The organism is Corynebacterium sp. LaCa_282 (assembly GCF_057198125.1).
In genome coordinates, this window is record NZ_CP191095.1 from 1,777,814 (window position 1) to 2,497,445 (window position 719,632).

Here is a 719,632-nt window from a genome sequence, read left to right on the forward strand (position 1 = left end):
TTGATACCGAGCTGGGCTGATGCTGCGTTCAGCGAGAGGTCCTCATTGTTCTCATAGAGAGCCACAGCATCGCGTCTGAACTGTTCGGAGTACCTGGACATGATAGTAGATTACCTTTCTTCCCAACCCAACCGGGCTGGATATCAGGTGTCCACCAAAAAAGGGGTCAGGTCCACCGTCCCGAATTCCAGCACCTGACCGTCCCTGACCCCGGCGACGGCTCCGCCACCCTTACCCACCTCACCACCGAAGAGCAGCGCGCCTACCGCTTTCTCTTCACTTTGGGCCGGCTGCGCATTGAGTAGGAGCTTATTCCGTTTGCGCATGTGAGAGCCGCAATTCAGCAGGAACTCGCACCGACATAGCGGCTCCACCACTTCATCACAAGAAAAATGACCCTCACCTGCGAAGTAACATGGCTGCTCTATCAGGACATTATTACAGCATACGCGCATCCGAAGAAATCGGAAGGCAAAAGCTCATGGAACGGATCATCCATATCCTGCGTAAGGAATTACCGAAAGGCTTGCAGGAGCTCGCTCAATTGGCTCGAACCCTATGGCGTCGACGCGACGACGTGCTCGTCTACTTCGATATCGGTGCCTCCAACGGCCCCGTCGAAGCGATCAACGGCAGACTCGAGCACCTACGCGGTATCGCCCTCGGATTTAAAAACCCCAACCACTACGTCTTGCGGTGCCTAATTCACTCCGGACAACTACAAGAGAAAATCAACGCTCTCTAAAACCGGAAGGGCCGTTTTACTAAAACGTACGTTCTAAATCTATTTTAGACACTTTCTATCCGCCGAATTAGAGGACCCCGAGCGATTCCAAACTTTCGGAGAGGATCTACCCTAGATGGTCTTTCTTGTTGAATCTACGACAACGTTCTCAATTTGGAGTTTTTTCACTTTCCGGTGGTGAACCTCCAGCGGCTTAGCGTCCGTATGATTAAAAAGTACGAAATTCGCTCCGTCCCCTTGGCTGCTACGGTAGCGGACCCCCTCAAAACCCAAGAATTTCATCATTTCACACATATATTGTGTTGGTAAATATTCCCTCGATGGACTGTCCACAATGGGTTCACTCATCTCCTCCGACACGGCTTCAAACAGAGCTAGCTTTGAAGCACTGCTCCCAACTTTAGAAACATCGTCCAAGAGAAAGGGCGAATAACTATGACGCAGATCTGTTAAATCAACCACTCGAAGATTCTCAAATTCAAAACTACCGACACACACGATATGTCCTGCCTGCGGACGAACTTCTGCTAATGCGGTAGCCTCATTAGAAGCCAGATACAAATAGCTTATTCCCTCAGGGTTAGACCTCCCTCCTCGAGCAAACTCGGAAGGCGGCGCCCCCATTTCGGAAACTACGTACGGGTTCTCGGGATCTTTAGCGATGCGTGCACGGTATAGTGTTGAGCGCCCTACATCGTAGAGAAGATTAGACAAAAACTCCTTACTTCCATCTATAAAACTAGAGCTTTCAACAAACCATCTGTTTTCCCTGATAATCTCATCGCGAAACCTTTGGTAAGCTTCCGAGCCTTCTTCCACGGACTGAACCTGAAATGGTCGATATTTTTCAGATATGCGGTCCTCACCGAGGATTCCCGCCAAGATTTCCCGCTGGGTGTCTTCTCGCAGGGCGTTGTTGGCGAAAAGCTTCCAATCACGCTTAAGACAACTAACTAACGTTTCGCCGTGCTCATCCGGTTCGTATGCATCAGCGACTAACCGAAACGGCTCTTTAATCGCATCAAGTCCAGCTAGAACAACGTCTCCCCTGCCACAGTTAGGGCAGCCTTTTTCTCGTTGACCGTGGGCTTTTATGATTTCTTCTAAACCCGGATCCCCAAAACACGCTGGGCAGAACCGCTCTGGAAATTGAACATTATTCATTCACGAGCCCCATCATGAGCTCAAGATGGTGCATCATGGACAACTTTTTCACATAACCTAGACCAGGATAGTGCCCATTTTCATGGAGCCTTAAAAATTCTCCGACAGCTCCGGTCCTCACAATCGTCGTATTAGGGTTAGTCACTTCCACTTTTAATTTTTCCAACGCTTGAGCATATTTCTCAGCCGGAAATGAGGGAGAATCATTGTCATCCGAAACGAAGTGGTGAACATACATTTCGGGAACCATCGCATTGCTATTTGAGGTTAGGTGAATGGCTACTGCCCAGGCAGGACCACCAGATTCAGAATAATCAGAACCGACAATGGAATAGTCTCCGAAACCTTCATAGCCGAACTCCGAATAATCCCAGAGGGCTGTCGCGTAAAGCTCCGTAGGGTACGCAAGATAATCAGCATTTTTACGCTTTTTGAAACCATCGGCGATCCATACAAACTGAGCGGCCTCAAAAATCGTTTTATAGTGGCGCCTAGAAGATAGATCTTCCAATAGAATATTTAAGCCAGGCCCGACTTTAAAACCATTTTTATCTAGAATCTCTTTAACCGCCACTGGCTCTGCGAACCCCCTCGCCAAAATATGCAAACTAGGCTTGGAATCTTCTTCGTATATCTCCCCTAGTTTAACAACCACAGAATCGATATCCTCGCATCTCAGATTTGCACTCAAATTCAGGACTAAAGAGTCGGCTGCCGCAAGTACGCACCGCACCGATTCCGCCTCGTCTCCACCTTTCTCGAGTTCTTGAAGCAACCCCAGCGGTGTATCTGAAAACTCGCCGACCTCCGGATTGATCACCACTGACGCAGGAACGGCAGCATCCTTTAAAGATTGTAGGCATCGTTGAAGCCCACCAAGTCGCTTTTTCACTGGCTCGATAACAGGGTTAACGGAGGCGCCGGAGAGAGATTCAGACAAATCCCGTAAAGCAAGCAGCTCAAACTGCTTACCTCTAAAAATCGGCCAGTATCTATCCACTACTCCTCCATCCTAAGAGACATCGTTGCCGCCAGTTTACTCCACTCTTCGTGGCCATACTTTCCCAAGAGCAGGGCAGTCTGGACCGCTCGCGGAAAGTTTGACAGATAAGCGCGAAAACCCGATTTTGAGCGCTTTGCCTTTAGAACTTTCGCGTACGCAGAACACAATTCTTCACGATCAAACTCACTAAGCTTACGGCGTATTTCTGCCCAAATCAGCGTATTAGGTTTTGGGGGACTTCTTCCCCCAAAATAGCCAGCAGGTCCTTAGCTTCGTCCTGGTTCATACTTCCAGCCATGGAGTCTGAATCGATATAATTGTAGTTTTCTACAGCAGGCACAATTTGTCGCAAAGTGTTCCGGCGAGTCAGCTCTGTTACACCTGTCGACTTAGGAACCATCCGAATTACGTCTGCCAAATGTACCGAACCGGTCACTACCATGGTCTTTGGAAAAACTCTTGAATAGTCTCGAAGCTGCGACGAAAGCCGGTTCAATGTGTCACGGTCAGATTTAATCTCAATCCCAGTGGCTAACCCATTAATCAAAACCAAATCCGCACGGGATCGTGCCACGCGATGTTCACTCAACACTGTAGCTGTATTAATTGAATGCCTATGAAGCCATCGCTTCTGGACAATCTCGTTCCGAAAAACGAAATCGGATCTCAACTTCTCTCGCCCCATCAACGAATACGCTGCCTTATAGTAGTCAAACACTGTTTGGCCGTGCTCAGCCTTGAAACCAATTTGATTAGCGAATTGATCAATGTAATCGCGACCACCTTCTTGAGACAATCTATTAATGACCGAAGGTGAAAATAAGAGCTCGAGAGGCGTTTTCCCTCTAAGAGGTTGCATCCTGTCCACCTCCCGAATTTAGACGCTGTGGAATGTCATGTGCGTGTAAAGCTCTCTTGCGCGGTTCCAACAGCATGTATCCGAAGTCATGTTAATAATAAACTATCCTCTTGCGCCGCTAAGCGATAGGCAACGCACCGCCACTTAACGGCATTTCAACTCAAATTCCAAGTCTATTACGTGAAGCGCAATCAACACCAACTAGACACATCCATCCCACGGGCCTGGCCCCAGAAAGTGGACACGTCGGGGGTTAGTTATGCTGCTTGGGTCAGTGTAGCTGAATTAAGCGCTTCGAAGTCATCGGGGGCTAGAAGGTTGCACCAGGAGTGCCGCCTACGCGTGTTGTAGCGCATGCACCACCGGAAGATTTCCTGGCGGCAGCTGATTGGACTTTCAAAGAGTTTCCTATCACGCAGTACTTCACGCTTTAAGGTGGCGTTAAAGGATTCTGCTAGGGCGTTATCAGCACTCGTTCCCACTGCTCCCATGGATTGACGCACACCAAGCTGGGCGCAGTGGTCCCCAAACGCCTGTGAGGTGTACACACTGCCATGATCAGAATGGAAAATTGCCCCTTTAAGGCTTCCGCGGACCTTTCTGGCATGAGACAAAGCCTCGATAACCAGCGATACCCGCATGTGATCCGCGAGTGCATGACCGACAAGTTTGCGACAGTAGACGTCGATGACCGTGGCAAGGTACATGTTCTTGCCACCCTTACACGGCAGGTACGTAATGTCGCCAACATAGACGTGGTTTGGCCTATCAGCTGTGAATTTACGGCCTACTAAGTCCGGCATGACACGGTGGCCAGGCTTGCGCCTGGTAGTGACACATCGGCGGCGTTTGGTAAAGCCTTTAAGTCCCATGGATTTCATGATGCGGGCGACCTTCTTGTGACTTATCGGGCCAAAGCTCGTATCGGCTTTAAGGCTTGCAGCGATGCGTTTAGCACCATAAAGCCCGTGCTCATCATCAAAAGTGGTCTTGATTTTTGCACCAATAGCGGCATCGGAACACATCTTTAACCTGCGCTGTTCACGGGTTTGGACCCATTTATAAAACGAGGAGCGATTGAGCTTTAACACGTGGCACATCCGTGTGAGCCGAGTACTCGGTTCGGTGGTCATAGACAAACTGGAAGCGGATCACCAGTGAGTTGCTTTAAGCAAAATATTTCGCGGCCTTGCGCAGGATATCGCGTTCTTCGCGCAACTTTGCGTTTTCTTTTGTCTCACTGGCGGATCCGTCTCACGAATCATTTGCTGCTTGGGCTTTATCATGCACAGCTTTAATGCGCGCACGCTTTCCGGTGCCGTACTTGGTGACCCAAGAATGCAGCGAGGCACGGTTGATACCGAGCTGGGCTGATGCTGCGTTCAGCGAGAGGTCCTCATTGTTCTCATAGAGAGCCACAGCATCGCGTCTGAACTGTTCGGAGTACCTGGACATGATAGTAGATTACCTTTCTTCCCAACCCAACCGGGCTGGATATCAGGTGTCCACCAAAAAAAGGGGGCCAGATCCGAATTAGTGTCATGGGGTCTATAGTCCGTCTATAGTCCGCGTGACTGGTTCCGGTCGTGGCTGTAACACTTGGCCAAATTGTCATGCGGGCTCCCTTGTCCCCGTTGAAGGCGTTGCGCGGGCAATCCATCAAGCAATTGAGTTTGGCAACAGGCTGCGGAAGGACGCTTAGCTTTTGACACATTGATGTTGGCTTATGTCCATTCTGGAGCTACGTATGTCTACCTCTTGATTACAGTGGTGGTAGCAATATTTTTACATAAGTCTGGAACTCCAGAGGGCATTCAACGAATCGCTAAAGTTCTTATTCTGTTCATCATAATTCAGTGGGGGATCGGGTTTCTGCAAGTTTATTTGGGGGGCCAGAGCGGGCTGTCCCATTGCATGTTTTGATGTCTACGTTTGTCGTGACATATACCGCTTTTCTATGGGGGCGGGGGAGGAGCCGCACTTTCCTCACTGAATCTTAAGGCTGGCTCCGGTTGGGCTGGTGATTGGCGATGCATTTGCTGGAGATTTGGACTATGGATCAGGAGATAAAATCGAGTGGTTTGGGAAAGCCAGCAACAACGTTCCTCAGCATTTTATGGAATTGAGAAGGATGAAAGCAGACAGAAGAGTAGACGCAGAGCTTTACATTCCGATAACGAATCACGTCCGACCTTTTTATTATGTCTTACCGCATTTATTTTTAGGCTAGGCCTTTTTCCATGTTAAACCATTGAGGAACTACGTCGCTGCCATCGTTAGAGCCATATAGTGGTGTTTTTGAAATAGTAAGAGGCACCAGCGTATCCGCCATATCGCTAACCGCTTTTAACTCTTCCTGGGCAAATGGAGCCTGTTGCATTTTCACCGTCGCGTCATCTATATAGAGAATTCTTCCAGTCAAATACATGGCGAGATCAGGATGCAGGTAAGAGAAAAGAAGTAACTTCGTACAACTCAGCTTACGGTCTAGCGTTTTGTAGATCGAGGATACTTGGCTGTGGCCCATGATTATCGCGACGATCAACGCGAGAAGTGGTGTGAGAATACAACGATGGTGGGGATGATATGGCGTGGGAGTCTCTAAATCGCGCGATACGTGCGTCTGCTCGCCTGTCAAAAACTTTGGCTATTGGTGCTTCGCGAAGCGATTTAGTACCAGAAATGAAGCCACCGGATATGTGCACCAGTGATTAGCCTAGTCGCCCAGACTACACACTGACGCCTTAATCAAGAGGTGACGGCATTTATCATATGGATATTCCGTTGAATTTCTGGATGACAATCAAGCACAAATAGATCCCAGAGGGAACCCTCTGCCATCGCTCGACACATTAACGGCTTTTACATGACTGGTAAATTCCCTAGGTACTGTCTCTTCGCCTAATGCCAAATCACGCCATAGCCGAGAGACACCAGCTCCTTCCATGGCGGGTTCGTCAACGTCTTTAGCCACACATGAAAGGTTATACAAACCCCATTCAGATTCATCAAATGGGTAAGTGCCAAAGTCTCGCATATCCCTACGGAAATCTTGCATCATGACTTCGCGAATTACTCCGTCTCCCCCATGTGTAATTTCGTCAGTTACATAGAGTATCTGCGTGATCTCTCGAGCCTTATCCACTCTTTTTAAATACTGTTTATGGAATTGTTCAAGGTCAGACTCTCGAGCGAGGAAGTAAGTTGTAAAAAGAAGAGTTTCGCCCAACATATTAAATCGGATCACCGTCTACAGTGAAAGCTCCAGAATTTGTATACCTAGGCTGAGGGTAGCAGTTCCTTTTATGTCCCACAACCGCGCGAAGGGTAACGCTTAGGGGCGTGTCGGGCAGCATCGCTTCCAAACCGGCTTAAGTGACAAAATGCCATCGCTAAAGTCCCAATTTGAGTCCCAGGGCGTGCGCCTTAAGAGTAATAACTAAAGCCCCTACCAACGTTTCCGCTGGTAGGGGCCTGGAAGTTGGTAGCGGGGGCAGGATTCGAACCTACGACCTCTGGGTTATGAGCCCAGCGAGCTACCGAGCTGCTCCACCCCGCGTCGAGATGACTTCCATCATCTGCGCTTGAACAGTGCAGTAATACTTAACGTATTCGCTCTGTCCCGGCGACTTCTGTAACTATACAGACAGGAAGGCACCTACCCAAATCCCCTGGGTAGGTGCCTTATTTCCTGAGTTTCGAGTGTAAGAAGTTGGAGGCTTTAGCCCTCGGACTTCTGGTAGGACTCAACTGCCTTGTCCAACTCATCCAAGGCGCGGCCGTACTCTTCAAAGGAGCCATTGCGGGCATCCTCCAGGCCCTTCAGGGCCTTGTTGATGTCCTCGATAGCGCCTGCTTCATCGGAGGAACGAGGGGCCGAAGCCGGAGCGGATTCCTCAGTAGATTCCTTCTTCTCGTCCTTCTTGTCCGCAGAAGAGCTGTCCTTATCGGCATCGTCGTCGCCGGAGTCGCCCTCGATCTCTTCGATGTCCTGGGCGGACTTGGCGTCGATTCCCACCTGCTCAAGGGCATCACCGATAGTCGGTGCGTAGCCCACGCGGCCCTTGTAGGACACGAGCACACGCAGCAGCTTCGGGAAGGCGGAAGCCTGATCCTTGCGCTGCGAGTAAATCGGCTCGAGGTAGAGGATCTCGCCGCCGCCGACAGGCAAGGCCAGCAGGTTACCGTTGTGCAGGTCGTTGGTGCCCTCCCACAGGGTGCGGTCGCGGGCCACCTGGTCAGAAGACATCATGGCGTCCTGCGCCTGCTTTGGACCCTGGGTCTGCGTATTGGTTGGCAGCACGCGCACGGTGATATCGCCGTAGGTATCCGGATCGGAAGATACCGCCATGTGCGCGGACAGGAACTCACGGTTCAGGCCACGGTACGAGGTGGTCAGCTGGAAGCTCGGGTCGCCGGTTTCCGGATCGGCAGCCATCACGTAGTACGGCGGCTGGTTCAGATCGCGGGATTCCTCGGCGGTTGGGTCATTCGGCACGGACCAGAAGGCGTCGTTATTGAAGAAGACGTTCGGGTCATCAACGTGGTAGCGGGCCAAGAGATCGCGCTGAACCTTGAACATGTCCTCTGGGTAGCGGAAGTGCTCGCGCAGCTCATCGGAGATCTCGGATTCCGGCTTCACCACATCCGGGAAAACGCCTTCCCATGCCTTGAGAACGGGGTCTTCCTTGTCGAACTCGTAGAGGTCCACGCTGCCGTCATAGGCATCCACGGTCGCCTTCACGGAGTTGCGGATATAGCCCACCCGGTCATTGACCAAGCGCTGGGTGGTGCCATCGGGGTTGAGGGCATCCTGGGTGGCATCGGAAAGCGAAGCGCGCTGCGAGTATGGCAGGGAGTCCAGGGTGGTGTAACCATCAACGATCCACTTCAGGTGGCCATCAATAACGGCCGGGTAGGTAGCGGAATCCGTGGTCAACCAGGGGGCAACCTTCTCCACGCGCTCGCGGGGGTCGCGGTCATAGAGCAGCTTGGATTCGCTGCCCACGCGGTCCGAAAGCAGGAAGTTCAGCTCGCGGTACTTAGCGGCATACATGGTGCGGTCAAAAAGATTGCCAATCTCAACGCCGCCTTCACCGTCATAGGTGTAGTTGGTGCTATCGGTGTCGTACTCCACCGGGTTCTCGCCGGTGGTACCGGTAATGGCGTAGTCCAAGTTATCTGCGGCACTAGCGATGACCGGGCCGTAGTAAATGCGGGGCTGGTCTACCTTGATGCCCAAGGACTTCTCAGCGTCTTGGGTCTCGCCCTCACCCTCGGACTCGCCGGCCTGGGTCTGCAGGTCAGAGACGGTGAAGATGGGGTAACCACCGCGGGCGGAACCGGCATCGCGGGCAACCTCATCGACGGTATTAGCCTGCGCGGCTACGAAGCCATTGCCGTGGGTATATACGGTGTGGCGGTTAATCCAGTCGGACTGGTTTTCGCGCAGCTCGTTCGGGTCCAGCTCGCGGGCCGCAACGACGAAGTCGCGCATCTTGCCGTCGATTTCGTAGCGGTCCATGGACAGCGTTTCTGGGAACCCATAGAAGTTCTTCAGCTGCTGCATCTGGGTAAACGTCGGCGACAAAATCTCTGGATCCAGCAGGCGCAGGTTATTGATGGTGGCGTTATCGGAGGCAACCTTGTCATCCGATACGTTGTCGCCGCCCCAGTTTTCCTTGTAGGTCACGTGGTCATCGGTAAGCCCGTAGGCATACCGCGTGGCCTCGATATTGCGGGCAATGGACTCGTTTTCCTTGGCCTGGCGGTTTGGCTGCACCGAGAAGCGCTCCATGAGCAGCGGCCATGCCTGGCCGATGATGAGCGAGGACGCGAGCATCAGCACGACGGCGAGGCCAGGAATGCGCAGGTCTTTAATAACGATGGCCATAAAGAGCGCAATAGCGACGAAGACGCCGATGATCATCAAAATGATCTTGGCCGGCAGGTAGGCGTGGATATCCGTGTAGGAACCACCGGTAAACAGGTCGTGCTCGGAATACAGCAGCCCGTAGCGCTCCAGCCAGTAGCCGGCGACCTGGGCCACCATCCACAGCCCGGCCGTAATGGCAAGCTGCAGGCGCGCCGAGCGGGAAATGGAGCCGCGCACTCCTGCAGCCTTATTGCCAATGCGGATTCCACCCAAGATGTAGTGGCCAAACAAGGCAATAAGGAAGGCGAGCACGAGCAGGATGGACAGGGTGTTAACCACCATCTGCAGCACAGGCAGGCTGAAGGCATAAAAGCCCAAGTCGTGGTGGAATTGGGGGTCTTGTACGCCGAAGTCCTGGCCGTTGAGGAATAGCATCACATCGCGCCAGTGGGACTGGCCGATGAAACCGGCGATGATGCCCACGATGGCCGGGATGACCTTGAACAGCACGCCCATGGACTTCTCAATGGACTGGCGGTACTGATAGACCGGTGAATTCAGATCCCCCATATCCAGGGAATCGGGGCGACCGCGCCAAGCAAAGAACCCGGCTGCCCACACCACTGCGGCAGCAACGAGCCCGAAGATGATAAAGAGGACTATGCGCGCAATAATCGCGGTGGTGAAAACACTGCGGTAATCAATGGAGCCAAACCACCTCCAATCCGTGTACATGCCCACGAGCATGGGGCCGAAGAATAAGAGGACGGCAATGATGGCCGCAATAATTGCCGCGACCTTAGGAGGCCGCTTCAATGGGGCGGCTGGTGTGGATGACCCTAGGGACAACGCCAGCTCCAATCAAATAGTGCGAATATAAAACATGTAGACTTTTCCCAGTTTAAGGAATCAATACTCAGATAACGAATAAGGATGCCTATGAGTTCCCCCGAATTATCACAGCCAGCTTTAAACCGCGCCATGACGGAGGCCGTGGAGTTCGTCCATGCTGAAGGGTGGGACGCCCGCCCCACCATCTTCGCCCTTGTTCCCACCCATCTGGTGGCGGATCAGCTAGCGGCCATGGATGAGGAAACCGCGTCCCCGCTGACCCTTATCGTGCAAGACAATGTCCCGGAAAACATCGAGCCGGGTTCTGAGGAATTGGCTGATTACGTCTCCCGCCTGGCCTGGCCGCGCGAGGTTGCGGGCGCCATCTTGGCCCAGGAGATCAAATTCCGGGATACCTCCAGCGAGGACCCCTCCCCTCGCCCGGCGCGCCTGTATTCGGGTGCCTTGCGCGAGGAAGGAATCGAGACCACCTTGCTGCAGCTGCGTCCCACGGAAGAAGAGCTAGAGGCGGCCGGCCCCTTTGCTGAGGACGATATTCAGCTCCGCGGCGGCCCGCAGGTGGCCCCCGGTGTGATCGCCGCGCTGCGCTATGGCCTCAACCAGGATCCGGATGAACTAGACTAGGTGGCAATTAAGCCCGCAACCAAGGAGTTCTATACAGTGCGACGCCTTTCCTTCTCCCGCCGTTTTCCTGCCCGTACCGCTACAGCGGCAGCGCTACTAGGACTCAGCGTGGCTGCGGCAAGTTGTTCCTCCGGTGCTGATGCGCCTGACGATGCCCCCGTAGAGACCACTCCTGCCGCCTCCACCACGACGGCGGAAAACGACGAGGAATCCACGGCATCCAGCACCAAATCCTCCGCCGCGTCCTCCTCGGAATCAGAATCGGCGGACAAGGATGAAGACGAGGCTTCCGAGGAAAGCACCACCAGCGAGCCGAGTGCTGGCGGCGAATTGGATAAGTCAGTCGCCAAAGTCTACGACGTGTATAAGTCGCTGGCACCCAAGGACCTATTCGCCCAGTTTGAGCGCTGCGATTCCACCGGCGGGGACTCTTCCTACAATTGCTCCGGTCCTAAGGTGGGCCAATTCCAGTTCTTTAAGTCCCACTCCAAGGCCTCCCAAACCACCCAGGTACTTACGGAGTTGCGCAGCTCCCATGCCATCGAGGACGATGGCGATCGCGTCGTCGGCTGGTCCACGTTGGGCACCACGGCCGTAATCACCGTGGTGGATAATAAGGAAGGCCTGGTCATGCAGCAGATGATCTCTTCTGACCAGGTGGACCCGGAAGAAAAGATTAAGGAATTGGGCCTAGTAAAGGACTAGGCCTCGGCCGCACAAGCTCTTTTTAGCTGCATTCCTTGACGTCTTTGCCCGCCGCAAAGTCCTTCATGGCCGCCACGGCATCGTCGAGGTTTTCTACCTGCGCAATGGTCATATCGCCGTGGTCACTGCCGGCTGCTGCTGAACAGTTGTCCTTGGGCGCCAAGAAAAGCTCGGCGCCTGCCTCGTGCGCGGCGGCGATTTTATGCTCAATGCCACCAATCGGCCCGACCTTGCTATCGGCCTGAATGGTGCCGGTGCCAGCCACGAAGGTGCCGCCGGTTAGGTCTTCATCGCTGAGCTTGTCGATGACCGCCAGGGTAAACATCATGCCCGCTGATGGCCCGCCGATATCCTGCAGGTTGTAGTTCACCGAGATATCATCCTTGGGCTGGGATAGCATGGCGATTCCCAGCAACGCCTTGCCCTTATCGTGCGGGTTTTCGCCCAATTCGATTTCTTCGCTGAGCTCTTTATCCCCGCGCGTGACGCTGACTTTCACCTTATCGCCGGGGCTTTTGTCCTTGATGATGTCTTGAACCTCGCTCGGCTCGGTGACCTCGGTGCCATCGACGGCGGTGATGACATCGTCTTTTTTGAGGTGATCCGCGGCGGCGCCGTCCTCGATGACCTCGGCCACGGTGATTTTGACCGGCAGGTGCAAATAGTCCATCGCCGCAATGGTGGCTGCGGATTCAGATTGGGTAAAGGCCTGCTTATTGGATTCTTGGACCTCTTCATCGGTCATATTCTGCGGAATGACGGTATCGATGGGCACCAAAGTGTCATCGGTAAGCGCCCAGCGCCCCAGCGCCTGCGCCAAGGTCATATTGGTGCGCACGGACACAGTGGTCATATTGAGGTGACCACTGGGCTCATAGGTCTTCGGCGCCTGCACATCAACAACGTGGGTGCCATCAACCTCACCCAGCGTATCAACGGTAGGGCCAGGGCCTTCGGCGGCATAAGGAACGGTCAGCGAGACATCGGTGCCCGGGATATGGTCAAGCGATACCAACGCACCGGTAAGCACAACGGGGATGGCACCCCAGGCGATGGTGCGGACGCGACGGCTAGCAGGAGAATTCACGAAGCAATAGCCTACAACCTTTGGCGTACTGTTCGCTGTCAGCGTTGCTGTGATCATGGAAACTTTCCGCACGGTGCCGGTAGATTGGAGCGCATGAGCAACGGATTCGGTTTTTCTTTCCCAAATAACGATGACGACGATAATGACGGCCGTCGTGACCAGAACCCGTTCGGCGCATTCGGCGGCGGTAATGGTGGCGGCCTCGGAGACATGCTGAACCAGTTCGGTCAGATGCTATCCGGCATGGGCTCGTCCATGAACTCGCCCCAGAACTCCGGGCCGGTCAATTACGACATGGCCAAACGCATAGCCCTGCAGCAGATCCCCAAGTCAAAGAGCATCAGCGCGGAAGACTCCAAGGCAGTAGAAGAATCGGTGCGCCTGGCGGAGCTCTGGCTTGACGATGCCTCCATTCTCCCCACCGCTTCCGGTACCACGCAGGCATGGGATTCCAAGCAGTGGCTGGAAGAAACCATGCCCGCCTGGGAGCGCATGGTCACCCCCGTGGCCCAGCACATGAACGATGCCCAGCTGGAATCCATGCCGGAAGAGGCCCGCGAAATGATGGGCCCGATGACCAAGATGATGGGCCAGATGTCCAGCATGAATTTCGGCATGCAGCTAGGCCACGCCCTAGGCGATCTCGCCAGCCAGGCGCTGACCGGCTCCGACTTTGGCCTGCCCATCGCCCCGGCCAATACGGTGGCGCTTTTGCCGCATACCATTCAGAAGGTCGCGCGCGAGCTCAACGTTCCTGGCCAGGAGGTTTTGGTCTACATCGCCGCGCGCGAGGCCGCCCGCCAGCGCCTGTTTAAGCACGTGCCGTGGCTGGTAGAGCGCATCGTCTCCTCCGTGGAGGAATACGCCATCGGCTTGGTCATTGATACCTCCCACATTGAAGAGCTCGCCCGCGAGCTGAACCTGGAATCCGGCGACCCGCAGGCCATCCAGGAAGCCATGAGCAAACTGCAGGGAATGGATCTCTCTCCGCGGGTTACCTCCAAGAACACCGCCGCCGCCTCCAGGCTGGAAACCCTGCTGGCCTTGGTCGAGGGCTGGGCCGAGCACGTCGTAAGCGAGGCCTTGGGCGAGCGCATCCCCTCCACCTCCAAGCTCACTGAGGCCTGGGCACACCGCCGCAGCACCGGCGGGTCTGCCGAGCGGGCCTTTAGCAAGGTCGTGGGCATCGAGCTCAACGCCCCCAAGGTCACCGAGGCCGCCGAGCTGTGGCGCCGCGCCACCGTGGCCGTAGGTGCCGAAAAGCGCGATAAGGCCTGGGACCACCCAGACTTCCTGCCCACCGCAGAGCACCTCGATAACCCGGCCGCCTTCATCGATTCCCTCTTGGATGATGAGCCGGATGAGGGCTTCGAGGAAGAATTTGCCAAGCTCGAAGAGATGCTCAAAAACGGCGAGGGCTCCGGCGAGGACTCCGAAAGCAAGTCCGAAGAGGACAAGGATTCTGCAGAAGACAAGGATGCGCAGAGCAGCGACGACGCGGACGACGGCGACAACAGCTCCGAAAAGGACAACGGCGGCGAGGATAAGTAGCTCGCGCTAACCGCCCCAGCGCTGGTAGGCCTCAAGGTAGCCCTTGGCCCGCTCGGCGTAGGGCACCCTATCGGCCCACTGCCAGAATTCGCGCCCATGGCGCGGGATGAAGGTATGGGTCAGCTCATGGATAATGACCGAATCCAACACGTAATCCGGCACCTGCTGTAGGCGGTTGCTCAGCCGGATATCCGCGGTGGAGGTAGTACAACTACCCCACCGCGTATTTTGATTGCTCACCCACCGGATGGACCCAATCCACGCGCGGCCGTCCAGGTACTGCGCGTTGAGCTGTTCGGCGCGCTGAAGAAGCGCCGCATCGGTCTTCGCACCACCACCGGTTTTCTTCTCTAGGCGCGCGAGCATGTCCTGTACCGCCTCGTTTTCCTCGCGGGCGGACATCCAGGCCGGAATGCGCACTTCCAATACCCCGGCCACCATGCGCGCCTGCACCGACTTTCGCCGCCGCGCAGAGCGGATAACCTTGACCGCAGGGTGGTTACGTCCTGGTGGTTGCGTGCTCGACATGACAGGCCATTGTACCTGTGGTGCAATGGACGCACATGCGGCACATATGCCGTATTCGGGGTGATAAAAGGGGAATCGAGGGGGAGAACCAGTGACTGGCTCACAAGGCACGGCCCAACGTGTGACATTGGCGCCAGGGTGCGGCGTATTTTGCCGCGAGGATTCCGTGGTGCAATTCGGGATGGACGCCACCCGGGTGGCGGTGGCGGATACGGGCAATGCACAAGGCGTGGCTCGCGCCTTTGCCACGGCCCATCAGCCGGTCGATTCCGGGGAATTGGCGGCGCGGTTGGAAGCGGCTGGCTTGGATAGCGCCGCCGCCAGCAGCCTTATCGATGATGCCCTGGACTATGGCATCCTCTGGCCTCAGCCACCACACCCCGAGCAGCCTGAAACCATCATCATGTTGGGCGAATCCCCGCTTGCTCTAGAGTTGCGCGCCCGCTTGGCAGCAGATGGATATACGGTGCGCATCCCCCTTGATGAGGACAATATCTTTTCCTATATCCACGACCTCGATGGGCTTTTTACGGTGCTTGCCATCGACCAGCTCCACTGCCCCATCGATTGCGCCAATGCGCTTGCCGGCACCCCGACGACGTGGCTACCCATCTCCGTACTGGACAATCGCGGCATTATCGGACCCCTGCGCGTGGAGGGGCAAGGCCCCTGCCCGCTGTGCATTCACTTATTCCGCGTGGATGCGGATCCGCAGTGGACCACCATCGCCTCCCAGCTCACTAGCGTGCGCAGGCAGCCAGAAAAGCTGGTCATCGATGCGGTAGCGGCACAAGCACAGGTGGTGATCCGCCGCTTAAGCAAGCGCCCCCTCCCGCCAGGCGCGCCCACCTCTTCTCCGCGCCCGGGCCAACAATGGGAGGTAGACGTCTACGGCCGCCACCAGCAGCGCACGGCCATCGCCCATCCGCGCTGCCCGGTGTGCTACGGCGGCAAGGTCAACCTGGCTACATCCGCACCGAGCGAATGACCTCCAGGATTTGCTCGCCGTAGCGCTCCAACTTATTGGGCCCTATTCCGGAAATGGACAATAGCTCCGCCTCATCTGCTGGCAGCTCTTCTGAGATGGCCTGCAGCGTGGCATCCGTAAAGATGACATAGGCCGGAACCTTTTCTTCCCGGGCAACCTGCGCGCGCCACGAACGCAGGGCGGAAAACACCTCGTCATCGCCATTGCCCTCGCAGTCTTCATGCCGGCCAATGACCTTTTCCGCCGGGGTCTCTAGTACCCCGCTGCATACGCGGCAGCGCTTCGGGCGGCGGGAGCGGCCACTTCCCGCAGCCGATTCCACGCCTGGCGCGATGCCGTCGAGGAACCGAGTGCGCTCCCGGGAGGCCCTGGAACCGGCGGTCTTCGCCAATGCCCACGACAGGGCTAGGTGCTCGCGGGCGCGGGTAATGCCTACATAAAACAGGCGGCGCTCTTCCTCGATCTGCTCGTTACCCGCCTTAATGGCGTGGTTGATGGGCATGAGCTTTTCGCTCAGTCCGACGAGGAAGACGGCGTCCCACTCCAAGCCCTTTGCCGCGTGCACCGTAGCGAGAGTAACGCCCTCCATGGCGGGGGCTTGCTTATCGGTAGAGCGGCGGCGCAGCTCACCCAGCACCCCGTTGAGATCGATGCCCGGGGTGGATTCCACGATCTTCTCAATCAATCCCACCAGCGCGTTCAGCGATTGCCAGCGCTCGCGGGCCTGCGCGCCCTGCGGTTCGGTGGCGCTGAGCCCAAGCTCGACGAAGGCGGCCCGCGCAATCGCCACGGGGTCCTCCGGCAAATCATCGCGGCGCGTGGCGGCAATGAGCACGCGAATGGCCTCCAGAATCTCCGGGCGGCGGAAGAAACCTTCACCGCCGCGGACTTGGTAGACCACTCCGGCATCGGCAAGCGCCTGCTCAAATTGTTCCGACTGGGCGTTGATGCGGTACAGGATGGCAATTTCTGAGGCCGGCACGCCCTGATTGAGCAGGGTGAGCACCTGCCCGGCCACCTCTTGCGCCTCATTTTCCTCGGACTCGTAGGCCTTAAACGTCGGCTCCGGCCCAGGCTCGCGCATACCCTGCAGCTCCAGGCGGGTGCCCGCCGCGCGCCCCGTAGCCTTGCCGATGACCCGATTAGCCAGGTCCGTGACCTGCGGCGTAGAGCGATAGTCGCGCTGCAGCTTGACGATGGTCCCGTCCGGATAGCTGCGCGAAAAATTCAACAGGTACTCCGGCGATGCGCCATTGAAGGAATAGATGGTCTGGTTGGCATCGCCCACCACGGTGAGATCATCGCGATCGCCCAGCCAAGCATTCAGCACGCGCTGCTGCAGGGGCGTGACGTCCTGGTACTCATCAACGACGAAGGTGCGGTACTGCTCGCGGAAGGTCTCTGCAATGGCCGGAACATTTTCGATGGCGCCAGCGATGTGCATGAGCAGATCATCGAAGTCCAGATGCATCATATCCGGGGTAGCCTTGGCCTTCTCGTAGCGCCGGAAGGCCTCGGCCACCTTGGCGGCATCGGCCGGGGCGGTGCGATCCGTTTCCGCGATGACGCTCTCATAGTCCTCCGCACTGACCAGCGCGGATTTCGCCCATTCGATTTCCGCCAGCACGTCGCGGATCATGTCTTTGGAATTATCCAGCCCCACCGAGCGCACCGCGCGGGCTACCAGCGGGAATTTATTATCCAATAGAGTCCACGGCAGATCGCCTGCGACCTGCGGCCAGAAATACTTCAGCTGGCGCCGCGCGGCCGCGTGAAAGGTTTGGGCCTGCACGCCAGCCACGCCCATCATGCGCAGGCGATCCCGCATTTCTCCTGCCGCACGCGCGGTAAAGGTCACGGCCAAAACGCGCTGGGGGTTTACGAACCCTTGATCCACCATATTGGCGATGCGATAGGTAATGGTGCGCGTCTTACCGGTGCCCGCGCCCGCCAAAATGCACACCGGCCCGCGCGGGGCGGTGGCCGCGCGGCGTTGATCCTCATCCAGCAGGGACAAATCCGGCTTATTCACCGTGATACCACTCCATAATCATCGTGTGTGCGATAGAACCCGCGGTGGCCAACGGGAGCTCAAGCAGCTCGGCGCGGGTCACCCAACGAATTTCTTCCAGTTCCCCATCAGTATGGCAGGTGGGCTGGACATCCGATGTCTCTGCGTGAAAGCCCAGCATAAGCGAGCCACTCGGCGGCCACGGCTGGGATCCCCAGTAGCGAAGATTCTCAATGCGCCGCCCAGTTTCCTCCATGGTTTCGCGGGCAAAGGCGGCCTCAATGGTCTCTCCCGGTTCCACGTATCCGGCGATCAAGGAAAAGAAGCTATTGCGCCCGCGATTGCGCGCCAGCAAAATCTGCTCCTCGCCCTTGAGTTCAATGAGCCCGATAACCGCCGGGTCTAGGCGCGGAAACACCATGCGGCGCGAATCCTGCGGATCGCGGCCAATAATACCCGGCGTGGGATAGTCCAACGGGTGGCCCGTGCGCGGATCGAAGCGCTGCTCCAGCCGGTTGCGAATCAAGGCAATGGCCTGCATGACGAGGGTATTATCGGCGAAAAAAGTCGCAGGTTGCAGCTGCCCCATCCCCCGCGCGATTGCTTCCGGGCAGGCAAAAACGTGCAGCGTGCCGATGTCCACCATCTCCGGTGTCCCCACGCCCTCCGGCAATTGCTCCACCAACGCGGCGTCCCCGCTCGCGGTGGCAGGCACTAGACCCGTGTGCGTTACGGGCAAATACAATTAATCCTCCTCGTCCTCATCCTGCACTTCCACGGGTTGCTCCAAGTCATGCTTGATATACAGCAGGCGGTCGCCCGGTTTCAGTGCGGAGGCATCAGCGGTATCAACGCGGTGAAGTTCGTTATTGCGCAGCACCGCGAGCACGATATCCGCCAGGTGGCGCGGGTTGGAACCAACCTCGAACTCGCGCACGGCGCGCTCAGATACGGAAAAGCCCTCGTTAGGAGAAAGCAGGTCCTCCATCATTTCCACCACGGTGGGGGTCACGGTGGCAAGCCCCAGCAGGCGGCCGGCGGTCTCTGCAGACGTCACCACGGAATCTGCACCGGATTGGAGCAAGAGATGGCGGTTTTCGGACTCGCGCACCGAGGCCACAATCTTGGCCTTGGGGGCAAGCTCGCGCACGGATAGGCAGCACAGCACCGCGGTATCGTCCGAGGACGGGGTGACCACAATGGAGTTTGCGTGCTCCACCCCGGCGATCTTAAGCACGTCCTGCTTGGTGCCCGAGCCAAAGATGGTGACCAGCCCATGGTGTTCCGCATGAGCCAGCGAGGCGCGGTTATTATCGATGACCACAATCTGGGAGGTGGGCACGTCATCTGCCAAGAGCGCGGCGACTGCCCCGGCGCCCTTCGTTCCATAGCCAATAACGACGGTGTGGTTACGCAATTGTTTTCTCCAGTTCTGGATTTCAAAGGTGCGGCGGGCCTTGTCCGTCAGCACGGATAGCGTCGCACCAACCAACAGCACAAGGAAGACGAGGCGGGCTGGGGTAATAAGTACGAGGTTGATAAACCGCGATTGCTCCGTAACGGGAACGATATCGCCATACCCCACGGTAGTCAGGGTGACGGCGGCATAGTAGGAGGAATCCAAAAGCGACATGTCCTCGCTATAGCCCTCACCGTCTAAGTACACCACGATGGTGACAAAGATGAGGATGCCAAATGCCCACAGCGCGCGTTTGGCCAACTGGCGCCACGGGCTGGCGTTTTGATCCTTGGGCACAGTGATGACATCAAGGAGCGCGTGATCAGGTTGCGAGGACAACTCGACCTGCGGCAAAAAGCGCTGTTTAATACGCCCTTTGAGCACCTTCGCATGTTTTTTGGCCACTGGCCCAGCCTTCTTTTCTGGATCGATTTTTGATTCCGCCGGTTATACGGGGACGCAACTATCCATTCATCGTCCGCGTTCCGTCCCCATACCTTAGCCCTAGTGGCCTGCTACTGACGATTCAAGCAGGCTACGCAGCTCCTCACCTTGGGCTAAAGTATCTGGCTCAAAAGTATAACCATCGTGAACATAATGGAAAGCGGCGCGGATTTTATCGCCGCCGTGGATGCGCCGCCAGGCTTCGGCATAGACCGCCAACTGAATCTTCGCCGCTTCCATGGCAGTACCCTTCGGCGGCCGCCCGGTCTTCCAATCCACCACCATCCAGGTGTCATCTGCCAAGCGGAAGACGGCATCCATTCGCCCGCGCACCACCGCGCTGCCGATGGTAATTTCAAACGGCGCCTCCACAAAGTCCGGCTGGCGCTGCGCCCACTCGGAATTCAGGAAAGATTCCTTAAGCTCTTCCAGATCGAAATCCTCCGGCTCATCGATGCCCGGCAATTCCTCTTCCCCTAGCAGCGCGGGGCTGCCAAAGCGCTCTTCCAGCCACGCGTGGAAGGCGGTGCCTCGCTTGGCATAGGAATTGGGCTTAAACGGCACGGGGCGGCGTTGCCGGCGCGCAAACTGTAGCGGATCGCTGCCCAGGGCCACCATGTCAGAAGCGGTAAGTTCACTGGGAAGTTCCACATTCACAACCGGTTGCTGCAAGGACTTGTATTCCTCAATGAGCGCGCCCGCATCCTGTTCCCACAACTCGAAGGTCTCGCCGTGGCTTAACTCAGGAAGGTCCTCCATCGCGGCCAGGACCGCATCCGCGCCGGCTAGGGAATCCGGATCTGCTTCAAGGGCCGGGAAGAGCCCACTTTCTGCCGCATGAGCCGAGGTTTCCACCGGCTCTTCGGGCACCGTCCATTCCCCTACGTACTGGGGGAAGGTTTCTTTTAGCCTTTCGAGGTACTCGTACGGGCCCTTCTTAGCCTTGCCCGTCCGGTTATTCGTGCCGGAGCCGGTAACGGTCAACGTGGACTCGGTTCTGGTGAGGGCCACATAAAACAGGCGAGCCGCTTCCTCCGCGTTATGCGCGCGGTCATCATCCAAGAATGCCTTGCAGGCTTTTTCGAATTCTGAGCGGGTAACCGCATCCGGTGAGACCTCGATGTAGTCATTGTCACCGGGCACCTTTTCTATCTTGGACAAAAAGGTCTCTGCTTGGGCCTTATAGCTCGAAGAGTCAGCGTGCACGACATAGACGTGTTCCCACTCCAGGCCCTTGGCCTTATGCACGGTCATGATTTGTACGCGATCCGTTGAGGCGGGCACCTCCCCAAGCCCGAGGCCATCTTCATGTTCGCGGGCGAGCTCCAAATAATCTAGGAGCGCATACAGGGAATCCCCGTGGAATCCGGCGACGATATCGGCGAATTTATCCAGGTGGGTGGCTCCCCCGGCGCTGCCGCGGGCAAGGACCTCGGTACGGATATTGAAGATGGCCTCGATGTCCGCAAAGAGATCGCTTAAAGGCTTGGATAGCGAGTAGGTGCGCAGGTAGCGCAGCTTGGCAGATACCTCTTCCATGCGCGCCAAGCCCTGCGGGGTATAGCGGTCGCGCTCGCCGAGGTCCGCCAGGGCATCGGCAAGCCCCACCGTTTGATCTGGGCCCTCAGCCGTAAGCTGCGCTAATTGGGCGCGCAGATACTCCTCAGGATCCATACCCTCTTCCCACTGCAGGCGCTCTTGTTTTGCCCCCGCCAGGTTCTTTTGGCGCGCGGCAAGGGCTTGAATATCGCCCATTCCCAGCCCGCAAATGGGCCCGGCGAAAATGCGGAGGGCCGCTTGCGCGTCTTCCGGCCGCACCAGCATGGTCGCCAGCGCTACGAGGTCCTGGATTTCCGGTTGCCACAGCAGTCCACCCAGGCCATTGATTTCATTGGGGACATCGACGGCATCCAAGGCTGCTGCAATGGCCGCGGTTTGCCGGTTGGTACGCACCAGCACCGCTGCGCGAAAGCCATCGCCCTCGCGCGCATCCCACTGCTGCCTTAATTTCTGCGCAATAAACTCGTGTTCCTCGTCTTCGCTGGCGAAATAGGCCAGCTCAATCTCGCCTTCGCCCTTGTGCGGGGCCGCGTGCAGCTCATCGACGGGCCGCGGGCCGCCCCCAAAGACCCCGGCCGCCACCGAGTTGGCCAGCTCCAAGGCACCCGACGGGTTGCGCCACGAGGTAGTGAGCTGATCCTTGGGAGCAGGCGTGCCATCGGCTTGCGGGAAATCCTCCACAAACGCGGTGAGGTTTTCTGAGGTAGCCCCGCGCCAGCCATAAATGGCCTGCATGGGATCGCCCACCGCGGTCACGGAAATGTCCTTGTGTTCCCCACCAAAGAGGCTGCGCAGGAGTACGCGCTGGGCATAAGACGTATCTTGATATTCATCCAGCATGACCACGCGGTAGCGCTGCGCCTGTTGCTTGCCCACCGCCGGGTGCGATTGCGCGAGGCGCGCCGCTACAGACATCTGCTCGCCAAAGGTGATGACCTGCTGCTCTGCCTGCGCGCGCTTGAGTTCCTCGATCAAAGGCACGTACTGCACGCGTAGATCCTGGACATTGATGTACTTCTGCAGGTCCCTGGAATACTCGCCCTTCGTCCTCGGGGCCTTTTCCAGGTTGTCTATATCGGCGCGAAAATCCCGTGCGAATTCGGCGATATCATCCGGATCCTTCAAGGAATTGTCCATATCGGAGGTGATCTTGAGCAGGACTTCCGTAATGGAACCCAAGGTCTTTTCATCCGATAATTTGCCGCCGTAGTTTTTCACCACGTCATAAGCAATGGCGAAGCGCTCTGCTTCCGTGATGATGCGCGCCGAGGGCTCTACTGGGACCAGGAGGCCGTATTCGCGCACGAGCTCGCCGGCATAAGAATCATAGGTGGCCACGGTAGGTGCGATATTGTTAAGCGCCTCCGCAGCGGGGCTGCCGGGGACGATGAGCCCGGAATCGCGCAGCTGAATGAGCTGGCGGCGAATGCGCTGTTCTAGTTGCTGCGCCGCCTTGCGCGTAAAGGTCAGCCCCAGCACTTCCTCTGGGCGCACGTAGCCATTGGCTACCAAATAGACCACGCGGGAGGCCATGGTTTCCGTCTTACCGGCACCCGCGCCGGCCACCACAAGCTTGGGGCCAAAAGGACCCTCGATGACGTGGGCTTGTTCCTCAGTGGGTGGGTAGTCCTTGCCCAGTGCTTTCGCTATTTGTTCCGGGGAAAAATTCTGCTTAGGCATGGATGGTCATCTTTCCTTCCTCCTGCACTGGGCAGATGGTACGAATGGGGCACTTATCGCAATCCTTATTGGTGCGGGCGGTAAGCTGCGGACCGCGCAATTCCGCCGCCAGTGGTGGCAAAAGTGCGGAGAATTCTTCCAGGGCCTCTGCGGTGAGCTGGCTTTGTGTGCGGGTGGTAATTTTGCTGGAATCTTTTCCGGGATAGACAAGAACTCCGCCTGCGCGCGGCATCCCTTCGCCATCGCGCACGCGCTGCCCGTCGAAGCTTCCCCGGGACAAGGCCAATTGGTAGGTCATTAGTTGGCGGTTTTCTTCCGCCTCCGCCTGCGTCGCTGCAGATTTACCGGTCTTGAGGTCCACGACCAGGTAATTTCCATCCCCGTCCTGCATCAAGCGGTCCATGAATCCGCCGACCCGAATATCCGGGGCGACCTCGACGTAGACGGGTACTTCCACCCCGGCGAGTTCATTTTTAACCTCGGATTGCTGTGCCCATTGCTGCGTGCGCTCCAGCAGGCGGGAGAATTCTTCCAACTTGCTCTGTAGCTGCCACTGCGGAACATCCAGGATGAGCTCATAGGCTTCCATGACGAGCAGGCGGGCCTTTTCCGCATCCATGCCGCGGCCGATGGCCTCCAAGAAGGCGTGTGCCATGGTGCCGCGCAAGAGGTGCTCGGCGCCGCTGGGATCTTCGGCCAAGTTTCCCACAATCGCCTTGAGCGGGCAGTTGAGCAGGGCTTCGACCCGGGATGGCGATAGGCTCTTGCTACCGCGCAGCTGCGTATGCGATGCCACAGAGCGCGCGGAGAACCACTGGTCTGGGTGGGCGCCTGGGATTCCCGCCTGCGCTAAACGCGCCAGCTGCCGGGCCGCCTGACGCCGCTCCGCCTCGCCGGATTCTGGGTTCGCGACCACGCGGCGCAATTGCGCCACGAAGGAAGGTACAGACAGCACCGATATATCGAGGGGATCGACCTCGAGTCCATCGCGCAGGGACACCGGTGCTGGCTCTGGAACGTCTAAGCCCAGCTCGCGGGGAAATTGGGTGGCGCGCAAGGCGCGGCTGGCTTCCCGGCGCGCCATTGTGCCGGGAACATCAACCCCGCGCCCAGTAAATTCCGCGATGAAGCGGGAAGGCTCTGCAAAGGCATCCTCGTTGGGATTTTCCACCGCAGCGATGAGTAACCGGTTCCGGTGGCGCGTGGTGGCGACGTGGAAGAGCCGGCGCTCTTCGGCCAGACGGGAGGCGATGTGGCTAACAGGGGTATCAGGCTCAATATCGCGGTCCAGGAGATCGATGAGATCTTCTTGGCCAAAAATGGACCCGGTCTCCCCCAGCGAGGGCCACGCGCCTTCTTGGGCTCCGGCGACGATGACGGTATCCCATTCGCGGCCGACGGCGCCGTGGGCGGTGATGATCTCCACGGCCTGTGGGATGGCGGTGCGGCGGTCGCGGACGCCGGTGGGCAGTTCTTGTTCGGTGATGTGGGTTAAAAAGGACTGCAGTGAGGAGCCGGGGCGGCGCTCGGAGTAATCACCGGCGGCGTCAAAGAGCGCCATCATGGCATCGAGGTCGCGGTCTGCTTGGGAGCCGGTGGCGCCGCCGCGCAAGGCGGATGCCTGCAGGCGCATATCCAGCTCGGTAGCGCTCCATACTTCCCACAGGATCTCTTCCACAGAGGCTTGGGCTTGCATGGCCTGCCGGCCCGCGGCGAGTACCGCGCGCACGCGCTCCAGGATGGAAAACTCGCGTTCGGTGAGCTGTCCGTTGAAGTCCGGTAGATCGCCGTGCAAGAGCTCGCGCAGGCTATCCATGCCGCGCGTATCGGGCGCCCACCGGCGCAGGCCGCGAATCAGGCGGCGCAGTGTGACGGGATCCGCCCCGCCCACGGGCCCAGTAAGCAATTCCTCGAGCTCCGCATTGCTGAGGTCTTCTTCCAAGGCGCGCAGGGCAAGGAGCATGGCGGATACTAGGCGCTGCTCAGCCAAAATGACGTCGGTTGGGCTGATATGCACGGGCACCCCGGCGGCCAGCAAGGTGCGGCGCATCTGGCCAATATCCGCCGTTGAGCGCACAATGACGGCGATATCGCGCCACTGCACGCCATCGTCCAAATGGCGGCGGCGCACGGTATCGGCCACCACATCGCGCAGGCGGCCCTCAGAATCCACGATGGAAACGCAGGCCGGAGATCCGCTGCGGTGCGGCTGCGAAAGCTCGACGGAGTTCTCCGCGGGAAATTCCTCGAGGAACTGCGAATTCGCACCGCGGAAGGCAAAGACGGATTGGTCCGCATCGCCGCCGATGACCAGCAATTGTGCATCGGAGGCCAAGCGAGAGATGAGCTTGCCCGCGGTGGGATCTAATAGCTGGGCATCATCGACCACGATGGTGTGCCACGGATGCGAACTCGTAAGTTCTGGGCGCAGCAAGACCTGGTTGACTAACTCGGCCGCGGAATAGGAATGCGCCCCGGATAGGGCTTGGACGCGTTCGTATTCGCGCAGGAACGTACCGGCAGCACTCCACATACCGCGGCCGTACTTAGCTCCGAGGCTCTCTAAATCCGCGGGGCTAAGTCCTCGTTCAATGGAGCGCAAAAGAAAATCGCGCAGTTGGCGGGCAAAGCCTACGTACTCAAGGGCGGGGCGGACTTCCTCTGGCCAGTCGCCGTGGCCGGATTCAGCGTGGCCTTCGAGCAATTCCCGGATAACGGCATCTTGTTCCGCGCCGGTAATAAGGCGCAATTCCTCGTCGCTTGCACTGCGCAGAAGGGCAAAGGCCAAGGAGTGGATGGAGCGGACCATGGAGGATTGTGCCGCATAATCTTCGAGGCGTTCCGAAAGCTCGCGGCGCAGGCGGGCGCCGGATTCCTTGGAGGCGGCGACAACGAGGATGCCGGAGGGATCTGCCCCCGTCTCCTGGGCGCGGTCGAGGGCATGAATGACGGTATCGATAAGAAAACTGGATACGCCGGTTCCAGCGGTGCCGGTTACCTTCCAGGTACCGGTTTCCGGCAGCTCAACAGGCCAGGAACGAGCGTATGCGGACGGGGTGCGGGCGATGAGTCGTACCTCGGGCGACGGCGGTAAGACCACTCCCGCGCGGGCGGTGGAATGGGGATTGTAAGTCACCGCCCCAGTATCGCAGATGCCCTAGACACAAGAAACTGTTCTACCCGCTCAATATTAGAACGCACATTCGAGCGCGACCGCGGATTCAGATCATTGATATGCCGGCGGTAAGACACCGCCCGCAGCAAAAGCTCCTGCATGCCCGGCACGTGGCCAAACCGCTGGCAGATATCATCATCTACCACCTGTGCGATCAAACCGTCCACGATCACGAGCGCTGCGCTCCACCCCGCCGGGCGGGCAGATTGGCTCGGCACGAGATCCACGATTCCCGGTGGGTGCGCGCCATAAAAGACCGTGGTGGTCAGCAGAGCGGTATGAGCGGTGACCAAGGGGACATCGGCAAGCGCGGCCTTATCGTAGGCCTCCCCCGTCTCCGCCCAGGCGGTGCGCTCCGCGCGGGCAAAGGCATCATCGCGGTGCGCACCCGGCGGCGCAGGTGCATTGGCCATGGCATCGTCCAAGCGCAAGGCCGTCTGCGCCGCTTCATCGATGCGCCCGGTGACCTCGCCGGGAAGGAACTGCGTCGCCTTCCACCCGGCCGCGGTATGGCGCCCGTCGCTCGCGAGAACCGGCCTCGATACCCGCGCGCCCGGCACGCTGAGCCTTTCGCGCACCTTGGCAGACCACGCCGCGAAAGGGCCGGCCTGGGAGTAGACAACGTCTCCCACCTTGATGCCGTTATCCCAAACCGGGCCCAGCTGATCGCCTTGGGCCCGGCGCGACCCTGTCGCTCCGGTCTCCGCGTGGAAGGCGCTTAAAACATGCTCTGGGGGAAGCGGCATCCAGTACTCCTTATTGGGGTTGGTGGGGATCCTTGTGCTCCGGATTGGGATATGGCCACGGGTTAGGCTCGCAGGTCACATCCTCATCAGGATAGACCTCCTTGGGATTGCGGTCATGCAATTGTTTATTGTTCAAGCTCAGCGTCTGCTGCATCATCACCGGGGCCAATTTGCCCTCGCCGCCGCATTGCTGGTGGGAGGCATAGCCAATGGCGTGGCCCAATTCGTGATTGATGACGTACTGGCGGTAATTGCCCAAATCGCCCTCAAAAGGCGTGGCTCCGCGTACCCACCGCGCCTCATTGATGATGGTGGTGGATTCGCCGGTAAACATGGTGTGGCAGGAGGTTTCCGTTTCGATCTTCTCACCACACCGCTCCGCGGCCGTACCTAATGAGGTCAGCTGGATGCGAGTATCGGGATCGTCTGCGGAGGCAACGTGCTCGAATTCGAAGTCACCTTGGGCGGTCCACCCGCGTGGATCCGCAAGGGTTGCCTCCACCATTGCGGCAAAGGCATCATCGCCGCCGTAGGGAGCGGTATTAAGTCCATCTTCTACCTCGATGGAATAGCGGACCTTCTTCTCGCCGCCTTCACCGGCTACAGCACCGGGGCGGCCGATTGCGTGGAAAGTGCCCTTGCCCTTTTTGGTGAAGTCACTTCCAGGGGGCATCTCACTAATCTCGCGCTCTACCGCCTCCGCATTTGCGGGATCCGGGCCCGTGAGATCTTCGTGGGTAGGAGTGGCGGCGGCGGTAGTTTCCGCACTGGATGCATCGCCATTGTCATCGCCCGAAGAGCCAGACGCGATATCCACAATCACCCAGACGGTAAGCAGCACCATCACGGGGATAGCCACCACACGCCACCAGCCGTAGCGGCGGGCGAACCGGACCACCGGGTTCGGGTGATCCGGAATTCGCCCATGGCCCTGCTGAGCCTTGCGATTCTGCCTACTTTCCATAGGCATTGAGGATACCCGGTTGCTTATTCACACACTGAATTAGCAAACCTTTAGAAAGCCCCAAGCTTAGGCGCCGGCGAAACCGACGGACTGCTTCTTCGCGGCACCAACTTCGACGTACACCACGCGGTCCGTGCGCACGAGGTACTTGCGGCCCTTGTCATCTTCTAGCTCCAACGTGGCGTTTTCCGCCAAAGCACTATTAATCTTTTGCGTCAGCTCCGCCTGCTCGCCCTTAGCGCTAATAATCAGCTCGCGCGGGGTATCTGCAAAACCAAACTTGATATCCATAAAATTATCCTCCTCTAATTAGAGTTTTACATGCCAATGGCCCCACTATAACCATCCCGGCTACTATCAAGGTGTGTCTGTCATAAAAACCCAGCCACCGACCTTCGCGGAGCTCGGCGTCGCCGCCGAAATCTGCGATGGGCTCGCTGACCGTGGCATCGCGCGAACCTTTGCAATCCAGGAATTAACCCTGCCCATTGCGCTCAATGGCCAAGACCTCATTGGCCAGGCGCGCACCGGCATGGGCAAGACCTTTGGCTTTGGCGTACCGCTGCTCGACCGCGTTTTTGATGACGCGGATATTGCCCCGCTGGATGGGACGCCGCGGGCGCTTATCGTCGTGCCCACCCGCGAGCTCGCGCAGCAGGTCACCGCGGATCTGCAGGACGCGGCCGCGCACCTGCCGGTCCGCCTCGCTGCCATCTACGGCGGGCGCCCCTATGAGGAGCAAATTAAGCTCCTCCAGCGCGGCGTCGACGTGGTCATCGGCACGCCAGGCCGCCTGCTCGATCTGCATGAGCGCGGCGATCTGGTCCTGCGCCACGTCGCCATCGTGGTGCTCGATGAAGCCGATGAGATGCTGGACCTTGGCTTTTTGCCCTCCATAGAGGCCATTTTGGAAGCACTCGATGGCAATGCGCACCAAACAATGCTGTTTTCTGCCACCATGCCGGGCGCAATCTTGAACCTATCGCGCCAGTTCATGCATAAGCCCGTACACATTCGGGCCGAATCGGAGGCGGATGAGGTCACGCACGAAACCACCCGCAAGGTCACCTTTCAGGCCCACCGCATGGATAAGGTGGCGGTCATCGCGCATATCCTGCAGGCCCAAGGCCGGGGGCGCAGCATCATCTTTACCCGCACTAAACGCTCGGCGGCGCAATTAGCCGATGACCTTGCTGAGCGCGGCTTCCGCGTCGGCGCCGTGCACGGTGACTTGGGCCAAAAGTCCCGGGAGAAGTCCCTGCAGGCTTTCCGCTCGGGTGAGGTGGAGATCCTCGTCGCCACCGATATCGCGGCGCGCGGCATCGACGTCGACGATGTCACCCACGTCATCAACTACCAGGTTCCCGATGATCCCATGACCTTTATCCACCGCATCGGGCGCACCGGCCGCGCTGGGCACACCGGCACCGCCGTCACCCTCGTTGGCTACGATGAGCTGGCCAAATGGCAGGTCATCAACGATGAGCTAGGCCTAGATATGGCCACGCCGCCGCAGTGGTTCTCCACCTCCCCGGAGCTTGCCCAGGCGCTTTCCATCCCCGCTGGTGTGCAGGAAAAGGTGGGGCCTGCCACCAGCGTGATTGGCCAGATTCCGGCGCATAAGCGTTCCGCGGGACAGACCCAGACGCGACCCCAGTCTCGGTCGCGGTCTCGTTCCGGGGCTCGGCGCGGTAATGGCACGCCCCGAGGAGGGCGCCGATGACTAAGGCCCCCATCTTGCGGGCTACCGCGGCGGATTGGAAGGCCACCGGCATCATCGGCGCTATCTGCGCCATCGCGGTGGGCGGGGCAGTCGCCACGGCCAATATCCACCAGGCTGACCTGCACCAAGAGGCCGTTCCTGGGGAAAGCGATGCCGCTGTGCTTGCCGATGTCCCCTCCTCCCTCACCACTGCCTACAGCCTGCCCAACCAGCCCGTACCCGGCCAATACCGCGCCATTTCCACCCACGGGTTGAGCATTAGCCACGATGGCGATGTACTCACGGCCACCAATGCCGATGGCTCCACGGCCTGGACCTATACCCGCAGCGATGCCGAACTCTGCTCGCTTTCTACCGCCTGGGGCAAGGTGGTTGCCACCTATCGCACGGGCGTGGGCTGCGGGGATACGGTTGCCATCGACGCCGCGACGGGTGAATATGACTCCACCCGCAGCGCTATTAATTCCCCGGATGTTGTACCCGTGCAATCCAATGACCGTGTAGGGACCGTTTCTGCCGGGCGAATCGATCTGTGGCGCTCAGATCTCGTGCGCACCGTGGAATACGGCGACGTAGAGGCCAAGCAGGAGGCGCAGAAGCAACCGCACGAGGAGTGCACCATTTCTTCGGCGTTGACGCGTACCGAGAATCTCGCGCTGACGGAATCATGCCCGGAAGAACCTCACACCACCTGGTTAAGGTTTCAAACCACCACCCCGGAGGACTCCCGGGAACCAGAAATGGACGCCGATATCTCCGTCGATCGCGATGGGGCGCGGCTTATCGCGGTGGGCCAAGACGCCGCCGCGGTCTATGTCCCCGGCCCAGAACCCCGCATTGAGTCCTACAACAACCAGGGCGACAAGCTTTCTTCTACCCCAGTAAAGCCTTCCGACGCCATCGATTACGGCACAAGCCCTTTCGCCCCGGCCGTTGCGGATCTCCCGCACCATATGACGTGGTTTGGTGGGCAGCGCCTCTACCTTTTAGCCCCCAGTGATTTGCGGATCGATCACGTCATTGACGGCGCCATCGGCACCCCAATTTCAGTGGCTGGGCGCATGCTGATGCCCACCGAAAAGGGCATATCAGTGGTGGACTGGTCTACCGGGGAGGTACTGCGCGAGATAGCCGTCGACCGCGGAGATTACCGTGGTCCCGTCCACCTCACGTTGGCGGGCGAGACCATTGTAGAAACCCGCGGCGATACCGTCGTTGGCCTCAGCAGCGACTAAGCGAGTGCCACTCGCTGCTCCCGCGCGAATGGCCCAAACGCGAGTGACCCTTAGAAATTCGAGGCGGCCCACTCCGAGGACTCGCGCCTAAACATCAAGAGATAAAGCACCGCAACCGCGCTTAACAGGGTGATAGTCCCCAGTACCGGGGATCCACCGCTATACATTTGAAACGCGCTCGCGCCCAAGATGAGCTCTACGAGGACCACGGCACCTCTTCCCCATCGCTTTCCCTTCACCATGGCCCAGGCGCCTGCGATGACGAAGCCAAAGACGATGAAGATAAAGATGGCGGTGCCAAGCCCCACAAAGCTTCCCGATCCGGAATCAGAGACCATCGAGTCATTTTCCGCACCCACCGCTTCGCGCACAATGAGGAAAATGCCAAAACAAATAACCGCGATGGATTGCACCGTGGCAATGCCAGCGCCTATCAGCACCGACCGTGGGGCACTATCCGGTGCTGCCGCTGGCGCTGCCGACTTATCTCGCTGCTGCTTATTTACGTGGCGTTTGTTCTGCTTAGACACAAATCCCCAGTCTACTAATGCGGCGCGGATTTTTTCTGTGCCACCCACGGCGGGCCTCGATGTTGCCTGCAGTGGCGCGGGGGCAGGGGGGCTGAACTGGGAGATTTGACGGTCTCTCCCTCACCACACTCACCATATAGCACCTATAGCTGCAGCTCACGGCGATTCTCACAGGCTTCTTTAAAATTTGATTTTGGCATTTATGGCCCCCACACTGCGCCTATTTGCGTGATGTTAACCACAATTTAGCCTTTAACCCTAGCGGCGATCGGGTAAACATGTCATGATTCTCTAGTAGCAAAAAGAAAGAGGGCGTAAACCTCTTCTTAACCTGGAGGAAACTTCAGGCAACAACACCGTGAACCATAGGCGGCGGCGACGCTGGCCCGACCTCGAGACCGGGCCCCACTGCTAGCAGACCAGTTCACACACCACCTAAAAATCAAGGTGCTTTCCTGCCCCGCACGGATTGCGCTCGTATTTACTGCTGTCAAAAATTTGTTAGGAGATATCAATCATGGATTGGCGCCACGAAGCCGTTTGCCGCGACGAAGACCCAGAGCTGTTCTTCCCAGTAGGTAACTCTGGTCCTGCTCTTACCCAGATCGCTAAGGCCAAGCTGGTCTGCAACCGCTGCCCCGTCGCTTCTTCCTGCCTCAACTGGGCACTCGAGTCTGGCCTCGACGCCGGCGTCTGGGGCGGCCTGTCCGAAGAGGAGCGCCGCGCCCTCAAGCGTCGCCGCAACCGCGGCCGCGGCCGTTCCCGCGTGTCCGCCTAAAAGCGCGGACCCGGAGAGCCTAACGCCTACCCCAATTTTCGTTTCGGCGCCCTTAGCCGCTACAGTTGAATAAAGTTCAGAAACCCTCAACGAAGGAGTGCGCAATGAGCAAGCGTGGTCGCAAGCGCAAGGATCGCCGCAAGAAGGCCGCTAATCACGGCAAGCGTCCTGGCGCATAACGTACAGCACATATTAAAAGCCCGGTTTCGTACCAGTTCACCTTAAGAACTCGTACAGCCGGGTTTTTAATCTTTCTATTAGGAATCCGACTCTCGGAGTAGTAGCGACCAGAGCGCTCATTTTGGTTTGATACTACTGGTCCGCAACGGGGCATCGGTCATAACTTCCCGCGATGTGCACTAATTGAACTCATCTCGTGGTTTACGTTGGATGTCTTCCCTTAGCAGGTATAGCGATCGGCGATGGTGGCTCCTGTTACATATGGGTGCCCATCGTCCGTAAGCTGTTCGCCTCAACTACCTCCTCAAGGCGAAAGACGCTGGACGACGACGAGTATGCAGGACTTGCCCGAGACTCAGCATGCAAACTGGTAGTAGCCGGAACCCGCACAAACGGACCTGACCCCTGTTTGGTGGGCACCAGCACTTTGATCACTAGGCATGGCCGCGACGCCGGCACAGCACGCCTTGAAACCGCGACAGAGCCATCCGCCACGCGAAAATGAACTTCTGTGAAAACTCACCACTTGAGCGCGGAATAGATACTCGGCAACGAAGTTTTAATTCTTAGGCGACATCCTCCTGACTGGGATTATGCGGGCCCCGCGAGCTCGGAAAAGTGCATCACTCTGGTGCACCATTGCCTCAGCAAGCTTTCCTCATGGCTAACAATAACCACTGCACACCCGGCGGCAGCCGAATCGTACAACTTACGCATAACTCCTGCAGCTGTCGCGTGATCAAGTGCTGAGGTAGGCTCATCACACAAAATTACTGCGGGATCTGTTGCTAATGCTCGCGCAATTGCGATACGTTGCCGCTGGCCACCAGATAAGTCAACAGGTAGCCTACGGTGAAGTGAGTCGTCAATATCAACGCCGATAAGTAATTCTTGCGCTCTTATCTGCGCAAGCCGCTTAGTCTTAACTGATTTTGCATGCAGGGAAGCTCGTGTAACCGAATCAAGCGCTGTCTTTTTTGGATTTAACGCCGATGCAGGATCCTGCGGCACTATCTGGACTAAAGGACGAAGTTTACGTGGGATAGGTTTATCAGCTGGTCGGCGCGACCCCGCAAGCTCTAGATCACCCGTAGCATACGCATAACGCCCTAGTAGGGTTCGCAAGAAACTCGATTTGCCGCAACCAGATGGACCATAAATTCCAACCATTTCTCCTTGAAATAGCTCGAAGTTCACCCCTTTAATCAAGTCACAGCCATCAGGGCGTTGCACTGCGATATTGAAGCATTGCAAAGCCTTGGTCCCAGACCTCTGTCGTCCCGCGGAATGAGTATTTTCGGGGAAATCAACACCTCGGTCTTCAGATGACGCTTCTTCTCCGACTCGTAGGATCATATCTGCAAGACCGTGCACTTCGCCTTCTTGGTGCCCCGTGAAAATAATTGCAGTTCCACCCTTTGCTAATTCACGTAACAGCGCGCATATTTTGGCAGAAGTTTCCGCATCTAGGCCAGCCAATGGTTCATCCAAAACTATGACTTTCGGTGCACGGACCAATGCACGAGCTAACGCGACACGTCGTTGTTGACCTCCGGATAATTGCCCTATCCGACGTCTGGCGACACCAGCCTCCAGACCAACCTCCCGCAATTGTTCGGTGACGTTTAATCGGCTTTTCTCAGCGGAGACTTCGCGCAAGATAGAGCGGACGTTCATCAAAGGGTGCAATTCGAGTCCTGGATCTTGTCCGACAAATGCGACGTCTTCACGCCGAAATTTCAACAATTGCTTACGATCCAAGGAAAACGGGTCGGTACCGAATAAGTGCAGGCTACCTGTGACACGGCTGTTCTCAGGTTTAAAACCAACGAGTGCACGAAGCAGAGTTGATTTTCCAGCACCACTAGCCCCTACAACTCCCATAATTTGACCAGCACGAACGGTGAATTTGACTTGTGGAAGCAAGGTCTTCCCGCGCAACGAGATACTAAGGTTTCCTTTGATATTGCTCTTCTCATCCAGCATAATCGGTAACCTTTTTCTGACTGGAAATTTCTGTAGCTTCTGCAGCACCAAGCAAAGACAATATGACAACAGAACTCAGCCCCAACAGCGTAGCTGGGGCGACTACAGCCCAAGGATTTAACAAAATTCCTTGTGCGTTTTCATTAACCATTGTTGACCACGCAAAAGGTCCAAGGCTGCTGCCTACGCCCAGGAAAGATGCGATAGCTAAAAGGTACAGCGCTTCGATAATCCGAAGCCCCCATACTGACCGTAAAATGTGGGACATATTCGGGACGATGTCCTTAACTACGATTCGCCACGATGGCTCCCCCATCGATTGCGCGGCCTGAACATATCCCGTTCCTGCAATATTATGTGCGCCCGCTGCGCATACCCTCGCCGCATATGGGGTCCCTAGAAAAGCAACAGTAAGTATCAGCAACCAGATACCGGCCTCGGGGAATATAACAGTAAGCAAAAGCATCAGGATTACCGATGGCACTAATATAATGGCATCGGCCAAGGTATCGATAACTACTCCTAGCCGTGGATACAAAGCGCCAAATGAACCAAGAATAGCAGCAAAAATAGTCGTAAGCGTGCCACCAATAATCGCAGTCAACAGTAGCGATTGTCCACCGTGCAAAATCGCACCAAATACCGGTCTACCAAGGTGATCTGTTCCAAGTGGTTTTACCTGTTCCGAAGGAGCAAATGGAACGCCTTGTGGGGAAACGGACGCGACGTCACCGATCAATTCTGCTATCCATGGCCCGCAAAAGACACTGATGAAGAAGATGAACGCGAAACCAAGTCTCACTAGTTTGAATCGTGTCATAGTTGCCCTTTCGGACTCAGCGCTGCTTTTATGCCATCAGCGATTGTAAGCAAGAGCAGTATTATGGAACCGGTGACCGCCAGCATGGCTACCAAAACTGGAATATCGCGTTGGTTAACTGCTGAAGCAATTACCAGCCCTACTCCAGGGTGGTTAAAGAGAGTTTCTACTGCCACAGTTCCCGCTACCAATACACCAGAACTAGTCGCTAGAGATGCCGCAATTGCAGGCGCTGTTAAAGGAAATATGTGTATCCATAGCAAGCGGCGCTCGCTGATCCCGGCAAGACGTGCTGCATCAACATGAGGTAATTTACAGACATCACTGGTGGCGCTACGGACTATTCGACTGTTCCAAGCTACTTGGGGCACCAACAATGTCACCACTGGTAGCACATACATATTCCAATCGAGTCCCGAAGCTGAGCCGGTTAACGACGATGCGGGGAGAATGCGCAACCACAACGCAAATACTGCGATCAAAAATACACCGACGACAAACTCCGGGATTGCAATTAAGCTTGTTGTCGAAATATCAATTATTCGAGCTGCAAAACTCTTACTACTTGTAAATGCCCACCACAGCCCAATTACAATCGAGCAAACGGCAGTAATTCCAAAAGCAATTCCGGTGGTTATCAGCGTGGTTGGTAATGAATGCGTTAAAAGATCGCTAATTTCCCTCCCACTAGCTGAAGTACCGAAATCTCCTTGAACCGCACCAACCAGCCAGGATACAAATCGAAGATAAACGGGTTTGTCTAATCCTAATTCGGATTCAGCAGCCGCGAGTGCTTCCTCCGTGCGGTTCGTGCCAAGCCTTTGGGTCGCTGCATTACCTGGTAGAAGATCCACCAAGATAAATACCGTAGCCAAAACACCGACTAGCAACAGCAACCGAAGGCCTAGCCGAGGAAGCAACCATCGCAGCACCGTCATATTAAGACTTCGTCACCGTTTCGAGTTTCACACGGCCGTAACCTGGAGCATCTGGAATTCCATTAACGTTCTTCGCAGCAATATCGACAGCATCCGATGCTCCCCACACCACATAGCCACCGCGATTGAACTGGATTTCTTGCAACTTTTTATTCAGCTTTATGATTTCATCTTCGTCATTGCTTGCCAAAAGTTTGCTGTATGTCTCGTTGAATTCTTTGTCATCGAATGCAGTCTCATTCGATGGTGCATCACCGTCTAGGACTTTGCCTGCAAAAAATAGTGTGGTGTCGTTAGTACCCCAGTACGTGGAGTAAAGGTCCGCTTTTGTCCAGATATCATCATAGAAAGTTCCGGACTCTTTTTCGATGACGTCTACTTTGACCCCGATGTCTTTCATCTGCTCAGCAAACAACTTCATTGCATCCAATTGCCCGGGGGCTTCCGGAGTGACGTATAGCTCGTAGGTCTTATTGGAATCGAAATCTGCTTCTTTTAGTAGTTTTTTAGCCTTTTCGATGTCACGTTCACGCTGCAAACTGGTATCTAAATTGGGATCTCCAGTACCCAATACATCATTAGCAGTCTTTCCAAAGCCCGACAATGCACCATCCACGATTGCTTGCCGGTCTACACCGAGACGAATTGCTTCACGGACTTTCTTGTCGGCGAATGGTCCATCGCTAGTACGCATAGCAACCGGTAGAACCGAGTCATTCGAGCGCGTATGGACCTGCAGGTCATCGTTGCCCTCTGCAGTGCGTGCAGCCGTTGCACCAACAGACTGTGCAAGATCGATTTGTCCGGAGACAATCGCGTTTGTCATCGCAGTGGTGTCCTCAAATGGGATGACCTCAATTTTGTCAATCTCCGGTTTATGCCCATGATAATTTTCATTAGCCACGAGGGTTGCAGCGCCATCTTTCCAAGATTCAAGCTTAAATGGGCCTGTCCCAATGGCATCTTCTGGGGTCGTGTCTTTCTTCATGACAAACGTCATGAGCCGGGCTAGCATTGGAAGTTGTGAATTTGGCTCCTCAGTCTCCATAGCCACGGTATCCTCATTAATTGCTTTGATGGATTCAGGAATGACCGGCAACTTATAATAGTTCCCCTCATCTTCCAACAACCGGTGGAATGACCATTCTGCGTCATCTGCCGTGACGTCAGTGCCATCATGGAACTTTGCACGATCATTGATCGTAAATTCCCAGGTTGTATCACCAGTTTGCTTCCAAGAATCCATCAAACGAGATTCAACGACTTCATCAGCGCCAGGAATTGTCATCGCATCCCAGATCAACGAATTGATGAGCATATCTGAATCATTTGGCAGTAGCTTGTGCGGGTCCCGCTGTGCATCAGCGGCTTTTCCGAGAGCTCCAACTCGTAAAACTGTCTCCTTGCCATCCTTTTCACCTGCCGGCGCTTCGGATGCCGAGTTGTCAGCGTGGTCGCTACATGAGACTAATAAAAGAGAAGCAGCGGTAACTGCTGCGATACTGGCATGCATTCGGGATATACGAGGTCCGAACATATTATTTCCTCTCTGAGGATGGCTCAACACTGACATATAATATGTAATTTATTGAATTTTCAGTGACTGAACCATCAATCGGCCAAAACTTAAGAGGTAAGCCTACCCTTTTGCAATATGCCTTGGCAATCGTGTGAGCATGTCTATTTCTCTGCGCTCGGACTCTGATTTACCGGTAGTCCGGAAATCTACGGGGCATGCCACAACCAATTGGCTGATACCACACCCCCTATGGCTCTTATTCCTTCAATTTAGACGTTGCACTCGATCAAATGTTTTCCTTTCCCCGGCCGCTGGGCAGCGTTTTCATCTTTGATCGCAATTCATCACCTACAGCTTTTCACCGTCGCCATATCGTTTGCGAATTGTCCCTAATCACGTGCAATATTGCGCGGCTCGAACTACAAAACGACACGAAAGGCTCCGACACGTCGCTCTAAGCCCTCACCGGCCGGGGTACCCCTGCCCTAGCTTCAAGAATCCGCAATGGCCCAAGGTCACATGTGCGATGACCTGGATCGGCCCCAAAAAAGTTCTTTACGCCCTCTGTCATCCCCAATCTGGGTATGGAAAACTAGGCGAAATGAGTCAACCCCATAAAAAGGTTCCAGTCGACATTAATCGACGTTTGCTATCGTTATCATTACCTCTTGCTGGAACTCAACTCGCTAATATTGCGTTGTCGACGACTGACACCATAGTCATGGGACAATTGGGGACCCAAGCATTAGCCGGTGGTGGCCTAGCCGTGATTTGGTTTAATCAGTTACGCACCATGGGCGTCGGGATACTCACTCCTTTAGGTAACCGAATTGCACATCACCACGCACGATGGGAAGAATCTGAAGCTGGATCCACAGAGAGGGACCAAGCTGCAGCAGAGATTAAGGATCTGTCTCGGGTGGGATTGTTGCTATCGACACTGCTCGGGGTGGTAGGAGGCTTCTTACTCGTAGGCATCGGCCTCGCCTTACCGTTGATTGGTCAACCTAGCGGAATTGTCGATTATGCCCTTCCAACAATGATTGCCCTCGCGCCAGGACTCATCCCATGTCTCTGGTTTCAAGTGGCTCGCCAGTTCACTGTCGGTCTAAGCAAACCGCAAGCATTATTGCTCATTACCTTAGTGAGCATCCTAATAAACTTAGTGCTCGATCTCGCGTTAGCTCATGGATACGGTCCAATCCCAGCAATGGGAGTCTGGGGAATAGGGTTAGCAACCAGCCTCGTGCATCTGTGTACAGCATCAATCTTTTTGACGCTCATCAAACGCAACTCTACTTTTAACGAGTTTTATGACCACCGCCTATGGAAAGCCTCGCCCGAATCAATACGTAGGCAGCTCAAGCTCGGAGTACCGGTTTCATTAACTTACGGCGCAGAGGCAGGGATGTTTTCAGTACTAGCCATGATTATGGGTACGCTCAGTGCCGAAGCTCTGGCAGCACACAATGTCGCTTACCAAGTTACATTTATTGTCTTCCAGTTCGGCGTGGGATTTTCACACGGTGCATCAATCGTCGTCAGCTCAATGTTCAGTACGAGGTCACCACAAGCCGCGCGTTCTGCAGCAATACGCGCAATGGTGATGGTGCTCATCATCGTTGCGTTAGCCGCTTTAGCTTTTTGGACCATCCCTCGCACGGTCTTAGGCCCATTTCTGCACGCAGCAGACGAACAGACCATCACTCTAGCAGTATCGTTATTAACGATTGGCGCGTTTATGGAGGTCGTCGATACCGGACAAAACGTGGCAATCGGTGTCTTGCGTGGGATCGGGGATACCACCACTGGATTAAAAGCGTCGTTGGTCGGGTATTGGATTATTGGTCTGCCTATCGCTCTACTATTTGCCTATCCACTCGCATTAGGTCCCCAAGGCGTGTGGTGGGGTTTGACTCTTGGGCTAGCCGCTGCAAGTGCGATCCTGTGGAAAAAGTTTTTCCACAGCACCGCTTCGGCAGAGCGCGCCTAACGGTTTGTACGTCGGCTTCTGAACTGGATGAGAAAACACGGCAGTACGAACTGCCCCGACTTTTGTTGCGAGACGTTCGCAGCTCTGAAGGACGCTTCTTACCAGCGGGATTCGATCTCCGTAATTTCTACCGAGATACGGCGGCGCAGCGATTGCGGTGCCTTAGCTTGGCCGGCACAGCAATTGCGCACGAGGGAGCGGACGAGTTCTTCGCGCTCTAGGCGTTGCTGGCAAAAATCGCATTGGGCGATGTGCTCGCGGATGGCTAAAGCGCGGGCGTAGGTCGTGGATTCATCGAGAAGCTCGCAAAATAGGTTGTGTACCTCAGTGGAGCTACACGCACCACAGTTCTTTCCGGTTGCGCCTTCCATTACTTCTCCTCCATGTCCGGGTGTTCTAATCCAATTCCTTGTTCACGTGCTACGTCCTTCAACGCCTTCCGGAGCATTTTTCTTCCACGGTGCAGGCGGGACATCACCGTTCCCAGTGGAGTATCCATGATTTCGGCGATTTCTTTGTACGCTAAGCCCTCCACATCGGAGTAATAGACCACCATCCGGTAATCCTCCGGTAAGTCATTAATGGCCTGCGAAATGGACCTATCTGGCATCTCTTTAAGCGCTGCCACCTCGGCCGATTCCAAGCCAGTGGAATCGTGGCCTGCGGTGGTATAGAGCTGAAAATCACTCAAGTCATCGGCAGAAGACTCGGTAGGGCGCCGCTTCGCCTTGCGATAAGAGTTGATGTAGTTATTGGTCATGATGCGATACAGCCACGCCTTCAAATTCGTTCCCTGTTTGAAGGAATGAAAGGACTTATAGGCCTTGAGATAGGTCTCTTGCACCAAGTCTTCCGCGTCTTGCGGGTTTCGCGTCATGCGCAGCGCGCCGCCATAGAGCTGATCAAGCAGCGGGAGCGCTTCTTTTTCAAAGCGGCGCTGCAGCTCCTTCTCGCTCACTGTTTCTTTAACCACACAATCTATCCTAACGTCTCACGCTAAAATTCCTATATGGCCAAAAAGTCCCCGCATGCCGCTACCCCGGCCCTGAAAGTCATCGAAGATGCCGGAGTCAAACACTCCATATCCACCTTCGAGGCGGGCAAGGATCACTTTGGTGATCACGCCGCGGCGGCCTTAGACGTAGAACCCGAACGCGTGCTGAAAACGCTCATCATTGATCTCACCGCGGGCAAAGGTCCGCGCCGCGAGTTGGCGGTGTGCGTGATTCCCACCACGCACCATTTAAGCCTCAAGAAGGCCGCCGCTGCCCTTGGCGTATCTAAGGCCGCCATGGCGCAGGTGCACGATGCCGAGAAATCCTCAGGCTACGTGCACGGCGGCATTTCCCCGCTCGGGCAAAAGAACGCGCTGCCCACGGTGATCGAGGAATCCGCGGTGCTATTCGATACTGTCTTTATCTCCGGCGGCCGCCGCGGCCTAGATATCGAGCTCGATGCAGAAGACCTCGCGCGCTTGTGCGGGGCAGACTTTGCCGATCTACTGGCTGAGTAGCTCCGGGCAGTCATTAGAGACGGTCCCCACGGCCTTATCCACCGCGTGGTACTCAAATCCCCGCAGGCCCGTGGGCGCTAGCAGCTCCTTGGCTTCCTCGGCGCTACCCTCGAGCCAGGTGCGCATCTCCTCCGGCGCCAAAAATCGCGGCAACCTGTGGTGCAGCCACTCCATCTCTTCGGTAGCCGCGGTGGTCACGATGGTGGCAGAGAGCCGGTCCAACCCGGTATCCCAGAGCCCCGCGGCCCACAGCAGTCCCTGGTCTGGGTGGACGTAGTACGGCGTCTTGGTGGAGCCATCCTTGTGCCACTCGTAATAGCCGTTCATGGGGATAAGGCAGCGCTGGGATTTAAAGGCGGTGCGAAAAGACGGCTTGCTCGCCACCGTTTCTGCCCGGGCATTAAAAAGCGGCGGGCCATCTAGGTCTTTCTTCCACTGCGGCAAGAGCGCCCACCGCGCGGGATCGACTTCCGCTAGCTCCTCGCGCACGCGCACGATGGGAATGGGCTGGGTGGGGGCAATATTATACCGCGGCCCCGGCGTGCCCTGTGGGGCGTGGACTTCCTGGACACCCGGGAGGTTTCCCACCTCATCGAGGAGGGACTCGGTAAAAAGAACGAATCTTCCGCACATGCCCTCTATTATGGACACTATGTCTCAACCTTGGACCGCCCCGCTGGCTACCAGCCCCGTTACGGGGGAACACCAGGTGCCAGGATCGAAATCTATTACCAATCGCGCCTTCATCCTGGCCGCGCTGGCTGATTCCCCGTCCATCCTGCACGCCCCGCTGGTATCGCGCGATACGCAACTGATGGAGGACGCGCTCAGTGCCATGGGGGTTCGCTTCACCCATGACGGCGCCGATATCCACGTCCAGCCTGGGAAGCTGCACGGTGCCACGGTGGATTGTGGGCTGGCCGGCACCGTGATGCGCTTTGTGCCGCCGGTTGCGGCGCTGGCGGATGGCCCGGTGCGCGTCGATGGCGATAAGCAGGCCTATAACCGCCCCATGTCCACGACGCTGGATGCGCTGCGCAGCCTCGGCGTTGATGTAAAAGGCGATAGCCTGCCCTTTACGGTGTCCGCCAACGACTTGCCAGAAGGCGGGAAGGTCACCATCGATGCTTCCGGTTCTTCCCAGTTCGTCTCCGGCCTGCTGCTCAGCGGGGCACGTTTTTCCCAGGGCATCCAGCTCACCCACGAGGGCGGCCAACTGCCGTCCATGCCGCACGTGGAAATGACGGTGGGCATGCTACGCCAGGCGGGCGTGCGCGTGGATTCGGATGGCACGACGTGGACGGTGCATCCCGGCCCCATTGCCGGGCGCGAATGGTTCATTGAGCCGGATCTCTCCAATGCCACGCCGTTCCTCGCCGCCGCGGCGGTCACCGGCGGGCGCCTGACCATCAAGAATTGGCCGGCGAATACCACCCAGCCGGGCGATGCCAGCCGCCAGATCCTGCTGGATATGGGCGTGATGGTAACCCAGGAGCACAACAGCGTCACGGCAGAGGGCAACCCGGCAGGCAAGCTGCAGGGCATCGAGCGCAATATGGGCGATATCGGGGAGCTTACCCCCACCGTTGCGGCCCTGTGCGCGCTCGCGGAAACGCCGTCCCGGCTTACGGGCATCGCCCACCTGCGCGGCCACGAGACCGACCGTTTGCAGGCGCTCGCGGCGAATATCAATGCGCTGGGCGGCAGGGTCACCGAGCTTGACGATGGCCTGGTGATCGAACCCGCCGAACTCCACGGCGGCAATTGGCCGTGCTATGCCGATCACCGCATGGCCACCGCCGGTGCCATTCTGGGTTTGAAAGTCCCTGATATCCAGATTGAGGATATTTCCACCACCTCCAAGACCTTGCCCGGTTTCGCCCGCATGTGGGAGACGATGCTGCACCCCGACCAACAGGATTTACATGGCTAGACGTTTCGGTTCCTTTGATGAATCTGATGTGCGCGTGCGCCCCGGCAAGGGCTCGCGCCCGCGCACCAAGGATCGTCCCAAGCACAAAAATGCCAAATACGGAATGGTAATCACCAAGGACCGCGGGCGGTGGGGAGTTGCGCTTGACGATGGCCCCCACGTCACCGCCATGCGCGCCCGCGAGCTGGGCCGCACCGCCATCGAGGTCGGTGACCGCGTCGGCGTGGTTGGTGATACCTCTGGTGCGAAGGACACGCTGGCGCGCATCGTCAAGCTGGCGGATCGCACCTCCGTGCTGCGTCGCACCGCCGATGACACGGATCCGTATGAGCGCATCGTGGTGGCCAATGCCGATCAATTGCTGATCGTTTCTGCCGTGGCCGACCCGCCCCCGCGGTCCGGTTTTGTCGAGCGCGCCTTGATTGCCGCGTTCGTGGGCAACCTCCACCCCATCTTGTGCCTTACCAAGACGGATCTCGCGGACCCGACGCCGTTTGCAGAAGAATTCGCTGACCTAGATGTCACGGTGGTCGAGGCCGGGGTCGAGGATGGCTTGGAAGCCGTGCGCGCGCAGGTAGATGGGCATATCACCGCGCTCATCGGGCATTCCGGGGTGGGCAAATCCACGCTGGTTAACCGGCTGGTCCCAGATGCGGAAAGGGAAACGGGGGAAGTATCGGGCATCGGCAAGGGCCGGCATACCTCGACGCAATCGGTGGCCCTCCCCTTGCCCACCGACGCTCCTAGCACCGACTCCCAGGGCGGCTGGATCATCGATACGCCGGGCATTCGCTCCTTTGGGCTGGCGCACGTGGACGCGGATACCATCCTTGGCGTTTTCGAGGATCTCGCCGCGGCCATTGAGGAATGCCCGCGCGGCTGTACGCACGCGGGGCCACCGGCGGATCCCGAATGCGGGCTCGATGATCCAGAAATCATCCCCGAGGGCACCGCTACCGCCCGCCGCCGCGATGCGGTACGCGGGCTGCTGCAAGCCCTGCGCACCAACGTGGAGTGGGAAAATTAGCACACCTTAAAGCAATTCCACAAGGAAGGGCAGCTCCGTGGGGTGGTAGAAGGCCATGAAGTTATCCAGGGCATCGCCCACCGCGAGCTCCGCATCCTCATCGCCGAGGTCCGCGGTATCGATGGCCTCGATGGCCTTGGCCGTTGCCTCTTCGGATTCTTCAATATCCACGTGAATGGCGGCGAGGTTATCGGTGCCAAACTGCGCTGGCTGAAGCTCTACCACCGGCTCGCCCATATCTGGGCGCGGGGTGACTGCAGCGTCATCAACGTCGATGGAAATGACCACACGACGGTGCGGGAACTTCTCCTCATCCCCAATGGTCAACAGGCGCAGCGAAGCCATGGAGGCCTCGAGGAAGGCGGAGTAGGCGATCTCTTCTTCATCGCCTGCGGTATAAAAATCGCGCAGGGCCGGGGTAACCATGAAACCCCAACCGGAACGCGCCGCGAGCGTACCGGTTTCTGCGAGCTCCGCCAGCATGGCATAGGTCGCCGGAATATAGACGCGAGCTTCAGCCACTAAAATTCCCCTTCAATATCGAATACGGCTTGAATTTCTACGGACACGCGGTCGAAGCTGGTGTACAAGAAACCGATCATCCCGGCATCGACGGCGGCGCGCACGTTAAGAATCGAATCATCGACCATGACGCAATCGCTCAAGGGCAGCTCGAGGGCATCGGCAGCCGCTTGGAAGGCCGCAACCTCCGGCTTTTCCGCCCCGATTTCGCCAGACAACACCACGGCATCGACGTTGCCGCGGTATTCCCACTCGCGAATGTGCTCAGCGCCGGAACCGCCCGGGTCATTAGACAAGATAGCGGTTGCGGCACCATTTGCCTTCGCCGCGGATAGAAGAGCCTTCCAGCGGCGATTGTCCTCTTCAGCGCCATCGAGGACGCCGACATAGTCAACGATGAGACCACGCATAATTTTTAATCCTTCAGTACACGAATTCTTTGTAACTCCCGAAAGTATAGCGAACTGCGCTTATATTCTCGCCCGCCTCATACAGGAAACTGCCAGAAATAGCGCGCGCAGCGCCCCCATGAGATAATTATCACGCGTTCGCCTCCCTGCCCTTTTCGCAGGAGCACTCATTTCACCATGTATGAGCCCATTCCCGGCTACTCTCATCTCAAGCTATATATCGCCCCGCACCGCATCCATTACGGCCGCCTGCCCACTACTGCAGAGGTCGCCGCCCAGCACCATATCCAAGCCTGGGTGGTCTTTATCCTTGAGGTCGCCGCCGGCTACCGCCCGCTGGCAAACCTTAATTCCCCGCGCTTTTCGGATTCCATCCGCCTGCACATTGGTTCTTGGGTGCACCGCCGGGAAAGCCCCTATGACACCGATGCCCTGCGCCTTACCAGCCTGCACGCGCGGCCTAATGGCGAATACTTCGGTTCCGCAGTCATCGGCACCCACCGCCACGCCTTTACCGGCTCCGCCACAGACCAGGGCCTGCGCTCGTTTCGGCTGCTCTAAAACTGACCGCACCCCTCCCTCTTTCCCCCACCGCGCGAGGGCCGGAGGAAAAGGAAGGGGCGCAAAAGAGCGCGGAGGTTTTATGCCTCTACGGTTTCTTGGCCTGCAGGACCAGAGCCCGAGTCACCGCCGGACTCTTGGTTTTCTTCCTGCTGCTTGAACTGCTTGCGCAGCATGAACAACTGGCGCACGGTTTCTTCCTTCACGCCTTCATTCATGGCATTGAACATATCGCCACCCTCCTTCTGGTATTCCACCAGCGGGTCGCGCTGCGCCATCGCGCGCAGGCCGATGCCCTCCTTGAGATAGTCCATCTCATAAAGGTGCTCGCGCCATTTCTGGTCAATAATCGGCAGGATGACCATGCGCTCAGTATTGCGCATCTGCTTGTCTCCGCCGATGGCAGACACGGCTTCCTCCAGCTTGTCGTACTCCCGGTTCGCGTCGGTGACGAGGGCATCGCGCAGCTGCTCCGCGGTGAGCTCGCCTGGGGAACCGTACTCGGAGCCTTCCACCAATTCTTCTGGGGACATCGTGGGACCGTACAGTGCCTCGAGGGCATTCCAGAGTTCCTCGAGGTTCCAGTCCTCGACATAACCGGTGGCGGTAGCACCCGCGACGTAGGCAGAGACCGTGTCATCGATCATGGTGCGGATATCGTCCTTGATGTCATCGGCATCGAGGATGGAATAGCGCGTGGAGTAAACCACCTTGCGCTGCTCATTGAGCACCTCATCGTACTTCAGCACGTTCTTGCGCATCTCGAAGTTCTGGTTCTCCACCTGCGCCTGGGCGCCCTTAATGGAGTTCGAGACCATCTTGGCCTCAATGGGGACATCATCAGGCACGTTGAGGCGGTTCATCATGTGCTCCATGGACTGGCCCACAAAGCGCACCATCAATTCATCGCGCATGGACAGGTAGAAGCGGGTCTCTCCCGGGTCACCCTGACGGCCGGTACGACCGCGCAGCTGGTTATCGATGCGGCGGGACTCGTGGCGCTCGGTGCCCAAGACATAGAGTCCGCCCGATTCGCGCACCTCATCGCCCAAGCGCTTCGAGCGCTCTTTCTCGCCGTCGATCTCGGCTTCCCAGGCTTCCTGGTACTTTTCCTCATCCTCAAAGGGGTCGAGGCCGCGCTCGCGCAGCTTCTCATCGAGGATAACTTCCGGGTTACCGCCGAGCACGATATCGGTACCACGGCCGGCCATGTTGGTTGCCACGGTCACGGTGCCGGGGCGACCCGCACGGGCGATGATCTGGCCCTCTTCTTCGTGGTGCTTGGCGTTGAGCACGTTGTGCTGCACGCCGCGCTTGCTAAGCAACTGCGACAAGTATTCGGAGCGCTCCACAGAAGTGGTACCAACCAAGACCGGCTGGCCGTGTTCGACGTGTTCTGCAATATCATCAACCACCGCGGCGAACTTTGCCTCTTGGGTCTTGTAAATGCGGTCCGAGTGGTCGGTGCGCTGGTTCGGCTTATTGGTAGGAATAGGAACCACATCCAGCCCGTAGATGGAATGCAGCTCCGCGGCTTCCGTTTCCGCGGTACCGGTCATGCCGGAGATTTTTTCATAGAGGCGGAAGAAGTTCTGCAGGGTAACCGTCGCCAGCGTCTGGTTCTCGTTTTTGATCTCCACCTGCTCCTTGGCCTCAATGGCCTGGTGCATGCCCTCGTTGTAGCGGCGTCCTGCCAGAACGCGGCCGGTAAAGCCATCCACGATCATCACTTCGCCGTTGCGGACGATGTAGTCCTTATCGCGGGTAAATAGCTCCTTGGCCTTCAACGCGTTATTGAGGTAGGAAACCAACTGGGAGTGCTCCGGCGCGTAGAGGTTATCAATGCCGAGTTGATCTTCGACGTACTCCACGCCTTCTTCCAAGACGCCGATGGTGCGCTTTTTGTGGTCCACTTCGTAGTGGATTCCCTCTCGCATGCGCGGCGCCAGCTGCGCAAAGACGCCATAGAATTGGGAGGAACCGTCAACCGGGCCGGAAATGATGAGTGGGGTACGGGCTTCATCGATAAGAATCGAGTCCACCTCATCCACGATGCAGAAATTGTGTCCGCGCTGAACTACATCATTGAGGGTGCGCACCATGTTATCGCGCAGGTAATCAAAACCCAGCTCATTATTGGTGCCGTAGGTGATGTCGCAGTCGTAGGCTTCCTTGCGCTCTTGCGGGCGCATTTCAGACAGGATAACGCCCACGGACAGGCCCAACCAGCGGTGCACACGGCCCATCATCTCGGCGTCACGCTTGGCCAAGTAGTCATTGACCGTGACGATGTGTACGCCCTGCCCCTCCAAAGCGTTGAGGTAAGCGGGCAGCAAGGAGGTCAGGGTCTTGCCCTCACCGGTGCGCATCTCTGCCACGTTGCCAAAGTGCAGGGCGGCACCGCCCATGATCTGCACGGGGTAGTGCTTTTGTCCCAGGACGCGCCAAGCGGCTTCGCGGACGGTAGCAAAAGCATCGAGCAAGATGTCGTTCTTTTCTTCGCCATCCTTTAGGCGAGTTTTGAACTCGTCAGTCTTGGCCTTTAGCTCATCGTCCGAAAGCTCCGCGTACTGATCCTCGAGTGCAATTACATCGTCTGCAATTTTGCCCAGGCGCTTGACCGTACGGCCCTCGCCCGCGCGCAGCAGCTTGGAAAGTCCAAACACTATTCGTTAGTCCTTCTTGTCGCGACACATTAGTTAACTTCCCGCAATTGTACTCACGCCACTGCCCTTCTCGCGTTCTACCCGCCCTTAAACGATAGTGATTTCATACTAAGGGCACTAAGAAAACAGATAACTCACAGCATGACAAATCCCCCTTCCAAACCTCATCGAGTTCTAATGTGATGGGTAGGAAGGGGGAATAAAGAGGCTTAACTCTTTAGCCAGGCGCGGGAGATTTTAGCCCTCTGCATCCTCGGACAAGGAGATGATGCCGTAGTCGAAGGCGTGGCGGCGGTAAACCACGGATGGCTTGTTGTTTTCCTCGTTGACAAAGAGGAAGAAATCGTGGCCAACCAGCTCCATCTCGCTCAAAGCATCGTCCACGCTCATCGGGGTGGCCGGGTGCTCCTTGGTGCGCACGATCTGGCCGGGGCGAACGTCCTCGACGGTCTCAGCATAAGGATCGACCAAACGCTCTTCCTTAGCGCGCTGTGCTTCTGCCTCCGCAACCATCTCAGCGGCGATTTCGCCGGTGCCCTTCTGTGCGCGGTGGCCGCCCTTGACGTATTCACGGCGCACCTTCACCTTGCGCAGGGAGCGTTCCATCTTGCCCATTGCGGTTTCCAACGCTGCGTAGAAGGAGTCTTCCTTAGCCTCTGCACGGGCGATGTGGCCCTTGCCGGTCGCGGTGATCTGGATGCGGTCGGACTCTGCTTCGCGGCGTGGGTTCGGCTCGTGCTGCAATTCCACGTGGAAGAAGGTCAGTGTGGGATCAAGGCGTTCAATCTTTGCCAGCTTGTCGTTGACGCGCTCCTGGAAGTGTTCCGGTACATCAACGTTACGGCCCGTAATCGTTACCTGAGCTTTGTTTGGCTGGGACATTGAGATGCCTCCCTTTGGTAGTGGGGACTAGAAACAATCACAGTAACTGTTCCTCTGTGACACCTCTAATAATACCAGTGGTTATGACCTGATGGCATTAGGGGGTAACACCGTGCACCCTACTGTGTGATGCGCCTTAAGCATCGGCAAAAGCCAACGCCCCATAGACCGTAGCGCCAGCGGCGCGCAGGGCCGCCATGCTGGCCGCGAGGGTGGCACCGGTGGTTATAACGTCATCGACAAGCAGCGCCGGCTCACCGCGCACCGGGGTATAAACCCCCACTCGCCCCTGCAGATTCGCCCATCTATCCTGCGCATTGAGCTCGGATTGGTCCGCCGTATCCGCGCCCATGACAAGCGCCTCGCGCACCCGCAGGCCCTGCTGCCGGCGCGCCGCACCCTGGCACATGGCCGTCACGGGATCACCGCCGCGCATGCGCGCCGAGCGGCGCCGCGTAGGGGCCGGCACCAGGCACAGCTCGCGGGGAATCTCGCCACGGGCGGCCAAGTGCGCCACGCCCGCGGCCACCACCGCACCTATATAATCGCGCACTTCCCTATTGCCCTGTTCTTTCATGCTGATGACGATGTTGCGGCGAATATCGGAATAAGGCCCTAGGGCGAATACCGGCGCCCCGAGCAACCGCGGCCGGCTTACCAGGTAGGGAGGCTGGCGCAGGTGTTCCCGGCACTGCGGGCACAAGACGTGGCCGGGCGCGCGGCACCCGGCACACGCACGCGGAAAAATCAGCTCTCGCATGCTCACGGCGCGACACCACCCCATCCCCGAAAGGTCCTCTGCGGCAGCGTCGCCTAGCGCCGCCGCCTTCTAACTGGACACGATAGGCGAAGAGCGCCGGCCCTGCAGGCCAGGCACCTCGCGCCAGTTCACCTCATCGACCACCGTGGCGGGAAGCTCCAGCATGGCATGGGAATCCGTAATATAAAGCTTCGATGGCGAGGTAGCCACCGCAACTACCGGGGCGGTGATATTACCCGTCGGCATGGTAGAGGCCGAGGAACCATCCTGCTCGATGCGCCATACCGGCGACTGCCCAGAGGACGTACCCACGATGAGCGAGCCATCGTTATTCCAATCCAAAGATAATGCCGAGCCGGAGACCTCAGGGCCCACCTCGCGGGCGTTGACGATGCGCTTATCGCCGCTGCTGGATTGAGCCACCGCGGCGATGTAGACGTGGCCGTCAATGATCATCGCCGCGCGTGCGCCGCTATGGGAGAGGCGGATAACGGAGATTTCGCCCTCGATATCGTCGATGCTGCGGGCATCGACCTCGGATTCTGAAATCCGCCCAGTGGTCTTGGAACGCACGACGCGCACGATACGGTCACCATCGACCACCGTCCAGACGGCCTGCCCGTTATATTCAAAGGTGGGCCGCGCCAGCGTCTTACCTTCGACCGAATCCTGCAACGCGGCACCAATCTCGCCCATCTGCAGCTTGAAGTCGCCGCTAGGCTTCCGGCTAACCGCCGCAATCATGCCGGACTCGGTGACATCGACCGATTGCACATTGCCGCTCGAGCCCAAAGAGCCCTTAACCGGCTCGGCCACCCCGCTATCGACCTCCAGCACGTTGCCCTCGTTCAAGGCGTACAGCGTGGACAGGGAATTACTGTTTACCTTGGGGTTATAGTCAGCAAAATCGTCCACGCTGACGGTGTCCATGCCTTCTAACAGATTGCTGCCATCGGCCTTGACCTTGAAGGGGCCGATATGCCCGGCATCAGAAAGCGTCCAGACCAACTGCGCCGCAAAGCGGGTGCGGTCATTTTCATCCAGGTCCGACAGGCCCTCGAACTGGTAGCCGTTTTCGTTGTCATAGCCGGCGAAGGTGACCTTTTCATCCGCCGCCCGGCGGGTGGCCGGAGCAATGCTGCTAGATGGGCCTTCCATCAAGAGGGTAATCAGCGTGGACTCGGATTCCTCGCTGCCCTTATACAGCCACCGGCGGTCCGGGGCGAGGACGTCATCGGTTTGTTTATAAAAATAGAGCGATTGCGGGGTGTAATGATTGCGCAGCTCATTGCGCTCGATAACCAACCCGGCCGGCAAACTATCAACGAGCCACTGGTCATCTACCATTTTCATGTCGATGGTAGCTTCGTAGCTCTCATTTTCCGGCACATAGGCCCCGCCGGATTTGAGGCGTCCAATGATGGTGCCGCGCACATTGAACGAGCGCGCATCCGCCGCCGTATTCTGCTTCTTATCAGGCGCGGTCACGATATCCAGGCTATCGACCACCATGACATCGCCCGAGGCATCCCAGGCCCCGCGGGCGTTATCCGTGAGGAACCCGCGAGCGGCATCGTGGTCATTGGTGGGAACGGCCGCGGCGCGATAAAAATCGCGCAGGGTAAGGTCCGGGTCCGCCCCCACCTCTGGGGCAATGACCTCTTCCGCGCCATCGGCCTGTTTGTGGTAGGTACCCACGACCTGGGGGCTCGTATCGTGCGGCAAGGTTGAGCAGCCGGTGACAAAGCACAGCGCCGCCACCGCGCCCACGGCGGTGCTCCGCCGCCACAATCCATTGCGTATGACCGAATTCATTTATTTATCCCCCTTAAAATCCGGCGCCTTATAGGAGCGCCTCTCGGGCGAGGCGGCCCCACGATTGCGCTCAGAAGGCCACAAGATTCCGTCACCATCCGCCTCGGCCACCTCCGCCGAGTCATCGTCGATGCCAATTCCGCGGCCTACCACCGAGCTGCTGCTTGGCGATGCCCCACCGGCGCCACCCTCGCCCTCATCTTCTGCTGCACCAGCAGCCGCTTCCCCAGCATCCGCTGCATCAGATTCCGCTGAACCAGCATCACGAGCTGCATCATCGGCAGCGCCAGTTGCGCCGCTGGGTTCTGCGGTAGCAGGGGCATCGTCAAGCGAATCGTGCCCGTCGTGCGCGGCGTCTGAACCGGTGCCCGGGGCGCCTGGAATCTCGCGGGAGATGGGTTCTTCACCGATCTCGGTATTCGGCTCGCGCGGGATGATGAGGCGGAAGCGGGAACCGTAGCCGAAGACGCCAAAGGCATCGAGCGTGCCGCCGTGCAAGACCGCGTCCTCGCGGGCGATGGCAAGGCCCAGCCCGGTGCCGCCAGAGTGGCGCTTACGGGAGGAATCCGCGCGCCAGAAACGGTTGAATACCAGCTCTTCTTGCCCGGGTTTCAGGCCCACGCCGTGGTCCGTGACCGCCACGCCCACGGCCTTATCCGTGGTAGCGATATCGATGACCACGGGTTTACCCTCAGAGTGGTCGATGGCATTGGCCAAGAGGTTGCGCAAAATGCGCTCGATGCGCCGGGAATCGGCCTGGATGGTGATCCGCTCGTCTGGCATATTGCGGACCACCTCCACGTCGAGCTTTTGGGCTAGGTGCTCAACCTGGCGGTAGGCGGCATCCACGCAGGATCGCAGGTCAATGGCCGTGGTGGACAGGTCCGCCACGCCGGCATCGTGTCGGGAAATCTCGAGCAGATCCGCGAGCAGCTCCTCGAAGCGGTCCAGCTCCCTGGACATGAGCTTGGAGGCGCGCTGCGCGCCCGCGGGCAGGCTATCGGCCTCGGATTCGATGAGGTCTGCGGCCATGCGCACGGTGGTAATGGGGGTGCGCAGCTCGTGCGAGACATCGGAAGTGAATTGCCGCTGCAAATCGCCGTATTCCTCCAGCTGCGCAATCTGGGAGGACAATTTATCCGCCATATTATTAAAGGAGGCGGCAAGCCGGCCCATCTCATCGTCCCGGTCCACGGCCATGCGCTCCTTGAGATGGCCGGCGGCCAGGCGCTGGGCAATGCGGGACGCGGACTTAATCGGGGTGATGACCTGCTGGGTAGCCAACCAGGCAATGCCCACCAATAAGACCACGACCACCACGCCGGCGGCAGAGAGCAGGCCGCGCATCAGCGCCATCGTGGACTCTTCCGATTCCATGGACAGGGCCAGGTAGACCTGCAGATTCGGAATCTCGGCATCGGTGGGCGTGCCCACCATGAGCGCGTTATAGTAATCGCCATTGCCGCGCGGGACCGGATAATACTGCTGCGCAATCTGGTCCTGGCCCACCATCTGCCGCATTTGTTCCGGCACCGGGAAATCCTCCGGCGAGGTGGTGATGGATCCATCTTGGTTTTCCACCACGATGACGGGTTCATATACGGCCTGCGCATCGCCTTGTTGCGCAGAGAGTTGATCCAAAGAAGCGCGGGCGGAGTTGATGCGCACCTGCACCGAGTTGGCCGAGCTGGTGGCATCGATTTGCTGTTCCACCGCCGTGCGGGCGCGTTCGAGTTCCTGCAGCGCCACGTCTTCTTTTTGGGATACCAACCGCTGGGTCAGCACGGAGACCAAGGCGTAGGCCAAGATGATCATGACCACCGAGGAGGCGACCACAATCATGCCGATAACGCGCGCCTGCAATGAGGTGCGCAGCGTATCTACTATGGCGTCACGAATGCGCCGCACGCGGTCCAGAATTCTGATGTTTCCTTACTCCCCGGCACCGGCTTTGCCGGTCTTATACCCCACGCCGCGCACCGTCAGCACGATCTGCGGATCTTCCGGATCGTGCTCGATCTTGGCGCGCAGGCGCTGCACGTGCACGTTCACCAAACGAGTATCGGAGGCATTGCGGTAGCCCCAGACGGATTCCAGGAGTGACTCGCGGGTATGCACCTGCCCTGGGTGGCGCGCCATTTCCAGCAGGAGCTCGAACTCCAGCGGGGTCAGGTTCAATTCGGTGCCATCGGTACGGCGCACCGTATGTTCCGGCACGTCAATGATCAGGTCGGCGACCTCAAGGGTTTCCGGCTCCGCGGAATCGGTGCGGCGCAGGCGCGCCCGAATGCGGGCGATGAGCTCCTTCGGCTTAAAGGGCTTGGTGATGTAATCATCCGCGCCGGATTCAAGGCCCAAGACCACGTCCACGGTATCGGTCTTGGCGGTCAGCATGACGATGGGCACCGCGGATTCGCGCCGGATGGTGCGGCAAATATCCACACCGTTCATGCCCGGCAGCATAAGATCCAAAAGGATGAGATCCGGTTCGTGCTCGCGGAAGGCAGGAACGGCATCGTTGCCATCCATGACGGGGACGGGGTTTAGTCCCTCAGATTCAAGGACAATGGTCAGCATTTCCGAGATCGCTGGATCATCATCCACGACCAAAATCGTTGGCGCCACGTTTTAATCTCCTACAAGGTCATTAATTGCTGCCGTAATAGTATCCGCATCGGCGGTGGCGATCCAGCGCCCACCCCAACCGGATTCGACCAAGCGCCGGTAGGCGGCGGCGGTGCGCTCCTGTAATCCCCCATCGCGTTCATAGTGGTCGCGCTCGCGGGTGGAATCGGTGGCGGCCCGGGACTGCGCTCTTGCCGATGCCACCTCCACCGCCGTATCCACATACACCTGCAGGTCCGCTTTCGGCAGGCCCAAGGTGCCAAATTCTAAATCGTGGACCCACTGGAAGAGGCTATCGTCGCGCAACCGGGCCGCGGAATAGGCAGCATTGGAGGCCACATAGCGATCCAAGATGACTATCTCGCGGGTTTCCTTCGCCGCCCGCAATTCCTCTTTTATCCCAAAGCGGTCGAGGGCGAAGAGCGTGGCCATACCGTAGGCCGAATCCGTGAGATCGCCCATCTTTCCGTACAGCGCCTCGCGCGCGAGCTGCGCGTGGATGGAGGTCTCATAGCGTGGAAAGGCTATGGTCCTTACCGGGACTTCGAGGGCGCTTCGCACTGCGGTCGCAAGCGTATTTTTTCCGGCGCCGTCAATGCCTTCAATGCTTATGAGCATGGTGAGATACGCAGAATCCTTTCTGCTCTGTGGCGGCGCCTTTGGCACCGAAGGACATGGTTTTTAAGAAAGTGCCTCGATAAAAGGTTCCACGTCGTAGTCTTCTTCGACGGTGTCCAAGATCTCGAGGGCATTTTCGGTCAAGGTATCGTCAACGGTTCCCACCAAGTCCCTAATATAGGGGTAGTCCTCAACGGTTTCGCTGGCACTGAACGGCGCACCCGCCCAAATGGCGGCGATCGTGGCCGCGGCGTGGGCGTTGAGTTGTTCCTCTTCGGTTATATCGTCCTTGCTGCGGGCCACCTCGCAGGCATCCTGTACTGCGCGGATTACCCCTTCTTCATCGAGGTTTGCTAATTCATCTAGAAAATCCACGTTGAGATCGGTACTAAAAATCTCTTCGTCCCAGCTGCTCATCTCTCACTCCTTCGACGGGTTTAGCGCCATTTATACACGCTTTTCCGGCGGAGAAAAATCGGGCATGAAAAGGATTGCATAAGCACTGCCATTTCTCATCTCCACGTTGTTTACATATCACGGAATCCGCAGCCTGTCGCGGAAATTCCAATACATGATACTCTCGTTATCAACTTGTTACCCACCCTATGCAACCAAGAAAGGAGGGCACGATGAAACCAGATTCACGTCGCGTGTACGTCTTCATCGTGCTCGGCCTTATCGCCGCCGTCGTCGTGGGAGTGGGCGTGTGGCGCATGAGCACGCCGAGCGCCCGTTACTCCAACGCCGCGAATGAGTCCCCTACCTCTACCGTGGCACCAAAAAATACTTCCGCTGAAGAATCGACGACATCGTCGACGCATAAGAAGCCTTCGACGGAAAACTCTGCCCCCGCAGAGGCCAATTCTGGCGCCGGTGAATCAGACCACCAGCACCCTGAATCAACGGACCCATACTTGGCGCCGAATGCCGTCACGCATCCCCACGCGGCCACCCGCCCTACCAAGGTGTACCGCCCCGAAAATGTGTACTCGCCAGGAACTTCCGTTAATAATGCCCCGTCTAACCAGGGCGGGCAGGTGCCGCAAAATGGTAACGGCACAGGCACCGGCACCATGCAGGCGGTCCCAGATAACCCCAGCAAGCCGGATAACCTAGCACCGTCGTCCCAGGCACCGAGCTCACCGGCTCCATCCCCTGCCCCGGGCGAAGAGAAGCCTGATCAAGGTGGCGAGCCCGGCAAGCCTGGTAAGCCGGAGGAGCCCGCCGAATCCGGTATCCCGGCGCCGCCAGCGACGCAGGCTCCGCACAAGCCTCGTCCCGAGTCGAGCACGCAGCGCACCCCGTCGGCTCCCGATGCCACTACAGAGGGACACGGTGCAGGAGCGGGCGCGCCTTCTGGTACACAGCAGACGAAAAATAAGTCCCACGCCGAGCCGCAGGCAACCGAGAAGCTTGTTCCTACGCAGCAGCCAGGAAACCAAGAACCCACGGATCTCCCGGCTACGGGAAGCTCAGCCGCCAGTTCTTCTGCTGCGCGCTAACTTTTCACCGCGGCTAGCGCCTAAAAATGCCCCCTTGCTGGGATTTTCCAGCAAGGGGGCATAGTTGTGAGGCCGCTTAGACTCGGGCGACGAATAATTGCGCCGTGCTGCCCTCAGGATTTTCCTTTTCTACAGCGTGAGCCTGGGCGGTAACCATGCCGTCGGAGGCCGGCAGCCATGCGGCCTGGCCCGGGGAAAGGATCAATTCCTCGCCCGCAGCATTGCGCAGGTTGAGGGACCCACCGGTGCACAAGGCGATGGTGGGGCCGTCATAGTCGAGGTCGACGGAAGAATCCGGCCCGAGCTCGGCGCGGTCGAGCAGGAATTCATCGATGGGCACTGGATAGGACCACGCCTCGGCGCCGTGGACATTGTCCTGGTTTTGCTTATCCTTTTGCTGCACCCGCGGCTCATTGGCGGCCGCATAGGTCAGGACCTTGACCAGCTCCGGCACATCCACGAATTTCGGGGTCAACCCGCCGCGCAAAACGTTATCGGAATTGGCCATGATTTCTACGCCCAGCCCGGAGACATACGCGTGGAGTTGCCCGGCATCGAGGTAGACGGCCTCACCCGGAGCAAGCTCGATGTGGTTGAGCAAGAGCGCACCAAGCACACCGATATCGCCAGGATAGCGGTCATTAAGGTCCACCACCGTAGCCATGACCCGCGCCTTCCAATCCTTGGGATCGACGGCAATCAGGCGCTCGCCGGCGGCAACGATGGCCTTAATGAGCTCCTTGCGCTTGGCCGAAGGGATCGTAATCCACGTGGTGAAAAGCACCCGGAGGTTGGCGGACTCGGAGGATTCCGCGGGGTCATCGTCAAGCATGGCCAGGTAGCGCTCAAGCTCCGGGCATTCCAAGGCGGCAAAGAGCTCGCGGGTTTGTGCCAGGGGACGGAAACCCGCCATGGCGTAGAAATCCGACAGCGCCACGATAAGTTCCGGCTTGTGGTTATCGTCCTTGTAATTGCGGTTTGCAGCCTGCAGGGCAATGCCCGCCTCGTTTTCGCGGGCGAAACCCTCCTCGGCCTGCTCCTTAGACGGGTGGGCCTGCAAAGACAGCGGATCTTCGGCGGCGAGGATCTTCAACAGGAACGGCAGGTTCTCGCCGTATTCTTTATAGACTCGAGCGCCCAACTGGCCTTCTGGATCCGCCGCAATAACCTCATTGAGAAGCTGGCCATCCACCGTGGAGGGATCGCCTGGGTGGGCGCCAAACCAGAGTTCAGCCACCGACTTTTCTGCGGCTTCTTCGCCCCGCAGCTCAGGGATGAGGGTGCGCGAACCCCACGAGTAGTTGCGGGTAGCGCCTTCCAGTAATTGCATTTATTTCTATCCTTTAGAAATCTCGTAGGCGGTCGCGGCAAAACTCCGCGTAATAAGCTGCAGTGAGCGGGCAAGATGCCCAAGGCCCGGTTCCGGGTCGGTGCTGCGGACTGCAAGCGAGTTGGGCAGGTTCGCCTCTTCCTGCCCCCAGAAAATCACTTTCAAGGGTATCAAAGGTGCATCCGCCCCAGCACCGTCGATGAAGGGGTCGTAGAAAAGGTCATCGGCAGGCGCGGGCGCCGTACTAGATTCAGCACTCCGATCGAGTGCGCCGCGCAGGTCAGCGGGCTCGACGAAAGTGCCGGGCAACCCGTGCACAGCCCAGATGGTTGCTGCCATGCGGGCGACCAAGGTATCGATGTGTACGCGCTCGCGGCGCTCGGCATATGCATAGGGATCGATGACGCAGGAGTGAATAATCCGCGCGCCCTCGGCGTATTCGCGCAGCTGCCGGCCGGGATTGATGGCATCATCGCGCTCTGGCGAAAGCTGCTCGATCTCGCGGTCCACGGCGGCGGCAAGGTCCTCTAATTCTTCGCACACCGCGCGCGGGGAGGTATGAACGATGCTGCACAGCGCGTACAGGGCCGTGATAAATCGCGCCGGCGAGCAGCCCTCTGCGGTGGGAAGCGACGGGGCAATCAGGGTGTCTTCCGGGCAATCCTCTACCAAGGGGCCGCTTGCCGGGCCCACCAGGATGGTGGTGGCGCCGCGCTGGCTCGCCGCAATGAGCGCGCGGGAGGCCCAATCGCATTCTGCGGGCTCGCCCACCGCCACGACGATATCGAGCGCGCCCACGTATTGCGGCAGCGATTCCGTCACCACCAGCGGGATGCGCAGCGGTTCGGCCAAGCCGACGCCGAGGTGCGCTGCCTCGCGGGCGATGGCATCGGTGGGCAAGATGACCAGGGAGCGCGGATTGAGCCCGTTGAGGATCTCACCCCAGCGCTCCATTTGCCCGGCGAGCAGACGAATCTGCGCGCCCTCGTGGGCGACATCAAAAAATCGCACCGTTTCGGTGTCATAGGCGGAACCCTCAGTGAAACCGTTATCCATATCGCTCAAGCATAGTCTGGCTCCCACTATGATGGTGCGGCATGACGTCCGCACAGATTCACCCCGTATCCCTTATCGGTGGCGGCCCCGGCGCGTGGGACCTGATTACGGTTCGCGGCATGCGCGCCTTGCAGGAGGCCGAGGTCATCCTGACCGATCACCTGGGTCCGGCCCCGCAATTGGATAAACTCTGCGATATTTCAGCCAAGGAGCTTATCGATGTCTCCAAGCTGCCCTACAAGAAGTCGATTACCCAGGACAAGATCAACGAGCTGCTCATCGAGCACGCCCAAGCCGGGCGGAAGGTAGCGCGGCTGAAGGGCGGCGATCCTTTCGTGTTCGGCCGCGGCTTTGAAGAGGTACAGGCCCTAGCCAAGGCATCTATCCCCACCACCGTCATTCCAGGGGTGACCTCCGCGGTTTCCGTGCCCGCAGGCATTGGCATCCCCGTCACCCAGCGAGGAATGGTTCACGGCTTTACCGTCGTATCAGGGCATCTGCCGCCTGGCCACAAGAAGTCCCTGGTGGATTGGCACGCCCTGGCCCAGTCCGGCGCAACCTTGTCCATCATCATGGGCGTGAAAAATGCCCCGGCGATTGCCAGGGCATTGCAGGAAGGCGGGCTTGCTGGGTCGACACCGTGCGCGATTATCCAGGAGGGCACCCTGGATACGCAGCGGGAATTTCGCTGCAATCTAGAACACCTGGCGCAGACGATGGAGGACAATAACGTCTCCTCCCCCGCCGTGTATGTCATTGGCGAGGTTGCCGGCCTCGACCCGGCCAGCGATTAGCTCTTATCCGCCCGCGGTGAGGAGTCCTCCACGGCGCTTTCGCCCTTGGAGGCACCGGCCGCGCTGTGCGCAAAGCCTGCGGCATGAAATTCCGCGTGCGCCTTGGCCTCGGCGTTTTCGGCTTCCAATTCCCTTGCGCGGGCTGCCCGGGTAGCGCGCGCACCGTGGATGGTGGCGGAAATGCCCACGACGAGGACTAGGACCATGAGCAGCGGGGAGACAAAGCCCGGTACCGTCAGCCCAAAGTAGGTTTCTAGCCCACCTAAGACCTTGCCGATATTGAGAGCCACGATGGCCGTACCCACGAGTCCACCGAGGACGACCGGCTCAATCCGGGAAATCACCCAGGCCGCAATCGGGGCGGCAATGGAACCACCGATGAGCAGGGCCAGCACGGCGGAGAGGTTGGCGACGATATCCTGCCACAATCCAACGACGAAGCCGAGGGTGGCACCCAGTGTGACCAGGAACTCGGCGGTATTTACCGTGCCGACGATGCGGCGGGGCTGCTCGCGGCCAATCGCCATGAGCGTCGAGGTCGATACCGGACCCCAGCCGCCACCACCGGTGGAGTCAACGAAGCCGCCGACGGAACCGAGCCCAATCAAAAATGGGGTGGAATGGCTGCGCTTTTGCACGAACTTCGCCCGGCGCGGGCGGGAAAAGCGCCAGATGAGGTTGCTGCCGATGGCCACCAAGATGAGCGCGGTAATGGGGGCTGCCGCATCGGTGGAGATATTGGAGAGCACGGTGGCGCCGATAAACGCCGCGATGGCACCCGGCACACCCAGCCGGAAGACGGTTTTCCAGTCCACATTGCCAAAACGGGCGTGGCTCAAGCCCGACATTGCGGTGGTTCCTAGCTCCGCAGTGTGGACGACGGCGGAGGCTTGGGCGGGCCCAAGGCCCGCCAGGAGAAGAATGGTGGTTGAGGTGACGCCGAAGCCCATGCCGATGCCGCCATCGACAAGCTGGGCGGCCGCACCGGCCACGGCGATTAAAATAAGGGTTAGCATGGGACACCGACCTCCTGGGCGATGTGGTAGTGAGCAGCAACGATGCCAGCGAGATCGGTACCAAGAACGGGATCGACGGTGACATTGCTGGGGGTAGATGACAGTGGTTTAAGGAGCAGTCCTGCGGTGACAAAGAGCGGGATAACCCGCATTCGCGCAGTGCTTCTTGCCAATGCATGAATGTCATTGCTGCCGCCCCGGGTGGCAAACGCGGCCGTGGCGGGGACGCCGGTGAGCTGGGATACCCGAACGGCCAGCCGGTGGATGGAGTCATTGGCCGCAGCATCAGAGGAACCGACGGAGTAGATGACGTGGTGGGTATCTTCCGGCCTTGCGCGTGCCGCGAGCACCGCCGCCAGGTCCGCTTCTGCGGCTTCCCGCCTGCCCACATCTCGTACGCCATGTTCTGCGGCGCGCCCTCCGCCCAAGCACTCGCCTTGTACCAAGCGCACGCCTGAGGCCTGTTCGGCCGCGGCAATAACGCGGGGAACGTCAACGCGCTGGTGGTAGCCCTGCGTAAAGAGCAATGGAATGACTACGGCCGTATCCTCCCCACAACGGGCGAGGTCGACCGCAGCTGCGGTGAGATCGGGAGTATTGAACTCTAGGTGCGCCGCCCGATAAGCAGGGCGGGCTGGTATCGCGGCAGCAGCGGCCTGGGTGAGCCGTTCAATGCCAGCGGCGGCGCCCGGGTGGCGCGAGCCGTGGGACAAGGTGATGAGTGTGGTCATGGTGCATCCTTAATCCACCGGAGCCGTGGAGTGTCCGCGGCGGGCTAGGGAGCGCTGCAGGGCTTCGGTGGAAGAAACGGCCGGGGCCGGTGCCACGGGGGCATCGTCTTGGCCGTGGAAGCGGACCGAAAATACGCGCAGGCATTCCTGGCAATTCCAGGCAAAGTCGTCTTCTTCATCCGGGAACAGATCGGTGCCGGCGCAGTAAGGGCAAAAGGTGGGGTGATTGCGATTGGGATTAGGTTTACGGCGGAAATTCACTGCAGATCTTCCTCCTCGGCGCGCAGTACCCAGTGGCGAAACTGCTCGCCTTCTTCGCGTTGTTCCTTATATTTATTGACCAGCCGTATGACGTAGTCCGGTACCTCATCGGCTACGACCTTGTGTCCGCGGAGCTTGCGGCCCCAGTCGGGAGAAAGGCCGAGGGCACCGCCTAGGTGGACTTGGAATCCTTCGACGCGGTTGCCATCGGCATCGGTGACGATCTGACCTTTAAGTCCGATATCGGATACCTGGGAGCGCGCGCACGCATTGGGGCAGCCATTGAGTGCGATAGAAATGGGTACGTCCAAATCCCCCAGGGTGTCTTCGAGGATGTCCACCAATTCGATGGCGCGGGCCTTCGTGGTCACGTGCGCCAACTTGCAAAATTCCAGCCCAGTGCAGGAAATGACGCCGCGGCGAAACTCCGTGGGCTGGGAATACAGGCCCGTTTCATCCAGCGCGCGCGAAAGTGCCGGAATATCGTCTTCTTCCACATCGAGGAAGAGCAATTCCTTCATCGGGGTGGTACGGATGCGCGAAATGCCGAATTTTTCCGCGACATCGGCAATGGCAATGAGCTGCTCACCCGTTGCATGGCCCACGGTGGGTTTTACGCCGACGTAGAACTTGCCGTCCTTTTGCCTGTGCACGCCCAGGTGATCGCGGCTGCCGGGATTAACCTCGAGCGGGATGCCATCGGCAAGCGGCTTCTCCAGGTACTCTTCCTCGAGGACCTGGCGGAACTTGTCGATGCCCCATTTAGCCACCAAAAACTTCAGCCGCGCGCGGTTGCGGTTGCGGCGGAAGCCGTAGTCGCGGAAGATGCTGACCACACCGGCCCATACTTCCGGCACGCGCTCGAGTGGCACCCACGCGCCCAAGGATTGCGAGAGCATCGGGTTGGTGGATAGTCCCCCGCCCACAAAGCAATCAAAGCCGGGGCCATATTCGGGGTGGTTGACGCCGACGAAGGCAACGTCTTGAATTTCGTGCGTCACGTCCTGGCGCGCATTGCCGGAAATAGCGGTTTTGAACTTGCGGGGAAGGTTATGGAACTCCTCGCGCGGTAAGTAATTATTCTTAATCTCCTCGATGGCTGGGGTGGCATCGATGATTTCATCCTCGGCAACTCCCGCGACCGGCGAGCCCAAGATGACGCGCGGCACATCGCCACACCCCATCAAGGTGCCCAGGCCCACAGATTCGAGTTTGTCCCAGATGGTGGGTACGTCTTCGATCTGAATCCAGTGCAGCTGAATATTCTGGCGGTCCGTAAAGTCCGCGGTGGAGCGGGCATAATCGCGCGAGATTTCTCCCACCGCGCGCAGCTTGGCTGGATCGGCGCGGCCGCCATCGAAGCGCACGCGCATCATGAAGTATTCATCTTGCAATTCCGCGTTAGATAATTTGGCGGTCATCTCCCCGCCCAGGTTCTGGTTGCGCTGCGTATACAGGCCTAACCATTTAAAGCGCGGTGCTAAATCCTCCGGCGGGATGGAGGAAAATCCCTGCTTGGAGTAGATGTCTATCACGCGCTGCTTAGCGGAGAGACCACCATCATCCTGTTTGATGGCCTCATCGTTATTCAACGGTTCTTTACCGTCGATTTTCCACTGGCCCTCGGGCTTATTGGCGCGTGGCTTGCGTTTGGTCGTTGTTGCGGTAGCCATAATGTGGTGTAGACCTCCCTTTCAAAGCGTTGAGGGAAAACCTACCCGTCTATAGAGTGCAGACAAAGCGGTCTGTTTTATTTTCACTTTTCCCAAAGCTATGACCTGCACTTTGAGAAGGCTTAATAAAGAATCTAATTCTTCCGCTTGTGTGCAAACAGACCATACGGTTCACTCTCTTAAGAGAAATCCCGCGCTCGCCCACGAGAATTAGACTAATTGGTCTATTTACGCATATTTATCGAGGGCCCGTTCCCTTCATCCCACCGCGGGAGACTACGCAGACAAGAAAGGCAAAATTACCGTGTCAGATAAACCCTTAAACGTAGCCGTCATCGGTGCCGGCCCCGCTGGCATTTACGCCTCCGATATCTTGGTGAAAAAGACCGGTGGCAATGTACACATCGATCTCATTGAGCAGATGCCCGCTCCCTTCGGCCTCATCCGCTACGGCGTGGCCCCTGACCATCCACGCATTAAAGGCATCATTAAATCCCTGCACCGCGTATTGGACACGGAGCAGATTCGCCTGCTTACCAACGTGCACATCGGCCGCGATATCACCGTGGACGAGCTGCAGCAGCACTACGATGCCGTCGTCTTTGCCACCGGTGCGGTAGGCGATCGCCACCGCGATATCCCTGGCGCACAGCTGCAGGGCGTGCACGGCGCCGGTGAATTCGTAGGCTTCTATGACGGCAATCCGCGCTTTGAGCGCGAATGGGATCTCTCCGCCAGCGAGGTCGCTGTCATCGGCGTGGGCAATGTGGGCCTGGACGTCTCGCGTATCTTGGCCAAGACTGGCGATGAACTTAAGGTGACCGAGATCGCCGATAATGTTTACGATTCGCTGGCGCAAAATAAGGCAGAGACCGTACGCGTCTTCGGGCGCCGCGGGCCCGCCCAAGCCAAGTTCACCCCGCAAGAGCTCAAAGAGCTCGACCACTCGAATAACATCAATGTGGTCGTCTCCCCCGAAGATATTGATTACGATGAGGCCTCGCTAGAGGCACGCGCTTCCAGCAAGTCCACGGATTTGGTCTGCCAGGTTCTTGAGCAATATGCCATTCGCGATCCCAAAAAGGCCCCGCATACGCTGCAGATTCATCTCTTTGAGCAGCCGGTGGAGATCCTCGGTGAGAACGGCCGGGTGAGCGGGATTAAAACGGAGCGCACCGAGCTGACCGGCGATGGCAGCGTGCGCGGGACGGGTAAATTCACCACGTGGCCAGTGCAAGCGGTCTACTTTGCCACGGGCTACCGCTCGGACGCAGTGGATGGCGTGCCATTTAATAGCGAGAAAAACGTCATCAACAATGACGGCGGCCACGTCATCGACGAAGAGGGCGCCATCGTGCCCGGCCTCTACACCACCGGCTGGGTAAAACGCGGGCCCGTGGGCCTGATTGGCAATACCAAGTCCGATGCCAGCGAAACCATTGGCATGCTGCTTGATGATGCCGCCGCGGGCACCCTACCGTCCCCCACCGCCGGCGATATCACCGAGGCCTTCGCGGATAAGGGCATCGACTACCTCACCTGGCAGGATTGGCAACGCCTCGATGCCGCTGAGCGCGCTTTGGGCGAGCGCGAAGGCCGCGAGCGAAAGAAGTACGTGGAGTGGGAAGACATGGTCGCCCACTCCCGCGCGCAGTAATTCAGTAACTCCAGTAATTAGCGCCTGATGATGGCGAGGACCTCGTCTACGATCTGCTGAACCTCTTCGGAGGTCTTCGCCTCAACGTTGAGCCGTAGCAGCGGCTCGGTATTGGACGCGCGCACATTAAACCACGCGTCCGTGCCCTTGAGCTCGACCGTGACACCGTCGAGCTCATCGACGGATTCGATCTTATCCGCCAGCCCATCGAGCACGGCCTGGGTGGCGGCCTTTTGGTCCGCCACGGTGGAGTTGATCTCCCCGGAAGCCTCGTAGCGGGAGTATTCCGCCATGAGCTCGCTGAGCGGCTTATCCGTCTGTCCCAACGCGGCCAGGACGTGCATAGCGGCCAGCATGCCGGAATCGGCATTCCAGAATTCCTGGAAGTAGTAGTGCGCGGAGTGCTCGCCGCCAAAGGCCGCCGTGTGCTCGGCCATTTGGGCCTTAATGAAGGAGTGGCCCACGCGCGTGCGCACGGCGGTACCGCCCTTTTCCGCGATGAGCTCCGGCACCGTCTTGGAGGTAATCAGGTTGTGGATGATGGTCGCGCCCGGGAACTTATCCAAGTAGCGGCTGGCCACCAGCGCGCAGATGGCAGACGGCGATACTGGCTGGCCTTTTTCATCCACCACGAAGCAACGGTCGGCGTCGCCGTCGAAGGCAAGGCCGATATCGGCGTTTTGCTCTACGGTGAATTTCTGCAGATCCTCCAAGTTCTTGGGATCCAGCGGGTTCGCCTCGTGGTTGGGGAAGGTGCCGTCGAGCTCGAAGTAGAGATCGCGGACATCAAAGGGCAGGCCATCGAAAACGGCCGGGACCGTGTGCCCGCCCATGCCATTGGCGGCATCGACGGCGACGACCAGCGGCTTGGATTCTTCCAGCGGCACGAGGTGACGCAGGAAGTCCGCGTAGCCGGTCAGGATTTCTTGCTCGGCGATGGCACCATTAGGGCCGTCGTAGCTTGGGGTGCCATCGATAAGCATCTGCTTGATTTCTTCCAACCCAGTCTGTTGCCCCACGGGGACGGCACCGGCGCGGCAGAGCTTGATGCCGTTGTACTTCGCCGGGTTGTGGGAGGCGGTAAACATCGCGCCCGCGCACTCCATAGAACCCGCCGCATAGTAGAGCTCATCCGTAGAGGTAAGCCCCAAAAGCGTCACATGGAGGCCTTGACTCACCACGCCCTCAGCAAAGGCTTGCGCCAACGCGGGAGAAGACGGGCGCATATCGTGGCCTACAGCCACGGTGTTTTCGCCTTCTTCGCGCAGGATTGCGGCGAAGGCGGCGCCAGTATCGCGCACGAAGTCTTCATCGATATCTTCGCCCACCACGCCACGGATGTCATAGGCCTTAATCACTGCATCAAGATGCTCACGAGTTCGCATACCTCGCAATATTACTCCCTGCCTACGGGCAACTAGCGCAGTGCTCCTTCCGTGTCTGCGGCTAGGTAGCGCGAGTTTTCTCAGGCGCTGTGCTCAGCGCCCTTGCTTTAATCAGATTCGGTGTCCGTGTCCTGCCTCTCGGCAGAATTATCTTCGCTCTGCGCATCAGGAACGACGGACAGGTGAGCGCGGCGGGCCTTTTTGGCATAGGCCACGCGGCGGGTGCGAAATACCGGATGATTGGAATTGGCGGGATCAGCGCCATCGAAGGTGGCGGCGTAATCGATGGGATCTGCCCCGGAGCCGGCGCTGCGGTCATCGACAAGCCCAGTGGTCACCCTGCCATCTTCCTTGACCGCCTGGGCCAGGGCCATAAGGTCGTCATCCTCGTCGAGCTCGATGCGGTCTACGCGCACCAGCTCCCAGCCCACCGGCGCGGAGATGCGGTCGCGGTGGGTGCTGCAGAGATCCCAGCTGTGCGGGTTATCCTCTTCTGCCAGCGGGCCAACCACGGCGGTTTGATCCGCGTATGCGTAGGTCAACGTCGCCACGGCGGGTCGGCCGCAGCCTGGGCGGGAGCAATGGCGAGATTCAGTCACGCGCATTAGTCTAAACCCTTGGTTGAGATTTAGATAGTACTTCCCCGGCGTGGCTGCACTTATTGCGCAACCTTAGAGCTTTAGAATCAACGCCATGACCGCTGCTCGCCCCCGCCCGCATATCCGCCCCGCCCACGATCGCCACGGGCGCGGCCTGCACGGGCCCCTTCTGCCGCAGCAAACCCCACGCTACCGCAGCGCCCGCGAGCTTTTCGATGCCGCCGTCCTCGAGGCCTACGCACCCATTCAGCACGCCTTCGCCCCGCAATTGCGCGGGCTCGACCTTGCGGTAGACACCATCCCGCGCATGCGCCTTTCGGCGGATATGACGGTGCTGCCGGATGAAATCATTGCCGATGGCCCCGTGCCGCTCGGCCGCATCGTGCCCGCCGGTGTCGATTCCGCTGGTAGCCCTACCCGCGCCCGGCTCGTTATCTTCCGCATGCCCATTGAGCAGCGTGCCGTGACCTCCGCCGAGCGCGCAGAGCTCCTCGGCACGGTCATTACCGCCCTGGTGGCCAATTACTTAAACCTCGCCCCAGAGGAGGTAGACCCGCGCTATAGCTGGTAGGGACACTTTTTCGCACCACAGAGAAAACTCTAGCCCTTGGCCACACCACTCAGGGTCGCAGCCAAGGGCTAGAGCACACACAACTTAATTAACCAATCTCGCGCTTGAGGCGGCGGCGTTCGCGGTCCGAAAGCCCGCCCCAAATTCCGAAGCGTTCATCGTGCTCCAGCGCGTATTCCAGGCACTCATCGCGCACCGCGCAGGCTTGGCAGATGCGCTTTGCCTCACGGGTGGAACCTCCCTTTTCGGGGAAGAATGCCTCTGGATCCGTCTGCGCGCACAACGCTTGATCCTGCCACTCCTGCTCGACGGCACCGAAGAGTTCATCGAGCGATACCTCTGCAGCAGCACCGCCACGGAGAATGGCGTTGTTATTAGCCATTTTGTCCACGCCTTTTCCTTTCTCCGAGGTTGGGTAATCCTAATCAGTGCAACCGACTGTACACGAGGCTGAAGTGCGGCTGAATCGCCATCAATCCGCGAAAACACGTGTGTCGGTCGCCGTTTCTTGCACTGATGTAATTTCACACCGGATCACTAAATATCGTCAACCTGAATTAGCGCCTTTTTCGCGCTTTACCGCAAAAACGCTGCACACGATCCCCATCCGTCACATTAGTAACACCCGGTGCCATCCGGGGGTATAGGTAGGGGGTACTAGATATAGTGGTGCCCGGTTTTTCTGTCAACAATTTTCAGGAAGTGTCGGCGTGTCTCCCAAAATCTCGGCCGGGCGGGGATCACAAAGCCCTCCACACCGCGCTCGTGGCCGAGCTGAAAGCGGTGCGGAGGGTAGGTGGTGGGTGCTTTAGGCGTCAGAGCTAAAGCGAATGCCGGCATCAGGGATGGTCACACCAGGAAATACCCGCATGCCGTCCACGAGCTCGCAGCGGGCGCCAACGTGGGCGCCTTCGCCAATGACGCAGTTTTCGATGACCGCATTGGCGCCAATATGCGCGCCGGAGGCGATGATGGAGTTGTGGATGATGGCGCCCGGTTCGATGCGCACGCCATCAAAGACCACCGTTCCCTCCAGGCGGGAACCAGCACCCACCTCGGATCCGCGGCCCACCGCGGTGCCAGATAGCAGCAGCACGCCGCCGGCAATGCCCGCAGAGGATTCCACGAGGGACTCGCCGGTGCGGCCTTCCAACAGCGGCGATGGGGCGATGCCGCGCACCAAGTCGGAGGAGCCGCGGGTGAAGTCATCCGGGCGGCCCATATCGCGCCAGTAGGAGTTATCGACGTGGCCGACGACCAAGCGGCCATCGGCAAGCAAGCCCGGGAAGGTCTCGCGCTCGACCGAGACCACGCGGTCTGCCGGGATGGATTCGATAACGGAGCGGTCAAAGACATAGCAGCCGGCGTTGATCTGGTTGGTTGGTGGATCCTCGGTCTTTTCCAAAAAGGCCGTGACCCGGCCCTCAGAATCCGTGGGCACGCAGCCAAAGGCGCGCGGATCCGCCACGTTGAGCAGGTGCATGGTGACATCGGCACCCTTGTTGTGGTGCGTGGTCAAGATGCCTTCTAGGTCCATGCCGGAAAGAACATCGCCGTTGAATACCATGACGGTGTCATTACGCAGCTTGTCATAGACGTTGCGGATGCCGCCGCCGGTGCCCAGCGCGGTTTCTTCCACCACGTATTCAATGTCCAGGCCGAGCTCGGAGCCATCGCCAAAGTATTCCTCGAAAACCTCTGCCTTGTACGAGGTGGACATCACCACGTGCTCAATGCCCGCGGCCTTGATGCGGGCGAGCAGGTGCTGCAGGAACGGGTAGTTCGCCGTCGGCAGCATGGGCTTGGGCGTACCAATGGTCAGTGGGCGCAAGCGGGTACCGCGCCCGCCCACCAAAATCACTGCATCGGTGGTGGCACCATAAGTGGTGGCTGCTTCAGTCATAGTCATCCTTTGTATGCAGACAATCTTATTCTGAGGTTTTTCGAGGGTCAGTGTATGCGGCCGCGACCAGAAACCAGGTCAACGGCACGCGCTTCAGGCTTCCGAATCTTTGGCGGTACTGGCACGAGCGGCCGTTACCGCGCCCCGCACCCGCAAGCCCAGCCACAGCGCGGCGCGCAGCGGGGCCTGCCACCACGCCGGGTGGCGGTCCGCCTGGAAGCGGTACGCGGAGCTGTGGTGCGCGCGCAGCATCGCCCCGGCGTGCGCCTGGGTGGAATGCCCCTTGGCGTGGCTAATGACGGCTTCCGGGCAGAAAATGTTTTGATACCCGGCGCGCGCGAAGCGATCGCCCAAGTCCACGTCTTCTAAGTACATGAAGTAGCGCTCATCAAAACCGCCGATGGCATCGAAGGCGTCCCAGCGCACCAAGAGGCAGGATCCGGATAACCACCCGGCGGGGCGTTGGACGGACATATCGGCATCGTTGCGGTACGTGCGCGTCCACGGATTAGAGGGCCATAGGTTAGAAAACAGCGCGTGGCCGATGCCGGTGGATATATTCGGCACCGACCGGGCTGACGGATAGTTGCTGCCGTCTGGTTCCACGATGCGCGGGCCTACCGCTGCAGCATCCGGCCAGCGGCGCGCGCACGCGATCATCTGGTCAATCGCACCTTCGCTGAAGGTGACATCCGGGTTAGAAATAAGGAAGAACTCATCGTCTACGCGCCGGTTCTCCCGCACCCACCGCGCGCCGGCGTTCATGCCGGCACCGTAGCCAATATTGCCGCCGGTATCGAGGAAGTCCACCCCTTCCCTTTCCGCCGCGGCGGCTTCGGGGATGCCATCGGTCGAGCCATTATCCGCCAGCACCACCTGGGCGCCTTGGTCGCTGGCGTCCGGCAGGGAGCCTATAAAGCGCGCCAAGTACTCACCGGGGTTATAGGTCACGGTGATAATGGCGAGCGGAGCTGTAGTTTCAGTAGTCACAATGGGCCCCAAGCTTAGTCACGCCAGGGGCTGTGTCCGGAGACAGACACTGTTCAATTGCGCGAAACTGGTCACGGATCCCTAATTTTGGCGAGATCTCCCCTAAACTGTCTCCAGATCCCCGGAAAGTAGAAAGCCTTCACTTGTGACTTCTGAGAACACTCGCCGGGCGCGCAATATCCAACCCGCGCCCTCTGCCGCTAGCGCGGTTAAGCAAAAGGGTTCCACGGCCACCAAAACCATCGTGGCTGTTATTTCTGCCCTCATCCTAGCTGTCTCCGGCGTGGGCTACGCCACGGTGGGGCGCCTGGATACGGGCATGTCCTCCGCCTCAGACTTATCTTTGGGCGAGGATGGTCTATCCGATCCTTCCTTGGACGGCGCCGCCGATATCTTGCTCGTAGGCAAGGACTCGCGCACCGATGCCCAGGGCAATCCGCTCTCTGAAAAGGAGCTGGCGGATCTCCACGCCGGCGTTGCCGAGGGCGAGGAAAACACCGACACCATCATGCTCGTGCGCATTCCGGAAGACGGCTCGCGCGCTACCGCGGTATCCATTCCGCGCGATACCTATGTCAACGATCCGGACTACGGCAATATGAAGATCAATGCCGTCTACGCCTCGCACAAAAACGACAAGGTCCAAGAGCTCCAGCAGGAAAACGCCCAGGCGGAGGCGCAGGGCGAAAAGGCACCGTATACGGATAAGGACATCGAAAAGCGCGGCGTAGAAGCCGGCCGCGAAGGCCTGCTGAAGATGGTGCACTCCCTGACCGGCGTATCCATTGACCACTACGCCGAGGTGGGCCTGCTGGGCTTTACGCTGCTTACTGATGCCGTCGGTGGCGTCGAGGTCTGCCTCAACGAGGACGTTGAGGACGAGATGTCCGGCGCCAATTTCCACAAGGGCACCCAGACCCTCGATGGTGCGCAGGCGCTGACCTTCGTGCGCCAGCGCTATAACCTGCCGCGCGGTGACCTTGACCGCATCGTACGCCAACAGGCGTATATGGCCTCGCTGGTGAATAAGGTGCTCGATAATGACACGCTGACCAGCCCGTCCAAGCTCTCCAAGATTGCCAAGGCCGTGGAGCGCTCCGTGGTCATCGATGACGGCTGGGACATCATGGGCTTCGTCACCCAGCTAGCAGGCCTGGCCGGCGGCAATGTCACCTTTACCACCATTCCGGTGACCTCCATCGATGGCCGCGGCGATTACGGCGAATCCATCGTCACCATCGATACCAATGAGGTCCACCGCTTCATGGAGGATCTGGCCATGTCGCACGAGGAAGCTGAAGAAGACGCGGCCCACAAGGAGGAAAACGCCGAAAACGCAGCGGAGCATGATGCCGATATCAACTCCGATAACGAGGTCCACGTCCTCAATGCCGGCAATATCGATGGCTTGGCCGCAGGCATCGGCACCTGGCTGGAAAACACCGGCTATACCGTCGAGCGCTCCGCCAATGCCCAGCCCGGCATCTACTCAGAGTCCCAAGTTGTTGCCGCAGACCCCGAGAGCGAAGATGCCAAGAAGCTGGCGGAAAAGCTCGGTGGCCTACCGGTGGTAGAAAACCCGCAGCTCGATGCCAATACCTTGCTCGTCGTGGCCACCGATGACTACCAGGGCCCTTCCGATGAGGAAGCCAGCGCCGAGGAATCCGCGGCCGAAGAAGATACCGACCTGGTAGGAACCCCGGGCAATGACTTCGGTGCCAACAAGGTTGCCCCTGAAATCGACGCCGGCGGCGACGGTCCGCGCTGCGTGAACTAAGCAGGCTGGCCTACGATGGGCGGGTATGGAACTACTCGCCCATCTTTTAAACGCCGATGCCGCCACCCCGCGGCTGACTGTTTATAACGAATCCACCGGCGCGCGCATGGATTTTTCCGCCCAGACGCTCGATAACTGGGTGGCCAAGATCGCCAATATGTTGGAAGAAGAGCTCGACTTGGAGCCGGATTCCACCATCGCCATCGACGTGCCCACCTCGTGGCAGGCCGCCGTCATTGCTTTAGGCGCCCTCGCCGCCGGGCCCAGCTTTGATTTCGGTGAATCGGCCGCGCTTGCCGATGTCGTCTTTACCTCCCCCTCCCGCTACCTCGCCGCCCAAGAGCACCAGCCGCAGGCCGATATCGTGCTCATCAGCGACGACCCCTTTGGCCGCGGCATCGTTGAATCCGGCGGGGATCTGCCCACCGGTGCCATCGACTTCGGCCCCACCGTCCGTTTTTATGGAGATCAGTACTTTGGTGAAACCCAGCCCCTGCCGGAGTTGGTGACCCCGCCCGGCTGCGCCGAGCGGCTGCTATCTACCGGGTGGAGCGATAAATCTTCCTTCACCCGCGCCGTCCTCGAGCCCTTAGCGGCCGGCGGCTCCGCCGTCATCGTCGCTGGACTCTGCCCCGCGTCCCGCCTGGATGAAATTGCAGCGAATGAGAAAGTAACCGCCCGGCTCTAGGCCAAGTGCCCTATACTTGCCTTCCATCATGTTCTTGGGAATCTCTTCAGACGCGTGGGTCTACATCTTTATTGGTGTGCTCATCTTAGGCGGTACTATCACTCAGGGCTCGATCGGCTTTGGGCTCGGCACCATCGCCACCCCCATTGTCACGCTCTTGCGCCCAGATTTAGTCCCCACGCTTATCTTGCTCCTCGCGCTGTGCATTTCCATCTATACGCTGGCGCGAACCTTTCGCGAAACCTCTTGGCGCTTGGTCGGCATTTCCGTCATAGCCCGCATTCCGGGTTCATTTGCCGGCGCGTGGGCGATCGCTTCCCTCTCGCACGATGGCCTTTCCATCTTCATTGGCTGCGCCGTGCTCTTGGCGATGTCCCTCTCCAGCCTCGGCTGGAGCCCCGAACCTACTATGCGCAATACCGTCCTAGCCGGCCTTACCTCTGGGTTCCTGGGAACCTCTACCTCCATCGGCGGCCCGCCGATGGCGCTTATCATGAAGCGCTTCGACCCACAGCGCACGCGCGGCAGCCTCGCCGGCACCTTTGTGATCGGTACCGTCATGTCCCTTATCATCCTGGGATTTAACGGCCAGGTGACCCAGCCGCAGGTCTACGCCGCCGCAGCCTATAGCCCGTTAGTAGTCGTCGGCTTATTCATTGCCAACTACCTCAACCACTTCATCGATACCAAGCGCCTGAACCGCATCGTCACGGTGGTAGCTATTACCGCTGCCCTGGCACTTATCGGCCAAGTGCTGTTTTTCTAGGCCGCCACTAAGACCGGTATTACCTCGTGCTCACTGCCCCCGGTTTTGTGCCCAGCCTGTCACGCTATTGTTTCGCGCGTAAAAAGGCTTGTACGCTAGAAGCACATCATCAGCGCAGAGGAAGGACCAGAGAGTCTGTGCCCCTAATAATTTTCCCTGCGCCCTATTCTCTTTCTTTTAGGTGATGAAATGAACGAATTTATCGCTGCGCGCTGGCAGGATATCCTTTTCCGCAGTTACCAGCACGCAAGCCTTGTCATCCAATCAGTCGCCGTGGCCCTGGTCATCGCGTTGATTATTGCCATTTTCGTAGCCCAGCGCCCGCGCGGTGCGGCTATCGCTAATGCCCTGACCTCCATCGGCCTGACCTTGCCATCGCTGGCGCTGCTTGGTCTTGCCATCCCGCTGTTTGGCATCGGCACCATACCGTCGGTTGCCCTCGTGGTCTTTTATGCCGTCCTTCCCATCCTGCGCAATGCCATCGTCGGCTTGCACAATGTCAGCGACGATGTCATCGAATCCGCCCGCGGGCAGGGCATGAGCTCGACGGCTATCCTCTTCCGCATCCGGCTGCCGCTGGCCTGGCCGGTGATTATGACCGGCATTCGCGTCTCCACCCAGATGTCTATGGGTGTTGCCGCCATCGCCGCCTATGCGCTCGGCCCAGGACTGGGTGGATATATCTACTCAGGACTCAGCCAAATCGGCGGCACCAACGCACTTAATTTCACGCTGGTGGGCACCATCGGCGTCGTCATTATTGCGCTCATCGTGGATGCGATTCTCGCCGGAATCCAAAAATTGACCACCCCGAAAGGTATCTAAGAATGTCTGATTCAACGCACGCTTCATCCACGCACGCCGCGGACGCGAGCAATAGCGGTGCCAGCATCGTCTTCGATCACGTCACCAAGGCCTATTCGGGCCAAGACTCCCCCGCCGTGGAGGACCTTTCCTTCGAAATTCCGGCAGGCGAGCTGGTCGCTTTCGTCGGGCCGTCTGGTTGCGGTAAGACCACCTCGCTGAAGATGATTAACCGCTTGGTGGAGCCGACCAGCGGCACCATTTATATCGATGGAGAGGATGCCACCAAGAAAAATCCCACGCAGCTGCGCCGCGATATTGGCTACGTCATCCAAGGCGGCGGCCTCATCCCGCACATGTCCGTCGCGGATAATATTGCGCTTGTGCCCAAGCTGAAGAAGTGGAAGGCCGATAAGATTGCTCAGCGCACCGATGAACTTTTGGATATGGTCGGGCTCGATCCTGCAACCTACCGCGATCGCTTCCCCAGCGAGCTATCCGGTGGCCAGCAACAGCGCGTCGGCGTCGCCCGTGGCCTAGCGGCGGATCCGCCGGTGGTCTTGATGGACGAGCCCTTCGGCGCAGTAGACCCCATCACCCGCACCCGCCTGCAGGATGAATTGGTCAATATCCAATCCGAGTTGAAAAAGACCATCATCTGCGTCACGCACGATATCGATGAGGCCATCAAGCTGGGCCACCGCATCCTCATCTTTGAACCGGGCGGAAAGATCAGCCAATACGATACGCCCGAAAACATCCTGGCCGCGCCCGCGAATGACTTCGTGGCTGACTTTATTGGTTCCGGCTCTGCCCTAAAGCAGCTCAACCTGCGCCGCGCGGACGAGCTGGAGCTTGCGGATCAGGCAACCGCGCGCATCGGCGAATCCACTACCGAGGCGCTAGCGCGCCTGCGCGAAGCCGGCGAAGAAATGGTGGTCATCGTCGATGACAAGGGCCATCCCCGCGACTGGATCTTCGCCCGCCAGCTCGAGCGCTACGAGACCATTCCGGAGCCGCAGTTCGAGCTCAACTCCGTTGTGGATGCGCACTCTACGCTAAGCGATGCCATGTCCGCCATGCTTGCTTCCTCCCACAGCGGCGCGCTTGTTACCCGCCGCGGTGAATTCGTGGGCGTTTTGTACTACGAAACGGTCACGGATTATATCCAGCAGATGAATGCCGCCGCCCAAGAGGCTTTAGATGACCAGGAGGTGGATTCCGGTGGAGAAATTTAAGCGCCTGACCGGTGAAGACCGCCTCCTAATCATCGGCATCCCCATCCTGGTCGTACTCACGGTGGGCGGCTGGCTCATCTGGCACGCCACGGCCGAGCTGGATGATATTGAAGAGCGCACCCTGCAGATTAGTTCTGTGCTCACCATGACCCGCGAGCACTTAGTCCTCGTGGTCATCTCCGCGCTGCTGGTCATCGCCACGGCCGTGCCGCTGGGCATCGTGCTAACGCGCAAGTCCACCAAGTTCATGGCGCCGATCATCACCAGCATCGCGAATATTGGACAGGCCGCGCCCGTCGTCGGTGTCATCGTCCTATTGGCCATCTGGCTCGGCTTTGGCGAGCCGGTGGCCATCCTCGGCCTCTGGTTCTATGCCTTCTTGCCGGTGCTCGCCAACGTGATTGCGGGTTTGCGGGGTGTGGATAAGCAGCTTGTCGAGGCCGCCTACGGCCTCAGCATGTCACCCATCCAAGTGCTCACCAAGGTCGAGCTGCCCATGGCCCTGCCGGTCATCATGACCGGCATCCGCACCTCCCTGGTGCTCTTGGTCGGCGCCGGTGCGTTTGCCACCTTTATCGATGCCGGCGGCCTCGGCGGGCTGATTACCACCGGTATTACCCTCTACCGCAACCCTATTCTCATCTCTGGCGCGGTCCTCATCGCCGCCTTAGCCTTAGCGGTCGAATGGGTGGGCCGCGTTCTTGAGGTTGTCTTCGCCCCGAAGGGAATGATCAAATGAAACGCCTCCTCGCAACACTTGCCGCCGCAAGCACCTTCTTCCTCGCTGGATGTGGCCTCGGCACCGCCGGTGGCCTCATCCCGAGCGGACAGTTAAAGGGCGACCTAGCCGATATCGACTTGGACGGCGCCAATATTTCCATCGGTTCCAAAAACTTCACCGAGCAGGTCATCCTGGGCAAGATTGGCGCCATCCTCTTGGAATCCGCCGGTGCCAACGTAAAGGACCTGACCAATATCCCCGGCTCTACCTCGGCGCGCCAAGCGCTGGAGGTCGGCGATATGGACTCCATGTTTGAATACACCGGCACCGCCTGGATTACCTACCTGGGCAACGCCGATCCGGTCCCCGGCTCGCAGGAGCAATACGAGGCAGTGAAGGAGGCCGATAAGGACCATGGACTTACCTGGCTACCCCCAGCGCCGATGAATAATACGTACGCGCTGGCCATTAGCGAGCAGTCCCACGCACAGTACGGCCTTGAGTCGCTGGCCGATATCAAGGGTATTCCCACCAGTGAACAGACCTATTGCACCGATAGCGAGTTCTTAGCCCGCAATGACGGCCTGCTTACCATGTTGGATAGCTATGGCATTGAACAACCACCGCGCGACCGCATCAGGATTATGGATTCCGGCGCCGTCTATGCCGCCTTGAATAAGGGCGAGTGCACCCTCGGTTCCATCTTTGCCACCGATGGCCGCATTAAGTCCTTAAACCTCACCGTGCTGGAGGACCCTGAGCTCTTCTTCCCCAAGTACAACCTCGCCCCGGTCGTGCGCACCGAGGTTTTGGAGGAATACCCAGAGATCAAGGACCTCTTCGCTCCCCTCGCGGAACTCCTGACGGATGAGAAGATGCAGGAGCTTAATGCCCGCGTGGACGTCGACGGTGAGGACTACACCGCCGTGGCGCAGGATTTCCTCATCGATGAAGGCCTGCTAGAAGGATAATCTTTGAGGGCCGCTCACCAGCACAAATGGATTTACAGGAAACTTTCAGTATTTTTCAGCGACCTATCAGATAGATTCCATTGCTGTTCCAGCCGCGTGCCCCATACTTAAATCATGCGTTTGAGAGAGCGCATACGAGAGAGATAGAGAGAACCCCTCAGTTTCCAGAGGGCGGTGCACACCGATACATGGAAACACCCTTGTAGAGAGAGACGCCAGCGGCACTCGGAACCGAAAGGAACCGAGTGCCGCTGGCGTTTTACTAGTTCTACAGGCATAACCCGCGCGGGTTATGCCACCAGCTTGTTCTTGCGCGGCGCGAAGAGCACGGCAGTACCCGTCACGATCGCCGCAGCCACCAGGTAAAAGGCCGGGGCTAGTTTATTTCCGGTGGTATCAATCAGCCACGTCGCGATCATCGGGGCGGTACCGCCGAAGATGGCATTGGCAGTATTAAACGTCAGCGCGAAACCAGACAGGCGCACATGCGTGGGGAACTGCTCGGAAAGGAAGGAGGGCAAGACGCCATCGTTAAGCGCCAGCACCCCACCCAGGCACACCTGAATGATGATGACGAGCAGGATGCCTGCGCCGTCGAGAAGCATGAATGCCGGAATAATGGCAAGTCCCATAAAGAGCGCGGCGCACAGCATGGTGGTGCGCCGGCCAAGGCGATCGGACAGCAGGCCTGTCAATAGCGCAAAGCCCACGTAGAACGCGGAGGCCACCGAAGACGCGATAAACGCCGGAGTTTCTGCCATGCCCAGCTCCTCCGAAAGATAGGTGGGCAGGTAGGTCAAGATGACGTAGAAGCCAATCGCGTTGAGCACCGCGCCGGCAAAGGCAATGGCCAGGGCCTTGGGGTATTTCAGCACCTGGCGCAGGGGCGAAAGCTCCGTGTCCGCGTGCTTTTCAAAGCGGTTGGATTCCTCCGTGTGGCGGCGGATCCACAGTCCGTACAAGCCCAGCGGTAGCGCTACCAGGAAGGGCACGCGCCAGCCCCAGGAATGCAGGGCATCATCATCAAGCACGCCAGTAAGAAATGCCGCGATGAGCGAGCCCAAGAGCAGCCCGGATGCGGTGGCCGAGGGCACCACCGCAGCATAAATCCCGCGTTTCCCAGGTGGGGCAATCTCAGCCAGGTGGGTGGCGGCGCCGGCATATTCACCGGCGGCGGAAAAGCCTTGCACCATGCGGCACATAAGAAGCAAGAGCGTCGCGGCAAAGCCGATGGTGGCATACCCAGGCAATAGGCCGATGCAGGCGGTCGCTAACGACATCAACACGATGGAATAGGTCAGCGTGTGGATGCGGCCGTGCTTATCACCAATATGTCCCCAGACGATTCCACCGATGGGGCGCACCAAGAATGACAGCGCGAAGAGCGCGAAGGTCAAAATCAGCGCGCGGCGGCCTTCCATTTCTGGGAAAAAGACGCGCGAGATAATCGCGGACATATAGATATAGGCCGCATAATCGAACCACTCAATAAACGTGCCGATGAATGCGGCCTTGATGGCGGAAACGCGCTGTTCATGTGAAGTGCCAGGAACGTCCACGTCCGTTCGCGCAGATTCATCGCTCGCTGGCGGTGGGGCTATCAGAGGAGCCATGCTCCTCACCTCGTTTCTGTTGAGCTTCTTTCGCAAAAATGGCGCAGCATAGTCTGCACCCGTAGCGACGAGCCTACAGAATTTACTATGTTTTAGGTCACTTTTATATGCCTTTATAGCTTCGCTGACACGCTTTGCTTGCCGATGCCTCCCTTCCCCACCCAACTCACAGCACTTTGCAGCAACCTTTCAGGCAGATTCCATTGCCGTTCCAGCCGCGTGCCCCATACTTAAATCATGCGTTTGAGAGAGCGCATACGAGAGAGAGATAGAGAGAACCCCTCAGTTTCCAGAGGGCGGTGCACACCGATACATGGAAACACCCTTGTAGAGAGAGACGCCAGCGGCACTCGGAACCGAAAGGAACCGAGTGCCGCTGGCGTTTTACTATTCGTGTTATTGGCTGCCGCTTTGCCTGTTGCCTCTGGCCGCCGCCGCTGGCTATCGCCTCGGCCCCGCTGCAAGGCCGAACCACCCGCGCTAGGCGGGCTTCTTTCGTGGGATTTCCTTATCGAAATCAATGAGCCGCCCCAACGCCCAATCGCGGTCCGTGAGCAACCGGGCAAATACCATTCCTGCGCCGATGGCTCCTACCACCATCAAGCCGGTGGCCACATTTGCCACCGCCTGATCCATTTGGCCGTCATTAAGGTAATAGACCGCGCGAAACATCGTCACTCCAGGAATCATGATGACGGCGGCCGGCACGGTGGTGGTGATGCGCGGCAACCGCGCCTTTTGGGAGGCCACCGCACCCAAGAGCCCGATAATCAGCCCACCAATGAACGCCGCAAAGTAGATGGTCGTGCCCAGCTCAAGGAGGCCAAGGCGCACCGCGTTGGCCACGGTTCCCACGCTTGCAGCCACCAACACCATGCGGCGCGAGGAGTTAAAGAGGAAGGCAAAGCCCGCGATGCCGAAGAAACTGGCGACAGAAGCCAGCAGGTACCACCGCGTATCCGGTGCAGGAACCGGCGGATCCGGGCTGAGATCCGTTAGCCAACTGACCATGGAGACGGTAAACGTAGCGGTAAAGATGACCGTAAACGCATAACCCAGCCGGGCGATACCCGCATCAAAGTCAAAGCGCGCGATATCAATCAGGGCCGAGAACAGCGGGAACCCCGGAATCAAAAAGAGCACCGCCGCAACATAGCCCGAGGACAGCGAGCTCGGCTCTACTACCCCAGCAAATCCGAGGAGCTCGATGAGGATAAAGAAGGTGATGCTGGCTGCCGCGCCACCGGCAATGATCCCGCCAATTTGGTGCACGTGCTGGTGAAGCACTTCATAGCGCACAAACTGCCCCACGAATGCCGCCAGCGCCACGAGCCCTACCGCTTGCACTGGGAAGAAATTTAAGAAAGCAAACGCCGCGCACGCGACCGCGGCCGCTGTGGATAGGACCCACACGCTCCAGCGCTTTTTCACATCGCTTTCTATGGAATCGAGCATTCCCGAAAGCTCTTCCGCGGTAATGCCGGAATATAGGTGGTTATGGGTAAGGTCCTCCAATGCCTCAATGCGGGAGGCATCGACGGCCGGCGAGTGCGTGCGCGCAATCACGGTGCGAAAGGAATCTCCCCGGTGGAAGGTGCAGGTAATCTGCGTCAGGCCCACGTTTGCGTCCAAATGATCAAACCCCAACGCCCGGGCGCTGCGCTTCATGCCGCGCAGCACGCGATAGCCCGATGTGCCCGCCCCCATCAGCATCATTCCGACGCGCAAGACGACGTCAGCTTCCACGCCCATCTGCCGGTGAAAATTCGGATCATACTGCGACGACAAGTCTTCCACCTCTACCTCGCGGGAAAGCTGCGATCCAGGCCACTTCTCGGCGGCCATTGCCCCAGCTTCCACCCACATTTTGGCTATTTCTTCTACCTCCCAGACTAGCGCACCGCGTGCCTACCCCGTGATCTTCTTAGCCTGCACTAACTTTCAGGAAAATTTCAGCTTTTTTCAATGCCTATAACAGGATTTAGGCCCATACTTTCCTTAGCGTTTGAGAGAACGCAAGAGAGATAGAGAGAACCAGCTCCAGCGCCCTGCGGCCCTTCACTGAGGCCCGGGCGCTGGAGTTGTTTTTACTGCGCCATCTGGCTTGCGCACTGTTGCGTCCACCCAGTCGTCCCATCCGTGAAATAGGTGGTCCCTGGTTGCTGATTGGATGGGTCGCCACAGGAAGCAACCGTTTTATCGAGCGGGTGCGGATTCTCCACGCCAGGGGCTTGGGTAATTCCTACGACAGGCGCATCGCCAGCATTCTGGGGCGCATCGCCGCCTTGGTTGTTCGGGTTTACCTGCTGTTGTCCCCCACTATCTGTTCCCGATTTCGGCTGCGGGGCAGGCTGCGCAGCTTCGCCTGCGCGCTCTTGGGCAGGGTCATTCTTGGAGCTTGCTTCATTGGTGGGCTCCTGCGAAGAAGGCTCCGCTTCACCGCCGCTTTCCACCTTAATCTTGTAGCTCACCTCATTCGTGGCCTTAAAGTGCAGCATATTGGTGTCTTTAGAAACATCGAGGAAAGCCGTACCGTCGGCGCTGTAGCCTGGGAATTCATCCATGAGGTTGAGGTAGCTGCCATCATCGCAGCTAACTTCTGCCCGTGCATTATTAATTTTGTTGTCAGCGGTGCTTGCTCGCCACGGCATAGACCTAAAAGGCGAGGTGAATCCGTCATCCGCGCCCTCAGGCATGGACGCGGAAATCTCTACCGCGACAAACTTCCCTTTCTTCGACTCGGTACTTGCGCAGTGCGCATCATCGACAATGTCATTGATTTTCACGGTCATGCACGTGGTGTCATCATCGCCACTGCACGGTACATCGAAGCTATCGCCCTTGCCTAAGGCTGGCGCAGCCTCTGAGGTAGAGTACGTCGCTTCCGATTGTGCGCTGGTAGCTGGTTCTGCAGCATCATCGCCGCCAGAAGAACACGCCCCGAGTGCCACCGCACCTGCCAATATCAATGCCGAAAAGCCAAGCTTGCGCTTCATAAAGAGTCCTTTCCAAAGGTGAGAGAGATAATTCCAATGTAGCCTTGTCTACTCATCCCAGGAAACCCGCGGCGGTTCACCTCCATCGGGTGTCGCGTCAGCCTCATTTTCCACGAGTACACGCAGAACGCGTTCCAGGGCGAATTCAATGCTGCTACCGTGACGGATTGATATGGCTAATACGCCCTATTAAATTTCAAACGGATGCAAAGGATCCTTTAGCTCATGGATACTTGGGAGCCAACACTTTCTACTGGCCCACTCCTCGGCATCGCCATCGCCGCGATTGCATTAATCCTCGTGCTTGTCATCTATTTCAAGCTGCATGCATTTTTAACGTTGCTGGTGGTCTCCGCCCTAACAGCACTTGCGGCCGGCATACCCCTCGAGGGCATTGTCCCTACGATGACGGAAAGCTTCAGCTCCACACTTGGCTCGGTGGCGCTTCTGGTGGGACTCGGCGCCATGATCGGCCGGCTCGTGGAGGCTTCCGGCGGTGCTCAGTCGCTTGCCGATGCCATGGTTCGCCGCTTCGGCGAAAACAAAGCGCCCCTTGCACTCGGCATCGCCTCGCTGATTATGGGCTTCCCTATATTCTTCGACGCTGGTCTTATCGTGATGCTGCCGGTTATCTTTGCCGTCGCCCGCCGCTTGGATGGCCCAGTCCTTGCCTTTGGCCTGCCGGCCGCTGGCGCCTTTTCTGTCATGCACGTCTACCTGCCACCGCACCCCGGTCCTGTCGCCGCCAGCGAATTCTACGGCGCCGACCTCGGATTGGTGCTGCTCGTCGGCCTGCTGCTGGCCCTTCCAACCTGGTATATCTCCGGCTACCGCTTCGGACTTTTTGCCGGAAAGAAGTTCCCGTTCAAGGTCACCGATGCCATCACCGGGCCTGTCCTTGAAAAGGAAGAACAACCCTTAAAACCAGCCTTCGCCGCCACGGTGATTTCCATCTTGCTCATCCCGATGGTGCTCATCTTCTTCAATACCGGGCTCAACGCTCTAGCTTCCTACGGCACCATCGATGCTGATGCCACGTGGGTCAGGTTCTTCGTCATGCTCGGCCAAACTCCAATCGCACTGCTGATTACGGTGCTTATCGCGCTGGTAGTCCTCGGCCTGCGCCGCGGCGAGGAAAAGACGGCTCTGGAAAAACTCGTTGACTCCTCGCTCGGCCCTATCTGTTCCGTCGTGCTCATCACCGGTGCGGGCGGCATGTTCGGCGGCGTGCTTCGCACCTCCGGCATTGGCGATGCGCTTGCCGATTCCCTCTCCGGCCTCGGCATCCCTGTCATCCTGGCCTGCTATCTCATCGCCGTAGCCCTCCGCCTGGCACAGGGTTCAGCCACCGTCGCACTCACTACCGCCGCTGCCCTGATGGTCCCCGCTGTGGAAGCTGGCGGGTTCAACGAACTCCAACTCGCGCTCATCGTCGTGGCCACCGCCGCTGGTTCGGTCTTCGGCTCCCACGTCAACGATTCGGGCTTCTGGCTCGTCGGCCGCCTGATGGGCATGGATACAATGACCACTCTGAAGACGTGGACCGTCAACCAGATGCTCATCTCCGTCATCGGCTTCGCACTCGTGCTCGTCCTCTACGGCGCGGCTGCAGTCTTTTAGGCGCCGAACTCTATCCAAGCAGCAGCGTCTTCTGCAATATCTTCCGCTGGCCGCGTCACATCGAAAACGCGGCCAGTTTCGTCCTCTTCCAACGGTTCCAAGGTGTCGAACTGCGACTGCAACAGCGACGCTGGCATGAAGTGTCCCGGCCGGTGTTGCATCCGCTTATACAACACATCAAAGTCCCCGTGTACGTGCACAAACGCCACGCCTGGGCAGTACTGCCTAATCAGATCCCTGTACTTGCGTTTTAGCGCGCTGCACCCCACCATCGCACCTTCCGGCCTATCCGCCAGCCACTGACCGATCTGTTTTAGCCACGGCTCCCGGTCCTCATCATTCAGCGGCGTTCCCGCGGCCATCTTGTCGATATTTGCCTGCGTGTGCATATCATCGCCGTCGCGGTACTCTAGCCCGACCAGCGGCGACAGGGCCTCCCCCACCGTTGTCTTACCCGAGCCAGAGACTCCCATGACGACGACGTGACGGAATTTGTTCTGGTCCATGGTGGCTCCTCGAGTTGGGTTTTCCTGTTCAGTTTATCCGCATCGAGTTACCAGCCCCGAACTGTGAATTTGCGGATGTGGATATTGACGAGGAGCAGCCTCATTCCCAAAAATTGCGAGGACTTCTCAATTCTGAAGAAGTCTACAAAGATCCTTGACCCCACAACCGGCTCTTAAAGTGAGAAGTAGTACTCCTTCATTTTCTTCGCCATCAAACGCCGCTGCTCTATATCAGTATTTATAAAGCAATGCCGCCCTTCTCAATCGGGACTCGGTTCGCTTAACTGCAATGAAGCAGTTTACGTTGGTCAAAGCACACAAAGAGCTAGGCGAGATTTTTAAGGGCCTCGGTTACCAAATTCCAGAAGCCCGCATGGTCCAGCTTGGTAGCGACCTGAGTATGGCAAGTGTCATCGGCGGGCTCCCGCAAATCAGTCACGGTCATGCCGGTGGTTAGTGCGCCGGCGAGCTCAACGTGAACGGGTGCCTTGCGGGTTTGCACGATGCTCGGATCGATGAGGTAAGCCACCGTGCACGGATCGTGAACCGGAGGATCCGTAAAGCCCTGGTTTTGCTGATACGCCTCGCGGAAGAAACCGAAGAGACCGACAACAAAGTCCGCGACGGGCGTATTTAACGCCTTAATTTCGGCTTCGACCCCGGCTGTGGCCAGTGCCTGGTGGGTCAGATCTAGCCCCACCATCGTGACCGGCCACGGCTCTTCGAAGACGATATGTGCCGCCTCAGGATCAATCTTGATATTGAATTCGGCAACGGGGGACCAATTGCCTTCGTGGTAGCCGCCGCCCATAAGCACAACCTCTTTGACACGCTCTACGATGCGCGGTTCTTTGCGCGCGGCCATAGCGATATTGGTCAACGGACCCGTTGGAACCAAGGTAATGGTGCCAGGTTCGTGGGACATGATGGTGTCGATGATGAAGTCGATGGCGTGGGCACCGGCAAGCGCGGTGCTGGGCTCCGGAAGCTGGACTCCATTGACATCCATGCCAGTTGAGCCGTGAATGGCCTCGGCAACTTCAACGGGGCGCACGAGCGGGCGATCGCAACCAGCATAGACCGGAATCTCCGGATGACCGGCGATCTCCTTGACCACTAGGGCATTGCGGGAGACCTTGTCCAAGGTCTGGTTGCCGCCAACGGTGGTAATGCCCAGCAGATCGATGTTGGGGTTACCCATAGCCAGGAGCAGGGCTACCGCGTCATCGTGGCCGGGGTCGCAGTCCAGAATAATTTTTCGCGTCATGTCTCGAGCCTACTTTTGGTCGGTGAAGACCGCCACGGTTTCAGCGTGTGGCATAGCTTCAATTCCTCCGTGCTCACCAGCTGTACCCTGGAAAGCAGCAAGTCACCCTGTAAACGGTATAAACCGTCGTGGAAAGGAATTCGCCCCGCCATGCCTTCAATTTCTGACCGCCTGACCCAGGCACAGCAAGATTTTAACGCGGTGATTTCCACCATTCCTATTGATGAGGATGCCGTAGATACTGCGCTTACGCTGCGCGGATTGCCTGTTGCTTTTAAAGACATCGTGGATATCGCCGGGGTGCCAACGACCTGTGGCACCAACGTGGATATGGGACCGGCTCCGACTATGAATGCCACGGTGACGCAGCGCCTAATGGATGCCGGCGCGATTCCCGTGGCCAAGGCCAACCTCCAGGAATTTTCCTATGGCATCTTGGGCGATGCCTCCGCGTATGGCCGCGTCATCAATCCGCGCGATCCGCAGGTCTGCAGCGGCGGTTCTAGTTCTGGGTCGGCGGCGCTGGTTGCGTCTGGGGCGCTCGATCTCACGGTGGGTTCCGATAGCGCCGGTTCCGTGCGCGTCCCGGCCGCCAGCCAGGGCGTGCTGGGATTTAAGCCCACCACCGGCACGATCCCGCTCGATGGTGTCTTCCCCTTCGCGCCGAGCTTCGATTGCATCGGATTCTTCGCCACCTCCATAGAGCTCATCGAGCAGGCCCTGCTAGCCACGGTGAATGAAGAACCGACTCCGGCCGAGAACGTGGCCACCATGGATATTTCCGCATTGACGACCAAAGGTGAGCGCTTTGCTGGTCTGCTGTCTGCGCTGCAGGATTCCACATTCGCAGCCGTGGAGCGCCTCGATTACTCCCAGCTCGAATCCACCATCGCTACCACCGCGAAGCTCTACGCGCCGATGCGCCTCAAGGAGGCTTACGACGTCCATCAGCCCTACCTTGATCAGCGGGATAAGTATCAGGACGTCATCTTGGAGCGTGTCCTCGGCGGGCAGGATATTACTCAGGCAGACTACGACGCTGCAGCACAGCAGGTAGAACAACTGCGCACGGAAGCACTGGCGCTTTTCGATGCCTCCCCCATCATCCTCACCCCCACCCTCGACGCCGGCCCCATCAAATGGGACGACATCACCGCAGAAAACACTGCGGATTCCGCTGCCAGCCTGCGCCGCTGGACCGAGCCATTCAATGTATTGGGCTGGCCGGCGATCACTATCCCGCTGCGCACGACGGAGACCAAGGGAGTGGGTGATGCGGTGCAGGTCATCGGCAAGCCGGGCCAGGATCTCACCGTCTTGCGCGTCGCCCGCGAGATTCAGGCGCTGCTTTAAGCACACCGCAATTCTGCGCGTCTCTGCCTGCTGACGTCGTTGGTAAGGTGATCGTTATGAGCACTCCAGCACAGCTTGCCGCGCGGTTGCGCGCTGAGGCCGATGACGGGTCCTTGGAGTCATTCTGCTTGGATACCGGCATTGACCTGCTGGTTCTTTTTGGCAGCGCGCACGTAGATACCACCAACGCGAATGATGTTGACCTTGCCTATTCGGTTGATTTCTCGCGCGCGAAAGCTGACCGGCCGAATCTGCTCGACGTTGCCACGGCGTTTTACGCCCGCTATGGCGACGGCATCGATCTCATGTGCCTGGATACCGCAGACACGGTGGCGCAACATGAAGCTCTGCAAAAGTGCGAGCTCTTGGTCGATCCATCCAACTCCAAGTATGGAACGCTGCAAATGATGGCGGCACGGGAATATATCAATACGGCGTACCGCCGCGAGTTCGAGCTCAGAAGCTTAATGTCATGAGCTGGCTAGCCTCCCGCTAGCACGGTCTTTTCTTGCGTGCGCGGGCGCCAATACGCAGCTTCTACTGCGTTAAGTTCCTTAAAGTGCGAGGACGTCAGCTCATCCATCGCGGTTAAATAGTCGCCCACGTCCTCGCGCGGTAAGCGCAGACCCATCGTCAGATGCGGCGTCCAGCGCGGTCCGCGGCCCTCGGGATTGGCGGCGCTAATCTTCCGCGCTGCTATTTCGAGTTCATCGCTGGTCTCTAATAACCAAGCCACGGTTCGTTTCCGCTTGGTGCCGAAGATGACGTTTCCCACGCGCCGAAACGTCGCCGGAATAACCGCCGGTAAAAGCTCCGCGGCAAGCTCCACAACGTGAGGATCCATCTCCGGCGCGAAGGTCACCGTAATATGCGGGCGCTGATTTTGCACGGGGAATCCGCGCTCGGCCAGACCTGCAAAGATCTCCCGAATCTGCTCTTCCTGCTTTTCTGGCAGGTAGAGCAGGATATTATCCGGCGATGCTGTACTCACGATGCGGCTTTCTTCGTTTCAAGTGGGCACGATTCATTCGTGTTCCCCAAGTGCGGGCGGTTTCGGTTCTGTTTCTAGCTCTGGTTCTAGGGTACCGCCGGTCTTCGCTTGTGCGATCTCCGCGATGCTATAGGTCCTTTGCACAGTTTGAGCAAACTCGCCCTTCAAAAATCGCATCGCGCCTTCAATTGACGCAGAGGAGGATGCGCATAGGACCCTGCACAGAGGAGGTTGTACATCGGGCACTGCGCATTGGCTCCCGCACACAGGCCCCCGCACAGCGGACTCTGCGCAAAGAACCTCCCCTTTTCCTTGTGCTCGTTTAAGCAGGTGCCTTTAATAAGAGTATGAGCACATCAGATTCTTCGCCTTTCATTCTCGCCATCACGGCGTGCCCAACGGGTATCGCCCATACTTATATGGCCGCCGAGAACTTAGAGGCCGCCGCCGAAAAGCTGGGCTACCGCATCAAGATTGAAACGCACGGTTCGATCGGCGTGGAGGGCAACTTCAGCGCACAAGACATTGAGCAAGCCGATGCCATTGTCATCGGTGCCGATACCGTCATTGCAAAGGACCGATTCCACGGCAAGCGCTTGGTGGCCACCGGCGTGGACGAGGCCATCAAACACCCAGAGCGGCTACTGACCAAGTCCTTGGAGGCAGCAGCGTGGAAGGGTGAGGATAAGGGGGCATCGGAAAGCGAGGCAGAGGACGCTGCGGAAGATGCGGGGCTGCGCGGTATTGGGCAGACCATGTACAAGGCGCTGATGAATGGCGTTTCCCACATGATTCCCTTCGTGGTTACCGGCGGATTGCTCATCGCTGTGGCGCTGTCCTTGGGCGGTACGCCCACGCCGGAGGGGCTGTCCATTCCTGAAGATAGCTTCTGGAATACGCTCAATGAGCTCGGTGGCCTGGCGTTTTCGCTGATGGTGCCGGTCTTGTCTGGCTACATTGCCGTTGGCATCGCGGATAGGCCGGGGTTAGCGCCAGGCCTTATCACCGGGCTCATCGCCACGACCGGCTCGCTGTACGGGTCCGAGGCTGGCGCCGGATTCTTGGGCGGTATCGTCACCGGTATTCTCTCCGGCTACGTGGCCCTTGCGATTAAGAAGATCCCGGTGCACAAATTCATCGCGCCGATTTGGCCGATTATCGTCATCCCGATTTTCACCACGCTGATAGTAGGCCTAGCCTTCATCTATTTCATCGGCGCGCCGATTGCCACGGCCTTTGAGGCCATGACCGAATACCTCGGCGGGCTGGAAGGCTCATCGGCGATTGTGCTGGGTCTTATCATCGGTGCGATGATCGCTTTCGATATGGGTGGGCCGTTCAATAAGACTGCCTTCCTGTTTGGCGGCGGCATGATCGCCGCGGGAAATGCTGCCCCGATGGGTATGGCCGCCGCCGCGATTGCGGTCCCGCCGCTCGCAGTGGGCGTGGCCACCCTCCTGCGCCGCAGTTGGTTCAATAAGGCGGAAAAGGATTCCGGTATCGCCGCGCTATTTATGGGATTTTTCGGCATCACCGAAGGCGCCATTCCCTTGGCGGCGGCGCGTCCCCTGCAGGTCATCCCGGCCAACGTCGTCGGTGGTGCCGTTGCCGGTGCGATGGCGGGCGCGTTTGGGGTCCAAGATCATGTCATGCACGGCGGCCCGATCGTCGCCGTCCTCGGCGCGGTGGATCACGTGGCGTGGTTCTTCCTGTCCCTGCTCTGCGGCGTTGCCGTGTGTGCTGCGCTCATGCTCCTGCTCATTCGCCTGACGCAACGCTCCCCGGAATCGGACGAGGCCACGGCGGAGTCCACCGCGCTCCCGCTTCTCGATGCCTCCACCATCAGCCTCGATGAGCCACTCGGTAATGACTCCGAGGCCGTCATCAAGTCGCTCGTTTCCCTCGCGGCAGCCGATGGCCGCATTAACGACGCCGCCGTGGTTACCGATGCCGCCCTTGTCCGCGAATCCCAACACTCCACCGGCGTAGGCCATGGCGTGGCCATCCCGCATGCTCGTTCCGCTGGGGTTACCACACCGACGCTGGCCTTCGCCCGGCTTCCCGAGGCCGGTATCACCTGGGGAAGCGGCGAAGAACCAACGACCTTAGCGTTCCTTATCGCCGTTCCCGATGACGCTGGAAAACAGCATTTAAAGCTGCTGTCCACCCTCGCCCGCGCCATCATGAAGGAGGATTTCCGCGCCCAGCTGCACGAGGCCAGCTCCCGCGAAGAGGCAGAAGGGATTATCTCCTCTGTCCTCCAGGTCAAACCCCAAGCCGCCGTGGAGTCTTAGTTTTCTGCCTTGCCCTCGGTCTGTCCGGAAAGGAGCTGTTCCACCGACACCACTCCGCCCAAAAAGTAACCGCCTTCACAAATGACAGTGGCACGGGTTACACTTGGAACCACACTTATTGTTCAACAATTAAGGATGGTGTTGAATGGCTTCGCTCCACATTGATCTCAACGCAGACTTGGGTGAAACCACCGCTGGCAACCCGGTAGCCGATGATGCCGCGATGCTGGAGATGGTCTCCTCCGCCAATGTCGCCACCGGCTTCCACGCCGGTGACCCGCACTCCATTGCGCAGACCCTTAAATCCGCGGCGCGTGCGGGAGTCACGGTCGGAGCACACGTGGGCTATAACGATCCGGCCGGTTTTGGCCGCCGCTTTATCGACTACAACGCGGCGGAGCTCGCGGACGAGGTCACCTACCAAATTGGTGCGCTCGATGCGCTGGCGCGCGCCAATGGCACGCGGGTGTCTTATGTGAAGCCGCACGGCGCGATGTACAACACCATCGTCAAGGACGAGGCACAAGCCAAGGGCGTTATCGCAGGCATTAAGGCCTTCGGTGACCTCCCCGTGATGCTGCTGCCAGGCGGCCTCGCGGTCGATATTGCAGAATCCCAAGGCCTCACCGTCATCCGCGAGGCCTTCGCGGATCGCAACTACAACCCGGATGGCACGCTGGTCTCCCGCAAACAGGACAATGCGGTATTGGGGGATGAGGGGGATGTCGTCAAGCGCGTGCTGGAAGTCGCCCAAACCGGATCTATTACCGCCATCGATGGCACCACGCTCGATGTCGATGCCCAATCCGTGTGCACCCACGGTGACTCGCCGGGCTCCGTGAAACTGCTGCGCGGTGTGGTCGAACGCCTCAGCGCGGAAGGAATCGATATTCGGAGCTTTATCTAATGCCGCATATTCACTTCGTTGGCACCCGCGCCCTCCTCATTGATTTGGACGGGCTCGAGCAGGTCATGGCGTGGCACGCGGCGCTGTCCGCTAAACCGCTCAAGAATCAGGTGGATTGCATTGCCGCCGCCACCACGTTGCTCATTACCTTTGAGGCGCCGAATTCCGCGCGCGCGGCCGCGGAGTTCCTGACGGACTTCTCCCCTGCCGCCGCTACCGCGAAGGAGGCGCGCACGGTAGACATCGATGTGCTTTACGATGGCGACGATGTCGACGCCGCCGCCGATCTCCTCGGCATGTCGCGCGAGGCCTTGATTGACTGGCATACCTCTACCGAATGGACCGCCGCCTTTGGTGGTTTTGCCCCCGGCTTTACCTACTGCGCGCCTTCTGATCCGGCCCAGGCCAAGGCCGTGCCACGCCGCTCCGATCCGCGCACCGCCGTTCCGGCTGGCGCCGTGGGCATCGCGGGCGAGTTCTCCGCGGTCTACCCGCGCGTTTCCCCAGGTGGCTGGCAGTTGCTCGGCACCACCAATACCCCAATGTGGGATTCGCATGCGAACCCACCCGCGCTGGTGCAGCCCGGTGACCGCGTGCGCTACCGCGCCGTGGACGAGCTACCGGACTTGGTGGATCGCAGCGCGGAATCCAAGCGCTCGCCGGCCCGCCTGCCCCGCATGGAGGTCCTCGATACCGGCCTGCTCACGCTTTTTCAAGACCTTGGCCGCCCCGGCGTAGGTGACTTGGGCGTAACACCCTCCGGTGCCGCCGATCACGCCGCCGCGGCAACCGCGAATGTCGCCGTGGGCAATCCGCGGGGTGCGACGGTGCTAGAAAACATCGGCGGCATTAAGCTGCGCGCGCTGACCGATACCGTCATCTGCGTTACCGGCGCCACTGCCCGCGTCCGCCTAGGTGAGATGCCCGTGCACCTCGCCCGCCCGGTGCTCGTAACCGCTGGCCAGACCGTGACGGTCGGTGCCGCAACAGTGGGAATGCGCAACTACGTGGCCATTCGCGGCGGCATCATCGCCGAATCCGAGCTCGGCTCCTCTGCCACCGATGTCCTCTCCGGCCTCGGCCCCGACCCCGTCACCACCGGCGATGTCATCGGCGTGCTGCCCCGCTCCACCGGCATGACGGATGCGCAATTGGTCAACCCCCTGCGCGTATCCGCTGATTCCGCTGGCAAGACGCGCGCGACGCTGCGCTGCGTGCTGGGCCCGCGCGATGACTGGTTTGGCGATAATATCTCCACCTTCCTGGATACCGAATGGATCGTTTCCTCTGATTCCAATCGCGTTGGCCTGCGGCTTTCCGGGGCTAAAGACAGCGCAGGGGCTTCCGATATCACCGTGCAGCGCGTGAAGGATGGCGAGCTGCCCTCCGAGGGAATGGTGGCCGGTTCCATCCAGATCCCGCCGAATGGCAAGCCGGTGGTCTTCCTGCGCGACCACGCCGTCACCGGCGGCTACCCCGTCATCGCCACCGTGCTGGAGGAAGATATCGACATCGCCGCGCAGCTCCCGCCCGGCGCGCGCGTGACCTTCCGCCTCGTGACACCCCAAGCTTTAAATACTGGAGAAGAAAATGCAGATTAAAACCGTCCTCATTGCTAACCGCGGCGAAATCGCCGTGCGCATCGCCCGCGTGGCCCGCGATTTGGGCATTAAGTCCATCGCCATTTATTCCGAGGCCGACGCCGGCGCCCTGCACACCCAGGTTGCCGATGAAGCCTATGCGCTGCCCGGCAATACCGCCGCCGATACCTATATGAATACCCCGGCGCTACTGGATATTGCAGTGCGCGCCGGCGCCGATGCCATCCACCCGGGCTACGGTTTCCTCTCCGAAAACGCCGACTTTGCCCGCACCGTCACCGATGCCGGCATGATCTGGATCGGCCCCTCGCCGGAATCCATCGAGCTTTTGGGCGATAAGATTGCCGCGCGCCGCGTGGCCGAAGAGGTCGGCGCGCCCCTGGCTCCGGGCACCTCCGATCCGATTGATGATTGGCAGGAGGCCCGCGCCTTTGCTGAGGAGCATGGGCTGCCGATTGCCATCAAGGCCGCTTATGGCGGCGGCGGGCGCGGCCTTAAAGTCGTGGACTCCATGGATGAGATCGAAGGCGCGTTCAACTCCGCCGGGCGCGAGGCTATGGAGGCATTCGGCCGCGCCGAGTGCTACGTGGAGAAGTTCCTGACCCACCCACGCCACGTAGAGGCGCAGGTCCTGGCGGATACCCACGGCAACGTCCGCGTGCTGGGCACCCGCGATTGCTCCACCCAGCGCCGCTTCCAAAAGCTCATCGAGGAGGCCCCTGCGCCCGCGCTTTCCGATGCCCAGCGCACCGGCATCATCGAAGGTGCCCGCTCCATCTGCTCCCACGTGGGCTATACCGGCGCCGGCACCGTGGAGTACATCGTCTCCGAGGATGGCACCATCTCCTTTTTGGAGGTCAATACCCGCGTCCAGGTCGAGCACCCTGTGACCGAGGTAGTGACCGGCACCGATATCATCGCCGAGCAATTCCGCATCGCCGCGGGCGAGCCTCTGTCTATCTCTGAGGATCCAGCCTCCACCGGCCACGCCTTCGAGTTCCGCATCAATGCCGAAGACATCCTCAACGGCTTTGCCCCCTGCCCCGGCACCATCGTCTCCTTCGAGCCGCCCACCGGCCCCGGCATCCGCGTCGATTCTGCTGTCCGCTCGGGATCCATTATCCCGCCGTACTATGACTCGCTCATTGCCAAGCTCATCGTCTGGGGCCCCACGCGCGAGGTGGCCCTCGCCCGTTCGCACCAGGCGCTGCGCGAATTCGACGTCTCCGGCGTGCGCACCGTGCTGCCCTTCCACCGCGACATGATGGACGAGCCAGCACTTATTGGCACCCCGTCTTCCGCCGAGGCCGATGCGGGTGCCAGCGACATCGGCGTGTTCACCGACTGGCTCGACCACAACTACCGGCCCTCTGCCGCCAACCAGGTAGACAAGGTCGAGGCCATCTACACCAAGCGCCGGACGGTAGCGGTGGAAATCGATGGCAAACTCGTCAATATCGGCGTGCCCATGGACTTCCTCGCTGGTGCTGGTGCCGGCGCTGGCGCGGGCGCCGCGGGTGATTCTGGTGCCACTGCCACCGCTCCCTCGACGGCCGGGGCACAGTCCAGCGACGATAACGCGGTCACCTCCCCCTTCGAGGCCAACCTCGTGGCCTGGAATGTATCCGATGGCGATAGCGTCTCCGAAGGAGATTCCATCGCCACGGTCGAGGCCATGAAGATGGAATCTGCCATCAAGGCCCCGCGCGGCGGCACCATCAAGATCCTCGCTGAAGAGGGCGACCGCCTGGATTCCGCGACGGTGATTGCGACCATCGACTAGCGCGTGCTGCGCAAATACTCGCCAAGGTAGGGCAAAAGGAAATGCACGGTTCCGTAGCTGCGGCTAGCGATGAGATCGCGTTCTAAAAGCAGCTTGCGGGCCATGGAAATGGCATTGGGAGTCTTGCCCAGGTGCGCCGCGATGGCACCGGTGGGAATATCAGCCCCGTGTTCGGATTCCAGCTCCGCCATGGCGTTGAGAAAAGCGCGCTGGGCGTCAGGAACATTCTTCAACGCAATCCTGTGCACCTGGTTGCCCATATGCGCTGGAATCTCGCGCGCAATAGAGGACACGTGACGCTCTTCGATGGCATCCGCCCCATCGAGTACCGCACGGGTCCACGCCAAAGCGCCGACCAGCTGCAATAGGTACGGATACCCCTGCACCAATGCGGTCGCCTCCTTTAAAGCGCGCTCGCTGAAACCGCGCCCAGCCGCGGTGGCGGTGCTGTGGAGGGTTTCGGCTACGGTGGCATCATCAAGCAGCCCCAAATCCAGCCGTTGAGCGCGGCGCAAAAAGGTGGTGCCCTCGTGCTCCAATAGCTCTTCTACCCCAAACGTCAATCCCGCGGCGGCGAAGGCAATATCGTACTCGTCGCGAATGAGATCCTGGATGGCGGTGGCAAGTTGCGCAAGCTCATCCACGCTGGCCGCTTGCACCTCATCGACGGTCAATAGGACGCCCGCATCATGCGCACGCGCGGCCTTCAGGAGGCTGCGCAGCCGCGAAACCAAGCTGGGTTGGGCCTGGTTGTGGGGCAATTGCGTCGTTACAGATCCCACGCCCGCCACAGAAAATCCCGTGGTCTTTCGGCCCGGAGTCTCCGTATAGTCCAGCTCCTCTATGGCTTCCGGAATCGTGGAATCGCGCAGCTGCGCCACCATCTGGGCATCCGCATAGGCGCGGATGACAACCCACCCAAGGCGGCGCGCGGATTCTTCGAACTCATTGAGAAGTACCGTTTTGCCCACCCCGCGCGTACCGCTGACCAGCAAGGCGCGCTGCATGGCGCCCACGCCACCCAGGAGCTCATAGTTAAACGAGCTGATTTCAAAATCGCGCCCGGCCAGCTGCACCGGCGACGCGCCAAAACTGGGACGAAAAGGATTCTTATCCGGAATCACTATGCCAGACCTTCCTTTTAGAACCTTTAGAACTATGGTTTCAGTTTAGATCCTTTAGAACTTCGCCGCCTCTTTAGAACTTTTAGATCTTTAAGTTATACGGAATGGCCGTTGACGCCTCACCCATTCAGTAAGGTGAGGGTCATGCTTTCCCAGTCCGTCGCCACCGCTTTGCGCCAAGAGATGTCGGCCGGCAATTTTCAGCCCGGCGAGCAGCTCAGTGAGGTAAAGGTGGCCGAGCAATTCGGTTGCTCCCGCAATACCCTTCGCGAGGCCTTCACCACCCTCACTGCCGAGCGCCTAGTTGAGCGCATCCCCCACCGCGGCGTTTTCATCGCCACCCCGGATGCCGCCTATATCCGCGATTTATTCGCCGCCCGCGCCGCCATCGAACCCGCCGCGGCGCGCTGGGGCGCATTTGCCGATGCCCCCTCGCTCATCTCCCTCGCCTCCTCCGCCTTCGAGTGCGCAAGGTGCAATAAGCACCAGGAAGTCTCCTCCATTAACCAGCGCTTCCACCAAGCACTGGTAGCAGGGCTAGGTTCCGCTACCTTGGATGAGCAGATGAGCAACCTGCTAGCACGCATGCGGCTTACCTTCTTATTGGTCATCCCGCGCTACCCGCAGCTGCACGCCGAGCACATTCAAGACAACGTGGATGTGGCCACGCTCATCGCGGACGGAAAACGCGAAGAGGCCACCACGCACTTGCGCGATAGCCTCTTAGAAACCTGCGATACCATCTTATCCTTCACGGACTAAGAAAGTAGCGGGGACAATGCCTAAGGGATGAGGTACTCCGCATCGCGGGCATTGGTCACCAGCATCTTGCCCGGAGCATGGGAAATGGCCAGCTCCGGCTTTGATTCCATCACGATGGCCTGCGGAGTAACCCCACACGCCCAAAAGACGGGCAGGCAACCTTCTGGGATGTCCACCGCATCGCCAAAGTCCGGGTGCGCTAGATCCACAATGCCGATGGCCGCCGGATCCCCCACGTGCACCGGCGCACCATGCACGGACGGATAGCGGGAGGTAATGCGCACCGCATCGGAGACCTGCGATGCCGGAATCGGGCGCATCGATACCACCATTGGCCCGGAGAATACGCCCGCAGGAGTAGTGGGGATATTCGTCCGGTACATCGGCACATTGCGCTGCTGTTCGATATGCGCGATCTCTATACCCGCATCCACCAACGCCGTTTCAAAGGTAAACGAACAGCCGATGAGGAAGCTGACCATGTCGGGGGTGTAATAGGAGGTGGCATCGGCAAGCGTGGCCGTGTGCTCACCGTTTTCAAAGATGCGATAGGCCGGAATATCGGTGCGAATATCGCCGCCAGGTAGCAGATCCGAGGTGTACTGCCCCGCCTCAAGCACGCCAACGATGGGGCACGGCTTGGGGTTGCGCTGGGCAAAAAGCAGGAAGTCGAAGGCGTATGCGCTGGGCAGCGAGAGCAGGTTGGCCTGCATGTAGCCCCGCGCGTGCCCAGCGGTGGTGGTCATCTCGTGGGTGCGCGCGAACTCGCGCACCTCTTCTGGTGTGTGCATTATGCCCATATTGCTGTGATTCCTGAGACTGCGCGGAGGCCGATGAAAATGGTAAGCAACCAGGCCAGGCCGCCAAGGATAAGCAGCCACTTTGGATACTTATAACCCTGCAGCAGATCCTTGCGGCGCCAAGCTACCCACATCACCAGCGCGAAGCCGATGGGAAGGATGAGCCCGTTAATCGCACCGGCGAAGATCAAGAGCTTTTGCGGCGCGGAATTGATTATTACAAAAATGACCGTGCAGACCGCAATGAAGATAACGGTGAAGATATTACGGGTCCGGGCCGGGGTTTCCTGGGTGGTCACAAAGGAAACCGAGGTATAAGCGGCACCGATGACCGAGGACAGCCCTGCGGCAAAGAGCACCATACCGAATGCACGAAGGCCGAATTCACCGGCCGCGTGGTAGAAGGCATCGGCGGCGGTATTATTTTCTTTTAGCGTGACGCCGGTAGCCACCACGCCCAATACCGCTAAGAAGAGCAGCATGCGCATAATACCGGTGACGATGATGCCGCTGACGGAGGTCCGCGTAATATTCTTGACGTTTTCAACGCCGGATAAGCCTGCATCGATCAACCGGTGCGCGCCGGCGAAAGTGATATAGCCACCGACCGTGCCGCCGATGATGGTGGTAATGACGAAGAAATCGATTTCACCCGGCGCGACGGTATTCTTCAGCGCCTCCCCTACCGGCGGCTGGCTGACGATGGCCACATACAGCATGAGCAGGATCATCACCGCGCCCAGGGCTGCCACGAGGCGGTCCAGCGCCATTCCAGCGCGGCGGGAGAGGAAGATGAAAACCGCAATCGCCGCCGCAATGACGCCGCCAATGCGCGCATCGATGCCCAGCATCGCGTTCAGGCCCAAGCCTGCGCCGGCGATATTGCCGATATTAAAAATCGCTCCGCCGAAAAAGACGAAGCCGGCGAGCACCCAGCCCAAGCCGGGCAGGACAGTATTTCCCAAGGTATTGGCGCGCATTCCCGTCACGCAGAGCACGCGCCACACATTGAGCTGGATGGCAATGTCCACGAGGATGGACAGCGCAATCGCGAAGGCAAAAGAAGCGCCCATCTGGACGGTAAAGACCGAAGTCTGGGTCAAAAAGCCCGGGCCGATAGCCGAGGTAGCCATGAGGAACATGGCGCCTGCCATGGCGCCGATGCCCTTGGGCGGGGCGGAAGCCTGTTTTTCAGCACTCACTAATTTCACCTTTCGTGACGCCGGTCTCTCCTAAATGTGATTCGCATCATCATAATTGCTCCCCCGGAGGTTGTTCAACAACATTTATGGCAAGGGGTGCTGCGGGGGTGATCTACGCTACTTTTCCCGCCTTTCGCTCCAGGTATTCAACTATTGTCTCTACGACCCTATTCGGGTCATTGACCAGCTCTTTTGGCCCAAATCTCAATACCGTAAATTGCTGGTTTTCGATTTCTCGTTGCCGGCGCATCTGTTCCTTGACCACTGTTTCCGGCGCTGTCCCATACGTACCGTCGTACTTAGTGTCCCCGTCGACCTCGATAATGAGCCACCCATCGATACATAAGTCAGCCCGATACTTTCCCAATACGCGAAATTGAGGATACACAGTGGCAGCGGGAATCCTTTCAATAATTAACGCCCGCAAAAGCGACTCGTACGGTGATTCGGAACCGGCATACGCATGCTTGACTACCATTTTCATGGGGATAGGCCCCTTCATCCGAGCCATCGCTGCCCGTGTTTCCTTCAGATCTTCTACCGAAACCAGGCCCGCACGTAACGCGGAATCGACCGCAACAAGCCCCTCCGCAAACCCATGTAGCCTGGCGATATCCAAGCATGTCCGCGCCGGATTCGTCACGCGGACTCCAGACCTTTCCACCGTTGTTTCCTCTATCCGTGCCATGCGGTAATACTTTCGCGGCCACTGCGTGTGCGGTGGAATACTTCCTGACGGTGAAGCGAGCTCAATGAGCTCATTTCTCCGGGGAATCACCCAAATTCCCCAAATACGCGCAGCTAACTTAGCCACCAACGATGCCCTGTGCGCACTTAGGCCGGCCCCTAAAGTAAGGGCCAACTGTTGCTTATGCCATGGCCAGCTTTCCCACGTCGTTGTTTTTACTGCAATCCAGGGTGCAACCCGCTTTAGTTCTCCTGAGTAGAGCGCTGGATAGTAAGGACTAGTTGAACCTGCATAACGAAGATTAATGAACTCATGATTTAACATGCTCTTTATCTTCGCCGCTTCTTGGAGAAACTGCTGAGCGTGATGCTCCAAATGGTCACATTCTGAGCTCCTTGCGGGACACCTGCACCGAACGGGTGCCAATCCCACGGGACGGGCGACTAACACCTTTTGCGAAGGCCCGGAAGTCGGTCGCTTTGGTCAGAGTTCGAAGGTCAGCCTCCTATGGTCAACCTCCACTGCAATAACTGAGCAAACTGGCGCCTCAAATATCGCAAATCTTCTTCAAATATTGCATAGGACCCTGCACATTTTGCGAAGCTCCCTGAGGAGGCCTTCGAGCTGCCGGTTGCGGAGTATGCTGAAGCGGCTTTGCGCAGCTTTTGGCGGAGCTTCTGAGGGGCCCTTTGAACAGCCCACCGTACAGCTCTTTGCGGCACTGTTGCGGTCCGGACCGCAACGAGTACTAGAACTATCGCGAACCTTCACGAATCGAGCCCACATCAGGCGCGTGCAGCTCACCGCTGGAATGGGGCGTGATTTACTAGAACCAATGGAACCCCTCGAACTCTCAGCACTTACCGGCACGCAATCGCGCACCTACGGTACCCGCAAAATCACCAAGGACATGGTGTCTGCGCCGGTCCATGTGGCGATCGCGTTGTGGGATGAACGCTGGGATTCAGCGGAGGACGGAACCATCGAAGGGTGGGTCATCGCGGTCAATACCCCGCAGGCGCGCTTCGTGCGCAAAGGTCAGATCAAAAAAGGCGATATCGTCAAAGTTGCAGTAAGCGAGCTACAGCGCGCCCTGCACGGAATCGATGGACGCACCTGGATTGTTACGGGTCGCAGGCAAAATGCGCTCCGAGCGGCGCTCGAGAAGCGCGGCTATACGGTGACGGGGAGCTTTGCGGGGGAGAATCGGGCATCGGCAAGCGCGAGCTCCGTGCGCCGCAAACAAGCTGGCCTGACCGCGCGGAAGGCGCGCAAGCTGGGCGAGGCCCCGAAAAAGAAAGAAGCCAACCACGTCGAAACGCCAGAGGCGAAATGGTGGCCCAACTTCTCGCACACGACGTCGTGGCCGGCGGGCACGGTGGTGCGCATCGCCACCGACGCCTCCTCCGATACCGTGTTCAAGGGCTCGATGTGTTTCGTGGCGGGAAACGGTGACTACCGCCTGTGCACCCGCGAAACGAAAGCCAGCACGGACGAACTGGAACTAGAAGCGCTCACGCTCGCGTTAAAGTACCTGCTCAAGGTAGGTGCGACGAAGGCCGTGATCGAATCCGACTCCGTTGCGGCATTGGATGCGGTCAACCACATTGTGCACAAGAAAGGCTCGAAGGCGGCGCGGTCCGGACGCAGGTGGCGCGGGGTATCCTCTGGCGCGCGCTCCCGATTCCAACAGGCCTGGGGCGACCTAGAAGGCAATTGCGAGGTGGATATCCGCAGGGTGCTCGGCCATGCCGGGGATCCGCTCAATCGCGCCGCCGATCAGATTGCGTATATGGGGCTGCGCGCCATTGCCCACCCCATGAAGCAATCGCGGCCTACCTTGCAAAGCGGGATCAGCAAGGCGCTCAAGGCGGTAAAGCCCCGGTAACGGTTTCCGTCGCAGCACGCTTAGTGTAATCGGCGCGCGCCCTCTCCGGGGCGGGCCACCACGAAGGTCGGAGCGGGAAAGCCCTGCTGTGCCGCTGCTTCTTCAATAGCCTGCGCGGTCGCGTCCACGTCGTTCTTCGCTATTAGGGCGATAACTGCGCCGCCAAAGCCACCGCCAGTCATGCGCGCACCGAGCTCACCTGCCGCGTTAAAAGCAGAGTCGAGTTCGGGCGTTGTGACCTCGTAAAGATCCCGCAGCGAGACATGGCTATCGCGCATCAGCTGGCGAAATGTATCCATATCGGATGCGCACAAGGCGGAAGCAGCGCTCAAGGTGCGCTCGGTTTCCTCCACCACGTGGCGCACGCGCCTTTGGTACAACTCGGCCGAGTCCGAGGACTTTTCGGCAACGATTGCGGCAAAGTCCACGGCATCCGGAATATCGCGGATGGTGCCCCCAGCTGCGGAGTGCACGTCATCGATAACTCCGCGGCGGGAGGCGTATTGGCCATCGGAAAGCGTGTGAGGTGCGTTGGTATCCGCAATGAGCAGCACCAAGTCCTGGGAGGCGATATCGAATGGGATGCGTTCGACGGCTCCGGTGGAAAAATCGAGAAATAGCGCCTTTCCACGCTGCCCAAAGAGGCTGGCATTTTGATCCAGTCCCCCGGTGGAGGCGCCCACCACCTCATTCTCCGCGCGAATACAGGCTTCAACGAGCCCGGCGCGGGCAGCGTCATCGGGTAAATGCCCATGGTCAAGCTCATAAGCCGCTACGGCAATAGAGCACTCCAACGCTGCAGAACTGGATAAACCAGAGCCAACGGGAACGTCCGATACAATCGCGATATCGAGTCCATCGCATTGCAATAGATCGGCTTCCACCGCCGCCCAAATTGTGCCAGCGACGTAGCCTGACCAGTCAGCGGGATGCCTCGGCCGCACGCTAGAAAGCGGGACACAGGCCTGAGCTACGGAACCTTCGAATTCCGATGCAATGCGAATTGCGCCATCTGTACGCGGGCGCACGGCCACGGCCGTATTTTGTTCCAAGGCAAAAGGAATGGATGCGCCACCGGCATAGTCAATATGCTCGCCGATGAGGTTTACCCGCCCTGGAGCCGCCCACACCCCCACCGGCTCAGGGGCAGCAGCACCTGCCTCATCTTCAGCGAAAGTCTCCACGAAAAGCCGATGGGCAGCGGTTGCGAGTTCCTCGTCCGTGCGCGTAGTAAACCAATTAGGCATCCCAGACCTCCTTAAAGCGTGCAGCGATGCGTTCTGGGGTGGTGTCATTAATCCACACTCCCTGCGCGGATTCAGACCCGGCAAGATACTTCATGCGATTTGGCGAGCGCATGAGCGAAAATATCTGCAAGTGCATCCGGATGCCAGGGCGAAGCTCCGGATCCACCGGGGCTTGTGTCCAGCCGGCAATATATGGCGTCTTTTCCACGCCCTCAAAAAAGCGATCGACCGCGGAATAAAGCTTTTTCAGCACTCCAGCAAGGTCGGCGCGTTGTGCTTCATCGAGCGCCGAAAAGTCTGGGACATCGTCATTAGGCAGAACCATAGCCTCAAGCGGCCATTTAGCTGCCGCAGGAACGAAGACCGTGAAATATTGAGTCTCCGCAATGATGCGATCGCCTGCTTCCCGTTCCCTATCGAGAAGATCCTGAAAAAGATCGCCGTCATAGGCGCGAACCGAATCCACAATCGAGCGCAACCGCGGGGAAAGGAACGGGTAAGAATAAATCTGGCCATGCGGGTGCTGGAGGGTAACCCCAATTTCTTCCCCGCGATTTTCAAAGGGGAATACTTGCTGTATTCCATCGATGGCGGATAATGCGGCAGTGCGGTGTGCCCAGGCCTCGATCACGGTGCGAATACGGGATTCAGGCAGATCGCGGAATGAAAGGGTTGGGTCTTCGGTAAAGCACACCACCTCGCAACGGGCCTGGGCTGGCAGACGCGGGACCATGCCGAGGAGCTCATCTTTATCCGGTTCCTCAATCGTGGCGGCCATGGAGAAAGAGGGAAAGCGGTTTTCAAAACCACCACGTCATAGCTGGGGCTGGGAATCTCAGTAGGCAGTTGGTCTGGCCGCGTCGGGGCTAGAGGGTTCTCATTTGCCGGCGGCATGAAGGTCCTGTTCATGCGGTGTGCGGCAAAAGCAACCCAATCTCCCGTCAATGGATCGCGCCGCATTTCGGAAGCGGGAGCAACGGTGGGAATATCGCGGGCATCATCAAGCACGCGGTCGGAATGCGGTTGATCGTCGAAGTAGATGATCTCGCGGCCATCGGCAAGCTGAGCGTGAGTGATATCAACCATTAGTCTTCTCCTGGGATCCTGATTGGTTTCAGGCGCGCCCACAGAACAAAAAGCGCTGCTACCGCGAGCATTGCCAGGCCTGCCCACAGGTTATTCGCCGCCTCTTTTGGCATTGCGGTATCCGGGTTGACGCCAGGGTCAAGGAAGAAATAACAAGCAATGAGAATAATTCCGTACAGGCCTAATAAGGCGCCAATCACATTGCGCAGGTCAAACGCGCCTGCGTGCTTTTTATCAGACATGAGCTACTCCTTAGGCAAAGATGATGTTGAGGCCGACGGCCATGGCGAGGCAAATAATGCCCAATGGGACAGTTTGCTGGTACCACGGCAGGGACTTTTCGGTGTAGTCCTCGAAGTGGCCCTTTGGGGTAACGGAAGACACAAAGCCCACGAGCTCGCTGTCAGGTTTGGGCTGGGTGCACATGCTGACGATGATGGACACAAGGATATCCACAACGAAGGCGACACCAGCAGCAACGAACGCAGTTCCCTGCCCCGGAAGATTAATGGCGTCAGTGAAGGTAGCTACGTACCAGAACGCAATCGCCGAAGCCGTACCGGCAACCAAGCCCGACCAACCGGCGTGCGGAGTCATCCGCTTCCAGAACATGCCCAAGATGAACGTGGCGAAGAGCGGCGCATTAAAGAATCCAAAGAGCGTTTGCAGGTAATCCATGATATTGCCAAAGTTTTTCGCCAACAACGCGGTGAAAATCGCAATCGCCGTCGCCGCTACCGTAGCCCATCGCCCGAACTTGAGGTAATAATCGTCCTCACGATCCTTAACCACATACGTTTGCCAGATGTCATAGGACATAACTGTGTTAAAGGCAGAGATATTGGCGGCCATACCAGCCATAAAGGATGCCAACAAGCCCGCAATGGCCACGCCCAAAAGGCCATTAGGCAGCAAATCACGCATCAGCAACAAGATGGCATCATTCGGTTCAGCCCGTTGTTCCATCAGGTCCGCAACCGATACCGAAGCCACCATGCCCGGAATTACCACCAAGAATGGGATAAACATCTTTGGGAAGGCACCGATAATCGGAGTCTTGCGAGCAGCGGAAATGGAATCTGAGGCCATTGCTCGCTGCACCTCGACGAAGTTCGTGGTCCAGTAGCCGAAAGACAGCACAAAGCCCAAACCCAAGACGATTCCGATGACCGACCACACGGGGTTTTCGAAACCGGAAATTTCCGTGCCCGGCCACGTGTGAAAGTGCGATTCATCAGCAACGGCATCTTTCAAGCCGCTCCATCCGCCGACTCGGTTAAGGCCGATAATCGTCAAAGGTGCGAGTGCCGCCACGATGACAAAGAACTGCAATACCTCGTTATAAATGGCTGCGGAAAGGCCACCCAATGTGATGTAGGACAGCACGATAATCCCGGCTACCAGCAGAGATACCCACATCTGCCATCCCAGCAAGGCTTCTACGATGGTGGCTAGAAGGTAGAGGTTCACGCCGGCAATGAGCAGCTGAGCGATGGCAAAGGAAATCGCATTCACCAAGTGTGCTGCGTTGCCAAACCGCTTGCGCATGAACTCTGGGACCGAACGCACCTTGGAGCCGTAATAAAACGGCATCATCACGATGCCAAGAAATACCATGGCGGGAACGGCACCGATCCAGAAGTAGTGCATGGTCTGGAAGCCATACTCCACACCATTGGCGGACATACCAATAATTTCTACCGCACCCAGATTGGCGGAAACGAAGGCCAACCCGGTTACCCAAGCCGGCAGACCCCTTCCGGATAGAAAGAAGTCAATGGAGTTTGAGACCCGGGCCTTTGCCGCCCAGCCGATGCCCAAAACGAATAGGAAGTAAATGGCTACCAACAGGTAGTCCACCCATGAGGCATCCAGCCTCAATACGGATTCAGCTGTTTCCATCGCTGACCTTTCTCGATTTTATTTTTCTACGGCAGACAAATGTAGGTTAAAAACTTGCGGTTTCCCCTGCTTTAGTCGCACAAGATCTATCCCACTGCGCAAGGCATTAGGTGGCGCACTCATAGGTTCAACTGCCAAGGCCTTGCCCGATGGTGCTACATCGCGGGGAAAATTCTCCGGTGTATACAGTTGCACCCACTCCACACCGCTATCCATGGCCAAGCGGACCCCGCGGCCATCGGCGGTATAGTCCGCTACAAGCGGGCCGTGTCCGTGAAAACAGTCATCCCAGTTCACACGGTCCAGCGGTGTGTCCACCAACTTCGCCGGGCGCACCTCACCGGTGGGCAGGTTTCTTTCATCCAGAAGGTGGTGCTCATCCACATTCAGGTTGAGCACGCACTCGTGCGTGGGTGCACCCTGCGCAGACAAGTAAAGGTGAAGCCCATAAGCAAATGGAATCTCCTCGGCGTGCTCGGTCACGGCCTTCACATGAGAATGCAAGCCGCTGTCATCCACGGCGTAGGTGGCCACTAGCTCTACAGTCCAAGGCCAGCCATTGTGGGGCCCAATGCTAAAAGTTAGCGTGACCTCGTCTTTATGCTGTTCAACTAGCTTCCACCAGTTCACTGCAAGCCCATGAATAGCGTTATTGCGCTCTGGTTCTGTAATGCCCAGCTGGTAGTGCTCACCCTGCCAGGTGAATTGACCGTCTTCGGTGCGGTTAGGCCACGGCGCCATTACCACCCCGGCCATCATCGGGGGCTTGTCCTTATAGGTTTCTAACAGCGGCCGTCCCTGAAAGGTCAGGGACTTCACGCCGCCGCCCCATAGGGCAATTTCGGCTAAGTAATCGCCATGAGAGATGCTGACGCACTCAATGTCGGCGCGCTCTTCATTCGATGTATAACCGGTCATATTAACGACCTTTCTGGCTATAACGTGTGATTGAAATCAGCTTAAGATCTCGCGCAAAATCAAGTCAATCGTTTGCACAACCATCTCCTTAAAAGGAGCATTTGGCCAGCTCGGCCACTGCAAGATTGACCCATTTCAGGGCTACTGCGGTGTACATACCCACACCATTGCGTACCCACATGCCTGAGATTGATTTTTACCTCTCCCCCAGAATGCGAGGAATACTAGCCTCCCAGCAGTCCAAGCCAGACGAGATCACCCACTGCACAATCGCTTCCCACTACTTGCGCAGTCGCCGCCACAGGATGCGCGCCGCGGAATGCGGGGTCGCCACAACCTCGCGCAGGTAATTGCTCGGCATCGAAAGCCACGGCGTGCGCGCGGGATGAACGTTAATCGCGATCCCCAAGTGCCAAGCCCACAATGTGGTGCGCAGTGCATGGAAATCGTTGGTAACCACCTGCAACACAGCATCTGGTGCGAGGCTGTGCGCGTTTTCTAGGTTCTCATTTGTACTGGTAGCGGCCGGTTCCACAAGTACATCCGCAGGATCCACACCCCGCTGGAACAAGTACTCAGCCATCGCGCCCGCTTCCCCTCGGCCAGAGACGATGACCGTCTGCCCAGAATAGAGCTCGAGTGCCTTATCCAAGCGAGACCGCAGCATGGCGCCCGGATGGCCGTGGGTGACACGGGAGCCCAAAACAAGGAGCGGATCGCGCTGGGAATGTTCCATGATTATTAGCTTAGACCGGCGGGAACCCTTGACACTGATAAGAGCCAAACCGTAGAGTTAAAACAATCATGCAAACGATTGCACACTTAGTCGTTTATTCCCCACCAATGAGGAGCTCGGCATGGCTACAACCACGCTGAAAGACGTCGCCGCGGCTGCTGGGGTGTCCATTTCCACCGCCTCACGGTCTTTGGCGGGAAATACCTCGATCTCAGAAGCCACGCGGACTCGGGTTCAAGACATCGCCGATAAGCTTAATTACAGGCCCAATGCTCAAGCGAGGGCCCTGCGCAGCGCGCGCTCACACGCCATCGGGCTCATCATTCCCAACCTGGATAACCCCTACTTCGCCGCCATGGCAGCAGCGGTGGAAAAAGAAGCAAACGCCCAAGGCATCGCCACCATCATTACCAGTTGCGGGGAAGATCCGGAACGCCTAGTGGCAGCATTGGAAGCATTGGGACAACGACGAGTCGACGGCATCATCGCCGTACCGCTCGCTGGAACAAAGGATGCCCTGGCGCAATCGCAGGAACAACGCCCCCTCGTTCTCATTGACCGCGAACTCGACTCGCTGCCAGCCGTGGTTTCGGACCCCTCCCTTGGAATCAACGACGCCGTGGCCCAACTCAAGGACAAGGGCCATACCAAGATTGGTTATCTCTCAGGGCCGCAGGAAACATCTACTGGTCGCCAGCGCCTCGAGGTGTTTAAGCAGGCCGCTCAGGGAATGGATATACACATCCATCAAGGCAACTTTCGGCACAGGGAAGGCTATAAGGGCGCCATCGAACTGCTGCAAGCAGAAGTCACCGCAATTGTTGCCGGGGATTTCATGATGACTGCCGGCGCATTAGAGGCCTGCCATAATGCCGGTAAAGCCATCGGCCAAGAAGTAGCGCTCGTTGGTTTCGATGATTTTATTTATCTGCGGTTTCAAGCGGCCCCAATTTCCGTGGTGGACCAAGATGTCGCCTGCATGGGCCGAACCGCCGCTGCTGAACTCATCGCATCCATCGAAGATAAACGGCAACCCCAAGGAAAAATCCTTCCCACCCGCTATATTCCGCGGATGTCCACAGCCCACGAGGTGCAGGGAGAAAACACATGAGCGATACCGTCCTCAAACTCGACAACGTTACTAAGTCTTTCGGACCAGTCGAGGTCATCAAAGGCGTAGATTTAGACGTACGCTATGGGCAGATACAAGCCCTTCTCGGTGAAAATGGTGCCGGGAAATCCACGCTCATCAAGATGATCGCAGGCGTACACGAGCCGGATTCAGGACGAATCCTCATTGATGGATCCGAGGTAAAAATCCCCGATACCAAAGCCTCCGAAGCACTTGGCATCGCCACAATCCATCAAGAACTCAACCTCGTTCCCACGATGTCTGTGGCAGAAAACATCATGCTCGGGCGGACGCCGAATAAGTTTGGCCTAGTCAACAGAAAACACCTTAAAGCACAGGCTAAAGCAGCATTGGACCTCATCGGCTTGGACGTTGATTTAAGTCAACCGGTAAGCGAGCTGGGCATCGCCAAGCAGCAATTGGTAGAAATTGCCAAAGCCCTATCGATGAATGCGCGCATCCTCATTCTTGATGAGCCAACCGCGGCATTGACGGGCAAGGAGGTCGATGCCCTTTTCGCGGTATTAGAGGACCTGAAAGCCAAGGGCGTCGCGATGGTTTTTATCAGCCATCACCTCGATGAACTGGCGCGAATTGCAGAGACCATCAGTGTGCTGCGAGACGGCGCCTTCATCGCTGAAGTCCCCGCTGATACCGATAAGGACGAGCTGGTGCGGCTTATGGTTGGCCGTGAGATTGAAAATCAGTATCCGCGAGAAGCTTCAGCTCAGCCTGGTAAGGCACTGCTTGAAGTTAAAGACCTGTCCTCCGAAGGCGCATTTCACGATGTCTCGTTTGAAGTGCGCGCCGGCGAGGTGGTCGGGCTGGCCGGCCTTGTGGGAGCGGGCCGTACAGAGATTATCCGCGCTATCGCCGGGGCGGATTCGTACGATTCGGGCACGATACATGTCGAAGGAAACGCTCTACCCAACGGCGATATCAGTTCCTCCATCGCCGCAGGGGTAGGCCATATTCCGGAAAACCGTAAATCACAGGCCTTGATCCTCGATGCCTCAGTATCCGACAACCTTGGTCTTGCCACCTTGTATCCCACGGCGAAGGCAGGGCTCGCAGACCGCAAGGGGCAACACCGACGAGCCGGTGAGGTTGCCGAAACCCTTCGGATCCGTATGGCCGGGCTGGACCAACCCATCCGTGATCTCTCGGGTGGTAACCAGCAGAAGGCTGTGTTCGGCCGGTGGGTACTGGCCGGCTCCAAAGTCTTATTGCTTGATGCACCAACTCGCGGCGTCGATGTTGGTGCAAAGGTAGAAATCTACAACATCATCAACGAAGTAACTGCAGAAGGCGGAGCAGTACTCATGGCTTCCTCTGATCTGCCCGAAATCCTCGGTATGTCTGACCGCATCCTCGTAATGTCCGGTGGCCAACTGGTGGGACAGCTACCCAAGGATTCCACTCAAGACGAGGTCATGGCCTTGGCGGTTTCTAATGTAGCTGCGGCTACGGACGTCTCCGAGGTCAACACCGAATCCGACACATCACCCTCCGCCTCTACAAAATAAGGACTACTCATGACCAAGAATCGCATTGCCAACTGGGCCATGAATAATGGCGCGCTCGTGGGGCTCATCGCCTTGTGTATTGCGCTTTTTATCGCCACTCCCTATTTTCTTACCGTCGCCAACCTCCTCAACGTAGGTATCCAAGCCGCCACAGTTGCAATCTTGGCCTTTGGCATGACCTTCGTCATCGTCACCGCAGGCATTGACCTTTCTGTTGGCTCGGTAGCCGCCTTGGGAGCGATGGTATCGGCCTACATGTTCTCCACTGCCGGGCTTCCCGGCTGGCTTACTCTGCTTATCGGTTTGTTCGTCGGTGCGCTCGCCGGTGCTATCTGCGGTATGGCCACGGCTTGGGGAAAAATTCCCTCTTTCATTGCAACTCTGGCCATGATGTCCATCGCCCGCGGCATCACGCTCGTAATTTCACAGGGTTCGCCCATCGAAACTGCCCCCACGGTTAACGCTTTCGGCGGTGACGTATTCGGCTTCCCTGTTCCCATCATCATGATGGTCATCGCTGGCGTTATTTGTTGGTTTATCTTAGAGCGCACCGTCCTTGGCCGTTCGATGTATGCCATCGGCGGAAACCTTGAAGCCGCGCGCCTGTCTGGTCTGCCAGTAAGGCGTATCCAAATCGCAGTATTCGCGCTTTCCGGATTTTTCGCCGCCTGGGCAGGAATGGTTATGGCGGGCCGCCTTGAGTCCGCACAGCCACAAGCCGGAACTGGCTATGAGCTAGATGCTATTGCAGCCGTTGTCATCGGTGGTGCCTCCCTTTCCGGCGGACAAGGCAAAGCGACGGGCACACTCGTTGGCGCCATCCTATTGGCCGTGATTCGCAATGGCTTGAATCTGCTCAATGTTTCTTCTTTCTGGCAGCAGATTGTCATCGGCTTGGTCATCGCCCTAGCCGTGGGCTTCGACGTATTCCGTAATAAGACCGCGAATTAGGCAGGACACCATGAAGAAACTTTTAGCCTCACTCATCGTCCCAGCTCTAGCGTTGGGCCTTGCCTCGTGCAACCGCTCCGAGGAGGACCGAAACCGCATCACCCTTTCCGTATCGACGCAAACTAATCCATTCTTCGTAGAATTACTCCACGGCGCGCAAGATAAGGCCAAAGAACTAGACGTTCCCCTAGATATCCAAGATGCCTCCGATGACCCGGCTCAACAGGTCAATCAGTTGGGAAATGCAACATCCATGGGCGCAAAAGTCGTTGTCATTAATCCCACCGATTCTGATGCCGTCGCCCCCGCTGTACGCAGCATCAAAAATGATGGTGTGCCAGTCATTGGGGTCGACCGAGACGTCAACGGCGTGGAACTAGATTCTATGGTGGCTTCTGATAACGAGGCCGGTGGTGCCCAAGCGGCGGATAAGCTCGCAGAATCGATCGGAGAAGAGGGCGAAATTCTGATCCTGCAGGGAACCGCTGGTACCTCTGCCTCGCGCGAACGCGGCAAGGGGTTTGAGGAAAGGATCGCGCAGTACCCCGGCATCAAGGTCGCCGGCAAACAGTCCGCGAATTTCGACCGCACTGAAGGCCTCAACGTAACGACCAATCTGCTGCAGGCGAACCCGAATATCAGCGCCATTTTTGCAGAAAACGATGAGATGGCTTTAGGCGCTGTTGAGGCTCTCGGTTCCAGAGCCGGCAAGGAAGTCAAAATTGTTGCCTTCGATGGCACTTTTGACGGGCTCAAAGCTGTAAAAGATGGCAAGCTGGAGGCAACGATCGCTCAGCAGCCTGCCGAGCTTGGTGCCCGAGCAATTGAACAAGCAGCAGCGCTTCTGCACGGCGAGAGCGCAGAAAAGAATGTCCCTGTTGAGGTTATTACCGTCACCAAAGACACCGTGGAGGATTTCCAATGAGCAAACTCACCGTCGTCGGCTCGATTAATGCTGACCTTATTGTCCACGCCGAACGCCACCCGCACCCCGGCGAAACCCTGCTGGGCTCCGGCGGCGAGATCCTCGCTGGTGGCAAGGGCGCAAACCAAGCGGTAGCCGCTGCGCAATTGGGCGCCAATGTAGCTTTCGTCGGCGCGGTCGGTTCCGATCCCTACGCCGAGCCCGCCATGCACTACATGCACAGCTCCGGCATCGATCTCAGCGCGGTGGAACAGTCCGATACCACTACTGGTTTGGCGGTCATCACGGTCTCCGCCGATGGCGAAAACACCATCGTCATCTCCCCCGGCGCGAACGCTCTTGTCGATGCCCCCTTCGTCACCGCCCGCCAATCCACCATCGCTGATGCGGACGTGGTCCTGCTCCAGGGCGAAATCCCCGCCTCCGGTTTCAAAGCTGCTGTCGATGCCGCCCAAGGACGCGTAGTCGTCAACCTCGCCCCGGTCATCGAGGTGGACCGCGACGCCCTCCTGCAGGCCGATCCCCTCATGGCCAACGAGCACGAGGCCGGCCTCATCCTTGAGCAACTGGGCCTTTCTTCCACCGGCACCCCGCGTGAGCTCGCCCACCGCCTCGTCTCCGCCGGCTTTAAGTCGGTGGTGCTGACCCTCGGGGCCGAAGGCGCCTACGTGGCAACGCCCGAATCCAACACGGACATCCTCACCCCACAGATCACCGCGGTCGATACCACCGGCGCCGGCGATGCCTTTGCCGGAGCATTTTGCACCAAACTCCTTGAAGGCGCCACGCTTGTCGATGCCGCCACCTTTGCCGCCCGCGTCGGTGCCTTCGCCGCCACCAGCGCCGGCGCCCAGCCGTCCTATCCCACGACCTCTTCGAGGTTGCCAGAGGTCACGCAGAAATAGAACTGTGTTCGGTGGTATCTAGCCGTAGATTGGTTCGGACTCAAATCCGGCAAGAATCCAATGCCACTGCCACACGGGCTTGTGAACGTGCGACGTGAAGTTGGTGCGGTCCTCGTCTGCTTCGATTATTTGCTGCACTGCATCAACTAAGTGGTGCTTCACGCAGCTCCCCGAGTACCGCAACACCGTATAGCCTTTCAACGCAGCGTTATTTCCCTTCCATCGGTCCTTAATGAAGGTCCCTAGATCTTCAGCCTTGTGGTAGTCGTAACCATCAATCTCTACCGCCACCTTACCCACCACAATGTCCCACAGGTACGGACCGATTTGGTGGTTAACCTGCACCTTTTTACCGCGCTTCTGCAATGCGCGGGTCACCTTTCTCTCCACTTCACTATCGGCACCGATGGCGGCCTTTTTCACCAATTCTTTAACCCTTGCTGGTACCCGAGAGATAGCGCCCCGTTCCTTCTCTAGGGCTTGTTTCCCGCGTCGCGTCTGATAGCGCGCTTCTAGCATCGCCACCGCGTCCGCTTCGCTTACTTCTCCCGCAGCCAAAAGCGGATTCTGCACGGGAACGCCTTCATGGCTAAAGGTCGTTGTCTGACGCGTACGCTGCACTTTTAACCAAGTGGAGTTGGCTAGCGGGTGCTCGTAGGCACAATGCAGCGGAAAGGTCAGTTCCTTCTTGGAATAGAGCTCAACCGCAGATTTCCCCGCGAGCATTATTCCAGGCCATTTTTCATGCACGATGCGAGCAAGCTCGAATGGCGTAGGTTTCCGCCACGTATACAGCCCACGGCGAATTTTAATTATCTTGCCGCTGGCCAGACCGGACCTCAGTTGCCTTTGATTCAACCCCGATACTAAAAGTTCCTTCATCTACTCCCCCTCGAAGCACTTACGCCCCGAGTGGAAGTGTAAGTGAGGCAGCGCGGACTCGCAGGGCCACGTGCCACCGACCTCAGCCCTGAGGCGTCCATAATAACCGCGTTCTTATAAAAATCAGGCCGAAAAATGAAGAAACGCGGTTGTTTTGAACGCAGCGCCGCCCGATGAACGCCCTAGGAGCCAGGAAACCTACGCAATCATACAAAAATGTCCAAAACAACCGCGTTCTTATAAAAATCGGGCCCAAAATTGGAGAAACGCGGTTGTTTTGGACACGGCGTGCTAGTGACTACTCCCCTAGCAGCTTCGAGCGCAGGTTCTTATCCTTTTGCTCAACCTCGTCCGCCATCTGTTCTTGGTAGGCAACCATCTTGTCTTGCAATGCGGGGTCGCCGGCACTCAAGATGCGGGCGGCTAGCAAGCCAGCATTCTTCGACCCTCCGATGGACACCGTGGCAACGGGTACGCCGCTGGGCATCTGCACGATGGAAAGAAGGGAATCTAGGCCATCGAGATCTTTAAGTGCGCGCGGAATGCCGATGACGGGCAGCGGGGTGGCCGCCGCGACCATACCGGGCAGATGTGCAGCACCGCCGGCGCAAGCAATGATGGTCTTCAGGCCGCGGGAGTGCGCGCCCTTGGCATAGGCCAGCATCTTTTCTGGGGTACGGTGAGCGCTGACCACGCCAACCTCGAAGGGGATGCCGAAGTCCGCGAGGACTTCCGCTGCGGGTTCGACGGTGGGCCAATCCGAGTCCGAGCCCATGATGATTCCTACCTGCGGTTCCATAATGTCCTTTCTAGGTTTAAGAGTTATGCCCACGTTGCGTGCATCAAAAAGTGAGCGGCCTGGCGGGCCGCATCGCGGGTCTCATCGAGTGATGTACCAGCGACATTGACGTGGCCGATCTTACGGCCAGCGCGGTGCTCCTTGCCGTACAGGTGAATCTTGGCGTGCGGGTAGCGTTCCATGACCTCGCGCACGCGCTGCGGCATGGGCATCTCAGGATCTTCGTCCGCGCCGAGCACGTTAGCCATCACGGTCACCGGAGCAAGGGCATCCACCGCGCCCAAGGGCAGGTCCAGTACGGCGCGCAGATGCTGTTCGAACTGCGAGGTCACGCAGCCATCCTGGGTCCAGTGGCCGGTATTGTGCGGGCGCATGGCCAATTCATTGACGGAGATGTCCTCGCCACCCTCACCGTTGAAGGCGAAAAGCTCCACGGCCAGCACGCCGGTCACACCGAGGGATTCGGCAATGCTCAGCCCCAGCGCAGAGGCACGTTCTGCCAGCTCAGGCGAGAGACCGGGCGCGGGCGCGATGGCCTCAGCACAGATGCCGTTGGCCTGGCGGGACTGGGTAATGGGCCAGACCTTGGCTTCACCGGATGGGCGGCGCGCTACCAAGATGGATAGCTCGCGGGTCAGGTCCACCTTCTCTTCGGCCATGAGCGGCGTGCCGGCATCTAATAGCTCGGCGACGAGCTCATCGAGATCGGCATCCGAAGGAAACCACACGCCCTTGCCGTCATAGCCACCGCGGCGGGCCTTGAGGCAAACGCGCCCGTCTACGGCATCGAAAAAAGCGCGGGCATCGGCGACGGATTCGATGGCGCTAAACCGCGGAACGGGCGCCCCCAGAGCGGAAAGCTTTTCGCGCATGTCCAGCTTGTCCTGGGCATAGCGCAGGGCGCTGGGCTGGGGCTGGACGTTGAAGGAGGCATCGATAAGCGCGGCGGAATGCTCATTGGGCACGTGCTCATGCTCAAAGGTAACCGCATCCGCGCCGCGGGCTGCTGCGAGCAGGTCTTCGTACTTGTGGTAATCGCCCACCACGATGTCCGGGGTGACCTGCGCGGTAGAAGAATCCGGGCTACCAGCAAGAATCCGCAGATGAATATCGAGTTCCGCGGCGGCAGGCTGCATCATGCGCGCCAACTGACCATCGCCACAGACAGTTACAATAGGTTTTGAGACACTCACGCACACAATATTAGCTTGGATACCATGTTTACCCGTCATTCGATCTTCCAGAACTCCCTCATGAGCGCCCTCCTTGATGGCATTTATGACGGCGAGATGACCATCTCTGAGCTGCTAGGAAAGGGCAATTTCGGCATCGGTACCTTTAACGGCCTCGATGGTGAAATGATCATCCTGGACGGGACCTGCTACCAGCTGCGCGGCGATGGCTCCGCGCGGGTTGCGGACCTAGACCAGCAGACTCCTTATGCAGTGGCCACCAACTTTGTGCCGCGCATTCTTGTCGATGCCCCACGGGGCCTGCGCCGCAACGAGCTTTCCGCCTTCATCGACGAGGTAGAGCCTTCCGCCAACTACATGTACGCCGTCCGCATCACGGGCAGGTTTTCTGAAGTCTCAACGCGCACCGTGGTCAAACAAACCAAGCCCTATCCCCCAATGACCAAGGCGGTCGGCGGCGATAAAGAGATGCTCTTTAGCGATGTCGAAGGCGTCATCGGTGGCTTCCGCACTCCCGTATATGAGCGCGGGATTTCGGTGCCCGGCTGCCACGTGCACTTTATCGACGCCGCGCGTAAGTCCGGCGGACACGTGCTGGATTACACCGTGGATGAGGCGAAAATCGAGCTCTGCCCCGGTTCCGATCTAGAACTGCGCCTGCCGCTGACCCAAGAATTCGGCCGCGCTAACCTCGCACCGGAGGACTTAGATAAGCAATTGCACTCCACCGAGGTTAAAACCAGGGGCGATCATTAATAATCTCTGCAACCTGCTTTGACTTGGCCACGGTGGGAAAATACATGGCCCTGTCCCAGCCGTTGAGAGCAATGGAGATACCGCCGCGGCGCTTGCGAGCGCCGCGGATATCTTCCAGCGGAATCGAATCGATGTGGCGGCCCTCCCGCACGATGACGCGGCGGTTGGTCACGATGAACCGCTTGCGGCGGGCCTTATATAAAGGAATAAGGAAGCGCCACGTGCTCAGCCCAGCCCATAAGACGACGAGCCCATTGCGCAGTATTGGTTCTACCCCCTCGGCATCGCACCAGCCGATGGCAATCCACAGCACGCCGGTGATGAGGATGAGCTCCAAGAATGGGAAAACGAGCGCGCGAAACGGCGCGGATACATCCGCGCGCTTTACCTCGCCTTGGCCCATCTTCATCAATCCCATAGCCATGGATAGTACCAGTGCGAGGCCGTGCTGCTCAGTCCACGCGGACTCCGCAGCACCTGCCGCGCGATGCCTATCGTGCGGCGCTTATCGCGCCGGACGCAGATGCGTCACGTCGCCGGCGGAGTAGTACTCGCCCGCGACGTTAATGCGGCCGTCATCGCCGATGCCCTCGACGCGGCCGATGACATCGCCAGTCGGGGTCTCCAGCCGCACCTCTTGGTCAATGGATGAGCACACCGCGCGGTAATCCTGCATCAGCTGCGGATCCTGGTTCTCCCACTGCGTAATGCGCCGGCGCAGGTTTTTCAGCACGGTAATGGCCAGCTCGGTGCGGTCGGTATCGCGGCCTTCAAGCGCCAGCGAGGTCGCCTTTTCAATGGGCAATTCCTCGCGGGTGAGCGTGACATTAATGCCCATGCCTACGACCACGCGCGCGGAGGGCGCCTGCCCGCCGACGGCCTTATTTACCTCGGCTTTATTGACTTCAGCTTTATTCATCTCGGCCTTGTTCAACTCAGTCTTATTGAGTTCTGCCTTGTTGACCTCGGTCTTCGGTGCGGACTTGAAGGCTTGGCCCACGGGACCGGCCTCGGCAAGGATGCCGCAGAGTTTATTGCCATCGATATGCACATCATTCGGCCACTTGAGCACAGAGCCCTCGATGGAATCGGTCACGGCCAGGCCGGCAGCCAGCGGAAGCGTGCCCAAGTAATCGAGGGAATCGGGCAAGAGCAGCATGGAAAAAATCACTTGGGAGCCGGCCGGCGCAGTCCACGCCCGGCCGAGGCGGCCCTTGCCGGATAGCTGCTCATCGGCAAGCAGCACGGTGCCATCGGCAACGTTTGTGGCCTGCATCAGATCGGTATTGGTGGAACCGGTCTGATCCACAAAATCGATGGTGGTGAAATCCTCTGCCAGGGCGGTGCGAATGCGGTGCTTATCAAGTGCAGTCATAGATTCCAAGATACCGTCCGCTGGTGGTGCTAGTGTGTTGCGCATGGCAAAGGTCACTTTTGAAAAGGTAAATATCACCTACCCCGGCGCGGCGGCGCCCACCGTGAAGGAATTGGACCTAGAAATCGCGGACGGCGAGTTCCTCGTTTTGGTGGGTCCGTCTGGCTGCGGCAAGTCCACGACGCTGCGCGCGCTTGCGGGCCTTGAACCAATTTCTAGTGGCCGGATCTCCATCGATGATGCGGATGTCACGGGCCTCGAGCCGGGCGATCGCGATATCGCGATGGTTTTTCAAAATTACGCGCTCTACCCGCACCTTTCGGTGGAAGAAAACATGGGCTTTTCGCTCAAACTGGCCAAGCTCCCGAAGGCTGAAATCAAGCAAAAGGTCCAGGATGCCGCGGAAATGCTGGGCCTAAGCGAGTTCCTTAAGCGCAAGCCCAAGGACCTATCGGGCGGTCAGCGCCAGCGCGTGGCCATGGGCCGTGCCATCGTGCGCAATCCTAAGGCCTTCCTCATGGATGAGCCGCTATCTAACCTGGATGCAAAGCTGCGCGTGCAGACTCGTACCGAGCTTGCGAGCCTGCAGCAACGGCTTGGGACCACCACGGTCTACGTAACCCACGACCAGGTAGAGGCCATGACGCTGGGGCACCGGGTAGCCGTGCTCAAAGATGGCGTATTGCAGCAGGTTGCCCCGCCGCGCGAGCTTTATGCGGAACCGGCCAACGAGTTCGTGGCCGGCTTTATCGGTTCGCCTGCGATGAACATCTTTGACCACAACGGCGAGCGCCTGGGCGTGCGCCCGGAAAACATGCACCTCAATGAGGGTGCTGAGGGCCTGCGCGGCGTGGTCGACCTGGTTGAAGAATTGGGTTCCGAATCCTTCGTTTACGCCACGGTGGGTGGCGAGCGTTTCGTTGCGCGCTGCGAAGGCACCCCGCCACAGCGCGGCGAGGAGGTTGTATTGACCTTTGATGAAAGCGCGGCACACCGCTTCGATCCAGAAACCGGGCAGCGCATCGCCACCTCATAAAGCACCCCCGTATAGAGGTGAATAATCAAAATCTATTCAGCACGCGGTGTTTGTAAATTATTTTTAAGGAACACCCAAGCTTTCTGAAAGGTGAATCCCCCATGAAGAAGTACTTCATTCGCACCACAGTCGCCACCACGGCGGTACTGGCACTAGCCGGCTGCTCCACGTCTGATGATGGTGCAGATAACGCGGATGGCTCCGCATCCGGTTCCGGTTCCGGCGCTGACTCCCACGGCCCCATCACCTTTGCCATGGGCAAGAACGACACGGATAAGATCACTCCCATCATCGATAAGTGGAATGAAGAAAATCCGGATGAAAAGGTCACGCTCAAGGAGCTCGCGGGCGAGGCAGATGCCCAGCGCGAGACCCTCGTGCAGTCCCTCCAGGCCGGTAACGATGACTACGATGTCATGGCCCTCGACGTGGTCTGGACCGCGGAATTCGCCGCCAACCAGTGGCTCCAGCCGCTCAACGGTGACTTCGAGACCGATACTTCGGAGCTCTTGCCGGCCACCGTGGAATCGGCAACCTACAATGACGTGCTGTATGCGCTGCCGCAAAACACCAATGGCCAGCTCCTCTTCCGCAATACTGAGCTCGCGGACGCTACCCCGGAGAAATTCGCTGACCTCGAATCCGCCTGCAAGGCCCTGGAAGATGGCAAGAAGTGCCTGACCACCCAGCTCAAGCAGTACGAGGGCTTGGCTCTGAACACCGCCGGCTTCATGGAGGGCTGGGGCGGCTCGGTGCTTGACGATGACGGCAATGCCACCGTCGACTCCAAGGAAGCCCAGGAAGGCCTGCAGGCCATGGTGGATGCGTATGAAGACGAAATCATCTCCAAGGATTCCACCGCCGCCACCGAGGAAGAGACCAACATGGCCTTCACCGAGGGCAAGACCGCCTTCGCGGTGAACTGGCCCTACATGTACACCAACGCGGTCGATGCCGGCATCGACGTTGAGGTCCAGGCACCGCTGGGCAAGGACGGCGTCGGCGTATCCACCTTGGGTGGCTACAACAACGGCATCAACATCAATTCCAAGAACAAGGGCACCGCCCTGGACTTCATGAACTTCATCATCAATGAGGAAAACCAGAAGTCCTTTGCTGAGCAGTCCTTCCCGCCGGTTCTTTCCTCCATCTACGATGACCCGCAGCTGCAGGAGGAATTCCCCTACCTGCCAGCGCTGAAGGAATCCCTGGAAAACGCCGCACCACGCCCGGTATCGCCGTTCTACTCCGCCATCTCTAAGGCCATTCAGGACAACGCTTATGCAGCACTGACCGATGGCAAGTCCGTCGAGGATGCCACCTCCGATATGAAGGCGGCTATCGACTCTGCTTCGCAGGGTTAAAGATACGCTCCTTGCCCCTCGTATCCCACGAGCAGGGAGCACGCTGAAAACCGAGAAATACATAGCGAACCGCTAGTGCACAAATGGGTGAGGAAGGCGCATACGCCATAGCCTCACCCTTTGTGGTTTTCCCACCCTAGTTGGGGATAGAATCTAGCGCACCAGAAATTATCTGAACCAGAAAGGCGAATAACCGTGGTCACCACTTCGCCGACGCAACAGACGCACTCATCATCGAAGAAACCCAAGCGCACCCCTAGCTCCAGCAGGTTTGCCAATTTCGGGCGTCCCGCCGCGCTGATCGCACCGGCGCTCATCGTGCTGGGCATCATCATCGGCTATCCCATCGTGCGCGCGGTCATCCTGTCTTTCCAGGGAAACCGGCAGCTGAACCCCAAAACGGGCATCTTTGAAGAAGGCGGTTTTGCCGGCCTAGACAATTACCTGTACTGGATCAATAACCGCTGTGTTTCCGGTGCGGGTGAAATCACGACGTGCCCGCCCGGTGTTATCGCCACCGACTTTTGGCCCGCCGTTAAAATCACGCTGTTTTTCACCGTGGTCACCGTCGCCTTGGAGACCATCCTCGGCATGTTCATGGCCATCATCATGAACGGCGAGTACCGCGGCCGCGGCTTGGTGCGCGCCGCCGTGCTTATCCCTTGGGCCATTCCTACCGCCGTGACTGCCAAGCTGTGGCAGTTCATGTTCGCCCCAGAGGGCATAGTCAATTCCTTGCTTGGTACGAATATCGCCTGGACCACGGACCCGTTTTATGCGCGCTTTGCCGTCATCATCGCAGACGTGTGGAAGACCGCACCGTTTATGGCGCTGCTCATCCTGGCTGGCCTGCAGATGATCCCCAAGGACGTCTACGATGCCGCCCGCGTCGATGGCGCCAACCGCATCCAAACCTTCTTCCGCATCACCCTGCCGCTGGTGCGCCCAGCCCTGATGGTGGCCGTACTCTTCCGCACCCTGGATGCGCTGCGCATGTATGACCTTCCCGTCATCATGATTTCGAGCTCGTCTAACTCCCCTACCGCCACCATTTCCCAGCTGGTGGTGGAAGATATGCGCCAAGGTAATTTCAATTCCGCCTCGGCGCTATCCACCCTTATCTTCCTGCTCATCTTCTTCGTCGCCTTCATCCTCATCCGCTTCCTCGGCGCGGATGTCTCCGGCAGAAAGGGTGCAAAGTAATGCGTAAATTCGGACACTACGCGGGAATTATCTTCATCATGTTCTGGGGCCTTGCCCCCTTTTATTGGATGGTAGTCACCGCCCTGCGCAGCCAGGAATTCACCTTCGATACCACGCCCTGGCCAACGCATATCACGCTCGATAATTTCCGCGATGCCCTCGCGACGGATAAGGGCAATGACTTCCTCGGCGCATTGGGCAATTCGCTGTTCATCTCGCTCGCGACCACCGCAGTAGCCGTTTTGGTCGGCGTATTTACCGCGTATGCGCTCTCCCGCTATGACTTTCCCGGCAAGGGCATTGTCACCGGCATCATCCTGGCAGCCTCCATGTTCCCTGCCATCGCGCTGGTTACCCCACTCTTCCAGCTCTTTGGCCGCCTAGAGTGGATCGGCACCTACCGCGCGATGATCATCCCGAATATCTCCTTCGCCCTGCCCCTGACTGTCTATACCCTGCTCAGCTTCTTCCGGCAGCTGCCGTGGGAGCTCGAGGAGGCCGCCCGCGTGGATGGCGCTTCCCGCGCCCAGGCATTCCGCCTCATCCTCCTGCCGTTGGCCGCACCGGCGCTCTTTACCACCGCGATCATTGCCTTTATCACCACGTGGAATGAATTCATGTTGGCCAAGCAGCTATCCACGACGGGCACCGAGCCGGTCACGGTGGCCATCGCCCGTTTCTCTGGCCCCTCGGCCTTCGAGTACCCTTATGCCGCAACCATGGCGGCTGGTGCATTGGTGACCATTCCGCTTATCATCATGGTGCTCATTTTCCAGCACCGCATCGTCGCCGGGCTTACCGCAGGAGGTGTCAAGGCCTAATGCGCCGGTCCCTGCTGTGGGATTCGCTCCTCGGATTCCTCGGCTTCTTCGCGTGCCTTGCGGTCATCCAAGCCGTAGTGAACTTATTTGAAGACTCTCCCGCCGTATGGCCCAGCCTGGTGGCCGGCGCGCTGTGCGCACTGACCTACCTTGCCTGGCGGGCAAAAAGAAAGGATCTGCAATGAGCTGGTACCACAACGCCGTCTTCTATCAAGCCCTCGTGGGCTCCTTTAAGGACTCCGGCAATAGCGAGGCCGAGAATAAGGGCATCGGTACGCTGCGCGGGGTCATCGACAAGCTGGATTACCTCCAGTGGTTGGGCGTGGACTGCCTCTGGCTCTCGCCGTTTTATGCCTCGCCGCTGCGCGATGACGGCTACGATATCGCCGATTATTATTCCATCCACCCTGATTACGGCACGATGGCGGATTTCGAGGAACTGGTCGAGGAATTGCACCGCCGCGATATGCGCATCATGACGGACTTGGCGCTCAACCACACCAGCTCCGATCACCCGTGGTTCCAGGCTTCGCGCTCCGACCCGGATGGCCCGTTTGGGGATTTCTACGTCTGGGGCGATGACCCCGAGCGCTACCCCGAAATCCGCGTCATCTTCACGGACGTCGAGACCTCCAACTGGACCTGGGATGAGGAGCGCCAGCAGTATTATTTCCACCGCTTTTACTCCCACCAGCCGGATCTCAATTACGATAACCCGGACGTGCAGGATGAGGTCTTTAATATCTTGTCCTTCTGGATGGACAAGGGCCTTGATGGCCTGCGCCTCGATGCCATCGCGTACCTCTTCGAGCGCGATGAGCTCGGCGGCGAATCCCTGCCGGAGACGGTGGAGTTCGTGGAAAAGATTCGCTCCTTTATGGATACCCACTATCCCGAGGCCGTCCTCATTGCGGAGGCCAACCAGCCACCCAAGGAGACGATGGAGTACTACGGCTCCGGCAATCGCTTCCACATGGTCTTCAACTTCCCGGTCATGCCGCGGCTGTACCAGGCGCTCGCGCTTGGCGATGCCACCCCCGTCTACGACATCCTCAACCAGCTACCGCCGCTGCCCGAGGGCTGCCAGTGGGGTACCTTCCTGCGCAACCACGACGAGTTAACCTTGGAGATGGTCGACGATGACGTCCGCGAGCTGATGTATCAGACCTACCTGCCAGAGGAAGGCATGCGGGCGCATGTGGGCATCGCCAGGCGGCTCATGCCGCTCATGGGCGGGGACCGCCGCAAGGTAGAGCTGATGTTTTCGCTGCTGATGACCCTGCCGGGCGCGCCCTTTATTTATTATGGCGATGAAATTGGCATGCTCGATGACACCTCTTTGCCGGACCGCTATGCCGTTCGCACCCCTATGCAGTGGGACGATAGCGAAACCGCGGGCTTTAGCGCCCGCACCCCGGCGCGGCTGCCCATCGTCGGCGGCACGTCCGTGGAATCGCAGCTCAATGATGCCACTTCCCTGCTGCACAGCGTGCGCACCATGATCACGGAGCGCCACGCGCACCCCGAGCTGGGCACGGCACCCTGCGAGCCGGTGGAAACCGGAAAAGAAAGCGTGCTGGGTTACCAGCGCGGCGACCTTTTGTGCCTGCACAATTTCAGCGACCGCTCCGTTGACCTAGGCCCCGTCGAGGTCGGGCCTTACGGGTACGCGTGGTTGCCGGCTTAACTTTGTGCATCCTCCACTGCGATAACTGAGCAAACCCAGCCTTCAGATATCGCAAATCTTCCTCAAAAGTTGCAGGGGACCCTGCACTTTGGAGTGTGTACTTTGGAGAATGTACTTCTACAAAGCGGGCAGTGCGCGACACGGGCAGTGCCCGCGGTCCTGCCACAAAAAAGAGCCCAGCTCCACACCCCCATTCACAGGGTGCAGCTGGGCTCATTTCCTTATGACTTAACTCCAGTCCGGGGCGTCTTCTAAGCGCAGCTCGGAATAGCGGGACTCTGGAACGGTGGCCGAGTATGGTTTGCCCACCGTTTCCCACACTTGATCTTGATTGCAGCGCACATCCTGGCCGTCGGTATCCAGCATGGTAAAGCCCCACACCAACTTGCCTTGGGAATTTGCCGGCAAGGTATATGGCCCAACTACCTGGTTAATCTTCCAGTGTTGTTCGCTGACGTAGTTGAAGCCGTAGGTCTTGGTCAGGATCTTGGCCAGATCGCCTTCACCGCGCACGGAGCCAGACACTTGAACGGTTTCCGTTCGCGCTTTGGATACGGTGTGTTTAACCGGCAGCGGCTCAGCGTTGTGGTTTGCCACGCTGGCGGCATCGGTTTGCTTGAACCAGCGGCGCTTCGCGGTGACATAGGTGGAGTTCTCCCCCGGCGTTGCGCAATGCGTGCCGGGCTTAAAGTCATCGTTCCAGCGCTGGGGCAGCTCAAAGTCTCCGCCGAAGTCAGAGGCGTGGGCGACGGGGACGGCCACCAGGCTCAGCGCTGCGATCGCACTAGCGATGGACTTCGCCTTCACGGTTTAACCCCAATCGTTGTTATCGCGGGTGGAGACCGCGACGTGGCGTTCCTTGGGCAGGGTTGCGGTAAAGGTATCGCCGTTGGCCTGCCAGGTGTGGTCGGAACCGCACACGGTCTTTTGGCCCTCAAAATCAGAAACTACCCATCCGGCCTTCAGCACAGCGGTCTTGCCCGGCGCGATATCGTATGGGCCGATCTGCTCGCCAACCTCATAGGACTGGCTCGAGGTGTAGCTGGAGGAGAAAGTGAAGTTGATCAGATCCAGCAGCTTGAAGTCCACACCAGCAGAAACGTTCCACTCCTTGGTCTTGGTTTCCTTGATGGAACGGGTCACTGGAAGCGGCTCGTCGTTGTAGTTAGAGATGGTCCAGGTACCGGCGGAGCCGTCGAAATAGGTGCGCTTGATGTCAACGGTTTGGCCGGTATCGCCGGGGTTGGCGCAGCGCTCGCCAATGGTAGTGGGGTTTGCTGGGCCCAGGTCGCGCTGTGGCAATGCGTTAGCGGCTGGGGCAGCGAATACGCCGGTGGCAACGGCCAAAGCCGCGGTGGTGGACGCAATCTTGGACATGCGCATGAGGTGTGCTCCTAAAAGGTAGTTAGTAGATGGTTTGGGTGGGTACGGGCAGATCGCGGTATTCGTCAGGGGTGACGTCTACGGTGCGGGTGCTGCCGTCTTTGGAGGTGATGGTGGCCTCGGCCCAGAAACCGCTCGGGGCGGTGGTCTGCTTATAGTTCGAGGTGAGGTCGTACTTGCCGGATTTTCCGCAGTGCACCTCACGGTAGTTGATGCGGGTCATGGTGGTGCCGTACTCCACGCGCACGCGTTCCCCGGGCTCAAGGTGTATGTGCTTGAGCTCAGTACCAACCGGCATATAGGCGCGCTTGACGGCGCCAACGGATTCGAGCCAGCCCTGTGGAATATCGCCCCTATTGCCCCGCCAATTGGTATACGGATCGTGCTGGGCGCCGACGACGAAGTCGGTCACTGGCGCAAATTCATAGTCCCCGTGCGACCAGTTGAGGAAGTCGGTGGAGTAACCGGGCTTGCGGAAGGTTGGCTGCACCGCGGTGATATCCAGCGGGTACCAGGACTTATCTTTGGCCTCGCACGTATCGCCTTCCTTGGGCCACGCGGGATCGCGTTGGGGTTCGGCGGCCGGCTGCACGATCTCGTCTTTGTCTGGATCAGCAATCTTTTCCAAGCTGGGACCGGAGACCGCGGTGTAGTTTCCTTCGATGGGCTTGGAATTCGTGCTGCCGGAGCGGGAAGGAATTTCCATGGCCAGATCCGATACGGAGCCATCGGCCTTGATGATATAGGCAAAGGCATAGCGCTCTGCTGGGCCTTTACCGCGGATGACATTGGCGCCCGGGATGTTTTCGAGGCGATCATCATTGCAGCCGACGAACATGGAAATAAAGTCCTTTTCCACCACGCCGTATTCCACGCGGAAGGATTCGCCCGGCTTGAGCTTGACGGGGCCAAAGGTTTCCTTGTCTCGCCAGCCGTTGGCCAGCTTTAGGCCGATATCGGATTTAGCGGTGGTATCCCAGCCAGAGGGCAGCTTGGCCTTGGAATTGGCATCAATCTCGTGGTTGGTGCCGGTTTCTACCTCTGCGGTATACGGCACTTCCTGGTCGGTGCTGTTTTTAAATTGCAGGGTCCCATCGCTTAAATAGCGACGCCCGGTTTCAGCAAAACGCCATTCGCGCTCGGCGTTATCTCCGGCGGCACTACAGCTTTTGTAGAGATTGGTTATGGGATATGCCTGCGGCATTGGTGGAATATCGCGCGCCTGTGCTGCGGGGGCAATAAGCGCCGCGATGGCAAGTGGGGCGATGAATCTCAGTCTCTTTGAAATCACCTGAAGACCATCCTTGTGGTTGTGAAATATACAAGAAATTATTCGTGAAGACGCAGCTAATATTAAGCCCGCTGTTATAAGTCCTCAACAGTTACAGAATTTTTCACCCATGCCTTCTCACCCGCCGTGCGGTGGGAAAATACCGTCTTACTGGTAAGAAATGCCAGAGATTGCCACGCGCCCCATCCCCCAATAAAGGGGATCTAATGCTTCCTAAAGGCCCAGCCCCACCGATGCCGCGCCTATACCGCGCCGGCGCCCTCCCGTCGCCACCGCTAACCGGCCTGCGCGAATCCAGACAATTTCCGCATCTTTGGCCTTCCACTAGTAAACTCAACGCCTATGACTGACCTGAAGACCACCGCTGGCAAGATTGAGGACCTGGACAACAAGCTCGCCGAGTCCCGCGCGCCGTTGGGGGAAGGCGAGCCAGCCGCCCGCACCCGCGTGAATCAGCTGCTCGATGAGGGGTCCTTTGTAGAAACCGATGCACTGGCCCGCCACCGCTCCACCGACTTTGGCCGCGAACACGATCGCCCGTACACCGATGGCATCGTCACCGGTTACGGCACCATCGACGGGCGCCGCGTGTGCATCTTCAGCCAGGATGCCACCGTCTTTGATGGCACGATGGGTGAGGTTTATGCGGAAAAGCTCACCAAGGTCTATGACCTTGCACTGAAAACCGGCGTGCCCATCGTCGGCATCTATGATTCCACCGGCCCGCGCGTGCAAGAGGGCATCGTCACGCTGGCCGGCTACGCCCGCATCCTCGCCCGCGCAACCGAGGCTTCCGGCCTTATTCCACAGATCTCCGTGGTGGCGGGGGATACCAGCGGCATTGCGGCTTTTGCGCCCACGCTTGCCGATGTCCTCATTGTCACCCACGGCACCAGCCTGCACCAGGCAGCCGGCGAGGTGGCCAAAGCGGAACCGGAGACCTTTGGTGGTGCCGCAGTCCACGCGAAGTCCGGCACCGCGCAGCTCAGCGCCCCGAGCGAGCAGGCAGCCCTCGCCTTGGTCCGCGACGTACTGGCTTACCTGCCGGCCAATAACCGCGCCGAGGCAACGCGCATCGATACGCGCGAGGTCGCCGAGTTCGATCTGGATACCGTCATCCCGGATTCAGCAGAGGATGCCTATGACATGCGCGAGGTGGTCAACGCGGTCGTCGATAAGGGCTCCTTCTTTGAGCTTTCGGCCGAGGCTGCGCCCAATATCATTACCGGCTTTGCCTTCGTGGATGGCCGCGCCGTGGGCATCGTTGCCAACCAACCGCTTTCACTTGGCGGCGCGTTGGATTCGGCCGCGACGGAAAAGGCGGCGCGCTTTGTGCGCCTGTGCGATGCCTTTAATACCCCGATCATCGAGTTCGTGGACTCGCCCGGTTTCGTTGCCACGCCGGAGGAAGAAAAGGCCGGTCTCCTGCGCCGGGCGGCGGGGTTTGCGTATGCGCAGGCGGAGGCGAGCGTCGGCAAGCTTACGGTGGTCACCCGCAAGGCCATTGGCCCGGCCTACGCGTTTATGGGGTCCAAGGATCTGGGCGCGGATTTGGTCTATGCCTGGCCGACCGCGGAAATCTCCGTCGCCGAGGCAGCCCAGACCTCGCTGGCCATCTACGGCGATGAGGACAAGCAGGAAGAAATGGACGAGCTTTTCTTGCACCCCTACGCCGCCGCCGAGCGCGGGCTGGCCGATAATGTCATCGAGCCTTCCGCTACCCGCCACTACCTGGTTGAAGGCCTGCGCCTGCTAGAGCGCAAGGTCGTAGCCCAGGTACCCAAGAAGCACGGAACTGTTTAGGAAAAAATGTCTGAAACCGAAATCAAAGTCCTGAAGGGAAACCCCACGGAAGAAGAGCGCGCCGCGCTATCGACGGTGCTCAAGCAGATGAAAAAGGACCACTCCGGTGCCTTTGGGGATCGCAACCACTGGGGCAGGCCCGGTGAGCGCTTCGACCACTACGGCGCGCAGCGCGTTTTTAATCCATCTGCCTTCCACACCGTGCGGTATTACTAATGCGCCTCATTTTGGCCTCGCAGTCGCCCTCGCGCGCCGCCATCCTGCGCGGGGCCGGGGTGGAACCGGTGCTCGAGCCCGCCGATATTGACGAGCGCGCCCTGGAAACCCAGTTGGCGGGGCACTCGCCTGCCGATACCGTGGCAGCGCTGGCCACCGCCAAAGCCGAGAAGGTTGCTTCCCGGTACCCCGACGAGCCGGTCATCGGCGGCGATTCCATGCTGCTATTGGATGGCCAACTGCAGGGCAAACCGCACACCGTCGACGCCACCATCGAGCGTTGGCACCACCAGGCAGGCCGCACCGCGCAGCTGCTTACCGGCCATTGCCTGATTTTTGGCGCGCAGCGCCACGTGGAAACCTCCACCACGACCATCCGCTTCGCAGAGGCTTCTGCCACCGATATTGAGGCCTACGCCCGCACCGGCGAGCCCTTGGAGTGCGCGGGCGCGTTTACGCTGGAAGCCATGGGCGGCTGGTTTATCGATAGCATCGACGGCGATCCATCTTCTGTTATTGGGCTGTCCCTGCCGGTGGTGCGCCGCGCGCTCTACTCTTTTGGGCTCAGCGTTTCTGATTTCTGGTAGGCCCGCACGAGCATCGCTAGAGTGTGTCTTATGGAAATGAAAGACATGCTTGCCCCAGAACCTATTAAGTTGCCCGCCGATCCCGGCGCTAAGGACGCGGCCGCGCCTGCGGCCGGCATCGTAGACCACCCAGATTCCCCGTTGCTATGGGCCATGCTCGCGGAGCAGGAGCTCGCCAAGCTCGAGGGCGCGGACCCCAACGAGTACATCACCGCTTATGCCTATGCCCGCACCGGCTACCACCGCAGCTTGGACCGCCTGCGCGGCAACGGCTGGAAGGGCTGGGGCCCAGTCCCCTTCTCCCACGAGCCCAACCAGGGTGTCCTGCGCGCCATTGCCGCCCTCGGACGCGCCGCCAAGGCCATCGGCGAGGACGATGAGTACGACCGCATCCGCCAGATGCTTTCCGATGCCGACCCCGATAGCGTTGCCCAGCTGCTCGACTAAGCCCACACTGCGGCTTATTAGGCCAATATAAAAGCACATTCTCCCTGTTCAATCCCAGAGGAGAATGTGCTTTTCTTGTAGCTCATGCCTAGTTCAGCCGGTGCAGGATTTCGCGGGTATATTGCGTCGTCCGGATATTTGCGACTGCGAACTCTAAAAAGAGCCTCAAGCCAATGAGCTCGCCAAAGCAGATAAGCGTAACCAAGATGGCGGTGATAATCCCGAACGGACCAAAGAAAACGAATCCTAAAAGTAGGCCCAACAACCACGTGCAGCCAAGGATGATCATGCCGATGACATAAATCGCCGAAGCATAGCCTACGGTGATGAATTTATCGAAGCTGAAGTCCAAGAGGCCGGAGAAGAAGCCATCGGTTGGCGTCTTCGTGCGCGGAGCCTGTGGCGGGAACTGCCCGCTGTTATTCGGATACGCAGTAAATCCTGGCTGCTGCCCATTCGGCGCGTTCCACGCCTGCTGTCCCTGCCAAGAATTGCCCTGTTCTGGATAGGAATTTGGCGGCTGCGCGGGCCCCGGTTGCGCTGGACCCGGTTGCTGCGAGTACTCGGGGTGCTGATAAGCCGCCTGTTCCTGGCCCGATTGCGGGTGCTGCTCTTGGCTGCTTTGCGAGCCTTGTTCCTGGCCAGCCTGCGGGGTGCCATGGGAACCGAAAGCTCGCGCGTCATTGTCCGCAAAAGCACCGAAATCCTCGGTAGTGTCATTGCGCGGACCCTCAGAGAAATCACGGGCAACGAAGCCCTTCGAGAATTCCTCGTTGTCGTTGGTGGAGTTGTCGCTATGATCAGCCATAATCGCAGCCCATATTCCTAGGTCTAGGGAGAAACAGAACGATCTGACTATAGACCTTTTCAGCGCGTGGCGCGGTGTAAACATGATTAAAATTCGCTGCCCCGATTAATCTTCGAGAGCTGCTGGGTGCGCTCCTTAAGTAATGCAGCGGGAAAACTTGTAGAATCGCGGCTCCAAGTAAAAGCACTATTATGTTTAATGCTTTCCCGCCCCCACTTGGCTGTTTTATTGTATGGAATACCACACTACGGCCTCCCAAGTGATCAATTTGGCATTCATCGGGTTAGAGTGGTGGGAGCGAATCATCCCGTTTTATTAGAAAGGCAGGCGGGCAGTGGCAGAAGTAGACCCCTATCCCCCATTCCAGCAATATGCGCACCCAGAGCGGCTTGTCTCCGCTCCGTGGCTGTCTGCGCGCCTGGGCGTTAAAGGGCTGCGCGTCATCGAGGTCGATGAAGACTCCCTTTTGTACGATATCGGGCACATTCCCACGGCCACGCGGATTAATTTCCGCACCGAGCTGTTGAGCTCGCTGACGCGCGACTTTATCAACGGCGAGGAATTTACCCGCTTGATGCGGGAAAAGGGCATCCACGAAGACGATACCGTTGTTTTGTATGGCGATAAGTCCAATTGGTGGGCGGCCTATGCGCTGTGGGTATTTACCCTCTTTGGACACAAGGATGTTCGCCTTCTCGATGGCGGGCGCGATGCGTGGATGTCAGAAGAACGCGATACCTCCTTCATGGTCCCGGAATTCCCGGAGTCGGATTATCCCGAGGTAACCCGGGACGATTCCGTCCTGCGCGCCTTTGTTTCCGATGTTCGCGAGGCAACTGGTTCCCTGGTTGATACCCGCCCGCCGGAGGAATTCGCGGGTGAGGCGACGGAGTTCGACCCGAATGGAAACTCGCCGTATGGCACGACCATGTGCCACGGCCACATTCCGGGTGCGATCAACTTGGAGTGGGACCGCGCAACCTACCCCAATTCTTGCTTCCGCAACATTGATGACCTCAAGGTCAACTACGGCATGCTGGAGCCGGATACCCCCACCATTTTGTATTCCCACGTGGGCGCGCAGGCCGCGTTTACGTGGTTCGTGCTGACCTACCTTTTGGGCTTTAAAAAGGCGCAGGTCTACGATGGATCATGGTCTGAGTGGGGCAACATGGTCAATATGCCGATTGAAAAGTAGATTTTCGTCCGGTCATTAATTACCCACATCGTGACGATGTGGGTTTATTTTTGTTTAAACGTAACAATTATTGCCAAACGGACGAATTAATATTTTGGTGTGCAACAATAGATCCCGTAGTAAACGAAGTGTATTCAGGAGGTTACTGCCGTGGCAGTAGAAACCAAGAAGATCTCCAAGGTTCTCGTAGCGAACCGAGGTGAGATCGCCGTGCGCGTCATTCGTGCTGCTCGCGATGCCGGGATCTCCTCAGTCGCCGTTTATGCCGAACCGGATGCGCAGGCGCCCTTCGTCACGCTTGCCGATGAAGCCTTTGCCCTCGGCGGTTCCACCTCTGCTGATTCTTATCTTGTCTTTGACAAGATTCTGGACGCTGCCGCTAAGTCCGGCGCGGATGCCATCCACCCCGGCTATGGTTTCTTGTCCGAAAATGCCGATTTTGCTCAGGCCGTTATCGATGCCGGCCTGACCTGGATCGGCCCGCCTCCCCAATCCATCCGCGCTTTGGGCGATAAGGTCACGGCCCGCCACATCGCCGAGCGCGCCGAAGCCCCCATGGCCCCTGGTACCAAGGATCCGGTGGCCAACGCGGACGAGGTCAAGGCCTTCGCGGATGAGCACGGCCTGCCCGTGGCCATCAAGGCGGCGTTTGGTGGCGGCGGCCGCGGCATGAAGGTCGCGCACACCGCCGAAGAGATTCCGGAGCTTTTTGAATCCGCGACCCGCGAGGCCACCACCGCCTTTGGCCGCGGCGAGTGCTTTGTCGAGCGCTACCTCGATAAGGCCCGCCACGTGGAGGCCCAGGTTTTGGCGGATAAGCACGGCAATGTGGTGGTCGTCGGCACGCGCGATTGCTCCCTGCAGCGCCGCTTCCAAAAACTCGTAGAGGAGGCGCCGGCGCCTTTCCTGAGCGACGAGCAGCGCGCCTCCATTCACGAGTCCGCCAAGCGCATTTGCCGCGAAGCTGACTACTGCGGCGCCGGCACCGTGGAGTATTTGATTGGCGCCGATGGCCTGATTTCCTTCCTCGAGGTCAATACCCGCCTGCAGGTGGAGCACCCCGTTTCGGAGGAAACCACCGGGCTGGACCTCGTGCGCGAGCAGTTCCGGATTGCCCAGGGCGAAAAGCTTTCGCTCAGCGATGACCCGACACCGCGCGGGCACGCCTTTGAATTCCGCATCAACGGCGAAGACGCCGCGGCCGGTTTCATGCCGGCTCCCGGGACCATCGTCAAGTACTCCGAGCCAGCCGGCCCGGGTGTGCGCGTGGATTCGGGCGTCGTCGAGGGCTCGGTCATCGGCGGGCAATTCGATTCCATGCTGGCCAAGCTCATTGTCTGGGGTCCGGACCGTGAAACCGCCCTGCGGCGCTCCGCCCGCGCCCTGGCTGAATATCAGGTTGAAGGCCTGCCCACCGTGTTGCCCTTTGACAGGGCCATCGTCGCGAATCCCGCCTTTACCGCGGAAAATGGTTCCTTCGATGTCTACACCAAGTGGATCGAGGAGGCTTGGGATAACCAGCTGACGCCGCACGATGATTCCACCGATGCGGAAGCCGGCGCGCCCGAGGCCTCCCAGGTCCACACCGTAGAAATCGACGGCCGCCGCATCGAGGTAGCATTGCCCGCCACCTTTGGCATTACCGGCGCGCGCAAGCGGAAAAAGCGCAAGGGTGCCGGTGCCAAGGCCGCGGTATCCGGCGATGCCGTGACCGCACCGATGCAGGGCACGGTTATCAAGGTCAACGTGGAAGAGGGCCAAGAGGTAGAAGAAGGCGATATCGTCATGGTCCTTGAGGCCATGAAGATGGAAAACCCCGTCAAGGCCCACAAGTCCGGCACCGTAACCGGGCTGGCGGTCGAGGTCGGCTCGTCCACCACCAAGGGCGCGCAGCTGCTGGAAATTAAGTAGCCGCGCCAGCTAGCCTGGAAGAATGACTGATTCTTCTCTTGGTGTTCGCTTGGCCAAGGAAGAGGACCGCGACTACCTTGCGGGCCTCTTCCCCTCCTATATCGCGGACTGGTCCCCCATCGTTGATGGCGGCGTCATCGCCTTGCCCCTTGCCGCCAATGAGGACCCAACTGTAAAGCCCGTGGGGGCCGCGCTCCTGCGCTACTACCCCGCCGCCACCAAGGGCCCAGCCTTCCTTGGGGATCCGGGCGCTGACCCGCTTGACGATGCCACCTGGCTCACCCCCTTCGATCCCGAGGACATCCCCGAGCTCATCGTCGCCACGAATGGCACCGACGACGAGGCTTCCCGCGCCCACGACCTGCTCGTTGCCAATGCCATCGATCTCGCGGCCGAGCAAACCGCCCCTGGCATCGCGTCCGCCACGCCACTACCGGGGTTCGAGGAGCTCACCCAGGGTAAGTTCTTCCGCCGCTTCTAATCTGGCGTCTGTCTCTTGCAGGCCTCCGGTTCCTGCAAGAGATGAATTTTAGCTAGGGCCCTTGTGTTCTGCACCACAGCTGCTACTGTTAAAAGCTATGAAGATTTCCGCCTAGTACGACGTCCCTTGCACACTCGTTCTTTAAAGGTGGATTCTTCATGCCGATTTCTTTTTCCCAACTCAGCCTGTCGTGGCCAGACGGCACGCCCTGCTTTTCACAGCTTTCCGGAACAATCCCTGACTCGGTTACGGGGATGATTGGCGATAATGGCTCCGGAAAATCAACCCTTGCTAAGGTCCTGTCCCACCAGATCGCGCCGTCCTCGGGTACATTCACGGCACCAGAGGTCTCGTACCTAGACCAAGATCTTGGCTTGCGTGATTCCTTAACCATCGCCGAAGTATTCGGCGCGGCGGAAAAGATTGCCGCGCTCCACGCACTTGAAGCGGGAAATTACTCCGAGGATCTGCTGAAAACCATTGGTAACGACTGGGATATCGAAGACAGGATTCATGCTTGCCTTCATAACGTAGGCGTTGCCTACCCGCTAGATCGCACCATCGGTACGCTGTCTGGAGGCGAAGCGGTCACCATCGCATTAAACGCCGCCTTTTTTGATCACCCGGACTTTGTCATCCTCGATGAGCCGACCAATAACTTGGACGCAGCAGGAAAATCCAAGGTCACCGAGCTCATTTCCAGCTCTTCTACGCCCATTCTTGTCATCTCCCATGACCTAGACCTGCTCTCCCATGTCGAGCACATTGCAGAACTTTACGCGGGAAGTTTGCGGTTATTTTCCGGAAATTATCACGCCTACCGGGAGGCCATAGAAACCGAACAGCGCGCTGCTGAAGCAGAAACGCGCGAGGCCAAGGCCGAACACCGCAAGCAGGTGCGCGAGCGCGAGGCGATGCAGGTGCGAATTTCCAGGGACAATCGCCGCGGCAAAGCCTTCTCCCACAACAACCGGAAACCCGGGATGGCAATGGGCAACGACAAGAATCGCTCCCAAAATACCGCGGCTAAGCGCTCAGCTCAGGCATCGGGTTCGGTAAAGGAAGCATTTGCTGCCTATCAAGCTGCGCAACATAAGATCCGCCCGGACGAACACGTACACCTTGACCTCCCAGGCACGCAGCTGCCTAACGGCACCCGCGTGCTCACCAGTAGCATCGTGGATATAACCGGCCCTGAGCATGTACGCCTTATGGGACCAAACGGCAGCGGGAAAACCACGTTCCTTAATGAGGTTGCGCGGGGCGGCGTTGAGTACAGCTTGGACTGTGGATACTTGCGGCAGAAAATCACCCTGCCAGAAGATCGCACAATCTTAGAAATGGTAACAGAGGCCAATCCCACGGCTCACCCACAAGTCATCCGCGATCAATTGGCACAGCTACTATTTCGCGATGACCAGGTGCACCGCCGCACCGGCCAGCTTTCCGGCGGCGAACGCTTCCGCGCGGAATTTGCCCGAGTCCTATTGGCCGAGCCCAGCCCTCAATTCCTCTTGCTTGATGAGCCCACCAATAATTTGGATATCACCACCATAAAGTGGCTCGTGCAGATCCTCGAGTCCTACGAGGGTGCGTACCTGCTGGTCAGCCACGATGACGGTTTCTGCAAAGAGCTCAGCCTCACTTCGCAGGTGCATATCTAGGCCCCAGTCTCCGCTTTGTATTACCTCCACTAATACAGACTGTGCTACTATTAGTTGCACAAAACTTATTGGAAGGAGGTAGCTCATGCTCATCACGCTCAACCCTGACGCGGATGCGCCGGTCTTCCAGCAGATTCACGATGAAATCGTGCTGGCCATCGCCCGCGGGCAGCTTTTTGCCGGCGACAAGCTCGATCCCGTGCGCCAGGTCGCCGCGGATATTGGTATCAACCCGGCCACCGTAAAACACGCCTACGACTTGCTCGTTGCTGATGGCCTCGTCGAAACTGCGGGTCGCTCCGGATCGATCGTCCGGTCCGGCGCGCACACCGCGGCGCAAGAACAGCAGGTTCGGCAACGCCTGCGCCGCGTGGCAACCCTCGCCCGCGCCCAGGGCTTTTCCGCTGAGGAGCTCCACGGCTATCTCGATTCCACACTGAAGGAGCTCGCATGATTCTTACCGTCCTCATGGCCGCGACCACGCTGGCCATAACGTGGATAATGACCACAATCCCGGCGCTTGCGGCGCCAGGCGCCCCGCTCGGCGTTCGCGTTCCCCAAAGCCACCTTTCGGATCCCGTTGTGGTCGGTGCTATTTCTGGATTTAAGACTCGGACGTGGGTTGTGGGCATCGCCGCGACGGTTATCTCGCTGTTCTACGTTAACCATTCGTGGGTGGCGGCCCTGTCTTCCCTGCTGGTCATTATCGGCAGCATGTGGGCTTACCTCTCCCAGCGCCGCTATATCATCGCGGCTAAGAAGAACGGCGGCTGGTTCGACGGGGTAGAAACCGCGGTCAGCGCCCAGGTAGCGGAGCGGGACGCCGACGCTGTGCAGGATATTGATGTACCAACGCCGTCTTTTCCCTGGCTGACCATGTTGGGTTCCTTGCTTGCCATCGTCGCCGACGCGCTCATCGTCGCCGCCCATTGGACCGATATCCCCGATCCCGTACCGGTGCACTGGGATGATTCTATGGAGCCCGATAGCTGGAGCGACAAGTCCATCGGCAGCGTCTTTTTCATCACGTTTATCGCGCTGGGAATGTGGTTGCTTTTCGCCGGCATCTGCTGGCTTATCCAACGCACCGCGGTTCGTCCACGCTCGGAGCGCTCCATCAAGGCGCGGCTGCGGAATCAGGCAAACCTTGCAGCCTCCAACGAAGCGATGGGCGTCCTGCTGCTTCTCATGTCCCTCGGGCTGGCGTTTATACAGATAACCGGCCCGGTACCGAGCTATCAGGACCTAGCTGGCCTCTCCTTTATCACCATGGTGGTGATGACCATTAGCGGCACCATAGCCATCGTGGCAATGATACTGCGCGCCCAATCGCAGCTCGAGGATCAGCTGCGCGGGGTGAAACTTCCGGATGGAGACAAAGAATCCCCCGATAATGACGAGCATTATAAGTGGGGGATCCTGTATTACAACCCCGATGACCCAGCGGTGCTGGTGGACAAGCGCCTGGGCGTCGGAGTGTCCTTCAACTACGCCACGTGGCAGGCTAAGGTCTTCCTCGCCGTCATAGCGGTCATCATCATCGGGTCGATTGCTCTTCCATTACTCCTGATTTAGCCAATGCGGTCCAGGATGATCTGGCGCTCCTTATCCAGCGGGGCGTCGGTAATCTTAAAGCCCTGCTGCAAGGTCTCAAGGGAGCGCTCGAATCGCTCTGGAGTCTCCGTGTGCAGGGTGAAAAGCTTCTGGCCCTTGGATACCTTTTCGCCCTTCACCGCGTGCAATTCGATGCCCGCGGTTGCCTGTACCGGGTCTTCCTTCCGGGCGCGGCCTGCGCCCAGGCGCCAGGAGCTCACGCCGACGGACAAGGCATCAAGCTCGGTGAGGTAACCGTCGGATTCAGCAATGACATCGTGGGTATGCGTAGCCACTGGAAGCTTGGCGTCTGGGTCGCCGCCCTGCGCCTTAATCATTTGCTTCCACTTATCCATGGCGCGGCCATCCTTGAGCGCCTTTTCCACGTCGGCATCGTGCACGCCGGCTGCTTCCAGCATCTCGCGCGCAAGTGCCAGGGTCAGCTCGACGACATCGCTTGGCCCACCGCCGGCTAGAACCTCGACGGATTCTTCAACCTCGAGCGCGTTGCCCACCTTGCGGCCCAACGGGGTGGACATATCCGTTAGCAGTGCCGTGGTGGCGGTGCCGGCATCATTGCCCAAGTCCACCATGGTCTGCGCCAGCTCGCGGGCCAAGGTCTCATCCTTCATAAAGGCGCCAGAGCCCACCTTGACGTCGAGGACCAAAGACGAGGTACCTTCCGCGATTTTCTTCGACATGATGGAGGAAGCAATAAGCGGAATCGCTTCAACGGTGGAGGTGATATCGCGCAGGGCATAGATCTTCTTATCCGCGGGCGCGAGGCCAGAGCCTGCCGCGCAAATGATGCAGCCCGGATCCTCCAGGATTTCCATCAATCGCTCATTGGAAATATCCGCCTGCCAGCCCGGGATGGCCTCCAGCTTGTCCAGGGTGCCACCGGTGTGGCCCAAGCCGCGGCCAGAAAGCTGCGGGACCGCGACGCCAAAAGCGGCAACGAGGGGTGCGAGCGGCAGCGTAATCTTATCGCCAACGCCACCGGTGGAGTGCTTGTCCGCGGTCTTCTTGGACAAGGACTCAAAGCTCATCGTCTCACCGGAGGCAATCATCGCCTTGGTCCACTGCGAGATTTCCTCGCGATTCATGCCGTTGAGGAAGATCGCCATGTTGAGTGCGGCCATCTGCTCATCGCCCACGACCCCGCGAGTATAGGCATCGATGACCCAGTCGATTTCCTCCGGGCTAAACACTCCCTTATCGCGCTTGGTGCGAATAACATCTACCGCATCGAATTTCTCGGCCATGACGACTCCTCCTGTAATGATTTGGAAACCGAAACATACAAGCACATAATGTGATTTACTGCACTATATATAGTGGTTGTACACTCCACCACGTCCAATTATTATTCCCTATAGAACAGATGTCAATGAGTATTTTTCTTTTTGTTCTAATGGAGAATTAACGCAGTCTCTCTTCATCCCGTAGAAAGAAAGCCCATACCGCAATGAACGCCACCCCGGATTCACCTCCTACCGATGCCGAATTGCTCAGCCTCGCTGAAGAAGCAGCCCACCACGCCTGGGCTCCCTATTCCTCTTTCCCAGTCGGTGCGGCTTTGCTGCTTGCCGATGGCCGCATTGTCACCGGCTCCAACGTCGAAAACGCCTCCAGTCCGCTAGGCATTTGCGCCGAACGCAATGCCGCCGCGCACATGGTCACCACCGCAGACGTAACGGCCACCGATGGCCACTTGCCCAGCATCCCGCAGATTAAAGCGGTTGCTATCGTCGGCTTAAAGTCCGCGCCTTGCTACCCTTGCGGTGCCTGCCGCCAGGTCCTGCGGGAGTTCAACTGCGAGCGCGTCATCGTCTCCGTCGATGGAAAGCCCCGGAGCCACGACTTTGCCGAGATCCTCCCCCACTCCTTTGGCCCAGAGTCACTCTAATTAAAAAGTCCCTTCAAAGAACGGTCAGAAAATATGGAACGCTTACAAGGATTGCTCGGCATCATTGCCATTCTTGCAGTGATCTACGTCCTGTCGAGCTCGCGTAAAAATATCAAGTGGCGCACCATTGGCGTGGGCCTTGTCCTGCAGGTGGTCTTCTGCTTCTTGGTCCTCGCGTGGGAACCTGGATTCAAAGCCCTCAAGGGCATCGCCAATGGGCTAACTAAGCTCACGGAATTTACCAACGAGGGTACCCAATTCGTCTTCGGCGGGCTCTTCGGTGATGACTTCGTCTTCGCCCTCAATGTGCTGCCTGTCATCATCTTCTTGGGCGCCATCATCGCCGCCCTGTACTACCTCCGGGTTATCCAGTACTTCGTGGAATACGTCGGATCCGCCATCAAGTGGCTCATGGGTACCTCCAAGGTGGAATCGGTTTGGGCCACCACCGTCATCTTCCTCGGCCAATCCGAGGCCCCGCTGGTCATTAAGCCCTACCTGCCCAAGCTCACCCGATCCGAGCTTTATACCTGTATGGTCGGCGGCTTTGCCTCCGTGGCCGGATCCACGTTGATCGGCTATTCGCTCCTGGGTGCGCCCCTGGAGTACTTGCTCGCCGCATCGCTCATGAATGCACCGGGATCCCTGCTCGTCGCCAAGGGCCTCATGCCTGAGACGGAAGAGACGAACCTCGACGCTACCGTTAAAGACGTCCGCGATACCGAATCCAAAAACATCATCGACGCCATCAGTAGCGGTGCCATGGCCGGCGGTAAGATCGCCATCTCGGTTGCCTGCTTGCTCATCGCCTTCATCGCCTCGATCGTGATGCTCTCTGCCATCCTCGGCGGCATCGGTTCCCTCTTCGGTCAAGATAACTGGTCGCTGGAAGGCCTCTTCGGCATCATCTTCGCCCCAGTGGCCTGGCTTATCGGTACGCCTTGGAACGAGGCCCTCGAGGTGGGTAACTTCATCGGCCAAAAGACCATCCTCAACGAGTTCGTTGGCTACACCGCCTTTGGTGAAAGCGTCGATGAGCTCAGCGATAAGGCCGTCTTGATCTCCTCCTTCGCCCTCGCCGGCTTTGCCAACCTGTCGTCCATCGGTATCCAGATTGGTTCCATCGGCGGCCTCATCCCTGAGCGCCGCGGCGAAGTGGCCAAGCTTGGCCCACGCGCGCTCTTCGGTGGCTTCCTGACCAATATGCTCAACGCCGCCATCGTCGGCGTCATCGTGGCACCAATGGTTCTCTAGCCTGGCGCGCTACCTTTCAAACATAGAAATCCCCTCCTAGCTGGAAATTCATCCAAGCCGGGAGGGGATTTGCGCGTCCGCGCTAGGTGGCGCCGCTACTTGATGACGGCGATAAGATCCCCGCCTTCTACCTTGGTGGCCTGGCCAATGGCCACGCGGTCCACCACGCCATCCTTGGTGGCGGAAATGGAGGCTTCCATCTTCATGGCCTCGATGACCGCGACCTGGTCGCCGGCCTTTACCTCGTCGCCTGGCTCTGCCGTGGGGTTGACCACGCCGGCGAACGGGGCCGCTACGTGGCCGTCATTGGACGGATCCGCCTTCTCCACCGTGGCCACGGTGGATTCGGCGTTTTCATCGCGCACCTTCATCGGGCGGATTTGGCCGTTAACGTTGAGCACGACATTGCGCATGCCCTTCTCATCCGGCTCACCCACGGCATCGAGGCGCACCACGATCTGCTTAAGGTTGGAGCGATCGGTGGAATCTTCTGGGAAGAAGTGCACTACCTTTTCTTCGCCTTCGGTCAGGCCGTAGAAGAAGGTCGTATCCGTCAGCGCCTCGGTATTGCCATACTTGCGGCGGAACTCGTTGAATTCCTCGAACTGCTTGGGGAAGAGCAGGCGGTTCAGGCTGGCGCGGCGCTCATCCGAGTTATCCGATTCCAGGTGCGGCTGCTCCTCTGCCGGGACATCGTTAATCTGCGCACCGGTTTCGGCGCGACCATCGAGGACCTTATCGCGCAGCTCCGGCCAGCCACCCGGAGGGGTGCCCAGCTGGCCGCGGAGGAATTGATCCACGGAATCCGGGATATCGTACTTCGTCGGGTTGGCCGCGAAATCTTCCGGAGCAACGCCAGTGCCCACGAGGTGGAGTGCCAAGTCACCCACCACCTTGGAAGATGGGGTGACCTTGGTGGGGCGGCCCAGCATCTCGTTGACGGCGGCATAGTTATCCTCGATGACCTCGAAGCGATCCGCCAGGCCCAATGCGACGGCCTGCGCGCGCAGGTTCGACAGCTGACCACCCGGAATCTCGTGCTTGTACACACGGCCGGTCGGGCCAGGAATGCCGTTCTCGAACGGGGCGTATAGCTGACGCACGGCCTCCCAATACGGCTCCAAATCCGAGACCGCTTGCAGGTCGATTCCTGTATCGCGCTTGGAGTTGGAGAATGCAGCGATGAGCGCGGAAAGCGAAGGCTGAGACGTGGTGCCGGCCAGCGGCGCCGAGGCGCCATCGACAATATCGGCACCGGCGCGCGCCGCAGCAAAGTAGGTAGCGATCTGCCCACCGGCAGTATCGTGCGTGTGCACGTGGACCGGCAGATCGAATTCCTTGCGCAGCGCGGTCACCAGCGTGTGCGCGGCCTCTGGGCGCAGCAGGCCCGCCATGTCCTTAACGGCCAGGATGTGCGCGCCGGATTCTACAATCTGCTCGGCGAGCTTCAAGTAGTAATCCAAGGTGTAGAGGTCTTCCTTCGGCGAAGAAAGGTCACCGGAATACGCCATGGCTACCTCGGCCACGGTGGTATTCGTCTCGAGCACGGCATCGATGGCAGGGCGCATCTGGGAGACATCGTTAAGCGCATCGAAAATGCGGAAGACATCCACGCCGGACTTAGCCGCTTCCTGCACGAAGGCGCGGCACACCGAATCCGGGTACGGGGTATAGCCCACGGTATTGCGCCCGCGCAGGAGCATCTGGATGTTCTGGTTCGGCATCGCCTCGCGCAGCAGATCCAGGCGCACCCAGGGATCCTCGTGGAGGAAGCGCATGGCCACGTCATAGGTAGCACCGCCCCATGCCTCCACGGAGAAGAGATCTGGGGTCAGGCGCGCCACGGCCTCTGCCGCGGAAACCAAGGCGGTGCTGCGCACGCGGGTGGCAAGCAGGGACTGGTGGGCATCGCGGAACGTCGTATCCGTGACCATCAAAGGGTCTTGGGCGCGAATCTTTTCCGCGTACTTCTGCGGCCCGAGCTCCAAGAGGTCATCGCGGGAACCGCGCGGGAGCGGCTCTTCCGTGTTGAATTTCGGCAGCTTATCAAACGGGCGCAGCGCGGTGGGCCTATCACCATTGGGCTTATTCACGGTGATATCCGCGATGTAGTCCAGGATACGGCCGGACTCATCCACCGCTGGTGGCGCCTTGAGCAGATCTGGGTGCTCGGTAATGAATCCGGTATCGACGCGGGTGTTGACGAAGTCGGATTCATTGAGCAACGCGCGCAGGAAGCCGATATTGGTGGCCACGCCAGAGACATGGAACTCATTCAGCGCGCGGCGGGCACGGTGGACGGCCTGCTCGAAGGTGGTGCCGCGGCAGGTCATCTTCACCAAGAGGGAGTCAAAGTTGGGCGATACTTCAGCACCCACGGAGGTCGCGCCGTCTAGGCGCACACCAGCACCGCCCGGCGAGCGGTACGCGGTCAACGTACCCGTATCTGGGCGGAAGCCATTATTCGGGTCTTCGGTAGTAATGCGGCACTGCAGGGCAGAGCCGGTAATGGTGATATTTTCCTGCGACAGGTTGATGTCTTCCAAGGAAGCACCTGCGGCGATATTCATCTGCGCCTTGACGATGTCCACACCGGTAACCTCCTCAGTCACGGTGTGCTCCACCTGCACGCGGGGGTTCATCTCAATGAAGACGTGGTTACCGCGCTCGTCCACGAGGAACTCCACCGTACCGGCGCCCTCGTAGTTGATGTGCTCGCAGAAGTTCACGGCATCCTGGCAGATGCGATCGCGCAGCTCCGGATCCAGCGACGGCGCGGGAGCGATTTCTACGACCTTCTGGTGGCGGCGCTGCACGGAGCAGTCGCGCTCAAAAAGGTGGATGACATTGCCCTGGGAATCCGCGAGTACCTGCACCTCAATGTGCTGCGGATTAATCACCGCGGTCTCGAGGTACACGCTGCCATCGCCAAAAGCCGCCTCCGCCTCGCGCGAAGCTTCTGCCGCCCGTTCACGCAGCTCAGATTCCGATTCCACGTAGCGCATACCGCGCCCACCACCACCGGAGACGGCCTTGACAAAGACCGGGAAGCTGAAGTCACCGGCGTCTGCCACCAGCTTATCGATGTCCGTGGTCGGCTCCGAGTCCTGCAGCGTCGGCAGCCCCGCTTCCTTCGCGGCGTTGACCGCGGCGGATTTATCACCGGTGAGATCTAGCGTGCTCGGGGTGGGTCCAATGAACTTAATGCCATTATCCTCGCAGGCACGGGCCAAATCGGCGCGCTCGGACAAAAAGCCATAGCCCGGATAGATCGCATCCGCCTCAGACTTCTTGGCAGCACGGATAATTTCCTCGATATCGAGGTACGCCTTGACGGGCTGTCCCTCGTCACCAATGCGCACTGCTTCATCCGCAAAGGCGCGGTGGAAGGAGTTGCGATCTTCACGAGGATAGACGGCGACGGTCTTCGCCCCCGTTTCAAAGGCAGCGCGGAAGGCACGCACGGCGATTTCACCTCGGTTGGCTACCAAAATCTTGTCGAACGATGGAAGGGCGGAATTGGCCACTTGGGTGTTCCTTTCAACTTGGAAGACGCCGCGTTGCAACGTCCCCACTGGGGTGATCCGTCTCTCAGTTTAGAGATAAGAATAGTTTTTATCATCCCTTTTTAAAAACGGGATTTTCTACACTCACCTGCAACTTAAACCCCACGTAAGCAATTTCTGCCAGCCAACCAGTATTAACAGGCCTAGCAATTCTGCAAAGTCTGCAAATTTTCAGGCGGCAAATTTTTCGCAGCCACAGCCGCTACAACAGCCGCCGCAGTCGCAGTCGTGGCCACAGCCACCGCCGAATCCACAACCGCCGCAGCAGTCGGTACCGCAGCCGCTACATGTGCATCCTCCTCTGCAATACCTGAGGCGAAAATGCAACATCTGAGGGCGCGGTTTGCTCAGTTATATCGTAGGAGGATGCACATTTAACGCCGATGGATACACATTTAACGCAGCAAGATGCACAAATGCTCCCCACGCGAACGTGGGGAGCAAATTCGGTCCATTTAACGGCCTACTCAACGGCCCACCGCGGGCCGCAAGCGCGCGGGGCCGAGCGATTAGAAGGACTTCAGCGGAACGGAGCGCTGGTCTTCGCCGACGTAGGCGGACAGAGGGCGAATCAGCGAGTTGTTCTCGTTTTGTTCCACGATGTGCGCGGTCCAACCGGTAATGCGGGCCATGACGAAGATCGGGGTGAAGAACTGAATGTCGAACCCGAGGATGTGGTAAGCAGGGCCGGCCGGGAAGTCCAAGTTCGGCTTGATCTTGATCGAGGTGTTTTCTTCCATGGTCTTGGCCATGATGTCGTACATCTCGATCCACTTGGTCTGGTCGTGCTGCTCGGCCAACTCCTTGAAGGCAGCTTCCATGGTGGGAACGCGGGAGTCGCCGTTCTTGTACACGCGGTGACCAAAGCCCATGACCAGGTCCTTGTTGGCCAACTTGTTCTTGGTCCACTCCTCGGCCTTGGCAGGATCGTCTACCTCGAGGAAGTTCTTCATGACGGCCTCGTTGGCACCACCGTGCAGCGGCCCCTTGAGCGCGCCAATGGCGGCGACGATGGCGGAGTAGGTATCAGACATCGTGGAGGTAACCACGCGCGCCGAGAAGGTGGAGGCATTGAAGGAGTGCTCGGCGTAAAGGATGAGGGACTTATCAAAGGCCTCGATATCGGCGCGGTTGACCGCTGGGGAGCCTTCTTCATCGCCGAAGACCATCCACAGGAAGTTTTCGGCAAAGCCCTTCTTGCGGGACGGCTCGATGTAGCCCTCACCGCGGCGGCGACGGATGTCGAGCGCGATGATGGTGGGGATCTTCGCCATGAGTTCGAGCGCGGTACGGCGCACGTGCTCGGAGTCCTTGGTGTATTCCTCCGCGTCCTGGGCACCGATGAAGGAGATCGCTGTGCGCAGAACGTCCATGGGGTGGCAGCTTTGCGGCATGGACATGATCAGGTCAATGAGGTGGCGGTCTAGGTGTCGCAATGCCTTCTCACGCGCGGAGAAGCGGATGAGGGATTCTTGCCCCGGCAGCTTGCCATTCCACAAGAGGTAAGCGACCTCTTCGAAGGAGCAGTAGCGGGCCAGTTCTTGGACCGGGTAGCCGCGGTAGGTCAAAGAGTTGGTCTCTGGAACGACCTTGGAAATGGCGGTTTCATCGACAACGACACCGTAAAGGCCCTTGCGGATTTCTGGGGTTTCGTTTTTCTTATCGGACATGGTCACTGGCTCCTTAGCTTTCAAAAATGGGTTGGTAGCTGTCTTTGGAATAGGTGAATACGGACTGGTCAAACTCGTTGTATTCCTGGTAGCGGACCAGTTCGTACAGGCGGGAGCGGTGCTGCATGCGCTCTAACCACTCGGTCTGGATGCCGGTATCTTGCAAGTCGCGCAGGAATTCTTCGGTAGCGCCCATGGCCACGCGGAAGCTGGAGACCGGCCAGATCACGGCGTTGTATCCCAACCCGTCGAGGGTCTTTGCTGATTGCAGCTCGGTCTTGCCAAACTCCGTCATATTCGCCAACAGTGGCGTATCCACGGCGGCGCGGAACTTTTCAAAGTCCTCGGGGGAATACAGCGCCTCGGTGAAAATCAGATCCGCACCGGCTTCGGCATAGGCCTTAGCGCGGTCGATGGCGTCATCGATGCCATTGACACCGGCGGCATCGGTGCGCGCGCAAATGATGAAATTAGGATCACGGCGCTCGTTGACGGCCGCGCTGATGCGGCGGACCATGACTTCCTTGTCCACCACTTCCTTGCCGTCGAGGTGCCCGCAGCGCTTCGGGTTGACTTGGTCTTCCAGGTGGCAGCCGGCCAGCCCGGCATCTTCGAGGGCGGCGACGGTGCGGGCGGCGGACATAGGTTCACCGAAGCCGGTATCGGCATCGACAAGCACGGGCAAGTCCGTAGCGCGCGCAATCTGCCCGGCGCGCTGGGCTACCTCGGTCAAGGTGGTCAGGCCGATATCGGGCAGGCCCAAATCATTGGCCAGCACCGCGCCGGATACGTAGACGCCGTCGAAGCCGCCGATGTCCTGGATAAGGCGGGCGGTCAGCGGGTTAAACGCGCCCGGCAGCGTGGTGATCGATCCGGATTCGATGGATTTGCGGAAATTCGCGCGCTTTTCTGCGTTGCTGATTGTAGAACCAAATAGTCCAGCCATTAGAAGATTCCCTCCGGTTTCTCGGGCGCGGTGGCAAGGTGCTCATCGCTGACCCGCACGTTGAGTTCGGTTAGATCGGTGAGGTTTTCTAGGTCTTGCACGGCGGTGAGGAAGCGCTCTTGCTCGGCCTCGTCGACGACGCCATCGGCAAGCTTTTTGAACTTGGCAATGTACTGCTCGCGGGCGAAGGGGCGGGCGCCCAGCGGGTGGGCGTCAGCTACGGCGCGCTCGTCTTCGATGACGGTGCCGTCCTTGAAGGTGATAACGGCCTTGCCGCCGAAGGCTTTTTCCTCAAGGTCGTTGGAGTGATAGCGGCGCGTCCACTCGGGATCCTCAACGGTGGAGATCTTCTGCCACAGCTCGATGGTCTCCGGGCGGTTGGAGCGCTCAGGGGAATAGGAGGTTTCGTGGTCCCAGATGCCATCTTCTAGCGCGACCGCGAAGATGTACATCACGGAGTGGTCAAGCGTTTCGCGGGAGGCGGAAGGATCCATCTTCTGCGGATCGTTCGCGCCGGTGCCGATGACGTAGTGGGTGTGGTGGGAGGTGTGCAGCACGATGGACTCGATATCCGCCGTCTTCAGGCCCTTGTCCTCCAACGTCTTTTTCAGCGCGAAGGCCATATCGATGGGCGCCTGCGCCTGGTATTCCGCCGAGTGCTCCTTAGTATAGGTATCCAAGATGGCGGTCTTGGCCTCACCGTTTTCTGGCAGGGGCACGGTGTAGGTGCGCTCTGGTGAATGCAGCATCCAGGCGATGAACCCGTCCTCTCCCTCCCAGATCGGTGCCGGAGCGCCCTCGCCGCGCATGGTGCGGTCGACGGCCTCGATGGCCATCTTGCCGGCGAAGGCTGGCGCGTAGGCCTTCCACGAAGAAATCAGGCCCTTGCGGGACTGGCGGGTTGCCGTAGTGGTGTGCAGCGCCTGGCCGACGGCCTGGTAAATCGTGTCCCTATCCAGGCCCAACATGGTGCCAAGCCCTGCGGCTACCGATGGCCCCAAGTGCGCCACGTGGTCGATCTTGTGCTCGTGCAGGCACATGCCTTTGACCAGGTTGACCTGGATTTCATAGCCGGTTGCGATGCCGCGGATAAGGTCGCGGCCGCTCAGGCCCTTATGCTGCGCTGCGGCAAGAAGCGGTGGAATATTGTCGCCGGGGTGGGAATACTCGGCGGCGAGGAAAGTGTCGTGGTAGTCCAACTCGCGGACCGCAGTGCCATTGGCCAGTGCTGCCCACTCCGCGGAATAGGTGCCATCGATGCCGAAGATGGTGGAACCGCCCTTGTCCACGGGGTGGGCTTCTGCCATCACCCGCGCGGATGTGACGGGGCCGCGGGCAACGGAGGCCGTAGCTACGGCGGCGTTATCGATGATGCGGTTGATGATCATCTCGGTGGTTTCTTCCGGGACCTCTACGGGGTCCGCGGCCACCTCGGCCACCTTGTACGCCAGGTGCTCCTCGTACGGGAAGTCCTCGGCGGATTTATGAGTGCGTACCTCATGGTTTTTCACTAGTTGCGTCCTCCTTCATCAAGAATGCGTTGCACATCACAGTAAATGCTTGCATGTGGTGCACGCTATAGGTAATGTTTGTGGAAATTAGCGGACTTCTTTTGTGAAATCTGCAAAACTTGTGATTTTCACAGCGCAGGGGACTTAAAGGAAGGACGGGGACGCATGACCAAGCACTATGCGGGGGCACGGATTCACGCTTTGCGCAAGCAGCGCGGGCTCACCCAGGTGGCGATGGCGAAGAAGTTGGGGTTATCCACGAGCTACCTCAACCAGTTGGAAAACGACCAGCGCCCGCTGACCGTCACCGTGTTAATGCAGCTAGCCCAGCGCTTTACCGTGGATCCCAGCTACTTCGCCGAAGACCGCGATATCCATACGATTACCGAGCTCCGCCACATCTTCCCCGATGCCTCTGAAGAAACGCTCTCGGATCTCGCCTCTCGCTTTCCCGAGTTGATGCCGCGGTTTGTTGATGTTGCTTCCCGCGCGCCCGCTGCGGACCCCTCCCCCTTTGAAGTGGTGCGGGATTTCTTTTATGACGCGCATAATTACATCCACGAGCTCGATGTGCTCGCAGAAGAACTCGCTGGCAAGTTGGGCGATCGCGTCCTGCGCCGCGGCCGGCTCGCCTCCCGCATGCATGAGGATCTGGGGGTTACGGTGCGCTTTTCCCGTCCCGGCCCTCGGCGCAGCTTCGACCCAGATACGCGCGAACTCTCGCTGCGCGATGGGCTATCTGAGGCGCAATTGGTCTTTGAAATGGCCCTGCAATACTGCTTACTTGCCTACGGCGATATCTGTGACAACCTCGTATCTGAACTGCCCGAAGGCGAATCCCAAGACTTAGCAACCCTAGGCCTTGCGCAGTATTTCGCGGCGGCTGTCACCATGCCCTACCAGCGCTTTCTCACGATGGCAGAAGATACCCGCTACGATATCGACCTGCTATGCAACTACTTTGGAACCGGGTTTGAAACAACCGCGCAGCGCCTTGCCACGCTCCAGCGCCCAGGGCTTAAGGGCGTGCCGTTTTCCTTCATCCGCACTGACCGTGCGGGCAATATTTCCAAGCGGCAGTCCTCTACCGCCTTTCACTTCGCGCGCTCTGGTGGATCCTGCCCCCTGTGGGTAGTCCACCGCGCCTTTGAAACCCCGAACCGCATTACCCGGCAGGTCGCCGCCATGCCGGATGGCCACGCCTACCTGTGGATCGGGCGTTTCGTGCAGGGAACCGCCAAGTCGTGGGGCACCCCGCGCAAGGAATTCGCGGTGGGCCTAGGCTGCGATATCACTCAGGCCGATCGCATCGTCTATGCCGATGCCCTGAACCTGGACAGTTCCGCCGCCACCCCGATTGGCCCAGGCTGTACGGCCTGCCCCCGCGAATTCTGTCCGCAGCGCGCCCTGCCGGAGGCAGATAGGCCGATCAAAATCGAGCTTAACCGCACTGCGGAGCATGCTTACTCCACGTTCTAGGAACGAGGTTTACTCCAGGTCATCATGGGCCACCAAGCGGCGGGCGGCCTCGGTGATGGTGCCAGATAGCGATGGGTAGACCGCAAAGGAATCGGCCAGCTGGTTCACCGTGAGCTGGTTGGTCACTGCCATAGCGATGGGCAGGATGAGCTCGGAGGCGGTCGGCGCGACGATGACGCCACCGATCACGCGGCCGGACGTTGCGCGGCAGAATAGCTTGACAAAACCGTGCTGCAGCGAGCGCATCTTCGCACGCGGGTTGGTATTCAGCGGCATGGTAATGGCGCGGGCGGCGACCTCACCGGCCTCGATCTCAGCCTGGGTAAAGCCGACCGCGGCGATCTCCGGGCGGGTAAAGACCGCGTTAGCCACGGTCTTCAGGCGCAGCGGCGAGACGCCTTCACCAAGCGCGTGGTACATCGCCACACGGCCCTGCATCGCGGCCACGGAGGCAAGCGGGAAAAGATCGGAGCAGTCACCGGCTGCGTAAATGCCGGCAATATTGGTGCGCGAGACGCGGTCTACCTGGATGTGACCAGACTTCGCGGTTTCCACGCCCACGTTTTCCAGCTTCAGATCCTTGGTATTCGGGACAGAACCAATGGACATGATGACGTGCGAGCCGTGAATCTCGCGCCCGTCCTGCGTGGTGACCAGCACGTTACCGTCCTCGGTGCGGTTAACGGTTTCCACGCGGCAGTTCTTTTCCAGCTCCACGCCGCGCTCGCTCAGCACGGTTTCGAGGACGTCGGCGGCATCGGCATCATCATGCGGCAAGATGCGATCGCGCGAGGCCACCATCGTAACTTTGACGCCCAGCTCAGCGAAGGCGGAGACAAACTCGGCACCGGTGACACCGGAACCCACCACAATGAGGTGCTCCGGCAGCTCGGTAAGGTTATATACCTGCTGCCAGGTCAGGATGCGCTCGCCATCCGGCTGGGCGCCGGGCAAAATGCGTGGGGTGGCGCCGGTAGCCACCAAGACGAGGTCCGCATCCAGCGTCTCCTCGTGTCCATCCTCATTGAAGACCGCGGTGACCTTGTGCCCACCAAAGGCATCGGCCTGCTGATCCTCCGGGAAGTGCGCGCGGCCATCGATAACGCGGGCGCCCAGGGAATCCATGGTATTGCGGATATCACCGGATTGCTTAGCCGCCAAGTCCTGCACGCGCTGGTTCAGCGCACTGATGGAAAGCTGCGCCTTGCCGATGCCCTCGTTCAGCTCCATGTCATCCGCGCGGCGCAAGTCCGTTTTAATATTGGCGCCGGCGATGAAGGACTTGGAGGGAACACAGTCCAAGACCACGCTATTGCCGCCCATGCCTTGGTCTTCGATGATGGTGATTTCCGCGCCGTACTTGGCGCCAGCCAGCGCTGCCTCGTAGCCCGCCGGGCCACCGCCGATGATGACAATTCGCTTGGTCTGGTTCAACACGCAATTGCTCCTTTATAGGCTCCACTTTTAAAGTCGCCTACGAGTCTAACCCGTAGGTAACCCCAGCGCGTTAGTCCGCCTGCGCATTCTCCCCCATAAATTGCTCGACCACAGCCCCGAAAAGCTTAATGCCCACACCAATTGCCCGCTCATCCACGATGAGGTCGCCCATGTGCAGATCGTGCTGCTCCCCCTCCCCGGACCAGCAACCAAGGCGCGCCATGGAACCGGGCACCTTTTCCAAATACCAGGAAAAGTCCTCGCCGCCGGAAGACTGCGGGGCCTGGACCACGGCTTGCGGGTCGATGGATTGTGCGGCAGAAGCGAGCATGGCGGTAGCGACGTCATCGTTAAGCACCGGCGGCACGCCGCGGTTATAGGACAATTCGTGTTCTACCCCCACCGGCGCGAGGATCTGATCCACTAGCTCCGCGAAGAGCTCCTGCATCTGGCGCCAGATGGTGATATCGGCGGTGCGCATCGTGCCGGTCAGCATGCCGGTTTCCGGGATTGCGTTAGGAGCGTAGCCGGAATTGACCTGGCCAAAGACCAAAACCGTGCCGGTGCGCGGATCAACGCGGCGAGACAGCAGCGTCGGCAGCTCCGTAATAACCTTGCCCAGCGCATAGACCACGTCCGCGGATAGGTGTGGGCGCGAGGTATGCCCGCCCGGGCCCTTGATCTTGAGCTCCACCACGTCCGTTGCCGAAGTAATGGCCCCGGCGCGGATTCCGATGCGCCCCACGCGCAGCTTCGGCTCGGCGTGGATGGCGAAGATGGAATGCACGCCTTCTAACGCGCCCCAAGAAATAACGTCGGTGGCCCCGCCGACCCACACTTCCTCCGCCGGCTGGAAGATGATGCGAATGCCCAGCTCCAGCTCATTAACCCGCTGAAAATCCGCCAGCGCGCAAGCCAGGCCGAGCGCCACGGTGGTGTGCACATCGTGGCCGCACGCGTGCATGGTACCGGGCTTCTCGGAGGTAAACTCCAGCCCTGTTACCTCGGTAATGGGCAAGGCATCGATATCGGCGCGGAAGGCCAAGCGGCCAAGCTCTGTATCCGGGCCGATATCCACCATGAGGCCGGTGTGCGGGAAGCGCTGCGGCTCGAGCCCGTAATCCGCAAGGATATTCGCGATGTAATTGGTGGTTTCCACCTCTTGGTTCGCCGTTTCCGGATTGCGGTGGATATGGCGCCGCCACGCGATGACCTCCGCACGGTGAGCATCGAACCACTCGTTAATAAACTCCGAGATCACGCGCACGCCTCCCTGTTGCTGGACTATCTCTTGGAGGCAGTCTACAACTAGACCATGCGGTTCAGTAAGTCAGGGTGGTTAGCCCCGCGCATCACTAAAGCGCCGCTGGTTGATGTAGTCCTGTGGAAAGGGCGCCACATCTTCTACCCCGAGCACGGCGGAGTCTGCCAAGTGGCCCTCCACCACGTCCCCACCGGCCGGCAAGAGGACCGCCGGCGGGATTTCTAAAGCCAGCGCCAGTTTGTACACCGTGGATAATTGCGGGTCCGCCATGGTGTGTAGGCCATTTTCATTGCGTTCCAGGTTGGAAATCTGGCTGCGCGATACCCCCGAAATATCCGCGAGCACTTGCTGGGATACCCCGCGCCGCTCGCGCACGCGGCGCAGCTGTTGCGAAAATCCGTAGCCGTAGCTCGACCACATTAGTTGAATAAAACTCACGATCATTTCCCCCTTTGAAAGCCGCCTTCGGGCTTTCAGGGAGAAATACTAGCTTAAAGATCGATATTGCGCGGGCCGTAGAGGCGATCGCCGGCATCGCCAAGCCCCGGCACGATATAGGCATCCGCATTGAGTTCAGGGTCAATGGCGGCGGTGACGAGGCGGACGGGAAGGCCCGATTTCTCCAGCGCATCCACGCCATTTTGGGCCGAGACCATGCAGATGGCGGTGATATCGGTAGCGCCGCGGGCGGCCAAGAGGCGCAGGGCGTGCAGCAGGGATCCGCCGGTGGCCAGCATGGGATCAACGACGAAGACGGTGCGCCCGGTGAGGTCTTGCGGCAGCGCCTCCAAGTACGGCACGGGCTCGTGGGTTTCTTCATCGCGCGCCATGCCAATGAAGCCGACCTGGGCATCTGGAATCATCGACAGGGCGGGATCCACCATGCCGAGCCCGGCGCGAATGATGGGCACGATGATGGGTGGATCCTGCAGGCGGGTGCCTTGTGCTGTGGCAACCGGGGTTTCGCAAGCGAAGTTTTCTACCGCCAAATCGCGGGAGGCTTCATATACGAGCATGGTTCCCAGGTCCTTGAGCGCAGCGCGAAAAGCGGAGTTATCACTGCGCGCATCGCGCATCAGGGTCAGGCGGGAAGCAGCAAGCGGGTGGTCTACGACGTGGATATCCATGCCCACTACTTTAAACTTTTTGGGAACCACTTGGGCCATTGGCCAGTCCAATAGGGCATGAGACCATTTCAGATAGATACCGCCCACGCCCGCCATTTAGCCCGTGACCTGCACGCGAACGCGCAGGGAGACAATCCACCCCACCCGGCATTGCCCGAAGATTCGGCCTTTACCGGGTTCAATGAAGCGGTCCATGCCGCCTTAGACAATATTGGGGCGCGGATGACCATGCTGCGCCACGATATGGGGCACATCGCGCAGTCTTCCTTCCAGATGTCGCGGGAGGCGGAAGACTCCGATGCGGCGTTGCGTGACTCCCTCGGGGCGGCGATCTAAGTGCTTGCTACCGCCATTAAAAATATCGCCGCGCTGCAGCCTTCGCCGCTTCCCGATGTCCAACTTCCCAGCGTCCCAGATCTCTCCGCCGCCCAGCCGCTGGCGGATATCGCGCACGGCGATGCCTCGCAGCTTATCGCCGCCGCTAACCTCCTCACCGGCGATAACGAGACCGTCTCCGCAGTACTGAACCAGGCCCGCGGCCTCATTACGGCGGCTGCCGGCGATATCTTCGGCATCGGCACGCGGCTCATCCAGGCCGCTGCGCCCATCGCGATGGGATTAATCTCCCTCGATCCCGCCTCCCGGGCTGCAGCGCTTGCGTCCCTTCGCACCGTGATAGACGAGCACATTGGCTTGGCGATGGCCCGGGTCAACCGCCTGAAAGACGAGCTCACCACCACCGCCGCGGCCCTGTTGCCCATCTCCCAGCGGCCGGTGGAATCAGCCGTTGGCCAGCCCCAGCAGGCCACGGCCGCCGCGGCGACGCATACCGCGGTGGCTCCTCCGGCGGAGCTCGGCGCTGCACCCGCGCCGCCCCCATCAGCGGGCGCAGAAGCCGGCTCAGAGGCAGGCCGCGCGGCCGTGGCCGCGGCCAAGAGCCAGGTGGGCCAGCCCTATACCTGGGGCGGAACCGGCAACGGTGGCTTTGACTGCTCAGGGCTTACCCAGTGGGCCTATTCCCAAGCGGGGGTGGATATACCGCGCACGGCGGACCAGCAGGCCATCGGCAAGCAGGTCAGCGCCGATCAACTCCAGCCCGGCGATCTGGTGGTCTGGGATGGCCATGTGGCGATGTATTCCGGCAATGGCGAGATCGTGGAGGCCGGTGACCCCGTGCAGACCAACCCGCTGCGGACGAATAATATGGGCATGCAATTTAAGGGCTTTTGGCGCCCGACTGCTTGACAAGCGCCCGCCAATTCCGCGCGGCAGCTGGGGCGTTGGGTAGACTAAAAGCTCATGAGTACCCGTGCGATTGTGCCTATTAAGCTCTCCTTGACTGAGGGCGATTTTTATACCCTCTGGGCGCCCAAGTGGCGCGAAAATGGCTCCGAGTGGCAAGCCTTTTTGGGCGACGATGACTCCGTTTTGGTCTTTGACTCCCCCGCTGAGCTGCTGTGCTACCTGGAGTCCGATGCCAAGCATGACCTGCTGGATCACCCGCAGTGGGAGCAATTTTCCGCCCGCCCGGCGCACCGGGTCACCCCGGCCAAGCGCGATGAATACGATCTCATTGGCATGCCGGAAGCCCTCGCCGGCCGCCCCAGCCACGCCAATGTCTCCACCGTGGCGCGCGACCTCGAGGTGGCATCCGCGCTTGCCGATGTCGCCGCTGCCGAACAGACCACCATCTTCTTCGCCACCCACTCCATCCTGCGCAACGTCTCCCGCGGCGCCGATCACTACTCGGGCGAGCAGGGACTGAATGAGTGGACCGGCGTCGGGCGGGTCATCTTGACCAATTGGAAGAAGGTCATCGCGGATCTGGATAAGCACGTCCGCGTGGTTCCTAATAGTGAATTCGACGACTCTGCGGTCTCGGACGCCGAATCCCGCATCTCCGAGGCTGCGAGCGCGGACAAGGCTGCCGCCAAGGAGGCCGAAGAAAAGCGCAAGGCCGCAGCAGATGCTGCCGATCCTTATGACGAGTCCCCCTGGGCCGCCGCCGGAATCGACCCGATTAAAATCACCGCACAGTCCAAATCCGTCTACACGCTGCGCACCTACCTGGACGGCAAGCCCATCTTCTTGGGCAAGTGGGGCGAAATCTTTACCTTCGATTCCTCCAAGACGCTGGTGCGATGGCTCATCGATAATGATGACCACGACTTGGCGCGCGTATCTACCTGGGAGGACGTCGTCACCGCCGCCAACGCCGGCGAATTGGAGGTCCAAGTCCACCCGGATAACCAATATTCCTTTAACGGCCTCGTGCGCGATATTGAAAAGGGACCCGAATCGGTCGACTCTGACCAGCTAGCCCGCTGCTACGAGGTCTGCGCCGATGCCGCGGACTGGGCCGGGGACGATTCCATCAACTCCTATATGCTGGCCAATCCGCGCCTGCAGGACTACCTGGGCTACATGCTCGGTTCCACCGAGCACGCCGGCTACGTCCCGTCGAAGCCGTATAACGAACACGCCGAGTCCTGGAAGGGCCTCGAGAACATGCTGATTAAGCGCTTCTCCCGCTTTTAAGCTTTTACTCTGCCCTGCGGTCTACCGGCTCTAGCTACCTCAGCTGCCGGGAGCCGCCGCTAGCCGAAGACCGCCCCAGTCCAACCACTCCTCATAGTGGAGCGTGGACTCGGGCGGTTGCTGCATTTTCACCCACATCTCATTCCGAATACAGTGCGGCTAAAGGTGAGAGCCGAGGTGATCGATAAGATCTGCCAGCATTCTGCGCGATTGGGGCGCGCGCGGGCGTACCTGATCGAAGCCGTGATAGGCACCTGCATACACATCAAGTGTGGTCTCGACTCCGGCATTCTGCAGTGCGGTAGCAAAGGCTACGGATTCATCATGAAAAAGGTCGATGTCTCCCACGCCGATCCACGTGGGCGGCATCCCCGAGTGATCCGAACGCGTCGCCGGCGATGCATACGGTGGCAGCGGGGTTCGTAAATGGTCCTTGCCTAAGTACATATCCCAAGCGCCGCGATTTAAGTTCGGTGGACAAATAAACTGCCCCACCGCCCCCTCTTTAGCAATGGTGCGGTGATCAAGCATTGGATAGACCAATCCAAGCGCTCGAATGGAATGACCTTCATCCACCGTGCGTTGGGCGAGACCAGCGGCCAAGCCGCCGCCGGCGCTATCGCCAGCGACCGCAATGCGCGAAGTATCCGCGCCTAGCAGCTCGCCGTTTTCCTGCATCCAGCGCAAAGCGGCATAGCACTCTTCCAGATCCGCAGGAAAAGGTTCCTGCGTGGATTTGTGATAGCGCGGTGCGATGACGATGGCCCCCAGCTCCGATGCGAAGAGCGAAGTTTGGGGATCATGCATCGCCGGACCACCGAGCAGGTGACCTCCGCCATGAATCCACATCACGACGGGACGTGGCTCGGCTGACGTTCCATCTCCGCGTGGAGTAATAACGCGGGCGCGGAATGCTTGGTCTTCAAAAGAACAAGATAGCTCTTCGATATCCACCGGGCGCCACTTCGGGCGTGCCACATCCATATTGGCAAATAGCCTGCTCGTTCGAGCAAATCGATCGCCCGAGAGCAGGTGCAGCGGCAGGTACAGTAATGGGCTGCGAAGCTCAGGTGCAACGCTGCGCAGATAAGGACGACGACTCTTAAAATATGCCGCCGCCCCTACAACCGCGCTGCCTGCAACGAGAGCTTTCAGCACCCGCATTAAAAGTCGCGCAGGATGCGCTGTGCCAAAGGCTCAGACGATGCTGGGTTCTGACCGGTGTACAGGTTGCGGTCAACCTCAACATAAGGCTGCATCGGATCGGTCTGCTTGAAATCAGCGCCGAGCTCGCGCAGGCGGGTCTCAACAACCCACTTGGCAGCGGCGATGGTCTCCTCGCCCTCTTCGGCGTTGGTAAAGCCAGTCATGGTGTAACCCTTGAGTGGCCAGTTGTCATTGTCCAGCGCGAGCAATGCGGCCGGTGCGTGGCAAACCAGGGACAGGGCGCGACCGGACTCAATGCGTTCCTGCAGCAGCTTGGCGGAGTCTTGATCATAAGCCAAGTCCTCCATCGGGCCGTGGCCGCCGGGGTAAAAGACGAGGTCGTAGTCGGCTTCCTTAACATCGGCCAGGTTCAGTGGGTCTTCCAGGTCCGGGCCGATTTCTGCGAGGTAGTTCTCCTGCTCGGCGCGGTCGCCCTCAGACAATACCTCGAGGCTGTACTCGTCTACTACTGGTGCCTTTGCGTTCGGCGTAGCAAAGTCGATATCCCAACCAGCGTTCTTAAACACGCGGTGCGGAGCGATGAGCTCCTCGGCCCAGTAACCGGTAGGACGGGCGCTGCCATCTGCGAGCGTCCACTTATCAGCGGCGGTAACAACGAATAGTGCGGAAGGCATCTCTTCCTCCTTTATGTAGATTAACTCTCTATTACCCTTCGGAAGCGTTGTCATTCAGGTTCATTGAGAACCCGGAATCTTGGAGCGACTCCTCAGCATCGGGGCCGGCAAGTTCCGGATCGGAGAGGTCCTCGTAGGCCGGAAGGACAACGGTCTCAAGGATACGCTGCCTTGTCTCTTCGGTGTCGAAAATATTTTCAATCGCCTTCACGGTGAGATCGAAAAACTCCTCCAAGCCGTACCCAAAGGTCTCGCTCAAGGCGAGAAATTGCCTGCTCAGCGTGGAATCGCCGGAGGAGACCGAGCAGGTAAAACCAAGCTGCTGTAACAGCGGCAGCGGGTGATCCGTGAGTTCCTCAACATCGTCCACGGGCGAAAATACCAGCGGAATGTGTCGGTCGCGGATCCATCCGGAGGCCTTGCCTGGGCGAATTCCATCAACATCGGCGGTGAAATCATCGATCATATTCACTGGGCGAAGTAGGCGGTTCACTCCGGCCTGCGCCGCGCTTTCGGTGGCGGCGAAATCCTCACCCACCGCGATTTGGGTAGGCAGGTACTTCGCGCGTAATTCCGCTGCGGCGGCAGCGCTACCTTCCGGCAGGGTATAGCCCGCAATACCCGCAGAGTCCCCCGCATTATCCGCTGGCTCTGCTGCCTCGAGGACAAACCGTACCTCAAGATCGCCGAAGCGTTCCGCGGCCACCTCCCGCACGATTGCGGACGTATCAAAAGAATAAGCCGCGGGGTTGAGCTGCAATTCTGCGTAGACCACGTGGTCATCGGCAAGCTGGGCACACTGCTCGCGGATATCCGCATTCAATTCCTCCGCGGTGCCGGCCTGCGAGCGGACTGGTTCCCACAGGGATACCTTGGGCAGTTGTTCCACCACGTTCTCGGCGGAATCCTTGTTTTCGGGGCTAATCAAAGGTGCATCATGCATGCGCACCATCGTAGGCACCAGCCCTGGGATACGCCATGTCAGCGATCTACTTGCGCGGCTTCCTCTTAACCACTTCGGCGTTTGCGAGATCGTCGTGGGAACCGCGCAGATTGTTTTCCTCGTTGATGGTGGTCGCGTGCACCACTGCGCCCAGCATGCCCACTAATTGCCCAATGCCAGGTATCACGTTGATAAGGCGCCACCACTGGCGCTTGGCGGACTGGCTAAGGCTGAGCTTTTCCTTCGTATCCACGTCCCGCACGGTATAGCCGGCAAGAATCTTTGCCGGGCTAGCGCCCATCCATACCTCGCTGCCCAGGACGTAAACCACCATCACGATGCAGGCAGCGACGAAGGACAACGCTTCCACATCCGCGAGCTCGTCGACGCCCGCGCCAACCGCGCCGCTGATGCCGCCGGCCAAGAAAAAGTCCAAGATGCCCATGCCGATGCGCGTTTCTTGGGACGGCCGTTTCTGCGCTTGGTGCTGGACTGGCGCCGGCGCGGCAGCGGGCGATGGCACCATCTGCTGCTGCGGCGAAGCATGCTGGGCGAATGGATCGCGCGCGTACGGGGAGCTATACGGGCTGGGCTGGGCAAAACCGGGTGCCTGCGCCGGGCCCTGCGGTTGATCGTGGAAGCTCGGTTGCGGGCGCGGCGCCGGCGACCACTGCCCCACCGAGCTCAGCGTGCCGAGCTCGCCCCACGTCGGGCGAAGGCCGGTGCGCAATGCTTCATCGTATTCGGCCCTCTTCTTCGCCGAACCCAGGATGCTGGCCGCTATGCGCAGCTGGACGCGCCGCGGCTCATCCTGGTTATATCCCTGCTGCCCGAGCTTGATGTCTTTTGCTTCCAATAAAACGGAAAGCTCATCCTCGCCACCATTGCGGTCGAGGTCCCACTGTTCGTAGAGGTCTGGGGCAATATCATCGGCGTTCATAGTGTCCTATCTTAAAGGTAAGGCGCGCGGCGGTCCTCACCCGTAGGGAGGATAATTATTTCCGGCGGAAAAGCTTCGCCACTCCCACGGCCGCAGCGCCCAGAGCAGCGCCCACGCCGAAGACCGCGCCTGCCGGTGCACCCTCGCGCACCTCATTGCGCACGCGGATAACGGCGGGTTCTGGAACCGGCGGGTGCGCGTACTTCAGGGATTCTGCGGTCGTCGCGGTCCATGCGGAAATATACAGCACCACGCGCCACACCAAGTACATGACGATCATCAGGACGATGACCGGGCCAAAGACCGCACCGGCCGGGCTGCCGGTGGCAGAGGACATAATCACCGTGGACAGCTGCTTAATGGCCTCGAATGCCACCGCACCAATGGCGGCGCCGATAAAGCCGGACTTCTTAGGCACCTTCGTGCGCGGCAGGATCATAATCAGCCACCACATAACGATGAAGTTGGCGATAAGACCCAGCAGCAGGCCACTAAAGAAGAACACGTAGCCCATGCCAGGGAAGGAATCGATGCCTAAGAGGTCAAATACCTTCTGCGTAAGCCCAGAGGAACCCGCCGCGGTCACGCTGAAGGCCACGACGAAGGCGACGATCAGGCCGATAAGGCCCAGAAGATCCGAGAACTTCTTCTTCAGGAAGGAGCCACCGTCGTTGGCATCGATGCCCCACATGGCAGAAATGCCGATGCGCAGATGGTTCATCCAGCCCAGTCCGGACCACAGGGTGGTCAAACCACCGATACCGAACATGGCACCGCGCTGGTCAATGGCCTTATCCAAGATCTCATTGACCGACTCGCTGAGGTTCCCGTCAATGGAGTCCGTGATATAGGACTGCAAGTCATTGAGCAGGTCCTCGCGGTTAGCAAGGACAGCGGCGATGGTGGCCACCAGCAGCATCGCCAACGGGAAAATGGACAGGACCGAGTAATAGGTAATGCCAGCGGAAAATTGGTTTCCGCCCTCTGCGGCATAGCGCTCTTGCATGCGCATGAGGTGGTCAACCATGGGCGATTTACGCCGGACCTTATCTATCGCCCCCGGATCATCGGCGTTCGCGCGCTCGATGCCGTAGTGGTCCGTCTTTTTAGAGGAGGATTGCGTGGTGGTGGACACGTGCTTCCCTTCTTGTTCGCACAGCGTTTATCCTCGTATAGCGTAGCTGGCAAACACCCACTTGTCCCTCGGTGGGGTGGGTTAAGGGGTACCTACTACCTGCGCGGGCGAGGAAGGAAGCCGACTTTTTCATAGACGGCATCGACAAGCGGCTGCGCTACTTCCTGTGCGGTCTGGGCACCGCGCTCCAAGATGCGCTCCAGCTCGCCGCGATCCGCCATGAGCTCGTCGTAGCGCTGCTTGAGCGGGGTGGTAAAGGCCTCGAGCGCCTCCGCGGTATCCACCTTCAGGTGCCCGTAGCCCTGGCCGGCGTACTTTTCGACCAAGGAGTCGATGGACTCGCCGGTCAGCGCGGACTGGATGACCAGCAAGTTCGATACGCCCGGCTGGTTTTCCCGGTCGAAGGCAACCGAGCCCAGGTCATCGGTGACGGCGGACTTAATGCGCTTGGCAGAGGTCTTCGGGGCATCAAGCAGGTTGACCAGGCCCTTGGGGTTGGGGCCGGACTTAGACATCTTGGACGTCGGATCCTGCAGGTCATAGATCTTTGCCGCGCCCCCTGGAATGAACGGCTCCGGCACGTGGAAGGTCTCGCCGTACTTATTGTTGAAGCGCTCGGCCAGATTGCGGGTGAGCTCCAGGTGCTGGCGCTGGTCCTCGCCCACCGGCACGTAATCCGGCGAGTACAGCAGGATATCGGCCGCCATCAGGATGGGGTAGGTAAAAAGACCCACCGAGGTGCGATCGGCGCCGCGCTTGGCGGATTTATCCTTGAACTGCGTCATGCGGGAGGCCTCGCCGAAGCCGGTCAGGCACTGGAATACCCAGGTCAGCTCCGCATGGGCGGGCACGTGGGACTGGACGAAGAGGGTGGATTTTTCCGGGTCGATGCCCAGCGCGATGAGCTGTGCAGCCCCCGCCATGGTGCGGTTGCGCAGCTCCTCCGGATTCTGCTCCACGGTAATCGCGTGCAGATCCGGGATGAAGTAAAAGGCATCGTAGCCTTCCTGCAGGTCGATCCACTGCTTCAGCGCTCCCAAGTAATTTCCCAAGTGATAGGAATCAGCGGTGGGCTGAATGCCGGAAAGTACGCGGGACGCAGAATTAGATGCAGTGGAATCAGTCATGTCAGGTAATGTTACTCCGTCATTTTTGCTTGTTGATTGGCCGCCCCAAGATGTTGCGCGGCGTCATCAAAAATCGAGACCAGCCGGACACCGCGGGTAACGTGCGGGGTCCACGAGGTATCGATCACGTCATCGAGGTTGTCATCCTCCAGCGAGGTCACATACGCCTTGACCTGCTCCAATGCTTCCTGGGTATAGCTGCAGAGCTTGCCGATGTCCTGCGTGGTCACCGCACGCGCTTCCTCCGCCGATTGGCCATAGCCCATGGCATCCGGCAGGTCGAGGTCGTAGCGCTGCCACAGCTCTTCTTCCCCAGTCAGTTGCGCTAGCTGCAGGTCTGCCATGCGGCCGGTGTGCCATAGCAGCCACGTGATCGAATTCGGGTGATCACCAAAGTGCGCATTGGCGGTCTCGTTAGTCAGATCCGGCAATGCGGCGAGCGCATCGAGCGGGCGTTGCGCCATGTCCGTAAGCAGATCGATAGCCCTCATCGCCAGACCGCGCCCTTAGACCTTGCGGGAGGTGGGACTGACGATGTCCATGAAGACGGCGAAACCGGTCACCATGAAGGCACCGCCGACGCCCATGAGGACGATGGGGCCAAGGAAGGCGAAGGACGGTCCGACAGCGGTCCACCACCAGATGCTCAGGGCGAGGATTACGGCGCCAAGGACAAAAGGAATAATTGCGCGAGCCATGAACTTTCTCCGTTGCAGATTTCGAAATTTTTAACGTGTTTATACTAGCACTACTGCTTGTGCTTGGGGGTCCTTTGCCTGCCCACATCCTCCTTGTTGAAGGTCCATTGCTGCTGCACATCCACTCCCCTCGCCCCAGGCGAGTGCTTCCCACTGGGGCGGGTAATCGATGCGTGAGCGGTCGGCCGCGCGATCCGGTTGCTATTTAGCTCCTCGAGGCTGAGCGGGGAGGAAAAATCGCTTGCGGTGCGCTTGTTACGAATCAGCGGCCGGGTAATCGGGCTGGCGTAGCGGGTGGCCGCGCCCGCCTTCCGCTTGGCCCGGCGGGCACCATCGCGCACGATGCGCGCCGATAGCCGCAGGCGCGGATCCATCTGTTGCTCGCCGTCGCGGTACTCGAAGACGGGCAGGCCCTTCTTAAAGTAGATAGCCGCAAGGCGCGCGCTAAAGCAGACTAGGGCGGTGATGATCGCTGTGGGTTCCTCCGATAGCCCGGCGCGCAAGAGGATCATGTACAGCCCGGCCGCGAGGATCGAGATGGCCGCATAAAACTCGCCGGAAAATACCAGCGGAATGCGGTCTGAGAGCAGATCGCGCAGCACGCCGCCGAAGACGCCGGAGATAACCGCGGATACCGAGGCGATGATGAAGCCGTAGCCCAAGTGGGCGGCAATCTGGGTGCCCAGCACGGAAAAGACCGCCAGCCCCAAGGCATCGAGGATGAGGAAGAGGTGGCGGAAATAGTGCATGAGGAAGGACATGCCCACCGTGACGATGGCAGCGGCGATGACGATGACCAGATAGATGGGGTGTTCCACCCAGGTCAGCGGCGGATCCGCCAGCACGATATCGCGGACAGTGCCGCCGCCTAGCGCCGTGATGGAGGCGATCATCGTCACACCGAACAGGTCGAGTTTTTGCCGGCCGGCCGATAGCGCAGCGGTCATGGACTCGGCGGTAATGCCGATGACGTACAGGACGCTAAAAAGCGGCGACATCAGGCGTATTCCACCAGCAGCGGCGAGTGATCGGACCAACGCTGCTCCACGGTCGGGGCCTTATCCACCCAGGTGCGCTGCGCGCGATCGAGCAACGGCTGGGTAGCGGCCTGGTAGTCAATGCGCCAGCCCGCATCGTTATTGAAGGCCTGGCCGCGGTAGGTCCACCAGGTATAGGGACCGTCGGCCTCTGGGTGGAGGCGGCGCGCCACGTCGAACCACTGCGGCGCGGTGGCCGGCTCCCACGGCGTGATGCCCGCGTAGTCCACGACTCCGAGCCACTCCCCCAGGTTCTTTTTCTCCTGCGGCGCCTCATCCGGGAAGCTGCCGAAGACGTGGTCCAGAAAGGCGCGCTCTTCTGGCAGGTGGCCGGCCTTCTTCTCGTTGACCTTATTATTCTTCAAATCCTGGGCGCGGTGGCAGATATTCCAGTCGCCGCCGATGACCATGTCCTTATCGGCGTTTTCTGCCAGCACGGCATCGAATTCATCCAGGAAGCGGTACTTTTCATCCAGCTTCGGCGAATCGGTATCGCCGGAAGGCAGGTACAGCGAGGCCACGCGGATATCGCGGGTGGTGGCGGCAATCCAGCGGCCGGCATCGGTGAAGGAGCCGAAACCGATTTCGACATCGGCAAGCGGCGTGCGGGAAAGGATGCCGACCCCGGCGCGGCCCTTGGCGGCGGCATCGGCAAGCTCTAGGTGCCAGCCCGCCTCCAGGGCGGGAGCCAGGGCCTTTGTGGCTTGGTCCGGGGTGGCGCGGACCTCTTGCATCAGCACGATATCGGCCGGGGTCTGCTCCAGCCAGGCATTCATGCCGGGGTTATTCTCATTGCGCTGCTTGCAGGCGGCGCGGATTCCGTTGACGTTGACGCTAGCGATGGTAAGGCTCATGGTGCTCCAGAATATAGGCGTGTGCGGTGGTAGTTCTAGCCACGATTGGCAAGGCGTTTTTTATCCCACATTGTTATCGCCCACACAACGCAACCCGCGGCCGCCAAGCCGGCGCCCGCCAGCGCCGGAGCAGAGTAGCCCAAGCCCGCGCCGACGACGATGCCGCCGATGGTCGCACCGGCCGCGTTCGCGATATTGAGCGCGGACTGGTTGAGCGCGGCGGATAAGGTCTGGGCATCGCCCGCCACGTGGACCAAGCGCAGCTGCAGCGACGGCACCAACGTGGAACCCATAAACGCCACCATGCCAAAGCAAATGGTGGCGGCGATGGCGTGGCTGGAAAGGAAATAGAAGGCCGTGAGGATGATGATCAGGCTGGCTAAGGCGAAAATGATGCCAAATTCGAGGTTGCGGTCTGCCAACCAGCCACCAAAGGCATTGCCTATCGTCATGCCAATGCCGTAAGCCATGAGCACGACCCAAATCAGGCTATCGCTCAGGCCAGCGACCTCCGTCATGGTCCAGGAGATATAGGTATAGACGGAGAACATGCCCCCGAAACCCACCACGCCCATGATAACGGTGAGCCACACCTGGCTGTTTTTAAAGGCGCCGAACTCGGTGCGGATATCGGTCTGTTTCATCTCCGTCATGTGCGGCATGAGGAAAAACAGGGCTACGGCGGTAATAAGGCCGATGACCACGACCACCAGGTAGGCCGCGTGCCACCCCAGTGCGGAACCCAGGGCCTGTGCCGCGGGCACGCCGATGACCGTGGCGATGGCAAGCCCCATGCCCACAAAAGCCATGGCCTTGCCGCGCCCGCCGGGAGGGGCCATCGACGCCGCGGACAGGTTAGCCACGGAGAAATACGCGCCGTGGGGCATGCCGGCGATGAAGCGGGCCACCATCAGCACCCAGTAATTCGGCGCGAGGACCGAGAGCAGGTTGCCTACCACCAAAAAGCCGATGAGCAAGAGGATAAGGCGGCGGCGCGGGAGTTTGCCGGTAAAGGCCGCAATCAGCGGCGCGCCGACCACCACGCCGAGGGCGTAGGTGGTAATCAGCGTGGAGGCGGTATCTTCAGAAACCCCGAAGTCCTCCGCGATCAGCGGCAGCAGGCCCATCGAGACGAACTCGGTAGTACCGATAGCAAACGCACCAAGGGCCATCGCCACCATGACGATGGTGCGGCGCGCGGTAGAAATCTCCGTCTGGCGGGGCAAAGGCCGACGGTGAATGCGATGTTCATGGGCGCTGCGCGGGCTTAACTGATCGATAATTTTCACGAGGGGCGACGATACACCCCACCTGCGCATAAAGCATGTTCAGGGCGTGGACAGGTGAAGAGATTTACCCAGCGCATGGCCCCGTGACCGATGCCACCCAGCCCCAGAATGTACCGAGCGCTCCACATGGAGCGGACAAAATCGGTAATCTGGTCACCTGAAGAAATTTTCCCACATTTAATAGGAGAATCATGGCTAAGATTACGTGGACCCGTACCGATGAGGCGCCGCTTCTGGCGACCTACTCCCTCAAGCCCATCGTGGAGGCCTTCGCTTCCACCGCGGGCATTGACGTAGAAACCCGCGATATTTCCCTAGCTGCCCGCATCGCCGCGCAGTTCCCGGAGCGCCTCACCGAGGACCAAAAGGTGGAAGACGCCCTGGCTGAGCTGGGCAAGATGGCCAAGACCCCAGAGGCTAATATCATCAAGCTGCCGAATATCTCGGCTTCCCTGGTGCAGCTGAAGAAGGCCATCGCCGAGCTGCAGGCCGCCGGCTACGACTTGCCTGATTACCCGGATAACCCCTCCACCGACGAGGAAAAGGACATCGCGGCCCGCTACGATTCCGTCAAGGGCTCCGCCGTTAACCCCGTCCTGCGTGAAGGTAACTCCGACCGCCGCGCGCCGGAGGCCGTAAAGAACTTTGTTAAGAAGCACCCCCACCGCATGGGCGAGTGGTCCAAGGATTCCAAGACCAACGTCGCCACCATGGACGATAACGACTTCCGCCACAATGAGAAGTCCGTCATCATCCCCGAGGAAGATACCCTGTCCATCGTACTGAAGACCGCTGACGGCGAGCAGACCCTGCTGCCGGAGCTGCCGGTTCTTAAGGACGAGGTCATCGACGGCACCTTCATGTCCGCCAAGGCCCTGGATGAGTTCCTGCTGCAGCAGGTCAAGCGCGCCAAGGAAGAGGGCGTGCTCTTCTCCACCCACCTGAAGGCCACCATGATGAAGGTCTCTGACCCCATCCTCTTCGGCCACGTGGTGCGCACCTACTTCGCCGATGTCTTTGATAAGTACGGCGACGAGCTCATCTCAGCCGGCCTCAACGGCGAAAACGGCTTGGGCTCCATCCTGGAGGGCTTGGACAAGCTCGACAATGGCGAGGAAATCAAGGCAGCCTTCGAATCCGCGCTTGCCGATGGCCCCGATCTCGCCATGGTCAACTCCCACAAGGGCATCACCAACCTGCACGTGCCTTCCGATGTCATCATTGACGCCTCCATGCCGGCCATGATCCGCACCTCCGGCCACATGTGGAATAAGAACGACGAGGAGCAGGACACCCTCGCCGTCATCCCGGATTCCTCCTACGCCGGCGTGTACCAGGCCGTCATCGAGGACTGCAAGGAAAACGGCGCCTTCGACCCCACCACCATGGGTACCGTGCCGAACGTCGGCCTGATGGCCAAGAAGGCCGAGGAGTACGGCTCCCACAACAAGACCTTCAAGGTACCGGCAGCCGGCACCGTTGAGGTCCGCAACTCCAAGGGCGAGGTGCTCATCGAGCACGACGTCGAGGCCGGCGATATCTGGCGCGCCTGCCAGACCAAGGACGAGCCGATCCAGGACTGGGTCAAGCTCGCCGTCAACCGCGCCCGCCTGTCCGGCATGAAGACCATCTTCTGGCTCGACCCAGAGCGCGGCCACGACCGCAATATCCAGTCCTTGGTGGAAAAGTACCTCAAGGACCACGACACCGAGGACCTGGACATCGAGATCCAGGATCCGGTCACCGCTACCAAGACCTCCATCGAGCGCATCCGCCGCGGCGAGGACACCATCTCCGTGACCGGTAACGTGCTGCGTGACTACAACACGGACCTCTTCCCCATCCTCGAGCTGGGTACCTCCGCAAAGATGCTGTCCGTGGTTCCATTGATGGCAGGCGGCGGCCTCTTCGAGACCGGTGCCGGCGGCTCCGCCCCGAAGCACGTCCAGCAGGTGCAGGAAGAAAACCACCTGCGCTGGGACTCCCTCGGTGAGTTCCTGGCGCTGGCCGAGTCCTTCCGCCACGAGAACCAGACCAACGGCAACGAGAAGGCCGGCGTGCTGGCCACCACCCTGGACAAGGCCACCGAGCGCCTGCTCAATGAGGGCAAGTCCCCATCCCGCAAGGTGGGCGAGAACGACAACCGCGGTTCCCACTTCTTCCTGGCCACCTTCTGGGCCGAGGAGCTGGCTAACCAGACCGAGGATGCCGATCTCGCGGCCGCCTTCAAGGACGTCGCCTCCGACCTTTCCGGCAAGGCCGATGAAATCTCCCAGGCTCTTATCGATGCCCAGGGTGAGCCCGCCGACCTCGGCGGCTACTACTGGCCCAACGACGAGAAGACCTCCGCTGTCATGCGCCCTGTCGCACAGTTCAACGAGATCATCGATGGCCTGAAGAAGTAAACCCGCGTTAGGTTTCTAGCCACAGACCGCCTCGATTACTCCTCGGAGTTCGAGGCGGTCTTTTCTTGCTTCGTTCGCCGAAATCCGGCCAAAACAACCGCTTTTATCACCAAATCTACCCATCTACCTGCGCAAACTTTTTCTTGCTCGTTTCTTGCTTCTCAAGCCAAAACGGTTGCGCCCGCTAGCGTGGTGTGGAGCTCGTGGTAAGCCTCACGGCCGTGCACAATAGGGCGACCATCATATCGATCCAACGGACCTGACCTCCGCCTCGTCGGCGCCGTACTAGCTGAGCAGCATAAGGATTGGGTTCCGCAAAAACTCTTTACGCGGCAGGCGAGCACAAGCGGCTAGCCGAGGAAACCAGGAACAACTTCATCGATGGCCTGAGAAAGTAAAAGCTTCTTCACCAGCTAATTTTCACCGCGCGTTCCCTTCACTGGGGCGCGCAGTGTCGTCGTTTTCGCTCCTTCAATTTCACACAACTGAAAAAATTTTTTCACCTTCCGGGAACCACGGTTGCCTAAGTTCCGACTATTAGTGCAGTTGATATCAGCACCCATGCAACTGACCACTAAGCACGAAAGAGAACTATTTTATGAGTCGGACGACTCTGCGTTCCTTCATCCAACGCATACACTTCTACGGCGGCATGTTCGTCGGTCCCTTCATCCTGATCGCGGCATTGACCGGCTGCCTCTACGCCCTAGCGCCGACCCTGGAAAAATTTGCTTACCGCGACGTCATGACCGTCGAGGAAGTAAATAACCCGGTAAGCCTGGAGGACCAAATCAGCGCTGCCCAAAAGGAGCACCCGGATATGCCGGTCTCCCAGGTATGGCCGGCGGAATCGGCGACGGACTCCACGCGCGTGCTGGTGGCGGATCCGGGCATCGACGAGAGCCTGCAGCGCACCGTTTTTATTAATCCGGCCGATGGCGAGGTCATCGGTGACTACCCCACCTACTCCGGCTTGGGCGAAATGCCGCTGCGCCGCTGGATCTCCTCGCTGCATGAAAGCTTCCACCTGGGCCAGCCGGGCGAGCTCTATTCCGAGCTAGCCGCCTCCTGGCTGTGGGTCTTGGCCTGCGGCGGTCTCTACATGTGGTGGATTCGCCGCCGGCCCAAGAAGGCTGCCGCACCGCTAAAGAAGCAGCCACAGCGATCCAAGCGTTGGAAGGCCACCCGCCTGCATTCCACGATGGGCGCTTGGATTTTCATCGGGCTCATTGGCCTGTCCGCCACCGGCATCACCTGGTCCCAGCTGGCCGGCGGGAATGTCGATTCCGTGGTGGAGAAGATGAACTGGAAGGCCACGCCGGTAGAAACCGCGCTCACCACCGATTCCTCCGCCGATGCCGCACACGATGCCCACGCCGGGCACGAAGGTCACGGCGCCCACGGCGCCCACGGCGGGGATGCGGAAGCTGCGGGCGAGGCGCCGGAGCCGGAGGTCATCGCCGAGCAGGCAGAGCGCGTCTATGCCACCGGCCGTGCGGAAGGCCTGACGGGCCCGCTGCGCCTGTACGCGCCGGAAGACACCGACTCGGGGTGGAAGGTCAGTGAGCGCTGGGTCGAGTGGCGCTATACCTCCGATGAGGTCTCCGTCAACGGTTCCACCGGCGAGGTCATCGACCGCCTTCCATTCTCTGAGCTGCCGCTATTTAGCAAGCTCAGCAGCTGGGGCATCTACCTGCACATGGGCATCATGTTTGGCCTACCGCTGCAGATTGCCCTCTTCGCCCTCGGCCTCGCCATTGCCACCATGGTTGTTCTGGGCTACTACATGTGGTGGAAGCGTCGGCCGCAATTTGCACCTGGCTCCAAGCGGCACTTCTCCTGGACCACCACCGGCCTGGGCGCTCTCTTTGCCGCCACCGTCGGTGTATTTATGCCGCTTTTGGGCATTACTCTTGCCGCATTCCTCGTACTAGACATCATCTTGATGAATACCGGAAAACGAAAGGCCACGCCGCGGCAGAAGGAGCAGGATGAAGACGCGGAGCTAGTAACGGTGGGCTAGCCTTCTCAGTGAAAGCCATCACACAGGGTGGAGTAAATGGGTACATTGGTCATTTATGACTAATCCATTACTCCACCCTTCATCATTGCCCTACCAACTCCCGCCATTTGCGGAGATTGAGGTCGAGCACTACCGCCCCGCCTTCGACGAAGCGCTCGCGCTCCACGATGCCGAGCTGCGTGCCATTACTGAAAACTCCGCCGAGCCTACGTGGGAAAATACCGTGGAGGCCCTCGAGCGTTCCGGCCAGGACCTCGACCGCGTGATGTCGGTCTTTGGCAATCTTTCTGGCACGGACGTCACCGATGAGATGGAAGAGATCGCCGCCGATATCTATCCGCGCCTGTCCGCCCACTACGACGCGATGTACCAGGACGAAAAGCTCTACCAGCGCATCAAGGACGCCACCCCGCCCGCTGGCGATGAGGAGGGAGCGCGCCTGCACCAACACCTGCTACGCACCTTTGCGCGCCAGGGAGCGGATCTCGATGCCGCCGGCAAGGCCCGCCTCTCCGATATCAACCAGCGCCTGTCCGCCCTATCGGAGGAATTCGGCCGCAATCTCATGGCCTCCACGCGCGAGCGCGCCGTCGAGTTTACGGAGGAAGAGCTCGAGGGCCTGCCGCCGGAACGCATCGCCTCAGCCAAGGCGGATGCCAAGGCCCTAGGCCGCGAAGGCTACGTCATCCCGCTCGAGCTGCCCACCGTGCAATCGGAGCAGTCCCGCCTGGCTAGGGAGGGGGCGCGGAAGAAGCTCTATGCGGCATCGGCAAGCAGGGGCTCCGAGAACAACATTCCAGGGCTTATCGAGGCCGTCCAGCTGCGCGCCGAGCGCGCCGAGCTGCTGGGCTATGCCTCCCACGCCGATTACGTGATCGCGGAAGAAACCGCTGGCAGCGCCGACGCCGCGCGCGACATGCTCGCAGACCTCGCTCCCGCCGCCGCGGCCAATGCCGCCGGCGAGCACAAGCTGCTAGCCGAGGAAGCCACGCTCAACGAGCAAGACTTCCACGCCGCCGACTGGCCCTACTGGGAATCCAAGGTCCGCGCCCGCGACTTCTCGCTCGACGAGGAGGAACTGCGCCAGTACTTCCCTCTGGACAAGGTCCTTACCCAGGGCGTATTCGCTGCTGCCGAGCGCCTGTACGGCATTACCGTTGCCCCGCGCGAGGACCTGGAGGGCTATGCCGAGGGCGTGCGCGTCTGGGAGGTGCTCGACAAGGGTGTCGAACACAGAGATAACGTCGAGCACGAAGATAAGGGCGAGCACGGCGATAAGGGAATTGGCCTGCTGCTCACGGATTACTTCGGCCGCCCCACCAAGCGCGGTGGTGCGTGGATGAGCCAGTTCGTGGGCCAGTCAGGCCTGCTGGAGCGCAAGCCGGTCATCGTCAACGTGCTGGGCATTACCAAGCCCGCCGATGGTTCCCAGCCCCTGCTGAGCCTGGACGAGGTGCACACCCTCTTCCACGAATTCGGCCACGCCTTGCACGGGCTGCTTTCCGATGTCCACTACCCCACCTTCGCCGGCACCAACGTCCCGCGCGACTGGGTGGAGTTCCCCTCGCAAATCAATGAGAACTGGGCGCTGGATAAGCAACTGGTCAAGCAGTATGCGCGCCACGTCGACACCGGCGAACCGATCCCCGATGAGCTGCTCGATGCCGTGACCGCCGCCTCCGAATTTGGCCAGGGTTTTGCCACCTCGGAGTACTTGGCGGCCTCCATTATCGATTTGGCGTGGCATTCGCTCAGCGCCAAGGACGCCGCAACGCTGGAGGCCACCCCGGAGGCCGTGGACGCATTCGAGGAGGAGGCCCTGCGCGCGGTGGGCCTGGATAACCCGCACATCGCCCCGCGCTACCGCTCGACGTACTTCAACCACATCTTCGCCGGCGGCTACTCCGCGGGCTACTACTCCTACCTGTGGGCGGAGGCGCTCGATGCCGATGGCTTCGAGTGGTTCAAGGAACAAAGCGATCTGCGCGCCGCAGGACAAAAGTTCCGGGACCTCATCCTCTCCCGCGGCGCCTCCCGCGATTTCGGCGCGGCCTACCGCGACTTCCGCGGCCGCGATAAGGACGTCGCGCCGCTGCTCAAGCGCCGCGGCCTCTCCGGCGCCTAGCGGATACTGTCCAGCCAGGCGGCGTGCACGCGCGCCTCATCGTTTTCTTCCGGGTGAAAGCTCAAAGCGGTGACGGCGCCGTGGCGCACGCCGACGACCGCCTCCTCCGCGCCGTCGCGCGGCACGGTCGCGATGACCTCCACGCCTTCACCGACGCGGGTGACCAGCGGGGCGCGGATGAAACTGGCCTCGATGGGCAGCGTTTCTTCCCCGACCACGACCGGCACGGTCCGCTCGGCGGAAAAGCGCTGGTTGCCAAAGGCATTGCGCCGCACGGTGATATCGAGCAGCCCCAGGGTCTGTTGGCCCGGCGAGGGGTTATCCAGCTCGCGGGCGCAATAAATCAGCCCGGCGCAGGTGGCGAGCACGGGAAGGCCTGCGGCTACAGCCGCCCGCAGTGGATCGGCCACGCCGAAGGTGCGGGCGAGCTTGTCGATGACACTCGACTCCCCGCCCGGAATCACCAGCCCATCCAGGCCTTCAAGGTCGCGCGGCACGCGCACCCGGCGCGTGTCCGCCCCCAGGCCTTCGAGGATGTGCAGGTGTTCTTCCACGCCTCCCTGCAGCGCGAGCACCCCGATCGTAGCGCTTGCTTCTTGTGGCATGACCACGCGATTACCAGCCGCGCTCGGCCAGGCGGTGCGGTGCCGGCACATCGCCGACATTGATGCCGACCATGGCCTCGCCCAGGCCGCGGGAGAGCTTGGCGAGCTCGGCGGGGTCATCGTAAAGCGTGGCGGCCTTCACGATGGCCTCCGCGCGTGCCGCTGGGTTACCGGATTTGAAGATGCCGGAGCCCACGAAGACGCCTTCGGCGCCCATCTGGCGGACGAGGGCGGCATCGGCAGGCGTGGCCACGCCGCCGGCAACGAAGAGGACGACCGGCAGCTTACCGGTCTCCGCAACCTCCGCAACCAGGTCATACGGCGCCTGGAGTTCCTTGGCGGCGACGTACAGCTCGTCGCGGTCGAGGTGCTGCAGGCGGGCGATTTCCGCGCGAATCGTGCGCAGGTGCTTGACGGCCTCGGAGACATCGCCGGTGCCGGCCTCGCCCTTGGAGCGAATCATGGCCGCGCCCTCGGTGATGCGGCGCAGGGCCTCGCCCAGGTTGGTCGCACCGCACACAAACGGCACGTCGAAGTCCCACTTATTGATGTGGTTGACGTAATCGGCGGGGCTGAGCACCTCGGACTCATCGATGAAGTCCACGCCGAGCTCGCCCAAAATCTGTGCCTCGACGAAGTGGCCAATGCGCGCCTTGGCCATCACGGGGATGGAGACGGCGTCGACGATTCCCTCGATAAGCTCCGGATCGGACATGCGGGCCACACCGCCCTGAGCGCGGATATCGGCCGGTACGCGCTCGAGAGCCATCACGGCGCTGGCACCAGCGTCCTCAGCGATGCGCGCCTGTTCCGGGGTGACGACGTCCATGATGACGCCGCCTTTGAGCATGTCAGCTAGTCCACGTTTCACGCGCGTGGTCGCAATGTTTTCGGTCATGCGCTCTATACTGCCCTGCTCAAGTGGTACAAGTAAAGAACCATTTCCCGCGTGTTGGGTTGTACCACTTATACTGTGTTCATGCCCCTGCGCCTCGACCCCGCCGATACGCGCGCCCTGCCGGTACAAATCGCCGCCGTCGTGCGTGCCGATGTCACCTCCGGCGCCCTGCTGCCCGGCGAGCCCGTCCCCTCCACCCGCGCGCTGGCCACCCAGCTCGGTGTCTCCCGCGGCAGCGTCGTTACCGCATATGAGCAGCTCACAGCCGAGGGCTACCTCAGCGCCCAGGTTGGATCCGGCACCGTCATCAATCCCCGCCTGCCCCACAGCCCGCCGCCACGCCCCGAGCCCGCGCCGCAGCCCACTCCCGCGCCCAACCTGCTGGAACTGACGCCCGGTCTGCCCGATACCGCCGGCATCATCACCCCCGAATGGCGCGCCGCCTGGCGCGATGCCGCCGCCCAGCCGCTTTCCGATGCCTCCCAGCTCCCCCACCACATCGCCAACCACCTGCGGCACATGCGCGGGCTGCGCGTGGATCCGCGGCGCATCGTCATCACCGCCGGTGCCCGCGATGGTCTCGCGCTCGTGCTGCGTACGCTGGGCACCGCGCTGCGCGTCGGCGTCGAATCGCCCGGTTACCCCAGCCTGCGGCGCGTTCCGCAAGCGCTTGGCCATGAGTTGGTAAACGTGCCCACCGATGCCGATGGCGTTACCGTTCCAGCCACCGACCTCGAGGCGCTGATCGTGACCCCAAGCCACCAGTATCCGTATGGCGCGTCGCTGCCGGCCGAACGCCGCGCCGAACTCGTCGCCTGGGCCCGTCAGCACGGCGCTTTACTCATCGAGGATGACTTCGATTCCGAGCTGCGCTACGTGGGTCAGCCGCTGCCCGCGCTCGCTGCGCTCGCCCCAGAGCGCACCGTGTTGCTCGGTACCTTTTCCACCGTGATTTCACCGTCCATCGCCTGTGGCTATGTGGTGGTCCCGGATGGGCTGCGCGGGGGCATCGACAAGCAGCGCGATATCTTTGGTCAGCCGGTTGGCACCATCCCGCAGGCCGCGCTCGCGCATTACCTCGCCAGCGGTGCGTTAAGGCGCCACACCGGCCGCATGCGCCGCACATATAAGCGCCGCCGCGATCTCGTGGCCGGCACCTTGGGTGATCTGCCCGGCGCGCGGCTGCTGCCCATTAACGGCGGCCTGCACGCGGTCTTGTTATGCGATCCCGCCGTCGTCCCGCGCGCTGCCGCCCGCGGCATCAAACTAACCCCGCTGCGCGAATACTGGGGCGGCGTGGACGCCGAAGACGGCGTGGTTTTAGGCTTTGGCCACTTAAGCGATGACGACCTGCGCCGCAGTCTGGACGCAGTCGCCGCAGCCCAACGAGAATGTTAGCCTGAATTTAAATGCCCTCGCACAGAAAGACGTAAGAATGACGCTTGGCCCGCTCGAACTTCTGCTCATGCTCATCCCGCTAGCTATCTACATCGGACTTATAGCCGGTGTCATTTATTTAATCGTGCAGGTCGCGCGCAATTCCAATGATATTAAGCAGAATTCGCAGGCCATCGCGCAACTTCGAGAGGCACAGAAAAACGGCCCCTCCGCTGAGCAGGGGCCGCATTCTTAAATACCTAGTCCGCAGGCTTTTCCGTATTTACCGCCTGCGAGAAGCTCTCGCTGAATTCCTTAAATCCCTTATTAAAGGTGCCCAGGTTTTCCATGAACCCACCCATGATGTCTATGGGCAGCGGGAAGACGATGGTGGAGTTTTGGTCCGCGCCGAGCTCCAGCACCGTTTGTAGGTAGCGCAGCTGCAGCGCCGCCGGGGCCTTGCCCAGCTCCTCGGCTGCCTCGCGCAGCTCGCGGGAAGACTGCAGCTCACCGTGGGCCGAAATGACCTTGGCGCGGCGCTCGCGCTCCGCCTCAGCCTCGCGCGCTAGGGCGCGCTGCATCATCTCTGGGATCTCTACGTCCTTGATTTCCACGATGCGGGTGAGCACTCCCCACCGTTCGGTTTGGCCGTTGATGATCGCCGCTAGGTCCTCGTTGAGCTCCTCGCGGTGGGCCAGCAAATCATCGAGGCTTGCCCGCCCCAAAAGCGAACGCAGGGTGGTCTGCGCAATCTGCGAGGTGGCCACGGCGTAGTTTTCTACCTCGAGGACCGCCTTGCTCGAATCGGTGACCTCGAACATGACCACCGCATTCACGCGCACGGACACGTTGTCCTTAGTGATGATTTCCTGCGGCGGAATCGTCAGCGTCACCACGCGCAAATCCACGCGCTCCAGCTTATCGATGCCCGGCAGCAAGAAATGCAGCCCCGGCTCCAGCATCGGCCGCAGGTGGCCAAAGCGGAAGGTCACGCCCCGCTCATACTGCTTAATCACCTTGAGCGAGTAGGACAAAAACACCCCGATGAGAGCGATAATGATGCCGATGACGATCGGCCAGAATACGGGAGCGGACACTTAGACTTCCCCTTCCAGTTCTTGACGCACCGAGCGATAGCGCGTGGATTTTCCGTACTTCGAACCATAGCGATCGACCTGCGCGGCCAATTCCGCCTCGCGGTTATCCATCTCCGGCACCACAAGCTGCGGCGCGTTCGAGGGCGTATTCCACAGGTGGCGGGCCAGCGGGTACACGCCGAATCCGGTAATGATGAGCACCGTGGCCAGCGTCAACGCCACCTCCGATGGCGAATGGTGGCTAATTAGCGAGGCCAGCGGCAGCAGGTAGCCCATCGCCGCCACTGCCAGCGCGATGCCGCGGTGGAAGCGCCCCGAATCCGAGTGCGGCCACGGGTCCAACTGACGCGTGACCTCTCGGCCGTGGTGCGAGACCGTGCACTGTTGCTTGACCGGGCAGGTATTGCACACGGTCGGGTTCGCACGGTAGCGCATGACGCGGTTTTCCGGGTCGAAGCTGGAGGGCCAGAGCCAGTGATCTTCGGGGCAGCGCCAAGCATCGTGGTCTTCCAAGTACCGGAACGTGCCGGATTGGTTGGACATGGTGCGGTTGGCGGTTTGTTGCGCGAGCAGGTCGAATACCCAGGCCACTGCGAGCAGGAAGAGCCCGTAGCACGCGGATAATACGGTAAATGCACCCGGCATTAGTCGTCCTTCTTATCCGAGCGGTAGGTACCGCCCCACTTGGTGCGCGATTCAAATTCCTGGCGCGGCGCGGTGGCGGAATCGCCGCGCTCGGCGTCGGGATCTTCCTCCTCAACGAAGGCACCGCGCTCATCGATGTACCCGTAGCGCCGGCCCGTGGAGCTGCGCTTGTCGACGCGCCCCTTGCCGCCCGAAACCAGCCCCACCGAGGAACCCACGGGGACCTCGCCCGCGTGGTCGTCCTCGTCCGGGGTGATGATGCTAAACAGCGGGTTGGTTGGGTGCTCCTCCACCGTTGGGATCTCCTTCTTGTAGAGCACGCCGCGCAGCGCCATCCAGAGGAAGGGCAGGACGCCGAGGAGGAACATGACATCGCCAGGCAGGCGCAGCCATTCCATGATGAAGTTGCCGGGCTGGGTAATATAGCCCAGCGACCGCGCTTCCACGTAGCCCGATCCGACGGATTCGTAGAGCTGCATGATGCCCAGCGGCAGGAGCGAAATGACCACCATCCACAGCAGGCCCAGGTTTTGCAGCCAGAAGGCCCAGCCCATGGCCTTATCGGACCACTTATCCTTGGGGATGAGGTAGCGCAGCGCAAAGACCGACAGACCCACGGCCAGGAAGCCGTAGACGCCCATCATCGCGCCGTGGGCGTGGTTTGCGGTAAGCGCCGTGCCGATTTCGTAGTAGGACACGATGGGCAGGTTGACCAGGAAGCCGAAGATACCCGCGCCCAAGAAGTTCCAGAAACCGACGGAGACCAGGAACATGACTGCCCAGCGGTGCGGGAAGGGGCGCTCGCCCGAGGCGCGTTGGCGGGAGCCCAGCTGCATGAAGGTCCATGCCTCAACGGTCAACAGGGTCAGCGGCACGACCTCGGCGGCCGAGAAGAATGCGCCCAGGGCCATGTGCTCGACCGGGGTGCCCGAGAAGTACAGGTGGTGCATCGTGCCCAGCACGCCACCGGTGGAATAGAGGATGACGTCCAAGAAGATGATGCCCAGGGCGATCTTTTCGCGAACCACGCCGAGCAGGACGAAGACGTAGGCCACCATGACGGTGGTAAATAGCTCGAGGAAGTCTTCCACCCACAGGTGAACCACCCAGAAGCGCCAGAACTCTGCGACGGAGATGTGGGTTTCCGATCCCGCCAGGTTGCCCACTGCGTAGAACGCTGGGATGGCCAGGCCGGCAAAGAAGAAGAGCCACGGCATATTGGACTTGTGCTCGTTTTTCAGGCGGCCGCGCAGCTGTCGGTAGATAATGCCAATCCACACGAACATGCCGATGGTAAGCAGTACCTGGAAGAAGCGCGGCAGGTCCAGGTATTCCCATTGCTGGGAAAATAGCGTGCCCTCTTCGATGTAGCCCATGGTAGAAAGCCATTCAAAGGCCATGGAGCCAAAGACCACGACCGCGATGGCGCCGAGCAGGAACCATACGAGCCAATCCTGCTTCTTCGGTTCCTTCTTGCCCACGAACGAGGCCAGGAAGATGCCGGCCGCCAAAAGCCCGCCGGCGGTCCATAGGAGGGAGAGCTGCACGTGCCAGGTGCGCGAGACGTTATACGGCAGGATTTCTTGCAGCGGGATGCCGAAGAAACCGGTGAGCTCGGTGCGATAGTGCTGGCTGGCCGCACCCAGCAGCGCCTGAATCAAGAACAGCAACGCGATGACCAGAACAAACCAGGCCACCACCTTCTGCGACTTGGTCAGCCCGACCTCGCCCGGCTGCTTAAAGTCCAGGTTCGGCGCTTCTTCCGAATGCCAACCGATGGACTTGGACCACCGTCCGTAAATCGCAAAGATCAGGCCGGTACCGCCGATGAGCGCGATGAGCGAGAGCACCGACCACACCACTAGATCCGCGGTCGGACCGTTGTCCACTCGCGATTCCGCTGGCCAGTTATTGGTATAGGAATAGTCATGGCCCGGACGCTCTGCCGCCGAAGCCCACGCGGTCCAGCCGAAGAAACCAACGAGGTTATTGATGTCTTGCTCATCGGTAATAAAGTCCGACGGCAAGCCACTATTGTGGGAATCGGGGCCAAAGTACTGGGCGTAGTAGTCCTTATTGGCCTCGAATGCCGAAATCTGGTTATCGGTCCACTCCAGCACGCCCGTTTCTTCGTCATAGCGGTTGGTGCGGAATTCTTCAACCACGGCCTCTTCGGGAGTGGCGGAGGAATCAACGAAATCGGGGATACCGTTCGCGTCATTTTCCTCGCGGGCATGGTCGAGGGCGCGGCGCAGGTACTCCGCCGTATAGTCAGGGCCCAGGTAGGCACCGTGCCCCAGCACGGAACCGTATTGCTGCAGGCCGCGGGCCTGGTACAGCGCCTGGCCGTTAGTGATTTCGTCCTTGGTGAGGACCGTTTCGCCCGTGGATTCGGAGACAATCTTTTCCGGCAACGGCATGGATGCGTCATAGGTGCGGTACGCCAAAAATCCCATGACCAAAAAGCCAAAGATCATGACAAGGGCGATGCCCTGCACCCACACGTTGCTCACCTTGAGGACCGGTTTCTTCCGGTCTTCAACCCCAGTCGTGGTGTTGGCCATAAAGTGTCCTTTTCACAGTTCTAGAGAGTTCGACATACATCATTATGAACGGACAAAGCGGTGTTAAATAGTCGAACAACAAGCACCTACCCCCATTCACCCTCATCGGCCGGCCCTCACCCGGGCACTGTTGGGAAAATCGGTGCACCATATAGCCGGGTTCCGCCCCCAAAATTCCCACCCAGCTTGTTTACCCCCGGTTTTTCCGTAACAATTAATGCATGACATTCGCAGAGCACACTAAACGCAATTGGCTCATCACTTTTTTCGCTGCGATTTTCCTCGCCGCCATCGTCTGCATGATTTTCTTAAACGATCCGCACCGCACAATGGTGATCGCGATGGTTTTCATCGCATCATCACTCCTGCTCTTCGGCGCGATCCTAGGAATCTGGTACCTGTTTCAGCGCAAGCCAAAAAAGGAATCCGCAAGCGAGGATCGTTAGCTCAGACGCACCTCGACGAGCGTGCGGCCCGTAGGTTCCGCACTGCCTGCGGCGGGTTCCTCCGTCACCATGACCTTGACGGCATTACTCTCAAAAGGCATCCACACACCGTCGTGCGGGTCTTGGCCGATGACGCCGGCCGAGGTCATCGTTTTATCCTCGGAAATCGCCCACACCTGCGCGCCCATGCCTTCCTTCAGCTCAGGCTGGCCATCGACCATCGCGCCGGACTTGCCCATCGAGGCCGAGGACACGATATCCAGCCGCGCACCTGAGGCATCGGCCTTTCCTTGAATCAGGTCGTCGGCCTCCATGATATGGTGCATGGACTCCTTACCAGGCGATTCTGCCACCACGGTATTGTCCTCACCAGCGCCTTCTCCACCCTGGTGGGGAATCCACAACACCACACCGGCAATCAAAACGGCCGCGGCCGCGGGGACCGCAACAAAAGCCCGCCAGCGCCGGCGCGGCAGCTCCACCACCTCGGCCTCCGCATCGAGGGAGGAAAATACCTTGTCCTTCATCTCGGGCGGCGGATCGATCTCAGGAAGGGAATCGAGGAAATCATCAAACTCCGCTTCAGAAAACTCGTGCGTGTTGCTCATTTCCCCTCCTTCCCGAGGATAAGTTTCAGTTTCTGCACGCCATCGCGCACGCGTGTCTTCGCCGTACCAATCGGTACATTTGTTGATTCTGCCAATTCGGCGCGGGTTAATCCAGCAAAGAATGCAAGCATCACGGCCGTGCGGTGCGGCTCGCCAATCTCGTCGACGGCCGCGCGCAAACGCTGCGATTCCACATTGCTGAGGGCTTCATCTTCGATGTCTAGGTGAAAGGCGGCATCGGCAAGCGCGGCTTCCCGGTCATCCCGCTCCACGCTGGCAACGTGGCTGCGCAGCTTATCGACGGCCCGCCCATGCGCAATCCGCCCCGCCCACGAACGCGCCGTCCCCTTCTCCGGATCGAAGTGCACGGCCTTGGTCCACACCTCTACGAAGACGTCCTGGGCCACTTCCTCCGCCAACGCCTGATTGCGCAGAACGTGCAGGCACACGCTGTAAATGGTCGGCGCGAGGGCGTCGTAGAACTGGCTGAAGGCACGCTTATCCCCCGCGGCGGACGCCGTCAAGAGGCGGTTTAATCGCGCGTGATCGTCGGGAGTGAGCGTAGACACAGGGTGTGAGTTTACCTCCAGCACTCGGGCGGGCATAACGGTGAATTAGTGCGCCATCTCAGACGACGGCGCCATCATCTCGTCGCTTTTCATGGAGTCCTTGTCCATGCTGTCCGATTCAGGCGCCATCATCTCGGACGACGGGGTCATCATCTCAGACGAGGTCTCCCCAGACTTCGAGTCATCGTTATTGCAGGCAGCCAGGCTACCGGCGGCGATAGCAAGGGCAGCTGCGGCGGAAATGATCTTCTTCATGAGGGTTCTCCTTGTAGTCGCGGGCCGGCTTTTCCGGCCCTCTATCCACCCATTCGGAGCGGTAAGCGGAAACGGATTGGAAAACTTTCCAGCAATCCATTCTCGCCCCGACTCCGAATTGGTTGATATATCACTGCACCGACATTTCGGAGGACACAACGAATGCTAGAGACACTGTTTATCGGGTTTACCGGTGGCCTTATCACGGGAATTTCCCCGTGTATCCTGCCGGTTCTACCCCTCGTCGTCGCGGTCAGCGGCGGCTCGCGCCGGCAGCCTTGGCAGGTAGTAGGTGGGCTGGTCACCAGCTTCACCCTCGTGACGCTTTTCGCCACTACGGTACTCAACGCCCTGCATCTGCCCGCCGACATCGTGTGGAAGGTGGGCGTCGTCTTACTCATCCTCGTGGGCCTCGGCATGATTTTCCCCAAGGTGCAAGAAATACTCGAATGGCCCTTCCAGAAACTGCCACACGCCGGCGGGCTGCAAGCCAAGGCGCGCGATAAGGGAGGATTCGCCGTGGGCCTGGCCATGGGCGTCATCTTCGTCCCCTGCGCCGGGCCGGTCCTCGCGACGATTTCCGTCGCCGGGGCTACCGGCCAGATCGACGCCCATATCCTTGTGCTCTGCCTGTCCTTCGCGGCTGGCGTCGCCATCCCTCTTCTTGCCTTCGCCCTTGGCGGCAACGAGGCCGGCAAACGCGTTGACGCTTTCCGACGCCACCAACGCCCCCTCCGCATCACCGCCGGCATCTTGGTCATCGCCATGGCGATTGCCATTGCCGCAGGCATGCCGACGTGGCTGCAAAAGAAGCTGCCGAGTGTGGAGTGGAAGGGGGAGACATCGGCAAGCGCGGAGGGCACACCCGTACCCGAGTTCCAGGGCCTGACCGGGTGGTTTAATACCGACGAGCCCGTAGATCCCCGCGCAAATGGGAAGGTAACGCTCATCGACTTCTGGGCCTATGCCTGCATCAACTGCCAGCGCAACAACGAGCACATCACCAAAATCTACGACCACTACAAGGACTTTGGACTCGAGGTCGTGGGAATCCACGCGCCCGAGTACGCCTTCGAGCGCGAGGCCGCCAACGTCCGCAAGGCCGCCAAGGAGCAAGGCATCAATTATCCGGTCGCCCAAGATAACGACTTCGCCACGTGGAAGGCATTCGACAACCACTACTGGCCGGCGCACTACTTGGTAGACAGCAACGGTACTGTGCGCGAAACCCACCACGGCGAGGGCGATTACGCCGCCACCGAGCGCCACATTCGTGAGCTTTTGCTCGAGCGCGACCCCGGCGTTGCGCTACCCGAGCCGTTGGAAGGAAGCGATTACACAGGGGCCTCGGAGCGCAATCCGGAAACCTACCTGGGCACGGATCGGGCTCGTTATTTCGACAACAACGGTTACCGCCCCGGAACCCACGATTTTGAGCTCGGCGAGCCGAAACCGGGCCAGTATTCGCTGGGTGGGACGTGGACGCTGGAGGACCAGCCCATTACTGCGGGCGACAACGCCCGGCTTCGCCTGAACTATCACGCCGCATGGGTACAGTTGGTGGTCTCCGGGAAAGGCACCGTTACCCTGCACCGCGGAAACGGCGATACCGAGGAATTCCCCATCCACGAGGATGGCACGATTGACCTGGTCAAGGGAGAGGAAATGTCGGAGACCATCGAGCTCGAGGTCAGCGAAGGATTTAAGCTTTACTCGTTTACCTTCGGTTAAGCTGGGGCGTATGGAATTTAGTCTGCTTGGCCACGCCTGCGTCGCCGTCGAGGCACCAGGCGGGCGCATCCTTATCGATCCCGGAACAATGACGCCGACTATCCCCGATGCCGATGCGGTGCTCATTACCCACGCGCATGCGGATCACCTGGATCCGGACCGGCTTCCCGATGCCCCGCTCTGGGGCCCTGCCGAGGTCTGCGAGAAGCTGGGGCGCGGCACCGCGGTCTCACCCGGCGAGACCATCACCGTCGCGGGGCAGGACATCGAGGTGCTCGGGGGCCGGCACGCGCCGATCCACCCGAATATCCCGCGCCCGGTCAACGTGGGCTACCTCTTGGGCGGCCTGCTCCACCCCGGCGATCAGTACATCGATCATTCGGCCGAGGTTTTGCTCCTGCCCATTGCTGGTCCGTGGGTAAAGGCTGCTGAGGCGGCCGATTATGCCCAGCGTGTAGGCGCCGCCGCCACGGTTCCCATCCACGACGCCGTGCTTTCCGATGTCGGCCGCACCGCCTTCGACACCATGCTCACCAATGCTGGAGTGCCGGGCTATCGGCGGCTCGCGCAGGGTGAGAAGTTTACCGCTTAGTCTATTTTTATTCTCGGACTATACTGCGGTTTCGGCGCTGGGTGCTGTACGTTACATACCGCTTGGTCTAGTCTTGCGTGGCATGACGACGAAATACGATAACTCCAACGCAGACTGGTCCTTTGCCACTCGCTCCGTTCATGCAGGCCAAAACCTCGACGGCGCGCACAATTCCCGCAACGTGCCGATTTACCAAACCACCTCGTATGTCTTTGATGACGCCGAGCACGCGGCCAACCGCTTTAACCTCTCCGATGCAGGCCCCATCTACACCCGCCTGACCAACCCAACGCAGGATGCGCTGGAAGAGCGCCTGGCCTCCCTTGAAGGCGGCGTGGCCGCCGTGGCCTTTGCTTCTGGCCAGGCAGCAGAGACCGCGGCTATTTTCAACCTTGCCTCGGCAGGCGATCACATCGTTACCTCCCCGCGCCTCTACGGCGGCACCTCCACCCTCTTTACCGTCACCCTCAAGCGGCTTGGCATCGACGTCACCCTCGTAGAAAACCCGGATGATCCCCAATCCTGGCAGGACGCCGTGCAGCCCAATACCAAGGCCTTTTACGGCGAGACCTTTGGCAACCCGGTAGCCGATGTCCTCGACATCCCGGCCATCGCCGAGGTCGCCCACACTAACCAGGTCCCGCTCATCGTGGATAACACCATCGCCACCGCGGCGCTGGCCCGCCCGCTCGACTTGGGCGCGGACATCGTCGTGGTCTCGACCACGAAGTTCTACACCGGCAACGGTTCTGCCGTGGGCGGCGCGATTATCGACGGCGGCTCCTTCGACTGGACCGTCGAGCGCGACGGCAAGCCAGTATTCCCCTACTTCGTCACCCCGGACGAGGCCTACCACGGCCTGAAGTACGCCGACCTCGGCGCCCCCGCCTTCGCGCTCAAGGCCCGCGCCGGCCTGCTGCGCGATACCGGCGCCGCCATTTCCCCGTTCAATGCATGGCTGACGCTCAATGGCATTGAGACGGTAGGGCTGCGCATCGACAAGCACAATGCCAACGCCCAGGCCGTGGCCGAGTACCTGGAAGGCCACGCCAAGGTGACGAAGGTCAACTACGCCGGCCTGGATTCCTCGCCGTATAAGAAGGTCAAGGAGAAGCTGGGCTATTCCTACACCGGCTCTGTGCTGTCCTTCGATATTGACGGCGGGCGCGAGGAAGCATGGGCGTTTATCGATGCCCTAAAACTCCACTCCAACCTCGCCAATATCGGCGATACCCGCTCGCTGGCGGTTCACCCGGCGACCACCACGCACTCGCAGTCCGATGATGCCGCCCTGGCCGCGGCGGGTATTGCGCAGTCCACCATCCGATTGTCCGTGGGCATTGAAGATATCGACGACATCATTGCTGACCTCGAACTGGGATTTAACGCACTGGCATGAGCTGTATAAGTATCGGCGATTTTCGCACCGAAGCAGGCGCCACGCTTTCCGATGCCCACATCGCCTACCACCGCTTCGGCCATTTCCTCGGCGATCCGCACGGCGGGAATAACGTCATCCTGGTGGAACACGCGCTGACCGGCAATGCCGATGTGGCCGAGTGGTGGTGCGATCTCATTGGCCCAGGCAAGGCGCTCGATACGACGAAGTGGTGCGTTATCGCCATGAACGCACTCGGTGGCTGCAATGGCTCCACCGGCCCCTCTTCCCCGCATGCGGATGGCCGCAGTTGGGGATCGCGCTTTCCGGCGCTGTCCATTCGCGATTTGGTGGCCGCAGAGAAAAAGGCGCTGGAAGAGCTGGGGATAACGCGCGTGCATGCGATCATCGGCGGTTCCATGGGTGGCGCGCGCACCTTGGAATGGACGCTGATGTATCCCGAGGCTGTCGATGCCGCGTGCGTTATTGCCGTCTCCGCGCGCGCCTCCGCGTGGCAGATTGGTATCCAGTCGGCGCAGATTTCCGCGATTGAACGCGATCCCTTCTGGCACGGCGGCGACTATTATTCCTCCTCTCAGCGCCCCCGCGAGGGCCTGGCGGCAGCGCGGCGCATCGCGCACTTGACGTATCGCGGCGAGCAGGAAATCGATGAGCGCTTTGGTGTTCAGGCCCAAACCGGCGAAGAGCCGCTGGGGCCTTACCGCCGGCACGACCAGCGCTTCGCCGTGAACTCGTACCTGGATTACCAGGGCTCGAAGCTGGCGGATCACTTCGATGCCGGTTCCTACGTCACGCTTACCGAGGCCCTCAACCGCCACGACATCGGCCGCGGCCGCGGCGGCCTGAACCGCGCGCTCGGTTCTTCACAGGTGCCGACCATGGTCGTGGGCGTCGACACGGACATCCTTTATCCGTATCACCAGCAGGAACACCTCTCGCGCAACCTAGGCAACCTGCTGGCCATGGCGAAGGTAGTCTCACCTGTTGGCCACGATGCATTCCTCACGGAATCGCGCCAAATGGACCGCATCCTGCGCAACTTCCTCACCCTGTCCCAACCGCACCCGCTGGACGTGGACAGCACCATCGACTACGCCATCTAGCCATCCCCGCCTCCACACCGGCGCGGCGCGCAAATCCGCACCGCCTACGCCAGCGGTTTACAGTCGCTAGTGACTCGACGCACGACCCCGACGCACCAGTGCGCCTGGCAGAACTCTCGTCGCATGGCGTGCGGGTGGCCATCGCGCTGGCGCGCAATCCCGCATGACTTACGGTCGCGGGTGGTCCGACCCACGAACGGGACGCGGCGCGAGGCAGGCAGTGGCGGGGTCTGGAACGGGGCGCGGTGAGTGGCTAGCCCGGACTCCTTACAGAAGGCATACAAAAGGATCGCCGAAGCGGCGCAGGGTTTAACTGCGCTGGCTTCGGCGATGTTTTTTATCGGGCCCAGGGCGGGCGCCACACGATACCTTCATGTGGGCGGCGCTCTAGGCGCCCGCGCCGCGGCGGGGCATTGGGGTCATCGTCGTTGACGGCATTGTGATACTTGCAGGCGATGGTCAGGTTCTCAGCATTGGTCTCGCCGCCGAGCAGCCACGGTTGCAGGTGGTGAACCTGGCATTCATCGGCAGGGATATGGCAATCAGGCCACGGGCACACAGGATTTTCCGCCATCGCCATCTGCCGCTGCTTCCAGGTGGCCAGACGGCGCGTATGGTACAGGTTCACGGGGCCGGTGACGGGGTGGATGAGGGTGATGAGGCCGGCATCGGCAAGCGCGCGCTCCGCTAGCTGCGCACCGGTGATGGTGGCGCCGTTGGTCAGCTGCAGGGTGACATCATTCTCGCCGTGGGTGACCTTCACCATGTCATCCAGGGTCAGGACCACGTTCGTAGTGATGGTGGAGGTGGCCGCGCCCTCTGCAAAGACCCGGCGCGCATCGTCCACGGTGGAGACGTGGTTATTAATCTCAGCCACCAGGTCCGATTCCGCGGTGATGGTCAGCGTCCACAGGTCATCGGTGCGGCGGGTGAGCCGGACGCCCTCCGCGCGCTTCTGGGTGCGTTCTTCTTTGACGCGGCGGCGGGCACGCTTTTCTATCTCGCTGGTAGAAACGTTGAGTCGGCACAGCTCCTCGCGCAGGGCCCACGCCGCGCGCTGGGTCTTCAGCTTCTGCGCGTGCACCTCAATGATTTTCAGCGCATCGAGCGGGAGCGCGGTGGTGCGGGCGGCGCGCTGCTTGGCGCTAAACGATGTCCTGCCAAAATACGTATCCGCCAAGCGCGCGAATTCCGCGGCCTCTTTATCGCTGAAACCGCGGTCTATCAATTCGGCTTCGGATAGCCCGGCGCACTCCCCGATGAGCGCCATCGGGGAGTTTATCGCTGCGAGGTATTCCGAAATCATGACCCCGAGCCTAAACCGCGGGCAGCAGAGGGCGCGAGGCCAAGATCGCTGCGGCTGTGGATAGCCGCGCGACACGCCGCAGATTGGTGATACTGAAACAATCACCTGTGGATAACTAGCTGCCCAGCGCGTCCACGGAGTAGGCGAGGAAAGCCATCAGCGCGCCGATAACCCCGGTAAACGTGGCATCGAAGCGGCGCGAGCGCACCGCCAGCACGCCGACACGGCTCGAATCGCACGTCAGGCGCACCACCGTCAGCCACAGCAGCGCAAGCCCGAGCAAGAAGGTGGCCCTGCGCCAATACTCGAAAATGGCATAGCCGCCGGACAAGGCCACCCCGGCGATGAAGAGCCCGATGGCCACCCACTGCACGTAGGCGGGCAGCGGGGACGGTGCCAAGTGCGCGTCGTGGGGATTGTCTAAATTCACGCCAGCTTTTCCGCGCACTCAACGATGTTGCGTACCAAAAAAGCGCGCGTGAGCGGTCCGACGCCGCCTGGGTTGGGCGAGACGTATCCGGCCTTATCCCAGCAATCGGGGGCGATATCGCCGGTGAGCTTGCCGTCGACGCGGGACACGCCGACATCGAGAAGCGCGGCGCCTTCTTTAATCATGTCCGCAGTGAGCATGTGAGGCTGACCGGCGGCGGCGATGACGATATCGGCTTCACGGGTTTCGGCGGCAAGATCCTTCGTGCCGGTGTGGCACAGGGTGACGGTAGAGTTCTCGCTGCGGCGGGTCAGCATCAGGCCAATGGGGCGACCGACGGTCACGCCGCGGCCGATGACGACGGCCTTAGCGCCGTTCAGCTCCACGCCGAAGCGGCGCAGCAGGTGCAGGCAGCCATTCGGGGTGCACGGCAGCGGGGCTTCCTCGTTAAGCACGAGCTTGCCCAGATTGACCGGGTGGAGGCCATCGGCGTCTTTTTCGGGATCGATGCGCTCGAGAATGGCGTTCTCATCCAAGTGCTTGGGCAGCGGGAGCTGGACGATGTAGCCGGTGCAGGCGTCATCGGCATTGAGCTCATCGATGACCGCCTCGAGCTCTTCCTGCGAAATATCCGCCGGCAGGTCCTTGCGGATGGAATTAATACCTAACTTTTCGCAATCGCGGTGCTTCATCTTTACATAGGACTGGGAGCCTGGGTCCTCGCCCACCAGAACGGTGGCCAGGCCAGGGGTTATCCCCTTGTCTTTCAGGGCGGCCACGCGCTCGGCGAGGTCCGCAAAAATCTCGTCACGGTACAAGGTGCCATCTAGTTTGGTAGCGCTCATAGCCCCCATCCTAGACTGAAGGCATGAGCCAGCTGCACATCGTCTTTGACAATCCCGTCATTCCCACCAATACCGGCAATGCCATTCGCACCGCGGCGGTGACGGGCGCGAGCCTACACCTGATTGAGCCGCTGGGGTTTAACTTTGACGATAAGCACCTAAAGCGCGCCGGGCTGGACTATCACGACCTGGCGGATGTGCAGATTCATAAGGATTTCGACGCGTGCATGGAGGCGCTGCCCGGCGCGCGCGTTTTCGCGTTTACCACGCATACGGATAAGTGGTTTACAGACGTGGAGTACCAGGACGGCGACGTGCTGCTCTTCGGCACGGAGCCGACCGGCCTGCCGGATGAACACGTCAACCATCCGCGCATCACCGAGCAGGTGCGCATTCCAATGGTCCCGGCCAGGCGCTCGATGAACCTCTCCAACTCCGCATCAACCGCGGTCTTTGAGGCCTGGCGCCAGCTGGGTTTTAAGGGAGCGGTGTAAGTTCTGGCAGGTCGCGGGAGCGCAGGCGGTTAAGCAGCGCGTGGGCATCGGCAAGCGCGAGGTTGCGCGCCGCCATCTTCACGGGCCCCTGCACGAGGTCAAGCTCCACCGTGGCTAGGCCAAATAGCTGTGAAATCGGGCCGCGGCGCAGGGTGAGCTCCTGGATGTGGCGCAGCTCGATGGCTTGGACGCGGCGGTTGAAGCGGCCGGCGCGCACGATGACGTAGTCGCCGGCCAGCGCGACGGTTTGCTGCCGGTAATCGATGGGCGAGACCCATTTGGCGCGCGCGGGCGAGGCGTAGGTCGGGGCGGCATCGGCGGGCAGGAATTGCCGGGCTTGCTCGCGCTTGCCGACGGGCACGATCCGCGTCGATCCCGATCCCTCGCCGCTCGCCGTGCCACCGTAGCCGGCGACCGACACGCGCGTTTCGTACCAGTCGAAGGGGCGCCACAGGAACGGCTGGGTGACTTGGACGGCGTGGATGCGCTCGAGGCGGATGTTTTGGCGGCGGCGATCGGCAAGGCCGTAGGTGATATTGAGTACGCCATCCTCAAGGCTGGCGGTATAGCGCCATGAGGAGTCAATCACGTTCCAGGCGCGCGGGACAGTAGCCAAAAGGATGGGCAGCGTGATGGTCAGGGACATCGGCGTGACCACGAGGAAGACAAGGGCCGCAAGCAGGACGATCGTGGACGCGTGCAAGGCGGCCGCGGCCAGGGAACGCGCGATGGGGATTTCGGGAATGAGGGTGTCGTTTTCTTCCTCTGCCTGCTGTTCCCGCGACTCGCCGCGGACGCGGGAAAGGATTTCGGCGCGCAGGGATTCGGCCTCGGCCTTTTTCAGGTATGCGATCTCGATGGCCGAGGATTGCCCGCCGGCGGTTTCCACGCGCACGGCCGCGAGCCGGAAGAGGCGGGCGATGACGGGCTCGACGACGTCTACAGCCTGCGTGCGGTCATAGCGCGCGGTGCGCAGCTGCGTAGAAAAAAGACCCTGGCGCAGGGAGAGTTCCTCCTCGCCCAGCTGGTAGCCCATCTGGCGCCACCATACGCCGGAGACTAGCCACACCACAAAGCACACGGCAGCGAAACCAGCCAACGCCATGCTGATATCGCGCAGGGCCTGCGTGCGGTTGTCACCAGTGACAAAGGCAAAGATGCTGCGCAGCGCTTCCATATTAACGTTCAAGGCAAAGGCCGCGATGACGGCCAGGATGACCGACCACAGGCGCAGCAGCGGGGTCAAACGGTGGACGCGTTGGTAGTTCGGTGGAGCACTCATAGGCCGCTCATCCGTTCGCGGGCGTGGTCGGCAAGGCGGGTACGCAGGGCATCGGCAAGCGGGGCTTCCAAGCCCTTAATGGTGGCGTCCGTCGTTGCGGAGGCAGTGTGCAGTTGCAGCTCCTTGAGCCCGAAAACGCGCTCGAGGGGGCCGGCGGTCACGTCGACGAACTGGATGCGGCCGTAGGGCACGACGGTAAAGGTGTGCCAGAGCTTGCCGCGGGTAATGAGCAGCTCATCGTCGGTTTCGCACCAGCCCATGCGGCGCACTTGGGCCGGAATGAGCCAGATCAGCCAGAAAAAGAGGACGGCGAAGAGCCCCGCCGCCCAGTAGAACCACGTAGTCCACCAGTACCCTGCCGCTGCGGCCGCCGCGGCGAAGATGCTCGTCCAGCCCAGGTGGCGGATATAGCGCACGTTGATCAAACGCGGCGAGACGGGGTTCATTTCTTCGCTCATAGCTACTGACAGTAGCAATCGGACTCGTACCCTTGTGCAACTTATCGTTATTCGATATTATCGAATTACGACAACATCGAAAGTCGATAAGAAATCGGCGGAAAGGCTTGTCATGACCACCCCACAGCCCACCTCCCAAGCTGAGCGCCGCGAAATTAACGCTGCGGCCGCCCTCTGCCTGTTCACCATTGCCATCCTCGGCCCCACCTACCTGCGCGACCTTGCCACCGGACACTTTTCCACCGCGCTGAGTGCGGCCATCCCGGAAGGCCTAAGCAAGCACAACCTCGACGGCGGGCCATTCTGGATGCTCACTGCGGGGCTCGTCGTCAAGATTGCAGGAATCTTGATTATCGCGTTCTTTGCCTATCGTTTGGTGAAACCAATGCTTCGTGGGCAGGTTTTCAACACGAAAAACATCCGCTTCCTTAATGGAATGACCTTTGGGATTCTCGTCTGGTTTATCGGACGCTTCCCACTCGAAGGTATGGGCAATAACTGGGCTTCCTCGCAGCTCGACATTGACTGGTGGGCCAACCAGAGCGGTTCCTCATTAGGCGAGCTTGCGCTGCCCTACCTTTTTGTCTGCACCCTCCAGCTCTTCTCAGTTGCCATCAAGCGCGGCAGCAAGCTCGAAGAGGAGGTCGAAGGCCTTGTCTGAGGAGCAAGAGCCCCAGGTGATCTGCCACCTCGACCGGATAATGGAAGAGCGCGGTATTACCGGAGCGGCACTCGCCAAAGAGGTAGGTATCACGCCAGTTAACCTGTCCGTCCTGAAGAATAATCGCGCCAAGGCCGTGCGCTTTAACACCCTTGCGGCACTGTGTACGGCGTTGGACTGCCAGCCGGGCGATATCTTCGAAGTGGAATAGAAAACCTTGTCATTATGTTGGCCTTATGCAGTACTTTGACCTATGTCCACGGAAATCTATAGGAAGAATTCCTAATGGCTGACTAACTCACCGCAGGCGCTTAGTACTAGCCGTGTTATGTCCATGAGGTTTTTGGACTTGGAGTCCAGCTACTTTGTGGACTCGGAGTCTAGGGACTTTGTGGACGCGGAGTCTCCCCGCTTTTTGGACGGGGAGTCCACGGAGTTTTTGTACTGGTGCTAGCTTGGCTTCTTCCGGCGGCTTGGCCGTGGCCCAGAGAGGTTGGGTTTTAGCTCTGGGGGTTGTCGGTGCCACATGCCGACAACGTGGTTTATGTTGATTTGACCGCCGGGTGGACGCTGATTCAGTTGGATCGGTAGCGGAAATGAAAACAGTTTCTCACCGTCGTGATCAGTAAAAAATTCCACATAGTCATCGGCTACGCTGCTGTAGATGGCTCGATTTTTGAAGCGCAGCCCGACGTAGAGGCCGTGCCCCATAACGCGTACCACCCCGCTTTTGTTGATCCACAGCTTGTCCGGGATAGGCCAGAATGCATTTACACCGGTAGAGCTTGGCATTACGGTTGAGGAATCGGCATGGGGTGTATCTTGCTGGATCGCCTGAGTGTCGTTACTTGGTGCCCTGTCTGAAGCTGCAACTTCAGGCAGGGCATTATCTGTCGCGACCACTGTGTCGGCTGCTAAAGCATCTGCCTGGTTGTCGGGGTGAATCCGGTGATATTGTTTCGCGATTTTTGTCCATAAAACATCTGGGTCAATCGGCTGCGTCGGTGGCTGGGCATGCGAGATAATCTCCCAGGCTTGGGCTGGGGTGATGTGCATCTTGCCCCTGAGAAGTCCTTGGTGGCGACGGCGTGTGTTGTAGAAGTTGCGGTAGTCGACAATCAGCTGTTGGACCTGCGCCAGCGTCGTCGGGGTACGAGCATCCAAAAACCTGGTCATGGTTTGGTGCGATCGCTCGTCTTTGCCTTGCGTCGTGGGAGCAAAGCCCGCACTTGATTGAACTCCCAGGCTGGCGAGCCAGCGTTCGGTTTGCGACAGCCGGCCGCGATGGTAGGTGGCAAAGGCATCACCGTTGTCAGAGAGGACTTCTTGGAAAAGTCCGTAAGCATCAATGGCTCCACTTAGCGTGATGCGGGCATCGGTGCCGTTTTCTGGAGTTCCAAAAGCTTGGGAGCCGACGTCGAAGCGGCTGGCATCGTCGACGACTTGGTAGATAGTCACTTGCGTGTGAGGCACATCGAAGAGTCTGTAGGCAAACGCATCGATCTGCCACAGTTCATTGACTTCGCCCCTGGCAAAGTGCCTGTAGGACTTACGCGGTCGTTTACGTGCATTGATGTCAGCGACGCCAGCCTCGTGCAACCATTGTGCGATTAAAGCTCGTGACGGTGGTTGGTCGTAGCCGAGTTCGTCGAGGAAGAAGTAGAAGATTGACCATGGGCCGCAGTCTTGGCCGCGGGCTCTTAACGTACCGCGAGCTTGCAGGACCTGTTGTCGAATCTTGTCATCGTAGACCCGTCGCGGGTTCAGCGGTGCCGTGCTGTCGGGCACGATGCCAGCCCGCCCGCGTTCGGCGATACGTGCTTTGATGTTGTAGTACGTCTGCTTCGATACGCCGATGTTCTTGCAGAACTGCTGGACCGTGATGCCCTCACGGATGGGGTCGAAATCCGCTATCTTCTTGCGGAGAGTAATGGGAATTGCCATCCCCACATTGTCAAGAAGCCAGAGTCCAAAAAGTAGTTAGACATCCTGTCCATAAACCTCCTGGACTCCGCGTCAAAAAACTTCCTGGACTCCGCGTCAAAAAACTAACTGGACTCCGCGTCCAAAAAGTCAATGGACTCCGAGTCCAAAAAGTCACTAGACATCACAGCTTAGTACTAGCCGGCGATGTTTTCTCGGCCTAGCCACCGCTTTTGGGCTTCGATGCGGAGAAAACTAGCGGAAATCGCGGGAGCCGCGCGAGAGGAAATCGCCAAAATCCAGCGGCTCGAGCTTGTCTGCAACCACGCTTACCACGCCGGTGGCATTTTGCACGATGCCGCGGATGATAAGGGCGCGGGCGGTGCGGGCGAGCACCTTCTGCCGGGACCACAGCCCGGGCGAGACCATCACATTCATCAGGCCGGTTTCGTCCTCCACGCCCAAAAAGGTCAGGCCGGAGGCGGTGCGCGGGCGCTGGCGGTGCGTAATGATGCCGGCGATGCGCACGCGGGTGCCATCGGGGACGTGGGGAAGGTGGGAGGAAGGCAGGACATCGCCAAGCGCGGCCCTGACTAACTCCATAGGCTGCTTATCGTGGGTGACGCCGGTGGCGGCGACATCGGTAGCCATCAGCTCGAAGGCCGACATGCCGGGCAGGTGCGGCGAGGCGAGCGCAGACGTGCCAGGCAACATGCCCTCGCGCTCGGTGGCGGCGACGCCAGCCTGCCAAAGCGCTTGGCGGCGTTCCAACCCCAAGCACTCCAGCGCCCCCGCCGTGGCCAGCGCCTCCACCTGCTCCACGCTGAGATCCGCGCGGCGCGACAGATCGGAGACGCTACTAAAGGGCGCGGCGGCCTCCACGCACTCGGCGGCCTTATCCCCCAGACCCTTGATGAGGTTGAGGCCCAAGCGAATCTCGCCGGTAGGCAGCGCCGTGGCCTGCGCGCCGGACTCGTTGATGCTCAGCGGCAGCACGCGCACCCCGTGGCGCCGGGCGTCCTGAATGAGAGATTGCGGCGAATAAAAGCCCATGGGCTGCGCGCGCAGCAAGCCCACACAAAACTCCGCGGGATAGTGGTGTTTAAACCAGGCGGAAAAATACACCAACGAAGCAAAAGACTGCGAGTGCGATTCCGGGAAACCATAGGCGGCAAAGGCGGTAATCTTGGCCCACAGCTTCTCCGCGACCTCGCCCTCGATGCCGTTGGTCACGCGCAGGCCCTCATAAAAGCGGCTGCGCAGCGCGGCCATCTTGGCGGGCGAGCGCTTCGAGCCCATGGCCCGGCGCAGGTCATCGGCCTCCGCGCCAGTAAAACCTGCGGCATCGACCGCAATCTGCATCAACTGCTCTTGAAAAAGCGGAATGCCCAGCGTCTTGCCTAACGATTTCTCCAGCACTGGGTGGTCATAGGTTACGGGCTCGAGCCCATCGCGCCGGCGCAGGTAGGGGTGCACGGACCCGCCCTGGATGGGGCCGGGGCGGATAAGCGCTACTTCCACCACGAGGTCGAAAAAGCAGCGCGGTTTTAAACGCGGCAGCGTGGCCAACTGCGCGCGGGATTCCACCTGGAAGACGCCGACGGCATCGGCGCGGCAGAGCATGTCGTAGACCGCGGGCTCGGCCAGGTCAAGCTCCCACAGGCGCACCTCACGGCCGGTGGTGGCGCGCACGGCGTCGATCATATGGTGCAGCGCCTCCAGCATGCCGAGCCCGAGCAGGTCGAATTTCACCAGCCCGGCGGCGGCGCAATCGTCTTTATCCCACTGCAGCACGGAGCGGCCCTCCATGCGGGCCCATTCCATCGGCACCACGTCCGCGATGGGCCGGTCACATAAGACCATGCCGCCGGAGTGAATGCCGAGGTGGCGCGGCTGGTCGAGGAATTGCTCGGCAAGAGAGGTAACCTCGGCGGGCGGCTCGGCAATACCCTTCGACCACGCATCGGCCGAGCCCTGCGGGAAGCCCAGCGCGCGGGCGGCGTCACGGGTGGCCCCCTTGCGGCGGTAGGTAATAACGTTGGCCACCTGTGCCGCGCGTTCGCGGCCGTGGGTGCGATAGACGTACTGGATTACTTCCTCGCGCCGGCCGGATTCGATATCGATGTCGATATCGGGTGGGCCATCGCGATCCGGCGACAGGAAGCGCTCGAAGAGCAGCTGCGCGGAAATAGGTTCGGCGTTGGTAATGCCCAGCGCGAAGCAGACGGCGGAATTGGCCGCGGAACCGCGCCCTTGGCACAAAATATTTTCGTGGCGGCAAAAATCCACTAGGTCGCACACGATGAGGAAATAGCCGGGAAACCCCAGCTGCTTGATGATGCCCAGCTCGTGCCGCATCTGTTTTTTCGCCTTGGCCTGTATTTCGGGCGGGCGCGAGGCGTAGCGCTTTTCCCCGCGCCGCCAGACCTCGTGTTCGAGCCAGCTCATCTCGGTATGCCCCTCCGGCACGGCAAAATCCGGCAGGTTGGGTGCAAGGGCATCCCAGGTAAAGGAACACTCGCGGGCAAGGCGCACGGTTTCGGCGATAAGCTCGGGGCGACTTGGAAGTAACTGGGCCATCTGCTCGCCAGAGCGCAGCCAACCCGCCCCCATCGGATGGGCCTCCGGTGCGGCTTCTTCCAGGGATTGGCGGTGGGCCAAGGCCCGCTTGGCGGCGGCCAGCCTTACTTGTTCGCGAGTGGCGGCGGCTGGGCGGGCGGTTGCGATGGCTCGCAGGTTATTGTATTTATCCAGGAAACTATGGTGATCCGCGTCTTCGGGAGACATTGTGCACGCATATTCGAGAACTATGCTGTCTATTTTTATTCTTTCGAGAACGTGGTCGATTTTTTGTATCGCCTCCCACCCCAGCAGGAAAAAGCACTCCTCCTCTAGCTCGCGCGCCACGGCATCTAGGGGCGGGTAGGAAACGCCACCCTTTTCGCCGGCATCCATCCGTGCGCGGGCAATAAGGCGCGAGAGGCGGCTATAGCCCTCCGGCGTGCGCGCCAGCACGGTCACCGGGGCCTCAACCAGGGAAAGCTCCGCGCCATAAATGGCCGGAAGGCCCGCCTTAGCTGCGGCTTCCGCGAATTTCATCAGACCGTAAAAGCCATCCCGATCCACGACGGCCAACCCCTCGAGGCCCAGTTCTAGCGCCCGGGCGACCAATTCTTCCGGCTCAGCGGCGCCGTCGAGAAAGCTATAGGAGCTTACCGCATGCAGCTCCGCGAAGGGTACAGCGGAGCACCCGCGCTGGATGGAACTATCGCCGCCGCCGAGATGGCCTACGGCGACGGGCGCGGCGGTGTCCTTACCGGAGAGGATCCTTTCTAAACGCGACCACGGCAGCGCCTTTCCACCATTAAATTTCACCCTTCACAGGGTAATGTCGAATCAGTGTTCTATACAAACCAACGTGATGAGACGCACCCAATAGACAAAGCGGTTCGCTTCTTGCTAGATTGCTAAACGGTCAATTTATTTCAACTCCTACATGTAAGGGGACCTCATGCAGATTCGTCGCGCAGCGGCCGCTACCGCCGCCGTTACCGTCGCCGCCACCAGCCTCGTGGCCTGCTCCTCCGACGCAGATGATGACAAGACCATCACCGTTGGCACCACCGATGATGCAAAGCAGGCCTGGGTTGCCTTTGAGCAAGAAGCCAAGGACGCCGGCTACGACATCGACATCAAGTCCTTCTCGGATTACAACACCCCGAACCAGGCCCTAAACCAGGGCGAGCTGGATACCAATAACTTCCAGCACCTGAAGTTCCTGGCTGAGTACAACCACGGCAACGGCACCAACCTGGTGCCCATCGTCGCCACCGAAATCGTGCCGCTGGCGCTGTTCTGGAAGGGCCACGACTCCCTCGACGGCATCGAGGGCGAAGAAGTTGCCATCCCGAATGACTCCACCAACCAGGGCCGCGCCATCAACGTGCTGGTCCAGGCTGGCCTTATCACCTTGAAAAAGGACGGGCTTATCACCCCGACCCCGCTGGACATCGATGAGAAGAAGTCCAAGGTCAAGGTCGTGCCGGTCGATGCCGCCCAGACCCCATCCGCGCACGGTGAGGGCACCCCGGCGATTATCAATAACTCCTTCCTGGAGCGCGCCGGCATCGACCCGGCCACCGCCGTCTTCCAGGATGACCCGAACTCCGAAGAGGCAGAGCCTTATATCAACGTCTTCGCCGTTCGCGAGGAAGACGCCGATAACGAGGACATCAAGAAGCTCGCCGAGCTCTGGCACTCCGATGCGGTACAAAAGGGCGTCGACGAGGACTCCGCAGGTACCTCCGTCGAGGTCGAGCGCACCCCGGAAGAACTCCAGGAAATCCTGGACAAGCTCGAAGCAGATTTGGACTAATCACCCTTGCCTTCTACCCCGCCGGTTTTCACCCCGGCGGGGTTTGGCACTTCCTCACTAAGGACGCAACCCGTGGCAGATTCCACCCAGAACGGCACTCGCATTGAGTTCCGCAATATCACCAAGGTCTTCCAGCAGAAAAAGGCCAAGGTCAAAGCTCTTGACGATGTCTCCTTGACCGTCGATTCCGGCGAAATCATCGGCATCATCGGCTACTCCGGCGCCGGCAAATCCACCCTGGTCCGCATGATCAACGGCCTGGACACGCCCACCTCCGGCGAGCTGCTGCTCGATGGCCAGAATATCGTCGGCATGTCCGAAAAGAAGCTGCGCGGCATCCGCCGCAATATCGGCATGATCTTCCAGCAGTTTAACCTCATGAACTCCCGCACTGCGGCGGGCAATATTGAGTACCCGCTGCAGCTGCAGGGCATCGGCAAGCGCGAGCGCCAACAGCGCGTGCAGGAGCTGCTGGATTTCGTTGGCCTGGGAGATAAGGGAAAAAGCTACCCTGAGCAGCTTTCCGGCGGCCAGAAGCAGCGCGTGGGCATCGCGCGCGCCCTGGCCACGAATCCTTCGCTGCTGCTTGCCGATGAAGCCACGTCCGCCCTCGACCCCACCACCACGCAGGAGGTCCTCGACCTGCTGCGCCGGGTAAATAAGGAGCTCGGCATCACCATCGTGGTCATCACCCACGAAATGGAGGTCGTGCGCTCCATCGCGGATAAGGTTGCGGTGATGGAAAATGGCCACGTCGTGGAACAAGGCAGCGTCTACCAGGTCTTTTCCAATCCCCAGACCGCCGTGGCCGCCAAGTTCGTCGCCACCTCGCTGCGCAATGAGCCCGACGTGGTGGAAACCGATGACCTGCTCGCCCACGAGGGCCGCCTGTTTACCATCAACCTGACCGAGGAATCCGGCTTTTTCGGCGCCGCGGCCAAGCTGAAGGATGCGGGCGTATCCATCGCCGTCGTCCACGGCGGCATTACCACCTTGCAGCAGCACTCCTTTGGCAAGCTCACCGTGCGCTTGAGCGGCAACGACGCCGCCATCGAAGAGTTCTACCGCGCCCTATCTGCCACCACTCAAATTGAGGAGATTGAACGATGAACGTCAACTATCTCGCCGCCGCCGACTGGGACCGCTTGGGCGGATCGCTTGTCGATGCCATCGTCGACACCCTCATCATGGTCTCGACCACCCTCGTCGTCGCCGGCATTCTGGGCCTGGGGCTCGGTATTTTGCTCTACACCGCCCGCCCGGGCGGCATCCTGCAAAATAAGGCCGTCTACCTGGTGGTCAACCTGCTGGTGAACTTCGTTCGCCCCATCCCGTTTATTATTTTGCTGGCGTTTGCGCAGCCGCTCACCGTCGCCGTGATGGGCGGGTCCATCGGCCGCGAGCCGGCCACCTTCGTGATGGTCATCGCCGCCACGTTCTCCGTGGCGCGCGTGGTGGAACAAAACCTCGTGGCCATCGACCCCGGCGTTATCGAGGCCGCCCGCGCCATGGGCGCTTCACCGTGGAAGATCATTACCTCCGTGATTATCCCGGAGGCCCTCGGCCCGCTGATTCTGGGCTATACCTTCTTGTTTATCGCCATCGTGGATATGTCCGCCATGGCCGGCTACGTCGGCGGCGGCGGACTGGGTGACTTTGCCATCGTCTACGGCTACCGCGCCTTCGAGTGGGAAGTCACCGTCGTGGCCACGCTTATCATCATCGTGCTGGTGCAGGCCGCGCAGTTCTTTGGCAACTGGCTCTCCTCCAAGGTTATGCGCCGCTAATAAGCTCCACGCCCGTGGCCACAAGCGCCTTGCCGGTCTTGGGCGCGTCGCCGCAGGACGAGACCACTCCTTCCACGGCGCGCTGCTCGAGCGTCACGCTCCACCGCCGGCCATCGGCATGCGTGACCACGGGGCCCTGCTTTTCGTCTTCTGCGTGGAGCTGACCGTAGTAGAGGTCCTCGGAGGCATCGATAAGCTCGCGCGCTACCGCCAACTCCGCCACCTGGCCGCGCGGGCCGAAGATGCCGCGCCCGCGATTGACCGGGTAGAAATACTTTCCTTGCGCCGCCGCCGCAATCATCTGCGCGGCGGCTTCCTTATTCATCCGGCCAAAGGAATAGGCCCAGGGCATGAGCATGACCGAGGGCGCGAAGCGGTGCCCCTTCGTGTGCGAGGTCTCCCACACCATATCCGGGTAATCCTCCACCAGCTCCGCGGCGAGCGGCCGGCCCTTCACGGCGCAGCACTTATCGCGCTTAGCGTGGGTGCACACCAAAACCAGCGGTGTTTCGAGAGATCCTCCCCCGTTGCGGCCCGGCGCGGTGAGATCCAAATCCAGGATCTTTTCCGGTCCGGTCAAAAGGACCAATTCCATCACGCCCTGCTCGGCCCACACCAGGTAGCACCGGTGCATGGTGCCGATTTGGCGGCCATCGCGGCCGGGGCGGCGAATCAATTGCAGCCCGGCCTGGCCCTTGAGTTTTTTCTTCAGCTGGGCCGTCAGCTCCGGGCCAAAAGTATCGCCATCAAGCACGTCGCGCGACCAGCCGCCGGGCCACTCAAAGAGGACAAACACGGACTCTTTTTTGGCCGTGCCTGGCAGCGGCTCCACCTGGTAATCTGAACAGAAATCAGTCATATAACCTAGCCTAACCTGTCTGCAGCTCAGCTCACATTTTTGGCAACAATTCGGTCAAGATCCACCCCCAACGCTAGGCAGTAATTACTGGAACTTATACTCTAGTGGTCATGCATAAAGCCCGCCTTTCACTCCTGCTTGCCGCCGCAGCCTTCCTCACCGGCTGCAGCACCGAATCAGCGGATGACACCACCATGGCGGCCTCTGTGGGAAACTCGCACATCAACCCGCTGGGTGAGGCGGATATGAGCATGAAAACGCTGCGCCCAGAGGCCCCTTCGCAGCTCGTGGTGACCAAGGTGCGCGTGGGCCAGCACGATGGTTTTGAGCGCGCCGTCTTCGAGCTCGAGGGCAAGGGTTCCCCGGGCTGGTTCGTGGATTACGCCGATAATCCCAAGCAGCAAGGCTCTGGCCAACCCATTAACTATGCCGGCGATACCGCGCTCAATGTCAATATCGATGGCGTGGTCTATCCGTTTGAGGCAGGCATCGACGAGCCGCGCATTGGCATCGTCGAGGCACCTGCCGGCGGCGTTATTACCCAAGTGGTCAACGGCCGCACCTACGAGGGCCGCAGCCAGTTTGTCATCGGCATGAACCAGCGCAAGCCTTATTCCGTACAGGTGCTAGAAAATCCCACGCGCCTCGTGGTAGATATTCGCTCCTAATACGTCGCTTCCACGCGCCAGCGCCCCTCTGCCCACACCAAGAGCCAGGCGCGCTGGCGCTGTTCCCGCTCAGCCTGGCCCACAATTTGTAGCCGCGCCGCATGCTGTGGTTTTTCGGTCCACCACTGCGTATCCACCGGCCACGGGCCAGCCCAGCCGATAACGCGGTAGCGGTGCGCGCCCCACCCGAGCGCCACGGGCACAGAGGATAGGAGGGCCTCGGCGGTGACGATGACGTCCCGGGCGACGGCATCGATAAGCCGAATGCGCGCGGCCGGGTGGTTCGGCCCGCCGCCTAGGCGTGCGGGAAGCGGCGCGGGAATCCTGCCTGGCCAGCTGCCTTGCGGCGTGGCATCGCGCTGCTCCCCATAGGGAACGTACTCGATGCGCTCGGTCACCCCACGGCCACCGGCGGCCCGCGGCTGCAAGACGCGATCTATGCCCAGCTGCGATTGCACGCGCGAAATCACCCGCTTGACCTGTTCCTGCGAGGTATCCCCGCCCCAGAGGCCATCGGCCTGCGGCCTAGCCACCTCCACCGGCTCGAGCACCAGCCGCACGATCGCGGCGCCGTCCTTGCCGCTCGAGCGCGCCGCCGTAAGCCACCCATCCAGCTGCCAGCGCACCCGGTCCGCGGTCGCTTGCTCCGTCAACGCCTCGTGCGTGCGCCATACCCGGGCCACGGTTTCACCAGTGGCCAGCTCCGCCACCACGCGCAGGCGCACGCACACCACTTCCGCCTCCGCCAACCGCACGTGCAGCTGCGCGGCCAATTGCCGGGCCACGAATGCCGCCGCATCCACGCGCTCGATGGATTGCTCGCTGCTCACGGACAGATCGGGCCGCGCCATTTCCGGGGACACGCGCCGGTCCGCCCGCGCGTGCGCCACCTCGTGCGCACGTTTGCCCTGCTGCCCAAACCGGGTGACCACCTGCTTAAACGGCAGCTCCGCCACATCACCTAACCGGCGCACGCCCAATTTCTGCAGCTGGGCCACAAATTCCGCAGAAAACCCCAGCGCAGCCTCCTCGGCTAAGACGCCCACGGGCTGGGCGGTCAAGAAATCCCGGGACCCGCCCTCCGGCACCACCGCGCCTACCCCGCGGTGCCGAGCCGCGATGATGGCCGTGGCGATCTCGTCTGCCACGCCGAGGGTGGAATCAAAACCGGCGTGCGCGGTGGCATCGGCAAGCATCTCCAGCGCTTCCGGCCCGTGGTAGCGCAGCGCCGCACCCGCATCCACGATGGCCAAGCCGGGGCGCAGCACCTCCACAGACGAAGCCACGGCGTCCAAGCCCACCGCAATCTCCGCGAAAGCCGCGCCATCCCTATCCGGGTTCGCCTCCACCACCTTTATCTCAGGACAAATCGCCTGGGCCTGGCGCAGGCGCATCCCGCGCCGAATACCCACCCGACGCGCCGCGCTATCGCAGACCAGCACCGCATGATTGCGCGCAATCAACACCGGCCCCGGTTGCGCGACCGCCTGGATAGGCCAATCCGGAAACCACACCGCGGCCGCCCTCATACTGCCTCCAACCTACGGGGTTCGCCCATGGTGAGACTGCCGCGCGCGGTCCCCTTTTTCGAGTCCACCGCAAGATCGATGTCCACGCCGCGGATGCGCCCGCTGCCCTTGCCGATGCCCCGATACGTACTCACCTCCGCCCCAATGCGCACCGCGGTGCCCGGCAGCCGCGCGCCCACGGTCAGCACCGCAGCCTGCCCGCCGCGGATCTTCGCCCACACCGGCCGCGCCTTGGCCGAGCTCAGCTCGCCGGGCGGGCCATGGTGGACGATAAGGTCCATGCCCTCTGCCAGCACACTGGTTACCGCCCATGACTCCAGGCCCGGATCGGGGACGGTGACCACGTTATTGAGACTCCCCATTTCGGCAACCTGTGCGAGAGAAAGATCCGGCCACCCCACTATCCCCACATGACCCCCGTGGGCCGTAAGATGGCAGATAAGCTCCACCACGAGCGCGGGACACTCCGCACACGAGACCACCTTCCGCCGGGCGAGCCCACCTGCGGGAAGTAGCCGCGCCAGCTGGGGAACGGTATCTACCAGCTCGTCTTCATCCTCCTGCTCCATCGCCTGCATGCGGGCGCGCAGCACCGCAACGCGGTCGGACCTCTCCAGCCCCGCTACCGCTTTTTCCAGGCGAACGCTCGTTTGACTCACCCACACAGTATGAACCCTCAACCGGACACATGCAACTGTATGTTCGAATGGTAGTCTTAAGCGCATGAACCTGAACGAGGCCTACGGTGCTATGCGCGAGAATCTAACCCCCATCCCCACCCCGCCGTGGGTGCGCCTCGGATCCTCCATCCTGCTCGGCGCCACCGTCGCGCTGCTGACCACCCGCACCCATTTCTTCGCCACCCTATCTGGGGCCGCGGTCTGCCTCGTGGCGGCCTTCGTCTTGGTCTTTGCCCACCCCTACCGCCGCGAGATGCGCTCCTATGCCGACCGGCACGATGCCGATCTCATCCCCACCATCGCGCAGCTAGTACCGCTGATGATTTTGTGGCTCCTTATTATGCTCGCACCCATCCTCGGCCTGCCCGCGTGGGGCTCGGCGCTGGTGTGGGGTGCGGTCTCAGGTATAAGTTTTATCGCCTTCCCCCACGTGGATGGCACGCGCCGGCTGGCCTTTGTCTAATCCATGCGACACTGCGGGGACTTATCCACAGGATTTCCCCGGGTTTTCGCGCTGCGGATTCGGGTTATCCACAGTTTGCACCTTTGCAGTTGCCCTAGCGATTGAGCGCGGGCTACTACCGCCCTAGCGTAGGCGGCATGAACGCACTCGAGACCTACCTCACCGCCCTCGCGCCCGGCATGGATATCATCGCCGCGTGCCGCGGGCTCTCTGGGTCTAAGCTCATGGAGCGCGGCGCGCCCGATGCCATCGCCGCCGACCTGCTCCTTTTATGCGAAAGCTACTACGGCCGCACCGCCTTTAGCCGGATGCAGCGCCGCGCCATTGCCGATGCCCGCACCAACGCCCACCCCATTGCCCTCCTCGCCGGCATCGAGCGCGTGGTCAACCGCGCGCCCAGCAAGAAGCAGGCGTGGGAGCTGCGCGCGGAATGTTGTGCGATGTCCGCGGAGATGAGCGCCATTATCAAACACGCCCGGCGCCGGGTGCGCGAGATGAAAAAGTCCACGGTCAGCCCCGGCGTGCGCACCTACCGGCGCCCCAATGACTACTGGACGCTCGCTATTACTGGCACCTCCCGCTTCATTGCGGATCTGCAGGGCGCGATTACTGCCGCCGATAAAAAGCCTCTGCAGGCCGTGGAAGATATCTTCTTCGGCGCCGGCAGCGCCGCGCGCTCCACGGTGGTCACCAACGCGATCGTGCCGCTGGAGAAATTCATTCGCATCCGCGACGGCCACGGCGACGACGTGCAACTCGATCTCACCAACGGTGCGACCATGTCCGGTACCGAGTACCTGCGCCGCGTGCTTAACGATACCGGCTATTCCGCCCCCGGCCCCAGCGGCAACGGCAGCGGTGATGGCGAAACGGGCTATGTCACCCTCGTGCATCCTGTAGAAGGGCCGGTCAACCTCTACCGCACGGCGCGCGTGGCCACCGATAAACAGAGGATGATGGCGGCCGCGGAAAATCCGCGCTGCGCCTGGCCCGGATGCAATCAGCCGGCCGATTTATCCCAGGTCCACCACCTCACGGCCTGGAGCCGCGGCGGGGAGACCAATATGAACAACCTCGTCGTGTGCTGTGCTTACCACAACGGCATCAACGACGACGATCCCAATGCCCCGCCTCGGCGCGGACGGCTAGAAAGGGTGGGCGGTCGCATCGTCTGGCGGCCACCTGTAACACCCCGCAACTAGCCGCAGGTATGCGTATAAGGCGCTCAAGTACTGAGCGCCTTATACGCATGCCGTTTTGTGGGTTTTACTCCCACTCGATGGTTCCCGGTGGCTTGGAGGTGCAATCCAAGACCACGCGGTTGACGTCCTTTACCTCGTTAGTGATGCGGGTGGAGATCTTCTCTAGCACGTCATAAGGCAAGCGGGTCCAGTCCGCGGTCATGGCGTCCTCGGAAGATACCGGGCGCAGCACGATGGGGTGGCCGTAGGTGCGGCCATCGCCTTGGACGCCGACGGAGCGGACATCGGCAAGCAGCACGACCGGGCACTGCCAAATCTGCTCGTCCAATCCGGCATTGGTCAGCTCGGTGCGGGCAATCAGATCCGCCTGGCGCAGGGTCTCGAGGCGGTCCTCGGTGACCTCGCCGATGATGCGGATGCCCAGGCCCGGGCCCGGGAAGGGCTGGCGGCCGACGATCTCTTCCGGCAGGCCCAACTCGCGGCCTACCGCGCGCACCTCGTCCTTAAAGAGCAGGCGCAGCGGCTCGACGAGCTCGAACTCGACGTCATCCGGGAGGCCACCGACGTTGTGGTGCGACTTAATATTGGCGGTGCCGTCGCCGCCGCCGGATTCGACGACGTCCGGGTACAAGGTGCCTTGGACGAGGTAATCGACGGTGGAGCCGGCGGGGGCATCGTCAAGCACACCGGCCACGGCGCGCTCGAAGGAGCGGATGAACTCCGCACCGATGGCCTTGCGCTTTTCCTCGGGGTCGCTAACACCCGCCAGCTTTTTGAGGAAGGCCGAACGCTCGTCGGCGGTGACCAGCTTGGCGCCGGTCGAGGCCACGAAATCCGTTTCAACCTGCTCGCGCTCGCCCGCGCGCAGCAGGCCGTGGTCGACGAAGACGCAGGTCAGGCGATCGCCAATGGCGCGCTGCACCAAGGCTGCAGCGACCGCAGAGTCCACGCCACCAGACAGGCCGCAAATAGCGCGGCCTTCCTCGCCTACTTGGGTGCGGATATCCGCGATGAGCTGCTCGGCGATATTATCGGCGGTCCAGTTCTGCTCCAGACCGGCGATCTCCGTGAGGAAGCGGGTGAGCACTTCTTGGCCGTGCGGCGAGTGCAGCACCTCTGGGTGGTACTGCACGCCGGCCATCTGCTTGGCCGGGCACTCCATCGCGGCGACTGGGGCGCCGGCGGAGGTTGCGGTTACGTCGAAGCCCTCGGGGGCGGCGGAGACGGCGTCGCCGTGGGACATCCATACCTTGTGCGTGGGCTCGAGGCCCTCGTGCAGGATGCCGCCCTTGACGTCGATGTCGGTGCGGCCGTATTCACGCTCACCGGTAGACGATACGGTACCGCCGAGGATGTGGTTCATGGCCTGGAATCCGTAGCAAATGCCGAAGACCGGGACGCCAAGCTCCAGCAGCTCAGGCTTGAGCGCTGGGGCGCCATCGGCATAGACGGACGACGGGCCGCCGGACAAAATAAGCGCGGCGGGGTCTTTAGCTTTGATTTCCTCGATGGAGGCGGAGTTGGAAACAACCTCGGAGTAGATTTTGGCCTCGCGCACGCGGCGGGCAATGAGCTGCGCGTACTGAGCGCCAAAGTCCACGACGAGGACTGGGCGCGGGGTAGTATTTGGCTTAGTCACGCCCCATAGTCTAACCCATAGGCCCCGCGGCCCAGGAAGCGCTTGCCCATGTAGGGCATTGCGGCGGCTTTCGCGCCGTGGTGGCGCGGGGCGCGCAAGCGAATCGGGGTGCGCAAGGGCCCCTGTTGCGCGGCTGCGCGAGATGAAACGATTCGGGGCGAGCGGCGCGGGCTTGCACGGTGCGAGGCGCGCCGCGCGCTACTTAGTAGCGAACCGCGAGCTCGACCTTCTGGAACGACTTCAAGTCGGTGTACCCACACTTTGCGAGGGCACGCCGCAGCGCACCCACGAGGTTGGTGCGGCCGAATGGTTCACTGGATGGGCCGTGCAGCACGGTTTCCAGGCTCGGCGCAGCCACGGGCGCAGCATCGCCTGCGGTGAGGAAATCCACATCGAGGTCGGTATCGACGCCGGCGAACTGCGCGTATCCGCGCGGGAACCGAGGATGGCCTGCGGTAGCCGGCCAGTACCATCCCCTACCGCCTGCCTCTCGGGCCTGGGCAAGAAGGGGGCCGAGCGCGACGCTATCGGCGCCGCAGGCGAAGGCCTTGGCGATGGTCCCGGAGTTATCGAACTCCGCATCCGCAATGATGTGCACGTAGCGGCCTTCGGTCTCGTCGAGGTAGTCGCGGCGGGCGGCGGCGGCATCGGCAATGGCGGTGGCCATGGCGGTATCGATGCCGACGGTTTCCGCGTTGGTCGTCACGCCCGCGCCCACGATGACGCCGGCCGCCCCGGTGCGCATCAGGTGCAGCGCCGTGGTGTAGTCGGCCACGCCACCGGCGATGACGGGTACTTCGAGCGAGCCGATAAATTCCTTCAGGTTCAGCGGCTCGCCGCCGGTGGCGACGTGTTCCGCGGACAGCAGCGTGCCCTGGATGAACAGTAACTCGGCCCCAGCCGCGATGGCCTTGGGCGCCATCTCGCGGGCGTTTTGGGGCGAAACGCGCACGGCGACGGTCACACCGGACTCGCGCACTTGGGCAATGCGGGAGGCAAGGAGGGCATCGTCAAGCGGGGCGGCGTGCAGCTCCTGAATGGTGGAATTATCGCCCGGCTGGGAATAGATGCGCGCCAAGGCACCCTCGAGGTCCTCGTGGCGGCCCCACAGGCCTTCGGCGTTGATGACACCGAGCCCGCCCTGCTTGCCCATCTCGATGACAAACTCGGGCGTGGCGAGCGCATCGGTGGGGTGCGAAACGAAGGGGGTATCGAAGGTATAGGCATCGATATTCCAGGTGGTATCCACGTCCTTGGACGAGCGCGTGCGGCGCTGGGGGACGATGGAGACCTGGTCTAAATCAAAGGTGCGGCGGGCCTCGCGGCCGATGCCGATTTCGGCGTATTCACGCATGTTTGTCCTAGCGGTAGTTCGGGGCTTCGGCGATTTGCTGCAGGTGGTGCGGGTGGGATTCCTTCAGTCCCGCGGCGGTGATCTGGACAAATCGCTTGGTCTTGAGCTCATCTAGGGTGGCCGAGCCGGTGTAGCCCATGGCCGCGCGCAGGCCGCCGATGATTTGGTGCACGATGGCATCGATCTCACCGCGGAAGGGCACGCGACCCTCCACGCCTTCTGGCACCAGCTTGTCCTCGCTGCGTACGTCGGCCTGGAAGTAGCGGTCCTTGGAGTAGGAGCGCTTTTCGCCGGAGAGCCCGCGGCCCTGCATAGCGCCCATGGAGCCCATGCCGCGGTAGCGCTTGTACTGCTTGCCCTGGTAGACCACGATGTCACCGGGCGCCTCAGTGGTGCCGGCAAACATGGAGCCCAGCATGACGGTATCGGCACCGGCGGCCAACGCCTTGGCGATGTCACCGGAGTACTGCATGCCGCCATCGCCGATGACCGGCACGCCCGCGGGGGCGGCGACGGCTGCGGCCTCCATCAGCGCGGTGATTTGCGGCGCACCGACGCCGGCGACGACGCGGGTGGTGCAGATGGAGCCCGGGCCGATGCCGACCTTGATGGCGTCCGCGCCGGCGTCGATCATCGCCTGGGCGGCCTCGCGGGTGGCGAGGTTGCCGCCAATGACATCGACCTTGTCGCCGAAGTCCTTCTTCACGCGGGAAACCATCTCGAGCACGCGGTTATTGTGGGCGTGGGCGGAATCGACGACAAGGGCATCAACGCCGGCATCGACAAGCGCGGCGGCGCGCTGATAGGACTCCTCGCCGGTACCAATGCCCGCGGCAACCAACAGACGGCCGGAAGCATCCTTGGAGGCGTTGGGGTACTGCTCGGATTTGACGAAGTCCTTGACGGTGATAAGGCCAATGAGCTTGTTATTTGCATCAACAATCGGCAGCTTTTCTACCTTATTGGCCGACAGCAGCTCTAGGGCCTCGTCCTTGGACACGCCCTCGCGCGCGACGACGAGCGGCATCGCGGTCATGACATCGCTGACCTTGCGATCAAAGTCCGGCTCGAAACGCATATCGCGGTTGGTGCAAATGCCCAGCAGGGTGCCGTCCTTATCCACGACCGGCAGGCCGGAAATGCGGAAGCGGGCGCACAGGGCGTCGACCTCGCCAATGGTCATCTCGGGGCGGGCGGTGACCGGGTCCGTGACCATGCCGGACTCGGAGCGTTTGACGATTTCTACCTGCTCAGCTTGCGCTTCCGCAGAAAGGTTGCGGTGCAGCACGCCGATGCCGCCCTGGCGCGCCATGGCAATAGCCATGCGGGCCTCGGTCACGGTATCCATCGCCGCGGAGGCCAGCGGCACGCCCAGGCGAATATTGCGGGTAAATTGCGCGCCGGTATCGACCTCAGAGGGCACGATATTGGACTCGGCGGGCAAAAGAAGCACGTCATCGAAGGTCAAGCCGCGCAGGGCTACCTTGTTCGGGTCATCTCCACCAGTGTGAATAGGGTAATCGCTCATCGAGGTATCTCCTTAAACAGGTTCAGCGGCTACCCCAACTGTAGTGCGTGCCCGGCCAATGACACCATTCAGGCTAGGGGTTAATTGCCTTAAGCGGGCAAGTTCAATAGGCTCGCAGGCGTGAACTTCTTCGCCAATATGCCCCGCGATCCTTTTGCAGACGATCCGAATGACCCCGCCTCCTTCCTGGAGGAGGACGAGCAGATCATGCCGCTTTCCGATGAAGACCGCCTCGCCCTCATCCACGATCTCGCCCTGGTAGAGAAATTCGCAAGTGTGCTCGGCCCGCGCGGGATCGATGGCATCTTCTTCTTATGTGAAGACTGCCAGGAAAACCACTTCTACGAGTGGGACATTATGGCCGCCAATATGCGCGCCACGCTGGCAGGCGAGCTTGCCCCAGTGCACGAGCCTGGAGCAGAGCCGGACCCGCGCCGCTACGTGCCGTGGGACTACGCGTTGGGTTACTTGGACGGCTTGGAAAACCGCTAGGGCTTTAGTGGCGAGGGCTTTAGCCTTGCCCTCGTTACTCGAAGCCTGTTACTCGGAGCCTGGCCCCAACTGAATGGTTGTGGTGGGGCTTTCTTCGGGCTCGCGCGTCTCAGGCTGCGAGTTCTCCGGCGCTTGCTCCGTTACCACCACGGTTGAGGTCTGGTACTGCGTTTCCGTCACGGTCTTCGGCGCCGGTTCGGGCTTGTCCTGCGGCTGCTGGCCCGGCACGGTCTCGGTGGCGGTTTCCGTCACGGTCGTGTGCTTCGGACGGGCAGAGCGCTTCTTTTCGGCCTCTTCCTTGGCGGCGATGGCGTTTTCTTCCTTGCCTTCGGCCTCTTCGAGCTTGGCGCGGGCTTCCTTCATGAGTTCCCGCGCGCCTTCGATATCTCCCTCTGCCGCGCGGGATTCCATCTCATCTAAGGTCCCGGCCAGCTCCACGTTGCGGGTTTCATCTGGGTGATCAAAGGCGCCGGAATTAACCATGACCCCGCCCGCACCGGCGAGGATCACAGTGGCGGCGGCCGCGCCGATAAGCCCATGCATCACGGGGCGATTGCGCCGGCGAGACCGCACCTTATTGAGGCTTACGACTTCCGGTTCTTCCTCTACCCCATCCACGCGCGGGGCTGGCGGCATCTGCTTATCGATGTCCCCCTTCAGCCCCAGCAGTAGCCCAGCGAGCTCATCGCTGCCGTTGGAGGGATCTTTGCCCTGCGACAGCTCGGTGAGGAATGCATCATCATCTACCAAGGGCTGGAGCTGCTCCGTCAGGTCATCGTTATTCTTTTTAGAATGCTTGGAGGCCATGATGGTTTCTGTCCCTCCTTCCTTTCTTAAGGTGTACGCGTGCGACTAGAGCGGGGGTTGTGGCTTTAGCCCTCGGTAGCTAGTTGTTGCCCAAGAGCCTTTCGCAATTGTGCGAGAGCTCGGTGCTGTGCGACGCGAACCGCACCCGGGGTAGACCCCACGATATCGGCGGTTTCTTCTGCCGAAAGACCAACGAACACGCGCAAAATAACGATGTTTTTTGCCTTGTCACTTAAGGTATCGAGCAAGGCGCGCATTCTGTTACTACCGTCATTTTCCAGCGCCCATTCCTCGGGAGTCGCCTCGTTCGCGGTGCTTTCTGGAAGCTCTTCGGTGGGTGTAGAGCGGTCGCGGCCCATGGCGCGGTGGGCATCGGTGACCTTATTAAAAGCGATGCCGTAGACATAGGCCATAAACGGCCGGCCCTTGTCTTCATAGGAATCGATAGAGGTGGCGACGGCGAGGCAGATTTCTTGGGTCACGTCTTCCGCGGTGGGCTGGCGCCCGCCACCGATGCGCGCGCGGCAATAACGCAGCACCTGCGGATGAATAATTTGCAGGATAGATTGCAGTGCGCGGCGGCTACCACCAGCGGCCAGCGGGACGAGTTCCGCTAGCTCTTTATCCTTATCGCTCACGAGTGCACCCTCTGCAGACTATTAAATCGATATTCAACCATATTTCCTCTGGGGCAGGGAGTACAAAGGGACTATTGCGTTGCACACCTCCGCCTCGGCACTGCCCTTGCTTGGCGATGCCCCAGCAAGGAAAACACCACCAAGAAACCCACGCCTAGCGCGTTGTACCCGCTTTGAAGGCGGGTTTATGGCCCCTGCACAATAGAAAGAGGAAAATTCATAATTCGTTAACCTTAGCCATTATTGCAGGTAAATGGGCGCTAACGAGTCCCATAAATAGATACAATACCTAGAAGTTAAATACTAGTAACCCTTTGTTTACCAAGACGCGACACACTACAAATCGTTGCGGTTCGCGGATGACTCTCCACCGGCCGCCAGCGTAAGAATTCTCGTCCTGTTATAAGGAGCTTAAGAAACGTGTCTCAGTCCAAGTCTCTTCTCGGACCTACTGCAGATGTATGGGATTGGCAGTTGCAAGGTGCGTGCCGCGGTGAAAACTCGGACGTGTTTTACCATCCAGACGGAGAGCGTGGCCGCGCCCGTGCCCAGCGCGAAAACCGCGCCAAGGCCATCTGCAATTCCTGCCCGGTTATCGAGCTCTGCCGCGAGCACGCCCTGCGTTCGGCCGAACCGTATGGCGTCTGGGGCGGAATGAGCGAGTCTGAGCGCGTGGTGGCGCTGCGCAAGCGTCGCCGCGCAACGGTCAACGCTTAAGCCACAATTTAAGTTAGCGCGTAAAGCCCACACACCTCGCTCGCGGCGGGCGGGAGTCCGGGGTTCCGGACTAGCCCTGCTTGGCCAGCGCCTGCTGCAAATAACGCCCCGTGAGGGACTCCTTCGAGCCCGCTAAGTCCTGGGGCGTGCCACTAAAGACGAGGCGGCCGCCGGCTGAGGAGGAACCCAAAGCTTGGCGGCTTTTGTGAACTATCCTCTCTCCTTCTGCCACTGGCGGCTAAAAAGGCCTACCGGGGCATCGCACGGGTTATGGTTTCCGCGTGCTTTACGTATAAGCCAGAAGCCCGCCGCAAGCCGACCCAATAAGACGGGGAGGCTGCGGCGGGCTCTGGGCTATAGCGCAGGAATTAGTGGTGGTGATGGCCGTGGCCGTGACCGGCCTCAGCGTTGTCTTCTTCCTGCGGCTTTTCCACGACGGATGCCTCGGTGGTAAGAACCATGCGGGCAACGGAGGTGGCATTGACCACTGCGGAGTGGGTGACCTTCACGGGATCGATGATGCCGTTATCGATGAGGTTGCCGTACTCCAGGGAGTTGGCGTTAAAGCCTTCCCCGTTGGCCATCTCAGATACGCGGGAGACGATGACGGAGCCATCGAGCCCTGCGTTTTCTGCGATCCAGAATGCCGGGCGGGTCAGGGCGCGGGCGACGGCGAGCACGCCGACCTTAGCCTCGCCCTCAAAGTCCTGGGCAAAGGACTCGAGTTCCTTGGAGATCTGTACCAGCACGGAACCGCCGCCGGCGATGACGCCTTCTTCTACGGCCGCGCGAGCGGCGTTGATGGCGTCCTCGACGCGCAGCTTGCGCTCGTTGACCTCGGTCTCGGTTGCGGCACCGACGCGGATAACGGCGACGCCGCCGGAGAGCTTAGCCAAGCGCTCCTCGAGCTTTTCCTTATCCCAGGTGGAGTCGGTACGGGCGATTTCGCCGCGGATCTGTTCACGACGATCATCGAGGGCTGCGGCGCTGCCGCCGCCATCGACAAGCACGGTGTCTTCCTTGGTGATGGTCACGCGGCGCGCGGAACCCAGCACCTCAAGGCCGACCTCGTTCAGGTTGACGCCCACCTCAGGGTCCACCACGGTGGCGCCGGTAACCACGGCCAGGTCATCCATGAAGCCCTTGCGGCGCTCGCCAAAGTACGGCGCCTTCACAGCGGCGACCTTCAGCACCTTGCGGATGGAGTTGACCACGAGCGCCTGCAGCGGCTCGCCTTCAACGTCTTCCGCGATGATGAGGGTCGGGCGGTTGGTTTCCGCAATCTTTTCCAGCAGCGGCAAGAAGTCCGGCAGGGAAGAAATCTTGTTGCGGACGAGCAAAATGGCGGCATCGTCAAGCACGGCGTGGTTGGTCTCTTCCTCCGTAGCGAAGTACGGGGAAAGGTAGCCCTTGTCAAAGGAAATACCTTCGGTGACATCCACGGTGGAGTCCATGGTCTGGGATTCTTCGACGGTGACCACACCATCCTTGCCCACCTTTTCCATGGCGCCGGCAACCATCTCGCCGACCTCCGGATCGCGGGAGGACACGGTGGCTACCTGCGCAATTTCAGAGGCGGAGTTGACCGGGGTGGCGCGTGCCTTGAGCTCTTCGACGGCCTTTTCCGCCGCCGCGGAGATGCCGCGGTTAAGCTCTACCGGGTTAGCGCCGGCTGCAACGTTGCGCAGGCCCTCAAAGATGAGCGCCTGGGCCAGCAAGGTCGCGGTGGTGGTGCCGTCGCCAGCGATGTCGTTGGTCTTGACCGCAACGGACTTAACCAGCTGAGCGCCGAGGTTCTCGAAGGGCTCCTCGACGTCGATATCGCGGGCGATGGTCACGCCGTCATTGGTAACGGTCGGGCCACCGAAGGCCTTGGACAGTACGACGTTGCGGCCACGCGGGCCGAGGGTGACCTTGACGGCATCAGCCAGCGTATCGACGCCGCGCTGAATTCCCTCGCGGGCTTCTTGGTCGAATGCAATAAGCTTTGCCATAAGTAGTTCCTACTTCTCGATGATGGCGAGGATGTCGCGCTGGCTCAGCAGCAAGTACTCTTCACCGTCGTACTTCAGCTCGGTGCCGCCGTAGCGGGAGAAGACAACGGTGTCGCCTTCCTTAACGTCCATTGGGATGCGGTCATCGTCGTCTTCCCAGCGGCCCGGGCCGACGGCGATAACGGTTGCTTCCTGCGGCTTTTCCTTTGCGGAGTCCGGGATAACCAGGCCGGATGCGGTGGTGGATTCTGCTTCTACGATCTGTACGAGGACGCGGTCCTCAAGCGGCTTAATAGTTGCCATGATGTTTCCTCCGTATTGTTCGTTTGCGCGCCTTAATGGCGCGCGCGTGCCGGTTGTGGATGTCCAGCACAGCCGTCGTCGCGGGTGAACAACTGTGGGTCAAACAACCTGATTAGCACTCTACCCTCGTGACTGCTAACCCTCAACAACGACGCGACCCCCGCAGCGGGGCCACACTAATGCGCCGTGTAGGTCAAAGACGGTGAATAAGCAGCCTTGAGCAGTCATTTTAAATCCATCCACCAGTTTGAAGCCGTTTCACCCATCAGTTTGAGCGCGTTCTACCCATCAGAATATCGGCGATTCATCCATCAGTTTGTGCGGATCTGGGCGGTTGAGCGCAGGAATCCCGCAAGAATGAGCTTGACCGCACACAGCGCAAGGAACATTGCACCAAAAATCGCGCCAAACGGCTCCCACCACACTCCGGCAAGGCCCTCCCGCAGCGCGCTCATCCCAGAATAAGAATCGGGATACAACAGCTCGTTGAGCACCGCGACCACCGCCACGCTCAAGGCGATGACTAGGACCGCAGCAGTAACAGTCAAGCAAAATGCCTCGCCCACCTGCACCCGCACCCACGCTGCTGGCGAGGCACCGGCCAACCGCAGGCCGCGAACATCGCTGGCGATGCGCGAGCGCATGATGAGTGAAGTCAACACCGCACCAACGATGCTTGGGGCCACGACTGGGCCGAGAAACGCCGCGAAGACCTGCCCCGACGACAAGGTGTCTAAGTCGCCCATACTACTTTTGAACATCCTTATCCCCGAGCCGACCGCGACAATCAAGCCACCAAACAGCACCCACGGGACGATATGGGGCACGGAAAAGCGGCGGCGCACCCGCACATTGGCCCCGGCGATGCCGCATAGTCGCGTCCATTGGTCCACGGCGGGCATGAGCCATGGCGTCATGAATGCCACCAGGATGACCAGCCCCATGGAAGCGGCGATGCTATCGGCCGGCTCCTCTATCTGCAGGCAGCCGTACACGGCACCGCCCACCAAACCGGCAGCCACAAGGCAGCGCAGCATCACCCACACGCGGCGCGGTTCCACCCGCGGGCGAAAGACCCGGCGCAGTGGCACTAGGGCACCGCAGACCGCCGATGCCACGCAAATGGATACAGCGATGCGGATGACTAGCGGGGTAATGGCCAGCTCCGGCATGGGAATCCCGTCACTGCGAAAGGCCGCGGCCATGGGCTCGACAAACAGGCGCGCCGGGAAGGTCCCTATCAGCGCAGCGATAGCGCTCACGGCAATCACCTGCCCCACGATGAAGCTATTGATCATCCACCCAGGCATACCAATCATGCGCCACGAGCGGTACACGGGTTCGCGTTCTTCAATAATCAGCCGCATCTGCGACAGCGTGATCAACACAACTGTGCAGACCGCCATGCCCAGCACGGTGCCGCCGAGCGGCCCCGTGGGATCTTCGTCCGCATCCGAGGTGGCCACCAGCATCGATACCGCCAGCGCGCACGCGGCCGATGAGACCACCATGGTCAAGGCCACGGCAAGCCATGAGAGCCAATTGCTTTGTAAGTCCTTAAGCCACACCAGCATGGTTGGCCTCCTGGAGCTCGATAATGCGGTCGGCGGCCTCCGCGGCAAGGTGCGAGTGGGTCACCATGACCACCGCGGCCCCACCCCGTGCGGCGGTGCGGAGGTGGGTGAGGACGAGCTGGGCGGTGGCATCGTCAAGCGCGCCCGTGGGCTCATCAGCAAAGATATACGGCGCATCGGCCAGCAAAGCGCGGGCGACGGCGACGCGCTGCTGCTGGCCGCCGGACAGCTGCGCGGGCAGGCGGCGCTCAAGCCCATCAAGCCCCAGAGACGCAAAGGTCTTCTGCACCTCGTCGCGGCTGCAACGCCGGCCAGAAAAGTGCGCGGTCAACGTGGCATTTTTGCGAGCGTTGAGCGATTCCAGCAGGTTATAGTCCTGGAATACGAAGGCGCGCTCCGTGCGGCCCGGCGCGTTGACCGTGCCGGAGCTGGGCTTATCCAGCCCGGAGAGCAGGTTCAACAGCGTGGTCTTGCCGCTACCGGATGGCCCCATAATAGCGACAAATTCCCCCGGCTCGATGCTTAAGTTCACCTCGGCGAGTGCGGTATGGCTGCCGTAGCGCTTGCTCAGATTCTGTGCTTTTAACATGCCTTCCATTCCACCGGCCGGCCCCCGCACGCGCGATGGGGAAGGCTGTCCGAAAAATGGTGGGGCTAGCTCTACTGCCCCCACCCCGGCGCGGCGGCTAGGCTGAACGGATATGCGAACTGTCAAGGCCAATGGGTGGAGCCTCGTCCTCGGAATACTCGCCCTTCCGGGACTCGTGATTTCGGTGCTCATGCTGCCGTGGATTCCGCTGGTAGCCCGCGCCGCAGAGTTTATCGGCCGCATTGGCGCGAAGTGGATGGGCGTTGATATTCCCCCGCGGCGGGCCAACAGATGGTTTGATTGGCAGCAGTTTTATCACCTTTTACTACAGCTTCTTATTTGCGTGGCCTGCTTTGTCAACTGGGTCTCTGTCGGTTTTGTCGCGGGCGTACTGGTCATCGCGCCGTTTATTCCGCAGGCCGAGTTCAATGCCGGCGAGTGGACCACCGATAATCGCCCATTGATTTTTGTCGTGTGCTGGCTCGCGGCCGCCGTGCTCTTCGTCCTACTGGTGGTGCTCAACCGCCTGCTGGTCAAGGCCTCTATTTCCCTCACCCGGCTCGCGCTGAGCCCCTCCGCGGAGGAGTTGGCGGCCTCGCGCGCCACGCTTATTGATGCCTTTTCGGGCGAGCGCCGCCGCATCGAGCGCGAGCTCCACGATGGCCCCCAGCAGTACCTGACCGCGCTCAAGCTCAACCTGGCAGCGGCCAAACTCCAGTCCCCGCCCGAGGCCCAGCAGGCGCTTGCCGATGCCGAACATAACGCCACCCAAGCCCTATCCGCCCTGCGCGCTACCGTGCGCGGCATTGCGCCACAGGTGCTTTTCGATGACGGCCTCATCCCCGCCCTCGATGAGCTCTTGGCCCACAGCGGGCTCGACGCGGAACTGCACGTCGAAGGCGCGGAACGATCGATTGGGGAAACGACGGCGCTACTGGCCTACCACGCGGTAGCAGAGGCGCTGACCAACGCCTCAACCCACGGCGCGGCCACCGCCGCCACCGTGTCCATCTCTTTTGGCGACGATCTTCACCTCAGCATCCGCGATAACGGCTCCGGTGGCTTCTCTACAGGAGTAGGCCCTAGCGCGTCCGACCCCGCGCACTCCCGGGTCGACGCTGGTACCCGCACCGATACGGGTGGCGAATCGACTACCGCAAAGACCACCGGTGCAACCGCGGGCACTGGCCTGGCCGGGCTGCGCGAGCGGGCCGCGGCGCTCGGCGGCAGCGTCGACTTCTCCCCCGCGCACGCAGAAGGACAAGGAGCAACATTGACCATGTCACTACCGCTAAAGGAGGCCCGATGAAACTCTTATTGGCAGAAGATTCTGCCCTTTTGCGCGCCGGGCTGGAACAGCTTTTGGCGGCACTGGGCCATAGCGTGACCGCCGTCAACGATGCGGAAGAATTGCGCGCCTGCGCAGGCAGCGATGACTTCGATCTGATCATTAGCGATGTCCGCATGCCGCCCACCATGAGCGATGATGGGCTGCGCGCCGTGCACGATGTGCGAGCAGCAGACCCGTCTCAACCGGTGGTCGTGCTCAGCCAATACGTGGCGGCGAGCTATTTGGACCGGCTCTTAGAGCACGGCGGATTCGGCTACCTGCTCAAGGAGCGCGTATCCGATGTGGACGAATTTGTGCGCACCCTGGAAGAAGTGGCAGGCGGTGGCACCGTCGTCGACCCAGAAGTGGTTACCGCCTTGCTCTCCGCGCGGCGCACGGGGCTGAGCCAATTAACCGCCCGCGAACGCGAGGTTTTGGGGCTGATGGCGCAGGGATTGAGCAACCAAGAAATCGAAGACAAGCTGGTATTAACCGCTGGGGCGGTAAGCAAGCACGTCTCCAATGTTTTTCTCAAGCTCGGGTTTCGGCCCGAAGACGCCAATCGCCGCGTCAAGGCCGTGCTGATGTGGCTGCGCCACACCGAACGCTAAAGGATGGGTGCTTACGCGCTCTTCGTGGAGTTGATGACCGCCGCGCGCCAGAGTGTGTACTCGTCAGGGAAATCCTCGCGGTAGTTTTTCACCGCGCGGATGCCGTGCTCGACGGAAGCGATGACCTCATCGATGGAGTCCTCCTCGCCCTCTGCATCCACGAAGATGACCGGGCCGCTGATAGCGCGGATGGGGTCTTGCAAAAAGGCGGAGTTTCCCGTGTCCGCGGCATTGCGTGCCAGGGATGCAACCGGGTTGGGCTCGGCGCCTTCCTGCTTGGCTTCTGGGTTATACAGCGCGGCGTAGGTCGTACCGTCATCTTGAAAGACGACGGAGACGCGATCCTCGGTGGTGCCGCCCAAGAACTGGTTGGCGTGTTCTAATTCGAACTCGATTTTTCGGCGCGTGAGATCGGGGTTGACGAGGAAACCAACGGTCATGAGAGAAAGCTCCTTTAAAGCGGAGAGGGCGTGAACGCGTTAAACGTTACCGCCGACTCCCCCACCCCGCAGTGCGAGGAAAAAGAACTTTAGGTTAACTGTGGCTCTTCCACGTCCAGTTGCGTATCGGTGCCGATACCCAGGCCCGACGGCTCAGCACCCTCATGAATGAGCTGGGCGCCGAGGGCAGCAATCATCACGCCGTTATCGGTACACAGATTAAACCGCGGCACGCGCAGCTCCACACCAGCGGCCTTGCAGCGCTCGGCGGCCAGCTCCCGCAGCCGGGAATTGGCCACGACGCCGCCACCGAGCAGGAGCACCTTCGCCCCGGTATCCTCGCAGGCGCGAATGGCCTTGGCGGTGAGCACATCGGCCACAGCTTCTTGGAACGAGGCGCATACATCCTCCACGGAGATGGTCTCGCCGGCCTTTTCGGCGCGCTCCACATAGCGCGCAACGGAGGTCTTTAGCCCCGAGAACGAGAAATCATGCCGGTGCTCGCCGCGCAGATCTTCGGCGCGCGACATGCCGCGCGGGAAATCAATGGTGGGTTTTCCGCGGCTAGCCAGCTTATCGATGACCGGTCCACCCGGGTACCCCAGCCCTAGGAGACGGGAGACTTTGTCGTAGGCTTCACCGGCGGCATCGTCAAGCGTGGAGCCCAATTCGCGCATGGGCTTTCCCACGGCCTCGACCTCGAGCAACTGCGTGTGCCCGCCGGAGACCAGCAGCGCGACCGAGTGCGGCAGGCTCTCGCCCTCGAGGTTGGCCACGGCCACGTGGCCGCCGAGGTGGTTGACGCCATAAAAAGGCACGCCCCACGCGGCGGCATAGGCCTTGGCAGCGGAAGCGCCGACGAGCAGGGCGCCGGCCAGGCCCGGGCCCACGGTGGCGGCAATGGCATCGGGCTTATCGATGCCCGCCTCATCCAACGCCGCCCGCATCACCTGCGGCATGGCCTCCAGGTGCGCGCGGGAGGCAATTTCGGGCACGACGCCGCCAAAGCGCGCGTGCTGCTGCATCGACGAAGCAACGGCATTGGCGAGGATCTCCATATGGCCGTTCTGGTCCAGCTCGACGATGCCCACCCCGGTCTCATCACAGGAGGACTCGATGCCCATGACCTTCATTACTGCTCCTTTGCTTCGCGCTGGCTTGCTTGTGGCGACTGGCTGGGGCGCACCATGACGTGCGCATCCGCGCCGGAGGGCTGATAGTAATTGCGGCGAATCCCCTCGATGCTAAAACCGTAGCGCCGGTACAGCTCGATGGCGGGATCGTTTCCCACCCGCACCTCTAAGAAGATGGGCGCGCTTTTTAAGTCCGCGATATAGCAAATATTGTCCATCATCATGCGCGCGATGCCGCGGCGCTGGGCCTTTGGATCGACGCCGATGGTGTGGATTTCAAACTCTGGATCTGCGGCTGGGCCCATCATGCCGATGCCGGCATAGCCCAATAAGACCGGATCCTCGCCCTCCTCTGGCGCTGTGGGATCGAGGGCGCCTTCCACCCCGAGGTAGAAGTTGAAGGGCTGGGCCATTTCTTGCTCAAATACTGCTTCCGTCCACGGGGTTTCCCCGGGAAATAGCACCTTTTCCAGCTCGGCGCAGCGCGGCGCATCGGCGGGGGTGAGCTCGCGCAGGTTCACAGGCGCACCTCTGGAATGGCCGCGGAAAGCTGCTGCTTTTTGGGCGGAACCGCATCGGGGCGGCGCAGGTACATGGGCACGAATGGCGCCGGTTCTGCGTCGATCCGCGCGACGGCCACCAAGCCCTCGGCGGTGGGTGCGCCCTCGCTACGCGGCAGCGTGGCGAGTTCTTCCGGCAGCTGGTCGGCCAGCTTCTCCGGGATGATCACCTGCGCGATATCCTGCACGGCAAGCTCCCCCGGCTTCGATACATCTGGGCCCGCAATGCGTTGTCCCGCGCGGTAGGTGGCCCAATAAATTTCCTTGCGGCGGGCATCGGTGGCAACTAGCGCCGCGTCCGCCGCCTCCCTTTCATCGGCTGCATCGGCCCCAACTAGCGCAGCGTGCGCGATGGCATCGTGGGTGCAGACGCCGTGGAGGGGGATGGAGAGGGCATCGGCAAGCGCCTGCGCCGTGGCCATGCCAACGCGCAAGCCGGTAAAGGGGCCAGGGCCCATGCCCGCAACGATGGCGTCGAGGTCGTCGAGCTCCAGACCGGCCTCGCTCATTACCTCGAGGATGGTGGGCATGAGCCGCTCATTATGCGCGCGCGCATCGGCCAGAATGCGCTGCGTAATCTGCCCTGACTCGGTGTCGACTGCCCCGGTGACCAGGGCGGTCGTCGCCGTATCAATGGCCAGGACGCGCATTAGCCGACCAGCTTCCACACGCCGTCTTCACTCTGGAAGGTCAGCGGCTGGGAGCCCTGGACCAGCGGAACCCCGCCGTCTAGGCCGTGGCCCTGCTGCTCCATGGCTTTAACCTGGGCGTTGATCATCTCGCAGACCTCCACCTCGGAGGAATCCAATTCCTCTACATAGGGATCAACGTTGTGGCCCAGCGCCATGACGTAGCTCTTGCCCTCAGGAACAACGCCGTCCTCGAAGGTGATGTCATCAGGGTTCGGGGCGGCTTCCTTGACCTTGTCTTCTGCCATGCCCTCGCAAATGAAGCCGATGGCGCTGTAGTCCGCACCGTAGACATCAGAAGGAATGAGCGACATTACCTCGAGGTTCCGCGGGGCATGCTGCAAGGTGTTGGTGAGGTTGCCCTCCAAGGAATCCTCATCACGCAGGGTGGCCCCGGCAACGAGCACCATCATCACAATGATAAACAGCGCGATAATGGTCGTGGTCAGGTTGCGAGCAAATTTAGTCATGGGGTGAGTAACGCTCCTCGGGTCAAGGGGGTCCTATATGTACATATGGTGAAGTGATTGTCAGTTCTATTACCGAGGCTACTCGGCGGCCAACAAACACTCACCCACGGGGTAGTGCCTGTCAGTGTAGGCGGCTTACCCAGTGGGTGAATAATTAGCGCGGGGCATATGGGGCTAAAGCAATAACAATAACAGCACCTGAGCGGCGATAATCTTGCCGATGATGGTGGTTGGATACACCGTTGCCCAGCCGCGCCCGGCTAGCTCCGTGCCGGTTTGGCCCCGGATATAGGCAAATACTGCCGGGTTCGTGGTCATGCCGGCCGCACAGCCCATGGCCTCGTCCCACTTCAAGCGCAGCACAAGCATGCCGATAACGCCGATGAGGATGGCCGATACCAAGGTAATGATAAAGCCGACGCCGATGATGGTCAGCGAGGACGGATCCGTAAGCGCATCGCGGAACGATGCGCCTGCCGATGTCCCCACGCCCGCCAGGAAGAGCGTCAGCCCCAGGTTTGAAAGTGTTTCCCTGGTGTGGAAGGGCATCTGCCAATTGATGGGGCCGGTGCGGTTCAGGTAGCCGAGGAATAGGCCGACCACGACGGGGCCGCCACCAAACCCGAGCTGCAGGGTCGATCCGCCCGGCATGGGGATGGGGATAAGGCCCAGCAGCATGCCCAAGGTCAAACCGATGGACATGGATAAGAGGTCAGCATTGCCGAGCGCCGATTCGGAATCGCCCAAGTACTTGCGCACCTCGCGCACGTGGTGCGGGCTACACACCACGCGCACGCGGTCGGAGTAATTCAGCACCATATCCGGGTGCGGGACCGCATCGCTATCGCCCTTGCGCACGCGCGCGATGATGAATCCATGCTCGAGCGCATCGATATCGCGGATGCGCTTGCCCGCAATTTGCGGATTAGACACGGTTATCCGCTTAAATTCCAGGCCCGCCTCTGGGGTGAGCTCGACGGGGTATTCCTCACCGAGCACCTCGATAGCACCGGCGACGTCTTTTTCGGAGCCATTAATAAGGAATGCTTCGCCCTTGCGCAGGGGCATATCCGGCTGCGCCAGCCGGTGGTGTTCCATATCGGAAATCTCGCGGGTGGCCACTACGCTGTGCCCGGTTACTTGATAAAGGTGTCCGGCCGTATCCGGGAAGTCTTTGGTCAGCCGCACGCCTTTGGCCACCAGCGGGGCGGGAATCATTCCCTCTTCCTTGGCGTCCGCCTCGTGGTCCACCTTCAGTATTTTCGCGCCGATGGCGGCGACCAGGATCGCGCCGATGACCGCGCCCGGATAAGCCAGCGAATAACCGACGACCGGGGTGGAATTGCCCAGCATATCCACCACCGCTGCCATACCTGGGGTGGACGATAGCGAACCGGCAAACATACCCGCGGCGACATCCGTATCGAGGTCGAAGACGCGAATGAGCCCGAAGCCTACACCCACGAGCAGGACCAACATGCCGATCATAAAGACGGTCAGCTTCCAGCCGCGGGTAGCAAATTCGCGGACGAACGACGGCCCGAAATTAAGGCCGATGGCATAAACAAAAATGGCCAAGCCGAATTGATACACCAGCGGTGGAATCTGGATATCCGGATTGGCGGTAGACAGCCCAAGCGCCACGAACATCGCGGCCGCGGCACCCAAAGAAATACCAAAGAATTTGATTTTGCCGATGGCCAAACCGATGGCCATGATGGCAAAAAGGGCGAGCAGAGGACTGGAGGCTAGGAGTTCTAACACCCTTCAAGGATCCCGCACCTTAAATACCTAAAGCAACTTGACGCCCTAAGATATCCATCACTTATACCTTCAAATTAATGAGACCTAGCTAATCGTTGTGACGCCACGACCAGCTGACGCGGCGCACGTCCTCATCGGCACCGGCGAACTCCGCCGGTTCGCGGTCGATGCTGACAAAGAGGTAGGAATCCGCAATCTGCTCGATAAGGCCGCCGCCCCATTCGGCGACGACGACGGCATCGGCAAGCTCGGTATCCAAGTCCAAGGCATCCAGCTCCCCCAAGGGATCGCCGGAATTGGCCCCGCCCTCATCCAAGAGGCGGTACGCATCCACGTGCACCAGGTCCGGTCCCCCGACCCGGGAGCGGTGCACGCGGGCGATGACGAACGTGGGCGAGGTAATCCGGCCCTTGACCTGCATGCCCTGGGCTATGCCTTGGGTGAAGGTGGTCTTGCCCGCGCCCAATGGGCCATCCAAGATGACGACATCGCCAGCTTCCAGCGCTGCGCCCAGTTCCTTGCCGCAGGCGTGGGTCTGTTCCACCGTTGCCAGATCGCGGGTTCCAGACTCCGGAAAATTACTGCGCATCGGCCCCTCCTATATATTCGCGTTCGGTGCGGCCGGTGGGTCGGCACACCACTTCATAGTTGATGGTGCCCACGGCATCAGCAAGCTCGGTGGCAGACATGCCACCCTGTCCAAAGATGGTCACCTCATCACCGGGGGCAATACCGTGCGGGTTATCTCCTAGATCCACTACTATTTGGTCCATGCACACCCGGCCTACCTGGGGATACAGCCGCCCGCCGATGCCCACCTGAAGGTGGCCCTGGTACGCGCGCGGCAGGCCATCGGCATAACCACAATCCACCGTGGCCAGGAACCCTGGCTTATCCGCGCTCCACGTGCGCCCGTAGCTGGTGGCCTCATTCTTATCAATTGGCTTGACCCCGAAGACATTTCCGGACCAGGTCATTGCCGGGCGCAAGCCATGGTCCCGCCCCGCTATGGGCTCGAGCCCATAGCACGCGATACCCACCCGCACCTGGTCAAAGTGCGCCGATGGGCGCGAGAGCGTGGCCGGCGAATTAGCCAAATGATTAACCGGGCACTCCAGCCCGGCCGCACGCGCCGCATCCAGGGCGCGCCGAAACTCTTCTTCCTGGGTGTCATTATGCGCATTATCCGGATCATCCGCGCAGGCAAAGTGGGACATGAGGCCCAGCACGGTGATATGCGGGGCTTCCCGCAGCAGCGCGAAAACCTCATCCCAGTCCGCCTTATCCACCCCGGAGCGGTGCATTCCGGTTTCAACCTTGATATAGATTTCGGCGGGAATCTCTGCTTCTACCAGCTTCTGCGCCTGCGCCGGGGAATTGACCGCAATCTGGATGCCAGAGGCCAGGGCCTCTTCAAGCACCTGATCCGACTGCCAGATCCATGCCGCAATGGGCGAATCGACCCCCATGCGCCGCAGCTGCACTGCTTCTGTCAGCGTGGCGACGCCAATAGAATCCGCCCCTGCTTCCAGCATCACGGGCACGACCCTTTCTGCCCCGTGCCCGTAAGCATCCGCCTTCACCACGCACATCAGCTTGACGTCTGGGCCGATCTTCTCCTTAATCAGCCGCACATTATGCGCGATGGCAGCAAGGTCAATTGTGGTTTTCAGCATGCCACTATTGTGCCACTTTCCACCCGCGCGCTGAATTTACTGCAGATACGCATAAACCCCTCCCCCGCCCGTGCAAGCAAGGGTGAGAAAGGGGCTTGAGGCGCCGGAAAGGTTATTCCACGGTCACGGACTTAGCCAGGTTGCGCGGCTGGTCAACGTCATAGCCCTTGGACTTTGCCACGTGTGCGGCAAAGATCTGCAGGGGCACCGTAGCAAGCAGCGGCTGCATCAACGTCGGCGCCTTTGGCACGCGGATGACGTGGTTAGCGTAATCCTCTACCGCGGTATCGCCTTCTTCTGCGATCACGATGGTAATGGCACCGCGGGCGCGGATTTCCTGGATATTGGATACCACCTTGGAGTGCAGCGAATCGCGCCCGCGCGGGGAGGGCACGATGACAAAGACCGGCTGCCCCTCCTCAATCAGCGCGATCGGGCCGTGCTTGAGCTCGCCGGCGGCAAAGCCCTCCGCGTGCAGGTAGGCGATCTCCTTGAGCTTCAGCGCGCCTTCAAGGGCAACTGGGAAGCCCACGTGGCGGCCCAAGAAGAGCACGGATTCTGCATCCTTCATGGAGTTGGCCAGGCCGGCTACCTGCTGTTCTTCATCGATGACGCTTTGCACCTTGTCCGGCATATTGCGCAGCTCAGCAAGAACTCCCTGAATTTCATCAGAGAACATATTGCCGCGCAGCTGTGCCAGGTACAGGCCCAGCAGGTAGGTCGCGGTAATCTGCGCCAAGAAAGCCTTGGTGGAGGCCACCGCGATTTCGGGACCCGCGTGGGTGTAGAGCGCCGCATCGGATTCGCGCGGAATGGACGAGCCCTGCGTATTGCAGATGGCGATGACCTTCGCGCCCTGCTGGCGGGCGTGGCGCACGGCCATCAAGGTGTCCATGGTCTCGCCGGACTGGGACAAGGCCACGACCAAGGTCTTCTCGTTGACGATCGGATCGCGGTAGCGGAACTCGTGGGCGAGCTCGACCTCGGTGGGAATGCGGCACCAGTGCTCGATGGCGTACCGCGCCACATGGCCAGCATAGGCCGCCGTGCCGCAGGCGATCACGATGATCTTATCGATGGACTTCAAGACCGACTCATCGATGCGCAAGTCATCCAAGGTCAGCTGGCCCTGCTCATCAAAGCGGCCGAGCAAGGTATCGCGCACGGCGGCAGGCTGATCGTGGATTTCCTTTTCCATGAAGGAATCAAAGCCGCCCTTTTCAGCGGCAGCCGCGTCCCACTTGATCTCAAAGGACTTGCCTTCGGTGGGGTTGCCGTCGTAGTCAGTAATGACGACATCGTCAGCAGTGATGGTGACCACCTGGTCATTGTCCATTTCCACTGCGGACTTGGTGTAGTCAATAAAGCCCGATACGTCAGAGCCCAAGAAGTTTTCACCCTCGCCCAAGCCGATGACCAAGGGCGAATCGCGGCGGGCAGCAACGATGCGATCCGGCTGGTCAGCGTGAATAGCCAGCAGGGTAAACGCGCCGTCGAGGCGCTTGGCGGTCAGCTGCATTGCCTTGGTGAGATCCCCTGCGGCATCGTTGTGGAAAACATCGCCGAGCAACGCAGCGGCAACTTCAGTATCGGTTTCAGAAACGAAGTTGTAGCCCTTGTTCAAGAGCTCAGTCCGCAGCTCCGCGAAGTTTTCGATGATGCCGTTGTGCACCACGGCCAGCTTGCCACCGTCAACGACGTGCGGGTGCGCATTGAGATCGGTCGGACCACCGTGCGTGGCCCAACGGGTGTGCCCGATTCCCAAAACGGAATCCTTCAGCGGACGCGCTGCAATCTCATCGTCCAAGGCAGCAACCTTGCCCGCCTTCTTCCGCCAACCGATTTCCCCATCGGCGTACATCGCCACACCAGCGGAGTCATAGCCGCGGTATTCCAATCGACGTAGACCTTCCAGAACTACATCCAGAGCGAAGTAGTCGCGGTCACCGTTAGCTAGACCTATATATCCAACAATTCCACACATAAGAAGTGATCCTACATCATTAATTAACGGGCAAATGCTTCAGATAGCTCGGGGAATAGTGGGTGTTCCGGAGCTATTCCGGTCAGCTCAGTTGCCAGGGAATCCGTCGCCGCGCGGTCGCCCGCAGCGTCTTGCAAACGTTTTTGAAGCTCGACTGACTCCGCATCCTCAGGAACATCAAAGTCCAAGGCAGCTCTCACAGCTTCGACCAAAGAAGTAGCTTCAAACCCTCGTTCTGCCAATTCGGCAGCGGGTCCGATGAACCGTTCGTTACGAGAAATCTTCCGCAATGGCGCACGACCTACTCGGTCGGTAGTGTCGGGAAGCTCTGGATTTTGGAATCGCTTTAGAATCTTATCAACGTACGCCTGCTGGACCTCAGGATCGAAGTCGAATTTCTCGATAATGAGCTGCTTCGTTTCTGCCAAAACAGCGGCCACTTTTCCACGGATTTCCTCGCGCGACAAAGCATCGGAGATAGCGGAGATTCCTTGCTGCTTTCCAAAGTACGCAGTCGCTGCGTGGCCCGTATTTACAGTAAAGAGCTTCCTGGTGATATACGGCGCGAGGTTATCTACCCAAGTAATTCCAGAGATATCGGGAACGTCAACGCCAGCCTGTGCAAACGGCTCAACTTCCACGGCCCATTCATGGTAGGTCTCAACAGTTACATCCAGCGCTTCAGCGCCTGTCCGACGCTCTTGGTTCGGAACGATGCGATCGACAGCAGTATTAGGGAAAAATGCCACCTCATCAACCTCTGGATAGACCTTGCGGATGGCATCAGCCAGCCCATCAGTGGCGTTGATCGCATTTTCGCATGCCATCACAGGCACCCTTGCGCTACCAGCCGCTGCACGACGCCTTAACCCCTCTGCAATTGAAGGCGCGATAAGTCCCAGCACAGTGGGACCTACTGCAGTAGTAATCATGTCCGCATCAACTATCTCCGCATACAGACCTTCCTCGTCTTCTGCGGAGTTCACACCGGAAAAACCGGTCACCGTTACGTCCCGAGCGTCAGCGCCCACTTCGTGCACGGTATAAGAATCAAGATCGTTCAATAAGTTGATCAATGGTTCAGCAACGTCCGCGAACTTTAGCTCGTAGCCGGCTTCATGCAGGATTGCTCCCACAAATCCACGACCAATATTTCCCGCACCGAAATGCAATGCCTTCTTAGTAGCCATTACTTATTCACCTTTTCGAAAATTTCGAGGATCTCGTCCTTCGTTTTGGCCTGTTCAAGCTGCTCCACGGTGTCTGCTTTGCCAAAGATTTTGGCAATTTTCGACAATGTCTTGAGGTGAGAGCCATCTGCACCAGCGATACCGACAATGAACGTGGCGGGCTTGCCGCCCCAGTCTACGGGTTCATCCAGACGGATAAAGGAGATGGCAGATCCTTTGATAGATTCCTTTGCCTCATTTGTTCCGTGCGGGATTGCCAGACCATTGCCCATAAAGGTGGATACGGACTTTTCGCGTTCATGCATTGAATCTACGTAAGCTTGCTCAACCGCCCCTGCAGACACTAGCAATGCTCCTGCTTGGTCAATTGCTTCTTCACGGGAAGTTGCATGCCCATCGAGGACAATCGTTTCCGGACGAAGTACGTCAGTACCGGCAGAGTCATTCTCGGACACAGCATCCGAAGCTGCGGGGTCTTCTGCAGCATTTTGTTCGTCTGCAATTGGAGCTGTGGTGGAAGATTCACCAGATTGCTGCTCGCGAATTAGCTCTACCACTTCGTCATAACGCGGCGAGGCCATGAAGTTATCCACTGTTACGTGAATAGCAGACGGCGTTGCTGGTTTTGCACGCTCTGCCAAGTCCTCGTGAACGACGACGAGCTCGTAATTATCTTTTAGATTATTGACTGCCGAATTGGTGACGGTGACTACGTCTCCGAATCCTGCTTCCTTAATTTTATTCCGGAGCACGGAAGCGCCCATCGCGGAAGAGCCCATTCCGGCATCGCAGGCAAAGACAACATTGCGAATCTCAGGGGACTCTTCTGCAGATTGAGAAGAAAGTGCCCCTGCTACAGAGGATTTCTTCCCCTTCATAGCCTCCATATCTGCGGTGGCCTTATCCAAGTCGTCTGTGCCCTTCGTGAGTTTCAGAATCGGCGCAGCGATAGCAAAGGACACTGCAGTGGACGCGAGAACTGCAATAGTTACCCCGAGATAAGAATCGGACGCGACGGTTCCGTAAATTGCGATGATTGAGCCAGGAGCTGCAGGCGAACGAAGTCCAACGTCCATAATCGTGTTGATGGCAACACCGGTCATTCCGCCACCAATTGCGGCAAGCAGAAGCTGCGGACGCATCAGCACGTAAGGGAAATAAATCTCATGGATACCACCGAAGAAGTGGATCAGAGCGGCTCCAGGAGCCGTTGCTCGGGCCGACCCCACGCCAAAAACCATGAAGGCAAGCAGGATTCCCAAACCAGGTCCTGGGTTAGCTTCCAAGAGGTAGAGGACCGACTTACCAGTCTCTGCTGATTGGTCAGTCGCCAGCGGGGTAAGAACTCCATGGTTAATGGCGTTGTTGAGGAAGAATACCTTCGCGGGTTCGATCAAAGCGGAAGTTAGCCACAAGAGGTTGTTGGAGATAAGGAACTCCACGGCCCGTCCAGCAATGTCCATGATGAAGTTCATCACTGGTGTCAGTAGGTACATCGACGCGATAGCACCAGCGAAGCCGAAAATACCCAGTGAGAAATTATCCACTAGCATTTCGAATCCAGGGCGGACTTTTCCGGCCCACAAGGATTCAAGCTTCTTGAATAGCCAGGCAGCCAGTGGGCCGCAAATCATGGCGCCTAGGAACATAGGCGACGAGTGTCCATCTTCACCAATCCACTCTGGGGCGGACGTACCCATAATGACACCCATCGTGACGATGGCACCTACCACACCACCACGAACTTCATGCACCAACTTACCGCCGGTAAATGCGATAAGAATCGGCAACAGATAAGTCACCATGGGGCCGACCATCGTATTTATCTTCTCGTTGGGGAAGAACCCGTCAGGGATAAATAGAGCGGTGAGAATACCCCAAGCGATGAAAGCGCCGATATTCGGCATAATCATCGAGGATAAGAATGTTCCGAACTTTTGAACGGCGACGCGAGCACCGCCCTTTTGTTGTTTCGTCTCAGCCATGCGCACAATCCTTCACTAACAGCTGAGTGCGTGCGAACTAAGCACACGCACAGTGGGAACGATTTTAAATTATTGATTTCATCAATTACTCCGTCATTTTAGCCCCTTTGCAAGCGGAACTTTAATTTTAAATGCATAATAATTTCTTTCGGCCCACTTTGATGAGGGCATCGGGCCCAGTCGAGGTAATTCCTTTAGCTAGATCAGCAGGAACACGCTGGTAACGAAGCTCCTTGGCTGCAGCTCGTAGGCGATGCGGAAGGAGAGGGAGGCATCGGCAAGCAGCCGCGCCCCTTCCCTACCGGACCGCTAGCGGGTGGCGCGCTCCAGCATCTCCAGGACGTGGTGGTAATCCTCGCCGGTGGCGCGGGACATGCCCAGCTCACACGTGCGGTTGGTCGAAGCGTGATACTGCGCGCCCAGCTCCGTGACCTGGGCGGCCTCGGCGCGGGTGGCGGACTCCGTGAGCTCTGGGTGGAGCATGCCGCGGTCGCCGGCATAACCACAGCAATTCCAGGCGGTGGGGATATGCACCTCCGTAGCTGCGGCCCGGGCGACCTTTTCAACATCGCCCATCATGCCGAGCTGGAACACCGAACAGGTCGGGTGAATCGTCATAGATTCCACCGGCTGGGTGGTCTCGAGGCGCGGTAGCAGCGTATCGGCAGCAAAGCTCAGCGCATCGATGACGGTAATGCCGATGGATTCCAGCATTTCCTGAAAGCCCGCGGTACAACTGGACGCATCCACGATCACGGGCAGGCGGGCGTTATCGGTGGCCTCCATAATGCTCTCGCGCACGCGCTGTTCCATGATGTCGTGGCCCTTGCGCATGCCCTTTGAGGACCATGGCGTTCCGCAGCAGAGCTTTTCGATGCCCATAGGAACCTCCAGCGCGATCCCCGCCCTCTCCAAGACGGTAATGAAGGCTTCTGTGGCGCCCATGCCCTCACCTTGTGGGGCGAACATGGAGTTTACGCAGGCTGGAAGGTAGATTCCCGAGGTCTCAGCGTAGCGATCTCCCACGCGCCCGGCCAAGCGCTCGCGGGACTTGCCGCCCTTGCCGAGCTCCGGCTGGTATCCCGGCACAGTATCGGGGCCGATGAGCGAGCGGGCGACATCGGTAACCTTCGTGACCAACTGTGCCGGCAACATGTGCGCGCCGGTTAGCGCCGTTGCGGCACCGCGGCTGGTGACCTGCCAATTTTTGGCGGCGGTGGACCAGACCTTTTCTTCTGCGGCCCCGGCATTCTCGTGGCGCAGTTTCTTAATGAATTTACCGGTATCAATGCCCACTGGGCAGGCGGTTAAACACATGGAATCCACGGCGCACGTATCGATGCCCATGTACTCATAGGCCTCATCGAGTTCTGCAACCAAGTGCGTATCGCCACTTTCTTGCGCCCGCTGGCGGGCACGGCGCACCACGATGCGCTGGCGCGGGGTCAAGGTGAGATCCCTGGACGGGCACACCGGCTCGCAATAGCCGCACTCAACGCACGGGTCGATTTCTTCTTCCACCGTGGGGTTGAGCTTGATATTTGTAATGTGCGCATCGGGGTCATCGTCCAAGATGACACCTGGGTTCATCGTGCCGGCGGGATCGCAGGCACGCTTGAGCAGCTGCATGACCGCGTAAAGCTCATCGCCGTACTGGCGGCGCACATACGGGGCCATGGCACGGCCGGTGCCGTGCTCGGCCTTGAGGTTTCCCTCTGCCGAAAGCACCAAGTCCACCATTTCCTCATTGAAGTTGTTATAACGGCCAATGGCGCTATCGCCTTCGAAGCGGTCCGTTAGAAGGAAGTGGATATTGCCGTCTTTCGCGTGGCCGAAAATGACCGCATCATCGTAGGAATAGCGGGTAAAAAGCTCCTGCAAGGAGGAACAAGTATCGGCCAAATCGCCCACCGGCACCACAACGTCTTCCAAGAGCGCCGTGGTTCCGGAGGGCCTTGCTTCTGCTACCTGGGCATACAGGCCCTTGCGGAAGTTCCACGCGGCGGTGCGGGTGGGGATATCGGCAGAAAACTCCGCCGGTGCTTGCAGGTCCAATTCGCGCAATAGGGACGAGCCCTTGTTCTCTTTTTCCCGCAGCTCTTCTTTGTCATCGGATTGGTACTCGATGAGCAGTGCGGCCTGCGAATCCACGTCGAAACCGGTAATGGCCTGCGGGACCGTATCGAATCCTTGGCCCACGCGAATGGAGGCAGAATCCATCAGCTCCAGGGTGGCGGCACCGGTCTCCACCAATGAAGGCAATGCCTTCGTAGCGGCGGAAAGATTATTAAAAACCGCCACGGTGGTCGTCGTGAGGGCTGAGATGTGCACGGTGCGAAAGACCGCTTCCGCGATAAAAGCGAGTGTTCCTTCAGAGCCCACCAAGAGGTGCTCAAAGAGCTTGACGGGGCTATCAAAATCCAGGAAGGAATTAAGCCCGTAGCCCATCGTATTTTTCAGCTTGAAATGGCGGCGGATGATATCTACTGATTCCTGATTATCGCGCACGCGGCGTTGCAAGCGGGTCAGCGTATCCACCAGCTCGGGTTCTTGCGCTTGGAATTGCCGGTCCGCATCCGCGTCCGCGGTATTGATCACCGTGCCAGAAGGCAAGACAAAGGTCAGCGATTCCAAGGTGTTGTAGGTATTGAACTCGGTGCCGCAGGCCATGCCGGAGGAGTTATTCGCCACGACGCCGCCGATGGTGCAGGCCGCCTCGCTCGCCGGGTCCGGGCCGAGCTTGCGATTGCGCAGCCCCAACCGCGCATTGACCTGGCGCACGGTCGCCCCTGGCTGCACGCGCACCCGCTTGCCGTCATCGAGGATTTCTATGCCCCGGAAATGCTTGCGCACATCCACCAGGTAGCCCTCGCCGGAGGCCTGGCCGGCCAAGGAGGTACCGCCCGAGCGCAAGGTCACCGGGATGCCCTGCTGCCGCCCCGCTTTGAATATGGCGGCCACGTGTTCTGCCGAGCGCGCTTCAATCACGGCCTTCGGGGTGTAGAGGTAGTGCGAGGCATCGGAGGCATAGGCCACCCGGTCGATGATGCCGGTCTTTACCTTCGGCCCATCCTGCGGAAATAATTGGTCGATCTTAAGGGTGCCGGTAGTCATATGCGGCGACCTGCCTTCCCAGAGAAGCATAGAGAATGTTACCTAGTGCACATTTTCGCCTCGTTTCTCGACAGCGCGCAAGTAAGGCAACCCATATAACTTCGGCGCCGCGCACCCCTTTTGGCCTCCGCGATTCCCCCGCATGTGCCACTCGCCACCCCTTGCCACCAGCACGGGGTGATCTTCATCTATCCTAGAATGCGTGTCTGCGAATTTGAATAAACACTTAGGAACGTTATCGAAGCGTGGCCGCAACCGCGTGCTGGTTGGCGACCTCGATTATGCGGGTATTACCGGCAAGGTTTATACCCCTGCGGAAGGCCAAGGCCTGCCCGCCGTCGCCTTTGGCCACGACTGGATGCACAAAATCAAGGATTACCACGCCACGCTGCGCCACCTCGCCAGCTGGGGCATCGTCGTGGTCGCCCCCAATTCTGAGACCGGCATGTTCCCCGATCACCGCAACCTGTCTGCAGACATGGAATCTGCGTTGCAGATCGCCGCTGGGGTAAAGCTCGGAACCGGCAATATCACCGTATCGCCGGGCAAGCTCGGCATGATAGGCCACGGCATGGGCGGCGGCACTGCGGTTTTGAGCGCGGTCGATAACCCGAAGGTCAAGGCCGTCGCAGCGATTTACCCCGCCGTAACCGCTCCGTCCGCCGTCGAGGCCGCCCGCAGCCTCGATACGCCGGGTATAGTCATTGGCTCTGGTCGCGATGACTTTTTCAATGCCGGAAATCCCGCCAAACTGGCCTATAACTGGCGCGGCCAGGTGGCCTACCGGGCCATCGATAAGGGCACGCAGGCCGGCTTTAGCGAAGATCGCTTCCGCAAATTGGCCATCGGTTCCGGCGCCTTCCAATCCGGCCCCACCGAAATCGCCCGCGGCCTCGTCACCGGCTTCTTGCTCTCTACCCTTGCCGGCGAGTCCGCCTACGACGGCTTTGCGGATCCTGAGGCGAGCGCGAAGAAGGTAGAAAGCTTTACCGGCGATGACCTGGCCGAGCGCGCCGGCGTGACCCGCGATGACTAAAAGCTAACTCGCTGAACTAGACCTATCCACGTCGCAGCACAGATTTCACCTGCCCCGATGCGTTATTGACACGCGTTGGGGCAGCACTATTTCGGCGCCACGTTCCAGCAGCTGCTTGCCGATGCCCCACCGCATCACCGTCCCTTCCCCCGCGCTGCTCATTTTTGGCCTGCTGCACGGCCTTGGCTGTGGACTTTTCTAGCTCGTCTTGGGCCTTAGCCAGGCTTTTTTCAAATTCCAGCATGCGCCGCGCGGTGCGCTCGCGAAATCCCTGCGCGAATTCTGCGAAATCGTTATTCATTACCACTGCCCTGCCTTTCGTGCAGTCACGGATGGTTCATCTGAGCTTGGCGCTGGCGCAGGCTCGGGGGCCGGGGCTGGTTGCGGGGCTGGGGCCTGTGGCTGCGCAGGTTCCGGTGCAGGCGCTGGTGCAGGCTCAGGTTGAGGTTGCGGCTCTGGCGCAGGTGCTCCAGCTCCAGCGGCTTCCGCTGCCTGCAGGTGCTGTACCTTTTCTGGAGGCGGGGCCGGCTCTTCCACCTGGGAAAGCTCCGGAGGTGGCTCAATTGTTCCGTCTTCCGGGCAGGGTTCAGGCGCGGGCTCGGGCTGCGGCTCAGGTTCTGGGCACGGCTCCGGTTCTGGTTCTGGTTCTGGTTCAGGGCAAGGTTCTGGTTCAGGCTCCTGTGCGGGCTCGGGTTCCGGCTCAGGCGCAGGTTCCGGTTCAGGCTCTGGGCAATCTGCATCGGCGATATTTTCCAGGCACTCCGCAGCACCCTCAATGATGAGGCCTACGCCCACCAAAGCGATTCCTGCACCGACGATTCCCAAGCTGCCGCTGCAGGAGGACTCGATGTCACAGGCCGCATCATCTTCCACGGCAGCCGGTGTTGTTGGTTCTTTTTCGCATTCAGAATCTTCCGGCACAGGCTCAGGTACTGGGTCCTGTTCTGGCTGCGGTGCGGGTTGTTCCTGTTGTTCTGGTGGGCAGTCTTGTGGTTTGGGTTCCGGCTCAGGATTCGGATCTGCGTGCGCCGGAGTGGTCGTGGATTCGTTCTGTCGAGGCGGCTCGTTTACGAAACCGCGGCACTGTTGGCACTGGCACCCGGAAGGGTGCTGCTCAGGTGCGGGTTCAGGAGCCGGCTTCGGAGCCGGTCCTGGTTTCGGCTCCGGTTGCGGCTCGGGAGCTGGTTTCGGCTCGGGCGCGGGTTGCGGTTGCGGTGCCGGCTTCGGGTCTGGCTTCGGGTCTGGCCTTGGCTCCGGGGTCGGCTCTGGCATCGGTTCCGGCTTGGGTGGGCACTCAGCGGTAGATGCGGGTTGCGTCGGCTGCGCTGGCTGTGGCGGGTTGGAAGTGGTGTCGCCCCCGCCATCGGGCATCGGACGCGTGGGAGCTGGCGTATCTGGGCACTTTTCCACCGGTGGTGGGCAGGAATCCTCCTCGGCCTCTGCCGGCTCGGGGCATTCCTCAGGAAGAGGCCGCTCACAGACGCATTCGCAGCGCGACTCAAACTCGTCATAGCAGGATTCAATGGCATCATCGCGGTCCCGGCACGTGCTAGCGATGGAGTCATTGGTGTCATCGATGATCTTCGCACCAATGGTAGAGACGATGGGAATAATGAACTTGGCCAGCGGGTGCCTGGTAGCCACCATGGACAAGATATTGAGCAGTGGGATTACCGCAGAAATCAGCTCGGTGAGTGCGGTATCGGAGGTATCGACGACATCGGAAATAGCGCCCGAGCATTGCTTGGCAGAGTCAGTAAGCTGCTTGCCTTCATCGCGGTGGATATCAAAGTCTTTTTGAATGCCGGTCAGGTGCTCGCGCAAGGTGCCGTTAGCAACATCGGAGTCGTCAGTGCGCAAGAAATCCGCAAGCCCCTTTCCACCACCGTGCGGGAGATTGCCGCCCACCGCGGAAATGGTATGGCGCAGAATGTTTTGTGGGGCGATTCCATCTACCGCGCTGATGAGCTCACTCAGAAGCCCCAAGGGCATGCTGGGGCCGGAATAATGTCCCAGGCAGGCCAGTTGGAACTGCGAAATGGCGGCGGAATAATCCCCTAAAAGCGACTTAGTCAACGTACTCATTAGTCCACTGCCTTTCCGCTTTCTCCTGCAAAGGAGCGGCTAAAGCCGGCATCGTACGTGGCGAATGCGCGCATCTGATCGTGCGCTGCCTGGCCCGTGGCAGAGATATTGTCTAAGCGCCACGTTCCATTGTCATGAATGCGCGCGAGGATGCTGCGTATGCGCTCCCCGTGGCCGGAAAAATTCCGCCCAGCCGCGGCAACGGGAAAGTCTGGAACATCGGCGCGGTGGGCTTGGCGCTGTTCATCGTTGGCGCTTATAGCTTGTTGTAGTGCGGACATCGCCTCTGCGGGGCGAAGAAAAACCTCAGACATCGGTATAATCCCCAAATCCATATGCGGTAAGTGTGCTCACCTTCATTGGACTGGGGTTTATACCAAATGGTTCCCGGTACTTCTTATTTTCCTGCCTATACCGAGGCGACGACGGCAGAAAGCCTACCCGCCACCTTGCGGGCATGTTCCTCTTCTGCAGCTTCCACCATGACGCGGAACAGCTCTTCGGTGCCAGAGGGTCGGAGCAGGACGCGGCCGGTTTCCCCGAGCTCTTCTTCTGCCTCGACGATGGCCTGCTTGACCTCGGCAGAATCCATGATCGCTGCCTTATTGGATACCGGAACGTTGATGAGCACCTGCGGCAATACGGTCATCACGGAGGCCAATTCCTTCAAGCTCTTTCCAGACTTGGCCATACGCGCCATGATGGAAAGGCCGGTGAGGGTGCCATCGCCAGTAGTGGAGTCATCGGGAAGCACGACGTGCCCAGATTGCTCGCCGCCCAAGGAGAAATCGCCGCGGTGGAGCTCTTCGAGCACATAGCGATCGCCCACTGCCGCGTGGCGGACCTCAATGCCCTGTTCTTCCATGGCGAGGGTCAGGCCCAGGTTGGACATGACCGTGGCCACCAGCGTATTAAAGCGCAGGTCATTGTCTTCCTTCATCCCTACCGCGAGCAAGGCCATGATCTGATCGCCATCGACGACGTTGCCTTCGGCATCGACGGCGAGGCAGCGGTCCGCATCGCCATCGTGGGCAAGGCCCAAATCGGCACCATGCTCAAGCACCGCTGCCTGGGCTTTTTCAATATGGGTGGAACCACAATTTTCGTTGATATTAAAGGCATTGGGCCGGTGATAGATCGGGATGACCTCAGCGCCTGCTGCTTCATAGGCGCTCGGAGCAACCTTTGAGGCCGCGCCATTGGCCGTATCCACGACCACCTTAATGCCGCTCAAGTCAGTGGAGACGACCTCCTTCAGGTGCGCTAGATAGCGCTCACGGCCATCGGGCGCCTCCGAGATAATGCGGCCCAGCTTGGTGCCCGTCGGGCCCTCCTCAACGAGGTTATCCATCGCGGCCTGAATCTTATCTTCCACGCTATCCGGCAGCTTTTTGCCGCCTGCGGAGAAGAACTTAATGCCATTATCTGGCATCGGGTTATGGGAGGCAGAGATCATCACGCCGAGATCCGCTCCGTAATCATCCGTCAAAAAGGCGATGGCTGGGGTAGGAAGCACCCCCACGCGCACAACGTCCACACCGCGGGATGCCAAGCCAGCGGCGATGGCGGCATCGAGCATCTCGCCCGATACGCGGGGGTCACGGCCGATGATTGCCAAGGGGCGGCGCTCATAAGATTCGCGCTGCGCAGTAAAGACCTCCGCAGCCGCTTGTCCCAGCGTCAAGGCCAAAATGGGAGTCAGCTTTTTATTCGCGAGGCCGCGAACTCCATCGGTTCCAAATAGTCGAGTCATGCAGACAATTATGCCTTGTTAGTCCCGCGGGTCGCATGTTTGGGGCATCGGCAAGCGGGCTAATTAGGTAACCAACATCACGAAAAATGTCCTTGTGATGAAAAGCAAAATTTGCTTAAAGTCGTACTTTTTGGCATTTATATGAAATTATTAGCTAGGTTATACTTCACTCTTTTGCCCTAGAGAGGATCAACGATGAACGAACCTAGGTCTTCAGGTGACAAGTCACCTGAAACTACCTCGCAGAAGGCTCGCTCAGCCATTGCGAAAGCCGCTTCTGGGGAACGCGCTATTCATCCAGCCCTCATTCCCGGAGTAAGTGTCGAAAACACCCGCGCAGATTTCAAGACCAATAAAACCGTCTTTGCGGTAGCCTTGGCATCAACCTTCGCCATCATCCTGTGGGCCATCATTGCCCCAGATAATCTGGCAAACACAGGAAGCACCATGCGGGCATGGGTCGTCCAAAACTTTGGATGGCTATTTACGATCATCATGATTGCCACCACGGCATTCCTGCTGACGATCGCCATCGCCCCAACCGGAAAAATTAAGCTCGGCGCCGATGATTCCAAGCCTGATTTCTCCCGGAACGCCTGGATCGCCATGCTCTTTGCCGCCGGTATGGGAATCGGCCTGGTCTTCTACGGCCCGATGGAGCCGCTTGCCCTATTCTTGACTCCCCCGCCTTATCTCTCCGGCGTCGAATCCGGCAGTCAAGAAGCCATCCTTCCTGCCTTTGCCCAGGCAGTGCTGCACCACGCGACGTTGCCATGGATGATCTTTGCGCTGGTGGGCGGCGCGCTTGCCTATGCCGCTTATCGACGCGGCCGTATCCCGCTCATTTCCTCGCTATTTGAACCCCTCATTACGGATTCGAATAACCGGGTATTTGGAAAGATCGTCGATATCTTCGCAGTGTTGGTCACCCTCTTCGGCACGGCGACCTCCCTGGGTATCGGCGCGCTGCAGATCCGTACGGGTACCTCTATCCTTACCGGCAAGCCCCTCGAAGGCAACGGAATCATGGTGGTGATCATTACGATCCTCACCATCCTTTTCATTCTTTCCGCAATGTCCGGCATCAAGCGCGGCATCCGCATCCTGTCCAATATCAACATGGGCTTGGTCATCGGACTCGCGGTCTTCGTGCTCATCACCGGGCCGACGCTCTACATTCTGGACCTGCTTCCCGCCTCCCTGCTGCAGTTCTTCAAGCACTTCGAAGACATGATGTCCCTGTCGGCCTCCCAGGGTGAACCGGAAAAGGAATTCGTCACCGCATGGACCATGCTGTACTGGGCGTGGTGGATTTCTTGGTCGCCCTTCGTCGGCATGTTCATCGCGAAGATTTCCCGCGGGCGCACCATTCGCGAATTCGTCTTCGTCATCATGCTCGTGCCTACCACCCTGTCGCTTTTCTGGTACGTCATCTTTGGTGCCACCGCAATTAAGACCCACCTGGACGGAGACGGAATCGAGATCGAAGGTTCCGGCGAGAATGTGATGTTCGATCTCATGAGATCGCTGCCGCTATCTAGCATCACCACGGTCATCGTCCTCCTCGCTGTGGTCGTCTTCTTCAATACAGCCGCTGACTCCGCTACCAACGTCATGGGCTCCATGTCCCAATCAGGTCGACCAATCCCCTCGACATCGATTTCCGTTATTTGGGGCGTTGCCCTGGGTGGCATTTCCTTGTCCCTGCTGCTCATCGCCGGCAAGGATGCGCTCAGCGGCCTGCAGTCCATCATGGTCTCCAGCTCGCTGCCGTTTACCTTCATCCTCATCGGCATCATGGTGGCGTGGGGCAAAGACTTGGCACGCGACCCCGCAATACTGCGCAGGAAATACGCACATGCTGCCATCGAGCGCGGCACCCACTTGGGCCTCCAAGAACACAATGGCGACTTCGTATTCAGCTCTTCTGCCGTTCCAGAAAACCACGGTGCTGGGGCTGAAATTGAAAACGATGACCCGTACCTCCACGAGTGGTACACCATCAACGCATCGGATGAGTACCTCGCAGAGCAGGCAGCCCTCCGCGAAGAGCGCCGCGCCGAGCTCAAGGACTTTGCACAGAAGAAAATCAAGGGCAAGGACGCAGAAGACGATGAATAATCTCCCTGCCTAACCGGCCTTCTCCTCTAGGCTCTAGGTCCCTAGCCCGCCTCCATCGCGCTGCGCATTAGCGCTCACCGCGATGAGAGGCGGGCTTTTCTCTGTCCCTACAGTCCGTGGCGCGCTGCGGCGTGCGAGCGCTTCATCGCGACCCGAGCTGAGCGCCTTTGTCTCGCGCAAGGCTAAGCCTCAAGAGGCCGGCCAGGCGGGGTTTGGCCGGCCCAACCGAAAGGGACACCGCCAAGAGCGATAAAACGACAATGCCGCCGCCTCCCAGAATGGGAAGCAGCGGCAATGTATGGCGCTTGCGCGCGCAGTAGAAGCGAGATTAACGCTTGGAGTACTGCGGTGCGCGACGTGCCTTGTGCAGACCAGCCTTCTTACGCTCAACTGCACGAGCGTCACGGGTGAGCAAACCAGCCTTCTTCAGGGTGGAGCGATCAGCCGGGTTGTAGATGTTCAGTGCACGAGCGATAGCCAGGCGCAGGGCACCGGACTGACCGGTTGGGCCACCACCGTTAACGGTGACCTTCAGGTCAAACTGGTTCTCGCGGTCCAGCAGGGTCAGCGGGGTGAGGATGTCCTGCTGGTGCAGCTTGTTCGGGAAGTACTCAGCGAACTCGCGGCCGTTAACTACGATCTGGCCGGAGCCAGCGACGAGGCGAACGCGAGCGACGGCGCGCTTACGGCGACCGACGGTCTGAATTGGGCCCTCGTGAACCGGAGCAGCGGCCTCAACCTCTGCCTCGGTCTCAGCGTTGGCGCTAGCCAACGAATCACCGATGGTGTTGGTGAACTCTTCGGTAGCGGCGCTTGCTGCAGCGATGTCAGCAGCCTCGGCTACATTGTTGTCGATGTTCTGCTCAGCCATTACTGTGCCACCTGCTTAAACTCGAAGGTTTCCGGCTTCTGACCGGCGTACGGGTGCTCATCGCCTGCGAAGACGTGCAGCTTCTTGATGGAAGCGCGGGAGAGCTTGTTGTGCGGCATCATGCCGGCAACAGATTCTTCGATAACGCGAACCGGGTTGGCGTCCAAAGACTGACCCAGGGTCATGGACTTCAGACCGCCCGGGTAACCGGAGTGGCGGTAGCGCATTTCGCGGTCGCGCTTGGTGGAAGAAACGTGAATCTTGTCAGCGTTGATGATGATCACGTGGTCACCGGTGTCAACGTTGGGTGCGAACTGTGGCTTGTGCTTGCCGCGCAGCAGGTCTGCCACGGTGGAAGCAAGCTTGCCCAGCACCACGTCAGTAGCATCGATGACGTACCACTTGCGGGTGATGTCACCGCTCTTTGGGTGGAAAGTAGACAAAATGACTCCTTGAAAGTCTGTCTCGGAACTGCCGGCCAGCGCTAAGCATCCATTCGCTTCCCAACAGCGGCCGGTGGAGACCTGCAGGAAGCGCTTCGCCAGCTGCTTGCCGACGAGCGAACACATAGGGCTACAACTTTAGCCGCTGCCGGTAGAAAAGACCAAAACGCCGAAACCGGCACCTTCTCAGGAAGAAAAGGCACCGGTAAAAGCGGTTCTATGTGGCAGTTTGCGGTTAGCTTTTGTCATTAGCGCTAAGGGGCGGCGGCTGCGTTCGCCTCCTGCCGGATGGATACGGGCACAGGCACCGCCCGTCCCCCTTTCTACTTCGCCTAAGGAAGCACGCTAAATAGATACTGCCAACAGTGCTTTAGCCCCAGCTAGCGGCGGCGCGGCGGTTGACATCGCTCATGGCGTCATTGCCCTGGGACACGGTCTTGGAGATGGTTGCCAGCACGGTATTGAGTTCTTGTGCTGCCTTATCCCACTTGGCCTGGGCCTGGTTATAAGCCACTGCGGATTCACCTTCCCAGGTGCTCACCATGGGCTGGAGGCGGGACTTGAGGTCGGCCAAGGTGCTGTTGATGCGGCCGGAGGTGGCGTTGATATCAGCTGCGGCAGAAGAGATGGCGCCGAATTGGTACTTAATTTCGGACATGGGAAAAATGCTTCCTTTCGAAGTTGCTGGTGGAGGTGGCTGGGTTACAGGGCGAGGCCGCCGCCAACATTGGAGAAGGCCTGGGTGTTTTCGGCTTCGACGTTGTCAAAGTTGTGGGCATTGCTGCGGATGTTTTCAGAAATCGAGGTCAATGCCTCGCGCAGTTGCTGCGCGGAGGTGTTATAGCGCTGCATCAAGTTATCGAATGAAACCTGCGCCTGGCCGGCCCAGCTGCCGCGGACAGAATCAACTACACCCTGCAGGCGGGTGAGCTCGCCTTGGACCTCGTCATTGGTGTTATCGACGCGGCCGGCGGTAGAGACCATGACATCGGCTTGTGTCTTAAAAGTCTGAGACATAACAGTGCGCCCCTCCTTAGGGCGGGAAGAGATGTTGAGTGTGATTTCCCCCGAAAAAGCTTCTGTGCTTTCTCACCGTTATTGGACTGTGCTCAGACCCATTTGGTTCCCGGGACGTTAAAAACTTTTCTGTTTATTTCTTACTCAGGGATTCGGTGGCCATCCGGCACGCGGCTTTTTGCACGGCATTGGCATTATGACGGGTATGGCACCCCACCGACATGTGGTGGCCGGTATCTTCCCAGATGGTCCATTCCACAACGGAGCCATCGCCGGGGTCTTCTACATAGTGCAAACGCCCTGCGTCCTCGGATACATCGCGCAGTTCCGGATCCTTGTCTACCTGCGCTTTGATTTCACCAAAGAGCGCCTTGGCCGGCACGTTAAAAAGCGAGTCCGCCGCTAAGAGAATCCTTAAATCAGGGTCTTCTCCTGTGGCGGTCACTAGGCCTTCCTCCACAGTGGCCTGAAATCCGGTGGGAAGGACGACGGAGAGCCCTTCGATATCAAGGCGCTTTTCGCCTGGGTTGAGCTCGCCGTCACCGCCCGCGTCGCCAGCCGCGTCCGCGTTGCCATCGCTGCCACCACCGGATTCTTCCTTTGGCACGGAGTCGGCGGCGCTCGCAGCGGTGGCACTTCCAGCGGCGGTGCCGGCCTCGCCGCCGTCCTCATTATCGGACGCATTCGCCCCCATGGCCCACCACGAGGCGCCGACGACGGCGAGGATCACCACGACGATGGCGACATGAAACATATCGATGGCACCTATCCAGCCGCGCAGCTTATCGGCCCACCGCGTGCTCGTTCCCCTCTCCTTCCCTGCTCGCTTTCCAGTTCCGGTTCCAGTGCCGGTGCCGGTCTCGGTTTCCATTCCTGATTCCGTGTGTTCCATGGATATATCCATCTGGGCGGTGGGCGCGGATTCTAGGGCATCCGCAAGTGCCGATGCCGCCGCTACTGCCGACGGTGCCCCTGCCTCGCCCGCAGCCGATTCAGCCTCTCGTGCTGGAGTTGATTCCGGTGCGGGTGTTGCTTCCTGCTGTCGCACGCGGGCGCCGGCTACATCGAGTTGGCGGGTAAGAATGGTGACGGCCTCGCGGGAGAAGGCGGTGCCAGAGGGATCCGCGATGACGGATACGTCCACGTCCGGCCAAGCGGATCCAGCGATCTTCGCGATCTGGTCCATGACGTGGCCGAGTGCCTTGCCTTCTACGATGCCGGTCCCAGCAAGATCGTAGCGGTACACGGTTTCTGGGCCTTCAAAGATGGTGGCCGCATCCATAACGGTCACCGTAATCGTTGCCGTTGCTGCGGAGATAGGCGTTTCTGTAGACATTTATTCTTCTCCTTCCCCGTAAACCACCTGGGCGATTCCCAGGTTTTCGCCGCGGATGCTCCACTGCCCGCGCCCGGGCGGCTGGTGGCTGGGCTTGAGGCCGAAGATGGTGCCTTCGTCGCGGTCGGCATCGAAAAGCAGGAATGCGGGTTGCAGATCGCGCACCGCGGAAAAGAATTGGCCAAACAGCGCCCGGCCAATGCCGCCGGATTTTCGGGCGATGACCATGTGCAAGCCGATGTCCCGCGCATGAGGCAGAAGATCGATTAAGGGTGCCAAGGCTATATCGCTGACCAAGTCCGCATCATCGATCACCACGTAAATATCCGGGCCCTCCCACCAATCGCGGGCGGCAAGTTGCTCTGGGGTGATATCCGGCCCCGGCAAGCGTTGTTCCAGCGTGCGCACGGTATTAACGATTGCCTCCTGCGCACTTGATTGCGTTGCGGCATAGGCCGCCACCATGTCCTGATCCAGCGTGCCCAGGTGGGCGCGGCGCTGATCGATGACCACCAGCCGCGCCGCCTCCCGCGGAAGGCTACTAATCCCGCGCATTATCTGTGCCAAGAAATTGGACTTGCCGCAGCCTTGGGCGCCGATGGCAACTAGGTGCGGCTCGCGCTCCGGATTCCACGCCAAGGTGGAAAGGTCGCGCCCGCCGATGCCCCACGGGATGCCGCCAGTAGGTGCTTCGCCATGGGCGGCGAGCGCCTCTGGGGTCAGGACCGCCGGCAGCATCTTCAAGCGCGGGGCGGGAACGGCGTTCGCATGCACGCGGCAGATATGGGCAATATCTTGATTCGAGGTATGCGCGAGCAGCATATTTTCGCCCGCCTGTGTCAGCCCCCTGCCCGGCGCGCTGGGCAGTTTTTGCTGCAGCTTGCGGTCAATAAGCGAATCGAGTGCCTCACCCAAGCGCAGCTCGAGGCGGTTCGCAATGAGATCCCTAATCGCCGGCCGCATCGTGGTCCACCGGGAGGTCGCGATGACAACGTGGACGTTGGCGGAGGCACCGTCCGCAACGATATCCGTGATGGATTCGGCTAAATCCTCAAACTCCGCATTGGATGGACCGATGTGGTGCCAGCCATCGATAATCAAGAAGGTCTCGCGCGATTCCGGCCGGCGAATAAACCCGGCGACCTCATCGACGATGCGGCGGATCTTTTCGCCTTCTTCGCGCCCGGCTACCCCGGCAACGTGCGGTAACCGGTCTAGGGCCGCTAACTGCCCGCCGCCCAAGTCGATGACATAAAAGCGGATATCTTCCGGCCGCCGGTTAAGCGCCAAGGAGGAGACTATCGTGCGCAGCGCACCGGACTTGCCGGATTGCGGTCCCCCGCACAGGGCAAGGTGGCCGCCGTGTTGGTGAAAGTCGATGACTAGTTGGTCTTGGCGCTGGTAGTACGGCCTATCGATAATCCCGATCGGCGCGGATAGTTCCGCTGCGGTGGACTCCGCGCCCTCCATATCGAGGGACGATAGTTCAATGACCGGCGGCAGCGGAGGCAGCCAAATGCGGTGGGCCTCCTGGCCGCGCGCGGCGGCCTCTTCGCCGGCGGCGCGAACCACCTCAGTAAGAACCGATGTGGATTCATCCATCACCACAGCAGGAGAACTCTGTGCAGCGGCATCGTCCTGCGCCCATCCTGTAAAAAGCTCCACCCGGCGTGGCGGGCCTGCGGAGTTACCATCCCGATCCGTGGCCGCGTGCATCCCCGAGCTAGGTGCAGCCCGGCGCGCGAGCGGCCCTGATACGTAGGAGGCCTGAAACCGGGTGAGGTCCTCAGCATCGGATTTCAGGTAACCGGCGCCGGGTTGGCCGGGAAGGTGGTAGGCATCGGTCACGCCAAGGACCTGGCGGGATTCGGCGGAGGAAAAGGTTTTCAGGCCGATTCTGTAGGACAAGTGGGAATCTAGCCCCCGCAAGCGCCCTTCCTCGAGCCTTTGCGAGGCCAAAAGAAGGTGCACGTGGAGGCTGCGCCCCAAGCGCCCCACGGCAACGAAGAGCTCGGCGAAGTCCGGGTGCTGGCCCAAGAGCTCGGAAAATTCGTCGACGACGATGACCAGCGCCGGCAAGGGGCCATAGTCCCGCACGGCATCCGCAGAAGCGTTGTACTCGCCCACATTGGCAAAGTTGCCGGCGGTGCGCAGGAGTTCTTGGCGGCGGTTCATCTCCCCGGAAATGGCATCGTACATGCGCTCTACCAGGGTGGATTCTTCTTCAAGGTTGGTAATGACCGCAGAAGTATGCGGCAGGCGATCACAGCCTAGGAAGGTCGCACCACCCTTGAAATCTACCAACACGAGATTGAGTTCATCCGGGCTATGCGTGGCGGCAAGTGCGGTCACCAGGGTGCGCAGGAGCTCAGATTTACCGCTGCCCGTCGCCCCGATGCATAGGCCGTGCGGCCCCATTCCGCCATGCGCGGATTCTTTGAGATCCACGGTCACCGGCTGCCCGATGGAATCGATGCCGATGGGCACCATGAGCCGCGAGGCACCATCGCGCCCGTGCCACATGCCGCTGGCGGCCAATTCATCCACGCCGCTGTAACCAAGCAGCCCCAGCAAATCATTGCCCCGGCGCCCGGAGGTGCTATCGGGGCGCCGGAAGACCGCCATTCGGCGGGCCATAATCGTGGCCGCGGCGGCGCCCAAATAATCGGGTGTTCCCAGTTCTTCCACGCCTGCGGCCGTCACCGCCTGCAGGGTATCCGCCGCGACGAGGCACAAACCTTCTTGTTCCGCACGCAGGCTCAACGCGGATGACGGCGCACCGCCTACCTCAATGACGGTGGTATAAGAATCGCCGTGGAAGAAGTCTTCGGTGCCGGTGGTAAGGAGGGCATCGACAAGCACAATGCGAAACCGCGCCTTATCCGGCTCCCGCGTATGCGGCAGCCATTTTAGCCACTCCCACTCGCCGCCGATGGCCTCAACCCCGATGGTCTCGGGACCGTGCGCCAGGGCTAGCTGCATGACGAGGGCGCGCACCGTATCGCGGGCATTATCGCCGGTAAAGGATAAAAACCTAAAGGCCTGCAATTGGATCACCACCGGGAGATCCGGCACGGTACCCACCGCCTTGATGGCCTGGCGCATGCTCACCGCACAGACCGGGTCCAGGTCCTCGGTCGCACCAGAATCAGGCACGTTGATGGGCGTGCACAACGTGGTGGGCCCAGTGCCCACGCGCACCTCCAAGGCATCCGGATCATCAGGCCCGCGCTCCCACATGCGCCGCGATCCCACCAGCGGTTCCAGCCCCGCCGGATCCGGGTGCCGATACAACTCGTGCGCACGCTGCGCACCGGCATTATCCAGCGCCTTTTCCCGCAGCGCCTTAATGTGGCGCAAGTAGGTCCGCCGGGTTTCATCCGGGTCCTGCCCGCTATTGTGCGGCCCAAACATCATGGCCATACTGGCCAGCATCATCAGCGGAAACATCAGGGATACCGGGCTGATATGCCGCGAATCGCCCGCGCCCAACACCATCAGCGCCACCATGCCCAACATCGCGGCGATCATCACGATGGGCAGCAGCAGGCGCACCAGCGGCACCGGCTGCGGGCGCACCGCTTCCGGAACTTCCTCTGCCTCGATGGTGCCGGTGGGAAGCGGCGGTGGCGCGTCCCGAAGCGGCATGGACAATGGCTCCACGATGTGAGTTTCCCCGATCCCAAGCATGGGTAAAATCCTCCCCCGATCCACACGCTTAGCGCTCTTGGCCCCCTGCCAAGATTCCCCGCGCTGCGGTGGACACGACGCCACCAGTAAGCCACAATATGTGGCATTGGGCAAGGGGGATGCCCACAATCATGAGACAATTCGGGGGAATTATGACCGCTCCAACGGCGCATCACATGCGCCTTACCATCCGCATCCACGCAGATTCCTTCCACAAGGAAGCAGACGTGGCATTGCCATTAAGCTCCAGCCTCGGCGAGCTCATGGCAGAACTTACTGACCTTGTCGATGCACCCGCGATCACCTCGCCGTGGCGCGCCAGCACGGCCTCTGGGCGCACCATCGACCTCACCGCACCGCTTGCCGCCACGCCGCTAGCGGAAGGCTCCATCCTGGTGCTCGCCCCGCGCGAGGAGCGGCCCGCGCCCGTAATCCGCGACGCCGCCGAATCCCTCGCCGCCCAGAGCCGCGACGACACCACCTCCGCCATTCCCATCGTCTGGGCGTGGGCCGGGCTCGCCGCGGCCTTCGCCGTCACTTGGGTACTCTCGCTCCCAGCGGTGGCCTGCGCCGGGCTCGCCATCGCGGCCTTCGTGCTCGCACTGTGGACGCGGGCGCTATCGCTTGTCATGCTCACCCTGGCGGCAGGGGCGGCGAGCGGCTGGGCACTTATTTCGCCCGCGCTTGCCGATGCCCCCTATGCCGCCCTCACCACCAGCGCCACCCTGCTCGCGGCGTTATTGGCCTGCCACCTCACCCGGTTAAGCACGGTACGCATTACCTCCGGCGCGCTCACCATCGCCGGGCTAGTGCTCATTGCGTCCGTGAGCTACCTGCTTCCTGGGCTCAGTGGAAATTCGGGCATCGGCACGAGCCACGGTACCGCGGCGGCCGCAGGCACCGTTATCGCAGGCGTCATTGTGCTTGCCACCGCCCCCGCGCTGACCATCGCCACCGCGGGGCTCAAGGTGCCGCAATTGCCCACCGCAGGCCAAGACCTCGCCGTCTCGGATGAGCTTCAGCCCGATGTGGACGATCGCGCCACCCGCGCCGGGTACGCCTACGAGGGCATCTGCTGCGCAATCGCGCTCTGCCTCATCCCGGCCCTTATCGCGCTCAGTTTCACTGGCACCGGCGCCCTCGTGGCCACGGACGGGACCGTGGACGAGGCGGGATCCGCCGCTACCATCGGGTCTCGCATCGCCGTGCTTTTCGGCACCGGATTAACCGGGCTCGGCTTCGTCCAAGCGCTCTGCGTCTCCGTTGCCGGAACGGTGGTCATGCACGCCGCGCGTCACGGGCGCGTGCTTGCTAGCTGGGCTCTCATGCTCGTCGCCATGGTTGCCTGTCTTACCGCCTGCCTGTGCGCCGTGCATGCGATTGCCGTAGATGGGCTTGCTGGCGCTTGGGCGCCAACGGTGGTTGCGGCCCTCCTGCTTACCGCGATGCTAAGCGCACCACTGTGGACGGCCAAAATGAGCGAGGTGGAACCAACGACCATCGCCTGGTTCGAACGCATTGAGTCCCTCACCATCGCCGCCTGCCTGCCGCTTGCCGCGCACCTCGCCGGGATCTTCGAACTCATCAGGGGGCTGGGATAATGGGCCACACCCGCTCGCGTCGTTTTTCCGCACTACCTGGGTTCAACGGCAGTTCAAGGCTTGCTGCTTGCGCCCTTACCGCATGTGTCCTCGCCGGAACCGGCGATTTCATCACAGGAGCTCCCACCGCGCCCATCGCGGGCGCACGGGAACCGGACCGGGAATGCGCCACCGCGCATCCATCTCCCCTAGCGCCAGAACCTTCCGCAGACCAGCGCGCCTACCGTTCCCAGCTGCATTCCTTTGCCACGGGCGAGGGCATAAAGGTAGCCGTCATCGATACCGGCGTTGCCCACCACGATCAGCTGCCGAATCTCACCGCAGGCGCGGACCTGGTCACTCCGGAAGAACCGGATCCGCACCGAGATTGCGACCTGCACGGCACCGTCGTCGCCGGCATCATCTCCGGGCACGATATTGGCATCGCCCCACGCGCTGAGATCCGCGCCATCCGCCAAACCAGCGCGCATTATCGCCAATACGATGGCACGGCCGGCGAGTCCGACGAGGACAGCACCACCGGCTCGCTCGACACATTGGCCCGCGCCATCGATCATGCCGTGGAGGACAACGCCCGGGTGATCAATATTTCCGTGGTGTCCTGCGTTCCAGAGAAGACCGCGCGGCGCATCGATAGCTCCCGCTTGGATGAGGCGCTCGGCCACGCAGAAGATGCCGGCGCGGTAGTCATCGCAGCCTCCGGCAATATTTCCTCCGGCACCTGCGAAGAAGGCGATCACGTCTTTCCCGCTGATTCACCAACCGTTTTATCCGTTAGCGCCCAAGAGGATGCCCACGCACTCGCCGAGTACTCCCTCACGCCTGCCGATGGCCCACAATTATCCGCCCACGGCTTCGTCCCTTTAGCGCTTAATCCCGCCGGTGGCTGGGCGGACGGGAAGAACCAACAGGATTCCCTGGCACAGTTCCATGGCACCTCATTCGCGGCCCCAGTAGTCAGCGGCACCGCCGCCCTATTAGCCGAGCGCTACCCAGACGCCAGCGCTGCCGATATACGCCAACGGCTGCTTTCCGCCGGCGAGCCCGGCAACGGTTTCATCGATCCGCTCGCCGCCCTGACGCATATCGATGGCGAATATGCCGCACCCGCGCGCGATCTGACTATCCAGCCCGCCAAAGACGAACGCTCCCCGGCTGCGAGCCGAACCGGCTGGGTGCTCGGCGGGTTAGTCCTGCTGCTGACCGGCCTGGCGATTGCTCGCGGGCTACGCCGACCGAAGTCTGAGTAAGTCGGCGTAAGTTTTATTGCTCGTGCTGGTCAGTACGAGCATCAAGCGCGGTGCGGGATAGCACCGCCTAGCGGCTGACCTGCAGGGCTTCGTCCCGGTCCAAGCGCGAAGCCTCTGGCAGTAGCCGGATGATTTCCCACGGAACCTCCGCCCCAATACCGGTGCCGAGGGCCTCCAAGAGTTCCTTATTGTCCACCGCATGGCGCTGCCCCGTAGGCGAGACAACGTGATAGCCATGCCCGGTATCCACGCCAACTCCTCCTGCCGATAGCCCACCAAAGCGATCCGCTACGCCTTCACCGGCGAGCGCTACCGTCCCGGGGTTCTCGGTGACCGTCGCTGCGCCACCGTCGCTATCGGCGCACATCCAGCCCTCATCTGGACCAACGAAGTCGAAGGTGGTGGCGGGCAGGCGGAAGTTTAAGGGGGCATCGGCAAGCGCGCCTACCTCTTGCGGCGAAGCTTCTTTGCGCGTCGCACCGTAGCTAACCAACATGTCTGCCTGGGTGGAGGAAAGCTCGGCCACGCCCTCGTCCGTCCGGGCCCACTGACCCTGCCCGGTATCCATGATGTCCGGCAGCGGATCGGGAAACGTCAGCGGCGGCTGCTCCGCAAAGGCATTGAGCAACTCCGCGGGAACGGGCCAGGCATGGGTGCTCCCGTCGATGCCAATCCCGCGCCGGATAACCCGGCCCTCCGTACTCTGCGCATCGGGCAAGCGCACGCGCCCGTCCGCGGTGAGCAGCCACTGCGTGCCATCCGTTTCTGCGAGCGCGGCGCGCTCCTCCCCAAAGCCCTCCTGCGGCGGATCCGCCACCACGATGACCTCTTCTTGGGCCACCTGTTGGCCATCGATGCTGGTGGGGTTATCGGCAGGCTGCTCATCGTGGCCGGCAAGGCACGCCGCCCACGAGCGCTGCGGGGTCTCGCCCGGTGCGGCCAAATAGCCGGGAGCATCCGAAATCCCCACCGGCGTGCCCAACGAGGCCTCGCGCAAATGCTCGTCCCCAATGGTCTGCGCCTCGGCCGCCTCGCCGGCGATGATCCGCGCGGAAGAGAGGTTGTGAACGGGGTGATACGTATCGTTGACGTCCACGAAGAGCTGGCCTTGCTCCGAGCGCACGATGGGCGCATCCCCTGGCTGCGGGCTCGGCTGCAGCCAAGCCAAAAGGCCCGAGCCGACCGCTAAAAAGGCCACGCCTACCCCGCCGAATATCATCGCCTTGCGGCGGCGGGCCAGCGGATCATGGATCATACGGGTATCGCCCAACACGAGCCCGTGTTCCACGCGGCGGCGTAAAAATTTATGACCCGAGACTTGGGCCTTGGTCGTTGGCAATGGACGTGCCATGAATTTCCCCCCGAAAATTCCCCGAAAAGTCTAAATAAACCCAGACCTCAGGCTAGCGCAGGCTCCTCACCCCTGCCACTTGGCAGCGTGTTTTCACAAGGTCGTGCGCTTTTCCCTCGTTATATCCGCGCGCGCGGACATTTCGCCCGCCTCCGGGTAATCCACCTGCACTAAAGACAGGCCCTTCGCCGGTGCCACCGGGATGCGAGAGGAGCGCTTGGTTTCCTGCAGCAACGCCTCGGCAAAGTCGACGTCCCTGCGGCCTTCCCCAACGCTTAAGCAACAGCCAACCAAAGAGCGCACCATCGACCAGCAGAAGGCGTCCGCGGTCACCCGGGCCTCAAAGAGCTGCGGTTCTTCCGGCGTCGAGACATCCTGCCAGCTAAATTCCTGTAATTCGCGAATGGTGGTGGCATTCGGCTTGGCCTTACAAAAGGCCGCAAAATCGTGCAGACCCACCAGCGCCGTCGCCGCATCCTGCATGGCCCCGATGTCTACCGGTTTAAACCATTCGGCCGTATCGCGCGCCCGCGTCGGCAGCGCACCCCTCTGGCTGGTGGTTATCCGGTACACATAATGCCTGCGCAGCGCAGAAAATCGGGCATCAAAACCTTCTGGCGCGAAATCGCAGCCGTGCACCCGGACGTCTTCCGGCAACAACTTGGCAAGCCTGCGCACCAACTTCCCGGGATCATTTGCTACGGACCGTTGCTCCAGCATCTCCTGCGGCACATCCACGTGCGCCACCTGCCCGCGAGCATGGACGCCCGCATCCGTACGCCCAGCTACCGTCAGCGGTACCTCCGTCCGAGCGATCATTGCTAGCTGCTCCTCGAGCACGCCTTGGACGGTGCGCAGTCCGCCCTTTTGCCTGGCCCATCCGTGAAAATCGGTGCCGTCATAGGCCAGATCTAACCGGATCCGAACGAATCCTTCTGCTGGTCCCTCATCTGCGATCGCTGCTGCTTCAGTCATGGTGGACCTAATGCTACCGGAGGCATCGGCGAGTTCCCGAAATGTGCAACCTCTCCTGCTACACCTCCCCTGTTCGTTTTGAGCAGAAAATGCAATATCTGAAGGCCGTATTTGCTCAGTTATTGCAGTGGAGGATGCGCATAGGAGGTTGAGCGTAGGAGGTTGTACATAGTTGTCGTTGTGGATTGGAAGTTGCGTGGTCCGCTGCATGGCGAAGTCGCACGACGGAGTGGGACGAGGGGCGGGACGACGGAGTGGGACCAAGTACCTGAGGCTCCAAGTCCAAAACGACAAAAGCCGCCTCCCCTGTCTCTTCGTAAAGAGAATGGGAAGGCGGCGATTATGCGCCACTTCTGCGAGTAGGAACTGCAATCCACGCAGGGCGTTAGGGCCTGCGCGAATTCAGTGACCGAGGGAGATTACTTCTCCTCGGACTCCTCAGCAGAGGTGTTCTCAGCTGCGGTGTCCTCGGCCGGAGCCTCGGTCTCCGCAGCCTCGTCTGCCTGAGCCTCTTCAGCCTCAGCAGCCTTGGAAGCGGCAGCGCGGGTAGCGCGGTTAGCCTCGGAGGTCACGGTCTCCTCAAGAACGAGGGAGATCTGGGACATCGGGGCGTTGTCACCGGTGCGGTTGTCCAGCTTGATGGTGCGGGTGTAGCCACCCTCACGGTTCTCAAACTTCGGTGCAACCTCGTCGAACAGGTGAGAAACAACATCCTTGCGCGGGATGAGCTTCAGCACTGCGCGGCGGTCAGCAATGGTGCCGGACTTAGCCTTGGTGATGATCTTTTCGACGTACGGGCGAAGAACCTTCGCCTTGGCATCGGTGGTCTTGATGGCGCCGTGCTCGATCAGGCTAGCTGCCAAGTTGCTCAGCATGTGAGCTTGCTGCTTGGCGGAGCCACCGAGACGGGCACCCTTCTTCGGGGTAGGCATTGTTTACTCCTCGTGTGCGGTAAAAGTTGAGCGCGCGGCAACGAGTGCCGCAGTTCAGGGTGATTCTTTACTCGGAATCGTCCGCAGCCGGGTCCTTGAAGTCACCGGTTTCTGCGTCGTAGCCCTCGAGCTGGGTTGGGTCGAAGTCCTCAGGGGTGTCCTTCAGAGCAAGGCCCAAGTTAGCCAGCTTGATCTTTACCTCATTAATCGACTTCTGACCGAAGTTACGGATATCCAGCAGGTCGGACTCAGTGCATTCTGCAAGCTCGCCGACGGTGTGGATCTCCTGACGCTTCAGGCAGTTATAGGAGCGAACGGAGAAGTTCAAGTCCTCGATAGGCATGCCGTAGGCGGCGATGTACTCGGTCTCCTGCGGGGAGGGACCAATCTCGATGCCTTCGGCTGCGTTGTTCAGCTCGCGTGCCAGGCCGAACAGTTCGACCAAGGTGCCGCCGGCAGAAGCCAGGGCGTCGCGTGCGGAAATCGAGTTCTTGGTTTCGACGTCGATAGTCAGCTTGTCAAAGTCGGTGCGCTGCTCAACACGGGTAGCTTCGACCTTGTAGGAGACCTTCAGCACTGGGGAGTAGATCTGGTCGATTGGAATACGGCCGATTTCCCCAGAGGTTGCGGCAGCCGGGACGTAGCCACGGCCGCGCTCGACGACGAGCTCAATGTCCAGCTTAGCGGTGTCATTTAGCGAAGCGATGTGCAGATCCGGGTTGTGGATCTCCACGCCAGCCGGCGGCTGGATATCGCCCGCGGTGACATCACCAGGGCCTTCCTTGCTCAGGTACATAACCACCGGCTCATCGGAGTCGGAGGATAGGACCATGCTCTTGATGTTCAAGATGATCTCAGAAACGTCTTCCTTCACACCGTTGATGGTGGTGAACTCGTGGAGCACACCATCAATCTTGATGGAGGTTACCGCTGCGCCCGGGATGGACGACAGCAGGGTGCGACGCAGCGAGTTACCGAGGGTGTAGCCAAAGCCCGGCTCGAGCGGTTCGATAACGAACTTGGAACGAGACGAGTCGATGAATTCCTCGGTGAGCTGAGGACGCTGGGAAATGAGCATTGCAATTCTCCTTTTCGGCGACCGCTATTTGACGCCGGTAGAGGGGGTAAAAATCTTGAGGTTGAAGATTCCTGATGGACCGCGTGGCCTTGCAGGGCCGTGCGGTATAACAGTTTACTTCGAGTAAAGCTCGACGATGAGCTGCTCTTGCAGCGGAATGTCGATCTGAGCGCGCTCGGGCAACTGGTGCACGAGGATGCGCAGCGTATCAGGAACGACCTGCAACCATGCCGGTACGTTGGCATCGATAAGAGCGTCCTGAGCGTCTTCGAACCATTCCATCTTCTGGGAACGCGGGCGGACATCGATGATGTCGTACTGCGTAACCCGGTAGGACGGGATGTTGATGTTCTTGCCGTTCACGGTGAAGTGACCGTGGGAAACGAGCTGGCGAGCCTGGCGGCGGGTGCGTGCCAGACCTGCGCGGTAAACTACGTTGTCCAGGCGGGTCTCCAGCAGGATGACCAGGTTGTCACCGGTCTTGCCTGGGAGGCGGTTAGCCTCGGTGTAGTAGCGGCGGAACTGACGCTCCAGCACACCGTAGGTGTACTTTGCCTTCTGCTTCTCCTGGAGCTGCAGCAGGTACTCAGATTCCTTGATGCGGTTGCGGCCAGCCTGTCCCGGAGGGTACGGGCGGCGCTCGAATGCCATGTCTCCGCCGACCAAGTCGACGCGAAGACGGCGGGATACGCGGGTAGCGGGGCCAGTGTAACGAGCCATTTTCTTACCTCTTTCCTTCCCTTAAACCTTGCGACGCTTGGTCGGACGGCAGCCGTTGTGCGGCTGTGGAGTTGCATCCGTGATCGAGGAAACCTCGAGGCCTGCAGCCTGCAGGGAACGGATGGCGGTCTCGCGGCCGGAGCCCGGACCCTTGACGAATACGTCAACCTTCTTCATGCCGTGGTCCATTGCCTTGCGTGCGGCGCTTTCAGCGGCCATCTGCGCAGCGAACGGAGTGGACTTACGGGAACCCTTGAAGCCAACGTGGCCAGAGGATGCCCAGGAGATAACAGCACCGGTCTGATCGGTGATCGAGACGATGGTGTTGTTGAAGGTGGACTTGATGTATGCGTGGCCCAGAGCCACATTCTTCTTGACGACGCGACGGCCGGAACGGCGTGCGCCGGAACGAGTCTTTGGAGGCATGAACTACTTCTTCTTTCCTGCGATCGTCTTCTTCGGGCCCTTACGAGTACGCGCGTTGGTCTTCGTACGCTGACCGCGTACCGGCAGACCGCGACGGTGGCGCAGACCCTTGTAGCTTCCGATTTCAATCTTGCGACGAATATCAGCCTGAACCTGGCGGCGGAGGTCACCCTCTACCTTCCAGGAGCCTTCAATTGCGTCACGCAGTGCCGAAACCTGTTCATCTTCCAGGTTGTCGGTGCGCAGGTCAGGAGAAATGCCAGTCTTTTCTAGCAATTCCTTGGCACGGGTTGGACCGATGCCGTAGATGTAGGTGAGAGCGACCTCCATACGCTTATTGCGTGGAAGGTCAACACCAGCTAGACGTGCCATAAGGCGTGTCCTTTCGGGTTGTTACGGCGGTTTTCTCCCCATCCGTCCCGCTCCATGCAACGCTTCGCCCGGACCGTGCCGGGAATCCTTGGGTTGCTTACCAGTGCGGGCTCAGGCCACCGTAGCCTGAGGTGTACAGGACAAAGCCATGCTTCGCCCTTGGGTGAGGAGGCTGACTGTGTTTACTTGTAGCGGTAGACGATGCGTCCGCGGGTCAGGTCATAAGGAGACAGCTCTACGACGACGCGATCCTCCGGGAGGATGCGGATGTAGTGCTGACGCATCTTACCGGAAATGTGAGCAAGAACCTTGTGCCCATTGTCGAGCTCGACACGGAACATTGCGTTTGGCAAAGGCTCGACGATGCGACCCTCTACCTCAATTGCGCCTTCCTTAGCCATAACCTCTACTTTTCTGGCGACAGACAAGTACCTGTCACCTGCATGTTTGTTGTCTACTGCGGTGGTGCAAGCCAACCAGACCTACTGGCGCTATACACCGTCAAACCAGCATACGCTGCAGCGACACGATTTCCAAACCGCACGCACTTTCATAAATCCCCAACCGGCAGCGGAAAACTAAAAATACCCTCGCGCTCAGTTCCAAGTTCCGGAACCAAGCGCGAGGGCGAGGCGCGTTAACGCGGTGAGCTACGCCGAATTAGTAGATGTAGACCTTGTCACCAATCTGGACATCGTTCCAGTAGCGAACCGCTGCATCATAAGGCAGGTGAACGCAACCATTGGAGTCAACGTTGGTGTTGTCCAAGTGGAAAGCGTGGCCGTTATTGGTGAAGTAGATGGAGAACGGCATCGGCGCGTTATTGAACTCGCGGGAGATTTCGTCCTTCACCTTGCGGTTGACGTGGAAGGTACCGCGCGGGGTTTCCTCGCCCACCATGCCGGCGGACATGGATGGGGAAATGTAGGATACGTCGCCACCTTCCTGCAGCCAGGTGCGGCGGCCGTCAAGGTCGACACAAATCTTGGCATCTGCCGGGCAGGAGCCGCGGTCGAATTGGTTAGCGCGGCGCTGCTCCTCCGCACGGCGCGCCGCCTCTTCAGCCTTCGCCTTTTCTTCCGCAATCTGCTGTGCGTGTGCGCGCTCAGCAGCCTCGCGAGCCTGGCGTGCTTCCTCGTTCTTCTGAGCCACTAGGCCCGGAAAGAGGAATTCCAGGGCGCTATCGACTGCGGACTGCACGTTAGGCACCAGTTCCGGGGTGTACTTCTCAGCCTGGTCCAGGATGTCATTGCGGGTCTGCCATGCCTGGTCGCGGGTCTGGCCGTGGAAGTTATCAAGCTGCTGCTGGGCCTGGGCAGTGAGCTGATCGAGGGAAGGGAGTTGCTGAGCAGAGGCTGCAGGGGCGCCGGCAATCGTGCTCAATGCCATGACGCCAGCCACTGCTGGTGCAGCAACGGTGGCACTTAACTTGCGGAGGCTGAATTTAGACATAGTGGTGAGTATAAACCTTTCAGGGGATTTACGCCTAGTTTAAGCGGCGATTTTTCAGGGAATATGTACTGGGAATTTATTAGTAGCGCCTGGTGAGGATACGCGGGCCGTCCGCCGTCGCGGCTACCGTGTGCTCCCAATGTGCGGCAACGGAACCGTCGAGCGTGACCACCGTCCAGTCATCTTCTAGCACCGCACTATCGACGGTGCCCAAAGTAAGCATTGGCTCGATGGCCAGGACGGAGCCCTCCTGAATGACGGGCCCGCGGCCAGGCTTTCCCTCATTTTCCAAATAGGGCTCTTCGTGCATGGTCCGGCCAATTCCATGACCGCCGTAACCATCCACGATATAAAGGGATACGCCAAACTTGTCTTCGGCGCGGTAAGTTGCCTGCTCCAAGGCGTGGGACACGTCGGTCAGGCGGTTGCCCGGGACCATCGCCTGCAGTCCTTCCATGAGCACCCACTCGGTCGCCGCGTTCAATGCCGCAACGTCCGGGTCCAGTTCACCGATGGGAAAGGACCACGCGCTATCTCCTACCCAGCCATCGAGGGTGGCGCCGCAGTCGATGGAGAGGAGGTCGCCATCGGCAAGCACGGTCTTCGCATCCGGAATCCCGTGCACGATGACATCGTTAACGGAGGAACAAATGGAGCCCGGAAATCCCTCGTAGCCCTTGAAGGTAGGGGTGGCACCGGCGGCGCGGATGGTCTGTTCCGCCACCGCATCGAGCTCAAGCGTGCTCACTCCTGGCGCCGCCGCGGCGCGAACTGCCTGCAGCGCCTTGCCGACGATCTCGCCAGCCGCCTGCATGGCATCCAGCTCGCCCGGGGTGCGGGCGGGAATGCGCTTGGTGCGGCGCCGAAAAGCCACTACTTCCCCAGTGCTTCCATGGCGCGGGCGTTGATCTCTTCGACGGAGCCTTCTGCCTTAATGGGGATGATGGCGTCGCCGTAGTGCTCGATAAGTGGGAAGGTCTCATCGCGGTAGACACCCAGGCGAGTGCGGATGGTTTCCTCGTTATCGTCGGCGCGGCCGCGGGCCATCATGCGCTCGACAACAACGTCCTCAGAAACCTCGAAGTTCAATACACCGTCGAGCTTTTCGCCCTTCTTGGACAACAGCTCTTCCAGGATGTCTGCCTGCTCGGTGGTGCGCGGGAAACCGTCCAAGAGGAAGCCATTCTTGGCGTCGTCTTGGCTGAGGCGCTCTTCTACCATGCGCGCGGTGACATCGGTAGGCACGAGCTTGCCGGCGTCGATGTAGGACTTCGCCTCGACGCCGAGCGGGGTGCCCTCGCCAATATTGGCGCGGAAGAGGTCACCGGTGGAGATGTGTGGGACGCCGAGCTTTTCGCTCAGGATTGCTGCTTGGGTGCCTTTGCCAGCACCGGGAGGGCCGAGAAGTACAAGACGCATTATTTCAGTAGTCCTTCGTAGTTGGATTGGAGAAGTTGAGATTCAATTTGCTTGACCGTGGTCAAGGCGACGGAGACCATAATCAAGATGGCCGTACCGCCAAAGGCGGAGGTGCCGGCGGCCGAAGAGTGGCCAACGCCAAGGTCCAGCAGGATATTCGGCAGGATGGCGATCAACGCCAAGTACAGGGCACCGACGCTCAGGAGGCGGTTCATGACAAAGCCGAGGTACTCCGCGGTGGGGCGGCCCGGGCGGATGCCTGGGATGAAGCCACCGTACTTCTTCATGTTATCGGCTTGCTCAGCGGGGTCGTACTGCACCGAGACGTAGAAGTACGCGAAGAAGATGGTCAGCAGGAAGTACAAGACGATGTACTGCCAGGACGACGGCGCCTGTAGGTGCGCAATAACGTTGCGCTGCCACCAGTTATCCGGGGTGTGTACGGAGCTGGAGTTGACGATCTGCGTGATCAGCACCGGCATGTAGATAAGCGAGGAAGCGAAGATGACCGGGATAACGCCGGCCTGGTTGACCTTCAGCGGCAGATAGGTGGAAGAACCACCGTACTGGCGCCGGCCCACCATGCGCTTGGCGTACTGCACCGGGATGCGGCGCTGGCCCTGCTCGATGAAGGTAATGCCGACGACCAGAACGATAAGGCCAGCCAGCACCATGGCGAAGACCATGCCGCCGTTGTTTTGCAGGATATTCATGCCATCGGTAGGTAGGCGCGTCGCAATACCGGCGAAAATGAGCAGAGACATGCCGTTGCCAATGCCCTTTTCCGTAATCAACTCGCCCATCCACATCACGAGGACGGCACCGGAGGTCATCGTTACTACCAGCAGGATGAGGGTGAAGAAGTTGCGGTCTTCCGCCAAGACCGGCACGCCCTGGCCCAGCAGCTGCTCGCGGTCCGCCAGCGCGACGATGCCGGAGGATTGCAGCAGCGCCAAGGCGAGCGTGAGGTAGCGGGTGTACTGGGTCATTTTCGCCTGCCCAGACTGACCTTCCTTCTTCAGCTGCTCAAAGCGCGGGATGACCACGGTCAGCAGCTGCACGATAATGGACGCCGTAATGTAGGGCATGATGCCGATGGCGAAGATCGACAGCTGCAATAGGGCACCGCCAGAAAACAGGTTAATCACGGAGTAGAGGTCTCCGGATTCCTCTGTCAGCTGACGCAGGCGCCCTGCAATTGACGCGTAATCTACACCCGGCGACGGGATCTGTGCACCGATGCGGTACGCAATGATCATCACGATGGTGAAGATGATCTTCTTGCGTAGGTCGGCATCCTTAAAAGCCTGCAAAATGGCGGACACTACAAAATCCTCCTGGCCTACCGCTGTCACGCGCGAATCTATGGATTCCTCACGCAGCAACACACGGAGGTGGACACTCTATGGCTCCCGCAGGGCTCCACATCTTTCTCACTTGGCGTTAAGAAGTAAAGACAAGGAGTCCCAAAGGAACGGTGGAACACTTTTGACCCCATAACCCTACCAGCCTTATATCTGCGTGCCACATCTAACCCGCATTATGTGACAATGATTGCCCATTCTTTCGCGCTTATTCCGCTGGGGGTTTACCATGTTAATTATTGCCCTGCGCAATTTTTTACCCGTAGTTTTCCGGCCTGGCGGTCCCTAAACGCCAAGGTCGTTATTGGTGTGAACCCAACGTTGCGAAAGAAGTCTGAATGAGCAAAAAATTCACGCCGATGACCGTTGCTGAGATCATCGACGTCTTTATCCCTAGTCCCAACCCCTTCCGCTGGGAGGCCTTTGATGGCTCGGCCACCGGCCCTGCCGATGCCGATTACAAGGTCACCATCAATAGCCTCGGCGGACTTGCTTATATTGCCACCCACCCAGGCGATGTCGGATTCGCCCGCGCCTATGTCACCGATGGCATCTCTGTAGAAGGCGAGCACCCCGCCCACCCGTACGGCATCTTCAATGCCCTGCACGCCATGTATGACAAGTTTGAAAAGCCTGGCGCTAAAGACTTGGCACGCGTGGTTCGTTCGCTGGCTTCCATGGGCGCCTTCCACATCCAGCCGGTGCCCGAGGTAGAGCGCGCCTCTTGGCTGCGCCGCAAGCTGCACGATGGCCTGTCCAAGCACTCCAAGGAGCGCGATGCCGACGTCATTTCTGATCACTATGACGTGGGCAATGACTTCTACGAGCTCTTCTTGGGCGATTCCATGACCTATACCTGCGCCTACTTCCCCACCCCAGATGCCACCTTGGAGGAGGCACAGGAAAACAAGTACCGCCTCATCTTTGACAAGCTGCGCCTGAAAGAAGGCGACACCCACCTGGACGTGGGCTGTGGCTGGGGCGGCATGGTGCGCTACGCCGCACGCCGCGGCGTGAAGTCCATCGGCGTGACCTTGTCACAGGAGCAAGCCGAGTGGGGCCAAAAGAAGATCGAGGAAGAAGGCCTACAGGATCTGGCTGAGGTCCGCTTCATGGACTACCGCGATGTCACCGAAGAAGGCTTTGATGCCATCTCCGCCATCGGCATCATCGAACACATCGGCGTGCAGAACTACAATGACTTCTTCAAGTTCATGTACAGCAAGCTCAAGATCGGCGGTCTGATGTTGAACCACAACATCACCTACCCGGATAACCACAAGACGCCCAAGGGCGGGTTCATCGACCGCTACATCTTCCCCGATGGCGAGCTCACCGGTTCCGGCAACGTCACCAAGGCCATGCAGGACAATGGCTTCGAGGTCTTCCACACCGAATCCCTGCGCTTTGATTACATGCGCACCCTGCACGAGTGGTGCGAGAACTTGAAGGAGAACTGGGAAGAGGCATGCGATTTGGTCGGCCTGCCCACCGCGCGCCTCTACGGCATCTACATGGCCGGCTCGGAGTGGGGCTTCGAGCGCAATATCATTAACCTCTACCACTTCTTGGGCATCAAGCTCGGCGAGGCCGGCTCCCGCGCCGGCGTTCCTGAGCGCCGTTGGTGGGAAGACAGCCGCTTTTAAAAGGAGCCCATATGACCCTTTTGGATCACTTACGCGAGCGCGTTTCTGCCCTGCAGCCGCGCCCGGTCGATGCCGTGCATATCGAGCCCGTGGGCTGGCAGGCCCACCGCGCCGGCGTAGACACCTTGCTGCGCAGCTTCCGCGAGGTCCCCGCCGGAAAGCGCGTGCGCCTGGCCAAAAAGACCTCTAACCTCTTCCGCGGCCGCAGCGAGAATCAGGTAGGCCTTGATGTCTCCGGCCTAGGCGGGGTTATCGAGGTCGATCCCCTCGCCCGCACCGCCGACGTGCAGGGCATGTGCACCTACGAGGACTTGGTCGATGCCACCCTGCCGCACGGCCTTATGCCGTTCGTGGTTCCGCAGCTAAAAACCATCACTCTGGGCGGCGCTGTGACCGGCATGGGCGTGGAATCCACGAGCTTTCGCAACGGCCTGCCGCACGAATCCGTCATCGAGATGGACATCCTCACCGGCACCGGCGAGATCCTAACCTGCTCGCGCGAGCAGAACGTCGATCTCTTCCGCCTCTTCCCCAATTCCTACGGTTCCCTGGGCTACGCGGTGCGCCTGAAGATCGAGCTCGAGCCCGTCCCGCCCTACGTGGAGCTGCGCGAGCAACGTTTCAACACGGTGGAGGAGGCAAGCCGCGTGCTTGCCGATGTCTCCGTCAACCACACCCACGAGGGTGAGACCGTCGATGGCCTAGACGGCGTGGTCTTTTCCGAGGACGAGGCTTACCTCGTCTTCGCCCGCTTTACCTATGAGGAGGGCCCTACCTCCGATTACACGCGGGATAAGATCTACTACCGCAGCCTGCAGCACGCCCAGGGCATGCGGCGCGACCGCCTTACCATCCGCGACTATATCTGGCGCTGGGATACTGACTGGTTCTGGTGCTCGCGTGCCTTTGGCGCCCAGAACCCCAAGGTGCGCAAGGTCTGGCCGCGCGAGCTGCGCCGCAGCTCCTTCTATTGGAAGCTGGTGCGCCTGGACCGAAAGTACGAGTTGGAGTACAACTTCATCAAAAAGCCGCACGGCAAGCCGCGCGCCGAGCGCGTGGTCCAGGATATTGAGGTCACCCCGGAAAACCTTCCGGAGTTCCTCCACTGGTTCTTCCAGGCCTCCGATATCCAGCCCGTGTGGCTGTGCCCCATCCGCCTGCGCGATGGCGTGGGCGAACTCGTGGGCAGCGGCGACATTGCCGCCGAGTCCCAGGACCCCTGGCCGCTGTACCCGCTGCGCCCCGGCAAGACGTGGGTCAACGTCGGCTTCTGGTCCGGTGTGGACGGCGATCACGTCGATCCCAGCGCTCCTGGCAACGGCGCCTTCAACCGCGTCATTGAAGAAAAGGTCAATGACTTGGGTGGCCACAAGTCGCTGTACTCCGAGGCCTTCTACTCCCGCGAGCGGTTCGAGGAACTCTATGGCGGGAAGCTTCCCGATGCCATCAAGGCCGTAACGGACCCCGATGACCGCTTCCCCGGCCTTTTTGAAAAGACCGTGGACGAGGCATAGGACGGCTCCCAAAACCACATAAGGGTGGAACGCTCGTGAAAGCGTTCCACCCTTTTTGCAGCTACGGGCCCAATCTCTGACGAGGCCCGAGGCTTAAATCAGCGCGATTACTGCTCCTGGGCCACCTGCGCGGTCTCAGCGTTATCCGGCTGGGACAGCTGCGGGTTGGCGTCAACGGGGCCGGTGGAGCCGGCGAGCGCCAGCACGGCGGAGATGACAGCGGCAAGGAATGAAGAAATGGACGACATAGCAAACTCCTAGCTAGTAGGGATGAGTGTTTACGGTGATAACACTACCACTGCCATGCATACGTCCGCATAGATCGACTACACCCCCTCGCCCCGCACACAAGGTGCGAGGAAAGGGGGTGTAGTTAGTCTCTAGTCCAGATTACTTGGTGTTGGCGGAACCGCCAGCAGCCTCAATCTTTTCTACAGCGGACTTGGAGAACTTGTCTGCGGTGACGTTCAACTTAACGTTGATGTCGCCGCTGCCCAGAACCTTGACCGGCTGGTTAGCGCGGACGAGGCCAGCAGCTGCGATGTCAGCGACGGTGATGTCGCCGCCATCGGCAAACTTCTCGGCCAAGTCAGCCACGTTAACAACCTGGTACTCAACGTGGTTCGGGTTCTTGAATCCCTTGAGCTTAGGCAGACGCATGTGGATGGGCATCTGTCCACCCTCGAAAGCAGCGGGAACCTGCTTACGAGCGCCGGTACCCTTGGTACCGCGACCAGCGGTCTTACCCTTGGATGCCTCACCGCGGCCAACGCGGGTCTTGGGCTTATTTGCTCCTGCGGTTGGGCGCAGGTCGTGCAGCTTGATGATATCAGCCATGGTTTACTCCCCTGCCACTTCTTCGACGGTGACCAGGTGGCGAACCTTGTGAACCATACCGCGGATGATCGGAGTGTCCTGCTTGACAACGGACTGACCGATGCGCTTGAGGCCCAGAGCCTCAATGTTCTTGCGGTGGTTCGGCTTGGTGCCCACCAGGCCCTTTACCTGTGTAATCTTCAGAGCCATTGTTTATGCCTCCTGACCTGCGCGCTTGCGCAGCATACGGGCCGGGGTGACCTCTTCGATGGACTTGCCGCGGCGTGCGGCAACCTCTTCGGGGCGGACCAGCTGCTTGAGGCCGTCCACGGTTGCGCGGACGACGTTGAGTGCATTGTCGGAGCCCAGGGACTTCGACAGAATGTCCTGCACGCCAGCGCATTCGAGCACCGGACGAGCAGCACCGCCGGCGATGACACCAGTACCAGGAGCGGCGGGCTTCATCATGACGATGCCCGCTGCGTCGCGACCCTCTACCGGGTGGGTGATGGTGCCGGCAACCATAGGTACGCGGAAGAAGTTCTTGCGAGCCTCTTCTGCACCCTTCTGGATTGCAGCCGGAACTTCCTTAGCCTTGCCGTAGCCAACGCCTACCTGACCCTGGCCGTCACCAACGACGACGAGAGCGGTGAAGGACATGTTGCGGCCACCCTTAACGGTCTTGGAGACGCGGTTGATGGTCACAACGCGCTCGATGTACTTATCGCGCTCGTTGTCCTGCTGGTTACGACGATCGTTGCGACGGCCGTTGCCGCCGCGGTTGTTCTTGTTGTTCTCGGCGGAGCGTCCGCCGTCACGCTGTTCACGGTCCGACATTACGCGATCCTTCCGTTGATGTTTCCGTTGACGATGATCATTAGAACTTCAGACCACCTTCACGTGCGGCGTCTGCCAGCGCAGCGACGCGGCCGTGGTACTTGTAGCCTGCGCGGTCAAAGACGACCTGCTCAATGCCAGCGGCCTTGGCGCGCTCAGCAATCAGTTCGCCCACCTTGGCAGCCTTTGCCTTCTTATCGCCCTCGAGTGCACGGATGTCCGCTTCCATGGAGGATGCGGAAGCCAGGGTGTGGCCTGCCAGGTCATCGATGACCTGGACGTGCATGTGGCGCGAAGAGCGGTGCAGGACCAAGCGCGGGGACTCAGGGGTGCCACGCAGGGTCTTACGGATACGGAAGTGGCGGCGTGCGCGTGCTTCGCGACGACGAGAAGAAATGTCCTTGCCGACTGGAGTGCGCTTCGTGTTTTCAGTGTTTGCCATTGCTTACTTACCCGTCTTTCCGACCTTGCGACGGATCTGCTCGCCTTCGTAGCGAATACCCTTGCCCTTATAAGGATCGTCCTTACGCAGGCGACGGATATTAGCGGCGATCTGTCCGACTAGTTGCTTGTCAATACCGGTAATGGACAGCTTGGTGTTGCCGTCCACTGCGAAGGTGATTCCCTCCGGAGCCTTGATGAGGATCGGGTGGGAATAGCCCAGGCTGAATTCCAGGTCCTGGCCCTTTTGCTGCACACGGTAGCCGACACCAAAGATTTCCATCTTGATGGTGAAGCCCTCGGTCACGCCGATGACGGCGCTGTTGAGCAGCGAGCGGGACAGGCCGTGCAGTGCACGGTGCTTGCGGTGATCATCAGGGCGGGAAACGGTCAAGATGCCGTCTTCCACGTTGATGGTGATCGGATCCGGAACGTTTACGCTCTGGGTACCCTTAGGGCCCTTGACCTCAACGTCTTGGCCGTTGATGTTGATTTCGACGCCGTTTGGTACGGCGATCGGTGCTAGACCGACTCGAGACATGTGTCAAACCTCCCTTTACCAGACGTAGGCGAGAACTTCTCCGCCTACGCCCTTCTCCTCAGCCTGACGGTCAGTCAGCACACCGTGGGACGTGGAAATGATAGCCACGCCCAGGCCGCCCAAGACCTGTGGCAGTTCGGTGGACTTTGCATACACACGCAGACCCGGCTTAGACACGCGACGCAGACCAGACAGGGAACGCTCGCGGTTGTTGTACTTCAGCTCGAGGGACAGGGTGTGGCCCTCAACGGTGTAGTCAGCGATGTAGCCTTCCTGCTTCAAGATGTCAGCAATGTTTGCCTTCAACTTGGAGGTAGGCATCGACACGACGTCGTGGTGTGCGTTACTTGCGTTACGCACGCGCGACAGCATGTCGGCAATAGGATCAGTCATAGTCATATGAGTGACCGTGTACCTTTCTCGTTGCGGTTCCCGTTCTCACCAAAGCGTTTTCCGTGTGATTTCGGGCTACTCACGCTCCTCACGGTCAATACCGCAAGGCGCTCGCCACCCTTTGATTCAGACAACGGTCCGCTATAAACGGCGAGGGGCCTACAACAAAGTTGATGTTCAATTCTTGTTCGGCTCTGCGTTTAACCAGCTCAGCACGCAAAACCCGCAAGGCTTCGCGCGTGCACCGGCTGCAGCGCAGGCACGCGGGAACACTTTACGCCATATCCTGCGGTTTTCCAAATAAATCCCCTGCATTCATTACAGTCGGATACAGCGCCACATAGTTGAGGAGTAGTTGAGATGAATACCGAGAACGAAGATCCGATCCACACCGCCCACCAATGGCTCGAAGAAGCCGCACGGCTATTAAACCTCGAGCCCCACGAGGCCACGGCGCTAACCCGGGAACTGCTGGATTTAACCAAGGACGTGGCCCATACCCAATCGCGGCCGGCAGCACCGTTGACGGCGTTCGTGGTGGGGTTGGCATCGGCAAGCACTGCAGAAGCCAAGGTAAATATCGAAACCCTCAAGGAGGCACTGAAGTAATGGCCGGACGCAAGAATGCCACCTTTGCCGTCACGAAGGTCCGCCTGGGCGAGCATGCGCAGGTAGATACCCGCGCCGATACCGTCGCCGGTGAGGAGCCGCTTGAGATTCGCGTGGGCGGGCAGACCATCACCACCACCATGCGCACCCCGGGCCACGATATTGAGCTGGCGCACGGTTTCCTCCACTCCGAGGGGCATATTGCCGCGCTTTCCGATGTCACCACTGCCCGCTACTGCGCCGGTTCCACCGTCGAGGGCATGAATACCTATAACCTGCTGGACATAGACTTGGTGAAGAATACGCCGTTGGACTTGAGCGATCTCCGCTTAACCACGACGACGTCGGCCTGCGGGGTGTGCGGCACTTCGTCCATCGAGGCGCTGGCGAAGAAGTCTCGCTACCCCATCCCCCAGATCCCCGTGGACCCACAGCTGGTGGTCCAGCTGCCGGAGAAGCTGCGCGCCGCCCAAAAGGAATTCCGCAAGACCGGCGGAATCCACGCCGCCGGCGCCTTTACCCTCGAGGGTGAGCCGGTGGTCATCCGCGAGGACATAGGCAGGCACAACGCCGCCGATAAGGTCATTGGCCACCTGCTCATGGAAGAGCGCCTGCCCGCCGATGACCTCATTTTGGTCATGAGCTCCCGCGCCAGTTTCGAGCTGGTGCAAAAAGCCGCCATGGCCGGTTTTGGCATGCTCGTTGCCGTCAGCGCCGCCTCTTCCCTTGCCGTAGAGACCGCCCGCGAGACCGGCATGGCGCTGGTGGGCTTTGCCCGTGCCGATCGCTTTAACCTTTATTCAGGCGCGCTCGCGGAATAATAATTTATTTCAAATATTTAATTCTCCTGTGAAAAACCTCCATTTTGGCTTACACCATCATCCGTGGAAGTGTAGAAAGGTGGTAAAGCCCACAAACGCGCGTTTCGTCTAATCCCCACTATTTATTGCCCTGGGGCCGCGGATGGGTCCATACCTTCCCTATTCACCTCTATCTCTGCGCATTGTCAGGAGGACTGCATGACAGGAATTTCTGCGCGAGGGCTCTACAAAGTCTTTGGAAATAATCCAGATAAGGCGGTTGCTGCTCTAAAAAGCGGCACCAGCCGTGAAGAATTAATGGAACAAGGCAGCACGGCTGCGGTTATAGACGCCTCTTTTGACATCGAACCTGGCGAAATCTTCGTGGTGATGGGCTTGTCTGGCTGCGGTAAGTCCACTCTTATCCGCATGGTCAATGGCCTCTTACCAGCCACAGCAGGCTCCCTTGAAATTGATGGCACCTCCCTCACAGAGATGTCGGAATCCCAGTTGCGCAGCATTCGCCGCGATAAAATTTCCATGGTCTTTCAGCACTTCGCGCTTCTTCCCCACCGCACGGTGGCCGAGAACGCCGCCTACGGCCTCGACATCAAGGGTGTCTCCCGCAAGGAGCGCGAGGAAAAAGCCCGAGAAGCACTGAAAATGGTGGGGCTCGAAGGCTGGGATAATCACTTACCCGGTGAGCTGTCCGGCGGTATGCAGCAGCGCGTGGGCCTGGCCCGTGCGCTTGCCGCGGATACTGACGTCTTGCTCATGGATGAGGCCTTTTCCGCCCTCGACCCGCTCATCCGTAAAGAAATGCAGGATCAGCTAATCAACCTGCAAAAAGAGCTCAATAAAACCATCTTGTTCATTACGCATGATTTGAATGAGGCGATGCGCATTGGCGATCGCATCGCGATGATGCGGGCGGGTGAAATCGTCCAGATCGGCAGCGCTAAGGAAATCCTGCAGCAGCCGGCCAATGACTTCGTGGCGAACTTTGTTCAAGACGTTGACCGCTCACGCGTGCTTTCTGCTGGCGATATTGCCCAGGACACTGCCAACGTGGTCTCCGCGCACGACGATATTTCGACCGCACAGGACCAGCTGCGCGAATCCGACATCCCGTGGGTAGTCGTCGTAGACGAGGATCAACGCCCTACCCGCGTGCTGTGGGAAAAGGATCTGCGGGAGGCCGAAAGCCAAGGCGCAAGCGCGCTCCCTGAAACGGCCGCACACCACATGCACGTGGTGGAAGAAAACACCACCACGTATGAGCTTTTCCAGTTCGCTGCGGATTCGCCTTCCCCCATCATTGTTGCTGACGATGATGGGCGGCTCACGGGCACGATCTCGCGCGAGGTACTCCTTGGTGCCGTAGCCACGGATTCGAAAGAGGTGAACGCCTAAATGGATGAAAACGTCATTCCTCGCATTCCCATTGGGGATTGGACCAATGATGGCATTGACTGGCTTACGGACAATGCCAAGTGGCTCTTTGATGCCTTTAGTGCCCTGATGAAGTTTCTGGTGGAGGGTTTTTCTGAAGCCCTGACCTCCGTGCCAGCCGCAGTCATGCTGGTCATCTTCGCCGTTATCGCTTGGTTCTTCCGGTCGTGGCGCCTCGCGCTAGGGTCCATCATCGGCTTCGTCCTCGTCCTAGGCATGCGGCAATGGGACACCATGCTGCAGACTATGTCTCTGGTCTTGGTCTCCACGCTTACCGCGGTTATCCTCGCCATCCCGCTGGGCATTTGGGCGGCGAAATCAAATACCGTCAGCGCCATCGTGCGCCCGATCATGGACTTCATGCAGACGATGCCAGCCTTCGTGTACCTCATTCCAGCGGTCACGTTCTTTTCCATCGGTGTTGTCCCGGGTGTCTTTTCCACCATCATCTTCGCCCTCCCGCCAGGCGTGCGCATGACCGAGCTAGGCATTCGGCAGGTAGACCAAGAGACCGTGGAAGCCGGCCGTTCCTATGGTGCGACTTCCGGGCAGATCTTGCGCGGTATTCAGATTCCACTGGCCATCCCCACCATCATGGCTGGTATTAACCAGGTCATCATGCTCTCGCTGTCCATGGCCGTTATTGCCGGTATGGTCGGTGCCGATGGTTTGGGTAAAGAAGTGACCTCGGCCATTTCCACCTTGGACGTGGCTCAGGGCGTGGAAGCTGGCCTTGCCGTGGTCATCCTTGCGGTCTTTTTGGACCGCCTGACCGCGGCATTGGGCAATCCCTCCCATTACCCTTCTTCGCTGCTTTCCTTGCTGCGAAAGAAGAAAAACTCCACATCGTAAACCATCTCTCTCCATCTACAGAAAGGGTTTTCTCATGAAAATTCGCAAGACTATTGCGGCCACCTCGGCCGCTGCCCTAGCACTCAGCCTGGCAGCCTGCGCGGATAACGATTCCGACTCGGATGCGAGCGGCTCCGACGGCGATAAGGGCACCATCACCCTGGGCTACCTGCCCTCTTGGACCGATGGCTTGTCCACCGCGTACCTGCTGGAAAACAAGCTGGAAGCAGCGGGCTACGACGTTGAGCACGAAGAGCTTACCGATGCCGCCGTGCTCTACGCCGGCCTTGCCAACGGCGATATCGATATCTACCCCTCTGCATGGTCTGAAAAGACCCACGAGCAGTACATGGACAAGTACTCCGATGACATCGAGGACTTGGGCTCCTACTACGACAACGCCGTTTTGACGTGGGCCGTGCCGGAGTACATGGAGGACATCAACTCCATCGAGGATCTCAAAGGCAAGTCCGCCGATTTCAACGACACCGTCGTGGGCATCGAACCAGGTGCTGGTCTGACCGAGGCCTCCAAGAAGGCCATCGAGGATTACGGCCTAGATGAGGACGGCTACAACCTGTCGACCTCATCTACCCCGGCCATGCTCTCCGAGCTACAGACCGCCGTAGACAACGAGGACGACATCGTTGTGACCCTGTGGCGCCCGTTCTGGGCCAACGCCAAGTTCCCGGTCAAGGATCTTGAGGATCCTAAAGGCTCCTTGGGCGATCCTGAGTCCCTGCACTGGTTGGCACGCGATGGCTTCAGCGACGAATTCCCTGAGGTCTCCGAGTGGCTCGGCGATTTGAAGCTGGACGATGAGCAGTATGGCTCCCTTGAGGACAACGTTGTTAACCAGTTCGAGGAAGGCAAAGAGCCTGACGCCGTCCAGGACTGGCTGGATAAGAACCCCGACGTGGTCAAGGACATTGACTAATCAGTAATTCCTTCACTCCCCACCATTTAAAGGGGGAGTAAAGGAACACAGTAAAGGGTGCAGCTTCTTCCATACTGTGTGGTCGAGGCTGCACCCTTTTGTCATAACCTTGTTTCGGCCCTATACCGGCTCTAAACCAGCTCCAGCGGGGCTCCCCCATGCGGCGAACCCCGCAAGTCACTGCACGGCCTAGTCGCGGTAGTCCTCCGGCCCATTATTGAGCCAGGCGTACACGCCACCGATGAGCAAGCCGCCGCCGATGAAGTTGCCAATCCACACCAGCGTCCAGTTGAGAGCAACATTGCCAACGGTCAGCGCTGCCGGCAGCGGATCGCTGCCGAAGAAGGTGAGCGCAAAGAGGCAGAAATTGGCAATCACGTGCTCCAGGCCTAGGCCCACGAAAATGCCGATAATCGGGACGATGACGATGAACTTCGACACGATTTCCTTGGCAAAGACCGCGCCAACGATGCCCATATTGACCACGAAGTTCGCGGCCATGCCCTCTACAAGCATTCCCTGCGGGGATTTGGTCAGCTTGCCTTCAGAGATGGTGACCAACAGGTGCGAGGGATCCATATTCGCGAGCTTGGCGGACATCCCCATGACGGCGGCAAAGATGATGGCGCCGACAAGGTTAAAGATCGTGGTAATAAGCAGTACGTAGAAAGCCTTACCCCAGGACAAGTGCTTCTGTATCGCCCCGTAGACCATGTACATCATATTGCCCGTGGCCAGCTCCGCACCGAGGATAACGATGGCGAAGAGGCCTAGGCCGAAGAACAGGGCAAAGGTCACGGACCCCAGGCCCGGGGCAAGCCCTTCCACCGCTTGGCCAACGACGCCGGCAAATACGGTGCCGATGCACAGATACACACCGGCGAGGATTGCGCGGACAGAAAATCGTGAAAATGATTGATCGAGTAGGGCGGCCTTTTTCAGGGATCCGGCCTTGGCAGCTTCGTTGAGAGACACCGTTTTTTATTTTCCTTATTTAGCTGTACTTATACGGACAAGAGAATCACGGATTATCGTAGCGCGTTATGCATTCACCGCGTCAATAAAACTAAACAGAAATTATTACTATAAACTTGGTTCACACCCACCCCTATCGTCCCTAATGTCCCTATTTTTCCTCGAAGGTCGCATGGACCACCAAGACCGGCCACGGAGGGAGAGGCCCCAACGTTCTGCGGCGCGATCGCGCCACTCGGCGGCATCAGAAAGCAACACTGCCGCTACGTCTTATTCCCGCAGGACCCGCAGCACGCGCCCCCGGCCATCGAGCAGCGACGCCATAGGAGCCCAGCCTAGACGCTCCGGCAGGCACCGTTCCGACGATCGCGATTGGCGCAAGGCCGAAAACCACGCGCGACGCATTCAGCGCCGCTACCCCAACCGTCGCCTCAAGGAGACCTCCCTGCCCAGGCACCGGAAGAAGCCTTCCGGATGGGATCGCGTCAAAGATGCGTGGAAGTCGTCCTGGGTCCTGCGCATCGCCGCCGGCATCGTGGTCACGCTGCTGGTCATCAGCTCCATCAATCGCAGCATCAGCCCGCCGGAAGGCCTGGAGACCAACGAGGTCACTGCGGAACAAGCCCCCGTCATCGAGCCATCCGCCGCGGTAGAGATGTTCATTCCCGCCATCGATGTCCATGCGAAGTTCGACGATGACAATTGCCGCGTGCTCGATGGCGCCATCAACCCTGACACCATGGATAAGGCCTGCACCTATACCGCCGATGATCGCCCGTATTCCCTGCCGGGAACCAATGCCGAGGATATCGTCGTCATCGCCGGCCACACCGGCGCGGGTGTGCCTGCCGTATTCAATAAGCTTTACAATGGCGCCGCCAACGAGCACAAGGTCAGCATCGGCGATAAGCTCTACGTCCGCACCAAGAATTCCGACCAGAACTGGCTCATCTACACCGCAACCGATCTCCACGACCCCGATAAACAGGGCCTGGCCGGTGACTCCAGCGTATGGGGCGAGGACGCGATGCCAGGCAGGCTGCTGACGATTAGTTGCATCCAGCCCGCCAACCCCCTCGAGGCCGCCGTGCGCAATGCCGTTGTGGGATGGCAATACGAGGGCACCACCCACACCGCGAAGGACAAGAAGGCTTAATCGCCGGCCACTCCTCCGCCGCCTACTCCCCGCAGTCCCTACTTCCACCGCCGGAAGTAGGGACTTTTCATATCCTCCCTTTTCCCAGCGCACAGGTATATTTTCCCTCACCTCACTATATGTACCGATAACGGTTTGCAATAGTGTAATATTCGTTTGAATCTACATAAAAGTTCACTGCCTTTAACCTTGGGAGAACCTTATGCCTTTGCGCACCTCATTTGCGCGCTTTGCCACCATAGTGGTGGCCTTGGCGCTCGCGTTATTCCACGCTCCCCTCGCCCTCGCTGGCGATGCCCCGATTGTCCGCACCCAAACACACGTGGATTCCCCGCACGCGGTGTGGCAGGACGGGAACTTCAAGCTCATGTCCAATAGTGCGGGCCTAGTCCCCATCGAGGACACGATCAACTGGGTGAGCCACGGCCGCGTCGACGGCGGCCTAGGAGCCTATGCCTGGCGCGTGCCCGATGACCCACGCTTTGAATTTCTTAAGGCCAAGACAAACCAGCTCATGTACTACGGCGGCCCCGCGGTCGGCTTCCCGAAAAACACCATGCCCATCTGGGCTGGGTTCGGCGCCGCTGCAGATCTACCTACCGATCAATTCCGCGATAAGTCCTTCAACATGGAGATCGTGGACTTTAAGGGCCCCGGCCGCATGGAGCTATTTAGGTACAACGGAGAGGACTACCCCCTCAACCGACTCTGGTCCTCCCACGATCCGGGATTCCGTACCACATGGGTTAACGCGGGAACGCATACGCATAACGCTACGACGTTTACCCGTCCCGGCCACTACGAGGTCACCTACCGCGCTTCTGCGCGAAAGAAGGATGGCACCTTCATCCACTCCGAGCCACAAACCTTAGTCTGGCAGGTAGGCGGGACCAACCCCGCCGAGCGCACGATTACCGATCTTGATGCTGCCTTTAACGACGCCAAGTCTGAAGGCTCCGCAGCCGAAGATTCCGAGTCCGATGCCCCTATGTTCAAGATGGCTCCCTCCACAGCCGATACCAAGGGCGCGAAGGAAGGCATCCTCACCACGCTGTCACTCGATACGGGAAATGCCAAAGACACCGGCCGCGCCGTCTTCACCATCAATGGCCACTACCTTGCCGAGCGCAAGGTAGAAGGCGGTAAGGCATCGTGGGATGAAATGATCGGTGAAGAAAAATCCGACTTCCAAGCCATCTTTATCCCAGACGATGACGCCCCAAGCCCACGCTGGGTATCCGAACCCGTGGAGTTCTGGACCAGCGCCGTCACCGTCAAGGAAAGGGCCGCTAAAGATGACGAAGCTTTTACAACGAAAAGCGGGGAGCTTCCTACTCCCGAAATGGAAGAGATAGAGCCGTTTGAGACAGAGCCCCTTAAGATCGAGAGCCCAGATATCACCGTGTCCACCAGCGAGGTATACGGCGATGGTGACCGCAATATCGACATCACCGTAGAGCCCGAAGATGACCGCACCACGGTGCGCGTTACCGGCGGCTTCTACAAGGTAAATGGCGAACCGATGACCAACCTACCGGAAAAGCATATTGCAGATTGCGAAATCGGCTTTACTTCCGGGCCAGGACAAAGGACGAGCAGGCAACTCATCGATAGCTGTAAGCAGCCCGGCTACCAGCTCATGCTACGCATCGTTCCTGATTCGCGTTCCGATGCCGGCGGCGCCACGCTATTTAGCCATACTCACAAAGAGGCTTATAAGCCGATAGCTGAGACCACCGTCTCGTTCGCAGATGCTCCCGATTCCGCGGACACGCAGGAACCAGAAGGCTCGGAGAATCCAGAAGACTCCAACACACCAAAGAAGCCGCAAGGTTCGGAAGAAGCAGAAGAGTCAGAGGGTTCCACCCCAACCGAAGAGTCTTCCCCTGAAGCACCTTCCACGACCCCGAAGCTTTCTGTCCCCAATGTCCCCAAACCCAAACCGCAGGGCCCGAAGGATAAGGACACCCCCAACAAGGAGCTCAATCTGCACCGAGGCCACGTCGATATCGCCCCAATCCACGAGGACGGTGAGCTGCACCTAGGCATCAAGGACGAGACGAATCTGTACCATATTGGTGCAATCTGGCGTAAGCCTTCCGATGTCTTTTTCACCGTTCCCAAGCAGGTCAAGACCACCTTGAACAAGGACATCCCGCACTTTGGAAAGAAAGGCAGCGCAGCCTACGTCCTGCCAGAGACACAGCGCACCGGCGTGGTGTGGCCTGGGATAAGCACCGAAGATGCGTACCAGGACACCAAGAAGGACTACACCTTTACTTTCACCCCCGTCAAAGCCCCGAAGGACGGCGAATGGTTGGCATATCTGGCTGATCAAACCGGCCTAGACCAGCGCCTTGCCGGCAGCGATGGTACGCATTCCTATACCACCGAAGGCCCTGACCACATGCACCTCAACTGGGCATTCAACAAGCCCGGTACGTATGAAGTCGGTGTCACGGTCGCCGAAAAAGACGGCAAAACCGCGAAGAAGGCCGTTCTGCGCTTCAAGGTAGCTACCGAGGATTCATCATCTGCTACCCCACCAACCAAGGGCAATGACAATGCGACCGAAGGCGGCCCCAATGGCAGCACCGACGGCACAACCGACAACAACGCCCCATCGAAGGAACCAACCCCAGAGTCAACGGACCCCGCTCCCAGCGAAGAGCCTTCCAAAAAGCGCGAGATCACCAAGGGCCACATCGACTTCGGGCCAAAGGTTGTGGACAATAAACTTGGCTTCTATGTCACGGACCCCGCTCCCAGCGAAGAGCCTTCCAAAAAGCGCGAGATCACCAAGGGCCACATCGACTTCGGGCCAAAGGTTGTGGACAATAAACTTGGCTTCTATGTCAACGAAGACAACCGCCACAACGTGCCTGAAGACGTAGCGTTGCGCATTCACGATGCGCAACGCGTGCCGGTCGCTGGCTCTCTGGCTAAGACGCTGTCCTTTACCGGAATGGTAAAGACTGGCTCAACGATTTACCACCTGCCATTACAACAGGATCACAATGCTGTGTGGCCGGGATGGGACACGATCAAGGTCGGGCAAGACTACCGTGACGCTGCTATCGAGGTTCGTCCTAAGTCAGCGCCTACGGACGGACAATGGTGGGCCGGCCACACTGCCTCCCTGAACACACCGGAACGGACCTTAGCCGATAGCAACGGTACCCATACGATTAAGGGCGTTGAGGATGGTCCTTTTCATGTCCACGCGCACTGGATCTTTACCGAACCAGGCCGCTACGAGATGGACATGCGCACCGTCAACAACAACGGTGACAAACTCACCGACTGGCACACCGTGACCTTCCTCGTAGGCGATTCAACCACCCAGCCCGGCGGAAAAGGCGCTGACAAAGAAAGCGATGAGGAAGAGGGCAAGCCCGCAGACTCCTCGAAGGATAAGCAGCCAGGCGCTACCAAGCCAGATAACGGCTCGAATAGCACCGGCACTAATAAGCCGGGCTCCGAAACGTCCAAGGCTTCTACCTCGTCCGGATCGAATGCAGGTGCCAAGGGAAATAGCACTGGGAAGTCGGAGGGCTCCAGCAAGTCCACAACCGCTAAGGGTGCAGCAGGCGGTGGCTCTGGTCCGGGCTCCGGATCCGGCGGAGGCTCCTCCAGCTCCCACAACGGTGCACTAGCCTCCACGGGTGCCAATATCGGTTGGGTACTCGTGCTCGCCGCACTCTTTATTGTCGGCGGCATAGTGTTGGTGAAAAAGCAGTCTAAGGACAGTCAGTAGCCCTTAAGCTCCGGGGTTCGTTGCACCGCCCCACTGCAACGAACTCTCACCGGGGAACTGCTCCACGACCTTAGACCCCAAGAAGCATCTACTTCTGACGCAGAGATCGGCCCCGAGCATGGTCGCTTACCAGTTCGGGCCGGGCTCATTTTGCGTTTTGACGTGGTTATTTACGCACCAAGCTTTTAACCTCTGCCCGAATGGGGCGGAAACTAAACTGAACGGTTATATTCAGCATGTTAAAAATAGTTCAATGGATTATGCTGGGTGCCTACCTACCTTTCTGGCTCATTCCCTATTATCGAAGAAACACTATGCAAATTAAATTTATCTAACTGTTTACGGGTTCTTGGGAAAGTCAGTAGAAATTGAGCCTGTATGCAGTGATAGCCCGACTACATAATGGAATAAATTGACCGCTAAGAGAAATTGGGTCCACGTGAATCAACATGGTACCCTGAGCAATTTATGACCAATGGACGGGCGAAGGTTCCCCGTAAGAAATGTGATTAGCTTTGTTTAGCCGTATATCGAAATCTGCTTTAACTCCTTTCATCATTCTTGTATCCACTTCTCTAGCAGGCTTTTTCTGGGGAGAATTAAGGGTCTTCCCTATTGCTGTGGCGGTAATATTCTTGGCTCTGTACAACACCTCTATACGTAGAGATTTTTACCCAAGATCGGAAGCTGGGGTATTTTTCGTCGGGTTTATACTATCGATTTTTGGTGGATTATTGAATGATTCAAATTACACATTCTCCCTTGGGCTAATGATAGCTTCGACGTTCCTTTTGTTTTTAAATCTTAATAAGGAGGGCCCAACCCGACCTAGGAAGTGAAATGGCTGGCCATAAAGCTTTTACCATGACCGCTGACATTCCCATCTATTTTTGCCATCCAGGATCGCCGTGGGAACTAGGCAGCAACGAATACACCAACGGCAGGCTCAGGAGAAACCTTCCCAAAAACAGCGACCTGTCCATCTACAGCGCCGAGGACCTGGAGATGATCGCCAACATTCACAACCACAAACCACACAAAGCACTCAACTGGCGCACCCCAGCCGAAGTCATGACCAACGCCCTGACACAAACCGGTAGTATCACACCAAAGTAACCATCATCGCTGCAACGACCCCTAGAATGCAAGGCTGACATTAAAACTAGAAAATCCCAACTCCTTGTAGGGAGTTGGGATTTTTGGCGCTCTATTTACTTGAACGGGAAGCCGAGCTCGCGCAGGAGCTTACGGCCTTCTTCGTCGTTGGTAGCGGTGGTAACGACGGTGATGTCCATACCACGGGGACGATCGATCTTGTCGATGTCGATTTCGTAGAACATGGACTGCTCGGACAGACCGAAGGTGTAGTTACCGTGGCCGTCGAACTGCTGGTCAGACAGACCGCGGAAGTCACGAATACGTGGCAGCGCGATGGTCAGCAGACGGTCCAGGAATTCCCACATGCGGTCGCCGCGCAGGGTAACGCGTGCGCCGATCGGCATGCCTTCACGCAGCTTGAAATTCGCGATGGACTTCTTTGCGCGACGCAGCTGTGGCTTCTGACCGGTGATAGCGGTCAGGTCCTCGAGAGCGCCATTGATGACCTTGGAGTCACGAGCAGCTTCGCCAACACCCATGTTGACGACGACCTTGGTGACGCCAGGGATCTGCATGACGTTGTCGTAGTTGAACTCTTCGTTCAGGTTCTTGCGGATTTCCTCGCGGTAGCGAGTCTTCAGACGCGGGGTGTAGTTCTCGCTCATTTTTAGATGTCCTTCCCGTTGCTACGCGCGATACGGACCTTTTTGCCGTTCTCGTCGAAACGGTAGCCCACGCGGGTCGGGTTGCCCTCGGAGTCAACGATCGCAACGTTGGACACGTGGATCGGAGCTTCTTGGGTAACGATTCCGCCGGACTCGGCGCCACGCTCGGTAGCGGAGTTTGCGACGTGCTTCTTGATGCGGTTAACGCCCTCAACGAGGACCTTTTCGCGCTTCGGGTATGCCTCGATGACCTTGCCCTTCGCGGCCTTATCTGGGCCCGAAATGACAATCACCATATCTCCCTTATGGATCTTCATAAGATTAGATCACCTCCGGTGCTAGAGAAACGATCTTCATGAAACGCTTGTCACGAAGTTCACGAGCAACCGGGCCGAAGATACGGGTACCGCGAGGTTCGCTATCGCCCTTCAGAATAACTGCAGCATTCTCATCAAAGCGGATGTAGGAACCGTCCGGACGACGGGTTTCCTTCTTCGCGCGGACGATAACTGCCTTAACTACATCGCCTTCTTTAACGCTGCCGCCTGGAACAGCGTCCTTGACGGTTGCGACGATAATGTCGCCGATGCCAGCGAAGCGTCGGACGGAGCCACCGAGAACGCGGATGCACAAAAGCTCACGTGCACCAGAGTTGTCGGCGACGCGCAGACGCGATTCTTGCTGAATCACTATGGGTCTCCTGACCTGGATTGATGTGCGACAAGATTTCCGTCCTTGCCACACGCGGTCTACAAACTTGCTGTGCTCGAGCCTTTACAACGAACACGTAAAAGCGTCGATGGGTCTCGGACCGGCGATTCGGAAACGCACCGCTACGGACCGACCAGCTCTCGCAACCTATACATTGAACCACATGGCTTAGCTACTTCCAAAACAGTGCAAACGCAGCGCTTTGACTCCGCCAATCACCCCATAGAGGTGTAGCACTTTAAGAAACACCCCTACACGGTAAAACCGTAAAAAGGACTGGCTGTGCCGGTCGGGAACAATTCCCGGCCGGCACAGCCTTTTTCTATGCGCGTTAAAAATTCCAAGGGGAAGGCAAATGAGGGATTCACGGCTGCCGGGCTCAATGCCCTAGAACCCGATAGCCCTTCCCTACCCTCATTAGCCCCTCCCCACGCCCTCTCCGCTCCTAAAAGGAGCATCGCAAAGCTTTTGCGCCCTGACACACAACTAGACCGGCCTGTACAATTTTGCATAGTAAATCCTATTAAATTCCCCCGATTATTTATGCACGGTCTATATTTTTCCCGGGCCACCTGCGGAAATGCCAACCCCCAGCGGCCAGACCAACCCTCGAAACACAGAGATTTCACTCCGTACCACTTGGTCTACATAGTTGAACCGGGTAGTCTATGAGGCGTCCACTTTTACGTCTACTATTTAAAGGTTCCTCATGTCACGCTCTCTATTTACAAAAATCGGCGCATCGGTAACCGCTGCCGCAACCGCACTCACCCTGAGCGCTTGCGCTAGCGATAGTGAAGACAACGGCGATACGGATACGATTCAGGTTGGTACTTCCCCAGGACCATATTCTGAACTTTTCAAGGACGGAATTGAGCCAATCCTTGAAGATGAGGGCTTTAAGGTCGATTACACGGACTTCTCCGAGCTGCGACAGGCAGATGTCGCTCTATCCGAGGGGCAGATTGATCTCAACGTAGACCAGCACACGGCGTACATGAACGTCTACAACCAAGAGACTGGGTCCGAGCTGACCAACCTCACCGATATCCCCACCGTTAAGACCAAGATTTACTCCAAGTCCCATAAGTCCATTGATGATGTGGATAAGGGACACACCGTTGCCATCCCGCAGGACGGTTCGAACCAGACTCGAGCATTCCGCCTTTTGGTCAAGCTTGGCTGGCTCACCATGAAGGACGATGCTGACCAGAACCTCTTGACGGTCAATGATATTGAGGACAATCCGCACGACCTCAAGATTCAGCCGATGGACTCTGCTACCATTCCGCGCTCCATGGACGATGTTGACTGGGGTATTATCCCAGGCTCCATCGCTTATTCCTCCAAGGTCGACCCTTCCCTGGCCCTTGGGGAAGAAGATCTCAGTGATGACCTCATCCTCCAGGCCGTAACCACGGAAGACAAGAAGGACGCTGACTGGGCTAAGGCAGTTATTGATGCCTATAAGTCCCAGGAGTTCCTCGACCACGTCGATAGCGTGAACGAGGAAAACTACTGGTTCGTTCCAGACTCGCTCAAGAAGTAATACGGAACTTTTCTCCATGCTTGATGTTGAATTTCGCGACTTAGGCAAGACCTTTCGCACGAAGTCGGCCTCGGTGACAGCCCTGGAAGTTGTCAACTTGGACATCGAAAAGGGCTCCATTTTCGGGGTCGTCGGCACGAGTGGTGCCGGCAAGTCCACATTGCTGCGCACCATTAACGGACTGGAAAAGCCCACCGCTGGAACGGTCAATGTTCTAGGCCGCGACCTTAACGCGCTGTCCAAGAAACAACTGCGCGAGCTGCGCGGAGAAGTGTCCATGGTATTCCAGCACTTCAACCTGCTCGATACGCAGACGGTGGCCCAGAACGTGGCGATGCCGCTCATCTTGGCCAAAACGCCGAAGAAGGAAATCCAGCAGCGCGTTACCGAGGTGCTGGAAATGGTGGGCCTTGAAGGACGCGCTCAATCGCTGCCGAAGCAGCTTTCTGGTGGTCAGCGTCAACGCGTCGGGATCGCCCGCGCCTTAATCACCAACCCAAAGATTCTGCTGTGCGATGAACCGACGTCAGCCCTCGACCCGCTAACGACTGACCAGATTCTGGATCTCATCGTCCGCGTGAACCAGGAATTGGATATCACCGTCGTCATCATCACGCATGAGATGGGTGTTATCTCCCGCATTGCGGACACCGTTGTGGTCATGGAGGACGGCCATGTCATCGAAAACGGCTCCGTCAGCGGCGTCTTTTCTGATCCACAGCAGCCCCTGACGCAGCGGCTGGTGGAGACCGTACTCCCGCAGCATCTTCCAGCGTCGGTACAAGACACGGTCAATGCCTCCCACTATGACCGCGTCCTGCGCGTAACACACCACAGCGGCGCAGCGAAGGGGCTTGTCAGCGGCCTGGTGCAACGAGGCATCGACACAGATATTGTCCACGCCTCCGACGTGGCCTTGCGCGATGGCACGGTTGGCACGTTGGTGCTCGGGCTCGCCAATAAGGATGAAGCTGCCCTTGCCGATGCCGTGCAATGGATACAGCAGCAGGGCCAACTCAACGCAGAGGTAGTGAACTAATGGATTTAACCGAGATTTTCGATACCAAGGTTTCTATCGATCAGTACCTAGAGGCCGGCTGGCAAACCCTTTATATGGTGGGTATTTCCCTCTTTTTAGGAACGATCGGCGGAGTTGCCCTAGGCATCATCCTGGTACTTGCTAACCCACAGGGCATGTATCCCAACCGCGTGCTGTTTAGGATCACGGACTTCCTAGTCAATACGGTACGCTCCTTGCCGTTCATCATCTTGATGGTGGCAATCGTCCCGTTCACGCGCCTTATCGTCGGCACTTCCATTGGCATGACCGCGGCACTGGTGCCGCTAACCATCTTCATCGCGCCGTTTATGGCCCGCCTCATCGAGCAATCGGTGTTGGAAGTTGAGGATGGAATCCTAGAAGCCGCGGAATCCATGGGTGCTTCCCTGTGGCAAACCATCCGCTATTTCTTGCTGCCGGAAGCTAAGGCCTCGATCATCTTGGCACTAACCACCTCCACCATCACGTTGATTTCTGCCACCGCGATGGCCGGAACCATCGGTGGTGGCGGCGTCGGTGACTTGGCGGTCTCTTATGGTTATCAGCAATTCGATACCGTAGCCATTATCCTCACGGTGATTATCCTCATCGTGGTGGTACAAGCAATCCAGGGCTTGGGCAATGCTCTCGCCCGCCGGGCGCGCAACGGCGCCTAAAGTACGTCAAAAAAGACAAAGGCTGGGGTTTATCCCCAGCCTTTTCTTGTGCCAGAACATCTCCCCTTGATTCGTTGCTACCACCCCAGTGATTGCACAAGGTGGAAGTTCGGTCGGCGGTTCATGTCCCCGATACTATGGAAGTATGATTATTCATGTGTGCGGCGAAGAACCGACTACTGTGGCGGTGACCAGCAGCGCGGATAACAGAACGACCTCCCGCACCGGCGCCAATCCCCCATTGTGCAAGGAAGTAGAGTCAGCCCTATGAGCTACACCAAACGCACGCTGTGGATACACCTGGGCCTATTCCTCTTAGCATTCCTCGCCTTCATCCTCCCCGTCGTCGTAGGTACCGCAGCCCTGCTCCCGCTGTGGCTCTCGGGTGGATTAAGCATCGTCCTTGCAGCGGGCGTGCTTATCGATGCCGCCTTTAAATTCTTCGCCCCCGCCTCCCCGCGCAGCCTCAAGCTGCTTTCCGGCATCGCCGGCATCGTGCTGCTGGTGGGCTGGGGAATCTGGATCTACATCTACGGCAACATGGCGGCAGTCGGCACAGGAACCTACCGCATCGGCAATTTCCTACTCAGCGTAGGCTGCGTGCTCAACCTCTTCATCATCGCCATTTCGGTTTTGGATATCCGCCGGTTGGCCCGGCAGTAACCGATCTGAGCAACACGCTCCCCGCGCTTAGCGGGGGAGCGCTTAGCTGTCGCTGAGGAGAACGCGGCGGGGGACGATAATGGGGGCATCGCCAAGCGGATCGTCCCAGGCTTCCGCCTCAATGCCGTAGGCCTGCGCCAATACCTTGGGGGCCAGCGCCTGCTTCGGTGCACCGCGGGCGATGATATCGCCGGCCTTCATCACCACCATGGAATCGGAGTAGTGGCCCGCGAGCATGAGATCGTGTAGGACCACAACCACTGTTTTGCCGGCGCGGGCCTGTGCGCGAGCCAGCTCCAGCATGCTCATGGCGTGGGCGGGGTCGAGGAAGGTGGTGGGTTCATCGAGAAGCAGCACCGGCGTATCTTGCGCGAGCGCCAAAGCCAGCCAGACGCGCTGGCGCTGCCCGCCCGATAGGGAGGCAATATCGCGGTCGAGGAAGTCCACAATCTCCGTGACTTCGCAGGCCTGGGCGATGATCTCCCGGTCCGTAGGAGAAAGGCCGCGCATCCTGCCCTGATAGGGGTGCCGCCCACGCGCTACCAACTCGCCTACGCGCAGCCCATCCGGCGCCACGGGGTGCTGTGGCAGCAACGCCACCTGCTGCGCGGCTTCCTTCGCGTTCATCGCATGCAGGTCAGCCTCCCCGACCATGACGCTGCCCTGCCGCGGGGCCAGGATTTTAGATAGCGTCTTGAGCAGCGTGGACTTGCCGCAGCCATTGGGCCCGATGAGCGTGGTGACCTCACCGGCGCGGGCGTGCAGGTCGACGCCGGCGAGGATATCCTCGCCGTCCTTATATCCCGCATGGATGCCGGTGGTCTGGAGGCTGCACCGACGCTTCGGGCTCGTGGGCTGATTATCCGTCATATCTTTTCCTTCATCCACGTACGAGTGTGTAGCACTATTTGGGTGGCGGGCTGGACTGAACTTCGCTGTGCCGCGCCACGGCTTTAACTGCGCCGGGCCGCATTCCACACCAATACCACCAGGGCGCAGCCGCCGATGACCGAGGAAACCGCACCCACCGGGGCGTTGACCGGAATCGCGCCAGCAATGACGGCGCACACGGTCAGCAGCGCCGCGCCCGCGGCTGCCGATGCCACCGGCGATGGCGTGGGCGTGCGCGCCACCATCCGCGCCAGGTGCGGCGCCAGCAGGGCAATAAACCCAATGGGCCCCACCACCGAGACCACCACGGCGCAGATGCCGGTTGCCGCGATGAGCAGCAGGGCGCGCTGGCGGGAGATATTGACGCCCAGGGTAGTGGCAGAGGAATCATCGTGGGCAAGCAGCGGCAGCTCCCGCGCACACCAGATGCCTATGGCAAGAAACGGTGCTAATGCCACGAGTAAGGGCACGATGACCTCCATGCGCACGAACCCGGTCGAGCCCGCAAGCCACGTTTGTGCCTCGGCCGCGCGCTGGATCTGGGCGCTGCGCATCAGATACGCCACGACGGCCTGAAACATCAGCGATAAGGCGATGCCGACGATGACGATGCGATTGCTCGTGCCAATGCCGCCCAGGACGGCGAGGAGTATGACGACGAGGAGGGCGCCGATCATCGCCAAGCATGCCCGCCACCAGAAGTCCGGGATGCCGTCCGCAAAACCGGGGCGCGAATGCACGGTGCCCAGCACCACCAGGACCGATGCACCGCCGGTCACGCCCAAAATATCCGGCGATGCCAGTGGGTTGCGCGCCATGGTCTGCGTCCACGAACCGGCCACACCGAGGGCGGCGCCGACGATGACGGTGGCGATGGCAACAGGCAGGCGCAAGTCCCACACCACCCTGATGTGGCTCTCGCTGCCGCCGCCGGTGAGCACATCGAGGACCTGCCGCGGGCTCAATTCCAGCGGGCCTTGCCCCAGCAATACCAGGTAGGCGGCAAGCGCAATAAGGCCAAATACGAGCGTAGAGGCGAGCACGCGGACGTGCCTGCCACGCTGCTGCGCTTGCAGGATACTGTTTATCGTTGTCATGCGTTATCGCCCCACGCTCTGCCCACGCCACGGTGGGCGCCCCAAATGAGGAAGGGCGCGCCCACGATGGCAAGCACGATAGACATCTCTAGCTCCGAGTTACCCACGATAAGCCGCCCGATGATATCGGCGGCAAGCACGGCGCAACCGCCCAGGAGCGCGGAGGGCAAGAGCATCGTGGCCACGCTGGGGCCAACCACCCGCCGCACGATGTGGGGGATGGCAAAGCCGACGAAGGCAATGGGGCCCGTCGCCGCCGTGGCGCTGCCGGCCAGCACCACGACGCTCAGTGCTGCGCCCACCCGCGCGGTGGTTGGAGACCCGCCCAAGGCAAGCGAGGACTCCTCCCCCATGGCCAAAAGGTCAAGCGGCCTGGCCGCCATCGCCGCGCATACCAGGCCGATGAGCAGGCCAATACCCGCGATGGCGACGTCTTCTGGGCCGCGCCCGAAGGTTGAGCCGATGGTCCAGCGCCGCATGCTATCGAGGACGTCCGTGGAATACAGGCCGATGATCACCGCGCCCGATCCCAGGGCTGCTGAGACGCCGGCGCCGACGAGAATGAGCGTTAGCGGATCCTGGAACCGCCGCGAGACGGCCAAAACCAGCAGCGTGGTAATGCCCGCGCCGACGAGCGCGAGGGTGGTGCGCATGCCGGTGGTGGTAGCAATGCCAATGGCCGTACCTAGGGCAACGAAGAACGAGGCGCCTGCGGTAATACCGATAAATCCGGGGTCCGCCAGCGGGTTCCTGGTCCACGATTGCGCCAAGACACCGGCGACGGCAAGGGCAGCGCCGGCGAAATAGGCCAAGAAGGTGCGCGGCATGCGCAGGTTCCACACGATATCGCGGATATCCTGCTCGCCTGCCCCGCGCAGCGCGGCGATGACCTCATCAGGCGGAATGGAACGGGAACCCAGCGCCAAGGACGCCACCGCCAGCACGAGGCTGGCGAGAATCAGGGCAACAAGGAACGTCGTGCGACCCTTTCCCCGCGCCATCACCGGTGTGGCTGTGGGGTTTTGCGCTGTGGAACCCGTCTGGATAGTCTGGCCGTCCTTCGTGGTTGCTGACAATTACAGCTTCTCTTCAAACTTATCTATTGCCCAGGGGATGGTCACTGGGTTCGGCATGCTCATGGCGTTGCCGGTATCCGTGTCCAGGTAGCGCACGCGCCCATCCTTGACAATATCGAGGCCCTGGAAGGTCTTATCCTTCTTCAAGACATCCGCGGAACCGTTGTAGTCCAGGACAAAGAGGTGTTCAACCTGGTTGAGCTTTGCGTAGTTTTCCGGGGCAATGTCAACGAAGAAGCTGCTGCCATCGCCCTTCAACTCATCGGGGATCTCCATGCCAAGATCCTCGATGAACTGTCCGCGCCCGTCCTCATCGGTGTACAGGCCAATCTTTCCGTCATAAGGCATAACGATGGCCGCGGACTTGCCCTGCAATTCGGTGTGCTCGCGGCGGAATTCCTCGAAGGCCTTTTCGGTGTCCTTGATAAGCTTTTCGCCGTCGTCTTCCTTATCCACGGCGTCCGCAATGGCCTCTACCTGCTTTTCCCAAGGAATCTGCCAGTCTTCATACCCATCCGGCTTGACGGTAGTCGGCGCGATTTCTTCCAGGGATTCCTTCGCGCGAGCATCCACCGCCTGGTTCACCGCAATGATCTTGGTGGGATCGGCAGCGGTGATCTGCTCGAAGGTCTCCGCGGTGAAACCAGTTGCGGTGTTGTAGATGGTCTCAGGTTTGGCATCGCCAAGCAGCTTCTTTGACCAAGGGCCAACACCGGAAGGATCGCCGTCGCCCTCAGCGCCCCACGGCGCCACCGTCACGGGGGTGATGCCCAAGGCGAGCAGCGTATCGGCGTCACCCAGGCCCAGGCTAGCCACGCGCTCCTCGCTGGCGGCTTCGGTGGACGACTGCGTGCTTTCATCGCCCTCACCGCGCGAACAACCAGCTAAGGCTACGGCTCCGGCGGACAGCAGTGCCACAACACCCATGGTGCGGCGTCCGAAAATCTTCATGAGGCTAACCCTTTCAATAAAGGAGGTAAATGACGTGACATATCCTATCCCCCCCGAAAGGATTAGGCAAGGCTTAACTGTGCACAGGTATGTTGGACGCATGAACTCTTCCTTACAATCGTCCACGATGCCTGAACACGAATTGATCCCCGTTACCCTCACCGCCAATGAGCAGATCCGGCCGCGGCTGCACCGCCTGACGTTTCATGCCGAGGCGTTCCGGACGTATGAGCTTGCCGGCCCAGATGAATTCTTTGGCCTCGTCATGCCGCAAGCCGGGCAGGAATTTACGCCCTTCCCGGTCGATGGGGTCAATATCCGTGCGGCGGTGGCCGCTATGGATGAAGTGACGCGTCCGGACCTGCGTTGGTATACCATCCGCGCGCTGCACCCTGAGGACGCGACTGTCGATGTCGATGTGGTCACCCACGGCGATTCCGGCCCCGGCTCGCGGTGGATTCTCCGCGCGCAACCCGGCGATACCGCGGGGTTCTTTACCTGCAACGAGATGTGGCGGCCTACCGAGGCTGCGCAGCTATTGGTCGCCGATGCCTCCGCCTTGCCTGCCCTGCGGCATATCCTTGCCTACCAAGAGAAACATGACCCGGCGAAGCTCGCTTCCACTGACGTTGTAGCCGTGGTCACCAGCGATGACGAAGTAGAGCCCGGCCTCATGGCCAGGTGGGAGCCCAGCGTGCGCAGCCTGCGCGTCCTTCGGACTGAGCCGCACCAGGAGGCAGATTCCGTCGTTGCCGCGCTGGAAGCAGATTATGCTGCTGCGCCGATACCTGGGTACGTGTGGGTCTCCGGCGAGGGAGATTTGGCAAAGAAGGTGCGCGGCCTCGCGGTGAAAGGCTGGGGCTTGCCCACCGATGACGTCACCTGGGTGCCCTATTGGTTTTATGGAAGGGCCCGTCCTTAAGAGCCCTAAAACAGCGAGAGGCCCCTGCGCCGAACCATGTGGTCCGGTACAGGGGCTGCGCTGGCTAGGGTTTACTTAGCCTTCTCGATGATCTTTACGAGACGGAAGTGCTTGTCCTTAGACAGCGGGCGGGTCTCAGCGATACGTACGAGATCGCCTACGCCTGCGATTTCTTCCTCATCGTGCGCCTTAACCTTCTTGTTAGAGCGCATGATCTTGCCGTACAGAGCGTGCTGCTTGCGGTCTTCGATCTCGACGACGATGGTCTTGGACATCTTGTCCGAAACGACGTAGCCGGTGCGGACCTTAGGAGCACCCTTGACCTTCTCCTTCTTCGGAGTTGGTCCCTTCTTGGATTCAGTCACGTTAGCCTCACTCATGATTAAGCCTCAGCTCCCGGAGCGACAGACAGGCCCAGCTCGCGCTCGCGCAGAACGGTGTAGATGCGGGCAATGTCGCGCTTAACCGTGCCGATGCGGCGGTTGTTGGTCAGCTGGCCGGTGGCCTTCTGGAAACGAAGGTTGAACAGTTCTTCCTTCGCATCCTTCAGACGGGTTTCCAGCTCTGCGTTGTCGAGCTCACGGAACTCGTGGGCGGGGGTACCGGTTGCCATTAGAACTGGTCCTCCTTCTTGATGATGCGGACCTTGCAAGGAAGCTTCTGGCCAGCGCGGCGCAGAGCCTCGATTGCAACAGCCTCAGTTGGGTAGCTCATCTCGAAAAGTACGCGGCCAGGCTTCACGTTAGCCACCCACTTCTCAACCGGGCCCTTACCGGAACCCATACGAACACCGAGCGGCTTCTGGGTCAACGGACGGTCCGGGAAGATGTTGATCCACACCTTGCCACCACGCTTAACGTGGCGGTTGATGGCAATACGTGCGGCTTCAATCTGACGGTTGGTGATGTACGCAGGCTCCAGTGCCTGGATTGCGTAATCGCCGAAGTTAATGCGGTTTCCGCCCTTGGACACGCCACGACGGCTCGGGCGGTGCTGACGGCGGTACTTAACACGCTTAGGAATCAGCATGGATTAGCCCTCCTGCTTCTGCTGTGCACGCTGGCGGCGCTGGCCACCGCGGCGGGAGCGACCGTTGCGGTCACCGCGGCCACGGCCCTGTGCCGGAGCGTTCAGTTCGGACTCGCGTACGCCACCGACGACGTCACCCTTGTAGATCCACACCTTGATGCCGATGCGGCCGAAGGTGGTGTGGGCCTCTGCGGTGCCGTAGTCGATCTCGGCGCGAAGAGTGTGCAGCGGAACGCGACCCTCGTGGTAGCGCTCAACGCGGGACATTTCTGCACCGCCCAGGCGACCAGACAGCAGGATCTTGATGCCCTTAACCTGTGGCTGGCGCATAGCGGACTGGATAGCCTTGCGCATTGCACGACGGAATGCGACGCGGTTAACCAGCTGCTCCGCGATGGAGTGAGCAACCAGGGTTGCGTTTGCGTCTACCTGCTTGGCCTCGAGGATGTTGAGGGCAACCATCTTGCCGGTGAGCTTTTCCAGCTCGCGGCGGATGCGGTCAGCCTCAGCGCCGCGGCGGCCAATCACGATGCCCGGACGGGCGGTGTGAATGTCCACGCGGACGCGGTCACGGGTGCGCTCGATAACGATGTCGGCGATGCCGGCGCGCTCGAGGCCCTTGTTGAGGTAGTTACGAATCTTGATGTCTTCGGCTACGTAGTTCGCGTAGTCCTTATCCGCGAACCAGTGGGTCTTCCAGTCGGAGGTGATGCCCAAACGTAGGCCGTGAGGATGGATCTTCTGGCCCATTACTTGGCCCCTTCCTGCTGGCTTTCGACAACCACGGTGATGTGGCTGGTGCGCTTACGAATCATGAATGCACGACCCTGTGCACGCGGCTGGAAACGACGCATGGTCGGGCCCTCGTTGGCGTATGCCTCGGAGATGACCAGGGTGCGTGGGTCGAGGCCGAAGTTGTTCTCAGCGTTTGCGGCTGCGGAAGCAACGACCTTTGCAACTGGCTTGGAAGCACCCTGCGGTGCGTACTTCAGGATTGCCAAAGCTTCGCTTACGGACTTGCCGCGGACCAGATCGAGCACACGACGTGCCTTCATCGGGGTAACGCGGACGTAGCGGGCCGTGGCGGATGCGGAGGTGATGGTCTCACTCATCGCTTATCGACGTCCCTTCTTGTCATCCTTGACGTGACCCTTAAAGGTCTTGGTTGGTGCAAACTCGCCCAACTTGTGGCCGACCATGGAGTCCTCGATGAAGACCGGCACATGCTTGCGGCCGTCGTGGACGGCGAAGGTGTGTCCGATGAAATCGGGGAGAATGGTCGAGCGGCGAGACCAGGTCTTAATGACCTGCTTGGTGCCTGCATCGTTTTGAGCATCCACCTTGTTGAGGAGGTGCTCATCGACGAACGGGCCTTTCTTAAGGCTGCGTGGCATTGTTTACCTCCTCTTAGCGCTTCTTGTTCGGGCGACGACGGCGCACGATCATGTTGTTGGAGTAACGGTTCGGATTGCGGGTGCGACCCTCCTTGTGACCCCATGGGGACACTGGGTGGCGACCACCGGAGGTCTTACCCTCACCACCACCGTGTGGGTGGTCAACCGGGTTCATAACGACACCACGGACGGTCGGGCGAACGCCCTTCCAACGCATGCGGCCGGCCTTGCCCCAGCGGATGTTCATCTGCTCGGCGTTGCCAACTTCGCCAACCGTTGCGCGGCAACGGATGTCCACGCGACGGATTTCAGAAGACGGCATACGCAGAACGGCGTACTTGCCTTCCTTACCCAGCAGCTGGATGGAAGCACCAGCAGAGCGGGCCAGCTTTGCGCCAGCGCCCGGCTTGAGCTCAACGGCGTGGATGGTCGAACCGGTCGGGATGTTGCGCAGCGGCAGGTTGTTGCCCACCTTGATATCTGCGTTCGGGCCGGACTCGACAACAGCACCCTGCTTCAGGCCCTTCGGCGCGATGATGTAGCGCTTCTCGCCATCTACGTAGTGCAGCAATGCAATGTTTGCAGTGCGGTTCGGGTCGTACTCGATGTGAGCGACCTTTGCCGGAATGCCGTCCTTGTCGTTACGACGGAAGTCGATCAGACGGTAACGGCGCTTGTGGCCACCGCCGATGTGGCGGGTGGTGATGCGGCCGTAGTTATTACGACCACCGGTTTTGCTCAGCGGGCGCAGCAGGGACTTCTCCGGAGTCGAACGAGTGATCTCGTCGAACTCAGATACGGAGGATGCGCGGCGACCCGGAGTTGTCGGCTTGTACTTACGAATAGCCATAATTCTTCCTTTTCCTTTCGGCTCTCCGGTGGCGCTTAAGCGCCTGCGCCGAAGACGTCGATGGAGTCGCTGCCTTCACGGAGCGTCACGTATGCGCGCTTGGTGGACTTACGCTGACCGAAGCCGGTGCGGGTGCGCTTGCGCTTACCTGCACGGTTTACGGTATTCACGGAGTCGACCTTCACGTCAAAGATCTGCTCGACGGCATCTTTAATCTGGGACTTGTTGGAGTCTGGGGAGACGAAGAACGTGTAAACGTTCTGCTCCATCAGACCGTAGGACTTCTCAGATACAACCGGGGCGATGATGACATCGCGCGGGTTAGAAATCTTAGCCATTAGTTCTCCTCCTTATCCGCGCCGGTAGCGCGAGTGATGAAGGTGTGTAGCGCCTCAACGGAGAACACAACGTCATCGGAGTAGAGAACGTCGTAGGTGTTGAGCTGACCGGCGTCCAGGATCTGAACGTTCGGCAGGTTATTAGCGCTACGACGGGCGTTGATGTCCTCGCGGCCGATAACCAGCAGCACGTTGTCGCGCTCGGTCAGGGACTCGAGGAAAGCCTTGGCCGCCTTGGTGGACGGCTTCTGGCCTGGAACCAACTCTTCGATGACATGGATGCGCTCGTTGCGAGCACGGTCAGACAACGCACCGAAGAGAGCAGCCTTGATCATCTTCTTAGGGGTGCGCTGTGCGTAGCTACGTGGCTGCGGGCCGTGGACGGTGCCACCGCCGGTGTAGTGCGGCGCACGGATGGAACCCTGGCGCGCACGACCGGTGCCCTTCTGGCGGAAAGGCTTGCGGCCACCACCGCGGACGTCGCCGCGGGTCTTGGTGGCGTGGGTGCCCTGACGAGCAGCAGCAAGCTGTGCGTTGACAACCTGGTGCATCAAAGCAACGGATGCCTCGGTGTCAAAGATTTCAGCCGGCAGGTCCACGGAGCCATTGGTCTTACCTTCAGAGGTGTGGACGTCTAGCTTGAGGTTGCTCATGCGTGTGCACCGCCCTTCACTGCGGTCTTAACGGTGACGAGGCCGCCGCGCGCACCAGGGATAGCACCCTTGATGAGCAGCAGGTTGGACTCGACATCGACTTTCTGAATCTTCAGGTTTTGGGTCGTCACGCGGTCGTGGCCCATGCGGCCAGCCATGCGCTTGCCCTTGAAGACGCGGCCTGGGGTAGCAGCGCCACCGATACCACCAACGCGGCGGTGAGCGGCCTGGTTACCGTGAGCTGCGCCCTGACCCTGGAAGCCGTGGCGCTTCATAGCACCAGCGTAGCCGTGGCCCTTGGTCTGGCCGGTGACGTCAACGAAAGTGATGCCTTCGAAGATGTCTACCTTGACCTCTTGGCCAACCTCGTATGCGGAGGTGTCGTCCATGCGGATTTCCGCAACGTGACGACGCGGGGTTACGCCAGCCTTTTTGAAGTGACCAGACTCAGGCTTGTTTGCCTTGCGTGGGTCAATCTCGCCAAAGGCGATCTGGATGGCGCTGTAGCCATCGGTTTCGGGGGTGCGAATCTGGGTGACAACGCATGGCCCTGCTTCAACGACGGTGACCGGAACAACGCGGTTCTCGTCATCGAAGACCTGGGTCATGCCGAGCTTCTTGCCCAGAATGCCCTTGATCTCGTTTTCACTCATTATTAGTTCTCCACCAAAGTCGCTTACTGGATGTTCACGTCGACGCTTGCCGGAAGATCGATGCGCATCAAAGCATCAACGGTCTTCGGGGTCGGGTCGAGAATATCGATCAGGCGCTTGTGCGTGCGCATCTCGAAGTGCTCGCGAGAGTCCTTGTACTTGTGCGGAGAACGAATAACTGCGTACACGTTCTTCTCGGTTGGGAGCGGCACTGGGCCAACTACACGAGCACCCGTACGGGTAACGGTCTCGACGATCTTCTTTGCAGAAGCGTCGATTGCCTCGTGGTCATAGGCCTTCAGCCGAATGCGGATCTTTTGTCCCGCCACGCTTATCCTCTTCCTCGCTTCCCCACTTTCACATTCCCGGCGTTTCCGGGGCGTGAAGCGGTGGGAAATTGCTTCTCGATTTCTCTATAACGTTGTCCGGGCCTGGGGCCTGACACAACGCCAGTGGTCTGACTGTCATGACAACCAAGAGATACAGCACATGGCAAATGCCAGTCTGCAGTGCTCCTGACGGGGTACAAGACCCGTAGTCAAAGTATTGTGAAGAGGACGGTTTTCACGCATTACACGTGGAGAGTGTCCTATTCGCTAACTGCCGCTGTTTATTTGCCATGCCCCTCCTCCGGTCCATCGTCTCGGGGTGTCTCTGCTCTAGCGCGGACCTAGCCCGATCGGATGACCTTCCAGTCTGTGTTTCAGGAAAGCCCTGATCCACGGTGACAACGAAGGTGTCATGTTCGCTTTACCAGCTCAGCGCCTCCCCGATATGCACCGTGTTAAAGACGGTCCGTTACCGGTTCGCGCTGCCCTGTTAAAGCAACCTAAGTATTTAAGCACGATGGGCTGGTGTTTTTCAAACCACCCCGGCAATAGTGCCAATAATCACGTTTTGGTAAATATTGTTGTCACAGACCCCACGTCCGGTTAGGCGGTAGGTACGCTCAAAGAGGGATTTAGAACCGCTGGTTCTTGGTCCTTCAATTTCATATTGCGACCATGCAAGTCAATATTTAAGGAAAGGCCTTAAAGACCATGTCTGAGAACAACACTCCTGCAAAGCACTCTGAGAACAACGTTGCCGCTTCTGAAGAGCGCGAGGTAAACAACAACCTGGAGACTCAGTACGGCACCACCACCATTGATGACGTCGTTGTTTCCAAGATCGCCGGCATTGCAGCCCGCGAGGTTTCCGGCGTTGACTCCCTCGGTGGCGGCGGCGCTCGCATGATGGGCACCATCCGCGAGTCCTTCGGTGCATCCGAGGACGTACGCCAGGGTGTTGACGTAGAGGTAGAAAACGGCTCCGCAAAGATCGAGATCGCCATCACCGCTGAGTACGGCGTTGCCATCCACGAGCTGGCTGAGGCAATCCGCCGCAACATCATGAACGCTGTCGAGCGCATGACCGGCCTGACCGTAGAGCGCGTTGACGTTGTTGTTCACAACGTCAAGCTGCCGAAGGAAGACTCCGAGTCTGAAGAGCAGGCTGCACTGAACCAGGGCCAGGCATAAGAACAATGCCTGAACCCCGAGCGCAATTTGAGCTCGAGGTAAGCCACGCTCACGCAATTGCGGAAGCGGTGCAAAAGCTCAACGGTGTCGCGGGCCTTGACGGCGGACGCTACGGCTCGGTGAACCTACTCTTCCCGGGCGAAAGGGTTTCCGGCATGCGCCGGCCCGATCCCCGCGACGATCGCCACCTGCAAATCAACGTCCGCGTTGATATCAGTGCGCAACCTGATCTGTACCGTCTGGCGGAAGAAATCCGCTCGACCGCCCGCAAGGCATGTACGGAATTAGATCGCGTCGACGTTGAGTTTTCTGATGCCGTAGATGGCTTATCCGCTGCTCCCTCGAAGGATTAGATATGAAAAATTACACCACATTGGGCATTGTTATCGGCCTGCTACTTGCCTTCTTTTTGTACTTAGGTTGGGGTTGGATGCTGCTCGCCGTGCTGCTTGCTGCTATCGGTGGCCTCTTGGGCTCCCATTTTGATGGCCGCATCGACCTCAGCGCTGTGTGGAATGGCCTCATTGGCAAGGAGAAAGGCCAAGGCTAATGTCAGAAGGTTCCACTAAGGGCCACACGCGTTTCTCGCTGCGGACCATGGAACGAATCGTGACCGCCGCAATTGCTAGCGTGCCTGGCACAAAGGATTTAGATGCCAAGCTTGCTGGCATTGGCGGACGCGGTTATCCACGGGTTTCGGTACAGATGGACCCAGAGCGTGAGGTCGCCGCAGTAAGCGCGACCATCGCTGTGGTGTGGCCATCGCCGGTTACCGCAGTCGCGGAAAGTACGCGTGCCGCCATTTCAGAGGCCATTGCTGCCCACACCGGCTATACCACCACCCGCGTTAATGTCACCGTTGGTGAATCGGTTCCGGATACTCGCGTTACCGCAGAACAGGTAGCGCAGCGCCCTGCTGCTTCGGCTTTTACGCCGGAGGTCACCCCGTCTACCGTGACCCAGCCTGTCACCCAGGACTCGGTCGAGGTGCGAGGCATCGAGACCCCGGAAGAAGCCGCGGTTCGCACCGTCGATACCCCGCAAGAGGCGGTGGTTCGCACAGTTGCCGTTCCACCAGAAGCGGATATCCGCGAGATTTCTTCCGGGAAGGAAGTTGCCATCCGCGGAGTATCGGCGCCGCCTGGCGATACCCCGGTGCGCTCCGTTGACACGCCGCGGGAGGCGCCGGTGCGCAGCATTTCCGCTGATCTTCCGGATCACCAGCTGTTAGACATCAGTGCTCCAGAAGATCACGAACCGCGCCGCATCATCGAACCGCGCCCAGAGCGGGTACGCAGTGTTCGCGCCCCGCGCCCTGCTCGGTTGCTCCCGAGCGGACAGGTACGTCCCTTCGCCAAGAAGGCAAAGGTCTCTGTCCCTCGTCCGCAGCCTTTGCGCAAGATCGACATCGACAATGCGCAACAGTACAAGCGCGTTCGCGTTGCGCGGCCGGCTCCCCTGCGCAAGGTGCACTCACCTCGCCCACGACCACTGCGCAAGATCGAGATCGATAATTCCCGGAGCGAGCAGCGCGTGCGGACCGCAAGGCCCGCCCCGCTGCGCAAGGTTCAGGCCCCGCGCCAGGAACCGCTCAAGCGCATCAAGGTAACCCCAACGAGCCAGCGCCCGCTGCATGTCTATGCGCCACGGCCTGAGCCGCTGCGTGCCATTTCCATCACCCCATTCCACGAGCAAGGAGGCAATAATGGCTGAGATGAATATGCCTGAGCATTTCGGGCAACAGCCCAAGGCGTCTCCTGCCGTGCGTACGTGGACCGTCATTTTAGGTTTCGTCCTGCTGGCCATTGGCATTGTGGGCGTACGCGAAACCTGGCTTGTCGGCGCAGACGCCAATGCCCAATCGTGGGTCCAGCCGGTCCTCAATCTTATTGCCACCGAGCAATTAGAAACGTGGATGATCTGGGCTGGCGTGGGCTCCATCGTCGTTGGTCTCATCTTTGTAATCGCTGCGGTAAAGACGCGCCGCAATACCCACATCCAGGTCGCTTCCGAGTCCGCTTCCATGTGGATGCGTCCGGTTGATGTCGCGCGCTTGAGCTCTGCTGCAGCGCGCCGCGTTCCGGGAGTCGCGTCCGCACAGACTTCCGCGGATACCAAGAGCGCGAAGGTTACCGTCAATGGCGATGAGCAAGACTCCGAGTTGCCGGGGCGCGTAGAAACTGCTGTCACCCGTGCCTTGGAAGTGCTTGCGCATCCACCAAAGGTCACCGTAGCCGTAGAGAAGATTCCGGAGATGGATAATCATGTCTAAAAAGCTTGCTACCTTTGACCGAATCCTCTTCGGCCTGCTCGGAATCATCCTCATCGCGCTCGGTGTGTGGCCGATTCTCATTAACTTCAATGTGGAATTTGCTGAATACCTGGCCGAGTGGGTAGACCACGATACGTGGCGCACTTTGGGCGACAATAGTTGGTGGGTCTGGGTCTTGGCCGGTGCCTCTGCCCTATTGCTCATCATTGGTTTGTGGCTCATCGTCGTAAACCTGCGTCACCGCCGCTTTAATAATGTGGAATCCGCAGCTTCCAATGAAGAAGGCGCAATCTCTGCATCCATGAACGCCATCGCCACCGCGGTGGCCAAGGAACTGGACGCGTTAGAGGGTGTGGACCGGGTCGAGCGCTTGGTTGCATACGACCGCGCCCGCCCAACGCTGCAGTACACGGTGGTTGCCAACCCAGACACGCCGCTGGAGCGGCTGACCAACGCTGTAGAAACGAATGAGCGCGACTTCCGGGAGGCTTTCCCCGACGCTGACCTAGATACCAGCTATAAGCTGCACTTCACCAAGGTCAAGCCGATGAAGGATTTAGCTGAATAAGGGGTTTGGGGTCTCTGCAACAAGAACCTCAACTACCTTGCCCAATCGCGCATAATCGCCGCCCTCGAGGAGTAACTCCAACTCCTCGCCAGGGCGGCATTTTTCTATCCTCTTCCACGCATAATTATGGGCAACCACCCGCCGGTTTTCCTTGTGAAAGAGATGCAGTCCGTGGTCTAGGACAGCGATAGCGTCCTCCAAGCGGAGGACATAGACAAAGTCACCCAACTCGTAACGGCTCAGGCCGCTAAGTTCCGGCAGCGGCTCATCCAGGCGCATGATGCTGGAGACGATCCCAAGGCGGTGTTCAAAGCCCTCAGTATCCGTAACCACGAAGGGCCGGCCAGGCCCCGTTGGCCTAATGGCGCTGTATTCCCACACCACCGGCTGAGCATTCGGGCGGCGCACGATGATGCGGGAGGAATCGGCGGTGATGCGGGAGGTGGGGGCATCGCTAAGCACGAGCCACACACCAGTGCCCACGCGGCCGCCCTCCAAGGGCAATAGCGGCGGGTGAACCTCGGCCTGCCGCTCGAGTTCGGTGACTAACTCCGCGTCGCTCACGCCCCAGCCGATGCCCCGGTTGGCCAATAAGGCAAAGAGCGTCGGCAGGCTCAGATCGGGCTGGCCCTCCCATGCCTTGCGCAGCGCTGCCAAGGTCGGGTCAATGCGAGTGGGATCTTCCATAAGGGTCTAGCCTACCGAGGCGTTCCGCCCTATTACAGCCACGGGTCAGCACCCCGCCTTGGCTGATTGGTTACCCCCGTTTTCACTTATTTTCAGGTAAGCGTTCCCTATAACTGTTGAACAATTCAGGTTTTTAAATCTGCAGCTGAATCCCATTTTTCTTTTTAAGGCCCTAAGCGTCTACACTGAAAAAATACCTGTCGTTTGATTGGCGATGTACATCACGGGGCTACGTGAATTGTGCGCTCGCTTATATCTTATTAGATTGGTCACATACAACGACTCCATCGTTGGCTTCATATTTATTCGCACTGTTTCCTGCTTAACCGCGCACGGAGAATTTCCCCATGACAAAGTATTTGATCAAAAAGATCTTGGGCTGGTTACTCATGATCTTTTTAGCCACTAACTTGGCTTATTTCTTGGCGGCCTCGTTTTTGGACCCGCGTTCGAACTACACCGAGCGCCGTCCACCACTTTCAGATGAGGAAATCAATAACCTCCTCGAGCCTTATAACCTCAGCCCAGAAACCCCGCTCCTGGAGCGCTGATGGACTTGGCTGACCAATATCCTCACGAAGTGGGACTGGGGACAATCTCCGGTCGGTGAGATGGTTAACGAAGAGATCAGCTACCGCATCTGGGTATCCGCACAGCTGCTCTTGCTGGCCACCATCCTGTCCATCGTCATCGGTGTGGCCGTTGGTGTATACACCGCCTCCCGCCAGTACAAGACCGGTGACCGCGTGTGGCAGGGAATTTCCATCATTGCAATGAATACCCACGTGGTTGTTGCCTCCATCGCCGTCGTCTGGGCCGCCCTGGAGATCAACGATTTGACCGGCAAGAAGATTTTCTACGTCGTCGGCTCTAAGTCCTTGGGGGTCGAGGGATTCTTCCCCAAGCTCTTGGACTCCGCGCAGCACCTCATCTTGCCCACGATTTCCCTGGTGATCATCAGCTACGCCAGCTACCACATGACTCAGCGCACGCTGCTGCTCGATAACCTCGATGCGGATTATGTCCGCACCGCACGTGCAAAGGGACTTACCCGCCAGCAGGCCATCCGCAAGCACGCGCTGCGCACCTCCATCATTCCGGTGGCAACGTCCGTCGCCTTCTCCGTGCCCGGCATCTTCACCGGTGCCGTGATGACGGAGCGCATCTTCGGCTGGAATGGTATGGGCCAGTACTTCATCCAGACCATAAGTAAGAATGACATCAATGGCGCGGTAGCCGTGGCGGCATTCGGTGCCGCGATGACGGCCGTGTCCGCCGTCCTGGCAGACCTCGTTGTTGTCGCCTTGGATCCACGAGTAAGGGTGAGCTAAATGACAAATCCCAAAGAACCAAAGATGTCCAAGAAACAGCCCCGTGGCGAGGTTTCTACGCGTACCGAGGTCGTCTCCGAGGATCCTTTAAGCAATGAGGAAGCCGAGCGCATGGCCACGCTGCCGGAGGTTCCCCGCGGTACTTCCCGGTACAAGCTGTACGTCCGCCGCTTCTTCCGCAACAAGCTAGCCACCGTCGGTGTTTTCATCCTGGGCTTTCTCATCTTCGCCGCCCTTTTTGGCAATTTCTTTGCCCAGTGGGACTACACGGAACCGGACTTCCTCGCCCTGTCTGAGCCACCGAGCTCCGAGCATTGGTTCGGTACCAACGATTCCGGCAATGACCTTTATGCCCAAACCATCCACGGCCTTGGCAGGTCCCTAACCATCGCCATCGTGGTGTCCTTTGCCACGTTGGTTATCTCCGCATTCATCGGCTGTGCCGCAGCCCTGTGGGGCGGAATCGCGGAAAAGGCCGTCCTCGCCGTTATCCACTTCCTGCTGTCCATTCCCACCTTCCTGCTCATCGCCCTCGTGGTGGCAGACTCCGGCGGAGACTGGAAGCTTTTGATGGTCGTCCTTATCGCCTTCGGCTGGATGTACCAGGCCCGTGTGATTTGGTCCTTGGCCCTTACCGTCCGCGAGCAGGACTATGTCCGCGCCGCAAGCTACATGGGCGTATCCAAGATGCGCACCATCATCCGCCACGTCATTCCCAATATTGGTTCGCTGCTTATCATCCAGTTCGTCTTCGGCGTGGTGGGCACCGTGGGCTCTGAGACCGCCCTGTCCTTCCTGGGCTTGGGCGTGAAGCTTCCCGATGTCTCCCTCGGTACCTTGCTGCAGGGCGGCACCGCCTCCCTGCAATCCGCCCCATGGCAGTTCTACTTCCCCGCCGCTACCTTGACGCTGCTGACCGTCTCCATGGCATTTATTGGCGATGGTCTGCGCGACGCACTCGATCCCAACTCCAATTCCGGAGGTAAACTATGACTTCGCCTATCTTGTCCGTCAATGACTTACGCGTCAGCTTTCCTTCTGAAGCAGGTACCGTCTCTGCGGTGCGCGGTGTCAGCTTTGACCTGCACCCGGGCCGCACCCTGGGCATCGTCGGCGAATCCGGCTCCGGTAAGTCCGTGACCTCCATGTCCATCATGGGCCTGCTGCCGGAATACGCCAAGGTAGAAGGCTCCGTGAAATTCGATGGCCGAGAGCTCCTCGGGCTTTCTGATAAGGAAATGTCGAGCATCCGCGGAAATGGCATCGGCATGATCTTCCAGGATCCCCTTTCCGCGTTGACCCCGGTTTTCGATATTGGCTCGCAGCTGGTGGAGGCCATCCAGGCCCACCAGGACATCGGTAAGAAGCAGGCGTTGAAGCAAGCCACCGAACTACTAGATCTCGTGGGCATCCCCGAGCCCCACCTGCGCTTAAAGTCCTTCCCGCACGAGTTTTCCGGCGGTATGCGCCAGCGCGTGGTCATCGCCATTGCTATCGCGAATAACCCGCGCGTACTCATTGCCGATGAGCCGACGACGGCCCTCGACGTCACCATCCAGGCCCAGATCCTGGACGTCATCCGGCTGGCCCAGCGCGAGACCGGCGCCGCCACCATCATGATTACCCACGATATGGGTGTGGTGGCAGAAACCGCCGATGATGTCATGGTCATGTACGCCGGCCAGCCGGTAGAGCACGGCGACGTCGATACCATCTTCTCTAACCCGCGCATGCCCTATACCGTGGGCCTGCTCGGTTCCACCCCGCGCCCCGATGCCTCGGCCTCGGAGCCGCTCACCCCCATCGAGGGCAACCCGCCGGTCTTGGTGGACCTCAAGGACCGTTGCCAATTCGCCCCGCGCTGCCCCGTCGCACAACAGGCTTGCCTTTCCGGCGAGCCAGACCTGCTTCCACTCAAGGACGAGTCCACCTCCCACCGCAGCGCCTGCCTGCGCGCGCCGGAGATCCACGACCGCAAAATTGACGGCGAGCTGATGTTCAAGCCGCCGCTGCTTTCCGATGACGTCTTGGCCGACGTTCCCCGCGAGGACCGCAAGACTACCCTCGCTGTGAACGAACTGCGCAAGCAGTTCCCGCTGACCAAGGGCGCGTTGATTAAGCGCAAGGTGGGTACTGTCAAGGCCGTGGACGGCATTACCTTCGATATCCGCGAAGGCGAGTGCCTGGCCATCGTCGGCGAGTCCGGCTGCGGTAAGACCACTACCCTGCTGGAGATCATGGACTTGGACCCAGAAAACGGTGCCGTGGTCCTCAACGGTAAGGACGCCAATGGCATGAGCAGCTCCGAGCGCCGCGAGGCCCGCAAAGACATCCAGATCGTCTTCCAAGATCCGATGAGCTCGCTAAATCCTCGCCTGACCGTTCGCGAGGTAATTGCGGAACCGCTCAATTCCTTAGGCTATGACGGCGACGTCGATGCCCGCGTGAATGAGCTCATGAACCTGGTCGGCCTCGATTCCTCGCAGCTGGACCGCTTCCCTAGCCACTTTTCTGGCGGCCAGCGCCAGCGAATCGGGTTGGCGCGCGCCCTAGCCACGCGTCCTTCGGTTCTCGTGCTGGATGAGCCAGTCTCCGCCTTGGACGTCTCCATCCAGGCGGGTGTCATTAACCTGCTCGAGGACCTGAAGCGAAAGCTGGGCCTGTCCTATCTCTTCGTTGCCCACGACCTTTCCGTTGTGCGCCACCTCTCGGACCGCGTTGCGGTCATGTACAAGGGCAAGTTTGTTGAGTCCGGTTCGACGGATGAGATTTTCGATAACCCACAGGACGACTACACCAAGAAACTTCTGGATGCCATCCCGAATCCGGATCCCAAGGTTGCCCGCGCACGCAGGGAAAAGTCTCGGGCCTAGCTACCCCCTAGCCCCGCCTTCTTTTCCTAAAGTGATTGCGGACACAAATTTGAATATTGTATAGTTATTCACACAGTTGGAGTTTGCGGTTACTTCACTCTCCGTTTATGCCAACTTCATCTTCATCTCACGCAAGGAGTAATCCCCATGAAAAAGTTCGGTCGCTTCCGTATAGCAACGGTTGCCACTCTCTCCGCCACGGCACTCGCACTCACCGCCTGCTCGAGTTCTGACGATGGCGACGGTAACGGTTCCTCCAATAAGGCAGTCGGTGGTCTAGAGATCGACGTCAAGCCGACCGGTGACTACAACGAAAAAGACCGCGATGAGATTAAGGACGGCGGTGAGCTGACCCTCGCCCTTGGCGAGCTGACTGAACAGCAAAACAGCTTCCACGCCAATATGACCACGGATACCCGCACCGTATGGAGCTGGTACAACCCGCAAATGGCGCTCTTTGACGGCGAAGGTAACTACACCCCGAACCCCGCTTACTTGGATTCGGTAGATGAGTCCACCGAAGGCGATAAGACCGTCGTGACCTATGACATCAACGACGACGCCACCTTCAATGATGGCACCCCCATTGACTGGACCGCTTTCGAGAACACCTGGCGTTTCAATAACGGCAAGGACATGGACGTCCAGGTCAATTCCACCGACGGTTACGAGTTAATCGAATCCGTGGAGAAGGGTGAAAGCGACAAGGAAGCCGTGGTCACCTTCGAGAGCCCATACCCATGGTGGCAGGGACTTTTCAACGACATCCTGCACCCAGCGATCGATACCGCCGAGAAGTTTGACCAAGAGTACCTGGGCAAGCTCAATCCACAGTACGGTGCGGGCCCATTCAAGGTGGAAAACGCCGACTTCCGCGGCGGCACCGTGTCCTTCGTACCTAACGAAAAGTGGTGGGGCGATGAGCCAAAGCTGGACAAGGTCAGCTACCGCGTGATGGAGTCCCAGGCAACCATCAACGCTTTCCAGGCTGGCGAAATAGACGCCGCCGGTGTGGGCAGCAAGAACAACCTCACCATCGCCGCAGACATGGGCGATTCCATCGACGTCCGCGCAGCCACCCGCCCGGCCAGCGTCCTGTTCACCCTAAACTCCAAGGCCCCACAGCTAGCTGATAAGGATGTTCGCCACGCAGTCTTTGCAGCCATCGACCGCGACCAGCTCGCAGAAATCCGCTACAACGGCCTGGGCTATGAAGAGGAAATGCCTGGCTCCTTGACCCTCTACCCAACCCAGGAAGACTACAAGGACAATCTTTCTGAGGTTCTTAAGTACGACGTTGAAGAGGCCAAGAGCCTGCTGGAAGGCGCCGGCTATTCTGAGGGCGATGACGGCTACTACGCCAAGGACGGCGACAAGCTTTCCCTGCGCTACGTCCTTATCGGCGATGACGAGGTCTCCAAGTCCACTGCTACCGCCGTCCAGAAGATGCTCAAGGACGCCGGCATCGAGCTGAAGATTGAGGAACGCCCAAGCTCTGACTTCTCCAAGATCACCAGCGAGCGCGACTTCGACCTCTTGCTCTCCGGCTTCGCTGCAAGTGACCCATTCGGCGCAGCATACTTCGGCCAGACTTACGCTAGCGACTCGACCCTGAACAAGTCTTCTACCGGTACCGAAGAGTTTGACAAAAAGATCGAAGAGATGCAGAAGCTGCCGACCCGCGATGAGCAAATCGAGCGAATCAACGAGCTCGAGTCCGAAGCTTTCGCAGAGTACGGCCTGCTTCCGTACGCTAACGGCCCAGTGATGGTCGGCCTGAAGAAGGGTATCGCCAACATGGGTGCCCTCGGGTTCGCCGTTATTCCTAAGGAAAACATCGGCTGGGAGAAGTAATAACTACTTCCCTCACTAGGTAAAGGCCTTCCACTACCTGCCTGCAGGTAATGGAAGGCCTTCCTTTGTGTTTGGGTGTGTTTGGACCCTGCTAACCCCCAACAGGACCCAACTTAAGGGGACAAACTCGCTGCCCAGGCGTGGGCAGCGAGACTGGCTCGCGTTGGCGGCCCATTAGCCGTCAGCGCAGACCGTCCGGCAGCTTATCGGACTCGCTACTACACGGGTGCCCTAGAGCAAACACATTGCGACTCCTACCTAGGAGCGGCCCGCGCCAATGGCGCCTGCAGCTAAAGGCCTCCGAGATGGCCTCCACCCTGGCACAGCCATATCGCTGCATTCAGGCCTCTAGCGGCGTGAGTAGTCTTAAGCTGGCCCTACAGTTCCCTCGGAGTGCAGAAAAAGCCACTAAAGCACCAGCACTGCCTGTAGCCAGCGACCTCTCCAACTCAAGGCGCGAGTAGGGATCAAAAAAGTCCGCCACACCGGTATGCGGTGCAGCGGACTCTTAAAGCTCTACTGAGCGGTTACGAAGCCTCGATTAGTCGAGAACCTTGGTAACGCGGCCAGCGCCGACGGTGCGGGAGCCCTCGCGGATAGCGAAGCGCAGGCCCTCGTCCATAGCAACAGGCTGGATGAGCTCAACGGACATCTCAACGTTGTCGCCAGGCATAACCATCTCGGTGCCCTCAGGCAGGTTCACAACACCGGTAACGTCGGTGGTGCGGAAGTAGAACTGAGGACGGTAGTTGTTCATGAACGGGGTGTGGCGGCCGCCCTCTTCCTTCTTCAGGACGTAGACGGAACCCTCGAACTTGGTGTGAGGGGTGTAAGCGCCCGGCTTGATAACAACCTGACCACGCTCAACGTCCTCACGCTTGGTACCACGCAGAAGCAGACCACAGTTGTCGCCAGCCTCGGTGTAGTCCATCATCTTGCGGAACATCTCGATACCGGTAACGGTGGTGTTCTGGGACTTCTCCTGGATACCGATGATCTCAACGTCCTCGTTGACGTTCAGACGACCACGCTCAACACGGCCGGTAACAACGGTACCGCGGCCGGTAATGGTGAAGATGTCCTCGATAGGCATCAGGAACGGCTGATCGGTAGCGCGCTCCGGGTCAGGGATGGAGTTGTCGCAGGCATCCATCAGGTCAACGATGGACTGTACCCACTTCTCGTCACCCTCGAGTGCCTTCAGAGCGGAGATGTGAACGATAGGAGCTTCCTCATCGTAGTCCTGCTCTGCGAGCAGCTCGGAGATCTCCATCTCCACGAGCTCGATGATTTCCTCATCATCAACCATGTCGCACTTGTTCAGTGCAACGAGGATGTAAGGAACGCCAACCTGGCGAGCAAGCAGAACGTGCTCGCGGGTCTGCGGCATCGGGCCATCGGTTGCAGCAACAACCAGGATAGCGCCGTCCATCTGAGCCGCGCCGGTAATCATGTTCTTGATGTAGTCGGCGTGGCCCGGGGCGTCAACGTGTGCGTAGTGACGCTTCGGGGTGGAGTACTCCACGTGGGAGATGTTAATGGTAATACCGCGCTCCTTCTCCTCAGGAGCCTTGTCGATCATGTCGAACGCGAATGCCTGGTTCTCCTCAGGGTACTGGTCAGCCAGAACCTTGGTGATCGCTGCGGTGGTGGTGGTCTTGCCGTGGTCGACGTGTCCGATGGTGCCGATGTTCACATGCGGCTTCGTACGCTCGAACTTCTCCTTTGCCACTGTATGTCCTCCTGGACTATATGGTGGCTACGACCTTCGCAGCCACGTGGTTGACAGTTGTCATTGGCACCTGACCCATATTCAGGGACAAAGCGCTAATGACGCTTTCTTTACGTGCCAGTTACACGATCCTAGATTTATCCCGCGGTTTTTTCAAACCGCCATTATAGGAGGTAACCCCGCGTATCTTCGCGGCCATTTCCCTCAACAAGAGTCTCAAATAAAGGATCCTGGGAGGGTAACGGCCGGCTCAATTCACAACCAATGGTTTTAGCTGCAAACTCAGCCCGCCGCTACCCTGGCCCAGTTGCCACATTTAGCGGTGAGGCTGGCATCTACTGGCAGAGACTACCAGCCCTTAGCCACCGCTGAACGGGCGGGGCGTCGCTATTAATTAGCGCCGCCGGTGCGCTCTTCGATGATCTCCTGAGCCACGGAGGAAGGAACCTCAGCGTAGGAGTCGAAGACCATGGTGAAGTTAGCGCGGCCTGCGGTGGAAGAACGCAGGTCACCGATGTAGCCGAACATCTCAGACAGCGGAACCTTAGCCTTGACGACCTTGGCACCGGAGCGGTCTTCCATGGCGAAGACCTGACCACGACGGGAGGAGATGTCACCGTTAACGGTACCCATGTACTCCTCAGGGGTAACAACCTCAACGGCCATCATTGGCTCCAACAGAACCGGCTTTGCCTTGGCCATAGCTTCCTTGAATACCTGGGAGCCGGCCAGCTTGAAGGCCATCTCAGAGGAGTCAACGTCGTGGTAAGCGCCGTCTTCCAGCGTTGCCTTGATGTTGACCATCGGGAAGCCAGCCAGGTAGCCGTACTGCATTGCGTCCTGGATACCAGCATCGACGGAAGGGATGTATTCCTTCGGCACGCGGCCACCGGTCACGGCGTTCTCGAAAGCGTAGGTTGCGGACTCGCCCTCTTCCAAGGTCTCTGGGTCCGGGTTGTACGGCTCGATGGTGCAGATAACCTTTGCGAACTGACCGGAACCACCAGTCTGCTTCTTGTGGGTGTAGTCGATGGACTCCACCTTGCGGCGAATGGTCTCGCGGTAAGCAACCTGTGGGTTACCGATGTTTGCCTCGACCTTGAACTCGCGCTTCATGCGGTCAACCAGCACGTCGAGGTGGAGCTCGCCCATACCGCCGATGACGGTCTGGCCAGTCTCATCATCCAGCTCAACGGTGAAGGTTGGGTCCTCGGCAGCGAGCTTCTGGATGGCGTTACCCAGCTTCTCCTGGTCGGCCTTGGTCTTCGGCTCGATGGAGACCTTGATAACCGGGTCCGGGAAGTCCATGGACTCAAGAATGATCTGGTCATTCTTGTCACACAGGGTGTCACCGGTGGTGGTTTCCTTCAGACCAACAACGGCGTAGATGTTGCCGGCGTCAGCCTGCTCCACCGGGTTCTCCTTGTTGGCGTGCATCTGGAAGAGCTTACCGATGCGCTCCTTCTTGCCCTTGGTGGAGTTCATGACCTCGGTACCAGGGGTGACCTGGCCGGAGTACACGCGCACGAAGTTGAGCTGACCGAAGAACGGGTGAGCTGCAATCTTGAAGGACAGTGCGGAGAAGGAAGACTCAACGGAAGGCTTACGGGTAAGCTGCTGGTCCTCATCGCCCACAGCGTGGCCGATAACCTCGCCCACGTCCAGCGGGTTAGGCAGGAAGTCCACAACAGCATCCAGCAGTGGCTGGACACCCTTGTTGCGGTAAGCGGTACCACAGTAGACCGGGTAAATCTCAGAGTTGATGGTCAGCTTGCGGATGCCGGCCTTCAGCTCGTCGATGGAAAGCTCTTCGCCGCCGAAGTACTTCTCCATGAGTTCTTCGTCAGACTCTGCAACGGCCTCAACCAGCTGCTCGCGGTACTGCTCAGCCTTTTCCTTGAGGTCCTCAGGGATCTCCTCGTAGGTTGGCTCTGCACCGGTCTCGACCTTGCCGCGCCAGGTGATGGCCTGCATGTTCAGCAGGTCAACAACGCCGTCGAAGTCATCCTCAGCGCCGATAGGCAGCTGCATAACGAGCGGCTTAGCGCCCAGGCGCTCAACGATGGTGTCAACGGTGTAGTAGAAGTCTGCGCCCAGCTTGTCCATCTTGTTGACGAAGCAGATACGCGGAACGTCGTACTTAGCAGCCTGGCGCCACACCTGCTCGGACTGTGGCTCCACACCTTCCTTACCGTCGAAGACGGCGACGGCGCCATCGAGGACACGCAGGGAGCGCTCAACCTCAACGGTGAAGTCAACGTGACCCGGGGTGTCAATGATGTTGATCTGGTTGTTGTTCCAGAAACAGGTCACGGCAGCCGAGGTAATGGTGATGCCGCGTTCCTTTTCCTGTGCCATCCAGTCAGTGGTGGATGCACCGTCGTGGGTCTCGCCCACCTTACGGTTGATACCGGTGTAGAAGAGAATACGCTCGGTGGTGGTCGTCTTACCAGCATCGATGTGGGCCATGATGCCAATGTTGCGGACCTTGTTCAGATCCTTGAGCACTTCTTGTGCCACGTTTATACCCCAACTTAATAGTCGTCGACGCCGTGACCAGAAACCTGGCTAAGACGCCTGCATGGATAAGTTCTTGAAAAGTTTGCCATTGTGTGGCCGTGCTAGGTGCCCAGCGGCTCCTAGACTTCCATCGCTTCAGTGTACTGGACACAAAGCGAATGCGCTGGACTAGCCCAGCTGTGCTGGACTAAATCACACCCTGTGCCACCAAAATGGCCCAAGCAAGAGATATGAAGTTTTGTGTCGCCGCCGGGAACCCGGAAATCAGCGCGAAACTCGTTTCTCGTTGCTTAGGCCATTGATGAAGGTGCTGAAAAATTACCAGCGGTAGTGAGCGAAGGCGCGGTTAGCCTCAGCCATCTTGTGGGTATCCTCACGACGCTTGACGGAAGCACCGAGGCCGTTGGAGGCATCCAGGATCTCGTTGGCGAGACGCTCGATCATGGAGTTCTCGCGGCGCTGACGGGTGAAGGTCACCATCCAGCGCAGTGCCAAGGTGTTGGCGCGGTCCGGACGGACCTCAACCGGCACCTGGTAGGTAGCGCCACCCACGCGGCGGGAACGAACCTCGAGGTCCGGGCGGATGTTGCCCAGCGCCTTTTCCAGGGTGCCAACCGGATCGGTGCCGGTCTTCTCACGGCAAGCCTCAAGTGCGCCGTAGACGATGCGCTCTGCGGTGGATTTCTTGCCATCCTGGAGGATCTTGTTGACGAGCATGCTTACCTGCTCGGAGTTGTATACCGGGTCCTTTACTACAGGACGCTTCGGAGCAGCATTCTTACGCATTGTTTATTACTGTCCCTTCTTTGCGCCGTAACGGGAACGAGCCTGCTTACGGTCCTTGACACCCTGGGCATCCAGGGAGCCACGGATGATCTTGTAACGAACACCTGGAAGGTCCTTCACACGGCCGCCGCGAACGAGGACCATGGAGTGCTCCTGCAGGTTGTGGCCCTCACCTGGGATGTAGGCCGAAACCTCGATGCCGCTGGTAAGGCGCACACGAGCAACCTTACGAAGAGCGGAGTTCGGCTTCTTCGGGGTGGTGGTGTACACGCGGGTGCACACGCCACGGCGCTGCGGGGAACCCTTCAGCGCAGCGGTAGAGACCTCTTTGCGCTTGGTCTGGCGGCCCTTGCGGACCAGCTGTTGAATAGTTGGCATTAAACAGTCTTTCTGTCGAATTGCACCACTTCTCAAGAAGGGAACCAAACATGCAAAAATAGGCGCTCTTTCCCGGGGCGCTTCCGCATGTCCAGAACTCTTCCCAAGGCGGGCGCCTTGTTAAGGATCAGACTTTTCACCATGTTCTTTGCGCGCCATATTCACACAGGGTGCGCAGTACATAGTGAACTAGGGATAAGACTAGCAAAGCCAGCGCTATGAACACAAAACCGGTAGTCCGTCCTGCCGGCGGCGCGGAGGGGCTACTCCCACTCCCACGTCAGGTCCGGCTCTGCGGCCTTATCAGAAAAGTAGGATTTCTCCTGCTCTTCCCAGGTGCTAAACCATTTCTCATAGGCCGGCTCGCGCGCAATCGCGCGCTCATAGCGCTGCTCGCGGGGGCCATCGATGCGCACGGTTACTACCGCGCCGCGCTTTTTCGCGGCTGCGATATTGTCCGCGGTCACGGAGCCGACGCCCTCAACGATGAGATCGTCGCGCACGTCGAGGCTGGCCCAGTCCCCGGGGCAATTGGCTTCCCAATCCCAGCGCCAATAGCCGGGATTCATGGTGCGCAAGACCTGCTCGCCCACCATCTCGGAGCCCTTTTCCAAGCCATGCCAGCCGGGATAGAATTCATCGAGGTGAACCACCCGCCAATTGGTGCGATCCGCCAAGGTGGCGGCTGTCCAGGTTTTGCCGGAGCCCGAGGGGCCATCGATAAGCACCGTGATGGGTTTAAACGCACGCTTTCTCGAGGCTGCTAGCTTAACGATGTCCTCCAAGAGGCGCTCTTGTTCGGCATCAATGTCCATAGTGCTTGAATCACTGCTTTCGCGGATTAAAGGCCAAAGAATCTCCAGGCCCCAGTAAGTACCGAAGTTACCACCGGTGCACAAGCAAGGGCGAGGCCGCAGGCCATCACCCACCCATCACGGGCGTGCAGCCTGGATTCTCGGGCCCAGGTCCGCTCCCCTCCTCCGGGTGGGGTGCGCCCAAAACCGCGCGCTTCCATCGCCGTCGCGAGCTTGCCGCCGCGGCGCAGGGCAATCACCAATAGGCCAAAGGACATCGTGAGCAAGTGCTTGAAGCGCCCCTCATCCGTCAGGCCGCGGGCCCTGCGCGCCATGCCGAGCGATTGCCAATCCGATTTCAACAGCGTCATCATGCGCACTCCTGCCACGGCGCCGATGACAAAGCGGGAGGGAAGGCGGAGAATCTGCGAGAGAGCATCACCAAGCTCGGTAGGATCGATATCCCGCGCGAGCACCACCGTCGGTAGCGCGACCGCGAGCACGCGCAGCGTGATGGCGATGGCCAGGGTGACCGAATTTTCCGTCACCGTAATCAGCCACCAGGTGAAATACTCCTCTCCGCCGGGGGCGCCATACAGCAGCATAGAGATGCCTGACAGCGGGGCGATAAGGAATAAAAACCAACCGGCCTTCCACAACCGCAACCAGGAAACACCACACAAAGGCGCCAAAATGAGCGTCAGGCCCAACGATAAGGCCGCCGATACCCAGTCGATGGACGCAAGCAGCGGCGTTACCCACACGAACATCAGGAAGATGCGGGTCAGCGGGTTGACGTTGCGCAAGAGATTAGGCACCGCGCACCTCCACCTGGTGATCGCCCAAGGCCTCTATAAAGAGCGGGTCATGGGTAATGGAGGCAATGGTCGTGCCGTCATCGGCCAATTGGCGCAACAGCCCCACCAACTCCACAAAGGTGCCGGGATCCTGGCCAAAGGTTGGCTCGTCCAAGAGCAGCACCTCCGGGGCGGTCACCAGCGCCGTTGCTACAGAAAGCCGGCGCTTTTCGCCGCCGGATAGCGTAAACGGGTTGGCCTTGAGCAAGTGCCCCAAGCGCAGCGATTCCACCAGCTGCGCGATGCGTTTCTCTGGGGGATCAACGCGCATGACCTTGGGCGCGACCCGCAATTCCTCTTCCACGGTGCGGGCGACAAATTGGTGTTCTGGATTTTGGAAGACGAAACCAATGCGGTCAGCCAACTCGCGGGATTTCCACCGGGAAGGCGGGCCCTTTACGCCGCGGCGGATGAAGTCAGCGACCCCGATTTCCCCGGATTCGGCCGGAAGTAGCCCCGCCATAGTCATCAGCCACGTCGATTTTCCCACGCCATTGCGGCCGGTAATAACGGTCGAAGCCCCCGCCGGCAGGGAGATGGATCGCGGCGGCCCATAGCGGGTTACCAAATCCTTGCTCCACAGCGCGGCGTTGGACTCATCGAGCGCATCGCTTTTTAGCGACCTTGCCTGCGGAAGACCGGTGACCTGGCGCTTGCCGGCGGCATCAGCAAAGGGACCATCGGAAATAATGCGTCCATCCTTCAGTTCTACCGCGCGGTCCAGCACGCTTTCCCACGCCGCATGCTGGTGCTCGACCACCACCAAGGTGGCACCCGTGTGCTCTACCAGCTTGCCGACGGCCCTCACCACATCCCCCGCCCCTTCCGGGTCCAGGTTGGCGGTGGGCTCATCCAATAGAACCACGCCCGCGCCCATGGCGATGACCCCGGCCAGTGCCAGTCGTTGCTTCTGCCCGCCGGACAGGTGCTCTGTGGGAAAATCCAGGTCCACATAGGGGCCAACCAGCTCTTGAGCCTGTTGCACCCTGCGCCAGATCTCCTCGCGCGGATACGCTAAGTTCTCGCAGCCAAAGGCGACATCATCGCCCACGCGCGCGGAGATAACCTGCGAATCCGGATCCTGCAGAACCAAACCCACCGGAATGGTCCGGCCCGGTTCTTCGACCGTGCCCGCAGAATCCTCCAAGGTGATCTCGCCGGTGCGCGTGCCTTCTTCGTCAGAGCCCAAGACGCCGGCGATCGCCGCCAAAAGCGTGGACTTTCCGGAGCCGGAATCCCCGCACAGCAAGACCTTCTCACCGGGTTCGATGACAAGGTCTATGTCCTGCAGCGCCGGTTGGGAACGCCCAGCGTGGGTCCAGCCGTAGCCGCGGGCCGCGATTTTTGTGGCGTTTCCTGCTAAGCGTGAAAAATCAGTCACGGCAGTCTAGGCCCTAAACGCGCTGTTCGCGGCCTACTGCAAAGCGGTCAAGGGCACCAGTCTTAGCCAATGCCTTCACTAGGTAGAAGCCCAGGGCGCCGGCCAAGATGGCACCGGAAATGGTCAGGGTAACCAAGTAGATCATATTGAACTCGAAGGACTTGGCGAGGTTACCGGAGGTAAACAGCTCTAGAACAAAGGCGCCCCAGCCTGCTGCCATACCGGCCAGGATGGTCACGCCAAGGTTGAACTGGCGGTACATGAAGATGGCGAAGATGATCTCCACGCCAATGCCCTGTGCCAGGCCCGAGTACAGGGTGCTAATGCCCCACTGCGAACCCAAGACGGCCGACACCGTGGCGGCAAGGACCTCCACGTAGACTGCCGCACCCGGCTTGCGGATGACCAATCCACCCAGGATGCCGCCCAACAGCCAAATGCCCGTGGCCAAACCGCCAAGGCCCGGCGTGAGCGCATCCATGGCCTCATACCAGGCATAGCCCACGGCATTCCAGCCCAAGAATACGAAGCCACAGGCAACACCCAAGACGGATGCCACCACGATATCCACCACGCGCCAGTTCAGATTGCGCTTTGGTGCTGCGGACGCAGCTGCATTAGTAGTCATTATTTCCTCCCTCTCGCCGGAATTACCCGGATCAGGTTCAACGGTTCACCGCGTCATATCGCAGTATCTCAGCCTTCATTTCTGTGCCTGTGCGGCCTGTGCGCCCGCGGGCCCACAGATTCTGAAAGCTCCCGTGTATTGCTTTAAATCAAGTAGTCCAAGGCCCACATTTTTACTTATCTGGGCCACAGGCTTTACTCATACTAGCAGGCACGCATACGGGTCCTCACAACCAATTCGGCGGCCGAATTGGGCTCCCAGTAACGGGAAGCCTATACACAATCCATCAGACGCTCTCAAAACGAAAGGACCCCGTCCGATGCTTCGGTTTGTAACCGGTGTTCGAACGTGGCCCTTCCTACTGGAGTGAATTAAGATCCTAGGTGGCTATATCACTCTCTCCATTCCGAGAATAGACCAAAAAGCACACTATGACAAGATCACCTAATCCGCGATGCCGAGGAAGACGAAGCAATGCACGGATCCAGACATGAACAGCATGTACTACAGACGTTGGGAGAACAGCGCACTGAAAAATATTTAACCCAAATGGGAAATCATGCTGGTCGAGCCCTCACGCTTTATAGGTGGGACCTTCAACTATCTGCGGCGCTTTGGAACTTATTATCCGTTTTTGAGATTGTCCTCAGAAACAAGATTTGCAAAGCGATCGATGAATGGAGCGATGAGCAGGAGCCTCAAAGCAATAAAAATTGGATTGAACATCCCACTTGCAATGTATCCTTCCCTCTCTCTCCAAAGTCAGCCAACAAATTGCAAACAGAGCCCTAGGAAAAGCCAGGAATGCTAAAGGGATTCGCGACAACGGAACTGGGCTCGTCGAAGGAACTCATCCGCGAAAAGGTCAACCCATTAACCGTGATGACATTATTGCCCAAGTCACCTTAACTCAATGGAAGGAAGCTTTCTTCTACCGAGAACCGACAATTCGCCCCGATGGCACCCGCAAGTATTACCCTAACGAGACCACCTATACGAATCTCAAGTCCGTGTACAAAGAGATAACTAGCCGGGCGCTGTCATCGGGTCCTAAGACTATTTCCCCTGATCGAGCCAGTTTTATCATGCATCACGCCGTTTTGCTTAGAAATAGAATTAGCCACCAAGAGTCACTGATCGATATCGATTGCAGCATCTACCGGAAGGAAATTTTTGAATTACTTAATTGCTTGGATCCTAGCGTTCTTCAATATTTTTCGGCGAGCGATCCCCTTCCGGCAATTCTGAAAAACGATCCTCGTTCAAAGTGACGTTAAATTGTATCCCAATTCAAAGCCCATATTTGAAAATTAAAATATTTATAGGCCATCTGCGTTAATAGAGAAATATCCTGAAAGAGCCCCCGCTTACCGTGTGCACGGAAGCGGGGGCTCTGACTGGACGCGGTGCCGAGGGGCACGCGCTCTAGGACTTAGAAGGTGAAGTCCTCATCCAGCGGAACGGAAGCGCCGGTGAATTCACCGAAGCCGTCATCACCGTAGATGGAATCGCCGTAAGTCGGAATCGAGTAAGCGGCGTTGCGCGCAGCCTCGGTCGGCTTGACGGAGATATTGCGGTAACGGGAGATACCGGTACCGGCCGGGATCAGCTTACCGATGATGACGTTTTCCTTGAGGCCGATGAGCTTATCGGAGCGCTTGTTAATAGCGGCATCGGTAAGCACACGCGTGGTCTCCTGGAACGAAGCTGCGGACAGCCAAGACTCGGTAGCCAAGGAGGCCTTGGTAATACCCATGATCTCCGAGCGCAGCTGCGCCGGCTCGCCGCCTTCTGCAACCTGTGCAGCGTTCATTTGCTTGGCCTCAGAAAGGTCGATCAGGTTGCCCGGCAGCAGCTCCGTGGTACCGGCGTCGATGACGGTACCGCGGCGCAGCATCTGGCGGATGATGATCTCGATGTGCTTGTCGTGGATGGCCACACCCTGGGTGCGGTACACGGCCTGCACCTCGTTGATGAGGTGCTGCTCCACGCCGCGACGGCCCAGAACCTCGAGCACGTCGTGCGGGTCAGCCGCACCACGCATCAAGCGGTCACCGGTCTCAACGTGGTCGCCGTCCTTCAAGGAACGCTCGATCATCGCATCCGGGTTGGACTCCATCGGGCGACGCACCTGGGCCAGGCCCTGGCGCTTGGAGAGCTTCTCGTAAACCACGTCATCAGAACCGTCATCCGGGGTGATGGTCATGGTCCAGAAGTTGCCCTCATCGGACAGGGACACGGTGCCGTCCACGGAAGCAATCGGTGCGCGGTTCTTCGGGTTACGGGCCTCGAAGAGCTCCTGCACACGCGGCAGACCACCGGTAATGTCGCCACCGACACCACCCTGGTGGAAGGTACGCATGGTCAGCTGGGTACCAGGCTCACCAATGGACTGTGCAGCCACGATGCCGACGGCCTCGCCGATGTCGACCAATTGGCCGGACGCCATGGACTTGCCGTAGCACTTCGCACAGACACCGGCCGGGGTCTGGCAGGTCAGCACGGAGCGGACCTTGACGTCGGTGACCTTGGCATCGAGAAGCTTCTGCGTGAGCTCCTCGGTCAGGTCTGCACCGGCCTCTGCAACGACCTCGCCGTTCTCGTCCTTGACGTCCGTAGCAAGCACGCGACCGGAAGCGGAGGTCTCCCACAGCTCGGAGAGGACGACCTTGTCGCCGGAGACCTCGCCGATAGGAACGCGCACGCCCTGGTGGGTGCCACAGTCCTCTTCGCGGACGATGACGTCCTGGGCGACGTCCACCAGACGGCGGGTGAGGTAACCGGAGTCAGCGGTACGCAGTGCGGTATCGGCCAGACCCTTACGGGAACCGTGGGAGTTGTTGAAGTACTCCAGCACGGACAGGCCTTCGCGGAAGGAGGTCTTAATCGGACGGGTGATGTAATCACCGTGCGAGTTCACAACCATGCCCTTCATACCGGCCAGCGTCCAGATCTGACGCATGTTACCGGCAGCACCCGACTTCACAATCATCGGAATTGGGTTGTAATCCGGGTAGATGCTCTCGACAGCCTCACCGACGGTATCGGTAGCGTCCTTCCACAGCTCCACCAGGCGGTCATAACGCTCGCGCTCCGTAAGCGCACCCTGCTCCCAGTACTTACGCTCGATGCGCTCTGCTTCCTTCTCATAAGATTCGAGGATCTCGGTCTTATTCGGCAGCACCAGCACGTCAGACATCGTAATGGTCACACCGGAGCGGGTTGCCCAGTAGAAGCCGGCGTCCTTCATGTTGTCCAGAACCTGAGCCACGGTGATCATTGGGTACTTGGTGGCCAAGTCATTGACCACGTCACCAATGAGGACCTTGCCGTCGGTGCCGCCGCCCTTGCGGACCATGATGCCCTCAAGGTACGGGTAGTTCCACGGCAGCAGCTCGTTGAACATGATCCGGCCGATGGTGGTATAGCCCAACCATGCCTGGCCCTTGGACCAGCCATCGGGGAAGAGCTCTGCCTCGATGTCCTCTGGTGGGCGCAGGTGATCGATGCGGACCTTGATCGGTGCCTGCAGGCCAACCGTGCCGCGGTCGTAGGCCATGAGGGCCTCGGCGTAGGACGAATACACGCCGGTTGCCGGGTAGTCCTCGCCAGCCTCGCGGTAACGACCGTTGCCACCAATCTCGTCCTCTGCCTTGTCCATGGTGAGGTAGTACAGACCGGTCACCATATCCAGACGTGGCATAGCCAGTGGCTTACCGGATGCCGGGGACAGAATGTTGTTGGAAGCCAGCATCAGCACGCGAGCCTCTGCCTGTGCCTCGGCGGATAGCGGCAGGTGAACTGCCATCTGGTCACCGTCGAAGTCGGCGTTGAACGCCTCACAAGCCAGGGGGTGCAGCTGAATAGCCTTACCCTCGACCAGCTTCGGCTCGAAGGCCTGGATACCCAGACGGTGCAGCGTAGGCGCACGGTTGAGCATCACTGGGTGCTCAGAAATGGCCTGCTCCAGCACGTCCCAGACCTCTGGGCGCTGGCGCTCCACCATGCGCTTTGCGGACTTGATGTTCTGGGCGTAGTCATTTTCAACCAAGCGCTTCATGACGAAAGGCTTGAACAGCTCGAGTGCCATCAGCTTCGGCAGACCACACTCGTGCAGCTTCAGCTGCGGGCCGACGATAATAACGGAACGACCGGAGTAGTCCACGCGCTTACCCAGCAGGTTCTGGCGGAAACGGCCCTGCTTGCCCTTGAGCAAGTCAGACAGGGACTTCAACGGGCGGTTGCCCGGGCCGGTAACCGGACGGCCACGGCGGCCGTTATCGAAGAGCGCGTCCACAGACTCCTGCAGCATGCGCTTCTCGTTATTCACGATGATCTCTGGTGCGCCCAGGTCGATCATGCGCTTCAGGCGGTTATTGCGGTTGATAACGCGGCGGTACAGGTCATTCAGGTCCGAGGTGGCGAAGCGGCCACCGTCGAGCTGCACCATCGGGCGCAACTCAGGCGGAATAACCGGAATAGCGTCCAGCACCATGCCTGCCGGGTCGTTGCCGGAGTTAAGGAATGCGGCAACGACCTTGAGGCGCTTAAGCGCGCGCATCTTCTTCTGGCCCTTGCCGTTGTTGATGATCTCGCGCAGCTCCTCAGCCTCTGCCTCGAGGTCGAAATTGCGGACCAAGGTCTGGATGGCTTCTGCACCCATGCCGCCGGTGAAGTAATCCTCGTAGCGGTCAACCAGCTCTTCGTAGATGGTCTCATCGATGACCATCTGCTTCGGAGCAAGCTTCAAGAAGGTGTTCCAGATTTCATCCAGGCGTGCGACTTCCCGCTCGCCGCGCTCGCGGATGTGCTGCATTTCCTTATCAGCAGCGTTTTGTACCTTCTTGCGGGCATCGGCACGCGCACCGGCTGCCTCCAGCTCCGCCAAGTCGGATTCCAGCTTGGAAGCGCGCTCCGCGATCTCGGACTCGGTATCGTCCTCAACGTCCTTCTTTTCCAGCAGCATTTCTGCTTCCAGAGTGGACTGGTCGTTGTGGCGAGCCTCTTCATCAACAGAGGTGATGATGTTCGCTGCGAAGTAGATGATGCGCTCAAGGTCCTTCGGTGCCAGGTCCAGCAGGTAGCCCAAGCGGGAAGGAACGCCCTTGAAGTACCAGATGTGGGTTACCGGAGCGGCCAGCTCGATGTGGCCCATGCGCTCACGACGCACCTTGGACTTGGTGACCTCAACGCCGCAACGCTCACAGATGATGCCCTTGTAGCGGACGCGCTTGTACTTACCACAAGCACACTCCCAGTCACGGGTAGGTCCGAAAATGCGCTCGCAGAACAGGCCGTCCTTTTCCGGCTTTAGCGTGCGGTAGTTAATGGTCTCGGGCTTTTTAACCTCGCCCTTAGACCAGCGACGGATATCGTCAGCAGTGGCCAGACCGATGCGGAGCTCGTCGAAGAGATTTACGTCAAACACGTAATGTCTCCCTTTCATCCTCGTCATGTGAGGAATTGATGGCTTTTAATGAATTAATCTTTATTGCCCGCCCGCGGCGGCCCCGGTGTTAAACACCGGAACCGTGCATTCCGCAGTGGACCGAGAATCTATTTAGGCGATGTCAGCGGAAGAACCCTCATCGCGGGACAAGTTAATGCCAAGCGATGGGCTATCCATGTCATCGTCATCAGAGCCAGACAGCTCCATCGGGGTGCCGTCAGTGGAAAGAACCTCCACGTTCAAGCACAGGGACTGCAGCTCCTTGAGCAACACCTTGAAGGACTCAGGGATGCCCGGATCTGGAATATTGTCGCCCTTCACGATGGCCTCGTAGACCTTCACGCGGCCTACCACGTCATCGGACTTGATGGTCAGCAGCTCCTGCAGGGTGTAGGCAGCGCCGTAAGCCTGCATTGCCCACACCTCCATCTCGCCGAAGCGCTGGCCACCGAACTGAGCCTTACCGCCCAGTGGCTGCTGGGTAATCATGGAGTAAGGACCAGTGGAACGGGCGTGAATCTTCTCATCGACCAAGTGGTGCAGCTTGAGCATGTACATGTAGCCCACGGAGATGGGGTACTTGTACGGCTCGCCGGACCGGCCATCGAAAAGCGTGGCCTTACCGTGCTCGTTGACCAGTACGTCGCCGTCGCGGTTCGGGCGGGACGATGCCAACAGGCGCTCGATCTCGTGGTTGGTAGCACCGTCGAAGACCGGGGTGGCGGTCAGGGAGTCCGCTGGGACATCGTAAAGCTCTTCCGGCAAGGTCTTGAGAAGCTCGGCGTTAGCCGGATCCTCGGTGTCGACCTTCCAACCAGCGTGAGCCAACCAGCCCAAGTGCAGCTCAAGAACCTGGCCGATGTTCATACGACGCGGCACACCGTGCGTATTCAGCAGGATGTCCACCGGGGTGCCGTCCTCCATGAACGGCATATCCTCTGGCGGCAAGATCTTGCCCACAACGCCCTTGTTGCCGTGGCGGCCGGCCATCTTATCGCCGTCCTGGATCTTGCGCTTTTGCGCCACGTACACGCGGATCATCTCGTTGACGCCCGGTGCCAGGTCATCGTCATCATCGCGGGAGAAGCGAGCAACGCCAATAACCTTGCCCACCTCACCGTGCGGAACCTTCATGGAGGTATCGCGAACCTCGCGGGCCTTTTCACCGAAGATGGCGCGCAGCAGGCGCTCTTCCGGAGTCAGCTCGGTCTCACCCTTCGGGGTGACCTTACCAACCAGGATATCGCCGGCACGGACGTCAGCACCGATGCGGATGATGCCGCGCTCATCGAGGTCGCTCAAAACGTCCTCGGAAACGTTCGGAATCTCGCGGGTGATTTCCTCAGCGCCCAGCTTGGTGTCACGAGCATCGATCTCGTGCTCCTCGATGTGGACGGAGGTCAAGATGTCCTCTTCCACGATGCGCTGGTTGAGGATGATGGCGTCCTCGTAGTTGTGGCCTTCCCACGGCATGAACGCAACCAGCAGGTTGCGGCCGAGCGACATCTCACCGTTGTGAGTACCTGGGCCATCGGCCAAAACCTGGCCAGCCTCTACGCGCTGACCCATGGAAACCAGCGGGGTCTGGTTGTAGTTGGTGCCCTGGTTGGTGCGCTCGAACTTGCGCAGGATGTAGGTATCGCGCTGGCCCTCATCGTCCATGATGGTGATGACATCAGCAGTGACGTTTTCAACAACACCGGCCTTTGGCGTGATAACCACGTCGCCGGCGTCGTAGGCAGCGCGCTGCTCCATACCAGTACCCACCAGTGGGGCCTCGGAGCGAACCAGCGGAACCGCCTGCTTCTGCATGTTCGCACCCATCAAAGCACGGTTAGCGTCGTCGTGCTCCAAGAACGGAATCATGGCGGTACCAACGGAGACCATCTGGCGCGGAGAGACGTCAACGTAGTCCACACCGGAGGCATCGGTCACTCCGATGTCACCCTCCTTCAAGCGGACCTCGATGCGCTCGCCAATCAAACGGCCTTCCTCGTCCTGCTCAACCTCGGCTTGAGCAATGGCGAAGCGGTCTTCCTCATCAGCGGTGAGGTACTCCACCTGGTCCGTTACCTTGCCGTCAACGACCTTGCGGTACGGGGTCTCGATGAAGCCGAATGGGTTCACGCGGGCGTAGGACGCCAGCGCACCAATCAGACCAATGTTCGGCCCCTCGGGGGTCTCAATCGGGCACATGCGGCCGTAGTGCGAAGCGTGGACGTCTCGCACCTCAATGCCGGCGCGCTCACGGGACAGACCGCCTGGGCCCAGTGCGGACAGACGGCGCTTGTGAGTCAGGCCGGACAGGGAGTTGTTGTGGTCCATGAACTGCGACAGCTGCGAGGTACCAAAGAACTCGCGGATAGCAGCAGAGACCGGACGCACGTTAATCAGGGACGTCGGCGTGATCGACTCAGCGTCCTGGGTGGTCATGCGCTCGCGCACGACGCGCTCCATGCGGGACAGGCCCACGCGGACCTGGTTCTGGATGAGCTCGCCCACGGTGCGCAGACGACGGTTACCAAAGTGGTCGATATCGTCGGTGTTCAGCGAGATCATCTCGCCGTTTGGCGCCTTCATCTCACGCTCGCCCACGTGCAGGCGTACCAGGTACTCCAGGGTGACGGCGATGTCTTCTTCGGTCAGAGTCATCAGACCGTCGTGGTCGCCGCCAAGGCCCAGCTTGCGGTTGGCCTTGTAACGGCCAACCTTGGCAAGGTCATAGCGCTTAGCGCGGAAGAAGGAGTTATCCAACAAGGACTGCGCCAGCTCACGGGTAGGCTGCTCGCCCGGGCGCTGCTTGCGGTAGATCTCCAGCAACGCTTCATCGGTATTGGATACACCGTCAGATTCCAGGGTGGACATCATGAGCTCAGAGAAGCTGAAGCGCTCCCTGATCTGCTCCTCGCTCCAACCCAGCGCCTTCAACAGGACGGTTACCGGCTGGCGGCGCTTGCGGTCAATGCGCACGCCGACGGTATCGCGCTTGTCCACGTCGAACTCCAGCCAAGCACCGCGGGAAGGAATGATCTTCACGGAGTGCAGCGGACGTTCGGTGGACTTATCGATGGAACGATCGAAGTACACGCCCGGGGAACGCACCAGCTGGGAGACGATGACGCGTTCGGTACCGTTCACGATGAAGGTACCCATATCCGTCATGATCGGGAAGTCACCGATGAAGACGGTCTGCGACTTAATCTCTTGGGTGTCGTTATTAATAAACTCTGCGGTCACGTACAGCGGCGCGGAGTAGTTGATGTCCTTTTCTTTACACTCGTCGACGGTGTTTTTCACCGGCTCGAAGCGAGGCTCCGACAAGGACAGGGACATATTGCCTGAGTAGTCCTGAATCGGCGAGAGCTCTTCGAGGATATCCTCAAGGCCACTCGTCACGCGTGCGTTATCGCCGCGCTCAGCCTGCTCACGCTCGCGCCATTCCGGCGAGCCGACGAGCCAAGCAAAGGAATCGAGTTGTACGTCAAGGAGGCCCGGCAGGGCGATAGGCTCGCTAATTTTTGCAAACGAGTATCGCTTCGGGGCTCCGGGGATATTGGCCACTGACTTGGTCTGGCGGGAGACTGCCAAGATGGGTCCTTCCAGCACCTCACGCGGATTGCTACTCGCCCTGGCCGACGAGCAGCAAAACCGCTGGTAATTTTAGCATTCGGTCTGCTGTGGAGTGTCTGGGTTCAGAATGCACAAAATCACCTTGTCAAGTCGGTTTTGCCATCACCAACCCGAAAGGCTAAATGTGCACCGAAGATCCAGATTCCAGCGCAACGAATTAGTGTATAGGAAAAACTCAGGTATGTAAAGACACACCACTTTTAAGGCTTTTTCTTCCCGCGCTAGGGGGCAAGCTCTCGCTCGCCGCTGCGCCAACGCGGCAACAATGTTGCGCCAGATCTAGTGGGGCAACCACAAGCACCGTACCACTAAAAACTCATTCCACCGCAACCCGAACCGCGCTTAATACTCTTATCTAGCACTTTCGCTAGTCATTTCGCTGGCGCTTTTCTTTCCGCGTCGGCGCACATGCTTGTTTTTACGGTCGTAAATTCCCAGCGCCCCAATGACTCCAATAAAGGTGAACACGATACCGATACCCAGTGCCGCCCACCGCGCAATCTCCGCCACGCGGTTGCGTGGGAACGATTTCGCTTCATCGAGTAGCGCCGCGCGGGACTCCTCTGAGGTGGAACCATTAAAGACGAATGCCCGCTCGCGGCCTACGCCCTCTCGGTCCGCGTAGTAGTCATCGATATCCATGTCCATGCCCACCACCAGGCCGGTAGCTTGGTCGACGTAGAAATCCGTACTGCCCGAGTGCATCAAATAACCAGGTTCGTGTCCCCCATCTTCCTTGGGGAAAGAGGTGGTATTGCCATCGGCGGCATAAAGCTGCGCTACGTTTGTTGGCTCGATTTCCTGGTGATACCGATACACCGTACGGCCATCTATTTCAGTTTCTTCTTCAAAGACCGCGTCCACTGCCTTGCGCAAGGTGGGGTCAAAGACTGGGTAATTCGTCTTTTCCGCATCCGCCGGGAATTTTAGCCAGTACCCATCGACAGCAACCTTCTCCTCAGGGCTGGCCAAGGTATGGCTCAGGCTGGCCTCTGCCTTTGCCTCACCGCTCAGGCGGTCAATGGAATAGGTCCACACCTGCGCTTGGCTTAAATCATCGAGTCCTTGGCCATCGCCGCGCAGGCGCGTCTCCCCTATGCGCAGCGTCGCAGTATCTTCATCCGAAGGCTCTTGGATGCCCGCATTGATCTGGTAGGTCATCGGCCCGGAATAAGGCGACGTTCCATCCTTATTGACCACTTGGGAATCCGCGGACTCATCCTTAAGAGTCCACGTGGTGTTTTTGAGTTCCAACGGCAGCCGCGGCGAGAAATCCAAAAACGCCGGCGCCGCTACTCCGGCGGCCACCAGCGCAACGCCGAGGCCGAGCAGGAGGACGGAGAAGATGCGGGACTTGGGCAGCATGGTGGCTCATCCTACCGACTCGTTTGTTCAAAACACACTTCCTGAAACGAGATATAGAACTTTTGTAGGATACCCGGATTCAAAGTGCTCATGTAGATTCTAATTACCTCAAGTAATGCACATCACACTACCGGGAGATTTTACCTTGCATCACGCAGAAGTAGCACCGCGTCTCAGCACTCAGATAGCGCGGGAGATTCTAAACCAGACAGAACACCCCACACCACGACCCAATCACAAGCTGGACGCCTTTGTTAATGATTACAAAATCAAGGCAGCAAATCACGACGTAAAAAAGGACTTTTAGCTACCCCCTGTGGATGCAAGCCCCTCAAGCATGCACCCACAGGACCCCACCATATATCTATGACGATCCTTATAGACAAAAATATCACCATAAGACTTCAAGGCCCAAGCAACGATTTTCAGCGAGAATTCCGCCACAATCACCCCGAATCGCTTCCATCAAAAAGTGTAGTCTTCATAACCCGCCAAGATGACCCAGAATGTGACCTCCTGTCGCTGATTCTCGCCAGCCAAAACATTGGAGTCGTACGAATTGACAGCGACGGCGAACTCAGTAAAGAGCTATTACCAATAGATAACTTCGGAAGACTGGTTACGGAACATGGCAACACCACGGTGGCAGTAGCTTGGATCCGCCATTTTTCACGCGAATCTATAAAAAATATATCCTGCGTTAAAGAGGAAATAATTTATATCAAAGATCAGGCAATATCCTACATACAAACGCTTGAAGAGATTGCTTTATTTAGCGTAAACCAATTTTGTAACGCTCGGTCACGGCTTGCACAAATTCAGCTCGCCAATTCTATTGGACTTACTACCCCTCAAACGTCAATTGGATATGAAGCGGCGTTTCCCTTTTCAATTGCCAAACCGATTGGCCCCCACTGGGTAGAACCGACTCCGGGAACACTTCTTGGAGCTATGCCTAAACGTTTGAAGCTAGATCAATCAACTCGTGATGAGCCGGTACCTCTCCTATTCCAGAAGTATATGAACTCAGAGTATGAGCTCCGCTGCTACGTAATCGACCAAGAAGTTATCGTTTTCCGAGTATCGGGATATGACAATGCAGACGACCTGTGGCAAGAGAACAACGGCGTGAGCGTATCTCTATATAAATCTACCCAAAGATTAAAAGATATTCTATAAAAGATATTCTAATTGAATACTCCCAACTATCCGGTTGTAATTTATGTGCCATCGACCTCCTAATACAAGGAGGTGACCCAATATTTCTTGAATGTAACGTTTGCTTCGATTGGCTATTCTACGAAGACCGAGCTGGCACAAATCTCGTCTCCAACGCCATTGCTAGATATTTACAAAGGACTTTAAACGATGCTTAGAATAGCGACAGTGGGCCACTTTCGGTTCAAGGGACCGTATCTCGTTTGGGACAACCCTCTAGAGCAAACTCAGACAATCTTAAACCAGAAGGCAAGGGAGGAACTCTTCCGCTTACTAGATAGTCAAACTATTAGTGGAGTAACGGTCGTGTCTAGCGAAGATTCATTTCCGGAACTCCAGAACTTAGGGGTACTACAGCATTTTTCTAATGAACCCCCCAATACCGAATGCACGGTTCTAGATATGTGGCCCGATACTCCTCCGCTCGCGCGCGACTACGCATTTGCCAGCGGAGTCCGTTCCGACGAGACAATCGCTCAACTAGATGAGCATCACCAGCATTTAAGGGAAAAACTCGCGCTCACCGGCCCACCGCATCATGTATGGGAGAATCCGATTTTCGCCAAGCAAGAATTGAACCTTCCGCACGGCGAGACAATAAGCTACACCAGAAGCTTCAAATCTGTTTTGAATTCTCGAAAATCTGCACGTTTTACGAATACAGAGCTAAAATCAATTAGCCTTAGGTCACTAGCATCAATCCTTTACGATTCCGCAAGCTTTTCAAAGCGCCCAACAACAAACGAACAGAAGTCCGGAAACATCCATTTTCGTTCGGTCCCATCTGCCGGAGGATTGTGCTCAACCGAGCTCATTGTCCGCGTTAGTAGATGCGATTCAATCGACGATGGTTATTATTTATACCACCCGAAAAACCATTCCTTACTGTTTCTCAATCATCTAGAGCCCTATAAGGAATGGAAGACCGCGGTTGGGAAACAATCGCATGTCGTGGATGCCCCAATACATTTTATTACTGTTGGTGATCCTCGAGTCATATCCTGGAAATACGAAAGTCTAAACTCGATTCGAACGCTCTGGCTAGAAATTGGGCACCTTAGCCAAGTTATTCAAATGGTTGCTACAGCCACTGACCACCTCTCTCGGGGCATTTCTCTCTTTCGGGAAGACATCATCGCTGACAACGCGGGACTAGATTGGCGATCTTTCCTCTGGGGCATGCTAATTGCAGTTGGGCCTAGGGACGACTGAGATGGCTTTGTTATAGGAGGAGCATTGAATATAAATGAAGTTGATCGCACCAACCCAAGTGATTTTAGACTATTCCTGTGGTCTGACCTCGTGGCTCAGATAGCCGGGGTAGGAGCCGGGCTTGCTATTCCGGTGGTCACTCTACGCTTGAGCGATAGCCTTACCCTTGCCGGCCTGTATGGAACCATCACCGGAATAGCTGCACTGGCAGGCGGAATCATCGGCGGCTCTCTTGCGGATATGTGGCGCCGCAAGCCACTCATCATTGTGACCAACGCTCTGGCCGGGGTACTCAACCTCGCGTTAGCGAGTCTCATCCTATCCGGAAGTTTCTCCCCCATGGTCTTCGGTGCGCTTCTCGGGAGCATGATGTTCTTTTACCGGATAGGTCAAGCTTGCTCCGACCCTTGCCTGCCCCAGCTCGTTGAGGAAGAACAGCTCGCCGCCAAACAAGGGCTCATCCAAGCACGTCTGCAATTTGCGGGACTCATCGGCCCCACTGTGGGCGGCGCGCTTCTAGAAGTCAATGTGGCACTGCCCTTCGTGTTTGTCGGTCTGGCAAATATCCTCACCATTGTCTTCTTCCTCTTCATCAGGGCTCGCCTAGACCCCACAAAGAAGGCAGGGAACAAGCTCCTACGCACGACGAAGGAAGGCTTAGCCATCGTGGCTCGCGCGCCACTACTTCGCGGGCTCATTGCCATGCAAACACTGTCGAACTGCGCAATTAACGGCTCGCTGTTCATGGCGGTCCTCATACTGGAGGAGGGGAATAACCCTGGATGGGTAACGGGACTAGCCCGCACGTCCATAGGCCTCATCGGGATTGTGGGGGCTTTGTCGACGGGTTGGTTGCAGAAGAAGTTCTCCTTCGCCACCCTTCAGGTAGGCACATGCGCCTGGGTTGCTGCATCAATCGCCTGTGGTGCCCTGCTCAGCCCCAGCCTGTTGATGATCATCCCCTTAGGGCTGTCTGTTCTTACAGCCCCAGCCGCCGGCGCGGTAACCTATGCCGCACTCCACAGGCTTCTGGCAGAAGAAACTTTTGGCCGAGTCACCAATATCCAAATGAGCACCGTCGTTTCACTCTCTAGTGTGTGGTCGACCCCGCTGGCCGCATTGTCTCATCGCTGGACCTTGACCACTGGTTTGTGGGCCAATGCGCTCGCCGGGCTCCTCGCTATCGGGCCCGCCCTTATCTTTGTGCGCCGAGCCGATCGCGTCCTTGCGCAAGCAGACGCGAGGGAGAAAGGGAATTCCCCTAGCCACTCATGAGCGCAAGTCAACTGTTCCTATGAATGAGACTCGGCTTCTTCTTTGTGATTCCACGGAACGATGGCGCTGACATCAGTGGTCTGGCGAGTTTTCCACAGATCGTATTCCTCTTGAGTCCGAGCCAGAACTCCGCGGAATTCCCAAAGTAGGACGACCAGCGCAAGGCCATATCGGCGCTGATACCGAGCGCACCGCGGGTGATTTTGCAGACTTGAGAGCGGGTAGTGCCAATGTCGTTGGCCAGGCGATACTGGGTAATTCCGCAGGGTTTGAGGAATTCTAGGAGAAGAATTTCTCCGGGATGCGGAACGGGAACAACATCAACATGAGTGCGTGCTTCAGTGGTAGTCGATAAAGTCAACGCCAACAGCTCCTTCGGGGGCCTAAACGACAGGATGTGTTGGTGAAGTTATATGTTTAGCCGGTCTGGCGTGCTGGTATTAGGATTATTTCACTTATCCGGAGGCATAACGCAGCCTCGGACCTGAAATACCGCCGGGGGGCATGCTGATGTGCTAGGTGCCGAGGGAGAATGTCAGGAAAGTCGGCCCGGCAACACGCAAGGTCATCGAAGAACTCATCGCGGCGAAAGCCATCTCGGCCGAGGGTGTCAGGAAGTTTGTGTGTGAGGCTCTGATCTAGAAGGAGTTTCACAGATAATGACTACTGTGTCACCGAAGAAAAACCATGACCCGGCGAGGGTCAACGACATCAGTGAGAAGCTGATGGAAAATCCTTAAGCTCGCCAGCTTGATTGGCGTGCTGTCGATGTCCACCGATGACGCCAGCGAGCTGGTCAAAGGCCTGTTGCAGGCTTCGATTAACGCTGGTCTGCAGGCAGAGATGGATGCGCATTTGGGCTATAGCCATTCCGAACGCAAGGCCAAAGCCCAGGTGGAAACCGCACAGAGCAGCAATCACCGCAACGGGTCGTACACCAAAACCGTCAACTCTGGCTACGGCGCGGTGGAAGTGACCGTGCCCAGGGATCGCGCCGGCACGTTTACTCCCCGGATGATGCCCAAGGGCACACGTCGGCTCACAGAGCTCGACGACATGATTATCTCGCTGTACGCCGGCGGGATAACCGTGCGCGATATGTGCCACCATCTCGCAACCACCCTCGGTGTGGATATGAGCCCGGATACGATCAGCACCATTACCGACGCGGTCTTGGAAGAGGTCATGATCTGGCAAAACCGCCAGCTCGACGAGTTCTATCCGGTGATCTTCCTCGACGCGCTACGCGTTAAAATCCGCGATGGCCACCGCGTGGTCAACAAGTCCTGCTACAGGACCTGACCCCCATTTGGTGGACACCTGATATCCAGCCCAGTCGAGCTGGGAAGAAAGGTAATCTACCACCATGTCTAGGTACTCCGAACAGTTCAAACGCGATGCCGTGGCCCTCTATGAGAACAATGAGGACCTCTCGCTGAACTCAGCATCAGCAGAGCTCGGTATCAATCGAGCCTCGCTGCATTCTTGGGTCAAAAAGTACGGCACCGGCAAACGTGCTCGCACAAAGGCCATGCATGATAAAGCCCAAGCGGCGAATGATTCTGCGCGAATCCGTCAGCTGGAAAAAGAAGTCTCTAAGCTGCGCGAAGAACGCGACATCCTGCGTAAGGCCGCGAAATATTTTGCCGAAGAGACACGCTGGTGATCCGCTTCCAGTTTGTCTATGACCACCGAACCGAGTACTCGGTCAAGCGGATGTGCCATGTGTTAAAGCTCAATCGCTCCTCGTTCTACAAATGGGTCAATACCCGCGAAAATCGCAGGTTAAAGATGTGCTCTGATGCTCTTATTGGTGCAAGAATCAAGACCATCTTCGATGATGAGCACGGGCTTTATGGTGCCAAACGCATCGCCGCAAGCCTCAACGACGATACGGACCTCGGCCCGACCAATCATAAGAAGGTCGCACGCATCATGAAATCGATGGGGATCAAAGGCTTTACCAAACGACGTCGATGCATCACCACCAAGCGCAAGCCTGGCCACCGTGTCATGCCAGATTTAGTAGGCCGCAATTTCACCGCTGACAGGCCGAACCACGTCTATGTAGGCGACATCACCTACCTGCCGTGCAAGGGAGGCAAAAACATGTATTTGGCTACAGTCATTGACACCTATTCACGGAAACTTGCAGGTTATGCACTCGCAGACCACATGCGAGTCTCACTAGTCATCGATGCTCTAGCCCACGCACATGGTGTGCGTGGCAGCCTTGACGGTGCTGTATTCCATTCCGATCACGGCAGTGTGTACACCTCACAAGCTTTTAGAAATTACTGCTCGTCGTTGGGTGTGCGCCAGTCCATGGGAGCGGTAGGAACGAGTGCTGATAGAAGCCCTAGCAGAATCGTTTAACGCCACCTTAAAGCGGGAAGTCTTGCGCGATAGGAAAGTTTTTGACAGTCCGATCTCCTGTCGTCAGGAAGTCTTCCGGTGGTGCATGCGCTACAACACGCGCCGGCGGCACTCCTGGTGCAATCTTGTAGCGCCTGATGTCTTTGAAACCGAGACTTCGGCTATACTGACCACAGCAGCATAGCTAGCCCCCGATGTGTCCACTTTCCGGGGGTCGGGCCCACATGGCGGTTGGTGTCGACATGGACGGCATCAAGCACATCCTGGGATTGTGGATCGCGGACAATGAAGGCGCCGCATTTTGGGCATCGGTGTGCGCGGATCTGGCTAACCGCGGTGTCCAAGACGTGTTCATCGTGTGCTGCGACGGGCTCAAAGGCCTGCCGGAAGCCGTGGAGGCAACCTGGCCGAATTCCATGGTGCAGACCTGTATTGTGCACCTGATTCGGGCTGCGAACCGGTGGGTGTCCTACCAGGACCGCAAATCAGTCTCCCGCACACTGCGTGAGGTCTACACAGCCGCTAACGAGGACACTGCACGTGCCAGCCTGGATGCCTTCGAGGCCAGTGAACTTGGCCGGAAATACCCCCAGTCGGTCAAAGTCTGGCGGGGCGCATGGGAGCGGTTCGTGCCGTTTCTGCAGTTCCCACCAGCGGCGCGGCGAGTGCTCTACACCACCAACTCGATCGAATCGCTCAACGCCCAACTGCGTAAAGCTACCCGTAACCGGGGTCAACTCCCGAACGATACTGCCGCACTAAAGACGCTGTGGCTGATGATCTGCGACATCGAAGACAAGCGCGCTGCCCAGCGAGCGAAGAAAACAAAACGCGACATTGAAGGCAACGGCTGTAGTGAAGGAGCGAAAGCCACCGGGTGGAAACAAGCCATCAACCAACTAGCCGTGGCCTACCCCAACCGATTCGCGGAATACTTGTAAACCAAGCCCCCACACACAAAGAATCGGACACTCTCAATGGAATAGCCATCCGGCTATTCCACCGCCGCAAACGTCCAAAAAGTCACTAGACATCACAATTCTAGAGCACATCCTGCCGATGCGAAGCGCCCTAAGTTTCGTATCGAGACCCTGTCTTAACTTCCATTTCCAGAATCTTCTGTCCACTTCAACAGGAGTTCGTTATCTCGAGCTCTTGTGGAGGGCCTACCCATACACAACGATGGGTGGGTCCGTCCATTGAAGTACTCCGTTGGGCTACGTTTTCCGACGGAGACAAAGGCTCCGCTGCAAACCCAATTTTAGTTGTCCGGAAAGGGTACGACAAAGCAAAAGTTCAAGTTTGCCCTGCGGGAGCAATACGATGACTACCGGTTGATTACACCGTATATATTAGCCGCAAATAACTGCGCTAACCCGGCACCAAAAGAGGATGATAGGGAAAATATTGCTACTATCAACGCTCTATTGTCGTCCGATCCTGCGTTATATTGCGTATCCCAAGCAACTACAGTCGCAATCGTCTGCCCTGTGTGAACTAGAACGATAACAATCACCATGACGAGGAAAAATGGAATCAGTGCTATGGAGAGCCAAATAGCTGTTGACAAGATCGAGAAAGCAATTATGCCGATTCCGATCGCTAAGACAATACGAGCCCTATTCGTCAACTTATTAAACACTCCGTCGGTATTGGAAATCATTTTATGGATCGCGCTATTTATTAAGATTCCAATAATTGAGGAGAAACCGAGCAGCCAAGATGCTTTATTTCCCCATAGACTAATAGCATAGGGAGCAATTGAACCACTTACAGCGACGACAGAGAACGATACAAGGAGAGCTAACCATAACTTCCAATCGTTAAACGAAAGTGCTTTCCATATAGTACTTGGCTTTTTCGTTTCCCTTTCTATATCTGGGACAACCGAGAGTCTAAAAGTCGAAGCAGCACAGAGACTGTACGCGACAATGCCACTGCAAGCTATCAACAGCTCCATCCGAAGCTGCGCCATGGCCCCAAGGGAAACTGTTATAGCACCCAGAAAGACGACTGTTAGAGTCATGGTCCGCAGCTTCGCCTTAAACTCAAGTAACTTTTCCCTGCTGAGAAACAAAGGGGGAAGCGTCCCGCGTAGAGGAGAAACAAGCCTCCCAAGGAAGAAAAGGAGGAGGACACACCCAAAGATGCTTCCTGCATTTTTTGGAGCGAAGCCTAAATAGGCGTAACACAGAATTTGCAAAACTTGGACTCCGGCCAACAGCCTCACGGCACCGAACAGGTCTGCCATTCTTGCCATCACTAACGACGTAATCGTTCCCAGTGATATCCCTAGTCCTACAGCGCGCATACTGTCACTTGCACTTAGGAACGATATTTCTGCGGTATAATACCCGATACCAGCAGTGAAAAGTGAGGTTGCGAAAGCATCAGATATCACATTCAGCGATATCCAAAATTCGGGTCTACCTTTAATCTGAACCTTCATTTGAAACCCGCTCTTATAAATCCCGCTAGGACCAGCTGACCGGATCCCTCACTATCCAGTTCCTTTATATTTTATCTAAATACCTGATTACTGAACTTCCATTCCAAGATACCTCGAATGGATTCTCATAAAAGGAAACACGACATCTCAGCATTGCGCTGCTGAATATAAGACTGTATAGCATTTTCGGATCGCCAAGACAAGAGCATTGATAAATAGTCTTCCGATATAAATATATTTAGGTTCACTTATAGATAACTATTAGAAGCTCTTCCGCATTTTATACCAAGTGCGTATATTAGAGTCGCACGTATCGAACCAGTTTCGAATACAAACTACAGGTACATCGGCTAAACTTCAGGTTTCCTACAAATCGCGGGTACATCGTAGAGCTACCTATTGGTTGGGCAGCTAATTCTTTATTGTTAACGGTTGGGCCGAAGTAGGTTTCGAAGTCGAAGGGATAGACCATACCCAGTGTTTCAGCGTCGGCCCCGATGGTTGTAGACCACTTCAATCCGGTAGGCCGCAGCCAGACGATCAAGTCCGGAATCCTGGAATTACACTGGGATTGAATCGTTGTCACCGGCAAAATCAAGCGGTGAGTTCCTTTCGATCCCTTTCCAATGTCCCCTCGGTGTTCTCGTTTATTTTGGGCTCCCCCACTAAACTCAAGGGACCCGCAAAACGGGAGAAGCCCCCATCTCCCACCGCATTTAGCGCGGTAAGAGTGGGGGCTTCGAAAGCGTGAAGCTCAGTTAAATTACTTGAGCTCGACGGAAGCGCCAGCCTCTTCCAGCTTGGTCTTAGCAGCCTCAGCGTCGTCCTTGGAAGCGCCTTCGATGATGGCCTTAGGTGCACCCTCAACCATTTCCTTAGCTTCCTTCAGGCCCAGGCCGGAGACGAGCTCGCGGACAGCCTTAATAACGCCGATCTTCTTAGCGCCAGCGTCGGTCAGAACGACGTCGAACTCGGTCTGCTCCTCAGCAGCGGAAGCGCCGCCCTCAGCCGGAGCGCCCGGTGCAGCAGCAGCAACCGGTGCAGCAGCCTCAACGTCGAAGACGTCCTCGAATTCCTTAACGAACTCAGACAGTTCGATGAGGGTCATTTCCTTGAAAGCTTCAATGAGCTCGTCCTTGGTGAGCTTAGCCATGATGGCAAGTCCTTTCTGTGTTGTGTGCTTGTTCCCCGGTGATGAGGTAGCAAGCACGGTGTTTTATGTGTGCGTCTGTTGTGACGACTTAAGCTTCTGCTTCCTTCTTGTCCTGCAGAGCAACAACGGTGCGAACCGCCTTGGTTGCAGGAGCGTTGAAGACAGCAGCTGCCTTCGCCATAGAACCCTTCATAGCGCCAGCCAGCTTTGCGAGGGTGGTCTCGCGGTTGTCCAGCTTGGCGATGGCCTGAACCTGCTCCGCAGACAATGCGTCGCCGTCCATGTAGCCACCCTTGATGACGAGTGCCTTGTTGTCATCAGCAAACTTGGTGATGATCTTCGCAGCATCTACTGCCTCGCCCTTGATGAACGCAATTGCGGTCGGGCCAGTCAGCAAATCATCAAGACCTTCGATGCCAGCTTCGTTGGCAGCGATCTTGAAGAGGGTGTTCTTGGCGACGGAGTAGTCAACGTCAAAGCCCAGGTTGTTACGCAGCTCCTGCAGCTGGGATACGGTCAGGCCGCGGTACTCAGTCAAAACGACGGAGCTAGAATCGGCCAGCTTCTCCTTCAGCTCTGCCAAGTCTGCAGTGTTCTTTGGGTTTGCCATTGTCTCTCGCCTCCTTCCAAAACATCTCTTTTATTTTCCGCTGGGGCCTTCCAAAAAGAAAAGCCCCGTGCAAGAGCACAGGGCGTGCGACATGAGAAATGCCGCGGAATGCGCAAAGTGTCTCCTGCGTGGGCCGCCTCCAGGGTGGAGAACTTTCAATCCTTAGTGGATGACCAACGGTCTTCGGTGAACTTTGACTCGGCCACAAGGCCGTTCAAACTTCACAAGGGATACTACCGCGCTTTCCTCGTATTCCCAAATTGCCCAGCCACGTAGGCTATCTAGTATGACTTCCCTCATGTGGTTTCGCGATGACCTGCGCTTATCCGATAACCAGGCCCTTACCCGCGCCGCGGAGGCCGCCACCGATAAAAACGGTTCAAAGCCAGAGTTAGTGGCCGTTGTCCTCGATGAGCCCGCCTACCCCAGCACCCGGCCGCTCGGTGGCGCCACTCACTGGTGGCGGGAGCGTTCGCTCCATGCCCTAGCGCAGGAGCTTGCCTCCCGTGGGGTGAAGCTTCTGCGCGCTACCGGCGATGCCCGCACCGTCATTCCCCGCATCGCCCACGAGGTTGGCGCCGATACCGTCACCTGGAACCGCCGCTACCACGGCCCGCTGCGCGAGGTAGACGCCAGGGTCAAAGCAACGCTTGCCGATGCCGGAATTAACGCCATCTCCTGCCCCGGTTTCACCCTCGTGGAGCCATGGGAGGTCACCAACGCCCAGGGCAACCCTTATAAAGTCTTTACTCCCTTCGCGGCCGCCGCGCGGTCCCAGCTTGCTGATGAGGAACCGCTGCCAGTACCGGAATTGCTGGCGGGGCGGGAGATGGGGGCATCGGCAAGCAGCAGTTGGCCCAACCCCAGCGCCGATGAGCCGCAGTGGGCTGCGTCGCTCGCCCAGTATTGGACTCCCGGAGAGGCCGGTGCGCGCGAACGCCTAGCCCAGCTCGACTTAGCTCACTACGCCGAGGAGCGCGATATACCCGCGCGCAACGCCACGTCCCTGCTCTCGCCGCACTTGCGCTTTGGCGAGGTATCCCCGCGCGAGGTCTGGGTGGCCGCCGCCGAGGAGCCCGACGCGGAGAAATTTCAGTCCGAGTTGCTGTGGCGCGACTTTGCCTGGCACCGGCTCTACCACCTGCCCGATCTGGCCACCCGCAACGTGCGGCAAAAATTCAACCGCTTCGACTGGTCCTGGAATGACCCGCGGCTAAAGGATTGGCAGGAGGGTACGACGGGCATCCCGCTTGTCGATGCCGGTATGCGCGAGCTCTGGCACACCGGCTACATGCACAACCGCGTGCGCATGGTGGTGGGTTCGTTTCTTACCAAGAATCTGGGCATCCATTGGCGCCTAGGCGAGGAATGGTTTTGGGACACCCTGGTGGATGCCGATGCCGCCTCCAATCCGTTTAACTGGCAATGGGTGGCCGGCTGCGGCGACGATGCCGCACCCTTCTTCCGCATCTTCAACCCGGAAACCCAGGCTCAGCGCTTCGACCCGGATGGCGCGTATATACGCCAGTGGGCACCCACACTATCGGCCCCGCCCATCGTGGACCTCAGGCAGTCGCGCCAGGCAGCCCTCGAGGCCTACGCCGAGATCAAAGACGCAGACTAACGCCCAATACCTAGGCCCTTCGTTTACACCGTAGGGCCTGATGTTCGATGCAAAAAGACCCCAAGGAAAATCCTCGGGGTCTTCGTTCACGCGCTATGCGCTATCACCGTCTTAGTCGGTGTAGCCCTTCTGCACGGAGCCGTCCACAGGAATACCTGGGCCGGAGGTGGTAGAGATGGTGGCGCGCTTGATGTAGATGCCCTTTGCGGAAGCTGGCTTCAGGCGCTGGATTTCATCCATGAGGGCGCCGTAGTTCTCAGCGAGCTTCTCAGCATCGAAGGAAGCCTTACCAAGGATGGCGTGCAAGTTTGCAGCCTTGTCCACACGGAAGGAGATCTTACCGCCCTTGACCTCGCTAATTGCCTTAGCAACGTCGTTGGTCACAGTGCCGGTCTTCGGGTTAGGCATCAGACCACGTGGGCCCAAGACGCGGGCGACGCGGCCAACCTTGGCCATCTGGTCCGGGGTAGCGATGGCAACGTCGAAGTCCAGGTTGCCCTCATTGATCTGCTCGATCAGCTCGGAGGTGCCGACGATGTCAGCGCCAGCTTCCTGAGCTGCGGTGGCCTTCTCGCCCTCAGCGAAGACGGCGACGCGAACGTCCTTACCGGTGCCGTTAGGCAGGGAGACGGTGCCGCGCACCAGCTGGTCAGCCTTGCGTGGGTCAACGCCCAGGCGGAAGACGACGTCAACGGTGGCGTCGAAGTTCTTGGAGGAGGTCTCCTTGGCCAGCTTTGCGGCCTCGATCGGACGGTACAGGCGGGACTTATCTACTAGTTCCGCAGCGGCCTTATAAGCCTTAGACTTGGTGCTCATTTAACAATTCCTTTTCTGGATTGGCGTGGTATTTGACGGGCCGAAGCTGGCCCTACCACATAAAGTTTTTACTTCTCCGGTGCGCCATCGATGTTAAGGCCCATGGAGCGGGCGGTACCAGCGATGATGTGTGCGCCGGCCTCGATATCGCGGGCGTTGAGGTCCTCGAACTTGGTCTGTGCAATTTCCTTGCACTGATCCCAGGTGACGGTGCCGACCTTATCGGTGTGTGGGACACCGGAGCCCTTCTGGACGCCTGCGGCCTTCAGCAGCAGCTTGGCTGCCGGCGGGGTCTTCAGCTTGAAGTCGAAGGAGCGGTCTTCGTAGACGGTGATCTCAACAGGGACCACGTTGCCACGCTGGTTTTCGGTAGCGGCGTTATAAGCCTTGCAGAATTCCATGATGTTGACGCCGTGGGCACCCAGTGCCGGGCCAACTGGCGGTGCCGGGTTAGCGGCGCCAGCCTCGATCTGCAGCTTGATGAAGCCAGATACCTTCTTCTTAGGAGCCATCGAATTACCTCTTTCCTGTGGTACCGGACCTGCGTCACGATGAATAACGCGGCCCGTCCGGATGCTCACCTCAGTGGGCCACCGGAGGATGAAACGATTTACGCGTGCGCACGCAAAAGGCGCACGGTGTTCCAGTCTAGAACACCGTGCGCCCTGCACAAAATCATTTTTTAAGAAATGCGCTCGATTTCCGTCGGCGACAACTCCACTGGGGTTTCGCGGCCGAAGATGGAGACCAAGCCCTGCATTTTGCCGGTTTCTGGGTCGATTTCGGAAATGGTGGCAGATACGGCAGCCAGCGGGCCGGACAGGATGGTAACGGCCTCGCCCACCTCGAAGTCGTGGGCGTATTTCTTGGCCACTTCCTTCTCTGGCATTTCGACGACCTGCTCGCCCTCTTGCTCGTTCGGGGCGGCCTCGCCCTTGGTGGCGGGAGCTTCATTCGGCATGAGGAACTTAGCCACATCGCGGGTCTTGACCGGCGTCGCGTTGCCTTCATTGCCCACGAAGGAGGTCACGCCGGGGGTTTCGCGGATGACGGACCAGGCGGCATCGTTAAGCTCGGCGCGCACCAGGACGTAGCCCGGCAGCAGCTTGCGCTTAACAATCTTCTTCTTGCCGTCCTTGTTTTCCATGATCTGCTCGATGGGGACGACGACCTCGAAGATGGAGTCTTCCACCTCAAGGGTCTGGGCACGCATGTCGAGGTTCGTGCGCACCTTGTTCTCGTAGCCGGAGTAGCACTGGATGATGTACCACTGGCCCGGCTGCTTCTTCAGCTCGCGGGTGAAGTCGCGCAGGCGCTTGCGGTAAGCGGCGTCCTCGGCCTCTTCCTCGGTTTCGGCGGACTCCGCTGGGGCAGCCTCTGCGGACTCCGCGGCGGACTCGGCTTCTGCCGCGGGGGCATCGGCAAGCGCAGCGTCTGCGTTGTTGGTGCCATCCTCAGCCGGCGCTGCGGCCTCCTCTTGGGCGTCCTCGACTGCGCTGGCGTGCTCTGCAGCCTGCTCCTGCACGTTGGACTGCATGGCCTCCTCTAGGGAGGTTCCTGGGTTTTCGACGTTATTCTCGTCGCTCATGAGTGGTACTCCAAAATGTCATCGGCGCGTGTTGTAGAACCAGCCTACCCGCGGCGCGTGTGGGCAAAAAGTATCCCGCCGTTCCGGAGTGCGGAAACAGCGGGATAAAAGATTATGGGGTCATTCTAGCTAATTAGTCAGAATCTTCTCAACTCCGAGGCCAGCCAGGGTATCAACGCCCCAAACCAGCGCGGTCATGACAATCAAGAAGGCGAACGTAATGAGGGTGTACTGCAGCATCTCCCCACGAGTGGGCCAGACCACCTTCTTCATTTCAGAGACAACCTCGCCGGGGAATGCGGCGATGCCGCCACCCGGGCTGTCGGTGCGGTTTTTATCCTCAACGCGGACGACGTTCTTCTTCGCCGAGTCCGTGGAGGTCGTGGAAGCCGCACCAGAAAGCTGACGCTTACCGGTGGGACGCGGGGCCGCCGAGTCCTTCGGCTGCTGCTCATCGCTCACAGCTAACCCTCCTTGGGAAAATGAATTCTTTTTCTAGGCATGAATCTCCGCCCAGACATAACTTTGTCAACCCTAGCAAAAGCTGCACGGGCAGGAAAGCACGCCAGGCGGGTACGCCACATCTGTGACAAAAATATCCCCGCCACCTGGAAAGCTGGTGACGGGGATTCTTGCAGGGGCGACAGGACTCGAACCTGCAACCTACGGTTTTGGAGACCGTTGCGCTACCAATTGCGCCACGCCCCTATTTTGTTATCCGTGACGCTAGAACGTCACGCGCCGATGACCTTACCAGATCCCTAATTCCGCACGGAAACCAGTGCTCCATTAAGGCCATAGGCACGGTAGTAAAAAAGCGCCGTAGTGGCGCTTTTCTTTCCCGGTAGCGATGGCGAGAATTGAACTCGCGACACAGCGATTATGAGTCGCTTGCTCTACCACTGAGCTACACCGCCATGGTGAACACCTTCATCCTGCAGGAAGATATTTCCTCCAGACATGAATGGAGCCCCCTGACAGAATCGAACTGTCGACCTTTTCCTTACCATGGAAACGCTCTGCCGACTGAGCTAAGGGGGCATATCCCAGCATCAAGCACGTCAATATTTCGTTGTGCTCTCCGTTGCGGACTTCAATAATGTAACCTGCCACCTCCACTTTGCACAAATCGCCACGTCAGCGCCCATAAGTGAGGAAATTTCTGCGGCTTAGACGATGGTGGTACTGCCCGCCCGGTGTGCTTGAATGAAAGGCATGCTGGATCATAAAGACTGTCTTTCTCTCGACGCCGCGAAGCTCTACTACAACTCCGGTTTTTCGCAGGCGGAGGTGGCGGCGCACCTGGGAATTTCCCGGCCGACGGTCTCCAAATTGCTCACCCACGCCGCCGAGCGCGGCTTTGTCACCGTGAGTATTACCGATCCCCGCGAGCAGTCCGATGAGCTGGTTTCTGCGCTCTGCGAGCGCTTTTCGCTTGCCGATGCCCGCGTCACCGCCACCCCTCCCGGCGGATCCCTGCTCGCTGATCTAGGCAGCGCTGGCGCCGCCCTACTGGAAGAGCTCATTACCGATCACACCTCGGTAGGCCTTTCCTGGGGCGAGACCATGTCCGCGGTGGCCTCCCATTTACGCAAGCGTCCGCTAGAGAGCGTGGACATCGTCCAGCTCAAAGGTGGACACTCCCACTCGGAGCGCTCCACCAAGGATCTGCAGACTATGCAGGCATTTACCCAGGCCTTTAATGCCGAGGCACACCTACTCCCACTCCCGGTCATCTTTGATTCCGTCGAGGCCAAGGAGTGGGTCGTCCGCGACCGGCACATTTCCACAATCCTCGATATGGGGGCGTCCGTGGACGTGGCGGTATTTACCGCGGGGGCCATCGAAAAGGAGTCCCTGGCGCTGAACCTGGGCTATCTCACCGAGGAAGAAAGTGAGGAACTTCTCACCAATGCCGTAGGCGATGTCTGTTCCCGCTTTTATACCGCCGAGGGCGCCATCGCCTCCCCCGCCGTGGATGCGCGCACCGTCGGCATCGGCTTGGACGATTTAACCCAACGCCCCACTCGCGTACTCGTGGCCGGCGGACACACCAAAACCCGCGCCATCAACGTAGCCCTTGAGATGGGCTTGGCCACCCACCTTGTAACCGATCAATCCACAGCTCACAGGCTATTGGAGCATAATTAACATAAAACGCGTCACACTGAGGGAACATTTGTTAACCATCCCATTGACATTGGTTCCGGGCGGACTAGACTAACCCATGTACACACCCGAAGTTCACATGGAGGAGCACGTCAATGTCCGCCACCGACATTTCCACCCCGCACATCAACCCGCACGGCGCACCAATCGCAGAGACCATCCTGCTGCCCGGTGACCCACTGCGCGCGAAGTTCATTGCTGATAACTTCCTCGAAGACACCGTCCAATTCAACGAAATCCGCAATATGCTGGGCTTTACCGGCACCTATAACGGAAAGCCAGTATCCGTCATGGGCACCGGCATGGGCATCCCGTCCATCGGCATTTACTCCTGGGAGCTCATCCACAAGTTCGGTGCGAAAAAGCTCATCCGCGTCGGCTCCATCGGCGCGATGCAAGAGGACATCGAATTGCACGATGTCATCGTTGCTTCCTCTGCCTCCACCGATTCCAACTTCCTGTCCCAGTATGACCTGCCAGGTACCTACGCCCCCACCGCATCGTGGAAGCTGCTTAAAGCGTTGGTCGATGAATCCGAGAAGCAGGACCAGCACATCCACGTGGGCAATATCCTGAGCTCGGACATCTTCTACAACATGGACCAGACCGTCAATGACCGCTGGGCACACATGGGCGTGCTCGGAGTGGAAATGGAATCCGCGGCCCTTTATGCCACCGCCGCCGAGGCCGGCGTCGACGCCTTGGGCCTGTTTACCGTCTCCGACAACATCGTCACCGGCAAGCAGCTTTCCGCTGAAGACCGCCAGACCGCCTTCCGCACCATGGTGGAGCTTGCTCTGCCGCTCAACGCGCTGGATTAATAAGGACCCACCGCCATGCTGAACAAAGTTAAGGCCACCCCGGGTGAGCGCACCCAGGTAAATCCCAAGGCCGCCGTCCCCATCCTGCTGTTCGTCTTCGTCTTCTCCCTCATCATTGACAATGGTTTCAAGACGATGACCATGCCGATCGCGGAAGCGCTCGAAATTTCCGATAAGACCGCGTCACTGCAGGCCTCCCTGGCCGGCGTGATCATTGGTATCGGCGCCGTCGTCTACGCCGCCTTGGCGGACTCCATCTCTATCCGGAAATTGATGCTTACCGGCATCGTTTTTGTGGCCGTGGGTTCCATCCTGGCCTTCGTCTTCTCCGGTTCGTGGGCCATGGTATTAACCGGCCGCCTGATTCAAACCACCGGTTTGGCCGCCGCTGAAACACTCTATGTCATCTACGTGACCAAGCACTTGAGCGAGGATGATCAAAAGACCTACCTCGGCTTTTCCACCGCCGCCTTCCAGGCCGGCCTGCTCATTGGCGCGCTAACCTCCGGATTCATCTCCACCCACGTGTCCTGGACGGCGATGTTCCTCATCCCGCTCATCCTCCTGCTGACCATTCCGCCCATCATTAAGAATGTGCCGGAAGATGAGGCTGTGGAAAGCCACCTGGACGCGCTCGGCCTGTTCTACGTAGCCCTCTTTGCCAGCGCGCTTATCTTGTTCATGCAGGATTACACCTGGTACTGGCTCATCTTTGCCATCGTGGGCGTTGCCGCATTCATCGTGCACATCAAGAACGCAAAGAACCCCGTGGTCACCCCGGAGTTCTTCACCAATGGCCGCTACGTGTGGACCATCATCATGGTGCTCTTTGTCTATTCCACGCAGCTGGGCTTTATCTTCCTGCTGCCGTTTGCAGCCCATGACATGCACGGCATGAGCTTGGATCAGGCCTCGCTGTTGATGGTTCCGGGCTATATCTGCGCCATCCTCGTCGGCATCTTCTCCGGCAAGATTGGCAAGGTCATGTCCTCTCGCGCCACCATTTACACCGCCTTTGGCATGGTTGCCGGCGCACTCTTGTTCGCTGCGTTCTTCGCACAGGTTCACGTTTCCGTGCTCATCATCGCCATCGTGGCCTTTGCCAGCGGCTTTGCCCTGATGTACGCCCCACTGGTCAACACCGCCCTGCGCAATATCAGCGCAGCCAAGTCTGGCATCGCCATTGGTTTCTACAACCTCACCATCAATATCGCAGTCCCCCTGGGCATTGCTTATACCGCCAAGCTGCAGGAATCCACCAGCTACACCACCACGCTGTTGGTCCTCACCTTCATCGCCGCCATCGGCTCTGGCCTCTATGTGGTCTCTGACCTCAAGATGGCCCGTAAAGAATCCGCTGCTATTTCCTAAAGGAGAAAATCATGACTTCTCGCACTGACGTTGCTTCCTATATCGACCACACCCTACTCAAGCCAGAGGCCACCCCGGAACAATTCCGCGCCTTGGTAGAAGAGGCCACCGAGCTTGGCACCTACGCCGTATGCGTCTCCCCTTCCGCCCTGCCGCTCGAGACCCCAGAGTCCCTCCACGTCGCCACGGTCGTGGGCTTTCCTTCCGGCGCCGTCAAGCCGGAAATCAAGGCCGCTGAGGCCGCCCGCGCGGTTGCCGATGGCGCCGAAGAAGTAGACATGGTCATCAATATCCCGCTGGCCATCGAGGGCCGCGCCGAGGAGCTGCAGGCAGAAATCCAGGCCGTGCGCGATGCCACCCCAGGCAAGGTGCTCAAGGTCATCATCGAGTCTGCCGCGCTTTCCGATGCCGCCATTGTCCTCGCCTGCCAGGCCGCCGCTGCCGCCCAGGCGGACTTTGTCAAGACCTCCACCGGCTTCCACCCCGCCGGCGGCGCCTCCACCCACGCGGTCAAGCTCATGCGCGAGACCGTGGGCGACAAGCTGGGCGTGAAGGCTTCTGGTGGCATTCGCACCGCCGAGGATGCCCTCGCCATGATCGAGGCCGGCGCCAGCCGCCTGGGGCTATCCTCCTCCGCCAAGATCCTCGAGGAGCTTTAAGCCATGTCTGTGGATAAGACCTTCGATATCGAGTACGCCCGCACCTGGGCCGAACACGATCCGGATGCGGACACCGCCCGCCAAGTGCTGACTTGGATTGAAGAAAATAACTCCGAAGAACTCGCCGCCGCCTTCGCGGGTCCCCTGAACTTTGGTACCGCGGGCCTGCGCGCTGCCGTGGGCGCGGGCGAATCCCGTATGAACCGCGCCGTGGTCATCCGCACCACCTACGGGCTTATTACCTGGCTCAAGCAGCAAGTCGATACCCCGGTCGTGGTCATCGGCTGCGATGCCCGCCACGGCTCCGCACAGTTCCAGCGCGATGCCGCGCAGGTTATCTCCGCCGCCGGTGGCAAGGCCCTGGTCCTGCCTGCACAGAACCCAACCCCGCTGACCGCTTTCACGGTCCGTTCCCTGGGCGCGGACGCCGGCATTATGGTTACCGCCTCCCACAACCCGCCTGCCGATAATGGCTACAAGGTGTACCTGGGTGGCCGCGTTGCCACCGGCCCGGACGAGGGCGTGCAACTTATTTCCCCAGCCGATAAGGAAATCGCCGCCGCCATTGCTAAGGCCCCCTATGCCGACGAGGTCCCGCTCACCTCCGATCACATCGAGGACGTCGATACCCGCGCGGAGTACCTCGACCGCACCGCCGCGTTGGTCGGTGACAATACCGATATCACCATTGCGCTGACCGCCATGCACGGCGTGGGCGCCGAGCTGGGTAAGGAACTGCTGTCTCGCTGCGGATTTACCGTCTCGCTGGTGCCAGAACAGGCCGCTCCTGACCCAGATTTCCCCACGGTTTCTTTCCCCAACCCGGAAGAGCCCGGCGCCCTAGACCTTGGCATCCAGCATGCCGAGAAAATCGGTGCCGATATCCTTATCGCTTACGACCCCGACGCCGATCGCTGCGCAGCCGCTGTGCCTACCGATGGCACCTGGCGCCAGCTCAGTGGCGATGAAACCGGTGCCTTGCTTGGTGATTACCTCGCCCGCCGCGGCGCTACCGGTAACTTCGCCAACTCCCTCGTATCGTCCCGCCTGCTCGGGCGCATCGCCGCGCACTACGGCCTCGGCCACGAGGAAACCCTGACCGGTTTCAAGTGGATCGCCCGCACCCCGGAGCTGGCCTTCGGCTACGAAGAAGCCATTGGTTTCTGCCCCGATCCCAACGCAGTGCGCGATAAGGACGGCATCTCCACCTCCGTGGTGCTCGCCAGCCTCGCTGCTGAATGCAAGGCCGCTGGAAGCAGCCTCCTGGACCGCTTGGATGATATCTACGCCATGGTTGGCGCCCTCCACACCCAGCCGCTGACCTTCCGCGTCGAGGACTTGAGCCTGATTACCCAAGCAATGGACAAGGTCTCTACCACCCCGCCGACGGAGCTCGCCGGCTCCCCGGTGTCCAAGGTGGAAAAGTTTGCCCAAGGCTCGAAGTTCTTCACCGATAACGATGACCGCGTCATCGTTCGTCCCTCCGGCACCGAGCCCAAGCTCAAGTGCTACCTAGAGTCCCCCGACGCCGGTCGCCTCGATGCCATCGCGGCCGATCTGCGCGATTATTTCGGGCTCTAATCCGCCCGCTTACTGAAAACAGGTTTATGGGCCAGCAGGATTTCGCCACCATAGCGCGAATCTGCTGGCCCATAAGGCTTTATAAGGCGGGCTGAGCACAAGGGCTCTTCTTTCCCTACGCGGGAAGCGCCCCACTCGGGCGGGCCCTCATGCCATCAGGTCGATTACTTAACATCCAAGTATTCGACTAGTTCTTCCGCGATCTTTTTCGCACCCGTTGGGCCAAGGCCCAAGAACCAGAGGTCATCGCTGACGCGGAAGGCCTTGCCTTCCTTCACCGCTGACAGATTCTTAAATTGTTCGGATTCAACAATTTTGTCCTCACCAGTGGCCGATGGATCGCCATAGCTGGAGTAGAACAGGTAATCTCCGTCTGCCTCAGAAATGGACTCTGGAGAAATCTCCGCTGCCAGCTCATCAATGTCCTGGTTTTCAGGGCGAGCCAGTCCTGCATCGCGCAGAATAACACCGATAAGGGACTTATTGGCGTACAAGCGGATCTTATCCGGCATGAACCGAAGCATGGAGACCGTCGTGTCCTTCGGCATCTTCTCCTTGACTTTAGCCAAGGTATCCGCATAGTCATTGAGGATATCGACAGTCTTCTCCTCTTCACCGAGCGCATCACCGATCAGCCGGAAGTCTTCCTTCCATGGATATCCTGGGCGGATAGCCAACACGGTCGGCGCGATATCGGAAAGCTGTCCGTACAGATCGTCCACGCGCAGCTGGCTGCCCACGATGAGATCGGGCTTGAGCTCTGCGATTTTTTCGACGTTTACCTCCTGAATGGTGCCCACCGAAGGTACGTCTTTCACCTTGTCAGCCAAGTAATCCGGCACTGGATTCGCACCCTTAGAGGTAACCATGCCTACCGGCTTAATCCCCAAGGACAGCACAGAGTCGAGCTCACCCATGTCCAGCACCACTACGCGCTCTGGCTTCTCTTTAATCTCAGTTTCACCATTGGCGTGTTTGATGGTGCGCGGGAACTGGCCGGGCTCAGCATCGGTTCCCAACTTGGCGGTTTCTTCATCTGCGGTACCAAAGCGCTCACCGCTATGGGAGACGCTTTCATTGCCCGGACCGCCTTTGGAATCGTCATTTTCGGCAGCACTGCAAGCAGACAGTGACAAGGCAATGGCGACGGCGGCAGCCATGCTTGATAGCAGGCGTTTTTTGTTGAACACTATTTCTGACATAATGGTTAGCCTAAGCTAACTTACTTATTTATTGAAAATAATATGACGCATACCAAATCAACGCTCCCCCCAATGGGTGTACAGAATGCACGTCGCCGCAGGTGGCGGGTCGGCGCCTTCCTTGCACTTGCACTTCTGCTAATGGTGCTTCTGATTGTGCTCAGCCTATTCATCGGCGCGCAGTCTTTTAGCCCCTCTGAAATAGTCGCAGGCCTCCGCGGCGGCCCCGGCAGCAGCACGGCTGGAGACATCCTGTATGAGCGACGAATCCCACGCACCGTCGCCGCCATCCTCGCGGGTACTGGGCTCGCGGTCGCCGGTTGCATTCTCCAGATCATCACCCGAAACCCGCTGGCAGATACCGGAGTATTCGGCATGAACGCCGGCGCTGCCTTCGCGGCCGCGCTCGCGCTTAGCGTATTCGGGCTATCTTCACCCCTAGCTTTTACCGCCGCCGCCTTGATCGGTGCGGGTGGCACGATGCTGTTAGTTGCGCGCCTAGGCCGAGACATCTCTGGCGCCATTGATCCGCTCCGTATCGTGCTTGCCGGCGTGGCGTTAAGCGCTGTATTCGAAGGCCTTTCTGAGGGCATGTCGCTCCTAGATCCGCAAGCCTTTGCCCGAATAAAGGCATGGATGGTGGGCAGCATGGATATTGCTTCTACCACCCCGCTTTATCTCATGGGGTGTGGATTGGCCGTCGCCGCAGTGATGTTGGTTTTCCTAGCGCCCCGCCTGACCGTCCTACCGCTGGGTGAACACGCTGCAGAAGCACTTGGCATCAACGTAGCCCAAACCCGCGCATTGGCCCTCTTTGTTGTGTCTTTGCTCGCCGCAACGACCACTGCCGCAGTCGGTGTCTTAGCATTTGTCGGCATGCTTGTCCCCCATTTGGTTCGCCAAGTAGGCATCACCAATGAGCGCGATCAGATTTGGATTAGTGGGTTAATCGGTCCAAATCTGCTTCTCTTCGCCGACATTATTGGGCGGCTTATCTTGCCCGGCGAGTTACCCGCCGGAGTAACCGTCGCGATAATCGGTGCTCCTTTCCTCATTTTCCTTGCACAACGCAAGCAGGTGGTTCTATGAAGACCACAGACCTAAATGCCACGAGGACCGCTACCACCTCGGTACGCACCATCGCTGCGCGATACCGCCGCCGCGAAACAATCGTGCTTTTTGTGGGCATCGCCGCAGTCCTTCTCGCTGCCGTCGTAGCGCTGACGTACCCTGGCGCAGGACTAGATCGCGTGTCGGCTTGGCAGGCGCTCATTCACCCCGACTCCGGCTTCGGCACCACCGTAATCTACGAATGGCGCTTGCCCAGAGTCACCGCTGCCATCGTGGTAGGGGCTGGCCTCGCTATCGCCGGCACACTTTTTCAGACCGTAACCCGCAACCCACTGGGTTCGCCCGACATCATTGGTTTTAACACCGGTGCCTATACCGGGGTGATCGTGGTGAGCTACTTAGGGTTTAGCAGTTTTATTAACGTCGCATTAGGAGCGGTGATCGGAGGCGGGATCACCGCGCTGATCATCGTCGTCCTGGCCCTGCGCAGACAGGTAAGCGGCATGCGACTCATCCTGGTCGGTATCGGAGTCTCCCTTACGCTCTCCGCGGTCAACCGTTACCTCATCTTGAGCGCAGATTTGGACACGGCCATGGCTGCGGCCACGTGGGCTGCTGGTTCGCTCAACGGCATTGAATGGATTTTTGTCGGCCCAGCGGCCATCGTGCTGGCACTAATCATCGTGCTAGCTTTCACGTTGAGGTCGCGTTGCGAGGCCCTAGAGCTTGCCGATGACACCGCCTACTCCCTCGGCCTAAATGTAACCCGCACCCGCCTTGTTCTAGTGTTCCTCTCTGCCCTTTTAACAGCACTGTGCACCGCGCTGGCCGGTCCGATTTCTTTCGTAGCCTTAGCGGCACCACACCTGACAAGGTTCCTTACCGGTGGCCAACGAGTCAGCCTCCCTGCTGGTGCACTTATCGGCGCCACCTTGCTATTGGTCTGCGACATCATAGGGCAACAGCTTTTCCACCCCACCATGCTTCCGGTTGGCGTCGTAACCGTCACCTTGGGCGGCACGTATCTGATCATCCTCATGCTCTTCGCGCACCGCACCTACCGCAGGTAATTTTGAAAGGACTTTTCCCATAATGGCTTTCCCAGATTCAGACAGCGATGGAGACATCGCGGTAGCAGTACAGGGCGCTACCATCACTTACGGTGACTTCACCGCCGTAAACAACGTAAGCGTGGACTTCCCACGCGGAAAGTTTACGTGCATTATTGGCCCCAATGGCTGTGGCAAATCCACGCTTCTGCGCGCTATGGCGCGAGTATTGCCCACAGAGGCAGGCACTATTTCCTTAGCAAACAAACAGATTGATTCTTTCGGCCGCAAAGAATTATCGCGGCGCATCGCGCTCATGGCCCAAGATGCAATAGCCCCTGAACACCTCACCGTGACGGAACTGGTAGCACGTGGCCGGTTCGCACACCTAGGGCCGCTAGGGCAGCGCAGCAGCCAAGACTTCGACAAGGTATCCCAAGCAATATCGACGGTGGAACTGGATTCGCTGGCTGACCGGCGAATGAATGAATTATCCGGCGGTCAACGCCAACGCGCTTGGTTGGCCATGGCGCTAGCCCAAGACACCCCAGTGCTCTTACTAGATGAGCCCACAACCTTTTTGGATTTGGGCTATCAGCATGACTTGCTCACTCTCGTGAGAAACCTCAGCAAAAACGAGCACAAAACAGTCATCGCCGTAGTACATGACCTCCAGCAAGCGATACGATTCGCAGACCACATAGTTGCCATGCAAAGTGGTGAGCTGGTGGCACATGGCAACCCTGAAGACATCGTTACCGCAGAGTTGATCGAGCAACTTTATGGCTTACCCGTCGAGGTCACCAGGGCTGGACGCCAAGGGCGCACAGTTATCGTTCCAGATTAGGACTTAATGACAGAATATGTTGTTGATTTTGCCTCGTTAGAGGGGCTGAACTGGCGCTATTGATCCTGTTGCGACCTTTTGTGAGGATAGGTGGTCCTCCGCGGGGAGAGAGGACTTGACCGTATCCGGCTGGAAACAAACCATCAACCAAATGGCCGTGGACTTTACCAACTGCTTCGACAAATACCTGTAAACCCAACCTCACACACAACTTGACACGCGCGCCCTAGGAGATAACAAAAGCCAGAGCCCAAGTCTGGGAATAAACCCCAGTTATTTCTTTGATGTAAGATGCTGCGAAATGGTGCAGGGCAAAAATCTTGCCACTCATTGAAAAGTGGAGTGTGGAGTATGAAAACTGAGTGGAGCTCATCAGCTTTCGGGGGCTATATGAATTCTCTTTTGAAAAGATATTTCGCCGAAGAAAACGTAATTTCCCCCGAGGCTGTCGAGCTTAGAGCAGCCTGGAGAACGTCCCGGTTCGTCTACTGCGTATTTTCTGTAAAATCCACCCGAGGGATTGCGTATCTTGGTATGGAATTGCCCCCGATACCGAGTACTGGAGGTGTCTCTTCGGAGGAAGATACCGCTGCAAAAGGTTGGGCAGATAAACTTGCTGGCGAGTACTTCGCCGGGGATTTGGACTACGACTCAGGAGATAAAATCGAGTGGCTCGGGAAAGCTAGCAACAACGTTCCTCAGCATTTTATGGAATTGACAAGGATGAAAGCAGACAAAAAGGAAGACTCAGAGCTTTATATTCCGCTAACGAATCACGGCTAATCATTTCTTGAGACTCATAATTTTTAGTCCAAGCCCTTTTCCATGTTAAACCATTGAGGATTAATACATCATTTTTCCTCATTATCCGGCCATACCGTCACTGCTTTGTATGTGTAGTAGACACATGCCACGAATACAACAATATTTCCAAAGATGATCCACTGCGGTATATCATTCGGCAGAACTATCTCTAGAACAGCACTCACAAAGCACATCATTGCAACGTTTGTACTCAACGCAATGATCAGCATTCTACGTCCAAGGCCCATTTTTATCCCCTTACTTTTTCGTGTTTCCTATATTTATCCGCACTGGTCAGCGGCTGTTATGATAGAACCAGATGCGCTTGCCATGGTAGCTGCAGCCAGCGTAGGACCAATAGGGCCTGTGAGCGGTGCAGAGACGACCCCGACTGCAGCTGCTGTAGTCCCTCCGATCCCTACGAGGATGGTCCCCGCACACCCAGCAGCAGACCGAGTCTGAATGAGGGTTGCGTCGACCAACTCTGGATCAACATTCGTCGAGTACTTTGCAGTGATCTGGTCGCCCCCAACCGAGTATTCGATGTTTACTTTCCCTCCAGTGTTGAGAGTCTTTGAAGTGAGCAGAGCTTCTTCTCCGCTATTCGGGCTTTCTACAAACATCGTGTCTGCTTCTTTACGATCAATACCATTTACTACTTCAGCGGAGTATCCACTCTTATCAGTTTCATTGATAAGGAAAACCTCCTTCTGAATTCCCAAATAGGAAGAAACTCAAGTAAATGATAAAAACTTCGATTGCCCTTCGCAAGACATAACTGGAATATTCCCTTTTGTCGTTTAACCCAAGCCGATGGAGTCACTCCATCGCGCTAACCACGACGAAGCCCCACAAGCTTGTGCTTGTGGGGCTCTGTGTTGTGCCAGGTAGAAGATTCGAACTTCTGAAGGCAATGCCGGCGGATTTACAGTCCGCTCCCTTTGGCCGCTCGGGCAACCTGGCATGCACTCTGTGGTGCGTGTATGTACTTTACTATGAAGCACCCACCTACCTCCAAATCGCCAGCGCAGCGGGGAGAAATGGGGTGTGTAGGAGGGGTGCAGGCAAGCAGCTAGCCCACGCGGCGAACGGTGTAATCCGCGAGCTGGCGCAGCGCTTGGCTAGCGGAATTTTCCGGCAGCACGGAAAGCTGTTCTTCTACGGTGCGTAGGTAGGCGTTAATGTCCTCTAGCGCCCTCTGACGGCCGCCAGACTGGCGCAGGAGATCGATGGCACGCTCGACCTCAGCATCGGTTTCTAGGGGGCCTGTCAGCAGCTCACGCAGCTGGTCGCCCACCTCGCCGTCTTCTTCCAAGGCGTAGAGGACTGGGAGGGTAAATACGCCCTCACGCAGATCCGTTCCTGGGGTCTTTCCGGAATCTTCCGGATCGGAGAAAATATCGATGACGTCATCGACGATCTGGAAAATCATGCCGATGGCGCCGCCGATGCGGTACAGGGCCGCAGCGTGGTCGGCCGAGGCGCCGGAGTGGTACGCGCCGAGGTAGCCGGCCGAGGCGATAAGCACCGCGGTCTTTTCCTGAATAACGGCCATATAGTGGTCCACGGGGTTGGCTTCACCGGCACCGATGGTCTCGCGCATCTGGCCGGTCACCAGCTCTTCAAAGGTATCCGCGAAGTGGCCTACGGTATGGGTATCTAGTTGGCTCATCAGGCGGGAGGCGTGTGCGAGGAGGGCGTCGCCAGCAAGGATGGCTACGGAGTTATTCCACCGGGCGTTGGCGGATTCCACGCCGCGACGGCGATCCGCCTCATCCATCACATCATCGTGGTACAGGGTGGCAACGTGCACCATCTCCACAACGGTGGCGGACTTAATAACCTCTTCACAGCCCGGATTGGCGCCGTACTCAGAGGCAAGCAGTGCCATCATCGGACGAAAGCGCTTGCCACCTGCCTTAGACAGATGGCTTACCTTGTCCTTCAAGAAGTCCTGGCCGCGGTCAGTTTCACTGCGCAGCTTTTCTTCTACTGCTTCCATGCCCGCGCCAATGCGTTCATTAAGCTGTGGATCACCAAGATCCACGTGAGTGGCATGCGAGTGGCCGTGAGTCATTAAATAGCGTTCCTTGCAATTAAAAGCCAGAGATAATCGTTTATCTACCGTAGTCCAAACCAGCCCCCTTAACACACTTGAGGGGTTGAACTAGTGCAATGATAGTCCCTATGTCGGAACAGATCGATTCCCCCCGCCCTGTCGAAGTCGCCATCATCGGCGCAGGACCCGCAGGAAGTGCCGCGGCCATCCACGCCGCCCGCGCTGGCTATGAGACTGTCCTCATTGATTCATCCACCTTCCCCCGCGATAAAACCTGCGGCGATGGGCTCACCCCGCGGGCAATGCACCAGCTAGACAAGCTCGGCATCACCGTTAACGCCTCCTACCGCAACCGCGGGCTCAAGCTGCACGGCTACGGCGGGGACGTCACCGCCCCGTGGCCGCAGACCTACCCTTCGCAGGCGGGCACTGCCCTGCCGCGCTTTAGGCTCGATGCGCAGCTGGTAGAGGCTGCCACCGCCGCAGGTGCCACGCTTATATCCGGTACCCCCGCAAGCGCCCCGGTGATGGAGGGCAACCGGGTGACCTCGTTTCGCATCGGCGAGCAGATTATTCGGCCGAAATGGCTCATCGTGGCCGATGGCGTGCGTTCTACCTTTGGCAAGCAATTGGGCCGCACCTGGCACCGAGACGAGGTCTATGGCATCGCCGCGCGCTCCTATGCCGCCTCCCCTCAAGCAACCGAGCCGTGGATGCACTCGCACGTGGAATTAAAAGATGAAGATGATGCAGTCCAGCCCGGCTACGGGTGGATTTTCCCGTTGGGTGCAGAGCTAGGGCAGGTCAATATCGGCGTCGGCGCGCTATCGACCGCGCAGCGGCCGGCCAAGATTAATACCAAAAAGTTGCTAGAGTTCTACGCCGCCCAGCAGCGCGCGGAGTGGGGCCTTGGGGACATCGAACACGTCACCTCTGCCCTGCTGCCCATGGGCGGGGCGGTCTCTAATGTGGCGGGGGCCAATTGGATGCTCATTGGCGATGCCGCCGCCTGCGTCAACCCCTTAAACGGCGAGGGCATCGACTACGGCCTCGAGACCGCTGCGCTCGCGGTAGCCATGCTCGGGCCGAAGGATTTCACCCTCGCGTGGCCGGCCACCCTGCGCGAGCACTACGGCGAATCCTTCCTGCTTGCGCGCACGGCCGCCCGCCTGTTGACCTACCCGCAATTCCTGCCCGTGGCGGGCCCATTGGCGCTGCGCGGGCCGGTGGGCCGCTTGCTGATGCCCGCCGCAGCCCGCCTTATGGGCAACCTCATCACGGAGGAGGACCGCGACCTTATCGCCCGCCTGTGGCGCATGGCGGGCCGCAGCGTAGGGGCCGTCCGGCGCGATACGCCCCTGTGGGCCTCCACCGCGGCGGTCTAGGCGGGCTACAAGGGGTTACTGTGGGGCATCGGCAAGCGGCTTCGTTGCCGAGTGCAAGGCAACGATACCCAGGGTGAGGTTTTGCCAGCCCGCGTTGGCCCAGCCATTGCGGTTGATGGCCGCCGCCAATTCCTCTTGTCCAGGCCAAGCGCGGATGGATTCCGCGAGGTAAATATAGGCATCCGGGTTGGAGGAGACCACGCGCGCAACCGGGGGCAGCAGGCGCATGAGGTATTCCTTGTACACGGTGCCAAATACCGGGACGATGGGCGTGGAAAATTCCGCCACCGCCAGGCGCCCGCCCGGTTTGGTCACGCGCGCCATTTCCCGCAGGCCCAGCTCGTAATCGTGGATATTGCGCAGGCCATAGGAGATGGTGACGGCGTCAAACGTATTATCCGCAAAGGGCAATTTCATGCCATCGCCGGCCACCTTGGGCACATCGCGCTCGCTTCCGGCGGCGAGCATGCCGCGCGAAAAATCGCAGGCTACGCACCACGCACCGGATTTAGACAGCTCTTCTGTAGATACCGCGGTTCCGGCCGCGAGGTCGAGGACCTTCTCCCCCGGCTGCAGGTTAAGGCGCTCGCGGGTACGCTTGCGCCAGCGCTTGTCCTGCCCAAAGGACAAGACGGTATTGGTGAGGTCGTATTTTTCGCCGACGGCGTCAAACATGCGCGCGACGTCGAAGGGCTTTTTATCCAGATCTGCCTTAGACACAAATGCCTAGTCTAGGCTACGCGCGCCCCAAGGGCACGAGCCGCCCACCGTGGCAGCTCTGGGCGCTGCCCCAAAATGGTCAGCGGCACCCGGCGGGTATCTTCTAACACCTCTTCGTAATAGCCCACCAGCTGCTCGCACAGCGCGGTCCACGTCTTAGAAGAAATGGAGGCGCGAGCATTATCCCGCAACTCCGCATGGATCTCTGGGTTTAAAAGCGCATCGACGGCATTGGGCAGGTCCTCGACAAAGCTATCCACGTCTAAGAGCAGGCCGTTATAACCTTCCTGGATAAGATCCACGGGCCCGCCTGCCCGCGGGCCGATGGTGGGCACGCCAGAGGCCTGGGCCTCCTGGATGGACTGGCAGAAGGTTTCAAATTCGCCGGCGTGCACAAAAACATCGAGCGAGGCATAGGCCTGCGCCAGCTCCTCACCGCTGAGCGCGCCGGTAAACACGGCGCCGGGAAGCTGTGCCTCCAGCAGAGGGCGCTCTGGGCCGTCACCAACAATAACCAGCTGAATATCCTCGCGGCCATTGAGTGCGGACAAGCGGTGCACGCCCTTTTCCGCGGCCAAGCGGCCGACGAAGCCGACGATGTTCTTCTTTCCACTGCGGTCCCAGCTGCGGCGCAGGGACGCAGAGCGCTTTTTGGGATGGAATAGCTCGGCATTGACGCCGCGGCCCCAGTGGCGCACGTGCTTGATGTGGTGTTTTTCCAAGTCCCGGATGGTCAGCGAGGACGGTGCCAGGGTCATCTGGCAGGAATTGTGGATGGTACGCAGCCACTCCCACACGCCATAGGCCAATGCGGAGGCGTGGTACTTGGTGGCGAACCCGGCGACATCGGTTTGGTAGAGCGCCACTGCCGGAATGCGCTGTTGGCGGGCCGAAAATGCGCCCGCTGCACCGAGCACAAACGGGCTAGCCAGGTGGATGATATCGGGCTTGAACTTCCGCAGCGCATCATCCACGGCCGTGGTCGGCACGCCCACTGGCAGCGAATCCACCAGCGGCACGCGCACGGTGGGCACGCGGTAGATGGGAAAGCCTAAATAATCGGGGATTTCTTCTTGGCCCTCGCGGGCACCGGGGGCGATGACAATCGCATCGTGTCCGGTTTCGTGCAGGTGCTCCAAAACGCGCAGCACCGAGTTTGTCACGCCATTGACATTGGGGAGGAACGATTCGGCCACGATTGCAACTCGCATGCCACCATAATGGCTTATTTTTCTCGGCCTTTGGTGAATCCAATGAAAAATCTAGGTAAATTATTTTTCAGCCCGATTTTCAGCGCGGCGGGTGGTCACGGTAATAAGCCGCCACAACCCCACGGCGGCAAGCGTAGACACGATGGCCACAGACAGCGCCGGTATGACCGCCAAGGTCCACTCGCGGCCTTCTACCTTCACCAAATCCGGGTTATCCTCGGCGTACTGCACCCATACTTGCTGGCCCTCGCCCAGGTCCGTGGGATAGAGCAAGCCTTGCCGCGGGGAATGATAAATCCCGTCGCTATCTTGGAAATCCACGGTGGTGCGCAGCGCGCCGACGTCCTTGACCGTAGCCAAGGCCCGGCTAGGCTGCGCGGAAATGGCGCGGTCATTAAGGAAGGGCCCTACCACCAGGCCCACCGAGCCCACGATCAGCGCCACATAGACGGCCAGCACGAGCTGGTGAAGCCGGCGCCGAAAAACCGCGGGCCTATAGCGCGGGGACACTTACTGGCCCACCTTCTGCGTGAGCTTATCCTGCAGCGCCCGGCGCGTAGCACGGGTGGTCTGCGCCTCTACGATGGTGATGCCCGTGGAATATTCCTTGAGCTCTGCCAGGGTATCCAGCAGCTCCTGCGGGGTGGTCACCAGGCGGTAGTCTGCGTCATAAGCCTCTGCCAGCTTGTCGATGCCCACCCCATGCGGCGTTCCAAAGGCCGGCTCGAAGGCATCGCGAAGCGCGGGCGCGCCTTGCTCCAAGGTCTCGAAGATGCCGCCGCCATTGTCATTGGCCACCACGATGGTGAGGTTCTCCGGCCGCGGCTGGTCCTCCGGGATCAGCAGACCGTTGGCATCGTGCAGGAAGGTCACATCCCCTACCAGGGCCATCACGCGTGGGGCGCGCCAATTGGTGGGATCCAGCGATTGCGTGGCCAGGGCCACGCCGATGGCTTGGGAGACGGTGCCATCGATGCCCGCCACCCCGCGCGGGGCGTAGGTATCCACGCCGTCGAAGGGCAGCCCGATGAGGGAGGCATCGCGCACCGGATTCGAGGCGCCGAACACCACCGTGTCATTGACCGCAAGCGTATCGCCTACCGCCGCCGCTACGTGCAGGCCGGTAAACCCGAGTTCTTCGTCTTCCAGGGTTGCGCGCACGGCCTCGCCAGCCATGTCGGTCGCGCCCTGGCAGATCTTGAGCCACTCGCGGCTTGGCTCCCCGGTGACCTTGACGGTGGTGCCAAGGCGCGCGTTATCCCCGCGCTGGTTGGTAAAGTCCGCCGTGCGCGAGAGCACCACCAGGTCGATATCTGGGTCATTCATCAGCGCGAGCACCCCGCGGTGCAGCGTGGGGTGGCCCACCACGATGACCTGCTCAACCTTGGTATTGACCACGTAGTCATTGGCGGAGACCTGCGCCTTGCGGAAAATATGCGCCGCGGCCGGGTGCACGGGGTGGAAGGGTCCCGGCGCGGAGGGCTCCGCGATGGTCGGCACGTCTTCCAAGCCCTCGACCTCCCAGGCCTCATCGCCGGCGATGACGAGGGTATTTTTACTCAAGTCCACAGCGACCTCGCCGTGGTCATAAAACCGTGGGGTGGCCGCGCGAGTGCCATCGCCGCCGACTCGTTCCGGCAGGCTATCTCCTACCAGCGGCGCGTCAAAGGCGATATTGATGTGCACTTGGAGGTCTTGTGTAAACCGCTCCGCAATGGCGGCGATATCTTCTTCCGCGTTGACCTGGGTGGTATCCGCATAGACGCCGAAGATGCCGTCTTGCACGATGGTTTGGGAGGCGCCGGTACCGATCAACCGTTCTGGGCGGTCCGCGCTAATAATGGCAAGCGGGGTATGCGAATAGTGCGCCTCAACCATCGCGGGCAGCGTATTGGCCACGGCCGTGCCGGAGGTCATCACTACCCCGACGTGGCGGTGCTGCACGCGCGCCATGCCCAAGGCGGTAAACGCGGCGCCGCGCTCATCAATGCGGGTGTGCACCCGGATATCCTCGCGCGCCAAGAGCGCAAGGGACAGCGGTGCGTTGCGGGATCCCGGGCACAGCACCACATCAGTAAGGTGGCGCGCCAATTGGGCGGCCACCTGTTCAGCCAGCTGCATCGATTCATTCATGCTGCCAGATTTTACCTATTGCGGCGCAGCGGCTGGCAATCGGCAATCGGCAATCGCGCCGCGCCCTGCCGCGCCGCCGAGCCGCCGCGCCACTCTGCCGCTACTACTGCCTAGCCCTGCTGCTGGTTGCCGCTATCGCCAAACAGATCCCGCAAGAGGCGCTCCACGTCGAGGTCATCGCCTTCTTCCAGGCGGTCCTGGATTTCCGGTGGCAGCTCGGTAGGAATATCTTCAGGGAGTTCGTCCTGCAGCTTTGGCAGATTGCGCAAGCGCTCAGAGATTCCAGGGCCCGCATCCTCGGTTTCGGTCACCGTGGTGGGCACCTTCGTGGTCGTGGTTTCCGTCACCGGTTCTGGCGCGGGCTTATCGGCATCGCTCGCGGCATTGCGCCACAAGAAGAACAGGGCGCCCGCCGCCAGGATGGCCACCACGGCGATGGCGGCGAAGACCCCGGCCATCCCGCCGTTCTTCTTTCCCCTGCCGCGCTGGTCCGGGTCATAGTCCGACGGCACCGGCTCATATTGCTGCTGGGAGTATTGCTGCTGGCCATACTGTTGTTGGCCGTACTGCTGCTGGCCATACTGCCCGCCGGGCTGCTGGTAGTTTTGTTGGTAATTCTGCTGGTAATCGGCGTTCGCGTCGAATTGCCGCGTCTCATTCTGCGGCTGCTGCGCGCCCGGGAAATACTGCTGTGGTCGCTGGTTGCGGGCGTTACCGGCCGCATTATCTGGGACGCGGCCTATCTGGCGCGTGGCATCCTCGGCCGGGCCAGACCACTGGCGGGTCTCGTCAGTGCCGCGGCCATCATCATGAGAGCCTTTTCGGCCATTGGAACCGTTTTCACCAAAGCCATTATTTGTCATGCCTACCAGATGTACATCATTTTCCTGTGAGTTCCCAGGGAGTCTCCCAGATGCCAGCGCCGAACCGAGGGAGAGGGTGCTAGCCCTGAGGTTGGCGCGCCCGCAGCGTCCTGCCGGTCGCGGTATCTTCAGCGGCCAGCTGACTTGGGGTGGCATCCGCGATGATCTGCCCGCCGTCTGCACCGGCGCCAGGGCCCATCTCAATGATGCGGTCCGCGCTGGCCAGAACGTTGAGATCGTGTTCGATGACGATCACGGTATGCCCGGCATCGACAAGCTTGTGCAGCTCCGCATTGAGCAGGGCAATATCGGCCGGGTGCAGGCCGGTTGTGGGCTCATCCAGCATGTAGACCGTGTGCCCGCGCCGCGAATTGCGGGAGCGCTGCAACTCCGTGGCGAGCTTGATGCGCTGCGCCTCGCCGCCGGAAAGCTCCGGCGCGCCTTGTCCTAAGCGGAGGTAGCCCAAACCCACGGCCTGCAGCGTGGCGATGGCCCGGTGGATCTTTGGTTCCTCGGCAAAGAACTCGGCGGCCTCGTCCACGGTGAGCTCCAGCACCTCTGCGATGCTGCGCCCGCGCCAGGTCACCTCGAGGGTCTCATCATTGAAGCGGGCGCCGCCACATTGCGGGCAGGTGGTATAGGACCCCGGCAAAAAGACCAGCTCTACCTCGATTTTTCCGGCGCCACCACAGGTAGGGCACTGGCCCTGCTTCACGTTGTAGGAAAAGCGCGAGACCGTCCACTTGCGCTCCTTGGCCTCTGGGGTGGAAGCAAAGAGCTTGCGCACGTTATCGAAAAGGCCGGTATAGGTGGCCAACGTGGACCGCGGGGTGCGGCCAATGGGCTTTTGGGAAATCTGCACCAGCCGGGAGACCTTATCTAGGCCCTCTACCCCGGCGAGCGAGAACTCGTGGCCGCCCTCGTCCGCATCGTCTTTATCCTCATCAGCCACGGCGGTGGCGGACTCCTTGAGGGTTTCTGCCAGCACGGTGCTCACCAGCGTCGATTTACCGGAGCCCGAAACCCCGGCCACCGCGGTAAATTGCCCCAGGCCAAAGTCCACATCGAGCCCGTCGATGCTGCGCGCGGAAATGCCGCGCAGGCGGAGGTGGTTGGAGGGGGTACGGGGGGCATCGGCAAGCGCGAGCTCCCGCTGCGCCAAGGCGCGGGCGGTGGGGGTATCGGCGTCGTAGTCCTCGACCGGCCCGGAATAAACCACCTTGCCGCCGCCCTCACCGGCGTAGGGGCCAACGTCCACGAGCCAATCCGCCTGGGCCACCAGATCCATATCGTGTTCTACCAGCAGCACCGAATTACCGGCGTCAATAAACCGGCGGCACATCTCCAGCACCGCCCCGCGCTCATCGGGGTGCAGGCCCGCGGACGGCTCATCGAGCACGTAGGCCACGCCAAAGAGGCCGGAACGCAGCTGGGCGGCGAGCCGAATGCGCTGCAATTCACCCGCCGAAAGGCTCTGGGTGGGCCGGTCCAGGCTCAGGTGCGCTAGCCCCAGCTCTAGGGCGGAGGTTAGCGCCGGAAGCACCTGCTTGAGCAGCAGATCCTCAGCGGAATTCTCCTCCGGTTCCTGCGCGCTGAGCACCTCATAGACCTGGTCCAGCGGCAGGGCGCCCAGCTTGTCGATGCTCATGCCCGCATACGTCACCTTGAGTGCCCGCGGGTTCAACCGCCGGCCGTGGCAGGTATCGCACTCGCGGGATTCCATGAAGGACAACGTGCGCTTGCGCAGCGATTCTGATTGGGTCTCCTGCAGCGTCTTGGTGAGGTAGCTGGCTACCGAGCGCCACGTGCCCTCATAATTGCGCTGAATCTGGTCCGCGCCGCGCAAGGGCTTCACAGTGACCACGGGGCGTTCTTCCGTAAATAGGATCCAGTCGCGATCTTCCTGCGGCAGGTCTTGCCAAGGCGAATCCAGGTCATAGCCCAAGTTCATGAGGATATCGTGAAAATTCTTGCCCGCCCACGCACCGGGCCAGGCCTTAATGGCGCCTTCCTCAATGGACAAGGTGGGATCGGGCACCATCGATTGCTCGGTGGGCTCGTGCACCACGCCCGCGCCCTGGCACTGCGGGCACATGCCCTCTGGGGTATTTGGTGAAAAGGCATCCGAGTAGAGGCCCTCAGGGTTATCCCCGGCGCGCGAGTACAATAAGCGCACGCTATTAGATAGCGCGGAGACCGTGCCCACCGTGGAGCGCGCCCCGCCGCCAGAGGTGGATTGCTGCAGCGCCACCGTGGGCGGCAAGCCCTCCACTTGGCTTACCTGTGGGTCCACCGCGGAGCTAATGAGCCGGCGCGCAAACGGCGCCACCGATTCCAGGTAGCGGCGCTGCCCTTCCCCGTGGATGGTGCCAAAGGCCAGGGAGGACTTTCCGGAACCAGAGACTCCCGTCACCGCCACGAGTTGGCCGCGCGGCATATCCACATCGACGTTGCGCAGGTTGTGTAAGTGGGCATCGCGAACCTTGATTGTCATGACCACAATCCTACCCGCGCACCAGCTTCCTAAGGCAACGCTTCGGCCCGCCACCCCCGCCGCGAATTGCCTACCGATCTGTCTACCACTCAGCCCGCCCAAGAATTAATTTCACGCCTGCCCGGGGTGTTCCGGCTGGCGAGCGCGCCCTGCCAGCACCAAGCTGCCGCCGGTGCATATTTCGCCGACACTCTTGCTGATAGACTTCATTGTCTATTATGACGATTCCGCTTGGTCTATAAGCTAGAAGGTAGGGCTCCGCGTTGACCGATAACACTTCATCCATCGCGCTGATTGGACTTGGCCCCCGCGGCATTTCCGTCCTCGAGCGCCTCGTGGCACAACTCAATACCGTGTCCCACCCGCCAGAGAAGCTAACGCTGCACCTTATCGATGATGCCCAGCACGGCGGCGGCAAGATTTGGGATATCAACCAGCCCAAATACCTGTGCATGAATACCTTCGCGCACGGCATGACGCTGTTTTCTGAGCCCAACTCCACGGTGGAGGCCCCAGTGGTGGAAGGCCCCACCATCTACGAGTGGATCCGCCTGACGCTTGGCGGTGCCCACGTGTCCCCCGGCGCCCGCGATTACGTCGCCGCCCATCCGCTGGATCCGCAGGTGCTTGAGGAATTCGGCCGCGCAGAACTGGAGAAGCTGCGCCCCGAATCCTATTTGCCGCGCGCGCTTTACGGCCACTACATCCTGTGGGTCTTCCGCTCCGTCTTGCAGGATGTACCAGGCTGGGTAGAGGTCAAGCAACACCACGCCCGCGTGGTGGATATTGCTTCCCGCGATGGCGCGGATATTTTGTACCTCACCGACGACACCACCGTTGAAGCAGGCTCCACCTTGGCGGTTACGGGCTGGCAGAACCAGGGTTATACCGAAAACGAGCGGTGGATTCTCAGGATCTTGGAAGAAAACCCCAGCCTGCGCTGGATCCGCGCCGATAACCCCATTGACCAGGGCGTTGACTCCATTAAGGACAATGAGAAGGTCCTCGTGCGCGGGCTTGGCATGGGCTTTTTCGATATCCTCATCCTGTCTACGGTGGGCGGCGGCGGTAAATTCGTCGAGGATTCCTCCAAGCCTTGGGGCATGCGCTATGAAGCCACCGGCACCGAGCCCACTTTTGCGGCCGCCTCCCGGCGCGGCTATCCCTTCCTGCCGCAATCCGATGAAGGATCGCTGCCACCGGCAGCGAAAATCCCGCGCCTGAAAAAGGTCGTCGCCGAGCTGTCCCACCGCACGGGCCCGCGCTCCATCAACTATGACACTGAGGTGTGGCCTGCAGTCGCCCGCGATGCCTACCAGGCCTATATCGATACCCTCGTCCGCGTCGAGCCGGAGAGCCTGCGCACCTCCCGCGAGGACATCATTGCCGCCCTCGATGCCACCCCGGTGGATGCAGGGGTGGCCTATAACGGCCTAGCCCAACTGGATGAGGTCATTAAGCGCCATACCACCAAGGATTTCAGCCTGCTGCGCTGGATGCACCTGCTCACGGAGGATTTTTCCAGCCAGCAGGAGCTCACCGAGCACATCGTGCAGAGCCTGTGCGAGGACCTGGCAGAGGCCCAAAAAGGCCCGGATAGTCCGGTGCGCGCCGCCCTGTGGTCGGTCGGTTTCTCCCGCAAACCCACCCAGGTCCTCGGCGCCGAGGGTCGCTATACCTTGGAGTCGCGCCACCACATGTTTGATAAGGCCATTACCTTGGGCCAAACCACGTGCTCCGGCCCGCCGCCCTTCCGCACGCAGCAATTGCTGGCGCTTGTCGATGCCGGCATCGTCAGCTTCGTCGGCGGCAACCCCGTCTTGGGCACGAATGCCGATGCCGACGAATGGACCATGAGCTCCAGCGCATCCGGCGGCAAGCGCATCCCGGGCACCACGCTTCTCGATGCCTGGGTACACAAGCCCGACATCCGCCGCACCCCTCACGATTCCTTCATGCACTCCCTCGTGGAATCCGGGCGCGTGCGCGCGTTTACGGAAACCGCAAGCGATGGCATCGAGGTACCCACCGGCTCGCCTGCTGAGGACCCCGATACCCGCCAGGTCCACAACGCCGACGGCACGGTGGATAAGCGCCTGCACCTCGTGGGAATCCCCGCCCACGCCGAGTACCCGGATACCACCTTGGCCCCGCCCATTCCGGGCACGGATTCGTGGTTCATCCAGGAAGCCGATAAGGCCGCCGTGCACGCGGCCCAGGTAGCACTCGCGGGGCAAGCGTAGCTAGCAGCGAGGGGGCAGGCAACCGCCTGCCCATTACGCTGTTAGCAGTTCCGTTCAGAGGAGCCCAGGATTCATACTCCTAGCCCCATGCTGGGGCAGGTTATGTTTATCTGCGTTCGGACCTGACCCCCATTTGGTGGACACCTGATATCCAGCCCAGTCGGACTGGGAAGAAAGGTAATCTACCACCATGTCCAGGTACTCCGAACAGTTCAAACGCGATGCCGTAGCCCTCTATGAAAACAATGAGGACCTCTCGCTGAACTCAGCATCAGCAGAGCTCGGTATCAATCGAGCCTCGCTGCATTCTTGGGTCAAAAAGTACGGCACCGGCAAACGTGCCCGCATAAAAGCAGTGCATGATAAAGCCCAAGCGGCGAATGATTCTGCGCGAATCCGTCAGCTGGAAAAAGAAGTCTCTAAGCTGCGCGAAGAACGCGACATCCTGCGTAAGGCCGCGAAATATTTTGCCGAAGAGACTCACTGGTGATCCGCTTCCAGTTTGTCGATGACCACCGAACCGAGTACTCGGTTAAGCGGATGTGCGATGCGTTAAAGCTGAATCGTTCCTCGTTTTACAAGTGGGTGAGCACCCGTAAAAAACGCAGGTTAAAGATGTATTCTGATGCCGTTATTGGTGCAAGAATAAAGACCATCTTTGAAGTGTCCCAGGTTTTGTTCCGTTTGAGTAGATGGGAAAATCTGGAACATGCCGAGAAAATTTGACCAGGATGCAAAGGACCGTGTGGTCCGTCTCGTGGAAGACCGCATCGTGGCGGAAAATATGTCGATGCACCCCGCGTGCCAGGCAGTAGCCCCAAAGCTGGGGGTTTCATGGCACACGGCTCGTCAATGGACTTAAGCCTGCCCGCCGTGCGGGGAGCATCCCAGAACCTGTGCCTGAAGATTTGGCTGCCGAAAACGCGAGGCTACGCCGCGAAAATCAAGAGCTACGCGATACTAATGAGCTACTGAAGGCCGCGTCAGCTTTTTCGCGTCGGAACTCGACCCAAAACGTTAAGAAATGATCCGGTTCATCGATGAAAACCGGAATCGTTTCACTGCCCGAGTTCATCTGCAAGACGTTGAAAAATAACCGGGCTGGTGGGTTTATCACCTCGCGTGGGTATCGCCAGTCCAAGGCTCGCGGGTTAAGTGCTCGTCGACTTCGTGATGCTGCGTTGGTTGAACGCATTAGTGCTGTTCATAGAGATAATTATGGTGTCTACGGTGTGCGGAAAATGTGGCATGCTCTTCGCCGTGAAGGAATCGATATCGGTCGTGAACACGCTACCCGGCTGATGCGCCTGGCCGGTGTTTCTGGCAAAGGCAAAGGCGGATCACCGATTACAACCCGAAAAGCTAACGTGCCTGATCTGCGCCCGGATTTGGTTGAGCGTGAATTCAAAGTTCAAGGCCTAAAATAAACTGTGGGTGGCCGACATTACCTACGTGCGCACGAAGAAAGGCTTTGTGTATGCCGCATTTGTCACCGACGTTTACTCCCGGCGGATCGTTGGGTGGGCGTTATCAGATTCGATGCGCACTTCAAGCACTGCCGCTGCAAGCTCTCAACCAGGCGACCCAAGTGTGCTGAGGAAACAACAGGTCTCATTCACCATTCGGATCACGGATCGCAGTACGTCAGCGTTGTCTACAACCAGCGCCTTTCCCAGCATGGCATTGCCGCTTCCACCGGAAGTGTCGGTGACTTATATGACAATGCTCTGGCTGAAAACGTTAACGGCCCCTCATAAGAACGAGCTAGTCCATACTCGCAGGTGGGATGACGTTGTAGAGGTAGAAATTGCGACGTTCGAGTGGGTGTCATGGTGGAACGAGACTAGGCTCCACCAAAGCTTGGGATACCGAACCCCGGTCGAGGTGGAAACCGAGTTTTGGAAGCAGAACTTGCCACAGGCAATAATAGAAATCAAGGCAAATGCCTAGGAACAAAACTCGGGGCACTTCACTTCCCGGCACAACAAGGTCAAATTTTTCTTGGCTACATTCCCGGAGTAGGGCCAGGGCCCATGGATCGGAAATGCTCCCGTCTTCGTTAGCTGAGATGGCATACGGCGGGTTAGCAGTAGCAACCTCTACGTCCCTTTTTTGGCGCAGGGTTGCCACCAGATCGGCGCCACTTGAAGAATCATCAACTACTAATATTTTCATTTTTCCGTGTTCCCCACATTGCTTGGCTTATGGTTATTGCCACAATGAGCATCAACAAAGTTAACTGAATTGGTTCGACTTGAGAGCCCAATGCCACCTCGGTAGCCATCACCACGGCCGGAAGGGCCGCGATGATCAGTGCCGAGATGAAAGGCGGCGCTAAGGTAATTCCCCACTGCAAGAGCAGGATAGGAAAAGTAATGCACATCACCGATAGCAGGACGATTGACAGGGTAGAGCCTCGAAGCATCTCCGCTTCCACGGAAAAGAAAGCCACGAGACCGCTAATAATCCAAGCTAAGTGAAACCTCACTGCTGCAATCGTGAGAACGCTGTTCCCTTGTTCAGTAGCCCAGCGCGAGGAGTAAAGCACTCCTACCGCAGAAATTCCTGCGCCTACAGCTAGAGCGAAACCCAGATAAGACTGGGGTGAACTGCTTCCCGTTCCTAGGAAGAAAAACATAGAGCCAGAACCACTACTGCAGTTGCTGACACCAATGAACTGCTGAGCCTTCTGGCCGACCAAGTCATTATTACTGCGACAATAAAAGGGCCGACTCCTGTTTCGATGACACTTGCTGCAGTGGGCTGCATCAAAGTAGTGGAAACATAGAATAAGCAGAAAGCGCCCGCAGTAAACAGATTGAGGCTTGCTGCAGTTGTCATTTTCATGGGGGGATGCGGTGTTTCCGTAGCTCGGTATTTTCTACGATAAAACGCTAAATAGACCACTGTGGAGATAATCGCCGCGATAAGAAACGCTGAAAACGTAGTAAAAGTAGATAGCTCTGGGTCTACTTGGGCTCCGACTATCGCAGTGCCGATTCCTTGCCATAGGACAGCTAGGGCTACGATAACCGCCCCTACACCTGCTTTATTGGACTGGATCATAAAACCTTACCCTCAAAATCCGTAAAGTTAACTTAATAGGTGCTGTTGCAAAGTTGGGCGGAGAGCAGCGAAGACTCAGTTTCTCATTCCCTGATGGCCGCTGCGTGTGGGCGTTGTTAGGCCGTCTCGAAGACCCGGTTGACGATCACCGCGTCCGGGTTCGGTTGCCCGTAGGCAAACATCGTACCTAGCCCTTTCCGCAATGAGTGCATCGCCTCCATCCCTTTCAACGTCCGATATGCAGATGTCCGGTTCTTAAACGCGCCTTTCGGCCCGAGAATCCGCTTCAGCCGACCATGGTCGCCTTCCAGGATGTTGTTGAGGTATTTCACCTGCCGGTGTTCCACTGTTGGCGGGCAGATTCCCTCTGACTTCAACTCGGCGATTGCCCTGGCTAGGGAGGGTGATTTATCGGTGTTGATCACTCTGGGATACCCGGCTGACGCATTGGATCTGAGGGCCTTGGCCAGGAAACGCTTCGCTGCGGCCACGTTCCGCTTCGGAGATAGGTAAAAGTCCAGGGTCTGGCCACCGGCGGTGATCGCCCGATAGAGGTAGCACCACCTGCCGCCGACCCGGATATAGGTCTCATCCACCCGCCAGGAACTGGCCTGCCAGTCAGGTACCTGCCGGTACCACCGTGTTTGCTTGTCCAGCTCAGGGGCGTATTTCTGGACCCAGCGGTAGATCGTGGTGTGATCGACCGGCACGCCCGGCTCGGTCATCATTTCCTCCAGATCGCGGTAGCTCACCCCGTAGCGGCAGTACCACCGCACTGCCCGCAGAATGATGTCACGGGGGAAATGACGACCGGAGAAGATACCCATGGCTGTGATTATTTCACCTCGCTCTTCCTACTGCCCCAACTTTGCAACAGCACCCAGCAACCTAAAGTCAACACACCCCCAACAAACCCACCCACGAAGTTGACAACCTATATAGGAACATCCTCTCGCTCTAGCCGTTTTCGAGCAGCCCAAGGAGCCGTTCGCGCAGCTCATTTTTGCGCTCCACTACCGCGGAGTCATCGCTGCCGCTGCGCGGGCGGGGCAGCCCAACTTCAATGTCCTCGATGATGGTGGCCTCTGGCCCCGGCGACATGACCACAATGCGATCCGAGAGCAATACTGCCTCATCCACGTCGTGGGTGACCATGACCACCGTGCGGCGGTTTTCTTCCCACACATTTAGCAGCAACGACTGCAGCTGGCGGCGGGTTAGCGCATCCAATGCGCCGAAGGGTTCATCGAGCAATAAGATATCCGAGCCGATGGCGAAGGCGCGCGCCAAACCGACGCGCTGCTGCATGCCTCCGGATAACCGCGACGGGCGCCGGTCGGCCGCATGGCCCAAGCTGACCTCGTCGAGGAAGTCCTGCGCAATCTTGCTGCGCTCTGCCTTCGATAGCTCCGGGCGGGCCGATCGCAGCCCGAATTCGATATTCCCGCGCGCCGTCATCCAGGGCAGGAGCGCGTGATTTTGAAATACCACGCCGCGGTCAGGACCTGAGCCGGTCACGGCCTCTCCTCGCGCGCGCACCTCGCCGGTAGAGGGGAATGCCAGGCCCGCGATCATATTCAGCATGGTGGATTTGCCGGAGCCCGATGGCCCCAGCACGGACACGAACTCGCTTTCCCCAATGGATACTGAAGTTTCCCCAATGATCTTCGTTGGGCCGTAGCTTTTGGTAATACCAGCAAATTCGATATGGGCATTAGTCATAGCGCACCACTTTCTGCAGGGAAGCAACGAGGTAATCCAGGGCCAATCCGATAACACCGATAAGCACGATGACCACAACGATGGCGTCAATATCGAGGCGGTTCCACATATTCCAGACAAAGAAACCGACGCCCTGCCCGCCGACGAGCATTTCCGCGGCCACGATGACCAACCAAGCGGTCGATAGCGATTGCCGCATGCCGGTGATAATCCCCGGCAGCGCAGCCGGCCCGACGATATAGAGGAGCTGCTGCATCCGGTTCGTGCCGAGCGTGGCCGCCAGGTTCTTATACGTGGGGTGAATCCCGCGAACCGCCTCGATGGTATTGAGCAGCGTCGGCCACAAGGCGGAGAGGATGATGACGAAGACGGCGGTATTTTCGGCATCGCGAAGCAGTGCCAGGCCTAGTGGCAGCCACGCCAGCGGGGACACGGGGCGCAGGATCTGGACAAAGGGATCCGTCGCGCGGCGGAAGGTAGCAGAAGATCCCAGCCAAAAGCCCAGCGGAATGGCTATCACCATGGCGATGGCAAAGCCGATGAGCACGCGGCGCAGGGAAGCCACCATGTGCCAAAAGATGCCCACCGAGGCCGGCCCATCCCGGTAGAAGGGATCAGAGAGTATCTCCACGGCCCTGTCCCAGGTGCGCGCGGGAGTGGGGGCGATATCGGAAAGCCAGCCCGCAGCCGCGACCGCCTGCCAGATGGCGATGAAGGCAATGAAAAGCGCAATACCCAGGCCTATTGCCTTCCACGGGCTCTCCCGCCGCTTCTTCCGGCTGGCGGTGCGGCCCGAATGGAGCGCTGCGGTGTGAGTGCCAGTGGAGTGCGCTGTGCTGGTGCTAGTGCTGTGATTTTTCAGTGTGGTCATAAGCGTGGGGGTCCTTAACGCTGGTATCCGGCGGTGGGGTGCAGGGGATCGAAGGTATGGCCGTTGATTTCCACTGGGTCCGTAGTGAGATCGACCTCGCGCGGCAAGACGGATTTTGTGACGTCTATGAGCGCTTGATCATCCATCGGCATTGCCTTTCCGCCCAGATCCCAGCGGGCCATTTGGGCGGCCATCCACGTAATTGCGGTGGCAGAGGTGCTGCCGCCGAACTTAATCATCTGTGGATCCACCAGTTCTTTGCCGTCCCAGGTGGTGTAATTTCCGGCCAACGCCCGCGAGATCAGCTCTTCCTTCTGGTTCAGGTACTTCTCCTTGGCCAGCATGGAGGCCGAATCGTGGACGTGGTGCGGGCTATCGACGTACTGCGCGCCTTCGTGCAGCGCCGCGACTACGCGGTCGCGCACGCCCCGGTCCACTTCCTTTGCCACGGCCACCGAGCAACACGGGTGGTTATCCCACATCTGGCGGGTGGGCACAAAGGCCCGGCCCGATCCGGTAGTCAGGGCGCGCTGATTGAAAGGTTCTGGGCCAATGAAGCCGTCGATGGTGCCTACCGAAAGTTGCGCCACCATATCGGCCGGGCGCAAGAGGCGCAGCTCCACATCGGAGACCGGATCGACCCCGCCGGCCACGAGGTAATCGCGCAGCAAGAGGGCATGCACGGAGTATTCAAAAGGTATGCCCAGGACCATGCCCTTCAGATCCGCGGGCCGCGACACGGTATCCAGGTGGGAAGTGGACAAGGTCAGTGCCTGCCCATTGGTGTTTTGCGTAAAGGCCAACTCGGTGGGCCGGGAGGCATTGGTGGCACCGGCATCGATGGCCAGCGGCATGGGCGAGAGCATGTGCGCCACGTCTAAGGCGCCGGTGGCATAGGCGGTCCAGAGATCTGCCCATCCCGCGAATTTGCGCAGCTCAACGTTGAGGCCCTGCTTTGCAAAGGCGCCCAGCCCGTCGGCGGCGACCAGCGGGGACGCGCACGCGATGGGCACGAATCCGATGGTGAGGGTTTCCCCGCCCCGCCCGGATGTCCCGGACTGAGCCTTGTCCTCCTGTCGCGGCGAGGAACACGCAGAGAGCACCTGCGAGCCCACTGCTACTCCGCCCATTGCTACTGCGCTGCGCAGTATCTGCCGTCGCGACAGCTTCAGATCGTGAACCATGTGTTCTTTCTTAACTAGACCAAGTGGTTTGTTCAGAACGAACCTAGGCTAGGCGCACTACGGTGTCAATTTCTAAATTCACAGGTCAGCAAATGCGGTGCACACATTTATATTCACTCTAGACCTGGCATTCTCTACAAAATAGACCCCTTGTTCTAGATTTATATTTGCCTTCGCGTTACCATGGCGCCATCAGTTAATAAACATCTGATACAAGGAGCAATTTAATGTCTGATCTCACCCCAAACCACAACGAAGGCGACGCTCTCGAGCCCATTGATGGCGAGAAGCTCAACGACCTAGCGCAGAAGAACATCGACAACCCTGAGGGCGCTAAGAAGCACGTCCGCACCCACACCGAGGCTGACGGTTTCTTCCGCAATAACACCACCGTGCGCGACCACACCATCAAGGTGGGCGAGCCTTTGCCGCTGCTTGGCGATGACTCCGCACCCAACCCCACCGAGGTCGCCCAGGCTGGTCTTGGCGCCTGCATCAACGTTGGCATCCAGGCCATCGCTCAGCACCGCGGCGTTACCCTGACCAAGCTCGAGCTCGACATCGTCGGCGATATCGACCTCTCCCCCACCTGGGGCGTAGGCGACTTGGCTGAGGACAAGCGCCCAGGAGTTTCTGACGTCAACGTTAAGGTCAACATCGACGGCGACGCCGATCAAGAAACCCTGCAGAAGATCGTGGACGACGCCATCAAGTGGTCCCCGGTTGTTAATACCTACACCCGCCCGGCCAACCTCACCCACGAGTTGGTCTAAGGTTTAGATAGACAAAAGTGAAGTGCCCCGAGTTTTGTTCCTAGGCATTTGCCTTGGTTTCAATTATTTCCTGTTGCGGGTCTGCTTCCACAATTCGGTTTCCGCCTCGGCCGGGATTCGATCTCCCAGGCTCAGGTGGAGCCTTACCTAATTCCGCCACGGGACCCACTCAAACGTGGCTACTTCTATCTCAATAACATCATCCCACCAGCATGTATGGATGAGTTCGGGATCTGACCCCCTGTTTGGTGGACACCTGATATCCAGCCCAGTCGGGCAGGGTGATCTACCACCATGTCCAGGTACTGAGAACAGTTCAAACGCGATGCCGTGGCCCTCTATGAGAACAATGAGGACCTCTCGTTGAACTCAGCATCAGCCCAGCTCGGTATCGACCGTGTCTCGCTACATTCTTGGGTCAAAAAGTACGGCAGCGGCAAACGTGCCCGCATTAAAGCCGTGCAGGATAAAGCCCAAGGGGCGAATGATTCCGAACAGATCCGCCAGTGAAAGAAAAGAAGTCTCTAAGCTGCGCGAAGAACGCGACATCCTGCGCAATGCCGCCACATATTTTGCTTAAAGCAACTCACTGGAGTTCTGCTTCCAGTGTGTCTATGACCACCGAACCGAATACTCGGCTTATACGGATGTGCCACGTTTTAAAGCTTAATCGTTCCTCGTTTTATTAATGGGCCCAAACCCGTAAAACTCGCAGGTTAAAGATGTATTTTGATGCCGTTCCGGGAAGTCTTCCGGTGGCGCATGCGCTACAACACGCGCCGACAGCACTCCTGGTGCAATCTTGTAGCGCCGGATGTCTTTGAAGCCGAAACTTCAGCTACACTGACTAAAGCAGCATAGCTAACCCCGACGTGTCCACTTTCCGAGGGCAGGACGACTACGAGGATCACAATGCCGTTAAAAGCTCGCGATTTTATACCACCACTAGTCTTTCTAGGAATGGCACTCTATTTCGCAATCGAGTGGCAGGTAATTGCAACGGTTATCATTGTTTGGTTTGGCCTAGTGTTCATTGAATATTTGGTCTCCAGAAAAAAGCCCAAGCAGCAACAATAAACCTTGGATTCTAGGGGCCGTTGCAACATGCACCTAAGGGAAAGTGTTGCAACGACCCTCTCAACGCAAGATTAGCCGTTAAGCACCAGTAGTTTGCGCTTTCAGGAGCAAACTACAGGAATTGCCACGATTCCCGGAGGCGCTCGTACCACCAGTCGCGGCGGTTGGCTGGGGCAGCCAAGGCGGACAGGCGGTCCGGTTCTGGGGCAAGGATCTCGGCGCGCAGATGGCCGTCGTGTAGCTGGCGGGGCGCGGTGACATCTTCTTCGAAAAGGCTGCCCGTTGCCAGGCCCGCTGCGGCCGGGGTGACGTCGATGTCCTCATCGTCATAGATTTGCGGCAACGCCGCCACTGCCGCCAAGCCCATATTGATGCCAATAGAAGTATCCAGCGCCGAGGCCACCGTAATATCCATGTGCCGTTCGCGCAGGTGCTGTGCCACCTCGAGGACGCGGCGCACCCCGCCCAGCGGCGCGGGTTTGACCACCGCCACATCGGCCGCCTGCAGATCCGCCACACGGTACGGATCCTCAACCTTGCGAATGGATTCATCCGCGGCCACGCGCACAAAAAGCCCGTTGCGCATGAGCTGCCTGCGCACCTCCACCAGTTCTTCCGCGCTCGCGCAGGGTTGTTCCATGTAGTCCAACGGCATGAGCGCCTGGGCGGCCTCTACCGCTTCGGCCACACTCCAGCCGCCATTGGCATCCACGCGCAGCACCGAGATAACGCCCCGGGCGCTCACGTGTTCGCGGACGGCGTGGACGCGTGCGATGTCATCGGCAAGCGTCTGGCCCTTCTCCGCCACCTTGATCTTGAACGTCCGGCAGCCGGGGTAGCGATCCACAATCGCCGGGACCTCACTGGCGGGAACGGCGGGAATGGTGGCATTGACCTCTACCCATTCGCGGACGGGCTTAGGAAAACCCTCGTAAGCGGCTTCCAACCCGGCGCGCAGCCACGCGGCCGATTCCGCGGGCCCGTATTCCAGGAACGGCGCAAATTCACCCCAACCGGCTGGCCCATCAATAAGCAACGCCTCCCGCGTGGTGATGCCGCGAAACTTCACGGCCAGCGGGAGGGAGACTACGTGGGCGCGGTCGAGAACGTCTTCTATGTTCATAGAGCCATACTATCCGGCATTACTTACCACTACCTAAGTTGGGATGCCCACAGTTGCTCATCGGAGCCACTCAGCAGGGTTAATATTTACCCCCAATGGGTGGATATATTCTGCCTAATCTACAAATGTTCCGGATAATGAGATATACTCTTATATGAGAACTGAACCTCAGTAAGCGTCGGCTCGTTTCCGGCGTTGAATGCTCCAGCCGAACCTTCGGGTTCGGCTTTTCTTATATCTGAAAGGCCTTCACTTGTCCCTCTCCTACCGCGTTGGTATCGATGTTGGCACCTATTCTCTGGGATGCGCCGCCATTGAAGTAGATGATCATGACCAGCCAATCAATATTCTGAGCTCGGTATCACTTATTCACGACTCTGGGCTGGAGCCGGGTCACAAGTCCCCGATAACTAGGCTTGCGTCTTCCGGCATAGCTCGACGAACCCGTCGCCTTTATCGTCGCCGGCGTCGCCGCATGATAAATCTGGAAAAATTTCTCACCGCCCAAGGATGGGAAACTCGCCCCTTTGAGCATTACTCCGATCCCTATCTCCCTTGGAACGCACGCGTTGCGCTGGTCAATGGATATATCTCCGACGATACCCAGCGAGGAATGTACCTCTCTATCGCTTTCCGCCATATTGCCAACCACCGTGGCTGGCGGAATCCGTACTGGAAAATATCGAGCTTGTACTCCCCAGACAAGCCGAGCGATGCCTTTGAACAGATCCGCAAAGAACTCGAGAAGTCTACTGGCCGCAAGATTCCAGAGACCGTTACCGTCGGCCAATTAATTTCCTTTGCACAGTTTGGCAAGGACAGGCTACGAGGTAGTGGAAAGCAAAAGGACAAGAAGAAACCACAGAAGCAAGTTAAGCAGGCAGTAATCTCAGCTCGTCTTCATCAGATTGATCACGCTCGCGAAATCAACGAAATCTGCCGCGTGCAGAAAATTGATGACACCCTGAGAAAGCAGATTTTAGATCTTGTCTTCGCCGCAGAATCTCCCAAAGGTGCACAAATTGGGCGCGTAGGAAAAGACCCGCTGCAACCAAAGCTACTCCGTGCTCTAAAAGCTTCCGATGCATTTCAGCAATACCGAATCGCCTCTTTGACTGGAAACCTGCGTATCTACCGCGACGGTGTCTCTACCCCTCTCGACCGAGACGAAAAACTCATCGTCTTCAACTACCTGATCAACCTCTCTCATAAAGTGGAACCATCGTGGCTCAAGGTTGCCGAGGTCTTAAACATCGACAGGGGCCAGCTACGTGGTACTGCGACGATGACCGATGACGGTGAACGCGCTGGGGCTACACCCCCAGTGCACGATACCAACAGAACTATCTTGGGGTGCAAGGTAAAATCCCTCGTGCACTGGTGGGAAGGCGCCAACGACGATGAGCGTGCTGCGATGCTGAAGTCCCTATCCAACTCCGAGGTGGAAGACTTCGACTCCCCAGCCGGAGCACAAGTTCAAGCATTCTTCGCGAATTTGGATGAATCTGAACAAGAGAAACTAGATTCCCTTCACCTCCCAATTGGGCGTGCTGCATACAGTGAAGACACCTTGATGCGTCTGACTAGCCGAATGCTCGACGAGAATTTAGATCTTTATGAAGCACGCCTAGCTGAGTTTGATATCCCCAAAGACTGGGCACCTCCCGCGCCTCGAATTGGCGAACCCGTTGGAAATCCAGCTGTAGATCGTGTCCTTAAAGGAGTGGCACGGTGGTTAGAAGCTGCAGCAGATGAATGGGGTGCTCCCAAGTCTGTGGTCATTGAGCATGTTCGCGATGGCTTCATCAGTAAATCCAAAGCCATTGAAATTGACCGAGCTAACAACGCCCGCCACAAGCGGAACCGAGAGCTCTTCAAGCAAATGCAGGAAAACCTAGGCATCGACGGAAAACTGCGCAGTTCGGATTTGTGGCGCTACCAATCCGTACAAAGGCAGAACTGCCAATGCGCGTACTGCGGCTCTCCTATTACCTACACAACCTGCGAGATGGACCATATTGTTCCACGTGCGGGGGAAGGATCCACGAACACTAGGGACAACTTAGTTGCCACCTGCCATCGCTGCAACCTTGCGAAGAAGAACATTCCTTTTGCTGTGTGGGCTGCGCAAACCAATATTCCAGGCGTCAGCGTCAAAGATGCACTTGATAGGACACGGCACTGGTCAGAAGATTCCGGAATGACTCGAAAAGACTTCGAGAAATTTCAAAAGAACGTCTGCGACCGGTTAAAGCGCACCGTTGTCGATGAACCTTTAGATGCTCGTTCCATGGAGTCAGTAGCGTGGATGGCAAACGAACTGCGAGGCCGAGTGACGCAACGGTTCCAGGAAGAAAATACTGTGGTCAACGTCTACCGTGGTGAGCTTACTGCAGAAGCGCGCCGAGCTGCAGGTATCTCCGACAAGCTACGGTTTATTGACGGAACCGGAAAGTCCCGACTCGACCGACGTCACCATGCAGTCGATGCGGCAGTAATTGCATTCACCCAAAACTATGTCGCGGAAACCTTAGCGATTCGTTCCAATAAAAAGCGTGAAGCTCAACTTCTACAGAATGCCCCACAGTGGAAAGAATTCACTGGGGCCGATGCAGAACACCGCGCTGCATGGAATGCTTGGCTTCCCAAGATGCAGAAACTGGCTGTCCTACTGCAAAAGGCATTAGATGAAGATCGCATCACCGTTACCTCCAACTTGCGTTTACGCCTAGGAAATGGGCGTGCACACGAAGATACCATTGGAGAATTGAAGACCATTCGAGTCGGCGACGCCATCTCCGTCACTGATATCGACCGCGCCTCTAGTGAAGCATTGTGGTGTGCGCTTACCCGCGAACCGGACTTCGATGAAAATAACGGACTCCCAGAAAATCCAGATCGCCGGATCCGCATTCACGGGACTTGGTATGACGCAGAAGATGAGATTGAAGTCTTCCCCATAGCTGCTGGCGCCATCAAGGTTCGTGGCGGCTATGCCGAGCTTAGCCACTTCCATCATGCACGCATTTACAAGATTCCCGGCAAGAAAGCGCCGGTTTATTGCATGCTTCGCGTCTATAACGCCGATCTCATTCGACACCGTCACGAAGATCTGTTTTCTGTTGAAATCAAGCCACAAACCATGTCTGTCCGGCAAGCAGAACCCAAGCTGCGAAAGGCACTGGCAGAAAATACGGCAGAGTACCTAGGTTGGCTCGTCACCAATGATGAGCTGGTTATCGATACTTCCGAATTCGTTACTGGCCATATCGCAGAGTTTCAAAACGAATTCGGTCAAGTCCGGCGTTGGAGATTGGATGGCTTCTACTCCCCATCAAGGTTAAGACTTCGGCCCCTTCAAATGAGTGCTGAGGGTTTATCCAGGGATGCCTCAGTAGGACCCAAAAAGATAATTGATGATCCGGGATGGCTTACTGCTATCAATAAGCTCTTTGGTGGGGGACACGTTACGGTGATAAGACGTGACGCTTTGGGCAGAGCAAGGCTTACCAGCCATGCGCACCTTCCAATCTCATGGAAGGCGGAGTAAAAATGAATGCTGGATGGCGAGTAATAGACTGTCTAAATCTCCGCGGTTCACTTCGATATTCTCGAGGTCAACTCGTCATCAGCAAGAACGGCGCTGCCGATGTCACCATTCCCCTATCCCAAATTGCAGTAGTTCTTATCGGTTCCAAGAGTTCAATTAGCGGCGCCGTACTTCAGAAATTTGGTGACTATGACATCGCAATGATTGTCTGCGATTGGAGGGGAGTTCCAGTATCTGGGGCATATCCGTGGAACCCGCACTCCAGGATGGGCGCACGACAGCAAGCACAAGCGCAGCTTTCTGTCCCTAAAAAGAAACAGGCGTGGACCCGGATAGTCGCCGCCAAAATCCACGGTCAGGCGTCCGTGTTGAAAGCTTTGCAAAAGACCGGAGCCGATGAGCTGATTAAACTATCTCGCACTGTGAAATCCGGAGACCCTGAAAATCGAGAGGCCCTAGCAGCCCGAAAATATTGGTCTTGTCTTTCGCATGATCAAGCATTCTCACGCTTACCTGGCGCTGGCGATCCTGGTTGGAATTCCGCTTTAGATTACGGCTATACGCTCTTGCGCGGCTACGGAATTCGTGCCATCGCTGGTGCTGGCTTGTCTGGAACATTGGGCGTGTTTCATCATGGCCGTGGAAATAATTGGGCTCTTGTGGACGATCTCATGGAGCCATTCAGACCTATGGTGGACCAAATCGTGTTCACAAACATCAACTATGGTGCGGGACTAGATGCTGCACAAAAGACGGCAATTTCCACTGCTCTAACTTGGGCCTTCGAAGCTGGTGGAAAGTCATTAAGCACCGTTTTTAATGAATTTGGCCAGCACTATGGTCTGTATGTCGAGGGAGCAGTTCGTGACCTAAGCGTACCCCGTTGGGAAGGAATCCTCGATGCCAGCGAAGGATAGTGAACCAATGTGGTGTGTGGTGATGTTCGATCTGCCTGTTAAATCTAAGAAACAAACTAGTGAAGCGAACAAATTCCGAAACCATCTCTTGGACCTCGGATTCTGCAGGTCTCAACTAAGCGTTTATGTCCAATACTTCCCACTGTCTTCTAGGATTGCCTCGACCGTCAAACAAATAAAGACTGCTCTCCCAGAAGGAGGCGATATCAGGATAGTTTCCGTCACTGATAATCAGTGGGCAAAAGCCATCAGATTTTCTAAAGCAGAGCCCTCTGAAGTAGAGGAAAAACCATCCCAACTCGTAATTTTTTAACGCAGGATCACCAATAAACTCCAGTTAAACGGCCCTTTTCGGGCCGCACTGAAGTCTATCAGGGGTAATGAGAACTGAACCCCAGCTGGTCGCTGCGCATACTGCGGAACCAAAGAAGTCTATCAGGGGTAATGAGAACTGAACCCCAGCCTTAGGGCTAGCCTCCGCTTCGTCCAGGGAAGTCTATCAGGGGTAATGAGAACTGAACCCCAGCTACACGCAATGCGTACTTGCAACGTTGTGAAGTCTATCAGGGGTAATGAGAACTGAACCCCAGCAGGTGCTCATTTATTCACCTCTTCCCAGGAAGTCTATCAGGGGTAATGAGAACTGAACCCCAGCTGCGGTCACTGAGAACGCATCCGCCCCAGAAGTCTATCAGGGGTAATGAGAACTGAACCCCAGCCTGGTCCTGGGGCATGGTGCTCGCCTACGAAGTCCAACAGGAATAATGAGAACAAAACCTCCGCTGCCAGAACATACGCAACTCTGCGCCCACGGTATTCTAACTGGTACCTCAGAAACCATTGACCCCAGCCCCCACCCCGGCTACGTTGGTTCCTACCTACCCCTGAAGGAGGAACCATGTTATTGGCAGAGGCATTAGCGGAGCGCGCCCAGGCGCAGGAGCGGCTTAATGAGCTGCGCGAGCGCCTGCTCTCCGTCGTCCGCGTGCAGGAGGGCGATACCCCGGACGAGGATCCGGCCGAGCTTTTGCGCGAGTTGGAGGGCGTTACCGGGCGCATCGATAAGCTCGTGCAGGCCATCAATGCCACGAACGTCGCCACCGATTTTGATGGCGAGAAGAACCTGATGCAGGCACTTGCGCTTCGCGATGGCCTCGTGCGCACCCGCCGCATCTACCACGACCTCGCCCAGGCCGCGGGCGCGCGCCAAGACCGCTACTCCCGCGCGGAGATTAAGTTCGTGGCCACGCTGCCGGTAGCAGAACTGCGCAAGCGAGTTGATGACCTGTCCAAGCAGTACCGGGAGCTTGATACCCGCATCCAGCAGTTGAACTGGAATACGGAACTGATAACTTCATAGCGAAGCTTTAGTCATGCCACGCCGCGCGCGTGGCGGTAGCCTTTACGCACTTGCAGCGAGTATGCCCCCGCCTTCGAGGGGAAATTCGAGGACATCTAGGCACCCTTTGGCGTTAAAGGGTTGAGGAAGTTCGAGTCTTCCCACAGGATTGATGACCGCGCCGGCATAGGGTACACGGGTACATTGCGGGATAACCCCTCGCAGTTATTGAGTATCGATTATTACCAGCATGCTGGGCAGTGCGTAGAGGTGAGGGTTGGGAATGGGGACTAAACTTTTTCGCGCCCACTATGCTGGGCGCTATGAACGAGCAGAAGAAATACAGCACCGAAACTCCGTTCCGCGAGGAATTGTGGCGCCCGGTCGAGGGCTTTGGGGATCTCACGGACGTCACCTACCACCGGCTGGCAGCGGACGGGCGGAAGAATGGCATAGTGCGCATCGCCATCGACAGGCCGGAGGTGCGCAATGCCTTCCGGCCCCACACCGTGGATGAGCTGTATCGCACCTTGGATCACGCCCGCCGCACCCCGGATGTGGGCACGATCTTGCTTACCGGCAATGGGCCCTCGCAAAAAGATGGCGGCTGGGCGTTTTGTTCCGGCGGCGACCAGCGCATTCGTGGACGCTCGGGGTATCGCTACGCCACCGAGCATGCCCACGATGAAGCGACGGCGGATGAATCCAGCGTCGATGAGGCCCGCGCCAAGGTCGAAGGCGGTCGCCTGCACATCCTGGAGGTCCAGCGCCTCATCCGCACCATGCCCAAGGTGGTTATCGCCGTGGTCAATGGATGGGCCGCCGGCGGTGGGCACTCGCTGCACGTGGTCTGCGACATGACCGTGGCCTCCCGCCAGGAGGCGCGCTTTAAGCAGACGGATGCGGACGTCGGATCCTTCGATGCGGGCTATGGCTCGGCCTACCTGGCCAAGATGGTGGGCCAGAAATTCGCCCGCGAGATCTTCTTTCTGGGCCGCACTTACGATGCCCAGCGCATGTATGAGATGGGCGCGGTCAATGAGGTCGCGGACCACGGCGAGCTCGAGGACGCCGCCATCCGCATGGGCCAGGAAATCAACATGAAATCCCCCACCGCCCAGCGCATGCTGAAATTCGCGTTCAACCTCACCGATGATGGCCTGATGGGTCAGCAGGTCTTCGCCGGCGAGGCCACCCGCCTGGCCTATATGACCGATGAGGCCGTCGAGGGCAAGCAGTCCTTCTTGGACAAGCGCGAGCCCAACTGGGACGAGTTCCCTTACTACTACTAAGGAGTGCCCCGCACCGTGCTCATCGCATTCTGTATCCTGCTCGCGGTCCTTGCCGTCGCGGGCGTTCTTGGCTCCCGCGTGTGGATGCTGCGCCGCATTAAAGAAGCCGAGGCCAATAACGAGCGACCCTTTGAGCAGGAGGACACGTACCGCTGATTCCTGCATCGACTCACCCCGGCCGCAACCGGGGTTTGTCCCGCCGTGGCTCTAAGATCTAGTGCCGTGACTATCCTCGCCCCCTTGCCCGTCGACCCGCACGATCCCGCGGCCATCCTGCCGGACCTCGAATCCGCCATTGCCGGTAGGTCCTGCTTTTTGCCGCTGCCGCTTGCCGATGCCACCCGCGCCACCCTCCTGCGCAATTCCCAACGCGCCGGTGAACCCATCGCAGAGGACATCGCGCTCGTGGTCTCCACCTCCGGGTCCACCGGCACCCCAAAGGGCGCGCAATTAACGCCAGCCAACCTGGTGGCCAGCGCCGATGCCACCCACCAGGTTCTCGGCGGCCCGGGGCAATGGCTCTTGGCGATGCCCGCCCACCACATCGCCGGCATCCAAGTCCTCGTCCGCTCCCTAGTGGCCGGGGTGGATCCGCTCTGCCTCGATCTCAGTGCAGGCTTTAATATCTCCGCCTTCGCCCGCGCCGCCGCGGAGCTCTCCCGCACCGGCGACCGCACCTATACCGCGCTCACCCCGCTGCAGCTGGCCAAGGCCATGGATGTGCTGGAGGGCATCGATGCGCTCCAAAGGTTCGATGCCATCTTGGTGGGCGGTGCCGCCATCCACCCGCGCCTGCACGCCGCGGCCGCGGACCAGGGCATCACTATCACCACGACCTACGGTTCCTCCGAGACCGCCGGCGGCTGCGTCTACGATGGCCGCCCCCTGCCTGGAACGACCGCCCGCGTCCAGGACGGCCGCATCTTGCTCGGCGGGCCCACCATCGCGCGGGGCTACCGCAATGCCCCGAGCCACGAGGCGTTTCCTGCAAACGGGTGGTTTGCCACTTCCGATGCCGGCGTCATCAAAGACGGCATCCTCACCGTCACCGGGCGCCTCGATAATGTCATCGACTCCGGCGGGCTGAAGCTGCACCCAGAGGTCTTGGAACGCGAGATCCTTCGGGTGCCCGGTGTTGCCGAGGCGTGCGTCGTCGGCATCCCGCACCCGCGGCTGGGCCAGGCCATCGTGGCCGCCTATACCGGTGATGCCGAGCTTGGCGATATCTTCGAGGCCCTCGAAGACGCCGAGCTCCCCCGCTGGCAGCTGCCTAAAGACTTAAAGCACCTTGCGGAATTTCCCACCATCGGCCCCGGCAAGGTCGACCGCCAGGCCGTCGCCACCCTCTTTAACGCCTAAGCCCACCGCGGGCCCCAGCCTCGGCTTCCTGATTGCTGCACGCCCACTACGCAGTGGCACAATGGTGGCTATGACTTCATCAGCCGGTAATTATTCCGCTACCGCACAGGATTGGATCAATGGCGCCCGCCCGCATACGTGGGCCAATGCCTTCGCACCCGTAATCGCAGGTACGGGCGCGGCCTTCGGCATTAATAGCGGGCATATCGGCCGCGCGCTGCTCGCACTCATCGTGGCGTGGGCGCTAATCATCGGCGTGAACTATGCCAACGACTATTCCGATGGCATCCGCGGCACCGATGATGACCGCACCGGTCCGCAGCGGCTGACCGGCAGCGGCCTCGCGCAGCCTAGCCACGTGAAATACGCCGCTTTCGGGTGCTTTGCCGTCGCAGGCTTAGCCGGAATCATCCTGTCGCTGGCCGCTGGTGCCTGGTGGCTCATCCTCATCGGTGCGCTGTGCATCGCCGGCGCGTGGTTTTATACCGGCGGCAAGAACCCCTACGGTTACCGCGGCCTGGGCGAGGTCGCCGTCTTTGTCTTCTTCGGCCTCGTCGCCGTGCTCGGCACCGAATTTACCCAAGCCGGCCGCATTTCCTGGACGGGCCTGGCCCTGGCCATCGGCATCGGCGCCATGAGCTCCGGGGTGAACCTGGTCAATAATATCCGCGATATCCCCTCCGATGCCGAGGCCGGCAAGATCACCCTCGCGGTGCGGCTAGGCAATAAGAACGCCCGCCTGCTGTTTACCGGCCTGCTGCTCTTGCCCTTCGTGCTTACCATCGCGGTCGCCTTCGGCAGCTGGCTCGCGCTGGCCGGCCTAGTCTACTTCCCGTTTGCACTCCGCGCGGTACGCACCGTCAATCGCGGCGCCACCGGGGCCGAGCTCATCCCCGTGCTGGGGCTGACCGGGCGCGCCATGCTCATCTGGGCAGTGATCGAGGCCATCGCCGTCGCCCTCGTCTAGTCCAGGGCTAGGCTTCCGCGCGGCCTTCCAATTCGGCCTGCACCCACTGCTTATGCGCCTTGCGCTGCGCGGAGTATTCTGCCAGCGTCTGCGTGGCCTCGATGCGCCAGTTTTTAAAGATCAGCATCGATAGCGGCAGGGCCACAAAGAGCGCTAGCAGCGCCGCCACGAGGACGGGGATGGGGAAATCAATCGCTACCGCCAGCAGCTCGATGACCGCGGTGAGCGCGATAAAAAGCACCACGCGCGCGAGCCCGTATTTCCATAGCGCCTTGCGGGAGCGACGGCGCAGTTCGGGGTCCGGTTTTGGTGGCTCAGGGTTGTGCGTCATGGGGGTCGATTATACGCCGTACAGGTAGAATAATCTGCATGGGTCGACTAATCCTCCTACTGCTTTTTGTCCTCGCCGCCTACCTGGTGTGGAAGGCCTTTGGGCCATCATCCTGGAAGTCCCGCCAGGTTGAAGAACAACCGCGTTCCATCAAGGGCCCCGATGATGACGAGGAGTTCCTGTGGAACCTGGAAAAGGAGCGCTTCAAGCAGCGCCGCAAGCAGGAGGCCGAGGAAGAAAACGCCGCCAGCGCCGCACTCGCGACGCCGACGGCAACGGTGATTCAAAGGGCCAGGACGACAACCAGGATTAATCCTTTGGCACGAAACGCATCTCTAAGCCCAGCGCTTCTGCCACGGCGATAACCTTTTCCCAGCGCACGCCTGCCCCACCGTGTTCGATGGTGTGGAGGGTGGAGCGGGAGACTTGGGCGGCATCGGCAAGCTGCTGCTGGACGATGCCCAACTCCCGCCGCCGCTGCGCAATCTGCGCGCCCAAGCCCAAGATGAGCTCGTTATCGCCGGCGGGCTTTCCCTGTTTATTGCGCGGGCTATGGTTGGTGGCCATTTAGTTCAGCCCCGCATAGGAGTGTAGGCCGGAGACCACCATATTGATGAAGAAGAGGTTGAAGATCATCACGGCCGTAGCCAAGATGTTGATCCACGGCGCGGCCTTGCGGAAGGCCGGGGTCGCACGGGCGTGCAGGTAGGCCGCATAGAGGATCCAAGTGGCAAAAGACACGGTTTCCTTCGGGTCCCAGCCCCAAGGCCGGCCCCACGCGGATTCTGCCCAAATGGCGCCCAAGATGATGCCTAGGCCCAAGGTGGGCAGGGTGATAACGCCCAAGCGGTATGCCAGGCGGTCAATCTTTGCCGCGGACGGCAGCGGATAAGCCAGCGCGCCAAAGAAGCCGCGTTCGGCGTCCTTTGGCTGCCACAGGCGCAACAGGCTCAAAAGCGAGGCGATGCCGGACACGATACCGATGGACGCGCCCAAGGACACCACCGTGACGTGAATGGGCAGCCAGTGCGATTGCAGCGCCGGCACCACCGGTGCGGAATCCGCATAAAGCTTGGTGGAACCGTAAAACATCAGCGCCAGCACCGGGGTAAGGATCCATGGCCAGACCGTGCGCCATTCCTTGCGCTGCATGGCGATATTTCCCACCAGCAGCACGCCGAAGCACACCATCAGCACGTATTCGTAGAGGTTGCCAAACGGGAAACGGCCCGTGGCCAGCCCGCGCAGGACGATTGCCGCGGCGTGCAAAGCAATGCCAACCCACATCAGCGAGGTGGTCATTCCGCCGAGCTTATCCAGCTTGCGTTCCTTCTCCGCGACTTTGTCCTCGCTCGAGGTGGCGGCCGCAGACGACGCCTCAGCCTCGTAATCGGTGCTGGCAGCTGCTGCGCCCGTGCCAGTGGCGGCGTCAGAGCCGGTGGCCGCGTCTGTGCCGGTGCCAGCCCCGGTGGCGGTCCCGGCAGCGGCGCCGGCCTCGGCCCCTGCGCCGACTAATACCTTGGACGCCTCCGAGCGGCCCACGCGGCGCGCCTCGATGAGGCTGCGAATGCGGCCGTAGTACAACAGCGACATAAATAGCGCGACGCAGTACACCACGAATGCGGTCTGCACCGCGAGATCCGAGAAGTTCGACAGATTCTGATCGATCTGCAAGGGAGTCCACCTAGCCTTCACACGTGCGGGATAATGCTGAATACCTTACTCATGCACACAGCGGGATCCAACTATAGTTGGATTAATCATCAGTATAGAGTTTGTCTTCTTCCACCTCATCTGGATCCGGAAGCTCCAAGAGCGCGCGGTGCAGCTCGTGGAATTCCTCGGACCAGCCGGCGCGGTCGGTGCGGGCAAGACCACCCATCTCGATGGTGGTGCCGCCGGCGGAATCCGGCCGCAGGCGAATATAGACGCGGCGGCGCTTAATCATCAATGAGGCCACGAGGGATACCAACATGATCAGCGCGGATGCCAGCACCCACTTCTGGAATGGGTCATAGGAGACCTGGTAATTGGCAAACTCGTTGGCGCCGTTAAAGGTGATCTTGGTGCCATCGTCAAGCGTGACGTCATCGCCCTGGCTCAGGTTCACGCGGTCGATCTTCTGCAACTGTCCCGAGTGCACGAGGCTTGTGTCCAGCGAGAAGAGCGACTGCGGCGTACCGGTATCGAGGCCAGCATCGCCGCGGTAGATATCAACCGCCAGCGCCGGATCGTTGAGGCCCGGGTGGGAGGACTGCAAAAGCTTGCCATTCTCACCGCTCCACTCGGCCGTCGGGGCGAATAGGCCCTGGATGGCCAGCTGGTTTTGGCGGCGCTCGAAAAGATCCGGGTACATGCCCGCAGGCGGGTCAAAGCGCAGCACGCCCGAAGACAGGAAGAAGGTCGTGTCAGTGGGCTGGAACTGGATGGTCTGCGTGCGCTTTTCCCCATCCGGCCACTCCACCGTCACCGTCGGCGCATAGCCGTGGCCCTGCAGGTAGACGCGGTTTTGCGCCAGGCGCAGCGGGTGGTTGACCTTGAGCTCGTAGTCCTTCCATTCGGAAGGATCCTTATAAATATCGTCGCCCTCCGCGTAAGAAACGTTGGAGGTAAACATCTCCGCCTGGCCATTGGGCAGGTACTTCGCGGTGAAGTCGTGCGCGGTCATGCAGAAGGGGTGGAGCCCAGTGCCATCGAAAAGCGGCCCTGCCCGGAAGGAGTCAAAGTTCGAGGTGGAGGTATTACAAAACTCCGTGGACTGCTCCAGCGAGGTATTGCCGCCCTGCGAGCCGGACTCCGTCACCACGATGACCTGGCCCTCGTAGTTGACCAGGCGCCCGGCGGCCACGGTGACCAGGATCGCCACCAGGGCGACGTGGAAAATGAGGTTGGCCAGCTCGCGGCCGTAGCCGCGCTCGGCGGAAAAGGCGTGCACCCCGGCGCGATCCTTATCCGGGGCGTACTCGGCCACGCGCCACTTTTTCAGGCGCTTGTGGATCTCCGCGCTGAGTTCTTCCTCGCTCTTATCCGAATGCCCCTCGGCGCTCAGCGGCAGGCGGTGCAGGTACTTCGGCGCGCGCGTGGGTTGTGTGCGCCACGCCTTGTAGTGATCGATGGAGCGCGGAATGATGCAGCCGATGAGCGAGACCGCCAACAGCAGGAAGATGGCTTGGAACCAGATGGAGGAAAAGACATCAAAAAGCTGCAGCTTATCGTAGATTTCCGCTACGGTGCCATTGGATTCGATGAACTCCTGCACGTTCTGCTCGTTCAGGTCGCGCTGCGGCAAGAGGGAGCCGGGGATGGCGGCGAGCGCCAGCAAGAAAAGCAGGGCCAGCGCAGTGCGCATGCTGGTAAGCCAGCGCCAGGCTTTGCGGATATATTTCACGTTTCTCCTAAATGAGGGTTGCGCCGTAGTCCACGGTCCATTTCTGGATATAGGAAATAAACTCGCCCCACAGGCCGGTAACCAGAGCAAGGCCCACGAGGATCATCGCCACGCCGCCAATGATCTGAATGGTGCGCGAATGCTTGCGGGCCCACGAAATGGTGCGCATCGCCCTCGCGGACCCCAGCGCCACCAGCAGGAACGGCAGGCCAAGGCCCAGGCAATAGCCCACGATAAGCAGGGCGCCGCGGGCGGCGGTCACGCCTTCGGTGCCGGCGGAAATGGACACAATCGCCGCCAGCGTGGGTCCCAGGCACGGCGTCCAGCCCAGCGCAAACACGCCGCCCAACAGCGGCGCGCCCAGCCACGTTGTCCAGCGCTTCGGCGCCAGGCGGGTGTCTTTCTGCAGCGCCGGAATCGCGCCCAGGAAAACCACGCCCATCAAGATGGTGACGCCACCGCCCACGCGCATCAGCGTATCGGCGTTGAGCGTGAGCGCGGAAATCGCGCCAAAGACCGAGACCGTCGCCAGCACAAAGACCACGGTAAAGCCCAAGATGAACAGTGCTGCCGCCAGCACGACGGCCCATTGCCTGCGCTTGCCGACGCCCACCCCCAGCTTCTCGTCATAGCTCACCTCACCGCCAACCACGCTGGCGAGGTAAGAGATATAGCCGGGCACCAGCGGGATGACGCAGGGGCTGGCAAAGCTGACAAGACCCGCCAGAGCCGCGGCGAGGATGCCGAGGATCAACGGGCCGGAGGTGGCAGCTTCGGCAAACTGGCCGCCGATATTTGCTGCGTAATCCATTTATTCCTTTTCTAACTTATCCACAACATCCATCACGTCATCGGTGGTGATGGACCGCAAGAAAACGGTAGCCGGGCGGTGTTGTTTATCCAAGACGATCGTGGTCGGCACCACGGACGTAGGCACGCCGCCGAGCGCCGCGGCCGTCTTAAACGGCGGGTCATAGATGGAGGGGTACTCCAAGCCGTTATCGTCCAAGAAGTCATTGGATACCTGCGGGTTATAGTCGCGCACATTGATGCCTAGGACCGTGCCCAGGTCGCGTTTTTGCAGCTCGGCGTGCACCGCCTGCAGGTCATCGGCCTCGGCGCGGCACGGCGCGCACCACTGGCCCCAAGAGTTCAAGACCACGACTTCGCCCTCGTAGTCATCCAAGGAAATGGTCTTATCCGTATCGCGGACATCGGCGCCGCTGAAGCTGCGCAGCGGTTTCCTATCGGCTTCCTCGTAATGGATTTCCCGCTCCCCACCCGGGGAGATGAACTCGAACTCGCCGCCGGTGGCCACCGCGTTTTGGGCGTTTTCGGCATCCTGCGTACAGGCGGTCAAGGTCAGGACGGTTGCAGAAAGCGCGGCTGCCACAACGCGCGTTGCCGCACGGGTGCGTGTGCGTGCCATTAAATCTCCTGCGCCGGCGAGGAGTAGAAGATATCGGTGACCTGGTTATCCTCAAAAAGCAGCGAGGTTACCGAGGCCAACGCGCACTCGCGATTCCACGGCGCATGCGGCAGGCGCTGGCCCAGCACCGTGCGCTGCACCATCACGATGGGCAGCTGGTGGCTCACCAGCACGGCCTCGTGGCCTTCTGCCGCGGTATGCGCGCGGTCGACCGCACCGAGCATGCGCTCGGCGATGCCCTCATACGCCTCGCCCCACGACGGCTCCAGCGGGTTGACCATCTTGGGCCAGTGCCGCGGATTCCACAGCGCCGAGCGCAAACCCTTGGTGCGCAGGCCCTCGAATTGGTTGCCGGACTCAATGAGCGTCTTATCGACGTCCACATTTAGCCCCGTTACCTGCGCAATCGGCCGCGCCGTTTCCTGCGCGCGCTGCAGCGGCGAGGCCGCCAAATAGGTCACATCATGATCGCGGAAGCTTTCCGCCGTCCGCGCGGCCATGGAATGCCCGCGCGAGGATAGGTGGTAGCCCGGGATGCGCCCGTACAGGATCTTGCCCGGGTTGTGTACCTCGCCATGGCGCACGAGGTGAACGATGGTGCGTGTCATGTCTCTCCTTATTGAGTAGGCCTTGTTGCGCAGGACTTATTGTGCGGGACGCGCTGCGGCCGCGGCCTTCGCGGCGGGCTTGAGGGCGGCATCGATGCGCTCGAAGTCGGCATCGCCAAGAGCATCAGAGACGAACCAGGTCTCGAACGCGCTCGGTGCCACGTAGATGCCGTTTTCAAGCAACGCGTGGAAGAACGGGGCAAAGCGGAAGTTCTCCGCGGCTTGCATATCCGCGAAGTTGCGGCCCTCGCCCTCTGCAAAGCGAATGGAGAACATGGATGCCGCGCGCTGAATGTGGTGCGCCACGCCCTCGGCCTCCAGCGCGGAGGAAATCATCGCGCCAAGCTGGTCGGCCTTTTCTTGCAGGCGGGGGTAGAGGGATTCATCGGCAAGCTGCAGCGACTTCAGGCCCGAAGCCATCGCCACAGGGTTACCGGACAAGGTGCCCGCCTGGTAGACCGGACCATCCGGTGCCAGGTAGTCCATGACCTCGGCGCGACCGCCAAAGGCCGCGGCCGGCAAGCCACCGGAAACCACCTTGCCAAAGGTCATCAGGTCCGCCGCCACGCCATCGACGCCGTACCAGCCCTTGTACGAGGTGCGGAAGCCGGTCATGACCTCGTCGAGGATGAGCAGGGCGCCATCGGCATGCGCGATTTCCTTCAGCGCCGCGTTGAAGCCCTCATTCGGGGCCACGGTGCCCATATTTCCGGCAGAGGCCTCCGCAATGATGCAGGCAATCTGGCCCTCGTTCTCCGCGAAAGCCTCACGCACCGCATCCAGGTCGTTATAAGGAACGACGATGGTGTCCTTCGCCGTCGCACCCGTAACACCCGGCGAATCCGGCAGACCAAATGTCGCCACGCCCGAGCCCGCCGATGCCAGCAACGCATCCACGTGCCCGTGGTAGCACCCCTCAAACTTCAGCACCTTCGCGCGGCCGGTGTAACCGCGGGCCAAACGCACCGCCGACATGGTCGCCTCCGTGCCGGAGTTAACCATGCGCACCTTATCGGCCGCAGTGCGCTTGACGATTTCCTCCGCCAGCAGCGCCTCCCCCTCCGTCGGCGTGCCAAAGCTCAGCCCGCCGGTGGCAGCCCGCTGCACGACCTCCACGATTTCCGGGTGCGCATTGCCGTGGATCATCGGGCCATACGAGCTCACGAGGTCGACGTACTCATTGCCGTCGACATCCCACAGGCGCGATCCTGCGCCCCGCTCGATCACGCGGGCCTGGCCGCCCACGGAGCCGAAAGCGCGCACCGGCGAGTTCACCCCGCCCGGGATCACTTTGGAGGAACGCTCGAACCACTGTTGCGACTGGGAAGTATTAGGCATGTCTGTCATTCTAGCGACTCGCGCGACATACAAAAGTTTGACTGTGCATGTCGGTGGAATTCACAGCAACCCTCCAACGTTCCCTGAGGTTCCGTGATGCGTCATAGAAAACAGCATTCCCGCTGAGATGGCACACTGGGGAGGTATGAAGATTGCATTTTTAGGAACCGGACGCATGGGCACCGAGCTTGCCCGCCACCTACTATCTGAGCACGAGCTGACGGTGTGGAACCGCACCGCTGAGCGCGCGCAACCCCTCGTGGACGAGGGCGCGGCGCGCGCCGATACCCCCGCCGCGGCCGTCGAGGGCGCCGAGGTCATCATTACCTCCCTCTTCGGCCCCGACCAGATCCGCGAGGTGGTCATCGAGCCGCAGCTCATCCCCGAGGGCATTACCTGGATCGACACCACGACGGTTTCGCCTGACGATGCCCGCGAGTTCGCCGCCGCCGTCGACTCCTACGTCCACTCCCCCGTCGTGGGCTCGCTGGGCCCGGCGCGCGAGGGCAACCTGGGCGTTTATGTCGGCACGCCTGACGATGACCGCCGCGAGGTCGCCCTCGGCCTTGCCGAGGCCTGGGCCGGCGAAGAGAAGTTGATTGGGGTGGAAACGGCGGCGACGGCGGCCATCGGCAAGCTGCTGGCCAACCTTGCCCTGGCTGTTACCGCCGAAGGCCTGCTCGAAGCCCTGCAGCTCGGCGAATCCGAGGGGCTCGATTCCGAGGTCATCCTGCAGATGCTCGACATCACCGGCCTGTCGTTCATATCCAATATGAAAGGCCCGTTCATCACCGGCGAGCGCAATACCGATCCCGGCGATTTCACCGTCGATGCCCTGGCTAAGGACGCCAAGCTCATGGAGAAGACCTCCGATAAGCCCCTGCCCGCCGTATCCGCTGCCATCGAGCGCTTCGCCGAGATGCAGGACATGGGCCACGGGAACCAGGACTTCTCGTCCATCTTCGTTTTCCGCAATAAGGGCTAGTTATTCACATGTCGCGTCAACGAACCGCGGCTTTTTAGCGCTTTTGGGCCGAGTTATCCACAGGCTCCGCCTGCGCGCCGCGCTTTAGTTGCGCTATCACCTTAGGCTGCGGGGCATGACAGCACTTCAGGCATACCTCGCGGCCCTGGCGCCCGGCATCGACATCGTCGCCGGGTGCACAGGCATGTCCGCCCGCGAGCTGCGCGCGGCCGGTGCGCCGAACCGGACGGCGCGCACGCTGCTCACGCTTGCCGATGCCTTCTTCTCCCCCACCTCCTTTTCCCGCCAACAACGCCGCGCCGTGGCCGCCGCCCGCGAACGCGCCCACGCGCTGCCAACGCTCGAGGTCATCGAGCGCTACGCCACGCGCGCCAAGACCAAGCGCCAGGCATGGCAGCTGCGGGTGGAGCTTTGCCGCACCGCCGCGGATACCGATGAGATGGAAAAGCTCGCGCGCAAGAAACTGCGCGAGATCAATCCGCCCACCCCGCCGCGCCCTGGCGTGCGCATTCGCCGCCGCAAGGACGCGCCGTGGACGCTCGCGATTACCGGGCCGTCTGCCCTCATCGCTGACTTGGAGTCCAACCTGGACGAAGATGCGCCCTTAGACTCCGTCGCGGGGCTTTTCTCCGGCTCCGCCGCCCCGCATCCCACGGTAACGACCAATGCGATCATCACGCTCGACGAGCTCGACCGCATCATCGATGGTGACGGCGAAGAAATCACCATCCAGCTCACCAACGGGGCGCGGCTGACCGGCGCCGAATTGGTCGCGCGCACCCTTTCCGAGCGCGGCCTTATCACCCTCGTGCATCCCTTCGAGGGCGCGGTGAACCTCTACCGCACCGAGCGCATGGCCAACGAGAAGCAGCGGCTCATGGCCGCCGCTGAAAACCCCGTCTGCCCGTGGCCGCGGTGCAACTATCCCGCGGATAAGTGCCAAATCCACCACCTCGAAGCCTGGCAGCACGGCGGCGATACCAATATGGCCAACCTCGCGGCCTGCTGCCCATATCACAACGGCATCAACGACGATGACCCGAATGCCCCACCGCGCCGCGGTCGCCTCGCCCGCAGACGCGGGCGGGTGGTGTGGCAACCGCCCTGGGCCGACACCGCGCCCGATGCCGTGCCCGGCCCCAGCGCCGGAACCTAGTACACGCACCTAGCGCCCAGGTCGGGCCGCCATTCCCGGCCGAGGGACGTGTCCTCGCACATGTCAATCATCTGCGCGCATGTCAGGTTTCCGCACGCGCGGAATCGGCCGCAAGCGCCTGTTCAGGCAGCAGTAGCCCTGCTGCCTGTTTAGGCATGCCCAAAACAGATTCGCTCCAGCTCCGGACCGCGTCGCGGTTCAAGTGCGGGACCGCCGGCGATTCGTAACTACCGGCAGCGCCAGCCACCGACTTCGCTAGCTGCGACCGGCGCCAGTTGCAGCCGAGGCCAGCTTCTGATGCTAGATGCGGGTCCCAGCCGCGCGAGCTAGCTGCTAGCGATGCGGGCAGCGGCAGCGCGCGCATCCGCGATGACCGCAGGCACGCCCACGCCGCCGGCCCAAGCCCCCGTGACGTCGACGCCTGAGGACTGGGACAAGGCATCGCGCACGGCGGCCACGGTGTCGAGGTGGGTGGCATCAAAGCGGGGCAGGCCACCGAACCAGCGCTGGGTGAAGATTTCGGCAACGCCAGCCGCGCGGCCGTCGAAGCCGGTCAGGTGCTGCAGGTCATCGAGGGCGTAGTCCACGAGGTCGTCTTCTTCGGCGCGGACGATGGCGTCGTCGCCAAACCGGCCGAACGAGGCACGCACCAGCGCCCCGCCGCGCTCTGCCAGGTGCGGCCATTTGCGTGACGACAGCGTGAATGCCTTTGCGTGCACGTCATCTTGGTCGGTGGCGACGAGGATGCCGGAGTTTTGTGGCAACGCGGTACCGGAGGGATCGGTGTCGGATTCGAATTTGAGGCCCACGACTGCCGATGCCGCCAGCTTCACCCCCTTCAACCTCCTTGCCGCATCCGGAGCCACCTTGGGTAGAAGGCGCGCGGCGGTCGGTGCCGGGGTAGCTACCAGCACGCGGTCGAAGGGCGCAGTATCGCCCGGCGCGCCGGCCAGGCGGAACTTATCGCCCTCGCGCGTGATGCCAGAAATGAACGTGTCAACGAAAATCTTGGCGCGGGATTTTTCGGCCAGGGTCTCATAGAGTTCGGCGTAGCCGCCGCGGAAGGTCTGGAAAACGGGCCCGCCGGCGCTGGGGTTCTCTGCACGCGCTTCCTCGAGGGAGCGCACGGCCGCAGAGAGGGTGACGGGGCCGGAGGCGGCGAGGGTATCGAGGGCATCGGCAAGCGTGGGGATGGTGGCGCGGAGGCCAAGGTCATCGGCGGTGCATGAGTACACCCCGCCCAACAGCGCAGAAACCACGCGGTCCACCAGGTCCCCGCCGTATTGTTGACGCACCAACTCACCAACCGAGACGTCGCCGCCCACGGTCCACTCGAAAGGCTGCTCGTTATCGATGCGCCGCACCGTGTCCTCCGAAACCAGGTGCGCCACCGGCTCAGAATGCGACGGAATGCCCATCACCCCGCCCTGCGGCAGGGCCTTGAGCTCCCCGCTGTAGACCAGCGAGCGCAAACCTGACGGGTCAACTAAACTCCCGCCCAGGCCGATCTTTTCGATGAATTCAACGGCATCGCGGCGGCGGGCGAGGAAGGCCTCGGCCCCCATATCGGTGGGTCCGTCATTAAACGGCACGGAATACAGTTTCCCGCCGATGCGCCCAGCAGCCTCAAAGACCTCCACATCGTGTTCGCGCAGTTCGTACGCGGCGGTCAAGCCAGCAAGCCCTGCGCCAATGATGGCAATACGCATTTAGCCCTCCTCGTGAATGATGGATACGGCGCGGGTGATGGCCTCCGCGTCGGTGGTGGGCAACACTCCGTGCCCTAAGTTCCAAATATGGGTGTCGATGTCGCCGCGCTGCTGGGCGCGCTCGACCTCGCTGCGAATTGTCCGCACGGCGCGGCGCACGGCATCATCGCCGGCGAATAGCAGCGCTGGGTCGAGGTTGCCCTGCAGGACGCGGGTGTTCACGCGCTGCGCGGCTGCGTCCATGGCCACGCGGTAGTCCACGCCCATGACCTCGGCGCCTGCTTCCGACATCGCCGGCAGCAGCTCACCGGTCCCGACGCCAAAGTGGATGCGCGGGATGTCCACGCTTTCCAGGATTTCCTGCGAGTACGGCAGCACGAACTCGCGGTAGTCGCGTTCGTTGAGGTATCCGGCCCAGGAATCGAAAAGCTGCATGGCGTCAATGCCGGCATCGACCTGCACCTGCAGGTAGTTGATAATCGTGGGCACGAGCCGGCGCATGAGCATATGCCATGTCTCGGGCTCGGCGTGCATGAGCGCCTTGGTCCGCTCGTGATTCTTTGATGGCCCGCCCTCGATGAGGTAGCTCGCCAGGGTAAATGGCGCGCCGACGAAACCGATAAGCGCTTGGGTCTCGGTCAGCTCGTCGAGGATTCCCGCAATGCCTTGGGCGACTTCAGGCACGTCAGCTTCCAGAATAGGCAGCTTGCCGATGTCCCCCTTCTCCCTCACCGCCTTCTCCATCACCGGCCCGCGGCCGGGCACGATGTCAACGTTGACGCCGGCGGCCTTGAGTGGGACCACGATATCGGAAAAGAGGATGGCCGCGTCCACGTCGTGGCGGCGCACCGGCTGCAGGGTGATTTCTGCCAGGAGTTCCGGCATGAAGCAAGAGTCCAGCATGCTGATGCCCTCGCGGGCGGCGCGGTACTCCGGCAGGGAGCGACCAGCTTGTCGCATCAACCACACCGGCGGGCGGGAGGGAGTGCGGCCGAGGGCGGCATCGATAATGGGGGCGCGGTTAAGTCGAGACATACCCCTCATTATGAATCAAAAGTTGGAGCAGGGGCTAATTTGCCGCGCCTTTGCCCGCGCGCTTCATGCGTGTCAATGGCGCCTCGGCTTGCGCGCTAGCCCTGCGTTCAGCGTCCGTCAGCCGTAGGCCAGCTGCGCACTAACCTCGCGTGAGGCGAGCGCTAGCCCTGCGATCAGCGCCCGTCAGCCCCGCCCGTGGAGGCTGCGGTGGGCGATAAACCGATTGGACTGGGGCCGGAAGAGCAGAACCACCGCGATAAGCAGCGTCACGGCGATAACCAATAAGCCAAGCCCGCCGATACCAAGCGCCAGGGCTGCGATATTGAAGAAGAGGGCAATCGCAATGACAACGGAAATAATGCGGCGCGCCCACTTCGATCCGTTGGCGAGTTGCGCGGAAAAGAGCGCCAGAATGATTGCGCCTATGATATTAAACACCGCGACGAATAGGCGGTTCGACCGCACGTACTCGGCGACGCGCGAATCCGAGGGATCCATCTGCTCGCCGCCTCCGCCGAAGATGCCGACCATGCCACTGACCAGCATGATGACGGCGGCAACAACGAGAACCCAATACGCCCACTGGAGCGGGCGCGGCCACACGAACAAGTCTTGTTCCTGGGTGATGTTCTGTACGGGGCGGTTATAGTCGCGGGGCCCTGGGCGTTGATTCTTATCCGCAGGACCGTCGCTTTGACCATCATCGCGCCGGCCGTGGCCGGGGAACATGCTGGTCATCGGTTGACCCTGTCGTCATCGCCCCTGTTTTGGGAGCCGTAATTCCGCGGAGACTGATTGCGACCGCCTTTACCCTTGGGGTCCTTTTGCTTGGCGTCCTTCTCTTTGACGCCCTTCTCCTTGGCTTCCTGCTTTTCGCGCTTCTCGCGTTCTTTATCGCGGCGCGCCTGCTCGAGTTCCTTTTCCAGCTCGCGCATTTGCTCGAGCTCGCCGGTGTAGTCAAGGGTGTCGGGCTTAATGGAGAAGATAAGCCCCAATACGGCGGCGACGCCGACCAAGATCTGTACCATGCCGTCGGCAGCGAAGAGCCAGTCGGGGACGTCGGCACCCGCGGGCGTGACCATGAAGGTCAGAAGGATGCGGAAACCGAAGTAAATGGAAAAGGCAAACCAGATGCGGCGCGAGGTGCCCGCGCGTTTTGATGGCCCCGCCAGCGACTTTAGCAAAAAGAGCAGCAGCACCAGCACGCCGATGGCAATGGCTGCCGACAGCGCCACCGATCCATAGGCGGCCATTTCAATAAAGGAATCCGATACCTCTTCGCCGTCCTCGCCAACCGAGGCGCTTTCGACCATCTGCTTGGCCTGCGCCATGAGCACATCGTGGTTGAGCAGGGTCAGCACCACGTTGAGGATCTGGTGGACGGTCTCGCCGACGACGACGCCCAGCCATAGCCACAACATGTAGACCACGGTCTCGGGGCGCTTGGAACCGCCCTTCGCGTCCTTGCCGCCCTGCCGGCCACCGCCAGTTTGATTCGGGCTCGGCTTCCCGTGCTGGCCGCGCTGGTTTCGCTGGTTCTGCGGTTTGCCCGACTGTGGCTCCTGCTGGCCGCGCGGTTTGCCGGGCTGCGGCTTGGGCCGCGATTCTCGTTGAGGCTCACGCTGCTTATCGCGCTGCGGTCCCGGGGTTCCGGGTTGTTGCCCCTGCTGGCCACGCGGATCTTCGGGCTGGGCCCCTGGAGCGCCCGGCTGCGGCTCCTGTTGACCGTGCTGTGGTCGCGGGTCGCCTGGCTGTGGGCCTGGGTTGCCCGGCTCCGGCGACGCGGGCGGCGGCGTCGGACGAGAAGAAGGCTGTGTCACAAAAATCCTTTACTTGAGCAGGCGTGCGGCTTCGGTGGCGAAGTACGTCAGGATCTGATCGGCACCGGCGCGCTTGAAGGCGGTGAGCGACTCGAGCATGATGGCCTCGCCATCGACCCAGCCGTTGGCGGCGCCCGCCTTGATCATCGCGTACTCGCCGGAGACCTGGTACACGGCGACGGGCACGGAGGAAGTCTCCGCGATTGCGGACAAGACATCCAAATACGGCAAGCCCGGCTTGACCATCACGAAGTCGGCGCCTTCCTCGATATCGAGCTCGGCCTCCAGCAGGGATTCGCGGAAGTTGCGCGGGTCCTGCTGGTAGGTGCGGCGGTCGCCCTCTAGGGAAGAGCCGACGGCCTCGCGGAAGGGGCCGAAGAAGGCGGAGGCGTACTTCGCGGAGTAGGCCATGATGGAGACGTCGTCGCGCCCGGCCTCATCCAGATCGGCGCGGATGGCGGCAACCTGGCCGTCCATCATGCCGGACGGCGAAATGATCTGCGCGCCGGCTTCGGCCTGAGAGCGGGCCATTTTTTGGTAGAGCTGGACGGATTCATCGTTAAGCACGCGGCCCTGGTCATCGAGGACGCCGCAGTGCCCGTGCGAGGTGAACTCGTCGAGGCAGGTATCGGCCATGATGATGAGGTCATCGCCAAATTCCTCGCGCAGGGCGGAAATGCCGCGGTTCAAAATGCCGTCTGGGTTCCAGGCCACGGAGCCGGAGGCGTCCTTGTCCTTTTCCAGCGGAACGCCGAAGAGGTCCACGCAGGTAACGCCGGCCTCGAGGGCTTCTTCGGTCGCGCGGCGCAGCGAGTCAAAGGTGTGCTGGTACACGCCGGGCATGGAAGAAATCTCATTCGGCTCATCGAGGCCGTCTGCGATAAACATCGGCAGAATTAAATCCGATGGGCGCAGCGTGGTTTCGGCGACGAGGTTGCGCATCTGCGGCGTGGAGCGCAGTCGGCGGGGGCGGCGGGCAGGAAAAGAGCTCATTGGGTACTCCTTAGAGCGAGACTAAAAACTTACGCCTTCTCGACCTTAGTAGTCTTCTTGCGCGCGCGACGCTTCTTGCGGGGCGCGGGCAGGTTACCGGCAGCGCGGAGGGCGGCGACGTGGCTGGCGAGGGCATCGACAAGCGCGGGCACGTCCGCAACATCCGGCACGACATCGACGCGCAGGCCCAGCTCTTCTGCGGCCGCGCTTGCCGATGGCCCGATGCACGCGATGATCGTCCGCTGGTGCGGCTTTCCGGCGATGCCCACCAAGTTGCGCACGGTGGAACCGGAGGTAAAGGCCACGGCGTCGAAGCCGCCGGTCTTGATCATGTCGCGGATTTCTGCCGAGGGCGGGGCGGCGCGCACGGTACGGTAGGCCACGACGTCATCGACGTCCCACTGGAGGGCCTGGAGGCCATCGACAAGCGTATCGGCGGCGATATCGGTGCGCGGCAGGAGGACGCGGCTCACGGCGTCGATGTCCTCGACGTAATTGGGAAAGACCTCGAGCAGGCCCTCGGCGTTTTGCTTCTTCTTGTGCGGCAAAAGCTCCGGCACCATGCCCTTGGCGCGGATGGCATCGGCGGTCTTGGTGCCCACGGCGGCGAGGTGCACGCCGGCGAAATCGCGGGCGTCCAGGCCGAGCTGGGAAATCTTATCCCACACGGCGGTCACGGCGTTGACGGAGGTAAAGACGATCCACTTGTAGCGGCCCTCGACGATGCCCTTGATGGCGCGGTCCATCTGCGCCGGGTTGCGGGGCGGCTCGATGGAAATCGTCGGCACGTTCTGCGGGATGGCGCCGTAGCCGGCCAGGCGCGCGGACATGGGCCCGGCCTGTTCCTTGGTGCGCGGTACCAGCACGCGCCAGCCGTAGAGCGGGCGGTTTTCCCACCATGAGTACTTGGTGCGGTCATCGATGCTGCGGCCGAGCGTGACCACCAGCGGGCCGGACAGGTCCGCATCCAGCTTGGCGATGGTCCCCAGCGTTGCCTCATAAGTGCGCTGCAGGCGCGTGGTGCCGTGGACGGTCACAAACGCCTCGGTTTCCGCCGGCATGCCGCGCTGCTGCAGCTCGGTGGAAATCTCCGCGAGGTCATCCTTGGTGGCCTGCAAAACGATGGGCTGGGTGGCATTGGCGAGCGCGTCCCAGTCGGCGCCATCGGTGACATCGGCCTCCGTGTACGTCGATCCGAGCGCCAGCCCGGCAAAAGACGGCACGGTTGAGGGCAGGGACATGCCCGGCACGACCTGGAATTCCAGGCCCGCGGAAGCCACGGCGTTGATTTCGGCCTTGATGGATTCGCGGTTGAGCGGGTTGCCGGTCACGAGGCGGATGACGTTCTCGCCATCGGCCTCGGCAAGGCACTCGCGCAGCTGGCTTACGATGTCCTCGCCCGGTCCGTAGACCACCGCGGCGGTCGGCGCCGGCGGGCGGGGCGGCTTGCGGCGCGCGCCCTTGGCCTTGGCATCGGCGCACATCTGCGCGTATTCCTCTTCCGCGGCGTCCAGCAGCTCTTGTGGAACGGGCAGCGCGGTGGCGACGGCATCGCGCACGCCCTGCATGACCTGCGGATCTGCCACGGCGATAGCGTTATTGGCCAGAACTTCGCGGGCGCGGACGGTCAGCAGGTCTGGGTTTCCCGGACCAGCGCCCACGAAGACGATCTTGCCCAACTGGGTGTCTGACACAGCATTGCTCATAAAGTTCTTTTCTAGATCTGGGCCCGCGGCACCGCACACGGACATGATCGCCTGCAGTGTTTCTCCCCGCGCCGTCGGTGGGTATCAAGGTCATAACGGCCAAAATCCCAGGCGCGACGTCCTGGGATGCCCTTAAAGGGGGCCGAGTATCATTGCAAAAAATGATCTATGGTATCTACACCTTAAATTATTAGCGCTTAAAGTAGAAATTACTGACCAAGCAGGTCGGCCGCGCCTTGGGCAAAAAGCTCATCAGAGACCCGCGCGCCCAACTCCGCCGCTTCCGCAGCGTCCACCGCGGTGCCGGAGGCGGTGGCGGTCAATTGGCGGGAACCATCCAGCGCAAAGACGCCGCCGCGCACCGTGAGCTGATCACCATTCCAGCGGGACGTGGCGGCCACGGGCGCGGTGCAGCCGGCCTCGAGGCGGGCGAGAACGGCGCGCTCGGCGAGGGCTGCGGCGGTGGCTTGTTCATCGACAACAGCGTCGAGCGCCGCGGCGGCCTCGGTGCCGGCGACGGCCTCGATGGCAAGCGCACCCTGGGCGGGGGCGGGCATGAATAATTCTGGATCGAAAATATCGCTGGCCCGATCCTCGTAGCCGCCGCGCAGCAGGCCGGCATAGGCCAGCACCACGGCATCGAGTTCGCCGTCGGTCACCTTGGACATGCGGGTATCGATATTGCCGCGCAGCGGGCGGATATCCAGGTCCGGGCGCAGCGCGGCCAGCTGGGAGATGCGGCGCGGCGCCGAGGTTCCCACCCGCGCGCCCTCCGGCAGCTGCATCAGGGTCATCCCATCGCGGGCGACCAGCACCTCGCGACTGTCCTGGCGCTGCGGGATGACCAGGCGGAAGCGGTCATCCTCGGCCGTGGGCAGGTCCTTGAAAGAGTGCACGGCGATATCGCATTCGCCGCGGTACAGCGCCTCACGCAGCGCCTGGGTGAATACGCCCACGCCGATGCGCTCGACCGGGGCCATATTGGTATCGCCTGCGGTGGTGACGATGTGGAGTTCGGAATCGAATCCGGCATCGATAAGCCAATCGCGGACGTGTCCTGCCTGGGTGGTGGCGAGCTTGGAGCCACGGGTACCAATCTGGAACATTTACGCCTCCTTATTCAGCGTGGGCAATTCATTGACGGCAACGGCAACGCCGGAGCCTTCCAGCTGCAGGCCAAAAAGCTCCTGCAGGGCATTTTCACTGCTAAAGCTGCTATCCGATGCCGCCAGCTTCTTCGCCCGCACCGTCGGTTCATGCAGCAGCTTGTCGGCAACGCGCTTGAGTGCACCTTGGACATCGGCAAGCTGCTTGCCCTCTAGCTCCGGGTGCTTTTGCTGCAGGCGGGCCGCCTCGCACTCCACGAGGTCCGCCGCGCGGCGGTGCAGGGCGCTAACAGCCGGTGCCACATCGCGCACGCGCTGCGCGGAGGTATAGGCGGCAAGCTCCTCGTCCACGATGGTGCGGGCTTGCTCGTGCGGGCTCGTGCCGGCCGCGACGTCGGTGGCGGCCGCGGACAGGGACTTGCTGAGGCGCTCGATGTTCACCAAGTCCACGTCATCGATTTTCGTTGCCTCGTCATCGATATCGCGTGGGAGGGAGAGGTCAATGAGCATCAGCGGGTGCGCGGGCGGGATATCGCCGGCGGTGATGGTAAAGCCTTCGGCGCCGGTGGCGGAGATGGCGAGGTCGACATCGGCAAGCGCGGCGGCACGGTCCTGAAAGTCCACCACGCGGGTGCGCACCCCGGCCTCCTCAGCGTGGCTGGCAAGGCGCTCGGCGCGCTCGCGGGTGCGGTTGGCAATCACCAGCTCGCCAATGCCCAGCCGGCCCGCGTGGGTGGCCGCAAGCGAGGCCATTGCCCCAGCACCCAGCACGAGCGCGGACTTGCCCTGCAGATCCTCCGCATCGAGGCGCTGCAGTGCCTGGTCAAAGGCGAAGGTCACCATCGAGACGCCGGCCTTGTCGATCTCCGTTTCCGAGTGCACGCGCTTGCCTGCACGCAGCGCGGACTGCGCCAGGGCGTGGATGCGCGGGCCGACCGTGCCCTGCTCGGAGGCGGACTGGTAGGCAGAACGCACCTGGCCGATGATCTGCTGCTCGCCCACCACCATTGAATCCAGGCCGGAGGTAACGGACATGAGGTGTTCCGCGGCGGCATCGGCATAGCGCACGTAGAGGTAATTGCGCAGCTCTTCCTCATCGACCTGGGAGACTTCCTTGAGCACCCGGATGACGTCCTGCACGCCGGTGTGGAAGGCATTGGTCACCGTATAGACCTCGAGGCGGTTGCACGTGGAAATGATCATCGCCTCAGTCAGGGACTCGGCATCAACCAACTGCCCGCAGGCGGAATGCTGCACCACATCGTCCATGCTCAACTTTTCCAGCAACGCCACGGGTGCCGATTGGTGGGACATTCCCACAACAAGCACGCTCATGCTCCACACTCCTCAACCTTTTGATTGACCGCAATGGTTCCAAAGACTACCCCGCATGGGCGTGGAACCCGAATCGTCAGCGCAGCTCGGCAGCCAGCTCTTCGTTATCGACTTCCCAGCAGGCGAACTCTTCCCCGTCTATCACTACAACGGGAACGCGGTCACCGAATTCCATCTCGAGCTCGCGGCTGCCTTCCACGTTGCGCACTTCCAGCTGGGCACCGGCCGCCTGGATAACGGGGGTAATCTGCTCTTTTACCCGTTTGCAGGAACCGCAGGTGGGGCGCACCATGAGCTCGACTAGATGCTGGGACATAGGGGCGGGATTCTCCTCATAAGGACGCCGACGGTGGAAACGTTTACTATGGACATATTAGTCCACCCCGCGTTTGCGAAAGCTGTTTATTCCACTCGTGTCCGCTATACCTCCCCCCGGATTCCCCGAATCTCCCCGCGACTTTTTGGCCAATTGGACGGCCTCGCGCGGCAATCTGCGCAACTTTTTAGAAAACCAGGCGCTGGCCCCCTTGGGCGAGGAAGAACAGCGCGCCGCAGGTGAGGCGGCCGCTGCCGCCGCCTTAGAGGAATTCGGGCTCGAGCTCGAGGACTTCGCCTCCGGCATCGCCTCCGTCTCCGGCTCTTATGACGCCGCAGGCTCCCCGCGCATCACGGACCAGGATCCGGACGTCCCCGTCGATGTGGGTGCCGCCGCCTTTTTCGACGTGGACAATACCCTCGTTCAGGGTTCCTCCTTGGTGGAATTCGGCTTTGGGCTCGCCCGCCGGCGCTATATCCGCATCTCTGAGATACTCCCGGTTGCCTGGAAGCAGCTCAAATTCCGCCTCTCCGGTGCGGAGAATGCAAAGGACGTCGCCGCCGGCCGCGCGCAGGCCCTAGAGTTTGTCAAAGGCCGCAGCGTAGATGAGCTCATCGATCTCTGCGAGGAAATCGTCGAAGCCTCCCTCGCCCGCCGCGCGTACCCCGGCACCACACAGCTCGCTGAGATGCACCTGGCCGCCGGCCAACAGGTGTGGCTGGTTACCGCTACCCCAGTCCAGCTCGCCCAGGTCTTGGCGCGCCGCTTTGGCTTTACCGGCGCCCTCGGCACCGTCGCGGAGGTAGAAGACGGCAAGTTCACCGGCCGCCTGGTGGGCGATATCCTCCACGGCCCGGGTAAGAAGCACGCCGTGGCCGCCCTCGCTACCATCGAGGGCCTCGATCTGGACCGGTGCACCGCCTACTCCGACTCCGCGAACGATATGCCCATGCTCACCATGGTGGGCACCCCCGTAGCCATTAACCCGGACCGCAAGCTACGCAACATCGCAGAAGAGCGCGGTTGGATCGTCCGCGACTACCGCTCCATCCGCCGCGCCATCCGCACCTACGGCCTTCCAGCGCTTGTCACGGCCGCCTTTTCCTATGGCGGCTGGCGCTATTTCCGGAAGTAGCAGCGCACGCGGCGGAGCGCTCTCAGCGTAGAAGCAGCTTCGGCACTAAAACCAGAAATCCTCCGCCGCCGCGCTAAGGCACGGTGCGGAGGATTCCTAGGCTGTTGGGTTTACTTACCCAACTTACGACGCTGCACGCGGGTGCGGCGCAGCATCTTGCGGTGCTTCTTCTTGGACATGCGCTTGCGGCGCTTCTTGATGACAGAACCCATAACAGGCGTCCTCACTTTCTTTTAGTACGTACTGTGAACCTGCCGGCGCCTGAAACGGCAAAGGTGCACTCTTTGCCACCTTGGCCGCACATATGCGGGCCATCACGGCGTGCCGACACGAATGCGATCCATCTTACCTAGTCCCCAGCGTGTCTCCAAAAGTGGCCCCGATGGAAACCCGCGGCAAGACGTCGCGCGGGAAAACGAGACAGCGCCCACCACCGCTGACCAAAAGTGGCCAACAGAAGTGGGCGCTGCCTGAAAGGCGCGAGAACCTACGCTCCGTAAACGGATGCCTCGAGGTACTCGTTGACGGCGGACTCGTGAACGCGGAAAGAGCGTCCGACGCGGACTGCCGGCATTTCGCCTGCGTGAACCAAACGGTAGACAGTCATCTTGGAGACGCGCATGATTTCAGCGACCTCCGCGATGGTCAGAAAGGTTCCTTTTTCTTCATTTGCCATAATTATCTAACCCTTCAGCTCGTTACGCGCTGTAGGCTTCCCCTCCCACAGGACTTCACGCACGTGCTTGTCCCAAGCCTATCGTGAAACATGTGACTAATGCGACCCAAGTGCCAAATTTTTTCACAGCAGTTGTTCAGTTCACCGCCAAAAGCGCTGCGTAACAACCGCCTCATGGCTCCCGTACGGCCCCCAAGTGGTGTGAGGCAACTACACCCCCACCACGGGGAACTGGTCGCATTAGGCGGGCCGCTAGCCCAGTTCCTTAGCCTTATCGGAGCATGCCTCGGCGGCGCGGTAGAACGCACCGCGCAAGCCGGACTCTTCCAGCTCGCGCACGGCCGCGGCGGTGGTGCCGCCTGGCGAGGTCACACCCGCGCGCAGCTGCGTTGCCGAGCGGCCAGAATTGGCCAGCATATCGCCGGAGCCGGCAGCCGCCTGGGCGGCGAGCTTTTCGGCGATATCGCGGGGAAGGCCGAGCTGCACGCCGGCATCGACAAGCGCCTCTGCCACGAGGAAGAAGTACGCCGGCGAGGAACCCGCCAGGGCGGTCGCGGCGTCGATATTCTTCTCCGGAATGACCGCAACCTCACCAACGGCCTCGAGGAGCTCCGTCACGCCCTGCATCTGGGCCTCAGTCACGTGCTCGCCGGCGGCGCAGGTGCACATGCCGCGGCGCACCAGCATCGGCGTATTGGGCATAACGCGCACAACCGGCACGCCCTCGCCCGCAGCGGCCTGCAGGGCCTCCAGGGTCAACCCTGCGGCCATAGAGACCACCACGGCGTCCTTGGCCGGGTTAATCTCGCCCAGCAGGTCCAAGATGGCGTAAGGCTTGACGGACGCGAAGATATAGTCCGCGCCGTCCACCGCCTCGGCATTATCCGCCGTGACGTTAACACCATAGTTGCTCTTGAGTTCTTCACCACGGGAGGCGGTGCGGTTGGTCACCGTGATATCGGAAGCATTAAAACCCGATTCCACAAGACCCGAGGTCAAAGCCTCACCGATTTGTCCTCCACCTAAAATTGCAATCTTTGTCATAGGCTCCACCATGCCAAAAATAACGACACCCGGCTACCTCCACGAGGGAAGCAGCCGGGTGGTTCTCAGCGGATGGCCGGTTTAGAGCATGACCAAAAGCAGTGGCCCAAAGGTCAATATCAGGCCGGTAATGCCTGCAAGGAACATGGAGAAGCCATCGCGGGCGGTGCGCAGCGCATGCGTGACACCAGCCATGATTGCGGTGACGCAGAGCGCCAGGATGGCCACGACGATGCGCGGGAAGTTATCCCACAGCACTTCAAAGCCCTTGAAGATGATGATCGCCAAGACGATGCCCACAACCACCATGATGAGGATGGACATGGGGTTAAGCTTCTCGTGCTCTTCGGTGATTTCCTCGTCCCGCACCTGGGGCAGCTCGCCGGTATCGTCGGACTTCTTCGCGGCCGCAGCAGGTTTTTGCGCAGGCGCGCCAGCCTTGCCCTTGGTTCCCGCGTCCTTGGCATCCTTCGCTCCCGCTGCGGTCGCTGCAGCGGCACCAGCAGCTGCGCCTGCCTTTTCCTTGGTGCCGGATTCGGCGCCGTCAGCAGCGTCCTTGCGCTTGTCCTGCGAGGGCTGCGAAGACTGCGACTTGCCGATGCGCTGGATCACCGCAGTGTCATCCGCGGACGGCTGATAAGACTTCTTCTCGGCGTCCTGAGCACCCGCCTTAGCCTCCGGCTCCGACTGCGCAGGCTTCTTTGCCTCCTGCGCGTTAGTCTTCTGCGCATTAGCCTTCTGCGCGGGGGCAGGCTTGGCCGTCGGCTGCGAGGCAGAACCTGCTGCCGGCTTAGGAGAGGCGGTAGGCCCGCTCGGCTTGCCGTTCTGCTTCGGCGCAGGCGACGCGGTGGGGGTACCAGCGGAAGGCTTCTCGGCAGCCGGCTTAGGGGAAGCGGATTGGGGCTGGGATGGCTTGCTTTGCGCAGGCTTGCCGATGCCCGACTGCCCCACGCCCTGCTTCGAGCCTTCCTGCGTGCCCGCGGCTGGCTTGCCCGCTGCAGGCTTGGAGCCGGCCGGCTTCGCCGCGGAACCGCTAGCCTGCTGGGCCTTGGACTCCGCGGTCTTGGACTCGGCGGCCTTGGACTCGGCGGCCTTGTTTCCCGCGGACTGCTCGTCCTTGGACTTCGGCGCGCGGATGACAGGAGCGTCATCGTCGATGGAGACGTTGGTGTGCTTCGCCTCTGGCGGGGTGGACTTTACCTTCTTCAGGCTGCCGGTGAGCTCGGCAACGGAGACGCCGCCCTCATCGAGGCTCCGCCGACGGCGGCGAGAGGTCTTCTCGTCCTTATCCGTGCGGTCCTTCTTATTGCGAGCTAGCAGCTCGGCCACGGTCAACTGTTTTTCGTCAGCCATGATCTCTTCCTATTCCAATCCCTTGTCGGTCCGGCGCAAAATAACACCTTCGCGCAGCGCCCATGGGCAGATTTCTAACTTCTCAATTCCCAGAGCTCGCATGCTTGCCTCGGCAACCAAAGCGCCGGCGACGATTTGGTGCGATCGGTTCGAACTTACACCCTCGAGGTCCGCTCTGTCTGCTGCAGTCATGCGCGTGATGAATGAAATCAACTGGCGCAGGCCCGGTGCGGTCAAGGTGCGCTTGACATATGGCCCTGCAGACGAGGGTGCCGCGCCGGTCAGCCGCGATAGGGTGCGGAAGGTTTTCGAGGTGCCCACGGCTAGGCCGGCGGGGCCCATCGCCTTCATCTGCGTAACGGCATCTTCAAGCTCTGCATCGATGAAATCGCGCAGCGCACTGACCTTCTTTTTCTCCGGCGGATCGGTATCGAACCAGTTGTGAGTCAGTCGGCCTGCGCCCAGATCGAGGGAGAAGGCCAGGTCAGGGTGTTCATCGGTACCGGTGGATAGCTCTAGGGAACCACCGCCGATGTCCAGGTTGGTGATACGCCCGGCGGACCAGCCGTACCAGCGGCGGGCAGCGAGGAAGGTGAGCTGGGCTTCCTCCACGCCCGAGAGGATCTGCAGGCGTACGCCGGTCTGCTTTTCCACCTCATCGAGCACTGCTTCAGAGTTAGGGGCAGAGCGAACCGCGGAGGTCGCGAAGGCGATAAATTCGGCGCACCCGAGTTTCTCACCCAGCTCACTTGCCTCACCCACGGCGGACACGAGCTTTTTCAGGCCCTTTTCGTGGATGTTTCCCTTCTTATCCAGCTGCTCTACCAGCCGGAGTGGGGTCTTCCAATCGCTCATCGGAGTAGGCCGTCCCCCCATTGCGGCATCGACCGCAACGAGGTGGACGGTATTACTTCCAACGTCTAATACACCTAATCGCACACTAATAGCGTAGTAGGTCTACCGTGGTTAGGTGTGAATCGCCCAAAATCTGACACCGTTTACCTAGGTTTTCCCGCGAGCTCGCCAGCGGCGGCATCGATTAAAGCCGGGCGCGAAGAGGCCCCAGATTTTCCGCGGGAGTGGTTCGAATTTACCAACCCAAACGACCCTTACCACGTCTTTTCCATCGATCTGACGTGGGTGGAATCGCACTACAGCTGCCAATTTGGCACGTCGGCGTGCAGGGGCATCGATAAGAGCCAGCCCGATGTGGGCTGCTGCGTGCACGGTGCATATATGGCCGATGAACAAGACCGGGACCAGCTTTACGATGCCGTCTCCCGCATGCCCGCGCGCTACTGGCAGCTGCGGCCAGCGGGGGTAGATGAGTTCTTGGCGCAAGAAAATACCGATGAGCTAGAGCCGTGGTTGGAATGGGATGAGCTTGACGGCGAGGACGGCGAACCTGAGCCGGCGCTGAAAACGCCCATCGTGGATGGCGCCTGCATCTTTGCCAACCGCGCCGGCTGGGAAACGGGAACCGGCTGCGCGCTGCACCAATGGGCCGTCGATAGTGGCGAGGAACTGACCGTGGTCAAGCCAGAGGTGTGCTGGCAGCTGCCGCTGCGGCGCTACGAGGATTATGAAGAACGCCCCGATGGGCAGGAAATTTTGCGCACCACCATCGGCGAATATGACCGCCGTGGCTGGGGCAATGGCGGCGAAGACTTTGATTGGTACTGCTCTACCGATAGCGCCTGCCACGCCAATCCGCTGCCGATGTGGCAATCGCACGAGGACGAGCTCGTCGCGCTCATGGGGCGCGAAAGCTACGATATTTTGGCTCAACAATGCCGTGCCCGCGCAGAAGCCGCCGAGCACGGCGTGCAGCTTACCCAGCACCCGGCCAGCATCAAGGACGGCTGGTACTAGAGCTCGAATTTATAGCCCAGCCCACGCACCGTCACCAGGTGCTTCGGGCGGGAGGGGTGTTCCTCAATCTTGGTGCGCAGGCGCTTGATATGCACGTCGAGCGTCTTGGTATCGCCCACGTAATCCGCACCCCAGATGCGATCGATGAGCTGGCCGCGGGTCAGCACGCGCCCGGCGTTGCGCAGGAGGTATTCCAGCAGGTCAAACTCCTTGAGCGGCATCGCTACCGGCTCGCCCGCCACGGTGACGATGTGGCGCTCCACATCCATCTTCACGCGGCCGCCGGAGAGGATCTGCTCGTCTTCTGCCTCGGCGCCCTCTGCGGCGTCCGCGTTGGAGGCCTGATCGTTGCCGCGGCGCAGCACGGCGCGGATGCGGGCGATGAGCTCGCGGGAGGAATACGGTTTGGTGACGTAATCATCCGCACCCAGCTCGAGTCCCACGACCTTATCGATTTCCGCGTCGCGCGCGGTGACCATGATGACCGGCACGGAGGAGGTAGCGCGCAGCTGCTTGCACACGTCGGTGCCGGACATACCGGGAAGCATGAGGTCAAGCAGCACGATGTCGATGTCATTATCGGCGAATTTCTCCAGCGCGGATGGGCCATCGAGAGCGACAATCGGCTCGAAGCCTTCCTTGCGGAGCAAGAATGCCAGCGGATCGGCCAGCGACTCTTCATCTTCCACGATGAGAATGGTGGTCATTGTGCTTTATCCTTTCGACGTGCTGCTACGCGTGCTACCGCACGCTGGAGCCCAGGAGCCGCCGCATCGACGGAATCCCTGTCTTCATTATCCTGCAAGTCAGCCTCGTGCGCTGGCTTCTCTTCCTTATATATGGGCAACTCGATGGTGAAAGTAGAGCCCGTGCCAGGCCGCGACCACAGCTTGATATTGCCCCCGTGGTTGGCCACCACGTGTTTGACAATTGCTAATCCTAGGCCAGTGCCTCCCGTCTGCCGCGACCGGGCTTGGTCAACGCGGAAAAAGCGCTCGAAGACGCGCTTTTGATGCTCCGGCGGGATGCCGATGCCGCGGTCCGTTACCCGGATCAGCACGACGTCATCCCCCACCACCTTCTGTGAGACGGAGACCGGCAATTCCTCTGGCGAATAATTGATCGCGTTGGAAATCAGGTTAGACAGCGCCGTTACCAAGAGAGAACGATCGCCTCTGATCTGCACGCCCTCGGAGGGACCTTGGGTCAGCCTGATGGAGCGCGCGTCCGCAGCGAGCTGATTGCGCGAAATCGCCTCGTCAATGAGATCGTCCACGTAGAGCGGTTCCATCTCCGGCAGCGCCTCGGCGCCCTGCAGCTTGGACAGAGAAATCAGCTCGCTGACCATATCCGCCATGCGGTTGGCCTCTTTTTGCACCTTGGTACCGAAGTACTTCACGTGCTCCGGATCCTCGGGGTCCTGAAGCAGGGCCTCGGCCAGGAGCGCGATTCCACCCACCGGGGTTTTCAGCTCGTGGGAGACGTTGGCCACGAAATCGCGGCGCGCGGATTCCATGCGCACGTTTTCGCTCTCATCGGTGCCGTAGATGATGATGAAGCGGCCATCGTTAAGCGTCAGCGGCTTGATGACGGCCTTGACCTGCGTGACGCGGTGCCCGGTGCGGCGCTTGGGGATGGCCAGGTCCACGGTGCGGGTTTCCTTATCCTCGAAGACCTGCTCCGCGGTCTTCCAGATCTCTGGGTTGACGGCGCGATCGTGGACCACGGACATCTCGTGCGCCGCGGGGTTGGACAGGATGATTTCCTGGTTCCTATCGAGCACCGTCAGCGCCGTGGGCGAGCCTTGGACCGCGAGGTGGAGGCCTTGGCTCACGGTGGTGACCTGGTTTGCCTGGGCATCGCTGGCGCGCTGGCGGCGTACCATGCGCTCGCGCACCCGCGAAATTAACGGCAGCACCACCGCGCAGGCAACCACGCCCGCGAGAAAGACAAAAATTAATTCCACGTCATTAAGCCTAACCATTAGAAAGTCCCCAGGGAGCACCTCCCCAGGGACTTATATGCAGTAGCGGGTTACTTGCCACCCTGCGCGGCGACGGCAGCGGCCCCGGCCTCGGCGGCCTCTGGATCCAGGTAGGTGCCGCCCTCGTTGACCACGGAGCCGTCCTCCGCAATCTCGTACACCAGCGGGATGCCGGTCGGGATATTCAGCCCGGCGATGTCATCATCGGAAATGCCATCGAGGTGCTTGACCAACGCGCGCAGGGAGTTGCCGTGCGCTGCGATCATGACTGACTCGCCCTTCTTAGCCCGCGGCAGGATCTCTTCCTCGAAGTAGGGCACGAAGCGCTCGACAACGTCCTTCAGGCACTCCGTCTGTGGGACCTTGTCCAAGTCCGCGTAGCGGGGATCGTTGGCCTGGGAGTACTCGGCGTCATCGGCAAGCTCGGGCGGGCGCGTGTCATAGGAACGGCGCCATGCCATGAACTGGTCCTCGCCGTATTCTTCCTTGGTCTCGGCCTTGTTCAGGCCCTGCAACGCACCGTAGTGGCGCTCGTTGAGGCGCCAGTCGCGGATGACCGGGATCCAGTGGCGGTCGGCCGCATCCAGCGCGATATTGGCGGTGCGGATGGCGCGGCGCAGCAAGGAGGTGTACAGCACGTTAGGCAGGATGCCCTCTTGCGCGAGCAGCTCGCCGCCGCGCTTGGCCTCTGCCTCGCCCTTTTCTGTCAGATCAACATCGACCCAACCGGTAAATTGGTTGGATTCATTCCAGGTGGATTGGCCGTGGCGAAGAAGAATCAGTTTTCCGTTAGTCATGCCTCCAGCATGCCACGAAACCGCCCGGCGCGTCAGTGAGGCTAGTCTCCCATCGCGCGGCGTTGGTGGCAGTCAGGCACCGGAATCTGCTGGGCTTCGGCATAAATCTCCGTCAGCTCCCGGGCCGTGTTGGTCCAGCTAAAGCGCGTGGCGTGCGCGACGGCGGCCTCACCCATGGCGATGCGCCGGGGGTCATCGTCCAGCAGCTGGGTCAAGGAATCCGCCCACTCCTTCGGCTCGTGGGACGGCACGAGCAGCCCGGTCTCGCCATCGACGACGGCGATGGGCAGCCCGCCCACGGCCGCGGCAACGACCGGCGTTCCAGAAGCCTGGGCCTCGAGCGCCACCAGGCCAAAGGATTCGTTGTAGCTGGGCACCGCCACGATATCGGCAGCGCGGTACACTCCCACCAGCTCCTCGGGCGGGCGGGGGCCTAAAAAGCGCACGCGCTTTTGCACACCCAACTCCCGCGCCAATTCCCTATACGCCTCCGGCGAGGCATTGGCTCCCGATGGCCCGCCGCAGATGAGGACCCGGAAATCGCGGGTGGGCTCGCGGTGGCACAGCTCGGCGGCGGTGCGGATAAGAACTTCGGGCCCCTTGAATTTCTGTAGCCGCCCCACAAAGGCGATGACCTTGGTATGCAGCGGGATGCCCAGCTCGCGGCGGGAGCGCTCCGTATTGCGGTCGGTACCAGGGGTAAAAAGCCCCACGTCCGCACCCGGGGAGACTACGCGGATGATGTCGCGCTCGGCATCGTAATGCTCCGCCAAGTCGCGGGCTTCCTGATCGGTATTGACCACGAGGAGATCGGCATTATCCACCAATTGTTGCTCGCAGATGCGCCGCGCTTCTGATTCCACGGTGTCCTCGGCCGTGCGGTAGGCGTTTTTCACCGCGGCCAAGGTGTGGGCGGTGTGAACCAGCGGGATGCCCCAAAGATCGCGCAGCAGCCACCCCACCTGGCCAGAAAGCCAGTAGTGGGAATGAATGAGGTCATATTTTTTGCCCTGCCACTTGGCAAATTGCACCACTCCACCGGAAAAGGCCGCGAGCTGGGTGGGCAGATCTTCTTTTTCTAGCCCCTCAAAGGGGCCTGCCACGATGTTGATCACCCGCAGGTTGGGGGCCACGTCCACGATTTCTTTGTGGCTGGGGCGGGTAGCGCGGGTATAGACGTCCACCTCCACGCCAAGCTGGGCTAATTGGCAGGCAATATTTAAAACGTAGACGTTCATTCCGCCGGCATCCCCGGAGCCAGGCTGCTCAATGGGGGAGGTATGCATAGAAATCATGGCGATGCGCATGTTGTCCCATCTTAGCGGCGCTATACTGGCCCCTGCCAACAACCTACGCTACCGAAAGGTCACGCATTGTCCGCTTACGAATCAAAGGCATGGCTCCAGTATTACCCGGAGTGGACGCCGCATAGCCTCGACTATGGCACCACCACCCTGTTGGACCTGTATGACAACAACCTCGAAGTCAATGGCGATAAGTCAGCCACGTATTTCTTTGGGCGTACCCAAAACTATTCCGAGCTGGACCGCCAAGTGCGCGCTGCCGCAGCCGGCCTGAAGGCCTTCGGCGTGCGCCCCGGTGACCGCGTAGCCATCGTCGCTCCCAATAGCCCGCAGTACATCGCGGCCTTTTACGCCATCTTGAAACTCGGCGCCCAGGTAGTGCTACACAACCCGCTCTATACCGCCCACGAGTTGGAGGGCCTCTTCCAAGACCACGGCGCGCGCATCGCCATCGCCTGGGACAAGGCCGCGCCCACCCTGGAGAAGCTGCGGGCTACCACCAACCTGGAAACGGTCGTGTCCATCAACATGATCAACGCCATGCCCACCCTGCAGCGCGCCGCGCTTCGCCTGCCGCTTCCCCCGCTCAAGGCCAAGCGCGAGCAGCTTTCCGCCCCAGCGCCGAATACCGTGCCGTGGGAGGCGCTGATTGGCGATGCCATCGGTGGCAACGGCAGCGATATTAAGACGCCGGAAGACATTGATAAGGACACCGTCGCGCTGGTGATGTACACCTCCGGTACGACCGGTGCGCCCAAGGGCGCGATGCTTTCGCACGGCAACCTCGTATCCAACCTGCTCCAGGGCAAGGCATGGGTCCCGGGCCTAGGCGATAAGCCAGAGCGCATGCTCGCCGCCCTGCCTTTCTTCCACGCCTACGGCCTGACCATGAACGTCACCTTGGCCCAGCTCATCGGCGGAGAATTGGTCATCCTGCCCGTGCCGCAGATCCCGCTCATCATGCAGCTGATGAAGAAGCACACCCCGACCTGGGTCCCGGGCGTTCCTACCTTGTACGAGCGCATCGTCAAGGCCGCCGAGGAGCAAGAGGTTCCCATCAAGGGCGTGCGCGCAGCTTTCTCCGGCGCATCCACCCTGCCTTCTGAGACCGTTAATAAGTGGGAACACTCCACTGGCGGCTTGCTCGTGGAAGGCTACGGCCTCACCGAGTGCTCGCCCATCATCGTGGGTAACCCCATGAGCACCGACCGCCGCCCCGGCTACGTGGGCATCCCCTTCCCGGATACCGAGGTGCGCATCGCCAACCCCGATAACCTGGATGAAACCCAGCCAGATGGCGTTGAGGGCGAGGTACTGGCCCGCGGCCCGCAGATTTTCAAGGGTTACCTCAATAACCAAGAAGCCACCGATGCCGCCTTCCACGGTGACTGGTTCCGCACCGGTGACATGGGCATCATGGAAGAAGACGGCTTCATCCGCCTGGTCAGCCGCATCAAGGAAATCATCATCACCGGCGGCTTCAACGTCTACCCGGGCGAGGTCGAAGAAATCCTGCGCGAGCACCCCAGCGTTGACGACGCCGCCGTGGTGGGCCGCCCGCGCGAGGACGGCTCCGAAGACGTCGTAGCCTGCCTCGATCTTGCCGATGGCGCCGCGCTCGACCCCGAAGGCCTCAAGGACTACTGCCGCGAGCGCCTGACCCGCTACAAGGTCCCGCGCACCTTCTACCACTTTGAAGAGCTGGCCAAGGACCAAATGGGCAAGATCCGCCGCCGTGAGGTACAAGAAGACCTCATCAACCGCCTCGAAGCGGAGAAGAACGCCTAAGAACTAGCGTTCACACCACCATGCTGCGCACCATCGATACTCCCATCGGCCCGCTGCTGCTCACCGCGGACGCGGACGGGCTGTCCCGCGTCGACTTCGTCGCGATCCAGTTGGGTCGCGACGGAACCAGCAAGGACCGCAACGAGGAAAACAAGGGACACCGCGAAACCAGTAAGGTTCGCGGCGAGGTAAGAAACGATCGCGACGGAGCAAGCACAGGGCGCCGCGACACCAAGAAGGTTCGCAACGAAGTAAGCGGCGGGGTACATGGGGGCATCGACAAGCGCGGTGCAGACATCCTAGATGCGGCGCAGGAGCAGCTCGCGGAGTACTTCGCTGGGCGCCGCCGCGAGTTTGACCTGCCGCTTAACCCGGCGCCGACGACCAAATTTCGCGCCCAAATTCACGCGCAGTTGGACACCATTGGCTACGGCGAGATCTCAAGCTATGGCGAGCTCGCCGCCGCCGTGGGGCGCCCCGCTGCTACCCGGGCGGTCGGTACCGCCTGCGGCGCCAATCCCCTGCCGATTATTCGGCCCTGCCACCGCGTGCTGCGCATCGATGGATCGCTCGGCGGCTATGCCGGCGGCCTGGATATCAAGCGTTTTTTGCTGGCACTCGAAGAAAACTAGAGGATTTCCTCACGTTCTGGGTATACTCGCCCTTTGTAATATTTTTCTTTACCAAACGAAAGGGTAGAGCGTGTCCGCATACGAATCCCGGGCCTGGGTCAAGCACTACAGCGACTGGACCCCCGCCACGCTTGATTACGGCGATAAAACCATCATTGATTACTACGTCAATAACCTCCGCATTAATGCGAATAAGTCCGCTACCTACTTCTTCGGCAGTACACAGAGTTACGCGGACTTAGACGCACAGGTGCGCGCCGCCGCCGCGGGACTTAAGGCCTTTGGCATCCGGCCTGGCGATAGGGTCGCCATCGTCATGCCCAACTGCCCCCAACACGTAGTGGCGTTTTATGCCATCCAGCTGCTGGGAGCCACCGCGGTGGAGCACAACCCCCTCTACACCGCCCACGAGCTCGAGGGGCTTTTCCAGGACCACGGCGCGCGCGTGGTCATCGCCTGGGATAAAACGGCGCCGACGCTGAATAAGCTGCGCGCCACCACCCCGTTGGAGACCATCGTCTCCGTCAACATGATCGACGCAATGCCGCCCTTAAAGCGCCTCGCGCTCCGGATTCCCCTGCCGCCGCTGGCCGCCAAGCGTGAGCAGTTAACCGGCGCGGCCCCAAATACCGTGGCCTGGTCCACACTTATCGGTTCTGCCATCGGCGGCGATGGCAAGGACCTCGAGATTGCCAAGGTCACGCAGGACGATATCGCGCTTATCCTCTATACCTCCGGCACCACCGGCAAGCCCAAGGGCGCGCTGCTCTCGCACGGAAATCTCATCGCCAACTGCGTGCAGGGCGAGGCCTGGCTGACCAATATGGACGCCTCCGAGCAGCGCTTCCTCGCCGCCTTGCCGCTCTTCCACGCCTACGGCATGACCACGCTGTGCGTGCTCAGCATCTACTTCGGCGCCGAGCTCATCTTGGTCCCTTCCCCGCAGATGCCGCTCATCATGGACATCATTAAGAAGCACACCCCCACCTGGCTGCCGGGTGTACCTACGCTGTACGAGAAGATCATGGATGCCGCCGAGGGCAAGGGCGTGGATCTCGCCGGCATCAGCAACGCCTTCTCCGGCGCCGCCACCCTGCCGGTTGACGTGATGGAGCGCTGGGAATCCATGACCGGCGGCCGGCTCGTCGAGGGATTCGGCATGACGGAGACCTCCCCCGTGCTCATCGGCAATCCTATGAACGGCAATCGACGCCCGGGCTATGTGGGCCTGCCCTTCCCCGATGTTGAGGTGCGCATTGGCAACCCGGATAACCTCGATGAAACCCAGCCAGATGGCGAGCCGGGTGAGATGCTGGCCCGTGGGCCGCAGATTTTCCAGGGCTATTTCAACAACGAAAAGGCTACCGCGGAGTCCTTCCACAATGGCTGGTTCCGCACCGGCGATATGGCCACCATGGATGAGGATGGCTGGGTTCGCCTGGTCAGCCGCATCAAGGAAATCATCATCACCGGCGGCTTTAACGTGTACCCGGCCGAGGTAGAAGAAGTGGTGCGCAAGCACCCAGACGTCAAGGAGGTCGCCGTGGTGGGCCGCCCGCGCAAGGATGGCTCGGAGGACGTCGTCGCCTGCGTCATCCTGCGCGATGGCGCCGTCCTGGACCCAGAGGGCCTGAAGTCCTTCTGCCGCGAGCGCCTGACCGGCTACAAGATTCCGCGCACCTTCTACCACTTTGAGGAGCTGGCTTCAGACCAGCTGGGCAAGATCCGCCGACGCATGGTGCAACAGGATCTGCTCGATCTCCTCAAGCAGAAGGCTTAGTATTAACCACCATGTCAGACCTCGAGTACGACGCCACGCTGACGGATTTCCTCGCCACCGCAGTAGCCAACTTCCCCGACCGTCCCGCCACCTTTTTCGGCGGCGAGACCTTGAGCTACGCGGAGCTGGATACCCGCATCGCCGCTGCCGCCGGCGCCCTGCGGGAGATGGGAATCCGCCCCGGCGACCGGGTAGCGCTGGTCTTGCCCAACTCCCCGCAGCACCTCATTGCCTTTTTCGCGGTGCTGCGCCTGGGCGCGGTCGTAGTCGAACATAACCCTCAGTACACCGCCCACGAGCTGGCCCCGCTCTTTGCCCACCACGGCGCCCGCATCGCCCTGGTCTGGGATCAGGTCGCCGCCGTGGTCGATGGCCTGGCCAGCACGGTGATCCCCGTGTCCTTGGCGGCGCCCCTTCCCCTCTCCGGCGCTCCAGTGCCCCACCGCCAGGCCGCGCTTGCCGATGCCGCCCTCATCCTCTACACCTCCGGCACCACCGGCCAGCCCAAGGGCGTGGTGCTCACGCACGGCAACCTGGCCGCGAACTGCATCCAATTGGAAGCCCAAGCCGATCTGCGCCCGGGCCACGAGCGCTTCCTTGCCACGCTGCCGATGTTCCACTCTTACGGATTGACCATGAGCGTCTTGCTCGCCGTGCGCTGCGCCGCCGAGATCATCCTGCTGCCCGCCCCGCGCCCCGCGGCCGTGGTCGGCGCCTTGGCACAGCGCCGCCCGACGTGGATGCCGGGTGTGCCCACCATTTATGAGCGCGCCATAAATGAGCTGGCGGCAGAATCTGCCTCCGGGACAGCCGCCGAGCAGGCCGCAGACCTGGGCGGGGTGCGCTACGCCATTTCCGGGGCTGCATCGCTGCCGGCGCGCATCATCGAGCCCTGGCAAGACCGCACCGGCGGCATGCTCGTTGAGGGCTACGGGCTCACGGAGGCCTCCCCCGTGCTGACCATTAACCCGCTTGGTGAGGGGCGGCGCGTGGGGACCATCGGCAAGCCGCTTGCCGATACCGACTTGCGTATCGGAAACCCCGATGACCTAGACCGCAGCCAACCCGATGGCCTGCCCGGCGAAATCCTTGCCCGCGGGCCCCAGGTTTTTGCGGGCTACCTCGATAATCCCGCCGCCACGCGGGAGGCATTCCACGGCGAGTGGCTGCGCACCGGCGATATGGGCGTGCGCGAGGCCGACGGCCATTTCCGGCTGGTGGGCCGGATTAAAGAGGTCATCATTACCGGTGGCTTTAACGTCTTTCCCAGCGAGGTGGAACACGCCCTGCTTAGCCACCCCGCGATAAGCCAAGCTGCGGTTGCCGGCATCCCGCGTGCCGATGGTTCCGAGGACGTCGCCGCCTGCCTGGTACTCCACCCCGGAGCCACCTTCGACGCGGAGGCGCTGCGCGAGCACTGCCGCGGCCTCTTGGCCCGCTATAAGGCCCCGCGCCATTTCGTAGTGCAAGAAGAATTACCCACCGATCAGCTAGGAAAGCTGCGCCGCCGCCAGGTGCAGGACATCTTGGTGGCAGAAGTGTCCTCACACTAATCCTCGGCAGCGGTGGATTCCCGGCGCGCGGGCTACGTCCCGGTGCGGGGCTATTCCTCGCCGCGGGCGGCACCTGCAAAGATGCGCCCCGAGCGCTCTTCTAGTTTCTTCTTCGCGCGCACCTGCTGCTGCGCCGCGAATTCGGAACGCGGCGGGGCTTGAATATAGCGCTCAGCGTGTAATCCAAGCTGCAGCTCCTTGGCACGCAGGACCTCCGCATCGATCTTGATGCCCAAAATCAGCATCGTATTGGACAGCCAGACGGTCATAAATACCGCCATGACCGTTCCGAATGCCCCGTAAATGCTCACCCCGGCCAGGTACTTGATGTAGAGGGAGAATACGCCACACCACCAGGTTAGTCAGCAGCGCTACCACCGAACCCAAGGTGAGCCAGCGGAAGCGGCTGGGCCGAACGTTGGGTGCAAAGTGGTACCACACGGCAATGAGTGCCAGCGCCACCACGACAGTTATGGGAAAGCGCAGCCAATTCCACACGGGCATAAAAATGCCGCCGATAAAGTCCACGGTTCCATGCAGCCCTAGGCGGAGTGCCACGGGTTCGATGACGCTGTCCACGACGGTATCGCGCAATAAATTGGCGCACAGAACCACCACCGCGCCGATGACGAGGACCACGGTAATGGCCCACATCAACGCCCATGTGCGGATGGTGCCGCGTCCCTCCACCCGGCCGTAGACAGTATTGGCGGTACGCGAGAAGGCACGCACATACGCCGAGGCGGCGAAGAGTGAAATCAAAACGGAGACCACCAGCGCAAACGTGCCCTCCCGCGTGGAACCGATAATGGAGCTGACGATATTTCCGGCCTCTTCCGCCATGGAACGGGGCACGTACGTTTCGATGAACTGCGTGGTCAACGCCTCCACTTCGCCCCGGCGCGAAGAAAAGACCAGCGTGGCAATGGAATATGCCGCCAGGACAGTGGGCGCGAAGGCCATGAGGGTGAAGTAGGTCATCGCGGCGGCGCGGTCCATTAAGGCATCGTGGAAGAAATCAGCCCACACGCGTCGCATTACCAGACCCCAGCTGTCCTTGCGCAGGCGGTTGCCGCGCGCCCACGGATCGGCATCGGCGGCTGGGCTTTCCACGGTGACCAGGGTGGTAACGGTGCTTGGCACGATCTTTTTCTGTTGGGCAGTCTGCTTCCGGGCTTGCTTGCTGCCGGTTGCGGGGGCATCGTCCAAGGCACTCATAGTTACGCAGCGTATGCGGCCTAAGAATCTATTCTGTGAAGTGACACTCGCAGCGATTAGGCTGGGGAGTATGACTGAACAGAACCAAGAAAAGATTAACGTCAAGTCCTTCGAGCTCGACCACCGCCTCGTCAGCGCGCCTTATATCCGCGTGGCTGATCGCACCGATTTGGGCGGCAGCGTCGAGATTATCAAGTACGACCTGCGCTTCTGCCAGCCCAATAAGGATCACTTGGACACGGAGGCGCTGCACTCCGTGGAGCACATGATGGCCAACTTTATGCGCAACTACACCGATAAGCTCATCGGCTTTGCTCCTATGGGCTGCCGCACCGGCTTCTACGCCATCACCAACGGTATGGAGCAGGATGAATTGCTGCGCGCCGTTGAGGGTGCGCTGAACGATATCCTTTCCGCCACCGAGGTTCCCGCCGCCAACGAAGAGCAGTGCGGTTGGGGCGCGCACCACAGCCTGAAGGGCGCGCAAGATGCGGCCCGCAAGTTCCTGGATGCCAAGCCGGAGTGGCTCGAGGTCATGGCTGCCTAAGATGCGCCGGCCGTAGCGCAGAGCATTGCGCTGGGGCGGCTTTTGAGCCGCCCGCGCTGCCCGCAAGCAACGATTACGTCCAAAACAACCGCGTTTCGCCAAAAATGAGGGCGAGTTTTAGAAGAACGCGGTTGTTTTGGACGTTTTTATGTGCGCGCAGGCCTAAAACCCGGCGCGAACTTAGTGGCCGATGCCCCGTCGCGCCGAAAGGCGCGGCCTAGTCCTCGTCCATGGATAGGCCCAGCCACACGGGCTCGGACACGAGCTCGACGCCGAAGGCCTCGCGGACGCCATCGCGGATCGTGCGGGCTAGCGCGACGATATCGGCGGCGGTCGCGTTTCCGCGGTTGGTCAGCGCCAGGGTGTGCTTGGTGGATAGCGTTGCCGGTCCGGAGCCGGGGTAGCCCTTTGTGAAGCCGGCATTATCGATAAGCCAGGCGGCCGAAAGCTTTTCGTGCGGGGACGGTTCGCCCTCTGCTGGAGCGGTGGCGGGATGGCGGGGCATGCGGTCGGCGGGGGCATCGCCAAGCGTGGCGCGCACCTTGTCCTGGATGGCGTCGGCGACGCTGGATTCGACCACGGGATTGGTGAAGAAGGAGCCGGCGGACCAGGTGTCGTGGTCGGCGGCATCGAGCACCATGCCCTTGCCGCGGCGCAGGGCGAGGACCTCCTCGCGGACTTGGGCGACGGGGCGGCGCTCGCCGGGGTTATCGGTAAGCTGCCCAAAGCGTAAGGGGCGAGAGAGCCCATCCGTGGTTAATTGCACTTCGACCTCGAGCACGACCGCGCGGCCGGTGAATTTCAGGTTGGAGTAGCGGTAGGCCAGATCGAGATCGGAGACGGGAACCCACTCATCGGCATCGGTGCGCAGGTTATACAGGCGCACGCGGGTCAAGACCTCAGAAATCTCGGCGCCATAGGCGCCCACGTTTTGCACGGGCACCGCGCCCACCGTGCCGGGGATGCCGGACAGGCACTCGATGCCGCCCAGGGACAGCGCGACGGATTCCGCCACGACTTCATCCCATACCGCGCCGGCTTGGGCGCGCACGAGGCCGGTCTGGGTATCCATGTCCACCGCGGCAAAGTCCAGGACAACGGCGACCACGTCTACCTCGCCATCAGAAACCAGCAGGTTAGAGCCGCCGCCAACCACGATGAAAGGAACTTTTTCTTTCTCGAGGTACCGCAGGGCCGCAACTGCCGCTTCAGGCCGCGAACAACGCAACGTGACCTGTGGCTTTCCCCCCACGCGCAAGGTGGTGAGATCGGCAAAGCTCGCCGTGGGATCCACGTCTACGCCGTCGATTGCTGTGAGTTGTTGCGTCAAAAATTTATCAAGCACGTATACCAAGGTAGTCTGTTAAGCATGTCAACTCGTAGTGAAAACACCGTAACCATCAATCAGCCTATCGACATGGTTCACAAGGCGCTGCTTACCCAGGGGTACTGGGAGTACATCGTGGAAAATCTTTCCCCGGAGGCAGGCCAGGTTCACGATTTCTCCGATAACGTAGCAACTCTCTACGAGGTCCTGCCGACCACCCTCTTGCCAGAGGCTGTGCGCGCCATGGTCTCGCAGGACCTCAAGGTCAAGCGCGTGGTCACCGTGGGCGAGCTCAACGGCCAGGCCGCTGACGTCAACTACACCGCAGACGTCAAGGGCACCCCGGTGGACTTCAAGGGCGAGATTTCCCTGGCCGGCGAGGGCGAGATGACCAAGCTGACCTACACCAACGAGATCTCCGTCAAGATCCCGATGATGGGCGCAGCCATCGAGCCGAAGGTGGGCGAATCCCTGGCAGAGCTCTTTGATAACGAGGGCAAGCTGACCGAACAGTGGATTTCTGAAAACTTCTAAGGCACTCCCAACCTTAGAATCCACCGATTCCCATGGCCGACCACGCTCATAACCTGCGCGCCAGCGCAGCAGCGGGTCGGCCTTTTGGCGTTATTACCCGCGGCACCACCAACTACAACCGGCTCAGGCGCTGCGATAGGTGGATGATGGCGCACCCGGAAATCTCGGCGCTGTTGCGCCACGTGCGCACCCCGCTCGCCCTCGACGTGGGCTATGGCGCCTCCCATACCACCACCGTGGAATGGGCGCGGTGGCTGCGCCGCATCAATCCCCGCGTGGATGTGCGCGGGCTAGAAATCCACCCGGACCGGGTGCTGCCGCCGCGCGATGGCGTGCGCTTTGAGCTGGGCGGATTTGAGCTGGCGGGCTACCGGCCGCAGGTGGTGCGCGCCTTTAATGTCCTGCGCCAATACGATGTGGACCAGGTTGCGGAGGCCTGGCAGACGGTGTGCTCGCGCTTGGCCCCCGGTGGGTTCTTCGTGGAGGGCACCTGCGATGAGCTGGGCCGACGCGCGGCGTGGATCCTGCTCGATCAGCATGGTCCGAAGACGCTGACGCTCGCGTGGGATCCCTTCGACGTGGCCCGCCCCTCCGATGTGGCCGAGCGCCTGCCCAAGGTGCTCATCCACCGCAACGTGCCCGGCGAGCCCATACACGAACTCCTGCAGGCCTCCGACAGGGCCTGGGATCGCGCCGCAGGGTGGGCCCCGCACGGCCCGCGGGTGCGATGGCGCATGGCACAAGCCCTGCTTGCCGATGCCCCCTTTAACCTCCAGCCTCCCCGCCGTCGGCTGCGCGATAATACGCTCACTGTGAGCTGGGAGAGCATCGCGCCCCGCTAATATCCAGCACACATTGCCACCGGCCGCCTCATGCGCCACACTGGTAGTCATGGCTGCAAAGAAATCGGGCGGATCGCTCGCTTGGAAAATTGTCGTAGGCGTCCTCGTAGCGCTGCTTATTATCATCCTCATCGCCGAGTTTGGCCTGCGCTGGTTCATTGGTAACCAGATGACCGAGGAGTTTAAAAATAGCGCCAAAGAAGAAGGCATCGAGGTCACGGAGGATCCCTCGGTAAGCTTTGGCGGCAGCCCCCTCCTCTTTGGGCTTATGCGCGGCTCGATTTCCCAGATGGATATGACCACGCCGTCGACCCTGCAGATCGAAGGCTCGCAGATCAAGGGGCAGCCCGCCTCTGAAATCCACGTGGAAGATATGTCCACGGATGCGGATAACCCTGTGGCCGGCTTCCTCCGCGCCACCACCACCGTTCCGGATGACTACCTGCTGGCGAGCTTCCAAAAAGGAATTTCAGACCAATCTGGCAGCGAAACCATTGGGAATATGGTGGTCACTGAAATCACCGCGAATGACCAGAGCGACGAGCTTGAAGTGAAGTTTGGTGGCGGCTTAGCCAGCCTTTCGCTCAAGCCCACCGCCCGCGACGGCAAGCTGGAGATCAATGCCACCGAGGCCGCCATCTTTGGCCTCTCCCTGCCAGAGCAGGCCACCAGCGCCATTTCTGATGCCCTGCAGGACAGCATGTCTGAGCAGCTCGTTGCCAATGACATGCAGGTCGAATCCGTGGATGTGGGCGATGGCAAGCTCACGCTGACCATCACCGGCACCGATGTCCCGATGAACGATATGGACCACTTCTCCGCCGAGAGCGGCGAGCAGAAGAAGGCCGCCTAACAGCGTCGTCCTAGGGCGGGGTCGGCCGCAGAAGCGGCCGACCTAGGGAGTGTCGACCTAGGGAGTGTCGACCTAGGGAGTGTCGACCTAGGGATGTGATGTCTAGTGACTTTTTGGACTCGGAGTCCATTGACTTTTTGGACTCGGAGTCCAGTTAGTTTTTTGACGCGGAGTCCAGGAGGTTTATGGACAGGATGTCTAACTACTTTTTGGACTCTGGCTTCTTGACAATGTGGGGATGGCAATTCCCATTACTCTCCGCAAGAAGATAGCGGATTTCGACCCCATCCGTGAGGGCATCACGGTCCAGCAGTTCTGCAAGAACATCGGCGTATCGAAGCAGACGTACTACAACATCAAAGCACGTATCGCCGAACGCGGGCGGGCTGGCATCGTGCCCGACAGCACGGCACCGCTGAACCCGCGACGGGTCTACGATGACAAGATTCGACAACAGGTCCTGCAAGCTCGCGGTACGTTAAGAGCCCGCGGCCAAGACTGCGGCCCATGGTCAATCTTCTACTTCTTCCTCGACGAACTCGGCTACGACCAACCACCGTCACGAGCTTTAATCGCACAATGGTTGCACGAGGCTGGCGTCGCTGACATCAATGCACGTAAACGACCGCGTAAGTCCTACAGGCACTTTGCCAGGGGCGAAGTCAATGAACTGTGGCAGATCGATGCGTTTGCCTACAGACTCTTCGATGTGCCTCACACGCAAGTGACTATCTACCAAGTCGTCGACGATGCCAGCCGCTTCGACGTCGGCTCCCAAGCTTTTGGAACTCCAGAAAACGGCACCGATGCCCGCATCACGCTAAGTGGAGCCATTGATGCTTACGGACTTTTCCAAGAAGTCCTCTCTGACAACGGTGATGCCTTTGCCACCTACCATCGCGGCCGGCTGTCGCAAACCGAACGCTGGCTCGCCAGCCTGGGAGTTCAATCAAGTGCGGGCTTTGCTCCCACGACGCAAGGCAAAGACGAGCGATCGCACCAAACCATGACCAGGTTTTTGGATGCTCGTACCCCGACGACGCTGGCGCAGGTCCAACAGCTGATTGTCGACTACCGCAACTTCTACAACACACGCCGTCGCCACCAAGGACTTCTCAGGGGCAAGATGCACATCACCCCAGCCCAAGCCTGGGAGATTATCTCGCATGCCCAGCCACCGACGCAGCCGATTGACCCAGATGTTTTATGGACAAAAATCGCGAAACAATATCACCGGATTCACCCCGACAACCAGGCAGATGCTTTAGCAGCCGACACAGTGGTCGCGACAGATAATGCCCTGCCTGAAGTTGCAGCTTCAGACAGGGCACCAAGTAACGACACTCAGGCGATCCAGCAAGATACACCCCATGCCGATTCCTCAACCGTAATGCCAAGCTCTACCGGTGTAAATGCATTCTGGCCTATCCCGGACAAGCTGTGGATCAACAAAAGCGGGGTGGTACGCGTTATGGGGCACGGCCTCTACGTCGGGCTGCGCTTCAAAAATCGAGCCATCTACAGCAGCGTAGCCGATGACTATGTGGAATTTTTTACTGATCACGACGGTGAGAAACTGTTTTCATTTCCGCTACCGATCCAACTGAATCAGCGTCCACCCGGCGGTCAAATCAACATAAACCACGTTGTCGGCATGTGGCACCGACAACCCCCAGAGCTAAAACCCAACCTCTCTGGGCCACGGCCAAGCCGCCGGAAGAAGCCAAGCTAGCACCAGTACAAAAACTCCGTGGACTCCCCGTCCAAAAAGCGGGGAGACTCCGCGTCCGCAAAGTCCCTAGACTCCGAGTCCACAAAGTAGCTGGACTCCAAGTCCAAAAACCTCATGGACATAACAGTGTCGACCTAGGGAGTGTCGACCTAGGGAGCGACTTAGGCGGTGGGAAATTCTACGACGGGCAGCGAGCTGGACAGCTCGCTGCCTTTTTCTATGACGATCTTGTGAAAACCGGCCTGGGCGGCGGCGGTTTCTGCGAGGGACCGCGCCGGTTCCGCCTCCGGCAGGATGAGGCCCACGCGGGCCGGGTCCGGGCAGGCCTCGCGGATGGCGACGAGCTCGGAGAGGATGGGGGTGGCATCGGCAAGCGTGGCATCAACGCTGACCCACACCTCGTCCGCGCCGGACTGGATGGCCAGGCGGGCCTCAGAGGCCTTGATGAGCGTGTGGTGCCGGCCGGTGGGATAGCCCGCCACGGCGGTAATGCCCGCCGGCTCTGCTGCAGCCGCCACCGTCACGTGGTGCGGCGAGACCAAAACATGCTGCCCCGTGGCCTGCTCCCTGACCTCAGCGGCGGAAGCGTGCAGGAGATTTTTCATGCTTAGTAGCTGTAGTCGCCGTTGATGATGGCCTTGAGCTGCGGGCGCACATCAAACCAGTAGACACCGGTGATGACCGTGCCAATCCACGCCAAAAATTGCAGGCCGGTAGCCATCGCCACCGCCGAGCCCGCAAGCAGGCCTACCCATACCCATTTACCCTTGCGGTCGCCGGCCCGAAACGCATCCTCGCGCGTCGATGCCGCGAGTACGGCCCCGATGATGGCGGTAATGGTCAGGACCTGGAAGAAGTAGATGGGAAACTTATAGGCAATGTCAAGTAAGAGGTACATGCAGATTAATTCGTGGGTTCGTCGGTATCGATAACTTCGCCATCGATAATATTATCGTCCTTGTCCGCAGCAGCGGAATTACCGTTCTTGGGCGCGTTCTTCTTCTCGTTCACGCGCTCCTGGGCATAGTCATACGCGTCCTTCACGCCCTCGCGGGTTTCCTGGTACGCATCCGCAAACTTGTCCTTGGCCTCAGAGAAAGCCTCCGAGTCGCGGGTTTCTTCCGCGGCCTTCTTGATGGACGCGCCCCACTGCTTGGCGGTAGTGGTGGCCTTGTCCAGCATGCCCTCCTTCTCACCCTGTGAGTCCTGCGCACCTGCGCCCTGCACGCCCTGGTTCTCGCGTTCTTCCTGCAGGCGGCCACCGAAGTCCTTGGCGGTATTCAGCGCGGACGCACCCGCTTCCTTCAGGGAATCAAAAAGCTTCTTCTTCTCAGTCATGAAATCCTCCGTGTGACGTATTATTCCGGCGCATTAGGCGCCGAAAATGAGATGATTAACAGCATATATGGCCAAGCCTGCCAGAGAGCCGACGATCGTGCCGTTGAGGCGAATAAATTGCAGATCCTTGCCCACCATCAGCTCGATATTCTGAGAAGCCTCCTGCGCATCCCAGCGCTTAATGGTCTCTGGGATGATCGCGATGATCTCCGGGGCGAACTTCTCCACCGCGTAGCGCGCGGCCTTGTCCACAAGATCATTGGCCTGGGCCAGGAATTCGGAATCCTCAAGCAACCGGTGCGCTAGTTCCTTCACCTTGGCCGTCATCTTCTGCCGCAGGAAGGACTCCGGATCATTGAACTGGTCAATCAGCGTGGTGGAAATCGTGCGCCACATCGCCGCCGGTGCCTGCTGCACCTGATCAGAGGCGAGCATCTCTTGCTTGATGTTCTCGATGCGCTCGCGCATATCCGCATCCCATTGCAGGTCCGCAGCCAGTTTGGACAGGTTGCGGCGAATGGCCAGGCGGGCCTCGTGATTGCCATCGCGGCGGACTTCCTCGGCGAAATTAACGAGCTCGCTATAGACCTTGTCCCCCACCATCTCGCGGGCAAAACGCGGCGCCCACCCGGGCATGCGCTCATCAATCGCCGTAACCACCGTCGATTCCATGCCAAGAATCTTCTTGTGCGCCCAGTCAATGAGGTCATCTTCCAGCGGGCGCGCCTTGCCGTCCGCGATATAGCCCTCTAGCAACCGGCCCAACGGCGGCCCCCACTCCGGCTCCGCCAGGCGGTCCATGACCTGGGTGCGGATGAACTGCTCCGCCTCAGCCGGGTCGAGGTCCTCCACCACGCTGGCGGCGCGCTGACCAATCCATTCGGAGACCTCCTCCGCCTTGCCCGGTTCTGCCCCTTGGCGCGCCAGCCACAGCGGCAGCTCCGCGTCCCGCACCTTGGCGCTCAGCGCATCCGCGGTCAGGAAATTCTCCTCCACAAAGTCCTTCAGCGCATCGCCCACGCGGTCCTTATTATTTGGAATCAGCGCCGTATGCGGGATGGGCAGGCCCATCGGCCGGCGGAACAGTGCCGTCACCGCAAACCAGTCCGCCAGGCCACCGACCATGCCAGCCTCCGCCGCCGCACGCACGTAGCCGACCCACACTGGCGCCCCGCTTTCCGATGCCTGCCACCACGAGCACCCCAAGAAGATCACCGCCGCCAGCAAAAGCAGCGACAGCGCAATCGCCTTCCACCGCCGCAGGTCCGCCCGGCGCGCCTCCTGATTGCCGGCCTGCGGCACACCGGTGCCTGACGATGCCAGCTCCCTCGCCGTATCGAGCTCTGCGTCCGAGCGGTGCGTCATGTGTTCTCCTTGGGGATTGTGAAGGTACATTTGAGCTTCGGTCTATAACACTAGGACCTTGCCCCAGAAAGTGGGAACGTCGGGGTCGGACCCTGGAGATCCCCTTCCTGGCCGACTGGCTGAATAACAGGTGTCCGCCAAATAGGGGTCAGGTCCATAAAACCCCTAATCTAAGAATTTACCCTGCACATACAGGCCGAACAGTGTAAGAAGCTTTTTAATGGTAGAGCACTTGGGCAAGGTCAAGCCATAGCGTCACAGGCCATACCCATTTAGCACATGAATCGAGTCGGGAAATCGAAGAAACGTATTCGTTGTAGTCATATTTGTATTCGGTAATGCACTTGGCTATGGTTAGCTTTATGAAGACGATTACACTACGCGTCCCCGACGATCTCCGAACCCTCATTGCCGAAGCAGCAGAAGCTAATGGACAATCCCAAAGTGACTACATGCGTCAAGCCATAGAGATTCATGTCAAGCGGGTTGATCCGAAGCGTGATCGCCAGCCCGCAGAAAAAAACACCACGCTCACTTCCTACGAGCGAGCTAGCTTGATCCTTCAGCATCAGGCCGTCCTAGCTGCCCAGGGTCATCTTCCTGAAGAGTCCTATGACACGAAGTGGCACGAACGTGCTATTGAAGTGTTGGAGCGTGGCTATGAAGGAGAATACCCCCAACTATTCCCTGGCCACACTGAAACTCTTACTGCATATGACTGTGAGTTAGTCTGGGACATTCTCGACATGTTTAGGGTGATCCACTTTAGCGTTGAAGCGCTCGGCAAGAACGGGTGGGATGCCATTGGCGTTGAGAACGCCGAATGGTTCGGCACATTCAAAGGTTTCGACTACCAACGTGAACGCGAAAACCAAATGGCCAGCTACACGGAATACCTAGTAAGGAGTGGCCGGTGGACTGAGCAAGAAGAACTCGTAAAAAAGGGAATGAACTCCCACAGGCAGATGCTTCCGACCTATCAATCCATGCTCGGAGCCTTCAAACCCTTATGGCGCGAAGCTGCACGCGGAGGTGGGCGTTCTTATCTCGGATCCCAGGATTTGCGAAAGATCCTCCTCGCTGTCCCAGGCGCACAGTATGGTAGTCCCAACGACTAACTTCAGAGGTGCAGAAAGAATTAATTGCCCGGAAAGATCAATAACCTCGGCGATTTACTCCTACTTTCGTAGTGCAGGGATCGTTCCGAGGCTTTCAAGATAAAGACTAACATTTCTACAATGAATAATCCAAGATCGACCCTCGAACTTCTATCTCAATGGTTTTCATCCGCACGAATGAGCCGGTACGCCGGTCACCCCACACCAGAAGCACTATATCTTTGGAATACTCGCCTCACGAAGACCTATCTCGCCGATATCCAGCACTTAGAAGTGCTTCTCCGAAATTGCATTCACGATGCCCTAACCGGAAGATACAGTGAGCGCTGGTTTGACAACGATCTAATACCTTTCAATGATGCAGCAAAGAAGAACATCCGCAAAGCGAAGAAACGGGCCGGAGGGGAAGGCGTACCATCAGGAAAAATCGTCGCTGAGCTAAGCTTTGACTTCTGGCGCTTCCTTTTAAGTAGCCGCTATCAAGCAAGTGTCTGGCCTCAGGTAAAGAAGGTATTGAAGAAACCCCCTGACAGCAGACAGCAGTTCGAAGATCTTGTAGTCATTGTCTACGAAATGAGAAATAGATGTTCTCACCACGAATCAATCGTTCAACAACGCGATAGAGACCGTGAAATCGCACACCTCGACTCCGTTGATAACGCTATCGAGAAGGTGGCGAGCTACATTGATCCTAATGCTGCGACTTGGATCAAAGACCATTCTCAGGTGTCCGATGTACGAGCACAACGACCTTAGTCGGGGTACTTAACCCCGGAAAGTGGACACGCCGGGAGTTAGAGCCGCTCACTAGTGGGCCTGTTTTAGACAAAATATTTGGCGGCCTTGCGCAGGATGTCACATTCTTCGCGCAGTTGTGCTTTTTCTTTTTCGAGCTGGCGGATCCGTTCGGAATCTTTTGCCGCTTGGGCTTTATCCTGCAGGGCTTTAGTGCGGGCACGTTTGCCGGTGCCGTACTTCTTGACCCAAGAATGCAGCGAGGAACGGTTGATGCCGAGCTCGGCTGATGCTGAGTTCAGCGAAAGGCCCTCATTGTTCTCATAGAGGGCCACGGCATCGCGTTTGAACTGTTCGGAGTATCTGGACATGGTGGTAGAGTACCAATCTTGCCAACGCGACTGGGCTGCATATCAGGTGTCCGCCAAACAGGGGCCAGTGAAAGCTGAGCAGATCCGGGGTGTGGGGCAGCTGGGGCATCGGAAAGCGCATGCTCCCCGTCAAAACAGGAACAGCCCCGCCTCCTGGCATGTTCTCAATGCTATTGGAGGTGGGGCTGGAGGTGCTTTAAGAGCGAATACTAGTTAACTCGGCCGGTTTCCTTGCGGTACTGGCGGTAGTAGCGGCGTCCATAGTGAATGGTGCCGGCGGCGGCGATGGCCACCACAACCAAGGAAATGACGCCGATGGCGATGGTCAGGCCGTAGTTGCCTTCACCTGCGGTGCCCAGCGGGGTGTCCCAGACGCCGAGGCCCCAGATAAGGATGCCGGCTGCCGGCAGGCAAGACAGGATCAAGCCCATGCCGACCCACGTGGAGGTGCGGAGAAGGGAAGAGTGAGGAGCTGCGAAGGATACTGGGTCGTAGCCTTCGATGTAGTTGTCCTGAATCTTGCCGGAGAACTCCGGATACGTTTCGCTCTGGTAGTCAGCAACTACGTGGGTGTTATCGCTCATGGCGGAGTCTTTCTGTCTTTCTCTCGTTCCTAGTATTCCTACGGAATAACTCTAGCTTAGTCGTCCTTGCCACGGAAAGCAGCACGTGCACGTTCGCGGGTAACGGCAGACACTGCGGTCAGTGGGACGCCAGCCGGGCAGACATCGGCGCACTCACCGTAAAGGGAGCAGTGGCCGAAGTTGGATTCCAAATCAGCAACCATGTTGCGGGCACGGCTGCCGCGCTCTTCCTTACCCAGCGGCATCATGGAGAGGTGAACCAGCTTGGCACCGGTGAACAGGTGTGCCGCACCGTTCGGGCAGGCAGCAACGCAGGCACCGCAACCAATGCAGGCTGCGTGGTCCAGCGAGTACTCGGCGGTCTCGTGGTTGATGTGCATGGTATCGGCATCCGGTGCGGTGCCGGCATCCATGGATACATAACCGCCCTGCTCCATCACGTGGTCCAGTGCGGAGCGGTCAACCACCATGTCCTTGATGACGGGGTACGCAGCGGAGCGGAAGGGCTCGAGCTGGATGGTGTCGCCATCGTTGAAGTTGAACAGGCGCTGCTGGCAGGCAGGGGTGTTCTGACCCGGGCCGTGTGGGCGACCGTTGACGGTCAAACCACAGGTACCGCAGATGCCCTCGCGGCAGTCAGAAGCGAAAGCGAACGGTTCTTCGCCGCGCTCAACGTAGCCTTCGTTGACGTGGTCCAATAGCTCCAGAATGGACATCTGCTCGGAGGCATCATCCACCTGGACGGTTTCGAATTTACCTTCCTGGGTGGGTCCGGCTTGACGCCAGATCTCAAGTGTCAATTTCATTACTTGTAGTTCCTTGTCATCAGCGGGATCGAGTCAAAGTACAGGGGTTCTGCGTGGCGGATGAACTCGTTCTTGTTTGCGCCCGGCTCCCAGGCGGAAACGAAGCACCAGTTTTCATCGTCACGCTCGGCTTCGCCTTCTTCAGAAAGGTGATCTTCGCGGAAGTGAGCGCCGCAAGACTCATCGCGGTCAAGGGCGTCGATGCACATGAGCTCACCCAGGTCCAGGTAATCGGCAACGCGCAGGCCGTATTCCAGGACTTGGTTCATGTCATTCGCCTCACCAGGGATGCGGACGTTCTTCCAGAAGTCATCGCGCAACGCGCGGATCTTCTCGATGGTGTCCTTCAGGTCTTCGACGTTACGGGACACACCGCAGCCGAAGTACAGCAGGTCACCCAGCTGGCGGTGGTAGTGGGACGGACCGTGCGGGTCATCGCCGTGGACCTGCATCAGCTTATCGATGCGCTCCTGGGACTTCTGCACGGCTTCCTGTGCCTCAGCGGAATCCTCGGCCAGCTTGTCCTCGTTGAGGTGGTCAGCCAAGTAGTTCGGGATGGTAAACGGCAGGGTGAACCAGCCGTCAACGGAAGCCGAAAGCAGGGAGTTAGCGCCCAGGCGGTTAGCGCCGTGGTAGGTCCAGGAGCACTCACCGGCGGCGAAGAGGCCGTCAATAGAGGTCATCTCGTTGAAGTCGGTCCACAGGCCGCCCATGGTGAAGTGGCAGGTAGGAGCGATGCGCATGGGGGTCTCGTACGCGGACTCACCAATGGCCTCTTCATACATCTGAATGAGGTTGGAGTAACGCTCGCGGATCTTATCCTTACCCAAACGTTCGATGGCGTCGCGGAAGTCAAGGTAGACCGAGTTCTTCAGCGGTCCAACGCCCAGGCCCTTGTTGATCTGCTGGGAAATTGCACGGGAGGCAACGTCACGGGGAACCAGGTTGCCGAAGGCCGGGTAGCGGCGCTCCAAGAAGTAGTCGCGCTCTTCCTCCGGAATGGTGTTCGGGTCGCGGTCGTCGCCCTCTTCCTTGGGCGACCAGATGCGGCCATCGTTACGCAGGGACTCCGACATCAAAATGGTCTTGGACTGCCAGTCAGAGTTGACCGGCAGGCCCGTCGGGTGGAACTGCACGAACGCCGGGGAAGCCAGATAAGCGCCCTTGTCATAAGCGCGCATCATGGCGCTGGCGTTGGAGTTCTTCGCCAGGGTGGACATGTGGTAAACGTTGCCGTAACCACCGGTACCCAGGATGACGGCGTGGCCGGTGAAGGCCTTGAGCTCACCGGTAATCAGGTTGCGGGTGACAATGCCGCCCGCGCGCTTCTTGCCGTTGTCCTCATAGGTGATGATGTCCTGCATATCGTTGTGGGCAAAAAGCTCCACATTGCCCAGACCGATCTGACGGTACAGTGCAGAGGTCGTGGACAGCTGCAGCTGCTGACCTGTTTGACCACGGGTGTAGTAGGTACGGGAGACCTGCACACCACCGAAGGAACGGGTAGCCAGAGTGCCGCCGTATTCGCGAGCGAACGGGGCGCCGATGGCGTTCATGTGGTCGATAACGCGAACGGACTCGTTGGCTAGGCGCCAGCAGTCAGACTCGCGGCAACGGTAGTCGCCGCCCTTCACGGTGTCCTTGGTGTGGCGGTATGCGGAGTCGTTGTCCACCTTCTTGGCGCGGGAGGCGTTGACACCACCCTGCGCAGCAATGGAGTGCGCGCGGCGCGGGGAGTCGTGGTAGGTGAAGACCTTAACGCCGTAGCCCAATTCACCAAGGGCTGCCGCAGCAGCACCCGCGGACAAGCCGGTACCTACAACGAGGACCTCGAACTTGCGGCGGTTCAGTGGGGAGACCAGGTTCATGTGGTCAACGTGGTGAGCCCACATATCCTTCATCGGCACGCCGTGCGGTTCCTGGGATTCCAGGATATTACCAGCGGAGACGCCCTCAACGATGGACTTTGGGTGCGAGAAGTTGGGGTGTTCACGCTTGAGTTCAGTAGTAGTCATGGGTTCCTATCTCCTTTAGCTGACCAAGCCCAGGGCAACGGACAAAGGCATAACGATGTTGCCGATGCATACAACGGCCGGGATGATGTAGGCCAAGACCAAGAAGGTCTGACGCCATTTTGCACCGGTGATACCCAGGTCAGATGCGGCGAGGCGGATGCCGTGGGTCAGGTGCAGGAAGAGGCAGCACATTGCCAGCACGTAGAAGATGGTGACCGGCCAACGGCTAAAGGTTTCGATCATATTGGCCTTAACAGAGCCTTCAACGAATCCCTCTGGGGCCATCGGCTGTACGCCCATGGTGAGGTCCAGCAAGTGGAAGATGATGAAGAGCAGCAGCACGACACCGGTTACCAGCATGGACTTGGTGGCGAAGGAATCCAGGCCACCCATCAGGTTGGTGCGCTTGAACTTGCCGCGGGATGCCTTGGAGCGGGAAGCCAAGGTAAAGGCACCGTAGATGTGGGCAAGGATTGCCACGATCAGCACGATGCGGATGATCCACAGGGCAGAGCCGTGCGGCAGCAGCGGTTCACCCATAGAGCGCAGGAACTCGCCGTACTCATCCAGCGCGGGCTCACCGTTGTGTGCCGGCATGTACAGCTTCAGGTTGCCGGCCATGTGGCCGACGACGAAAAGCGCAAAGATCAAACCGGTGACGGCCATGATGAGTTTCAGTACCCACGATGGCGTTCCGGGCTGCTGACGAATTGGTTCATTAGTGATGTGGCCGTGAGCGATTGCCTCACGGTCCGGATTTCTTAAAGTCATGACACCTCCATAGTCGTACTTACCTTAACCGGGCTTAACCGCTGGTTACTAGTTATTTTCGAGCGGCCAATTGCTCCTGGTTCGCAAGCGCGACTAGGCAGTGAGATCTTTTAGGCAAGGGTAGCCTGAGAAGAAGAATGTGAAAACGCTGTTACCTTGGGTACCTTCATTTCCGCAATGCAGATGTTTCATATTTGTAGCCCAAACTGTGAGCTTCGCCACTCCATGTTGCGCAAGTGACTAGTCCACCCCTTTATGTGTCAAACTTTCGCATGAAACCCCACAAACAGCGTGTCCAGGTAGCGAAGAGTCTTCACAAAATTTTCGCCATAAAGATGCACAGCCGCGCTCGCTACTAGTAACCTTTGGCGCATGAGTAAGACGTATGTGGGCTCTCGCCTTCGCCAGCTTCGCCGCGAACGCGATCTCAGCCAAGCCTCCCTAGCTGGCACCCTCGGCCTTTCCGCCAGTTACGTCAACCAGATTGAACACGATGTCCGCCCGCTGACCGTGCCGGTTCTGCTGCGCATTACCGAGGTCTTTGGCGTCGACGCCACGTTTTTCTCCCGCGATGATGATTCCCGCCTCCTCGCGGAGATTCAGGACGTCATTCAAGACAAGGAGCTCTGCCCCTCCCCCGTGGAGCTCCAGGAGCTATCGGAGCTGGTGTATAACCACCCTACGGTTGCCCGCACGCTTGTCGATGTACACCGTCGCTACCGCAATGTGCGCGATAAGCTGTCGCTGGCTACGGATACGAGGAGGACGTCGGAAAGCGCAGCTGCCCTATCCATGCCGCACGATGAGGTGCGGGACTTCTTTTATGCGCGGCAGAATTACCTGGACGGGCTGGACCATCACGCTGAGGAACTCGCCGGTGACCTCGGTGTTTCCGAATTCGGCATTCGCGATACCGAGCAAGCGCTGGCAAACCGGCTGCGTGAGGAACACGGCGTAGAAATCGAGCTCACGGCACAGATGGATGGCACGCTGCACCGCTTTGACCGCGAGAGCGGGCAGTTCACGCTCGCCTCGCGCCTGAGCGAGGGCCAACGCGCCTTCCGCATGGCCGCTGAACTCGGGCTACTCGAGGCCCAAGACCAGATCTCCGCGCTGGTGGCCGATGAACCCTTTACCTCTGATGCCTCCCGCAGCCTGGCGCAACGCGGCTTGGCCAGCTACTTTGCAGCCGCCACGCTCATGCCCTATGCCATGATGCACAGCGAGGCCGAGCGCGTCGGCTACGACGTGGAGTATCTGTGCCAGGTCTTCGGCGTGGGATACGAGACGGTCGCCTCCCGGCTTTCCACCCTGCAGCGCGATAACTTGCGCGGCGTTCCGTTTACCTTCGTGCGCGTGGATCGCGCCGGCAATATGTCCAAGCGGCAATCCGCCACCGGCGTGCACTTTTCCAATAACGGCGGCACCTGCCCGCTGTGGAATGTCTATGAGACCTTCACCCGTCCAGGTGTCATCTCGCGCCAGCTCGCGCAGATGCCTGATGGGCGCAACTACCTGTGGATTTCCCGCGCCGTGCAGCACCACCAAGGGCGCTACGGCGATACCAATAAGCTCTTCGCCATTGGCCTGGGCTGCGAGGCCCGCCACGCCGATCGCACGGTCTATGCAGAGGGCCTCGACCTCACCAATCTCCACGCCGCCACGCCCATCGGCCCCGGTTGCCGGACCTGCGCCCGCGAAAACTGTTCGCAGCGCGCCTTCCCTCCCATCAACGAGGCGATCAATATCGATATCCACCGCTCGGCGGTCGCGCCTTACTAGCTGGGCTTTTTAGCCCCGCACAGAGAAACAGCACCGCGGTCCTCCTTTCTGGAGAACGCTGCGGTGCCGTTATGCGGTATAGGGGAGGCTTGTTTAGAGGTTGATCATGTGGCCACTGATGCCCTCGGCGGCTTCCTTCATGGCCTCAGACAAGGTCGGGTGGGTGTGTACGTTGCGGCCGATTTCCTCAGTGGTCAGGTCGAAACGCTGAGCCAAGGTCAACTCTGGCAAGAGCTCCGACACGTTGGAACCCACCATGTGTCCACCGATGAGCTCGCCGAATTCGCCGTCAGCAATAAGCTTGACAAAGCCGGCGGTCTCATTCAGGCCGGCTGCCTTACCGTTTGCGGAGAACGGGAAGGTAGCAACCTTGATGTCCTTATCAGGGAACTTCTCCTTGGCTGCCTCTTCGGTGTAGCCAAAGGAAGCGACCTGCGGGTTGCAGAAGGTAGCGCGCGGCATGTTGTTGTAGTCACCCAAGAGCTGAGTTTCTGCATCAGCAATGGTTTCTGCCGCTACAACGCCCTGTGCCTCTGCCACGTGTGCCAACTGCAGCTTCGCGGTGACGTCACCGATGGCGTAAATGTGGCCAACGTTGGTGCGCATGCGGTCATCGATGTCGATTGCGCCGCGCTCAGTCAGCTCAACGCCGGTGTTCTCAAGGCCGAAGCCCTCAACGCGCGGAGCGAAGCCGATGGAGATCATGGCGCGATCCACGGTCAGGGTGTCCTGCTTGGAACCGTCCTTGGATTCCACCTCAACGGTGACATCGTCGCCGTTGTCCTTCACAGAGGTGGTCTTGTAACCGGTCAGGAGCTTCACGCCAAGCTTCTTGTACTGCTTAGCAATCTCCTTGGATACGTCCTTGTCCTCATTCGGCAGGACGCGGTCCATAAACTCCACGATGGTAACGTCCACACCGTAGTTGGCCAGCACGTAAGCGAACTCCATGCCGATGGCGCCGGCGCCCACGATGACCATGGACTTCGGTGCTTCCTCGTTCAGGATCTGCTCTTCATAGGAGACGATATTGCCGCCCAGCTCAACGCCAGGCAGGGACTTGACCACGGAACCGGTAGCGATGATGCAGTCATCGAAGGTAACGGTCTTACCTTCATCATCGCCCTCAGTAATCTCAATGGTCTTATCGTCCTTGAAGGAACCCAGACCGTTGATCTCGGTGATCTTGTTCTTCTTCATCAGGTAGTGAACGCCCTTGACGATGCCCGAAGAAACCTTGCGGGAACGCTTGTGGGCCACACCGAAATCAAAGGAAACATCGCCGGAGATGCCAAAAGCCTTCGCCTCGTGGTTGAAGGTGTGGGCAACCTCTGCATTCTTCAGCAGCGACTTGGAGGGAATACAGCCTACGTTGAGGCAGACTCCGCCCCAGTACTGCTTTTCAATAACAGCGACTTTCTTTCCAAGCTGAGCTGCGCGGATGGCGGCAACGTAGCCGCCAGGGCCCGCACCGAGTACTACTACGTCATAATGTTCGTTAGTCACGCCCTACAGGATACGTAACTTTCTCCTCATTGTCGCGTAATTGGTCACACTTGGGGGCGCCCCACCCCATACGGCGGTGAGAAGAAGGAAAGGGCCCTGCGAAGGAGGCATCGGCAAGCAGCAGATGCACCCCGCAGGGCCCTTGAGGCTTCGCAGGCTTAGATCAGGTGAAGGGAAACCAGCAGCTTGGAGTAGGCCTCCAACGCGGAGTGAATGAAGGGGCCGAGGAATTCGTTGATGGAAACGAGGACGGTATCGAAAACGTTCATTGAGGTTCTTTCTTTTGTTGGAGCGCACGTGCACAATCGCACTGCTTAGCTTTTCATACTAAAAGCACTAACGCAGCCATTTCTGCTGGCGTTACAGCTGCGCCGCGACTTCTTGGGAGATTATGACACACAAACCTCAATTGTCACAGTGTTTGTTACTATTAACAAAGGTTCAGGCGTATAGAGCACCACTTACCCCCGCTCATGCCCCAAATCGGCCTAGGTCTTTACCGGCAGGCATTTATTGGGCACTATAAATGACGATATCTATATGTCTAAACACTGAATATACTTCCTTAATATGCCAATTTTTCGCGGCCGAAGTATAGTTATCGAGTCCACTCCCTACAGGAAAGAAGCACCATGAAGCGTCTCAATTCTGTCCTCGCGGCAGCTGCGGTTTGCACGGGCTTGGCTTATGCCCCCGTGGCAGGCGCGGCCGAGCTGACCCCGCAGCAGGTGGCGGGCGATGCCGCACAGTCCACGATTTCCCCGCTGGAACCCACCCCGGAAATCGAGGGTAAGTCCTGGTACAAGAAGTACAAGGATGACGCGCGCGTTGAAAAGCTCGAGGCAACCTCGCCGGCGATGAACGGCCGGAAGATTCCTTTGGCCGTCGTCCGCGCCCAGCATGAAAACCGCCCGACCGTGTACCTGCTCAACGGTGCAGGCGGCGCGGAACAGGACATGGATTGGCTGAAGCTTTCTGATGCCGTTGACTTCTACCACTCGAAGGACGTCAACGTCGTTGTCCCGCAGGCCGGCGCTTTCTCCTACTACACCGACTGGATCTCTGAGCCGAATTCGGGCTTCCTCCAGGGGCCACAGAAGTGGGAGACCTTCTTGACCAAGGAGCTGCCGGGGGCCATCGAGAAGCACATCAATGCCGATAACCACCGCGCCATTGCGGGCATGTCCATGTCCGCAACCTCCTCCCTGCTGCTGGCACAGCACAACCAGGGCTTCTACGACGCCGTTGGTTCCTTTGCAGGTTGCGCGGCTACCGCGTACCCCATTGAGCGCCAGGGCGTAGAGCTGACCGTTGGCCGCGGCGGCGGCAGCGTAGACCAGATGTGGGGCCCGTTGGGTTCTCCCACCAACCGCTATAACGACGCCATGATGAATGCCGAGAAGCTGCACGGCACCGAGCTGTACGTGTCCTCTGGCTCTGGTCTGGCTAGCGAGGAAGACACGTTCTCCTACATCCAATCCAAGGGCTACAACCCGATCGAGGCAGCGCGTGGCTCCGCTACCCTGCAGGTTGAAGGCGGCGCCATCGAGGCTGGGGTGAACTACTGCACCCACAACTTCAAGGCTAAGCTTGACCAGGCTGGCGTGCCCGCCACCTTTAACTTCCGCAATACCGGAACCCACTCGTGGCCGCACTGGAACCAGGATCTGAAGGATTCCTGGCCAGTATTCGAGCGGGGCTTCAATAGCTAAATTTAGGCTGTGCGCAACGGGCGGTAGGGTGCAATTATGACATTGCTTCCTACCGCCTTTTCGCGTACGCATACTGATCCTTATACCGGCGTGGACTTCAACCTCGGATTTGAAGTCACCCACTACACGCTGGACTTAAACTATCGCGTGGAGCCTAATCTGCTGCAGGGCGAGGCCATTTTAAGCGTGCGCGCGGTGGAGGAATTGACCTCCTTGACCTTGGATCTTGGCGGGGCGATGGTGGCGCGGCGCGTGACCGCCAAGCACGCGCCCCGGGTGGCCAAGTTCCGCCAATCTTCCGGGAAGCTGCGCTTGCGTTTTGCCTCCGAAATCCCCGCGGGAACCGAGTTTGAGCTGCACATTCGCTACGGCGGCAGCCCGCGCCCCATCCGCACCACGTGGGGCGAGATTGGCTGGGAGGAAACCGAATCCGGCTCGTTGGTGGCCAGCCAGCCCAATGGCGCGCCCAGCTGGTTCCCCTGCGATGACACGCCTTCTGAAAAGGCGACGTATGACATCATCATCACCGCCGATAGCCCCTTTACCGTCATTTCCAATGGTGAATTGGTCTCCCGCAAGGCCGGCGGTTCCACCACTCGGTGGCACTACCGCACGCGCCACCCCATGGCCACATACCTGGCAACGGTGCAGGTAGGAGAGTTTTCTTCTTATTCACTGGGGCATAATACCCAGGCGTGGGCCCCGGCGTTTTTGCGCGAGCGCGTGCGGGAGGAATTTTCCCAGCAGCAGGAGATGGTGGATTTCTTTTCCTCTATCTACGGGCCTTATCCGTTCCCCGCCTATCAGGTCATCATTACCGAGGATGAGCTGGAGATTCCCCTCGAGGCCCAAGGCTTGTCCATTTTCGGTTCCAACCATGTGAAGGGCGATCACGCCTTCGAGCGGCTCATCGCACATGAACTCTCCCACCAGTGGTTTGGCAATTCCGTCGGCCTTTCTGCGTGGACGGATATTTGGCTCAATGAGGGTTTTGCCTGCTACAGCGAGTGGTTGTGGGGCGAGCACAAGGGCGGCGCGTCCGCGCGCGAGGCGGCGCGCTCGCATTATCAGGTCTTGGCTCGCAAACGCCAAGACATCAAGGTTTCTGATCCGGGCGCGCGCGATATGTTCGATGACCGCGTGTACAAGCGCGGTGCCCTCGCGGTGTATGCCATTCACCGGCTGCTTGCCGATGCCTTCTTCCCCACCCTCTCCTCCTATCTCACCCAGCATCAGCACTCCGTGGTCGAGCCCGCAGATCTCCTCTCGGCCTTCCGGGAGGCTGCGCCGGACGCCGCTCTTTTCGATGCCACCGTTGCCGCATGGCTCGATGAAACCGCGTTGCCCAAGTTTCCGGATTAGTGGTTTTCGGGCGCTGTTTGGCGGGGGTTGCTTGCGTTTGGTTGCGTCTGGGCCCGTTTGGTTGGGGAATGTACAGTCTATTGACCAATTCCTTTCTTGCGGTTGCGCTGGTGTTTTATTGACCTAGAATAGAACATGAAAGCGAAACAGGAAGGAGGGAACCATGGAAACTGCTAAGCATACAGAAATCAATTCAGCGATTTCTGATGTGACTGCGGGGCTTACGCGCCTGCGCAACCTTATGCAGAATCCGGACGATCTCTCCTTCGAATTGCTCCACCCTAACTTCGAGCATTTAGAACGGGCGCTGGGCAATAAATCCACTATCGATGCCGCCTTTGCCTTTATTGCAGAGCGCGATGATGCCGGCAGGCGGGTCGGCTCTTCTAAGGCTAAGGACTACTTAGTCGCCCGCCTTGGCCTCACAGAGTCTGAGGCCGCCGCACGCCTGCGCAACGGCAAGAACCTCTTTGCACCCATTGAGGATCCTGAACCTACTCCCCCGCCAGCAGACGACGAGGCAGATGCGGCCGCGCAAAAGAAAGCCGAGGAGGAAGCGCGCCGCCGCGCCGATCGTGAGCGCCAGGCGGAAGAACAGCGCCGCAAGAAGCTCTTCGAGGAAGACCCTATCCCAGAACGCATCCTCAACCTCATTGAACGGGAGCTGCGCAACCTCAATAAGTTCGCGGTTCCTGGGCCGCGGGAGCTGCGCAATAAGGCTCTAGAGGAAGCCAAGCGTCGCTCCTATGAGTCCCTGCGCGATTGGTTGCGGCACGCTATCCGCAAAGCAAATAAGCACGCCGTCGATCCCTCTGGGAAGCGCGATCCGCACGCGGCCACCCGCAAGCGCCGCTTCAGCATTTCTAACCAAGATGCAGACGGTGGCGTGCACATCTCCGGCTACCTCGATGCCTCCGCCGCCGCGGTCCTAGCCAGCGCTTTCGCCCCTGCCAAGAATAAAGGCAGCGAAAGCCTGAGTCCCGAAGACGATACGCGCACCTATGCCCAGCGCATGGCAGATCAGTTGACCGCGGCACTGGGGAGCTACTTATCCGCAGGCCAAAAGAAATCGGATGGCCTCGGCTCCTTCTTCGTCGCCACCACTCTGGAAGAGCTACAAGCGATGAGCAGCGATACCCGCTTCACCACAAGCGCGGGAATCGATCTATCTCCGCTCGATCTTCTCCGCTTGGGCGCCGCGCAGCACGACTTTTTCTGCGCCGTTGATAACAAGGGCTTCCCGCTCGAGCTCGGGCGCACCAAGCGCACCGCTTCGCTATGGCAAAAGCTAGCGCTCGCCGCCAATGAAATCGTGTGCACCCACCCAGACTGCAACCGGCCGTGGCAAGACTGCGATGTCCACCACCTGCAGGCGTGGTCCCACGGGGGAGCTACAGACCTCCGGAACCTGACCCTGCTCTGCCGCCGGCACCACGTGGACAATAACGATAACCGCGATGGCCGTAATGGCATGGGGCATGCGGAAAGAGACCCGGAAACGGGCCGGGCGGGTTATCGCTCGGCGCATACCGGAGGCCTTTCCCCCTCGGTAGAGCTCAATGACTCCCCCGCTGCGGAGCAAGCCCCGGCGCGCAAGCTCACTGACCCGCCTGCTCAGCCTCATGCACCGGTGGATTCACCACCCGGTTCCCCGGTTGAATCGCCGCAGCCTTCGGCGCTGGGCTCACCACCTTCTCCGCCGCCTCCCGGCGCAGCGTGAGTATGCCTTACCACCCACTCTCTACCGCCGTACGATCATGTCGTGCGGCCTAGAAGTGCGTGTACAAGCGTTTTGGGGCTGGCCACGCGCAGCGCTTGTACGGACTGCCCTACACTGGAGACTCATGCACACCATGCTCGTTACTGGCGGCGCCGGCTTCATCGGTGCCAATTTCGTGCGCCTCATGTCCAAGGTGCGCCCAGATACCCGCATCACCGTCTTGGATAAGCTGACCTATGCCGGCAACCGGGATAACCTTGCGGGGCTCGATGTGGAATTAGTGGAGAGCGATATCGCGGATGCTACGGTGGTGAATCCGCTCGTCGCCAAGGCGGATATCGTCGTGCACTTCGCCGCCGAGTCCCATAATGATAATTCCCTGCGGGATCCCTCCCCGTTTATCCACACCAATGTGGTGGGCACCTATACCCTTCTAGAGGCGTGCCGGACATACGATGTCCGCTTTCACCACGTTTCTACCGATGAGGTCTTCGGGGACTTAGAAATTGGGGCGGATACCAACTTCACGGAGGATACCGCCTATGCGCCCTCCAGCCCTTATTCGGCCACCAAGGCGAGCTCCGATCACCTCGTGCGGGCATGGGTCCGATCCTTTGGCCTGCGCGCCACCATTTCTAATTGCTCAAATAATTACGGGCCTTACCAACACATCGAAAAGTTCATCCCGCGCCAAATCACCAATATCCTCTCCGGGCATACCCCCAAGCTCTACGGCACGGGCGAGCAGGTTCGTGACTGGATCCACGTCGACGATCACAACGCGGCGGTGCTAAAAATCATCGAAGAGGGGCGGATTGGTGAAACGTATAATATCGGCGCTGACCAGCCGGACATCGATAATAAGCGCATCATCGAGATAATCTGCGAAATCATGGGACATACCCAGGGAGGTCGAGCCCTGTACGAGCACGTGGCGGACCGCCCCGGCCATGACCAGCGCTATGCCATGGACGCTACCAAGCTGCGCCGCGAATTAGAGTGGCAGCCCCGCTTTACCGATATCCGGGCGGGCTTGGAAAATACCATCGCCTGGTACCGCGATAACGAAACGTGGTGGCGCTCCCAAAAGGAATCTGTAGAAGCCCGCTATAAAGAGCAAGGACAGTAATTATGCAGGTACACAACACCGCCATTGAAGGCCTACGCATCATCGAGCTGGACGTGCACGGGGATAACCGTGGCTGGTTCAAGGAAAACTGGCAGCGCGAAAAGCTTGGTGAGGTCGCACCAGAGTTGGCTTCGTTCCAGCCGGTGCAAAATAATATTTCTTATAACCGCACTGGTGCCACGCGCGGGCTGCACGCCGAGCCTTGGGACAAGCTCGTCTCCGTCGCGAACGGCAAGATCTTTGGCGCTTGGTGCGATCTGCGGGAAGGCTCCGCAACTTTCGGCGAAATCGTCACCCATGAAGTGGGGCCAGAGACCGCCGTATTTGTGCCCCGCGGGGTTGCCAATGGTTTTCAAGCGCTCGAGGAGACTTCCTACTCCTACCTGGTCAACGAGCACTGGTCCCCCGAGGCGCGCTATACCGGAATCAACCTCGACGCCGTGGAGTGGCCCCTCGAGCCTCGCGAAGTATCAGAAAAAGACAAGCACTTGCCTGCGCTTGCCGACGTCACCCCCATGCCACCCCGCAAAATCCTCGTTACCGGTGCGAATGGCCAGCTCGGCCGTGCGCTGAAGCGGGTTCTCAAGAATGCCAAGTTCTGCACCCATGCGGAGTTCGACATCACCAATCCCCCGCAGCGCCAGTGGAAGCAATACGAGGCCATCATCAACTGCGCCGCCTACAACGACGTCAATGGTGCGGAAGACGATCGCGCCGCCGCCTGGGCCGTCAACGCCGAAGCGCCGGCCAAGCTCGCCCGCATCGCTGCCGAAAACCAGCTGACCTTCGTGCACGTATCCAGCGACTACATCTTCGATGGATCCAAGGAGCTGCACACCGAAGACGAGATTCCCTCGCCCCTTTCCGCCTACGGGGCGTCGAAGGCCGCTGGCGAAACCGCCGCGCAAACCGCGCCGCAGCATTATGTGGTGCGCACCTCGTGGGTATTTGGCGATGGCCCAAACTTCATCGCCACCATGCGCCGCCTCGCCGAGGCCGATAAAGAGCCGAAGGTCATTCATGACCAGCGCGGTCGTCCCACCTTTGCCGAGGATTTGGCCAAGGGCATCGCGCATCTCCTGCACACCCAGCCCGAGTACGGAATTTATAATATCTCGAATTCTGGCGATACCGTCGGGCGCGATGAAATGGCGATGTCCGTGTTCATCGGCTTGGGCCATGACCCATCAGAGGTTACGCCGGTAAGCACGGAGGAGTATCGGGAAATCGCTGGCCCCGAAGCGCCACGGCCCAAAGAATCAACGCTTGCCCTAGGCAAAATCGAGGCCACGGGCTTTTCCCCGCAGAATTGGCGGGCCGCCCTCGCCTTGTATCTCGCGCTGTACCCTAGCGAGCCCAGCGATACTGGCGATACCGGCACAAGCAACCCGAGCCGCCCCAGCGCCGCCGAAACCGCCGAGGCCAGCGAGGAGTAGCGATGAAAGGCATAATCCTTGCCGGTGGATCCGGAACGCGGCTTTATCCCATTACTAAGGGCATCTCTAAGCAGCTCATGCCCATCTATGACAAGCCGATGATCTACTACCCGTTGACCACGCTCATCCAGGCGGGCATTCGGGAGATCCTCATCATCACCACCCCAGAGGACGCCGGGGCCTTTCAAAGGCTCTTCGGGGATGGATCCCAGCTCGGGTTGATGATCGATTACGCCGTGCAGCACCGGCCCGAAGGGTTGGCGCAGGCTTTTTTGATTGGGGAGGATTTCATTGGTGATGACAGCGTTGCGCTGGTCCTGGGCGATAATATCTTCCACGGCTTCGGCGGAGAGCTAAGCCAGTGCCGCAATCCAGAGGGCGGTATCATCTTTGCCTATGAAGTATCGGATCCGCAGCGCTACGGAGTCGTCGAATTCGACCACGCCGGCCAAGCGCTCAGCATTGAAGAAAAGCCTGCGGAACCGCGGTCTAATCATGCCGTCGTCGGGCTGTATTTCTACGATAACTCGGTCATCGATATCGCTAAGTCCATCACGCCAAGCGATCGCGGGGAGCTCGAGATTACCTCCATCAACGAGGCCTACCTGCGCCGCGGCGCGCTGAGTGTGCAGCGCCTCCATCGCGGCAGCGTGTGGTTGGATACCGGCACCGTCGATTCCATGAGCGAGGCCGCCGCCTACGTAGAGGTGATGCAGAAGAGGACGGGCATCATCATCGGTTCCCCCGAGGTGGCGGCCTGCGAAGCCGGATTCATCTCCCAGGCGGAGCTGGAAGCACTAGCCCAGCCCCTCCTCAAATCCGGCTACGGAGAGTACTTGCGCGATTATTAGTAGCCGCGCTCGATGTACTCGTCGATGCGCGCCGCTTCCGCTCCCACCGTCGTGGCATCGCCGTGGCCCGGCAAGACCTTCGTATCATCCGGCAGGTTGAATACGACATTGCGCAGGGATTCGATGATGACATCGAAATCCGAGTACTTGCGCCCCGTCGCGCCAGGGCCGCCGTTGAACAGGGTATCGCCAGACAGCAGCGTGCCATCGACGTAGAGGACGACGCAGCCCGGCGAGTGGCCCGGGGTGTGGTAGACGGTGATCTTCTCGCCGTTGATGTCGAACTGTCCGTTATCGGCTAGGTCGATGTAGTGGGCATCGCCATTCGCTTCTCGCCAGAGCATGTCATCGTCCGGGTGCATGTAGACATCCGTGTCGAAGCGCTTCGCCGCCTCCGGCGCGAGCTCGCAGTGATCGTTGTGGCCGTGGGTCAGGATGATGCCCTCAACCTTGCGATCGCCCACCAACTCTGCCACGGCATCGAGGTCGTGGGAAGGGTCGACGATGTAGACGCTGGAGGCATCGCCAAGCACGTAGACGTTATTGTCCACGTCCCATTCGCCGCCGTCCAAGCGGAACTTGCCAGAAGTTACCGTGCTTTCAATCTGCATTAAAATTCCACCACCGAACGTAGTACCTTGCCGTCCTTCATAGTTTGGAAGGCAGACTCGACATCGTCAAGCGCGATGCGCTCAGAAACGAACTTATCCAGCGGGAAGTTGCCGGCCTTGTGCAGGGCAACGTATGCGGGGAAGTCGCGCTCCGGCAAGCAGTCGCCGTACCAAGCCGGCTTGATGGAACCGCCGCGGCCGTAAAGGTCGATGGCCGGGACATCTACGTGGTCGGTCAGGTTAGGCACGCCCACCATCACCATGCGGCCGGCGTGATCGCGGGAGTAGAAGGCCTGGCGCCACGTCGGCTGGATGCCCACCGCGTCGATGGAAACGTCCGTGCCGAAGCCGCCGGTGAGATCGCGCACCGCATCGATGACCTCCTGCTCCGACATGCCCTTCGAGCAAATGGTGTCGGTGGCGCCGAACTCGCGCGCCGTCTCCAGCTTGGACTCGTCGATATCTACGGCGATGATCTTCGCCGCGCCCGCCAGCTTCGCACCGGCAATCGCCGCCACGCCGACGCCGCCGCAACCGAAGATGGCTACGGACTCGCCCAGCTGGATATCGCCGGTATTGACGGAAGCGCCCAAGCCGGCCATGATGCCGCAGCCCAGCAGGCCGGCAGCAGCGGGGTCCATCTCATCCACCTTGGTGCACTGGCCCTCGTGGACCAGGGTCTTCTCCGCGAAAGAACCGATGCCCAGCGCAGGGGTGAGCTCGGTGCCGGCGTCCGGATCATCGTCCGCGAGTGTCATGCGAGCGGACGCGTTGTGGGTATTAAAGCAGTACTTGGGCTCGCCCTTCTTGCAAGCGCGGCACTCGCCGCACACTGCGCGCCAGTTCAGGACGACGAAATCGCCTTCCTCCACGTGGGTAACCGCAGAACCTACGGTCTCCACCACGCCTGCCGCCTCATGGCCCAGCAGGAAGGGGAAGGCATCCTCGATGTCACCATCGCGGTAGGCCAAGTCGGTGTGGCATACACCGCAAGCCTGCACCCGCACGATGACGTCATTGGGGCCGGGATCGGGAACGACGATATTTACGGTCTCAACTTCCGCGCCCTTAGAGCGGGCAATAACAGCTTTTACAGTCATGTCCACAACCATACCTACATTTTCAATATGGCCGCGGTAATGAAAATAGTTGCTAGGAAGCCGCAATCACATTGGCCGCGTGCTCGTGGCCACGCTGGTTCATGTGGATAGGCAAGTTACCCGCGCCCGCCGTAAAGTCCACGAGACCTGCCCACATGCGGTCATTCGCATTAGCGCACATGCCGTTATTGCGGGTCGATGGCTTCATATCCAAAAACTGCACGCCGGTGCGGGCCGCCAAATCAACCTGCATCCACTGCGCCTTGTTTTCGTAGTCCTGAACCATGGGTAGGAAGGTCGAATCCAGCGGCGTCGGGCCAACGTGGACGAGGCAGTAGTGCGGCCCCGAACCGATGGTGGGGTAGCCCACGATCTGGATGCGGGCATTCGGCGCGGCGTGCTTGATCCGCTCAATCTGCGGGGCGGTGCGATCCGTGAATTCCCGGCGAATCTGATCCATATTCAGATCGCGGTGGTTATAGGTGTCATTAAAGCCGGTGGTAATCAGCACGCGCGCGGTATCCGGGGTCAGCGCGCCCGATCCGATGGCGGCATCAACCTGCTGCCAAATCTGCGGGCCGTTCGACATCGACACCGCACCAGAGCAGGAAAAATCGCGCACCGGCAGGCCCATCTTGGCGCCGGCCCGCTTCGCATAGTTGAAAGAGGTGGGGCAGTTTTCCCCAATTACTCGAGAGGGATTGAAGCGGTCCTTCAAGTATTCCCCGCCATTCGGATCCGCCATGACCGAGTCACCAAAGGAAACGAGATTGCGCTCTGCCGCGCTAGCCTGCGGCGCCGCTACCGCCACGCCCACCACCGCAATTGCGGAAGCGACGACCGAAAATGCCTTGAGTTTTAGGGATTTCATTGAGGGACCTTTTCTTCAAACCTTGTAACTTAAGTGTAGATTAGTCACTCCAGTAACATTTTTCGAGTTAGAAGCAACATCATCTTTCCTTCTAACGATATCGATCGTAGTTATATTTTTGTTATCTTCGCCTTTTCGGAGTTATCTCTTTCATGAAATTGTCTGATGTTTCTTTCCACGCGTCCGCGCTCAGCCAGTTCTTCCCTGCCCTCTTCAAATCGGGGCTGATTACCCGGCAAGGCGGGCTGAGCGGGCAGATCAAGCTCCTGCCCAACCTCGCGCGCTACCGCTTCACCACGGCGCGTGAAATCGAGCAGGCCTATTTGACCTGCCCCGATCGCCTCGCGCTTATCGATGACGACGGCACCCTCACCTACCGCCAGCTGCGATCCCACGCGCAGAATTTCGCCCGCTACCTAGAGTCCCTGGAGCTGCCGGAAATCCGGCTCGGCGTCATGGCCCGCAACGGCCGCGGCATCATCATCCCGCTCGGTGCCAAGGGCTACGCTGGTGCCGGGATCTACCTACTCAATGTCGGTTCTTCCCCAGAGCAGTTGGCCGGCTGCATCGAAGAAAATGGCATTAATGTCCTGGTCATCGATGATGAATTCATCGACCGCGTCGATCCCAACCTCGATATCCCGGTCATTATCGCCCACGATACGGGGGCAAGCGATCTACCCACGCTCGATAAGATCGTGAAGAATCCCCTGGATATCGCGCTGCCCGCCTTTCCCAAGCACGGCCCCATCGTGCTGATGTCCTCCGGCACGACCGGCATCCCCAAGGGCATCGTCCGTCCCGAGCCAACGTTGCCGGTCGTCCTCGCCTCCATCGTGGGCAATATCCCGTGGCGCGCCGATCAGCGCGTGCAGATGACGGCCTCCATCTTCCACACCTGGGGGTGGGCCTGCATCAATATCGCGTTGGGGCTGCGCAATACCATCGTTACCCGCCGCGTTTTTGAGCCGGAGCAGGTGCTTGATGATGTCCAACGCTACCGCCTCGACGGCATGCTCTCCTCCCCCATCTTTTTCAAGCGCTTGGTGGATCACGATCCCGAGGGTGCCTTCGATACCTCGAGCCTGAACTTCATCGCCTCTGCCGGCAATGCTCTTACCCCGCAGGTGGTCAAGGACACCAATGCGCGCTTCGGCCCCATCCTGTGCAATGTTTATGGTTCCACGGAGCTGGCGCTTGCCTCAACGGCCACGATGGAACAGGTCGCAGAAAACCCCGACGTAGTGGGCAAGGTGGCCAATGGCACCAAACTGCGCATCCTCGATAAGGAGGGTCACCCCGTCCCCCGCGGCGAGGTGGGCGAAATCTACCTCACCAATTCCACCGCCATGACCGGCTATACCAACCCCAAGCTCAAGCTCAATCGGGTCGATGGGTTGTTGTCGATCGGCGATCTTGGGTACATCGACAAGCAGGGCTTCCTCCACGTCGTGGGTCGGGCCGATGACATGATCATCGTGGGTGGCGAGAATGTCCACCCCCAGTCCGTGACCGAGATACTCGAGGCCATGCCCGGCATCGATGAAGTGCACGCGGGTGGCGTGGAGGATAGCGAGACCTTCAGCCGCATCGCCGTCTGGGCAGTGCCCACTGCCGATGCCGCCGGCCGCGCTCTGACTGCCGATGCCATCCGCGCCTGGGTGCACGATAAGCTCGCCGAGCACTCTGTGCCCCGCGACGTGCACTTCCTATCCAAGCTGCCACGCAATGCCACCGGAAAGGTGGTTCCGCGCCTGCTTAAGCACGGCGACTAAATTTTTCAATGCCCCACCACATCGGTGGGGTAAAGAGCACGGCAATAAGCCAATAAATCAACCAGAAGCTGCCGTCTAGCCCTACCACTGCGATGCTAACTATCAGGATCGCAGCCGTCACCACACTAGCATATACGGATTTTCTTACATTATTATCGGACTGATTCCCAGACTCGGTTTTCGACTTCCCGCTGAGTTTCCGATCAACTGCGCGTATGATGTCGCCGCCAAAGACCAGCGAAAATGCGATATAAAAAGCTGCGAAACCGTGCATGAATCCCGCTTCGCCGTCATTATGCAGAGTGAAAAATGAGAAAATTAACAAGACTATGTCAATAATTGGCGTAGCGATAAAAAATGCCAGTCCAATTCTTGGGGCCTTAACGATGTAGCGGAGAACACCGCCCAGAATAAGGCACGCCCAAAAGAGGATTTCTGCTGCGACGGTAGCAATAAGCAGTGTCTCGTTCCTTCCCTCATCGAGGCCATATGGCCTGCTTCTATTGAAGGAGAGTTTATATTAAGGAAGAACCCCGCACATATAAAAATGGAGCCGCCTGCGAGAATCGAACTCGCGACCTTTTCATTACGAGTGAAATGCTCTACCGACTGAGCTAAGGCGGCGCGCTGCTTAAAGCAGCACTGGCGATTCTATCGCAGGGGTGGCGCGGAAAAGAAATCGGGGCTCAGGCCTGGTTTTTGACGGGCCGGTGTTAAACTCCGGCCCGATACTAGCGACAGTCCCGGTACTAGGCAGCCCCAGCGCTAGAGGCAGGCCCGCCGCAACCTGCCCACCAAGCCGTCGAAGGCAATCTGCGTGCCCACGTTCTGGGTCAGCTGCTCGCGGCAATAAGAAATGGCGGACTGGCACTCCAAGAGGCCCTCCTCGCTCACCCGCTGCGCCAGCTCGCCAGATAACCCCGCGAAGTCCGGGTGTGTCATCTCCACCTGCGCGCCCACCTTTGTCATCAGCGCGTCGCGGTAGATTCCGGAGAGATCGACGAGCACCAGGTCGAGGTTATCGATGACCCGTCGCTTCGCCCGCTTCTTGTGCTGTTCCTGTAAGTCCTTGATGGCGGAGCGGGCATCGCGCTGCGCCTTCGCCGCGCCCTTGCCCTTCGCGCCCACGCCAAAGGTATTTTCCAGCTTGGCCAGCTCCGCTTCTTCTTCCTCCTTGTGCGATTCCTTCGCCTCCGCATCCACCAGCTTAAGAAGCGAGGTCACCGCCTGAAAGCCCTGGGATTCGTGGAAGATGTCCTCGGCCAGGTTGATGGCCACCGCGCGGCGCTTTTGCACCGTAGGATCCGCCACCAAGTGGCGCGCCCTGCCCACGTGGCGCAGGGAAGTCACGGCGGCGAGGCGGGCATCGTGATCCGAGGCGCCTTCGCTGACCAACTGTGCAACGATATTGTCCACCGACGGCGAGGGGATGTACAGGTGCTGGCAGCGCGAGCGGAGGGTTTGGGAGAAGTCCTCGGGGGCATCGGAAGGCGCGCACATGATAATCACGGTGCGCTCCGGCGGCTCCTCCACCGTCTTGAGCAGCGCGTTGGCGCCGTTATTGTTGAGGCGATCCGCGTTATTGAAGATCACGACGCGCCACGGGGCAACCGTGGGCAGGCTCGCGGCGCGCCCAATGACCTCGCGCACCGTATCCACCGGGATAATGACCTCCTGCGGGTCCACCAAGACTAGGTCCGTGTGCTGCTTAGTGCCCAGCACGGCGCGGCAGGCCTCGCATTTTCCGCAGCCCGGTTCCTCCGGATCCGTGCACATGAGCGCGGCCGCGAAATCGATTGCGGCCAAGGAACGCCCGGAACCAGGAGGGCCGGTAAAGAGCCAGGAATGGCTCATCGCCCGCGGATCTGCCCCCGGCATCCCCCGCGCCGCCCGCGCGGCACCCAAGATAGTGCGGGCCACACCTGGGGTATCTGCCAATCGTTGCGCAACGCTTCCCGTATTCACTCGCTCTAGCCTACTGGTCTTACTACAGTAAGTAGTTATGAACAGACTATTGCGTGGCGCTCGTTGGCTTATGGGAACCCAATGGCCGGTATACGCTGCCTTGGTCTTGGGCGCCAATCTCATCGGCGCCATCGCGATCATGACCTTCATCCTCTATTTCCTGCCCATGCCGGAAATCGAGGACTTTGCCGCCGAGCTACCCAACTTGAAGGGCGTGGCGGCGGTCTACCTCATCTTTGCCGTCATCATCGGCATCGCCGCTACCCTGCTGCTCTTCCGCCCCGTGCTGGACTGGCAGCGCAATCCCGATGCACACGATCCAAATATGGTGCGCACCCTCGTGCTGCGCATCCCCGTGTACCAATCCCTAGTCGCGGCCGCGGTCTGGCTCATCGGCATCATCTTGACGGTGGCTATCTCCAGCGGGCAATCCGGGCGGCTCGGGCTCGTCGTGGGCATCTCCACCACCCTGGCGGGCCTGGTGGTCATCATCTTGACCTACCTGCAGGCAGAGCGCCTCGTGCGTCCCGTCGCCGCGCAAGCCGTCGCTCGCCGCTTTGAAGATTCCACCGTCGAACCGCCCATCAAGTATCGCCTGTTTTCCACCTGGCTGATGACCTCCGGCGTGCCGCTGCTCGGCATCGTGCTGGTGCTGTTGGGGCAGCACACCGGGCTTTTCTCCGGCGATGCCAGCGAGATCATCCCGGCCATCGTGGCGCTGGCACTCACCGCGCTGGCCACCGGGTTTATCGGCACCAGCTTCGCCATCATGAGCGTGGTCGATCCCATCGTGGAGCTGCAGGATGCCATCAACCGCGTGCGCCGCGGCGAGTCCGATGCCGAGGTCGATATCTACGATGGATCCGAACTCGGCGTCCTGCAGGCAGGTTTCAATGAGATGATGCGCGGGCTGCGCGAGCGCCAGCGCGTCCGCGATATCTTCGGCCGCTACGTGGGCACCGAGGTGGCCCAGCGCGCCCTTGATGAGCGCCCCGAATTGGGCGGCGAGGACCGGAAGGTCGCGGTGCTGTTTATCGATGTCATCGGTTCCACCACCTTCGCGGTCAACCACTCGCCCGAAGAAGTGGTCACGGAGCTCAATAAATTCTTCGAGCACGTCGTGACCGTGGTGCACCGCAATAAGGGCATCATCAATAAGTTCCAGGGCGATGCCGCCCTCGCCGTCTTTGGCGCACCGCTCAACGTCTATGACTCGACTTCGATGGCCCTTCAGGCCGCCCGCGAGCTGCGCGGCGAATTGCGCGGGCTCGAGCTGCAGGCCGGCATCGGCGTCGCCTCTGGCCATGTGGTGGCAGGGCACATCGGCGGCGCGGATCGCTTCGAGTACACTGTCATCGGCGATGCCGTCAACGAGGCCGCCCGCCTGACCGAAATGGCCAAGGACACCCCCGGCCAGGTTCTGACCAATGCTGCTACATTAAAGACCGCCAACGAGGCCGAACAGGCCCGCTGGACCGTCATGAAATCCATCGAGCTGCGCGGGCGCCGCCGCATGACCCAGTTGGCGCGCCCCATCCGCGCCAGCCTGGCAGAAAGGTGCGAAATCTAATGGCAAGCACCCGCCTCATCGTGCCCGACGCGGCGCGCGGAATGGCGCTTTTAGGAATCGCGATAGCGAATATGACCACCGCGTGGATCATCACCGAGGATCGCCCGGGCGCGTATTTCGGCGGCATCCTCAATGACAGCGTGCTGGATAAAATCGCCGTCGTCTTCGGCGCTTTCTTCGTGCACAACCGCGGCCTACCCATGTTTTCGACCCTGCTGGGCTTCGGCGTGGGGCTTATTGCGATGAGCCTGTGGCGGCGGGGATTTCCGCTGGGGGAGGCAAGGAGGGTCATCGCCAAGCGCTATGGCTTCCTCGCGCTGTTGGGCGCGGTGCACATGGTGCTGCTGTTTTGGGGCGATATCATGTTTGTCTACGGCATAGCGGGCATAGTCATTGCCCTGCTGCTCACGCTGCACAATTCTACGCTGCGCAAGATTTCTCATATCGCGCTCGGGGTGCTGACGGTGCTCGGCATCGCCACGTTTATTTTCTCCGCGATTGACGGCGGGCTCGATATCCCCGTCGATGCCATTGGTACGGTAAATTCCTACGGTGACCTGCTGCTCAGCCAGCTTCTCACCCTGGGCGCGCAGATCATCTCCGCCCCGCTTATCGTGCTGATGTACCTGCCGGTCATGCTGGTGGGCTTTGTGTGGGCGCGCGAGGGCGTGCTTGCCGATGTCCCCTCTCACCGCCCCCAACTCCTGCGCTGGGTGGCCATCGCCGCCGCCGTAACGCTGGTCATTGGCACGCTGTGGTCCTTAGGCACCCTCGGGGTCATTGATGAGCGCTGGGCGAACGCCGCCAGTAGCGCCAATTCCACCCTCGGCGTGCTAACCGGGCCGGGGATCCTCGCCGGGCTCGCGCTTATCCTGCAGCCCGTGCAAGAACGCCTTGCCGCCGGTACCTCCGTGCCCGCGCTCTTGTGGCCCTTCGTCGCGCTGGGCAAGCGATCCATGAGCGGTTATGTGGGCCAGTCGATACTGTTTTTCCTTATCGTGCATCCCTTCACGTTGGACTACGGCCACGAGCTAGGCGCCTTCGGCCAAGCCGCCCTCGCTTGCGGCGTGTGGCTGGTGACCGTAATCGGCGCCTGCCTGCTCGAAGCGCTGGGCCTGCGCGGGCCCTTCGAGGTGGTGCACCGCCGGCTATCTTATGGGCCGAGCATGCAGCCGGAGCGGAGCTTACCCAGTCAGGACCTTACCTAGTCAGGATCTTACCTAGTCAGGGCATCGACTAGCAGGAAGTGCCCCAAGGCAAAGGCGCCGGCCTCCGCCGCACCCACCGCCCGGGCCGCCTTCGTGGGCTTGGCCTGTTTCTTGTTTTTCTTCAGTATCCGCATCTTCTGCTGAGACTCAGCAAAAAACAGCCACGCCCGCAGCGCAGTCAGGCCTTCCGCCGCGACCAAGAGATTGGCGCCGTGGCTCAAGCCCTTCGTCGCATCGGTGCGCAGGCGCGGATCGCCCGCCAGCGCCGAGGTGGTCAGCACCGCCGCGCCGCCCACCGCTACCGCGGTCCGGGTGGGCTGCTTGCGCGTGGCGAGGAGCGCCGCCGCCCACGCCATGGCGCGCAGGCCCCACCCGCGGGCATCGTTGCGCGCGCCGCGCCGATAAAGCACCCAAGAATATGCCGCGTGGCTAGCGCTAACGCCGGCTACCCCAAGGAAAGAGGGGTGATGCAAGCGGCGCGATTTTTCCGCCTGCCCCACCGCGCCGGCCAACAAGGCGGGGCTCAGGGTGGGGTCCTGCGCCTCCGCCGCCAAAAGCGGCAGAAGCGGCGCGCTCGTGACGGCGTGGGCCTTCTTCCAGCCAAAGAGGCGGGACCACACCGTGGACTCGCCTAGCGCTAGGTACGCGAAACGCCGCCAGCCCCGCGGCGTGCGCCGGGCTGGGTCGGTGACATCAGCAAAAGTTTCAGACACCGCGCGGGTCAAGGCCGCGGTGCCTTCCTCGGTGCGGGCAAGAAAATCATTCATGCCCGCCACCTTACTTATTTCCGCGCTTATTTCTTCCGCGAGCCGGCCTTCACCACGTTCTTCGTGCCGGGCGAAGGCTTCGAGCTGGATTTCTTCGTGCCCTTCTTAGTGGCCTTCTTGCTGGACTTCTTTGTTGCCTTCTTCGTCGATTTCTTGGTCGACTTCTTTGTGCTCTTCTTAGAAGACTTCTTCGTGGACTTCTTCTTCGTCTCCCCAGAGGCCTCTTTGGCGCGGCGCTCGGAAAGGAGCTCGTTGGCGCGGGCATCGGTAAGCTGCTCCGGATCGTCGCCGCGGCGCAGGGACGCATTGGTGGTGCCGTCCGTAACGTACGGGCCGAAGCGGCCATCCTTAACGGTCATAGGCTTGCCCGAAACGTCATTATCGCCGAGCTGCTTCAGCGGCGGCTGTGCGGCCGCGCGGCCACGACGCTTCGGCTCCGCATAGATGCGGCGCGCCTCATCCAAGGTGATGCTAAAGATCTGCTCTTCCTTAGCCAGCGAGCGCGAATCCGTGCCCTTCTTCAGGTACGGGCCGTAACGGCCGTTTTGGGCGGTGATCATCTCCCCGTCGTCCACGCCCACCTCGCGCGGCAGGGATAGCAGCTCAAGGGCCTGTTCCAGCGTGACGGTCAGCGGCTCCATCGAGCTAAAAAGCGAGGCCGTGCCCGGCTTCAGCTTCTCATCAATGTAGTCATTGATGCGCTTTTCCTTTTGCTTCGCGGCTGTCTTGGTCTCCCAATTCTTGGCGCGCTTGCCTTCCTCGGCGCGCTGTTTATCCTCTTCGGCGCGCTCCTTCGCGACGATCTCCAAGGCCTCCGCCTCGGCCTTTTCCCGCTCATCATCGCGGACGACCTCGGTGACATAGGGGCCAAAGCGGCCTTCCTTAGCCACCACCATGCGGCCGTTTTCAGGGTTTTCGCCCAGCTGGCGCCCGCCCTGCGAGGTAGCAAAGAGCTTTTCCGCCAGCTGTTCATTCAGCCCATCCGGGGTCACCGTCTCCGAGAGGTTGGCGCGCTGGTATTCCACGCTGCCGTCCTCATTGGTGCCGATCGCGCGCTCGATATAAGGCCCGTAGCGGCCGACGCGCACGAAGACCTCGCGGCCCTCAGAATCGGTATAGAGCTTCAGCGAGTTGACCTTGCGGGCATCGATGGCCTCGAGGTTGACATCGATAAGCGATTTTAGCCCGCCGTGCCGCGCAATAGAGGCCGCCTTGTGCTCGTTGGCCTCAGCGTTGCCAAAGTAAAAGCCGTTGAGCCAGTCCGTGCCATCCTCCGTGCCGGTGGCAATCGAGTCCAGCTCATCTTCCATGGACGAGGTGAAGTCATAATCCACCAGCTCGGTGAAGTTTTCCTCCAAGAGGCCCACCACGGCAAAAGCAACCCACGAAGGTACTAGGGCGTTGCCGCGCGAGACCACGTAGCCGCGGTCCTGGATGGTCTTGATGATAGAGGCATACGTCGACGGGCGCCCGATGCCCAAGTCCTCCATCTTTTTCACCAGGCTGGCCTCTGTATAGCGCGCCGGCGGGTTGGTGGAGTGGCCTTCTGCCGAGACCTCTTCGGCCTTCAGATCGCGGCCTTGCTCCAGGTGCGGCAGGCGGTTCTCGCTCTTCTTGCTCGTATCCTCGTCGGCGCCGTAAGCCTTCAAGAAACCCGGGAAGGTAATGGTGCGGCCGGTTGCAGAGAACTCGACGTCATAGGTGCCGTTATCCGTGGTCGCGGTGCCGGCGACCGCCACCTTCATGGAGGTGCCCTTGGCATCGGCCATCTGCGAGGCCACGGTGCGCTTCCAAATCAGGTCATAAAGCTTAAATTCCTCCGCATCCAGCTGGCTAGACAGCTGGCCTGGGGTGGCAAAGGACTCGCCGGCGGGGCGGATCGCCTCGTGCGCCTCCTGCGAGTTTTTGACGCGGCGGTCATAAACGCGCGGGGAATCCGAGACGTATTCTTCGCCATAAATGCTGGTAGCGGAGCTACGCGCGGCGTTCAAGCCCTGTTTGGACAGCGAAGAGGAATCCGTACGCATATACGTAATGTGGCCGTTTTCGTAAAGGCGCTGTGCAATGCGCATCGTGCGTTCAGAGGTAAAGTGCAGGCGCCGGCCCGCCTCCTGCTGCAGCGTCGAGGTCATAAACGGCGCATAAGGCTTGCGGGTATAGGGCTTGTGCTCTACCCCGGCTACTGTCATGCCCGCGCCCTGCAGGGCCTTTTCCAGGGCCTCCGCCTGCGGCTGGGTAATGACGATGACGTCCTTGGTCTTCACGTTTCCGCGATCGTCGAAATCGCGGCCCACAGCCACGCGCTTGCCATTAACAGCGGTCAGGCGCGCGTCAAAGGCGGACGGGCCCTCGCCGCTGCCGCTACTGGTACCCGCGTCCAGGGTGGCGAGCAAATCCCAGTAATCGGCGGAGATAAACGCCATGCGTTCGCGCTCGCGCTCGACGATGACCCGCGTGGCCACCGACTGCACGCGCCCGGCCGAAAGGCGCGGCATGACCTTCTTCCACAACACCGGGGAGACTTCGTAGCCGTAGAGGCGGTCGAGGATGCGGCGGGTTTCTTGGGCATCGATAAGGTCATAGTCCAAGTCTCGGGTGTTTTCCGCCGCCTCCAAGATGGCGGACTTGGTGATCTCATTAAAGACCATGCGGCGCACCGGCACCTTGGGCTTTAAGACCTCTAACAGGTGCCAAGCAATGGCCTCGCCCTCGCGGTCCGGGTCTGTTGCCAGCAAGAGGCTATCGCACTGCTTCAGCTTGGATTTAAGGTCAGCGACCTTTTTCTTCTTATCCGGGCTAACGACGTAAAGCGGGGCGAAGTCATCTTCCGGGTTAACACCCAAGCGGGCCCAAGATTCCTTCTTGAACTTCGCCGGCACGTCGGCAGCGCCCCGCGGGAGATCGCGGATATGGCCCACGGAGGCCTCCACGATGTAGTTATCTCCCAGGTACGGCTGGATCTTTTTCGCCTTAGTTGCCGACTCCACAATCACTAAAGTTTTGCCCGGCTCGGCCGCTTCTGCCACTTCGACTTCATCCCTTTCGATGATGCGAACATTAAAATTTGTGCGCTTTCAGCAATCGCCCCTAGCGTACACAGGTGGTTTATACCGTTCTTCGCACCATATACTCGGTAACACCAAAAGGCTGTGTAGGGGGCACTTCGCACCCCCACCGAACCGGTCTATACTGACCTTTTTAGAAAGTCCAGCAGCTGTGAAAGCATTGTTGGGGACGATAGCACACCCACAACACACCCCGTGGAGGATTAGATGGTTGACACAGTAACCATGTGGATTGAAGCCATCATGGGCACGGAGTGGGTTTATCCCATCGTGGGCCTGCTCATTTTCGGGGACTGTTTCTTTCCAGTGCTCCCCTCTGAAATCCCGCTGAATATGGTCGGCGCTTGGTCCGGTTCGCAGGGATTTCCGCACCTGCCCACCATGTTCTTTGTGGCGCTGGTAGCAGCCATGTTGGGCGATAACCTGTGCTTTTTGCTGGGCACGCGGTTCATGCCGCTGCTTAACCGCATTCAAAAAGGAACGAAGGCCTACGAGGCCCTCTCCTGGGTAAAACGCAATGTGCGCCGCGGCGGCGGCGCGGCCATTATCATTGCCCGCTTTATCCCCTCAGCCAGGCTCTTTATGACCATTTTGCTGGGGTCAATGCGCTTTCCCTGGCCGGTCTTCCTCTTCTTCGACACCATTGGCGTAATGCTCTGGGTATTCCAGGCCCTAGCCATTGGTTATGTGGGCGGCATGGCGTTTTCCGATACCCCACTATTTGCGATGGTCATCAGCATTATCGCCGCCATCTTCATCGGCTTGGGACTGCAAAAGGCCCAAAACAGCATCATGGAGTGGTGGGATACCCGCCGCGGCTACGCCGAAACGCCCTACGGCGCTTAAAAACCCTAGAGAATTTTAGAGAATGGAAACGGCCTGCGCCTGGTCGCCCTTCGGGCCGGATCCAACCTCGAAGCTGACCTTCTGGTTTTCTTCCAAGGTGCGGAAACCGCTGCCCTGAATCTCGGAGTAGTGCACGAAGATGTCTCCACCGCCGTCCTCGCGCTCGATGAAGCCGTATCCCTTTTCGGAGTTAAACCACTTAACGGTTCCTTGTGTCATGGTGAACTGAGTTCCTTTTCTTAAATAGGTAGCGCGGGACACCGCGCCGGTAGTTATTCGGTAAATGGGTCCTCGAGCAGTACCGTGAAGTATAAAACCGCACCAAGACAACATTGGCCTGTCAACAGTGTGACACGTTCCACGCCAAAGCGATAGATTTAACTCACAAGGGGGTAAAAATTGTCTCACCCGGCTGGCGATAACCCCATTGGTGAAGAGCTCCTAGAACTCATCCAGCGGCGCCTTTCTGAGTCCACCCTGACGTTTCACACCACGCTCCCGGCAAAGCGGGCGCGCTACGCCGATTGGCCGGAGTGGGTGCTGCCGGGGCTGAAGGAGGAGGTGGTAGATGGGGGCATCGGCAAGCTCTATGCCCACCAGGCCGAGCTCGCCGAATGCGCGTGGCAGGGCCGTGACGCGGTAATTTCCACCGGCACCTCGTCCGGAAAGTCTTTGGGCTATCAGCTGCCCATCCTCACCCGGCTGGCAGAGGATCAGACCGCGTGCGCGCTCTACCTCACCCCCACCAAAGCCCTGGGATCGGACCAGCTGCACTCCGCGCTCGAGCTGTGCCGGGGCATCCCCGAATTAAAGAACGTGGTGCCCGCACCCTATGACGGCGATACGCCCCAGGAGTCGCGGGCGGGCGTGCGCGAGCATTCGCGCCTGGTGTTTTCCAATCCCGATATGGTGCACATGTCCATGCTGGCCGCGCACGCGCGGTGGGCGCGGGTGCTGCGCCACCTGGAGTTCATCGTCATCGATGAATGCCACTCCTATCGGGGCGTATTCGGCGCCAATGTGGCCCTGGTTCTGCGCCGCTTGCTCCGCCTGTGCCGGCATTATGGATCGCGCCCCACCATCATTTATGCCTCCGCAACCATGAATGACCCGGCCCGGCATGCCGAACGCCTCACCGGCCGCCCGGCGCACGCGATTACTGAGGATTCCGCCCCCACCGGCGCGCGCACGGTCGCGCTCTGGGAGCCTGGGTTCTTGGAGGGTGCGGAGGGCGAGCACGGCGCCCCCGTCCGGCGCGCGGCCACCACTGAGGCCGCCGAGTTGATGGCAACCTTCATCGCGGAAGGCGCCCGGACCATGACCTTTGTGCGCTCCCGCCGCTCCGCCGAGGTCGTGGCGATGGTGGCCGCCGAGACCCTTTCCGGCAGTTTGGGCCGGCCGGATTTCGCGCAGCGCATCGCCGCCTACCGCGCCGGCTACCTGGCCGAAGACCGCCGCCGGTTGGAGCAGGCGCTTGACGATGCCTCTCTCTTAGGCGTCGCCACCACCTCCGCCCTGGAGCTGGGCATCGACGTCGGCGGGCTCGATGCCGTGGTCACCGCTGGTTTTCCGGGCACGGTGGCTAGTTTTTGGCAGCAGGCCGGGCGCGCGGGCCGCCGCGGGCAAGGCTCGCTCGTGGTGCTCGTCGCCCGCGATGAGCCCATGGATACCTACCTGGTGCACCACCCCGATGCGCTACTGGGAAAACCGGTGGAAGCAAGCGTCTTTAACCCCACGAACCCCTATATCCTCTTTGGTCATATCTACTGCGCGGCGGTGGAAAAACCGCTGGATGATGCCACCATTGCTGAGTGGGGTGCCAGCGAGGTCATCCACCAGCTTGCGGAGCAGGGCCTCGTGCGCCGCCGCGAACGCGGGTGGTTTGCCGTGCCCATTCCCGCCTCCAGCGCGGAAGAGCTTTCCCCGGAAACCGCCCACTCGGCGGTATCGCTGCGCGGCGGGGCGGGCGAGGAGGTCATGATCGTCGATGCTTCCGATGGCCGGCTCTTGGGCACCATCGATGCAGCGCGCGCGACCAGCCAGGTCCACCCCGGCGCGGTCTACCTGCACCAGGGCGAAAGCTTTGTCATCGAGGAGCTCCTCCTATCCGATTATGTGGCGCTCGCCCGCCCGGAGACCCCCGAGTATTCGACCACCCCGCGCTCTACTACGGATATTCGCATCGTGCGCGAGGCCGATAACCTGGTCAATTATTCCCCGGGCCTGTGGGTGGCGGACGTGGAAGTCGAGGTCACCGACCGCGTCACCGGCTACCAGGTGCGGCTTGCCGATGGCACCATCGGCGACGATATCCCCCTCGACCTCCCCGAACAGCGGCTCACCACCCGCGCCGTGGCTTATACCATCGACCCGCTGGCGCTTTCTGCGATGGGCATTACCGCCGCCGATATCCCCGGCACCCTCCATGCGGCCGAACACGCCGCCATTGGGCTGTTGCCGCTTATCGCCACCTGCGACCGCTGGGATATCGGCGGCGTATCCACCGCATTGCACGCGGATACGCAGCTTCCCACCGTCTTTGTCTACGACGGCCACCCCGGCGGCGCCGGGTTTGCCGAAGAAGGCTTCCGCCGCTTCCCCGAGTGGATCGCGGCCACCTTTGAGGCGGTGCGCTCCTGCCCCTGCGAGGCCGGGTGCCCATCGTGCGTGCAATCGCCCAAGTGCGGCAATGGCAATAACCCACTGAGCAAGGACGGTGCCATCAAGCTGCTCGGCGCGCTCGTTACCATGACGCAGGAGGCCGCGGTTTAGACTGGGCCCGCCTTGGCGGTGGCGCTCTGGCCGCGCACCGCAGCAACGGCGATGATATCGGGTGCATTGTCGGTGCATTCCTCGAGGCTCGCGCCGTTTTCCCGCGCGGCGCTCTCTGCGGCCGCACACGCATCCTTGCCGGTGGCCAAGGCCCACGCGCCGGCCACGGCGGCAAGGTCCGCGGCTACCTGCGCTTCGTGGCGCGCGGTCACGCGAGACCCCACCGCCGCGATGACCAGCAATAAGCTGATGATGGCGACGATGATTCCGGTGGCGGCGATGGTGGCGTACCCGTCCTCACCGCGGAGCCTGCTAGTCATTGCCAGCCACCTCCGCGGGAAAGACCGCCTCCGCGCTCATGGTGCCGATGGGAGCATCGACGCTTACCGATGCCCGAATAAGCCCCGCGCTTTCCCGCACGCTCACCCGGGCATCCTCGCGGGCCGGTTGGTACTCGACGCCGATGGCGTGCGACCTAGCCGCCGCGCCCGCCATGTCCACCGCCGCGATATAGGACGCCATCGTCGCGATCGCACCGATGATGCCCGCCGCCACGAGGACGAGGGAGCTTAATGCCAGGGCGGCTTCGATGGTCACGGAACCATCGTCATCGACTACCGTGCGCATGATTCCTCCTTTCTTGTGTTCTAGTGCGCCCGGTTAGCTCGGGGTATTCGACAGCGCATCGGTGATGATTCCCTCGATGGCATCGACCACGCCGCCGCCGTTAATGACCATGTACAGCACGCCGGCAAGTGCCGCAGCCGCAAGCGATCCCATGGCGTATTCAATGGTGCTCATCCCCTCATCGTTGCGGACGAGGGCGCGGGTGAGCTGGGAGTACTTAATAAATAGTGCAGACATAATGGAGAGTCCTTTCTGAAAAGGTGTGGTGGTTGAGTAGTTGAGTAGAAGTGAAAAGTGGTGCGTCTAGAAAAGCTGCGCGCCCAAGCTGATCACTACGGGCGCGAGGCCTAGAACGATAAATGCTGGCAGGAAGCACACCGCCAGCGGGAGGGCAATGAATACTCCTGCGCGCTCTGCTTTTGCCGTAGCGTGCGCAGATGCTTCGGCGCGCAAAGAAGTACAGATTCGCGTGCATCCGGCGGCTATGGTGGCGCCGGACTGGCCCGATAAGATGACAAGCCCCGCCACGTCCTCTAGTCCCGCATGGCCTTTCATGTGGTCCCATGCAGATTCCGTGGGCACGCCAACTCCCAGGAGCGCGGATACCGTCTCCCACAGGTGCTGGGTATCGGCCTCTGCCGTACGCGCGACTGCCGTAGCAGCGGCGTGCACCGTCAGGCCCGCACTCAGGCAAGCTGCGAAAAGCTCGATATCCCCGGCCACGAGGAGTGGATCCACGGTGGTAGAGGGCTGGAGTTTGCTCATCAATCCCCCGCGCGCTGTTGCGCCATCGCGCTTTCTTGGGCCGGCGCGCGGGGTCTTCGCCGTGTGCTGCGTTGCGTTCTGTTCCATAGCCGGTCCCAGCCGCCCCTTGGCGGCCGGCAGCCCAACGAGCACGGCCAGCGCTAAGCAGATAAAGGCCATCATGGTGCCGCCTTCCTGATGATGACGCGGGACCAAGCAAAACCGCCGCAGGCAAGCCCCACCCCGATGACCAGCAGGATTCCGCCTAATCCCCCGCCGAGCAAGAAGCCCAGCGAATTAGCCCCCATCGCCCCGCCCATGGCGATGCCCGCTATGGGAAGACACGCCAAGACCGTGGCGGTAGCTTGGGGTCCTTGCAGTCCGGCCGCGGTGGATTGGTGGTGGCGGCGCAGCGCATCCATCCGGCTTTGGGCCTGCTCAAAGAGGCTGGCTACCCCGATGCCATGCTGAGTAGATAATTCGAGCAGGTGGCCCAGCCGGGTAAGTTCCGCATCCGCATGGGCGCCAGAGAGCGCCACGTGTGGGGGCGCACCGCGCGCCACGGCGGTAGCGGTGGATTCTAAGGCTGCGCTCATATCCCGCGGCGTCGTCGCGGGAAGGGACTCCGCCCCGCGCGATAACGCGCTTGCAAGGGTTGCCCCGGCGCGCAGGTCAGCGGTGACGACCCCGAAGTATCCGGCCAGGGCCTCGCGGCCGCGCCGACGCGTACGGGCAGCCATGATGTCCTTGATATACCACGACACGCACCAAGCGATGATCGCTGCCGCGACCGCAATGCTTATCCGCCCGACCGAGAAGAAGACCAAGCTGCCGCAGAATACGGCGCCCAAAATGAGCAAGGAGCTAGCCTTTATCCGGCTATCTTTTCCAGCGATGCGGGACGCACTCGAGGGCGCAGACAGCAAGAGAGCTGCGGCGAGAAGTAAGAAGCTAAGCATCCGCCTGACCCCCTTCTTCTTCGCGCTGTTCCTCCAGCAACGAAGCGGAGAATTCCGCAAAGCCGGGCGCGGGTCCCTCGGTTGCGCTCCAGACAATGCGCGGGGTGACCGGATTGCCCTCTAAGACGCCGATATGGGCCAGGCGCCGACCGTGCGGCGTGCGCTCCATGGTGAGCACCACGTTGACAGCTGCCGCTAATTGCGAATGCAGGGCGCTGCGGTCCAGGCCGCCGAGTGCACCGAGGGCCTCCATGCGGGCGGGTACCTCAAAGAGGGAATTGGCGTGCAAGGTGCCCGCGCCACCATCGTGTCCCGTATTCAGCGCGGCGAGGAGATCGACTACCTCTGGGCCGCGAATTTCACCGACGACGATGCGGTCCGGGCGCATGCGCAGCGCCTGCCGCAGCAATTGCGCCATGGTGATTTCCCCGCTACCTTCAGCGTTTGCCCGGCGCGAGACGATGCTCACGCAATGCGGGTGGTGGGGTGATAGCTCCGCCGTATCTTCGATGACCACGATGCGCTCGCGCTCGGATACGGTCCCTAAAAGCGCCGAGAGCAGCGTCGTCTTGCCGGAACCGGTTCCGCCAATAACGAGGAAGGACACCCGCTTGTCCACCATCGCGGCAAGCAGTTGGCCAATGTCTTCGGGCACGGTGCCATTGGCCACCAACTGCGGCAGGGTGGTCTGTGCCTGACGCAATACACGCAGGCTAATGCACGTTCCGCCCACGGCGGGTGGGCTTAAAAGGGCATGCACGCGGAGCACGACGCCATCGGGGCGCGTGACGCGGCCATCGGCAAAAGGCTGGGCATCATCAAGCCGCGTGCCCGAGGCCGCCGCCAACCGGGAAGCGAGCTGGCGCACCTCCCCATCGTTGCGAAAGGTGATATCGCTGCGCTCGAGCCCCTCACCGCGGTCCATAAAGACGTCTTCGGGCCCGTTAACCACGACATCGGTCACGCCCGGCCGGGCCAATAAGGCATCCAGTGGCCCCATGCCGGTGGCATCTTGGCGCAAGCGCCGGAGCAGATCCACCACGGCGACGTCACTGATAACCCCTGCTTCCTCGCGGATCCGCCGGGCCAAGCTAGAGGCGTCGTGCACCAGATCCGGCTCGGCGGCAATGACGCGCTGCATCTTCTCCATGGTCTTTTCCATGGTTTCGGCCGAACTATCCATCGCCGCGCTCATGCCCCTACCTCCTCGCGCACCGCACGGGCGGTCTTAGCAAGCGCCGCGGGGAGCCGGGCCGGTAATCCACCGATCTCGATGCTGCGGGTGAGCCCGCGCACGGTGGGCAATTGGGCGCTGACTCGGTGGTGGATGATGTCTTCTACCTCTGGCGCGCTGAGAGCCGCCCACTGCCGTTGGCGCAGGACCACCACGATATCGCGCCGCGCCTCATCCAGGCGCAGGATGAGTTGTGCGGCCGCTGCTGCCGAGCGCACCTCCGCGGCCACCACCAACACCACGTGCGTGCAGGCAGCCGGGATATTTTCGACCGTGCAATCCACCACGCACAGGCCCTCGCCCGCGTGCGCCGCGGACGTCGCCGCCACCAAGAGCGTGGCATCTAGCATGAAGGTGTCTTTGACCGTACTGCGCGCTGCGGATAACACCGCTATGCCATCGGCGGTAGACGGTAAGGCGCGGTACAGGTCGGCGGCGTCGATGCTGCCATCGCCAATATTGAGCTCCGGCCAGCGAGCACCCGGCGCCGTTTCCACGCCGAGGAGGAGATCGAGGCCGCCGGAGTGCGCGGTGGCATCGATAAGCAGCGCCCGCGCCTGCTCTCCCGCCATGCAGTGGGAACGCGCCAGGGCCGCGGCGAAGGTGGAGGTGCCTACCCCACCGCTGGCGCCCACCACCGCGATGGTGGCGCTACCGGGGCGATCTTCCGGCGGGTGCGCTGCCTGGGCAATAGCCGCCAGCAAGTCCTTAATTTCCGCGGGAATAATGAAGGCGCGGTCCGCATGGCAGGCAAGCGCTGCTTCATAATCGATGGGACCCGGGTCCGCGGCGAGGAAAAGCACCGGGGCGGGCGAGGTCTGTGCGGCTTGCGCCGAAGCGATAACGCGCGCCATGAGCGCGTCGACCAAGACCGTATAAGCCCCGGGAAGGCTGCGCGGGATATCGCGGGGATCGGTTACCGTAATGACCTCGTGGCTGGTCGCGGCGGCTGCGTGGACCGCCTCTGCGCGCAAGGCTTCTTCACCTATGGCAACGACGATGGTGGAGCGAGAGTGTGCTGTATTCATGCCCCCTAGCCTGAAGCACCGGCTCCACCTGCACTAGGGACGGGACTTCCCGCTTGTGGATAAACGCGCGAAGGTTACCACTTATCGCTCAGTTAGTTGCATTTTCAACAAAGCCTTGTGGATAACCGTAGATATAGGTGACGGCCCGCGCATCGGGGGGTGCGCGCGGGCCGTCAGTAACCCGGCCTCGGGGGGCGAGCCGGGGCAGGCCACACTGTATATCGGAGCCTTGCACCGCTTATTATGACACGTTCACTACCCGATCACAACAGCTAAGAAAAATAATCTACCTGCACGGCCCTGACCTGCACCGAATGAATGTTCACCGCCTACCGGGTACGAGCGTACGGTTAGGCCGCGCGGGCGATAGCGTCAGCTTCCTTGCCGCCTACCTCCCATGCGGAGAGGTGAAAAAGCACCACCTCGCCGGGGCTGTCGCGGTAGCTCGCGCGGCACTCGCGGTAGGCCGTGGAATGGCGGTGGAAATACACCTCTGGCACGGCAAACCCGCGGGGATCGAAGCCGGTGTGTATGGCGGCCAGGCGGGCCGCAACCCGCGCCACCACGCCGCTGCGCGGGCCAAAGAATTCGCCGGCTGCGATTTCGGCGTGCACGACGCTTGGCAAGAGATCGCGGAATGCCGGGCCGCTCCCCTGCGCAATCAGGCGCGCCAAGCCCTGCAAGCGCGCGCTATCGCCGCTGGGAATCCCGTTGCCGCCGGCGGCAACGTCGATGCGTGCAAGCACTTGCAGCGGCGCGCGGGCAAAGGAGCGGACGGTGGAATCTACCATCTCAGGGGCTACCACGGAATACGCGCTGACCGCGCCGGCGAGCGGCCCGCTTTCCACATCACCCGGGCTAGGATGCGGGGGGATGGAATGCCCATCCAAGGCCACGCTGGCGCGCGCCCCGCGCATCAAGGACTCCGCGGAGATGACCTCATACCTGCGCAGCCCGGCCGGCCTGCGGTGGGCGCGCGCGATGGCCGCCGCGGCCTTTTCCGCACCTTCTTTCACCCCCGGGAGGCGAAATAACGGGGATAACGGGTCATTTTCTGGCATATACATTAGGATAGCCCTAGACGCCCCGAGCCCCGAAGGCCCCTACCTTTGGCGTGGCACCGTAAAACCGCGCTGTATCTATTATCATTGGGGCCGTTACAAGGTTTAGATGAAAAACGAGGAGAATTAATCGTGAGCAACGATGGATTATTTACTGACGGCACCGATCAATTCGCACCAAAGGTTAATTCGATTCCTTTGAGCGATGTTGATGCATCGTCCTCCGAAACCTCCATCGGCAAGTTGGTCTCCAATGCCACCGAGCAGATGTCCCAGCTCGTGCGCTCTGAGGTAGAGCTGGCCAAGACGGAGCTGGCGCAGTCCGCAAAGAAGGGCGGCATCGGCGCCGGTTTCTTCGGTGCAGCGGGCACCATCGCGCTGTACAGCTCTTTCTTCTTTTTCATCTTCGTCGCTGAGCTCCTCGCGCTCTGGCTAGATCGCTGGGCCGCTTACTTGATCGTCTTCCTCGTGATGATCGTGGCAGCCGGCGCCCTTGCCCTGCTCGGTGTCAAGAACGTCAAGAAGGTCAAGGCGCCGCAGAAGACCATAGATTCCACCAAGGAACTCAAGAACCTGATTCCGGGCAAGGCGCAGAAGTCGCTGGACCGCAAGGACACTCACGGCCTGTATACCTAAACCGCACGCACTATTAGATCCGCCTCAGCCTTTCCTGGGGCGGATTTTCTGTACACATAGAAAGGCGCCTTGTCCTCCATGGCCTTAGCACCACTTCCCCCCTCCACGGTTGAGCTGGAAGGACCCTTTGCGCACGAGTTTGTCCACACCCGGGGCATCCGCCTGCACGTGGCCATAGCGGGCGATAGCGCCGATCCCCTCGTCGTTTTTATTCACGGCGCTTTTGGCGGCTGGTTCGATTTCCAGGAGGTCATAGGCCCCCTCGCGCAGTGCGGCTACCACGTCGCCGCGGTGGATATGCGCGGCTTTGGCATGTCCGATAAGCCGCCCATCGATCCCGGCCAGGATATCCGCACCTTGGTCGGGGATCTGGATGGCCTCATCCAGGCCTTGGGCCACGAGGATGCCTATATCGTCGGCGCCGATACCGGTGGCGCGGTAGCGTGGTGCCTGGCCGCCGAGCGCCCCAATCGCGTGCGCGGCTTGGTTTCGGTCTCGGCCGCGCACCCGGTTGATATCCGCCGCGCCATCGCCGCCCGCCCCTGGGATTTTGGGTGGATGATCCTGCGTTCCCTCCTCTGCCACCTGCCCAAGGTCACCCGCGCGAATACCCTGCTGCTCAGCCCCCGGGCCTACCGCAAGGAGCTAAGCCTAGATACGGGGCCCGCGCTTGCCGATGCCACCTTAGAGTCCATCCTTAGCCTGCGCCTGCGCGCCTCACAGATTGGCAAGGTGCGCCGCGGGATCCTGTGGAACCACCGGATGCGCACCGCCGTGGTGCCCTTAAACTGGTCAGAACTAGGCGTAAAACGCCCCGTCCTTTTCATCCACGCCCAACAGCGTTTGTGGAACCCAGTTATCAAGCGGGCCGCCCTGCGCGCCCGCGCGGGGTTTAGCGCCACCTCGATCCCAGGGGCCAAGAATCTGCCCTTCCTCGAGGCCCCCGAGGAGTTCGTCGACGAGCTGCGCCGCTGGCTCGACGCGTAGGGCGGATTGCCCTACGCGGATCTAATGCGAAAGCTAGTGCGCCACGCACTCGCCGGTTTCTACTGGGCGCTGCAATTGGGTGACATCCCCAATGTGGCCGATGACCTCGTCTGCGGTCAGCGCGTATCCGGTCTCAGAATCATCTACTGAGGCGCCGAAGATAACGCCCAAGACCTCGCCCGCGGTATTGACCAGCGGGCCGCCGGAATTGCCCTGTTGGATATTGCCGCGCACCGTATAGGAATCGCGCTCTACCCGGCCTTGGGAGTAGATATCTGGCCCGGCGATGGTGATGCGATCGCGCACGCGGGCCATTTCCGCATTAAAGGGGCCGGAGTGCGGGAAGCCCATGACGATGGCATCGTCGCCGGTCTGGGCCGGCTGCTGCGCCCACGGCAGGGGCTGGATGCCCAAATCCGGCGCGTGCAAGACGGCGATATCGACCTCTGGGTTGTAGTAGACCACCGTGGCGTCTTTCAGCCCGAGCTTTGTATCCAGCCTCACCGTTTGGGTGCCGGCCACCACGTGGGCATTGGTGACCACATAGTCATTGTCCACCACGAAACCGGAACCCATGAGGCGGCGGGAGCACTCTTCGGCATCGCCAAGCACGTGAATGATGGACGGGCGAATGCTGCGCACCAGCTCCGGGTCCTGCACGTCTGGGGCCGGGTCCTCGACGTCCTCGCCGCTGATGGACTTCTCCCACGGCGAAACCAGGGGCGGAAGGCCCGATTCATTGAGCAACGCCGCCACACCATTGGGAAGGGAAGCCAGGCGCGGCGGGGCGGCCGCATTGAGGTTGCTCAGGATGCGGGAATCGCGCAGACCCTGCCCCGCAGAACCGCCCAGATTGGTGGCCACGGGAATGGAAATCATCCAGATGACAATGAGCGCGATGAAGGACTGAAAGACCGCGCCGAAGAGCGAATCTATTCGTTGGGTGCTGCGCGCCTTCATGCGATCGCGCACGCTGGTGCCCAAGGAAGAACCGATGATCTGCCCGATGCCCACCAGCAAAACCAGGATGCCCACGAGCAGGAGCAGGCGCAGCGAAGGCTCGTCCACTGTGCGCAATACGCTGGGGGCTACGGCGATGCCCACCACGAGGCCCGCGCCCACGCCGATGGCGGAGAGCACCGCGGCGAGCGCACCATTGCGCCAACCACTGAGCAATGCTGCTAACACGGCAAGCACAATCAGGCCGTCAACAATGAGCGCAGCAGTCATGGCTTTGGTTCTTTCTCTATCGAAATCTCGTGCGTCTCCCGGCGCCTCAAGCGCGCGGGCAATTAGGACATCTTCTCATTATTGCGGGACTTTTTGAGGGTGTCACGCAGGTCTATGACCGAATTGTTATCCCACGGTACGCTCCACCCAGAATGCTCCAATAATGCTGCCAGCACCCCGGCAGTAAACCCCCAAATCACGTAATCATTGGCATAAAACGCCGGGCCTTGCCACTGCTTAAATCCCACCAGCAGGCGGTTGCGGGGGTCAATGAGCTCCCTAATCGGGACGAAGAACACATCATCGGTCTCCGCCGGGCTTGCGGGATAGACCTCGCCCGGCTGCTTCCAATGGGCCAAAATCGGGCTGACCGGATTGCCCGTGGCGCGAATGTGCAGCTGTTCCCACTGTTCTAAGGGCGTGACCGTATGGCGCTGCAGGTCGGTTTCCTCCCATGCCTCCCGCAGCGCGGTATCAACCAGCGACGTATCGCCCGGATCCCGCCGGCCGCCCGGGAAGGCAATCTGGCCGGAGTGCGAGCGCATGGACGGCGAGCGGTGCGTGAGCAAAATTTCGCCATCCTCCACGCTGTTCCCGCTCAGCAGCATCAGTACAGCGGCTTCCCGCTTGATCGGTACTTCTTCCTCCGAGCCATTGAGCTGCGAGGCCTGCCGCTTACCAATGAGCTCTTGCACCTGACTCGTATCGACACCCAGCGCGGGTTTTATCCACTCGGGTGTGTATTCGGGCCATACTTTACTCATCCGGCAAGCGCCTCCTTGACCGTCTTTTCAATCTCGTCCGCAGAGGTAAACGGCTGGGCCGCCTGCTTTATCACTTCGCCATCGCGGAGGATCACGGTCACGGGAACCACGCCCGGCAGGCCCAGCGTGCCCGCGAAGCTATTATCCGGATCCTGGAAGCTCGGCAGGTCTACCCCCACGTCATTGAGGAACGCGGCCCCGTTGGCGGCGTTTTTATCCGCGTGCACCCCAATGACCTTCCAGTCCGGGTGGGATTCTGCCACCTCGTCCAAGTGGGGCAATTCCGCGCGGCACGGCTCGCACCACCACGCCCACACGTTGGCAATGGTAATTCCCTCATCCGCCTTGTCCCCCTCACCGGCATCATCGCCGCCCAGGCATTCCAGATCCACCCCGGCGATGGGCCCCGCGGGGCAATCTGGGCGCTCGGCCACGTCCTGGTCGCCCGCCGTGCCCGATTCCATGCCAGGGGCCTGCGCCGATTCACCCGCGCCGGTGTCATCCCCACGCAGCTGCATGACCCCCACCACCACGAGGACAGCGATGACAATGGCCGCAATGACGGTGCCGAAGACGTATTTTTTCATACCGCTAGCTTAATGCAGCCGGGCACAGATCCCGCACCACGCAATTCCCACACTCCGGGTTCCGGGCATGGCAGACCCGCCGGCCGTGAAAAATGACACGGTGGGAAAACATCGTCCACTCGGCCTCTGCAATGAGCTTGGCGATGTCCCTTTCTATCTTCACCGGCGTCTTCTCCCCCGTCAGCTCCAGGCGCTGCATCAGGCGACTAAAGTGCGTATCCACGGTAAGGCCGGGAATCCCGAAGGCATCGCCCAGCACCACCAGCGCCGTCTTGCGGCCCACCCCAGGCAGGGAGGTCAATTCCTTTACGGTCTGTGGCACCTCACCGTCGAATTCAGAAACGAGGCGCTCGCCGATGCCCATGAGATGCCCCGCCTTCGCCCGCTGAAACCCCAGCGGCCGCAGGATCGCCTCCAAATCTTCCCGCCTAGCCGCCGCATAATCGGCCGCGGTGGGATAGGTGCGAAACAGCTCAGGGGTTACCGAGTTCACGCGCGCGTCCGTGCACTGTGCGGAAAGCACCGTGGCCACCAAAAGCTGGAGGGGCGAATCAAAATCGAGCTCGCACCGCGCATCGGGGTGTTCATGCGCCAATCGTTCATTAATGACGGGCGCTCTCTTGCTCGGGGCCGCGGTGGCCGGCAGTGATGAACTCATGCCGCCAAGCTTAGTAGGATGGGAATACATGATTTCACTTGTTATTTTCGTTCCGCTTGGCATCGCCCTTTTTGCCCTCCTCATGGAAAAACTGGAAGCGATTGTCTTCGCGGATTAGCAGAAAACGCGCAGGCTGTAACGTTAGGGGCGTAAGTGATCCCATTTCTGTTATGTGAACGAAACTAGGGCAGTGCCCAAAAGTGACGAACTGCACTGTAAAATGGGGTACGCTAAAAAATTGACCCCGCTTGTTCCGCATTAGCGTGCCTCCCTGGAGCCCGCAAAAGGATGTGGCCCAAGCACTTTAGTGACTTATCGCAGTCGACATCCAAGGAGTAAAACGTGGAAGGCGTACAGGACACCCTCTCCCGCGCCGGAATCTTCCAAGGCGTTGATCCCGTAGCAGTGCAGAATCTTCTCGAGCAGATGGAGACAGTGCGCTTCCCGCGCGGTACCACCATCTTCGATGAAGGCGAGCCCGGAGACCGTTTGTATATCATCACCTCCGGCAAGATTAAGCTCGCCCGCCACGCCCCGGATGGCCGCGAAAACCTCCTGACCGTGATGGGCCCGTCCGATATGTTCGGCGAGCTCTCCATCTTCGATCCGGGCCCACGCACCTCGTCCGCCGTCTGTGTGACCGAGGTCCAGGCCGCCACCATGAACTCCGAGCTGCTGGATAAGTGGGTAAGTGATCACCCCGCCATCGCCCAGCAGCTGCTGCGCGTGCTGGCCCGCCGCCTGCGCCGCACCAACGCCAACCTTGCGGACCTCATCTTCACCGATGTGCCCGGCCGCGTTGCCAAGACCCTGCTGCAACTGGCTAACCGCTTCGGCGTCCAGGAAGGCAGCGCGCTGCGCGTCAACCACGATCTCACCCAGGAAGAGATTGCCCAGCTGGTCGGCGCTTCCCGCGAGACCGTCAACAAGGCCCTGGCTACCTTCGCCCACCGCGGCTGGATTCGCCTCGAGGGCAAGTCCGTGCTCATCGTCGATACCGAGCACCTCGCCCGCCGCGCGCGCTAAAAAATTCCCTCCGTCCCCCGTGCACAAGCACTAGGGGCGGAGGGAATAAGCGTTTTAGCAGGTTTCCTGCCGCGCCGCGCGTTAGTTATCGGTACCGGAACCGGTGCCGGTGCCGTCGAGGTACTTCAACGCGGTGCGCGTGGACTGCTCGGCGGCATGGCGCAGCACCGGATCCACATCGTCATACATCTCATTGACCAAGGTGGTCAGATCCACGTCATCGCCCAGCCGGGAGCGGATTTCCCGGATCTGATCCAGGCGGTAGTGACGGCGGTCAATGTATTTGCGCGCCACCTGCGAGGTATCCTCCAAATCCGGACCATGGCCCGGGAAGAGCGGAACATCCTTGCCGCGGGATTCCAACACGTCCAGAGCATGCAGGTAATCGGCCAAATCGCCGTCGGTTTCAGAAAGCAAAACGGTGTGGCGCCCCGCGATGGTATCGCCGGTGATAATGCCTTCTAGCCGGGAATTTTCCACCTCCCCGCTCCACACGAAGAAGGACGTGGAGTCCGCGGTGTGGCCCGGCGTGTGCAGGACCTCCAGCTGCGGGGTGATGCCCTCCAAAGTCAGGATCTCACCCTTCTGTAACGCCTCCGCGCCATTGCAATAGCTGGGATCGAAGGCGCGGATGGGCGCGCCAGTCATCTGCCGGAGCCGCTGCGCGCCCGAAGCGTGATCATCGTGGCGGTGGGTAAGCAGAATTAAAGCCACCTCACCAGCATGACGATGCACAACGTTGAGGTGGCCTTCATCCTCCGGCCCCGGATCTACGACGATCGACCGGGAGTCTTCAGCGGCACTAATAATCCAGGTATTCGTGCCCTCGAGGGCGGTATAGCTGGGATTATCACAAAGAACTACGCCAACGGATTGGCTTACGGGACGCAATTGACTATATGCGGGGTGCTCCATGCCTACCAGCCTATCCGATCACTCAGCGATCTCTACGATCAATTCGATCTCCACCGGGGCGTTCTTTGGCAAGGCCGCAACGCCGACTGCAGAACGAGCGTGCGTGCCAGCTTCGCCGAATACCTCCCCAATGAAATCCGATGCCCCGTTGACCACCGCTGGCTGATCCTCGTAGCCGGGATCCGACGCCACGAAGCCAACGATCTTGATCACGCGGGAGATATTGTCCAGCCCGATCTCTGCATCGACAGCGGCCAAGGCATTGAGCACGGCGGTGCGGGCCTGTTCTTGGGCCTGTTCCGTGGTGACCTCAGCGCCCACCTTGCCGGTCACCGGCAAGGAGCCATCCACCAGCGGAAGCTGGCCAGAAGTCCATACTTGATTGCCCACGCGCAGCGCTGGCACATAAGAAGCCAGCGGCTTAGCGACGCCCGGCAGTTCCACCCCTAGCTCTTTCAAGCGAGCGGAAAAGCTCATTTACTCTGCCACCTCGCGCTTGAAGTAGGCCACCACGTTCTCTGGGTTCGGGCCAGGGGTGATGGAGACCAATTCCCATCCATCTTCGCCCCAAGAGTCAAGGATCTGCTTGGTGGCGTGGGTCAGTACTGGTGCGGTTGCGTATTCCCATTTAGTCATGGGTTTCATTCTAGCGATTTAATACGACTTATGCCGCCCCTATTCCGGAGCGCCACCGCTGGCGGGCGGGCAATTACCCCTCTGACCGCCTTAAATACCGACGAGTTCGCCGCCCTTAGCCAGGTAATTGGCCCAGTCAGTGATGTGGGGGTTCTTGCGCAGCAGCGCGCGGCGCTGGCGCTCGGTCAACCCGCCCCACACGCCAAATTCCACGCGGTTATCAAGGGCATCTGCGCGGCATTCCGTTAATACCGGGCAGTGGCGGCAAATGACGGCAGCTTTGCGCTGTTCAGCGCCGCGCACAAATAATGCGTCTGGGTCCTCATTGCGGCACTTTGCTTGAGTGACCCACTCACCACGCTCGGGATTTCGGGCTGTATTGGACATTCCCGCAGTCTTCACTCGAACGGTCATGGGTGAGTGTTCTCCTTCCCAGACGGAATACTATGTACCGAGGCCTGAGTCTATTCACTAGAACGCGGAATTGTCTACGAGGTCACACTTTAGGGGGTGCAGGTCACCTTCCCCATTGCCAGGCAAACCACGTAGGGTATTGGGGGTGACTGTCTTCAAATCTTTGTCCAAGATAGCCCTGTCCACGGTCTTGGTAGCCGCGCTCATCGCGCTCGCGCTCGCCCCCTTTGCGGGCATTTCCGGCGTGGCGATCGCCCGCACCAACCAGACCATGCAATCGGACCTGCAAGATCTAACAGCGGGCAATATCCCCGGCGTCACCACGGTGCAAGACGCCTCGGGCAAAGATATGGCCTACGTCTATAGCCAACGCCGTCACCCCGTAAGTGGCGATGAGATTTCGGACGCGATGAAAAACGCCATCGTCTCGATTGAGGACGAGCGCTTTTACGAACATGGCGGCGTCGATCTCCAAGGCAATTTCCGAGCCTTGTGGACCAACCTCACCTCCGGCGGGGTCTCCCAGGGTGCGTCCACCATTGACCAGCAGTACGTCAAGAACTACCTCCTGCTCGTCTCCGCGCAAACCGATGAAGAACGGGCCGCGGCGACCGAGCAGTCCGCAACCCGCAAGCTGCGCGAAATGCGCATGGCAACGCAGATGAATGAGGAATTGGATAAGAAGGAAATCCTCACCAATTACCTCAACCTGGTCTCCTTTGGTAACCATGCCTACGGCGTGGAGGCCGCCGCGCGGACCTATTTTGATAGCCATGCCGCAGATCTCACGGTGCCGCAAGCGGCGATGCTCGCGGGCATGGTGCAGTCCTCGGAGCGCCTCAACCCTTTTACCAATGAGGAAGAGGTGCTTGACCGCCGCAACGTCGTGCTCCAATCCATGGTGGATAACGGCTATCTGGAGCAGGCGGATGCGGATGAGTATAAGGGGGAGGAATTGGGCGTCGGCAAGCAGCCCAATACCCTAGACAATGGCTGCATCGGCGCAGGTGATCGCGGCTTTTTCTGCGACTTTGTGCTGCAGTACCTCGAGGAAAAGGGCATTGACCAAGACCAGCTCGCCCACGGTGGATATACCGTAAAGACCACGCTGGATCCGCAGGTGCAGGATACGGCGCTATCCGCGGTGCAATCGCACACCAACCCGGATGCCCAGGGCGTGGCCGAGGTTATGGACGTTATCGAGCCGGGCACGTCGGACCGCAAGGTCTTGGCCATGGTCTCCTCCCGCGCGTACGGGCTGGATCAGGACAATAATGAGACCCTGCTGCCGCAGCCCAACTCCTTGGTGGGCAATGGTGCCGGTTCTGTCTTTAAGACCTTTACCGCCGCGGCCGCCATCGAGGCTGGCTACGGCATTAAAAATACGGTGGATGTGCCCACCCGCTACGAGGCCGAAGGCCTTGGCCACGGCGGCGCCGATAACTGCCCCGCCAACCGCTACTGCGTGGAGAACGCGGGCAATTATAAGGCCACAATGTCGCTGCAAGAGGCGCTGGCGCACTCGCCCAATACGCCGTTTATCAAGCTCACCGAGCAGGTTGGCGTGGCGCCCATCGTGGATATGGCGGTGCGCCTTGGCCTGCGCTCCTACGGCGACAAGGGCACCTTTGATAAGGACACCTCCATCGCTCAGCGCACGAAGGACGCCAATTCCGGTTCCTTTACCCTGGGCCCCACCCCGGTCAATCCGCTGGAGCTATCCAATGTGGGCGCCACCATTGCCTCCAATGGCCGGTGGTGCGAGCCCAACCCCATTGACAAGGTCCTGGATAAAAACGGCAACGAGGTCTACCTCAAGGAAACCCCGTGCGAGCAGGCAGTAGACCAAGACGTGGCCCACGCCCTGTCCAATGCGCTGTCTGAAGATGCCACGCAGGGCACCGCCAAGGACGCCGCCCAGGCCGCCGGTTTTAGCTCCCCCATCGCCGCCAAGACCGGCACCACCGAGTCCAACCAGTCCTCGGCTTTTTTGGGATTCAACGACGGGCTCGCCGCCGCTCCTTATATTTATAACGACGGCACCGATACCCAGCCGCTGTGTACCTCGCCCGTGCGCCAGTGCACCGGCGCCGGCAACCTCTTTGGTGGCTTGGAGCCCGCGCAGACATTTTTCACCATGGCTTCGCAGCTGCCGCGGGCTACCCAGAGCGGGCTGCCCAACTACAATAAGAAATACGATGACGGCACCACCGGGGATAAGCTGCTCGATAGCGTGCGCGGGCAAAGCGAGTCCCAAGCCCGCAGCGCCCTTGAGGCCCGGGGCTACGTGGTAAAGACCTCGCGCGTCGTCGGCGGGGACGTCCCCTACGGCCGCGTGGTGCGCGCGATTACCGGCAAGGACGGCAAGAAGGAAGGCGCGGAGATTACGCTGCAGCTTTCCGATGGCTCCCCTGCCACCCAATCCCCCTCCAGCGGCGTCGGCAGTGCGAATGCCACCGGCGCACAAAATAACACCGGCAGCGCGAACACTACCGGTGTAAGCAACGAGGGAGGACATGGTGCCGGCGATTTCAACCTCAGTCCTGAGGACTTTGGAATCCGCCAAGAAGATATCGATAACTTCCGCAACGATATCCGCAACCTCCTCGGCCGCTAAAGCTTAATTAAGCTGGCCTTTAACCTCTGCGGAAAGGCGCTTGCCGTCGGCTTGGCCGGCGGCTTTTGCGTTGGCCACCTTCATGACCGCACCCATCTGCTTCATGGTGGGTGCTTCGCCGTTTTCCTTTTCTACCTCAGCAATTGCCTCTTCTACCAAGGCCTTAAGCTCCGCGTCATCGAGCTGGCGCGGCTGGTAGGCCTCGAAGAAGGGGACATCGACAAGCTCAGCCTCTGCCAATTCCGGGCGGCCGTTTTCTTCATAGACCTCCGCGGACTCGCGGCGCTTTTTAATCTCGCGCGCGATGACCTTGAGGATGTCTTCATCCTCCAGCTCGTGGCGGGAGCCGGTAGTTTCCTCGGCCTGGATTGCCGCGAGCAGCGCGCGAATGGCGCTGGTGCGCTGCTTTTCCTTGGCCTTCATCGACGTTTTCAGATCTGCTCGGATAGTATCTTTTAGCTCGCTCATGCCTTTCAATATACGTCCATTTAAGGCAGGTAGTGTAGAAGCTGTGAAACTTCAACGGATTCTTGGCGGCGTCGCCGCCGGCCTAGGTGTTGCTGCTTGGGGCTTTAGCGAGCTCAACAAATTCGAGCTCAAGGAATATACTCTTCCACTCCTGCCCAAGGGCACCCTGCGCGGCGAAGAAGAGTTCCGCCTGCTGCATATTTCTGACCTGCACATGATCCCGGGGCAACAGACCAAGATCGACTGGGTCTCCGCCCTCGATGCGCTGGATCCAGACCTCGTGGTCAATACCGGCGATAATCTTTCCGATAAACAGGCCGTGCCCGATACCCTGCGCGCGCTCGGCCCGCTTCTCGCCCGGCCCGGCGTCTTCGTATTTGGCACCAATGATTATTGGGCACCCCGCCCGGTCAATCCCTTCAAGTACCTGCTGGGCAAAAAGCGCGAGCCCTCCTACGTGGATCTTCCTTGGCGCGGCATGCGCGCGGCCTTCGTGGAGCACGGCTGGTACGACGGCAACCAGGCGCGCCGCGAGTTCAAGGTGGGCAATGTTCGCCTCGCCGTGGCCGGTGTGGACGATCCACACCACGACTTGGACGATTATTCCGAAATCGCCGGCCCGCCCCATGAGGATGCCGATCTCTCGCTCGCGCTCCTCCACGCCCCCGAGCCGCGCGTGCTCGAAAAATTCGCCGCCGATGGCTATCAGCTTTCCCTTTCCGGCCATACCCACGGCGGGCAGGTGTGCCTGCCTGGTTCGCGCGCCATCGTGACCAACTGCGGCATCGACCGCCCGCGCGCACAGGGCCTGCACGATTTCGGCCCGATGAAGATGCACGTCTCCAATGGCCTGGGCACCTCCAAATTCGCCCCTGTGCGTTTATTCTGCCGCCCCTCAGCCACCCTGCTGCGGATCACTGAGGTGGATTAGACCTGCCGTTTTGCCGATCTCATTCACCGTGCGTTAAAGTATCTCAGTACTGCTTTTAAGCAGTGACCGGGATATGGCGCAGGTTGGTAGCGCGCTTCGTTCGGGACGAAGAGGTCGCAGGTTCAAATCCTGTTATCCCGACAGTAGCCCGCAGGAAACTGCGGGCTTTTTCGAGTTAAATAGCAAAAAGTGTGTCTGGGTTTCAGCGCAAGCCTTGGCTAGCTTGTCTAAATAGGAGCTGAATAAACTGTTGTGGCTTATTCGGTCCTGCTGTTTGTTCAATCCACCGGAATGGCACCTGCATGTGGCATGCGGTGAGTTTGTTGAATTTTCCGATGCCCACTAACCGACCACGATACCCCATTTGTGCAGGACAGATGAAGAAATAACACAACATTCAAAGGTAGGGCGAGCATAACATTGGCTTCTGCGTTCACCGACCTTGATACCCAGACCTGATGAATGTAGGGACGGGATAAGATCACCCCCTGTTTGGGGTTCCTTTCTTTCGATATTCTAGACACCCGAGCCAGAGCCACAAGCTCAGAGCGCACACAGCCTCAAGCAAGTGCACCGCTGTCACACTTTATGAGAAAATGGACAGCAGCCCGACGGAGACAACCAACGGGAAACCCAACCGGATTTAAACTGGACGGGTTGAACACAGAAAGGACGCAGCATGAGCAACACGCTTCACAAGAACGCGGCTGATTGCGGGAAGATGCTGGCATTTTCGGACTCTGCAGGTCGCGTAACCCACGTTGCGAAAGAAGACATGAACCAAGATATCGAGCTTCTTTACTCGAACCCCGATGCCCTTCGCGTATTCCGAGATAGCTTGGAAGATTACACAGACGGCCGATTTGTGGATTTTGAACTCTAACTGACCAGCAAGAAGAAATGCCACGCTTCAAGATCCAGTTTGCCCTATCCGCCGCAGAAGACCTTAAGAAAGCGCTAGCCAAGTATCCCGACAAGAGGAAAAAGGTCAAGAAAGCAATTGGGTTCTTGGAAGACCCAGGCCCTTCATACCCAAGCCTTAACACGCATACCATGAAGGGTAAGACGGCCAATAATGGTGAGACCATCTATATCTCTTATGTAGAGAATCACACTCCCCAAGCATGGAGGATTTACTGGTGCTACTGGGGACCTGACAATATTAGAGTTCTGTACGTTGGCCCCCATGAATGAAGCATAACCACCGACAAAATCTTCAAACCCACCTTCGTCTGTGAAGGCGGGTTTCTTCTTCAGGCTGAAGTCTCCTAGGTTTTATTCCGTTTGAGTAGATGACAAAATCTGGAACACTTCAAACTGCGTTTCCCAACGGAACCGACTACGGAAACCGATGGTGCAGGTGGGCGGGTGGTTTCGCAAAAGACCCTTCGCCTTGGATTCCAGGGCCACCGTTTCTTAGGCCAGCATTCCGGTAAAGAATGCGATGGCAACGAGGAAGATGGAAAATACCCATGCGATGGGGAAGGCTATCTTGAGGTACTTGCCCATCTGGCCGTCCGCCAGTCCCAACGCCAACCACAGCGCCGGCGAAAATGGGGAGACGAAGGTTCCGACCACGTTGCCGATGATAAGTGCGCTCGCAGCGCCCATACCGCTGACGCCGAAGGACTCCACCGTACCCTGGACAATGGGCAGTACCGAGAAGTAATACGCATCCGTGGAGGTCAACAGATCCAGCGGAACCCCAAAGAATCCCACGATGACGTGCAGGTACGGCGCCACGCTTTCCGGCAGGATATTCACCAGGCTCAGCGCGATTTCTTCTAGCATCTTGGTCTCATTGAGCACGCCCAAGAACATCGCGGCCGCGATGATCACTCCGGCCATGGACAAGGCGTTGGGGGCGTGACGCCGCAAGGCGTCGCCCTGCTCCATCGCGCCGTCGAAGTTGACCACCAGGGCAATGGTGGTGGCAATGAGGAACGCGGGCGCCGGTGGCAGCAAGCCCGAAAGCAGGGCGGCAAGCACGGCCAAGGCGACGACGATATTCGCGATGGTCACCCACCGGGATTTCCGGTACCTGAATCCAAGTTTCTGCTGTTCTTCGGCTTGCTTGGCGGAAAAATCATCCGCCAAGGAATTCACGTCCACTGAAATGGCGCCCTTAATCTCGCCGCTTTCCTGCAGCTTGGCCAAGCGGCGCTTTTCGCGCCACCCCAATAGGGCTGCAATGGCGAAGATGAGGACCACCGCCACGCCCTGGATGGGCAATAAGTGCAGCCAGATATCGTTGGGGTCTTGCTCAACCACCGCACCGGCGCGCCCCAGCGGCCCGCCCCACGGGACCATATTCATCACCGAGGCGGCCAGGGCCACGATGGTAATGAGGACATAGCGCGACATGTGCAGCGCCCGGTACAGCGGCAGCAATGCGGGAATCGTAATAAGGAAGGTCGTGGAACCCGATCCATCGAGGTGCGCCACGATGCCGATCGCTGCCGTACCTATGGTCACGGCCATGACATTGCCGCGTGTCGCCTTGATAAGGCTGCGGATTACAGGGGTAAAAAGGCCCACATCCTGCAGGATGCCGAAGAAGATAATGGCGAAGATGAACATCACCACGACGTTGATGACAGAGCTTAAGCCTTCGCCAAAGAAATCCGCGATATCTTCTATGCCGAAACCGGCTATCACAGCGCCGATGACGGGTACCAAGGTCATGGGAATGATGGGATTAACGCGGCCGCGGATGAGGATGCCCACCGTTACAAAGATGATGGCCAGTCCCATCAGGGTCAGCCCGAGGGAGGTCTGCATTGCGCTCCTTTAAATGTCACTGGCGCCCGTATGGCGCACGCCATTAGCCAAAAGACGTATGGCTAATGTTAAACATTACTGTGTGGTAGCGCACATTCCTGCCGGTGGGCGCATAAAACAACCCTCACCCACCGTGGATATATAGCTTTGGGTAAAAACGGGAAACGACGCGGCGCCCCTACAGCACCGCGTCGTCCCTATTCCCTATCACTCACAACGGCGCAAGCCGCTCGCCTACCCCCTAAGTAGGCGGTGTGAGCACTAGTAAGAATAACACTTATCGTATTCCAGCCATAGCGCTGGCAAATATTGCCAGCTTTATACAAGCTTTTGTCTATTTAAGTATAAATTTTCATACTTTAGCGCCGGATTTTTGAATCTTTTTGACAGGAACGAGCCATTTCACTGCACTCAGGCCCACCAGAGTGATAGCGCCCAAGACGCCAAGGCCCGTCCACAGCACCACGGCCTCCCCATCGTTGCCAGCCACGGTCACGGCGGCCGTCGTCCAGTTCAGCGGCAAAAGGTTGGCCACTACCTGCCATACCTTGTCCACCCCGGCGATGGCCGCGGATTTCCACAGCCAGCCCACCAACGCGGTCTGTCCAATGCCAAAGAGCGCAGCGAGGATGGACCCCACGGTCATGCCGCACAGTTCGAGCAGGCCGCGCACGATAAGCGCGGAGGACAGGGCACCCAGGAAGAGCGCCCCGCCGGCGGCCACGGCGGCGATGGGGGTAAGGCCGATGGATAGGACGTAAAGCAGGATCTCCCCGATGGCCACCGCTGCCAGCGAGCCGCCGAGGACCATCAACCACGGGCGGAATCCCAGTTTCCACGCCACCCCGGCGGCGGATCCGGCCAGCAGGACGAGCGCGGAAATGAGCAAGGCGATGACCGGGCTCAGCTGGCGCGCATCCTCCTCCGCGGCCACGTGTGCGGGCGGCAGCGCACGCTGCACCTCACCCAGGTTCGATTGGTTTTGTTCTGCCATGCCGGTGAGCTTGCCGGCGCCATCGTCAAGCTTGCCCACCCCATCGAGTGCCTCATCCACGCGGCTATTAAGCTCCACGATGGACTGGTTGAGCTGCTGCGCGCCAGCCACGGCCTGGTTGATGCCATCGTGGTAGGCATAGCCATTTACCGCCAGCTGATTGGACAGATCGCGCGAGCCATCCTTGAGCTTCTTCAACTCCCCGGTCAGGGATTCATCGAGGCGGAAATTTTCCACCTGCTTGCGCAGATCCCCCAGTTGCGAGCGCACTTGCTTCGCTTCCTTGGAATCATTTCCCTCCAAATCGCGCACCGTGCCATCGATGGCCTCCAGGATTTGGCCTTGGACGGCTCCCAGGCCCACGACCTGGTCGACGGCCCCGCCAACGGTATTGGCCAGCTCCGTCGCCCCTCCGCCGAGGGTATTCGTCCCCGACTGCAGCTGGTTCAGCCCCGCCACCAGCTCTTGCGAACCGCCAGCGAGCTTTTCGACGCCCTCTCCTAGCTCGCCCGCGCCCTTATCCAACTCGCTGGTGCCTTTGTTCAATCGGTCCGCGCCGGATTTCAAGATGCTGGCCTGCGCTTGGGCGCGGCTGGCTGCCTCGGCAGCTTCCTTGAGCTCTGGCGATGCCGAATTCGCCTGCGGTGCGCCATAAGGCTGCGCGGCGCTCGACCACGCGTGCGCCGGTTCCCACTGCGACCAGGTCGCCACTGCGGTACCAACGATAAGCGGCACGGCGAGCAATACGAGCAATAAGAGCGTGCGCCACCGCGAGGAACTCGCGGACGCAGTAGACGCGGTCGAGGCAAGGCTTTTGGTCATGCTAGTAACCTATCGCTGCAGGTCATTCCCTTTCTGCAGGCGCGCCGATCCCCGCGCATAACAAAGAGAATCTACTATTAAGACATGCCTATCCCCCGAAAATCCGTTCTCTCCCGCACGCTAGCCTGCGTGGCCGCGTTTCCGCTGAGCATGGCACTGGTGTCCTGCGCCGATGATGCCGATAACTCCGCCAGCCCTAGCGAGCCCCAATTTTCCGATGCCGTGGCGCAGTCCAGCTCCAGCGCTACGAGCTCCGCGGAGCCAACGACGGCTACTACATCCGATGCCCCAGCAACCTCGCCCGCACAGACGCACGCGCAGCAGCCCACCCCGCAAGAGGTCACGGTCACCACTACTGCCAAGCAAGCAAAGGGCGATTGCTCACCAGCATCCTTTGCTCCCCTAGCCCCCGATATGAGCAATATTGTGGTGCTCGATTGCGATGGCACTTGGGCACACTTTGGTCAAAACCAAACAGATTGGCTCGTATGGGCCCACTTTGTCGATGGCGCATGGACGGTCATCCGCCCAATTGGCCAAGCCACCTCGGGGATGAGCGAGCCGTGCTATGACGTGGATAAATGGCTTAACCAGGGCGCGCCTCAATTCGTTGCAGACGATATGCGCCGCTGCAACTAGTCCAGCGTAAAAAATCACAAAAGCCGCCTCCGACCAACTGCCCCAGTTCACAGCAGATAGTCGAAGGCGGCCTGTGTCTTATGCCTCTAAGAAGCAGTACAACCGCAGCGGCGGGCTACTTCTTTTCAGCGAAGACCTCGCGCACGCGCTGACCCAAGTCCGGGTGGACGTTGGTCCAGTACTGGTACACGCGCTCTTCGGTTTCTTCGGAGACGCCGGCCATCGCGTTGGTGATATTGGTGACCAGGCGCTCCTTGGCGGCGTCGTCGTAGACGTTTTCGTACAGGTCGCGGGCCTGCACAAAGTCATCGTCTTCCGCGTGGCGCACGTACGGCGCGCGGACCAAGTCCTGGCCGTGGGGATCCGGGTTCACATAGAAGTCTGCCGCAGTGGTGGTCTCGAGGTCCTCGCGGTTGTTTACGGAGGCATCGTCAAGCACGCCCGCACCCTTTGCATGGCGGTTGGGCGAGTACACCGGATCCTCTGGAGCATTGTAGAAATACTGCATGGGGCCCTCGTGCTCGTAGGTATTGACCTTCTCCGCATTGCGCGGCTGGTTGACCGGCAGCTGCTTGTAGTTCGGCCCGATGCGGTAGCGCTGCTGGTCAGCATAGGCAAAGACACGAGCCTGGAGCATCTTATCCGGGGACAGGCCAACGCCCGGCACGATATTGGAGGGATCGAGTGCAACCTGCTCAATCTGGGCAAAGAAGTTGCGCGGGTTGCGGTTGAGCTCAAAGTAGCCCACATCGTGCAGCGGGTAGTCCTTCTTGGACCAGACCTTGGTCAGATCGAAGGGGTTGAAGCGGTAGTCTTCAGCCTCAGCAAGCGGCATGATCTGCACCTTGACGTCCCAGATGGGGTAGTTGCCCTCTTCGATGGCGTTGTAGAGGTCCGCGCGGTGGCTATCCGGGTTCTTACCGGCTTCCACGGTGGCCTCTTCATCGGTGAAGTTCTCTACGCCCTGGCGGGAGATGAAGTGGTACTTGACCCAGAAGGCCTCGCCGTCTTCGTTGACCCATTGGAAGGTGTGGGAACCGTAGCCATTTTGGTGGCGGGTGGTCTTCGGGGTGCCGCGGTCACCCATCAGGTAGGTCACCTGGTGAGCGGATTCCGGGTTGCGGGTCCAGAAATCCCACTGCATATCGGCATCGCGCAGGCCGTTGGAGCCCAGGCGCTTTTGAGAGTGGATGAAGTCCGGGAACTTCATGCCATCGCGCAGGAAGAATACCGGGGTGTTATTGCCCACGATGTCGAAGTTGCCGTCTTCGGTGTAGAAGCGGAGGGCAAAGCCGTGCACGTCGCGCCAGGTATCCGGGGAGCCCTGCTCGCCGGCGACGGTGGAAAAACGGCCCATCATTGGGGTGACGGTGCCCTTTTGGAAGACCTTGGCCTTGGTGTAGGCGGACACATCTTCGGTGATGTGCAGCTCACCGAAGGCGCCGTGGCCCTTGGCATGCGGGGTACGCTCAGGCACGCGCTCGCGGTTGAAGTGGGCGAGCTTTTCAATGAGGTGAATATCGTTGAGCGCAACCGGGCCCTGGGGGCCGGCGGTCACGGACGTGTTCTCGGACGGCACGGGCTGGCCGGACGGACGGGTCGTGATGCCCTTACCTGCGGGACGCTGTCCCTTGTTCAGGATGTCATCAGCAGTGGAATCAGTCATGGTATGTCTTTGCCTCCTGGCAATCAGTCGATAATTTGGGGTCAATTATCAATCACGGACAACCCATAGTTTACTACGTTTAACGGCGCCGCGCTACTTTGCGCGCGCATGTGTTGCTTGCCCGTGCCCCAGCCACCGCAACCTTGGATAAGAAATCCAGGAGCTACTGGTAGATTCATTCAGGTGACCCACCACTCCGCAGCAGACGACGCCCGCGTCACCGAGCTCGCCCTCCGGGCTGGGCGCGGCGACCGAGCAGCGCTTACGGAGTTCATCAAGGCCACCCAGGATGATGTCTGGCGCCTGCTCGCCCACCTGGGCGGCCCCGAAATCGCCGACGATCTCACCCAGGAGACCTACCTGCGCGTCATCGGCGCCTTGCCGCGCTTTGCCGCCCGCTCTTCCGCGCGCACGTGGCTGCTCTCGCTGGCCCGGCGCGTGTGGGTGGATAATATCCGCCACGATATGGCCCGGCCCCGCAAATCCGCCACGCAATACGAGGACGCCATGAGCTCCGCCGCGGAAAATTCCGGTTCCTGGAGCGATTGGATCGATGCCCGTGCGCTTATCGATGCCCTGCCAGCCGACCGCCGCGAAGCCCTCATCCTCACCCAGGTGCTGGGCTATACCTATGAGGAAGCGGCCAAGATTGCCGGGGTGCGCGTTGGCACCATCCGCTCCCGCGTGGCGCGCGCCCGCAAGGACCTCATTGAGGGCGCAAATTAATACCCCCGAATGTTCGACCACCTAGACGCATACTTTCGCCGCAATACTTATCAAAGTGCAGGTACTTAGGGCAGCGCAGCGGGCGCATGCGGCCTGAGGTCGGGGTAGAAAAATGCTAAAGTGACGCGATTTCAGCTGTGAAGTCACGGCTGAAATGTGATTCTATTAGATACACACACGTGATAAATCGACCGTCGATCCGGGCCCGCGCGTTCCCAAAGCCAGGCCCGGCGAGTGTGAGTAAGAGAGTTTCTCCCCTCATGATTAAACGCGCAATCGGAATTTCCATGGCGTTTATTGGCGTCGTGGTGGGCGCAGGCTTTGCCTCGGGCCAAGAAGCCATGCAGTACTTCGTAGCTTTCGGTGAATGGGGCCTGTGGGGCATCGCCCTCGCCGCCGCCCTCATGATGGTCACCGGCGTGTCCATCCTGCAGCTGGGCTCCTATTTCCAGGCGGTGGAACACACCGCTGTCTACAACAAGATCGCTTCACCAGTCACCGCCAAGATCTTGGACTGGTCCACGCTGATTACGCTGTTTTCCATCGGTTTCGTCATGTTCGCCGGTGGTGGCTCCAATATCAACCAGCAATTCCCCAGCATCCCCGTGTGGGTCGGCGGCACCGTCATGCTGATCCTCGTGCTGCTGGTGGGCCTTATGGATGTGGACCGCGTCACCCGCGTCATCGGTACCATCACCCCGTTCATCATCGTCTTCGTGGTACTGGCCACCGGCTACACCATCCTTACGGCTGATGTGGACTTTGCATCCCTAAACACCTGGGCCATCGATAATGTCAATACCTCGCTGCCTAACTGGTGGCTTTCTGCCCTGAACTACACCGGCCTGAACGTCATGACGGCCGTATCCATGTCCATCGTCATCGGCGGTAACTTCCTGGATAACCGCGCCGTGGGCATCGGCGGCCTCATCGGTGGTTTCCTTTACCTCATCTTGCTGGCCCTGCTCGTCTTCGCCCTCTTCTTCGAGGCCAAGGACGTCAACGGCGAGGACATGCCGGTGCTGAAGCTGATTACGGGCATCCACCCAGTTCTCGGCATCTTGATGACCTTCGTTATCTACGGCATGGTCTTTAACACTGCCATCGGTATGTTCTACGCGCTGGGCAAGCGCCTGACCCGCAATAACCCACAGCGCTTCTACCCCGTATACGCCGCATCCTGCATCATCGGCTTCATCCTGTCCTTCATCGGCTTCCAGTCCCTGGTCAGCAACGTCTACCCCATCCTGGGTTACCTCGGCCTACTGATGATTTTCGTGATGGTTTATAACCGCATTAAAAACCGCGGCATGCTTGCCGATGAATCCGATCGCCGCATGCGTGCCCACGATCTCGTCGCCCGCAAGCTCGACCCTCGCGAGCGCTTTACCAAGAAGAATGAGCGCGAGCTGCGCATGCTAGCCGCGGCCTCCAATATGCACACGCAAGAATTCATCGATCACCTCGCCGAGGATATCCACGAGGAGCTCGAAGAGGACGATGAACTCGACTACGACCGTTCAGAGCCCGCACCTTCCGTCACCTACGTCCAGCACACGAAGCCGGAAGTACCTTCCGTCGACAGCGACTTGGACTTTGGCAAGAAAGACGAAGACTAAGGTTTAAGCGCCACTAAATACAATTCGGCTCCTCCTTCCCGCGGTGGGAAGCGAGGAGCCGATTTTTCATATTGCAAAGCGCCGGGCAAGGCTTCGCAGCTCTGCCCGGCGCGGTGGTACCTTGCGGCTATACCAACAGTTCTGCGATCTGAATGGTATTAAGCGCAGCTCCCTTGCGCAGGTTATCGCCGGAGACGACGAGCACGAGGCCCTTATTGTCATCTACGGTCTGATCCTGGCGGATGCGCCCGACCAAGGAATCGTCCTTGCCGGCGGCAGCGAGGGGGGTGGGGACATCGGCAAGCGTCACGCCTGGGGCATCGCTCAGAAGCTCGGTGGCCTGCTCCGGGGTGATGGGCTTGTCGAACTCCGCGTGGATGGTCAGGGTGTGGCCGGTAAAGACGGGGATGCGCACACAGGTGCCGGCGACCTTGAGGTCCGGCAGGCCGAGAATCTTGCGGGATTCGTTGCGCAGCTTCTGCTCTTCGTTGGTCTCGTTGCTGCCGTCATCGACGAGGTTGCCGGCAAAGGGCAGGGCGTTATAAGCGATGGGCGCAACGAAAGGCCCCAGGTCCTCATCATCGAGGCCGGAACCATCGTGGACCAGGTTCACGTTGTGATCGCCCACGCTGTAGACCTGCGCGGCCAGTGTCTGCACGCCGGCCAGGCCGGAGCCGGATACCGCCTGGTAGGACGATACGTGCAGCTTATTGAGGCCGGCGGCATCGTGCAGCACCTTCAGCACTGGCATGGCGGCCATGGTGGTGCAGTTCGGATTGGCGATAATGCCCTTCGGCGGGTTCTTCGCCTCCTCGGGGTTTACCTCCGATACCACGAGCGGGACCTCTGGGTCCTTGCGGTAGGCCGAAGAATTATCCACCACGGTAGCGCCCGCGGCGGCGAAGACCGGGGCCCACTTCTCAGAGGTGGACCCGCCCGCGGAAAATACCGCGATATCGACATCGGCCACGGACTCTTCGGTGACCTCGGCCAAGTCCTCCACTTCGATCTGCTCGCCGCGGAATTCCAGCTCGGTTCCTGCGGAGCGGGCGGAGGCGAAAAAGCGCACCTTATCCGCCGGGAAATTGCGTTCTTCCAAAATGGAGCGCATCACGCGGCCGACCTGGCCGGTGGCACCGACGACTGCAACGGTAGTCATTGTCTTCCCCTTGATTTGTTCTGGTTTAGCGTCCGGTTCCAGCATAGACGGTGGCTTCTTCCTCGCCGCCGAGCTGGAATTTATCGTGTAGGGCGCGCGCCGCCTTTTCTAGGTCCGCCTCGCGCGTCAGCATGGAGATGCGGATTTCGGAGGTGGAAATAAGCTCCATATTCACTCCCACATCGCGCAGGGCCTCGGTAAAGTCCGCCGTCACGCCTGGGTGGGACTTCATGCCGGCGCCGACGAGGGAGACCTTGCCCACCTGGTCATCGTAAAGCACATTGGACCAGCCGCCCTCGGACTGCAGCTTGCTCAATAGCTCCATCGCGCGGGGGCCATCGGCGCGCGGGCAGGTGAAGGTGATGTCGGTGGTGCCGTCCTCCAAGGAGGAGACGTTTTGCAGCACCATGTCGATATTGATCTCCGCATCGGCGATGACGCGGAAAAGCTTCGCGGCCTCGCCCGGGCGATCTGGGATGCCCAGCACGGTTACCTTCGCCTCGGATTTATCAGTTGCTACACCAGTAAGTACTGCTTCTTCCACGGGGATATCCTCCATCGAGCCGGTCACCAACGTGCCGGGGTCATTTGAATAAGACGAGCGAACTCGCAACGGAACATTGAAAGCGCGGGCGTATTCCACGCTGCGCAGGACCAGAATCTTGGATCCTACGGCGGCCATTTCCAGCATCTCTTCAAAAGAGAGCTTTTCTAGCTTTTGCGCATCCGGAACAATGCGCGGATCGGCGGTATAGACACCATCGACATCGGAGTAGATTTCGCACACATCCGCCTTCAGCGCCGCGGCCAGGGCGACCGCGGTGGTATCGGACCCGCCGCGGCCCAGGGTGGTCACATCGCGCGAGTCCTTATTCACACCCTGGAATCCGGCGACGATGCAGATCTGTCCCTCCTCTAGGGCCTCGGTCAGGCGGCCGGGGGTGACGTCAACGATGCGCGCATTGCCGTGGCGCTCGGTCGTCAGCACGCCCGCCTGGGAGCCGGTAAAGGACTGGGCCTTCGCACCCAGGGACTCCACCGCCATGGCCACGAGCGCATTGGAGATGCGCTCGCCCGCGGTAAGGAGCATATCCATTTCGCGCTGCGGGGGAACGGGATTGACTTGCGCTGCAAGGTCGAGAAGCTCATCGGTGGTATCCCCCATAGCGGAGCACACCACGACGACATCATTGCCCTGCTTTTTAGTGGCCACAATCCGCTCCGCTACCGCGCGGATGCGATCTGCGGATTCGAGGGAGGAGCCGCCGTATTTTTGAACGATCAGGGCCACGGTGTGGTTGCCACCTTTCGTTTTAAAAGGCACTCCTGGGCGCAGGCGCGCCGCAGAAATACCTGTCGGACACTAGTCAAATTCCTATGCTACCCCGCAAGGCGCTACACCTCATCATAATTCCGAAACAATACTTTTATTTTATTCACACCCACCCCCGTGCGTGCGCGAGGCGGCGGGGCGGGGGCGGCATCGATAAGCAAAATGCATCTCCGTCACTTTTTTACTAGCGTTGAGCGGGTGTTAAGCAACTTCCTGGCCGTATTCTTCGCGCTCGCCTCCGCGCTTACGGTTGCTTGGGGCACGGTCGTTCGCCACCGCATCGCCCTTGAAGCAGACGATTCAGTCATGCGCTCCGCCATGACCAACCCACTGTGGTGGGTCGGCACCGGCGCGGCCATCCTCGCCTACGGCCTCCAGGTCGTCGCCCTGGGCTTTGGTACCTTGCTGGTGGTCCAGCCCATTTTGGTGCTCTCGCTCATGTTTACCCTGCCGCTTTCGGCCTGGTATGCCAAGCGCCCCATGCCCGTACACGAAACCTTTTGGTCCATTGCGCTCACGGTGGCGGTCGGCGTGATGGTGGTCTACGGCCGCCCCGTTGCCGGCAATCCCCGGCCCGAGTGGAGCCAGTGGTGGCCCGCGCTGCTATTGGGCCTGGCCACCCTGGTCGCGTTGGGCGTGGCCGGCCATAAATTCCGCGAGCAGCGCCCGCTTGCCCTGGGCACTGCCTGCGGCGTCATCTATGGCTTCGTCGCGCTGCTCTCTAAGGCCGTGGTGGACATCTTCACCCACGAGGGCTTGAGCGTCTTGGTGGGCAGCTGGCAGTTCTACGGCCTCATCGGCCTCGCCCTGACCGGCACCGTCGTGCAGCAATACTCCTTTAACGCCGGCCCGCTGGCGCAGTCGCTGCCGGCCATGACCATCTTCGAGCCCATCGTCGCCTTCGGCTTGGGCTATATGGTCTTGGGCGAGAAATTCCTCATCGATTCCACCGCCGGCTGGCTCGTCATGATGGCCGCGCTCGGCGTCATGATCGCCGCGACCATCATTTTGTCGCGCAACCCGGTCAGCCAGCGCAGCTAGATGGCCCACTCGAATACGGCCAGCATATAGGCCGAAAACCAGGCGCCGAAGAGCACCCAGGCGCCCACGCTTGCCGATGCCCCCTTCTTGCCCACCCACGGCACCAAAACCACCGCTGCGGGCAGTAAGAGGCGGGGACGGGAGTGCATGATGCCATCGGAAAGCAGCACATTAGCCATCAGCACCGCGGCAAACAGCCAGGCAGGAAGCGGCAGGCGCCCCCAGGCCAGCAGCAGGCAAATGGGGGCGGCGATGATCACCGCGGCACTGAGGAGATACCCGCCATTCGTGGCGCTAGACAGCGTCTCCGCCACCCAGGACACCGTCGCCCGGCCGCCGTCGAAACCGGAATTCCAGTGCTTTTCCTGCAGGCCAAAATACCCGCCGGCGCCGGATAAATGGCGATTCGCCCACAAGATATAGCCGGCTAGGGGCAACGCCGATACCGCCACGCTCAGCCAAGCCCACCAGGTGCGCCGCGCCTTAAAGAGCACCATGATCGCGAAGACCACAATGAGATCCACCGCGGTCAGACGGACGAAGGCGGCAAGAAAAGTCAGCACCCCGGCCGCAATCCAGCGCTGGTCATGCAGCATCACCACGGCCCAGATCGCGAGCGCACCGAAGAGCGCCTCCGTATAGGGCATAGCAAAAACGATGCTCATCGGCGCGCTGGTGACCACCGTCGCGCCGAGCACCTGTCCGCGCGCTCCCAGCCCCATATGCCTGGCCAGCGCCATAACGCCCGCCGCTAAGGCGATGGTGAAAAAGAGGTTGAGGACCATCGCCGTGCCCGCAATATCCGTACCCAGCAGGTTGCTGACTGCGCGCACCACCAGCGGAAAGCCAGGAAAGAATGCGAGGGTCGTTTCATCCGCCGGGGCATAACCCGCCCGGGCGATGCCCACGTAGTAGTTGGCGTCCCATTTATTCAGCAGCCCCCACAGGGAATCGCCCTGCGCCGCGGCCATCGCCGCGAGCACGCTGAGGCGAATCGCCGTGCCTACAACCGCCACGAGCGCAGCATAAAACCAGCAGCGCAGCGTGGACGTCACCGTGGGGCGGCGGGTGGTAGGAGCGGTAGGCACACCAGCATGGTACGCCACGGGCCCGCGCGTCCCGCTGAATGAAATATGTTGCCACGCAGTGAGATTCTCTGTAGTGTGACCGGTATGACATTGCGGAACGACCTACTCCTTATCTGCCGCGGCGGGATTTCGGCCTAAACCTACGGCCAGCGCCCCGTCGCGGAGTCTGGCAATCCTTAGCCCAGCTGGCCGTCGCACTTCCCGACACCAAACACATTAAGGACACCGCACACCATGTCTCCCAACGATTCTTTTATCAGCGCACCCCGCGAAATCACCACCCCTGCAGGCCCTCCCCGCGAGGGACAACCCGCCTGGAATAAGCAGCGCGGCTCCTCCATGCCGTTCGAGCGCTACCAGCCCTTCGCCGTAGAGGTCGAGGACATCGACCTGCCGGACCGCACGTGGCCGGGCAAGAAGATCACCCACGCCCCGCAGTGGTGCGCCGTAGACCTGCGCGATGGCAACCAAGCGCTGATCGATCCCATGAGCCCCGAGCGCAAGCACCGCATGTTCGACCTGCTGGTGCAGATGGGCTACAAGGAAATCGAGGTGGGCTTCCCGTCCGCCTCCCAGACGGACTTCAACTTCGTCCGCGAAATCATCGAGGGCGATAAGATTCCAGAAGATGTCACCATCCAGGTCCTCGTCCAGGCCCGCGAGCACCTGATCCGCCGCACCTTCGAGGCCTGCGCCGGCGCCAAGAACGTCATCGTGCACTTTTATAACTCCACCTCGAAGCTGCAGCGCCGCGTGGTCTTCCGCAAGGACAAGCCGGCCATCAAGAAGCTGGCTACCGATGCCGCCGAGCTCATCAAATCCATCGCCGCCGACTACCCCGATACCAACTGGCGCTGGGAGTACTCCCCTGAGTCCTTTACCGGCACCGAGCTGGATTTCGCCCGCGAGGTCTGCGATGACGTGGTCGCCATCATGGATCCGAGCCCCGAGAACCCGATGATCATCAATCTGCCGTCCACGGTGGAGATGATTTCGCCGAATGTCTACGCCGATTCCATCGAGTGGATGGACCGCAACCTGGCCCGGCGCGATTCCATCTTGATTTCGCTGCACCCCCACAATGACCGCGGCGAGGGCGTTGCCGCCGCCGAGCTGGGCTATATGGCCGGCGCCGACCGCATCGAGGGTTGCCTGTTTGGCAATGGCGAGCGCACCGGCAACGTGGACCTGGTGACCTTGGGCCTGAACATGCTCACCCAGGGCGTTGACCCCCAGATCGACTTCACCGATCTGCCCAAGATCCGCGAGACCGTGGAGTATTGCAACCAGCTGCGCGTTCCCGAGCGCCACCCCTACGGCGGTGAACTGGTCTTTACCGCGTTCTCTGGCTCGCACCAGGATGCCATCAATAAGGGCCTGGACGCGCTGGCCGCAACGGTGCGCCCGGAGGCCAATTCCACCGACGTCAGCTGGGAAGAGCTGCGCGATGCCATCTGGGAGGTTCCTTACCTGCCCATCGACCCGAAGGACGTGGGCCGCGATTACCAGGCCGTTATCCGCGTCAACTCCCAGTCCGGCAAGGGCGGCGTCGCCTACATCATGAAGACCGACCACGGCATCAACATGCCGCGCGCCATGCAGGCGGAGTTTTCCACCGTCGTGCAGGAAATCACCGATACCGAAGGCGGCGAGGTCAATTCCAAGAATATGTGGGACATCTTCGCCACCGAATTCCTGGACCGCACCACCCCGCTGCAGCTGGAATCGTTTGAGATCGACAATATTTCCGCCGAAGATACCGATGCCACCGTCACCGCCACCGTGACCTACAACGGCAAGGAATCCGAGGTCACCGGCACCGGCAACGGCCCCATCGCCGCCTACGCCAATGCGCTGGAGTCCTTGGGCATCGACTTCGATGTCATCGATTACTCCCAGCAATCGCGCTCGGCCGGCGATGATGCCGAGGCCGCCTGCTACATTGCCGCGGACGTCAACCAGAACAAGGTCTGGGGCGCGGGCATCGCCGGTTCCACGACCCGCGCCTCCATCAACGCGATTACCTCCGCAGTAAACCGCGCGTTGGCCTAACGCGGGCGCGGCCGGGCATGGTAGAAGATCGACTATGCCTTCTTCTACCTACCTCATCCCCCACCGCGGCCTCGGCGCGGTGCAGGCCTTGCCCATTCACGGCGCATCGGTGAAGGGCACGGAGGAATTTACCGTCACCCTGGCTCCCAGCCAGGAGGGTGGTTTAAGCGTGGAAACCCAAGAACAGATAGGCACCATTAGCGCCGCGGACCGCGCGGAATACCCCGAGATCGACCTGCTTTTTCGCGCCGGTCTCACCCCGGCCGCCACGGCCCAGCCGCATGCCGATGGCCACGTCACCCTCCTGCTTCCCCGCCCCGGGCTCTGCCTGCCAGCGAATAATCCGCCCGGCGGCCCCTATACGATGCTGGGTTACGCCCCGCCCATCGATATCACCGATCTCCCCACGGATCTCGACATCCCGGCCCAGGCCCGGATGCACGTGCTGGTCAACCTCGTGCCCTCCGCCAACACCGTCGACGTCTTCTTCGGCCCTAAATTCCTCACCACACTGTCCCCGGGTCCCTCGCTGCCCCCGCTTGCCGATGCCCCCATCCTCGCCCACGCCTACCACGCCCCGCGCGGCAACGATCGTGTGCTGAGCATCTACGCCGGCGACCCGTTGCCCGCCTCCAACGAGGACTCGGTGGCCGTGGCCACCCCGACCACGCAGGCGGCGACCGAGACCTTCGAAACCAGCAGCTTCCGCGCCGTCACCGCCACCCCGGAGCCCACGCTCCACATCGGGTGGTGGGTCACGGCCATAGCCCTAGTCGCCGTCGTGGCGCTGGTGACCGTATTCATCGTCGCGGTTTAGTGTCCACTAAACCGGATTAGGCAACGAAAAGGCCCGGCGCGCCCTGTCCCGCCACAGGAATTCCGGGATACTAGACTTAGGTTGATGAATAACACACCTGGCCCCTCCCCACGGTCGCCGCAGGCTCCCTCGCCGGCGACCATGGCGTCCCAGCATGCGGCTAGGACCCACGCCCAGGCGTCCCCTCACTCCGCAGCCGAATCCGCCGACCAGCCGGAGTCCCCGACTGCCGCGCAGCAGCGCAAGCCGGGCCCCAACTCCCAAAGCGAATCCAGCACCAGCGCCCCCAGCAACACAGGTACGGCCGAACCGGGCCCGCGCAGGCCCCGGCCCCGTCCACGCCGCGCCGTCCGCCCCTCCGGCGGTCCTGCAACGCCGAAAACCCCAGCCGACCCCGCCACCTCGTCTGCCCCGACCGAATCAACCGGATCAACCTCCGCATCCAGCGCGGACAAGACCGAGACCGTCACCAAGCACCCCTACGTGGCCCTCACACTGCAGACCACGGGCATCCACCCCTCGACCGGGCGCATAGTCACCATCGATGCGGTGGCCTTCGATAATGCCGGCGATATTGGCCAGCGCTTCCACGCCGTGCTCAAGCCGGATATCGACGCCGGCCCGCACCACCTCCACGGGCTCACCGTCGCGGATATCGAGCAGGCGCCCGCCTTCAGCAGGATTCTTAAATCGCTGGATAAGCTTATCGATGGCCGCACCCTCGTCGTCCACGATATCCCCTATACCTGGGGCTTTATCGTCGCCGAGGCCCGCCGCGCCATGATGACCGCCGCCCGCCAAAATCGCGCGCGCAACCGCGGTCGCAACAAGGGCAAGCGACGCCGCCAAAAGGTGGGCCACATGCCCGCCCCCGTGCGCATCATCGATACCTTGGCCACCTCGTATGCGCAAGGCGTGCGGTCGAATGATGTGCGGCTGAGGGGCGTCGCTAAGCAGAATGGCCTGGCTGCCGATCCGAAGGCAACGGTGGAACGCGCCCGGCGCCCGGAGCAGGAAACCTCGCGCGAGGAGACGGAGCTGCTCATCCAGCTCTACCAGCACCAACAACGCGGCCCGGTGCGCAGCTATGCCCCAGACGATGTCCGCGCCGACCGCTTTGGCCTGCAGCGCTCGCACGTGCGCGTTGATGCCGCCGAGGCCCCCGTGCAGCACCACAACCCCGGCAAATACGAGCCCGGCAAGGAACTGCGCCGCGGCATGGAAATCGTCGTGGCCCCCGAAATCCTGGAGGACCCGGATACGATTATTTCCGCCCTCATGCGCGAGGAGCTGAACTATTCGGAAAAGCTCACCCGCGAGGCATCGCTTGTCGTGTGCAACGTCACCACGGATCTCGTGGGCAAGGCCATGCACGCCCAGCGCAAGGGCATCCCGCTGATGTCTGATGCCGCGTTTCTCGATGCCCTCACCCGCATCGAAGACCCCACCACTGCGCGGCGCCAGCCCCCGCAAAAAAGCGGTGGAAATAACCAGAGCAAGAGCCAGAAGCGGCGGCGCAGGCGCGGCGGGCGCGGCCGGGGGCGGCGAAATTCTGGCGGCTCGGCGCCCAAGAACAACGCCTAGGCCGCTTCCCCGACTACCCTAGGGGGCATGAGTTTTTCAGTCCCGGGTGCCTTGAAGAAGTTGCGCACCACCGCCGCGACATCCGCCGCGAAGCTGGCCACCACCGCTTCCCGCGCCACCGGCCGGGGCGCCGGCGGAATGATCGGCGGCCTTATCGCCAATGCCATTGATCCCTCCATCATGACCAACCTGGGCGGCGGGCGCCCGGCCGTGCTGGTCACCGGCACCAACGGCAAGTCCACCACCACCCGCATGCTCGCCGCCGCGGTCCGCGCCGAGCACCAGGTCGCCACCAACGACGGCGGCGATAACATGGACGCCGGCATCATCTCCGCGCTCATGGCGGGCAAGGACGCCTCGCACCTCGTCCTCGAGGTCGACGAGCTGCACGTGCCGCACGTTGCCGATAACCTCAACCCGCAGGCGCTCGTCCTGCTCAACCTCACCCGCGATCAGCTCGACCGTGTCGGCGAGATCAACAAGATCGAACGCGCCCTCCGCGGCGCCGTGGAGGCCCACCCGGACATGCTGGTCATAGCCAATTGCGATGACGTGCTCATGACCTCGGTGGCCTATGATGCCAAGAACGTCATTTGGGTCTCCGCCGGCGCCGGCTGGCTCGGCGATTCCGTCACCTGCCCGCGCACCGGCGGCCACGTCGTGCGCACCGAGGATGACTGGTACGCAGTAAAGCCGCTTGCCGATGGCCGCGAGTTCCGCCGCCCGCAGCCGACATGGGGCATCGACAAGCATGGCGTCATTACCCCCACCGCAAAGCGCCCGCTGAACCTGGCGCTGCCGGGCCGCGCCAATCGCGGTAACGCCGCGCAAGCCATCGCTGCGGCCGTCGAGGGCTTTGGCGTGGACTTGGATCGCGCTATTGCCGCGGCCGAAAGCATCGATGACGTCGCCGGCCGGTATTCCACCATCCACTGGAAGGGCCGCGAGATTCGCCTGCTGCTGGCCAAGAACCCCGCCGGCTGGCAAGAGGCCCTGTCCATGGTGGACCGCAGCGCCGATGGGCTGGTCATCGCCACCAACGGGCAGGTTGCCGATGGCATCGACATGTCCTGGCTCTGGGACGTAAAATTCGAGGGCTTTAACGGTCTCAGCGTCAAGGCCGCCGGCGAGCGCGGCACCGACCTTGCCGTCCGCCTCGTCTACGCGGATATCACCCACGAGCTCATCCCGGACCCCATGGATGCGCTCGCCGCCTGCCCCGAGGGCCGCATCGAGGTCCTTGCCAATTACACCGCCTTCCGCGATCTGAAAAAGGCCCTGTCCAAGGAGGCTAATAATGCTTAATATCGGCCTAGTGCTTCCCGATGTCCTCGGCACCTACGGCGATGACGGCAACACCCTCGTGCTGCGCCAACGCGCCCGCATGCGCGGCCTCGACGCCGAGATTCACCCCATCCGGCTGGGCGAACCCGTGCCCGAGACGCTGGATATTTATACCATCGGCGGCGGCGAAGACACCGCGCAGATTCTAGCCGCAGAACACCTCATTGCCGATGGCGGCCTGACCCGCGCCGCCACGTCCGGCCGCCCCATCTTGGCCATTTGCGCCGGCTTGCAGGTCCTGGGCGAGTCCTTCCGCGCCTCCGGACGCATTATCGACGGCGTCGGGCTTATCGATGCCACCACCGCCGGCATGCAAGACCGCGCCATCGGCGAGGTTTCTTCCGCCCCTACCGGCGCCGGCGTGACCGCAGATCTCACCGAGCCGCTCACCGGCTTCGAAAATCACTTGGGCGCGACCATCCTCGGCCCGTCCGCCCAACCGCTGGGAACCCTCACCCGCGGTAACGGCAACGCCGACCGGGCCGCCACCGAAGATCTTGCCGATGGCTCCACCCAGCGCACCTACGAAGGCGCCGTGCAGGGCAGCGTCATCGCCACCTATATGCACGGCCCCGCCTTGGCCCGCAACCCGCAGCTCGCCGATCTGCTTCTCGCCCAGGCTATGGGCGTCTCGCTCGCGGATCTCGATCCGCTGGACATCCCCGCGGTCGACCGCCTGCGCACCGAGCGCTTCAACGCCGCCGAGCCGCCGCGCTCCCAGCGCTAAACCTGTGGATAACTTCGCCAATTCTCGGCCCTCACGACCCAAAAGGGCCGATTTGAGCCAAGTTATCCACAGGCCGGGCTCGGCCGCCTTGTAGCTCCCAGTCCCCAACCCTAGGCTGCGGGGTATGACGTTATTGGAGCAGCTGGGGGACATCGCCAAGCGCGGCGTAGACCTGATTGAAGAGGCCTACGCTGCCGCTGACCTGCCCCTGCCTGCGGACCAAGCGCGCGAGCTGCGCCGCACCGCCGAGGCTTTCCTCGCTCCCACCAGCCACTCGCGCTATCAACGCCGCGCCCTAGCCGCCGCGCGCCGCAACCAGCACAGCCTGGACACGCTCGCGCTCATCGCGTGCCGCTCCCGGCGGGTGAAGAATCCCACCGAGCGCTGGCGCTTCCGCGAAACGCTGTGCGCCACCGCCGGGACCACCGCCGAAGTGTCCCGCGCCGCCACCCGCCTGCTACGCGACATCGCCCCGCCGCCCGAGCGCGAAGACGGCGGGCGCCGCATCCTGCACGGCGAGAAAACCACGCTGAGCTTTACCGGCCCCGCCGCCGAAATGGCCGATATCTGGGCCACCGCGAAGGGCGATCCCCTCGCCTGGCTCACCGGTTCCCGCGCCGTCGCGCCGGCCAGCGTGACCACCAATGTCATCATCGAGCTGCCGGATTACCTGAAGATCATGCGCGGCGAGGGCTCCGAAGTCCGCCTCGCCATGACCAACGGCGCCACCATCACCGGCGCCGACCTTATCCGCCGCACGCTCGCCGGCGCCGGGCTTTTCACCCTCATCCACCCCGAGGAAGGCCCCGTCAACCTCTACCGCGCCCGCCACGCCTCCGCCAAGCAGCGCCGCATGCTCGAGGCCGAAGGCGCGCGCTGCGCCTGGCCCTCTTGCAGGCGCCCCGCCGCCGAATGCCAAGCCCACCACATCTTCGAATATGCCCGCGGTGGCCACACCCATCCGGCGAATATGTGCCTCTTGTGCCCGTACCACAATTCCATCAACGGCCTTCCGGGGCGCGGGCGGATGGCGCGCGTCAACGGGCGCATCGCCTGGCTGCCGCCGCATCCGCGCCACGCGGGCCGACCAGCCCACCCGCCGGGTTCCGCTGCACCGTCACATTCGGCTTCGCCGCCTGAGCCGAATGCGCCTCCCCCAGTCTTCACCGGCCGGGCGCCACGCGGGCCAACCACCGACGTGCCCTAAACCCCAAGAAACTGAGCAGCCCGGCCTAATCCCGAACGGCACCGCGATCCGTGCCGCGGACTCCTAAATGGTCAAGCGCCCCGAAAGCGCACGGGACAAAGTGAGCTCGTCCACGAACTCCAAATCGCCTCCGAGCGGCATGCCGGAGGCCAATCTGGTGATCTTTAAATCGGGAAAGTCCCGCAATAACCGCACCAGGTACGCCGCGGTGGCCTCGCCCTCCGTATTTGGGTCGGTGGCGAGGATGACTTCGCGGATGGTGGGGGTGTCGTCGTAAAGCGGGGCCTCTGGCGTGGAATCCGCCAATTCCCTATCCGGCAGCACCCCGCCCAAGCGCTGGAGGAGCGTGGAAATATTCAAATCCTTCGGCCCAACATTAGCCAGCGGGTCCAGCGCACCGCCAAGCACATGGTAGCGCCCCTTGTACTCACCCGTACGCTCGATAACCTGGATGTCCTTCGGCTCCTCCACGACGCAAATGGTCGAGGCGTCGCGCTGCGAATTGATGCAAATCCGGCACACATCCTCGCGCGAAATATTGCAACAGATGCGGCAGAAAGTAACGCCGTCGCGCACGCCGCCTAAGGCATTTTGCAGGCGCTCGATATCCTCCGGTTCCATGTGCAACACATGAAACGCGATACGCTGCGCCGACTTCGGGCCGATGCCCGGCAGGCGCGAAAACTCATCAATGAGGTCCTGCAGAGGTCCTTCAAACACCACAACTCCCAAAATTACGTCAAGGCCGCGGCCCCACTATCGGGACAACGGCCTTTTTAGAATATCGCCCAGCTAGAAATTGCCGCCGAACATGTCATCCATCGACGGTCCGCCCTGGCCGCCCATGCCCTGCGAGAGGGGACCAATCTTTTCCTGTGCCAGCTTGCCCGCAGCGGCGTGGGCATCCTTAAACGCGCCCATCACCAGGTCCTGCAGCGTATCGATGTCCTCCGGGTCAACCACGGACTTATCAATCTGCAGGTCTACCAGCTCGGCGCCACCGGTCATGGTCACCTTAACCAGACCATTGCCCGCGCTGCCCTCAACGTTGGTGGCCAGGATTTCTTCCTGCGCCTTCTGCAGCTCGGCCTGCACCTGCGCGGCCTGCGCGATGAGGTCATTCATGTCGTTGGGTTGTGGGGTGGAATCTTGTTCAGCCATAGCTTTCGTCCTTTCTCAATAGCTTTGCTACCGCCCGAGTCTACCGTGCCACAGTCCTAGACACGGCGAGCACCTAGTTCCTTTTCCACGAGCTCCATCGCCACCTCGGTGGCGCTGCGGTGGTCCATTTCGCCTGCGGACTGCGCGGCTTCGACCATGTCGCGTTCTTCGTCATCGCGGGTATAGGCCGGCGGTTCTTCCGGCGGCGGCTCGTCCGCGGGGCCCTCCGGCTCAGGCGGCAGCGGCACCCCGTTGCTAAATTGCGGCGTGCGCGCGAATTCCTCATCGCGCTGCTTCGCCACCTCGCTTGCCTTGGCGATGCGCGAGCGCCAACCAGGCTTACTCTCCGCCTCCTTATCGTCGCTGGGCTCCCGCTCGGGCGCGTTGGGGTTCCATTCGGGTTTAGCTTGCGGGGCCTGCGGCGCATCGAAACCGGCGGTCTTCGGGTCCGTGCCCACTACGCAATTGACCTCAATATCACGCTGGAATTCCTCCCGCAGCACGTCCACGATGACGGAATTATTCGCCGGCGCATTGATGCGTTCTGCCAGCGCACCGGTGGTATGCCCCAACGTCAGCGTATTATCGCGGAACCCGAGCACGCGGGCTTCGGCAAGCATGATTTCAGCAACCTTATTACGCTTGCCGACGCTCCCCCTCAGCTCCACCCATTTCCTCTTCACCGCATCCACGAAGTCACCGTCATCGCCGCTTGCCGATGCCCCCTGCGCCTGCTGTTGTTCTCCATGGTCTTGTTGCTGCCCCTCCGGCTGCGCTGGCGCCTGCGCTGCCTGGGTCTGGCTCTGCCTCTCCGACTGCGCTGTCGCCGCCGGCACCGGCTTCTCCAGCGGCTCCGCCTGGCCGTTGCCGCGGGCTGACGCATTCTGCGGAACCTGACGCGCCTGACCCCATGGATCCGCGCCATCGTCAGTTTTTACGTCGTCGCCTGCTCCAGCAGGCGAAGCGTCCTTTTCAGGCACATCGCTAGACTGCGAATCCGTGGACTGCTGCTCAGGCCGCCCAGCCCAATCAGCCTGCGCCGATTGCGCATGCTCCGCGCTCGGTTGTTCTTGGGACAACTCAGATCGTCCCTGATTCTCAGCCCCTGTCGACTCCGTTTGCGCTGGCTGTTCATGTTGCGCCGCCGGTGCTGGCTGCGCAGACTGCTCAGCCGGGGTGGCCTGCGCCGACTGCGCAGGACCCTCATGCTCGCCACGCGATTGCTGCGCCGTTGCCTCCGGTTGAGACGATGGTGACGGTGATGTTGCTTGCCCCGACTGTGCCTCGGTGCCAGCGGCCGCTTGATTTGATTGTTGTGCAGGCACCTCTGAGCCAGTAGGGCCCGTGGCGGCCTGGTTTTGTCGTTGCTGTGGCTCCGCCGGTGCGGTGGAGCCCGGAGCAGGCTGGTTTTGCTGGGCCTGGGACTTTGCGCGGCGCCGCGCGATGATGGCGGCCGCTGCCGACTGCGGGTCTTGGGCACCCGAAAAGGCGGGGCCGTTTCCCGCAGAGGGTGCCGCCTGGCCCGATTGTCCTGGCTGTCCTGCTTGCGCTGCCTGCGCCGATTGTGCCCCTTGGCCGGCCTGGTTGGGCTGGCTTGCCTGTGCGGATTGCGGGGCGCCGCTGGGTTGGGCGGCCTGAGGCAATTGGCCTGGCTGGCTCGCGGCGCCCAGAGCTGCACCCGGCGCCGCGCCGGACGAGGTACCGATGAGCAGGTGTGCGCACATGATTTCGAGCAGCAGACGCGGCGAGGTGGCCCCGGTCAGATCGCTGATGCGGTCATTGACGGTGGAGGCAAGATAAGTCAACTGCGGGCCGGAAAAACGCTGCGCTTGGGCGGTGAGCACCTCGGCGCGGTCGGTAGGCGCGGAAACCAGGCCGGCATCGATGGCGCCCGGCACTGCCTGCAGGATCATCAGGTCGCGCAAGCGGTCGAGCAGATCCACCGCAAAGCGGCGTGGGTCGTGGCCGGCCTCGATGACGTTGTCGATCTGCGCGAAGAGGCCGGCCTTGTCGTTTTCGGCGAGGGTAGCGATGGTGTCATCGAGAAGCGTGACGTCCGTAACCCCCAGCAGCGGGCGCGCGAGGTCATAGGTCAAGCCATCGGGGCCCGCACCGGCCAAAAGCTGGTCCAACAGCGACAAGGTATCGCGCGGGGAGCCACCGCCGGCCTCGATGACCATGGGATAGACGGCGTCTTCGACCTGCACGCCCTCAGAGGCGACGGTCCTTTGCAGCAGCCCCTTCATCGCGGGCGGGGTAAGCAAGCGGAAGGGATAGTGGTGCGTCCGGGAGCGAATGGTGCCGATGATCTTTTCCGGCTCCGTCGTCGCAAAGATGAAAATCACGTGCTCCGGCGGCTCTTCAACCACCTTGAGCAACGCATTGGCACCGGACGGGGAAATCATGTGCGCCTCGTCGATGATGAAGATGCGGTAGCGCGATTCCGCCGGCGCATAGTAGGCGCGGTCGCGCAGCTCGCGCATGTCCTCCACGCCATTGTGCGAGGCGGCGTCGAGCTCCGTCACGTCCAGGTTGCCCGGGCCGCCGGGCGCGAGCGACACGCACGAATCGCACTTGCCGCACGGCGTCGAGGTGGGCCCGTGCTCGCAGTTGAGCGAGCGGGCCATAATCCGCGCCGAAGACGTCTTACCGCAGCCGCGCGGGCCGGAAAAGAGGTAGGCGTGGTTGATGCGCCCCGCGTCGAGGGCGGCAGATAGCGGCGTGGTGACCTGCTCTTGTCCCACGACCTCGGCAAACGTTGCTGGACGGTATTTCCGGTATAAAGCCACGGTTAGCCAGTTTACCGGCTAACCCTCGCGCGACCAGTCCAGCAGGTCAATGCCCTGCTCGGCCACGGCCTCTTGCAGCTTGCCGACGCCCTCTTCCACCCCAAACGCATATTCCGCATCCGTCAGCATGACCAGCTGCAGCACGAGCGTCAGGCGGTCATCCTCGCGGTATTGCGGCGTCTGCCCGCCCCAGAGGTACGGGGCGATGAGCAGCCCGTGGTGCACGGACGGCTCGCCGGGGAGATCAAGAAGCGACGGCAGCAAGACGCCGGGTTGCGCGGGCAAGAGGCCGCCCGCCTTCTCCAGCTTCGCGGCCGCGGCCCCCACGGCGGCGGCGACTTCGGGCTGGCCCACGCGCGCTACAGTGACGAGTTCGCAGCGCACATCTAGGCCTTCGGCATCGCTGCGCAGGCCGGTATCGACGTCGTTGAAGGTGGTGGTGAGGGCGAGGGATTGGGCATCGGCAAGCGTGGCTAAACCCAGCCTGCGCCCGTCGACGTACCGGAACTCCAGGGGAGCCGGGATGACCTCGCTGAGCCACACGGCGGCTTCGTCGGCGTTGATTTTAGCCCTCCGCCTTTTCGATGGCCGCCAGGAGCACGCAGGTGGCAACGCCGTCGATGGCTTCCTCGATTTCCTCCTGCGGCGGCAGCGACACCGCAAGGCGGATATTGCGGTCATTCTCATCGCGTCCGTGCGGGTAGGCCGCGCCCGCCTTGGTGAGCACGATGCCGGCGTCCTTGGCCAGTTCCCACACGCGGGTGGCGGTGCCGTCGACGACGTCCATGGAGATGAAGTAGCCGCCCGCTGGGTCGGTCCATTCCGCCACGCCGTACTCGCCCAGGCGCTCATCCAGGATGCGGCGCGCGGCGGCAAACTTCGGCGCCAGCAGCTCGGCGTGGCGGCGCATCAGCTCGCGCACGCCGTCCGCGGAGCCGAAGAACTCGGCGTGGGCGAACTGGTTAATCTTATTCGGCCCAATGCCGCGGATGCCCGCGTGCTCCAGGTACCAGTCGAGGTTCTCTGCCGAGGAGCCGAAGAAGCTCACGCCGGAGCCCGCGAAGGTGACCTTGGAGCTCGAGGACATGGCCCAGAAGCGGTTGGGATGCCCGCCCTGCTTGGCGATGTCCAGCACCGGCAAGACTTCCGGAAACTCGTCTGTCAGCGTGTGTACTGCATAGGCGTTATCCCACACAATGCGGAAGTCGGGCGCCGCGGTGTCCATTTCCGCCAGGCGGCGGGTCTTGTCCTCCGAGATGAGTACGCCGGTGGGGTTGGAGAACATGGGGATGAGCCACATGCCCTTAACCTGTGGGTCTTGGGCGAGCTTAGCGATGGCCTCGACATCCGGGCCGTCGTCTTCCATCGGCACCGTCACCAACTCGAAGCCGAAGAGCTCCGTGATGGCAAAGTGCCGGTCATAGCCGGGAACCGGGCAGATCCACTTGACGGTTTCTTCCTCGCTCCACGGGTGCGGCGAATCATTGGTGCCGAAGATATAGGACCAAGAAATGAGGTCGAACATGATGTTGAGCGAGGAGCTATCGCCGGCCAGCAAGAGCTCTGGGTCAATATTGATTAACTCGCCCCACAGCTCGCGCAGCTTCTTAACGCCCTTCAGGTTGCCGTAGTTGCGCAGGTCAGCGCCTTCAGAATCGGTGTAGTTTCCCTCACCCGGCAGCGATAACAGCGCGTTGGAGAGATCGAGCTGCGCCTTCGATGGCTTGCCACGGGTCAAATCCAGCTTGAGGCCCTTTGCTTTTAGGTCCGCATATTCTTCGCGGACTTTAGTGGCAAGTTCTGCCAAAGCGGACGATTCCAGAGTGAGAAGCGACATTAGTTATGTCTTACCTTCCGTAGTGTGGTGCGACGTTTAGCCACCAATACTAACGCACCCTGCACAAAAAAGGGACCCCGCGCACCCGTCAGAGCCTCCTGACCCTTGCTGCATTCCTGCCCTGGGGGAGTTCAGAGGATGGACGCCACGCGGAATCCTGTCTTTACCTTAACGCCCACGGCCCGCATAAGCCAAATACACCGCCGCCCGACATCGCTTGGGGCGAGGCGGAAGGCTGTGGGGGCATCGGCAAGCGGCAGCAGTTCGGTGAGCGCCGGGTCCTGCCCTACCGAAACCCAATAATTGCCCAAAAATCGGCACTGACCAGGCGATTGGCATTCTAATTGCCACGGCTGCTAATGTTTCTTCTCGGAGGATTCGACTAGCGGCCTATGTCACACGCCTGGAACGCGTGCGGGGTTCACGCCCCTCGTGGGTTCAAATCCCACATCCTCCGCCACTGGAAATCCCGGCTCGAAAGGGTCGGGATTTCCGCATATCTACAGCCTGCTTGTTTAATCCGTGAAAACCCGTCAAAATAGAGATAGTTCCTTTCCCCATAAACTATCTCACTAGGACGCTCTCCCCCATGGACTATGTCTTGGCTCTCGGCGAAAACCCCGATTTTCCTTTGTGGCTTCGCGCGACACACCTCATCAACTTTGTACTCATCGGCATGCTCTTGCGCTCCGGGCTGGAAATGCTTTCTTCCATGCCGCGCCTGTGGTGGCGCAATGACTGCGCCCCTGGCACCGAATGGCTGCGTTTTACCAAGCGCAAGCTGCCGAAGGAAGAGGGCGTATATACCTCTTTGATGGACGAGCTTTCGTGGTCACCGGTCGTGACGCTGCCGGGCCGCGAAAACGTGGGCCTGGGCCGCCACTGGCACGGCCTTTCGGTCATGCTGTGGGTCCTCAATGGCCTGGTGTATGTCGTGCTGCTCTTTGCCACTGGCTTGTGGCAGCGCCTCATCCCCACGTCCTGGGACATCATCCCGGAGGCCTGGGATACCTTCAAGGTCTATATCAGCCTCAGCGCCCCCGGCATCGAGCACTTCACGCCCTACGATGCCCTCCAGCAGCTTGCCTACGCCTTCGTCATCTTCATCGTCGCGCCCTTCATGATGGTGACCGGTCTGGGCATGTCGCCGGCCATCCGCGTGCGCTTCCCGTGGTTCGTGAAGATGTTGGGCGGGCACCAGGGCGCGCGGTCGCTGCACTTTATCGGCATGGTCTTAATGTCCGCGTTCATCCTGGTCCACGTGGTGCTGGTCTTCTTCGTGCACCGCGAGCACAACATGGTCCACATCGTCTTCGGCGACGTCTCCACCGAGCGCTACATGCAGGCCTTTACCACCGTCGTCATCACCATCGTGGCGGTCATCATCTTCTGGATTGCCCTGTCCTATTGGACCTTGGCGGACCGCGCCCGGGCACATAACTTCTTGGTCTCGTTCACCGAAATTGGCCGCAAGCTTTCGCTGAACCACTTCCACCCGCGCAAGCCCAAGGAAACCAAGGACTCGCCGCTGCCCATTTCCTCCTTCCACTGGACCAACGGCCTGCCGCCAACGGAAAAGGAGTCCCCGGAGTGGACTGAGTACAAGCGCAATGGGTGGCAGAACTACGCCATTACCGTGGCTGATGATGTCAACGGCACTGAAAAGACCGTCACCCTCGAAGAATTGCGGGAGCTACCTCAGACGTCCTACATCGCCACGCATACCTGTATGCAGGGGTGGTCGGCGACCTCGAAATGGGGAGGTCCCAAGCTTGTCGATGTCCTCGAGCTACTCTGCCCCCGCCCCGAAGGCGCCAACTACGTGCTTATCGAGTCCTATGGTTTGGCGCAGAAGATGTACGATAACCGCCCGCGCGAGCCTTTCTACGCGGCCTTCGATGTCGAAACGGCGATGGAGGATCAGTCCATTTTGGCTATTTCGCGCAATGACCAGGACATCGATCTGCACTTGGGCGCCCCAGTGCGCGCCCGCGTGGAGTCGAACCACGGGTATAAGGCCGTGAAGTGGGTATCGCGGATTGCCTGGATTGGTGATTACGCCGACTACGGCGATGGCCGCGGCGGCACCCGCGAGGATTCCGCGCTCCAGGCCTTCAACGGCCGCATCTAGCATCGAAGGATTAGAATCTGTTTCTATGACTGATAAATCTTCCGTCACCGAAACCCGCATCGCCATCGAAGGCGTCCGCAACGACAACGACGTGCGCAAGTGCCTGCAAAAGCTCTACGGCATCTTTGCCGATACGGGAATGGGTCAAGCCACTTTCGAGATGACCGGGGAGGCCACCGCGGATGTCGTCATCAAGCACGCTGAGTCCGTCACGGTGGACCCAGAGGTCATCGATGCGGCGGTGCGCAAGGCGGGGCCGTACCGCCTCGCCTAGTCGATGCGCGGTGGCTCGTAGCCGTCCTCTTTGAGCCACGCGATATGCGGTGGGGTATTCATGCCCCACTCGCTGCGCGCCCAGGCAAAGGTCTGGCGCACCTCGGCCTCGGAATAACCGCCATCGCGCAGGTACTGCCGGAAGCCATTCGGCCCGGAATCCTTGATCCAGAGCCAGACGTAGTCGTCGAGGGAGTCATCGGCAAGCAAGCTTTCTAGGCCCGCCGGAACGAACTCGCGCTCGGCGCGCACGCGGTCCGCCAAGTCCGCGTCGAGGAAATCGTAGAGGTAGTCCATCGCGTCCTCGAGCTCGGCATAGTGTTGTGGGTCCATGAGCTAAATCTCCCGGTGATTGGTGCCGATGACCATGCGGTCGATCTCTTCCAGTATCTCATCCACGATGGCCGGATTGAAGGCCCGATCCTTGCGCAGGGCTAGGAGCTCGCTCTGGGCGGCGTTGAGCGCGGTGCGGCGGGCCTCCAGCGCGACGCGGCGGGCCTCCTCGGCGCGCTGCTTGCGCTCGTCGTTATTCTCGGCGGGGTTTTCGCCATCGCCCAGGCGGTCCTCGAACCACTGGATGACGTTGGCGGAAATTTCCGGATCGACCGTTTCGGCCTCGCCGGTGGCATCGTCTTCGGGGCGGAATTGCGATAGCGCATCGATGCTGGCGGCGCGCGCCCGCGAGACCACCGCGGCGCGCATCTTATCGTTGGCGGCCTGCGAGGCCTCGGTGAGATCGAGCTGCCTCATCAACCACGGCAGCAGCAGGCCGGGCAGCACCATGGTGACCAGCAGGACGGTCAGGGCGATAACGGCCAGCTCGTGGTGGAAGGCGAAGACGCCGGTGGGAATGGACAAAACCAGCGCCAAGGTCACCAGGCCGCGCATGCCGGACCAGGTCATCAGCAGCACCTCCTGCATCCGCAGCGGGGCAACGTGCGGGCGCCCGCGCGAGACGTTGAGGCGGTAGTAGAAGAACATCCACACGAAACGCACCACGAAGGCCACCAGCGAAAGGATCACGCCGACCATGACGGAGTGCCACAAATCCGAGCCCACCTCCGCGATGGCCGTATTAACCGTCAACCCGATAAGCCCGAAGGCGACGCCAGTAAATAGCAGCTCCATGGTCTCCCAGAAAGACTGGCCGGAAAGCCGGTCCTCGGCTTGGATATCGGCGCGCGAGTTGAGCTCGACGGCGGCGATGACCACGGCGATAACGCCAGAAGCCTCCAGCTCTTCGGCCACGAGGAAGGTGGCGAATGGAACCACCCAGGTCAGGGCGTTGCGCGCGACCACATCGTGGACGTGGGTAATAAACAGCGCCGTCAGCCGCCCAATGAGCCAGCCAATGGCAAGCGCGACGACGGACGAATAAAGGAAGCTCAGCACGCCGCTGCCAAAAGAAATATCCCCGCCCTGGGTCACGGCGGCGAGCGCAAGGTGGAAGGCTACGATGGAGGCGGCATCGTTAAACAGCCCCTCCGTTTGCAGGGTGGTGATGATGCGGCGCGGGATGCCGGCGGGCTCGGCCACCGCGTCCACGGCCACGGGGTCCGGCGGGGCGATGGCCGCGCCGATGAGGATGGCGGCGGCGATGCTAATCCCCGGCAGGAATGCGTAGGCGGTCGCGCCCACGGCCAGGGTGGTGGCGACGACAAGCAGCACGGACAGGCTCAGGATGGTCACCCACTGCCCGCGAATCACGCCCCAGGACGTGCGCCGCGCGAGCGCCCACAGCAGCGGCGGCAAGAAGATGGGAAGGATGAGCTCGGTGGGGATGTCGAATTGCGGCAGCCCCGGCACGAAAACGGCGCAGGCGGTAATAATCGTCAGCAGCGCGGGCCAGGGCAGCCCGATCCTATCGCCGATCGCAACGACGAAGACGGTCAGCAGCATGAGCCCGATGAGAACCAATAAAACTTCCATGGGCTCGATAATATTACGGACGCCAAATATACGGCTCGCGGCTCAATTCCTCCGGCCGGAATTGCGCGAGGAGCTCGGCGGCGGTCTCCGCCTCATAGCCCAAAGACTGCGCCAGCTGCTTGACGATGCCCCTCGGCTCCCCCATCTCCCCCATCTCCCGCATCGTCACCGCGCCATCGCGCTTAGCCAGGCGCTTGCCCGCAGCATTCAGAACCAGCGGCACGTGCACGTAGGTCGGCGGTGCAATCCCCAATAAGGAAGCAAGATAAGCCTGGCGCGGGGCGGAGGATAAGAGATCGTCGCCGCGGACCACCTGGTCGATGCCATGGTAGGCATCATCCACAACCACCGCCAGGTTATAGGCCCAGCCGCCGTCCTGCCCGCCGCGGCGCAGGATGAAATCATCAACTTCGCCGGTGAAATCGCCGTGCAGGGCGTCGTGGATGGTGAAGCTGGAGACATCGGCGCGCAGGCGCAGCGCCGGCTGGCGGTTATCGGCGGCGAGCTGGGCGCGTTTGGTGGCACGTTGGGCATCGGAAAGCGCACGGCAGGTGCCCGGGTACTGGCCCGGAATGGCGTGCGGAGCGCGGGAGGCTTCGCGGATATCCTTGCGCGAGCAGTAGCACTCGTAGACCGGCAGCTTCTGGAGCGCCGCGGCGTAGGCGGCATCGCGATCCTGCTGGTAGATGACCTCGCCGTCCCACTCCAGCCCCAAGGCCGCAAGGTCCGCGAGCTGTCGCTCGGCCGCCGCGCGGGAGGAGCGCTGCTTATCGATGTCCTCCACCCGCACCACAAACCTGCGCCCCGTCGACCGCGCGTAGAGCCACGCCAGAAGCGCCGTGCGCAGGTTGCCAAAGTGGAGATCGCCAGAAGGGCTCGGGGCATAGCGGCCCGCCCCGGTGGTCGCGGAATTCATATTCCCAGCATACGGTTTGGCACAATGGTGGGCATGGAAAAATCCCCCTCCTCTCAAGTGCGCTTTATCCCCGTTCATTCCACTCTCTATCCCTGGCTCGTCACCATTTTCGTCGTGACGTTTTTGATTTCTAATATCAACGCCACCAAGGGCGTCCAGCTTGGGCCGCTCGTGACCGATGGCGCCTTCTTCCTCTTCCCGCTGGCCTATATCGTCGGCGACGTTTTATCCGAGTGCTACGGCTTCAAGTCCACCCGGCGCGCCATCTACATCGGCTTTGCGATGGCCCTGCTCGCCGTCGTGTGTTTCTACATCGCCATCTGGCTGCCCGCAGCGGATTTCTATGAGGGGCAGGAGGCCTTCGCCGCCACGCTGGGCCTAGTGCCGCGCATCGTTTTGGCTTCCCTGGCCGGCTATCTGGTGGGCCAGCTGCTCAACGCGTGGACGCTGACCGCGATGAAGAAGCGCACCGGCGAAAAGGGCCTTTTCTCCCGGTTGATCGCCTCCACCGTGGTGGGCGAGTTTGGCGATACCTTGCTGTTTTGCGCCATCGCCGCGCCCGTCATCGGCATCGACACCACGAGCGGGTTCATCAACTACGTGGTGGTGGGCTTTGTGTGGAAGACGCTGATTGAGGTCGTCCTCTTGCCCATTACCTCCACGGTTATCAAGCTGGTGAAAAAGCGCGAGGATTACCGCGCCTTCGACGCCGCGTAGTAGCGGCCTAGGAACTCATCGCGGTAGTCCTCGTAGTAGCCGCCGTTGATCGCTGCGCGGATATTATCTACTAACCGCACCATGAATTCCACGTTGTGGATGGTGCACAACGTACCGGCCAAAAATTCCTTCGCCTTGAGCAGGTGGTGCAGGTAGGCGCGCGAGTAGTTCTCCGTCACGTAGCCGCCGAATTCCTCGTCGATGCCCTTGAAATCCCGCTTGAACCGCGCATTGGTGAGGTTAAGGCGGCCATCAAGCGTGTAGACGCCACCGCGGCGAGCCAGGCGGGTCGGCGCGACGCAATCGAAGGTATCGGCGCCGGCTTCGACCGCGGTAAAGATGTCATCCGGTTCGGAGATGCCGAGCAGGTGGCGCGGTTTATCGTCCGGTAGTTCATCGCACACCCAGCCCACGATGGTGCCGAGGTTCTGCTTTTCCAGCGCACCGCCGATGCCAAAGCCACCGAATCCGCGCCGGCCCTTCTCTCGCGCGGCGCGATCCAAATCCAAGAGCCCGCGGGTGGCCTGGCGGCGCAGGTCCTCGTATTGCGCTCCCTGCACCACGCCCCACAGCGATTGCTTTGGGCGGTGGTAGCGCTCGCGGGTGAGCCGATCGTGTTCCTCCAGGCACCGCTGCGCCCACCGGTGCGTGCGGGCGACGGATTCCTCCTGGTAGGTGCGCGAATCAATGAGCGTGGTCAGCTCGTCGAAGGCGAACATGATATCCGCGCCCAGCCCGTGCTGAATCTGCATGGACTTTTCGGGCGTAAAGCGGTGCTTGGAGCCATCGATAATCGAGCGGAAATCCACGCCTTCCTCATCCACCTTGGCCATGCGCTCCCTTTTCGCGGCGCGAATATCCTTTTCGGTGAGATCTGCAAGGTCCATGGCGATGACCTTTTTAAAGCCCACGCCCAAAGACATCACCTGGAATCCGCCGGAATCCGTGTACGTCGGCCCGTGCCAGTTCTCAAATTTCGCCACGCCGCCGGCCTCGTCCACGATGTCGTGGCCCGGCTGCAGGTAGAGGTGATAGGCATTGGACAAAATGGCCTGCGTTCCGGTGGCGCGAATCTGCTCCGGCGTCAACGTCTTCACCGTGGCCTTGGTCGCCACTGGGATAAACGCCGGGGTGGCGATATCGCCGTGCGGGGTGTGGATGACGCCGCTGCGGCCATGCTTGCCGGGGCCTTCGGGCAGGCGCTTATCGATGTCGAAACTTAAGTCCTTCATTCCTTTTCTTCCTCTTCTTCCCTGGCCTTCTGGCCGTGTTGTGCTTCCCATTCTTCCTCAAGCGCGGTGCCCTCGATGTCTACGGTGGGCAGGATCTTATCCAGCCACTTGGGCATCCACCACGTAGCGCGGCCCATGAGGAACATGGAGGCCGGGACGAGGGTCATGCGGACAAAGAAGGCATCGAAAAGCACGCCCGCCGCCAAGGCAAAGCCGAAGATCTGGATGAACGGCAGCGGCTGATTAATAAAGGCCACGAAGACCGAAATCATGATGATGGCCGCGGCCGTCACCACGCGCGCGCCCTGGGTAAAGCCGGTGATGGTGGCCTCGTCGACGGCATTATAGGGCCCCGACGTGCCCTTCGGGTGCCGCGCGATGTGCTCGCGCATGCGGGTGACCAGGAAGACCTGGTAGTCCATGGCCAAGCCGAAGGTCACGCCGATGAGGAAGATCGGCATGAACGATAGCAGCGGGCCAGGGCCCGGGACGAGGCCCCACAGGCCGTCTTGCCATACCAGCACCGTCAGGCCGAACGCGCCGCCAACCGAAAGCAGGAAGCCCAAGCCCGCCACCAGCGGCACCAGGAGGGAGCGGAAGACGACGAGCAGCAGCACGATCGCAAGTCCCACGACGATGCTGAGGTACGGCGCCATCGCATCGCGCAGGCGCTCGGTGATGTCCAGCTGCACGGCGGTCAGACCCGTCAGGCCGACTTCGGTGCCGGTGGTGCCTTCGATTTGCTTCGTGGCAGAGCGCAGGGCGTGCGCGACATCAATGGTTGCCGCTTCCGTCGGCGAGGTCTCCGGGGTCACCATGATTTGTGCCGCGCGCTGGTCATCGCTGAGCGAAACGATTTGCGCGTGCTTTACCCCGCCGAGCGTCTTTAATTGATCCGCGGTGTAGAGAAAGGACGCGAGCGCCGCCTTATCTTCGGCGCTCTTCGGCGCAGCAGCTGCTTCCTTGTCCTCGACCTCTGCGACGGGGGCGATTTCCGGCTCCGCTGGCTGTTCGCCGGGTTGATCTGCTGGCTGATCCGCGGGGTGTTCTGCCGGGTGCTCGGCTGGCTGGTCGGGCGCCTCGTTCGGCGCGGGCTCAGGCGCGTTGTCAGGCGCATGGTCGGCCGGGTGCTCGGCAGGGCCTTCGGCGGGTGCCTCACTGGCGCCCTCGCCGGCGTTTTCCTCGGGTTCGTCCTGTCCGCCCTGGGCTGCCACCAATGGGGCGAGCGCGGCGGAATCGGCGTTGATGGTGTGGGCATCGACAACCGCGAGGAACGGCCCGTTGATGCCGGGTCCGAAGCCCTCGGCCAGCAGGTCGGCGGCCTTGCGCTGGGTGGTATCGGGATTCGAGGTGGTATCGGCAGGCAGCGCCAAATCCATGTGAAGCACGGGGGCGGTCATGGCGCCGAGGGAGAGGACGACGAGGGCCATCGCCAAGCCGGGCACCTTTTGTACCAGCCGTACCCAGCGATTGCCCATGGTCGGGCCGCGGCGCACCTTGCCCTTGCGGGAAGAATTGCCGGCCACGCCGGGGATGCGGCCGGCAAATGCCTTGTCCCCCAAAAGTCCGAGCATCGCGGGGATGAGCGTGAGGGAGACGAGGACGGCGATGGCCACGGTGGCCGCGGCGGAAAGCCCCATGGCGGTGAGGAATTCGATGCGCGCAATGAGCAGGGCAAAAAGCGCGGTAAAGACGGTGGTGCCGGCGAAGACCACGGAAGAGCCCGCCGTTCCTGCCGCCATACCGGCGGCCTCTGGGGCGGACATGCGGGCCCGCTCGGCGCGGTAGCGGGACAGGATAAACAGCGCATAGTCGATGCCCACCGCCAGGCCAATCATGATGGCCAGCACCGGCGTCATGTTGTTGAGCTCGATCCAGTGCGTGGTAATCATCATGCCGCATGCGCCCAGGCCAACCCCGATGACGGCCGAAATCAACGGCATTCCGGAGGCGACCAGGGAACCGAAGGTAAAGATGAGCACGAGGAAGGCCACGCCCAGACCGATGACCTCGGAGGTGGAATTGACCCGAATCTCATCGCCAAACCCGGCGCCGCCGGCCTCAACGGTAAGCCCCTGCTGCCTGCCAATATCCATCGCTTCCGTCACGATGTCCTTATCGGCCTGCTCCACGCTATAGGGCGATTCGGCATCGAAGTTGAAGGTGGTATAGGCAATGGTCTCGTCTTCGTTGACCATGGCGAGGTTATCGGCATCGGCACGCGCGGATGATTCCGGCAGCCCCATCTCCGTGAACTGGTGGATAACCTCGTCTTGCAGCCGCGGCGAAACCTCAAGGGGGTTGCCAAAGCGCATGGTATCGCCCATCTCCAGGTTGTCCTCGAGGTGGGTGATGACCGCATCGATGGCCTTTTCATTGGCGGGATCCGAGAGCTTTTGGCCTTCCGGGGCCTTGAAGACCAAGTTCACCGACGGCGAGTTGGCGGGATTGCCGCCTTCCGGGAAGAGGTCCATCGTCTTGTAGGTGGCGTCGATGGACGGGGTGCCTTTGATAGCGAACTCGCTCGTCATCGGTTTCATCAACAGGGCGGTAGCGCCGCCGGCGGCGGCAAGCAGGACCACCCAGGTGACGATGACCTTCCATTTATTAAGGAAAGACCAGCGCCCGAGCCGGTAGAGGAGTTTAGCCACGGGAAATGTACCTTCGCATTCGCGTAGTCGGACGGATTTAACTTCGCCCTAGTGTAGTTGCCGTGCCCCTTATTCCCTATTACTTAGCCGCCATACAGCCCGTATTCACAGACGATGCCAAGGCGGCCGCCCCAAAAAGAACCGTGGCCACCCGGTGCAGTCAAAGACTAGACTGGGCGACCACGGCGGAGCGGCTTAGACGATGCAACCGCGAGAGAGCGCTCGCTGTTTAAACGTACTTTGCCAGGTTCAAGCCGGGAAGAACGAGGTTAGAAAAGAAGGAGCCGAATTTCTTCACTCGTTCGAGAATGGCCGCAATAGCCCCATCCAGCTTGCCGAAGGAAGAGCTTCCTAGGGAAGAACCATCGGTCGCAGGTTTTTCTGCGGAGGGCTTGTTTTCTGAGGGCACCTGGCCAGACGGCTTATCGCTCGCGGAAGCCCCCTCGAAGGCCACGGTGAGATCCGTGTCGGCATCATCTACTGGCTGCCCCACCGGGTACTTGCCCAAGAAGATGTCAGAGCCAGTCTGGGTAAATGAGGTCGGGGCATCGGTTGTGGCGTAGCTCTTGCCGGTCTCTGGCACCAAAGGCTCGGAGAGCTTGAAGGTAGAGATAGCAGCATCATCCCCGGATTGGTCGACAGGCTGGTCCTTAAATGGGCCGGAAGCACCGGTAAGCTTATAGTCCGCGGTAATGGTGGCATCTTGACCTTTCACTTCCACCTTAATATCCGAAAACATCAAGTCCATACCGTAGGAACCGTTAGGCCCCAGCCCTGGATAGCCCTGAAGGTGCACAGACCCCTTGGTACCAATTGTTCCGTTGCCATCGGCGTCTAGGGTGGTCTCGGCTACATCGACGGGGAAGGTGAAATCCTTGCCCACCTTTTCTGCGCCTTCAGCCGGGGTAATGACACCTTTAGCAAACGGGGTACCCAAGTGATGAATGAAAGATTCTTTGATCGGCCAATTCAGTTGGCCGGATTCCACAGCGGCGATCTCGGTGGAACCATCAGCCGGAGCCTCGGCCGCGGTGGCCATAGGGACCGTAAAGGTGCCGAGTGCAACCGCACCGGCCGCAATAACAGATGTTGTTTTCATGAGATTCTCCTCTTGAGAGCATTGGTGAAGCCTTGCCTATCAATATTAGGCAAGGCTTACTTTAGTTAGTTGATTAGAAAAAGTAAATCAGTGACGCTCATCTAGTTCTGCGAAAACTCCCGAATTGAAAGCGAACGCGCGCTGTGCCTCAGACAACAAGACCTCTCGTTCCCCTGCAGTCAGCGAAAGGTTATCTAGACGCTGGCGATACCCCTTGCGATACGGAGGAATCTTGCCAATGGCAGTGAAGTCATAGAAGTTCAGCGCATCCGATTCAATGTCATAGAGTGCACCTAAGCGCGCAGCAATGACCTGCCCCCCGGAGACATCCCCGAGGTAACGGACATAGTGATGGGCCACGACCTCTACCGCGCTTCCGGACACCTCCTCCAAACGCGCAACATAGGCGGCAGTAGCTGGCAAGATTCGGATCATTTCACGCCAATCACCACCAACCAGAGCCGCCAAGTCCGCCTCCAGTGCGTAGCGCCGTTCGAGACGTGGATCGGCCACCGCGCTGCCGATCGGAGTGTGCGCCACGCTGCGGACGGCACGCTCCAACGACTCATAGACAAACCACAACTGGCCGGTCAGGTCGGCTGCAGCCGCCCTGCTCAACTGTCCCGACATGAGGCGCTGCATAAACGCAGAGCCTTCTGCATTTTCGTGAGCGTGCGCAGTTGCCTCGCGCAGCGCTGCAGACAATGGCTTATTGAGAGTAACAGTCACTGACTTCCTCCAAAGTAACGCTTACCTAAGTTCTAGATTCAATTTAAGGTTAGGCAACCCTTAATTACAAGACTGGGAAGAAAAATCAACCGAAAGGACTACCTCCCACCCACCGTCTGCGTCACGAGTGGCGCACTACCACAAAAAAGAAGCGCGACACCGGACTTACTGCCGATGCCGCGCGCATCGCTTAGGCTTTTAGCGATTGGCCGTTACTTTCATCGATGGAGAAGAGCACGGACACTATCTAGGGCTCCAGACTTTATAAAGGCCTGCCCCAAGATGGCGAACATGCTACCGATAGTCACCACACCCAAGATGTAGTTCCAGACCTTGGCGAACTTAGACCCAAAGGTAGAATCTTCACCTGCGGCCCCCTGATCTTTCCCTTTTTCGGGAGCTTCATTCGCCGGTTTATCGGATTCTGGCTTCTTAGGTTCCGGCTTCTTAGTCTCTGAAGACTCTGTATGCTTTGGGGTTTCTGGCTTCTTCGAAGGTGCTTGGCTCTGCGAGGTCGCTGGTGGCTGCGGTGCCGGCTCGTTCTGGGTCGTTTCCTCACTCTTCGATGGTGCCTGGTCCTGCGAGGTCGCCGGTGGCTGCGGAGCCGGCTCGTTCTGGGTCGTTTCCTCACTCTTCGATGGCGCCTCGCCCTGCGGAGCTTCTGGGGCCTCCGGGTTATGCTGATCCTCTGGCTCTGGACTCTTCTTCTGACCACAATCAGGGGAAACGTTGAGGGTCAGCTGAGCTTCATCAACCTTGGGGCTATATTTAGGCCCATAAAGTCCCATGAAGAGTACATCTACGCCTTCGGCCTTTTCGTCTGTCGTGCCTGGTTGCCGCTCGTAGGAAGTATCAGCGGTGGAGAGGGTGAGCGTGTTACCTTCCTTCTTCCATTGTCCCTTACCGTGAGCAAATGCTCCTTCTCCAGTACGCTTATTGGCTTCGGTTTGATCGTCCTTAGTGTACTGCGTCATATGCTTGCCTTCGACGTAATAGGCTTCGTAGCCACTACCAAGACGAACCTCATCCCCAGTTGTTTTTACAAAAGGACTCTTAACATTGGAGTACAGCGCATCATGATGGCCGGTGAAGGTAATCGAAGAGTCCTTGGTCCTGATTTCAGAAGCGGTCACGTTGCCCTGCTCATCTACCGTGACCGTCGATTTTTCAGGATCGACATCAAATCCAAAGGTGAAGTCTTTACTGTCAGGCTCGCCGTTTTCCTGAACCGAGCCAGTAGTAGTCCAGTCACCTTGGGCAATAGGGCCTTTGATGTAGCTGCGCCACGAGTGTTTGATGCCCCAATTTAAGGAGCCGGATTCGATGGTGCATGTTTCTTCCGCAGAAGCATGCGGCACGGTCAGCGCTGTCGCCGCAAGGGCGGTGACCAAGATTCTTTTAAACATGGAAGTCCTCCAGATTGTGTGAGAAGAGTGGGTTGATGGTGGGCGTGGCACGCTGTGGGTGTACCTGCAGCCCGTCGACGGATATTGGCCAGCCATACACTTGCGACAATGTGGGACTGGTAAAGACCTCATCTACGCGCCCTTGGGCTGCTAATCCCCCGCACGACAGGCATACGACGTGATCGCAATATGCAGCTGCAGCGTTGAGGTCATGCAACACCACAAGGACGGCAACACCGGCCTCGCGGGCAAGGGCTTTCACTGAGCCCAGCAGTTGTTCTTGGTGCCGGATATCCAGCGCGGCCGTTGGCTCATCGAGCAAGATAACCGGGGTATTTTGGGCAAGCACCCGTGCGAAGGCAGCGCGGGCGCGCTCGCCGCCGGACAGCGTGCTGATGTCTCGGCCCGCGAGGTGTGTGACGCCGGCGGTATCGAGGGCGGCGTCAATAAAAGCATCGTCAAGGTCCGCGTAGGCAGTTCCCTCCCAAGGGCGACGCCCCATCGCAACGACATCGCGGACGAGGAATTCGAAGGACACCGAGACGTCCTGGAGCATTACCGCACGCGTGCGCGCGAGCTCCCGTGGTGGTGCCTTGGGTGATAGTCCACCCACGGTGATCTCGCCGGAATAATCGATGTCTCCGGCTACGGCGGCAAGTACCGTGGATTTACCGGCACCGTTCGGACCGATAAGTCCGGTTACTTCGCCCGCCTGGGCAGTAAAGGACACCTGATCCACGAGGATGTGCTCCCCCACGCGAACGGTTAAGTCTTTGACGTTTATCATCAGCGCACTCCTTTGCGCATCATGCGGCGCAGCAAGATGAAGAACGTTGGGCCGCCCACCAGGGCAGTGAAAATACCGATGGGAAGATCCGCAAAGGGAATCATCGTGCGCGCTGCCACGTCGGCGAAACCAATGAGGACGGCACCGCCCAGGGCGGAGGCGGGCAGTAGGATGCGGTTTTCTGGCCCGACGATGCTGCGCAACAGGTGGGGAACGATAAGCCCCACAAAGCCGATGAGGCCGGCAAAGGAAACAGCCGCGGCGGTCAGCACTGCCGATGCCACGATTGCCACGATGCGCAGCCGCGGCACGTTTACGCCGGTGTGCGCGGCGGCGCGCTCGCCGAGCGCGAGGACGTCCAGCTGCTTGCCCAGGCGCAGGGCCACCGCGAGGCCTACCACCACGATGGGAAGTACCGCCCAGACGTGTTTCCACTGCGAACCGTTGAGGGAACCCATCTGCCAGAAGATGATTGCTTCGCGGTTTGCGGTCGGTGCCAGGTACACCATGAAAGAGATGATCGCGTTGCATACCGCATTGATGGCGATGCCGGTGAGAATCAGGTGTACCACGGCCACGCGTCCGTTGTAGCGCGCCAGCTGATAGATAATGAAGGTAACCAGCAGCGCGGTCAGGAAGGCCGCGGCGGGAACGGTGAAGGTACCGAAGAACTCGATATTAAAGACGATGACTACGGCAGCACCGACGCCCGCGCCGGAGGTGACGCCGATAATGGAGGGTTCTGCCAAGGGGTTGGCAAATACCGCCTGCATCAACGTACCGGCTACGCCCAAGGCTGCGCCCACCACAAGCCCCAAGACCAAGCGCGGTAGGCGGATGTCCCACACCACGCTGGCGGTCAAGGAATCCTGCGCGTGTCCAGCTGCCAAAATAGGAAAGAGATCAGACAGCGGTACATAGTATTGCCCCAGCACGACGGAGATGAGTGCCGCGAGAACGGTGAGGATGCCCAGCAGTACGAATACCCAGGTGCGCTGAGTCCGCCGGCGCGCGAAGGTATCCGTCTCCTTACTCATTGTCTGGGTCATACACAGCCTTTGCTAGCTTCACCAACGTCTGCCCGGTCATGGGACCGAAGGCCAACGACTGACCGTCCGGGATGGTTACAATGCGCTTCTTTTGGCCGGCGGTGGTCTGAGCAACACCAGGTCGCTCCAGCAAGCCATCAATGCCGCCGGTGGATTCCAAGCCATTTGTCATCATGATGATCACCTCTGGGTTGATGCGCGCCAGCGCCTCTGCATTGGCGGGTTCTGCATAAGAAAGATTGTTTTCCGCAGCCAGATCCACACCGCCAATGCCTTCAATCAGGTCCTGGGCACCAGTGCCTTCACCCATGATGAAGAAGACACCGCCGTTTCCACGTGCGTACAGGAACGCCATACGCATCGGATCATCGGGAACCAAGTCCTTGATGGCTTCCCTTGCTTCTTCGATTTCCTTGTTGGATCGATCGGCTAGTTCGCGTGCTTCGTCGGGTAAGCCGAGGGTATCGCCAAGCGTGGTGATGTCTTCACCCACGGAATCGATGGTGCGCTCAGGTTCCATGACCACGGTGGTCACGCCCGCCGCGCGAATTTGGTCGATAGCATCGCGCGGGCCAATGGAGTGATCCACGATAAGAAGGGTGGGATTGAGCTCCAGCACCGCTTCCACGTTGATATTGTGGCCGCCTTCGGTCACCACTGGGAGGTCTGCCAAGTTGGGCTCGGTGGAAGACACCGTGCGGCCGACAATATTATCGGCAAGCCCCAAGCCGCTGAGCGTCTTCGTATAGGTGCCATAGATATCCAACGCGAGGATGCGGGAGGCATCGGTGACGGTGACGTCGTAACCATCGGCATCAGTAAGCTCCACCGGAAGCGCTGGCTCCGCCTTATCAGTAACCGGCTCAATATCGTCAAAGTCTTTGACATCGCTGACGCCCTCAAAGGACCTGGGGTCCGAGAGATCGGCGGGATCCGGCAGCTGATCCGTGTAGCTACCCTGCACACCGCAGGCGGTAAGGCTAAAGATGCACAGGAGCGGCACGAGGAAACGAAGAACGAGTTTCACGGCAATCCTTCTAAGAGTTGTTCATGACAAGGCGGCTGGTGGAACCGCCGGCAATGATCAATCCGACGATGAACAGCAGTAGATAGGTGGTCGGGTTATCCATGTTTCCGCCGGGAGACGTGGCGGACTTGACCTTGAACTTGTTCGATCCGTCCTCGTATCCCTGCGAGGAATCACCAGAATGCGCTGCATCCCCGGCTGCGGCATGAGCGCCGCCCTTGGAAGCAGAGCCGCCCTTTCCATTTCCGCCCGCGCCGGCGCCACCGGATCCAGAACCGGAGCTTGCACCGCCGCCACCGGATACGGCGCCGCAATCAGCGCTTCCGCCCAAGGTGGCGTGGAAGCTCAGCGGATCCAACTGAAGACCCGGCTCATAGAAGTCGGCGAAGGCGTGAGAACCGGTTTCAGAAAGCGATACTGAAGCTTCACCAGATACGGCATCGGAGCCAACATCGAGGGAGCTAAAGTTCAAGCTGCCAATGACGGTGCGTCCGAAGTCCTTCTTCTCGCCTTCCATATTGGAAGAACGCACGTCACCAATGAGTTCACCAGAGTTGCCGTTGAAGGTGATCTCCAAGTTGGCAATGTTCAGATCCAGCTTGCCGTGGTGGCCAGAGAACTGGATGCTTCCGCCATATTGCACGGAGCCCGCATTATCTTTTACAGCGCCGGAGTTACCTGTGAATTGGAAACGACCATTTTCATATCCCACGCCAGATAGATCCCATCGGCCTTGCGCAATAGAGCCGGTGATATAGGACTGGAAGGACTTCTTTACGCCCCACTGTGCTGTAGCTTGGGTGACACCAGTAGCTTCACAGACGGCACCGTCGCCGCCGGATGCACCCGCGCCCGAATTACCTGAGCCCGAGGCGCCGGAGTTAGCGGATCCAGAGTGCGCAGGACCCGATCCCGCTGCTTTCCCAGTTCCTGAAGCACCGCCGCTTCCGCCCGAACCGGAGTTACTCGGTGACGAATTTCCCGATGCAGAGTTAGTAGAAGCCGAGTTTCCTCCAGTGGAGTTCGACGTACCCGAAGCAGAGCCACCCGAATTCGAGTTCGACTCACCACGGTTATTGAAAGACTCCAGCTCATCAAGGAATGCCTGGGTATTGCCCATAAACGTGGTAATACCGTTCATCGTGTCATTGGTCTCAGACAGGATGTCCATGGCTTCCTTATTAAAGCCCGTGAAGGAACCCGTGATAGAGGTCAATGGGCGCTTCGAACCGCCACCGGAACCGGAACCAGAGCCGCCAGAGCAAGAACCATCTAGCGCAATGGTCCCGGAGGACGGATCGAGGACTTCACCCTCTTTGTAGAATCCAGTGAAAAGTTTGACGCCACCGGAGGTCAGGGATGTTGAGCCGGCCAAATCTACCTTTTCAGCTCCGTCTTTTACCGGATTATCCAGATTGATGGTGGCGATCACTTCGTCATCGCCTCTGATTTGTTTACCGCGGCTATAGTCTTGCCGGTTCAATTCGTAGGAAACATAGTCCACGGAGATCTTTGCCTGGTTACCAGACGCCTTGACCTTGAAGTCCGACATCGTCATGTCCAGGACCCCTTCATGGCCGGTAAAGCTCAGCGTGCCGTTGAACGGAATCGTGACGTTTCCACCAGAGACATCAGGCTTTCCCGCGGTAAAGACGAACGCACCATCGCCCGTTTCGTCCCCCTTAAAACCAATGCCATTGGCACCCCAGCCACCGCGGGCAATATTTCCCTTGATGTAGCTGCGGAATGACTGCTTGAGGCCCCAATTCCATGTGCAGGCCTCGTCTGCGTGGGCAACCGGAGTAGAAGATAGAAGCGGGGCGAATCCCGCCATGAGGAACGCCGCGACAATGACACCGAACGCCGACCTCCACAGTTTACGAATCATGTTGAGAACCTTGTTTCTCGCTAAAAGAATGTATAGGCTACGCTTACTTAGGTAAGCATATCCTGACCGATTTTCTTTCAGCTGTCAATAACTACCCCCAATAAGAAAACAATGCAGAACTACCCCCACCGAGACATCTTCACCAGCATCTACCCCGATGTCGATCCCACTCAGAGCTTCCCTCTCACAATCGGCGAACGCTTCTCCTTAGCGCTTTCCGTCGGCGTATTCATGTTTGGCGGCGTGAGCGGAAGCCTGCTCATCGCTGGCATCGGCTTGGCCTTTGTGGTCGCCTGCTCCTTCGCCCTATCCCAAAAGGCCCCGCGCCGCATCCGCACAGAGGCGCGCAGCCGGTTCCCCCGGGAACCGTGGGCCGAACAGCCCAGTCTCCTCGTCCCCGCAGTGTGGGCAATCATCGCAGTAATCGCGGCCTTGGCGTGGTGGTTTACCCCCGTGAAGTACCTCATGTGGAGCGCGGGCACCATGGCTGTCATCGCAGCTACTGCAACATGGTTCCTCCCTACCGTGCAGCGCCGCCGCTCGCGGGCCGCACACGCAAAGCAGGATGCTTAAATTACCCAAAGACCCAAGCTCCCCTGCCGCAGAAAACAAAAATAGGCCCCGACCTGCATTAACAGGTCGGGGCCTTGCGCGGTGGCGGCGGGATTTGAACCCGCGGTTGGGGGTTACCCAACAATCGCTTTCGAGGCGATCACCTTCGGCCGCTCGGACACGCCACCGCGTTCCAGATTACGGGAGGACCCCCGATGCAACAAAATCGCCGCGCCGGCACTAAGCCAGCGCAGCGATTTCGCTAGGAAGGGACTATAAAATTAGTCCTTCTTCAGGCCACCGATGATGTCGTTGGCCTTGTCCTTGATGCTGTCAGCAGCATCGGACAGCTTGTCCTTAGCCTCGGAAGCGACCTGATCGGCCTTGCCCTCGTTGGCTACGTCTTCGTTACCGGTTGCCTCGCCGAAAGCTTCCTTTGCCTTGCCTGCGAGGTCGTCCTTCTTGTTTTCCAAATCGCCCATTTTCTCTCTCCTTAAATGAGTCGCTTACAGTGTGACAGCCACTATACCCACTTTTCGCGCAAAGTGGTGAAGAATTTTTCTAGCAACGCCACGCAGTCCTCTTCAAGCACGCCGCCGCGAACCTGTGGGGTAAAGGGGGCGGTGGGGGCACGCAGGATATCGACAAGCGAGCCGCACGCACCCGTCTTCGGCTCAAAGGCGCCAAACACCAGTGAGCTTATCCGCGCGGCTTGCAGGGCGCCGGCACACATGGCACAGGGCTCCAAGGTGACCACGAGCTCGCAGCCGGTCAGGCGCCAACCATCGCCGTGGATGCGCACCGCCTGGCGGATGGCCTCGATCTCGGCGTGGGCGGTGGGATCGCGCAATTGCTCGCGGCGGTTGACGCCGGTGGCGAGCTCGCGGCCGGCGGCATCATAAAGCACCGCCCCAACCGGCACGTCGCCGGCGGGGGTTTGGCGCGCCACCGCGAGGGCGCGCTGCATGCGTTCCTGCGCGCGCTGCAGGGGCTTAGGCGTTATCAATGACGTCTTCTAGCTCATCCCCAAAGCCCAGGTCGCCGGCAATGCGCAGGAGCATATCGGAGGGCCAATCGTCCTCATCGTCGATGATATAGCCCACCTGATCCTCGGATAGGCCCAGGTCAGCGAAGATATCGAAGTCGCCCTCGCCGTAGGGTTCGGCCTCTTCCGGGTCCACGTCTGGAATCTCATAGTCATTGAGCTCCATGAAGTCCGCGGCAAAGTCATCGTCAACGCCGTAGGTGGCGTCCGAAATTAGCATTTTCACCCCGCCGGGCACGGGCCGCACGGCAATGAAGTAGGCGTCCTCGACGCAGAGAAGGGCGAAAGCCGCACCTTCGGAGCGCAGGGAGCGCACCGCGGTGATGGAGGTTTGCGGGTCCTCAAAGTCATCATCGAAGCTGCGCACGACCCATTGTCCCTCGTTGCGGGCGACGGTAACCGCGAAAGAGTAATTTTCGTTGCTCATACCTCGTGAGATTAGTCGTGTTGTGCCACAATTGTCACCGTGAGTTCTCAAGATGTTCAACGCCCCATCTGCATTATCGGCCTCGGCCTCATCGGTGGTTCCTTGCTGCGCGATCTCGCGGGCTATAACCACGACGTATTTGGATACAACCACTCGACGTCCGCCGCCCGCACCGCAGTCAAGCAGGGGTTTGACGTCAATGATGACTTGCCCGCGGTGCTTAACCGCGCCGAGGTTGAAGAGGCGCTCATTGTGATCGCCGTTCCCATGACCGCGGTGGGCAGCGTCTTGGATGCCATTCAGGAACACGCCCCTAGCTGCGGCATCACGGATGTAGTCTCCGTGAAAACCCCCGTGCGCCAGCAGGTCTGTGACCGCGGCATGGAGGATCGCTACGTGGGAGGGCACCCCATGGCGGGTACCTCGAAATCTGGGTGGGATCACTCCCAGACGGGGCTTTTCCGCCGCGCCGCGTGGGGCATTACCTACGATTACGCCGCCGATTATGAGGCGAGCGGGGGAAAAATCCCCAAGAAATGGATTGAGACTTTCACCGATGTCGTGCGCATGACCCAGATGGTGCATGCGGAGGCGGTCCCCATTCGCGTGGCCAACCACGATGCGGCGGTCGCCCGCATTTCGCACCTGCCGCACGTTTTTGCGGAAACGCTCGCCATGGTCGGCGATAATGGCGGCATTTTGGCGCAGTCCTTGGCCGCCGGGTCCTTTAAGGATGCGACCCGGGTGGCGGGCACCCGCCCTGACCTCGTGCAGCAAATGTGCGAGACCAATGCCCCCGCCCTCGTAGAGGCTTTGGACGAGGCGCTGGAGCTGCTTCACGATGCCCGGGAGAAACTCGCCGCCCCCGAGCCTTCCATCGCCGAGCTTACCGATGCCGGCTACCGCGCCCACACCCGCATCGAAGCCAGGTCAGGCGCGCGCAAGGAATCGGTCTCCCCGGTCAAGATTTCCTCCCGCCCGGTGCTGCGCCTGCACCCCGGCGGCCCGAAGTGGGTGGCGCAGCTGCGCCAGACCGAATCCTTGGGCGGGCGCATCGAGATTTTTTAGCGGCGCGACGTGCGGGCGGCACCGTTGCCAGCACCGGTAGCGAAGGTGCGCGCGGCCGCCGCGGCACCGATAAGGCCAATGGCCGCTACCGTGAAGTAGATCCACGGGCGGTCGCCGCTGGTCTGCGGCGTTGCCTGCGGAGTAGGCGTGGTCTCCGCGGTCAAGACGGCGTCCTTATCCTTACCGCTAATCACGCCGTCTACCCAGTCCTTGGTGCCGGCGAGCGTGGTGATAGCCGCGCTTGGGGAGGGCAGATCCGGGTCCGCATTGGAGGTACCCGCGGTAGCAAGACCCGCAAGCTTTCCGTTAACAAAGAACGGTCCACCGGAATCGCCACCCTGCATGCCGGCATTACCGGTGGAGTGGACATCGAGGATCGGGCTGCTGATCATCGGGGCCATGCCGCCTTGGCCAGGCTGCATTACTTCCCCACCGTTGCCGTCAGGCTTGACAATCTGCGGCTGCTCGGCGCCCGGCTTGGTGGCACCCGGCGAGACCACCTTGGGCTTATCCGATCCCGAACCAGATCCCGGCATCTTGAGGCCGGGCATGGCCTCTTCGGCCGGCACGGATTCGTAGCCTTCAGGGACCTTCATGTCTGCATCCGGCTTGGAGCCGCCCGGCATCTTGAGACCGGGCATGGCTTCCTCAGCGGGCACGGACTCGTAGCCTTCAGGGGCTTCCTTATCGGCGCCTGGCTTCTGTGCGGCGTCATCGCTTGGCCCGCCGCCCAGGATTTCGGAGACCTTCATCTCTGCCATCGGCAGCTGGCCCTTGCGCGCCATGGAGGAGCTGCTGCTCCAGCCGTACAGGGTGCCAAGGTCGCCGGTCTCTGGAATATCGGTGGAGATCTTGGCCGGCTCGATATCAGTGACGGGCTCGGTGAGGTGGAGGAGTCCGGCATCGGAAAGCGGGGATAGCGCCCACGAATCCGCGTCATAGACCTTGCCTCCCAAGCGGGCCTGGGTGCCTTCGTTATTGACGGACTGCAGGCAGTGGCGGGCGGTAAGCACCCACTGCCTATCCACGAGCGTGCCGGTGCAGTCGCCGAAGTTGCCTATGCGGCCCATCTTGAGCGCGGCGACGGTCTGGGACTCGGCGTTATCGGGGGCGGGTTCGCCGTGCTCAAGGGCGCTGGCGGGGGCCGCCAACATCCCGATGATACCAGCGGTGGTCAAAGCGGTAGCAATTTTACGCGACATGTTAGTCCTTCTTTCCAGCAGGAACGGCGAGTTTAACGGCGGAGGAGACGGCCTTTTCAAGGGGGCCTTGGCCCAGGAATTTCCGCCAGATGGTGGCGAGTACGAGGAATAGGCCAATAAATGCCCACGCCCACGCGGTGTTGTGCAGTGAGATGTGGCTTTGCCAGTAATAAGCGGAGAGCACGTGCAAGACATAAACGGTCAGGGACATCGTGCCCATTGCGGCCAAGGGGTAGACGAGCTTGGGTACCGCGCTGCCAATGAGCAGGCACAGGTGCAGCACTACGGCGGCCACTGCAACGGAGAGCAGGATTTCGCCCGCGACGCCGGTGTGGCCGGTAAAGCGCAGCCAGCTGGGAATATCCGGCTCGAAGCGGAAGTAGGTACCGACGGCGGCAATCACGGCACTGGAGGCGGTGACGATCCACTGCAGCGCCGTGCGGTAGCTACCTGGGCGGATGTAGACCTCGAACAGCAGCATGCCGGCAAGGAAGTACGCGATCCATGCCAGCAGTGGGTAGACCTGCGGCAAGGTAAAAGGCGCGTAGTGCACGGTCGAGGCAATGGCCGCGACGAAGAACAGTGCCAGCTTCCACCACACATTCAGCGGTGGCACCCAGGACACCACCATCATGGTGATACCCATGGCAATAAGCACGACCTGAATTTGCCCACCGACTGGCAATAGCGCCAATCCGATAAGCGTAATGATGGCGCCGCGAGCGATTAGCCGCAACAGCGTCTGCATGGAATAGTTCTTGCCAATGAGCATCATCGTCACTCCGGCGATAATGGCAAATAGGGCGGCCGGAAGACCCGACAAAATGACCTTGGTACTCCATACCAACGAGGCCATGTGCAAAATAATCATGCCAATAATGGCAAGTGAACGGGCCATATCCAGCCCGACGATGCGCGATGATGAGCTCACCTAGCACTCTCCTTCACAATGTGATGAGACGCAGTGTTTTCCACCACGACCCATATTTATAACGACTCTCTTTTTCTACAATAGAAGTCTGGGAGGTTGCTGTATCAACAGTTTGCATGCCCTGTGTCTTATAAATGCCGTTATTACCCCCGGCCAATATTGCCGCCCCACTCTCCCGCCGACCACAGAAGAGTGCACCCACTTTCCCGGCCTCACCGTGCGACGGAAGGAGATGCAACCGTTCCTAGGTGATCAATCAGTTTTGCGATTTCAGGGTGAGCAAGCAGCTTCTTTTCAATCGCATCGATCTTGGTCTTATGAGCTTAATTCTCGTCCTGCCACAGTAGTCATCTTGGTCCATCCCCTCAGGCAGGTTGGGAACCCACACACAAACCATCAGAGACCCTCTTGGTAGATGACCTTGAGACTTACTCGCATACGGGGAGCAAATTGAACTCGGATGCCTTAGGTAGTGTGCGCAGGACTGAAATTGCCGCTATCAAACAGGAGATAACCGAGCACAGAGCACATAGCGCCATGCTTGCCTGAAAACCCATTGCGGCGAGAATTGCACCCGCGCTGGCGGACGCGATGATTGGTAGCAACCCCATCATCAGACGCGCTCCTGCCGAGCATTTTCCTATTTTTTCGGGAGGTGCTGATAACGCAAGCACTCCCCCGGAGTATGAGTTGCAGGCAATGGAGGGAACTACGATGAAAAATGCTGCAACTGCAATAAGTGGCCAATACTGAGAAAATATAAGAAGGAACAGATACCACAGTAGCTCCCAAAACATCGTTACTCGGATGATGTTTCTTCCTGGAAATTGCTTGATGAGGCGGTCTTGAAGAAGTCCTCCAACAATCATTCCAAGGGCGAACATGGCTGAGGTGAGGCCGATTATCCAACCATCAACTTTGAGGTATGCCAGCCATAGGTCAACGGACGCGATGAGGAAAAAATTGGCGAAGTTGGAGAAAATATCGATGCTGAAGATTGTTCGGAGCATCGGATATTTCCAAATCCAAGTCAAAGAATATTTGCTATCGGACCAGAACTCTCGAAACGAATACTGTTGTTCACTACTTGACCTCCCCAGGTCCATACTGATGGTTCTTGAAGCATAAAGCGGACCCAACCCACACAAAGTTTGTACGATAAAGGGAATAACTGGGGCTAGACCGTAGAGAAAGCCGCCTAAAGGTAGTCCGACCATCCAGATAATGTTGTCTCGAGTTTGGTTACGGCCTTGCGCTTGAACAAGCAAATTCTCAGGAATGATGAATCTCAAAATGGCGTTGGTTAGGCCTCCGAAGGTGCCTGTAATCATTCCTGCAAACAGGCTAAAGAAGAACAAAAGCATGAAAGTGAATTTGCCCAAGTAAAGCAGTAACGAGAAGGTTGACCAGATGCCAATTTGGCTCAGCCCATAGAAGAAAAGTAACTTCTTCTTGTTAAAACGATCGATGATCATGCCGGCTGGGATCGTCATGATCATCGATCCCGCCGAGCTTGCGGCGCCAATCACTCCCGCTTGACTTAAGCTCCCAGTGAGGTAGTAGCTCGCAAGTGAAATAGGGATAGCTACGAGGGATGCCCCCAAGGCGCTTGCTGTATCAGCGAAGAACCACCGTAGATAGTCAGGATGGTTCTTGCGTACGATGGTCCAAAATTTTTGATCAGAAGTATTATAATCCTGCATCGTGTCTCTCAATGTTTGGCACCCGCGACTGAAAGCTCATGCGCGCAGCATGAACCCAGCGCCGGATTTCCGGAATGGGTAATTCTCACGGGTCAACCTCTTGACCCGCCGCAACTCGCGGAGTGTCAAACAGGATTTATTGATGCAGTAATGTGAACATGATGTGCTCCAGGTACTATGCCATTAATCTCGGCTCAGTGACTATATGGTCCGGGCCGGTTTTAGGACCGGGCGGTTTGAGTGCCTTCCTGGGTTTGGTACCATTGGTTAGCGTACTCAGTCGACGGGATAAACCCTAGGCTCGAATGAGGATAATAGGTATTATAGCGCTGTGACCACAGTCGCAGGCAACGCGACGCATGGGCGGGGGTAGTCGAATATCTCGTCCTCTCACAGCTCGTCACGTAGCCGGTTGTGGAAGAACTCCACAAACCCGTTATGCCAGGGCATTCCCGGTGGGATGAACGCCTCGACAGTATCGTGCTTAGCTGCCCAGTAAGTCAGCTCAGAGCGTGTCAAGTTGTTTGTGTGTGGGGCTGGGTTTATAGGTATTTGTCGAAGCTGTCGGGGTAGGCCACGGCCATTTGGTTAATGGCTTGTTTCCAGCCGGAAACTCGGGCTCCTTCCATGAGTCTGCCGGCTGTCGCTGAGACTCGTTTGCCTTGCTTTGCCCTCTTTGCGGCTCGTTTGTCTTCGATGTTGCAGATCATCAACCACAGCGTCTTTATCGCTGATTCATCGTTGGTGAACTGCACCCTGTTGCGGGTAGCTTTACGCAGCTGGTTGTTGAACGACTCAATGGAGTTCGTCGTATAGATTACCTTTCTGGCTGCTGGTGGGAACTGCAGAAACGGTACGAAACGCGCCCACGCATCACGCCAGACCTTGACTGAGCGGGGATATTTCTCACCCAGCTCGGAGGCTTCAAATTCGTCTAAAGCAACCTGTGCTGTGGGCTCGTCCGTGGCAGTGTAAATCTTTTTCAACGCGGCTGATACGCCCCGGCGATCCCCGTAGGCTACCCACCGGTTAGCGGCGCGAATCAGGTGCACGATACAGGTTTGCACCATAGAGTTCGGCCAGGTTGCCTCAACTGCCTCTGGCAGGCCTTTCAGCCCGTCACAGCAGACGATAAAGACGTCCTTGACCCCACGGTTAGAAAAGTTGGCGCATACCTGCGCCCAGAATGAAGCGCCTTCTTCCTTGGCAATCCACAATCCTAAAATGTGCTTAATACCGTCGAGATCCACGCCGATTGCCATGTACGCAGATTTGTTGACTACTCGGCCGTCGTCGCGGACTTTAATGCGCAACGCGTCCAGGAAAACCACGGGGTAGAACTCGTCTAGCTGGCGGTTTTGCCAGACCATAACCTCATCGAGCACGGCGTCAGTAACCGCAGAAATCGTCTCATGGGAAATATCGACACGCATCGCCGTTGCCATATGATGCTGGATATCCCTAATTGTCATCCCACCGGCATACAAGCTGACGATCATGTCATCAACATCAGTCAAGCGCCTAGAACCTTTAGGGACCATAGTCGGAAAGAATGTTCCAGCCCGATCCCGAGGGACATCAACGGTGACTGGCCCGTAGTTAGAATCCACGGTCTTTGGATACGACCCGTTGCGGTAATTGTCTGTTCTAGCTGCAGCTTTAGCGCTCCTGTCGCCAGACTCGTAGCCCAGGTGGGCATCCATTTCAGCGTTGAGTCCCCTGGTAATCGAGGCTTGTAACATGCCGCGAACTAGGTCGTTGGCATCCGTTGTGGACGTGCCTAGGTCATCAATCAGTTTCGCGATGTCAGGATTAGCAAGCAGCTTCTTTTCAATCGCATCAATCTTGGCCTTATCAGCCGGATCTCGTCTCGCCACAGTAGTCATTCTGGTCCATCTCCTCATGCAGGTTAGGTACCCACACACAAACCATCAGACACTCTCTGGTGTGCTTTCCGGGTGAGTAAAAACAGACCACGATGCCCGGTATGTGCTGGGCAAATGAAGAAAAACGGAACCACATCCAAAGGCACAACCAGGTGGCGGTGCAAAGACCCGAACTGCGGCAGCTCCACGACACGAACCCGCACCGATCTCACTCAGGCCTGCGACTTTAAAGCCTTCATCTCCTATGTCACCTCCACAGTGACGTTGTCTGAACTCGCCGGGCAACAAAGGGTGAGTCGTTGGACACTTGATCGCCGATTGAACCGTTTTGGCTCATCGACGTCCCCAACGACGGTGCCCCGCAGCGCGTCTACGAGCAGATCTTCATCGACGCCACCACGTCATTGCTTGGCACTGGACCAAACACGAAACTGTCCACGCATACACGCAGCTTCTTCGCAAAATCGCCGAGCCGCTCTGCGTCGTCATCGACGTCGGACAAGGCGCACTCACCGCGATTAAAGCCTGCTGGCCAAACGCGATGATTCAGCGTTGTCTCGTCCATGCGCAACGCGTCATCCGCCGCTACACCACCTCACGGCCGCGCACCGACGCCGGCAAAACCATCTACGCACTGGCGCTGAAACTAACCCGTGTCACCACACTCGAACAGGCACGGGAGTGGACGCTACGTCTGCACGACTTCGGTCAGGTATTCAAAACATTCCTCAACGAGAAAACACCCGTGCCAAAGGAACGCCGAACACTCAATAACCAGTGGGAATGGACTCATCTGCGAATACGCAAAGCCTACAACTCACTGCTGCACCTATCGCGCAACAATTGGTTGTTTACTTACCTTAAGCCACCACCGAATGTGCCTGATCCTAAGCGCTGGGCTTCAACGACAAACAGTCTTGAAGGCGGCATAAACGCCCAGCTCAAACGCATCGCCGATGCGCACCGAAGCAGGTCAGGGGAACGCCAACGAAAAATGCTCGAGTGGTACCTCCACACCAAAAAGCAACTGCCTGACGATCCGCTAAATATCGCCAGGCAGTGCAATTATGGCCAAGATCAACTCGCCAAAGTCAACGATCTTGCCGAAGAAAACCACAACAAAGCCGACCAAGAAACAGGCCGACTGGGGTTGCCCGCAAATCGTGGACACGTAGTTAAGCTGCTTAGGGGTTAAGCAGCGGCCTTCTTATTACCATTTTGATCAGCGAGCTGGGCTTCGAAATCGACGGGGCTTACCATCCCGATGGACGAGTGGCGACGGCGCCGGTTGTAGACAATCTCAATCCAGCGAGCCACCGCCTTCCGGGCTTCGTTGCGGGTTCGCCATTCCTTCCGATCGTAAAATTCGGTCTTCAATGTCGACCAGAACGACTCGGCCATCGCATTGTCAAAGCAGACACCAGTACGGCCGACCGATTGTGCAATCCCTAGTTCTTGACAGACCTGCCACAGCTGTTCGCTGGTGAACTGGGTACCACGATCGGCGTGGAAGACCACGCCGTCGGGTACTTCACCACGCAGGGTGTAAGCCATGCGCAGTGCACGTTCAACTAGGTAAGAATCCTGCACACTATCCATGGACCAGCCTAGGACTCGGCGGGAGTGTCCATCGCGGATAACGCATAGGTACAGCCAGCCCTCATTCGTGCGTAGATAGGTAATATCCGACATCCACACTCGATTAAGCTGCCCTTGATCAAATAGGCGTTTCACTAGGTCTGGAAGCGTTGACTTCCGCTTGGATTGAATCGTCGTTACGGGAACAAACGCCCTGGGTGAGATGCCTTCAATACCCATCATCCGCATGCGTTTGGCCACGGTTTTGCGATTCACATAGACCCCACCCTCGGCGAGTTCTGCAGTAATCCGTGGGGCACCGTAGACTTCGTCAGAATCTTCCCAGATGTCATGAATTTTCCTGTCTAACTGGTCGAGGAATCTCTGACGCTGATTTTCACCACGAAGCCGTACTGCTTGAGCCTTTTGCCATTTATAGTAGCCAGAACGAGAAACCTCTAATAACCTGCTCATTCGTTTGATGCTGTAGTTCGCCTTCTCCTGCTGCATTAGCTCAAATTTTTCCGATCGCGTTGCTTCGCAGCGAAGAAGGCGGTGGCTTTTGACAAGAACTCATTATCCATCTTGGCCTCAGCTAACTCACGACGCAGGCGAGCGTTTTCGGCCCGTATATCGGCATCACTGCGGCCATCTACCGAGCCTTGGCGTTCCCGCTCAAGTTTGACCCACCTGCCTAAAATTGTGGCCGATACGCCAATTTCCTTAGCCACATGAGCGATTGGGCGCCCAGACTCAATGACCAGTCTGGCGGCCTCCTGCCGGTACTCCGGGGTGTACTTCTTCCTTGACGAACTCACAATGAACATCCTCTCCTACGGACACAAGATCCGCACTAATCGGGTGTCCACTAAACGAGGGTAACCTCAGATCGGTGGCACTATCTCCCTTACCCACCAAAACAATCAATGCACTGCGACACTTTCATGGAAGGACACCGACAAATGATCTCCCTAGCAATTGTTGATGATGAGCAGCTGATTGCTTCTTCGCTAGCCACCTTGTTAGAACTGGAAGACGATCTTAAGGTGACCGAGACCTTCGCTTCCGGTGAAGAGGTGATCTCTTGGTGGAAAAGGGCCAGTACCCTCGACTCCCCACTGCCCAATGTGCTGGTTACGGATCTGCAGCTCGGAGGCATTGATGGTGTCGAGCTAGCACAGGAAATTTCGCGCCTGTCGCCCCAAACGGCTATCGTCATAGTTACGAGCCATTCGAGGCCACGCCAACTGAAGCGAGCGCTGACATCCGGTGTACAAGGATTTCTGCCGAAAACCGCGACTGCAGAAGAATTTGCCACCGCGATTCGAACGGTACACGAAGGCAGAAGCTTTATCGACCAAGAACTGGCAGCTACAACCATCACCGCAACTTCCAGCCCGTTGACTGAACGCGAAGCCGAGGTTATCGAAGCCGCTGGTAACGGAGGCTCGATAGAACAAATTGCCAAGGAGGTATTCCTGGCTACCGGAACAACTAGGAACTATCTGTCCTCGGCAATGGCTAAACTTGGTGCGCAGAACCGATTCGAAGCATATTTGCGCGCCCAAGAATTAGGCTGGATTTAGAGCGAAAATTCTAGTCCTTCGCCACCGTCAGCGGTATCCATCTATTCGTAGGCACCATTCGCAATCGAGCGAGCAGACCTTGGATTCTAAGGGTCGTTCCAGCGGTGGCCATTAAGCACTCTCTCGTCATGCGTGGAAGTCTGGCTGCGGACGCTGGACAAATTTGACTAGCTTCTTATATGGCTCTGGATGTGGTGATTGCTGCAGAACCGTCATCGGACCTGACCCCGGAAAGTGGACGCGTAGGGGCCAGGCCCGCGTATTTGTTCGTTCGTCTATAAACCACTCCAAACAGGCAAATAGTGGAGCGGGTCAAGGAAAGTAAGGGGAGTCATTCTCAAAGCATTTAAAACACCTTCACTTGCAGTTTTCTTCCAATGAGGTTCTGCCTAACTGGTTAGCCGCAAGGGGATCGTATATTACTTACGGTATTGCCCCTTACACCGCCCCCGTGGGCGTTTGAGTCCCTCCGAGCGTTAATACAGCAAGTATCGACAGTGAATAATTTTCGTTATACGATATTTTCATGCCTGTGAACATCACTCAAGACCAACTCGACAATTGGGTTTCCGAAGCAGAAGAAGGCTACGACCCAGAAGTGTTGAAAAAGCGCGGACGTGGACGCCCCGGTCGCGGGGCAGAGCCTGCTCAGGTTGTCGCTGTGCGCCTGACTGCCGATGAACTTAGCGCCCTAGATCGCCTAGCTACGGAAAAGAATCTCACCCGATCTGAGCTTGTCCGCCAAGCAATCAGCGCACTCACGGCGGCATGAGAACAGCCAAATCTGCCACTAAACACGGTATTGCAGAAACCGACGGAATCTATGCAGCTTCCTATCCACTGTGGATAGAGCCTCTTGACGATGCTGGGGTTGCCCGCAACTATGTCGCTTCGCTCAGGGAAGGGATTTAAAGATGAGTGTGTACCTGCGGCGAGATATTGATTATCTGCTAGCCCCGTATTCTTATGATCAGTTATTTTTGAAGCTGCCTTTCGATTATGCGGTTGAGGCTGCCGCACGGTCACGTGTTTTCCACACGCCTTTAGACACAGCTAATAGTTACTGGTCACAGCAGTATGTAAACATTGATACCACCGTCGATGATCTTCCCCATGCGCTGCGTCTTGGGGTGCACGATCCGCAGTTTCCTCGTCGTTGGGCAGCAGTTTTGGAAACCACGAATCCCGATTGGGTGTGGTTTATCAGCGATGATACGAGCAACAATCACGACTTTTTCGCAACCGTTAGGTATAACGGTTCTATTCCTTTTGTTCCCGGTATGACACAGCTACGTATCGTGGATGAGCCAGATGAACGCAAAATCGTCACAGGATGGAACTACCGCTCAGGCAACAAGTGCCTCATCATCGACACCTACGATATGGATGCTGCTATCGGCAAACGCGCCCCTGTCGCTGAAATCCGAGGAAACAATACCTTTATTGTAGGGATCGGGGAAGGAGAATCCCGGTTCCAAGCTTTTACCGACTGGCCTGACGGCGAAGAATTTGCCTTCCCCGGACTAGAACGACTCAAAACCAAAAAAGGTCCACTACGCAAGCGGTTTACTACCGAAGATCTCTTCGAATGCGCACAACTTTTCGGACTCGATCCCTTCAACAGGCAATTCCTCACCGGGCGTGCAACACTCATCAATAGTGGATACCCTTTGCCTAAAAAGTACGGACCATGCGCTTTATTTGAACGTCGTGAACACACCTGGGACCGCGAACACGAAGGGAACTAAAGACAATGACGAAGTATTTCTACACCAATTCCATCGCACCGGTATCCCATGCTGTGGCGCTTCTTCGGTTTCCACTATCTACCGTTGTTGAAGAATTTCAACAGTGGGCATCAGGAATAGAAAGCATTTATACAAGGGAGTATTTCCACAGGAAGAAGCAAAAGGTTGAATGTGTAGTTCATGCGGACAAGGTATCGGCCAGTAGGAACCAGCTTGCAGAGTTACTTAAACCGCAAAATCACATTACGCAGTTTGTATTCGTCCCCACCGAGTCAGAATGGACTGCAGTTTTTAGCCCCTGCTGCTTTACCAAAGCGCCAAAGATGCCACGGATTGGTGAATTTGCCTACCTTTTGGCGCGCAAGAAAGAAATTGAGTCACAAGTTCCTTACTACATCGAAATCAAGCACACGCCGTGGGTAGATACCGACGATGTAGCCTTTTTCCATCGCGCAAGCTACGGAGAAATAGAGTTTATGATGTGCGCGCTTCCCTCCGAATTACCCGATGACCCTTTAGGCCGATTTGATTGCTGCTTCTACAGATCTTTTAGCAGCCACAAACAGTTAAAAGCTGATGGTACGCTGCACCGTTCCATGTCGTACCTCGAGGATCAAAGTGAAACTTTTAAGGATTACGGTTTTGATTTTAACTCCCTGCCAAAGGTCACTGAGTTTCCACAAGAAACGTTTACAAAAGAACACGCGCAGATTATGTGGTCTCAGTTTGGGGAAAAACAGATAGAAGCCATCCTCGCACCACTAGGTGTGTCACCATATGATGACGCTTTCTATGGGACGGACGGCTATTTGGCACGTCTAACACCAGCACGCGTTGTCGACCCACACACTAATAAGTTGGTCACGGCTCCCGACTTCGATCCCCCGGCACGTATCCCGTTAGAAAAGTACCAATTTTTCCAAGGACTCCACGACGGTCCTCTCCGCTCTTGGTCGTCAACACCTATTGCAGAATAGAAGCCAGAGGAAACAAAGGCCTAACCCCGATGGGTCCACTTTCCAGGGGCATACCCCTTGCTAGTCTGTGACACTTAGCCACTGGGCAAACTCTTCTTGTGCTTGCTCTGCCCAACGCAGGTTGGATTCAATGACCACGCTGCCAAAGCTGAGCGTGGTCAAGGTTCGCTTTTCCACAGTGACGAGGCTACTAGCCACACCGCACGATGGGCTGTGGATCGTAAACCGTGGTCTTGGTCTCGCGGGAAAGCTCCTTGCCGCCGAGATCCTTGATGATGCGGGTATCGGACGTCGTAAAGCCCGGGGAGCCAGATGATGGCGAGCAGTCGCTGCCTGGCACGGACATCGGCTGTGGCTCGGTCTTGGCCCAGCGGCCGTTATTGATGGATTCCACCTCTACCGTCTTAGTGCCCTTCAAACGGACGGTGATCTCACCGCCGCCAAAATTAGTCTCGATCTGCACTGGGGTATTGAATGTATTGGTAAATTGCAGGTCAATGGCGCCCTCGTACACGGTGGCTTCGCGGCCGGCCGGGTAGCGGGAAATATAGTACGAGTGCGGGGTGTGCGCGGTATCTTGCATGCCGGCGAAGTAGGCGGCGTTATACAGGGTGGTGGCGAACTGAGAGATGCCACCGCCCACGGCGGAACCGGAGTGGCCGTTGATGATGATGCCGGATTCCACATAACCCTGCGCGGTGCCGCGGGGGCCGGTATAGCCGTTGAGGGAGAAGGTCTCACCGGGGTTGACAACGGCACCGTTGACCTCTTGGGCAACGAGCTGGATATTGCGTCCAGAGGCGGAGGAGAAGCCGCCGGTGGTGAACTCACCCACGGTATCGTTAAACGTCGCGTTTTCGGCGTCCTCGGTGGAGAACTCGGCAGGGTCAGGCTTGTAGGTTGCGTCCCACTCGCGGTCATCGCCAGTCACGCGCTCATCAAAGCCCTCCATGGTGGGCTTCCAGTCAATGATCTCGCCGTCCTGGGAGGGGGTGACCTGCCTGGAGCCACCGGCGAATTTCACCTTGGCGTTCACGCCAGGCACGTCGGCGCCATCGCTGCGCTCTTGCAGCAATTGCTGCGCGCGGTTGCTATCCACTACCAGGTGCAGCTGGCCATCCTTTTTCTCAATGCTGGTGAACTGGGAAATCTCCGGCTTATTCAGCGTGGCGGTCACGTTATTTTTCGCCTTCAAGGTCAGCGGATTATCCAGGGCCTTGGCGGCATCGCCGGTGCGCATCTTTTCAATGGCCGCCTCATTAATGGCCGGCTCGATTTCTTCCGGTTCCACCTGCACGCCGTCTTTGTCCAGCCAATTCGCCGCCACCGCATCGTGTAATTCGGTGCCGTCTACGGACTGGCCCAACGTGGGATCGGTGACCTTGAGCTCGCCATTATTAAGCTCCAGCATGCCATCGACTGGATCGGTAGAAAGCTCGTCTTTGACGCGGTCAAGGGTGGGCTGTAGCTTGCTATCGTCCACATCGGTTTCTACCGGGATATCTTCGGTGGAGCGAAAGAAGCTGGCCAGGCGGGTAATGGGGTTGAGGGAAGGTTCCTCGATGCCGTCGACGGCGGCCTGGTTATCCAAGGCCAGGCCGGATTCGGCAGGGGTAAATGCAGACTGCAGATCTCCTGCGGTCACGGTCACGGGCTGGGTCTCAACGCCCTTGAGCTCGTCCTCGAGCTTGGCCACGGCGGCGGTGCGCTCCATGGCGGAAATATCCACGCCGCCGACGGAGACACTGCGCGGGATCTTGTCCTGGTTTGCTATGACATCCCAGGCATAAGCGATGCCCGCAATGAGGACGAAGCCAACGATCACGCCAAGCGTGACGAGCCAGCCCTTTGCACCGTTTTTTCCTTCTGCCTTCTTCACGCCTTAAAGGTTAACGGGTAAAGGGGCGTTTTTCCTAGTCGCTGTCCCCATCGTGCACGTGGCGGGCGGCTTCGCCGAGGCGCTCAGGGGCCAACCTGTCCTCATCCACGGCGCCCACGACGGCATCGATCACCGCATTGATATCTGCCTCGGTGGACCACAGGGGCATGTCGGCGCCGGCGGCGAGGGAGGTAATGACGGCATCGGCAAGCGGCAGCGAATCCGAAATGGCCGCCATGCCGCCAATGTCATCGGTATAGATGGTGCCGTCATACTGCAAGGCCTCGCGGGCAAGGCCGTAGGCTTCCGGCAGGATGGAGGCAGGGGTCTGGCCATCGCCCAGGCCCGGCACCGCGAGGTGGCCCATCATCAACGCCGCATTCGGTGCTGCGGGAATGGCATTCCGGAAGGGAATGAACTCATGGTTCTCAAGCTCTTCGAGCGGCGGGGTAATGGCCTCTGCCAGGTGGGTATCGCCCGAGGCGCGGCCATGGCCCGGGAAGTGCTTGAATACGGCCTTGACCCCGGCGGTATCCAGCCCGCGGGCAAAGGCAGCACCGTATTCGCCGGCCTGGGCGGGGTCGGTGGAAAAGGCGCGGTCACCCACGACTTCGAGGCCATCACCATCGACATCGAGCACCGGCGCGAAGTCCACGTTGATGCCGTAGTCCATGAGCCGCTTGCCGATGTCCCCCGCCAGCTGTTCCACCTGCTCCGGCGAGTTTTCCGCCGCCATCTGCTGCGCGGAGGGGTATTCGCCCAAGATTTCAGAAAAACGCTGCACGCGACCGCCCTCAAAGTCGATGGCGACCTCAAAATCGCGGCCTAGTTCCGCGCGCAGGGCGTTAATATTGCGGCCCTCTTCTTCTAGCAAACCAGGATCCGCCCAGCTCGGGATGAAGATGCCTCCCACGCCGGCCTCCAGCTTGGCCTTGGCGTCCTCATAGCTGGTCGCCGGCGGCATGAGCACCGAGGCGGCGGTGGCGCGAATATCTTCCGGCGCCGGCGCTGGTGCCGGGGCTGGGGCGGCCTCCGTGGCGGACTCTGGCGATGAGGGCGCGGGGGCTGCGGACTCGCGCGCCTTGTCCTCGTCCGAGGCGGAATTAGAGCAGGCGCTCAGCACCGCCACGAGGCCCAAACTGACAATGATGCGGGAATATGTCATGCCTTCCAGTGTGCAGCATTCCTCGCGAACTGTCCCAAGCGGTGGGTAGACTAGTGACATGAGTAACGGCAAAACAATGTTAATTGCCTATGATGGCACCGAACGCGCCGATCGCGCCTTGGAGTACGCCGCCCAGCTTTTGCGCCCCTCCACGGTGGAAATCCTCACCGCGTGGGAGCCGGTGGCCCGCCAAACCGCGCGCGCCGTCAGCCGCACGGGCATGCACCAGTCCACCGTGTCCCCCGATAGCGTGGAAGACGATCCGGCTTACGAAGAGGCGCTGAAGATCTGCCGTCAGGGCACCCAATTGGCAGAGAACCTCGGCCTGGCCGGCCGCGCGCACCTCGTGGAATCCGCCACCACCATTTCTTCGGCCATCGTGGATGCCGCGCACGAGCTCGACGTGGATGTCATCGTGACCGGCACCCGCGCGCTCACCGGCTTCCGCGCCTGGTGGACCAACTCCACGGCGGACCAGATCGTGCGCAATGCGGGCCTGCCCGTCTTTATCGTCCCGCAAGAAAACGACGAAGACGCGGACGAGGACGATCCGGAATACTTCTAAGTAACTGCTAATATCTTTAGCCATGGCTCTGGAATCCGATTCTTTAAACAAGCGCACCCTCGGCCCCGCCGTGGGTAGCGCTGTTGTGGGCATCGCCCTGGGCATTATCACCATCATCGGCATCGCCCAGTTCTCCGGCAGTGATACCGTGCCGGAAGGCAATGCGGTCTCCCCCGATGATGCGGTGCTGGGCGGGCCTGAATACGGTTCCCGCACTTAGATGGGCGCACCGGCGTGCATGACCGGACCGATCAGCTCCCCCGCGGCCCACATAGCGGTTCCTACGTACACCGCTACCGCGCACTAGGCCGCGCCCTGCGCCACCGCTGCGCGCGCCTTGCCCGGCCCTACCCGCTCGGCATTATTGCCTTGGCGCTCATCCTCGCGGTGCAGCCGTGGGGGCTGACCGCCGCCGATACCAAACACGATCTGGCCGCCAACCCGCGGCACTTCCTGCGCGGCGCGCTTGATGCCTATACCGATATCTTTACCCTGGGCCAACTGCAGAACCAGGCCTATGGCTACCTCTTCCCGCAGGGCCCCTTTTTTGTTTTAACCGAGCCTCTGCCGGATTGGATAGCCCAACGCCTGTGGTGGCTGTTGGTCTTAAGCGTGGGCTTTATCGGCTTTCATAAACTGGCCACCCGGATAGGCCTGCGCGGCCGGTGGGTCTGGGTGGCGGCGATGCTCTATGCGCTCTCCCCGCGCTCGCTCTCCACGTTGACGGCCATTTCTTCTGAAACCTGGCCCGTCATGTTAGCCCCGTGGGTCATCCTGCCCTTCCTCCGGGAAAAACTCACCTGGCGCGATGCTGCCGCCGCCACGATTCCCGTGGCGCTGATGGGCGCGGTCAATGCCACCGCCACGCTCGCGGCGTGCACCCCGGCGCTTGTCATCGTGGTCTACCGCCGCGCCTTTAAGCCCGGCGCGGCCTGGCTGCTTGGCTGCCTGTGCGTATCCGCGTGGTGGATTGGCCCGCTTTTAATCTTGGGCCGCTACGCCCCACCGTTTACGGAATTTATCGAATCCTCCCGCGTGACCACTAGGTGGCTGAACCTGCCGGAAATCCTGCGCGGGACGACGAGCTGGTCGCCCTTTGCGGATGCCGAGCGCATCGCCGGCAATGAGCTCGCGACCTCAGCCTTCTTTGTGCTTATCACCATGGCTGTGGCCGCGATAGGCATTTATGGCCTGTGCCGGCTGCCCCGCGTGTGGTCCATCATGCTCATTACCGGCGTGGCAATTTTGGGCTGCCAGGCGGCGTGGTACCTCGACGCGCTCGATGGGGTGCTCGCACCCCTGCGCAACCTGCACAAATTCGATCCGCTGGTGCGCATCCCCTTGCTTTTGGGTTTTGCCCGTGCCTGCCAGCGCCTGCCGCTGCCCACCGGCCTGCGCCCCACCAAGAAGCAGACGGTAGGCGCGCTGGTGCTGCTCGTGTGCATCAGCGCGCTCTCCCCGGCGTGGTCGCAGCGGCTGCTGCCCTTAGGCGCCTACGACGAGGTACCGGACTATTGGCATGAGGCCACGGATTACATCAACGAGCATGCGGAAAATACCCGCACCCTGATCTATCCCGAGGCCTCCTTCGCCCGCCAAGAGTGGGGTTGGACCCGCGATGAGCCGGCGCAGCCGCTTCTTGATGTCCCCTGGGCCGTCCGGGATGCCATCCCCCTCGTGCCACCGGAGGCCATCCGTGGTCTCGACGGCGTGATGGCAGCGCTAGACGAGGACCCAGCCAGCGGCGTGCGCGCCTTGCAGCGCCTGGGCATCGGCGCGGTGATGGTGCGCCACGATCTTTTTGCCGCCGATAATGACACCTTGAGCAGCAAATTTGGCGGTGAAGTGCATACTTTTGGCGAGGTCGATGTGATCCTGCTCGAGCAGCATTCCATGGCTTTGACCTCAGCCGATCCCGTCCGCGTGGCCGGTGGCGGCGAGGCGCTAGCTTTCCTCGATGCCCACAATGGCCCTGCTGCCCGCGAGCTGGTGGACGATGATGCCGATATCGTCACCGATACCCCCACGCTGGTGGATCGCAATTACGGCACGCTCCACGGCGCCGCCTCGGCACCGCTGGCCGCAGACGATCCCAGCCACGTTTATAACCGCCTGCGCGATTATCCCTCCGCCGGCCCGCTGACCACGGTGGAGACCCACGGCGGCGATGTCGAAGTCTCTTCTTCTGCCGCCGATGCCACCGCCTTTGGCGGCGCCCAGCCGGAAAAGTCCGCCACCGCGGCGGTCGATGGGGAAAATTCCACCGCCTGGTGGCCCGCGCCCGGCGATGATGAGGGCTGGATCGAGCTGCGCGGTGACTTTAGCCAACCGAGCCTGAAGCTCATGGCCACCAGCTCCACCACGGTAACGGTGCGCTCGGGTGGCGCTGCAGTAGAAGTGGATCTCCAACCCTTCCGCTCCAAGACGGTGCGCGTGCCCGGCGGGGATTCGCAGGCCATCCGCGTGGAGCTATCCCACCGCACCGGCATCGCGGAACTGGAGGTAGAAGGCCACCCCATCGAGCGCGTGGTGACCGTACCGGATACCTCGCCGAATGTGCACCAATTCTTCTTCCAGCAGATGGTGCACGATACCGGTGTGCTCATTCGCGATGTCACCGTGCCGCGCCGCATGGAGGTCACCGTGGATTCCACCAAGCCGGTGCTCATCGATTCCCACCGGTACTCCCCCGGCAGCACCCTGAGCCTCGAGCCCGGCGTCCACCGCGTGCGCACCACCGGCGCGTGGGTGTCCATGACGGAGAAGGGCTGGACCCCGCCGAGCGATTATCGCCTCACCGATTTTTCTATCGCTGCTGCAGAGGATGAGCGTCTGCTCATTACCGGCCGCGCCTTTAATAAGGGCCTGCGCGGGTTTATAGGCGATACCGAGCTCGCCCCGTACGAGATCGATGCCGCCACCCAGGCGTTTATCGTCCCCGCGGGTACCGATGGGGAATTCCGCATGACCTTTAAGGCGCAGCCGGCCTACCGCGCCGCCCTGTTCTTTGGGGGCGCGCTCGGCCTGACCACGCTGGGGTTCTGCCTGCTTTTCGCCGCGCGCCGCGGCCCGCAGCCCACCTGGCACCCGGAGCCTGGTGGCATGGCCTCCGCTGTGTACTCGCTGGCCTGCCTCGCACTGGTGGGCTGGCCGGCAGTACTTGCGGGCATGGCCGCCTGGCTCATCGTGCGGTGGACCACCATTCCGCGGGCCTTTTTAGCCAGCGGCGTGGTAGCGGCGGCCGGGGCCATCCTCGCCCGCGCCCCATGGACTTCAGGGGCCTATGCGGGCGATTCCGTGCTGCTTATGTGCTTATGTGCCGCGGGGCTGGCCTGCCTTTTCGCCGCCGACGGCCCTGGCCCCGGCCCCGGCCGCGGCCCATCAGAAGATCGCGGCCCGGGCGCTCGATAAGCGTGTAACTCGCCGCAGAAACCACAACGGTGCCCACCACCGTGACGGCAAGGATCACCCAAAAATCCAGCGGTTTCCCGCTAAACAACGCCACCCCGGTCAGCGGGAAGGCCACGGCGAGCACCGCCACGTGCCACAGGAAAATGGAATAGGACCACGCGCCCAGCGCCTGCATCAGCGGCGAGTTAAGCCACGAGGTTCCACGTGGAACTAGGGCCACCGGCACCACCACGCACGCCGCGAATACCGCCCCGGCGATGATGCGGCGGGCAAATTCCGCCGGCTCCGGGTGCACCAGCCCGGCCGGCCCAAACCAATCCCGGCTCGCCACCCACAGCACGAGCCCCGCCAGCACAACCCAGGCCCAGCGCGCCTGCAGAATGCGCGCCATGCGCTTGCCGATGCCACTTTCTTCCACCTCCGCCGCCAGCATGCCCACCGCGAACCAGGAGGCATAGGCCGGCGGCCAGATTTGCGAGTTAACCTGGTCCTCGCTGTAGTCCGCGACAAAGGGGATAAATCCCCACCCCCAGCTCAGCACGGCGGCGCCTGCGATAACGGCCATGCGCCAGCGCTGCGGCAGGCCGCCAATGGCCCACACGAGGAGCGGTAGTACCAGGTAAAAGAAAAACTCCACGCACAGCGACCACAGGTGGGTAAGGCCCGGGGCAAGGCCATCGGCCACATAGATCTGCGTGGAGGTCAGGTTGGCGAGGATCTGGGTGGGGGTGATGGAGTGGGCATCGGGAAGCAGCAGCAATACCGATACCACGCAGGCATAATAGGCCGGTGCCAAGCGCGCGATGCGGGAGTGGGCATAGCCGCGCACCGTGTGCAGCCCGCGCCGGCGCCACAGGAGGAAGGCGCTGAGGGCGAAGAAGACGGCGACGAAGAAATCGAAGCGCCCGGCAAATCCCCACCCGGTGCCGGTTTGGAAGGATACGTGGGTGACAATGATCCCTAATGCGGCAACCGCGCGTAGGCCGTCTAGCTCCGGCAGGTGCTGGGGTAGTCTTTTCACAGATGCCTGCGTGCGCACGCTTGCTCCTTTACCCCGGAAACCTGAAACTGATTGGATATAGTACTGCAATGAGCCGCTACCTTTGGCCACGCTCGCCACGGGCGTGGGTTGTCATTGCCGCAATCATTTTCCTCCTCATTGGTACCCTCGCGCCAACGCTCTACAATAACCGGACCCGCCCGCTGGGCTTGGATAAGGATTTTTCCACCTCGAGCGGGCCCACCGACGCGGTGTGGATGGACGTGCGCGCCCTCATGGCCGGCGAGGCCCCTTCCGATACCGCATCCAGCGATGACCCGCGCTGCGCCGAAAAATCCGCCCCGATGTGGTGCTACCAGCACCACGAGCCGCTGACCTTGGAGCGCACCATTGCCACCGGCGAGGTCGACGATGATGACACCATCGCCACCACCGACTCCGTGACCAGCCTACTTGCCGGAAAAGCTGGGGACTCCCAAGAGGAAATCGCCACCATTGATCAGGACTCGGTGCTCAACCGCGAATCCACGTTCCCAGTCGCGGATCCGGTCAATAAATGGGCCCTCGCCTTGCCCCAATTCAACGCCGATCTAACCCGCGCGGACTTCGAGCGAGACGGCCTGACCTATTTCTTCCCCTCCGGCACGGAGCAACGCTCCTACGCATTTTTTGATGTCCTGGCCCAAGAATCCACGCCGATAGACTTTACTGGTGATTCAAAAATGGATGGCATTCCCATCTATTCCTATCACCAGGACGTACAGCCGCTTCCGCTGAAAAACACCTTTAGCAATATCAGCGCGGGGCTAGATAGCACCACTAAAACGGACGAGCTGAAATCCAGCGATTTCCAGCTGAAGGGTCCCGCCAGCCGTTTTTATGACCGCCACTCGCGCGAGCTTTTGGACTTGGATGCGGATGCCACCGTTATTGTCGAGCCCTTTTATACCGTGGGCCGCGATATTTCGGTCGAGCCCACCACCGGCACCATCGTGGATGTCCGCGAAAACGTCAAGGTCTTTTTCGCCACCGATATCCAGCAGGCGGGAACCCTCATCGCAGAAGATGACACCGAAGATCGCTCCGTGCTGGCAGCGGATTTCCGGTGGGCAGAGGATACCCGTGCGGAACGCCTCGCTGAGGTCCGCCCGGTAATCTACGCTATCCGGGGGCTTATGGCCGTTGGCTGGCTGGGCAAGGCCATCGGCGTTTCCCTGCTCATTTTCGCCGCCTACCAGTACATGCGCCGCCACCGTGACGCCCATGATGCCGCACACGCCTAGGCGCATCCTCCTCGGGCTATGGGGAATTATCCTCGTGGCCGCGGTGTGCTGGCCCTTCGCGCTGCCCGGCGAATTCCTCTGGCGCGATATGGTGCTCCTAAACAATCCGGGGCTTACCCCATCCGCGCTAGGCGCAGGAAGCCTGCCCGCCCGCAACGCACCACAAGATGGGTTTTTGGCCTTACTCGGCGGCGCCTGGGCCGCCCGGGTGCTCATCTTTGCCGCCGCCGGGGCCGCCGCGTTCACCGCCGCGCTGTGGTCTCGAACCACGGTAGCGGCACTGGCCGCGATGACCATCGCGGTGGCCAATCCCTTTGTCATCGAACGCCTCTTACAAGGCCAGTGGTCCCTGGCCATTGCCGCTTGGTTGCTCCCGGTCATCGCCTGGGCGGGGCGCCGCCACAGCTGGCTGGCGTGGATCGCCATGTGGGGCGCATCGCTTACCCCTACCGGTGGGCTGTTCGCGGTGGTCACAGCCCTTTTTACCTGCCGGAAGCGGGTCGCCCTGGCAGGCTGCCTCTTGTGGCTGCCGTGGCTGGTTCCAGGCCTTTTCCACCCCAGCGTGCCCGGCGATGCCGCAGCCGCCGTCGCGGCCTTTTCCCCGCGCGCAGAAGAACACGTGGGCACGGTGGGCGCGCTGCTGCGCCTCGGCGGAATCTGGAATGGCGAGGCCGCCCTTGGCCTGGCAGTGTTCGGCCTCTTCGTCGCAGTTCTCGCGCTGGCGGGTGCGCACCGCGTCCCGGCGCGCTTGACCGTCCTAGCCGCGCTGGGCATAGGTGGGGCGCTGGCATGTTGGCTACTGCCCGGCATGCTGGAATGGGCCATCGATAACGTTCCAGGGGCGGGACTCTTGCGCGATAGCCACAAACTCACGATGCTCGCGCTGCCGCTATACGTTGCCTCCATCGGTGCACTGCCGCAGATTCCAGCCGCACTGGCGCTGGTAGCCGCCACGATTCAGGTCCTTCCCGCCCCGTCCCGCCTTGCCGTGCTTTCTCCCCGCGATACCGGGGTGGATGAGCAGTTGGTGCGCGATATCGACGGACGCCTGGCGTTCTTTCCGGAGCGGCCCAATTTGGTGGAGGTTCCCACGGGAAATGGCCGCGCGCATGGAGAAGCCACCCCGGGAGTCGCGGTCGATCCCTATTCCAAGGCCGTGCCGATGGTGGAATCCGGCGAGCTCAGCGTGGACGGTGACGTCATCGATCAAGCCTCACCGCAGTACCGCGCGGCGCTGCGCGCCTGGCAGGACCAAGATATGGCAGGCCTTGCGGAACTTGGCGTGGGCGTCGTGGTGATAGATGGCGCCATCGCCGCAGAGACCACCGCCCCGCGCCCCGCGCTACCGTGGGCGCTTACCGCCCTGTGGACGGCTTACCCGCTACTAAGCCTTGGAGCAATTGCGCAAACGCAACGCCGGTCTTCTCCCACGAAAAGCGCGCGGCAAACTCCCGGGCATTAGACCCTAGGCGCCGTCGCAACTCCGCGTTCTCCAATAGCTCTTGGGTGGCCGCCACGAAGTCGCCCTCTTTTTCTACAAGGATTCCGGTCTCGCCATCGATTACGCTATCGCGCAGGCCAAATGCATAACCCACTGTGGGAACCCCATGTTGGGCGGCCTCCATAACGGCAAGGCCCCATCCCTCTTTGCGGGAGGGCATGAGGTGGGCATCGGCACGCGCGAGCAAGGCGTGCTTATAGTCTTCCGTAACCTGGCCGCGAAAACGCACGCGATCCGTCACGCCGAGCTTTTCGGCATAATCGCGCAAGTTCGATTCCCACCAGCCCGAGCCAATCACATCCAATACCGCCCCCGGTGTGCGCGCCACCGTATCCATGGCGTGCTCAATCTGCTTGTGTGGGACTAGCCGCGAGAGGGTCACCAAGTGCTTATCCGCCTCGCGCTCGAGGGAAGGCACGTGCGCCGGAATGGGGTCTAAGCCATTGGCGATGATCCGCGCGCCGTCAATGCCGAGCGCCTCCAAATCCTCGCGCGAGGCCTGCGAGACCGTGACGTAGGTCGAATCCCGATATACCCGCGGTGCCACGCGCGATTCCAAAAACCAGCCCAGCCGCCCGAGCACCGGACCGGCCACGGGCCATTGCTCACGGTGGCAATGGTGCGTAAGCAGCACCGTCGGCGCGCCGGAAATCAACCGCGCGAAGAAGGGAATGCCGTTTTGGGTATCGATGACCACGTCAATGCCGCGCAGGTCCCCCAGGCCCATTCTCCCGGCCACAATGGCCACCCACGCGCGCGGGTACACGCCAAACTTGGCACCACCGCGGCTATAGCGCACGCCATCCCGAACCTCCCGGCGCGCCGCATTCATGTGCTTAGAGGTGCGAAAGACCACCTCGTGGCCCTGCGCCGCTAGGTACTCCCCCACGCGTTCGAGGTAACGCTCGGAGCCACCGCCCTGCGGGTGGGTGGAATCGCGCCAGCATAGTAAAAGAATTTTCATCGTGGGGTATTAGCCTAGTGGTTTATGAAACACACCCGCGACATGGCCACGCTCTCCCGCTCCTGGGCGCTGCTGCGCTCGTTCCGCTTCGAGCAAACCCGCCCCGATATTTTCTACGGCGGCCTAGCAGAAGATACGGCCACGCTGGTGGAGAACTTGGGCCGCGATTTGGGCGTGCCGCTTGCCGATGCCCTCGTGCTCGACGTAGGCGGCGGCCCCGGCTATTTTGCCGCCGCCTTCGCGGACCGCGGTGCGTCCTACGTTGGCCTTGAGCCCGATGCGGGGGAAATGTCCGCGGCCAATATCCACCTCAGCAATTCCGTGCGTGGCGATGGCACGCGCCTGCCCTTCGTGGACGATTCCTTCGATGTGGTCTATTCCTCTAATGTCGCCGAACACATCCCCCGCCCGTGGGATATGGGCAAAGAAATGCTGCGCGTTACCCGCCCCGGCGGCCTGTGCATCATGAGCTATACCGTCTGGCTGGGCCCCTTCGGCGGCCACGAAACCGGGTTATGGGAGCACTACATAGGCGGCGCCTTCGCCCGCGACCGCTATACCCGCCGCCACGGGCACCCGCCCAAGAATGTCTTTGGCACCTCGCTATTTAATGTCCCCTGCTCCACCGGCCTTACCTGGGCCGAGTCCACCGGCGCGCTAAAGCTCGCCTTTCCGCGCTACCACCCCAGCTGGGCGTGGTGGCTGACCAAGGTTCCTGGTCTGCGCGAATTCGCCGTGTCCAACCTGACGCTGGTACTGCAGCCCGACTAAGCCACGCCACAGCTCGCGCCGAGGTTGACCTGCTATGCTGCCCAGCATGCCGGACCAACTACAGCGCTCACAGCTCTCTCCCGCCGTTCGCGCAGCTCACCTGGGGTGGGCCGTAGCCAGCGTCGTCGCCACATTTGCCGGTGCGGCACTCATTGGCATCGCCTGTGGCCTCATTACAAAGAGCGGTTCCTGGGTCGCCTTTGGCATCGCCATCGGCGGCGCCTTCTTCGGCTTGGGAACGGTCTGGTACGGATTTTCCCGCCGCTTGGGCTGGTCGTGGCGCGATGCCGGGTTTGTGAAATCCGAGCATTCCTTATGGCACCTGCTGTGGTGGATTCCCCTCGCCATCCTGAGCTCTGGTGCGGCCACGGGCGCCGTCAATGCACTCCTGGGCAGCGAACCAGCCGGCAATAACCTTTCCGCCGGCCTAAAGATCAGCCCCGCCGCCACCATCATGGTGGTACTCAGCACCGCGCTTGTCATTCCCCTCGTAGAAGAGGTGGCCTTTCGCCGCGTCCTATTGGATTGGCTGCAAAATTCCATGCCCACCTGGGCGGCAGCGCTTATCACCATCGCCGTCTTCGCCCTCGCACACGGCATCCCCGCAGTAATGCTCTACATCGCATTCTTTGGCACCTTTTTGGTGCTCGCGCGCCTCTGGTTCAAGACACTTACCGCTCCCCTGTGCATTCACATTGCAAATAACACGATCGTGGCAATCACGGCCCTAGCGGGACTATCAGGCTAAGCAGCCCCTGCGCGGCGAGATAAGAAAGCGCAAGTGGCTTAAACGACCGCTATAAGAAAAGGCCAACAGGCGCTTTTCGTCCTGTTGACCTTTTCAACTCATGACAAGGGAACCTGTCCTTGCCTTCTCTGCTCCTTAGTATACTTGATTTTCATACCTCGCTAAACCGGCCATCGAAGTTGGTGAAACTCTAGAATGTTCGGGATAGTTTCGCTGAAATGCTGGCTAATTTGGTCCCAGAACATTTCACTCCCAGCCGGGAGCACTTCAGGATCTGCAGCGAGACGACGAGTAATAACTGCAGATTGAGAGGGCGTAGGGTATCTCGTAATTCGATATCTCGGGCTATAGCAAAAGCTATAGCTTTTGATTCTCATTCTCCTAGAGCTTTTTGTTCTTAGACTCCTGGTACCTTTTGGTTGCAAGATAAGTGCTGAAGGCGCCCATTAACGCGCACGCACCGGAGCTGATCAAAAGTCCCGTAGACGGATTAGATGTGGATATTGAGAAAATAAAACCCCAACTCCAATGGTCAACGCAAACAAAGCTGCAATTAGTATTGATGATTCGCGCATATTTCCTCACAATCTTGGGACAGTATCTGTTTGCCCGTGACTGAACTACCCCGGATTTTATCCCTAGACATTTGCCTTGATTCCCAATTTATCCTAGGGAACGTTTCGAGGCTTTCAAGATAAAAACTAGCATTTTCAATCCAAGATCGACCTCAGTACCGCTATTCCAGTGGTTTCATCGGGACCAGCCCTGGAAAGCAAATTCCTCTTGGGGTTTAAAAGTCGTAGTAGAATAATAAGGGCCCCAACGAGTGCCAGATCGTTGAGCCCCTCGGGCCTAAAGACCTACGTGAAGGATCGCGCTAACGAACTTCACGGTAGCGGTCACAAAGTTGAGGACTCCGCTCACCAAGTTAAGGATTACGGTTCCTTTGGTGGCGAGGTCTTTTCCGTTGTAACTGGGGTATCGGTTTAACCCCAACAAAGATCTAACCCCAGAGCTTTACGCTGCTGGGGTTAGCTTTATGCGGGGATTACCGCGGATGAACGCGTTAGGAAGCTGCGTCCTCCACGCGCTTCTTCAGGGCGCGGAACTGGTTCCACACTTCCTCGGGCACGCGGGAGCCCAGGAAGTTCAGGTACTCGGCGTTGTCTTGCATATCGCCTTCCCATTCCTTCGGGTCAACGGCGAGTGCGGCGCGAACGTCGTCGACATCGAAGTCAAGGCCTTCCAAGTCGATGTCCTCGGCGCGGGCAGTGCGTCCGACCACCGTGTCCTCGGCCTCTACGTTGCCTTCAATGCGGTCGATGATCCACTTGAGGACGCGGGAGTTCTCGCCGAAGCCCGGCCACAGGAAGCGGCCATCGTCGCCGCGGCGGAACCAGTTAACCAGGAAGACCTCTGGCATGCGGTCGCCGCCCTTTTTACCCATGTCAATCCAGTGCTGCAGGTAGTCACCGGCGTTGTAGCCCATGAACGGCAGCATGGCCATCGGGTCGTGGCGCAGCGCGCCAACTTCGCCCTCTGCGGCTGCGGTCTGGCCGGAGGACAGCAGTGCACCGATCATGGTGCCGTGGTCCCAGTCGAAGGACTGGGTAACCAGCGGAACCGTGGTCTTGCGGCGGCCGCCGAAGAGGATGGCATCAATCTTGACGCCCTTCCAGTCGTCGTATTCCGGCGCGGCGGTGGGGCACTGGGAAATCGGTACGCAGTAGCGGGAGTTCGGGTGGGCGGCCTTGGTGGACGATGCTGGTGTCCAGTCCTCACCGGTCCAGGAGATGAGGTGGTCTGGTGCCTCCTCGGTCATGTCCTCCCACCAGACATCGCCGTCATCGGTAAGCGCGACGTTGGTGAACAAGGTATTGCCCGGCTTCATGGTATCCATGGCGATCGGGTTGGAATCGTAGTTGGTGCCAGGGGCAACGCCGAAGAAACCGTTTTCCGGGTTCACGGCGTAAAGACCGTCCTCGCGCAGGTGCAGCCAGGCGATGTCATCGCCCACGACCTCAGCCTTCCAGCCCGGAATGGTGGGGGTGATCATGGCCAGGTTGGTCTTACCGCACTGGGATGGGAATGCGGCGGCGACGTGGTAGTTCTTGCCCTCTGGGTTCGTCAGCTTCAGGATGAGCATGTGCTCAGCCATCCAGCCTTCTTCCTTGGCCATGACGGACGCGATGCGCAGCGCGTAGCACTTCTTAGCCAAGATAGCGTTGCCGCCGTAGCCGGAACCGTAGGACCAAATCTCCTTGGTCTCTGGGAACTGGGTGATGTACTTATTGTCGTTGCACGGCCAAGCAACGTCCTCTTCGCCTGGCTGTAGCGGGGCGCCGACGGAGTGGAGGGCGTGGACGAAATCGCCGTCCGTACCAATCTTGTCCAGCGCCTCTGCGCCCATGCGGGTCATGATGCGCATGGACAAGACCACATAAGCGGAATCGGTCAGCTGCACGCCGAGCTTGGGCTCTGGATCGCTGATCGGGCCCATGCAGAAAGGAACGACGTACATGGTCCGGCCCTTCATGGATCCACGGAAGGCCTCCGTCATTTCTTCCTTCATGGCCTTTGGCGGCGCCCAGTTATTGGTTGGGCCCGCGTCTTCTTCCTTCGAGGTGCAGATGAAGGTGCGGGATTCCACGCGGGCAACGTCCGCAGGGTTGGACCGCGCCAAGTAGGAATTCGGGCGCTTTTCCTCATTGAGCTTGATGAGGGTGCCTTTTTCTACTAGCTCCGCGGCGAGGCGGTCAGCCTCTTCCTGCGAGCCATCCACAAAAGCCACCTCGTCCGGCTGGAAAAGCTCAACGCTTTCATTAATCCAGTCGATCAGTTTTTGATTGTCTGTAGGCAGCTCTCCAACGAGGCCCTGAATGGTGGCGGTCATTAAAAATTCTCCTCTGGATAGGATGTGAAAATCGGGGCACATCACGGCCCAACTTTGCCTTCCGACTCCAGATTAACCGGCAGAGCCAAAATATTGTTCACATTAAGTGTCATTTTTCCCACCCCGGTTATATCCACCGCCGTGAGCGGACGTTTACCAAGCGCACCACGAACAATTGTGATATTAGGCGTGATATTCTCCACACCATTTCGGGGGTAGACAAGTTGCCCGTTCGCCCGTTCCGCGCCACAAGACACCACCCCCGTCAAAGCCTCCGGTTATCCCCCTCCCCCATACGGCGGGGAAAATACCCGGCGCGGCATATTGCTTGCCATGCCTGGACAGGGAAAAATAGGGCGCGATGAATAGCACGGATAATTCTCAAAACACCCCTGCCGGAGAAATGCCGCCGGGTCGCCCGCCGCAAACGGACTTCAATGCGGTCTTTAATAATGACCTGGACTACCCGCGCCTGGGCAATGTCACCTTCCGCCGCGGCACGCTCACAGATAACCAGCACCAGCTTTTTGAGCAGCGCTGGCCCGAGCTGGGCCGCGTCTTAAGCGATGAGCTTATCGATGTCGATGAGTGGTTCGGCCGCACCGGTGCCAAGACCATCGTGGAAATCGGCTCCGGCACCGGCACCTCCACCGCGGCCATGGCGCCGCTGGAGCAGGACACCAATATCATCGCGGTGGAGCTCTATAAGCCTGGCTTGGCCAAGCTCATGGGGCAGGTGGAGCGCGAGGGCATCGATAATATCCGCATGATCCGTGGCGATGGCGTGGAGGTCATGGTGCGCATGATCGCCCCCGAATCCCTGGACGGCATCCGCGTCTTTTTCCCGGACCCCTGGCCCAAGGCGCGCCACCACAAGCGCCGCATCATCCAATCCGGCACGCTCAACCTCTTTGCCTCCCGGCTGAAGAAGGGCGGCGTCCTGCACGTTGCTACCGACCACGCCGGCTATGCCGAATGGATAGATGAGCTCGTGCACGTCGAGCCCAGCCTGGAGTACAAGGGCTGGCCGTGGCCGGATTGCCCGCAATTGGTGGACCGCCAGATCATCACCAAGTTTGAGGGCAAGGGCCTAGATAAAGAACACGTCATTACTGAATACCTGTGGGAGAAGAAGTAAATGAGCACCTATCTACTGGTGTGGGACGCACCCAATATGGATATGGGGCTCGGCTCCCTGCTCGGCGGGCGCCCCACCGCGGCACATCGCCCGCGTTTTGATGCCATCGGCCGGTGGCTGGTCTACCGCGCGGTGGATGTCGATGCCGATCCGCAGGCCGCGGTCTTTACCAATGTCTCCCCCGGCGGTGCCGATGTGATTCGCCCATGGGTAGAGGCCATCCGCAATGTGGGCTTTGGCGTCTTTGCCAAGCCGAAGATCCACGAAGATGATGACGTGGATCCGGATATGATCGACCACATTGAAAAACTGCGCGATGATCTCGCCGGCGTCGTGGTGGCCTCTGCCGATGGCCAGAATTTTCAGCCCTTGTTAGAAGAGCTCATCGATGAGGGCCTGCCTGTTACCGTCCTGGGTTTCCACGAACACGCCTCCTGGGCCGTGGGCCACCCCGAGATCGAGTTCGTTGACCTAGAAGATATTGACGGCGTCTTCCGCGAGCCGCTGCCGCGCGTCAACCTGGATAACCTGCCTGAAGGTGGTGCATGGCTCCAGCCATTCCGCCCGCTGGCTGCGCTACTGAATAATAGCTAGGAGGCTTACCCCACATGTTTGAAAAATGGGGACGATTTTCCTACGCACACCGCAAGGTCATTCCCATCGTCATCCTCGGTGCCATCCTTGCCCTCTTCGTAGGCTTTGGAACCCAGCTCGAGGAACGCATGAGCCAGGAGGGCTGGGAGGACCCGAATGCGGCATCGACAAGCGCGGCGCAAATCGAACAAGAAACGTTCGGCCGCGATAATTCCGGCGACGTGATTTTGCTCTTTAGCTCGCCCGATGAGAATTTCGATGCCGCCAAGGAGCACTTGGCGCAGCTCAAAGAGGACTACCCAGATCAGATTGACTCTGTCACCAGCTATTTCGATAGTAAGAACCCCAACCTAGTCAACGATGATCACTCGCTGGCCTTTGCCGCCATTGGGCTCAAGGGCGATGACGAACAAACCCTGAAGGATTTCCGCGCCATCGAGGGCGCGCTGACGGATACCTCCGCGCCGGTCAAGGTTGCCGGCGCCACGGCCGTGGCGGACGCCCTCGATGAAGGCATGGCAGAAGATATTGCGCGCGCTGAAAAGGCAGCGCTCCCGCTCGTTGGCCTGCTGCTTCTGGTGGTCTTTGGTTCCGTGGTGGCGGCGTTCATGCCGCTTATCGTCGGTGGTCTATCCATCCTAGGTTCGCTGGGTATTTTGGCCATCCTGGCCGGTTTCTTGCAGGTCAACGTCTTTGCCCAAGCAGTAGTCACGCTGCTGGGGCTGGGCCTGGCCATCGATTACGGCCTATTTATGGTCTCCCGCTTCCGCGAGGAGCTGGATAAGGGAAGCTCCACCAAGGATGCGGTGGCCACCACCACCGCCACCGCCGGGCAGACCGTCGTCTTTTCCGCGGCGATGGTCGCCGTCGCGCTCTCCGGGCTCTTCCTCTTTCCCCAGGCCTTCTTAAAATCCGTTGCCTATGGCTCGATTTCCGCCGTCGGCCTAGCGGCCCTGCTGTCCGTCACCGTCTTGCCGGCCCTGTTTGGCATGCTCGGGCCCAAGATCGACCTGTGGTCGGTGCGCCGCACCTCCCGCACGGCCCGCACCATTCAGGACACTTGGTGGTACAAGCTGCCGCGCTGGGCCATGCGCCGCGCCAAGGGCCTGACCTTAGCCATCTGTGGCCTGCTCATTGCGCTCGCACTGCCGATCATGAGCATCACCTTCGGCGGCATCAACGAGACCTACCTACCTCCCAACCACGACACCCGCGTAGCGCAGGATACCTTCAACGACGAGTTCCCTGCCTTCCGCACCGAGCCGGTCAAGCTCGTGGTGGAAAATGCCACCAACGAGCAGCTTGTCGATGTCGTCATGCAAGTCCGCGGCCTCGACGGCCTTACCGAGCCCATGGGGCCATCGACCGCCACCAAGGACGGGACCACTGTCCTTTCGGCCGGCATTAAGGACCGCGAAGACTACGCACGGATCGTCCACGAACTCGAGGATGTTAAAGCGCCCGAGGGCGTCAACCTGTATGTCGGCGGCACGCCAGCCATGGAGGTGGAATCGCTCGATGCACTCTTCCACAAGCTGCCGTGGATGGCGCTGTACGTCGTCCTCGCCACCTTCATCCTCATGGCATTAGTCTTTGGCTCCTTCGTGCTGCCAATTAAGGCCATTGTCATGACGCTTCTGACCCTGGGTGCCACCCTGGGCATCCTGACGCTCATGTTCGTCATCGGCGTGGGCTCTGGCGCGCTGAACTTCTCGCCCGGCCCGCTCATGAGCCCCATTCTGGTGCTCATCATCGCCATCATCTATGGCCTGTCCACCGACTACGAGGTCTTTTTGGTCTCCCGCATGGTGGAGGCCCGGCGGCGCGGCGATTCCACGGACGAGGCCATCGCCGCAGGCACCGCGCATACCGGCGGCATCATCACGGCGGCAGCCCTGATTATGATCGTGGTGGCGGGCGCCTTCGGCTTCTCCGATATCGTGATGATGAAATACATCGCGTACGGCATGATTTTTGCGCTGCTTATCGATGCCACAATTGTCCGCATGCTCCTCGTCCCCGCCGTCATGCACCTGCTGCGCGAGGATAACTGGTGGGCACCTAGCTGGCTGCACCACATGACCACTAGGCTTTCTGGTGGTTCTACCCGCCGCGGGAAGACCATTCCCTTCAGTGAATTAAAGCGGCGCCTTGAAGGAGATAAATAATTGAAAAATTGGCTGCAAGTTATCGCCTCGCTCATAGTGCTGGCCATCCTCATCTACGTCTTCCGCGATGAGCTGGACTTTTTGAGCGAAGGCTTCTCACGGCTCTCCCACGCCGAACCGGGGCCGATAACCCTCGTGGTCGTTGCCTCCGTCCTCTCCGTCGTGGCGATGGGTGAGGTCATGCGCCTGCTCATCCGCGCCGGCGGCGTGGAGGTGGAGGCCACGGAAACCGCCGCCCTGACCTTTGCATCCAATTCCTGGTCCACCACCATGCCCGCAGGCCCAGCCTTTTCTGCCGTCTTAACCTTCCACGTGCAGCGCACCTGGGGTGCCTCGGTGGTCCTGTGCGGCTGGTTCTTCGTGCTGTCATCGGCCATTTCCACCTTGTGGCTGGTGCTTATTGGGCTCGGCGGCGTGCTCTTCCTCAATGCCGATATGGCCCTGTGGTCCCTCATCGGCACGTTGGCGGTAATGCTGGCGCTCTCCGGCGGGCTCTTCTGGCTGAGCAATCACCCTGAAACGCTGGAGCGCTGGGTAAAAAAGCAGCGGCTGGTAAAAGGCTCCAAGCGCGAGGCCCTGCTTGAGCATGTGGAAAGCCTCAAGGAAGTGCACCTCACCCGCCGGCAATTCGCCTGGGCATCGTTCTACTCCTTGGCCAACCGGCTCATTGACATGGTAGCGCTCTGGGGCTGTGTCTGGGCCGTGACCGGCCAGATGCCCACGACCGACTCGGCCGATAACACCACCACCATCGCCGGCGTCGCGCTGGCTTATCTCACCGCGAAGCTGGCCGGCTCCGCTCAGGTCACCCCGGCGGGTCTGGGCACGGTGGAAGCGGCGATCATCGCCACGCTCGTGGCCACGGGCATGACCGCAGTCGATGCCACTAGCACGGCGATTATCTACCGCCTTATCTCTTTTGCCTTCATCACCGCTATTGGTTGGGTCATTTATTTCTGGCACTATGCCCGCAAGGGCATTACCTACGCCGCGCTATCCCGTAAAGAAAAAGAAAAGGAAACCGTATGACTTCCACGCGTATTGCTCCGCTCATTGACATCATCGCCTTGATGATTTTCGCCATCGCCGCCCGCCTCGCCCACGGCGGTTTGAGCTTTTCCGGCTGGGTCGATGCCTTCTGGCCCTGGGCGGTAGGCGCGCTCATTGGCTGGGCCATCATCCTCGCCACAAAGGTCCAGGGCAAGTGGAAAGAGGGCGTCGTAGTCTGGCTATCCGCCATCATCGGCGGAATGGCCCTGTGGATCATGGTCAATGGCCGCCTGCCGCATTGGAGCTTCCTCATCGTGGCGACCGTGATGTCCGCCCTGTTCTTCTTTGGCTGGCGGCTATTTGCCCGCAAGTAGCAGATCGTAAAAAGCGACTTACCCTAGAACGCGCATCAGTCAAATCAATTCAGCAAATTTTTGACTTCAAGCCGTCAACCCTACCCCTTATGGGGGTAATCAGCTCGAAATAGCAGTTACAACTAATAGTACGGGAAAAGCTTTTAGTGAATAATTGCCCGTATCCGAGTACAGAACTTCAAAATCGGATACCACTCAATTATCCCCACAAGAAGTTGAAAGGTTCCCGTAGTGAAAGCTGCAACACGTAATTATCTAGCGCTTGTGGCTTCAGGGGTTCTCATGACTGCCGCTTCCCCTGTCGCCGGCGCTATCGATTCCGCCGAATCGGCTCCACCAGTTGAAGAGCATTCAGAACTTCCAGAATCCGCTTTTATTGACGAGGCACTTAAAGGCTCAGGATCCGCTGAAGATTCACAAGAGGCGAAATCAATGGCCGAAGAAGCCTCCAAACTCCCTCCCCTTTCATCAGGGCTCTTGGGCCCAGGTGACCATATCGGAGATCAATACACCGCTTTCTACCACGATCCAGTAGAACTCGACTCCTCGGAGCCTGGACAGCTCTTCCGATCAGAATCTGTGCGCAACCCCAAAAATCCACTTGGCATCAGCAACGTCGGCCCCTATAAGGCAGACCGCATACTCTATTCTTCCACCAACCGTTCTGGAGAAAAGATCCAAGTAAGCGGGATGGTCATTGAGCCCAAGGCCGAGTGGGACGGAGAAGGCCCACGCCCTGTCGTAGCATTTGCGCCGGGAACCCAAGGTTTAGCGGACCGCTGTGCCGCCTCCCGTAAAATTGCAGACGGGGTTGGAGACTACGAGCAGTTCTATTTCCATCAGTACCTTAAGAAGGGCTATGCTGTAGTACTCACCGACTACGAGGGCCTTGGCACCCCTGGCATGCACACGTACATGGATCGCGCATCCCAAGGCCATACAGTCCTCGACAGTATTCGAGCTGCGCAGCAACTAGAAGGCTGGGACATTAACGAAACCAACCCAGTATTTATCAATGGCTACTCCCAAGGCGGTGGAGCTGCTGCCGCTGCTGCCGAGCTATATGATGACTATGCTCCGGAGCTCAACATCAAGCTTGCGACTATCGGTGCTGCGCCAACAGACCTTACGCTGTTGCCTTCTACCCTCGACGGCTCCTTGTATTTCCTCTTCGAGTCGTATGCCCTTCTAGGGCTAAGCAACTCCTATGGCGAGGATCTGTACTCGCATCTCAATGACCGGGGCGCAAGAAAGCTACAGGATGCGACGAATACTTGTACTATGGGGCTCCTTAAGACCGCCGGCACTACCGTTGAGCGGATCAGCAACGATGGCAGAACCGTGCAAGACTTCATTGACAGTGAGCCTTTCAAATCGATGCTGGCAGAGCAGCATATTGGCTACGCTGCTCCCGGGATTCCAGTCGTCATTACGCATGGCCGCGGTGATGACGTGATTCCGTACTCTACTGCTGAACAGCTCGTAAATGAATGGACTGAGCGCGGCGCCGATGTCACTTTCATCCCAAATAACGCCCACACTCACCCGACCGGCACTATTCCGCACATCATCGAATCAGTAAAAGCTATTGACGATGCGCTACAGCACGAGGAGGGAAGCCAGTAAATACTGCTCCCTTACGCCATGAAAAGGTTGCGTCCAGTAGCGTGGTGTATCTGTAACTGACGGTGGGCCCCTTATGAATGAGGCCGGCGACCACCGTAGTACCTTTCGATTCCGTAACCACACTTCCTCGAAAGGGATAACCACGATGGCCGCTAGCCCATATTCTATAGACCCGACTACCTACTTAGACGAATTGCTTGCCCAAGCATCCCCAGATCTCATGCGCGAGATGCTTCAAGGATTCATCAACCAAATCCTATCGACTCAAGCAGACCAGATCTGCGGCGCCGAATACGCCACCACGTCTAAGTCTCGAACCAATGTCCGCAATGGCTACCGCCACCGCGATCTTGATACTCGCGTTGGCACCATTGATGTCGCTGTACCCAAACTACGTACCGGGTCATTTTTCCCGGACTGGTTATTGCAACGACGCACTCGGGCAGAACGAGCACTAACAACCGTAATAGCTACCTGCTATTTAAAAGGCGTGTCCACACGCAGGATGAACGATCTCGTCGCCAGTTTGGGAATTAATAATCTTTCAAAGTCGCAGGTATCTGACATGGCTAAAGACCTGGACGAGATGGTCGAAGACTTCCGTACCCGACCACTCGATACCGGTCCATACCTGTATGTTGCCTGTGATGCATTGACCATGAAAGTCCGCGAAGGAGGACGCGTGGTCAAAGCTTCCGTCCTCGTGGCTACCGGGGTTAATGCCGAAGGCTATCGTGAGCTATTGGGCATGCAGGTTGCTACATCTGAGTCTGTGGCGTCGTGGACTGGGTTCTTTAGGGATCTTAAAGCTCGCGGACTTAATGAGGTCTATCTTGTCACCAGTGACGCGCATCTAGGAATCCAGCATGCGATTAGTGACGTGTTGCCGAATGCGTCCTGGCAGCGGTGTCGAACGCACTTTTCTAAAAACCTGTCTTCGATGGTTGCCAAGACCCAGTGGCCAACCCTATCGGCGATGTTTCATACGATATTCCAGCAACCAGACTCGGAATCGGTGTGGTCCCAAGCACGTGAGGTCGTAGCGTTTTGTGAAGATAAATTCCCCCACGTTGCCAGCTACCTGGAAGAAGCCCTCGACGAGCTCTTAGCTTTTACCAACGCCCCGAAATCCGTCTGGAAGAAAGTCTGGTCGAATAACCCTACTGAACGGCTCAATCGTGAAATCCGCAGGCGTACGGATGTTGTAGGCATCTTCCCCAATCGTGACGCTGTCGTGCGCCTTGTTGGTGCTGTCCTAGCAGAACAACACGATGACTGGATCCAGCAAAACCGCTACATGTCACTAACCAGCCTGGAACAGACCAAAGCATTGATTACCGCCAACGTCATAGACGCTGACACCACCAAGGAGGTCGCATGAACCAGTTAAAGCACCGAGCACGTGCTGGCCCCTGACACCATCACACTGCATGCTCTATCGAAAGGTAGAAACACCACTCAAACGGACTTGACCCCATGAAAAGGCTCCGATGGGGTTGCCCGTTAAGTGAAAAAGCTTTCCTTTCCGATCTCGTGGGGTAACCATGAAATAGTTGAACTCGGTCTTTCTTCTCTAGCATGAAACTAGGCGCACTAGCGGCCATAGGTCGCGATCAGGGGCGTGAACACCTGTGAGCAGATAGCAGGGCGCTTTTGTCCGGCAATGCGCCGGCGCATTCGCGTATCAGTATGAGCAACAGAACGCGCTCAAAACGTTAGGGCGTGCACATGCAAACGAGCACTAGGACGTGGCAATCACACGGGGCAAGGAGGTCGCGGGCGCGACTTCCGCGGCAGCACCAAACCTATAACTACTCGTAGTGGATTAATCGTCGCATCCTGTTTTCAAAACTCATCGCACTTGTTTGCTCACACCGAGAGTTTCATTGGCTAGCGACCTACTGTGGATGCTCTTCGCTATAGCGCAGCAAGGTTTCCGCAACAATCTGGGCTCCAAGTAAAGCTTCGTCACGCAGCTGTGCTTCGGAGTACTCAACGCCTTTGATGATTCGATGCTCAGCGTGGATAACACTCGCAGTCTGCTGGTCTGCACGGAAAACAACCGGCCACAGCGCACGATTATTAAAGTCGCTGATCCAATTAAGATCCGCTGCTTCGGACTGACGAGCCTGGATCATCCCACCAATACCAATGTTCGTGTCCTGATCAACGATGTAGACAGGAACCCCATTGACCTGAGTCAGCAATCCACCAGTCGACAGCTGCGAGCAGCTAAGCCCCTGAGTAGAAAGTGCCTCCCCAATAGATTCGACGGATGCTTCACGCAATGCTGGCTGCTTCTTTCCAAACAATCCCATGGTCTTACTCCGCCCCTTCAAAAAGTTCTTCGATCGTTCCCAGCGCATCGAACCCAACCTGCAGGCTAGCGTCGATTAGCGCATCCAGCTGAAATTGGGACACGCCTTGGGTGAAGTTGAAGTGATTGCGGAATACAATCGTCCGGCGTCCCTCGATGAGGTTAGGAACCACTTTGCCGAAAGCCAGGTTGTCATTCGTCGCATTAATAGCGTTCATTGCCACCAGCTTCTTATCCGACGGGATTGCTCCAAAAGACTCAATGCGAACAGTGAAATACTCACCCTCGGGAACGAAGATGGCAACACCTTGCGGAAATTGGGAGCCCCACTCGCCGTTTTCCTCTCCCGCAGAAATCTGCAACGTATTCAGAGACTTGACGAGCATGGGAGTAGAGAAAGTGGTGATGTCTTTATATGAACTCATTTTGCTCCTACTTTACAAGAGGTTCTCTAAAGGGAGATCCTTATTGATCCAGATTCTTTCCTTAGCACGCTCATTTAAGTCCTCATAGTAGCTTAAGAAATCTCCGATGGACTGCGCTTTTGCATCTGTAGCTTCTTTTGCTCCAGCCCATACAATTTTGTCCGGTTCGGAAAAATCTGCTTTAAGGATCGGATAGTCGCCGGCTAATGTATCGAAAACAATCGAATCAGCGATTTCGTCGTATAAATAAGGTGACCATGTATAGCGTTGGTAGCCTGCCTCATATCCTACGATTGCCGTCTGTTTTAGGGCTTTAACACGGAGGATAAGGGCGATCTCGAAATGAGAAGGACATTGCACTATGAATAATGGAGCTATATCTGTCTTGTTTTTATAGCTGTTTTCTTCAGCTATCCATTTGTTTAGTGCCACCGACAGCTTTATTGCTAATCGGCCAATATCGATTTGTTCGATATCTATCCACATAGATCTTCCATTCCGCACTTCAGAATTTGGGCCTGACCCCGGAAAGTAAACGCATTGTTCTCTTAGACGGCCACACCATCGCGTGTGAACTGTTCCCAGTACGTAGCATGGTCGTAGATTACAATTGTGCCAGCCCGACCGGGCCAGGTATCAGGTAGCCACCAAACAGAGTTCATCTCCGAGGGCAGGAGAGCACGGAATCCACGCCAAACAACGCAGAAATAAACGATGCCAAAGCGTTACGCCAGGTTGACGACAAGGCTTAGCGCCCGGCAGGCGATTTTACTCACCGGTTATTCCTGATGACTATTTTTTGATGCGATTGACCAGTACCGCTCCAACTATGGTGAGCAGTATGAGGATGAGAAACCCGAGGATCGACTTGTTTGCGATACCGACATAACCTGAAATTGCCAGCCCAAATAGTGCAACGACAATCGCATTAGGAGATATTTTATGCCTGTTCATTAGGCCTCCTTCACACTTGATCGTTAAATGGGCCTGACCACCGACAAAACGACTGAATCCGGAAATCCGGCGGCGTACCGACATTGTAGGGCTCTTCCTTAGCCGCAGGTCTGTGATCCGCGCGGTCGGCTCTATTCTAGCCGAACAACATGATGATTGGATCCAGCAAAAGCGCTACATGTCTGTCCTCGATTCAGAAAGAACAGATACACCACTTCTACGGACTTGACCATCCCCGCCACAAACAGAGTATCGAGGATGATTTTTACTCATCCTTTCATCGTGATCCGAACCGGCTAGCACAGCAGGAAGTTGTGTACGGTATTTCCCAGTCAAAGACCGGTTATCACCGTAGAAGAGTGAAAAGGGCTAGTACCACTAGCCCAGACCCACTAACGAGCCAACCTCAACCACGCATCCTGCCGTCTAGCCTCGGAGCCTTAAATCTGTGCGAACGTTCTCAGCTTAGAACGGCAGCTTGAATGGCACGCCTGCTGCGATCTGGTTGTAGGCCCAGTAAATGTAGCCGATGATTTCACCAATCAGGTCGAATGCGCTGGACAAAGCAAACAAGGTTTTCTCCTTCAACTGTCACGAAACTCTTATTTGGGTATCGTAACGCCATAGCACCGCGTTACATCGGTGCAATATTGTGCTTTTTGGGCAGGTCATGCGCAGACTTTGTGGCCAATTGCCGCAGCGCCTGGCGCAGGGCAATGCGCGATTGATTCGGTTGAATCATGGCATCCAAGTAGCCGCGTTCCGCTGCCACGTAGGGTGCCGTCATGGTCTCATCGTAGAAGTCCATGAACATCTTCTTGGTCATCTCGCGCTGCTCTGGGGTCTCGGCGGCCTCGAGCTGCTTGCCCGCAATCATCACGACTGCTGCGGCCGCACCCATGACGGCGATCTGCGCGGTAGGCCACGCCAAGTTAATATCGCCGCTCAAGTTCTTCGACCCCATGACGGCATAGGCGCCGCCGTAGGCCTTGCGCACGATGAGCGAGACCTTCGGCACGGTCGCTTCCACGACGGCGAAGGCGAATTTCGCACCGCGGTGAATCAGACCCACCTTCTCCTGCTCCACGCCCGGCAGGTAGCCCGGTGTATCGACAACGAAGACGAGCGGGACATTGTAGGCATCGCAGATGCGGATAAAGCGCGCGCCCTTATCGGCGGCATCGGCATCGATGCAGCCGGCCAAGTGCATAGGGTTATTGGCCACAAAACCCACCGTCTTGCCGTCGATGCGGCCAAAGGCGGTGATCATATTCGGCGCGAAGTTTTCTTGGATTTCAATGAGCTCATCGTCATCGCCAAGCTGGGTGAGCAGATCCATCATGTCGTAGCCGGCGTTGGTGTCATCCGGCATGAAGGAATTCAGATCCTCGTCCTCGGTGATTTCGGCATCAGAAGGCGCGGGAAAGGTCGGCGACTCATCAAAGCAGGTCAGCGGCAGGTGATCCAAAATATCGCGCACCATGTCAAAGGCGTCTTCCTCAGAATCCACCACGGCAGAGACGTTGCCGTTGAGTTCCTGTTGGCGGGCACCGCCCAGCTCAGCGGAGGTGACGTCTTCACCGGTAACCTCACGGATGACATTGGGGCCGGTGACATACATTTCCGCTTCCTCATCCACGGCGATGACAAAGTCAGTGGTCACCGGCGCGTAGACCGCGCCGCCGGCGGATTTACCCATCATGATGGAAATCTGCGGGCTGCGGCCTGATAGCGGCAGCTGGCGGCGGGCGATTTCGGAGTACATCGCCAGCGAGGTCACGGCGTCTTGAATGCGGGCACCACCGGAATCTTGGATACCGATGACCGGGCAGCCAATCTTGATGGCCATATCCATGATCTCAGTGACCTTCTTACCAAAAGTCACACCCACGGAGCCGCCGTAGACCGTCTTATCGTGGGCATAGATACACACGGGCCGGCCGGATACGCGGCCATAGCCTGTGACCACGCCATCGGAATAGATGGCCTCCGGGTCACCCGGGGTCTTGCCCAAGGAACCGGTTTCCACGAAGGAACCTTCATCCAAGAGCTCGTTGATGCGCTGGCGAGGGGTGGTACGGCCTGCCTCGTCGCGGCGTGTGCGGGAACGCTCGCTGCCTGGATCTTGCGCCTCTTCAAGGCGCTTGCGCAGGTCAGCGAGCTTCTCAGCGGTTGTTTGCTTGGCCGCCACGTATCTTCTCCTCGATCCAATCGTTCATATGCTTGCCCACGGTGCCAATGGCTGGCTCGTCCGGCACTGCCAAGTGATCGCCGGGCAGCTGCACAATATCTAGATCCTTAACGATAACGCCCCAGCCGCCATCCGGATCAACCTCAGCGTAGCGCGGCTCCAGCTCGATCGCACCGTCATGCATCCGCTCGGAGCGGAAGAGCAGCACGGGAACGCTGACATCGGCCCAGCGGTGGAAATCGATCTTGGCCAGAATCTGGTTATCCACGAAGGACGCCCGCTGGTGCTCCAAGACGCCGGCGGACAGGCCGTGTTCGGAGGCATCCGTCGTGGCCAAGAATTCCGCCAGCATGGTCATCAGGGCATCCTCGCCCATGGTTTCCAGCATCTCGTACGGAGGCTCGAAGTCCAGGCCATAGGTCTTCTTGGCAAAGGCGGCGTAGCGCTCCCACCGGGCGCGGGTTTCTTCCGGCGTATCCGGTGCCGGGTGGGAAGGTTGCGTGGTATCGAGCAAGGCGATGAACGCGACCTCGGCGCTCTCCTCCCCGCGCTTGCTGCGCTCTGTCAACTGGTAGGCCACCTCATAGGCCAAGGCGCCGCCAAAGGACCAGCCGCCCAGGACGACCTTGCGGCCGCGCGCATAGCGAACGATGTCCTCGATATAGGCGGCGGCCCGCTCTTCTAAGGAGCCTTCAATCCTTTCGACGCCGTAAACGGCGACATCTTCTGGCAGCCGACGGGTCAGCGGCTGATAGACCACCGTGGTTCCACCGGCCGGGTGGAACATGAATACGGCTGGGCCATCGGCCTCGCGCAGGACGCGAATATTTCCCTCCACCTCGGTCTCAAGGCCCTCACGGACCAGATCAGCCAAGGTTTCCAGCGCCTCAGCGTCGAGGACCTGCTGCGCGGTGACATCGATGTGCGCGCGCTCGCGCAAGCGCTCGGCAATCTGCGCGGCCACCTCCTCAGAGATTGCTGGAAGCGGCGAGGTCACGCCCGCCGGAGCCTTGCCGGTAATGCTTGCCCAGGTGCCAAAGACCATGCGCTCAGAGGCATCGCGCGGGGCAACGCCCACACCCTGCTCCGAGTCTTGAGTGGTGTCGTCTGCTGCGGCCGCGGACTCCGTAGCCTCCGACGGTGCAGCGTCGGCGCTAGCGTCACTGTTATCTATGCGGCCGCCGGCAACGGCCTCCTCGACCATGGTGATGACGTCTGCTAAGGAGGCATCGCGAAGCGCCTGCACCTGCAGCGGTGGAATCTGGAAGTCATTTTCCACGCGGTTTTTAATGCGCATGCCCATCAGGGAATCGAGGCCCAAGTCAATCAGCGGCAGCTCGCGCGGCAGATCCGAGACATCATAGCCCATGGATTCGGACACGATAAGCGCCAGGCGGTCCTCAACGGTTTCTTGGCGCGGATCCCAGCGCACCGCGTCTACATCCGCGTCATCGGCAGTCGGCTCCGGGGCGGCGCTGCCCTCTGGCACCGCTGCGACCCCAGGGATCGCACCCGCGCCCAAGTCCAAGCCGGAGGCAAAACCTTCCGCCAAGAGCTCGGTGCGCGTGTCCTGCACGCTATAAACGGCGATGGACATGCCGCCGATGGACGTGGTGACCACGGTGGTAATTTCCCCGTACGGCGGGAGATCGCGGTGTTCCTCCGTGGCCACGATGCGCGCCCCAGGCTGCACCGCTTCTGCGGCGGCCTCCACGATGGCCAGCGTGGACGGTGCCTGATCCGCGTTGGTGGAAAAGGCCACCTTGCCCTCCGGCAGGTTCACGCGGGTACCGGGCAGGCCGGATACCCCGGCCGAAGGCCGCGCGTTGGTCCAGAAGCGCTGGCGGTTGAACTGGGTATACGGCGCTTCTGCCTGCGCGCCCGAGCCCACTACGGCGGCAAAATTCACCGGGGTTCCGGTTACGTAGAGCTTGCTCAATAGATCCAACAAGGACTCGGTGGGATCCACCTTGCGCTTTAGGCTATACAGCAATTGCGCATCGGCCTTGCCCACGGCAAACGCGGTAGACATAAGCCCCATGAGCGCCACCGGGTTCGGCGAAATCTCCACCAGCTGGGTGTGGCCTGCGGCAAAGGCCTGTTCCGTAGCGTCCTGCAGATATACCGGGTAACGGGTCATGCGCAGCCAGTAATCCTCATCGTGGACGGTGGTGCCGGGGCGGTAGACCTCGCCCTTATCCACGGAGGAAAAGAGCGTTGTGTGCAGCGGGTGGGCCTCCATGCCGGCGATGGCCGCTTCGAGCTCGCCCAAAATCGGATCGACGGCGGAGGTATGCCCCGCCGCCTTCACGTTGAGCGCGCGGGCGAATTTTCCTTCCCCATCGAGTTTTTCCACCAGGTCCAGTACCGCCTGGCGCGGCCCACCCACGGTGGTCATGCCGGGGCCGGTATAGACGGCTGGTTCGATGGATACATCGAGGGCGGCGATGTCCTCGGCGGACAGCTCGACCACGGCCATGGCGCCTTGGTCAGCCTCGCTTAGCGATGCCTCTCCCTCACCCATCAAGCGCGCGCGGTGGCAGGCAATGATCATCGCATCCTGCGCGGAAATGCCACCCGCGGCATAGGCCGCGGCGATCTCACCCATGGACATGCCCATAACGCCCGCTGGGCGCACGCCGAAGGAGGCCAATAGATCCGTTAGCGCGATCTGGATGGCGGTGATGGCGACCTGCGCCGTTTCCGTGTCATAAGTTTGAGAATCGTCCTCAACGATATCCAGGATCGACCAGCCAGATTCGAAATCAACGACCTCGTCGAGTTCTTTCAGCCGCGCGCTAAACAGCGGCGAGAGCGCAATCATGTCCTTCGCCATCTTGCGGTGCTGAGAGCCAAAGCCGGAAAATACGAAGACCGGCCCCTGCACCTGCGGGGAATCCGCCGCGGCGATGCCGACAGACACCTTGCCCTCGGCCACCTGGCGCAGGCGCTTAATGGCCTCTTCAATGGAGCTGGCCATGACGACGGCACGCGAGCGCGCGTGGTTGCGGCGCGCGACCGTGCGCGCTACATCGGCTAAGTCTGGTTGTTCTGCCTCTAAGAAATCCGCGAGCAGCCCCGCCGCACGCGCGCGGCGGGAGGGCAAGAGGCCGGAGACCGGCAGCGCCACCGTGTCGGTGGATAGCTGCGGCTCGCTGGTACGCGGGGTGCCCTGGTAATCCGTCAAGACGACGTGGGCATTAGTGCCGCCAAAGCCAAAGCCCGATACGCCGGCCACCTTTTTCCCGGAGTATTCCGGCCACTCGCGCGGGTCTTCAACGACCTCGAGGCGCTCGGCCACGAAATCGATATAGCGGTTCGGGCCAGCGTAATTGATATTCGCGGGGATAATATCGTGCCGCATGGCCTCGATGACCTTGATGAGGCCCACGACGCCCGCGGCGGATTCGGAGTGGCCGATATTGGTCTTGGCAGAGCCCAAGAGCACGGGGGATTCGATGCCGCGTCCGGCACCCAGCACGCGGCCGAGCGCGCTGGCCTCGATGGGATCGCCCAAGATGGTGCCCGTACCGTGGGCCTCCACATAATCCACGTCCTCGGGCGCCACGCCCGCATCCGCGTAGGCGCGGCGCAGCACGTCTTCTTGCGCTTCTGGGTTGGGTGCGGTCAGGCCATTCGAGTGGCCATCAGAATTGACGGCAGACCCCTTGAGGACGGCTAGGATTTCATCGCCATCGGCCTCCGCGTCCTCTAGGCGCTTGAGCACCAGCACGCCGGCGGCATCGGCACGCACGATGCCATCGGCGTCATCGGAAAAAGCATGAATGGCGCTGGTAGGAGACGTAACGCCCAATTCCGAAAAGGCGGTGGAGGCGTGCGGAGCGGCCAAGATATTCACGCCACCCGCCAGCGCAACATCGGCCGCACCGGTGCGCAGGTCCTTGATGGCATGGTCAACCGCAATCAAGGAAGACGAGCAGGCCGTGTCCACATTGATGGACGGGCCGCGGAAATCCAGGGCATAGGAAATGCGGTTGGCAACGATTGCCGAGGAATTACCCGTAAGCGCATAAGGGTGCATCTCCGTGGGATCGGCGGTAATCAGCATGCCGTAATCATTATTGGTCGAGCCCATGTACACGCCCGTGTGCGTGCCGCGCAGCTCATTGGCAGGAAGGCCAGCGTTCTCCAGCGCGTGCCATACCAACTCGAGCAGGATGCGCTGCTGCGGATCCATGTTCGCGGCCTCCAACGGCGATAGGCCGAAGAACTCCGCATCAAAGGATGCAACATCGTCGATATAACCGCCATCGGTATTTTGCTGCGCGATCTTCTCGCTCATTACCGGATCGGCGCTGTATTCAGACCACCGCCCCACCGGCAGCGGACCAGTACCCGCGCGCGATTCCGCGAGCATGGTCCAAAATTCCGGCACGTCTTTGGCACCTGGGAAACGACCGGACAAGCCGATAACCGCAATATCAGTACCCTGCGCAGCGCGAGTCGAGCGCTGCACGCGCGGGGCATCGTCGCGCCGCCCCGCGGGCTCATTAAGCAAGCGATTGGCTAGGAGCTCAATCGTGGGGTACTCATACGCCACCGTGGCATCGAGCCGCGTGCCTAAGAGATTTTCTAATTCACCCGATAGCACTACGGCATCTCGTGAGGAAAGACCATAGTTTTCCAGTGGGGTGGAATCTAAAATCTCTGTGGCGGCAACGCCCGTGGCCTGGGATACCCAGTCACGCAGCCATGCACGAAGTTGCTCGATGGTCATAAACCGTCTTTCCTAGTGGGGTTAATAGAACGACAAATACCTATATCGCTCTATTTTGTCACCTTGTTAACTTAACGTCCGAATCCGGCTTTAAGCTTGGTAGTCCTTTTTTGCCACGCGGCGGGCAATCTTATGCGAGGAGGTGCGCTTAATTTCGCCCGGCGCCTTCCACACGATATCGCTCGGGGTAATGCCGTGATTCTTCGTCACGGCCGTGCGAATCGCCTCGCCGGCGGCGGCGTCGCCAGATGGATCCGCGTCATCGGCGCGCTCTACCAAGAGCACCAAGGACTCTGAGTTTTCGCCCTCTACGGCAAAAGCGGCGACGGAATCTGGGCGGACGTGCGCGGACGCGTCCTGCACGGTGCCTTCAATATCTTGCGGGTAGTGGTTGCGTCCGGCGATGACGATGAGATCCTTAAGCCGCCCGGTGATATACAGCTCGCCCTCGATGATGGTGGCGAGATCGCCGGTGGCCATCCACCAATCATCCTCCGGCAGGCCGTCCTGGATGCGCTCCCCCAGGGTATTGCGGAAGGTAGCTGCGGTTTCTTCCGGGCGGTTGAGATAGCCCGTTGCCATATTTTGCCCATGCACCCAGATTTCACCAATGGTGCCCTCTGGGACCTCGGCCTTGGTTTCAGGATCCACGATGGCCAGGTGCTGGAACGAGACGCCCTGGCCATTCGAGGTGAAGGCCACCGTTGCAGCGGATTTTTCTTCAATAACCGCCTTACCGTCCGCCAATTTCTCGCGGTTGAAGTGGGAGATGATCGGGCGCTTGTCACCCTGTGCGGTAGAAACGATGAGGGTGGCTTCCGCCAAACCATAGGAAGGGCGCAGCACGGAGCGCTCGACGCTGAAGGTGTCCAGGAATTTCTGCACGGCTGGTTCCGTCACCGGCTCAGAGCCGATGAGGATGCCATCGACGTTGGAGAAATCCGCGTCCTTGCCGTAGCGCGCGGCCAATTCCAGGGCGAAATTGGGCACGGCGGTATAGGTCTTCTTCTCCTCACCCGGCTGGCGGCTGATGCGCTCAACCCACCGGTTGGGGTGCTGGATGAAATCGCGCGGGGTCATCAAATCCAATTCGATGCCCAGAATCGTGGTAAATAGCGCCAAGATGATGCCCATATCATGGTGCATCGGCAGCCACGACACCACGCGCGGCGGGAACTGCATATTCACGGCTCGGAAGATCTGCAGCACATTGACCAGGATCGCGCGGTTGCTCAACTCCACGCCGGCAGGGGTACGCGTTGAGCCGGAGGTGTACTGCAAGAAGGCGGTGGATTCCACGCCCTCGCCGGCAACCGGCTTCCACGACGCCGCCAAGGAATCTGGCAGCGCACTGATGGAGATGACGCGCGGGCGCTCCCGCTCGGTGGAGAAATAGGTGCGCACCGCTGCGGCCGATACGCGGTTGGTCAACACAACGGTGGGCTCGCAGTCAGCAAAGACCGCCTTCAGGTGATCCGCGTGGCCTGGCTCATTCGGATCATAGAGCGGAATCGGGGTCATTCCCGCGTACATCGCGCCCAAGAAACCAAAGAGGTACTCCGGGGAGTTGCCCGCCAGGATGGCCACGCGGGTACCGGGTTCTGCAACTTGTTGCAAGCGCGCTGCCACCACTTTGATCCGCGTATTGATCTCTTGGCGGTTGAGCTCGCGGGAGGTGTCTCCCTCATCGTAGAGCCACTGGCGGATTACAACCTGCGAGGTATCCGTTTCTGCCTGGTAGAGGGTCTCAGCCAGGCCCGCCAAGGTGAGCTCTGCCGGGAGGGCGATATTGCCCTCGGCGTCAAAGAACTTCCCCATGAGTTGCTGTATATCCATCGATTCTCCTTTGGTAAATGGTTTTGTCTTAAAAAATATCGATGTGTTAGCGCCTCATGTTACACGGCGTCGATGACCCGGTGGGCCCAGTCCACGACCCACTGGTTTGCAGTAGTCCCATCAATCACGCCGTCATTGCTGGCGTACTGCGCATGCACCCCATTGGCCCCGATCAAATCCTTGGCGCGTTCCAAACCATTGCCCACGCCGGTGGGAGCATCACACACGGAGTCATCCGGGGCACAGATCTGGTAGGTCCTATCCGCGAGCTCGCCGAAGCCATGCGGGCGCGCGCCGCGCATGGTCGCTCCAGGCACGATGGGCTGGACGAGCCCGGAGACGGGCTCCAAGGCAATCTCGGCACCGATTCCGCCGAGCGCGTGGCCTGGATTTTGGCCCACGCCGTTTTCACGCCGGCCATCTGCGATCAGCGCCACGCCAGCGATATTTTCCGCCGGGATCACGCCTTCGCCACCGCCAATATCATCGGCCACATCGCCGGCGATGACCGCACCTTGGGAAAATCCGCTCAAAATGAACTTGGTCTGTGGGCAGCTATCGTGCATGCCGCGCAGCTCTTCATTCATCTTCGCGGTGCCCTCATTGCGGGAATCGTCGTAGCTCATCTCCTCCTGCGCATTGATATTTTTAAATTGCGCAGTATACGGAAGGGTCCACACCTTCACATCATCCCCGTAGGCCTCCCGCAACGGCTGCGTAATAGACAGCATGAACGAGCGCGGATTAGCAGAAGGGTTGAGGGGATCATCGTCGGCCGCGGATTCCCAGGTGCCTGGCGCGGAAATAAACTCCACGGCCGGGCACCAATCCGGCTGGGATTGCTCCGGTGGTGCCGCAGACTCTGACTCCTCGGGGGCACCAGGCCCCGCCGAGTCCGAAGTCGTGAGGTAGTGCACCGCCCCCGCGCCGATCACAACGAGGAGGGCGAGGACGGCAACGACGGTAATGATTTTTCGCATGAACTAGTTGTACCCGGAAAACCTCAAAGGAAGCTAGCAAAGGGCTGAACGTGCGTTGTCCTGAAGCAGCTTGGTGAGCTCGTCAAAGTCTTTATCAGAGCGTTGCTGCTCAATCAGTTGCCCGGCCACTGCGGGAATGGTGATTTCATCCTCGCCGCAAGCGCCCTGGCCAGCACCGAGGAGCTGATCTTCTACCCCATCGACGTTCACGCCTGCATCCTTCAACGAATCCAGATACGCAGCCTCTTCCTTGGGCAGCTGCGCGGACGGGATTTCAGAGATCTCACGGGCACCGCGATCCTCCGGGGAGTTCGCGGAACCAGAGCCGTTCCGCGGCTCAGCGAAATCCTTGGAATCGTCCTTGGACTCGGAGGGCTCCTGCGAGGAGGAAGCACTGCTAGATGCAGACTCGCTACTGCTCGTGGTCGATTCTTCGGAGGTCTTTTCGCGCGACAGCGGCGCCACCGAAGTGTCATTGCCGGAGTCACTATCCACGGTGGCAGAGTCACACCCTGCCAAGCCGAGGCATAAGACCGCTCCTACGAGGGCTAATTTACGCATGCTTACTTCTTTTCAGTCTGTACGCGGCCCATGACTTCACTGATCGTTCCGTGCTGGAACTCCTGCTTCAATCCACCAGCTGCGATTTCGGAGTAATCAGAGGTGGGCCAGCCAAATTCGCCGTGCTCCCAGCCCTTCTTACCCCATTCATCCATGATGGCGCCCTTCAAGATGTAGTGCGCGCCGGATTCTGGGGACCAGTAGATGGAGCCATGTTCAAACTCCTGGAAGAAGCCGCCCTCGACCTTCTTCTCGCCGTCCGTGGGGAAGCCCAGTGGGGATTCGACACCGCCCATATCCTTGTACTTTTTGCCAATGGCACCAAAGGACACCTGGTTCTTGCCGTCCGGGTTGCGGGTCAGAATGCCGTTTTGGAATTCCTGGGTAAAGCCTTCGCCCACCTTCTTGACCGCGCCGGTCGGGTACTTCAGATCGCCGCCTTCGTAGCCCTTCTCGCCCCACTTCTTAAACATGTCGCTGGTAATTTCCCAGGCGCCGGTCTCTGGGCTCCAGTAAATGGAACCGTGTTCGAAGTGCACGAAGCGTCCCTTGCCATCTGGCGTTTTAAGCTCATCGGACTTCGGGAATCCCAACCAGGAGGTAGGGCCACCGATTTCCGCATAGCGGGCGCCAATGCGGCCGTGCAGGGCGTGCGCACCGGTCTCCGGGGACCAGTACGCCGTACCGGTTTCGAAGTCTTGTGCCTTGCCCTTATCGGCAACGTCATATTCGTTATTCAGGCAGGAACCGATGTGGCCTTCCTTGGTGGCCTTGGCGATTTCGCCTTCGGTCTGACAGTCCGCACCGCGGTCGGCCTTGTCAATGTTGAGGGCATCCGCAATGTAGGGCCATGCATTTTGCATCTCAAATTGCCAGAATTCCCAGCTGTGCACGCCGGAGGGGCGGAATTGCACCACCGGTTCCACATTGGCGCGCTTCGCGTAATCCACGAAGGTCTGGGTGGACATGCGGGAGATAACCTCCAGGCCCATACCGGCCAAGCTTGCCTGGCCCTTGGCCACGGAGGTGGCATTGCCAAAGTCATCCTTGCCGTTACCGGCAGAGACATAGACCTGCATGTCCTTGAGGTTTTCGATGCCCAGCTTTGGATCGTGGTCGATCCAGTCCTGCGAGCCCGGCTCGCCCCACATCTTGCGGGAATCGAAGCCACCGGCATCGCGCTGCGCGGCCATGATGGCCTGCGGCATGCCGCGGGTGGTCGTATCAAGGTAGCCGGAGAACGAGCCCACGAAACCAAACAGGTACGGGTTGCGCTCCGCCAGGTTGATCGCAGCGGTACCGCCCATGGACAGCCCAGTGACCGCGCGCTTCTGGTTGGAGCGGTATTCCTTATCCAAGATGGGAACCAATTCCTTGGTCAGGAAGGTCTCCCACTTGTAGTTCTTGCCTGCATCCGGCTGCTGCCAGTCGGAGTAGAAGGAGGATTCGCCGCCCACCGGCATGATGAGGTTGACGTTGCGGTCCGCGTACTGGTTGAGGATATTGGTCTCAATGGTCCAGCCGGACTCGTCATCGCGGGCGCGCAGGCCGTCGAGTGCCCATACCTCAGGGAACTTCTTTTCCGGCTGCGAATACCAGTCGCGCGCGAGCTGAATCTGCACCTTTTGCTCTTGATCCGGCATCGCTGCGGACTTGATATAGACCATCAGGTGGCGGTTGGACAGGTACTCCACACGGTTGATCTTTACGCCATCCGGCAGGCCCTCTACCTCTGGGTACTCGGTCTCCACTGGGGTACGAGCCGGCGGATCCTTGGGCGCAAAGTGGTCAGACAGGCTGCCGCCACCGCCTGGCTGAGCAGAGCTAATATCACCAAGTGAGCTTTGGGCTGTGGCATTGGGCAGCAGGGCCAGTCCAACGGCGATGGCGGTCGGTACGGCTGCTACCGCAAGCCCCTTGCGGGCCTTGCCCGGGGAAGTGTTTTTGCGCATAGGTAAACGTCCTTGAAGATTTACCGCGGCTACATTCCGAAGGTTCCCCTCCTCCGGACTGCCGCCTGCGGCGTGAGCTGTCTATTGTGCGCTTAAGTTTAAGTTGAACTTGAGGCTTAAGAAAGGCTGACACGCCGGAGGCAATTTATATCACCATTTATTGCGGTTCGGACGAGGCTGAACTCAAGCCCTATTACAGACGCAAAAAGTCCCCTACCACAAGGTAGGGGACGAAAGCGTTAAGCGGCTTTTACCAAGCGTTCATAACGTTGAGAACCTGCGGCTTCGACTTCTCCAGCTGGTAGCCAAACTGCAGCCAGTTGTGCAGACCCTGTGCCGGGTAGTCCACGGTCGGGTTCAGGCCCTGCAGGCGAGCTGCACCTTCCCAGACGTGGGTGGTGATGCGGGAACCGACCTCAAGGGCAGCACCGGCTGCTTGGTGCTCTGGGAGGTAGCGCTGGCGGTCAAGGTCGCCCGGGATACCGGTTGCGGCGGAGATGTAAACATCGGTATTGCGCAGCTGCGGGATGAGCAGCAAGGGGTCATTCTGGAAACGCTTCGGGTTAAACAGCGAGCCGTACATCGCGTTGATGTTGAACCCACCGGCATCCAGCATGGCAAAGCGCATGAAGGTCTGCGCGCCCGGAACCGTCGTGGTCAGGTAGCCAGAGAAGGACAGCGCCTGGCGGAACTGGTCATTGTGCTTTGCGGCCAAGGTCAAGGCAGAACCAGCGCCCATGGACAGGCCAGCAATGGAGTTATTATTGCGGGCCACGCCAAAGTTGCTCTCCAAGTAGGCGGGAAGCTCGCTGGTCAGGAAGGTCTCCCACTTGTAGTTGACCGGCTCGTTCGGGTCGTACTTAGCGGGTGCCTGCCAGTCAGCGTAGAAGGAGGACTCGCCGCCTACCGGCATGACCAGGGTGATATTGTGCGGCTCGTAGGTACGTGCCGCATTGACGTCATTGACCCACGCATTGGTGCGGTCGGTCGCACGCAGTCCGTCCAAGAGGTACAGGCCAGCGTTGCCGCCATTCTTTGCGGGCTGGATCTGCACTGGGATATTGCGGCCCATCGCCTGAGACCACACATCGCAGCGCTGGACCCACCAGCCCACCTGGTCCCACTCGCACGTGCCAGTATTGTCCGCACGCAAGAAATCGCGGTGAGCTGCGTGCGCCTGCTGGGTGCCGCCTGCCACTACGGCAAGACCCAGCGCTACGGCGACTGCCATGATGACCGAAAGGACGCGACCCCTAATAGATGCAGTCATCTTTCTCCTTCACAAAGTATTTGGTAATTGTCACTTAGCTTTATCGCTCGGAATCTGTGAACCGTTAACATCCCGACGCGAAAGCCTAACTAGCAAGCAGTCTAATGCACTCCCGGGCCAAATGTTGCATCTTCCCCCATCAGTCCAGGTAAGACCCCGGATCGGAAGAGAAGGAAAGTGTCCGCCCGTCTGTCAGGGAAAATTTAATGTTTTCCCAGAATCGGCCCCAAGTTAAGGGATCCCTGTACGTGGCAAAGAGTTCCTGAAAATCGGCATCGTTAAGCGCGGTGCGGGCCTTGCGGGCCGCGTCCTTATCAATCCAGAACGGTACGGAATCAATATCGGCCGCGGAATCCGCCACCTGCCACGGCATGCCCAGGCTCTTATCGTGGCCAATCCGCCCGCCCTCGATGCGGGGCTGGCGCGCGGCCAACGGGTTGCTCAGGCCAATCTCATCGAGCACGCGCACATCCAACGGGGCATTCATGGAGGTAAGCCCCAGGTTGAGGTAATACACCGTGGGCGGATCCGTGCGCGAAGGATCCCCCTCGGTAGCCAGCCAGGAAGGGCTGCCATCGTCTTGCAGGTAGCGGAAGGTCATGGCATCGCCATCCTCCAGCTCCTTAATCGCGTCCTTATAGCCGTGCATCATCTCACTGCGCAGGAACTCTTCGGCGTGGCGGGGCGGTTCATCCATCCGCGTAGTGTGGGTCCAAAAATCGCGCTCATCCACAATGGAAATATCGCTGTCATAGACGGCTGGATCCACCGGGTGCCCGCGCAACGCAACGATAATCGCCCACACGGCGCAAGCGACAGAAGCCACCCATACCCGCAGGTTCACCACAAAAATGGGAAGTAGGGCGGCAAAAAGCGGCAAAAGCAGCATGCGGCCGTGCATGAAATCGCCGCCCACCCGCAGGACATACAGGGTGTGCAGCACAGCGGTTCCGACGAAGATGTAGACGGCAGATGCGGTAGAGCGCAGATGCGGCGGGCGCAGCTCAGCCTTCCAGAGTGCGGCTACCACCAGCACGACCAGCGGCAGCACCAACCAGTAGGGCCCAATGAAATCACCGAGGTAGGTAAAGCCCTTTCCCCATTCGGAGCCACTGGCGGATTTCGCCACCGCCGTATGCGGGGTCAATAGGCCGTAGTATCCCATGCGGAAAATCTGGTAGCCCAAGGGCAGCGGCAGGGCGATGGCCAGCACCTTCCACGAGCGCGTGGAAATCAACAGCACGATTCCAACGATGCCGCCGTACAGCGCCAGTTCGGGGCGGATGAGCCAGGACAGCCCGGTCCAGAAGGCTAGCCAGTACGCGGCGGAATTCCCGCGCGCGTGGCGGTGCGGGCGCGCCCACTGCAGCAGCAGCCACCACAGCATAGCCAGGTAAAACAGGCACAGGCCCCATTCCAAGCCGGAGGTAAAAAAGTCACGCGCCGGCGGCAGCGCCACATAAACCAAGGCGCCAGCCGGGAGCACGATGCCGGAGTGCATGCTTGTCGATGCCCACGTGCCCAGCACCATCGCCGCCACGGCCAGGACCAGCCCGAGGTAGATGGCGATGGATTCTAGTTCAGCATTGCTGACCCACCGCACCGCTAAGATGAGGTATTGCCACAGCGTGGAGGTATTGGCCTCAACGCGCTCGCCCACATTGAATACCGGACCGTTGCCGGCCTCTAGGTTGCGGACGGTGCGCAGGACGATGAGCCCGTCATCGGAGATCCAGCGGCGGGCGAAACCGCCCCAAAACGACAAAAAACCGACAACAATGATTGCCGCTGGCGCGCTCCAGCGCGCGAGGTTCTTGTTGTCGGTGTTACACACGGGGTGAAAGTGTATCAGCCCCAGCGCGGTTTACCTTATCGAAATTCCTTGTGCTTAAAACAAGGGCATGACGTAGACGGCCATAGCGATACAGGCCAGCCAGGCAATGGCAAGGATTTGCAGGGTGCGGTCCCCCAACGCGATTTCTTCCGGCGCCCCGCCCTGGCCGCGGTCCACGTCGGCGGCATAGCGCAGGATGGCGATGGTAAACGGCACCATGGAAATCTGGTACCACACGCCACCGGAGGTTGCGGCATTCGCCAGCTCAAAGCCCCACAGGGAGTAGAAGACCACCACGGCGGTGGCCGCTAGCGTCCACACAAAGCGCAGGTAGGTCGGCGTATAGCCCTGCAGGGACTTGCGGATTTTCGCACCGGTCTTTTCCACCAGCAGGATTTCGGCATAGCGCTTACCGGAGGCCATAAACAGCGAGCCAAAGGCGGCGACCAGCAAGAACCATTGTGAAAGCTCAATATCGGCCGCCACGCCGCCAGCCATGGTGCGCAGCATGAATCCAGAGGAAACCAGCGCGATATCGATAACCGGAATGTGCTTCCAGCCAAAGCAATAGCCCAACTGTAGGGCGATATAAACCGCCATGACGATGGCCAGCTCGAGTCCCGCGGTGGCCAAGAAGGATAGTCCAATGGACAGGCCAACGAGCACCACGGCCATGACATAGGCCACCTTGATGGGCAGCACGCCCGAGGCGATCGGGCGGAAGCGCTTGGTGGGGTGCTCTTGGTCCTCGCGCCAATCCTTGGCGTCATTGATTAGGTAGATGGAAGAGGCGCCGAGGCAGAAGACGATGAAGGCTAGGAGGACATCGACAAGCACGCGCCCATGAAAGAGCGAGTCCGCACCGGCCGCGGCGGGCGCGGCCAGCACGAGGATGTTTTTTACCCATTGCTTCGGGCGCAGGGCCTTGACCATGCCATCGGCCAAATTCTTCGGCGGCTTGCGCTTGCGGCCGGTATCGACACCGGACGTATGCGGCTCCGAATAGAGAAAGTGCTGATTTTCAGCCTCACTCATGCGTCTTTCTCCTTCGTCATTGCCCGCGCGGTGGCAGCGCCAATGGCTGCGCCCGCGACGGTATCGGTTGGATAGTGCACCCCGAGCACCATACGCGATGCCATCATTACCGGCACTCCCACAAGCGGGGCCTTGGAACCCGTCAGGCGGGAAAGGCCCACCAAGAAGGCGGTGGTGGAGGTGGCATGCGAGGACGGGAAGGACAAGCGCGAGGGAGTCTTCACCCCAACGCGCACGTAGGAATAGTCGGGCCGCTTGCGCCGCACGATGCGCTTGAGCACCACGCTTGCCGCATGCGCGGTAAACGCTGCGGCACCGATCCGAATCCAGTCTTCCCGGCGCTTTTTGTCCAGGCTGGCGCCTAAGGCCGCGCTGCCCATCCAGCCCAGGGCGTGCTCTCCCAGGTGGCTTAAACCGCGGGCGGTGGGCACGACACCCGGCACGTCAAAGGCGGCGTTCTGGATGGACTCCAAAACGCGGGATTCTGCGATGGAAAGCTTATTGGGCATCAAAAACCTTCTTCCAAGAGGACCGCGCGGTCAATTCTGGCAACGCGGCGCGGTAGCTTGCCCGCAAGTCATCGAAGTTTTCTTCAATTTCCTTCAGCAGGCTGCGGGTTTCGGCGATAAGCTCCTTGGCCAAATCGCGGTCGCGCTTGCGGAAGGCCACGCCCGTGCCGCCGGCCGTGGACACGGTGGCGGAATCCAGGCGGGAGAGGGTGAACCAGCGCGCCTCTTCTGGGGTGAGGTTTAGCTGCGGTGCCGCGTGGTGCGCCGGATCCTCCTTGCTCAGCAGGTGCTTGAGGCCCTTGGCCGCCCATGGCAGCTTTTTGACCTTGCCCAGGCGGCCGCCCACATTGCGGGTGGGAACGCCCGGCGCGCCGGTCGGCGCTGGCAGCTGATCCGCGGATTCGATGATGACCGCATCCGAATAGTTCTTGCGGATCTCCGCGATGCGCGGCAACGAGGTATCCAAGATATCGAAGAGGCGGTCTGGCCCCGCAAGGAAGTCCTTCATAGCCTCAATTTGGATGGCCATGGTGGAGTATTCCATGCACATGGTGTGCTTGAGCGTGGATTTAAAGATGGACTTGGTAATGCCGGATACCGCGCCATCGTGGTACAGCGAAGCCACGATCAAGCGGTTGCGCAGGTGGAAATAGGCCTGCCAGTCAATGGCATCGTCCTTATCCGCCCAGGCCATGTGCCAAATGGCAGCGCCCGGCCAGGTCACCGTGGGGAAGCCATTGCGGGCGGCGCGCAGGGAGTATTCGGTATCGTCCCACTTGATAAACAGCGGTAGTGGCTGGCCATTGGTCTCTGCCACCACGCGCGGGAAGAGGCACATCCACCAGCCGTTGTATTCCACGTCCACGCGGCGGTGCAAGGCGCGTGAATCGTACTTCTTCGGATCCAAGTGGGTCTCCTGCGTGCCGATGGCGCGCAGCGGGTATTTGGCGAAGTCGTGGTCATACACGGCGTGCGGGGCCGCACCCCACATGAAATCGGAGCGGTTGACCCGCTCACCGGTGGTGCGCAGCTGGGAGCGCTCCTGCAGGTTGAGCATCTGCCCGCCCACGATGATGGGCCTGGCGGCGTAGCGTGCGGCCTGGACGGCACGCAGTACCGAATCTGGTTCGATGGCGATGTCATCGTCCATGTACAAGATGAAGGGCGAATCGGTGTTTTCCAGCGCCTCGTACATGATGCGGGAATAACCACCGGAACCGCCGAGGTTGCCCTGGCGGAATTCGCGGAAGCGATCGCCAAAGTGGTCTACCGCCTCGTCGTATCCGGGCTCATCGGCTGGGTGCTGGTTGCCCTGGTCCGGCATGAGGACGAAGTCGATGATCTCATCCACCACGGGATCTTCTGCCAGCGCCTGCAGGGCGGCGACGGCGTCCGTGGGGCGGTTGAAGGTGGGGATGCCGACGGCGACGCGCTTTTCGGAAGGGGCAAGCTCGGTGCCATCGGGAAGCGTCTGCGCCGCCGGGGCCTGCGGGGAGCACCAGGCTGCATCCGACAACGTGGTTTCCTTTTCCGCGGTGATATCGAACCACAGCCAGCCGCCATCCTCGAAGTTCTTCAGTGGCAGCTCAAACTCGTGGTGGCCGGTGCCCACGAGATGGTTGGCCACGGAAATGCGCTGGCCATCCTGCTTGGAACGGTACAAAGAAACGTTGGCCTGGCCCTCGATCTCCAGGCTTAGAACCACCGAGCGCAATTGCGACCAGCGGCGCCAGTAGGAGGCTGGGAAGGCGTTGAAGTAGGTTTCAAAGGAGGCTTCCTCGCCGGCCGGGATGGTCACGGCGGTCCGGTTTGTCCAGCTCAAGCGCTCGCGGTTTTGCTCCGCCTCGATGAGGTAGAGCATGCGTACGTCAAAGGGTTCGCCGCGCTTGGGCAGCAAGATTCGCTGCAGGGGCTCATAAGCCGTGGTGTTGTTGGCAGTCACGATTGCTTCGATTCTCCAAACGATTTAAACAGTAGTCAGCGACCTAGCGTAGTTGTTTTCGCGCGACTGCTCGGGTTTACACGCGGACAATAAAAGAAGGGCCGAGGAATTCCTCCTCGGCCCAGGGTTAATGAGGCACCTTATGCGCTCACGCGCTCGGTTACCGGGTCGATGCCCAGCTTGTTCAGCATGTAGTACACACGGGCTTCTAGATCATCGGCAAGCTCGCGGGCCTGCTCAACGGTCTCAGCCGGGGCGATGTCCCAGATCTTGATGTCCTTGCCGGCCTCATCGCGCTCGACCTCGCGACCCAGGTACACGATGTAGTCCGGCATGGCCACGGTCCGCACCTCTTCGAGGTACTTCTTGGGAGCCTGGCCCATCCCGCGCTCGCTCATGACGTGGGCCAGGTGGTCATTGCCGTCATTTTCCGGGTGCGCGGCGGCAGTATCGACGTAGAGCGCCGCACCGGCGTGCTTCTTGGTGAGGTCCGCTGCGGCCTTGGCCAGGGCGTGGTTATTGCCCGCGGCGAAGCGAACGTGGATGCGGTGGGCACCGAAGAACTCGCGCACCTCGCGCTCTACCAGCACGGGGATGAATTCCACGAGCTCGGCGTTGGCGGTGTGCTTGGCGATGACCTCGTCCAGCTTCGCATCGATGTCAGCACGGGTATATCCGTGACCGTACTTGGCGTGTAGGTCGTGGCGGAGGGTTTCAAACTGGTTCATTGTTATCCCCTTTCCTGGATTCTTTCCCCGTTTGCTTTTTGTTAACTTAAAGTTAACTTTACAACGCGGTGTGACATACGTCAATTGGTTGGTCATAACCCAGTAGTTAGCCCTCGCGTGGAGCAAGTTACGCGTGGGGCGCGCTGGGCTATAGACTCTGCCTTTGATGATCCTGCTCATTGATAATTACGACTCGTACACGTTTAACCTCGCGCACCTCATCGCTGAAGTCTCCGGAACCGAGCCGCTCGTCGTTCCCGCGGGCGAGGCCGCCGGCATTCCAGAGCGCGTACGCGCCGGTGAATTCAGCCACGTGGTTATCTCCCCTGGCCCAGGCACCCCGGAGGAAGAAAACGACTTTGGTATGTCCCGGCGCGTTATCGAGGCGGCCGCCGCAGCGCGAATTCCCCTGCTCGGCGTCTGCCTTGGCCACCAGGGATTGGCGATGCTCGCCGGTGCCCGCATACGCCGCGCGCCCGAACCGCGCCACGGCTTCGTATCCACCATCAGCCACTCCGGCGAGGGAATTTTTGCCACCATCCCGCAGGATTTTCAGGCGGTGCGCTACCACTCGCTGCACATTGAGCCCGCCCCCGGCATCACCGTGCACGCCCGCAGCGAGGACGGCACCGTCCAGGCCCTCAAGGTCGATGGCCTGCCGCATTGGGGCGTGCAATTCCACCCCGAATCGGTGCTGACACAACATGGCGCGACCCTGCTGCACAATTTCCTCGGCGGTTTTCGCCTGCTTCACCGCGAGGTCTCCGGCGCGATTGACTGCCCCAGCATCTTCGCGGCGCTGCAGGCAGACGACAACGACGCCTTCTTCCTGGACTCCGCCGATACGCGCGGGCGCTATAGCATTCTTGGCGATGCCACCGGTCCCCTCAGCAGGTCCTTTCGCTACCAGCTTGGCGATGCCCCCGATATCCTCACCACCCTCGAGCGCGAGCTATCCACGCAGGTCTTTGACGCACCGGATCTACCGTTTACCGGCGGGGTAATCGGTTACTTGGGTTACGAATGCGCGCAGCTTACCCTGCCCATCCAGCTGCGCCACCGCTCGCCGTATCCCGATGCCTACTTCATCCGGCCGCAGTCCTTCCTTATCTACGACCACCACCGGCAAGTGGCGCACCTGTGTTGCCTCGACGGCGACGGCGCGCAGAGCCTGCTCGACCGGCTGGAGGAAGCCCTGGAAGGCGGGCAGGTGGGAAGCGAGGGGGCGGCATCGGCAAGCGCGGGCGCCTGGCGCACCACCGACTACCTGGACCGAATCCAGCGCGCCCAAGAGCTTTTGCACGCCGGGGAAAGCTACGAGGTCTGCCTGACCGATACCTATACCGCGCAGGCCACCGGCGATATTTATACAGCGCTGCGCCGGCACAACCCAGCACCGTACGCGGCGCATCTGGTATTCGACGGCGTGGAAATCTGCAGCGCCTCGCCCGAGCGCTTCCTCAGCGTGCGCGATAACCGCGTCGAGGCCAAGCCCATCAAGGGCACCATTCCAGCCCACCAGGACCCCTCCCTGCTTCGCGACGACCCCAAGACCCGCGCTGAAAACCTCATGATCGTGGACCTTTTGCGCAACGATTTATCCCGCGTGTGCGAGCCCGGCACCGTGCGCGTTCCAGGGCTGATGAACGTGGAAAGCTACGCCACCGTGCACCAGCTCGTCTCCACGATTACCGGCCAGCTGCGCCCCGGCGCCACCGCGCTCGATGCCATCCGCGCCGCCTTCCCGCCCGGCTCCATGACCGGCGCTCCGAAGCTGCGCACCTGCGAGATTATCGATGCCCTCGAGGCAGGACCCCGCGGCGTCTATTCCGGCATCGTGGGCTACCTCGACTATTCCGGCGAGGCGGACTTCAGCGTGGTCATCCGCACCGCGGTGCGCGCGGGTTCCGAGGTCACCGTCGGTGCCGGCGGAGCCATCGTCCTCGACTCCGATCCCGCAGCCGAGCTGGCCGAAAGAAACCTCAAGGCCCAATCGGTACTCGGGGCGTGGTCATGAGCTCCTATATCTGGCACGACGGCACCTTTATCCCCTGCACCCCACCGGCCGACTCCTGCACCGTGGCCGATTCCTGGCGGCATTCGCAAGGCCGCACGCACGGCCTCCACCTGCATCTAGAGCGCTTCGAGTCCGCCGCCGGAACCTTGCCCACAGGCTTCGTTCCCGCCATGCTGGAGCTGCTTTCAGGCGGCGAGCTTTTCCCCCGCATCGCCCTCATAGCCGACGAGCTTTACCTCGATATCCGGCCTGCCCCGGCTCCGCGCGCCCACACGCGCCTTACTTATACACAGGCCCCCGATCCCCGAGTGCGGCCTCTAGTCAAAGGCCCGGACTTACCCGCCTTGGCCACCTACCGCAGCCAGTATCAGGAAAGCGGCACCGATGACACCGCGATTGTCGATGCCCACGGCGCCATCACAGAAACCACCACCGGCGCGCTCATCGCCTGGAACGGCGACACGCTCCTGCTCCCTACCGGTCTTCGCCTGCCCAGCGTGACCCTGCGCCAGGTCCTGCACCGCTGCAATGACGCAGGACTTTCCACCGTTCAGCGCCCATTGACCCCGGCACTCGCTGCGGAATGTCCCCTGTGGTTTATCAACTCACTGCACGGCATTAGCCCCGTCAGCTCCATACACACACCACACGGCACCATCACCCCGCCGCCGCACCCGGAGGCCGCAAGCTGGCAAAACTGGTGGTGGCAGGGTTTTAGCACCGAAACTATGGGTGAACGCTACACATAACACTCAACACAACACTGCACATGTTGAGTGTTGTGTTGAGTGTTGGGTGTTGTGTTGAGTGTTCACGCCGAGATTTCTATTAGCTCGGGCAGATCGCGGCCTTTAGCCTTGGCCCCGCAGCGCACGCCTTAATTCGCTGCCGATAATGGTGCGCGCAACCAACGCATCCGAAATAATCCCGCCCATCTGGACGAACGGATGAACTTGGCCTTTAAATTCGATCGAGCTCACTACATTTCCCGCATTGAGCATTCGCTCAACGTAGTCACTTACCTCAGAGACCAACGGATCAAGCTCACCGGTAATCACCGTCGCTGGAGGTAGCCCCACCAGATCGCCGTTCCTGCCGGGTGACATACGGATATCCGTGCGGTCTGCGGTGCCCGCGTAAGAATCATAAAAATAGTTAAGGCGCCGCCGGGTGAGGTAGTAGCCGTCACTAAAATCCGAATGGGATTGCGTGTCAAAGGTGGATAAATCCATGACGGGATAGATCAACACTTGATGCGCCAGCTTATCGCGCAGTTCTTGTGCAATCACCGCTGCGATATTGCCGCCCGCGCTGTCTCCACCCACGGCAACGCGCGTTGGATCGATGCCAATCCCCAGTTCTCCTTGTAGCACCCCGTTTACTACTGCACGGCAATCATCTAGTGGTGCTGGGAAGGGGTATTCCGGTGCACGGCGATAGTGCACGCTGATACAGATGATTCCCGATTCTGCGGCAATGTCCCGCACGGTTGTATCCGTGGTCTCTAAATCCCCCAGCACCCAGCCGCCGCCGTGGAAGAAGATGAAGGCAGGCTCTGCTGGTGGGGCATCGGCAAGCGCGGGCTCCTGTGGCACATAAACCCGCACCGTGACACCGCGCACCGAGGTCTCGTACACGGAAACCATCGGGGTTTTCTTGCCCCACGCCGATGCCGTTTTCAGCTGGGTGGAACGGTTTTCCTCTGGGGTGCGCGTGTCCAGCTGCGAGGCATCCCTGTTCAGCTCGAGGAATTTTTGGGCTTCGGGCTGAATAAACACCATAAAAATACTTTCCAGTACTGCACCTAGTAAGCGATGCGAGCACTCATCATAGCTGGGTTGGATAGCGGAAAGGCCCGCCGGGTGTTCCGGCAGGCCTTCTTTGCTTGCTGCTTTTTCTTATCGGGAATGCGCGTTGCGCGGCTGCGCAGTTTCAAATGCTCCTGGAGCCGCTCCGGGGACATCTTCCACATGCTGCGGTCCGCGTGCCCGGGCTTGGTGTATTTCTTGCGTTGCGCCATGCCGTCACCTCCTAACCTGTGAGGTGACTAAGCATAGCGTGCCCAGGGCGGATTAGCAGCTCTTAGTGTCCACGCTCTTGCTCGATGGCCTTGCCCTCGTTCCAGAAGGGCACGAGCTTATTATCGAATAGGGACAGCGCGGCGCCGATGGCCATGTGCATATCCAAGTACTGGTAGGTGCCCAGGCGGCCGCCGAACAACACCTTGTTCTCCTTGGCTTCTTGGGCGGCTAGTTTGCGGTACGCCTCCAGCTTGGCGCGGTCCTCCGGCGTATTGATGGGGTAATACGGCTCATCGCCCTTATCGGCAAAGCGCGAGTACTCCTTCATGATGACCGTCTTATCGGAGGGGTAGCGGTCCTTGCGCTCTGGGTGGAAGTGGCGGAACTCGTGGATGCGGGTGAAGTCCACATCGGCATCGTTGTAGTTCATCACCGGGGTCCCCTGGAAGTCACCGGTATCGAGGACCTCGAGGTCGAAGTCCAAGGTGCGCCAGCCGAGCTCGCCTTCAGCAAAGTCGAAGTAGCGGTCCAGCGGGCCGGTGTAGATAACCGGGGCTTCCGGGGACTCAGCGCGCAGATCCTCGCGGACATCGAACCAGTCGGTGTCCAGGCGGACCTCGATGTTTTCATGATCCGCCATGTTTTCTAGCCACGCCGCATAGCCATCGACGGGCAGGCCTTCAAAGGTGTCGTTGAAGTAGCGGTTATTGAAGGTATAGCGCACCGGCAGGCGGGTGATATTGCTGGCCGGCAGTTCCTTGGGGTCGGTCTGCCATTGCTTGGCAGTGTAGTCGCGGATGAACGCCTCATAGAGCGGGCGGCCGATAAGCGCGATGGCTTTTTCCTCCAGGTTCTTGGCCTCATCCACAGAGAATTCGCCGGCTTGGTCCTTGATCAGTTCGCGGGCCTCATCGGGCGAGTAATAACGGCCGAAGAATTGGTTGATAAGCCCCAGCCCCATGGGGAATTGGTAGGCCGTGCCATCGTGCATGGCAAAGACGCGGTGCTGGTAGTCGGTGAAATCGGTGAACTGGTTGCAGTACTCCCACACGCGCTTATTGGAGGTGTGGAAGAGGTGCGCGCCGTATTTGTGCACTTCAATTCCGGTGGTGGGTTCCGCCTCGGAGTAGGCATTGCCGCCCAGGTGCTCGCGGCGCTCAACGATGAGCACCTTCTTTCCCAGCTGGCTAGCGGCCCTTTCCGCAACGGTCAGACCAAAGAATCCGGAACCAACAACGATGAGGTCATAAGAAGTCATGGCTCCCACTTTATTGCACGCCAGCGAGGAACACGGGTCATCGGCGTGTCGCAACAAGATTCACAGTTGTCACACTCGTAGCATCACTATCAACTGTTAACTTTTGGCAACCGTTTTTACAGCTACATCGGCACCTAACTCAACCCAGGGAGAATAGAGTGAAGCAACGACGTCGACTAGTCCCCACGAGGTCACCGTGGACCACACCCGTCATCGCGACGGTTTCCTCCATTGCCCTCGTCATGGCGGCCGCATTCGGCGGCCAGCAGGTCCTCAAAACCCAGGACTCCGGTTCCGGCGGCCCCATCGAGGTGAAAAACGCCTCAGAAAGCTTTAGCGACGCCGACTCCGTCGTCGTTGATGATCCCGCCGTGGCAGCGCAAGGCGATGGCGAGGGCCCGCGTGCCGTCAAGCACTTCCACCGCGACGAACCATTCAACATGTTCGCTGTGACCTGGGAGGGCAAGCGCGACGTGCACTCCTTCGTCCGCTCCAAGCAGGAGGACGGCTCCTGGAGCGAGTGGTTCGATATGGATGCCATGAACTACGGCGATGGCAAGAACGGTACCGAGCTTATTTACGTGGGCGATACCAACGATGTGCAGGTATCCATGGCCAATGTGGACCTCGTGACCGGCTCCAACCTGGATGACGATGCTGAATTGCTCGAAAAAGCAGCCGGCGCTGCGGATGCCAACCGTGCCGCACCGCTGCCCTATAACGTCGGCGATATCGCCCCTGTAGCTGATGAGAACAACACCGACCGCACCACCGTGTCGGACCTAGATGCCGTCTTCATGGACGGCAATGCCCAAGAAGGCCACGCCATCGAACCAACTGCCACCACCGATGGCATGCCAAAGGTAGTTTCTCGCTCCGGATGGGGCGCCGATGAATCCAAGCGCTGCCAGCAGCCCACCTACGATGACGGCATCAAGGCGATGACGCTGCACCACACCGCGGGCTCCAATAACTACACCCCGGCACAGGCCGCCGCGCAGGTTCGCGCTGCCTACGAATACCACGCACAGAACCTGGGCTGGTGCGATATTGGATACAACGTGCTCGTGGATAAGTTCGGCACCATCTACGAAGGCCGTTACGGCGGACTCGACAAGGCCGTCCAGGGCGCCCACGTTGGTGGCTTCAACTCCCATAACTGGGGCATTTCCATGATTGGTAACTACGAAATTGCGGAACCATCACAGAAGATGCTGAACTCGGTAGCAGAAATCGCCGGGTGGAAGGCCGCTATCTCAGGCATCGATCCCACCGGCACCGCTACCCTGACCTCTGGTGGCTTCGGCGGGTCCAAATATGCGGCCGGCGCGCAGGCAACCGTGCCTGCCTTCAGCGGACACAATGATTTCCACTACACCCAGTGCCCGGGTAGCCACACCGTGCAGCACTGGAAAGAGATCCGCGATAACACTAAGCAGAAGTACAACGCGGTTAAGGTCGGCGGCAGCGCCGCTGCAATGAACTGGGATAAGAAGCCATCGATTAGCGGCGGTCAGTCCACCCCGGGCGGGACCACCTCCTCCATCGGCGGTGTCGACATTCCAGTATCGACCATCCAGGCCTTGGCTGGCATCGCCGCCGCGGTCTTCGGCGTCCTGGTTGCCAACGACCGCGTGGCACAGCCGGATACTGATAAGAAGGTTGCCGGTAACCTGACCGCGGGCGATATTCCGAATATCGTCAACAAGGTTGTGCAGCTTTCTAATAACGAAGGCCTCAAGGAATCCTGGACCTCCGTCCTCAACGCCTTTGGCCCAGTCCTGGGACTCGCCGTTGGTGGACCGAACTCCACCGATTCCGGCAAGATCGTGTACCAGCTCTTCCAAAACGGCGTGGTCCTCTCCTCCAAGGACTCCGGAGCCAAGGCCCTGACCGGGGAGATTGCTAAGAAGTGGGCAGAGGGCGATAACGCCTCCAAGCTCGGCCTGCCCACGACCAATGAGATTAAGAACGGCAAGGAAATCCGCGTCCAGTTCCAGGGCGGCGAGATTGTCTACAACATCGACACCGAAAAGGTAGACATCTACACCAAATAGTCTCCTCCATGGAGACGAGGCGCTAGAACCAGCGCTCCAAAACCTTTGCCACGCCCGCCTGGTGGTTGGCCACGGTGACCGCATCAGCGGCCGCCTTGACCGCCGGGAGGGCGTTTTCCATTGCCACCCCGCAGCCGGCCCAGGTGAGCATCTCAATGTCATTGGGCATATCACCAAAGGCAATGGTCTCTTCCTGCGCTATCCCATGCTGCTTGGCCAACCACTCCACGCCGCGGCGCTTGGTGACGTTGGGGGCCGCAACCTCAAGCACGCCCTCCTGCATGGAGTAGGTGATATGCGCCAGCTCCGAATCAATATGGGGAGCAATCAAGTCATAGAGTTCCGGTGCGGAATATTCCGTATTCCGGATAAGCAGCTTGACCACTGGCTGCGCCACCAGCTCGCCCACGCTGACGACGCCAAAACCCTCAAAGAGGGCATTTTCGGAGTAGTGCGGGTCGACGACGAAGAGCTCCTCGGGGGCATCGGCAAGCGAACCGCCCGCGCGTTCCGCGCCAAAGCCGACGGTACCAAGGACGCGCTGCGCAACCGTCACCACCTCTTCTAACGCGTCCGGGTACAGCTCGCGCGCGGATAAGACGCGGTCCTCCGCGGAATCATAGAGCACCGCCCCATTAGATGTCACGCATACCGGGCGCACCGTGAGCTGCTCCAGCACCGGCTCTATCCAGCGAAAGGGCCTGCCGGTGGATAACGCAAAATAAGCACCCTGCTGCACCGCCCGCGCCACTGCGTCGCGGTTGCGACGCGGGACGCGATGATTGCGGTCCAACAGGGTGCCGTCAATATCGCTCGCGATGAGCCGAGGGGCCCGGGTAGGGAAAGTATCCATACCCGCGAGTTTACTTCAGGATTTAGAAGTCCATCTCATCCTCATCGGAGTCTTCCCAGTTCAAGGAACGCTTGATAGCGCGCTTCCATTCACCGTAGAGGTAGTCCACCTCTTCTTGCTCCATCTTGGGCTTGAATACGGTGAGGTCACCGCGCTGGGTATCCAGGATGCTGAGGTCCTCCCAGAAGCCATTGTCCAAGCCGGCAGCAACAGCGGCGCCGGTTGCGGTGGTCTCAATGTTCTTCGGGCGGTGCACCTCCACGCCCAAGATGTCAGACTGGAACTGCATGAGCAGCTCGTTGGTGGTCATGCCGCCGTCCACGCGCAGCTCGGTGATCTCCACGCCGGAGTCCGCCACCATGGCATCCGCCACATCGCGGGTCTGGTAAGCGGTTGCCTCGAGGACGGCGCGTGCCAGGTGTCCACGGTTGGCAAAGCGGGTCAGGCCGACGATGACGCCGCGGGCATCGGAACGCCAGTGCGGAGCGAAGAGACCAGAGAACGCTGGGACGATGTACACGCCACCGTTGTCCTTGGTCTCGCGTGCCAGGTTCTCGATGGCAGAGGAGTTGGGGATGAGCTGCAGGTTATCGCGCAGCCACTGCACGAGGGAGCCACCCATGGAAACGGAGCCTTCCAGTGCGTACACGGGGCGCTCGCCCTCGCGCTGGAAGCAGACGGTGGTCAGCAGGCCGTTTTCGGAGAACTTCGGGGTGGTACCGGTGTTCAGCAGCAGGAAGAGGCCGGTGCCGTAGGTGTTCTTGGCCGAACCCGCGCGGAAGCAGCCCTGGCCAAACATAGCGGACTGCTGGTCACCCAAGATGGCGCGAATGGGAACGCCGGCGAGGGAACCGCGCTCGCGGACGGTGCGGAAATCACCCAGGGACGGGCGAATCTCCGGCAGCATGGACATCGGAATGCCCATTTCCTTGCACAGATCTTCGTCCCACTCCAGCTTTTCGATGTCCATGAGCAGCGTACGCGAAGCGTTGGTCACGTCCGTTGCGTGCAGCGCTTCCTTGTCGCCGTCGCCCTCGGCACCGCCGGTCAGGTTCCACAGCAGCCAGGAGTCAATGGTGCCGAAGAGCAGCTCGCCCTTTTCGGCGCGCTCGCGGACACCATCAACATTATCGAGGATCCACTTGACCTTCGGGCCCGCTGGGTAGGAGTTGATCAGCAGGCCGGTGCGGCGGCGCCACTTATCCGGGCCCTCTTCACCTGCCAGTTCCTTACAGATGGCGGAGGTGCGGGTGTCCTGCCAGACGATGGCGTTGTAGACGGGCTCACCAGTGTTCTTATCCCACACCACGGTGGTTTCGCGCTGGTTGGTGATACCGACGGAGTCGATATCTTCTACTGTTATATCGCCATTGGCCAAAGCCTCCCCCACAGCACGGCGGGTGTTGCTCCAGATCTCCTGCGGGTCGTGTTCTACCCAGCCCTTTTCTGGGAAGATCTGCTCGTGCTCGAGCTGGCCCACGGATACCTGATCGCCATCGTGGTTGAAGATGATGCAGCGGGTTGAGGTGGTTCCTTGGTCAATAGCTGCGACGTATTTCTTATCACTCATGTGTCTAATTTCTCCTGTATAGGGGGTGGATTAAAGCGCAATGGACAATAGGCCAACGGCAACAGCCGAAAGCAGCGGGCCAACAATCGGCACCCATGCATAGCCCCAGTTAGCGCTGCCCTTGTCCTTAATGGGAAGGACGAAGGCGTACATCAAACGCGGTCCCAAGTCACGGACCGGGTTGATGGCGTATCCCGTAGGCGTACCAAGGGACAGGCCGACGGCAACAACGACGAATGCCACGCCGAAGTAGCTCAGTGGGCCCAGCTCGCCACCGGCAGGACCGAAGGCGATGAACATCAACAATACGGTGGTGGCGATGAACTCGGTTACCGTATTCCAGCCATTGTGTGGGTGTGCGGGGGCGGTGAAGAAAATTCCCCCGGTTTCAGAATTGGCGCCGGTAACCTTGCCCTCTTCGTCGTAGTTATTCGCATCGAAGAGTTGCTTGAACGCGGCCCATGCCAGGAAGGCACCGAACATAGCACCCAGGATTTGGCCTAGCGCGTAGAACGGAACCAGGTTCCATTCAAGCGAACCATTGAGCGCGAGCATGAGCGTTACCGCAGGGTTCAAGTGGCCCCCAGTCGGGTCGGCGACGCTGGCGCCGACGAAGACGCCCATGCCCCAGCCCAAGGCGATAACTATCCAGTCGGAGCCACGCGCACCCGAGGTGCGGAGGTTCACCAGCGCACACACGCCGTTACCAAGAAGCAGCAGCAGCGTGGTGCCGATAAACTCCCACAAAAATGCATCAGATCCAGCCATTAGCGCCTCCCCTTATCCTTGAGTCTCGGTCGGACGAGCGGAGCCAGCGCGGACCAGAATGTCGTTAGCTTCGCGGTCGGTCACAGCTGCCTCAGCGGCCAGCTCTGCCTCGGTGTGCTTGGTGAAGGTATCCACCTCGAGCTGCTTGTCTTCCTCGCTCCAATCCAGCAGCGGAGCAACGAAGTCTGCCACGGCAGGAGCTGCGTTGACGCCACGGTCACCAAACTCGATGGCGACGCGGAGGCGACGGGTCAAGATATCGTCCAAGTGCAGCGCGCCCTCGTGGGTGACGGCGTAGCGCACCTCAGCCCAGAGGTAGGTTTCAGCACCGGGAACGGGCTCGAGCAGGGACTCATCGTCCTGCGCAGGAGCCAGAACCTCGCCCAAAAGCGAACCGTAGCGGCCGAGCAGGTGCTCGATGAAGTCCTCGCTCAGGTTGTAGCGGCGGGCCAAGGTAGGAATCTGGTTGGCCAGCGCGTGGTAGCCGGCAGCGCCCAGGATCGGGGTGTGCTCGGTGATGGACTCTGGCACCTTGCCGCCGAGTTCTTCCACGGCTAGGTCAACGGCATCCTTACCGATGACGCGGTAGGTGGTGTACTTACCACCGGCAACGGAGACCATACCCGGGGCCACGCGAGCCACGGCGTGGTTACGGGACAGGTTGGTGGTGGAATCGGACTTGCCGGACAGCAGCGGGCGCAGGCCGGAGTAAACACCGACGATGTCATCACGGGTGATCTGGCGGCGCACGCGCTGGTTGACCTCATCCAGGATGTAGTCAATATCCGCCTTTGTAGGGGCGGGATCCGGAAGGGATAGGCCCTTCTCCCAGTCGGTATCGGTGGTACCGATGATCCAGTAGTCACCCCATGGGATGACGAAGAGGACGGACTTTTCGGTCACGAAGCACAGGGCTGCTTCTGCATCCAGGGCATCCTTTGGCACGACGATGTGCACACCCTTGGAAGCGTGAACGGTGAACTTGCCTTCCACGCCGGCCAGCTCCTGGATCTTGTCGTTCCAGACGCCGGTGGCGTTGATGAAGACCTTACCGCGCACGGTGGTCTCGCGGCCGGTGGCGGTATCGCGGACCTTAGCGCCAACGACGCGGCCGCCGCGGTCCTTGTCAAAGCCGATGACCTCGGTATTGGTGCGCACATCGGCGCCGTACTCGGCGGCACTGCGCAGCACGGTCATCGTGTGGCGGGCATCGTCCACCAGGGTGTCGTAGTAGCGCACACCGCCGACGATGGCGTCTTCCTTCAGGCCCGGGGTGACCTTGAGGGCACCCTTGCGGGTGAGGTGCTTTTGCATCGGCACGCTCTTTGCACCGCCCATGAGGTCATAAAGGGTAAAGCCGCCGAACATCATGACGCGCTCCCATACGTGGTGGGTGAGCGGGAAGATGAACTTCAGCGGCTTAACTAGGTGGGGAGCCAACGTGGACATGTTGAGCTCGCGCTCCTTCAGCGACTCTGCCACGAGGCGGAAGTCAAACATTGCAAGGTAGCGCAGGCCACCATGGAACATCTTGGAAGAGCGGGAAGAGGTACCAGCGGCGAAGTCGCGGGACTCCAGCACCGCGGTCTTCAAACCACGGGTTGCCGCATCCAGTGCCGCGCCGGCACCTACGGAGCCACCACCGATGATGACGACGTCGTAGTCCTCATCCGCGTAGCCATTCCACACATTTTCAAAATATTCGGGGTTAAAGGATTGATTGCTTTGCTGGGTCATTAGAGACCGCATCTCCTTCCTTGGTGCTCATGTGTGCTTGCTCCGACAAACGATGAATGAGATGGCGTAAGCACAGCTAAAAGCAAGTTTTGGATGATTCATGATGGCGACTATTGCGCTCTAAAAAGTAGAGCCAATATCTCCTATCTCCTATGGTAGAGGTCACCGCTTAAACATTCACTAGAGGTTTCTCACACGTAACTTCCGGCCCCGTAAGCAGTCAATTCCCGCCCTTTGATTAGCCAACCAAAAAGAAAACCACCCCCTCGCGGGGGTGGTAACGCCAACGTTTGCACGCGCCTAGTCTTTTTGTAACCGGGCCATCGCTTCCAAAACCTCGGACATACCCGCGCGCTCGGCGGAATACGTCACAGCCTGCGCATCCTTGACCACTTCGATGGGTGCTGTCTCCAGGGCAACGACCGGGATGTGATTCAAAAACCCCTCATCCCCCGGCTCATTACCAAAGACCAATGCCTCGCTCGGCTTGGCTTCCAAATCATCCAGGATGCAGTCCACGCCGGCGGCGGCCGTGGCGGAGGTAACCTTCATCGCCTCCTTATCCAAGAGCGGCTTTTCGGCCTGCTCATCAAGCTGGATATGCCACACCGCCTGCGGGACATCGAGATCCGCATCGCACGAGACCACGATGAGCACCTCCGCCGCCGGGTAGATGCTTTCTAGCGCCGCCTTCAGCCGCGGGGTCAGGGCATCGTCTTCCCAGTTCAGCGTGCTTTGATGCGCCACCACTACGCGCGGGATGGCAGAAAACTGGGCCTTGAGCCGGTGCGGCAGACGGGAAACGATCAGGCGGGACTGGGTCGCTGCGGCGAGCAATCCCTGCTCTACCACGGATCCTTCCCAGATCTCCTTGCTGCTTGCGGCAATCGACGCCTGGGCCTGCGCCACATCCGTCTTCAGCTGGGCCATAACATCGGCGACCTTATCCTTGCCCTCATCCAAGCCGCGGGTTGCCTCTTCCACCACGGCATTGAGGTTGGTCTTGACCCACTCCAAGGTATCGGCCGCGATGTGCTTCTTTTCCTGCGACTCATCACCTTCGTGTGTGTCTTGGCCTTCCTCACCCTTGGCAGAAGCCATGTGGTTGCGCACGAGTTCCACGGTGGACACGGAAACGCGGTCTTTGAGTCCTACCAGGTCATCGCGCAAGCGCCGCACACGGTGCCGCTCCGTTTCTACCTCCGCATCGCGGGCTTCGGCCTCTTCCAGCGTCGGGGCGGAACCGCCCTTGCGCGCGGGCACCCAATATTCGCCGGCGGGCATGGGTCCGAACTCCGCTTCATAATCCTCCCAGAGTCCCTCCAAGGCCTCCTGCATGCGGCGGCGGATTTCTGCGGTATCGGCCTCCGGATCCCCGGTGGGGTAATACGGCTCGAGCGCGGTAATAAAGACCGGAGTCTTGGTGCGGCCCAAGTTCTTTTTGTGGCCCTTTGTCCACAGGCGCTGCGAGCCGAACATCACCTGCGGAACAACCGGCACACCGGCTTCAAAAGCGATGCGGGAGGCGCCGGTTTTCATGCTGCGAATTTCAAAGCTGCGGGAAATCGTGCCTTCAGAAAAGACGCCGACGAGCTCGCCGGCCTCGGCAAGCTCTACCGCCTTGCGCAAGGACTCTTTGCCATCGATGCGGTCTACCGGCACGTGCCCCATAGCGCGCAGCAGGGCGCCCACGCCTGGGGTGCTAAAGATGCTGGCCTTGGCTAGAAAGCGCACCAGCCGTTTTTTGCGATAGGCAATGAACGCGCCGAACAGAAAATCCATATACCCGGTGTGATTGCACACAAGGACGGCACCGCCGTCATCGGGAATATTCTCCTCCCCAGACAGGCGCATCTGCAGGCCTTGGGCCAAGGTGAGGCCGCGCCCGATGTGGGTGATCTGGCGGTACAAGAAATTCGTCGCAGCGTTCATGGTGCTCCTTTAGCTTTGTTCCGCAGGCTACTGCGGCGTGAGGACATCCTTGCCCACGAATGGGCGCAGGGCCTCTGGAACAACGACGGAGCCATCGGCTTGCTGGTGGTTTTCCAAGATCGCCACGATCCAACGGGTGGTGGCCAGGGTCCCGTTCAAGGTGGCGGCCACCTGCGTCTTCCCGTTCTCATCGCGGTAACGGGTGGACAGGCGGCGGGCCTGGAAGGTGGTGCAATTGGAGGTGGAGGTCAGCTCGCGGTAGGTGCCTTGGGTTGGCACCCACGCCTCGTTATCGAATTTGCGGGCCGCCGAAGAGCCCAAGTCACCGCCGGCGATATCGATGGTGCGGTACGGCAATTCCATCGCAGCCAGCATTTCCTTTTCCATATCGAGGAGCTTTTGGTGCATGTCCTCGGCGTCATCCGGCTTGCAGTAGACAAACATTTCTAGCTTGTCGAATTGGTGCACGCGCAGGATGCCGCGGGTGTCCTTGCCGTGGGAACCGGCCTCCCGGCGGAAGCAGGAGGACCAACCCGCGTACTGCAGGGGACCATTGGATAGATCGATGATCTCATCCTTGTGGTAGCCAGCCAGCGCGACTTCGGAGGTGCCCACGAGGTAGCGATCATCGGCTGGCAGGTAGTAAATCTCATCGGAGTGCTGGCCCAAAAAGCCCGTGCCGGACATGATCTCTGGGCGCACTAGAACCGGCGGGATCATCAGCTGGAAGCCGGCTTCCCGCGCCTTTTGCGCAGCCAACATCAGCATGCCCAGCTGCAGGAATGCGCCATCGCCGGTGAGGTAGTAGAAGCGGGCGCCGCCGACCTTCGCACCGCGCTTGACGTCAATGAGCCCCAGGGATTCACCGAGTTCAAGGTGGTCCTTGGGCTCGAAATCGAAGTGCGGGATCTCACCTACCTCTTCAACGAGGACAAAGTCATCCTCGCCGCCGGCGGGTGCGCCTTCGACGACGTTATCGATCTTGTACTGCAGCTCTTCCACCGTGGCCTCAGCCGCGGACCGAGCCTCTTCAGCCTCTTTGACCTTGGCTTTCAGCTCATCTGCGCCTTCCAGCAACGCCGGGCGCTCTTCCGGGGAGGCCTGACCAATCTTCTTGCCCAGGGATTTCTGCTGGGAACGCACCTCGTCGGCCTTCTGGATGGCAAGGCGGCGCTTCTCATCGGCTGCGAGGAGCTGATCCACGAGCGAGGGGTCTTCCCCACGGGTGACCTGGGAGGCGCGGACAACGTCTGGGTTTTCACGGAGTAGCTTGAGATCAATCACGGAACTGATTCTAACGCACTGCCATTGCCTTGCCGTGGTAATAACCAGCGAATTATTATGGAATCATGTCCTCCCTAGAATTACCGGCCCGCGAAATCAGCGATGGCCCCACCCCAAAGCACGCCCAATTGCACGATATTCTGGAGGAATTATGTAATACCACCCTCAAACCCGGTGATATCCTCCCCGGTGAGAGGCTCCTGGAGGAGACCTACGGTGTCTCCCGCATTACGGTGCGCCGGGCCATCGGGGATCTCGTAGCCGCCGGCAGATTGCGCCGCGTGCGCGGTAAGGGCACCTTCGTTGCCCCCAACCCCTTGGTATCGCGCCTGCACCTGGCCTCCTTTTCCGATGAAATGAGTGCTCAGGATGTGGTGGCTTCCTCCAAGATCCTCAACAGCGGCCGCGCGAGCGCCCCGGAGGCGGCCACCAACTTCTTTGGCACCCCTGCCACGGAAGAACAGATTCATTTGCGCCGACTGCGCTTGGGCGATGGCGAGCCCTATTCCATCGATGACGGCTGGTATAACTCCGCTTTTGCGCCGAGCCTGCTGGAAAATGACACCTATAATTCGGTGTATTCCATTTTGGATAAGACGTTTGGCGTCCCCATCACGGACGCGGACCAGACCGTCTCCGCCATTGCCGCCAATGAGGAGATTGCGCCGCTTCTCGATGTCCCCGTGGGTTCCCCATTGCTGCACATCGTGCGCTGCTCGCGCTCGGGGGATAAGCCCGTGGAGTGGTGTTCCTCGGTCTACCGCACCGATAGGTACCACCTGAATACCCGCGTTTCCCGGGATACCTCAATATAGAAAACACCCTGCTTAAAGGGTAAGATAATGGGCCTTATGAAGAAATCACCTGCGTGGCGTTCCGCTGTGGCCGTCCAGATTGCTTTGATCTCAGCAATCGCGGCGGCCGTTTTCATGGGCATCTACGGCATTGTCAGCAACCACGGGTCTAACGGGGGCGATACTACCGCCGCGTCCGAACAGTCCTCTGCGGGCGGTGCCGATGGCTCAGGATCCTCCGATGCAAAGGTGGAGCCTTTTACCTCCGCTTCCGCTGGGTCCTGCGTGACGTGGGATATCAATGAGGATGGCTCTGCCGCTTCCTTCAAGGAGGTGGAATGCTCGGAGCAGCACCGCTTCGAGGTTTCCACCGTGGAGGATCTCAGCGTCTACCCCACCAGTGAATTCGGCCCGGATGCCTCGCGGCCCGCGCTCACCCGCCAGCACCAGCTGCGCGATGAGCTCTGCGAATCCGCCACGGTGAGCTACCTGCACAGCAAGTGGGATCCGCACGGCAAGTACGATATTGCCTCCATCCTGCCGCCGGAATCCGCGTGGGATAATGGTGACCGCACCCTGCTGTGTGGCCTACAGACCACCGATGATCGCGGCGTGCCGCAATTGACCACCGGCAATGTCGAGGCTTCCGAGCAGGCCAATCTGACTAAGCCAGGCGAGTGCTTGGCCATTGATGATAAGCAGGTACCGCACGTCGTGGACTGCGGACAACCACACCAGCTAGAGACGGTATCCGTTATCGATCTGGGCAAGAAATTCCCCGATGCTTACCCGGATGGCAAGGAGATGGATAAATTCCTCTCGGATTCCTGCACCGCCGCCGCTGAGGATTACCTAGGCGGGGAAGAGCAGCTCTACCAATCCACACTGCAGCCGTTCTGGGGCACCGTGTCTGAAGAGTCCTGGAATGGCGGCACCAAGTCCGTAAACTGCTCGCTCGTCCACGCCCGCGATGATGGCGGCTTTTCCTCCATCACCGGCGCCGCCACCGGTGGCCGCCAAGCGCTCTCCATCGATGGCAACCCGCCGGAGGAGCGCCCAGAGCGCAACCCGATTCGCGATAATAAGCCGGCGCCGTAAATGTATTCCGTATCGGAAGAACGCTTCGAGGAAATGGTCAATGACGCCCTCGATCAGGTGCCCGATGAATTCGTGCGCAAGATGCGCAACCTGGTGATCATGGTGGAAGAAGAAAACCCCGATGATCCCACCTTGCTAGGGCTCTATGAGGGCGTCGCCCTGCCCCAGCGCACCTTCGACCACACCGGGTATTTGCCCGATGCCATCTTCATCTACCGCAGCACTTTGCAGCGCTGGGCCGCGTCAGAAGAAGACTTGGCCGAGCAGGTCAAGGTCACGGTCTTCCACGAGCTAGGCCATTACTTTGGCATGGAAGAACACGAACTGCACCAGCTGGGCTGGGGCTAGAGCTCAATATCGGCCCAGCGGGTAAGCGTCCACTCGCCAAATTTCTTGCCGCGCGGCTCCATCACGGTAAAGCGGCAATTGGGCATATAACCGGTATAGGCAAAGTCCGCGTCCGCCCCGGTGGCGTGCTTGGTTACCACCCGGATGGCGGCGCCGTGGCTGACGAGGATGACATCGCGGTCATCGGCAAGCTGCGCCGCAATCTCTTCCAACGCGGGCTGGAAACGCGAAAGCACGTCCTGGAGCCGCTCGCCACCTTCCATGGCGGCCTGGCTATCGCCGTAGCACCAGCCGCGCATGGCCGTATCGTGGCTGCGGTGGGCGGCCTCGCTAGCATCGAGCTCCCAATCGCCGGCGAAAATCTCCTGCACGTTCGGGATGACATCGATGGGAATGGAAAAGCGCGGCAGGTTCCGCTCCTGTTCAAAGGCGCGCGCCGCCAAGGTGGCGGTCTGCTGCGCCCGCAGCGCAATCGAGCACTTGAAGTCGACCTCGCGCTCGCCCACAAAGCCTGCTAATTCCCGGCCCACCTCCGTGGCCTGGTTGCGCCCCAGATCCGTAAGCTCCGCGCCCGGCGGCCGGGTATCAAGCAGCCGGGAGACGTTGGAATGGGTTTGGCCATGGCGCAGCAGGATGATTCTTCCAGTCATGCGTCCAGATTATTGACCCCTGCGCGCCCTCGCCACCCAAGCATCCGCCTCCGCCAGGTCCCGCGGTGGGTGGCCGACGGGCGTAGCGGTGGGCCAGGAGCCCAAAAAGCGCAATTCCTCTGCCCGCAACCACACTGCGCGCAGGGCCTCAGCAACCGGCTGGTCATCGATATGCCCAATCAAGTCCACATAGAAGCGGTAGGTGCCAAAGGTCTGGCGAGTCGGCCGCGACTCAATCCGCGAGAGATCCACCCCGCGGTGGGCAAAGTCTTGTAAGGCCCCCACCAGGGTTCCCGGCTGGTTGGGCAGGGTAAAAATGACGCTGGTGCGATCCTGGCCGGTGCGCGCGGTCGGGCGACCCGGCAGGCCCACCAACACAAAGCGGGTGGCCGCGCCCTGCACGTCCGCCACGCCGCTCGCCTTGGTTTCTAGGCCGAAGATTTCAGCCGCCCGCGCTGGCGCCGCCGCCGCGTCGACCTCCCCGCGCGCTACGGCCTGCGCCGCCGCCGCATTCGAACTAGCCGGCACGAATTCCACGCCCGGCGCGTTCTCCGCTACCCAGCCGCGGATTTGTTGGAAGGCCACCGGGTGCGTACTGAGGCGCGTGATGTCTTTCGTTCCCGGCCTTGTCATGATGCTGAAGGTAACGGGGATATCTACCTCGCGGTAAATCTGTACGGGATCGCCTTCTACCAGCGCGTCAAAGGTCGTCGTCACCGCCCCATCCACGGAATTTTCAATGGCGACGCAGGCATAATCGGCCTGCCCGGCGCGCACGGCCGCCACCGCCGCTGATGGCGAGTCCACCGGCAGGGTCTCCACGGTCCCCCCGCGCGCTTCCCACTCGGCGGCGAATTTGTGCACGGCGGCCTCCGTGAACGTACCGGCGGGGCCTAAGAAAGCGATGGTTGTAGTCATACCCGTCACCTTAGCCCACTAGACTGGTGCGCCATGGACTTTTCCATAGAACGACTCCGCGCGGATGTGCAGGGCATGGGCCCTCAAGAGCACGGTTTTACCTACCTGGATCTGCAGCGCACCCCCACCCGCACCGGCCGGCTGCGCGGGTGGATCCTTTCCGCAAAGGATCTCAACGATGTCGCGGGCATGCCCACCACCTTGGGCAATGCCAAGCGCACCTACTATCCCGCGGTCAGCGAGCCGTTCATCGCGAAGTTGGAAAAGCAGGGCGCGATATTCATTGGCAAGTCCTCCACCCCGGAGTTGGGCTTGCGCGTCGATACCGAGCCGGTGGATCTTCCCCACCCCGATAATCCCCTTTATCCAGGCCGCACCCCAGGTGGTTCCTCTGGCGGCGCGGCCGTCCAAGTAGCCCGCGGCCTCGTGCGCGCGGCCCAGGCCAGCGATGGCGGCGGTTCCATTCGCGTTCCCGCGGCGGCCTGCGGGGTCGTGGGGTTTAAGCCTGCGGGCAGCAACCTCGGCACGGAGGGGTTTATTACGCGCACCGTGGCCGATAATGCGTTCCTGCACGGCCACCGCATGATCACCCCGCGCGCCCGCATTGGGCTCTTGCTGGAGCCGCTTTTTGCCACGACCCGGGTGGAGGCCCACCACCTGCGGGCGGCACGCGAGGCCGCAGATCGGCTGCGCGCCGCGGGGTTCGAGGTCGTCCCCATTGCGCCGTATCCGCAGGCAGCGGCCACGTTTGCGCACTTCCGCGAGATCTTTACCTCCCGGTTTGCGGGGCTACCACAGGCAGAGGGCTACGCGGCTTGGGTGGCCCAGCAAGGTGCTACCGTATCCGCCGCCGAGCTAAGCGCCGCGCAGCGCCATGTCCGCCACCTCCCGGAGCTCTTGGCGCAGCAGTGGCGGGTCGATGCCATTATCACGCCCATGCTCTCCGCGGATCCCCCGCTGCGGGGGCATTTCCTGTCCCTTCCGCACGCGGAGAATTTCGACGCCCAAACGCGCTGGTCACCCTGGGCCTCACTGTTTAATATGGCCCAATTGCCCGCCATTTCCGTTCCTTGGGCCATCCCCGCGCACCCGCCCGTCGGCGTGCATGTGGGAGGCATTACGCTTTCCGATGCCCAACTTTTAGGCCTCGCCCACATCCTGCACCCATGACCAAGAACCTCCGCGCCGAACTGCTCATCGTCCTGACCCTGACCTTTGGTATCTCCGGGGTCAGGGCGGTGCTGCGGCTAATCAATTCACTGGCCGCCCCGCAGCCACTCAATGAGCAATCCGTCACGCTCAACTCCAGCCAATCCAGCCTTGCGTGGGTGGATTTGGGCCTGCAATTGTGCTCGGCGGCGGTCCTTTTTGCCTATGGTGCGCTAGCACTTTTCCTGCTGGCACAAGACCACATTAAACCGGCCGCCTACCGCGCCTCTGATTGGTTGCACGGCGCGGGACTCGCCGCGCTCATCGGCATCCCGGGCCTAGTTTTGTATTTCGTCGCGGTGCAGTTTGGCTGGAGCAAAGAGGTCATCCCCGGTGACTTCGATACTGCGTGGTTAGAAATCCCGGTGTCCCTCATCAAGGCCGCCGCAAACGCCTTTGCGGAAGAGACCGTGGTGGTCATGTGGCTAATGACCAGGCTGCGCCAAGCGCGCTGGACGCTGCCGGCCACCCTTGCGGCAAGCTCCATTCTGCGCGGTTCATATCACCTGTACCAGGGGGTATCGGCCGGCTTTGGCAATATCATCATGGGCGTAATCTACGGCTACTACTATCACCGCACCGGCCGCGTGTGGCCGCTTGTCATCGCGCACTTTCTTATCGATGCGATCGCTTTCCTCGGCTATTCCTTCGGCCTTTCCGTACTTTAAGTGTGGCGTGCTCGCGAGGAAAGCGGGGGAATTGGCCGGCGCCTTGTAAGGTATAGCGCATGACTGAATCAGGACGAGATCCGCATCGGGAGGCGCGCCGCGCTGGCGATAGCTCATCCAGTGAGTTCGTCCTTGGGGCCGATGGCCGTCCCCTCAAGGACCGCTACGGTCGGCCCATCCGTCGCCGGCCGCGCACGAATCGTTCCGAGCCGCAGCAGCACATCCCGCGCCAGGAAACCCCCACCCGCTACCCCAGCCAGTACCGGGCCCAGCAGCAGCGTTCCGCGCAGCAACCACCACAGCAACGGCCGCCGCAGCAGCTGCAACAGCGCTACCAGCCACAACAAGCGCAGCAACCGCCCCGCCGCCACTCTAAGCCGCACAGCCGCCGGAAAAAGACCAATCCGGTCAAGCGGTTCTTTGGCTGCGCCGGTATCTTTGTCCTCGTCGTCGTGGTCTGTAGCCTCATCTTCGCGCTGTGGGCCGATACGCGCCTGACCCGCGTGGATGCGCTCCCGGATGAGCAGGTGGCCAATACCTCTGGCACCAATTGGCTGTTGGTGGGATCCGATTCCCGCCAGGGCCTATCCGAAGAAGACCAACAAGCGCTCGGCACCGGTGGCGATGTGGGCGAGGGACGCACCGATACCATCATGCTCCTGCATATCCCGCGCTCCGGCCAAGCCCAGCTGGTCTCCATTCCGCGCGATAGCTACGTGGAAGTACCAGGCTTCGGCATGGATAAGATCAACGCCGCCTTTGCCTACGGCGGGCCAAAGCTCCTCACGCAAACCGTGGAGGGCAATACTGGCCTGCACATTGACCACTATGCCGAAATTGGTATGGGTGGTTTGGCCAATGTGGTCGATTCCGTCGGCGGCGTTGATATCTGCGTGCCAGAGCCCATCAATGACCCGTTGGCGGGCATCGATCTGCAGGAAGGCTGCCAGAAGCTAGAGGGAAGCGATGCGCTGGGTTATGTGCGCACCCGCGCCACCGCAATGGGCGATCTTGACCGCGTGCAGCGCCAGCGCGAGTTCTTCGCGGCGCTGCTAGATAAGATCACCTCCCCAGCCACCCTGATTAACCCCTTCCGGTCGATTTCCCTGATTAACCACACCGCTTCCTCTTTCATCGTCGGCGATGGCGACCACGTATGGCACCTAGCCCGCGTAGCACTTGCAATGGGCTCCGGCGTGGATACGGAAACCGTTCCCATTGGCGGGTTCCAGGACACCGTCGTGGGCAATGTCGTGCTCTGGGACGATGAAGGCGCCCAACAGCTCTGGGACTCCATGAAATAGGTCTGAACTCAATCTTCGTATCGGAAAAACGTTATTGACAAACCAGCAAGTGTGGTTGCTATGAAGAATTCAGGGTGAATTCTCCATTCCACAGGATCCATGGAGAACATCCTAATTATGCCAAGCATGAAGACTATTGCGCTGGCGGCTGCGGAAGCCCAGGCTATGCGCCGCGGCCCTGAGTTTTTCTTATTCATGCCTTAACTCGTCCTAGCTAGATTGCGAAGAAAGCGGCCCTTTCCTCCTTGTCTTTTCGAGGTAAAGGGTCGCTTTGTTGTGGTGCGTTTAGCGCAACGTCACCTGGCGGGACTTGATGTTTTCTAACTGCTTGCGCTCTTCTGCGTTCAATTGCGCGTCATTGGAGATTTCTTCTTCCAAGGCCTTATCTACGCCTGCGAGCTTGTCCCCATAAGAGGAGTAATCAACCTCGGGCTGCACGTCAAAGACGGGAGCGATGAGTCCGTGGGTACGGAATACGCCGGCGAACTTGGTGTCCTCGCCCAAGTTCAGCTCGCCGCGCGCGGCGACTCGCGCCAGGGCGTTGAGGAATGCGGCCTCATCGTCGTTCGGGCGCACCCAGCGCACATGCGCTTTGCCGCCGCCGGCATTGGCCCAAAAGGCGGTACCGGTAATGTCGTTGCCCACCTGGTGGGATTCAATAACCGAGTCATTGGCGGCGCGCATGGACTGCGATACCTCAGGGGTGACCTGCGCGCCTTCCGGGATCCACCAACTGAAGTCCTGGTGGACTTCGATGTCGAGGGTAGTTGCGGCATCGATAAGCTCACTAAGCTCCGGCTGCGAGCCATCGGCCGCGGTCGATTCCAAGGTAGAACCTGGCTCGTTGTTCTTGACCCAGTTCAGGGCGAAGGCCAGATCCCGGCCAGGGTTGTGGGTGTGGGACTGCACCTGCAGTGCCACAAAAGCATCACCGCCGAATTCCTCATCGCGGATCAGCGCCGCGGTGGCGCCCGGGAGGACGGTAGAGACGTAGACGTTCCTATCGCAGCCCTTCACGTCAAGCTTCGCAAAAGCGGAGGGCACGAACTCTTGCATGGCAACGAGGGAAGCCTCCGCCGCGAGGCCGCTATAGGGGCGCGGGTCTTTTTCCAAGGCGGCGCGCTCTTTGGCACGGGCAGCAAGCTTCGCCTGACGGCGGGACATGCCCTCAGGCAGGTCTTCTTGTTTCTTTTTCTTCTTGGCCATGCCTCCAAGATACCTGCTTTCTACAGCTCAATAGCGCGCAGGGCCACCTCCGGCTGATTGGTGGCAAGCATGTCCACGCCATTGGACCAAGCCCACTTCATGTCCTCCGGCTTATCAACGGTCCACATATACGTGGGCAAGCCCTGCGCACCAATAATGGCCGCCTGCATCTTGGCGCGCAGCAGGGAAACCCCCAGGGCGCTCGGCCGCGACCACATGAAATCCGAGCGATTGAAATGGCGTTCCCAGTCTCGGCGCAGGTAAATGCGGTCAATGTGCGGCGCCAAAATCTTCATGCGCCGGATGGCCTTATGGGAAAAGGAAATAACGTGCATGCGCGGGTCCTCATCGAGCCCGGCGGCGCGCAGTCGTTCCATGACCCGCTTTTCCAAGGCGCTGCCTTGCCCGGAGGGGTGCTTGGTTTCAATATAAAGGTGGTGGGGCTTGTCCCCCAGCATGGCCAGGAGGTCATCGAGAAGCATCATGCGCTGCCCCTTGCCGATGTCGACCTCACTCAGCTCCCGCCAGTCCATCGCCGAAACCCGCCCGGCGCGCCCCGTCGTTCGCTCCAAGGTGGGATCGTGTTGGACTACCACCTTGCCGTCGCGGCTTAACCGCACGTCGCACTCCACGCCGTGGATGGGAAGCTCCAGGGCCTTTTCAAAAGCTAAGGGGGATAGCTCCGGGTATTTTCCGGAGTATCCCCTATGCGCGACGATGTGCACTAGCCAAAGAACTTTTCTTTGATGTCATTGAGCGTCTTTGCAGAAGCGTCGAAGCGCTCCTTTTCGTGCTCGTTGAGCTGCAGCTCTACCGGGCGGACGATGCCGGTGCGGTTTACGATGGCTGCGGTGCCGATGTAGAGGTCCTCCACGCCGTACTCGCCCTGCAGGTAAGCAGAGACGGGAAGCGCCACGTCCTGGTTCTGGATGATCGCGGCGGTAATGCGCGCCAGCCCCATGCCGATGCCATAGGAGGTCGATCCCTTTGCATCGATAATGGAATAGGCGGCGTCGCGGGTTTCTTCAAAGATCTTTTCAATGCGCTCGGCGTATTCCGGCTCCTTTTCCAGCTTCTGCGAAAGCGGCACACCGGCAACATTCGCGGTGGAGACTGCGGGCAGCTCAGAATCGCCGTGCTCACCAATGATGTAGGCGTGCACGGACTTCGGTGCCACGCCCTCCAATTCACCCAGCATGTAGCGGAAACGCGCGGAGTCCAGAATCGTACCGGAGCCGATGACCCGCTTGTGGTCAAAGCCGGAGGCCTTCCATACCGCATAGGTCAGGATATCGACTGGGTTGGAGGCGACCAGGAAGATTCCGTCGAAGTCATTGGCGGTGACATCTGCGACGATGCTGTTCATGATCTTGACGTTCTTATCCACCAGGTCAAGACGGGTTTCGCCGGGCTTTTGGGCGGCGCCGGCGCAGATGACGACCATGTCAGCGTCCGCACAATCTTCGTAGGTGCCCTTGGTGACGCGGGTGCGCTGTGGAGACCAGACCACACCGTGGTTGAGGTCCATGACATTGCCTTCCAGCTTCCGCTCATCGATGTCGATGATGGCCAGGTGGTCAACGATGCTCTGGTTGACCAGTGCGTAGGCGTAAGCGACTCCCACGTCACCCGCGCCAATGAGAACAACTTTATTTCCTACATGCTTTGCCATAACCCCATTGTGCAACGCCCTGCGGGGTTTTGCATACGTAATGTTTCACACTGCGCAACGAGGTACGTTCTGGGATAATGGGCAACCATGAAACGCGCCTTCAGCCGCGCTGCACTAATTTCTCTTGGCGTAGTCGCGGATCTCACGCCCGTCGTCCGCATGACCAGCCGGCAGACGTTGCCACCCCATATGTCGGCCGGAATCTTAGGCGCAGAGCTGGCCACGTGGGCCGCGGTATCGCCGTCCCTGCTGCCCCGCCCGTGGTGGGTGACGGCGGCCAATGTATCTATCGGGCAAGCCATCGGGCACCTCGGGGCGGCCTCGACGAGTTTCGTGCTCAACCGGCTGGGCAAGCGACCCCAAGATCGCCTAGGCCCGCGCCACCGCCAAATTTTGCACCTCGCTATTGGGGCAGGCACCGCCTTCAATGCGGCGCTGTCGCTGCGCAACCAGGAGAAGCAGGCGGGTCTAGTAAATAAGCAACTCGTTCGCGGTCCAACCACCGCGGCCATCGGCCTCGCCGTCGGCACCGCCGGATACGGCGCGCTGTTATTGGTAGGCGAGGCGACACAGCTGACCGTAACCAAATTATCGCGCCAATTAGGCCGCTGGGTTCCCGCGCTCGTGGCTTGGCCGGCCGTAACCGCAGGGCTGACCTTGACCGCGGTGGGCCTATCGGATCGCGTGGTATTCCGTCGCTGGATCCGTTCGCTCTCCCACAAGGCCCAGCGCCTGAATAAACAAATCTTCCCCGGCACGTCGATGCCCTGGGAGCCAGAACGCTCCGGTAGCCCATGGTCGCTTGAACCTTGGTCCGCGTTAGGGCAACAGGGGCGGCGCTTTGTCTCCAACGGCCCGCGCGCCCGCGATATTCGCACCATCACCGGCGCTCCCGCCAAAGAACCCATCCGCATTTATGCCGGCTATATCCCAGGGCGTTCTTTTGCCCAAGCGGCGAAGAAGGTGCGCTCAGAATTGCAGCGCACCGGTGCGCTGCGCCGGGACACCATCGTCATTCAGATGCCCGCGGGATCCGGGTGGATTAATAACTGGAGCGCGAGCTCCTATGAGTTTTTGACCGCCGGTGACTGCGTCACCGTCACCATGCAGTATTCCTACCTGCCCTCGGTTTTCGCCTACCTCGTGGATAAAAACGCGCCCAAGCGCGCCGCAGCCGAGCTCATTTCCGTGGTGCAAGAAGAAATTGACAAGCTTCCAGAAGAAGACCGCCCGCGTCTCTACCTTGCGGGGGAGTCCCTGGGTGCCTATGCAATTATGGATAACTTCCAGAACAAGGAAGAACTCCTCGAGGCCTGTAGCGGCGCGGTCTTTTCTGGCCCGCCGCGGATGACGCGCTTTACCCAGCGCCTGCGCCGCGATATCGGCTCGCTCGAGCGGCTTCCCGTCATCGATGGCGGGAAACACGTCCGCTTTGTCGCCCAACCGGAGCACTCGCGCCGCGATGCCTTTGGCAACGATTTTCCTTCCAGCTGGCGCCGGCCCCGCGTGCTCATCGCCCAGCATGCCTCCGATGCCATCGTATGGTGGGACCTGAACCTGATGTTCCGCCGCCCTACCTGGATGCACGAACCCCAACCGGAAACGCTGCGGGCGGATACGCTCCGCCACCTGCGCTGGGCGCCGTTTATTACTTGGTGGCAGATTGGACTAGACCAGATCAACTCCCTGAACGTCCCGGGTGGCCACGGTCATAACTACTTTCAGGAGATGCTCTGGTACTGGAATGAGGTCCTAGGCTCCCAATCGCGCCTGAACCTCACTCCTAAATTAGCCCGGAAAATCGCCGGTTTCATTCGACTCGACGCCTAATCGCACTTCACACCAGTGCTGTGGTGCGGGCAGTAACCGTTCGGCACCTTGTGCAGGTATTGCTGGTGCTCGTCCTCGGCCAGGTAGTACTCGCCAGAGTCCGTATCGGTTAAGCGTTTTACTTCCGTCGTGGTTTCCCCAAAGCCAAAATCTTTGAGCTTATCCGCGTAGCTATCCACGATTTCCTGGATCTCTTCACGCTCTTCTTCGGTGCGGGGATAAAACGCGGAACGGTACTGCGTACCCACGTCGTTTCCTTGGCGGAAGCCCTGCGTCGGATCGTGGGCTTCCAGTGCCTTCACCACGAGCTCGCGCAAGGAGATCTTCTCCGGGTCATAGGTGACCTCGACGGTTTCTGCATGGTTGGTTTGCCCGCGGCAGACCTCATAATACGTGGGGTTCGGGGTCGTGCCACCGGCGTAGCCAACCGAGGTGGACTCGACTCCATCGGTCTCCCAAAACATCTTTTCTGCACCCCAGAAACAGCCCAGGGCAATCAAGATCGATTTCTGGCCGTCCTTCCACGGACCGGTAATTGGGGTATTCAGCACCGCGTGCGGGGCTGGGTCCAAGACCGGCTCGCTGCGGCCCGGCAGGGCATCTTCCGCAGCCACCATCTTCGGCTCTGGTTTAAACATCCACATTAGGTAATGCTCCTTTCTCCATTTCCCTTAATAACGTTGTACTGGGCAAATAGATTCCCGGGCCACTAAATATTCGCGGTAATTGCAGATTTCAAATTAATCATGGCGAAATCTTTCGATCGTGCCTATCATCGGGACACGTACCCGAAGAAAGGATTACACAAATGGCTGTTTACGAACTTCCTGATCTCCCATACGCATACGACGCACTGGAGCCACACATCTCCGCAGAGATTATGGAGCTCCACCACGACAAGCACCACGCAACCTACGTGAAGGGTGCTAACGCTGCCCTCGAGGCACTGGAAGAAGAGCGCAACGGCGAGGCTAACCCAGACCGTATCCGCGCCCTGTCCAAGAACTTGGCATTCAACCTGGGTGGCCACACCAACCACTCCATCTTCTGGAAGAACCTGTCCCCGAACGGTGGCGGCCAGCCCACCGGCGAGCTGGCAGAGGCTATCGACCGCGACTTCGGTTCCTTCGAGAAGTTCCAGGCACACTTCGCTGGTGCCGCTACCTCCCTCCAGGGTTCTGGCTGGGCAGTGCTGGGTTACGACCACATCGCTGACCGCCTGATCATCGAGCAGCTCACCGACCAGCAGGGCAACGTTTCCGTTGACTTCACCCCGCTGCTCATGCTCGATATGTGGGAGCACGCTTACTACCTGCAGTACAAGAACGTGAAGGGCGACTACGTCAAGGCCGCATGGAACGTCTTCAACTGGGACGACGTTGCAGAGCGTTTCGCTGCAGCTAAGAAGTAACTTCTAACTTAGTTACTTTCTGCCGCCTTTCCTTACTGGAAGGGCGGCATTTTCATGTTTGCACTAACCCCATCAAGGGTGTGGCGCAATTTACACCGCCGCCTGTGAAGAGAATGCTGATATGCATGACCAGAAACCGGCGCGCCACCATCGCCATGCTCCTGTTGGGCTTGGCGGTGTTTTCTAGCCTCTATACCACCCAAGCAATTTTGCCCACGTTGGTAACGGATATGGGCATCTCACACACCGAGGCGGCCATGACCGTTTCGGCCGCCACCGGCGCGTTGGCCATCTGCGTGGTTCCGGCGTCCATCCTTTCTGAGCGCTATGGGCGCGGGCGCATCCTCCTCATTTCCGCTATCGCCGCCACCATCCTGGGCCTCGTGGTGCCCCTGGCCCAAGAAGGCTGGCAGCTCATTGCCCTGCGCGGGCTGCAGGGCGCGATGTTATCCGGCGCTCCTGCGACGGCGATGGCCTGGTTATCAGAAGAGCTCGAGGATAATGCCTTGCCTAAAGCGATGGGCCTTTATATCGCCGGCAATTCCGTAGGCGGGCTCACCGGCCGCATCATTCCCGCGGGCTTGGTGGAGTTTTCCTCGTGGCGCTGGGCGCTGCTCGGTTCCGCCGTAGTCTCCCTGGCCTTTGCCATCACCTGCTGGCTCCTCCTGCCCGCCCAGCGGAATTTTCACCCCAAGGAAATTCACTTCCGCTCCGAGCTGAGTGCGGTCTTTGGGCACTGGGCGAATAAGGATCTCGCCACGTTATTTATCGTTGCCTTTTTATCCATGGGCACGTTCGTGTCCATGTATAACTTCCTCACCTTCCGCCTAACCGGGGATTTCGGCCTATCGCCGGCACTGGCCGGTTTTACCTTCCTGTTTTATCTCTCCGGCACGTGGTCCTCGGCCAGGGCGGGCACGCTGGTCGCGCGCATTGGGCACGGTAAAACCATGGTCGGTTCCGCCGCGCTCTTTACCGTGGGCATTATCCTCTGCGCCGGCAACCTAGCCATGACTCTTATCGGCATGGTGTGCCTGACCGTCGGTTTCTTCGCGGTGCACTCCACAGCGTCTGGCTGGGTGGGGCAACTGGCCACCCACGACCGCGCCGAGGCATCCTCAATGTACGTTTTCTGCTATTACCTGGGCTCTTCCATCGTGGGCGCCTTGGCAGGCGTGCTTTTCGATGCCCTCACCTGGCACCAATTCATCGCCTGCTTCACCGCCTTCGCGCTCGCGCTCACGGCGCTGACTTGGACCAAGATTAAATCCGACTAAACTCGGTTTTATGCCTCAAGATAAGTGGTCGAGCCGCACCTGGCACCGCAAAGCCTCACGCCCCGTGTCCATCTGGATGATGGTCTTCATCGTAGTGGGCGCAGCGCACATATTCGTGCCCAATTATCGCTGGGTACTTATCCACCTCTTCACGTTGGGCCTGGTCACCAACAGCATCCTGGTGTGGTCGCAGCACCTGACTGAAAAATTCGTGCAACAAAAACTGCCGGATTCCGCCCGCCCCAAACAGCTCGCGCGCATCTATATCCTCAATATCGGCATCATCATCGCCGTCGCGGGCCAAATCCTCGTGCAATTCTGGGCTCACCACTGGATACTGACCCAGATCGGTGCCACGCTTATCGCGCTTACCGTTTTATGGCACGCGGTGTCCCTGTTTGCCCAGTGGCGAACAGCTAAGGATAAGCGCTTCCGCCCAGTTGTCGGCGCCTACGTGCTATCCGCGCTGTGCTTGCCGGTCGGTGCGGTCTTCGGCGCGATCCTGGCCATTCACCCGGGTGATCCGCAGTTGCTCTTGGCCCATATCGCCGCCAATATCGGCGGTTTCATCGGCCTTGCTGCGGCAGGTTCTTTGACCATCCTCTTTCCCACGATCTGGCGCACGCAGGGCACCAATGAGCGCATGTCCTCCTCGTTCGCGCTGCTTACCTTGGGCGTGGTGGCAACGTCCATCGGCGCGTTTCTGAACTTCCCGCAGCTTGGGCTGATCATCTATTGCATCGGCTGGATCTTGAGCCTGCAGCAGTGGCTTGGCAATGTCATCGACGTCGCCCGCGCACCGCGCGACCGCGTTAACTTTGCCTCCGTCTCGGCGCTGATGGCCACGCTCTGGCTGGTGCTATCCCTGGCGTACTACACCACGCAGCACTTCCTCGTGGCAGAACCAGGGCTTCCTACGCTCGGCCTCGTGGTGGGCTTTGCGGCGCAGCTGCTCATCGGAGTCATGAGCTATCTTCTTCCCACCACCATGGGCGGTGGCCCCAGCGCGGTCCGCGCGGGGCTTCAGGAGCTGGATCGGTGGGGCCTGTTGCGCGCCACATTCGTCAATGGGGGGCTGCTCATCTGGATGGGCACGGATATCTCCTTGCTCAAGGTGGTGGCCTCGCTACTATGCATCGGTTCTTTGGCGGTCTACCCCATATTCATTGCCCGTGCGGTCAAGGCCCAAAAGCAGGTGTTGATGAAAAAGGCGGAAGGTCCCGCGCCGAAAACCACCGCGGACTGGAACCAAATCTATATCGGCATCGCCATCCTGGCGGTAATCTACGCCCTGTTCGCGGCGCTCTAGAGCTCCGGGATTCCCGGCGCGCCGGCGCTCATCCACTCGCGCACTATCCGGGTGGCGTGGACATCGCCGGCGTTATAGTCCAAAAGGCGCTGCCGGACGCTCATATCGCCCGCTAGGGCCTCCCGGCGCGCGTTGACGGATTCTTCGCCATCAAAGTCCTCTTCCGGCCACCGGAATCCCGCCACTGGGGCCACCACTTTGAGCCCCAGCCCAAAGGGCCCCGCGAAGGATCTCTTCACGTAGGCAAACATATCCACCCACTCTGGGGAAGAGATAAAGTCTTCTACTTCCCGTTCATCCACCTCCCGGAAGCGCTGCGCGGAGCGGCGCATCCAGTGGTTCTCGCCGTGGGCGGAATAGCAATAAGCGGCAAAGGTCTTGCCCTCCGCATGCGCTGTATCGCGCAGCTGCATCAACCACCTCCAAAATTCGGCGAAGTTCTCCGCCTCAGCGCGCCCGCCCAGCGGCTCCCACGTCACGAAGGGGTGGTACTCGCCCTCGAACCACGCGCCCCACAGGTAAGCGCCTTGGTCCATGTAGGCCTCCATGTCCACATCCACCTCGACATCCGCCCGCGGCACCGACGTATCCCCGCGGCGCAGCAGCGTCTGCCCGGCACGCCACGCGGCGGCGAGGCGGGAGGGCTCGCCCACATTGGCATCGATAAGCGCCTGCACCGTGGTAATGCCGCGCTCGCGAAAGGGGCGGGCGCGATCGCCCGGCAAGAAAAGGGAAATATCGTCCGCCGCCACCAGTTCTTGTTCGCACAAGGGCCAGAACCTGCAGCTAGCGCACTCTTTGACCCGCACCGGCGCGGTGGGAAGCGGCTTATCCCAGGCGCGCTGCACATCAAACTTCGCCGTCTCCGTGAAAAAGGCCTGCTGGCGGTCCTGACCGATGGCACCGCCGCGCCCGGAATTCAGGCCCATATCTTCCAAGGCCTCGGCGGCGAGCGCCAAACGATAGCCATCGACGGCATGGTGGCGGGCCTTGTACGGAACCTCCATGGGCTCGCTCAACCCAAGGCGGTGGGTGGGCACGGCAAGCGTGGTTTTCTTTGGGTGCTTGCGCGCCACGCGGTGGTTGCTCACAATAATGGGGGTATAAGAACCCGCCTCCCGCAGCAGCAATTCCACGTGCACTTTCCACTTTTCGGTGGCAAAGACCGCATTGGTGATGTGGGTATAGCCGGAGGCAATGGCCTCCAGCGTGGCCATGGCGCGTTCCCAATCGTCACCTTCTAGATCGATGCGCCGGAAACGGCCAGGGGCTTTACGCGGGAATAACTCCATGACCGCGTCTACGGCGGCGCTGTGGCGCTCGGCCCGAGCAATCGAGGCTCGGGTGCGCGGAATCTCCGGGTGGGCGCGCCGCTGCGCCAAGCGATAGCGGCACCCAACGAGATCCGAAGCTACAACGACATCCTCCACACCGGGTGAGCTTAATAGAACAGCAAGGTAATGTTGAATCCAGACTCGATCGAACGTAAGGGAAAATAATGAGTATCCTCAAGAAATTGAAAAAGGCTCGCCAGGAAGCACGCGCGCAGGCCAAGGCGGCGAAGGCGCGCGCCAAGGCTGAGGTAAAGGCCCAGTCGAAGGATCGTCGCCGCCAACAAAAGCTCCTTGCCAAGCAAGAAAAGCACCTTCTTAAGACCGAAGAAAAGGGTCTCAAAAAGCGCCGTAAGCACGAACAGAAGATGGCGGAAAAGGAATTGGAAAAGCTGCGCGAGGGCCACTTTAATGCCGGCAAGGTCAAGCGCTATGCAGGTGCATTGCGCACCGCCGCCCCGCTTTTGCTTCCCCTCGTTTATCGCGCATTTGTGGGCCTTAAGTCCGAAAAAGAAAAGCGCAAGGCTCACAAAGCGGGCGTAAGTTCCGCAGAAATGGCCTCTTTTTCCGGCTACGGCGCCCCGCTCAAGGCCCGCACCGCCGGCATCCGTAATTCCCTCAAGGACGTGGATCTGCCCGCCGGCTTCAAGCGGGACGTGCGCGAGCGCCTCGAAGAGGTTGATGCCGCGATCGATAACGCCGAATTCATGACGGAGCAGCAGCGCCGCCGTGCGCATAAGACGATTAGCGGAGAGATCGATTCCGTTACCGCGGAGATTCAGCAGCGCCTGGGCGAATAATTTCTCTTCCGCCTCCCATCGCCGTTCACCTTTTTGGTGGCGGCGATATTTTTATGCGCGAGGGCCACTAACTAAAACTTTATTGTCTACTATTTTCCACACTGGTAGAATTGAATTAGAGTTAATTCGGATTCCAAATACCGGTATTAGGTAAACATATCGATGCAATAAACCATGGAGGTACTATGGCACGCCGCGAAATCACGCAATTTTATGATGACCTTGATAATCAACTCATTGGTGAGGATGAATTAGAGGTAGTCCGCTTCAGCGTCAATGGGCGCAGCTACTTGATGGATCTATCCCGCGACAATGCCCGCCGCTTCCACGAGGCAATCGCCCCCTTTGTCGAGGCCGCACATGCCGCCCCCGATGCGGAATCCCCACAGGTCGATCCGCGCAAGGTCCGCGAATGGGCGCAAAAACAGGGCCATGACGTAGCGCGCCGCGGCAAGATCCCTCAGAACATCATCGACGCATACAACGCGGCCCACTAGAGACTTAAAGCACGCCCTGTTCCCTGGCGGCCGCCACCGCGGAGGTACGCGAGCGAACGCCCAATTTGTCATAAATGTGCACTAGGTGGGATTTCACCGTGGCCTCAGAAAGCATGAGGTCATGGCCGATCTGCCGGTTCGAGGCCCCCGCCGCCACCAATTGCAAAACCTCTAGCTCGCGCGGGGTCAACGAGGTGCGGGGCGTGCGGACCCGGGTCATGAGGCGATCGGCCACGATGGGCGAAAGCGCCGAGTCCCCCTCCGCCGTCGAATGGACGGCATCCAAAAGCTCCTGCGGCGGGGCGTCTTTTAGGAGGTAGCCTACCGCGCCTGCCTCGATGGCGCCGAGGATATCCGCATCGGTGTCGTAATTGGTGATGACCAGCACCTTTGGCGGCGTGCTCATGGAGGAGCGAATCTGCGCGGTGGCTTCGACGCCACCCATCACGCGCGTTCCCTCGAGGCCCGCCCCGAATCGCAGGTCCATGAGGATGACATCGATACCACCTGCTTGCGCCGCGGACACAGCGGCCTCCGCCGTCGCTACCTCGCCCACGACGTCGATATCTTCTGCGCCTTCGAGCACCGAACGCAGCCCCAGCCGCACGATCTCGTGGTCATCTGCCAAAAGGACCCGAATCACGACATCCCTCCTATCGATGTTTTTCTCAACCAAAAGTTTAATCTACCGCCTTATCCAAGGGCATACTAACTGACACAGCCGTGCCCTCCCCCGGCGCGGATTCTATGACCACATCGCCGCCTAGCTCCTGCGCGCGGCGCCGCATGGCAGATAGGCCAATATGCCCCAGCCCCGCAGGCGCGCTTTCCACCGTCGCGGGCTCAAAACCCTGCCCATTATCCACCACATCCACGCGCACCTCGTCGGTTTCATAGGTAACGGTGATCCGGGCGCGGCTGGCACCGGCATGCTTGACGATGTTCCCCACCGCCCCCTGTGCAATCCGCAATAGCGCCGCCTCTATTTTCATCGGCAGCTGTTGCTCCGCACCCTCGCTGTCGACCTCCACCTGGAACCCCGCCGTAGCGGCGAAGTTTTCCGCCATGCGCGTCAGCGCCGCCTCGAGGGACGTCTCCGTTAGCGTGGGCGGCTGCAGCGCAGCAATCATGGCCCGCGCTTCATGCAGGTTATCCGCGGCGGCCCGCCGCGCAAGCTCAATGCGCCGGCGGGCGGCGGGAATGTCTCCCTTATCCAGATCCCGGTCGGCGGAGTGCAGGAGCATCTGAATCGATGACAATCCCTGGGCCAAGGTGTCATGAATCTCGTGGGCGATGCGCTGGCGCTCGGCCACCATGCCGGCATCTCGTTCCGTGGCCGCCAACTGCGTGCGGGTTTCTATGAGCTCCCGGTTCATGCGCGATAGGGTGCGAAACGCATACGTAATCGCCACGGTGACCAGTGCCGAGACCGCCGGCCCCATCACCCCGCCAAAGGTCAGGCCTCCCGGTATCTGCACCACGATGGTGAGCACGGTAGCGCCGATAACGCACAGGATACCTGCGGTCATATCCAACACGGTCAGGTACAAAAAGTACATGACGAATACCAGATAGATGGCGGCGGGAGCCACGAATAGATCCGCGCCCCATAACACCGTGAGGATGCTTATCCACAGGTAGTGCATGGGCCGCGGCCACTGCTCCGCATAGATCGATCCCGCAAAGTAGACCGCCGCGAACCCCACCAATAACAATAGGTTGATAAGGGACTGGGATAGCGGCATTTTCACCGAGGTAAAAATGCCCACCACCAACAGGACCGCAGTTAAGAAATGAATGCCGGTGCGCAGTGCATCGGAATCCCGATCTAATGTGGAGCTCATGCGCAAAAGCCTACTTGTCCTTCTCGCCGTGACCGGAATAGGGATCGCGGGATGCCAAACCGAACAAGCAGACCAGACCGAACCGGAACACGACCGGGCATCGGAAAGCACCGCCGTCAACGTCGCACAGACCGCAGAGGTCAACGAGTGGAGCGATTGTCCCTATATCGATCCCGGTTGGCTGGAAAATACCAACGGCGAGCGCCTTACCAAGCAGGGCATCGACACGCGCTTTCCCACCCCCGCCTGCGTCTTTTGGTCCTATCAGGACCACCCGCAAGCTACCGTCATCGTGCGCGATATGCCCAGCGTAGAAGACGCCCGCGCCGCGGTGGATTGGGCCGCGCCAATCGATGCCACCGAGCCCGCCTCCTTTGCAGGCTGGGAGGGCGGACGGGGCATCGTCAATGAGCAGGCCGTCTACGCCGTACAAAAGGATACCCACGCGGTGCTGGTGTGGAGCAATCAGCAACAAACCTTCAAGTCCGAGCAGATTGCCCAAGAAGCCATTGCCAATTTAGGGCTTTAAACCGCGACGTCGTTATAGGGCATCATCGGCGAAACCCAGGGGAAGACGACCTCCATGAGGAGGAAGAACACTCCCACCGCAATGGCGATGGCGAGCAGCGCCTTCACTGGCTTCGGCCCCGGCAATAGGTTCCACAAAGCGCGATACATTACTTAGCTTCCTTTCCAACTTCCATCGCGTGCACGATCATGCGCTCGGCGTTGGAAAATTGTGGGTGACAAGTGGTGAGGGTCAGCATTCCCCGCGTAGGGTCCGCTTCAGTTCCTGGCACGGGGTCGATCACTGAGACATCGCCAGGCGTGGTGATATGCCTGCCGGCAACGTGGCTATATTCTTCCGGTACTTCATCGAAGCAATCCGCGTGCTCGCCATCAATGGGCAACACCTTGTAGGTAATCTTTTCCGTTTGGGTTTCGATGATGATGTCATCGCAGGTATGCAAGGAACCCAAGTCATTGAATGGGGCACCCTTGCCCACGCGGTGCCCAGCCACCGCAAAATTCCCCGCCTCACCTGGCATTTGGGTGTCTTCATAGTGGCCGGGGCCGCGCAGAAGATCATCGTCATCCGTGCCTTGGATGATGGCAAAGTGATAATCCGAACCAAAGGCAGGGATGCGCATCTGCGCGAAAGCCTCTCCCAAATCTGGGTCCATTTTCTCCCGTGGGTTGCGCCACTGCTGTTCCAGCTTCGCATTGGCCTCATCCTGTAGCCGCCCTGATTCCACATTTGTCCAATAGGCTTCATAGAATGCAAAGAGGACCAAAACCACGCCAATGGTAAGCATGAGTTCCCCAAGAACTTTAGTCATGCTTTAACACCCTAATATATACCGCCACATCGAAAGGTTAAGCATGTTCGAAGTCTTCATGTACCCGGTTTCCGGAATCATGAAATTCTGGCATTGGCTTATCGGTAGCTTCGTCGATGAATCCACCGCCTGGCTTGTTTCCATCATCCTGCTGGTTATTACCGTCCGCGGTATCGTCTCCCCGCTGAACTGGATGGCACTGCGCTCCGGTCGCATCAGCGTCCTCATGCGCCCAGAAAGCACGCGGATTAACGAGCAGATGAATCACGCCGAAACCACCGAGGAGATGGCGGAGCTCATCCAAAAACAGCAGGATTTGTCCAAGAGCTATAACTACAAGCCTGCTGCCGGCTGTATTCCCCCACTGATTACGATCCCCGCCTTCCTTGGCTTGTACCAAGTCATCTTGCGCATGTCGAATATCGAACAGGGCTCGTCCACGGTGGGCATGCTTGATGCTGCCGATGTCGCAGCCTTCCGGGAGACCACCTACTCCGGGGTCCCCATCACGGACTTCGCCCGCGATCACGGCGATCTGCTCAACCCAATCGTTTTTGCCGCCATTGCCTTTACCCTGGCCAACTCCATCATTTCCGTGGTGCGCAGCTTCCTCACCACGCAATTTGATCAAAAGGTCAACCGGCGGATCTTCATTATCATCGGCATCCTGCTGATTGTGGCGCCCATCTTGCTCTGGTACCTGGCCCATAGCGGTCCGCTTCCCGTCGCCATCATCCTGTACTGGGGTTGGGCTTACCTCTTCACGCTGGTCCAAACCATCGTCTTTGAGATCATGCTGCACAAGCGCTACCCGCTCACGGAAGAAGTCCACGAGATGCGCCGCGAGAGCATCCGCGCATGGCGCCAGAAAGATAAAAAGCCCGCCCTTTCCAAGGAGGAGAAGAAGCGGGTCAACCGGCTGCGCCTAGAGGCGCGCAAGTACCTTAGATCGAATAATCAGCAGGAGGGGCCGACAGCATCTGAGTAGCCAGCTCGCGGGCCGTATATAGCGGCCCGGCTTCCTTGGTCAAGCGGGCTCCGGCGAGACCGCCATCAAGGAAAATCAAGAGCTGGCTTGCTTGAGAAGCCGAGGGATAGCCATTGCGCTCGGTCAACAGCGCCGTCAGGGTGGAATGCACCCAAGTGCGATGCTGTATGCAAGCCGCAACGATGCCGCGCTCTGAATCCGTTTCCGGCCGCGGGTACTCGCCCGCTGCATTCAAGAAGTGCGAACCGCGAAAACCTTCTTCCGGCTCTTCCTCAATAAACTTGTCAAAAAAGGCCAAAATCTTCTGATCCGGATCCTGCATGGCAGCCGTGCGCTGCTCCCAGTCCTGGCGGAACTGCTCATCCAAAGACTCTACATAGGCAATGACCAAGGCATCCTTGGAGCCAAACAAGGAATATAGGGACGCCTTGGCCACATCCGCTTCACGCAAGATGCGGTCAATACCGATGACGCGAATGCCCTCGGTTTTAAAGAGCTTAGTTGCAGATTCCAGCAGCCTGCTTCGCGGGCTGGGCCGATTGCGGCGCGACTTCTTCTCTGCCATGGATTCCTCTCTACAACGACAAAACCGGTTCATCTATACTTTATAGACAAACCGGTATGTACGCTAATTAAATGCGGATTATTGCTTCACTTTGTCCACAATCCACAGCAAAATACAAGCACCCGCGGTAGCCGCGATGATGGAGAAGATCCAACCACCGCTAGCCTCAATATTCAGCAACTGGATGATGATGCCACCGATGAGACCGCCGACAACACCCACCACTAGGTTGGTAAACAACCCGTGGTCACGCTTCATAATCTTCTCCGCCAGCCAGCCGGCGATGATACCAACGATGATCGAGGTGAATAGACCTAAACCTAGTCCCATGATTTCCTCCTAATATAAACGTATCGAGTCTTTCCCAGTGTAAACCCCTGTGACTCACCTGGGGATAACAAATACGACACATTTGTATAGCAAAGTGGCTCTAAAACACCAGAAGCGCTCCACTCCCTAGCTGCAAAAGCCGGGGAGAAGAGCGCCGGGAAGTCAGGCTAGTGAAATATTTAGCCTTCGTCGTCTGGGCGTACCACCATCATCGGGCACGGTGCAGACTGCAGCAATGCGCGGGAAGTAGATCCAAGGACCATGCCCTTGAACCCACCGCGGCCGTGGGAACCAACGACGAGAAGCTGCGCACCCTCGGCAGCTTCCGTCAGCGCGCGGACGGGGCGGTCACGGGTGATCTGCTTCTTTACCTCAACATCGGGGAACTCTTCGCGCGGTTCCTTCAGGTTTTCTTCCAGCACCTCAGCCTGTTCCTTTTCAATTTCTGCCCACTCAGATTGAGCAGCAGAAAGGCCGGCGAGGGATGCCTGGATTTGCATATCCATCCAGGTGTGCACGGCAACGAGGGCCGCGCCGCGAGCCTGAGCCTCGCGGAAAGCATAGGAGGTGGCCTTCTGAGAGACCTCGGAACCGTCCACACCAACGACAACCGGGCCGTACTTGGTGGAATCGGTGACATTATTATCTTCGCGCACCACGACTACCGGGCACGCAGCGTGGGAAACAACCGCGGCGGAAACAGAGCCCATGACCATGCCGGACAGGCCACCCATACCGCGCGAGCCCATCACGACCATGGTGACGTCATGAGACATTTCCAGCAGCATGTCGATCGGAGAACCCTCTGCGATGGTGTGCCCAATCTTGAGCTCCGGGGCTACCTCGTGAGCGATTGCACGAGCTTCCTCGATCTTTTCCAGGGTTTCATCCTGCAAGTCATCGTAGAGGTCCTTCGGTGGGACCATACCTTCCGCATACAGGAACTGCGGTATGGTGTAGCTCGATGCGATGCGCAGGGGGATTTCCCTCTTCATCGCCGTATTTGCTGCCCAACGGACGGCATTCTTTGAGGCGTCAGAGCCGTCGACGGCGACGACTACAATGTCTTCCTTAGCCATGATCTTTCCTTTCAGTGGTTATAACTTAATTATAGTACGGATTAGGCTTAGTGGTTGACAGTTGCAGGATCAGAATTGGACGGAGAGAAAATTTCGAGGAGCATCCGGAATACGTCCCTTAACACCGCGCCAATTCCGTCAGAGAAAAAAGCCATCACCTGGTCCGCGAGAGAATTAATATCCATGCCAAACACACTAATACATCGCAGAAAAGGATTCACCCCTTTGCCCATCAAAAATGGGCTCAATCCTACGCGCGTACGCACCCCGGAGGCAGGCCTAACCACCTGGGATTTCCTCAGCGAAGTCATATCCTCCCAGCGCCACCGCCACCCCAATGATGATGCACAGGCTCTGCGTGACCGCTTCACCGCGGGCGAGGTAGTCCTGCGCGATCAAACTCCCCTGAAGCCAGGTACCGTGCTCGGCAAGGATGTCGATGTCTTCTTCTACCGCATCCCCGCACCAGAAATACCCGTACCCTACGACATCCCCATCGTCTATGAAGATGACAACATCCTGGTAGCCGATAAGCCCCCGTTCATGGCCACCATGCCGCGCGCCCGCCACATCGTCGAAACCGCCACCGTTCGCCTCCGCCGTTCCACCGGAAACAACGAGTTAGTGCCGGCACACCGCCTCGACCGCCTTACCTCCGGCCTGCTTCTATTTACAAAGTACAAGGAAATCCGCGGTGCCTACCAGTCCCTCTTCGCAGAAAAGAAAGTCCACAAGACCTACCAGGCGGTCGCGGAATTCCGCCGCTTGCCGACGCCCCTCCAATGGTCCTCCCACCTAACTAAAACGCCCGGTGAAATCCAAGGCCGGATAGCAGATGGTGAACCGAATGCTTTCACCACACTAGAATCGGTACAACCCATTGATAAGGCCCCTTACGAAAAGGTTCACGGCCCGCTGCCAGATCTTGGTCTCTACACCCTCAAACCACAGACTGGAAAGACCCATCAATTGCGGCTGCACATGTGGCAGGCGGGCATACCGATCCTCGGCGATCCGGTCTACCCCACGATCTTCCCCGAGGAGGCCGAAGACATGTCCGTACCCATGCACCTAACAGCAACGGACTTAGAATTCACGGATCCACTCAGCGGAAAGCCGCGCCATTTCACCTCTGGCCTTCCATTGGCCATGTACAAATTGCTTTAAGCTGAAGTGTTCCAGATTTTCCCATCTACTCAAACGGAACAAAACCTGGAACACTTCACTGCTGTATCTCGGCGGGGCATGTCGGTGTCAACGTCTAGGGGTATTGAGCAGAGTGATATTTAGCCCGCTGCGTTCGGCTTGGTCGATGTGGATTTGGTCAGGAAACCAGGATGAGGCCGCCGATCCAGCTAAGGAAACGGACAGGGCCTATCGGTGCCAAATGGTGCCAAATGGTGCCAAATGGTGCTACCCTAGTGTTATTGCCACCTGTTACGACAGGATCGGAAGAAGACCCTGGGACCCCAGCCGGACGACTGGACCCAGGGTCTTCGCCTGCCTCTAGAGGGAATCCGGGGTGGGACGGTTGAGGACCACTTTCTCGTGCAGCTTCTCCCAGTACTGCTCTTCCCCTAGATGGACGGAGTTCAGTGCTCCCAGAACGGCATCTGGAATCCAGAGCAGGGGATCATCGCCACCGCGTACGTGTCGCAGTCGGATGCCAGCACTTTGTCCCTGGCCCTGCAGGGCAACTATATGGGCGACGTCTCGCCTGTTTTGTGCTTCTTGCCGGCTTTCCAAAGTGACGTTGTGGACGTGCATCTCGGAGAGCTCGAAGTACATCTGCTCCAAGCATTTCCTGCGGTGCCTCTCCGTCTTCTTGCTCACTTCACTCTGGTGGGTGATGATCGCTTGCATGGAGTCGATCTCAGAAAGGGTGTCCACGATTTTTCGGCGTCGGCTATTACGTTCGTCGGTCCAGTGAAGTTTGATCTGGCCAGGAAGTCGTAGTGGACGCAGCTCCTCGCGTATTTTTTCCAAGTCTTGAGTGTCGATGATGGCTGCACACACCAGGTACTCCTGCCGGTCTGGGGGTCTAAGGGCGGAGGACTCATCAATGTAGGCGACTAGCTGTGATTCCACCCTGAAATTGTAGCCTATCCTTCAAAGACAACTTCCATATGACGGGATGCAAGCCACGATCGCTGTGGTCAGAAAACAGCCACCAGGGAACTAGACAGCCGTTGTCTGTGTATAAGGAGAAGAAGGTGCTTTGACCACCAAGACGCTATCCGCTTTTCGGCTGTAGCAGTTCCGTGACGAGATGATACTCAACGAAACAGCCTTGTTGTTTTCGAAGCGAGGACGGGCGGGGGGACGATCGGTGAATAATGATTCTATGGGAAAGAATCCAAGTCGGCCCTCGCGCCACACTCGCCGGAAACAGCAGCGGTTAGACCGCGGTTTTACACTCACGGTGGGAGCCGCTCCCACCAGTAGACGTGCTAGTGGTGCGGTTGTCTTGCACAATGAACTCCGCCTTGTTCGGAGCTCATTGTTATATGCCGATCAGGTTGATCTGATCGCGCCTGCCGCGTCTTTGCTGTGGACGTTTCCCATCTACGTGGATTAGATCCAGACAATGTGTGGGAAACGGTTGCGGATCTTCCACCAGAGGCATTGCAGCGTCTGGGAGTGGAAGAATCTGAGGTGCCGTTGCCGGTCTTCCGCCAGATGATGCGCAGCCTGGGAAGATGCTCGTCGATGGACCCAAAGCGTGTGGAAGGCGAAAGGCTGTGGCGGCCGGCCATCCAGGAGATACTCCGAGGTGTCGAAGAGACTTTCAGTCATCCGCCCTCGACGAGACGCTTCCTAGTGACATTGAAGAGCTATGGCGAGACGAAGTGCGCCCTACTCTTATAGATATACGGAAAACAGTGAAGGGCTCCCGGATAGCCAAAGAAACTGGTCTCCGCCTAGCAACTCAAGGGTACGGTATTCCGACCATCACAGTCACTCTCACCAGCCTGAGCAGCGTTGCCGACCTCCTCCCCACTTCAGCCGCAGCGATGGCGGCTTCATTGCGGATTGCAGCTGCTGGGGCGAGGGAAGCAGTTGAGGCGAGAGCGGCCAAGAAGAAACATGAGCTGGTGTATCTGTTAGACCTTAACAAGAAACTGGGGAACTTCGGACTCGATTAATTACTCCCGTTCGAATGTACGGTAGAGGATGGTTCGGTTGACGTTGTACTCGCGGGCAAGCTTGGTCTTGGGCACTCCCGCGGCGGTTTTCTCTCGAAAATACCTGACTTCCTTGTCTGTGAGTTTCTTTGCTCTTCTTTCTTATTTTCTGACTGCCTTGGCCAGGGCGATGCCCTCGGCCTGATGCTCATGAATCAAGGAGCGTTCAAACTTGGCAAAGGAGCCGAGGAGGTTGAGGGTCAACTGATCCTGTGAATCGGTGATATTCGGTAGATACATGACCCATTCCTTAGGGAAGTTCGTGGACACGCCCTTGGCGAGGTGCGCCCTTCTCTCCGGAGGCGTGATCTGTGAAGACGCGGTCTACGTTTCCGATGGTCTAGAGTTGGCAATCCAGGTTCTGGTCCGCGGTCGAGACGCGGCAGTAACCGATAGTGAGACCACCAGGGGATGAAGTATGTTGTGCCATGTTTAAGAATATTGCACGCATCTGCTGAGAAATATCGTTCTTAAACTTATCGCAACAGCAGTTTTGAGCCTTATCGAACCTGTTGCTCTGGCGTACACCCTACCCACCACACCTGACACTAGGGGGTAAAACCACGACACCCCGCCACGCATTCCCCCAGCTCGACAGAGTACAAGTCACAAATACCAGCGGGGTGAAACGACGACTAATCCCCGAAACACCAACCACCCCAACGAATCAGGGTGATGGTCTTTCGGGGACTACCGTATAAACACTATTTTGTTGTTTTGTTGTTTGGTGTCGGCGGTGACTTACTCTCCCACAACCTCCCGGTTGCAGTACCATCAGCGCGTACAGGCTTAGCTTCCGGGTTCGGAATGGGACCGGGCGTTTCCCTGTAGCTATGAACCACCGACAAACCTATCAGAACACTACCCACCACTGTGTGGGTGTTGTGTCAGATACTGCATAGTGGACGCGACACACACGATAATGTGTTTTCTTGTTTGTTTACTCGCTAGAACAAGTCCACCCAACATAACCAAACAGTGTTTGGGTTGTTGTGGTGTGTTTGTTTTGGTCAATTAGTACCAGTAGCCTTCACACCTTACAGTGCTTCCAAGTCTGGCCTATCTACCCCATAGTCTTTAGGGGACCTCAAAAGAAACCTCATCTTAAAACAGGCTTCCCGCTTAGATGCTTTCAGCGGTTATCCCTTCCGTACGTAGCCAACCAGCGATACCCCTGGCGGGATAACTGGCACACTAGAGGTACGTCCGTCCCGGTCCTCTCGTACTAGGGACAGCCTTCTTCAAGTTTCAACGCGCGCGGCGGATAGAGACCGAACTGTCTCACGACGTTCTGAACCCAGCTCGCGTGCCGCTTTAATGGGCGAACAGCCCAACCCTTGGGACCTACTCCAGCCCCAGGATGCGACGAGCCGACATCGAGGTGCCAAACCATCCCGTCGATATGGACTCTTGGGGAAGATCAGCCTGTTATCCCCGGGGTACCTTTTATCCGTTGAGCGACACCACATCCACAAGTAGGTGCCGGATCACTAGTCCCGACTTTCGTCCCTGCTCGACATGTCTGTCTCACAGTCAAGCTCCCTTGTGCACTTACACTCACCACCTGATTGCCAACCAGGCTGAGGGAACCTTTGGGCGCCTCCGTTACATTTTGGGAGGCAACCGCCCCAGTTAAACTACCCACCAGGCACTGTCCCCAACCCAGATCATGGGCCAAGGTTAGATGCTCAATCCGATCAGAGTGGTATTTCAACAACGACTCCACCACCACTAGCGTGACGGTTTCACAGTCTCCCACCTATCCTACACAAACCGAACCAAACACCAATACCAAGCTATAGTGAAGGTCCCGGGGTCTTTTCGTCCTGCCGCGCGTAACGAGCATCTTTACTCGTAATGCAATTTCACCGGGCCTGTGGTCGAGACAGCAGAGAAGTCGTTACGCCATTCGTGCAGGTCGGAACTTACCCGACAAGGAATTTCGCTACCTTAGGATGGTTATAGTTACCACCGCCGTTTACTGGGGCTTAAATTCTCAGCTTCGCTAACAAACGTTAACTAACCGGTCCTCTTAACCTTCCAGCACCGGGCAGGCGTCAGTCCATATACATCAACTTAACGTCTTCGCATGGACCTGTGTTTTTGATAAACAGTCGCTTCCCTCTATTCTCTGCGACCCCACAACACTCCAACCGCACAGGGTCTTCACGTCACAGGGCCCCCCTTCTCCCGAAGTTACGGGGGCATTTTGCCGAATTCCTTAACCACAGTTCACCCGAACGCCTTAGTATCTTCAACCTGACCACCTGTGTCGGTTTAGGGTACGGGCCATACACACACTCGCTAGAGGCTTTTCTCGACAGTACAGGATCACCACCATCAACCCTTTTGGGTCTACGCATCACGCCTCAACCACAATGTGTGGCGGATTTACCTACCACACGGCCTACACGCTTACACCACCAATCCACTAAGTGGCGCGGCTACCTCACTGCGTCACCCCATCACTTGAACCACACATCAGGCCCCACGACATCAACACCACCAACACTCAAAGAGTGCAAAGGTAGCGTATCCGCAGTGGTTAGTATCCGTGCTTTATCATGGGCGCACATGTACGGGTACCAGAATATCAACTGGTTATCCATCGACTACGCCTGTCGGCCTCGCCTTAGGTCCCGACTCACCCTGGGAAGACGAACTTGACCCAGGAACCCTTAGTCATCCGGCGGTAAGGATTCTCACCTTACAATTCGTTACTCATGCCTGCATTCTCACTCGCACACAGTCCACGCCTCCTCACGGTAACGCTTCCACCCATGCACGACGCTCCCCTACCCAAACAACAAAAAATTGTTGCTTGCCGCGGCTTCGGCGGTGTACTTGAGCCCCACTACATTGTCGGCGCAGAACCACTCGACCAGTGAGCTATTACGCACTCTTTCAAGGATGGCTGCTTCTAAGCCAACCTCCTGGCTGTCTTCGCGATCCCACATCCTTTTCCACTTAGTACACCCTTAGGGGCCTTAACCGGCGATCTGGGCTGTTTCCCTCTCGACTATGAAGCTTATCCCCCACAGTCTCACTGCCGCACAACACAATTGATGGCATTCGGAGTTTGGCTGACATTGCTAAGATTGTAGTCCCGCTCAACCAACCAGTCGCTCTACCTCCACCAAGCTAAATGCGACGCTGCACCTAAATGCATTTCGGGGAGAACCAGCTATCACGGAGTTTGATTGGCCTTTCACCCCTACCCACAGCTCATCCCCGCAGTTTTCAACCTACGTGGGTTCGCGCCTCCACAACCTCTTACAGCTGCTTCACACTGGCCATGGGTAGATCACCCCGCTTCGGGTCCAGGACATGCCACTAAACACCCCATTAGGATTCGGTTTCCCTACGGCTACCCCACACGGGTTAACCTCGCGACATGCCGCTGACTCGCAGGCTCATTCTTCAAAAGGCACGCCATCACACACAAACAGGTGCTCTGACGGATTGTAAGCACATGGTTTCAGGAACTATTTCACTCCCCTCCCGGGGTACTTTTCACCATTCCCTCACGGTACTATCCACTATCGGTCACACTGAGTATTTAGGCTTACCGGGTGGTCCCGGCAGATTCACAACAGATTCCACGAGCCCGTTGCTACTCGGGCACCCAACAACCCCCACATCATCATCTTCAGCTACAGGACTCTCACCTACTCCGGCAGATCATTCCAAACCACTTCACCTAACAACAATGCAAAAAGGGCGTGCCACTGGTAGATGACACAAAATCAGGCCCCACAACACCGCACACACAACCCCTACCAGGTATCACATGCACACGGTTTAGCCTCATCCACGTTCGTTCGCCACTACTAGCAGAATCATTATTATTTTCTCCTCCTACGGGTACTGAGATGTTTCACTTCCCCGCGTAACCCCCACAACAGCTATGAATTCACTGAAGGGTAACCCCACATAACCAGGGCCAGGTTTCCCCATTCGGACATCCTCGGATCAACGCTTTATTGACAACTCCCCGAGGCTTAACGCAGCCTTACACGTCCTTCATCGGCTCAGCATGCCAAGGCATCCACCATGCGCCCTAAATAACGAACACACCAACCACCACACACAAACCACACAACACAAAGGTCACACAATCCGTATGCAGTGGCAACAAGTGAACTTGACAAAATAAACAAAAAGAAAAATCACATCACACACACAACACCACCCACATAAGCAGGCGGCATCATGTGAGATGCTCGCGTCCACTATACAGTTCTCACACAACACCCCAACCAGCAACAAACACCACCACAACAAACGATGCTCATCAACCAGTCAGGCACACAAAAAAGGGGATAATGCCCCAGACACCCAACAATGCACCAACGACTTACCAATCAACTTTACTTCCTGTATGCATGGACACTTTTACGCATGTCACAAAGCACTGTCTCAACACTTAGACCCTGCTGATTAAGGTGTGTCTCCTACCCGGATTCAACAATGGTGGCAGCAGAACACTCGCCTACTCAACCACCAACCCACCATCAAACAACAGTGGGCAACCCACAACTGTGGGTCATGGCTGCAACTGCAGCCTAATAAAAGCTCCTTAGAAAGGAGGTGATCCACCCGCACCTTCCGGTACGGGTACCTTGTTACGACTTCGTCCCAATCGCCGATCCCACCTTCGACGGCTCCCTAACACGTTTAGGCCACCGGCTTCGGGTGTTACCAACTTTCATGACGTGACGGGCGGTGTGTACAAGGCCCGGGAACGTATTCACCGCAGCATTGCTGATCTGCGATTACTAGCGACTCCGACTTCATGGGGTCGAGTTGCAGACCCCAATCCGAACTAAGGCCGGCTTTCAGCGATTCGCTCCACCTCACAGTGTCGCAGCGCGTTGTACCGACCATTGTAGCATGTGTGAAGCCCTGGACATAAGGGGCATGATGATTTGACGTCATCCCCACCTTCCTCCGAGTTAACCCCGGCAGTCTCTCATGAGTCCCCAACCAAATGCTGGCAACATAAGACAAGGGTTGCGCTCGTTGCGGGACTTAACCCAACATCTCACGACACGAGCTGACGACAACCATGCACCACCTGTACACCAACCACAAAGGGAAACTACATCTCTGCAGCGATCTGATGTATGTCAAGCCCAGGTAAGGTTCTTCGCGTTGCATCGAATTAATCCACATGCTCCGCCGCTTGTGCGGGCCCCCGTCAATTCCTTTGAGTTTTAGCCTTGCGGCCGTACTCCCCAGGCGGGGCGCTTAATGCGTTAGCTACGGCACGAAAGTCGTAGAAAGACCCTCACACCTAGCGCCCACCGTTTACGGCATGGACTACCAGGGTATCTAATCCTGTTCGCTACCCATGCTTTCGCTCCTCAGCGTCAGTAACTGCCCAGTAACCTGCCTTCGCCATCGGTGTTCCTCCTGATATCTGCGCATTTCACCGCTACACCAGGAATTCCAGTTACCCCTACAGCACTCAAGTTATGCCCGTATCGCCTGCACGCCCGGAGTTAAGCCCCAGAATTTCACAGACGACGCGACAAACCACCTACGAGCCCTTTACGCCCAGTAATTCCGGACAACGCTCGCACCCTACGTATTACCGCGGCTGCTGGCACGTAGTTAGCCGGTGCTTCTTATCTAGGTACCGTCACAAAAAGCTTCGTCCCTAGCGAAAGGAGTTTACAACCCGAAGGCCTTCATCCCCCACGCGGCGTCGCTGCATCAGGCTTGCGCCCATTGTGCAATATTCCCCACTGCTGCCTCCCGTAGGAGTCTGGGCCGTATCTCAGTCCCAATGTGGCCGTACACCCTCTCAGGCCGGCTACCCGTCGCCGCCTTGGTAGGCCATTACCCCACCAACAAGCTGATAGGCCGCGAGCTCATCCTACACCGAAAAAACTTTCCACCACACACACTAAAGTGCGGTCCTATCCGGTATTAGACCCAGTTTCCCAAGCTTATCCCGAAGTGCAGGGCAGATCACCCACGTGTTACTCACCCGTTCGCCACTCGAGTACCCTGCAAGCAGGGCCTTTCCGTTCGACTTGCATGTGTTAAGCACGCCGCCAGCGTTCGTCCTGAGCCAGGATCAAACTCTCCACAAAAAGAAATTTCAGAACAACAAAATCCTGAAAAGGCCGTGAAAAGCCCAAACCTAACCAAAAGAACAAACCACCACAAACCCACAAAAGCAGGCCCATGCTGGCGTCCAAAAATTACTACAAAGAAAAATCACTGCCTCCCCAACCCGACGGGGCACAAAAAAGGGAGACAAAAAGTTGAACACAATCACATGCCAACCAATCCATCAATGCAGCCGAAACACTAAACAGTATTCAAAAAGATGCGTATTCCAACACCTTACCGGCACACACCAACCAACAAGCACACTAGGCTTGCCGGCCAACAGACCAATCAACACACAACCATGCACACAAAAATAAAAAATAAGTACATTGGCACACTATTGAGTTCTCAGACATCGTCACCACACAACAGCTACATGCTCAAAAGCACAGAACTCGTTGCGAGTAAAAATTGTTTTTGTCAGGGCCTGTTTTCCTATCGCCGCTTCAGTCAGAAACTATGTCTTGTCTCTGTGGGGCGCTGTCGGTCGCGCTGACTCGTATTAAGTTACACACCGCTTTAATTTTTCACAAACTCGCTGGTCAGCATGGATTTCAAACACTTTTATTTCATGCCAAGCCAGCCCGCAAATCCTTTCCCCCACAGGCTGCTTATGCGGCGTGCATATATCGGCAGGGTTACGGCCCATACGGCGTAGATGCCAAGGCTGATAAACATCCCCACCGTGGCCGAGACATAGCCTTGGGCGAAAAGCCAGACCAGCACTGCGATACCGAGGAGGTACGCGACAAAAACTCCAAGAGTCCTCTTCTCTAGGAACTCGAGGTACGTAAGCCCAGGTACGGTGACGGCCGCGATTGCGGTGATACCGGCGGCGACCTCGATTGTGTTCCCCCAGAAGGAAAGGGCTAACCCTACGGCGGCGCAACCAAGGACGAAGATGAGCCCAGTCGCTGCAGTCATGGTCGCCCAGCGGCGGCGCGTGCCGCCGAACGTGACGTAATCCCTGAGCGTATCCCGCAATATGCCCATGGGCTGGCTGATGAAAACGGCGGAGAGTGCCCAAGCAATGAAAGCGATGAATTCCATCGGCTCCCACCGCCAGCTGAGTAGCGAGAGGACAACGTTGATGGCGAAGAAGCCAACCACTAAGAGCCAGATACGGATCTGGCGGCGGTATACAGCCTGCGCGTCGAGCGTCGGCGGGAAACGCCCAAGCTTGGATGCAATTCCCAAAGGGGTCGTCGAGTAGCCCGTCCTGGTTGGGGTTGGTTTGCGCCACAGTGCCCATGCCAATGCCGCCGCATAAACAGCCAACGCCCACCAGCCCTGCCGTACAGCCGTTCCTGCCATGGCCACGACAGCGAAAACCGTGACTATAATCCGGCGATGTTCATTCCATATCTGTGAGCTCAGGCCTAGTACTTGGTACTTATCAAAACTGGGTTGATACGTCAGGATGGGCACAAGGGGCAAGAGCAAGGTGACAGTTCCCCACTTTTCGCCAAAAAGTACGGGGTAAAGCGCAATGAAGAAGAGGACTGTAACCCAAACCCATTCCGTTGTGTGCCATAGAAGTTTCATGACTGCTCCTCCAATGCTCGGACAGCCTTTTCAAGTGATACCTCTGTTACCCGGAGGTGATGTTCGTTGGCATAGCGGAAGACGGCATCGGGGGAGGTAGTGCGGGCATCGACAAGCACCTGGTCTCCCAGGCTGGTTGAAGCGTGCTCCAATACCGGCAGGTCCAGTGCGGAAATGGCTGCGGAGATCGCCTCTTCGGGCCCGCTGATTTCCAGGAAGGAATCAACAAATTCGTCCACGGGACCGCTAATGGGGTGCTCCCCCATAAGGGAAATAGTGTCCAGCAAGCCCTCTATCTCGTTGAGGTGATGGGTGGATACCACGATGGTACGACCGTGCTCTTCCCGGAGTACCTGGTAAAAGAGTTCGCGACGCGGCAGGTCGAGGCCCAGATAAGGCTCGTCCAAAAGCATTATTTCGCAACCAGAGGCAACGGCGAAGACAAATCCCAACGCCGATTTTTGCCCGCGCGAGAGCGCAGAATACGCCTTATTGGGGATGTCGAAGCCGGCGATGAGGTCGTCGTAGCGGTCCGCATTCCAGTTGGGCCATCGGGCCTGGCCGACGGCGCCGAGTTTCTTGCTTCCCCACGAATCCGGCAGCGGATTGTCGATGCCCATGAGGATCACCCGGTTGAGCACGGATTGGTTATCAAAGGGCTGGCGGTCAAAGACCGTGATGCGGCCGGATTGAATTTGACCGGCGATTTTTCGCAATAAGGTGGTCTTGCCAATTCCGTTGCGGCCGACCAGACCATGGGTAAGACCTGCGGAAAAGGTGAAATCGCGGGTAGTGATCATGAGTACATTCCTCTGCTTTCTGCAACCCGATCAAAAAGGTCATGGAGCTGGGCGCGGTTGTAGCCCAGGCGCACTGCTTCATCGACAAGCGGGGCCATATACTCCGCTGCGAAGTCACCTCGCCTGCGCTCGCGGATGGCACGCGATGCACCCTCGGCCACAAACATGCCGATGCCCCGCCGCTTTTCCAGCACTCCTAAGTCCACCAAGAGGGTGATCCCCTTTCGCGCGGTTGCGGGGTTGATGTTGTGGAAATCCGCCAGCTCATTGGTGGAAGGTGCCTTATCGCCCTCCGCCAGAGTGCCGTCCACAATGGTGTCTTCCACCAAGGACGCAATCTGCCGAAAGAGCGGCTGCGTGGAGTTATCCATCATCACCTTCGGCTCGTTAGTTACTTAGTTAGTTGTGTAACTAACCATATAACACGCTTGCTGACGCTGCAATGGTCACCGAATTCTTTTCATTTGCGGCCAATATGCTGGGAATTAGCGAATTCTGATCGACGTTTCGGGGTGAATAAGGCACACTGGAGGTAACAAAGAATTTTATTTAGAACAATTAGAACGGAACTTAGGAGCCATGCTTGAACGCACACTTGTCTTTGTCGATACCTCATACCTGCTCGCGAGCTTTTATAACTCCTGGGAAACGGGGGCTCGCGCGCAGCTAGAAATCGATCTGCCCGAGGTGGTCAGCACCATGGGCGGGATGATCGAGGAGCAATTAGGCAACCCGATTCAGCGCCAATACTGGTACGACGGAATCCCGGATACCGGTCCGCACCGCTACCAACGCGCCCTTCGCACCTGCGAGGGCGTGCAATTGCGCACCGGACAACTCATTGAATGGGGTGAGCGACGCACCCAAAAGGGCGTCGACACCCGGCTTGTGGCCGATATGGTCATGGCCGCCGTGAAGAACCAGTTCACCGACTTCGTGCTGGTCAGCGGCGATGCTGACATGATCCCCGGCGCGCAGACCGCCGTAGACAATGGCATCCGCGTGCACCTGTACGGCTTTGGCTGGGACTCGATGTCCGCGGCGCTGCGCCATACGTGTGATTCCACCACCATCTTGGATCCACGCGAGGACTTCGCGGATTCCATGGAGCTGCAGGTCCTCGAGGGACCGCTTCCCCCAGTTGTGCGCGATGCAGCGCAGAAGGCAGAGGGAGCAGAAGAGGAGCTTCCGGGCACCGAACACTGCGACGAGTGCGAAGAGCCCTCCGAGGTAGAAACCGCATTCGGCACCCCAGAAAAGCCCACGCCGGCACCTACCCCAAAGCCCGCGCCGCCTCAAAGCGCACAGCAGGCCGCAACCCCAGCCCAACAAGAGCAGGAAAAGCCCGCCGCGGAAGAGGCCGAGGCTACCGATCAAGCAGCACCAAAGCCTGCGCCGAAACCATCAATGATGGCACCGCGGCGCAAGCTGCGCTCGAAGTACGTCCCGCTGCCAGAAGAGGTCTGGAGCTCTGCCGGGTTCCAGTCACCATTCGATGTGGGCCAGCAATACGCATCATGGTGGTTTGATAATGCCGCCAACTCAGAGCAGCGCGACCAAGCCCACTTACTGTCTGGCGGCGGATTGCCACCGGAGATCGACCGCCCGCTGCTGCAGTTCGCCTGCGAAACCCTGCATGAATACACCCTGACGGAAACCCAGCGCGTGAACTTACGCGATGGGTTCCACTCAGGAATCCGCGGCGTGCTTATTAATATCCGCCGCGAGAATTAATCCCCGGATTCGATTTCCTTCTTCTTGGCCATATCGGCGCGCAGCGCATCGAGCCGCGCGCTGGCCTTCATATCGTTGCCGGCCGCTTGAATCTCGCTCATGCGGTCGCCGCCGGTTGCCTGCTGCAATTCTTGTGCACCAAGGGCATCGGCATAGCGCTTTTCAATCTTGGAGCGGACGGAATCCAGGCTCGGCACGGAATCATCGGGCTTGAGCTCGTTCATGGAATCGAGCGCTTCCGCGTTCTTTTCCTGCATTGCAGCCTGATCCGCCTGCGCTTCTAGCTGGCTCACCTGGGCCAGCTGCTCCTTCAGGCGGGCCTCGGACTGTTTTTGCTGGTTCTTGGCTTGCTCTGCCGCCTGCTCCGCCGCCGCGTACTGCTGCTTGACGTCTTCCAGTTCCTGTTCCACCGCAACGAGCTGGGAGGCCACTACCTCAGCGGCTTGGTTGTACTCATTCGCCTTCTGTGGGTCCTCGGCGGAATCCGCAAGCTCCAGTGCGCGCTGGGTTTGGGACTGGTAATCCTGCTGGGACTTCACCAGGCGGTTCATCTGCATTTCCAACTGAGACTTGTGCCCGATGATCTCTGCCGCATGATCAGAAATCTCTTGGTGCTGTTCCTTGGCGGCCTTAACCGCCTGCTGGATTTGGACCTTTGGATCGGCGTTCTCATCAATCTTTTGATCGAGAGAACTCATCACGTACTTCCAGCCCTTGCTGAAGGGGTTAGCCATCACTATCTCCTTTGGTCATAAAAAAGACGCTTTCTAGCGAGTTTAGCGATACTCACCAGAAAGCGCCGTGGAAGCTCTGAAAATTCAGATTCTATGCCTGCCGTGCGTTCTGCTCTTCAACCTGGCGGCGAACCTCAGCCATGTCCAGGTCCTTGACCTGCTTGAGCAGATCCTCCAGTGCTGCGGGCGGCAGTGCGCCGGCCTCACGGAAGACGAGGATGCCATCGCGGAAGATCATCAGGGTAGGAATGGACTGAATCTGCAGCGCGGAAGCAAGGCCCTGGTTTGCCTCGGTGTCCAGCTTGGCAAAGGTAGCATCCGTGTGCTCCTCGGATGCCTTCTCGTAGACAGGGGCAAAGCGCTTACATGGGCCGCACCAGTCCGCCCAGGCATCGACAAGCGTAATGCCTTCGCCGGTTACGGTCTGTTCAAAGTTCTCTTCAGTGACATCAATAGTAGCCATACTCGTTGTAACTCCTTTAGATTGTGGTCTATTCCCCACCGTACCTAAATTTCTTCCTTGCCTGATACCCCTAGGGGGTATAGTATGGAGGCATAAGCAACCGAGAAAGGATGATAGTCATGGCAACGAAGAACTACACCGTAGAAGGAATGAGCTGCGGACACTGCGAAATGTCCATCCGCGAAGAGGTAGGCGAAATCGCCGGCGTTGAGGCGGTTTCCGCAGACCACACCACCGGCGCAGTGTCTGTCTCCGGCAGCGATTTCACCGATGAGCAAGTAGCAGCCGCCGTAGCCGAAGCCGGATACACCCTTAAGTAGGCGAATACTATGTCACACGTTGATCTCGGGGTCTCGGGCATGACCTGCACGTCCTGCTCTTCCCGGGTAGAACGAAAGCTCAACAAGGTAGACGGCGTTGAGGCGAGCGTTAACTTCGCCACCGAATCCGCCTCTATTGAGTTCGATCCGGAGACTTCTACGCCCGCGGATCTGATCAAGGTCGTCGAAGGCGCCGGATACAGCGCCTTCGATATGTCCGGCAGCGATGACGGCGACCAGGACGAGGACGCAGAGGGCACGCCGGTTGATGATGCCCGCGCTGCCGAACAACAGAGCCTGCTGCGGCGCACCATCATCTCCGCGGTATTGTCCGCCCCCATCATGGTTGTCTCCATGGTGCCTGCCCTCCAGTTCCAGAACTGGCAGTGGGCCTGCGCCATGCTGGCCACCATCGTCTTCATCTTTGGTGGCGCCCCCTTCCACTCCGCTACGTGGACCAACCTGAAGCACGGCTCGTTCACCATGGATACCTTGATTTCCATGGGTACCTCGGCCGCCTACCTGTGGTCCCTGTACGCGCTATTCTTTGGCAACGCCGGCGAGCCCGGCATGACGATGAGCATGTCATGGTCCTCCAGCTCGGCCGAGATGGACCATATCTACTTTGAGTCTGTGGGAATGGTCATTACCTTCCTGCTCCTCGGCCGCTGGTTCGAGGTCAAGGCCAAGGGGCAGTCTTCTGAGGCGCTGCGCACCCTGCTATCCATGGGCGCGAAGGAAGCCTCCGTGCTGCGGGATGGCAAGGAAAAGCGCATCCCCATCTCCCAATTGCAGGTGGGCGATATCTTCGTTGTGCGCCCGGGCGAAAAGATTGCCACCGATGGTGAGGTCGTCTCCGGCAATTCTGCAGTCGATGCCTCCATGATCACCGGTGAATCCGTCCCGGAAGAAGTGGGCGTGGGCGATACCGTTACCGGCGCCACCATTAACGCTTCCGGCAAGTTGGAGGTCAAGGCCACCCAGGTGGGCGAGGACACGGTCCTTTCCCAAATGGCCACCTTGGTCACCAACGCGCAGGCCTCCAAGGCTCCCGTGCAGCGCCTGGTGGACCGCATCGCGCAGGTCTTCGTGCCGGTAGTCATCGGCATTTCCGTCCTCACGCTGCTGGTACACCTCATCTTTGGCGGCGTGGCGCCGGCGTTTATCGCCGCTGTCTCCGTGCTGATCATCGCCTGCCCATGTGCACTGGGCCTTGCCACCCCGACCGCCATCTTGGTCGGCACCGGCCGCGGCGCCCAGTTAGGCCTGCTCATTAAAGGCCCGGAGATCCTTGAGTCCACCAAGCAGGTCGATACCATCGTGATGGATAAGACCGGCACGGTTACCGCCGGTGAAATGTCCGTTACGGCCGTGCATGGCGATGTCCTCGATTATGCCGCCGCCGTCGAGCGGAACTCCGAGCACCCCATCGCCCAAGCGATTGCCCGCGAGCGCGACGTGGAGCCCGGCACCGATTTTTCCACCAGCACCGCTGGCGTGGAAGCAACGGTGGATGGGGTCCGCGTGGGCGTCGGCAAGCCGCGTGGAGACCTAGGCCAGTACGCTGAGGCCTTCCGCGAGGCAGAGGCCGCGGGCGCTACTCCGGTGGCGGTGTACCTCGACGATGAGCTCGCTGGGCTCATTGAGGTCCGCGACACCGTCAAGCCCACCTCCGCTGAGGCCGTCCAGCAGATGAAGCAGCTGGGCCTGACCCCGCACCTGCTGACCGGCGATAACGAGGGCGCTGCGAAGCGCGTGGCCGAGGAAGTTGGCATTACCGAGGTTACGGCCGGCGTGATTCCGGAGGAAAAGGTCGACGTAATCAAGAAGCTGCAGTCCGAGGGACACAATGTGGCGATGGTTGGTGACGGCGTCAACGATGCCGCGGCCTTGGCCCAAGCGGACCTTGGCTTGGCGATGGGCGCCGGTACCGACGTTGCCATCGAGGCCTCCGATATCACCTTGATGAATGGGGATCTGCGGTCTGCCGCCGATGCCATTCGCCTGTCCCGCCGCACGCTGCAGATCATTAAGGGCAACCTGTTCTGGGCCTTTGCCTATAATATTATTCTCATCCCCGTGGCGGCCTTTGGCCTGCTGAACCCGCTATTTGCCGGCATTGCCATGGCGTTGAGCTCCGTATTCGTCGTCTCTAATTCCCTGCGTCTCCGGAAATTTTCTAGCCAGCGCTATGATTAGCGCATGCTCAGCCGCAATGAACGATTAGACCGGCTTCCGGTCACCAGCAAACACAAGCGCCTGCTCTTGGGCTCCGGCCTAGGGTGGGCGCTCGATGCTATGGATGTGGGCCTTATCTCCTTCATCATGGCCGCCCTAGCCGTGCATTGGGATTTAAGCAGCACCCAAACCTCCTGGCTCGCTTCCGCTGGCTTCCTTGGCATGGCTCTGGGCGCGACATTCGGCGGGCTCCTTGCGGATAAATACGGCCGCCGCCACATCTTCTCCCTCACCCTCTTGGTCTATGGCCTGGCCACCGGCGCCTCCGCCCTGGCCAGCGGGCTGACCATACTTATCGTCTTCCGCTTCATCGTCGGACTGGGCTTGGGTGCGGAGCTGCCGGTCGCCTCCACCCTCATCTCCGAGTTCTCGCCGCGCCGCATCCGCGGGCGCATGGTGGTCCTCCTCGAGGCCTTCTGGGCGCTCGGCTGGATCCTCGCCGCACTCATCGGCACCTTCATCGTGGGCGCCGGCGAAAACGGCTGGCGCTGGGGCTTTGCCGTGGGGCTCATCCCCGCCGCTTATTCGGTTTACGTGCGCTTGGGCTTGCCGGAATCGGTGCGCTTCCTCGAATCCAAGGGCCGCCACGACGAGGCCGAGGAAATCGTGGTGTCCTTCGAGGAAGCCGCCGCGGGCCAGCCGCTTGACGATGTCCACCCGGAACCCACTGCCTCCACCGAGACCTCCATTTGGGGGCCGGGCCTGCGCCGCCGCACGGCGGCGCTGTGGACCATATGGTTTTGCGTCAACTTCTCCTATTACGGCGCCTTCATCTGGATTCCGTCCCTGCTGGTTGCCGATGGTTTCTCGCTCGTAAAATCCTTTAGCTTCACCCTCATCATTACCTTGGCGCAATTGCCGGGCTATGCCACTGCCGCCTGGCTCATTGAGGTCTGGGGCCGGCGGATTACCCTCGCCGTGTTCTTGGTCGGCTCCGCCGTCTCCGCCGGGCTCTATGGAACCGCAAGTTCCGAGGTATTCATCATCATCGCCGGGTGCCTGTTGTCCTTCTTCAACCTCGGCGCCTGGGGTGCCCTGTATGCCATTGGTCCGGAGCTCTACCCCACCGCGCTGCGCGGGCGCGGTGCGGGCGCCGCGGCGGGGTTTGGCCGCATCGCCTCCATCGTGGCACCGCTTATTGTGCCGCCATTGATCGCGGCAACCGGCGCTGGATTCCTCTTCGTGCTCTTTGCGGCCGCATTCGCCATCGCCGCCGTAGCGGCATTTACTCTGCCTGAGCTGAAAGGTGAGACCCTTGCTCGATAAATTAGCCCTTAGCGCCTGGATCGGCGTCATGGTAGCGCTGACCACCCTGAAGGCTTTCTTCCAGATTGGTTACCTGTGGAAGCCCGAAAATCAGCGCGTCCGCGAGCTCCATTTAGTTCCCCTCGATGAATTCTCCGGCAATAGTTGGTTTGCCCCGCTTTTTGAATACGCTGGTAATACCGCCTTCTTCATCCCCTTCGGGCTCTTGGTATTCACGCTATGCCGTTCCGTGAAGGTATCGACGGCCTGGGGATTCGCGCTGAGTTTAACCCTGGAGACGGCCCAATATGCCTTCGCCTTAGGCCGCACGGATATCGACGATCTGCTGTTTAATACCCTCGGCGCGCTCATCGGTGCAGTAATCGCCTACTGGTGCGGCCAACGCTTCTTCCCGGTTTGGCGGTGGCTTTCCCTGGCCGCCGCCGCGGTCTTTATCGTGTTGGTGATTCTGGGTCCCCGATTAGGAGACCCAGCCGCCGTCGTGGACCTATAAGCCTTTTATCCGTGCGCCATGTTGACGAACTTGGAGTAGTGCAGCTGGTGGGCCACCTGCACCGTATCAATGGGCCCGCCGCGGTGCTTAGCCAAGATAATATCCGCTTCACCGGCGCGCTCGTTATCGCGGTCCTGCGAGTCTGGGCGGTACAGCAGCATCACCATATCGGCATCCTGCTCCAAGGAACCGGACTCACGCAGGTCAGCCAATTGCGGCTTCTTGTCGTTTCGGGCTTCAGGCCCACGGTTCAGCTGCGAGATGGCAATCACCGGCACCTCAAGCTCCTTGGCCAATAGCTTGAGCTGACGCGAGAACTCCGAGACCTCTTGCTGGCGCGACTCCACCTTTTTGCCCGAGGACATCAGCTGGAGATAGTCCAAGACGATGAGGTCGAGCCCATGCTGCTGCTTGAGCCTGCGGGCCTTAGAGCGAATCTCCATCATCGTGAGGTTCGGGGAATCATCAATGAACAACGGCGCATCTTGGATGCGGTTAAGCGTGTCATCGATCTTCGCCCAGTCTTCCGTGGACACCCCACCACTGCGCATATCGGTAAGCTTGACCTCGGATTCCGCAGAGAGCAGGCGCATGACGATCTCTGAGGCGGACATTTCCAAGGAAAAGATGACGGAGGACTTGCCGTGCTGCAGCGAGCACGATCGAATGAAGTCCATCGCCAGCGTGGACTTACCCACACCGGGTCGCGCCGCCACGATGATCATCTGGCCTGCGTGCAAACCGTTGGTGAGCTTATCCAGATCAATAAATCCTGTCGGCACACCCAATTCAACGCCGCCGGCCTGCTGCAGCGCCGCCAACTCATCAATGGTCGGGTCAATCAGATCCCCCAGCACGCGGTAGTCCTCGGCGGTTTTGCGCTGGGCGATGGCAAAGACTTCCTGCTGGGCCCGGTCGATCACCGATTCGATCTCGGCATCCTCCGTGCCCGAAAAGCCCAGTTGGACCACGCGCGTACCGGCATCCACGAGCCGGCGCAGGACGGCCTTTTCCGCCACGATTTCCGCGTAATAGCGGGCGTTGGCAGCGGTAGGAACCGTAGCCAAAAGCGTGTGCAAATAGGGTGCGCCGCCAACGCGCTCAAGGTTATTGAACCTATCCAACCGCGAGGAAAGGATAAGGGGGTCAATGTCTTGGCCCGCCGCGTAAAGGTCCAGCATCGCGCCATAAATTAGCGCGTGGGCCGGATAATAAAAGTCATCGGGCTCGAGCTCTTCAATAACTTCCATGACCGTATTGGGGCTAAGCAGCATTGCACCCAATACGCCTTGCTCGGCTTCCCGGTCCGACGGCGGCTGGCGATACTCCTCGTAGCGCTGCGGTTGGTCCTGTTGGTACCGCGGCCGGCGCGCTACGGCGTTATCCGGCGCAGGCGGTTCCGGTGGAAGCTGTTCATCATCAAAGCTCGCGTTGGTCATGTGTCCCCCTTGGTGTCCGTGAAGCGACCTTGTGTAACGCTGTCCAAGTTTAGACCAGCGCCCGGACACTACCCGCCTGGGTATAACTTCCACAGTTATCCACAGGGGCTTGTGGAATTACCAGGTAGTCCAATCATCGCTTTCCATTTACCGAGGTCACGACTGTGGATAACTTGCCGCCTTTCTGACCTGCGGTGATAATAACCGCTGTTCAGGGAGTTTTTGCAGGTGTGAAAATTACCACATGATAGTGGAATATGGCCTGTGACCAGCGGCTAAGGCAAGCAAAAATTTCGGTGGGAAAGAACGCCAAATTCCACATTCATCCACAGATTTTCACAGTTATCCACAGGCCAGTTGGGTAGGCAAAAGGCCCCAGGAATTCTCCACCTCACATAGAGAATTCGTGGGGCCTTAAGCCGTGCTGTTGTCTTTGGGTCTGTGGACCGTCGTGCGCTGCTTAGGCAGCGACGACCGAGAAGTTCACCTTGCCGAGCACGTCAGCGTGTAGCTTCAGCTCGACCTGGTAGTTGCCGGTCTTCTTGACCAGGCCCTTGGGCATATCAACGATACGCTTATCCAAGTTAGGGCCACCGGCCTTGGAGACGGCCTTGACAATGTCTTCTGCGTTAACGGAACCGAAGAGCTTGCCGGAAGTGGAGGTCTTAACCTTGACCTCAACGTTCGTCAGCTGCTCAAGCTGGTTGCGGACCTCGCGCGCGTGGTCCAGGTCGCGAATTTCGCGAGCTTCCTGGGCGCGCTTGATGCCCTCAATCTGCTTCTCAGCGCCGCGGGAAGCCACGATGGCCAAGCCGCGGGGAAGCAGGTAGTTACGTCCGTAGCCGTCCTTAACCTCAACAATTTCGCCAGCGGCGCCGAGGTTCTCAACGGCAGCGGTGAGGATCAGCTTCATGATCCCTGCCTTTCAATTGAGTTAGTTGAATAGTTGCGGGTGACAGACTTAGAACGGGGGTTCAGAATCAGCGCCTCCGAAACCACCAGCTGGCGGTGCGGAGTTCCACGGATCCTCTGCAGGAGCCTGGTTCTGCTGCTGCGACTGCTGCTGTTGCTGTCCTCCAAAGCCGCCCTGATTATTGTTATTCGAGCGCTGCTGCTGGCCGCCGCCATAGTTGCCGCCACCCTCACGGGGATTGCGGTTTACCTGTGCGGTGGCGTAGCGGAGCGACGGACCGACCTCATCGACGTCGATCTCAAACGCGGTGCGGTTTTCACCCTCGCGGGTCTGGAAGGAACGCTGCTTCAAGCGGCCGGTAACGATGATGCGCATGCCCTTGCTCAGGGTCTCGGCGACGTTCTCCGCCGCCTGGCGCCATACGTTGCAGGTCAGGAACATAGCTTCGCCGTCTTCCCACTGGTTCGTCTGCGAATTATAGCGACGAGGCGTGGAGGCGACGCGGAAGTTAGCTACCGCCGCACCCGCCGGGGTGAAGCGAAGCTCGGGGTCAGCAACTATGTTGCCCACCACCGTAATATTGGTATCTCCCTGTGCCATGTCTTTACTCCTTATCGGTTACGTGGATTATGCCTGATCCCAGTATCCGCTACTTGCTGTCGGTGCGCAGAACCTTGGTACGCAGGATGGTGTCGTTCAGGTTCAGGCGACGGTCGAGCTCGGAAACCGAAGGGTGCTCGCACTCCAGGTTAACGACGGCGTAAATGCCCTCTTCCTTCTTCTCGATGGGGTATGCAAGGCGACGCTTGCCCCATACATCGAGGTTCTCAACCTTGCCGCCGTCCTTGCGGACGATGTCGAGGTACTTATCTAGGGACGGGGTTACGGTGCGCTCATCCTGATTAGGATCCAGAATGATCATGACTTCGTAGTGACGCACGGACCTCATCACCTCCTATGGTCTAGTCGTTTTCGGCTGCATCACCTTTGCGGATGCAGCAGGAGGGTACGTTGCGTCAAGCAACCCCACCACAGTACCGCATATGACCGGCGAAAAGAAATCTATCCCGTCGTGGTGGCGGCGAAAAAGATAGCGCCCGTCGCGGGGATGATGGTGAGGAAAACGATGGCAAGGATGCCCAAGATGATGGGCCCGCGCTTATCTTCCCTGTTATGAAACAGCCAAAAGGCCGCCATGACGCAGATAAAGCCCAACAAGATCGACACCATGCCGATTAATGTCACAATCATTGAAATACTCCCGCCACTGGGTCGCGGCCCATATGCGCCGCACGCACTTTATCTTCCGTTTTATTCCACATTTGCCGCAGCACAATAACCGCCATCGCAATGATGAAGCCATCGCGCACGAGGATCGCCATGTCCAAGAGCTCGTGTGGAATGCCCTTATTATCGATGCCCAGCATGTGCCACATGAGCAGGGGCCATACGAGGGCATCGGCAAGCGCCCAGCCCAGAACCAACCGCCAACGCGGCACGGCCAAGGCCGCCGGAACCACCAGCCAGAGCGAATACTGCGGGGACCATACCTTATTGACCAGCAGGAACGCCGCGACGATGAGGAAGACCAACTCCGCTACCCGCGGGTTAAGCGGGCTGCGCCAGCCGGCCAGGGCAATACCGGCGCATAAAAGGATGAACGCCACGAGGGAGAAGGTATTTAAAAAGTCCTGGCTGAAAGAAATACCCAGATTCCGGCTAATCAGGGCATACAGGGTGGTCCATTCCGCACCGCGTTCTTGGTTCAAACGGAAAAATTCCGCCCAGGCGGCCGGGTATTTCAGGGCGATGGGAAGGTTGACCGCAAGCCACGCGGCGGCCGTAGCGACGGCGACCTTTGCAAAAGCGTCCCAACGGCGATTGCGCCAGGCAAGGACGAAAAACGCGCCCAGCAAAAATATCGGCCATAATTTGAATGCGGTGCCAAGGCCGATGAGGATGCCGGCGAGCCAGGGGCGGTGGCGGCTAATGGCCAGCAGCGCGCCGACGGCGAAGGCGATGGCAGGTATATCCCAATTGCTAAAGGCATGGATGATAACCAGCGGGCTGGCGGCCACCAAAATGGTGTCCCACGTGCGGTTTCCCACCAAGAGGTAGACCATGTAGATGACGCCGACCCAGATGCAAGCCATGACCAAGGCGGTGAGCCCAAAGTACCAGCCGGCGGCGGGCACCCCGGCCCATTCCACGAGGCCATAGGTATGGCGCGAAATCCAGCCCATCAGGCCCTGGAACATGCCCGCCAATACCGGGTATTCCATATAGCGGGTCAGGCCATCTTCCTGCCAGGAAAAGGCGTAGGGAAAGCCCGGTTGATCGAGGCCGCGGCCTTCATACAGCGGGACGATGTCGTTATAGCAAAAGGAGGTGTACTGGCGGTTGGCGGACCAATCCAGGTTGATGGTGCCGTCTTCGCCGCGGGTGCCACCAGCGCAATTCGCCTTGGATAAGAACCCACCGGCTAAAAAGATCCAGGCTACTGCGATCAGCGCGCGCAGCGGGGTCCACCACTGTCCGCGACTGTCCCGGGCAAAGCGCCCCCTTGGCCCGCCCAGGAACTCGATGACGCCGCGCGCCATCGGTTCGTCTGCGGCGGACATGCGCTGATCGTGGCTCACGCGTACCGCTCCTTGCTTAGCCTAAGAGGTCAGCCAGGCCGCCTTCGCGGCCGAAGAAGTCATCTAAAGACGGGGCCTCAGGCCGGGCCGGCTCATTATTACCGCCGCCATTGCCGCGGTTGCCGCCGTTTCCATTATTGCCACCCTGGTTCTCGGGCGGCTGCGGCGGGGCATCGTGGCCCGCATCCGGGGTCTCGGCAGGTGCTGGGCTGGCCTCTTCTTCTGGGGCGCCGTCCTGGGCTGGACCAGTGTAGTTCTGTGCACCCTGCCCACCGGAACCGCCGCCTGGGTTATAGGCCGGGGCACCACCACCGGCAGATACCGTGCCGAAGCGAACGGGGTAAGCCGAGGGGAATTGCTGGAATTCCTGATCCGCCAAGGAGTTATCCAATACGGACTTCCAGATCTTGGTCGGCGCGCCGGCGCCGTACATGATTCCGCCGTACTGGTCGAAGATGGCCGAGGTGTTGTCCGCGGTACCGACCCACACGGAGGTAGCAAGCTGCGGGGTGGCACCAACCATCCAGGTGTCCTTGTTGGTTCCGGAATCGCCCAGCTGGGTCGTACCGGTCTTGGAAGCCGAAGTGCGGCCGCCAGCCAGCGAGCCATTGGACCATGCCGCTACCGGCGCCATGGCCTCAAGGACGTTATTGGCCACATTCGCGGAAACGCGGCGCTCGCCCTCATCGGTTGGGTGTTCATACAGAACTTCCCCGGCGGCATTTTCTACGCGCTGCACAAAGTGCGGGTTGTGCCAGACGCCCTGGTTCGCGAGGGTGGACATCGCGGTTGCCATGTCCAGCGGACGGGACTGGTACTGGCCCAAGACCACGCCTTCAAAAGGCTGTTTGCCGTTTTCAGTCAGCGTCTCTTCGATGCCCGGCAGCGAGCGGGCAACGCCCAAGGCGTGGGCCATATCCGCGGTGTCCTGGGTACCGTTTTTCAGATCGCTCTGCAGGCGCAGGTAAGAGGTGTTCAGGGACTGCTTGGTGGCCTCGCGCAGGTCGCAGACGCCACAGCCGCCGCCCACGTTGGTCACCAGATCGGAGCCCGGCAGCTGGTACGGCGCCGAGGAGTAGTTGGTATCCAAGCTAATGCCCTGCTGCAGCGCAGCGGCAAGCGCCATGATCTTGAAGGTCGAGCCGGTCTGCAGCGGGGAGTTAGCGTAGTCCCAACCATTGGAATCATGCCCGCCAAAGTAGCCGCGCACCGCACCCGTCTTCGGATCGATGGTCACAGAGGCCGCGCGCGCATCTTCTTGCAGCGGCGCCAGCTGGTCATCGACTGCCTGAATCGTGTTGTTTTGCACGTTCATATCGATGGTGGTGGTAATGCGCAGGCCACCGGTGGATACCTGATTTTCCGTAATTCCTACGTCCTCAAGCTCGCGGATGACCTGGTCTTTAATGTGGCCATTCGCGCCTGGGGCTTCCGTGTATGCCGAGTACTCAGCGGGATCGCGGGTCTCCGGGAAGACCATTCCATCGCGCTCTTCCTTGCTGAGGTCTCCCATGTCCACAAGGCCGTCAAGCACGTAGTTCCACCGGTTTTCGGAACCTTCCTGGTTCACGCGCGGGTCCAGTCCCGACGGCGACTGGATAAGGCCGGCGAGCATGGCGCCTTCTTCTGGGGTGAGGTCCTTGGCGTCCTTATCAAAGTAGGCATTGGATGCAGCCTGGATGCCGTAGGCATTGCGGCCGAAGTAAACCGTATTCAGGTAGGCGTTAAGGATGTCCTCTTTTTCCCACTCGTTAGTCATCTTGATGGAGTAGATGAGCTCGCGTGCCTTGCGCACGTAGGAGTATTCGTTGCCCACCAGGGTGTTTTTCACGTACTGCTGGGTAATCGTGGAACCACCACCGGCGGTGTCATTGCCGGTGACCTTACCCAGTACCGCGCGGCCCAAGCCGGTGAAGGAAAAGCCGGAGTTATCCCAGAAGTCGCGGTCCTCGGCGGCGAGCACGGAGTCCTGCACAAAGACGGGGACCTCATCCAAGGTCACGTGCGTGCGGTTGCCTTCCGGCGGTACCAAACGCGCCAGCTGGGTGTCGTTATCGGAGGCATAGATGGTAGAGACCTGGTTATTGGCCAGCTCTTTGGGCTCCGGAACGGTGTACTGCGAATAGGCATACGCAAAAAGGCCTGCAGGCAGTGCCACAAAAACCAATAGGAGGGCCACAACGACCCACGGCCAGATGCGGCGCTTTTGGGGTTCTTCGCCTTCTTTGCGGCGGTCCACCTTAGTGGACTCGCCAGTAGATTCCTTCTCGGTCACTGATTCGTGTCCTCATTCATCCCTGGTAACAAACTAAATAATTGCAGCTTACTGCCTAAGGCGGTGCGCCGAAAACTAACACGCGTTAAAAGCCGTTGCAGAACGCAACAAATGATTCCACCGGCAGTGCCTGCAGACCTCCACCTCATGCACGGTAAACTCCAGGCCTTCACCGACAAGTTCCGCTATTTCTTCTTCGCTGCGGGCGCTCCCGGCGCGCCGGCCCAAGCTCTCGCCATACACCCACCGGGTCAAGCGCAGGTTCTCACCGCAGACCGGACACGGCTTATCCATGGTGCGTCCGTGGTACTCGGCGGCGGCCCGGAGGAGGAAGTCCGCATCGCACACCTCGTCGCGCCCCAAGTGCCCGGCGCGGTATTCGCGGACGTGTTGGGTGCGCTCCCACTCGTGGGAAAGCTCGTGCTTGAAGGCAACGGAATTCACCCGCATGATTTTAATTTCCTCTTCTTGATCGATCCATATGCCGTCGTGCTACCACCAGCCATAATTTCTGGCCTAACGTTGCGCAGGCACCACACAGCAACGAATTAATAAAGGAGCATAGTGTGTCTGACAAAGTAAAGGTCGCCATCGTCGGCGTCGGCAATTGCGCCACGTCCCTCATTCAGGGCGTGGAGTTTTACCGCAACGCTGCAGTGGAGGAAAATATTCCTGGCCTGATGCACACCCAGTTTGGGCCCTACCACGTCGGCGATATCGAGTTCGTCGCGGCCTTCGACGTCGATGGAGACAAGGTGGGCAAGGATCTTGCGGAGGCTACCCGCAGTTCCCGCAACTGCACCATTTCCATCACAGACGTCCCAGACCTCGGGGTTACCGTGCAGCGCGGCCCCACCATGGATGGCCTGGGCCGCTACTACCAGGAATCCATCACGGAATCGGACGAAGCTCCTGCCGATGTCGCAGCTGCCCTCCGCGAGGCCGGTGCCGAGGTCGTCGTTTCCTACCTGCCGGTTGGTTCTGAAGAGGCGGATAAGTTCTACGCCCAGGCCGCCATCGACGCCGGTTGTGCGTTTGTGAATGCCCTGCCGGTCTTTATCGCTTCCGACCCAGAGTGGGCCAAGAAGTTTGAGGATGCCGGCCTGCCCATCGTGGGCGATGACATCAAGTCCCAGGTTGGCGCCACCATTACCCACCGCGTTTTGGCGAAGCTTTTCGAAGACCGCGGCGTGCGCTTGGACCGCACGATGCAGCTCAACGTGGGCGGCAACATGGACTTCAAGAACATGCTGGAGCGCGAACGTCTTGAGTCTAAGAAGATTTCCAAGACCCAGTCTGTGACCTCCAACGTGCACAATTCCCCTATCGCTGGCAAGCGCGCAGACCGCAATGTCCACATCGGCCCCTCGGACTACGTGGAGTGGCTGGATGACCGCAAGTGGGCCTATGTCCGCTTGGAGGGTTCCGCATTCGGCGAGGTCCCGCTGAACCTGGAGTACAAGCTCGAGGTCTGGGACTCCCCTAACTCCGCCGGCATTATTATCGATGCCGTCCGCGCCGCCAAGATCGCCTTGGACCGCAAGGTCGCCGGACCGGTACTTTCCGCTTCTTCCTACCTAATGAAGTCCCCTCCAGTACAGAAGGCCGACGATGTCGCGCGCAACGAGCTGGAAGATTTTATTAAGGGAAGCTAATTTTTTCGTCGCGATACTACCGCCAGGCGGTAGTGCACGATAGAATTTAGTTTTATGACGCAACACCATGATGAGACGGCCCCAACGAAGTCCCCGTCCGACTACGAGGACGCGGTAGAGGTAGCCCGGGATATCCAACCGGCGCTCAATAAGTTAATTCTTATTTTCCAGCGCACCGCAGAGGGTTCATCGCTGACTACCTCGCAGGTCTCCATCATGAATCAGTTGCGCTTGCGTGGGCCTTCCCGCGTATCCACCATTGCCCAGGCGGAGCTTATCCGCATGCCCACCGCATCCAACGCGCTTTACCAACTAGAGCGCCGCGGGTTCGTGGAACGCCACCGCGATGAAGAAGATCGCCGCGGCGTGCTGGTCGCGCTCACCCAACTGGGCGAGTCCGAATTGGCCATAGTTTCCGGGCAACGCGCCGCGGCCCTTGCAGAGATTATGCGGTGGCTCGAGCCCGAGGACTTGGACACTGCGCGCGAGATGGGTGCGGTCATTTCCAAGCTTGCGGATGTCTACCGCCCCACTATGGATAGCGAGTAGCACGCCCACGGCCGCATGCAATTTTAATTTTGCGACCACAACAGGCGATAATGAGCCTTAGCACTTACTAAGCTTTCGCATACATATTCATTTTCTATGGGCAAAAAATCTCACCGACCGCTGTTGCCAACCCTGCATAAGGGCTCGGCCAAAGAGCCACTGCGCATCCTCATTTCGTGGAGTCCCTCCTCTTCCGGTACCGAACCCCTCGAATTCGCCGCCTGGCTATCGCGCACCGCGGTCATTGAGGTGCGCGTTATTTCCACGGTTTTCCAGCCCTGGACCACGACGTCTTTGTCCAAGCTGGGCGGGAAATACAAAAAGTGGTTTAAAGAGCAGAAGCAAGCATGCGCGACAGCCACCGCGGCGGCCCTGACGGAGGCAGGTATCCCGGAAAAGTACTGGAACGATACGCCCTCCGTGCTTGTCGATGGCCCCTCCCGCCCCCAGCTTCTTACTGAGATGGCCCAGGATTTTCAGGCCGATATCATCCTTCTAGGCCCCAACCAGGCCGCGCCCAAAGGCCGCTTTTTCCCCGGTTCCACCGCGGATACCCTCCTGCACTACTCGCCACTATCCTTAGGGCTTATCCCGCGCAAGGCCAAATTATCGAAGCACGGCGTGACCCGCTTTAATTTTGTCATTACAGAGCGCGGTGAGCGCGCGGATAGGGAATTATTAGGCGCAGCCGCGCTGGCGGATCGCTGGGATCTACCACTGCGCATCTTGGCCTTCTCAGCGGATGACCTGCTTCATTCCCCGTCGAAGGATAAAAGCGATATTGCGCTTAAGCTCACCGCGGAGTGGCACGAGGATTCATTGGCCATGCTCGACCGTGCCCGCGACCACATCCAAGATGCCTACCCGGAGATCGAGGTCACCTCCGAGATCGGTTCTGGCGCCGGGTGGTCCGGTGCCGTTGATTCGCTCAAGTGGAAAAAGGGCGATCTGATGTTGATGGCCTCTGCCCCGCAGGGGCCCATCGCGCGGGTCTTTTTGGGTTCTACCGCAACCGAGTTGCTCCCTCATATTCGCGTACCGGTACTCATTCACCCCGCGACCGACTAGGCTTAATGTATGAGCTCGCGCCCAGAGCACCCCGAAAACGACCTGACGACCGACGCCGATTATGCCAACCTGCGTCGGCCTGAGCCGCAAAGCTTCGATGATTTGGCAGATGAGCCCGATCCCGTCGAGGTAGCCGCCGCCAACCGGCGCTCTACCCGCCAAGCCATCTGGTACATGGTTTCCGTGCTGGTCATCTCCGCGCTGTATGGCTTCGGCGTCGCGCTCTTTTCGCGCCTTACCGGCGGCCCCCTGTGCGAGGACGGCACCGCAAGCTGGCTGTGTACTGAGGGCCAAAGAAACTTCTTTGCCATCTCCACCATGATCATCCCGCTGCTGGGCATGATCGGCTGCGCAATCATTATGGTGCGCAAGCTGCGCCGCTACCTGCGCTGGCGTAGCTGGATGGCGATCTTTTGGGTGATGGCCTTCAACTTCATGATCTGGGCCATTAGCGATATTCAGCTTTTTCTGGCGAGCTCGGCTGCCTCATAGAATATCGCACGGGCCTGACCCCCCAGAAATTAGATACGTCAAAGGATCAGGTCCGCAATTAGAATCTACGGTTTCGGATACGTCCCGTTGCGGTAATTACCTTCTTCCAGCACTAGCTTTAGCTGCTCTATCATCAAAGTAATAGCCCAGGTGGCCATCTATTTTTGCATTTAGCTTGCGGGTAACTTCCTTTCGAGGATAGGTAAAAGTTGATTCGAAAGGTAGCCACGATAATCGCCTTATTGTGCACCGGAACGAGGCTTACCACGGGCTCCAGATACACCACACTAGCGGACGCAACCTCCGTGGCAGTATCAAACCACGAGCGGAGGTGAGGTTGTGACAAATAGTTGCGCGGTCAAAAACGGTCGTAGGGGCCATGACCATCAAGCATATAAGCCCACACGCAACCTCATGGCTTGTGATGATTCTGCAACTTTCTTGTAATTAGCCGGGGTATACGCTGGGTCTTCTTTGAGGGGCGCGGCGATGCGTTGGAGTACCGTAAAGCCCGTGCTCATCGTCGAAGATGGTCTTTATTCTTGCACCAATAAGACCATCAAGACCGTCAGACTGCATCTTCTATCCTGCGCTTTTACAGGTGGGCACCCATGTGTAAAACGAGGAGCGATTGAGCTTTAACACATCACACATCCGTATAAGGCGAGTACTCTATTCGGTGACTATAGACACACTGAGAAGCACAACTCCTGTGATTCTGCGTGAAGCACAATATTTCAGCACACTATGTCGCGGCGTTGTACAGAATGTCGCGTTCTTCGCGCAGCTTCGCATTTTCTTTCTCTAGTTGGCGGATCCGTCTCAGGATCATTCGCCTCTTGGGCTTTATCATGCGGCGCTTTTATGCGGACACGCTTTCCGGTGCCGCACTTGTTGACCCCATGAATGTAGCGAGGCACGGTTGATGCCGAGCTCTGCTGATGCTGAGTTCAGCGAGAGAACCTCAGCGTTCCTTGTTCCTTATAGGGGGCCACACCATGGCGTGTGAACTGTTCTCAGTACCTGGACATGATGGCAAGATTACCAATCTTGCCAGCCCGACCGGGCTGGATATCAAGTGTCCACCAAACAGGGGCCAGGTCCTAGCAACTTCTCACAATCCATAATCAAAACTTCGAATTTTGATCGACTAGATTCGCAGCTACCTTAGCGCAATCCGGTCGCCCGCAGTGCTGGGTCTCTACGTCTTGGATGCAGTCATCACAGATGAGCACCTGCTGGCGGCACGTGTCCTCATTAATACAGTTGTGGAAGGTATTAGTGCCCTTGCCGCAGTGCACACAGTGGCCCAATTGGATAAAGCCCGGATCTTCTAGTCCTTGGCCAAACTCTTGGTGCATGCGCTTATCAAAGACGTACATGGAGCCTTCCCACAGCCCATCATTGCCGTACTTTTCGCCGTAGCGCACGATGCCACCATCGATTTGGTAGATCTCGTTGAAGCCGCGATTTTTCATCAGGGAGGATAGGACCTCGCACCGGATGCCGCCGGTGCAATAGGAGACGACAGGTTTGTCCTTCATCCAGTCATATTTTCCGGATTCCAGCTCTTCAATGAAGTCATGGGTAGTGCGCACATCCGGAACGACGGCATTTTTGAATTTGCCAATCTCTGCTTCCATCGCATTGCGGCCATCGAAGAATACGACTTCATCGCCGCGCTCTTCTACCAGCTTGTTGACCTCTTCCGGCTTGAGGTGCGTGCCGCCGCCAACGACTCCGTTTTCATCTACCTTCAGCTCGCCCGGGGCGCCAAAGGCCACGATTTCATCGCGCACCTTAACCGATAGGCGCGGGAAATCATCGACTCCGCCATCGGACCACTTGAACTGCATGCGCTTAAAGCCCGGGTACTCGCGGGTTTGCCGCACGTAGCGCTTGCAGGCATCCATGGCGCCACCAACGGTGCCATTGATGCCGTGTTCCGAAATGAGGATGCGCCCCTTTAAGCCCAAGGACTCACACAGGGTGCGCTGCCACAGCATGACGGCGGTCGGATCCTCGATGGGGGTAAAGCAGTAATACAGGAGAACTTTGCCGATAGTCACGCCCATAATCTTAGGCGCGCTACCGGCAAGATCCCCAATTCCTTAGCGCTTCTGGTACAGCGCCTTCTTGCGGGCGAAAACCGGATCAGAGGTCACGAGCACCCCAAGGTTGCGGAAGATTCCCTCATCCACCGAGCCCAGGATGGTGGTGGTGTGGACGTCGCAGCCGGCGAGTTCCTTGATCTGTTCCAGCGCCTTGCGGGCATCCTCGTCCTTCGCGGCGGATACGGATAGCGCGATGAGCACCTCATCGGTGTGCAGGCGGGGGTTGGAAGAGCCCAGGTGCTTCGTCTTCAGCGTTTGGATTGGCTCTATCGATTCCGGCGAGAGCAGGTGGGTATCGTCATCGATGCCGGCCAGGTACTTGAGGGCATTGAGCAGCATCGCCGCGGAGCAGCCCAGCAGCGGGGAGGTGCGGCCGGTGATGATAGTGCCATCGTGAAGCTGCATCGCGGAGGCGGGTCCATCGGTTTCCTCCGCGCGCTTGCGGGCCGGGCCCACTACTGGGCGGTCATCGACCTTGATGCCGGCCTTCGCCATGACGACGGCAGCGCGCTCAGACTGCTCATCGCCCAGCCCGGCGCGGGCTTCTTCCACCTTGGCCTTGAAGTAGCGGCGGATGATTTCCTGTTGGGCGGCGGCGCGGCAGACCGCATCATCAGTAATGCAGTAGCCGGCCATATTCACGCCCATGTCTGTCGGCGATTCGTACGGCGTGGTGCCGGTGAGCTTTTCCAGCAGGGTCCGCAGCAGCGGGAAGGCTTCGACGTCGCGGTTGTAGTTCACCGTGGATTCGCCGTGGGCGCTCAAGTGGAAGTGGTCAATAATATTGGAATCGTTCAAGTCCACGGTGGCGGCCTCGTAAGCGAGGTTGACCGGGTGCTCGAGGGGCAGGTTCCAGATGGGGAAGGTCTCAAACTTGGCGTAACCAGCGTTATTGCCGCGCTGGTGCTCGTGGTAGACCTGCGATAGTGCGGTGGCGAGCTTGCCGGAACCAGGGCCTGGGGCGGTGACGACGACCAAGTCCCGGGAGGTTTCCGCGAACTCGTTCTTGCCAAGGCCATCCTCAGAGACAATGAGATCCGTATTCGTGGGATAGCCAGGGATAACGCGGTGGCGGGCAACCTTGAGGCCGAGGCGCTCGAGCTTTTCGATGAACGCCTCCGCCTGCGCATTTCCGTCTTCCACCTGGGTCATGACGATGTTTTCAACCAAGAAGCCGCGGCTGCGGAATACGTCTACCAAGCGCAGGAGGTCATCTTCATACAGGATGTCTAAATCAGCGCGTACCTTGTGGCGGGCAATGTCTTTGGCGTTGATGCACGGGAGGATTTCAATTTCCTCTTTGATGCGCTCCAGCATGGCGATCTTGTTATCCGGGGTAAAGCCCGGCAGCACGCGGGAGGCGTGCATATCATCGAAAAGCTTGCCGCCCATTTCCAGATAGAGCTTTCCGCCGATTTCTTCGCGGCGGGCCTGGATGTGCTTTGACTGCAGCTCAATGTATTTTTCTCGGTCAAAACCGATTTTATGCGTCATGATTTATCGACCCTTCAATAGAAATAAAATCAATCCGCGCTTCGAGTTTACTCTTTTTCATCCCCCGGCGCCACGCGCCCTAGTTGGGGGCGACCAACGATGTCACTACACTGAAGCTATGCCTGAAGGTCACGTGATCCACCGCCTAGCCCTCACACTCAACGCTGACTATCGCGGGATGCCACTCAGCGTGACCAGCCCGCAAGGCCGGTTTGCCACCGAGGCGGCCATCCTGGACGGTACAGAAATCGACCACGCAGAGGCCTTTGGCAAGCACCTCTTCGTGCACTTCACCGCCGCCAACCCGGCACATATCCTCTATATTCACCTAGGGCTCATCGGCAAGCTCAGCTTCGAACCGCGCGAGGAGACTCGGGGGCAAATCCGCATACGCATAGACAATGGGACGCAGGCCGCGCAGCTGCGCGGGCCCCAATTTTGCCTGCTGCTCACGGAAGAGGATTATCAGGCACGGCTAACCAAGGTGGGCCAGGATCCGCTCCGCGCCGATGCCGACCCCGAAGCGCTGTGGACCAAGGTGCACAAATCCCGCCGCAGCATAGGCTCCCTCATGATGGACCAGCACCTGTATGCCGGTGTGGGCAATATCTACCGCGCGGAGGCCCTCTTTCGCGCCGGCCTCTCCCCCTTCACCCCTGGCAAGGATGTTTCCCGTGAAACATTCTTCGCCATCTGGAAAGACCTGGTAGAGCTCATGAACTACGGCGTAGAGCACGGCCGCATCGATACCGTGCGCGCCGAGCACTCCCCCGAGGCCATGGGGCGTGAGCCGCGCAAGGATGATCACGGCGGCGAAGTCTACGTCTACCGGCGCGCCGGCCTGCCCTGCTATGTCTGCGGCACGCCGATTGCGGAACAAGTAATGGAGGGCCGAAACCTCTTCTGGTGCCCCACCTGCCAATCCGCTGCTTAAGGCCTATAGTGGCGGGCATGCGACCTGCCTATAGTGTATCCACCGTTCGTTCCGCCGAATCCGCGCTCCTCGCGCAGCAGAGCCACGATGATGAGCTCATGCGCCTGGCCGCCCGAGGCGTTGCCGCCGCGGCGAAATCCATGCTGACGGGCCCTGCGCCTCGCCGCATCACCATCCTCGCCGGGCCTGGCGGCAATGGCGGCGATGGCCTTTATGCAGGCGCTTTCCTCGCCGAGGAGGGCTATGGCGTTGACGCGATACTCGTCGCCGATGCTGCGCACGACCCAGCGCTGCAAGCTTTTACCGCTGCCGGCGGGACCATTACAGATCAACCGCACGCGGAGGCTACCGGCCTACTCATTGATGCCGTCGCCGGCCTCAACTCCACCCGCGGGCTTAGCGGTGCGGGCCTTGCCGCGTACCGCGCGGCCAAGCAGCACGATATCCCGGTGCTTTCGGTGGATATCCCTTCTGGCATCAACGCGGATACGGGCGTGGCCGCGGAAAATGCCGTCGAGGCCACGATTACCGTGAGCTTCGGTTGGGCGCGCGCCGGCCATATCTTCGCCCCGGAATGCGGCACGGTGGTGCTCTGCGATCTGCAGCTGCCCAACGCGCCGCGCTCCTTTGCGGAGGAGCTAACGGCCACGGCTGAGCCGGCGGGCTATATCGCCAACGAGCCCACCATCGATCTCCCTTTCCAGTGGCCCGGGGAGCCCGTGCTTGCCGATGCCCCCCTCGGCCACGTCACCGCCCCCAAGCCCGTGGGCTGCACAGGGCCCATCGTGGATCCCACTCCCCACGCTTCGAGCACGAAATACACCGGCGGGGTCACCGCCATCTGTGCTGGCAGCAACGCGTATCCCGGCGCGGGCATCCTGGCGGCTACCGGCGCGGTGCGCGCCACGCCATCCATGGTGCGGGTAATAGATAACGATGCCGTGGTCCCCCACTTGCCCGAGGTGGTTCCTCACCCGAGCGCCGAGGACAAGGTACATGCTCAGGCGTGGGTGGTTGGTCCTGGCCGCGGCACCGATGAAGCGGCGGCGCGCGAACTCCGCGCCGTCTTAGATCGCGAGCTGCCCACGATCCTGGATGCCGATGCCCTGACGCTGCTCGCCCAGAACGCTGAGCTGCGCGATCGCGTACGCGCCCACCCATGCGCCATTCTCACGCCGCACGCGGGGGAATTTCGCCGCCTTTACGAGGCCACCCTCGGCCGCGAGCTCGATCTCAGCGAGGGCGTGGGCCCGCGCCAGCGCGAGCTGGCCGAGGACTTGGACTGTTTTATCCTGCACAAGGGCCGAATCACCACGGTGACCGCGCCCGGCCAGGCCATCTATGGGATGAATGCCGGCCACTCTTATGCGGCCACCGCAGGCTCCGGCGACGTTTTATCGGGCATCCTCGGCGCGACGATCGCACAGATCGACCACGAAAAGGCCGATGCCGAGTACATCATTATGGAGATCCTCCACGCCGCCGCCCTACACCAGCACGCGGCCGCCATCGCGGCGCATACCCCCGATGGTTTCGGCATTTGTTCCGCTTCCCAGATCGCTGCGGCGATGCCCCAGTCCATCGCGCGATTGCTCGTTATGCAACGCTAGCGTCCCGCTTACTCACGCGGCCGTCTTTAACCTCCACCACGTGGTCGGCGAAGGTGAGCAAGGAGCGATCGTGCGTTACGAGCACGGTGGCGGTGTGCATCTCCTGGGTAATATCGCGCAGCAGGCGGATGATTTCCTGGGAAAGGTGGGAGTCGAGGGCGGAGGTGGGTTCATCGGCAAGCAGTAGATTCGGCTCATCCATCAAGGCGCGCGCGATATTGACGCGCTGGGCCTGGCCGCCGGAAAGCTGGCCGATGCGACGATTGCCCGTGCCCTTAAGGCCAACGAATTCTAGCAGCTCATCGGCGCGATCCTTGCGCAGCTTGCGCCCGGCCATGTGGTCCATGATGAGCAGCTGATCGCGCACCTTGAGCGAGGACAACAGGTTGGACTGCTGGAAGATGATGGAGTTCGTGCCGTTGACCTCGACGGTGCCGGAGTCCGGAGTGATGAGCCCGGCGCCGACGGAGAGCAGCGTGGACTTACCGGAACCGGACTCGCCCACGATTGCGGTGAGGGTATCGGAGTCGGCGCTAAAGGTGGCATCATCAAGCGCCGTAGTAGTCGTCGTGCCGTCCTGGAAGGTGACGGTGGCGTTGCGAATATCAAGAATGGTGGACATTTTAGGCATTTCCTCCCAATGCATCGAGGGGGTTGGCTTTGGCTACGCGGCGGGTGGAGACCAAGGCCCCGGCCATGCCCAGGATCCAGATGCCGACCGCGGGAATGATGATGGTGCGCACGGATACGTCGAAGGGGACGGTGCCGGAGGCCAGCAGGCCAAGCAGCCAGCCGACGAACGCGCCGAGGATGGTGCCGGCCGCCAAAATCAGCGCGGCCTGGGCCAGGGCATCGCGCAGCAGGTAGCGCACCGTGGCGCCCAGGGCGCGCAGGATGGAGAGATCGCGGGTGCGCTGCAGGGTCCATACCGTCAGGAAGGCCACGGTGACCAGCGCGGAGATGCCGTAGAGGAAGCCTTGCATGGTCAGCAGCGAACCGCGCTCGGACTGGTAAGCGGGCAGGCCGTTGAAGGAATCGGACATCTCGACCGAACCGGGCACCTCCTCAGAGTGCAGGGCAACCGTGCCGACCACACCCTCTGGTGCGTGGCTTACCTCCTGCCAGGTTTGGGTAGATACCCATACCACCGGCGAGTGGGAGAACTGCGTTTCGGCGACGGTGCCCTCTACGGAAAGGTCTACCCCGCCGATATTCACGGTGCCGGAGGCATCAATCGTGTCAGACAGGACGGCGCCATCTTCCGGAATGGTGGCGTTGGTATTGGGGATGGTCGTACCGGACGGCAGGCCCATCACACCTACCGCGCCCTCGCCCTCCAACTTGGTTTGCGCGGTGCCCAAGGCAATCGCATCGCCGGAGAGAACCTTCTCGTGGATCTCGGACTCGTTATAGGCGGGCTCTTCGGTAGAAAAACTGACGTAGGGGTGCTCCTGCGCCACGGCCTCAAGCGCCGAGGTATTTTGCTTGGATAGGCCCTCCGTCAGGCCGGAGAGCATAACCAAAAGAAGGGTGATAAGCGCTACGGTGCCGCCGATGAGCCCGAAGCGGCCGCGCGCGGCGGTGATTTCACGAATAGCTAAGAACATACTTCTATAGTCCCTTTGCGCAGGTCAGAAGTAATCGGCGGCCTAGTTGAACCTCCAGTCAACCAACTGGTTGATCCCTCATCCACCCTCCGGCAGATACTGTAGGAAATTGTGTTTTCTGGACAGAAATTATGGCTCTGGGGCTTACACGCCATGTTCACGTTCCTGCTGCTTTTCGGCGTGGCCCGCGCCTACATCGATGACCGCTTAGACGCCCGCGCCATCGTGTTGGCCGTAGGCCTTGCGGTGGTCTACGCGGCCGCGCGCTGGATTCCCACCTGGCTCTGGCTCACCGGGCTGTGCCTGCTCTGGTTGGGGCTCATGGTCCACGCGCAGGATTTCATGTGGCTCGAGTTCCCGCTTATCTTCGTTTTCCTGCGTGCCTTGCCCAAGTGGCCAGGGCTTATCTCCATCACGGCGCTATGGGCGGCGGCCGCCTTTATCCCCGCCTGGCTGCACCCGGACGGATGGTCAATTGCAGCGGCTATAGGTCCGCTTATCGGCACCACGTTTGCCGCGGGCGTATTTTATATCCAGCGCCGCTTGCAGGCAGAGGCGGCGCACCACAGGGACATCGCCAAGCAGCTGCAAGAAACCCAAGCTGAGCTGGCCGCCAGCGAGCACCAAGCCGGGCGCCTAGAGGAACGCGAACGCCTCTCCCGGGACATCCATGACACCGTGGCCCAAGGGTTAAGCTCCATCCTGCTGCTATCCCGCGCCGCCCGCACGACCGATGATCTAGAGACCAAGAACGAGCAGCTCGCCGTCATCGAGGACACCGCGGGCGAGAACCTGGCCGAGGCCCGTCGCTTCGTCCGCGAGCTCGCCGGTCCCGATGAGCGCCTGGAGACTCAGTTGGATTCCATCCTGTCCCAGATGCGCCGACGCACGGAGGCTTTGGGCGGGGATACCACCTTTGAGCTTGTCGTTTCCGGTAGCAAAGTCGTGCCCACCGATATCAAGCAAGTGGTCGTGCGTGCCGCGCAGGAGGGCCTTAATAACGTGATCAAGCACGCGCACGCCTCCCGCGCGGTGGTCACCCTGGGCCTTTTTGAGGATGCGGTCACCCTGGACGTCGTGGATAATGGGCACGGTGTAGTTGCGCCCCCACGGCACCGCGGCGATAGCGGCTTTGGCCTGCAAGGATTGTCCCAGCGCGTGGAGAGCGTCGGTGGCTCCCTGAGCCTCGAATCCGGCGACGGCACCGCCCTTGCCATCAGAATCCCCCTCAAGGAGCAGCCCCATGGTTAATGTCATGCTTATCGATGACCACCCCGTCGTCCGCGCCGGGCTGCGCGCGATTCTTAATACCTTTGCCGATGTCCGCGTGGTCATGGAAGGCGATAACGGCGCGGACGTGGACAAGCTCTTTACCGATGATGCCCCCGAAGTCGACGTCGTCGTCTGCGATATCCAAATGCCAGGTGTCGATGGCATCACCGCCACCAAGAAGGTCACCGAAGCAGGTGGCCCGCCCGTGCTCATCTTGACCACTTATGACACCCAAGCCGATATCTTGGCCGCGGTCGAGGCCGGCGCAATGGGATATCTGCTTAAGGACTCGCCCGAGCAAGAGCTGCACCAAGCCGTGTTAAACACCGCCGCGCGCCAGCGCACCCTCGCCCCAGAGGTAATAAACTTATTGGCCCAGCGCGTAGGGCAGCCGGAGCAATCCCTGTCCACCCGGGAACTGGAGATCCTGCGCGCCCTCGCGACCGGATCGTCCAATAAGGAACTGGCCAACCAGCTCTTTATTTCTGAGGCCACCGTGAAAACACACCTCATTCACATCTATCAAAAGCTGGGCGTAGACACCCGCACTGCCGCGGTAACTGTGGCCCGCGAAAGGAAACTGATTTAATGCTGGACTGCATCGTTATCGGCGGCGGCCAAGCAGGTTTAGCTACGGGCTATTACTTGCGGAAAAAGCGCCTCGATTTCCAGATCCTTGATGCCGAGCCCGCCCCCGGCGCGGCCTGGCGTCACGCGTGGCCATCGCTCACGCTATTTAGCAATAGCGCCTCCTCCAACCTGCCCGGCTGGCCGATGCCCCACTATGAGGGCTTCCCGCCCGCCAGCCACGTCATCGACTACTTCACTCGCTACGAGCAGCGCTATGACCTGCCCGTACGCAGGCCCGTGCGGGTCCAGGAGGTCACCCACGATGGCGAGCGCTTTCACGTCACCACCGATGATGAGCGGCTCACCGCGCGCACGGTGGTAGCCGCCACGGGCACGTGGTCTTCGCCGTTTATCCCCTATTACCCCGGTTCCTTTGGCGGGCGGCAATGGCACTCGGCGGTCTACCCCGGGCCCGATCCCTTCCGCGGTGAGTCCGTCGCCGTCGTTGGGGCCGGCAATTCCGGGGCCCAGATAGCCGCAGAGCTCGTGCTCTCCGGCGTAGACACCACGTGGTTTACGGCGAAGCCGCCGCGGTGGATGCCCGATGACGTTGACGGCCGGGTGCTCTTTCAGCGCAACCGCGCCCGCCTCAACGCCATGATGCGCGGCGAGCCCGATCCCGGCGCGGATACCAACTTGGGCGATATCGTCGTTGTTCCTCCCGTCAAACGCGCCCGCGATGAGGGCCTTCTTAAGGCCTCCCCGATGTTCTCCAGCCTCGATGAGGTGGAGGCAGACCACCTCATTTGGTGCACCGGGTTCCGCCCGGCGCTGGGGCCTTTCCGCGCGCTTCTCGATGGCCGCACCCCCACCGTCAAGGGCCTGTTCCTCGTCGGCTACGGGACCTGGACGGGCCCAGGATCCGCAACCATTACCGGGGTGAGCCCCTTTGCCAAGCAGACCGCGGGGGACATCGCCAAGCTCTGCTCCCCCGACCTTTAGCTGCCCAAAAATGGTTGCATCACAATTCACGTATCATGGTGAGCATGAGCACGCTACTTGTTACCCGTAACGAAGATAAATCCGTCACCACCTCCTTTGAGGAAGGGGAATTCCTGGGCGAGGGTGACCTGACCGTTGACGTCTCTTATTCCTCGCTGAACTACAAGGACGCAATGGCGATTACCGGCGATCCCGGCGTCGTCCGCACCAACCCGCTGGTGCCCGGTATCGACGTGGTCGGTACCGTATCCGAGTCCAACGTGCAGCGCCTGCCGGTGGGCACCCTCGTTGCCTCCTTCGGCGATGGCCTCGGCGAATTCCGCCACGGCGGCTACACCCCGAAACAGCGCGTCAATTCTCGCGCCACCGTTGCCCTGCCAGCAGATTTCACCGCGGAACAGGCCGCTGCCGTCGGTACCGCCGGCTACACCGCGGCACTGTGCGTTAACTCGCTGCGCGGGCTTCCCGAGGGCCCCGTCCTCGTCACCGGTGCCACCGGCGGCGTCGGCTCCATCGCCGTCAACCTTCTGCGCAATGCCGGCTACGAGGTCCACGCCATGACCGGCCGCCCCGACGATTACGCCAACTACCTTCACGAGCTCGGCGCGCACGAGATCATTGACCGCTCCGAATTCACCGAGCCGGGCAAGCCCCTGCAAAAGGCCATCTACGCCGGCGCCGTAGACACCTCCGGTTCTCAGGAGCTGGCCAATGTCTTGGCCCGCACTAAGTGGGGCGGCACCGTTGCCGCCACCGGTATGGCCAGCGGCCCCGACCTGCCCGCCACAGTCATGCCCTTCATCCTGCGCAACGTGCACCTAGCCGGCGTGAACTCCGTCGATGCCCCATTGCACTACCGCCAGAATGCTTGGCAGCTCCTCGCCCGCACCTTGGACCTGTCCATCCTGGAGTCCCTGACCAATACCCTCCCGCTGGAAGATGCGGTGGAGGAAGCACAATCGCTCATCAACGGCAGCCACCATGGCCGCACGGTGTTGAAGATTTCCTAAGGCCTAAGGCCTTTAGGGCCTACAGCTAGAAAGGCACCCCGTTACTCCTGGCGGGGTGCCTTTTCTGTGCCTCCGGCCTAGGCGCCGCCCGCCAAGTGCCGCGTGATTTTCCTCGAGATGGATCCCAACTGCCGCAGCTCCTCTTCCGTTAGGACAGAGACCACCTTTTCTTCCACTTTCGCGGTATGACTGCCCAATGCTGCGGCGAATGCTCCCTCACCTATTTTCGTCACTGTGACTTCAATAGCTCGGGGTCCTAGTTCCTCCGCGTGCCGCCTTGTCACCAACTTGCGCCCCTCCATCCGGACCAGTTGTCGGTGCAACCGCGACTTTTCCCACCCCAGTTCCGCAGCCAACTCATGCGGCCAGGTGCTCTGCCCACGGCGGCGCTGCAGGACGGCTAACACCGCATAATCGGCCTCGCTCACATTCGCGGCTGCCTGCAGCGCGTTGGCCAACTCCTTATGCAGCGCCCGCTGCATCGCTACAAAATCCGCCCACGCCGCACTTTCCTCTGCGCGCACGGCATCTCTCCCTTTAGCTTTTGACTTAAATGGTATTATACCCTGCGCAGTTGATTACTCAACCGTGTATTGACTGTGACAGTTGACCCATCAACCCCCAACATTATTAAACGGCTTGGATTAATCGTACCAATAATTCGCGTGCTCCATACTTTTGCCGGTTTAACCGTATGTACTTCGCTTTTTATAACCTATTTATTGGTGTTAATATTCGGTTGCTTTTCTCCATATTTAGTTTCTGTTAAGTAAAAACTGGCCTATTTTCAGACCGCCCGCAACTCCGATTGAGCAGACGCCTGTCTATGATGGCGGGCATGGATAAACTTTTTAGCGCCTGCGGATTCGACTTCCTGGACACGGAGGAACTCGTCGCAGACCTTCCCGCAGAGCGGACCTTGTGGGACGCACCTGCTTTCGATCAAGTGCGCTACTACGCGGATCCCTCCGGCATCGCCGTAACGGCGATGGAATACGAGGGGGAATGGACCGTCTTGCCGTCGTTCCGGAGTGGGGAAGACGTAGAGGCAACCCTGTATCGCGCCATGCCATTTATTGGCATCTTAGAAATGGAAGATCTGCGGTGGGCAGTGCTTAGCGATGCCCCCTTCACGCTACCTACCGGCAACCCTGTGGGCGGCGAAAAACTGCGCGGCCGCGTGCGGCCCGCAGTCGTTGCGCTGGACTATGAATTAACGGAACCGGCGGAGTTTTCGCTGCGATCCCCGGCCACGGAACGGTTCTATCAAAACTACAAGCCCAGCCTGCTCAACCCGCAGGTAGAGCTAGCGGGCACCGTAAACAATGTCGAGAAAAAGACCAATGAGTTTGGGGGAGGGGAGTTCTGGGTATGCGAAATCGACGGGCTCCCGCTCATCGTTGATGCCCCAGTTGAGGCGGGCCAGGGAATCCGGGCGCACGGCATAGCGCTCTGCGCCACGGAATACTGGGATTAACCGCCTCGCTGCTAGGTAGAGGTAGCTCCTACTGTTGCGGAGCCGCAGGTACCAGGGCTACAAGGCGCTCGAGGTAGTCCTTCACAAACTCGATGGTGCTGGACGGCTCGATCTTTCCGTCTTCACCAAGGAGCTCGGGAGAATTGCCCAAGAATACCTCGGGCTGACCGGGCATCGGCATGTCGAAGTAGGACAAGGCTAGGCGCACATTCTTGTGGGAAGAATAGCCACCCATGCGGCCGACGGAGTGGCTGATGATGCCAGCTGGCTTATTCTTCCAGGCGACATCGGAATTGGGCTTGGACCCAATATCGATGGCATTTTTTAAGCACGCCGGGATCGTCCGGTTATTCTCGCTGGTCACGAACAAAATGGCATCCGCATCCTTAATCGCGTTGCGGAAATCGGTGTATTGTCCCGGCGTGGGTTTATCCTCCACGCCAGGATCGTCATAGTCGAAATCATAGAGCGGGAGGTCACGCAGGTCATAGCGCTGGCACTCTACGTGCTCGGGAACGAGTTCAATGGCATGGTTGGCGATCTTCTTCGCAATGCTTTCCCGCCGCAGGCTGCCAACGAGTACAAGAAGTTTCATGATGTGTGTCCTTTCGTGTGGAGACTTGTAAGTTTTAGAAATCCCAGTCGGCATCGGAGGTCTCTACGGCTTTGCCGATGATATAAGAGGACCCCGACCCCGAAAAGAAGTCGTGGTTTTCATCTGATCCTGGCGTGAGTGCCGCGAGGATTTTCGGGTTGACCTGGCATTCCTCGTACGGGAAGAGGTTGGGATAGCCCAGATTCATCAGGGCTTTATTAGCGTTGTAACGCACGAATGTAGCGACATCATCCATAAGCCCGTATGGTTCATAGAGCTCGCCGGAATAGCGCATCTCCAGGTCATAGAGCTTGCGCACGAGGTCAAAGGTGAATTCGCGCATTTCTTCGCGGCGAGCGTCCGTGGCGTGGTCGAGCCCCCGCTGGAACTTGTATCCGGAGTAGTAGCCGTGGACCGCCTTATCCCGCAGGATGAGCCTGATCATGTCAGCGGTATTGGTCAGCTTCCCGTGCACGCTAAAATGCAGTGGTAGATAGAAGCCGGCGTACAGCAGCAACGAGGACAAGAGGGTAGAGGCAACCTTGCGCTTTAGTGGGTCGTCGCCGTAGTAATGCACCATCACACTGGTCGCGCGCTGCTGCAGCACTGGGTTATCCACGGCCCACGCATAGGATTTTTCGATCTCTTCGGTGCTGGCCAGGGTGGAAAAGATGGAGGAATAGCTCCGCGCATGCACGGCCTGCATGAAGGCTATATTGGTATAAACGGCCTCCTCATGTTCCGTCCGGGCATCTTGAATCTGGCTGATTTCGCCCACGGTGGCCTGCACGGTATCCAGTAGCGTCAGGCCGGTAAAGACGCGAATGGTGAGATCGCGCTCGGCTGGATCCATGCGCGACCAATCGTTGCGGTCATTGGAAAGCGGGACCTTCTCCGGCAACCAGAAATTCGAGGTCAGGCGGTTCCACACCTCTAAATCCTTATCATCCCAGATGCGATTCCAGTTCACTGGGCGCAACGGGGTGGAGGCATCGTGGCGAAAATGCGGCGGGGTTTGGGATCGCTCAATGAGCTCTTGATATTTCATCGGTACTTTCTCTTTTCTTTGTCTTCGAGGCCCTAGCCGTCAGGCAATGGACGCGTGGGCGGTGGGGTAGAGGTGGTGCGCAAAGAAGTCCTGCAACCCCTCCCGTACGCGGGCAACATCGCGGTCGGTACCGAGCAGCTCAAAACGGTAGAGCTCAGGCACGCCGCACTTTCGGGCTATCTGTGGCCCGGCGCAGCAATACGCCTCACCAAAATTGGTATTTCCAGAGGTGATGACGCCGCGCAGGAGTGCGCGATTTTCCGGAACGTTGAGGAATTGGCGCACCTGCACCGGAATCGCCGCCTTGATATTGCCGCCGCCGTAGGTCGGGACGATGAGCACAAAGGGCTCGGTGACATAGAGCATTCCTTCACGCTTCGGCTGCAAAGGAATGCGTGCCGCTGGAAAGCCCAGCTTGTGGACAAAACGGTGGGTATTTTCACTGACCGAGGAAAAATACACAAGATTAGCGGCGGTCTTAGTGCCGCAGGGTGGCGTCGAGGCTGTAGTCATCTCGCTCCTTAGTGGCTGCGCCGAAGCGCACTTTCTGCTTCAACTACAGATCTAACGTACTTTTAACTACGCCGCAACTAACCACCGTTGACATGCGCAAATACTCCCCTTCTTTCAGAAAAGAAGGGGAGAGGGGCAGGAAAGTTACATGCGCACCCACACGGCGCGGGCTGCATGGGAGCTCAAAGAAAACGCCGCGGAATGTTCATTCTGGGCATTCTCGTTTTGGTTACCCTCTACGCGCACGGCCATCCCGCCGGAATAGGGCTGGCTTTCGCGCACGCTCACGGCAGCGCCGATGGTCAGGTTATTCTCGCTGAAAAAGCGCAGCAGATCGGCATCCGCATCACTAATGCGGTCGACTACGCCGGCCTCGCCGGGCTCTAAATCGCTGAGTTTGCGCAGATCTCCTGGCTCGGACGCGGGGGTCGCAGCGTAGTCTGCGGGGTAGTCACCCGCGGCGCTGGGAATGGGGTCTCCATGCGGATCGCGGCGCGGAAACCCCAGTTCAGCGTCTATGCGCTCCAGGAAGAAATCGGAGACGCAGTGCTCCAATTGCTCAGCCTCCGCGTGGACCTGGTCCCAGCGGTAGTGCAGGGATTCCACCAGGAAGGTCTCGATGAGGCGGTGGCGCCGCACCATGGCAAGGGCAAAGGCACGCCCCTCGGCGCTCAGCCCGATGGCACCATAAGGCGTATGGGTGACGAGGCCCTTTTTCTCTAGCCGCCGCACCGCATCCGACGCGCTGGAGAGCCTAACGCCTATGTGCTGGGCGAGCATCTTCACCGTCACGGGCTCGTCGTACCATTCGCCCAGCTTAAACAGGGCCTTGAGGTAGTCCTGATTGGACGGCGAGAGGCCCGAGACGTCCACGCTCATTGGTTATTTAACCACCAGGTTCACCATCCGGCCGGGAACGTAGATCTTCTTCACCACGTTCTTGCCGGAGGTAAGGTCGGCCACCTTGGCATCGGCAAAAGCGGCCTCGAATACGGCGTCTTGGTCAGCATCGGCCGCGACGTTGATGCGGGACTTAACCTTGCCGTTGATCTGCACTGGCACCTGGATCTCATCATCTACCAGGTATTTCTCCTCAAAAGAGGGGAGTGGCTCGTAGGTGATGGTCTCATCGTGGCCAAAGCGCTGCCACAGTTCCTCCGCAATGTGCGGGGCGATGGGGGAGACCAGCTGGGCGATGGGCTCCACCGCCGCGCGCGGTGCCTCGGTGCGGTAGGTCTTGGTCAGGTAGTTGACGTACTCGATGAGCTTAGCCACGACCGTGTTCAGGCGCAGGTTCTCATAATCATCGCGCACGCCCGCGATGGTGCGGTGCAGCTGCTTCAGGTCATCCTGGGTGAGCTCGGCATCGGTAGTTGCCACTTCACCGGTGTCCTCATTGATGGCCAGGCGCCACAGGCGCTGCAGGAAGCGCTGCGAACCGACGACGTCCTTGGTCGCCCACGGGCGGGAGGTATCCAGCGGGCCCATGGACATCTCGTACACGCGCAGGGTATCGGCGCCGAAGTCGCGGCAGATATCGTCCGGGGCCACGGCATTTTTCAGGGACTTGCCCATCTTGCCGTATTCCTGGTTGACCTCTTCGCCGTTGTAGTAGAACTTGCCGTCCTTTTCCTCTACCTCGGCCGCAGGGACATATACGCCGCGGGAATCGGTATAGGCGTAGGCCTGAATATAGCCCTGGTTGTACAGGCGGCGATACGGCTCCTGCGAGCTGACAAAGCCCAGGTCAAAGAGCACCTTGTGCCAGAAGCGGGCGTAGAGCAAGTGCAGCACGGCGTGCTCGACGCCGCCGACGTACAGATCCACACCACCCGGATCGTTTTCACCGTGCTCGTCTGGGCGCGGGCCGGTCCAGTAGCGCTCGTTTTCGATATCGCAGAAGGCCTCGCTATTGCGGGGATCGATATAGCGCAGCTGGTACCAGGAAGAACCCGCCCACTGGGGCATAACGTTGGTATCGCGGTAATAGGTCTGCGGGCCATCGCCTAGGTCCAGCTCTACCTCTACCCAGTCGCGGACCTTGGCCAGCGGCGGTTGTGGCTCCGAGTCCTTATCGTCAGGATCGAAGGAGGCCGGCTTGTAGTCTTCCACCTCGGGCAGCTCCACCGGCAGCATCGACTCTGGCAGCGGGTGGGCCATGCCGTCCTTGTCGTAGACGATGGGGAAGGGCTCGCCCCAGTAGCGCTGGCGGGCGAAGAGCCAGTCGCGCAGCTTGTACTGAATCTTGCCGCGGCCGGAGCCGTCCTTTTCCAACCATTCGATGGCCTGGGCGATGGCCTCCGCTTTATTCAGGCCATTGAGGTCCAGGCCCTTATCGTTGGCGGAGTTTACCAACGCGCCGTCCTCGGTCCAGGCTTCTTCCTCGATATTGCCGCCGGAGACGACCTCCGTAATTGGCAGGCCAAAGGCCTGGGCAAACTCATAGTCGCGCGTATCGTGCGCGGGTACCGCCATGATGGCGCCGGTACCGTAACCGGTCAGCACGTAGTCTGCGATGAAGATCGGGATGCGCTTGCCGGAGACCGGGTTGGTGGCATAGGTGCCCAAGAATACGCCGGTCTTTTCCTTGTTTTCCTGGCGCTCCAGGTCCGACTTCGCTGCGATATCCGCGCGGTAGGACTCGACGGCTTCCTTCGGGTCATCGTTGCCGTAGGTCCAGCGCTCATCCACGTCATCGTCGTAAGGAATGGGGGACAAGAGGGCATCGACAAGCTCATGCTCCGGTGCCAAGACCACGTATTCCGCGCCAAAGAGCGTATCTGGGCGCGTGGTAAACACGTCGATGCCGTAGCCTTCCGCAGGGAAGGTTACCTCCGCACCGCGGGAGCGACCGATCCAGTTGCGCTGCATGGACTTGACCTTCTCCGGCCAATCCAGCAGCTCCAGATCATCGAGCAGGCGATCCGAATACGTGGTAATGCGCATCATCCACTGGGACAGATTTTTGCGGAATACCGGGAAGTTGCCGCGCTCAGACTTGCCTTCCGCGGTGACCTCCTCGTTGGCCAAGACGGTACCCAAGCCTGGGCACCAGTTCACCGTGGAGTTGGACAGGTACACCAGGCGGAACTCATCGACGGCCTGGGCCTTCTCCTGCGCGGACAAGTCCTCGTAGTAGCGCCCGTCCTTGGTGGTGCGCTTATTGGCCTCCAATTCCTTGATGAGCTCAGCAATGGGGCGGGCCTTTTGCTGCTCTTCATCGAACCAGGAATTATAAATCTGCAAGAAGATCCACTGGGTCCACTTAAAGAATTCTGGATCCGTGGATTCCACCGAGCGGCGCGGATCGTGGCCCAAGCCCAGCATGCCCAGCTGGCGGCGCATGTTGTCGATATTGGCCATCGTGGTGGTCCGCGGGTGCGTACCGGTCTGGATGGCGTATTGTTCGGCCGGCAAGCCGAAGGCATCGTAGCCCATGGTGTGCAGCACGTTCTTGCCCAGCATGCGGTTATAGCGGGCGTAAGTATCAGTGGCGATATAACCAAACGGGTGCCCCACGTGCAGGCCCGCACCGGAAGGGTAGGGGAACATGTCCTGCACGTTGAGCTTTTCCTTGGGCAGCTCGCCCGCACCCGTGGCTAGCGAACCGACCGGGTTCGGCGCGTTAAAGGTCTCATGGTCCTTCCAATACTGCTGCCAAGTCTTTTCGATCTGGTTCGCCAGCTCAGGGGTGTAGCGGTACGACGTGGAATCGCTCGGTTTAGTCATAAACACACAGTGTAATAGCCCCAGCCCGGCGCGGGGTAGGCAGAGGTGGGTTTTGCTTCACTAATCCGGCACCGGGCTGGCACTCCGGCGGTGGCGGAGGGGGCCTGGGGCAAGGACTAAGGCCCGCCACGGAATGTTCCGGCAGTGTTTAGGAGCTATTAACGCGCAGTTCCTTTCGTGGTTAAATCGCGTCTTTATCTTCAACTCAAGGCTTTGCGCCCAGCCATGTCTGGGTCGTTTCTCTCTTGCTCGCAAGGCCGCCATCTCTTCGTCTCTCACTTCCACAAAGGACAATTCATGCGCACTTCTCTCCGCATTGGCGCCGCTGCCGTAGCCGCAACCGTGGCTACCGCTGGCGCAATTGCCCCAGCCACCGCCGCCGAATCCCAGGGCCCAAAGAACATCATCTACATGATTGGTGATGGCATGGGCTATGGCCACGTGGCATTCAATAACCTCTACGAAACCGGCCAATCCAAGTACCTGGTCGATGGCGCATTTAGCGCCGAAGGACCAGAAGAACTCGACGGCGAATCCGTGCAGCGCTTCGAAGACTTCAACCGCCTGTCCATGACCACTTACCCAAATAACTCTTCCTATGACCCACAAAAGGCGTGGGCTAGCCATGAGTACGTGGATAAGGGATACACCGATTCCTCCGCCGCCGGCACCGCCATGTCCACCGGCGTGAAGACCGATAACGGCAAGCTGGGCGTGAACGATTACGGCCACGAGCAGGAAAACACCTCCGAGCGCGCCAAGAAGGCCGGAAAATCCGCCGGTGTGGTCTCCTCCGTGCCGTTTAGCCATGCCACCCCAGCTGCCTGGGCCGCGCACAATATCTCCCGCAATAACTACCTTGAGATTGCGGATGAGATGTTCAACTCTGATCTCGATGTCATCATGGGTGCCGGCCACCCGTTCTACGACGATGACAATAAGAAGAAGGATGAGGCCAAGTACAAGTACCTATCTGAAGAGGTCTACAACAAGCTGTCTTCCGGCGAGTCCGACTGGAACTACGCCGAAACCAAGGAGCAATTTGAGGCCTTGGCCCAAGGCGATGTCGCGGCGGGGGAGAAGTACTTCGGCCTGGCGCCTGTGGCCTCTACCTTGCAGCAGGGGCGCTCCGGCGAGTCCACAGTGCCTTATGACATTCCGTTTAACGATGTCGTGGATCTTCCCACCATGACCACCGGCGCCCTCAACGCGCTGGGCCAAAATGACGAGGGCTTCCACGTCATGATTGAAGGCGGTGCCATCGACTGGAGCGGCCACGGCAACGAATCCGCCCGCGATATCGAAGAGGTACAGGACTTCAATAAGTCCGTCGATGCCGCCATCGACTGGGTAGAAGAAAACTCCTCCTGGGACGAGACCCTGTTGGTCGTTACCGCTGACCACGAGACGGGATACCTCTCCGGCGCCAATGAGCGCTCTGAGGGTAAGTTCAACTCCATGAATGGTGGCGGTGGCAACACCCTGCCCTCTGGCCACCAGTGGTACTCCACGCAGCACACCAACCAGGTGGTCCCATTCTTCTTCAAGGGCGCTGGCTCCGAGGCCCTTCGCGCGAAGGCCACCCACACCGACCCTGTGCGCGGTGACTACATCGATAACACCACCTTGGCCAAGCTCACCTTGAATGAATGGTGGGTAAAGCACGATGACCAGGGCGGCAACGACCAAGCAGACGATTCTGCATCCGATCAGCCTGGCAACAATGACAATGGCGGTGACGGTTCCTCCAAGAGCGGGCTCTTCGCCGGCATCGCCGGTGCCGGTATCGCCTCGCTGGCCATCGGGGCCATTGCCTTCTTGGCGCAAAAGCTGGGTATCATCACCATCAACCCGAATGCGTGGCGGAACTTCTTCCACTAATCCAGGCGATTAATCGCGCGCGAAGGCTTTCATCACCGGCGGTGGTGAAAGCCTTCTTTTTGCCCTCTGCCTGCAGAATCCACATCTTTTCAAAAATGATCTAGGCTGGTGTAAATGAGCCAGGAGAAGTTTCGTAGCCAGCTATCATCTTTTCTAGACGCGGCGGTTTTTCAGGGGGTCCCGCATCTTCGCCTCGCGCCGGATACCGATACTTTAGAGCTTTACCTGCCAGCCGTAAGCGCGGCCTATGAACCAGAAGACCCGCAATGGACCGTGACCACGCAGCTATTGGATGGCACGGAGGTCACCCGCAAGTTTTATTACGTCGCCGGTGAAGAACCTGGCTTGTGGGTTTCCATGCCGCAGCCCTTTACCCACCTTGCCGTAACGTTTGCGGAGCAGACGCTGGAGTTTGCGGGTATTGCCAATGGTGGCCTGCTGCTCGATTCCGCGCACCGGCCCGTCGATAGCACGCAGCCCATCCCGCAGGGCGCGTACACCTTCATCGCACCGACCGGCACGCAGCTAACTCCCGCCCCGGATAGCCAGCCGCGCCCGCATGGCGCGTGGGAAGGCTGGTCCATCTTTGAGGTAGCGGCACAAGATTCCTTCTCCATCGCTGTGCCACGCCAGGACAAGGCCACCATCACCGTTGCGGAGGGCGCGGATTTTTCCTGGGATATGGCGGTCAAGTCCCTGCCCAACGCGCGCGGGTTGGACGGCGAGCTGGTGTACACGAAATCCCCACGCCTCTTGGTCAATACCCCACTGCACCTGCAGCTGACCTATGTCCCCATCGGTGGGGAAGAGGAGGAAATCTTAGAAGATGAGCTGCCGGAGGGAATCCATGAGGTTCTACCCGGCGACGTCTTCGAGGACCCCTGGGTGGGCCGGTACCGCTTTAGCCTGTTTAAGGGCGAAGAGCTTGTCGATGTCCACTATCTCAACTTTGCCGAAACCCTCCACATGCGCTCCAAGAACGAGGGGCCCCGCGGAACCAACTTCCGCTTCATCGATGCGCTGGGGAACCTGTCACCGTTTAGCTATGCTTTGGCCTCGTCCCCCGATAAGCCCATTCACATGGAAAAGGGCCAGCGCGTATTTGGGGAAGACGAATCGGTGCGCGAGGAGACCATCAGCAGCGAAGCCGGCTACGAGCTGACCTTTGAGGTCATCCCGGCGACCATCCGCACGCGCGTGAAGCGCACCGCGGCCGAGCCCGTGGATTATATGGATAAGCAGGTCATCCTGGCGGATCAGCTGGATGCGGATGCGCTCTTTACGGTGCACTCGCCGGAGCCGCTGCCGCTGGCGAAATTCGTGGTCATTGATAAGAACCAGAAGATCCGGGATCTCGTCACCGCCAATGGCTCAACGGAGGCGACGACGGCCCTCTCCGTGCCCAATCGCGCCCTCAAGGCCGCGCTGACCAAGAAGTCCTCGCTGGAGCTCTACCTCCTGTGGTCCACGCTGTCTTATGAGGAGTACCTGGAGGGCCTGCCGGATAAGGAGCGCGCGGCGCACCTTAAGCGCAGCATGGACCGCCGCGTGATGGAATACGAGGCAACCGCGGCAAGTGACCTGATCTATGCCGCCATCGCCACGGTGCGCAAGGCGCCACTGGTGGCCCGCGCCACCATCGAAGACGGCATTCTTATGCCCGAGCAAACCCACGAGGAAGAGGTGGAGCTTTTGGCGTGGGCATGGCCGCTTGGCAACCCCGCCAGCGAGCCGCTGCCCTTGGAGCCGGTAGAGGAGGGCTTCAAGCTACCGGAGGAATTGCACGAAGCGGGCGATCTCATCGTGGACTTCCGCGAGGATGAACCGGCCAGCGACCTCGCCGCCCCGCAGTACCCGCCGGCGAGCTCGCTCATTATCTTCCACGACGGCGAGAGTGAGAATACCGCCGGGACGTGGGAGACCTATGCCGCCCTGCGTCGCCTTGCCCCCAAGGCCAAGGAGACCTTCGAGGGCGTTATCAAGGACATCGAGGCCGATCCGCGCGCCAGCCTCGATGCGCTCATGCAGGTGGACTTCGAGCGCGGCCAGCGCATGCGCGCGTTGGTGCGCACGGGCCTGATCACCCGTTCCTTTAGCCGCGATGGGCAAGAGGCTGCGGATCCTTCTTCCGTGCTCGCCGCGCTTGCCGATGCCAACCAGGCCCACGTCGAACAGTCCGGCTCCCCCTCGCTGTGGCGGACGGCCACCACGGGAGTAGACGATGTCACCCGCCCCATGCTGCTCATGAGCGCCACCGGCGAGGCCCCAACGCCTGCAACGGACAGCTCGCAGCTGTGCGATGACGCCCACCGCATCGCCGCGCTGCGCGAGTGCTTCGATAACGACTTGGCGCTAACCCGCCTGGGAACCATGTCCAACCTGCGTTCTACCGCGCTGCAATTGCGGGTGACGCTGCAGCAATTGGGCGTTGATAAGTCGGTATTGCACACCCTGCTCGCCTTGGACGCCTTTGGGGAAGGAAACACGGATCTTGGCGGCTCTGCTTGGATGCCGTTTATTTCCTATGTCTTTGCCATTGCCGCACGTGGGGTGGCCAATGGGAAGCTGACGGATGCGGCCGTGGCCTCTGCGCTAGATAACGCCCTCCCGCAGCTAGCGGAGGCGGTCTCGCTGGCCCCAGAGCTGTTTTACCGGGATATTCTCACTGCGGAGGCCCTTACCCGCGACTACAGTGACTAATATGCAGGTTATTTCCACCAACGTCGCCGTACGCGGGCCAGATCCGAGCGGGAGGCATGAGTTTTCGGGCATCGACAAGCGCCCACAAGACTTCATCGATATCTCCGCTCCCGGCCCCAATTACGGCGATGGTTCTGGCGTGCGCGGCGATTCTATTGGCGATAGCGATCATCACGGTGGAAGTGACAAGGCCGTTTATGCCTATGCCCGCGAGGAATTGGATTATTGGGAGGATTCGCTGGGCCGCACGCTGGCTTCGGGGTCTTTTGGGGAGAACCTCACCACGCGCGGCATTGATCTGTCCGCGCTGCTTATCAATCAACGCCTCCACATCGGTACGACCACTCTCGAGGTCTCCGTACCCCGCCAGCCGTGCGCGACCTTTTCCGGCTGGGTGCAGGAGAAGGGCTGGCTCAAGCGGTGGACCGCGCGCGGTGATTGCGGCGTGTACTTCCGCGTCATTACGCTCGGGCGCATTTCTGCCGGGGATGCCATAACCTGTGGCCCCGCGCCCGCGCACGATATCACCATGCGCATGGCGTTTGCGGCCAAGATGGGGGACCGGGCGATGGCCCGGCGCGTGGTCGATGCCGAGTGCTTGCCGCCCCAGCACGCAAAAAAGCTCCGGGTATAAACCCGGAGCCAAAAATCTGTGTCACTTTAGGCCGGCTGCGTGCCCTCTTCGGCGCTGACGACGGGTGCCTTCGCCTTGGGGTAACGGCCGTGCACCATGTAGTAATACACCGCCGCGACGGCGATGAGGCCGGCGAGGATGAGGTACATCGTATCGAAGCCGGTGGCGCTCACGATGGGGCCAAGCCCGAAGGGTGCGAGGCCGATGCCGAAATCCATCAAGAGGAACATCGTGGAGATGCCCGCGCCTATTTGGGCGGCCGATACAGAGCGCACCGAGATGGCCTGGCAGGCGGGGCTTAGCGTGCCGTATCCCATGCCCGTAAACGCACCCGCGACCACGAGCATGACGTCATTGCTGGGAAAGCCCATGATGATAAGGGCGATGGCGAAAGAGACCAGGCCCAGGTACATGACCGAGTTATCGCCCTTGTGGTCCTGGATCCGGCCCAAGAAGAAGCGCATGATGAGCATGACTACGGCGTAGCCGATGAAAAAGAGCCCGGCACCGGTGGCAAGGTCTTCTTCGCGTGCATAGGCATTGAAGTAGGTGACCACGCCGGAGTAGGCGATGCCCACTAGGAGCATGAAAAAGCCGATCGGCAACACGTTGGGGTGCACCGCGTTGCGCAGCTTGAAGGCCGGCTTTTCCTCATCGAGTTCCGCCGGGTAGCGCAATACGAGCGCCAGCACGAGGGAGACGATATTGGACCCCAGGGCGACCGCGAAGAGGGTGTTATAGCCAATATTATTGGCCAAGAACAAGCCCACGGCTGGGCCGAAGGCGGTAGCCAGGGTCGTGCCGAGGGCGAAGTAGCCGGTGCCTTCCGCGCGGCGCTGCTGGGGGATGACGGACTGGGCGACGGCCATCAGCGCCGTCGAGGTTAGCGCATAGCCCGCGCCGTGAAGCAGGCGCACCAGGATCAGAACGGCCACGTTATGCGCCACGAAATAGCCCACCGTCACGATGCTGACGAAGGCCAGCGAGGTCAGAGCGGCGCGCTTTTGCCCCACGCGGTCCACCAACCAGCCGGAGACGATGCGCATGAATGTCGCGCCCAAAACGAAGGCGCTGGAGGCAAAACCACTGACGGTATCGGATGCCCCGAAGCTCTCGACGGCGTAGAGGGCCATGGTCGTCACAGTTAGGTAAAAGACAAGAAACTGGCCAAAATTAGCCACCCACGCCAAAAGGAACGTGGGTGTAATCAATGGCGGCTGAGCTGCCGCTGAATTCGTTATTGACAAAACTCACTCCAAATAAAAAATAAAAATCCTCCCAACCGCGCACGGCCCCAGAAGGGCCGCGTGCGGGGAGAAGGAAAGCAATCACAATTATGCGGGGAGTGAGTATACGCCGCGGGCACTTAATTGTTTAATCAAACGCGGTTATAAGAGCGTTCTAAACTGTGATTGCTGGGCGGTATTAGGCATTCGCATAAGGGTCGCGGATGCCCAAGTACTGCACGGTGGTGTATTCCGCAATGCCTTCCGCGCCGCCCTCGCGGCCCAAACCCGACTGCTTGACGCCACCGAATGGGGCGGCGGCGTTCGAAATAACGCCGGCGTTAAAGCCCATCAGGCCGAACTCCAAGCCATCGGCGACGCGCCAGAGACGATCGGAATCTTCGGTAAAGACATAGGACGCCAAGCCGTACTCGGTGTCGTTGGCGATCTCGAGTGCCTCTTCCTCGGTGCTGAAGGTGATAATCGGGGCGACGGGACCGAAGATCTCTTCCTGAGAAACGCGTGTTTCACGTGAAACATTGCTAATGACGGTCGGCTCATAGAAGTAGCCGTCGCCGCCTGCCCGCTTGCCGCCGGTAAGGATGGTGGCGCCCTTCTCGGCGGCATCGTCCACGAGGCCGGAGACGCTATCGAGGGCCTTAGGCTCGATGAGCGGGCCACAGGTCACGCCCTCATCCATGCCGTTGCCCAGCTTGAGCTTCTTAAACTCCGCGACGAGCTTTTCAGAGAACTCTTCAGCCACGGATTCGTGGACCAAGAAGCGGTTGGCCGACGTGCAGGCCTCGCCGATATTGCGCATCTTGGCGCCCATAGCGCCCTTGACCGCCTGATCGATGTCTGCATCTTCAAAGACGATGAACGGCGCATTTCCGCCGAGCTCCATGGAGGTGCGCAATACGTTATCGGCCGCACCCTTCAGCAGGGTCCTGCCCACTGGGGTGGAGCCGGTGAAGGAGAGCTTGCGCAGGCGGGCATCGGCAAGCAGCGGCTCCGAAATAGCGGAGGCGGACTTGCCGGATACGACGTTGAGCACACCCTTGGGCAGGCCCGCATCGAGCATGGTCTGCGCGAAGTACTGCGCGGTGAGGGGAGTAAGCTTCGCCGGCTTGAGCACCATCGTGCAGCCCGCTGCCACCGCGGGGGCCACCTTGCGGGTCGCCATCGCGAGCGGGAAGTTCCACGGGGTAATCAACAGGCAGGGGCCCACCGGCTTGCGGCGGGTGATCATCCGCAATGTACCTTCGGGAACGGTTGCGGTGCGGCCATAATCGCGCACCGCTTCTTCGCTAAACCAACGGAGGAACTCCCCGCCGTAGGTGACCTCACCCTTGGACTCCGCGATGGGCTTGCCCATCTCAAGGGTCATCAGCGCGGCGAAGTCTTCCGCGCGCTCCTGCACGAGTTCGAAAGCCCGGCGCAAGATCTCTGCGCGCTCGCGCGGCGTGGTGCGGGCCCACTCATCCTGGACGGCGCAGGCGGCATCCAGGGCGGCAGTGGCATCCTCCCTGTTCGCGGAAGCAAGCGTCGCGAGCTTCTCGCCCGTGGCCGGGTTTTCCACGTCGAAAGTCTCCCCGGAGGTGGAGTCGCGCCACTCACCACCGATGAGCAACTGGGTAGGAACCTTTGCAATTACCTCTTCGATATTGATGCTCATAACCATCACCTTTCTTGGAAATATAGACTTACACCACACTACTCCGATTTCGGCTTGGATCGACGTGGTTCAAAGTCGAGCTCCTTAGGTCGCTTTCGGGCGACACATAAAAGACGCATAAGAACCGGTTTGAATATTTTTCATTTGTTTCTTCCGCCCTATAGAAATTTAGGCTAGGCTAGTGCGCATGAAGAAAATGACTACTCGTTGGTGGTGGCGCGCGTAACTCGCGGGCCTTTCTTCGCAACCCATTTTTAGGCTCGCTTTCTGCGGGCCTTTCGGCGTTTTCAGTGCCTTCTGCTCGCGGATACTACGGGTCCCTCGCACTCTGTACCTCAGTTACTCCCGAAAGGGCACTGCAATGACATACACCGCCACCCGCGATATCGCCTATTGCCGGGATGCCTCGGCGTTATTTCATAGCTTAGCGCGACCGAGCGATTCCTTATTATTGGAAAGCGCGGATATTGAAACCAAGAAGAACCTCACGTGCCTCGCCGTGCTCGATGCCGCGGCCAAAGTGACCTGTACCGGCCAGCGGGTTCGCGTACTCGCGCTCAGCCCGGCGGGGGAGCGGCTTATCTCCATGCTGCAATCGCGCTTCGCAGACCGAATTGTTTCACGTGAAACCACGGAAATTGTCTTTGAGTTTTCGCCCTCCAACGAGTCCGATGAACGGCAACGGCTCCTGGATGAATCGACGGCCGATATCCTCCGCGCGCTGCAGCGCGATGATTCGTATTCCTCGCCCCTGTTGCCCTTCGTCGCCGGAGGCTTTGCCTATGACTATTTGGCCACCTTTGAAAACCTGCCCGAGGTAGGCGAGGGGCCTAATACGTTTCCCGATTATGAATTCCTCGTCGCCCAGACCGTCCTTGCGGTGGACCACCTAACACAGACGGCGCGCGTAGAGGGATGGGATATCGACCGAGCCCGCTTGGAAGACAGGCTCGATGCGCTTGCCGCCACGCCCATCACCGCCATAGAGGATCCGGCGCCAGGCCAAACCGCAGGGACCCTGGCGGCGACCGCGGATATTGACGATGCCGCTTTTTGCGAGCAGGTAACGCGGCTCAAGGGAAATATTGACTCTGGCGATATTTACCAGGTCGTCCCCGCCCGCACCTTCACGGTGAACTGCCCCGATGCCTTCGCGGCCTATCGCCAGCTCCGGGAGACCAATCCTTCGCCGTATATGTTCTATCTGCGGGGAGAAGATTACGAGCTTTTCGGCGCATCACCGGAATCTAATCTGAAATTTGACCCCGCGACTCGGCAGGTGGAGCTCTATCCCATCGCCGGAACCCGGCCCCGCGGGCTCAACCCGGATGGCACGATCAACGATGAGTTGGATATCCGCAACGAGCTAGAAATGCGCACGGATACCAAGGAGCTAGCCGAGCACACCATGCTGGTGGATCTCGCGCGCAATGACCTCGCCCGCGTGGCAAAGCCCAGCACTCGGCGAGTGGCGGACCTGCTCCAAGTGGATCGCTATTCGCGGGTCATGCACTTGGTTTCCCGCGTGACCGCCACCTTGCACGAGGACTTCGATGCCCTCGATGCCTACCGCGCCTGCATGAACATGGGAACGTTGACCGGCGCGCCCAAGCTGCGCGCCAGCGAGCTCATCCGGCAGGCCGAACACAAGCGCCGTGGCTCCTACGGCGGCGCGGTGGGGTACCTGCGCGGCGACGGCGCCATGGATACCTGCATTGTCATTCGCTCCGCCTTCGTGCACCGCGGTACGGCCGCCGTCCAAGCCGGTGCCGGGGTGGTGCACGATTCCGTCCCCCATTCCGAAGCCGATGAAACCCTGCACAAGGCCTATGCCGTTCTCCACGCCATTGCCCTCGCGCACAACGCCACCCTGGAGGTACAGCGATGAATTCACCGCACGTGGTCTTGCTCGATAACCACGATTCCTTTGTCTATAACCTCGTCGATGCCCTCGCCGGTTACCGCACCACCGTCTACCGCAACAGCGTCTCCGTCGCGGAGGTGCTGGCGGCCGAGCCCGATATTATTGTCCTTTCCCCAGGCCCCGGCCACCCGCGCGACGCTGGCTGCATGATGGAGCTTATTGATGCCACCTTGGGCACCATTCCCATCCTCGGCGTCTGCTTGGGCTTCCAGGCGCTGCTGGACTACCACGGTGGCGGGGTAGGGCCGTGCGGCCCCGTGCACGGCAAGTCCATGCCCATGACGCTTACCGATGCCGGCGCCGCCCACCCAGTCTTCGCCGGCCTAGCCACCGATGCCGATCCCGCCCAACCCGGCGTCCCCGGCACCCAGGTCCCGGTGGCCCGGTACCACTCCTTGGGGTGCACCCACGTGCCAGCCGGCATGCGGGTGCTCGCGGAGACGGAAGCAGAGATTGGGACCATCGCCATGGCCGCCGAGACAGACGATGGCATGGCGCTGGGCATGCAATTCCACCCCGAGTCGATCCTCTCGCCTCGTGGCCCAGACATGCTGGACCGCTGCATCCACCGACTATCCACTCATCCCACTACGGAGCTAAAAGACTAATGACGAACCAGAACCCGCTGAAAACACTGCAAGCCTTTTTGGATAATCCCGCGCCCACCGTGGAGGAGACCACCGAGGTCTTCACCCCGGTTGCCGTGGGCGATTATGACGATATTCAGATCTCCGCGCTGCTGACCCATATCCGTACCCGCGGCGAAACCCTCGCGGATATCACGGGTGCCGCCAAGGCATTCCTGAAAGTTGGCCACCCCTTTCCCATTACTGGTGAGGGCCTCATGGACTCCGCAGGAACCGGTGGCGATGGCGCGAATACCATCAATATCACGACCGCCGCCTCCTTGGTTGCCGCCGCTGGGGGAGTGAGGATGGTCAAGCACGGCAACCGGTCCGTTTCCTCCAAGTCCGGTTCCGCCGATGTGCTCGAGGCGCTAAATATTCCGCTGGACCTCGACGTGGACCGCGCCGTCCGACAATTCGAGGCCTCCAACTTCACCTTCCTCTTCGCTCCGGCCTACAACCCCGCGGTGGCTCACGTGCAACCGGTGCGCAAGGCGCTCGGGGTCTCCACCATCTTCAATACCTTGGGCCCCTTGCTCTCCCCGGGCCGCCCAGAGCTACAGATCATGGGCATCGCCAATCCCTCCCAGGGCCCCATGATCGCGGAGGTCTTCCGGGAGCTGGGGCGCAGGCGGGCGCTCGTCGTCCACGGCGCCGGTACCGATGAGATCGCTACCCACGGCACCACGCAGGTTTGGGAGCTGAAAGATGGCGAGATTTCGCACTATGAGCTGCCGCCGGAGGAGTTGGGTATCGCCAAGCATGAGCTCAGTGAGCTCGCCGGTGGGGACGGGCAGGATAATGCCGAGCACGTGCGCGCCATCTTCAATGGTTCGGGCAAGCCGGCGCACTATGATGCGGTCGCGGCATCGGCTGGAGCGATGTTTTATCTGGATGGCACCACGGCCTCGATTGCAGAGGGCGTCGCCCACGCCAAGGGGCTCATCGATAGCGGGGAAGTGGACCGCTGGCTGCGCACCCACGAGCAAGCGGAATACTAAGAAGGCCACACGAGGGAAAAGAAATGACAGAACAGAAACTGCCGACGGTGCTCGAGGGGATTGTGGCGAAGCGCCGCACCCACCTTGCCGGCATTCGCGAGCGCATCGCCCACGTAGATGTGGACAAGCTTGAGCCGTCCCAACGTTCGCTTTTTGCCGCGCTCAATGGCACTAACCGCTTCATCATGGAGTGCAAATCCGCGTCGCCATCCCTCGGAATGATTCGCGAGGATTACCGCCCCGGCGAAATCGCGCGCGTCTATTCCCGCTATGCGGATGCCATTTCGGTGCTGTGCGAGCCCGAGCGGTTCGGCGGGGATTACGATCACCTCCAGACCGTTGCCCAGTCCACGCACCTGCCGGTATTGTGTAAGGATTTCATCGTCGATCCGATTCAGGTCTATGCTGCGCGCTACTACGACGCGGATGCAATTTTGCTCATGATGTCCATCGTGGATGATGAGACCTTTGCGCAGCTGAAGTTTTTGGCGGATGAGTTGGGGCTCGATGTTCTGACTGAAGCCATCACCAAGGATGAGGTGGACCGCGCGCTGTCCTTCGGGGTGGAGATCATCGGCATTAATAACCGCAACCTCCATGACTTGAGCATCGACCTCTCCCGCACCGAGCAGCTCGCCAGGTACGTGCCTAACGATAAAGTCGTCGTTTCCGAATCCGGCATCCGCGATAACCACACCGTCCGGCGCTTGGGTGCCCACGCCAATGCCTTCCTCGTCGGCTCCCAGCTGACCTCCCACGAGGACATCGACCGCGCCGCCCGGGATCTGCTCTTTGGCGCGAATAAGGTCTGCGGACTCACAGCCGCCTCCACCGCCCAAGCCGCCCGCGCCGCCGGTGCCCGCTACGGAGGGCTCATCTTCGCTCCGGATTCCCCGCGCAATGTTTCACGTGAAACCGCCGAGAAATTCATCGCCGCCGAACACGGCTTGGACTACGTAGCCGTGACCCGCAGCGACGACCCCGCCGAATTGCGAGAGATAGCGGCAACCCGTGGGCTGTCCGGAATTCAGTTGCACGCCCCATTCCAAGGCAGCGTGGATGGAGAGCTAGCTTTGATCGACCGTACCCGCGCGGCCCTCGCGGACACCGACGCAGAATTAGTCTGGCGGGCCATCGATATGACCAACCCCCAGTGGGTAGAAATGGCGTCTCAACTCGCCGGACGGGTTGACCGCCTCGTGCTCGACTCGGGTAGGGGAGGCACCGGCCAAAGCTTTGATTGGGCGGCGATCCCGGAAGACATCAAAGCCCACAGCCTCCTGGCCGGGGGCCTCAACCTCGACAACCTGAATGGCGCGCTCCGCGTGGGAACCGCGGGGCTCGACCTGAATTCAGGATTAGAAACGCGCCCTGGGGACAAAGACGCCGCCCTGATATCGCAAGCCTTCCGCACCATCCGATTATTCAACCAACCTGACAAGAAAGATTAACCATGCCCGATTCACGTGAAACACTCCTTCCCGCATACTTCGGGGAATTCGGCGGACAATACGTCCCGGAATCCCTCATCCCCGCATTGGATCAATTGGAGCAGGCTTTTGTCGATGCCCAGAATGATCCCAGCTTCCGCGAAGAACTCGCCGGATTGCTGCGCGACTACCTGGGTCGTCCGACCCCCGTTACCGAGGTAAAAAAGCTCGGCGGGAAAGCGCGGATCTTCCTAAAGCGCGAAGACTTCGTCCACGGCGGGGCCCATAAGACCAACCAGGTCCTCGGCCAAGCCCTCCTGGCCAAGCGGATGGGCAAGAGGCGAATCATTGCCGAGACCGGTGCGGGCCAACACGGCACGGCAACAGCATTAGCCTGTGCGCTGCTCGATCTCGAGTGCGTGGTCTACATGGGCGCCAAGGATGTCCAGCGCCAGCAGCCCAACGTCTTCCGCATGGAGCTTATGGGTGCAAAGGTCGTCCCCGTCGATACCGGCTCCGGGACGTTGAAGGATGCCGTCAACGAGGCACTGCGCGATTGGACCGCTACTTTCCATGAGTCGCATTACCTGCTCGGCACCGCGGCCGGCCCACACCCATTTCCCACCATCGTGCGCGAATTCCACCGCGTCATTTCTACCGAAGCCAAGGCGCAGCTCATTGAGAAAACGGGTGGCCTGCCCGATCTCGTCGTCGCCTGCGTGGGCGGCGGCTCCAACGCCATCGGCATGTTCGCGGACTTCATCGACGAGGACGCGGTGGAATTGGTCGGCGCCGAGCCAGGCGGTGCTGGCCTCGATTCCGGGGAGCACGGGGCCACCATTAACAATGGCACGGTGGGCATCCTCCACGGCGCACGCAGTTACCTCATGCGCAATTCTGACGGCCAGGTGGAAGAATCCTATTCCATCTCCGCCGGCTTGGACTACCCCGGCGTGGGCCCACAGCACGCGCACCTTCACGCAACCGGCCGAGCGAAATACGTGGGAATCACGGACGCCGAAGCCCTAGAGGCCTTCCAACTGTTGTCCAAAAAGGAGGGCATCATTCCCGCGCTCGAATCCTCCCACGCCCTGGCCTATGCCCTGAAGCGCAAGGACGAGGACATCACCATCCTCGTCTCACTTTCCGGCCGCGGCGATAAGGACATCGACCATGTCCGCCACACCTTGGAATCCCACCCCGAACTGCAACTCAAGGAGAACTAATCATGGGCAGCCGTTACGATAAACTTTTTGCCGCGTTGCGTGAGAAGAATGAGGGCGCGTTTGTCCCTTTCATCATGCTGGGCGATCCAACTCCTGAGGCGAGCGTGGATATCATCCGCACCGCAGTCGCCGCTGGGGCGGATGCCCTCGAGCTCGGCGTTCCCTTCTCGGACCCGGTGGCGGATGGTCCTACCATCCAAGCCTCGCACATCCGCGCCCTCGATGGGGGAGCGAGCCTGGATAGCGCTTTGGATCAGGTCCGAAAGATTCGTTCCGAGTTCCCCGATTTGCCCATCGGCATGTTGATCTATGGCAACGTTGCCTTCGCCCGCGGGGTGGAGCAATTCTATGCGGAGTTCGCGGAAGCTGGCGCCGATAGCATTTTGCTTCCCGATGTCCCCGTGCGCGAAGGCGCCCCTTTCATCGCCGCGGCAAAGGAAGCTGGAATCGACCCCATCTTCATCGCACCCGCGCGGGCCGCTGAACGCACGCTTGCCGGCGTCGCCAAATATTCGCAGGGATATATTTACGCGATCTCCCGCGATGGCGTGACGGGAACCGAGAAAGAATCTGAGACCACTGGCCTCGACGAGGTGGTTGCCAGCATTCAGCGGTTCGATGGACCTCCGGTCTTACTCGGTTTCGGTATCTCTTCACCGCAGCACGTCGCCGATGCCATCGCCGCAAACGCCGCGGGCGCCATTACCGGATCCGCGATCACCAAGATCATCGACCGCCATGTTTCACGTGAAACCGGTGCCGCTGGGACGATCGAGGATGCCGATGCCTTGCACGCTGAGCTGACCGACTTCATCTCCGCGATGAAGGAAGCGACCAAGAAATAGTGCCTTTTAAAAGGTAGCAGCGCACGAAAGAGCCCCTGGCTTCCTCCCACATTTGTTGGGTGGGGAAGCCAGGGGGCGCAAATGTTTCACGGGAAACTAGGCCGCAGTCTCCGCCTCTTCGTCGTTCAGGGTATCGACCTTGTCGCGGGCGAACTTATCGACGACCATCGCAATGGCACCATCGCCGGTAACGTTCGCTGCAGTGCCGACGGAGTCAATCGCAATATAAGCGGCGATCATCAGCGCCACCATTCCGTCATCGAAGCCCATCATGTCCGCCAAGAGGCCAACGGCCACCATAACGGCACCACCCGGAACACCTGGAGCGGCGATCATCATGATTCCCAGCAAGAAGATAAAGCCAAGACCGGTGCCAGTGCTGATATCCATATTCGCCATGAAGACGATGGCGAAGGCATAGAGCGTCAGCTTCATCATCGAGCCGGACAGGTGAATCGTCGCGCACAACGGGATCACAAAGCTCGCGACCGGCTTCGAGATGCCGTTTCGCAAGCTGGATTCCAAGGACACCGGGATGGTCGCAGCAGAAGAAGACGTACCCAATGCAGTGAAGTATGCCGGCAGCATATTCCGCAGCGCCTTAAACGGATTCTTACCTGCAATGGCCCCGGCGACCACATACTGGAGTACGAGGTACACCAGCGTCATGACCACGGCCAGGATCAGGACCTTCGCGAAGGCAGAAAGGACATCGCCAATATTGCCGTTCATACCCAGGCCAAGGAACATGCCGAAGATGTAGAACGGCAAGATGGGAATAACGAATCCCCAAATGACCTTAACCACCACATTTTCCAGTTCCTTGGTGACGGTATAGAGCGTATCGGACTTGACCGTCGTCATGGCGACGCCAATGCAGAAAGAAAGCAGGAGCGCCGTCATCACTTCAAACGGTGGTGCCATCTCCACCTCGAAATAAGGCGAGAGAGAGCCCTCATCCACGTCCGACACGTTGGTCACTAGGGTCTGGCCCGCCAACATCGAGGGGTAAAGCCACTTTGCCAGGCCATAGGCAATCAAGCCCGAGAGAATGGTGGAACCGTAGGCAATGCCCGCCGTAACCCCCAACCATTTTCCTGCGCCCTTGCCAAGACCGGCGATCGCCGGGGCGACAAGGGCGAAAATCAGCACAGGAATGAAGAAGTTGAGGAAGTTTCCAAAGAGCCCGTTGAAGGTCGCAAATGCTCGACCAAACCACTCCGGGGCAAAGAGGCTAAAGACAATGCCAAGCACGATGGCGAGAACGATGCGGAAAAGGAGAGAGTCCGCTATTTTCTTGAGGTTCATGCAATCACAATCAGGTTAGGTGTTCCCAGTCCGGGGACTCACTTGGGTGCGGTCCAACGGAAGGAGAGACAGCGTGGTGCGGGTGCAAAATCGAACGAATATCTATCGGTCGATCCAAAATGAATATTACCCGAGGCACCTTATATTTAAGACACCAGCCCCGTAGCTTAATTTCCAATCTCGCCCTGCAGGATTAGACTGTGGATATGGTCGCAGTGGGAATCATATTTTTAATCCTTGCCGTATTCCTTATCGCGGTGGGCGCACTCGCCGCCACCAAGCGGTTGCCCGGCAATAAATACATCGGCTTGCGCTTACAAGAGATCCGAAAATCACGTGAAGCGTGGGATAATGCCCACGCCGTTGCGGGGCCCTTCTGGGCCCTTGGCGGAGTCTCATTGCTTTTCGGCGGCGTCGTAGCTTTTCGTGCAGAAGGTTGGATGTGGCTTATTCCGGTCACGACTTTCGTAATCGCCATCCTCGCGCTTTCCGTCGGCTCAAACCTTGGCTCCCGCGCGGCATTTCTTTATGAGCAAGCGCATGCCGATGAGGACGGTTGTGGCGATAGCTGCAACTGTGGCTCCGGCGGCTGCGGTGGGGAAGAGGCGGCCACAGACTCCGCCGCTCAACCCGAGGTTGATCTGGGTGCCCTCCGCCAGGCCGCCCGCCACTCTGATAATTAAATAACTAGCTTTCGAGTTTTTCTCCCTCCCGTTCCTGTCCGGCAATCACGTCACACAGGTACGGGGCAGGGAGATTTTTTATGACACTGTGACGTTATTACTCCAACCACGGTGTCGCACACTTTTCGTCACAGCTAAATTAAGTAGGGGGTATTTAACGAAACCTACCTATGTTGGACTCCATCTATAGTGGCGTGCCACAACCTACGGGGATTCCTGTGGGAATTCCTAGAACTCGCATAGAGGTTCCGCAGAGCTCGGCTCCGCCACTACACCTAGAGCGGGGAAGAGTAGACAATGGGAGGCATGAAGAAAACCACAGCCCTCGCCGCAATCGCCGTCTCCACTTTTAGCATTGGTTCCTATGTCACCGACTCCCACCGCGTCGAACCTGAATCGCACGCCGCAGGAGGGGACGGGCCACATCCCATCGTTAATGACTTAGGTCTAGATTCCGGCACCTATGAACTCACGCCCACCGAGGCCGGGCCGGTCGCAACCTGGAACGGCAACCTGTCCTAATTTCGTGTTTCACGTGAAACCTACACAGAACCATTTCACTTTAGCTGCTCCGACATATGATTAACCGTTGCCGAAATCATGTACCGGCCGTGAACCATTCAGGATAGAGTAGAGGCTATGACTATCTGTTCGCGTCGCATGTTCTTGCTCGGATCCGCTACGACTTTCGCAGGTGCATACCTCGCGGCCTGCGGCTCAGAACCGTCCGCAGAAATCGCGGCAACGGACATTCCAGTAGGCTCCGGAATCATCGTCGACGGGGTTATCTTCACGCAGCCGAAAGAAGGGGAGTTTAAGGCCTACTCCCAAACCTGCCCGCATCAACAAAATCCCATCACGGAGATCGACGGCATGACCGCCACCTGCCCGGCGCATCATACGTCCTACAACCTGCAGGACGGCTCAGTCATCGAAGGGCCAGGCCGGGACCCGCTCAAAGAGTACGAAGTAAGCCAAGAAGGCTCGAAGATCTCCACCGCATAGATACACGCCGGCATATCACGTTCTATACCCATGGTTTCACGTGAAACCATGCGGCTTAAGAAGAGCACAGGGCCGAAAATTATCCCCACTACCTTTCGTGGAACCCAGCGGGACGGTTTACACTTTGGGTCATGCTGCACAGACTCAAAAAGCCGGATCCCCTCATCGTCCTCATCCTTGCGGCCGTGGCAATCGCGATCATTGCACCGGCCCGCGGCACCTTTGCTGACGTATTTGGGAACCTGACGAATGTGGCGATCGCGCTCTTGTTCTTCCTCTACGGCGCGCGCTTATCCACGCAAGAGGCTATAAACGGGCTTAAGCACTGGCGGCTCCACGTCACGATCCTCGCGTTCACTTTCTTGATTTATCCCCTCATCGGTCTGGCCCTGCGTCCCCTCACCGAGTTCATCACTGACGATATGTACATGGGGATCCTATTCCTCACGCTGGTCCCGTCCACCGTGCAGTCCTCGGTGGCTTTTACCTCCATTGCCAAGGGAAACGTATCTGGAGCAATCGTCTCCGCCTCAACCTCCAACTTGGCCGGCGTCTTCATCACGCCCGTCCTGGTCATGTTGCTCATGGGTACTGGTTCCGGCCTTCATATCGATACCTCGGTCTTTGGGGAAATCTCCCTCTTGCTACTCGCTCCATTCATATTGGGGCAATTAACCCGGCGCTGGATTGCGGACTTCGCTCAGAGCAAGGCCACAAAGGTGGTGGACCGCGGCTCCATTGCCATGGTGGTCTATTCGGCCTTTTCTAAGGGCGTGGTCGATGGAATTTGGTCCTCCATCTCTGTCTGGGAGATCGTGTTCCTCGTGGTTTTCGCCGCAGCCTTCGTCATCTTCATGTTGTGGCTGACGCGGTTTATCTCCAGAAAACTAGGATTCTCACGCGCCGATATCATCGCTATCCAATTCTGCGGATCCAAGAAGTCCTTGGCCACTGGCCTTCCCATGGCCTCGGTCATCTTTGCCTCAGGGTCAACATCGCTCGGGCTATTGATCCTCCCGCTCATGATTTACCACCAGGTGCAGCTAATGATCTGTTCTGTGTTGGCCTCCCGGTACGCGCAGGAGGACGAGGAGCAACTACACTAAGTGCCCATGGCTAATTACCTTTATGTGCGCACCGAACTGACCGTCCCGGGAGTGGGCTCAGCGGTCCACCTCGCAGAATTAGAAGAACACGACGCCCAGCGCTGCCGCATGCACCGAATGATCGCTTTGGATCCCGCGGATTCCGTGGTCGGCGTAGCAACCCCTAATAGTTCCACGGGAAACGTGGACACGCCGCAGGAAGTGGTTCCGCACCCCGATACCTACGATGAGTTCCCGGATATTAGCGCCCGCTACATGGACCAAGAACAATTTGAGGCGTTGTGGACGGAAGCTACCACCAAGTTTGGGCTTTAGCTAAGAGCGGGCTACAGCACCACGTTCACCAGCAGCATGTAGAACGCGGTACCGCCGAAGATGGATAATCCGGAATCCCGCTTCCACTTGTGCAGTCCGGCAGTGACCAGCACGCCCAAGAGCACCGGCCACAGGCCGCCGGTGCCATCCGCCTGTCCGGCAACGGCATAGACCACCAAGATGGTCATGACGCCTACGGGCATCATCAAGCCCAGCAGCGAAAAGAACTCGCTGTCCTTCATCCACTTCTTTGCGGAGAAGGGAAGCTCCCGCAATAAGACGGTTACGATGCCTACAGGGATGAGCACTGCAGCAATCGTGCCTAAACTGACTCCGTCCGGCATTTAGTTATCCTCCTTCACGGTCGTGGAGGGAAGGGGCTGCAGTCGCCAGGTAAGCGCGTTATCCACGCGAGGCGATAGGTAGCGAATGATGAGCAATAAGAAATAGGCGCTCAGAGAGACCATTAGCAGCTGCCCTGGGGTAATGAATGCGGCGAGGATGCCCAAGGCCGCGGCCGATAGCGGGAGGGACAGATCCTGATTATTGCGGAAGGAGTCCATCGCTAGAACGACGAATAGGGCGACGAGGGCAAATTCCATTCCCTCGACGGAAGAGGGGATTACCTGGCCGGCGAGCGCGCCAACGATCCCGCCGCCTACCCACAGAATTTGGCAAAAGATTTGTATGCTCAAAATGCGGGTGCCGGTAGGCCGCTCCTCGCGCGGGAGCGCCGAGACGATGGCATACGTTTCATCCGTGAGGGCATAGGTGGAATAGGCCTTGCCCACGGGGGAATTAATCCGTTTGCGGGGGAACGTTAGCCCATAGAAGATATGGCGGAAATTCACCATAAACCCGGTAAGGAGCGAGGACAGCGCGGAGACACCACCGGTAACCATGGAAATGGCGAGAAACTCCATTGAACCGGCGTAGATAACGATGGAAAATATGGGCGTCCACCACCAGCTAAAGCCGGATTGCACCATCAAGAGGCCAAAAGCCAAGCCCAATGGAATTAGCCCGAGAGCCGCCGCCCACGTGTCTTTAATGCCCTTGTGGATTTCCTCGCGCATACGGGTCAGTGTAACCGATCACATACCGGCCGCTAGGAATTAATTATCATCCACATTCACGGGATAGGTGGAATACAGCGGCAGGGGCATTGGCTGGCGTTTCATGACATCGGCCCAAAGATCGGCCGGGCCTGGGGCCACGACATCCTGTGCTAGGGCGGGTGCTACGAACCATTCACCGGCCTCGATTTCTTCCTCCAGCTGCCCGGGACCCCACTCGGCGTAGCCGGCGAACATGCGCATGCCGGTGACCAGTGGCTCGATATCTTCCGGGTTGGAGCGCAAATCCACGTGCGCTAGACGCGGTGCGAGGCGGTTGAGTTGTTCTTCTTTATCTGGGTCCACGCCTTGCTTGGTCTGCGCCAGGCCCACGACGGATTGCTGGTTGAGCGGACCACCGATATACAGCGCCTGCGGTTTGGCAACGACGGACATCCACTCTGGAAGCACGTTAAAAATGGCCACTTCTGAGCGCTTGGTGAGGTCCACGCCAAAGGTCATCATGTCATTGTGCTCAACCAATAAGATAACGGAGCGGGCGAATTCCGGGGACAGCATCCCTGGGGCGGACACGAGTAGTTGCCCTGGGGCGGGATCGTTGCGCTCGAGGGCATTAAATAATCTATCGGCAAACATCACTGTTTAGACTCCCACCACTGGCGCAACTTCGCAATAGCTTCTTCCCGCTCGAGGGGGCCGTACTCCAGGCGCATTTCCTTCAAATAGGACCAAGCCTGTCCCACTTCGGGCCCAGGGGAGAGGCCCAAAATCTCCATGATCTCGTTGCCATCTAGATCCGGGCGCACCCGTGCGAGGTCTTCCTTGCGGCCGATCTCTGCGATTCGCTCCTCCAATTGGTCATAGGTTCGCTGCAAACGCCGCGCCTTCTTGGCATTGCGGGTGGTGCAATCGGCGCGCACCAGCTTGTGCAGGCGGGGGAGGAGGTCACCGGCATCATTGACGTAGCGCCGCACGGCAGAATCGGTCCATTGATTTTCCCCGAAACCGTGGAACCGCATGTGCAGGTAGACCAATTGGCCAATATCTTCCGTCGTGGCCTTGGGGTATTTCAGCTTCCGCAGGCGCTTGCGCGTCAGCTTGGCGCCCACCACCTCGTGGTGGTGGAAGGAGACCTTACCGTCGGTGTTATCGAAGGTATCGGGCTTGCCGATGTCATGCAGCAACGCCGCCCACCGCAAAACCAGGTCCGGGCCGTCTTCTTCTTGATCCATGGCCTGGCGCAGCACCTTCAGCGAGTGCGCATAGACATCCTTGTGCTGGGCGTGCTCGTCCGTGGTCATGCGCAGGGCAGGGATCTCCGGGAAGATGTAATCCGCAATCCCGGTATTGACCAGCAGGTCGATGCCATCCCACGGCGCTTTGCCGCACATGAGCTTATCCAACTCCACTTGGACGCGCTCTACCGTGATGCGCTGAATCTCTGCCGCCATATCGCGCATAGCGGCTACCACGCGGTCTGCCACGTGAAACTCCAATTGGGATGCAAAGCGCGCGGCGCGCAGCATCCGCAGCGGATCATCGTGGAAGGAGATTTCCGGTTTATCCGGTGTATCGAGCACCTTATTGGCCACATCGTGGAGGCCGCCGAGGGGATCGTGGAACTCAAAGGTGGCATCGGCAAGCAGCTCAATGGCCATGGCGTTGACCTTGAAATCGCGCCGCACCAGATCGCCCTCCAGGCTATCGCCGTAGATGACCTCGGGGTTGCGGGACTGCCCATCATAGGAATCGGAGCGGAAGGTGGTGATTTCTATCTGTTGGCCCTTGTACACGGCGGACACGGTGCCATAGGCAATGCCGGTATCCCATACCGTTTCGGCCCACTCATCCAGGATTTCCTTGACCACCTCCGGGCGCGCTGGGGTGGTGAAGTCCAGATCATTGCCCAAGCGGCCGAGGAGTGCATCGCGCACCGAGCCGCCCACGAGGTAGAGGGCATGTCCGCGCGCGCTGAATTTGTCTACCAGCCCGCTCAATAAGCCACTGAGCGAGTTCACGGTAGACTCCGCGCGCGCAAGAACGCCGATTAACTGAGTGTCCTGAAAATTCACGGGTGAGAGTCTACTACGATTGGCAGGGATGACTAACCAAGAACAAGGCTCCGCGCAAGGCCCCTCCAAAGGAGGCGGCCGTAGCCGTAATCGGCGCCGGCGCCGGCGGCGGCCGGATAACCGCACGCGCCGCAACACCCAGCAGCGCAGGCAGCAACGCGGCGGCAATAATCACGGCACCTCCACCGTCATGGAGACCCGCGATGAGACTTCTGCGGGCGGGCTCGTAATCTCCGGGCTGGCCGAGTGCGTCGACGGCAACGGTAAGGCGGACCTGTCCCGCGTCTACGTAGCGCTGATTGGGCGCTTAGACCGCCGCGGGCGTTTATTGTGGTCCATGCCCAAGGGGCACGTGGAAAATGACGAGGCCAAGGAGGTCACCGCAGAGCGCGAGGTATGGGAAGAAACCGGTATTTCTGGCGAGGTTTTCGCTGACCTCGGCGTGATCGATTATTGGTTCGTTTCTGATGGCGTCCGCATTCACAAGACGGTGCACCACCATCTGCTGCGCTTTGTGGACGGCATCATGAACGATGAGGATCCAGAGGTTACCGAGGTGTCCTGGGTTCCCGTTTCTGAACTCATCGAGCACTTGGCGTACGCGGACGAACGCAAGCTCGCGCGCATCGCGCACGATCTCCTCCCCGATCTCGCACGAAAGGAAGCCGACGCAGGGAAAGCGACCCCACGCTAATGCACCAGCGCCTGAAATCACTCGCCGCGGCTGGCGGTTGCGCGGTACTCGCCGGTTGGGGATTGTTCCTACCAAACGCGGCGGCCCAAATGGACTCTGCTCCGGACAAGCAGATGGATATCCAGGCTTGGCTGGGCGCGCGCGGCCCGGAGCGCGCCGATCTGGATCTTATCGATGCCCAGCCCTTTACCGTAGGCACTGACCTGCGGCTGCGCTTCCGCGTGCACAACCCCACCGATCAGCCCTTAGAAGATCTGCAGATAACTAGTCGGCGCGGCGATAGCGTGGCTAATGCGGCAGAAGCGCGGACGGAAATGGCCACCGGTGATTTTCCTTACTACGGCCCTGGCATGACCACCGCGCCGCTGCAACCAGGGGAAACCCGGGAATTAAGCTTTACCGTACCCAGTGGATTGGATGCCGAGCGCACCTTGGCCATCAATGAACCGGGCGCCTATCCGCTGCTCTTTACCCTGACCGGCACCCTCGAGGGCGATGCGGTGAGTCTGGCGGAAGAGCGCTTTGTGGCCCAATTCTCTGACGAGGGCCCCACGGATGCCAAAGATGCCGCGGCACCGGAGGAAGCGGCACCGGAAGAAGATGACGCCGAAGCCGAGGATTCCCAACCCCACGATCTCACTGTGGTCTATCCCATCAGCGCGAACCTGGACATCGTCCCCGGCGGGCTTGGGGGAGAAGAGCTCATCTTGTCCTCGGATGATTTGGGGCATGAGCTACACAAAGGCGGCCGCCTCGATAGGTTGGTTTCTACCTACCAAGATCATGATCTGCAGGGAGCGGGCTGCGTGGCCATCGATCCCGCGCTGCTCGATACCGTCAACCGCATGGCGCAAGGCTATACGGTCAATTCCACCCGCCCCGCGCAGGGCGATCGCCCCAAGCGCCTGCGCGATTCCTGGTCGCGGGGCAGTGACGATGACAAGGGAGTGCCGGGTGAGGCAAAAAATGACGCCGAGCGGTGGCTGGAGCGCCTGCGCGAGTTGGATTGTTTCATCGCCATGCCTTGGGCCAATGCGAATGCCTCTGCGGTGGCACGGGCCAATAATCCCGCCCTTCTCTTTGAGGGTTTGCAGCGCGGCAATCAAACCATTGAGCGCATCCTGAGCAAGGCACCGGCCAGCAATATCTTGGCGGTAGGTTCCGGTTATATTGACCAAAAATTGCCGGTGCCATCCCTGGTTGCGGATAATTCGAACTGGTCCGGCGAGGCCGCGACTTTCGATGCCTCCCTTGGCGCCCTGCTATCCCAAACCGGCTCCAAGCCGCAGACGGTTGGCTATTCCAACCCGGAGCTGCGCTATGACTACGCCAAAGATTCTGCTCTGTCTCGCGCCATCACGGGCGGGGCGGCCCTCAGCCTCGCGGGTGGGGAAGATACCGTGGCCAAGCTTCCCAACTACTTAGACCCAAGCGCGGCCGAGCATGCACTCGACGCCGCGGAAGAACTGCTCGACTCCGGCCACTCCCGTCCCCGTGGGATCAGCACAGTGGAATTGCAGCAGGGCGATCCGAACGCTCCCACCGGCAGCCCCTTTATCGATCCGGCCGTCTTTTCGGAACCCGAATTGGCCCGCGTTGAGCAACAGGCGCGCTATACCGATGAGCTGATGAATATCGTGGTGGATGACCCTGATATCACCATGACGCGCTCTGAATTCGTGCTGCCACTGCGCCGCGATCTCCTCAATTCCTTATCGCTTCATAATCGCGATAGCTTGAGCACCCACGCCGCAGCGCGCCAGTCCTTTTCCCGCACCATGGAGATGCACTCCAATACGCTGCGGGATCTGCGCGATTCCGTCTCCCTCATCCCGCCGGGCAATGTTTATACTCGCGTATCTGAGTCATCGCCGCTGCTCATCGTGGCCGAAAATGGCCTGCCATTGCCGGTGGAGGCGAAGCTGCAATACGATGCCCCCGATGGCGCGCGGCTCAACACGCCCAAAAGCGTCCGTATTCCCGCTAAGGGCTCTATTACTGTATCCATGACCGCTGATATGCCGAAGGACGCGGATCGCACGGACATTGGGCTGTGGCTGGCCACTCCTAAAGACCAGACCATTTCGCAGCCCATCACTATCTCGGTGCAGACACGTGCCGGTATCGTAACCTTATACGCTGCCGGCATAGCCGGCGCTCTTGCGCTGGTTTTGGCTACGCTCTTTCGGCTTGGCCGTCACCGACGCAAAAATCACAAGGCTGAAAAGTAAAAGTTGAAGTTGTATCCTCTATGACCGAAAAAGATGGCCGCCAGGCCCACCACGCGGAGAAGGCACCTGCAGGCGCGGTAGACCCCACGGATACCGCCCCCAATGCGGAAGAAAACCGTGTCCCGGTTACCGCCGGCGCGCGCGGCCGCATCGTGCGCGCCTCTCCGCCCGCACCGGTACCAGAAAAGCGGCCCACCCCCTCAGTGCAGAACACCACTGTTCCCCCTGAGGAAGATAAGTCCGCGCTGACTGGCCGCAATGCGGAGATCGAGGCCTCCAATCAGGATGTCATCCGCGCGACGGGAACGATGGCCATCGCCACGCTGCTCTCGCGCATCACCGGCTTCCTACGGCAGATGCTGATCGGCGCCACCCTTGGTGCCACGGTGGGTACGGCCTTCAGTAGCGCCAACCAGATCCCCAACCTGGTCACCGAAATCGTGCTGGGCGCGGTGCTGACCTCACTAGTGGTCCCGGTCTTGGTGCGCGCGGAGAAAGAGGACTCGGACCGCGGCGAAACCTTCGTCCGAAGACTTTTTACCCTGGCGTTTTCCATCCTGGGCATCGTTACCATCCTCTCCGTTATCTTCGCGCCATTCTTAACGAGGATGATGCTGCCTGAAGATTCCAAGGCCAATGCCGTACAGGCAACATCATTGGCCTTCTTGCTCTTGCCGCAGATCCTGTTCTACGGCCTCTTCGCCCTCTTCCAGGCGGTCCTAAATACCAAGAATATCTTTGGCCCTGGTGCCTGGGCGCCGGTGGTCAATAACATCATTTCCATCAGCGTCCTGCTGGCGTATCGCTTCTTGCCAGGCCGCCTCGACCCGCACGATCCTACGCCGGTGGCGGATCCACACATCATGCTGCTAGGCCTGGGCACCACCACGGCGGTGATCGTGCAGTGCTTGATCCTTGTGCCGTACCTGAAAAAGGCCGGCATCAACCTACGCCCGAAGTGGGGCCTCGATGCCCGCATCAAGCAATTCGGCGGCATGGCGCTGGCCATTATTACCTATGTGGCCATCTCCCAGCTGGGTTACGTGGTCACCTCCCGCGTGGCGGCGTATGCCGATGCCGGTGCGCCGCTGGTCTACCAGAACGCATGGCTGATGCTGCAGGTGCCGTACGGCGTTATCGGCGTGACCTTGTTGACCGCCATCATGCCGCGGCTTTCGCGCAATGCCGCCGATGGCGATGTCGATGCCGTGGTGCGCGACCTCACCTTGGGCACCAAGCTGACCTTCATCGCGCTTATCCCCATCGTCATTTTCATGACGGGCTTCGGCGTGCCCATCGCCCGCGCGCTATTCCAATACGGCGCCTATGGCGCAGATAGCGCAGAGCAGCTCGGCCTAACCATCAGTTTTTCCGCCTTTACCTTGATCCCCTATGCGCTGGTGCTGCTGCACCTGCGCGTTTTCTACGCTAGGGAAGAGGCGTGGACGCCCACCTTCATCATTGCCGGCATCACGCTGACCAAGATCGTACTGACCTTGCTGGCACCGCTGATGACCAGTAACTCGGACCGAGTGGTTATCCTCCTCGGTACCGCCAACGGCTTTGGCTTTATCTCCGGTGCGGTTATCGGCGGCTTCCTGCTCAAGCGGAAACTGGGCAGCCTGGGTGGCAAGGCGGTAACCCAGACGGTCATCTGGTCCTCCGGCGCCGGTGCGGTCGGCCTCGTTGTGTCGTGGGCGCTGTACTGGCTTATGCAATTGCTCTTGCCAGAGCAACTGCCGTCGATCGTGTCGCTGGTCAAGGTCGTCGTGCTGGGCATCGTGTTTGTGATTATCACCGGGTTGGTCTTGTCCAAGTCCTCCCTGCCCGAGGTGCAGAACCTGGCGCGCGCCCTCCAGCGCATCCCGGGAATGTCCCGGTTCATCACGGTGGACAGTTCCAAGGCCATCGAGGTCGAGGAACCAGACCTGCAGGAAATCCAGCCGGTCTATACGCAGGATTCCTTCAATGCCACCTTGGTGCCGCCACCGATGTCCGCCGGTATCGTCCGCGGCCCGCGCTTGGTCCCCGGCGCCCCCGTATCGGACGGTCGCTTCCGCCTCCTGCAGGATCACGGCGCTGTATCCGGCGCCCGGTTCTGGCAGGCCCGCGAACAAGCCACCGGCCGCCTCGTGGCGTTAACGTTCGTCGATACCAATACCCAAGCGCCCATCGCGCCATCGACGCCCACAGTCTCTGCCCGCCGCTCCGCCGAAATCTCCCGCAATACGCGGCGTTTGGCCGAGCTCAACCTGGAGACCATGGCGGATAATATCGAGATTTTGTCCTACCGCACCGGCTGCCTGGTGGTGGCGGATTGGTTTGAGGGCACCTCCCTCAAGCAGGTGGCAGAGGCAGATAACCTCGACCCCAACTCCGTTGCCCGCGCTACCGCGCCGCTGTTTGCCGATGCCGCCACGGCCCACGACGCTGGCCTCATCCTCGGCGTGGAGCACCGCGACCGCTTCCGCGTATCCACCTCCGGCATCGTCAAGGTTGCCTTCCCCGCGGTGCTGGATGGGACGTCTGCAGAAAGCGACCGCGAGGCCCTCAGCTCCGCGCTAAGCATGCTGGTCGAATCCACCGAACCATCGCCGAAGAAGCTGCGCGATATTTCCGATGACGCCAACCTCACCGCCGATGAGGCCGCAGAGCGCCTCGAAGAGGCACGGCTGGCCTTTGACGCCGCGGATGCAGAGACCCGCGAAGAGAAGCTGGAAGAGCTGCAGGAGGCGGAGGGGCTGACCTCGGCGGGCATCGCCAAGCGCCTGCGCGAATTCGCCCCGGAAGAGCAGGAAGAAAAGACGGAGGCCCTCCCCGTGGTCGTTGAAGATGAGCCCACGCAGGAAGAGGATCCGAAGCAAGAACCCGGCTTTGGCGGCCGCGGTTACTCGGGCTCCGGCGTCGTGGTCATCGGCATTTTCGCCACCATCTTCGTCGTGGGCATGGCGGCGCTGACGACGTGGGTGATGTCCCTGCTCAGCGATGTAGAAAAGACCAGTTCGGTTACCGAAACCGTGCAGGGCTCCACGATGATCCCGGATACCCCGCCGGTGCACCTCAAGGAATCATCCGCCATCACGGTGCCAGATGGCGAGGATAATGAGCAGCTAATCGATGGCAAGACGATCACCACCTGGTCCACGAAGGAATCCGGTTCCGGCGCCTTGGTCACCCTGGATAACCCGGCCCACCTTTCTGTCATGACCGTGACCCACACCAGGTCCAATGGCGCGCACTACGAAATCTATGGCGTTAATAAAGACGACTTCGATCCCAAGCACCCGCAGCTGAGCTCTCTTCCCAAATTGGCGGAAGGAAAGTTCAAGCACTTAAACGAGGAGCTGGAGCTAAAAGAAACGCCCCAACAATTCGATGCCGCGCTCATAGTCATCACGGAACTGCCTAAGTCAAAAGAGGTCACACTGGGGGAGGTCCAGCTTGTAGGCCATCCTTAATGCCTAGGTCAGCGGGTTGGAAAAAGAATTTTTACTTCAAGGCTTGACTAAAACGCCCAATCGGGTATCGTAGTTGGTGTTACATCAACAACAACGTTAGGAGAAACAATCATGTCCCTCGCAGCAGGTACCTACACCATCGACAAAGAGCACACCGTCATCGGCTTCGTTACCAAGCACGCCATGGTTACCAAGGTGCGCGGCAACTTCGGTGAGTTCGAAGGCACCATCAACGTCGCCGAGAACATCGCTGACTCCACCGCAGAGGCCACCATCAAGGCTGCTTCCATCTCCACCGGCAACGAGGACCGCGACGGCCACGTAAAGAACGAAGACTTCTTCAACGTGGAGGAGTACCCAGAGCTTTCCTTCACCACCACCAACGTCAACGTTGATGAGGACGGCAACGGCACCGTTACCGGTGACCTCACCATCAAGGGCACCACCAAGTCTGTCGACCTCAAGGTTGAAGAGGTCGCTACCGCTGAAGACCCATTCGGCAACTTCCGCTTGGGCTTCGAGGCACAGACCAAGATCAACCGCAAGGACTTCGGCATCGACTTCAACGCTCCGCTCAAGACCGGCGGCGTCCTCGTTTCTGAAGACATCAAGATCGAGCTCGAGGTTTCTGCCATCAAGCAGTAATCGCACTTCTTTGAAAACCTTGGGCTCTCACAGCCTTTGGTTACCAACCGCTAAAGCCCGCGCCGCGTACCCGCCCGGCCGCGGGCTTTAGTCGTTTTCCATGGACCTTGAGTTCAGAGGGTCGAGGCGAATGCCGAAACAGAACGACGTTGACGACATCCATCATGCTTCCCCGGCGTCCATTGCGGTGGACCGTTCGCGAATTAGTACAGACGGGAGTTTTTCTGCCCACTCTAGTGATTCTCTGACCCCGTCTGCGATGCTCAACTCGGCTTGCCAACTGAGGAGCTGTTCGGCCTTGTCGGTCAAAGTCGCACAACCCACGACATCACCGAGCCGCGGAGGAGCTGTCTGCACATTCAGGGGCTTCCCGGTCGCTTGCCCGAACGCGTCGGCGAGTTCGAACACCGTTGTTCCCGTTCCGGTTCCGAGATTAATGATATCGAAACCATCGATCTCGGATCTCGAGATGACCTCGTCGAAGTTCTGAAGCGCCGCCACGTGGGCCCGGGCGAGGTCCCAGACATGCACATAGTCACGAAGTCCGGAACCGTCGCGCGTGGGCCAATCGACACCCGTCACCGTGAATACCCCTCCGCTTCGATACGCCTCGATCATCTTGCCGAGGGCGTGTGTCGGATGTGGATCCTGGAGGCCACTACGCATACTAGGGTCTGCGCCGATCGGATTGAAATAGCGCAACGCGATCGCGTTCATCGCACCGGTGGCAGCGAAATCGCGCAGCACGCGCTCCAACATCCATTTGGATGCCGAGTAGGGACTCTGAGGGGCGACTGCTCCGGACTCGTCGACCATGTAGTCATCACCAGCTTCGTACATGGATGCGGTCGAGCTAAGAATGAAGCGGCGGACTCCGAGACCGGATAGCTCACGCAAAAGCGTCAGTGACTTGGCGACGTTGTTCTCATAGTAGTCGAGTGGCGCGGACACAGATTCAGGAACGACGATTTTCGCCGCACAGTGGATGACGGAATCGATATCTGGATGCTCAGACAGGATGTTCTGCACTACGCAGGTGTCCGCGATATCGCCTTCGTAGTTTGCATACGGCCGTGAGAACTCTTTGAGCCCCTTGCTGTAGTCATCCAAGATGACGGGCGTTATGCCATTGTCCTGGCAACATGCCGCAATGGTCGATCCAATGTATCCTGCTCCACCAGTGATGAGAACCTTCATGCATTATCCTTCAGTCGAATGCCGCGACCTTTAGCCGCGCTCGACAAGAGTATATCTGGTCGCGTCTTCTAGAGTTGTGTCTCAGCATATTTTCCTGTGAGGCAAGTCGGTCGGCAGGTCCACGCGGCAGGCTCTCGTAACCGAGCAGGAGTCCTAGAGACTCGGCCCGTCGACGCCCGGGTCCATTCTCGGAGAACTGGTCGGTCCAGAAGCCCGACCGGTGCCACTGCTGCGGGACTGGCCCGCCTTCGCCGCCCGGAGCTGCTCAGTGATCGAGTACCCGAAGATGGAATCGGTCGCCGATCCCGAGGGATCGGTGTGGGAGGAAGGTCAATGCGCTGTATCTGGCGGAGACGTCGCCGGGTGATTCGGAGACCGGTCACGACCGGTCCACGACTGTCGATGCTACCGATGCTGCTGGTTCCGGGGCCGGCGAGAGTCGGTGGAGTACGCGCGGGATCTCCTGGTCGCGGCGTGCAGCCGGGAGCGGGCAGATGTGACCCCGCACGCGGTGTGGGGCAAGAACTGGGATCGGTGGTTGATGGATCGACTGTCGACGGATCTTACGGTGGATGTTCACCCGTTCGCCGGCACACCGATGGCCGAGGCGATGGAGCACCGGGGTCAGTTGCGGGAAGCACGGCTGGACGCCTACGCCGCCCGGCAGGCCGCTGGTTCAGGTGGCGGCACCGCAGCCGGACGCGCAGCGTCCGCTGCGGGAGGTCGACGACCACCTGCTGCGTCTGGCCGGTGAGTCCTGAGGTCTGCAGTTGAAGGTCAAGCAGGCCAGTGAGCCGCTGGAGCAGGAGGCCACCGCGCTGCGGAAGGTCGAGCAGGACGCCGAAAAACTCACGGCCGCCCAGGAGCAGGCCGATCGGTGTGCCGGACTGCTCCAGGTCGCAGAGGCGCAGTCCCGGGATGCGGAGCAGGCTGCCGGCAGCGGGATCGGGTGGCTCAAGGGTGCCGGGAGGAAGAAGGCCGAGCAGCATGACCTGCACACCGCACAGCGGAAAGTCACCCAGGCGCGGCAGCAGACCGCGGTGGCACAGCAGGACGTGGAGCAGGCAGCCCGATAGCTGACAGTGGCGCAGCATCAGGCGGAGCCACTGCAGCTGTCTCCGCAGCAACGGCAGTCGTGTCAGGAGCAGTTGGCGTTGTATCGGCGTCTTGAAGACGCCGATGAGGTTCACTGGGAGATACTGGACCGTGAGCGCGAGCAAGCTCAGACGGTTGCCGCCGCTGCAGTTGGGAAGGATCTCCCAGCGGCAGAGGACATCGAGGTGGTGTTCGCTGAGTACACCTCACAGAGGCCGGTGGATTTGATGTATGAATCTGCGCCGACGCAAATATACGGGCAGATCTTGATTGTCCAAGCACGAACACTGGTTTCCCCTAAGAATCACCGATAGAATTGCCGGGACGAGGCGCAAGGAGAACACCATGAAAACGGCCACTACTTCACGGGGTATCACCTACGCATCGCTGGGGATATTAGCGGTCTCCTCGTCCCTGTGGGCTATGTACATGCAAGACAATGCATTTGCGATTATTGGCCTGCTTTGTGGAACGGCGGTCACCGCGTGGCAGATTCATCACTATAAGGCGACGATTCCACTTGCCGTTGATTTCATTGCGATAGCCGCGGGGATTGTGTCAGCTGTGGGCTTTGCGCTCCGGGAGAGCCTTTCAAGTTCCGCAATGGCATCGTTTGGCTATGCCACGGCTGGCTCATTGATCGTATACCTTATTCTCGCCGCTATCGCGATTATCAAATCTCGGGAAAGTGAGAGCTGAGCCCGGCAGCACAACACCCCATTTATCGTTTTCACATCCGATATCTCGTTAAATCTCCCACTGCGGTAACTATAGTTTCTAACTATGACGACACAACGCGATAAAACCCAGCACGAGCTACTCCAAGAGCGCGCTGCAGCAGTAGACCTGCGGGCATACCACCTGCACCTAGACTTATCTCAGGTGAAGGAAAGCCCCACGTTCGGCGCGACGAGCCGCATCGAGCTCACCACCACCGAGCCCGAGCTTTTCCTGGACTACCTGGGAGAATCGGTAGAGCAGGTAACGGTTAACGGTCAGGTGCAGGACGTCGATTTTGATGGCAGCCTTATCCGCCTCCACGGGCTACCGGTAGGGGAGGAGCTGACGATTGAGGTCAGTGGCACCTCGCGCTACTCGCGCACGGGCCAGGGTTTGCACCGCATGCACGACCAGGCCGATGACGCGACCTATCTGTACTCACACCTCGAGCCTTCCGATGCCCGCCGCATCTTCCCCTGCTTTGAGCAACCCGACCTCAAGGCGCCGTTCCACGTCACCATGACCGCGCCGAAGGACTGGCAGATCCTCTCCAACCAGCCGGAGACCGAGCGCGAGGAGCACGGGGACAATGCCACGGTCCGCTTTGCGCCCACCCCGCCGCTTTCGACGTACCTCACCTCTTTTGCCGCTGGGCCGTATAAGTATCAAGAACGCACCTGGAACTCGCCGGATGGCGATCACTCCGCGCAGCTGCGCGCCTTTGCCCGCGCCTCCATGTTTGAGTATTTGGACGAGGAAATCCTGGAGCTTACCGCGCAGGGCATGGACTATTTCCACGAGAACTTCGGCTTTGCCTACCCTTGGGGCAAGTACGATTCCATCTTCGTGCCGGAATATAACCTCGGCGCCATGGAGAACCCGGGCCTGGTGACCTTCACGGAAAGCTATATCTTCCGGTCAAAGGCCACGCGCAGCCAGAAGGCCGCCCGCGCAAATACCATTTTGCACGAGATGTCCCACATGTGGTTCGGCGATCTTGTCACCCCGCAGTGGTGGGATGATCTCTGGCTCAAAGAATCCTTCGCGGAGTTCATGGGCGCCGATGCCTCCGTGCACGCCACCGCCTACGAAGAGGCGTGGGTCAACTTCGCCGGCCAGCGCAAAAACTGGGCCTACCTGCAAGATCAGCTTCCCACCACGCACCCCATCAAGGCCGAGATTCCGGACGTGGATGCCGCGCGCCAGAACTTCGATGGCATTACCTATGCCAAGGGCGCGGCGGTGCTCAAGCAGCTCGTGCACTATGTGGGCCGCGATAACTTCTACGCGGGTGCAAGGGATTATTTCCAGGAGCATGCCTTCGCCGCGGCCACCTTCGATGATCTGCTCGCGGCCCTGAAAAAGCACACAGACCGCGACCTCGATTCCTGGTCAAAAGCATGGCTGCGCACCTGGGGTCCAGACACCCTCACCCCGGAGCTGCACACGGAGGGCGAGAAGATCACCGAGCTCGCGGTGAGCGCCGAGGCCGAGGACACGACCCGCCCGCACCGCCTGAACGTGGCGTTTTTTGATGCCTCCTTGAACAAGTACCGCGAGTTCGACATCGACCTTCCCGCCGGCGGCCACCGCACCATCGTCGATCAGGCGGCGGGGGAGAAGGCCCCAGCATTGCTGCTGCTTAACGATGCCGACCACACCTACACCAAGGTCCGCTTCGACGATGCTTCGCTTGATACCATCCGGGATCACCTGTCCGAGGTCCAAGATGGGCTCAGCCGCGCGGTCATCTGGACCTCGCTGTGGAACCTCACCAGGGACGGGGAGTGGAATGCGGAGGAGTACGTGGGGGTCGTCGCCAAGCATGCACCCGCAGAGACCAATGCCACGCTGCTGACCACCGCCTACGGCAATGCGCACTTTGCCATCCAGCACTATGTGGCCGAAGACCGTCGCGAGCAGGTGCGCACCGAGTTCGCCGATGCGCTGTGGAAACAGCTCGGCGCCGCGGATCCGGGCTCGGATGCGCAGCTCATTCTGGCCCGCACCGCCATTGCCGCACTCGCCGCAACGCCGGAGGCCTCCGGCACCGAGCGCCTGCGGGACCTGCTCGCCGGCGCGGTGGAGGGCCTGCGCCTCGATCCGCAGATCCGCTGGTCCATCCTGCGCGCCCTGGCCGCCCGCGACGGCGTCGCATTGGATGAGCTGGAAGCAGAAAAGCAGCGCGATAATACGCTGACCGGCGCCGCCGAATTCTTGGGCGCTAGCCACGCCTTCCCCACGCCGGAGACCAAGCGAGCCGCCTTCGATAGCGCGCTGAGACCAGGGGAGTATTCCAATGCAGAGGTCGATGCCCTGCTGGCCGGCTTCAACGCCCCGCGCTCGGCGGAACTACAAGAAGAATTCGCCGAGGAATTCTTCCGCCGCGTCGAAGACATCTGGGATAATCACCCCATTGAGATCGCCAACCGGCTGATCCGCGGCTTCTACCCGGAATCTTCCATGGCGGAGTCCGCCACCACGGATCTCCTGCACAAGGATCTGCCGGGTGCGCTGCGCCGCGTGCTCCTAGAGTGCCGCGATCACCTGCGCCGCACCCTGCGCGTGCGCGCCCAGCAATAGGCGGTCAATAGACTGTACCGCCGCCGGCTCGCGCCGGAGTTCCCCTCGGGTCACAATTGCTTTAACACTTGTTGATCCGGGGGGAATCTACAGATGCCATTAAGTCCTGACCACAGCGACGAAGAATTAGTTGATGCTTTTATCGAGGGGGATAATAAAGCCTTTTCCGCCATCGTGGAACGCCACCGCAAGCGGCTGACCACCGTGGCGCGGCGTTATACAAGGAATGAGTACGACGCGCAGGATGTCGTGCAAGAAGCCTTCCTGCGCGCCAGCTGCAATCTCCATAACTACCGGCGGGAATCGGCCTTAAGCACGTGGCTGCACCGCCTGGTGAAAAACACCGGCTACGACTATTTAAATCACCGGGCTAATAGGGAAAACGCCTCGCTCGATAGCGATGATTTTGCCGATGATCGCAATCCACTGCTGGCGCATAACCCATCTGAAAACCTTGCCGAGCAGCTCGTCGTCCGCGAGGCCATGGAGCTTTTAAGGCAAGACCAGCGCGAAGCACTCATGCTTACCGATGTCGCCGGGTTCCGCGTCAACGAAGTTGCCACCGCCCAAGGCGTAAAGCCCGGCACCGTTAAATCTCGCCGCGCACGCGCGCGGGAGGTCTTGCGCGAAGCCATCGGTTAACTACATCTCGATATCGCATCATTCTTGCATCAATTTCGCAGCCGCTAGCCTTTACAATATGAACGATTCGCAATCTGGCGGGTAGACTCTTGACGTTACGCAAAATGACACTGTGATTTTAGGGAGTTAGCAATGACCGTCCACGATGTTGCCATCGTAGGTTCCGGACCTGCCGGTTATACCGCCGCGCTTTATGCCGCTCGTGCTGAACTCAGCCCCATTGTATTTGAGGGATTTGAATACGGTGGCGAATTAATGAACACCACCGAGGTAGAGAACTACCCGGGCTTCCAAAAGGGCATCATGGGCCCAGAGCTCATGGAAGAAATGCGCGCACAGTCAATCCGCTTTGGCGCGGATCTGCGCATGGAAGTCGTCGACTCCGTTGAGTTGGAGGGCGATATTAAAAAGCTCCACGTGGGCGATGAGGTATTTGAAGCCCGCACGGTAATCCTCGCCACCGGCGCCGCACCGCGCCACCTTGGCATTCCCGGCGAGGAAGAGCTCTCCGGCCGCGGTGTTTCCACCTGCGCTACGTGCGATGGCTTCTTCTTCAAGGGACACAATATCGCCGTCATCGGCGGCGGCGATTCCGCCATGGAGGAAGCTACCTTCCTGACCAAGTTCGCGGAATCTGTCACCATTGTCAACCGCTCCGAAAACTTCCGCGCCTCCAAGATCATGTTGGACCGCGCCCAGGAGAACGAGCAGATTAAGTGGGAAACCAATAAGGTTGTCGAGCGCGTGCTTGAAGATGACGGCAAGGTCGGCGGCCTAGAGCTCAAGGACGTTGAGACTGGGGAAACCTCCACCTTGGATGTCACCGCCATGTTCGTGGCCATTGGCCACGATCCGCGCTCGTCCTTCCTCAACGGCCAGGTAAAGCTGAACGATAACGGCTACGTTGAGGTTGATCAGCCCTCCACTAAGACCTCCCTGCCTGGCGTTTTCGCTTGCGGTGACTTGGTAGATGATCACTATCAGCAGGCCATCACCGCCGCAGGATCTGGCTGCCGCGCTGCCATGGATGCGGAACAATTCTTGGCTGCAAACCGTTAGATCCAGTATGAGTAACGTCAAAAAGGTAACCACTGAAACATTCCGTTCTGATGTCATCGAGTCGGATAAACCCGTCGTCGTAGACTTCTGGGCGGAATGGTGCGGGCCATGCAAGAAGCTGTCTCCGATCTTGGAAGAGGTCGCAGATGAGCTCGACGGTGAGGTCACCATCGCCAAGGTCAACGTCGATGAAGAACGAAACCTCGGTGCCATGTTCCAAATCATATCCATCCCAAATGTATTGATTTTCAACAATGGCGAGAAGGTCGATGAGTTCGTTGGCCTGCGTTCTAAAGATGACATCGTGGCGCAAGTGAAAAAGCAGTTATAGCTGTTAATCTTGTTACTAAAGTTAACGAGTAGGAAATCTGCCATGCGGCCCAAAGTCCTAGGGCCGTGGAAGGGGTGAAAGGCGTGAATCGCGTTCTTCGGGTTGGTGATTCAAGTGTGCGCGTAGCTGAAGCTCGCGCCACCTTGGCTCGCCTTGGCCTCTTATCAGATTTCACGGGGGAACTGTCTGCCTGGAAAAAGCAGAAGTACTCCGAGACTGATAAGACCTTTGATGCCGATCTCGCTGAAGTGCTCAAGGCATTTCAGCAGTCGCGCGGCATCCTCCCAACGGGAGAGATCGACGATCTCACCCTGCGCGAGTTACGCCAAGCCTCATATACCCTGGGTAGCCGTGTATTGAGCTACGAGCCCACCAATGCCTTGGTGGGCGATGACATCTCGCAGTTGCAGCAGCAACTGCAAGAGCTTGGGTTTTATCAAGACCGCGTCGATGGCCATTTTGGCCGCACTACCCACGCCGCGCTCACCGAATACCAGCACAACTGCGGGCTGCAGGAAGACGGCGTGTGTGGGCCCGCGACCATTCGCGCGCTCAGCTTACTCGGCCGCCGCATCACCGGCGGTTCGGCGCACAATATTGTAGAACGCGAGCGCGTGCGCAATGCCGGGCCGAAGCTGGCGGGAAAGCGCGTGGTCATTGACCCTGCGCTCAGTGGCCGGGACTCTGGCTTCACGGTCAAGGGCCGTTTTGGTGATATTTCTGAGCAAGAAATTCTATGGGATCTCACCCAGCGCATCGAAGGCCGCATGATCGCCGCCGGCATGGAGACCATTATTTCGCGCCCCCGCACCGATGATGCGGACGTGCAATCCCGTGCCGAGCTGGCTAATGCCTTTGATGCCGATATGGTCATCTCTTTGGCGTGCGATTCTTACCCCAATGAGAAGGCCCATGGCGTAGCCACGTTCTACTTTGGTTCCGAATCCGGAAACTCCTCACTCATTGGTGAAACCCTGTCTGGCTTCATCCAGCGTGAAATCGTGGCCCGCACCGATCTGCAGGACTGCTCTAACCATGGCCGTACCTGGGATCTCTTGCGCCTGACGCAGATGCCGGTGGTACAGATCTTTTTGGGTTATCTCACCAACCCTGAGGACGTCAAAATCCTGACCAACCCTAAGCGCCGTGATGATATTGCAGAAGCAATCGTCATCGCCGTCAAGCGCATGTACCTCATGGAGCAAGACACCGCCATTACCGGCACCTACAAATTCTCCGAGCTGCTTCAGGCGGAGCAGGCTTAGCCCCTCCTCACTAGGTTTGGGGCGCAAGCATTCTTTTGTGGCTGAGCCACCGTGTAATATCAGTCCAGTTATTGACTACTACACAGTGAATGGATTCCCATTATGGGCAGCTCAACCTCCGCCCCAATTTCCACAAAAGAAACCCGCCGCGTGGTAGCTGCCACCACAATCGGAACCGCGATTGAATGGTACGACTACTTTCTCTATGCCGCGGTTGCCGGCCTGGTATTCAACCAGGTGATGTTCGGCCCCTTAGAAGGCGGGGTAGCGAGTATCGTCTCCTTCGCCTCCGTGGGCCTATCTTTCCTTTTTCGCCCACTTGGCGCGTTCCTAGCGGGACATTTCGGTGACCGTCTTGGCCGCCGCCTCGTTCTCATGGTCACCCTTTTTGCCATGGGCGGGGCCACCACACTGATTGGCCTCCTGCCTACCTACGATACGGCGGGAGTATGGGCTCCCATCCTGTTGATTTTCCTCCGCATCATTCAAGGCATTTCTGCCGGGGGAGAGTGGGGTTCCGCGGTACTGCTTGCAGTTGAGCACGCTCCCAACGATAAGCGCGGCCTCTTCGGTGCTGGACCACAGGTCGGAGTCCCCATCGGCCTACTGATGTCCTCTGGCGTGCTGTCCATCATGAATATCATCGCACCAGGGGATGCCTTCCTTGAATGGGGTTGGCGCGTGCCGTTCTTGCTCTCCTTCGTCCTAGTGATCATCGGCTACGCGGTCCGCGTCGGCGTGGATGAATCACCGGTCTTTCAGGAGATCTCGGATAATAAGAAACGCGAAGCGGCAAACCCCATTGGTATCTTGTTCAAGCGGTATTTCCCGCTTGTCCTCGTCGCGGCCCTAGTCTTTGCAGGAAATGGCACCGTGGGCTATATGACCACCGGTGGCTATATCCAAAATTACGCCACCAACCCCGAGGGCCCGGTCTCGCTCGCGCGTGGCGATGTCCTCAATGCCGTCACCCTATCCGCCTTCACGTGGCTTATCTTTACCCTTTTCGCCGGCTGGTTATCGGATTATATCGGGCGCCGCGCGACGTATCTCATCGGATTTGTCATTCAAGCAATCGGCGCAGCGGCCCTTTTCCCGCTGGTAAATACAGCGTCCCTAGGATTGCTGTATGCCGCCCTCATTTTCCTGACGGTAGGCCTCGGCTTAACCTACGGTGCGCAATCTGCCATGTATACCGAGCTTTTCCCCGCATCCATCCGTGCCTCGGGCGTATCGATTACCTATGCCATCGGCTCCGTCCTCGGCGGCGCCTTCGCCCCGATGATCGCCGCAGCATTGGTAGAAGCAACGGGCACGACCTTTGCGGTATCCGTCTATCTTGTCTCCGCAAGCATCGTCGGATTTATTGCGGCCCTACTCCTGCGCGAGCGCAAGGGCATTCCGCTTGGCGCCGAATACGAGGAAGAACAAGCCAAGGGCCACTTCATCTTTTCTAAGAAATAGTGCCCTCGCTCTAAAGAGGAGGGCACTCACCTTGCGGAAGTGGCAGGCACCTGGGGAACCTGCCACAGGAGCCAGTTATTTATCCCGCTCCATCAGCGCCATGATGCGCTCGAAATCTTCCTGGTCGCCGAATTCTACGACCATCTTGCCCTTGCGCTTGCCCATGGTCACGGTGACCTTGGTATCGAAGCGATCCGAGAGGCGCTCAGCCGAGTCGGTGAAAAATTGCGGCTGCGGTACCTGAGACTTCTTCTTATTCTCCGCAGGCTTCCCGTCGCGCTTATACAGCGTCACGGCTTCCTCTGTGGCGCGCACGGACAGGCCTTCCGAAATAACCCGGTCCGCGATGTAGTCCATCGCTTCCTTATCGTCCAGGCCCAAGATAGCGCGCGCGTGACCGGCCGAGAGGGTGCCTGCGGCGACTCGCTTTTGTACATCCACCGGCAACCGCAGCAGGCGGAGCATGTTGGTCACCTGCGGGCGGGAGCGGCCAATACGGTCTGCTAGTTCGTTCTGGGTAACGCCGAACTCTTCCAAAAGCTGCTGATAGGCGTGCGCCTCTTCCAAAGGGTTGAGCTGGACGCGGTGGATGTTTTCCAGCAGGGCATCGCGAAGCAGATTGTCATCTTTGGTATCGCGCACGATGGCGGGAATGGTGGCCAAGCCAGCCTTGGAGGAAGCGCGCCAACGGCGCTCACCCATGATGAGCTCAAATCCGCCCTCCTCGGAGGGACGGACGACGACCGGCTGCAGGAGGCCGAATTCGCGGATGGAATGAACCAGCTCGCTGAGCTCATCCTCATCAAAAACGGTGCGCGGCTGCTTGGGGTTCGGGACGATTTCCCCCACGGAAATCTCGCGGTAGGTCGCCCCGATTGCTGCCGGCGTAGCTTGCCGCTTCTTGGAGGACTTGGGCCCAGAACCTTGTTGAATGGTGGGAGCACCCTTCACGCGCTTCTCACCGCGTGCCTTGCGCTCGCTGTTGCCCGTGGAATTTCCCAGGATAATATCTGCGGCGGAATCACCCAGCCGTGGCTTGCGGGTAGGTGCATCGGGGCCGGACGGGATGAGAGCAGCCAAGCCTTTGCCTAGGCCACCTTGCTTTTGTTCTGCCATGAAATCCTATCCTTCCAATTCCGCATAAATTTCGGGGCTCACGCCAATCGCTCCCGTGGTGGGATGTGGGCGATAATCACCGCGCCTGTTGAGCTCGCGAGCCGCCGCGAGATACGCCCGTGCACCGGTGGATGAAGGGGCGTAATCAATGACCGTAGTCCCGTAACCAGGCGCCTCTGAGACGCGCACAGAACGCGGGATGACGTTACCCATGACAACGGCGCCAAATTGCTCGCGAACGTTATCGGCTACATCCTCGGCCAAACGCGTACGTGCATCATACATGGTAAGGAGCACCGCAGAGATATGCAGATCTTCATTGAGGTGCTCGCGAATCATCGTGATATTGCCCAATAACTGGCCCACGCCCTCCAGTGCGTAGTACTCGCACTGGATAGGAATGATGACTTCCTCCGCACACGTCATGGCATTGATCGTCAGCAAGCCCAAAGATGGCGGGCAATCAATAAAGACGTATTCAAAGCCGTGTTCTTCTAGGAACCCTTTATGGAGGGCATCGTAAAGCCGAAACTCGCGGCGGACGAGGGAGACCATCTCAATTTCTGCGCCGGCAAGATCGATGGTCGCGGGGATGCAATAAAGGTTGGAATTATGCGGGGAAGCCTGCATGGCCTTTTCCGCAGTGCAATCGCCCAAGAGCAATTCATAGCTGGAATCGGTTCCTGAGCTATGTTCCGCGCCCATGGCGGTCGATGCGTTTCCCTGGGGGTCAAGGTCAATGACCAATACCTTCTTGCCTTCAGTAGCAAGGGCTGCGGCCAAGTTAGCGGCGGAGGTGGTTTTACCTACGCCGCCCTTCTGGTTGGCAATGGTGATAAGGCGCGGATTAGTCATGCCGTCTACTTTAGTTCACGCGCGGGACACGGATAATCGTGGTTCCGTGAACGGTCGTGACCTCGGCCTTTCCGCCGCCGGCCTTCTTAATATCCGCGGCATCGCGCTCCAGCTCTTCGTGTACAGAAGAACCTTTCAGCGCGATCATTTCCCCGCCTTTGCGCACCAGGGGAAGAGACCACTTTGCCAGCTTTCCCAGGGGAGCTACCGCGCGGGAGGTCACCACGTCTGCGCCGGCCACTGCCTTCTTAATGGGGCCTTCTTCGGCGCGCCCGCGCAGCACGGTGACGTTATCTAATCCCAGGTTTTCGGTTACCTCGTTGAGGTAGTTATAGCGCTTCAAAAGCGGCTCAATGAGCGTGATGTGCAGATCGGGGCGGGCGATGGCAAGCGGGATGCCGGGCAGCCCGGCACCAGAGCCGACATCGATAACCCTGGCGCCTTCCGGAATGACTTGTTCAATAACTGCGCAGTTTAAGATGTGGCGCTCCCACAGCCGCGGTACCTCGCGCGGGCCGATAAAACCACGAGTGGACCCGTCTGTAGCGAGCGAATCGTGGTATTCCTGCGCGAGCGGCAGGCGAGAGCCAAATACTGCAGACGGGTCCATCTCGGACACTATGAGAATCTCCTCAGTAGCTGTTTAATTGTCGTTCTTCCGCTGTTTCTTCGTGCGGTTGTCTTTCTTGCGAGCGCCTGGCTTTGGAGCGGTAGTGCGCTTGGCCTCAATCTTAGCGGCCTCTTCCTCTTCTTCTTCGCGGTCCATCTTGCCGTAGATGATGCGGGTCTGGAAGAAGGTCCACACGGTGTTGGACAGCATGTAGAACAGCAAACCGATGGGCCAGATGAAGCCGGAGAAGATCAGCATTGCGGGCATGACCCACAGCATCATCTTGGACATCATGGCCATCTGCTGCTGCATCATTTCCGCATTCTGACCCTGCGGGGCGGAAGTCTTGCCCTGGGCGCGGCGCTTTTCCTGGCGGTTCAGGCTCATGCGCGCGTTGAAGTGCATCAGCACGACAATCACGGCAATCATCGGCACGATGATGAACGCCGCCTGGGTGGTGGTGGTAACACCTTCCACCAAGGGCGAGTTCAGGCGCAGGTTTGTCACCAGCGGAACGCCGAAGATCTTGGCGTCCAAGAACTGCTGGACGAGCTCCGGCTTAAAGATGTAGTTCGCGGTATTGGCATTGTCCTCAATGGACATCGGCTCGCCGCTGGGGTGTCCAAAGCCGCCGGCTACAGACACCGTGCGGTCGAACGAGCGCAGCACGTGGAAAAGACCAATGAACATTGGAATCTGCACCAAGACCGGAAGGCAGCCGGCCATCGGGCGGACGCCAGCGTCCTTATAGACCTTCTGCATTTCCTGCGCGGCGCGAGCCTGATCCTTGCCGTACTTCGCGCGGATTTCCTGCACCTTGGGCTGGATTTCCTGCATCTTGCGCGAAGATCGAATCTGGCTCACGGTGGGCTTGACCATGAGCGCCTTCAGCGTCCAGGTCAGCAGCACGATGGCCAAAATCCACGTAATGCCCCAGGCGGGATCCATTACGAGGGATAGCAGCCAGTGCCAGAACCATAAAACGGCCGAAATTGGCCAGTAAATGAAATTAAGCACGAGTGTTTAATCCTCAGTTGTTGTTGGTGACCGGTACCGGGACTGGATCGAATCCGCCCGGATGCCAGGGCCCACATTTGCACACCCTAGCCATTGCCATCGCCGTACCTTTAAGCGCGCCATGTCTGGACAACGCCTCTAAGGCGTAAGCACTGCATGTCGGTTCGAACCGACAGGTTGATACCATCTTAAGGCCCGAGACATGTTTTTGGTAGAAACGAACCGCTTTAACCAGCGGCGCGGCCAGTCCGGAGGCTGCAGGAATTTCTTCCCCACGGGTATTTAAATATCCCATTGCTTGCGCAGCGCCTTAGTAATATCTTTTTCTAATTGCTCACTGGTGGCGGTCGCGCTGGCAGGTAGCGCACGGATGACAACATCCACGCCCGCTGGGAGCTTGGGGATGAGCGTCATGCACACATGGCGAAGCCGCCGGGAGGTGCGGTGGCGTACCACTGCATTCCCGACGGCTTTAGAAACAATGAGGCCGAATCGCGGCCCAGTGGCCGCGATCTCGGCCGGATTGCCCATGGTGCCATTGGAATTCGCACTCATGGTGTCGCGCGCATGCACGACGACGGTGCGAGTGCCCTGCCGGCGACTGCCCTTCATCGTCCGCCGAAATTGCGGCGGTGATGTGAGCTTGTGGTGGGCTGGCAGCATGACTTATGCGGACAGCTTTGCGCGGCCCTTCTTGCGGCGAGCGGCCACAATTGCACGACCGGAACGGGTGCTCATGCGAGTGCGGAAACCGTGCTTACGTGCACGGCGACGGTTGTTCGGCTGGAACGTGCGCTTACCCTTTGCCACGTCAATTCTCCTTGAAGTTGTACGTGGACATACTGCCGCCTGAAAACGGCAGCACATCCACTGATGAATGGATTCCATGAACCTGACGCGTCACTGTTATCCAAATGCTCGGCGAGCCTTGGTAGCCCAGCCAATGCGAAGTGACGCCGTCCTGTTCATACGCAACTCTCTGTTGCAATAGACCATGCCAGATTACGTGATTTAAACCGCTGGGAACAAATCGACACCCGGTTACACCCGAAATTACATAAGTGTTTTTTCCTGCAGCTAGAGGGCCAGTTTTCGCGCTCATGCTGCGGCTAATCCTTCGCGCCGCAACCCTCCATAGCATTTTGCATTTTAAGTATAAATCCTCCGTTAGACACACCCGCCTTCGCGGCGGTAGAACTAAGGAATCGAATTCCACAGCAAGCTAACCGCTGTGGATAACTCTAAATAACCACTTGAGAGTTTTACTGTTTCCGCAGTACAACGCCATAAAGTAGGCTATCACAAGTTATCCACAGCCATGCACTAAGCTGTGAATAACTATTTCTTCCACACCTGTGGATAACTCTGTGGAGATCGAGGTGACTCGATAAAAACCACTGTGAAAACCGCGGTGGAATCCACCGTGGAATTTGTTATTTACTGTCCACCCGTCCCCGAGAGAATTATTGAAGGTAGCCCGTT

Annotated in this window: 660 protein-coding genes, 9 tRNA genes, 3 rRNA genes, 1 other RNA gene, 13 pseudogenes and 1 CRISPR repeat array (1 of these 687 only partly in view); of the genes and pseudogenes, 280 read left to right on the plus strand and 406 right to left on the minus strand. The window is 59.7% G+C overall.

Going from position 1 to position 719,632, the window contains the following annotated elements:
- Nucleotides 1-101: pseudogene (locus tag ACP8KU_RS08300) on the minus strand (transposase) (its annotated part extends 47 nt beyond the left edge of the window); the annotation flags it as partial.
- A gap of 42 nt (nt 102-143) precedes the next feature.
- Nucleotides 144-326, minus strand: coding sequence for a hypothetical protein (locus ACP8KU_RS08305; RefSeq protein WP_484483589.1), 183 nt, complete (start codon nt 324-326; stop codon nt 144-146).
- An 81-nt stretch (nt 327-407) separates the two neighbouring features.
- Here ACP8KU_RS08305 and ACP8KU_RS08310 point away from each other — a divergent pair.
- Nucleotides 408-745 (plus strand): annotated as a pseudogene (locus tag ACP8KU_RS08310) (transposase); the annotation flags it as partial.
- 111 nt (nt 746-856) lie between these two features.
- Here ACP8KU_RS08310 and ACP8KU_RS08315 read toward each other — a convergent pair.
- The 5 genes from ACP8KU_RS08315 to ACP8KU_RS08335 all read right to left on the minus strand — a co-directional run bounded on the left by ACP8KU_RS08315 (nt 857) and on the right by ACP8KU_RS08335 (nt 5,226).
- Nucleotides 857-1,909, minus strand: coding sequence for an RES family NAD+ phosphorylase (locus ACP8KU_RS08315; protein WP_284772341.1), 1,053 nt, complete (start codon nt 1,907-1,909; stop codon nt 857-859).
- Nucleotides 1,902-2,909, minus strand: a complete 1,008-nt coding sequence (locus tag ACP8KU_RS08320) for a sce7725 family protein (protein WP_484483590.1) — start codon at nt 2,907-2,909, stop codon at nt 1,902-1,904. The genes ACP8KU_RS08315 and ACP8KU_RS08320 overlap by 8 nt, the downstream gene beginning before the upstream one ends.
- Before the next feature lie 217 nt (nt 2,910-3,126).
- Nucleotides 3,127-3,771, minus strand: coding sequence for a sce7726 family protein (locus ACP8KU_RS08325; protein WP_484484166.1), 645 nt, complete (start codon nt 3,769-3,771; stop codon nt 3,127-3,129).
- A gap of 257 nt (nt 3,772-4,028) precedes the next feature.
- The gene (locus tag ACP8KU_RS08330) at nt 4,029-4,904 is read right to left on the minus strand and encodes an IS3 family transposase (RefSeq protein WP_484483591.1); all 876 of its coding nucleotides are present in this window, start codon (nt 4,902-4,904) and stop codon (nt 4,029-4,031) included.
- 121 nt (nt 4,905-5,025) lie between these two features.
- Complete coding sequence (locus ACP8KU_RS08335; RefSeq protein WP_484483592.1) at nt 5,026-5,226, minus strand: transposase; 201 nt, start codon at nt 5,224-5,226, stop codon at nt 5,026-5,028.
- A gap of 103 nt (nt 5,227-5,329) precedes the next feature.
- On the opposite strand from ACP8KU_RS08335, the pseudogene ACP8KU_RS08340 reads away from it, so the two are divergent.
- Nucleotides 5,330-5,458, plus strand: a pseudogene (locus ACP8KU_RS08340) (COX15/CtaA family protein); the annotation flags it as partial.
- Between the two features lie 534 nt (nt 5,459-5,992).
- On the opposite strand, the gene ACP8KU_RS08345 reads toward ACP8KU_RS08340, so the two are convergent.
- The 4 genes from ACP8KU_RS08345 to ACP8KU_RS08360 all read right to left on the minus strand — a co-directional run bounded on the left by ACP8KU_RS08345 (nt 5,993) and on the right by ACP8KU_RS08360 (nt 10,462).
- Nucleotides 5,993-6,409 (minus strand): hypothetical protein, encoded by a 417-nt coding sequence (locus ACP8KU_RS08345; RefSeq protein ID WP_284771752.1) that lies wholly within the window; start codon nt 6,407-6,409, stop codon nt 5,993-5,995.
- Between the two features lie 165 nt (nt 6,410-6,574).
- Nucleotides 6,575-7,003, minus strand: a complete 429-nt coding sequence (locus tag ACP8KU_RS08350; protein WP_484483593.1) for a hypothetical protein — start codon at nt 7,001-7,003, stop codon at nt 6,575-6,577.
- A 250-nt stretch (nt 7,004-7,253) separates the two neighbouring features.
- Nucleotides 7,254-7,330 (minus strand) — tRNA-Met (locus ACP8KU_RS08355).
- A 162-nt stretch (nt 7,331-7,492) separates the two neighbouring features.
- Nucleotides 7,493-10,462 carry a UPF0182 family protein gene (locus ACP8KU_RS08360; RefSeq protein WP_484483594.1) on the minus strand — a complete coding sequence of 990 codons (2,970 nt, stop codon included), beginning with the start codon at nt 10,460-10,462 and terminating at the stop codon, nt 7,493-7,495.
- Between the two features lie 123 nt (nt 10,463-10,585).
- On the opposite strand from ACP8KU_RS08360, the gene ACP8KU_RS08365 reads away from it, so the two are divergent.
- Both ACP8KU_RS08365 and ACP8KU_RS08370 read left to right on the plus strand, forming a co-directional pair.
- Nucleotides 10,586-11,122 carry a PPA1309 family protein gene (locus tag ACP8KU_RS08365; protein WP_005277569.1) on the plus strand — a complete coding sequence of 179 codons (537 nt, stop codon included), beginning with the start codon at nt 10,586-10,588 and terminating at the stop codon, nt 11,120-11,122.
- Nucleotides 11,123-11,158: 36 nt separating this feature from the next.
- Nucleotides 11,159-11,827, plus strand: coding sequence for a beta-N-acetylglucosaminidase (locus tag ACP8KU_RS08370; protein WP_284631402.1), 669 nt, complete (start codon nt 11,159-11,161; stop codon nt 11,825-11,827).
- A gap of 22 nt (nt 11,828-11,849) precedes the next feature.
- Here the strand turns inward: ACP8KU_RS08370 and ACP8KU_RS08375 are convergent, their stop codons facing one another.
- Nucleotides 11,850-12,914, minus strand: a complete 1,065-nt coding sequence (locus tag ACP8KU_RS08375) for a YlbL family protein (RefSeq protein WP_284638337.1) — start codon at nt 12,912-12,914, stop codon at nt 11,850-11,852.
- 93 nt (nt 12,915-13,007) lie between these two features.
- Between ACP8KU_RS08375 and ACP8KU_RS08380 the strand changes: the two genes are divergently transcribed.
- Nucleotides 13,008-14,465: a zinc-dependent metalloprotease gene (locus tag ACP8KU_RS08380; protein WP_484483595.1), complete on the plus strand. Its 1,458-nt coding sequence runs from the start codon at nt 13,008-13,010 to the stop codon at nt 14,463-14,465.
- 6 nt (nt 14,466-14,471) lie between these two features.
- Here the strand turns inward: ACP8KU_RS08380 and ACP8KU_RS08385 are convergent, their stop codons facing one another.
- Nucleotides 14,472-14,993 (minus strand): SprT-like domain-containing protein, encoded by a 522-nt coding sequence (locus ACP8KU_RS08385; RefSeq protein WP_484483596.1) that lies wholly within the window; start codon nt 14,991-14,993, stop codon nt 14,472-14,474.
- 121 nt (nt 14,994-15,114) lie between these two features.
- Between ACP8KU_RS08385 and ACP8KU_RS08390 the strand changes: the two genes are divergently transcribed.
- A complete protein-coding gene (locus ACP8KU_RS08390; protein WP_284631406.1) occupies nt 15,115-15,981 on the plus strand; it encodes a hypothetical protein in 867 nt (288 codons plus the stop codon).
- On the opposite strand, the gene ACP8KU_RS08395 is transcribed toward ACP8KU_RS08390, so the two are convergent.
- From ACP8KU_RS08395 to ACP8KU_RS08430, 8 genes are all read right to left on the minus strand, one after another.
- A complete protein-coding gene (locus ACP8KU_RS08395) occupies nt 15,959-18,013 on the minus strand; it encodes an ATP-dependent DNA helicase UvrD2 (RefSeq protein WP_284631408.1) in 2,055 nt (684 codons plus the stop codon). The genes ACP8KU_RS08390 and ACP8KU_RS08395 overlap by 23 nt on opposite strands.
- Nucleotides 18,006-18,737, minus strand: a complete 732-nt coding sequence (locus tag ACP8KU_RS08400) for an NAD(+) diphosphatase (protein WP_284631409.1) — start codon at nt 18,735-18,737, stop codon at nt 18,006-18,008. Before ACP8KU_RS08400 ends, ACP8KU_RS08395 begins: the two co-directional genes overlap by 8 nt.
- Nucleotides 18,738-19,856 carry a potassium channel family protein gene (locus ACP8KU_RS08405; protein WP_005277555.1) on the minus strand — a complete coding sequence of 373 codons (1,119 nt, stop codon included), beginning with the start codon at nt 19,854-19,856 and terminating at the stop codon, nt 18,738-18,740.
- A gap of 99 nt (nt 19,857-19,955) precedes the next feature.
- Nucleotides 19,956-23,135, minus strand: a complete 3,180-nt coding sequence (locus tag ACP8KU_RS08410; RefSeq protein WP_023016925.1) for an ATP-dependent helicase — start codon at nt 23,133-23,135, stop codon at nt 19,956-19,958.
- A complete protein-coding gene (locus ACP8KU_RS08415; protein ID WP_484484167.1) occupies nt 23,128-26,235 on the minus strand; it encodes an ATP-dependent helicase in 3,108 nt (1,035 codons plus the stop codon). Before ACP8KU_RS08415 ends, ACP8KU_RS08410 begins: the two co-directional genes overlap by 8 nt.
- A 32-nt stretch (nt 26,236-26,267) precedes the next feature.
- Nucleotides 26,268-27,056, minus strand: coding sequence for a hypothetical protein (locus ACP8KU_RS08420; protein WP_005277551.1), 789 nt, complete (start codon nt 27,054-27,056; stop codon nt 26,268-26,270).
- A 10-nt stretch (nt 27,057-27,066) separates the two neighbouring features.
- On the minus strand, nt 27,067-28,020 hold the full coding sequence (locus ACP8KU_RS08425) for a DUF3152 domain-containing protein (RefSeq protein WP_484483597.1): 954 nt from the start codon (nt 28,018-28,020) through the stop codon (nt 27,067-27,069).
- A gap of 66 nt (nt 28,021-28,086) precedes the next feature.
- Complete coding sequence (locus ACP8KU_RS08430; RefSeq protein WP_484483598.1) at nt 28,087-28,311, minus strand: DUF3107 domain-containing protein; 225 nt, start codon at nt 28,309-28,311, stop codon at nt 28,087-28,089.
- 73 nt (nt 28,312-28,384) lie between these two features.
- Here ACP8KU_RS08430 and ACP8KU_RS08435 point away from each other — a divergent pair, with 73 nt between their 5' ends.
- Together ACP8KU_RS08435 and ACP8KU_RS08440 are read left to right on the plus strand one after the other, a co-directional pair.
- Nucleotides 28,385-29,743 (plus strand): DEAD/DEAH box helicase, encoded by a 1,359-nt coding sequence (locus ACP8KU_RS08435; RefSeq protein ID WP_484483599.1) that lies wholly within the window; start codon nt 28,385-28,387, stop codon nt 29,741-29,743.
- On the plus strand, nt 29,740-30,978 hold the full coding sequence (locus ACP8KU_RS08440; protein WP_484483600.1) for an Rv3212 family protein: 1,239 nt from the start codon (nt 29,740-29,742) through the stop codon (nt 30,976-30,978). The genes ACP8KU_RS08435 and ACP8KU_RS08440 overlap by 4 nt, the downstream gene beginning before the upstream one ends.
- Nucleotides 30,979-31,028: 50 nt before the next feature.
- Here ACP8KU_RS08440 and ACP8KU_RS08445 read toward each other — a convergent pair whose 3' ends face one another.
- Nucleotides 31,029-31,508 carry a hypothetical protein gene (locus ACP8KU_RS08445; protein WP_484483601.1) on the minus strand — a complete coding sequence of 160 codons (480 nt, stop codon included), beginning with the start codon at nt 31,506-31,508 and terminating at the stop codon, nt 31,029-31,031.
- A gap of 517 nt (nt 31,509-32,025) precedes the next feature.
- On the opposite strand from ACP8KU_RS08445, the gene ACP8KU_RS08450 reads away from it, so the two are divergent.
- Together ACP8KU_RS08450 and ACP8KU_RS08455 are read left to right on the plus strand one after the other, a co-directional pair.
- Entirely contained in the window at nt 32,026-32,286 is a 261-nt protein-coding gene (locus ACP8KU_RS08450) for a WhiB family transcriptional regulator (RefSeq protein ID WP_005277545.1), read from the plus strand.
- Nucleotides 32,287-32,390: 104 nt separating this feature from the next.
- A complete protein-coding gene (locus ACP8KU_RS08455) occupies nt 32,391-32,465 on the plus strand; it encodes a 50S ribosomal protein bL37 (RefSeq protein WP_369707509.1) in 75 nt (24 codons plus the stop codon).
- A 592-nt stretch (nt 32,466-33,057) separates the two neighbouring features.
- Here ACP8KU_RS08455 and ACP8KU_RS08460 read toward each other — a convergent pair.
- The 4 genes from ACP8KU_RS08460 to ACP8KU_RS08475 are packed head-to-tail and all read right to left on the minus strand — an operon-like array spanning nt 33,058 to nt 37,723.
- The gene (locus ACP8KU_RS08460) at nt 33,058-34,452 is read right to left on the minus strand and encodes an ABC transporter ATP-binding protein (RefSeq protein ID WP_302525550.1); all 1,395 of its coding nucleotides are present in this window, start codon (nt 34,450-34,452) and stop codon (nt 33,058-33,060) included.
- The gene (locus tag ACP8KU_RS08465; RefSeq protein WP_237801507.1) at nt 34,442-35,272 is read right to left on the minus strand and encodes an ABC transporter permease; all 831 of its coding nucleotides are present in this window, start codon (nt 35,270-35,272) and stop codon (nt 34,442-34,444) included. Before ACP8KU_RS08465 ends, ACP8KU_RS08460 begins: the two co-directional genes overlap by 11 nt.
- Complete coding sequence (locus tag ACP8KU_RS08470) at nt 35,269-36,210, minus strand: ABC transporter permease (protein WP_484483602.1); 942 nt, start codon at nt 36,208-36,210, stop codon at nt 35,269-35,271. The genes ACP8KU_RS08465 and ACP8KU_RS08470 overlap by 4 nt, the downstream gene beginning before the upstream one ends.
- A 1-nt stretch (nt 36,211) precedes the next feature.
- The gene (locus ACP8KU_RS08475; RefSeq protein WP_484483603.1) at nt 36,212-37,723 is read right to left on the minus strand and encodes an ABC transporter substrate-binding protein; all 1,512 of its coding nucleotides are present in this window, start codon (nt 37,721-37,723) and stop codon (nt 36,212-36,214) included.
- Between the two features lie 532 nt (nt 37,724-38,255).
- On the opposite strand from ACP8KU_RS08475, the gene ACP8KU_RS08480 reads away from it, so the two are divergent.
- On the plus strand, nt 38,256-39,722 hold the full coding sequence (locus ACP8KU_RS08480) for an MATE family efflux transporter (RefSeq protein ID WP_484483604.1): 1,467 nt from the start codon (nt 38,256-38,258) through the stop codon (nt 39,720-39,722).
- Nucleotides 39,723-39,820: 98 nt separating this feature from the next.
- Here ACP8KU_RS08480 and ACP8KU_RS08485 read toward each other — a convergent pair whose 3' ends face one another.
- Entirely contained in the window at nt 39,821-40,093 is a 273-nt protein-coding gene (locus ACP8KU_RS08485; protein ID WP_005281801.1) for an anti-sigma factor, read from the minus strand.
- On the minus strand, nt 40,093-40,695 hold the full coding sequence (locus tag ACP8KU_RS08490; protein ID WP_239269418.1) for a sigma-70 family RNA polymerase sigma factor: 603 nt from the start codon (nt 40,693-40,695) through the stop codon (nt 40,093-40,095). Before ACP8KU_RS08490 ends, ACP8KU_RS08485 begins: the two co-directional genes overlap by 1 nt.
- Nucleotides 40,696-40,731: 36 nt before the next feature.
- Between ACP8KU_RS08490 and ybaK the strand changes: the two genes are divergently transcribed.
- On the plus strand, nt 40,732-41,235 hold the full coding sequence (gene ybaK / locus ACP8KU_RS08495) for a Cys-tRNA(Pro) deacylase (protein WP_484483605.1): 504 nt from the start codon (nt 40,732-40,734) through the stop codon (nt 41,233-41,235).
- Here ybaK and ACP8KU_RS08500 read toward each other — a convergent pair.
- Entirely contained in the window at nt 41,221-41,868 is a 648-nt protein-coding gene (locus tag ACP8KU_RS08500; RefSeq protein WP_023028445.1) for an SOS response-associated peptidase, read from the minus strand. The two genes, ybaK and ACP8KU_RS08500, sit on opposite strands and share 15 nt — an antisense overlap.
- Here ACP8KU_RS08500 and aroA point away from each other — a divergent pair.
- Both aroA and rsgA read left to right on the plus strand, forming a co-directional pair.
- The gene (gene aroA / locus ACP8KU_RS08505; protein WP_034666842.1) at nt 41,867-43,168 is read left to right on the plus strand and encodes a 3-phosphoshikimate 1-carboxyvinyltransferase; all 1,302 of its coding nucleotides are present in this window, start codon (nt 41,867-41,869) and stop codon (nt 43,166-43,168) included. The two genes, ACP8KU_RS08500 and aroA, sit on opposite strands and share 2 nt — an antisense overlap.
- A complete protein-coding gene (gene rsgA / locus ACP8KU_RS08510) occupies nt 43,161-44,195 on the plus strand; it encodes a ribosome small subunit-dependent GTPase A (RefSeq protein ID WP_284636373.1) in 1,035 nt (344 codons plus the stop codon). Before aroA ends, rsgA begins: the two co-directional genes overlap by 8 nt.
- Before the next feature lie 6 nt (nt 44,196-44,201).
- Here the strand turns inward: rsgA and ACP8KU_RS08515 are convergent, their stop codons facing one another.
- Both ACP8KU_RS08515 and ACP8KU_RS08520 read right to left on the minus strand, forming a co-directional pair.
- Complete coding sequence (locus ACP8KU_RS08515; RefSeq protein ID WP_431604318.1) at nt 44,202-44,717, minus strand: DUF6912 family protein; 516 nt, start codon at nt 44,715-44,717, stop codon at nt 44,202-44,204.
- Nucleotides 44,717-45,127, minus strand: a complete 411-nt coding sequence (locus ACP8KU_RS08520; RefSeq protein WP_005281786.1) for an HAD-IA family hydrolase — start codon at nt 45,125-45,127, stop codon at nt 44,717-44,719. Before ACP8KU_RS08520 ends, ACP8KU_RS08515 begins: the two co-directional genes overlap by 1 nt.
- A gap of 177 nt (nt 45,128-45,304) precedes the next feature.
- Between ACP8KU_RS08520 and ACP8KU_RS08525 the strand changes: the two genes are divergently transcribed.
- Nucleotides 45,305-45,688: a hypothetical protein gene (locus tag ACP8KU_RS08525; RefSeq protein WP_284809276.1), complete on the plus strand. Its 384-nt coding sequence runs from the start codon at nt 45,305-45,307 to the stop codon at nt 45,686-45,688.
- An 80-nt stretch (nt 45,689-45,768) separates the two neighbouring features.
- Here ACP8KU_RS08525 and secA read toward each other — a convergent pair whose 3' ends face one another.
- The 8 genes from secA to ACP8KU_RS08565 all read right to left on the minus strand — a co-directional run bounded on the left by secA (nt 45,769) and on the right by ACP8KU_RS08565 (nt 55,471).
- A complete protein-coding gene (gene secA / locus ACP8KU_RS08530) occupies nt 45,769-48,354 on the minus strand; it encodes a preprotein translocase subunit SecA (protein ID WP_005277525.1) in 2,586 nt (861 codons plus the stop codon).
- Between the two features lie 237 nt (nt 48,355-48,591).
- Complete coding sequence (hpf, locus tag ACP8KU_RS08535; protein ID WP_005277524.1) at nt 48,592-49,236, minus strand: ribosome hibernation-promoting factor, HPF/YfiA family; 645 nt, start codon at nt 49,234-49,236, stop codon at nt 48,592-48,594.
- Between the two features lie 136 nt (nt 49,237-49,372).
- Nucleotides 49,373-49,996, minus strand: coding sequence for a ComF family protein (locus tag ACP8KU_RS08540; RefSeq protein WP_269116800.1), 624 nt, complete (start codon nt 49,994-49,996; stop codon nt 49,373-49,375).
- A 69-nt stretch (nt 49,997-50,065) separates the two neighbouring features.
- Complete coding sequence (lpqB, locus tag ACP8KU_RS08545; protein WP_484483606.1) at nt 50,066-51,811, minus strand: MtrAB system accessory lipoprotein LpqB; 1,746 nt, start codon at nt 51,809-51,811, stop codon at nt 50,066-50,068.
- Complete coding sequence (gene mtrB / locus ACP8KU_RS08550; RefSeq protein WP_484484168.1) at nt 51,812-53,674, minus strand: MtrAB system histidine kinase MtrB; 1,863 nt, start codon at nt 53,672-53,674, stop codon at nt 51,812-51,814.
- 69 nt (nt 53,675-53,743) lie between these two features.
- Complete coding sequence (gene mtrA / locus ACP8KU_RS08555; protein ID WP_484483607.1) at nt 53,744-54,436, minus strand: MtrAB system response regulator MtrA; 693 nt, start codon at nt 54,434-54,436, stop codon at nt 53,744-53,746.
- 3 nt (nt 54,437-54,439) lie between these two features.
- Entirely contained in the window at nt 54,440-55,054 is a 615-nt protein-coding gene (locus ACP8KU_RS08560) for a dTMP kinase (RefSeq protein WP_484483608.1), read from the minus strand.
- A gap of 63 nt (nt 55,055-55,117) precedes the next feature.
- Nucleotides 55,118-55,471, minus strand: a complete 354-nt coding sequence (locus tag ACP8KU_RS08565; protein WP_005277508.1) for a DUF4259 domain-containing protein — start codon at nt 55,469-55,471, stop codon at nt 55,118-55,120.
- Between the two features lie 212 nt (nt 55,472-55,683).
- On the opposite strand from ACP8KU_RS08565, the gene ACP8KU_RS08570 reads away from it, so the two are divergent.
- Nucleotides 55,684-56,556, plus strand: coding sequence for a hypothetical protein (locus ACP8KU_RS08570; RefSeq protein ID WP_005277506.1), 873 nt, complete (start codon nt 55,684-55,686; stop codon nt 56,554-56,556).
- 76 nt (nt 56,557-56,632) lie between these two features.
- Here ACP8KU_RS08570 and manA read toward each other — a convergent pair whose 3' ends face one another.
- Nucleotides 56,633-57,886: a mannose-6-phosphate isomerase, class I gene (gene manA, locus ACP8KU_RS08575; RefSeq protein ID WP_484483609.1), complete on the minus strand. Its 1,254-nt coding sequence runs from the start codon at nt 57,884-57,886 to the stop codon at nt 56,633-56,635.
- Between the two features lie 6 nt (nt 57,887-57,892).
- On the minus strand, nt 57,893-58,942 hold the full coding sequence (locus tag ACP8KU_RS08580) for an exopolyphosphatase (protein WP_284637409.1): 1,050 nt from the start codon (nt 58,940-58,942) through the stop codon (nt 57,893-57,895).
- Between the two features lie 41 nt (nt 58,943-58,983).
- Between ACP8KU_RS08580 and cobA the strand changes: the two genes are divergently transcribed.
- Nucleotides 58,984-59,736, plus strand: coding sequence for a uroporphyrinogen-III C-methyltransferase (gene cobA / locus ACP8KU_RS08585; protein ID WP_284637410.1), 753 nt, complete (start codon nt 58,984-58,986; stop codon nt 59,734-59,736).
- On the opposite strand, the gene ACP8KU_RS08590 is transcribed toward cobA, so the two are convergent.
- Genes ACP8KU_RS08590 through ACP8KU_RS08605 form a run of 4 tightly spaced genes read right to left on the minus strand, consistent with a single transcriptional unit; the run spans nt 59,733 to nt 63,417 of the window.
- Nucleotides 59,733-60,752 (minus strand): sulfite exporter TauE/SafE family protein, encoded by a 1,020-nt coding sequence (locus ACP8KU_RS08590; protein ID WP_284628932.1) that lies wholly within the window; start codon nt 60,750-60,752, stop codon nt 59,733-59,735. The genes cobA and ACP8KU_RS08590 overlap by 4 nt on opposite strands.
- Nucleotides 60,746-61,483, minus strand: a complete 738-nt coding sequence (locus ACP8KU_RS08595; protein WP_023030247.1) for a sirohydrochlorin chelatase — start codon at nt 61,481-61,483, stop codon at nt 60,746-60,748. The genes ACP8KU_RS08590 and ACP8KU_RS08595 overlap by 7 nt, the downstream gene beginning before the upstream one ends.
- Before the next feature lie 9 nt (nt 61,484-61,492).
- On the minus strand, nt 61,493-61,744 hold the full coding sequence (locus ACP8KU_RS08600; RefSeq protein WP_005277497.1) for a hypothetical protein: 252 nt from the start codon (nt 61,742-61,744) through the stop codon (nt 61,493-61,495).
- Complete coding sequence (locus ACP8KU_RS08605) at nt 61,741-63,417, minus strand: nitrite/sulfite reductase (RefSeq protein WP_005277495.1); 1,677 nt, start codon at nt 63,415-63,417, stop codon at nt 61,741-61,743. The genes ACP8KU_RS08600 and ACP8KU_RS08605 overlap by 4 nt, the downstream gene beginning before the upstream one ends.
- A gap of 304 nt (nt 63,418-63,721) precedes the next feature.
- Here ACP8KU_RS08605 and ACP8KU_RS08610 point away from each other — a divergent pair, with 304 nt between their 5' ends.
- Nucleotides 63,722-65,074, plus strand: a complete 1,353-nt coding sequence (locus tag ACP8KU_RS08610) for an FAD-dependent oxidoreductase (protein ID WP_484483610.1) — start codon at nt 63,722-63,724, stop codon at nt 65,072-65,074.
- A 17-nt stretch (nt 65,075-65,091) separates the two neighbouring features.
- Here ACP8KU_RS08610 and ACP8KU_RS08615 read toward each other — a convergent pair whose 3' ends face one another.
- On the minus strand, nt 65,092-66,459 hold the full coding sequence (locus ACP8KU_RS08615) for a phosphomannomutase/phosphoglucomutase (protein WP_484483611.1): 1,368 nt from the start codon (nt 66,457-66,459) through the stop codon (nt 65,092-65,094).
- A 107-nt stretch (nt 66,460-66,566) separates the two neighbouring features.
- A complete protein-coding gene (locus tag ACP8KU_RS08620; protein ID WP_023016906.1) occupies nt 66,567-67,064 on the minus strand; it encodes a DUF3499 domain-containing protein in 498 nt (165 codons plus the stop codon).
- Between the two features lie 88 nt (nt 67,065-67,152).
- Between ACP8KU_RS08620 and ACP8KU_RS08625 the strand changes: the two genes are divergently transcribed.
- Nucleotides 67,153-67,629 (plus strand): metallopeptidase family protein, encoded by a 477-nt coding sequence (locus ACP8KU_RS08625; protein WP_005281750.1) that lies wholly within the window; start codon nt 67,153-67,155, stop codon nt 67,627-67,629.
- Between the two features lie 88 nt (nt 67,630-67,717).
- Here the strand turns inward: ACP8KU_RS08625 and ACP8KU_RS08630 are convergent, their stop codons facing one another.
- From ACP8KU_RS08630 to ACP8KU_RS08640, 3 genes are all read right to left on the minus strand, one after another.
- Entirely contained in the window at nt 67,718-68,011 is a 294-nt protein-coding gene (locus ACP8KU_RS08630) for a WhiB family transcriptional regulator (RefSeq protein WP_005277485.1), read from the minus strand.
- Between the two features lie 426 nt (nt 68,012-68,437).
- Entirely contained in the window at nt 68,438-69,532 is a 1,095-nt protein-coding gene (gene manB / locus ACP8KU_RS08635; RefSeq protein ID WP_023016905.1) for a mannose-1-phosphate guanylyltransferase, read from the minus strand.
- A 93-nt stretch (nt 69,533-69,625) separates the two neighbouring features.
- On the minus strand, nt 69,626-70,534 hold the full coding sequence (locus ACP8KU_RS08640) for a glycosyltransferase family 2 protein (protein ID WP_034666836.1): 909 nt from the start codon (nt 70,532-70,534) through the stop codon (nt 69,626-69,628).
- Nucleotides 70,535-70,667: 133 nt separating this feature from the next.
- On the opposite strand from ACP8KU_RS08640, the gene ACP8KU_RS08645 reads away from it, so the two are divergent.
- From ACP8KU_RS08645 to ACP8KU_RS08675, 7 genes are all read left to right on the plus strand, one after another.
- Entirely contained in the window at nt 70,668-72,299 is a 1,632-nt protein-coding gene (locus tag ACP8KU_RS08645) for an LCP family protein (RefSeq protein WP_005277482.1), read from the plus strand.
- A gap of 25 nt (nt 72,300-72,324) precedes the next feature.
- Entirely contained in the window at nt 72,325-72,987 is a 663-nt protein-coding gene (locus tag ACP8KU_RS08650) for a TIGR03089 family protein (RefSeq protein WP_278723129.1), read from the plus strand.
- Nucleotides 72,988-73,015: 28 nt separating this feature from the next.
- Nucleotides 73,016-73,753 carry a sulfite exporter TauE/SafE family protein gene (locus ACP8KU_RS08655; RefSeq protein ID WP_484483612.1) on the plus strand — a complete coding sequence of 246 codons (738 nt, stop codon included), beginning with the start codon at nt 73,016-73,018 and terminating at the stop codon, nt 73,751-73,753.
- 189 nt (nt 73,754-73,942) lie between these two features.
- Nucleotides 73,943-74,578 (plus strand): ABC transporter permease, encoded by a 636-nt coding sequence (locus ACP8KU_RS08660; protein WP_023016902.1) that lies wholly within the window; start codon nt 73,943-73,945, stop codon nt 74,576-74,578.
- Between the two features lie 2 nt (nt 74,579-74,580).
- Nucleotides 74,581-75,795, plus strand: coding sequence for an ABC transporter ATP-binding protein (locus ACP8KU_RS08665; RefSeq protein WP_284624447.1), 1,215 nt, complete (start codon nt 74,581-74,583; stop codon nt 75,793-75,795).
- Nucleotides 75,782-76,534, plus strand: coding sequence for an ABC transporter permease (locus ACP8KU_RS08670; protein WP_023016900.1), 753 nt, complete (start codon nt 75,782-75,784; stop codon nt 76,532-76,534). The genes ACP8KU_RS08665 and ACP8KU_RS08670 overlap by 14 nt, the downstream gene beginning before the upstream one ends.
- Entirely contained in the window at nt 76,531-77,487 is a 957-nt protein-coding gene (locus ACP8KU_RS08675; RefSeq protein ID WP_023016899.1) for a glycine betaine ABC transporter substrate-binding protein, read from the plus strand. The genes ACP8KU_RS08670 and ACP8KU_RS08675 overlap by 4 nt, the downstream gene beginning before the upstream one ends.
- 290 nt (nt 77,488-77,777) lie before the next feature.
- Here the strand turns inward: ACP8KU_RS08675 and ACP8KU_RS08680 are convergent, their stop codons facing one another.
- The 3 genes from ACP8KU_RS08680 to ACP8KU_RS08690 form a co-directional block, all read right to left on the minus strand.
- Nucleotides 77,778-79,100 (minus strand): MFS transporter, encoded by a 1,323-nt coding sequence (locus ACP8KU_RS08680; protein WP_284902192.1) that lies wholly within the window; start codon nt 79,098-79,100, stop codon nt 77,778-77,780.
- A 480-nt stretch (nt 79,101-79,580) separates the two neighbouring features.
- The gene (locus ACP8KU_RS08685; protein ID WP_198010391.1) at nt 79,581-80,852 is read right to left on the minus strand and encodes a threonine/serine exporter family protein; all 1,272 of its coding nucleotides are present in this window, start codon (nt 80,850-80,852) and stop codon (nt 79,581-79,583) included.
- A gap of 335 nt (nt 80,853-81,187) precedes the next feature.
- The gene (locus tag ACP8KU_RS08690) at nt 81,188-82,096 is read right to left on the minus strand and encodes a hypothetical protein (protein WP_023016896.1); all 909 of its coding nucleotides are present in this window, start codon (nt 82,094-82,096) and stop codon (nt 81,188-81,190) included.
- Nucleotides 82,097-82,321: 225 nt separating this feature from the next.
- Here ACP8KU_RS08690 and ACP8KU_RS08695 point away from each other — a divergent pair, with 225 nt between their 5' ends.
- Nucleotides 82,322-83,716, plus strand: a complete 1,395-nt coding sequence (locus ACP8KU_RS08695; protein WP_484483613.1) for a GntP family permease — start codon at nt 82,322-82,324, stop codon at nt 83,714-83,716.
- Here the strand turns inward: ACP8KU_RS08695 and ACP8KU_RS08700 are convergent.
- Both ACP8KU_RS08700 and uriH read right to left on the minus strand, forming a co-directional pair.
- Nucleotides 83,713-84,222 carry a gluconokinase gene (locus ACP8KU_RS08700; RefSeq protein WP_484483614.1) on the minus strand — a complete coding sequence of 170 codons (510 nt, stop codon included), beginning with the start codon at nt 84,220-84,222 and terminating at the stop codon, nt 83,713-83,715. The genes ACP8KU_RS08695 and ACP8KU_RS08700 overlap by 4 nt on opposite strands.
- A gap of 325 nt (nt 84,223-84,547) precedes the next feature.
- A complete protein-coding gene (gene uriH, locus ACP8KU_RS08705; RefSeq protein WP_484483615.1) occupies nt 84,548-85,489 on the minus strand; it encodes a uridine-preferring nucleoside hydrolase UriH in 942 nt (313 codons plus the stop codon).
- A gap of 150 nt (nt 85,490-85,639) precedes the next feature.
- Between uriH and ACP8KU_RS08710 the strand changes: the two genes are divergently transcribed.
- Nucleotides 85,640-86,842 (plus strand): amidase, encoded by a 1,203-nt coding sequence (locus tag ACP8KU_RS08710; protein WP_484483616.1) that lies wholly within the window; start codon nt 85,640-85,642, stop codon nt 86,840-86,842.
- Nucleotides 86,843-86,898: 56 nt separating this feature from the next.
- A complete protein-coding gene (locus ACP8KU_RS08715; RefSeq protein ID WP_284609984.1) occupies nt 86,899-87,318 on the plus strand; it encodes a hypothetical protein in 420 nt (139 codons plus the stop codon).
- Nucleotides 87,319-87,323: 5 nt separating this feature from the next.
- Here ACP8KU_RS08715 and ACP8KU_RS08720 read toward each other — a convergent pair whose 3' ends face one another.
- Nucleotides 87,324-87,833: a 2'-5' RNA ligase family protein gene (locus ACP8KU_RS08720; protein ID WP_023030232.1), complete on the minus strand. Its 510-nt coding sequence runs from the start codon at nt 87,831-87,833 to the stop codon at nt 87,324-87,326.
- A gap of 347 nt (nt 87,834-88,180) precedes the next feature.
- Here ACP8KU_RS08720 and ACP8KU_RS08725 point away from each other — a divergent pair, with 347 nt between their 5' ends.
- The 4 genes from ACP8KU_RS08725 to ACP8KU_RS08740 all read left to right on the plus strand — a co-directional run bounded on the left by ACP8KU_RS08725 (nt 88,181) and on the right by ACP8KU_RS08740 (nt 94,418).
- Nucleotides 88,181-90,127 carry a fructose-specific PTS transporter subunit EIIC gene (locus tag ACP8KU_RS08725; RefSeq protein ID WP_484483617.1) on the plus strand — a complete coding sequence of 649 codons (1,947 nt, stop codon included), beginning with the start codon at nt 88,181-88,183 and terminating at the stop codon, nt 90,125-90,127.
- A 145-nt stretch (nt 90,128-90,272) separates the two neighbouring features.
- Nucleotides 90,273-91,034 (plus strand): LamB/YcsF family protein, encoded by a 762-nt coding sequence (locus ACP8KU_RS08730; protein WP_005281702.1) that lies wholly within the window; start codon nt 90,273-90,275, stop codon nt 91,032-91,034.
- Nucleotides 91,034-92,635: a 5-oxoprolinase subunit B/C family protein gene (locus tag ACP8KU_RS08735; protein WP_302520842.1), complete on the plus strand. Its 1,602-nt coding sequence runs from the start codon at nt 91,034-91,036 to the stop codon at nt 92,633-92,635. The genes ACP8KU_RS08730 and ACP8KU_RS08735 overlap by 1 nt, the downstream gene beginning before the upstream one ends.
- Nucleotides 92,625-94,418 (plus strand): acetyl/propionyl/methylcrotonyl-CoA carboxylase subunit alpha, encoded by a 1,794-nt coding sequence (locus ACP8KU_RS08740; protein ID WP_284643367.1) that lies wholly within the window; start codon nt 92,625-92,627, stop codon nt 94,416-94,418. Before ACP8KU_RS08735 ends, ACP8KU_RS08740 begins: the two co-directional genes overlap by 11 nt.
- Here ACP8KU_RS08740 and ACP8KU_RS08745 read toward each other — a convergent pair.
- The gene (locus ACP8KU_RS08745) at nt 94,415-95,542 is read right to left on the minus strand and encodes an ATP-binding protein (RefSeq protein ID WP_484483618.1); all 1,128 of its coding nucleotides are present in this window, start codon (nt 95,540-95,542) and stop codon (nt 94,415-94,417) included. The two genes, ACP8KU_RS08740 and ACP8KU_RS08745, sit on opposite strands and share 4 nt — an antisense overlap.
- A gap of 144 nt (nt 95,543-95,686) precedes the next feature.
- Here ACP8KU_RS08745 and ACP8KU_RS08750 point away from each other — a divergent pair, with 144 nt between their 5' ends.
- Nucleotides 95,687-96,304, plus strand: coding sequence for a GntR family transcriptional regulator (locus ACP8KU_RS08750; protein WP_484483619.1), 618 nt, complete (start codon nt 95,687-95,689; stop codon nt 96,302-96,304).
- A gap of 20 nt (nt 96,305-96,324) precedes the next feature.
- Here the strand turns inward: ACP8KU_RS08750 and ACP8KU_RS08755 are convergent, their stop codons facing one another.
- The 3 genes from ACP8KU_RS08755 to ACP8KU_RS08765 form a co-directional block, all read right to left on the minus strand.
- Nucleotides 96,325-97,104, minus strand: coding sequence for a putative hydro-lyase (locus tag ACP8KU_RS08755; protein ID WP_023016881.1), 780 nt, complete (start codon nt 97,102-97,104; stop codon nt 96,325-96,327).
- A complete protein-coding gene (locus tag ACP8KU_RS08760) occupies nt 97,095-98,258 on the minus strand; it encodes an NRAMP family divalent metal transporter (protein ID WP_005277435.1) in 1,164 nt (387 codons plus the stop codon). The genes ACP8KU_RS08755 and ACP8KU_RS08760 overlap by 10 nt, the downstream gene beginning before the upstream one ends.
- Before the next feature lie 160 nt (nt 98,259-98,418).
- Nucleotides 98,419-99,318: a DUF559 domain-containing protein gene (locus tag ACP8KU_RS08765; RefSeq protein WP_284643360.1), complete on the minus strand. Its 900-nt coding sequence runs from the start codon at nt 99,316-99,318 to the stop codon at nt 98,419-98,421.
- A 511-nt stretch (nt 99,319-99,829) separates the two neighbouring features.
- Between ACP8KU_RS08765 and ACP8KU_RS08770 the strand changes: the two genes are divergently transcribed.
- Nucleotides 99,830-100,882 (plus strand): RNase H family protein, encoded by a 1,053-nt coding sequence (locus tag ACP8KU_RS08770; RefSeq protein ID WP_284631450.1) that lies wholly within the window; start codon nt 99,830-99,832, stop codon nt 100,880-100,882.
- Between the two features lie 20 nt (nt 100,883-100,902).
- Here ACP8KU_RS08770 and galK read toward each other — a convergent pair whose 3' ends face one another.
- Nucleotides 100,903-102,129: a galactokinase gene (galK, locus tag ACP8KU_RS08775; protein WP_284643358.1), complete on the minus strand. Its 1,227-nt coding sequence runs from the start codon at nt 102,127-102,129 to the stop codon at nt 100,903-100,905.
- Nucleotides 102,122-103,116 (minus strand): annotated as a pseudogene (galT, locus tag ACP8KU_RS08780) (galactose-1-phosphate uridylyltransferase). Before galT ends, galK begins: the two are co-directional and overlap by 8 nt.
- Between galT and ACP8KU_RS08785 the strand changes: the two are divergent.
- Entirely contained in the window at nt 103,042-103,218 is a 177-nt protein-coding gene (locus ACP8KU_RS08785; RefSeq protein WP_484484175.1) for a hypothetical protein, read from the plus strand. The pseudogene galT and the gene ACP8KU_RS08785 sit on opposite strands and share 75 nt — an antisense overlap.
- Here the strand turns inward: ACP8KU_RS08785 and ACP8KU_RS08790 are convergent.
- From ACP8KU_RS08790 to ACP8KU_RS08805, 4 genes are all read right to left on the minus strand, one after another.
- Nucleotides 103,215-103,457, minus strand: a complete 243-nt coding sequence (locus tag ACP8KU_RS08790) for a hypothetical protein (protein ID WP_023016871.1) — start codon at nt 103,455-103,457, stop codon at nt 103,215-103,217. The genes ACP8KU_RS08785 and ACP8KU_RS08790 overlap by 4 nt on opposite strands.
- A gap of 10 nt (nt 103,458-103,467) precedes the next feature.
- Complete coding sequence (locus ACP8KU_RS08795) at nt 103,468-105,117, minus strand: sodium:solute symporter family protein (RefSeq protein WP_237800596.1); 1,650 nt, start codon at nt 105,115-105,117, stop codon at nt 103,468-103,470.
- A gap of 18 nt (nt 105,118-105,135) precedes the next feature.
- Nucleotides 105,136-106,035, minus strand: a complete 900-nt coding sequence (locus ACP8KU_RS08800) for an aldose 1-epimerase family protein (protein WP_284643355.1) — start codon at nt 106,033-106,035, stop codon at nt 105,136-105,138.
- 280 nt (nt 106,036-106,315) lie between these two features.
- Nucleotides 106,316-106,771: a YdcF family protein gene (locus ACP8KU_RS08805; protein WP_005281653.1), complete on the minus strand. Its 456-nt coding sequence runs from the start codon at nt 106,769-106,771 to the stop codon at nt 106,316-106,318.
- A gap of 121 nt (nt 106,772-106,892) precedes the next feature.
- On the opposite strand from ACP8KU_RS08805, the gene ACP8KU_RS08810 reads away from it, so the two are divergent.
- From ACP8KU_RS08810 to ACP8KU_RS08830, 5 genes are read left to right on the plus strand one after another with little or no spacing between them, the layout of a single operon-like run.
- Nucleotides 106,893-107,882, plus strand: coding sequence for a LacI family DNA-binding transcriptional regulator (locus ACP8KU_RS08810; RefSeq protein ID WP_284643353.1), 990 nt, complete (start codon nt 106,893-106,895; stop codon nt 107,880-107,882).
- Nucleotides 107,879-109,429 carry a sugar ABC transporter ATP-binding protein gene (locus ACP8KU_RS08815; protein ID WP_284643351.1) on the plus strand — a complete coding sequence of 517 codons (1,551 nt, stop codon included), beginning with the start codon at nt 107,879-107,881 and terminating at the stop codon, nt 109,427-109,429. Before ACP8KU_RS08810 ends, ACP8KU_RS08815 begins: the two co-directional genes overlap by 4 nt.
- Before the next feature lie 9 nt (nt 109,430-109,438).
- Nucleotides 109,439-110,380, plus strand: a complete 942-nt coding sequence (locus ACP8KU_RS08820) for an ABC transporter permease (RefSeq protein ID WP_126318446.1) — start codon at nt 109,439-109,441, stop codon at nt 110,378-110,380.
- Nucleotides 110,381-110,390: 10 nt separating this feature from the next.
- Nucleotides 110,391-111,305, plus strand: a complete 915-nt coding sequence (locus tag ACP8KU_RS08825) for a substrate-binding domain-containing protein (protein WP_284643349.1) — start codon at nt 110,391-110,393, stop codon at nt 111,303-111,305.
- Nucleotides 111,302-112,210 carry a ribokinase gene (locus tag ACP8KU_RS08830; RefSeq protein WP_005277419.1) on the plus strand — a complete coding sequence of 303 codons (909 nt, stop codon included), beginning with the start codon at nt 111,302-111,304 and terminating at the stop codon, nt 112,208-112,210. The genes ACP8KU_RS08825 and ACP8KU_RS08830 overlap by 4 nt, the downstream gene beginning before the upstream one ends.
- Nucleotides 112,211-112,228: 18 nt before the next feature.
- Here the strand turns inward: ACP8KU_RS08830 and ACP8KU_RS08835 are convergent, their stop codons facing one another.
- From ACP8KU_RS08835 to ACP8KU_RS08845, 3 genes are all read right to left on the minus strand, one after another.
- Nucleotides 112,229-113,092: a hypothetical protein gene (locus ACP8KU_RS08835; protein WP_484483620.1), complete on the minus strand. Its 864-nt coding sequence runs from the start codon at nt 113,090-113,092 to the stop codon at nt 112,229-112,231.
- 298 nt (nt 113,093-113,390) lie between these two features.
- Nucleotides 113,391-113,891, minus strand: a complete 501-nt coding sequence (purE, locus tag ACP8KU_RS08840) for a 5-(carboxyamino)imidazole ribonucleotide mutase (RefSeq protein WP_284636345.1) — start codon at nt 113,889-113,891, stop codon at nt 113,391-113,393.
- 23 nt (nt 113,892-113,914) lie between these two features.
- On the minus strand, nt 113,915-115,123 hold the full coding sequence (locus ACP8KU_RS08845) for a 5-(carboxyamino)imidazole ribonucleotide synthase (protein WP_484483621.1): 1,209 nt from the start codon (nt 115,121-115,123) through the stop codon (nt 113,915-113,917).
- Here ACP8KU_RS08845 and budA point away from each other — a divergent pair.
- On the plus strand, nt 115,109-115,840 hold the full coding sequence (gene budA / locus ACP8KU_RS08850; protein WP_023016860.1) for an acetolactate decarboxylase: 732 nt from the start codon (nt 115,109-115,111) through the stop codon (nt 115,838-115,840). The genes ACP8KU_RS08845 and budA overlap by 15 nt on opposite strands.
- On the opposite strand, the gene ACP8KU_RS08855 is transcribed toward budA, so the two are convergent.
- The gene (locus ACP8KU_RS08855; RefSeq protein WP_034653800.1) at nt 115,818-116,258 is read right to left on the minus strand and encodes a YdbT family protein; all 441 of its coding nucleotides are present in this window, start codon (nt 116,256-116,258) and stop codon (nt 115,818-115,820) included. The genes budA and ACP8KU_RS08855 overlap by 23 nt on opposite strands.
- An 87-nt stretch (nt 116,259-116,345) precedes the next feature.
- Nucleotides 116,346-117,215, minus strand: coding sequence for a biotin--[acetyl-CoA-carboxylase] ligase (locus ACP8KU_RS08860; RefSeq protein ID WP_484483622.1), 870 nt, complete (start codon nt 117,213-117,215; stop codon nt 116,346-116,348).
- A gap of 43 nt (nt 117,216-117,258) precedes the next feature.
- On the opposite strand from ACP8KU_RS08860, the gene ACP8KU_RS08865 reads away from it, so the two are divergent.
- From ACP8KU_RS08865 to treS, 6 genes are all read left to right on the plus strand, one after another.
- The gene (locus ACP8KU_RS08865; protein ID WP_284637433.1) at nt 117,259-118,251 is read left to right on the plus strand and encodes an ABC transporter ATP-binding protein; all 993 of its coding nucleotides are present in this window, start codon (nt 117,259-117,261) and stop codon (nt 118,249-118,251) included.
- A 101-nt stretch (nt 118,252-118,352) separates the two neighbouring features.
- Entirely contained in the window at nt 118,353-119,615 is a 1,263-nt protein-coding gene (locus tag ACP8KU_RS08870) for an ABC transporter substrate-binding protein (protein WP_023016856.1), read from the plus strand.
- Nucleotides 119,616-119,810: 195 nt separating this feature from the next.
- Nucleotides 119,811-120,818 (plus strand): carbohydrate ABC transporter permease, encoded by a 1,008-nt coding sequence (locus ACP8KU_RS08875; RefSeq protein ID WP_284608956.1) that lies wholly within the window; start codon nt 119,811-119,813, stop codon nt 120,816-120,818.
- On the plus strand, nt 120,818-121,639 hold the full coding sequence (locus tag ACP8KU_RS08880; protein ID WP_023016855.1) for a carbohydrate ABC transporter permease: 822 nt from the start codon (nt 120,818-120,820) through the stop codon (nt 121,637-121,639). Before ACP8KU_RS08875 ends, ACP8KU_RS08880 begins: the two co-directional genes overlap by 1 nt.
- Nucleotides 121,639-121,824 carry a hypothetical protein gene (locus ACP8KU_RS08885; protein WP_284643334.1) on the plus strand — a complete coding sequence of 62 codons (186 nt, stop codon included), beginning with the start codon at nt 121,639-121,641 and terminating at the stop codon, nt 121,822-121,824. Before ACP8KU_RS08880 ends, ACP8KU_RS08885 begins: the two co-directional genes overlap by 1 nt.
- Nucleotides 121,821-123,326, plus strand: coding sequence for a maltose alpha-D-glucosyltransferase (gene treS, locus ACP8KU_RS08890; RefSeq protein WP_484483623.1), 1,506 nt, complete (start codon nt 121,821-121,823; stop codon nt 123,324-123,326). The genes ACP8KU_RS08885 and treS overlap by 4 nt, the downstream gene beginning before the upstream one ends.
- 228 nt (nt 123,327-123,554) lie before the next feature.
- Here the strand turns inward: treS and ACP8KU_RS08895 are convergent, their stop codons facing one another.
- Genes ACP8KU_RS08895 through ACP8KU_RS08905 form a run of 3 tightly spaced genes read right to left on the minus strand, consistent with a single transcriptional unit; the run spans nt 123,555 to nt 126,000 of the window.
- Nucleotides 123,555-124,133, minus strand: coding sequence for a hypothetical protein (locus ACP8KU_RS08895; RefSeq protein WP_005277394.1), 579 nt, complete (start codon nt 124,131-124,133; stop codon nt 123,555-123,557).
- A gap of 3 nt (nt 124,134-124,136) precedes the next feature.
- Nucleotides 124,137-124,709, minus strand: a complete 573-nt coding sequence (locus ACP8KU_RS08900; RefSeq protein ID WP_005277392.1) for a hypothetical protein — start codon at nt 124,707-124,709, stop codon at nt 124,137-124,139.
- Nucleotides 124,710-124,731: 22 nt separating this feature from the next.
- On the minus strand, nt 124,732-126,000 hold the full coding sequence (locus ACP8KU_RS08905) for a hypothetical protein (RefSeq protein ID WP_484483624.1): 1,269 nt from the start codon (nt 125,998-126,000) through the stop codon (nt 124,732-124,734).
- Nucleotides 126,001-126,342: 342 nt separating this feature from the next.
- Here ACP8KU_RS08905 and ACP8KU_RS08910 point away from each other — a divergent pair, with 342 nt between their 5' ends.
- Genes ACP8KU_RS08910 through ACP8KU_RS08925 form a run of 4 tightly spaced genes read left to right on the plus strand, consistent with a single transcriptional unit; the run spans nt 126,343 to nt 129,053 of the window.
- Complete coding sequence (locus tag ACP8KU_RS08910) at nt 126,343-127,803, plus strand: acyl-CoA carboxylase subunit beta (protein ID WP_484483625.1); 1,461 nt, start codon at nt 126,343-126,345, stop codon at nt 127,801-127,803.
- A 6-nt stretch (nt 127,804-127,809) separates the two neighbouring features.
- A complete protein-coding gene (locus ACP8KU_RS08915) occupies nt 127,810-128,019 on the plus strand; it encodes an acyl-CoA carboxylase subunit epsilon (RefSeq protein ID WP_005281605.1) in 210 nt (69 codons plus the stop codon).
- On the plus strand, nt 128,019-128,606 hold the full coding sequence (locus ACP8KU_RS08920) for a Maf family protein (RefSeq protein ID WP_484483626.1): 588 nt from the start codon (nt 128,019-128,021) through the stop codon (nt 128,604-128,606). The genes ACP8KU_RS08915 and ACP8KU_RS08920 overlap by 1 nt, the downstream gene beginning before the upstream one ends.
- 30 nt (nt 128,607-128,636) lie before the next feature.
- Nucleotides 128,637-129,053 carry a DUF3151 domain-containing protein gene (locus ACP8KU_RS08925; RefSeq protein WP_005281598.1) on the plus strand — a complete coding sequence of 139 codons (417 nt, stop codon included), beginning with the start codon at nt 128,637-128,639 and terminating at the stop codon, nt 129,051-129,053.
- A gap of 88 nt (nt 129,054-129,141) precedes the next feature.
- Here ACP8KU_RS08925 and ACP8KU_RS08930 read toward each other — a convergent pair whose 3' ends face one another.
- A complete protein-coding gene (locus ACP8KU_RS08930; RefSeq protein ID WP_484483627.1) occupies nt 129,142-129,861 on the minus strand; it encodes a DUF4282 domain-containing protein in 720 nt (239 codons plus the stop codon).
- 334 nt (nt 129,862-130,195) lie between these two features.
- Between ACP8KU_RS08930 and ACP8KU_RS08935 the strand changes: the two genes are divergently transcribed.
- The 6 genes from ACP8KU_RS08935 (at nt 130,196) to ACP8KU_RS08960 (ending at nt 136,690) form a co-directional block, all read left to right on the plus strand.
- The gene (locus ACP8KU_RS08935; protein ID WP_237800608.1) at nt 130,196-131,059 is read left to right on the plus strand and encodes a sulfurtransferase; all 864 of its coding nucleotides are present in this window, start codon (nt 130,196-130,198) and stop codon (nt 131,057-131,059) included.
- A gap of 150 nt (nt 131,060-131,209) precedes the next feature.
- Complete coding sequence (locus tag ACP8KU_RS08940; RefSeq protein ID WP_484483628.1) at nt 131,210-132,970, plus strand: acetyl-CoA carboxylase biotin carboxylase subunit; 1,761 nt, start codon at nt 131,210-131,212, stop codon at nt 132,968-132,970.
- 22 nt (nt 132,971-132,992) lie between these two features.
- Nucleotides 132,993-133,451 (plus strand): hypothetical protein, encoded by a 459-nt coding sequence (locus ACP8KU_RS08945; protein ID WP_284612484.1) that lies wholly within the window; start codon nt 132,993-132,995, stop codon nt 133,449-133,451.
- A gap of 158 nt (nt 133,452-133,609) precedes the next feature.
- Nucleotides 133,610-135,115 (plus strand): ATP-binding cassette domain-containing protein, encoded by a 1,506-nt coding sequence (locus ACP8KU_RS08950; protein ID WP_484483629.1) that lies wholly within the window; start codon nt 133,610-133,612, stop codon nt 135,113-135,115.
- Between the two features lie 85 nt (nt 135,116-135,200).
- Nucleotides 135,201-135,569: a GntR family transcriptional regulator gene (locus ACP8KU_RS08955; protein WP_237800613.1), complete on the plus strand. Its 369-nt coding sequence runs from the start codon at nt 135,201-135,203 to the stop codon at nt 135,567-135,569.
- Nucleotides 135,566-136,690 (plus strand): DUF1648 domain-containing protein, encoded by a 1,125-nt coding sequence (locus ACP8KU_RS08960; RefSeq protein ID WP_237800614.1) that lies wholly within the window; start codon nt 135,566-135,568, stop codon nt 136,688-136,690. Before ACP8KU_RS08955 ends, ACP8KU_RS08960 begins: the two co-directional genes overlap by 4 nt.
- On the opposite strand, the gene ACP8KU_RS08965 is transcribed toward ACP8KU_RS08960, so the two are convergent.
- On the minus strand, nt 136,687-137,973 hold the full coding sequence (locus ACP8KU_RS08965; protein ID WP_023028371.1) for a thymidine phosphorylase: 1,287 nt from the start codon (nt 137,971-137,973) through the stop codon (nt 136,687-136,689). The two genes, ACP8KU_RS08960 and ACP8KU_RS08965, sit on opposite strands and share 4 nt — an antisense overlap.
- 203 nt (nt 137,974-138,176) lie before the next feature.
- On the opposite strand from ACP8KU_RS08965, the gene ACP8KU_RS08970 reads away from it, so the two are divergent.
- Nucleotides 138,177-138,617, plus strand: a complete 441-nt coding sequence (locus ACP8KU_RS08970) for a cytidine deaminase (protein ID WP_005277368.1) — start codon at nt 138,177-138,179, stop codon at nt 138,615-138,617.
- A 33-nt stretch (nt 138,618-138,650) separates the two neighbouring features.
- Nucleotides 138,651-139,871 (plus strand): NupC/NupG family nucleoside CNT transporter, encoded by a 1,221-nt coding sequence (locus ACP8KU_RS08975; protein WP_023025404.1) that lies wholly within the window; start codon nt 138,651-138,653, stop codon nt 139,869-139,871.
- A 95-nt stretch (nt 139,872-139,966) separates the two neighbouring features.
- On the opposite strand, the gene ACP8KU_RS08980 is transcribed toward ACP8KU_RS08975, so the two are convergent.
- From ACP8KU_RS08980 to prpD, 4 genes are all read right to left on the minus strand, one after another.
- A complete protein-coding gene (locus tag ACP8KU_RS08980; RefSeq protein WP_284612494.1) occupies nt 139,967-143,398 on the minus strand; it encodes a pyruvate carboxylase in 3,432 nt (1,143 codons plus the stop codon).
- A gap of 548 nt (nt 143,399-143,946) precedes the next feature.
- Nucleotides 143,947-145,107 (minus strand): bifunctional 2-methylcitrate synthase/citrate synthase, encoded by a 1,161-nt coding sequence (locus tag ACP8KU_RS08985; protein WP_484483630.1) that lies wholly within the window; start codon nt 145,105-145,107, stop codon nt 143,947-143,949.
- A 13-nt stretch (nt 145,108-145,120) separates the two neighbouring features.
- Entirely contained in the window at nt 145,121-146,053 is a 933-nt protein-coding gene (prpB, locus tag ACP8KU_RS08990; RefSeq protein WP_023030188.1) for a methylisocitrate lyase, read from the minus strand.
- Nucleotides 146,053-147,564, minus strand: coding sequence for a 2-methylcitrate dehydratase PrpD (prpD, locus tag ACP8KU_RS08995; RefSeq protein ID WP_237799335.1), 1,512 nt, complete (start codon nt 147,562-147,564; stop codon nt 146,053-146,055). Before prpD ends, prpB begins: the two co-directional genes overlap by 1 nt.
- A 165-nt stretch (nt 147,565-147,729) precedes the next feature.
- Between prpD and ACP8KU_RS09000 the strand changes: the two genes are divergently transcribed.
- Nucleotides 147,730-149,043 carry a short-chain fatty acyl-CoA regulator family protein gene (locus ACP8KU_RS09000; protein ID WP_005281546.1) on the plus strand — a complete coding sequence of 438 codons (1,314 nt, stop codon included), beginning with the start codon at nt 147,730-147,732 and terminating at the stop codon, nt 149,041-149,043.
- A gap of 9 nt (nt 149,044-149,052) precedes the next feature.
- Here the strand turns inward: ACP8KU_RS09000 and ACP8KU_RS09005 are convergent, their stop codons facing one another.
- From ACP8KU_RS09005 to upp, 4 genes are all read right to left on the minus strand, one after another.
- On the minus strand, nt 149,053-150,480 hold the full coding sequence (locus ACP8KU_RS09005) for an NAD(P)H-quinone dehydrogenase (RefSeq protein WP_005281545.1): 1,428 nt from the start codon (nt 150,478-150,480) through the stop codon (nt 149,053-149,055).
- A 70-nt stretch (nt 150,481-150,550) separates the two neighbouring features.
- Entirely contained in the window at nt 150,551-151,741 is a 1,191-nt protein-coding gene (locus ACP8KU_RS09010) for a M20 family metallopeptidase (protein ID WP_237799405.1), read from the minus strand.
- Between the two features lie 78 nt (nt 151,742-151,819).
- Complete coding sequence (locus ACP8KU_RS09015) at nt 151,820-152,182, minus strand: helix-turn-helix domain-containing protein (RefSeq protein WP_051141754.1); 363 nt, start codon at nt 152,180-152,182, stop codon at nt 151,820-151,822.
- 53 nt (nt 152,183-152,235) lie between these two features.
- The gene (upp, locus tag ACP8KU_RS09020; protein ID WP_034653796.1) at nt 152,236-152,871 is read right to left on the minus strand and encodes a uracil phosphoribosyltransferase; all 636 of its coding nucleotides are present in this window, start codon (nt 152,869-152,871) and stop codon (nt 152,236-152,238) included.
- Between the two features lie 57 nt (nt 152,872-152,928).
- Between upp and ACP8KU_RS09025 the strand changes: the two genes are divergently transcribed.
- Genes ACP8KU_RS09025 through ACP8KU_RS09035 form a run of 3 tightly spaced genes read left to right on the plus strand, consistent with a single transcriptional unit; the run spans nt 152,929 to nt 155,409 of the window.
- Complete coding sequence (locus tag ACP8KU_RS09025) at nt 152,929-153,207, plus strand: chemotaxis protein (protein WP_284637449.1); 279 nt, start codon at nt 152,929-152,931, stop codon at nt 153,205-153,207.
- Nucleotides 153,208-154,116 (plus strand): C40 family peptidase, encoded by a 909-nt coding sequence (locus ACP8KU_RS09030; protein WP_284637450.1) that lies wholly within the window; start codon nt 153,208-153,210, stop codon nt 154,114-154,116.
- A 54-nt stretch (nt 154,117-154,170) separates the two neighbouring features.
- Nucleotides 154,171-155,409, plus strand: coding sequence for a hypothetical protein (locus ACP8KU_RS09035; RefSeq protein ID WP_284643313.1), 1,239 nt, complete (start codon nt 154,171-154,173; stop codon nt 155,407-155,409).
- Nucleotides 155,410-155,568: 159 nt separating this feature from the next.
- On the opposite strand, the gene ACP8KU_RS09040 is transcribed toward ACP8KU_RS09035, so the two are convergent.
- The 11 genes from ACP8KU_RS09040 to ACP8KU_RS09090 form a co-directional block, all read right to left on the minus strand.
- Nucleotides 155,569-156,393, minus strand: a complete 825-nt coding sequence (locus ACP8KU_RS09040) for an alpha/beta hydrolase fold domain-containing protein (RefSeq protein WP_244262131.1) — start codon at nt 156,391-156,393, stop codon at nt 155,569-155,571.
- A 179-nt stretch (nt 156,394-156,572) separates the two neighbouring features.
- A complete protein-coding gene (locus ACP8KU_RS09045; RefSeq protein ID WP_023025374.1) occupies nt 156,573-157,250 on the minus strand; it encodes a type 1 glutamine amidotransferase domain-containing protein in 678 nt (225 codons plus the stop codon).
- Nucleotides 157,251-157,281: 31 nt separating this feature from the next.
- Nucleotides 157,282-158,202 (minus strand): amidohydrolase family protein, encoded by a 921-nt coding sequence (locus ACP8KU_RS09050; protein ID WP_023028361.1) that lies wholly within the window; start codon nt 158,200-158,202, stop codon nt 157,282-157,284.
- A 37-nt stretch (nt 158,203-158,239) separates the two neighbouring features.
- A complete protein-coding gene (locus ACP8KU_RS09055; protein ID WP_023028360.1) occupies nt 158,240-159,133 on the minus strand; it encodes an RDD family protein in 894 nt (297 codons plus the stop codon).
- Nucleotides 159,134-159,188: 55 nt separating this feature from the next.
- Nucleotides 159,189-160,268 carry a YhjD/YihY/BrkB family envelope integrity protein gene (locus tag ACP8KU_RS09060; protein ID WP_023028359.1) on the minus strand — a complete coding sequence of 360 codons (1,080 nt, stop codon included), beginning with the start codon at nt 160,266-160,268 and terminating at the stop codon, nt 159,189-159,191.
- A 95-nt stretch (nt 160,269-160,363) separates the two neighbouring features.
- Nucleotides 160,364-161,395, minus strand: a complete 1,032-nt coding sequence (trpS, locus tag ACP8KU_RS09065; RefSeq protein ID WP_023028358.1) for a tryptophan--tRNA ligase — start codon at nt 161,393-161,395, stop codon at nt 160,364-160,366.
- Between the two features lie 11 nt (nt 161,396-161,406).
- Nucleotides 161,407-161,886 (minus strand): DinB family protein, encoded by a 480-nt coding sequence (locus ACP8KU_RS09070; protein WP_023028357.1) that lies wholly within the window; start codon nt 161,884-161,886, stop codon nt 161,407-161,409.
- Nucleotides 161,887-161,901: 15 nt separating this feature from the next.
- A complete protein-coding gene (locus ACP8KU_RS09075) occupies nt 161,902-162,093 on the minus strand; it encodes a hypothetical protein (protein WP_005277318.1) in 192 nt (63 codons plus the stop codon).
- A gap of 50 nt (nt 162,094-162,143) precedes the next feature.
- Nucleotides 162,144-163,091: a trimeric intracellular cation channel family protein gene (locus tag ACP8KU_RS09080; RefSeq protein WP_005277314.1), complete on the minus strand. Its 948-nt coding sequence runs from the start codon at nt 163,089-163,091 to the stop codon at nt 162,144-162,146.
- A complete protein-coding gene (locus ACP8KU_RS09085) occupies nt 163,091-163,984 on the minus strand; it encodes an exodeoxyribonuclease III (protein ID WP_484483631.1) in 894 nt (297 codons plus the stop codon). The genes ACP8KU_RS09080 and ACP8KU_RS09085 overlap by 1 nt, the downstream gene beginning before the upstream one ends.
- Before the next feature lie 35 nt (nt 163,985-164,019).
- Nucleotides 164,020-165,273, minus strand: a complete 1,254-nt coding sequence (locus ACP8KU_RS09090) for an MFS transporter (protein WP_042403997.1) — start codon at nt 165,271-165,273, stop codon at nt 164,020-164,022.
- 191 nt (nt 165,274-165,464) lie between these two features.
- Here ACP8KU_RS09090 and ACP8KU_RS09095 point away from each other — a divergent pair, with 191 nt between their 5' ends.
- From ACP8KU_RS09095 to ACP8KU_RS09105, 3 genes are all read left to right on the plus strand, one after another.
- Nucleotides 165,465-167,678, plus strand: a complete 2,214-nt coding sequence (locus ACP8KU_RS09095; RefSeq protein WP_237791440.1) for an NADP-dependent isocitrate dehydrogenase — start codon at nt 165,465-165,467, stop codon at nt 167,676-167,678.
- A gap of 598 nt (nt 167,679-168,276) precedes the next feature.
- A complete protein-coding gene (locus ACP8KU_RS09100; protein WP_484483632.1) occupies nt 168,277-169,701 on the plus strand; it encodes a PepSY-associated TM helix domain-containing protein in 1,425 nt (474 codons plus the stop codon).
- A 55-nt stretch (nt 169,702-169,756) separates the two neighbouring features.
- Nucleotides 169,757-171,826, plus strand: a complete 2,070-nt coding sequence (locus tag ACP8KU_RS09105) for a M3 family metallopeptidase (protein ID WP_484483633.1) — start codon at nt 169,757-169,759, stop codon at nt 171,824-171,826.
- Here the strand turns inward: ACP8KU_RS09105 and pdxT are convergent.
- Nucleotides 171,823-172,431, minus strand: a complete 609-nt coding sequence (pdxT, locus tag ACP8KU_RS09110) for a pyridoxal 5'-phosphate synthase glutaminase subunit PdxT (protein WP_284629008.1) — start codon at nt 172,429-172,431, stop codon at nt 171,823-171,825. The genes ACP8KU_RS09105 and pdxT overlap by 4 nt on opposite strands.
- A gap of 10 nt (nt 172,432-172,441) precedes the next feature.
- Nucleotides 172,442-173,329 carry a pyridoxal 5'-phosphate synthase lyase subunit PdxS gene (pdxS, locus tag ACP8KU_RS09115; protein WP_023025344.1) on the minus strand — a complete coding sequence of 296 codons (888 nt, stop codon included), beginning with the start codon at nt 173,327-173,329 and terminating at the stop codon, nt 172,442-172,444.
- Nucleotides 173,330-173,410: 81 nt separating this feature from the next.
- On the opposite strand from pdxS, the gene pdxR reads away from it, so the two are divergent.
- Nucleotides 173,411-174,727, plus strand: a complete 1,317-nt coding sequence (gene pdxR, locus ACP8KU_RS09120) for a MocR-like pyridoxine biosynthesis transcription factor PdxR (protein ID WP_484483634.1) — start codon at nt 173,411-173,413, stop codon at nt 174,725-174,727.
- A 37-nt stretch (nt 174,728-174,764) separates the two neighbouring features.
- A complete protein-coding gene (locus tag ACP8KU_RS09125; RefSeq protein WP_005277293.1) occupies nt 174,765-174,962 on the plus strand; it encodes a hypothetical protein in 198 nt (65 codons plus the stop codon).
- A gap of 4 nt (nt 174,963-174,966) precedes the next feature.
- Here the strand turns inward: ACP8KU_RS09125 and ACP8KU_RS09130 are convergent, their stop codons facing one another.
- From ACP8KU_RS09130 to ACP8KU_RS09140, 3 genes are read right to left on the minus strand one after another with little or no spacing between them, the layout of a single operon-like run.
- Nucleotides 174,967-175,803, minus strand: coding sequence for an SPFH domain-containing protein (locus ACP8KU_RS09130; RefSeq protein ID WP_005277292.1), 837 nt, complete (start codon nt 175,801-175,803; stop codon nt 174,967-174,969).
- On the minus strand, nt 175,804-176,448 hold the full coding sequence (locus ACP8KU_RS09135) for a hypothetical protein (protein WP_005277290.1): 645 nt from the start codon (nt 176,446-176,448) through the stop codon (nt 175,804-175,806).
- Nucleotides 176,448-179,012, minus strand: a complete 2,565-nt coding sequence (locus ACP8KU_RS09140; protein WP_284643304.1) for a nitric-oxide reductase large subunit — start codon at nt 179,010-179,012, stop codon at nt 176,448-176,450. Before ACP8KU_RS09140 ends, ACP8KU_RS09135 begins: the two co-directional genes overlap by 1 nt.
- A 221-nt stretch (nt 179,013-179,233) precedes the next feature.
- On the opposite strand from ACP8KU_RS09140, the gene ACP8KU_RS09145 reads away from it, so the two are divergent.
- A complete protein-coding gene (locus tag ACP8KU_RS09145; RefSeq protein ID WP_023028348.1) occupies nt 179,234-179,458 on the plus strand; it encodes a hypothetical protein in 225 nt (74 codons plus the stop codon).
- Here the strand turns inward: ACP8KU_RS09145 and ACP8KU_RS09150 are convergent.
- The 3 genes from ACP8KU_RS09150 to ACP8KU_RS09160 are packed head-to-tail and all read right to left on the minus strand — an operon-like array spanning nt 179,455 to nt 180,890.
- Complete coding sequence (locus ACP8KU_RS09150) at nt 179,455-180,066, minus strand: anti-sigma factor (protein WP_284643302.1); 612 nt, start codon at nt 180,064-180,066, stop codon at nt 179,455-179,457. The two genes, ACP8KU_RS09145 and ACP8KU_RS09150, sit on opposite strands and share 4 nt — an antisense overlap.
- Nucleotides 180,063-180,671, minus strand: a complete 609-nt coding sequence (locus ACP8KU_RS09155; RefSeq protein WP_284608924.1) for a sigma-70 family RNA polymerase sigma factor — start codon at nt 180,669-180,671, stop codon at nt 180,063-180,065. Before ACP8KU_RS09155 ends, ACP8KU_RS09150 begins: the two co-directional genes overlap by 4 nt.
- A gap of 9 nt (nt 180,672-180,680) precedes the next feature.
- Entirely contained in the window at nt 180,681-180,890 is a 210-nt protein-coding gene (locus tag ACP8KU_RS09160; protein ID WP_023016809.1) for a hypothetical protein, read from the minus strand.
- 162 nt (nt 180,891-181,052) lie between these two features.
- Here ACP8KU_RS09160 and ACP8KU_RS09165 point away from each other — a divergent pair, with 162 nt between their 5' ends.
- The 4 genes from ACP8KU_RS09165 (at nt 181,053) to metX (ending at nt 185,715) form a co-directional block, all read left to right on the plus strand.
- A complete protein-coding gene (locus ACP8KU_RS09165) occupies nt 181,053-182,621 on the plus strand; it encodes a redoxin domain-containing protein (protein ID WP_484483635.1) in 1,569 nt (522 codons plus the stop codon).
- Between the two features lie 10 nt (nt 182,622-182,631).
- Nucleotides 182,632-183,213 (plus strand): MBL fold metallo-hydrolase, encoded by a 582-nt coding sequence (locus tag ACP8KU_RS09170; RefSeq protein WP_284643298.1) that lies wholly within the window; start codon nt 182,632-182,634, stop codon nt 183,211-183,213.
- Between the two features lie 82 nt (nt 183,214-183,295).
- The gene (locus ACP8KU_RS09175) at nt 183,296-184,612 is read left to right on the plus strand and encodes an O-acetylhomoserine/O-acetylserine sulfhydrylase (RefSeq protein ID WP_278722795.1); all 1,317 of its coding nucleotides are present in this window, start codon (nt 183,296-183,298) and stop codon (nt 184,610-184,612) included.
- Nucleotides 184,609-185,715, plus strand: a complete 1,107-nt coding sequence (metX, locus tag ACP8KU_RS09180; RefSeq protein ID WP_284631310.1) for a homoserine O-acetyltransferase MetX — start codon at nt 184,609-184,611, stop codon at nt 185,713-185,715. Before ACP8KU_RS09175 ends, metX begins: the two co-directional genes overlap by 4 nt.
- A gap of 337 nt (nt 185,716-186,052) precedes the next feature.
- Here the strand turns inward: metX and ACP8KU_RS09185 are convergent, their stop codons facing one another.
- From ACP8KU_RS09185 to ACP8KU_RS09195, 3 genes are all read right to left on the minus strand, one after another.
- Nucleotides 186,053-187,021, minus strand: coding sequence for an HNH endonuclease signature motif containing protein (locus tag ACP8KU_RS09185; RefSeq protein ID WP_284643296.1), 969 nt, complete (start codon nt 187,019-187,021; stop codon nt 186,053-186,055).
- 115 nt (nt 187,022-187,136) lie between these two features.
- Entirely contained in the window at nt 187,137-187,451 is a 315-nt protein-coding gene (locus tag ACP8KU_RS09190; protein WP_284636313.1) for a DUF3017 domain-containing protein, read from the minus strand.
- Nucleotides 187,448-188,296, minus strand: coding sequence for a bifunctional methylenetetrahydrofolate dehydrogenase/methenyltetrahydrofolate cyclohydrolase (locus ACP8KU_RS09195; protein ID WP_284643295.1), 849 nt, complete (start codon nt 188,294-188,296; stop codon nt 187,448-187,450). The genes ACP8KU_RS09190 and ACP8KU_RS09195 overlap by 4 nt, the downstream gene beginning before the upstream one ends.
- A 23-nt stretch (nt 188,297-188,319) precedes the next feature.
- Here ACP8KU_RS09195 and ACP8KU_RS09200 point away from each other — a divergent pair, with 23 nt between their 5' ends.
- Nucleotides 188,320-188,790, plus strand: a complete 471-nt coding sequence (locus tag ACP8KU_RS09200; protein WP_284610031.1) for a tRNA (cytidine(34)-2'-O)-methyltransferase — start codon at nt 188,320-188,322, stop codon at nt 188,788-188,790.
- Here ACP8KU_RS09200 and ACP8KU_RS09205 read toward each other — a convergent pair.
- Both ACP8KU_RS09205 and ACP8KU_RS09210 read right to left on the minus strand, forming a co-directional pair.
- A complete protein-coding gene (locus ACP8KU_RS09205) occupies nt 188,774-190,072 on the minus strand; it encodes a PH domain-containing protein (RefSeq protein ID WP_284636311.1) in 1,299 nt (432 codons plus the stop codon). The genes ACP8KU_RS09200 and ACP8KU_RS09205 overlap by 17 nt on opposite strands.
- A complete protein-coding gene (locus ACP8KU_RS09210) occupies nt 190,069-190,530 on the minus strand; it encodes a PH domain-containing protein (RefSeq protein WP_284636310.1) in 462 nt (153 codons plus the stop codon). The genes ACP8KU_RS09205 and ACP8KU_RS09210 overlap by 4 nt, the downstream gene beginning before the upstream one ends.
- A 112-nt stretch (nt 190,531-190,642) precedes the next feature.
- On the opposite strand from ACP8KU_RS09210, the gene ACP8KU_RS09215 reads away from it, so the two are divergent.
- Both ACP8KU_RS09215 and ACP8KU_RS09220 read left to right on the plus strand, forming a co-directional pair.
- The gene (locus tag ACP8KU_RS09215; RefSeq protein WP_278722801.1) at nt 190,643-191,191 is read left to right on the plus strand and encodes a hypothetical protein; all 549 of its coding nucleotides are present in this window, start codon (nt 190,643-190,645) and stop codon (nt 191,189-191,191) included.
- The gene (locus tag ACP8KU_RS09220) at nt 191,184-191,402 is read left to right on the plus strand and encodes a helix-turn-helix domain-containing protein (RefSeq protein ID WP_023025311.1); all 219 of its coding nucleotides are present in this window, start codon (nt 191,184-191,186) and stop codon (nt 191,400-191,402) included. Before ACP8KU_RS09215 ends, ACP8KU_RS09220 begins: the two co-directional genes overlap by 8 nt.
- A gap of 239 nt (nt 191,403-191,641) precedes the next feature.
- Here the strand turns inward: ACP8KU_RS09220 and ACP8KU_RS09225 are convergent, their stop codons facing one another.
- Nucleotides 191,642-193,135, minus strand: coding sequence for an integrase core domain-containing protein (locus ACP8KU_RS09225; protein ID WP_023028832.1), 1,494 nt, complete (start codon nt 193,133-193,135; stop codon nt 191,642-191,644).
- 234 nt (nt 193,136-193,369) lie between these two features.
- Nucleotides 193,370-196,489 carry an error-prone DNA polymerase gene (locus ACP8KU_RS09230; RefSeq protein WP_284643810.1) on the minus strand — a complete coding sequence of 1,040 codons (3,120 nt, stop codon included), beginning with the start codon at nt 196,487-196,489 and terminating at the stop codon, nt 193,370-193,372.
- Nucleotides 196,490-196,625: 136 nt separating this feature from the next.
- Between ACP8KU_RS09230 and ACP8KU_RS09235 the strand changes: the two genes are divergently transcribed.
- The 3 genes from ACP8KU_RS09235 (at nt 196,626) to ACP8KU_RS09245 (ending at nt 199,276) form a co-directional block, all read left to right on the plus strand.
- A complete protein-coding gene (locus tag ACP8KU_RS09235) occupies nt 196,626-197,489 on the plus strand; it encodes a MetQ/NlpA family ABC transporter substrate-binding protein (protein WP_023016795.1) in 864 nt (287 codons plus the stop codon).
- 72 nt (nt 197,490-197,561) lie between these two features.
- The gene (locus ACP8KU_RS09240) at nt 197,562-198,599 is read left to right on the plus strand and encodes a methionine ABC transporter ATP-binding protein (protein WP_126318359.1); all 1,038 of its coding nucleotides are present in this window, start codon (nt 197,562-197,564) and stop codon (nt 198,597-198,599) included.
- Nucleotides 198,596-199,276, plus strand: a complete 681-nt coding sequence (locus ACP8KU_RS09245) for a methionine ABC transporter permease (RefSeq protein WP_005277229.1) — start codon at nt 198,596-198,598, stop codon at nt 199,274-199,276. The genes ACP8KU_RS09240 and ACP8KU_RS09245 overlap by 4 nt, the downstream gene beginning before the upstream one ends.
- Here ACP8KU_RS09245 and ACP8KU_RS09250 read toward each other — a convergent pair.
- Nucleotides 199,263-200,135, minus strand: coding sequence for a sucrase ferredoxin (locus ACP8KU_RS09250; protein WP_237791461.1), 873 nt, complete (start codon nt 200,133-200,135; stop codon nt 199,263-199,265). The genes ACP8KU_RS09245 and ACP8KU_RS09250 overlap by 14 nt on opposite strands.
- Before the next feature lie 110 nt (nt 200,136-200,245).
- Here ACP8KU_RS09250 and ACP8KU_RS09255 point away from each other — a divergent pair, with 110 nt between their 5' ends.
- A complete protein-coding gene (locus ACP8KU_RS09255) occupies nt 200,246-200,803 on the plus strand; it encodes an AMIN-like domain-containing (lipo)protein (RefSeq protein WP_284643807.1) in 558 nt (185 codons plus the stop codon).
- On the opposite strand, the gene ACP8KU_RS09260 is transcribed toward ACP8KU_RS09255, so the two are convergent.
- Both ACP8KU_RS09260 and ACP8KU_RS09265 read right to left on the minus strand, forming a co-directional pair.
- Nucleotides 200,800-202,332, minus strand: coding sequence for a DNA polymerase Y family protein (locus tag ACP8KU_RS09260; RefSeq protein WP_278722806.1), 1,533 nt, complete (start codon nt 202,330-202,332; stop codon nt 200,800-200,802). The genes ACP8KU_RS09255 and ACP8KU_RS09260 overlap by 4 nt on opposite strands.
- Nucleotides 202,329-202,997 (minus strand): hypothetical protein, encoded by a 669-nt coding sequence (locus ACP8KU_RS09265; protein ID WP_284643804.1) that lies wholly within the window; start codon nt 202,995-202,997, stop codon nt 202,329-202,331. Before ACP8KU_RS09265 ends, ACP8KU_RS09260 begins: the two co-directional genes overlap by 4 nt.
- A gap of 58 nt (nt 202,998-203,055) precedes the next feature.
- Here ACP8KU_RS09265 and ACP8KU_RS09270 point away from each other — a divergent pair, with 58 nt between their 5' ends.
- Nucleotides 203,056-203,475: a hypothetical protein gene (locus tag ACP8KU_RS09270; RefSeq protein WP_284643802.1), complete on the plus strand. Its 420-nt coding sequence runs from the start codon at nt 203,056-203,058 to the stop codon at nt 203,473-203,475.
- 137 nt (nt 203,476-203,612) lie between these two features.
- On the plus strand, nt 203,613-204,677 hold the full coding sequence (locus tag ACP8KU_RS09275; protein ID WP_284643800.1) for an HNH endonuclease signature motif containing protein: 1,065 nt from the start codon (nt 203,613-203,615) through the stop codon (nt 204,675-204,677).
- 64 nt (nt 204,678-204,741) lie between these two features.
- Here ACP8KU_RS09275 and guaA read toward each other — a convergent pair whose 3' ends face one another.
- From guaA to guaB, 3 genes are all read right to left on the minus strand, one after another.
- The gene (gene guaA, locus ACP8KU_RS09280) at nt 204,742-206,316 is read right to left on the minus strand and encodes a glutamine-hydrolyzing GMP synthase (protein WP_474896638.1); all 1,575 of its coding nucleotides are present in this window, start codon (nt 206,314-206,316) and stop codon (nt 204,742-204,744) included.
- A 202-nt stretch (nt 206,317-206,518) separates the two neighbouring features.
- Nucleotides 206,519-207,670 (minus strand): GuaB3 family IMP dehydrogenase-related protein, encoded by a 1,152-nt coding sequence (locus tag ACP8KU_RS09285; RefSeq protein WP_005277202.1) that lies wholly within the window; start codon nt 207,668-207,670, stop codon nt 206,519-206,521.
- Nucleotides 207,671-207,677: 7 nt separating this feature from the next.
- Nucleotides 207,678-209,198 (minus strand): IMP dehydrogenase, encoded by a 1,521-nt coding sequence (guaB, locus tag ACP8KU_RS09290; protein ID WP_023016786.1) that lies wholly within the window; start codon nt 209,196-209,198, stop codon nt 207,678-207,680.
- A gap of 120 nt (nt 209,199-209,318) precedes the next feature.
- On the opposite strand from guaB, the gene ACP8KU_RS09295 reads away from it, so the two are divergent.
- Nucleotides 209,319-209,690, plus strand: coding sequence for a DUF5319 domain-containing protein (locus ACP8KU_RS09295; protein WP_484483636.1), 372 nt, complete (start codon nt 209,319-209,321; stop codon nt 209,688-209,690).
- A 48-nt stretch (nt 209,691-209,738) separates the two neighbouring features.
- On the opposite strand, the gene ACP8KU_RS09300 is transcribed toward ACP8KU_RS09295, so the two are convergent.
- Entirely contained in the window at nt 209,739-210,497 is a 759-nt protein-coding gene (locus tag ACP8KU_RS09300; protein ID WP_023028324.1) for a hypothetical protein, read from the minus strand.
- A 65-nt stretch (nt 210,498-210,562) separates the two neighbouring features.
- Complete coding sequence (locus ACP8KU_RS09305; protein WP_005277195.1) at nt 210,563-211,135, minus strand: sigma-70 family RNA polymerase sigma factor; 573 nt, start codon at nt 211,133-211,135, stop codon at nt 210,563-210,565.
- 420 nt (nt 211,136-211,555) lie between these two features.
- Between ACP8KU_RS09305 and ACP8KU_RS09310 the strand changes: the two genes are divergently transcribed.
- A complete protein-coding gene (locus ACP8KU_RS09310) occupies nt 211,556-211,852 on the plus strand; it encodes a WhiB family transcriptional regulator (RefSeq protein ID WP_023016784.1) in 297 nt (98 codons plus the stop codon).
- 368 nt (nt 211,853-212,220) lie between these two features.
- Here ACP8KU_RS09310 and groL read toward each other — a convergent pair whose 3' ends face one another.
- From groL to ACP8KU_RS09330, 4 genes are all read right to left on the minus strand, one after another.
- On the minus strand, nt 212,221-213,846 hold the full coding sequence (gene groL, locus ACP8KU_RS09315) for a chaperonin GroEL (protein WP_023028322.1): 1,626 nt from the start codon (nt 213,844-213,846) through the stop codon (nt 212,221-212,223).
- Nucleotides 213,847-213,855: 9 nt separating this feature from the next.
- The gene (gene groES, locus ACP8KU_RS09320) at nt 213,856-214,149 is read right to left on the minus strand and encodes a co-chaperone GroES (RefSeq protein WP_005277188.1); all 294 of its coding nucleotides are present in this window, start codon (nt 214,147-214,149) and stop codon (nt 213,856-213,858) included.
- A 311-nt stretch (nt 214,150-214,460) separates the two neighbouring features.
- On the minus strand, nt 214,461-215,723 hold the full coding sequence (locus ACP8KU_RS09325; protein WP_484483637.1) for an FtsX-like permease family protein: 1,263 nt from the start codon (nt 215,721-215,723) through the stop codon (nt 214,461-214,463).
- On the minus strand, nt 215,707-216,312 hold the full coding sequence (locus tag ACP8KU_RS09330; RefSeq protein ID WP_284628606.1) for an ABC transporter ATP-binding protein: 606 nt from the start codon (nt 216,310-216,312) through the stop codon (nt 215,707-215,709). The genes ACP8KU_RS09325 and ACP8KU_RS09330 overlap by 17 nt, the downstream gene beginning before the upstream one ends.
- A gap of 112 nt (nt 216,313-216,424) precedes the next feature.
- Here ACP8KU_RS09330 and ACP8KU_RS09335 point away from each other — a divergent pair, with 112 nt between their 5' ends.
- Together ACP8KU_RS09335 and ACP8KU_RS09340 are read left to right on the plus strand one after the other, a co-directional pair.
- A complete protein-coding gene (locus ACP8KU_RS09335; protein ID WP_284628604.1) occupies nt 216,425-217,621 on the plus strand; it encodes a sensor histidine kinase in 1,197 nt (398 codons plus the stop codon).
- Entirely contained in the window at nt 217,618-218,253 is a 636-nt protein-coding gene (locus ACP8KU_RS09340; RefSeq protein ID WP_023028316.1) for a response regulator, read from the plus strand. The genes ACP8KU_RS09335 and ACP8KU_RS09340 overlap by 4 nt, the downstream gene beginning before the upstream one ends.
- 11 nt (nt 218,254-218,264) lie before the next feature.
- Here ACP8KU_RS09340 and ACP8KU_RS09345 read toward each other — a convergent pair whose 3' ends face one another.
- The 12 genes from ACP8KU_RS09345 to ACP8KU_RS09400 all read right to left on the minus strand — a co-directional run bounded on the left by ACP8KU_RS09345 (nt 218,265) and on the right by ACP8KU_RS09400 (nt 233,258).
- A complete protein-coding gene (locus tag ACP8KU_RS09345) occupies nt 218,265-218,693 on the minus strand; it encodes a hypothetical protein (protein ID WP_005277173.1) in 429 nt (142 codons plus the stop codon).
- Between the two features lie 89 nt (nt 218,694-218,782).
- A complete protein-coding gene (tsaD, locus tag ACP8KU_RS09350; RefSeq protein WP_005277172.1) occupies nt 218,783-219,826 on the minus strand; it encodes a tRNA (adenosine(37)-N6)-threonylcarbamoyltransferase complex transferase subunit TsaD in 1,044 nt (347 codons plus the stop codon).
- Complete coding sequence (rimI, locus tag ACP8KU_RS09355; RefSeq protein ID WP_284608903.1) at nt 219,826-220,347, minus strand: ribosomal protein S18-alanine N-acetyltransferase; 522 nt, start codon at nt 220,345-220,347, stop codon at nt 219,826-219,828. Before rimI ends, tsaD begins: the two co-directional genes overlap by 1 nt.
- Complete coding sequence (gene tsaB / locus ACP8KU_RS09360; RefSeq protein WP_484483638.1) at nt 220,344-221,036, minus strand: tRNA (adenosine(37)-N6)-threonylcarbamoyltransferase complex dimerization subunit type 1 TsaB; 693 nt, start codon at nt 221,034-221,036, stop codon at nt 220,344-220,346. The genes rimI and tsaB overlap by 4 nt, the downstream gene beginning before the upstream one ends.
- A complete protein-coding gene (locus ACP8KU_RS09365) occupies nt 221,036-221,545 on the minus strand; it encodes a hypothetical protein (RefSeq protein WP_005277164.1) in 510 nt (169 codons plus the stop codon). The genes tsaB and ACP8KU_RS09365 overlap by 1 nt, the downstream gene beginning before the upstream one ends.
- A 174-nt stretch (nt 221,546-221,719) precedes the next feature.
- The gene (locus ACP8KU_RS09370; RefSeq protein ID WP_284895890.1) at nt 221,720-223,309 is read right to left on the minus strand and encodes an aspartate:alanine exchanger family transporter; all 1,590 of its coding nucleotides are present in this window, start codon (nt 223,307-223,309) and stop codon (nt 221,720-221,722) included.
- Between the two features lie 88 nt (nt 223,310-223,397).
- On the minus strand, nt 223,398-223,898 hold the full coding sequence (tsaE, locus tag ACP8KU_RS09375) for a tRNA (adenosine(37)-N6)-threonylcarbamoyltransferase complex ATPase subunit type 1 TsaE (RefSeq protein WP_005281371.1): 501 nt from the start codon (nt 223,896-223,898) through the stop codon (nt 223,398-223,400).
- A complete protein-coding gene (gene alr, locus ACP8KU_RS09380) occupies nt 223,888-224,985 on the minus strand; it encodes an alanine racemase (protein WP_005277156.1) in 1,098 nt (365 codons plus the stop codon). Before alr ends, tsaE begins: the two co-directional genes overlap by 11 nt.
- Before the next feature lie 112 nt (nt 224,986-225,097).
- A complete protein-coding gene (gene glmS, locus ACP8KU_RS09385) occupies nt 225,098-226,969 on the minus strand; it encodes a glutamine--fructose-6-phosphate transaminase (isomerizing) (RefSeq protein WP_284628596.1) in 1,872 nt (623 codons plus the stop codon).
- A gap of 23 nt (nt 226,970-226,992) precedes the next feature.
- Complete coding sequence (locus ACP8KU_RS09390; protein ID WP_284628595.1) at nt 226,993-228,159, minus strand: mannitol-1-phosphate 5-dehydrogenase; 1,167 nt, start codon at nt 228,157-228,159, stop codon at nt 226,993-226,995.
- The gene (locus ACP8KU_RS09395; RefSeq protein ID WP_484483639.1) at nt 228,159-230,144 is read right to left on the minus strand and encodes a PTS mannitol transporter subunit IICBA; all 1,986 of its coding nucleotides are present in this window, start codon (nt 230,142-230,144) and stop codon (nt 228,159-228,161) included. The genes ACP8KU_RS09390 and ACP8KU_RS09395 overlap by 1 nt, the downstream gene beginning before the upstream one ends.
- 309 nt (nt 230,145-230,453) lie before the next feature.
- A complete protein-coding gene (locus tag ACP8KU_RS09400; RefSeq protein ID WP_484483640.1) occupies nt 230,454-233,258 on the minus strand; it encodes an FAD-binding and (Fe-S)-binding domain-containing protein in 2,805 nt (934 codons plus the stop codon).
- A gap of 202 nt (nt 233,259-233,460) precedes the next feature.
- Between ACP8KU_RS09400 and ACP8KU_RS09405 the strand changes: the two genes are divergently transcribed.
- Nucleotides 233,461-234,294, plus strand: coding sequence for a dienelactone hydrolase family protein (locus ACP8KU_RS09405; RefSeq protein ID WP_284639896.1), 834 nt, complete (start codon nt 233,461-233,463; stop codon nt 234,292-234,294).
- A 22-nt stretch (nt 234,295-234,316) separates the two neighbouring features.
- On the opposite strand, the gene ACP8KU_RS09410 is transcribed toward ACP8KU_RS09405, so the two are convergent.
- The 4 genes from ACP8KU_RS09410 to glmM form a co-directional block, all read right to left on the minus strand.
- Nucleotides 234,317-234,595 (minus strand): hypothetical protein, encoded by a 279-nt coding sequence (locus tag ACP8KU_RS09410; protein WP_023016768.1) that lies wholly within the window; start codon nt 234,593-234,595, stop codon nt 234,317-234,319.
- Nucleotides 234,595-236,379, minus strand: coding sequence for a hypothetical protein (locus tag ACP8KU_RS09415; protein WP_484483641.1), 1,785 nt, complete (start codon nt 236,377-236,379; stop codon nt 234,595-234,597). The genes ACP8KU_RS09410 and ACP8KU_RS09415 overlap by 1 nt, the downstream gene beginning before the upstream one ends.
- Nucleotides 236,379-236,693, minus strand: a complete 315-nt coding sequence (locus ACP8KU_RS09420; protein WP_034653448.1) for a hypothetical protein — start codon at nt 236,691-236,693, stop codon at nt 236,379-236,381. The genes ACP8KU_RS09415 and ACP8KU_RS09420 overlap by 1 nt, the downstream gene beginning before the upstream one ends.
- A gap of 95 nt (nt 236,694-236,788) precedes the next feature.
- A complete protein-coding gene (gene glmM / locus ACP8KU_RS09425) occupies nt 236,789-238,132 on the minus strand; it encodes a phosphoglucosamine mutase (protein WP_005277129.1) in 1,344 nt (447 codons plus the stop codon).
- A 195-nt stretch (nt 238,133-238,327) separates the two neighbouring features.
- Between glmM and ACP8KU_RS09430 the strand changes: the two genes are divergently transcribed.
- On the plus strand, nt 238,328-240,253 hold the full coding sequence (locus ACP8KU_RS09430) for a BCCT family transporter (protein ID WP_284899356.1): 1,926 nt from the start codon (nt 238,328-238,330) through the stop codon (nt 240,251-240,253).
- 328 nt (nt 240,254-240,581) lie between these two features.
- Here the strand turns inward: ACP8KU_RS09430 and rpsI are convergent, their stop codons facing one another.
- The 6 genes from rpsI to ACP8KU_RS09460 form a co-directional block, all read right to left on the minus strand.
- Nucleotides 240,582-241,124: a 30S ribosomal protein S9 gene (rpsI, locus tag ACP8KU_RS09435; protein ID WP_005277123.1), complete on the minus strand. Its 543-nt coding sequence runs from the start codon at nt 241,122-241,124 to the stop codon at nt 240,582-240,584.
- Entirely contained in the window at nt 241,124-241,567 is a 444-nt protein-coding gene (rplM, locus tag ACP8KU_RS09440) for a 50S ribosomal protein L13 (RefSeq protein ID WP_034653789.1), read from the minus strand. The genes rpsI and rplM overlap by 1 nt, the downstream gene beginning before the upstream one ends.
- Before the next feature lie 370 nt (nt 241,568-241,937).
- The gene (locus ACP8KU_RS09445; protein ID WP_005277116.1) at nt 241,938-242,225 is read right to left on the minus strand and encodes a WXG100 family type VII secretion target; all 288 of its coding nucleotides are present in this window, start codon (nt 242,223-242,225) and stop codon (nt 241,938-241,940) included.
- 44 nt (nt 242,226-242,269) lie between these two features.
- Nucleotides 242,270-242,584 carry a WXG100 family type VII secretion target gene (locus ACP8KU_RS09450; RefSeq protein WP_005277114.1) on the minus strand — a complete coding sequence of 105 codons (315 nt, stop codon included), beginning with the start codon at nt 242,582-242,584 and terminating at the stop codon, nt 242,270-242,272.
- A gap of 133 nt (nt 242,585-242,717) precedes the next feature.
- Nucleotides 242,718-243,920 (minus strand): type VII secretion-associated protein, encoded by a 1,203-nt coding sequence (locus ACP8KU_RS09455; RefSeq protein WP_484483642.1) that lies wholly within the window; start codon nt 243,918-243,920, stop codon nt 242,718-242,720.
- A complete protein-coding gene (locus ACP8KU_RS09460; protein WP_005277109.1) occupies nt 243,921-247,610 on the minus strand; it encodes a type VII secretion protein EccC in 3,690 nt (1,229 codons plus the stop codon).
- A gap of 152 nt (nt 247,611-247,762) precedes the next feature.
- On the opposite strand from ACP8KU_RS09460, the gene ACP8KU_RS09465 reads away from it, so the two are divergent.
- Nucleotides 247,763-249,211, plus strand: coding sequence for a ubiquitin family protein (locus ACP8KU_RS09465; protein WP_278723663.1), 1,449 nt, complete (start codon nt 247,763-247,765; stop codon nt 249,209-249,211).
- Nucleotides 249,211-250,461, plus strand: coding sequence for a S8 family serine peptidase (locus tag ACP8KU_RS09470; RefSeq protein WP_484483643.1), 1,251 nt, complete (start codon nt 249,211-249,213; stop codon nt 250,459-250,461). Before ACP8KU_RS09465 ends, ACP8KU_RS09470 begins: the two co-directional genes overlap by 1 nt.
- A gap of 67 nt (nt 250,462-250,528) precedes the next feature.
- Here the strand turns inward: ACP8KU_RS09470 and eccB are convergent, their stop codons facing one another.
- The 12 genes from eccB to secY all read right to left on the minus strand — a co-directional run bounded on the left by eccB (nt 250,529) and on the right by secY (nt 260,511).
- Entirely contained in the window at nt 250,529-251,812 is a 1,284-nt protein-coding gene (eccB, locus tag ACP8KU_RS09475; protein WP_484483644.1) for a type VII secretion protein EccB, read from the minus strand.
- 93 nt (nt 251,813-251,905) lie between these two features.
- On the minus strand, nt 251,906-252,787 hold the full coding sequence (gene truA / locus ACP8KU_RS09480; RefSeq protein WP_284897264.1) for a tRNA pseudouridine(38-40) synthase TruA: 882 nt from the start codon (nt 252,785-252,787) through the stop codon (nt 251,906-251,908).
- A gap of 419 nt (nt 252,788-253,206) precedes the next feature.
- Nucleotides 253,207-253,719, minus strand: coding sequence for a 50S ribosomal protein L17 (rplQ, locus tag ACP8KU_RS09485; protein WP_005277082.1), 513 nt, complete (start codon nt 253,717-253,719; stop codon nt 253,207-253,209).
- A gap of 67 nt (nt 253,720-253,786) precedes the next feature.
- A complete protein-coding gene (locus ACP8KU_RS09490; protein ID WP_005277080.1) occupies nt 253,787-254,797 on the minus strand; it encodes a DNA-directed RNA polymerase subunit alpha in 1,011 nt (336 codons plus the stop codon).
- Nucleotides 254,798-254,911: 114 nt separating this feature from the next.
- Nucleotides 254,912-255,517: a 30S ribosomal protein S4 gene (gene rpsD / locus ACP8KU_RS09495; protein WP_023016758.1), complete on the minus strand. Its 606-nt coding sequence runs from the start codon at nt 255,515-255,517 to the stop codon at nt 254,912-254,914.
- A gap of 21 nt (nt 255,518-255,538) precedes the next feature.
- On the minus strand, nt 255,539-255,943 hold the full coding sequence (rpsK, locus tag ACP8KU_RS09500; RefSeq protein WP_005277076.1) for a 30S ribosomal protein S11: 405 nt from the start codon (nt 255,941-255,943) through the stop codon (nt 255,539-255,541).
- A 3-nt stretch (nt 255,944-255,946) separates the two neighbouring features.
- Nucleotides 255,947-256,315, minus strand: a complete 369-nt coding sequence (gene rpsM, locus ACP8KU_RS09505; protein WP_005281309.1) for a 30S ribosomal protein S13 — start codon at nt 256,313-256,315, stop codon at nt 255,947-255,949.
- Nucleotides 256,316-256,497: 182 nt separating this feature from the next.
- The gene (gene infA / locus ACP8KU_RS09510) at nt 256,498-256,716 is read right to left on the minus strand and encodes a translation initiation factor IF-1 (RefSeq protein WP_003854422.1); all 219 of its coding nucleotides are present in this window, start codon (nt 256,714-256,716) and stop codon (nt 256,498-256,500) included.
- Nucleotides 256,717-256,975: 259 nt separating this feature from the next.
- Nucleotides 256,976-257,767, minus strand: a complete 792-nt coding sequence (locus ACP8KU_RS09515; RefSeq protein ID WP_005277016.1) for a L,D-transpeptidase — start codon at nt 257,765-257,767, stop codon at nt 256,976-256,978.
- 79 nt (nt 257,768-257,846) lie between these two features.
- Nucleotides 257,847-258,641, minus strand: a complete 795-nt coding sequence (gene map, locus ACP8KU_RS09520; RefSeq protein ID WP_023030125.1) for a type I methionyl aminopeptidase — start codon at nt 258,639-258,641, stop codon at nt 257,847-257,849.
- On the minus strand, nt 258,641-259,186 hold the full coding sequence (locus ACP8KU_RS09525) for an adenylate kinase (protein WP_126318292.1): 546 nt from the start codon (nt 259,184-259,186) through the stop codon (nt 258,641-258,643). The genes map and ACP8KU_RS09525 overlap by 1 nt, the downstream gene beginning before the upstream one ends.
- Complete coding sequence (gene secY, locus ACP8KU_RS09530; RefSeq protein ID WP_023030124.1) at nt 259,186-260,511, minus strand: preprotein translocase subunit SecY; 1,326 nt, start codon at nt 260,509-260,511, stop codon at nt 259,186-259,188. Before secY ends, ACP8KU_RS09525 begins: the two co-directional genes overlap by 1 nt.
- 377 nt (nt 260,512-260,888) lie before the next feature.
- Between secY and ACP8KU_RS09535 the strand changes: the two genes are divergently transcribed.
- On the plus strand, nt 260,889-262,196 hold the full coding sequence (locus tag ACP8KU_RS09535; protein ID WP_284902294.1) for a class I SAM-dependent methyltransferase: 1,308 nt from the start codon (nt 260,889-260,891) through the stop codon (nt 262,194-262,196).
- Nucleotides 262,197-262,207: 11 nt separating this feature from the next.
- Nucleotides 262,208-263,710, plus strand: a complete 1,503-nt coding sequence (locus tag ACP8KU_RS09540) for an FAD-binding oxidoreductase (protein ID WP_484483645.1) — start codon at nt 262,208-262,210, stop codon at nt 263,708-263,710.
- Nucleotides 263,711-263,817: 107 nt separating this feature from the next.
- On the opposite strand, the gene ACP8KU_RS09545 is transcribed toward ACP8KU_RS09540, so the two are convergent.
- From ACP8KU_RS09545 to rpsH, 7 genes are all read right to left on the minus strand, one after another.
- Nucleotides 263,818-263,958, minus strand: coding sequence for a hypothetical protein (locus ACP8KU_RS09545; RefSeq protein ID WP_005277003.1), 141 nt, complete (start codon nt 263,956-263,958; stop codon nt 263,818-263,820).
- 142 nt (nt 263,959-264,100) lie between these two features.
- The gene (gene rplO, locus ACP8KU_RS09550; protein WP_005277000.1) at nt 264,101-264,547 is read right to left on the minus strand and encodes a 50S ribosomal protein L15; all 447 of its coding nucleotides are present in this window, start codon (nt 264,545-264,547) and stop codon (nt 264,101-264,103) included.
- A 3-nt stretch (nt 264,548-264,550) separates the two neighbouring features.
- Entirely contained in the window at nt 264,551-264,736 is a 186-nt protein-coding gene (rpmD, locus tag ACP8KU_RS09555) for a 50S ribosomal protein L30 (RefSeq protein WP_005276997.1), read from the minus strand.
- Nucleotides 264,737-264,739: 3 nt separating this feature from the next.
- Nucleotides 264,740-265,363 (minus strand): 30S ribosomal protein S5, encoded by a 624-nt coding sequence (gene rpsE, locus ACP8KU_RS09560; protein ID WP_005276995.1) that lies wholly within the window; start codon nt 265,361-265,363, stop codon nt 264,740-264,742.
- A gap of 40 nt (nt 265,364-265,403) precedes the next feature.
- Nucleotides 265,404-265,805, minus strand: a complete 402-nt coding sequence (gene rplR / locus ACP8KU_RS09565) for a 50S ribosomal protein L18 (RefSeq protein WP_023016753.1) — start codon at nt 265,803-265,805, stop codon at nt 265,404-265,406.
- Nucleotides 265,806-265,808: 3 nt separating this feature from the next.
- Nucleotides 265,809-266,345 (minus strand): 50S ribosomal protein L6, encoded by a 537-nt coding sequence (gene rplF, locus ACP8KU_RS09570; protein ID WP_005276991.1) that lies wholly within the window; start codon nt 266,343-266,345, stop codon nt 265,809-265,811.
- A 15-nt stretch (nt 266,346-266,360) separates the two neighbouring features.
- Nucleotides 266,361-266,744 carry a 30S ribosomal protein S8 gene (gene rpsH / locus ACP8KU_RS09575; protein WP_005276990.1) on the minus strand — a complete coding sequence of 128 codons (384 nt, stop codon included), beginning with the start codon at nt 266,742-266,744 and terminating at the stop codon, nt 266,361-266,363.
- Nucleotides 266,745-267,098: 354 nt separating this feature from the next.
- Between rpsH and ACP8KU_RS09580 the strand changes: the two genes are divergently transcribed.
- The 5 genes from ACP8KU_RS09580 to ACP8KU_RS09600 all read left to right on the plus strand — a co-directional run bounded on the left by ACP8KU_RS09580 (nt 267,099) and on the right by ACP8KU_RS09600 (nt 271,388).
- Nucleotides 267,099-267,347 carry a DUF6457 domain-containing protein gene (locus tag ACP8KU_RS09580; protein ID WP_284608874.1) on the plus strand — a complete coding sequence of 83 codons (249 nt, stop codon included), beginning with the start codon at nt 267,099-267,101 and terminating at the stop codon, nt 267,345-267,347.
- Nucleotides 267,347-268,168 carry a formate dehydrogenase accessory sulfurtransferase FdhD gene (fdhD, locus tag ACP8KU_RS09585; protein WP_284643764.1) on the plus strand — a complete coding sequence of 274 codons (822 nt, stop codon included), beginning with the start codon at nt 267,347-267,349 and terminating at the stop codon, nt 268,166-268,168. The genes ACP8KU_RS09580 and fdhD overlap by 1 nt, the downstream gene beginning before the upstream one ends.
- 198 nt (nt 268,169-268,366) lie before the next feature.
- Nucleotides 268,367-269,560 (plus strand): quaternary amine ABC transporter ATP-binding protein, encoded by a 1,194-nt coding sequence (locus tag ACP8KU_RS09590; RefSeq protein WP_005276984.1) that lies wholly within the window; start codon nt 268,367-268,369, stop codon nt 269,558-269,560.
- The gene (locus ACP8KU_RS09595) at nt 269,561-270,451 is read left to right on the plus strand and encodes an ABC transporter permease (RefSeq protein WP_005276982.1); all 891 of its coding nucleotides are present in this window, start codon (nt 269,561-269,563) and stop codon (nt 270,449-270,451) included. It abuts the gene before it with no gap.
- Nucleotides 270,452-270,485: 34 nt separating this feature from the next.
- Nucleotides 270,486-271,388 (plus strand): glycine betaine ABC transporter substrate-binding protein, encoded by a 903-nt coding sequence (locus ACP8KU_RS09600; protein ID WP_005276980.1) that lies wholly within the window; start codon nt 270,486-270,488, stop codon nt 271,386-271,388.
- 189 nt (nt 271,389-271,577) lie between these two features.
- On the opposite strand, the gene ACP8KU_RS09605 is transcribed toward ACP8KU_RS09600, so the two are convergent.
- On the minus strand, nt 271,578-272,363 hold the full coding sequence (locus ACP8KU_RS09605) for a formate/nitrite transporter family protein (RefSeq protein WP_005276977.1): 786 nt from the start codon (nt 272,361-272,363) through the stop codon (nt 271,578-271,580).
- Between the two features lie 145 nt (nt 272,364-272,508).
- Between ACP8KU_RS09605 and ACP8KU_RS09610 the strand changes: the two genes are divergently transcribed.
- The 3 genes from ACP8KU_RS09610 to ACP8KU_RS09620 all read left to right on the plus strand — a co-directional run bounded on the left by ACP8KU_RS09610 (nt 272,509) and on the right by ACP8KU_RS09620 (nt 278,392).
- Entirely contained in the window at nt 272,509-273,519 is a 1,011-nt protein-coding gene (locus ACP8KU_RS09610) for a hypothetical protein (RefSeq protein ID WP_023030119.1), read from the plus strand.
- A gap of 202 nt (nt 273,520-273,721) precedes the next feature.
- Entirely contained in the window at nt 273,722-277,276 is a 3,555-nt protein-coding gene (locus ACP8KU_RS09615; protein ID WP_484483646.1) for a choice-of-anchor M domain-containing protein, read from the plus strand.
- Nucleotides 277,277-278,083: 807 nt separating this feature from the next.
- A complete protein-coding gene (locus ACP8KU_RS09620) occupies nt 278,084-278,392 on the plus strand; it encodes an IS30 family transposase (RefSeq protein WP_484484169.1) in 309 nt (102 codons plus the stop codon).
- 95 nt (nt 278,393-278,487) lie between these two features.
- On the opposite strand, the gene rplE is transcribed toward ACP8KU_RS09620, so the two are convergent.
- Genes rplE through rplN form a run of 3 tightly spaced genes read right to left on the minus strand, consistent with a single transcriptional unit; the run spans nt 278,488 to nt 279,729 of the window.
- Nucleotides 278,488-279,039 (minus strand): 50S ribosomal protein L5, encoded by a 552-nt coding sequence (rplE, locus tag ACP8KU_RS09625; RefSeq protein WP_005281269.1) that lies wholly within the window; start codon nt 279,037-279,039, stop codon nt 278,488-278,490.
- Between the two features lie 2 nt (nt 279,040-279,041).
- Nucleotides 279,042-279,356, minus strand: a complete 315-nt coding sequence (rplX, locus tag ACP8KU_RS09630) for a 50S ribosomal protein L24 (RefSeq protein ID WP_484483647.1) — start codon at nt 279,354-279,356, stop codon at nt 279,042-279,044.
- Nucleotides 279,357-279,360: 4 nt separating this feature from the next.
- Nucleotides 279,361-279,729: a 50S ribosomal protein L14 gene (gene rplN / locus ACP8KU_RS09635; RefSeq protein ID WP_005276965.1), complete on the minus strand. Its 369-nt coding sequence runs from the start codon at nt 279,727-279,729 to the stop codon at nt 279,361-279,363.
- A 730-nt stretch (nt 279,730-280,459) separates the two neighbouring features.
- Between rplN and ACP8KU_RS09640 the strand changes: the two genes are divergently transcribed.
- The 4 genes from ACP8KU_RS09640 (at nt 280,460) to ACP8KU_RS09655 (ending at nt 283,678) form a co-directional block, all read left to right on the plus strand.
- A complete protein-coding gene (locus ACP8KU_RS09640; RefSeq protein WP_284622714.1) occupies nt 280,460-281,299 on the plus strand; it encodes a MetQ/NlpA family ABC transporter substrate-binding protein in 840 nt (279 codons plus the stop codon).
- A 16-nt stretch (nt 281,300-281,315) separates the two neighbouring features.
- The gene (locus tag ACP8KU_RS09645) at nt 281,316-282,338 is read left to right on the plus strand and encodes a methionine ABC transporter ATP-binding protein (protein ID WP_484483648.1); all 1,023 of its coding nucleotides are present in this window, start codon (nt 281,316-281,318) and stop codon (nt 282,336-282,338) included.
- Nucleotides 282,338-283,015, plus strand: a complete 678-nt coding sequence (locus ACP8KU_RS09650; protein ID WP_284622716.1) for a methionine ABC transporter permease — start codon at nt 282,338-282,340, stop codon at nt 283,013-283,015. The genes ACP8KU_RS09645 and ACP8KU_RS09650 overlap by 1 nt, the downstream gene beginning before the upstream one ends.
- A 267-nt stretch (nt 283,016-283,282) precedes the next feature.
- On the plus strand, nt 283,283-283,678 hold the full coding sequence (locus ACP8KU_RS09655; RefSeq protein WP_302520684.1) for a multidrug transporter: 396 nt from the start codon (nt 283,283-283,285) through the stop codon (nt 283,676-283,678).
- 42 nt (nt 283,679-283,720) lie between these two features.
- Here ACP8KU_RS09655 and ACP8KU_RS09660 read toward each other — a convergent pair whose 3' ends face one another.
- The 4 genes from ACP8KU_RS09660 to ACP8KU_RS09675 all read right to left on the minus strand — a co-directional run bounded on the left by ACP8KU_RS09660 (nt 283,721) and on the right by ACP8KU_RS09675 (nt 287,693).
- On the minus strand, nt 283,721-284,548 hold the full coding sequence (locus ACP8KU_RS09660) for an ABC transporter ATP-binding protein (protein ID WP_484484170.1): 828 nt from the start codon (nt 284,546-284,548) through the stop codon (nt 283,721-283,723).
- A gap of 83 nt (nt 284,549-284,631) precedes the next feature.
- Nucleotides 284,632-285,666 (minus strand): FecCD family ABC transporter permease, encoded by a 1,035-nt coding sequence (locus ACP8KU_RS09665; protein ID WP_484483649.1) that lies wholly within the window; start codon nt 285,664-285,666, stop codon nt 284,632-284,634.
- The gene (locus tag ACP8KU_RS09670; RefSeq protein ID WP_237800694.1) at nt 285,663-286,742 is read right to left on the minus strand and encodes a FecCD family ABC transporter permease; all 1,080 of its coding nucleotides are present in this window, start codon (nt 286,740-286,742) and stop codon (nt 285,663-285,665) included. The genes ACP8KU_RS09665 and ACP8KU_RS09670 overlap by 4 nt, the downstream gene beginning before the upstream one ends.
- Nucleotides 286,743-287,693, minus strand: coding sequence for an ABC transporter substrate-binding protein (locus ACP8KU_RS09675; RefSeq protein ID WP_005276951.1), 951 nt, complete (start codon nt 287,691-287,693; stop codon nt 286,743-286,745).
- Between the two features lie 100 nt (nt 287,694-287,793).
- Here ACP8KU_RS09675 and ACP8KU_RS09680 point away from each other — a divergent pair, with 100 nt between their 5' ends.
- Nucleotides 287,794-288,615 carry a siderophore-interacting protein gene (locus ACP8KU_RS09680; protein WP_284643754.1) on the plus strand — a complete coding sequence of 274 codons (822 nt, stop codon included), beginning with the start codon at nt 287,794-287,796 and terminating at the stop codon, nt 288,613-288,615.
- 71 nt (nt 288,616-288,686) lie between these two features.
- On the opposite strand, the gene rpsQ is transcribed toward ACP8KU_RS09680, so the two are convergent.
- The 11 genes from rpsQ to rpsJ are packed head-to-tail and all read right to left on the minus strand — an operon-like array spanning nt 288,687 to nt 293,861.
- Entirely contained in the window at nt 288,687-288,995 is a 309-nt protein-coding gene (gene rpsQ, locus ACP8KU_RS09685; RefSeq protein WP_005276946.1) for a 30S ribosomal protein S17, read from the minus strand.
- Between the two features lie 2 nt (nt 288,996-288,997).
- Nucleotides 288,998-289,228: a 50S ribosomal protein L29 gene (rpmC, locus tag ACP8KU_RS09690; RefSeq protein WP_005276944.1), complete on the minus strand. Its 231-nt coding sequence runs from the start codon at nt 289,226-289,228 to the stop codon at nt 288,998-289,000.
- Nucleotides 289,228-289,644, minus strand: coding sequence for a 50S ribosomal protein L16 (rplP, locus tag ACP8KU_RS09695; RefSeq protein WP_005276943.1), 417 nt, complete (start codon nt 289,642-289,644; stop codon nt 289,228-289,230). The genes rpmC and rplP overlap by 1 nt, the downstream gene beginning before the upstream one ends.
- A gap of 3 nt (nt 289,645-289,647) precedes the next feature.
- On the minus strand, nt 289,648-290,394 hold the full coding sequence (gene rpsC, locus ACP8KU_RS09700; protein WP_484483650.1) for a 30S ribosomal protein S3: 747 nt from the start codon (nt 290,392-290,394) through the stop codon (nt 289,648-289,650).
- On the minus strand, nt 290,394-290,756 hold the full coding sequence (gene rplV / locus ACP8KU_RS09705; RefSeq protein ID WP_005276938.1) for a 50S ribosomal protein L22: 363 nt from the start codon (nt 290,754-290,756) through the stop codon (nt 290,394-290,396). The genes rpsC and rplV overlap by 1 nt, the downstream gene beginning before the upstream one ends.
- A 3-nt stretch (nt 290,757-290,759) precedes the next feature.
- The gene (gene rpsS / locus ACP8KU_RS09710; protein ID WP_005276936.1) at nt 290,760-291,038 is read right to left on the minus strand and encodes a 30S ribosomal protein S19; all 279 of its coding nucleotides are present in this window, start codon (nt 291,036-291,038) and stop codon (nt 290,760-290,762) included.
- A gap of 13 nt (nt 291,039-291,051) precedes the next feature.
- Nucleotides 291,052-291,888 (minus strand): 50S ribosomal protein L2, encoded by an 837-nt coding sequence (gene rplB, locus ACP8KU_RS09715; RefSeq protein ID WP_005276935.1) that lies wholly within the window; start codon nt 291,886-291,888, stop codon nt 291,052-291,054.
- 35 nt (nt 291,889-291,923) lie between these two features.
- Nucleotides 291,924-292,226, minus strand: coding sequence for a 50S ribosomal protein L23 (gene rplW / locus ACP8KU_RS09720; RefSeq protein ID WP_005276934.1), 303 nt, complete (start codon nt 292,224-292,226; stop codon nt 291,924-291,926).
- Nucleotides 292,226-292,879, minus strand: a complete 654-nt coding sequence (gene rplD, locus ACP8KU_RS09725; protein WP_005281229.1) for a 50S ribosomal protein L4 — start codon at nt 292,877-292,879, stop codon at nt 292,226-292,228. Before rplD ends, rplW begins: the two co-directional genes overlap by 1 nt.
- The gene (gene rplC, locus ACP8KU_RS09730) at nt 292,876-293,532 is read right to left on the minus strand and encodes a 50S ribosomal protein L3 (protein WP_005276932.1); all 657 of its coding nucleotides are present in this window, start codon (nt 293,530-293,532) and stop codon (nt 292,876-292,878) included. The genes rplD and rplC overlap by 4 nt, the downstream gene beginning before the upstream one ends.
- Before the next feature lie 23 nt (nt 293,533-293,555).
- Nucleotides 293,556-293,861 (minus strand): 30S ribosomal protein S10, encoded by a 306-nt coding sequence (rpsJ, locus tag ACP8KU_RS09735; RefSeq protein ID WP_003848085.1) that lies wholly within the window; start codon nt 293,859-293,861, stop codon nt 293,556-293,558.
- Nucleotides 293,862-294,572: 711 nt separating this feature from the next.
- Between rpsJ and ACP8KU_RS09740 the strand changes: the two genes are divergently transcribed.
- Genes ACP8KU_RS09740 through amaP form a run of 6 tightly spaced genes read left to right on the plus strand, consistent with a single transcriptional unit; the run spans nt 294,573 to nt 297,892 of the window.
- Entirely contained in the window at nt 294,573-295,052 is a 480-nt protein-coding gene (locus tag ACP8KU_RS09740) for an Asp23/Gls24 family envelope stress response protein (protein WP_005276899.1), read from the plus strand.
- Between the two features lie 5 nt (nt 295,053-295,057).
- On the plus strand, nt 295,058-295,405 hold the full coding sequence (locus ACP8KU_RS09745) for a Rossmann-fold NAD(P)-binding domain-containing protein (protein WP_005276897.1): 348 nt from the start codon (nt 295,058-295,060) through the stop codon (nt 295,403-295,405).
- A 2-nt stretch (nt 295,406-295,407) separates the two neighbouring features.
- Complete coding sequence (locus ACP8KU_RS09750; protein WP_005276895.1) at nt 295,408-295,602, plus strand: hypothetical protein; 195 nt, start codon at nt 295,408-295,410, stop codon at nt 295,600-295,602.
- Nucleotides 295,602-296,765 (plus strand): Asp23/Gls24 family envelope stress response protein, encoded by a 1,164-nt coding sequence (locus tag ACP8KU_RS09755; protein ID WP_023016736.1) that lies wholly within the window; start codon nt 295,602-295,604, stop codon nt 296,763-296,765. The genes ACP8KU_RS09750 and ACP8KU_RS09755 overlap by 1 nt, the downstream gene beginning before the upstream one ends.
- Nucleotides 296,758-297,324 carry a DUF6286 domain-containing protein gene (locus ACP8KU_RS09760; protein ID WP_005281210.1) on the plus strand — a complete coding sequence of 189 codons (567 nt, stop codon included), beginning with the start codon at nt 296,758-296,760 and terminating at the stop codon, nt 297,322-297,324. The genes ACP8KU_RS09755 and ACP8KU_RS09760 overlap by 8 nt, the downstream gene beginning before the upstream one ends.
- Nucleotides 297,317-297,892, plus strand: a complete 576-nt coding sequence (gene amaP, locus ACP8KU_RS09765) for an alkaline shock response membrane anchor protein AmaP (RefSeq protein WP_484483651.1) — start codon at nt 297,317-297,319, stop codon at nt 297,890-297,892. The genes ACP8KU_RS09760 and amaP overlap by 8 nt, the downstream gene beginning before the upstream one ends.
- Here the strand turns inward: amaP and ACP8KU_RS09770 are convergent.
- Complete coding sequence (locus ACP8KU_RS09770; protein ID WP_023016734.1) at nt 297,881-298,579, minus strand: hypothetical protein; 699 nt, start codon at nt 298,577-298,579, stop codon at nt 297,881-297,883. The two genes, amaP and ACP8KU_RS09770, sit on opposite strands and share 12 nt — an antisense overlap.
- A 347-nt stretch (nt 298,580-298,926) precedes the next feature.
- Between ACP8KU_RS09770 and ACP8KU_RS09775 the strand changes: the two are divergent.
- The 4 genes and pseudogenes from ACP8KU_RS09775 to ACP8KU_RS09790 all read left to right on the plus strand — a co-directional run bounded on the left by ACP8KU_RS09775 (nt 298,927) and on the right by ACP8KU_RS09790 (nt 304,637).
- Nucleotides 298,927-299,910 (plus strand): annotated as a pseudogene (locus ACP8KU_RS09775) (ABC transporter permease).
- Nucleotides 299,911-300,903, plus strand: a complete 993-nt coding sequence (locus tag ACP8KU_RS09780) for an ABC transporter permease (RefSeq protein ID WP_023016732.1) — start codon at nt 299,911-299,913, stop codon at nt 300,901-300,903.
- Nucleotides 300,900-302,783, plus strand: a complete 1,884-nt coding sequence (locus tag ACP8KU_RS09785; protein WP_484483652.1) for an ABC transporter ATP-binding protein — start codon at nt 300,900-300,902, stop codon at nt 302,781-302,783. Before ACP8KU_RS09780 ends, ACP8KU_RS09785 begins: the two co-directional genes overlap by 4 nt.
- Before the next feature lie 147 nt (nt 302,784-302,930).
- Nucleotides 302,931-304,637 carry an ABC transporter family substrate-binding protein gene (locus tag ACP8KU_RS09790; protein WP_237800705.1) on the plus strand — a complete coding sequence of 569 codons (1,707 nt, stop codon included), beginning with the start codon at nt 302,931-302,933 and terminating at the stop codon, nt 304,635-304,637.
- A 541-nt stretch (nt 304,638-305,178) separates the two neighbouring features.
- Here ACP8KU_RS09790 and tuf read toward each other — a convergent pair.
- From tuf to pgfA, 11 genes are all read right to left on the minus strand, one after another.
- Nucleotides 305,179-306,369 carry an elongation factor Tu gene (gene tuf, locus ACP8KU_RS09795; RefSeq protein ID WP_005276884.1) on the minus strand — a complete coding sequence of 397 codons (1,191 nt, stop codon included), beginning with the start codon at nt 306,367-306,369 and terminating at the stop codon, nt 305,179-305,181.
- A gap of 390 nt (nt 306,370-306,759) precedes the next feature.
- Complete coding sequence (gene fusA, locus ACP8KU_RS09800; RefSeq protein ID WP_023016729.1) at nt 306,760-308,889, minus strand: elongation factor G; 2,130 nt, start codon at nt 308,887-308,889, stop codon at nt 306,760-306,762.
- A gap of 318 nt (nt 308,890-309,207) precedes the next feature.
- Nucleotides 309,208-309,675 (minus strand): 30S ribosomal protein S7, encoded by a 468-nt coding sequence (gene rpsG, locus ACP8KU_RS09805; RefSeq protein ID WP_005276881.1) that lies wholly within the window; start codon nt 309,673-309,675, stop codon nt 309,208-309,210.
- 6 nt (nt 309,676-309,681) lie between these two features.
- Nucleotides 309,682-310,053: a 30S ribosomal protein S12 gene (rpsL, locus tag ACP8KU_RS09810; protein ID WP_005276879.1), complete on the minus strand. Its 372-nt coding sequence runs from the start codon at nt 310,051-310,053 to the stop codon at nt 309,682-309,684.
- Between the two features lie 263 nt (nt 310,054-310,316).
- Nucleotides 310,317-310,868: a nucleoside/nucleotide kinase family protein gene (locus ACP8KU_RS09815; protein ID WP_284899320.1), complete on the minus strand. Its 552-nt coding sequence runs from the start codon at nt 310,866-310,868 to the stop codon at nt 310,317-310,319.
- Between the two features lie 26 nt (nt 310,869-310,894).
- Nucleotides 310,895-311,665, minus strand: coding sequence for an energy-coupling factor transporter transmembrane component T family protein (locus ACP8KU_RS09820; protein WP_484483653.1), 771 nt, complete (start codon nt 311,663-311,665; stop codon nt 310,895-310,897).
- Nucleotides 311,658-313,085, minus strand: a complete 1,428-nt coding sequence (locus ACP8KU_RS09825) for an ABC transporter ATP-binding protein (RefSeq protein ID WP_484483654.1) — start codon at nt 313,083-313,085, stop codon at nt 311,658-311,660. The genes ACP8KU_RS09820 and ACP8KU_RS09825 overlap by 8 nt, the downstream gene beginning before the upstream one ends.
- A gap of 13 nt (nt 313,086-313,098) precedes the next feature.
- Nucleotides 313,099-313,713: an ECF transporter S component gene (locus ACP8KU_RS09830; protein ID WP_023016726.1), complete on the minus strand. Its 615-nt coding sequence runs from the start codon at nt 313,711-313,713 to the stop codon at nt 313,099-313,101.
- A 1,432-nt stretch (nt 313,714-315,145) separates the two neighbouring features.
- Nucleotides 315,146-319,141, minus strand: a complete 3,996-nt coding sequence (locus ACP8KU_RS09835; RefSeq protein ID WP_484483655.1) for a DNA-directed RNA polymerase subunit beta' — start codon at nt 319,139-319,141, stop codon at nt 315,146-315,148.
- A gap of 132 nt (nt 319,142-319,273) precedes the next feature.
- Nucleotides 319,274-322,768, minus strand: coding sequence for a DNA-directed RNA polymerase subunit beta (gene rpoB, locus ACP8KU_RS09840; protein ID WP_023016723.1), 3,495 nt, complete (start codon nt 322,766-322,768; stop codon nt 319,274-319,276).
- Nucleotides 322,769-323,143: 375 nt separating this feature from the next.
- Nucleotides 323,144-324,157 (minus strand): cell envelope lipid trafficking protein PgfA, encoded by a 1,014-nt coding sequence (gene pgfA / locus ACP8KU_RS09845; RefSeq protein WP_284610062.1) that lies wholly within the window; start codon nt 324,155-324,157, stop codon nt 323,144-323,146.
- 366 nt (nt 324,158-324,523) lie between these two features.
- On the opposite strand from pgfA, the gene ACP8KU_RS09850 reads away from it, so the two are divergent.
- The 3 genes from ACP8KU_RS09850 (at nt 324,524) to ACP8KU_RS09860 (ending at nt 327,862) form a co-directional block, all read left to right on the plus strand.
- Nucleotides 324,524-325,336: an ATP-grasp domain-containing protein gene (locus ACP8KU_RS09850; RefSeq protein ID WP_484483656.1), complete on the plus strand. Its 813-nt coding sequence runs from the start codon at nt 324,524-324,526 to the stop codon at nt 325,334-325,336.
- 345 nt (nt 325,337-325,681) lie between these two features.
- Entirely contained in the window at nt 325,682-326,587 is a 906-nt protein-coding gene (locus tag ACP8KU_RS09855) for a SagB/ThcOx family dehydrogenase (RefSeq protein ID WP_278723935.1), read from the plus strand.
- A 90-nt stretch (nt 326,588-326,677) separates the two neighbouring features.
- Entirely contained in the window at nt 326,678-327,862 is a 1,185-nt protein-coding gene (locus ACP8KU_RS09860) for an MFS transporter (RefSeq protein WP_198010372.1), read from the plus strand.
- Nucleotides 327,863-327,869: 7 nt separating this feature from the next.
- On the opposite strand, the gene ACP8KU_RS09865 is transcribed toward ACP8KU_RS09860, so the two are convergent.
- Nucleotides 327,870-328,229, minus strand: coding sequence for a HigA family addiction module antitoxin (locus ACP8KU_RS09865; RefSeq protein ID WP_348650166.1), 360 nt, complete (start codon nt 328,227-328,229; stop codon nt 327,870-327,872).
- Nucleotides 328,230-328,521: 292 nt separating this feature from the next.
- On the opposite strand from ACP8KU_RS09865, the pseudogene ACP8KU_RS09870 reads away from it, so the two are divergent.
- From ACP8KU_RS09870 to ACP8KU_RS09880, 3 pseudogenes are all read left to right on the plus strand, one after another.
- Nucleotides 328,522-329,155 (plus strand): annotated as a pseudogene (locus ACP8KU_RS09870) (transposase); the annotation flags it as partial.
- Nucleotides 329,156-329,228: 73 nt separating this feature from the next.
- A pseudogene (locus ACP8KU_RS09875) lies at nt 329,229-330,422 on the plus strand (IS3 family transposase).
- A 34-nt stretch (nt 330,423-330,456) separates the two neighbouring features.
- Nucleotides 330,457-331,179: pseudogene (locus ACP8KU_RS09880) on the plus strand (IS256 family transposase); the annotation flags it as partial.
- A gap of 386 nt (nt 331,180-331,565) precedes the next feature.
- Here the strand turns inward: ACP8KU_RS09880 and ACP8KU_RS09885 are convergent.
- From ACP8KU_RS09885 to rplJ, 3 genes are all read right to left on the minus strand, one after another.
- Nucleotides 331,566-332,687, minus strand: a complete 1,122-nt coding sequence (locus tag ACP8KU_RS09885; RefSeq protein ID WP_278723905.1) for a hypothetical protein — start codon at nt 332,685-332,687, stop codon at nt 331,566-331,568.
- A 763-nt stretch (nt 332,688-333,450) separates the two neighbouring features.
- A complete protein-coding gene (gene rplL, locus ACP8KU_RS09890; protein ID WP_005276856.1) occupies nt 333,451-333,840 on the minus strand; it encodes a 50S ribosomal protein L7/L12 in 390 nt (129 codons plus the stop codon).
- Nucleotides 333,841-333,928: 88 nt separating this feature from the next.
- Nucleotides 333,929-334,450 carry a 50S ribosomal protein L10 gene (gene rplJ / locus ACP8KU_RS09895; RefSeq protein WP_005276854.1) on the minus strand — a complete coding sequence of 174 codons (522 nt, stop codon included), beginning with the start codon at nt 334,448-334,450 and terminating at the stop codon, nt 333,929-333,931.
- Between the two features lie 286 nt (nt 334,451-334,736).
- Here rplJ and ACP8KU_RS09900 point away from each other — a divergent pair, with 286 nt between their 5' ends.
- Complete coding sequence (locus ACP8KU_RS09900) at nt 334,737-336,074, plus strand: cryptochrome/photolyase family protein (protein ID WP_484483657.1); 1,338 nt, start codon at nt 334,737-334,739, stop codon at nt 336,072-336,074.
- A 111-nt stretch (nt 336,075-336,185) separates the two neighbouring features.
- Here the strand turns inward: ACP8KU_RS09900 and rplA are convergent, their stop codons facing one another.
- From rplA to ACP8KU_RS09935, 7 genes are all read right to left on the minus strand, one after another.
- Nucleotides 336,186-336,890: a 50S ribosomal protein L1 gene (gene rplA, locus ACP8KU_RS09905; protein ID WP_023025157.1), complete on the minus strand. Its 705-nt coding sequence runs from the start codon at nt 336,888-336,890 to the stop codon at nt 336,186-336,188.
- Nucleotides 336,891-336,958: 68 nt separating this feature from the next.
- Nucleotides 336,959-337,402, minus strand: coding sequence for a 50S ribosomal protein L11 (gene rplK / locus ACP8KU_RS09910; RefSeq protein WP_023016714.1), 444 nt, complete (start codon nt 337,400-337,402; stop codon nt 336,959-336,961).
- Between the two features lie 170 nt (nt 337,403-337,572).
- Nucleotides 337,573-338,478 carry a transcription termination/antitermination protein NusG gene (gene nusG / locus ACP8KU_RS09915; protein WP_005276843.1) on the minus strand — a complete coding sequence of 302 codons (906 nt, stop codon included), beginning with the start codon at nt 338,476-338,478 and terminating at the stop codon, nt 337,573-337,575.
- A 129-nt stretch (nt 338,479-338,607) separates the two neighbouring features.
- The gene (gene secE / locus ACP8KU_RS09920) at nt 338,608-338,940 is read right to left on the minus strand and encodes a preprotein translocase subunit SecE (RefSeq protein ID WP_484483658.1); all 333 of its coding nucleotides are present in this window, start codon (nt 338,938-338,940) and stop codon (nt 338,608-338,610) included.
- A 173-nt stretch (nt 338,941-339,113) separates the two neighbouring features.
- Nucleotides 339,114-339,186: transfer RNA gene (locus tag ACP8KU_RS09925), tRNA-Trp, on the minus strand.
- 137 nt (nt 339,187-339,323) lie between these two features.
- Nucleotides 339,324-339,395 (minus strand) — tRNA-Met (locus ACP8KU_RS09930).
- Nucleotides 339,396-339,443: 48 nt separating this feature from the next.
- Nucleotides 339,444-339,519 (minus strand) — tRNA-Thr (locus tag ACP8KU_RS09935).
- A gap of 174 nt (nt 339,520-339,693) precedes the next feature.
- On the opposite strand from ACP8KU_RS09935, the gene ACP8KU_RS09940 reads away from it, so the two are divergent.
- The 5 genes from ACP8KU_RS09940 (at nt 339,694) to ACP8KU_RS09960 (ending at nt 345,079) form a co-directional block, all read left to right on the plus strand.
- Entirely contained in the window at nt 339,694-340,629 is a 936-nt protein-coding gene (locus ACP8KU_RS09940; RefSeq protein ID WP_484483659.1) for a sugar-binding transcriptional regulator, read from the plus strand.
- Nucleotides 340,630-340,742: 113 nt separating this feature from the next.
- Nucleotides 340,743-341,468, plus strand: coding sequence for a purine-nucleoside phosphorylase (gene deoD / locus ACP8KU_RS09945; protein ID WP_023028260.1), 726 nt, complete (start codon nt 340,743-340,745; stop codon nt 341,466-341,468).
- 15 nt (nt 341,469-341,483) lie between these two features.
- Nucleotides 341,484-342,839 carry an MFS transporter gene (locus ACP8KU_RS09950; RefSeq protein WP_474898371.1) on the plus strand — a complete coding sequence of 452 codons (1,356 nt, stop codon included), beginning with the start codon at nt 341,484-341,486 and terminating at the stop codon, nt 342,837-342,839.
- 11 nt (nt 342,840-342,850) lie between these two features.
- A complete protein-coding gene (gene deoC, locus ACP8KU_RS09955) occupies nt 342,851-343,498 on the plus strand; it encodes a deoxyribose-phosphate aldolase (RefSeq protein ID WP_237791533.1) in 648 nt (215 codons plus the stop codon).
- A 3-nt stretch (nt 343,499-343,501) separates the two neighbouring features.
- The gene (locus tag ACP8KU_RS09960) at nt 343,502-345,079 is read left to right on the plus strand and encodes a phospho-sugar mutase (RefSeq protein ID WP_484483660.1); all 1,578 of its coding nucleotides are present in this window, start codon (nt 343,502-343,504) and stop codon (nt 345,077-345,079) included.
- A 164-nt stretch (nt 345,080-345,243) separates the two neighbouring features.
- Here ACP8KU_RS09960 and ACP8KU_RS09965 read toward each other — a convergent pair whose 3' ends face one another.
- A complete protein-coding gene (locus tag ACP8KU_RS09965; protein ID WP_284623443.1) occupies nt 345,244-346,281 on the minus strand; it encodes an ABC transporter substrate-binding protein in 1,038 nt (345 codons plus the stop codon).
- Between the two features lie 141 nt (nt 346,282-346,422).
- Between ACP8KU_RS09965 and ACP8KU_RS09970 the strand changes: the two genes are divergently transcribed.
- The 4 genes from ACP8KU_RS09970 (at nt 346,423) to ACP8KU_RS09985 (ending at nt 350,031) form a co-directional block, all read left to right on the plus strand.
- Nucleotides 346,423-347,370 (plus strand): FecCD family ABC transporter permease, encoded by a 948-nt coding sequence (locus ACP8KU_RS09970; protein ID WP_284644526.1) that lies wholly within the window; start codon nt 346,423-346,425, stop codon nt 347,368-347,370.
- Complete coding sequence (locus ACP8KU_RS09975) at nt 347,367-348,422, plus strand: FecCD family ABC transporter permease (RefSeq protein ID WP_023028254.1); 1,056 nt, start codon at nt 347,367-347,369, stop codon at nt 348,420-348,422. The genes ACP8KU_RS09970 and ACP8KU_RS09975 overlap by 4 nt, the downstream gene beginning before the upstream one ends.
- Before the next feature lie 22 nt (nt 348,423-348,444).
- Entirely contained in the window at nt 348,445-349,248 is an 804-nt protein-coding gene (locus tag ACP8KU_RS09980) for an ABC transporter ATP-binding protein (protein WP_284644528.1), read from the plus strand.
- A gap of 351 nt (nt 349,249-349,599) precedes the next feature.
- Nucleotides 349,600-350,031: a hypothetical protein gene (locus ACP8KU_RS09985; protein WP_237791539.1), complete on the plus strand. Its 432-nt coding sequence runs from the start codon at nt 349,600-349,602 to the stop codon at nt 350,029-350,031.
- 302 nt (nt 350,032-350,333) lie between these two features.
- On the opposite strand, the gene ACP8KU_RS09990 is transcribed toward ACP8KU_RS09985, so the two are convergent.
- From ACP8KU_RS09990 to ACP8KU_RS10000, 3 genes are all read right to left on the minus strand, one after another.
- Nucleotides 350,334-350,774: a hypothetical protein gene (locus ACP8KU_RS09990; protein ID WP_237801719.1), complete on the minus strand. Its 441-nt coding sequence runs from the start codon at nt 350,772-350,774 to the stop codon at nt 350,334-350,336.
- 159 nt (nt 350,775-350,933) lie between these two features.
- Nucleotides 350,934-351,015 (minus strand) — tRNA-Tyr (locus tag ACP8KU_RS09995).
- Between the two features lie 109 nt (nt 351,016-351,124).
- Nucleotides 351,125-352,129, minus strand: a complete 1,005-nt coding sequence (locus ACP8KU_RS10000; RefSeq protein ID WP_284644530.1) for a polyprenyl synthetase family protein — start codon at nt 352,127-352,129, stop codon at nt 351,125-351,127.
- 98 nt (nt 352,130-352,227) lie between these two features.
- Between ACP8KU_RS10000 and ACP8KU_RS10005 the strand changes: the two genes are divergently transcribed.
- A complete protein-coding gene (locus ACP8KU_RS10005) occupies nt 352,228-353,496 on the plus strand; it encodes a geranylgeranyl reductase family protein (protein ID WP_484483661.1) in 1,269 nt (422 codons plus the stop codon).
- Nucleotides 353,497-353,511: 15 nt separating this feature from the next.
- On the opposite strand, the gene ACP8KU_RS10010 is transcribed toward ACP8KU_RS10005, so the two are convergent.
- The 6 genes from ACP8KU_RS10010 to ACP8KU_RS10035 form a co-directional block, all read right to left on the minus strand.
- Nucleotides 353,512-354,216 (minus strand): demethylmenaquinone methyltransferase, encoded by a 705-nt coding sequence (locus tag ACP8KU_RS10010; RefSeq protein WP_023016699.1) that lies wholly within the window; start codon nt 354,214-354,216, stop codon nt 353,512-353,514.
- Nucleotides 354,217-354,227: 11 nt separating this feature from the next.
- Complete coding sequence (locus ACP8KU_RS10015; RefSeq protein ID WP_484483662.1) at nt 354,228-355,427, minus strand: glycosyltransferase family 4 protein; 1,200 nt, start codon at nt 355,425-355,427, stop codon at nt 354,228-354,230.
- 60 nt (nt 355,428-355,487) lie between these two features.
- Nucleotides 355,488-355,937, minus strand: coding sequence for a DUF3592 domain-containing protein (locus tag ACP8KU_RS10020; protein WP_237791543.1), 450 nt, complete (start codon nt 355,935-355,937; stop codon nt 355,488-355,490).
- The gene (menD, locus tag ACP8KU_RS10025; protein ID WP_484483663.1) at nt 355,938-357,560 is read right to left on the minus strand and encodes a 2-succinyl-5-enolpyruvyl-6-hydroxy-3-cyclohexene-1-carboxylic-acid synthase; all 1,623 of its coding nucleotides are present in this window, start codon (nt 357,558-357,560) and stop codon (nt 355,938-355,940) included.
- Between the two features lie 110 nt (nt 357,561-357,670).
- Nucleotides 357,671-358,423, minus strand: coding sequence for a hypothetical protein (locus tag ACP8KU_RS10030; RefSeq protein ID WP_237791545.1), 753 nt, complete (start codon nt 358,421-358,423; stop codon nt 357,671-357,673).
- A gap of 79 nt (nt 358,424-358,502) precedes the next feature.
- Nucleotides 358,503-360,917 carry an excinuclease ABC subunit UvrA gene (locus ACP8KU_RS10035; RefSeq protein ID WP_484483664.1) on the minus strand — a complete coding sequence of 805 codons (2,415 nt, stop codon included), beginning with the start codon at nt 360,915-360,917 and terminating at the stop codon, nt 358,503-358,505.
- Between the two features lie 263 nt (nt 360,918-361,180).
- Here ACP8KU_RS10035 and ACP8KU_RS10040 point away from each other — a divergent pair, with 263 nt between their 5' ends.
- From ACP8KU_RS10040 to ACP8KU_RS10060, 5 genes and pseudogenes are all read left to right on the plus strand, one after another.
- Nucleotides 361,181-363,160, plus strand: a complete 1,980-nt coding sequence (locus tag ACP8KU_RS10040; RefSeq protein ID WP_484483665.1) for an FAD/NAD(P)-binding protein — start codon at nt 361,181-361,183, stop codon at nt 363,158-363,160.
- A gap of 190 nt (nt 363,161-363,350) precedes the next feature.
- A complete protein-coding gene (locus ACP8KU_RS10045) occupies nt 363,351-363,650 on the plus strand; it encodes a transposase (RefSeq protein WP_121953200.1) in 300 nt (99 codons plus the stop codon).
- A 173-nt stretch (nt 363,651-363,823) separates the two neighbouring features.
- Nucleotides 363,824-364,022 (plus strand): annotated as a pseudogene (locus tag ACP8KU_RS10050) (hypothetical protein).
- A 178-nt stretch (nt 364,023-364,200) separates the two neighbouring features.
- A complete protein-coding gene (locus tag ACP8KU_RS10055; protein WP_484483666.1) occupies nt 364,201-364,587 on the plus strand; it encodes an IS3 family transposase in 387 nt (128 codons plus the stop codon).
- 7 nt (nt 364,588-364,594) lie between these two features.
- Entirely contained in the window at nt 364,595-365,110 is a 516-nt protein-coding gene (locus tag ACP8KU_RS10060; protein WP_484483667.1) for a transposase, read from the plus strand.
- 205 nt (nt 365,111-365,315) lie between these two features.
- On the opposite strand, the gene ACP8KU_RS10065 is transcribed toward ACP8KU_RS10060, so the two are convergent.
- The 5 genes from ACP8KU_RS10065 to ACP8KU_RS10085 all read right to left on the minus strand — a co-directional run bounded on the left by ACP8KU_RS10065 (nt 365,316) and on the right by ACP8KU_RS10085 (nt 370,003).
- Nucleotides 365,316-365,861, minus strand: a complete 546-nt coding sequence (locus ACP8KU_RS10065; protein ID WP_484483668.1) for an EamA family transporter — start codon at nt 365,859-365,861, stop codon at nt 365,316-365,318.
- Nucleotides 365,862-366,342: 481 nt separating this feature from the next.
- Nucleotides 366,343-367,053, minus strand: coding sequence for an IS6 family transposase (locus ACP8KU_RS10070; protein WP_484483669.1), 711 nt, complete (start codon nt 367,051-367,053; stop codon nt 366,343-366,345).
- 130 nt (nt 367,054-367,183) lie between these two features.
- Nucleotides 367,184-367,948, minus strand: coding sequence for an ABC transporter ATP-binding protein (locus tag ACP8KU_RS10075; RefSeq protein ID WP_023030065.1), 765 nt, complete (start codon nt 367,946-367,948; stop codon nt 367,184-367,186).
- Entirely contained in the window at nt 367,941-368,819 is an 879-nt protein-coding gene (locus ACP8KU_RS10080; RefSeq protein ID WP_023030064.1) for an ABC transporter permease, read from the minus strand. Before ACP8KU_RS10080 ends, ACP8KU_RS10075 begins: the two co-directional genes overlap by 8 nt.
- 14 nt (nt 368,820-368,833) lie before the next feature.
- The gene (locus ACP8KU_RS10085) at nt 368,834-370,003 is read right to left on the minus strand and encodes an ABC transporter substrate-binding protein (RefSeq protein WP_484483670.1); all 1,170 of its coding nucleotides are present in this window, start codon (nt 370,001-370,003) and stop codon (nt 368,834-368,836) included.
- 227 nt (nt 370,004-370,230) lie between these two features.
- Here ACP8KU_RS10085 and ACP8KU_RS10090 point away from each other — a divergent pair, with 227 nt between their 5' ends.
- Together ACP8KU_RS10090 and ACP8KU_RS10095 are read left to right on the plus strand one after the other, a co-directional pair.
- Nucleotides 370,231-370,776, plus strand: a complete 546-nt coding sequence (locus ACP8KU_RS10090; protein ID WP_484483671.1) for an OsmC family protein — start codon at nt 370,231-370,233, stop codon at nt 370,774-370,776.
- Between the two features lie 363 nt (nt 370,777-371,139).
- Nucleotides 371,140-371,286, plus strand: a complete 147-nt coding sequence (locus ACP8KU_RS10095; RefSeq protein WP_484483672.1) for a hypothetical protein — start codon at nt 371,140-371,142, stop codon at nt 371,284-371,286.
- A gap of 679 nt (nt 371,287-371,965) precedes the next feature.
- Here the strand turns inward: ACP8KU_RS10095 and ACP8KU_RS10100 are convergent.
- Nucleotides 371,966-372,976: an o-succinylbenzoate synthase gene (locus ACP8KU_RS10100; RefSeq protein WP_484483673.1), complete on the minus strand. Its 1,011-nt coding sequence runs from the start codon at nt 372,974-372,976 to the stop codon at nt 371,966-371,968.
- A gap of 199 nt (nt 372,977-373,175) precedes the next feature.
- On the opposite strand from ACP8KU_RS10100, the gene cas9 reads away from it, so the two are divergent.
- The 8 genes from cas9 to ACP8KU_RS10140 all read left to right on the plus strand — a co-directional run bounded on the left by cas9 (nt 373,176) and on the right by ACP8KU_RS10140 (nt 382,400).
- A complete protein-coding gene (cas9, locus tag ACP8KU_RS10105) occupies nt 373,176-376,526 on the plus strand; it encodes a type II CRISPR RNA-guided endonuclease Cas9 (protein WP_484483674.1) in 3,351 nt (1,116 codons plus the stop codon).
- 2 nt (nt 376,527-376,528) lie between these two features.
- The gene (gene cas1 / locus ACP8KU_RS10110; RefSeq protein WP_237801463.1) at nt 376,529-377,443 is read left to right on the plus strand and encodes a type II CRISPR-associated endonuclease Cas1; all 915 of its coding nucleotides are present in this window, start codon (nt 376,529-376,531) and stop codon (nt 377,441-377,443) included.
- 7 nt (nt 377,444-377,450) lie between these two features.
- Nucleotides 377,451-377,756 (plus strand): CRISPR-associated endonuclease Cas2, encoded by a 306-nt coding sequence (cas2, locus tag ACP8KU_RS10115; RefSeq protein WP_269116756.1) that lies wholly within the window; start codon nt 377,451-377,453, stop codon nt 377,754-377,756.
- A 50-nt stretch (nt 377,757-377,806) separates the two neighbouring features.
- Nucleotides 377,807-378,162: a CRISPR direct-repeat array (repeat unit 36 nt; unit sequence GAAGTCTATCAGGGGTAATGAGAACTGAACCCCAGC).
- Nucleotides 378,163-378,341: 179 nt separating this feature from the next.
- Nucleotides 378,342-378,803 carry a DIP1984 family protein gene (locus ACP8KU_RS10120; RefSeq protein ID WP_284632095.1) on the plus strand — a complete coding sequence of 154 codons (462 nt, stop codon included), beginning with the start codon at nt 378,342-378,344 and terminating at the stop codon, nt 378,801-378,803.
- 302 nt (nt 378,804-379,105) lie between these two features.
- Complete coding sequence (locus tag ACP8KU_RS10125; RefSeq protein WP_484483675.1) at nt 379,106-380,074, plus strand: 1,4-dihydroxy-2-naphthoyl-CoA synthase; 969 nt, start codon at nt 379,106-379,108, stop codon at nt 380,072-380,074.
- A gap of 15 nt (nt 380,075-380,089) precedes the next feature.
- Nucleotides 380,090-380,230: a hypothetical protein gene (locus ACP8KU_RS10130; RefSeq protein ID WP_023016673.1), complete on the plus strand. Its 141-nt coding sequence runs from the start codon at nt 380,090-380,092 to the stop codon at nt 380,228-380,230.
- A 66-nt stretch (nt 380,231-380,296) separates the two neighbouring features.
- Nucleotides 380,297-381,433 (plus strand): o-succinylbenzoate--CoA ligase, encoded by a 1,137-nt coding sequence (menE, locus tag ACP8KU_RS10135; protein ID WP_484483676.1) that lies wholly within the window; start codon nt 380,297-380,299, stop codon nt 381,431-381,433.
- A 61-nt stretch (nt 381,434-381,494) separates the two neighbouring features.
- The gene (locus tag ACP8KU_RS10140) at nt 381,495-382,400 is read left to right on the plus strand and encodes a 1,4-dihydroxy-2-naphthoate polyprenyltransferase (RefSeq protein WP_484483677.1); all 906 of its coding nucleotides are present in this window, start codon (nt 381,495-381,497) and stop codon (nt 382,398-382,400) included.
- Between the two features lie 7 nt (nt 382,401-382,407).
- Here the strand turns inward: ACP8KU_RS10140 and ACP8KU_RS10145 are convergent, their stop codons facing one another.
- The gene (locus tag ACP8KU_RS10145; protein WP_237801455.1) at nt 382,408-382,731 is read right to left on the minus strand and encodes a DUF4229 domain-containing protein; all 324 of its coding nucleotides are present in this window, start codon (nt 382,729-382,731) and stop codon (nt 382,408-382,410) included.
- Between the two features lie 38 nt (nt 382,732-382,769).
- Here ACP8KU_RS10145 and ACP8KU_RS10150 point away from each other — a divergent pair, with 38 nt between their 5' ends.
- Nucleotides 382,770-383,096: a hypothetical protein gene (locus ACP8KU_RS10150; RefSeq protein ID WP_484483678.1), complete on the plus strand. Its 327-nt coding sequence runs from the start codon at nt 382,770-382,772 to the stop codon at nt 383,094-383,096.
- Here ACP8KU_RS10150 and ACP8KU_RS10155 read toward each other — a convergent pair.
- From ACP8KU_RS10155 to hemL, 7 genes are all read right to left on the minus strand, one after another.
- Nucleotides 383,041-383,298 (minus strand): helix-turn-helix domain-containing protein, encoded by a 258-nt coding sequence (locus ACP8KU_RS10155; RefSeq protein ID WP_005276759.1) that lies wholly within the window; start codon nt 383,296-383,298, stop codon nt 383,041-383,043. The genes ACP8KU_RS10150 and ACP8KU_RS10155 overlap by 56 nt on opposite strands.
- On the minus strand, nt 383,299-384,405 hold the full coding sequence (gene ccsB, locus ACP8KU_RS10160) for a c-type cytochrome biogenesis protein CcsB (RefSeq protein WP_284612875.1): 1,107 nt from the start codon (nt 384,403-384,405) through the stop codon (nt 383,299-383,301).
- Between the two features lie 82 nt (nt 384,406-384,487).
- On the minus strand, nt 384,488-386,119 hold the full coding sequence (locus ACP8KU_RS10165; protein WP_284900263.1) for a cytochrome c biogenesis protein ResB: 1,632 nt from the start codon (nt 386,117-386,119) through the stop codon (nt 384,488-384,490).
- Nucleotides 386,120-386,126: 7 nt separating this feature from the next.
- Entirely contained in the window at nt 386,127-386,930 is an 804-nt protein-coding gene (locus ACP8KU_RS10170; protein ID WP_005276753.1) for a cytochrome c biogenesis CcdA family protein, read from the minus strand.
- Nucleotides 386,931-387,548 carry a TlpA disulfide reductase family protein gene (locus ACP8KU_RS10175; protein ID WP_023028226.1) on the minus strand — a complete coding sequence of 206 codons (618 nt, stop codon included), beginning with the start codon at nt 387,546-387,548 and terminating at the stop codon, nt 386,931-386,933.
- Nucleotides 387,548-388,156, minus strand: coding sequence for a histidine phosphatase family protein (locus ACP8KU_RS10180; RefSeq protein ID WP_023028225.1), 609 nt, complete (start codon nt 388,154-388,156; stop codon nt 387,548-387,550). The genes ACP8KU_RS10175 and ACP8KU_RS10180 overlap by 1 nt, the downstream gene beginning before the upstream one ends.
- A gap of 36 nt (nt 388,157-388,192) precedes the next feature.
- On the minus strand, nt 388,193-389,503 hold the full coding sequence (gene hemL / locus ACP8KU_RS10185; RefSeq protein WP_484483679.1) for a glutamate-1-semialdehyde 2,1-aminomutase: 1,311 nt from the start codon (nt 389,501-389,503) through the stop codon (nt 388,193-388,195).
- Nucleotides 389,504-389,639: 136 nt separating this feature from the next.
- Here hemL and ACP8KU_RS10190 point away from each other — a divergent pair, with 136 nt between their 5' ends.
- Both ACP8KU_RS10190 and ACP8KU_RS10195 read left to right on the plus strand, forming a co-directional pair.
- Nucleotides 389,640-390,479: an NAD(P)-dependent oxidoreductase gene (locus ACP8KU_RS10190; RefSeq protein WP_484483680.1), complete on the plus strand. Its 840-nt coding sequence runs from the start codon at nt 389,640-389,642 to the stop codon at nt 390,477-390,479.
- A gap of 115 nt (nt 390,480-390,594) precedes the next feature.
- Nucleotides 390,595-391,635: an HNH endonuclease signature motif containing protein gene (locus ACP8KU_RS10195; protein ID WP_484483681.1), complete on the plus strand. Its 1,041-nt coding sequence runs from the start codon at nt 390,595-390,597 to the stop codon at nt 391,633-391,635.
- A 326-nt stretch (nt 391,636-391,961) separates the two neighbouring features.
- On the opposite strand, the gene ACP8KU_RS10200 is transcribed toward ACP8KU_RS10195, so the two are convergent.
- The 9 genes from ACP8KU_RS10200 to ACP8KU_RS10240 form a co-directional block, all read right to left on the minus strand.
- A complete protein-coding gene (locus tag ACP8KU_RS10200) occupies nt 391,962-393,344 on the minus strand; it encodes a protoporphyrinogen oxidase (RefSeq protein ID WP_284623433.1) in 1,383 nt (460 codons plus the stop codon).
- Nucleotides 393,345-394,379: a uroporphyrinogen decarboxylase gene (hemE, locus tag ACP8KU_RS10205; RefSeq protein ID WP_284902560.1), complete on the minus strand. Its 1,035-nt coding sequence runs from the start codon at nt 394,377-394,379 to the stop codon at nt 393,345-393,347.
- Between the two features lie 183 nt (nt 394,380-394,562).
- Nucleotides 394,563-395,117 carry a tellurium resistance protein TerC gene (locus tag ACP8KU_RS10210; RefSeq protein WP_484483682.1) on the minus strand — a complete coding sequence of 185 codons (555 nt, stop codon included), beginning with the start codon at nt 395,115-395,117 and terminating at the stop codon, nt 394,563-394,565.
- Entirely contained in the window at nt 395,114-396,199 is a 1,086-nt protein-coding gene (locus tag ACP8KU_RS10215) for a proline-rich domain-containing protein (RefSeq protein ID WP_484483683.1), read from the minus strand. The genes ACP8KU_RS10210 and ACP8KU_RS10215 overlap by 4 nt, the downstream gene beginning before the upstream one ends.
- A gap of 9 nt (nt 396,200-396,208) precedes the next feature.
- Nucleotides 396,209-397,192 (minus strand): porphobilinogen synthase, encoded by a 984-nt coding sequence (gene hemB, locus ACP8KU_RS10220; protein WP_484483684.1) that lies wholly within the window; start codon nt 397,190-397,192, stop codon nt 396,209-396,211.
- A gap of 29 nt (nt 397,193-397,221) precedes the next feature.
- On the minus strand, nt 397,222-398,898 hold the full coding sequence (locus ACP8KU_RS10225; RefSeq protein ID WP_484483685.1) for a bifunctional uroporphyrinogen-III C-methyltransferase/uroporphyrinogen-III synthase: 1,677 nt from the start codon (nt 398,896-398,898) through the stop codon (nt 397,222-397,224).
- A gap of 209 nt (nt 398,899-399,107) precedes the next feature.
- Nucleotides 399,108-400,004 carry a hydroxymethylbilane synthase gene (gene hemC / locus ACP8KU_RS10230; protein WP_484483686.1) on the minus strand — a complete coding sequence of 299 codons (897 nt, stop codon included), beginning with the start codon at nt 400,002-400,004 and terminating at the stop codon, nt 399,108-399,110.
- On the minus strand, nt 400,005-401,339 hold the full coding sequence (locus ACP8KU_RS10235; RefSeq protein ID WP_284631697.1) for a glutamyl-tRNA reductase: 1,335 nt from the start codon (nt 401,337-401,339) through the stop codon (nt 400,005-400,007).
- A 76-nt stretch (nt 401,340-401,415) separates the two neighbouring features.
- Nucleotides 401,416-401,655 carry a glutaredoxin family protein gene (locus tag ACP8KU_RS10240; protein WP_284623968.1) on the minus strand — a complete coding sequence of 80 codons (240 nt, stop codon included), beginning with the start codon at nt 401,653-401,655 and terminating at the stop codon, nt 401,416-401,418.
- 97 nt (nt 401,656-401,752) lie between these two features.
- On the opposite strand from ACP8KU_RS10240, the gene ACP8KU_RS10245 reads away from it, so the two are divergent.
- Nucleotides 401,753-402,790: an HAD family hydrolase gene (locus ACP8KU_RS10245; protein ID WP_023016651.1), complete on the plus strand. Its 1,038-nt coding sequence runs from the start codon at nt 401,753-401,755 to the stop codon at nt 402,788-402,790.
- 110 nt (nt 402,791-402,900) lie between these two features.
- On the opposite strand, the gene ACP8KU_RS10250 is transcribed toward ACP8KU_RS10245, so the two are convergent.
- The 5 genes from ACP8KU_RS10250 to ACP8KU_RS10270 all read right to left on the minus strand — a co-directional run bounded on the left by ACP8KU_RS10250 (nt 402,901) and on the right by ACP8KU_RS10270 (nt 406,802).
- Complete coding sequence (locus tag ACP8KU_RS10250) at nt 402,901-403,002, minus strand: 30S ribosomal protein bS22 (protein ID WP_003855542.1); 102 nt, start codon at nt 403,000-403,002, stop codon at nt 402,901-402,903.
- Between the two features lie 275 nt (nt 403,003-403,277).
- The gene (locus ACP8KU_RS10255; protein ID WP_005276651.1) at nt 403,278-403,466 is read right to left on the minus strand and encodes a helix-turn-helix domain-containing protein; all 189 of its coding nucleotides are present in this window, start codon (nt 403,464-403,466) and stop codon (nt 403,278-403,280) included.
- Nucleotides 403,467-403,718: 252 nt separating this feature from the next.
- On the minus strand, nt 403,719-404,510 hold the full coding sequence (gene proC, locus ACP8KU_RS10260; RefSeq protein ID WP_484483687.1) for a pyrroline-5-carboxylate reductase: 792 nt from the start codon (nt 404,508-404,510) through the stop codon (nt 403,719-403,721).
- Nucleotides 404,511-404,591: 81 nt separating this feature from the next.
- A complete protein-coding gene (locus ACP8KU_RS10265) occupies nt 404,592-405,863 on the minus strand; it encodes a tripartite tricarboxylate transporter TctB family protein (RefSeq protein WP_484483688.1) in 1,272 nt (423 codons plus the stop codon).
- A 9-nt stretch (nt 405,864-405,872) separates the two neighbouring features.
- Nucleotides 405,873-406,802 carry a Ppx/GppA family phosphatase gene (locus tag ACP8KU_RS10270; protein WP_172596695.1) on the minus strand — a complete coding sequence of 310 codons (930 nt, stop codon included), beginning with the start codon at nt 406,800-406,802 and terminating at the stop codon, nt 405,873-405,875.
- A 33-nt stretch (nt 406,803-406,835) separates the two neighbouring features.
- Here ACP8KU_RS10270 and ACP8KU_RS10275 point away from each other — a divergent pair, with 33 nt between their 5' ends.
- Complete coding sequence (locus ACP8KU_RS10275; protein ID WP_302526832.1) at nt 406,836-407,735, plus strand: DUF3109 family protein; 900 nt, start codon at nt 406,836-406,838, stop codon at nt 407,733-407,735.
- Here ACP8KU_RS10275 and ACP8KU_RS10280 read toward each other — a convergent pair.
- The 4 genes from ACP8KU_RS10280 to mshA all read right to left on the minus strand — a co-directional run bounded on the left by ACP8KU_RS10280 (nt 407,732) and on the right by mshA (nt 411,823).
- Nucleotides 407,732-408,442: a response regulator transcription factor gene (locus tag ACP8KU_RS10280; RefSeq protein ID WP_484483689.1), complete on the minus strand. Its 711-nt coding sequence runs from the start codon at nt 408,440-408,442 to the stop codon at nt 407,732-407,734. The genes ACP8KU_RS10275 and ACP8KU_RS10280 overlap by 4 nt on opposite strands.
- A complete protein-coding gene (locus ACP8KU_RS10285) occupies nt 408,439-409,701 on the minus strand; it encodes a sensor histidine kinase (protein WP_484483690.1) in 1,263 nt (420 codons plus the stop codon). Before ACP8KU_RS10285 ends, ACP8KU_RS10280 begins: the two co-directional genes overlap by 4 nt.
- A gap of 68 nt (nt 409,702-409,769) precedes the next feature.
- Nucleotides 409,770-410,516 (minus strand): phosphoglyceromutase, encoded by a 747-nt coding sequence (locus ACP8KU_RS10290; RefSeq protein WP_005276632.1) that lies wholly within the window; start codon nt 410,514-410,516, stop codon nt 409,770-409,772.
- Between the two features lie 41 nt (nt 410,517-410,557).
- Nucleotides 410,558-411,823, minus strand: coding sequence for a D-inositol-3-phosphate glycosyltransferase (gene mshA, locus ACP8KU_RS10295; RefSeq protein ID WP_284636597.1), 1,266 nt, complete (start codon nt 411,821-411,823; stop codon nt 410,558-410,560).
- A 66-nt stretch (nt 411,824-411,889) separates the two neighbouring features.
- Between mshA and ACP8KU_RS10300 the strand changes: the two genes are divergently transcribed.
- The 4 genes from ACP8KU_RS10300 (at nt 411,890) to ACP8KU_RS10315 (ending at nt 417,573) form a co-directional block, all read left to right on the plus strand.
- Nucleotides 411,890-413,608, plus strand: a complete 1,719-nt coding sequence (locus ACP8KU_RS10300) for a long-chain-fatty-acid--CoA ligase (RefSeq protein WP_484483691.1) — start codon at nt 411,890-411,892, stop codon at nt 413,606-413,608.
- Between the two features lie 20 nt (nt 413,609-413,628).
- Nucleotides 413,629-414,240 (plus strand): methylated-DNA--[protein]-cysteine S-methyltransferase, encoded by a 612-nt coding sequence (locus ACP8KU_RS10305; protein ID WP_484483692.1) that lies wholly within the window; start codon nt 413,629-413,631, stop codon nt 414,238-414,240.
- Between the two features lie 70 nt (nt 414,241-414,310).
- Nucleotides 414,311-416,020, plus strand: coding sequence for a long-chain-fatty-acid--CoA ligase (locus ACP8KU_RS10310; RefSeq protein ID WP_484483693.1), 1,710 nt, complete (start codon nt 414,311-414,313; stop codon nt 416,018-416,020).
- A gap of 11 nt (nt 416,021-416,031) precedes the next feature.
- Nucleotides 416,032-417,573: an AMP-binding protein gene (locus ACP8KU_RS10315; RefSeq protein ID WP_484483694.1), complete on the plus strand. Its 1,542-nt coding sequence runs from the start codon at nt 416,032-416,034 to the stop codon at nt 417,571-417,573.
- A 50-nt stretch (nt 417,574-417,623) separates the two neighbouring features.
- Here the strand turns inward: ACP8KU_RS10315 and ACP8KU_RS10320 are convergent, their stop codons facing one another.
- Both ACP8KU_RS10320 and ACP8KU_RS10325 read right to left on the minus strand, forming a co-directional pair.
- Nucleotides 417,624-417,809 (minus strand): hypothetical protein, encoded by a 186-nt coding sequence (locus ACP8KU_RS10320; RefSeq protein WP_484483695.1) that lies wholly within the window; start codon nt 417,807-417,809, stop codon nt 417,624-417,626.
- Nucleotides 417,745-418,791, minus strand: coding sequence for a YihY/virulence factor BrkB family protein (locus ACP8KU_RS10325; protein ID WP_484483696.1), 1,047 nt, complete (start codon nt 418,789-418,791; stop codon nt 417,745-417,747). The genes ACP8KU_RS10320 and ACP8KU_RS10325 overlap by 65 nt, the downstream gene beginning before the upstream one ends.
- Nucleotides 418,792-418,861: 70 nt before the next feature.
- On the opposite strand from ACP8KU_RS10325, the gene ACP8KU_RS10330 reads away from it, so the two are divergent.
- Nucleotides 418,862-419,338 carry an S-ribosylhomocysteine lyase gene (locus tag ACP8KU_RS10330; protein WP_484483697.1) on the plus strand — a complete coding sequence of 159 codons (477 nt, stop codon included), beginning with the start codon at nt 418,862-418,864 and terminating at the stop codon, nt 419,336-419,338.
- A gap of 217 nt (nt 419,339-419,555) precedes the next feature.
- Here the strand turns inward: ACP8KU_RS10330 and ACP8KU_RS10335 are convergent, their stop codons facing one another.
- Complete coding sequence (locus tag ACP8KU_RS10335) at nt 419,556-420,683, minus strand: UDP-N-acetylmuramate dehydrogenase (RefSeq protein WP_484483698.1); 1,128 nt, start codon at nt 420,681-420,683, stop codon at nt 419,556-419,558.
- A gap of 24 nt (nt 420,684-420,707) precedes the next feature.
- On the opposite strand from ACP8KU_RS10335, the gene ACP8KU_RS10340 reads away from it, so the two are divergent.
- From ACP8KU_RS10340 to ACP8KU_RS10355, 4 genes are all read left to right on the plus strand, one after another.
- Nucleotides 420,708-421,199, plus strand: a complete 492-nt coding sequence (locus ACP8KU_RS10340) for a DUF2505 domain-containing protein (protein ID WP_237799399.1) — start codon at nt 420,708-420,710, stop codon at nt 421,197-421,199.
- Between the two features lie 32 nt (nt 421,200-421,231).
- Nucleotides 421,232-422,041, plus strand: coding sequence for a class I SAM-dependent methyltransferase (locus ACP8KU_RS10345; RefSeq protein ID WP_484483699.1), 810 nt, complete (start codon nt 421,232-421,234; stop codon nt 422,039-422,041).
- A 49-nt stretch (nt 422,042-422,090) separates the two neighbouring features.
- Complete coding sequence (locus ACP8KU_RS10350) at nt 422,091-422,894, plus strand: LmeA family phospholipid-binding protein (protein WP_484483700.1); 804 nt, start codon at nt 422,091-422,093, stop codon at nt 422,892-422,894.
- Nucleotides 422,895-423,132: 238 nt separating this feature from the next.
- Complete coding sequence (locus tag ACP8KU_RS10355) at nt 423,133-424,626, plus strand: integrase core domain-containing protein (protein WP_023028832.1); 1,494 nt, start codon at nt 423,133-423,135, stop codon at nt 424,624-424,626.
- 161 nt (nt 424,627-424,787) lie between these two features.
- Here the strand turns inward: ACP8KU_RS10355 and ACP8KU_RS10360 are convergent, their stop codons facing one another.
- The 4 genes from ACP8KU_RS10360 to ACP8KU_RS10375 are packed head-to-tail and all read right to left on the minus strand — an operon-like array spanning nt 424,788 to nt 427,329.
- Nucleotides 424,788-425,231, minus strand: a complete 444-nt coding sequence (locus tag ACP8KU_RS10360) for a deoxyribose-phosphate aldolase (RefSeq protein ID WP_484483701.1) — start codon at nt 425,229-425,231, stop codon at nt 424,788-424,790.
- Nucleotides 425,232-425,233: 2 nt separating this feature from the next.
- Nucleotides 425,234-425,524 (minus strand): DUF2516 family protein, encoded by a 291-nt coding sequence (locus ACP8KU_RS10365; protein WP_484483702.1) that lies wholly within the window; start codon nt 425,522-425,524, stop codon nt 425,234-425,236.
- Between the two features lie 5 nt (nt 425,525-425,529).
- A complete protein-coding gene (locus ACP8KU_RS10370; protein WP_484483703.1) occupies nt 425,530-425,964 on the minus strand; it encodes a CGLAU_01105 family protein in 435 nt (144 codons plus the stop codon).
- Nucleotides 425,965-425,997: 33 nt separating this feature from the next.
- The gene (locus ACP8KU_RS10375; RefSeq protein ID WP_484483704.1) at nt 425,998-427,329 is read right to left on the minus strand and encodes a DUF445 domain-containing protein; all 1,332 of its coding nucleotides are present in this window, start codon (nt 427,327-427,329) and stop codon (nt 425,998-426,000) included.
- 362 nt (nt 427,330-427,691) lie between these two features.
- Between ACP8KU_RS10375 and ACP8KU_RS10380 the strand changes: the two genes are divergently transcribed.
- Entirely contained in the window at nt 427,692-428,447 is a 756-nt protein-coding gene (locus ACP8KU_RS10380) for a YfbU family protein (RefSeq protein ID WP_484483705.1), read from the plus strand.
- A gap of 120 nt (nt 428,448-428,567) precedes the next feature.
- Entirely contained in the window at nt 428,568-429,203 is a 636-nt protein-coding gene (locus ACP8KU_RS10385) for a hypothetical protein (RefSeq protein WP_484483706.1), read from the plus strand.
- 71 nt (nt 429,204-429,274) lie between these two features.
- Here the strand turns inward: ACP8KU_RS10385 and ACP8KU_RS10390 are convergent.
- The 5 genes and pseudogenes from ACP8KU_RS10390 to ACP8KU_RS10410 form a co-directional block, all read right to left on the minus strand.
- Nucleotides 429,275-429,553, minus strand: a pseudogene (locus ACP8KU_RS10390) (transposase); the annotation flags it as partial.
- A 209-nt stretch (nt 429,554-429,762) separates the two neighbouring features.
- The gene (locus ACP8KU_RS10395; protein WP_005276566.1) at nt 429,763-430,137 is read right to left on the minus strand and encodes a hypothetical protein; all 375 of its coding nucleotides are present in this window, start codon (nt 430,135-430,137) and stop codon (nt 429,763-429,765) included.
- Nucleotides 430,138-430,193: 56 nt separating this feature from the next.
- The gene (locus ACP8KU_RS10400; protein WP_005276565.1) at nt 430,194-430,943 is read right to left on the minus strand and encodes a succinate dehydrogenase/fumarate reductase iron-sulfur subunit; all 750 of its coding nucleotides are present in this window, start codon (nt 430,941-430,943) and stop codon (nt 430,194-430,196) included.
- A complete protein-coding gene (locus tag ACP8KU_RS10405; protein ID WP_005276564.1) occupies nt 430,943-432,958 on the minus strand; it encodes a fumarate reductase/succinate dehydrogenase flavoprotein subunit in 2,016 nt (671 codons plus the stop codon). The genes ACP8KU_RS10400 and ACP8KU_RS10405 overlap by 1 nt, the downstream gene beginning before the upstream one ends.
- Nucleotides 432,959-432,973: 15 nt before the next feature.
- Complete coding sequence (locus ACP8KU_RS10410; RefSeq protein WP_484483707.1) at nt 432,974-433,729, minus strand: succinate dehydrogenase cytochrome b subunit; 756 nt, start codon at nt 433,727-433,729, stop codon at nt 432,974-432,976.
- A gap of 372 nt (nt 433,730-434,101) precedes the next feature.
- Between ACP8KU_RS10410 and ramB the strand changes: the two genes are divergently transcribed.
- Nucleotides 434,102-435,511: an acetate metabolism transcriptional regulator RamB gene (gene ramB / locus ACP8KU_RS10415; RefSeq protein ID WP_484483708.1), complete on the plus strand. Its 1,410-nt coding sequence runs from the start codon at nt 434,102-434,104 to the stop codon at nt 435,509-435,511.
- A gap of 93 nt (nt 435,512-435,604) precedes the next feature.
- On the opposite strand, the gene lpdA is transcribed toward ramB, so the two are convergent.
- The gene (lpdA, locus tag ACP8KU_RS10420; RefSeq protein WP_484483709.1) at nt 435,605-437,017 is read right to left on the minus strand and encodes a dihydrolipoyl dehydrogenase; all 1,413 of its coding nucleotides are present in this window, start codon (nt 437,015-437,017) and stop codon (nt 435,605-435,607) included.
- Nucleotides 437,018-437,649: 632 nt separating this feature from the next.
- On the opposite strand from lpdA, the gene ACP8KU_RS10425 reads away from it, so the two are divergent.
- The 6 genes from ACP8KU_RS10425 to rfbA all read left to right on the plus strand — a co-directional run bounded on the left by ACP8KU_RS10425 (nt 437,650) and on the right by rfbA (nt 445,227).
- A complete protein-coding gene (locus ACP8KU_RS10425; RefSeq protein ID WP_484483710.1) occupies nt 437,650-438,729 on the plus strand; it encodes an alpha/beta hydrolase in 1,080 nt (359 codons plus the stop codon).
- Between the two features lie 36 nt (nt 438,730-438,765).
- Nucleotides 438,766-440,091, plus strand: coding sequence for a M1 family metallopeptidase (locus ACP8KU_RS10430; RefSeq protein ID WP_484483711.1), 1,326 nt, complete (start codon nt 438,766-438,768; stop codon nt 440,089-440,091).
- A gap of 163 nt (nt 440,092-440,254) precedes the next feature.
- Nucleotides 440,255-441,811 carry an HNH endonuclease signature motif containing protein gene (locus tag ACP8KU_RS10435; RefSeq protein WP_484483712.1) on the plus strand — a complete coding sequence of 519 codons (1,557 nt, stop codon included), beginning with the start codon at nt 440,255-440,257 and terminating at the stop codon, nt 441,809-441,811.
- A 124-nt stretch (nt 441,812-441,935) separates the two neighbouring features.
- Nucleotides 441,936-442,940, plus strand: a complete 1,005-nt coding sequence (gene rfbB, locus ACP8KU_RS10440) for a dTDP-glucose 4,6-dehydratase (RefSeq protein ID WP_284631721.1) — start codon at nt 441,936-441,938, stop codon at nt 442,938-442,940.
- A 2-nt stretch (nt 442,941-442,942) separates the two neighbouring features.
- Complete coding sequence (gene rfbD / locus ACP8KU_RS10445) at nt 442,943-444,376, plus strand: dTDP-4-dehydrorhamnose reductase (RefSeq protein WP_484483713.1); 1,434 nt, start codon at nt 442,943-442,945, stop codon at nt 444,374-444,376.
- Nucleotides 444,377-444,378: 2 nt separating this feature from the next.
- Nucleotides 444,379-445,227: a glucose-1-phosphate thymidylyltransferase RfbA gene (gene rfbA / locus ACP8KU_RS10450; protein WP_484483714.1), complete on the plus strand. Its 849-nt coding sequence runs from the start codon at nt 444,379-444,381 to the stop codon at nt 445,225-445,227.
- On the opposite strand, the gene ACP8KU_RS10455 is transcribed toward rfbA, so the two are convergent.
- From ACP8KU_RS10455 to ACP8KU_RS10465, 3 genes are read right to left on the minus strand one after another with little or no spacing between them, the layout of a single operon-like run.
- Complete coding sequence (locus tag ACP8KU_RS10455) at nt 445,224-445,838, minus strand: MBL fold metallo-hydrolase (protein WP_239268898.1); 615 nt, start codon at nt 445,836-445,838, stop codon at nt 445,224-445,226. The genes rfbA and ACP8KU_RS10455 overlap by 4 nt on opposite strands.
- Nucleotides 445,838-446,938, minus strand: coding sequence for an S-(hydroxymethyl)mycothiol dehydrogenase (locus tag ACP8KU_RS10460; RefSeq protein ID WP_484483715.1), 1,101 nt, complete (start codon nt 446,936-446,938; stop codon nt 445,838-445,840). Before ACP8KU_RS10460 ends, ACP8KU_RS10455 begins: the two co-directional genes overlap by 1 nt.
- A gap of 52 nt (nt 446,939-446,990) precedes the next feature.
- The gene (locus tag ACP8KU_RS10465) at nt 446,991-447,809 is read right to left on the minus strand and encodes a GDSL-type esterase/lipase family protein (RefSeq protein WP_484483716.1); all 819 of its coding nucleotides are present in this window, start codon (nt 447,807-447,809) and stop codon (nt 446,991-446,993) included.
- Between the two features lie 152 nt (nt 447,810-447,961).
- Here ACP8KU_RS10465 and ACP8KU_RS10470 point away from each other — a divergent pair, with 152 nt between their 5' ends.
- Entirely contained in the window at nt 447,962-449,584 is a 1,623-nt protein-coding gene (locus ACP8KU_RS10470) for an AMP-binding protein (RefSeq protein ID WP_484483717.1), read from the plus strand.
- Here ACP8KU_RS10470 and ACP8KU_RS10475 read toward each other — a convergent pair.
- From ACP8KU_RS10475 to ACP8KU_RS10485, 3 genes are all read right to left on the minus strand, one after another.
- Nucleotides 449,568-449,909 carry a hypothetical protein gene (locus tag ACP8KU_RS10475; RefSeq protein ID WP_484483718.1) on the minus strand — a complete coding sequence of 114 codons (342 nt, stop codon included), beginning with the start codon at nt 449,907-449,909 and terminating at the stop codon, nt 449,568-449,570. The two genes, ACP8KU_RS10470 and ACP8KU_RS10475, sit on opposite strands and share 17 nt — an antisense overlap.
- A gap of 223 nt (nt 449,910-450,132) precedes the next feature.
- Nucleotides 450,133-450,208: transfer RNA gene (locus tag ACP8KU_RS10480), tRNA-Thr, on the minus strand.
- 141 nt (nt 450,209-450,349) lie between these two features.
- Complete coding sequence (locus tag ACP8KU_RS10485; RefSeq protein WP_484483719.1) at nt 450,350-451,549, minus strand: DNA polymerase III subunit delta'; 1,200 nt, start codon at nt 451,547-451,549, stop codon at nt 450,350-450,352.
- A gap of 37 nt (nt 451,550-451,586) precedes the next feature.
- Here ACP8KU_RS10485 and ACP8KU_RS10490 point away from each other — a divergent pair, with 37 nt between their 5' ends.
- On the plus strand, nt 451,587-453,119 hold the full coding sequence (locus tag ACP8KU_RS10490) for an adenylate/guanylate cyclase domain-containing protein (protein WP_034666788.1): 1,533 nt from the start codon (nt 451,587-451,589) through the stop codon (nt 453,117-453,119).
- Nucleotides 453,119-454,327, plus strand: a complete 1,209-nt coding sequence (locus ACP8KU_RS10495; RefSeq protein WP_484483720.1) for a DUF418 domain-containing protein — start codon at nt 453,119-453,121, stop codon at nt 454,325-454,327. The genes ACP8KU_RS10490 and ACP8KU_RS10495 overlap by 1 nt, the downstream gene beginning before the upstream one ends.
- 8 nt (nt 454,328-454,335) lie before the next feature.
- Here the strand turns inward: ACP8KU_RS10495 and ACP8KU_RS10500 are convergent, their stop codons facing one another.
- Both ACP8KU_RS10500 and topA read right to left on the minus strand, forming a co-directional pair.
- Nucleotides 454,336-455,094, minus strand: coding sequence for a hypothetical protein (locus ACP8KU_RS10500; protein WP_484483721.1), 759 nt, complete (start codon nt 455,092-455,094; stop codon nt 454,336-454,338).
- A 26-nt stretch (nt 455,095-455,120) separates the two neighbouring features.
- Nucleotides 455,121-458,120 (minus strand): type I DNA topoisomerase, encoded by a 3,000-nt coding sequence (gene topA / locus ACP8KU_RS10505; RefSeq protein ID WP_484483722.1) that lies wholly within the window; start codon nt 458,118-458,120, stop codon nt 455,121-455,123.
- A 246-nt stretch (nt 458,121-458,366) separates the two neighbouring features.
- On the opposite strand from topA, the gene ACP8KU_RS10510 reads away from it, so the two are divergent.
- Nucleotides 458,367-459,005, plus strand: a complete 639-nt coding sequence (locus ACP8KU_RS10510) for a DedA family protein (protein WP_023016600.1) — start codon at nt 458,367-458,369, stop codon at nt 459,003-459,005.
- Between the two features lie 15 nt (nt 459,006-459,020).
- Here the strand turns inward: ACP8KU_RS10510 and ACP8KU_RS10515 are convergent, their stop codons facing one another.
- A complete protein-coding gene (locus tag ACP8KU_RS10515; protein WP_005276524.1) occupies nt 459,021-459,224 on the minus strand; it encodes a cold-shock protein in 204 nt (67 codons plus the stop codon).
- Between the two features lie 180 nt (nt 459,225-459,404).
- Here ACP8KU_RS10515 and ACP8KU_RS10520 point away from each other — a divergent pair, with 180 nt between their 5' ends.
- Nucleotides 459,405-461,777, plus strand: a complete 2,373-nt coding sequence (locus ACP8KU_RS10520) for a DEAD/DEAH box helicase (protein ID WP_484483723.1) — start codon at nt 459,405-459,407, stop codon at nt 461,775-461,777.
- Here the strand turns inward: ACP8KU_RS10520 and ACP8KU_RS10525 are convergent.
- The 8 genes from ACP8KU_RS10525 to ACP8KU_RS10560 all read right to left on the minus strand — a co-directional run bounded on the left by ACP8KU_RS10525 (nt 461,774) and on the right by ACP8KU_RS10560 (nt 467,436).
- Nucleotides 461,774-462,097 (minus strand): Rv3654c family TadE-like protein, encoded by a 324-nt coding sequence (locus ACP8KU_RS10525; RefSeq protein WP_005276520.1) that lies wholly within the window; start codon nt 462,095-462,097, stop codon nt 461,774-461,776. The two genes, ACP8KU_RS10520 and ACP8KU_RS10525, sit on opposite strands and share 4 nt — an antisense overlap.
- Complete coding sequence (locus tag ACP8KU_RS10530; protein ID WP_005276517.1) at nt 462,090-462,404, minus strand: hypothetical protein; 315 nt, start codon at nt 462,402-462,404, stop codon at nt 462,090-462,092. Before ACP8KU_RS10530 ends, ACP8KU_RS10525 begins: the two co-directional genes overlap by 8 nt.
- Before the next feature lie 33 nt (nt 462,405-462,437).
- Nucleotides 462,438-462,641, minus strand: coding sequence for a DUF4244 domain-containing protein (locus tag ACP8KU_RS10535; protein ID WP_005276515.1), 204 nt, complete (start codon nt 462,639-462,641; stop codon nt 462,438-462,440).
- Between the two features lie 66 nt (nt 462,642-462,707).
- Complete coding sequence (locus ACP8KU_RS10540; protein ID WP_005280908.1) at nt 462,708-463,331, minus strand: type II secretion system F family protein; 624 nt, start codon at nt 463,329-463,331, stop codon at nt 462,708-462,710.
- Nucleotides 463,328-464,107, minus strand: coding sequence for a type II secretion system F family protein (locus tag ACP8KU_RS10545; protein ID WP_005280906.1), 780 nt, complete (start codon nt 464,105-464,107; stop codon nt 463,328-463,330). Before ACP8KU_RS10545 ends, ACP8KU_RS10540 begins: the two co-directional genes overlap by 4 nt.
- Nucleotides 464,100-465,302 carry a TadA family conjugal transfer-associated ATPase gene (locus ACP8KU_RS10550; protein ID WP_484483724.1) on the minus strand — a complete coding sequence of 401 codons (1,203 nt, stop codon included), beginning with the start codon at nt 465,300-465,302 and terminating at the stop codon, nt 464,100-464,102. The genes ACP8KU_RS10545 and ACP8KU_RS10550 overlap by 8 nt, the downstream gene beginning before the upstream one ends.
- Entirely contained in the window at nt 465,299-466,369 is a 1,071-nt protein-coding gene (gene ssd / locus ACP8KU_RS10555) for a septum site-determining protein Ssd (RefSeq protein WP_484483725.1), read from the minus strand. Before ssd ends, ACP8KU_RS10550 begins: the two co-directional genes overlap by 4 nt.
- A 350-nt stretch (nt 466,370-466,719) precedes the next feature.
- On the minus strand, nt 466,720-467,436 hold the full coding sequence (locus tag ACP8KU_RS10560; RefSeq protein WP_023029999.1) for a hypothetical protein: 717 nt from the start codon (nt 467,434-467,436) through the stop codon (nt 466,720-466,722).
- 126 nt (nt 467,437-467,562) lie between these two features.
- Here ACP8KU_RS10560 and ACP8KU_RS10565 point away from each other — a divergent pair, with 126 nt between their 5' ends.
- Complete coding sequence (locus ACP8KU_RS10565) at nt 467,563-468,066, plus strand: phage holin family protein (RefSeq protein WP_005276502.1); 504 nt, start codon at nt 467,563-467,565, stop codon at nt 468,064-468,066.
- A 78-nt stretch (nt 468,067-468,144) separates the two neighbouring features.
- Nucleotides 468,145-469,053 (plus strand): alpha/beta fold hydrolase, encoded by a 909-nt coding sequence (locus tag ACP8KU_RS10570; RefSeq protein ID WP_126318083.1) that lies wholly within the window; start codon nt 468,145-468,147, stop codon nt 469,051-469,053.
- Nucleotides 469,054-469,086: 33 nt separating this feature from the next.
- Here the strand turns inward: ACP8KU_RS10570 and ACP8KU_RS10575 are convergent, their stop codons facing one another.
- The 4 genes from ACP8KU_RS10575 to nth all read right to left on the minus strand — a co-directional run bounded on the left by ACP8KU_RS10575 (nt 469,087) and on the right by nth (nt 472,292).
- Entirely contained in the window at nt 469,087-470,283 is a 1,197-nt protein-coding gene (locus ACP8KU_RS10575; RefSeq protein WP_005276500.1) for a MarP family serine protease, read from the minus strand.
- 62 nt (nt 470,284-470,345) lie between these two features.
- Nucleotides 470,346-471,047, minus strand: coding sequence for an NUDIX hydrolase (locus tag ACP8KU_RS10580; protein ID WP_484483726.1), 702 nt, complete (start codon nt 471,045-471,047; stop codon nt 470,346-470,348).
- Nucleotides 471,044-471,634 (minus strand): TlpA family protein disulfide reductase, encoded by a 591-nt coding sequence (locus tag ACP8KU_RS10585; protein WP_284610654.1) that lies wholly within the window; start codon nt 471,632-471,634, stop codon nt 471,044-471,046. Before ACP8KU_RS10585 ends, ACP8KU_RS10580 begins: the two co-directional genes overlap by 4 nt.
- Before the next feature lie 4 nt (nt 471,635-471,638).
- A complete protein-coding gene (gene nth, locus ACP8KU_RS10590; RefSeq protein ID WP_034653352.1) occupies nt 471,639-472,292 on the minus strand; it encodes an endonuclease III in 654 nt (217 codons plus the stop codon).
- Nucleotides 472,293-472,634: 342 nt separating this feature from the next.
- Between nth and glxR the strand changes: the two genes are divergently transcribed.
- Nucleotides 472,635-473,318, plus strand: coding sequence for a CRP-like cAMP-activated global transcriptional regulator GlxR (gene glxR, locus ACP8KU_RS10595; protein WP_005276495.1), 684 nt, complete (start codon nt 472,635-472,637; stop codon nt 473,316-473,318).
- A gap of 81 nt (nt 473,319-473,399) precedes the next feature.
- On the opposite strand, the gene ACP8KU_RS10600 is transcribed toward glxR, so the two are convergent.
- The 4 genes from ACP8KU_RS10600 to ACP8KU_RS10615 form a co-directional block, all read right to left on the minus strand.
- The gene (locus ACP8KU_RS10600) at nt 473,400-474,233 is read right to left on the minus strand and encodes an MBL fold metallo-hydrolase (RefSeq protein WP_005276494.1); all 834 of its coding nucleotides are present in this window, start codon (nt 474,231-474,233) and stop codon (nt 473,400-473,402) included.
- Nucleotides 474,234-474,251: 18 nt separating this feature from the next.
- Nucleotides 474,252-474,710 carry a RidA family protein gene (locus ACP8KU_RS10605; protein ID WP_005280879.1) on the minus strand — a complete coding sequence of 153 codons (459 nt, stop codon included), beginning with the start codon at nt 474,708-474,710 and terminating at the stop codon, nt 474,252-474,254.
- Nucleotides 474,711-474,869, minus strand: a complete 159-nt coding sequence (gene sp36 / locus ACP8KU_RS10610; RefSeq protein ID WP_126318073.1) for a Sp36 family protein — start codon at nt 474,867-474,869, stop codon at nt 474,711-474,713.
- Nucleotides 474,870-474,959: 90 nt separating this feature from the next.
- Nucleotides 474,960-475,283, minus strand: coding sequence for a WhiB family transcriptional regulator (locus ACP8KU_RS10615; protein WP_005276491.1), 324 nt, complete (start codon nt 475,281-475,283; stop codon nt 474,960-474,962).
- Nucleotides 475,284-475,428: 145 nt separating this feature from the next.
- Between ACP8KU_RS10615 and ACP8KU_RS10620 the strand changes: the two genes are divergently transcribed.
- On the plus strand, nt 475,429-477,900 hold the full coding sequence (locus tag ACP8KU_RS10620; RefSeq protein WP_023016584.1) for a transglycosylase domain-containing protein: 2,472 nt from the start codon (nt 475,429-475,431) through the stop codon (nt 477,898-477,900).
- A gap of 3 nt (nt 477,901-477,903) precedes the next feature.
- Here the strand turns inward: ACP8KU_RS10620 and ACP8KU_RS10625 are convergent, their stop codons facing one another.
- A complete protein-coding gene (locus tag ACP8KU_RS10625; protein ID WP_005276488.1) occupies nt 477,904-478,368 on the minus strand; it encodes a GatB/YqeY domain-containing protein in 465 nt (154 codons plus the stop codon).
- A 43-nt stretch (nt 478,369-478,411) separates the two neighbouring features.
- On the opposite strand from ACP8KU_RS10625, the gene ACP8KU_RS10630 reads away from it, so the two are divergent.
- The 3 genes from ACP8KU_RS10630 (at nt 478,412) to ACP8KU_RS10640 (ending at nt 480,182) form a co-directional block, all read left to right on the plus strand.
- Nucleotides 478,412-479,299 (plus strand): metallophosphoesterase, encoded by an 888-nt coding sequence (locus ACP8KU_RS10630; protein WP_023016583.1) that lies wholly within the window; start codon nt 478,412-478,414, stop codon nt 479,297-479,299.
- Nucleotides 479,300-479,366: 67 nt separating this feature from the next.
- Nucleotides 479,367-479,440, plus strand: a tRNA-Pro gene (locus ACP8KU_RS10635).
- A gap of 538 nt (nt 479,441-479,978) precedes the next feature.
- Complete coding sequence (locus ACP8KU_RS10640; protein ID WP_023016582.1) at nt 479,979-480,182, plus strand: hypothetical protein; 204 nt, start codon at nt 479,979-479,981, stop codon at nt 480,180-480,182.
- A gap of 533 nt (nt 480,183-480,715) precedes the next feature.
- Here the strand turns inward: ACP8KU_RS10640 and ACP8KU_RS10645 are convergent.
- Together ACP8KU_RS10645 and ACP8KU_RS10650 are read right to left on the minus strand one after the other, a co-directional pair.
- Complete coding sequence (locus ACP8KU_RS10645) at nt 480,716-482,080, minus strand: CitMHS family transporter (protein ID WP_484483727.1); 1,365 nt, start codon at nt 482,078-482,080, stop codon at nt 480,716-480,718.
- 352 nt (nt 482,081-482,432) lie between these two features.
- Nucleotides 482,433-483,896 (minus strand): hypothetical protein, encoded by a 1,464-nt coding sequence (locus ACP8KU_RS10650; RefSeq protein ID WP_484483728.1) that lies wholly within the window; start codon nt 483,894-483,896, stop codon nt 482,433-482,435.
- 84 nt (nt 483,897-483,980) lie between these two features.
- On the opposite strand from ACP8KU_RS10650, the gene ACP8KU_RS10655 reads away from it, so the two are divergent.
- The gene (locus ACP8KU_RS10655) at nt 483,981-484,535 is read left to right on the plus strand and encodes a hypothetical protein (protein WP_237791625.1); all 555 of its coding nucleotides are present in this window, start codon (nt 483,981-483,983) and stop codon (nt 484,533-484,535) included.
- Between the two features lie 115 nt (nt 484,536-484,650).
- Here the strand turns inward: ACP8KU_RS10655 and ACP8KU_RS10660 are convergent, their stop codons facing one another.
- The gene (locus tag ACP8KU_RS10660) at nt 484,651-486,201 is read right to left on the minus strand and encodes a catalase (protein WP_484483729.1); all 1,551 of its coding nucleotides are present in this window, start codon (nt 486,199-486,201) and stop codon (nt 484,651-484,653) included.
- A gap of 183 nt (nt 486,202-486,384) precedes the next feature.
- Here ACP8KU_RS10660 and ACP8KU_RS10665 point away from each other — a divergent pair, with 183 nt between their 5' ends.
- Complete coding sequence (locus ACP8KU_RS10665) at nt 486,385-486,927, plus strand: RNA polymerase sigma factor (protein ID WP_005276476.1); 543 nt, start codon at nt 486,385-486,387, stop codon at nt 486,925-486,927.
- A gap of 260 nt (nt 486,928-487,187) precedes the next feature.
- Nucleotides 487,188-488,546 carry a YkvI family membrane protein gene (locus ACP8KU_RS10670; RefSeq protein WP_484483730.1) on the plus strand — a complete coding sequence of 453 codons (1,359 nt, stop codon included), beginning with the start codon at nt 487,188-487,190 and terminating at the stop codon, nt 488,544-488,546.
- A gap of 127 nt (nt 488,547-488,673) precedes the next feature.
- On the opposite strand, the gene ACP8KU_RS10675 is transcribed toward ACP8KU_RS10670, so the two are convergent.
- Nucleotides 488,674-489,705, minus strand: a complete 1,032-nt coding sequence (locus ACP8KU_RS10675; RefSeq protein WP_284897001.1) for an aspartate-semialdehyde dehydrogenase — start codon at nt 489,703-489,705, stop codon at nt 488,674-488,676.
- A gap of 25 nt (nt 489,706-489,730) precedes the next feature.
- Nucleotides 489,731-490,996, minus strand: coding sequence for an aspartate kinase (locus ACP8KU_RS10680; protein WP_023029986.1), 1,266 nt, complete (start codon nt 490,994-490,996; stop codon nt 489,731-489,733).
- A gap of 240 nt (nt 490,997-491,236) precedes the next feature.
- Here ACP8KU_RS10680 and ACP8KU_RS10685 point away from each other — a divergent pair, with 240 nt between their 5' ends.
- A complete protein-coding gene (locus tag ACP8KU_RS10685) occupies nt 491,237-492,079 on the plus strand; it encodes a DMT family transporter (RefSeq protein ID WP_034653341.1) in 843 nt (280 codons plus the stop codon).
- On the opposite strand, the gene ACP8KU_RS10690 is transcribed toward ACP8KU_RS10685, so the two are convergent.
- The gene (locus ACP8KU_RS10690; RefSeq protein ID WP_484483731.1) at nt 492,076-493,167 is read right to left on the minus strand and encodes a hypothetical protein; all 1,092 of its coding nucleotides are present in this window, start codon (nt 493,165-493,167) and stop codon (nt 492,076-492,078) included. The two genes, ACP8KU_RS10685 and ACP8KU_RS10690, sit on opposite strands and share 4 nt — an antisense overlap.
- Before the next feature lie 234 nt (nt 493,168-493,401).
- Between ACP8KU_RS10690 and leuA the strand changes: the two genes are divergently transcribed.
- The 6 genes from leuA to ACP8KU_RS10720 all read left to right on the plus strand — a co-directional run bounded on the left by leuA (nt 493,402) and on the right by ACP8KU_RS10720 (nt 500,898).
- Entirely contained in the window at nt 493,402-495,219 is a 1,818-nt protein-coding gene (gene leuA / locus ACP8KU_RS10695; protein ID WP_005280829.1) for a 2-isopropylmalate synthase, read from the plus strand.
- Between the two features lie 34 nt (nt 495,220-495,253).
- A complete protein-coding gene (locus tag ACP8KU_RS10700; RefSeq protein WP_484483732.1) occupies nt 495,254-496,036 on the plus strand; it encodes a hypothetical protein in 783 nt (260 codons plus the stop codon).
- Between the two features lie 483 nt (nt 496,037-496,519).
- Nucleotides 496,520-497,620, plus strand: coding sequence for an exonuclease domain-containing protein (locus tag ACP8KU_RS10705; RefSeq protein WP_369707508.1), 1,101 nt, complete (start codon nt 496,520-496,522; stop codon nt 497,618-497,620).
- 27 nt (nt 497,621-497,647) lie between these two features.
- Nucleotides 497,648-498,925: a Mur ligase family protein gene (locus tag ACP8KU_RS10710; RefSeq protein WP_005280819.1), complete on the plus strand. Its 1,278-nt coding sequence runs from the start codon at nt 497,648-497,650 to the stop codon at nt 498,923-498,925.
- A complete protein-coding gene (locus ACP8KU_RS10715; protein WP_023016570.1) occupies nt 498,918-499,691 on the plus strand; it encodes a type 1 glutamine amidotransferase in 774 nt (257 codons plus the stop codon). Before ACP8KU_RS10710 ends, ACP8KU_RS10715 begins: the two co-directional genes overlap by 8 nt.
- Before the next feature lie 124 nt (nt 499,692-499,815).
- Nucleotides 499,816-500,898: an HNH endonuclease signature motif containing protein gene (locus ACP8KU_RS10720; protein WP_484483733.1), complete on the plus strand. Its 1,083-nt coding sequence runs from the start codon at nt 499,816-499,818 to the stop codon at nt 500,896-500,898.
- A gap of 63 nt (nt 500,899-500,961) precedes the next feature.
- Here ACP8KU_RS10720 and recR read toward each other — a convergent pair whose 3' ends face one another.
- The 6 genes from recR to ffs all read right to left on the minus strand — a co-directional run bounded on the left by recR (nt 500,962) and on the right by ffs (nt 506,847).
- Entirely contained in the window at nt 500,962-501,618 is a 657-nt protein-coding gene (gene recR / locus ACP8KU_RS10725; RefSeq protein WP_484483734.1) for a recombination mediator RecR, read from the minus strand.
- A gap of 72 nt (nt 501,619-501,690) precedes the next feature.
- Nucleotides 501,691-502,059, minus strand: a complete 369-nt coding sequence (locus ACP8KU_RS10730; protein WP_005276451.1) for a YbaB/EbfC family nucleoid-associated protein — start codon at nt 502,057-502,059, stop codon at nt 501,691-501,693.
- Nucleotides 502,060-502,115: 56 nt separating this feature from the next.
- The gene (locus ACP8KU_RS10735; protein ID WP_484483735.1) at nt 502,116-504,848 is read right to left on the minus strand and encodes a DNA polymerase III subunit gamma and tau; all 2,733 of its coding nucleotides are present in this window, start codon (nt 504,846-504,848) and stop codon (nt 502,116-502,118) included.
- Between the two features lie 18 nt (nt 504,849-504,866).
- Nucleotides 504,867-505,391 (minus strand): suppressor of fused domain protein, encoded by a 525-nt coding sequence (locus ACP8KU_RS10740; RefSeq protein WP_023016566.1) that lies wholly within the window; start codon nt 505,389-505,391, stop codon nt 504,867-504,869.
- Nucleotides 505,392-505,413: 22 nt separating this feature from the next.
- Complete coding sequence (locus ACP8KU_RS10745; protein ID WP_237799914.1) at nt 505,414-506,685, minus strand: aspartate aminotransferase type Ic; 1,272 nt, start codon at nt 506,683-506,685, stop codon at nt 505,414-505,416.
- A 65-nt stretch (nt 506,686-506,750) separates the two neighbouring features.
- An RNA gene (gene ffs / locus ACP8KU_RS10750) (signal recognition particle sRNA small type) lies at nt 506,751-506,847 on the minus strand.
- Between the two features lie 209 nt (nt 506,848-507,056).
- Between ffs and ACP8KU_RS10755 the strand changes: the two genes are divergently transcribed.
- The 3 genes from ACP8KU_RS10755 (at nt 507,057) to ACP8KU_RS10765 (ending at nt 509,090) form a co-directional block, all read left to right on the plus strand.
- Nucleotides 507,057-507,145, plus strand: a tRNA-Ser gene (locus ACP8KU_RS10755).
- A gap of 129 nt (nt 507,146-507,274) precedes the next feature.
- On the plus strand, nt 507,275-508,816 hold the full coding sequence (locus tag ACP8KU_RS10760; RefSeq protein WP_484483736.1) for a molybdopterin-dependent oxidoreductase: 1,542 nt from the start codon (nt 507,275-507,277) through the stop codon (nt 508,814-508,816).
- Between the two features lie 25 nt (nt 508,817-508,841).
- Nucleotides 508,842-509,090 carry a hypothetical protein gene (locus ACP8KU_RS10765; protein ID WP_005280792.1) on the plus strand — a complete coding sequence of 83 codons (249 nt, stop codon included), beginning with the start codon at nt 508,842-508,844 and terminating at the stop codon, nt 509,088-509,090.
- Here ACP8KU_RS10765 and ACP8KU_RS10770 read toward each other — a convergent pair.
- The 3 genes from ACP8KU_RS10770 to gluQRS are packed head-to-tail and all read right to left on the minus strand — an operon-like array spanning nt 509,087 to nt 511,934.
- Nucleotides 509,087-509,422: a hypothetical protein gene (locus ACP8KU_RS10770; protein ID WP_005280789.1), complete on the minus strand. Its 336-nt coding sequence runs from the start codon at nt 509,420-509,422 to the stop codon at nt 509,087-509,089. The genes ACP8KU_RS10765 and ACP8KU_RS10770 overlap by 4 nt on opposite strands.
- Nucleotides 509,423-509,425: 3 nt before the next feature.
- The gene (locus ACP8KU_RS10775; protein ID WP_484483737.1) at nt 509,426-511,018 is read right to left on the minus strand and encodes a cation:proton antiporter; all 1,593 of its coding nucleotides are present in this window, start codon (nt 511,016-511,018) and stop codon (nt 509,426-509,428) included.
- A 13-nt stretch (nt 511,019-511,031) separates the two neighbouring features.
- Nucleotides 511,032-511,934 carry a tRNA glutamyl-Q(34) synthetase GluQRS gene (gluQRS, locus tag ACP8KU_RS10780; protein WP_484483738.1) on the minus strand — a complete coding sequence of 301 codons (903 nt, stop codon included), beginning with the start codon at nt 511,932-511,934 and terminating at the stop codon, nt 511,032-511,034.
- A gap of 24 nt (nt 511,935-511,958) precedes the next feature.
- On the opposite strand from gluQRS, the gene ACP8KU_RS10785 reads away from it, so the two are divergent.
- The gene (locus ACP8KU_RS10785) at nt 511,959-512,651 is read left to right on the plus strand and encodes a queuosine precursor transporter (RefSeq protein WP_023016560.1); all 693 of its coding nucleotides are present in this window, start codon (nt 511,959-511,961) and stop codon (nt 512,649-512,651) included.
- Here ACP8KU_RS10785 and tgt read toward each other — a convergent pair.
- The 9 genes from tgt to ACP8KU_RS10830 form a co-directional block, all read right to left on the minus strand.
- A complete protein-coding gene (gene tgt / locus ACP8KU_RS10790) occupies nt 512,627-513,883 on the minus strand; it encodes a tRNA guanosine(34) transglycosylase Tgt (RefSeq protein ID WP_023016559.1) in 1,257 nt (418 codons plus the stop codon). The genes ACP8KU_RS10785 and tgt overlap by 25 nt on opposite strands.
- Nucleotides 513,880-516,534: an MMPL family transporter gene (locus ACP8KU_RS10795; protein WP_484483739.1), complete on the minus strand. Its 2,655-nt coding sequence runs from the start codon at nt 516,532-516,534 to the stop codon at nt 513,880-513,882. The genes tgt and ACP8KU_RS10795 overlap by 4 nt, the downstream gene beginning before the upstream one ends.
- 229 nt (nt 516,535-516,763) lie before the next feature.
- Nucleotides 516,764-517,633 carry an HtaA domain-containing protein gene (locus ACP8KU_RS10800; protein ID WP_023029968.1) on the minus strand — a complete coding sequence of 290 codons (870 nt, stop codon included), beginning with the start codon at nt 517,631-517,633 and terminating at the stop codon, nt 516,764-516,766.
- Nucleotides 517,634-517,720: 87 nt separating this feature from the next.
- A complete protein-coding gene (locus ACP8KU_RS10805; protein WP_023029967.1) occupies nt 517,721-518,362 on the minus strand; it encodes a biliverdin-producing heme oxygenase in 642 nt (213 codons plus the stop codon).
- Nucleotides 518,363-518,580: 218 nt separating this feature from the next.
- Nucleotides 518,581-519,768, minus strand: coding sequence for an HtaA domain-containing protein (locus ACP8KU_RS10810; protein WP_484483740.1), 1,188 nt, complete (start codon nt 519,766-519,768; stop codon nt 518,581-518,583).
- A complete protein-coding gene (locus ACP8KU_RS10815; protein ID WP_484483741.1) occupies nt 519,761-520,555 on the minus strand; it encodes a heme ABC transporter ATP-binding protein in 795 nt (264 codons plus the stop codon). The genes ACP8KU_RS10810 and ACP8KU_RS10815 overlap by 8 nt, the downstream gene beginning before the upstream one ends.
- On the minus strand, nt 520,555-521,604 hold the full coding sequence (locus tag ACP8KU_RS10820) for a FecCD family ABC transporter permease (RefSeq protein WP_237799904.1): 1,050 nt from the start codon (nt 521,602-521,604) through the stop codon (nt 520,555-520,557). Before ACP8KU_RS10820 ends, ACP8KU_RS10815 begins: the two co-directional genes overlap by 1 nt.
- On the minus strand, nt 521,585-522,631 hold the full coding sequence (locus ACP8KU_RS10825; protein WP_484483742.1) for a heme/hemin ABC transporter substrate-binding protein: 1,047 nt from the start codon (nt 522,629-522,631) through the stop codon (nt 521,585-521,587). The genes ACP8KU_RS10820 and ACP8KU_RS10825 overlap by 20 nt, the downstream gene beginning before the upstream one ends.
- A 10-nt stretch (nt 522,632-522,641) precedes the next feature.
- Nucleotides 522,642-524,519, minus strand: coding sequence for an HtaA domain-containing protein (locus ACP8KU_RS10830; protein ID WP_484483743.1), 1,878 nt, complete (start codon nt 524,517-524,519; stop codon nt 522,642-522,644).
- A gap of 111 nt (nt 524,520-524,630) precedes the next feature.
- Between ACP8KU_RS10830 and ACP8KU_RS10835 the strand changes: the two genes are divergently transcribed.
- On the plus strand, nt 524,631-525,092 hold the full coding sequence (locus tag ACP8KU_RS10835; RefSeq protein WP_005276419.1) for a hypothetical protein: 462 nt from the start codon (nt 524,631-524,633) through the stop codon (nt 525,090-525,092).
- 79 nt (nt 525,093-525,171) lie between these two features.
- Here ACP8KU_RS10835 and ACP8KU_RS10840 read toward each other — a convergent pair.
- The 4 genes from ACP8KU_RS10840 to ACP8KU_RS10855 all read right to left on the minus strand — a co-directional run bounded on the left by ACP8KU_RS10840 (nt 525,172) and on the right by ACP8KU_RS10855 (nt 526,543).
- A tRNA-Ser gene (locus tag ACP8KU_RS10840) sits at nt 525,172-525,259 on the minus strand.
- A gap of 93 nt (nt 525,260-525,352) precedes the next feature.
- Nucleotides 525,353-525,553: a CsbD family protein gene (locus ACP8KU_RS10845; RefSeq protein ID WP_005276418.1), complete on the minus strand. Its 201-nt coding sequence runs from the start codon at nt 525,551-525,553 to the stop codon at nt 525,353-525,355.
- 41 nt (nt 525,554-525,594) lie between these two features.
- Complete coding sequence (locus ACP8KU_RS10850) at nt 525,595-526,077, minus strand: nucleoside deaminase (protein WP_484483744.1); 483 nt, start codon at nt 526,075-526,077, stop codon at nt 525,595-525,597.
- Nucleotides 526,064-526,543, minus strand: a complete 480-nt coding sequence (locus tag ACP8KU_RS10855; protein WP_284623371.1) for a tRNA adenosine deaminase-associated protein — start codon at nt 526,541-526,543, stop codon at nt 526,064-526,066. The genes ACP8KU_RS10850 and ACP8KU_RS10855 overlap by 14 nt, the downstream gene beginning before the upstream one ends.
- A 39-nt stretch (nt 526,544-526,582) precedes the next feature.
- Between ACP8KU_RS10855 and ACP8KU_RS10860 the strand changes: the two genes are divergently transcribed.
- Entirely contained in the window at nt 526,583-527,611 is a 1,029-nt protein-coding gene (locus ACP8KU_RS10860) for a prephenate dehydrogenase (protein WP_284624003.1), read from the plus strand.
- Here ACP8KU_RS10860 and ACP8KU_RS10865 read toward each other — a convergent pair.
- From ACP8KU_RS10865 to ACP8KU_RS10880, 4 genes are all read right to left on the minus strand, one after another.
- Entirely contained in the window at nt 527,608-528,813 is a 1,206-nt protein-coding gene (locus tag ACP8KU_RS10865) for a trypsin-like serine protease (RefSeq protein ID WP_284624004.1), read from the minus strand. The genes ACP8KU_RS10860 and ACP8KU_RS10865 overlap by 4 nt on opposite strands.
- Nucleotide 528,814: 1 nt before the next feature.
- Entirely contained in the window at nt 528,815-529,744 is a 930-nt protein-coding gene (locus ACP8KU_RS10870; protein WP_005280746.1) for a DUF418 domain-containing protein, read from the minus strand.
- Nucleotides 529,745-530,172: 428 nt separating this feature from the next.
- Nucleotides 530,173-531,447, minus strand: a complete 1,275-nt coding sequence (locus ACP8KU_RS10875) for an MFS transporter (RefSeq protein WP_005276408.1) — start codon at nt 531,445-531,447, stop codon at nt 530,173-530,175.
- A gap of 542 nt (nt 531,448-531,989) precedes the next feature.
- Nucleotides 531,990-533,333 carry an IS256 family transposase gene (locus ACP8KU_RS10880; RefSeq protein WP_484483745.1) on the minus strand — a complete coding sequence of 448 codons (1,344 nt, stop codon included), beginning with the start codon at nt 533,331-533,333 and terminating at the stop codon, nt 531,990-531,992.
- A gap of 72 nt (nt 533,334-533,405) precedes the next feature.
- Between ACP8KU_RS10880 and ACP8KU_RS10885 the strand changes: the two are divergent.
- A pseudogene (locus ACP8KU_RS10885) lies at nt 533,406-534,528 on the plus strand (IS1249 family transposase).
- Here the strand turns inward: ACP8KU_RS10885 and ACP8KU_RS10890 are convergent.
- Nucleotides 534,525-535,738 (minus strand): IS3 family transposase gene (locus ACP8KU_RS10890; RefSeq protein WP_484483746.1). Its coding sequence is split into 2 segments (ribosomal slippage): nt 534,525-535,465 and nt 535,465-535,738, totalling 1,215 coding nucleotides; the frame shifts between segments, so codons are not numbered across the junction. The pseudogene ACP8KU_RS10885 and the gene ACP8KU_RS10890 overlap by 4 nt on opposite strands.
- Before the next feature lie 135 nt (nt 535,739-535,873).
- On the opposite strand from ACP8KU_RS10890, the gene ACP8KU_RS10895 reads away from it, so the two are divergent.
- The 4 genes from ACP8KU_RS10895 (at nt 535,874) to ACP8KU_RS10910 (ending at nt 539,222) form a co-directional block, all read left to right on the plus strand.
- Complete coding sequence (locus ACP8KU_RS10895) at nt 535,874-536,497, plus strand: response regulator transcription factor (RefSeq protein WP_023018102.1); 624 nt, start codon at nt 535,874-535,876, stop codon at nt 536,495-536,497.
- 526 nt (nt 536,498-537,023) lie between these two features.
- Complete coding sequence (locus ACP8KU_RS10900) at nt 537,024-537,269, plus strand: ribbon-helix-helix domain-containing protein (protein ID WP_005285139.1); 246 nt, start codon at nt 537,024-537,026, stop codon at nt 537,267-537,269.
- Nucleotides 537,270-537,411: 142 nt separating this feature from the next.
- A complete protein-coding gene (locus tag ACP8KU_RS10905; protein ID WP_284609939.1) occupies nt 537,412-538,245 on the plus strand; it encodes a hypothetical protein in 834 nt (277 codons plus the stop codon).
- A 5-nt stretch (nt 538,246-538,250) separates the two neighbouring features.
- Nucleotides 538,251-539,222 carry a hypothetical protein gene (locus ACP8KU_RS10910; protein WP_484483747.1) on the plus strand — a complete coding sequence of 324 codons (972 nt, stop codon included), beginning with the start codon at nt 538,251-538,253 and terminating at the stop codon, nt 539,220-539,222.
- 190 nt (nt 539,223-539,412) lie between these two features.
- Here ACP8KU_RS10910 and ACP8KU_RS10915 read toward each other — a convergent pair whose 3' ends face one another.
- Both ACP8KU_RS10915 and ACP8KU_RS10920 read right to left on the minus strand, forming a co-directional pair.
- Nucleotides 539,413-541,101 carry a VanW family protein gene (locus ACP8KU_RS10915; protein WP_484483748.1) on the minus strand — a complete coding sequence of 563 codons (1,689 nt, stop codon included), beginning with the start codon at nt 541,099-541,101 and terminating at the stop codon, nt 539,413-539,415.
- A 34-nt stretch (nt 541,102-541,135) separates the two neighbouring features.
- Entirely contained in the window at nt 541,136-542,266 is a 1,131-nt protein-coding gene (locus ACP8KU_RS10920; protein ID WP_284642428.1) for a glycoside hydrolase family 3 N-terminal domain-containing protein, read from the minus strand.
- Nucleotides 542,267-542,324: 58 nt separating this feature from the next.
- Between ACP8KU_RS10920 and ACP8KU_RS10925 the strand changes: the two genes are divergently transcribed.
- Genes ACP8KU_RS10925 through ACP8KU_RS10935 form a run of 3 tightly spaced genes read left to right on the plus strand, consistent with a single transcriptional unit; the run spans nt 542,325 to nt 546,242 of the window.
- Nucleotides 542,325-542,831 carry a universal stress protein gene (locus ACP8KU_RS10925; protein ID WP_005279803.1) on the plus strand — a complete coding sequence of 169 codons (507 nt, stop codon included), beginning with the start codon at nt 542,325-542,327 and terminating at the stop codon, nt 542,829-542,831.
- A gap of 22 nt (nt 542,832-542,853) precedes the next feature.
- Nucleotides 542,854-543,051, plus strand: a complete 198-nt coding sequence (locus ACP8KU_RS10930) for a DUF2613 domain-containing protein (RefSeq protein ID WP_005279801.1) — start codon at nt 542,854-542,856, stop codon at nt 543,049-543,051.
- A 14-nt stretch (nt 543,052-543,065) separates the two neighbouring features.
- A complete protein-coding gene (locus tag ACP8KU_RS10935; RefSeq protein ID WP_484483749.1) occupies nt 543,066-546,242 on the plus strand; it encodes an alpha-(1->3)-arabinofuranosyltransferase domain-containing protein in 3,177 nt (1,058 codons plus the stop codon).
- On the opposite strand, the gene ACP8KU_RS10940 is transcribed toward ACP8KU_RS10935, so the two are convergent.
- Complete coding sequence (locus ACP8KU_RS10940) at nt 546,136-547,281, minus strand: acyltransferase family protein (RefSeq protein ID WP_484483750.1); 1,146 nt, start codon at nt 547,279-547,281, stop codon at nt 546,136-546,138. The two genes, ACP8KU_RS10935 and ACP8KU_RS10940, sit on opposite strands and share 107 nt — an antisense overlap.
- 50 nt (nt 547,282-547,331) lie before the next feature.
- Between ACP8KU_RS10940 and ACP8KU_RS10945 the strand changes: the two genes are divergently transcribed.
- Nucleotides 547,332-548,525, plus strand: coding sequence for a porin PorA family protein (locus ACP8KU_RS10945; protein WP_023029428.1), 1,194 nt, complete (start codon nt 547,332-547,334; stop codon nt 548,523-548,525).
- Nucleotides 548,506-549,987: an MmpA family trehalose lipid delivery protein gene (locus tag ACP8KU_RS10950; protein ID WP_023029429.1), complete on the plus strand. Its 1,482-nt coding sequence runs from the start codon at nt 548,506-548,508 to the stop codon at nt 549,985-549,987. The genes ACP8KU_RS10945 and ACP8KU_RS10950 overlap by 20 nt, the downstream gene beginning before the upstream one ends.
- On the opposite strand, the gene ACP8KU_RS10955 is transcribed toward ACP8KU_RS10950, so the two are convergent.
- The gene (locus ACP8KU_RS10955) at nt 549,881-550,990 is read right to left on the minus strand and encodes a glycosyltransferase family 4 protein (protein WP_023029430.1); all 1,110 of its coding nucleotides are present in this window, start codon (nt 550,988-550,990) and stop codon (nt 549,881-549,883) included. The genes ACP8KU_RS10950 and ACP8KU_RS10955 overlap by 107 nt on opposite strands.
- A gap of 24 nt (nt 550,991-551,014) precedes the next feature.
- Here ACP8KU_RS10955 and ACP8KU_RS10960 point away from each other — a divergent pair, with 24 nt between their 5' ends.
- Nucleotides 551,015-551,761, plus strand: a complete 747-nt coding sequence (locus ACP8KU_RS10960; protein WP_284642440.1) for a class I SAM-dependent methyltransferase — start codon at nt 551,015-551,017, stop codon at nt 551,759-551,761.
- Between the two features lie 46 nt (nt 551,762-551,807).
- On the plus strand, nt 551,808-552,509 hold the full coding sequence (locus ACP8KU_RS10965) for a CPBP family intramembrane glutamic endopeptidase (protein WP_284642442.1): 702 nt from the start codon (nt 551,808-551,810) through the stop codon (nt 552,507-552,509).
- A gap of 1,066 nt (nt 552,510-553,575) precedes the next feature.
- Here ACP8KU_RS10965 and ACP8KU_RS10970 read toward each other — a convergent pair.
- On the minus strand, nt 553,576-555,402 hold the full coding sequence (locus ACP8KU_RS10970) for a phosphoenolpyruvate carboxykinase (GTP) (protein ID WP_023029444.1): 1,827 nt from the start codon (nt 555,400-555,402) through the stop codon (nt 553,576-553,578).
- A gap of 361 nt (nt 555,403-555,763) precedes the next feature.
- Here ACP8KU_RS10970 and trmB point away from each other — a divergent pair, with 361 nt between their 5' ends.
- The 7 genes from trmB (at nt 555,764) to ACP8KU_RS11005 (ending at nt 563,673) form a co-directional block, all read left to right on the plus strand.
- A complete protein-coding gene (gene trmB / locus ACP8KU_RS10975; protein WP_023029445.1) occupies nt 555,764-556,540 on the plus strand; it encodes a tRNA (guanosine(46)-N7)-methyltransferase TrmB in 777 nt (258 codons plus the stop codon).
- Nucleotides 556,541-557,134 (plus strand): NYN domain-containing protein, encoded by a 594-nt coding sequence (locus ACP8KU_RS10980; protein WP_005285198.1) that lies wholly within the window; start codon nt 556,541-556,543, stop codon nt 557,132-557,134.
- Between the two features lie 14 nt (nt 557,135-557,148).
- A complete protein-coding gene (locus ACP8KU_RS10985; protein ID WP_484483751.1) occupies nt 557,149-559,302 on the plus strand; it encodes an MMPL family transporter in 2,154 nt (717 codons plus the stop codon).
- Entirely contained in the window at nt 559,303-560,331 is a 1,029-nt protein-coding gene (locus ACP8KU_RS10990; protein ID WP_302525318.1) for a lysylphosphatidylglycerol synthase transmembrane domain-containing protein, read from the plus strand.
- Entirely contained in the window at nt 560,328-560,666 is a 339-nt protein-coding gene (locus ACP8KU_RS10995) for a DUF3054 domain-containing protein (RefSeq protein WP_005279751.1), read from the plus strand. The genes ACP8KU_RS10990 and ACP8KU_RS10995 overlap by 4 nt, the downstream gene beginning before the upstream one ends.
- Nucleotides 560,667-560,897: 231 nt before the next feature.
- Nucleotides 560,898-562,292 carry a triacylglycerol lipase LipS1 gene (gene lipS1 / locus ACP8KU_RS11000; RefSeq protein WP_005279750.1) on the plus strand — a complete coding sequence of 465 codons (1,395 nt, stop codon included), beginning with the start codon at nt 560,898-560,900 and terminating at the stop codon, nt 562,290-562,292.
- Nucleotides 562,293-562,437: 145 nt separating this feature from the next.
- The gene (locus ACP8KU_RS11005; protein WP_484483752.1) at nt 562,438-563,673 is read left to right on the plus strand and encodes an IS256 family transposase; all 1,236 of its coding nucleotides are present in this window, start codon (nt 562,438-562,440) and stop codon (nt 563,671-563,673) included.
- A gap of 517 nt (nt 563,674-564,190) precedes the next feature.
- Here ACP8KU_RS11005 and ACP8KU_RS11010 read toward each other — a convergent pair.
- The 4 genes from ACP8KU_RS11010 to ACP8KU_RS11025 form a co-directional block, all read right to left on the minus strand.
- A complete protein-coding gene (locus ACP8KU_RS11010; RefSeq protein ID WP_005279748.1) occupies nt 564,191-564,610 on the minus strand; it encodes a hypothetical protein in 420 nt (139 codons plus the stop codon).
- Between the two features lie 4 nt (nt 564,611-564,614).
- Nucleotides 564,615-565,034 carry a hypothetical protein gene (locus ACP8KU_RS11015; RefSeq protein WP_023018120.1) on the minus strand — a complete coding sequence of 140 codons (420 nt, stop codon included), beginning with the start codon at nt 565,032-565,034 and terminating at the stop codon, nt 564,615-564,617.
- A 12-nt stretch (nt 565,035-565,046) separates the two neighbouring features.
- Entirely contained in the window at nt 565,047-565,520 is a 474-nt protein-coding gene (locus ACP8KU_RS11020; protein ID WP_005279744.1) for a hypothetical protein, read from the minus strand.
- Between the two features lie 306 nt (nt 565,521-565,826).
- A complete protein-coding gene (locus tag ACP8KU_RS11025) occupies nt 565,827-566,072 on the minus strand; it encodes a hypothetical protein (RefSeq protein WP_198012015.1) in 246 nt (81 codons plus the stop codon).
- Here ACP8KU_RS11025 and ACP8KU_RS11030 point away from each other — a divergent pair.
- Nucleotides 566,029-566,217, plus strand: a pseudogene (locus ACP8KU_RS11030) (transposase); the annotation flags it as partial. The gene ACP8KU_RS11025 and the pseudogene ACP8KU_RS11030 sit on opposite strands and share 44 nt — an antisense overlap.
- Nucleotides 566,218-566,622: 405 nt before the next feature.
- Here ACP8KU_RS11030 and ACP8KU_RS11035 read toward each other — a convergent pair.
- The 12 genes from ACP8KU_RS11035 to ACP8KU_RS11090 all read right to left on the minus strand — a co-directional run bounded on the left by ACP8KU_RS11035 (nt 566,623) and on the right by ACP8KU_RS11090 (nt 585,564).
- Nucleotides 566,623-568,179: an acyl-CoA carboxylase subunit beta gene (locus tag ACP8KU_RS11035; protein ID WP_023029672.1), complete on the minus strand. Its 1,557-nt coding sequence runs from the start codon at nt 568,177-568,179 to the stop codon at nt 566,623-566,625.
- A complete protein-coding gene (locus ACP8KU_RS11040) occupies nt 568,154-572,917 on the minus strand; it encodes a beta-ketoacyl synthase N-terminal-like domain-containing protein (RefSeq protein WP_484483753.1) in 4,764 nt (1,587 codons plus the stop codon). Before ACP8KU_RS11040 ends, ACP8KU_RS11035 begins: the two co-directional genes overlap by 26 nt.
- Nucleotides 572,918-573,007: 90 nt before the next feature.
- A complete protein-coding gene (locus ACP8KU_RS11045) occupies nt 573,008-574,753 on the minus strand; it encodes a FadD32-like long-chain-fatty-acid--AMP ligase (RefSeq protein WP_284631881.1) in 1,746 nt (581 codons plus the stop codon).
- Nucleotides 574,754-574,812: 59 nt separating this feature from the next.
- A complete protein-coding gene (locus tag ACP8KU_RS11050; RefSeq protein ID WP_484483754.1) occupies nt 574,813-575,733 on the minus strand; it encodes a cutinase family protein in 921 nt (306 codons plus the stop codon).
- A gap of 33 nt (nt 575,734-575,766) precedes the next feature.
- A complete protein-coding gene (locus ACP8KU_RS11055) occupies nt 575,767-576,294 on the minus strand; it encodes a hypothetical protein (protein ID WP_284631878.1) in 528 nt (175 codons plus the stop codon).
- Between the two features lie 2 nt (nt 576,295-576,296).
- Complete coding sequence (locus ACP8KU_RS11060; protein WP_023018126.1) at nt 576,297-578,246, minus strand: alpha/beta hydrolase-fold protein; 1,950 nt, start codon at nt 578,244-578,246, stop codon at nt 576,297-576,299.
- 250 nt (nt 578,247-578,496) lie between these two features.
- Nucleotides 578,497-579,516 carry an alpha/beta hydrolase gene (locus ACP8KU_RS11065; RefSeq protein WP_023029677.1) on the minus strand — a complete coding sequence of 340 codons (1,020 nt, stop codon included), beginning with the start codon at nt 579,514-579,516 and terminating at the stop codon, nt 578,497-578,499.
- A 139-nt stretch (nt 579,517-579,655) separates the two neighbouring features.
- Entirely contained in the window at nt 579,656-581,350 is a 1,695-nt protein-coding gene (locus tag ACP8KU_RS11070) for an arabinofuranosyltransferase AftB family protein (protein WP_484483755.1), read from the minus strand.
- 54 nt (nt 581,351-581,404) lie between these two features.
- Nucleotides 581,405-582,385, minus strand: coding sequence for a decaprenyl-phosphate phosphoribosyltransferase (locus ACP8KU_RS11075; RefSeq protein ID WP_284631875.1), 981 nt, complete (start codon nt 582,383-582,385; stop codon nt 581,405-581,407).
- Nucleotides 582,382-582,894: a phosphatase PAP2 family protein gene (locus tag ACP8KU_RS11080; RefSeq protein ID WP_237801792.1), complete on the minus strand. Its 513-nt coding sequence runs from the start codon at nt 582,892-582,894 to the stop codon at nt 582,382-582,384. The genes ACP8KU_RS11075 and ACP8KU_RS11080 overlap by 4 nt, the downstream gene beginning before the upstream one ends.
- Nucleotides 582,884-584,836 (minus strand): glycosyltransferase, encoded by a 1,953-nt coding sequence (locus ACP8KU_RS11085; protein ID WP_484483756.1) that lies wholly within the window; start codon nt 584,834-584,836, stop codon nt 582,884-582,886. The genes ACP8KU_RS11080 and ACP8KU_RS11085 overlap by 11 nt, the downstream gene beginning before the upstream one ends.
- A gap of 140 nt (nt 584,837-584,976) precedes the next feature.
- The gene (locus tag ACP8KU_RS11090; protein ID WP_484483757.1) at nt 584,977-585,564 is read right to left on the minus strand and encodes a three-helix bundle dimerization domain-containing protein; all 588 of its coding nucleotides are present in this window, start codon (nt 585,562-585,564) and stop codon (nt 584,977-584,979) included.
- A gap of 166 nt (nt 585,565-585,730) precedes the next feature.
- Between ACP8KU_RS11090 and ACP8KU_RS11095 the strand changes: the two genes are divergently transcribed.
- Both ACP8KU_RS11095 and ACP8KU_RS11100 read left to right on the plus strand, forming a co-directional pair.
- Nucleotides 585,731-587,581 carry a chorismate-binding protein gene (locus tag ACP8KU_RS11095; protein ID WP_484483758.1) on the plus strand — a complete coding sequence of 617 codons (1,851 nt, stop codon included), beginning with the start codon at nt 585,731-585,733 and terminating at the stop codon, nt 587,579-587,581.
- A complete protein-coding gene (locus ACP8KU_RS11100) occupies nt 587,578-588,330 on the plus strand; it encodes an aminotransferase class IV (RefSeq protein WP_484483759.1) in 753 nt (250 codons plus the stop codon). The genes ACP8KU_RS11095 and ACP8KU_RS11100 overlap by 4 nt, the downstream gene beginning before the upstream one ends.
- A gap of 102 nt (nt 588,331-588,432) precedes the next feature.
- Here ACP8KU_RS11100 and ACP8KU_RS11105 read toward each other — a convergent pair whose 3' ends face one another.
- The 3 genes from ACP8KU_RS11105 to glf form a co-directional block, all read right to left on the minus strand.
- Nucleotides 588,433-589,362: an alpha/beta hydrolase gene (locus ACP8KU_RS11105; RefSeq protein WP_484483760.1), complete on the minus strand. Its 930-nt coding sequence runs from the start codon at nt 589,360-589,362 to the stop codon at nt 588,433-588,435.
- Between the two features lie 23 nt (nt 589,363-589,385).
- The gene (locus tag ACP8KU_RS11110) at nt 589,386-589,601 is read right to left on the minus strand and encodes a hypothetical protein (protein WP_023029685.1); all 216 of its coding nucleotides are present in this window, start codon (nt 589,599-589,601) and stop codon (nt 589,386-589,388) included.
- Nucleotides 589,602-589,663: 62 nt separating this feature from the next.
- Nucleotides 589,664-590,860, minus strand: coding sequence for a UDP-galactopyranose mutase (glf, locus tag ACP8KU_RS11115; protein WP_023029686.1), 1,197 nt, complete (start codon nt 590,858-590,860; stop codon nt 589,664-589,666).
- A 158-nt stretch (nt 590,861-591,018) separates the two neighbouring features.
- On the opposite strand from glf, the gene ACP8KU_RS11120 reads away from it, so the two are divergent.
- Complete coding sequence (locus tag ACP8KU_RS11120) at nt 591,019-592,917, plus strand: N-acetylmuramoyl-L-alanine amidase (protein ID WP_484483761.1); 1,899 nt, start codon at nt 591,019-591,021, stop codon at nt 592,915-592,917.
- A 22-nt stretch (nt 592,918-592,939) separates the two neighbouring features.
- Here ACP8KU_RS11120 and ACP8KU_RS11125 read toward each other — a convergent pair whose 3' ends face one another.
- The 6 genes from ACP8KU_RS11125 to serS all read right to left on the minus strand — a co-directional run bounded on the left by ACP8KU_RS11125 (nt 592,940) and on the right by serS (nt 601,061).
- Nucleotides 592,940-593,770, minus strand: coding sequence for an HAD family hydrolase (locus ACP8KU_RS11125; RefSeq protein WP_284610688.1), 831 nt, complete (start codon nt 593,768-593,770; stop codon nt 592,940-592,942).
- Nucleotides 593,771-593,792: 22 nt separating this feature from the next.
- Nucleotides 593,793-595,340: a glycerol kinase GlpK gene (gene glpK / locus ACP8KU_RS11130; RefSeq protein ID WP_005279713.1), complete on the minus strand. Its 1,548-nt coding sequence runs from the start codon at nt 595,338-595,340 to the stop codon at nt 593,793-593,795.
- A gap of 30 nt (nt 595,341-595,370) precedes the next feature.
- Nucleotides 595,371-596,108, minus strand: coding sequence for an MIP/aquaporin family protein (locus tag ACP8KU_RS11135; protein ID WP_005285290.1), 738 nt, complete (start codon nt 596,106-596,108; stop codon nt 595,371-595,373).
- A gap of 12 nt (nt 596,109-596,120) precedes the next feature.
- Entirely contained in the window at nt 596,121-597,845 is a 1,725-nt protein-coding gene (locus ACP8KU_RS11140; RefSeq protein WP_034667312.1) for a glycerol-3-phosphate dehydrogenase/oxidase, read from the minus strand.
- A gap of 300 nt (nt 597,846-598,145) precedes the next feature.
- Nucleotides 598,146-599,777, minus strand: coding sequence for a lysophospholipid acyltransferase family protein (locus ACP8KU_RS11145; RefSeq protein ID WP_284610689.1), 1,632 nt, complete (start codon nt 599,775-599,777; stop codon nt 598,146-598,148).
- 27 nt (nt 599,778-599,804) lie between these two features.
- A complete protein-coding gene (gene serS / locus ACP8KU_RS11150) occupies nt 599,805-601,061 on the minus strand; it encodes a serine--tRNA ligase (protein WP_023018148.1) in 1,257 nt (418 codons plus the stop codon).
- Between the two features lie 65 nt (nt 601,062-601,126).
- Between serS and ACP8KU_RS11155 the strand changes: the two genes are divergently transcribed.
- The 3 genes from ACP8KU_RS11155 to ACP8KU_RS11165 are packed head-to-tail and all read left to right on the plus strand — an operon-like array spanning nt 601,127 to nt 603,301.
- Nucleotides 601,127-601,876, plus strand: a complete 750-nt coding sequence (locus tag ACP8KU_RS11155; RefSeq protein ID WP_023018149.1) for a GntR family transcriptional regulator — start codon at nt 601,127-601,129, stop codon at nt 601,874-601,876.
- Between the two features lie 27 nt (nt 601,877-601,903).
- Entirely contained in the window at nt 601,904-602,953 is a 1,050-nt protein-coding gene (locus ACP8KU_RS11160; protein WP_023018150.1) for a septum formation family protein, read from the plus strand.
- Entirely contained in the window at nt 602,954-603,301 is a 348-nt protein-coding gene (locus tag ACP8KU_RS11165; RefSeq protein WP_005279702.1) for a metallopeptidase family protein, read from the plus strand. It begins immediately after the preceding gene.
- On the opposite strand, the gene ACP8KU_RS11170 is transcribed toward ACP8KU_RS11165, so the two are convergent.
- A complete protein-coding gene (locus ACP8KU_RS11170) occupies nt 603,298-603,951 on the minus strand; it encodes a histidine phosphatase family protein (protein WP_023018151.1) in 654 nt (217 codons plus the stop codon). The genes ACP8KU_RS11165 and ACP8KU_RS11170 overlap by 4 nt on opposite strands.
- A gap of 9 nt (nt 603,952-603,960) precedes the next feature.
- Entirely contained in the window at nt 603,961-604,869 is a 909-nt protein-coding gene (gene pheA, locus ACP8KU_RS11175; protein WP_484483762.1) for a prephenate dehydratase, read from the minus strand.
- 33 nt (nt 604,870-604,902) lie between these two features.
- On the opposite strand from pheA, the gene ACP8KU_RS11180 reads away from it, so the two are divergent.
- From ACP8KU_RS11180 to ACP8KU_RS11190, 3 genes are read left to right on the plus strand one after another with little or no spacing between them, the layout of a single operon-like run.
- The gene (locus ACP8KU_RS11180) at nt 604,903-606,039 is read left to right on the plus strand and encodes an amidase (protein ID WP_484483763.1); all 1,137 of its coding nucleotides are present in this window, start codon (nt 604,903-604,905) and stop codon (nt 606,037-606,039) included.
- Nucleotides 606,036-606,746, plus strand: coding sequence for a CPBP family intramembrane glutamic endopeptidase (locus ACP8KU_RS11185; protein WP_302526660.1), 711 nt, complete (start codon nt 606,036-606,038; stop codon nt 606,744-606,746). The genes ACP8KU_RS11180 and ACP8KU_RS11185 overlap by 4 nt, the downstream gene beginning before the upstream one ends.
- A gap of 59 nt (nt 606,747-606,805) precedes the next feature.
- Nucleotides 606,806-608,050, plus strand: a complete 1,245-nt coding sequence (locus tag ACP8KU_RS11190) for an LCP family protein (protein ID WP_484483764.1) — start codon at nt 606,806-606,808, stop codon at nt 608,048-608,050.
- 285 nt (nt 608,051-608,335) lie between these two features.
- On the opposite strand, the gene ACP8KU_RS11195 is transcribed toward ACP8KU_RS11190, so the two are convergent.
- From ACP8KU_RS11195 to ACP8KU_RS11205, 3 genes are read right to left on the minus strand one after another with little or no spacing between them, the layout of a single operon-like run.
- Nucleotides 608,336-609,256 carry a DUF5926 family protein gene (locus ACP8KU_RS11195; RefSeq protein WP_284902413.1) on the minus strand — a complete coding sequence of 307 codons (921 nt, stop codon included), beginning with the start codon at nt 609,254-609,256 and terminating at the stop codon, nt 608,336-608,338.
- Nucleotides 609,257-609,276: 20 nt separating this feature from the next.
- Nucleotides 609,277-609,981: a glycerophosphodiester phosphodiesterase family protein gene (locus ACP8KU_RS11200; RefSeq protein WP_005279693.1), complete on the minus strand. Its 705-nt coding sequence runs from the start codon at nt 609,979-609,981 to the stop codon at nt 609,277-609,279.
- Entirely contained in the window at nt 609,981-610,928 is a 948-nt protein-coding gene (locus ACP8KU_RS11205) for an L-lactate dehydrogenase (RefSeq protein WP_005279691.1), read from the minus strand. The genes ACP8KU_RS11200 and ACP8KU_RS11205 overlap by 1 nt, the downstream gene beginning before the upstream one ends.
- Before the next feature lie 87 nt (nt 610,929-611,015).
- Here ACP8KU_RS11205 and ACP8KU_RS11210 point away from each other — a divergent pair, with 87 nt between their 5' ends.
- Nucleotides 611,016-612,758, plus strand: a complete 1,743-nt coding sequence (locus ACP8KU_RS11210) for an alpha/beta-hydrolase family protein (RefSeq protein ID WP_484483765.1) — start codon at nt 611,016-611,018, stop codon at nt 612,756-612,758.
- On the opposite strand, the gene msrA is transcribed toward ACP8KU_RS11210, so the two are convergent.
- Complete coding sequence (gene msrA / locus ACP8KU_RS11215) at nt 612,755-613,402, minus strand: peptide-methionine (S)-S-oxide reductase MsrA (RefSeq protein WP_284629289.1); 648 nt, start codon at nt 613,400-613,402, stop codon at nt 612,755-612,757. The genes ACP8KU_RS11210 and msrA overlap by 4 nt on opposite strands.
- 164 nt (nt 613,403-613,566) lie before the next feature.
- Between msrA and ACP8KU_RS11220 the strand changes: the two genes are divergently transcribed.
- The 3 genes from ACP8KU_RS11220 to ACP8KU_RS11230 all read left to right on the plus strand — a co-directional run bounded on the left by ACP8KU_RS11220 (nt 613,567) and on the right by ACP8KU_RS11230 (nt 616,755).
- A complete protein-coding gene (locus ACP8KU_RS11220) occupies nt 613,567-614,169 on the plus strand; it encodes a superoxide dismutase (protein ID WP_005279684.1) in 603 nt (200 codons plus the stop codon).
- A 125-nt stretch (nt 614,170-614,294) separates the two neighbouring features.
- Nucleotides 614,295-615,446 carry an MFS transporter gene (locus ACP8KU_RS11225; RefSeq protein ID WP_484483766.1) on the plus strand — a complete coding sequence of 384 codons (1,152 nt, stop codon included), beginning with the start codon at nt 614,295-614,297 and terminating at the stop codon, nt 615,444-615,446.
- 10 nt (nt 615,447-615,456) lie between these two features.
- Entirely contained in the window at nt 615,457-616,755 is a 1,299-nt protein-coding gene (locus tag ACP8KU_RS11230) for a copper oxidase (RefSeq protein ID WP_484483767.1), read from the plus strand.
- On the opposite strand, the gene ACP8KU_RS11235 is transcribed toward ACP8KU_RS11230, so the two are convergent.
- On the minus strand, nt 616,752-618,185 hold the full coding sequence (locus ACP8KU_RS11235; protein WP_237792560.1) for a TM0106 family RecB-like putative nuclease: 1,434 nt from the start codon (nt 618,183-618,185) through the stop codon (nt 616,752-616,754). The genes ACP8KU_RS11230 and ACP8KU_RS11235 overlap by 4 nt on opposite strands.
- A gap of 68 nt (nt 618,186-618,253) precedes the next feature.
- Here ACP8KU_RS11235 and ACP8KU_RS11240 point away from each other — a divergent pair, with 68 nt between their 5' ends.
- Nucleotides 618,254-618,886, plus strand: a complete 633-nt coding sequence (locus ACP8KU_RS11240; protein WP_023018162.1) for a DUF6474 family protein — start codon at nt 618,254-618,256, stop codon at nt 618,884-618,886.
- A 185-nt stretch (nt 618,887-619,071) separates the two neighbouring features.
- Nucleotides 619,072-619,383: a histone-like nucleoid-structuring protein Lsr2 gene (locus ACP8KU_RS11245; RefSeq protein WP_005279679.1), complete on the plus strand. Its 312-nt coding sequence runs from the start codon at nt 619,072-619,074 to the stop codon at nt 619,381-619,383.
- A 4-nt stretch (nt 619,384-619,387) separates the two neighbouring features.
- Here ACP8KU_RS11245 and ACP8KU_RS11250 read toward each other — a convergent pair whose 3' ends face one another.
- Both ACP8KU_RS11250 and ACP8KU_RS11255 read right to left on the minus strand, forming a co-directional pair.
- Entirely contained in the window at nt 619,388-620,026 is a 639-nt protein-coding gene (locus ACP8KU_RS11250; protein ID WP_023018163.1) for a response regulator, read from the minus strand.
- A gap of 37 nt (nt 620,027-620,063) precedes the next feature.
- Nucleotides 620,064-621,227: a sensor histidine kinase gene (locus tag ACP8KU_RS11255; protein WP_278723474.1), complete on the minus strand. Its 1,164-nt coding sequence runs from the start codon at nt 621,225-621,227 to the stop codon at nt 620,064-620,066.
- Here ACP8KU_RS11255 and ACP8KU_RS11260 point away from each other — a divergent pair.
- Complete coding sequence (locus tag ACP8KU_RS11260; protein WP_284810220.1) at nt 621,226-621,756, plus strand: DUF2020 domain-containing protein; 531 nt, start codon at nt 621,226-621,228, stop codon at nt 621,754-621,756. The genes ACP8KU_RS11255 and ACP8KU_RS11260 overlap by 2 nt on opposite strands.
- On the opposite strand, the gene ACP8KU_RS11265 is transcribed toward ACP8KU_RS11260, so the two are convergent.
- Both ACP8KU_RS11265 and ACP8KU_RS11270 read right to left on the minus strand, forming a co-directional pair.
- Nucleotides 621,753-621,905, minus strand: a complete 153-nt coding sequence (locus ACP8KU_RS11265; RefSeq protein ID WP_005285347.1) for a hypothetical protein — start codon at nt 621,903-621,905, stop codon at nt 621,753-621,755. The genes ACP8KU_RS11260 and ACP8KU_RS11265 overlap by 4 nt on opposite strands.
- Nucleotides 621,905-622,567 (minus strand): class E sortase, encoded by a 663-nt coding sequence (locus tag ACP8KU_RS11270; RefSeq protein WP_284642487.1) that lies wholly within the window; start codon nt 622,565-622,567, stop codon nt 621,905-621,907. The genes ACP8KU_RS11265 and ACP8KU_RS11270 overlap by 1 nt, the downstream gene beginning before the upstream one ends.
- Nucleotides 622,568-622,610: 43 nt before the next feature.
- On the opposite strand from ACP8KU_RS11270, the gene yidC (ACP8KU_RS11275) reads away from it, so the two are divergent.
- Nucleotides 622,611-623,555, plus strand: coding sequence for a membrane protein insertase YidC (gene yidC / locus ACP8KU_RS11275; RefSeq protein WP_284629284.1), 945 nt, complete (start codon nt 622,611-622,613; stop codon nt 623,553-623,555).
- Here yidC (ACP8KU_RS11275) and ACP8KU_RS11280 read toward each other — a convergent pair.
- The 3 genes from ACP8KU_RS11280 to ACP8KU_RS11290 form a co-directional block, all read right to left on the minus strand.
- Nucleotides 623,512-624,120: a TetR/AcrR family transcriptional regulator gene (locus ACP8KU_RS11280; RefSeq protein WP_284642489.1), complete on the minus strand. Its 609-nt coding sequence runs from the start codon at nt 624,118-624,120 to the stop codon at nt 623,512-623,514. The genes yidC (ACP8KU_RS11275) and ACP8KU_RS11280 overlap by 44 nt on opposite strands.
- Nucleotides 624,121-624,198: 78 nt before the next feature.
- Nucleotides 624,199-624,450, minus strand: a complete 252-nt coding sequence (locus tag ACP8KU_RS11285; protein ID WP_023029704.1) for a GlsB/YeaQ/YmgE family stress response membrane protein — start codon at nt 624,448-624,450, stop codon at nt 624,199-624,201.
- Nucleotides 624,451-624,629: 179 nt separating this feature from the next.
- A complete protein-coding gene (locus ACP8KU_RS11290) occupies nt 624,630-625,529 on the minus strand; it encodes a universal stress protein (protein ID WP_023029705.1) in 900 nt (299 codons plus the stop codon).
- Nucleotides 625,530-625,712: 183 nt separating this feature from the next.
- On the opposite strand from ACP8KU_RS11290, the gene ACP8KU_RS11295 reads away from it, so the two are divergent.
- A complete protein-coding gene (locus ACP8KU_RS11295) occupies nt 625,713-626,696 on the plus strand; it encodes a pseudouridine synthase (protein WP_484483768.1) in 984 nt (327 codons plus the stop codon).
- A 339-nt stretch (nt 626,697-627,035) separates the two neighbouring features.
- Here the strand turns inward: ACP8KU_RS11295 and ACP8KU_RS11300 are convergent, their stop codons facing one another.
- On the minus strand, nt 627,036-627,617 hold the full coding sequence (locus tag ACP8KU_RS11300; protein WP_484483769.1) for a hypothetical protein: 582 nt from the start codon (nt 627,615-627,617) through the stop codon (nt 627,036-627,038).
- Between the two features lie 611 nt (nt 627,618-628,228).
- Here ACP8KU_RS11300 and ACP8KU_RS11305 point away from each other — a divergent pair.
- A complete protein-coding gene (locus ACP8KU_RS11305; protein ID WP_484483770.1) occupies nt 628,229-628,675 on the plus strand; it encodes a hypothetical protein in 447 nt (148 codons plus the stop codon).
- Between the two features lie 141 nt (nt 628,676-628,816).
- Here ACP8KU_RS11305 and ACP8KU_RS11310 read toward each other — a convergent pair whose 3' ends face one another.
- The 7 genes from ACP8KU_RS11310 to ACP8KU_RS11340 all read right to left on the minus strand — a co-directional run bounded on the left by ACP8KU_RS11310 (nt 628,817) and on the right by ACP8KU_RS11340 (nt 637,553).
- The gene (locus tag ACP8KU_RS11310; RefSeq protein WP_237800092.1) at nt 628,817-628,954 is read right to left on the minus strand and encodes a recombinase family protein; all 138 of its coding nucleotides are present in this window, start codon (nt 628,952-628,954) and stop codon (nt 628,817-628,819) included.
- Between the two features lie 488 nt (nt 628,955-629,442).
- Nucleotides 629,443-629,560, minus strand: a 5S ribosomal RNA gene (rrf, locus tag ACP8KU_RS11315).
- Between the two features lie 149 nt (nt 629,561-629,709).
- Nucleotides 629,710-632,789 (minus strand): 23S ribosomal RNA (locus tag ACP8KU_RS11320).
- A gap of 508 nt (nt 632,790-633,297) precedes the next feature.
- Nucleotides 633,298-634,815: ribosomal RNA gene (locus tag ACP8KU_RS11325) — 16S ribosomal RNA — on the minus strand.
- The 16S, 23S and 5S rRNA genes sit together here, the layout of an rRNA operon.
- Before the next feature lie 586 nt (nt 634,816-635,401).
- Nucleotides 635,402-636,382 carry a hypothetical protein gene (locus ACP8KU_RS11330; protein WP_484483771.1) on the minus strand — a complete coding sequence of 327 codons (981 nt, stop codon included), beginning with the start codon at nt 636,380-636,382 and terminating at the stop codon, nt 635,402-635,404.
- Nucleotides 636,379-637,182, minus strand: a complete 804-nt coding sequence (locus tag ACP8KU_RS11335; protein WP_284630574.1) for an AAA family ATPase — start codon at nt 637,180-637,182, stop codon at nt 636,379-636,381. Before ACP8KU_RS11335 ends, ACP8KU_RS11330 begins: the two co-directional genes overlap by 4 nt.
- Nucleotides 637,179-637,553, minus strand: coding sequence for a GntR family transcriptional regulator (locus tag ACP8KU_RS11340; RefSeq protein ID WP_035108334.1), 375 nt, complete (start codon nt 637,551-637,553; stop codon nt 637,179-637,181). The genes ACP8KU_RS11335 and ACP8KU_RS11340 overlap by 4 nt, the downstream gene beginning before the upstream one ends.
- 208 nt (nt 637,554-637,761) lie before the next feature.
- On the opposite strand from ACP8KU_RS11340, the gene ACP8KU_RS11345 reads away from it, so the two are divergent.
- Nucleotides 637,762-638,916: an NYN domain-containing protein gene (locus ACP8KU_RS11345; protein ID WP_023016349.1), complete on the plus strand. Its 1,155-nt coding sequence runs from the start codon at nt 637,762-637,764 to the stop codon at nt 638,914-638,916.
- On the opposite strand, the gene ACP8KU_RS11350 is transcribed toward ACP8KU_RS11345, so the two are convergent.
- Together ACP8KU_RS11350 and trxA (ACP8KU_RS11355) are read right to left on the minus strand one after the other, a co-directional pair.
- On the minus strand, nt 638,913-639,650 hold the full coding sequence (locus tag ACP8KU_RS11350) for a PspA/IM30 family protein (protein WP_126319958.1): 738 nt from the start codon (nt 639,648-639,650) through the stop codon (nt 638,913-638,915). The genes ACP8KU_RS11345 and ACP8KU_RS11350 overlap by 4 nt on opposite strands.
- Before the next feature lie 91 nt (nt 639,651-639,741).
- Nucleotides 639,742-640,113: a thioredoxin gene (trxA, locus tag ACP8KU_RS11355; protein WP_484483772.1), complete on the minus strand. Its 372-nt coding sequence runs from the start codon at nt 640,111-640,113 to the stop codon at nt 639,742-639,744.
- Nucleotides 640,114-640,232: 119 nt separating this feature from the next.
- Here trxA (ACP8KU_RS11355) and ACP8KU_RS11360 point away from each other — a divergent pair, with 119 nt between their 5' ends.
- Genes ACP8KU_RS11360 through ACP8KU_RS11375 form a run of 4 tightly spaced genes read left to right on the plus strand, consistent with a single transcriptional unit; the run spans nt 640,233 to nt 644,430 of the window.
- On the plus strand, nt 640,233-640,433 hold the full coding sequence (locus ACP8KU_RS11360) for a heavy-metal-associated domain-containing protein (RefSeq protein ID WP_005280400.1): 201 nt from the start codon (nt 640,233-640,235) through the stop codon (nt 640,431-640,433).
- Nucleotides 640,434-640,442: 9 nt separating this feature from the next.
- Nucleotides 640,443-642,632 carry a heavy metal translocating P-type ATPase gene (locus ACP8KU_RS11365; RefSeq protein ID WP_484483773.1) on the plus strand — a complete coding sequence of 730 codons (2,190 nt, stop codon included), beginning with the start codon at nt 640,443-640,445 and terminating at the stop codon, nt 642,630-642,632.
- A gap of 3 nt (nt 642,633-642,635) precedes the next feature.
- The gene (locus ACP8KU_RS11370; RefSeq protein ID WP_484483774.1) at nt 642,636-643,937 is read left to right on the plus strand and encodes an MFS transporter; all 1,302 of its coding nucleotides are present in this window, start codon (nt 642,636-642,638) and stop codon (nt 643,935-643,937) included.
- Nucleotides 643,938-643,965: 28 nt separating this feature from the next.
- Nucleotides 643,966-644,430: a VanZ family protein gene (locus ACP8KU_RS11375; RefSeq protein ID WP_023029725.1), complete on the plus strand. Its 465-nt coding sequence runs from the start codon at nt 643,966-643,968 to the stop codon at nt 644,428-644,430.
- A gap of 5 nt (nt 644,431-644,435) precedes the next feature.
- On the opposite strand, the gene dnaB is transcribed toward ACP8KU_RS11375, so the two are convergent.
- The 8 genes from dnaB to ACP8KU_RS11415 form a co-directional block, all read right to left on the minus strand.
- Nucleotides 644,436-645,869, minus strand: a complete 1,434-nt coding sequence (gene dnaB, locus ACP8KU_RS11380; RefSeq protein WP_005275794.1) for a replicative DNA helicase — start codon at nt 645,867-645,869, stop codon at nt 644,436-644,438.
- A gap of 460 nt (nt 645,870-646,329) precedes the next feature.
- Nucleotides 646,330-646,782, minus strand: a complete 453-nt coding sequence (gene rplI, locus ACP8KU_RS11385) for a 50S ribosomal protein L9 (RefSeq protein WP_005275797.1) — start codon at nt 646,780-646,782, stop codon at nt 646,330-646,332.
- A gap of 48 nt (nt 646,783-646,830) precedes the next feature.
- A complete protein-coding gene (locus tag ACP8KU_RS11390; protein ID WP_484483775.1) occupies nt 646,831-647,382 on the minus strand; it encodes a single-stranded DNA-binding protein in 552 nt (183 codons plus the stop codon).
- A 49-nt stretch (nt 647,383-647,431) separates the two neighbouring features.
- On the minus strand, nt 647,432-647,722 hold the full coding sequence (gene rpsF, locus ACP8KU_RS11395; RefSeq protein ID WP_023016353.1) for a 30S ribosomal protein S6: 291 nt from the start codon (nt 647,720-647,722) through the stop codon (nt 647,432-647,434).
- 122 nt (nt 647,723-647,844) lie between these two features.
- Nucleotides 647,845-648,033 carry a hypothetical protein gene (locus ACP8KU_RS11400; protein WP_005275803.1) on the minus strand — a complete coding sequence of 63 codons (189 nt, stop codon included), beginning with the start codon at nt 648,031-648,033 and terminating at the stop codon, nt 647,845-647,847.
- Nucleotides 648,030-649,421, minus strand: a complete 1,392-nt coding sequence (locus ACP8KU_RS11405; protein ID WP_284610527.1) for a glycosyltransferase family 87 protein — start codon at nt 649,419-649,421, stop codon at nt 648,030-648,032. Before ACP8KU_RS11405 ends, ACP8KU_RS11400 begins: the two co-directional genes overlap by 4 nt.
- Nucleotides 649,422-649,437: 16 nt before the next feature.
- A complete protein-coding gene (locus tag ACP8KU_RS11410) occupies nt 649,438-651,696 on the minus strand; it encodes a transglycosylase domain-containing protein (protein WP_284642243.1) in 2,259 nt (752 codons plus the stop codon).
- 75 nt (nt 651,697-651,771) lie between these two features.
- Nucleotides 651,772-652,146, minus strand: coding sequence for a DUF5318 family protein (locus tag ACP8KU_RS11415; RefSeq protein WP_237801654.1), 375 nt, complete (start codon nt 652,144-652,146; stop codon nt 651,772-651,774).
- A 116-nt stretch (nt 652,147-652,262) separates the two neighbouring features.
- Between ACP8KU_RS11415 and ACP8KU_RS11420 the strand changes: the two genes are divergently transcribed.
- The 4 genes from ACP8KU_RS11420 (at nt 652,263) to ACP8KU_RS11435 (ending at nt 655,460) form a co-directional block, all read left to right on the plus strand.
- Nucleotides 652,263-653,351, plus strand: coding sequence for an inositol-3-phosphate synthase (locus ACP8KU_RS11420; RefSeq protein WP_237801655.1), 1,089 nt, complete (start codon nt 652,263-652,265; stop codon nt 653,349-653,351).
- Nucleotides 653,352-653,405: 54 nt separating this feature from the next.
- A complete protein-coding gene (locus tag ACP8KU_RS11425) occupies nt 653,406-653,900 on the plus strand; it encodes a MarR family winged helix-turn-helix transcriptional regulator (protein WP_237801656.1) in 495 nt (164 codons plus the stop codon).
- 96 nt (nt 653,901-653,996) lie between these two features.
- Nucleotides 653,997-654,968, plus strand: a complete 972-nt coding sequence (locus tag ACP8KU_RS11430; RefSeq protein ID WP_237801657.1) for a universal stress protein — start codon at nt 653,997-653,999, stop codon at nt 654,966-654,968.
- Between the two features lie 9 nt (nt 654,969-654,977).
- A complete protein-coding gene (locus ACP8KU_RS11435; RefSeq protein WP_237801658.1) occupies nt 654,978-655,460 on the plus strand; it encodes a hypothetical protein in 483 nt (160 codons plus the stop codon).
- A gap of 1,127 nt (nt 655,461-656,587) precedes the next feature.
- On the opposite strand, the gene trhO is transcribed toward ACP8KU_RS11435, so the two are convergent.
- Entirely contained in the window at nt 656,588-657,529 is a 942-nt protein-coding gene (trhO, locus tag ACP8KU_RS11440) for an oxygen-dependent tRNA uridine(34) hydroxylase TrhO (RefSeq protein ID WP_237792199.1), read from the minus strand.
- A gap of 42 nt (nt 657,530-657,571) precedes the next feature.
- Nucleotides 657,572-659,068: a DUF1846 domain-containing protein gene (locus ACP8KU_RS11445; protein ID WP_023027989.1), complete on the minus strand. Its 1,497-nt coding sequence runs from the start codon at nt 659,066-659,068 to the stop codon at nt 657,572-657,574.
- A gap of 118 nt (nt 659,069-659,186) precedes the next feature.
- Here ACP8KU_RS11445 and ACP8KU_RS11450 point away from each other — a divergent pair, with 118 nt between their 5' ends.
- Both ACP8KU_RS11450 and ACP8KU_RS11455 read left to right on the plus strand, forming a co-directional pair.
- Nucleotides 659,187-660,002, plus strand: coding sequence for an Fpg/Nei family DNA glycosylase (locus ACP8KU_RS11450; RefSeq protein ID WP_284609531.1), 816 nt, complete (start codon nt 659,187-659,189; stop codon nt 660,000-660,002).
- A 17-nt stretch (nt 660,003-660,019) separates the two neighbouring features.
- Entirely contained in the window at nt 660,020-661,612 is a 1,593-nt protein-coding gene (locus ACP8KU_RS11455; protein ID WP_484483776.1) for a bifunctional ADP-dependent NAD(P)H-hydrate dehydratase/NAD(P)H-hydrate epimerase, read from the plus strand.
- Here ACP8KU_RS11455 and ACP8KU_RS11460 read toward each other — a convergent pair.
- Both ACP8KU_RS11460 and ACP8KU_RS11465 read right to left on the minus strand, forming a co-directional pair.
- Nucleotides 661,599-662,234: an ABC transporter ATP-binding protein gene (locus ACP8KU_RS11460; protein WP_237799823.1), complete on the minus strand. Its 636-nt coding sequence runs from the start codon at nt 662,232-662,234 to the stop codon at nt 661,599-661,601. The two genes, ACP8KU_RS11455 and ACP8KU_RS11460, sit on opposite strands and share 14 nt — an antisense overlap.
- Before the next feature lies 1 nt (nt 662,235).
- Complete coding sequence (locus ACP8KU_RS11465) at nt 662,236-663,219, minus strand: ABC transporter permease (RefSeq protein WP_237799822.1); 984 nt, start codon at nt 663,217-663,219, stop codon at nt 662,236-662,238.
- A 153-nt stretch (nt 663,220-663,372) separates the two neighbouring features.
- Between ACP8KU_RS11465 and ACP8KU_RS11470 the strand changes: the two genes are divergently transcribed.
- From ACP8KU_RS11470 to ACP8KU_RS11485, 4 genes are read left to right on the plus strand one after another with little or no spacing between them, the layout of a single operon-like run.
- A complete protein-coding gene (locus tag ACP8KU_RS11470) occupies nt 663,373-664,470 on the plus strand; it encodes a sensor histidine kinase (RefSeq protein ID WP_484483777.1) in 1,098 nt (365 codons plus the stop codon).
- Nucleotides 664,463-665,080 (plus strand): response regulator, encoded by a 618-nt coding sequence (locus ACP8KU_RS11475; RefSeq protein WP_126319973.1) that lies wholly within the window; start codon nt 664,463-664,465, stop codon nt 665,078-665,080. Before ACP8KU_RS11470 ends, ACP8KU_RS11475 begins: the two co-directional genes overlap by 8 nt.
- Entirely contained in the window at nt 665,080-666,063 is a 984-nt protein-coding gene (locus tag ACP8KU_RS11480; protein WP_484483778.1) for an NAD(P)-binding domain-containing protein, read from the plus strand. Before ACP8KU_RS11475 ends, ACP8KU_RS11480 begins: the two co-directional genes overlap by 1 nt.
- A 35-nt stretch (nt 666,064-666,098) precedes the next feature.
- Nucleotides 666,099-667,073: an MDR family oxidoreductase gene (locus ACP8KU_RS11485; RefSeq protein ID WP_005275849.1), complete on the plus strand. Its 975-nt coding sequence runs from the start codon at nt 666,099-666,101 to the stop codon at nt 667,071-667,073.
- A gap of 77 nt (nt 667,074-667,150) precedes the next feature.
- Here the strand turns inward: ACP8KU_RS11485 and ACP8KU_RS11490 are convergent, their stop codons facing one another.
- Entirely contained in the window at nt 667,151-667,597 is a 447-nt protein-coding gene (locus ACP8KU_RS11490; RefSeq protein WP_484483779.1) for a MarR family winged helix-turn-helix transcriptional regulator, read from the minus strand.
- A 314-nt stretch (nt 667,598-667,911) separates the two neighbouring features.
- Here ACP8KU_RS11490 and ACP8KU_RS11495 point away from each other — a divergent pair, with 314 nt between their 5' ends.
- Nucleotides 667,912-668,550 carry a hypothetical protein gene (locus ACP8KU_RS11495; protein WP_484483780.1) on the plus strand — a complete coding sequence of 213 codons (639 nt, stop codon included), beginning with the start codon at nt 667,912-667,914 and terminating at the stop codon, nt 668,548-668,550.
- A 28-nt stretch (nt 668,551-668,578) separates the two neighbouring features.
- Here ACP8KU_RS11495 and ACP8KU_RS11500 read toward each other — a convergent pair whose 3' ends face one another.
- The 5 genes from ACP8KU_RS11500 to leuS form a co-directional block, all read right to left on the minus strand.
- Nucleotides 668,579-669,145 carry an NADPH-dependent FMN reductase gene (locus tag ACP8KU_RS11500; protein WP_023016371.1) on the minus strand — a complete coding sequence of 189 codons (567 nt, stop codon included), beginning with the start codon at nt 669,143-669,145 and terminating at the stop codon, nt 668,579-668,581.
- Between the two features lie 34 nt (nt 669,146-669,179).
- The gene (nrdF, locus tag ACP8KU_RS11505) at nt 669,180-670,193 is read right to left on the minus strand and encodes a class 1b ribonucleoside-diphosphate reductase subunit beta (protein WP_023016372.1); all 1,014 of its coding nucleotides are present in this window, start codon (nt 670,191-670,193) and stop codon (nt 669,180-669,182) included.
- A 39-nt stretch (nt 670,194-670,232) separates the two neighbouring features.
- Nucleotides 670,233-670,706 (minus strand): class Ib ribonucleoside-diphosphate reductase assembly flavoprotein NrdI, encoded by a 474-nt coding sequence (nrdI, locus tag ACP8KU_RS11510; RefSeq protein WP_484483781.1) that lies wholly within the window; start codon nt 670,704-670,706, stop codon nt 670,233-670,235.
- A 144-nt stretch (nt 670,707-670,850) separates the two neighbouring features.
- A complete protein-coding gene (locus tag ACP8KU_RS11515) occupies nt 670,851-671,585 on the minus strand; it encodes a metal-dependent transcriptional regulator (protein ID WP_484483782.1) in 735 nt (244 codons plus the stop codon).
- Nucleotides 671,586-671,588: 3 nt separating this feature from the next.
- On the minus strand, nt 671,589-674,435 hold the full coding sequence (gene leuS, locus ACP8KU_RS11520; RefSeq protein WP_023028002.1) for a leucine--tRNA ligase: 2,847 nt from the start codon (nt 674,433-674,435) through the stop codon (nt 671,589-671,591).
- Nucleotides 674,436-674,732: 297 nt separating this feature from the next.
- On the opposite strand from leuS, the gene ACP8KU_RS11525 reads away from it, so the two are divergent.
- From ACP8KU_RS11525 to ACP8KU_RS11535, 3 genes are all read left to right on the plus strand, one after another.
- The gene (locus ACP8KU_RS11525; protein WP_244262117.1) at nt 674,733-676,316 is read left to right on the plus strand and encodes an alkaline phosphatase; all 1,584 of its coding nucleotides are present in this window, start codon (nt 674,733-674,735) and stop codon (nt 676,314-676,316) included.
- Nucleotides 676,317-676,430: 114 nt separating this feature from the next.
- Entirely contained in the window at nt 676,431-679,016 is a 2,586-nt protein-coding gene (locus tag ACP8KU_RS11530) for a hypothetical protein (protein WP_023028004.1), read from the plus strand.
- Between the two features lies 1 nt (nt 679,017).
- Nucleotides 679,018-679,650: an MOSC domain-containing protein gene (locus ACP8KU_RS11535; protein ID WP_023028005.1), complete on the plus strand. Its 633-nt coding sequence runs from the start codon at nt 679,018-679,020 to the stop codon at nt 679,648-679,650.
- 26 nt (nt 679,651-679,676) lie between these two features.
- Here ACP8KU_RS11535 and ACP8KU_RS11540 read toward each other — a convergent pair whose 3' ends face one another.
- Nucleotides 679,677-680,897: an MFS transporter gene (locus ACP8KU_RS11540; protein ID WP_484483783.1), complete on the minus strand. Its 1,221-nt coding sequence runs from the start codon at nt 680,895-680,897 to the stop codon at nt 679,677-679,679.
- 178 nt (nt 680,898-681,075) lie between these two features.
- The gene (locus tag ACP8KU_RS11545; protein WP_484483784.1) at nt 681,076-682,551 is read right to left on the minus strand and encodes an NAD-dependent succinate-semialdehyde dehydrogenase; all 1,476 of its coding nucleotides are present in this window, start codon (nt 682,549-682,551) and stop codon (nt 681,076-681,078) included.
- A gap of 361 nt (nt 682,552-682,912) precedes the next feature.
- Here ACP8KU_RS11545 and ACP8KU_RS11550 point away from each other — a divergent pair, with 361 nt between their 5' ends.
- From ACP8KU_RS11550 to trpA, 6 genes are read left to right on the plus strand one after another with little or no spacing between them, the layout of a single operon-like run.
- On the plus strand, nt 682,913-684,439 hold the full coding sequence (locus tag ACP8KU_RS11550; RefSeq protein ID WP_023028008.1) for an anthranilate synthase component 1: 1,527 nt from the start codon (nt 682,913-682,915) through the stop codon (nt 684,437-684,439).
- Nucleotides 684,436-685,083 (plus strand): anthranilate synthase component II, encoded by a 648-nt coding sequence (locus ACP8KU_RS11555; protein ID WP_023028009.1) that lies wholly within the window; start codon nt 684,436-684,438, stop codon nt 685,081-685,083. The genes ACP8KU_RS11550 and ACP8KU_RS11555 overlap by 4 nt, the downstream gene beginning before the upstream one ends.
- A complete protein-coding gene (gene trpD / locus ACP8KU_RS11560; protein ID WP_484483785.1) occupies nt 685,083-686,102 on the plus strand; it encodes an anthranilate phosphoribosyltransferase in 1,020 nt (339 codons plus the stop codon). Before ACP8KU_RS11555 ends, trpD begins: the two co-directional genes overlap by 1 nt.
- 23 nt (nt 686,103-686,125) lie before the next feature.
- Nucleotides 686,126-687,553, plus strand: coding sequence for a bifunctional indole-3-glycerol-phosphate synthase TrpC/phosphoribosylanthranilate isomerase TrpF (gene trpCF / locus ACP8KU_RS11565; protein WP_484483786.1), 1,428 nt, complete (start codon nt 686,126-686,128; stop codon nt 687,551-687,553).
- Nucleotides 687,554-687,555: 2 nt separating this feature from the next.
- The gene (gene trpB, locus ACP8KU_RS11570) at nt 687,556-688,758 is read left to right on the plus strand and encodes a tryptophan synthase subunit beta (protein WP_284609513.1); all 1,203 of its coding nucleotides are present in this window, start codon (nt 687,556-687,558) and stop codon (nt 688,756-688,758) included.
- A gap of 2 nt (nt 688,759-688,760) precedes the next feature.
- Entirely contained in the window at nt 688,761-689,603 is an 843-nt protein-coding gene (gene trpA, locus ACP8KU_RS11575; protein WP_284609512.1) for a tryptophan synthase subunit alpha, read from the plus strand.
- A 96-nt stretch (nt 689,604-689,699) separates the two neighbouring features.
- On the opposite strand, the gene ACP8KU_RS11580 is transcribed toward trpA, so the two are convergent.
- Entirely contained in the window at nt 689,700-690,911 is a 1,212-nt protein-coding gene (locus tag ACP8KU_RS11580) for a dicarboxylate/amino acid:cation symporter (protein WP_005280439.1), read from the minus strand.
- 206 nt (nt 690,912-691,117) lie between these two features.
- Here ACP8KU_RS11580 and ACP8KU_RS11585 point away from each other — a divergent pair, with 206 nt between their 5' ends.
- The 5 genes from ACP8KU_RS11585 (at nt 691,118) to ACP8KU_RS11605 (ending at nt 694,020) form a co-directional block, all read left to right on the plus strand.
- Nucleotides 691,118-691,594: an SdpI family protein gene (locus ACP8KU_RS11585; protein ID WP_034657984.1), complete on the plus strand. Its 477-nt coding sequence runs from the start codon at nt 691,118-691,120 to the stop codon at nt 691,592-691,594.
- A gap of 306 nt (nt 691,595-691,900) precedes the next feature.
- Nucleotides 691,901-692,116, plus strand: a complete 216-nt coding sequence (locus tag ACP8KU_RS11590) for a catechol 1,2-dioxygenase (protein ID WP_232018313.1) — start codon at nt 691,901-691,903, stop codon at nt 692,114-692,116.
- Between the two features lie 117 nt (nt 692,117-692,233).
- Entirely contained in the window at nt 692,234-692,599 is a 366-nt protein-coding gene (locus ACP8KU_RS11595) for a Rieske (2Fe-2S) protein (RefSeq protein WP_278722912.1), read from the plus strand.
- Between the two features lie 131 nt (nt 692,600-692,730).
- Nucleotides 692,731-693,705 carry a bile acid:sodium symporter family protein gene (locus ACP8KU_RS11600; RefSeq protein ID WP_284609511.1) on the plus strand — a complete coding sequence of 325 codons (975 nt, stop codon included), beginning with the start codon at nt 692,731-692,733 and terminating at the stop codon, nt 693,703-693,705.
- Between the two features lie 6 nt (nt 693,706-693,711).
- Nucleotides 693,712-694,020: a hypothetical protein gene (locus tag ACP8KU_RS11605; protein WP_034653711.1), complete on the plus strand. Its 309-nt coding sequence runs from the start codon at nt 693,712-693,714 to the stop codon at nt 694,018-694,020.
- Between the two features lie 11 nt (nt 694,021-694,031).
- On the opposite strand, the gene ACP8KU_RS11610 is transcribed toward ACP8KU_RS11605, so the two are convergent.
- The 4 genes from ACP8KU_RS11610 to ACP8KU_RS11625 are packed head-to-tail and all read right to left on the minus strand — an operon-like array spanning nt 694,032 to nt 697,168.
- Nucleotides 694,032-694,364 carry a branched-chain amino acid transporter permease gene (locus ACP8KU_RS11610; RefSeq protein ID WP_237792223.1) on the minus strand — a complete coding sequence of 111 codons (333 nt, stop codon included), beginning with the start codon at nt 694,362-694,364 and terminating at the stop codon, nt 694,032-694,034.
- Entirely contained in the window at nt 694,365-695,096 is a 732-nt protein-coding gene (locus ACP8KU_RS11615; protein WP_284609510.1) for an AzlC family ABC transporter permease, read from the minus strand.
- A 39-nt stretch (nt 695,097-695,135) separates the two neighbouring features.
- Nucleotides 695,136-695,732: a YqgE/AlgH family protein gene (locus ACP8KU_RS11620; protein WP_005280446.1), complete on the minus strand. Its 597-nt coding sequence runs from the start codon at nt 695,730-695,732 to the stop codon at nt 695,136-695,138.
- Nucleotides 695,732-697,168, minus strand: a complete 1,437-nt coding sequence (locus ACP8KU_RS11625) for a CCA tRNA nucleotidyltransferase (RefSeq protein ID WP_005280447.1) — start codon at nt 697,166-697,168, stop codon at nt 695,732-695,734. Before ACP8KU_RS11625 ends, ACP8KU_RS11620 begins: the two co-directional genes overlap by 1 nt.
- Before the next feature lie 31 nt (nt 697,169-697,199).
- Between ACP8KU_RS11625 and ACP8KU_RS11630 the strand changes: the two are divergent.
- From ACP8KU_RS11630 to ACP8KU_RS11645, 4 genes and pseudogenes are all read left to right on the plus strand, one after another.
- Nucleotides 697,200-697,862 (plus strand): annotated as a pseudogene (locus ACP8KU_RS11630) (NUDIX hydrolase); the annotation flags it as partial.
- An 89-nt stretch (nt 697,863-697,951) separates the two neighbouring features.
- A complete protein-coding gene (locus ACP8KU_RS11635; protein ID WP_284631272.1) occupies nt 697,952-700,093 on the plus strand; it encodes a hypothetical protein in 2,142 nt (713 codons plus the stop codon).
- A gap of 20 nt (nt 700,094-700,113) precedes the next feature.
- Nucleotides 700,114-703,551, plus strand: coding sequence for a murein biosynthesis integral membrane protein MurJ (gene murJ / locus ACP8KU_RS11640; protein WP_284631270.1), 3,438 nt, complete (start codon nt 700,114-700,116; stop codon nt 703,549-703,551).
- A gap of 111 nt (nt 703,552-703,662) precedes the next feature.
- Nucleotides 703,663-704,196, plus strand: coding sequence for a YceI family protein (locus ACP8KU_RS11645; RefSeq protein WP_005275938.1), 534 nt, complete (start codon nt 703,663-703,665; stop codon nt 704,194-704,196).
- 162 nt (nt 704,197-704,358) lie between these two features.
- Here the strand turns inward: ACP8KU_RS11645 and galE are convergent, their stop codons facing one another.
- Nucleotides 704,359-705,393, minus strand: coding sequence for a UDP-glucose 4-epimerase GalE (gene galE / locus ACP8KU_RS11650; protein ID WP_284642205.1), 1,035 nt, complete (start codon nt 705,391-705,393; stop codon nt 704,359-704,361).
- Nucleotides 705,394-706,163: 770 nt separating this feature from the next.
- Here galE and ACP8KU_RS11655 point away from each other — a divergent pair.
- The 8 genes from ACP8KU_RS11655 (at nt 706,164) to ACP8KU_RS11690 (ending at nt 714,552) form a co-directional block, all read left to right on the plus strand.
- The gene (locus ACP8KU_RS11655) at nt 706,164-706,469 is read left to right on the plus strand and encodes a hypothetical protein (RefSeq protein WP_005275950.1); all 306 of its coding nucleotides are present in this window, start codon (nt 706,164-706,166) and stop codon (nt 706,467-706,469) included.
- Nucleotides 706,470-706,833: 364 nt separating this feature from the next.
- Complete coding sequence (locus ACP8KU_RS11660; RefSeq protein WP_023016398.1) at nt 706,834-707,187, plus strand: hypothetical protein; 354 nt, start codon at nt 706,834-706,836, stop codon at nt 707,185-707,187.
- An 84-nt stretch (nt 707,188-707,271) separates the two neighbouring features.
- The gene (pepN, locus tag ACP8KU_RS11665; protein ID WP_484483787.1) at nt 707,272-709,791 is read left to right on the plus strand and encodes an aminopeptidase N; all 2,520 of its coding nucleotides are present in this window, start codon (nt 707,272-707,274) and stop codon (nt 709,789-709,791) included.
- Between the two features lie 93 nt (nt 709,792-709,884).
- Entirely contained in the window at nt 709,885-710,433 is a 549-nt protein-coding gene (locus ACP8KU_RS11670; protein ID WP_005275963.1) for an RNA polymerase sigma factor, read from the plus strand.
- 132 nt (nt 710,434-710,565) lie between these two features.
- A complete protein-coding gene (trxB, locus tag ACP8KU_RS11675) occupies nt 710,566-711,492 on the plus strand; it encodes a thioredoxin-disulfide reductase (RefSeq protein WP_005275966.1) in 927 nt (308 codons plus the stop codon).
- Between the two features lie 7 nt (nt 711,493-711,499).
- On the plus strand, nt 711,500-711,823 hold the full coding sequence (trxA, locus tag ACP8KU_RS11680; protein ID WP_484483788.1) for a thioredoxin: 324 nt from the start codon (nt 711,500-711,502) through the stop codon (nt 711,821-711,823).
- Nucleotides 711,824-711,906: 83 nt separating this feature from the next.
- Nucleotides 711,907-713,088 (plus strand): N-acetylmuramoyl-L-alanine amidase, encoded by a 1,182-nt coding sequence (locus tag ACP8KU_RS11685; protein ID WP_034653713.1) that lies wholly within the window; start codon nt 711,907-711,909, stop codon nt 713,086-713,088.
- A 102-nt stretch (nt 713,089-713,190) separates the two neighbouring features.
- Nucleotides 713,191-714,552 carry an MFS transporter gene (locus ACP8KU_RS11690; RefSeq protein ID WP_023028027.1) on the plus strand — a complete coding sequence of 454 codons (1,362 nt, stop codon included), beginning with the start codon at nt 713,191-713,193 and terminating at the stop codon, nt 714,550-714,552.
- A gap of 75 nt (nt 714,553-714,627) precedes the next feature.
- On the opposite strand, the gene ACP8KU_RS11695 is transcribed toward ACP8KU_RS11690, so the two are convergent.
- The 7 genes from ACP8KU_RS11695 to rpmH are packed head-to-tail and all read right to left on the minus strand — an operon-like array spanning nt 714,628 to nt 718,960.
- Nucleotides 714,628-715,668 carry a ParB/RepB/Spo0J family partition protein gene (locus ACP8KU_RS11695; protein WP_284809635.1) on the minus strand — a complete coding sequence of 347 codons (1,041 nt, stop codon included), beginning with the start codon at nt 715,666-715,668 and terminating at the stop codon, nt 714,628-714,630.
- Nucleotides 715,669-715,674: 6 nt separating this feature from the next.
- On the minus strand, nt 715,675-716,523 hold the full coding sequence (locus ACP8KU_RS11700; protein ID WP_005275982.1) for a ParA family protein: 849 nt from the start codon (nt 716,521-716,523) through the stop codon (nt 715,675-715,677).
- Nucleotides 716,524-716,533: 10 nt separating this feature from the next.
- Entirely contained in the window at nt 716,534-717,133 is a 600-nt protein-coding gene (gene rsmG / locus ACP8KU_RS11705; RefSeq protein WP_237792311.1) for a 16S rRNA (guanine(527)-N(7))-methyltransferase RsmG, read from the minus strand.
- A gap of 33 nt (nt 717,134-717,166) precedes the next feature.
- The gene (gene yidC / locus ACP8KU_RS11710) at nt 717,167-718,150 is read right to left on the minus strand and encodes a membrane protein insertase YidC (RefSeq protein WP_023028030.1); all 984 of its coding nucleotides are present in this window, start codon (nt 718,148-718,150) and stop codon (nt 717,167-717,169) included.
- Between the two features lie 13 nt (nt 718,151-718,163).
- Entirely contained in the window at nt 718,164-718,445 is a 282-nt protein-coding gene (yidD, locus tag ACP8KU_RS11715; protein WP_172596733.1) for a membrane protein insertion efficiency factor YidD, read from the minus strand.
- The gene (rnpA, locus tag ACP8KU_RS11720; protein WP_034653281.1) at nt 718,433-718,813 is read right to left on the minus strand and encodes a ribonuclease P protein component; all 381 of its coding nucleotides are present in this window, start codon (nt 718,811-718,813) and stop codon (nt 718,433-718,435) included. The genes yidD and rnpA overlap by 13 nt, the downstream gene beginning before the upstream one ends.
- A 3-nt stretch (nt 718,814-718,816) precedes the next feature.
- Entirely contained in the window at nt 718,817-718,960 is a 144-nt protein-coding gene (rpmH, locus tag ACP8KU_RS11725) for a 50S ribosomal protein L34 (protein WP_005275994.1), read from the minus strand.
- Between the last annotated feature and the right edge of the window lie 672 nt (nt 718,961-719,632).

What these genes read in the sequence shown, in the direction of transcription:
- ACP8KU_RS11025 (WP_198012015.1), bottom strand. Translation starts at nt 566,072, where the DNA reads ATGTCGGTACGCCGCCGGATTTCCGGATTCAGTCGTTTTGTCGGTGGT.
- ramB (WP_484483708.1), top strand. Translation starts at nt 434,102, where the DNA reads ATGAGTAAGACGTATGTGGGCTCTCGCCTTCGCCAGCTTCGCCGCGAA.
- ACP8KU_RS09790 (WP_237800705.1), top strand. Translation starts at nt 302,931, where the DNA reads ATGAAAAAGTTCGGTCGCTTCCGTATAGCAACGGTTGCCACTCTCTCC.
- ACP8KU_RS11340 (WP_035108334.1), bottom strand. Translation starts at nt 637,553, where the DNA reads ATGGATAACTCCACGCAGCCGCTCTTTCGGCAGATTGCGTCCTTGGTG.
- ACP8KU_RS11455 (WP_484483776.1), top strand. Translation starts at nt 660,020, where the DNA reads ATGCGACCTGCCTATAGTGTATCCACCGTTCGTTCCGCCGAATCCGCG.
- ACP8KU_RS11700 (WP_005275982.1), bottom strand. Translation starts at nt 716,523, where the DNA reads ATGACTAATCCGCGCCTTATCACCATTGCCAACCAGAAGGGCGGCGTA.
- ACP8KU_RS11040 (WP_484483753.1), bottom strand. Translation starts at nt 572,917, where the DNA reads ATGACCATCGAGCAACTTCGTGCATGGCTGCGTGACTGGGTATCCCAG.
- ACP8KU_RS10250 (WP_003855542.1), bottom strand. Translation starts at nt 403,002, where the DNA reads ATGGGTTCTGTCATCAAGAAGCGCCGCAAGCGCATGTCCAAGAAGAAG.
- ACP8KU_RS10120 (WP_284632095.1), top strand. Translation starts at nt 378,342, where the DNA reads ATGTTATTGGCAGAGGCATTAGCGGAGCGCGCCCAGGCGCAGGAGCGG.
- ACP8KU_RS10980 (WP_005285198.1), top strand. Translation starts at nt 556,541, where the DNA reads ATGAGCACCTATCTACTGGTGTGGGACGCACCCAATATGGATATGGGG.
- rpsE (WP_005276995.1), bottom strand. Translation starts at nt 265,363, where the DNA reads ATGTCGGACCGTGAACAGCGTGACGGCGGACGCTCCGCCGAGAACAAC.
- glmM (WP_005277129.1), bottom strand. Translation starts at nt 238,132, where the DNA reads ATGACTCGACTATTTGGAACCGATGGAGTTCGCGGCCTCGCGAATAAA.
- ACP8KU_RS08525 (WP_284809276.1), top strand. Translation starts at nt 45,305, where the DNA reads ATGTATGAGCCCATTCCCGGCTACTCTCATCTCAAGCTATATATCGCC.
- ACP8KU_RS10640 (WP_023016582.1), top strand. Translation starts at nt 479,979, where the DNA reads ATGAGCAACACGCTTCACAAGAACGCGGCTGATTGCGGGAAGATGCTG.
- rfbA (WP_484483714.1), top strand. Translation starts at nt 444,379, where the DNA reads ATGAAAGGCATAATCCTTGCCGGTGGATCCGGAACGCGGCTTTATCCC.
- upp (WP_034653796.1), bottom strand. Translation starts at nt 152,871, where the DNA reads ATGGATATCCACGTCGTAGACCACCCGCTTGCTGCTTCCCGCCTGACC.
- ACP8KU_RS10530 (WP_005276517.1), bottom strand. Translation starts at nt 462,404, where the DNA reads ATGCGCACGGTAGTCGATGACGATGGTTCCGTGACCATCGAAGCCGCC.
- ACP8KU_RS09745 (WP_005276897.1), top strand. Translation starts at nt 295,058, where the DNA reads ATGCCTGAACCCCGAGCGCAATTTGAGCTCGAGGTAAGCCACGCTCAC.
- pdxS (WP_023025344.1), bottom strand. Translation starts at nt 173,329, where the DNA reads ATGACCGAAAACATTGCGACCACGCGCGTGAAACGTGGACTAGCTGAC.
- ACP8KU_RS09540 (WP_484483645.1), top strand. Translation starts at nt 262,208, where the DNA reads ATGACCCTTTTGGATCACTTACGCGAGCGCGTTTCTGCCCTGCAGCCG.
- ACP8KU_RS08565 (WP_005277508.1), bottom strand. Translation starts at nt 55,471, where the DNA reads ATGAGCAGCTGGGACGAAGAGATTTTTAGTACCGATCTCAACGTGGAT.
- ACP8KU_RS08885 (WP_284643334.1), top strand. Translation starts at nt 121,639, where the DNA reads ATGCGCCGGTCCCTGCTGTGGGATTCGCTCCTCGGATTCCTCGGCTTC.
- ACP8KU_RS11345 (WP_023016349.1), top strand. Translation starts at nt 637,762, where the DNA reads ATGCTTGAACGCACACTTGTCTTTGTCGATACCTCATACCTGCTCGCG.
- ACP8KU_RS08475 (WP_484483603.1), bottom strand. Translation starts at nt 37,723, where the DNA reads ATGCATGCCAGTATCGCAGCAGTTACCGCTGCTTCTCTTTTATTAGTC.
- cas1 (WP_237801463.1), top strand. Translation starts at nt 376,529, where the DNA reads ATGAATGCTGGATGGCGAGTAATAGACTGTCTAAATCTCCGCGGTTCA.
- galK (WP_284643358.1), bottom strand. Translation starts at nt 102,129, where the DNA reads ATGCCTAATTGGTTTACTACGCGCACGGACGAGGAACTCGCAACCGCT.
- ACP8KU_RS10800 (WP_023029968.1), bottom strand. Translation starts at nt 517,633, where the DNA reads ATGAAAACAACATCTGTTATTGCGGCCGGTGCGGTTGCACTCGGCACC.
- ACP8KU_RS11495 (WP_484483780.1), top strand. Translation starts at nt 667,912, where the DNA reads ATGGATAAACTTTTTAGCGCCTGCGGATTCGACTTCCTGGACACGGAG.
- ACP8KU_RS10360 (WP_484483701.1), bottom strand. Translation starts at nt 425,231, where the DNA reads ATGAAAAATCTCCTGCACGCTTCCGCCGCTGAGGTCAGGGAGCAGGCC.
- rplE (WP_005281269.1), bottom strand. Translation starts at nt 279,039, where the DNA reads ATGAGCGAGAACTACACCCCGCGTCTGAAGACTCGCTACCGCGAGGAA.
- ACP8KU_RS09960 (WP_484483660.1), top strand. Translation starts at nt 343,502, where the DNA reads ATGTCTGTGGATAAGACCTTCGATATCGAGTACGCCCGCACCTGGGCC.
- ACP8KU_RS08765 (WP_284643360.1), bottom strand. Translation starts at nt 99,318, where the DNA reads ATGTTAAATCATGAGTTCATTAATCTTCGTTATGCAGGTTCAACTAGT.
- ACP8KU_RS11555 (WP_023028009.1), top strand. Translation starts at nt 684,436, where the DNA reads ATGAATTCACCGCACGTGGTCTTGCTCGATAACCACGATTCCTTTGTC.
- ACP8KU_RS10380 (WP_484483705.1), top strand. Translation starts at nt 427,692, where the DNA reads ATGAAGACGATTACACTACGCGTCCCCGACGATCTCCGAACCCTCATT.
- rplV (WP_005276938.1), bottom strand. Translation starts at nt 290,756, where the DNA reads ATGAGTGAGACCATCACCTCCGCATCCGCCACGGCCCGCTACGTCCGC.
- manB (WP_023016905.1), bottom strand. Translation starts at nt 69,532, where the DNA reads ATGACTGAAGCAGCCACCACTTATGGTGCCACCACCGATGCAGTGATT.
- ACP8KU_RS09600 (WP_005276980.1), top strand. Translation starts at nt 270,486, where the DNA reads ATGAAAATTCGCAAGACTATTGCGGCCACCTCGGCCGCTGCCCTAGCA.
- ACP8KU_RS11240 (WP_023018162.1), top strand. Translation starts at nt 618,254, where the DNA reads ATGAGTATCCTCAAGAAATTGAAAAAGGCTCGCCAGGAAGCACGCGCG.
- rplB (WP_005276935.1), bottom strand. Translation starts at nt 291,888, where the DNA reads ATGGCTATTCGTAAGTACAAGCCGACAACTCCGGGTCGCCGCGCATCC.
- ACP8KU_RS11160 (WP_023018150.1), top strand. Translation starts at nt 601,904, where the DNA reads ATGGGCCTTATGAAGAAATCACCTGCGTGGCGTTCCGCTGTGGCCGTC.
- ACP8KU_RS10895 (WP_023018102.1), top strand. Translation starts at nt 535,874, where the DNA reads ATGATCTCCCTAGCAATTGTTGATGATGAGCAGCTGATTGCTTCTTCG.
- ACP8KU_RS10925 (WP_005279803.1), top strand. Translation starts at nt 542,325, where the DNA reads ATGAGTAACGGCAAAACAATGTTAATTGCCTATGATGGCACCGAACGC.
- ACP8KU_RS08580 (WP_284637409.1), bottom strand. Translation starts at nt 58,942, where the DNA reads ATGGATAACGGTTTCACTGAGGGTTCCGCCTATGACACCGAAACGGTG.
- ACP8KU_RS10145 (WP_237801455.1), bottom strand. Translation starts at nt 382,731, where the DNA reads ATGACGCACAACCCTGAGCCACCAAAACCGGACCCCGAACTGCGCCGT.
- ACP8KU_RS11485 (WP_005275849.1), top strand. Translation starts at nt 666,099, where the DNA reads ATGGTGAGCATGAGCACGCTACTTGTTACCCGTAACGAAGATAAATCC.
- ACP8KU_RS10345 (WP_484483699.1), top strand. Translation starts at nt 421,232, where the DNA reads ATGGCCGACCACGCTCATAACCTGCGCGCCAGCGCAGCAGCGGGTCGG.
- ACP8KU_RS08950 (WP_484483629.1), top strand. Translation starts at nt 133,610, where the DNA reads ATGCCGATTTCTTTTTCCCAACTCAGCCTGTCGTGGCCAGACGGCACG.
- ACP8KU_RS08710 (WP_484483616.1), top strand. Translation starts at nt 85,640, where the DNA reads ATGCCTTCAATTTCTGACCGCCTGACCCAGGCACAGCAAGATTTTAAC.
- ACP8KU_RS09330 (WP_284628606.1), bottom strand. Translation starts at nt 216,312, where the DNA reads ATGTTAAAAGCACAGAATCTGAGCAAGCGCTACGGCAGCCATACCGCA.
- ACP8KU_RS10875 (WP_005276408.1), bottom strand. Translation starts at nt 531,447, where the DNA reads ATGCAGGATTATAATACTTCTGATCAAAAATTTTGGACCATCGTACGC.
- ACP8KU_RS09545 (WP_005277003.1), bottom strand. Translation starts at nt 263,958, where the DNA reads ATGTCGTCCATTTCTTCATTCCTTGCCGCTGTCATCTCCGCCGTGCTG.
- ACP8KU_RS09970 (WP_284644526.1), top strand. Translation starts at nt 346,423, where the DNA reads ATGGTGCTTCTGATTGTGCTCAGCCTATTCATCGGCGCGCAGTCTTTT.
- rplP (WP_005276943.1), bottom strand. Translation starts at nt 289,644, where the DNA reads ATGCTGATTCCTAAGCGTGTTAAGTACCGCCGTCAGCACCGCCCGAGC.
- ACP8KU_RS11165 (WP_005279702.1), top strand. Translation starts at nt 602,954, where the DNA reads ATGTATTCCGTATCGGAAGAACGCTTCGAGGAAATGGTCAATGACGCC.
- rplK (WP_023016714.1), bottom strand. Translation starts at nt 337,402, where the DNA reads ATGGCTCCTAAGAAGAAGGTATCTGGCTTCATCAAGCTGCAGATCGAG.
- ACP8KU_RS11400 (WP_005275803.1), bottom strand. Translation starts at nt 648,033, where the DNA reads ATGATTGTGACATTAATCGGCATGGTGTCGATCTTGTTGGGCTTTATC.
- ACP8KU_RS10455 (WP_239268898.1), bottom strand. Translation starts at nt 445,838, where the DNA reads ATGCAGATTGAAAGCACGGTAACTTCTGGCAAGTTCCGCTTGGACGGC.
- ACP8KU_RS11270 (WP_284642487.1), bottom strand. Translation starts at nt 622,567, where the DNA reads ATGACTAAAGTTCTTGGGGAACTCATGCTTACCATTGGCGTGGTTTTG.
- ACP8KU_RS09175 (WP_278722795.1), top strand. Translation starts at nt 183,296, where the DNA reads ATGACGACGAAATACGATAACTCCAACGCAGACTGGTCCTTTGCCACT.
- cobA (WP_284637410.1), top strand. Translation starts at nt 58,984, where the DNA reads ATGACGTCCGCACAGATTCACCCCGTATCCCTTATCGGTGGCGGCCCC.
- glpK (WP_005279713.1), bottom strand. Translation starts at nt 595,340, where the DNA reads ATGAGTGATAAGAAATACGTCGCAGCTATTGACCAAGGAACCACCTCA.
- infA (WP_003854422.1), bottom strand. Translation starts at nt 256,716, where the DNA reads ATGGCTAAGGAAGGCGCAATTGAGGTAGAGGGTCGCATCGTCGAGCCT.
- mshA (WP_284636597.1), bottom strand. Translation starts at nt 411,823, where the DNA reads ATGCGCATCGCCATGATTTCTATGCATACCTCCCCCATTGAGCAGCCT.
- ACP8KU_RS10950 (WP_023029429.1), top strand. Translation starts at nt 548,506, where the DNA reads ATGATGCCGCACACGCCTAGGCGCATCCTCCTCGGGCTATGGGGAATT.
- ACP8KU_RS10575 (WP_005276500.1), bottom strand. Translation starts at nt 470,283, where the DNA reads ATGACTGCTGCGCTCATTGTTGACGGCCTGATTGTGCTTGCCGTGTTA.
- ACP8KU_RS09785 (WP_484483652.1), top strand. Translation starts at nt 300,900, where the DNA reads ATGACTTCGCCTATCTTGTCCGTCAATGACTTACGCGTCAGCTTTCCT.
- ACP8KU_RS08365 (WP_005277569.1), top strand. Translation starts at nt 10,586, where the DNA reads ATGAGTTCCCCCGAATTATCACAGCCAGCTTTAAACCGCGCCATGACG.
- ACP8KU_RS08615 (WP_484483611.1), bottom strand. Translation starts at nt 66,459, where the DNA reads ATGCGAACTCGTGAGCATCTTGATGCAGTGATTAAGGCCTATGACATC.
- ACP8KU_RS11335 (WP_284630574.1), bottom strand. Translation starts at nt 637,182, where the DNA reads ATGATCACTACCCGCGATTTCACCTTTTCCGCAGGTCTTACCCATGGT.
- ACP8KU_RS11545 (WP_484483784.1), bottom strand. Translation starts at nt 682,551, where the DNA reads ATGAGCATCAATATCGAAGAGGTAATTGCAAAGGTTCCTACCCAGTTG.
- ACP8KU_RS11125 (WP_284610688.1), bottom strand. Translation starts at nt 593,770, where the DNA reads ATGGATACTTTCCCTACCCGGGCCCCTCGGCTCATCGCGAGCGATATT.
- ACP8KU_RS10155 (WP_005276759.1), bottom strand. Translation starts at nt 383,298, where the DNA reads ATGGCCACCAACCATAGCCCGCGCAATAAACAGGGAAAGCCCGCCGGC.
- lpqB (WP_484483606.1), bottom strand. Translation starts at nt 51,811, where the DNA reads ATGAATTCGGTCATACGCAATGGATTGTGGCGGCGGAGCACCGCCGTG.
- ACP8KU_RS11450 (WP_284609531.1), top strand. Translation starts at nt 659,187, where the DNA reads ATGCCTGAAGGTCACGTGATCCACCGCCTAGCCCTCACACTCAACGCT.
- ACP8KU_RS10365 (WP_484483702.1), bottom strand. Translation starts at nt 425,524, where the DNA reads ATGTACCTCTTACTTGACATTGCCTATAAGTTTCCCATCTACTTCTTC.
- ACP8KU_RS08540 (WP_269116800.1), bottom strand. Translation starts at nt 49,996, where the DNA reads ATGCGAGAGCTGATTTTTCCGCGTGCGTGTGCCGGGTGCCGCGCGCCC.
- ACP8KU_RS09345 (WP_005277173.1), bottom strand. Translation starts at nt 218,693, where the DNA reads ATGACCGTTGGTTTCCTCGTCAACCCCGATCTCACGCGCCGAAAAATC.
- prpB (WP_023030188.1), bottom strand. Translation starts at nt 146,053, where the DNA reads ATGGCTGGACTATTTGGTTCTACAATCAGCAACGCAGAAAAGCGCGCG.
- ACP8KU_RS11140 (WP_034667312.1), bottom strand. Translation starts at nt 597,845, where the DNA reads ATGACCCAGCAAAGCAATCAATCCTTTAACCCCGAATATTTTGAAAAT.
- gluQRS (WP_484483738.1), bottom strand. Translation starts at nt 511,934, where the DNA reads ATGAATTCCGCGACCACCGGGGCGGGCCGCTATGCCCCGAGCCCTTCT.
- rplW (WP_005276934.1), bottom strand. Translation starts at nt 292,226, where the DNA reads ATGGCTAAGATTTCTAACCCGCGCGATGTCATCATCGCCCCGGTTGTA.
- leuS (WP_023028002.1), bottom strand. Translation starts at nt 674,435, where the DNA reads ATGACTAAACCGAGCGATTCCACGTCGTACCGCTACACCCCTGAGCTG.
- pepN (WP_484483787.1), top strand. Translation starts at nt 707,272, where the DNA reads ATGACGACACAACGCGATAAAACCCAGCACGAGCTACTCCAAGAGCGC.
- ACP8KU_RS09515 (WP_005277016.1), bottom strand. Translation starts at nt 257,767, where the DNA reads ATGTCTAAATTCAGCCTCCGCAAGTTAAGTGCCACCGTTGCTGCACCA.
- ACP8KU_RS10515 (WP_005276524.1), bottom strand. Translation starts at nt 459,224, where the DNA reads ATGACACAAGGAACCGTTAAGTGGTTTAACTCCGAAAAGGGATACGGC.
- ACP8KU_RS09040 (WP_244262131.1), bottom strand. Translation starts at nt 156,393, where the DNA reads ATGGATGTGGCACGCCCGAAGTGGCGCCCGGTGGATATCGAAGAGCTA.
- ACP8KU_RS11645 (WP_005275938.1), top strand. Translation starts at nt 703,663, where the DNA reads ATGTCCCTCGCAGCAGGTACCTACACCATCGACAAAGAGCACACCGTC.
- ACP8KU_RS10070 (WP_484483669.1), bottom strand. Translation starts at nt 367,053, where the DNA reads ATGGGTATCTTCTCCGGTCGTCATTTCCCCCGTGACATCATTCTGCGG.
- ACP8KU_RS08820 (WP_126318446.1), top strand. Translation starts at nt 109,439, where the DNA reads ATGACCAAGAATCGCATTGCCAACTGGGCCATGAATAATGGCGCGCTC.
- ACP8KU_RS10350 (WP_484483700.1), top strand. Translation starts at nt 422,091, where the DNA reads ATGGCTGCAAAGAAATCGGGCGGATCGCTCGCTTGGAAAATTGTCGTA.
- ACP8KU_RS11460 (WP_237799823.1), bottom strand. Translation starts at nt 662,234, where the DNA reads ATGTCCACCATTCTTGATATTCGCAACGCCACCGTCACCTTCCAGGAC.
- ACP8KU_RS09675 (WP_005276951.1), bottom strand. Translation starts at nt 287,693, where the DNA reads ATGAAGATTTTCGGACGCCGCACCATGGGTGTTGTGGCACTGCTGTCC.
- ACP8KU_RS10900 (WP_005285139.1), top strand. Translation starts at nt 537,024, where the DNA reads ATGCCTGTGAACATCACTCAAGACCAACTCGACAATTGGGTTTCCGAA.
- ACP8KU_RS08425 (WP_484483597.1), bottom strand. Translation starts at nt 28,020, where the DNA reads ATGGAAAGTAGGCAGAATCGCAAGGCTCAGCAGGGCCATGGGCGAATT.
- ACP8KU_RS08440 (WP_484483600.1), top strand. Translation starts at nt 29,740, where the DNA reads ATGACTAAGGCCCCCATCTTGCGGGCTACCGCGGCGGATTGGAAGGCC.
- ACP8KU_RS10170 (WP_005276753.1), bottom strand. Translation starts at nt 386,930, where the DNA reads ATGGATTACGCAGCAAATATCGGCGGCCAGTTTGCCGAAGCTGCCACC.
- ybaK (WP_484483605.1), top strand. Translation starts at nt 40,732, where the DNA reads ATGGCCAAAAAGTCCCCGCATGCCGCTACCCCGGCCCTGAAAGTCATC.
- ACP8KU_RS11525 (WP_244262117.1), top strand. Translation starts at nt 674,733, where the DNA reads ATGCGCACTTCTCTCCGCATTGGCGCCGCTGCCGTAGCCGCAACCGTG.
- ACP8KU_RS11500 (WP_023016371.1), bottom strand. Translation starts at nt 669,145, where the DNA reads ATGAAACTTCTTGTACTCGTTGGCAGCCTGCGGCGGGAAAGCATTGCG.
- ACP8KU_RS08685 (WP_198010391.1), bottom strand. Translation starts at nt 80,852, where the DNA reads ATGGGCGTGGAAGCTGACGTCGTCTTGCGCGTCGGAATGATGCTGATG.
- ACP8KU_RS11430 (WP_237801657.1), top strand. Translation starts at nt 653,997, where the DNA reads ATGGGCAAAAAATCTCACCGACCGCTGTTGCCAACCCTGCATAAGGGC.
- ACP8KU_RS08915 (WP_005281605.1), top strand. Translation starts at nt 127,810, where the DNA reads ATGTCTGAAACCGAAATCAAAGTCCTGAAGGGAAACCCCACGGAAGAA.
- ACP8KU_RS10830 (WP_484483743.1), bottom strand. Translation starts at nt 524,519, where the DNA reads ATGATTCGTAAACTGTGGAGGTCGGCGTTCGGTGTCATTGTCGCGGCG.
- tgt (WP_023016559.1), bottom strand. Translation starts at nt 513,883, where the DNA reads ATGAAGGACTTAAGTTTCGACATCGATAAGCGCCTGCCCGAAGGCCCC.
- ACP8KU_RS10015 (WP_484483662.1), bottom strand. Translation starts at nt 355,427, where the DNA reads ATGCGAGTTGCAATCGTGGCCGAATCGTTCCTCCCCAATGTCAATGGC.
- ACP8KU_RS08675 (WP_023016899.1), top strand. Translation starts at nt 76,531, where the DNA reads ATGAAACGCCTCCTCGCAACACTTGCCGCCGCAAGCACCTTCTTCCTC.
- ACP8KU_RS10355 (WP_023028832.1), top strand. Translation starts at nt 423,133, where the DNA reads ATGGCAATTCCCATTACTCTCCGCAAGAAGATAGCGGATTTCGACCCC.
- ACP8KU_RS10835 (WP_005276419.1), top strand. Translation starts at nt 524,631, where the DNA reads ATGCAGAACTACCCCCACCGAGACATCTTCACCAGCATCTACCCCGAT.
- ACP8KU_RS10960 (WP_284642440.1), top strand. Translation starts at nt 551,015, where the DNA reads ATGAAACACACCCGCGACATGGCCACGCTCTCCCGCTCCTGGGCGCTG.
- ACP8KU_RS10930 (WP_005279801.1), top strand. Translation starts at nt 542,854, where the DNA reads ATGGCTCTGGAATCCGATTCTTTAAACAAGCGCACCCTCGGCCCCGCC.
- ACP8KU_RS10045 (WP_121953200.1), top strand. Translation starts at nt 363,351, where the DNA reads ATGTCCAGGTACTCCGAACAGTTCAAACGCGATGCCGTAGCCCTCTAT.
- ACP8KU_RS09430 (WP_284899356.1), top strand. Translation starts at nt 238,328, where the DNA reads ATGAACGAACCTAGGTCTTCAGGTGACAAGTCACCTGAAACTACCTCG.
- ACP8KU_RS10625 (WP_005276488.1), bottom strand. Translation starts at nt 478,368, where the DNA reads ATGAGCGAGCTAAAAGATACTATCCGAGCAGATCTGAAAACGTCGATG.
- ACP8KU_RS09400 (WP_484483640.1), bottom strand. Translation starts at nt 233,258, where the DNA reads ATGACTACCGGCACCCTTAAGATCGACCAATTATTTCCGCAGGATGGG.
- ACP8KU_RS08700 (WP_484483614.1), bottom strand. Translation starts at nt 84,222, where the DNA reads ATGGACCAGAACAAATTCCGTCACGTCGTCGTCATGGGAGTCTCTGGC.
- purE (WP_284636345.1), bottom strand. Translation starts at nt 113,891, where the DNA reads ATGGAACCGCAGGTAGGAATCATCATGGGCTCGGACTCGGATTGGCCC.
- ACP8KU_RS10765 (WP_005280792.1), top strand. Translation starts at nt 508,842, where the DNA reads ATGACTGATAAATCTTCCGTCACCGAAACCCGCATCGCCATCGAAGGC.
- ACP8KU_RS09885 (WP_278723905.1), bottom strand. Translation starts at nt 332,687, where the DNA reads ATGAAGGTTCAGATTAAAGGTAGACCCGAATTTTGGATATCGCTGAAT.
- ACP8KU_RS10670 (WP_484483730.1), top strand. Translation starts at nt 487,188, where the DNA reads ATGATTAAACGCGCAATCGGAATTTCCATGGCGTTTATTGGCGTCGTG.
- ACP8KU_RS11695 (WP_284809635.1), bottom strand. Translation starts at nt 715,668, where the DNA reads ATGGCAGAACAAAAGCAAGGTGGCCTAGGCAAAGGCTTGGCTGCTCTC.
- ACP8KU_RS11065 (WP_023029677.1), bottom strand. Translation starts at nt 579,516, where the DNA reads ATGACTGCATCTATTAGGGGTCGCGTCCTTTCGGTCATCATGGCAGTC.
- ACP8KU_RS08680 (WP_284902192.1), bottom strand. Translation starts at nt 79,100, where the DNA reads ATGGCTCCTCTGATAGCCCCACCGCCAGCGAGCGATGAATCTGCGCGA.
- ACP8KU_RS11615 (WP_284609510.1), bottom strand. Translation starts at nt 695,096, where the DNA reads ATGCGCGAGGAAATCCACAAGGGCATTAAAGACACGTGGGCGGCGGCT.
- ACP8KU_RS09275 (WP_284643800.1), top strand. Translation starts at nt 203,613, where the DNA reads ATGAACGCACTCGAGACCTACCTCACCGCCCTCGCGCCCGGCATGGAT.
- cas2 (WP_269116756.1), top strand. Translation starts at nt 377,451, where the DNA reads ATGTGGTGTGTGGTGATGTTCGATCTGCCTGTTAAATCTAAGAAACAA.
- ACP8KU_RS08725 (WP_484483617.1), top strand. Translation starts at nt 88,181, where the DNA reads ATGAGCACATCAGATTCTTCGCCTTTCATTCTCGCCATCACGGCGTGC.
- ACP8KU_RS08665 (WP_284624447.1), top strand. Translation starts at nt 74,581, where the DNA reads ATGTCTGATTCAACGCACGCTTCATCCACGCACGCCGCGGACGCGAGC.
- ACP8KU_RS11110 (WP_023029685.1), bottom strand. Translation starts at nt 589,601, where the DNA reads ATGGCGCAACGCAAGAAATACACCAAGCCCGGGCACGCGGACCGCAGC.
- ACP8KU_RS10880 (WP_484483745.1), bottom strand. Translation starts at nt 533,333, where the DNA reads ATGACTACTGTGGCGAGACGAGATCCGGCTGATAAGGCCAAGATTGAT.
- ACP8KU_RS10970 (WP_023029444.1), bottom strand. Translation starts at nt 555,402, where the DNA reads ATGACCGCCACCATTCAGGGCCTCGTTGGAGAGCTGCCTACAGACAAT.
- ACP8KU_RS10150 (WP_484483678.1), top strand. Translation starts at nt 382,770, where the DNA reads ATGGGTCGACTAATCCTCCTACTGCTTTTTGTCCTCGCCGCCTACCTG.
- nrdI (WP_484483781.1), bottom strand. Translation starts at nt 670,706, where the DNA reads ATGACTACAGCCTCGACGCCACCCTGCGGCACTAAGACCGCCGCTAAT.
- ACP8KU_RS09980 (WP_284644528.1), top strand. Translation starts at nt 348,445, where the DNA reads ATGGCTTTCCCAGATTCAGACAGCGATGGAGACATCGCGGTAGCAGTA.
- ACP8KU_RS10910 (WP_484483747.1), top strand. Translation starts at nt 538,251, where the DNA reads ATGACGAAGTATTTCTACACCAATTCCATCGCACCGGTATCCCATGCT.
- rpsD (WP_023016758.1), bottom strand. Translation starts at nt 255,517, where the DNA reads ATGGCTCGTTACACTGGCCCCGCTACCCGCGTATCCCGCCGTCTTCGC.
- ACP8KU_RS08770 (WP_284631450.1), top strand. Translation starts at nt 99,830, where the DNA reads ATGGAACCCCTCGAACTCTCAGCACTTACCGGCACGCAATCGCGCACC.
- ACP8KU_RS10605 (WP_005280879.1), bottom strand. Translation starts at nt 474,710, where the DNA reads ATGAGCTTTTCCGCTCGCTTGAAAGAGCTAGGGGTGGAACTGCCGGGC.
- hemL (WP_484483679.1), bottom strand. Translation starts at nt 389,503, where the DNA reads ATGACAGACATGCCTAATACTTCCCAGTCGCAACAGTGGTTCGAGCGT.
- ACP8KU_RS08730 (WP_005281702.1), top strand. Translation starts at nt 90,273, where the DNA reads ATGGCTTCGCTCCACATTGATCTCAACGCAGACTTGGGTGAAACCACC.
- ACP8KU_RS09165 (WP_484483635.1), top strand. Translation starts at nt 181,053, where the DNA reads ATGCTAGAGACACTGTTTATCGGGTTTACCGGTGGCCTTATCACGGGA.
- ACP8KU_RS09470 (WP_484483643.1), top strand. Translation starts at nt 249,211, where the DNA reads ATGGGCCACACCCGCTCGCGTCGTTTTTCCGCACTACCTGGGTTCAAC.
- ACP8KU_RS11290 (WP_023029705.1), bottom strand. Translation starts at nt 625,529, where the DNA reads ATGGCTAAGGAAGACATTGTAGTCGTCGCCGTCGACGGCTCTGACGCC.
- fdhD (WP_284643764.1), top strand. Translation starts at nt 267,347, where the DNA reads ATGGCCGGACGCAAGAATGCCACCTTTGCCGTCACGAAGGTCCGCCTG.
- ACP8KU_RS10210 (WP_484483682.1), bottom strand. Translation starts at nt 395,117, where the DNA reads ATGACCAGCATGTTCCCCGGCCACGGCCGGCGCGATGATGGTCAAAGC.
- ACP8KU_RS11550 (WP_023028008.1), top strand. Translation starts at nt 682,913, where the DNA reads ATGACATACACCGCCACCCGCGATATCGCCTATTGCCGGGATGCCTCG.
- pdxT (WP_284629008.1), bottom strand. Translation starts at nt 172,431, where the DNA reads ATGCCACAAGAAGCAAGCGCTACGATCGGGGTGCTCGCGCTGCAGGGA.
- ACP8KU_RS08870 (WP_023016856.1), top strand. Translation starts at nt 118,353, where the DNA reads ATGAAGAAGTACTTCATTCGCACCACAGTCGCCACCACGGCGGTACTG.
- ACP8KU_RS09200 (WP_284610031.1), top strand. Translation starts at nt 188,320, where the DNA reads ATGAGCCAGCTGCACATCGTCTTTGACAATCCCGTCATTCCCACCAAT.
- ACP8KU_RS11265 (WP_005285347.1), bottom strand. Translation starts at nt 621,905, where the DNA reads ATGTATCGCGCTTTGTGGAACCTATTGCCGGGGCCGAAGCCAGTGAAG.
- rsgA (WP_284636373.1), top strand. Translation starts at nt 43,161, where the DNA reads ATGGCTAGACGTTTCGGTTCCTTTGATGAATCTGATGTGCGCGTGCGC.
- ACP8KU_RS10550 (WP_484483724.1), bottom strand. Translation starts at nt 465,302, where the DNA reads ATGAGCGCGGCGATGGATAGTTCGGCCGAAACCATGGAAAAGACCATG.
- ACP8KU_RS08900 (WP_005277392.1), bottom strand. Translation starts at nt 124,709, where the DNA reads ATGCGCATGTCCAAGATTGCGTCCACCACCGCGGCTTTGGCCGTTGCC.
- ACP8KU_RS11425 (WP_237801656.1), top strand. Translation starts at nt 653,406, where the DNA reads ATGACGCAACACCATGATGAGACGGCCCCAACGAAGTCCCCGTCCGAC.
- ACP8KU_RS10085 (WP_484483670.1), bottom strand. Translation starts at nt 370,003, where the DNA reads ATGGTTCACGATCTGAAGCTGTCGCGACGGCAGATACTGCGCAGCGCA.
- hemC (WP_484483686.1), bottom strand. Translation starts at nt 400,004, where the DNA reads ATGTTCCAGATTGGTACCCGTGGCTCCAAGCTCGCCACCACCCAGGCA.
- ACP8KU_RS09460 (WP_005277109.1), bottom strand. Translation starts at nt 247,610, where the DNA reads ATGCTTGGGATCGGGGAAACTCACATCGTGGAGCCATTGTCCATGCCG.
- ACP8KU_RS10330 (WP_484483697.1), top strand. Translation starts at nt 418,862, where the DNA reads ATGACTGAACAGAACCAAGAAAAGATTAACGTCAAGTCCTTCGAGCTC.
- ACP8KU_RS10775 (WP_484483737.1), bottom strand. Translation starts at nt 511,018, where the DNA reads ATGGAAGTTTTATTGGTTCTCATCGGGCTCATGCTGCTGACCGTCTTC.
- ACP8KU_RS08385 (WP_484483596.1), bottom strand. Translation starts at nt 14,993, where the DNA reads ATGTCGAGCACGCAACCACCAGGACGTAACCACCCTGCGGTCAAGGTT.
- ACP8KU_RS11605 (WP_034653711.1), top strand. Translation starts at nt 693,712, where the DNA reads ATGGCTAATTACCTTTATGTGCGCACCGAACTGACCGTCCCGGGAGTG.
- ACP8KU_RS10815 (WP_484483741.1), bottom strand. Translation starts at nt 520,555, where the DNA reads ATGATAAACGTCAAAGACTTAACCGTTCGCGTGGGGGAGCACATCCTC.
- ACP8KU_RS09085 (WP_484483631.1), bottom strand. Translation starts at nt 163,984, where the DNA reads ATGAGCCTTACCATCGCTAGCGTCAACGTCAACGGAATCCGCGCCGCC.
- ACP8KU_RS09615 (WP_484483646.1), top strand. Translation starts at nt 273,722, where the DNA reads ATGCCTTTGCGCACCTCATTTGCGCGCTTTGCCACCATAGTGGTGGCC.
- ACP8KU_RS10385 (WP_484483706.1), top strand. Translation starts at nt 428,568, where the DNA reads ATGAATAATCCAAGATCGACCCTCGAACTTCTATCTCAATGGTTTTCA.
- ACP8KU_RS10430 (WP_484483711.1), top strand. Translation starts at nt 438,766, where the DNA reads ATGACATTGCTTCCTACCGCCTTTTCGCGTACGCATACTGATCCTTAT.
- ACP8KU_RS09100 (WP_484483632.1), top strand. Translation starts at nt 168,277, where the DNA reads ATGAGTCGGACGACTCTGCGTTCCTTCATCCAACGCATACACTTCTAC.
- ACP8KU_RS10580 (WP_484483726.1), bottom strand. Translation starts at nt 471,047, where the DNA reads ATGAGTAAAGTATGGCCCGAATACACACCCGAGTGGATAAAACCCGCG.
- rplA (WP_023025157.1), bottom strand. Translation starts at nt 336,890, where the DNA reads ATGAGCACCAAGTCTAAGGCTTATAAGGCCGCTGCGGAACTAGTAGAT.
- ACP8KU_RS11610 (WP_237792223.1), bottom strand. Translation starts at nt 694,364, where the DNA reads ATGCCGGACGGAGTCAGTTTAGGCACGATTGCTGCAGTGCTCATCCCT.
- msrA (WP_284629289.1), bottom strand. Translation starts at nt 613,402, where the DNA reads ATGTGGATGTTTAAACCAGAGCCGAAGATGGTGGCTGCGGAAGATGCC.
- ACP8KU_RS09665 (WP_484483649.1), bottom strand. Translation starts at nt 285,666, where the DNA reads ATGACAACGATAAACAGTATCCTGCAAGCGCAGCAGCGTGGCAGGCAC.
- ACP8KU_RS09145 (WP_023028348.1), top strand. Translation starts at nt 179,234, where the DNA reads ATGACATTCGCAGAGCACACTAAACGCAATTGGCTCATCACTTTTTTC.
- ACP8KU_RS08845 (WP_484483621.1), bottom strand. Translation starts at nt 115,123, where the DNA reads ATGACGGGTAAACATGGTATCCAAGCTAATATTGTGTGCGTGAGTGTC.
- ACP8KU_RS08500 (WP_023028445.1), bottom strand. Translation starts at nt 41,868, where the DNA reads ATGTGCGGAAGATTCGTTCTTTTTACCGAGTCCCTCCTCGATGAGGTG.
- rsmG (WP_237792311.1), bottom strand. Translation starts at nt 717,133, where the DNA reads ATGGACCCGTCTGCAGTATTTGGCTCTCGCCTGCCGCTCGCGCAGGAA.
- ACP8KU_RS10985 (WP_484483751.1), top strand. Translation starts at nt 557,149, where the DNA reads ATGTTTGAAAAATGGGGACGATTTTCCTACGCACACCGCAAGGTCATT.
- rnpA (WP_034653281.1), bottom strand. Translation starts at nt 718,813, where the DNA reads ATGCTGCCAGCCCACCACAAGCTCACATCACCGCCGCAATTTCGGCGG.
- rplO (WP_005277000.1), bottom strand. Translation starts at nt 264,547, where the DNA reads ATGGCTGATATCATCAAGCTGCACGACCTGCGCCCAACCGCAGGAGCA.
- trpD (WP_484483785.1), top strand. Translation starts at nt 685,083, where the DNA reads ATGACGAACCAGAACCCGCTGAAAACACTGCAAGCCTTTTTGGATAAT.
- ACP8KU_RS09055 (WP_023028360.1), bottom strand. Translation starts at nt 159,133, where the DNA reads ATGAACGCCGATGATATTGCCCCAGACCTCTACGAACAGTGGGACCTC.
- ACP8KU_RS11205 (WP_005279691.1), bottom strand. Translation starts at nt 610,928, where the DNA reads ATGGCAAAGCATGTAGGAAATAAAGTTGTTCTCATTGGCGCGGGTGAC.
- ACP8KU_RS09210 (WP_284636310.1), bottom strand. Translation starts at nt 190,530, where the DNA reads ATGAGCGAAGAAATGAACCCCGTCTCGCCGCGTTTGATCAACGTGCGC.
- ACP8KU_RS08760 (WP_005277435.1), bottom strand. Translation starts at nt 98,258, where the DNA reads ATGGCAGGCGCCATGTTCCTCATGGCTACCTCGGCTATCGGCCCGGGC.
- rfbD (WP_484483713.1), top strand. Translation starts at nt 442,943, where the DNA reads ATGCAGGTACACAACACCGCCATTGAAGGCCTACGCATCATCGAGCTG.
- ACP8KU_RS10495 (WP_484483720.1), top strand. Translation starts at nt 453,119, where the DNA reads ATGGCAAGCACCCGCCTCATCGTGCCCGACGCGGCGCGCGGAATGGCG.
- rpsH (WP_005276990.1), bottom strand. Translation starts at nt 266,744, where the DNA reads ATGACTATGACTGATCCTATTGCCGACATGCTGTCGCGCGTGCGTAAC.
- ACP8KU_RS08790 (WP_023016871.1), bottom strand. Translation starts at nt 103,457, where the DNA reads ATGTCTGATAAAAAGCACGCAGGCGCGTTTGACCTGCGCAATGTGATT.
- ACP8KU_RS10225 (WP_484483685.1), bottom strand. Translation starts at nt 398,898, where the DNA reads ATGAGCAATGCTGTGTCAGACACCCAGTTGGGCAAGATCGTCTTCGTG.
- trpS (WP_023028358.1), bottom strand. Translation starts at nt 161,395, where the DNA reads ATGACTGATTCCACTGCATCTAATTCTGCGTCCCGCGTACTTTCCGGC.
- trpB (WP_284609513.1), top strand. Translation starts at nt 687,556, where the DNA reads ATGCCCGATTCACGTGAAACACTCCTTCCCGCATACTTCGGGGAATTC.
- ACP8KU_RS11515 (WP_484483782.1), bottom strand. Translation starts at nt 671,585, where the DNA reads ATGAGCGTGGACGTCTCGGGCCTCTCGCCGTCCAATCAGGACTACCTC.
- rplD (WP_005281229.1), bottom strand. Translation starts at nt 292,879, where the DNA reads ATGAGCAACCTCAAGCTAGACGTCCACACCTCTGAAGGTAAGACCAAT.
- ACP8KU_RS10525 (WP_005276520.1), bottom strand. Translation starts at nt 462,097, where the DNA reads ATGACTAGCAGGCTCCGCGGTGAGGACGGGTACGCCACCATCGCCGCC.
- ACP8KU_RS09270 (WP_284643802.1), top strand. Translation starts at nt 203,056, where the DNA reads ATGAACCTGAACGAGGCCTACGGTGCTATGCGCGAGAATCTAACCCCC.
- yidD (WP_172596733.1), bottom strand. Translation starts at nt 718,445, where the DNA reads ATGGGATATTTAAATACCCGTGGGGAAGAAATTCCTGCAGCCTCCGGA.
- ACP8KU_RS10175 (WP_023028226.1), bottom strand. Translation starts at nt 387,548, where the DNA reads ATGGCACGCACACGCACCCGTGCGGCAACGCGCGTTGTGGCAGCCGCG.
- ACP8KU_RS10745 (WP_237799914.1), bottom strand. Translation starts at nt 506,685, where the DNA reads ATGTCGCTTCTCACTCTGGAATCGTCCGCTTTGGCAGAACTTGCCACT.
- eccB (WP_484483644.1), bottom strand. Translation starts at nt 251,812, where the DNA reads ATGGCACGTCCATTGCCAACGACCAAGGCCCAAGTCTCGGGTCATAAA.
- ACP8KU_RS10490 (WP_034666788.1), top strand. Translation starts at nt 451,587, where the DNA reads ATGAACAGACTATTGCGTGGCGCTCGTTGGCTTATGGGAACCCAATGG.
- pdxR (WP_484483634.1), top strand. Translation starts at nt 173,411, where the DNA reads ATGCCCCTGCGCCTCGACCCCGCCGATACGCGCGCCCTGCCGGTACAA.
- ACP8KU_RS09580 (WP_284608874.1), top strand. Translation starts at nt 267,099, where the DNA reads ATGAATACCGAGAACGAAGATCCGATCCACACCGCCCACCAATGGCTC.
- ACP8KU_RS11660 (WP_023016398.1), top strand. Translation starts at nt 706,834, where the DNA reads ATGAAAACGGCCACTACTTCACGGGGTATCACCTACGCATCGCTGGGG.
- ACP8KU_RS09245 (WP_005277229.1), top strand. Translation starts at nt 198,596, where the DNA reads ATGAACGTCAACTATCTCGCCGCCGCCGACTGGGACCGCTTGGGCGGA.
- ACP8KU_RS08330 (WP_484483591.1), bottom strand. Translation starts at nt 4,904, where the DNA reads ATGACCACCGAACCGAGTACTCGGCTCACACGGATGTGCCACGTGTTA.
- manA (WP_484483609.1), bottom strand. Translation starts at nt 57,886, where the DNA reads ATGCAATTACTGGAAGGCGCTACCCGCAACTACTCGTGGGGTTCGCGC.
- ACP8KU_RS10240 (WP_284623968.1), bottom strand. Translation starts at nt 401,655, where the DNA reads ATGTCCCAGCATCTAGTCGAGCTCATGGTGCGCCCCACCTGCGGTTCC.
- ACP8KU_RS11195 (WP_284902413.1), bottom strand. Translation starts at nt 609,256, where the DNA reads ATGGCCAAGAAGAAAAAGAAACAAGAAGACCTGCCTGAGGGCATGTCC.
- ACP8KU_RS09610 (WP_023030119.1), top strand. Translation starts at nt 272,509, where the DNA reads ATGTCCCTATTTTTCCTCGAAGGTCGCATGGACCACCAAGACCGGCCA.
- ACP8KU_RS11220 (WP_005279684.1), top strand. Translation starts at nt 613,567, where the DNA reads ATGGCTGTTTACGAACTTCCTGATCTCCCATACGCATACGACGCACTG.
- ACP8KU_RS10500 (WP_484483721.1), bottom strand. Translation starts at nt 455,094, where the DNA reads ATGAATGATTTTCTTGCCCGCACCGAGGAAGGCACCGCGGCCTTGACC.
- ACP8KU_RS11585 (WP_034657984.1), top strand. Translation starts at nt 691,118, where the DNA reads ATGGTCGCAGTGGGAATCATATTTTTAATCCTTGCCGTATTCCTTATC.
- ACP8KU_RS10920 (WP_284642428.1), bottom strand. Translation starts at nt 542,266, where the DNA reads ATGACATATTCCCGCATCATTGTCAGTTTGGGCCTCGTGGCGGTGCTG.
- ACP8KU_RS11295 (WP_484483768.1), top strand. Translation starts at nt 625,713, where the DNA reads ATGCCAAACACACTAATACATCGCAGAAAAGGATTCACCCCTTTGCCC.
- ACP8KU_RS08620 (WP_023016906.1), bottom strand. Translation starts at nt 67,064, where the DNA reads ATGCGCGTGACTGAATCTCGCCATTGCTCCCGCCCAGGCTGCGGCCGA.
- ACP8KU_RS09125 (WP_005277293.1), top strand. Translation starts at nt 174,765, where the DNA reads ATGACGCTTGGCCCGCTCGAACTTCTGCTCATGCTCATCCCGCTAGCT.
- ACP8KU_RS09235 (WP_023016795.1), top strand. Translation starts at nt 196,626, where the DNA reads ATGCAGATTCGTCGCGCAGCGGCCGCTACCGCCGCCGTTACCGTCGCC.
- ACP8KU_RS10400 (WP_005276565.1), bottom strand. Translation starts at nt 430,943, where the DNA reads ATGAAATTGACACTTGAGATCTGGCGTCAAGCCGGACCCACCCAGGAA.
- ACP8KU_RS09035 (WP_284643313.1), top strand. Translation starts at nt 154,171, where the DNA reads ATGAGTACCCGTGCGATTGTGCCTATTAAGCTCTCCTTGACTGAGGGC.
- ACP8KU_RS09490 (WP_005277080.1), bottom strand. Translation starts at nt 254,797, where the DNA reads ATGCTCATTTCCCAGCGTCCTCAGCTCACCGAGGAATTCATCGACTCG.
- ACP8KU_RS09830 (WP_023016726.1), bottom strand. Translation starts at nt 313,713, where the DNA reads ATGACTACTAATGCAGCTGCGTCCGCAGCACCAAAGCGCAATCTGAAC.
- treS (WP_484483623.1), top strand. Translation starts at nt 121,821, where the DNA reads ATGAGCTGGTACCACAACGCCGTCTTCTATCAAGCCCTCGTGGGCTCC.
- ACP8KU_RS09750 (WP_005276895.1), top strand. Translation starts at nt 295,408, where the DNA reads ATGAAAAATTACACCACATTGGGCATTGTTATCGGCCTGCTACTTGCC.
- ACP8KU_RS11620 (WP_005280446.1), bottom strand. Translation starts at nt 695,732, where the DNA reads ATGTTTGCCGATAGATTATTTAATGCCCTCGAGCGCAACGATCCCGCC.
- ACP8KU_RS09900 (WP_484483657.1), top strand. Translation starts at nt 334,737, where the DNA reads ATGACTTCCCTCATGTGGTTTCGCGATGACCTGCGCTTATCCGATAAC.
- ACP8KU_RS08410 (WP_023016925.1), bottom strand. Translation starts at nt 23,135, where the DNA reads ATGCCTAAGCAGAATTTTTCCCCGGAACAAATAGCGAAAGCACTGGGC.
- ACP8KU_RS09225 (WP_023028832.1), bottom strand. Translation starts at nt 193,135, where the DNA reads ATGGCAATTCCCATTACTCTCCGCAAGAAGATAGCGGATTTCGACCCC.
- ACP8KU_RS11135 (WP_005285290.1), bottom strand. Translation starts at nt 596,108, where the DNA reads ATGGCTGGATCTGATGCATTTTTGTGGGAGTTTATCGGCACCACGCTG.
- guaB (WP_023016786.1), bottom strand. Translation starts at nt 209,198, where the DNA reads ATGAGCGATTACCCTATTCACACTGGTGGAGATGACCCGAACAAGGTA.
- ACP8KU_RS11145 (WP_284610689.1), bottom strand. Translation starts at nt 599,777, where the DNA reads ATGAACGCTGCGACGAATTTCTTGTACCGCCAGATCACCCACATCGGG.
- ACP8KU_RS11595 (WP_278722912.1), top strand. Translation starts at nt 692,234, where the DNA reads ATGACTATCTGTTCGCGTCGCATGTTCTTGCTCGGATCCGCTACGACT.
- ACP8KU_RS11185 (WP_302526660.1), top strand. Translation starts at nt 606,036, where the DNA reads ATGACCAAGAACCTCCGCGCCGAACTGCTCATCGTCCTGACCCTGACC.
- ACP8KU_RS10035 (WP_484483664.1), bottom strand. Translation starts at nt 360,917, where the DNA reads ATGACAATCAAGGTTCGCGATGCCCACTTACACAACCTGCGCAACGTC.
- ACP8KU_RS08960 (WP_237800614.1), top strand. Translation starts at nt 135,566, where the DNA reads ATGATTCTTACCGTCCTCATGGCCGCGACCACGCTGGCCATAACGTGG.
- ACP8KU_RS08985 (WP_484483630.1), bottom strand. Translation starts at nt 145,107, where the DNA reads ATGTCCGATAAGAAAAACGAAACCCCAGAAATCCGCAAGGGCCTTTAC.
- ACP8KU_RS11475 (WP_126319973.1), top strand. Translation starts at nt 664,463, where the DNA reads ATGGTTAATGTCATGCTTATCGATGACCACCCCGTCGTCCGCGCCGGG.
- ACP8KU_RS09645 (WP_484483648.1), top strand. Translation starts at nt 281,316, where the DNA reads ATGCTTGATGTTGAATTTCGCGACTTAGGCAAGACCTTTCGCACGAAG.
- ACP8KU_RS08660 (WP_023016902.1), top strand. Translation starts at nt 73,943, where the DNA reads ATGAACGAATTTATCGCTGCGCGCTGGCAGGATATCCTTTTCCGCAGT.
- ACP8KU_RS09415 (WP_484483641.1), bottom strand. Translation starts at nt 236,379, where the DNA reads ATGAGTACGTTGACTAAGTCGCTTTTAGGGGATTATTCCGCCGCCATT.
- ACP8KU_RS10615 (WP_005276491.1), bottom strand. Translation starts at nt 475,283, where the DNA reads ATGACCGTTCGAGTGAAGACTGCGGGAATGTCCAATACAGCCCGAAAT.
- ACP8KU_RS08910 (WP_484483625.1), top strand. Translation starts at nt 126,343, where the DNA reads ATGACTGACCTGAAGACCACCGCTGGCAAGATTGAGGACCTGGACAAC.
- ACP8KU_RS11530 (WP_023028004.1), top strand. Translation starts at nt 676,431, where the DNA reads ATGAGCCAGGAGAAGTTTCGTAGCCAGCTATCATCTTTTCTAGACGCG.
- ACP8KU_RS09285 (WP_005277202.1), bottom strand. Translation starts at nt 207,670, where the DNA reads ATGCGTGAATACGCCGAAATCGGCATCGGCCGCGAGGCCCGCCGCACC.
- ACP8KU_RS08560 (WP_484483608.1), bottom strand. Translation starts at nt 55,054, where the DNA reads ATGCTCATAAGCATTGAAGGCATTGACGGCGCCGGAAAAAATACGCTT.
- ACP8KU_RS09080 (WP_005277314.1), bottom strand. Translation starts at nt 163,091, where the DNA reads ATGTCGCCGCTTTTTAGCGTCCTGTACGTCATCGGCATTACCGCCGAG.
- groL (WP_023028322.1), bottom strand. Translation starts at nt 213,846, where the DNA reads ATGGCAAAGCTTATTGCATTCGACCAAGAAGCCCGCGAGGGAATTCAG.
- ACP8KU_RS09045 (WP_023025374.1), bottom strand. Translation starts at nt 157,250, where the DNA reads ATGCCTTCCGCACTATTCGTTGTTACCGCCGCTGATAAGTGGACGCTC.
- yidC (WP_284629284.1), top strand. Translation starts at nt 622,611, where the DNA reads ATGTTCGAAGTCTTCATGTACCCGGTTTCCGGAATCATGAAATTCTGG.
- rpsI (WP_005277123.1), bottom strand. Translation starts at nt 241,124, where the DNA reads ATGGCTGAGCAGAACATCGACAACAATGTAGCCGAGGCTGCTGACATC.
- ACP8KU_RS08690 (WP_023016896.1), bottom strand. Translation starts at nt 82,096, where the DNA reads ATGAAGCGCAAGCTTGGCTTTTCGGCATTGATATTGGCAGGTGCGGTG.
- ACP8KU_RS09395 (WP_484483639.1), bottom strand. Translation starts at nt 230,144, where the DNA reads ATGGCTGAGACGAAACAACAAAAGGGCGGTGCTCGCGTCGCCGTTCAA.
- rplR (WP_023016753.1), bottom strand. Translation starts at nt 265,805, where the DNA reads ATGGCAAACACTGAAAACACGAAGCGCACTCCAGTCGGCAAGGACATT.
- ACP8KU_RS10000 (WP_284644530.1), bottom strand. Translation starts at nt 352,129, where the DNA reads ATGACTCACGGCCACTCGCATGCCACTCACGTGGATCTTGGTGATCCA.
- ACP8KU_RS09815 (WP_284899320.1), bottom strand. Translation starts at nt 310,868, where the DNA reads ATGGACATTGATGCCGAACAAGAGCGCCTCTTGGAGGACATCGTTAAG.
- ACP8KU_RS08420 (WP_005277551.1), bottom strand. Translation starts at nt 27,056, where the DNA reads ATGCCGCTTCCCCCAGAGCATGTTTTAAGCGCCTTCCACGCGGAGACC.
- ACP8KU_RS10760 (WP_484483736.1), top strand. Translation starts at nt 507,275, where the DNA reads ATGGACTATGTCTTGGCTCTCGGCGAAAACCCCGATTTTCCTTTGTGG.
- ACP8KU_RS08655 (WP_484483612.1), top strand. Translation starts at nt 73,016, where the DNA reads ATGTTCTTGGGAATCTCTTCAGACGCGTGGGTCTACATCTTTATTGGT.
- ACP8KU_RS09140 (WP_284643304.1), bottom strand. Translation starts at nt 179,012, where the DNA reads ATGGCCAACACCACGACTGGGGTTGAAGACCGGAAGAAACCGGTCCTC.
- ACP8KU_RS11045 (WP_284631881.1), bottom strand. Translation starts at nt 574,753, where the DNA reads ATGGATATACAGCAACTCATGGGGAAGTTCTTTGACGCCGAGGGCAAT.
- ACP8KU_RS11050 (WP_484483754.1), bottom strand. Translation starts at nt 575,733, where the DNA reads ATGCGAAAAATCATTACCGTCGTTGCCGTCCTCGCCCTCCTCGTTGTG.
- ACP8KU_RS09340 (WP_023028316.1), top strand. Translation starts at nt 217,618, where the DNA reads ATGAAACTCTTATTGGCAGAAGATTCTGCCCTTTTGCGCGCCGGGCTG.
- ACP8KU_RS09985 (WP_237791539.1), top strand. Translation starts at nt 349,600, where the DNA reads ATGAAAACTGAGTGGAGCTCATCAGCTTTCGGGGGCTATATGAATTCT.
- ACP8KU_RS09640 (WP_284622714.1), top strand. Translation starts at nt 280,460, where the DNA reads ATGTCACGCTCTCTATTTACAAAAATCGGCGCATCGGTAACCGCTGCC.
- ACP8KU_RS10255 (WP_005276651.1), bottom strand. Translation starts at nt 403,466, where the DNA reads ATGGCAAATGAAGAAAAAGGAACCTTTCTGACCATCGCGGAGGTCGCT.
- ACP8KU_RS09205 (WP_284636311.1), bottom strand. Translation starts at nt 190,072, where the DNA reads ATGAGTGCTCCACCGAACTACCAACGCGTCCACCGTTTGACCCCGCTG.
- ACP8KU_RS11100 (WP_484483759.1), top strand. Translation starts at nt 587,578, where the DNA reads ATGAGCTCCTATATCTGGCACGACGGCACCTTTATCCCCTGCACCCCA.
- ACP8KU_RS08695 (WP_484483613.1), top strand. Translation starts at nt 82,322, where the DNA reads ATGGATACTTGGGAGCCAACACTTTCTACTGGCCCACTCCTCGGCATC.
- ACP8KU_RS09365 (WP_005277164.1), bottom strand. Translation starts at nt 221,545, where the DNA reads ATGACTAAATTTGCTCGCAACCTGACCACGACCATTATCGCGCTGTTT.
- trxA (WP_484483788.1), top strand. Translation starts at nt 711,500, where the DNA reads ATGAGTAACGTCAAAAAGGTAACCACTGAAACATTCCGTTCTGATGTC.
- ACP8KU_RS09335 (WP_284628604.1), top strand. Translation starts at nt 216,425, where the DNA reads ATGCGAACTGTCAAGGCCAATGGGTGGAGCCTCGTCCTCGGAATACTC.
- ACP8KU_RS10075 (WP_023030065.1), bottom strand. Translation starts at nt 367,948, where the DNA reads ATGACTAATGCCCATATCGAATTTGCTGGTATTACCAAAAGCTACGGC.
- ACP8KU_RS08805 (WP_005281653.1), bottom strand. Translation starts at nt 106,771, where the DNA reads ATGGAACATTCCCAGCGCGATCCGCTCCTTGTTTTGGGCTCCCGTGTC.
- ACP8KU_RS10945 (WP_023029428.1), top strand. Translation starts at nt 547,332, where the DNA reads ATGAGCCGCTACCTTTGGCCACGCTCGCCACGGGCGTGGGTTGTCATT.
- ACP8KU_RS09390 (WP_284628595.1), bottom strand. Translation starts at nt 228,159, where the DNA reads ATGGCTACTAAGAAGGCATTGCATTTCGGTGCGGGAAATATTGGTCGT.
- ACP8KU_RS09000 (WP_005281546.1), top strand. Translation starts at nt 147,730, where the DNA reads ATGACCAAGCACTATGCGGGGGCACGGATTCACGCTTTGCGCAAGCAG.
- groES (WP_005277188.1), bottom strand. Translation starts at nt 214,149, where the DNA reads ATGGCAACTATTAAGCCGCTTGAGGACCGCGTCCTCGTACAGATCGTA.
- ACP8KU_RS10290 (WP_005276632.1), bottom strand. Translation starts at nt 410,516, where the DNA reads ATGACTAACGGAAAACTGATTCTTCTTCGCCACGGCCAATCCACCTGG.
- ACP8KU_RS10100 (WP_484483673.1), bottom strand. Translation starts at nt 372,976, where the DNA reads ATGAACATAGAAGACGTTCTCGACCGCGCCCACGTAGTCTCCCTCCCG.
- deoD (WP_023028260.1), top strand. Translation starts at nt 340,743, where the DNA reads ATGTCCGCCACCGACATTTCCACCCCGCACATCAACCCGCACGGCGCA.
- ACP8KU_RS11480 (WP_484483778.1), top strand. Translation starts at nt 665,080, where the DNA reads ATGCTGGACTGCATCGTTATCGGCGGCGGCCAAGCAGGTTTAGCTACG.
- ACP8KU_RS08460 (WP_302525550.1), bottom strand. Translation starts at nt 34,452, where the DNA reads ATGCTGGATGAGAAGAGCAATATCAAAGGAAACCTTAGTATCTCGTTG.
- ACP8KU_RS09185 (WP_284643296.1), bottom strand. Translation starts at nt 187,021, where the DNA reads ATGATTTCGGAATACCTCGCAGCGATAAACTCCCCGATGGCGCTCATC.
- hemE (WP_284902560.1), bottom strand. Translation starts at nt 394,379, where the DNA reads ATGTCTCGACTTAACCGCGCCCCCATTATCGATGCCGCCCTCGGCCGC.
- hemB (WP_484483684.1), bottom strand. Translation starts at nt 397,192, where the DNA reads ATGAGCTCTTTTCCTGCCCGCCGCCCCCGCCGACTGCGCTCCACGCCG.
- ACP8KU_RS09595 (WP_005276982.1), top strand. Translation starts at nt 269,561, where the DNA reads ATGGATGAAAACGTCATTCCTCGCATTCCCATTGGGGATTGGACCAAT.
- ACP8KU_RS08590 (WP_284628932.1), bottom strand. Translation starts at nt 60,752, where the DNA reads ATGCTAACCCTTATTTTAATCGCCGTGGCCGGTGCGGCCGCCCAGCTT.
- ACP8KU_RS10195 (WP_484483681.1), top strand. Translation starts at nt 390,595, where the DNA reads ATGACAGCACTTCAGGCATACCTCGCGGCCCTGGCGCCCGGCATCGAC.
- ACP8KU_RS11365 (WP_484483773.1), top strand. Translation starts at nt 640,443, where the DNA reads ATGTCACACGTTGATCTCGGGGTCTCGGGCATGACCTGCACGTCCTGC.
- ACP8KU_RS09420 (WP_034653448.1), bottom strand. Translation starts at nt 236,693, where the DNA reads ATGTCTGAGGTTTTTCTTCGCCCCGCAGAGGCGATGTCCGCACTACAA.
- ACP8KU_RS10180 (WP_023028225.1), bottom strand. Translation starts at nt 388,156, where the DNA reads ATGACACGCACCATCGTTCACCTCGTGCGCCATGGCGAGGTACACAAC.
- ACP8KU_RS10200 (WP_284623433.1), bottom strand. Translation starts at nt 393,344, where the DNA reads ATGCGTATTGCCATCATTGGCGCAGGGCTTGCTGGCTTGACCGCCGCG.
- metX (WP_284631310.1), top strand. Translation starts at nt 184,609, where the DNA reads ATGAGCTGTATAAGTATCGGCGATTTTCGCACCGAAGCAGGCGCCACG.
- aroA (WP_034666842.1), top strand. Translation starts at nt 41,867, where the DNA reads ATGCCCTCTATTATGGACACTATGTCTCAACCTTGGACCGCCCCGCTG.
- glf (WP_023029686.1), bottom strand. Translation starts at nt 590,860, where the DNA reads ATGACTTCTTATGACCTCATCGTTGTTGGTTCCGGATTCTTTGGTCTG.
- nusG (WP_005276843.1), bottom strand. Translation starts at nt 338,478, where the DNA reads ATGAGCGACGAGAATAACGTCGAAAACCCAGGAACCTCCCTAGAGGAG.
- ACP8KU_RS11095 (WP_484483758.1), top strand. Translation starts at nt 585,731, where the DNA reads ATGATCCTGCTCATTGATAATTACGACTCGTACACGTTTAACCTCGCG.
- ACP8KU_RS11190 (WP_484483764.1), top strand. Translation starts at nt 606,806, where the DNA reads ATGACTGAATCAGGACGAGATCCGCATCGGGAGGCGCGCCGCGCTGGC.
- rplC (WP_005276932.1), bottom strand. Translation starts at nt 293,532, where the DNA reads ATGAGTGAAAACGAGATCAAGGGCATTCTGGGCAAGAAGCTCGGCATG.
- ACP8KU_RS11090 (WP_484483757.1), bottom strand. Translation starts at nt 585,564, where the DNA reads ATGAACCAGTTTGAAACCCTCCGCCACGACCTACACGCCAAGTACGGT.
- ACP8KU_RS11390 (WP_484483775.1), bottom strand. Translation starts at nt 647,382, where the DNA reads ATGGCACAGGGAGATACCAATATTACGGTGGTGGGCAACATAGTTGCT.
- ACP8KU_RS10600 (WP_005276494.1), bottom strand. Translation starts at nt 474,233, where the DNA reads ATGGAGCACCCCGCATATAGTCAATTGCGTCCCGTAAGCCAATCCGTT.
- ACP8KU_RS08830 (WP_005277419.1), top strand. Translation starts at nt 111,302, where the DNA reads ATGAGCAAACTCACCGTCGTCGGCTCGATTAATGCTGACCTTATTGTC.
- ACP8KU_RS11210 (WP_484483765.1), top strand. Translation starts at nt 611,016, where the DNA reads ATGAAACGCGCCTTCAGCCGCGCTGCACTAATTTCTCTTGGCGTAGTC.
- ACP8KU_RS11470 (WP_484483777.1), top strand. Translation starts at nt 663,373, where the DNA reads ATGTTCACGTTCCTGCTGCTTTTCGGCGTGGCCCGCGCCTACATCGAT.
- ACP8KU_RS11360 (WP_005280400.1), top strand. Translation starts at nt 640,233, where the DNA reads ATGGCAACGAAGAACTACACCGTAGAAGGAATGAGCTGCGGACACTGC.
- ACP8KU_RS09050 (WP_023028361.1), bottom strand. Translation starts at nt 158,202, where the DNA reads ATGGTGCGCATGCATGATGCACCTTTGATTAGCCCCGAAAACAAGGAT.
- rplQ (WP_005277082.1), bottom strand. Translation starts at nt 253,719, where the DNA reads ATGCCTACCCCGAAGAAGGGTGCCCGTCTCGGTGGCTCCGCCAAGCAG.
- nth (WP_034653352.1), bottom strand. Translation starts at nt 472,292, where the DNA reads ATGAGTTCATCACTGCCGGCCACCGCGGCCCCGAGCAAGAGAGCGCCC.
- ACP8KU_RS08920 (WP_484483626.1), top strand. Translation starts at nt 128,019, where the DNA reads ATGCGCCTCATTTTGGCCTCGCAGTCGCCCTCGCGCGCCGCCATCCTG.
- rplJ (WP_005276854.1), bottom strand. Translation starts at nt 334,450, where the DNA reads ATGGCAAACCCAAAGAACACTGCAGACTTGGCAGAGCTGAAGGAGAAG.
- ACP8KU_RS08925 (WP_005281598.1), top strand. Translation starts at nt 128,637, where the DNA reads ATGGAAATGAAAGACATGCTTGCCCCAGAACCTATTAAGTTGCCCGCC.
- ACP8KU_RS10410 (WP_484483707.1), bottom strand. Translation starts at nt 433,729, where the DNA reads ATGACTTTAAGAAATCCGGACCGTGAGGCAATCGCTCACGGCCACATC.
- ACP8KU_RS11330 (WP_484483771.1), bottom strand. Translation starts at nt 636,382, where the DNA reads ATGAAACTTCTATGGCACACAACGGAATGGGTTTGGGTTACAGTCCTC.
- ACP8KU_RS08795 (WP_237800596.1), bottom strand. Translation starts at nt 105,117, where the DNA reads ATGGAAACAGCTGAATCCGTATTGAGGCTGGATGCCTCATGGGTGGAC.
- pheA (WP_484483762.1), bottom strand. Translation starts at nt 604,869, where the DNA reads ATGACTACAACCATCGCTTTCTTAGGCCCCGCCGGTACGTTCACGGAG.
- ACP8KU_RS10655 (WP_237791625.1), top strand. Translation starts at nt 483,981, where the DNA reads ATGCCTATCCCCCGAAAATCCGTTCTCTCCCGCACGCTAGCCTGCGTG.
- ACP8KU_RS08855 (WP_034653800.1), bottom strand. Translation starts at nt 116,258, where the DNA reads ATGGGATTGATGAAGATGGGCCAAGGCGAGGTAAAGCGCGCGGATGTA.
- menD (WP_484483663.1), bottom strand. Translation starts at nt 357,560, where the DNA reads ATGAATGAATCGATGCAGCTGGCTGAACAGGTGGCCGCCCAATTGGCG.
- ACP8KU_RS08470 (WP_484483602.1), bottom strand. Translation starts at nt 36,210, where the DNA reads ATGACGGTGCTGCGATGGTTGCTTCCTCGGCTAGGCCTTCGGTTGCTG.
- ACP8KU_RS10405 (WP_005276564.1), bottom strand. Translation starts at nt 432,958, where the DNA reads ATGACTACTACTGAACTCAAGCGTGAACACCCCAACTTCTCGCACCCA.
- ACP8KU_RS08965 (WP_023028371.1), bottom strand. Translation starts at nt 137,973, where the DNA reads ATGGCCGAGAAATTCGATGCGGTAGATGTTATTCGCACCAAGCGCGAT.
- ACP8KU_RS10785 (WP_023016560.1), top strand. Translation starts at nt 511,959, where the DNA reads ATGGTGGGCATGGAAAAATCCCCCTCCTCTCAAGTGCGCTTTATCCCC.
- ACP8KU_RS10865 (WP_284624004.1), bottom strand. Translation starts at nt 528,813, where the DNA reads ATGTCGCGTAAAATTGCTACCGCTTTGACCACCGCTGGTATCATCGGG.
- ACP8KU_RS11280 (WP_284642489.1), bottom strand. Translation starts at nt 624,120, where the DNA reads ATGGCAGAGAAGAAGTCGCGCCGCAATCGGCCCAGCCCGCGAAGCAGG.
- ACP8KU_RS09150 (WP_284643302.1), bottom strand. Translation starts at nt 180,066, where the DNA reads ATGAGCAACACGCACGAGTTTTCTGAAGCGGAGTTTGATGATTTCCTC.
- ACP8KU_RS08750 (WP_484483619.1), top strand. Translation starts at nt 95,687, where the DNA reads ATGCTTTCCCAGTCCGTCGCCACCGCTTTGCGCCAAGAGATGTCGGCC.
- rplL (WP_005276856.1), bottom strand. Translation starts at nt 333,840, where the DNA reads ATGGCTAAGCTCACCAAGGACGAGCTCATTGAAGCTTTCAAGGAAATG.
- ACP8KU_RS10965 (WP_284642442.1), top strand. Translation starts at nt 551,808, where the DNA reads ATGCCGGACCAACTACAGCGCTCACAGCTCTCTCCCGCCGTTCGCGCA.
- ssd (WP_484483725.1), bottom strand. Translation starts at nt 466,369, where the DNA reads ATGAATACAGCACACTCTCGCTCCACCATCGTCGTTGCCATAGGTGAA.
- ACP8KU_RS10460 (WP_484483715.1), bottom strand. Translation starts at nt 446,938, where the DNA reads ATGACTGTAAAAGCTGTTATTGCCCGCTCTAAGGGCGCGGAAGTTGAG.
- pgfA (WP_284610062.1), bottom strand. Translation starts at nt 324,157, where the DNA reads ATGCTGCCCAAGTCCCGCATCTTCTCCGTCCTCCTGCTCGGCCTCGGC.
- ACP8KU_RS08450 (WP_005277545.1), top strand. Translation starts at nt 32,026, where the DNA reads ATGGATTGGCGCCACGAAGCCGTTTGCCGCGACGAAGACCCAGAGCTG.
- ACP8KU_RS08430 (WP_484483598.1), bottom strand. Translation starts at nt 28,311, where the DNA reads ATGGATATCAAGTTTGGTTTTGCAGATACCCCGCGCGAGCTGATTATT.
- rplI (WP_005275797.1), bottom strand. Translation starts at nt 646,782, where the DNA reads ATGAAGCTGATCCTCACCGCTGCCGTTGAGAACCTCGGCGCCGCTGGC.
- ACP8KU_RS09105 (WP_484483633.1), top strand. Translation starts at nt 169,757, where the DNA reads ATGACTAATCCATTACTCCACCCTTCATCATTGCCCTACCAACTCCCG.
- ACP8KU_RS10905 (WP_284609939.1), top strand. Translation starts at nt 537,412, where the DNA reads ATGAGTGTGTACCTGCGGCGAGATATTGATTATCTGCTAGCCCCGTAT.
- ACP8KU_RS09025 (WP_284637449.1), top strand. Translation starts at nt 152,929, where the DNA reads ATGAGACCATTTCAGATAGATACCGCCCACGCCCGCCATTTAGCCCGT.
- ACP8KU_RS10465 (WP_484483716.1), bottom strand. Translation starts at nt 447,809, where the DNA reads ATGAAATCCCTAAAACTCAAGGCATTTTCGGTCGTCGCTTCCGCAATT.
- ACP8KU_RS09850 (WP_484483656.1), top strand. Translation starts at nt 324,524, where the DNA reads ATGACGATCCTTATAGACAAAAATATCACCATAAGACTTCAAGGCCCA.
- tsaE (WP_005281371.1), bottom strand. Translation starts at nt 223,898, where the DNA reads ATGCGCAGTAATTTTCCGGAGTCTGGAACCCGCGATCTGGCAACGGTG.
- ACP8KU_RS08315 (WP_284772341.1), bottom strand. Translation starts at nt 1,909, where the DNA reads ATGAATAATGTTCAATTTCCAGAGCGGTTCTGCCCAGCGTGTTTTGGG.
- ACP8KU_RS09465 (WP_278723663.1), top strand. Translation starts at nt 247,763, where the DNA reads ATGACCGCTCCAACGGCGCATCACATGCGCCTTACCATCCGCATCCAC.
- ACP8KU_RS08520 (WP_005281786.1), bottom strand. Translation starts at nt 45,127, where the DNA reads ATGCGTGGTCTCATCGTTGACTATGTCGGCGTCCTCGATGGCGCTGAA.
- ACP8KU_RS11635 (WP_284631272.1), top strand. Translation starts at nt 697,952, where the DNA reads ATGGACTCTGCTCCGGACAAGCAGATGGATATCCAGGCTTGGCTGGGC.
- ACP8KU_RS09450 (WP_005277114.1), bottom strand. Translation starts at nt 242,584, where the DNA reads ATGTCTCAGACTTTTAAGACACAAGCCGATGTCATGGTCTCTACCGCC.
- rpsC (WP_484483650.1), bottom strand. Translation starts at nt 290,394, where the DNA reads ATGGGCCAGAAGATCCATCCTCACGGCCTACGTTTGGGCATCACCTCC.
- ACP8KU_RS10435 (WP_484483712.1), top strand. Translation starts at nt 440,255, where the DNA reads ATGGAAACTGCTAAGCATACAGAAATCAATTCAGCGATTTCTGATGTG.
- ACP8KU_RS08325 (WP_484484166.1), bottom strand. Translation starts at nt 3,771, where the DNA reads ATGCAACCTCTTAGAGGGAAAACGCCTCTCGAGCTCTTATTTTCACCT.
- uriH (WP_484483615.1), bottom strand. Translation starts at nt 85,489, where the DNA reads ATGACGCGAAAAATTATTCTGGACTGCGACCCCGGCCACGATGACGCG.
- trmB (WP_023029445.1), top strand. Translation starts at nt 555,764, where the DNA reads ATGAATAGCACGGATAATTCTCAAAACACCCCTGCCGGAGAAATGCCG.
- ACP8KU_RS09655 (WP_302520684.1), top strand. Translation starts at nt 283,283, where the DNA reads ATGAGCTACACCAAACGCACGCTGTGGATACACCTGGGCCTATTCCTC.
- ACP8KU_RS11370 (WP_484483774.1), top strand. Translation starts at nt 642,636, where the DNA reads ATGCTCAGCCGCAATGAACGATTAGACCGGCTTCCGGTCACCAGCAAA.
- ACP8KU_RS09260 (WP_278722806.1), bottom strand. Translation starts at nt 202,332, where the DNA reads ATGAGGGCGGCCGCGGTGTGGTTTCCGGATTGGCCTATCCAGGCGGTC.
- ACP8KU_RS11170 (WP_023018151.1), bottom strand. Translation starts at nt 603,951, where the DNA reads ATGACTGGAAGAATCATCCTGCTGCGCCATGGCCAAACCCATTCCAAC.
- ACP8KU_RS10395 (WP_005276566.1), bottom strand. Translation starts at nt 430,137, where the DNA reads ATGAGCGATAACACCCACGTAGTTGCTGACTACCAGAGCGAAACGTAT.
- ACP8KU_RS09755 (WP_023016736.1), top strand. Translation starts at nt 295,602, where the DNA reads ATGTCAGAAGGTTCCACTAAGGGCCACACGCGTTTCTCGCTGCGGACC.
- cas9 (WP_484483674.1), top strand. Translation starts at nt 373,176, where the DNA reads ATGCTCCAGCCGAACCTTCGGGTTCGGCTTTTCTTATATCTGAAAGGC.
- ACP8KU_RS11305 (WP_484483770.1), top strand. Translation starts at nt 628,229, where the DNA reads ATGCTCGTCGATGGACCCAAAGCGTGTGGAAGGCGAAAGGCTGTGGCG.
- rpmC (WP_005276944.1), bottom strand. Translation starts at nt 289,228, where the DNA reads ATGGCAACCGGTACCCCCGCCCACGAGTTCCGTGAGCTCGACAACGCA.
- ACP8KU_RS10125 (WP_484483675.1), top strand. Translation starts at nt 379,106, where the DNA reads ATGAACGAGCAGAAGAAATACAGCACCGAAACTCCGTTCCGCGAGGAA.
- ACP8KU_RS10235 (WP_284631697.1), bottom strand. Translation starts at nt 401,339, where the DNA reads ATGAGCGTGCTTGTTGTGGGAATGTCCCACCAATCGGCACCCGTGGCG.
- rpsM (WP_005281309.1), bottom strand. Translation starts at nt 256,315, where the DNA reads ATGGCACGTCTAGCTGGTGTTGACCTTCCACGCAATAAGCGTATGGAG.
- ACP8KU_RS09650 (WP_284622716.1), top strand. Translation starts at nt 282,338, where the DNA reads ATGGATTTAACCGAGATTTTCGATACCAAGGTTTCTATCGATCAGTAC.
- ACP8KU_RS10560 (WP_023029999.1), bottom strand. Translation starts at nt 467,436, where the DNA reads ATGTATATGCCAGAAAATGACCCGTTATCCCCGTTATTTCGCCTCCCG.
- ACP8KU_RS11230 (WP_484483767.1), top strand. Translation starts at nt 615,457, where the DNA reads ATGCCTCAAGATAAGTGGTCGAGCCGCACCTGGCACCGCAAAGCCTCA.
- ACP8KU_RS08825 (WP_284643349.1), top strand. Translation starts at nt 110,391, where the DNA reads ATGAAGAAACTTTTAGCCTCACTCATCGTCCCAGCTCTAGCGTTGGGC.
- ACP8KU_RS08625 (WP_005281750.1), top strand. Translation starts at nt 67,153, where the DNA reads ATGACCGCTGCTCGCCCCCGCCCGCATATCCGCCCCGCCCACGATCGC.
- ACP8KU_RS10645 (WP_484483727.1), bottom strand. Translation starts at nt 482,080, where the DNA reads ATGCAGACCTCCCTCGGGCTGACCCTGATGGGACTGGCCATCATCTTT.
- ACP8KU_RS10570 (WP_126318083.1), top strand. Translation starts at nt 468,145, where the DNA reads ATGGCCTTAGCACCACTTCCCCCCTCCACGGTTGAGCTGGAAGGACCC.
- alr (WP_005277156.1), bottom strand. Translation starts at nt 224,985, where the DNA reads ATGCTGAAAACCACAATTGACCTTGCTGCCATCGCGCATAATGTGCGG.
- ACP8KU_RS08860 (WP_484483622.1), bottom strand. Translation starts at nt 117,215, where the DNA reads ATGACTGCACTTGATAAGCACCGCATTCGCACCGCCCTGGCAGAGGAT.
- ACP8KU_RS10545 (WP_005280906.1), bottom strand. Translation starts at nt 464,107, where the DNA reads ATGCTTAGCTTCTTACTTCTCGCCGCAGCTCTCTTGCTGTCTGCGCCC.
- galE (WP_284642205.1), bottom strand. Translation starts at nt 705,393, where the DNA reads ATGAAGGTTCTCATCACTGGTGGAGCAGGATACATTGGATCGACCATT.
- amaP (WP_484483651.1), top strand. Translation starts at nt 297,317, where the DNA reads ATGTCTAAAAAGCTTGCTACCTTTGACCGAATCCTCTTCGGCCTGCTC.
- ACP8KU_RS10710 (WP_005280819.1), top strand. Translation starts at nt 497,648, where the DNA reads ATGAGTTTTTCAGTCCCGGGTGCCTTGAAGAAGTTGCGCACCACCGCC.
- ACP8KU_RS10090 (WP_484483671.1), top strand. Translation starts at nt 370,231, where the DNA reads ATGTCTGATCTCACCCCAAACCACAACGAAGGCGACGCTCTCGAGCCC.
- ACP8KU_RS09255 (WP_284643807.1), top strand. Translation starts at nt 200,246, where the DNA reads ATGCATAAAGCCCGCCTTTCACTCCTGCTTGCCGCCGCAGCCTTCCTC.
- rplX (WP_484483647.1), bottom strand. Translation starts at nt 279,356, where the DNA reads ATGAAGATCCATAAGGGAGATATGGTGATTGTCATTTCGGGCCCAGAT.
- ACP8KU_RS08485 (WP_005281801.1), bottom strand. Translation starts at nt 40,093, where the DNA reads ATGGAAGGCGCAACCGGAAAGAACTGTGGTGCGTGTAGCTCCACTGAG.
- ACP8KU_RS10340 (WP_237799399.1), top strand. Translation starts at nt 420,708, where the DNA reads ATGTCAACTCGTAGTGAAAACACCGTAACCATCAATCAGCCTATCGAC.
- ACP8KU_RS11445 (WP_023027989.1), bottom strand. Translation starts at nt 659,068, where the DNA reads ATGACGCATAAAATCGGTTTTGACCGAGAAAAATACATTGAGCTGCAG.
- ACP8KU_RS11105 (WP_484483760.1), bottom strand. Translation starts at nt 589,362, where the DNA reads ATGGTGTTTATTCAGCCCGAAGCCCAAAAATTCCTCGAGCTGAACAGG.
- rpsK (WP_005277076.1), bottom strand. Translation starts at nt 255,943, where the DNA reads ATGCCTCCAAAGACTCGTTCCGGCGCACGCCGTTCCGGCCGTCGCGTC.
- ACP8KU_RS09170 (WP_284643298.1), top strand. Translation starts at nt 182,632, where the DNA reads ATGGAATTTAGTCTGCTTGGCCACGCCTGCGTCGCCGTCGAGGCACCA.
- ACP8KU_RS09590 (WP_005276984.1), top strand. Translation starts at nt 268,367, where the DNA reads ATGACAGGAATTTCTGCGCGAGGGCTCTACAAAGTCTTTGGAAATAAT.
- ACP8KU_RS11255 (WP_278723474.1), bottom strand. Translation starts at nt 621,227, where the DNA reads ATGAGCTCCACATTAGATCGGGATTCCGATGCACTGCGCACCGGCATT.
- deoC (WP_237791533.1), top strand. Translation starts at nt 342,851, where the DNA reads ATGACTTCTCGCACTGACGTTGCTTCCTATATCGACCACACCCTACTC.
- ACP8KU_RS10305 (WP_484483692.1), top strand. Translation starts at nt 413,629, where the DNA reads ATGCTGCGCACCATCGATACTCCCATCGGCCCGCTGCTGCTCACCGCG.
- ACP8KU_RS10730 (WP_005276451.1), bottom strand. Translation starts at nt 502,059, where the DNA reads ATGGCTGAACAAGATTCCACCCCACAACCCAACGACATGAATGACCTC.
- ACP8KU_RS10585 (WP_284610654.1), bottom strand. Translation starts at nt 471,634, where the DNA reads ATGAAAAAATACGTCTTCGGCACCGTCATTGCGGCCATTGTCATCGCT.
- ACP8KU_RS08755 (WP_023016881.1), bottom strand. Translation starts at nt 97,104, where the DNA reads ATGGGCATAATGCACACACCAGAAGAGGTGCGCGAGTTCGCGCGCACC.
- rplF (WP_005276991.1), bottom strand. Translation starts at nt 266,345, where the DNA reads ATGTCTCGAGTCGGTCTAGCACCGATCGCCGTACCAAACGGCGTCGAA.
- dnaB (WP_005275794.1), bottom strand. Translation starts at nt 645,869, where the DNA reads ATGACCAACGCGAGCTTTGATGATGAACAGCTTCCACCGGAACCGCCT.
- ACP8KU_RS08880 (WP_023016855.1), top strand. Translation starts at nt 120,818, where the DNA reads ATGCGTAAATTCGGACACTACGCGGGAATTATCTTCATCATGTTCTGG.
- ACP8KU_RS09680 (WP_284643754.1), top strand. Translation starts at nt 287,794, where the DNA reads ATGAACTCTTCCTTACAATCGTCCACGATGCCTGAACACGAATTGATC.
- ACP8KU_RS08975 (WP_023025404.1), top strand. Translation starts at nt 138,651, where the DNA reads ATGGAACGCTTACAAGGATTGCTCGGCATCATTGCCATTCTTGCAGTG.
- ACP8KU_RS10375 (WP_484483704.1), bottom strand. Translation starts at nt 427,329, where the DNA reads ATGACGCACCGCTCGGACGCAGAGCTCGATACGGCGAGGGAGCTGGCA.
- trxB (WP_005275966.1), top strand. Translation starts at nt 710,566, where the DNA reads ATGACCGTCCACGATGTTGCCATCGTAGGTTCCGGACCTGCCGGTTAT.
- ACP8KU_RS11670 (WP_005275963.1), top strand. Translation starts at nt 709,885, where the DNA reads ATGCCATTAAGTCCTGACCACAGCGACGAAGAATTAGTTGATGCTTTT.
- ACP8KU_RS11005 (WP_484483752.1), top strand. Translation starts at nt 562,438, where the DNA reads ATGGCCGCTAGCCCATATTCTATAGACCCGACTACCTACTTAGACGAA.
- ACP8KU_RS10425 (WP_484483710.1), top strand. Translation starts at nt 437,650, where the DNA reads ATGAAGCGTCTCAATTCTGTCCTCGCGGCAGCTGCGGTTTGCACGGGC.
- ACP8KU_RS10005 (WP_484483661.1), top strand. Translation starts at nt 352,228, where the DNA reads ATGATAGTCCCTATGTCGGAACAGATCGATTCCCCCCGCCCTGTCGAA.
- ACP8KU_RS10650 (WP_484483728.1), bottom strand. Translation starts at nt 483,896, where the DNA reads ATGACCAAAAGCCTTGCCTCGACCGCGTCTACTGCGTCCGCGAGTTCC.
- ACP8KU_RS08955 (WP_237800613.1), top strand. Translation starts at nt 135,201, where the DNA reads ATGCTCATCACGCTCAACCCTGACGCGGATGCGCCGGTCTTCCAGCAG.
- ACP8KU_RS09095 (WP_237791440.1), top strand. Translation starts at nt 165,465, where the DNA reads ATGGCTAAGATTACGTGGACCCGTACCGATGAGGCGCCGCTTCTGGCG.
- rpsS (WP_005276936.1), bottom strand. Translation starts at nt 291,038, where the DNA reads ATGCCACGCAGCCTTAAGAAAGGCCCGTTCGTCGATGAGCACCTCCTC.
- ACP8KU_RS10995 (WP_005279751.1), top strand. Translation starts at nt 560,328, where the DNA reads ATGACTTCCACGCGTATTGCTCCGCTCATTGACATCATCGCCTTGATG.
- trpCF (WP_484483786.1), top strand. Translation starts at nt 686,126, where the DNA reads ATGACAGAACAGAAACTGCCGACGGTGCTCGAGGGGATTGTGGCGAAG.
- ACP8KU_RS11245 (WP_005279679.1), top strand. Translation starts at nt 619,072, where the DNA reads ATGGCACGCCGCGAAATCACGCAATTTTATGATGACCTTGATAATCAA.
- ACP8KU_RS09160 (WP_023016809.1), bottom strand. Translation starts at nt 180,890, where the DNA reads ATGAAGAAGATCATTTCCGCCGCAGCTGCCCTTGCTATCGCCGCCGGT.
- rpsG (WP_005276881.1), bottom strand. Translation starts at nt 309,675, where the DNA reads ATGCGTAAGAATGCTGCTCCGAAGCGTCCTGTAGTAAAGGACCCGGTA.
- ACP8KU_RS10720 (WP_484483733.1), top strand. Translation starts at nt 499,816, where the DNA reads ATGACGTTATTGGAGCAGCTGGGGGACATCGCCAAGCGCGGCGTAGAC.
- trxA (WP_484483772.1), bottom strand. Translation starts at nt 640,113, where the DNA reads ATGGCTACTATTGATGTCACTGAAGAGAACTTTGAACAGACCGTAACC.
- ACP8KU_RS11590 (WP_232018313.1), top strand. Translation starts at nt 691,901, where the DNA reads ATGAAGAAAACCACAGCCCTCGCCGCAATCGCCGTCTCCACTTTTAGC.
- ACP8KU_RS10470 (WP_484483717.1), top strand. Translation starts at nt 447,962, where the DNA reads ATGAAATTGTCTGATGTTTCTTTCCACGCGTCCGCGCTCAGCCAGTTC.
- ACP8KU_RS10820 (WP_237799904.1), bottom strand. Translation starts at nt 521,604, where the DNA reads ATGACCCAGACAATGAGTAAGGAGACGGATACCTTCGCGCGCCGGCGG.
- ACP8KU_RS08800 (WP_284643355.1), bottom strand. Translation starts at nt 106,035, where the DNA reads ATGACCGGTTATACATCGAATGAAGAGCGCGCCGACATTGAGTGCGTC.
- rpsL (WP_005276879.1), bottom strand. Translation starts at nt 310,053, where the DNA reads ATGCCAACTATTCAACAGCTGGTCCGCAAGGGCCGCCAGACCAAGCGC.
- truA (WP_284897264.1), bottom strand. Translation starts at nt 252,787, where the DNA reads ATGACTGAAGCAGCAGCGATCGCAGATGAGGGACCAGCAGAAGGATTC.
- ACP8KU_RS08810 (WP_284643353.1), top strand. Translation starts at nt 106,893, where the DNA reads ATGGCTACAACCACGCTGAAAGACGTCGCCGCGGCTGCTGGGGTGTCC.
- ACP8KU_RS09195 (WP_284643295.1), bottom strand. Translation starts at nt 188,296, where the DNA reads ATGAGCGCTACCAAACTAGATGGCACCTTGTACCGTGACGAGATTTTT.
- ACP8KU_RS09300 (WP_023028324.1), bottom strand. Translation starts at nt 210,497, where the DNA reads ATGGCCTCCAAGCATTCTAAAAAGAATAACGATGACCTGACGGAGCAG.
- ACP8KU_RS10845 (WP_005276418.1), bottom strand. Translation starts at nt 525,553, where the DNA reads ATGGGCGATTTGGAAAACAAGAAGGACGACCTCGCAGGCAAGGCAAAG.
- ACP8KU_RS08930 (WP_484483627.1), bottom strand. Translation starts at nt 129,861, where the DNA reads ATGGCTGATCATAGCGACAACTCCACCAACGACAACGAGGAATTCTCG.
- ACP8KU_RS09215 (WP_278722801.1), top strand. Translation starts at nt 190,643, where the DNA reads ATGACCACCCCACAGCCCACCTCCCAAGCTGAGCGCCGCGAAATTAAC.
- ACP8KU_RS10700 (WP_484483732.1), top strand. Translation starts at nt 495,254, where the DNA reads ATGCCTTCTTCTACCTACCTCATCCCCCACCGCGGCCTCGGCGCGGTG.
- ACP8KU_RS11010 (WP_005279748.1), bottom strand. Translation starts at nt 564,610, where the DNA reads ATGGGATTGTTTGGAAAGAAGCAGCCAGCATTGCGTGAAGCATCCGTC.
- ACP8KU_RS11535 (WP_023028005.1), top strand. Translation starts at nt 679,018, where the DNA reads ATGCAGGTTATTTCCACCAACGTCGCCGTACGCGGGCCAGATCCGAGC.
- ACP8KU_RS09660 (WP_484484170.1), bottom strand. Translation starts at nt 284,548, where the DNA reads ATGACGGATAATCAGCCCACGAGCCCGAAGCGTCGGTGCAGCCTCCAG.
- hpf (WP_005277524.1), bottom strand. Translation starts at nt 49,236, where the DNA reads ATGTCCCAGCCAAACAAAGCTCAGGTAACGATTACGGGCCGTAACGTT.
- ACP8KU_RS10325 (WP_484483696.1), bottom strand. Translation starts at nt 418,791, where the DNA reads ATGAGTGCCTTGGACGATGCCCCCGCAACCGGCAGCAAGCAAGCCCGG.
- ACP8KU_RS08970 (WP_005277368.1), top strand. Translation starts at nt 138,177, where the DNA reads ATGAACGCCACCCCGGATTCACCTCCTACCGATGCCGAATTGCTCAGC.
- ACP8KU_RS10675 (WP_284897001.1), bottom strand. Translation starts at nt 489,705, where the DNA reads ATGACTACCGTTGCAGTCGTCGGTGCCACCGGCCAGGTCGGCCGCGTG.
- ACP8KU_RS10280 (WP_484483689.1), bottom strand. Translation starts at nt 408,442, where the DNA reads ATGACCACCATTCTCATCGTGGAAGATGAAGAGTCGCTGGCCGATCCG.
- ACP8KU_RS08650 (WP_278723129.1), top strand. Translation starts at nt 72,325, where the DNA reads ATGGAACTACTCGCCCATCTTTTAAACGCCGATGCCGCCACCCCGCGG.
- ACP8KU_RS09135 (WP_005277290.1), bottom strand. Translation starts at nt 176,448, where the DNA reads ATGCCGGGTGCATTTACCGTATTATCCGCGTGCTACGGGCTCTTCCTG.
- ACP8KU_RS11415 (WP_237801654.1), bottom strand. Translation starts at nt 652,146, where the DNA reads ATGCGGGTGAATTCCGTTGCCTTCAAGCACGAGCTTTCCCACGAGTGG.
- glmS (WP_284628596.1), bottom strand. Translation starts at nt 226,969, where the DNA reads ATGTGTGGAATTGTTGGATATATAGGTCTAGCTAACGGTGACCGCGAC.
- ACP8KU_RS09445 (WP_005277116.1), bottom strand. Translation starts at nt 242,225, where the DNA reads ATGTCCGAAATTAAGTACCAATTCGGCGCCATCTCTTCTGCCGCAGCT.
- ACP8KU_RS08305 (WP_484483589.1), bottom strand. Translation starts at nt 326, where the DNA reads ATGCGCAAACGGAATAAGCTCCTACTCAATGCGCAGCCGGCCCAAAGT.
- ACP8KU_RS09455 (WP_484483642.1), bottom strand. Translation starts at nt 243,920, where the DNA reads ATGTCTACAGAAACGCCTATCTCCGCAGCAACGGCAACGATTACGGTG.
- ACP8KU_RS11350 (WP_126319958.1), bottom strand. Translation starts at nt 639,650, where the DNA reads ATGGCTAACCCCTTCAGCAAGGGCTGGAAGTACGTGATGAGTTCTCTC.
- ACP8KU_RS11375 (WP_023029725.1), top strand. Translation starts at nt 643,966, where the DNA reads ATGGTAGCGCTGACCACCCTGAAGGCTTTCTTCCAGATTGGTTACCTG.
- ACP8KU_RS08835 (WP_484483620.1), bottom strand. Translation starts at nt 113,092, where the DNA reads ATGAAGGAACTTTTAGTATCGGGGTTGAATCAAAGGCAACTGAGGTCC.
- leuA (WP_005280829.1), top strand. Translation starts at nt 493,402, where the DNA reads ATGTCTCCCAACGATTCTTTTATCAGCGCACCCCGCGAAATCACCACC.
- ACP8KU_RS09940 (WP_484483659.1), top strand. Translation starts at nt 339,694, where the DNA reads ATGCTGGATCATAAAGACTGTCTTTCTCTCGACGCCGCGAAGCTCTAC.
- sp36 (WP_126318073.1), bottom strand. Translation starts at nt 474,869, where the DNA reads ATGACTAAATGGGAATACGCAACCGCACCAGTACTGACCCACGCCACC.
- ACP8KU_RS08380 (WP_484483595.1), top strand. Translation starts at nt 13,008, where the DNA reads ATGAGCAACGGATTCGGTTTTTCTTTCCCAAATAACGATGACGACGAT.
- ACP8KU_RS11155 (WP_023018149.1), top strand. Translation starts at nt 601,127, where the DNA reads ATGTCCTCCCTAGAATTACCGGCCCGCGAAATCAGCGATGGCCCCACC.
- ACP8KU_RS09535 (WP_284902294.1), top strand. Translation starts at nt 260,889, where the DNA reads ATGAGCAAAAAATTCACGCCGATGACCGTTGCTGAGATCATCGACGTC.
- ACP8KU_RS09325 (WP_484483637.1), bottom strand. Translation starts at nt 215,723, where the DNA reads ATGCTGGTGTGGCTTAAGGACTTACAAAGCAATTGGCTCTCATGGCTT.
- ACP8KU_RS09250 (WP_237791461.1), bottom strand. Translation starts at nt 200,135, where the DNA reads ATGACTGATTTCTGTTCAGATTACCAGGTGGAGCCGCTGCCAGGCACG.
- ACP8KU_RS10190 (WP_484483680.1), top strand. Translation starts at nt 389,640, where the DNA reads ATGAAGATTGCATTTTTAGGAACCGGACGCATGGGCACCGAGCTTGCC.
- ACP8KU_RS10535 (WP_005276515.1), bottom strand. Translation starts at nt 462,641, where the DNA reads ATGTCTGCACTATTTATTAAGTACTCCCAGCTCACCCGCGCCCTCGTC.
- ACP8KU_RS09075 (WP_005277318.1), bottom strand. Translation starts at nt 162,093, where the DNA reads ATGGCTCGCGCAATTATTCCTTTTGTCCTTGGCGCCGTAATCCTCGCC.
- ACP8KU_RS09410 (WP_023016768.1), bottom strand. Translation starts at nt 234,595, where the DNA reads ATGAATAACGATTTCGCAGAATTCGCGCAGGGATTTCGCGAGCGCACC.
- ACP8KU_RS10140 (WP_484483677.1), top strand. Translation starts at nt 381,495, where the DNA reads ATGGTGGCTATGACTTCATCAGCCGGTAATTATTCCGCTACCGCACAG.
- ACP8KU_RS11075 (WP_284631875.1), bottom strand. Translation starts at nt 582,385, where the DNA reads ATGAGTGAGGCTGAAAATCAGCACTTTCTCTATTCGGAGCCGCATACG.
- ACP8KU_RS11465 (WP_237799822.1), bottom strand. Translation starts at nt 663,219, where the DNA reads ATGTTCTTAGCTATTCGTGAAATCACCGCCGCGCGCGGCCGCTTCGGG.
- ACP8KU_RS10810 (WP_484483740.1), bottom strand. Translation starts at nt 519,768, where the DNA reads ATGTTTAAAAGAATCTTGGTCACCGCCCTTGCGGCGACAGCGCTGACC.
- ACP8KU_RS08715 (WP_284609984.1), top strand. Translation starts at nt 86,899, where the DNA reads ATGAGCACTCCAGCACAGCTTGCCGCGCGGTTGCGCGCTGAGGCCGAT.
- ACP8KU_RS11225 (WP_484483766.1), top strand. Translation starts at nt 614,295, where the DNA reads ATGACCAGAAACCGGCGCGCCACCATCGCCATGCTCCTGTTGGGCTTG.
- ACP8KU_RS11180 (WP_484483763.1), top strand. Translation starts at nt 604,903, where the DNA reads ATGGACTTTTCCATAGAACGACTCCGCGCGGATGTGCAGGGCATGGGC.
- rfbB (WP_284631721.1), top strand. Translation starts at nt 441,936, where the DNA reads ATGCACACCATGCTCGTTACTGGCGGCGCCGGCTTCATCGGTGCCAAT.
- ACP8KU_RS08335 (WP_484483592.1), bottom strand. Translation starts at nt 5,226, where the DNA reads ATGTCCAGGTACTCCGAACAGTTCAGACGCGATGCTGTGGCTCTCTAT.
- ACP8KU_RS08570 (WP_005277506.1), top strand. Translation starts at nt 55,684, where the DNA reads ATGAAACCAGATTCACGTCGCGTGTACGTCTTCATCGTGCTCGGCCTT.
- ACP8KU_RS10715 (WP_023016570.1), top strand. Translation starts at nt 498,918, where the DNA reads ATGCTTAATATCGGCCTAGTGCTTCCCGATGTCCTCGGCACCTACGGC.
- murJ (WP_284631270.1), top strand. Translation starts at nt 700,114, where the DNA reads ATGACCGAAAAAGATGGCCGCCAGGCCCACCACGCGGAGAAGGCACCT.
- ACP8KU_RS11580 (WP_005280439.1), bottom strand. Translation starts at nt 690,911, where the DNA reads ATGAACCTCAAGAAAATAGCGGACTCTCTCCTTTTCCGCATCGTTCTC.
- ACP8KU_RS08865 (WP_284637433.1), top strand. Translation starts at nt 117,259, where the DNA reads ATGGCAAAGGTCACTTTTGAAAAGGTAAATATCACCTACCCCGGCGCG.
- ACP8KU_RS10660 (WP_484483729.1), bottom strand. Translation starts at nt 486,201, where the DNA reads ATGACTGATTCCACTGCTGATGACATCCTGAACAAGGGACAGCGTCCC.
- ACP8KU_RS10955 (WP_023029430.1), bottom strand. Translation starts at nt 550,990, where the DNA reads ATGAAAATTCTTTTACTATGCTGGCGCGATTCCACCCACCCGCAGGGC.
- ACP8KU_RS08465 (WP_237801507.1), bottom strand. Translation starts at nt 35,272, where the DNA reads ATGACACGATTCAAACTAGTGAGACTTGGTTTCGCGTTCATCTTCTTC.
- ACP8KU_RS09975 (WP_023028254.1), top strand. Translation starts at nt 347,367, where the DNA reads ATGAAGACCACAGACCTAAATGCCACGAGGACCGCTACCACCTCGGTA.
- ACP8KU_RS10080 (WP_023030064.1), bottom strand. Translation starts at nt 368,819, where the DNA reads ATGACCACACTGAAAAATCACAGCACTAGCACCAGCACAGCGCACTCC.
- ACP8KU_RS11285 (WP_023029704.1), bottom strand. Translation starts at nt 624,450, where the DNA reads ATGGGACTAGGTTTAGGTCTATTCACCTCGATCATCGTTGGTATCATC.
- ACP8KU_RS11600 (WP_284609511.1), top strand. Translation starts at nt 692,731, where the DNA reads ATGCTGCACAGACTCAAAAAGCCGGATCCCCTCATCGTCCTCATCCTT.
- ACP8KU_RS09155 (WP_284608924.1), bottom strand. Translation starts at nt 180,671, where the DNA reads ATGCCCGCCCGAGTGCTGGAGGTAAACTCACACCCTGTGTCTACGCTC.
- nrdF (WP_023016372.1), bottom strand. Translation starts at nt 670,193, where the DNA reads ATGAAATATCAAGAGCTCATTGAGCGATCCCAAACCCCGCCGCATTTT.
- ACP8KU_RS09770 (WP_023016734.1), bottom strand. Translation starts at nt 298,579, where the DNA reads ATGGAAGATCCCACTCGCATTGACCCGACCTTGGCAGCGCTGCGCAAG.
- ACP8KU_RS10770 (WP_005280789.1), bottom strand. Translation starts at nt 509,422, where the DNA reads ATGGACCCACAACACTATGCCGAGCTCGAGGACGCGATGGACTACCTC.
- ACP8KU_RS09070 (WP_023028357.1), bottom strand. Translation starts at nt 161,886, where the DNA reads ATGAGGGCTATCGATCTGCTTACGGACATGGCGCAACGCCCGCTCGAT.
- ACP8KU_RS08630 (WP_005277485.1), bottom strand. Translation starts at nt 68,011, where the DNA reads ATGGCTAATAACAACGCCATTCTCCGTGGCGGTGCTGCTGCAGAGGTA.
- ACP8KU_RS09760 (WP_005281210.1), top strand. Translation starts at nt 296,758, where the DNA reads ATGGCTGAGATGAATATGCCTGAGCATTTCGGGCAACAGCCCAAGGCG.
- ACP8KU_RS08815 (WP_284643351.1), top strand. Translation starts at nt 107,879, where the DNA reads ATGAGCGATACCGTCCTCAAACTCGACAACGTTACTAAGTCTTTCGGA.
- ACP8KU_RS10855 (WP_284623371.1), bottom strand. Translation starts at nt 526,543, where the DNA reads ATGAGCAACGAAAATTACTCTTTCGCGGTTACCGTCGCCCGCAACGAG.
- ACP8KU_RS08480 (WP_484483604.1), top strand. Translation starts at nt 38,256, where the DNA reads ATGACCTGGATCGGCCCCAAAAAAGTTCTTTACGCCCTCTGTCATCCC.
- ACP8KU_RS10370 (WP_484483703.1), bottom strand. Translation starts at nt 425,964, where the DNA reads ATGACTGAGAAGAAGAAGCTTTTTGATTCCCTGAAGGAAGCGGGTGCG.
- ACP8KU_RS10265 (WP_484483688.1), bottom strand. Translation starts at nt 405,863, where the DNA reads ATGGCTGACGAAAAACAGTTGACCGTGGCCGAGCTGCTAGCTCGCAAT.
- ACP8KU_RS11055 (WP_284631878.1), bottom strand. Translation starts at nt 576,294, where the DNA reads ATGCGTAAATTAGCCCTCGTAGGAGCGGTCTTATGCCTCGGCTTGGCA.
- ACP8KU_RS09740 (WP_005276899.1), top strand. Translation starts at nt 294,573, where the DNA reads ATGTCTGAGAACAACACTCCTGCAAAGCACTCTGAGAACAACGTTGCC.
- ACP8KU_RS11690 (WP_023028027.1), top strand. Translation starts at nt 713,191, where the DNA reads ATGGGCAGCTCAACCTCCGCCCCAATTTCCACAAAAGAAACCCGCCGC.
- ACP8KU_RS10510 (WP_023016600.1), top strand. Translation starts at nt 458,367, where the DNA reads ATGGTTGACACAGTAACCATGTGGATTGAAGCCATCATGGGCACGGAG.
- ACP8KU_RS10540 (WP_005280908.1), bottom strand. Translation starts at nt 463,331, where the DNA reads ATGATGGCCTTTATCTGCTTAGCGCTGGCCGTGCTCGTTGGGCTGCCG.
- ACP8KU_RS11060 (WP_023018126.1), bottom strand. Translation starts at nt 578,246, where the DNA reads ATGCGCAAAAACACTTCCCCGGGCAAGGCCCGCAAGGGGCTTGCGGTA.
- ACP8KU_RS09965 (WP_284623443.1), bottom strand. Translation starts at nt 346,281, where the DNA reads ATGTCAGAAATAGTGTTCAACAAAAAACGCCTGCTATCAAGCATGGCT.
- ACP8KU_RS08945 (WP_284612484.1), top strand. Translation starts at nt 132,993, where the DNA reads ATGACTGATTCTTCTCTTGGTGTTCGCTTGGCCAAGGAAGAGGACCGC.
- trpA (WP_284609512.1), top strand. Translation starts at nt 688,761, where the DNA reads ATGGGCAGCCGTTACGATAAACTTTTTGCCGCGTTGCGTGAGAAGAAT.
- ACP8KU_RS11435 (WP_237801658.1), top strand. Translation starts at nt 654,978, where the DNA reads ATGAGCTCGCGCCCAGAGCACCCCGAAAACGACCTGACGACCGACGCC.
- ACP8KU_RS11020 (WP_005279744.1), bottom strand. Translation starts at nt 565,520, where the DNA reads ATGTGGATAGATATCGAACAAATCGATATTGGCCGATTAGCAATAAAG.
- rpsQ (WP_005276946.1), bottom strand. Translation starts at nt 288,995, where the DNA reads ATGAGTGAGGCTAACGTGACTGAATCCAAGAAGGGACCAACTCCGAAG.
- ACP8KU_RS11015 (WP_023018120.1), bottom strand. Translation starts at nt 565,034, where the DNA reads ATGAGTTCATATAAAGACATCACCACTTTCTCTACTCCCATGCTCGTC.
- ACP8KU_RS09525 (WP_126318292.1), bottom strand. Translation starts at nt 259,186, where the DNA reads ATGCGTCTTGTACTTCTCGGCCCTCCCGGTGCTGGCAAAGGCACCCAA.
- ACP8KU_RS08740 (WP_284643367.1), top strand. Translation starts at nt 92,625, where the DNA reads ATGCAGATTAAAACCGTCCTCATTGCTAACCGCGGCGAAATCGCCGTG.
- ACP8KU_RS10315 (WP_484483694.1), top strand. Translation starts at nt 416,032, where the DNA reads ATGTCAGACCTCGAGTACGACGCCACGCTGACGGATTTCCTCGCCACC.
- ACP8KU_RS11260 (WP_284810220.1), top strand. Translation starts at nt 621,226, where the DNA reads ATGCGCAAAAGCCTACTTGTCCTTCTCGCCGTGACCGGAATAGGGATC.
- ACP8KU_RS08595 (WP_023030247.1), bottom strand. Translation starts at nt 61,483, where the DNA reads ATGACCACACTCATCACCTTGTCCCACGGCTCGCGCCACCCGGGCGCC.
- ACP8KU_RS08350 (WP_484483593.1), bottom strand. Translation starts at nt 7,003, where the DNA reads ATGTTGGGCGAAACTCTTCTTTTTACAACTTACTTCCTCGCTCGAGAG.
- ACP8KU_RS08735 (WP_302520842.1), top strand. Translation starts at nt 91,034, where the DNA reads ATGCCGCATATTCACTTCGTTGGCACCCGCGCCCTCCTCATTGATTTG.
- tsaD (WP_005277172.1), bottom strand. Translation starts at nt 219,826, where the DNA reads ATGAAGGTCATGGGCATCGAGTCCTCCTGTGATGAGACCGGGGTGGGC.
- ACP8KU_RS10030 (WP_237791545.1), bottom strand. Translation starts at nt 358,423, where the DNA reads ATGACAAATAATGGCTTTGGTGAAAACGGTTCCAATGGCCGAAAAGGC.
- ACP8KU_RS08605 (WP_005277495.1), bottom strand. Translation starts at nt 63,417, where the DNA reads ATGGCTACCGCAACAACGACCAAACGCAAGCCACGCGCCAATAAGCCC.
- ACP8KU_RS11080 (WP_237801792.1), bottom strand. Translation starts at nt 582,894, where the DNA reads ATGCCCAATAAGCTTTCCATCGCAGAATCCCGCGTTTTGGAGTCCATC.
- budA (WP_023016860.1), top strand. Translation starts at nt 115,109, where the DNA reads ATGTTTACCCGTCATTCGATCTTCCAGAACTCCCTCATGAGCGCCCTC.
- ACP8KU_RS09950 (WP_474898371.1), top strand. Translation starts at nt 341,484, where the DNA reads ATGCTGAACAAAGTTAAGGCCACCCCGGGTGAGCGCACCCAGGTAAAT.
- proC (WP_484483687.1), bottom strand. Translation starts at nt 404,510, where the DNA reads ATGACAAAGATTGCAATTTTAGGTGGAGGACAAATCGGTGAGGCTTTG.
- ACP8KU_RS10055 (WP_484483666.1), top strand. Translation starts at nt 364,201, where the DNA reads ATGAAAACCGGAATCGTTTCACTGCCCGAGTTCATCTGCAAGACGTTG.
- tsaB (WP_484483638.1), bottom strand. Translation starts at nt 221,036, where the DNA reads ATGCGCGTCCTGGCCATTGATACGGCGACGACCGCCCTGGTCACCGGG.
- rpmD (WP_005276997.1), bottom strand. Translation starts at nt 264,736, where the DNA reads ATGGCTCTGAAGATTACACAGGTAAAGGGCCTGGTGGGCACCAAGCCG.
- ACP8KU_RS09780 (WP_023016732.1), top strand. Translation starts at nt 299,911, where the DNA reads ATGACAAATCCCAAAGAACCAAAGATGTCCAAGAAACAGCCCCGTGGC.
- ACP8KU_RS11310 (WP_237800092.1), bottom strand. Translation starts at nt 628,954, where the DNA reads ATGTATCTACCGAATATCACCGATTCACAGGATCAGTTGACCCTCAAC.